Source organism: Marivita sp., assembly GCF_048006345.1.
Lineage (GTDB): Bacteria > Pseudomonadota > Alphaproteobacteria > Rhodobacterales > Rhodobacteraceae > Marivita.
Genome location: NZ_CP180351.1, coordinates 112229 through 1017275, shown reverse-complemented (window position 1 = coordinate 1017275; position 905047 = coordinate 112229). Strand labels below are relative to the sequence as shown.

Sequence of the window (905047 nt, the reverse complement as noted above, 5' to 3'; positions counted from 1 at the left end):
AACAATTAATTTGTCACATACGCGAGGCATACTGTGACTTGGGTCATTCAAATTTCAGGGAGTATGAATTGATGAAGAAGCACCTCACTTTCGCCGTTGCGTTCGCTGCATTGGCGTGCGGGACCGCTGCTTACGCGCAGAGCGACTTCTCCGGTCAGCTGAAGGCGCGTCAGGGCCAGTTCCGGATCATGGCAATCAACCTCGGCATCATCGGTGACATGGCGCAAGGCAAGAGCGAGTATAATGCAGAAGCCGCTCAAGCTGCTGCAGACACGCTTGTGGCCGTGTCGATGATCCAGCAGGCCCCGATGTGGCCGGCAGGTTCGGACAACATGGCAACTGAAGGCACCCGTGCACAGCCGAATATCTGGGAGCAGAATGACGACTTCCTCGCCAAATGGGGCGATTTCGGAACCGCCGCGAAAGCCATTCAGGCCGCCGCAGCGGGTGGTGTTGAAGGCCTTGGTCCTGTGATGGGGCAAGTCGGGGGCGCTTGCAAAGCCTGTCACGACACCTACCGCGCTCCGGCGAACTGATCTGTATCGATGCGGCGTGGATTGAGTCTAGGAGCTATGGGGCTTGCTGCCCTTGCGGCAGCAGCGTTTTTTGTAACGGGTGCCACGCCCATCGACGACAGCCCTTTGGCCGGACGCGACAGCGATCCGGCCAAAGGTGAAACCGTATTCATCGCTTCTGGCTGCGCGTCCTGCCACGCCGCGCCCGACGCGAAAGGTGACGCCAAGCTGATCCTTGCTGGCGGACAAAGGTTCGAATCCGATTTCGGGACCTTCATCGCGCCCAACATTTCCCCCCATCCAGACGCCGGGATCGGAAGCTGGACGCTTGGTGAATTTGCCAGTGCCGTGAAAAAGGGCGTGTCGCCCGAGGGGCAGCATTATTACCCGGCTTTCCCCTACGGATCGTATTTGCACATGGACGATCAGGATGTGGTCGATCTTTGGGCTTATTGGCAAACCTTGCCTGCCGACGCGACGCCCAGCCAACCTCACGAGGTCGGCTTTCCGTTCAACATCCGCCGGTCGGTTGGCGTGTGGAAACTGCTTTATCTGGATGACACATGGGTGGTGCAGATAGCGGACACGCCTGAACTGGAGCGTGGGCGCTATCTGGTCGAGGCGTTGGCCCATTGCGGCGAATGCCACACCCCGCGCGATGCCTTGGGCGGCATGAACCGCGCGAATTGGCTGGGAGGCGCACCGAACCCAACCGGGCGCGGGAATATCCCGTCGCTGCGGCCCGCTGATCTGACTTGGGAGCCGACCGAAATCGCCTATTATCTGGAAACCGGCTTTACGCCGGATTTCGACAGCGCAGGTGGTCACATGGTGGCGGTGATCGAGAATTTCGCCAAACTGCCCGCCAGCGACCGCCAGGCAGTTGCAGCTTATCTGAAGGCCCTGCCCTGACCTAAGTCAGCGACCAAGGTCGATCAGACCTTGGCCAGCTTTGCTTCGCGATTGGCGCGCAGGCGCGCGAAATCATCCCCGGCGTGATACGACGACCTTGTGAGCGGGGTTGCCGACACCATCAGGAAGCCTTTGCCGTAAGCGGCCTTTTCATAGCCTGCGAATTCCTCAGGGGTGACAAACCGGTCTACCGCATGGTGCTTCGGTGTCGGTTGCAGGTATTGGCCAATGGTCAGGAAATCGATGTCCGCCGCGCGCATGTCATCCATCACCTGCATCACGGACTGACGGTTTTCTCCAAGGCCCACCATGATGCCCGACTTGGTAAAGATCGACGGGTCGATCTCTTTCACCCGCTGCAAGAGACGCAGGCTGTGGAAGTACCGCGCACCGGGGCGCACTTCGGGATAAAGGCCCGGCACGGTTTCAAGGTTGTGGTTGAACACGTCAGGACGCGCCGCCACGACGGTTTCCAACGCCTCAGGTCCACATTTCAGGAAATCCGGCGTCAGAATCTCAATCGTCGTATTGGGCGAGCGGTGCCGGATGGCGCGGATGGTCTGGGCAAAGTGCTCGGCCCCGCCATCGTCAAGATCGTCGCGATCCACCGAAGTGATGACGACGTGGTTCAGGCCCAGCTTTTGCACCGCATCCGCCACACGGCCCGGTTCGAACGCATCCAGCGTATCGGGACGCCCCGTGGCAATGTTGCAGAATGTGCAGCCGCGGGTGCAAATCTCGCCCATGATCATCATGGTGGCGTGCCCATGCGACCAGCATTCGCCCGCATTGGGACAGCCCGCCTCTTCGCAGACCGTGACCAGTTTGTGCTCGCGCATGATGCGACGGGTTTCGTTATACCCTTCGCCTCCGGGCGCTTTTACACGAATCCAGCTGGGTTTCTTTGGTTGCGCATTGTCCGGACGATGGGCTTTTTCCGGGTGGCGCTGTTCTGGTATCTTGAGGTCGCGCAACGGTTTTTCCCCGCTTAATCAGGTTTCGCATCCTCTAACATAAAAAGAAGCAGGAGGTAGTACCAGTGTTGCATAGCTGCGTTGCAGCTTCAAATTCCCAAAAGTAACGAGTACCTCCTGCACCTTTTATAACGGCCCCACCCAAAGCTGCTTTTAGCCCTCCATGTCCCTTTCGGGATGCAGACAAGGCTTAGCCAATCAGGATCCGCTGACTGGCACGAGTGCCGGAATAGAACAGGCTCAGCCGTTGCAACGCGATGCGCAGCACCACTTTGCCAGATCGGGCTGACCATCCCAGCCGTTTTTCCGTGGCTTCCAGCCCCTCGCGCAGACAGCAACAGCGCAGGACCACCTCGCTTAATCCAGGGCCCAGATCCTTGACGGCATCGAGCGTGCGGCAAACCGCTTCCGAACGACGCCGGTCTGTCATCTGTTGCGCCTTGTCGTAAAGCGGTTGCAGCGCTTCTGGCCGATCCCAGCCCAACAGGTCGGATTTCGCAAATCCCGCGATGGCGAAATCCTCATGCAGCCGGTCACCAGCCGCAACGAATTCCGAGGTGAGAAACGGTTTTCCGTCCGCCCCCCTGCGCCGGGCAAGCACGGAGAGCGGGCTTTCAGACCCGGGGCCGCCGGGTTGGGACCGATCCCGAGACCGGCGGTCCGTTTCGGCAACGGGCAGCAAGTCCACTTGGTCGCCTGTTGCCCGCGCGGCACGGGCGTCGCGGGCTGCAACTAGACGTGGCAGATAACTGCGCCCCTCATCCGTGATCCGGTATCGCTTGAGCGCCGATCTCCCGTCCTGCGCGACCCAATTGCGCAGCACAAGTGCGGCAGCCACATCCAGATCGACGGTCCCAAGAACGACCGTATCGCCTTCGCCCACGGTCTTGACGATGGCGGCGTGCTGGACGCCGTGGCGGTAGAGCATCATTGCACGGGAATGGCACAGAAGGCGCATCGCCTCGGTAACAGCATCCAATCCCGCAGGCGTGGTCTGACCCGCAAGGGTCTCCGCCCCTTCCCGAGCCAGCGCACGGTCGACCAAGGGGTCGTCCCGCAGCAATTCGAGTTTTCGCACCTGCCTCAGGATGGTGGACGGGTGGCACCCTGCTTCGCGGGCGATGTCTCGCAAAGGCCGCCCATCGGCGGTATGCGCCAGATAACGGCGCGCTTCCTCGGGAAACAGTGCGGTGAGCCCCATTGCTTGTTTGACGGTTTGCAAGTCAGTCATCGAATTCCCCCATTCAGACATGCGTTTGGAATAATCCACAGATTTATCCACAAACAAAAATCAACCTAAGAGTGCATTTGTTTCTGATTTGTTAACTTTTGCGCCTGCCAAAGCTTTTGTTTCCAAATGGTAAACAAATCGAAGGAGTGGCGTACGCCGTTCTTTTGATCGCGCAACACATCCTAAAGTTGTGCAATGGTTCCAGCGAAACCGCTCTCTGACTGCCAGTTAAAGGAACCGACCATGCTAGACCTGTTGTCCCAAATCTCGGCGCTGCGCCGCCCTCGATTGTTGATCCGCGCCGCGCGAATCGGTGCACAGACCTACCGCCGTGACGCGCGGCTGCCCCGGCTTTTGGGATATGGGGTGACCATGCGCCTAGGTCCGACGCTTCTTAAGCTGATGGCGTTGGAAGCCGAAATGAACGAGAAACGCGAAAGCGGCGATGCCGGGTACAGCATCGCCGCTCATGTCGATCTTCTGACCGCGATCATGGGGGAATCCCAGCTTCTGCGTGCTCAGACGCAGGCTGCCGGTCACATGCAGATCACATAAAGGCATCCGGCATCGACGCTTTCTTCTTGGCCACGTATTCAACCAACGCGTCGTGGATGCCCGCATCAAGCGGCGGCTGCTGATAGGTGTCGAGTTGACGCTTCACCCGTTCGGTGGCCAAGGCCATCGTGTCGCGCGCGCCTTCCTCGGACCATGTCTCGTAGGGTTTGAAGTCGAAAATCTCGGACCGCCAGAACGCGGACTTGAAATTTGCCTGCGTGTGGGCGCAGCCCAGATAGTGCCCGCCCGGCCCCACTTCGGCAATCGCACCCATGGCTTGTGAGTCTTCGTCGATGGCGACACCCTGCGCCATCTTGTGCAGCGCACCAAGCTGGTCGGCATCCATCACGAATTTCTCGAAGGACGACACCAGCCCGCCTTCCAGCCAACCACAGGCGTGCAGCATGAAGTTGACGCCTGACAGCAGGCCCATGTTGAGGCTGTTCGCGGTCTCGTATGCGGCCTGCGCGTCGGGCAGTTTCGATCCGGTAAAGCTGCCTGCCGAGCGGTACGGCAGGTTCATGCGGCGGGCCAATTGCCCGGCGCCATAGGTGATCTGGCTGGCTTCGGGCGTGCCGAAAGTGGGCGCGCCGGAGTTCATGTCAATCGAAGTCACGAAAGCCCCGAAGATCACCGGCGCACCGGGGCGCACGAGCTGGCTGTAGGCAATACCCGCCATGACTTCGGCAAGAACCTGCGTCAGCGTTCCCATCACCGACACTGGCGCCATGGCACCGCCGACGATGAAGGGGCTGACGATGCAAGCCTGATTGTTCTTGGCGTAAACCTCCAGCGCGCCCATCATCACGTCGTCGAACGTCATCGGCGAGTTGATGTTGATGAGCGACGTCATCACCGTGTTTTCCTGCACGAAGTCCTTGCCGAACAGGATCTCGCACATCTCGACGCTGTCCTGTGCGCGGCTGGGTTCGGTTACCGACCCCATGAACGGTTTGTCCGATAGGGTCATGTGTGCCAACAGCATATCGAGGTGACGCTTGTTCACCGGAATGTCTGTCGGTTCGCAGACTGTGCCGCCCGAATGGTGCAGCCATTTGGACATGTAGCCCAGCTTCACGAATTTCTCGAAATCGGCCATCGTCGCATAGCGGCGGCCGCCTTGGGCGTCATGCACGAAGGGAGGCCCATAGACCGGGGCCAGAACCAGATTGCGCCCGCCGATTTCGACGTTGCGGTTCGGATTGCGCGCATGCTGCGTGATGGTCGAGGGCGCTGTGCTGCACAGCTTGCGAGCAAGGCCACGCGGGATGCGCACACGTTCGCCGGTGATTTCCGCGCCCGCGTTGCGCCACAACTCCAGAGCACCGGGATTGTTGACGAAGTTCACACCGATCTCGGCCAGCACGGTTTCCGCGTTGGTTTCGATGATCTCAAGCGCTTCTTCTGTCAGGATCTCGAAATTCGGGATGTTGCGCTCGATGTACTTGGCCGTTTCGACAGAAACCGCCGTGCGCTCGGCGCGCCGTGCCGCACCGCCGCCACCGCGTGACCGTCTGCGTGTTTCTGCCTCTGCCATGATTCAACTCCGTGCGGGTTCTGTTGGGTCCGGCATGCCGCCGGTGGACACTCCATAATATGAGACCGAATGGCGTCAGGGACCGATTACGTCCTGTCCGTTGCGAAAGCGACATTCGCAGGGGTGCCGCCGGGGCAAAGCCATGCGCAAACCCGTGCATCGGCAATATTGCCATTTTCCATGGGTCTGCCTATCAGGAGCCATGAACACACCAGAACACGACCGCCTTCTCATCATCGACTTCGGCAGCCAGGTCACGCAGCTGATTGCGCGTCGCCTGCGCGAGCTGAATGTCTATTGCGAAATTCATCCGTACCAGAACGTGACGGATGATTTCCTGACTGAATTTGCCCCAAAAGCGATCATCTTTTCCGGTGGTCCGGACAGTGTGATGCGCGAAGGCTCGCCACGTCCGCCCCGAAAGGCCTACGAGATGGGCGTGCCGATCCTTGGCATCTGTTATGGTCAGCAGGTGATGATGCAGGATCTGGGCGGCAAAGTCGAAGCGGGCGAACACGCGACCGCCGAGTTTGGCCGCGCCTATGTCACTCCGTCCGAGACCCGCAGCGACCTGCTGAGTGGATGGTTCATGGATGGCACGGGCCGGGAACAGGTCTGGATGAGCCACGGCGACCATGTGTCTGAAATCGCTCCGGGTTTCGACGTTCTGGGCACCTCGCCCGGTGCACCGTTTGCGATCACCGCTGACACCGAGCGCCGGTTCTACGCGGTGCAGTTCCATCCCGAGGTGCATCACACGCCGAACGGCAAGACGCTCTACCAGAATTTCGTCCAAATGGCGGGCTTTACCGGCGACTGGACGATGGGCGCCTACCGCGAAGAAGCGATCCGCAAGATCAAGGAACAGGTGGGCGACAAACGCGTGATCTGCGGCCTATCCGGCGGTGTCGACAGTTCGGTCGCGGCGGCGCTTCTGCATGACGCGATTGGCGACCAGCTCACTTGCGTGTTCGTCGACCACGGCCTGTTGCGTCTGAACGAGGGCGAAGAGGTTGTTGCGATGTTCCGCGATCACATGAACCTGCAAGTGATCCACGCACAGGAACAGGAGCTGTTTTTGGGTGAGCTTGATGGCGTAAGCGACCCGGAAACCAAGAGAAAGATCATTGGCCGCCTCTTCATCGACGTGTTCCAGAAATACGCGAATGAGATCGAAGGCGCGGAATTCCTCGCCCAAGGGACGCTCTATCCGGACGTGATCGAATCCGTGTCCTTCAGCGGCGGCCCATCCGTGACGATCAAGAGCCACCACAATGTGGGAGGCCTACCGGAAAAGATGGGACTGAAGCTGGTTGAGCCGCTTCGCGAGCTGTTCAAGGACGAAGTGCGCGAGTTGGGGCGTGAACTGGGCCTGCCCGACAGCTTTATCGGTCGTCATCCCTTCCCCGGCCCTGGTCTTGCCATCCGCTGCCCCGGCGAGATCACCCGCGAAAAGCTGGAGATCCTGCGTAAAGCAGATGCGGTCTATATCGACCAGATTCGCAAGCATGGCCTGTATGACGAGATCTGGCAGGCCTTCGTCGCCATTCTTCCCGTGCGCACCGTAGGTGTGATGGGCGACGGGCGGACCTATGATTACGCCTGCGCCCTGCGCGCTGTGACCTCGGTCGATGGCATGACGGCGGATTACTATCCGTTCAGCCACGATTTCCTAGGCGAGACCGCCACGCGGATCATCAACGAGGTCAAGGGCATCAATCGCGTGACCTATGACATCACCTCGAAACCACCGGGAACAATCGAGTGGGAGTGATCCGCGCCAGTCTGATCGCCCTGGCGCTGTGTTTGCCTGCGATGGGGATGGCAGAGCCGTCCTATCACCGCGTGATCGGCGTTGCGATTGATGATGTGCTGAACGTGCGGTCTGAGCCGTCGGCGCGCAGCGCGGATATCGGCGACCTGCCCTATGACGCGCGTCGCATCGAAGCGTTTGAATTCGACCCGACCGGCAATTGGGCCCGCATCGCGCTCAACGAACGCGACGGCTGGGTCTCTACCCGGTTCCTGACCCGCGACGAGGTTCCTACTTTGGGCGAAACAACCCTGCCCCAAGGCTTGATCTGTGGTGGCACCGAACCCTTCTGGGCGCTTGGTCTTTACGGAACTGACGCGCGGTATTCCCACCCGGTGGACGGCGACACCGATTTCGCGTTTGACAACATCGTCACCGCCGAAGGCCGCCTTGGCAGTCCGGCGCTTGTGACGCTGGCCACGGAGGACAGCCAAGTGATCGAAGCAACGATCTCGGGCGGAACCTGTTTTGACGGGATGAGCGACCGGTCTTACGGGTGGACCATCACCATGCAGCTGATCGCACCGGGAAAACGGCGCTTTCTGTCGGGCTGCTGCCACCTGCCCCGTGACTAGATGATCTCACCGGCACCTATCGCATCAGAGCGGCAAGAATGACGCTGTCTCCCACCATCCGCGCCTGTCTCTGGATGATCGGAGCTATTGTGTCGTTCACATCCATGGCCGTTGCGGGGCGCGCGGTCAGTCTCGATCTCGATACGTTCGAGATCATGATGTACCGAAGCCTGATCGGCATGGTGATTGTCATCGCGATCGCCAGCGCCGCAGGCACCCTTCGCGAGGTGCGCGCGCAAAAGCTGGGCCTGCACTTCATCCGCAATGTCAGCCATTTCGCCGGTCAGAACCTGTGGTTCTATTCAATCACCGTGATTCCTCTGGCGCAGGTTTTCGCGCTGGAATTCACCTCGCCACTCTGGGTGATGCTGCTGGCCCCGTTCGTCTTGGGTGAACGCCTCACAAAATCGCAGGCCATCGCGGCCGTGATCGGGTTCATCGGCATCCTTGTGGTTACGCGCCCCAGCCCCGACACGTTCCATATCGGTCTGTTGACCGCCGCACTGGCGGCCATCGGCTTTGCGGGATCAGCGGTGTTCACCCGCAAACTGACCCGAACCGAGACCATAACCTGCATTCTGTTCTACCTGACCGTCATGCAGGCGGTGCTCGGCCTCGGCTTTGCCGGGTTCGACGGTGATATCGCCCTGCCGACCGCCGCCAACCTGCCTTGGGTCGTCGTGATCGCGGTCGCAGGCCTTGTTGCCCATTTCTGCCTCACCACTGCGCTGTCGCTGGCACCAGCCACCATCGTGATGCCCATCGACTTCACTCGTCTGCCCGTGATCGCCGTGGTCGGAGTGCTGCTTTATGCCGAACCGCTTGACCCGTTTGTCCTGATCGGAGCCGTTCTCATTTTCGGTGCGAACTACTACAACATCTGGTCCTCAACCCGCGCGTAACAGGAATGTGACGCTACGGCACAACTTGTTCGCTGACGTATGGTAAAAATTGACCAAACTTTCAGCGATTGGGTACGGATTTTGCAGAGGAGAACAAATTCTCAAGGGATGAGGGTCCAATGAAAACAATCATGACAAGTGCTATCGCACTTGCCGTAGGCGCCGGTGCTGCACATGCAGGCGGCATCGAGCGGTCAAACAACGATTACGGGTTTCTGTTCACACGCAACGATCAGGTTCAGTTGAGCTTTTCGCATGTGATGCCGGAACTTTCCGGCACGTACACTGCTGATCTGACCGCTCTGGGCGGCGGTGAAAGCAGCACCGGCAACATGCAGAACAACTACACCAACTACAGCTTTGCCTATAAGAACGACCTGAACGAGAAGTTCACCTTGGGCATGTATGTCAACAATCCCTACGGCGCCGGGTCTGAGTACACTCAGGGTGTTTATGCCGGTCTGACCGCGGATTGGGACAGCGACCAGGTCGCGCTTGTGGGTAAATACCGCGTCACAGATCGCGTGTCGGTCTTTGCCGGTGCGCGCTACGTCGAAAGCAATGCCGAAATCACCATTCCCGACCTGCTTGTCCGCAGCGCAGTTGGAAGAAATGCTCAAGGCCTTGGCGCACAGGCGCAGGCCCTTGGTGCAGAGGCACAGGCTCTTGGTGCGCAGGCTCAGGCTGCAGGCGCGGCCGGCGATCTGGCAACCGCTCAGGCACTCGGCGCACAGGCGCAGTCCTTGGGGGCACAGGCTCAGGCATTGGGTGCACAGGCTCAGGGTCTGGGCGCTGCCGCGCAGGACTTCGGCACGTCGATGGAATACAATGCCTCCGGCAGCCGCGTCGGTGACTGGGGCGCGATCCTTGGTGTGGCCTATGAAATCCCAGATATCGCGCTGCGAGTCGCCCTGTCGTGGCAGAGCGAGATCACTCACAATTTCCGCACGTCGGAAACCATTGATGGTCTTGGCATCAATACGACAAGTGGTGAAACCAAGGTGACAATGCCGCAGTCCGTTGCGCTGGACTTTCAGTCCGGTATCGCGCCTGGCACCCTGCTGTTCGGTCAGATCAAATGGGTCGAATGGTCGAAATGGGAAGTCCGCACGCCGGAATACGAAAACGTGACCGGCGGCAACGTAACCGGCTTTGAAAGTGACAGCGTCACATGGAAACTCGGCGTCGGGCGCGCCTTCACCGAAGACCTGTCTGGCTTTGTACAGGTCACCTATGAAGCACAGAATGGCGACACCGCGTCCCGTCTGTCCCCGCGCGACGGATTCACGAGCTTTGGTGTCGGCGGTCAATACAAGATGGACAACATGACCCTGCGCGGAGGAATCGAATACGTGTGGCTCGGCGACGCGGAAGATGCGTCGGGCGTCAAATTCGAAGACAACACCGCCTTGGGTGTTGGTCTGTCTCTGACAGTCGACTTCTAAAGAGCAGCACCGGATTTAAACGGTAACGCCGTAAACAGTAGCCCTGCCGGACCGGCGTCCGGCGGGGTTTTTCTTGTCCCGACCCACAACCGTTTGACGCCCTCCCGTCGCACCGTTAATCCCAAGCGACGGGATGTGTGACATGGACGAGCGCAGATGATTTATACCTCCGCACAGGATTGGCTGAACGCGCCGAACAAGCGCGTCGTGCTGTTTGCCATGTCTGGCTTGGGCAAGACCCACATCTCGAACCTGCTGCGCGATGGTGGCGACTGGTTCCATTACTCGATCGATTACCGCATCGGCACCAGGTACATGGGCGAATACATCGCCGACAACGCCAAGCGCGAGGCGATGAAAGTGCCGTTTCTGCGCGATCTTCTGATGTCAGACTCGATCTATATCGGATCGAATATCAGCTTTCACAACCTCGCCCCCGTCTCGGCCTATCTGGGCAAGCCCGGCGATCCGGCGCGCGGCGGGATGCCCATCGACGAATACCGCAAACGGCAGGATCAGTTCCGCCGCGCCGAGATGGCGGCGCTTCTGGACACTGGTTATTTCATCGACCGCGCCATCGACCTTTATGGCTACCCGCATTTCGTCTGCGACACAGGCGGGTCGATCTGTGAATGGGTCGATCCCGAGGACCCCAATGATCCGATCATGGCCGAGCTGTCCAAACACGCGCTTCTTGTCTGGATCAAGGGCGACGAGGCGCATACTCAGGAATTGATCCGCCGCTTCGACAAGGCGCCAAAGCCGATGGCCTATCAGCCTGAATTTCTCACCCGCGTTTGGGATCAATATCTGAGTGAAAACAATATTGAACCAGACGATGTTGATCCGAATGCCTTCATCCGCTGGACCTATGCGCAGGCTCTTGCACACAGGCAACCGCGTTACCAGATGATGGCAGACCGCTGGGGGCTCACGATTGATGCCCATGACCTGATGGCCGACGCATCGCCCGCGAATTTCGACGCGTTGATCGCCCGCGCGCTTGACCAGAAAAGACCGTAAGACATGCCGATAAAACTGCCCAACAACCTGCCCGCCTACGACGTGCTCAAGCGCGAAGGCGTGATGGTGATTCCCGACGAACTGGCCAGCCAACAGGACATCCGCCCGCTGCGGATCGCGCTCCTGAACCTGATGCCGAAGAAAATCCAAACGGAAAACCAGTTTGCCCGGCTGATTGGTGCCACGCCTTTGCAGATCGAATTCAACCTGATCCGCATGTCCGAACACCAGACAAAGAATACGGCCGCCGAGCATATGGAAAGTTTCTACCGCCCCTTTGCCGAGGTGGCGGACAGCGGCGAAAAGTTCGACGGGCTGATCATCACCGGCGCACCGATTGAACATTTGCCCTTTGAAGAAGTGACATACTGGGACGAGTTGATCCGGGTAATGGACTGGACCCAGACCAATGTGCATTCCACGTTCGGCGTCTGCTGGGGTGGCATGGCGATGATCAATCACTTCCATGGCGTGCCAAAGATCGACCTGCCACAAAAAGCATTCGGCTGCATCCGGCACCGCAACCTCGTCCCGGCATCGCCCTATCTGCGGGGATTTTCGGATGACATGGTGATCCCCGTCAGCCGCTGGACCGAGATTCGGCGCGACGATGTCATCGACGCGGGTCTGCCGATCCTGATCGACAGCATGGAAACCGGTCCCTGCCTTGTCGAGGACCCGTCGCACCGGGCGCTCTATGTGTTCAACCATTTTGAGTATGACAGCAACACGCTCAAGGATGAATACGACCGCGACGTGGCCGCTGGCACTCCGATCAACGTGCCTGCCAATTACTACCCCGACAACGACCCTGCCAAACCGCCGCAGAACCGGTGGCGCAGCCATGCGCATCTTCTCTATGGCAATTGGGTGTCGGAGATCTACCTCACGACTCCGTTCGACATAGAGCAGATCGGCGCATCCAGCACGGATCTGCGCAACAGGTAGGAGGCCGGTTTGGCGCTCAAATCACTGGCATGGCTTGTCGGCTGGACAGCCGCCTTGACCCTGACGACGGCCTGCACGGCCACCTATCGCGAGACCAGGGCCGAAGCGCGGTTCCCGCCGCTTGGCCAGTTCCTCGACGTGAACGGTACGCAGGTGCATTACGTGACCAAGGGCAGCGGCCCCGATATCGTGCTGATCCACGGTGCCAGCGGCAACCTGCGCGATTTCACCTTTTCGCTGGTGGACAAACTGGCCGACCGCTACCGTGTGACCGCGTTTGACAGGCCGGGACTGGGCTATACCGAACGGGTCAATCCCGAGGGCACAACGCTTATCGAACAAGCGACCCTTCTGGCCGACGCGTCAGATCAACTTGGCCTGCAAAAACCGATGGTTCTGGGCCAAAGCTATGGTGGAGCCGTGGCCTTGGCCTGGGCGGTGGAGCGGCCGGACAGCCTGTCTGCCTTGATCCTGCTCGCTGCCGCGTCCAACCCGTGGACCAGCGATCTGAGCCTTTTCTACAAGGTCACCTCCAGCGACCTTGGCAGCGTAACGGTGGTGCCAGCCCTGACGGCCTTTGTCCCCAATGCACTCGTTGACAGCGCCATCGAATCCGTTTTCGCGCCGCAGAAAGAGCCCGAAGGATACGCAGACTATATCGGCGCGCCGCTGACCCTGCGCCGCGACACCATGCGCGCCAACGCCATGCAACGCGCCAACCTGCTGGACGAGATCACCGCCCTGCACACCCGTTACGGCACGATCACTGTCCCGACCGAGATTCTGCATGGGGATGCAGACACCACCGTTGGCCTGTCGATCCACTCGATCCCTCTGTCGCAGCAGATCAAAGGCGCGACGCTGACCGTGCTGGAAGGCATCGGTCACATGCCGCACCATGCCGCCGAACCAGAGGTCATCGACGCGATTGATCGTGCAGCGCAACGTGCGGGTTTGCGTTAATCGCATTAACATCCCATATTCAAAGAAGAGCAGACGATAGAAAGGGGCCTGCATGGACCTTCCCTTTGATGGTGCGATCAGCACCTTTTTCAACGACACCGCGCCGGACGACATCCGCAATGCCATCAAACGGGCTGACAAGGATGACATCATCAATCCGGATTACCCCTATTCCGAGCGTATGCCGTGCAAGGCCTACGAAAAGGATCTGGCCGCGCTGCAGATCGAACTCGTGAAGATGACGACCTGGGCCAAGGAATCCGGCACCCGAATCGCCATCGTGTTCGAAGGACGGGACGCCGCAGGAAAAGGAGGGACAATCAAACGCTTCCGCGAAAATCTTAATCCTCGCGGTGCGCATGTCGTCGCGCTGTCGAAACCCTCCGAGACCGAAGCGACTCAATGGTACTTCCAGCGCTATGTCGATCACCTGCCCGCTGCAGGCGAGGTCTCGTTCTTTGACCGCAGCTGGTACAACCGGGCCGTGGTCGAACATGTCTTTGGCTTTTGCACGCCCGAACAGCGGATGCATTTCTTCCGGCAAGTGCCTGATTTCGAAAAGATGTTGGTCGATGATGGCATCAAGCTTTTCAAGATCTGGCTGAATGTCGGACGGGCCGAGCAACTGCGCCGCTTTCTCGAACGGGAAAGCGACCCGCTCAAGCAATGGAAACTAAGCTGGATCGACGTCGAAGGTCTCAAGAAATGGGAGGCCTACAGCGATGCCATCAAAGAAACCCTGACCAAGACCCATACCGACCACGCACCCTGGACCATTGTGCGGGCGGACGACAAACGTCGTGCCCGGCTCGAAGCCATCCGCAACGTCCTGACGCAGCTTGATTATTCCCGCAAGGACATCAAAGCGTTGGGTCAGGTCGATCCGAAAGTCTGCGGCGGACCGGACATCTGGGATGGCTAAACGCGGCTACCATCACGGCAATTTGCGGCAAGCCCTCGTTGATGCAGCGCTCGAGCTGATCACCGAAAAGGGTCCGACCGGGTTTACCCTGTCGGAAGCCGCAAAACAGGCCGGGGTGACCCCCGCCGCCGTGTACCGCCATTTTGAAGGACGCGACGACCTGATCGCGGAGGCAGCGCTACAGGGATACGAGATCTTCTCGGACGTGATGCAATATGCCTATGACAACGGCCAGCCCTCGGCGCTTGCCGCGTTCGAGGCGACGAGCCGCGCCTATCTCGCCTTTGCGCGCAAATATCCCGGCCACTATATTGCGATGTTCGAAAGCGGCATCTCGGTCAACCGCACACCCGACCTTGCCGCAGCCTCGGGCCGCGCGCGGGCTGTGCTGGAACGCGCAGCGGAAGACCTGTCGCAACACATTCCGCCCGAGAAACGCCCCCCCGCCACGATGTTCTCGGCCCATATCTGGGCGCTCAGCCATGGCGTTGTCGAACTCTTTGCCCGCAACTCACCCGGGACAAAGTCACCTTTCCCACCCGAAGAATTGCTTGAAACCGGGATCGGCGTCTATCTGCGCGGATTGGGCCTTATCGCGCCCGATCAGTGACGTGACAAACCCGCGCTGACAGACTACATCCGCCCCATGACACAAGAACTTCACATCGTCGGCGGCGGCATGGCCGGGTCCGAGGCCGCGTGGCAGGCCGCGAATCGCGGCGTGCCCGTCGTGATCCACGAAATGCGCCCCAAGGTCGAAACCTTCGCCCACAAGACCGGCGATCTGGGCGAGATGGTGTGCTCCAACTCCTTCCGCTCGGACGATCATGAACAGAACGCCGTGGGTCTGCTGCATTGGGAAATGCGCGAAGCCGGTGGGCTGATCATCACAACGGCGCATCAGCACCGCCTGCCAGCGGGTGGTGCGCTGGCGGTTGACCGGGACGCCTTCAGTGCCGCAATCACCCGCCGCTTGCACGCCCATCCAAATGTGCGCGTAAGCCACGAGGAAATCACGGAACTTCCCGGCGAGGGGCATTGGATTTTCGCCACCGGCCCGCTCACCAGTGCCACGCTGGGTCAGGCCATTCAGACCGAGACAGGCACCGACCGACTGGCCTTTTTCGACGCCATCGCGCCCATCGTCTATTTCGACAGCATCGACATGAGCAAAGCGTGGCTCCAGTCGCGCTACGACAAGGGCGAGACCGAGGAAGAACAGCGCGCCTATATCAACTGCCCGATGGACAAAGCGCAGTACGAGGCCTTCATCGACGCGCTTCTGGCGGCTGACAAAACAGAATTCCACGAGGGCGAAACCGCTGGATATTTCGACGGTTGCCTGCCCATCGAAGTGATGGCCGAACGGGGCCGCGAGACCCTGCGCCACGGACCGATGAAGCCAGTAGGCCTGACCAATCCGCACCAGCCCGATGTCAAACCCTGGGCTGTGGTCCAGCTGCGCCGCGACAATGCGTTGGGCACGCTCTACAACATTGTCGGCTTCCAGACAAAGATGAAGTATGGTGCGCAAACTGATGTTTTCAGGATGATTCCTGGACTTGAGAATGCAAGCTTCGCACGTCTGGGCGGCATCCACCGCAACACTTTCCTGAACAGCCCAACGCTCCTCGATGACCAGATGCGTCTGCGGTCAAAACCCAATATCCGCTTCGCGGGTCAGGTCACCGGCGTCGAAGGCTATGTCGAATCCGCCGCAATGGGGCTTCTGGCCGGGCGCATGGCCGCCGCTGAAATCACCGGGCAATCGATGCCGACCGTCCCACAGGACAGCGCCCATGGCGCCCTGATCCACCACATCACCGGCGGAGCCGAGGCCAAGACGTTCCAACCGATGAACGTCAATTTTGGCCTCTTCCGGCCGGTCGAAGGCCTCAAAGGTGGGCGGCGCGGACGCTCTGACCGGTACAAGGCCTATACCGACCGCGCAAAGGTCGCTTGGAGCGACTGGCTCGCGGCACAGGACCCTGCCAAAGCAGCAGAATAGTGGCCTTCACGACGCGCTTCGCCCCAAGTCCAACAGGCCAGCTCCATCTGGGCCACGCCTATTCGGCGCTGTTGGCCCATGACATGGCACGGGCGGCGCAGGGCCGGTTCCTGCTGCGGATCGAAGACACCGATACTGCGCGGTGTACCCCCGCGTTCGAGGCGCAAATCTATGATGATCTGGCTTGGCTTGGCCTGACATGGGAAACACCCGTGCTGCGCCAATCAGACAACACCGCCGCTTATGACGCAGCGCTGGACAGGTTGGGCGAGATGGGCCTGCTCTATCCCTGTCGCTGCACACGGGCTGACATCCGTCGCGCTGCCTCTGCGCCACAGGAAGGCGCACCGATGCACGGGCCCGACGGGGTGATCTATCCCGGCACCTGCCGCAACCGTCGATGGGAAGACCGCACCGACACCGACGCGGTGCGCCTGAACATGGCGCGCGCAACGGACCGCCTGTCCGACTTACCCCAATACACCGAAACCGGCACTCATCCCGCGTTAAGGTTAACGCTCGGGCACCTGGCCGACGAGGTCGGCGATATCGTCCTGGCCCGCCGCGACACCAAAACAGCTGCCTATCACCTGAGTGTCGTGGTCGATGACGCGGCCCAAGGCATCACCCACGTGATCCGCGGCGAAGACCTCGCCACCGCCACACCGATCCACGTGCTGCTCCAAGCGCTGCTTGGCCTGCCGACGCCGATCTACCATCACCACCGCCTGATCCGAGATGAGCATGGCAAACGCCTCGCCAAACGCGACGACGCCCGCGCCATCGCCCTCTACCGCGCCGAAGGGGCAACACCTCAAGACATCCGCGGCATGGTCGGTCTCACCACCGCCTGATCTTCATCTTGCCAGTTAAACTCCGGGGGTGTGGGGGCAGCGCCCCCGCTCCTACGCCTCGATCGGCGCCATGATCTCCACTTCCGCACCGTCCCGGACTTCGGTGTAGAAACACGACCGACGGTTCGTGTGACAGGCGGGCCCGGTCTGGTTCACCGTCACCAAGATGCAATCCCGGTCACAATCCACGCGAAACGCCACCAGTTCCTGCACATGGCCCGAGCTTTCCCCCTTGACCCAGAACGCCTGCCGCGACCGCGACCAGTAGGTGACGCGTCCTGTCTCCAACGTCCGCGCAACCGACTCGGCGTTCATCCACGCCATCATCAGCACCTCGCCCGACGCCGCATCCTGTGCAATCGCCGGGATCAGGCCCGCATCGTTATAGACCAAAGTCGCAGGATCAAAGCGCATCGGGAAAAACCTTTTTGCATCCGCCGCATGGTCCCCTATTTATGGAGGGAACGGCGAAAGGGAAAGCCATGTCCGGCGATACGGATCTGATCAAGCTTTATTCTGGCAAAATCCTCGAACTGGCGGCGGATATTCCGCATCACGCCCGGCTCGACGCGCCGGATGCATCGGTCAAGAAGCGCTCACCGCTTTGCGGGTCGACGGTGACCGTGGACGTGACGCTGGAAAACGGCACCGTCGCGGCCTACGGGCAAGACGTCAAGGCCTGTGCCCTGGGGCAAGCGGCCGCTTCGGTCGTGGGTGCTGCGATTATCGGCACAACGCCCGAGCAGATCACCCGCGCCCGCGACGAGTTGCGCGTCATGCTCAAGGAAGATGGCCCCACGCCCTCTGCCCCGTTCGACGGGCTCGAGGTGCTGCGCCCGGCGGTGGCATTCAAGAACCGTCACGCGTCGATCCTTCTGACGCTGGAAGCCGCCGCCGATGCGGTGACGCAACTGGCGGAAACCCAGTCCGCCTGAACCCATAATTTTACCAACCGATAAAAAAACCGCCGCACTTCAAAAGAAGGCGGCGGTCAGTGACGTGTTCGTTGGGGGCCATCATCGCTCTGAAGGCAGGCAACCTTCTGGGACAGGTGCATCTTTTGGGACAGGATGCGGATGAGCGATCAGGCAAAACACGCAGGCAGAAAAAGGCAACAGGTCAGACAAGAACCGGCAGATGCAACGCCGCAACCAGCATCACAACCAAAGACATCGCCCCAAGCGCATCCTGAAGAAGCGGTGCAGTGCTGTGGCCTTTGACAACGTGAAGCGAGGTTTTGATCCGGTGCATCATGGTTAAGTCCTCCTTGTTGCCTCTTTGTTCTCATATCTTTCGCGACATGTAAAGAACTTTATGAGAACATTTGAGAACAAAAGCGGTTAACCCACCGAAATCAGCTGAATCGCCTGATCCTGCTTCATCAGGTAAAGCAGCGCCCGCGCCGCTTTACCCCGATCTGCTGCGAGCCCCGGATCATCCAGCAGCAGCTTGCGCGCATCGTCCTGTGCCGTCGCCATCAGGCTGGCCTGCCGTTCCAGATCGGCAATCTGAAACCGGGGCAATCCTGATTGCGCCGTGCCCAGAACGTCGCCAGCCCCGCGCATCTCAAGATCAACTTCGGAAATGCGAAACCCATCTTCGGTTTCGCGCAGAGTGGTCAGTCGTTTCAGACCAGTCTCGGACAGCGGAGGCTGATAGAGCAGCAGACAGGTCGAGGCCGCCGCCCCACGCCCGACCCGACCGCGCAACTGATGCAACTGTGCCAATCCAAAGGTTTCAGCCCGCTCGATCACCATGATCGACGCGTTTGGCACGTTCACCCCCACTTCGATCACCGTGGTCGCGACCAGCACACCTGTCTGGCCCGACACGAACCGCGCCATCGCTGCGTCTTTCTCAGCAGGCGGCATCTGGCCGTGCACCAACCCGACCACACCTTCGCCCAAAGCGGCACGCAGGCGCTTGAACCGTTCCTCGGCGGCCGTGAGGTCCGACACTTCGCTTTCGTCCACCAGAGGGCAGACCCAATAGGCCTGCCGCCCTTCGGCCACCGCTTGCCGCAACCGCTCGACCACGCCGTCCATCTGCTCGTTCGACAAAAGCGCGGTTTTGACGGGCGTGCGACCAGGCGGCTTTTCATCAAGGATCGACACATCCATATCGCCATATTGCGCCAGCGCCAGGGACCGCGGAATCGGCGTGGCCGTCATGACCAGCACATCCACCGCCATGCCTTTGCGCCCCAGCTCCAGCCGTTGCCGAACGCCAAAGCGATGCTGTTCGTCGATGATGGCCAACCGGAGATCGGAAAATTCCACATCCTTCTGAAACACCGCATGGGTGCCTACGAGGATCTGGATGTCGCCCCGCGCCAGCGCCGCCAGTTTTGCCTTGCGCTCCGATCCCTTGTCGCGCCCCGTGAGCAGTTCGAGCACCACGCCCGCATCCTCGGCCAGCGGTTGCAAGCCCTCAAGATGCTGACGCGCAAGGATTTCCGTGGGTGCCATCATAACGCCCTGCCCGCCTGCCTCGACCGCCGTGAGCAGCGCCATGAACGCGACAAGCGTCTTGCCAGACCCCACATCGCCCTGCAGCAGCCGGTTCATCCGGTGTGGACTGGCCATGTCGTCGGTGATTTCGTCAATCGCGCGCATCTGGGCGCCCGTGGGCCGATACGGCAGCGCGGTCAGCACCTTGTGGCGCAATTTGCCATTGCCTGCGGACTCGATCCCGGGTTTTGCCCGCCGGTTTGCCCGCGCCAGAGCCAGCGTCAATTGGTGCGCCATCAGCTCGTCATAGGCCAGTCGCCGCCGCGCCGGGCTGTCGAGCGAAAGCGCCCCCATGCCCTGAGGCGCATGCGCCATCTCCATCGCCGCACGCCAGCTTGGCCAGTCCTCACGCTCCATCAACCGCGGGTCGATCCATTCGGCAAGGTCGGGCGCACGCGACAGCGCGTCGGTTGCCGCCTTGACCATCGTTTTTTGCGTCAGACCCGCAGTCAGCGGATAAACCGGTTCGAACGGCAGCAGGCTGTCGGCCTCATCCCGTAGCAGCACGTGATCGGGATGCACCATCTGCGCCATGCCATCGAAGAACTCGACCTTGCCCGACACGATCCGCCGCGCGCCAAAGGGCAGGATCTTCGCTACGTAATCACCGCGCGCGTGGAAGAACACGATCTGAAAGGCGATCTGCGAATCCTCGACCGTCACGCGATAGGCACCACCCTTTTTGCGCGGGGGGCGGTGCGCACCGATCTGCACCTCGACAGTCAGAGTGGCGGGCAGGTCAGCACCCTGCACCGTATCCCGCAGTCGCCGATCCACCACCGAATGCGGCAGCGTGTAAAGCAGGTCGCGCGGCACCTCGATGCCGATATGGCCCAACGTATCAGCGGTTTTCGGGCCAACGCCCTTGAGCCCGCTCAGATCGCCGAACAGCGGAAACAGGATTTCCGGCCGGCCACTCATGCGCCCTCGATCAGGTCGAACCAGCCGTCTTCGTCGATGATCTCGACACCCAACTCCCGCGCCTTTGTCTCTTTTGATCCGGCCCCCGGCCCTGCGACCAGCAGGTCGGTCTTGGCCGACACCGACCCCGACACCTTGGCGCCCAGCGATTCCGCCCGCGCCTTGGCCTCGGCCCGGGTCATGCGTTCCAGCGTGCCGGTGAAGACGACTGTTTTGCCCGCCACCGGGCTGCCTTCGGTGCGGGGGCGTTCCGCCTCTTGCACGGTCAGGTGCGCCACCAGCCGGTCGATGGACGCGCGTTCGGCCTCTTGCGCAAAGCTGTTGACCAATGAGTTGGCGACGACCGTGCCGATGCCGTCGATGCCGATCAGCCCGGCCCAAGCCTCGCCCTCTGGGTCGTGCGCGGCGTCGATGGCTGACTGGAATGCATCCCAGGTGCCATAGGAGCGGGCAAGCAGGTTCGCGACCACTTCGCCCACGTGCCGGATGCCGAGAGAAAAGATGAGCCGTCCCAAGGGAATGCTGCGTTTTTCGTCAATGGCATCAAAGAGGTTCTGCGCCGATTTCTCGCCCCAGCCCTCGCGGTTCTTGAGCTGTTGCAGCCCGCTGCCGTAGCGGTCTTTCAGCGTGAAAATGTCGGCAGGTTCCTTGATCCAGCCGTCGCCGTAGAACTGTTCGACCTGTTTCGCGCCCAAGCCTTCGATGTCAAAGGCCGCGCGTGACACGAAATGCTTGAGCTTCTCAACCGCCTGCGCGGGGCAGATCAGACCACCGCTGCACCGTCTGACCGCGTCGCCCTCTTCGCGGATCGCCTCGGACCCGCACTCGGGGCAAAGTTTCGGAAATTCATAGGGTTGCGCATCATCTGGCCGCTTGTCGAGGTCCACATCCGCCACTTTCGGGATCACGTCACCGGCGCGGTAGACCTGTACCCAGTCGCCGACGCGGATGTCCTTGCCGCCTCGGATGGGCGCGCCATTGGCGTCGCGGCCCGCGATGTAATCTTCGTTGTGCAGGGTTGCGTTCGACACCACGACCCCGCCCACCGTGACGGGCGTCAGCCGCGCCACCGGGCTGAGCGCGCCGGTGCGGCCCACCTGAATGTCGATCGACTCAAGTCGGGTCCAGGCGAGTTCTGCGGGGAATTTATGCGCAATCGCCCAGCGAGGCGTGGTGGAGCGGAAACCGAGACGGGACTGATAGCCGAGGTCATCCACCTTGTAGACCACGCCGTCGATGTCATAGCCCAACGTAGCGCGCTGTTCCTCGATGCTTTTGTAATGGGCAATCATGTCCTCGGGGCCGTCACACCGCCGGGTCAGCGGGTTGGTCTGAAAACCCAACTCTTGCAGGCGTTGGATCGCGCCGGTCTGTGTGTCGGCCAAGGGTGCACTGAGAGCACCCCAGGAATAGGCGAAGAACCGCAGCGGGCGATCCTTCGTGATGCCGGCGTCCAGTTGCCGCAACGATCCCGCCGCAGCGTTGCGCGGGTTGGCAAAGGTCTTGGCACCTTTTGCGGTCTGCCGTTCATTAAGGTCCGCGAAATCGGCGTGGCTCATATAAACCTCGCCGCGCACTTCAAGCACCTCTGGCGCGCCGATCAGGGTTTCGGGAATGTCGTCGATGGTGCGGGCATTGGCGGTGACGTTTTCGCCCGTGGCACCGTCGCCCCGCGTGGCCGCCTGCACCAGCTTGCCGTTTTCGTATCTTATCGACAGCGAAAGCCCGTCGATCTTGGGTTCCGCGGTATAGGTCAGCGGATCCGTGTCCGAGAGCCCCAGATAGCGCCGAATGCTTTGGTCAAAGCTGGCGATGTCCGCATCCTCGAACGCGTTGGAAAGCGACATCATCCGCACCTCGTGGCGGACCTTGGCAAAGCCGTCCGCCACCGGTGCTCCCACCTGTTCGCTGGGGCTGTCGGCGCGTTTCAGGTCGGGAAAGCGCGCTTCGATCTCGGCATTGCGGCGCTTGAGGCGGTCGTAGTCCGCGTCCGACATCTCGGGCGCGTCGTCGGTGTGATAGGCGGTGTTCGCCTCGGCAAGAAGGGTCGCCAAACGCTCAAGCTCGGCTTTCGCGTCCAACTCTGTCAGGTCTTTGACCGCGATGTCCTGCTCTGCCATATGCCCCCCTCGGCCCTGATCTTGAACAGAGTGATAGGCCCGGGGGTGCACAGCGTCCAGATTTGAAACGACGATTGATCGGCGCGGGTATCGCCTAAACGCTATGAATTACCGGAAAGACGCTGCGCAAAACACCAGCCTTTCCGGTCACATATGCATCAGGCACCGATCGCGATGCGACCATCCGCATCAACCTCGGGATCGCGAAGCACATAGCCCCTGCCCCATACGGTTTCGATGTGGCTGCCATCGCCCGTCGCCTCGGACAGTTTCTTGCGCAGCTTGCAGATGAACACGTCGATGATCTTGAGTTCCGGTTCGTCCATACCGCCATAGAGATGGTTCAAGAACATTTCCTTGGTCAGCGTCGTCCCCTTGCGCAGGCTGAGCAGTTCGAGCATCTGATACTCCTTGCCCGTCAGATGCACCGTATTGCCTTCGACCTGCACCGTCTTCGCATCAAGATTGACCTCGACCTTGCCGGTGCGGATGACGGACTGGGAATGGCCCTTGGAACGCCGGATGATCGCGTGAATCCGTGCCACCAGTTCCTCGCGGTGGAAGGGTTTGGTCAGGTAATCATCGGCACCAAAGCCAAAACCCTTGATCTTGTCTTCGCTGGCATCGTTGCCCGACAGGATCAGGATCGGCGTTTCGATCCGCGCGAGCCGCAACTGGCGCAGCACATCAAAGCCATTCATGTCAGGCAGGTTCAGGTCGAGGAGGATCAAGTCATAGTCATAGAGCTTGGCCAGATCGATGCCTTCTTCCCCGAGATCGGTGGAATAGACGTTCAGATTGGCGTTGCCCAGCATCAATTCGATGCTCTTCGACGTTGTTGGGTCGTCTTCGACCAAGAGTACGCGCATCCAGTTTCTCCGCAATGTCAGCGTCCGGCACGCATACTCTGACCGGAAAAAGTTAACCTTAGGTTAGCATGAACACATGATTCAAAACAACTTAAGATTGAAATAACCCAGAGAACTCACCGGAAACGTTGAACGGCCGTTGCCTTGAGCGCATCGCGGCCATGCAGAAGGGCGGCCGCAATCCATGCATCCAGTTCTTCTTCGCTGAGGTCGTACCGCGACAGCGCTTCGTTACGCGAGATCAGCTGATGCACCACCGCATCGACGACAATCGCCTTTCGCGACGCCACCCAACGGTAAGTATTCGGCGGTGGCAGATCGGCGCGCGACAGAATCGTGCCGTCCGCGCGCGTTACGGTACGCGGACCATTCGCTTTTCTGAGATACATGTTCCGGCCCTTTCCAAGCCAATTCTTCCTGCTTTGGCAGCACCTTTGCCCGCGCAGCCTTAATGTGACGTGAAGCCAAGGGTTGAGAGTATCTTGGATTTACCTATATTTCGCCGGATCAGCCCGACCGTACTGGAGACCTTCCAATGGCCCTTGATGCGCCAAAGCTCAATTCGCTTGGATTCGCCAAGCCCCCGTCGGAAACGCGGGTCGTCGTCGCGATGTCGGGCGGCGTGGACAGTTCGGTCGTCGCAGCCCAGCTGGCCGAGGAAGGTTACGACGTCATTGGCGTGACCCTGCAACTTTATGATCACGGCGCGGCTTTGGCCAAGAAGGGCGCGTGCTGTGCCGGGCTCGACATCCATGATGCCCGCCGCGTGGCCGAAGATATGGGCTTTCCGCATTACGTCTTGGACTATGAAAACATCTTCAAGGATGCGGTGATCGACGAATTCGCCGACAGCTACCTGGCGGGCGCCACACCCGTGCCCTGCATCCGCTGCAACGAACGGGTGAAGTTCAAGGACCTGCTTGAAACCGCCAAGGACCTTGACGCGGATTGCATGGCGACCGGCCATTACATCCAACGCAAGATGGGCGCGCATGGCCCGGAACTGCATTGCGCGACGGATGCGAACCGGGATCAGAGCTATTTCATGTTCTCGACCACGCCGGAACAGCTCGACTACCTGCGCTTTCCTTTGGGCCACCTGCCCTCCAAGGACGCGACCCGCGAGTTGGCGGCGCGCTACGGGCTTCAGGTGGCGGACAAGCCCGACAGCCAGGACATCTGTTTCGTTCCTAACGGCAACTACGCCAGCGTGATCGAAAAACTGCGTCCGGGGGCTGCGGAACCGGGTGAGATCGTCCATGCCGATGGCCGGGTTCTGGGCACACATAACGGCGTGATCCATTACACGATCGGGCAGCGACGGGGTCTCGGCATCGGGGGGCTGGAAGAGCCGCTTTATGTGGTCAAGCTGGACGTGGACACCAAGCAGGTGATCGTCGGCCCAAAAGAACTGCTGTCCACCCGCACCATTCCGGTGCGCGAGATCAACTGGCTGGGCGATGCGCCGCTCACCAGCCAGACCGAATGGCATGTCTCGGTCAAGGTCCGCTCCACCCGCCCCCCGCGTGAGGCGATCATCCGCCCGTTGTCGGACACCACCGCCGAGGTCGAATTGCTCACCCCGGAAGAAGGCGTGTCTCCGGGTCAGGCCTGCGTCTTCTACCAAACCGAAGGCAGCCGCATCCTTGGCGGTGGCTGGATCTGGCGCGGCTAAGCGGCGCCTTTCCTAGTCATCCATGAAGCACTTGTAGCTGCCCCACTGGCCGAGCGCGGTCATGCCAGCGGTATAGATGTCCACGATCTCGGAGTTTTGGTCGAAGACAAAGCGAATAGCGCCAAGCGTGCCTGCGAGGCAAAACGGCTTATCTGCCGCGCCTTCCATAAACTGTTTCCAGGTGGCGTCCACGATGGCCGAATTGCCACTGTTGCCGTTGTTCACAATCGTGAAATAGTGGTCACTGCCTCCAGCCGGTTTGACCATTATGGTCTTCGCGTTTTCTCCCTGAGCCGCGAGGTACTGCGTGACCTCGTCGGCTGCTACGAAGCAAAGGCCACGCAGGTCGGAATTGTCGAAATTCATCCTTGCGTAATCACTGCCCTGTCCTCGGCCCAAAGCCTGATCCAATCGGCTTTTTGCGCAACGCACCAGACCAAGACCGACCTGATCCGTGATTTTGGTTGATGGGACAGCGGGCGGACGCGCGACAGCCGGCTGAAAACCACGCCACACCTTGTATTGTGTCGATGTGGCAAGCGTGCTGGGCATAAAGGACCTCCGATGCATAGAGCCGGTGATGACTTGCCCAAGCAGTAAGAAAAGAAGCATTCGGCAACGTCTTGGCAGGTTGAAGTTTACCTTACGTTAACCATCCAATAACTGCCGGTCGAGTCCGGAAAGTCGAGCGTAGGCGTTGCCTCTTTTGGTTGATTGAACAACAGTGGCTGCACGTAAGATGTCTGGCGACCAAATGTGAACACCTCTGGCGACACACATATCATCTGTATCCTGCCCAAGCTCGGAGCCAGCGTGGGCGGTGGAAAGATCAACGCCGTTTTCACGCGAATGAATCTGCTCGCGGATCGGGAAGCGACGCAGGTCACGCTCTTGAACCTGCAACATGGGTGCAATCAGGCCATCGCGTTCGCCGAGTTGGTCCGCGCAGGGATCGTGGACGCAAGGATCGCACACCGGTCGATCTACGAACTCTGCGCGCCGAAAGGTGTCGAACCACCAGCACCTCCGACCCTGCCCAACTGGGACGATGCCAAGACATCGAACGGCACGAAAGACCGCACCGTCTATCTGCGCGATGGCGTCCCTGTCATGCGGGACAGCGTAGAGCACACAACTGCCGGAGTGATGATCACCCGGCATCTGCTGGACACTCCCGGCCGCGACCTGCGCCTGAAATACATTGACGACCGCTTGATCGAAAGCCGCGAAGCGTTTGGCGACGGATGTGTCGACAAGGTGGTTTTTGTCGATGGGCATCCACAATGCCGCACCCGGCGCGAGAACGGGGCCTTGGTCGAGATCGAGGATTATGCGTTGGGACGGGTTTTCAAGGATGAGGTCGCGCACCAGAGGATGCTTGCACTGCGGCATTTCCCGGAAGACGCCATCGTGTTTATCGACGGCATTACCTCGGCCTACCTGTCGCGCCCGATCCCGGCCCGCAAGGTTCTGTTCCTTCACGCCGACCACCGCAGCAGTTCGGGAAAGGTCGTGCCCCGGTCACGCGGGCTGATCGAGGCATTCGACGGCGATGCGATCATCACGGCGACACGGGTTCACAAGGAACGGCTGGAGGCCGAGGTTGCCCACAAAGCGCCCATTCGCGTGATCCCGCACTACACGGATGTTGTCGAAGTACCGAACACGACACGCAAGGACATCTGCACCGTGTCCCGCCTCGAACTGACCGGCAAACCAATTCATCAGTGCATAGAGGCTTTCGTGCGGGTGATGCATCTGATCCCCGGCACAAATTATCTGATCTATGGGTCAGGTCAGGGCGCGGCGCGGCTGCAGCAGTTGATTGATCACCACGAGTGCGGCGACCGGGTGATCCTGATGGGACACACGGCCAATGCCGCCGACGTGTTCAGCCGAAGCCTCTTTTCCCTTGCACCGACAATAACCGAAGGTTTCGGACTCGCGCTGCTGGAAGCCCTGACCTGCAACTGTCCCGTCATCACTTACGACGTGGATTACGGGCCACGGGAGTTGATCAATCCGGGTGAAAACGGCGAACTGCTGCAACCCGGAGACATCGACGCCATCGCAGCGGCCATTCTGAAGGTCCACGGCGACCGCGAGCGCTACGCAGCAGGCTGCGCCGCCTCGGTCGAGCCGTATTCCTTTGACCGCTACAAGGATCGCTACCACCGGCTGATCGACGATCTCGTGGCGAACCGGTTCTATTTCGACCTGTCCGCACGCGATCTCAAGGCAGAGGCGCTGCGCGCGCTTGAAAAAGCGCCCGCGCAACATCGGGACAGGTTGCTGGACCTCTACATCAACCAATGCCATCTGAGCCGGGATCTGGGTGGCATGTATGACGGGTTCCAGCAAAAGATCGCCCTGCACCCGAGGGACCAACGCCCCATTGTGCGCTGCATCTGGCTGAGCCGCCGGTTGGGCCGTTTGACGGAATGCCGCGCCCATCTCGCGTTGTTTGCACAGCGCTTTCCGGGCTCGCACGCGGATTTCGTGGCGCGCTACCCCGATTTCCTGGAACTGGCGGACGCGGTGGACGGTCTGGCCTGAGCCATCTCAGAGGTTGCACTTGTCCCGCATGAAGGCGAGCGCCACCGACAGCCCATCGGGTGCGATGCCATGGGCGGTGCCCTTCATGATATGGGCATAGACCTCTTCCCAACCGGCGTTCTGCAAGGCTTCGGCCGCTTCCGGCAAGGATTGCGGCGGCACCACGTCGTCCTGATCGCCATGGATCAGCAACACCGGCGGGCGGCTGACCACCTCGTCGGCCAAGAGATCGGGCGCCAGCAACCGTCCCGAAAAAGCGACCACACCTGCCACCGCGTCTTCGCGGCGGGGCGCGACATGCAGGGACATCATGGTGCCCTGGCTGAAGCCGAACAGCACCACCTGTTCCGGCATCAGATCCTCGTCCACCATCAGCGCATCGAGAAACGCGTTCAGGTCATCAACCGCGCGCGCCATGCCCGCCATCGATTCTTCCTCAGAAGAGCCATCAATCCACGGGATCGGGAACCACTGAAATCCGAACGGCGCCCCGGCGCAGGCTTCGGGCGCATCGGGCGCCACAAACAGCGTGTCCGGAAGGTGTTCGCCCAACGGATCGGCCAGCCCCAACAGATCGGCCCCATTGGCCCCGTAACCATGCAGAAACACCACCGCAGAGCGGGTTTCACCGGATAGCGGTTCCTTGCGTTCGGCGTTCAACACCCGTGTCATGCGATCCCCTCTCGGTCTTTTGCCACATGGTAGTAGGCCCAGAGCGCCCGCGCCGCAACCGATCTCCATGGGCTCCATGCCTCGGCCATCTGGCGCAGCGGCTTTTCCTTGGGCCGCTCGGGCAGATCGAACAAAACGCGGGCACTTTCCTGAAGCGCGAGGTCACCGGGCGCAAACACGTCCGCCCGTCCGAGTGAGAACATCGCGTAAATTTCAGCAGTCCAGACGCCGATCCCGGTGACGGCGGTCAATACTTTGATGACCTCGTCATTCGGGGCCTGTCGCAAGGCGTCAAAGTCGATCCCCGCTTCGGCCAGCGCACAGGCATAGCGCGCCTTCTGTCGGCTCAGGCCCAGCTCACGCAAACCGTCCTGATCATACTGCAACACCGCCTCGGGCGTGACCGCCCCCGCCTCCTCCAGCTTGGCCCAGATCGCACGGGCAGACGCGACGCTGACCTGTTGGCTGACAATGGCGCTCAGGAGTTGGCCAAACCCGTCCGGCCTGCGGCGCAGGGGCAAAGGACCAGTCAACTCCAGCGCAACCGCAAAGCGCGGCTCAGCCTTGGCCAGCCAGTCTGCACCTTCTGCCACGCAGGCCTCTGTTTCGATCAGGCGTCCAACCACAGCCGTGTCTCCAACCAGTTCATGGCCTCAGCGACCGACGGAACCACTGGCCCCGCAGCCCCCCGAGGCCGAGCCACCATGTAGACCGGCACACCAAGTGCCCGCGCCGCCGCGATCTTGGGCCAGCCCCCCGGCCCTCCTGCATTGCGGGTCAGCACGGCGTCGATCCGAAACCTGCGCATCAGTGCAATTTCCTGAGCCAAGGTAAAAGGCGCGCTTCCGTGCAGGTAGCGGCCATAAGGCAAGGGAAACGCGTCGTGGTGGTCGGTCAATTGACGGACATAGAGGTACGCATGACGTAGCGCGCGCAGGTCAGGCAATGCCTGTCGGCCAAGGGTCACAAGAACCCGCGATCCCGCTGGAATACGACTTGCGGCGTCGCGTGCCGACCTCAGAATGATCCACTGGTCGCGCGATGTCGGTCGCCATTCGGGCCGGGCCAATGTCAGGCTATGCACACCTGTCTGCGCCGCAACCCGTGCTCCAAGTTGCAAAGACGCAACGTCGCAGGGGTGCGGGGCAAGAACCAGGGCATCGGCTATTCGGGAAAATTCTGTCAGCACCGCATGATCCGACGCACCCTGCCCGGTCACACGATCCTGCGCAGGCAGCCACATGCGCGCCCTTTCACCCAAGCGCATCGCTAGATCGCGCGCTTCGGCCGATCCGCCAAGGATCACCACTTGCCCGTGATGGGCGGAATTGGAGCCGTCAAATTCCCTCATCCGCCAACGATTACAAAACCGCTGGGCAAAGCGCCACGGTTGCACGCACACACTTGCAGGAAATTGAATTTGGACCTACGGCTGCTGTCATGAGCACAGTTGACCACGCCTCCCCCGACACCACCACAGAAAACCGCCGCGCGAAGCGCAACGTGTTTGTTCTGGTCCTGGCGCAAGCCATACTCGGCGCGCAGATGCCTATTCTGTTCACTGTGGGCGGTCTCGCGGGGCAATCTCTGGCGTCGAACATCTGTTTCGCCACTTTGCCGATTTCGCTCATCGTTCTGGGCTCGATGACGACTGCCACGCCGATTTCCGCTTTCATGCAGAAATATGGCCGCCGCGCCGGGTTTGCCGTGGGCGCGCTGGGCGGTGCTTTGGGCGGTGCCATCGGGGCATACGGGCTTTATATCGCGTCTTTCCCGGTGTTCCTCTTGGGCAGTTTCCTGACCGGTATCTATATGTCCGCGCAGGGGTTCTACCGCTTTGCTGCTGCCGACACCGCCACCGATGAGTTCCGCCCCAAGGCGATTTCCTACGTGATGGCCGGTGGTCTGGCCGCTGCAATCATTGGGCCGCAATTGGTGAAGGCGACAGCGGATTGGTACGTGGTCCCGTTCCTCGGCACCTATTTCGCGGTGATCGTGCTGAACGTGATCGGGTCGACACTGTTCCTGTTCCTCGACATTCCCAAGCCGAAAGCCCCCCATGCCGACGATCCCAAGGGGCGCACGCGGCTTGAGCTGCTCAAGACCCCGCGCATCGCCGTCGCAATCATCTGCGCAATGGTCACCTATGCGCTGATGAACCTTGTCATGACCTCGACCCCTTTGGCCGTGGTCGGGTGCGGCTACACCGCAAACAATGCCGCCGACATCGTATCGGCGCACGTTCTGGCGATGTTCATTCCGTCGTTCTTCACCGGACATCTGATCGTGCGTTTCGGCGTGGAAAAGATCGTCGCCACGGGGTTGGTCATCCTTGCCGCTGCGGGGGCTGTCGCGTTGCACGGCGTCGAGATCGAGAATTTCTACATCGCTCTGATCCTGCTGGGCTTTGGCTGGAACTTCGGCTTCATCGGCGCGACCGCGATGCTGACTGCAGCCCACGCGCCGCAAGAGCGGGGCCGTGTGCAGGGTATGAACGACGTTCTGGTGTTCGGCGGTGTGACGATGGCCTCACTCGCGTCAGGTGGATTGCTGAACTGTTCGGGAGGCACCCCGGTCGAAGGCTGGAGCGCCGTGAACATGGCGATGGCGCCGTTCCTGATGCTCGCGGGTGGGTCGCTGATCTGGCTGATGTTCCAATCCAAAGAGCGGACGGTCTAAGCATCCCGTCGGGCTTAAGATGTTCTTCAGAATTTAGGGTCAGAATGCCCGGCACCTCCCACCAGAACGGTGCCTGCCATGCTTCGATCTTTGATCCTCGCCCTGCCCCTGCTCGCCGCGTGCCAGCACTACGACAAGGCCGCGCATTTCGCTGCCGGCGCGGCGGTGTCCCATATCGTGACGCAGGAAACCGGAAATCCGACGGCGGGCTGCATGGCCGCTATCGGAATTGGCGTTCTCAAGGAACTGGTCGACGATGTGGCGGACCCTGCTGATATTCTGGCCACCGGACTGGGATGCAGCCTGACCTTGGCGTTCTGACCTACCAGCGCCCGGTTGCCGCGCACCACACCAAGCGCAGCTTCTTGTACGCTTCAGCCATGCCAAGCGTACCGTTCGCCACCCGGCGGGGATCGGATTTGGCTTGTTTGAGGAGTGGCCCTGCCTGCCATGCGGCCAAGGTGATCGGCCGAGCCTCTGCTTTTATGCTACCGCGGGCTTTCCGGGATTTTACCAAACGGTCAAATCCTTGCTGGGCAAGGTCGCGCACCGCGTCCGGTCGCCCATCCACCAAGGGCCTGCGCCCCTGCCGTTCCAGTTCGGGCACCGCCCGCAGGAATTGCGCGAGGCCACTGGCATAGCCAAGGTCGGTCAGCGTGTCGGGCATGGTCCCACTCAGCGCTTGCGAGGCTGCGCGCAGAAGGGAGGCTGCGGTATCTTCGATATATTTTGAAAATGCCGCCTGATCTTCAAACGGATCGCGATAAACATCCCAAAGCCGCACCTGCACCACTTTCTGCAATTCCCGCGCGGCAGGTTCATCCAAAACATGTGCCAACGAGGTCACTACCTCGTGGCGCCGCACCAGACCACCGCTGGCAATCTCTTCCAGCGCATCCGTCCACCATTGCAGGCGCATCTCGGCAATGATCGCCTCTTTCGTCACCCAAGGGGCGCGGGACACCTCGACATTGAAAGCATATATGGGAAACAACACCTTACGGACCGCAACTGGTGCAGCCATCGTCGCAGCGAACCGATCCGGATCGCCTTTTTCGACCAGTTTCGCGCAGGCGATCAGATCGGCGTCAAAGCTCATACCGGGCGTACATCCCGCACCAGTTTCCAGCGCACGGCATCCAAGAGTGCCTCGAAGGACGCGTCGATGATATTGGCGCTGACGCCGACGGTGGACCAGCGCCGCCCCTGCCCGTCTTCGCTGTCGATGATGACGCGGGTCACGGCCTCGGTGCCGCCCTGAGTGATGCGTACTTTAAAATCCACAAGGCGCATGTCGTCGATCATTGCCTGATACGGGCCAAGGTCTTTGGCGAGCGCTTTGGACAGCGCGTTCACCGGACCTCGGTCATTTCCCAACTCGTCCATGGATTCGCTGACCGAAAGCTTCTTTTCGTCGCCCACCTTCACGACAACCACCGCTTCGGAATGCGAGATCATCTTGTTGTACTTGTTCTTCCGCCGTTCCACCGTCACGCGGTAGCGTTTGACCTCGAAGAACTCGGGCAGCAGGCCCAACTCATCCCGCGCCAGAAGCTCGAAACTCGCCTGTGCGGTGTCGTAGGAATAGCCTTCCGCCTCGCGCATCTTGATCCGGTCGAGGATGCGGGCCATGGCCGGGTCCTTGTCCGGCACCTCGATCCCGGCTTCCGCGAGGCGGCGGCGCAGGTTCGACTGACCCGCCTGATTGGACATCGGGATCACCCGTCGATTGCCCACCAAGCCTGGGTCAATATGTTCGTAGGTCGTCGGGTTCTTGAGGATCGCACTGGCATGCAGCCCCGCCTTGTGGGCAAAAGCGGACGAGCCGACATAGGCCGACTGCTTGAGCGGCACCCGGTTGAGGATTTCGTCCAGCATCCGGCTGATCCGGGTCATCCCTTCGAGTGCCTCAAGCGTCACACCGGTCTCGAAGGTGCTGGCGTAAGGTTCCTTGAGCAGCAGCGTCGGGATCAGCGATGTGAGGTTGGCATTGCCGCAGCGTTCGCCAAGACCGTTCAGCGTGCCCTAAATCTGCCGCGCGCCTGCGTCTACTGCGGCAAGCGTGGTGGCGACCGCCATTTCTGTATCGTTGTGGGTGTGGATGCCGACATGAGAGCCGGGGATGCCGGAGGCGATGACGGCTTCGGTGATCCGGCCCACTTCGCTGGGCAGCGCGCCGCCATTGGTGTCACAGAGCACGATCCATCGCGCGCCTGCGCCATATGCGGCGTGCAGGCAGGTCAGAGCGTAATCGGGATTGGCCTTGTAGCCGTCGAAGAAGTGCTCCGCGTCGAACAGCGCCTCGCGTTTCTGGGACACGATATGCGCAATAGAGGCACGGATGTTTTCGACGTTTTCCTCCAGCGTGATGCCAAGGGCGGCAGTGACGTGGAAATCGTGGGTTTTGCCGACCAGACAAACCGACTTGGTGCCCGCGTTCATGACCGCTGCCAGTACGTCGTCATTCTCGGCTGATCGGCCCGCGCGTTTTGTCATGCCGAAGGCGGTGACGGTCGCTTTGGTGTGGCCAACCTCTTCGAAGAAGGCAGAGTCCGTGGGGTTCGCGCCCGGCCAGCCGCCTTCGATATAGTCAATGCCAAGCGCGTCAAGCGCCTCGACAATGCGGTGTTTCTCGGGGGTCGAGAACTGCACGCCCTGCGTCTGCTGCCCGTCGCGGAGCGTGGTGTCGTAGAGGGTCAGGCGGGTTTTGGTCATGGGTTGGCCTTTGTGCAGAGGGCCGCGCCCGACCCTGAAGCCTTGTCTTTATGGTCGATGCAACGCGCTAAGGGCAGTCCCAGACCGCGGGCGGGGGAGAAGCCCCCGCCCATGGGGGCGGTCGGGGGCTGCCCGGCGTGCCGCCGGGCGCAGGGGGTCGAGTTATGACTCATTCAAGAATACCCCATTCGCCAACTCGGGCCGCAGATGAATTGAGCATCCATTTAGTGCCTTCCGGCGTATCCGAAATCATTACGCCAATGTCTGCGAGCCTATCCCGGATGAAGTCGGCTCTTTCGAAATCCCTGCGTTTTTTGGCTTCTGTCCTCTCATTGATCCAATACTCCGCCTTTTCGATAAATTGATCTGTGGGAGTGTCAGCTTCGTCAAACCACCAGTCGGCAAGCTCATCTGTCAATAGTCCGACCATCTGTGCCCCGGCCAACAACGCAGCAGCGTCGACGCCCCCTGCCAACTTGTGCAACACCGAAATCACACCAGCCGTGTTGAGATCATCGGACAGCGCCTCAACAACCTCCAACGGCACCTCAGCCGGTTCAACGCCGTCCGTCAGCGCCCGCCACTTGCGCAACGTTGCCTCGGCCTCCTCTCGCTTCTTCTCCGTCCAATCCATCGGCTTGCGGTAATGCGTCGACAGGAACACGAACCGGATCACCTCGCCCGGAACGCCTTGATCCAGCAAATCCCGCACGGTGAAGAAATTGCCCAGCGACTTGGACATCTTCTTGCCCTCGACCTGCAGCATCTCGTTGTGCAGCCAATAGCGCGCAAAGCCGTGGCCTGCGCACTTCGACTGCGCAATCTCGTTTTCGTGGTGCGGGAACATCAGGTCGTTGCCGCCGCCATGGATGTCGAACGTGTCGCCCAGCAACTCGTGCGCCATGGCAGAGCATTCGATGTGCCAGCCGGGGCGGCCCCGGCCCCATGGGCTGTCCCAGCCGGGCAGATCATCGGTGGATGGTTTCCAGAGCACGAAATCCATCGGGTTGCGCTTGTAGGGGGCCACTTCAACCCGCGCTCCGGCGATCATGTCATCGACGGAACGGCCCGACAGTTTGCCGTAGCCTTCGGGCCAGCTATCGACCGCAAAGAGCGCATGACCTTCGGCGGCATAGGCGTGCCCCTTGGCGATCAGGTCTTCGATAAAAGCGATCATCTGGTCGATATATTGGGTCGCGCGGGGTTCATGATCCGGGCGCAATGCGCCAAGCGCATCCATGTCGGCGTGATACCAACTGATCGTCTCGTCCGAGCGTTCGCGGATCAGCTCTTCGAGCGTTCCATTGGCCCCGGCCTCACGGCGCTTTTGCGCCGTCTCGTTGATCCGGTCGTCCACGTCGGTGAAGTTGCGCACATAGGTGACGTGATCCGCGCCATAGGTGTGGCGAAGCAGACGATAGAGCACGTCGAACACAATCACCGGGCGCGCGTTGCCCAGATGCGCGCGGTCATAAACGGTGGGCCCGCAGACATACATCCGCACGTTTTGCGGATCGAGAGGGGTGAATTCCTCTTTCTTGCGGGTGGCGGTGTTGGTCAGCCAGATGGTCATGGATTGCTCCTCGCGGGCCGGGTTCGCGGCGGGAGTAGCAACTTCACTTCGATATGGGAATAGAAGACCGGCCCGCCAGATGGATTAGCGGATAATGCAGCAAATGGTGGTTGCGATATTGGTCATGTCGCGCAGTTAGACCCGTCCGGGCTGTCCGGTCAAGGGATTTGCGGGCAAGCCGTTTCGAAACGGCTTTGTGACGCGGTTTTCAAACCGCGTGGCCAACATCCTTCGAAGGATGTTGGCGCTTCGATCTGGACTTTGGGCCTTAGGCTCTGGCAGGAGTTGAGGAACATCAGTCGGAGACCACCATGCCAGCCTTGTCACACCGCATCACCACCCTGAATGGCGATGGATCAGACGGCTGGGACGTATTCTACCGCGCCCGGGCGATGATTGCCGAAGGTGTCCCGGTGACCGAACTGACCATCGGAGAGCATGACATCCGCACCGACCCATCAATTCTGAAGGCCATGTACGAGAGCGCAGCGGGCGGCCACACCGGTTATGCAATTGTTCCGGGAATCAGTGCGTTACGAGATGAAGTTGCTGCACGCGTTCAAGCGCAGTCCGGCGTACGAACCCGACGCGAAAACGTTCTGATCACACCCGGCGGACAGGCCGGGCTGTTCGCGGCGCATATGGCGGTCTGCATGCCGGGCGATGTGGCGCTGTTCGTCGATCCCTATTACGCGACCTATCCCGGCGTGCTGCGCTCGGTCGGGGCGGTGCCACGCACAGTGCCGACGCGGTCCTCGCAAGGGTTCCTTCCGCAGCGCGATGTGCTTGAGGCGGCAAGCGAAGGGGCTGCGTCATTGCTGATCAACACGCCGAACAACCCGACCGGGGCGGTCTATCCGCGCGACACGCTGGAAGGGATTGCCGAGGTGGTGACCAAACGGGACATGTGGCTGATCTCGGACGAGGTTTATGACACACAGGTCTGGGAGGGCACGCATCTAAGTCCCCGCGCCCTGCCCGGCATGGCCGAGCGCACGCTGGTGATCGGTTCCATGTCGAAGAGCCACGCCATGACGGGCAGCCGGATCGGCTGGATCGTCGGGCCGGAAGACGCGATCACCTGTCTGGTCGATCTGGCGACCAACACGACCTATGGCGTGCCCGGCTACATTCAGGACGCGGCGCTGTTCGGCTTGCGGGCGGGCGCGTCGCTGGAAGCGCATGTTGCCGAGCCGTTCCGCAGGCGGCGAGCCATTGCAGAGCGGGTTCTGGCCGGGCAACAGGCGGTGCGTATGATCCCCGCGCAGGGCGCGATGTACGTGATGCTGGATGTGCGCGCGACGGGGATGAGTGGCGAGGAGTTCGCCTTTGCGCTGCTTGAGACGCATCACATCGCGGTCATGCCAGGAGAAAGCTTTGGCCAATCGGCAGCGGGTCATATCCGCGTGGCGATGACGCTCGAGGACAGCCGGTTCGAAGCGGCGCTACGCACGCTTTGTGAGTTTGCGGCTGGTCTGGCGAAGGCTGCGTGATGGCAGAGCCGGTCTCGTCGATCCGCAACCTTGGCCCGGCGATGGATGCCGCTTGCGCGCAGGCAGGGATCACATCGGCAGAACAGTTGCGAGAGATGGGCGCGGATGAGGCCTACCGGCGGTTGCTGCTGTCGGGCACGCGGCCGCACTTTATCGGCTACTATGTGCTGGTGATGGGGCTGCACGGTCGACCGTGGAATGACTGCAAGGGGGACGAAAAGAAAGCCCTGCGGGTCAGATTCGATGCGATCAAGGCCGAGGTCGCGGAACGCGCGGATGCAGTGCCTTCGGGGATAGAGCGGTTTCTGGACGAAATTGGCGTCGTTGCCAAAAAGTAAGCCGGGCAAAAGCCCGGCCCGCCTGTAGTTCGGTCTGAAACGGTGGCTTAGCCGACCAGTTCGAGACCCGAGAAGAAGAAGGCGATTTCTTCTGCTGCGGTTTCCGGTGCGTCGGAGCCGTGGACCGAGTTTTCACCAACGGATTCGGCAAATTCGGCGCGGATGGTGCCGGGCGCTGCGTCGGCCGGGTTGGTCGCACCCATGACTTCGCGGTTCTTGGCGATGGCGCCTTCGCCTTCGAGCACCTGAACGACCACCGGAGCCGACGCCATGAATTCGCACAGCTCGTCATAGAAGGGGCGCGCAGCGTGAACGGCATAGAACTGGCCAGCCTGTGCCTTGGTCAGATGAATGCGCTTCTGTGCGATGATGCGCAGGCCGGCTTCTTCGAACTTGGCGTTGATCTTGCCAGTCAGGTTGCGGCGGGTTGCGTCGGGTTTGATGATCGAGAATGTGCGTTCGAGGGCCATGATGGTCGCTCCGTGGTTTGGGTTATGGATTGGTCCGCCCGTTAGCATGGGGGTTTGGCGTTGGAAAGCCCTTGGAAGGGCCTTGATCCCTGCTGCGCAGGTATTTGAGGGCGCTGCCCTCAAACTCCCGAAGTATTTTTGAACCAGAGAAGATATGGGCGCTGGTCTGTCTTCGCGCGCGTTGATATGGGCGTGCCATGTTGAAGATCGAAGATATCACTTACGCGGTTGACGGGCGTCCTTTGTTCGAAGGGGCTTCGGCCGTCATTCCCGATGGCCACAAGGTGGGCCTGGTCGGCCCCAATGGAGCTGGCAAGACCACGCTGTTCCGGTTGATCCGGGGCGAGTTGGCGCTTGAGGGCGGGACCATTTCCGTACCGCGCGGGGCGCGGGTCGGCGGGGTGAGCCAGGAAGTGCCCGGGTCTTCGATATCGTTGATTGACACGGTTCTGGCCGCCGATACCGAGCGCGCCGCGCTGATGGCCGAGGCCGAAACGGCGACCGATGGCGCGCGCATTGCCGAGGTGCAGACGCGGCTTGCGGATATCGATGCATGGTCAGCGGAGGCGCGGGCAGCGGCGATTCTCAAGGGATTGGGCTTTGACGACGACGAACAGCGCATGCCGTGCTCTGCCTTTTCGGGCGGCTGGCGGATGCGTGTGGCTTTGGCAGGCGTGCTTTTTGCCCAGCCTGATCTGCTGTTGCTTGACGAACCGACAAACTATCTCGACCTTGAAGGGGCGTTGTGGCTGGAAAGCTATCTGGCAAAGTACCCCTATACCGTGATCGTGATCAGCCACGACCGGGGTTTGTTGAACCGCGCGGTTGGCGCGATCCTGCATCTCGAAGAGAGGCGGCTGACGTTTTACCAAGGGCCCTATGACCAGTTCGCGCGGCAGCGCGCCGAACGGCGGGCGCAGGCAGCGGCGGTCGCAAAAAAGCAGCAGGCACGGGTTGCGCATTTGCAGAGCTTTGTCGACCGGTTCCGCGCCAAGGCGAGCAAGGCCAAGCAGGCGCAATCGCGGCTCAAGATGATCGAGCGGATGGATATGGTCGCGGCGCCCGAGGAGATTGCCAAGCGGGTGTTCACCTTCCCGCAGCCGGACGAGCTGTCGCCGCCGATCATTCGGGTCGAAAACGGTGTCACCGGCTATGGCGAGACCGAAGTGCTGCGAAAGCTCGACCTGCGGATCGACCAGGACGACCGGATCGCGCTCTTGGGCAAGAACGGTCAGGGCAAGTCGACACTTGCGAAGCTGTTGTCCGACCGGCTGCCGTTGATGGCCGGTCGGATCACGCGGTCATCAAAGCTGCGCATCGGGTTCTTTGCCCAGCACCAGGTGGACGAGTTGCATGTGGACGAGACGCCGCTCGACCACCTGCGGCGGGTGCGGCCTGCCGAGATGCCAACGCGTCACCGGGCGCGACTGGCGGGCTTTGGGCTGATGGCCGCGCAGGCAGATACGGTCGTGGGCAAGCTGTCTGGCGGTCAGAAAGCGCGATTGTCGCTGCTGCTGGCCACAATCGATGCGCCGCATCTGTTGATCCTTGACGAGCCGACCAACCACCTTGATATCGAAAGCCGCGAGGCGTTGGTGGAGGCGCTGACCGCCTATTCCGGCGCGGTCATCCTCGTCAGCCACAACATGCATCTTCTGTCGATGGTGGCGGATCGGCTCTGGCTGGTCAAAGACGGCAATGTCACGCCCTACGAGGACGATCTCGACGATTACCGCGCCATGCTGCTGGCCTCGGACAAACCGGTGAAGGCGGAAAAGCCGAAACCGGCGCGCCCTGCCCGGCCGGACCGCGACACGATGCTGGCTCTGAAGGCCGAGGTCCGCAAATGCGAGGCGCGGGTCGAGAAGATCGAAGAAATGCGCGAAACGCTGGCGAAGAAACTCGCCGATCCGGCGCTGTACGAGCCAAACCGCAAAGGTGAGCTGGCGACCTGGAACAAGAAATATGCCGAGGTCATGGACGGGCTGCGCCGCGCCGAGGCGCTTTGGGAAGCCGCGCTCGAAAAGCTGGACGCCGCCGAAAACGCCTGAGCCTTTCCTGCGCAAACGGGTTGCCACACGAAAGCGCGCGCTGTAGCGGTCCGGCATGGACACCGCTTTTCTTATTTCCGCTTTCGTCACGCTATTTGTGGTCATTGACCCGATTGGCCTGACTCCGGTTTTCATTGCCCTCACACCGGGCCTTACGGCGCAACAGCGTCGGGCCATTGCCATTCGCGCCACCGTGATTGCCGCTGGCCTGTTGTTTCTGTTCGCCTTTCTGGGCGAGCAGGTGTTGGGGTTCATCGGCATCTCCATGCCGGCGTTTCGCATCGCCGGGGGTATCCTGCTGTTTCTGACCGCGCTCGACATGCTGTTCGAACGGCGCACGAAACGCCGCGAGGATCAGGCTGATGTGGAGGATGTGCCCGACCCGTCGGTGTTCCCGATAGCAATTCCCCTGATTGCCGGGCCGGGGGCCATCGCGTCGATCATCCTGTTAGCCGGTCAGGCAGAGGGCCCTGTCGGCATGGCGTCGGTCCTTGGGGTCATGGTGGCGGTGCTGATCATTGTCTTCCTGCTTTTCCTGAGCGCACCGTTGATCGAACGCGCTTTGGGCAAGACGGGTATCGTTGTGGTGACGCGGTTGCTTGGCATGCTGCTGGCCGCGCTGTCGGTTCAGTTTGTGCTGGACGGCATTCGGGGTTTTGGGCTTGCCTTGGGCGGCTGATCGCCGGCCCTACACAAGCCGGGTGCGCGGACCTACATGTTTGTTGGAGATACGTGAGGAGCAAGCATGTCCGCGATGGAATACGGCAATCTGGCCTATCTGGTGCTGCTTGGCGCCGTCATCGTGTTCTGGTTCTTTGTCCAGAACCGCCAGGGCCTGAACAAGACCTTGCAGCAAGGCGCGGTCTGGGGGCTGATCTTTCTTGGTGTGATCGCGGCTGTCGGGCTTTGGGGCGACATCCGCCAGACGGTTCAGCCGCAACAGCTTGTCATGTCCGAAGCCGGACGCATCGAAGTGCCGCGCGGACCGGATGGGCATTACTACCTGACGCTCGACATCAACAACGAACCGGTGCGGTTTGTCGTCGATACCGGCGCGACCAGCATGGTGCTGACGCAAGAGGATGCGGCGCGGGTCGGGTTGAAGGAGGAAGACGTGATCTTCTATTCCGAAGCCATGACCGCGAATGGTCTGGTGCGCACCGCTCCCGTCCGGCTGGCCGATGTGGCGTTGGGGCCATTTCACGACCAGAACGTACGCGCCTTTGTGAACGAGGGCGAAATGACCAAATCCCTTCTTGGCATGGAGTATCTCAACCGGTTTGCCCGGCTCGAGATCAACAATGGTCGGCTGATCCTGGAACGCTGATTCCCCAATTCTGGGGGGTTGGCTGGCAACAAACCTTCGGATACGGTTCGGTCATACCGAAGTAAGAGTCCACGATGCGTCACTCGCTGCCACTTGCGCCGCAGTTTTATGTCACTGCGCCTCAACCGTGCCCGTATCTCCCCGGTCGCATGGAGCGCAAACTGTTCACGGCTTTGCAGGGCGAAGCCGCAGACAAGCTGAACAACAGCTTGTCCAAGCAGGGATTCCGCCGGTCGCAAAACGTGCTGTATCGCCCGTCCTGTTCGGATTGTTCGGCCTGCCTGTCGGCGCGGATCTCGGTCGAGGCATTCCGCCCCTCGCGCAGCCAGAAGCGTACGATCAAGCGCAACGCGCATCTGCGCCGTCACGCCACCAGCGCCTGGGCCACCGAGGACCAGTACGAGCTGTTCCGCACCTATCTGGATGCGCGGCACGCCGATGGCGGCATGGCGGATATGGACGTGTTCGATTTTGCCGCGATGGTCGAGGAAACACCGATCCGGTCGCGTGTTATCGAATATTCCGACGAGGCCACCCGCAAATTGCAGGCCGTGTGCCTGACCGACGTGCTCGATGACGGGTTGAGCATGGTCTATTCGTTCTATTCGCCCCACGTTCCGGCGCAGAGCCTTGGCACCTACATGATCCTCGACCATGTCGAGATCGCCCGCGAGGCCGGGTTGCCCTTTGTCTATCTCGGCTACTGGGTGCCCGGCAGCGCGAAGATGGGTTACAAATCGGCCTTCTCGGGGCTGGAGCTGTATCGCCACGGCGGGTGGGAGCCGTTCCGCAAACCCGACAGCTATTCTGCGGACACGCATCCGATGTCGACCGATCCGATTGCCGAACAGGTCGCCAATATCTCGCTTCCCGATCTGCGCAGCTAACCGCCAGACAAAAGTTCCTGCGAAGCTGTGGAACAGTTCACGCCCCAGCACGTTCCCTTGTGGTAACGACAAAGGAGCGACCCGATATGGCTGAAAAAGACACACTCGTAATGCCCATCGCCAAGATGGCCCGCAGCAATGACAAGTTCCGCGAGGTGGTCTGGACCGGCGACAACTCGCAGCTGGTGCTGATGGCCATTCCCGAAGGCGGCGAAATCGGGGGCGAAACCCACGACGGCCATGACCAGCTTTTGTATTTCGTGGATGGCATGGGCAAAGCCAAGATCGGTGACAAAGAGATGGACATCTCGGCCGGCGACGTGGCGATTGTGCCCTCGGGCAAGTACCACAATTTCAAGAACACCGGCACGGGCATGATGCGTCTCTACACCACCTATTCCCCACCCGAACATGAACCGGGCACGGAACATGATACCAAGGCGGATGCAGAGGCTGATCCAAACGAGGATTGATCCGCAAACCGCTAACGAAAAAGGCCGCTCTGCTGAGCGGCCTTTTTTGGTCATGTCGGATTGGACGTGATCAGTTCTGAATCAGGTCCGGCAAGATCGTCACAATGCCCGGGAACACCCATAGCAACCCGAGGCCAATCACCTGAATGGCGACGAACGGAATGACACCGCGATAGATGTGGCCGGTCGTGACCTCTTTCGGAGCGACGCCGCGCAGATAGAAAAGCGCAAATCCGAAAGGTGGTGTCAGGAACGAGGTTTGCAGGTTGATCGCGATCATGATGGTGACCCATGCCGGATCAAGCGTCCCGCCATAGATCACCGGTCCCACGATAGGCACCACGATGTAGATGATCTCAAGGAAGTCGAGCACGAAGCCCAGCACGAAGAGGATCAGCATCACGACAAGGAACACGATGGTTTCATTGTCGAAGGAGCGCAGGAAGTCCTGAATGTAGTGCTCGCCCCCGAAGGAGATCAGCACAAGGTTCAGAAGCTGCGAGCCGATCAGGATGGTGAACACCATCGACGTCACCTTCGCAGTTTCCCGCACAACCGGTCCAAGGATGTTGGTTCGGAACAGCACCCAGCAGCTATAGAGCAAGCCGAAGAATGCAAAGTGATAGGCGATCTGTGCAAGGACATAGGCCACCCAGTCTTCCACCGGAACGGTTTCACGGGTGATGCGCAGGTCAAAGTTGACGCCCAGCAGGATCATGATCACAAGCGCCAGTGACGCCCAGATGACGATCTTTGCCGCGCCCTGCTCTTCCTTCAGTTTGCGGTACGCGGCCAGCATGATCGCGCCTGCAGCGCCGAGTGCAGCCGCCGGGGTCGGGTTCGTGATCCCGCCAAGGATGGAGCCCAGAACCGCAACGATCAGAACCAGCGGCGGGAACACCACGCGCAGAAGCTCGTTCTGCGCAAGGCGACCCATGGCCACCCAGACGCCCACCATGGTCAGAGCCATCGGAATGGCCATGATCAGGAAATGTGCACCAGACCCGGTCAGGGGCGAGATGAAGATCACGTCCGCAAGGAAGGCCAGTACGACCCCGATGCCGCCAATGATCAAAGGCAGCGGAGCCGACGATGGCGACACACCGCGCGCAAGGATCAGCACCAGCGCAAGCAGGCCAAAGATGGTGGCCACACCCGACCCAATGGGCGCAGCGTTCTCGCGGGCCTCGATCAAGGCAGCTGCACGCTCTTCCTCGGTCAGTTCGACAACCTCTCCGGTGTCGCCTGCCGCGGTCATGGCTGCACGTTGTGCCACGGCCTCGTCCCATGCCTCCTGCCCGTGCAGGTCGATCATGGAAGCTTGGCACTGTTCGGATACGTTGGTCCGAAGGCTTGGGCCATCTGCGCGTTCCGCATAGTCGGATACCGAGATTGTCTGCGTCCCGATCACGCCAGCGCTGAAACCCATCACGATCGCCAGGATCAATCCCAGCGGAGCCGCCAGATACCAGGTCAGTGCCTCGTTGCGGGTGACCACTTCTCCGCTTTGTCCGTCAAGTTCAACCGGAGGCGCACTGGCCGGGCGGAGCAAGGCAAAGCCGAAGGCATAGATACCGTAGAGCAGTGCAAGGAAAAGGCCCGGCAGAAGTGCCGCCTGAAAGAGCGTACCAACCGACAAAACCGCCGGTTCACCAAGATAGGTCAGCGCGTCGCCACAGCCTGCAAGCTGGGCGCGGGTTTCCTGACCAGTTGCGTAGAGGTCGCCCACAAGCGTTCCCAGAAGAACGATCACGATGGATGGCGGAATGATCTGCCCCAATGTCCCCGACGCAGCAATTACCCCCGTCGCAAGCTCTGGTGAGTAGTTGTTGCGCAGCATAGTCGGCAGCGCGAGCAGGCCCATGGTCACAACCGTTGCACCAACGATGCCAGTGGAGGCGGCAAGGAAGGCACCCACGATGACGATAGACACGGCCAGACCACCCGGCAGCGGGCCGAACACGCGCGCCATGGAGGTCAGCAGGTCTTCGGCGATGCGCGACCGTTCCAGAGTGATGCCCATCATGACGAACATCAGAACCGCCAGCAGCGTTTCGATGGACTGACCCGCGATCACCCGTTCGTTGATCCGGTTCACGATGAAGGAGATGTTCCGCTCCATCGCCTGTTCCCAGCCACCCGGGAACACCGGCTCTTCGATGCGCGGTAAATCCGGGTATCGGAAGACAGATATGGCGTCTCGGGCGATGCCCTCCGCCACGAGGGCGGCAAATTCCGGTGAGCCTTTGTCGATGGCCTGATGGATCAGCAGACCTGCCGAATCGAGTGCGGCGATGATGGCAAAGGAAATCACGCCGGCACCGGCGATGGCAAAGGCCACCGGGAAGCCTGTCATGATCCCGGCAAAGAGAGTCAGGAATACGATGAGGATACCGACCTCGACTCCGTCCAGTCCGAAAAGCATGTTATGCGGCCCCCCCGCTGCGCGCCGTTTTAGGCGTCGTTGTCTGTTTGTGTGTCGTCATGGGTTCAGGTCGATCCTGAATGGATCGCGTGCTCAATCTCTTCGGCTTCGCTCGAGAACCCATCCCGGTCGAGATACTTGCCTTCGCTCTCTTCGCCTTCGATGAATTCCAGCAGAGAGCGCCAGAAGAACGCCATCGCGTGAACGAAGGTCAGAGCGCAGAACAACACGATGAGAATCTTGAACAGGAAGTAGGCGTCAAAGCCGTTCGGGCTGAAGCCGATGGTTTCCACGTTCCAGCGGAAGATCCGCGCCTGCATGATCATCCGATCCAGATCGCTTGTTGCGGTCACAGCGGGCGTCATCAGGTGCCGCCACATGAAGAACCATGCGTAAAGATAAGTGATGGTGATCGCAGGCAGCATGAAGAACATACAGCCAAACATGTCGATCAGGCGCTTGGTGCCGTATTTCATCTTGGAATAGAACAGGTCAACACGCACGTGGCCGCCTTGCACGAACGTGTAGGTCACGCACAAGGCAACAACCATGGCGTTGTAAAACTTGAGCTCTTCGGCCCACCAGCTCAGGTCTTTGGCGAACGCGGTTCCGAGCGGCCCGATCTCGATCTCGGCCACGCGAAAGATGCGCTGCAGGAACACGATCATCACCTGCTGCAGCACCATCAACAAGCCAGCCCAAGCCGCGATGCGACCGATCCCGTTGGCCATGCCTTCCATCCCGCGGACGCACCCCCAAAGGATTTCGCGCTTCCAAAGCACGCCGAGCAGCGTCAGGACGATGAAGGTGGCGAAGACAACAAAAAACAATTCGACGGAGGCACCATAGTAGATGAACCGCATCACGGATGCCGGGTCGGACCAGTTGAGCCAAGACCCCGGGCTGAGCACCGCCATTAACAGATTGTATGGGGCCATCACTATATTCTGAAGCACCCACAGGATGAATTCGACCATGCCCTGCCCCCTTATTGGCCCCGATCACGGGGCATCACGACTGTTTGGTAAGCGGCGAAAGGCCCCGCCCAGACCAAAGGTCGGGACGGGGCCAGAACGTTGCTGGAATCAGCCTGCGTTCACACGGTTACGCTGACGCATGAATTCGCCATCAGCGATCTCGTACCAACCCGAGGACTCTTCGATGGATGCAAACACGCTGTTGGCGATCTCGGCATAGATCGGGTCGCCCATGTTCTCTTCGCGAACTTCCTTGGCGGCGCGGCCAAACGCATCCCAGACGTCGTTGGGGAACTGACGCACCTGCACGCCACCGGCTTGCAGACGAGCCAGAGCCGCACCGTTCTCGGCGAGCGACAGCGCTGTGTTCTGCGCGTGCGAGGCCTCACAGGCGACTTTACAGATTGTCTGCTGCTGCGGTGTCAGGGATTCCCAGATCTCGAGGTTGAACACCATCGACAGGGTCGAACCCGGCTCGTGGAAGCCTGCTGCATAGTAAGTCTTGGTGACTTCCTGGAAGCCCATGCGCTCGTCCGCATACGGCCCGATCCATTCCGCACCATCAATCTGACCGGACGCCAGCGCCTGGTAGATTTCGCCGCCGGGGATGTTCTGAACGGAGGCACCGAGGCGACCCAGCACCTGACCACCCTGACCCGGCATACGGAAGCGCAGACCCTGCAGGTCTTCGGCCGAATTGATTTCCTTGTTGAACCAACCGCCCGGCTGCATTGCGGTCTGGCCGCACATCAGAGGCTTGAGGTTGAACAGCGACGACAGGTTGTCGTGCAGTTCCTGACCGCCACGACGGTAGTACCAGTTCGCCATTTCCTGCGCGGTCATGCCGAAGGGCACAGCTGTGAAGAACGCGAATGCCGGATGCTGGTTGAGGAAGTAGTATTCCGCCGAGTGATAGACGTCCGCCTGTCCGGAGGACACAGCGTCGAACACTTCGAATGCACCCACGAGCGAACCTGCGGGCATCTTGTTGAACGAAAGCTGACCATCTGTCATGGCCGTGATGTAATTGATGGCCAACTGAGCCGCATCGTCGAACACGGCAAAGCCGTCCGGAACCGATGTAACCATGGTCAGTGTGCGATTGCCCTGTGCGTATGCCGGTGCCGCAAGTGTGGTGGCGGCCGCAGCCCCCGCCCCTACAGTAGACGTCCGCAAGAATGAACGACGATCCATGTATTTCCTCCCCTGAGTTTTGGATGCACAAAAACAGCCAGTCCGCTGTTTGCGCGGATCATTTAGTGGGTCGGACGGTAATCAGAAAAAAAACCGAATGCAAATAATTAAAGATGCTTACAGACGTATAAATTTTAGGCAGAAACTGCGGATTTTCTTCGCTTTTTCACGACCACCCATGCTAGCGCTAGCATGCCTTGAAGTGTGTATGAAACGGTCTAGATGACGCGGTTTGGCCAGCCGGGGATAGTTTATGACCCGATATGAACACTGCGCTCGCGCAGCTTACAGGCGAACGCCAAACCGCCAGATCATCACGCCGACTGTTCCGGCACCGTCCTGCGCAGCTTTGATCACAAAAGCGCAAGACTTTAATGTGTGGCCCGTTTCAAGCGCGGGGCTACAGCGATGGATGCCTGCCCGTTCCAAGGGGCCGACCGTGTCAGAGCCTGACAGACGCAGTTCGTGATCCGATGCGCCCATCCCCAAAACCTGTGCAAGCACGATGAAACCCGCAAGCACTGTTGCATGACAGATCGAGAACGCCCGCGCACGTCGATTACGTTTTCCCAGCATCTGCGTCTCCACTTGCAGAATGTGAACTACTCGGTTCAGCTTATGGGGACGCACCCGTCACGTGCAACTCACAACTTCGCGCTTTTGCGCACATTTGATGTGTTGCGAACCGGCGACTCGGCAGAAAAGCGCACGAAAGATCGCGAGCATTTCGCAAAATTTCTCTCGAGAACCTGTTTTCAGCAATAAATGACAAAATATTCTTGCCTCAGGGTACTTTTTTCTTGGTTTTCGATGTTGACGCTCCCCGAGGGTCAACATAATGTCCGCCCACGCGAGAAGGAGCCATCATGGCACGAGTGCTAGTCATTGTAGAGAAAGCGCGCATGGGCCGGTAACGGAACCTGACTGTAGTCCCATGCGCCCCCGACTGAACATCGGGGGTTTTTTTTCGCGTAATGAACAGAAGTGTCTGTAAACGGAGCAAAGCGATGACACGTCAAATGACCGGAGCGAAAATGGTGGTTCAAGCCCTGAAGGATCAGGGTGTGGACACAGTATTCGGGTATCCCGGTGGCGCTGTGCTACCGATTTACGACGAGATTTTTCAACAGAACGGCATTCGCCACTACCTTGTTCGCCATGAACAGGGCGCAGTTCACGCCGCCGAAGGCTATGCCCGCGCGACCGGCAAACCGGGCGTTGTGCTTGTAACCTCGGGTCCCGGCGCCACAAACGCCGTGACCGGCCTGACCGACGCATTGATGGACAGCATCCCGATTGTGGTTCTCACCGGGCAGGTGCCGACCTTCATGATCGGATCGGACGCCTTTCAGGAAGCCGACACCGTGGGCATCACCCGCCCCTGCACCAAGCACAATTGGCTGGTGAAGGACACGGACCACCTGTCCGGCATTCTGCATGAGGCGTTCCACGTGGCGACGACCGGCCGCCCCGGCCCCGTTCTTGTGGACATTCCCAAGGATGTGCAGTTCGCCACTGGCACCTATACTGAAAAGGCCAAAGCCAAGGTCAGCCATTACCAACCGCAGGTCAAAGGCGACATGGAGACCATCACGCAGTTGGTGGAAGCCTTGGAAGTTGCAGAACGGCCGATCTTCTACACCGGCGGCGGCGTCATTAACTCGGGCCCCGCGGCCAGCCAGCTTCTGCGCGAACTGGTGGATGCAACCGGTTTCCCGATCACATCGACCCTCATGGGTCTTGGCTGCTACCCGGCGTCCGGCAAGAACTGGCTGGGCATGCTGGGGATGCACGGTCTTTATGAGGCCAACCTTGCGATGCACGGCTGCGATCTGATGATCAATGTGGGCGCGCGGTTTGACGACCGGATCACCGGACGTCTGGACGCGTTCAGCCCGAAATCGCGCAAGGCGCATATCGACATCGACCCCAGCTCGATCAACAAGGTGATCCGCGTAGAAATGCCGATCATTGGCGATGTGGGTCACGTTCTTGAGGACATCCTCAAAGTCTGGAAAGCGCGCGGTCGCAAGGTCAACAAGGAAGGCCTGCAGAAGTGGTGGAACCAGATCGAACAGTGGCGAGCAGTGGATTGCCTCAAGTACAAGCCGTCCGAAAAGTCGATCCGTCCGCAATACGCGATTGACCGGTTGGAACAGCTGACCAAAGGATACGACCGCTACATCACCACAGAGGTCGGCCAGCACCAGATGTGGGCGGCGCAGTATCTTGGCTTCGAGGATCCGAACCGTTGGATGACTTCAGGTGGCCTCGGCACGATGGGCTATGGCACCCCCGCCTCGATCGGCGTGCAGGTGGCACATCCTGATGCGCTGGTGATCAACGTGGCGGGTGAAGCGTCCTGGCTGATGAACATGCAGGAGATGAGCACCGCGGTGCAGTACCGCCTGCCCGTTAAGCAGTTCATTCTGAACAACGAACGGCTGGGCATGGTGCGCCAGTGGCAGGAACTGCTGCATGGTGAGCGCTATTCGCACAGCTGGTCAGAGGCTCTGCCCGACTTCGTGAAACTCGCTGAAGCGTTTGGCTGCAAGGGCATCCTGTGCAAGGACCCGGCCGATCTTGATGATGCGATCATGGAGATGCTGAACTACGACGGTCCGGTGATTTTCGACTGTCTGGTCGAGAAGCACGAGAACTGTTTCCCGATGATCCCGTCGGGCGAGCCGCACAACAAGATGCTGCTTGGCGAAGCCAACACCAAGGACGCTATCGGCTCCAAGGGCGCAGTCATGGTTTAAGGGGTCGAACCGGCCAACGGGCCGGTCGATCCGTGGGGGGCCAGCCCACCACACCGCCCTTTCCGTGGGGGCCAGCCCCCACACCCCCGGCATATTTGGAAAAAGAAGAACATCATGTCCCCGCTCAACATCAAAAAAGGCTCCACCAAGCATTCCGCCTATAACCTGCGGTCCAACTTCTCGGATGTGCAGGAGACACACACGCTTGCGGTGCTTGTCGCCAATGAGCCGGGCGTCCTCGCAAGGGTGATCGGGCTGTTTTCCGGCCGAGGCTACAATATCGACAGCCTGACTGTCGCCGAAGTGGATCATGCCGGTCACACGAGCCGGATCACCATCGTGACCACGGGCACACCGCAGGTGATCGAGCAGATCAAGGCACAGCTTGGCCGGATCGTTCCGGTGCACGAGGTGCATGACCTGACGGTCGAAGGCGGATCGGTCGAGCGGGAGCTGGCGCTGATCAAGGTCGAAGCGTCGGGCGAAAAGCGCGTCGAGTTGCTGCGTCTTGCCGACATCTTCCGCGCGCAGGTTGTCGACAGCACGCTGCAAAGCTTTGTGTTTCAGATCACGGGCACGCCTGAAAAAGTCGACGCGTTCGTTGACCTCATGCGGCCGCTCGGGCTGGTCGAAGTCGCACGCACGGGTGTTGCGGCCCTGTCGCGCGGCGTGTGACGCGAGAGACCTTGGGTCGGGGAGTTGACGCTCCCCGACAGTGTTTGATCACGTCGTTACCCTGAACAGGCCACCTTCGCCGGCGCGTCCAAGTCGAAATACTGCGCCAGCGACACGACTTTCTGCGAGCCATGCGATGTTTTTGCAGGTGCGGAGCTGTTTGCACTTGGCCGCGCTCCTGTGCGCAGTTTCTTCGGAAGATCCGGTGAATGCGACGGCATCAACACCTGCGGATTGCGTGCCGTGCGAACGTTTTGCTGAACGATCACATCAAATCGGATGAGATCCCCAGCATCAAGCACCGGCGCGTCATGAACGCTCCCTTCTCCCGGTGTGTAAAAAGCAAGTTCGCCTTGGTCTTCGCACCAGATCACAGCCTTTCGTGCGGCTGCGTCTGACCACAGCACGACACCGAACATATTCTGCGGTTTCATAGTTAGGTTCCCCATCTTAGAAGCCCAATGTGTTAATTTTCTTGGCGTCAGGACATCCCACAGTCTGAGTCGGGAGGTGAAATTTTTGTGTCAACGCCGATTGACCCTGACGCGGATTCGCGTCACCATTGACACTGGTTAGCATCACTTCTGGTCGGAGAGCCCCAAAGTGGGTATTCTGGACACTAAGCCGACCATGATGAGTACGAGTGCGCGATGTTAAAAGGTGATCGAAACGTAAACGTTTGATTTGAAAGCCATTCACCGTGACACGACCAAGTCCCTCCGAACTGCGCAACACACTCGGGGCCAATCTTCGAGCACTGGTGAAATCGACCGACTCTGTCTCAGCACTTTGCCGGGACCTCGGAATCAATCGCACCCAGTTCAATCGGTATCTTTCGGGAGAAAGTTTCCCAAGACCGGACGTCCTGTTTCGCATCTGCCAATACTTCAACGTGGACGCACGTATCATTCTTGAACCCCTGTCTGAAATCGGCTTTGGATCGAAATCTTTACTGAACCATCCGGAAATTAATGATTTTCTGTCCGGTGGCGTCGCACAACTGCAGGAGACGATTTTTCCTGCCGGTTTTTACAGATTTGTTCGTCGCAGTTTTCTGGACGAGACACAATTCGTACAAGGACTTGTTTACGTGTATAGAAAGGATGGGGCAACCTTTCTGCGCGGCTTTGAGGCAAAAGAGGCGGTGGCGCAACAAGGGCTTTCGGGTAGCCCAAAGAGCCGAGAGTTTCGCGGATTGCTTATGGCACAGGAAGGCGGGATCGCCGGACTGGTCAGCCGCAGAAATGCGCTGACGACATCCTTCAACTTTCTGGCGCAGGTGCCGTCCTTCCAGAACAATTACTGGGTCGGCTACACCGTGCGCACGGTTCGGGAAAGCACTGCGGGATCGCGGGTCGCACGGCTTGTCTATGAATACCTGGGACGCGATGGCGCCAAGGTGCGGCGGGCGGCACGGCAGTCCGGTTTTTGTTCCGCCAATGATCTTGTCGCCTATGAACGGACACAATTGCGCGTCGGCGAACCATTCTACTAGGCATCGCATTGGTCCAAGTGCGGCAGCGAGTGTCGTGTTTGGACGCGACCACCATCAGTCGGGTGCCGACCATGACATCCAATCAACGCATTGGAGGTGGCAATGACGGTTCTTGATCCCCTGTTGTCAGATGTGCAGAGACCGACAGCCCAAGCACGAGGGCTTCCAAATGCGCATTATACCGATCCCGAGAAGTTCACCGAGGAAAGCCATGCGCTTTTCGGCGCGGGTTGGGCCGGGTTGGCCGTGGCGTCAGATGTCCCTGAACCGGGGGACGCTGTCCCGATCACGTTCCTTGGCATCCCGCTTTTGCTGATCCGCGGCCGCGACAACACCGTCCGCGTCTTTCAGAACATCTGCCGACATCGCGGCATGATCCTGGTCGAGGAGCCGCGGAAGATCGAAGGCGCGATCCGCTGTCCCTATCACTCCTGGTGCTACAGCACCCAAGGCCAACTGGTGGCAACGCCCCATGTGGGCGGGCCGGGGTTCAACTCTCATGCCGAGATAGACCGCAACACGCTGGGTCTGATCGACGTGCGCAGTCATGTCTGGAGGGACGTGGTCTGGATCAACCTGTCCGGCACTGCACCGGCGTTCGAAGAGGCCATGGCGGATGTGATCGCGCGCTGGTCCGACTTCGAGCAACCCATGCATCATGGCGGCCCAGACAGCCAATTCACGTTGACAGTGAAGGCAAATTGGAAGCTGGCGGTCGAGAATTACTGCGAAAGCTACCATCTGCCTTGGGTGCATCCGGGATTGAACAGCTATTCCCGGCTGGAAGATCATTACAATATCGAAATGGACGGCCTGACGTCGGGCCAAGGCACGCTTGTCTATCGCCAACTGACGTCAGAGGCAGGCGCGGTCTTCCCGGATTTCGATGATCTTGACGCCAAATGGGACGCAGGCGCGGAATACCTGGCGATCTATCCAAATGTTCTTCTGGGTGTGCACCGCGACCACGCCTTCGCGATTGTTTTGCGTCCGAACGGGCCCGCCGAAACGGAAGAGTTGGTGCATCTTTATTACGCCAGCCCGAACACGGATGAGGCTTTGCGCCAGCGGAATGCGGAACAGTGGAAAGTTGTTTTCGAAGAAGACATCTTTGTCGTGGAAGGCATGCAGCGTGGTCGGAGCGCGCCGGGTTTTGACGGCGGGCGGTTTTCACCGGCCATGGACGGGCCGACGCATTGCTTCCACCGATGGGCGGCAAGTCGGATTGCAGAACACCGCTTGGGCAAATGACCGATGCTCTGGATCAGGCCTTGCTGGACGCTCATGCCCGTGGCGACACGGATGCTTTGATCCGCCTGTATCGCCAAGCGGCGGATGCGGCATCGACAGAACAGGCAGCGGGATTTTACCTCACTCATGCTTATGTCTTCGCGCTCGAAGCCGGAGACCCGCGCAGTTCCGATTTGAAGCAGGCGCTGGTGCGAATGGGACGGGACACCCCTGCCCCGTCCGACCTCTGAGCGGATCAGCCCATCATTCGCTGACCTGCCGGATCGGCGGGTGACGCACCTGATCGTAAAGGTGCCACGTCGCGTGTCCCAGAACCGGCAAAGCGATGAACAACCCGAGAAAACCCGGCAGCAGCGCGACAAATGTCGTCACCGCAATGAACGCGCCCCATCCCAGCATCAGAACCGGCTGGGACATCACATATTGGAACGACGTGATCATGGCAGTCACGAAATCCACTTCTCGGTCCAACAGGAGCGGCAGCGCGATCACTGTGAGGTTGAACAACAGGATCGCGAACAGAGCACCAACGAGACTTCCCACTGCCAGCATCATCAACCCGTTCGCAGACAGAAAGACATCGGGCGATGTCGAGATATTGGTCATCGTGCTCAGACCAAGGAAAAGCGCGAAGATCATGTGGGCGAGAAAGAACCAGAACAGGAAGACCATGATGATGATCGCACAGATCGACGGCAATTGCCGCCGTGACTGTTGCAGGACAACGCTCAGGATTTCTGATGGCACCAAAGGATCGCCCTGTTCCAACCGACGGCTGACTTCATAGAAGCCGACTGCGGCAAAGGGGCCGATCAGTGGAAAGCCGATGGCAGCGAGCACCAGCCAGTAGGTTGTCCCGGACCACAGGGTGATCCATGTGATGATCCAGCCTGTCACGACATAGACACCGGAGAAAAACAGCGCATAGCCCGGTGCCCTGATCAGGTCGTTCCATCCACGACGCAATGCGGTACGAAAAATCTCAGCCGACACGGGCCCCAGTGTCGGCACACCAAGTTCAGGGATCTCCCTCATGCCTTGCTCCCCAGCATGACGTTCGCGCCCTCGCATGAAAGCGATTGCGGCGGGGTTTGGCAACACGTTCGTGATGCGCGGCGATGCGTCGACGCATCGCAGATTTTCCGCGGCCGGAAAATTCCACCTCTTCGGGAAACCGCTGGCCCTAGTCGGCGCGGGCGTCGGCGCGGGATTTTCCCGATACGTTCATCGCCAGTGTGGCCGCCATGAACGGGTCGAGATCGCCATCCAGCACACCTTTCGTGTCCGAGGTTTCATGCCCGGTGCGCAGGTCCTTGACCATCTGATATGGCTGCAGAACGTAGGACCGGATCTGGTTGCCCCAACCCGCATCGCCCTTGGCCTCATGTGCGGCGTTGATTGCCTCGTTCCGGCGGTCCAGCTCCATCTGGTAGAGGCGCGACTTCAGCGCCTTCATGGCGATGTCGCGGTTCTGGTGCTGCGACTTTTCCGAACTGGTCACGACGATCCCGGTGGGCATGTGGGTGATCCGCACCGCCGAGTTGGTGGTGTTGACGTGCTGACCACCCGCCCCCGAGGACCGATAGGTGTCGATCCGGATGTCGGACGGGTTCACTTCGATCTCGATATTGTCGTCCACGACCGGGTAGACCCAGACCGAACAGAAAGAGGTGTGGCGTTTGGCAGCGCTGTCGAAGGGCGAAATCCGAACAAGGCGATGCACGCCGGATTCCGACTTGAGCCAGCCATAGGCATTCGGGCCCGTAATCTTGTAGGCAGCAGATTTGATACCCGCTTCTTCACCCGGAGTTTCCGACTGCAATTCCACCTCGTAGCCATGCTGTTCGGCCCAGCGGACATACATCCGCGCCAGCATGTTGGCCCAGTCGCAGCTCTCGGTGCCACCCGCGCCCGAGTTGATTTCAAGGAAGGTGTCATTGCCATCCGCTTCGCCATCAAGCAACGCTTCAAGTTCCTTTTTCGATGCTTTGTCGGCCAGCGCTTTCAGCGCCCCCTCGGCATCGGCGACGACTTCCTTGTCATCCTCCATTTCGCCAAGCTCGATCATTTCGACATTGTCTTTGAGGTCTTGCTTGATCGAGCTGTAGGTCTCGATGGCGTCGACGAGCATCTGCCGCTCGCGCATCAGTTTCTGCGCCGCTTCCGGGTTGTCCCAAAGGTTCGGGTCCTCGACACGCGCGTTGAATTCCTCCAGCCGGTGCTGAGCGGTGTCCCAATTCAGTCGCTGGGCCAACAGCTTGAGGGATTTTTCAATCTGTTCAACGGTGTTCTGGATTTCAGCGCGCATTGGCGATCCTGTATGCTCGGGCCTTGGTCAGACTTGGTGATAGACCAGCCACGCCGCCCCTTCAAGGCAGCGCGACCTGTGCGATTGGCGTGGATAGATCAGTAAAGGCCACCCGAGGACAGCGTCCCAAACGACGCTTTTGGACCGACGATCGCAGTTCCACCGCTTGACGTGGTGACTTGTTTGGACGGTTGGCCGCTGGAGCTGTAGAGTTCAAAGTTTGACCCCATCGCGAAACCACCGTCGAACTGGATGCCGAAGATCGGCTCTTCGCCTTCGCGGAAACACTCGGCCACGACGTTGTCACCGCTGGCCGAGTCAGACAGGCGTGCGCCTGTGTTGCGGTCAATATTTATGAACTGACAGCTTTCCGGCGGCTTGAATGCACTGCCACCGTATTTGGCAACGGCCTTTTGCATAAAGGCGTTGAACACCGGGCCGCACATTCCACCCCCAGACGCACCGCGTCCAAGGCTGCGCGGCTGGTCGTAGCCAATATAGCAGCCCGCCACGATGTTCGATGTAAAGCCGACGAACCATACATCCTTCGCGTCGTTTGTCGTACCGGTCTTGCCTGCTGTCGGAACTGGCAGGTTGACCGTGCTTCGTGCTGTGCCGCGTTCCACCACACCCTCCATCATGGATGTGAGCTGGTAGGCCGTGACCGCGTTCATCACACGCTCACGATCACTCGTCACAGTGGGGCCACGGCCCGGTTGCAGGCTGGCCAATGTACAGTCCTGGCAAACGCGCTGATCGTGGCGGTAGACGGTGTTGCCATAGCGATCCTGCACCCGGTCGACCAAGGTGGGTTCCACCCGTTCGCCGCCATTGGCGAACATCGCATAGGCCGCGACCATCTTGTAAAGCGTGGTTTCATCCGCCCCCAGAGAGTTGGCGAGAACGCGGCCCATATTGTCATAAACCCCGAATTTCTCGGCATATTGCGCGATGGTATCCATGCCGACTTCCTGCGCGAGACGGATCGTCATCAGGTTCCGGGATTGTTCGATCCCGGTGCGCAGCGGTGTGGGGCCATAGAATTTGTTGGACGCGTTCTGCGGGCGCCAGATGCCCTGCGGAGTGTTGATCTCGATCGGGGCGTCAACGACGATCGTCGCGGGCGAATAGCCGCTGTCTAACGCCGCGGCGAAAACGAAGGGTTTGAAGCTTGACCCCGGCTGGCGTTGTGCTTGCGTCGCACGGTTGAACACCGAATGCTGGTAGCTGAAACCACCCTGCATGGCGATGACACGGCCGTTGTTCACGTCCATTGCCATGAACGCGCCCTGCACTTCGGGCACCTGCCGCAACGTCCAGCGAATGAAACTGCCATCGCTGTCCGCTGTCATGCGGCGCACATGCACGACATCGCCGACCTCAAGCAGATCACCAGCAACCTGACCTTTGCGGCCAAGCGATCCGTCATCGTTGCGCTTGCGCGCCCACTGCACATCATTGGCGGGGATCCAGTGACCGTCTTCATCGTCCGGCACGCCTTCGATCCCGATGCGCGCGTCGTTTGTCCCGACCTCGAGCACAACGGCCGGATACCACGGGTTTTCAAGACGGATGTCGCGGGCGATTTCAACAGACGCCAAGGCTTCGCGCCAAGCATCGGTGCTGGTCAACTGATCTGCCGGAATGGTCTTGCCTGTGCCGCGCCAGACGCCTTGTGATCGATCATAGCTTTCAAGCGCGCGTTGCAGCGCATCTTCTGCTTCGACCTGCAACTCGGGATCAAGCGTTGCCCGCACACTGAAACCGCCCGAGAAGAATTCGCCCTCGCCGAAATCTTCGCTCAGCTGACGACGGATTTCATCGGTGAAGTAGTTGCGGGGTGGAAGGGCATCGCGGAAAGGGTCATAGTCGCCGTTTTGAACGGAGCGGAGCGGCATCGCGACTTCTGAATCGTAAACCTGTTTGGCGATATAACCGTTCTCGAACATCTCTTTCAGCACGAAGTTTCGCCGCGCCAGCAGACGGTCCTTGCGGCGCACCGGGTGGAATTCAGACGGCGCTTTGGGCATAGAGGCCAGCGTTGCAGCCTCGTGGGGGGCAAGTTCCACCAAGGACTTGTTGAAATAGGTCTGCGCCGCGGCGGTGACACCATAGGAGTTCTGACCGAGGAAGATCTCGTTCATGTAAAGTTCAAGGATCTTTTCCTTGCTCAGCGTCTCTTCGATGCGCGATGCGAGGATGATTTCCTTGATCTTGCGTTCTGCCTGGCGGTCACCGGACAACAGGAAGTTCTTCATGACCTGTTGGGTGATGGTCGACGCCCCGCGTACATCACGCCCGCCCGACGCAACCGCATCAAAGGCTGCCGCCGCGATGCCGCGCAGGTCATAGCCTTTGTGTTCGTAGAAATTCTTGTCTTCGGCAGAAATGAACGCCTGTTTGACCAGATCGGGGATTTCGTTCGCCGGAGTGAACAGACGGCGCTCCTGTGCGAATTCGTCGATGATCCGGCCTTCGCCCGAATAGATCCGGCTGATCGTCGGCGGGGTGTATTGCGCAAGGCTTTCGTGGCTGGGCAGATCGCGGCTGTACATCCAGAAGATACCACCCACGCCAATGGCCACCATGAACATGCCCATGGTGACAAGGGTGAAGATGGCCCCGAAGAACGACAGGATGAATCTGATCACGGTTTGCCTCTGTTTCAGTTCTGTACCCCTACAAAATTGGGGGCGCTTGGTCAAAACACATTGCCGTTCGAACCGGCAGTCGGTTGCCTATGACGCAGGGTCACGGCGGGTTGGTCAGTTCCGTCTGAGAGGTGCCAGCGCGCGGTCTTCGTCACGCCATGCGATGATGCCATCCCGGATACCTGCGGCCATCCCCTGCCGCCAGATCGGATCGCTGAGGTTCTTCAGGTCTTCCTCGGTTGACAGAAACCCGACCTCAAGCAACACGGACGGGATGTCCGCTGCTTTGAGCACGGAAAAGCCAGCGCTGCGCAATGGGCGTTTGTGGACCCGTCCCACCGCGTTGCGGATGCCCTCCAGAATATGTTTGGCCAAAGCCTCGCTGCGTGGCGCATTGTCCAGACGCGCAAGGCTCATCAGCACATTGGCGACACGGTCGTCGGACTGGCTCAGATCAAGACCCGCCAGCAAGTCATCGCGGTTGTGCCGCTCGGCCAAGGCGGCCGACGCCGCGTCCGAGGCATCATCCGACAAAACGTAAACCGCAGCGCCCCGCGCCTCGCCTTCGGCCAATGCGTCAGCGTGGAGAGAAATGAAAAGGTCCGCCCCTGCATCCCGCGCTGCGGCGACCCGCGCTTCAAGAGACACGAAATAGTCGCCATCCCGGGTGAGAATGACATCAAAGCCCCCGGCCCTGCGCAAGACGTCCTGCAATTCGCGCCCAAAGGTCAGCATGAGGTTGGCCTCGGTGATCCCGTCCCGTTCCGCACCTGGATCAATGCCTCCATGTCCGGGGTCCAGCACGATCCTGACACGGTTGGGATCGCGCGGCGGCATGGTGTCCACCAAAGCCGGTGCTGGCAAATCCCAGCGCGGATCCCGGGGCGCACCCGCGGTCAGATCAAAATCGGCCTGATCGGTCCTTTGCAGCCTGACGGTGATCGTTGCCCCCCCGTCAGAGGCATCGGTGGCAAGTTCGGCAGTTTGGACACTCATCGGCTCTGCAAGGTCGGCAACCAGCCGGGACCAACCGGGACGGTACGCGCCCATGCGCACCGACGAAATCCTGTCCGACGCGTTCAGAGAGTTGGGATCAACCTCGCCCCACTGAACTTCGCGGAAATCCATCACCAGCCGGTTCGGATTTGTCAGTGTGAACACCCGCCACGGCACACCTTGGCTGATCTCGAGCCGCAGCTCTGTCGCGCCCCATCGATCGCGCACATTGCCAGCCTCGAACCGCGCCAAAGCGCCGAGATCCTGTGACAGAACCGGCCCTGCCAGCACAGCACACAGCACAAAGGCCACAATCCGTTTCAGAAAACCGCTCATTCACTCACCATGGCCTCTGACCGGGCCTTTGGTGGAACATTACCGGATTCGCTGTCCTGAGGACAGTGCGGATCCGGTCAGGCGATATGGCCCTTTGCGCGCATGAACCGTTCGAGCCGCTCCAGCCCCTCGAGAATGTCCCCTGTCGCGCGGGCATAGGAAAAGCGCAGCGTGCCCCCGCCGCGTACCGGGTCGAAATCAAGACCCGGGGTCACGGCAACGCCCGCCTCATCCAGAATGGCACGGGCAAACGCGCGGCTGTCATCGGTCAGATGCGAGATGTCGGCATAGACATAGAACGCCCCATCGGGCGGCGCGATCCGATCAAAGCCTGCCTTGGGCAGACCTTCGATCATCAGACGGCGGTTTTCGCGGTACACCGCCATATTGGCCTCAAGCTCTTCACCCGCATCCATCGCAGCAAGGGCCGCCACCTGCGCCGCATGCGGGGCACAGATGAACATGTTCTGCGCCAGACGTTCCACCTGACGCACGTTGTCGGGGGGCAGCACCAGCCAACCCACACGCCAGCCCGTCATGCTGAAATACTTGGAGAACGAGTTGATAACACATACATCTTCGCTGATCTGCAACGCCGTCACGGCTTTGCGGTCGTACTCGATACCGTGGTAAATCTCGTCCGAGAGGAAGGCGGCGCCCTTGTCCTGCGCGGCGTCGATCAGTGCGCCAAGCGCGTCCTTGTCCAGCATCGTTCCGGTTGGATTGGCGGGCGAGGCAACCATCATGCCTTGGTAATCCAGTCCGGTCAGGTCGGACGGCTCCAACTGATACCGGGCCTCGGCGCGGGTCTGAACCTCGACCGGGACAAGGTTGAGCGATTTCATGATCTGGCGGTAGGACGGATAGCCCGGTGCCCCAAGCGCGATCCGGTCCCCGGCATCGAAAAGCGCCGAAAAGGCCAGGATGAAACCGCCTGACGATCCGGGCGTCACCACAACACGCGCCGGATCAAGATCGACATCGTACCAGTCGCCGTAAAGCCGCGCGATGCGCTGGCGCAGCGCGGGCAAACCCAAGGCCACCGTATATCCCAGCGGATTGTCGCTCATCGCTTTGGCCAGCGCATCGCGTGAGACAGCAGGCGCCGGAGTGCCCGGTTGCCCCACTTCCATATGGATAATGTCCCGCCCGGCCTCTTCGGCTTGCCGCGCGGCTTCCATGACATCCATCACGATAAAGGGATCAACCGCCCCACGGCTTGAGTTCCGCATCATTCTCTCCGTACACTCATGGCGGCAGACCTAGGGGCGAACACAGGGCAAGGTCAATGTATCACGCGACGCTGCAGTTTTTGCGGGTGACAGGTCTGGTCCTGTTCCTGACCGCGCTGATCGCTGCAGCCCCGGCGCGCGCCATCACATTGCTGCGCGATGCGGATATCGAATATTCGCTGAAGGAACTGGCGACACCCGTGTTGCGCGCCGCAGGCCTGAGCCCCGGGCAAATCCGAATCCTCGTGATCGACGATGGCACGCTCAACGCCTTTATCGTCGACACGCAGCACATCTTCATCCACTCGGGTCTGTTGACGAAACTGGACAGCGCCGAGCAGCTTCAGGCGGTGATTGCGCACGAGGCCGCGCATATCGCCAACGGCCATATCTCGCGCCGCTTGGGGAACATGCAAACCGCGCGCACGGCCGCCGGTTTGGGCATGGTCCTTGCGGCGGCAGCCGCGGCAGCGGGCAATGGACAGGCCGCGGTTGGTCTTGGGCTCGGTGTGCAATCCTCGGCCATGCGCAATTTTCTGGCCCATACACGGGCCGAAGAATCCTCTGCCGATATCAGTTCGGTCCGTTACCTCTTGCGCGCTGGGATAAATCCCCAAGGGGCCATCGAAGTTCAAAACCTGTTCAGGGGGCAGGATGCGCTGGCTGAAAGCCGACAGGACCCTTACATGCGCACACATCCCTTGAGCCGCGACCGGCTGCGTGCCCTGCAGGGCTTGGTGGCAGGCGCGTCAGCGGAAGCCAAACCCGATCCTGCCGCCGCCTATTGGTTTGCGCGCGCCAAGGGCAAGCTGTCCGCCTTTACCCGTGCCCCTGCGTGGACGTTGCGCCGCGCCGATGAAAGTCTCTCGCCGGATATCGCTCAGATGCGCAAGGCTGTGGCCTATCATCGGCAAAGCGATCTGGGCCGGGCCATCAGCAATATCGACGCGGCCATTTCCGCGCGTCCAAACGATCCGTTTCTACGCGAACTGAAGGGCCAGATCCTGCTCGAATCCCGTCGCGCGTCAGATGCGGTGAATGTTTATTCCGCTGCGGCCCGTCTTGCCCCGCGTGAACCGCTGATCCTCGGAGGGTTGGGCCGCGCACAACTGGCCGCTGGCAACCCACAGGAGGCGGTCAAAACGCTCGAAGCAGCCCGCGGACGGGATTTCAGCGACACGCGCATCCTACGCGATCTGGCCACCGCCTATGCCAAGACCGGGCAGAACGCGATGGCGTCCCTCGTGACGGCCGAACGTTATGCCGTCCAAGGGCGGTTCAAGGATGCCGCCATTCACGCAACTCGGGCCGAAGGCGCGCTGCCGCGCGGATCAGGCCCATGGCAACGCGCACAGGATGTGCTAAGTGCTGCTCAACGCGCCGCGCGGCGCTGAGCCTGATGACTGGAGACCCACATGTCGAAAACCCGCCTCGCCACGTCTTTCGCCGCCCTGCTTCTGGCAACAGGCGTTCAGGCTGCTGATCTTGATCTCAATAATATGTCCGACGCCGATCGTGCTGCCTTTGGCGCACAAGTCCGCGCTTACCTGCTTGAAAATCCGCAAGTGATCATGGAAGCGGTTCAGGTGCTTGAGGAGCGTCAGGCTGCTGAACAGGCGCAAGGTGATGTGGCGCTGATCGCAAACAACGCCGATGCGCTCTTCAACGACGGCTATTCCTGGGTGGGTGGCAATCCCGAAGGCGACGTGACCATCGTCGAATTCTTCGACTACCGCTGCGGCTTCTGCCGCCGTGCGCACCCTGAAGTCACCCAGCTTCTCGAACTGGATGGAAATATCCGCTATATCGCCAAGGAATTTCCGATCCTTGGCGAAAATTCGGTGATCTCATCCCGCTTCGCACTGGCCGCCCGCGAAGTGGCAGGTGACGACGCCTATCATGCTGCGAAAGAAGCGCTGATCGTGCTGAACGGTGATCTGGACGATACCGTGCTGCGCCGCCTTGCCGACACACTCGGCCTCGATGCTGACGCGGTGATTTCTGCCATGGACAGCGAGAGCATCACCGAACAGCTGGCATCGACCCGCGCGTTGGCGCAAGCGCTGCAAATCAATGGTACGCCGTCGTTCGTGATGGGGGACCAGTTGATCCGGGGATATGTTCCACTGGACGCGATGCAACAAATCGTGGCTGAGGCGCGGTAATCTTACTATTTTTGAAGGTGCAAGCCGCTTCGCAGCGGCTTCCCCCTACTCCGCCGCTTCCTGCGCCCCAGCCGCTTCCAGAGCTGCAGCCTTCTTCTCGACCTCTTGGACGATGTGGTCGATCATCTGATCGTTGGACATCTTGTGGCTTTGTTTGCCCGCGAGATAGACCATCCCCGACCCGTTTCCGCCGCCGGTAAACCCGACATCGGTCATCAACGCCTCGCCCGGTCCGTTGACCACACAACCGATGATCGACAGGCTCATCGGGGTCTTTATGTGCTCCAGACGCTTTTCCAGTGCCTCGACCGTCTTGATCACGTCAAACCCCTGCCGCGCGCAGCTTGGGCAGGAGATGATGTTCACTCCACGGTGGCGCAGGCCGAGCGATTTCAGGATTTCGTAACCGACCTTCACCTCTTCCACCGGATCGGCCGAGAGAGACTCGGATCGTGTCGCCAATGCCCATCCAGAGCAGGTTGCCAAGGCCAATCGCCGATTTGATCGTGCCCGTCATCAGGCCGCCCGCCTCGGTGATGCCTAGGTGAATCGGCGCATCCGTCGCTTCGGCGAGCTGCTGATAGGCCGCTGCCGCCATGAAGACGTCGGATGCCTTGCAGCTGATCTTGAACTCGTGAAAATCGTTGTCCTGCAGGATCTTGATGTGATCGAGGCCCGACTCAACCATCGCGTCGGGACACGGCTCTCCATATTTTTCCAGCAGGTGTTTTTCGAGTGACCCTGCATTCACCCCGATGCGGATCGAACAATTGTGGTCCCGCGCCGCCTTGATGACTTCCTTGACCCGCGCTTCGGAGCCGATATTGCCCGGGTTGATCCGCAGACAGGCCGCGCCCGCCTCGGCGGCTTCGATTCCGCGTTTGTAGTGGAAATGGATGTCGGCCACGATGGGCACCGGGCTTTCGCGCACGATTTCCTTCAAGGCGCGCGAGCTGTCCTCATCCGGGATCGAAATCCGTACGATGTCCGCCCCTGCATCCGCGGCCGCCTGCACCTGTGCAATGGTCGCCTTCACATCCGGTGTCAGCGTGTTCGTCATCGTCTGCACGCTGATCGGGGCATCCCCGCCAACCGGCACATTGCCCACCATGATCTGACGCGACTTACGACGGTAGATATTGCGCCACGGGCGAATGTGATTGAGGCTCATACAGCCCTCCTCCGGCAGAAAGTGTCAACCAAACTGTACAGTTGTTTCGCGCATATAGCTAGGCCCGCTGAACGGGGGCTTCAAGCTTTCCAAACAGGAATGCGACGCTTAGTCGGCGGGCTGAACGACGGCCAGTTCGGCGACCACACGCGCCAGATCGCTGTCCGCCTCGATCGATGCGACCGAATAGGTTTGGGACAGTTGATCCACCGAAAGTGCAAGGTTTGACGTGACCGACCCGCGCGCGCCCGCTGGCCCGTAGGTCTGGCCGTTCATCGCGAAATAGATCGCGCCGGATTCGCCCACGCGCAAGGTCGGCGGCTCTTCCGTCAGCGGCACTTCATAAGTGTCGCCCGCGTTCATGATGGTCTCGTAGATCACGGTACCATCCGCCGCGCGCACACGAATCCAAGCCGGGCGAACCGCGACAAGGGTCACCCCGGGTGCGCTGTCTTCGAGGATTTTCGGCTGACCAATGGTCGGTTGTGTCGTGTCAGTGCCCAGTTCGGCCAGAACCCGGTTCAGATCGGGATCACTTTCCAAACGAGCCGGTTCCAGAACCGCCGCGAGGGTCGGTCCGTCCAGCGACAAATCAGAGGTGACCGTTCCGGCAGGGCCTACCGGGCCGACCGTTTGACCGTTAACCGAAACATACAAGGCACCGCTTTCACCAACATTCAAAAGCGCATCAGCTTCGGACGCAGGAACGGTCCAGGTTTCCCCGGCTGCCATCACACGTTCGAAGATCACGGAGCGATCATCTCCACGGACCCGAACCCATGCCGGACGTGCCGCGATCAACGTCACCCCGGCCTGCGGGAGACCTGCCGCAAGGGTAGACCGAATGGCAGCGGGCGCGAGATCGACATTCGGCAGAGCCTGTGTTGCGACCTGCGCGAAAGCGCCGACGCTGTTCGGATCCAGCGTCGAGATCGGTGCGTCGCGTGCGACGAGCACCGGCACATCCAAGGCTTGCGGACGGTAGAGGCGATCAAATGCTTCGACCGTGGTCGGCGGAGTAAACACACCGGCAGCGACGCCCGCATCTGCGGTTTCTGTCGAAGGTTTTGTCGATGGGAGCGTTGTCTGGAGCGGATCAAGATCGCTCAGAACGACGGGTGTCTGGTCCACGGGAGCAACCTGCACCCGCTGGACTTCTTGAAGGACAGAGTATCCGCCGTAGCCGAGCCCGCCAAGAAGCAGCGCAAGAACCAATGTCGACCCGATGGCGCCAGGCTCAATACGCGACAAAAGGGAATCGCTGCCCGGAGCGAACGGCAGGACCGGCTGTGAAAACGGGTCTCGGACTGCGCCGGAGCCGATCACGGGCGATATTTCGGATTTCTTGCGCGAAGATGCGGCGTCGGACATGCCATGCGCCGTCTCGAACCCGCTTTCGGCACAGAATACCGCATAGGTGTCGTCCGGGTCCATGCCAAGATAGCGGGCATAGGACCGGACATAGCCGGCAATAAAGCCGGGCGTGTCGAACGCGGTCGGGTCACAGTTTTCGATGGCCGCAATATAGCTGGCCTTGATGCGCAATTCGCGCTGCACATCCAACAGGGATTTTCCAAGCGTTGCGCGTTCCCCGCGCATGACATCCCCGAGCCTGAGTTCGAAATCATCGAACCCACGCGGTTTTTCCTCGGTGATATCCTGCGATAGTTTTGGGGATTTTCGCCCAATCATACTCGCTGCCCCTTGCCGTACAAACCGTCTACACGCTGCCTGCTTCGCGCGTACCAGGTGAGTCGAGTCGCGCGTTTTATTACTCTTTAGATAGCACACGACAAGGTTTAATGCACTGATTCCAAGTGCTAGGCGCTGAGTTCGGCGCGATTCAGCGCACAATGCGCCCAAAGCTCATCCATCGCTTGTACCAGCTTATCAATTTCTTTCGGACCGTGTACCGGCGACGGCGTGAAGCGCAGACGCTCTGTTCCGCGCGGGACAGTCGGGTAATTGATCGGCTGAACATAAATGCCGAAACGGTCGAGCATCATGTCGGACATCTGCTTGGTGTGCACCGGATCGCCAACGATCACCGGGATGATGTGGCTGCCATGATCGACGATCGGAAGGCCCAAACCCTTGAGGCGCATCTTCAGGATGCGGGCTTGCAACTGGTGCTGGTCGCGCAGGATTTGGTCTTTTTTCAGATGAGCGACCGACGCCGCTGCACCAGCGGCAACAGCAGGCGGCAAGGACGTGGTGAAGATGAAGCCCGGAGCATAAGACCTTATTGCATCACACATTTTTGCGGATGACGCGATGTAGCCTCCCATCACGCCGTAAGCCTTCGCCAGGGTGCCGTTGATGATGTCGATGCGGTCCATAAGACCGTCACGCTCTGCCACGCCAGCGCCGCGCGGGCCGTACATGCCCACCGCGTGAACTTCGTCGATATAGGTCAGCGCACCGAACTCGTCTGCCAGATCACAGATCGCTTCGATGGGGCCGAAATCACCATCCATGGAATAGATCGATTCGAACGCGATCAGCTTGGGCGCATCGGGATCGTCAGCCGCCAGAAGCTCGCGCAGATGCGCCACATCGTTGTGCCGGAAAATCCGCTTGGCCCCGCCATTGCGACGGACACCTTCAATCATCGACGCATGGTTCAGCGCATCCGAATAGATGATGAGGCCGGGGAACAATTTCGGCAGCGTCGACAACGTTGCATCATTTGCGATGTATGCGGAGGTGAAAAGAAGCGCGGCTTCCTTCTGATGCAAGTCGGCAAGTTCGGCTTCAAGCCGCTTGTGATAGACGGTCGTGCCGGAAATGTTGCGTGTGCCGCCCGATCCCGCGCCAGTCGCATCAAGCGCCTCGTGCATTGCGGCCAGAACAAACGGGTGTTGCCCCATTCCCAGATAATCATTGCCACACCAGACAGTGATGTCCTGCTCGGTGCCATCCGGCTTGCGCCAGACCGCGTGCGGGAACTGACCGTTTTGACGCTCGATGTCGATAAACGTCCGGTAGCGGCCTTCCTCGTGCAAACGATTCAGGGCTTCGTCGAGTTTGTCTACGTAGTGCACCGGCGTCTCCTTCAGTCTGCGATCTTCAGGGGCGTTCTCCATCGCCCTGCGTCGCATTCACGTTTTAGAATGGATATAGATCGGATCCCCTCATGACAATGTGCTTAAGGAATGACCAACCGTCGCAGCCTTGATCTGAGTCAAACACCCCGGCCTTGCACGCGCACTTGGACGTGAAAACTGCATTTTCTTTGCATCATTGGTGAGGATGGCACCTTTTTTGCGGCTCTAGACAGCAACAAGCGCAGTGATAGGGTCCGACGAAACATGAAAAGGAGCACGCACATGTCCGTCGATCCCGTCCTTGCCCGCATTGATTCCACCCTCGCGGACAGCCTCGAGCGTCTGAAGGAACTGCTGCGCATCCCGTCCATTTCCACCGACCCGGCCTTTAAGGCCGAGTGCGACCGCGCGGCCGACTGGCTGGTGGCCGATCTGCAATCGATGGGCGTAACTGCCGAAAAACGCCCGACCCCCGGCCATCCCATGGTAGTCGGCCATATCGACGGCCCCGGCCCGCATCTTTTGTTCTACGGGCACTATGACGTACAGCCGGTCGATCCGCTGGACCTGTGGGACAACGATCCCTTCGATCCGCAACTCGAAGACACGCCAAAGGGCAAAGTGTTGCGCGGTCGCGGGACAGCAGATGACAAAGGCCAGTTGATGACCTTTGTAGAGGCCTGTCGCGCGTGGATTGCGGAACATGGCAGCCTGCCCTGCAAGATCACCTTCTTCTTTGAAGGCGAAGAGGAATCAGGGTCTCCGTCGCTTGTGCCTTTCCTCAAAGAAAACGCCGACGAATTGAAAGCGGACATTGCCCTGATCTGTGACACGGGACTGTTCGACAGCCGGGTACCTGCCATCACGACGATGCTGCGCGGCATGCTTCAGGAAGAGATCACAATCATTGGCCCGACCCGCGACCTGCACTCAGGAATGTATGGCGGCGCTGCGATGAACCCAATTCGCGCGCTGAGTTGGATCATCGCAGCCCTGCATGACGAGAATGGCCGCGTGACGGTTCCAGGGTTCTACGACGGCGTGGCGGACATCCCGGACGACCTGATGCAACAATGGGAAGCGCTTGGCTTTGATCACAAGGCGTTTCTTGGGGATGTTGGACTTAGCGAACTTTCCGGAGAAGCCGGGCGCAGCGCGCTCGAGATGCTGTGGTCCCGCCCCACATGCGAAGTCAACGGCATTGGCGGTGGCTATCAGGGCGAAGGGTTCAAGACCGTGCTGCCCTCAAAGGCCAGCGCCAAGATCAGTTTCCGTCTGGTCGGCCAACAAGACCCGCATGCCATTCGTGAAAACCTGCGCACGATGGTCACCGATCTGACCCCCAAGGATTGCAAGGTCTCGTTCAAGGCGCACGGTGCCTCACCCGCTTCGGTGATGTCGATTGACAACCCGGCGTTTGAAAAGGCGCGCGTTGCGTTGAGCGATGAATGGCCGGATGAGGCCGCCTTCATCGGCAGCGGCGGATCGATACCGGTCGCCGGATACTTCCAATCGCTTCTGGGCACTGAATCCATGCTGATCGGCTTTGGCAAGGATGATGACCAGATTCACAGCCCAAACGAGAAATACGACATCGAAAGCTTTCATAAGGGCGCGAGAAGCTGGGCCCGTATTTTGGACGCTCTGACCAAGGAATAATGGCAAATAAGGCCGAGTGACGCGGCGTCACATGTCTAAAACTGTCGAAAACTTCCGCAACTTGGTCACGGGCACTTCCAAATCTGGACACAATTCAACGCGAATAGTTAACGCCATGAGACATGTACAACGTAAACAAGATCGTAACGATTTCAATGCTCGCATCCAGCGGCTGGACCCGGCATTTGCACGGCTCCCCGCCAAAGCGCGCGAAGAACGCCAGCCCTGGGAAATGGGCAGCAGATCGTCGCGGAAATCCAACAGCCCGATCATGATGACCGGTCTTGGCTTCGGTCTTGCGCTGACAGCCTTGTTCACCGCGAACAACCCTGACACCGTTCAGGACCTTCTGGTGCGCTCCGGCTGGCCGTTGGAATTCGTGCATTACGCGATGAACGGCATCACTCTTTTTATTGTCGGTCTTATTGTCTTTTACCTGGCCAACATGATCCGCATCGTGAACCCACGTGCAACGGGTCGTGGCAATGCAGCGGGTCTTGTCGTCGGTGCCGTCGCCGCAATCGGCGTAAGCAATATGGATCCGGCCCATCTGGAAACCGGCCTTCAATATGCCGGCTTCGAAAGCCCGGCAGACGTTCTGACCTTTGCGCAGGCCAAGACGTCGGATATCGTGAATATCGACTGGACAAGCGTTGTGATGGTGTCATCCTCACCGAAATGAACCAGCCGGAACATTTCACCACAGACGACCAGAGCATTGCATACGAGGTGGCCGGAAACGGACCGCCTCTTTTGCTGTTGCATGGCTTCCCGCAGACCCGCGCCATGTGGCGTCCTTTGATCCCGGCCCTCGCCGACAAATACACAGTCATCACCGCTGACCTGCGTGGCTATGGAGACAGCAGCAAACCCAGCTCCATGCCCGAGATGAGCTTTCGCCTCATTGCGCAGGACATGGTCGCCCTGATGGCATCGCTGGGGTTTCAGAGCTTCCACGCCGTTGGGCATGACCGTGGCGCGCGAACAGTCCACCGCATGGCACTGGATCACCCGCAGGCCGTACAAAGCTTGACGATCATGGACATCGTGCCGACCGAGCACCTGTTGACCAACATGACAACAGAACTCGCCAAGGCCTATTACCATTGGCTGTTTCTGGCACAGCCCTATCCGTTCCCCGAAACCATGATCGGCCATGACCCGGACGCCTATTTCGAGCGCTGCCTCTTGGGATTCGGAAAAGCCAGCCTGAGCGATTTCGACGCCGATCTTTTGGCCGAGTATCAGAGGGCGTGGCGCGACCCGGATTGCATCCGCGCCATGTGCAACGACTATCGGGCGGCGATCGAAGTGGACTGGGCAGACGATCGTTCTGACCTGTCCCGCAGCGTCACCTGTCCCGCACTTGTGCTTTATGGCAAGGACGGTGCGATGGCGCATTTGCTGGATGTGCCGGCGACCTGGGCCGAGCGGCTGACCAATATGCAGCATGCCGCCATCGAGGGTGGGCATTTCTTTCCGGATCAGTCGCCGAAAGCCACGACCGAAGCGCTGTTGGGCTTCCTCAACTCTCTATGATCGGAAGAAGGGAAATGGCGCGGTTGACGGGGCTCGAACCCGCGACCCCCGGCGTGACAGGCCGGTACTCTAACCAACTGAGCTACAACCGCGCATTTCACGTAGATGCTTCGGGCAGTGGTGGCGCGGTTGACGGGGCTCGAACCCGCGACCCCCGGCGTGACAGGCCGGTACTCTAACCAACTGAGCTACAACCGCTCACTGCCGCCCGCATCTGGGCGTGACGCGGGTTCTATGGTCAGCGCCCTGCCCCGTCAAGCGCTTTCACGCGCTTTTCTGTTGCAAAAATTCGATCCTCGGAATGCTGCCGCCGACATATCCATTCTGGCCTTCGGCAAGACCTTTGCAACAGCACCGTCTCGGCCCGCAAGACCCGCCCAAACCTGACACAGTCTGCACGAAACGGATGGGCGGAACCGGATCAACCGACACTGAAAGCGGCAAAATGCGTCCGGATTTCATTACGGGATCCAGTGATTCACAACAAGCTGACACAATATAACGCTCCGATTTTATGGAATAATATTTCACCACAAGCGTCGATCTGACATTTTTATATCAAAAGTGATGCGCATTAGCGTCAATCTGACAATCATTCAGCATTGTCCGACCATCTTGCGATTGCCTGAATCCGAAAGTTTCATATTGTCAGGTCACCGAACGTGTTGGGGGTTTCGGTCTGCCGTGAGACACTTACTTGAGACAGAGATCAGGTGTTGGGACCTGCTGGGCGGACACGTGTCTTTCAGCCTTGAGTCATATTTGCGCGTCCTGCGCCACGAGCGAACTCTGCTGTTCCTTTTGCTGAGCATGCTGGCTTTCGTCGCATCGGACCCGTCTGGTGCCAGACCCTATGTGCCGCTGTGGTTCTCGATCGGATTCTGGCCGGTTTCCTTCGCGTTCTACATCATGATGAAACTTCTCGGCCTGACAGTTGCTGCAGCGCTCACCCACTACATTCCACGACTGCGCATTCCGCTGCCAATTGTCGGGTTCCTTGCTTTGATCCCGACAGTCATGCTGTGCGAGGCATCCGTGCGGGTCATGAGCAATGGCACGTTCCCCTACGATTTCGTGGGACAATTGGTGTTCTACTTTTTCTCGGTTCAGGGGCTCGAAACCGTGTTCTACCGGTTCATCATGCCCGAGAGCTTCATCGTGTCCGAGGGCAAAGAAGAGCTTGAAAACCAAACGACAGGCCGTCACCTCATTGTTGGCGGCGAGAAGGTTGATCTCTCAGGACTTCTGCACATCGAGGCACGCGAGCACCATGTCCACCTGACATTCGAGAACGAAAGATCGGTTGCCCGTGCCCGTTTGGGGGACATCGTCGCCCAGACCCAGACCGAAGATGGCATGCAGCCACACCGGTCGTGGTGGGTCGCCCGCGACCCTGCCATTCGCGCAGAACGCAAGAATGGCCGTCTTGTCCTTCGGTTGCGCGACGATACCGAAGTCCCTGTCGCGCGAACCCGGACGGACGACGTGATCGCCTGGCTTCAAACCCATGTAAACCCGGCTGAATAAACCGCGTCAGCTTGACGGAACGCCTGCAGTGAGGACGCCGCGCGGTTCTCAATCCAAACCTCGGTTTGGATTTCAGAAGTGCATCATGTGAAGCGGCGACACGCGTTCTGAGCACGTCCTCGGGACCCTAACCTGAGGCTCAGAAATCGGTCGCGGACGCCTCAATTGACCTGCGCTTGCATCGCAACGGCGACGCCCAACTCTCCGGTTTTCTCCTCAGCGTCCGACGGCATAGGCTTGCATCAGGCGCGGTGTTGCGGCGGCCTTGAGCATCCCGTCGGGTGTCCGGCATGCAGCGGTAAGGCGGCCCACGGTCCACGGCTCGGCAACTTCAAGATCGTGGCCCCGCGCCCGCAGTTCCGCAATGACCGCCTCGCCAAAAGCCGGTTCAACCATCAGGTGGCCGGGTCGCACCGGGCGCGGATCGAACGACCCCTGGAAATGCGCCGTGTTGAAGAGCGGCGCATCGATGGATTCCTGCAGGTTCATGCCGGAATGTACCAATCGCAGGAACAGCATCAGCTGCCACTGATCTTGCTGATCGCCACCCGGCGTGCCGAACGCATGGCGTGTGCCATCGGGTGCCTGCGCCATCGACGGTGACAGCGTTGTGCGAGGACGGCGGCCGGGGGCAAGCGACGTGGGCAGCCCCTCTTGCAGCCAGAACATCTGGGCGCGGGAATTGAGAGGCATGCCAAGCCCCGGCACCACAGGCGAGCTTTGCAGCCAGCCCCCCGAAGGTGTCGCCGAAACGGAATTGCCCCATTGGTCGATCACGTCGATATGCACCGTGTCGCCGCGTTTTTCCGACAGGTGCGCCATGGTCGGCTCGCCTGCGCCCACGCCTCCCCCGGAGGCTTCTTCGCTTGCCTGGGCGCGGGTAATGGCGGCATCCGCCTGATGGGCGAAGCCGTCGATCCGGCCCGGTCGCTGGTCGAGCGATGCTTTCGGCCCCAACAGCCCACGACGGGTGTCGGCATAAGCGCGCGACAAGAGCATTTCGGTTGGGATGTCACTGTGCAGGGGATCGCCGTAATAGGCTTCGCGGTCTGCAAAGGCGAGCTTCATCGCCTCGGTGACCGTATGCACAAAGTCCGCGCCCCGACTGTCCATGTCGGCGATGCCGGAGCCATCAAGAAGGCGCAAAGCCTGCAAGAGGCTCGGCCCCTGGCTCCACATGCCCGGCTTCCAGACGGTCCAGCCTTCGTAGTCGACGGACAGCGGCGTCTCCAAGGTCTCTGTCCAGCTTGCCATGTCCTGACCGGTCAGCACGCCTTTGTGCCGTGCGCCGGACGCATCCATCACACAGGCGTCCCGCATCCATGTGTCGATCGCCTCGGCGATGAAGCCCTCGTAGAACACGTGCCGCGCGGCGTCGATCTGCGCCTCGCGACCTGTTGCGCCTTCCGCTTCGGCCAGCAACCTTTCCCATGTGTCGGCCAAGTCGGGATTGCGCATCAGCGACCACGCCTCGGGTGCGCTACCCCCCGGCATCCAAGTCGTGGCAGAGGTCGGCCATTCGTCACGGAAGAAATCCGACAGCCCGTCGATGGTCGCGGCCACGCGCGGAAGCACGGGGTGGCCGTGTCGGGCGTAGTAGATCGCCGGCTCCAAGATCGCGCGCAGCGGCAGTTTTCCGTGGTCCCGCAAAAGCGCCATCCACGCCCCGAACGCACCGGGGATTACGGTTGCCAGAAGTCCCGAACCCGGCACGCTGTCCAACCCTTCGGCCCGGTAATGCGCGATGGTCGCCCCTGCCGGTGCCGTCCCCTGCCCGCAGAGGACCTGCGGCGCGTCATCTGCAGCACCGCGCCACAAAAGCGGCATGTCTCCCAAAGGACCGTTCAAATGCGGCTCGACCACATGCAGCGTAAAGCCCATGGCGGCCGCGGCATCGGCGGCGCTGCCACCGGCCTCAAGGATCTTCATCCCGACGGCAGAAGCGATCCAATGGGTCGATGCGACGACGCCGAAAGTGCCCTTGATCTCGGGTCTGGTGGTAAATTGCATGTCCGTCCCTTTGTTTCACGTATCGCGCGGGTCAAGTGCCATCCACGGCACGGCGTCGAGTTTCTGCGCCAACTGGCGTTCGGTTGGCAGCCGCCCCTCGAAAACGATCTGCCGGATCGCCTCAAGCAAGCACCGGGCCTCCGGCGCTTCCTCTGGGTCTTTTTGGCAGTCGTACAGCATGACGCTCCAAGAAGAATTACAGATTGGATGAAACCAATCGCTCATGGGATACGACCGATCTGTCAACTGTGCAAACTCAGTCAACATCTAACGGAAGACCAAGACAGCACGAAGTCACTACATCTTCAGACCGTAACAGATTGTCTTTATAGGACAAATCGGTGTTTAAAAGCTTCCTTGTTTGCACTGTCTCCTCAACCTTCGGCCTCCTACGGGGAAGACAGCCACCATGAATGCCGTGGTCGCCCAACAGGCGGACGCACAAATCACCGCTTGGACGGAAGCAGTCTCACGTTCATTCAGCGGTCGCCATGCCAAGACGCCGCAAGACCCGTTTTTCGACGATAACGACCAGCTGATAGAAGATGACCGACAAAAGAACCGAGACAGCCGCAACTGTCCAGATCATGCCGTAGTCCAGAAACCCTCGGGATTGGTTCAGCAGGTTGCCCAGTCCTTTCCCTGTCGCCAGCCATTCCGCGATCATCACACCCAGCAGCGCGCGCGGAACCGTCAGTCGCGTCGCCGCAAAAAGGTAAGGCAGGGAAGCCGGAAGCGTGACCATCCGCATTTCCGTCCATCTGCTTGCCCCATAGGCACGCGGCACGTCTTCGGCGCTGCGCGGTACAAGCGCTAGCCCCTGCGCCAGCGTGACGAAGGCCGGGAAGAAAGTGACCGATATCGTGACCCAGAGCGTCAACGACGTACCACGCCCAAGGATGAGAACCAGCAGCGGCGTCAGAGCGACCAAAGGCATGGTCTGTGTGACCAAAGCTACCGGCAGGAAGGCCTCGATTGCGCGGGGAAACAATCGCGACGAGATCGCAAGCAAGAAGGCAAACAGCAACCCTGCGGCCATGCCGACAAAGGTGATCGGCAGGGTTTCCGCCAGCGCCGCAAGCAATCGCGACTGCGCGCTCTCTGCCGTCGGTCCGAGGAACAGGTACTGAACCACGCCCCACGGTGTCTTGGAGATGAGGTCCGGCACGCCGGTCAGCTTGATGAAGCCCCACCACATGATGAACGGCAACGCGATGGTGCCGAGGGTCAGAGCGATACGGACAGCCAGGGACCTGTTGCCTGTGTCTGTCTCAGGCACGGCCGTATTCAGGGTCACGGCGCGGGTTGCCCCGAGTGTGCGGGACGCCAAAAGAGCAAAACCCGCGTAGCTCAATCCAGCAATCAGAGTGGCCACAAGACCGATGCCCCAAAGGCGATCCGGCTCACCGCGCCCAAGTGAGCCAAGCAGATAGGCCCCCAGCCCCCACCGTCCGCCGCCGCCGAATTCCGCTAGGATCGCCCCCAGCACAGCGTTCGGTGCGGCGACGCGCAGACCCGCCAGAATGGAGGGCAAGGCACCGCGAAAGCGCACAAGGCGCAACGCATCCCAGCGGCTGCCACCATAGGCGCGGATGACATCCGTTGCGCGGCTGTCGGCCTGTGACAGACCGATCACGGTGGCGGTCATGGTGACGAAATAGACGCCCAATGCCGCCAGCGCGATCCTCGGCGCCATACCGGACAGGGTCAGAACAAGGATGGGTGCAATCGCGATGGGTGGCAGGGCGAACACGGCAATATTCACCCCACGGAACAGACGCAGCATCGTGGGCGACATCGCAAAGACGACCCCTGCCCCGATGCCAAGCGCATTGCCGATCAGAAAGCCCAGGGTCGAGGCATAAACCGTGGCCCAGATATGGCGCGGATAATCGCCCCAATCCTCATAGAGCCGGATCACGATCTCTGAAAACCCCGGCAGCGCGCCGCCGGCCACAAGATCAAGCCGACCAACGACCTCCCAGATCAACAGCAAAACCGCGGCGTTGCGCAGCCCGCGCCAATGCCCTTTCGGCTCAGCCGCCATGCAGCACCTCGGCGACGTGATCGCAGACACGGTGGAATTCCGGGTCCGAGAAGAGCGAGGGTTGGCGTGGGCGATCAAAGGGCACCTCGATCACATCGACAATCCGCCCCGGAACCGCGTGCATCACCACCACCCGATCCGCCAGAAACACCGCCTCGTCGATCCCGTGCGTCACCAGAAGTGCTGTTGATCCGGTCTCGGCCCAGATCCGTTGAAGCTCGACATTCATCTGTCGACGCAGGATCTGGTCAAGCGCCCCAAAGGGTTCGTCCATGAACAGGACCTGCGGATGCGTGACAAGAGCCCGCGCGATGGCGACCCGCTGGCGCATCCCACCCGACAATTCGCCGGGCAATGCGTTTTCGTACCCCTTGAGGCCCACCAGTTCGATCATATCCTGCACATGCGACGCCGCAGCGGATCGCGACCGGCCAAGGACTTCGAGAGGCACCTCCACGTTGCGTTTCACACTGCGCCACGGCAACAGGGCCGCATCCTGAAACGCGACCCCGGTCACTCCGGCCCGGGCTGCATCAAGCGATGCTTGCCCTGCAATCTGCACCGTCCCGGCATCGGCACGTTCCAGACCCAGTGCGATCCGCATGACCGTGGACTTGCCGCACCCCGACGGGCCGATGATTGCGGTGAAAGACCCTTCGGTGCAGGACAGGCTGACGTCGCGCAGGGCTTCGACAACCTTCCCCCGCCCCGAAAAGGTCTTGCAGACCCCGGATAGGGCAATCCCGTCCGGGGCCGCCATCAGATCTCTTCAAGCAGCGTGGTGTCGAACATCTCACGCGTGCCGTTGATACCGACTTCGCTCAGCGCGCGCAGGTTGGCTTCGATCCCTTCTTCGGTCATCGCCATGAAGCCTGCCGGGCTTTCCATCAGGGGCTGCTGCGCGTTGTTGAAGAAAATCTCGTTCTCGATGGTGCGACCTGTTCCGGCAAACCACGTGTCCTTCCACTTGGGCGGCCAGAGGTTCGGGTCCTTGAAGTTCTCATCCCATCCCTTGCGCGACGCGCGCAGCCACGCGACCAGCTCGGCGCGTTTGGTGGCAAGGGTTTCCTCAGTGACGACCACAGTATCATTGTAGATCGTGAACCCGAAGTCGTAGAGCAGGAACGAGGTCGCTTCGACGCCCTGCTGGCTGATCGTGTAGGGCACGTTGGTCGTGAAATCGAGGCTCGCGTCGATCTCGCCCTGAATGAGCGGCGTCGGGTCATAAGCATAGGGCACGATGTTTACATCGGCCGGGGCGATCCCGTTCAGCGCTAGCATGGCGTTCACGGAAATGACGTTCACCGGCGGGACCGCAAGCGTCTTTCCAATCAGGTCCTTCGGTTCGTTGATCGGGTTGGATGCCAGAGAAACGATCCCGATCGGGTTCTTTTGGTACTGCGCCCCGATGATCTTGAACGGGGCACCTTGGTCAACAATCGCCTTGATCGTCGTATCCGGCGTCGTCAGGGCAAGGTCTGCCCGGCCCGCGATGATCGTGCTCTCGGGAATGACATCAGGCCCGCCGGACAGGTAGGTCATGTCCAGACCTTCAGCGGCATAATAGCCTTCGTCAATGGCGATGAAATAGCCTGCAAATTCTGCGTCGTTAATCCACGCGGCTTGCATTGTGAAAGGTGTGGCGGCGCGGGCGCGGAAAGGCAAAGTCGCGGCGGCGGCGCTCGCGGCAGCCGTGCCCAGGAAACGGCGGCGGTCCAGTGTGAGTCTCATGGCGAAAGCTCCTGTTTAGAGATTGGGTCCAACGGGTTTGGTCAGGCAAGCCCCTGCAGGCGCTGAAGCTCCTGCAACGGCGGGGTATCTGCGATCTGGTTGGGGTCGAGCAGCGGCCATTTCACGCCGCGCGGACGCTTGGCGCGCCGCTCGACGATATGGGTGCGGTTGGGTGTGAAGATGCGGTCGACAAGGATGTCGGTCTCAGACGGCTGCAATTGCTCTTCGACAAGCTGCACATCATGCACAAGCGCGTGAACGGGGGTGTCCTCATCGACAAGGCCAAGATCGGTGAACATTCCCCATTCGAGGTCGAAGAACCCGTGGCCTTTGCCAAAGCGCACCCCATTCACCGACACCGCCGAAGCGCCTGTCACCAGATAATCGAACCGGCCTTTGCTGGCGATCTCCTCAAGGGTAATTGGAACCCCAAAATGCTCCATCCCATCCAGCCAGGACGCATAGAGCGCAGCACCCTCTGGCACGGTCGCCGGATCGAGATACAGAAATCCCCGGTAGATGCCGTAAGTGGACATCACGAAGGGCTTGCCGTCTTCGATCATCCGCCGACGGAGATCGGCCAGACAATTGTCCGGCGTGATGAAGGCAAAGCGCGAGGCCTTGTAAGCCGGGTCCTCGACGATCCTGTCCGTGGCGGTCTCGGATCCGTCAAAATCCGGGATGACTTCCGCGAAATTCAGATGAAAGCGTGTATCCGGCCTCGCCACATCCCGCAGTTTCGTCCATATTTTTTCGCGAATTGTTTTGGAGGTCGACATCGTGTTCATTTCGGTTGTTTCATTGTTTCAATTGAATGAAACATCGGTTTCACACGTCAAGAGAATTCGACCTTAATGGCCTCCAGACTGATACTTCGAATCCAGGAACGATCCGCTCGATTGACGTCGAGCGAGCGAAAGATTGCGCAAGTCCTGCTGCAAAATCAGAGCCTTGTGGAAACCCATACCGCGACTGAACTGGCCGCGCAGGCCGGCGTGTCCAAGGCCACAACTGCCCGTTTTTTCCGCAGTTTGGGATATGCCGACTTTGAAGAGGTCCGCCTGCAAGCCCGGGAGGAACGCAATCGCAGAGAGCCTTACACCGCTTTCGAATCGTCCCCGGAGCCGGCCAGCCTTGGGCGTACCATCGCGGACCACCTTGACCTCGAACTGCGGAACATGACCCGCACCTTCGAGGAATTGCGCTCGGACATTCTGCCCGAAACCGCTGAGCTGTTGGAATCCGCACCCCGCGTCTGGTTTGTGGGGTTCGGTGACGAACAAGGGCTGGCGACGCTGGGTTGCACGCTGTTCTCGCGCCTGCGCCACGATGTGCACCAGTTGCAAGGACAGGGGCAGAGCTGGGCGCGCGAACTGTCCATGACCGGCCCGCGTGATGTGATGGTGCTGCTCACGTTCGAGCCACGCCCGAAAATCCTGAAATCCCTTCTGGCGCACGCCCGGACGACCCGGATGCGGGTGATCACCATCACCGACCACGTCTACGCCCCCCAAGCCGCCCGGTATTCGCAGGTCGTTTTGCCATGTCATGTCGCCAGCTATGGAATGCTGCCGACACACGCCACCATGCTGTCGATCATCCGTTTGCTGGCAGTGGCCTATCTTGGCCGAAACCCCGAAACCGTTGGTCAACGCATTTCGACACTGACGGGCATTGATGAAGAGCTGGACCTCTTCGAGTAAGCGGTGGGGCGTTTATTCGAAAGTCACTCTCAACCCCTCTTACAGCGCAAAAATCGACAAAGTGGCGTCACATAAATCAGCAGGCCAATCTTTGGCGTTCCGTTTCTGCGGAAGAACGGCTTGGTTTGACGACCAAGGATGATTAGCTGTCCTTGAACGGAGGCTCTCATGCAGAAATTCTCGCTTCTCGACCTGTCACCCATCCCCGAAGGCAAAACCGCGGCAGATGCACTGGCGTCCACGGTCGACCTGGCCAAGGCCGCCGAGCGGTTCGGCTATCACCGCTACTGGCTGGCCGAACATCACAACATGCCCGGCATTGCCAGTGCGGCCACCGCACTCGTGATCGGACATGTCGCGGCAGCGACTTCGACCATTCGTGTCGGTGCCGGGGGCATCATGCTGCCCAATCATGCGCCGCTCGTCATCGCCGAACAGTTCGGAACGCTCGCCACGCTTTACCCCGGTCGGATTGACCTTGGTCTGGGCCGCGCACCGGGCAGCGACATGGCCACCGCGCGGGCACTGCGCCGGCATATGGCACCCGAAGACAGTTTCCCGCAGGACGTGCAAGAGTTGATCGGCTATTTCGACGACACGTCCGAGGACAGTCCGGTGCGCGCCATCCCCGGCAGCGGCACCCATGTTCCCGTCTGGATACTCGGCTCAAGCCTCTATGGCGCGCAACTGGCCGCGTGGCTTGGGCTGCCCTACGCCTTCGCGTCCCATTTCGCGCCCGCAATGCTCGAAGAGGCATTGAGCATCTACCGCAGCACGTTCCAACCGTCCGAACGACTTGCCAAACCCTATGTGATGATGGCCGCAGGAGTTTGTGCCGCACCAACCGATGAAGAGGCAGCATTCCTGCGATCTTCGCAGCTCTTGGCCTTTGCCCGCCTGCGCACCGGCAGACCGGGTAAGCTCCCCCACCCGACCCGTGATCTGCACAAGGAGATACCGCCACCGGTCATGGCGCAGGTCCAGCATGCCCTATCCTGCTCTGCCACGGGATCGGCGGCAACCGTGCGCACGCAACTGCGGTCCCTTCTCGACAGCTTTCAACCGGACGAGTTGATTGTCACGGGGATGATCCACGATCACGCCGCGCGTGTCAGGTCTTCCGAAATCACGGCGGAGGTTCTTGGCGAAATCAAACAAAGGTCGATCGCGGCTTGAAGCGAAAATGGCCCCTGTCAGCAATCAGCAAGGGGCCAAGATACTGCGTGCAGCTTTCCCAAAGCGGACGCTGGTGCGCCCTGCAGCAACCTCAAGAACGGCAGAAGTCGCTGCAGCGCCCGCTTCCCGTACACACGTACACCGTTTCCGGCCAACGCTGTTGACGGGTCGATCGGGGGCGCACTCTATGGTCCGAACCGGCGCTAGTGTGAAATCATCCACGGGCGTTTGGTTGGAAAGCTTTTTGATCCATCCGGACGATATAGCGTCTTGCTGTTTTTCTTTGCCCCGCCACCGCAACAGCCGCAACCGGGTCCGTGGGTGCTGGTACGTTTGGGGCTGTCGGCAGAGCGTTCGTTGGTCTCGTGCGCGCGCCGCGTACTCGTGCTCAGACCGGAAATGTGCGGAACGCTGAAAAGAACCCGCGGCGCTGTTTGACCGCAATCGGGGCAGTCGCACGGGTCAGCAAAGGCGTGCATGGGTTTCACGGTTTCAAAAACGCCGCACGCGCTGCATTTGTATTCGTAGACGGGCATAGTGAATTTCCTAGACAAGGAACCGGCGCAGCCACATGGGCCGCACCGGTCAGGGACATCACAGATCGGGGGCCAATGGCACGTCGACGCTTCCGTCGAGGTACTTTTTCGGGCCGTCGGCATTGGGCATCATGTCCCACTCGAAAATGTCGTTGGGCAGCCAGAGCGTGGCACAGGCGTTCGGGATATCCACCACGCCCGAGATGTGCCCCTGCACGGGCGCTGTTCCAAGGATCGCATAGGCCTGCGCGCCGGTATAGCCGAACTTCTTGAGATACTCGATCGCGTTCAGGCAGGCCTGACGGTAGGCGATATGCACATCGAGGTAATGCTGTTCGCCCTTCTCATCGACCGAGATGCCTTCGAAGATCAGGTAGTCGTCGTATTTCGGCGTGATTGGGGAGGGTTTGAAGATCGGGTTGCGAATCCCGTATTTCGACATGCCGTCTTTGATCAACGACACCTTGAGATGCAGCCAGCCCGCCATTTCAATGGCGCCGCAGAAGGTGATTTCGCCATCGCCCTGGCTGAAGTGCAGGTCGCCCATCGAAAGGCCCGCGCCCTCCACATAGACCGGGAAATAGCAGGTCGATCCGCGGCTCAGGTCCTTGATATCGCAATTGCCTCCGTGTTCGCGCGGCGGAACGGTGCGGGCGGCCTCTGCGGCAGCGGCATCGCGCGCCTCACCCTTCATCGCGCCCATATGCGCGCTTTGTGTGTTCGGCAGGGCGGCCAGTGGCGGCACACGCTGCGGATCGGTGTTGAAGAGCGCAGTTTCGCGCGCGTTCCACATATCCAGCATCTTGCGGTCCGGCAGACAGCCGATCAGGCCGGGATGGATCAGACCGGCGTATTTCACACCCGGCACGTGGCGCGACTTGGTGAACATCCCGTCGATGTCCCAGATCGACTTCTGCGCCTGCGGAAAATGCTCGGTCAGGAAACCGCCGCCGTTCTGCTTGGAAAAGAACCCATTGAAACCCCAGAGCATGTCCTCTTTCGCACCGATGTCGAGGATCTCGACCACCAGCAGATCGCCCGGCTCAGCTCCTTTGACGCCGATCGGACCGGACAGGTAATGCACCTGCTCAAGCTCGACATCGCGCACGTCGGCCGCGTCGTCGTCGTTCTTGATCTGGCCGCCGGTCCAGTCATAAGTCTCGATGCGAAAATCGTCGCCCGGCTCCACCCACACGTTGATCGGAATGTCCGGGTGCCAGCGATTGTGCACATTCTCATTGGTGTGCGGGCTTTCGCTCAGCTCTACGGAAATCAGTGTCTCAGCCATGTCTACCTCCTGGTCTGCTGGTCATACGGAAAGGAATTTCGAGACCTTGGCCTCGTCGATGCCCGCGCGCGGGCTGTCATGCACAAAGCTGCCGTTCTCGATCACCATCACCCGGTCGGCAACGTCGAGCGCAAAGCTGAGCACCTGTTCGGAAACGACGATGCTCAGGCCCTTCTCGTCGCGGATTTTGCGCAGGGTCCGGGCCATGTCGCGGATGATCGAGGGCTGGATGCCTTCGGTCGGCTCATCGAGCAGAAGAACCTTGGGGTTCGAGGCCAGCGCACGGGCGATGGCCAACTGCTGCTGCTGACCGCCAGACAGGTTACCACCCCGCCGGTCCTTCATTTCCAGAAGCACCGGGAACAGCTCGTAAATGTCGTTTGGCACCTTGGACTGTCCGGTCACCGTCAGGCCGGTTTCCACGTTTTCCTGCACCGTCATCGCGGAAAAGATCATCCGGCCTTGCGGGACATAGGCGATCCCACGGGCGACGCGTTCGTGCGATTTGAGTCCAGTCAGGGCTTGATCGCCCACCGCCACATCCCCGGATTTTTCAGGAACGATGCCCATGAGTGTCTTCATCAGGGTCGTTTTGCCCATGCCATTCCGGCCCATGATGGCGACGATCTCACCGGGGGCGACGGTCAGGTCGAGCCCGTGCAGAACCTCGCTTTGGCCGTAAGCTGCGGACAGGGATTTCACGTTCAGCATGTCTGGGCTCCTTCAATGACCGAGGTAGACTTCGACGACCTTCGGGTCGTTCTGCACCCGGTCCATCGTGCCTTCGGACAGGGTTTTGCCTTGGTGCAGGACCGTGACGCGGGTCGCGATGTCGGCAACAAAGCCCATGTCATGTTCGATCACGATCACCGACCGGTCCTGAATGATCCGGTTGAGCAATTCTGCGGTTTTCTTGCGTTCGGCCACAGACATGCCCGCGACCGGTTCGTCCAGCATCAGAAGTTCCGGGTCCTGGATCAGTAGCATACCGATCTCGAGCCACTGCTTCTGCCCGTGGCTGAGGAAAGCGGCTTTTTCGTCAAGCTGCCCGTCGAGGAAGATCGTCTGCGCAATCTCCTTGATCCGGGCGCGCACGGTGTCGTCGCGCTTGAAGGCCAGCGCACCGAACACGCCGTGTCCCTTGGGGTAGCTGAGTTCGAGATTCTCGAACACGGTCAGGTCTTCGTAGACCGACGGCGTCTGGAACTTGCGCCCGACCCCGGCATGCACGATCTGGTCTTCGCGCATCGCCAGTAGTTCTTTGCCCTTGAACACAACCGACCCTTCCGTGGCCTTGGTCCGTCCGCAGATCAGGTCGAGCACGGTTGTCTTGCCTGCCCCGTTCGGCCCGATGATCACCCGGCACTCATTGGGTTCGACATAGAAGCTCAGGTGATCCACCGCCTTGAAGCCGTCGAACGACACGGTGAGGTCTTCGACCTTGAGAATGAAACGCTCGTCCATGCCGATCACTCCGCCGGGGCGCCATCAGGCGCAGGTGCTACAGATTTCTTCTTGCCCATCATCTCGAGCAGGCGTGGTTCGATCTTTTGCGACCAAACACCGGCCAGACCGTTCGGGAAGAACATCACGACAGCGATGAAGAGCCCGCCCAGACCGAGCAGCCAAAGTTCGGGGAAGCTTTCGGAAAGCGAGGTCTTGGCCCAGTTGACCAAGAGTGCGCCATAGACCGCGCCGAGGATCGACAGGCGGCCACCAACGGCACAGAAGATCACCATCTCGATAGAGGGTACGATCCCGACCAGCGTCGGCGACATGAAGCCCACTTGCAGGGTGAACATCGCACCACCAATTCCGGCAAATGCCGCGCCAAGGCAGAATATGAAGATCTTGAAGTTCGCAACGTTATAGCCCGAAAACCGCACGCGATCTTCCTGGTCGCGCATCGCGATCAGAAGGCGGCCCAGCTTGGACTTGCGAACATACTGCGCAACAAGCAGCACCGCGAAAAGCAGCACGCCGTTGACGAAGTAGAGGATCGTCTTGGCCTCGTCTGTGCGGATGTCCCAGCCCAGAAGCGTGCGCAGGTCGGTGATGCCGTTGACGCCGCCGGTGTAGCCCTGCTGACCGATGATCAGGATCGTCATGATCGCGGCAAAGGCCTGTGTGATGATGGCGAAGTAAACACCGCCCACCCGCCGGGTGAACATGGCCACGCCGATGATGAAGGCGAACATGACCGGCACCGCGACCACCGCGATCAGCGCGAGAGGCAGGGAATAGAACGGTTCCCACCACCAAGGCAGCTCGGTCAGCTGGTTCCAGTCCATGAAGTCGGGAATACCGGGGGTGGACTGGATCGCGGTATTCTCGGGCGTCGATGCCTCGAGCTTGAGAAACATCGCCATGCAGTAGCCGCCAAGGCCAAAGAACACGCCCTGACCAAGGCTCAGGATGCCCCCTGCCCCCCAGCAGAGCGCAAGTCCGACAGCCACAAAGGCATAGGTGAGGTATTTGCCAAAAAGGTTGAGGCGGAAGTTGTCCAGCACGGCCGGGAGAATGATGAAGATCAGCGCGGCGAGGATGACGAACCCGATGATCTCTTTGCGGGTCATGAAAGTAGAGGATTGCATCTGGTGTGCTCCTTACTTGCGCAGCTTGAGAGAGAAGAGACCTTGCGGGCGGATCATCAGGATGCCGACCACAGTCAGCAGGGTCAGAACCTTGGCCATCGAACCGGAAAGGAAGAACTCCATGATCGACTGCGCCTGGCTGATCGAGAATGCGCTGGCGATGGTGCCCAAGAGCGACCCCGTTCCGCCAAAGACCACGACAAGGAACGTATCGACGATGTAAAGCTGTCCAGCGGTCGGCCCGGTGGAGCCAATCATCGTAAAGGCAGACCCCGCCACACCAGCCACGCCGCAGCCGATACCGAAGGTCAGCCGGTCGGTCCATTCGGTGTTGATGCCGACCGCGCCCGCCATGACGCGGTTCTGGTTGATGGCGCGCACCTGTTTGCCCCAGGTCGAGCGGAACATCATCACGTAGACGGCGATGGAAATGCTGACCGCGAGAACCATGACGAAAATACCGTTGATCGGCACTTCGATAAGATCGGTCAGCGGCAGCGACCCCATCATCCAGTCAGGGATCGTCACACCCACCTCGCGGGCACCAAAGACGCTCCGATAAATCTGCTGGAGGATCAGGCTCAGACCCCACGTCGCCAGAAGCGTATCCAGAGGGCGTTTATAAAGATGTCGGATCAGCGCCCATTCGACGAAAAGCCCAAGCGCCCCCGACGCCAGAAAGGCCAGAAACATCGCCACGAAGAAGTACATGCCGAACAGCGCTGGTATGTAATCGCCGAAGAAATTGGACGTGAGATAGGTCACGTAGGCGCCGAGGATCATGAATTCGCCATGCGCCATGTTGATGACGCCCATCTGGCCAAAGATGATCGCCAGACCCAGCGCCATCAGGACAAAGACGGAAAACAGGATCAGGCCAGCAAAGCCCTGCATGGCGAAAATGGCGCCCAACTCGGACATGGAATAATCGGCGAACATAAGACCTCCGACGCTAAAAGGGGGGAATGAGTCACGCGACCCGGGACTGCCGCCGGGTCGCGCTGCGTTTCGAGACTTACTGGTAACCTTCCGGGAAAGGATCGGGCTCAACCAGCTCCGCCGTCTCGAACACCACCTCGTATTGTCCGTCGGCCAGCGCCCGTCCTACGCGGGTCTTGGACCAGAGATGGTGGTTCTCATGCACTTTGACATAGCCTTCCGGGGCCGTTGTCAGTTCGATGCCCGGGCTTGCCTCGCGCACCTTGTCGACGTCAAAGCTGCCAGCTTTCTCAACCGCGGCCTTCCAAAGCCACGGACCCAGATAGGCCGCCTGCGTGACGTCGCCGATAACGATGTCGTCGCCCCACATCTCTTTGAAGGCCTTGACGAAGGCGAGGTTGTTTTCGTTCTGCAACGACTGGAAATACTTCATGCAGGCGTAAGACCCGGCGATGTTCTCGCCGCCGATCCCGCGGATTTCGTCCTCGGTCACGGAAATGGTCAGTACGATGGGCTTTTCCGCCGCCGGATCGATGCCCGCCGCGATCAGCTGTTTGTAGAAGGCCACGTTCGAGCCGCCCACGACGATTGCATAGATCACATCCGGCTTGCGCAGACGGATCTTGTTGATGACCGAGTTGAACTGCGTGTGACCGAGCGGGTAGTATTCCTCGCCGACAACCTCGCAGCCCTCCATGAAGTTCTCGATATGCTTGCGCGCAATCTTGTTCGACGTGCGCGGCCAGATGTAGTCCGACCCGAGGAGGTAGAAGCTTTTTGCGCCCTTTGTCTGGTTGACCCAGTCAAGGCCCGCGATGATCTGCTGCGTGGCTTCCTGACCGGTGTAGATGACGTTCGGACTCTGTTCGAGACCTTCATAGAAGGTCGGATAGTAGAGGAAGCCGTTGTGCTGTTCGAAGACCGGCAAAACCGCCTTGCGGCTGGCCGAGGTCCAGCACCCCATGACCGAAGCCACCTTGTCGTTGACCAGAAGCTTGCGCGCCTTTTCGGCGAAGGTTGGCCAATCCGATGCACCGTCTTCCTGGATGTATTCGATCTTGCGACCAAGAATACCGCCCTGCGCGTTGATCTGTTCGATCGCCAGCTTTTCGGCCTGAACCGATCCGGTTTCCGAGATCGCCATCGTGCCGGTGACCGAGTGCAGGATACCGATGGTCACCGTATCGTCCGTCACCGCAAGCCCGGTTGTGTTCACCTCGGCCGTGGGAAAATCGGCCGCCCGAAGGTCCTTAGGCAGGAACAGCGACGCGGTCAGCGCCGTGCCCCCCGCCAGAACCGCACGGCGGCTCACACCCTTGGTATTGTTGTTGGAATTCGCGTCAGACATGTCGCCTCCTATCTGGATTGCTCAAGATTTGGGCGATTCCGCATCACCCGCTTCGGAAAGGATCGCGGGAAATGCTGCAGTGCAGTATACGTCAAATGACGTATACCAGTGCGCGTTTTGTGCACTTAGGGTTCAGGTCAGAAACTTAATCTGCGGGTCGAACACCGGAAAACGGGTTTCGCGTTCTTCTGGCTGTCACACCTGAACGGAACCGGCATGGTCGCACATCTCACTGCAACCCGTGAAAAACGGAAATACAATCGCTGGGTCGCCAACGAGACCATGGAAGACTTTGCGCTGCGCTACACCGCGCGGCGCGCACGCCGCTGGAGTTACAGCCGCGTGGCCAACACCGCCATCGGGTCAATCTCGTTCCTTGCATTGGAAGCCATCGGTGCGACGCTTACCCTGACCTATGGGTTCGATACTGCCATTGTCGCGATCATGCTGGTCGGCGCGATCCTGTTTCTGACCGGTGTGCCCATCTCATACTACGCGGCGAAGTACGGTCTGGATATCGATCTCATGACCCGAGGTGCCGGGTTCGGCTACCTTGGATCAACGATCACCTCGCTGATCTATGCGTCCTTCACCTTTATCTTCTTCGCACTCGAAGCCGCCATTCTGGCGCTGGCGCTGAAGTTCACCTTGGGCATCCCGTTGTTCATCGGATATGTCGCCAGCTCTCTTGTGGTCATCCCTCTGGTCATCCACGGCTTTTCAAAGATCTCGGCCTTTCAGGCATGGACACAACCGCTGTGGGTGATCCTGCACATCGCGCCGTTCGTCATGCTTGCACTGGTCGGGTACGACCTTGACACATGGACCAGCTTTGGCGGCACCTCGGACATGCCGGACACGTCGCGTCTGCTGATGCTGGGTGCAGCGTCAGGTGTCGTGTTCTCGCTCGTCGCCCAGATCGGCGAACAAGTGGATTTCCTGCGCTTTCTACCGGAGCCCAAGACACGCAGCGACAAACGCAAATGGTGGCTGGCCTTGATCTGCGCGGGGCCGGGATGGTCGGTGCTGGGTATGCTGAAGATGCTTGCCGGATCGTATTTGGTGACGCTGGCGATCCGCGAAAGTGTGCCCGTCGAAGACGCCTCCGACCCGACGCGGATGTATTACACCGCGTTCGAACAGGTGATCGGCTCCCCTGCCCTTGTCCTGGGTCTGACCGCCTGCTTCGTGATCCTGTCGCAGCTCAAGATCAACGTGACCAACGCCTATGCCGGGTCCATTGCCTGGTCGAACTTCTTTTCGCGCCTGACCAAAAGCCATCCGGGACGTGTCGTCTGGCTGGTCTTCAATGTCGCCATTGCCGTGATGCTGATGGAACTTGGCGTGTTCACCGGCCTCGAACATGTGCTGGGGCTTTATTCCCACGTCGCCGTTGCATGGATCGGAGCTTTGGTCGCGGATCTGGTGGTCAACAAACCTCTGGGCCTGAGCCCCAAGGGCATCGAATTCCGGCGGTCCCACCTTTATGACGTGAACCCCGTCGGCATCGGCTCCATGATCGCGGCCTGTGTTGTGTCGCTTCTCGCCTATGCGGGATTGTTCGGACCGCTGGTCGAGGCGTTCTCATCCTTCGTGGCTTTGCTGACGGCCTTCATTCTTGCGCCTATTCTCGCTTGGGCCACGGATGGCCGGTACTATCTGGCGCGGGTGGATCAGCCCGACGAGGCACCGAAAGGGCTGCACACCTGTACGGTCTGTGAATATCGCTTTGACGCCGAAGACACGAGCGACTGCCCCTTCCACTTTGGACGGATATGCTCTTTGTGCTGCAGCCTCGACACGGCCTGTCACGATCACTGCAAACCACATGCCCGGCTCAGCGCAACGGTTCGAGACTCGCTCTATGCAACAGTGCCAATTCCGGTTGCGAACGCGCTTATGTCCCGACTGTCCCGGTACTTGCTGACGACCACATTCCTGTCGCTGTGTTTCGGTGCCTTGTTGCTGGTCATCCGCGCCTTCGCCAATGACGACACGTTGGATGCAGTGCTGACGATCATCTTCTGCACCGTGCTGATTGTAATCGGCGTGGCCGTTTGGATGTTCGTCCTGATCGGCGAAAGCCAAAGGAACGCCATGGAGGAAGCGGAGCGGCAGACACAGCTTCTTCTCAAAGAGATCCGGGCGCATGAACGCACCGATCTTGCCCTGCAGGCAGCAAAGGAAAAGGCGGAAGCCGCCAACCTTGCCAAGACACGGTACATGTCCGGGCTCAGCCACGAGTTGCGCACGCCTTTGAATGCGATCTACGGATTTGCACAACTGCTTGAAAAGGATCCCGGACTGAAGCCATGGCGCGTGTCGATCACCAGCATCCGTCGGTCCTCGGAACATCTGGCCGGGTTGATCGACGGCCTGCTCGACATCTCGCGGATCGAAGCGGGGCGTCTTGAGATTGCGCGCGACAAGGTCAACCTGCACGCGCTCCTGCGCCAAACCGCGTCGATCTTCGAAGCCGAAGCCAAGGACAAGGGCATTCGGTTCAGATGGACAACACACGGGCGCATCCCCGCACTTGTGGGCACTGACGAAAAACGCCTGCGCCAGATCATCATCAATCTGCTGTCCAACGCGCTGCGCTACACCGACAAAGGCTGTGTCGACCTTGATCTGGCCTACCGAAACGAAGTTGCCGTCATCACGGTCAAAGACACAGGTATCGGAATTGCCCCCGAGAATCTTGGGCTGATCTGGCGGCCATTCGAACGCGCGGGCCGCTCCGATCGTCAGGGATCGGGCCTTGGCCTGACGATCACCAAGCTCCTAGTCGAGATCATGGGTGGACAGATCGATGTCGAAAGCTCACCGGGCGCGGGCAGCACCTTCTCGGTGCGCCTGATGCTCCCATCGATTTCGACAAGCGTTTTCGACACCGAGAACCTGAACAAGACCGCGCGGCAACCCAGCCTTGTCGGCTATCGCGGCCCGCGCAAAACGGTTCTTGTTGTCGATGATGATCTGAACCACCTGACCTTGACCGACCATTTCCTGTCCAATCTCGGATTTGTTGTTCTGGTCGCCTCGTCCGCCGATCTTGCCGAACAAATGCTATTGGAAGCAACGCCCGACCTGATCATCCTCGACATCGACATGCCCGAGCGTGATGGCTGGTCTTTTGCAGAAGACCTCCGGTCCGGAAACTGGCCCAACATTCCGATCATCGTCATTTCCGGTCACGCAGATGAAGAAGGGATGTCAGGTCCCAAAGTCGCGCTGCATGACGCCTTCCTCGCCAAACCGTTCAATCTGGACGATCTGTTGATGCAGGTCGCAGAGCTGTTGAAGGTGACGCTGATGCTCGAAACCGAAATTGACGCTGCGAAACCCACCCAGCCGGACCTGACAGAGGCAGACCGCGCGGCTTTGTTGGAAAGTGCAGCGCTTGGACATGCCGCAGGTGTCCGGGACTGCCTGCAGACCCTGCGCAGCGAAAACCGCGGCTCACCCGGTCTGCTGGACCTGCTGGAGAAACGCCTGGACCGCTTTGACATGGCCGGCATTGCGGAAGCCCTGGAGACCACCGATCATGGCGTATAACGAGTTTGGCCGAAAGTGCATCGCATTGGTTGTCGACGACACCCCCGAAACGCTTGGGATGGTGTCTGCCGCGCTTGAGGACAGTGGAATAACCGTCCTTGTGGCGACGGATGGCACCTCTGCAATCGAATTGACCCGGCGTGTTACACCAGATGTGATCCTGATGGATGCGATGATGCCGGGAATGAACGGCTTCGAAACCTGCCGCGCCCTGAAATTTGGCCCCCAACCTGTGATGACGCCGATCATCTTCATGACCGGGTTGACGGAAAAGAAACACCTTCTGGAAGGGCTTGCATCAGGAGGCGTGGACTACATCACCAAGCCTGTTGTGGTGGAAGAACTGCTCGCGCGCCTCAGCACGCATATTGTCAACTCGCGCCTTCTTCAAAGCGCCCGCGATGCCCTCGATACGTCGGGTCGAAGCGTTCTGGCCTGTGACATGAATGGACGAATCCTATGGGGATCACAAAAGGCAAATGAGTTTCTGAAGGAAACAGATCCACAATTGCGCGACCCCGCATGGCAAAAATGGGTCGCTGGCTGCGCCAACAAACCCGTGTCAGCGGTGCCGCCGTTCGAAACAAGTGAACACAGTTTTCAATACATCGGGATGACATCCTCATCCGAAATTCTGATCAAACCGATGCGCCGGATGTCACTCAAGAAGGAAAACGTGCTGGCAGAGGCCTTTGAACTGACTCCAAGAGAAGCCGAAGTGCTTTATTGGCTGACTTTGGGCAAAACCAACCGAGACATCAGCGCAATTCTTGGCCTGAGCGCCCGCACCGTAAACAAGCACCTTGAACAGATTTTCCAGAAAATGGGCATCGACAACCGAACCTCTGCCGCTGTGATGGCCGACCGAGTATTGAACTCTCTATGAGGCAGGTCTTCCTGGAGGCTGGGCGCCGTGATTTCCGGTGTTCTCGGCGAGTTGCCGTGTGACTGTTTTTGCGTGCAGCGCGCGCCCGAACAGAACCTGAAAACCCGTGCGAAGGGTTTGGCACCCGTTTGGGCACAGGCACCGTACGCACACACCACGACCGGCGGCCTTCCGCACTTGACTGGACGAACTGTGGTCAGTCTCTGGACAGCGCACAGTGATGTCCTGACATGTCGATCATGTTGCGGACTTTTCAGCCATCTCTGACCACCCGATTGCAAAGCGGAAATCGGAGTGTGCCCTTATTCGCAGGGCTTTTCGACACTATCAAAGGCTTGGAATGGTGGGTGATGAGAGACTCGAACTCCCGACATCTTCGGTGTAAACGAAGCGCTCTACCAACTGAGCTAATCACCCGTGCGGCAAGCCATTAACGAATGCCGCGGGTGTGTTCAAGCCTGTTTTCCTGTTTGGTTAAAACACTTTTGTCGAGCGGCCTTCTGTCGAGGATTGACCAGAGTTGGGAGTTCCTCACAAGATGCTCAAGGTTCATCACCACCCACGAACGTCACGGGATAGTGCATGCTGGATTGGAGCGCTTTGCGCATCATTTTGAACATCCATCGCGAAGGCAGCATGGTCAAAGCGGCCCGTGTCCTGAAGGCAAGCCAACCCACATTGTCGCGCCAATTGGCCAAGGCCGAACAGGAGCTTGGCGTCAAACTGTTTGAGCGCCGGCAAGGTAAGCTTGTTGCGACAGAGGCCGGGCTGTCCGTCGCCGACCATGCGCAACGCATCGAGCGACAGCTACAAGGTCTCGAAGACACCCTGCGGAGCATCGACAATGAAATGTCTGGTCTGATCCGCATCAGCGCACCCGCTCAGCTTCTCCCCTATTCACTTGGTGACGTGCTTGTCGCGTTCCAGAAAACCTACCCGGACATCACTCTGGACGTCAGAGTCTCGGATGAGATGGCGGACTTTCAGTCTGGCGAAATCGACGTCGTTTTTCGCGCTGAAGAAAACCCCAAGCCGAGCCTTTGGGGGCATCGTATCGCACAGCTCAGCACACGCTTTTTCGTCCATGACGACCTGCTTGCCAAATTTGGCGGCACAACCGAAGCAATCACCCAGGCCAAGCAGGTTCCGCTTGTAATTCACAGCGGAGTTGTCGTGTCATCTGAAAGCGAAACCCTGAAACGCTTTCCGCATGGACGGATCGTGATGCGCACCGACAATCTGGAAACCAGCGCCACCTTTGTGCAACGGGGGCTGGGCGTCGGCCGTCTTCCGGAAATCGTCGGACGAAACCTGCCAGGTGTCAAAGCGATCGAAGCGCTTCCTTTTCCAACCCAACGCAGCCTTTGGGTTTTGACGCATCAGGACTTAAGGGATGTCAAACGCATACGCCGCTTTATCGATTTCGTGAATGAAAGGGCGGCGGACGATCCCACTGTGCCCAAATAGGCCGTGGTGACATCGATAAAATTGGATAGGGTCAGGTGCGACGCTCTCCTACATATCGATTTACTCAGATCACTGGGAAACCACGCTCGGAAGAGCGTCGCACTGCTCTGGTACGCCACCCAAGATTGGCAACAAACACAAGATGTCGGAAATGCCCTATTCAATAATGAATAGGCAGCATTCCATAGAAACTCGGTTCAGACGCGCCATGGAAAAAGATGGTGGGTGATAAGAGATTCGAACTCCTGACATCTTCGATGTGAACGAAGCGCTCTACCACTGAGCTAATCACCCATTGGCAGGCGTCTTAGCGTCACTCGGCAGCCTGTGCAAGAGGGTCAGGCGCATCGGTTACGTCAGATTCCGTCCGACGCAGACGCGCGGTGATGATATGCGCCTTGGTCGTCTTTTTCATGCGCGTGATCTTCAGCTTGCCCATCGGAGCGAGGTTCATCTCGCGGCCTTCGGCAATGGTTTCGCCCATCACGGCAAGCATGGCATCGACAACCGGCTTCACATCGCGTTTTTTCACGCCGCTGCGCGCAACGATCATGTCGACCAGTTCTTTTTTCTTGAGTTCGGGCCCTGTGATCTTGGGCGTTTCGTTCACAACCACCTCTGGCTCCGCAGACTGCGCGGCAGGTGCGGTTGCTTTTGCTTTGGTCGACTTGGATGGTGTGTTCGTTTTCGTGGTCGTCGCCATGGACTTGTTCCCTTAACTGCTCTGGTATTGTTGGCGAATGCGGTCACACAATACCAACAACTCCCACTTTATCCAGTGTTTTGATGGTTCCCGCCCACAAAATGAGCCTATGCATCGACTTTTCCAAGCGCGCACAAAGAAAAACGCCGCCCCAAACGGGACGGCGCGTTCGTCGATACAACTTATCGGATCAATGCGCGATTGCCGACGCGCCACCATTGTCCTTGCTCATCGCCTGAGCGGCAGCTTCTTCGGCCGCCTCATCCCATTCAATGGGCTCTGGTTTGGACACCAGTGCCAGCCTCAGAACGTCCGAAACATGCTCCACCGGAATGATCTCGAGGCCGGTCTTCACATTGTCCGGCAACTCAGCAAGGTCCTTTTCGTTTTCCTTCGGGATCAACACCGTCTTGATGCCACCGCGAAGGGCCGCGAGCAGTTTTTCCTTCAGACCACCGATCGGCATTGCATTGCCGCGCAGTGACACCTCGCCAGTCATGGCGATGTCCCGGCGCACAGGAATGCCTGTCAGCACAGAAACGATGGACGTCACCATGGCCAAACCGGCAGACGGGCCATCCTTGGGCGTCGCACCATCGGGCACGTGCACGTGGATGTCCATCTGATCGAACTTCGTCGGCTTCACCCCGATTTGCGGTGAAATGGAGCGTACATAGCTGGCGGCCGCGTCGATGGATTCCTTCATCACATCGCCCAGTTTCCCGGTCGTTTTCATGCGACCTTTGCCCGGCAGTTTGAGCGCTTCAATGTGCAGAAGGTCACCCCCAACCGACGTGTAAGCCAGACCCGTCACGACTCCCACCTGGTTCTCGTCTTCCGCCAATCCGTAGCGATACTTCCGAACGCCAAGGAAATCGTCGAGGTTGTCGGATGTGACGACCACCTTGTCTTCTTCCTTCTTGACGATCTTTGTCACCGCCTTGCGCGCCAGTTTGGAAATCTCACGCTCAAGGTTCCGCACACCTGCTTCACGGGTGTAGTAGCGGATCACATCGGTCAGCGCCTCATCCGTCAGTTCGAACTCGCCCTTCTTGAGGCCGTGGTTCTTGACCTGCTTCGACGTCAGGTGACGCTTGGCAATCTCGGCCTTTTCCTCTTCGGTGTAGCCCGCGAGCGGAATGATCTCCATCCGGTCCAGAAGCGGCCCCGGCATGTTGTACGAGTTCGCCGTGGTCAGGAACATCACGTTCGACAGGTCGTATTCCACCTCGAGATAGTGGTCCACGAAGGTGCTGTTCTGCTCAGGATCAAGCACTTCAAGCATTGCCGACGCCGGATCGCCCCGAAAGTCCTGACCCATCTTGTCGATTTCATCGAGAAGGATGAGCGGGTTCGTCGTCTTTGCCTTTTTCAGCGCCTGAATGATCTTGCCCGGCATGGAGCCGATATAGGTCCGGCGGTGGCCGCGAATTTCAGACTCGTCGCGCACGCCCCCCAGCGAGATGCGAATGAACTCGCGTCCCGTGGCTTTCGCAACAGACTTGCCCAGCGAGGTCTTACCCACACCCGGAGGGCCGACAAGGCACATGATCGGGCCTTTCAGCTTTTTCGAGCGCTGCTGAACCGCAAGATATTCGACGATCCGTTCCTTGACCTTCTCCAGCCCGTAGTGATCCGCATCGAGGATCTTCTCGGCATTCGTCAGATCTTTCTTCACGCGCGACTTCACGCCCCACGGGATCGACAGCATCCAGTCAAGATAGTTGCGCACGACGGTCGCTTCGGCGCTCATCGGGCTCATGTTCTTGAGCTTCTTGATCTCGGCATCCGCCTTTTCGCGGGCTTCCTTGGACAGCTTGGTCGCACCGACCTTGGCTTCAAGCTCGGCCACTTCGTTCTGGCCATCCTCGCCGTCGCCAAGCTCCTTCTGAATGGCCTTCATCTGCTCATTCAGATAGTACTCGCGCTGCGTCCGCTCCATCTGGGATTTGACCCGCGTCTTGATCTTCTTCTCGACCTGCAGCACGGACATTTCGCCCTGCATCAGGCCATAGACCTTTTCAAGGCGCTCGCTCACGGACAGCGTTTCCAGAAGCTCCTGCTTCTGGTTGACCTCGATCCCGAGGTGGCCCGCAACAAGATCCGCCAGCTTGGCCGGCGCATCCGCTTCCGACACGGCGCCCAGCGCCTCTTCGGGGATATTCTTCTTGACCTTCGCGTAGCGCTCAAACTCTTCGCCCACAGCGCGCACAAGCGCCGTGATCGCCGCCGGATCGCCCGGCATCTCGGTCAGATATTCGGCCCGCGCCTCGAAAAAGTTGTCATTCTCGAGGTATTCGGTGATGCGCACGCGCGTCTGGCCTTCGACCAGCACTTTCACAGTGCCGTCCGGCAGTTTGAGCAGTTGCAACACATTGGCCAGCACACCGGCCCGGTAAATTCCATCTGTCTGAGGATCGTCCTCAGACGGGTCCATCTGGCTGGCAAGCAGGATCTGCTTGTCATCTGCCATCACTTCCTCAAGTGCGCGCACCGATTTGTCACGGCCCACGAACAGCGGGACGATCATATGCGGGAACACAACGATATCCCGCAGCGGAAGCACCGGGTAGGAGGCGTTAAGAGGCTCTTGCATGCTCGTATCCTTATCATTGGCAAGATGGCACCGGCCCCGCTCGGCGGCAGCACTGACCATCTCCGGTCATGGAGCTATAAGGTGGGTCTGACCACCCAAGGTTTCAACCTTGCTCCGGCTAAGACCACCATATCCTGATGCTCTGGGCCTGCAAGGTGGCTTTTCGCTCAACTGTTAACAATGACCGTCCAGCACACCTGCAAAACCGATGCCACTAAACCTGTCAGTCAGAGGCTTTCTTCGCAGCTGCCGCCTTCATCCGCGCCAGCAACGCGGCCTTTGACTCGGCCTGCGCGGTGTCTTTCGTTGGTGTCTTGTGAGGGTCGAATTTCGGGGCACCTTTGGCTGATTTGGGGGCGCCGGCTTTTCCGTAATCCATGTAAGTCTCCTGTGCCCGATGCGGGCGATTGGTCAGCTTTGCCCCAAGCCGCCCTGGGTCGCAAGGGCCGCGTGAAGTGCTCCTGGGTCACTCATCGACCCGGACGCACGCTCTCAGTTGGAGGGCCGCTGCATCATCATCTGGTGCACCGCATGCATCCCCTGCTCGACCATCGCGGTCACTTCTGCGGCATGTATGTGCAGCGCTGCCACCACCTCTGGGTCGTCGGAGGTCTGAACGACGATCACACCCTCGTCGGTCACATCGACTTCGGACTGGATGCGATCACCGCGAGCAAAGAAAATATCAAGCGTCGGGCTTTGAATGAATATCTTGGGATCGTTCATTTGCCCCACCCGGTCGATCATTCCGACCGTGTGGCTTACCAACGCGTCCATCACCTGCGGGTCGCTTGAGCGTGTGACAGTGCGGATGCCATTGGGCAGGTTTTCGACCTCACGACTCAGGGTCTGAAACCGCTGGAACATGAGCGCCAGCTCGGCACTTTCCTCGGCCGTGGCGTTTTCGCCCTGAAGACCGGGCATATTGACCATGTCGTGCCCGGTACCATCTGCCCCGTGCATGTGCCCATGTCCGTGCATCTGTGCCAGCGCCGGTGCCGTTGCAGACAGCCCGGCGATCAGTATCAAGACCCATCTTGCCCGCATAGCGTCGCTCCATCACGTATTCAGTGATGTTTATATTCGAGCAGACATATGTGTGAAAGCGGAATCGCTGCGACGTTTAAACGACGCGTTCCATGAGCGGTGGTGGCAGATCAAGCTGGTCCTGCACCTTGCCCCCCATGCGCTGTGGCGTCCCGATCATCGTGTTCGTGCCGACATAGGGCTTGTCCGCCTCGCGCCATGCCCGGAACCCGCCAGCCAGTTGCGCCGCAACAGCCGACCCGCCGCCCAGCATGACCCGCGCGCAATGCTCTGACCGCAGACCTTCACCGCAATACAGCACGATTTGCTTGTCGGTCGCAAAAGGCAAGTATTGGGACTTGAAATAGGGCATCGGCAAAAGCAGCGCGCCCGCAATGTGCTCGAACACGTATTCTTGCGGCGTCCGCACGTCGATCAGGACGATCTCCCCCCGGAAAAACGCCCCAGCCACTTCATCGGGAGTCCAACTCTGGATGTCACCAGCCTCGGTTCTTTCGACGTCCATGATACCTCCTGAACACATTACGTCTTCAGAATATCAAACGGCGCAGGGAAAGGATGTTTTAGCGCAAACGGCTTCAGATCGGCTCAATATCACCTTCGGCGCGCTGTGCATGAAACTGCGCCTCGAACGCGGCAAACGATCCTCCTGAAATCGCGTCGCGCATCCCCTGCATCAGTTCCTGATAATAATGCAGGTTGTGCCATGTCAGCAGCATCCCCGAGATCATCTCCTGCGCGCGAAACACGTGGTGCAGATAGGCGCGGCTGTAGTTCCGGCATGCGGGACAGGTGCAATTTTCGTCGAGCGGACGCGGATCGTCTTGATGCCGGGCGTTCTTGATATTGATCTGCCCACGCCGCGTCCACGCCTGACCGGTACGCCCCGACCGTGACGGCAACACGCAATCCATCATGTCCACCCCGCGCTTGACCGCACCGACAATGTCGTCCGGTTTGCCCACCCCCATGAGGTAACGTGGCCGATCTTCGGGCAGTTGGCTTGGCGCGAAATCCAGACAGCCGAACATCGCCTCCTGCCCCTCGCCCACAGCCAGGCCACCGATGGCGTAGCCGTCGAACCCAATGGCTTTCAAAGCTTCGGCCGATTCCTCGCGGAAATCTTGCTCCAACCCACCCTGCTGGATACCAAAGAGCATGTACCCCGGACGATCCCCAAAGGCGTCTTTCGACCGCTCCGCCCAGCGCATCGACAACCGCATCGACTCAGCAATCCGGTCCCGGTCGGCAGGCAATGCAGGGCATTCGTCAAAACACATCACGATGTCCGACCCTAGCAGGCGCTGAATCTCCATCGACCGCTCGGGCGTGAGCTCGTGCTTGGACCCGTCGATATGGGATTTGAAGGTCACGCCCTTTTCCGTCAGCTTGCGCAGGTCGGCAAGGCTCATCACCTGAAAGCCGCCCGAATCCGTCAAGATCGGCTTGTCCCAATTCATGAACCTGTGCAGCCCACCCAAGCGGTCGATCCGCTCTGCCGTCGGGCGCAACATCAGGTGATAGGTGTTGCCCAGCAGGATGTCCGCCCCTGTGGCCGCCACGCTCTCGGGCATCATTGCCTTCACTGTTGCCGCCGTGCCCACAGGCATGAAGGCAGGCGTGCGGATTGTCCCGCGCGGCGTTGTGATGGCCCCGGTCCGTGCGGTTCCGTCAGTGGCGTGCAGGGCGAAGGAAGAAGAAACTGTCATGTTCGGGCCTTACTTGCAGAGGGCGCCCTTGTGCGCCAAATCACCCCCATTGCCAAGGAGGCGCGATTCCCATGCCCGACACCCTACCAGAGACACCTGCGGATTACGGCAGGGGGCCAGACAGCTTGCTGACCTTTGGGTGGGAAGAATGGGTCAGCCTGCCAGAGCTTGGACTGCCCGCGATCAGGGCCAAGGTCGACACCGGTGCACGCACATCGGCGCTGCATGCGGCAGACATCGAAGTCTTCGGCTCGGCCAGCAAACCGCGGGTGCGTTTCGCCGTGTACCCGATTCCGGGCCGCGGTGACCTGATGATCCCCTGCTCTGCTCCGATCGTGGATCGGCGCGACGTGACGTCATCGAATGGTGAAACCGAAAGCCGCTACGTGATCGCGTCCCGGCTCAAAGTTGATGGCCATTCGTGGAACATCGAAATCACGCTGACCGACCGGGGAACCATGAGCAATCGTATGCTGCTAGGCCGTCAGGCGCTCAAGGATCACGTCAACATCGTCCCCAGTGAACGCTTCCACCAGCCGGAACTCGATTTCGATGTCTATCATACAGCCGCCGTCCGCAGCATCGCGCCCAAACGCGCCCTTCGCGTGGCCGTGCTCAGCCGGGAAACCAACTACTCCACCTCCCGTCTGGTCGAAGAAGGCGAGAAGCGCGGCCACTCGGTCGAGGTGATCGACACCACACGCTGCTACATGGCGATCAACGCGATGGCGCCCGAGGTCTATTACGACGGCAAACGCCTGCCCCGCTATGACGCCGTCATCCCCCGCATCGGCGCATCGATCACGCCCTATGGCACCGCCATCGTCCGACAGTTCGAATCCATCGGCACCTACGTGGTCAATGGCAGCACCGGCATCACGTCCAGCCGTGACAAACTGCATGCGCACCAGATTCTGGCGCGGCACCGCATTGGTATGCCTCCCACCGCCTTCGCGAACTCTCCCAAGGACACGTCGAACCTGATCGGCCTTGTCGGGACAGCCCCGCTGATCGTCAAACTTCTGGAATCGACCCAAGGCAAAGGCGTTGTGCTGGCGGAAACCAAGAAGGCCGCCGAATCCGTGATCGACGCCTTCCGCGGGCTCAAGGCCAACTTCCTTGTGCAGGACTTCATCAAGGAAGCCGCCGGCGAGGACATCCGATGCCTGGTGGTGAACGGCAAGGTTGTGGCGTCGATGAAGCGCACCGGCTCCGAAGGCGATTTCCGGTCGAACCTGCATCGGGGCGGCACCGCGCAGAAGGTACGCATCACCAAGGAAGAACGCGACACCGCCGTCCGCGCCGCCCGTGTGTTCGGTCTTGGGTTTGCCGGAGTCGACATGCTGCGCTCGCATTCGGGGCCAAAGGTGCTCGAGGTCAACTCCTCCCCCGGCCTCGAAGGCATCGAGATCGCCAGCGAAAAGAACATCGCAGGTCTGCTCTATGACGCAATCGAAGAGAAGGTCCGCCCTACCCCGGTGCCGCGTCGCAAGAAGCACGGCAAATCAGGCTGATCACGGACTCCATTGAAGCGCGATTTATCTGCAGCACCCATGGCCGCAGACCGGGACATTCACGCCAAAGATGGAAGAACCTTTCCTTTATTGGCGCATTTCCGCAAAAGGCGCTCGGAAGGGCATAAAGAAATTCGGGATGCGGCCGTTGGTGAGGGGGTAACAGTCGCAAGAGGAACAAGCATGCTGACCACTCCCCAAGTCGAACTCATCCAACGTTCATTTGCGTCGGCGGTTTCAAGCCGCGATGACCTCGTGATTTATTTCTACCAATCCCTTTTCGACAAAGCGCCAGCGGTGCGTGGGATGTTCGCGGACGACATCGCGCCACAGGCCAAGATGTTGGGGTCGACCCTGCAATTCGCGGTACAGAAACTCGACAACATCGAAGCGCTCATCGAACCGCTGCGTGCCCTTGGCGCAAAACACGCCGGATACGGTGCCGAAGCGGCGCATTACACGGTCGTTGCAGACGTGCTTGTCTCATGTCTGGAAGAGGCAGTTGGTCCGTCATGGACCCAAGATCATTCCAAGGCTTGGACAGACGCTTTGAACCTGATCGCGACAACCATGCTCGAAGGTGCGGCGCAAAGCCCCGTCGACGAAGCACCCAAGCCCCACTGAGCAGCAAGATATGTCTGAATCGACACATGGAGATGAAGCCATTCTTGGCGCACTGATCAATCGCTGCGGTAAGATGCGCATGTTGTCTCATCGCGTTGTGGTGACATTGCTGCTGGCAAACGACAATGCGTCGGCCAGCGAAACATCGAGGGAACGGCTGGCGCAGGATCTGAATGAATTCGCACAGATCGCGGCCGATATATTGCCCGGGTCACGGGACTCCAAACTGCCGACCAGCCTGAAACGCATTCTGGAGCATGTTGAGGCGGTGACTCCGTCACAAAGCGAGATCATTGGAAAATTCATCGTCAATGGCCGCCTGATCGAGGATCGACTTGCCTCTGGCGACAGCGCCCACCTGTCCAAAAGCATCAGGGAACTTGCAGACTTCGTATCGACACCGCTTCTTGCGGCACTGAACGGGATCGTCGACGGGGTCAACAAGGCTCTGGATCATGTGGTCTCCAATCGCGAGTTGCAGGCTGGCAGCCAGTCAAAGATGATCCGTTCCTCGATCTCGGAACTCGAAAAGATCAGTCGCATGATCATGATTATCTCGGTCAACGCGTCCATCGAAGCATCTCGCGTCGGCGAAGCCGGTCGAGGTTTTTCTGCAGTCGCCGGGGAAATCCGGGGGCTCAGTCAGTCCGCAAACAAGGTCATCACGTCGCTGCGCGCGCAATACGAACGCAATGAACTGGCCTGATCTTTCAGGCCACATGGCAGATATCGCGGCACAGCTTACTCGCCTACCCGATTCCTGAAAATCACCGAAGCCCGATCCTGAGACTTTCCGCCTCTTTACCCCCCTCACCGCTTTCCCTATATATTTGGTCAGGAACCCACGGGAAGGACCGACATGAACGATGCCAGCCCCAAGATCGAAGGCACACCGCTGATTGCGCCGTCCAGCACCGATCATCCATTGTATGATCAGGTCGTTGAAGCGTGCCGTTCGGTGTATGACCCCGAGATTCCGGTCAATATATATGACCTAGGACTTGTCTACACGCTTGACATCAATGACGAAAACGAAGTCCGCGTGGTCATGACCCTGACCGCTCCGGGCTGTCCTGTGGCAGGCGAAATGCCGGGCTGGGTGGCCGAAGCGATCGAGCCGATTGCAGGTATCAAACAGGTCGACGTGGAACTCACATGGGAACCCCCGTGGGGCATGGACATGATGTCCGACGAGGCACGCCTCGAACTGGGCTTCATGTAACACATGGCTGTCTCCGACGAACAGATCGCCTTTGTCCGGGATCTGTTTCGCGGACTTCCTTCAATCACAACACGCAAGATGTTTGGCGGCCTCGGGATTTATTCCGAAGGCGTGATTTTTGCGGTGATCGGCCCCGAGGAAACCCTGCTTCTGAAAGCACGCGGTCCACTGGCCGACGACCTTGCCGCAGAAGGTTGCGAGCAATGGTCGTATGAGGGCAAATCCGGCAAGCCGTCCCGCATGCCCTACTGGACATTGCCTGACGCGGCCTTGGACGATCCCGAAGAAGCCTGCACCTGGGCGCGCCGGTCCCTCTCGGAAAACACCTGATTGTATCGTCAACCAAATTCAGTTTCTTTTCTCCGAAGAAACTGATATAACTTGCACCATGACCCAGTTTTGCGTTCTCACCGGCGATCTCGTCGCCTCATCCGATCTCACATCCACCGATGTGGATGCGGCATTGACCAGTATCGAGACCGCCGCCAATGCGATGTCCGGCTGGCGGACCCCTGATCTGATCTCTCAATTCGCCCGGCGCGGTGGCGATGCGTGGCAGGTGGCGCTCTCCGATCCGGCTTACGCCCTGCGCGCGGCGCTTTTCATCCAGGCCTGCCTGCGGCGCGACACCGACCGGACCACCACGCGGATTGCCCTTGCCACCGGTCCGGGCACCCTGCCCGCCAGCGGCGACCTGAACGCGGCCCATGGCCCGGCCTTCGTCGCCTCCGGACGATTGTTGGACACACTCTCGCGCCAGACACTGCTTGCTCATGCCAACGGCGGCGCACACCACGCCGCGACACGTCTCGCAGATCACATCTCCTCAGGCTGGACGCAGGCCCAAGCGCGTGCGATGGCAGCGGCTCTTGCTCCCAACGCCCCGAACCGCGCAGACATCGCCAAATCCTTTGGCATTTCGCGACAGGCGGTCAATCAAGCGCTCTGGTCCGCGGGGTACCCTGCAATTGCCGATGCGCTGACCGCCCTGGAGACGGAGGCTGGCAAGTGAACCGGCTTTCTATCCAGCAAAGCAAGCTCGAACCCTTGCGGAGGCTCCCATGATCAATGTCTTTGCAGCCCTCTTGCTGGCCCATCTCATCGCTGATTTTCTGGCGCAGCCCGACGTGCTGATCCGGCGCAAGTCAGAACCTCTTTTTCTCGTCCTGCATATCGCGATTGTCTTCGTCCTGACCTTCGCCGCGCTCGGGGGGCACTGGCAGCTGGCGCTCGGGATCGCGGCCGCGCATTTCGTCATCGACGCCATCAAGGTCTGGGCCCTGCCCGCAACATGGCGCGACAGTCTGCCCGCCTTTCTGCTGGATCAGGTGGCCCATATGGCAACACTTGTGGCAGGGGCGATCCTTATCCCCAACGCGCTTGTCACCGGTCTCTGGGCCGATCATATCGCGCTCCTGCAAGCTCCCGCCATCCTGCTCAGTGGCGCGATCGTGTCGATCTGGGCCGGAGGCTTTGCCGTAGGTCTGTTGATGAAACCCTACACCGAGCAATTCGCCGCAGACGAGGCTGGACCAACCGCCGAAGGGCTGGACAATGCAGGCCGCATGATCGGCAAACTGGAACGCGGGCTGATCTTTCTCTTCCTCTGCGTGGGCGAGGCCACCGCGACCGGCTTCCTGATCGCCGCAAAATCCGTTCTGCGCTTCGACACCGCATCGAAAGGCCAGAAAGCGGGCGAATACGTCATCATTGGTACGCTCGCCTCCTTTGGCTGGGGGCTGGCCACCGGATACGCCACGCTTTCCCTTCTTGAGATCGCGGCAGCAAGCCCCTAGGTTAAGAACAACAGCGAAAGCGAGAGATCCCATGTTCGGCATCCCCGGAAAACAAGCCGTCACCCTGACCCCCAAAGCCGCCGCCCAAGTGCGCAAGCTGATGGAGTCGAAAGGCCATGCCGGCCTGCGCATCGGCGTCAAGAAAGGCGGCTGCGCGGGTATGGAATACACCATGGATTACGTCGACACCCCCGACCCCAACGACGAGGTTGTCGAACAGGACGGAGCGGTGGTGATGATCGCCCCGATGGCGCAGATGTTCCTTTTCGGGACCGAGATCGACTACCAGACCTCGCTGCTCGAATCCGGCTTCCACTTCAACAACCCGAACGTCGCAGACGCCTGTGGATGTGGGGAGTCGATCAAGTTCAAGGATGTGGAAGAACTGGCCACCGAACACGCAAACGGCGCGCCGAACCTCAAGGCGTGAGCCAGACCGGCTTGTGATCTGAAAGGCGCTGCTTTGCAGTCTTACCGCGTCCACGAGCATCCGCAGAAGGCGTTCGGACGGATGCAACTAAATGGGGATCTCATTAGAATACTTGATCCGCTGCATCGGGATTTCGGTCTTGACGTTTTGAACACCCGGAAGGGCGTTCAGATACTCGATCTGAAACCGCCGGTAGGCTGTGATGTCGGCGGCCAGAATGCGCAGAAGGAAGTCGCAATCCCCCGCCATCAAATGACATTCCACAACATTTGGCAGGCGCCGCACTTCCTTGGTGAACCGTTCAACGGTCGTCTCGTCCTGTCCGGTCAGCCAGACGCGGGTGAAGAATGTCATGCCAAGGCCAAGGGTGTCGGGGTTCAGGATCGCCGTATATCGTTCGATGATACCGGCAGCCTCCATGTTGCGGATGCGCCGAAGGCACGGGGTCTGCGATAGCCCGACCTGGTCGGCGATCTCGTTGCTGGTCTGCTTGCAGTCTTGCTGCAGCAGGCGAAGGATCTTCCGGTCGATGTCGTCGAGGACGTGCTGCATGGTCATGCTCATTTCCATTGGTGCGCTGCGCCATTAATGCAGTGAGTCTTCGCGCATCACACTCAAAATTCACTGAATCATACCTCAATTTGGCAAAAAACACCCCCAATCCAGTGCCATACTCTATTTCTTACTGGCATATGGATCGGAGGGATCATGGACAAGGTCGGTTTCATCGGATTGGGCACCATGGGATTGCCCATGGCGCGGAACCTCGCGCGGCATGGCGTTGCGCTGAACGTGTGGAACAGGACGCAAAAGGCCCCGGATGTTTTCCCGGACGGATGCGATGTCGCATTTGCTCGATCCCCGCGGGCCGTTCTGCGTGGGTCTCGGACCTCCATTCTCATACTGCTGAACCAGGATGCCGTCGATGCCGTGCTGGAGCGGGACACGGCCGCCTTCGCCGAGAATGTGCGGGGCAAGACGATCATCGGCATGGGCTCCGTCGATCCCAGCTATTCGGTGGCACTGGCCGACGACATCGCACAGGCGGGCGGGGCTTATCTCGAAGCGCCGGTGTCCGGCTCGCGGGTGCCTGCGGAGAAAGGCCAACTTGTCTGTCTGCTGGGGGGTGATCGCGCTGTGGCGGACGCGGCGGCCCCTCTCTTGCGCCCCATGTGCAAGGATCAGATCCATTGCGGGGCCGCCGGTGATGCCTTGCGCATGAAACTGGCGATCAACCTCTACCTTTGCTCCAGCCTCGTCGCCTTGGCAGAGGCGACCAGTTTCGCGCGCAAAGCTGGCCTTCCGTTGGACAAGTTCACGCAAGCCGTGGAGGCAGGCCCTCTCAGCAGCGATTTCGTGACCATCAAACTGCCCAAGATGATCGACAGCGATTTTGCGGTGCAGGCCGGCGTGGCAGACGCGCATACGAGCACCTGCCTGATCCGAGCAGAAGCTGCGCGGCTGTGCTTGGCGACACCGCAACTCGCCGTCAGCTCTGACCTTTACGCACGGGCGGTGAAAGCGCTTGGCCCCAAGGTCGACATGTCGAGCGTGATATCAGTACTCAACTAAAGAGGGCGACCCTTGAGAGATTTGCCAAATCCTCCTTGGCAATGTGGTGGCCGCCCGACGGCGGCTCCGCCCGCTCAGTCGAGGTTCGGCCTCAACATCCTGAACACCTCAATACAGAGGTATTCCGCCGGGCTCTGTCTTCGTGAGACCAAACAAAAAACGCCCAATCACCCCTTCCCCTGCAAATGCACATAGGTCTCGGCATAGCGCTTGGTCAGGTGATCCCCTGCCCGGATCAGCTTGCCTGACCCGAGCGGCGCGACATTGGTCTCCACATTCGGGTTGAAGAACAGCGGCACCGAAATCCGCTCATCCGCGCCGCCCTTGACCCGGTGCAGTGTCGCAACAACACGGCCCTCGGTCCACATCTCGAGCATCTCACCGAAGTTGATGATGAACTCCCCCGGAGGCGCCTGCACTGGCAGCCAGTCACTGCGCCCGCGCGGCTGCACCTCCAGCCCCGGCTGACCATCCGTCGCCAGAAGCGTGAGGCAGCCGTAATCCGTATGGGCACCGATGCCGAAATCCTTGTCTCCGGCCCAGTCCGGGCGCGGCGGGTAGTAATTGCCCCGCAAAAGAGCCATCGGGCAGTCGAACTTGTCCTCGAAGAAATCCGCATCCGCGCCGATGGACATGGCAATTCCCCGCAGAATACCCCGCGCCACATCGAGCGCGTCCGCATAATACGCCCGGATCACCTGCTCGAACCCGGCGGGCCGATCCGGCCAGTGGTTCGGCGCATAGACCGACAAGGCCACCCGCATATCCCCGTCCTGCAAGGTGTAGCCGCAATCGAACACCTCTTTGTAATCCGGGTTCGCGTTCGGATCGACCTGCTCGGATTTCGGCGCACCCCAACCCCGGTTCGACCCGGTGCGCGCCATGTTCACCTGATCCTTGACCGCGACCGGCAGGGCAAAGAATGCACGGTAGGCCGCCAGAACGAACCGCATCCGGGCCGAGGTGAACTTGGTGTTGTACACCGTGGCAAACCCCACCTCTTCGGCGGCACTCCGCATCAGCGTCAAGGCCTCCGCATCGCCCGCGAGCAAGGCCTGCGCGTCAAGTCTCGGGATCATCTGTCGCCCTCCTGATCTGTTGGTCGGGCTTGTGCCAGCCATCCACAGCCCATGCAACTGCCCTTGACGCCGCTGCCCGGCCCGCGATGATGCGCCCTGAACCAAGATCACCAGCAGGAGCCCCTCATGCGCCGCAAACTCGCCGCCGGAAACTGGAAGATGAACGGAACCACCGCCGCCCTGACCGAGCTTGACGCGTTACAGGACGCCGCCGCTGGCGCTGCCGAAGTGCTGATCTGCCCACCCGCCACTCTGATCGCCTCAGCCGCCGCCAAAGCCGCTTCGATCGCCATCGGCGGTCAGGATTGCCACTCCGCCGCATCCGGCGCCCACACGGGCGATGTCTCCGCCGCCATGCTCAAGGATGCAGGGGCCACCTACGTGATCCTCGGCCATTCCGAGCGCCGCGCCGATCATGGCGAATCCGATGCGCTCGTCGCTTACAAAACCCTCGCCGCATGGGCCGCAGGCCTGACTGCCATCGTCTGCGTTGGCGAAACCCTCGATGAACGCGAAAGCGGAAAGACCCTCGATGTGGTGGGCCGGCAGCTTGCCGCATCCCTGCCGGACGATGTGACCGGCGACAACACCGTCATCGCCTACGAACCCGTCTGGGCCATCGGCACCGGCAAGGTGCCCACCACCGACCAGATCGCCGAGGTGCACAGCTTCATGCGGTCGACCCTGATCCAGCGCTTCGGCACCGACACCGCCCAAGCGATCCGCCTGCTCTACGGTGGCAGCGTCAAAGCCTCCAACGCGACCGAGATCTTTGCCGTCGCGGACGTGGACGGCGCACTTGTGGGTGGTGCAAGCCTGAAAGCCGCCGATTTCACCCCCATCGTCACGGCCTTGAACGGCTGACCGCGCAAAGGCATGCAGCGGTTATCCCAATCCCCGACCGACCCCGCCTTCGTTCAGAACCCCTACCCGTTCTATGATCGCCTCCGCTCCGCAGGCGATCTGGCATGGTGGGACGAATACGCCATGCCCTGCGCCGCCAGCCACCGGGCGGTGCATACCATCCTGCGCGACCGACGATTTGGCCGCGAGGTGCCGCCCGAAATTGCCCCCACGATCCCCGATCACCTCGCCCCGTTCTACGCGGTCGAGGCCCATTCGATGCTGGAACTGGAGCCGCCCCGCCACACCCGCCTCCGCGGCCTCGTCCTGCGCGCCTTCACCTCGCGCCGGATCAAGGCTCTGGAACCTGAAATAACGGCACTAACCCACGAAAAGATTGATACTTTTCCTTCGGGAGCGCCCTTCGACATTCTGACCACCTTCTGCCAACCGATCCCGGTGATCGTCATTGCGCGCCTGCTCGGCGTGCCCGACGACATGGCTCCGCAACTCCTGCGCTGGTCCAACGCGATGGTCGCCATGTACCAGGCCAGCCGCACCCGCACGACCGAAGACGCCGCCGCCCAAGCCGCCGCCGAGTTCTCCGACTTCCTGCGCAGCTATATTGACACCCGCCGCCATGACCCCCGCGATGACCTCATCACCCACCTGATCGCTGCCGAAGAAGCAGGCGAAAAGCTTTCGACCGATGAGCTGATCACCACCTGCATCCTGCTCCTCAACGCGGGCCACGAGGCAACGGTCCACACGCTGGGAAACGGCATCAAGACATTGCTGGAGGCCGGCACGGATCGGATCGACGACAAAACGGTTGAGGAAATTCTCCGCTACGACCCGCCCCTGCACATGTTCACGCGCTATGCCTACGAAGACATCACCCTCTACGGACATACCTTCCAGCGTGGCGATCAGGTGGCGCTGCTTCTCGCTTCGGCCAATCGCGACCCGGCTCAATGGCCCGACGCCCATCTCTTCGACCCAACCCGCCCCGTGACACAGAACACCAGCTTTGGCGGCGGATTGCATTTCTGCGTCGGCGCACCGCTGGCCCGGCTGGAGCTACAAATCGCCCTGCCGATCCTCTGGGACCGCTGCCCAAAACTGCGCCTCGCGGAACCACCCGTTTACGCCAACACCTACCATTTCCATGGGTTGGAGCGTCTGATGGTTCAGACCTCCTGACGCGCGCCTAGACGGGCGGTTATTAGAGCGTATTTTCAAAGAGAAGAAGTAAAGAATCGCGCGCCTTCCTGTCTTCTTCTCTTTCCAAATACGCGCATGCAACCTTCACACCCGCGCCGCCAATTTGGCTATAGCGGCAGTGCCGTGGTCGACTTGATCTCCTCCATCGACAAAAGCGCCGTCACGTTGTGCACCTTCACCTCCGCGATCAGCGCCTGGTAGAACGCATCATAGGCCCGCGCGTTCTTTACGCGCACCTTGAGGATATAGTCGATATCCCCCGCCAGTCGGTGCGCCTCCTGCACTTCGGGGCGGTCCTGCAGCGCCTTCAGAAACGCGCGCTGCCAGGCCGCGTCATGTTCGCTGGTGCGGATCAGGACAAAGAAACAGGCCTCGAACCCAAGTGCATCCGCATCAAGATGCACCACCTGCGCGCCGATGATCCCGGCCTCTTTCATCTTGCGAATCCGGTTCCAGACCGGCGTCTTCGATGACCCCACTTTGCGGGCGATATCGTCCAGCGACTGCGCCGCATCCGTTTGCAACTCGACAAGAATTTTCCGGTCCGTGTCGTCGATCTTCATCACTGTTCTGCTTTCTTCGGGTTTCAAGGACCACCTGTCCTTACGCACTGGCCTGATAGAACAGATTTCCTTATTTCCGCAAGGGTCTGGAAGAATACTGGAACAAAATTCTATTTTAGACGCAAGAAACGCGGTGAAGAGGACGAGCCGATGCCACGCGACCTGCACATGACCATGCTCCAGCCCGTCGCCTTTGTCGGCGCGGGCCCCGGTGATCCGGATCTGCTGACGGTCAAGGCTCTGCGCGCGCTGCAGGAGGCCGACGTGGTGATCCATGACCGTCTGGTCACCGCCGAGATCCTCGCGCTGGTCGGCCCCCAGACCCGTCTGCGCAATGCGGGCAAAGAAGGGTTCGGCCCGTCGGTCACGCAAGCCGACATCAACGCGATGATCGTGGAAGAAGCTCTGACCGGCGCGCGTGTCGTGCGGCTCAAGGCCGGCGATCCCACCGTCTTTGGTCGTCTGGACGAAGAACTGGATGCGGTGATCGCGGCGGGTCTCGACTACACCATCGTACCGGGCCTCACCTCCGCCTCCGCTGCCGTGGCCGCCCTTGGCCAATCGCTGACCAAGCGCGGGCGCAACACTGCCGTGCGTCTGATCACCGGGCATGACATGCAGGGCTATGCCGATCACGACTGGCGCGCGCTGGCCCGCGAGGGTGAGGTCGCCGCGATCTACATGGCCAAGAAAGCCGCGCGGTTCATTCAGGGCCGCCTGCTCATGCATGGGGCAACACCATCCACGCCGGTCACGATTGTCGAAAACGCAAGCCGGGCAGACCAGCGCATTGTCAGCGTCACTCTGGCAACGCTTCCCGCCATTCTGGCCGAGGCCGACATCACTGGTCCTGCGCTTCTCATGTACGGTTTGGCCCCGCGCGATGCGGTCGAAACGGCTCTGCCCCACATTCAGGAGATCATCTGATGCCTGCGATCTTCACGCCGAAAGTCATCACCGCCAACGCGTTGCTCGAAGGCGATGTGGTGTACCTGACCCAGGACGACACATGGACCCGCAACCTCAAGGATGCGGATGTGCTGACCGACGAGGCCGATGCGCAAATCCGCCTGATCGACGCCAGCACCCGCACCTCTGAAGTGGTTGGAGTCTATCTGGCCGACGTGGCCCCTGACGCCAAAGGCCCCAAGCCCACCCATTTCCGCGAGGCGTTCCGCATGCGCGGCCCGTCCAACTATCCCCACGGCAAACAGTCCGAGGCTCTCTGATGTACCGCTATACCGATTTCGACGCCACCTTCGTGGCCGAGCGCAACGCCCAATTCCGCGCGCAGGTGGAACGCCGCATCGACGGTTCGCTCACCGAAGACGAATTCAAGCCGCTGCGCCTGATGAACGGGCTCTACCTGCAACTGCACGCCTACATGCTGCGCGTGGCAATCCCCTATGGCACGCTGAACAGCGCCCAGATGCGGCAGCTTGCCTACATCGCCGAGCGGTGGGACAAGGGCTACGGCCATTTCACCACGCGGCAGAACATCCAGTTCAACTGGCCCACGCTGCGTGACGTACCGGATATGCTGGACGCGCTGGCCGAGGTGCAGATGCACGCCATCCAGACCTCTGGCAACACGATCCGCAACGTGACCGCCGACCATTTCGCAGGTGCCGCGTCGGATGAAATTGCCGATCCGCGCCCGGTGGCCGAGCTGATCCGCCAGTGGTCCACCGACCACCCGGAGTTCCAGTTCCTGCCGCGCAAGTTCAAGATCGCCGTCACCGGATCTCCGAACGATCGCGCCGTGACACGCGCCCACGACATCGGCTTGCGCATGGTCCGCAACGATGTAGGCGAGCCGGGGTTCGAAGTCATCGTGGGCGGTGGCCTTGGCCGCACCCCGATGATCGGAAAGGTTGTCCGTGACTTCCTGCCCGAAGCGGACCTGCTGCCCTATCTCGAAGCGGTGGTCAGTGTCTGGAACCTGCTGGGCCGTCGCGACAACAAGTACAAAAGCCGCATCAAGATCACCGTACATGAACATGGCATTGACGACATCCGCGCGCGTGTCGAAGAGCGGTTTGCCCTGCTGCGCCCCGCGTTCACCGGTGTGGACCAGCAGCTTTTTGCACAGATCAAAGCAGATTTCGCGCCGCCCGCGTTCGCAGACCGCGACTCCGGCCCGTTCGATCTGGCTTACGCGAATGACCCGGTGTTCCGCTCCTGGGCCGACACCAATCTCAGCGCCCACCGCGCGCCGAGCCACGCGATTGCGCAGATCAGCCTCAAGGCGCATGGCGCGACACCGGGTGACGCCACCGCCGACCAGATGCGCGTGATGGCCGATCTGGCAGAACGTTACGGACATGACGAATTGCGCATCAGCCACGAACAGAACGTCGTGCTGCCGCATGTGCACAAGGCCGACCTGCCCGCGATCCACGCGGCATTGAAGGCGGCGGGCCTCGCCACCGCCAATATCGGCAAGATCAGCGACATCATTGCCTGCCCCGGTATGGATTACTGCGCGCTGGCCACAGCCCGGTCGATCCCAATCGCGCAGGAGATCGCTACGCGTTTCGACCAGCTCAAGCTGGAACACGAGGTGGGTGACCTGAAGATCAAGATCTCGGGCTGCATCAACGCCTGCGGACATCACCATGTGGGCCATATCGGCATCCTTGGCCTCGACCGCGCGGGGGTGGAGAACTACCAGATCACGCTGGGAGGCGATCACACCGAAACCGCCGCCATCGGTCAGCGCACCGGCCCCGGCTTTTCGGCGGACGAGATCGTGCCCGCCATCGAACGGATCGTCGACACCTACCTGTCGGAGCGTGACAGCGCCGACGAGACGTTCATCGACACGTTCCGCCGCGTTGGCATGACCCCGTTCAAGACCGCGCTTTATGGCGAAAGCGACAAGAAACAGAAGGCCGCGTGATGCTTGACCTGACTCAGCACAACCGCGAGGCAAGCGGGGTTCCGCTTGACGAGCGCATGGCCGCACAGGATCGCGTCACCGATCTGAACGCCCACTATCGGCATTTCGGCACCTCCTACCTGCTCGAAGCCGTGCTGACGCGCGGAGTCTTCGACCATGTTGCGATGGTGTCGAGCTTCGGCGCGGATTCGGCGGTCCTTCTGCACCTGATCGCGCAGATCGACCGCGACCTGCCGGTGCTCTTCATCGACACCGCGCTGCTGTTTGAGGAAACCCTGACCTACCAGCAAACGCTCGCCGATCATCTGGGCCTGACCAACGTGCAGGTGATCCGCGCGTCCAAACGGACGGTTGAAGCGGTCGATCCGTACGGCGCCCTGCGCTTCAGCAATCCCGACGCCTGCTGCGACCTGCGCAAGACCCAGCCGCTCAATCACGCGCTTCAGGGTTATGACGCATGGATCACCGGGCGCAAACGGCATCAGGCACGGACCCGTCAAGGCTTGCACTATTTCGACCTCGACGATGGCACCGCCCGGATCAAGATCAACCCGTTGATCGACTGGAAACCTGCCCGCATCGCGGCGCATCTCGACACACACAACCTGCCTCGCCACCCGCTTGTGGCCAAGGGGTACCCGTCCATCGGCTGCGCCCCCTGCACCACCCGCGTGTCAAAGGGCGAAGATCCCCGTGCAGGCCGTTGGCGCGACAGTGAAAAAACCGAATGCGGCCTGCACCGGCCCGCCCCGAAAGGAGCCACAAAATGACCGTTCTGATCAACGACAGCGGCTTTCTGACAGACGACCCGACGCGCTGGATTGACCCCGAGGCGCGCATCGACCTGCCCTCGGACACCGATCCTGCGCGGCTCAAATGCCTGCTGATCGGCAAGGAACTGATCCGCATCGACTTTCCCAGCTTTTCGGACGGGCGCGGCTTTACCCTCGCACGGCTGATCCGCCAGCAGGGCTACAAGGGCTGGCTGCGCGCACAAGGTCATGTCATCGCAGATCAATACGCCATGGCGCGCCGCTCAGGCTTTGATGATGTGGAAATCAGCGACGACCTCGCCGCACGACAGCCCGAAGCCCAATGGCTGGTCCGCGCCGATTGGCGGGCCCATGACTACCAGTCGCGTCTGCGCGGCCTCGCCGCCTGAGCCCAAACTGCGACCGAAAGACCACCCGCCCGGTCCCTGCGACCATGGGCGGGTTTCGTCTGATGTAAATCAAAGATAGATGTAAGGGACCGGTTTACACGAGCCGGTAAGGAAAACATGACAGAGTTGACACCCGTGACCGAAGCCACAGCCACCAAAGCGCCCGCCAAGACCCTTGCCATCCCCGACGCGCAGACCGTAACTGAGGTCAAACACTGGACAGACCGACTGTTTTCCTTCCGGGTCACACGTCCTGCGTCCTTGCGGTTCCGCTCGGGCGAATTTGTGATGATCGGCTTGATGCAGACGGATGAAAAATCCGGTCGCGAAAAGCCGCTTCTGCGCGCCTATTCCATCGCGTCGCCGTCTTGGGACGAGGAACTTGAGTTCTACTCGATCAAGGTACAGGACGGTCCGCTGACCAGCCGCCTTCAACACATCCAGCCGGGCGATCAGATCATCCTGCGCCCGAAACCCGTCGGCACGCTGGTGCATGACGCGCTGCTGCCAGGCAAACGGCTCTGGCTTTTCGCCACCGGCACCGGCATCGCCCCCTTTGCCTCGCTTTTGCGGGATCCGCAGACCTATGAGGATTACGACGAGGTCATCCTCACCCACACCTGCCGCGAAGTGGGTGAGCTTCAATATGGCAAAGAACTGATCGACACGATCCGCAGCGACGAATTGCTGGCGGAACTGATCGGCGAAGGCTTTGCCGACAAGCTGCGCTACTACCCGACCACAACCCGCGAAGAGAGCCCGAAGATGGGCCGCATCACCGACCTGATGCGCTCGGGCGAATGCTTTGAAGATCTGGGTGTGCCCGTCATCAGCCCGGAAACCGACCGTGCCATGGTTTGTGGCAACCTTGCCTTCAACCTTGAAATCAAGGACATGCTCGAAGGCTACGGGCTTAAGGAAGGCGCCAATTCCGACCCACAAACCTATGTGGTTGAAAAAGCGTTTCTTGATTGATGCGTCACATCAAGAACAAGCCATAAGACACTAAATATAAAGCCGCGCAGGGGATTACCCGCGCGGCTTTCTCTTTGTTCTTTGATGCGCCTTACAGGCCAAGCTGGTCCCTCAACGTGGCAAGCAGCGCCTGCAATTGCTCAGGGTTGTCCCGCGCCTGTTCCAGCGCGGCTTTGGTCGAGGTCTTGATCAGCACGGACAGATCGGACTGGTCGATATAGGCGATCACCCGATCGTAATCGAACCCGTCGACTGTCAGCGCCTCTGCGATGTCAGTGCCCGCTTCGGCGGTTGTGTCAGCAACGGGTGCTGCACTGTCCTCTGTCGCCTGAACGGCATCATTGGTTGCCTCAGCAGCCATATCGGTTGCCTCGGTTGCGGTATCCGCAACGCCATCAGCGGCATCTGTTACTGTGTCAACCGCAGCATCGGCAGCGTCCGTTGCCACATCTGCCGCGCTGTCCGCCTCGCCGGTGGCTGTGTCCATCGCCGTTTCCAGCGCGGTTGCCGCATCATGCGCCGCCTCGTTGATCGCGGTGACGGCGTTGTTGACAGCCGTTTCTGCCTGTTCGACCACGTCGCTGGCCGCTTCGGTCGCTTCAGCCGCGACGCTGTCGATGGCCTCTGCCGCCTCGTTCACCGCGTCTTCCACGGCTGTGACAGCGTCGCCAGCGGTTTCCTCGACAGCATTCTGCCTCTCTTCGACCGTCGTCGTCACGTCCTCTGCGGCCTCAGTCGCGGCACTTTCGGCGGTCTCCGCCATCGTCTCTGCTGTGTCTGTCACGGCGTCACCCTCGGTCTCGACGGTTTGCGGCGTGGTTCCGGATTGCGTGAACACCCACGCCCCGATGCCGACTGCCACGGCGACTGCCAGAATGATCAGATTTTTCATTGGTTTTAAAACCCCCTGATGAATTTTTGCTGCGCTGCAACCTCGCAACGCGTGCCTGTGGGATGCATGTGCGCCTCGCCCTGCGGGCCCACAAGGGGGAAACCCTTGGCGCTCGGCTCAGTTCCGCCGAAAAGCCGCTTGAAAGCCAACGGCATGACGACTACTTTGCAGCCCTGATTTGAACTGCACCAAAGGAGCGACACCATAGCCCGCAGACCTCACAACGCGCCCCCCACGCGCGAGACCGGCCCCCGCATCAACGAACGCATCCGGTCCCCGGAAATCCGCCTGATCGGCGCGGACGGAGAAAACATCGGCGTTGTCACGCCTGAACGTGGCATGCAGCTCGCTGAAGAAGCCGGGCTTGATCTTGTCGAGATTTCGCCAAACGCGACGCCACCGGTTGTCAAGATCATGGATTTCGGCAAGTTCAAATACGAACAGCAGAAGCGGGAATCCGAGGCGCGCAAGAAGCAGAAGATCATCGAGATCAAAGAGGTCAAGTTCCGCCCGAACACGGACAAGAACGATTACGACGTGAAAATGCGGAGTGTGTTCAAGTTCCTTGAAAATGGCGACAAGGTGAAGGTCACCCTGCGGTTCCGCGGACGCGAGATGGCGCACCAGAACCTTGGGCGCGAGCTGTTGGAACGTGTGGCCGAAGACTTCGAAAGAGCATGGCAAGGTTGAGAACATGCCGAAGATGGAAGGACGCCAGATGGTCATGATGATCGGACCGCTTCCGAAATAATCGCGATCCATTATTTGGCAATTTTTGAAAGCGACCTTCGGGTCGCTTTTTCTATGCCGTCTCGCGCGGGGCGGGCCGCGATGGCGGCTCCTTCAGAAGCCCACCAACCCCCATTCCCATGATGTCCTGCGGGCGGACAGGAACATCACAGAGCAAACGTTCCAACACCCAGTCTGCACCATTCAACGCAGGCGACCGGGCGCATCCCGGCAGGCCGATCACCGGCACGTCGCCCAGATGCCCCCAGAAGAGCAGGTTACCGGGATCCACCGGCATCCCGTAATGCACGACATCTCCTCCGGCGGCCCTGACCGCTTCGGGCGCAACATCGTAGAGATCGGATGTGGCCGATCCGGTCAGAATACACAGCATGTCATAGTCCGGCGCGGCCGCGACCAGAGCTTGGCGCAACGCCTCAGCCTCGTGCGGCACGACGGTCTTGGGGCCAAGGGCGACCCCCATGCGGTCGAACCGCTGCCCCATCGCGCGCTGGCCTTTGGCGCTGTCATCCCGCCCACCAACGCTGGTCTGGATCAGCAGCGCCCGCGTGTGTGTCACAGGGCGCAGCGCCAGTGCGTCCTGCCCGGCTTCGCAGGCAGCCGCCACGGCGGCTTCGGGTGCGGCGTAAGCGATGATCTTGACCGTCGCCACCATGCCACGCGCCGCGCTGCGGTGCCATTCGGGAACCGTGGCCACGGTGACCATGGGATGGACCGCGTTCACGGCGTTTATCTTGGCCGCGTCGATCTGGACCACTCCGTTCTGCGTTGCATAGATGTTCACACGCCCGGTGCTGGCAGGAGCCACCCGCAAATGCACCGCTGCCGGGTCTGGCACCAGCGCCTCCGCGAGCCGTTCGGCGGCGCGATCCTCGTGCACATCATCAGCTTCCATCCGGGCCACCGTAACGTGGTGTACCCCAGCCGCCGAAAGCTTGCTCAGCGCGATCGCATCCAGCGTAACGCCCTTGCGCAACCTCCCTTTGGGCAGAGCGACGGAATGCGCAAGGATTGCGCCCTCTGCCTCGGCCAAGGGAACCGCGCCGAACTTCATGCGCCTTTCCGCAAAACGCGGGTCATTTCCGCCAGGATCGATACTGCGATTTCCGCAGGGCCAGATGCGCCGATGTCCAACCCGATGGGGCCGTGGATCAGCGCGATCTCGGCATCGCTGAACCCGGCGGCCATCAGACGATCCACCCGCTTGGCATGGGTGCGAGTTGATCCCAGCGCACCGATATAGAAACACTCTGCCCGCAGCGCCTGTTCAAGCGCCGGATCGTCCAGTTTCGGATCGTGCGTCAAGAGCACCAGCGCGGTGCGGCTGTCCAATCCAAGTTGGCTGATCGCCTCGTCCGGCCAGTCATGCAGGATGGTTTCACCCGGAAAGCGACTGTCCGACCCAAACGCCTCGCGCGGGTCGATCAGCGTCGGGTCATAGCCCGCGATCCGCGCCATCGGCACCAGCGCCTGCGCAATATGCACGGCACCCACGATGATGAGCCGCAACGGTGGATTATGGACAGCGACGAAAGTGCGTGTGTCTTCAACGAAGCCGGAGCGATCCATACGGAAGGCTTGCGTGTGGCCGTCGGTGGTCAAGGTCCGCGTTCCTGCCTCCAGATCAACCACATAGGCCACAGGTTTGCGCGCGGCGCGATATTTTACCAATTGGTCAAGAATGTCCTCAGGCAGCACCGCGCCCACAGGCTCCACCAGAACCCGGATGGTGCCACCGCAGGCCAAACCCACCGCAAAGGCATCCTGATCGCTGACCCCGAATTCCAATTCGCGAGGTTTGCCATCGGCGAGTGCGTCCATCGCTTCAACCACGACAGCGCCTTCGACGCAGCCGCCCGAAACAGACCCCTCGATCTCGCCCTCGCCGGAGATGGCAAGCTGTGATCCGACACGGCGCGGCGCGCTGCCCCATGTCTCGATCACCGTTGCGAGGACCGCCCCCTTGCCGGACCGGTGCCAATCGAGCGCCGTTTCGGGACACCTGTCAAACCGCTCCATCGTCATGGCCTCCTTTGGTCTTTGGCGGGACCATATCACGCCGCGCGGCGCTGTCTCCCCCTGCGATGGTGGTAGGTCACGCGATCTGAGGTCGGGTCACATCATACCCGTAAAGCCAATCGAACCGACCCAGCATCTGTCCGGGTGACGCCCGACTGAGCAGACCCAACGCGGTATGGGCGGCAAAGCGGAACGGTCCCGGAGACAGGTGGTAATTGCGAGCGTTCTTACTGGCGGCGTCGATCACCCGTGTGACCCGCGCCTTGCGGCGGAGTTGGTACGCCGCGAGACCTGCGTCCATGTCAGAGGCCTGCGCCAAGGCATCCGCCAGCACCCACGCATCTTCCATCGCCATGTTGGCGCCTTGTGCCAGAAACGGCAGGGTGGGATGTGCCGCATCCCCGAGCAGTGCCATGCCCGCCCCATGCCAACGCGCCGCGACGGGATGGCGGAAAAGACCCCAGACACCCGGCGCTTCGGCCTGCGACAGGATCTGGTGCACTTCGGCATCGAACCCGGCAAAAGCCTTGCGCAGATTGTCGGCATCGTCTTTTTGCGACCAGCTTTCGGCGGCCCATTGGGCGCGTTCTTCCACAGCGACGACGTTCAGCAGTGACCCGTCACGCAGCGGATAGGTCACCATGTGCCGCCCCGGCCCCATATGCACACGGGCATGGGCGGGATGTCCGGTGCTGTTGGGCACGATGCAGCGCCACGCGACCTGCCCGGTGAAGAACGGTTTTTGCGTGGCGTTCAGAACCGGACGCACGGCGGAATGGATGCCATCGGCACCAATCACCAAATCGGAGTTGCGGGTGTCACCGGTGGCCAGAACGATGCGCGGACGGGGTCCGGGTGTGACCGTATCCACACGCTGAAGCAGCCGCACTGTCACTCCCTGATCGCGGGCCGCGGCGGACAGGAGATCAACCAGATCGGCGCGATGCACAAAAAGGTAGCGCTGGTCGGGTGGCAAGCGGGTCAGATCAAGCCGTGCCACCTCGGACCCGGTGCTGCCATTGCGCAGCGAGACCGCCTGCCCTTGCACCGAGCGGCTGGCCAGATCATCGCCCAACCCCAACGCTTCGATGACCCGCAACCCGTTCGGGGAGACCTGAATGCCTGCACCCACTTCGGTAATGGCCTGCGCCTGTTCAAGCACCGTCACGCTGGCACCGCGCTGGCGCAGCGCCAGCGCACAGGTCAGGCCACCTATGCCGCCACCGATCACGGTGATGTCCAATGCGTTCAGGTCCAAGACCCCGCCCCCTCAAAACAAACGCGCCAGAGCAAGTGCCCCGGCGCGCCAATTCCGATCACATTCGTCGCGCGTCAATCGTCGCGATGCACGCGCTCGCGCCGTTCATGGCGCTCTTGCGCCTCGAGGCTCAGCGTGGTGGTCGGACGGGCCACCAGACGCTTGAGCGAGATAGGCTCGCCGGTGGCCTGGCAATAGCCAAACTCGCCCTCGTCGATCCGGCGCAGCGCAGCGTCGATCTTGGCCACCAGCTTGCGCTGACGGTCCCTGATCCGCAGCTCGAGCGCGCGGTCGGTTTCTTCGGAGGCGCGGTCCGCGACATCCGGAATATTACGTGTGCCGTCCTGCAGACCTGCGATGGTGGATTTGCTGTCGCTCAGAAGCTCGTTGCGCTGTTCCAGCAGTTCCCGACGGAACCACTCGAGCTGGCGCTCGTTCATGAAGGGCTCATCCTCGGCGGGTCTGTAGTCGTCGGGCAGGAAAGATTCGGCTTTCATCTTGGTTCCCTTAGCTAAGCCAGTATCCGTCATAGAAATTCCCCTAGATATCTGGCACCCCTGTGCGCAGCACTTAACCGAAGGCCCAAGGGATGTCACTACCGAATAGCTGCACAATGGGGTGATTTCGAGGCAATGGGTCGATGAGACAAAAGGTAAAAGAATATGAGATTTGAAGGCACGGACAGTTATGTGGCAACCGACGATCTGACCATCGCGGTGAACGCCGCCGTGACGCTGGAACGGCCGCTTCTGGTCAAGGGAGAACCTGGAACCGGCAAGACGGAATTGGCGCGGCAGGTGGCGGCCGGGCTGGGCCTGCGCATGATCGAGTGGAACATCAAGTCCACCACCAAGGCGCAGCAGGGTTTGTATGAATACGACGCGGTGAGTCGTTTGCGAGACAGCCAGTTGGGCGACGAGCGCGTCAACGACGTGCGCAACTACATCCGCAAGGGCAAGCTGTGGCAGGCGTTTGAGGCGGATGAAAAAGTCGTGCTGCTGATCGACGAAATCGACAAGGCGGATATCGAGTTTCCCAACGACCTTCTGCAGGAACTCGACAAGATGGAGTTCCATGTCTACGAGACCGGCGAGACGATCAAGGCGCGGCAGCGGCCCATCGTCATCATCACCTCGAACAACGAGAAAGAGCTGCCAGACGCGTTCCTGCGGCGGTGTTTCTTTCACTACATCCGCTTTCCCGATCCGGACACATTGCGCCGCATCGTCGAGGTGCATCATCCGGGGCTGAAAGAGGCGCTGCTGACCACCGCGCTGACGCAGTTCTACGAGCTGCGCGAACAGCCGGGATTGAAAAAGAAGCCGTCAACTTCTGAAGTGCTGGACTGGCTCAAGCTGCTCTTGGCCGAGGATATGACGGCGGAGGATCTCAAGCGCGACGGGGCGAATGCGCTGCCCAAGCTGCACGGGGCGCTGCTCAAAAACGAGCAGGATGTGCATCTCTTCGAGCGGTTGGCCTTCATGGCCCGGCGCGAACGGCGGTAAGATCGGGGCGCAGATGCGTCGACGCATCTGCGCGTTTCAGTCGACGGACACGGTCGGCGACCGGCTATTTTAAAGGACCGGTCTGGAAGAGTTGGATCTTGAGGCCGCCATGCGGGATCGGCGCGCTCACATTGCGGAAATGCAGCCCCGAGGCCCGCGCCAGACCCTTGTCCGAGGTGATGATGCCCACGCGCCAGCCCTTGAACCGCTCTTTCATCACCGTGCCGAACGACCCGTAGAGCGCAAAGAGCAGGTTTCGGTTGCCGATCCGCGCGCCATAGGGCGGGTTGACGATCACGAGGCCCGGCGGGCCGTCGGGCGGGCTAAGGTCCGCCACGGCCTGATGGGTGAAGCTTGTAAGGCCCCCTACCCCTGCCCGGTCGGCATTGGCCGTGGCATTGGCGATGGCACCAGCATCGCGGTCATAGCCATGGAAGCGCAAATCAGTGGGTTTGGGTTCTGCAAGTGACGCCTTGAGCGTGGACCACCCCCCTGCATCGAAGGACCCGAGATCCTCGAACCCGAAGCGGCGGTCGCGGCCGGGGGCAAGGCCCATTGCCATCTCGGCCGCTTCGATCACAAAGGTGCCCGAGCCGCACATCGGGTCGAGCACGGGTTCTGACCCGTCATAGCCACAGGCGCGCAGGAACAAAGCGGCGAGCGTCTCGCGCATGGGCGCCTTGCCGATGGCCTGTTTATGGCCACGTTTGTGCAGGCCCTCACCAGACGTGTCGAGGCTGATCTCGCAGAGGTCGTCTTCAATCCGCACCCGCACGATCAGGCCGGCCTTCTCGGTGGGTTTGGCCCCCAGCGCATCGGCGATGGCGGTTTCCACCCGTTCGGTTGCGGCGCCTGCGTGGTAGATGCGGGATTTGCGGCACGTCGCTTCCACCCAGTAGGGCACGTCGGCGCGCAAAAGCGTTGTCCAGTCGATCTTGCGCGCCCGCTTGTCGAGCTGCGCCAGATGCATCGCGCGGAACCGCGCCACCCGCGCCAGCACCCGCCCCGCCCCACGCAGCATGAGGTTTGCGCGCCAGACCTCGGACCAGTCGCCGTCGCAGGTCACGCCACCGGGAACTGCAGTCGCATTGGCAAAGCCCAAGGCCGCGGCTTCGTCGCGCAGAAGGTGTTCAAAGCCCGGCGTGCCGGAGAGGAAGATGTCGAGCGGAGCGTCTTGTGTCATTGGCGCGGCTTACCCTGAATTTCACGGAACCGATAGACACCGTCTTTGCGCCCGCGCCAAGCCCGTACACACGGCGCGCCCCAAGACCTGATCTGTTGCCTATTTGCACAGGTTAACACTCTGATTTTAATCAACTTTGCACTAGATTCGCGAATCGGGCGAAAAAGTGATTCGGGCCAATTCGTTCGATCTAGGCAAAAACCATCTTTTCGCCGTAAGCTGCCCTCACAGAGGACAAAAAAACCGCGGAGCATCAAGCATCCGCAACGAGCAGGCAGGCTTCATACGTGTCCCAAACCGAACTGAACGTGCGCTTTTTGCGTGCGCACGACTACGACTCGTGGTGCGCTTTGTGGCGCGGTTACCTGACGTTTTACGAAACGTCGGTGCCGCAGGCCGTGTACGAAACGACCTTTGAGCGGCTTTTGGGCGATGACCCACAGGACTACTCCGGGCTTGTGGCCGAGAGAGACGGCACGCCCCTTGGTTTGGCGCATTACCTCTTCCACCGGCACTGCTGGAAGGTCGAGAACGTCTGCTACCTGCAGGACCTCTACGCAGACCCGGCCGCGCGCGGCATGGGTGTCGGACGGGCGCTGATCGAAGCGGTCTATGCGCAGGCCGATTTGGCCGGTGCGCCATCGGTCTATTGGTCCACCCAGGAGTTCAACCACACCGCACGCCAGCTCTATGACCGCATCGGTCAGCTGACCCCGTTCATCAAGTATCAGCGGGGCTGACGGATGCGCCGGTTCCTTCTGCCGCTCTACCTGTTTCTGGGCGCCTGTATGCCGGTGTCGCAAACGGAGCCTGCCACGCGCGCCGTTTTCGTCGACTCGAGCCTGCCTGCGATGAAGGTGTTTTCCGTGCCTCGGCCACAGCCGGTTCGGACATCGAATGCGGATCTTGCGCGGGATTTCATGGATCTGGCCATGGGGCTGGAATCCGGGCGTGACCTCGAGGTGTTCACCCGCTTCGAAGGGCCGATCAGCGTGCGCCTCGTCGGCAGTGTACATCCGACCGTCCCCAGCGATCTGGACCGGCTCTTGCACCGGCTGCGCACCGAGGCCGGGATCAACATTTTCTCAACCGTCGCGCCAGACGCCAATATCACCATCAACGCGGTGAGCCGGGCCGAGATCCAACGCGTCCTGCCGCAGGCCGCCTGTTTTGTCGTTCCCAACGTCTCGACCCTGTCGGAATACCGGCAGGCGCGGCGGACCAACCGCGTGAATTGGGGCAAGATCACGAACCGAACACGGCTCGCCATCTTCCTGCCCAACGATTCCAGCCCGCAGGAGGCCCGCGACTGCCTGCACGAGGAACTGGCACAGGCGCTGGGGCCGCTCAATGATCTTTACCGCCTGCCCGATTCCGTCTTCAACGACGACAATGTGCACACGGTGCTGACCGGATACGACATGCTGATCCTGCGGGCCTATTATGACCCGGTCTTGCACAATGGCATGTCCCGCAACGATGTGGCGAGCCGTCTTCCGGGGATACTCGCGCGGCTGAACCCCGAGGGCGAAGCCTTGCCCGCCGTCCGTGCGGCGCGGACACCCCGGCCCTGGATCGACGCCATCCAGACCGCGCTCGGTCCCGGTGCCTCGCCGATCGCACGACGGGCCGCGGCGACCGAGGCCATGAGCATCGCGTCTGCCATGGGGTGGCAGGACCACCGCCGTGGTTTCACCCATTACGCCATGGGGCGGATCTTGCAGAGCACCGATCCCGACGCGGCGCGCGCGCAATTCCTGCAGGCGGACACCTATTTCGCGCGGACCCCGAATGCGGAACTGCACCGTGCCTATGTCGCCTCGCAGCTCGCGGCCTATGCGCTGACCGAAAACAATCCCGAGGCCGCAATCCACCTGACCGGGATTTCGATCGACCTTGCCGCGCGGCATGAAAATGCGGCGCTGCTGGCGACGCTGCTGATGTTGCGCGCCGAGGCGCTGGACCTTGCCGGTCGGGTCTCTGCGGGGGCGGATGTGCGTCTGGACAGTCTGGGATGGGCACGATACGGGTTCGGCTCGGACTGGTCCGTGCGGGCAAAACTGCGCGAGATCGCATCGCTCAACCCGCTGACAAGGGCCAGAGGCAGTTTATGATCGTATTAGCAGGCGCACTTCTCGGGGCCATCATCGGGGCCATGACCGCGAAACGGCGTAAGGGCAACCGCGCGGACATGTTGCAATACGGAACGGTTTACGCCATTGCCTTTGCGCTGATCGGCCTGATCCTGACCATCGCCATCGAAAAACTGGTGTTCTGAGCGCAGGCACGATGCGTCGACGCATCGTGTGTTTCGGTCGACCGAAACATTAGGGCGATCTTCCCCCGACCTCGCGTGGCGACCTCCACCCGGGATATTTTTGAACCCGTGACAACAGGCGCGGCTGGTCATGGCACCAAGCGCTTGCTAGATCAGGGGCATGTTTGTGCCCTTCTTCGACACATTGCGATCCAACGGCGTTCCCGTGTCCCTGCGGGAGTACCTGAGCTTTCTTGAAGCGATGCGCGCCGGGTTGGTGACCTATGATCCCGAGGCGTTCTACTATCTGGCCCGTACCGCGATGGTGAAGGACGAGCGCCATATCGACCGGTTCGACCGCGCCTTTGCCGAAGCTTTCAAGGGTTTGGAGCACCTGACCACCGATGGTGTGCTGGACGCGCTGGAGCTTCCCGAGGACTGGTTGCGCAAGATGGCCGAAAAGCACCTGAGCGATGAGGAAAAGGCCGAGATCGAGGCGCTTGGTGGGTTCGACAAGCTGATGGAAACCCTGAAAGAGCGGCTGAAAGAACAGAAAGGCCGACATCAGGGCGGCAGCAAGTGGATCGGGACAGCGGGTACCTCGCCTTTCGGGGCCTATGGCTACAATCCAGAAGGCGTGCGCATCGGGCAGAATGAAAGCCGCCACCAGCGCGCGGTCAAGGTCTGGGACAGGCGCGAGTTTCGCAATCTGGATGACAGCGTCGAGTTGGGCACCCGCAACATCAAGGTGGCCCTGAAGCGCCTGCGCCGATGGGCGCGTGACGGGGCAACGGAAGAGCTTGATCTGGATGGCACCATACGCGCGACGGCGGAACATGGGTATCTCGACGTGCAGACCCGTCCAGAGAAGCGGAATGCGGTCAAGGTGATCCTGTTTCTCGACATCGGCGGGTCGATGGACCCGCATGTGAAGGTGGTGGAGGAGCTCTTCTCGGCCGCGCGGGCGGAGTTCAAGCATCTCGAACATTACTATTTCCACAACTGCCTTTACGAAGGTGTCTGGAGGGACAACCGCCGCCGCTGGGATGCGCAGACCCCGACGATGGAGGTGCTCAATACCTATGGGCCTGACTACAAATGCATCTTTGTGGGCGACGCCAGCATGTCCCCCTACGAGATCGCTTACGCGGGGGGCGCGAACGAGCATTGGAACGCCGAGGCCGGTCAGGTCTGGCTGCAGCGCGTACGTCGGCAATGGCCGCACAATCTGTGGATCAACCCAACGCCCGAGCGGCAGTGGCACTACACACAGTCGATCCAGATGATCCGCGAGATCTTCGAGGATGCGATGGTGCCCATGACGCTTGAAGGCATCAGTCGCGGGATCAAGGCCTTGGCGAAATGACCTCTGCGGTGCGCAGGCTTTGGACGGAGCATAAGCTCTTGCTGGCGGGATTCCTGCTTGCCTCGGCGGTCATGCTGTTCTTCGCGGTTCGGTCGGTGATGTTCTGGGTGTACTGGGCCGATCCCGCACATCGGGAAGAACCCATCGCAGGATGGATGACCGCGCGCTACGTTGCCCATTCGTGGTCGATCCCGCCAGAGATACTGCGCGACGCGCTGGAGGCGCCAGCAGACGCGCGGCGCCTGACCATCGACGACCTGGCCGAAGCGCGCGGTGTCCCCGCCGAAGAGATCATCCGCCAGATCGAAGCAATCATCGCGGCACACCGTGACCCTGACCCGGTGCAAAAGCCTTGAGCGATGCGCTGTTTGGACTTGTCGCCAATTACGGCGTCTGGGTTCTGGCGGCGTCGTGCTATCTTTCCTGTCTGCTTGTCCCCATTCCCACGTCCCTGTTGATGCTGGCAGGTGGAGCCTTCGTGGCGGCGGGTGACCTTGACGGCGGAACCGCCTTTGCCGGTGCATGGCTAGGCGCCGTTCTGGGCGACCAGACCGGGTTTGCCATCGGACGCCGGTTCGGGCCGCTTCTCGAACGCTTCACCGCGCGTCGCGAGTCCCGAAAACGGATCTATGGTCGCGCGATGGACACGGTCCGCCGCAAAGGCGAGATCGGCGTGTTCTTCAGCACATGGTTGTTTGCGCCCTTGGGGCCTTGGGTCAACATGGCGGCCGGGGCGTCCGGTCTGCCGTGGTTGCGCTTTACCCTGTGGGACGCGGCGGGCGAAGCGATCTGGGTCTTTGGCTATATCGCACTGGGCTACAGTTTCGCCGGGCAATTGACCCTGATCTCGGACCTAACCTCAAGCCTGTCGGGGTTCCTTGTCGCCGGGTTGATCACCGTGGTGCTGGGTTGGATGCTGTTACGGCGCGCGCGGAGATCGGGTGGGGACAAACGCGCCGCTTAGACGGAACCCGTTTGACCCGAATGTCGTTGGCCTAGCGAACGCAACCCAGAACGGGAGACAGACATGATCAACAAGACAGCAACCGCACATTGGACCGGCAGCCTCAAAGAGGGCAAAGGCCAGATATCAACCGAGTCAGGCGCGCTGAGCACCCAGCCTTACGGCTTCAACACCCGGTTCGACGACAAACCCGGCACCAATCCAGAAGAACTGATCGGCGCAGCCCATGCGGGGTGCTTTTCGATGGCGTTTTCAATGATCCTTGGCGACTATGATGCGGTTGCGGACGCAATCGACACCAAAGCGACCGTCAGCCTTGAAAAGCAGGATGCGGGTTTCGCGATCACGAAGATCCATCTCGACATGACGGCGACAATCCCCGGCATCAGCGAGTGTGATTTTCAGGAAGCCGCCAAAACTGCCAAGGAAAATTGCCCCGTTTCCAAGGTTTTGGCCGGGGCGGACATCACGATGGATGCAAAGCTGGTCGGCTGACCTCTTTTTGACCGGCAAGCACTGCGCAAGCTGTGCGTCGTGCTTGCCGCGCGACATCTGAAGCCCCATATCTGGGGTATGTTGAAACTCACCCCGATCCTTCTTGCCATCCTCTACGCGCTGGCCATGTACCATTTCTCGGTCTGGCGGACGAAGCGTGAACTGGATGCGCGCTCGACCGAACTGGCCGATCCACGCCTCAAGGCGTTGACGGACAGGTTGGCAACGGCCCTCGATCTGGATCGCATCCGCGTCCACATTTACGAGATTGACCCGGTGAATGGCCTTGCCGCGCCGGATGGCCGGATTTTCATAACGCGAGGGTTCTACCGCAAATACCAAACCGGCGAAGTGACTGGCGAGGAGCTTGCCAGCGTGATTGCACATGAGTTGGGGCATGTGGCGCTGGGTCATACGCGCCGCCGGATGATCGACTTTTCAGGTCAAAACGCACTGCGCACAGCGCTTGCAATGGTGCTCTCGCGCTTTTTGCCGGGCATCGGAATCCTGATTGCGAACTCGATTGCCACTTTGCTCGCCGCGCGCCTTTCGCGTGGGGACGAATACGAGGCGGATGCCTATGCAGCTGCGCTTCTACACAAGGCGGGGATTGGCATCGGGCCGCAGAAATCGCTGTTCCACAAGCTGGACGCGTTGACCCAGTCTCGCGCCGGTGTGGTGCCCGCATGGCTAATGTCGCATCCCAAGACAGCGGAACGGATTGCGGCGCTGGAGCAGCTTGAAACGCGCTGGACCAATCTGCCGACCTGATCTTCTTCTCTTTCCAAATACGCGAAATCACCGGCCCCACCTGCGCAGCCAGAAACAAACTCACACAAGTGTGACGGCCACTTCGGCCCGGTCCTGTCCATTGACCTGCACCGTGACAAGATGCGGACCGGGGTGAAGCGTAAAGGTGGATGCGCCCTCCTTGAGCCGATGCGTCTTTTGCAGGGTCAGCGGAATACCGGGTTTCAGATGCGCGGCCTTCAGCTTGAACACCTTTTCGCCGTCGCGCCCGTTCGGTCGATGAAACCGGATGCGGTAGTCCACCATCACGGGCAGCGCCTCATCGGCACACAAGGACACCTCGATCTGCAGCGCTTCGCCAATGGCCACGGGATTGGGGGCGACCGTCAGCGTGACCGAGACATCGCAATCCCGCCGATACCCAAGCAGCGCCAAAGCCTCTGCCTCGCCGCGTTTGACGGCAGTGCGCAGGGCGTGACGGGTCATCCAGTCGAGTTCCTTGGGTTTCTGACGCTTGGTTTGTTGCCACGCTTTCAGATGCGTGACGACCCGGTCAGGTGCATGACGGGTGAGGTCGTTCATGTGATTGGCGACGGATCGCGTCACATAGCGCGTCGGATCGGCATGCAACACATCCAGAAACCGCAGCGGCACCAGCGGATCAAGTTGGATATTGGCGGCCCAAGGCAATCGCGGGCGTGTGCCTTCGCTGACCAGTCGGCGCACATGGTAATTGTCGTGCGCGACCCAGCGGTCCAGCCGCGCGAGGGTCTCATCGGGCCAGCGGTTCAGGAAGGGCCGGATGTAGAACTCCATCGAAAACCGTTGGGTGGCCGCCTCGAGCAGGTCAAGCGCACGGTCGCGGTGGTCTTCCAGCCCGTGACGGACAGCCAGAATGCCGGGGACCGCATGGATGAAGCGGCCGAAATCATCGTCGGTTTTGGTGGGGTCCAGCGGCGCGGGCATCGCCGCCTCCAGCGCGTCCGCCATTGCCGGAAACCTGTCGGGCAGTTGCGCCTCAATACAATCGGCCAGCCAGTCAAGCCGTTCAAGCAGCCCGCGCGAGGACAACCCCGCGAGGGCTTCTGACAGAAAGCGGTCCGGATCAAACCCCGGCAGAACGGCGTATTCCGCCGCCAGATCACCAATGGTGCGGGCATTGAAGAGCTCGTCCTTCAGGGAAAATCCCTGCGACTGCCCTGCCCCGTCCGGTCCGCGCGCCATCGCTTAAATGGTCGCGTTGGTGCCGCCACCATCAATCAGGATGTTCTGGCCCACGATGAAACCTGCATGTTCGGAGCACAGGAACGCACAGGTCGCGCCGAATTCCTGCCGCGTGCCATAGCGCCGCGCCGGGATCGTCAACTGCCGGTTCTTGCGCGCCTGCTCGACCGAGATGCCCTGCGCTTTGGACACACCGCCGTCCAACTGATCGGCGCGGTCCGTGGCATGGATGCCGGGCAGCAGGTTGTTCACGATCACGCCGTATTCCGCAACCTGACGCGCGGTTCCAGCAACGTAACCGGTCAGACCGGTACGCGCCGCGTTGGACAGACCCAGCGCCGGGATCGGTGCCTTGACCGATTGGGACGTGATGTTGACCACCCGGCCCCAGCCGCGGTCGATCATGCCGGGCATCAGCGCCGTCATCAGAGCGATGGGGGTGAGCATGTTGCCATCCAGCGCCTTGATGAAATCCTCCCGGCCCCAATCCGACCAGATGCCCGGAGGCGGGCCACCGGCATTTGTTACAAGAATGTCCACGCTGCCAGCGGCGTCGAGGACTTTCGCGCGCCCGTCTTCGCTCACGATATCAGCGGCGACGGCCGTCACTTCGACGCCGTATGTCTTGCGGATATCTTCGGCGGCGGCCTCCAACGCCTCGGAACCCCGCGCGTTCATGACGAGATTCACACCGGCCTCTGCCAGTGCTTCGGCACAGCCGCGCCCCAATCCTTTGCTCGACGCGCAGACGAGCGCCCGCTTTCCGCTGATCCCAAGATCCATTCGATCACTCCCAATTTGGTCAGATTTGTCCGTGAAATGCCACGGCCTGCCCTTAGAGGTGCCACATTTCCAAACGATCTTAAACCCATACCGGTGCGCGTTCCTGAACACCGGTTTGCAAAAGAGTGTTTGTTTATGTCTGCTGCCACTGGACCCATGTTACCCCGCTTCAAGGCCTGCCCAGCCGATGGCGTGCGCGCCGAATTCGGTGTGTGCAGAGGCGATCCGATCCGCCACATTCAGGATTTGATCCTTGGCGACACCTTCCTGCCCAAGCGCGATGCAAGATGGGTCACGGTCCAGTCAGACGATATTCTGCACGAAACCTTCACGCTTGATCTTGCCGCCAACGTGCCGACACAGGAACTGGTGACGCTGGCAGAGCTGGTCTTCATGACAACGACGGGTCAGCGCCTCGACGTGTTCGTCACGGTGTGCTGCGGCAAGCTCTATTTCGTCTCGGATACCGAATTCCGCAGCGGCGTCGAATACGTTCTGATCGACATTCACCGTCGCGAAGATGCCGTGGTTCCGGCATTCATTCCCGAACAGGATGCCGTGGTGGTTCCGATGACGGTGGGCGAGCCAGCAAAGGCGACCTCTCCCAACCTGCGTCTCATCGGCTGATCCAACCCGTTCGACACACGCGACTTATAGACAAGTCGTGCTGCGCCACCTATATGCGCGGCCATGCTGGACATCCTTTCAATTCGCCCTGACCTGCCCGCCGAAATCGCGCGGCGTCGAACCTTTGCCATCATCTCGCATCCCGATGCGGGCAAGACGACGCTGACCGAAAAATTCCTTCTTTACGGCGGCGCCATCCAGATGGCGGGCCAGGTGCGTGCCAAGGGCGAAGCGCGGCGCACGCGGTCGGATTTCATGAAGATGGAACAGGACCGGGGCATTTCAGTCTCTGCTTCGGCAATGTCGTTCGATTTCAAAAACTTCCGCTTCAATCTTGTAGACACGCCCGGCCACTCGGACTTTTCCGAGGACACCTATCGCACTCTGACAGCAGTAGACGCGGCGGTCATGGTCATTGACGGCGCGAAAGGTGTGGAAAGCCAGACTCAAAAGCTGTTTGAAGTGTGCCGCCTGCGGGACCTGCCGATCCTGACCTTCTGTAACAAGATGGACAGGGAAAGCCGCGATACCTTTGATATCATTGACGAGATTCAGGAAAACCTTGCAATCGACGTGACCCCGGCCAGCTGGCCCATTGGCGTCGGTCGGGATTTCCTTGGCTGCTACGACATGATCCGCGACCGTCTGGAGCTGATGGACCGCGCCGACCGCAACAAGGTCGCGGAAAGCATTGAAATCAATGGGCTTGACGATCCAAAGCTGGCGGAACATGTACCTGCTCACCTGCTGACCAAACTGCGGGAAGAGGTCGAAATGGCGCGCGAGCTGTTGCCCGAACTGAACCCGCAGGCCGTTCTCGAAGGCCACATGACCCCGATCTGGTTCGGCTCTGCCATCAACTCGTTCGGCGTCAAGGAACTGATGGACGGGATCGGTGTCTACGGCCCGGAACCGCAGCCTCAGAAAGCCACCCCTCGGCAAATTCTTCCAGAGGAAACAAAGGTTTCTGGCTTTGTCTTCAAAGTTCAGGCGAATATGGACCCCAAGCATCGGGACCGTGTCGCCTTTGTCCGGCTTGCCTCCGGTCACTTCAACCGTGGCATGAAACTCACCCATGTGCGGTCCAAGAAGCCCATGGCGATCACCAACCCTGTGCTGTTCCTCGCGTCTGACCGGGAACTGGCAGAAGAGGCGTGGGCGGGTGACATCATCGGTATTCCGAACCACGGGCAATTGCGCATCGGTGACACGCTGACCGAAGGCGAGGCGCTGAAAGTGACGGGCATCCCGTCCTTTGCACCGGAACTGCTGCAAACCGTGCGGGCCGGCGATCCGATGAAGGCCAAGCATCTGGAAAAGGCGTTGATGCAATTCGCCGAAGAAGGTGCGGCCAAGGTGTTCAAGCCGATGATCGGTTCCGGCTTTATCGTCGGCGTCGTGGGCGCGCTGCAATTCGAGGTGTTGGGCAGCCGGATCGAGCTGGAATACGGCCTGCCTGTGCGGTTCGAAGCGTCGCAATTCACCTCGGCCCGCTGGGTGCATGGGAACAAGGTGGCGGTGGACAAGCTGGTCCAAGCCAACAAGCAGCACATGGCTGAGGACAATGACGGGGATGTCGTCTACCTGACGCGCCTGCAGTGGGATATCGACCGCATCGGTCGGGACTATCCGGACGTGACCCTGTCTGCGACCAAGGAAATGATGGTCTGACCAAAGCCCGTTCGAACGGGCTTTGGCACGCGACATGCAGATCGCGTCAACAAGCGTCTTCGAAGACGCTTGAAACAAGGCATTTCGAAATGCCTTTTTCGTTGATCGAAGCGAAGCGAAACGGCACTCTGCGGATATGAGCAGTCAAAAATCGCCGCCGAACCCGGCTTATCCAAAAGGGCTGGTCGGCATCGTCAAACAGATGAACGAACGGCGCGCGCCGCTGGGCTTTGCCAAGGGCGAAGCTTTGCCACCCCTTGATTGTGATCTCGCCCAGATGGCCCAGCAACGGGTCACGGTACCCAATGAAAGCAGCCGCAAGACATCCGACAATGCCCGCAAGACCTGGGAAATCGCCAAGGAACTTGAGGGGCAAAACGCGCTTTTGCACCTCAACGGTCTGTTGATCGCACATCTGCGCAAACGCAGCCAACCGGCACACACCGCCGATCTGTTCCTGCGTCTATGGACGGAACACGCCGACGTGCTGTTGCGCGAAATGGACCTGCGCTGGAAGGTGTCCAGCCTGACGACCTTTGGTGATCATGGCAAAACACCGACCCAACGCAGCACCGGGCTGGCGCTGTCGACGCTGTTCGGTGCCATGAAGCTGTATGAAAGCGAGCGCCTGTTTTCGGGACGCGAGGCTGACCGGCCCTTCACACTTGATGGGCGCGCCGCAGGACCGTTGCCGCTGCAGATGGACGCGTTTTCACTGATCGATGGCGGTCTCGACGTGAACATGATCGGCCGGCTTTGGGAGGAAGCTCAAGGCGACCCGGTGATCCAGCCCCTTGCACATGACATGCTGCAGCGCCTGATCGACGATCCGCGCACGGTCTTCCGCCGTCTGCATCGCCTGCGCGCCCGCAAGCTGCGCCGGATCGAAGAGAATGGCGATTCCGAAACGGATACCGGCGTGACGCTGCCTGTGTCGAAACTCCCGGCAAAGACGCCGACCTGGGGCGTTGTCTGCACCACAAATGCGCCTGTGCAAGACGTAGCAAGGTTCGTGGCGCATCACCTCGAGATCGGGGCGTCCCGCGTCTATATCTATCTCGACACGCCCGACCCTGCCGTCTCACGTCTGCTTGACGGACATCCCAAGGTCATGCTGACGGTCTGTGATGCCACCTACTGGAAAAAAGCCGGCAAAAACCGCCCCGAGGCGCACCAACTGCGCCAGACCTACAACGCAACCCAAGCCCTGAAACATGCCAAGGACCATGTGGACTGGCTTGGGCATATCGACACGGACGAGTTCATCCTGAGCCCGAAAAAGCTGTCGACCTTGCTCAAGTCGGTGCCCGGCGACATGGCTGGCGCACGGATTTACCCGGCAGAGGCGTTGGCCGTCGCCACAGGGCAAACACCTGCACATTTCAAACTTCGCACCACAGGAGACGGTGTGCCATCTTCAGCCGTCACAGACATCTACCCAACCTTCGGCAGCTATCTGCGCGGCGGCTTCCTGAGCCATCTCGCGGGCAAGGTCTTTGCCCGAACCGGGCTTGGTGAGGTGCGTTTGGCCATCCACCGCCTTCGGGTGAAAGGTGAGGATGTACTGAATACGTATGATCTGGACGATGTGCATGTTGGACACCTCCACGCACCAGATTGGGACAGCTTTCTGTCCAAGCTGGACTTCCGCCAGTCCAAGGGGTCGTATCGCGTGAAATCCGACGACGCGCTCAAGAACGTCGGCCACCTTCTGAACTACCTGCGCGACGAGGAAGGCGAAGACGGGCTGCGCGCGTTCTTCGACGAAATGTGCGCTGACAGCGAAGACCTGCGCAACCGGCTCAAGGCCCACGGGCTGTTGCTGAAGCCCCGGTTCGACCCCGACGCAGCGGTGAAAAAGGTGTTTGGCACGGTGCCCAGCAGCTGACGAGCTGTAAACAATTTGGCCCAAATGCCGGAAATTGTTGCCACATCGCCACCAAAACACCATGAACCATGGCACATCCGCGCAGTCCGGACACGGCTCATTGACCCGACCGTGTTCCAAGAGTACAAGCCCCCGCAGATCGTGATTGTGGATAAACACAGGGCCAAACGGGCCGGATCGCAACAGACGCACGGGCGCAGTCAGTCCGTGAACAACGGATACACATGACAAAATTTTCTGAGTTGAACCTCAACCCGAAAGTCCTGAAAGCAGTCGAAGAGGCGGGATACGACACGCCCACCCCCATTCAGGCAGGCGCCATCCCCCCCGCTCTGGAAGGCCGCGACGTCCTTGGCATCGCCCAGACCGGCACCGGCAAGACCGCAAGCTTCACGCTCCCCATGATCACGCTTCTGGCCCGAGGCCGCGCCCGCGCCCGGATGCCGCGCAGCCTTGTTCTGTGCCCGACGCGTGAATTGGCGGCCCAGGTGGCCGAAAACTTCGACATCTATGCCAAGCATGTGAAGCTGACCAAGGCGCTGCTGATTGGCGGTGTAAGCTTCAAGGAACAGGATTTGCTGATCGACAAGGGTGTCGACGTGCTGATCGCCACACCGGGCCGGTTGCTTGACCATTTCGAGCGCGGCAAGCTGTTGCTCACAGGTGTTCAGGTGATGGTGGTCGACGAGGCCGACCGCATGCTCGACATGGGGTTCATTCCCGACATCGAACGCATCTTCTCGCTGACGCCCTTCACCCGGCAGACCTTGTTCTTCTCGGCCACCATGGCGCCCGAGATCGAACGCATCACCAATACGTTCCTGTCGGCCCCGGCGCGGGTCGAAGTGGCGCGTCAGGCCACCGCGTCCGAGACCATCGAACAGGGCGTCGTGATGTTCAAGGCCTCGCGCCGCGACCGCGAAGGCACCGAAAAGCGTGCCCTGCTGCGCAAGCTGATCGACGGCGAAGGCGACGCCTGCTCAAACGCGATCATCTTCTGCAACCGCAAGTCGGACGTGGATATTGTGGCGACATCACTCAAGAAATACGGCTATGACGCCGCACCGATCCACGGCGATCTGGACCAGTCCCAACGGACCAAGACGCTGGAAGGGTTCCGCGAAGGCACATTGCGCTTCCTGATCGCGTCGGACGTCGCGGCGCGCGGTCTGGATGTGCCCGCCGTCAGCCATGTGTTCAACTTCGACGTTCCCAGCCATGCCGAAGACTATGTGCACCGCATCGGCCGCACCGGTCGCGCAGGGCGCAAGGGCAAGGCGATGATGATCTGTGTGCCGAAGGACGAAAAGAACTTCGCTGCGATCGAAAAGCTGATCCAGAAAGAGATTCCTCGGATCGAAAACCCGCTTGGCGAAACCGTGGTGGAACCGTCCGTTGAGGCGACCGAAGAGAAAAAAGACAGCAAATCGCGCCGCTCGCGCGGGGGCCGTGGTCGCGGGAAACCTTCGGACAAGACACAGGACGCGCAGCAGCCTGACGTTCAGGAGGCGACGCCGATTGAGGTCCAGAAGGACACGCCGAAAGAGCCAGTCAAGGCCGTGGAACGCAGTGAAGACCAGAAGGCCGATCACGACAAGTCGCGCAACCGTCGCCCTGATCGCGGCGGGCGGAATGATCGCGGTGGCCGTGACAGCAATGTCGTGGGCATGGGCGACCACATGCCATCCTTCATCGCGCTCAGCTTTGACGAACGTCGCGCCAGCTGATCAAGGCGTGTGTGTCCGTCGACGGACACGCGGCGATGCGTTGACGCATCGCCCGCCTAGATCGGGCGCAAGATCTCCAGACAGATCGCCGGAAGGTCATCAAACCGGTCAAACGCCCGATCATGCGGGATCGCGTCAATCGGTTTGGTGCGGATGCCTTCGGTGAAGAAGGCAAAAGGCACCCCTGCCCGCTGCGCCGTTTCCGCGTCCACATCGCTGTCCCCGACATAGACGCCCTGTGTCGCGCCCATCCGCTCGAACGCCAGTCGCAACGGCGCAGGGTCGGGTTTGCGTACAGGCAGCGTGTCACCTGCAATGATCACATCGAACCATTTGGCCAGATCAAGCGCGTCCAGAACCGCGGCCAAAGGCACGCCCGGCTTGTTGGTACATATGCCCAACTTGTAGCCTTCGGCCTTCAACGCGCCAATCACCTCCATCACCCCCGGAAAAACGGTGGTGAGCCCGGTGCTTGATTTGTAATGCGTGATGAATTCGACCATTAGAGCATCGTACTGCGCCACATCCAAATCTGTCGCCGCGATCAGCCGGTCCAGAAACACCCGCTCGCCCATGCCGACAAAGCTGCCGATCTGCGATTGAGGCAGCGGCGCAAGCCCATGATCCGCCAAGAGCGCATTGGCCGCTGCCGCAATATCGGGGAGGCTGTCGATCAGTGTCCCATCCAGATCGAAGACAACACCGCGCGTCATGCAAGCCTGCTGATCACGACGGTGACTTCGGGCTTCTTACCGATCTCGTTCTGCGTCGTCTGACGTGCGATCCGGCGCAGCCCTTCTTCCAGCTTGTCATCGTCGGTGATCGTCTTGTCCCCGGCCCGGCCGATGAATTGCGACAGGTCTTCTTCCAGCGCATCGACCAACGGCGCATTGCTGCGACCCATTTCGGGAAGGCCCATGATCTCGCACCACGGCTCACCCAGCAACTCGTCATCTTCGTCCAGAATGACGGTGACGATCACATGCCCGTTCAGCGCCATCCGAATCCGGTCACGGACGATCCCGTCCAGTGCCCCGATCTTGACCGAACCATCCAGATAGGTGCGGCCCGTTTCGACATACTCGGCCACCGTCGGCTCATTGCCGCTGAGGTCCATCATCATGCCGTTGACCGCCAACACACCTTTGCGGCCACCGGCACCTGCGACCTTTACGTGTTCGCGCAGATGGCGATGTTCGCCATGCATCGGGATCACCAGTTGCGGATTGACCAGCGCGTGCATGGTCTCAAGGTCGGGACGGTTGGCGTGACCGGACACGTGGTACTTGCCAGAACTGTCATCCACCACGTCCACACCCTGTTCGGAAAACGCGTTCATGATCTGGATCACACCGCGCTCATTGCCCGGAATGGTCTTCGACGAGAACAGGAACAGATCGCCTTCCGCCATCGTCAGCCCTTGGAACTTGCCCCGCGCCAGCTGCGCCGAGGCGGCCCGGCGTTCACCCTGGCTGCCCGTCACGATCAGCATCAGGTTCTCACGTGGGATCTGCGTTGCCTCTTCCGGGCTGACCACGGTCGGGAAATCCGCCAGAACGCCGGTCTTGATCGATGCTTCGATCATGCGCCGCATCGCACGGCCCAAAAGGCAGACCGACCGTCCGGCCCGCACCGCCGCTTCTGCCAATGTCTTCACCCGCGCCACGTTCGAGGCAAAGGTCGTCGCCACCACCATACCGGTCGCATCGCGCACGAGGGTCTCGATCTCGGGTCCGACGGTCGCTTCCGACCGCCCGGCGTGACCGGAAAACACGTTGGTGGAATCGCAGATCAGCGCCTTCACACCCGGCTTGCCGATCTCCTCCCACAGAGCCCGGTCAAAGGCCTCGCCCACCACGGGGGTTTCGTCGATCTTGAAATCGCCCGAATGCACGATCCGCCCCTGTGGCGTGTCAATCACCAGACCCGAGCTTTCGGGGATCGAGTGCGAGATCGGCACGAACCCTACCTTGAAAGGACCGGCCTCAACCGTTTCCGGCCAGGGCGACACGGTGCGCACGGTCTCCGGCGACTGGCCTGCATCCTCCATCTTGAGCCGCGCGATATGCGCCGTGAAAGCCCGCGCATAGATCGGCGCGCCAAGCTCTTCCCAGAAATGGCCGATGGCCCCCACGTGGTCTTCATGCGCATGGGTGATGAAGATCGCCTCAAGCTGATTGCGCCGCTCCTTCAGCCACGCGATATCCGGCAGGATCAGATCTACTCCTGGCGTGCCGTCCATGTCGGGAAAGGTGACGCCCAGATCGACAAGGATCAGGCGCTCCTTCCCGGGCTTACCATAGCCATAGACATAGGCGTTCATGCCAATTTCGCCGGCCCCGCCAAGGGGCAGGTAGATGATCCGTTCACCGCTCATGTTTTATCCGTTTTCTGTGTTATAGGCGTGAATGACCGTCAGACCATGCATGGTCAGGTCATCTTCAATTGTGTCAAATAGCAGTTCACCCTGCGCGAACAAGGGCGCAAGCCCTCCGGTGCCGATGACCTTCATTGGTTTGCCGTATTCCGCCTTGATCCGTTCGGTGATCCCCTGGATCAGGCCGATATAGCCCCAGAAGATGCCCGACTGGATACAGGCCACCGTATTCGTCCCGATCACCTTTTCCGGTTGCGAGATGTCCACATGCGGCAGGGCAGCAGCCCCTTGGTGCAGCGCCTCAAGGCTCAGGTTCACTCCCGGCGCGATCACGCCGCCGACATAAGCGCCATCCTCGGCCACCACGTCGAAATTCGTTGCCGTGCCGAAATCGACCACCACGCAATCGCCGCCATGACGGTCAAAGGCGCCTGCAGCATTGGCCAGACGGTCCGGCCCCACGCCTGTGCCCACATCGACGCGCGGCGGGTTCGGCAACAGGCATTCGGGCTTGCCCACCACAATGGGCCGCACACCGAAGAACCGGTCGGAAAACACCCGCAGGTTCCACACCACGCGCGGCACGGTCGAAGCGATGATCACATCGGTGATATTGGGCTCGATCTTGTAATGCCCGATCAACGTCGAGAACCAGGTGAAATAGGCATCTGCGGTGCGCCCATGATGGGTCGACGTGCGAAGCGTGCAAAGAAACCGCGTCCCGTCCCAGATCGAAAACACGGTATTGGTATTGCCACAGTCGATGCACAGAAGCATGGCCTTGCCCCTCAAAAGAAAATATCAGCAGCCGCGATGGCTTGGCGGCCTGTCGCGGTGTTTAGGACAATCCGTCCATCGGCGTCCACAGTCTCGAACGTGCCGGTCACCTCGCGGTCACCCATCCGTGCGGTGACCACCTCACCCAACCGTGCGGCGCGCGCAAGCCACGCCTCGCGGATCGGCGCAAAGCCGTATGTCACGAATTGCGCTTCGTGCCGGGCATAGGTCGCGGCAAGAACCTCAAGAAACGCTTCCGGGGCCACCTCGACTCCAAGTGCCGAAAGAACCGAGACCGGAAGAACGGCCCGCTCTTCCACATCGGAGGACGCGGGCGCCACAATCAGGTTCACACCAATGCCGATGGCCAGATGCGCGCCGATGCTTTCCAGCAGGATACCCGCCACCTTGCCGCCGGTCAGCAGCACATCGTTCGGCCATTTGAGCGTTAGCCCATCGACGCGCCCCGACACCGCGACAAGCGCATCGAACAGGGCCAGCGCCGCCACAAAACTGCGCAGCGCCCGCTTTTCCGGCCCATCTGAGGTTGGCAACACCAATGTCGCAGCAAAATTCCCTACGGGGTTCACCCAGATCCGCCCCCGCCGCCCGCGCGCCGCTGTCTGATGCAACGCGCAAATCCACGTCGGCCCGGCCAAACTGGTCGCCTGTCGCCCGGCTTCGGCCATGGTGCTGTCCACCTCGGCCAGAACCTGTCGCCCATATCCCGACGGCCAGTCAGACAAGACCATCTGCTCCTTCATCTTGCCGGATAAACTCCCGCCGGAGGCACTGCGACCCGCGCAGCGGGGCGCAAAAAACAAAGCGACGCGCCATTGGCGCGTCACTGTCTTTCACCAACGAAGACGGCTCAGTTGACAAGGGTCGCCGCAGCAGCCGCAGCCGCACCTTCGATCCCGAAGAGGTTGACCACACCGACCACCATGATCACGGCGCTTGCCATAAGCATGCCCCAGAGCACCGGCGACCGGCTGCTGTCGAGCGCGTCATCACGCTCTTCGCCGAAATACATGTAGAAGACGATCCGCAGGTAGTAGAACGCGCCGATCACCGACGCGATCACACCCGCAATCGCCAGCCACGCCAGACCCGCTTCATACGCTGCCCGCAGCACGTAAAGCTTGCCGAAGAAGCCGACCAGCGGCGGCACACCCGCGAGGCTGAAGAGCAGCACCAGCATCGCCAGCGCCTTGCCCGGCTCGCGCTTGGAATACATGTTCAGCGCGCCGATATTGGACACCGGCTGACCATCGCGATGCATCGACAGGATGAACGCGAAGGTGCCGATGTTCATGGTGACGTAGATCGCCATGTAGATCAGCATCGCCTGCACACCGAACGCTGTGCCAGCAGCCAGCCCCATCAGGGCATAGCCCATATGCGCGATGGACGAGAACGCCATCAGACGTTTGATGTCGGTCTGGCCGATGGCGGCAATCGCGCCAAGGAACATCGAAAGCACGGACAGAAGCGCGATCACCTGGGACCAGTCGCTGACCGCCGCACCAAAGGCGTCGTGCATCACGCGGGCGAACAGCGCCATCGCCGCAACCTTTGGCGCGGTGGCGAAGAAGGCGGTCACCGGCGAGGGCGAGCCTTCGTAAACGTCCGGCGTCCACATGTGGAACGGCACCGCCGAGACCTTGAACGCAAGGCCCGAGATCAGGAACACCAGACCAAAGAGCAGGCCCAACGACAGGTCCCCATGGACCGCCGTCTGGATAATGCCCGAGAAAAGCGTAGTGCCCGAGTAGCCATAGACCAGCGACGCACCGTAAAGCAGCAGACCCGAGGACAGCGCACCCAGCACGAAATACTTGAGACCCGCCTCAGTGGACTTCAGGCTGTCCCGACGCAAGGACGCAACGACATAGAGCGCCAGCGACTGCAGTTCGAGGCCCATGTAAAGCGCCATCAGGTCGCCCGCGGAGACCATCATCATCATGCCCACAACCGCAAGCGCGATCAGCAGCGGATATTCGAACCGTAGGAGCCCGCGTCGGGTCATGTAGGCTTCGGACATCAGCAGCACGGCAGCGGCCGAGACAAGGATCACGATCTTGGCGAACCGCGCGAACCCGTCATCGACGAACATTCCGTTGAAGGCGACATTGGTCCCTGCTCCGTTCAGCCCGATCCAGACCGCAAGAGCAAGGAAGAGACCGCTCGTCACCCAGACCAGCAGCGATGCAGCCCCGTCCTTGACGGTATAGACCGCGCCCAGAAGCGCCAGCATCGCGTAGATGGCCAGAATGATTTCCGGAAGGATGATACCCAGATCAGCCGAGAGCATAGCCTCGCCCCCTTAATGGTTCACGGCGACTTGCGTGGCGGACTCCGCCGCAGCAAGTGCAGTTTGGTAATTGGACACAAGCGCCTCCACCGACGGCCCGATCGTGTCGAGGATCGGGGCCGGATAGACACCAAAGAGGATCGTCGCGATCACCAGCGGCGCGAAGATCGCCCGCTCGCGGCGTGTCATGTCGGTGATGGTCTTCAGGCTTTCCTTGATCAGGTCGCCCATGACCACCCGACGATAGAGCCAGAGCGCATAAGCCGCCGACAGGATCACACCGGATGTGGCAACGGCCGCAATCCATGTGTTGACCTGGAAGATGCCCATCAGCGTCAGGAATTCACCGATAAAGCCCGAGGTCCCCGGCAGTCCGACATTGGCCATGGTGAAGAGCATGAAGATCAGCGCATAGGCCGGCATCCGGTTCACCAGACCGCCATAGGCGTCGATGTCACGGGTGTGCATCCGGTCGTAGATTACGCCGACACAAAGGAAGAGCGCGCCCGAGATGAAGCCGTGGCTGATCATCTGGAAAATCGCGCCGTCAATGCCCTGCTGGTTACCCGCAAAGATGCCCATGGTCACGTAGCCCATGTGCGCGACCGATGAATAGGCAATCAGCTTTTTCATGTCTTCCTGCACCAGCGCCACCAGCGAGGTGTAGACGATGGCAATGGCCGACATCCACAGCACCAGCGGCGTCAGCACGTCTGCTCCAACCGGGAACATCGGCAGCGAGAACCGCAGAAAGCCATAGCCGCCCATCTTGAGCAGGATTGCCGCAAGAACCACGGACCCCGCCGTCGGCGCCTGAACGTGCGCGTCGGGCAACCAGGTGTGGACCGGCCACATTGGCATCTTGACGGCAAAGCTTGCAAAGAACGCAAGGAACAGAAGCGTCTGCAAACCGCCCACGATGTGCACACCAAGGATCGAGAAGCTTTCGGACCCGAACTGGTGCACCAGCAATTGCTCGATATCTGTCGTGCCCGCGTCGGAGAACATCGCGACCATCGCGACCAGCATCAGAACCGAACCAAGGAAGGTGTAGAGGAAGAACTTGAACGACGCGTAGATGCGGTTCTTGCCGCCCCAGATGCCGATGATCAGGAACATCGGGATCAGGCCCGCCTCGAAGAACAGATAGAACAGCACCAGATCGAGCGCCATGAACACGCCGAGCATGAGCGTTTCCAAAATCAGGAACGCGATCATGTATTCCTTGACGCGGTGGCTCACATCCCAGCTTGCCGCAATCACCAGCGGCATCATGAACGTGGTCAGCATCACGAACAGAACCGAAATCCCGTCCACACCCATCTTGTATTGCAGGCCCAGCAGCCATTCGCCCTGCTCGACCATCTGGAAGCCCGTATTCTCGGGATCAAACTGGAACAGGATAAAGAGCGAGATCAGGAAGGTGGCCGAGGTCGCAATCAGCGCCAGCCATTTTGCGTTCCGGTTTGCGGCCTCGTCGTCCCCCCGCAGGAAGACCAGCAGGATCACCGCCGCCAAGGCTGGCAGGAACGTGACAATGGAAAGAAGGTTATCCATCAGTGTGCTCCTCCGCTCAGCGTCATCCAGGTGACAAGGGCGGCAATGCCGATCACCATGTAGAAGGCATAGGTGAAGATGTATCCGGACTGCGCCTTACCTGCGAGGCGGGTCAGCATCGGGATAAAGCCCATGGCAACGCCGTTGATTGACCCGTCGATGACATTGCCATCGCCCCGCTTCCACAGCAGACGGCCCAGACCTTTGGCCGGCTGCACAAACAGGAAGTCGTAAATCTCGTCGAAATACCACTTGTTCAGCAGGAAGAGGTACAGCGGACGCTGGCTTTCGGCCAGACGCTTGGGAAGCTTCGGATTCACGATGTAGAACCAGTACGCTGTCGCCAGCCCCAGCAGCATCGCGATAAACGGGCTGACCTTGACCCATTTCGGGACTTCATGCGCGTCGTTCAGGACAGTGTTGTCCGGCGCGACATAGATTGCGCCTTCGCCCGGCTGGCCGGCAAAGACATAGTGGTGCTCACCACCCTTGGCTTCTTCGCCGTGACCAGCATCAGCGGTTTCTCCATGTGCAGCCGTTTCACCGTGGCCGTCACCTTCGGCGGAATGCTCACCCGCCTCGGCATAGGGCACACCAAAGAACTTGGCGACCGTATCGGTGTGACCGAAAAAGCTGTTGTACCAGATGGCACCGGCAAAGACCGCCCCAAGGCTCAGCACACCCAACGGGATAAGCATGACCATCGGGCTTTCATGCGCGTGCTCATGCGTGTGCTTGTCGCCGCGTGGCTTGCCGTAGAACGTCAGGAACATCAGACGCCAACTGTAGAAGCTGGTGAACAGCGCCGCGATGACCAACATCCAGAACGCATAGCCCATCGGACCAGCGGCGTAGGCGCTTTCGATCACCGCGTCCTTGGAGGCGAAACCGGCAAACCCGATCCAGCCTGTCAGCGGGATACCGACACCGGTGATCGCCAGTGTACCGATCATCATCGCGCCGAAGGTATACGGGATCTTCTTCCGCAGACCGCCATAGTTCCGCATGTCCTGCTCGTGATGCATCGCGTGGATGACCGACCCGGCACCAAGGAACAGCATCGCCTTGAAGAACGCGTGGGTGAAGAGGTGGAACATCGCGACCGAGTAGACACCGACACCTGCCGCCACGAACATGTAACCCAGCTGCGAACAGGTCGAATAGGCGATCACGCGCTTGATGTCGTTCTGAACAAGGCCCACGGTTGCCGCAAAGAACGCGGTGGTGGCCCCAAGGAAGACGATGAACGATGTGGCTTCGGGCGCGAATTCCATCAGCGGAGACATCCGGCAGACAAGGTAGACACCTGCCGTCACCATGGTCGCCGCGTGGATCAGCGCCGACACCGGGGTCGGGCCTTCCATCGCGTCCGGCAGCCATGTGTGCAGGAACAGCTGCGCCGATTTCCCCATTGCACCGATGAACAGCAAGAAGGCGATCAGGTTGGCCGCGTTCCATTCCGTCCAGAGGAATGTCAGCTGCGTCTCCGCCAGCGTCGGTGCGGCGGCGAAGATGTCGTCAAAGCGGATGCTGTCGACGAGGAAGAACAGCGCGAAGATACCTAGCGCGAAACCGAAATCGCCCACCCGGTTGACGACGAACGCCTTGATGGCAGCGGCATTGGCGGACGGCTTGCGATAGTAGAAGCCGATCAGCAGGTAGGACGCGACGCCCACGCCTTCCCAGCCAAAGAACATCTGAACAAGGTTGTCCGATGTCACCAGCATGAGCATGGCGAAGGTGAAGAACGACAGGTAGGCAAAGAAGCGCGGCTTGTAGCTTTCGCCTTCTTTCCACTGCGGGTCGTGATCCATGTAGCCGAAGGAATAAAGGTGCACGAGCGCCGACACCGTGGTCACGACGATCAGCATGGTCGCCGTCAAACGGTCCAACCGGATCGCCCATTCGGTGCTCAGCGTGCCGGACTCGATCCACCGCAGGATGTTGATGGTCTCAGTGACGCCATCATGGGTCAGGAAGACGATCCACGAAAGCACACAGGCAAAGAACAGAAGGCCCGTGGCCACCCATTGCGCGGCGGTCTCTCCGATGAACTTCCAGCCAAAGCCACACAGAATGGCACCGACCAGCGGGGAAAACAGGATAAGCGTTTCCATGATCGTCAGCCCTTCATCACGTTGACGTCTTCAACCGCGATAGAGCCACGGTTGCGGAAGAAACAGACGAGGATGGCAAGGCCGATGGCCGCTTCAGCTGCGGCAACCGTGAGAACGAACAGGGTGAACACCTGCCCCACCAGATCGCCAAGGAAGCTCGAGAACGCGACAAGGTTGATGTTCACCGCCAACAGCATCAGTTCGATGCTCATCAGCAGAATGATCACGTTCTTACGGTTCAGGAACAGCCCGAAAATCCCGATCACGAACAGCACCGCTGCCACTGTCAGGTAATGCTCAAGTCCTATCATCACGTCCCTCCGGGGTGCGCCCCGTCGTTTTCTTTTGTCGCCTCACACCGCAGACACTTTCGTCCGTAGCGCATTGATTGGTCGTGGCTCATTGACCACGAGATCCCGAACTGTCCGGAAAGAAATACCGGCAACCGCAAGCAAGGTCGATCGTGTCCACGCTTCCGGGCTGCACTTCAAGCGGAGCAGAAAACTCAAAAGCATCGACTGCGATGCCCATGTTCATTGCATTTTGCGCGAGTTTGTCGATTGAAGTCTCTGCAACAATATCCAACTCGCCCTTGGGTGAAATCAATTCTCCTATCAGTTTCGGAGAAGAGGCTATGTCCAAATCGGTCGGTCGGTCCTGAGAGGCACTCAGTCGTATTGCCTGTTCAGCCTCGCAATCAGAAACAAGCATATATGTCTCGGGAGCGCAGCCCTCGGCAATTATCACGGTTTGGGCAAGTAAACCGTTTTGCAGCACGGTGACAGGAGAGCCAAAAACCGAGTCGAACATACCTGCAAAGGCAAAACTACATTGCTTGCCGTGAGCCATTGGAAAGAGCCCTACTTCATCGTCGTCATAGAGCAGCCTGCTAACGTCGTTTGCGTGAAGGTAAGAATCAGCGTTCATGATTTCTTCGACTAACGGCACCCAAGTGCAGGCGTTTGCCTCACCTGTGGACCCAACGTTAAGCATCAAAGTGGCCACCATCGATATGATTGCCGGTTTAATCAAAGCCCCTGCCCCGGTTTCACGTCTTTCAGTTCCATCGCCTTGGCCGGATCGCGGTACATCTGCGCCAGCACGTTCTGGCGCTTCACGTCCGAACGATGCCGCAGGGTCAGCACAATCGCGCCGATCATGGCGACCAGCAGGATCAGACCTGCGAGTTGGAACAGCAGGAAATACTGATCATAGAGGATCAGGCCCAAAGCTTCTGTATTGTGTCGGTCCACCGGCATCACCTGCGCGCGCAACCCTTCGGCCGCTGCGTTCGACTCCCACGCGCCAAAGGCCAGCGCGAATTGCATCAGGATCACCACCCCGATCAACAGCGCCAGCGGCATGTAGCGCGCCATTTCGGCCTTCAGTTCCACAAAATCCACGTCAAGCATCATCACGACGAAGAGGAACAGAACCGCCACCGCGCCGACATAGACAATGACCAGCAGCATCGCCACAAACTCAGCGCCCAGAAGAACGAACAACCCGGCCGAAGACAGGAAGGCGAGGATCAGCCAGAGCACAGAATGCACCGGGTTGCGGCTCACCACGGTGAACAGCCCGCCCGCAATCGTTGAAATGGCGAAGAGGTAGAAGGCAAAGACGCTCATGTCTCGTCATCCTTTTTGTCGTCTTCCATCACCTCGCGGGCGAGTTCCATCGCGCGGGTCATGGCAGGGATACCCGCGAACATCGACATCTGCGCGATGGTCTCGGCAATTTCGTCTTTCGTGGCACCGGCCTCGGTTGCGTGGCGCACTGTCATGCGGAACGGCGTTTCCGCCTGTGCGCCCTGCATCGTCATGCCCGCAATCGTCAGAAGCAGACGCGTCTTAGCGTCCAGCCCATCTTTGCTGATGCCCTTGCCGAACCACATTTCCATGGCGTCTTTCGGCATGGTCGGCCACATCTTTTCAAACCCCTTGGGATCGAATGACGTGAGCGCCGGATTGAAGGCTTTCGCCATCTCCTGCGCCTGCTGCATCATCAACTCGAAAGGGGTTTTCGCATCACTCATCGGTAGGGCGCATCCAGTTCGAGGTTGCGCGCGATCTCGGCTTCCCAACGGTCGCCGTTATCCAGAAGCTTGGCCTTGTCGTAATACAGCTCTTCGCGGGTCTCGGTCGAAAACTCGAAGTTCGGACCCTCGACAATCGCATCCACTGGGCACGCCTCTTGGCAGAAACCGCAATAGATGCACTTGGTCATGTCGATGTCATAGCGCGTGGTGCGGCGCGAGCCGTCGTCACGGGGTTCCGCGTCGATAGTGATCGCCTGCGCCGGGCAAATCGCCTCGCAGAGTTTACAGGCGATGCAGCGCTCTTCGCCGTTCGGATAGCGGCGCAACGCGTGTTCACCCCGGAAGCGCGGGCTCAACGGCCCCTTTTCGTGCGGGTAGTTGATCGTCGCCTTGGGGGCGAAGAAATACTTGAGGCCCAGCTTCATGCCGACCCAGAAATCCTGAAGAAGGAAATACTTGGCGGCGCGTCCGTAGTCGATCTGCGTCATCTCAGTTCTCCTTATACCCAGCGCGCAAATGCGCCCCAGAACCAGTCGAATTTCGCCGCGAAGGCCACGAACACAACCCACACAAGGCTGAACGGCAGGAACACTTTCCACCCCAGACGCATCAGCTGGTCATAGCGGTAGCGGGGCGTGATCGCCTTCACCATCGCGAAGAGGAAGAAGAAGAACGCCATCTTTGCCACCATCCACAGCGCCCCGTCCGGGATGCCCGGGATCGGCGACAGCCAGCCGCCGAAGAACAGCAGCGATGTCAGCGCGCACATCAGGAAGATCGCGATGTATTCACCGGCCATGAACAGCAGGAACGGCGTGGACGAGTATTCCACCTGGTAGCCCGCAACGAGTTCGGATTCCGCTTCGGGAAGGTCGAACGGTGGACGGTTGGTTTCAGCCAAGGCACTGATAAAGAACAGGAACACCATCGGAAAATGCGGCAGCCAGTACCACGAGAAGAACCCGTAATCCCCGTCCTGCGCGCGCACGATATCGCCGAAGTTCATTGACCCGGTTGAAATGATGATACCGATGATGATCAGGCCCAGCGACACTTCGTAGGAAATCATCTGCGCTGCAGACCGCAGCGAGCCAAGGAACGGGTATTTCGAGTTCGACGCCCAACCGCCCATGATCACGCCGTAGACTTCCAGCGACGACACGGCAAAGACGAACAGAATGGCCACGTTGATGTTGGACAACACCCATGTGTCGTTGAACGGGATCACCGCCCAGGCGACCATCGCCAACACAAAGCTGGTCATCGGGGCCAGCATGAACACCGGCTTGTCGGCACCCGCAGGCACGACCACTTCCTTGACGACGTATTTCAGAGCGTCTGCAACGGTTTGCAGCAGCCCGTAAGCGCCGACAACGTTCGGTCCGCGCCGCATCTGGACAGCCGCCCAGATTTTCCGGTCGCCGTATACGAGGAAGAGAAGACTGACCATCACGAAGCCCAGTACCGCAAGACACTGTGCGACGATGATCACGCCGATCCCAAGGGGGGTGGTAAAGAAGTCAGCCATCACGTCCTCAAACCATCGGTATTCCGTTTTCAACGCAGGAGGCGGTCACGACTTCGGCGTCGATGGTCCGCAGCCCACGGGGCAGCGCCGGCGAGATGGTGTAAACCGCATCTCCTCGCCAGAGGCCAGCCTCTTCGTATACATTTGTGCGCAAATGCCGCGCAAATCCGTATCCCCGGATCAGCGCGTATTGCGCAGCCGCGCATTCGGCATAATCCTCAAGGTCCGACGCGCCCCGCGCACCACGCATCGAGACTTCGAACTTAACCAGATCCCCGTCAAGCAATGTGGTCTGCACACCCTGATACTCCGGCGCAAAGCGCGTCACCGAGGGTTGCGCGGCATCGCAGCCCGACAAACCGCCTACCATCGCAAAGGCAACGGGTGTTATGACCGCCAAGTGGCGCACCCTGCTCACTCCGCCGCGATCTTGGTGTCCTTGCGGGCTTTCACCCCCGCAGAGAGTTCCGCCATCAAGCTGCTGGCGCGCGCGATCGGGTTTGTCAGGTAGAAATCCTGTATGACATTGCGGAAATCCGCGTTGCCCAGTTTGCCCGCCGGCTCCGCTTGCCATTCGTTTTCCGGCACTTGGTCGATCATCGCCAGATGCGGCACGTCCTTGACCAAAGCCTGACGCAGCTGCGCAAGGCTGTCGAAGGGCAGCGTTGCGCCCAGTTCAGCCGACAAGGCCCGCAGGATCGCCCAGTTCTCCTTGGCCTCACCCGGTGCAAACCCGGCGCGCAGCGCCAGTTGCGGACGACCTTCGGTGTTCACGAACAGACCCTGCTCTTCGGTATAGGCAGCAGCGGGAAGGATGATGTCGGCGCGATGCGCACCCCGGTCGCCGTGGCTGCCCTGATAGATCACAAACGGACCAGCCGCGATTTCGACCTCATCCGCGCCAAGGTTGTAGATCACCTCTGCGCCTTCAATGGCCTTGTCCATACCGCCTTCGGTGATGCACCCCACATCCATCGCACCCACGCGGGACGCGGCGGTGTGGAGCACCATGAATTTCGACTGACCCGCCTCAGCAGTCGCCATGGCTGTGCCCAGAACAGCCGCGCCATCGGCTTCGCGCAACGCGCCCTGCCCGATGATCATGACACCCGGCACGCCATGCTTGTCGGAATGATCCATCTCCGCCAGCTTGGCCAGCGCATCGCGGCCTGTGCCAAGGTGGATATAGTCATAGGTCAGATCGACCGGCTCTCCGATTAGCGCAACCTTGGCACCGGCGGCCCAAGCCTTGCGGATGCGGGCGTTCAACACCGGTGCTTCGTCGCGCGGGTTGGTGCCGATCAGCAGGATCATCTTGGCACTGTCGATGTCTTCAATGGCGGCGTTGCCGACATAGCCCGAGCGGTTGCCCCCAGGCAGTTTCGCCCCATCGGTGCGGCACTCGACACAGCCGCCCTGCCCTTCGATAAGCGCTTTCAGCGCATATGCGGCTTCGGTCGGGGCCAAATCGCCAACAAGACCAGCAACCTTCTTGCCTTTCATTGCCTCGGCGGCCTTGGTCAGCGCCTCAGGCCACGAGGCCGGGCGCAGCTTGCCGTTCTCCCGGATATACGGCTTGTCCAGACGCTGGCGGCGCAGACCGTCCCAGACAAAGCGTGTCTTGTCGGAAATCCATTCCTCGTTCACGCCGTCATGGTTGCGCGGCAGGAAGCGCATCACTTCGCGGCCCTTGGTATCGACGCGGATGTTGGACCCAAGCGCATCCATCACGTCGATGGATTCGGTCTTGGTCAACTCCCACGGACGCGCGGTGAAGGCGTAGGGCTTGGAGACCAGAGCACCCACCGGGCAGAGGTCGATGATATTGCCCTGCATGTTGGAATTGAGCGTTTCGCCCAAGTAGGACGTGATCTCTGCGTCTTCGCCGCGACCGGTCTGACCCATCTGGGTGATCCCCGCGACCTCGGTCGTGAAACGGACGCAGCGTGTGCAGGAAATGCAGCGCGTCATGTGGGTTTCGACCAGCGGTCCCAGATCCAGATCCTCGACCGCGCGCTTGGGTTCGCGGAACCGGCTGAAATCGACACCGTAAGCCATTGCCTGATCCTGAAGATCGCATTCACCGCCCTGGTCGCAGATCGGGCAATCCAGCGGGTGGTTGATGAGCAGGAACTCCATCACCCCTTCGCGGGCCTTTTTCACCATGGGTGAGTTGGTCTTGACCACGGGCGGCTGACCTTCCGGCCCAGGGCGCAAATCCTTGACCTGCATGGCACATGAGGCCGCAGGCTTGGGCGGGCCACCAACCACTTCGACAAGACACATCCGGCAGTTGCCCGCGATGGACAAACGTTCATGATAGCAGAAGCGCGGCACTTCGATCCCGGCCTGTTCGCAGGCCTGGATCAGTGTCATCGCACCGTCCACTTCAATCTCGTTCCCATCAATGATGATCTTGCGCAAGTCAGACATGCCCGAGCCCTTTGTTCCCATTTGGCTGGCGCAGTCGATGCCGTGGCAAACGGGCGATCGGCTGACGTCGACCGCCTTCTAACGCGGGTTATCGGATTAGGCCAGATCTTCAGGCAAAAAGATAACGGGAAATATCGACGCGCGGTGCATTTTTCTGCACCTGCATAATTTGCGGCTTGGTCAATGCCGTCAGAGGGTTAACGAAGCAGTTGGCCAATCTCGGTTTGCGCCTGAATCTGCGACTGACCAAAGCGGCACAGAGCCGGGGTGTCATCCGGACGCACTCCGTTGGCTTGCAAGAATGCCTCGGCTTTATCCTTCATCCGCGCCTTTTCCGACTTTGACGTGACATAGGCCTCAACTTCTTCCTCGGTATATCCCATGTCGCGCGCAAGCGCCTTGAGCCGATTCAGTTCGGAATAGGCACGGATCAAACGAGCGTTGATCGTATCGCAGGATTTCCGGATCGCATCGGCAATCGCAACATACATCAACGCGTCGTCGATCGACGCCACCTCACGCAAGGGCTGTTTGGCAGAGGCTGCGCCCCCAAAAGAAAGCGCCGCGATCAGAATGGCGGTCAGTAGTCGCATCGAGTCACCCGTGTTGGTCTGACCTCAATATGGGGTCGCGCGCGACGGCTATTCAATATCAGGGATAAAACTTTGGTGATATCAGCGATTTATGGCTCGACACAGCGCCCGGTGAGAACAACGCGGTCATTCTGAACGACCAGGTCTTCATCCGCCACATCGGGTCCGTTGACCCATTCGGCATCGGACGAACCCAAGTAGGCGATGCAATGCTGAACCACCTGGTAAGCTGCCGCCTGCTTGGCCCCTTCAAGGCTGACCGATGCCGGACCACCCGTCGCGACAAAGGCCGCCCGGTCGCCACGTTCGGATCGCAAATCGCCCCCAAAGCGTGCGCCCTCGAAGGTCACGGTATCCCGTTCACTCTCCCCGCACGCTGCCAGCAGACAGAGGACCGAAGCACAGAGCCAACCTGATTTCATGGTGTCACCTCTTGGAATTTGTTGGCGGCACCATGCGCTTAGACCGGATGTGCATGCAAGCCCCGAGACGGAAAAAGGCGCGTCGACAAGTCTTTCTTAAACGCTGGCCGCTCGGCTCTGAGACGTGGTTTTGCAGGCATCCGATAACAGCTAGAAATTTCGCTTCAGGAAGTGTTTCAATAGCATTTCAGACGACATGACTTGTTCAGCAATCTCACAAAGATGCCAATCCGGGTTGAGCTCAACCCCACCTTTCTCCAACAGCATAACCGCAATTTCGCCGTCTAGAGCTTCTGGTTCTTGGTATTGACGTCGCCATTTTTCAAGATCGACACCGCTCTGCTCTAAGTTTCGCAGATAAGCTTGCACATGAGGAACCTTCGCTGTTTCACCGCTTGGTGAAAGTGAGAAACCTTCACATCTCAATGCGATAAGCGCTGCAAAATCTGCCGTCCATTTCAGATCTTTCAAGGCAGATGGCATCTCTGGGAGTTCGTCTGCTTCCAAAGCAGAGGAAAAAAGCGCCGCAATCACGACGCTTCTTTTTATCATTCCGCCGCAACCGCGCTGACCCGACCGGTCTTTTGCGCCTTGATGCGGTCCTCGATCTCATCGCGGAAGTTCTTGATCAGACCCTGGATCGGCCAGGCCGCCGCATCGCCAAGGGCACAGATCGTGTGGCCTTCGACCTGCTTAGTCACGTCGAATAGCATGTCGATTTCCTCGACCTCGGCCTCGCCGCGCACCAGACGGTCCATCACGCGCATCATCCAGCCGGTGCCTTCACGGCACGGCGTACACTGACCGCAGCTTTCGTGCTTGTAGAACTTGGACAGACGCCAGATCGCCTTGATGATATCGGTTGACTGATCCATTACGATCACCGCCGCCGTGCCAAGGCCCGAGCCAAGCTCACCGCGCAGATAATCGAAATCCATGATCGCACCGCGCATGTTTTCACCGCGCACGCAAGGCACAGACGATCCACCGGGGATCACCGCCTTGAGGTTGTCCCAACCGCCACGGATCCCACCGCAATGCTTTTCGATCAGCTCTTCGAACGAGATCGACATCGCCTCTTCGACAACACAGGGGTTGTTCACATGACCCGAGATCGCAAAAAGTTTGGTGCCCGCGTTGTTCTGACGACCGAAGCTTGAGAACCATTGCCCGCCACGCCGCAGGATCGTCGGTACAACGGCAATCGATTCCACATTGTTCACCGTGGTCGGGCAGCCATACAGACCCGAACCTGCCGGGAACGGCGGCTTCATGCGCGGCATGCCCTTTTTGCCCTCAAGGCTTTCGAGAAGTGCTGTTTCCTCGCCGCAGATATAGGCCCCCGCGCCGTGATGCAGGTACAGATCGAAATCCCAGCCCGACCCGGCGGCGTTCTTGCCCAGAAGACCCGCGTCATACGCCTCGTCGATGGCCCGCTGAAGCGCCTCTTTCTCGCGGATGTATTCGCCACGGATGTAGATGTAGCAGGCATGCGCCTGCATCGCGAAAGACGCGATCAGACAACCTTCGACCAGCGTGTGCGGATCGTGACGCATGATCTCGCGGTCTTTACAGGTGCCCGGCTCGGATTCGTCGGCGTTGACAACCAGATAGCTCGGACGACCGTCACTTTCCTTCGGCATGAAGGACCATTTGAGACCCGTGGGGAAGCCCGCGCCACCCCGGCCCCGCAGACCCGATGCCTTCATCTCGTCGATGATCCAGTCACGGCCTTTCTTGATGATGTCTGCCGTGCCATCCCAATGGCCGCGCGCCTGCGCGCCCTTGAGGGTCCGGTCGTGCATCCCGTAGATATTGGTAAAGATCCGGTCCTGATCGCTCAGCATTGCTCAATCCTTGTCAGCCTGGCGCGCACGCCAGAGTTGGTATGTCATCCAAAGTCCTGCCCCGAACCCCGCCAATGCGGCGAGGTCGAACAGCGCCCGGGTCCGCTGGCTCCAGCCATATTCGGACCCAAGAGCGGTCACCAGGATCCAGAAGACGCCGATTGCGGCAATGAACAGCGCGATCCGCCGTCCCTTCCGTGCCTCTTCTGAATCCCGGCTCATGGTGTGGTCTTAACCCCCGTCAGTACACGTCACCTTTGTCGACGCGCTTGGAGAATTCGGTTTCCCCGCCAGAGGCGAGGATCTTGGCTTGTTCGACCCAGTTGTCGCGGGACACGCGGCCCTTGAACCCTTCGAGATTGGCATTCACCCATGCCTCTTCATCAGCGGTCCAGTTCGCGATCTGGTCGAAGTGGAAAAAGCCCATCGAATGCAGCATCTTTTCCAACTTGGGACCAACACCCTTGATTTCCTTGAGATTGTCAGGGCCGCCTTCGCGGGCCGCAGTCAGGGTAGCGGGCTTGGTGCCCTCGGCGCTGCCTTCCAGTTTGCCATCACCATCGTAATCCGGCGTCGAAGCCGCAGCGGCTGGTGCAGCCTTGGCGGCGGCCTTTTTCGCTGGTGCCTTGGGTTCGGCCTCGTATTTCCAGTCACCCTTTTTCGCAGCAAGCTCTTCCTGACCGGCAAGACGGGTAGAGGGTTTCACGGGTGCTCCGGCATCGGCCTTCGCGGTTTGAGCCGACGACTTGGCCTCTGCCGCAGGTGCGGACGCTGCAGGTGCCGCAGCGGCTGGTGCAGCGGCAGCGGCAGGAGCGGCAGCGGCTGCAGACGACCCGACAGGCGCAGCTTTGGCCGGGCTGGTGCTTTCGTCAGCCGTTGGCGCAGGCGGAACCGAGACCGGCGGTGCATTGGGCGACGCGGCTTTCGGCAGTGACGCCTTGGGTGCTGGCGCAGACGTTTCACGCGCGCCCGAGGCGTCGAAGTTTCCGGGACCACGGGCCGCTGGCAAGTCGCGGCAGAAGATCCAGCTGAACGCGAGTCCAAGGACAGCAAAGGCCAGACCCGCCATGAAAATGGCTCCGATCAAACCCCAGCCTCCAATGACAAGCAGCAGGATGAAGACAAGAAGCCCCACCCCTGCGGCCAAGGCCCATGACCCCAGATGGCAACCAAAGCCGGAATTCTGTTGTTGCATTCGTACTCTCCCTGTCCGTGTTCAGATGTTACTGATCGTAAACATCACCTTTCTTGACACGTGCAGAAAACTCTGTCTCGCCGCCTGAGGCAAGTGTCTTGGCCTGTTCGACCCAATTATCGCGGGTCACGCGGCCCTTGAACCCTTCAAGGTTCTGATCGACCCAAGCCACCTCGTCCGCGGTCCAGCTTGCAATCTGATCGAAATGGTAAAAGCCCAGACGGTTGCAAAGGTCGGCCAGCTTGGGACCAATGCCTTTGATCCGCTTAAGGTCATCCCCTTTGCCGTCCCGCGCCGCACTCAGGGCCTCGGGTTTGGTTCCCGGCCCGGTCGCGCCTTCGGACGCTGCGGACAGAGGCTCTTCTTTCTCGACCTGCGCGGCTGTTGTCGCCTTGCCGTATTTCCAGGTGCCTTTGCGCGCAGCAAGTTCGGTTTCACCAGCCAGTGCAGCAGAGGGTTTGACCATCGACGCCGCATCCGGTGCCGGTGCCTTTTCCGGCTTGGGCGCTGCTTCTGCAGCCGGGCGCGACGGAGTGGTCACGTCATTTGCGGCTTTGGCCACGGTCTGCGGACGCCCACCTGCGTCACCCCAAGGATGCAACAGCGGAACCTCGGTGCCATCAATACGCTTGACCGTATCGCCGATGTCTGTCGCCAGTTGCACCGACGCGTTGTACTGGTGCCGGCCACTCTCGAACTCGGTCAGGCTGGTCAGGCCGGATTTCGGCTCTGCCGCGTAGCGGCCATTCTGCGGACCGGGCACAGGGACCTTGCCAGCCACCAACTCGTCCAGAATCTCGGCAAAGCGGGCTGCGGTCAGGTCTTCGTAATAATCCTTGCCGATCTGGGCCATGGGCGCGTTTGCACAGGCCCCAAGGCATTCCACCTCTTCCCATGTCAGCTTGCCGTCCGCCGACAGCGTATGCGGCTTAGATGCGATCTTTTCCTTGCAGACTGCCACCAGATCCTCGGCGCCGCAAATCATGCAGGACGTGGTGCCACAAATCTGGATATTTGCAACGCTGCCAACCGGTTGCAGCTGGAACATGAAGTAGAACGACGCCACTTCCAGCGCCCGCATATAGGCCATGCCCAGCATATCCGCGACCGCTTCGATCGCCGGACGGGTGAGCCAGCCTTCCTGTTCCTGCGCACGCCACAAGAGCGGAATGATCGCGCTGGCCTGACGGCCTTCAGGATACTTGGTGATCTGCGCTTCGGCCCAAGCCTGGTTGGCCGGAGTGAAGGCAAAACTTGCGGGTTGTTCGGAATGAAGGCGTCGTAGCATGTCGTATCCTATTGCGTCATCACGCAGACAACGGGAATGTTCGGTATGGTGCGGTCACCGGCCTCACCGGCCAGCTCCGCCAAAAGCGCGGTTTGTCGCGTCGCCTGATCCTCGGGCGTGTCGAAGAGAAAGCAGAGGTAGATGTCAGAGCCGTTGGTCATGCCATACAGCGTATTGCCGGACCCGCCCGTTCCAAACGGCGCAAAGCCCTGAGCGCTCAGATCGGACGAAAACACGTAATCCGACTGCCCCGGCTCAAAGGCCATCGCAGCAGGTCCGACACTTGCCAGAAAAGCTATGACAGCCGCACGGATCATGCCGGTGCGCAGCTCCCCGTGATCAGACGAACCCCACCGTTTTCAAGTTTCACCGCTTCCTCGTTGGCCACTCGGAACGATGCAGTCTGGATCACCTGCTCGCGGCTCATGCCAGTCTGAAGTTCCACGGGAAGGTAATCGCTTTCACCGACCAGTTCGCATCCGATGGAGGCCACAGCCTCGTCAAAGGCAACAAGCCCCGCAGGCGTGACACCTTCCGGCGGCATGGCGCAGGCTGCAAGCAGGCCCAGACCGGCCAGAGGCGCAAGAAAACGGGCAGTCATCGGTCAATTTCTCCGAACACGACATCCATCGTACCGATAATGGCCGCCACGTCGGCCAGCTGATGCCCGCTGGCGACATGGTCCATCGCCTGCAGGTGCAGATAGCCCGGCGCACGCAGCTTGGCGCGGTAGGGTTTGTTGCTGCCATCGGCCACGAGGTACACGCCAAACTCGCCTTTCGGCGCTTCGACACAGGCATAGACCTCGCCCTCGGGCACGTGGAACCCTTCGGTATAAAGCTTGAAGTGGTGGATCAGCGCTTCCATTGAGGTCTTCATCTCGGATCGCTTCGGCGGCGTGACCTTGCCACGGGCAAGGATGTCGCCCTGCCCTTCGGGCGCGCGCAGCTTTTCGATGGCCTGTTTGATGATCCGCAGCGACTGGCGCATCTCTTCCATGCGGACGAGGTAACGGTCATAGCAGTCACCGTTCTTGCCAACCGGGATCTGGAAGTCGAACTCGTCGTAGCACTCATAAGGCTGCGACCGACGCAAATCCCATGCAAGGCCGGACCCGCGGACCATCACACCTGAGAAGCCCCAATCCAGGATTTCTTCTTCGGTCACGACGCCAATGTCCGCGTTGCGTTGCTTGAAGATGCGGTTTTCCGTCAGAAGCCCGTCAATATCCGCCAACACGCGCGGGAATTCGTCCGCCCACTGGTCGATATCGTCAATCAGATCGCTGGGAAGGTCCTGATGCACACCACCGGGGCGGAAATAAGCCGCGTGCAAACGTGCGCCACAAGCCCGCTCGTAGAACACCATCAGCTTTTCGCGCTCTTCAAAGCCCCAGAGCGGCGGCGTCAGAGCGCCCACGTCCATCGCCTGGGTGGTGACGTTCAGCAGGTGGTTCAGGATGCGGCCAATCTCGGAATACAGGACCCGGATCAACGAGGCCCGACGCGGCACTTCCACGCCGGTCAGCTTTTCAATCGCCAGACACCACGCATGTTCCTGGTTCATCGGCGCCACATAGTCGAGGCGGTCGAAATACGGCAGGTTCTGAAGGTAGGTCCGGCTTTCCATCAGCTTTTCGGTGCCACGGTGCAGCAGGCCGATATGCGGATCGCACCGCTCTACAATCTCGCCGTCCAGCTCAAGCACCAGACGCAAAACGCCATGCGCAGCAGGGTGTTGTGGACCGAAGTTGATGTTGAAGTTGCGGATCTTCTGTTCACCAGAAACCGCGTCTATACTTCCGTCGTCGAATTTGGAGCCGTCCATCATGCTCTCCTCATTCCGCAGCGTCCAGACGGGCCGCCGTCCGGAACACTTTGGTCAACAGTTTCCATGATCCATCCGTAAGGACGAACCCAAGGTGATCTTCGTAACGCGCTGGCGGGACATCCACCCAAAGATGCACACGCGCCATGCAGTCGCCGCTGACATCCACGCCCAGAATTTCGTAGGACGCGTCGCCGCTGAACGGGGTCCGCGCGGAAACCCGTGCAAGATAGGCTGCCTTGTCCCAATGCTGGGTCGTGCCGTCGTCATTCACCAGCGTCATGCTGAACTGGTCGTGGCACATGTCCGCAAACACATCCGCACGCGCGTAATAGACCGCCTCGGAATAGGCCACGGCCTGCGCGAAAACCGCGTCGAACGTCCGCATTTTGGTTGCCGTGCTGCCGTCCATCTCAGCCCCGCCCCGTCTCATCCGACTTGAACGCCATGATCCAAAGGAAGACCAAGGCGATCAGCGGGAAAATCGTCAAAAGGGCCGCCCAGTTGGGCAGGCCATAGCGAGGCAGCAGCTTCCAGAAGGGCACGACGATCAGAACGCCAATGACCACAAACCACAGAAATCCGCCGCCGCCACCCATCATGATTTGGCGTCCTGCTTCTCATCTCCAGGAAGCACGTATTGCGCGCCTTCCCATGGGGACATGAAATCGAACTGCCGGTATTCCTGAACAAGGCTCACCGGCTCGTAAACCACACGCTTCTTCTCTTCGTCGTAACGCACTTCGGTATAGCCCGTGGTCGGGAAATCCTTGCGCAGCGGGTAACCGCGGAAACCGTAATCGGTGAGGATGCGGCGCAGGTCCGGGTGGCCCGAGAAGAGAATGCCGAACATGTCGAAGACTTCGCGTTCGAACCAGTTGGCGCTCGGGTGCACCCCGGTGATCGACGGCACCATCTCGTCTTCGCGGATGCTGACGCGCAGGCGGATGCGGTGGTTCTGGTACATCGACAGGAAGTGATAGACCACGTCGAACCGCTTGGGGCGATCCGGGTAATCCACAGCCGTGATGTCCACCAGCGATGAGAACTTGCACGCGCTATCGGTCTTCAGGAATTCGACAAAACCCGCGATGTTCGACGGGGCGACATCCACGTTCAATTCGCCATGGGTCACATCCCACGCGATCACGCAGCCGGGGCGCTTCAGTTCCAGATGCTGGCCAAGCTCTTTGAGGGCGTCACTCATCGTACAATCGTCCCTGTCCGGCGGATCTTCCGTTGCAGCGCCATGATGCCATACAGCAGCGCTTCGGCTGTCGGCGGACAGCCCGGCACGTAGACATCGACCGGCACGATCCGGTCACAGCCCCGCACCACGGAATAGCTGTAGTGATAATATCCGCCGCCATTGGCGCAACTGCCCATCGAGATCACGTAGCGCGGCTCGGGCATCTGGTCGTAGACCTTGCGCAAAGCGGGCGCCATCTTGTTGGTCAGCGTGCCTGCCACGATCATCAGATCCGACTGGCGCGGCGACGCACGCGGCGCGGTGCCGAACCGTTCAAGGTCATAACGCGGCATCGAGGTGTGCATCATCTCGACCGCACAGCAGGCCAGACCGAAGGTCATCCAGTGCAGCGAGCCGGTGCGCGCCCAGTTGATGATGTCCTCGGTCGAGGTCAGGAGGAAACCCTTGTCCGCAAGCTGTGCATTGAGCGCCTGCGTTGCATGTTCCTTGTCCGCCCCTGCGGTATTCGCGCCAGCCATCACTCCCATTCCAGCGCTCCTTTTTTCCACTCGTAGGCAAAGCCGATGGTCAGCACCGCGAGGAAGATCATCATCGACCAGAACGCCGTCATGCTGATGTCCTGAAACGCCACGGCCCACGGGAAGAGGAATGCAATTTCCAGATCGAAGATGATGAACAGGATCGACACGAGGTAAAAGCGCACATCGAACTTCATCCGGGCGTCATCGAACGCGTTGAACCCGCATTCATAGGCCGACACCTTTTCCGGATCGGGATTGCGCACCGCGATGATGACGGCGGCAAGGATCAGGACTAGGCCCAATCCGATGGCTATGGCCAAAAACACGAGGATTGGCAGGTATTCCCGCAGCATGTCTTCCAAGACGAGGCTCCTTTTCCCATCGCGCACCAAGACGCGCCGTCAAGTGGCGAGGTTGACTTGAGGGTGATCTACTCCCGTCTCTGCCGGGGGTCAACCGCGGGGCGACATCTTCCACACAACGAATATCTTTAGAAAAACAGCTGGATCACACGGATCTTCAGGTAATTTTATGCAGATGCGGCAATCGGTCGAACCACGACGCTGCGTTGCACCGCGCGCTTGCGTCGCGGCATTCGGCGCATTGACCCGCGAAGCATGCTGCATCTGCAGCAATCGGCAAGCGTGTCATGCAAATTCGATCAAGTCCCACAAGTTACCGTACAGGTCTTCAAACACCGCAACCGTGCCATAGGTTTCACGCTTTGGTGGGCGTGCGAACCTAACGCCACGGCTTTGGTAACGCGCGTAATCGCGTTCGAAATCATCGGTTTGCAAAAACAGAAACACCCGCCCCCCTGTCTGGTTTCCGATGCGGTTCTCTTGGTCCGGGTCTGTCGCCTTGGCCAACAGAATCGATGCGGTCCCTGTCCCCTTGGGCCGAACGACCACCCAACGCTTGTCCTGTTCGGGCTGGTAACTGTCCTCGACCAGATCGAACTCCAGAACGCGCGTGTAAAAGTCGATGGCCGCGTCATAGTCACGAACCACCAAGGCAACCAGCGCAAGCGACTGTTTCATCAAACCCTCCCCTTGGATCGCGCCACTATCCGCAATGCACCTGTGGCAACCAATGACAATTAGCCGCCAACGTCGTTTTTGGCCGCGACAGGCCCTGTGCACCCCGCAGAGACTTGCCCTATGACCGCTGAGAAAGCCCGCGCCATGACCACGACCCTGCACGATTTCCTGCATCACACAACCTATGATGACCTGCCCGACGAGATACGCAATTTCGCCCGCCGATGGCTGCTTGACCTGATCGGTGTCGCTGCTGGTGGACGCGGGACATCAATGTCGCGGATCATTCACAACCACGCGGCCCGACAGTTTGGTGGAAGCGGCGCACAGATGCTCTTTGACGGACGCTTCGTCAGCCCGGCCGGAGCCGCACTGGCCGGTGCCACGACCATTGACTCGCTGGATGCTCATGACGGTCACAAACTGACCAAGGGCCATGTCGGATGTGGCGTATTCCCATCGCTGCTTGCCTTTGCACAAGCGGAACAGCTTGAAGATCCTCAGCAGTTCCTCACCGCACTGGCCCTGGGATACGAGATCGGCACACGCGCCGGGATCGCCCTGCACAGGACTGCCGCCGATTATCACACGTCCGGCGCATGGGTCGCCTTGGCCGTAGCGGCTCTGGGGGCACGCGTTTTGCGCCTGAACGTTGCCCAAACCCGCGAAGCGATAGGCATCGCCGAATACCACGGCCCACGCAGCCAAATGATGCGCACCATCGACCATCCAACGATGGTCAAGGACGGATCAGGCTGGGGCGCAATGGCAGGTGTGTCCGCTGCCTATCTTGCACAGGATGGCTTTACTGGCGCGCCCGCGCTCACCGTGGAACAGGATGCCGTGACCGATCTCTGGGCAGACCTCGGGCAAAACTGGCGGATCACCGAACAATATTTCAAGGCCTACCCGGTCTGCCGCTGGGCCCAACCGCCGCTGCAAGCCGTCCTGAATTTGCGCAAAGCGCATCACCTGACCTCAGCAGATGTTGCGCGGATCGAAATAACCACCTTCCACGAATCCCGTCGCCTTGCTGTCACCGCCCCCAAGACAACAGAGGAGGCGCAGTATTCCACCGCCTTTCCGACCGCTGTCGGGATGGTGCGCGGCTCCTGTGGCCCCGCCGATGTGGAGGAAAGCAGCTTTTCCAACCCGGAGATACAGCGCCTTGCCCGCTCGATGGTGATCCGCGAGAGTGACATCTACAACGCCGCTTTCCCGGCCAAACGGATCGCGGATGTCACGCTGGTGCTGAAAGATGGGCGCGAACTGCAGTCAGGGCCGACCGAAGCGATTGGCGATCCGGAAAACCCGGTCTCCCTGGAAACCGTCGTGGCCAAGTTCCGCGCCTACAGCGAACCAGTCCTTGGGCAGCGCCGCATGCAAGACATCGAAACCCGCGTTCTGGGCCTTGGGGACCATGGCGATCTGACCGGGCTTCTTCCCCTGCTCACCGCCCCGCTGTAGCGCCTCAGGCAGTCAGCACCACAAGTGCCATCGCCGACAGGACCAGCATGATCGGCCCCCAGACCGCGCGTTCCGGTTTGGACGGTGTGATCCAGTTGAGAACCGTGCTCACACCCGTCACCGCAAAAGCGACCCACCCCGTCCAGACAGGCCACCCCAGACCGGGGAACCCGGCCGCCGACAGGATCGCCAAGCCCTGAAACAGCACGATCGGGATCGACACCGCTGCGATGATCCGCCCCGACAGCGGCAAAGCGCCCTCGTGCTGACCACCTTGCGTGTAGCGCCCCAAAGGTGCGCCAAGGATCAACGCGATCTGGAAGAACGCAATCGCCAGCATGGCGGTCGCATAAAGATGTGCGATCTGAACCGTCACTGCCAGCTTGGGGCGCGCTTGTCGAAAAACGCGCCCACCCCTTCGCGCGCCTCGTCCGACTGCCACCGCCGCGCCAGCGCGTCGATGGCCATGTCCACCTGCTCTGGCACGACCCGTCCGGCCAGATCGCGCATCAGCGCCTTTGCCTCGGCCACAGCCCCCGGTGCGCAGGACAGATAGGGCAGCACCTCGGCCTCGATGGCCGCGTCCAATCCCTCCGGGTCAACCGTACGGCTGAGCAGGTTCAACCGTACGGCCTCATCGGCATCGAACACCCGCGCCGACATGAAAACCTCAGCGGCCCGCGTCGCCCCCATTCGCGCAAGCACATACGGACCGATATTGGCCGGGATCAGCCCGAGCCGTGTCTCGGTAAACCCCAGCTTCGCGCCCGCGACCCCAATCGCCACGTCGCACACCGACACAAGGCCCACACCCCCGCCCAGCGCATTGCCCTGCACTCGCCCGATCAATGGCTGTGGCAGATCATAGAGCGCCCCAAGAACGGTTGCGATCCGACGGCTTTCCACCCGGCGCGTGTCGGCATCCATGTCGAACTGCGCGCGCATCCACGCCAGATCGCCGCCAGCGCAAAAGGTCCTGCCTTCCGCTGACAAGACGACAACCCGGACCGTCCGGTCACGGGCCAAGTCGCGTGCCGCCTCTTCCAACTCGGTCATCATCTGCGCCGACAACGCGTTGTGTTTGTCTTCCCGCGCCAGCGTCAGCGTCGCCACCCCGCGCGCGTCCTTATCCACCCGGATCAAGCTCATCCCCGCATCCTCCGCGCCATGGCAGCCGCCTCAGCCACCACCCCCATATCCAACCCGTGCTCATAACCAAGCGACGCAACGCGTTCCGCCACGGCCTCCGTCGCCACGTTCCCCGCAGCGCCCGGCGCATAGGGACAGCCCCCCAAACCACCAACAGCCGCGTCGAACACCCGCAACCCAAGCCCAAGTGACGCCTCGACATTGTCACAGGCCAGTCCGCCCGTGTCGTGGTAGTGCCCGGCCAAACGCTCTGCAGGCATCTCCTCCAGCACCGCTTTCAACATGGCGACAATCCCCTCAGGCGTCGCGCGCCCGATCGTGTCCCCAAGGGACACCTCGTAACATCCCATGTCACGGAGTGCAGCCACAACACGTGCCACGTCGGACGGCGCGACCGGCCCGTCATAGGGGCATTCCACCACACAGGACACATAGCCCCGGACGCGCACGCCAAGCTCCTGAGCCGCCGCGGCCACCGGCGCGAAGCGCTCCAAGCTCTCGGCAATGGTCGCGTTGATATTTGCCTTGGAAAACCCTTCGGAGGCCGATCCAAAAATGGCCACTTCATCAGCCCCGGCGGCCAACGCGTCCTCGAACCCGCGCATGTTCGGCGTGAGCGCCGCGTAAGTCACCCCGGGAATCCGCGTGATCCCGGCCAGCACCGCCCCCGAATCCGCCATCTGCGGCACCCATTTCGGGCTGACGAAACTGGCGCATTCGATCCGCTGGAACCCGGCGCGCGACAGGCAATCGACCAGCGCGATCTTTTCCTCGACCGGGATCAGCCGCGCCTCGTTCTGCAATCCGTCGCGCGGCCCCACCTCGAAAATCTCGACCCGCTCAGCCAAAGCGCCAATCTCCTGTTTCTTCTCTTTTCAAATACGCACAGCACACCATCAGCCACCCGTCTCCCAAGCCGGGTAAAAGTCCTGCGTGTAAATACCCGCACCCGCCTCAGGCAGGGATTTCTGAAACTCAGGTCGCTCGGTGATGCGCGCGTACCATTCCGCGACGGCCGGATGTCGATCCAGCTTGGCAAAGTGCCGCGCCATGTAGACCGCCTGCCCAACCGACACATCCGCCGCCGAGAAGCCGCTGGTCAGCAGGTAATCCCGGTTCTCAACCGGCGTGGACAACCGCGCCTCGATCGCGTCGTAACACTTGCCCAGCCGCGCCGCTTCCAGCTTCATCACGATGGGTGATCGCATCGCATCCTCGTAGAGCATGATATGCTGCTGCGTCAGCGCCGCCGCGTGCTGGCTAATGGTTTCGGCAAAATGCACCCAGACAAGCCACGCCATCCTGTCCGGGTCGTCTGGCCCGCGCCCCATATTGGCCTGAGGAAACCGCTCGCACAGGTATTCGGTGATCGCCCCGGTCTCGAACATCCGCTCGCCATCAATCTCAAGCGCGGGAACCCGCCCGGCAGGGGACAGCGACAGGTATTCCGGATTCCGCAGCGATTTGTCGAAGGCGTGCAGCACCACCTCGAAGTCCACCTCCAGTTCGTAGAGCAGCCAGAGGGTCCGCATGGAGCGGGTCTGCGGGCAATGATGCAGTCGGATCATGTCTCTTCCTCTTCCAGACGGATCAGCACTGCCCCCGCCTCGACCTGCGATCCGGCCTCTGCCATCACTTCGGCCACAACGCCATCACGCGCGGCGAGCAGCGAATGCTCCATCTTCATCGCCTCGAGTATGGCGAGCCTATCCCCCTTGGCAACCAACGCCCCGGCGCTGACAAAAACCTGCCGGACCAGGCCCGGCATCGGTGCTTCGATCAGATCGCCCGACGTCCCGGCCCCGGCCTCCACATCCAGCGGATCAACCCGACGCACCACATAGGTCGGATCGCCGAACACCGTTGCAACGGCTTCCTCAACAAACACCGCCGCTCCCGGTTGCCCATCAAAGCGCCAGCCATTCGCACCAAAGCGCGCGGCCACGACCTGAGCGTTCACAGCCACGTCGATCTCCCCCGGCGCGCGTGTTGTAATCCGGCAGGTGTAAACCTCCTCACCACAGGCCACCGCAACATCCTGCGCCACTGGGGACCAGAGCGCAAACCCGTCCAAAGGCATCGGCACCCGATCCAAGCCGACCAGCGCAAGAGCCGCCTGTGCTGTCACTGCAGGCGTCAGGTCCGGCACCTCCGTCAGAACCGTAAGGTCGCGCCCGATCAATCCCGTGTCCACATTCCCGGCGGAGAAGCCGTCGTGCCGTGCCAAAGCGCCCAAAAACGCGAGGTTGGTGACGGTTCCCGCCACCTGTGTTTCCGCCAGCGCTCGCCGCAGCTTTCGCAGGGCCACCGCGCGGGAGGACCCATGCACGATCACCTTGGCAATCATCGGATCGTAATGCGGGCTGATCACGTCGCCGCTTCGCACACCGGTATCGGCCCGCGCCTCATGCGGAAAGGCCAGATGCGCCAGCCGCCCCGTGGCGGGCAGGAACCCGGCTGGCACATCCTCGGCGTAGAGCCGTGCCTCAAAGCTGTGTCCAGTGATGGTCAGGTCACCTTGCGCACAGGGCAAAGGCTCTCCCGCCGCCACCCGCAACTGCCATTCCACCAAATCGACCCCGGTGATGGCTTCGGTCACAGGGTGTTCGACCTGCAGCCGCGTGTTCATCTCCATGAACCAGAACCCGTCAGGGCGCAGCCCGTCCGAGCCATCCACGATGAACTCGACCGTGCCCGCACCTTTGTAGCCAATCGCCTCCGCCGCACGCACCGCAGCCTGCCCCATCGCGTCGCGCATCTCGGACGTCATACCGGGCGCGGGCGCCTCTTCGATCACCTTCTGGTGCCGCCGCTGCAGCGAGCAATCCCGTTCGAAGAGATGCACCGCGCGCGTGCCATCGCCGAACACCTGCACCTCGATGTGACGCGGGCTGGTGATGTATTTCTCGATCAGCACATGCGGGTTGCCAAAGGCGGACTGCGCCTCCGATTGTGCCGACGCCAGCGCGTCTGCAAACCCCTTGGGAGCCTCCACCAGCCGCATCCCCTTGCCGCCGCCACCCGCGACCGCCTTGATCAGCACCGGATAGCCAATCGCCTCTGCCTCCTTCGCCAGCACTTCCGGCGACTGATCGCTCCCCTGATAGCCCGGCACGACGGGAACGCCCGCCTCCGCCATCAGCGCCTTGGCGGCATCCTTGAGCCCCATCGCCCGGATCGCCTTGGCCGAGGGGCCGATGAACACCAGCCCCGCCGCCTCGACGGCGTCGACGAAATCCGGGTTTTCCGACAGGAACCCATAGCCCGGATGGATCGCCTGCGCGCCCGTTGCCTGTGCTGCTGCGATGATCGCATCGCCGCGCAGGTAACTTTCGGCAGGTGATGCACCCCCAAGCGAGACCGCCACATCCGCCATCTCCACATGGCGCGCCTGCGCATCCACATCCGAATGCACCGCCACGGTGCGCACACCCATACGGCGGCAGGTGTCGATCACCCGGCAGGCAATCTCGCCCCGGTTGGCTATCAGGATCGTATCAAACATCTCGCACCACCGCTTCTCTTCATCTTGCCCGTAAACTCCGGGGGGTCGCCATTGTTGCGCCATTGGTTCAAGCCCAATGGCGACGGGCTGGCCCCCAATTCGACCTGTGTTTGGGGGCCAGCCCCCAATTACATCCGGAACACACCAAACCGCGTATCCTCGATGGGCGCGTTCAGCGCCGCCTCCAGCGACAGTGACAGCACCGCGCGGGTCTTACGGGGGTCCACGATCCCGTCATCCCACAGCCGGGCCGAGGCATAAAGCGGGTGCGCCTGTTCCTCGAACATCTCGATGGTCGGACGCTTGAATTCCGCCTCTTCCTCAGCCGACCACGTCCCGCCGCCGCGTTCGATGGCGTCGCGCTTGACCGTGGCGAGCACGCCTGCCGCCTGTTCACCGCCCATCACGGAAATGCGCGAGTTCGGCCAGGTCCAGAGGAACCGTGGCTGATAGGCCCGCCCCGACATGCCGTAATTGCCGGCCCCGAACGATCCACCCACCAGCATCGTGATCTTGGGAACCGAGGTGCAGGCCACAGCCGTCACCATCTTCGCCCCGTGCCGCGCGATGCCCTCGTTCTCGTATTTCCGCCCCACCATGAAGCCCGTGATGTTTTGCAGGAACACCAGCGGGATCTTGCGTTGCGAACAAAGCTCGACGAAGTGCGCACCTTTCTGGGCGGCCTCGGAAAACAGCACGCCGTTGTTGGCGACGATGCCCACCGGCCAGCCGTCGACATGGGCAAACCCCGTCACCAATGTCTCACCAAAACGCGGTTTGAACTCGTCGAAATACGATCCATCCACCACCCGCGCGATCACCTCGCGGATGTCATAGGGCGTGCGCAGGTCGCCTGGAACAACGCCGAAAATCTCGTCCGGATCATACGCCGGATCCTCCGCCGCCACGCGTAGGCCGGGCTTCAGCCCGGCACTCCCGAGTGACCCTACCGCCCGCCGTGCCAGCGCCAACGCATGCCCGTCATCTTCGGCCAGATAATCCGCCACACCGGACAGCCGCGTGTGCACGTCACCGCCGCCCAGATCCTCGGCTGTGACAACCTCGCCAGTTGCAGCTTTCACCAAAGGCGGACCGGCGAGGAAGATCGTCCCCTGCTCCTTCACGATGATGGTCACATCCGACATCGCGGGCACGTAGGCGCCGCCCGCCGTGCAGGACCCCATTACAACGGCGATCTGCGCGATCCCCTTCGCGCTCATCCGCGCCTGATTGTAGAAGATGCGTCCAAAATGGTCGCGGTCGGGGAAGACCTCATCCTGATTGGGCAGGTTCGCACCGCCGCTATCGACCAGGTAAATGCAGGGCAGATGGTTTTCCTCGGCGATCTCCTGCGCGCGGAGGTGTTTCTTGACCGTCATCGGATAATAGGTGCCGCCCTTCACGGTGGCGTCGTTGCACACCACCATGACCTGACGGCCCATCACCCGACCCACACCTGCGATCACCCCGGCGCAGGGCGCGGCCCCGTCATAAAGCCCGTGCGCTGCCGTAGCGCCCACTTCCAGAAAGGGCGATCCGGGGTCAAGCAGGTTCGCCACCCGGTCGCGGGGCAGCATCTTGCCGCGCGAGACATGCCGATCGCGCGCCCGTTCGCCACCGCCCGCCGCCGCCAGTTCAGCGGCCTCACGCACCACGCGCAGCGCTTCTTCATGGGCGGCGCGGTTCGACTTGAACTGTTCCGACGACGCAATCGCCTGTGACCGAAGTTTCATCCTATTGCCCCCGCATGTCGCGCAGCTCGATGGCCCGCTGTGCCGTCATCGTCAGATGACAATTGGCCCCCACGATTGTGCGGATCGTGCCGTCCTGCCACATTGCATAACGCGCCGTGCAATCGGCATCGCGAAAGGCGATCCATGCCCGTTGCGCGTCCCGCAACGCGTCCGAGCGGTCCAGTACCTGAGAGAACCCCTGTTCGTCCGCCGTTTCATTGGCCATCTGGGTCCATTTGTATTCCTCGTTCAGGATCACATCCCACATCGCGGTTTCCGCCTGGATACAGTCCGCAATCCCGATGGTCGTCGATCCCCCCGGCAGTTCCTGGCACTGGCCGGATGCTTCTCCGAGACAGAGGGGATAGAGCGCACCGATCTCGGTATTCTCAAAGCAGTCACGCACGATCTGCTCGTCGATCTTGAGCTCCTGTGCCATGCCAAACTGCGGAACGCAGAGCAGCGCCGCAATCATCAATCGCCGTTTCATGCCTTGCCCTCCTGAGCAGCGCGCGCTTTCAGTTCCTTGCGGATCACCTTGCCCGTGACGGTCATGGGCAGCTCCTCCAAAAAATCGATTTCCCTTGGATAAGAATAACTTGCCAGCCGATCCTTCACCCAATCCTGAAGATCTGTGACCGAGGCGTTAACCCCCTCCTTGAGCACCACATAGGCCTTGACGATCTCGGTCCGCAGCGCATCGGGTTTGCCCACCACACCACAGGTTGCCACCGCCGGATGGGTCAGCAGGCAGTCCTCGATCTCCGCCGGGCCGATCCGATACCCCGAAGAGGTGATCACGTCGTCCTCGCGCCCCAGAAAGGTGATCGTGTCCCCTTCCTTGATGCCGCGATCCCCGGTGAGCATCCAATCGCCGCGGTATTTCTCGACCGTCGCGTCGGGTTTGCGCCAGTATTCGAGCATCATCGACGCCGATCCGCGCCGCACGGCGATGTCGCCCTCACCCTCGCAGGGCAACCCGTCTTCGCCGATCACCGCCACCTGATGCCCCGGCACGGCGCGGCCCATGGAGCCTGGGACGGCGTCAAAGGATGCTCCGCAGGACGACACGATCATGTTGCATTCGGTCTGGCCGTAAAATTCGTTGATCGTCACGCCAAACGCCTCACGCCCCCAAGCGAGCATCTCGGCCCCAAGCGGCTCACCTCCGCTGGCGACCGAGCGCAGGCCCTCGATCTTTGCATCCGCCGCCTTGAGCATCCGCAAGGCGGTCGGCGGGAAAAAGACATTGCGCACAGTGCCTTCCCGGCAAATCCGCGCGCATTCCTCGACCGAGAATTTCGGCATTCGCGCAGCCACCACAGGCACCCCAAGCGCCAGCCCCGGCATCAGCACATCGAACAAGCCGCCGATCCACGCCCAATCGGCGGGCGTCCAGATTACATCGCCGTCCTGCCCCAGAAAATCGTGGCTCATCTCAACCCCCGGCAGGTGGCCGGTCAGAATACGATGTCCGTGCAGTGCGCCTTTTGGAGCACCTGTGGTACCGCTGGTGTAGATCAGAACCGCAGCGTCATCCGGCCCGGTCTCGACAATCGCGCGAGTGCCGGAAGATGCGCCAAGATCGCTGCGCGTGACGGTCGCCACACCCAGCCCGGTCAGTTGCACAACCCCCTCAAGGTCCGTCACCACCACGCCAAGCCCCGCATCTTCGATCCGGGATTTCAATGCGTCGGTGCGGAACAGTTTGAACAGCGGCACCGAGATCGCCCCAAGCCGCCATGCCGCGATATGGGCCGCAGCGCAAAGCGGTGATTGCGAGAGCAGCACACCCACCCGGTCGCCTTTCATCACGCCGCGTTCGATCAAAGCGACTTCGACCTGCCGCGAGCGGTACCAAAGATCGCCGTAGCTGATCCGCCGCACGCGGTCTGGCGTGACTTCGATAATCGCAACGCGGTCTGGCTCTGTCGCGGCCCAACCGTCACAGACCTGACGCGCAAGGTTGAGAGAGGCCGGAAGATCCCAGTCAAAGCCTTTGCACAAGACATCATAGGGCGCAGAGCGCAGCATCGGGCGAGTGGTCATATCGACGGCCTTTCAAATCCAGACCCGTTGGTCGCCATCAGCCGACCAAACCGGTTCACATGGTAGGCGAAATCGCCGCAACGGACGGTGATCCAGGCACCCTCGATCTGCCCGGCCAGCCCTACACAATCCCTCGAAGATGCCCCGGGTCCACCGTCTTGCGTTACATAGCGGGTCGCCATCGCGTTGATCACGTCCGTCTCCGTTATCGTCGCGGCGATCCAGCCAAAGCGGAACGCCAAGAGTGCGCCGACCAGCGTGGCAAGCCCAAGGGGCGCCCACCAGACCCAACGCGCCATTGTTCTAAACCATCGCTGCCATCATCTCGCGTCCCACCAGCATGCGCCGGATCTCGGACGTGCCCGCGCCGATCTCCATCAGCTTGGCATCGCGGAAAATCCGCGCGACCGGCGCGTCGGACAGGAAGCCTGCACCGCCCATCGCCTGCACCGCCTGATGCGCCTGCACCATCGCTTGTTCGCTGGCATAAAGGCAGCAGGCGGCAGCATCCTGCCGGGTGACATCCCCACGGTCACAAGCCTTGGCGACCTCGTAGACATAAGCACGGGCCGAATTCATGGCCGTGTACATGTCTGCCATCTTGCCCTGCATCAGCTGGAAAGTGCCAATCGGCTGCCCGAACTGCTTGCGCTCGGCCATGTAGGGCATGATCTCGTCCAGACAGGCGGCCATGATGCCAAGCCCAATGCCCGCCAGCACAACGCGTTCGTAATCCAGACCGGACATCAAAACGCGCACGCCCTTGCCCTCTTCGCCCAGCACATTCTCGAATGGCACTTCGACATCGTCAAAGATCAGCTCGGCGGTGTTCGATCCCCGCATCCCCAGCTTGTCGAAATGTGGGCTGGTGGAAAAACCCTTCATCGTCTTTTCGATCAGGAACGCCGTGATCCCCTTGGACCCGGCATCGGGGTCGGTCTTGGCATAGACCACCAGCGTGTCCGCATCCGGGCCATTGGTGATCCAGTATTTGTTGCCGTTCAGCCGGTAGTGATCGTTCCGCTTTTCCGCGCGGAGCTTCATGGAAACCACGTCCGACCCGGCCCCCGGTTCGGACATAGCGAGAGCCCCGACATGTTCCCCGGAAATCAACTTGGGCAGATATTTTACCTTCTGGTCAGGATTTCCGTTCAGCTTGATCTGGTTCACACAAAGGTTGGAATGCGCCCCATAGGACAGCGACACTGAGGCCGATGCCCGCGCCACCTCCTCCACCGCAACGGTATGCGCCAGATAGCCCATTCCCGCACCGCCGTATTCCTCGTCAACGGTGATGCCCAGAAGACCAAGCTCTCCCATTTCGGTCCAAAGCTCGGGTGGGAAATTGTTCGACCGGTCAATCTCGGCCGCCATCGGCTTGACGCGTTCCTGCGCCCAGCGATGGACCATCTCGCGCAGGGAATTGACGTCTTCGCCAAGATCGAACTGCATGGTCGCGTTGAACATTCGCCTCTCCCCCGAGCGGATTTATTGAACACTTGTTCAAATCCTACGGGAAACTCTGTCGTCAGGTCAAGCGCAAGGAACTGTCCGCGGCATCGGGCGTTGACTGCCTGAAGCGCAAAATAGCGAAAGGACATTCTGATGACCGCGACACTCACCGAGACTTTCTGGAGCAATATGAGCAAAATCCACGTTGTATTGCTGGGCGCGGGCAACGGCACACCGGTGCCGATGTCGCCCCTGGCACGCAAAGAGGACGGGGCGATATGGTTCATCACCTCCGCCGATCATGACACATTCGTGGCCGCGAAGGCGGGAGAAACCGCCGACATCTACCTCTGCGATTCGGCAGGCCACATGTACGGCACCATCAAGGGCCACCTTGCCGCCTCGCAGGATGACGACAAGTTGGACGAGCTTTGGTCGCCGATGGCCGCCGCATGGTTCGAGAACGGTCGTGAGGATGACTCGGTCCGGCTGATGAAATACACTCCGACAGAGGCCGAAATCTGGGCTAGCGATGGCACCGCCAAGTACCTGTTCGAAACGATCAAGGCGAACTTTTCCAAGGCAAAGCCCGACATCGGCGAATACGGCATCATTCATTTTTAAGGACGACACATGAAAAAATTTGGTATCGCTTGCCTGCTTGGTCTGGCTGCATTTGGCACTGCTCAAGCCAAGCAGGTGGGCGAGGTCGGCGTCGACTGGGTTGGCAATGACATCATCATCGAGGCCATCGCCGACCCGGATGTGGAGGGCGTAACCTGCCACATCGCCTATTTCGAACGCGGTTTGATCGACCGGCTGAGCAAAGGCAACTGGTTCGAAGACCCCTCGAACGCATCGATTTCCTGCCGCCAGACAGGCCCGATCACGATTGGCGATATCGACCGAAGCGACAGCGGCGAGGACGTGTTCCGCGCGTCGCGGTCGATCATCCTCAAGTCGCTGAGGGTGAAGCGCATCTTTGATGAAAAGAACCAGACGCTGATCTACATCGCCCATGCGGCCGAATTGACGGATGGATCGGCAAAGGTGTCGATGTCGACGGTCCCACTATACGGGTCGGAGTAAGTACCTCCATCCTCGGGTCTTGCCCGAGGATGACGCCCGTTTACGCCAACAAACGCAACGCCACCTCGGGCAATTCGTCGAAATGCTGAATGATCGCATCCGGCTCCAGCGCGGCCATGTCGCCGCCTGCCGGACCGAATCCAACCAGCACACAGGCCACGCCCACCGCACGGGCGGTGTCGCGGTCGGTCACGGTATCGCCAATCAGGCAGCTCTGCTTGACCACGCCACCCGCCCGCTCAACCGCTGCGATATAGGGCGCTGCATCCGGCTTTCGCGTCGGCAGCGTGTCGGCACCGATCAGCGATCCGAACGCATCCCGAACCCCAAGACGTGTCATCAGCGTTTCCGCCAGACCTTCTGGCTTATTGGTGCAGATGCCCACAGCGATCCCGTTTGACTTGAGCGCCTCGACCGCTTCCATCGCACCGGGATAGAGTACCGTGTGCGTGTCGATGGCATCTCCATAGGCGGTGAGCAGCACCGGATAATACTGGTCGATCAGGTCGGCGGAATACTGCCCAGCCCTTTCCAATCCTAGTGTCAGCATGGCCCGTCCACCCCGCAGCGCCGTTGCTGCGTCGTTTTTGGGATCAAGCCGCGTCTCAAACCCCATCATGTCAAAGCAATGGTTGGCCGCCGCGATCAGGTCGCCACTTGTGTCGGCCAGCGTGCCGTCGAGATCGAAAATTACCGTCCGCACCGCGTCTCTCCTGTCACAAGTCGCAACCATGTGTGAAATCTCGCGCCTTGCGGCACGCAACCAGACCGATAAAAGGACCACAGGCAAAACACAAAGAGAAACCTGATGAGCATAGCCTTGGTCATTCTTGCGGCAGGCAAGGGCACACGTATGGAGTTGGACCTTCCGAAGGTCCTGCACAAGATCGGTGGCGCCCCGTTGTTGCACCACGCGATGCTGTCCGCCTCGGCCCTGGAGCCTGAGCGCACAATCGTCGTGACCGGTCACGGTGCGGAATTGGTCGAAGCCGCGGCACAGGAGTTTGACGCGGACGCGATTGCCGTCAGGCAGACCGAACAACTTGGCACCGCTCATGCCGTGGCACAGGCGCGCGACGCATTGAAAGGGTTCGAGGGCGATGTGATCGTGCTTTATGGCGACACGCCCTTCATCACCACCGAAACGCTGGAACAGATGATTGCCGCACGTGCGGCGCATGATGTTGTCGTGCTGGGGTTCGAGGCCGCCGATCCGGGGCGTTATGGCCGCCTCATCATGGACGGCACATCGCTGTCGCGCATTGTGGAATTCAAGGACGCATCAGACGAGGAACGCGCGGTAACACTCTGTAATTCCGGTGTGATCTGCGCAGATGCCGCAACGCTTCTTGAATTGATCGCCGCCGTCGGCAACGACAACGCTGCTGGCGAATATTACCTTCCTGACATTGTCGGGATCGCCAATGGGCGCGGCTTGACGGCAACGGCCGTGACCTGTCGCGAAGCCGAAACCCTTGGCATCAATTCCCGCATGGAACTCGCCGCCGCCGAAGCCCTGTTTCAACAGACCAAGCGCCGGGAACTGATCGAAGACGGTGTGATGATGCAGGCCCCTGACACGGTGTTCCTGTCCTTCGACACGATCATCGGCCGCGATGCAGAGATCGAACCCAACGTGGTTTTCGCCCCCGGTGTCACCGTCGAATCCGGTGCCCGCATCCGCGCATTCAGCCATCTTGAAGGCGCGCATGTCAGCCGTGGCGCCATCGTCGGCCCCTTCGCGCGCCTGCGCCCCGGTGCGGAACTGGCCGAAAACGTGCATATCGGCAACTTCGTTGAGATCAAGAACGCCAGCATCGACGAGGGCGCTAAGGTCAATCACCTGACTTATATTGGCGATGCCGAAATCGGCGCGCGTACGAATATCGGCGCAGGTACCATCACCTGCAATTATGATGGCGTGATGAAGCACAAGACCACCATCGGACGAGACACGTTCATCGGGTCGAACACGATGCTGGTGGCTCCCGTTACCGTGGGCAATGAGGCCATGACGGCAACCGCCACAACTGTGACCAAGGACGTACCGGACGGGGCCATGGCCATCGCGCGGACAGAGCAGAGCAACAAACCGGGATTCGCGCGCAAGCTGTTCAGCATGTTGCGCGCCAAGAAAGCCAAACAGGCAAAGGGTTAAATCTATGTGTGGGATCGTTGGCGTATTGGGGCAGCACGAAGCGGCCCCGCTTTTGGTAGAGGCGCTCAAGCGGCTTGAATATCGCGGCTATGACAGTGCGGGGATCGCGACTGTCAACAACGGCGCGCTGGACCGACGCCGCGCGGTGGGCAAGCTGGTGAACCTCTCCGATCTTTTGGTCCATGATCCGTTGCCGGGCAAATCCGGCATCGGCCACACCCGCTGGGCGACCCATGGCGAACCCAACACCAAGAATGCGCACCCCCACCAGTCTGGTCCAGTGGCCGTGGTCCACAACGGGATCATCGAGAATTACAAAGACCTGCGCGCGGAACTCGCGCAACACCAGATCACGCCCCAAACCGACACCGACACGGAAACGGTGGCGCTCCTGACGCACCACTACATCCAGCAGGGTATGCCCCACGTAGACGCCGCTCGCGCCTGTCTGGCCCGTCTGGAAGGTGCGTTTGCTCTGGCGTTTCTCTTCGACGGTGAGGACGATCTGATCGTCGCCGCCCGCAAGGGAAGCCCGCTGGCGATCGGCCATGGAGATGGTGAAATGTATGTCGGATCGGACGCCATCGCGCTGGCGCCCATGACCGACACGATCACCTATCTCGAAGAGGGAGATTGCGCTGTCCTGACGCGGCAGACACTTGATATCTTTGATGAAAGCGGCGCGCACGTGACACGGCCAAGCCGCACCATCAACACCGATGCCACCCGTGTGGACAAGGCCGGGTACAAGCATTTCATGGCCAAGGAAATCGCCGAACAGCCCACCGTGCTGGCCGATGCTCTGCGCGCCTATCTTGATGGCAACACCATCGTTCTGCCCGACACCCTCCCCGATTTCGCAAAGATCGACCGTCTGACCATGGTGGCCTGCGGCACCGCGTTTTACGCCTGCCTGACCGCGAAATACTGGTTCGAACAGCTCGCGCAGATGCCAGTCGAAGTCGATATCGCGTCCGAATTCCGCTACCGCGAACCTCCGATCACCCCCCGCACCGTTGCACTGTTTGTCTCACAATCCGGCGAAACCGCGGACACTCTGGCTGCGCTGCGCTATTGCAAGGGCAAGGCCGACAGCATCCTGTCGGTGGTCAACGTCGCCGAAAGCTCCATTGCTCGGGAAAGCGACGTGGCCCTGCCAATTCATGCCGGTGTCGAAGTTGGCGTTGCGTCCACCAAAGCCTTCACCTGTCAGTTGAACACCTTGCTGCTTCTGGCACTCGATGCAGCTGTGAAACGCGGCGTGATGACACCGGATCAGCTGGCCGAAAAACTGACTCAATTGCGGGCGCTGCCTGGCCTGTTCAACGTCGCGTTGGATCGTGATCCGACTATGGCCGATGCCGCACACAAGATTGCCGAAGCCCGGGACGTGCTTTTCCTCGGACGTGGCCTGATGTATCCCCTGGCACTCGAAGGTGCTCTTAAGCTTAAAGAAATCAGCTACATACACGCCGAAGCTTATGCGTCAGGTGAACTCAAACACGGTCCCATCGCGCTGATCGACAAGAACGTTCCGGTGATCGTCATGGCCCCGCGTGATGCACTTTTCGAAAAGACAGTGTCAAACATGCAGGAAGTCATGGCCCGCGGCGGAAAGGTCTGCCTGATCACCGACGCCTCTGGTGCCGAAGCGGCAGGCGCGGATGTCTGGCGCACCATCATCCTGCCTTCGGTCGACCCGGTGCTGTCGCCCCTTCTCTATGCGCTGCCCGCGCAACTGATCGCCTACCACGCCGCCATCGCCAAAGGCACTGATGTGGACCAGCCGCGCAACCTGGCCAAATCCGTCACCGTGGAATGACGCTGGACGACGCCTTGAGCCAACTGCGCGCCAAAACCGAACCCGGGCGCGCAGAGCAGATGGCAGCCTATCACAAGATCGACCGCCCCTATCTGGGTGTGGCGAACCCGGATACCGATATCCTGGTGCGCGACTGGCGTCAGGCCTTGGACTTGGCCAAGCGCCTCGACCTGGCCCGCGACCTTTGGACCACGAATATCTTCGAAGCACGGGTCGCTGCGGCCAAGCTTCTCACTCAGGCTCGGATCAAACCGTCGGACGCGGATGTGTGGCGACTCGTTGCATCATGGGTGCCCGATTTCGACAGCTGGGCCATCGCCGATCATGCCTGCATGGCAGGACAACGCCGCCTGACCGCCGATCCCGCGCGCCTCGACACGGTCGAAACATGGACCACCAGCGACCACATGTGGACCCGCCGGGCCGCACTGGTCATAACCCTGCCCTGGACCAAGCAGAACCACCCCACGCCCGAGGAAACCGCCGCCCGGGACCGCATTCTCGGCTGGGCCGCCGGTTACGTGTCCGACCCCGACTGGTTCATCCAAAAGTCTGTGGCATGGTGGCTGCGCGACCTGTCAAAACACGATCCGGATCGCACCCGCGCCTTTCTCGCTGCCCACGGCGACCAGATGAAGCCCTTTGCCCGCAAAGAAGCCGCGCGTCACCTACCCGCCTGAGAACACCTGAACCTCGACCAAATCGGTCAGAGGCACACCAAGCAACCGCATCGCAGGCAGGGACAACCGGCTCCCTCCGTCCGTAATGGGGATCAGATCGACCTGCACGGTTTCGCCGGTTCCGGGATAGACCACCCGCCCCTTGGCGGCTGCCGTGACAAGCGGTGTCTCAAGCCAGAAGCCCGGTTGCGCCGGGTTGCCCAGGGACACGATGGTGCTGCCCAAAGCCTGCTCAGCAACGGTTGCCGCCGGAGCCGCTGCCGCAGCGCGTTCTTCGGCAGTCGTGGTGTCAAACGCCTCTGCCGTGCGCGCCGTGGTTGGGGGGCGCCGCGTTTCAGTTTGCAAGGCTTCGGGCCGGGATTGCGGGCGCGTTTGACCATCGCCATCGGCAGGACCAGCGTCGGGCGCAATGCCCAAAGCGCCACATCCCGCCAAGACCCCGCAAAGCCCCAGAATTCCAAACGTCTTTCGCATCCTGGCCTCCGACCTTCGTCTCGAATTTCAGTGTCGCGCCATACTTGCCCACTCTGTGACGAAAGGCTAGGCTCCCCGGCATGACACCGCTTATTGACCCCTTCCAGCGCGCGATCACCTATCTTCGCGTCTCCGTCACCGACCGCTGCGACTTCCGCTGCGTCTATTGCATGTCGGAAAACATGACCTTTTTGCCAAAGAAGGAGCTGCTGACCCTGGAAGAGCTGGATCGCATGTGCTCCACCTTTATCCGGCTGGGCGTTGAAAAGCTGCGTATCACCGGCGGGGAACCGCTGGTCCGGCGGGACATCATGACCTTCTTCCGGTCAATGACACGGCACTTGGATGCGGGTACGCTCAAAGAGTTAACGCTGACAACCAATGGCTCGCAGCTCGACCGCTTTGCGGACGACCTCTATGCCGCTGGCGTGCGCCGCATCAACATCTCGCTCGACACGCTGGACGACAAGAAATTCGCCGACATCACCCGCTGGGGACGCTTGCCGCAGGTGATCAAGGGAATTGATGCCGCGCAGAAGGCGGGCATGCGGGTCAAGATCAACACAGTGGCGCTCAAAGGCTTCAACGAGGACGAGCTGTTCACCCTCACCGAATGGTGCAAGAGCCGCGACATGGATCTCACTTTCATCGAGGTGATGCCCATGGGCGATATCGGCAACGAAGACCGTTTGGGCCAGTATTGGAAACTCAGCGATCTGCGCGATGAACTGCGCAAACAATACACACTGACGGACCTGCCCGAACGCACCGGCGGACCCGCGCGCTATGTCCGGATCGAGGAGACCGGCCAGAAGATCGGCTTCATCACGCCGCTCACCCACAATTTCTGCGAAAGCTGCAACCGTGTCCGTCTGACCTGCACCGGAGAGCTTTTCATGTGCCTGGGGCAGGAAGACAATGCCGACCTGCGCTCGGCCCTGCGCAACCACCCCAACAGCGATGCGCCGCTCGAACAGGCCATCCGGGACGCAATCACGCTGAAGCCCAAAGGGCATGATTTCGACTATTCCCGTCAGACCGTCGATGGCCGCGTGTCGCGTCATATGAGCCATACAGGCGGCTGAAGCGTTGTAAGCGAGGGGCCAGCCCCTCGCGCTCCCCGAAGTATTTTTTAACCAGAGCAGAACAGCAACGGGCTGCGGCAGTTCCGCCGTTCCATGAGCCTTTAGCCGTTCCTTTGTTACATGTGGGTCAAACCCGCGAAATCTGACCGCCGCCCACCGGGGCGCGCACCCCCGTGGTACCGGGTGCCGAGGTAGGCAAACCGCGCATCACCCGTACCGCGAGATAGGCGAAAGCCTGCGCCTCGAGCATGTCGCCATCGAGCCCAACCGCCTCGACCGGCTCAACCGGGCAATCCAGCGCCGAGGCCAACATTGCCATCAACACCGGGTTGTGCCGACCGCCACCAGTGACCAGCACACGGTCGGGCGGTTGCGGGCAATGTTCCATCCCTTGCATCACTGCAGCCGCCGCCATCGCCGTCATTGTGGCCGCGGCATCGGCATCATCCAGCTCGCGCACAAGATCGAGCATCAGGGAAAAATCGTTCCTATCCAGTGACTTGGGCGGCATCTTTCGGAAATAACCTTCCTCGAGGAACAACTCCAAAGCACCGTCCACAACCTGCCCCTGCGATGCCAATGCACCGCCCCTGTCGAATGCCAAACCGCGCCGCTCCATCATAAGGTCATTGATCGGCGCATTGGCGGGTCCTGTGTCAAAGGCCAACAAAGCGCCCGGAGCGTCCGGTTTATCGGATGTCGGATCGACCCAAGTCAGGTTGCCCACGCCGCCAAGATTGAGAAAGGCCAGCGGCGTTTCCGCCCCGATCCATTTCGCGCAGGCCCAGTGAAAGAACGGAGCCAGAGGCGCGCCTTCGCCGCCCATCTCCACATCGGTTGACCGGAAATCCCAGACCACCGTGCGCCCCAGCGCCTCTGCCAAAGCCGCGCCATCGCCCAGTTGATGTGTGCCCCGCCCATGCGGATCATGCGCCAGTGTCTGGCCGTGAAAGCCAACCACATCCGCGTCAAAGCTCCGCAAGGTTTCAATATGTCCGTTCAACACAACCGCCGCAGCGTCATCCAGATCGTCTTCCGGCCACTTGCCCAATGACGCCCGCAGCACCGCCTGTTCCTCGGTCATATAGGCGCGATAGCCCGACGCGCCGAACTCGGAAATCGTCACCCCGTCCGTCAGCACCAGCGCCGCATCGACCCCGTCCAAAGACGTGCCCGACATCGCGCCCAAGGCCCAGATCGGATCTGCCAACTTGCCCTTCACCTTTTCCCCTGCCCTGCGTATAGCTGCCCTCACCATTCTATAACGAGGCAACCCCATGACCTACCATCCCAAATCGGACTTCATGCGCGTCATGATGGAGCGTGGCTTTCTCGCCGATTGCACCGATTATCAGGGCCTTGACGAGGCGCTGATCAAGGGCGTGGTGCCGGGCTATATCGGGTTCGATGCAACGGCCAAGTCGCTGCATGTGGGCAGCCTCATCCAGATCATGATGTTGCGCTGGCTGCAAAAAACCGGGCACAAGCCGATCACCCTCATGGGTGGTGGCACAACGAAGGTGGGAGATCCGTCATTCCGCGCGGACGAGCGACCGTTGCTGACACCAGCGCAGATCGACGACAATATCGACGGCATCAAGCAGGTCTTTGCCAAATACATCAGCTACGAAGACGGCCCCACAGGGGCATTGATGCTCAACAATGCCGAATGGCTGGACGAACTCAACTACCTCGATTTCCTGCGCGACATCGGGCGGCATTTCAGCGTGAACCGGATGCTGTCGTTTGAGAGCGTCAAATCGCGCCTCGACCGCGAACAGTCGCTGTCCTTCCTCGAATTCAACTACATGATCCTGCAGGCTTATGACTTCCTCGAGTTGAACCGCCGCTACGGGTGTCTGGTGCAGTTCGGCGGATCGGACCAGTGGGGCAATATCGTCAACGGCATCGACCTCACCCGCCGTGTGCTGGATCACGAGATTTACGGCCTGACCTCGCCGCTGCTGACCACCAGCGACGGCAAGAAGATGGGCAAATCCGCCGATGGCGCGGTCTGGCTCAATGCCGACATGCGCAGCCCCTACGAGTTCTGGCAGTTCTGGCGCAACACGACAGATGCGGATGTAGGCCGGTTCCTCAAACTCTACACAGAACTGCCGATCGACGAATGTGACCGCCTTGGTGCGCTCGCAGGCTCCGAGATCAACGACGCCAAGATCATCCTCGCCAACGAGGTGACAACGCTCTGCCACGGGGCCGAAGCTGCGGCTGCAGCCGAGGCCACCGCGCGCGAAGTGTTCGAGAAAGGCGGCATCGGGGATGATTTGCCGACGGTTGCCCTCACCTCGGACGAGCTCGGCGACGGTATTTCGATCGTACAGCTGATCGTGCGCACGGGCCTTGCGAAGACCGGCAAGGAAGCCAAACGCCTGATCGCAGAGAACGGCGCCAAGATCGACGATGCACCGCTTACCGATGCGGGGCTCATGATCGACGCAGCTGCACTGGCCAACCCGATCAAGCTCAGCGCTGGCAAAAAGCGCCATGCGCTTGTGAAAATGAGCTGACGGATGACACGGCTGCCCCTGCGACCGCTGCCAGACATCAGGCATCTGCGGTCGCAGGAAAGCGAACGGGCAAACCTGGTCATCAATACAGCCTTCGAGCGCTATCTTGCTCTCATCGGTCTGTCACCTGACACCACTCAAAATCCCTATGACTATCTGCCCGACGCGATTGCCGACAAACGCGCGTGGGCAGCTGTGGTGGATGGCCAGATTGTCGGAGTCGCCATTGTCGATGCGATCTCAGACACCAGTTGGCAAATCGACCTTGTCGGCGTTCTGGAAGACCACGCAAAAGCGGGAATAGGGCGTTCCCTGATGCAACGGATAGAGACCGAAGCGCGGGACCGGAGGGTTACTCTTCTGTCGCTCAGCACATTGGACATCGCGCATTGGCTTTGGAGCTTCTACGAGAGCCTTGGGTTTCGAATCCTGCACCGTGCACCGCCCAAGCATAAGCTTGACGACAATCTACGAGTCTTCATGGAAAAACGTCTGGACTGAAACGCCAACGCGTCAGTTGCCCAGCATCCAATCCCCATCCGGCCAAAAGGCGTGATAGGCAAAGGCGAACATCACGTCATGCGGCACGTCGCGGCCCTGCCCGTCGCGCACGCGGATCGACCCGACATCGCGCCCGGCTCCGATGCGCGCCGTATCCAGGGCCGAGGCCTGCCCCGCCCGCCACGAGATCACGACGCCCGCCTCGCGCACTTCGCCTTCGCGCGCCAGCCGCTCCATCGGCCAGGCCCGGTCGCCAACCCGCACCACGCGGGCCAGTGCGTCGATGCCATGCGGCGGCATTTCACCGGAATAAAGGAACGGCCGGGTCGAACTGTCATAGCCTTCATAGGGGTTGCGCCCGTAATCGCGGTTATATCCCGGTTCGGCCATCACCAGCCCGTCGGGATGCCGCGACACAAACTCGGCCCAGCTTTCCATCCAGCTGGGTAAAGTGTCCAACTCGGCGCCGGTCAGATCGCCGACAATGGCTTCTCCAATCGCCTGCTGCCACCAGCTTTCGGTTTCGCGGTCATACATGATCATGTCCGAATTGCGCAGCTTGCCGGACACACCGAAGGACAGAACCCGCCCCTGCACCCGCCGGTCAAAGGTCAGCGCCGAATTGCAGAGCGGACAGAACGTCACCGCAACCGGCACGCCGCCCACAGTGTCATTCACGATTTCATGCCAAGTGAGATATCGGATGGGATAAGCCCGCACCTCAGCCCCAATCTCCAGCGTGATCACCGGCTCGGTCGGGTCGACCTCGGTCTTGCCCGAGGCGCGCACGAAAGTGGGGTTGTCCAGCGCAGGAATACCATCCTTGGGCGGGCCGCCAGACAGGATCTCCACCCAGTTGGGCACAGAGGTCTTCTCGAAATCGGTCTGCGGCCATTCATGCCGCCAGAACTCGGGGCCGGCCACCGCTGATGAGGCAAGCAGAACCGCAACGAACAACGACAGTATCGTTCCACGCATGACAAAACCTCCCCCACAATGGGGTCAGCTTGCCGCAAAAAAACCTACCTGCACAGCCCAACACACGCGTCTGTGACGGGGCGCGATCCCATGCTTCTTCTTTTTACAAATACGCAAATGCGCCACTGCAAATTTGCAAACCCTCCTGCCGGAGGCGTGACTTTGCAAACTGCGTCAAGCGCCGATGCCGCCCGAAGGCGGCAACGGCAAAACATGCGCGTGGCCCGACTGGGCCACGCACACTCAGATCATTCGGTCACCGTCACTGTGCTCATCACATCCGGACGGCCCATGACTTCACCGTTGCGACCCTCACCACGCTTGATCGCGTCGACCACATCCATGCCTTCGGTCACGGTGCCAACGACGGTGTACTGACCATTCAGGAAATAGCCTTCCTGAAACATGATGAAGAACTGCGAATTGGCCGAGTTCGGGTTCTGCGACCGCGCCATACCGACGACACCCCGGTCGAACGGCAGGTCAGAAAACTCTGCCGGCAGATCCGGGCGACTGGACCCACCGCGACCGGCCATGCGCATGTCGCCGCCGTCGATCTTGCCGAACTCGACATCGCCAGTCTGCGCCATGAAGCCGTCGATCACGCGGTGAAAGACGATGCCATCATAGGCGCCCTCTTCCGCCAAAGCAGTGATCTGTGCCACATGCTGCGGGGCCACATCCTCGAACAGGTCGATCACGACAGTGCCATTGGCCTCGCCCGCGATCTCGATCTGCAATCCGGTGGCCAGCGCCGGGGACGCCAGTAGCGAAAAGGCCAGTGCCAGCTTACGCATCTGCGGCCACCTTGACGGAAATCATCCGGTCCGGATTTGCAGGCGGCTCACCACGGGTGATCGCGTCCACATGCTCCATGCCAGCAATCACGCGGCCATAGACCGTGTACTGACCGTTGAGGAAATGGTTGTCCTTGAAGTTGATGAAGAACTGCGAATTGGCCGAATTCGGGTTCTGCGAGCGCGCCGCGCCCAGCGTGCCACGGTCATGCGGCAGTTTGGAAAACTCCGCCGGAAGGTCCGGCAGGTCCGACCCGCCCGTGCCCGCGCGGCGCAGGTTGAAGCCGTCTTCCATGTCGCCGTGCTCCACATCACCGGTCTGCGCCATGAAGCCGTCGATCACCCGGTGGAAACACACGTTGTCATAGGCCCCCGACCGAGCAAGCTCCTTCATGCGCTCGGCATGTTTGGGGGCCACGTCGGGCAGCAACTCGATAGTGACGATGCCGTCCTTCAACTCGATCAGGATGGTGTTCTCGGGGTCTTTGATCTCGGCCATGCCGTGCTCCTTCAGATGGTAAGTTGCGGCAAGACTTAAAGCGCAGGTGCCGGATTGCCAAGGACTGCATTGACGTCTGCGCCGCACATCGCCATCACGGGGCTGACTCGGATCAGGAGGGGCAAATGGCCTGGAAAACGCTCGACGACATGGACCTCGCTGGCAAACGCGTGCTGACGCGGGTGGATATCAACGTGCCGCTGGAGAACGGTCAGGTGACGGACGCCACGCGGATCACCCGGATCGTGCCGACGATCACCGACATTCTGGCCAAAGGCGGCACGCCGATCCTGCTGGCGCATTTCGGTCGCCCCAAGGGCAAACCGAACCCCGAGATGAGCCTGAAACTGGTGCAACCGGCGCTGGAAGACGCGCTTGGGCGCAGCGTGACCTTCATGGAACGCCCGTCGCGGGCCGACATCGACGCCCTACCCGCCGATGCCGTGGTGCTGGTCGAAAACACCCGGTTCAGCCCGATGGAAGAGGCCAACGATCCCAAGATGGCAGAATTCCTTGCCTCGCTGGGCGACGTGTTCTGCAACGACGCCTTCTCGGCAGCGCACCGCGCCCATGCGTCGACCACAGGTGTGGCGCATCTTCTGCCCTCTTGCGCGGGTCGCCTGATGGAGGCGGAACTGCGAGCGCTTGAAGCTGCATTGAGCAACCCGCAGCGCCCGGTTGTCGCAGTGGTTGGTGGCGCAAAAGTGTCGACCAAGCTCGACCTGTTGTCGAATCTTGTCGAAAAGGTAGACATCCTCGTGATCGGCGGCGGGATGGCCAATACCTTCCTTGCCGCGCAAGGCGTCGATGTGGGCAAATCGCTTTGCGAGCATGATCTGGCCGACACCGCACGCGCCATCGCGGAAAAAGCCGCGACCACGGGCTGCGAAGTGCTTTTGCCGCGTGACGTTGTCGTCGCTCGGGAATTCAAGGCGGGTGCTGCATCCGAAACCGTCAAAGCCGAAGACTGCCCGGCGGATGCGATGATCCTTGACGCGGGTCCCGACAGCGTGGCGCATATCTGCCAGGCCTTCGACCGTGCAAAAACGTTGATCTGGAACGGCCCGCTGGGCGCGTTCGAAATCCCGCCCTTCGATGCCGCGACAAACGCGGCAGCGGCCTATGCGGCGGGTCTGAGCCGGTCGGGCAAGCTGATCTCGGTCGCAGGTGGCGGTGACACGGTGGCGGCGCTCAACAAGGCGGATGCCTCTGAGAGCTTTACCTATATCTCGACGGCGGGCGGTGCCTTCCTTGAATGGATGGAAGGCAAAACCCTGCCAGGTGTGGCCGCTTTGGGCTGATCCCTGCCGCAAGGCGAGTCCTGAAAGCAACACTCAAGGGCACACGTAAATTTTCGAAACAAGGGGAATTCCATCGCGGAGTCCCCTATGCAATTGTGGTCGCACGCGCCCGAAAAGAGGCGCGATCAGAGGCAAATGATGACCCAACACCGCACCCGACCGGCCCTTGGTGGACTTGTGTATTTCGCAGGCTCTTTCTGCGTGGGTGCCTATTTCATCTTTGCCGCAGTCCAAGGCGATTACGGTGTGTTTCGCCGGGCGGAAATCCTTGTTGAAACCCGCGAACTTGAGACCGAGTTGCAGGAATTGCAGGTCGAATTGGCGCGGATGGAGAACCTCACCCGGCGCCTGTCAGACACCTATCTGGACCTCGATCTTCTGGATGAGCGCACCCGTGACATGCTGGGCATGATCCGCACGGATGAAATCGTCGTCCGATAAGTCTTTTGTGACAACGGCATAGACAAGGACCGCACCCTTGGGGCACGGACCTTGGGTCACATGAACATCGCCAAAATGCCGAGGAACGGCAGGAACATCATCAGATCGGTCATTCCGGCTGTCCCGTCGTCCTCTTCCGTTTCGCTGTCTTCCAGCGCGGTGACCTCTTCAAAGGCCAGCGTTTCCGCGATCCCCGCCGTTGCTGCAACGGTCGGAAAGTCGATGGCTGCCGGTTCCGAGGCGGGTTCTGCGGCGGGGTCGACTGCGGCTTCCGATGGCAGGACTTCGTCCGTGAAATTGTCGATCAGTGGATCAGGCAGCGCCTCGGGCGCTTCGTCCGAGATGACGTCCTGAAAATCCTGTGACGGGGTAAAGCCGAACATGCGCACCTGCATGATTTCCCCCTGATCCATCTGGACCTGCAGGGAGGTGCCACTCAGCACCAGCGACGGATCAATCTGTTCAACAACCGCGTCAGACGTATTGACCCCAATCGGGGCACCATCGGCAACGCCGAGGATCGAAATCTCGACCCGGCCGGCATCGCTGATCAATCCCGAGAAATCGACTTCGGTGTCAGCTCCGGCAGCATCCGTGGCTGCGATGTAGAACAGCAACTCGTCCGGTTCCCAGAAGCCATGCAGCGAAATGCCGTCTTCCTGCACCTCGGTGTCACGGCCCGATTCCGGCGTCAGATCCAGCGCGATCTTACCCGGCATTGCCTCTTGCATCATGTTGAACATCGCGCCGCCGGGCGTCAGATCGGCCTGACCGTCGTCGACACTCAGCGTGTTGGGTGTGTTCTGGATCAACGGCCAGACATGCGCCTGTTCCACATCGAAGCGCATGAACTCTTCCATGATGTTGATCATCTCGTGCGATTGGAAGAGGCCGAAATCGGTAGACCGGTCCAGACTGTCGGTATTGCCAGCGGTGTTCCACTCGGTCACGGCAATCTGCGCATCGGGGATCTGTTCGCCCCATGTCTGGTCGGTCTCGTTCAGGAAAAAGCTGCGCTGGCCCTCGTTCACCTGACCGCGCGAATAGACATGCACCGCCACCTGATCGACCGCCGCGCGTTCCGCTTCGGTATCGAATTCGGAGAGGATCATTTCGTTGGCGACATGGGTCCAGTTGATCGCACCCGAGCTGTAAAGGCTGTCTGCGCCAAGGTTCAGGTTATAGGTCGTGTTGAGTTCGGCAAGGATGTCCGCGCTCGACATGTCGGCGCTGTAGTCATCCGACAGGCGCGCGAAATCGAAATTGGTGCCGGATTGCACGATGATTTCGGCATCCGAGTTCTGCAGGCTGAGTTCGTCATTGACGATCACCGCCATTTCGCTGGCAAGTCGGCCGTACTCGACCGACGACATCTGGCCACTGCCCCAGTATTCATTGCCCAGCTCGAACGCTTCGATCTCGGCGGTGCCGTGCACACCGGTGACCACGTCGCGGACGAACCCGCGCAGAGCGTCTTCGTCAATGGCAGCAAAACGGTCGCCGTTGGCGTCGGTGGTCTCGGACAGCAGATTGCGGGTCGGAATAACGATGGTAACGGACAAGCCTTCTTCACCGGCATAATTCAGCGCCTCGTTCAGAGGGATGAATTCGCGCAGTTCGCCGGTGTCCCGATCTGCGACAATGGTCGCGTTGGGATCTGTGATGTCGAAATAGCGTTCAGTGAGCGACCCACCGGGATACCGGAACGATCCGACACCCAGTTCTTCGATCAGGCGATCATAATCTCCGCCCTGTTCCAATGTAGAGCGGGTCGCAAGCACGTTTGCGCCAAAAAGTCCTTGGCTGGCTTGCGATCCCATAAATCCATAGGCGTTGATTTCAGGCATAAATGCGGCATCCGAATGAGCAGGTGACCATAATTTCTCCTCATTTTTGCCTAGATGTCTCTAGGATTGTTAAAATCCGCCCCATTTTGGCCGTTATTGTACGGTCGCCCTCAACAGTGCGTACCTCCTCTCTGCAATTGTCTTGCCAGTTCAGATGCCAGCCTGTGGAAAAGTGACCGAATCGCCAAAATTCGCCAAAATCCGGATCACGATCGCCCCTTGCCTTTGACGGAGCGTTGATCGTAGGCTTCGGCAAAAAGTTTAACGCTAAACTTCTTGCAGGGAGGCGCCCCATGGCGGCACGGAAAACATCGGCAAAGGCCACGAGCCTGCCGAATGTCTCGGCAGAGGAACTGACGGCCTATTACCGCGACATGCTGCTGATCCGTCGGTTCGAAGAAAAGGCCGGTCAGCTTTACGGGATGGGCCTCATCGGCGGGTTCTGTCACCTTTATATCGGGCAGGAAGCCGTGGTCGTCGGGCTGGAAGCGGCGGCCAGTGAGGGCGACAAGCGCATCACCTCTTATCGGGACCACGGGCATATGCTGGCCTGCGGCATGGACCCGAACGGCGTGATGGCCGAACTCACGGGACGCGAGGGCGGCTATTCCAAGGGCAAAGGCGGCTCCATGCACATGTTCTCGAAAGAGAAGCATTTCTACGGCGGCCATGGCATCGTCGGCGCACAGGTGCCGTTGGGTGCCGGACTTGCCTTTGCCGACAAGTACAAGGGCACGGACCGTGTGACCTTCACCTATTTCGGCGATGGTGCGGCCAATCAGGGACAGGTCTACGAGACGTTCAACATGGCCGCTCTCTGGCAGCTTCCGGTGATTTTTGTCATTGAAAACAACCAGTACGCCATGGGAACCGCACAGCGCAGGTCAACCTCGACCCCCGATCTGCACACCCGCGGCGTCGCCTTTGGCATCCCAGGCGAAGCCGTGGATGGCATGGATGTGCTTGCGGTCAAGGCAGCGGGCGACAAGGCGGTCAAGCACTGCCGCTCTGGCAAAGGCCCCTACATCCTGGAGGTCAAAACCTACCGTTATCGCGGCCATTCGATGTCGGACCCGGCCAAGTACCGCACCCGCGAAGAAGTGCAGAAAATGCGCGAGGAACGTGACGCCATCGAACATGTCCGCGAGATGCTTCTGCAGGGCGGCCACGCCACCGAGGACGATCTCAAGGCCATCGACAAAGAGATCAAGGCCATCGTCAACGCCAGCGCCGATTTCGCCCGCGAAAGCCCGGAACCCAGCCTTGATGAGCTGTGGACCGACATCTACGCAGAGGAGGCCGTGTGATGGCGACCGAAGTACTCATGCCCGCCCTCTCGCCCACCATGGAAGAAGGCACATTGGCCAAATGGCTGGTCAAGGAAGGCGACAGGGTCAATGCCGGCGACATCCTGGCCGAGATCGAAACCGACAAGGCGACGATGGAGTTCGAGGCCGTGGACGAAGGCATCGTCGGCAAGATCCTGATCCCCGAAGGCACCGAAGGCGTCCGGGTCAACACTCCGATTGCAGTGCTGGTGGAAGATGGAGAAAGCGTCGCAGACGCGACACCTTCAGCCCCGGCGGAGACGGCATCACCGGTCGTAGCGGCACCGAGTGCCCCTACCAAACCTGCGGCAGCGGAACCCGCCTTGGTGGTACCCAAGGCCGAAGCCCCTTGGCCCGAAGGCACCAAGACCAAGCAAACGACCGTACGCGAAGCCCTGCGCGACGCGATGGCCGAAGAAATGCGCCGCGACGAGGACGTGTTCCTCATGGGCGAAGAGGTCGGCGAATACCAGGGTGCCTACAAGATCAGCCAAGGCCTGCTGGACGAATTTGGCGCGCGCCGGGTGATGGACACACCGATCACCGAACATGGTTTCGCAGGCATTGCCGTGGGTGCCGCCTTTGGCGGACTGCGCCCGATCGTCGAATTCATGACGTTCAACTTCGCGATGCAAGCCATTGACCAGATTATCAATTCCGCCGCCAAGACACTCTATATGTCCGGCGGCCAGATGGGCGCCCCGATGGTGTTCCGTGGCCCCAATGGTGCTGCCGCGCGCGTCGGCGCGCAGCACTCGCAGGACTACGCCGCCTGGTACGCGCACATCCCCGGCCTCAAGGTGGTGATGCCCTACTCGGCCTCCGACGCCAAAGGCCTGCTGAAAACCGCGATCCGAGATCCGAACCCGGTGATCTTCCTCGAAAATGAAATTCTCTATGGCAAAACCTTCGAAGTGCCCGAGATCGAAGATTACACCGTCCCCTTCGGCAAGGCCCGTGTCTGGCGCGAAGGGTCTGATCTGACCATCGTCAGCTTCGGCATCGGCATGACTTACGCGCTGGACGCCGCTGAAAAGCTTGCAAAAGGTGGGATCGAAGCCGAGGTGATCGACCTGCGCACGCTGCGCCCGATCGACTATGATACGGTGATCGCAAGCGTTCAGAAAACCAACCGCTGCATCACGGTCGAGGAAGGCTTCCCCGTCGGTGCCATCGGCAACCACCTGTCGGCCGTCATCATGGAACGCGCGTTTGACTACCTCGATGCGCCAGTGCTGAACCTGACGGGCAAGGACGTGCCCATGCCCTATGCCGCGAACCTCGAAAAACACGCGCTGGTGACCACGGCCGAGGTGGTCGAAGCGGCCAAAAAGGTCTGCTACCGATGAGCGAAGACCTGACCGTCCGCACCCGCGATGTCGCGCGCGAGGCCTATCACGTGGTCACGCCAGAGGGCGCGGCCTTCGTTCCGGAATGCCTGATGGACAGGTTCCCGAACGAGGCGCGCCCCTCGCATCAAGCGGCCTATGAATGGATAGGGGCACACAAGCGCCAGATCACCAAGGCCGTGGCTGCGCTGAAATCCGGGAAAACGCCCAAAGACCCTTATGACCTCATCACCCTGATCGAGGAGACCTGACATGCCCATCGAAATTCTCATGCCCGCCCTGTCTCCAACGATGGAAGAGGGCACGCTCGCGAAATGGTTGGTCAAGGAAGGCGACGCGGTGTCTTCGGGCGACGTGATTGCAGAGATCGAAACCGACAAGGCAACGATGGAATTCGAGGCTGTGGATGACGGCGTGATCGGCAAGATCCTCGTGGCCGAGGGTACCGAAGCGGTCAAGGTCAACACCCCCATCGCTGTCCTGCTCGAAGACGGCGAAAGTGCCAATGATCTGGAGACCGCACCCGCCCCCAAAGCGGCCCCGGCCAAGCCCGCCGAGGCTGCAGCTGCATCCACCCCTACGGCAGCGCCCCCCGCGCCAATCAAAAGCGGGGACCGCGTCTTCGCATCGCCCCTCGCGCGTCGCATAGCAGCCGACAAAGGTCTGGATTTGAGCCAGATCACAGGCTCCGGCCCACGCGGACGCATTGTGAAAGCCGATGTCGAAGGGGCCAAAGCGCAGCCCGTTGCCGCCCCGGCCCAAGCGGCAACACCCACCGCCACGCCAGCCGCAGCCGCAAAACTGGTCGACGCCAGCACAATTGCCCGCATGTACGAAGGCCGCGCCTACACGGAACTGCCGCTCGACGGCATGCGCAAGACCATCGCGGCGCGACTTACCGAGGCGAAACAGACCATCCCGCATTTCTACCTGCGCCGGTCCGTCACCCTCGACCCGCTGATGGCCTTCCGCACCCAGCTCAACGCGCAGCTTGAAAAACGCGGTGTCAAACTCAGCGTCAACGACTTCATCATCAAAGCCTGCGCGCTCGCGCTGCAACAGGTGCCTGCCGCCAATGCTGTCTGGGCCGGTGACCGCATCCTGCAACTGGAACCATCCGATGTGGCCGTTGCCGTGGCCATCGAAGGCGGCCTCTTCACACCCGTGTTGAAAGATGCACATCAGAAATCCCTGTCCGCCCTATCTGCCGAGATGAAAGACCTCGCCACCCGCGCTCGTGACCGCAAGCTGGCCCCGCACGAGTATCAGGGCGGCAGCTTCGCCATCTCCAACCTTGGCATGTTCGGGATCGAGAATTTCGATGCGGTCATCAACCCACCCCACGGTGCAATCCTTGCGGTCGGGGCCGGGATGAAAAAACCGGTTGTCGGAGAAGACGGAAATCTGACCGTCGCAACGGTGATGTCCATGACGCTCTCAGTCGATCACCGCGTGATCGACGGCGCGCTTGGCGCGGAACTCCTGCAAGCCATTGTCGACAATCTGGAAAACCCGATGGCCATGCTGGCCTGACCCGGTCTTCTCTGGTTCAAAAATACTTCGGGGGAGTCACCCATCAGGGCGACGGGGGCAGCGCCTCCAAATGTTTCCGTCAAAGGAAACAGGCGATGCGTGACCGCATCGCCTTCCTCACATCACGCGCCGGAGCGCAAAATCTGATCCATGCTGATCGCTGGCTGCGAACAGCCGGCCTCGCCCACGATCCGTGCCGGCACACCCGCCACCGTCTTGCAGGGCGGCACCTCTTCCAAAACCACCGATCCGGCTGCAACGCGCGAGCAATTGCCGACCTTGATATTGCCCAGCACCTTGGCCCCGGCTCCAATCAGAACACCATCACCGATCTTCGGATGGCGGTCTTCCTCTTCCTTGCCGGTCCCGCCCAGCGTCACCGAATGCAGCATCGAGACATTATCTCCGACAACCGCCGTTTCCCCGATCACAATAGAGTGGGCGTGGTCGATCATGATCCCCTGCCCGATCTTCGCCGCCGGGTGAATGTCGACGCCAAACGCCTCGGAACACCGCATCTGCACGAAATAGGCGAGATCCGTCCGCCCCTGCCGCCAGAGCCAATTGCCAACGCGGTAGCACTGGATCGCCTGGAATCCCTTGAAGAACAGCAAAGGCTGAAGGAACCGATGGCAGGCCGGGTCGCGCTCGTACACCGCCACGATATCCGCGCGCGCCGCCATGGCGAGGCTCGGATCCGAGGCAAAGGCCTCGTCACAAATCTCGCGCAGGATCTGCTCGGTCATCTCACCATTGGCGAGCTTGAGCGAAATCCGGTAGCTCAGCGCCCGCTCAAGGCTCGGGTGGTGCAACACCGAATAATGGATCATTCCGCCCAAAAGCGGCTCCTTGGCCACTGCCTCGTCCGCTTCCTTGACGATGCGTCCCCAAACCGGGTCGACCGATGCGAGTTTCGCGCGTGTTTCAGCCATGCCATCTCTCCTTTGACGGTCTGACTTTAGCAGATAGGATCCAAATTCGAAAACGCAAAGCTGTGATGGCAAGGATCAGCGCCCGGAATGCGCAAAAGGTCCGACGTGCCTGATCGCCCAAACAGGGTCTGCCGCACCTTAAACCGCGCCTTTGGACGTTTCGTGCCGCGCCCTGAGCGCCTCAAGAACGCCAATCCAAGCCGTTAATCCCGCTGCACATTCAAAAGAAACCGATCCGCGATGCGCGTGGCGCTGCGCCGCTCCCATCAGGCTGCCATCACCAAAGACCGGATGTGCAGACCGGTAGTGCTGTCGATATAACTCGGCCTGATCTGCCTCCCGGATCAGCGCCATTATCATCTCGGCGTGGCGCTCCGGTGGCGCAGCGGACAAAACAGATACCGCTGCCAACACATCATTGTAGATCACGGGCGTCACAGCGCGACCGTGACACGAGCAGCCGGTCCGGCACCGAACCGATCCGAAACCTGCGCAACCTCGATACCCACCGCTCCGGTAGCACCATCTTCGGACTGCATGGCCGTGGTATAGACCCATTCTGATGCTGTCAGCTCCACGCTCCGAACCACCGCCCCACCGCTCAGAACCTTCAGCGCGTATGCCTCGCGATCTTCGCCCAAAGGGATCTCGGGCAAGTCCCAGCCGTCGGCATCCAACCGCGCACGGCGGATCCATGTCACCGACAATCCGCCGGCTACCGCCTCGGCGCTCAGATGCACGGGGCTGTAGGGTCGCAATCCGTTCCCGGCAAAAGCCTGAACCGAATGCTGATACGCAGCGTGGTCATAAGCCTTGTCCGCCGGACCAACCCGGAAGTGCCGCGCCTGCCCCCGCAGTGCCGACGCCAATGCGATCTGTCGCGTCGTACCATCCAGCAGCACGAAATACGCGCCCTTGGCCAAAACCTCTGGCGTCAGCGCGTCGGTCCCGAACTGCCCTCGCAGCAGATGACGCAACCGCCAAAGCCCAGGACCGATCAACTCTGCCGTCTGGAACTGGATGATCTCCCACCCGCCCGGATCACCAGATCCGATGGCAGCTAGGTTTGCCCCACCCAGCAACCCTGTCTCGCTGACCGAGAACAGGCTACCCGACGTCAGCGCCACTTCGATCTGCGTTGCATGGTCCACCAGCCCAGACGGCGCGCGTGCCACCGGAGACAATGTAACCCCTACGGTCGATGCCACTCCGACAAGCCCGTTCAAGACGTATCCCGCATCTTCGGCCGCGTCATAAACGGCCACATCGCCGGGCCATGGGTCTGCGGTCACCGCCAGATGCGGGGCATGGGGCACCTCGTCGCCCGTGATAAGCGGCAGATCGAGGAACAGAGGCAGCACTGGCCCCGAGGTCACAAACCGCCGTGATGGCGTCGGATCATCCGGGAAATCCGCAGGTTGGTACACCTCCGGCTCAACCCGCACCGCGTCGATCAGTTGATGCGTGGTTTGCTCCACGCGGTCGATGCGCACCGTCATGTCGCCCGCCTCGCGCGGCAAACGCACCCTATCCCCCGCGCCCAGCGCCTGTTGCGACAAGGGCAGCGCAAAGCGCACCGCGTCCCGCGAGACCCGTGCCTCGCTCAGCCAGCGTTCCACCGCTTGCCGTCCCTCGGGCCGCGTCAAGAGCAGCGGCACCTCGCTTTCGGCAACCGCGTGCGTGCCCTCGTCCGGCAGGACGGATTCCTCCGAGATATTGCGATAATCCCCATCTGCCTCGACAAAGTTCAACCGCACCCGGCCCGACATGTCCGCTTCGGAGCTGCGCGATTGCGCCACCTCGCTGCCAAGTTCGTCATGCAGGGCAAGCTGCGCCATATCCAGCGTGACGGCCCGCGCGCCATCGCGGTTGCGGAACACAACCACCCCGTCCCGTTCAATCGCATCGAACCCGAAAGCCAGCATCAGCGGTTGCAACACCCGCCGAGCATCCGACACATCCGGCGCAAGATATCCGCGCACAAACCCATAAAGCCGGCTCACATCATAGTCCTGCAACCCGGAGCGTGCACAAATCTCGGCCACAACCGACGCCAATGTGCGCCCCGACACCCGGCCGTTGATCCAGTGCCCGCGCCGGTAGTTCGGCCCGTCCGACCACATCTCGTCCGTGTTCGGAAACCACGGATAGGGCCGCGCGTCCCACGCCCAGACGAACACCCGTCCCATGTCGATCATGGGCTCACCGTAAACACCCGACACCGGGTTGTTCGCCGGATTGCCCCAATAACTCAGCATCGCCCGCAGGTACTGATGCTAAATCAACTCATCCCGCAGCCCATTTGAATAGGCCGGCAACGTGCTTTCCGAGCTTTTTGGATCCAGAAACTTGTTCGGCTCATTTGTGGCCTTGTTGACAGCCGCACAACCAATTTCTGTAAACCATATTTGCTTGCTCTCAGGCACCCATGCCGTCGGCACGGCCTGCCGCACGCCGCCCACCCGGTTGTGATGCGGCTGCGACCACCAGTTGCGAATGTCCTTGTAGCGCCAGACCCACGGCTCGTTATAAGCCCCATCGGTGATGGGCGCGCGCAGTTGCAAATCCCGCGCTTCTTGCGACGGGTAGTACCAATCGTAGCCTTCACCTCCGGCCACATTGGCCCTCAGGTAATCGAGGTCATAGATCGACCCCCAACCAGCATCGGCATGGTCCTGCCCATCCCGCCAATCGGACAAGCGCATGTAATTGTCGATCCCGATGAAGTCGATATTCGGATCGGCCCAAAGCGGATCAAGGTGGAAATACACATCCCCGCTGCCATCCTGAGGATGATAGCCGAAATACTCCGACCAATCCGCCGCATAGCCGATCTTCACCCCCGGTCCGAGGATCGCCCGACACTCCGCCGCCAGCACCCGCAGCGCCTCGACCGCTGGAAAGCCGGTTGCCCCCCGCAATTGTGTCAGGCTCCGCATCTCGGACCCGATACAGAACGCGGTTACCCCCCCTGCAACGGCACAGAGATACGCCTGATGCAGGATAAAGCGGCGATACCCCCAGTCCTGCGGCACCTCTTCCTCATCGTCACCGCCAAGGTCCAAACCTCCCGGCGCATAGAGGACCACACCCTCCTCAACGACAAAATCGCCAACCTGAGCGCCGCCAAAGAACGCCGCCACTTCGGCATCAACCGCAGTCGTTCCCGCGATATCCCCCACCTGCCCCGGAGCGACACTTGCCGTGATCCGCCCGCGCCACGGCAGCTTGGGTTGCTCTCCCTCCCCTGTCCACGGGTTCGGCAAACCGTTCCCCGGCATCTGCTCCATCAGGATGAACGGATAATACAGAACCTCCAGCCCCTTAGCTGTCATATCTTGGATCGACTGCACAACGGACGCATCGCACGGTGTTCCGCCATAGACCGGACGCCCCTCTTCAACCGGCACCAAACCGGCATCGGCCCGCACAAGCCCGCTCACCTGCCAGGGCATCGAGGCACTGTCCGCCTCGGTCTGCTCGACCTTCGGCTGGATCACGCACTCCCCACAGCGAAGGTCACTGCCGAACCAGCTTACGACCAACGACACCGCCCCGCAATCGGGCACCTCATCCTGCAAGTGCTTGAGCGATGTGACAAAATCCGCCCGGTCCGACGGGCTGTTCACGTTGACGGTGTTGGACTTGCCCGCGCCCCCATCCAGCGACACGGCCTCCATGGCCAGCGAATACTCCCCCGTTCCGGGGATCATCGCGACCGCGCGAATGTTGAACGGCACATCCTCGGCATCGTCCTGCACCGGGCGCGTCACCTCGAAAGAAAACTGCGGCACACGGTTGCCGAACCGGCTCAGGTCCAAATCCTCAAACACGACATAAGCCGTGCCTCGATAGGCGGGCACCAAACCCACACCCTCGACCGCCTCCATCTTCGGGTCCGGCAACTGGTCCTGCGATCCCGGATAGACCACCATGTTCAGATCATGCACCGACACCTCGGCCCCATCCGCCCAGACCCGGTTCACGCTGGTGATCTCGCCCTCGCACAAGGCCACGGCAAGGCTCACCGAATAGCTGTATTCCTTGATCGTTGGCTGCGCGGACAGCCCCTTGCCACCCCCTGATTTGGACACGTGTTCCTTGAATTGCGTGGCCCAGATGATGTGCCCGCCCACCCGCATCCGGCCAAAGATCTGCGGGATCGGTTGCCCCTCGCCCGCTGTGCTCAGCCGCAACCGGTCCATCCGCCCGGTCTCGATTGACCGCGCTCCGCCGCCCAGCACCCGCTGGTCAATGGCCCGGCCCAAAGTGGCACCCGCAAACCGGCCCACGGCGGTCATGGACAACCCAAGCACCGACCCGCCAAGGCTGCTGCCCAGCGCAGCACCCGCCGCCGAAAGAACCAGTGTCGCCATCGCTCTATCCTTCCTGAATGTCGGGGAACGCGAACCGCGCCACGATACGCCGCTGCCAGGGCGCACTCAGCGCCGTTTCCATAACGCCATGCCCCGAATAGGCATGGATGAACCGCGCCTCGGCCCCGATACGTGTTTGAAGCCCCAGATGTTTCGCCACCGAACGGTCCCGCATGCGAAACAGGATCACGTCGCCCGGAGCTTCATCTTCCAGCGGTTTGGCGGACATCAACTCCGACAGCCCGCACCACAGCACCTCATCCCCCTGCGGCTCCGACCAATCGGGCGTGTAGGCAGGCACGCAACACGGCTCGCCCCCATAAAGCCCGCGCCACACGCCGCGCAGCAACCCCAGACAATCTGCCCCGGCCCCGACCAGACTTGCCTGATGCATATAAGGCGTCCCGATCCAGCGCCGCGCCTCGGCGACGACCAAATCCCCCCTCACCGCAAGCTCCCACCACCGCGTGACCGCGTTGCTGTTGGATGGATCATCACCCACTCCTCCTGCGGAATGTCCGGAAACGCCTGAAAGTTGACCACATTGTCGAACTTCATCCGACAGGTCTCGAACCGCTTGTCACACCCGACGATCAGCTTGACCCGATCCCCAACGGCGACCGCCGCCCGCAAAGGCTCCCACAGATCGACCTCACGCGCGCCATCCTCGAACAGCACATCGCGCTTGATCACCGCCCAAAGCCCCTCCGCTGCACCGTCCAGCACCGTCAATCGACCCCGCTGAAACCATTGCGCCTCAAACCCGCTGGCCCCGGACAGACCCAATCCCCCTTTTGCCGTGACAGACGTGACAACCGCCTCGGCCCACATGCCCGACGCCTCAGTATCCACCCTACAGGCCGCATCTCCGAGCACCGCCAGACACGGCGCTTGGTACACCCGACCCACAGGCCGATTGAGCCACTCTGTCAGCCCCCGCAACTCCGCCGTGAACGCGCCACCAGTGCGGGTGATCTCACCCAGCGATCCCCGAAACAGAACCTTGCGCGCCGACACATCCGCCCAGTTGACCAGCCACGCCGTCACCTCGGCCCCGTCGAACCGCCCAGCAGCGATGTCAGCTTCGGTGACGCTGGCATCCGACAACGCGCCAATCGCTTCGCTGTTGTCCACCGACAGCCCTGTGCCCTGCTGCACCGCCGCGGCGCTCATGCCGGTATCCGCGCGGAACACCAGACCGTCGAAACTCAGGTCCAGATCATGATCCGTAAACCCGAACCGCCGCCCATCCCTGCGCCGCACCTCCCAGGCCCGCGCCACCGTGGTGACACCCGTCCCCAAATGCGCGGCAAGTGCTTCCGCCCCGCTCATACCCGCAGCTCCACCACCGGCACATCCGGCACCTCACCCGCCTGGAATGTCGCAGCCGAGGTCTGGATGCGATCCGTATCGAACCGCACCGGCACATCGAACTCGAACCCCGCCGTCACCGAGACCCCCGCCGATGGCGCAACAAACAACGACACCACCCCGTTCACCACATCGACCGAGAAACTCGCCCCTTCGACCTGCGCCACACCGTCCAATGCCACCAGTACCGTCCCGGCAACTGGCTTCACCACCGGACGCGCATAGACCGCATCCCCCGACACATACGCCTTACTCAACGCAAACTCCGTCGCCACGCCATCCCCGGTCCCGATCACCTGATCCGTAGCCGCGATCTGCGCTGACGGCTTGCACGATTTGAAATCCGCCCAGTCCTTCCAGCGAAACCCGTACATCTGCCCGCGCCGTGCTTCGAAGAACGCGATCAGCGTGTCGATATCGTCCATCGACCGCAGCCCGATCCCCGCGTCGTACCGCCTGCGCGAGTGCGCCCACGGCGTATTCCGCTCCTCGAACCCGCTCGCCAGCGTCACCACATCCGTCCGCCGCTCCGGCCCCCCGATAGAGCCAAAGCTCAGCGCCGTTGGAAACCGTACCTCATGAAACTGCATCGCAAGCTCTCCTCACAGGTTCCGCTGACCCGAGCCAAGCACCCGGCCCATCTGCGCCGCGATCTGGCTTTGCGACCGCCGGAACCCCTGCACATCGGGGGTTGAGATGTTCATGACAACGTTCACCGCACGTCCACCCCCGCCACCGCGCACACCCAGCTTGCCATCAGCGCCGCGCGCCAAGGGCATGATCGCCTCTGGCCCGGCCTCACCCATCAAACCGACACCCCCCCGCATGGGGAACGCCGTCGGACCATGCACCACGCCGCCATCCGCAAACGGCATCACCCGCCCCTGCGCAAACGACGCCCCATTGGCAAAGGGCAGCAGGTTGCTGATCCCCTGCATCACCATCCCGCTCAGATGTTCCTTGACCGGGTTCACCGCCGCGCGATAACTCGCCCCGATCATCGATTGCGCAATCGTGCCCAGCGCGTCCGACAGCTTCATCCCGTCAAACACGATCCCATCAATCGCCCGGCTCAGTCCGCTGTTCAGCGCGCCCTCAAGCTTGGCAGCACCCTTGCCTGTCTCCGACAACGACTCGCGCACCTTCGCCATTTCGGCCTGAAAGCCACCCGCCATGCTCGATGCACCCGCCAGCGCCTCTTCCAACGCACTCACCTGCGCCTCGAACCCATCAATGCCGTCCAATTCAATCATCGCGTTCCCCCTGTGTGTCCGGATACGCCGCCATCAGCGCGTCCAACCCGCTCCGGCCCAAAGGCGCATTCCCGCCCCCCAGCAGCAGATGCAACTCTGCAGGCGTCAGCGCCCAAAACTCAGCTGGGCGCAGTCCCAACCCGCGGACTCCGGCACGCATCAGCGCAGGCCAGTCAAAGCGGCTCATCCCTCACCCACTGGTGTGAACGCCCGCGCCAACAATTCCGCCGCCACCCGCGCCGCCGCCAGTGGCCCGCCCTCGATCTCCGCTGCCAGCAAATCCGCCGCGCTGCCGCTCCAGCCCCCGCCGCGCAACCCCGCCACGATCAGCGCCAGCACATCCCGGCTTGAACAGCCCCCGCCCTCGAAGCGTGCCACGAGATCGACCAGCGTGTCCGCCTTCAACCCCGCCTCCAGCTCCGCCAGCGCCCCCAGCGTAAGCCGCAGCACATGCGGTTCGCCGTCGATCATCAGCGTCACCTCTCCGCGCCAGGGGTTCGCCATCGTCACGCCGCCGCCGTGAACGCCACAACACCGGCCGAGGCCAGCGACAACTCATACGTTGCCTCGCCGTTGTGCGACCCGGCATATTCCAGCCCGGTCACCTGAAACGGTGCCTGCACCACGCCGAAATCCGGGATGATCACCTGAAACGCAGGCGTTTGGTTGTCGAAAAAGATCTGCCGCGCCCGCTCATCCGTGCTCGCATCCTTGAACACACCGGCACCCGAGATCGCGACACTCCGCACGCCTGCACCGGCCAGCAACTCACGCCACCCGCCATCGCTCTCAAGCGAAGTCACATCCACCGCTTCCGCATTGAAGCTGATCCGCGTCGCCCGCAGCCCCGCCAGCGTTTCAAACGTGCCGCTGCCATCCACATCGACCTTGATCAAAAGGTCTTTCCCGTTCTGAGCACCCATAGCCCACACTCCTTGTCTGGAAACTGTCTCTGAAATCCGAACCGCCCTCAGGCGTCATCCTCGACCCGCGCCCGGAAGGTCAGATCGATCCTGCGCCGTCCCGCCTTTTCGCGCTGCGCCACCGCCCGCTTGAAGTTCAGCGACACCAACCGGCCCCGCTCCAACACCAACCCGGAGTCGATCAGCGCATCGCACACCGCCGCCGACACTTCCTTGGCCGTCTGAAACCCCGCATCGTCCGAGATCACCGACACCACGAATTCATGCCAGGCCCCACGTCCGGTCTTGTCGCTGGCATCCGCTGCCCGCTCCGGGCCCAGCGCGACATAGAGGTCCGGCAACCGCCCCTTGGGCACCGCGTCATAGACCCGGTCACCAACCAGCCCCGAAAGCCCCGCGTCGTTCTGCAAGCGCTGATACACGGCCCCCTGCAACGCTGCCGCCACCGCATAGCTCATGTCGCGACCTCCTCATCACAAAGGCAGATCAGGAACCGCCCGCCGGGATCGGCCTCCGTCACCGAATTGATCCGGAACACCCGCGCCCCATCGCGAAACCGCTGCTCCGGCAAAGGCCGCGCAGAGTGGCCCTGCGGCACAGCACGCACCAGAACCAGAAGCCCGGTCACCGACACCTGCCCAGCCTCGCCAACGCCCTCGCGCCCGGACCGAGGGGTCACCTCACCCCACAGCACACCCAACGAAACCCAGCTTTCATGCATCCCGCCCGCGCCATCGGGCACCGCCTCTAGCCGCTCCAGGACCAGCTTCGATGTCAGTCGCGGCCCGCTCACGCGCCGAACCCCATGCGCATCGGGCGGTAGCGCGCGATCAGGCTCGTCACCCCGAACGGCATGCACCCCTGCCCCAACGCGGTCTCGTCGCGATATTCGTAATAATGCGCCGCCAGCAGCATCACTGCCTGCGCCAGATCGGAAGGCAGATCGCCAAACGCCTCAGCCAGTCCCGCCTGAAACCGAAGCTCGGCGCTGCCATGCTCCGGGATGGACGGCAAACAGCCCCCCATCGGCACCACCTTCGGCGCATCGCCATCCGCCACCAGCGCATAGCGCGCCGCATCCACGACAGCTCCAGCGCCAAACGCATCGACCAAAGTGATCTGCGTCACCAATCGCACCGGGGCAATCGGCAACACCTGACCCGTCACATCGCGCCAGCGATGCAGGCTGCACAGGAAATCCCGCACCAAAAGCGCCTTGCCCGTCCGCGCCTCGACCGCAGCCATCGCGGCCCGCAGGAACCCGCCCAGCAAGCCGTCCTGAAGCCCGTCCTCGACAAACCCGCTGCCCATCCGCAGATGATCCCGCAACCGCGCCACCGGCAAAGCGGCATCCGGTATCTGGCTCTCTTCAATCAAATACATCTCGTGTTCTCCGCAAACCTGTCCCTCGTTCAGAGGCCGGTACATTGTCGGACGCGCGCCGCCGCCGCTGCTCGGACGGAGGGAGCGGCTAGACAACGCCGGCACACCGGCGCGCGCCCCATGAGGAAGACGGCCCGCACCGCCCTCCCCATGTCCGCCATCACCGATCAGGCAACAGCGAAGCGCAGCAGCTTGATGGCGGCGAAATCGCTGACGTCACCGCCCACCCGCTTGGTCGCGTAAAACAGCACATGCGGCTTAGCGCTGAACGGATCGCGCAGCACGCGCAGGTCCGGGCGTTCCGCAATCGTGTAGCCCGCGCGGAAGTCACCAAAGGCTATCGAGTCCGCATTCGACGCAATGTCCGGCATGTCCTCGGCAATCAGAACCGGATAGCCCAGAAGACGCGCAGGCTCTCCGCTGGTGAACCCGTCCGACCACAGATGGCGGCCATCCGCATCCTTCAGCTTGCGCAGCGTACCCGCTGTCTTGGAGTTCATCACGAATGTCGCATTGGCGCGGTATTCTGCCCCCAGCGCATAGACCAGTTCGATCAGCGCATCGCCATTGCCAATAGACCCGTCCACACCCGTCGGCACATAGCCGATATTGGTCCAGCTCCAGACATCGTTGTCCACCGCTGGGTGCGTCAGAAACCCGGTCGGCTTGTCATTGCCATCACCGTTGATGAAAGCGCCCGCCTCGGCACGGGCAAAAGTGTCCGCGATCTTGCCCGCCAGCCATGTCTCGATGTCGAATGCCGTGTCGTCCAGCAGACGCTGGCTGGCCTTGGGCATCGCACTGAGCTCGTGCAGCTTGATCGAAATGCGGTCGATGGTCGGTGTCCCGGTTTCCGAACGTGCCGCAACTTCATCGGCCCAGCCCGCCCCGGCATTGCCCTGGTCAATCAGCACGTCATAGCTCGACGCCTCGACATGCACGACAGACGCAACAGCCCGCAACGAAGCGCTGCTTTTCAGCACACTCTGAATGGTCTCGGACGTGACCGGGTCAATCAGAAACCCACCATCGCTGTTCACATTGGTGGACATGGACTTCACATCCATCTCCAACCCGCGCAGCGCGTCATCGTCGCCGGTGCGCAGATATGCATCAAAGGCCTGGTAATGCAGGTCATCGCTGCGCACACCACCTGCCAGTGCCGGTCGCGCCGAAAACGCAGTCTTCTTGTCGATCTTGGTCATTCGTTCTTCCTGTTCCTGTAGCTTTCTGTCGAAATCGTCGCGCTGTCGGCGCATGTCGCCCACCAGCCCTGCCAACGCGGCACCCACCTGGGTGAACGGAGACACATCTTCCCCGTTCCGCGACGTTGTCCCGGTCTCATTCATCCCGCTTTTCCCATCTCTGAAGGGTGGCCCTAGCCGTCCACCAATGTCCGGCGCGCCTCTTCGATCAGGCGTGCCATCTCCCGCAGATCCGCCATCTCCGGGGTCTCCCCCTTGGCCGCAACCCGCGCACTGGGCAGCATCGGGAAGGTCACCAGCGACACCTCCCACAGCTCCAGTTCCGTCAGAACCCTGCGGCCCTGCTTGTCCTTCGTCGCGGCCTTGGTCCGATAGCCGATCGACAGCCCGTCAATCGCCCCCGCCGCCACCAGCGCCGCCGCTTCCCGACCGCGCGCCACGCTGTCCAGCAACCGCCCCTTCACATAAAGCCCAGTTGCATCCTCACGCACCTCGTCCCAGATGCCGATGGGCTGCGCCGGATCATGCTGCCACAGCATCTTGACGGCACGCCTACTCTCGGCCAACCGGTTCAACGACGCGGCATAAGCCCCTGATGCAACAACATCATTTCCGTGGTCACATTGACCGAACCGCGACGCGTAGCCTTCGATCACGCAGCCATCCGCCACCGTCACATCCGCATCGAACCGGCAGAATTTCCATTCCAAATCCATTTCAAACTCCCTCATGGCGACACCTGGAGAAACTTCAGGAACACATCCGCCAGCACCGCAGCGGCCACGCCGTAAACCGCCAGCCAAACCCGCCGCTCCAGCCGCTCGATCAACGCCTCGATCCGGTCCAAACGCCCCGAGATCCCTTCGAACCGCAACTGCGTGACCCGCTCGTACCCCTCCAGCCGCAAGGCCGGCGCGCAATCGAACGGCTCATATCCCACACGCGCATCACTCATCGGCCAGCACCGGCAAGCCCAGCAAGGCGCGTTTCTCTGCGGCTGTCAGGAACTCCGCCCGAGCCACCCGCGCCCATTGCGCATCACGCTCCGCCGCCAATGCCGGAACCTGATCCAGATCGGGCTTCAGCACCAACTCCTGCCCCACATGCTGCGACAGCCACGCTCCCAACGCTGCCGTCACCCGCGACACCAGGGGCAACACCGTGAGGCGATAGAACGCCCGATGCGCCTCGGCGTAGTTGGCGTATGTCGCCTCGCCGGGAATCCCGAGCAGCATCGGCGGGACCCCAAACGCCACCGCGATCTCCCGCGCAGCCGCTTCCTTGGTCTTCTGGAACTCCATGTCCGAGGGCGAAAACCCCATCGGCTTCCAGTCCAATCCGCCTTCCAGCAACATTGGCCGCCCAGCATTGCGCGCACCCATGTGATGGCTCTCGATCTCCTCGACCAGCCGGTCATATTGCTCCGACCCCATCCCCGAAACGCCATCCGTGCCGCGATACACAATCGCCCCCGAAGGCCGCGCCGCATTGTCGAGCAAACCCTTGGACCAGCGCGAGGCCGCGTTGTGCACATCAAGCGCCTGTGCCGCCGCCACCATCGGACTCAACCCGTAGTGGTCGTCCTGCGGATGAAACGCCTTCACATGGCAGATTGGCGCCGCACCGTCGCCCATCTCGAACCGATGCGCCTTGCCGCCCACACCGTATTCATAGGCCACTGGCCAACCGTCCTGTCCCGGCACCAGCTTCATCCGGTCGGACCGCAACACATGCAGCTCGCCCGGCACGCCACCTGCGCCAACAGCTTCGAAATACCCATCCCCGGACAGCAAGAGCTGCCCATAGAAGGCCTCGAACAACTCTGCCTGCCCCTGCGCCGGGTTCGGCCTGCGCAACACATCCAACAACGGATGCACCTCGTAGCGCTGCGCCTGATCCTGCAACACCAACGGCACCGCCGCAGACGCCTCGGCAATCAGCTTGACCGCCCGAAACCCCACCGGATTTCCCGTGAAGCCAGTCCGCGTCAGGGACGCCGTATCCCGCGCCGACCACGCCACGCGGCCCATGTTCTGCCATGCCACAACCGGCCCCGTGGCGCTGGCCTTGGCTTCGATCCCGGCCTCGCCCTTGCGTCCTCGCCGAAAGATGTCCCACACCATGCTGCTGCGCTCCTCGCAAATCCATTTCGTTTCCGGCGCGGTCGGGAAAGTCTCTCGAACCATCCCGACCGGCCGCGTGCCAGGGCCCAAAGCCCCCAAAGGCCCCCGGCACTCCAGACACAGCGTTCCCGTCCGCAGCCCGCCATACGGCCGGGCCAAGCCCCCACATCACCGCTCTGTCAAATTCCGTAGCGCCTCTCGACCTGCGCCAACTCGATGAAACCAACCTACCCAGCAAAGGTTAACGGCTGGAAACCATACCGTGCGCTCAGCGCGCAACGGTGCGAATGCGCGGCACACGCCACTCGGCCGCCCGCGAAATCACGAGGTCGGTCAACGCCCAGACCAATGCATCCAACCGGTCTGGTGAACCCGATCCCTGGTAGCCCAATCGCGTCATCTGGCACATTTCGTCCTCAAGAGCATTGAACACACCGAAATGCGTCACGCGCCCCTGCTCGTACAACGCCGCCACCGGCTCCGCCCGTGCGCTTTTAGACTTCGACGCATGCACCCGCACCACAGGCACCATCGGATCGACCTGCCGCAGCACCGCCTCCACCATGTCACCGCCCTGATTGACCTCGGCCACCAAGGCATGCGCGCCCCACCGCTCCATCGCGGTAATCGCCCGCCGCGCCCAAACCAAGGGCGATACGCCCTGTAGCGTACAATCCTCCAGCACTACAGCGCGCCAATCCTGCGGCGGTCCCACTGACACAACCCCGGCCACCACGATCCCGCAGGCATCCGACCCCTTGCCGCTGCTCGCCGTTGGATCAACCGCGACCACGATCCGGTCAAACGCTGGCACCTCCGTACACCGCGCCGCTTCGAGCGCCTCCATCGACCAAAGCGCGCCTTCGGCCTGTTCCAGCAGATCCCCATCCAGTTCCTGCCGCCCAAGCCGCGTCCCCGCATAACGCGCCCGCACCTCATCCAGAAACGACGACGCCAGATAGGCCCGGTTCGCCTCGGTCGGAGCCCGCGTCACCGCTGTAGACGGCGCAGCCAGCAGGTTCCGCAAAGTCTTGAGGTTCCGCGGAGTCGTGGTGACGCACATGCGCGGATCCTGTCCCAGCCGCAGCGTGAACTGCAACATGTCCCACGCCTCTTGCGCCCTTTTCCATTTCGCAAACTCGTCGACCCATGCCGCGTCAAACTGCGGTCCACGCAGCGACTCCGGATCATGCGCCGAACAAGCCACCGCCTCAGCCCCATTGGGCCAACGCAACATGCGCCGCGTCGCCAACCAGTCCGGCCTCCGGTCGGGAGGCGAACAGGCCAGGATCCCGCTGTCGCCAAAGATCATCACCTCGCGCACCTGATCCAGCGTTTCGCCGACAAGCGCCACACGCCGGGCCGCACCCTTGTCCAAAGGCCGCGATCCCTCGACCATGGTCCGCACCCATTCGGCACCGGCGCGGGTTTTCCCCGCGCCGCGCCCGCCAAGGACCACCCAGGCCCGCCAGTTGCCCTTGGGGGGCAGTTGGTGCGGATGCGCCCAAAACTCGAACAGGTACGGTAACGCCAAAAGCGCCCCCGGCACCTCTTCAAGGCTGTTCAGAAACGCCTCCTTCTCGGCAACAGGCCCGGAGGCGATCAAGTCGGCACCTGACCGCAACCCGCGCCGCATCGAGGTCAAGCCCGTAGGTTCCCTCGATGGCGGCTTGTTCTCGGCGATGTCTTTCAAGTTGAACCTCCGTCTCCTTGGCGTGTTTCAGCCAGACACGCAGATCGGCAAGCGCCTTGCTCGCCTCACTGGCCGTGCCCATTTCTCCGGCCTCTACTTTCTTGCGCAGAGCCGCCACCATTTCGCGAATGGTCCGCAACTCCTGCGCGATGGCCTCGCGCTCAAGATCAAGCGCGCTGCCGGTCTCTTCTGCAGTGATCAGAACCATGCGATCCTGCCTCCTGTGCTGAATGGATCTCCGTCCATCGACGCACCGGCAGACAACGGGAACGTCCCGCCACCTGTTGATGCCTAGCAGGCACCGGGCAATAGACCGTCAAACAGGAAAGAAGCGCCTAATGCGCCGCGCGAACGCTTAACACATTGGAAAGGTCTGTCGCAGCCGGGCACAAAACCCATGAGCAGACCACAGATTGAAGTGATTCAGGTTTTCTTAAGCACCAAAGACGGTTCTCAGAAAATCCCCCGCCGCAGCAGGTTCAGCCCAAGGATCAGGAACACGTAAAGCACCAGTTTGCGGAATTTCTCGTTCGAAAGGCGCGATCTGAGCCGTGCCCCAAGCGAGAACCCGAGCAATGTCGGCACAACCAACGCCAGCGACACCACACCCAGCTCCGGCGTCAGGAAGCCCTGCTGCACATAGGCCAGCGCAAAAGGCACGCCACCGATCAGCAGCAGCAATCCAACAGCACGCACGAACTCGTCCTTCGGCACCTGCCGCGCGCTCATATACATGATGACCGGGGCCACCCAGACCCCAGACAGCCCGCCCAGAATGCCACCGGCTGTCCCGAATCCCAACTGCCCCAGCTTGTCGAACCGGTCCGGCAATCGCGGCATGGTGAACCGAAGGTTCAGCACCGCGAAGGATACGATGGACAGCCCCAGCGCGAGAAAGATCACCCGATCAGAGATTTCAGCCGACAGGACAACCGTGACGAACACGCTGACCCCAAGCGCCACAGCGAAAATCCAATAGCGCTGAAACGCGCCCCGGATATCGCCCATCGTCCAGACCTGCCACGCGTTCGACACCACGATGGGCACCAGCCCCATCGCAATCGCGGTGCGCGGATCGATGACCATCGTCAGCATGCTGATCGCCGCTGTGGGCAAGCCAATGCCCACCAGCCCCTTGACCGACCCGGCGATGACAAACACCGCCGCTCCGATCAGCAGAAGCTCGGTCACACCCATGTCAGGATCACAGTGTCAGGCAAAGGCAGGCTCAATTCTCCCGCTGCGCTTCAAGCGCCCGGTAGGCCGCCACGTTGGCGTTATGCTCGGCCAGCGTCACCGCGAAATTATGCCCATCCGCCGGATCAAGCGTCTTCGCCACGAAGAAGATGAAATCCGTGTCATCCGGGTTCAGCGCCGCCTCAATGCTCGCCCGTCCCGGATTGGCAATCGGGGTCGGCGGCAATCCGTCGATCACATAGGTGTTCCACGGCGTTTCGGCCCGCAATTCGCTCTGCCGGATACCGCGCCCCAGCACACCCTGCCCGCGTGTGATCCCGTAGATCACCGTCGGGTCGGTCTGCAGCCGCATCCCCTGTTCCAGACGATTGACGAACACGCTCGATACAAGGAACCGCTCGTCCGGCGTGCCGGTCTCCTTTTCGATGATCGACGCCATGACCAACGCCTCTTCCGGGCTCTCATAGGGCAAACCGTCCTGACGGTTCGCCCAAGCCTCGGCCAGAATGCGCTCCTGCGCGGATTCCATCCGCACGAGCAGATCCGCCCGACTGCTGCCTAGTGAGATCTCATAGCTGTCCGGAGCCAGCGACCCCTCGGCAGGGATCTCGGCGATTTCGCCCTCCAGAATGTCGATCTGGTTCAGTTCCTGAACGATCTGCCAGCTCGTCACACCTTCGGCCAGTGCAACCCGATACCGCGTATCCGCCTCGGCTTTGACCGATGTATACACCTCGGGCACTTCGTCCTCGGCCGGGTTGAACTCTGCGATCTCGACAAAGCGCCCCGTCGCCGGGTCCAGTTCGCGCACCTGCACCGTCGCCCGCGCGATGCTCACCCGGTAGACCACTTCGGTGCCACAGGTGCTCGCACCACCCCGCGTGACAATGTCAACGATCTGCTCCATCGACGCGCCTTCCGGCACAAGGAACGACCCCGCTTTCAACTGCGATGTCTTGCCCGCGTAATCTGCCCCGATCCGCAAAAGTGCGGCACTCGACACCGCACCGTCAGCAGCCAAATCCTCGGACACATTGCGGAAATTGGTGCCCCGGTCCACCTGAACGCAGATCGCCTGCTCCAATGGCCCTTCCGACACGTATTCATTCTGCGCCCAGATCAGAACGCCCCCGAACAGGAAGACGAGCACGACCAGAAAGGTCAGTGCGTTGGACGCGATGTGACGCCACATGACTTAGCGATCCACCTTTCCGAAGACGACGCTGGCATTGGTGCCACCAAACCCGAACGAGTTCGACAAAGCATAGGTGATCGGGCGTTCCCGCTTGACCTTGGGCGCAAGGTCCACAGCCGTTTCCACAGCCGGTGTATCCAGGTTCAGAGTCGGCGGCGCGACCTGATCGCGGATCGCCAGGATCGAGAAGATCGCCTCGATCGCGCCCGCCGCGCCCAAGAGGTGACCCGTCGCGGATTTGGTCGAAGACATCGTCACTTTGCCCGCTGCATCCCCCATCATCCGCTCAACCGCGCCAAGCTCGATCACGTCCGCCATGGTCGATGTGCCATGCGCGTTGATATAGTCGATATCCGCAGGCTCAATCCCGGCATGCTTCAGCGCGGCGCGCATCGACCGCTCACCGCCCTCGCCATCCTCGGAGGGCGCCGTGATGTGATACGCATCGCCGGACAGGCCATAGCCGCAGACTTCAGCATACATCTTGGCACCGCGCGCCTTGGCGTGCTCGTATTCCTCCAACACAACCACACCCGCGCCTTCCCCCATCACGAACCCGTCCCGATCCGCATCATAAGGCCGGCTTGCTGCCTTGGGATCGTCCGGACGTTTTGTCGAAAGTGCCTTGCACGCGTTGAACCCCGCGATCCCGATCTCGGAAATCGCCGCCTCAGCGCCCCCGGCAACCATCACATCGGCGTCGCCAAACATGATCAACCGCGCCGCATCGCCAATGGCATGGGCGCCGGTGGAACAAGCCGTTACAACCGCGTGGTTCGGGCCTTTAAACCCATACCGGATGGAGACATTGCCCGAGATCAGGTTGATCAGCGCGCCTGGAATAAAGAACGGAGAGACCCGGCGCGGACCCTTGTCGCGGATCAACAGCGCGGTTTCGGCGATAGAGTTCAGTCCACCAATACCCGAGCCGATCATCACACCCGTGCGCAACCGGCTTTCCTCGTCCTCGGGCATCCAGCCCGCATCCGTCACGGCCTGCTGTGCAGCGGCCATCCCGAACAGAATGAACTCGTCGACTTTCCGCTGTTCCTTCTTCTCGAGATAGGCATCGGGGTTAAAGGTCCCGTCCGTCCCGTCGCCATACGGCACTTCGCAGGCATAGGTCGTGGCCAGATGGCTCGCATCGAACTTGGTGATTGTACCCGCCCCGGACTGACCGTCCAGAATGCGCGACCAACTCGCTTCGACCCCGTCTGCCAACGGTGTCACCAATCCCAAGCCCGTCACAACTACTCGACGCATGGCGTTGCCCTTCCCTCGAATGCTCTTGTCCGCTCTTACCCCGTTCGCGCAAGCGCCCGCAAGAGTCCAGCCACGCGGCAGGGCATTCTTGCCGGTTCGGCTTCACGCCCGGCCTGTTTCCGTCAACGGAAACAGACGATGCGTCGACGCATCGTCCGCCTACCCCCAGCGATCGCCCAAATCCGCCTTGGCCCGGTCGATCCAATGCTCCTGCAACCACGGCGTCGGCTTGGCATAGCGGATCAGCGACCCCCGATAGCCAACCACCGCCTCAGGCATCTTGGGCCGCCCGTGAAAACACACCACTCGTGCGTCGTCAGGCAAGCGCGCGGCGTGCAGGTAATTGCCCGGAAACGGGTTGCAATCATACTTGAAACTCACCACCCAATCACCTGGAATATAGGTGAAAACCCCGTTCTCCATGGCCTTGTGCGACGTGTAGCGCTGCTCCGATCCGCGCGCGACCTCAACCTCGCGATACGCATCTGCCGCCAAGTCGTTATACAAAAACCCGTGCACCGCCGGATCATAGCGAAACACTGACCCATGCCCCGTCGGCCGCCCCTTGCGCGCCTCGGTCCAGTCGTGGCGCATCACCACATGCCCCTGAGCCAAGGTCAGCAGATCATCCAGCGATCCGGTGATCACCACGTCCAGATCGAAGCCCAGAACCGGCCCCTCCAGATTGGGGATCAATCCTGGCTTGAACAGCGACACCTTGCGCATCGCCCCCTGCCGGTTCGCCACCTTCAGCGCCGCCGCCATCGGCTCCGCAAACGGCTCCACCGGCAGGTCCAGCACCTCGATATCCGGATGCAGCCCCTCGGCATGTTCCGTCATGCACAGAAATCGCACCGGACAGGACAGGTTGCGCCGCACGCCGGAATAGAGCCGGTTCACATAGTCCGGTCCGAACAGAGTGCCCCATTTGATACAGGCGACAGTGGCATGAGATGGCATGGTCATGCGTCCGCTTAGCAACGGTTCCATCAAATGACCAGATGTCGCTTGGCCCCCGCGCGTCCGCCGCATATACTCCAGATCAACCGAAGCTGAGATGCAGGAGGACATGATGAAGATTGTGCGCGCCCTGCGGGTGTCAGGCTGATCGCCGCACCCGGCCTGAACATATGCCCCACCGGGGCAGGTTTCTCAGCGACAGGATCACTCCCTTGACCAAGCACACACGCGCCGACCTCGGATGGTCGGACCACTTCGCGCGTCAGCTCACCGAAGACGACGCAAACCTTCTCCCGGCCCGCATCTCCGAGGTGCATCGCAGCCAACTCATCGCCCAATCGGAGGCAGGTGAGCTTCGTCTCATCCCCACCGACAGCGCCGGGGCCTATGCCGTGGGCGACTGGGTGATGACCGACGGCACCAGCGCGCTCCGCAGGCTTGACCCGGTGACCACGTTGCATCGCAAGGCCGCAGGCCACGCGGTCCTCGACCAGCGCATCGCGGCCAATGTCGACACCGTGGGCCTCGTCACCAGCTGCAACGCGGATTTCAACGTCGCGCGGCTGGAACGCTATCTGGCGCTGGCCCTCGCCTCGAACGCGCTGCCCTTGGTGATCCTCACCAAGGCCGATCTCTGCGAGGACCCCGACAGCTTCAAACGGCAGGCCGAACGCCTGTCGCCGCTGGTCACCGCGATCACCATCAACGCCAAAGACCCCGAAGATGTGGCGCGCCTCAACGCATGGTGCAGCAAGGCGCAAACCCTGGCCCTCCTCGGCTCGTCAGGTGTGGGCAAAACCACCCTGCGCAACGCGCTCACCGGCGAGAAAGAAGCGACCCAAGGCATCCGCGAAGATGACGCCAAGGGCCGCCACACCACCACGCACCGCGCCCTGCGCCCCACGCTGGCCGGTGGCTGGCTGATCGACACGCCGGGGATGCGGGAACTCCAGCTTTCGGGCACCAGCGACGGGCTGGAGGAACTCTTCGACGACATCGAAACCCTCGCCGCCCAGTGCAAATTCTCCAACTGCGCCCATGATACGGAACCCGGTTGCGCCGTCAAAGCCGCCCTGGCCGACGGCACGCTCGACCACGCCCGGCTCGAACGCTGGCAGAAACTGCGGCGCGAGGATCAGTACAACTCGGAATCCATCGCCGCCGCCCGCGCCCGGCAGAAATCCTTTGGCCGGGTGGTGAAAGAGGCGGTCAGTACGAAAAGCCGCTACAAACGCGGGTACGAGGACTGAACCGCAAGTAATCGCGGGTGCCCATAATGCCCGTGCGCAGCACGGGCGGAGCCCGAACCGCTCCCACGGGGCGGGCGCAATACGCTCAATTAACCAAATCGGCGGGCCATCGCAGCCCGCCGCTCCAAACTCGCTGACGACTCTTTTAGGCCGCAGGCATGCGCCGTTCGACGATCTCGGCCCACCAGGAACAGCCCGCCGGGATCGCCTCGTCGTTGAAGTTGTATTCCGGGTGATGCACCGCCGCGCTGTCGCCGTTGCCGACAAGGATATAGGCGCCGGGGCGTTCCTCGAGCATGAAGGCGAAATCCTCGCCGCCCATCACCAGCGGTGCCTCGTCACAGCCACCCGAGACCGCCTTGGCCACCTCGGCTGCGAACTCGGTCTGGTCCTCATGGTTCACCATCACGGGATAGCCGCGGTGGTATTTCACCTCGACCGACCCGCCGAACGTGGCGGCAATCCCCGAACAGATCGCCTTGATCCGGGTCTCTGCCAGATCGCGCATCTCGGTCGACATCGTGCGCACTGTGCCTTTCAGATGCACCCGCTGCGGGATCACATTGAACGCCTTGGACGAGGTCTCGAACGAGGTCACCGACACCACGACCTGATCAATCGGGTCGGCGTTGCGGCTCGCGATGGTCTGCAACGCCAGTACCGCCTGCGAGGCCATCACGGTTGTGTCTACGGTTTCCTGCGGCTTTGCGGCATGGCCGCCCTTGCCTTCGAAGGTGATGTCGAACTGGTCGGTTGCGGCAAAGAACGCACCCGGACGGATGGCAAAACTGCCCACCGGACGCCCCGGCCAGTTGTGCATGCCGTAGACCTCCTGAATGCCCCAACGGTCCATCATCCCGTCTTCGCACATCTCGCGGCCCCCGCCGCCACCTTCTTCTGCGGGCTGAAAGATCACCACAACCGTGCCATCGAAATTGCGGGTCTCGGACAGGTACTTGGCCGCGCCAAGCAGCATTGCGGTATGGCCGTCATGCCCGCAGGCATGCATCGCACCATCGATCTTGGATTTGTACTCCAACCCCGTCTGTTCGTGGATCGGCAGCGCATCCATGTCAGCCCGCAGCCCGATGACCTTGCCCGATGTGTCGGTCTTGCCCTTGATCACGCCCACAACCCCGGTGCGCCCGATACCGGTGACAATCTCGTCGCAACCAAACTCCTTGAGCCGTTCGGCCACAACTGCGCTGGTGCGGTGCGTCTCAAACAGGATTTCGGGGTTCTCGTGCAAATCGCGTCGCCACGCGGTGATTTCGTCTTGCAATTCGGCAAATCGGTTCTTCACAGGCATGAACTGCCTCCTTTTGTTGAGTGTCAGGCCGAGACCGGCATCCGGCGTTCGACCAGTTCCGCAAACCAGCTGCAGCCCAGCGGGATCGCGTCATCTGAAAAAACATAGGCGGGATGGTGGCACATCGGGGTGTCGCCATTGCCGAGGAACATATAGGCTCCGGGTCGGGCTTCAAGCATGTAGGAAAAGTCCTCAGCCGGCAGGATCGGATCGGTATCGTCATCCACGTGGTCCGACACCGCCCGCGCCGCCTCGACCGCATAGGCCGTCTGCTCTGGGTGGTTCACCGTCACCGGATAGCCCGGCATCCAGATCACCTCGGCTGTCGCGCCATAGGCCGAGGCCGTGTGTTCGCAGAGCGCGCGGATCCGCTCTTCGGCCTGCGCGCGCACCTCGGTAGCCAGGGTGCGCACCGTGCCCTGCATCCGCACCGAATGGGCAATAACGTTCGACGCGTTGCTGTCGGTCTGGAACGTGCCCACGGTCACCACCGCAGGCCGCACCGGATTGATGGTGCGCGACACAACCGATTGCAGCGCGACAACGATCTGCGCCGCGACCAGCGTTGTGTCCACCGCCTCATGCGGTGCTGCCGCATGGCCACCCTTCCCTGTCACACGGATTTCGAATTCATCCGAAGACGCCAGCAATGGGCCCGGTCGAATGGCGAAATGTCCAACGGGAATGCCGGGCGAGTTGTGCAGGCCATAGACCTCCTGGATATTCCAGCGGTCCATCAAACCATCCTCGACCATGGCCAGACCACCAGCCCCACCCTCTTCGGCAGGCTGGAAAATCAGCACGGCAGTCCCGTCGAAATTCCGGGTCTCGGTCAGGTATTGCGCCACCCCCAAGAGGATCGCCGTGTGCCCATCATGGCCACAGGCATGCATCTTGCCCGGAACGGTGCTGGCATAGTCCACACCAGAGGCTTCGGTGATCGGCAGCGCGTCCATGTCAGCCCGCAGCCCGATGACGCGCCCCTTGGTGTCGGTGCGCCCTTTGATCACGGCCACCACACCGGTCCGCCCGATTCCAGTGGTGATCTCGTCCACGCCAAAGCCGCGCAGCTTTTCGACGACAAACGCCGCCGTCTCGTGAACGTCATACATCAACTCAGGATGCTGGTGCAGATAGCGCCGCCATTGGGTGATGTCGCTGGCGTTCTCGGCAATGCTGTTCTTGACCGGCATGGTTCCTCCGTTTTGCTCGGGCGCAGCCTGACCGAGCCATCCGCCAAGGACAAGTGCTGTCAGAGTGCCGGGCCCAATTCCATCGCACTGCCATCACTGAATCGGGACAGCCGGAACCGCCGCAGGTCGTGCCCCGGAGCGTCGCCGCAGACCAGATCCGCCAGTACGCGACCCATCCCCGGCCCGATGCCGAACCCGTGCCCGCTCATACCTGTCCCAACCGTCAGACCGGGGATCGCATCGACCCGGTCCACCACTGGCACCACGTCCGGCATTGTGTCGATCATCCCTGCCCACATCGCGCGATACCGGATCGGCCCCACCTCGGGGAACAGCTTTTCCACCTCGACCGCCACCTTGCGCAGCTTGCCTGCATTGGGTTTCGGGTTCAGCACGCGGATGCCTTCGAACGGAGACACCTCATCCCCGTCCCATTGGCGCTTGGTGCCCCACGCATCAGGATAGCCCTTGGGGGCAGCCGGCAGAAACCGGGTGCCAAACGGATCAGCCATCAACTGCGCGCGGAATTTCGGGAGCGCGCGAAACGCATCCGGCCCGACGAACAATTCGTGAAAGCCACCTGCCGCAAGTGATGCCCCCCCATCGGCCCGCGTGCGAAAGGAAAACTTGCCCGCACCCGCAGCGCCTTGGTGCGGCAGATGCACAGGCTCTGTCGCGCCGACACTCGCCCGCACCGACAGTTGCGGGATCGACACCCCATGCGCCCGCAGGAACAACGACGACCACGCACCACCCGCGACCACCACGTCGGAACAGGCGATACGCCCGGCCTCGGTGAACACGCCTGTGATACGCCCGGCCTCCAGGTCCAGCTTACGCGCGGCGCAGCCTTCGACAATCACAGCACCTTCGCGCACGGCAATTCCGGCCAACGCAGGCACCGCGACCCAAGGCTCAGCCCGCATGTCGGACGGTGTGGTGATCGCACCAGCATACCCACCCTTGGCCAGCTCCGGGAACCGTGCCTTGAGACCCGCGCGATCCAGCAGGATCGTGTCCACCCCCTGTGCCGTGGCATGGGGCAGCCAGTCGGCATAGACCTGCAACTCTTTCTCGCTCTCGGCCAGATAGGTCACACCTGACCGTTTCAGCCCGATATCCACATTGGTCTGGCTGGCAAGCTCGGTCCAGAGGCGGTTCGCCTCGACCATGATGGGAAGTTCGTCCGGGTCGCGCCCCTGTTGCCGGATCCAGCCCCAGTTGCGCGAAGACTGCTCTCCCGCGATACGCCCCTTTTCCAGCAGCACCACCCGCCGCCCCTTGCGGGCAAGGTACAGCGCCGTGCAGACGCCAATGACACCACCGCCGACGACCACCACATCGGTCTCAGACGGAAGCGGCCCGCCAAAGGCAACCGGGCTTTGTTCGGAAATCGGAAAAGGGATCATGTCGAGAGGTGATCCAGCAAACGCTCCATGAACGCCTGTCCTTTGTTAAATTGGTCAACCGTGATGAATTCATCCGGCTGGTGCGCGACGGCAATGTCGCCGGGGCCGCACACAACCACCGAATAACCCGCGCTTTGGAAATGGCTCGCCTCGGTGCCATAGGACACGTATTGCTTGCCGTTGTCCCCGGTCAACTGCCGCACAAGCGTCTCGGCACTGCCCGCATCGTCGGACTTGAACGGCGGCAAGGCAGAGTTCGGCGTGATCTCGATCCATGTTTCCGGTCGCACGGCCTGCATCTGCGCCTCGACCTCGGCCACAGCGGCGCGCAGTCTGTTGTCCCAGTGTTCCAGCGATTCACCGGGAACGACGCGGATCGTCATGATCAGTTCGCAATCCTTCGCGGTGATGTTATGCGCGGTGCCGCCTTGGATCACACCCACATGCACATTCGTGTAAGGCGGATCGAACATTGCAGCCACGGGCGCAGGCGTCGCGGCGGCGCTTTCGTCGTTCATCCTGTTGGCCCATTCGATCAGCTTGGCGCCATACATGATCGCACTTACACCGGTATGCATAACCGAAGAGTGCACCTCGAACCCGTGAACATGAATGGTGTAGCTGACACTGCCCTTGTGCCCCGTCACCGCCTTGAGCATCGTCGGCTCGCCCACGATCACCGTATCGGCGCGGGGAACGACCCCCTGCATTGCCTCGATCAGCGGCGGCGCTCCGGTACAGCCGATTTCCTCGTCATAGCTCAGCGCGATCTGCAACGGCCTTTGAACCCCGCGATGATGCGCCTCGACCAGCGCCCAGATGGCGAGCGCGTCAAAGCCTTTCATGTCTGTGCAGCCACGCCCGTAAAGCTTGCCATCTTTCTCGGTCACGGTGAAGGGATCCGTACTCCACGGTTGACCATCGGTGGGCACAACATCCGTGTGCCCGGACAGAACCACCCCGCCGTCGACCTCGGGCCCGACATGGGCAAAGAGCGCGGCCTTGGTCGGATCGTCGGATTTCACGTGGCGATGGCTTTGAACTCCGTGTTCCGTCAGATACGCCTCGACCCAGTCGATCAAAGGCAGGTTGGTGTCCCGGCTGACGGTGGGAAATTTTACCAATTGGTCAAGAATGGCACGCGGCGTCAGGCGGTTTTGCATAATCTCACTTTGCGGATCAGGGCAGCAGGTAGTCAGCGTAGACCGGATGATGATCCGAAGGCCATTCGCCGTCAAACCTCTCTTGCAGAACAACCGGCCCTGCGTCCAGCGTCACGTTCGGCGTCCGCGCCAGATGGTCGATGGCCCCCAACACATGCACACCGCGATTCAGGTGATATGTGGCCCCCGACGTACGGTCGAACACGACACCCAATTCTTCCAGAATATCCATCGTCTGCGCCCCGTGCAGCGCGTTCAGGTCGCCGACCAGAAACACCGTTTCGCCCGCGTCAATCCAAGGCTTGATCCGATCCCGTGTCAGCGCCGCAGACAAAAGCCTGTTTGACCGGCTGGAATATTCGAAATGCACATTCACCACCCTGAACCGCGCTCCGGTCCCGCGGTCTTGGAACTGCGCCCATGAGGCAAAGGCAGGGAACGACCCGTTGAACGTGCGGGAATAGATGACGTCAGGCGTATCAGAAAAGAAAAACCACCCCTGATCAATAGGTTGCAGCCTGTCTTTCAGGTAGAGCAAAGGCTGTGTCGTCGGAAATGTCCGCCAATCACCTTTTGCCGCCACTCCATAATCGGGGTTCCCCGCAAGCAGATGATCGCGGGCAAGGTTGACGGATCCGTCATCGCCGCGCTGAAAGCTTTCCATCTCTTGAAACGCGACCACATCGGCGTTCAGCGCCTTGAACGCACTGTCCAGCGGCCCCTTGCGCCGTTCCCAATCGCCGACCGACCATGCCCCGGTTTCCCGGTCGAGCCAGATGTAGTGCACATTGTAACTGGCGATCCGCAGCGCATCGCCCTCAGGCGGCGCAACGGACACATTGCCCTCGCTCTGGGTCACGTGCAGCGCACATGCCACCAATGTCAAAAGCGCGAACACCGCAATCAGGCCGCGGCCAAGCCATCTCAGAACTCGTACCATGCGCGCACCCTAGCCGCGTTTTTACAAAGTATCAGTAGCCACTGTCGGTGATCAGCACTTTGTGACCAGGTTCCACTTCGCGGTAGATCGACGGTTCGGGTTTATAATCCAAACCGTGAATCGGTGACGGAATTGGCTTGAAGTTCAAGTCCTTCTCGGACTTGCGCTTGCGCGGGTCGGCAATCGGCACCGCTTTCATCAGGGCCTGCGTGTAAGCGTGCTGCGGATTCTCGAACACCGCACGGCGCGGGCCAAGTTCGACAATCCGTCCAAGATACATCACGCCGACATGGTGGCTGACCCGTTCGACCACCGCCATATCGTGGCTGATGAAGAGGAAGGAGAGACCCAGTTCGGCCTGCAATTCCAGCATCAGGTTGAGAACCTGCGCCTGTACGGACACGTCGAGCGCCGACACCGCCTCGTCCGCGACGATCAGCTTGGGATTCAGCGCCAAGGCCCGCGCAATGGCGATCCGCTGGCGCTGGCCGCCGGACAATTCGTGCGGATAGCGCTGCATGAAGCTGCGCGGCAGCTCCACCCGGTCGAACAGATTCTCGACCTTCTTCTGCATCTCCGCCCTCGACCCGATGCCAAAATTACGCAGCGGCTCCGACACCTGATCAGACAGCTGCATCTGGGGGTTCAGCGAGGCAAAGGGGTCCTGAAACACCATCTGCATGTCGCGCCGGGCCTCGCGCAGTTCGGGTTGCGTCAGCGCCATGATGTTCTTGCCATCAAGGAATACACTGCCCGACAACGGCTCGACCAAACGCAGAATCGACCGGCCCGCCGTGGATTTGCCGCATCCGGATTTGCCCACAAGGCTCAGCGTCTGCCCCTTGTTCACCGTGAAAGACACATCCTCGACCGCATGCACATTGGCCACGGTCTGGCGGAAGAACCCGCCTTTGACCTCGAACCGCGTGGTCAGGTTCTTGACCTCGAGAAGCACCTCGTCAGACCCGGTGATCGGTGGGACTTCGGACCCGTCGCGCCCCAAGAGCCGCATGGGTCGCGGCAGATCTGTGCCCGTCATCTCGCCGAGCTTGGGCACCGCCGCCAGAAGCGACTTGGTATAGGGATGCTGCGGGTTCTCGAAGATCTCCTGGACCGTGCCTTCTTCCACCTTGTTGCCACGGAACATCACCACAACGCGGTCGGCCATCTGCGCCACCACGGCCATGTCGTGGGTGATGAACATCACGGCGGTGCCGGTTTCCCGCTTGAGCCGGTCCATCAGGGCCAGAATCTCGGCCTGAATGGTCACGTCCAGCGCCGTGGTCGGTTCGTCCGCGATCAACAGGCGTGGCTCACAGGCCAGCGCCATCGCGATCACAACACGCTGACGCATCCCGCCGGACAGTTCGTGCGGATATTGCTTCAAACGCCGCTCTGGTTCCGGGATGCGCACCTGCCGCATCAGATCGAGCGCGCGGGCCTCAGCCTGCGCCTTGCTCATGTTCTTGTGCAACCGCAACCCTTCGGTCAACTGCTTGCCCACGGTGAACACCGGATTGAGGGCCGTCATCGGCTCCTGAAAGATCATGCCGATCTCGTTGCCACGGATCGTGCGCATCAAGTCCTGATCCGTCTTGGACAGGTCCACCTCGCCCGCATCCTTGCGGTCGAACAGCAAACGCCCACCCGCGATATCCCCGCCGCCAAATTCGATCAGCCGCATCAAAGACAGCGATGACACCGATTTGCCGGATCCGGATTCGCCCACCACGCAGACGGTTTCGCCCGGATTGATCTCAAACGAAACATCCTCGACGCCAACCACAGTCCCGGACTTCGTCTGAAACTCGACTCGGAGGTTTTCGATTTTGGCGATGCTGCCATCCGGCATGGGCGCGGTCCTTTTTCTGTCGTTGCCCAAACGCTAACCGACGCGGGGCCAGAGTCAAACGCTGTCTCGACGTCGCTCCTGTTATCGCTCCCACGGGACTTGCATTTTGCTCAAAAGCTGTTTCGATAAGCGCACAGGGGGACAAAGCCGAAACAATGTCAGGGCGGTTTCGAAGCAAATGCACAGAAACCAAGAAAGATTAGGCGTCGGACGATCCCACCAATGAAAACGACATGGGAACACTGTGTCCAACAAGGAGAGACCTATGAAACTAAAATCCCTACTTCTGGGGGCCGCCGCCGCTGTTGCGTTTGCACCCGCTGCCTTTGCAGAGCGTGGTGCCGATGGCGAGGTCAAGATCATCTATTGGCAAGCGCCCTCGATCCTGAACCCGTTCCTCTCGGGTGGTACAAAGGACGTGGAATCGGCCTCGATGATCGTCGAGCCGCTGGCCCGCTATAACGAAAAAGGCGATCTGGTGCCTTGGCTGGCCGAAGAGATCCCGACCGTCGCCAATGGCGGCGTCAGTGAAGACCTGACCAAGATCACATGGAAGATCACTCCGGGCCTGCTCTGGTCGGATGGCACGCCGTTCACCTCGGCTGACGTGGCCTTTACCCATGAATACTGCACCCATCCCGAAGGCGGCTGCGCACAGCAGACCAAGTTCAATGGCGTGACCAGCGTCGAAACACCGGACGACCTAACCGTTATCGTGAATTTCGACGGCCCGACGCCGAACCCGTACGGCCCGTTCGTCGGCGGTGAAAGCCCGATCCTGCAGAAAGCGCAGTTTGCGAACTGCCTCGGTGCCGCAGCTTCGACCTGTACGGAACAGAACTTCAACCCGATCGGCACTGGCCCGTTTGTGGTCGATGAATTCAAGCCGAACGACGTGATCACCATGTCGGCGAACCCGAACTACCGCGATCCCGCGAAGCCCGCCTTCGCAAGCGTGACCTTCAAGGGCGGCGGCGATGCCCGCGCAGCCGGTCAGGCCGTGATGGAAACTGGCGAATTTGACTACGCCTGGAACCTCCAGCTTGCGCCCGATGTGATCGCGCAGATGGAAGCAGGCGGCAAAGGCGTGCCGGTTGCCGGCTTCGGCCCACTGCTGGAACGCATCATGGTCAACCAGACCAACCCAAGCCCGGACTTGCCGGAAGGCGAACGCTCGACCGCGATGCATCCGCACCCGTTCCTCAAGGAACCCGCGGTCTACAAGGCGATGTCGATGGCCATCGACCGTCCGCTGCTGGTGGAAATCGGCTACGGTCAGGCCGGCAAGGTCGGCTGCTCGTGGGTTCCGGCACCCGAAGCTTTCGCCTCCACATTCGAAGGCTGTGACGTTCAGGACATCGACGGCGCCAAGGCGCTTCTGGATGGCGCAGGCATCGTCGACACCGATGGCGATGGCGTGCGCGAGCACAATGGCGTGCCGCTCTCGATCCTGTACCAGACCTCGACCAATGCCGTCCGTCAGGACTTCCAGGCGCTGATCAAGGAATGGTGGGAACAGATCGGCTTTGAAGTCGAACTGCGCAATGTCGACGCGTCGGTGTTCTTCGGCGGCGACGCGGGGTCGCCCGACACGTTCCAGAAGTTCTATGCGGACGTGCAGATGTACGCCAACACCTTCAACGGCACGGACCCGCAGTCCTACCTTGGCAACGGTCTGTGCGGCAACGCGCCTCGCCCCGAAACGCAGTGGCAGGGTGAAAACATCAGCCGCTTCTGCATGGAGGAATTCGACGCGCTGCACGCAGAGCTGACCAAGACCGCCGACATGGCCGAGCGCCAGCGCATCGGTCGCGAACTGAGCGCGATGATCACCGACAATGGCGGGATGATCCCGCTGGTGCACCGTGGCCGCCTGTCGGCCCACGCAAACAGCCTTGGTGGCGTTGTTCTGAACGTCTGGGACAGCGAACTCTGGAATGTTGCGGACTGGTATCGCATCAAGTCCAACTGATCCCTGTCAGTGATGGTAGGGTGGGCCCTGTGCCCACCCTGCTTTTCGATTTCCGCAAAAGACTTATGACCCGAGGCGCCACCCGATGCTGACCTTCGCCGTCCGACGACTTGTTCTCGCCGTTCCGACGCTTCTGTTCATCAGTTTTGTCATTTTCATGCTTCTGCAACTTGCGCCCGGTGATCCGATGGCGCAGGTGCCTCTGACCGTCCCCGCCGAGGTCAAGGAGAAGATGCGGCAAGCCTTGGGGGTCGGCGAACCACCCTTGGTGCAATACTGGAAATGGCTGGTTCAGGTCTTCTGGATCGAACCCAAGGTCTTTATCGACTACCTGACCAATTCCAGCACCTTGCTTGGCTGGCTGCCGGACACCCAGCTTTATCAGGGTGAACTGCGCGTGATCTCGTGGCAGACCCGCAGCCCGGTGATGGACATCGTCATCCAGCGGATCCCGCAAACACTCTGGGTGGTCGGTCTTGCCTATGTGGTGGGCATCCTCATCGCCCTGCCCATCGGTATCTACTCGGCCTACCGACAGTATTCGGTGTTCGACCAGTCCGGCACATTCATCACGATGATCGGCTTTTCCATCCCGCCCTTTTTCACCGGACCGCTTCTGATCGTGATCTTCTCGGTTCAGTTGGGATGGTTTCCGTCAATCTATGACACGACCCTCGTGGTCGACAGTTGGGCTGCCTTCAAGCTTCAGCTGCAACAGATGATCCTGCCGGTGATGGTGCTGGCGCTGCAAACCACCGCCCAGATCAGCCGGTACATGCGCGCCTCGATGCTCGACAACCTCAATCAGGACTACGTCCGCACCGCCCGCGCCAAGGGCCTGAGCGAAGCTGTGGTGGTCACGGTTCACGTCCTGCGCAACTCGATGATCCCGGTCATCACCGTGATCGCGCTCAACGTCCCGTCGATCTTTGGCGGCGCGATCATCACGGAAAACGTGTTCAAGGTGAATGGCATTGGTCAGCTTCTCATCACGGCCCTCTTTGCCAATGACCTGCCCATGGTGATGACACTGACCTTTATCTTCGCCGTTCTGATCGTGCTCTTCAACCTGATTGCCGATATCCTCTACGGCCTTCTCGACCCGAGGATCCGCTATGACTGAGCCCGTGAACGCGACCCCGACCCAGATCGAAGCACTGGCCGACAAAGGCCCGCTCGCGCCGCCGCGCAGCCAGTGGAAAGACGTGTGGGATCAGCTCCGCAAACACAAGGGCGCGATGTTCGGCGGCGGCTTCCTCGTCTTTATTACGCTGGCTGTGATCCTTGGCCCCTATCTCTGGCAGGTCGACGCGCAAAAGCTCGACATCCGCAACAAGGACCTGCGCCCGATCTGGACCGCACTCTGGGATGCAACGGCCAAAACAGCGTGGAACCGCCCCTTCGGCACCGACCAGCTGGGCCGCGACCAACTTGCGCAAATCCTGCAGGGTGGACGCACCTCGATGGCCGTGGGCTGGGCTGCAATGGTGCTGAGCCTGATCATCGGCACGGTTGTCGGCGTGCTGGCGGGGTTCGTGCGCAAGGCGGACGGGCTGCTGATGCGCCTCACCGACCTGTTCCTGTCGCTGCCGATCCTGCCGCTGCTGCTTGTGGCCGTGACCCTGTTCCGCCAACCCCTGCGCGAGGCGTTTGGCCCTGAAGGCGGCATGTTCGTGCTGATCGTCGGCATCATCGCGATCACGAGCTGGATGCCGACTGCCCGTATCGTGCGCGGCGACATCCTTGCCCTCAAGGAACGCGAGTTCATCCTGGCCGCGCGCTCCATCGGAACCACACCGTTCCGCATTGTGCAACGCCACCTGCTGCCCAACGTGCTGTCTCCGATCATGGTGTCGGCCACCTTGGGCCTTGCCACGGCGATCATTACGGAGTCCGCCCTCAGCTTCCTTGGTGTCGGCTTTCCTTCGGACTTCCCGACTTGGGGCAAGATGCTGGCCGACGCGGTGCAACGGATGCAGCAATTCCCCGAACGGGTGTACCTGCCCGGCATCGCGATCTCGTTGACGGTGCTGAGCGTGAATTACCTCGGCGATGGTCTACGCGATGCGCTTGACCCGCGTATCCGGGGACGCTGAACCAGACAGGTAGAAAAGACCGGCAGAAAATAAGATCAATTGGATCGGGGTGGCTGCCCCGCCCTGAACGTCGCCTCCGATTTTTCCTGAAAAATCGGAACGACGTTCAGAAATCAGCCAAAATTACAGGAGCCGATCCCCAAAACCGCACCTCTTGCTGCACCCGCCGGCCTTGTCACAGGGAAATTTTCCCGCCATCTGCCTTTCAACTTCATGGAAGGACAGACCCATGTTCGAATCCCTTGGCTTTGAAAATTTCACCGCGCCGCAAGTGGCTGTGGGTCTTGCGCTGGTCCTTGGCGCCGCGTTTGGCCTGCTGGCCGAGCGCACCAAGTTCTGCTTCCGTCGCGGGCTTGTCGGGGACGATCGCCGTCAGGCAATGGGCGTCTGGCTGACCGCGCTGGCGGTGGCTGTTCTGGGCACGCAGGCTGGCGTTCTGTCGGGTCTCATCACCTTCGACGAGCACCGTTTCATGGCAGGCGACCTGCCGGTGCTGGCCATCATTCTGGGCGGTCTGATGTTCGGCGCGGGTATGGTGCTCACCCGTGGTTGTGCCTCGCGTCTGACGGTTCTGTCGGCCACCGGCAACCTGCGCGCCGTGTTCGTTCTGATGGTCTTCGCGATCACCGCGCACGCGACACTGAAAGGCGTCTTGGCCCCGGTCCGCACAACACTGGGCGCATTCACCGTGTCTTTGGGCGACACCCTGTCCCTCGCTTCCCTGCCCGGTGGCGCAGTGCTGTGGTCGCTGGTCATCGCCCTGGCGGCGCTGGCCTTTGCCGCCCGTTCGGGCAACCGCGCAACGACCCTGATCATGGCAGCCCTGCTGGGCGCTCTGGTCCCTGCGGGCTGGATCGGTACCGGTTTCGTGCTCTATGACGATTTCGACCCCGTCGCGCTGCAAAGCCTGTCCTTCACGGCACCCTTCGCGGACACGCTCTTCTGGTCCATCGCTTCCACCTCCATCCCGGCGAATTTTGGGGTTGGCCTGATCGGAGGCGTGCTGGTCGGTGCATTGGTCTCGTCGCTGCTTTTCGGCAGCTTCCAGTGGCAATCCTTCCACGCGCCCGCCGAAACCGGTCGCTATGCGGGCGGTGCAGTCCTTATGGGCGTCGGGGGTGTTCTGGCCGGAGGATGTACCGTTGGCGCAGGTCTGGCGGGTGTGCCGACGCTGTCCATCGCAGCACTTCTGGCGATCCTGTCGATTGCAGGCGGCGCACTGCTGACCAATGCGGCCCTCAAGCCGTCACGCCAAAACGCCTACGCCCAACCGGCAGAATAATCAGATATCGATCTCGCCGTCTTCCGGCGGCGGGAGCGCTTCGAGCGGCGGCGCATCCTGTTTTCGTTTCAACAGGATATCCCCGTTGGGCAGAACGACCGGCGGCTCATACGCCGACCAATCCTCGACCTGTTCCATCAGATCGCGCAAGGCAGGGCCCATTTCCTCGGCAAAGCTGCGGATGGCAGGCTCGATCTCTTCAGCCAGACCTTCCAGCTCGCGCAGGGCGGGCTCCATCTCTTCCATAAGCCCGCGAAAGAAAAGCTTTGCGCCTTCTTCCATCAGGCTTGTGCCCTCTTCGGCCGAGGCGGCAGAGGCCGACAAGGCGGCCACCAGAACATATGCGGGTATCTGTTTCATGTGACCTATATAAGCATGATCCACAGAAATTTCACCTAGAGTTCCAGATCCAGCGTCACCGGGAAGTGATCCGACGCCGTCAGCAACGCCTCTCGCAGTTCGGGTGTGTTCCAACAGACCGGATCATCGAACGGGTGCCAGATGCGCCAGCGTTTGGCCTTGGACCGCAGGTCGCGCGACACCATGATGTAGTCCAGCAACGCCTGTAGATACCGATCCTCGTGCGGGATGTAGAACCGCGCCGTGGTCGGCTGCGCCCCGATCCGCCGCAACAAGGCCTTGGATGCATGGGGATCGTAGAGCGCCGCATCCCCATCCCCCAGGATGATCTCGACCGAACTGCGCCCGAAAAGATGCTCGTACTCATCCAGACCGGGACCGTCGTTCAAATCCCCCATAACGATCAGTGGATCGCCTGCCTCCAGATGTTCCGCCACCCGCGCCCGCAGCCAGATCGCCTGCGCCAATTGCTTGCGCCGGTTGGCAATCGACAACCGCATCACCGCATCGCGGTTGGTGGCTCCATGTGGCGCTTTCGACTTGAGATGCGCCCCGATCAGGCGGATCACCTGCCCGGTCGCCAACACCGTCATTTCGACCTCGAGCGGCGGTTTCGAAAACACCACCTTGTCCTCGGTCGCGTCGATATCGAGGTCGATGCGGAACGTCCCGTCAAACCGCGGTGCGCCCGCCACCTGCGGCGCGCCGGGCACAGGCGCCTGTCCCTTGGGATCATGGCGTATATCCACGACATAGGGATCGTACATCACCGCGATTTCCTGCTGGGTGTCATTGCTGAAGCCCATCACGGCGCTGTGCGCCCGCAGATCAAACGCCTTGGCAAAGGCTTCCAGCGCCCGCACCGTGTTACGGCTGCGGCTGGTGTCCGGCGCTTCAATCACCATGATCACATCCGCGTCCAACGCCGTGAACACGATCCCCAACGCTTCGGTCTGCATGGCCTTGGTCACGTCATGCCGCGCTGACCACAACCCATCCGCAATCAGGAGACCCATGTCATCGAACAGCGCGTCGAACCATTCGACATTGTAGGTGGCAAGTCTCATCTGCGCCGCGTCATATCGGCATCAGGCGTGTTCGCGCGCCGCGATCTCTTCCCAGGCGCGGTTGATGTCGATCAGCCGCCGTTCCGACAGCTTCACCGCTTCTTCCGGCACGCCTCGGGCGATCATCCGATCCGGGTGGCTCTCTCGCACAAGCTGCCGCCAGGTTGCGCGGATCTCGTCTAGCGACATCCCTGGTTCAACACCCAGCACATCATACGGGTCAGGCTCTGCATCCGGGACAAACCGCGACTTCAAGCGGCGGAACGACCCTTCGGGCAATTCGAAAATCTCGGCCACCCGCAGCAGAAATGCGTCTTCACCGGGGTGATAGGTCCCATCCGCCATCGCGATGTGAAACAGCCCCTCCATCAGGTCACACAAGGTCCCCTGATCAGGCCCGAACATCGCGCGGATGCGCTTGGCGTATTCCTCGAACCCGGCCACGTCCTGCCGGGCAAGGTTGAACACGCGGGCCGCGCCCAACTCGTCTTCGCGCGGGATGTGGAACACTTCGCGGAACGCCATCACCTCATCACGGGTCACAAGACCATCCGCCTTGGCCATCTTGGCCGACAGAGCAATCACGGCAATGGTGAAGGCCACGGTCTTTTCCGGCGGTGTGCGCAGGCGGTCAAACACCGTTGCAAGACCCTCGCCCGAGGCAAGGGCCGAAAGAGCATCCGCAATGCGCGACCAGATCGACATAGCCGCATCCTACGGCAAACGCCCGGTTTTGTCAGTGCGGCATCAGAGCTTTTTCTGCATCAGCACAAGGTCGATCCAACGGCCGAACTTGAACCCCACCTCGGACAGCCTGGCCACCTCGGTAAAGCCGATTGCGTTGTGGAAGGCACGACCCGCCGGGTTTTCCGCACTCACACCCGCCCAAAGCGAATGCACCCCCTCGGCCCGCGCCACGGCCTCCAGCGCCGCCATCAGCTTGCGCCCGGCCCCGGTGCCCCGCGCCTCTTTGGTCAAAGCAATGGAATGCTCCTTGGTCCGCGCATAGCCGGGGCCGTTGCGAAACGGAAAATAACTGGCATAGCCGACAGCCACCCCGTCCGTCTCGGCCACCAGAAACGCAGGCCCCTTGGCGGCGATATCGTCGCGCACATAGTCGATGGTTTTGAGCTCCGAGGTGAAGGTGATCGTCGTGTTCGCGATCACGTCATTCAGGATCACCGTCAACGCCTCGGCATCGTCGGCGCGCGCGGGTCGGATGATCATGTGAGGATACGTCGCCCGCTGGTGGTCAGGAACACGGCCTGCATCATCCGGTCGGCCATGGTGCGATAGATCACCCGGTCATCATCCAGAACCGGGGCCAACCGCGCCTGAAGATCAGTCACATCCGGCCCACAGATGGTGAGCGCCTCAAGCCGCAACCCGGCACTTTGCAAGGTCATGCCCGGCGGTGTGTCGGTGTGCCATTGGATGATCGCCGGGAACTGCCCGCCAAAAGGCAAGCGGCCATCCGGCGGCACCAGCATGGTCCAACTGAGATCACCCCGCGACAGCTCCACCGGCTCTCCGGCTTCGGGGAACATCCGTTGCGCGGCCTCGACGTCATCGCAACGCAGGATCCACTTGTCGAGCTGGGCCGGACCGTCGAAATCATCCAGCCCGAACCAGCGCGGATAGTCCGGCTTGGGCTGCGAGGGATCGGGGGCGATGGCCTCGAAGTAAAGGTCGTTCTCGAGTCCGAGAACCCGGTTATGCGTGGCATAATGCGCGTGCTGACCGCCGGCGGCCAGCGTCACGCCCAGCGCCTCTTCGCTGTGGCGCACCGCCTCCTCCAGCGTTTCGCCCGCAACCGCGATATGATCCAGTTCGAATTTCATGCGAACATTGACACACGCGGCAGGTTTTCCGTCAACGGAAAACAGCGGACGCGTCGACGCGTCCGCCCGCCCGGACGTCAGCCGCGCGCTTCGCGGATCAGCCGCAGGATGTCCTGCGCGGCTTCGGGAATGTTGGTGCCCGGCCCGAAGATCGCCTTGACCCCGGCATCATAGAGGAACTGGTAATCCTGCTGCGGAATGACGCCACCACAGATCACCAGAATGTCCCCCGCACCCTGCGCCTTCAGCTCTTGCACCAGTTGCGGCGCAAGCGTCTTGTGCCCGGCCGCCTGAGAGGAAATCCCGATCACATGCACATCATTGTCGATGGCATCCTGCGCGGCCTCAGCCGGTGTCTGGAACAGCGGCCCCACATCCACGTCAAAGCCGATATCGGCGAACGCCGTCGCGATCACCTTGGCGCCCCGGTCATGGCCGTCCTGCCCCATCTTTACGACCAGCATACGCGGACGGCGGCCTTCGTCCTCGGCAAACGCCTCGACCGACCGCTGGATGGCTGCAAAGCCTTCGTCGCCCTCGTACGCCGCGCCATAGACGCCCGCCAAGGTCTTTACCTCGGCCCGGTGGCGGCCGAACACTTTTTCCATTGCCATGCTGATCTCTCCTACCGTGGCGCGGGCGCGGGAAGCCTCGACCGCCGCTTCCAACAGATTGCCGCCTTCGGCCGCACGTTTCTCAAGTTCGGCCAGCGCCGCATCGCAGGCGGCCTGATCGCGGGTGCTGCGAATGCTCTCCAGCCGGGCAATCTGGCTCTGCCGGACCTTGACGTTGTCCACGTCAAGGATGTCGAGCGCATCTTCCTTGGCGAGCCGGTACTTGTTCACGCCCACGATCACGTCCGTCCCCCGGTCGATCGCCGCCTGACGCTGCGCTGCCGTTTCCTCGATCCGCAGCTTGGGCATGCCGGAGGCCACGGCCTTGGTCATGCCGCCCATTTCGTCGACCTCTTCGATCAACTTCCACGCCGCCTCGGCCAGATCATGGGTCAGCTTCTCGACGTAGTAGAATCCCGCGAGCGGGTCGACCACCTTGGTCACGCCGGTTTCTTCCTGAAGGATCAGCTGCGTGTTCCGCGCGATGCGGGCACTGAATTCCGTCGGCAGCGCAATCGCCTCGTCCAGAGCGTTCGTGTGCAGCGATTGCGTCCCGCCCAGAACCGCGCTCATCGCCTCGTAAGCGGTGCGGATCACGTTGTTATACGGGTCCTGCTCGGCCAGCGACACACCCGAGGTCTGGCAATGCGTCCGCAACATCTTGGAGCGGTCATTCTTTGCGCCCAGATCGGTCATGATCCGGTGCCAGAGCAGACGCGCCGCGCGCAGCTTGGCCGCTTCCATGAAGAAGTTCTTGCCGATGGCAAAGAAGAACGACAGACGCCCGGCAAATTTGTCCACGTCCATGCCGCGTGCCATCGCGGTCTGAACATACTCCTTGCCGTCCGCCAGCGTATAGGCCAACTCCTGCACAAGGTTCGCACCTGCCTCCTGCATATGGTAGCCGGAAATCGAGATCGAGTTGAACTTGGGCATCTCGTTCGAGGTGTATTCGATGATGTCCGCGATGATCCGCATCGACGGCTCTGGCGGGTAGACATAGGTGTTGCGGACCATGAACTCCTTGAGGATGTCGTTCTGGATGGTCCCCGAAAGCAGCGCGCGATCCACACCCTGCTCTTCGCCCGCCACGATGAAACTGGCGAGGATCGGAATGACCGCGCCGTTCATCGTCATCGACACCGACACCTGATCCAGCGGGATACCGTCGAAGAGGATCTTCATGTCCTCAACGCTGTCGATGGCCACACCGGCCTTTCCGACATCGCCGACAACCCGCTCATGGTCGCTGTCATAGCCCCGGTGCGTGGCCAGATCGAACGCGACAGACACCCCCTGCTGACCCGCCGCCAGGTTCTTGCGGTAAAACGCGTTCAACTCCTCGGCGGTCGAAAAGCCCGCATATTGCCGGATCGTCCAAGGACGGCCCGCATACATCGTAGCCTTCACCCCCCGCGTGAACGGGGCCTCACCCGGCAGCGTGCCCAGATGCGGCAGGTCCTTGATGTCATCCTCGGTGTAAAGCGGCTGGACCTCGATCCCTTCGAGGGTCTTCCACGTCAGCCCGTCAAGAGGCTTGCCGCGAAGTTCCTTTTCCGCAAGAGCGCGCCATATGTCTGTCTTGGAAGTCATTGTCGTTTGATCCTCTTCGTCTCGTCTCAGCCAGCGGTGCGCGCGCAGCGCATCTCGGCGGGGGGTGTTGCTGTGGGAGTGCAGCACGAATGTGTCGACATCCTGTGGCCGATCATCGAACGCCCCTCCAGATGCCATTTTTTTGTTTGTTCGGGTGACCACAACCCTTCGCATTGGGGCCGCGACGCCCTATGTCTTGTGATATGAAAAAACTCAGGTCCTTCATTCTGGCTCTCGCCGCGGTCGCGTTTCCCGTGGGGGCCCACGCGGCGGACACGTCCGTTGACCCGGTCACGGACGAAGACGCACCGATCGTGCGTATTCTTGAAGCCAAGGACGTCACGCTTGATGACTATCTCTGGATCGCGCGGCCGCTGATCGTGTTCGCCAATTCTCCGGCGGACCCGCTGTTCATCCAGCAGATGCAGTATATCAACCGAGAGCTGGACCAACTGGCCGAGCGTGATGTGGTCGTCATCGTCGACACGGACCCTGCCGCACAGACCGACGTGCGCACCAAGCTGCGCCCGCGCAGCTTCATGCTGACGCTCATTGGCAAGGACGGGGAAATCAAGTTCCGCAAACCCCTGCCCTGGAGCGTTCGGGAAATGACCCGCAGCATCGACAAGATGCCGATCCGCCAGCAGGAAATCCGCGACCGCCGCAACTCGGGTCTGTGACTTACGCCTGACATTTGGCCGGTTCGCCAACTGGGACCTTCCCATACCCCGACGCAGGGCACCGCCATAGGCGGTTCCTGTTTGTCGGGATATCGGACGCGCAAGTGTCATCGCCTTATTCGAACTCCATGATGACATCGTCCACGGCAAGGCTGTCGCCCGCCGCCGCGTTGATCTTCGACACAGTGCCCTTGCGCTCGGCGCGCAGGATGTTTTCCATCTTCATCGCCTCGACCGTGCAGAGCGCCTGACCTTCCTGCACCTCCTGCCCCTCTTCCACGTCGATCTTCACGATCAAACCGGGCATCGGGCAGAGCAGCAGCTTGGACGTATCCGGGGCCACCTTCTCGGGCATCATGCGGGCCAGTTCCGCCTGACGCGGGGTGCGGACATGGACCTTCAGCTCGGCTCCGCGTGACCGGATGCGGAAGCCGCCAGACACCTTGCCCACCTTCATCACCAACGGCGTGCCATTGACCGTCATGCGGGCCAGTTGATCGCCCGGTGTCCAGTCACCGCTGACCCGGATCTCGGATCCATCGGCAAAGCGCACTGTTGACCCGTCGTGGTCAGCCGCGATGGTGACGTCAAAATCGACACCCTGAAGCGCCACGTTCCACTCTTCGCCCACCCGGCGCTCGTGGTTGTCGAGCGTGCCCGAGATGCGTGCGCGTCGAATTTCGGCCACCCGGTTCATCGCCGCACAGGCCGCCGCGATATTGCGCAGCGCGCCTTCTCCAAGCGTCACCCCTTCAAAGCCATCGGGATATTCCTCGGCGATAAAGGCCGTGGTCATGTCGCCGGAAATGAACTTGGGATGATCCATCACCGCTGCCACAAACGGCAGGTTGTGACCAATGCCTTCCACCTCGAAACTGTCCAGCGCGTTGCGCATGGTCTCGATCGCGGTGGCGCGGTCCGGTCCCCATGTGCACAGCTTGGCGATCATCGGGTCGTAATACATGCTGATCTCGCCGCCTTCGAACACACCGGTGTCGTTGCGCACGATGCCATCGCCCAGCGGGCCTTCGGCAGGCGGGCGGTAACGGGTCAAACGGCCAATCGACGGCAGGAAGCCGCGATACGGGTCTTCGGCGTAAAGCCGGTTCTCAATCGCCCAGCCGTTGATCTTAACGTCGTCCTGCGTGATCGACAGTGGCTCGCCATTGGCGACGCGGATCATCTGTTCCACCAGATCAACGCCGGTGATCAGCTCGGTCACCGGGTGTTCCACCTGAAGGCGGGTGTTCATTTCGAGAAAGTAGAAATTTCGGTCGCCATCGACGATGAATTCCACGGTGCCTGCGCTGGTGTAGCCCACCGCCTTGGCCAGCGCGACCGACTGTTCGCCCATTGCTTTGCGGGTGGCTTCGTCAAGGAACGGGCTGGGCGCTTCTTCGACCACCTTCTGGTTCCGGCGCTGGATCGAACATTCGCGCTCGTTCAGGTATATCCCGTTGCCATGCGCGTCGCAGAGCACCTGAATCTCGATGTGGCGCGGCTGGGTGACGAATTTTTCAATGAAGATGCGGTCATCACCAAACGAGGACGCGGCCTCGTTCTTGGACGACTGAAAGCCCTCGCGCGCCTCCGTGTCGTTCCACGCGATCCGCATACCCTTGCCGCCACCACCGGCAGAGGCCTTGATCATCACGGGATAGCCGATCTCGTTCGAGATCTTGACCGCCTCATCCGCGTCTTCGATCAGCCCCATATAGCCAGGCACGGTCGAGACGTTGGCCTCCTGCGCGATCTTCTTCGACGTGATCTTGTCGCCCATCGCCTCGATGGCTTTCACCGGAGGGCCGACAAAAGCCACGCCCGCGGCTTCAAGCGCCTGTGCGAATTTCGGGTTTTCGGACAGAAAACCATAGCCCGGATGCACCGCCTGTGCGCCCGATTGCTTGATCGCGTCCATCACCTTGTCGATGACGATATAGGACTGGTTCGCGGGCGGCGGTCCGATATGCACCGCCTCATCTGCCATCTCGACATGCAACGCGTGCTTGTCGGCGTCCGAATAGATGGCCACCGTTTTGATGCCCATCTTGCGGGCGGTCTTGATCACGCGGCAGGCGATCTCGCCCCGGTTGGCAATCAGGATCTTGTCGAACATGTCTGTCCCTTTCCGTCAGTCTTTTCTTGGCCGGGGACACATCCCGCAGCGATGGCATAAAAAAGACCGCCCGGACGCTGGGTCCGAACGGTCGAAATCCGTGAGCAATTCGGGCGCGCTGACGCGTCAGCAGCGTTCCGGATAGGTCTGGCAATAGGCGATGTTGGCCGCAGCCCCAACCGCAGCCCCGGTGAGAGGATCGCCCCCCGCCGCGACGGCTGTCCCACCCCCGGCAGCTCCGCCGAGAAGGGCCTGTTCGCCCAGCGTGTCACCGCAGGCCGAGAGGCCCAGCAGCGCAACAACGGCGAGAATCGACGCCGGTCTGATCGTGTGAATGTCCATGTGTCTGCTCCTTTGCAGGTCGTTGCCTGTGCAGGAGTAACACCCCGGATTGCGTCCAGGTTCCAGCCTCTCGTGTCACAGCAGGGGTTTTGGGCAAAACCTTGCCCGTCTCTGTAACATACGGTTCTGGAACGTAAAAAGTCGGGCGCTTGGCATGGGGTGTAACCAAGGCGCCCGACAGGGGAAGGGTAACGGTGAACAAATGGCGCAATCTGCCAACGCCATGTCACTAGGAACAGGTCCACAGTGTCACAACCGCCTAACGCGTCAATGAAAAACGGAATACAACCCAAGGTGTCGGCTTTTTCCCGCCCAAACTGACCCTGCGTAAGCAACATCACGCCCATTCCCCGTCCTCAAACGCCTCGGGAAACGACACGCGCGCCACCGGTTCGTTGATGATGAGCTGCAACTCATAGCTTACCGGGTCAAACGGATCGTCATACGGCAGCACTTCACGGCCAAAGAGCCAGCTCAGCCGGCCCGCATCCAGATTGCCGCGTTCGAACGGCTCATTTCCGAAATGCGCCCAAAGCGCCGCCATGAAGACGGCATCGGCCTTTCGGTCGACAGACTTGCGGTCGCGATACCGTTCGCGCTTGATCAGCGGCGTGACCCCTTTGGGGTTCGGTCTGCGAATGACGAATTGGAAATCAGTGCCCGGAAGACGCCCCGGAAAGCCGCGATGCTTCAGCATGGGACACCCCCGCAGTGCATCGGCGAAAAGGGGGCGGACGCCTCTGCCCGCCCCGTTTCAAGGTTACTTGTACTTGCCTGTGTAGACAGGTTCGTGGCTGATCGGCTCTGGGTCGATAACCACAAACTCTTCTTCGGCCTGCTTGTGCCCGCATGCGGACAAAACTGCAAAAAGACCGACTGCGGCAAGAAGCTTGATGCTCTTTGACATCTAGTTCTCCTGTCAGGTTCAAAGGACCCAACAGGACCTGCTGGTCCTGCCTGTCCTCGGTTCGAGGTAATGACTGCTTGGGTGCAGTCCGTCCCAGAATACCCTGAAATCACAGACAAAAGATATCCACAGCCCGCAACATCGCGGCCCTGTGACGCAAAAAACTCAAACCGGACGCGGCCCGCACGGAGTGTCGCAACATGTTGTGGAAGCATCAAAAAAACTCCAAGATGCAGGTCTCGCCTTCGACGCGATACGCCTCGAAAAACTGGGTGACGTCTTCCGTGGCGACGCCGAATTCGGTCTCTTGCTGGCTGAAGGAAATCACGATCTGGCTGGGCTGCGGCCCGGTTTGCGCAAGGCGCGGGATGGCGAAGGTCTCGCACAGATGGTGCATGTCAACTTCGACATCCTCATAGGCGCGGCCCTCCTGCCCAATCTCGGGCGTGACGAACCGGAAGCGGTAAATCAGCCCCCCACCCGGCCGGTCCCACAGCATCTCGTGGAACGTCACAGGCTGACCTGAGGGCACGTCCAGGGGCTCATCGGCAAAAACGGGCAGCGCCAGAAACACCGCAAACACATGCGCCAGAGATGTGCGCCCGCTGGCCCAACGAAGCCAGCGCGCCCGATTGCCCGGATCGGTCAAAACCGCGTCGAGACGCTCTGACACACAGACCGATTGACTGGACCGGGGCAAACGCCCACCTGCGGTGACACGCATCACGTCCGCCAGACGTTCCACCCGCACAACGGGGGAAAACCCCCTCACCCGCTGCAAGGCCCGCCAGACATCCTGCCGCACCTGTCGCGCCAGACGACCCGCGTCGCACAACGGAAGCTCTGACACAACCGACACATCAAAGCGCGCAGGAACATGCCGGGCCAAGGTCAGCCCGGTCTCGTCGCGCAGAATGTGCCAGCCGTTACGTGCCATGACTGCCTAACTCGTAGGCCGGGCTTCAGCCCGGCACCCCTCAAAGCGGAATATTGTCGTGCTTCTTCCACGGCATCGATTGCTGCTTGGACCGCAGCGCAGCGAACGCCCGTGCCACCCGCTTGCGCGTGCTGCGCGGCTGGATCACCTCGTCGATGAAGCCACGCTCTGCCGCCACGAACGGGTTGGCAAAGCGGTCCTCATATTCCTTGGTGTGTGCCGCGATCTTTTCCGCATTGCCCGCATCGGCACGGTGGATGATCTCGGTCGCCCCCTTGGCTCCCATCACGGCGATCTCCGATGTCGGCCAGGCATAGTTCACATCCGCGCGCAGGTGCTTGGATGCCATAACCACATAAGCGCCGCCATAGCTCTTGCGGGTGATGACCGTCACCTTCGGCACTGTTGCCTCGCCATAGGCGAAGAGCAGTTTCGCGCCGTGCTTGATCACGCCGTTATACTCCTGCGATGTCCCCGGCAGGAAGCCCGGCACATCGACCAGCGTCAGGATCGGAATGCCGAAGCAGTCGCAGAACCGCACGAACCGCGCCGCCTTGCGGGCGGAGTCGATGTCCAGAACACCGGCCAGCACCATCGGCTGGTTTGCCACCACACCCACGGTCTGCCCTTCCAGGCGGATGAAGCCGGTGATGATGTTCTTGGCGAAGTCTTCCTGAATCTCGTAGAAATCGCCCTCGTCGGCGATCTTGAGGATCAGTTCCTTCATGTCATAGGGCGTGTTGGCGTTCTCGGGCACCAGCGTGTCGAGCAATTCCTCCACCCGGTCCACATCGTCGAAGAACGGCCGCGTCGGGCTGGGCTGACGGTTGTTGAGCGGCAGGAAGTCCACCAGACGGCGCACCTCGGCCAGCGCCTCGACATCGTTCTCGAACGCGCCATCCGCGACCGAGGATTTCTTGGTATGGGTGGACGCGCCGCCCAGTTCCTCTGCGGTCACCTGTTCGTTGGTCACGGTCTTAACCACGTCGGGGCCAGTGACGAACATGTACGAGCTGTCTTTCACCATGAAGATGAAGTCGGTCATCGCAGGACTGTAAACCGCGCCACCCGCGCACGGCCCCATGATCACGCTGATCTGCGGCACCACACCCGATGCCATGATGTTGCGCTGGAACACCTCGCCATAGCCCGCAAGGCTGTCGACGCCTTCCTGAATGCGCGCACCACCCGAGTCGTTGATCCCGATCACCGGCGCGCCGTTCTGCATCGCCATATCCATGATCTTACAGATCTTCATCGCGTGCGTTGCGCTGACCGATCCACCAAGAACCGTGAAGTCCTGGCTGAACACGTAAACCATGCGCCCATTGATGGTGCCCCAGCCGGTCACAACCCCGTCGCCTGCCGGGCGGTTCTTTTCCATGCCGAAATCGGTGCAGCGATGGGTGACGAACATGTCGTATTCTTCAAAGCTGCCTTCATCGAGCAGCAGTTCGACCCGTTCACGCGCCGTCAGCTTGCCCCGGGCATGCTGTGCGTCGATGCGGGCCTGCCCGCCACCCAGACGGGCATCGGCGCGGCGGGTTTCCAACTCTTGCAGAATATCTTTCATGGACCGTCCCTTTGTCGCTTTGCGGCGAACATACTGAGGCGCGGCTAGGTCTCAAGCGCTAAAGAGCAAATTTGCAAACTATGAAAAGAATAGGTTTTGCAAATTGCAAATCTGCAAATTGTATCGTTACGCCATGGAATATGGACAATCCTCAACCGCAAGCGTAGCGATACGATATGAGTTACGCCTCTAAGGTCCGATTTCTCGACCGCTCCACACCGCCGCATATTGTCACACTGATCCTGCTCGCAGGTCTTTCGGCGTTGGTGATGAACATCTTCCTGCCGTCCCTGCCCAATATGACGGCCTATTTTCAGACTGAATATTGGCTGATGCAGCTTTCCGTGGCCGTCTATCTGGCGGTCAACGCAGTTCTGCAGATCCTGATCGGCCCGATCTCGGACAAGATGGGCCGCCGCCCGGTGATCCTGTGGGGAATCGGCGGCTTCTGCGTTGCCACGCTGGGCTGCATCTACGCGCCCGACATCTACACCTTCCTTGGCTTCCGCATGGCACAGGCGGTGATCGTGACCGCCATGGTCCTCAGCCGCGCGGTCGTGCGCGATTGCGTGCCGCAGGATCAGGCGGCGTCGATGATCGGCTATGTGACCATGGGCATGGCCGTGGTGCCGATGATCGGCCCCGCCTTTGGTGGCGTGCTGGATCAGGTTTTCGGCTGGCAGGCCAACTTCTGGCTGCTCCTGATCCTTGGCCTTGCTCTCTTCTGGCTGACATGGAGCGATGTGGGCGAAACCGCCAAGGTCAGCGGGCTGACACTGGGCCAGCAATTTGCGCAATACCCCGAACTCCTGAAAAGCCCGCGCTTCTGGGGCTACGCCATTGCCTCAGGCATGTCCTCGGGCGCGTTCTTTGCCTATCTCGGCGGCGCGCCTTATGTGGGCACCGAGGTGTTTGGCATGTCCCCCGCGGTACTGGGCTTCTTCTTCGGCGCACCGGCCATCGGATATTTCTGCGGCAATTTCATCTCGGGCCGTTTTTCGGCTCGGATCGGTGTCAACCGGATGGTGATGCTGGGCACGTTGATCAACTGCATGGGTATTTTACTGTCGATGCTGGTCTTCTGGCTTGGCCTTGGATCGGAATGGACGTTCTTCGGCTTCATGACGTTTGTCGGCCTGGGCAATGGCATGACAATCCCCAATGCGACCGCTGGCATGCTGTCGGTACGTCCGCATCTGGCGGGCACGGCGTCCGGCCTTGGAGGCGCGATCATGCTGGGCGGCGGCGCGGGCTTGTCAGCCTTGGCAGGCGCGTTGCTGGTGCCGGGCACCGGCGCATGGCCCCTGCTCTGGATCATGCTGGCCACGGCGATCTGCGCCATCATCGCAATCCAGCTGGTGATCTGGCGATCTGCGCGGCTCGCGGGGCTGGACAGCGCGAGGTGAATTTGCAAACTCGGGCCTGACAGGTTGCAAAGCTGCAAAGCGCCGAGGATGCCATGCCCACCCAGAAACTTTATGCCGGAGCCAAACTGCGCGAGATCCGCACCCGGCTGGGCATCACGCAACGCGACTTCGCCGCCAAGCTGGGCGTGTCCCTGCCCTATCTGAACCAAATGGAGAACAACAAGCGCCCGCTGTCGACCACGGTCGTGCTCGCACTGGCGCAGGAGTTCGGCATCGATGTCACCGAACTTGGTCAGGGCGACGCAGAGCGCATGATCTCGGACATGCGCGAGGCGCTGGCCGATCCGGTGTTTGCCGATGCCGCACCCCCCATCGCCGACCTGCGCCTGACGGCATCGAACGCGCCGGGGCTGGCACGAGCGTTTCTTGAACTGCACCGCGCCTACCGTCAGACCCACGAACGCCTCGCATCATTGGACGAGGCTTTGGGTCGTGAAGGCGCGCAGCTTCAGCCATCCCCATGGGAAGAGGTGCGCGACTTCTTTCACTATTGCGACAACTACATCGACGCCGTGGACAAGGCGGCCGAGCGCGTGGCGACCAAGCTGACGGGAACCGACCGCGTGCGCGCCGCGATTCGCGGGCTGGAGGCGGAAGGGCTGCATGTCAGGTTTGCCAACGTGCCCGACCTGCGCCGGTTCGATGAATTGCGACAGGAGTTGACGCTGTCCTCATTGGCAGCACCAGAAACCCAGACCTTCCAGATGATGCTGCAACTGGCGTTGACCCGGCATGGCAAGCTGCTGGATGCGACGCTCGATCTGGGACGCTTCCAGTCGGACGCCGCCCGCGCCATCGCGCGGCTGGGGCTGGCGAACTACTTTGCCGGTGCGGCGGTCATGCCCTACGGCCAATTCCTGCAAGCCGCCCATGACACGCGCCACGATCTGGAGCTGATGGCCCGTCGCTTTGGTGCCTCCATCGAGCAGGTGGCGCACAGGTTGTCGACCCTTCAGCGGCCCGGCGCCAAGGGCATTCCGTTCTTTTTTGTCCGCGTCGATCAGGCCGGTACGATCACCAAGCGCCATTCCGCCACGCGGCTGCAATTCGCCCGCTTCGGCGGAGCCTGTCCCTTGTGGAACGTACACCGCGCCTTCGAAACACCGGGGCGCTTCCTGCGCCAATTGGCGGAAACGCCCGACGGGGTGCGCTACATCTCGCTGGCGCGCGACGTATCGAAAACCGGCGGGCACTTTGGCGCGCCAGTGCGGCGCTACGCCATCGCCCTGGGGTGCGAGGTCAAACACGCGGGCGCGCTGGTCTATGCGGATGGATTAGACCTGAACCGCGATGGTGCGTTTGAGCCGATTGGCATCTCCTGCCGCATCTGCGAGCGGGCGAATTGCCACCAACGCTCGGTGCCACCCTTGGAGCGTAAGCTGACCATTCAGCCGCATCGGCGGGGGATTCTGCCCTACGAATTGAGTTGATCGCGGACGATGCGCTCACGGCACGATCAGCCTTGGGGGCTCTGCCCCCAAACCCCCGAAGTATTTTGAAACCAGAGAAGATCAGGACGCGGCGACAGGCCAGCGTTCCGCGAGATTGGCCATGATCGCGCGGTCGGTGTCGTCCAGCGGGCCTGAGGCATCGGGGCGAAAGCGCAATCGAAAGCTGTGCAGCAGCGTGTCGAGCGGGACGTCGGCGGTATAGCCAAAGCGGCGGGCGTTTTCTTCGAAATCCCCTGAGCCGTCAGCTTCGGGCCAAATGGCCAGCCCTTGGCGTGCAAGTCGCAACCAGTCGAAGCGCGCACCGGGGTCAATCTTGCGGCCCGGCGCCATGTCGGAATGGCCGATCACCCGTTCGGGAGGGATGTTGTGGCGCTCCATGATTCCGGCAACGAGACTTTCGAGAGCATCCATCTGTTTGGCCGCGAAGGGCGTGTTGCCCGTGTTGGAGATCTCGATGCCGATGGAGCGGGAATTGACGTCCGTCACCGACCCCCACGCCCCTGCCCCTGCATGCCAGGCGCGGTCCGCCTCGTCGACAAGGTGCCAGACCCTGCCATCGGGCGCGATCACGTAATGCGCCGAAACCTGTGCATCCGCGTGACACAGCCAGTCCCGCGCCTTTTCGGCGCAGTCCATCGCCGTGTAATGCAGGACGATCAGGTCAGGTCGCGCGCCGTCGCGCCGCGGCCCGCAATTTGGCGAGGGATGCCAGAGCGGCGTCAGTTGCGCACCGCGCGGAACGGTGCCGGATCCCAGCCACAGGCAAAGCCATCGCCATCGGGATCAAGGTTCTGCCGGTCCCGTTCCGGCCCACCTGTTGCAAGGAATTCCTCTTGCGCCAGGTCTGCCGAGGTGAAGGCTGCGCAATTGCGCAGGTGCCGGTTCTCGGACGCAAAGGACGACCGGCGATAGATCGGCGCACCTTTGGGATTCGTGGTTTGCAACGCATATGCCACGATGTTCGGCGTGTTGGTTCCGGGCCGCGTGGGCAATGCCTCAGGCGCGATGATCTGATACCGGGCACGGTTCTGTGCGATCAGCGCGGCATCGCCTTCGATGCTGCGGGTGTTGGCAACAGCGTCGAAGTTGTTTTCCTCGGATATCCCGGCTGCGTTGGCCACGATCTGAGGAGCGGGATTGCCCGGCGAGGCCTGCACCGGATCGACACCGGAATTGGCGCGACGTGCTTCGAGAGCGGCAGCGTCAAGAGGACCTGTGGCCGAGAGCGGCGCTCCGGTCACCGTGGGCGGTGCGCCGATGGTGGTCGGCGCAGCACGGCCTTCGAGCACAGCGTCGCGTTGTTGCTGGTAGCCATCGATGCGGTCGAAGCCCACGGCACTGTCTGGAATGCTTGGGCTGCACGCGGTCACGACAAGAAGCGCTGCGCCCCCGGCCAGTGCGCGGATAATGCCGTGTGTCTGGATCATGTCCTGCCTCATTCGGCGTGAAGTTACCACCATTGGGTGGGCTTTGCCACAAAGCCCGCCGCCTGCTCCAATGCGTAGGCGGTATTCAGCAAATCGCCCTCTTCCCACGGCCGTCCAATCAGTTGCAGACCCAGCGGCAGGCCTTGGCTGTCCAGCCCGGTCGGCACCGAGATGCCCGGCAGTCCGGCGAGGTTGACCGTCACGGTGAAGACGTCGTTGAGATACATTTCAACCGGGTCGGTCACTTCTTTGCCCAGCTCAAATGCGGAAGACGGCGTGGCCGGTGTCAGGATCGCGTCCACGCCTTCGGCAAAGACGTCTTCGAAGTCTTTCTTGATCAGCGTGCGGACCTTGCGGGCGCGGTTGTAATAGGCGTCGTAGAAGCCTGCGGAGAGCACATAGGTGCCGACCATGACGCGGCGCTGCACCTCTTTTCCGAAACCTTCGGCGCGGGTTTTCTCGTACATCTCGGTGATGCCGTCACCCTGCGCCAGTTTCGCGCGGTGGCCGTAGCGCACACCGTCGTAACGTGCGAGGTTCGACGACGCTTCGGCAGGCGCGATCACGTAATAGGCAGGCAACGCGTATTTGGTGTGCGGCAGGCTGATATCCTTGATCACCGCGCCTGCGTCTTCGAGCATCTTGCGGCCGTCGGCCCAGAGCGCCTCGATCTCGTCCGGCATGCCGTCCATGCGGTATTCACGGGGTATGCCGATGGTCTTGCCCCTGATGTCGCCGGTCAGCATCGCCTCGAAGTTCGGCACGGCCAGATCGGCGCTTGTACTGTCCTTGGGGTCGTGACCGCACATCGCCTCGAGCATGATCGCGGCGTCGCGCACGTCTTTGGTCATCGGACCGGCCTGATCCAGCGAGGAGGCAAAGGCGACGATGCCCCAGCGCGAGCAGCGCCCATAGGTTGGCTTGATGCCGGTGATGCCGGTGAAGGCAGCTGGCTGTCGGATGGAGCCGCCGGTGTCGGTGCCGGTGGCGGCAAGACAGAGGTCGGCAGCAACGGCGCTGGCCGAGCCACCGGACGATCCACCCGGCGTCAAAGCAGTGGCGTCATTGCCGCGCCGCCACGGGTTGATCGCGTTGCCATAGGTCGAGGTCTCGTTCGACGAGCCCATGGCGAACTCGTCCATGTTGAGCTTGCCCAGCATCACGGCACCTGCGCCAAACAACTGGCTTGTGACGGTGCTTTCGTATTCCGGCTTGAACCCGTTGAGGATGGCACTCGCAGCCTGAGACGGCACGCCCTTGGTGCAAAACAGGTCCTTGATCCCGAGCGGAATACCGCAGAGATCAGGCGCGCCCCCGGCCTTGATCCGGTCATCGGCGGATTTCGCCTGCCCCATGGCAACTTCGGGTGTCTTGTGTACGAACGCGCCCAAGGCATCGGCCTTGTCGATGGCGGCAAGGCAGGCTTCGGTCAGTTCGACAGAGGTCACGTCGCCTTTGCGCAGCGCGTCGCGGGCCTCGGAGATTTTGAGCTTAGTCAGATCGGTCATTATTCCACCACCTTCGGCACGGCGAAAAAGCCCTCGCGGGCGTCGGGCGCGTTGGACAGGATTTTGTCCTGCATCCCGCCATCGGTGACGCCGTCCTGCCGCCGCTTGAGGCGCATCGGCTCCACGCTGACCATCGGCTCGACACCCTCCACATCGACCTCGTTCAGCTGCTCGATAAAACCGAGGATATTGCTGAATTCCTGGGCCAGCGCAGGCAAAGCGTCTTCTTCGACGCGGATGCGCGCAAGCTTGGCCACACGGGCGGCGGTTTCGATGTCAATGGACATGAGGCGAGGTCCCCTCGGTTTCTGCGAATAGCGGATCTTTGGCAGCGTTTAGCTGTAGCCGGGGGTGGGTTCAAGTGGCGCGACCGCTGCTTCACCGCGACGTGCGCGATTGCAAGTCCAGCATGCGTGGAGAAGCGGCATGACTCCGGTCTCAGACCTCGAACACGGAAAGCGGCAGGCTGAGCGAATGGACGACTCCAGTGTTGCGCCAATCGCTGTCCATCGCGCCGTTCATCTGGCGCTCGACCGTCGCCTCGATCAGCTTGCTGCCGAAGCCCTTGTCGGTCGGTGCTGCGGCAATCTCTGGTCCGCCCTCTTCGTGCCAGACGATCCGGACGGTTTCTTCCTGCTGCGCGCCGGTGACCGAGACCCGCCCGTCCCCGTGTGACAGCGCGCCGTACTTGGCCGCGTTGGTGGCCAATTCGTGAATCACGAGAGAGAGATCGGTGACCGCACGCCCAGCAAGACGCAGTTCCGGAAGATCGATATGAAGCTGCGCGCGACCGGATGTCAGATGCGGGCTCACCAGCCTTTCAGTAAGCGCATTCAGGTCGAGGGTTTCCGCATCGCCCCGGCCATCGGACAACGCCGGGCTGACCATCGAGTGCGCGATATCAAGCGCGGAAAGGCGTCCTTTGAGGACATTGGCCATATCAGCCGGGGTGTCCGCGCTCCGGGCTGTCATGGAGATCATGCCCCCGACCACGGAAAACAGGTTCTTCACCCGGTGATTCATCTCGCGGGCCAGCGTTTCCATGCCGTCGCGTTCGTGGCGCAGCTGCAATTCGGTTTCGATCATCGCGGCAAGATCGGTCAGCACCGATACATCCTCGTGCGTCCAGGTGCGCGGCTGGCTGTCGATGGCACAGAAGGAGCCGATGGGTTCACCGCTTGGCGCGTGAATGGGGATGCCGAGATAAGCCACAACGCTCAAATCCGGAATCGCCAGATTGTCCCGGAGCAAGGGATGATCGCGGGCATCGGACACCGCCAAGGCACGGTCATGCGACACGACATACTGGCAGAACGAATGGCTGAGCGGCGTTACTTGCACGGCGCTCGCGCCTCCCGGCAAGCCTCACTGTGCCTTGAAGTACTGCCGGTCTGCATCAACGAAAGACGCAAGACCGACCGGCACACCAAGAAAGGCAGTCGCAAGGCGCGCAACGCGGGTGAACCCCTCTTCCGGCGTGCTGTCCATGATTCCGGTCGCGTCCAAAGCTGACAACCGCGCAGGATCGGACAACCGCGCCTCGTGGTCGGTCGCAGCCTGTGACGGAAACGGCGTTGCACCGCTTGGTTTCTGCATATTCATACGCGCTGCCCCCCAGTGACGCGTCCCTCGACCAATCTCTCAAAAAAACAAACCTGCACCCACCCCTGAGCACAGGTCTTCATGCGGTTTAAAGGGTGTCAGCCGCTGTAAAGTCGCATGTCCGGCGCACGATAACGCCCAATCCTGCGCAGGCAAAGCAGGAATGTCAGATTGTTCAAGATTTTCTGCGTTATCAGTGGGTTCCGATTGTCAGCGCATACTGACAAACCTGATGCCCCGGCATCGCGCAACAGGCCGTTTCAATGCATTGAGCACGGGGATGCACCAGCGACCGATACAGATACTCGAACACGGCGGCATGCCAATGGCAGAGCGGCACTTCGCTGTGTTCGCCCTGCACGATGGGATTGTGGGCGATTTCGAACCGCCATGGGCTTATCGCCGTGAAGGCCCCTGACCCGGCAAAGGTCCAGGCATGTTTGCCGATGGCTGCAGACAAGGCGCGGGCAGCGAGTGGCGCAGGCAACAGCCTGAGCACACCCTGAACCGGTTTGGGGATGCGATGTGCAAGGATGTACTCGGCCGTCCCCCGCCCGGCGCGAGCGGCAAGTTCCGCCGCCATCTCGGGCTCATCCCGGCGCAACACCTGATGGAGCCGCGCCGCATCGCCTTCGGGGATCATCTGCGTGCCGTCCGGCACCTCGAACACCCCTGCTTCGGCCAGCATCTGCACCACCCGCGCCTCGCCGCCGATCCGTTCGATCTGTGGCAGAAGCTGCAGGATGGCGTTTGGCCCGATCAGCGCGCCGGTGTGGCCAGTTGCGCGGGCATCCTCAGACGTCCTCCATTTGCTGCGACCCCCCTCCGCAGGCTTTGATTTCGGCCCCGTTCGGAAGCTTGAAATCCTGCGTGCGTTCGGCTGAGCGTTCTTTCATCTGCGCCTTCACGGCTTCGCGGCGTTCCTTGGCCGCAGCGGCCTTGTCGGCAGAGGACACCCAATCCTCCATCTGCGCCTCGGCGATGGTGCGGCTGTCGTCGAAATGGAAGTCGAGCTTGTTCTTGGATTGCGGGCCAGTGTAGCCTACCTTACCCAAGTCGTAGAACGTGCGCCCCACACCGGCCTTGAGAAAGGCGTAAAGACAGCCCAGCAGATACCGCCGCCGGAACCCAGTGCCGCGCCATGGATAGTGGAACAGCGCCTTTTTCATGTAGAACCGGCGGTAGTTGTTCATCACCCCGTCGAGCAATTCTCCGCGTTCCATCGCGGCAGGTTTCATAATGGGTGTGACGAAGTTATAGCGACTGAAATCAAAGACTTCGACTTGATCCTTCAACTCCTGAAACAAGGGCGTGAAGGGCCAAGGCGTGTACATCGACCAGTTCGCCAGATCAGGCTGCCAGTCCCAGGCCATCTGGTAGGTCTCTTCCAGCGTTTCCGGCGTTTCGTTATCCAGACCCACGATGAACTGCGCTTCGACAAGGATGTCAGCCTCACGCAGCAGGCGGATCGCGGTCTTGTTCTCGTCGACCTTGGTTTCCTTGTTGAAAATGTCGAGCTTCATCTGTGCCGCGGCTTCGGTGCCAAGGGACACGTGCACCAGACCCGCCTTGCGGTAGAACTTGAGCAGATCGCGGTCGCGGTAGATGTCGGTCACGCGGGTGTTGATGCCCCACTTGACCTTGTCCGGCAGGCCCCGGTCGATCAGTTCCTGACAGAAGGCGACGAATTTCTTCTTGTTGATGGTGGGTTCTTCGTCAGCAAGGATGAAGAAACCGACACCATGGTTCTCCACCAGATCCTCGATCTCATCCACCACGTCCTTGGGATCGCGCACGCGGTAGTCGCGCCAGAATTTCCACTGGGAACAGAACGAACAGGTGAATGGACAGCCGCGCGCAAGGTTGGGGATCGCCACGCGCGTGCCGAGCGGTATGTAGATGTATTTGTCCCACTCCAGAACGGTCCAGTCGGGTTTGATCTTGGACAGGTCTTTGACCGTGCTCGCCGCCGGGGTCGCGACGATCTGGTCGCCATCCATGAAGGCGAGACCCTTGATCTTGTGCTTGTCCGCAGGCCAGCGCCCGTCCTCGATGGCAAGCATCAGCTCGGTGCAGATCTCCTCACCCTCGCCACGCACGATCACGTCGACCCACGGCGCCTCGGACAGGACTTGCTTGTACATGAAGGTCGCGTGTACCCCGCCCAGCATCCGCACGGCGTTTGGCACAACTTCGCTGGCGACCTTGAGCACATCCTCGGCGCGGTAAATCGACGGGGTGATCGCGGTCACACCCACCACGTCAGGCTTGATCTCTTCCATGCGCTTGGCCAGATCGGCGTCGGACACGTTGTCGGTCATGGCATCAATGAAATGGATGTCGTCAAATCCTGCCTGCCGCAGATGGCCGGATAGATACGCCACCCAAGCCGGTGGCCAAGTGCCCGCGATCTCGGCCCCGCCAGAGCGGTAATTCGGATGGACAAACAAAATGCGCATGGCGACTCTCCCCGTGTTGTAAACTTATCCTGACACTTTGTGTGTCCGATTTGATTGACATAGATCAAAATGCCATCAGACCTTTCCCACCGCGACGTCTGTGCTAGCCTTGGAGCAAACAAAGAGGGAGGTTTTCAGATGAACATCATATGGCTTGGGCATGGATCGTTCCGGATCGAAGTTGGCGATCAGGTGCTGCTGATCGACCCGTGGCTAAACGGAAATCCGATGATGGAAGGTCACGACAAAGACGCGGCCATCGCGGGCGCGACGCATATCCTTGTGACCCACGGGCACGGCGATCACACGGCAGATGTGGTCGAGATCTCGGGCAAAACCAGTGCTCCGGTCTCCGGCATGGTCGAACTCGCAAAACACTTGCATGGGCTGGGTGCCACGGCAGGTCACGCCTTCAACAAAGGCGGCACGATCACGTTGGGCAATGTCGCAGTAACGCTGGTGCCCGCATCGCATTCGTCGACCATGCAGGTCGGGGACATCCCGCGTTACATGGGCATGGAGACCGGTTTCATCCTGCGCGGGGATGGCAAGACGCTCTATTTCTCGGGGGATACGTCGATCATGGCCGACATGGACTGGATCGGGGATTACTACAAACCCGATATCGGCATCCTGTCAGCGGGTGGCTACTACACCATGGACATGGCAGGCGTGGCCTATGCGGCGAAACGGTATTTCGACTTCAAGACGCTGATCCCCTGCCACTACCGAACCTTCCCGGCGCTGGAGCAATCCGCCGAAGGGCTGATCCGTGCACTGCCAGATGTGGATGTGATCGAGCCGCAGGTGATGGCGGCAATCACGGTCTGAGGTGGGGGCAAGCCCGTTCGAACGGGCTTGCCGCATTTTCGAAAATGCGGGTAAGGCCCTTCGAAGGGCCTTCCGCCTTACAAGGTCGCGTTCAACGCCTTGTTCAGATCGGCAATCAGGTCCGCCGGGTCTTCGATCCCGATGGAGATCCGCACCACGCTTGGGCCTGCACCTGCCGCTTCCTGCTGTTGGGGCGTCAACTGACGGTGCGTGGTCGAGGCCGAGTGGATCACAAGGCTGCGCGTGTCGCCAAGGTTCGCCACATGGCTGAAGATCTCGAGCGAGTCGACGAACTTCACACAGGCGTCATAGCCGCCCTTGAGCTTGACCGTGAACAACCCACCCGCGCCTTTCGGACAAATCCGCGCAACCCGGTCGTTGTAGGGTGAGGACGGCAGGCCCGCATAGGTCACGGCCTCAACCGCGTCATGGGTTTCAAGCCAGGACGCCACTTCCATCGCGTTCTCGACATGCTTCTGCATCCGCAGCGACAGCGTCTCGATCCCCATCAGCGTGTAATGCGCCGCCTGCGGGTTCAGCGTCATGCCCAGATCACGCAGACCGATGGCGATGCCGTGGAAGGTGAAGGCCAGCGGGCCAAAGGTCTCGTGGAACTTGAGCCCGTGATAGGCGGGCTCTGGCGCGCTGAGTGACGGGAACTTGTCATTGGCGGACCAGTCGAAACGGCCCGAGTCCACCACGACACCGCCGGTTACGGTACCGTTGCCGGTGAGGTACTTGGTCATCGAGTGCACCACCAATGTGGCACCATGTTCGATCGGGCGGCAGAGGTATGGCGTGGCCGACGTGTTATCGACAATGAGCGGAATGCCGGCGTCGTCCGAGATCGCGGAGATCGCATCAAGATCGGTTATGTAGCCGCCCGGGTTGGCGATGGATTCGCAAAACACCGCGCGGGTGTCATCGTTGATCGCTGCCTTGACCGCGTCCAGATCATCGAAATCGACAAACGTCGCGGACCAGCCGAAGCGTTTGATCGTCTGGCTGAATTGCGTGACCGTGCCGCCGTAAAGACGGGTCGAGGCGACGATGTTCTTGCCAGGCCCCATCAGCGGGAACAGCGCCATGATCTGCGCCGCATGGCCCGAGGAACAGCAAACCGCGCCGACACCGCCTTCGAGGGTCGCAACCCGTTCCTGCAGCGCAGCCACGGTCGGGTTGGTCAGTCGGGAATAGATGTAGCCCACTTCCTGAAGATTGAAGAGCGCCGCAGCGTGATCGGCATCGCGGAACACGTAAGCGGTGGTCTGGTAGATCGGCACCTGCCGGGCGCCGGTGGCCGGATCGGGCCGTGCGCCAGCATGGATCTGAAGCGTGTCGAAACCGTAGTCGGGTCCGTCGGTCATGGTTTTCTCCCCTTTGGAATATCTGGTTGGGCACAGGATTAGGGCATCGCGGGAGGGCTCACAACTGTTGGTATGTGCGAAAAAACGAACGCACGGGGTCACCGGCCTGTGCAAGGAACGATGTTTCGTATTTGGCGGACAACCCAAAACGCCGGTTCTGTGGGCTTGCAGAGCGTCTGCAATCTGCGACACAAGGAGAACCAACCAGACAGGAGCCTGCCCCGCCATGACCCTTCCCGCGACCATGACCGCTGTCGAAATTTCCACCCATGGCGGACCCGAGGTCTTGCAGCCCGTGACGGTCCCAGTGCCTACACCCAAGGCTGGCGAAATCCTCATCAAGGTCGCGTATGCCGGGGTCAACCGCCCCGACGCGCTGCAACGCGCGGGTCTCTACAATCCGCCGCCCGATGCTTCGCCCCTGCCCGGTCTCGAAGCCGCAGGGACCGTGGCGGCGGTTGGTCCCGGTTTAGCGCGCTGGCAGGTGGGCGATGCGGTAACGGCCCTGCTGCCCGGCGGAGGGTATGCAGAATACGTGACCACCTACGCGGACCATGCGCTGCCCGTGCCCGAGGGCATGCCAATGGATCAGGCCGCAGCGCTGTGCGAGACATATTTTACCGTTTGGTCAAATGTGTTCCGTCGCGGAGGCTTGAAGGCGGGTGAGCGGTTCCTTGTGCATGGCGGCTCAAGCGGCATCGGGACAACCGCCATCCAACTCGCTGCCCTGCGCGGCGCGCGGGTGTTCACCACGGCTGGATCGGCAGACAAATGCGCTGCTTGTGTCGGTTTGGGGGCCGAGGCGGCTTGGAACTACCGCGAGGTGGATTTTGTCGACGCAATGCAAGCGATGGGCGGTGCCGATGTGATCCTCGACATGGTCGGCGGCGACTACATCCCGCGCAACGTCAAGGCGCTGGCCGATGACGGGCGGCTGGTGCAGATCGCATTCCTGCAAGGGCCAAAGGTCGAGATGAACTTCACCCAGATGATGACCCGACGGCTGACCCTCACGGGATCAACTCTGCGGCCCCAGTCTGTCGCGGCCAAAGCCGCAATCGCCCGCGATCTGGAGGCCGAGGTCTGGCCGCATCTGGCGTCGGGCCGCATCGCGCCGGTGATGGACAGCGAATTTGCGCTGGCGGATGCATCCAAGGCGCATGCGCGGATGGAAGGATCGACCCATATCGGGAAGATTGTGCTGAAGGTGGGGTGAGGCTTGAAGGGCTTTCGAAAGCCCTTCAAGCCGCGTCGACGCGGCTTTTACCCCGCAAATCCAATCGTCGCATCAATCGCCCGCTTCCACGCGCCGTATTTCCGATCGCGCACATCCGCCGCCATGTCCGGCTCGAACCGGCCATCCACCGCCCATTGCGCGGCAAACGCCTCCATGTCGGGCAGAACGCCTGCCTTGTAGCCCGCAAGCCACGCCGCCCCCATCGCCGTGGTTTCCAGCACCTTGGGCCGTTCGACGGGCGCATCGATGATGTCGGACAGGAACTGCATGGTCCAATCGGACGCGCTCATACCGCCGTCGACCCGCAACGCGGTTTCGGACGTACCAGACCAGTCCGCCTTCATTGCCTCCAGCAGATCGCGGGTCTGGTAGCCAACGCTTTCCAGCGCCGCGCGGGCAAACTCCTCTGGCCCGGAATTGCGGGTCAGGCCAAAGATCGCGCCCCGGCATTCGGCATTCCAATAGGGCGCGCCAAGGCCGGTGAACGCGGGCACCAGCACCACCTCTTGCGTGTCGTCTGCCTTTTCCGCCAGCGGCTGAGTCTCTTTCGCCTCGCGGATGATCTTGAGCCCGTCGCGCAGCCATTGCACCACCGCCCCCGCGATGAAGATCGACCCTTCCAGCGCATAGGTCGGCTTACCGTCCAACTGATACGCGATGGTCGTCAAAAGCCGGTTGGTCGAGGTCACGGGCGTGTCGCCTGTGTTCAGCAGCGCGAAACAGCCCGTGCCATAGGTGGATTTCAGCATCCCCGGCTTGAAGCATGCCTGCCCCACGGTCGCCGCCTGCTGGTCGCCCGCAATGCCACAGATCGGGATCGCGCGGCCAAAGAGATCGGCGCGGGTTTCGCCAAAATCGGCGGCGCAATCCTTGACCTCGGGCAGCATCGACATCGGGATGCCCAGCTTGTCACAGATCGTCTTGGACCAGCGGCCTTTGCGGATGTCATAAAGCATCGTGCGCGCGGCGTTGGTGGCGTCGGTGACATGGACCTTGCCCCCGGTCAGGTTCCACACGAGCCACGTATCCACGGTGCCAAAGGCCAGCTCTCCAGCCTCGGCCCGCGCGCGGACACCGGCCACATTGTCGAGAATCCACGCCAGTTTCGTGCCGCTGAAATATGGGTCCAGCAGCAAGCCAGTGCGGTCGGTCACCACATCTTCGAACCCTTCGCCCTTCAGCCCCTTGCAGAACTCGGATGTACGGCGGTCCTGCCAGACAATGGCGTTGAACACAGGCTTGCCGGTGGCGCGGTCCCAGACCAGCGTGGTTTCACGCTGGTTGGTGATGCCGATGGCGGCGATGTCAGCGGTTCCGCCGCCGGCCTTTTCAATGGCGGCGCGGCAGGTGGCGGCGGTGGTGGACCACAGGTCCGACGGGTCATGTTCGACCCAGCCGCTTTGCGGGTAGTGCTGGGCGAATTCTTCCTGCGCCGAGGCAACGACGGTCAGGGTTTCGTCAAACAGGATGGCGCGCGTCGAGGTCGTGCCTTGGTCGATGGCAAGGATATGGGTCATGTGCGGCGGGCCTCCCTTTGTCTTTTGTTCAAAGGACCACCCGATGTCACCGGGTGGTCCGTTTTTTACATTCCCGTCGTCACCGGGCCTGTCCCGGTGATCTCTACGGTCAGAGGCCCTCGGGTCAAGCCCGAGGACGACCTTGTATCAGGCTTACTGCCAGGACTTGATCAGCTCGTCATAAGAGACGGTCTTCGGCTCTTCGTCCTCGTTCTCGAGCTTGGGGTACGGTGCACCCGGCTGGTCGAACCAATACTGCGCGTCACGCTCTTCGTTCATGACCGGGCCGAGATCGCCCTGGACGCCTGCACGCTCAAGACGCTCAAGCACGCGTTCCTGATCGGCGCAGAGTGCATCAAGCGCTTCCTGCGGGGTTTTCGCACCGGACATTGCGTCGCCGATGTTCTGCCACCACAGCTGAGCCAGCTTCGGGTAATCCGGAACGTTGGTGCCGGTCGGCGACCATGCCACACGTGCCGGGGAACGGTAGAATTCCACCAGACCACCCAGCTTGTCCGCACGTTCGGTGAAGCTGTCATGCTGCACCGTGGACTCGCGGATGAAGGTCAGACCCACATGGGACTTCTTCACGTCGACGGTCTTGGAGGTCACGAACTGCGCATAGAGCCATGCGGCCTTTGCACGATCCACCGGGGTGGACTGCATGAGTGTCCAGCTGCCTGCGTCCTGGTAGCCGACCTTCTGGCCTTCTTTCCAGTAAACGCCATGCGGGCTGGGCGCCATGCGCCACTTGGGTGTGCCGTCTTCGTTCATCACCGGCAGGCCGGGCTTCACGGTGTCCGCAGTAAACGCGGTGTACCAGAACATCTGCTGTGCGATGTTGCCCTGAGCGGGGATCGGGCCCGCTTCGGAGAAGGTCATGCCGGCCGCTGCGGGCGGTGTGTACTTTTCCAGCCATTCAATCGCCTTGGTCACAGCATAAACCGCCGCGGGCGAGTTGGTGGCGCCGCCACGAGCCACGCAGGACCCGACGGGCTGCGAGTTCTCGTTCACGCGGATGCCCCATTCATCGACCGGAAGGCCGTTGGGTTCACCCACGTCGCCCATGCCAGCCATGGACATCCACGCATCGGTGTAGCGCCAGCCAAGGCTGGGGTCTTTCTTTCCGTAGTCCATGTTGCCAAAGACTTCGCCTTCGACGCCCATGTGGCTCAGGTCACGACCGGTGAAGAACTCGGCGATGTCCTCGTAGGCCGACCAGTTGACCGGAACGCCAAGATCGTAGCCGAACTTTTCCTTGAAGTCGGCCTTGTTCTTTTCGTCGTTGAACCAGTCGTAGCGGAACCAGTAGAGGTTGGCGAACTGCTGTGTCGGCAGCTGATAGACCTTGCCATCAGGGCCAGTTGTGAAGCTGAGGCCGATGAAGTCGGACAGATCCAGCGTCGGCAGGGTCACGTCAGCACCCTCGCCCGCCATCCAGTCGGTCAGGTTGCGCACCTGCTGATAGCGCCAGTGCGTGCCGATCAGGTCGGAGTCGTTGATGTAGCCGTCGTAGATGTTCTCACCCGACTGCATCTGGGTCTGGAGCTTTTCCACCACGTCGCCTTCGCCGATCAGGTCATGGGTGACCTTGATGCCGGTGATACGCTCGAATGCCGGGGCAAGAACCTGGCTTTCGTATTCATGCGTGGTGATCGTCTCGGACACGACCTTGATTTCCATGCCCTGGAACGGCGCCGCTGCGTCCACGAAGAACTGCATCTCCGCTTCCTGCTCGGCACGGCTGAGCGACGACAGATCGCCGATCTCCGCATCGAGGAACGCACGGGCTGCGTCCATGTCGGCAAATGCCGGACCCGCAAGGATCAGCAGCGCCGCGGTTGAGGATTTAAGGTTCAAGTTCATTAGGTTCCTCCCAGTTATTCAGAACTTGGTTGAAAGGTGGCACCGCCCCGAAATCGGGACAATACCGGGTTCTTCGATTACACCCAGCGAAACACTGCTGCAGCGTAGAGCGCGCACACCGCCAAGGCCCAAGGCTGGTTTTCTCCGACCAGTCCAAGCCAGGCGAGGTTGATAAAGGCGCTGCCCAGAAGCGTGATGAACAAACGATCACCGCGCGTCGTTTCGATCCGCAAGATGCCGGTGCGGGGCGTCTCGGGAAATTTGATTGCAAGGAACGTGAAGACGATCAGCAGGCTCGCGATCACCATGAAGAAAATCGCGGTCGGCCATGTCCATGCCATCCATGAAAGATCCATCAGAGGGTCCTCCTGTTCATATTGCGCCCGTCATCCTCGGGCTCGACCCGAGGATCTGTTTGGCAAGAGGTCCTCAGGCTCGACCCGAGGATGACGGTCAAAGGGTGATGTCGTCCCACAAATCCCGCCACTCGGGATTGTGTGCTTCGATCAACGCGATCTTCCAATCGCGCAACCAACGCTTGAGGTTCTTTTCGCGCTGGATGGCTGCGCTGGGTCCGTCGTGTTGCTCCAAGAAAACCAAACGTTCCAAATTGTACCGATCGGCAAAGCCCGGGCAAAGATGGTTTTTGTGCTCCCAGACGCGCCGGACCAGGTCGTTGGTCACTCCGATGTAGAGTGTTCCGCGCGGTTTGTTGGTCATCATGTAGACGAACACGTCCAATACTTCCGTCATCCTCGGGCTTGACCCGAGGACCTCGGTGGCATGAGATCCTCGGGTCAAGCCCGAGGATGACGGAGGGATGGTTAACAACTCGTTGCATCACACCCGTCCCAGGGCAAAGCCCTTGGCGATGTAGTTGCGGACGAAATAGATCACCAAAGCGCCCGGCACGATGGTCAGCACACCAGCCGCGGCAAGGACACCCCAGTCGATGCCCGAAGCGCCCTGTGTGCGCGTCATGATCGCGGCGATGGGTTTCGCATCCACCGTGGTCAGCGTGCGCGACAGAAGCAGCTCCACCCACGAGAACATGAAGCAGAAGAACGCTGCCACACCGATGCCGCTCGAGATCAGGGGCATGAAGATCCGGGTGAAAAAGCGGCCAAAGCTGTAGCCGTCCAGATACGCGGTCTCGTCGATCTCTTTCGGGACACCGCGCATGAAACCCTCAAGGATCCACACCGCGAGCGGCACGTTGAAGAGGCAATGCGCCAAGGCCACCGCGATATGCGTGTCGAAGAGGCCGACCGACGAATACAGCTGGAAGAACGGCAGCGCAAACACGGCGGGTGGGGCCATGCGGTTGGTCAGCAACCAGAAGAACAGGTGCTTGTCGCCCATGAAGTGATAGCGGCTGAACGCATAGGCGGCGGGCAAGGCCACGGCCAGGGAAATCACCGTGTTCATCACCACATAGATGAGCGAGTTCACATACCCCATGTACCAGCTCGGGTCCGTCAGGATCGTGCGGTAATTGTCGAGCGTCAGATCATTCGGCCAGAGCGTGAACGTGTTCAGAATCTCCGTATTCGTCTTCAGGCTCATGTTCAGCAGCCAGTAGATCGGCAGCATGAGGAACAGCAGGTAAAGCCCCATCACGATGGCCGATCCATTGACCTTGACGCGCTTCTTGGTGCCGCCTGCGGTCAGATCACCGGGAATGCTGGTGGTGGTTGCGTCAGCCATTGGTTCAGCCCTCCCGCTTATCGAGGTTGGTCATCACGGTGTAGAACACCCATGAAATCAGCAGGATCACGAGGAAGTACATGATCGAGAACGCAGCCGCCGGTCCAAGGTCGAACTGACCCAAGGCCATCTTCACAAGGTCGATGGACAGAAGCGTGGTGGTGCTGCCGGGGCCACCGCCGGTGACGACGAACGGCTCGGTATAGATCATGAAGCTGTCCATGAAGCGTAGCAGGATCGCGATCATCAGCACGCCCATCATCTTGGGCAGCTCAATGAAGCGGAACACTTTCCAGCGCGACGCCTGATCGATCTTGGCCGCCTGATAATAGGCGTCCGGGATGGATTGCAGACCGGCATAGGCCAAAAGCGCCACCAGTGAGGTCCAGTGCCAGACATCCATCACGATTATCGTGACCCATGCCGCAAAGGGATCGTTGGTGTAGTTGTAATCGATGCCCATCGCTGCCAGCGTGTGCCCCAAGAGGCCAATGTCGACCCGGCCAAAGACCTGCCAGATGGTGCCGACCACGTTCCACGGGATCAACAGAGGCAATGACATGAAGACAAGGCAGAAACTGGCCCAGAAGCCCTTTTTCGGCATGTTGAGCGCGACAAAAACCCCCAGCGGAATCTGGATCAGCAGGATGATGCCCGAGAACATCAACTGCCGCCCCAACGCGCCCCACATGCGGTCGTCGTTGAGCATTTCCTCGAACCACTCAAGCCCTGCCCAGAAGAACTGGTTGTTCCCGAACGTGTCCTGCACCGAGTAGTTGACCACCGTCATCAGCGGGATCACCGCCGAGAACGCCACGAGGATCAGCACAGGCAGGACAAGAAACCACGCCTTTTGGTTGACTGTCTTCTCCATCAGGCGGCCTCTCCCACGGATTGCGATTGATCGGGTGCGATGCGCCAGTCGTTGACGTAGACATTCACCTGTGCCGGGTCGAACGAGACACGGTTCATGTCGGCGCTGACCTGTTCGTCCTCGCCTGCAATGATGTTGATATCATGCCCTTCGAAAGTTGCGCGAATGATCTTGTGTCGGCCCACATCTTCGATCCGGCGGACCGTGACGGGCAGGCCTTCGGACTGGTTGAGCTTGGCGAATTCGGGGCGGACGCCGATTTCGACCTTGCCGCTGGCCGGTTTGTAGCCGCCCGCGAGTTGGATCGTCTGCGACCCGACCTTCGCTGTGGTGCCCTCGACCTGTGCAGGCAGAACGTTCATGCCGGGCGAGCCGATGAAGTACCCGACAAACGTATGCTCGGGGCGTTCGAACAATTGCTCTGGCGTGCCGATCTGCACCACGCGACCGTCATACATGACCACGACCTTGTCGGCGAAGGTCAGCGCCTCGGTCTGGTCGTGAGTCACGTAGATCATGGTGTGGCCGAAATCGTGGTGCAGCTTTTTCAACTGCGTCCGCAATTCCCACTTCATATGCGGGTCAATCACGGTCAGAGGTTCATCGAACAGCAGCGCGTTCACGTCCTTACGGACCATGCCACGGCCAAGGCTGATCTTCTGCTTGGCATCCGCCGTGAGGCCACGGGCCTTTTTCTTCAGCATGTCCTCCATGCCGATCATCTTGGCGATTTCCTGCACGCGGGCAGCGACATAGGCCTCATCGCGTCCGCGATTGCGCAGCGGGAAGGCAAGATTGTCGTGAACGGTCATCGTGTCGTAGACGACCGGAAACTGGAACACCTGCGCGATGTTGCGTTCCGCCGTAGGCGCGTGGGTCACGTCTTGGCCGTCAAACAGAATGCGGCCCTGCGACGGATGAAGAAGCCCAGATATGATATTGAGAAGCGTGGATTTTCCGCAGCCAGACGCCCCCAAAAGCGCATACGCGGCACCGTCATCCCAATCGTGGTTCAACTCCTTGAGGGCGAAATCATCCTCGGATTTCGGGTTGGGCAGATAGGAATGTGCCAGATTATCGAGTGTGATCTTTGCCATATCCGTTCCTCAGGCCGCCAGCGCGTAAGACGCGGGGGCGATCATCTTGCCCTGCTCGTCGAAGACATAAACGTGACGTGGGTCCAGCCACACATTCAGGTCTTCGCCCAGTTTCAGATCATGCACTCCGTGGATCAGACCCACCCAGCGTTGGCCGTGGTGATCCAGATGCACAAAGGTTTCCGACCCGGTAAGTTCGGTCACGGTCAGTTGCGTCGTGAACGACATCGCGTCTGCTGAATGCTGGCTGATCTCCAGATGATTGGGTCGGAACCCGGCCGTGTATTTGCCATCGGGCAGATCGGCCAACCGACCCATTGCCGTCGTCGACGTGTTGTTGCCAAAGGTCAGTTGGTTGCCCGTCTTGGTCACGGCAAGGAAGTTCATCGGCGGATCGCTGAACACCCGCGCGGTGGTCGCATCCACCGGCTGGCGGTAGACCTCGGGCGTCGGGCCGAACTGCGTGACCCGGCCCTCCCAAAGCGTGGCGGTGTTGCCGCCCAGCAAAAGCGCCTCTTCGGGTTCCGTTGTGGCGTAGACGAAGATCGAGCCCGATTCCTCGAAAATCTTCGGGATTTCGATGCGAAGTTCCTCGCGCAGCTTGTAGTCAAGGTTGGCGAGAGGCTCATCCAGCAGGACAAGGCCCGCGTTCTTCACCAGCGCCCGCGCCAGAGCACAACGCTGCTGCTGACCGCCTGAGAGTTCCAGCGGCTTGCGGTCGAGCATCGGGGTCAGCTTCATCAACTCGGCGGTTTCGCGCACGCGGCGGTCAATCTCGGCCCGGTCGACCCCCATGAGCTTCATCGGGGATGCGATGTTGTCGTAGACGGTCATCGACGGGTAGTTGATGAACTGCTGGTACACCATCGCGACCTTGCGATCCTGCACGCGCATCCCAGTGACATCCTTGCCCTGCCAGATGATCTTGCCGGTCGCGGGCACATCCAGCCCTGCCATCAAACGCATCAGCGATGTCTTGCCCGACAGGGTTGGCCCCAAGAGCACGTTCATCGTGCCTTTTTCCAGCGTCAGGTCCGTGGGGTAGATGTGCGTCTGCCCCTCCACGACCTTGGACACGCCCTTAAGCTCGAGTGTCATGTCCAGCCCCTTATTCTGCGGCCTTGGACAGGGAATGGCGATGCTCTGCCATCCATGCGTCCAATGCGGTAATCTGTTCAGCGCTCAGTCGCAGACCAAGCTTGTTGCGGCGCCACACGACGTCTTCGGCGGTGTGGGCATATTCGTGTGTCATCAGCCAATGCACTTCGGCTTCAGTCAGGGTCGCGCCAAAATCGCGGCCCAGATCGCCCGCTTCCTTGGCGGTTCCGAGGATTGCAGGTGCCTCTGTCCCGTAAGCGCGGACAAGGCGGCGGGCCCAGAAGGCATCAAGAAATGGAAACGCGTCCTGCAGCTTGGCCACTTGCGCATCGAACCCATCAACCGGGAAATCGCCGCCGGGCAGCGTGACACCTGCGGTCCAAGGGCCTTTGACGTTCGGCAACTGCTCGGCGATCTTTTCAAGCGCGCTTTCGGCGAGGCGTCGATAGGTCGTGATCTTGCCGCCAAAGATGTTCAGCACCGGCGCACCGCCATTGGCATCGACCTTGAGCGTGTAATCGCGGGTCGCCGCCGTGGCGCTGCTGGCGCCGTCATCATAGAGCGGTCGGACGCCGGAATAGGTCCAGACCACATCGGCGTCTGTCAGGTCCTGCTTGAAGTACTGGTTGGCAAAGTTGAGCAGGTAGGACTGCTCTTCCGGGGTGCAGACCGGTTTGTTTGCCGGATCGTCATGTTCGGCGTCGGTGGTGCCGATCAGGGTGAAATCGGTCTCATAGGGGATCGCAAAGATGATCCGGCCATCCGTGCCTTGGAAGAAGTAGCACTTGTCGTGATCGTAGAGCTTGCGCGTCACGATATGCGAACCACGGACAAGGCGGACGCCCTCTTTCGAATTCAGCCGTACCTTGGTCTGGATGATGTCACCGACCCAGGGACCACCCGCATTCACCAACATCTTCGCGGTATGTGTGCGGGTTTCGCCGCTTTCGGTATTTTGCGTTTCGATGCGCCAGAGATCACCGTCCCGCGCCGCCGACAGAACTTTCGTACGCGGCAGGATCATCGCCCCCCGCGCCTCGGCATCGCGGGCATTCAGAATGACCAGACGCGAATCCTCGATCCAGCAATCCGAATATTCGTACGCCTTGGCAAACCGATCCTCGAGCGGCGCACCTTCGGCGGTACCGCGCAAACCAAGCGTCTTGGTGCCCGGCAGAATTTTGCGTCCACCCAGATTGTCATAAAGGAAAAGACCAAGGCGGATGAGCCAAGCGGGACGACGCCCTTTCATCCACGGCATGATGAAACTCAGCAGGCGCGACGTTGGCGTGTCGGATTCGAACCGCATATCCTCATGATAAGGAAGGACAAATCGCATCGGCCAGCTTATATGCGGCATCGCTTTGAGCAGCACTTCACGCTCGACCAGTGCTTCGCGCACAAGACGGAATTCGAAATATTCGAGATATCGCAGACCGCCATGAAACAGCTTGGTCGACGCAGAGGACGTTGCAGAGGCGAGATCGTTCATTTCGGCGAGCGTCACCGACAGCCCACGACCAGCCGCATCCCGTGCGATCCCGCAGCCGTTGATGCCCCCACCGATGATGAAAAGATCTATTGGTTCGACGTTTTGGTCGATCACCGCGCGCCACCTCCCAATGCCACGTATGTCAGGTGCAATGTATGCGGATTGAGTCGCTTTCACGCAAGGCGATTTTTTTCGTTTATGTTCGTTTTTGTCTATCCGACTGAAACTAAAAGAAATTTGACATTAGGGTTTTGCGACCTAAGCCCGCTATGATCAGAAAACCGGCACAACCCCGATGTGACGCGACGGAATCAGAGCCGATCCACTTTCGAAACTTGACAAGACCGAGACCCCTTATGTCCCACGCCTTTCGCCACCGTGACATTCTGGACATCGCGCGCAAGGAGGGGAAGGTCACGGTCGAAGGATTGGCCCAGCATTTCGGCGTGACGCTCCAGACCATACGCCGCGATCTGTCCGATCTGGCTGAGGAAGGTCGGCTTGAACGGGTGCATGGCGGGGCGATGCTGCCTTCAAGCACCAGCAATATCGGCTATGAACAGCGCCAGTCATTGAATGCCAAGGCCAAGACAGCCATGGCCAAGGCCTGTGCCGAACGTATCCCCAACAACATTTCGTTGTTTCTGAACATCGGCACCAGCACCGAGGCCGTGGCGCGCGAATTGCGCAACCATCGCAACCTGCTCGTGATCACCAACAACATGAACGTGGCGAACATTCTGGCCGAAACGCAGGAATGCGAAGTCGTGGTGACGGGCGGCAACCTGCGCCGCGCCGATGGCGGCCTGGTGGGCAAACTGGCGACCGAAACGATCCTGCAGTTCAAGTTCGATCTGGCGATCATCGGCTGTTCGGCGCTGGATCGGGATGGCGATCTGCTCGATTTCGACATTCAGGAGGTGAGCGTGAGCCAAGCCATCCTGCAACAATCGCGCAAGACCTATCTGGTGGCCGACGCGTCCAAGCTGAAACGCAACGCCCCGGCACGTATTGCGTCCCTGTCCGAGATCGACACCCTGTTCACTGATGCGCCCCTGCCCGCTGATCTGCCCGCCAAATGCGCCGCCTGGGACACCGAAGTGGTGATCGCGCGGCCCTAAACCTTGATCGGACGGGCCGCCCCCAAGAGGCCGTCAATATCGAGATGCTGTTCCATATGGGCCGCGAGTTCGTTCAGAGTGCGCTCGACAGTGCGCGTGTAGTCGGCGCCTCCTGACGCATGGCCCATCTGGCGCAGGAACGCCTGCCGGAACCCACCATTGGCGAACAGCCCGTGCAGGTAGGTGCCCATCACCCGACCATTCCCCGAAATCGCCCCGTCTGGCATATGCCCGATCCGGGCAAAGGGGCGCATGGCGTCGGGACCAGAGGTCTGGCCGATGTGGATTTCGTAGCCGTCAAAGCCCATGCCCGTTGGCACATGCACCGCATCAACGAGGGTCAACGTCTTGCGCGGCTGCATCGTGGTTGTCACGTCCAGAAGCCCCAATCCCGGCGTTGAACCCGCATCGCCCTCCAACCCATCGGGATCGTCAATCCGTGTTCCAAGCATCTGGTATCCGCCGCAAATACCCAAGACCCGACCACCGCGCCGCAGATGAGCGAGGATGTCGATGTCCCATCCCTGCGCGCGCAGAAACGCCAGATCGGCGCGGGTTGATTTGGTGCCCGGCAGAACGATCAAATCGGCATCACCCGGTAACGCCTGCCCCGGTGGCACCATGGTCAGGCGGATGTTCGGTTCGGCCTTGAGCGGATCAAGATCATCGAAATTGGCGATCCGCGACAGCATTGGACAGGCGATATGGAACCCCTGCCCGCCGCTGGTCTCGGCCAGTTCGACCGCATCCTCGGCAGGCAGCAGATGCGCCGCGTCGAACCACGGCAGCACGCCATATCCCGTCCAACCGGTGTGGTCTTCGATGGCGCGATACCCGTCCTCGAACAGGGATACATCACCGCGAAACTTGTTCACAAGGAAACCTGCCACCTGAGCCACATCTTCTTCCATCATCACCGTGCGTGTGCCGACAATCTGCGCGATCACCCCACCCCGGTCGATGTCTCCGGCAAGGATCACCGGCACATCCGCGGCACAGGCAAATCCCATATTGGCAATGTCACCGCGCCGCAGATTGACCTCGGCCGGGCTTCCCGCGCCTTCGACAAGGATCAGGTCGGCGGTCCGGGCAAGCGTTTGAAAACTTTCGAGAACCACGTCGAGCAAGATACCCCGATCCTCGCGAAAGCGTTTTGCCTCCAGCCAGCCACGCACTTGCCCCTGCACGATGACCTGCGATCCCCGGTCGCTTTCGGGCTTGAGCAAAACCGGGTTCATATGCACCGACAACTCGCGCCCGCAGGCAATGGCCTGCAACGCTTGCGCACGACCGATCTCGCCCCCATCGGCGGTGACGGCTGCGTTGTTCGACATGTTCTGCGGCTTGAACGGTGCCACGGAAAGCCCGCGCAGATGCGCCGCGCGGCACATACCCGCCACCAGCATGGACTTGCCGACATTCGACCCGGTGCCCTGGATCATCAATGCGCGTGCGTTGGATTGTGCGGATGTCATTGCGCTGCCCTCAAGGCTTGGGATCGCGGCCCGAGTACCCCCTTAAGGGTCTCTTGTCGATTTAACAGTTCAACCGTTTAGATTGCGCAACGAGCCGCGCATTTGCACCGTGCTCTTGAGCTCTACCGACGCGCCGGTGCTGCGCTTTTCCACGATGTCGATCAGGGCCTCCGCAGCCTTGCGCCCCATCTCGTGATGCGGAACATGCACCGTGGTGATCTGAGGTGTGACAATACGGGCCAGTTCGATGTCGTCGAACCCGGTGATGGACACGTCTTCGGGCACGGACAGACCCATCTCGCGTGCACCGCGCAGCGCACCAACCGCCAGAACATCGTTGCCGCACATCACGACCGTAGGCTTTGGGTCCGCCTGCATTAGCTTCTGAAAAGCAGCAGCCCCGGTGTCGATTTCGTAGGGCGTTTCGATCACCGGCATCGCGTCAGCGTCAATTCCATTGGACTGCAACGCATCTCGCAGACCGACCAGACGCGCTGAAGCGCGGTCATTGCCCCGGGTGATGCCAGAGATCATCGCTATCCGCCGATGGCCAAAGTCGATGACCTGCTGCCCCAGCACCCGCATGGAACGACGGTTGTCGAACCCCACCGTCGGTTGTTCGCTGTCCGGAGCATAGACCCACGCCGACAAGACCGGGATCGACCGTACCTTTAGATACTCGTAGATCGCCGGATCGCGGTCATGGCCGATCAAGAGAAGCCCATCGGCCCCCCGTGCCACAAGGGCGCGGATTTGCTCTTCTTCGATTTTCGGCTGATAGGCCGAGCTTGCCACAAGCAGCGTATACCCCCGCGCATGCAGCTCTTCCTGAAACGCCTGAAGCGCGCGGGCAAAGATCGCGTTCTCCATCGTCGGGATGATGGCGCCGATGGTGAAAGTGCGCTTGGCCGCCATGACACGCGCGCCGAAATTCGGTGTATATCCAAGGGCTTCCACGGCGTTCATCACGCGCTTTCGGGTTTGTTCGACCACCCGTTCCGGCGAATTGAGACAGCGCGACACCGTTGCCGTCGATACGCCAGCGGCGCGGGCAACATCGTCCAAAGTGGGCACGGAGCGCAGGTCTGACATCGGTCTCCTTTCTTTGTCAGCATCCGCCTGATGAAGCCAAGGCAGCGTTGCAAGCATCAGAGCGCGAAATGTACGCGCTTGCAAGATGAGAATGTAAGCGCTTACACTCGCGCCAGAATCAATGCGAATTTCGGGGTCTATAATGCGTCTCGCGACGTCCATGTTTGTTTCTGCCGTGCTGATCGCCATGGGCACGGCGGCGGCTTCCGCAGGGACTGTCGTGCTGTCGGATGTCACAGAAACATGGGCTCTTGTTGTGGCGTCGATCCTGTTCATTGCAACGTTCCCGGCCGCTCCGAGACAGCCGCTGCCAGATATCTACAAGTAGGACCCTTCGACCATGACACGTGAATACCTGAAAAAAGCGACCCTGACGGCGAAATCTGATGCCTCCGAAGTGCATGAGACGGTCAAGACGATCCTTGCGGATATCGAAGCAGGCGGAGATGCCACGGCGCTTGAGTATGCCAAGAAGTTCGACAAATACGAAGGCAATGTCCTGCTCACCGCCGAAGACATCGCCGCCGCCAGCGCGCTGGTTCCGGAGAAGCTCAAGCGCGATATCGAATTCTCCCACAACAACGTCAAACGCTTTGCCGAAGCGCAGAAATCCACCCTGACGGATGTCGAGGTGGAAATCGTGCCCGGCATGATCGCCGGTCAAAAGGCGATCCCGGTGGATGCGGCGGGCTGCTATGTGCCCGGCGGGCGCTACAGCCACATCGCGTCGGCGATCATGACCGTGACCACCGCCAAGGTTGCCGGTTGCCGTCACATCACCGCTTGTTCGCCGCCCCGCCCCGGTGTCGGCATTGCGCCCGCCATCGTTTACGCCGCGCATATCTGCGGTGCGGACAAGATAATGGCGATGGGCGGCGTGCAGGGTGTGGCGGCAATGACCTTTGGCCTCTTCGGTCTGCCCAAGGCCAACATCCTCGTTGGCCCCGGCAACCAGTTCGTCGCCGAAGCCAAGCGCATCCTTTTTGGCCGCGTCGGCATCGACATGATCGCGGGTCCCACCGACAGCCTGATCCTTGCTGACAAGACCGCTGACGCGCATATCGTGGCAACAGACCTCGTGAGTCAGGCGGAACATGGCTACAACTCGCCGGTCTGGCTGGTCACCGATGATCGCGCGCTGGCAGAAAAGGTGATGGAGCTGGTGCCCGGCCTGATCGCCGATCTGCCCGAGGTCAACAGCCAGAACGCCGCCGCCGCGTGGCGCGACTATGCCGAGGTGATCGTCTGTTCCGACCGAGAGGCGATGGCCGCCTGTTCCGACGAATATGCACCCGAACACCTGACGGTGCAGGCCGAGGATCTGGATTGGTGGCTCAACCGTCTGACCTGCTACGGCTCGCTGTTCCTAGGTGAGGAAACGACTGTGTCCTATGGCGACAAGGCGACTGGCACCAACCACGTGCTGCCAACCTCCGGCGCGGCCAGCTATACGGGCGGTCTGTCGGTCCACAAATACATGAAGATCGTCACCTGGCAGCGCGCCACCCGCGAAGGCTCAAAGGCAATTGCGGAAGCCACCGCGCGCATCTCGCGCCTGGAAGGCATGGAAGGACACGCCCGGGCGGCGGATGTGCGTCTGGCCAAGTACTTCCCCGGCGTGAATTTCGACCTGACCGCAGATGGCTGATATCGAAGACCTGTTTCACCTTGGCGGCAAGGTGGCCGTCGTCACCGGGGCCAGTTCCGGCCTTGGGCGACGGGCCGCGATCACGCTTGCAGCGGCGGGCGCGATGGTGGTCGGCGTGGCCCGGCGTCAAGCTGAACTTGAAAGCCTCTGCCGCGAGATCGGCTTTACCGCCACCGGCGTTGTGGGTGACGTGACCGACCGCGGAAACCTGCCTGCGCTAATCGAGGCAATTTCGGGTCCGTTCGGCCCACCCGACATTGTGGTCCATGCGGCGGGCATCAACACGCGCCAAGCTGCGGATGATGTGACGCCAGAGGGCTGGGACGTGACACTGGCACTGAACCTTTCGGCACCATTTTTCCTGAGCCAAGCCTTGGTGCCCGCGATGAAGGAAAAAGGCTGGGGGCGCATCGTCAACTTCGCGTCGCTCCAATCTACCCGCGCCTTTCCGGGCGGCATTGCGTATGGCGCTACAAAAGGCGGTATCGCGCAACTGACCCGCGCCATGGCCGAGGCGTGGTCGCCGCACGGCATCACGGCCAATGCTATCGGTCCGGGGTTCTTTCCGACCGAGCTCACGCAGGCGGTGTTTGCCGACCCCGACCGCGCCGCCCGCAACGCGGCGCAGACCTGCATCGGGCGCAATGGCCGGATCGAGGATATCGACGGGCCGATCCTGTTCCTCTGTTCGGACGCATCGGCTTATGTCACAGGCCAGGTTCTCATGGTGGACGGAGGGTTTACAGCAAAATGAAGGCGCTCATTTACGAAGGTGTTGAAACGCTGGCCTATCGGGACGTGCCTGACATCACCGCGCGCGACGGTGAACACCTGATCCGCATCGCGGCGGTGGGCATCTGCGGGTCCGACATGCACGCCTATCTGGGCCACGACGCCCGTCGCCCTGCCCCGCTGATCCTCGGGCATGAGGCGGCAGGTGTGGTTCAAGGCGGGCCGATGGATGGCACGCGCGTGACGATCAACCCGCTGGTGACCTGCGGCACCTGCCCCGCCTGCACAAGCGCGCGGGAAAACCTCTGCCCCACACGCCAGATCATTTCGATGGAGCCGCGACCGGGTGCCTTTGCCCAATTCGTGTCGATGCCTGCATCAAACCTTGTGACCGTGCCGGATGCCGTACCTTTGGACAAAGCGTCCCTCGCTGAACCCTTGGCTGTGAGTTGGCACGCCGCACGGCTGGCTTTGGCCGCGCTGCACCCGTCGATGGACCGTAAGGCCCTTGTCCTCGGAGGCGGGGCCATCGGGCTGGCGGCGTCGTTGGCGCTCAAGGCGATGGGGATCGCCGATGTCACGATCGTCGAGCCGAACACTACACGCCGCGCCTTCCTGACCGACACCTGCAGGGAAACCGCCGTGGCTGCACCGGATGGGATGTACCCCCTCATCATCGACGCGGTCGGCTATGCCGCCACCCGCGCCGCTGCTTCGGCTCATGCGGTGCCCGGCGGTGTGATCACCCATGTGGGTCTTGGCGAAGACACCGGCGGTCTCGATGTGCGGCGCATGACGCTGCAAGAGATCACCTTCATCGGCACCTACACCTACACCGCTCAGGACTTCCGCGACACCGCGCAGGCGATCTTTGACGGACGGCTTGGCCCGCTCGATTGGTTCCAGACCCGCCCGCTGGCCGAAGGAGCCGCCGCATTCCACGATCTGCGCAATGGTGCGGTTGCCACACCGAAGATCGTCCTCGACCCTTGGGCCTGACCCGACCCCAATAGGAGACCCGATATGTACAAGAAGATCCTCGTTCCGATGGCTTTGGACCACGGCATCTCCCCCCTGACGCTGCAAATTGCGCGGGTTCTGGCCTCGGATGGTGCCGAGATCACCGCGCTTCACGTCTACGAAGCGCCGCAGGGCACCGTCAGCGCCTATGTCGACGAAGAGGTCATGAAGGCCGGGTTCGAGCGTGCGCGGGAGCGGTTGCACGAAAAGCTTGAAGGGCTTGACGGCATCACGCCTGCCCTAGTCAAAGGACACTCGGCCCGCACGATCATCGACTATGCCACCCAGCACAGCATCGACTGCATCGTGATCGGCTCTCACAAACCGGGGCTGAGCGACTTCTTTCTTGGTTCGACCGCCGCCCGCGTGGTGCGCCACGCCCCCTGCGCCGTTCATGTCCACCGCAACGGCGAATGAACCTGGCTGCGCTGAGTGGCTGCTGACCTTTACTGAACCGCCATGGGCTTGACCGTGCTCTTGGCGTCAACCTCGTCTTTCTGGATGACCAGCGTCCGTGTGGGAAAAGGGATGTCGACCCCCGCCTTGTCCAGCGCCTCTTTCACTTTGCGCTTCATGTCGGCCTGATACTGGAAATAAACCGAGGCATCGCACCAGACCCGGACAAGGAAATCAACGCTGCTGCTGTTGAGGTTGTTGACCTGAATAAACGGCTCCGGGTCTTTGTGCGACCGCGGGTCTGACATGATCGTGTCGCGGATCACCCGCTCTGCATCCGCCAGATTGGCGCCGTAGCCGACACCGAATTCCCATTCCGCGCGGCGGGTCTTGTAGCCGGAGTAGTTCTTGATGGTGTTGCCCCAGACTTCCGAATTCGGGACCACAACCTTCACATTCCCCACATCCGCGATCTCGGTATAGTTCAGCGTGATCTCCTTGACCGTACCGACCACGTCGTTGACCTGTACGAAATCGCCGTTCTTCAAAGGCCGGAACAGGATCAGCATCACCCCCGCCGCGACGTTGGACAGCGTGCCCTGCAATGCCAGACCAATCGCCAGACCGGCCGCACCGATGACCGCCACGACAGACGTGGTCCGCACGCCAAAAGTGTTGAGCACAAACAGAGCCGTGAAGGCGAGGATTGTATAGCGGGCGATATTGCCGAAGAAGATGAAGAGCGTGTCGTCAAGGCTCGCATGGATCCGGCCAAGGCGCGTGATGCGTCGGCTCAGAACACCGGAGATGATGAATCCTGCGCACAGAATGAGGATCGCGGCAATCGTATTGCCCAGCAGCGAAAGCATGGCTTCGAGCGTCAGAAGATCGGCGAAGGATTTGCCGTTATAGATCTCCATCGTAAAGATCGACGCGATCTGGTCCCAAACACTGGTTGCGACGGCTTCAACTTCTTCCATGCGGCTCTGTCCTGTTCTTGCATACGTCCTGCGCGGCACGCGGCCACGTCCGACTGAAGCAACGCGTCAGGGAAAGACGGGTTCCCGAATGCTGGAAAAAGAATTTGACCGCTTGGTAAAAAAAGGCCCGGCACTTGGACCGGGCCTTTTGCGAAAATGTGCTTAAGGTCAGGCCGCTTCGGGCGCTTCCTTGGCCCCTGTCATGAAGGCCACCGCGTCGGACATGGTGTAGTCCTTGGGGTCGATCACACAGAGGCGCTTGCCCAGACGGTGCACATGGATGCGGTCCGCCACTTCGAAGACATGGGGCATGTTGTGGCTGATCAGAATGATCGGAATGCCGCGCGATTTCACGTCCTGGATCAGTTCAAGCACCTTGCGGCTTTCCTTGACGCCCAACGCCGCTGTCGGTTCGTCAAGGATGATGACCTTGGAGCCGAACGCCGCCGCGCGGGCCACAGCCACACCCTGACGCTGACCACCGGACAGGGTTTCCACCGCCTGATTGATGTTCTGGATCGTCATCAACCCAAGTTCCGACAGCTTGTCGCGCGCCATCTTCTCCATCGCCGGGCGGTCGAGCTGGCGCAGCCACTTGCCCCGCCAACCGGGTTTGCGGATCTCGCGGCCCATGAACATATTGTCGGCAATCGACAGGGCGGGCGACATGGCAAGGGTCTGATAGACCGTTTCAATGCCAGCCTCGCGCGCTTCGATGGGAGAAGAGAAACGCACCTCTTTGCCTTCAAGCGTCACGGTGCCTTCATCAGGGATGATCGCGCCCGAGACGGCCTTGATCAAAGAGCTTTTCCCAGCCCCATTGTCTCCGATCACCGCAAGGATTTCCCCCGGCATAAGGTCGAAGTCGCAGCGGTCCAAGGCGGTCACCCGGCCATAGCGTTTGACCAGACCGCGGCCTTTCAAAATCGGTTCCATTATGCTGCCACCTTTCTGATCCACTGGTCCACCGCCACGGCGGCAATGATGAGTGCTCCGATCAAGAGGAAGGTCCATTGCGCATCGGCACCCGCCAGCCGCAGACCAAGCGTGAACACGCCCACGATCAACGCGCCGAAGAACGTCCCGAGGATTGATCCACGCCCGCCAAACAGCGAGATGCCCCCGATCACCACAGCGGTGATGCTTTCGATGTTGAGCAATTGCCCCGAGGTTGGGGACACCGATCCGATGCGCCCGATCAGGGCCCAGCCCGCAAAGGCGCAGATCAGACCGGCAAGGGCGTAGACGGAAATCAGCGTGCGCTTGACGTTGACACCCGAAAGCTCTGCCGCTTCCGGATCATCCCCGACCGCGTAGACATGCCGTCCCCATGCCGTGTGTTTGAGGACATAGGCTAGGACCAGAACCAAGAGCACCATGAACACGACGCCGAACGTGAACACGGCCCCGCCAACGTTGAACTTGTTGCCCATGAACTGCAAAAGCGGGGCTTGTTCCGCAATATCTTGAGACCGGATGGTCTCGTTCTGAGAATAAAGGAAATTTGCCGCCAGAACGATCTGCCACATGCCCAAGGTCACGATGAAGGGCGGCAGTTTCATCCGCGCCACCAGCCAACCGTTGACAGCACCGATGGCCGTGCCAAAGGCCAGCCCGCACACGATGGCAACGCTGGGCGGCAGACCATAGCGGAAGGTGAATTGACCCATCACCACGGAGGAAATCACCGCAATGGCACCAACGCTCAGGTCAATGCCGGCGGTCAGGATCACCAGAGATTGTGCCGCGGCCACGATGCCGACGATCTGCACCTGTTGCAGGATCAGCGTCAATGCAAATGGCGAAAAGAAGCGCGATCCCAGAGCGAGACCGAAAATGATGATCGCCGACAGGAGAACGATCAAAGGCACCAGCGCCGGAGTTGTATGCAAAGCGTGATGGAACCGGTCGATCAGGCTTTTGTCGCGTCCACCAAAGGATGCGACTTCGGCATTCGCCTTGCTGACAACCGATTCATAATTGTCTGATGATGGCATTGAATCCTCCCTCACGAAGAAACGGGTCGTTCTTGCGAAAAGGGCGGGTCGATCCCCGCCCTTTTCAAGACTGTTCAGTCAGATGTGAGTCGGATCAACCCCAGCAGAGGTTGGTGCCTTCGGTGGTGTCAATCGACTCGACGCCATCGACCGGCTTGTCGGTGACCAGAGCCACACCGGTGTCAAAGAAATCCTTGCCATCGGTTGCCGACGGCTTGGTGCCATCTGCGGCCCATGCAGCAATCGCTTCGATGCCCTTGGAAGCCATCAGCAGCGGATACTGCTGCGAGGTGGCGCCGATCACGCCATCCTTGACGTTCTGGATGCCGGGGCAGCCGCCGTCGACCGATACGATCAGCACGTCGTTTTCACGACCGATGGCCTTGAGCGCTTCATAGGCACCGGCAGCCGCAGGTTCGTTGATGGTGTGGACCACGTTGATGGTCGGGTCTTTCGCCAGCAGGTTCTCCATCGCGCGGCGACCGCCCTCTTCGTTGCCCTGTGTCACGTCGCTGCCAACGATGCGCGGATCGGTTTCGTCACCGATCACGTTCGGGTCGGCCAGGTCGATGCCAAAGCCCTGCAGGAAGCCCTGGTTGCGGAGCACGTCGACGGTCGGCTGGCTCACGGCAAGGTCAAGCGTTGCGATGCGTGCGTTTGCAGCGTCGTCACCCAGAGCAGCGCGTGCCCACTGGCCAATCAACTCACCCGCAAGGAAGTTGTCGGTGGCGAAGGTCATGTCGGCCGCGTCAATCGGCTCGAGCGGTGTGTCGAGCGCGATCACGAGGATGCCCGCGTCACGTGCCTGCTGAACCGCAGGAACGATGGAGGACGTGTCGGATGCGGTGAGCAGGATACCCTTTGCGCCATTGGCGATGCAGGTTTCGATGGCTGCCACTTGCGTTTCGTGGTCACCATCGACCTTGCCCGCGTAGCTGTTGAGCGTGATGCCCAGCTCTGCAGCCTTGGCTTCGGCACCTTCGCGCATCTTCACGAAGAACGGGTTGGTGTCGGTCTTGGTGATCAGGCACGCGCTGACGCCGTGACCCGCAGCAAAGGCCGCACCGGACATGGACGCAAGGGCAACAGCCGAGCTCAGCAGTAGTTTTTTCATGGTTTCCTCCCAGAAATCTTCAATGGTCAATCATACGGACTGTGTTCAGACCGCTTCCCCCTGCCTGCGGTTTCCGCTGCAGGTTGAAAGCGAAAAGGCCAGATTCCAAACCTCCTGTCAATAAATAAATAAACTTTATTTATTAAATATCATCTGCCATCATTGCGAGGAAACAGCGTTAGGCTAAGGTCCGCGACATGGACGGTGGTAAGATCAGAGGAGCAAGCGGGGGCGTCAACCAAAGCGGTGTGCGCAACCATAATGAACGCTTGCTGCTTTCGATGTTGCAGCGCCGTGGTGGCATGGCGGGAATTGACCTTGCCCGCCTGACGGGCCTGTCGCCGCAAACGGTCTCAGTGATCTTTCGCAAACTGGAACAGGACGGGTTCCTGCGCCGTGGCGATCCCGTGCGGGGCAAGGTCGGCAAGCCGTCCATTCCGATGGAGTTGTCGCCCGATGGCGTCCTGTCGCTTGGCCTGAAGATCGGACGACGCAGCGCCGATCTTCTCTTGCTCGATTTCACGGGTAACGTCCGCGCCCAGGTCAGTACGGCCTATACCTACCCCCTGCCCGACGAGGTGTTCGCCTTTCTCGAATCAGGCATGGCCACGTTGCTGGCCGATCTCGACGCCGAGGAACGGGACCGGGTCTGCGGGATCGGGATCGCGGCCCCGTTCGAGCTTTGGAAATGGAACGACCTGATCGGCGCGCCGTCGCAACGCTTCAAGTCGTGGAAGGATCTGGACTTCGCCGAACAGGTTGCCCGGTTCAGCGATCTCCCTGTGTTCGTGGTCAATGACGCGACTGCCGCGTGCCGGGCCGAACACCTGTACGGACGGACACATGAGTTCCGCGACTACGCGTATTTCTTCATCGGCTCATTCGTAGGTGGCGGGGTCGTCGTCAACGACACGGTGTTCGAAGGCAATCAGGGCAATGCAGGCGCGCTTGGATCGCTGCGCAGCACGGGGCCGTTGGGCGAAAGCCAGCAATTGATCGACGTGGCCTCGATCCACCTGCTGGAAGGGCGGTTGGTACAGGCCGGCATCAACCCGCGCGTCTTGTGGAACCAGCCGCAGAACTGGGACGACCTGTCCCGATATGTCGATCCGTGGATCGGGGAGACCGCGCAGGAATTGGCCAAGGCATCGCTGTCGGTCTGCGCGGTGATCGACTTTGAAGCGGTGTTGATCGACGGAGCCTTTCCCGCCGCAGTCCGGACCGAGCTGGTGGAACGGGTGCGGCGCTATCTTGTCAATCAGGACACCCGTGGTCTGATCGCACCACAGATCGAACCCGGCAGCGTGGGCGGCAATGCGCGGGCTATCGGTGCAGCCAGCAGTCCGATCTTTACCCAGTTCCTGTTGAACACCAATGCGGGCTTGGCGGCTTTTTGACCATCTGGTCAAAAAATCCCTTTGTCGATCAGCGCGCCCGTGAGTTCTGGCGGTGGGTCGAGATCAAACGCCTCCCGCAGGCACGACATGACCGCCTCCGGAGTTTGCAAAACCTCAACCTCGGGTGCCCTGCCCTTCGCAAATTTGCGAAACGTCGCGCCTTCCAGCACCAACCTCGTGTCCCCGATATGGCGGGTGACGATCAGCGTGCGGGTGAAAAGCGATCCCGACAGAGTCGCCGCGAGCCAGTTGCCGGCCTGCACATCCGCCATCGTCGTCACTTCGTAGGTGAAGGCATAGAGATCACGCCAATCGCCCTCGGCAACCTGACGGCTCAGGACCGTGCCAAGTCCAGCCCGGTGTTCCGTCCGCAGGTCCGGGCTGTCCGACCCCAGCATGAAAGGTTCGGTTGGCCCCGGCCCACCAAACCCCACGTCGACAAGGTAGTCTGCTCCGTCCAGCCGAACGATGCACAGGCAATGACTGCGCGGCCCCGGCACGTCGCGCTGCCACAGAACACGCGCCATGGACAACCGGGTGTCAAAGCCGAGACCGCGCAATCCGGCGCAGAGCAGCGGGTTCAGTTCGACGCAATAGCCCCCGCGCTTCGCATGCAGGATTTTGGTCGCAAGCGCGTCGATCCCAATCTCGGGAACACCGCAGCAAAAAACCGTCAAATTCTCGAACGGGAAGCGGTCCAGATGCGCGCGGATGATTGTCGTCAGGCCGGCCAGCGTCACAGGCAGATCGGCGGTCAGCCCCAATCGGGACAGCCACGCGTCGAGAATGTCCTTGGGCGCTGCCTCCACCAATGCGCCTTTAACCCTCGACCGGAGGCGTGCCGTGCGTGTGGAAGGTCTCGATCGTTTTGAGACCCCAGGCCTGCCCTTTCTTGCGTTCCGTTTCGGTCCAGGTGACGGTTTCCCAATCGGGTTGCAGGATCAACCGCGCGCCCGCATTGGCCAGTTCGACCCGGTTGCCTGCCGGTTCCCAGACATACAGGAAGAACGTGCCCTGAATGCCGTGCTTGTGCGGTCCGGTTTCGATGTGGACACCGTTTTCCAGAAAGATGTCAGCCGCGCGCAGGATGTCTTCGCGTTGGTCGGTCGCGTAGGTGACATGGTGCAGACGGTTCTGGCCGCGCCCATGTTCTTCGGTGCAGGCCAGATCGTAAGTCTTGTTGTTGATCGTGAACCAGCAGCCCCCCAGCCGCCCGTTGTCCAGGCGGATTTGTTCGGTCACGCGGCTGCCCAGACAGGTCTGCATGAAGTCGCGGAACTGGGTCACGTCCTCGGCCAGTAGGTTCAAATGGTCGATCCGGCGCGGAGAGACACCCTGCGCGTGAAAGCGGCTCGACATGTTCTTCAGGGCTGGCTTGTCGTCTTCGGGCGGGTCGTATTTCACGGTGTCCCAGTAGAGTTCGAACACATGGCCGAAGGGGTCTTCGAACCGATATGCGCGCCCATGGCCCAGATCGCCGTCGACCCAGCCATGTATCTTGTAACCCGACGCCTCGATCACCTTCACACGCCGTTCCAGCGCTGCCTCGGAGGACACGCGATAACCGATATGGGCGACACCTGTGGTGTGGGATTTGGTGAGCTTGAGTGTGTGAAACTCGTAATCGTCCCACGCCCGCAGATAGGCGCTGTCGCCCTCCAGCGCGGACAGCTTCAACCCGTAGACCCGCGTGAAGAAATCAAGGCTCTCGTCGAACTTGTTGGTAAGGACCTCCACATGGCCAAGATGGGCTACGTCAAAGCAGGGTTCGGTCATAGGGGCCTCAATTGAACATGGTGTTTGGCAGGAAGAGCGAGATCTGCGGGAAGGCTACAAGGATGGCCAAAGTGATCAGCATCATCACCCAGAACGGGATGACCCCGACAAAGATCCGCCCCAGCGACACGCCCGGTGCCACGGATTTCACGATAAACACGTTTAGCCCCACAGGTGGAGAGATCAGCCCCATCTCGAGCGAAAGCACGACCAGCACGCCGAACCAGATCGGGTCGATCCCCATCTCCAGCACGATGGGAAAGAAGATCGGCAGGGTCAGCACCAGCATCGCGAAGCCTTCAAGGAAACACCCCAGCACGATGTAGATGCCAAGGATCAACAGCAGGCTGCCCATTGGTCCGAGATCAAGCGCGACAAAGGTCTGCGCGACCAGATCGGTCATATGGCTGAGCGCGAGGAACGGATTGATCATATGCGCGGCGATCAGGATCAGCATGACCGTGGCCGTGGTCACGACACTGTCTTTCGCGGCGGCCCAGAGCATGGACAGCGTCATTGTTCGGGTGACCACGCCGATCAGGATCACCGCCCCTGCCCCAACGGCGGCCGCCTCAACCGGCGAAAAGAACCCGCCGTACATACCACCGATGGTGATGAAGATGACCAGCACAATGGGTCCGGCACCGCCAACCGCCCTTAGTTTCTCGGACAGGGCGGTCTTTGGCCCGGCTGGTCCCAATTCTGGGCGGATCATGCAGAGCATCGTTACCGCGAGCACGAACATGGTGAGCAAGAGCAGGCCCGGAAGCACTCCGGCAAGGAACAGGCGGCCAATGGATTGCTCGGTCAGGATGGCATAGATCACAAAACCTGTGGAGGGCGGGATCAGAATGCCCAGCGTGCCGCCCGCTGCAACCACGCCAGTGGACAGGCGGTCGTCGTATTTGAAGCGGTCCATTTCCGACAGGGCGACCTTGCCCATTGTCAGGGCAGACGCGACGGACGACCCTGATAGCGCCGCGAACCCGCCGCAGCCGATCACGGTGGCCGAAGCCAAGCCGCCGCGGATCGACCCGATTACAGCATAAGCGGCATCAAACAATTGGCGGCTCATGCCGGTCTGCGATGCCACGTTGCCCATCAGGATGAAGAGCGGGATCACCACCAATTCCGGCGAGGAGGCCAAGGTGAACGCCTCGGACGCCAAGAGCGAGGTGGCCGCGTTCAGACCGTTCAGCGCCCAGATGCCGAGAAAGCCGATCACGAACATCGCAAAGGCCACGGGTACCCGCAGCGCGAGCAGCGCAAACAGCGCGAGCATCCCAACCACGCCTGTGACGGACGCGCTCATGAGTGGGTCTCTTTGCGAATGTCGCGGCCCGTGATCGAAAGCTCAAGCGCGCGCAAGGCAAGGCCAAGAGATGCGAGGCACAGAAACCCGATAGATGCCCATTGGAACCAGGCTTTGGGCAGATAAAGGAGGTTGGTCGACAGGTTGAGCATGACTGACAGTTTGGCGCTGTCCCATGTGGCCCATGCCAGCGTGGCAAAGATAACCGCGCCCATGGTGGCAACACAGATGTCGATCAGACGGTTCATTGCGTCCGGGAAATAGCGTTCGAACAGATCGACCGAGATGTGCCCGCCCAGCCGGTCACAGAGCGCCATTGGCGCAAAGACAAGGATCACCGTCGCCATCGTCGTGACGTCCTGGCCGCCGTAGAGAGGTTTGCCAAAGGCCCGCCCCACCACGTCAATCAGCACCACACCCACAACAAACAGGAGAGCGGTCGATCCAATAGCGGCGGACAGGCCGATCAGCCTGTCCGCAAGGGTGCGTATCCGCTCCAACACTTAGTTCTGCATTGCAGCCAAAGCTGCTTCGCCGCCAACACTGGCGACATATTCAGCCACCACGCCAGACACGGCATCGGCAAATGCCTGTGTTTCTTCGGGGGTCAGATCGACAAAGGTGTTCTTGCTGTCCTGACGGGCCCGCGCCACGCCTTCTTCTCCGGTGACGTTCCATGCGGTTTCGGCATTGTTGCCCAGCGCACAGCCGCTGGCAGCGTCGAAGGCCGCCTTGGCCTCGTCGGAAAGGCCATTATAGGCGTTCTGGCCCATCACGGCGAAGAACGCGAGGCGGCCCAGCGGTGCACCGATGGTGAAGGCATCCGCCACTTCGTCAAGTTTGAAGTCGTTGAGCGTGGAGGATCCGGTGAACACGCCGTCGATCAGTCCGGTCTGCAAGGAGTTGTAGACCTGGTTGATCGGCATTTGCACCGGCGTTGCACCCAGAGCTTCGGCCACTTTGCCAGCTGTTGCGCCCGCGACGCGGATCTTGAGGCCCGCCAGATCGGCAGGGGTGCGGACAACCTTGTCCTTCATGATCATGATGTTCGGCTCGGATGTCCAGAGCGCAACCGGCACGGTGCCTGGGAATTCGCCCGAGATCTCGTCCATCGCATCACAGAGCGCGTCTGCCCCGGATTTGCCTTCCGGCACAACACCCGGCAGTTCGACGATCATCGTCTTTTCAAACTGCTGCGAGGTATAGCCCGGCAGACCCCATGTGATGTCAGCCACGCCCTGTACCGCGCGGACATATTGCTCGACCGGACCCGCGCCCAGTTCACCGCCGTGATAGCCGCGCACGGTCAGGCTTCCGCCTGTCGCCGCCGACAGATCGGCGTTCAGTTTTTCGATCACGCTGGCATTGACCGTGTGGAACGGCGGCGTGAAATTGGCGAATTTCAATTCCTGAGCGGCCAGCGGTGCAGCAGCAGCCACAGCCACAGCGGCTCCGATAAACGTCGTTCTGAGTGTCATGTCTTCCTCCCATGAAAGGTCTGATCTCGTCAGACCAAGTGTGACAGGCGGCGCCCCTTCTGCGTGGGCGCCACCTGAATTTCGTGCCGATCAGACGGCTTTTGTCCGCCAGCTGTTCTCAGCATAGCTCGAACGGGCTTCGTTCGAATACGGTGTCGGCGACACACGGACACGAATTTCGGCCTGTTTGTGCTGCTCGGTCGAGGTTTTTGCCGTGTCATCGCTTTCACCCCAGCGCAGAGTGAGGACATCGCCCACCTCGACGCTCTGGTCCACGACGCCGAGCGACAGCACGCAACGTTCGTTGTAGCTGTAGCCGTTGAACATGCTCATGCCGACCATCTTGTCGCCATGCATGACCATATCCGCCGAAGACGACGCGTAGTTCGGCTGCGGGAAATCGATCCACTTGTAGGGGATGCCATCCTCGAATGCCGATGCGATGACCTTGAGCACGTCTTCCTTGTTCCACTCGAAGGTGACTTTCTTGCGGTTGGTCTTGCTCTCTTTCATCTTGAGAAGCGCGTCCTTGCCGATGAAGTCGTCCTTCTTCCAGCCGATGTAGAAATCGTAGCCCAGTTCGAACGGGTTGACGTAGTAGTCTTCGATGTTGTCGCTGACAAAGCTGCCGCCGATGGCGCCTGCCGCTTCGTACATGTCGGTGCCCAGCCAGTCGCGGTAATCGGCCAGCATGCCGTCGCCGGTGTAGATGCCCGGCAGCGGTGACGGAATCCAGCCCGACTCAAGCGTGTTGGTCGAATAGGCGCGGCTACCGCACTGGACCAGATCAACGCCTGCATCGCGCGCCGCCTGAAGGATGGTCGAGTGGATGTAGTGCTTGTCCTCATACGGGCCCCAGACTTCGAGACCCGGCGCACCGGACATGCCGTGGCGCAGCGCCTGCACCTTCTTGGAGCCGATATTGATCCAATCGACGTGGAAGAACTTGATGTCCGGGATCGGCCCGCCATTCATCTTTTCGAAGATCCTCGGCGCGTCCGGGCCCTGAATCTGGTAGCGATAATGGGTGCGCAACACGCGCTCGCCTTCGGGGCGCGATGTGGAGCGAGGGTCGTGCTTGATCCGGACGTTCCACTTGCCCCAGGCAGCGGCGAACATCAGCCAGTTGGAGGTCGGCGCACGGCCGACGAGGATGAACTTGTCCTCACGCTCGCGGAAGATGATGTGGTCGCCGATCACATGACCAGCGGGCGTCACAGGCACATAGTGCTTGGCGCGGTTCAGGTTGAAATTTCCGAATGCATTGATGCCGTGATAGGCAAGGAATTCCTCGGCCTGCGGGCCTTCGACAATCAGCTCGTCCATGTGGTGGGACTGGTCGAACAGAACGGCGGTCTTGCGCCACGCTTCCTGCTCTACCCGCCAGTTGCGGAATTCCGGTGTCACCACCGGGTAGACATACATCCCGATCTGGGAATTCCGAAGCATTTCAACGGGATTTCCCCATTCCTTCATCTTATCTGACAAGCTCGGCATAGGTGTGATTTCCTCCAAAGGTGATTATTCTGCGGATAGTAGAGACAGGCCGGGCACGCGCGTCGCGACCCCCGGTCCGGCATTGGCGAGATAGTCCAGGTTGCGCCGCGCAAGGCGCGCGTGTTCGCGCGCCAGATGTTCGGCGCGCGCGCCTTCCCGGGCGCGGATCGCCTCGAGGATGGCACGGTGTTGGTGCTGCGCACGGACGAGCGATGCGCTGAAATCCGGGATCAGTTCCTGTTCGCGCAGGAAAGCGCTGGGGGATGCCAGGGGCAGGCGGCTGACACGGTCGGCTTCGCGCTGAATCAGCTGACTGCCTGCCAGACGGGCCATAAGCCGATGAAACGCCGCGTTTTCAGAGATATAGGCCTCGAAATCAATATGTTCGGGATTGGTCAGCGCGGTATCGATCCGGTCCAGAACACGCTCGGCTTCGGCCAGGGCATCTGGGTCTGCGCCCCGCTCGGCCGCGATGCGGACAGCGGTGCCTTCGATGACGCCACGCAGTTCGATCGCGTCATTGATGTCGTCCAGCGTGAAGCGCGCCGCGCGGCACCCGCCGGTTTCGATGCGTTCCAGCAAGCCTTCGGCGACAAGACGGTCCATCGCCTGACGCAGCGGCGTGCGCGACAGGCCAAGCCGTTCTGCCAAAGCTACTTCGGGCAAACGCGTGCTTGCGGCGAATTCGCCGCTCATCACAAGCGACCGAAGGCCAAGCAGCGCCTTGTCGAACTGAGTCTTGCGATCAGACATGCACCCCCCTAAGAGCGCACGCCGCTCTCCCCTGCGGCGTTCTGATCATTTCGTAGATTGTATACAGAAACCTGTCAATCGCGGATTTATACACTGAAAATGCGAGGCAATCCGAATTCCTGTATACAGAAATGTGCTAAGGCCAGTCGAATGGCCGCGCAGGATCGGACACGCCCTGCTCTAACCCCTTGAGAAAAGACAGCCTGTAAGCGCCCGGCGGCTGGTTGGCGTGGCGTACGAAAAACCGGCTGAACTGCGCCGCGGACCCGAAGCCGAGCGCGCTTGCGATCTCGTTGACGGACCGCCCCGAGGTTTCCAGCAGCAGCCGCGATTCGATCATCACCCGCCGGTCGATGATGTCTTTTGGTCCAAGCCCGCGCACGCGCTTGCAGATGTCCCCCAGCCGGTCGCGGGTCACACCCAGTGTTTCCGCATAGAGCGACACAGACCAGCGGTCGCGGAAATGCCGTTCGACCAGCGTGCTGAAACGGGTAAAGGCGCGGTGCGACGGGCTGGCTCCCTGCGGACCATCGGAATAGGACGGCGCGGACCGCAGCAGTTCGATCAGGATCACCCGCAGATAAGCCTCGACCACCACATGGGCCGCGACAGCATCGTCCTCCAGTTCGCGGCGGATCCCGGCAAAGGCTGTGCGCAGGGCGCCTCGGCGTTCGGAAGCTGAGGTGAGCGGCACCGTCAGCTTGTGATCGGCCACATCGCGCAGGTCGCGGGCCTCGGGCAGGTGCCCGATGGTGTTGCCCAAGGCGCTCGCGCTGAGCAGCACGTAAGTCCCCACCGCGCCCGCATCGAAGCGCAGGCGCGAGGTGTCATCCCAAGGCCGCCATGCCAGCACGGGCGCATTGATCCTGTCCTCCTCTCCGGCCAATACAGCACCGCCCTCTTCCAGCAGAACGGCGCACCAGGATGGGCCGCGCAGGCTTTCCGCCAGACCGACGATGCGGCTGCGCAAGCCCCCGGTCAAAGCCCCGGCACGTACCGTGGCGGAATCGTGAAAACGCAGATCTGGCATCAAGAATCCCACAAAATGATAACTTATTGCCGCAAGATATCATTTACTCTGCGCAAGTCAGCACGATTTTAGAGATATGCCGTGGGGAGACGGCCCGTTCAGTGAGCCTGGGGAGGAGCACCTGTACGAAACCCGCTTGATAATTGCCGGGCGACACATCGCGCCTGATCCGGTGGTTGCGTTCGAACGACGCGACCCCGTTTCAGACGCTGTGGTCACCCGCGCCGCCGCCGGACGCGCGGCCGAAGCACGCGCGGCCGCCGTTGCTGCGGCCAGTGCCTTTGCCGATTGGGCAGCGACGCCTGTGCGCGACCGGATTGGTCTCTTGCAAACGGCCGCCGACGCGCTTGAGGCGCATGCGGACGAGGTGGTCGAGATTTCCTGCGCCGAAGTGGGATCGTCGCCGGATTGGGTGCGCTTCAACGTTGGGCTGGCCGCGGCGATGCTGCGCCAGACATCCGATCTGGCCGAGATCCTCGACAATACGGAAAGCCCTGTGGAGGGCCATTTCCTGCGGCGCAGACCGGCTGGTGTGGTCCTCGGTATCGCGCCGTGGAATGCGGCAGTCACATTGGCCACCCGTGCCGTGGCCGCGCCCTTGGCCTGCGGCAACACGGTTGTGCTAAAGGGCTCGGAACTTTGCCCCAAGACGCATGAATGGGTCGCGGAAACGATCTGCAATGCCGGGCTTCCGGATGGGGTCTTGAACTACATCACCAATGCGCCAGACCACGCCGAAGAAGTGGTGGATGCGTTGATCGCCCACCCGGCTGTGCGGCGTGTGAATTTCACCGGCTCAACCCGCGTCGGGCGCGAAATCGCGATGAGTGCGGCCAAGCACCTCAAGCCGTGCTTGCTGGAACTGTCCGGTAAGGGCACGGCGGTGGTTCTGGCAGATGCCGACATCGACCTTGCCGCTCGCGCCATCGCCCATGGCAGCTTCTTCAACCAAGGCCAGATCTGCATGTCGACAGAACGGGTGATCGCAGACACGTCGGTTGCGGACGCTCTGGTCGCACGCTTGGCGCAAGAGGCCGAGGCGCTGCGCTTTGAACCCGGTCAGGCCAGCCCCTTGGGTGCACTGATCAGCCCGGCGGCGGCGGTGCGGGTGCGGGCGATGATCGACGATGCGGTGTCCAAGGGCGCGGTTCTGGTCACCGGCGGCGAACTGTCAGGTGGCGGCTTGCAGCCTGCGGTGCTGGACCGGGTTGCACCGGGCATGATGCTTTACGACGAAGAGGCGTTCGGCCCCGTGACCGGTGTGATCCGTGTGGGGGATGCAGAAGAAGCGCTGGCCATCGCCAATGACACGGATTTCGGCCTAGTGGCATCGGTCTTCAGCCGCGACACGGCTGCGGCGCAGGACATGCTCTGCCAGATCGAAACCGGGATCGGCCATGTCAACGGCTCGACTGTCTATGACAACCCGCGCCTACCCTTCGGCGGCGTCAAAGCGTCAGGCTATGGCCGCTTTGGCGGGCGCGATGCGGTGACCGAATTCACCGAATGCCAATGGATCGCCATTCACGACCAGCCCTCGCCCGAGGGCAAAACCAACAACCAATAAGGGAGGACGACACATGAAACGCAGAAACCTATTCGGATTGGCCGCGGCCCTGACCGTTGCCACCGCATTGAGCGGCCCGCTTGCCGCACAAGAGACGCTCAAGATCGGCGCGGTTGGCCCCAAGACCGGCCCGCTGGCCGGTGGTGGTGCGGTCACGTTCTGGCCGAACGTGCAGCTTTGGGCACATGACGTGAACGAAGCCGGTGGCATCGACGTCGGCGGCACCAAGATGATGGTCGAGATCATCGAATACGATGACCAGACCAACCCGGGTGAGACCATCAAGGCAGTGCAGCGACTGGCAACGCAGGACGAGGCGGATTTCATCCTCGCACCTTATGGGACCGGCCTGAACATTGCGGCGGCCCCCATCTTTGAACGCTATGGCTATCCGATGGTCACGCACACAGCGATTTCCGACCAGATTGCAGACCTGTCCGGCAAATTCCCGAACATGTATTTCCTGCTGGGCGGCGCGACCGGCCTTGCGGGTGGCGTCGTTGACGTTTTGACCCAGATGCGCGACGCCGGAGAGATCGGCAACTCGGTCGCCATGGTCAACGTGGCGGACGCATTCGGCATCGAACTGGCCGAAGCAGCCCGTCCGCAATTCGAGGCTGCCGGGTTCGAGATTGTCTACGACTCCTCCTATCCGCTGGGCACACAGGATTTGTCCCCGGTCATCAATGGTGCACGGGATTCGAACCCCGATGCGTTTGTTGCCTGGTCCTACCCGCCTGACACGTTCGGCCTGACCGAACAGGCGCAGATCGCGGGTCTCGCGCCCAAGGCGTTCTACACAGCCGTGGCCACCGCATTCCCGTCCTACGGTGCACGGTTCGGTGCCGCCGCTGAGGGCGTGCTGGGTGCCGGTGGCGTATTTGCCGATGGCGACGCGTTCAAGGATTACGCCGCACGGCACGAGGCTGTGACCGGTGCTAAGCCGGACTTCTGGGCCTCGGCCCCGGCATACGCGTCGTTCCAGATCCTGCAACAGGCCATCGAAGGCGCTGGCACCACGGACAAGGCGGCTGTGGCGGAATACATCGCCAACAACGACTTCGACACGATCATCGGCCCGATCACATGGGACGAGAACAACTCGAACGCCGAGTACTGGACCGTGGGCCAGTGGCAGGGCGGCGTGTTCAAAGGCGTGGCCTCGACCGGTCGCGACGGCGCCGTTCCCGCAATGCCAAAGACTGGCTGGGAATAATCCCGCGTTGGCCCCGGCAGGTCCGGGGCCATCCACACCTAACCCGGAGACCACATGGATATTCTGATCACAGGGCTTTTGCTGGGCGGCACCTACGCGCTGATCGCGATGGGGCTGAACCTGCAATATGGCATGGCAAGGATCATGAACCTAGCCAATGGGGAATTCCTTGTGGCGGGTGGCTTTGCGGCCTTCTGGTTTTACACGGCGGCACAGGTCAGCCCGCTGTTGACGATCTTTATCGTGGCGCCCTTGGCCTTTGGGTTGAACTGGCTGATCTATGTCGTGATGCTCCGCCCACTGGTGAAACGCGCCAAGTCGCATGGTCAGCTTGAGGTCGACGCGATCCTGACCACCTTTGGCCTCGCCTTCGTATCGGTCGGCATCATGCTGGCGCTGTTTGGCGGTGACTATTTCTCGTATTCCTATCTCGCCCGGCCCATCACCCTGATCGGAGACACCTACGCGCTGAACCGCGTGACCGCAGCGGTGGCGGCGGTGATCATCTGCGGCGGGCTTTGGCTTTGGCTGAACCGCACCCGCGCAGGCATGTCGATCCGTGCCATCGCGGTTGATCCGAAAAGCGCGCGTCTGGTGGGTATCGACGTGCCTAAACTGTCCGCGCTGGCCTTTGCGCTTGGCGGTGCTGTCACGGCTGTGGGTGGCGCGCTCATTTCCACCTTCCTGACGCTCGATGCGTCGACCGGCGTGCTCTTCACGCTCAAGGCGCTTGTCATTGTGATCATGGGCGGCGTCGGTGACGTACGCGGCACCATCGTGGCGGCGCTGTTGCTGGGTATCCTGGAGACATTCGTGGCCACGTTGATCGACCCCGGTCTGACACTGGCCGCAGCCTATCTGCTCTTTGTCCTCATCCTGCTCTTCCGTCCGCAGGGCCTGTTCGGGAGGCGCACGACATGACCAAGCGCGACTGGCAATCCATAACGCTTTCGGCGGTTTTGCTGGCGGTTGCCGCCTGTCTGCCGCTGACCGGCGACGCGTATATGCTGTCCATCGGCATCACCATCGCGATGTATGCCGTTCTGGCGACAAGCTGGGCGCTCTTCTCTGGCCCGACTCATTACATCTCGCTCGCCACTGCAGCGTTCTTCGGGCTTGGCACCTACACCACCGCCATCGGGATCGAGAATGGGCTGAACTATTGGGTGACGCTGCCCATCGCCGCCGTCCTTGGCGCGGTGCTGGCAGTGCTGGTCGGCTTGGCGACTCTGCGCCTGTCCGGCGTCTATTTCGTGATCTTCACGCTGGGTCTGGCCGAACTGGTGCGGCAGGTGGTGACATGGGGGCAGAACGTGTCGGGCCAAAAAGGCCTCTACGTTCTGACCGACATCACTGAAGTGCGTATCTACTGGCAACTGCTGGTCCTGGCCGCGATTGTCTATCTGACCGGCTGGGCCATCGGACGGTCGCGCCTTGGCTTTGCCCTGCGCATCATCGGGGATGATGAAGAGGTGGCGCGCCATTCCGGCATCAACACGTCGCGGGCGAAGATCCTGCTGTTCATGGTGTCCGGAGCCACCGCAGCAGTGGTCGGGTCCATGCTGGCACCACGTTACATCTACATCGAACCGGCGCTGGCGTTTACCCCGATGCTGTCCTTCCTTGTGGTGATCATGGCGCTGCTCGGTGGCACAGGTCGGTTGTGGGGGCCGCTGGTCGGCGTGATCCCATTCACCCTGCTGTGGGAGGCGATTTCCGCCAGCTTCCCGAACCAGACGACGCTGCTTCTGGGCCTCAGCTTTCTGGTCATCGTCTACCTGCTGCCACGCGGGTTTGTCGGCCTGATCGAAAGCGGCAAGCGGAAATTGCGGGAACGGGAGGCGTTTGCATGACAACCGGAGCCACCGTTCTTTCCCTGCGCGGGGCCACCAAACGCTTTGGTGGGCTTGTCGCCGTCAACGACATGGATTTCGACGTGACCGAGCACGAGGTGCTGGGTCTGATCGGCCCCAACGGGTCGGGCAAATCCACTACGCTGAACCTAATCTCGGGCGCGTTGAAGCCGACCGAGGGCACGATTTCCCTGCGTGGGACGCCGATTTCGCACCTTTCCGCTGCGGATATTGCCCGCCGTGGCATTGCCCGGACATTCCAACTCGTGCGCCTGCTGCCGTCGATGACGGTTCTGGAAAACGTACGTGCGGGTGCCGTGTTCGGCCATCGCCGCCGCTGGGGGGCCGAGGCGGACGCGCATGCAATGCGGATGCTGGCGCTGGTAGGGCTGGACCGCAGGGCAAACGCCCATGTCGGCGAGCTGACCTATATCGACACCAAGCGTGTCGAACTGGCCCGCGTGCTGGCCTCGGAACCCAAGGTTTTGCTGCTCGACGAATGGCTGGCGGGGCTGAACCCGACCGAGCTTGAGGAAGGCATCGCGCTGATCAAACGGCTGCGCGACGAAGGACGCACGATCATTCTGGTCGAGCATGTGATGGACGCGATCCGGTCGCTGTGTGATCGCTGCGTGGTCATGTCCACCGGCACCAAGATCGCCGAAGGCACGCCCGAACAGGTGCTGTCCGACCCCGAAGTGATCCGCGCCTATCTGGGGGATGATGATGCTTGAGGTGCGTAACCTGTCCGTCAGCTACGGCAAGCACCGCGCCTTGGACGGCGCATCGCTGCGTGTCGGCAAGGGCGAGATCGTCGTCATACTGGGCGCCAACGGCGCCGGGAAATCGACGCTGCTCAAAGCGATCTGCGGGATTTGCGAAGGCCATGTCGCGGGGGATGTGACCCTCGAAAGCGTGCAATTGGTCGGGGAGAAACCGCACAAGATCGTCGAGGCCGGGATCGCACTGGTGCCCGAAGGACGTGGCGTGTTTGGCGATCTGACAGTCGAGGAAAACCTGACGCTTGGCGCCTATGCCGAACGGGCGCGGGATGACGAGGCGGGCAACCTGCAACGGGTGCTGTCGTTGTTCCCGAAGCTGGGTGAACGTCGCAAGCAGACCGTACGCACCATGTCGGGTGGCGAACAGCAGATGGTCGCCATCGGCCGCGCGATGATGTCGAACCCGTCGATCCTTGCGCTGGACGAGCCCTCACTTGGGCTGTCGCCGCTGCTTTGCAAGGACCTGTTCGAAAGCCTGCGCGTGGTGAAACAGGCGGGCCTGGGCATCCTGCTGGTCGAACAGAACGCCAAGCAAAGCCTGCGCATCGCGGATCGGGGATACCTCTTGGAGAACGGAAATATCGTGCACGAGGATGATGCAGAGCGGCTGGCAAATGACCCGGCGGTGCAGAAAGCCTATCTCGGCGGCAGCGGAACCGCGACCGGGGCCAAGCGCCCTGCCCCGGCTTCGATGCCAAAACCAGTCAGCCCGCGCCCTGCGGCGGGGCCAAAGCCAAGCGACATTGCCGCGGCAGCGATGAAATCGGTCGGCGCACCAACGCGACCTACTCCGGCAGCCAAACCCGCTGCACCTGCGCCGCAACCTAAATCGGTGGCCAACGTCGCGACCCCAGCCCCCAAGCCCAATGCGCCGAACATCGCAGATCTGGTGGCCAAGGCCAGCGCCAGTGCTTCGCGCCGCAACGGAGCCGCGCCGGCACCGCGTGCGCCCGTGCCACCGCCTGCGGCACCCCAAATCACACGACCAGCGCAGCCCTCCATCCCCGACTTCAAGTCCTCGTCGGACCGGTTGCGCGCCATGATCGAAGACATCGAAGCGGCGGCCCGCCGCGCTGAAACCTACAAGCCAAGGAGATAACGCCATGCTCAACTCGACCTCCTCTGCGCCCACCATCCGAGGCCTCTATATCGGAGGCAGCTGGGTGCCTGCCGCCCGCACGTTTGATGATCTGAACCCGTCGGACAATTCGCTCTTCGCCCGCATCCCCGATGGGAGCGCGGCTGACATGGACCGCGCGATTGCCGCCGCGCAATCCGCCTTCCCCGAATGGTCGGGGCGCAGCTTTCAGGACCGCGCCAAGATGCTGCTGCGCATCGCGGATGTCTGGGAAAGCCGAAAGGACGATTTCATCCACGCCGTGATGCACGAAGGCGGCGGCTGGTTCGGCAAAGGCGTATTCGAGGCGGGCTTCGTTGCCGAGATTTTCCGCACCTCTGCATCGCTTTGTTACCAGTCCACCGGCGAAGTCCTGCCCTCGGCTGATGGCAAGGTGTCGATGGCGACCCGCTGGCCTTTGGGCGTTGTCGGCGTGATCTCGCCTTGGAACATGCCAGGCATCCTGACCTCACGCGGCTATGCAGCCGCACTGGCTGCGGGCAATTGCGTTGTGCTGAAACCGTCCGAGGACACACCTTATGCGGGCGGGCTTTTCCATGCTGAAGTGCTTGAAGAAGCGGGCGTTCCGGCAGGGGTGTTCAACGTCATCACCTGTTCGCGCGAAAGCGTCGGCGAAGTGGGTGACGCGCTGATCGAGGACCACCGGGTCAAGGCCATATCATTCACCGGGTCTACAGCCGTGGGTCGCCACATCGCGGCCAAATGCGGTGCGCATCTCAAGAAGTGCTGCGTCGAACTGGGCGGCAAGGATTCGATGATCGTGCTGGAAGACGCCGATCTGGAAAAGGCCGCCGAGGCCGCCAATTTCGGCAGCTTCATGCACCAAGGCCAGGTTTGCATGTCGACGGAAAAGCTGCTGGTGCACGAAAGTGTCTATGAACCCTTCATGCAGAAATTTCTCGCCCGCGCGGCCAAGCTCAAGACCGGGCATGTGAACGACAAGACCAACGTGATCGGACCACTGGTGAACACCCGTCAGGCGCACCGTGTGAAAACGCTGATCGACGATGCCGTGGCGAAAGGCGCGCATCTCGCTTTGGGCGGGAACGCGTGGGAGAATTTTGTCGAACCCACCGTGCTGACCCATGTCGACCGGTCCATGGACATCTGGCACGATGAAACCTTCGGCCCCGTTGTCGTTGTTGCCCCGTTCCGCACCGAGGACGAGGCGATAGAGATGAACAACGACACCGAATACGGCCTGACCGCCGCGGTCTGGACCGCCAATGAAGGCCGCGCCCTGCGCATGGCCGGGCGGCTTGAGACCGGGATGGTCCACGTCAACGATCAGAACATCAACGACGAACCGCAGGTGCCGTTCGGCGGGGTCAAGGCGTCGGGCGTGGGCCGCTATGGCGGGCGTTGGTCGCTGGATGCGTTTACGGAACTACGGTGGATCACGCTCGAACGCGGTGGTCGCCATTACCCGCCGGTCTTTTGATCAGCGTTTAGGGAGGATTACACATGACAGCCCTTGGATGGATCATCCTGCTTCTGGTCATTGCCGCCGTCGTGGTCGTGCTGGCCGCGTGGTTTTATGAACGCGCCACCAATGAAATCAGCCTTGTGCGCACCGGGGTCGGAGGTCGGAAGGTTGTGATCGACGGAGGCACTCTGGCCATTCCCTTCTTTCACGAGATCAGCCGCGTCAACATGCAGACGATCCGAATGGAAGTGATCCGCGCGGGCGACAGCGCGCTGATCACCAAGGACCGGATGCGCATTGACGTGGGTGCGGAGTTCTACGCCTCGGTTCTGCCCGAAGAGGCTGCCATTGTGCGCGCTGCGCAGACGCTGGGCAAACGCACCTTCCAGCCAGATCAGCTCAAATCGCTGATCGACGGGATGATGGTGGACGCGTTGCGGTCGGTCGCGGCGCAGATGACGATGGACGAACTGCACGAGAACCGCTCGGACTTTGTGCGCCAAGTCCACGAAGCACTGGCTGACACGCTGGTGAAATACGGGCTGCAACTGGACAGCGTGTCCCTGACCGCGCTGGATCAGACACCGTTTTCTTCGCTGGATGAAAACAACGCCTTCAACGCTGTGGGCATGCGCAAACTGGCCGAGGTGATCGCCAAATCCAAGAAAGAACGCGCGGAAATTGAAGGCGAAACGGCTGTTGCCGTCCGTCGCGCTGAGGTGGAGGCAAACCAGCGTCGCCTGGAAATCGAGCTTGAAGAACGCCGTGCCGAGATCGCTCAGACGCAGGAGATCGAGACCCTGCTCGCCGCGCAACTGACTGAAGTGGCCCGTCGCAAGGCTGATGCGGAACGCGAGGCTGCGCAGGCCCGCATCCGTATGGAGCAGGAAATTCAGGCCACCTCGATCCAGCGTGAGTTGCAAATCCGCGAAGCCGAGATCGCGCAACTCCGGGCGCTGGAAATCGCAGAGCAGGAGAAGGTCATCCAGACTGCCGCCAAGAGCGAGGAGGAATCCAAGGCCCGTGCCGAGGCAACACTGGCACGTGCGCAACTGGTCAAGGCCGAGGAAGAAATCCAGACCCTGCGCGAAATGGCCGAAGCTGAAAGGCGCAAGGCGCTTGCCCTCATGGCGGCGCGTCAGGATGCCGAAGCAAATGCCGAACGCGCCCGGATCACCTCGGTCGCCGATCAGGAAGTCGCCAAGGCCAAGGGCGTGATCCGTCGCGAGGAAGCAGCGTCCATGAAGGTCTACAAGACCGCCGAGGCCGAAGCCGAAGCCGAGCGCATCAAGGCCGAGAACACCCGGTCGAAAGAGCTTATGTCGATGGAGCTGGAAAAGGCGCGGTTGGACGCGATGCCCAAGATCCTTGCCGAAATGGTGAAACCGGCCGAGAAAATCCGGGGCATCAACATCAACCACGTCACAGGTCTGGGCAAATCAGATGGTGGCGGCAGCCCATCGCCTGTCAGCCAGACCATCGACTCGATCCTCGACATGGCGGTGGCTCTGCCCGCAATGAAGAAGATCGGCGATCAGATCGGGGTCAATCTTGACGGGGTGATGCCCGAGGTCGACAAGAAAGCCTGAGACATCAGCGGTTTACGTAAGCACGCCACCCCACCCGGGGTGGCGTTTTGCATTGGGGGTCAAAGCCCCGCTTGCGCCGCGTCCCAGATCAGTTTGACCGCGATCACCGCCAAGAGCGACAGGATCAACCGGTCGAATGCCTGTTTCGACAGGAACCGCGCCGCCCATGATCCGATGGGAATGCCCAGAAACATCGGGATCAGCGCAAGAAACGCAAGCAGCAACCGGTCCAATGTCAGGATGCCAAGCGTCCAGAGCGCGGGCACCTGCGTGAGCGACATGGCCAGAAAGAAAATCGCAATCGTCGCGATGAACTCTTTGCGCGGCAGATTCAGCGCGTTGAGAAAGGTGATGGACACTGGCGCCGACAGCCCGCCCGCCCCCTGCATGACGCCGCCAATCAGACCGACATACGGTCCCATCTGCCGGCCGCGTTCGCGCGACAAATGCCAGTTGGGCCGCGACAGCCGCAAGCCGATATAGGCAAAGACCACCAAAGCCAACGACGCCATCAAAAGTGGCACCGGCAACGTGGCCAACAGCACCGAACCAACGGCCGCCCCAACTGCGCCCATCAGCGCGAAGGTCCAGGTCAAGCGGTGTTCTGTAATCTCGGAGCGGAAGGCCCAGCCTTGCCAGATATTGGTACAGAGGTTCAGCACCGAAAAGATCGCCACCGCTTTCGGGACATCGAACACGATGGCCAGCACCGGCACACCTATCACAGGCGCGCCTGCCCCGGTCGCCCCCTTGAGGAACCCGCCCAACAGGATGCCGACAAAGGCAAAGGCCAGCGATGCCGGGTCCATCAATGATCGTCCGACGCGGCGACCGATAGGTCTAGCAAGACCTGACGGCGCTCAGTGCGAATGATCTCGACCGCGCGGCGCAAGGCATCGGGCAGGTCTGCGCCCCGCTCGATGCGTTCAGCATGCGCGCGGCTGGCTTTGGCCACCTGCGTGAAGTCCGGCAATGGCTCAAGCGAGGTGAGCGGGATGCGGTTCTGCCGCACCGCCGCGCCATCGGGATAGCCTTTGACCACCGAACGCCGCACCGCGTTCCACATGGCGTTGTTCTTGATGATCGTCAGGATCGGCAGGCCCAGCGCCTCGGCGATCTGGTGGCAAGCGACAGGGTTGGCGAACATGTACGACCCGTCGCCCACGCAGGCGATCACCAGACGGTCCCGGTCCGCCAGTTGTGCGCCCAGAGCAGCAGGCATGGCCCAGCCCAAGCCGCCTGCATGCACATTGGAGAACACGCGGTTCGGACCTTTTAGGGTCATATGTGGCAGTAAGAGACCCAATTCCGAGAACGCGACAGCGCTCTCATCCATGATGTCCGAGATGCAGGCGCTCATCCATTCGGCGGTCATCGGGCCATCACCACCCGCATCCGGTTTTGGTTTCGCATCGCGGGTTGTTGCGACCTTGGCGTGCACATTTGCCCGTCGCGCAGACGCGGAAGCGTCAGGAGTGATCGCCAAGAGCGCCTCAAGCGCCATCGCCGGATCGGAGGTGATCGCCAGATCGGTCTGATACCCACGCACTGGCATCCGGCGGAAGAGCGGGTCCGGGCCGATGTGCACAACGCGGGTTGCCTGTCCGGGTGCGCTGACGGCCTCGATCCACGGCACACCGCTGTCCAGAACGATCACCAGATCGGCCTCTGCCGTGGCGGCCTTGGGATTATAGCCCAAAAGTACCGGATCGTCCGAAGCCAAGACGTTACGGATGCTGAACGGTTCGGCCACCGCCAATCCGAACGCCTCGGCACAGCGCGACAGAAGCGCCGACACCCTGCCCTGCGGATCGCCGCGCTGGCACAGGACCACCGGAGACTGAGCCTCGGCAATCCACGCCGCCAATGTCGCTATCGCATCCGTATCCGGCAAAGCGGGAGTTGCGGTGGCGGGCAGCGGCGCTGGCGCGAAGCCTTCCGGCAACGCCTCGGTCAACGGCTCTTTCGGCAGGCTCATATAGACCGGCCCCTCGGGCGCGCTGGTCATCAGGGACGCCGCCCGTTTGGTCACGCTGTCCGCCTGTTCAGGATAGCGCAATTCGTAGTCGAACTTGACCACATCGCGCACCAGACTGGTCTGGTCGTACATTTCCTGACCGTACTGGATCGGCGTCATCCGCCCGCCTTTGCGCCCCGATTCCGTCAAGGGCGTGCGCCCGGACAGCACAAACACCGGAACATTGTCAGATGCGGCGTTGATCACACCCATCACGGCATTCGCCAACCCGACATTCACATGCACCATCACCGCCTGTGGCCGCCCGGTGACCAGCCAATGCCCATGTGCCATCGCCATACCCGCCGTTTCGTGCGGGACCGTCACCGGAGTTGGCACATCGCTTTCAGAAAGACGCGCAAGCCCTTCGATTATCGGCGGAAAATCCGTTCCTGCATTGGCAAACAGATAGTCTATTCTGCACGCCTTCAGGGCCGTCAGAAGGGCCTCACCTCCGGTTTTTGGCCGGGCCTGATCTTCAAACATACATCCTCCCTGAATCTCAGGCTTGATATTCCGCTGCCCCTTCGTAAAGTCAACTTATTCTCAATAATTGGGATTCTAACCCAAACGAGAACCACATTTGGGAGGACAACCATGAAGACGCTACTCACCGCGGCGGCGGTATTCCTAGGCGCGACCCTTGCCACATCGGCCAGCGCGCAGAATGTCGGCATCGCCACATCGAACCCCGGATCGCTGTTTCACAACATCGGCACAGCCGTGGCGAATGCCGCCAACGCCGCCGGGCTGAACACCACGATCCAGCCCGCGACCAGCCCCAACCAGTTCATTCCGTTCATTGATCAGGGCGGCATCGAATTTGGCGTGGCGAACCTGCAAGAGGTTGATTACGCCCTCACCGGTGACGCCTGGTGGGACGGGCGCGCCCACCCCAACCTGCGTGTCGTCGCGCATCTAATGCCACTGGTCGAAGCGATCTTTGTCCGTGCGGACAGCGACATCATGAAGGTGTCCGACCTCAAGGGTCAGCCGATGACCGATGGTTACACCGCGCAGAACACCATCCTGCCGCAGCTTTCGGCCTTCTACGCCACCGCAGGCATGACCCGCGACGACGTGGAGAAAGTCTCGGTCGCGAGCGTGGTCGCCGGGGCCGATGCCTTTATGGCCGGTGACACCGTTGGGTTCATTTTTGCCCACGGTGCCGGCAAGGTCCGCGAGGCGGATGCCGCCGTGGGCGGTCTGCGTGCGCTTGGGGTCGAGGATGACAGCGATGCCGCCTTGGCTGCGGCGCGCGAACATTGGCCGACCGCGTTCTTCACCACGTTGCCCGCGGGATCCATGCCCGGCGTTCTGGAGGACACGGTCTATATCGCCTTCCCGCAGGTGATCTTCACCCATGCAGGTGCGTCCGATGATGTGGTCTATGCCATGACCAAGGCGATCTACGAAAACGCCCAAGTGATGGTCGACACGTTCCCGCCGTTCCGCGCATTCAAACCGGCAGACATGCGCGGCACGCCCGGAGCAGCGCCCTACCATCCCGGAGCCGAGCGCTTTTTCGCAGAAGTCGGACTGAACTGAGGGATGTCGGCGCGCGCCCGCTTGTGGCGCGCGCTGACACTGCCCATGCCTGCATGATTTAGGACACCATCATCGCCATGCCCGCCCTGCCCGCGCGCCTTGCCAAGCCATTGGCCGACGTTTTTGCCGCCTGCCTTGTTCTGCTGGCGGTCGGCTGGGCATTGTCTGTGCAGCGCAAGCTGGGGCTGGACCTTTACCCACAACAATTCTTCGCGGGCGTGCTGTTCTTCGCCCTGCCACTCGCCTTTCTGACCCTTCCCGCGCGGCGCGGGACCGACCGCGAGGATGTGCCGCTTTACGACCTCGTGCTTGCGAGTCTTTCAATGGCCGCGCTGGGTTATGTTGCAGTGGCGTATCCCGATCTAGTGTTGATGATCTTTGCCCGACCACCCGAGCTTTGGATCACCAGCGTGATCATCATTGTTCTGTTGCTCGAAACATTGCGGCGGGCAACAGGTTGGGCGCTTTTGCTGATCATTTCGGCGTTCCTGCTTTACGCGCTGTTCGGAGACCTGATCCCCGGTCGGCTTCAGGGGCGGCCTCAGAACTGGCAACTGCTGGCGGGCTATCTGGCCGTCGATTCCAATGGCGTGCTGGGGTTGCCGATGTCGGTGGCGGCCACTGTCGTGATCGCGTTCATTCTGTTCGGCGTTCTTTTGGGCATCACGGGCGGATCGCAGTTCTTCACTGATGCCGCGATGATCGGAATGGGCCGGTTCCGCGGTGGATCGATGAAGATCTCGGTTCTGGCCTCTGAACTCTTCGGGTCGATCTCGGGTTCAGCCGTGGCCAACGTCGTCGGGACAGGCGTGGTCACCATTCCGATGATCAAACGCGATGGCTATCCGGCGCACAAGGCGGGCGCGATTGAAGCGGTTGCGTCGACCGGCGGGCAACTGATGCCGCCCGTCATGGGCGCGTCGGCGTTTCTCATGGCCGAGTTTCTGGCCATTCCCTACAGCCAGATCGTGATGGCAGCGCTCTTGCCCGCGATCCTGTATTACGTGGCTCTGTTCATTCAGGCGGATCTTGAAGCGGCAAAGCTTGGTATCAAGCGCGTGCCGGAATCCGAGATCCCCGCCAAAAGCACTGTGCTTGTTGGTCTGCACTTTGCCACCGCCTTTGCCGTGTTGATCTACCTGCTGTTCTGGCTGCGCTACCAGCCGGAGCGCGCAGCCCTCTGGTCAGCGCTGGCACTTTGCGGTACCGCGCTTGTCTTTGGCTATCGCGGTGTCCGTCCGACCATCCGCGCGTTGTTCGGCAGCTTTGCCCGCACCGGGCATGGGGTTGTCGAAATCCTGCTGATCTCGGCCGCGTCCGGCATGGTGATCGGCGTGCTCAACATCACCGGACTCAGCTTCAACCTGACCTATGCGCTGGTGCAGGTGGGGGGCGGCAGCGCGGCTCTGCTCTTAGCGCTGTCGGCCATTGTCTGCATCATCCTTGGCATGGGCCTGCCCACCTTGGGCGTCTACGTGCTGCTTGCCGCCCTTGTGGCCCCTGCGCTCATCGAAGTGGGGATCGAACCCATCGCAGCGCATCTTTACGTGCTTTATTTCGGCATGATGTCGATGATCACGCCCCCCATCGCCATGGCCGCTTTTGCCGCCGCCGCGATTGCCAAGGCCCCAGCCATGGCCACAGGCTGGGCCGCGATGCGGTTTGGCTGGGCCGCGTACGTGATCCCGGTGCTGTTCGTGTTCAGCCCGTCGCTGATCCTGATCGGAGAACCCACCGAAATCATCTTTGCTGCGATCACTGCAAGCCTTGGCGTCTGGCTGGTCTCGGCGGCGCTTGCGGGCTATTTCGTCGACCGGTTGTCGCTGACAAAACGTGGCTTGTTTATCGTTGCGGGTTTGATGGCCCTTGTCCCAGCGGGCGCGTTTGATGGAGCGATCGTGACCGATGCCATCGGCGTCGCAATGGGGATTGCGCTGATCGTGTCTGAAATGATCCGCAGCCGGACCGCAGCCGCAACACAGGAGACCGCGCCATGACCTCGGTGTCGGGATCAGGAGAACGGTTGCTGGCAATCCTTGGATTGTTTTCCGAGGATCATTCCGAATGGACACCCGAGGACATGATGCAGGCCTTGGGGTTTTCGCGCCCGACGCTGTACCGCTACCTCAAGACCCTCAAGGATGCGGGCTACCTCGTGTCGCTGCCCCAATCAGGCTACACGCTTGGTCCGCGCGTGACCGAGCTTGATTTCCTCATGCGCCGCTCCGATCCCCTGATCGCAGCCTCGGACCCGCATCTCAAGGCGCTGGCCGAGGCGTTCGTCGGATCCGCGTTTGTCCTGCGCTTCTACGGGCAGAAGATGCTCTGCGTGGCCTCCGAAGTATCGGCACCGGAACCGCGCTCCTCTTATCCGCGTGGTCGTCCGATGCCGATTGGCAAAGGTGCCGTGAGCCGGGCCATCGTCGCCTTCCTGCCGCCGAAAGAGCGCGCGGCGCTGGTCAGCGACTATCTCGACGCCTTTGTCACTTCGGGCATCGGGACCACCAAAGATGCCGTGCTGACCGAGTTGAAACACATCCGCCGTGACCGGGTCGCCACCGCCCATGGCGAAGTGACGCCGGGCCTTGTCGGGGTCGCGGCCCCGATCCTTGCGGGCGACGGCACACCCATCGGCGCGCTGTGCCTGTCGACCGAAGAAGCCAACCTGACCAAAGACCAGCTTGCCGCGCTGCGCGACAGCATCCGTGACCGCGCCGAGTTGATCTCGGACGCGCTCGCCCAGCCAGCCACCCGCGCAAGCGCCTGAACAATGACTGACCCGGAGAAAGACCCCCATGACCCATGATCCCGCACGGCATTACATCGGTGGCGAATGGATCAGCGATGGTCCACTGGACCACAGTCTCAACCCGGCCACGTTGGCCTCATTGGGCCAGTATCATCGCGGCAGCGCCGATCTGGCCAATGCCGCTGCGGCGTCGGCACGGACTGCGTTCTTCGGCACCGATTGGGCCTCTGCCCCGCGCCTGCGTGCCCAGGCGATGCTGGAAATCGCAAACCGCCTTGAAGCGGCGAAGGACGAGATCGCCGATCTGGTGGTGGCCGAAAACGGCAAAATCCACGCCGAAGCCTTGGGCGAAACCATGGCCGCCATTTCCGAGACCCGGTACTACGCAGGTCTCGCGCGCGACATCCGCGGCTCCATGCAGGAAATTACACCGGGCAGCCTGTCGCTGTTCCATCGGGAAGCGGCAGGTGTGGCAGGCATCATCGTGCCCTGGAATGCGCCTGTGACCTTGCTCATGCGGTCGCTTGCTCCCGCATTGGCGGCAGGCTGTACGGCGGTCATCAAACCCGCGCACCAAACGCCGCTGGTGCATGCGCGGATCATGCAGGCCATCGCAGAGGCGCCCTCCCTGCCCAAAGGTGTGGTCAACTCCATCAACGAAAACGGCATCGAAGTGGGCCGCGCCATGACCGCGTCTCCCGATATCGACGTCATCAGCTTTACCGGCAGCAGCCGCACCGGGCAGGCGATCATGGCCGCCGCCGCTCCGACGCTGAAGCGCGTGGGGCTGGAATTGGGCGGCAAGGCGCCTGCGGTGATCTTCGCCGATGCCGATCTGGACCGCGCCGTGCATGAACTGACCCACGGGGCGCTGGCAATGGCGGGGCAAATCTGCGTCGCCGCGGCTAGGTTCCTTGTCCACGAGTCACTCGCCAAAGAGTTCGAGAGCTGCATCATCGCCGCCTTCCAGGCTGTCCGCGTCGGCCCCGGAGACAAGCCAGACAGCCAGATGGGATCGCTGATCGACCTCGACAATCGGGCGCGGATCGAACGGCTGATCGAACAGGCCGGCGACGAGGGCGAGATCGTTCTCAAAGGTGCGCCGCTGTCGGACTCAGCCTTCCTGACACCGACGTTGTTCCGCATCGACAACATCGCATCGTCCCTGGTGCAGGAAGAGCTGTTTGGCCCCATCGTGTCGATCGAGACCTTTGCTGACGAACAAGAAGCCGTCGCAAAGGCCAACGCCACCGCTTACGGCCTTGCCGCGTCGGTCTTTACTGCCGACCACCATCGCGCCTTGCGCATGGCGCGGGCGATCCGGGCCGGGACGGTCTGGATCAATTCGCATCTCAGGCTCTTCGCCGAAGCAGAAACCGGCGGCTATGGCAAATCCGGCCTTGGGCGCTTGCATGGGCCAGAGGGGCTTTATGACTTCCTCGAAACCAAACACATCTATTCCGAACCCGGACGTGTGGGAGGGATCGCATGAGCGGCCCCTACGATGTGGTGATCAATGGTGGTGGCCCCGTCGGGCTGGGCCTTGCCATCGAACTGGGTCAACGCGGCATCCGGGTTTGCGTCGTGGAACGCTACCCGGAACCGCAACCAATCCCCAAAGGCCAGAACCTGACGCAGCGCACCTCCGAGCATTTCCGCGCATGGGGTTGCGAGGCCGAGTTGCACAGCGCCCATCCGATCCCAAAAGGCGGCGGCATTGGCGGGATGACCGCCTATGGCACGCTTCTGTCGGACTACACCTATGACTGGCTGAACCGGTCGAACGTCAAAGACTATTACTTTGCGCCCAACGCGCGGCTGCCTCAATACGCCACCGAACGGGTGCTACGCGCGCGGGTGGCCGAGATACCCGAGATCACGGTGCTTTACGGTTGGTCCGGCGAGGCTTTGGAGATGACCGATGAGGGTGTTCGCCTGACCATCGCAGAGCGCAATGGCGACGGGCGGCAGGTGATCGACGCGTCGTACATCGTCGGCTGCGATGGCAGCAGGTCATTTGTCCGCGAACACGCCGGGATCAGCGAGACCTTGTCTGACCACAACCGCTTGATGGCGCTTCTGGTGTTCCGGTCGGAAGAGCTGCACGAACTGCTGACGCGCTATCCGGGCAAGGCGTTCTACAACGTTCTGCACCCCGACTACGAAGGCTACTGGCTGTTCTTCGGGCGGGTCGATCACGGGCTGTCGTGGTTCTTCCACGCCCCCGTCCCCATCGGCACGACCACCGACAATTTCGATTTCCGAGGGCTGCTGCGCAAAGCCGTGGGTCAGGAGTTCGCGCTTGATCTGGACTATATCGGGTTCTGGGACCTGCGTGTGTCTTTGGCCGACAGCTATCGCGCGGGCCGCGCGTTCATCGCGGGGGATGCGGCGCACAGCCACCCGCCCTATGGTGGTTACGGGATCAACACCGGGTTCGAGGACGCCCGCAATCTGGGCTGGAAACTGGCCGCAACGATCAAGGGTTGGGGCACGGACGCGCTGCTTGACAGCTACAGTGCGGAGCGGCAGCCGGTCTTTGCCTCGACCGCACGGGATTTCATCGAGAACTTTATCCACGAAGACAGGGAATTCCTCAACAATCACAGCCCGGACCAAGGCAAAGATGCCTTCGAGACAGCGTGGAAAGCCCGTGCCGAAGGTGCCTCCGGGGTCGAGGATTTCGAACCGAACTACGAAGGCTCGCCCATCGTGTCGGGTAGCGGTGGCACGCCCAGCGCGAAAGGATCGCACAGCTTTGTCGCCCGCGCCGGGCATCACCTGCCCCCTGCCGGACCAGAAGGCCGCGACGTGGCGGATGTGCTTGGCCCGGATTTCACGCTGCTTTGTGCAGATCCGAGCACGGCAGCCGCGTTTGTGGACGCAGCCGAGGCACTGAACATTCCCCTGACCGCACCGGCCTGCCTTGCGGCATGGTTCACCCCTTGGGACAGGCGTGTCGTCTTGGTTCGCCCTGACGGGTTTGTTGCATGGTCCGGAGATACCTGCACCCCCGACGCAGCCAAAGCCATCCTGTCCACCGCCATCGGCACAGGTGCCGCCACGTGACCCGGCAACGGCATATCGTCCTCACCGGTGGTGCATCTGGCATCGGTGCCGCCGCCTTGGCGTTGTTCAAGGCGGATGGCGACCGGGTGACCGTCATTGATCGCAACGACCCCGGCCCCTCAGCCGACCGCTGGATCAATGCCGATCTGTCGGATCTGGCATCCATAGCGGCACTCGAGTCTCTGTCGCGCATTGACGTTCTGGTCAACGCTGCCGGGTTACCGCCACGACCGGGACTGGAATGGACGATCCTGCGGGTCAACACCCAAGCCCTGATCGCGCTAACCGAACACCTCTTGCCACATCTCACCCCGGGTGGTGCCATCGTCAACATGGCCTCCAAAGCGGGCGGCAAATGGCGCGAGAACCTGGCGCAGGTGCAGCGGTTTCTGGCGCTCGATGCGTCGCACGATCTGGACGCGTTCCTGAAGGAAGAAGCCATCGACCCGGTGCGCGCCTATGATCTCTCGAAGGAAGCGGTGATCGCTTGGGGCCTGTCCAATATCGAGCGGTTTCGCGACCTTGGCTTGCGGATCAACTCGGTCAGTCCCGCAGCGGTGGACACGCCGATCCTTGAGGACTTCATGACTGCCTTTGGTGCCCGCGCAACCCGCAGCGTCGATCTGACCGGGCGCGCCGGCCGCCCGGACGAAATCGCCCAAGTGATCCGCTTTCTCGCATCCCCCGAGGCGTCCTGGGTCACCGGGTGCAATATCGAATGCGATGGCGGTCTGACGGCACAGCTTGAATATACCGCACTGACTGCAGCGCTTTAGTTTGTGAACACACCTGCGTACTTATCACGCAACTGGTTTTTCTGCACCTTACCCATCGTATTGCGGGGCAAGGCGTCAATCACCTTGATCACACGCGGTCGCTTGAACCCGGCAAGGCTTTCGCGGACGGCGGCATTGATCGCATCAAGGTCGACTGTGGCACCCGCCTCCGGCACAAGAACAGCCACGACGCTCTCCCCAAAATCGGGATGCGGCGCGCCGATGACAGCGGACTCCTTCACGCCGGGCTGCGTGTCCAGCAACAGCTCGATTTCCTTGGGGTAGATGTTGTACCCGCCCGATATGATCAGGTCCTTGCCGCGCCCGACGATCTGCACATAGCCGTCGGCGTCGATCAGGGCCAAGTCGCCGGTGATGAAGAACCCGTCCTCGCGCAGTTCCTCGCGGGTCTTTTCGGGCATGTTCCAATAGCCTTTGAAGACGTTCGGCCCACGCACTTCGAGCACACCAATCTCGCCTTGCGGCAGGGTGGCACCCGTTTCGGGATGGCAGATTTTCACCTCAACACCCGGCAAAGCAAACCCGACAGTCCCCGCGCGGCGTTCTCCCTTATAGGGGTTTGACGTGTTCATGTTGGTTTCCGTCATCCCGTAGCGTTCAAGGATGCGGTGCCCGGTGCGCTGTTCGAACTGGATATGGGTCTCCGCCAGCAGCGGCGCGGAGCCGGAAATGAAAAGGCGCATGTGACGCGCGATGTCTGCGGTGAAGCGGGCATCGTCCAGCAAGCGGGTGTAGAAGGTCGGCACACCCATCATCGTCGTGGCCTTTGGCATCAGGCGCAGCACCGTGTCGAGATCGAATTTCGGCAGAAAGATCATCGATCCACCCGCCAGCAACAGCGTGTTGGTCGCAACGAACAGCCCGTGGGTGTGAAAGATCGGTAGCGCATGCAACAGGACATCACGGTCGGTGAACTGCCACGCGTCCACCAGCGCTTCGGCATTCGACAGAAGGTTCGCTTGCGTCAGCATCGCCCCTTTGGAGCGGCCCGTGGTGCCGGAGGTGTAGAGCAGTGCGGCCAGATCTTCGGCCTTTCGCTCGGCAATATCTGAGTGTGACGGCTGCGCACGCGCAAGGTCCATGAAGCTGCCATCACCTTTGGCCCCAAGACTGTGCAAGATCGCTCCGGTAACCTTGGCGATGTCGGTGACAGCGTCCACCTCGGAAGGATCGCAGAGGAAAAGCGTCGCACCGCTGTCTTCGACGAAATAGGACAGTTCGGTTGACGTGTAGGCGGTGTTGAGCGGCAGAAACACCGCACCGGATTTCACGCAAGCGGCATAGAGAGCGAGCGCTTCTGGTGATTTCTCGATATGCACCGCCACCCTGTCGCCTGGGACCACGCCCAAAGCACCGAGCGCGTTGGCCATCTGGCTGACCAGTTCAAGAAAATCCGCATGCGTGACGGTGCTGCCATCGGCAAGGTGCAGGAACGGGGTTGCGTTGCCGTCATGCGGTGCAAAAAGCGCGTCATAGAGCGGATTGGCCACGGAACGGTTCCTCCTTTGATCAACACGGAACCCGGCAGAAAAACGCGCCCGGCGGTTCGCCAGACGCGTCTAGGGGACGATCGTGGGAAAATCAATCTGACGCTGCGGGTGGTCATACCATGCGTGTTTGCGACTGGGTGAGCCACAAAAGCCCCGTCATCAGCAACATCGCCGCGAGACCACAGGCGATGGTCCGAACCGAGTTCCAGAAGGTCCAGCGCGGCAGATAGGTGCCGGTCCAGTAGGTCTGGGTGGCCTCTGCCGCGAGATCCATTCCGGCAAGCGCTTCGTTCATCGGCACGTTGAACACCACGGTGACACCGAAACAGCCGACGAGGTAGACCAGACCTGAGAGCAGGATCAACGTGCCGGCCGGGCCGCTGAGCGAGATCGCCGCATAGCCGGAAATGAGCAGCGACACAGCCGCCATTCCAAGGAACAGCGCCATGAAGACCCAGCGGAACACTTCGCGGTTGATGACCTGCATCGCTTCGACCCCGCCGACACCGCCCGTCAGGGACAGCGACCGCATGATGAAGTCGGAAAAGGCAAGGAACACTCCGCCGACCAGTGCATAGGCGAGGATGGCGAATTGCATGAGGAAAAAGAGAACCGGAGACATGAGAGGACTTTCTGATGATTTGGGAGGGAGGCGGGGAGGATCAGCCCTCCCCACAATTGGGATCAGCTGACCGCCATCTGCGTGGAGGCGTTGGCCGCGCGGCGGAAGGCGAAGAGGCATAAAGCTGCAATGGCCAGTTCGAACCCAAGCGCCGAAAGGATGCCCGAGGACGGTACGCCGTCCGTGAACAGGCCCACAAGGCGTCCAGCGGGAAAGGCCAGAAAGACAGTGAGCGCTGAGGTGATAGCCGCCTGACGCAGCACGGCAAAGACCGTGCCCGCCAGCATGACCAGACCGAACCCTGTCAGCCCTGCCCCAAGGGCGCGCACTTCGCTGAGCAGGCTGGGATCAGTGCCGATGGCGATGCCGTAGCTGGCGTAGAACACATGCGGCGCGCCAAGGATGGTGGCACCTATGCCAAGCGAGGTTGCACCAGCGACAGCCAGCGCGATCTTCTGAAGGCGGGTGAGAGACATGGGATGTTCCTTTCTGGTGGGGTTTCAAGCCGCTTTGGTCCACGCGCCCGACCGGGCAGCGGTTTGTGCAAACTCGGCAAAGTCGCGTGGCGGACGGCCCAACGCGCGCTGTACGCCGTCGGCAAGGTGTTCGTTCCGCCCGTCCAGTGTTTCCCGCGCGATGGCGGTGAACACATCGGCGACGAAGTCGCCCCCGGCCTGTGCGACACTGGCGTGGAAATCCTCGAACGTGATCGGGATGTACTGCACGTCACGGCCAAGTGCGGCAGACAGCTCGACCGCCATATCGGCAAAGGTCATCAGGCGCGGGCCGGTCACTTCGTAAAGGTGCCCCTCATGCCCCGGTTCGGTCAGGGCTGCGACAACCACATCTGCGATGTCGTCAATGTCGATGATGGGCTCCGCCACATCGCCGCCGGGCATGGGCAGCACACCCGCCAGCACCGGATCGCGCAGATAACCTTCCGAGAAGTTCTGCGCAAACCATGCGGCGCGGACGATTGTGAACGCGGTGCCGGAGTTGCGGACCACCTCTTCGCCCAGCCGTGCGTGATGTTCGCCGCGTCCGGACAAGAGGACCAGATGCTGGATGCCCGCTGCAACAGCCGCTTCACACAGCGCCTCGAGCTTTTCCACGGCACCGGGGAACGTGAGATCGGGGAAGTAGGTGACATAGGCGGCGCGGACACCGGCCAGTGCGGCGGGCCATGTTTCCGGCGCTTCCCAATCGAAGGGCGTGGCCGAATTGCGCGATCCGCGACGGACCGTATGGCCCAGTGCTTCAAGCTTGGTGGCGACGCGGGAACCGGTCTTTCCGGTGGCGCCAATGACGAGGATGGGTTGGTCTTGCATGGGTCTATCTCCTTGGTGGGTTGCGATGACCAAGGGGATAGTGTGGCAGGTGGCCTGCGATCTTGACCAACGATGCCAGGGTTTTGACACTTGCCGCCAAAGGACGGCCCTGACCGGTCAGGGTGTCAGGCGGTCCTTGCGATAGCTGGCGGGCGTCTTTCCCACCCAGCGTTTGAACGCACGGGTAAAGGAGCTTTGTTCGGCAAAACCGGTGAGAAACGCGATCTCCGCCAGCGAATGGCGTTCGTCGCGCAACAGACCTTCGGCCAGTTCGCGGCGGGTGTCTTCGGCAAGCGTTTGGAAGCTCAGCCCATGTTCCGACAGCCGGCGGTGAAACGACCGCGCGCTGTAGCCAAGGCTGCGGGCGATGTCGGCCATCTTGGGAGTGCCTTCGCTCAGCGCTTGGGCAATGGCGTCCTTGGCCTCGACAATAAGCGCGGGTTCAGTCGCCACTTCGGACAACTCACGGTCAAGATGCGAAACTAGATAGCGCGATATGCCTTCGTCCCCGAGGATGTTCGGCTGTGCCAGCGCATCGGGCGAGATCAGCAGCGCATCCAGTTCGGCTTCAAAGCGGACAGGACAGTCGAAATACTCTTCGTGGTATGCGGTGTTCGCCGGAGCGGCGTGTTTGATCTGCACTTCCAAAGGTGCAAAGGGCACCGGGCAAACCTGCCGGGCCAGAGAGACCCCGCTGGCGAGCGTCGCCTCATTCGACAGGCGCATCCCCAACCGGCGCAGGCCGTCACGGTGCAGGATAAAGAGCACGCCGCGAGGGTCGTCGCGCAGTTCGTATTCCACCACGCTGGTCCACAGCCGGGCATAGCGTTCGACACGGGCCAGTGACCCATACAGTTTTGGCGCTGCTTTCCACGCTAGACCAAGTGCTCCGTATTCATCACAGCGCATCGACGCGCCAACCCTGATCGGCAAATCGGTCGCGTCGATCTTGTCGGCGATGGTTTCGAGCAAGTCGTAGTAGCGCGTGTCGGGGACCATGAGCTTGGGATCCCACGGATCATCCGGCGCAAGCCCTGCCTGCGTCAGCAGCGCCGCAGCATCCACGTCCGGCCCGGCGGCGGCAACCATCTTGCGGACAAAGAGTGACGTGACATAGCCCATGGCGCATAGCCTACCGGCCAGAAGTACCCACGCCAAGTTTGGGGAGAACCTTTACGCGCGGCGCATCATGCGCTGCGTTTTTTCTTGCCTGACAATCGAACTGAATCGTAACGTGAGACCAAGTCTCTAATTGTGAGATTCTCGCGCAATGCTTCTCGATCGCCTCACCACCATTCTGGAGCTTGTCGCCGTTGCGGGGCGACCGGTCACGGCGGCGGATATCCAAAAGGCGACGGGGTTGCCAAAACCCACCAGCTACCGCTTGGTGCAGACCCTTCTGGATCATGGGTTGATCGAAAGCCCTGCAGACGACGGCCGCGTGGTGATCGGGGAACGGCTGATCCGCATCGCGCTGTTGGGCAAGTCGGATGTGGATGTGCGCAAGGCGGCGGCTCCCCTGCTCAAGGCGGCAGCGGTGAAGTTCAACGAAACGGTGTTCCTGTCGCGATTCCGCAATGAACAGGTCGAGATCATCCATGTCGAAACCCCAGAGGATCCAGCGCGCGCCTATATCCATCCCGGTCTGGGTGTGCGCCCGTTGCACGCCTGTTCCTGCTCCAAGGCTATCGCCGCCTTTGCCGAACCGGCTTTTCAGGACAGCATCATCAGTGGCACGCTGCGCGCCTATACCGAATTCACCAAGACCACCGAAGCCGACCTGCGCCGCGAATTCGCCGAGATCGTCAAACGCGGTTTTGCCGATTGCGATCAGGAAATCGACATCGGCATCGCCAGCGTCGCAGCGCCCGTGTCCATCGGCAATATCGGGGCCACGTTCAGTGTTGGCGCGGTTGGGCCGATCCGGCGGTTTGGCGCAACATACCGGGCAGACATCGGCGAGAATCTGATAGACTTGGCCCACCGCGTCAGCGGTGCCATTCAACTGTGCAATGTACCCGAGGTTTGAGGACGCTTTGGATACAGCATCACTGGAAAAGTACTTTTTCATTACCGACCCGGTAAGGGTTTGAATTTCAAGGGAGGACCACATGAACTTAAGACCAGATCCAACATTTCACGCCACGGCCCAGCTTGCCATGCAAGCGCCCGTGGAAACCTATGGCTTTACGGTCATGCTCAGCCCGGACGGGTCTCAGCCCGACGGGCTGGCGGTTGTCGATCTCGATCCGAAATCCGACACCTATGGCACCATCGTTCATACGGTGATGATGCCCTACAAGGGCGACGAGTTTCACCATTTCGGCTGGAACGCCTGTTCCTCGTCCCTGTCCCCCCTGTCGGGTCACGCGTTTCTTGAACGCCGCTACCTGATTGTGCCGGGCATTCGGTCGTCCCGCATTTACGTGATCGACGTGAAGGAGCCGTTGAACGCGAAAATCCATAAGATCATCGAACCCGAGGAAGTTTTCGCCAAAACCGGCTATTCGCGCCCACACACCATCCATTGCGGCCCTGAAGGCATCTACGTCTCGACACTCGGTGGCGGTGGCAAGGACGGCACCGACGGCCCTCCGGGCATCTTCATCATGGATTGCGAAACCTTCGAGATCATCGGCCAGTACGAAATGGATCGCGGCCCGCAGGACAAACACTACGATTTCTGGTGGAACCTGCCGCAGGATTACATGGTCAGCTCTGAATGGGGCCTGCCGCCACAATTCGAAAACGGGATCGTGGCAGAGGACCTGTTGTCCAACAAATATGGCCATTCGATCCATTTCTGGGACCTGCGCAAGCGCAAGAACATCCAGACCATCGACCTTGGAGCCAATCACCAGATGGCGCTGGAAATCCGGCCTGCGCATGACCCCAAGAAATCCTACGGCTTCTGTGGTGTCGTTGTGGACACGACCAACCTGCAAGGCGCGATCTTCACATGGTGGCGCGACGACGATGGCACGTGGCAGGCCAAGAAAACGATCACCATCGACCCGCGCCCCGAAGACCCGGCCAATCTTCCGCCGCTGTTGCAGGGCTTTGGCGCGGTCCCACCCTTGGTGACGGATATCGACCTCAGCCTTGATGACAAATACCTCTACGTTGCCTGCTGGGGCATGGGGGAAATGCATCAATACGATGTGTCGGACCCGATGCACCCGGTCCTGACCGGCAAGGTCGAACTGGGCGGGATTGGCCGGAACACCAAACACCCAAGCGGCGGCGACTTTGCCTTTGGCCCGCAGATGGTCGAGGTGAGCCGCGACGGCAAGCGGGTCTACTGGACCAACTCGCTCTATTCGACATGGGACGAACAGTTCTACCCCGGTCAGGATGGCGGCCAGATGGTGATGGCGCGGGTCGGCGAAGGCGGCGGGCTGGAGCTGGACAAGGACTTCTATGTCCAGTTCCCCAAGGGCCTGCGATCCCACCAGATCCGGCTTGAAGGCGGGGATTGTTCGACCGACAGCTTCTGTTACCCGAACGTCTGAACATCTGAATGAGCTTTGATCCAAGCACGGTGACGGCCCTCTGGGGGGCCGTCATCCTGTCCGGCATCTATCACGGTATCAATCCCGGCATGGGCTGGCCCCTTGCGGTCTCTGCCGCGCTGATGGAAGGCCGCCCCCGCGCCATGGTCCGCGCGTTGATTGCGCTGGCCTTCGGGCATTTCCTTGCCATGACGGCAATCCTCTTGCCGTTCTCGGTGATGACCGCCTTGGTCACGTGGGAGACCCAGATCCGCATCGGTGCCGGGGCGCTGGTGATCGCAATGGGCATCTACCTGCTGATCAATCGCCGCCATCCCCGGTTTCTGGCGCGCGTGCACCCTGCCCGTCTGGCGCTTTGGTCGTTTCTTGCCGCAATGGCGCATGGTGCAGGGCTGATGCTGGTGCCGATCTATCTCGGGATCTGCGGCATCGACGTGGGTGGCGAAGGACACGCAGCAGCAGGTCAACTCATGAGCCAGAACATCACCACCGCGTTTCTGGTCGCATTGGTCCATACCGGGGCCATGACCCTCGCCGGAGCCGTGCTGGCCGTGGGGATCTACCTGTGGCTGGGCATCAAGTTCCTGTCGCGCACGTGGTTCAACCTCGACATCGTCTGGGCGCTGAGCCTTGTCGTCGTCGGGGCCTTCGGCATCGCGTCTGCGATCTACGGGCATTGAGGCTATATCGCTCCACCAAACATCTTGCCGGGCCGCGAATAAGCCCTACGCTGCTTCGACAAGACCATGCAAACGAGGGAGGTTCTCATGCCTGATGGAAGTACCACGCCGTCCCGGCGCAGTGTTGTCGTTTCAGAATTCACCAACTCGGTTCTCGACCCCAATGCACCGATGTTGGGCCCAATCGAAAACGGCGGTACGATCATCGCCAACACCGCTCCGGGCTGCTGGGGCCCAATGATCACCCCGCGCCTGCGCGGCGGACATGAAGTGACAACGCCGGTATTCGTGCAGGGTGCCGAGGTCGGCGACGCGGTTGCGATCCGCATCCGCGATATCACCGTAACGTCGATTGCGACCGCCTCGGGGCATGACAGCTCTCCCGAAGGGTTCTGCCTTGGCGATCCTTACGTCGCTGCGCGCTGCCCGGTCTGCGACACCGTCTGGCCGGAAACCCATGTCGAAGGGATCGGGCAGGATGCAGTGAAATGCGACACTTGCGGCAATGCCGTCACGCCGTTCGAGATCGTACACGGCTATACCGTGACCTTCGACGAAACCCGCAGCGTCGGCCTGACCCTACCAAAGGACGCCGCTGAAACCATCGGCAAGAACGCCAATCACTACGCCGCGCTGCCCGATGGCAGCCGTCAGCACTCGATCCTGACCTTTGCACCCTCGGATATGCCTGGAACACTGGTCCGCATGCGCCCCTTCATGGGCCAGCTTGGCACCTGCCCCTCCATGGCAATGCCAGACAGCCACAACGCAGGCGATTTCGGCGCGTTCCTTGTAGGCGCACCGCATGATTATGCCATCACCGCGGAACAGCTGGCCGAACACAAGACCGACGGCCATATGGACATCGACGCCGTGCGCGCCGGAGCTATCATCGTCTGCCCGGTCAAAGTGCCGGGTGCCGGTGTCTACATGGGTGACATGCATGCCGGACAAGGCGATGGCGAAATTGCAGGGCACACGATGGATGTGTCCGGCAGCGTGACGCTTCAGGTCGAGGTATTGAAGAACTACCCCATCGACGGCCCCGTCCTCTTCCCGTTGGAAGAAGACCTGCCACCCCTAGCCAAGCCGTTCACCGATGCGGAAAAAGCCAAGGGGCAGAAACTGGCCGCCAAATGGGGTGTATCCGAAATCGACGCGCTGGCCCCGATCTCGGTCATTGGGACAGCCGCAAACCTGAACGCCGCCATCGACAACGGCCTCGCCCGCGCCGCAACCCTGTTGGGCATGACCGTGGCCGAAGTCCGCAACCGCGCCACCGTGAACGGCGCCATCGAAATCGGCCGCGCTCCGGGCGTCATCCAGGTCACCTTCCTCGCACCCCTCGCCAAACTCGACGCAGTCGGCCTCGGCGACTACGCCCGCGAGCAATACGGGCTGTAAGAAACGATCAGAAGCTGCGGGGAACCGACCTGCCCCGCAGCCGCACAGACTTTGTCACGCCGATCCTTGTGGTCCGAGACCGCGAAGTCGACCGCTTCTGACGTGCGGCCAGTCGACGGACATACGCACAAATTGCGACAGAATTCGGTGGGTGCGGCGTGCTGCGAAACGTGTAGCAAAGTGTGCAGCAGAACTGCGAAATTTTCGCGTCTCGTCGCATTTGGGAGGGTGAACCCAATAGGCGGTATCGTTCACTTGCGATGCTAAAGAGCTTGGCGTTTTGGTTTGCGGGATTCTGGTGCATCCCGACCGGATCAGAAGGTACACCAAATGATGAAGCCGGCCCAAGGGCTAAGCCGCTCATCGACATTTTCGCTTGTGGTTGGTGTGGTGATCCGACCAAAGCGGTGCGCATTTTGCGATCTTGATGACCTGCCTGACGATTGGGGCCTTCTCAATCATCAGACACAAGGTTCCCATGATAGAGGAGAAGGTAAGCCCGCTGCGCGACCGGAAGATCGAAGACGCACGCATCCGTGGCATGGGCGACAAAGCCCAGAAGACCCGTATTCGGGCGATCAAGGACTTCGCCGCCTTCCCGGTCATTTACCCGACACCGCGACGCCCGAAGAGCTGCGCTCCTATCAGCTGCATATGAGCGATGCCCGGGGTCACGCCATCAACCGCCAACGCCCGGATCGTGGCGCTCAATATTGTATGAGGTGACGGACCATTTCTGACCTCTGGAACGGTTACATGCCAACACCCAGACCACACAAACCCGCCATGGCTATGCGGCTTGTTATACGCGTGCTTCGAATTGATGTTGGTCCAACCTTCCGAAACCAGTCGGTATTCTTCCAGCGGGAAATTTGGCGCAATGGATTTGGTCGCGGTATTGATCGCTTTCTCGATGAAGCGCGCATGTTCGGCAAGCCCCGGTTCGGTGCGGGACATCAGATCGGTGTCGGAATGCCATCCCTGTCGGTTTGATCGCTGAATCTCAGGTGATTGCGCCTTGATGGTCTTGGCTTCCGCAATCGGAACGGGAATCACCCGCTCCGCATCTGAAGATGCAATCCGCCGGATCGGGCTTGAAAACGCCAAGGTCTGATGACCTCTGGTTTGTGCGCTTTCAGCAATATCGCTTACCCCGCTTTGTAATCACCCGCACACGTCAACAAGTGTCACATCACGAGCCATCTGATAGCGACGGACCAAAGAAAAAGCCCCCGGCGGAACCGGGGGCTTTCGATTTCTCGAAGAAGAAGGTCCCGAAAGACCTTCTTCCCGGTTCTTAGACGAAGCCGACGGTCAGCAGAGCTGCGTGGTCTGCCGAGCCAACCAGGTTGACGTCGTCAAGGTTGGTGAGCGAGTCACCGAAGTCTTGCTGACCCAGCAGGTTCACGGTCAGGCTGGCGGCTGCGGCGGCCTGATCGGCTGCTGCACCGTTCCAGCTCAGTTCGAACACCTTGTACTGGCCAAGGTTGTCCGCGTTCTCGATCATGAGAACCGCCTTCGCGGCACCATTCACCAGGGCTGTGCTGGACAGGCCGAAGTCGAGATCGAACACGGTCTGAGCCAGGTCACCATAGGCGTTGTCGGTCCCGATCTGCGATGTGCCGAACAGGGCTGCCACGTTCGCTGCCGTCATGGCATTGAAGGTTTCGCCTGCATCCGGACCGGTGTTGTCGAAACGGATCACCGCAACTTCGTTGGCGTTGATATCCGTGTCGCCTGCACCGTCACCAGTTGCGGCACCAAATGTATTGGTCTCGCTGTACTGGAGCGTTGTTGCGATACGGACAGTCGACGCGCTCGAACCCGACGGAGATGTCTGGCTGGTGAGATATGCCGTGACATCCAGGAAGTCGAGGCCATCGAAACCAGGCACCGGTGCAGCAGGAGCTGTCAGCGCCGCCAGGTTGGTTCCGCCAGCAGTCATGAAGTTGAAGATGCTGTCGTTGCCGATGCTTTCGCCGGTCAGCTTGACGGTCTCGTTGCTTGCACCGTTCATCAGCGCGTTGTTGCTGCTGGTGGTGAAATCAAGCGGAGCGGCAGCAACTGAGTCCGTGGACAGGAACAGAACGTCGTTGCCCGAGCCACCATCATACACACTGTCGGTTTCGCCACTTGCGGCAGAACCATTGGTGTGGGTGTTGGAGACCAACTCACCAACCGCCGCAGACATCGAGTTGTTTGCGGTGTCGGCGCGTGCGCTCAGACCATCGTAGTAGGCGTCTGCACCAGCCGATGTCGTCAGGTCTTCACCTGTCGGCGTGTTGGCGGATGCAACAGAGTTCACCACGAGGGTGGAGTTGCTGAACACGCTCCGTGCTTCGGTCTGGACCGGGGTCCATGCCGTACCGGTCAGGTTCGCCTGAACGATGTCGACACGCAGATCGACATCTTCGAACGCGCCCGGAACCAGCGAGCGGATCACGACGGTGTTGTTGGCACCGATAAAGGCAAAAAGCGCTTCGCCAAGAACCGGGTGATCATTGATCGCTTCGAGGATCGCCGCGTTCACGTCACGCTGGTCACCATAGTAGCGGTTGCCGTTGATCAGGTCGTTGCCGATGGTCACGTTGCTTTCGAAACCGTCAACCAAACGGTCTGCACCGGGTGCAACGTCGTCAGTCCCTGTTGCGTCTGTCGCCATGACACCGCCGCCTGCCGCGAGGTTGCCGTTGATACCGGCACCCGACAGGGTCACGGTCACGGTTGCACCACCCAGATAGGCGTAGGAGATCTGCTCACCCGGCAGATCGTCCGGGCTGGAGTTGCCGAGACCACCCTGCGCCACTACACGCTGCGCGTCAAAGTTCATCGCCCAGATTTCACGGCCGCCATTGTCACCGTCAGCATAGAGCGTGTCATTGCCCGATCCCAACATGACGTCGGCGTTCATCAGCCCATTCTGCTGGTAGTAGACGTCGTCACCCGAACCGGTATCAACCATGACATTGTCAAGGATGTTCTGGTTCAGCTGCTCGTTCTGGCCGGATCCATCATCAAAGAAGGTGTAGATGTCGACCACGTCGTCGCCGGCACCTGTGGAGATGCTCACCGAAGATTCAGCGTAATCGGTCGCGTCACCGTCGATGTGGAGATGGACGAGGTCGTCGCCGCCACCGGTGGTGTAGCTGTAGGCCTGGTTGGTTTCGTTGCCATCCAGTTCGCCGTAGAAGGAGACGTCACCGCCACCCTGGGCTGTCAGCGTGTCGAGGTTGATGATGTGCTCGTACGTACCCAGCATCAGGTCGCCAAGGAACGCATCTGCGTTGACCAGCTGAAGGTCGCCGCTTTCGCTGCCCGAGAACTTCGCGTTGAAACCGTCGCGGATTTCAAGGCTCGCGAAGGTGTCACCAACAGCATAGACCGGATCGGTCGCGATGTTGACGATGCGCAGTTCATTACCGGTCGATGTCACGGTGCCGAGGCTGGACGGCTTGGTCATCTTGCCGCTCGGGTCTTCGTTGCCGGCACCCAGAACGTTGATGTTGAAGACGGCGATACCGTCGGCGATGCCGTCAGCTGTATCTTCGTCCTTGCCACCGATGATCAGGTCGCCACCTTCACCGCCACGGCCCACCTTGTGCAGGTCGATGTCGATGGAGATCGGCTGGTCTGCAACTTCGTTGATCGAGTTGAAGCGGCCGTACACGTCGTACTCGCCGATTTCTTCTTCGATCCGCGAGAAGCCGGTTGCGATGACCGGGGAACCGTCGCCCGAGGTCAGAACGATGGCCGGGATCAGGTCGGACTGTGCACCGTTGTCAAGGAAGGTGACGTCGGTGATGGTCGGGTCCAGCGTCAGCGTGGTGCCAGCCGGCAGGGTGCCGTTCTGGATCAGCGCCTGAAGCGGTGCCTGCAGTGCGTTCACGAAGCCCTGGTGTGTGCCGGCCACGTTGGCGGCGGAGGCTTCGATGTTGACTTCAACCGGACCGTTGCCGCGATCGATGGTGAAACGGATACCGTCCACGTCGATGTTGTTCAGGCGGTTCGGGTTGCCTGCGAGTTCCGCATCTTCGTCCAGCAGGAAGTAGAAGATCTGACCCTGGGATTCCTGGCCCGACAGCAGGTAGTCGTTGTCGAACAGGACTTTGAGGTCGGATGCGTCTTTATCCGTGTTGAAGTTGTCCGTGTGATCCATCGTGATGGTGATCTCGGACGTGTTGCGCGCCGCACCCGACGAGGTCAGGGTGGTCAGGTTTTCGATCGTCAGGTCGCCATCGGAGAAATAGGAGCCGATTTCGACATGGTCGACGATGTTCTTCGCATCAACGATGATATCCGGACCGTCTTCGCCACCAAGAGAGATGATGCTGTCCTTGACAGTAAAGGAGTCTTCGCCGCCGCCGAAGCCGAAGTCACGTGCTTCGATGTCGATTTCTTCAACACCGGAAATGCGCGGCTGGATGTCGGTCACGGCGATGTTGTTGGTGCCGAGGAATTCGAAGGTCAGTTCGGCATAGAGGCGGTCGTTGCCTGCGCCACCGTCGATACGGTCGGCCGAGGACAGCGAGTTGGAGATGCCGCCAGCAAACGGGTTCTGCTGGATATAGGCATTGAACTCGTCGTCGGCATCGGTGCCGGTAATGCGGTCGGTCGCGGAGGTCAGCAGGAATTCTTCACCCGGAACCGGTGCCGGATCGAAGAAGTCGTCGATGGTCGACTTGGCTGCGGCAACGGTCGAACCTTCGTCGGTCACACCTTCGATGATCGACTTGGCGGATGCCTGAGCGCCGGTGTCGGTGGCGTAGTCGATGCCAGCTGCGTCAGCTGCGTCGGTCCAGGATGTTGCAACTTCGATCTTGTTGAGGATCGTTGTGCGGTCATTGCCTTCGGCAGAGTCCTGTGCGCCTTCGATGATGGCGAGGATGATCTCACCAACGGAGAGAGCGCCTTCGTCACCCGCGATCGACGCGAGCAGAGCACCGCTCCAGAATTCCAGACCGGCCGCATCAGGTGCGCGGTTGAAGAGGTTCAGGAACACTTCAGCGATGAAGCCCGCCGCTTCTTCCGCTGTCGGGTCACTCAGGAACGGATAAGCGATCAGCGTTTCCGGCTGTGTCGCGAAGTCCGTCGCGATGTCCGCGAGGCTGAGGTTCGGGTTGGCGACTGCGCTTTCCCAGAAGTCTTCGCCAACCGGATCGGCGGCACGGTCATAGTAACCGATGTAGATTGCTGCGAGCTGCTGCTGAGCTGTCAGCGTGCTTAGGTCGAGAGCCATAGCTTATCTTCCTCTTAAATTTCGGTGCCCGATTAATTCGGCCCCATCAACGATCGTTTGTTGTCCCCACCTTATCGGCACTTTCGAGACGCACTGCGCCCTAAAGAACCGACCGGGTTCAAATGAGAAGGCTTCTAAACCTTCGATTCCAGTTCAACAAGGAGAAATGTATAGCAAAACTCATACCCCTGTACAGTGATTTATATACCCTTCGAGGAGATTTTATCAAGATATTGATACTAAACGTTTTTGCCATTTCTCCGGATATTGACCGTGGCCGATACGCAACATTCGAAGCGACGGGGCTCCGCAGTTCGGCCCGGCTTTTTGCGCCGGGACGGGCCTTTGAAGGCTCTGCCGCCTTCCCTCCCCTTTCCTGCCCTTCTGCGCTCACACCAAACGCGGCTGATCAATCGGCGGCCGCGCGGCGTAGGTCGCGCGCGTCGGCAGTTTCCTGATCTCCCCACCAGTCGCCTGGTCGGCAACGGCCCGATCTAACTGCGTTTGGAGATTGAACCAGAATTGCGCATCGCTGCCGAACCAGTGACCAAACCGCAGGGCGGTGTCACCGGTGATGGCACGCTTGCAACAGATGATCTGCGAGATCCGTGCATGAACGTCGATTAGGCGGGCGACTTCTGTGAGTGTGATACCAAGCTCTTCAACCTCGTCCTCGAGGATCACGTCGGGATACACTGTACGATTGAACATGGGGCGCCGCACGAAAGGACGCGCGTCCGAGGCAATCTGGTCCGAGCACGTCCGACGCGGGCAAGCGTTCGCCAAACAACTCCAACTGCAACCGCGAGACCAACCGTACTTGGCCAATCAGAAGGGATCGAGACTGCTCAGAAAGGACTGTTCATTGATCAGTCCGATCAGATACACCCCGCTGTCTGTAGCCAGATCATAAGCCTCGGCCGAGATGTAAACCCGTTCATCGACGAGGGGGGTGTACTCGATCAGGGAATCCCCTCCACCGAGCGAGTCGTCGTCCTCTGCTATGATGTTCCCGAAACTGTCGTAAAGAATGAGATAAGGGTCTGCCAAAGAGTTCGCGGTGTCGGACCCGGTCATAAGGAAGAAGTACGTCTCGCCTGCAGAAAGGTTCGCTGCATACCAGTCCGCGTCTCCCGGCACGTCGATGAGACCCTCAATGATCTGATCCAGAGAAATCGACGCCGGTGTCGACGTGTTGCTGGGGATGTCGCTGGACACTGCCCCGCGTACCGACAGGCCCAGTTCGTAGGTGCCAAAATCGAAATTCAGATCATAGGCTTCGGCAGAGATGAACACGGTTTCATTCACCAGCGCCTGATATTCCAGATAAGCGTTACGCCCGCCGCCACTGTCATCATCGAATGCGATCAGGAAACCTGCGGCATCATACAAACCGAGCCATGCATCCCCCAAGGGGTCATTGCCCGCGGAATTCAGTGAAATCTGATAGGTCTGACCTGCCTCGAGCTGAACGCGATACCAGTCGATGTCACCTGGAACGTCGATCACACCTGCGCGCGTCTGCCCAGGAGCGAGGGTTGCCTGCGTCGTCTGATTGTTGGGGATATCGCCGGGAAGCGTCGTCGGGCTGCTCAAGCTAATTTCGTATGTTCCGACATCGCTCGTCAGATCAAAGGCTTCTGCCGATATGAAGACGCGCCCGCCGGTGACCGCGACATATTCGATATAGGCATTTGATCCTGTGCCACCATTGTCGTTGAAGTCGATGAAGTTGCCGGCGCTGTCATAGAGCGTCAGCCATGGATCGGCCACTGGAGCATTGCCCGCGGAAACCAGAGAGAATTGATAGGTCTGTCCTGCGACGGTGTTCACCCCATACCAATCGAAATCTCCCGGCAGATCGATTGTTCCGCCGATTGTCTGACCAACGGCCAATGTGGCCGTCGACGATATGTTTCCGGGGACATCGTTCTCGCCTTGCGACAGGCGCGTTGCGGTCAAAAGGTAGTCGCCCGTGCCATTATCGGCAAAGGCCGCCGCCGCCAGAAAATAGGATTGGCTGTTCTGGGCATTGAATGTGAGCAGGGAATTGAGCCCACCTGCGGAATCATCATTCGAGCCCAACAAGGTGCCATTTGAATCGTAGAGATACAGGAAGGGGTCCGAAAGCGGCTGTGCCGTGTCGGCCCGATTGAGTTGGAACTCATAGGTGCTTCCGGCTACCAGATCGACCCGGAACCAGTCCTGATCGCCGAGAGTCTCGAGGCCGCCCCCGATGCTGCCGTTGATCGCGTCAAGAGAACCGGACGTGTTCGGACCATCCGCATAATCGTCGCCGTTCTCGGCACGCTGACGGGCACTCAAAGTATAGGTGCCTGTCTCGAACGTGGAAAACGCCTCTGCCGACAGGTAATAGGTCGCGGTTCGATTGGCCACGAAATCAAGGCTGGCGTTCTGCCCTTCGCCGTCACTGTCGATGGCGGCTACGATGGTTCCGTTTTCATTGTACAGCGCGAGATACGGGTCGGTAAGTGTGTTGCCGACCAGATCAAAGGTGTACGCAGTCCCGTTGACCAATTCGATGGCGAACCAATCCCTGTCACCTCCGAACTCAAGTTCGTTTGTGGTGGATTGCCCGACGTCCAAGCGCCCTGCAGTGTCAATCGTCTCGCCGATATCGCCGCTTACACCGCTGAGCTGTGTGACGCCCAATTCATAGGTGCCGGTCGCATTTCCATAAGCGCTGGCACTCAAGAAATATGTGGCGGGGCTGGTCACGATGAAGTTTAGCAGCGAATCTAGGCCGGTTCCGGCGTCATCATTGCTGGCAACGAACCCACCCGATGACGAAAGCAAGGTCAGCAGAGGATCGCTCAAGGTACCCGATCCGGAAGACGCTCCTCTGAGGGTGAATTCGTACGTGCCGGGCGTCAGAGAAACCTCGAAATAGTCTTGATCTCCATCAAAATCGATTGTGCTCGTCCGGGTGCTGTTCACCGCGATCGAGGCATCCGTTGCAATGGAGCCGGGAATGTCGTTGACCGGCGTTGGCACAGGAACCGGTGTCGGATTCGGTGTCGGAGCGGGGCCTCCGCCCCCGCCAAGCGCAAGCACCGCCTCGCCTAGGCGCAAGGCATCGACCCTAAGATAGGTGCTGCCCGTATTGACCACGCGGTCACTCAGATTTTCGCCATCGACAAAGCTGTTGCTCGATTGACTCAACACACTCGCGATCTCGTCCGGTGTCAAAGACCTGCCCAGGTCCCGCTGCGCCAAGTGCTGGGCAAGAACGACAAGACCCGCCACATGCGGGGCGGCCTGACTTGTCCCGGAGAAGGCGCCTGTTCCGCCACCCGGCGTTGCGCCGACGATGGCTTCCCCCGGGGCAAAGATCGTCGGGATATCATCGGATCGCTGGGAAAAGAAAGCGACATCGTCGCGGGTTGAGATCGATCCGCCGACGGCACCAACAGCAATGACATGCGGATCAACCGCCAGAGAACTGGCACCCTCTGTCTGGAACACATCGTAGCTGTTTCCCGCAGCAACAATCACAGTGACGTTCAGGTCATCATGCAGGACGCGCAGTTCGTCGCCATAAATCGGGTGGGACATCAGGTTGTTGATGTTCGTCGCGTCACCCAGCGACATGTTGACCGTGGTGATGTTCAAGGACTCGGCATGTTGCACCAGCCATTGCAGGGAATCCTCGATTCCCGCCGCTGTACCCGAGCCCGTCGCGTCCAAAACCTGCAGCGCCACAATGTTTACACCTGGCGCAACTCCAAGGGTATTGTTCGAGGACGAGCCGATGATGGATGTAACATGTGTTCCGTGGCCTTCGATATCGTTGGCCGTCCCATCACCTTCCGATGTGAAGTCCCGCGAGAAAATGATCCGATCGGAAATCCCGTCATTATTGGCATCCGGTCCGAAGGCCCTGTTGTCGAGGTCAATACCCGTATCGAGCACGGCGATTGTCTGGCCTGACCCGTCAATCCCGGCAAAGCGCGCATCATTTCGGAACGCATCTATATTGATAACGGAATTGGATTGCACACTCAGGACAGAGACCTCGCCATGGTCGCCGCGTGCAGATGTGCTGACCCCCACTTTGTCGGAGTCCGAACCGTCGTCGGTCAAGCCTTCGCCCACGTCGCCCTTTTCAAGACCCAACGTTGCGAAGAAGCTGTTGGCCTCGTCCCGTGACATCCCGACACTCGCGATGTTGTCGGTGACGCCATCCAAAACGGCCACAGCCGAAGCCGCCGCAGCAGCATCGTAAACGAAAGCCCCAAAGTTGTTTGCCTGATCTTCCCAGTAAAGGGCACTGGCAACCTTGTTCTGCACCACTGCAAGATCGGGGTTGGTCCGCGCGCCGCCGATGATCTCTTCGATCATCTGTCCAGTGTTCACATTCCCGCTGGTCAGTGCGTCGATCCAGAAGGCCAGACCTTCGGCGTCCGGCTCGCGATTGAAAAGGTTGTTGTAGATCGAAGTGATGAACTGCTCGGGCGAGCCGTTCTCGGGATCAGAGAAATACGGATAAAGCGCCCGCGTTTCGTTCTGGTCCGAAAAGAAGTTGGCAATCTCGAGCGTGGAGACGCCATTCTGATAAGCGGTCACCCAGAACTCGAACCCCTCGGGATCGGGTGCCCTGTTATAATATCCAACGTAATAACGTGCTATAATTTCTTCGACGCTAAGCATCTGGACCCCCACAATACTTTACCGAACGTTGGCACGCCGCGATTACGGCTGGAAAGTAACAAATGTGCCATTTGCGCAATTTTTTCGAGAGAAGCCGCCAGGCGGTTGTTACGGCTGTTTGGGCCGGGGCCGCGAGACGACACTTCACGTAATGAAAGGATCCTGACCAAGGATCGCGGCTGGCGTCAGAAGTTACCGGGCCCAAGCATTTATGCATCCGCCCCAAGCAGAACACCGTCACCAACGAAAGCTGCGCGCGCCAATGGCGGTGGACACCGCTGTGACACCCATGATGGCGAGGCCGTACCATGTTACATAGAACAAGGGACTGTCTTCGATGCAGTACAATGCATAGACCGCTGCCGCGAAGCCCGAGCCGGCAAGACCGGCGACGAACCCGGCACGAAGAGGGGCTGTTGGTGCGCCGTTGCGCAGGACATGATGGAGGGTTGCGACGGGCAAAACAGACAGCAAGGGGATCGCGATCAGGCAGGTCGTCATCGTTTTCCCGACAACCGCCATTTGCACCGCATCCGGTGGGGTTGTCAAAAATGCCCAGACGAGAAGACCCAGCGCCACGATCCCGATACACCCCAACGGCCAGAAGCGTGCGCTCTGCTCTCCTTCGGGACGCGCGAGACGCAGGACAAGGCGGGAGGCCACGATGCCCAAAAGCCCGGTCAGGACAAGGCGCGGCACGGACACAGGTGTGGTCATTGCAGCCAGAAGATCGGCGCGAAATCCAAGCACAAGCCAGACCGCCAGAACGGCAATCGACAAAGAGGGAATCATTCCCAAAAGGAGCGTCGTGCGTGGCGCGTGTTTCCGGGATGTGTCGGCGGCCAGTGCCCGGATCAGGTCATCGGTATTCATTTGACATGCCTTTCTCTCAGAACGGCCAACGTTTTCAGCGCACGGTGAAGGGCGACGCGGACCGCGCCCTCGCTCATCTTGAGTGCTGTCCCGGTCTCGGCGATGCTGACGCCTTCCATTCCGATCTTTCGGATGATCATGGCCGACCGGTGATCCAGCATACCGATCATCTTTGCCATATCCGACGCTTCGGTTGGGTCGAGTCCGGCTTCGGCTGCCAACACGTCGATAAAGCCGTCAATCGGCACCGTGATCTCGCGCCCTCGCGCTCGGAACGCATCGACGGTCTTGTAACGTGCGATTGCATAAAGCCACGGACGGACCGGAGCGCCGGGTACCAAGGTGTGCCGCTTGACGTGAATCGCAAGCAAGACCTCCTGAAGGACATCTTCACAGCATGCCTCGCCCAAACTGATGCCCTTCGCGCGAATTATACCCCGCAGAACGGGCGTCACTTCCTGCAGAAATTGGGAATATGACCGCGCATCGCCAGAATTGGCGGCCACCAAAAGTCGCTCCCAGTGATCGATTTGCTCTACCATTCATATCACCAGTTCACGTCCCAGACCCGTTTGTTACACGGGCCGTCAGAGGCAGACTAACAATTTGAGATATATACACAAAATCGTGACCTTAGGCTGGGACGCACCTCACCAACCTGTGATCGCCGGGTTGTAACATCCACCGCCCCGCGGACGAACGGTCTGTTGCTAAACGCAAACGCGTTGACGGTTTTGCGCGGCAAAAAGGAAAACCCATGACACAGCAATTCACCACTCAATACTTCCAGCAAGACAAAGGCAATTTAACCAGCATCCGCGAGGTAACGCTGACGGACAACGATCTGATCCGTGGCAACGATGCGGGCGAGAGACTTGTGCCATCTGCGACCCCGAATGGGGTCGCGATATTCGATGGAGTACAGCAGCTTGTCCCCGGTGTGGGATTTGTTGCGCCCAACAATGGCGAGGCCTTGACCACTGTCTTCTTCATGGACGGAACAGCGCTTACCGGTGTCGAAGCACTCTATGACATGGTCACCTTCAAGTTTCTGGAGTCAACTGAGTACTTTCTTCTCGATCCCGAAGCGCTGGCAAGTGTTGGCAAGTCGCTTTCCGATGTGGCCCGTGTCCAATTCGACGCATATGTCGACCACGACCTGAGCTGGGCCGATTTCGGCTTCACGCCAACCGGAGCAGTGGCGCCAAATCCCGAACCAGAGCCTGAGCCGATGCTGACCCTCTTGGAAGGCACGGATGGCGGCGACCGGCTGATCGGGACGGCTGCGGACGAGTTGATCCGCGGTGGCGACGGCGACGACCGGCTGACCGGCAATGCAGGAGCCGATGTGTTTGTCTTTGGCGCGGATGCACGCGACGGCACCCGCGACCGGGACGTGATCACCGATTTCAATGCCGCCGAAGATTCGATCGTGCTGGAAGACGGCATTCAGATCCGCAACTGGATCGAGCGCAACGGCAATCTGATCGTCACCCTTGAAGGCGGCGACCGCGATCAAATCGTCATCCAGAACGCCGACGTGAGCATCCTCGCCAACTTCTCGGTCATCGACGACCTGTTCATAGCCTGACCGCAAACAGTGACCGGGCTGCCCGCACAAGGTGGCCCGGTTGTTCAGAGCAAAACACAGGGCCGAGTGAAGCGGTCCACCTCTACCTCGCGACGTACCTGGTCGATGCCTCGCGGCTCGGTCTGCCGACCCAGTTTCAGCGTTACGCTCTCGCTCACCTACGACTGAATGCCGTGCGCAATGTCGTCGCCAGCGATGTTCAGGATATTCGTATGATCGGTCATGGCAGCGGCGCGCCCGTCAATAGTGCGCACCGAACCGGCTCAGCCGGTCAATGCCGCCCGGCTCAAGGCTGCCCTTATGAAGGTCGCCGTGCTGATCACACTGGTCTCGGCCTTCGCGCCGATCACAAGACGCACGATCCAGCGACGCACGCCGGATGGATCAACAACCAGTAAAGCCCATTACCGTCACCGTGACGCCCAGCACCAAGGTTCTCAACCAGCTCCTTGGTCAGCTTACCCAACAAAGCCATTCTGAGAACACCACAGTCCGTACCAATCAGGGAATGCGATTAACCATCATCGAAAGAAAATTGGGAAAGCATCCAAGCCCATGCTTATTAAGGAAAAAGGCCGCCCAAAGCGACCATTTCGAAAACAGAGGAAATGAATGGTGGCGGACAGGAAGGGATTCGAACCCTCGAGACGGTCTCCCGCCTACGCACTTTCCAGGCGCGCGCCTTCGACCACTCGGCCACCTGTCCGAGGCGGTGTTTAGAAGAAACCGTTGGGGGGATGCAAGGGCGTTTGTTGCGTAAGGTCGCAACTTTCCATCAAACTTTGCGCATCCGGGACCAGAGCCACAGGAAAACCAGTGCAACCGCGATCTCCAGAACAGCAGCGCCAAGGATTGCGCGGTTGGCGATACCGGCGTTCCAAGCCTGTACACCCGTGGCGGCAACGCCAAGAAACGCAAGAGCACTGATCAGGCTAAGTGTTGCAACAAACGGTCCGGGCTCCAGCCTGCGCGCGCTGATGAGCAGCGCACCAAGCGCCAGGACAGCCGGGGCAAATCTCCGGGCCGGGAAATCCATGCCCGGCACATAGTCAATTGCATAAAGCTGAAAGTAGCTTTCAGGGGCAACGAGCAAGACCAAACCGATCAGAGCGACAAAGGCTCCGACGACCAGAAACGGCGTTCGGTGCATCACACCTCCAGCGCGATGTTCACCCGGCGGTTCTGTTTGCCCTTGTTCTCGATCTTGCCGAATACAACACGCCCGATCTCACCCGTACGGGCCACATGAGTGCCGCCGCAGGGTTGCAGATCGACCTGATCGTCGCCGTCCCCGATCCGCACAAGGCGCACCCGGCCGCTGCCGCGCGGGGGCTGGACCGACATGGTCTTCACGAGCGACGGATTGGCATCCAGTTCGGCATCGGTGATCCAGCTGTCGCTGACCACGAGATCCCGGTCGATCAGGCGGTTCAACGCGTCTTCCAGCGCATCGCGGTCTTCGGGGGGGGCGGGCATCATGAAATCAAGCCGGCCGCGCCCTGCACCGATGGCGCCACCTGTCACAGGCAAAGGGATCACCACCGACAGCAGGTGCAGCGCGGTGTGGACCCGCATGTGCTTGTATCGCCGGTCCCAGTCGAGCCGCTGCGTCACATGCGCCCCGACCGGCGGCAACCGTGTCGGTTCCGACGGCACCAGCACGCTTTCGCCCGCAGGTCCTTTGACGGTTGTGGCGATGCTCAGCGACATGCCGTCCCAATCGATCCAGCCGCTGTCCCCGGGTTGCCCCCCACCCGTGGGATAGAACAGCGCCTTGTCCAGAATGACCCCACCTTCTTCAGTATGGGACACCACGCGTGCTGCCACCTCGCGGGTATAGGCATCGGTGCGGTAGAGCGGGTCTTGCATATCGGTCAAGATGTTGGCTCCTCGGGGTCTTTGGACTGGGTCGGCGCTTGCGGCGGACCTGCCAGGGCTTCTGGATTACGCAACCAGATGTCGCGCTGCGCAAAGGGAATTTCGATCCCTTCCTTCTTGAAGGCTTCGACGATCTGGTGGTTCACTTCGGTGCGCACCACCAGAATCTTGGTCACATCCCGCAGGATCATCCTCACGTCGAAATCAAGCGAATCCGCGCCGAAACCTTTGAAATGCACAAAGGGTTCAGGGTTCATCAGCACCATGTCGTGGTTGCGCGCGATCTTGTAGAGAATGTCCTCGACCTTGCGGGTATCGGTGCCATAGGCCACGCCGACCTCCACGATCAGCCGACCCAGCGTATTGCCACGCGTGTAGTTCGTGACCGAGTTCGACACGAGGTCCGCATTGGGCACGATCACCTCGGTCCGGTCGAAGGTCTCGATCCGAGTCGACCGCACCGAGATGTCGCGCACAGTCCCGTGCTGGCCGTTCACCTCGATCCAGTCGCCTTCGGAAATCGGCCGTTCGATCAAAAGAATGATCCCTGAAACGAAGTTCTGCACGATGTTCTGCAGGCCGAAACCAATCCCGACAGACAGCGCACCAGCGACAAAGGCCAAGGCCGTCAGGTCAATACCCGCAGACGTGATCGCGATGATGACCGACAGAAAGATGCCAAGATACCCGGTGCCTGACACAATGGCGGTTTGCCCACCCTTGTCGATCCGCGTCTTGGGCAGAACCGATCCCCGCAACCCGCTCTGCAACAGCCGGGTGAGGATGTAGCCAATGGCAAAGACAATCGCGAAGGTCAGGAAGTCCGTTGGTGAAATCCGCGTGTCGCCGAACGAGAACCCGGCCTGGAACCGCACCCAGATTTCCGTCAGATCAGCCACCCGCGCGCCCCAGATCAGCGCCAGCACCGGAAGGGCCACAAGCGCCAGCACACTGCCGGAGACAACAGGCAAAAGGCTCTGGGTTTCGTCGAGCGGCTTGCCCGTGAACAGATGATAGAGATCACGGATCAGGCGCTGGAGGATCAACAGAAACGCAAACAGGCCCAGCGTGATGATGGTGGGAAAGATCAGCGCAACGGCGATGTTGAAATAGCCGATGGCCGACAGAACGGGGCCCATCACTCCGACCAGCATCGCGCCCTGCCCCGCCAGCCTTGCAAGCCGCGACGGGAAGGACAGCTGCCCCGGCTCGCCCAACGCTTCAGCCCCGGCCAGCGGACCGGCACGGCGCAGGATTTGCCCAAGGCGGAACAGGATCAGACCGCACAGAAGATGGATAACGAAACCCAGAACCGCCTGCGTCTCGACGGCCCATTCCCCGATCTCGATCAGGTAGGCAAAGAGCGCGTTCAGCGCGAGCAGCCATGACAGCGAGTTGACGTAATACCGTGCTTCGGTCCGTCGCTGCTGCGACAACGAGATCGTGTTGACGTCATCGTCGCTCGAAAAGGTCTCCGCAGCGAGCCAGCGCGCCACCAGAACGACGAAAAGCATCAACGGCAGGACGAATATGATCTGCGTACCACGTAATCCCAGCATGTTGCTAATCGTGGCGGCGAGCACGATCAGCAGCAGTCCGCCCGTCGGCAGCAAAAGCCGCAGCAGCGACAGCAGCGTGCTCCAGACGCCGGTGCCGCGTCGCGTCTTGGCCCGCAACCACGCGCCAAGCCTGTCGATCAGCTTTGGCGCCCGGAACAACAAAAGCAGGGCGATACCGATCAGCAGCAGGATCATCGGCAGTTCATCGAGAAGCGTGTTGCGCTTCTCTTCATCGGCCATGTTGGTCCTGACTTCGCTGGCGATTTCCTCGAAAGGCAGGAAGAGGCTTGTGATGGCCGGCGCCCAAAGGCGCGGATTAAGTGGCCCGAAATCGCGCTGCAACAGGCGTTCCGTCTCGCGCGAGCGGATCGTTTCGTCGATCGCAGTGATCAGGCCGTCTGCACGACTGTAAGCCTCCTGCGCCCGTAGAAGCGGTGCCTGCAACTGCGCGATCTGGCGCTCAAGCTCTTCTCGTCGCTCCGAGATCTCTTCGGGCTCGGCACCGTCCTCGGGCGGTGGCCCCAACGCTTCGAGCTGCGATTGCAACGTCGACAACCGGGGATCGCCCGCAGTCTGCAACCCCAGCAAACGGTCCCGATAGGACGACAGTTCCGAGCGGAGCGCTTCAAGCCCATCTGTCGGGGTATCGCCCTCTTCGATCGCAGTTTCAGCGCGGGTCGCCACCTTTTCCCAGGCGTCGTAATCCATCGGGTCGGATTGCGCCCAGACCGTCGACGCGGCGAACAGGAAAAGGAACGTCGCCGCTCGGAAAGCTGCGAAGAGCCGGGTCATACGTCTTCGAAGACCTTGGGAATATCCAGTGGCGCGGCATCCAGCCATTCCGGCACGGGTAACCCTTTTTCCTTGAGGAACGCCGGGTTGAAGAGTTTTGACTGATACCGCGTGCCGTAGTCGCACAGGATCGTCACGATGGTGTGTCCCGGTCCCAGATCCTTCGCAAGCCGCATCGCACCCGCGATGTTGATGCCGGACGAACCACCAAGGCACAGGCCTTCGTCCGCCAGCAGGTCGAACACGATGGGCAACGCTTCTTCATCGGGGATCTGGTAGGCGAAGTCGGGTTTGAACCCTTCGAGGTTCGCCGTCACGCGCCCCTGCCCGATCCCTTCCGTGATCGACCCTCCTTCGGATTTGAATTCGCCCGTGGTGTAATAGGAATAAAGCGCAGCGCCCATCGGATCGGCCAGACCGATCTTGACGCCCTTATGCTGCAATGCCTCGGCCACACCTGCCAAAGTGCCACCAGACCCCACGGCACAAATGAAGCCGTCGACCTTGCCGTCGGTCTGCGCCCAAATCTCGGGCCCTGTGGTTTCGATATGTGCCTGACGGTTGGCGACGTTGTCGAACTGGTTGGCCCAGATCACACCTTCATTGCTGCGCCGCGCCATCTCTTCGGCCAGACGGCCGGAATAACGCACATAGTTGTTCGGGTTTTTGTAGGGCGCAGCCGGAACTTCGACCAACTCCGCCCCCGCAAGGCGCAGCATGTCCTTCTTTTCCTGGCTCTGCGTTTCAGGGATCACGATCACCGTCTTGAACCCCATGGACGCGCCCACAAGCGCGAGACCGATCCCGGTATTGCCCGCCGTGCCTTCGACAATGGTCCCACCCGGTTTCAGTGTGCCCTTGGCGATCGCATCCTTGATGATGAACAGCGCCGCGCGATCCTTGACCGATTGGCCCGGATTGAGGAACTCGGCCTTGCCCAGAATGGTGCACCCGGTCAGTTCGCTGGCCTTGCGCAGCTTGATCAAAGGAGTGTTGCCGACTGCTTCGGCCAGTTCGCCTGCAAAACGCATGGTGCCCCCGTCAGATGTGTTTCTTCAGGGTGTAGGCCCGCAGGCCAAGGAACTCAAGCCGAGGCGCGCAATCGGTCGCGTTCCGCCGCGAGCCAATACAGCATCATGATCAACGGCCCGGCGTTGATCTCACCGCTTTGCACCAAGGCCATGGCCGTATCGAAAGGTATCACATGGCTGCGGATATCTTCATGCTCCGATGCCAAGCCGTTGCGCGAAGCGGAAAATGAGGAAAGGTCGACAACCCCCAGAAAGCAATGAAAAAATTCGGTGGAATAGCCGGGCGACGCATAGACCTGCACCATCGGCTCCAAAGCGCCAAGCTGCAGTCCGCTTTCCTCCATCGCTTCGCGCCGCGCGGTATCGGCCGGGTCTTCGCCCGCATCCACCAACCCCGCGATCGGTTCGAACACCCAAGGCTGCGGATCCTCCCGCCACAATGGACCAAAGCGCAATTGTTCGATCAGCAAGATGTGATCTGTCGCCGGATCGTAGGGCAGAACCAAAGCCGCATCGAAGGCCAGAAACGCTTCGCGCGTCACGCGTGGACTGCGGGTTCCGTCGAAGCGGAGGTGATCGAACCGAAATTCCGCAAGCTCGAAAAAACCGTTATATCCCACGCCCCGGTCATGGACCGTGACATCGCCCGCCTTGGCCGTATTCCTGCGCGTTGTCGGTCCCGCCGCCTTGCGCGCCATCATCCGCGACCAGTGACGCGCCATCAGGAACGGACGCAGACTTGCAGCCGTTTCCGCGTCATAGCGCGCACGACGGGCCATCACGTCACGGGCCGCCCCCACCGCCATTTCACCCCAGCCGCGCACCCAATCCGCCAGCACCCAATCCGCTCCACGGACCTGATCATTGGACATTGGGTAAAAGCAAAGCGCCGTTTCGCTGGCCGCGTCGACGAGGATCGACACTTCACTGAGATGGTAAGAAAATGCGCCTTCGTAATACCTTAGGCGCTCCTCTTCATCTTCCGTAACAGCCGCCAAAAGAACGCCCTTCGCGGTCCGCCCCGGCGCTTTTTCGATCATCGGATAAGGTTGATCCTTGACCCAGGACACATGATGGTCAGGCAGCACCGCAGTTTTCAAGCGATTGGTCAACGCGTTCGAACCAACACCCAACACCGCTTCCAACAAGGGAATGTGGCACAAGGTGCCGTAGAAAAACAGCGCCGACAAATCGCTCTATTTCCAGTTCCGCGCCGCGTATTCCGAAAAATACCCCGTCAGCAGCGCGCCGATCAGCAGGGTCGAGATCATCATCGGGTTCATCAGCAGGCCCGCATATTCGATCCCGATCTCAAAAATCGCCGAGAACGCCTCAACCGGGCCGTCGTACCGGCGCTTCATCGACAGGTTGAACATCTCAAGGCAGGCATGCACGAAAACGCACCAGAAGATCAGCGCAGCGACCCCTGTCAGTCCGTTTGCGATGGCGTCTTTCGTACCGCGGCCCGCACGCGTTCCCACGATGATCCAACCGACAAAAGCGCCGATGATCGCGTTGTATGTGGAGAAGTTGCCGAAATACGTGCTGGCCGGCATCAGCGTCTTGAACATTTCGGACGCCAAGTATCCCAAAGCTGCCAGACAAAGTGCTGCGACGGCTTTGGAGGCGGTGGGCATCTAACTTGGTCTCGTGATGGTGATCTGGGTCACGTCACAGTTTCCGCTATGGAAGGTCGCCGCGCAAGAGGTGAGATAAAAATTCCACATTCTGCGGAACCGCTCGTCAAAACCGAGTGCCGACACCTGATCCCATTTTTCATTGAATGTCTCATGCCAGCGGCGCAGCGTCTGGCTGTAGCTTTCGCCGAATTCGATGGACTGGGCGACCTTGAGACCCGCCGCCTCGATCTCCTGCCGCAACACGCCCGGACTGGGCAGCATGCCACCGGGGAAGATGTATTTCTGAATGAAATCAACACCTCGGTTGTAAATCTCCCAGCGCGATTCCTCGACCGTAATGATTTGCAATGTCGCGTGTTTGCCGGGTTTGAGGCAATTTTTCACCGATTTGAAATAGGTCGGCCAGTATTTCTGGCCCACCGCTTCGAACATCTCGATGGACGCGATTCCGTCGTATTGGCCTTTCTCATCGCGGTAATCCTGCAACTTGAAAGTCACACGATCGGACAAACCCGCCTTGGCAATCCGGTCCACCGCGTACTTGTACTGCTCTTCGCTGATCGTCAGGCCGGTGACCTTGAGACCCCGCTCCTTGGCGGCATATTCGGCAAAACCACCCCAACCACAGCCAATCTCAAGCACATGATCGCCGGGCTGCGCGCCCATCTGGTCGACCATGCTCTTGTACTTGGCGATCTGCGCCTTTTCGGTACTTTCCTGTCCGGTTTCAAACAGGGCCGATGAATAGGTCATCGTATCGTCCAGCCACAGAGCGTAGAAATCGTTGCCCAGATCGTAATGGTAACTGATGTTCTTTTTCGCCTGCCGCTTTGAATTCGACTGCATCCAGAACCGCAATTGTTCGTACCACCGAACGAATTTCATGCCCGGAAAGCTGTCATAGACATCGTTGTTGTCGCCATGCACGAAATCCATGAAGGCCTGAAGGTCAGGCGTGCTCCACCATCCTTCGAGATAGGCATCGCTGAACCCCAAATCTCCGTCCCGGATCAGCCGTGCGAACAGGTCGTTGTTGTGAACATGCACCTCTGCAACCGGTCCCGGCTCTTTGCCTTCCGCCCGGAAATGCCGCCCGTCCTGAAGGACGAAATCAATCCGTCCCTTTTGCAGCTTGTCCGCCATCGCGAAGACCTGCGCAAAATAGCGCGGCAGATTTGGCTGATTTTCGGTCGTTGTCAGGATCATGCAGGGCTTCCGCTGTCTATGTTATGTGACACTATTCATAGCCGCGCAGGGCAGGCAAGTGTTAACCCTAGGTAGTCCAACCCCGCCAAAGACAAGATATACCGGACGTTAAGTAACGGATTTTGTTCATCTTGCGATATTTTGGACGACGGCGCGCCACAGCAGCAACCGCAAGATCAGAAATCCCGGTTTTCATATGCCGCAAGGGCGCGTTTGCGCCCTTCGTCCGGCGCAACGATCGGCTCCGGGTAATCGGCTGAAGGCGACATGCCCCACGATTTCGGGATTGCATCGAAATAGGCCAGAGCATCGTCATGCGGCGTGCCGTAGTCTTCCGCGATCCACCGGCTGACATAGCCGCGATCCTTGTCGAACTTGTCCAACTGGGTCACCGGGTTGAACACCCGGAAATAGGGCGTCGCATCCGGCCCGGACCCCGCCGACCATTGCCAGCCCATCGCATTCGACGCCGGATCCCAGTCGATCAGGCAGTCCTCGAACCACCGCAGGCCAATCTTCCAATGGCACATCAGGTGCTTGGTCAGATAGCTGGCAACGATCATGCGTCCCCGATTGTGCATACGGCCCGAAACGTACATCTCGCGCATCGCCGCATCGACAAAGCGAATTCCCGTGCGACCCTGTTTCCACGCCTTGACTTCGGCTTTCCGCTCATCCTCGTTCCACGGGAACGCCTGCCATTCCTCGCGCCAGTTGTCAGTCAGGATGCGCGGCGTGTGCCACATCAGATGATAGGCAAACTCGCGCCAGACCAACTCCTTGAGAAAGGTCTCCGCCCCCGCCTTGCCATCCTGCATTGCGCGCTGCCCCGCATGCCAGCACTGCGCCGGGCTGATCTCGCCCAAAGCCAGGTTCTCCGACAGGTTCGAAGTGCCGTCCACACCGGGCAGATCGCGTGTCCGGTCATAATCGGCCACCTTGGAGGCGATGAACGCCCCCAGCCGGGACTGCGCCGCCTGCTCGCCCAATTGCACAAAGGGACGGACCACATCCGCCCCGCGCTTCATCCCAGCCCCCAGCGCCCAATCCTCCAGCGTCTCACTCTCGGGCCAAGCTTCGGGCGCAGGCAGCGACGACGGCGCGGACAAAGGCGCCTCGACCGACCGGTCCCGCACCGATTTCCAGAACGGCGTGTAGACCTTGTAGTACGTTCCCTGCCCGGTCTCGACCGTCCAAGGCTCAAACATCAGATGCCCGGCAAAGCTCTTGGCCTCGACGCCCGCCTCCTTGAGCGCCGTCTTCACATCGGTATCCCGCTCGACCGACGCCGGGTCATACGCCCGTTGCCAGAACACCGCGCCCGCGCCGACCTCCTTGGCAAGCGCCGGGATGACCTCACGCGCATCCCCTGACCGCAGGACCAACCGGCTGCCCTTGGCTTCCAACGCCTCGCCATAGCATTCAAGCCCAAGCCCCAAGCGCCACTTTGGCGCGGCCCCAAGCCCATCCACCAGATCATCGTGCAGAAAGACCGGAATGACCGGCCCGCCGCGCTTGACCGCTGCGACCAAGGCCGCGTGATCGCTCAACCGCAAGTCCCTGCGGATCCACACAAGTGTCGGAAATGTCATCGCCCTGCCCCTTGCCATTCTGTTTCCGCGCGACCTAGCCGCGCCGCGTCAAAGGTCAAACGCAGCTCCTGACTTCTCTGGTTCCCAAATACTTCGGGGGAGTCCGCCACTGGCGGACGGGGGCAGCGCCCCCTACAGCACCGCGTCCAAAGCCTCGATGGCCTTCGTGACCTCGGCCTCAGACGTGTAGTGGACAAAACTCAGGCGAAGCACGCCCTTATGCATATCCACACCCATCGCCTCGAGCGCACGGACCGCATAGAAATCGCCGCCGCCACACATCACCCCGTGCTGCGCCAGTTCCGCCGCCACCTCTTCACCGGGCCGGTTCAGCGCCAGCGCCACCGTGGGCGCGCGCGAGGCGGCCTCGGAGGGGCCGATGAGCCGCACCGAATTCCGGTCCTTCACGGCATCCAACAACGGCTGCAACAACGCCACCTCATGCGCCCGCATCAAATCATGGACACCGCCGACCGACACCCCGTGATGCGCCCCCAAGGCCTCCATGTAATCCACCATGCCCGCACAGGCGGCCACCTGCGCATGGTCCGGCCCCGCAGGCGTAAACCGTTTGTAAAGCGTGCCTGCGTTGAAATAATGCCCCTGGTTCGGCAACAACTGCCCCAGGTTGCGCCGGATCACCATGATGCCCTGATGCGGCCCGTAGGTCTTGTAGCTTGAAAACAGGTAGATGTCCGGGCCGAGATTCCCCACATCGACAAAGCCGTGCGGCGCGTAGCTCACTCCATCGACACAGACAAACGCGCCCGCCGCGTGGCATAGCGCAGTGATCTCAAGCACCGGGTTGATCTCGCCAACCACATTGGAGCAATGGGGAAAACACACCAGCCGCACTTTTTCGTCCAGCAGGTCTTCCAGATCATCCGTGTCCAGATGCCCGGTCTCGGGGTTCACCTTCCATTCCCGAACCACGATCCCCTTGTTGGCCAACTGACGCCAGGCGCCTGTATTGGCTTCGTGATCCTGGTTGGTCACGATGATCGCTTCGCCGGGCGACATGAACTGCCGGAAGGCCTGTGCCAGAACGTATGTATTCTGCGTGGTTGACGGCCCGAAACTCAGCTCATCGGTCTCGACCCCCATCAATTTGGCCAATCGCGAACGCGCCTCGTCCATCTCGGCCCCGGCCACTTGCGACGCCGCATAAGGCGCATAGGGCTGCACTTTGCGGGATCGGTAGGTGCGCGTCAGCCGGTCGATCACCTGTCCACAGGTGTATGACCCCCCGGCGTTTTCGAAAAACGCCTGCCCCTCAAGAGACGGTTCGGAAAATGCCGGGAAGTTGGAGCGCACAAAATCAATATCTAGCATGGCATGGTCTTTTCTTATTCCTTGCAATCACAGCGGTCCTGCGGGCGATAACACCGGAATAACATGACACGAAAAGTCCGCCCCGAACACTCTCGGAGCGGACTATAGACCGGGATATCTGCGTTAGAGAATGCGACGTTCGGCCTGTAACCCTTTCCAGATCGCAACGCACATCACCAAAAGCACGATGGTAAACGGCAACCCGGTCGAGATCACCATGGATTGCAATGACTGCAACCCGCCCGCCGACAGCAGCAGAACGATGGCAACAGCCCCCTCGAAGATGCACCAGAACACCCGCTGCGGCACCGGCGCGTCAACCTTGCCACCGGCCGTGATCGTATCAATCACCAGCGACCCCGAATCCGACGACGTGACAAAGAACACGATCACAAGGATGATGCCGATGAAGCTGGTGATGGAGGCCAGCGGCAGCGCGTCCAGCATCTTGAACAGCTTCAGTTCAAGCGGGGCCTCCTGCGCCGCAGTGTAGCCGTCCTGCACAACCTGCTGGATCGCCACACCGCCAAAGACAGACATCCACAGCACACAGACCAGCGACGGGATCAGCAACACGCAGATGAGGAATTCGCGCACGGTGCGCCCTCGACTGACACGGGCGATGAACATGCCCACAAACGGCGACCAACTGATCCACCACGCCCAGTAGAACGAGGTCCAGCCCTGCATGAAATTGGTGTCTTCCCGACCGATCGGGTTCGACAGCGCCGGCAGATAAGTCAGATAGGCCGCAAGGTAATCGACAAACCCGGTCAGGATCGCAATCGTCGGCCCCGCGAACAACACGAAGAGCAAAAGCAGCGCCGCCAGACCCATGTTGATCTCGGACAGCACCTTCACCCCGCCATCAAGACCACGCACCACCGAAATCAGCGCAACAGCCGTGATGGCCGAGATCAGAATAACTTCGGTGGTTGAGCCAATCGGCACGCCAAAGAGTTCATTCAGACCCGCGTTGGCCTGAGTCGCACCAAAGCCCAGCGATGTCGCCAGACCGAACAGCGTTGCAAACACCGCCAGAATGTCGATCACATGCCCCGGCCAGCCCCAGACACGGTCACCAAGGATCGGATAGAAGGCCGAACGGATCGTCAGCGGTAGGCCCTTGTTGTAGGAAAACAGTGCCAGCGCCAAAGCCACCACCGCGTAAATCGCCCAAGGGTGCAGACCCCAATGAAAAATCGTTGAAGCAAAAGCCAGCCGCACAGCCGCCTGTTCATCCCCGGCAGCGGCCCCCAAAGGCGCCCAGTCTGTCCGCGCGCCACCTTCGGCAGCCGTGCCACCGATGGACGCCGCAAAATGGCTCATCGGCTCAGACACGCCGTAAAACATGAGACCAATGCCCATGCCCGCCGCAAAGAGCATCGCGAACCAGCCGACATAGGTATAATCCGGCGCCGCCTCCGCCCCACCCAAACGCACCGAGCCAACCGGCAGAACGATCAGCAGCAGGCAGAACAGCACAAAAATGTTGGCCGCACTCAGGAAGAACCAGTCAAACCCCTGCGTCACCGCGCTGAACATCCAGCTGAACGCAGCCCCGGCCTGTTCCGGCAAGGCCAGCGTGTAGAACACGAACGCAATAATGCAGGCCCCCGACACGACGAAAACAGGGTTGTGAATATCCAGCCCGAACGGCCCGATCTGGGTTTCGAAATTGTCCTGACCAATCTCGTAATCGGTCTCGATAATCTGGGAAGACCCCTCTGGCTCAGGTATTCCCTGACTTGCTGAAGTATCGGTCATCAACCGTCCCCTTTTGTTGGAATTTTTCTTTCGCTCTCCTCGGCAAACGCACAAGGCGGCCTCGCGTTCCCCGATAAGCCTGACGAACCACCATGACCGAACCGGTGGCCCGCTCCGCAACGGTGCCGCCAGGCTTCGCTCAAATGCGGGCGACAAGCACCAAGGCCAAAAAAGAACCGCCGCCCCGATGCGAACCGGAACGGCGGTTGGTGTGATTTCACAACACAACGAGGTCGTCAAAAACCTCAACGCTTGTTGGTAGAATTCGGAGCCTACGGCCTACAGGGTGCCGTTTTCCCGCAACCTTCAAGACACAGCGCGTTCACCCCGCAGCCACGTCGACCACAACCCGGCCCTTGACCTGACCCTTGAGGATGTCCGCCCCAAGACCAGGCAGATCGGCCAATGTGGCCGGTGTCACCATCGCCTCCAGCTTGTCCATCGGCAGGTCCTGGGCAATGCGCTGCCATGCCCGCACGCGGTTGTCATAGGGCTGCATCACGCTGTCGATCCCCAGCAGGTTTACACCCCGCAACAGGAACGGGATGACGGTCGCAGGCAAGTTCGCCCCACCCGCAAGACCTACAGCCGCAACCGACGCACCGTATTCCATCTGACCCAGCACACGGGCCAGCATCGCGCCACCTACAGCGTCTACACAGCCACCCCAAGTCTCGGACTCAAGCGGCCGCTTGACGGTCTCGTTCAGTTCTTCCCGCGCCACGATCTGCGTCGCCCCGAGCGACTCCAGATAGGCGGCCTGTTCCGGTCGCCCGGTGACTGCCGCCACCTTGTGCCCCAAAGCGGCAAGGATCGCCGTCGCCACCGATCCGACACCACCGGCAGCCCCGGTCACCAGCACCGGACCCGGCTTGATGCCGTGATCCTCAAGCGCCATCACCGCCAGCATCGCGGTAAAGCCCGCCGTGCCCACGGCCATCGCCTGACGCGTGTCTAGGCCCTCAGGCAACGGCACCAGCCAATCGGCCTTCACGCGCGCCTTCTGGCTGTACCCGCCCCAATGCGCCTCGCCGACACGCCAGCCGGTCAGAACCACCTTGTCGCCCGGCTTGTAGCGGTCATCCTCCGACGCCTCGACCGTCCCGGCAAAATCAATCCCCGGCACATGCGGATATTTGCGGACAAGCCCGCCACCCGGCCCGATGCAGAGCCCGTCCTTGTAGTTCACCGTCGAATACTCGACCGACACCGTCACCTCGGCCTGCGGCAGGTCATCCAACCCGATCTCTTCCACCGCCGCCGATGTCTTGCCGCTCTCTTCGTCCTTGCGAACCATCAATGCCTTGAACATGCCTTGCTCCTTTTCATCTTGCCAATAAACTCCGGGGAGCGTGAGGGGCTGGCCCCTCACTCCCCAATTCTCAACGCGCTCAGACCCAGAAGGTCTCCCAGACCTGCGCCGCGCGCACTTCGTTCGGCAGTACCACGTCCAGATCGGTGCCCTCGTCCCAATGTGTCATCCGCACCATGCCGATGGCCACGTTGGTGCCGAAATCCGGGCTCCACGCCGCACTCGTCACCTGACCCACCTGCACGTCCCCCGCCATCAAAGGCCAGGGCCGGTCACACAAAGGCACCCGGTCACCATGGATCTCGATGGCCCGGATTTGCCGGATCGGCCCCTCTTGCGCCACCCGCAGCAGCGCATCGCGCCCCACACAGCCAATCGCGGTCTGGGTGTTGCAGAACTTGCCCAAACCACATTCATGCGGCGTGTTCTCATCGGTCATGTCATTGCCGTAGCTCAGCAATCCACCCTCGATCCGTTCGATCAGGTTGGGACAGCCCGCATGCACATCCAGATCCTTGCCCGCTTCCATCAGCGCGTTCCAAAGCGGCATGCCCAGATCGCTGCCCTCGACATAGATCTCGAACCCGCCCTGCCGCGAATAGCCCGACCGGGCGACTGCAAGCGACCTTCCCTGGAAATCCAGCATGCCAAACCGGAAGAACCGGATGTCACGCACCTGATCGCCAAACACCCGCGCCATCAGGTCATCCGCCTTCGGCCCCTGCACAGCCAGCGGCGACACGTCCGGTTCATCCACCAGAACATCCAGCCGGAACCCGTAAGCCAGCCCCTTGACCCAAAACAGCAGATCACTGTCGGCAATCGAAATCCACCAGCGGTCTTCGGCCAGCTTCACCGCCACAGGATCGTTCAGCATCCCGCCGGTCTCATCGACGATGGGCACATAGAAACACTGTCCGGGCAGCATCGACCGCAGATCGCGCGGGGTCAGCATCTGCATCAAGCGCCCGGCATCCGGACCGCGCAGTTCCACCTGCCGCTCGCAGGCCACGTCCCAGACCTGCACCGCCTCTTTCAGATGGCGGTAGTCTTCCTCAACCGACCGGAACACCGTCGGCAGAAGCATCCGGTTGTAGACCGTATAGGCCTTGACCCCGGCGGCCTCATTGCCATCCGAGAACGGGGTCCGGCGCACCCGCCGGGACGGAGAAATCAGAGCCATGCGCACACCTCATGCACAGAACTCGGGATGGTGGGCGGGGCGACGCGCATCGCGCGAGCGCCGTCCAGCAGACCGAAAGGTTACAACCAGGGCCCGTCTTCGGGCATGAACAGGATATCGGTGACAGGCGCCGTGGCCCCTGCCGCAGTCAGCATCGCGTGGATTTGTCCACGGTGATGGGTCTGGTGATTGAACAGATGCATCACACACAGATCGAACGGATGTGTGAAGTCCCGGTTGGCCATCACCGACCGCCACTTCACATCGCCTTTTAGATCGACCGCGTTCAGGTTTTCCGCCCAATGCAAAAGCTTCGCATCCGTCTTGTAGCGCTCCCCGGCCCAGACTGCCGGGGTAGGCGTCAGGGTCAGATGATCCCCGTCCGGAGCCTCTCCGACCCCCAACCGCGCCATCCACATCCGGTCACCCCAGAGAATATGGTTGGCCGTGCTGAAGATCGACCCGAAAAACGCCTTGCGCTCCTTGCGCAACTCAGCCTCGGACAGAGTGTCAAATGCGGCCCGTAACTGCTTGTTCTGCCAAGCATTATACCGCGCCATCGTCACGCAATATTCCGGGAAGACGTACATTTACTTGGGTCCGTGCCAATCGATCTGGCAGATCTCGGCGCTGCGGCCATCAAAATCCCACACCCGCCCATAGGCGCGCACCTTGCCTTTGGTGGCGGTGGCCACGGTGATGTCCGGCCCCATCCAGTACTGGGTGTTGGTGATCACGAGATCTTTCGACGGATCATTGCCGCCCACCGGATGCACGATCCCCTGAATCTTGCGCCCCACGGTGATGTGGCGGGTGTTGCCCTCGGTCTCATAGGTGACGGGCTGACGTTCGGCCCCAAGGAACTCGCCCACCAGCACCTGGAACAGACCCGTCGTGCCCTTGGCGGCGCCGCTGAACACCTTGACCAGCGCGTCGAAGGTGGGATCATCCGCGCGCTCGTCCACGAACAGCGCCACTTTCCAATTGCCACGGCTCATCATGCCGGGGATCTCGATCAAGAGACCGATGTTCAGACCGGAAAAATCAATATCGCCATAATGGCCGGAATCGATCCGCACGCCGCCCCATGTCTGGCAATGGCCCTCGGTGGGCGGGTGCTTGCCAAGGCTGACCACGCAGGGGCAGAACACCGTGCAGTTGCAGTTGAGGATCAGCTCTCCCTTGATCGCCCAGGGCTGGATTTCCGGCTCCCGCCGCCCTGCGGCCGGATGGCGGTTGTCCAGCTTTTCCGCCACGTCCAATCGGTCACTCATCGCATCTCTCCCTTACGATCCCAAAAGCGCCACACTCAGGCCAGCCCCAATCAGGACCACACCCAAAGGCCGGGTGATCCAGGCCCCAGCGCGCAATTTCTCCAACGTCATCACCAGCGTCGCGAGGCCCATAAAGCCCAGCGACATCACACCGCCGACAAAGCCGAGCAGCATCAGCGCCCAGCAGCAGCCAAGACACACGGCCCCAAGGCGCAGCCCGTTGCGCCATGCGCCCTCGTTCCAATGCGCCATGAAAAACGTGATCGGCATCCGGCACTTGGCCAGACACGCCTCTTTCAGCGCGCTGAACTGATAGGCCCCGGCCAACACCAGAAGCCCACCGGACAGCAGCGCCGAACGGCTGTCGCCAAAGGCGCTGACCCAGCCAAGACCGAACAGCCCGATCTGCAATCCCGCCGCCAGCGCCGAAAAGCCCAGCCAGACCGCCAGATACCCCGCCAGCAATGCGCCCAGGTCGGTCTCGGTCGACCGCCCCAGATCGTCATAGGTGGCCAGCGCAGGCAGAGCGGTCGGCGCCATCATCGCACCCGACATCAGCCCCCACATGATCCAGAGCCGCAGGTACCCGGCCGCATCCGGTGTTGTTGTGCAGAACGCTTCCCAGAAATCGCCACCGAACACCCGCGCCACATCGCGCAGATCAGGCGGCACCGCCATCAGGGCCAGCACCAGCCAGCACAGCAGAACCAGACCATAGAGAGCCAGCCAATGCGGCGCGCTCATCTGTCTGATCCGGTCTGCCAGCATGCAAATTCTCTCCCTGCCCGACAACTCGGGCCTTGCCAAAATAATTGTCAGACATTTAAATGCCTGACAAATGAAAAATGCAGAACCCGAGAAAAGCCTGTCCGCCCAGATCGCGGACGCCATCCGCACTGCGATTGTGGATGGTCGGTTACTTGTCGGCGACCGCCTGCCCTCTGAGGCAGAGCTGGCAGATCAACACGGCGTGTCCCGTGCCACCGTGCGCGAGGCGTTGAAACGGCTGGCCGCGCAGTCGCTGATCCGCACCGAACGCGGCGCGTTTGGCGGGGCCTTTGTCAATCACCTCTCTTATGAGGAAGCCCGGGCACAGCAAGTCACCACCTCGACCTTGCTGCTGGGAATGAACGCGATCAGCTTCCAGGTTGCCTGCGAAGCCCGCTACGCGCTGGAGCGCAGTTGCACCGCTCTGGCCGCCGAACGACGCACCGACGCACTTCTGGCCGCGATGCGCTCCGAGATCGACACGCAGGCAGCACCCGACTTGTCCGACGAGGCGTTCTGCGCGTCCGACGTGGCCTTCCACCGGGCGCTGGTGGATTGCGCTGGCAACGAAGTGCTCAGCTATCATCTGGCTGGTAGCGTCGAGGCGATGCAGCCCCTCATGAACATGATCACCTTCACCGCCCGAAGCCGGGCAGAGATCATCGACCTGCACCGCGCCATCGTGGCTGGTCTGGAAATCCGTGATGTGGCGTCGGTGGACCGGGCGCTGGCGACACTCGAAGCCTACACGATCACACTGGGGCAGTCGGTCCTCAAAGCCCGCGCCACGCGCTGAGGGCGGTTAACCCAGAAGCGCCAGTCCCGGGAACGTCTCGAGCAGCCAGAAGGCGAAGGAGGTAAACGCCCCGGTGACCAGCGCGATACCCACGATCACCAGCAACGCCCCCATCGCCAGTTCGATCTTGCGCATGTGCTTCTTGATGCGGTTCATCAGACCCATGGCGCGGGTCATGAACATCGCCGCCAGCAGGAACGGGATGCCCAGTCCTGCCGCATAAACGCCCAGCAGAACCGTTCCTCGGGCCACAGATGCCTCGGACGCCGCCAGTGACAGGATCGCGCCCAGTTGCGGGCCGATGCACGGCGTCCAGCCAAAGGCAAAAGCAAGGCCCAGCACATACGCGCCAAAGGCCGAGCCACCGTGGTCGCCAGCCTCAAGCCGCTTTTCCTGATCCAGAAACGGAATGCGAAACACGCCCAGAAAGTGCAGACCGAACAGGATCACGACAACGCCGGAGGCCTGCGCAAGTTGCGTCTGATATTCAAGGAAGAAGGCTCCGAAGGCAGAGGCAGTGAACCCAAGCAGGATGAAGATCGTCGACAGACCCAGTACAAAGAACAGCGCCGAGATCACGGCCTTTCTGCGACCCGAGCCCCCCTGCTCCATATCCGCCACACTGACCCCCGACATATAGGCAAGATACGGCGGCACGATGGGCAGCACACAGGGGCTGAGGAACGACAGTGCCCCCGCCAGAAGCGCGATGCTCATGGCCGGAAACAGGGCGGCGTCTATGATCTGAAATTCCAACATACCCTCGACATATGCCAAGCCTTGGGCGCTGTCACGCGACGCGGGGTCACATGATCGTGCCAAGCCAGTGGACAGCGACATCGGACACGCCTAAATCGCGTGTATGAGTGAACATCTCGATGCCACCGGGCTTCTGTGCCCCCTGCCCGTTCTCAAGGCGCGCAAGCGTCTTATGGGTCTGTCGTCCGGCAGCGAATTGCACGTGCTGACCGACGACCCGGCCGCCATCGTCGACATGCCGCATTTTTGCAATGAAGCTGGGCACACGCTGGTCAAAAGCCAGGAACAGGGCGCTGCCATGCTTTGGGTGATCCGCAAGGCATAGCCGAAAACGCAAAACGCCCCCGTGAAGGACACGAGGGCGTTTCTTGGTTCGATCGGTCAGAGATCAGCGGCCAAGAGACCACCAACCACGACGCTTTTTCTTGTTGCTGTCGTCGGACGCACTTTCGGCATCTGCCCCGACCGTTTCCGGTTCAGGCGACGCCGCCGGAGGTTCTTCCGAGACGGTCTCGGCAACCGGAGCCGGTTCCTCGGTGACGTCTGGCGCAGTTGCTTCGGCCTCGACCGTCTCCGGTGCCGCCAATTCCGGCACGGGGGCGATCTCTTCGGCAGGGATCACGGCCGCGGCAGGAGCCTCGGGTTCAGGAGCTTTCTTTGCCCGTGAACGGCGCGCCGGAGCTTTCTTCGCCTTGGGTGCGTCTGCCGTTTCGGCAACTGCCTCTACGGTCTCTTCGGCGGCCTCAACAGCACCGTCAGCATCCGCCTTGGGCTCTGCCTTCTTGCGGGACCGGCTGCGCGGCTTTTTCTTGGGCGCATCCTCTTCTGCAGGAGCAGCGTCGACTGCCTCAGCGTCGACCACAGGTGCATCTTCCACCTCTGCCTTGGCCGTCTTGGCCTCTGCCCCGTCTGCCTTGGCGGTGGAGCCCGACTTGCGGGACCGGCTGCGGGTCCGCTTGGGTTTGGCCGGAGTCTCGTCTGCGGCATCAGCATCTGACGAGGCATCGTATGCCGCGTCGGCTTCAACCGCGTCTACAGCGCCTTCGCCGTCGGAGGTCTCGTCCAACTCGCCAGCCTCGGCCCCGTTCTCGCCGTCGTCCTGACGATCGCGGTTGCGGTTGCGACCACGTCCGCCACGGCGCGACCGGCGGCGGCGCTTCTTCGGCTTGGACTCGTCTTCTTCGACGGTCTCAGTCACCGCGTCGACCTGATCCTCGCCCTCGTCCTCATCCTCGTCTTCCGCCGCATCCTCATCGACCTGATCCATCAGGGACAAGTTGACGGAAACGACATGGGCGGGGGCTTCAGGCACCACGCGGGTCGCTGTCTTGAACTTCTCGATGGTGAAGTCCGGGCTGACCAGATGCACATCGCCTTCAATCCGCACCGACATGCCATACCGCAGCTCGATCTGGGCGACATGTTCGCGTTTCTGGTTCATCAGGAAGTTCGCGATGGAAACCGGGCAACGTACGAGAACCTCGCGTGACCGGCGGCGCACGCCTTCTTCCTCGATCTGACGCAGCACCTGCAGCGCCATGTTGTCATCCGACCGGATCAACCCTGTACCATGGCAGGCCGGGCACGGCTGGGTCGTCGCCTCGATCATGCCGGGACGCAGACGCTGGCGGGACATTTCCATCAGGCCAAAACCCGAGATGCGCCCAACCTGAATGCGCGCACGATCGTTCTTGAGCTTGTCCTTGATGCGCTTCTCGACGGCGGCGTTGTTCTTGCGCTCGTCCATGTCGATGAAGTCGATCACGATGAGGCCAGCAAGGTCACGCAGGCGCAACTGACGCGCCACTTCTTCAGCGGCCTCAAGGTTGGTCTTGAGCGCCGTTTCCTCGATCGAGCCTTCCTTGGTGGCGCGGCCCGAGTTCACGTCGATGGCCACAAGCGCTTCGGTCACACCGATCACGATATAGCCGCCGGATTTGAGCTGCACGGTCGGGTTGAACATGCCCGACAGGTAGGACTCCACCTGATGACGCGCAAAGAGCGGCATCTGGTCGGCGTAATGTTTCACGTTCTTGGCATGGGACGGCATGATCATCTTCATGAAGTCCTTGGCGATGCGATAACCGCGTTCGCCCTCGACCAGAACCTCGTCGATGTCGCGGTTATAGAGATCGCGGATCGACCGTTTGATCAGGTCGCCTTCCTCGTAAATCTTCGCCGGCGCGATAGATTTCAGCGTCAACTCGCGGATCTGCTCCCACAGACGCTGCAGGTATTCGTAGTCGCGCTTGATCTCGGTCTTGGTGCGCTTGGCGCCTGCCGTCCGGATGATGAGACCCGCGCCCTTGGGCACGTCGATCTCGTTGGCGATTTCCTTGAGCTTCTTTCGGTCCGGCGCGTTGGTGATCTTGCGGCTGATGCCACCGCCCCGCGCCGTGTTCGGCATGAGCACACAGTACCGACCTGCCAGCGACAGATAGGTGGTCAGCGCCGCGCCCTTGTTGCCGCGTTCTTCCTTGACGACCTGCACCAGAAGGATCTGGCGCACTTTGATGACTTCCTGAATCTTGTAGCGCTTGGGGCGCGGCTTGCGGCGCGGGCGGATATCTTCCTCGGTGTCGTCATCGGCGACGGATTCGATGTTTTCATCGCGATCCGCCGGCTGGGACAGATCATCCTCGTCATCATCCTCGTCATGCAGCGCCGCGGGCTCTGATGTCTCGATATACTCGGGTTCTTCGACCGGAGTTTCCGCGACGGTTTCCATCGGCGACAGGCCTTCGGTGTCGTCGTCGCCCTCGTCCGAAAGGTCGATGGTCTCCATCCCGGAGATTTCGTCCGACACGTCTTTGGTTGCGACCGCGTCATCGCTGTCGGCCTTGGCGGCACGCGACCGATTGCGGCCCCGACCACAACGTGATTTCGGCTTTTCGTCCTCGTCCTCACGGCGCGCCTGGCTTTCGGCATAGGCACGCTCTTCTTCCATCAGCGCTTCGCGGTCCGCGACCGGGATCTGATAGTAGTCGGGGTGGATTTCCGAAAACGCGAGGAAACCGTGGCGATTGCCACCGTAATCCACGAACGCCGCCTGAAGCGACGGTTCGACCCGTGTTACTTTTGCGAGGTAGATGTTGCCAGCAAGCTGGCGTTTGTTTTCGGATTCAAAGTCAAATTCCTCAACCTTGGTTCCGTCGACCACCACAACGCGGGTTTCCTCCGCGTGGGTGGCATCGATAAGCATTTTCTTGGGCATATGTTCCGTGCGCACAACCGCCGCCGCCCCCACCTTTCGGTAAGGGGCCGGGATCGGGTGTGTCTTGTCATGGCGAGTGCGTGCGCAGCGGCTGGCCGGGGTGAAACACCCCGTTGCTCTGGCCTCATGTCCTGCGCGCGTTTCATCGCGTTTCTTCTCCGACACATGTCACAGGGGTGACCGCGTCCGTTGCGAACCTGATGTTCGGATAAACCTCAGGTGTTTGTAGAAGGCCTTTTGGGCCATATCAGCCTGCTCTGAACTCAGGACACTCTGCCGATGCTCAGAACAGCGAAACTCATGTACCCGCATTCCGTGAAACGGATTGGGCTAGCGACTACCATAAGGCCAGAGCCATCCATTGCACAATGGGCAATCTCACCTTTTCCGAATATGTCTGACGTCCTATCACAACAGAACAGTCCGTGTTCCCAAAGAGAGACCCCATGAGCAAAAGCCTCGCCCGTGTGCGCACCGCCCTCGAAACACTGGGATTGCCTGCAGATATCCGCGATGTCGGGCAGGCCCGCACGGCACAAGAGGCCGCCGACAGCGTGGGCTGTCACCTCGATCAGATTGCCAAATCCATCATCTTCCGCGCCGAAACCAGCGGCGATGCGGTGCTGTTTCTGACAGCGGGCGGCAATCGTGTCGATTCGAGCAAGGCATCGGCCTGCGCGGGTGAAGCCTTGGGCAAGGCGGATGCCGACCTGATCCGCGCACAGACAGGCTTTGCCATCGGGGGCGTGTCCCCTGTCGGACATCTCAATCCGATCCGGGCCTGGCTGGACCCCCGGCTGCTGGAATTCAACGTGATCTGGGCCGCAGCAGGCACGCCGCGGCATGTTTTTCCGCTCGATCCCGCGCTGCTTCCAAAAATTTGCAACGCGCAAATAACTGATTTCACTTCATAAAGTAAGTAAATGTAAAAAACATTCACATTCTTTCTTGAAATCACCCAAACAAACTCCGATCTGTTCAATGTGAAAGACATTCACATCACGCAAACAACGGAGTTGACAATGAGCACGATCGCCGCCCCCGCATCTCTTCCGGCCCGAATGGGTTGGTTTTCCCGCGCCGAGGCGTGGCTGGACAACAAAGGTAAAGGCGCCTGGATCGCCGCAATGGTCCTTGGCCTTATCTTCTTCTGGCCCATCGGTCTCGCCCTTCTTGCCTACATGATCTGGAGCAAACGTATGTTCAATTCTTCCTGCAATCGCAGTCGCCGCATGTCTTCGCACTTCACGACCATGCGCTCGTCCGGCAACAGCGCCTTTGACGCCTACAAGTCCGAAACCCTGCGCCGTCTCGAAGAAGAGCAGGAAAATTTCGAAGCGTTCCTGAAGCGCCTGCGCGATGCCAAGGACAAGGCCGAGTTCGACCAGTTCATGGAAGACCGCGCCAAGACCGCAAAAGCTGCCCGCGAGTCCGAAGAGGCGTAAGCCTTGTATACACCGCCCGTGGCCCCAATATCGGGGCCACACCTGTCCCTGTCCCGAAAGCTACGGTTCCCGACGATGTACGCCTCTGATACCTATCCCAACCTGCCGGACCCGATGGTTCAGCCTGAATTCTACGACAGCGTCCCGATCAAGCGTGGCCTGGCGTGGGTGATCGACGCAGCGCTGATCCTTGCGCTGGTGGTGCCGATCGTGGTGATGACCCTGTTCATCGCTCTCTGGTTCCTGCCGCTTCTTTTCTTCGTGGTGGGCTTCATCTACCGCGTGGCCACGTTGACCGGCGGGTCAGCCACATGGGGGATGCGCCTGATGTCCATCGAATTCCGCGACAGCCGGGGCGAGCATTTCGACTTCAGCCAGGCTTTCATGCACACGCTGGGCTATACCGTGTCGATGTCGATCTTCCCGCTGCAGCTGATCTCCATCGCGATGATGTTCTTCACGGAACGGGGTCAGGGCCTGACCGACATGTTGCTCGGCACCGTGGCGATCAATCGCCGTCTGTGACCCTGTACAATCCATATTGACAAACTCACCGCCCTTCGCCATCGAAAGCACAGATGTGCCGACGATGGCGTCGTCGGAGCAAGACCCACATCAAGCTTTCCTCAGAAAGCGTATCGTCCTGAACGCCCGGATGTGATGCCGGGCGTTTTTCGTGAAGTCCCGGCAGATGCTCGGAGACTTGACTATGTTCGATACCCCCAACCGTCCCCAGACCTTTACCTGCCACAATGGCGACAAGGCCCCGCTGCCCTTTGCGCAGGCCGAGTATGACCAGCGCATCGCAGGCCTTCGTACGATCATGGCCAGCCACAATCTCGACGCGGTGCTGCTGACCTCGATGCAGAACATCGCCTACTACTCGGGCTTTCTCTATTGCAGCTTTGGTCGTCCCTATGGCCTTGTCGTGACCCACAACACCTGCACCACCGTCAGCGCCAATATCGACGGCGGCCAGCCGTGGCGCCGGGCGCATTGTGACAACGTCATCTACACCGATTGGGAGCGCAACAATTACTGGCGCGCGGTCGCCGCACTGGTCGGCACAGGTCGTCGCATCGGTGTCGAAGGCGATCACCTGACCCTCGCCGCCCGCGCCACGCTGGATGCGTTCCTGAACACCCGCGAGGTGATCGACATCGCCCCCGACACGATGCGCTCGCGCATGGTCAAATCTCCCGCCGAAATCGCGCTCATCACCGAAGGCGCCCGTGTAGCCGATGTGGGCGGCTATGCCATCCGCGATGCCATCCGGGCCGGTGCCCGCGAGATCGACATCGCCATGGCGGGCCGCGACGCGATGGAGCTCGAGATCGCCCGCAGCTTCCCCGACAGCGAGATGCGCGACAGCTGGGTCTGGTTCCAGTCCGGCCTCAACACCGATGGCGCCCACAACCCGGTGACAATGCGACAACTTCAATACGGCGACATCCTGAGCCTCAACACCTTCCCTATGATCTCGGCCTATTACACGGCTTTGGAACGCACGCTGTTCCTTGGAGAACCCGACGCCGAGTCCCTGCGCATCTGGAACGCCAACGTCGCTGCCCATGAACTGGGCCTGAGCCTGATCAAACCGGGCATCTCCTGCGCCCAGATTTGTGACGAGATCAACCGCCTGTTCGCGCAGGAAAACCTGCTGCACTACCGCTCATTCGGCTACGGCCACTCCTTCGGCATCCTCAGCCACTATTATGGCCGCGAAGCCGGTCTGGAACTGCGCGAGGACATCGACACGGTGCTGGAGCCGGGCATGGTTGTGTCAATCGAACCGATGCTCTGGATCCCCGAAGGCACTGCCGGGGCTGGCGGTTACCGCGAGCATGACATCCTTGTCGTGACCGAGGATGGCGCAACCAACATCACCGGGTTCCCGTATGGACCCGAGCATAATGTGATCGGGTAAGATCGCCAATCATGAGACCCGCCGTCGCGCCAGCGGCGGCAACGCGTCCGCCCGACCCATGGCGGGCGCGTTCCGTGCCCACCCGGGCGAACGCTTGCCCTATTAACTTGCCGCGCCCGACGATTGCGTTGGCGACTGTCTATCCCGATACCAATCCAGCACATAGACCCGGATCGCCGAGGCCAATCCGACCTCGATCTCCCGCGCCTCGTCGATCTCTGCTGCAAGCGCGTTGATCGGCATGTCCCGCGCCTCGGCAATATCCCGAAACGCGCGCCAGAATGCATCCTCCAGAGACACGCTGGTGCGATGTCCCCGCAGGGTCAGTGACCGTTTGACGGGCCGTCCGCTCATGTGGTGGATTTGCCGTCCAGATCGCGCTTGGCCTTTTCAGCCTGCGATTTCTCCAGCGCCTTCTGCGCCTTGCTGCGCCCGAACTTGACCGAATTCTCATCCGCCTTGGCGCGCTTTACGGCCCGCGCCTTGGTCTTGCGAAACTGGTTGAGGTTGGTGACGCTGCTCATGTGGCAAGGATACGTCCCCGGCAGAGCGACGCAAGGCCCTTCGAAGGGCCTTGCCGACGCGATTTCGAAATCGCGTCCCAAGCCGTTTCGAAACGGCTTACCCCTTCGGACCTATCATGTCCTCGGGACGCACCACGCGGTCAAAAGTCTCGGCATCGACAAAGCCCAGCGCAATCGCCTCTTCCTTGAGCGTGGTGCCGTTCTTGTGCGCGGTCTTGGCGACCTTGGTGGCGTTGTCATAGCCGATGGTCGGCGCCAGCGCCGTCACTAGCATCAGCAATTCCTTCATCAGCTTGTCGATGCGCGGCTCATTCGCCTCGATCCCCAAGAGCATCCGTTCGGTAAAGCTGTCCGCCGCGTCACCCAGCAACTGCATGGATTGCAACAGGTTATAGGCCATCATTGGATTGTAGACGTTCAGCTCGAAATGCCCTTGGCTTCCGGCAAACTTGATCGCCGCATCGTTGCCCATGACATGCGCCGCCACCTGCGTCAGCGCCTCGGCCTGTGTCGGGTTCACCTTGCCCGGCATGATCGACGATCCCGGCTCGTTCTCCGGAAGGATTAACTCGCCGAGACCCGAGCGCGGGCCGGACCCAAGGAAGCGGATGTCGTTGGCGATCTTGTAGCAGGATCCGGCGACAGTGGCCAAAGCACCCGACATGAACACCATCGCGTCATGCGCGGCCAGCGCCTCGAACTTGTTGGGCGCGGTCACAAACGGCAGCCCCGTGATCTCGGCCATGTTGGCCGCCACGGTCTCGCCCCAACCCTGTTTGGTGTTGAGACCGGTGCCCACAGCTGTGCCACCCTGCGCCAGCTCGTAGATGCCCGGAAGGCAGGCTTTGACCCGCGCGATGCCCTGACGGATTTGGTGCGCGTAGCCCGAGAACTCCTGCCCCAGTGTCAGCGGCGTGGCGTCCTGGGTGTGGGTCCGACCGATCTTGATGATGTTGGCGAATTCTTTCGATTTTTGCTCAAGCCCCGCCGCCAGCTTTTCCAGCCCCGGCAGCAGCGTGTCGCGCACCATCATCGCCGCCGCAATGTGCATCGCGGTCGGGAAGGTGTCGTTCGACGACTGGCCCATGTTGCAGTGGTCATTGGGGTGAACCGGGTCTTTCGATCCGATCACGCCGCCCAGAATTTCAATCGCGCGGTTCGCAATGACCTCGTTGGCGTTCATGTTCGACTGGGTGCCCGACCCGGTCTGCCAGACCACCAGCGGAAAGTTGTCGTCGAAGGTGCCGTCGATGACCTCACCCGCCGCCTGAATGATCGCATCGGCCAGTTTCGCATCCAGATCGCCGGACGCCTTGTTCGCCTGTGCGCAGGCTTTCTTGATCACACCCAGCGCGCGGACAATCGCAATAGGCTGCTTTTCCCAGCCGATGGGAAAGTTCATGATCGACCGCTGTGTCTGCGCCCCCCAATACTTGTCAGAGGGAACTTCAAGCGGGCCAAAACTGTCGGATTCTGTGCGGGTCTGAGCCATTTCGGCCTCCTCGGCATGCAGTTGCAGGCCGTTTAGCGGCAACCCACCGGCAGGGCAATTGTCAAACTGGCAAGGGCCTTACTTGCGGAAAGTATCGAGGCTGACGACATCGGCGTCTTTGCGTCCGGCCTTCGGAGCATCGACTTCCTTGATCTTGGGGCGGACCTTGGGCTCTTTCACGGCGCGCGGCGCAGGAACAAGCGCTCCGTCGTCGTCGCTTTCACCCTCCATGCTTTCAAAGCGCAGACCGAACTCGACCGACGGGTCGACAAAGGTGAGGACGGCATCAAACGGAATATACAGCCGTTCGGGGGCGTCCCCGAAGTTCAGCGTCACGGCAAATCCGTCCTCCGCCACTTCCAGATTGTCGAACCAATGCTGCATCACGACGGTCATTTCGCCGGGATAGCGGTCCGACAGCCAATCCGCGATTTCCACATCCGGATGGCCTGTGTCGAAGGTGATGAAGAAATGGTGATCCCCCGGCAGACCATCTCTTTGGACGTCCTGAAGGACGGTGCGGATCAAACCGCGCATCGCCTGATGCATCAGGCTGCCATAATTGATGCCAGTCGTCATCGCCGTCATCTCCCGAGTCTACCCTGATCATATTGCATTAAATCGAAAACGAAAGTGTCCGCATGCCCCAAATCCGGACATCAGGTGGAAAACACTCAGCCGAAGACAGAGCTGATTTCACGCAGGATCTTCCGGCGAATCGCGCGGGCATAATCCCTGTGCCCGCGGGCGGTCTCGACGAACCCGTCCGCGGTGATCACGCTGCGCTGATAGAAATTGGTGATCGCACGGCCCAGCCCTTCGATCGCCAACCCGTTCACCGTCACCCCTGCCCGTTCGGCCGCGCGGCGCATCTGGCGCACTTCGCCTCCGGCATTGGGCGTGCCGTCGCCTGACATATCGATGATCCGCCGCGTGCAGTCCGGGGCACGGTCGAAATGGCGTAGCGCTTTGTTCATCGCTTCGGCGGGTGCCGTGTTCGACATGACAAAGGCGCGCGGCAGGCGTTCCACAGCAGACGCGAACAATTGCACATGACTGGGGCTGATCATTTGCGTCCAGTCCAGGCTGACCTCTTGCGCATCGACCCCTGACCACTGGATCACGCTCAGTGCCACCTCGTCGCGCACAAGGATCTCGGAAATTTCGGGATCCCGCAAAGCCGCCGCCAACCCGTCGATCTGAAGACGATACTCACCGGGGTCGACCGATTGCGAAACATCCATGGCAAGGATCAATGCCGTCCGGCACGCCTGTGCTGGCTGGGCAAGACACAAGGCTATGAAAACACTCCGCCAAAACATCATCCAACTGATGCCGTTCACGCGAGCGCCGTCAAGTGAAACAGACGTGAGCGCAGGGCTGGCAAAGTCGATTTTCTCTTTGATCTTCGCGGCACGCCGGATTCATATGCAGCAAACAAGGGAGGAAACACCATGCGCGCAGCCGTGATCCGGGCGTTCAACGAAGATCTGTCCATCGAAACCGTGCCGGACCCCGTTTGCCCCGAGAACGGCGTTGTCCTCAAGGTCGAGGCTTGCGGCGTTTGCCGGTCGGATTTCCACGGCTGGACCGGCGAACACCCCAAGGTCAAACCGGGCGACATTCTGGGCCATGAATATTGCGGCACAGTCGTTGAGGCCGGGGCGCAGGCCAAGCACAAAGTCGGCGCGCGTCTGATCGCGCCCTTCATCCTCGCCTGCGGCAGCTGCCCGGCCTGTCAGACCGGCGTGTCCAACACCTGCGCCAGCCAGATCGTGCCCGGCTTTGGGACACCGGGGGCCTATGCCGAACTGGTGGCGGTGCCCTTTGACCACAACCTTGTTCCCCTGCCCGAGTCCATGACCCCCGCGCTCGCCGCCGGTCTGGGCTGCCGCGTGACAACCGCGTGGCACGCGCTCACCGACCGCGCCAATGTCCGCGCCGGTGAATGGGTGGCGATCCACGGCACGGGCGGGATCGGCTTGTCGGCGATGCTCCTGGCCAAGATGCTGGGCGCACAGGTCGTTGTGGTCGATGTGGTGGATGAAAAGCTTGAGCACGCGAAAAGCCTCGGGGCCGATGCGGCGGTGAACGCGATCAAGGAAAACGTCGCCAGTGCGATTCACGACATCACCGGCGGCGGCGCACACGTCTCCATAGAAGCACTGGGAATCGAGGCCACGACCAATGCCTCCATCGACTGCCTGCGCATCCTCGGCCGACATGTTCAGGTCGGCATGCCTGCGGGCGAAACCGGCATGATGACTGTCAACATGCGCGACATCTACGGCAAACAACTCTCGTTCTTCGGCACACGCGGCATGCCCGCCTGGAAATACCCCACACTGCTCGACATGATCGAGCGCGGACAAGTGGACATCCGCCCGATGGTGTCGCGCGAGGTCACGCTGTCGGGCGCAAGCGCCGAACTGGCCGCCATGCGCGGGCCAACCCCGCCGGGAACCGCCGTCATCACGGACTTCACGCAATAGGTGAAGATCGAACTGTACTGATTTGAAAATGCAGGCTTCTGTTGCCAGGTGCCTGCGAACCCCGCCTTACGCTGCTAGGCGCAAGGGCTTAAAGTTCGGTATTGCGAACAGCTTACGCTGCGAGCGCTACCGGAGCATGGTTGTCATTTGCAACTATACTTGGTGAACCGATAACGGTGGTATCTCACCGAGACAAAGCTAACGTGTTTAGACGTTCGTCGATCCTGTTTCGGCCCCATGGTCCTGCAAATGACAGGTTGTTTGGTGGAGCCGCCGGGTACCGCCCCCGGGTCCGAGCCGCTTATTGAACGCGCGTTTATGTCCATAGTCCCCGAAGGAACATCACGAATATCGGGGTTTTGCGCCCCGAATTCAAGGGGCATCTGGCGCAATCACACAAGCTGACGCATGATGCGACCAGCAAGAGGATTAAGCCAATGAGCGACACACAGACCGTGTCCTTCACCCAGATGAAGGATGGCACCAAGGAAGATTACGAGCTGCTGGAAAAGCTGGAAAAGCCGTACCTCGCGCTGACGCCAGACCGCGTTCTGGACGAATTGCGCCGTCAGGGCGAAACGACGCTCGAAGGCTACCGCATCACCCGCCTGCAACACGGTCTGCAATCCGCCACCCGCGCGGAAAACGACGGCGCAGATCTTGACTGGATCGTGGGCACCTTGCTGCATGACGTGGGTGATGGGCTGGCCCCGCAAAACCACGACCGGTTCTCTGCCGAGGTGATCCGGCCTTTCGTCCGCTGGGAGGTCGCATGGGTTGTCGAACATCATGGCATCTTCCAGATGCTGTACTACGGCCACCATTACGGCTGGGACCGCAACGCGCGCGACCGGTTCAAGGACCACCCCTGCTTCCAGTCCTGCGCCGATTTCTGCGAACGCTGGGACCAGTCGTCCTTCGACCCCGACTACCCGATGAAACCGCTCGAACATTTTGAGCCGATGGTGCGCGAAGTGTTTGCCCGCAAGGCCTATGACCCCACTGTCATTCGCGAGGGCGTTGTGGTCGGCCTGCCGTGACACAGGTCCGTCCCTTCACCGCCCGGCAGGGCCAGACGCTGTTCCAGCCGGGTCAGGAATGTCCCGGTTTTCTGGACCTGACCAAAGGGGCGATCCGCGTCATGCTGACCGGGGCGTCGGGGCGCGAAGTGGTCCTCTATCGGGTGCGTCCCGGAGAGGTCTGCCTGCAAACCTTTTCCTGCCTCGTGGACGGCCACTCCTATGGCGCTGAAGGCATTGTCGAGGCGGATATCGAAGGCATTTTGATCCCGGCTGCACAGTTCCGCCAGCAGTTGGAAGACGACGCCTCCTTCCGCCAGAAGGTGCTCAGCTCTGTTGCCCTGCGGTTTGCGGAATACCAGCAACTGGTCGAAGACGTGGCCCTCACCGGCTTTGACGCGCGGTTGGCCAAGGCGCTCTTGCGGCTGGCTGACCACGGCGTCGTGCACGCGACCCATGCCGCGTTGGCCGCTGAAACCGCATCGGGCCGCGCTTATGTCACAAGGCGGCTGGCGGTGTTTGCAGACAAAGGCATGGTCGAACAAATGGCTGATGGCATCGCCATCAAGGACAAACGCGCCTTGGAACAGATTGCCGCAGATCCTCGGTGACTCTGTCACCGTCAGGGGCCACCTCCTTTTGCTACTCTCCCCTCAGGAGCATGAAAAGGAGATCCATCATGACCAAGAACGAAGGAACCATCGACCGCGCCCTGCGTGTGATTGTCGGCCTTGTCCTGCTGTCGCTCGTCTTTGTCGGACCGCAGACCATGTGGGGCCTGATCGGCATTGTGCCGCTCGCCACCGGCCTGATCGGCGTATGCCCGCTTTATTCGATCCTCGGCATCAACACCTGCCCGGTGAAGTCACGGTGACAGGCTGCTTTTGGCGACGGTTACACAACTTGTGATTGGACCGACCGCGTTCGGTTGGGCATGCTGACGGAATGAAATCCATCCTTGCCCTTCTGATCGCGGTCGCGCTCGGCTTTTTCAGTCCGAAGGCAACACATGCCGGGGATATCGAGGTCGATCTCGAACTCGTCCTTATGGTGGACGTGTCCCGGTCGATGACGGAACGCGAGCTTGAGATTCAGCGCAAAGGCTATGCCGAGGCGTTACGCTCGGACGCGGTGTTCGCAGCCCTTCAGTCTGGCCTCCTTCAAACTGTCGCCATCACTTATGTTGAATGGGCTGGCACGCAGGAAGTCGTGATCGATTGGCGGCTTCTGCAGACCCGTGACGACCTTGACGCCTTTGCCGAAATCCTGACGTCGCGGTTTGACCCCGCGCTGCGCCGCACCTCGATTTCCGAGGCTTTGGTCTTTGGCGCACGCCTGATTGAAACAAACGATTACAAAGGCTTGCGTAGCGTCATTGATATCTCGGGTGACGGCCCCAACAATCAGGGCCGCGCCGTGACGGTCGCCCGTGATGCCGTTCTGGCCAAGGGGATCATCATCAATGGCCTGCCGCTGCTGACCCGCGAAGGTATGGACAACGCGTGGCATCTCGAAAACCTCGACATCTATTATGAAAGCTGCGTCATCGGCGGGCCGGGGTCCTTTGTCATCCCGGTTTTCGATTGGGACGATTTCGCCGAAGCGGTGCAGCGCAAGCTGGTGCTGGAAATGGTGTCACGCCCACCCGAGGTGCAGATCGTGCCTGCGCAATCGTCTCGTCTCGACCCAAGTGACTGCCTGATCGGCGAAAAGATCTGGCAAGAGCGCCGGCGCTACTGGGACAGCCCCTGAGCCAATGGCAGGTTGACGATCAGCAACCAGGCCGCAAATACCGCCTCGAACAGAAAATAGAGATGCGCCTTGGGAAAGGGCGGCTTGTCGAGCAAGAGGGACAACCCGCGCCCCAGCCCCGCGCCGAGATAGACAAATCCCATCATCGCGTAGGCCCAAGGCGTGCCCAGCCACAAGCACGCGGCACCGACGATCACAAACATGCCGCCCACCGATGCCCGCAGTTCCGACAGGCCCATCGTGGTCTCGCCGGTCTTCAAATCCAGCACTCCGGCCGTATAGCGCGGTGCCAGCATCCCGAACGCGCCCAGCGCGATGGTCAGAATGGCAGCAACGATGTTGAGGATGTCAATCATAAGGTCTCCGGTGGTGGGGCTGGCTCTGGTGTGATCCGATGTTTCGCAAAAGCTAGCAGCGCGCGGCGGTCCGACAATGCCAGCGCCAATGCAGTACCGCGCGCAGCATAGCCTCAACACCACCGGCCACGACACGGATCCTCACTGGCGCAACACATTTTTGTGAGCGATTTCAGCCCTGTCTTGAAGCGAAATCCGGCCTCTCCAATTTCAGCAGCACGTCAGGGGATGGGCCTCTGACATCAGACAAAAGGAGACGATGGAAATGCGTCGTGTAGCAGTTGGTGCAATGCTTGCCGCTCTGTTCGCGGCACCGACGTTAGCAGCGATATCGGACTATGACACAAATGGGGACAACCTCGTGTCGTTCGACGAAATGATCGTTGCTTACCCGGACCTCACGGAAGACCTTTTTGCGCCGATCGACACCAGCACCGATGGGCTGGTGGATGAAGCCGAACTGACGGCCGCGCTTGAGGCCAACCTGATCGTCAAACCCGCCGAATAACCGGCGTTTCCGCAGCGGATGACAACAAGAGGCATTCCCATGTCGATGAACATCACGGTCCCGAAGGTCACCAACCGTTGGGCGTGGGGTGGCGGTGCAGCGGTTCTGGCTGCACTGATCGCCGCCGCTGTCTGGGGGTTCGACCTGTGGGGCAGCGGTTCGACCGCAGAAGAAACCGCTCCGGCGGTCGTCGAAGACTCGCAATAACGGCACGATGATCGGTTCCGCCGGCCCGGATCGGCGGAACCACCCGCTGCGTCAGACGGGCACCAAACATTTGGCGCATTTCTGCGGCACTGTTACACTCGCCCAAAAGCAAGAGCAGTCCGCCCATGCCCGCCCCGCCCCAGACCGTCCGTCGCCGCAAGGTGTTCTACATTCCCGGCTATGACCCTTTCCCGGCCCGCCGGTATCGCGAGCTGTATCGTACGGAAGGTGCCAAACAGGCCGAGATTTCGGACTATGGCCTGCAAGTTGAGGCGTCGAGTCACGATGGCCCCTATGGCTGGCACGCCTCGGGTCTGATTGATGGCGCCCGCGTCACCGCCGATTTCGAGGTGCTGCTTTGGTCCGACATCGTTCGCGACAGCATGTCGAACAGCATCCCAGGCACCTATTGGCAACTGATCCGCACAAGCTGGATCTACATCGCGAGCGGCACGCTGCGCCGCCTTGCCGTGCTGCCCAAAGGCCCGCTGGCGGCCGCGCTCTACCCAATCGGTGTTCTCATCCTGCAGCTGCTGGCGGCGCTGCTGGCCGCGCATCTGGTTGGCTGGGGTCTGAGCACAGTTTTCACCGCCGCTATCCTCTGGGTGCTTGGCCCCGGCGCGATCCTCACCTGGGGCACATCGCTGCTTTATTGGGCACCGTTCTTCGTGATCGTCGTCTTGGTCCTGCGCTGGTTCAAATCCCAGGACCGTCGCATCTACGCCTATTACCTGATGCACGATTACGCGTTCTCAGCAGGCCTCAAGGGCGCAACCCCGCCTGCCCTGCAAACCCGGATCGACGAATTCCGCGGCATCATCGGCGCCGCGCTGCTCGAGGATTATGACGAAGTGCTGGTGGTCGGCCATTCCTCGGGCGCACATCTGGCGGTGTCTATCTTGGCCGACATCTTGCGCGACAACCCCGACCTGCCCGCGCGCCCCGCGCTGTCGTTTCTGAGCATTGGCCACGTGATCCCCATGGTGTCCTTCCTGCCCGACGCCTGGGAGTTGCGCCGCGACCTGCAGTTCCTCTCTGAACGGGACGAAATCGTCTGGGTCGACGTCACGGCCCAGGGCGACGGCTGCTGTTTTCCACTATGCGATCCGGTCGGCGTGTCGGGTGTTGCCACGCAAGACAAACAATGGCCGCTGGTGTTCTCGGCGCAGTTCTCGCGAACGATGGCGCCCGAGCGGTGGGCAGCGCAGCGGCGGCAGTATTTCAAACTGCATTTCCAGTATCTCTGCGCCTTCGAGAACCCGCTCGACTACGACTATTTCCAGATCACCGCAGGCCCGATCACGCTCGGCCAGCGCTATGCCACCCGTGCGCCCTCGCCCAGCCGGATCGACGTGTCGGTCTCCAAATATACAAACACCGCGCCGTGATCCCGCCCAAACCCATATCGCGTCCCGACCGCGTGTCGCTCTGGAGGTATCTGAGGCTTTTCCGTCGGGACATCCTGTCGGCCCAACCCGAGCGCCTTTACGGCGCGTGGATGGCCGAGTTTCGCACGCCGTTCTTCCGCTCCTACCTCGCCAATGATCCGGCCTTGGTGCAGACCATCCTGCGCGACCGGCCGCGCGATTTCCCGAAATCCGACCGCATCGGCGAAGGACTACGCCCCCTCTTGGGCCAATCGGTCTTCCTGACCAATGGTCCCGTCTGGGACCATCAACGCCGCATCATCGACCCCGCGTTCGAGCGCGGACGCCTGACCCAAAGCCTGCCCGCCATGTGGGAGGCCGGTCAGGCGATGGTGGCGCGCGTGCTCGACCAGATCGGCAAAGGCACAGAGATCGAGATCGAGGAGATCGCCAGCCACGCCGCCGCCGATGTGATCTTCCGCACGCTGTTTTCGATCCCCATTGATGACGAAATCGCGGCGCAGGTCTTCCACGAATTCCGCGCTTACCAGCGCAGCCAGCCGATCTTGAACCTTGCGGCCTTTGTGCCCCTGCCCCGCTGGTTCCCCCGCTTTCACAGGGCCGAGACCAAACGCGCCGCCAAACGCATCCGCGCGCTGATCACCCAACTTGTCGACCAGCGGCGACATGCCATCGCCGACGGCAGCGCACCTGACGATCTGGCAACGCGGATCATGACCACCCCCGACCCCGAAACCGGCCAGTGCTTTACCGCGGCCGAAATGCTCGATCAGGTCGCGATCTTCTTCCTCGCCGGGCACGAGACCAGCGCCAGCGCGCTTGGCTGGGCGCTCTACTGCTGCGCGGCGGCCCCCGACTGGCAGGACCGCATCGCGCAGGAGGCCGCCACACTCTCTGATCCAAACGATGTCAAACGCCTGACCACCAGCCGCGATGTGTTCCGCGAAACTCTGCGGCTCTACCCGCCTGTTCCGATGATGGTACGCGAAACCACGAAAGCCGAGACCTTCCGCAAACGCGCCATCCCGAAAGCCGCGCAACTGGTGCTCAGCCCGTGGCACCTGCACCGGCACACGAAACTCTGGGACGATCCCGACGCATTCGACCCGTCCCGCTGGCAATCCGACGACACCCGCCAATCAGCCCGCGACGCCTACATGCCCTTCAGCGCCGGCCCCCGTGTCTGCCCCGGCGCAGGTTTTGCCATGGCCGAAGGACCGCTGCTCCTCTCGCTGCTCCTGCGCGCGGTCGAGGTCACCCCCGTACCCGGCAAAACTCCGCAACCCGTCGCCCATCTCACCGTGCGCGCCCGCGATGGCATCTGGCTGAACGTTCGCCCCCGGCGCAGTCCGGACACAGGCACGAAAGGTTAGCGCTAACCGTCTGGCGAACCTCTATCTTTTTCACGAAGGCTGATCTAGGACAGCCTCAACCACACCATTCCAGCTTGGGGATTTCACATGACCGACACCGCAATGGCAGACCGCATCAAGACCGGCGCAGGCTTTATCGCAGCCCTTGACCAAAGCGGCGGGTCCACCCCCAAAGCGCTACGCCTCTACGGCATCGAGGAAGACGCCTATAATGGCGATGCGGAAATGTTCGCTCTCATCCACGAGATGCGCTGCCGCATCATGACCGCCCCCGACTTCACATCCGACAAGGTGCTGGGCGCGATCCTGTTCGAACGCACCATGCGCGACAGCGTCGATGGCGTGCCCGTGCCGACCTACCTTTGGGAGCAGCGCGGCGTGGTCCCCTTCCTCAAGATCGACAAAGGTCTGGAAGACAAGGAAAACGGCGCACAGATCATGAAGCCGATGCCGGGGCTTGAGGCGCTGCTGGCCGATGCCAAGGCAATGGGCGTGTTCGGCACCAAGGAACGCTCAGTCATTCACGAGGCCAATGCTGCAGGCATCAAGGCCGTTGTCGCCCAGCAGTTCGAGGTCGCAAAGACCGTCTGTGCCGCAGGTCTCGTCCCGATCATCGAACCCGAAGTAGACATCAACAGCCCCACCAAGGCCGAGGCCGAAGCGATCCTGAAAACGGAAATCGCGGCACATCTGGACAATCTTGACTGCGACCAACAGGTGATGCTCAAGCTCACCATCCCGACCGAAGACGGTCTTTATCTCGATCTGGCCGAGCACCCAAATGTGCTGCGTGTTGTGGCCCTTTCCGGTGGCTACAGCACCGACGATGCCTGCGAACGTCTGGCCCGGAACCCCAAGATGATCGCCAGCTTCTCGCGCGCCTTGGCCGAAAGCCTGACACACCAGATGTCGGACGCCGAGTTCAACGCGGCACTTGGCAACAACATCGACAAGATCTTCAACGCGTCGAAGTAAGGTCTCACCGGGACGATCCTATGCGGGCAGAGTTTTGGGCTGCCCCGCATAGGTGATCCGCCGCAGGACCCATTCGAACGGTCCCAGCCGGAAAAAGCTGCGCCAGACCGCCAAAGCCACGATCAGACCAAAGGTCACAGCGATTGCGATCAAAACGACCTGTGGGCGCGGCACCGCGTCCCAAAGGCCAAATCCATAACCGGAAAACAGCGTCGACAGAATAATCGACTGCCCCAGATAGACGCTCAGACTTGATCCCCCGGCGGCCAGCAGCCGCGACCAGATCGGCCCCGGCGGTCGTGATATCGCGGCAATGGCCCCCAGATAGCCCAGCGTAGACACGGGTGCCGCGACCAAAAGCACCGCACCGGCTGCATCCATGCCCTCGGCGTGCAACATCCACGACGCAAGCAGGCTCAACCCGACCCCGGGCACAAGACACCAGCGCCGCGCCCGCGTCCAAAGCGGGTGATCAGAGGTGTCGATCAGGCCGGACTTGACCGAAGCCAGCCCAAGGCAGAACCACCCCAGGGCCGCGGCCCCCTGAAAGACCAGCACAAAGGGTGACATGATGGCATAGGCGATAGCGCGGAACCCGATGGTCTCGGCAAAGCTTCCCGTTGTCATCACCTGGCGCTCCAGCGCCATGATGTCCTCCGGCATCTCGCCCGGCGCCGTCATGAAGGACGCAAAGGCGAGCGTCGGCAGGATCACCAGCGCCGCTCCCAGCTTGGCCAATCGCCCCGGTTGCCAGTTGCGCATCAGGTACAGGATCGACCCTGTGACGGAATAGACAAACAGGATGTCACCCGGAAAAAACAGGCAGCCGTGAACGACACCGATCAGGAAAAGCCCGATCATCCGGTTGCGATACAGCTTGCCGAACGCATGCCCCCTGCGCGCAGCTGACTGCATCAGGAAGCCCAATCCCACCCCGAACATGAACGAAAACAGGGAATAGCTTTTGTAAAGCGCCAGACCATCGACCAACCAAAGCGTCACCATCTCGGCCACGCTATCGGCAACCGGAGTGGTCAGACCACTAAGGAGCGAAAAGGCAATGAACTGCACGTTCACCACCACGATGCCGAACAAAGCGAACAAGCGCAGATAGTCCGGCATCAGGGCACGTGTTGGGCCTCTCATCGGCTGGCCTCTCGACATTCTGATCGGTCAGTCCGCCCCAACAGGCGGCGCGATTAACCCGCCTTTTTCAGCTCTTCCACGGTCGCGCCGTAGCCGCCACCGCTCACATAATCCGTTTCGGTCACTGTCGAATTGCGGCCAAGCGCGGTGTTGCGATAGGGGAAGCGGCCGAACTTGCGGATCACTTCGCGATGCGCGCGGGCATGCAGCAGGTTACTGGCACCATGGATCGGCATCCGATCCAGCATCAACCGCACACAGCGATCCTGATCGCACAGGTTCTCGGAATGCATCAGGGGCAGATAGAAGAACTGCCGCGCCGGTTCGTCGATCTTCATGTCCCAATTCTTGCTGATCGCCTGCTTGGCGGCTGCCAGCGCAAACCGATCCGACGCGAACGCCTTGCCGGTGTTGCGGAACATGTTGCGCGGGAACTGGTCCAGCAGGATGATATAGGCCAGTGTTCCGCTGGGATAGGTCAGCCAAAGCGCGTGACGGCCCTCCATCGCGCCGCTCCACGCGGAACCGAACCGGTCGCGGATCTCCTGATCCAACGCCTCTTCGGACTTGTACCACCCACTCGGCCCCACTTCATCGAGCCAAAACCCCAGAACGTCTTCAGGCGTGATCATTGCTCTCTCCAGCTCCTGCACGCAGCCCCAAACCTTGAACGACGCTACTCAAGAAACGAATCGGGCAACAGTCACTTTTCATGTCAGGGACGACATATCCGGAAACTTCGGCTAAAATCGGCCAAGTCTATGCCGTATCTGCCTGTTTTCGCGTCCGACCCGCATCCTGAGCGCCAGCCTCGGCTGTCTCGATGGCCCATTCCGAAGCAAACTCCACCGTCACCGGCGACGCGGTGGGCATCATGCTCTGATAAGCGTTGGTGTCCTCTGATGACGGCGCGGGGCGCTGTGTCATCCGGTAGAACGCATACCCCGTCAGCGCGAGCAGCACGAAAGCCAGCAGAACGAAATAGCCCGGCGGTCCCATGACCTGCATCGCATAACCGATGATCACCGGGCCCGCGATGGCCCCGACCCCGTTGACGAACAACAGACCGGCCGAGGCCGCGGCCATGTCTTCGTGCTCCAGAAAGTCGTTGGTGTAGGCGATGAGCAGCGAATAAAGCGGGTTCGACAGTCCGCCGATCAGAAACGCGGCGGCGACAAGGACATAGAAATTGCCGCCAAAGAACATCCCCATGAGCGACGCCAAGCCCGCGATCAGCGCCGACAGCGCGATCAGCACGCGCCGGTCGAACCGATCCGACAGCCATCCAACCGGGTATTGGAAGATCAGCGCGCCAACATAGAACGCTGCGGTAAAAATGGGGATCTGCCCGATGCTCAGCCCGGCCCCGGTCGCGTACACCGCTGCCATCCCGAACTGAGCCGCAAAGACGCTGCCCATCAGGAACATGCCGACACAACCCAAGGGCGACGTTCTGTAAAGCTCCACCAGCGTCATCCGCTTTGTGCTTTCGAATGCCGGCGTCGGCGAGATCGACAGAAGGATCGGCGCGAAGGCAATGGAAACCAGAACCGACGGGATCACGAACAGCAGATACCCCGACGGGTCAGGCACCACGAGCAAGCCTTGCGCGATGATGATGCCCAGCATCTGCACGATCATGTAAGCCGACAGCGCCTGTCCGCGCGTCTCGTTGGTTGACGCATTGTTCAGCCAGCTTTCCGCCGTGACGTAGACGCCGCAGAAACAGAACCCGATCACCACGCGACCGATGATCCACGCGATTGGATCCTGAATGGTCGGGAAAAGCAGCAATGCTGCGGACACGAACGACCCAAGCGCCGCGAAGACCCGCACATGGCCCACCCGGCGGATCATGTCCGGCGTCACCCGAGACGCCAGCAGGAAACCGGCGAAATAGGCCGACATCACAAGGGACATCTCGACTGAGGAAAACCCGAGCGTCGAGCCGCGCACACCCAGAAGAGAGCCCTGCAAACCATTGCCCAGCATCAGCAAAAGCATGCCCAACAGCAGCGGCCACAATGTTCGGATCACACTTAACACTTGATGTCCCTTCGGGCTCGGCATTTCTGACGCAAAGGCGTCGGATCATTTCAGCGCAGGCCACCTGCCACGTCGCACACTACATCTCAGACCTACGTGCGCATTGCGACCGCTGCAATGACAGGGGCGACTTTTTTGAGACCGGGTACGAACACGGGCATTTCTGCCCTGCGCCAAAATGCGAGGCCCGCGCCTGTAAGTCTCTGTTTTTTGTCGCGCGCGATCTGTCGCGTTTGCAACCCCTTCCCGACCCCAAAAACTTAATTTCATTGTCAGGCCGCCATTCCAAGGGCAGGCTTTAAGCATTGCGATCTGCAAACTCATTAATGGCGAACGAGATATCCCGATGACAAAAATGATGACAGGCGGCGCGGCGATTGTGGACGCGATCTTGCAGCACGGCGTGGATACGGTTTTTGCCCTGCCCGGCGTGCAGACCTATCCCCTCATGGACGCGCTCAAAAAGGCCGAACCCGCGATCAACGTCATCGGTCCCCGTCACGAACAGACGGCAGCCTATATGGCGATGGGGTATGCGCGGGCAACGGGCAAACCCGGCGTGTTCTCCGTGGTGCCCGGACCGGGGGTGCTCAACACAGGGGCTGCCCTGTGCACAGCGGTTGCCGTCAATGCGCCTGTCCTGCTGCTCACCGGGCAAGTGCCCTCTGCTTTTCTGGGACAGGGGCGCGGACATCTGCACGAAATCCCCGATCAGCGCGCAATGCTTGCGTCGTTCATCAAATGGGCCGAGCGCATTCCCAACGCGACCGCAGCACCCCGCCTTGTCGCGGAGGCCTTCCACAGAATGACCAGCGGGCGACCGGGCCCCGTCGCGCTGGAGATGTGCTGGGACACGATGGCCCAACCTGCCCCCGTGACCGACGTCGGCTCCCAATGGTCCGCTCAGGACGTCCCGCCCCACCCCGCCGCCATCGCCGATGCGGTGGCTCTGCTCAAACAGGCGAAATGCCCGATGATCATGCTGGGGTCCGGCGCGCAACATGCCGGGGCCGAGGTTCTGGCCCTTGCCGAGCGCTTGAATGCTCCGGTCACGGCCTTTCGCGGCGGGCGTGGCATTGTCCCCGCCGATCACCCGCTCTGGGTCAATTCCGTGGAAGCCTACGAGCTGTGGGGCGACACCGATGTGCTGATCGGGATCGGATCGCGCTGCGAAATGCAGGCGATGCGGTGGCGCGGCATGATGGACGCCTCCGACCGGATCACCGCAGGGCGCAAGCTGATCCGCATCGACATCGACCCGGAAGAGATGCTGCGTCTGAAACCCGATGTCGGCGTTGTGTGCGACTCCGCCATCGGCGCTGCAGCCATCACGGACGGCCTCGCGGCAGACGGCACCACCAGAGCGGAAAACCCGCAGCGGATCGCGGACGCGCGCGCACGGGCCAAGAACCTGATCGATACCATCCAGCCGCAGGTGTCGTATCTGGATGTCATCCGCCGGGTGCTGCCGCGCGATGGCATCTTGGTGAAGGATATGTGTCAGGCGGGCTATGCCTCGTATTTCGCGTGGCCGGTCTACGCGCCGCGCACCTACATCACCTCGGGTTATCAAGGGAACCTTGGCTTCGCCTATCCGACAGCCCTTGGTGCCAAGGTAGGCTGCCCCGACAAACCCGTGGTGGCCATTCTGGGCGATGGCGGATTCATGTTTGCGGCATCAGAACTTTCCACCGCCGCACAACATGGGATCGGCGTGGTGGCGATTGTGTTCAACAACGGGTCTTACGGCAATGTCGCCCGCGATCAGATCACGAATTTCGAAGGCCGCACCGTCGCAAGCGACCTTCCCGGTGTGGACTACGTGAAACTGGCCGAAGCGCATGGCGTGACCGCGCATCGCGTCGCAAGCCCGTCCGAGTTGGAACCCGTTTTGGCCAAGGCCATCGCCGATGGTGCCCCTGCCCTAATCGAAGTGCAGCTTGATCTGGCGGACGAGACAAGCCCGTGGCCCCTCATCCTGCGCCCCGATCTTCCCTATGCACCGTGATTGCGCCGACCGTTACGGGATCAGCAGCGAACTGTCGCCATAGGAAAAGAACCGGTAGCGGCTCTCGATCGCGTGGGCATAGATCTCTTGCACACGCTCCTGTCCCATAAGCGCCGAGACCAGCATCATCAGCGTAGATTTGGGCAGGTGGAAATTGGTCATCAGCCCGTCGGTGACCTGAAACTCGAAACTCGGATAAATGAAAATATCCGTATCGCCTTCCCACGGCTGAATGCTGCCCCCCCGCGCCGCACTCTCGATCAGCCGCAGCGCCGTGGTGCCGACGGGGATCACCCGCCCACCCGCCGCCTTGGTCGCCGCGATCTCGGCAGCGGCGGTCTCCGACACCCGGCCCCATTCGGCATGCATCTTGTGGGTGGTCACATCCTCGACCTTCACTGGCAAGAAGGTACCCGCGCCCACATGCAGGGTGACAAAACTCATGCCCACCCCACGCGCCTGCAACGCCGCCACCAAGGCTTCGTCAAAATGCAGCGATGCAGTCGGCGCCGCCACCGCACCCATATTGCGCGCCCAGATGGTCTGGTAGTCTTCCTTGTCCTTCTCGTCCGCGGGCCGCTTGGCCGCGATATAGGGCGGCAAAGGCATGGCACCCGCCTCGGCCAAAGCCGCGTCGAAATCGTCGCCCGTCAGGTTGAACCGCAACGAACCCTGCCCGTCGCTGCGCCCTTCGAGGCGGGCCGTCAGGTCGGACGAGAACACCACCTCTTCCCCCTCGCGCAGCTTCTTGAGCGGTTTGACCAGCGCCGACCATGTCCCATCTGCCTGCGGCTCAAGCAGCGTCACCTCGATCTTCGCCTCTGTCGCACCAGCCTCCCCCACGCGATGCCGCACCCCAAAGAGCCGCGCCGGGATCACCTTGGTGTCGTTCAGCACCAGCCGGTCCGTGGGCCGCAGGATGTCCGGCAACTGGTTCACGATCCGGTCCGCAATCCCTCCTGCCTCGGCATGGAGCAACCGCGCCGACGACCGGGGCGACGCGGGCCGCGTGGCGATCAGGTCTTCAGGCAGGTGGAAATCGAAATCGCTGAGTTTCATGGGGTCGGTCCGGTGCTGCATCTGTGGCCGCAGCCCATACCGAACTTGCGCGCGCAACAAAAGCGCGGAGCGCGTTTCGCTCAGAATGACGCAAACGGCAGGAGTGGGCCCAAAAGTCCCCATCCTGACCGAACCCTCCGTCAGAGGACCTTCCGCGTCAGCACGACATTGAACGAGATCGAAACGCGAGGCTCATCCACGAGATTGGGATGGACAAGGTGGTGCAGAAAACTTGGCCAGAGGAACAGCTCGCCGGGCATCGGCAGTCGCCTGTATTCGGGGTTGAATTGGCCATCGTCCCTGACCGCATTCATGTTGGCTTGCGGACGCGGATCGAAAAAGCTGATCTCGCCCGGATTCAGGTCGCTCCTATTGCGAGATGCCCCGGATTGATTTGGGACCTGCACGTAGTAGGTGCCGGAGAGCCAGGAATGCGGGTGGTTGTGAAGGTTATGGTAGTCCCCGCGCCGGTTGATGTTCGCCCAGCCCTGAATGTCAAACTCCGGGCGATAGCTCATGTTCAGCTCGGCGGCATAGTCAAGAACCGCCTTGTGGCAGCATTGGCGCAGCCAGCCGATGGCGGGATGCGATTGGCCGAAGATGTCCTGATCGAGATACCGAACAGTCAGATCCTCGGTCCCGGTGTCCTCTGCAAGGAGCATCGGGGCCAGCACGGCATTCGCCTGTTCCGCGCCGGGAAGAGTCAGTGACATCAGGAGAGTCGGCCAGAGACGTTCGAACTGGGGGCGTGCCAAGTCAGTCATGTGAAGTGTCCGCAATACCTCGGACATGAAAACGTCATCCCCGGGTTGCCTAGGGCATGACATATTTACGGGGCGGGTTCCATGGCCTTGGTTCGAGGTGCAGCCCACATTGAAGAATGGACGTCTTCCTTGTCCGCATTTCCGACCGTGGCATGACGTGAGAGACACGTCAGCCCCCTACTCCCCCACAACCGGTGGGGGCCGCCTGAAAATCTCGCGGAACATTCCCGGTGTCAGGGCCGAGAGCGGGTTCACACCGACATTTGGCTGATTGGCTGGGCCAGTCAGATTGAAGTTGAACCCGATCAGCCCCTCGCCCTTGCGGGTAAAGATGCTGCCGATGCCGTTGAGGAAAAAGATCGGCGACAGCACGCCCTGAAAATCCAGCGTCCCTGCACCAAGGTTATACGTGCCGTCCATCGAGATCCCCATGGACGGACCGGTGGCACTCGACCGTGTCAGCACCAGTTGGTCGGGTGTCAGCCGGAACCGCGCCTCCACTTCCGTGAACAGAATGCCCGGTCCCTCCAACTGATCCAAAAGACCCACGATGCTGATCGCATCCAGCAGCGACGCGATCCCCGGTGCCTCGCGCAGCCGCGTGTTCACCACATCCAAGGCACCGTCATAACTGCCCGGTTGCCCCGCCACCGGGGCCAGCGCGAGCGTCATGTCGCCCCCGGCCACGGTCTTGAGGATGCCCGCCTCGCGGATCACCCGGCCCGCATCGTTCGACCGGATGCGGAACGCGGTGGCACCGGCCTGCGACAAGGCCTCTCCGGTGATCGGGGCAGCGCCGTTGACATTTGCGGTGAAACTGCCGGTCAGCCCGGCTCCGGATTGCAGGTCACCACGGAAATCGGTCAGGCGAATGCTGTTGGACACCTGCAACTGGTCCAGCGCCAAGGTCAAAGGCACACGCCCGCCACCGCCCCCTCCACCACGACTTTGGCCAAAGGGCGCGCTGCGCAGGTCGACCGTGCCCCCATTGATCCGCACGGCAGGCACCACGCCCGCGCCGCGCCCGGTCAGGGTGATCGGCGCGTCCAGCCAGCCTCCGGCGCGCACGCGGGTCAGGTCAATGGTGTCGAGCGATCCGTCCCTATTCAGCGTGATCGCGCCCCGCGCCTCCAGCCCCGGACCTTCCAGCACCAACCGGTCGATGCGCGCGGGTTGGGCCAGAATGCCACCCACCTCCAACGTGCCCGTCGTTCCGCGCGGCAGGCTCCATCCCAAGGGCGGCAGCGACAGCCCGATGCCCGCCAGACGTGAGGTCAGCGAAAACTCCGGCGGCGCGCCTCGGCGCAGCTCGACCGTCAGGTCGGCCGGACCAATCCATTGACCGTACCCTCGGGCAGCGCCACGCCGAACGACCGCGCCGCCTCGGCCGACAGCGTCACGGTACCCGCAACCGTGCTGCCTGTCTGCGGTTGTCCCGGTTCAGGGATCGGCAGGGTCCAAGAGCCTTCGAAGGGCACACCAGACAACGCCGCCTGCCCGGACACGCGCAACCGGTCATTTGTGACCGACACATCCAGCGCCCGCGCGGTCAGGGTGCGGTTCGGAATGATCTGGTCGCTTGAGACCTGCGTCGCCCGCCCGCGCATGTCCAGTCTCATGTCCGGCAGGCGCAACCCCTGCTTCAAGGGCAGGTCCAGTGTTCCGTCGAATGCCACTCGTCCGGCCAGCAAATCCACGGGGCGGCCCGCCCGCTGCATGATCTGAAGCGGGGGGCTGTCGAGATAGGACAAGAGCGCCTCGATCTCGCCTTCTCCGGCAAGGGTGATCTGACCTTCTGCCGGGCGCTGCCTCGTGTCAGGGATGACAAAACTGCTGGCACCCAAGGTGATCGCGCCCCCCTGCGGCGGCGTGATCGTGCCCTTGGTCAACCGCACGGCAAATCGGTCATCGTTCAGCGTCAGCGTTCCGGCACCCTGACTGACCACCGGCAGGGTGCGCGTGTACCGCACCTGTGCCTGATCGAAGGCCGCGTTGAGATAGACCACCGGTCGGGGTCCGTCCTGCGAGCGGAGCGCGAATTGGCCACGCCGGATCACGCCACCCTCGATGTTGTCCACCACCCAATTGCGGGTGCGCGGGGCCAAAGCCACCGGCCAGAGGTGCAAGAGCGAGTCCGGGGTCAGCGCGCCAAACGTGCCGTCGAGCGCATAGTCCCACACGTTATCCGACGTCCGCAGCTTGCCTGTCATGCGCAGTGGCACCTGCGGATCGTCGATCCAAACGCGCCCCAGATCCAGCTCGAACGGATCAAGACGCAGCCGGAAATCCAGTTCGGCCCGGTCCACGGACAGAGGGATATCGAACAACGCATCGGGTGCGGCTTCCAAGCGGCTGAAGCGCACCTGCACCAACATCTGAGACGGGATGCCATCGCGCAGATCCGCCAGCGTCGCGCGGCCCTCGGCCACCGCCCGCACCAGATTGCTGTCCACTGACAATTCGGAAAAGCTGATCTGCGACCGGTCGGGATCGAACGAGAAATAACTCCGCGCCGAATTGAACGGGATCGGCGGCGTGTCCGGGGTCGGTTGCACGACGCCCGCATCAATCTGCAAAGTTGCATTCAACACCCCCAGCGACCCGTCTTCACGCATCGCGGCGCGCAAAGAGCCCGAGATCGGCGCCCGAAGCGCCCCAAGCCAGGCCAGCGCCGGGCCTTGGGTGGCGATGTCCTGCGACGGCATGTCGTTCAGCGACACACCAAAGGAGACCTCGGTTTCGCCGATGGTCGAGGACGCATCCAGCTGCAACCGCGTCGCGGTGGCCCCACCGCCCAACAGCGCGAAATCCCCCGACAGTCGAAGCTGGTCGTTCTGCCGTTCGAGCCGCAACCGCCCGCCATCGACGGTCCAGCCGCGTCGCGCCCGCGCGTCCTCGAAGCGCAGGGTCAGCGCGTTCGCTTCCACGCTCTGCAGCCGCGATAGTCGCTCGTCCATCAGCAGCCGGTCGATCTGCGCCACCAGCGTGGGCACATCCGGCGCGGAGCCGTTCATCGCAAAGGCGTCCCCAAGCGCAAGGCCCAGGCGCCCATCGCGCCGCCGGGTCAGGGTGACAAACGCCCCGCTTACGCTCAGATCGCGCAGGACGACCTTTCGACGGACCAGATCGTAGGCCGCCAGACCGATCTCGATATCCGAAAGGACCGCCACCGGCGTACCCGCAGCGGTCTGCACATCCACATCCAGCAGAATGACCCGCGTGCGCCCGTCCCGTTCCAGCCGCAGCTGTACGTCGCCAAAGAGCACCTGAAAGCCCGGCAAGGACGCCGCCAGTCTTTCTTCCACCGTGTCGCGCACCCAGTCCGGTGCCGACAAGCTGCGCCCGACCAACGCCCAGCCCGCCCCCAGCAACACGAGCACCAGCGCCAGAAGCACGCCAAGCGCCCAACGCGCGCGCCCTTTGCGGGACGGCGACACCTGCGGTTCTGAGGGCTGTTCCGGCTCCGTCACTGGAAGCGGCATCCTTTTGCGTTATTCTCTGGTCAGCCGGGAACAGTCCCGACCCGTTTTCATCTTTCTAAAGGATAGCGCCATGAGCGATACACTGGAATTGGCTCCTGACTTCACCTTGCCGGTCAAAGGCGGCGATCACAGCGAGATTTCGCTGTCCGGTCTGCGCGGCACCCCGTTCGTGCTGTTTTTCTATCCGCGCGACGACACGTCCGGATGCACCAAGGAAAACGAAGACTTCACCGCGCTGGAAGGGGAATTTGCCCAGATCGGCGTCAAGGTCTTCGGGATCTCGAAGGACAGCCTCGAAAGCCATGAGAAATTCATGGCCAAGAAAAAGCTGACCGTGCCGCTGATTTCGGACGAGCACGGCACCGCGTCCGAGGATTTCGGCGTTTGGCAGGAAAAATCCATGTATGGCAAGAAATTCATGGGGATCGAAAGGTCGACCTTCCTGATCGACGCCGAGGGGCGGATTGCGAAAGCGTGGCGCAAGGTCAAGGTGCCGGGCCATGCCGAAGAGGTGCTTGAGACGGCAAAGGCGCTTTGACGCCTTTTGGATCGGATCGGGCCGTGCCCGATCCGACCGGGGCGCGCCTGCGGCGCGCATGAGGGCTCTGCCCGCCGTCCATCGGGCTTGAACCGATGGCGCCACGATGAACGGCCTCCCGAAGTATTTTCCAACCGAAGAAGATCAGAGGTTGACCTTGCAGTCCGGCACGCGCTGCGCGATGAGCAGGACATGATGACCTTGTGTGACATGGCGGTGGATGTTCTGACCACCGCAGACGGGCGTGCCAAAACCGCGAAGTCGCGGGAGTACGCAAGCCAATGGTTTGCCGCCCGTGCCGCGGGTGCCCCCTTGCCGGTTGGCACCGCCACCCCACCGCTGCGCCCATCCCGCCCTGACGCGCCGGAACTGCTCGACCCGCGCGATGTTCCCAAGCGCAAACCCGGTAGCCCGCAGGGGCGGATCGCGCTGCTGCATGCCGTGGCGCATATCGAACTGAACGCGGTCGATCTGCACTGGGACATCATCCCCCGCTTCGCGCATGTCGGAATGCCGATGGGGTTCTATGACGACTGGGTCAAGGCGGCGGACGAGGAATCCAAGCATTTCAATCTGATGTGCGACTGTCTTGAGGAACTGGGCAGCCATTACGGTGCCCTTCCTGCCCATGCCGGAATGTGGCGAGCGGCCGAGGACACCGTGGATGATTTCATGGGACGGCTTGCGGTTGTCCCCATGGTGCTAGAGGCGCGTGGGCTGGATGTGACCCCCGGCATGATCGAGATTTTCCGCAAGGCCGAAGCGACCAGCGCGGTCGCCGCGCTTGAAACCATCTATGCCGAGGAAGTGGCCCATGTCGCCTATGGGTCGAAATGGTTTCATTTTCTCTGTGGGCGGCACGAACAGGACCCGAAGGATGCCTTTCACACGCTTGTCAGACGCTACTTCAAAGGCGCTTTGAAGCCGCCGTTCAACGAGGAAAAGCGCGCTGAAGCCGGGCTTCCGCCCGATTTCTACTGGCCTTTGACCGATACCGTATGACGAGCACTACGCACTGTGACGATTCAGCATCGGTTGATAAGCTCTGAAGATATCGGCGAAATCTTGCCAATTCGGCGGTGGATCGCGTGCTCAGGCATCGCATTGGTCCAAAAACGTTGCCAATCCGTTAATCGGTCTTTAGAGCCGTAACAGATACGCGCCCAGAGTTGGGGCTCAAGAGGCGCGACCTAGGGACGGGAAAGAGGAACATACAGGTGCGCACACGTCTTGCGATCAAACTGCATGCCATACTCGAACGATTTTTTCCGGAACGCCGCCTGTTTTTGCGCTCCGACTCCGACACCCGGTTCATCCGACTTAAATCCAGTACACAGGCGCTCGCGTTCGGGGGCGCCTCTCTTGTTTTGGCATGGAGCATCATCGCAACGGCAATCCTCCTGATGGATTCCATTGGCTCAGGCAATTTCCGGGAACAGGCCCGGCGCGATCTGGAAACCTACCAGATGCGCCTGAACATCCTCTCGGAAGAGCGCAACGCCCGCGCCGCCGAAGCGATTGCCGCACAGGAGCGGTTCAACACCGCGCTTGAGCAGGTGTCCGTCATGCAGACCAAACTGCTCGACGCGGAAACCCGTCAGGCCGAATTGGAAAACGGGCTTGAAGCGGTTCAGCTCAAATTGCGCGACGCGATCCGCGCCCGCGAGGACGTGCGCACCGAACTGGCGTCCCTGATGACCGAGATCGAAGCGGGCGGCACCGGCCTTGCCTCGTCCGGGTCTGTCGACACCACGACTCTCGATTTCCTGTCCGCCGCTTTGGCGCGCACCGCCGAAGAGCGCGATCAGGTCGTCGCCGATGCGCAGGACGCGCTGATCCGCGCTGACGAAATGGCGACCGAGATCCGCCTGATGGAAGAAAAGAACGACTCCATCTTCCGCCAGCTCGAAGAAGCGATGACCGTCTCGGTCAAACCGCTCGACAAAATGTTCGAGGCAGCGGGCATGAACCCCGAGACGATCCTCAACCAGGTGCGCCGTGGCTATTCTGGCCAGGGTGGCCCGCTGATGCCGCTGAGCTTTTCCACGCGCGGCGAAGACCCGTCCGAAGACGTCCTGCGCGCCAATCGCATCCTGAACCAGATGGACCGCCTGAACCTGTACCGGATCGCCGCCGAAAAAGCGCCCTTTGCGATGCCGATCAAGGATTCGTTCCGCTTCACCAGCGGATTCGGGTACCGCTGGGGACGGCTTCATGCGGGCACGGATTTCGCGGGTGCGCATGGCACGCCGATCTATTCTACAGCGGACGGTGTAGTGACCTTTGCGGGCTGGCAATCAGGATATGGTAGACTCATCAAGATACAGCATGAGTTTGGCATCGAGACCCGTTATGCTCATAACTCAAAACTCTACGTGACTGCAGGCCAAAGGGTCTCGCGCGGGGATCGAATTGCTGCTATGGGGAACACTGGACGCTCCACTGGCACGCACCTCCATTACGAAGTCCGTGTCGGCGGCAAACCTGTCAACCCCATGATCTACATCAAGGCTGCAAACGATGTTTTCTAAAAGCAAAATCAATGAGCCCGGCCCCAAGGCGGACGAGGCGAGCATCCCGAAACCGGCCATGCCCGATCCGTCGCGTTCTACAGAATTCAAGGCATCGGCGCCCAAGGCCAAGCCAGCGGCCTCGATCCTGTCGAGCGACCTGCACATCACAGGCAATCTCAAGACAACCGGCGACATCAATGTCGAAGGCACCGTTGAGGGTGACATCCGCGCGCACCTGCTGACCGTTGGCGAAAGCGCCACGATCAAGGGCGAAGTGGTGGCAGACGATGTGGTCGTGAATGGCCGTGTTGTGGGCCGTGTGCGAGGCCTCAAGGTCCGCCTGACCGCAACTGCGCGCGTCGAGGGTGACATCATCCACAAGACCATCGCGATTGAATCCGGTGCCCATTTCGAAGGTTCGGTGCAGCGTCAGGACGACCCGCTCAACGGTGGCAAAAAGCCTGTTGTGCCTGCCCCCGCTCCGGCAGCCTCGAACGGCTGATCCCTTTAGACGATACCTCGTCGGACAGGGCCGCCTTCGGGCGGCCTTTTCTTTTGGCTTACGTCCGTGTCTCGGGGCGCTGCAACGGTCGGCGCGCCCGGCGTTCGCGGTAAACGATCATCAGCCCACCCATCGCGATCAACACCGCCCCCGGCCAAAGGTCATCCACCGGCGCTTCGTCGAAGAACAACCAGCCCAGGGCAAAGGCGATCGGGATGCCGAAATAGCTGAACGGGGCCAGGTTGCTGGGTTCGGTCATGCGGTAGGCCACGACAAGGCACAGCACCGCCGACCCGCCGAACATTCCCATCAAGACGATGAACGCCAGATCCTCGACACTGGCGATGGGCGAAAAGCCCCCGACAGCAAGCGCCAGACAGAACGATCCAACTGCCGCAAAGGCCGAGCTGTGGAGGTTGAACAACGGTGTCGGCACCTCCGTGTCGATCAGTCGGGCGGTCACACCGCTGAACGCGTAAAGGAACGACGCCCCCACGGGTAACAGCAACGCCCATGTGAAGACATCGCTGCCCGGTCGCAGGATCAGGATCACCCCGACAAAACCGATGGCCACCGCCAGCCAGCGCACCCAGCCCACCCGTTCCCCGAGGATCGGGACAGCCAATGCCGTCGTGAACAGCGCTGTGGTGTAGGAAATCGTCGTCGCCGTGGCAAAGGCCATGATCCCAAGCGACAGGTAGAACATGAGTTGTGCAAAGGTCACCGACAACCCACGCAGCGCCGCCAGCTTCCATTGGCGGATGCGCAACGACCGTGTGCCCTGACGCCAGCTGGCCGTCATCCAGAGCGCGATCAGGCTGGGCAGCAGACCGAAGAGATTGCGATAGGCCGAAAGCTCGGCTGCACTGTAACGCGGCGACAGATGTTTGATGATGAGCCCCATCAGGTCGAAGAGCACAAGTGCTGCGATGCTGATCAGGATGCCAAGCACCGCCTTGTCCGACTGTTTCTGCATGGAGCCCTTTTCCCGACCTGTGCGTCCAAGGACCATGTTTCTGCGCCCCTGTCGACGGAATTGCGCCTGCCTACAGAACGCGGCTCAGAAAGGCCCGGGTCCGCGGCTCGCGCGGGTCAGAGAACAGGGTCTCCGGCGGACCTTCTTCAAGGATGCGCCCGGCGTCGAGGAAACACACCTTGTCGGCCAGTTCACGGGCAAAGGCCATTTCGTGCGTGGCAAGGATCATCGTCATCCCTTCGGTGCGCAACTGCCGCAACACGTCCAGCACCTCGCCCACCAGTTCGGGATCAAGCGCGCTGGTGATCTCGTCAAAAAGCATGATCTCGGGCTGCATCGCCAAGGCGCGAATGATCGCGACGCGCTGTTGTTGTCCGCCCGACAGTTGATCCGGGTAGTGGTGCATCCGCTGCCCCAGATCGAACCGCTCGAACAGCGCTTTGACGGGTGTCTCCAGCGCGTCGCGGCTTTTGCCCAAAACGCGACGCGGGGCGAGCATGACGTTTTCGGCAGCGGTCATGTGCGGAAAGAGATTGAACGACTGGAAGACGATCCCGATGCGCGCGCGGATCGGCTGCGGGTTCAGCCCCGGTTCGCTGATATCGACACCGTCCAGAAGGATCATGCCATCGTCGATGGGTTCCAGCAGGTTGATGCAGCGCAGCAGCGTCGACTTGCCCGACCCCGACGCGCCGATCAGGCAGACCATCTCACCCTCATCCACCGACAGATCGATGCCACGGCAGACGATGTTGTCACCGAAACTCTTGGTGACGCCTTGCAGATCGAGCTTGGCCATCAGCTTTGCCGCCGCCGCTGTTTGTTCATAAGGTAGTCGGCATAGCGCGTGGCCGGGATTGTCAGCGCCAGAAAGATCACTGCAGCCCCCACGTAGGGTGTGAAGTTGGCCATCAGGGATTTGTAGACGCCCGCCTGCCGGAACACCTCGACCGGGCCGATGAAGCTGAGCAAAGCCACGTCTTTCTGCAGCGCGATAAAGAGGTTCATGTTGGCCGGTGCCACGTTGCGGATTGCCTGCGGCAGCACGACGTAGCGCATGGTTTCGCCATCCGACAACCCAAGAGATGCCGCCGCCGCCCGCTGGCTGTGGTGGATGGAGTCGATGCCCGACCGGATCACCTCTGCCACGTACGCCGCGTAGACAAGGATCAACGCCAATGATCCCCAGATATACGGCGAATTCCACGGGCGTGGCAGGCCAAGGCCGGGGATACCGAAGCCGATCAGGTAGATCACGAGGATCACCGGCAACCCGCGAAACACATCCGTATAGACCGCCCCGAAGAGCCTCAGAGGGTAAAGCGCGGGCGAACGCACATCGCGGAAGAGCGCGATCACCAGACCCAGAACGGCGATGATCGGCGCGCACCAAAGGAAGATGGCGACGTTCATCAGGAACGCATCCAGAAGCCCCGGAAAGGTCTTGGCGAACACCTCGCCATTGAAAAAGCTGCGTTTGACCGCGTCCCAGCCGGGGGCCAGCGGGACCAGCAGGACAACTGCCAATACCACCGCCAACGTCGATCCTGCCGCGATGGTGATCGACCGTCGCCGAAGACGTTGTTCATAGGCTTGGCGACGGGTCAGCGTTGGCGCTGACCCGCTTTGCAGACGTGTCTGATCGGTCATGTCACTCGATCACGGGAACGCCAGTGGCATCCTGCAACCATGTGGCTTCGATCTCGGCCAGCTTGCCGCTCTCGGTCAGCGCGGTGATCGCCGTGTTCACGCAGTCGCGCAGTGGGTTGCCGTCCTCGAACAGCAGACCGAACTGGTCCGGGTTCTCGGACCGGTCCGCCGGGAACTGACCCAGGATCACACCGCCTTCAACCACCACCGCCGACAGATAAAGCGCAGTCGGCAGATCGAACAGCGCCGCGTCGATCTGATTGGCCTGCATCGCGGCGGTCACATCCGTGTTGTCGCCGTAAAGCAGCGGGTCTTTCTCGGGAGCCACGATCTCGGTCAGCATCGGCAGTGCCGTGGTGTTGGCATCCGCGCCCCAGACCAGCCCCTTGAGGCTGTCCAGCGTGGCGGTGGCACCAGCGTCCACGACACTTTGCGTGGTCAGCACCGCCATGGCCGAGGTGTAATAGGGCAGCGAGAAATCGACCATCTGTTCGCGCTCGGGCGTGATCGAGTATTGCTGCATGTTGAAGTCGAAATCCTTGGCCCCCGGCTGGATCGCCTCGTCGAACGAGGTGCGCACCCATTTCACCGCGTCGGCCTCGAAACCAAGCTCTGCCGCGATGGCATAAGCCACGGCTGCTTCGTAGCCTTCGCCGCTTTCGGGCGCATCGTTCAGTACCCACGGATAGTAGGCCGGGTTCCCGGTCGCGATGGTCAAGACGTTCTCTTCCAGCGTCAGCCCGGTCGCACAGCTGCCATGCCCGGCAGCAAGAGCCACCGACGACGTGGCAGCAAGAAGACATGCGGAAGTCATGAAGGTTTTCATTGGTCTGATCGTCCTACCCTGTTGAGTCGGACAGAGGTTAGACGGCGGCGGGGAATTGTCCAGCGACCGTTCCCGTTCAGGCCACCAGATCCCGGTAAGGGCACACATCTTGATCAAACGGCACATGCCTGCGGCGAAAGGTTTTGCCCGCCACCGGTTCAGGACGGCTGATCCGGTCCATGCGGAAATGCCGGAAATCGTCGCGCATCGGATCCCACGCCACGATGTACCACAGCGGCGGCAGGATCAGCAGCGCCTGTGGTTCAATCTCGCGGTCGGTCTCCCGGCCTTTGGCATCGCGGTAACAGAAGCGCAGGTGAACCCCGTCAAGGAACGCGGTCTCAAACGCAGGCAAAAGGTCCGCGTCGATGGCACCGAGATCGGACAGATCCTGCAAAGGCGAGAGTTGGCCCACATACAGGCAGTCCAGAACCCGACGCAGATCGCGCACCTTGTCCGGCGGAAGCGCCTTTTCGATCTTGGCCAATCCGGCATCCGCCAGTTGCGAAAACGGCAGGTTCCCTGCGGCACGCACCGCCGCCACGCTGATCAGCAGCGCGAACACCTCGGACACAGACAAGCGCGCAGTGGTCTGCACCGACGACGGATCAAGCTGCACACCGCCGCCCGGCCCCGGTTCTGAATGGATGACAAAACCCTGATCGCGCAGCGCACAGATGTCGCGCAGAACCGTGCGCCGCGACACGCCGACCTCTTGCGCCAAGGCATCCACAGTCGCGCTGCCAGAGCGGCGCAACTGGCGGACGATGGCATCTTGTCTATCCCGAACGATCATGCGCGCAGCCTAGCACAAATGGTGACAGTTTTTGGCACCATTTGTGGCTATCCGGATTCCAGAGTGTTCACACAAGGAAAACATCCATGCAACGTACCCCGATCAACCCTTGGAACTGGTCCCTGCCCCTTGGCTACAATCAAGCCGAACAGATCGAAGGCGTAACCCGCCAAGTGATCTGCGCCGGGCAAACCGCCGTCGATGCCAACGGCGCGCCGCAGCATCCGAACGATATGCGTGGCCAGATCGGCCTTGCGCTCGACAATCTGGAGGCCGTTCTGACCGAGGCGGGAATGGGCCTCGCCAACGTCATTCGGCTGGGTGTCTTCGCCACCGATGTGGACGAGGCGCTCAAGAATTTCGATCTGCTTGGCATGCGGTTTGGTCCGCTCAACTGCGCCCCACCGATGACCTTGCTGGGTGTCATCCGGCTTGCCATCCCCGGTCTGATGTTCGAGATCGAGGCAACCGCCGCTGCCTGACCTAGCTGCGCCGCCCCTTCCAGCCGCCCCGGCGTTTGGGTGCGCTGGCGGCGCTTAACCCTTCGGTGAGGACCTGCGTCATCGGGTGGCCTGCCACCGGGTGACGGTCGAGCAAGGCGCGGATCAGCGTCGGGCTGTCCGCGTCCACCGGCACCGCCAAAGCCCAGTCCAAGAAGATCGACCGACACTCTTCATAGGTGATGCCGTCGATCTTGAACGCTTCCGCGATCAGACCCTTCGGGTCGGTGGCATCCCCCTTGTGCATCGGTCAGTCCTCTTCACTCACATCCGGCAAGGCCGCGTCGATGATCTCGGCGGCGCGTCGGGCCCGGGACTCCAACAAAGCCTGAAGCCCGTCGATCGTCTCTGTGCCGGTGATCCGACACAGGAAGTCCGACGCCGCACTGATATCACGATCTGGCGTCAAGGTGGTCTCCGAAATCAGCCGCGACCCGATTTGCAGCGACCAGCACAGGCGGTAGGCGTCGATCAGCGCTTGCGCATCTTCAGAGGCCAGCCATCCACAATCCGCGCCCCGCGCCAAAGCCCCGGGCACCGTGTCGAGCGGCTGACCCGCGATCAGCGCAGCGGCCTGCGCGACCAGTTCGATGTCCTGCAACCGCCCCTGCCCCAACTTGGCCTCCCATGGCCCGCCATCGCCTTTGGCGGCTGCGATCCGGTTGCGCATGATGGCGACCTCGCGCAGCACAGCGTCCCGGTCACGGGGGGCGGCCATCACGTCGCCCTGCACAGCCGCGACGTCCTCCATCAGATCGGGCGGACCCGTGACGCAACGCGCGCGGCTCAGCGCCAGATGTTCCCACACCCATGCGTCTGATTTCTGGTAACTGCGGAAGGATTCCAGGCTGGTCGCCACCGGCCCCTGATTGCCTGACGGGCGCAACCGCATGTCGATCTCGTAAATCCGCCCCTCGGCCATCGGCGCCGTCACCGCCGTAATCAGAGCCTGCGTCAGCCGCGCATAATAGGGTCGTGTCGCCAGCGGGCGGCGGCCTTCAGAGATCTCGGCCTCACCCGGATCATAGATCACGATCAGGTCCAGATCAGAGCGCGAATGAAGCCGCCGCGATCCGAGGCTGCCCATGCCCACAACTACCGCTCCACGACCGGGGCATGGCCCATGTTTGCGGGCGAAGTCAGCCTGCACTTCGGGGGCAAGTGCGGCAAGCGTGGCATCGGCCAGATCGGCATACTGCGTGCCCGCTTCCTCGGCCCCGATCAGGCCGCGCAACAGATGCACGCCAACCCGGAAATGCCATTCCTTGCCCCAACGCCGGGCGGTGTTGAGCTTGTTCTCGTAGTCGCTTTCCTGCGCCAACAGATCGGCCAGCGCCTTCTGCAACGCGTCCCGGCCCGGCCAGTCGGAAAAGAAATCCCCACCGATCACGGCATCGAATACAGACGCGTTGCGCGACAGATACCGGGCGAGGTCGGGCGACACGCCAACGATGTCGATGAGAAGATCGATCAGCTGCGGGTTGGCTTCGAAAAGCGAGAACACCTGCACCCCGGCGGGTAAGCCGCTCAGGAACCCGTCAAAGGCGGTCAGCGCCTCCATCGGGTGCGAAGTCTTGGCAAGCCGTCCGAGAATCTCGGGTCGCAGCCGCTCGAATATCCCGCTGCCCCGCGCCGACCGCAGCGCCGGATAGGTCCGCCAGCGCGACACGATTTCCGAGTTCTCCAGCTCCTCTGGCACCGCGCTGCGTTTCGAAGGTGCAGACTCACCGCCGAAAAAGCCTTCGGTCAGCGCATGTGTTTCCTCAAGCCGCGCGCGCAGGTCCTTGTGCAGCGTCGCACGGTCGGTGCCCATGAAAGCGGCCAACCTGTCGAACCCGTCGTCGGATTGCGGCAGGTCATGCGTCTGCGCATCGCGCAGCATCTGGACCCGGTGTTCGACCTCGCGATGGGCGCGATAGTGGTCCGTCAGCGTGTGCGCGACATCCTGCGGCACCCAACCCTTGTCGGCCAGCACCGCCAGCCCCGGCACCGTGCCGCGCACCCGCAGATCAGGATCGCGCCCCCCGGCGATGATCTGGCGGGTCTGGGTGAAGAACTCGATCTCGCGGATGCCGCCGCGCCCCAGCTTCATGTTGTGGCCAGGCAAGGTGATCGGCCCGGCCAGACCTTTGTGATCGCGGATCTTGCGCACCATGTCATGGGCGTCTTCGATGGCCGCGAAATCCAGATGCTTGCGCCAGACAAAGGGCGTCAGTGTCTTGAGGAATGTCTCGCCCGCTGCGATGTCACCCGCACAGGCCCGCGCCTTGATATAGGCGGCGCGTTCCCATGTCCGGCCAAGGCTTTCATAATAGCGCTCGGCTGCCTCCATGGCGAGGCAGACCGGCGTGACCGACGGATCGGGCCGCAGCCGCAGGTCAGTGCGGAACACATAGCCCTCGCCTGTCAGATCGCTGAGCATCGCGCACATCTTGCGCGTCGCCCGCACCAGCGCGGATCGGGCCTCGTGATAATCGGCGGGATCGAACCGGGTTTCGTCAAAAAGGCAGATCAGGTCCACGTCCGAGCTGTAGTTCAGCTCGCCCGCGCCCATCTTGCCCATCGCCAGCGCCACCATGCCCCCCGCCAGCTCCGCGTCGTCTTCGGTCTGGCCGGGTAACTTGCCGCGTTTGATCTCGTGCAGGGTGGTGGCGCGCAGAGCGAGATGCACCGCAAGATCTGCAAAATCGGTCAGCGCCTGTGTGACGGTTTCAAGCGGCCAGACCGCGGCCAGATCGGCAAGCCCGGTGACCAAGGCCACCCGCCGCTTGGCCTGACGCAGCCTTGCGGGCAGCGCATCCGGGGCGGTGGCCCGCAGGGTGTCATGCTCTTGAAGAAGCGACGCCTCGGGATCGGCAAGCGCAGTTTCGAGCCAGCCGCTTTCCTTTTCGATCAGCGATTTGAGGTAAGGGCTGCACCCGCCCGCCCCATGGATCAGCTTTGCCACATCCCCGGTCGCCCAAGGTGCGGCGGTCAGCGCATCGGCACCCTGTTCGGGCTCGTACGCATGGGGAAGTCGGGTGATGCGTTCGGAAAAAGTCATGGCCGCAGATGGCCACGGGTTTGGGGGAAGTGCAATGGGGCGCGATGGGGGACATGCCTCCGCGTCATCCTCGGGTTTGACCTGAAGATCTGTGTGACATGCGGTAACGTCATCCTCGGGCGTGACCTGAGGATCTCCATCCAAGAGAGATCCTCTGGTCACGCCCGAGGATGACCTCAATATCGGAGTAGAAGCGGCGCCGCCCTTTGGCCTGACCGTACTCTCATTCCACCGGGGTGTCCCCCGTGACCTGTGCCCCTATGGGGCCTTCTGAAACCGGTTTCTCAGGGTCGGCCCATATGGGCATCTGAGAGAAGATCAGTTCAAATGTCGCGGCCTGGGAGTGACCCTACCCGCTCGATGCGCATCGTGGGCGGGGGTATGCTTTAACGACAGTTAACAAGCGGGAAACGATACGTACGGTCAGTTAGCGGCGAATGGCAGGTATGCGGGACGGAGCGGAAATTGCAGCCCGAACGATCGATGCCAGTTTTCGACTTGCAGGAGATGCCGCCAAAGTGCCCCTGCGTTGCAAAAACTGCGTTCGCTGCACCATGTGCAAATGCTCGTTTTCGCGAACGGGCGTTGCGTTTGCCTCAGGTGGCCATGTTCTGAAAGAGCATAAGATTTTTAAATTCTGTTAGTATTTTCTGGCACTGTCTTTTCTGTACTGCCAGAATAAAATTCCGGGTCATTGAAAGCCAAACAAGGATAGAATTCGTTGTCATCCTTCCGCTTCGGCGATTTCCTCCTGTCGACGGAAGAGCGCAAACTGTTGCGCGACGGTATCGAATTGCCTCTGGGCGCCAGAGCCTTCGACATGCTGAGCTTCATGGTCGAGAACCGACATCGCGTCCTGACGAAGGAAGAGATACTCGACGCTGTATGGCCTGATATCGCGGTTGAGGAAAGCAACCTGACCGTTCAGGTCTCGGCCTTGCGAAAGGTGCTCGGACCAAAGGCGCTGGCAACGATACCGGGCCGGGGCTACCAATTCGTACTTTCTGTAGAGGAGAACACGCCCGGCACTGTTCCTGACTCCGGAAAACGCGTAACCGGCGTCACCGAAGTCCTTGTCCTCCCCTTCACCAACATTTCGAACGATCCCGATCAGGAGTATTTCGCTGACGGGATCACCGAGGATGTCATCACCGATCTCTCCAAGGTCGCGGCACTGTCTGTCGTCGCCCGCAATACGGCCTTCACCTTCAAGGGTCGCGCCGTCAATGTCTCGAAAACAGCCCAAGACATGAACCTGACCCATGTGGTCGAGGGCAGCGTGCGCAAATCCGGCAACAGGATTCGTATCAATGCTCAGCTTGTAGATGGCGCAACGGGGCGACCGATCTGGGCGGAGCGCTACGACCGCGCTCTGACCGACATCTTCGATCTTCAGGATCAGATCACCGAGGCCATCGTTTCCGCGCTCAAGGTCAGGCTTGTCCCGGCCGAGCGCCTAGCAATCCAGTCGCGCCCAACCGCCAACCCCGAAGCCTATGAACTCTACCTCCAGGCGCGGTACCACCACACACGTCTGGACCGGCGCAACTTCGAGATCGCCAGCCGCCTCGCTCAAAAGGCGCTCGATATCGATCCCGATTTTGGTCTGGCATGGGCGCTTCTGGCCATCAGTCGGACTGGGCTTTATGGCTTTTCGGCCTCGCCCGAACATGGGCTCGAGGCAGCCGAGCGCGCACTCGCTCTGAATCCCGACCTGGCAGAGGCCCTTGCGGCAAAAGCCTTTGTCTTGGCCGGCCTCGGTCGCTTCGACGAGGCTTTCGAGCTTCACGAACGCTCGCTTCAACTCGACCCGAATTCCTACGATGTTCGCTTTCTCTATGGGCGAACGTGTTTCCAGACCGGGCGGCACGAAGAAGCCATTTTACACTGGGAACGCGCAACAGAACTCTCGGAAGCGGATTTGGCAGCCACCACCCATGTCGCCATGTGTTACAGGGCAACAGGCCAGCATGAAAAGGTGCTGGACACCGCCCGACGCACGCTGGCGCGAGTGGAACGCGTGCTTGCAGAGAACTCGTCGGATTCCTACGCATTGATCAGCGGCATCAATGCCCTTGCGAGACTGGGCGAAGCCGAACGCACCAGGCAATGGGCCGTGCGGGTCAAGGCCGTTGACCCCGATGATCCAAGCATCGACTACAACATCGCTTGCGCCATGACGCTGCTCGGTGAAACGGAGACCGCACTCGATACGCTCGAAGCCTGCCTGCCGCGGGTCGACCCCGTCACCTTCGCTGTCTGGATTGAACAGGACAACGACCTCGACGCGCTGCGCGATCTTCCTCGCTTCCAGCGCCTCGTTTGCGACCTTGATGCGCGTGCGGCCGCCGCAACGGCGTAACCACGCGACGCGGCCCTTTGTGTTCGGGCCCACGCGGCGTGTTGCTACGTTAAAAACATAGACGTCAATACAGAATTTGTCCGCCATTCCGACCCATTCGGAAGTTTTCGGAACGGTTCGGACCACTTCAGGACATTCACCTTTCTGGCTGCCAGCGTGGCTTCACAAACCAGCCATTCCGACAGGATCTACAGAAGGATACCAGACATGACCGATCTTTCCGCACTGCTGCAGTCCCGCACACCGAAGTCGCCCCTCGCACACGCCCTGAGCCTTCCATTGGCGCTTTTGAAGTCTCTTTTCGGACCGCGCCCAGGCTCTGATGTCGACCTTCGCCACGCAAATGCGCATTTCCTTCGGGACATTGGCCTGCGCCGTTGAAATGATGCCGGGCCAATTTCTACAACCGCGAGGTTGCCGGAATCGAAGCAGAAAGGTGCTGCCAACAGCACTCCTGTTTCAAGGGCGTAGCAGGGAAGCAGTTTCGGCTGCTATCTGAGCAGCTGCTCGAAAGTGGGCATTCGCCGCGAGACCGTATCCCGTCACGTTGGCCGCGAAGCAGTCGTCCGCCCCGTCGCGTCACCCGCCCGGTTACACCCGTCGCAGGGCCAGCACCGAGTTCAGCCCACCAAAGGCAAAGGCATTGGACAGCGCGACATCGACCTTCGCCTCGCGCGCCTCGTTGGGCACCACGTCGAGCGCGCATTCGGGATCGGGTTCCTCGTAGCCGATGGTGGGGGCGATGACTCCGTCGCGCAGCGCCATGATGCAGGCCAGAAGCTCGATCGCGCCGGTGCCCCCGATGCAATGCCCGTGCATCGACTTGGTGGACGAAATCATCAGCCGGTCGGCATGCGCCCCGAACACATCCGCCACGGCGGCGCATTCGGTTTTGTCGTTGGCAGCTGTTCCGGTGCCGTGGGCGTTGATATAGCCCACGTCCTGAGGGTTAAGCTTGGCATCATGCAGTGCGCCCGCAATGGCCCGCGCGGCGCCGTTCTTAGAGGGCATGACGATGTCCGACGCGTCCGAAGTCATGGCAAAGCCCACCACTTCGGCCAGGATCTCGGCCCCGCGTTTGCGGGCATGTTCGTATTCCTCGAACACGAAAACACCCGCCCCTTCGCCCTGCACCATGCCGTTGCGGTTGGCGCTGAAGGGGCGGCAGGCGTCCTTGGACATGACGCGCAGCCCTTCCCATGCCTTTACGCCGCCAAAGCACAGCATGGATTCCGACCCGCCCGTGATCATGACCGGTGACAAACCGCCATGCACCATCTGGAACGCCTGAGACATCGCGTGGTTCGACGAAGCGCAGGCGGTGGAGACCGTAAAGCTTGGGCCTTTGAGGTTGAACTCCATCGACACATGGCTTGCCGCGGCGTTGTTCATCAGCTTGGGCACCACAAACGGATGGACCCGGTTCTTACCCTCTTCGTAAACGCTCCGATAATTGTCATCGAGCGTCGTCATCCCGCCACCGGAATTGCCCAGAACCACACCAGAGCGCGCCGCCAGTTCGCCGGAAAACTCCAGCCCCGCCTGCGCCAGCGCCTCGCGGGCGGCGATCAGGGTGAATTGGGTAAACCGGTCGTAGAGCGACAATTGCTGACGGTTGAAATGCGCGGTCTCGTCGAAATCATGCACCTGCGCGCCGATCTGGATGGCCAACCTCTCCACATCGCGGAACTGCAAAGCGCCGATCCCGCAGCGTCCCTCGCGCATCGCTTCAAGCGTGTCGGGCACGTTCAGCCCGAGTGCGTTGACGGTGCCCGCCCCGGTGATGACCACGCGCTTCATCGGCGCTCAGTCCTTTTGCCGGGCGATCAACCCTTCGACCCCAGCCACAACTGACGCCACAGAAGAGATGTCAAAATCGCTTTTCTCCGGCTCATTCGCGTTGAAGGGCACTTCGATGTCGAACTCTTCTTCCAACGCGAAGATGCATTCCACAAGGCCCATGCTGTCGATGCCGAGGTCCTGCATCGTGTCGGTCACGGCCACATCAGACGGCTCGATCATGGCTTGATCAGCTATGATGCGAATGACCCTGTCTTGCACGCTCATCTGCGTCCCCCGGAGGCTGTTTCGTCTGCGCCCGTGATTTAGTCGCTCGGGTCGGCCTTTGAAACCGATTTCTTGAGGAGGGCGACATCCGCAATCAGGCGCGGCAGACGACGCAACTGTTTGTAGAGCTCCAGCTGCGCGTCCATCTTCGTCGCTGGATAGCCGAGCATGACGCGGCCCGACGGCACGTTCGACAGCACCTTGGTGGCCCCACCCGTGATCACGTTGTCCCCGATGAAGAGGTTGTCGCTGACCCCGGTCTGCCCGCCCAGCACCACGTTGTTACCGATGCGGCTTGACCCGGCGATCCCCACTTGGGCGCAGATCAGGCAGTCATTGCCGATCACCACGTTATGGCCGATCTGTGCAAGGTTGTCGAACTTGCAGCCATCGCCAACCTGCGTAGCCCGAACGGTACCCCGGTCGATGCAGGAATTGGCTCCCAGCTCCACGTCATCCCCGATGACAACGCCACCAAGCGAATGGATGCGCGCATAGCTTTGCGCGGTGGCCCCGGCCTGATCGCCCAGCGTCTCGCGCACCTTTTCGGCGGCGGAGGGTTCGGGTGTGACGAAGGAGAACCCATCGGCACCAACGGTTGCCCCGAAATGCGCGATGAAACGGTCACCGATGGTGACCCCGTGGCCGATCTTTACACCCGGATGCAGCAGCGCCCGTTCCCCGATCCGCGTGTCTTGCCCGACAAAGACCTGGGCGCCGATAACGGACCCCGCACCAATCTCTGCTCCGGCACCGATGACGGAAAAGGGACCAACCGAAACGTCGTCGCCCAGTTTGGCGGTCGGATGGATCACTGCCGTCTCGTGCAAACCCGGCGCATAGCCCGCCCCGGCATCCATCATCGCAGAGAGGCCAGACATGGCATAGCGGGGTCGCGGTGCCATCAGCGCGGCATCAAGGCCCATCGCCTGCCAATCCGCCCCGTCCCACAGCATCGCGGCCCGGGCGCGGCCCTGCGACAGCTGGTCCGCAAATTCGGGTTTCATCGCAAGGGCCAGATCCGTCGCCTGCGCCGAGGCGGGTTCTGCGACGGCGCTTACGTTAAGCGTCGTGTCCCCTTCGGCACGAATGCCAAGAGCTGTCGCAATCTCTGCAATGGTGTAGGGCATGTCTGCCTCCGGCCTGACTGGCCAGAGGTTTAGCTGCGAATTCCGGCGATCTCCACCCCTGCCGCGCTGAGGGCGTTCCAGATGGTGGCATCGCGTCCATAAACGTCGCGACGATACTGCGTGTCGCCTTTCGCGGTCGTGAAGGCGGTGCGGTAGATCAGGTGGACCGGGACAGGTTGATCAAGATTGACCCGCGTTTCCGAACCTGTGCGCAGACGAGACTGGAAAAACCCAACCGGGTCATCGGTCTGACGCGCCAGAAGCGCATAGGCAAAATCATGCGGATCGTTCAGACGGACACAGCCGTGGCTGTAGGTGCGAACCTCGCGCGAGAACAGGTTTTTCGCGGGCGTATCATGCAGATAGATATTGTATTTGTTGGGGAACATGAACTTGACCGTGCCCAGCGCGTTCTTGGGCCCAGGCTTCTGCCGCATGGAAAACGGGAAGCTGCGTTCGGTATAGCCGGCAAAGCTTTGCCCCCGGCTGACAACGCGGCCCCGGCTGTCGATGATCTCGAGATGTGACACGGCGCCGGAGTTGCTGCGCAGCTTCGGCAGGTATTCCCCGACGATGATGGAGCGTGGCACATACCAGCTTGGGTTGATGACCATGTGATCCATTTCGTCCGAGAATTCGGGCGTCTGGCGGTCGTCATCCTGATGCCCCACGACCGACCGGGTCTCGAAGGTCAGTTTGCCGTCATCGAAGATGCGCGCGTTGAAATCCGTCAGGTTGACAAGGATATGCCGCTGCCCCAGCCCACCGGGCAGATTGATCCAGCGTTCGCGCTCCATTGCGACGATCACCGATTTCAGCCGATCCTGCGGTGCGGCGTTGATCTCTTCGAGCGTTGCGCCCCCCGCGACACCATCAACGGTAAACCCATGGCTTTCCTGGAAGGCGCGCACGGCTTCCGTGATCGACGTGTCATACCGGGCGGTCACGGTACGGTCGAGGTATCCCATGGCGATCAGCCTGTCGCGCAGAGCCACGACGCCCGCGCCCGTGTCACCTGGTTCGTATTTGCCGGACGGCACCGTCGTACCCCAGCCACCATGCGAAATGCTGTGTTCCAACCGCATCTTGGCCTTCATCAGCCGCGCATATTCCTGCGACTGCGGTGCAAGCGATGCGAGAAACGCGCGCGGCGTCTCGGACAACAAACCTTCCAGATAATAGCTGGTCTCGCGCCTTGGAATTTCGCGTACGATGTGGCTGCTCACCTGACGGGGGTTGTCGATCACGCCTGTCTGAAGGTCGCGTGCAAAATCAAGGTACAGATCCGTCAGCGCCACTTCGAGCGATCCTCGGTCGAAGCCGCTCCGTACCGAGGCTATGCGCGACAGAAGCGCTTCGGCGTTGTATTTCGAAGAAGGCAAACCGTGGTAATGCGCCATGCTCAGCGCTTCGAGCAGGGCAGTCCGGCGTTCGAGATCGGCCTCCGTGCCGCCGGTCCAGATCGGCTCGAACCCGCGGTCGCGATAGAAAGCGGCGATCTGGTCGTCGCTGGACACGCTTTCGGCCACCGCCTGCTGGAACGCTGTCACCTGGACAGCACCGGCGCTTTGCGGTGCCAGATAGCTTGCTGCCACGAGAGCAATCACAGCTGCGCCGCGCAAGAACGTCCGGTGGGTCATCAATCACTACTCCCAAGTCATACGGTCCAAACGGATTTTTCCGCCTGTTTGTTCCATGCTCCTGCCGCCCATTGGCCGTGTCCATTCACAAAAAGTTTGTTTTTGCGTTTTAAAGGCGACATGCGGCACCGCTGCATCGCCCCGCACAGGTGTAGCGTAACTTTAACACAGTTGGGCGATTTAAGCAGAATTTTGCCGAAAAACCTTGATCTGGATTTTTTTGGGAACTTTCGGTTTTTTTGAGATTCGGGATGTGTCATAGTCTGCGCACGATAGGCATTCGGCAGGTTCGCGGAACGACGCGGACGACTGGCAAAGTGAAAAACGGGACAGGCACTTTCAAATGACTGACACGAAATCCGGCGGCTTCACGCGCCGTGGTTTGCTGGCCGCCTTCGCGGCTACGACAATCACTGCGGCGCCCACCTTCGCAAATGCAGCAGGGTTCCTGCGCGGCGGGGGGGACATCCGACGGATCAAGATGTATTCGGGTCGTACCGGCGAACGGATCGACATGATCTACTGGATCGAAGGCGACTACATCGGCGATGCCATCAAGGAAGTGCACCATTTCATGCGCGATTGGCGGACGGATGACGTGAAATCCATCGACCTGCGCACCATCGACATCATGGCAGCGGCACACAATCTGCTGGACGTGTCTGAACCCTACATGTTGCTGAGCGGCTATCGCAGCCCGCAGACCAACGCGATGCTGCGGAGCAAGTCCAGCGGCGTTGCACGCAACTCGCTTCATCTCAAGGGTCAGGCGGCAGACCTGCGTCTGAATTCGCGCTCGGTCAATCAGATGTATCGTGCCGCAGCAGCCTGCAAGGCCGGCGGCGTCGGGCGCTATTCGGGATCGAATTTCGTCCACATGGATTGCGGCCCGGTCCGCACCTGGGGCGGGTAACACGCTCTTACAGATTGTTACAAATGACAAAAGGCTGCCGATCCGGCAGCCTTTGTTGTTTTGAGTGGACGGGGGCCTGTCGCCCCCTGCCCGATCAGAATGTCATCTTGTAGGTCACCGCGCCGGTAAAACCGCGCGATCCATCAAGGCCGATAGAGCTTGTGCCGGTCAGGCTCAGGAACGCGCCCGATCCCATTTCCTTAACCATGGAACCCGAGATGTAGCCCCATGTCTGGTCCGGACGCGGTGCGGATACGCTGCCCAGGGTGTCGGCAGTCGGCCCAAGTGACACAACCAGCGGGTCGTCGTTGAAATCATGTTCAATCGAGCCACGCAGGTTGAACACCACACCATCCATATTGGCAGGTGCGAAGATCGCCGACAGACCTGCGGTCAGGCGCTGGGACTCGTACTCGCTGTCCCCGTAAGACAGGCTTGCGGCACCGTCGGATTCCGTGAACCCGTCGATCGACACCTTTTCCCATGTGTAATGGGCAAACGGGTTCAACCGCACCTGATCATTCAGAGCATAAATGGCGCCGCCGCCAATCCGCGCAAACCGATAACTGCCCTCGGTGTCAGCGGTGTAAGTCTCGGTCGCAGGTCCAAGGGTAAAGCTGCGGGTGATGTCATCGACATTGATCCGACCGCCCCCGAAGGCCGCGTTCAGGTAATACTTGGGCGACAGGGCAATCTGCCCGAACACGACGCCGATCATCAGATCACTGTCGAACCCGCCCGCGTTGTCGTCGAAATCGACCTGGCCGTAATCAAGACTGATGCCGGCACCGATGGTGGCGTTGGGTGCCACGGTGATATCTGCACCGGCCTTGAGCACCTTGGTCGACCCTTCAAGACCCGGTGTAACCTGCTGCGCATCGCCTTCGAAGCTGCCGAAGTCGAGGCTTGCGTAGACATCGATCTCGCCCACCTCGCGGCGACGCCGGTTGCCGTCCTCATCGGTGGTGAACAGAACAGTCGGGTTCATGCGGTTCTCGATGGACAGCCCGTGCTGGCGCAGCGCGGTCATGGTCGCTACGGAAATCGCACCGGTCTGCGTGGCCGCCTGAAGACCGGCAAAGGCGGCCTCACCGAACAGCGCGTGGGCAGATGTGGTCGGGTGGACACCATCGGCAAAGACGCGTTCTTCACTATCGGCGCTGGCGTTGAAGCCCTGCAGACAGCTCAGTGATGTGTCCGGGCAGGCCGGGATCACAGCGGCATTCGGAGCGGTAAAGCCGTATTTCACCGGGTCAGCCTGAACCGCGCCCAAGAGCTTTTGGCTGTCCACGATCACAGCGCGGTCGCCGATGGAGGCCAGCAGAGTGCTGTTGAACGCATTGGTCAGCGCGGTTTGAAGCCCGGCACCTTGCGGGCCCGACGAAATGCCAAAGGGTGTGGTGCCGATATCCGGGATTGTGACAACGATCACCGACTCGGCCCCGGCGGCGCGCACGCGATCCACCAATCCGACGATCTCGGTTGCCGCCTGCGCCATGTTCGCGGCTGCAGCCTCTGGTGCGATGAGGCCACCGCCAACAGCGCCCGCTTGCGCAAACACATCGTTCGCACCGCCCCAAAGGATGACCAGATCGTTTTCGCCCAAGCTCGGCCGATCCGCCAACAAGCGATCGACCTGTTCCGCCAGCGACCGGGTGGTGATGCCCAGGTCCGGGTTGAACCCAATCCCCTGGGGGGCGGTTACTCTGGACCCGCCCTCGGCATAGATCGTGCCGCCCAGCGCAACTTCACCCTGCCCGGCCAAGGGAACCGCCGAATAGACATTTGGACCAAGGGTCAGACCAAGCTCGCGGCCCAGCACCTCGCCATAGGTCAGCGCCGACCCGTCCGGCGCGTTGGTCAGCCACTTGTAATTGATGACGGGCAACGCGCCCATGCCACCAGCGATCACGGACTGCGAATAGGCTCCAGCGTCGCTCAGCGAGTTGCCGATGATGAAAACATCATCAAACCGAAGCTCTTCAGCGGTGACGAGGCCCGCAAGCCCCGTCAGCATGGTGCTCGCAAGGGCGAGTGTCTTGAACGTCATAGGTTGTCCTCCCGTCGGCGATTTTATGCCGCTTTTTGCTTTGCCAACTGAACAGAGCGGACATGCCTCAAGTCAACGCCAAACTGCGTTTCCTTTGCGAAATGACGCAAGGTGACGCTGCCTTACCCGTGATCCGGATGCCCCTGACGCAAGATGTCGACAGGGGCATCGACGCGATCAGGCGGCAAGTTCCGCCGCAAACCCTTCGAGGCTCTTCTCAACAGCCGACAGAATTTCGCGGATCTGCGGCGCCTTGATGATCATTGGCGGGCAGAAGGCCATGGCATCGGTCATATTGCGCGAAATGAGTCCATTCTTGAGGAAATGGGCACCCATACCTGCACCCATCTTGCCCGGCGCAAACTCTTCGGCGCGGCCTTCGGGTGCGACGATTTCCAGCGCCGCGATAAGTCCAACACCCCGCGCCTCGCCTACCAGCGGGTGATCTACGAATTTGGCAAGACCAGCCTGCAATTCCGCACCACGCTCTGCGGCGTTTGCCACAAGATCGCGCTCTTCAATGATCTTCAGGTTTTCCAGTGCCACAGCCGCGCCCACGGGATGCGCGCCGCCGGTATAACCATGACCCAGCACACCAATGCGCCCGGCTTCATCTGCGATGGGGGCATAGACCTCTTCGGTCATCATGAAGGCGGAGAACGGGAAATAGGACGACGTGATCTGTTTCGACATGGTCATGATGTCGGGCTTGATGTTGTAGGTCTCGCAGCCGAACATCTTGCCTGTCCGACCGAAACCGCAGATCACCTCGTCGGCGATCAGCAGGATGTCGTATTTGCCCAGAACCGCCTGGATTTTCTCCCAATAGGTTTTGGGCGGGACAACCACGCCACCCGCGCCCATCACCGGTTCGGCGATGAAGGCGGCAATCGTGTCCGGCCCTTCAGCCTGGATCATCGCGTCGAGGTCTTCGGCGCAGCGGGTCGCGAACTGTTCTTCGCTCTCGCCATCACGCCCTTCACGCCAGTAATGCGGGCAGGTCGTGTGCAGGATACCGGGCAGCGGCAGGTCGAAGGATTTGTGGTTGTAGGGCAGTCCGGTCATCGAGGCCGAGGCAATCGTCACCCCGTGATAGCCCCGGATGCGCGAGATCACCTTTTTCTTTTCCGGCTTGCCCAGCGCGTTCGAACGATACCAGACCATCTTGAGGATCGTGTCATTGGCCTCGGAGCCGGAATTGGTGAAAAACACCTTGCTCATGGGCACAGGGGCGATGCTGACCAGCTTTTCCGCCAGATCAATCGCAGGCCCGTGCGAGCGGTGCGCGAAGTTGTGGTAATAGGGCAGCTTGCTCATCTGGCGGGTCGCGGCATCAATCAGACGCTGTTCGTTGAACCCGACAGCGACGCTCCAGAGGCCTGACATGCCTTCGATATATTTGTTGCCATGGGTGTCGAACACATGAACACCCTCACCCCGATCCATGATCAGCGGACCATTCTGTTCGTGCAGCCGAGGATTGGTGTAGCTGTGGAAGTGGTACGCGATATCGCGGGCTTCGTCGGAATTCGGGCGCAGGTCCATGGGGCACATCTTTCGCAATGTCGGTGAGTTTTGCGCACCAGCTAAAGGGTTCAGGACTGGCGTGGCAAGGGGGCACAGGGCATGCTAGCCCTGACAGATCGCCCCAGACCAACATGAGAGGCCGTGTGTGAAAACCTTTTTTGACGATCGCCAACTGGGCCACAAACCCGAGATCTACTATCGCGGCGGGGCGCCGATGCCGCATCCCGAGCAACCGGAACGGGCGATCCTGATCCGGGATATGCTGTTGGACAACGGGTTTACCGTTGGGAAACCGCGAGATTACGGGGTTGGGCCGATCAAGGCGGTGCATGATCCCGCCTATGTCGATTTCTTTGCCGATGCCTATGCACGGTTCCTGGCCGAAGCCCCCGAAGGCGCGATGGGTATTCCGACACGCCACCCCGGTACGCGGCGCGGGCGCTGCCCCAAGGATATCAACGGTGCGATGGGGTGGTGGATGACCGACACCTCGACACCGCTGACTGAGAATACATACGAGGCAATCTACTGGTCAGCGCAGACGGCGCTTGCTGCGGCGCAAGACGTTATGGACGGCGCACGCGCGGCTTATGGGCTGAGCCGCCCGCCGGGCCATCATGCGATGACCGATTGTTCCAACGGATTCTGTTTCTTCAACAACGCGGCCATCGCGGCGCATCACCTGCGGGGGAAGTGGGACAAGGTCGCGCTTTTGGATGTGGATGTGCATACGGGCAATGGCAGTCTTGATATCTTCTATGACCGCGACGACGTGTTCTTCTGTTCGCTGCATCCCGACCCCGCGGTCTATCCCACCTTCTATCTGGGCTATGCCGACGAGACCGGCGAAGGCGCGGGCCTTGGCTTCACTCGGAACGAGGTGCTGAACATGGGGGATGGCGAGGCCGAGGTTCTCGCCGCGCTCGACCGCGGCATCGCCGCGATTTAGGATTTCGGTGCCGAAGCGCTGGTGGTGTCGCTGGGTTTTGACATGGCAGCCGACGACCCGCTGGCCGCGGTCAATGTCTATGCGGACGGCTTTGCCGAAATGGCCTGCCGGATCGCCGCCATGGGGGTGCCGACCGTTCTGGTCCAGGAAGGCGGTTATCTTGGTCCGTCGCTGCGGAACAATGCCGAGGCTTTCCTGACCACGTTCCGCGACAGTCTTTAAGCGGTGCGCGCCAACAGGTAGCGGTTCGCATCGCGGTCGAAACCCGCGATGTGAAAGCCCTTTGCGAAGGCGGCTTCCAAGGCATCGCGGATGCGCAGCCTTTCGGAGAGCGCTTTGGCCGGGTCATCCAGGACAAGACGGGCGAAATCGGCGGGGATCGGAACGGTGTCCACGAAAGTCAACAATCCGCCTACTGGCCGCGTCAGATCCCAATCGGCCAGCAACCGGTCCGAGGGCATGCCTGCGTTGATCCCCTCCATCGCGCCGTAGTAATCGCGGTAGTAGGTGTTGGACGTTGCCCCCAGCCGGTGGATGTTCAGCACCGCATTGGCGCGCCGTGCAGGATCAAAGGTCCAGCGCACGTGGGTGATTCCGCGCTCAAGGCACCAGTCTTTCTGGTAGAGTTTCATGCGCAGCCCCAAGCCCTGCCCTTGCGCATCGGGATGCACCCCAAGACGGTGCGAATGCTGCGCGGTAGGATCGCTGCTGGGAAAGGCAAAGAGGAAGGCCAGCATCCGGTCGCCGTCAAACGCGCCCGCGACCAGCCCGCCCTCGTGCTGGATCGCCATCATCAGGTCTGCATTGTCTGCGGGATCGTCCTTGCCCCAGACGCTCCGCTGGAAATCCTCAGCCGCCTTCATCTCGGCGAGCGAGGCAAGGTCGCGCAAAACGAGGCCGGTCATGCCGTCCAGACCTCGACCAGTTCGGACACCGTCTCCAGGTAGTCCATATCGAGCGTCACCCCGATCCCCGGCCCGGATGGCACAGGCATGAGACCATCGGTTGCTTCCAGCGGTTCATTCACGATGTCCCGCGCGAAATAGCGACTGGCGCTGGAGGTGTCGCCCGGTTTGGTGAAGTTCGGCATCGTGGCGAGGTGGATGTTATGCGCCCGCCCCACCCCGCTTTCGAGCATGCCGCCACACCAGACAGGCGCACCAAACGCGGCGCACACATCATGGACCCTGCGCGCCTCGGCAATGCCGCCGACGCGGCCCACCTTGATGTTGATCACCCGCGCAGCATTCATCTGAAGTGCGATCCGCGCATCCTTGGCACTTCGGATGCTTTCATCCAGACAGATCGCGGTTTGCAGCGCCGACTGGACCTGAGCATGGTCGAGGATGTCGTCATAGGCCAAAGGCTGTTCGACATAATCGAGGTGGAACGCATCCATCGAACGCAGCGTGGCAAGGTCCGTCAGGCCGTAATCGGTGTTGGCATCCACCGTCAGTTTGATGTCGGGAAACGTGTCGCGGACGCCTTCCAGGAGTCCCAAATCATGCCCCTGTTTGATTTTCAGCTTGGTGCGCCGATAGCCTTGCGCCTGTGCCTCGGCGATCCGGTCGAGCGTGACATCGAGCGGCGCGATGCCAAGGCTCACCCCTACTTCGATCTTGTCGCGGACACCGCCAATGAGGTGGCACAGCGGCAGATCCAAAGACCGCGCCCAAAGATCCCACACCGCCATTTCCGCCACTGCCTTGGCCATCCGGTTGCCACGCCACGGGGCCAGCAGCGGGTCGATGTCGGAAGGGTTCGCGATGCGCATCCCCACCATCTTTGGCAAGATGGCGCTGCGCAACAGGTCAAGCGCGCCTGCGGTGGTTTCCTCGAGCCAATCCGGCAGCGGGTCCATCACCCCTTCGGCGATCCCGGTGATGCCATCGCCTTGCAGAATAAGAAGCGGAAAGGTCTTGTGCGTCATCGTCCCGGTGGAGATGACAAACGGGTTCAGAAGCGGCAGATTCACAAGGCGCAATTCGGCCCTGTCGATAGTGAAGGCATGGGTCATGCGTCGGTGGTAAGACAGACGGTCCTATGGCGCAATCGCCGACACGCTCGGCGGCCCATATTCGCGGTTCAGCCCAGCCAGGAGCGGTAATCGCTGACCAGCAGGTGCTTCGGGGCCACGTCCTCTTCGACATTGGCGAAGCGTCCAATCGGTTCGCGGAAAATGTTGTCGGTCTCGTCGTCGTTGACCGTTGACACCTCTCCGATCAGAACATCGCCGCCTTCGCCCCAGAACGCATGCCAGTCACCGGGCCGCAGCGTGACGCTTTCGCCCGGAGCAAGGCGCAGCTTTTCGCCGGGGCCATACTCATGACGGATGCCATCTAGCCAAACAGTGCCGCCCTTGTCCTCGGCAAAGTTTCCGTTGTCGTCGGACCCGAAAAGCTCCACCACCAGCGTGGCACCGCCACGGTTGATGATGTCTTCGGCCTTCAATGCATGGGTATGCATCGGGCTCAGCTGATCCTGCCGGGAAATCAGCAGCTTTTCTGCATAGCACATGCCGCCGCCACGTTGCAGATCGGCGAGCAGACCATTGCGCAAGGTGAACAGGAACAAGCCCATTTCGTCATAACGACCGGCCCCGTAATCGGTGATGTCCCAACCGCAGCGCGCGTCGATCACGTGCCGTGCATCGTCCTTTCGGGCCTTGAACTCTTCCGGCGTCCAATAGGCAAAGGGCGGAAGGGTAAAGCCGAATTCATGGATCATGTCGCCCGCGGCGCTCATGATTTCATTGATACGCGACCGTTTCATGCGGGAACCTCGCACGTGCTGAAGATTTCGATCACCATGGCAGCGGTCCATGTGAAATGCGCCCCACCGCAGGGTTCGGCGGTGATGGGATGGTGATACTCGGCAAAGCCGCTCTTTTCAATCAGGCGAACAGAATCCGCCAGAATCCTTTCAGCCATCGCCACTTGCCCCGCGCGTTCGAGGCCGTCAGCGATCATGTAGTTCACGATCAGCCACACCGGTCCCCGCCAATACCGCAGGCCATCGAACTCGGGCGCGGTCGGGTCGTGACTGGGGACAAGGTAGTTGCAGGCCTTGGCCAGCTTCTCGATGCGGGTGGCAAGCGCGGCCGCGCGCTCTTTGGGGATTGGCGCAAAAGCCGCAAGAATGCCCCCGATCGAGGCACTGTCGACGGGTCTGCCCGCGGCGCGGTCATAGCACTGATACTGACCAAGCGCATCGCTCCAGAGGCTGTCCATCGCAGCAATTCCCTTGTCCGCCATAGCGCGCGCCTCGGAGGCGATGTCGGACATGCCAAGCCGACCGGCCAAATCTGCCACATCCTGACAGGACCGGATCAGGATCGCATTGAACCCCGGATCCACAATCCGGAACGGCGAGGCATCGTGCAATCTGGTGTTGTCCCAGCGCAGGCTGCGGAAGGTCTGCACAAGCCAGATATAGCGTTTGTATTGCTCATCCGTCGGGCGGTGTGCGGGGTTGGCATGCGAGGTGTCGCGCCGGACAAAATCACCCACGCCATCGGTCGGCACACGTTCGAATGCATCGTCCCAGTCGACCGAATTGTCCCGACCAGATTCCCAAGGGTGCAGCAGCGCGATCAACCCGGTGCCCTGCGGGTCGCGGCACCGATAGAACCACTGATGCCACGCATGGATCTTGGGCAAAAGCGCCTTTGCTTTCTGAGTTGCCAATGCCTTGTCCGTCGCCCGGTCATGGATACGACGCACGGCAAACCCTGCAACCGGCGGCTGCGTGATGCCCGAGGTCGGCACCGGGCGTCCGGTGCCCCAGACATCAGGCCCCGGAAAATAGCCGTCATCTTCCTCGTGGAAGATGATATGCGGCACCATGCCGTCGTCCCATTGATGGGCCATCAGCGTGTCGATTTCGGTCCAGGCGCGAGGTTCGTCGAAATGCGCAAACCCAAGGGCGCTGAGCGCGGAATCCCAGTTCCACTGGAAGGGATAAAGCCCGTGTGTCGGCACCGTGTAGGTGCCGCGGTCGTTGTCGCTCAGGACCTGGCGGGCGTGTTTGATCAGTTCGTCTTTCATGTCTTTGTCCTTAGGCGACGGCAAGCGTGGTTTCGGGATCGAACCAGCGCACGCGATCAGGTTGCGGCGCCAATGTCAGCAGGTCGCCGGTTTTGACGATCGCATCGCTGTCAAGCACAGCGCGGAACATCGCACCGTCGACATCGCAGGTCACAAGCAGGTGCGCACCCAGCGGTTCGATCACCTTTGCGGTTGCGGTCAGTCCAGATGCGGCCGGGGTCATGTCTTCGGGTCGGATCGCGAATTTCAGAGCCTTGTCCGTTTTGGGTCCTTCGAAAATCTGACCAGCCACCGTCCAGCGCCCATCGCCAGCGGACGTTGCCGGCAGGAAATTCATCGGCGGATTTCCGATAAATCCCGCGACGAATTCCGCCGCCGGGTTGCGGTACACCTCGATCGGCGATGCGGCTTGCACGATCTTGCCCTTGTGCATGACGCTGATGCGGTCGGCCATCGACATGGCTTCGACCTGATCATGCGTCACATAGACGGCAGTCGTCTTGGATTCAGCCAAAACGCCCTTCAATTCGGCCCGCATTTCCATCCGCAAAAGCGCATCGAGATTGGACAGCGGTTCGTCCATCAGGATCACGTCCGGCTCCATTGCAAGCGCGCGGGCCACAGCGACGCGCTGGCGCTGACCACCGGACAATTCGCCGGAATAGCGCTTGAGCAGCATCTCGATATGCATCAGTTCCGCCACCCGTTCGACACGGCGGGTGACCTCGTCATTGGGGAGCTTCTGCATCCGCAGACCAAAGCCGATGTTTTCGAACACGGTCAGATGCGGGAAGACCGCGTAATTCTGAAACACCATGGCAATGCCGCGATCCTTGGGAGGGAGGTGATCGACACGCCGCCCACCGATCCAGACTTCGCCCGTGGTGGCGGTTTCCAGCCCGCAGATGATCCGCAGAAGGGTGGTCTTGCCGCAGCCCGATGCGCCCAGAAGCACCATGAATTCCTGATCCGCAATCGTCAGGTTGATGTCATGCAGGGCCTGATATTCGCCGAATTTCTTGGCCACGTTCTTGATCTGGATTTCAGCCATTTTTCTGGTTCCTTATTTCACGCAGCGCCGCCTCAGCGGTTGGCGATGCCCCACATGGCAAACAGGTACTTGCGCACGGCGAAGATGAAGATCAGCGCCGGCAGAACAAGGATGAAGCCGCCAGCGAATTTCAGATGGATCGGCGCTTCGCTCAGTTTGACCAGAAGGAACGCCGTCAGGGTCCGGTTCTCGATGGTCAGAACGGCCGCCGCAAAGACTTCATTCCATGAGATCACGAAGGCAAAAATCGCCGATGCCGCAATTCCGGGCAGGATCAGGGGCAGCACCACTTTCGTAAAAGCCGTCAGACGGGTGCAGCCAAGGGTCCATGCCGCTTCCTCAAGCTCCATCGGGATGCCCGAGAACAGGGAGAAGGTGATAAGAACCGCAAAAGGGATCGCCAATGTCGTGTGGACAAGCGCAAGCCCGATGATGGTGTCGTCAAGCCCGGTGCGGATGAACATCACAGCCAGCGGCAGCGCCAGAAGTGGCAGCGGGAAGGCGCGGGTCAGCAGGATCAGCAGGCGGAACAGTTCCTTACCCGGGAAATCAAAGCGTGACAGGGCATAGCCTGCCGGTGCGCCTACTGCGATGGACAGGATCATGGTCAGGCCTGCCACCATGATCGAGTTCAAGAGCGCATCAATCATGCCGTTGAAGGTCACGAAGAAGCTCAGACTGCCCATGTCGAAAGCGGGGAAGAAGGCCTTGGGGTAGCTTTGAACGTCCTCCGGAGCGCTGAGCGTGTTGATCAGCAGGAAGTAGAGCGGGACAATCACCCAGGCACACAGAAGCACAACGCTGGTGACATAAAGCCAGCGACCAGCTTTTCGGGCGTCGGGCGCTGCGACATCGGTTGCGACGGCGGTCATATCGTTGCTCCTTTCGGAACGCGCAGGGCGCGCAGGATGACCAGGGTCGCGGCAATCGAGATGCCGAGGATGATCAGTGCCATCGCTGCGGCCGCACCGCTGTTGAGCAGGTCAAACTGGTAGGCATAGGTTTCGCTCATCAGCACGGGGAAGAGCGTGCCGCCCAAAGCCGCAACGACTGCGAAGATTTCAAAGGCAAGGATGACCCGCAGCACGAGAGCCGTTTGCAGCGACGGGCGCAGAAGCGGCAGGGTGATGCGCAGGAACTGTTTCCACTTCGACGCCCCAAAGACCTCGGCTGCTTCGTAATATTCCTTGGGGATCAGGCCGATGCCCGCGACAAGGATCACCAGCATGATCGCCGTCGCCCGCCAGATCTCGGCGAGGGCGATGGCAAGGAACACGATCCACGGGTTCTGATAGGTCAGCAGGTTCGCGGGTTTGTCGATCACGCCCACCGCATCCAGCATGGAGTTCAGGAACCCGGATTGTTCGAAAATCGCCAGCCAGATGATCCCGGCGGCAAGGTCTGAAATGCCCAGTGGGATCGTCCAGACATACAGGATCAGGTCCCTGCCCTTTTGCATCCGGTTGACCATCGTTGCCATGAGAAGTGCCAAGGCAAGCTGGACGGGCACGACGGCTGCTGCCAGCAACAGAGTGTTTTGCAGGGAGATCGGGAACTTCCAGTCACTGACGACCTCGCGGAAATTCTCCATCGTGTAGCCACCGTCGACCGTGAACGCCTGATTGGCGACGAGAACGAAGGGGTACAGGAAAAAGACGCACAAGAAGAACGTGACCGGTGCGATCAGAACGTAGGGTAAGAACCGAGCGTTCATCGGAGCGCTCCTTTCTTGGCAAGGCAGGGCTGCATGGCGGGGGTATTTGGGGTCCGGGCCGCACACCACGGCCCGGACAGGTCATATGTTATGACGCGATCTTATTCGACCGGGCACGGGCCATCGGATGCGGCATCGGGTGCCCAGCACGGCGCGCCGCTTTCCTGCATGATCGCGGCCAGCTTGCCTTTCTGGTCGTCCAGAACCATGCGAATGTCCTGATTTGCCAGAACGATACGCTCGAACGTGTCGACGAAGACCTGGCTGAAATCGCCTCCCTTGTCGCCCAGACCTGCGGGCAGAAGACCCGGGTTGGCGTCAGCAGAGCCGCTCATCTTCGCCACGGCATCACCCGCGGCCTTCACGGACGGGGGCAGATCCTCGGGCAGCGCCACATCAACAACCGGGAAGAAGTTGGTGGCCCGCAGAGTGGCAATCTGGGTTGCCGGATCAAGCATGTACTTCACCAGTTCCTTGGCCGCATCCATGTCGGGTGCAGTGCGCGGGATGGCGACGCCAGCCAGAACCGGCATGAAGCCACGGCCGGTCGGACCGGCAGGTGCCGGGAAAGCGACAAAGTCATCCGGACGGTCGTTGAATGCCTGCGCCAGACGCGAGGTGTGATCAAAAACGATCCATGCGTCGCCCGACAAGAGCTGTTCCTGCATGAACGAGAAGTTGGTCGAAGCCGGGTTGGTGTGTTCCCACAGGCTCTTGAAGGCCTCCCACGCTGTCACGGCTTCGTCGGACGCAAACGTGCGCACGACGCCGTTGGTATAGGACGGGTAAAGATAGCCCTGGAAGAAGCGGTGCTTGAGACCCTTCGGACCTGCCGGGAAGCCGAACTTGGGTTCACCCACGGCCTCATGGACATTGGCCGACCATTCGATCAGCTGGTCATAGGTCAATGCGTCGATATCCGCGCCTTCAGGCAGGTATTGCAGCGCTTCCTTGTTGGCCGCCATGATGTAGCTGGCTTGCATCCAAGGGATGTACTGCATGTTGTCGGTGCCAAGTTTGGCCAGTGTGTTGAACGTGGCCGAGGCGGAGGACACACCCAGATCGTCGAGATCAACCAGATCATCGGGGTTCATTGCCGAGAAATCACCGTGCAGCGACCCGAGGACACCAATGCTGCCAGAACCCGCCTGCAATTCAGCCTGCAGGCGGGTGAGCCATGGGCCACCTTCGTTTGGCTGGTAGTCCACGCCACCCGCGAAACCCGAAAGCACCTGCTCTGTCATGGCCTGCGCTTCTTCGGCGGGACGTGCCTGCGTGGACCAGAAAAGAACGTCGGCCTGAGCGGCAACCGCAGCGCATGACATGGCTATGGCGGATGCTGCGCCGAATGTTTTTGAGAATAGGGTCATGTTTCCTCCCAGATTTTGACCTGTGGGCTGACCGGATCGGCATTGCCCGTGTCGTCTGCGCCAAGTCGGGCTTGGCTGTTTCGGCGTTGATGAGCTGACCGCAATCGGCAGCGCGAATCTCCCCCTTGATGTCGAACAATGATATATCGTTATATCATCGGTCAACCGAGAATTTTTGGAAAAAGAAGCAATAACCAGCAGTGAATATTGATTTCAAAGCGTTTTACGGGCATTTTTTGAATTATCGTTATATCAAGTCAGAGCGGATTCGTGACCCCCAAACCCACTCTCAGCACAGTCGCAAGAGAAGCCGGCGTGTCGATTCCGACCGTGAGCCAGGTCATGCGGGGCACGGGTCGCATCTCCGACGAGACCCGCGAAAAGGTGCTGAACGCCGCCCGCAAGCTGCATTATCTGCCGAATTCCCGTGCAGCCGCGATGCGGTCGGGTGAGAACCGGGAAATCGGCTTCGTGATCAATCAGCTGGGCAACCCGTTCAATGCCGAAGTGGTGGGTGGCGTCGTCGATCTGCTTGAGGCCGAAGGGTATCTTGTGTCTATCGTGGACACCCGCGACGACCGAGACCGCCAGAAACGACAGCTTGAATCCTTCATCCAACACGGGCGTGGTGGCCTGCTATGGGTGCCCGCCGTGGATACCTCGCAAGACACCTTCGACATGCTGGCCGCACAGCGCATTCCCGTCGTCACTTTCCTGCGTCATGTCCGCCGCGACCTGGATCATGTCGGCATCCGCAATACCGAGGCCACGGCCACTGCCACACGGTATCTCGCCGACCTTGGGCACCGGCACATCGCCTATCTGGGCGGGACCGACGAAACACTGGTCCGCAAGGAACGTATCGCAGGCTACAAACAGATCATGGCGGAGCGGAATCTTGGTCCCGGCCTTGTCTGGAGTTGCGAGGACAACAAGCTTGCCGGTCTGAACGCAATGGGCGCCTTGCTTCAGGCCCATCCCCAAATCACTGCGGTCGTCTGCAATGGTGACATGGTCGCGCTTGGCGCCTGCCTTTCGCTGAACCGCGCAGGGAAAAGGCCCGGAGTTGATGTCTCCGTATTCGGGTTCGACGACATTCAGGATGCAGCCGTGGCAACGCCTGCGCTGACGACCATGGCGGTGTCGCCGCACAAGCTTGGCCGCAAACTCGCGCGCGCCCTGCTGGATCGCATTGCCGATCCGGACATGCCGCCCGTCGTGTCGGAGATCTCGGCCGAGCCCATCATCCGCGACACCACTGGCGCCCCTGCCCGTTCAGCGTAGCCGTGCGGTCAAGGTAGAACCGCTGCAGGTGCGTTTTTTGGCGAAATGTCAAAAACTTACACCAGTTCTCTAAACTTTCCTTCGTGACCCCGGATGTGGTCACCGATCCCTTCGACGCGCTGTCGAGAGGCACGCGAGCATTGCAAGAGGTTCCTCAGAGCAACATGTCGGGTTGGTCGATGATCAGTTGGTTCCAGATCGTCTGGAAATGCAGCCACCCGATATAGTCGCTACCCACATGCTCGCGGCTGTAGCGCGCGCGGTCGTCGGGGATGCGGATCGGCGTGATGCCGGAGGCGGCAATGTCGAGCTGTTGCTGGCAGCAGCGTTCCAACGCGATGAACCAGAAGGCGGCCGAGTCGATGCTGTGACGGCTGGCGGTCAACAGACCGTGGTTCTGATGCAGCGCGGCTTTCACACCCTTGAAGGCTTTGGCGACGTCTGAACCCGCGTGGTTCTCCACCGCGACCTGTCCGCCCTGCTCGCCGATGACAACGTGATCTTCAAAGAAGGCACAGGCGTCCTGCGTGATAGGGTCGATGGGCCGCCCCGTCGCACACCATGCGGTGCCGTAGGTGGTGTGAGCATGGCACATGGCAATGATGTCGGGATGCTCTTCGTGCACATTCGCGTGCAGGACAAAGCCCGCGCGGTTCACAGCGTAATCGCCTTCGATCACGGTGCCTTTGTGATCGACGAGGATCAGGTTTGACAGCTTCACCTTGTCGAAATGAATGCACATCGGGTTGGTCCAGTAGAGCTCCGGCCGTTCCGGATCGCGCACGGTCAAATGCCCGGCAAAGCCGTAGTCGAACCTCTGTTGTGCAAAGGCACGGCACGCCGCGACCAGCCGCTCCTTGCGGTGCTGGCGTTCGGCTTCGATACTGTCGAATTCCGGCAGCTCGGGAAAAATCAGCCCATCCTGTTCAGGCTGATAGATCGAAACGCGGTTCCCAAGATCGAGCATGATAATGCTGCCTTCTGCAAATTGTATCAGATGGAAAAAAACGGCGCCCCCGAAAGAGCGCCGTCCATGGCTCAAAGGTTCTGCGCGCTCATTTCCCGCGCGATGTGGTCCGCTTGCCGGATCGCCAGCGCCACGATGGTCAGCGTCGGATTTTCCGCGGCCCCGGTGGTGAATTGCGAGCCATCCGAGATGAACAGGTTCGCAATGTCGTGGGTCTGACCCCACTTGTTCACCACACCGTCCCGCGCGTTTTCGGACATCCGGTTGGTGCCGAGGTTGTGCGTCGACGGATAGGGCGGCGTCGGGAAGGTGCGGGTTGCCCCAACCGCTTCGTAGATCGCCTGACCGGTTTTGTAGGCATGGTTGCGCATCGCGACATCATTGGGGTGGTCGTCGAAATGCACGTTGGCCACCGGCAAACCGTACTTGTCTTTGACGTCATGGTTGAGCGTGACGCGGTTGGTTTCCTGCGGCATGTCTTCGCCCACAATCCACATGCCTGCCATGTTCTCGTAATGATCGAGCGCGGAAGTGAACTCACGCCCCCACGCGCCGGGATCAAGGAAGGCGGCCATGAAGGGCAGACCCAGAGACAGGGTTTCAAGCTCGTACCCACCAACGAACCCGCGCGATGGGTCATGGCGTGCCTCGTCTTGGATGATGCCCGCCATCGTGGTGCCGCGCCACATCTTCACCGGCTTGTCGAAGACGCCATAGACCGACCCGGTCATGTGCCGCATGTAGTTGCGCCCCACCTGACCCGAGCTGTTGGCTAGGCCGTCCGGGAACATCGAAGACGCAGAGTTCATGAGCAGGCGCGGGCTTTCGAAGGAGTTGCCCGCGACGCAGACGATGCGCGCCTTCTGCATCTGCAGCGTGCCGTTCGCGTCATAATATTCGACGCCCGTGACCTTGCCCGCTTCGTTGTGCAGAATGCGGGCGACATGGCTTTGCGGACGCACTTCAAGGTTTCCGGTCGCCTCACCCTCGGGGATCTCGTGATAGCCAGCTGACCATTTCGCGCCCCATTTGCACCCCTGAAAGCAGAAGCCTGTCTGCTGGCACATCAACCGCGCGTTGTCGTCATTGCGCGACGTGATGGCCATGCGGCCTGTGCTGACCTCTTTGTAGCCCAGCGCCTTGGCGCCCTTTTCGAAAACGAGGTAGTTGTTGTTGCCCGGCAGGCCCGGACGATTGCCCGTACGCGTCACGTTCAGCTTGTCTTCGGCCAATGCGTACCACGGGTCCATTTCGGCCGCTTCGATCGGCCAGTCGAGCAGATTTGCCCCCTGAACCGGACCATAGGTGGTTGCGGCTTTCCACTCGTGCTCCTGAAAGCGCAAGCTGGCCCCAGCCCAGTGCTGCGTGGTGCCGCCCACGGATTTCACGATCCATGCGGGCAGACCGGAAAAATCCTTGGCCACGCGCCAGTCGCCGCTGGTGGTACGCGGATCGAGCCAGGCCAACTGGCCAAAACTTTCCCATTCATCGTTGATGAAATCCTCGGGCAGATGCCGCGCGCCAGCTTCCAAAGCCACGACGCTTATGCCCTTGCGGGCCAATTCGCTTGCCACAACACCGCCGCCGGCGCCAGTACCGATAACAACGACGACACTGTCGTCATTCAGATCAAAAGGTGCAGTCATGTGTGTTCCTCCCGGAACCGGCCATCATTGCCCCCACATCGGTCGACCCGGTCTCGTCTCCTAGCGGTCACGAGAGGTCGCCAAAGCGGGCAACGCGGCGGGTTTCGATTATAGCCAGTTGATGTCGTTGAAACCGCGATCGATGTAACCGCCCTGCGAGAAGGACTCGCCCTCGTAGCCAAAGATCGGCCAGACCGCCTTCTGGTTATAAAGACCGGTCACCAGACCGCCGCGGATTTGCTGGAAGAACGCGCTGTCTTCCATGCCGCGCAGGATGTCGACGCGGTCGCGTTCCCATCCGGTGGCGAGATAGCTGTCGAAGCCCTTGCCCTGAGCGGCCGCATTCAATGCGGCAATCCCGGCCGTGATGCCAGCCACCGCTTCGGCGCTGTCATAGCCCTTGACCGCGATCACATAGTATTCATCGGCCACCTGATCGTGCGGATAGATATCGCGCGCCATCTGGACAAGCGTGGCAAAGGTTTCTGCATCGAGATGCGTGGCTTCATAGGCCCATGCCGCATCAGGTGCGGCAAGGAACCCGGCCCCGACGACAAAGGACGCACCCGCAGCACTTGCGCGCTTGAGCAGGTCACGCCGGGTCAACCCACGCAGGCTTTCTTTCTGTGACATGAGAATTCTCCTCCCTGTTTGATGTGCACCTTTTGGAAAGGACAGGTGCGGCCTGATCACTTGAACCGTCCACCGCGTTCGAGCACCTCGATCTGGTACCCGTCCGGATCGGCGACAAAGAAGAACCGGGCGATCACCTCGCCTGCCGGCGCAAAGGACACGAGTTTGCGGGGGCTCAGGCCTTCCGCCTCGAACCGGGCATGCTCGGAGTCCAGATCGCTGACCGAGACAGCAAGGTGGCCGTAGCCGTTGCCAAGATCGTAAGGCTCGGTCTGACCCTTGTTCACGGTCAACTCGAGTTCGAACTCGGTTTCGGGATTGCTCAGATAGATCAGCGTGAAGTCCGGGAAATCGAGCCGGTCCGCGACTTTGAGGCCAAATGCCTTGTCGTAGAACGCGACCGACCGCTCCTCATCAAGAACGCGGATCATCGAATGGATTTGCTTTGCCAAGGGTGACTCCTGCGGTTGGTTTCTGTGTCCGTTCGCAGGCTAGTCCGGCCCATGGGGGGTGCGGGTAGTATGCCTGTACTACCCCGCATTTTTTCTGTCGTTCAGAGGGACAAAGTCACTCTGCCGCCATGGCGTGTACGGGCGTGGATTGGTTGATCTCCATGAATTTCAGGCAGGCGCAGCGCAGCAACGAGGTGAAGTTTTTCGGCTCGCCGCGACGTTCCAGAACTTCGGAATGTAGGGTCGAAATGAACATCGGGGTCGACACGCCGTCACGGGCAGCGATCTCATCCAAGGTTGCCCAGAACGCGTTCTCCAATCGAATCGACGTGCTCTGTCCGTTCAGGCGTAAACGCCGGGTGGTGCTTGTGTAGCGTTCGGGATCTTGTCCGGCAAAGACTTCACACATGGTTCATCCTCCCAAAAATCATGCGTTCAGCATTCAGTACGTATTTCGTATACGAAATTTTTAATTTAGTCTATGGCTTCGAAAAAAACATGCGACCAAGGTCTGGTCTGCGTGTGAAAGGATGGACATGCAGACGATAGAACAGCCCAAATCGCTGACCGAGCAAACATACGATATCCTGCTGAATGCGATCTGTTCCGGAGAGTTCGAACCGGGGGAGCGGCTCAATCAGGACGAGATCGCAGCCCGCCTGAAAGTCTCGCGACAGCCGGTGAACAGCGCGATCTCCCTGCTCAAGGCCAACGGGTTCGTGGAAGACACCGGACGCCGGGGTGTCGTGGTTTCGCGCATCAGCCCCGAGCAGTTCCTGTCGATCTACGAATTCCGCAGCGCCGTCGAACCCTTCGCGATCCGCCTCGCACATGAGCGCAAACCGGCGGATGCCGCGCAAGAGGCGGAGATGATGCTCAAACGCGGGTGGGAGGCGGTGCGATCCAACGATCCGCATCAGCAGATTGCCGTCGATTTCGAGTTCCACGAAATGATCTACACTTGGGCCGGCAACGACACCATCCAAACCACGATGCGCACCAACTGGCATCACATCCGCCGATCCATGGCGGTGGTTGTGCGCGGCGTCGTGTCGGCCGACACCTCGTGGACGGAACACAGCCGGGTGATCGAGGCCTTGATGCAAGGCGATGTCGCCCGTGCCGAAGACGAAATGAAGGCGCATATCGATCACGCCATGGCCAAGACGGTGACCCGTCTTTCAGAGGCGGAAGCGGCGCCGTCGTAAGTACCTCAGAAGGCATCGCGCACCCGAAAACTGCAGCTTTGTTCGCGCGCAGAGACCGGTTCACTTTTTGCCCGCGCCCCGTGCGAAACCAACGGACAGAATCGGTGTCACGCCTCGCAGAGTGCGGTTCACCCAGAGATTCACCCGATCGGACGATCCAGAACATATAATGATACTACATTTCAAATGTTCCTACATGTGTCGACCCGGACAATTCCCCAGGCAGAGCGCGCGCAACGCGACCGATTGAGTATCCTCCAATTTTCGAAATAATAATCTGTTTTTTTTAGATTTATTTTTTACACCTTCACATCGGGCCGCCCACCCTCGGAACACGCAAGCTGTGCGTCTGAAATTTTTATTTTGACATTTGATCCACTGTTAGAACATAAGTTCATAACCGCAGCACATGTTCAGGCGGCGTAAGGGACACGCCCAAAGCCACCCTGACTGACCGCGATCACAAAGACCCCGCAACGTGAAGAGCATGGTCAAAAGCACCTAAAGGGAGGGAAAAATGGCCGAGATTTTCGATCATACAGGCGCACCGGTGAAGCATGGGCGTGCCCGCGTGAACGGCATCCGGATGCACTATGTGACTGCCGGTCAGGGCGAACCCCTGCTGCTGGTCCATGGCACACCCAAGACCAACTACTACTGGCACAAGCTGATCCCGCTGCTGACCGAACATTTCACCGTTGTCGCCCCCGACCTGCGCGGCTTTGGCTACACCGACAAGCCCCCCGTCAGCGAAGGCTATGACAGCCGCACCAACGCGCAGGACCTCGCAGAGCTGATGACCTTCCTTGGCCATGACACGTTCCATGTGCATGGCGAAGACCGCGGCGCGGAATTTGCCTATGTGCTGGCGGCAACCGAACGCAAGCGCGTCAAGACCCTGTCTTTCTGTGAAATGCTGATGTCGAGCGAAGGTCTTGAAGAAGCGTCGTTTTTCACCCCCGACAACATCACGTCCCAGTTTCGCCAAAGCGGCGTTTGGGTCTGGCACATCCCCTTCTTCTGGATCCCCCACCTGCCCGAGATGCTGATCAACGGCAAGGAACGCGAGTTCTGGGAATTCTGGATCAAGGCTGAGACCTGGAACCCCAACGCCATCACCGAAGAGGCGATGAACGAGTGGGTCGCCTGCCTCAAGGCGCCGGGTGGTCTGCGGGGTACGCTCGAAACCTATCGCGCCGCCTTCAAGAACGCCGAGATCGTGCGCGAATTGCGCAACGAGAAACTCACCCTGCCCATCATGACCGTGGGCGCGCCGGAATTCTTTGGACCGCTGGTCGAGGAACAGATGGCACGACTGTCCAACGGCGTAGAGAAAGCCGCCGTCTTCGAGGAATGCGGTCACTCGCTTGCGCTCGAAGCGCAGGATCGCCTTGCGGCGATGCTCAAGGAATTCATGCTCGACCGCTGATCGGCGGTCACCCCCCTAACGCGAAAACTTCCATCGGAGGAGACCAAAATGAAGTTGACCCGTAGAACCCTCATGGCCACTGGCGCAACTGCTGCCATCCTTGGCCTGTCCCTGCCCGCCTTTGCGCAGGACAATATCGGCGATGTTCGTCACCCGCTGTGGTACAAGGCGCCGACAGAACGCACGCTGGAGCTGGCCAAGATCGACGATCTGTCCCAGACCGTCGTCAGCCTTGGACCGCGCGGTGAGGAAGGTGTGCTTTACACCGAGATCCAGATCACCGAAGAGCAAAAAGAAAAGATCCGTGCAGGCAACTTTACCGCAGCGATCTCAATGGGTTGGCTGGGTGACGACTGGGCCTCGCAGCAGCTTCTGGGCCTCAAGGAAACCTTTGTCGATCTGGGCATCGAAGTGGTCGCAGAAACCAATGCGAACTGGGAAGACGCACGCCAGATTTCCGACCTCGACGCGATTTCGGTACTGAAGCCCGATCTGGTGGTATCGATCCCGCTGAACACCGCGACCACCGCATCCGCGTTCCAGCGCCTTGCCGATGCCGGTTCGCAGATCGTGTTCATCGACCAGGCCGCCGACGGCATGCAGCCGGGTGAGGACTACGTGTCGGTGATCTCGTCCGACAACCTTGCCCTTGGCATGTATCTGGCTGACCTGTTGAACGACGCAGTCGGCGGCGAAGGCGATGTCGCGGCGATGTATTACGCGAACGACTTCCACGTGACCAACCTGCGCTACATCGGCTTTATCGCCCGCATGATCGCCAAGTATCCCGACCTGCAACTGGTCGCGGCGGCCGGTCATGACAACCCGAACAAGGGTCAGGAAGTGGCACAGGCCCTGCTCGCCCGTTATCCCACGCTGCAGGGTGTTTACGGGTCGTGGTCGATCCCGGCGATGGGGGCTGCCACAGCCGCGCGCATCAACGGCAAGCGTCCGGCGGACTTCAAGATCGTGAACGAGAACTTCGATCAGATCGTTGCTGCCGAGATGGCTGCCAACAGCTTCATCGCGGGTATCTCGACCCAACAGCCCTACACACAGGGCGTCACTGAGGCGAGCGCCGGTGCACTGGCGCTGATCGGCGAAAGCCTGCCCTCCTACATCTCGGTGCCGCCGGTTCGTGTGAGCCGCGACAACCTCGCCGAGGCGTATGAGAAGATCTACCGCATCCCGTTGCCGGAAACGATGCAAGCCGATCTGGCCAGCAACTGATGCAGCTTGCCGTACGCCACGCCTCCCCGTGGCGTACGGCTTGTCTGTGAGGAGGAGCACGACATGTCGACAGATGTTTTGACCATGCGGGACATCGACAAGGCGTTCAACGGCAACCCCGTGCTGCGCCATGCCGGGTTCACTCTTCGCAAGGGCGAATGCCATGCCTTGATGGGCGAAAACGGCGCGGGCAAGTCCACCCTCATGAAGATCCTGACAGGCGTCTATCAGCGGGATGCCGGCACCGTGCAGATCGACGGACAGGATGTCAGCTTTGCCGCACCCCGCGATGCAGAAGCCGCCGGGATCGCGATGATCTTTCAGGAATTCAGCCTGATCCCCACCCTGACTGTCGCCCAAAACATCTTTCTGGGTCACGAGCCGAAACGCGGCAACAATATCTTCATTCGCGACGCCGAGATGATCCGCCGTGCGCACGATATTCTTCAGGAATTCGGCGAAAACATCGACCCGCGCGCACGTGTCGAAGACCTGAGCGTTGGTGCGAAACAGATGGTCGAAATAGCCAAAGCGCTGTCCAAGAACGCCCGTATCATCGTGATGGACGAACCCACCGCTTCGCTGTCCGAAAGCGAGGTTGAGACCCTGTTTCGACTGGTGAACCAGTTGAAGACGCAAGGTATTTCCATCGTCTACATCTCGCACCGCATGGCCGAGATTTACCAGATTTGCGACCGCATCACCGCGATGCGCGACGGGCGCGACATGCTGACGGCCGACACAAGTGACGTGACAATGGAAGAGCTGATCCGCGCCATGCTTGGCTCTGACAGCACCGCCGCGTTGGATTGGGTCGCGCGCGACGTTGACATGACCGCGGCCCCTGTTCTCGAGGTTGAGAACCTGCGGGTGAACGGGTATGTCGACGATGTCAGCTTTGACGTCCGCCCCGGCGAAATCCTGGGGCTTGCCGGCCTCACCGGTTCAGGCCGCACCGAGATTGTCGAGGCCATTTTCGGCATTCGCCAGATTGACGGCGGGTCTGTCCGGATCGGCGGCCAACCCGTGCGCAACAATCGCGATGCCATTGAGGCAGGCGTCGGGCTGGTGCCCGAGGACCGCCGCACACAGGGTTTGGTTCTGGATCACAGCCTGCGGGACAACGTGATCCTGCCGAACCTTGCCCGCTTCACGCGCAACCTTTTTGTCGGGGACAAGCCCGCCCGCGCGGCATCCGACCGGCATATCGTGGACCTCAAGATCAAGTGCGAAGGCCCGGATCAGGAGGTCTACCTACTGTCCGGTGGCAACCAGCAGAAGATCGTTCTGGCCAAGTGGCTGGAGCGCAAACCCAAGGTGCTGATCCTTGATGAGCCGACCATCGGTGTCGATATCGGCGCGAAATCCGAACTGGTGCGCAAAGTGCGCGAGATCGCGGATGCAGGCACGGCGGTTGTCGTCATTTCATCCGAATTCGAAGAGCTGCTCGCGATCAGCGACCGGCTGCTCATCATCTACGATGGCAGCGTGATCGGGAACATGAACCGCAAAGACGTGCAATCTGAGGAGGCTCTGCACCATGCAGTCCAAGGCTGACCCCATGCCGCAAGAAAGATCGTTCCATCTCGGACGCATCAACTGGCGCGAAAACATCGTGTACATCTGCTTTGCCGGTGTGCTTCTTTTCTTTGCCGTCACCATTGGCGACAAGGGCTTCCTGACAGTGTCGAACCTGTTCAACATCGCCCGCACAACCGCGATGATCGGGGTGATCTCCATCGCCATGACCTTCATCATTTCGTCAGGCGAACTGGACCTGTCCGTCGGGTCGACAGCCGCGCTGGCGGCGCTTGTGTCGGCGCTGGCGATACAGGCGGGATACGGGTTTGTCGGCGGCGTGATCGCCGGGCTTCTCTGCGGCGTGGCGGTCGGTCTGGTCAACGGGTTCTTCGTCACCGCCCTGTCGATCCCGTCTTTCCTTGTGACGCTGGGCATGATGCAACTGGTGCGCGGCATCGACATGCGGATCACCTACACCAACCCCGTGCCCGTGCGGAACGAGACCTTCGACATGGTGTTCGGCCCCGGAACGATCGGCGTGGTCCCCACCCTGTTCCTCTGGGCCGTTGCGGTGGCGATCCTCGGCCACGTGGTGCTGCGCTACACGCCTTTTGGACGGCAAGTGCTGGCGACCGGAGGCAACCGCGAGGCGGCGCGCTATTCGGGCATCAACACCAAGCGTGTGAAAATCATCTGCTTCCTGATCACTGGTGTCGGCGCGGCGTTGGCCGGGATGCTCTGGACCGGGATGATGGGCACTGCACGCTACAATTTCGGTGAAGGCGCGGAACTGGCGGCCATCGCGGCTGTGATCCTTGGGGGAACAAGCCTGTTCGGAGGCAAGGGCACGATCATCGGCACTTTCGTGGGCGCCCTGCTGATCGGGACCATCAACAACGGTCTGATCATCATGGGGCTGGACGTGTCCGAGCAGATGATGGTGGCGGGTGCGATCATTGTTCTTGCGGTGGCCTTCGGCAAAAAGCCCAGCCGCTGAGATTTTACCAAATGGTAAGAAAGGGCGCGGGGCCGGATCGGCCTCGCGTTTTTCCTGTCACATGAGGTGTCCGGACAGGACCAAGTCCTGAAACCTGTCCAGACGATCCACAATCGACACGCAGCCTGCTTGTCTGAGCGTGTCCGCGTGATCGTCGCGCCGACCTTCAAGATGCCCACCGCCGACAAATCCGACAGGTGTCATCCCGGCGGCCAAAGCGCCTTCGACGCCATGCGGGGAATCCTCGATCACGATGCAATCGCCCGGAACACGACCAATCACCTTGGCTGCCAAGAGAAACAGGTCCGGCGCGGGTTTGCCATGTTCGACCTCGTCAGAGCTGCACGCGCGGCCTTCGAAGAAGCCATCAAGTCCCGTTGTGCGCAGGGCCAGCGCCATTCGTGCCTTTGAACTGCCCGTGGCGACCGCCATGTGACATCCGGCATGATGAAGGGCTGACAACAGGTCGTATGCGCCGTCGATTGGGTTCAGATCAGTCGGGTACTGCTCCATCAGCAGCCGATCAATGCACTCCGCGAAATCTTCAGGCGCTGGCCGCCCTGCCCTGTTGCCAACCCATTCGGCGATGCGTGACATCTTGAGGCCAAGCACCTCTTTCCCCAAGTCGCGCGGATTCAGGTCTTGGGCACCCAGACGGTGCGCCTCGTCGGCGATGGCCTTGAGCGACAGCACTTCACTGTCCACAAGGCAGCCGTCGAGATCGAAGATGATCGCGGGGGGCATTCAGTGGCTTTCGTTAGGGTGTTGCAGACCAGATCACGCGCGGGTCGGCGTGGTCTCCATAAAGGCGATGGTGTTTTCAAGCGACGACACAACCGCCTGAGAGCCCAGCCCCATTGCGTTCTGCGCAGAGGATGCCTGTCCGAAGCGGATACAGTCCTCAATGGATCGGCCCAGATGCAGCCCGGTGGCAAAGCCCGCGTTGAAGCAATCACCGCAGCCACAGGTGCAGACCACGTCTATTTTGTAAGACGGGATGTCGATCTTTTGACCGCGTTGATCACGGTACATGGCCCCATCCGCGCCAAGCGTCAGGATCACGGCACCGACGCCCTGATCCAGCAGGAACGCGGCGATCTCCTCGTAATCGGTCATGCCCGACAGGGCCATCGCCTCTTCCTCGGACGGCATGAAATAATCGGTATGCGCCAGAAGCGGGCGGATCAGTGGGAAATCCTCGGGAGTTGAGGCGAAGACATCCAGCGTGGTGGTGATGCCGCGGGCCTTGGCCTCGGCCAGAAGTTCGGCATTGCGCCCCTGGTCCATCGCGTCCATGAGGCCGACGCCGCCGATGTGCAGGATTTTCGTGTCCAGAACCCGGTCCATTTGGTCATCAGTGACATAGAACCCCGCCGTCGCACCGCGCTTGTGCAACGCCGGGCGCGCCCCATCGGGGCGGGTGGTCACAACACTGGACGAGGTGGTCATGTCGGGGATGCGCTGCATCATCTCGGTATCGACGCCGAAATCACCAAAGCGGCGCAGGACCCAATCGCCCATCAGGTCATTGCCGACACCGCCTACAGCCTGAACCTTAAGCCCATGCTTGGCCGCGACGATGGCCGCTGAGCCCGCAGCGCCGGACACAGCCAACGTAAATTCATCGACGAAATAGGTGTTTCCGCCGGGGGGGATTTCGGTCACCGGGCGGCACAGCGCGTCAAAGGTGTGAAACCCCATCGAGGTATAGTCAAAGGTCATGGGTTGTTCTCCATCCTGTGCGGCGTCAGCGCAGGCGCTGACCGGAGGCCGTATCGAAAAGGTAAATCCGCTTGGGATCAAAGCCGACAGACGCATCGGAATTCAAGTCCGCGCGATAGTCGCGATGGGCCTTCACCTCGATCAGCTTGTCGTCCGCCTTGATCGTGAGATAGGTCATGTCGCCCGTCGGCTCGACCCCGTAGACGATCCCGGTCAGATGTCCACCGTCCGCCGTGACGGTGCAATCCTCGGGGCGCACGCCCAGCGTGACCTTGCCATCATGTTTGGCGGGCAGGCCGTCGACCCGGACACCGGGCGCTGTGAAGATGCCCTGCTCCATCCTGCCTGCGATCAGGTTCATCGGCGGCGCACCGATGAAGTTGGCGACAAAGGTGTTGGCGGGATCGTTGTAGATCTCGTCCGGCGTGCCGATCTGCTGGATCGCGCCCTTGTCCATGATCACGATGCGGTCTGCGAGCGTCATCGCTTCGATCTGGTCATGGGTCACGTAGACGGTGGTGATCTTCAGCTCGCGCTGGATATGCTTGATCTGCACGCGCATGTGCTGACGCAGCTTGGCGTCGAGGTTCGACAGCGGCTCGTCCATGAGGAACGCATGCGGTTGGCGCACGATGGCACGGGCCAACGCGGCGCGCTGGCGCTGACCGCCTGACAATGCGCTGGGTTTGCGGTCGAGGTAGTCGACCAGTTCGACCAGTCCTGCCGCACGGCGGATCAGGGCATCATGCTGGTCCTTCGGGACGCCGCGCATCCGCAACGGAAAGCGGATGTTCTCGTAGATCGTCATGTTGGGATAGAGCGCGTAGCCCTGGAACACCATCGCAACATCCCGGTCGCGGGCGTCAATGTCGTTCATCACCTCGCCGTCCATGACGATCTCGCCTTCGGATGGCTCTTCAAGACCTGCGATCATGCGCATGGTGGTGGTCTTGCCGCAGCCCGAGGGGCCAAGGAAGACGACAAATTCCTCATCCGCAATGTCGAGGTTCACGTCCCGGACACCCCAGATGGCGCCCCAGCGTTTCTGGATGTTGTTGAGTTGGATTCTTGCCATTTCTTATCCTTTGACGGCCCCCATGGTCAGACCGCGTGACAGGTGTTTCTGGATCAGGACGACCACAAGGAACACCGGCAGGAACGCGAGGAAGGCGACCAGCGCGATTGCATTGTAGATCACGCCATCCGACCCGCCGGTGAAGTTCGCCAGCGCCACCGACATGGTGTAGGCGTCGGGCGTCGAGGCGATGAGCAGCGTGAAGAGGAATTCGTTGATCGCGAAGATCATCGCGATGACAGAGGCTGTGATGATCCCCGGCAGGATGGCGGGGATGATGATTTCCCACAGGATGCGCAACTCGCCTGCCCCATCGGTCTTGGCCGCGTCTTCCAGTTCTTTCGGAATATCGAGCATGTAGGACCGGATGATCCATGTCACAAAGCTCAGGTTGATGGCGGCGTAGATCAACATCAGCGCCCAGATCGTGTCGAGCAGACCGAAATTGCGGAAGAGGAAGAAGATCGGCACCGCCACGATGGCCGGGGCCATCATGCGGGTGGACAGGATGTAAAACCCGATATCGTCCCGCCCCTTGTACTCAAAGCGCGAGAGCGAATAGGCTGCCGGGATCGCCAGAACAAGGTCGATGATGACCGACCCGATGATGGCAAGGACCGAGTTGCGCAGGTATTTGCCCATCGGCCAGTCTTCCCAGATCATGTGCCACGCATCGAGGCTGAAGGTCGGGAAGTAGATCGGTTGCGGCGTGATGATCTCGGTCCGGGGGCGCAGGCCGATGGACAGGAACCACAGAACCGGCACGAGGCAGAACAAAGCCCATGCGCCAAGGATCGCGTAGCGCAGGGCAAGGCTTTCGCCGCGGGAGCGTTTGCGGGCAGATGCCATGGCTCAGGTCCTCGCCGAGACAAAGGCGCGTTTGACGACAAACTGCGCAATGATGATCGTGATGATCAACATGATCACCGATGCGGCGGAGGCATAGCCGAAGTTGAAGAACTTGAAGCCCGTCCGGTAGATGAAATAACTGATCGTTTCGGTCCCAAAGGCCGGACCACCCTTGGTGATGATGAAGACGTTGGTGAACATCGTGGTGATGTCGATGGCCCGCAGGATGAGCGCGACCGCGATGATCGGCTTCATCATAGGCAGTGAGATGTTCCAGAAGATCGCATACCACGATGCGCCATCCAGCCGCGCGGCCTCTTCCACTTCTTCATCCTGTGCCTGAAGACCGGCGACGAAGATGATGAAAAGAAACGGAGTCCATTGCCAGACATCGGCGATGATCAGGATCATCCGGCTGAGCCATGTTGACGACTGCCACGCGACGTTGCCGTCCAGCAGACCGACCCGGATGAACAAATCCGCGACCACCCGTGCGTCCAGAAAGGCCAGTTTGTAGATGAAAGCCACTGCCGACGGCATGAAGAGCATCGGAATAAGGAAGATGATCCGCCACCCCTGAACCCACGGGTCGCGATAGGCATAGAACGCCAGCGCCAGTGCGATCACGCATTGCAGGATCAATGAAATCGAGCCGATGACAAAGGTGTTCCAGAGCGCGCCCCAGAACTGGTAGTCGCCCATCAGGCGCGTATAATTGTCGAACCCGGCCCATTGCCACGGTCCAAACTTGACGTTGTAGAAGCTCTGAGTGATCGCAAAGATGCCCGGATAGAGCGTGATCAACATCAGATACAGAACCGCCGGCGCGACCAGCATGTAGGGCAGCAAGGCTTTCATGCGCTTGCTGCGCCGCTTAAATCTGCGGTGCGTCGGCTGTGCCGGGGCAGCGTGTGCCGCCCCGGAGTCCGACAGAGCTGGATTGCTCATGACAATCTCGATCCTGTCCAGTTTGCGCTTGGTCTACGACCCTTAGAACGGCAAAGACTTGCCTTCGCCGACATAGAGCCCCGGAGCCACCTGCGCGTAGTCTACCGGATCATTGCCCTGATAGAAGCCGTTGGATTCCATGATCTGCTTCACGGCTGCGGCTGCGTTGTCGAGCGCTTCCTTCGCGGTGATCTGGCCGACCACTGCGCGGTTGATCTCGTTGCCGATGGCCTGTTCGATCGGGAAGGCCCCCGGCAGACGCGGGCTGCACCAAGCGTGATGCAGGCTGTCGCCCCAGACCTTGGCGGGTTGCGAGACCGCCTGGAGGTTTTCGTTCTCCAGAACCGACTTGTAACCCGGCGCCACACCGTTTGCGTTGGCTTCGTTCATCGCCATGATCGACGCCGTGGTCAGGAAGCCCAGCATGAGGAATGCGCCTTCCGGGTTCTGCGCCGAGGCAGACACGCACGAGGTCGAACCCGCGATGTTCGGCGGGGCAAAGCGGCCACCCGAGATGCGCGGTTCATAGATCGTGACGAAATCGTCGACGATCTGCGACTGGTCGGGACGCATCGCCTGCGTGCCGCTGTCCTGCCAGCTGATATTGGTGGCCACCTGCCCGCCCAGCCAGGCAGCGCGGTTTTCCGGCCAACCTGCACCAGCGTGACCTTCGTTGGCGTTTTTCGAAAGCGCCAGCAGGATCTCGAGGCCCTTCATCCCGGCATCGCCGTTGAAGATCGGCTCCCAGTTTTCGTCAAAGAGCATCATACCGGCCTGCGCCGCGATATGCTCCCATGAGTAGGTCGACCAGAAACCCGGTGCCGCCATCAGGCCCACGCCGGACACACCCGGTTCGACCTGGTTCAGTTCTGCGGACAGACGGATCAGTTCGTCATAGGTCGGAACCGAGTTCGCCTTGTCAATCGGGCCACCCAGAACCTGCTCGACATAGCCTTTGCGCAAGTGGACCATCTGGATGTCGCAGTCGAACGGTATGCCATACATCTGGCCGTTGAAATAGCCATAGTTCAGGCGGTAGGTGTCGTAGAAGTCGTCAAGCGGAAGCTTCCACTTGTCCGCGAATTCCTGCAACGGATAGAGGAAGCCCGGAGCCGCGAAATCACCCAGCCAAGGCGAGAAGAACTGCAACGCGTCAAAAGAGGCATTGCCCGAGATGAATTCGGCCAAAGCCTTGTCGTAGAAGCTGTCATCCGGGATCGGAACCAGTTCGACCTTGATGCCCGACAGTGCCTCGAACGGCACCAGACCCTCTGCAGCCGATTCCGCATCGGCGGCACCGATGGCGAAACGAACCGTTGTGCCGGCAAGTTCGGAACGAACAGCCTCCCAGTCAACGGTGCGAATCCAGTCTTTGCTGTTGTCCCAGATCGGCTTGTCATCCGACATGCCATAGAGATCGCGATAATCCGCGCGCACATATTGCGAGATCGAGATCCCGTCGAGCACGCTTTGCGGATCCGGCAGGTGGCTGGCTGCGAGCAGCTTGCCGCCCCAGGTGGAGCCAGTTGCGGCGATTCCCATGGCGGATGCACTCGCCATGAACGACCGTCTGGATAGTCTTCCTCTGAATTCCATCATTTTCCTCCCTTGATGGCGCAATTACCTATTTTTTTCCGCCTCAAGCAGCCTCCTGTGCGGCGCGAGAGCATCGGAACACCTAATTGCACTTATGAACCATTGTTCACGATCACTCCTTTCGTCAAGAACATTTCTATGTGTTTTGAACATTTTTATTGACTAGCCATCAAATGTTCAGGATATTCCCAGCGAACTTCAGCGACAGGAAAAGACGCATGGCATCCAACATCGCATTGACCGGATTGGCGAAAGACCTCGCCGCCCGAGCCTCCTCTGGCAAACCTGTTCGCATCGGACTGATCGGGTCAGGCGAAATGGGAACCGATATCGTGACCCGCGCTGCGATGATGGACGGAGTGGACGTGGCGGCGATCTCGGAGCTGAACGTACCCAACGCGCACAAAGCCGTGTCCATCGCCACTGGAGAGGACGGGCACAGTCAGGACGCGACCTCTACTGACAGTCTCAACGCAATCATCGAGTCGGGCAAAACGGCAATCACCGACAATGCCGACCTGATCCTCGAATCGGGACTGATTGACGTGGTGATCGATGCGACCGGCATTCCCGCCGTGGGTGCCGAAATCGGCCTAAGGGCAATGGAGCGCGGCAAGCATCTGACCATGATGAACGTCGAAGCGGACGTGACCATCGGCGCTTACCTGCGCAATGAAGCGGAGCGGTTGGGCGTGGTCTATTCGCTGGGCGCGGGCGACGAGCCATCTTCTTGCATGGAGCTGATCGAGTTCGTGACCGCCATGGGTCACAAGGTGGTCTGTGCCGGCAAAGGCAAGAACAACCCGCTGAACATCGACGCGACACCGGACGCTTATGAGGCAGAGGCAATCCGGCGCCACATGAACCCGCGTCTGTTGGTGGAGTTCGTGGACGGATCAAAAACCGCCGTCGAAATGGCCGCAATCGGCAACGCCACCGGTCTGATCCCAGATGTGGACGGCATGCACGGCCCCGCCGCGGGACCAAAGGAACTGGCCAAGGTGCTGATCCCGCAAAAGGACGGAGGCATCCTGTCGGGGATCGGCAAGGTCGATTATTCCATCGGCAAGGGCGTGTCACCGGGCGTTTTCTGCATCGTGGAGGCCGAACATCCGCGCATCCACGAGCGGATGAAAGACCTCAAGATGGGCGATGGGCCCTACTATGAGTTCATTCGCCCGTACCACCTGACCTCGCTCGAAGTGCCGCTGACCTGCGCGCGCTCGGTGCTCTACGGCAAGGCCGACATGGTTCCACTTGAAAAGCCGGTGGTCGAGGTCTGCGCCTTGGCCAAGAAGGATCTGCAGCCGGGCGATACGCTCGACCAGATCGGCGAATATGCCTACCGCGCCTGGGCGATGGAAGTGGGTCGGGCGCAAGCCGCGCGCGCCCTTCCCGCCGGGATGCTGACCGGAGCCAAAGTGACTGCGCCGATCAAGAAAGGTGAACTGATCACCCTCGCCAACACGACCCTGCCGCACTCGCGGCTGGTCGAACTGCGCCGTCGTCAGGACATGATGCTTTATGGGAAGGACCTTCTCAATGCGTGACACCGTGATACCCAATAACGTGCCCTACGCCATTTCGCGGTACAGTGCGGAGGACCTGAAAGAAGCTCTGAAAAAGATGTACCTGATCCGCAAATTTGAGGAAGGCGCGGAAGACAGCTACATGCGCGGCCTGATCCACGGAACGATGCACCTGAGCATCGGACAGGAGGCATCTGCTGTCGGGTCATGCATGTCGCTGAGCGACGAGGACAAGATCACCTCGACCCACCGGGGTCATGGCCATTGCGTCGCCAAAGGTGCGGACCTGTCGCGCATGTTCGCCGAGTTCTTCGGCAAGGAAAGCGGCTATTGCAAAGGGCGCGGCGGGTCGATGCACATTGCCGACCCGAGCAAGGGCAATCTGGGCGCGAATGGCATCGTGGGCGGCGGCCTCCCCATTGCGGTGGGCGCAGCTTTGTCGGCCAAGCGCTTGGGCACGGGGGCGGTGACGATCTGTTTCTTTGGGGATGGCGCCAACAACGAGGGCGCGTTTCACGAAGCGCTGAACATGGCGTCAGTCTGGAAACTGCCCGTGGTTTTTGTTTGTGAAAACAACAAGTACGGCATGTCCACCTCGACCGAGCGATCCACCGCAGTCAAGAACATCGCGGACCGGGCGGTGGCCTATGCCATGCCGGGCGTGACCGTGGACGGGAACGATTTCTCCGCAGTGACCGAAGCGGTGGATGCCGCTGTCGAGCGCGCCCGCAAGGGTGAAGGCCCGAGCCTTGTCGAGAACGTCACCTACCGCTGGCGCGGGCATTCCAAGTCGGACCGCAACCGCTACCGGACCAAGGAAGAGATCGCAGACTGGCAGTCCCGCGACCCGATTGCCGCGATGGCAAAGCTTCTGACCGACCACAAGATCGCCACCGAGGACGAGATTGCAGGGATCGAAGCCGACGCCACCCGGATCATCGAAGAGGCCATCGCCTTTGCAACCGAGGGGGCCAATCCGAAGATCGAAGAGGTCACCCGCGACGTCTACACCGAAGAGACTGCATCATGAACATGCACAGCAAGACCGACCTGCGCGAATTGTCCTATGCCGAGGCCATCCGCGAAGCCATGGACATCGCCATGGCCCGCGATGAACGCGTCATCCTCATGGGCGAGGATATCGGAGTTTATGGCGGGGCCTTTGGCGTCACTGGCGATCTGGTCGAGAAATACGGCACGGACCGTGTCATGGACACGCCTATTTCCGAGTTGGGCGGCGCTGGCGTCGCTGTCGGTGCCGCGATGACCGGGCTGCGGCCGATCTTCGAATTCCAGTTCTCGGACTTCGCGACGCTCGGGATGGAACAGATCGTCAATCAGGCGGCCAAGATCCGTTACATGCTGGGCGGCGCGGTGTCGGTGCCTGTGGTCATGCGCTTTCCCTCAGGGTCCGGCACGGGCGCTGCTGCGCAGCACAGCCAGAGCCTTGAAGCGTGGACCGCGCATGTGCCGGGTCTGAAGGTGGTCCAACCCGCGACACCTGCCGACGCCAAAGGATTGTTACTGGCTGCGCTGGAAGATCCCGATCCGGTGATGATCTATGAACACAAGATCCTCTACAAAATGAAGGGGCATGTGCCCGACGGCTATTACACGACACCCATCGGCAAGGCGGCAGTGATGCGCGAAGGCAAGGACCTGACCATCGTTGCAACTTCGATCATGGTGCACAAGGCGCTTGATGCAGCCGAGACATTGGCCGCCGAAGGCATCGACGCCGAGTTGATCGACCTGCGCACGATCCGCCCGATGGACCGCGACACGGTGCTCGCCTCGGTCCGCAAGACCGGACGGCTGGTCTGCGTCTACGAGGCGGTCAAGACACTGGGCGTCGGTGCCGAGGTGTCGGCGATGGTCGCCGAAAGCGACGCGTTCGACTACCTTGATGCGCCGATCATCCGGCTGGGCGGCGCGGAATGCCCGATCCCCTATAACCCGGAGCTTGAGAAAGCGGTTGTCCCACAGGTGCCCGACATCCTGGAGGCCGCGCGCAATCTGGCGAAGGGACGTGTCTGATGCCAACCGAAGTCATCATGCCCAAGGTCGACATGGACATGGCCAAAGGCAAGATCATGTCATGGCATATTGCCGAGGGCGAACGCGTGTCCAAGGGCGATCCTCTGTTCGACATCGAGACAGACAAGGCCGCAATGGAGGTCGAAGCGCCTGCAGACGGCATCCTGTACCACACCGCCCCAGAGGGGATGGACATCCCAATCGGCACACCCTGCGCCTGGCTTTATGCCGAGGGCGAAGTGGTGGGCGAGCAACCCGCACCGTTTGCAGGGCAAGCCGGGACCGCACCCGAGCCTGAACCAGTCGCAGTGGACATGCCGGACGACACCAAGCCCGTCGAGGCCGAATTGGAACTCGTCGACGCCATTGCTGGGCAAGCCACGGGCAAGATCCGCGCCACCCCGCGTGCACGCTCCTTGGCCAGCGGTGCGGGCCTGAACATCGCAGACCTCATCGGTACCGGTCCGCGCGGACGGGTGCAGGCGCTGGACGTCGAAAACGAAATCGCTCTGCGAGACGCGCGCCCTGCCCCGCTGGCTTCACCGGTCGTCTTCAAGGCGGAAACCGGCAGTCTGGCGGTGACCCGCTCCAAAGGTGGCACAGGGACACCCATCGTGATGATCCACGGCTTTGCCAGTGATGCCACGTCCTGGGCACCGATGGAGACACATCTGAAGCACCGCCCGTTGATCCGGATCGACCTGCCCGGTCACGGCAAGTCACCAAAGCTGCGCATCGACAGCTTTGCCGAGCTTGTGCGCGAGGTCCGGCGTGCCTTTGACAATCTAAATCTCGACGCTGCACATCTGGTTGGTCACAGCCTTGGGGGTGCCGTCAGTATTGCACTGGCCGATACGCGGGCAAAACGACTGTCTTCCCTGACACTGATTGCGCCTGCCGGGCTTGGCCCGGATATCAACGGCGATGCGCTGTCGGGGATCTGCAGGGCCACCCGTGCAGAAAGCCTTGGGCCGTGGCTCCGTAGCCTTGTGGCAAACGAAGACATCGTGACCGACAGCTATGTCCGCCTTGCCATGGCAGGGCGTGAAGACACGAACCTGCGCGCGGCGCAGTCGCGTCTTGCCGATGTGCTTTTCCCCGATGGGGTTCAGGCTTTTGACCTGCGCGCGGCACTGGAACGGATCGACACTCCGACCCGGATCATCTGGGGCAAACAGGATGCCATCATTCCGTGGAACCACGCCCTGCGCGCTCCGGGCAAGATGGCGTTGCACCTCTTTGACGGTGTTGGACACATGCCGCACATCGAATGCAGCGCCGAGTTGGGCCGGATCCTGTCGTCAAGCCTTTGATCAGTTGCGCATTGTCACCCACCGAAAACATCGGTTACCTGTCACAAGCCAGAGACATAAGCCAGATCACAAGGGGGCGAACCGATGGCAAAATCGCAAGACCAGCTTCGGGTCCGCGCCGCATGGCTTTACTACATCGAAGGCATGACCCAATCCGATGTTGGCAAAAAGCTTGGCGTGAACCGGATCACCGTGACCCGTTTGCTGTCCGAAGCCAAGAAACGTGGTGAGGTTGTGATCCGGATCAAGTCGGAATTGACCGAACTGATCGAACTTCAACAACAGCTTCAGGATCACTACGATCTCGAACAGGCCATCGTTGCGCCCATGGAAGCCATCGAAGACGACCCGACACGGGTGATCGCCGCGGCCGCTGGCACCTATGTGTCGAACCTGATGGAAAACGGCATGACCGTTGGCGTGGGTTGGGGAAAAACGCTTCACGCGATGTTGCCCTATATCGAGGAAAAGCCCCTGTCTGACGTGCGGGTTGTGTCCCTTCTCGGCGGCATTGCACAAGCCAGACGCTTCAACCCTGCCGAATTTGCGTGGCAATTCGCCGAACTGTTCGAAGCCGAAGGCTATCTGATTTCTGCCCCGGCAGTTGTGGATTCGCCGCAAACACGGCACGCGCTGTTGGAGAACTGTGGTCTCGATCAAATCCTGCAACTCGCCGAAGCCTGCGACGTGGCGTTGCTGTCCTGCGGCGGGATCACCTCTTTGACCACGTCCTATCGCTCGGGTCACATCACGGAGTTGGATCGTCAATCGTTGATCGCAGCGGGCGCGGTCGGCGATTTCCTGTATCACTTCCTCGACAAGGACGGAAATATCGTGGACCATCCGGTCAACAATCGGTCGATCTCGATGTCGCTCGATCGCTTGAAACGTGTTCCAAGAAAAGTTCTCATGTCGGGGGGCCGGGAAAAGATCGAAATCCTGCGCGCCAGCATCACGTCGCTTGCACCAAATGTCCTGATCACCGATGAGATTACCGCGCGAACCTTGCTTGAAACCGCTGACGCAAAGACCGCGCGCGCAGTTGCCGCAGCGGACTGATATTGGTGATGTCAGGCGCATTGCCAACCGTCTTGAGGTCGACGGCAAAGAGACTGCAAGACAGTCGGAAAACGCGACACCGGTAGAGCCTAGATTGGTCAACCGACCATGTGCTAACATCAAAACGAGGAGGTGAATATGATGGTTGCCAGCCCGAAGAAATTCACTCTCTTGCATGACATGAACATGCCGATCCGCGACGCATTGCGCGGTGTGGTGAGCCTTGCGGATGCTACGGAAGACATGCTGGAGCCCGCCTCCAAACTGTTGCCAGAACCGCTGCGTAGCCGCTTTCACAGCGCGATGCAGGCGTTCGAGCAAGCTGGCAAACGCTTGCTCCATGCGCCGATCGACATGGAGAGGATCAGCGATGCCGCGCAGTTTGCACGAGGCGTCGCGTCGGAAAAAACCAGAGCGAACGCTGCCGCAAGTGTGATCGTTTTCGCCTGGGAGCACCTGAACCAGTCCCGCGTCGACCATCGCCACCTCATCAGTGAAACCATCGTCGCAGACCGGTTGTCGCGATTGCACTCTGACGGCGGACATACAGGTTTTGACTTTGCGGCTTCCCTGTTCCTCGACCTGCGCCAATCTTCCGCCATCGGTGTAATGCCCGGTGTGACGCGCGGCATCACAAGGGAAGAAGAAGCCGAAGTCGACATGGCACTTATGGCGATTGCTGTCTGGCTTGCGTCGAAACGGGCGGACACGCTAGAGGAGGAAGAAAAGCTGCTGGATCTGTCGATGGCCCTTGTCCGCGCCCTCCAATCCGAGGCGGAAACCGCCTTCAAGAGCCACGCGGCTTTGGCCCATTTTCTTGATGAAACCTCATCGCATCTATAGGATCGGACGCCATGCAAACGCATGATTTGACCAAGACCGACCAACCGTTGCGCAAATCCGCGCAACGCCTGCGGTGGTTTGTCGATGCGTTCGATCAGCAAATCCAGAACACCGAAGCGCAGACGGGGAATGCGTTTTCCGTCGACCGGGGCGCTTTGGCACAAGTGTTTGCCGATTGGCTGAAAGCGTTCGAAGCCCAGAAACCGACGCGGGAAGACGATAAACCCGCCTATGTCGGATTTGCAGCGGGTCTCATGCTCCGCACGCTGATCAAGCACAAACCCGTCGCATTGGTGAAACGCCCTGACAACGCGGACCAGTCCAATCCGGCATATTTCTGGCCTGAGGGATATCTCTATGTCGCATTCTGTCTGAATGTGCGTGGGTTGGTTCTCGAAACGGATTTCCATGCCGCACAACAGCCAAGTGATCGGCTGTCAGACAACAGGACCTGGTGGAGTTTCCGGGAGAACGTCCAAAAGGATCCCTCTCTGGCGATTGCCTTCCTCGACCTGTTTGCCGGAGATGAACCGGAATGGACCATGCCCGAACTGTTCCGAACAGGCCGCGTCGCCCGTATCGCCGAACGGTTTTACGCCAAGGAAGTGACGTCACACGACGATGAGTGACGGCAGCCGTTGGCCGTCGGCATCTCCTCTAGCATGACGCGCAGCACTGGCGTTCGCCTGTTCGCGTGGTCGGAGTTTGCGGTTCAGGTTTGCAGCTCCTGGCTGCCGAAGCCTCTTGGCGCTTGAACAGTATCAATGAAATGGCGCACCCGAGAGGATTCGAACCTCTGGCCTCTGCCTTCGGAGCGGGTCTAATGGGCTTTCCTAAACATGCGATAGAGCCCGCTAGAGCGCTATAATTATTGAATAATTATAGACACGGCCAAGCGCTGCGCCGAAAGCTCTATCCGAGAATACGCCTTGGTTTCCGGCCGCGTGGTTGCGTCCTGCTTTCGTGAAACCGGCGCAGAAAGAGGGTTTGAGCATGCCGAAGCTCACGAAACGATTTGTTGAAGCGGTCAAGCCGGGACCCAAGGGCACGGCAGTCTGGGATGACGAGGTGACCGGCTTCGGGCTCCGCGTCTACCCCTCTGGGAAGCGCAGTTACATCATCCAGTACCGCGCGCGGGGACGATGCCGCCGCTACACGATCGGTCGGCACGGGATCTGGACGCCCGAGACGGCACGACGCGAGGCGAAAGTCTTGCTCGGGAACGTCGCCCGAGGCAACGACCCGGCCGAGGAACGCGAGGAGGACCGGAGGGCGCTAACGGTCAAGCAGCTCTGCGAGCAATATATCGAGGACATGGAGGCTGGCCTGATCATGGGCAAAGGCGGTCGCCCCAAGAAGGCCTCGACGATCGAGATCGACGTGGGCCGCATCCGCCGGCACATTATCCCCCTGCTCGGCAAGCGCCGGGTCCGGGACATTACAAAGCCGGACATGAACAACCTGATGAAGGACATCATCGCGGGCAAGACGCGCGTGGTAATGAAAACCGAGAAACTGCGTGGCAAGGCCATCGTCCGCGGTGGGCGCGGAACGGCGATCCGCACTATGGGACTGCTTGGCGGCATATTCACCTATGCGGTGGAATCCGGCGTGATCGAACACAACCCGACCCACGGATTGCGCAAGCCCAAATACCAGGTGCGCGACCGGCGGCTGAGCGAGGCGGAGTACCGGATCCTTGGCGGCATTCTGCGCCAAGCGCGGAACAGCGACCATTATCGCCTGCATGCCGAGATCCTATGGATACTCGCAGTGACCGGCTGTCGACGCGGTGAGATCATCAATCTCAGATGGAGCGAGGTCGATATCGAAGGAAGTTGCCTTCGCCTGATCGATAGCAAGGAAGGCGCATCTGTGCGGCCGATCGGGCTTCCGGTGATCGAGTATCTGGAAAACAAGCGATCAACGCGAACAGGCACCTATGTCTTTCCCGGCCAGGGTATCGACAACGCCGTGGGTAACTTCCCGCAAAGCTGGAAGAAGCTTCTGACCGACACGCCGCTCTGGGATGTGACACCGCATGTCTTGCGGCACAGCTTCGCCAGCATTGCCAACGATTTAGGATTCACCGAGATCACAATCGCTGCCCTGATCGGCCACGCGAAAGGCTCTGTGACCAGCCGCTACGTGCACACGCTCGACTCGACGCTGATCATGGCTGCAGATACGGTCGCGGGATACCTGAAGGCCTTGCTGGAGGGCGTCGAAATCAGACGGAACACCTACACGCTGGACCGGGAGTCGCGACGCTCGGCGATCGAACACATACTGATCGAGTCGCGGCCAGCGCCAAAGCCAAGGCTGCTTGAATATCGTGAAGGGTCACGTTGATACTGCGCCAAAGGTTGCGAACTCACCGCAGCCACCGTTGGTTGCAGTGGCTCGCAACTCACGATTTCTGCGGATGGTTGACAGGGTGGTCCCGCGGCTTGTGGCGTAGAATTGTGAGGTACGGCGTGAAGAGGTGCGACTGGCGAGATTTCAGCTGCTATGCCGGCAGAGGAACCCGCCGATATGCCCTTTGCACATGATCCGCACACAAAAACGGACCAAACCTCTGTGACGCCTTGGGTTTCTGTCCGATCCTCCATTATGCCCATGTTGATTTTCTGGGTTTCACTCGATCGGCGACTGCTGGAGGGGCCGGGACCGGGATCGGACGTTCTACAGCCGCCATCGGATAAAAAGTGTTCTATCTCGGCGGCATATCGGCTTGGCCGGAGTGCTTTTGACTCAAACCTGCCGTAAAAAACCGTCATCCATCGACCAACATCAGCGTGCCAACGAATGCATCATGCGCGACCCGTTGCGTTCCATCGAGATCGGCTTCGATTGCGGCGATTGACGCTTCGAGCTCTGCGGCAAGGCGCGGTGACATACCGAGGACCCGAAAGGTCGCTGCAAAGCGCAGGCTTTCACCCGAAAGGAGGATCACGGACCACCCTCCCGCCTCCTGGCGCAGAAAAGCGCGGCCGGCTTCGCCTGCGATCTTCCAAGGGAGGACCGCGGCGTTCCCTGCGAAGGCGGCGGGCCCAAGGATCGTGTCGGCACCCAGCACGTCGCGCAGGGCCGCCTGCGCTTCGGCGAGCATGACCGGATCATGACCGGGTGCGATACTGCCGTGATCGTGCCCCTCATGACCCGTCATGCCGCCCTCGCGCGGTTCGACCCAGAATTCCACCCCGATCTCGCCCGCGCGTTCGAAGACGAGCGTGGCCGGGATGCGCTCGCCCTCCTCGAAGGGGTCGCCATCCAGACCCATGAACATCACATGCATCCCGCCGGGGGCGAGCGTCACCGTCTCGCCCGGTGCGATCTCGATGCCCTCGACCGGGATCATTCGGGTCACGCCCTGCGCGTCGGTCTCGGTGCCATGCAGCGTCACACGGGGGAAATCGGCCCGCACTTCCAGCAGGCGGTCGGGCGCGCTGCCGGTGTTGGTGATGGTCATGTAGCCCGCGCCGGACATGGCGGTGGCCACCGTCTCCAGCGCGTAAGGATGGTCGATCACGAGGCTGTCGGTGGTGACCTCGTGGGCGGCGGCGGGGAGCGCCAGGAGAGCAAGGGCGAGGGCAAGATGTTTCATCGGGGTCTCCGGTCAGTCTGGAAGGGTCAGGGTATCGGTCAGCGTCACGCGCTCGAAATCGGTGATCAGAAGGCGCAGGGTCACGTCCCAGTCGCCCGGGCGCGGCAGGGTCACGGGGCCGGCATGCCAGAGCCCGTCGCCGCCTTGCAGGGCGGTCAGGCGGATCGGCTCGATCCCGGCGGCGGGCTGGGCGAAGACGACCTCGACCTCTTGCGGGACCAGTTCGGCGAAATCGCCGGTCTGGAAGCCGAGCATGACCTCGACAGGGCCAGCGCGGCCCGGGGTCAGGCGGATGTCGGCCATTGCGGCAGCGGTATGGATATGGGCGTAGAGCGGCTCGGCCGGTTCGATCAGGGCGCGCGGCGGTGGCGTGAGGCGGAAGGCCGAGGCAAGGACGAGGATTGCGAGGCCGAGCACGATCTCGGCCCGGATGGCGCGCTGGAGGCGCGGTGTCGCAGTCGTCTCGCCTGCGGCAAGCGCAGGCGTCAGGACAAGCCGGTTCCGCGCGCCAAGGGCGAGGAGCACAGTGACCAGAGCCAGCTTCAGCCCGAGAACGACGCCATAGGACGAGCCGAGCAACGCAGCCGGACTGCCTGCCTGCAGCCATGTCAGGGTCATCCCGCTCAGGATCAGAACCGCGACTGTAGGAACGGCGATCGACGAGAAACGCCGCAGGACGGGGTCAGGCTCCGGGCCACGCAGGGCGAGGAGGAGTGGCGCGAGCGACCCCATCCAGAAGATGAGCGCGGCAGCGTGGAGAGTGACGGCAGGAAGCGCCACGACACGCGGCGGGGCCACAGCGGCATGGCCGGAGACCGCGAATGACAGCGACGCAAACCCCAATGCGCTGAGCGCGAGAACCTTTCGCGCGGAGGTGCCGCCGCTGCGCAGGGAAAGCGCGGCCAGGACCGCCGCCCCGGCAGCAAGGACGACAGTCAAGGTAATCGGTGCTGAAAGCCCCGCTTGCCACGGCTGCATTGTGAGGAGCGCGCCGGGCGCGAGCGACAGCATGTCGAGACCCTGAACCCCGGTCAGGAGACCACCAACCGGGATGGTCGCGCCAGCCGCGAACATGGCGATGCGGGCGAGTGCCGGTCCTGCCTGTGCAGGGGCCACGAAGGCGGCGAAGACGGCAGCCCCGACTGCGACCACCAGAGCCACGGTCAGCACGGCGCGCAGGGCGGCGCCAAAGCGCGCGGCCCCCGCGGCAAGCTCCGCTGGCGTCGGCGGCGTGGCGGAGGGGGCACCGACATGGAAGGTGAGCGTGCCGCCGACCGGATGGCCATCGTCCGAGACGACGCGCCAGGACAGCAGATGCGTGCCGTCTCCCAGATCGGCTGGCGGCGCGACGGTGATCGTGGCGTTCTCGGCGGTGCCCTCGAGGTCTGTCGCCGTACCGTCGGGTCCGATGTGTCGCAGGACGAGCGGCGCCACGGCTTCGTTGAACTCCAGCACGATCGCGGCGGGCGCCTCAGTCACCACAACCCCTTCGGCGGGGTCCGAGCCGCGCAGCTGCGCATGGGCCAGCGCCTGCAGCGGCAGGAGCGCGAGGCACGACAGGATCAGGAGGAGGCGCATCAAGGATATCCAGGAAAAGCCCACCGGGACGCTAGATCGTCCCGGTGGGAGTTGCGCGGGGCCGCCCGGACCGGGCCGCACCCCGCATGCGCCATGGCCGCCGAAGGGACTCGGGAACCGGCCATGGATCATTCCTCAATGCCCGTGACCGCCAGAGGAGGCCGGCACGACCATCACGCCGGGCGCCGGGTCCTCGAGGTCATGGCTGTCCTGTCCGGCCGCCGGGATCTCGATCCAGCGCTCGGCCCCGTTGGCGCATTCCTGGATGGCGGGGATATAGAGCACCTCGCCTGCGGGCAGTCTGTCGGTCACGCGGGCGCGGAACACGAACTCGTCGTAGAAGGCATCCGGCAATTCGCCCGACCAGATGATCTCGCGCACGCCTTCGGTGAGCGTGCGTCCATAAAGCTCGTAGCTGTTCTCGTAGGGGCCGGTCACGGTCTCCAGCTCCCAGCCCGCCTTGACCATCGGCTGCGCGGCGATCAGGCCCTCGGGGATCTGGATGCGGACCCTCAAGGTTGCCTCGTCGCCGCAGCCATGCGGCACACGCAGGGTCAGGCGGGCGGTTTCACCCTGCACGACCTTGCCTTCGGCGAAGGTGGCGTGTGCGAGGGCCTCGGTCCCAATGGCCAAAGGCAGGGCAAGAGCTGCAAGTGCAAGAATATGTTTCATGGTCGCGCGTTTCCTGTTGGTATGTTGGCTTCAGTTGAGGGGCATCACCCTGTTCGCACTGGCCGGGTGCCCGTCCGGCCAAGGGTCCGCAAAGGCCGGATCGGTCAGGAAGTCCTGATCCGTCAGGCTTTCGAGAAAGGCAGTGAGGTCGGCAATCTCGGCGTCCGAGACCTCGAAGCCGCCGATCAGGCTGTCGCGATACGGGTTTTCGTGGCCCGCACCTGCGTGTGGCCCATCCGTGATGGTCCGCCCGCCCGCCGCGTAATGGCGGATCACCTCCTCCAGTGTGGCAATCGACCCGTCGTGCATGTAGGGCGCGGTGACGGCCACATTGCGCAAGCTGGGCGTGCGGAAGCGGCCCATGTCTGACGGAACGCCGGTGAATTCGTAAAGGCCGAGGCCTCCCGCCGGATAGGCTCCGGTGCCCCCGATGTTGTAGAGCCCGGTATTGTGAAAGGCGTTCTCGGGGAACGGAGTACGCGCGGTCTGCAGATTGTCGGAAATCAGCGCGCCGGTGTGGCAATGGTAGCATTCGAGGCGATGATCGAAGAACAGCGCCTGCCCGCGGCGGGCAGCGTCGGACATGGCATCTGCCTCGCCATAATAGGTCGCGCGGTCGTAGGGGCTGTTCAGCGAGATCAGCGTGCGCTGGAAGGCCCCAAGCGCGCGGGTGATCGTGTAGAGATCGGGGGCGGGTCGCTCGGGAAAGGCGGCCGGGAAGGCATCGGCATAGTAGGGATCGGCGGCAAGGCGCGTGAAAAGCGCACCCTCCTGCCCCGCCATCCCCATCTCGACCGGCTCGGTGCCGAACAAGGGCACCAGCGCCTGAAACTCCAGCGTGGTGAAATGCGGATTCGCCCAAGTCAGCGTGGGCATATAGCCCACATTGGCCAGCGTCGGGGAATTGCGGTGGCCGATCGTGCCATGCGCGCCGACGCCGACCGGGCGGCCATCGCTGAAGGCCAGCTCCTGCTGGTGGCAGGATGCACAGGCTGTCTGACCGTCGACCGAAAGACGCGCGTCGTAGAAGAGGTGCCGCCCCAGATCGACCAGATCGGGCGTCATGGTGATGTCGTCCGGCACCGGCGGCGGCGGCATCCAAGCGGGCATCGGCCAGCGGAACGCATCGAGGATCGCGGGACGCGCGCTGGTCGTTTCCAGCGGCACTTCGTTGCGCGGCAGGAAGACTGCGGCGAGGACCGCCGACGCACCAAGGATCAGGAGGGGAGCCGCAATGACCCCCCTGCCCGCGACCCGCGCGAGGCTCGCAAAGGGACGCATGACCGCCCCGTCAGCGCATCGAGACGAGCAGTTGCTCCTCGGCCGGGAAGGCATTGAACGCCAGCCCCAGCCGCGGCAGCACCGTGTTGCAGTCCGGATCGTTGGGGAAGGACATGCAGCCGGGGCTGGTCTCGGGCGTGTTCTGCGTCAGGTCCGCGCCCGCCACGACGACGGCGGGGTCGATCACCACGGTGCTCTCACCCGGAACGAAGTCAGGCAGGGCAACGGCGACACGGTTGGGGTTGGCGCAGGCTTCGGACGGCGGCGTCGTCGCCTCGGGCGCGGCGCATTGCGTCGATCCAAGGTGGAGCATCCAACCGCGCGGCCCCTGCCCGTGGGTCGCATCCTCGCTGTGGCCTTCGGCCGTCATGGACATGCCCGAGGGCGCGGTGGGCGAGAATTCGATCTTCACGAACTTGTAGCCGCCGCGCCAGTTCCAGAACATCGCCGTCAGGTTCATTGGCGCAGGCGCGGTGGTGGGATCGCCATGGTTCCAATCGAAGGGAACGCCGACCTCGAACTCGAGCCCGCGATATTCCCCCTCCGGTACGGTGCCTCGCAGCGTGGTGTTCACCTGCGGCGTGCCGTTGGCGCAAGACCCGGTGCCGTCCTCGAAGTCCAGAAGGGCGATATTCTCGATCTGCCAGGCGCCATCTTGCTCCAGCGCAACAGGCACGCGGGTGCCGTCGGCGGCGATCAGGTTGGCCGAGGAGACGAACAGCCGGAAATCGAGGAACTGCACCTCGGTGGCGGCGCTGCCGAGGCCGGTATAGCTCTCGGTGCAGGCAAAGGGCGCACCCGCGATCTCGGCGGTGAAGGGGATTTCGACAGTTATGTCGGCAAGCGCCGGGCTGGCGACGAGGGCGGCCGTGGCCGCAAGGAGAAGGTGTTTCATGTGAGGGTCATCCAGATTGATCAGATGTCCGCGTGCAGGCGGACGGACATGGCCCGCACGGTGCGGAGCCGAAGCGAGGTCAGATCAACTGGAAGGACGGAGGACCCCGGGCCGGTGGCGCGCGCGGGCCGAGACCGGTCAGGACGAGGGTTTCAGGCCATGCGGCGCGGTGACCGGACCAGACAACAAGGTCAGAAGGGGCAAGACATGCTGGGGCCAGTGTCATGTTCTTGGCGATGGTGCAGGCCGGGCAATCGGCATGAGCGGCGTGATCCTGCCCGTCGTCGCCCGTTATGCAGAAATCGGCGAGCGACCCGCCGGCGGCCAGATAGGCCGCGATTTGCGGGTCGGACAAGCGCGGGTCGGTCTCGACGGGGCGATGCCCGAAGGCAACCAGCATCAGCGCCAGTGCGCAAAGCACTGACACGGCCCGCTCCCAGTTCATTTGACGCAACCTTCCCATGGGGGAAGGTTTACCCGTGATCCTTGTTTTTCGCAATTGTGTCCTTTTGCCCAGAGTTAAAGAAAAAGGGCATCTATTTCGATATCTGCTCGCCTCTCACCGCGGGATGGTCCGGCCCCCAGACCGCCGCCGCATCCCGTGCAACGAGGCGGCCTTGCAGCGCGGTTATTCGGGTCAGCGCAACGTCACGATCCCCCGTTTCGGCCAGGGCCTTTACGAACGCGCGCTGTACCGAGCGCGGCCGCCAGGGTAGCGCAGCCGTGGCCAGCCAAGCGCGCAGGTCTGCCGGGAGCCGGTCGTACTCCCGCATCGGGTCTTCGTCGCGCCGCTTGGTCTTCAGACGGGTCGCGCCCCGGTTGCTCTGTCTCATAGGGTATCCTCCGGATCGTCCACCGGGTCGAGCACGAGCACGAGTTCGCGTCTCGCCGGTGCCTTCGATGGGTGGCGAGCGGTGAAGCAGGCCGGACCACGGAACTTCGGGCCAGAGCGTGCCGCGCAGCAGGATGGGTGCGCCCGTGGGCACGGTGAAAACGCGTTGAGGGTCGGCACCATTGATCGAGATGCCATATTGCGTGCCCGTGCCGCGGTAGGTGCAGACCAAACGGGCAGTGACCGCGTCGATATGGAATTTGCGACAAGCATTGGTGCTCACCACGTCGAGCCGCAGCCGCAGCCAGCGCGCTTTCATGACGGTCGAAAACACTTCCGCCAGCGCCGCCACGTCGTCGATCAGCCGCGCGCGTTCAGCGCAGTCGGGGGTGCCGCAAGCCTCGCAAATCTGTATCGCGGCCGCGCAAACGGCTTCTGGGCGCAGGATGACCCGCGCCTTTGGGAGAAGAGCTGGATCGAGCCCGTCGATCCACGACTGGAACCCCGGCAAGGGCTGCCGCCGCCAGATCGCCGCGGCGCAGCCGGGACGATGGAGTGCCGAGAGCCCCTCGGGCGTGTCCGCGACGCCGACCCCGATGGCGGCATCGCGAACGACCTCTCGGACGAGGCCGTCAGTGCGCATGCTCGGACTTTGCCGTGAGCAGGAGCAGCGATTGCGGCTGACTGCCCAGATCGACCCGGTCCACGATCTCCAGCGTGTCGGCATCGACCATGACGACCTGCCCCGCGGCGGGGTCGGAGACGGCCACGCGGTGACCGGCCACTGCCATCATGGGCCGGGTGACGCCGCGCTCCATCGAATAGGCCCCGGTGACGCCCGCCGCCTCGCCGAGGATGCGCCCCGTGAGCGCAGAGAACCGGACAAGCCGCCCATCGGCCAGCATCGCGAACCCCTCCATGCCCGTCTCATCGAGCGCCCAGGCCATCCGCGCGGCGGGAAACTCCGCGAAGAGGAAATCGCCCGTCTCCGAGGAGGGATCGAAGATCGCCATATGCGTCGCGCCCCAGTTGCCGACGAGCGCCATGGTGTCGCGCGGGCTCAGAAGCTGACGGATCATGCCTTCGGCAGGCACCTCCTCGGGGTAAGCGACGAACCGGCCCGCAGGCGGCGTGACCGAGGTGTCGAATATCGCGATGCCGTTCTCGCAGCCGACTGCGATGAAACCACCGGCCTTGCCCTCGCCATGCAGGTTCTGGCAGTCGACGCGGGACAGCTCCCCGCCGTCAGGGCCAAGGACCGCCAGAATGTCGGGCAGGCCCTCGCCTTCGGGGGCCACGGTCGCAATGGTGAAGTCGCCGACCGGCACGGCCACGCCATGATGCGGTGCGCCCGTCTCGATGGTCTTGACCGGCGCGAGATCGCCCGTGGCCGCGGCGGACGCGTCATGCAGCGTAGCGACGCCGCTCCCGTCCCAGAACACCGCAACGGGGGCCGCGTCCATGTTGAAATGCACCGGTCGTTCGCCGCTTGCCGTGGCAGGCAGGAGCGCGGGTGCCTGAAGGATCATCGCAGAATGGTCGCCGTGATCTTCCTCGACGACGCCCGTGTCCAGCAGCTGTACCTGCCCGGCATCGCGGCTCACGGCCCAGGCATGGCGGCCGTCTGGCCCGAGATAGAGCCGCGCGGGCGAGGCCACTTCGACGCGCGTTGGCCCTGCGTCATCCTCGGCATCGACGATATGGATTTGCGCGGCTTCGGCATCAGCCACGATCAGCCGGTAGCGCAACTCGTGGGCCTGCGAGATGGCGGGCGCAGCAAGCGCGAGGGCGGTGGTGAACGTCAGGATCTGTTTCATGGGTCTGTCCTCAAGCTGCGGCCTGGCGGCGCCAGGCGGGGAAAGGATCGGGCAGGTCTGGGAGCGCGTCCGGTCCGGGCGCGAGGTGCTCGGGCAGCAGGCAGGCGTCGAGCCGCGCCTTGATTGCTGGCCAGTCGATGCCCGCGCCGATGAAGACGATCTCCTGACGCCGGTCACCCCACGGCTCGACCCAATGCTGTGCGATATAGGCGCAGGCGCTGTCGTGCTCGGGCCAGCGTTCGCGCGGGACCGCGGCCCACCACGTGCCCAGCGGCTTGACCGAAGAGAGCGCGCCGGCCAGCGAGAACTCGGCCACCCAGTCGGGGCGGGTCGCAAGCCAGAAATGACCCTTGGCGCGGATCACACCGAGCAAATCACCGTTCAGAGCTGCGAAAATCCTCTCCGGCACAAAGGGTTGACGGGCGCGGTAGACATAGGACGCAACACCGTATTCCTCGTTCTCGGGCACATGGTCGGCAAAGCCATACAGCTCTTTCGCCCACATCGGATGCTCATGGGCCTTCTCGAAATCAAAAAGGCCGGTGTCGAGGATCGCCTCGGCCGCCACGTCGGAGTGGTTCGTCTCGATGATCTTTGCGTCCGCGTTCAGGCTGCGGATGATCTTCCGCGCCGCATCGACCTGATGCGGTTCCGCATCGGCGACCTTGTTCAGGATGACCACGTCGGCGAATTCGATCTGTTCGACGAGCAGGTTGACCAGCGTGCGGTCATCCTCCTCTCCGAGCGTCTCGCCGCGGTCGCGCAGGAAGTTGTGGCTGGAATAGTCGCGGAGCAGATTCACCGCGTCGACAACCGTCACCATGGTGTCGAGGCGCGCGACGTCCGACAGGCTCTCGCCCGCCTCGTCGCGGAAATCGAAGGTAGCCGCAACCGGCAGAGGCTCGGAAATGCCGGTGGATTCGATCAGCAGGTAGTCGAAGCGCCCTTCGGCTGCGAGTTTGCGCACCTCCTGCAGGAGATCGTCGCGGAGTGTGCAGCAGATGCAGCCATTCGACATTTCCACCAACGTTTCGTCGGTGCGGGAGAGCTCAGTATCGGCCCTGACGAGGTCAGCGTCGATATTCACCTCGCTCATGTCGTTCACGATCACCGCGACGCGGCGACCGTCGCGGTTGTTCAGGACTCGGTTAAGAAGCGTGGTCTTGCCGGCGCCGAGAAAGCCGGACAGAACAGTGACGGGAAGGCGGGTGTCTGACATAGGCATGCTTTCCGGAGAGAACGATTCAGGTTGCGTAACTATCCAAGTTACTGGATATGCGCAACCACCAAAGTTACAGAAGAGCCATGAGATCGAAAGCCAAGCCATGAAACGCAACAGTCGCCTGTCACTCGCCCTTCACACGCTGGGCCACATGGCCGGAGAGCCGGACAGGGTGCGGAAGTCGGCCGACATCGCCGCACATGCGGGGACAAACCCCGTCGTCGTGCGTCGCGTCCTCGGCAGCTTGCGCGAGGCCGGTCTTCTCGTGTCGGAAGGTGGCCATTCCGGCGGCTGGCGCCTCGCACGGTCGCCGAAAGAGATCACGCTGGCGGACGTTTACCTCGCGCTCGACGAACGCCTCGCCCCAGTGGAAGCCGACGACGCGGCCCACGACTGCAAGGTGGCGCATGCCTTTCATCACCGCGTCTCCAGCGTGATGGCCGAAGTCGAGCGATCCCTTGTCAAGAAGCTGGGGGAAACAACGATCTTCGAGATCCGCGAAACGGCTGAATGACAATCGCCGGTGAGCGGCACGAGAGGTTCCTTCAATGAGTGGTCATGCCCCCATGCGAACGCTCCACTCGTTTAGTCCACTCGATCAGCGCCACGCTGCCAACGACTGCTCGCGCATCATGTCGTCGCTCGCGAGTATCGCCGTGACCGTCGAACCTTTTGGCATAATGGCCGGCTCTTTGGCCAGCCGCGCTCGGAACTCTCAGTTCCATGCCACCGCAGGCGACCACGAGACGAGGCCACTGAAATCAAGCCAGCTTTTTTGCGCGACCGCTCAGCCAAATGGTCGCAAGACCGACGCCGACCCGCCGTCTCCTTGGGCATCCGTCGTCGTAGCTAATGGGCCTTCTTCATGCTCTTGACCTGCACGGCCAGGTTTCTGAAACACTACCTCGAGACAGAATGACCGCCCCTTTAATTGCACAACCAAACTTCATAGCGCGTTCACTGATAACGGCATTCCAAACGAAGCTTCGAGCCCGACAAACTGTACGGCCGCATTTCGCCCTCCGTCGCGAGCGCTCGATACCGCTGAAGAGGTTTCGTTCCCTCACGAACCGAATTGCCCGCGATTTCGCACTAAATCACGCGATCGAAGCATGAACATGTGCTGCACACGACACAACCTAACAAACTGAAAATAAATAAAAATCGCCACCATCCATCATAGGGGCCGTAGACAATCTAGCGTGTTGTTTTATTTGCATTTTTTGTGTATCTTCAAACTGTTGGCGGCGGATGTGGCTCACGCTGGAATACGCCCAAATATCCCCGAATTTGCCCCTCTACGCCAACTCATTGCACACATGAGCCGCACACGAAAATGGCCTCCATCTACCTGCGCTCCCCTCCGGTGCCTGACCTGCGTCCTGATCAGACGAAAGGGCCGCTTTGCTTCGCGAGACGGCCCGAAGCCGCGACGACGCCCATCGTTGGGCCCTGCCCAAGCGGAGAGCCCTGCGTCGATCAGGGGCTGGCGCCTACAAGCACGTCCGTTTCCCGCCTCCAGACCTTTGGCGACCTCATCGACCTTCATATAACCGATATGTGCGAGGTAGGGAAACCGCCGCGTCGCGATGAACGCGATCATCGCTTGAACGGGCGCTAAAGCTCCACCGCCCCGTTCTGGTTCATCGTTGAAGATCGTCAATCATGGCGATGCGCGTCTTGGGTGGTGGGCGATCGCATGTTCCCAGACCCTCCTCCGCCTGGATGGTTTCTCCTAAATGCGACCGTCTCATATTCCGCGAAATGAGACAGTTTTTCGCGCCCGGATTCAAACCATCCCTTTGCGGTTTCACGGTCTTGAGCGTGCAGCGATACTTGTTCCCGACAACAAGACCGGATTTGAAGCGCAACCGGCTTCGGTGAAATGCCGTTCCGAGCGTTTCCCGAAACCTGACGGAGTACTCAGCAATTGACGACGAGCCACAAGGATCATGCGAAATCCATAGACAATCGTGTGGGGGCACTCTTCAAGGCAATTCCTTCGGTCATGACCCCCTACCGCCAACTGGTCAAGTCTGCCTCTGGTGCAGGTGCTCTTGATAGCAAGGCAAAGGAATTGATGGCGTTTGCGATATCCATCGCGATCAGATGTGAAGACTGCATCGTGTTCCACCTGCGCGCGGCCTTGAGCCATGGTGCCAGCCGCGAAGAGGTGATCGAAGCGATCTCGGTGGCGGTCGAAATGGGCGGCGGTCCTTCGGTCGTCTATGGCGGTCGTGCGCTGGAGGCATTTGAAGACCTGTCCTGATCGCCCTCTCGAAACGAGATTGGACATGTAAACAATTCTGGACGAAACTTGCGAGTGTAAAGCGGGTTGACGGAGAGGTTCAAGTAAAGGGAAATGACAGTGTCGGGCCAGATGAAGAGGTCGGCGTTTGAAGAACTGATCCGATCTTCCCGGGATCGGAGCCTGTCCAAGTACAACCTGTCGTCTGGCACGAAATCCCCGATCCTGCGATTGCAGGCCAGTGAAATCGCGCAACGCAACGAACGGTTCCTCGATCGGATTGGCGGGGCTGTAACGGAAGTCGATAACTCCGCCTTGTTGCCAAGCCGATCCCGTTATTGCCTTCTGATTACCGACGCAGATGGAATCGTCATCGAATCCTATGTGCCCGAAGGCATGGAAGCCGAGTTTCACAGAAGCGGACTTGTCCGTGGCGGGGTCTGGGATGAGCGTGTCGCCGGCACGAACGGTATTGCCATGGCGTTGGAAAGCGGCCGAGTGCTTACGGTGCATGGCGACGAGCATTTCTACAGTTGCTTTCATGACTTCAGCTGCAGTTCGGCACCGCTCACCGATGCTCAGAACAACCTGATCGGCACCATTACCCTGGTTGGATCGTCCCGGCGTCGACAAGAAGAGCACGCGCTGTGTGAACAGGTGGTCAGACGCGCCTCGCGGCAATTCCAGACCCGCCTGTTTCGCAATTTCCATGCCGACAAGCTGACGGGGCGCTTATTGTCTCAAGACCCACGAACCCGGCGGAGTTTCGAGACGTTGGTGGCCTGCGACGAAGAAGGAACCATTATCTCTCATCTGCCTCTATGGCGTGACAATGCGCGTCCTTCCGAACACCAGAACCTGGCCGGGCGCCACATTTCGGAGATCAAAGGGCTAAAGGTCACCCTGCGAGGACCCGCCGTGGTGCCGCCGCGACGCAGGGTGCTTCAATCCGAAGCACCACATATTTCTGCACGGGTCGACAAAGAGACGACGTTGGGGCGCCTGGTCGAGGAAGGTGGCGGCATTGCTGTTGTGGCGGATCGCGCGCGCAAACTCCTTGCCCATCGTGTACCGCTCCTGATCTGTGGTGACCCGGGTGTCGGGGTGGAAGGTTTCGCCAGAGCCCTGCTGGAAGAGCAATCCCTGCTGTCGCCGATGGGACTGAACCTTGATACGTCCCGCAGCATGTCGGAGACCGATCTGACCGAAACGTTGAACAGCTTGGATTTCCTCAGCGATTACCCGCTTGGCGACACGGTTCCCACGCTGATTCTGCGTAATATCGAAAACCTGTCGTCCGAGGCGCAGGACGTTCTTGAACGCTTTCTCGACGTTGATCCGGGTGTTGCTGGCACAAAGGCACAGCCGCCCGCCGTCCTGTTCACCGCGAGCAGGTCCTGGGCCGATCTGGAACGTGACGAGAGCCTTCCTCGAAGCCTTCTGTATCTGCTGGGACAAGCCGTCGTTGAATTGCCGCCACTCTCTGAGCGGGACTGCGAAACGGTGCTTGAAAACATCGTCGCCGAAAGCTTCGCCGACCAAATCGAGATTGCGGACAGCGCCCGCGATGTTTTGGTCAACTACCACTGGCCTGGCAATCGGCGGGAAATGCGCGCCGTCTTGCGCGAGGCGCTGATTTGCGGCAACGGCAAGCGGATCAACATAACCGATCTGCCTTTGCGCCTGCTGGATCGGAACGAGGACACAAACAAGGCGCTGACCCGCGCCGCCCTGCGGGATGCGCTGGATAGCACGAACTGGAACGTGTCCAAGGCTGCGCGGCTGCTGGGCAAGAGCCGGGCCACGATCAACCGCTGGATCGCCTCCGAAGGCCTTCAACGGCCGGAATAGCCCGTTTTAACAAGTGTATGGCCCGCGCCTAGCAAGGTAAGCCGTATCTACATCCATGGCCAATTGATTGTGCGGACATGCATTCGCCCCATGGTCCAATGGCTGGCATCATTTCACAAACAAACGCGGCCGGGCACGAAGGCCCGACCGCATTCAGGGAGGCAAACCCAGATGCTCAGATGTTCTGCGCGTTCATCTCCTGGGCGATGTATTCCGCCTGGCGGATGGCCAGCGCCACGATAGTCAGGGTCGGATTGCAGGCCGCCGAAGACGTGAACTGGCTGCCGTCCGACACGAACAGGTTGTCGATGTCATGCGCTTGCCCATAGGCGTTGACGACGCCCTTGGACGGGTCGGCATGCATCCGGTTGGTGCCCATGTTGTGGGTCGCCGGGTAAGCGGGCAGCTCGTAGACATCCGTCGCGCCCACGGCCTCGTAAATCTGGGCCGAGGTCTCGTACATATGCGCCGTCATCTCGTAGTCGTTGTTATGCGGCGTTTTCGAGACGATCGGCACCGGCAGGCCGTATTGGTCCACCTCGCTGTCATGGAGCGTGATCGCGTTACGCTCCTGCGGCAGATCCTCACCGAGCACCCAGACGCCCGACATGCGGTCATAGCCTTCGAGCGCGCGGGCCACGCTGCGCCCCCAGCCGGTATTCCCCGGCTCCAGGAAGGCCGCCATGAAGGGCAAACCCAGCGACAGGAATTCCAGGTAGTAGCCGCCTGCGAAGCCGCGCCCGGCATCGTGGTAGACCTCGTCGCCCACGATCCCGGCCACGGATGTACCGCGATACATATGCACCTTTTCGGGCAGCACCGCATAGACCCCGCCGGTGGTGTGGTTCATGTAGTTCTTGCCCACCTGGCCCGAGGAGTTCGCCAACCCGTCGGGGAACATGTTCGACGCCGAGTTGAGCAGCATCCGCGGGCTTTCGATGGAATTGCCCGCCACGCAGACCACCCGCGCCTTTTGCCGGTGCTGGTTGCCGTCCTTGTCGGCATAGACCACCGCGTTGGCCTTGCCCGCGTCGTCATGTTCGATCTTCAGGACCATGGCATCGGTGCGGATTTCGCACTTGCCGGTCTCTTCCGCGCGGGGCAGTTCGGTGTACATGGTCGACCATTTCGCACCGATGGCACAGCCCTGCATGCAGAAACCGATCTGCTGACAGGCCGGGCGGCCGTCGCGCTCGACCGAGTTGATCGCCATGGGGCCCGAGCGATAATCGGTGCGGCCTGTGCGGCGGCAGCCCTCGGCCAGCACCCGGAAGCCGTTGTTCCAGGGCAGGTGCGGCATGCCCGTTGTCTTGCCGGTGACGCCCATCTTGAGTTCGGCCTTTTCGTACCAGGGCGTCATTTCTTCCAGATCGACGGGCCAGTCTTCGACATTGGCACCGTCGATTTCGCCATAGGTGCTGCGGGTCTTGAACTCGTACTCCTTGAAACGCAGCGCCACGCCCGCCCAATGGATGGTCGAGCCGCCAAAGCCCTTGACGATCCAGGTGGGCAGCGTCGGATGGTTGACCGACCCGTGCCAGCCGCCACCGGAATAGCGCTTGTCGAGCCAGGAAATCTTCTGGAACATTGTCCATTCGTCGTTTTCGATATCGCTCAGCTCAAAGCGTTTGCCCGCTTCGAGAACGACCGATTTGATGCCCTTCTGGGCCAGTTCGTTGGCCAGCGTTCCGCCGCCAGCGCCCGAGCCGATGATGACGACGACACTGTCGTCGTTGAGATCGAATTGTGCCATTGTCCCTCTCCCTTATCCCTTGACTTCGGCCATGCGCTCTTCGAGGGACGGGCCCTCGGGAACGAAGGTGATGTCCGAAAAGCCGCGATCGATGTAACCGCCATGTTCCACCGAGGAGCCTTCGTAGCCCAGCAGCGGCCAGACATCCTTGTTGTTGTAGATGCCGAAATAGGCGGTCCAGCGCACACCCTGGAAAAAGCCTTCATGCTGGAAGTGCCGCAAAAGGCCCTCGCGCGCGTCCGGATCCTCGATTTCGGTGTAGGGCACGCCGAAGAGTTCCCGGGCCTTGGCATCAATCTGCTCCAGCCCGTCGGTCAGGGCCTTGGCCATGTCGGCGTCAGCCTCGGCATTGGTCATGACAGTCGCGGCGATCGCCTCGTAATGCGACAGTTGCAGGATGCCGGGATGCGGATAGATGTCCTGCACCATCCGCAGCAGGCTGGCGCCTTGCGCTTCGGTCAGGACCTCCGATGCGGCAAAGGCCGCGCCGCCCATCATGGCGTTGGTGGTGATGCCGGCCATGGTCGTCGTCATCAGGAACATGCGGCGGCTCATCGCCGCGCGATCCTCATTCGATTTGCCGAGCCGGTGGAAACGAATATTCATGTCTTCTCCTCCCAGTGGGTGTTTATTCGCGGTCAAGCCGCTTGGTCTTCGCGGTGCGTGAATGCAAAAAGCCGGTCCTCCGCGGCCCTGATCAACGCTCCGGGAACGCTGGTTAAGCTCATGTTTCCGGGCATGAGCCTGTTGAGCGGCGCATGCGCCTCGGGGCAAAGCGCGGGGTGGTCCGGAAAGGCCGCCTGATGCAGCAGGCAGAGATCGGCCCAATGGCCGGGGTCGGGCATGTGCAGCATGATCGCCGCATGAAGCAGGGCCACCCGCCCTTTCGGCGTGCTGCGCCAGCGTTGTGCGGTGCCAGCCAATTTGCGCCCCCCCACAAGCACGTTCCACGCCCCGTCACAGAACGATCCGGGGCAGGCGCCTGTCTGCGTGGAAATGTCGAACCGGGTCAGCGCCTCGGCGACCGCGCCGCAGATCAGGTGATAGCCATCCTGCATGGCGAAATCCGAGACGCAGGGCAGGACCATGGCCAGGTTCAGGGTGCAGGGCCCTTGCGGAACGATGCCGCCGCCGCTGCCCCGGGACACGATATCGAGCCCATCGCGTTCAAGGCCAGCTGTCACGGGCTGCACGCCTCCGCGCCGCGCCACGGCGGTTGGCAGCACAAGTGCGCGCGCGTCGGCCTGCCAGAGCAACAGGGCGGGCCGCCCGGCCTGCAAAAGCGCCGCTTCCCGTGCAATCCCGTCCGCCGCGGTGGCAAAGGGGGCGACGATCATGGCGTGAACCCCTCGATTTCCGCGCACAGATCGGTCAGAAAATCCGCCGCAGGCGCCCCGTCGATGGCGCGGTGATCGAATGTCAGAGATAGCCCCGCATAGGGTTTCCAGACCAACGCATCGCCCTCGCGTACAGGGGTTTCGACGCTTCGGCCAATGCCCAGAATGGCGATCTGGGGCGTGTTGATGATCGGCGTGAACAGCTCCACCCGGGACAGCCCGAGATTGGAAATCGTGAAGGTGCCGCCCGTCATCTCGGGCACGGTCAGCTTGTTGCTGCGGGCCCGCTCGGCCAGGTCGCGCCGGGCCGCGCGCAGTTCTTCAAGCGACATCGCGCAAGCGCCGAAGATCGCGGGCGCGGCCAGAAGGTTGCCGGGCAGCGCGATCGCAACGCCCAGATCGACCGTCTCCGAAAGATGCACCTCGCGGCCCTGAACGGTGCCATTGATATCGGGGTGCCGCTTCAGCGTCCGCACGAGCGCACCCATAAGCAGGTCCTCGACCGAGAGCGCCGCACCCTTCGCCTTGAAACCCGCCTTGGCCGCCAATAGGGCCGTCATGTCCACCCGGGCATGGTGCGTCAGCTGGGCCGCCTCGCGCAGCGACGCGCTCATCTTGTCGGCGATCATGCCGCGCACCCCGCGCAAGGGTACGACCTTGACCTCAGCGGTGGCTGCGTCGCTCATGTGACCGTCCCGATCACGTCGCCCTTGGCCGCGACCTCGTCCTGGGCCTTGGCAATGCTCAAGGTGCCGCTGGCCGGGGCAGTGATTTCGTACTGGACCTTGGCGGTCATGATCTCGGCGATCAGCGCGCCTTCCTTTACATTTCCGCCATCGCTTGCCAGCCAGGCGGTGATGACGCATTCCTCTTCGCCGTCCCAGAGATCGGATGGAATGATGATATCGGTTGCCACTTGGCAGTCTCCTCTTGTGGCCACCCCGACCATGTCAGGGTGGCAGATGCTTTTTTGTCGTGTCGGATTGGCGTCAGGCCGGAACCGGCGCTCCGCAGGCTTTGCGGGCGGCCGCCACGATCTTGTCGGCGTTGGGCAGGCAGTGCCGCTCCATCACGCGGGCAAACGGGATCGGCACATCGGGATAGGCGATGCGCATCGGCGGAGCCTTCAGATCGGCCAGGTTGCTTTCGGTCACGGTCGCGATGATCTCGCCCGAGACACCGTAGCTGTGGTAATCCTCGTCCACAACGATCAGCCGCCCGGTCTTGGCCACGCTGGCGCGGACCGTGTCGCGATCCAGCGGCACCAGTGACCGCAGATCGACCACCTCGGCGCTGATACCCTGTTCGGCCAGCGCCGAGGCCGCTTTCAGCCCGTGATGTACGCCCTGGGCAATCGACACGATGGTCACGTCGCGCCCCTCGCGGGCAATCGCAGCCTTGCCGATCTCCACCTCGTAGCTTTCTTCCGGAACATTCACGATGGCGCCCGCCTCGGTGCCGAGCCAGCCCATGCCCTGCAACCCCTTGTGGAACATGTAGACCACCGGGTTCGGGTCGCGGATCGCCGCTGTCATCAACCCCTTGGCGTCATAGGCGTTCGACGGGCTGACCACCTTCATGCCGGGCAGGTGTGCGAAACTGCCATAAAGGCATTGCGAATGCTGCCCCGCATCGGAATAGCCGCCGCCGGTCGAGGTCATCAGCACCATCGGCACGTTGAAATTCCCGCCCGAGAAATAGGTGTTCTTGGCCATCAGGTTGTAGATCGCATCGAAGCAGACGCCGAAGAAATCGACGAACATCAGCTCGACCACAGGTTTCATACCGTCCTGAGCCGCGCCCACGGCGGCCCCGATGAAACCGGTTTCGGAGATCGGCGTGTCGCGCACGCGCTCCTTGCCGAATTCCTCGGCAAGGCCACGGGTATTGCCAAAAACCCCGCCCAGGTCAGCGATGTCCTCACCCATCACGAAGACGGTCGGGTCAACGCGCATCTCCTGTGCCATCGCTTCGGCCATCGCCCGCGCAATCGTCAGTTTGCGTTCATTTTCCATTGTCATTCCTCCCCAGGCTCTCAGGCGAACACGGCTGTAAGCGCGTCTTCGGGTTTCGGATCGGCGCTTTCACGGGCAAAGCTGATCGCCTCGTCGACCGCGGCCTGGGCGTTGGCCTCCAACGCATCCAGCTCAGCCTCGGTAAAGCTGCCATCGGCCAGCAGTTTCGCGCGCATGGTCGGGATCGGATCTTTTTCGAACAGCGCGTCTTTTTCGCCTTCGGGACGATACCCCTCGGCGTCGCCCATGAAATGCCCGGCCAGACGGTAGGTTTCGACCTCGATCAGTGAAGGGCCTTCGCCGCGGCGTGCCCGCCCGATGGCCTCGCCTGCGACCTCGTAGATTTTCAGCGGGTCATTTCCGGGGATGTAATGGCCCGGGATACCATAGGCCGCAGCCCTGTCGGAATTGCGCTGGATCGCGGTCGACGCCTCTTTCGCAACCGAGATGCCCCAGGCATTGTCCTCGACCACGACGACCATCGGCAGTTTCCAGACAGCAGCGAGGTTCAGCGCCTCATGGAATGCGCCCTGGTTGGCCGCCCCTTCCCCGATGAAGGACACCGCAACGCCGGGCTTGCCCTGCATCTTGCGTGACAACGCCGCACCCGCTGCAGGGCCCATGCCCTGCGCGATGATGCCCGAACAGGCGAAATTCACATCCGCGTCGAAGATATGCATGTGACCGCCTCGGCCACCTGACAGCCCCGTGGCCTTTCCGAAAATCTCTGCCGCCATCTTCTTCAGGTCCACGCCCTTGGCAATCGCCTGATGGTGTGGACGGTGCGTTGCGGTGACCACATCCTCGGGGTTGAGATGGGCACAGACACCCACGGCGACCGGCTCCTGCCCATCCGACAAGTGCATCTCTCCCGGAATCGGGCCGTCGGCCATATTGAAGACCGGCGTCTTACCTTCCATGTAGATTTTCTCGATGGCGTTTTCGAAACGACGGCTGGTCACCATCTTTTCATACATCCACGCCAAGGTATCTTTTGCTGGCTGCATTGTTCCTCTCCTCCTTGTCGGGGAAAGGCTGCCTTTGTGTCGGCAACATGCATAGGGTTTTGAACCGACGCGCGTTCGTGTCAGGGAAATTGTCTCATTTGGCGCGTGTTGAGACACTCATTTGCGTGAAGGTTCACCAGGCACTCTGATGCGCAGAGTTGCAAGACGCTAAAAAAGCCCGATGGTCCGCAATCTGCAGCGAAGCGCGCCGAACGGCGGGAAAGTCACCCTCAAATCAGACTTAACCACCGCCCACTTCGAACAACTGCTTTCAGCGGGACATGCAGTTCCTGCGTACTAGCCAATAACAATTTCTCATCCCCAGCGCACATCATAAGCCCTCGAGGAAACCAGGAATTGCCGGAGCAACGTAATGCGTCCGACGCAGTCCGAGATCACGCGATCGAAACATGAACATAGGTTGCACAAGAAACCCTTCAACTTATTGAAATATTGAGTCAATCTCTACCATCCATCATGGGCGCACAAGATAATCTCGCCGCCGCAGTGGCTGCGTTGTGGGGCATTCCTAATTCTCCTATGGTCCGCGATCCGGTTTTTGGGACCATGTTGGACACCTACTGCAGACGAATTGGGGCAGTCTACCCCCCCGAGGATGAAGACAGGCAAACGGCAGTGTTTGGGTGGGTTTGTGAACCTGCCCCGCTTCTCCATCGCACGATCCAGACAGGACGCGACCGTCAAGAAACGTTTGCGAAGTTGCGCGATCCCCTGCGCTTTTCACGTGCATACCACCGCCTTGCTGATTGCTGCCAAATCAGTTTCGCTCCGCTCCTCCAACGAACTTTGGATCAGCTTAGTACCGCCTGCCTAAGCATCCTCATAGGCTTTCTTCAAACATTGGCTGAATTCTTGGCTTATGGCCACCGAGGTGCCGCACGCGACGATACAGCTTGAGAATGTCGCAAACGGAGGCCAACAGGCGCGGCATTCTCGTTATTCTTCAGGTTGTTTCAGTTCAATGGATGCTATGGCAGTCGCTCTTTCAGAAAATTCGTCCGACGCGCACAAGCATGGACTTTTCTTTGTCTTTGCGGCCGGGGTCCTCTGGTCGACCGTTGGCCTGGGAATCCGCCTGATTGAGGACGCTGTCGTCTGGCAGATCTTGCTTTACCGGTCGATCAGCATGTCTGGTTTTCTTTATCTGCTCATTCGCATCAGATCCGGGAAAAGCCCTTTCACGCTGATACGTCGTGCCGGCTTCCCTGGCGTCATTGCCGGATTATCTCTGGTCGCGGCCTACTCCGGTGGTATTTTTGCGATCCAGAACACGTCTGTGGCCAATGCCATGCTGCTTTTCGCAACTGCACCCTTCATGGCTGCGGTCCTGGGAAGGTTCCTTCTGCGCGAACCTGTGCGCAGAGCAACCTGGGTGGCGATCTGCGTCGCCATCGGCGACATCGCGATCATGGTGTCGGACAAATCCGGTGGTGTCGCTTTGATGGGCAGCCTTGCCGCGCTTGGATCGGCTTTGGGCTTTGCGGTTTTCACGGTTGCTTTGCGTTGGGGGAAAACGGTTGAAATGCTTCCGTCCGTGTTCCTTTCAGGTCTCTTCGCCATCGGCATCACAGTTTACATCTGTGTGGCACAAGGGCTGCCGCTTTCGATCAGCGCTCACGATGGTGGCATCGCGATGGGCATGGGGGTGTTCCAGGTTGGTGCGGGTCTTGTCCTTTACACGATAGGATCCCGCAGTTTGCCCGCAGCGGAACTTGCGCTGCTCTCGTTGGCTGAAGTGCTTCTTGGCCCGTTCTGGGTCTGGCTGTTTCTCGGCGAGAGAGCGAGTATGTACACTTTGGTTGGAGGCCTCATTCTGCTTGTTGCGATTGCGGGGAACGCGCTGTCCGGAAAGCGGCGCACCCCCCCACCGATCACCGCGCCCTGAGGAATCCCTCAGGCGTTCCAGATCACTTTGCCGAGGTCTACGATATCGTATCCGCCAGAGGTCTTGGCCCTGTTGGCGAAGGTGTCTGTTGCACAGAACGCCATCAACTTCTGCACCGGCGCTTCGAACCATGCCTTACGGTCGACCAAGAGCGCGAAGTGCTCTTCGATCACGGGCAGGAACTCGAGACCGTAGCTGCGCGCGACCGCTTCGAGGCCAAAGGTTGTGTCCGCATCTCCGCGCCGCACCGCCTCGACGGCTTCATCTTCGGTTCGCGCCACGTCCGCCAGCGTGAGGTGTGACAGGTCCAGCCCCTCTCTGCCCGCGATTTCGCGAAACAACGCGTCCGTCCCGGATTCGGCTTGCCTGGGGACGAAACGGCGGCCCGCAAGGTCGGACAGCCCCCCTAGCGCAATGCCGTCCGCGCGATACACCAAACCCCTCTTGCGGGCGGCAAAGGCGACAAGCACCGCATTCTGATCCGAGGCCAGATCCGAGACTGTCGGAACATTCCAGCGATCTGATGTCGCATCGTGGATGTGCAATCCAGCCGCGATGCCCTCGCCCCGCACGAAACGGTCGACCCCGTCGAGGGAGCCGTCGTAATAGCTCGCCAGCCCGCAGCGCGATTGACGGATGGCCCAGTCCAGAAGCGGGTCGTGACTGCCAAGAACGATCGGGGGCCGGGTGGTGGACGCCGCAGATGATCCAGCAATGCCGCCTGACTTGGCGTTTTCGATCCACGCCCTGATCTCGGCGGCGGGAAAGAGGAGCTTTCCCGTGGCCTTGGAAACAGGAACAGCACCCGATGAGGCCAAGTCATAGATCTTGCGCTCCTTCATCCGCAGAAGGTCGGCCAGTTCCTTGACCGTCAGGTATTCGTGATCCGGAAAGGCGATATCGTCCATGGCAACTCTTCGGGTTATCGGGGCGGCAAGCGACCTGCCGCCTCGTTCATCCTATCAATTGTCCGGCGCGTTGGGGAAGAACAGTTGTTGGTCGTTCACCTTGTAGCCCGCGATTACCTCTTGTCCCTCATCCGAGACCAGCCAGTCTGCGAAGGTCTGCGCAGCATCGACGTTCACCGTCGGACAGTTGGCCGGGTTCACCGGGATCACGCCGTACTGGTTGAACATGTCCTCGTCGCCCTGAACCGCGATCTGATAGTCCTGCTTGTTCCCGAAGCTGATCCAGGTCGCGCGGTCGGTCATGACATATGCGCCCATGCCGATGCCGGTGTTGAGCGTCGCGCCCATGCCCGAGCCGGTCTCGCGATACCAGTCGCCGGAGGCACTCGTCGGATCGACGCCGGCCGAGCTCCAGAGCGCCATTTCCGCCTTGTGCGTTCCGCTGTCGTCGCCGCGCGATGCGAAGGGGGCGCCTACCTCGGCAATCTTGGTCAAGGCACCCTGCACGTCATTCATGCCCGCAACACCCGCCGGGTCGGCCTCAGGCCCCACCACGACGAAGTCGTTGTACATGAGATCTGTCCGCTCGGTGCCGAAGCCAGCCTCGACGAACTTCTCCTCGGACGCCTTTGCATGGACCAGAAGCACGTCGCCGTCGCAGTTCTCGGCGTTCTTGATCGCCTGGCCGGTGCCAACAGCCACGACGTTGACCTGAATACCGGTCTTGTCCTGGAAGATCGGCAGGAGGTACTCGTAAAGGCCCGAGTTGGCCGTGGAGGTGGTCGACTGGACGATGATCGAGTCTTGCGCCCAAGCGGCGCTTCCGATCACCAGTGCGACTGTCGTCGCTATCAGTTTCCTTGCAAGCATTATGGTCACTCCCTTTTTGCTTATGTCAGACGACAATTCTGCCGCTCAGGTAATCCCGCGCCGCCGCTGATCGGGGCTCGGGGAAGAACTCCGCCGCAGCGCAATGCTCGGCAATCCGCCCGCGATGCAGGAACACGACATCGTCGGCCATGCGTCGTGCCTGACCCATGTCGTGGGTCACGAAGATGATCCGGACGCCACGAGCGCGCGCCTCGCTCACGATCTTCTCGATGGCGAGGACAGAGGCCGGGTCAAGGCTTGCAGTCGGTTCATCCAAGAAAAGCACTTCGGGATCTGTCGCCAGCGCGCGGGCGAGCGCCAAACGCTGCGCCTCGCCCCCGGACAGAAGCCGCGCGGGTTGGTTCGCCTTGTGCGAAAGGCCGACATGATCAAGGAGAGCGGGCCGCTCTACGGTATCCTTGCCGCGCGCTTTCAGGACGAAGTCGATGTTGGCCGCAACCGAGCGACGCAGAAGAACCGGTTTCTGGAACACCAGCGCTTGACGCACCGTGACCTGCTCGGGCGCCTCGCCGCCCCAGTCGATCCGGCCGGAGGTAGGCTTCATCAGCCCATGAAGGAGCTTCAGCAGCAGGCTCTTGCCCGAGCCGTTCGGGCCCATGATCATCGAGCAGCCGGTCGGGCCGAGGTCCAGTTTCAGTCCATCGAGTACGGTGGACTCGCCGAAGCGCAGCACGAGGTCCCGGACCTTCAATGGCAGGAGCGGCGCGCGCCCGGTCGCGACGCGGGTCTGCAGATGCATCGTGGCCATCGCGTCAGACATAGGCCTGCCGCGCGGCCGTCATGCGCACAGACTGAACGGCAGCGTTCACGCCAAGAGCGATGACCAGGAGAATGATGCCAAGCGCGAGCGCCAGCGCCAGATCGCCCTTTGAGGTCTCAAGCGCGATGGCGGTTGTCATGACACGGGTCAGGTGGTCGATATTGCCGCCAACGATGATGACGGCACCGACCTCTGCGACAGCGCGCCCAAACCCTGCAAGGCCGACCGTCAGCAGCGAGTAACGGGCGTCCCAGAGAAGCGCCTTTATGGCTTGCCACCGGGTCAGGCAGAGCGAACGGAACTGCTCGGCATACTCAGCGTGCAGGTCTTCGAGCACTTGCCGCGACAGGGCAGCGACGATGGGAGCGATCAGGATCGTCTGGGCGATGATCATCGCCGTCGGCGTGTATAGCAGCCCAAGAAACCCGAGCGGTCCGGACCGCGACAGGTAAAGATAGACCAGCAATCCGACAACGACGGGCGGCAAGCCCATGAGCGCGTTCATCACGATCAGGACAGCGTTCCGTCCCGGAAACCGGCCAATCGCCACCAGCGCTCCGATGGGCAGACCGATGATGCAGGCCAATGCGGTCGCCGTCAGGCTCACCCGCAAGGACAGCAGCACGATCTCGATGAGATCGGCGTCACCTGACAGGACGAGTGCGAAGGCGAGACCGAAGGCGTCTCCGATGCTTTGCAAATTCTCCCCCCGTTCGCATTATTTTCGTGGCGAGGACAGCTATGCAGTTTGGAACCGGAACTTCAAGGCTGGATTCTGGCCAAAATTGCCATAATCATTAGCCTAGAAGCTGACTTGAGTGAAATCTTCATGCGCAATAAACTGCAAAATTTACGGAAACGCTTGTGACCGGCGGTGACGACCTGCGGGCCAACGAGAAAGCGATCGATCTGGCGCCCGCCTCCGATGCTGCCCTGCGCTTCATCGGATGGGTCCGCACGCCTTGGCAATCGCGTGACGATTGCCCGCGGCAAGGCCGGCTCGACGGACCCGAGTGCCGCCTCGAGCTGGACCCCGTCTGGTACGAGGCCCTGCGCGGCCTCGAAGATTACCGGACGATCGAATTGCTCTACTGGCTCGACAAGAGCCGGCGGGATCTGGTGCTGCAAAGCCCGAAAAGCGACGGGCGAACCTTGGGAACATTCGCCCTGCGCTCGCCCGTGCGTCCGAATCCAATCGGAACTTCAATCGTCAAGCTGGAGCGGATCGACGCGGGCAACCTGTTCGTCCGTGGCCTCGATTGCCTCGACGGCACACCCCTCATCGACATCAAACCGGACCGCTGCGCCTTCACACCGAAAGCGCCGTCGAAACCGGGTGATGCGGAAGTGCAAGAAGACTGACTATGGGAGGACCAAGATGCGGAAATCACTTGTGCTGGGAGCCATAGTGGCGCTCGCCATGACCCCGGCCAGTGCGGAAGAGGTTTCCCTCTTCGCGGCCGGAAGCTTGAAAGGCGCGCTGTCAGAAGTGGCAGAGGACTACACTGCGGCCTTTGGAACGCCGGTCACCGCGAGTTTCGGCCCATCCGGTCTGTTGCGAGAGCGCATCGAGGCCGGAGAGGCGGCGCACATCTTTGCTTCGGCGAACATGCGGCATCCGAGAACGCTCGAGAGCGCAGGCAAGGGCGGACCGGTTGCGCTCTTCGCGCGCAATCGTCTATGCGGACTGGCAAGGCCTGACGTCACGGTGTCGACCGACACGCTTCTGGAAGTCATGCTTTCCGACGATGTGCGCCTCGGGACATCCACACCCAAAGCGGACCCCTCCGGCGACTACGCCTTTGAACTTTTCGACAAGTCTGCGCATGCAGACACGCTCAAGGCAAAAGCATTGCAGCTCACCGGAGGACCGGACAGCGCCAAACCGCCCGCGGGCCGCAACACCTACGCCTGGGTGCTCGACGGCGATCAAGCGGACGTCTTCCTGACATATTGCACCAACGCGGTGCTTGCGCAGAAGGAGGTGCCGACCCTGCAGATCATCCAGGTTCCCGAAGCGCTGTCTGTTGGCGCGGACTATGGGCTGATCGTCCTCGATGGCGCACCTGCGAACGCCTGGAAACTCGCGATGCACATCCTGTCACCTGCCGGTCAAACCGTATTGGCGTCGTATGGATTCGATGCCGCCGCCCTGCCAAAGGAGGACTGACATGCGACTTCTCATGGTGCTACTCGCCATCTTGGCGTTGCCTGTTCAAGCGCGCGAAATCACCGACAGCGCCGGGCGCGTCGTCGAGATCCCCGACGAGGTGAACACCGTCTTCGCGGCGGGGCCTCCGGCCTCGATCCTCGTCTACATCATGAAGCCGGAGGCGCTCACAGGTTGGCCCCGCGCGCTACGCCCCGAGGAACGCGACTACATCGCCGCACCCTATCGGGACATTCCGGAAACCGGGCGTCTGACCGGGCGCGGTGGTGAGGCGAACCTCGAGCGCGTTCTGGAAATCCAGCCCGACCTCATCATCGACTTCGGCTCGGTCCGGGACACTTATGTGGATCTCGCCAACCGCGTGCAGGACCAGACCGGCATTCCTTACATCCTGATCGACGGGCGGTTCGAGAATACGCCCGAAGCACTTCGGTTGCTGGGAGACGCGCTCGGCGTGCCAGAGCGGGGGGAGGAACTGGCGGCGGATGTCGAAGCGACCTTCGCGCGGATCGACGCCATACTCGACGACGTGCCGGAGGAATACCGGCCGCGTGTCTACCTCGCCCGTGGACCGGAGGGGCTGGAGACGGGCATGAAGGGTTCGATCAACACGGAGATTATTGAACGTGCAGGCGGCCGCAACGTCGCGGATGATGGGGGTGCCACTCGCGGACTAGTGCAGGCCTCGATGGAGCAGGTGATCGTGGCCAACCCCGACACTATCGTGACGTGGGACCCGATCTTCTACGACAAAGTGTTCGCGGATCCGCTCTGGCAGGGAATCGACGCGGTGCGCGACGGTCGGGTTTACCTGTCGCCCACGGCCCCCTTCGGCTGGATCGACCGGCCGCCCTCGCTCAACCGGATGATGGGACTGATCTGGATGGCGGGGTTACTTTATCCTGACGCATGGCAGGGTGATCTGCGCGAAGATACCCGCGCGTTCTACAAGCTCTATTATCATGTCGATCTGAGTGACGAAAAACTTGAAAGGCTGCTCGAATGGGCCGAGGGACGACCGCCGATGTAAATTCCGGGCGGCCAGTCCTGTCGCTGACGGGCGGGTTGGCGCTGAGTCTCGCGGCGCTGGCCTTTGGCGCGGTGATGATCGGGCCGTTTGCGCTGTCGCCAGGGCAGACCGTGATGGCGCTGCTCGGGCAAGGCGACGCTAAGGCCTCGATAGTCGTCTGGAACATCCGTGTGCCGCGCGTCGCTGCCGCGCTTCTGGTCGGGGCCGCCCTCGCTGCGGCAGGTGCAAGCTATCAGGCCCTCTTTCGAAACCCGCTCGTCTCGCCAGACATCCTCGGTGTCTCGGCCGGTGCTGGTCTTGGCGCGGTAGCCGGAATCTTCCTGTCGCTCCCCGTCGCGGCGATCCAGGCCTCGGCCTTCGTCGGTGGCATGGCGGCGGTGGGGTTCGTGACACTCGTCGCGTCGATGGTCCGCAACACCGATCGCACCCTGACGCTGGTCCTGATCGGTGTCGTGATCGGGGCGCTGGCAGGGGCGGCGACGTCGCTTCTCAAGGTCATGGCCGACCCCTACGACCAGTTGCCCGCGATCACCTTCTGGCTTCTGGGGTCGCTCGCCGCGATCACGACCGAAGACATCCTGCCCGCCCTGCCGATGGTCCTTATCGGCCTTGTTCCGCTGGCGCTTCTGCGCTGGCGGATCAATGTCCTGAGCCTCGGCGACGAAGAGGCGCGCGCGCTTGGGATCGAGGTCGGCCGAACACGGTTTCTCGTCATCGCGGCGGCGACCCTGATCACCGCGAGCGTCACGGCGCTGGCAGGTGTCGTCGGCTGGGTTGGCCTCGTTATCCCGCACATCGCCCGGATGCTGGTAGGCCCCGGTTTCGGGCGGCTTTTGCCGGTTTCGGTGCTGATCGGTGCAGGCTATCTGCTGATCGTCGACACGCTTGCGCGCACCATCGCACAGGTCGAGGTGCCGCTTGGCATCCTGACCGCCGTCATCGGCGCGCCGTTCTTCGTCTGGCTGCTGGCGCGCGGGCGCCGCGGGTGGTCGTGATGCTGGACGCCCGTGAACTGGCCATTGGTTATGGCGCGACCGAGATCGGTTCGGGTCTGTCGCTTGCCGTGAAGACCGGGGACATCCTGTGCCTGCTGGGCCCGAATGGCTGCGGAAAGACCACGCTGTTCCGCACCCTGCTTGGCCTTTTGCCCGCGCTTTCCGGCCAGGTTCTGCTCGGCGGCAAACCGATCACGGCACAACGCCGCTCGGAAATCGCAAAGCAAATCGCCTACGTCCCGCAGGCCCATGCTCCGCCCTTCCCGTTCGAGGCGCTGGAAGTGGTTCTGATGGGGCGGACAGCCCGTCTGGGCACCTTCGGCCAGCCTGGACAGCGAGACCGTGAAACCGCTCTGACCGCCATGCGACAATTGGGGATCGGCGACCTTGCACACCGGGACTATTCGCGTCTTTCGGGCGGGCAGCGGCAACTCGTCCTGATCGCGCGGGCGCTGGCACAGGAAGCCCCACTGATCGTAATGGACGAACCCACCGCCAGCCTCGACTTCGGTAATCAGGCTCAGGTGTTGGCGCAGATCACAACTCTCGTGCGGAATGCTTCCGAGGCCGGGCATGGCGTCATCCTGTCGACCCACGACCCGGATCAGGCCTTCGCTCTGGACGCGCGCGTCTTGCTTATGAAGGACGGCCGCACGCGCGCGGAAGGGTCCGCCAGCGAGGTCCTGACTGGAGAAAATCTGAGTGACGTCTACGGCATCCCGGTCACCGTCGAGACGACAGGATCAGGCCGCAGGGTCTGCCTTCCGTCGCTTGGGCGTCAGTCTGCGCCGACGATGACGTCCGATGCTTTCACGATGGCGTAGGCCGTTTTGCCGACCTCAAGCCCCAGATCCTCGACCGAGGCATTGGTGATCATCGCGGTCACCATCGTTCCGCCGCCAAGGTCGATCTGCACGGTGGAATTGACGGCGCCTTTGTCGATCGCGGTTACGGTCCCGGCCAGTTTGTTGCGCGCGCTGAGTTTCATGTCTCGCTACTCCAATGTTTATCGTTTGCGGCTTACAGTATGATCACGGATGAGAAAATCAATGTGGCTGGGATTATTAAGTGACGGCGGCGAACGATCCGGAAACCCAAAGCTTTCGCTTCGATCTTCGGGAAGCAAATGGCGCGCTCGGCGACATTGGGACGCTTTTGCCACTGATGATCGGAGCGATTGCGCTCGTCGGACTTCCCGCATCGAATGTCCTGCTGTCTTTCGGTCTCTTCTACATCGCAACCGGCCTGATCTACCGCCTTCCAATCCCAGTCCAGCCGATGAAGGCAATCGCGGCGGTGGCGCTGGTCAGCGAGGTCACACCTGGTGCCATTGCACTGAGCGGAGTGCTGATTGGCCTCACACTCCTCGCACTCGGCGCCAGCGGGTTGATCGACAGGATCGCGCGTCTCGTGCCGCAGTCGGTCCTCTCCGGGTTGCAGTTGGGTTTAGGGCTGGCCCTGGGCTGGATTGCCGTCAATCTCATGAAGGACCAGGTTGGTATCGGCCTTGTGTCGCTGGGAGTCGCCGTTGCCTTCCTACGCTTCGGCGCCCATGCAGCACTGGCCACGATCCTGAGCGGGATAACGCTCGGCGCATTGTTCGATCCGTCAGGCGCATCCGGCCTCGTTCTACCCGGAGTGTCGGTCCGGCCGGCGGGTTTGCCGACCCTCACGGACCTCCGAACCGCAGTGACGGAACTTGCGCTGCCTCAACTGGCGCTCACGCTGACGAATGCGGTGTTCCTGACCGCTCTGCTCGCTCAGGACAGTTTCGGCCAGCGCGCCGAGCGCGTGACGCCCCGCAGGTTGTGCCTGACATCCGGTGCTGCCAACATGTTTCTCGCCCCGTTTGGAGCTCTCCCCATGTGCCACGGAGCCGGCGGCGTCGCGGCGCATTACCGCTTCGGGGCCAGGACGGGTGCCGCACCGATAATGCTGGGTGCAGCGCTGTTAATCATAGCACTCTTGCCCGATCACCTGAGACAGATCGCGCTCGCCTCGATACCCTCGGCCACATTGGGAGCGCTTCTGCTGGTGGCCGCAGTGGAACTTGCCGCAAGCCGCCGCCTCATCGACGCGATGCCCTCGTGCCGACCGGTCATCGCGGTGACTGCCCTCGGCACGGTCTTCGGCAACCCGCTTATTGGCTTGATATTCGGCACACTTGGCGAGTTGGTGCGAAAAAGGGTTGTATCACGGCTGAAGGCCTCTTGCCGATAATCGGTGCATCGACGCAAGTCGCTGACAAGTTCGTTTGAATTGATCATGCACTAGGTGTGAAACGTCGGCTTCCAACTCCGATCAACCAAGCACGAAGCTCCGGCGTGTTCAAATTCCGGACGCTTCGAAGTACGGGCTTGCGTGGCCTGTCTTACCGACGCGGAAGGGCAAGGGTTGCGTTCAAGCCCGGTCCCTCGGCGCCGAGCACCAACCTGCCGCCTGCGGCCTCGGCAATGTCCGATGCAATAGCCAGGCCAAGGCCGGTTCCGGCTTCATCCGCCCGAGCATGGCGACGCGAAAGCTCGGCGCGCCTCTCTTCCGGGATACCAGGACCATCGTCCTGGATGCTGAGATGCAGGTAATCTCCATCTTCTTGCGCCGAGAGGACGACCTTGCGCCGCGCATGGCGCGCGGCGTTCTCCATGAGCGCGCCCATGGCCTCGGCGAGATCGGCCTCGTGCAGAGCGACAGACATCCTGTGTGGTATGTCTTGCCTCCACTCAAGCTCCGCTCCATCGGGTGTGCGCCGCAGAACCTCGATCAGGCGGTCGGCGACAAGCGCCGGATCGGCGCGCGCATCAACGGCTCGGGCCGCTGTCCGGGCACGGGCCAGTTCGCGTTCGACCGTGCGTTGCATCGCCCGGGCAGTGACCTCGATTCCGTCAGCCCGATCCGTCGCACCCTCGCCCCGAAGGCGCGTGGCCTCGCCCATTAGCGCCTGAAGGGGAGTCTTCAGGCCATGTGCCAAATCTGCTGCCCGGGCGCGGGCGCGTTCGGTTTCGGCCTCACGTTCGGTCAGAAGGTCGTCGATCTCTGCGGCCACGGGGCGCAGCTCGAGCGGCCAGTCCTCACCCATCCGCGCAGCCCTGCCGGTCCGCAAGGCGGTGATCCGAGCTCCGAGATCCCGCAACGGACGCAGCCCGACCGAAAGCTGCACCCAGCCTGCCGCGATCAGCGTTAGCGCCAGAAGGCCCAGATAGGGGGCGAGATCGGCCATGAAATCACGCTGTGCCGAAGTGAGTTCAGCCGCACTCATGCCGACCGCCGCACGGACCGCGCTCCCGCCCAGGCGTACTGGCAATGTGCTGGAGCGCTCCAGAACAAGAAGCTCTGCGCCACCTGGTCCGGGAAGACGATGCACATGCACGGCCCCGTCGCCCAGAGTGTCGATGGGCAGGTCCAGCGCCGTGTCCCAGAGCGAACGCGAGCGTTGAATGTCGCCGCCTTCTTCGATCTGCCAGTAAAGCCCCCCGTAAGGTTGCAAAAATCGCGGATCGGCCGGAGGACGGGCCAGTTCAAGACCGCTCGGCCCCCGTTCCAGCCCGGACAGGACCTGATCGAGTTGGACGCTCATCTCGGCGACAGCCCGGCGTTCGACATGTGTGGCGAAAAGCTGGGCAAGTCCGAGCGCCGCGAGGCTGAGCGCCACGAGGATCGCAACCGCCCCCGCGAGCGCCAGGCGTAGGCGAAGGCTCATGCCGCCTCCAGGAAGTAACCGAAGCCGCGCCGCGTGCCGATCACGCCGGGTCCGAGCTTGCGGCGAAGCCGCGCGATGACCGCTTCCAGCGCGTTCGCCTCACGCGCATCGTCGTCCCCGTAGAGATGCTCCAACAACTCGGTCGGCGGCACCGGCCGGTCCCTGTGTTGCATGAGATAGGCCAGCAAACGGTATTCCAGCGCCGTAACCTGAATGGGAACACCGCGCATGGCGACCCCCATCCGGTTGGTATCGAGGCTCAGCTCACCCGCCTCCTGTAGCGCCGCAGCATGGCCACCGGCCCGGCGGACTAGCGCACGTGCCCGGGCGATCAGTTCCTCCATCCGGAAAGGTTTGGGCAGGTAATCGTCGGCGCCCGCCTCTATCCCCTCGACCCGTTCCTGCCAAGTGCCGCGTGCGGTCAGGATCAGCACAGGCATGGCCCGGCCATTCGCGCGCCACCGCTTGAGCACGGCAAGCCCATCGAGCGCGGGCAACCCGAGGTCGAGCACCACGAGATCATAGTCTTCGGTATCCCCCAGAAACCACGCGTCTTCACCGTCGCCCGTCAGCTCAACATGAAATCCCGCCGCCGTCAGCGCGGCCTGCAGATCGGCCGCGATACGGGGATCGTCTTCGACGGCGAGCGCGCGCATGTCAGTCGTCGTCCTCTTCATGCTCGACTTCGAGCACCTCGCCGGAGGCCGCGTCAATTTCCATTTCGTAAAGCCGACCTTGCGGGGTCACGAGTTCCAACTCGTAGACCCATCTCCCATCATCGCGCTCGAGGTCGATCTCGATCACCCGACCGGGACGCAGTTCCGTGGCCGCGGCGAGGATATCCGACAGCGGCAAGATCTCTCCGGCCGCGAGCGCGCGGCGCGCACGGTCGTGATCGTCGCGGTCCGCCAAGACGGGTGTTGCGATCAGCGGCAGGGCAAGAATGAAGACAAGGCGTTTCATGGGTCCAGTCTCTACCCCGGGCAAGCTGACAGCAAGCTGACAATCCGGGTCAGCCGCCCGTCAGGCGAGTCGGGGCACAAGAGGTCATCGGCGGCCGTGTCGGCTGCCCTCGCAAAAGGAGACACATCATGAAACGGACCATTTTTTTCACCGCAGCCCTGGCCACCGCCGTCGGCATGTTCGCCCTCGGGGCAAACGCGCAACAACAGACCGCGCAGGTGCAGGACCCGCAACGCATGAGCGTCGCGCAAATCGCCACCATGCTCGAAGATCAGGGCTATTCCGTCCTCGAGATCGAGCTCGAACGCGGTCGTTACGATGTCGAGATGATCGACAGCAACGGCATGAAGGTCGAAGCCTATCTCGATCCGGCAACCGGCGCCGTTCTGCCCTATCGTGAAGACGATGACGACGATCGTCGCGACCCGAATGACGACGACGGCTATGATCGGGACGACGACTGATGGCAGACGCCTGCGATACAGCCATGATCCGGGTCTGGGACCCCCTGATCCGGATCGGCCACTGGGTGCTGGTGGCGGGTTTCGCCACCGCCTACCTGACAGAGGGAGAGCCGCAATGGCTCCATAGTTTTGCGGGCTATGCCGTCGCGGTGACGGTGGCGATCCGCTTTCTCTGGGGCTTTGTCGGCCCCCGCCGCGCGCGGTTCTCAGACTTCGTTACCGGACCCGCCCGCGTTCTGAGCTACCTGCGCGACTTGGCGACGGGCCGCGCGGAGCGCCATGTCGGGCACAGCCCCGCTGGTGGCGGGATGACCGTCGCCCTGCTCTTTGCGCTGGCTCTGACAGCGCTTTCGGGCATGGCCACTCTCGCGGTTGAGGAAGGCCAGGGCCCGCTGGCCGGGATCGTCACGGCACAGTCCCTGCCCGCCTGGATGGCGGAAGAGGAGGACGCATATGAACGCGGCGAACATGGCGAAGGCGGTGAAGCATTCGCGGAAATCCACGAGTTTGCCGCCAATGCAACCCTGCTCTTGATCCTTCTGCATCTCGTCGGCGTGATCTGTGCCAGCCGGACCCACGGCGAGAATTTGGCAAGATCCATGATCACAGGTCGCAAACGAGCCGAAGGATAATGGGATGCGGCCTGACCCGAGATGTGGGTTTGGCCGTGCTCCACCATCCAAGCTGTGCCGCTCCGACTTGGGACATCACGCATATCGAGCAAGGTTTCGAACCAAGGTCTTGCAGTACCTTACCCAAATGCGCTCCACATCATAGCTTGGTTCTTCTCGGAGGCATTATCTGCCTTTAGTAGCCCAGTGTGCGAAGTAACGCGATCAAAAGATGAACATGTGCTGCACACGATGCCTTTCAACTGATTGAAATACAACCGAAATCGCCACCATCCATCATAGGGGCAAAGGATAACCGTGCGGCCTCGGTGGCTGCGTTCCAGGGCATTCAGCGATCTCCTTTCGGGCCGCCAGTATTTCGGACAGGCCCTCAGTGCACACCATACGCACACGAGAGACGTGCCGCCACCCTACCCCGTACAAAGACAGGCTTTCGGCGGTAATTGGGCGGGTCCGACTTCAATCTCGTCTTTGAACAGATTATGTCGAAGCACATCGGTCGGGAATAGATGGTGTTCCGGTTCCGTGGCTGCTCGGCGAACTGAATGCCATAACACCTTCGGAATGATGTTGATGTCGAGGCTATGATTGCCTGCGCAGCCTACAAACAGCGCGAGCCAAGTGATCATAGCCGGGTCTCAGGTCCCTACAGTGGTTTTGCACAAACCACACCGCAAGGGAGACCGACTATGACCGATACCACTATTGCACAAACCGAGCCTGTTTTGGTGGCGATTGATATCGCCAAAGCCCGGCATGAAGTTTTGATCTCGATTCCGGGTAAGAAGCGCCGTCGCCGCCTGACCGTTCTGAACCAGCTCGATGACTTTGTTCGACTGATCGCCACACTCTCAGAGTACGACCGTCCTGTTCGCGCGGCTTTTGAGGCCACAGGCAATTACCATCGCGCCCTGGCTTACCGGCTCGGGAACGCCGGGTTCGAGGTAAAGTTGGTTTCTTCAGTGGCGTTGGCACGCACCCGTGAGGCCTTGAACAACAGCTGGGACAAGAACGATCCGAAGGACGCGCAAGTCATCCTGCACATGATGCAGATTGGGAACGAGCAGTTCTACCATGACCCCATCATCTGCGGCACGAATGACCTTCAAGAACTATCCAAGACGCACGAAATTGTCTCGCGTTCTAAGACGGAACTTTGGCACCGGGTGTTAACTCATTATTTGCCGCTGTATTGGCCCGAAGCAGAACGCTTTCATCGCAGTTCACGCAGTGATTGGTTTTTCGCCTTCCTCGAACGCTATCCTTCACCGCATTTTATCTCGGCCCTGAGCCAAGAGGCTTTCATTGCCGACGCCTGGGAAGTTGTTGGTCGCAAAGTCTCAAAAGAGCGTTTGCTTGCAGATATTTATCAGACAGCCAAATCATCTGTGGGCTTGCCTATTGCACCGGACTCAGATGCAGCCAGGATGTTTCGTTTGGTCCTGGTTGAAGGGCGCAGTCTGATTGCTCAACGTAACGAGATCGAGGACCGCGCCGTCGAATTGCTCAAGACCAACGACGACTATCAACTGCTGACATCCATCCCGGGGATCGGGCCGATCAATGCGCTGACCATCCTGGCTGAGGCTGGCGATCTGCGCCGCTTTCAGCATCACCGCCAATTCTTAAAGTTCTGCGGGATGGACCTCGCGACGATCCAGTCCGGTACATTCCGAGGTCAGACCAAGCTGTCCAAGTACGGCAATGCCAGATTGCGCCGCACTCTCTGGATGGCTGGTCAGGTCGCCATCATGCAAAAGACCAACAGCTTCCGCGACAAGTTCGAGCGCTACATCGCCAAGGATCGGCAAAACACACATTTGCGCCGCAAGGCGTATACCGCAATCGCCGCCAAAATGGCCCGCACCGTACACGGGATCATCAAACGTGGCGAACCCTATCGTCCCTTCTTTGAGGGATGATCGACGGCAGAAGGACCTTTCTCTGTAAGGGCCGTAGAGGCGAGCATTCGACCTCGTAGATAATGTTCAGGCCTTCTGCTCAACGACCCGAAGATCTCGTCTTAAGGACGGTGAGAGCCGCCATGCGCGTACTCTGTGTTTGTTATGGGAGAGACACGTTGTTGACCAAAATGCCGAACTGACACACATTCAAACGTGCTGGAACGCTTCAGCATGACAATGACCTGATGCCAAATCAGCCAATCATTCCGCGCATAGGACGTTGTCGGTTAGAATGGTGTGGACCTGATACGGTACGGCTTCGAGCATGTATTGCAGAAACTCCCAAGCCGTCTTTCTGTCCGCATTCTCGACAAGCTGGGTCACAGCAAACTTGCTCGTGCGGTCGATGCCGACGAACAGGAACAGCTTTCATTCAGCAGTCTGCACCTCGGCAATGTCGATGTGAAAGAAGCCGATGCGGTAGCGTTTGAACTTCGACCGCTTTGGCTTGTCGCCCTCGACGTCTGGCAGGCGCGAGATGCCATGTCGCTGTAGACAGCGGTGCAGTGCTGACCTTGTCAGGTGCGGGATAGACGACCGAAGGGCATAGAGGCAATCATCAAGCGGCAGCATCGTGTGGCGCCGAAACGCGACGATGGCCGCCTCCTCGGCCTCCGTGAGGACCGTCGAACGTGGCTCCTTTGGGCCGGTCTTCAGATCATCAACCGTCTGTCGTTTGCGCCACTTCGCAACCGTTTTGGGATTGATCCCGAGCTCCCGGCTCAACGTCGCGAGCGAAGCTTGCGATCGCTGTATAGCTGCTCTGACGGCGTACGTGGTCGTGGCGCTTCCGTGACGAACTTGTCCCATAGGGCATCCTTTCATTCCTTCGAAAGGATCACACCATCAAACCCTGAAATCGAACACCTAGCGCAGCTCGATCAGAGCGATATGGTCAGTGCCCGTGAGCGGCTCCTGTGTGTAGTCAAGGCCGATATCGTCCAGCACTGTATCAGCCAGAGCCTGCAACAGGTTCGCACGGGTCACATCGCGCCCCGCCGCCTTGAGAGCCTCGGCCAGCATGATCCCCGCTTGCTGTGCATGAATGATCAGCGGGTGTACCTGAGCAGCGACTGCCGCGTCGATGATCCGGGGAGTTTCGATCGCGACCATGACGTTTGCATCTTTCGGCAGCAAATTGTGGCGGGCCACAGACTGCCAAGTGATCCAGATCCGCCCGGGCCAGTCAGACGCGACCTTGAGGTCTGTTCCAGGCAAAGCGATGATGTCTTCAGCAGCACCGAAGTCCGACACGACGGGTCTCTCAGGCGCGGCCAGTGACATCGCAAGTTCCATCGCTTGACGTTCCTCTGCATCCGAGGCAAGGATGGCCACAGTGCCAGTTCCGGCTTTGGCGACGCTCGCTGCCAAGGCCGCGTGTAGTGCCTCACGGCTGGGCGTAATGCCTCGCAAAATACTGCTGTCCTCGTCGCCATCTAGCGCGCCGATCGGTGCAAGAATCGGAACGCCTCGGCTGACAAATGCAGGTGCTGCCGCAACCGGCAAGCCGAGCAGGGCAAGAATGTCTGCATCACCGCTTGTAGGATCGACCGGCACCAGAGTGATCCGGCGACCATAGACGTGATCGCCGCCCAATCGGGCCTCCAGCGACTTGGCCAAGGTGGTGCGATAGGTGTCTGACATGGCATCCACGCCAGGCAAGACCGCGACCCCGATACGGAGCTCGTCAGATGCCACACCCTGCCGTTGCAAATCGTGTAACCGGTCGAGGTAGTTGGCCAACCCTGCGGTTTCCTCTTTCGAAAGCGCATAGCGTGGCATCAGGCGGCTGAGCTCTCGGCCATCGGCGTCACGCCCTTCTGTCACGGCGCGATGGAAAAGCTCGAACGTATAGGCTGGACGAACAGCGGCAGCGCGCGACAGAAATCGCCAGTCGATAGGCGGCACATCTCCTTCAATCCCTCCAAGGCCGTCTCGCCCATGGCAAGTGTGGCAAGGAAAGCGCGCGAGTTTCCGTTCAGCGCCTTGATCGGACACCGCAACGGATTGCCCTGTGAACAAATCATGCCCCTCGTCCGCCACAACCATCGGAGCGGCGAGGAGCAGTATCAGCAACGCGGCGCCTGCGTTCACCGGATCAGCGTTCCTACCAGCCCTGCCAGTTCCTCAGGCGAAGGCATGGACTGCGAGCGGTAAAATTGGTGGGTATCCAGGTCACCGACAAGAAAGACGGGTTCATGCAGAACGATATTTGCATAATCCGCATCGAAGGCCGCCAGCAGCCGCGACACCTCACCAGGGCTGCCAGTCAGCCAGGCCCAGCGCTCACTGGCACCAAACGTATCTGCCGCCTTGCGCATCTGCGCGGGGGTATCCCGACCGGGGTCGATGGTGATCGACATCAGTCGCACGGGCGCTTCTGCGGGCAGCATGCCGTCGAGTTCGGCCATGACATCATTGCCGATCGGGCAGATCAACTCGCAGGTGGTGTAGTTGAAGTTGATCACCAGCACCTGTCCCTCGGTCAGCGGGCCATGAAAGAGCTGTTCCTGTGCATATTGGTCGATCAGCGTCACACGCGGCACCGTCAGATGCTCGACCGCGAAGGCTCCGCGCGACACGTCACTCGCCAGAGCAGCCGACGCAATTGCTCCCAGAAGCGGCAGCATTACAAAACAAATCATTGGTCTTTCCTTTCAGAACCGGCTTGGAGGATCAGAGCCGAGCGCAGTGCCAGACCGGCCGGCAGGTCCACGGGCTGAACGACAAACGGGCCTTCATGTGGAAACGTCACCCGCGCCCGCAGCACGCCTGCGTCATCCGCCGTCGCCACCGCCTCTCCGACCCAGCCCGACATCATGCTTGGCATGACAAGGGTCAGACCGGATACCGGCAGCGCCGTTTCGTCCTGCCCCGTCACATGAAACGCAAGATCAAAGGGCTGCCCCGCCACCGGGGCCGTCGTGGTTTGCGGCGTCAACCGAACCGGTATCAGCGCAAGCTGCTCCACCTCGCCCCGCACGTGGAACGGCACGCAGGTCGACAACTGGCCGCTATAGGTGGTCAGGATCAGTTCCCGCTCACCGGCATCGAACGCCCAGACGGTCTCGAAGACACCGGTCTCAATCTCCTGGAAACTGCGATCGACGACATGCACGGATTGCGGCACGCCTCCGCGCAGACGGATCGAGTCCATCGGCGGCATCTCAACGGTCGAGGCAACCTCGCCCACCAGCCAACCGGTCTGGAAGCGCGGTTCGACCGCGATCACCTGCGGTGACGGGAAGAGAGGGACAAGCAACCCGTCGCCTGTGCCGGGACGTTCGGTTTTTGCGCCGAGGTCGATCTTGCGCAGGATTGCCGGTTTGCCAAGCGCCACCGTGGCCAGATCTACCGCGCCCAAAAAGCCGCCGTCATGGCTAAGGATGAAAGCTGCGTTGTCGGTGAAGGTCACTTCGCTGATCGTCGCCCCGGTCAATTCCAGCGACTGCACGACGCGGCCCAGTGCAAGGTCGATGAGCGCCACAATGCTGTCCCCCGGAGTGAATGCAAGCGCGATACGGGCATCGGGTCCGGTTGCGATACGTTCAAAGGATGTGCCCAGCGGGATCGCGATCGGGGCATCTGGCGCGTCAGCATAGCGCATTTCAGCCACGGGGCTGTTTTTCAGCACCGCCAGCAAGCCGTCTTCGCCCACAATTGTCACATCCGTGATCGGAGCGGAAAATGCGGTGCTCAGAACCGGGTGACCGGTCACACCGTCGAGCAGCAGGGCCGCTCCTTCAGGCACATACGCCGCGACACGGTCATTTTCGTTGTCGAGCGGTGTCTGGACCACCAACCGCCCTGCCCCAACGATGATTTCGTCGATCGTGCGCCCATCCGGTCCCAGACGCGCAAGCCGACCGGCATCATCTCCGATCCAGAGATCACCGCTGCTGACCGCAACCATCGACGCAATGCCGCCAAGACCCTCGGCCAAGATCGTGCGATCCGGCCCGGTCAGACGCGCTTTGGCGATGGTGCCGGTTCCAGGATCGGCGACATAGGCGCTCATCTGTCTAGGGCTGACAGCAACCGCGCCGGGTTCCATATCAAGCCGGTGCGCGGCGACCATGTTCGACGAATAGAGGTTCAGCTTGGGGTCAATCACGCTCAGAGTTGCGTCACGATTGAAGGTTGCCAGAAGGATACCGTTCAGATCGACCGATCCAACCGGCGTGCGACGGGTTGCGCGGTAGTTCTGCGCGGCGCGTTCGCATCCTGGATTGTCCGGCGCGACAGCGCGCACCCATCCCAGAAGCTCCACGCCCCGAGGGGGCAGCCCCGTGACCGGATCGGTCAGGCGTACCCGAAGGCGAACCGGCTCGCCATCATCCGCAACCGTGACCGCGCCAGTTACAGGATCATGCAGCGACAGCTCGGCCAATAAGCTGGCCTGTGCCCGACTCTCCCCTCCCGCGAGTGCGGCAAGGCAGGCCGCGATCAGCGCCGCGGTCCGCATGCCGTCGCCTCCGGATCACGGGCCTGTGCCTGTGTCAGCACGTCGAGAAGGCCCCAGACGCCGCCCGCGCGCAGGTGCAAGGGCCCGTCGAACCACAGATAGCATCCCGGTTCCACCGTCTTGGTCAGCGACGCCGTGATCGCCTTGCCCGGTGCCAGAAGTGCGGCGCGCGGGAAACCGAAGCCGGGGAAGAGATCGCTGTAATCCTGGGCGATTGTGGCAAAGGCGCGCTGCCGCGCCCGGCCGCCGGGATGAACGACATGGACGACCACCTCCTCGCCTGCTGTAGCACGCAGCACCGGCATCGGGGCCTTGGAGCGCGGCGGAAGCTCGTTCGGTGACAGGCGCCAGAACGCAGTTCCGAAATCCTTTTCGTTTAGGTTGAAATGGCTTTCGATGGGCGACGGGTTGGTGTCCCGCAACCGGACATGGAACGGCTCGCTCAGATAGCTGACGCCTTTGTCGCCAAAGTCATAGCTGTCGTCGCAGATCGCGCAGTCCTTGACGAGGCGCTCGTTCGAGGGTCCGAGTTCCCATATGTCGGCGGTGTTCCGGTCGCGTTGCCCCAATCCATCCTGCCAGAACAGGGTGAACTGGCGGATCCTGTGCTCACCTTCTCCGTCCGGCCCCTTAGCACTCAGCGAGGAGGTCCACATCGGAGACCAATTTGCTCGCGCGCCGGTTGGCGGCACGACGACATAGCTTTCGCACAGCAGGCGGATTGTCCGGTTCGGAAGATTACCCAGTTCCTGCCAGCGCTGTGCCTGTACCGGGCCAAGATCGAATAGGCGCAGCTCGGGCTTGATCGTCAGTCCTGGTGCAACAAGCCGGTTCTCGCAGGTGTCGAAGCGGACCTTGCGGCCACGCGCATCCGAAATCGCCGCGTTCTGAGGCACCAAGGTGATCGCGCCGATCAATCCATGCGTGGGATGACCGATCACGTCGCCAAAGGACTTGAGCGGCAGCGCGCCGAAAGCGTAGGGCACGAAATGCGTCTGCAATTGCTTGCGAAGGATCGCGAGGCTGTCCTGCCCACCGATCGCCATGTCGAGGCTTTGATTGAAATCGCTCAATATGCCCGCAAGATCACGGTTCTGCGCTGGCGTGCGCATCGAGTCCACTCGATCAAGAAGGGTTCCATTGGCAGAGTCCACAGGGTCTCCGGGAATGACGATATTGTTCGCAGCCCGGTCCGGTAGGGTTACGGGATCGCGGGTCGGCACACGGATTGTTCCACCTTGCGGTATTGCGATCTGAGGCACCCGGTCCAAGTCGCGCAGCACTCTAGTCAGCCCGCCCTGCGCACCCGGAAGCACCGGGACTAGGTCGGCAGGCGGTGCGTTCCCAGACGGCTGGAGCGACCGGCGCATACGGTCGACGCTGTCGGTGCGCTGATCGCGCAGTTGCAGCAATGTGTCGCCCAGCATGACATCGGGCGCACCCGGGGTCACCATTAAGGGCAGGTTTGTAATGCCGGCGGGAATGGCGATCCGCCGACCCAAATCCTCTATGAAGCTGGCCGGTTGGATCGGTGCCACGGGTCCCGTGGGTGTCGAGAGATCGGCCACCAGAGGTGTCGGCACGGCGTAGCGGTAGTCCGCGAAGGCCAGACCGGCATAGAACTGGAACTGTTCAATCTCGGCCACGCGCGGTGCGTCCAGCCGATTGGACAGATCCCTGATCGACAGCGTCGGATCGCGCTGGTCAGCAGGAATGCCGCTCAGCGCCCAGATCGGGTTGCGCCCGTAAGGACGTCCGTAGCTGCTTTGCTTGGTCAGGACAGGCAGTGGAAGCGTGACTGAGAGGCGCGCAGACGGCACGACATCCTTGGTCCGGTCCGCATTGGTCAGCATGTGATGAGCTGCATCATCCGGTTCGGATAGGCCCTCCCATGGGCGTTCGGTATTGAGCGACGTGATGCCCGGCATCTTGGCATCACCCGTACCATCGGCCAGCCCGGCGATCCGCCCGTCCTGATAGCGCAGGGCATTCAGAAGCGTGACAAACACGCAATCTCCGGCATTCACGTTCAGCACCAGAGGCTCGGGCTTGTCGTAGAACTGCCGGACGGCTGCGACCACTCGCGACAGCGGTATCGCATCCCAATTGGTCCGATCCTCAATGTCCAGATCGGACACGCTCTTTGGGTCTTCGGGACGGATCAGAACACGTGGATCGACCAGCGCAAAGAACAGCCCATCAGGATCGACGAGGGTTTCGGAATAACGCGTTTGCGGTTGCCGAGGAAAGACGGTGCGACTTTCGATGGCAACGATGGCGGTATAGACATTCGGCGCATTTGCAGGACATTCGGCCACCGGCTGATAGTCGGGTACATCGGTCTTGCCGCGCACGAAGCGGTCCAATTGGTTCAGACTTGGGCGCAGGTTCGGAAGACTGCGATCGGGGAGATCCAATTGAAAACGCTTGAGGATGCGGTCCTGTCGCAGATCCGGCAGGGCCTGGATGCTGCGCTGCGCCTCCTGCTCGAAGCGTTCGAGCGGCAGGATCCGTTGTGCCGGTTCCTGCAGGGGCTCCTGCTGTTGCTGCTCCGGCACGCCAAGCGTGCGGGGCAAGGCCCGGATCTGCGGATCGATGGAAAGCTCCGGCACCCGGTCGAGGATCGTATCGAGTGGTGCACGCAGCAACCGCGTCGCGCCATTGAGCAGGTCGCGAGGTGGAGCGGCATCTGGGTTTTCGCGCACAAGCGGTTCGACCTGCGCGATGGTCCGGTCGATCTCTTCTAGAAGGGCCACATAGGCAAAGTATTTGCGGTTCTCCGCCGCGACACGGATCAGGCCCCATGCCCCATTCCAAAGCGCGTCCTGCGATCCGAAATGATACGGTGTGTCCGACACAGCGGTGCGCAGAACAAGGATCTCGCGCCGTTCCAGCAATAGGTCGAGCAGGCTTTGAACGGTCGTGATGCGCCCCGGTGCAAACCGGTTGTTGCGGACCTTTTCGCCCAGTCCCCCAAAGTTATTGTCGTATAGGAACGCCGCACGGAATTCGAAGTGCTCCGAAATCCCGATCTCTTGCGCTGCGATGCGCCCGTCCGCGTTGAAACACTGGGCCAGTTGCGCTTCCATGTCCTCCCAGAAGGCCCGCTCGGACGATCCCGGAGGCCATGCCGAGGCCCCACTTGCCGCCCATGTGCGGTATTCATCCGGTCGGCCTGCCCGTGCCATACGCACGCTGCTGCCTACACCCTGCCAAGTTTCACAGGTCCGCACGAGCGTATCGAGCGGCGTGATCGCGTCGCGTTCGCTGGTCGCACTGGGGAACATCTGGTCGATGTTGCGCGGCCAGGTCATCCCCTCGACGGTGAAGGTGTGTTGGACCTCCTGCGCACCCTGTATCAGGCGGAATTGCAGCGGGTCATTGTCCAGCGCGTGGAAGATCGGCGTGGCTGGATCCTTGTGCAGCAAAGACAGCATTACGTTGGCCGGATCGCCCGCATCGCCGGTTTTCTGTCGACTGATCTCGCAGCGGTCAGTCACACCGGTGAGCAGCGGGGTCACCCAATCCTCTACTCTCGTGGTCAGACCACAGGACGATCCGGCGCTGGAATCCTCTCCCAGCCGCAACGGGAAAGGTTCGCCCCTGTAGTTCACCAGATAGGGATCGTGATGGTCGACCGAGATGCTTTCGGGCCGCGCCGGGGGCGAAACTGGGCTTGCCAAAAGCGCCCGTGGTCCTGGCAGATGGCCTGCCGCCTTGGCACGATATTCCGTGAGATATGTCTGCAGGAAATCCGGAGCCGACATACGCGTGCCGTGATGTTCGATGGTGATTTCGTCCAGCAGCGCAGGCGCAAGCCCCGACTGGTGCGCCGGATCGCCCGGTCGGCCGGCAGACAGCCATGCAGGCGGCAGATCGCCCGGTTCGCCATGCACAGGCGACAGTCCGGGGAACAACATCTTCCATCCGCCACTGTCCTTGGTCAGTGCCGAACCGCAGATATCCGCCATGCGCTGCAACTGGGTGTCGACATCAGTAGCCGGGTTCCCGGCCTTTTCAAGCCGCGCCGCTTCGGCGCCATAGCGCGCCTCACAGGCAAGCGTCAGCATACCCTTCATCGCCACGGTATCTCCGCCCAGCAGCGCCTTTTCGACCGCATCCACCGGCACGTTGTTGCGCGGATCGTAAAGCACCGCGAAATCCGCAATGGAGAGCGCGAATTCGCGATAGGAGAGCTCGTCGGTATCGACCGGCATCAAATCGACGATGACCTTGCGCGCGCCCACGTCATCCGGGCTGGCCAGCACCAGGTCACGATCCGTGCGCGGCGAAGTGCAGGTGCCGTCATCAGGATCACAGATCTGCGCCGATTGCGGCTCGATCACGAGCGCGGTGTAGAAGCCGTGCTGTTGGATCGAGGACGGGCCGAAATGGTCATGGCTGAAGACGGTCCGCAGGGTCCGGTCAGCTTTGCCCACTCCGCCGCTGTCGTCGGGCGCGCGGGTGTCTGACAGGATCGGGTCCGCAAACCAGCGCTGCGTCGTGGTCTGGAACAGCTCGCGATGCTTGGACAGAGCGAAGGTCCAGATCTTGTGATCATAGGCCTCGCTGACCTTCCACAACTCGGTCTCTGTGTCGAAGGCGCAAAGGTCGCCTTTGTCGCCGTCGGAATATTCCCGCATGAGCAGTTCGCCCGGGCTCCGCGTGAAGCTGACAAGGCTGGCCGAGCTGGTGTTCTTGGCCGCACAGATGCGTGCCGCGATTTCGCCCGGTGCAAATGTGCCGTCCTCGTAGTTGAAGCCATTGCCTGACCCGTCCGATGCGGTCACATCGAATTTCACGAGGTGGATGTGCTGACCGATGGTGTCGGTCGGGGTCTTGACCTGGAAATCATCCAGTTCCAGTTCCTTGGGCAATTCGTTGGTGTGGCGGAATTCGATGCATTCTCCCGACAGCGCGCGAAAGAAGAACGGCTCTTCGCTGGCAGTCACCTTGGGCGAAATGCGCCCGCCGCCTTCCTTGTAGCCGTCCGATCCGTCGTAATCGCCGGTGGCGTTGGTCAGAACATTGATCCGGGCCTGCGGATCATGCCAGCCCGCGCGGTTGGTGATGAGATCTACCTGAACCGCCGACCCTTCATAGCGCCGGTAACCGACAACCGCGGGGTCCGGCGTGAATTGCGTGTTGCTCAGGCCCTTGAGGAATGGGTCGCCTTCCAGAACGTGTGCGCCACGCTGGATCTCCTGCGCCGCACCACCATCAAGGTAGTACAGCCGGGGCGGACCATTGGGGAAATGCGCACTATCGGTGCGCTGATGTTCCACCCAGTTCGACACCTCCGCATCCCCTGCGGGCAGCCCACCCACTAGAGGTTGGCCGCCAGCGACTGTAAGGATCTCGAACTGTGTTCCACCCGAGACAAAGCTGTAGCTGTCGGCATCCTCGCGGACAATTTGACCAAAAGCGGAAGGTGCGCCACAGGGATCGGCAAAGGGCGCGCCGGGCTTGGCGGGCGCTCCATTCACGGTGAAGAGGTTGGCACCGCCCTGCGTCTGGTAACCGCCACCAATGGCCTGGAAGCTTGATCCACCGCCGTCCGGTGCAAGCACCGAAAGCGCTGTGCCGCCGGGAAGAATGCCATCGTGGTGAAACGCCATAGCGGCGCGTTCGATGGGTTCGCCATCATATTCCAGCAGGTCAATGGTCAGCGCCTTGAGCTTCATGCTCATGTCGCCAAGGGCAAGGGCCGTTGCGAGAACCTGCGATTGCAGCGCCTCGCGTGCAGTCGTCGACGGGCTGGACAGGGCCGAAGCCAGATCCGGTGTTCCGGGGTCCTTTGCCAAGTCATCAGCAACCTGTTGCGGCAGTTTGAACGGAAGGGCACGGCTGCTGTCATCCGTCACAACATGGCGCGGCATGCCACCGTCGAGATATTCGCCGGTGACCTGATCCCCGTCGAGTGCACGGGCGATGTCCATCGGCGCCTGTGGCGGGCGATGGCCGGGCTGTCCTGCGATGTAGAACGGATAACCCGCAAAGGTCGCAATCTCGTCAACGGGTTCCGCGGTCACAGCGCCCTCCTCGTCGAGTGTCGCCACGTCTTCGGGGTAGCTGGGCAGGACGGGCCAGGCCTGCCCAGGCAGCGGAACCAGTGCGGGCACCGGTGTACCGACATTCTGCGCGCTCAGCCCCGCACCCGGCGCAATCCAGCGCCCTGTTTCCTGATCGACAGATCCGGGCCGCTTGCGCGCCTTGATCTTGTCTCCCATCTCGGCCAACGACAGAACCGGTTCCCACTGGCCATCCGGCAGTTTGCGGGAACCGTCTTCCAGCACGTCATGCACGCGCCAGAGCTCCCACATGCCTTGGGCGAAGTGCGGGTAGAGGTGACAGTGGAAGATAGAGTCTCCAACGGTCCTGTTGCGGTTGCCCGAGCCAAGGGTCTCGTACCAGCCCTCCTCACCCGGCAGACCGCGATGGTAGACCTCGAGCCCGCCGCCATAGATGTCGTAGGAAAATCCCTGCTGCGGAGCTACAGTCTGACTGTCGAGATAGGACCCGCGATTGCCGTCATTGCCAGCGAACCATTGATGGGCATGCAGATGGAAGACATGGGTTTCCTTGGGCCCCGCGTGGAAGTTCCGGAACACAACCGCGTCGTTCAGATAGGAATGGTGCACATTCGACGGATCGTCGCTGTAGTGCTCGAGCAAGGACGGGTCGCCATTGGCCCATGAGGTCAGAAAGAATTCCTCGTAAAGACATTCCTGGCAATTCGCGGTTGGGCCGATGCCCTTGCGGTTGGCGATTAGCATGTCGCCCATGCCACTGGCCCCATAATTGATCGCGAACCCATCCCGGACCCCGGCGAGCTGTCCGGCACCGAAGGCACCCAGCTCTTCGAAATTGCGGGGATAAAAAGTCTTCAGTTCGTCATGGAAGAACACCGAGAATTCGCGGAACGTGAGCGGCGTGCCCACCTCGCGGTCGTTGCGGTGCACGATGGCGTTGAGATCGGCATGCACGATGTCAAACACGCCCTCTCCGAAATAAAGATTGGGCTGCTCCTCGCGCAGCGCGTCGTCGACGCGATCCACCCGCGCCAGCATGTTCAAAAGCGGCAGCGACTTTCCCGAAACCGGATCCCGGGCAACTGCCTCGTACCGGCCGGCATCGTCGATGTCGCCCGCGCGGACGGCATGCCGGACGCCATTATCGGCCGCACGCCAGACTGTGCGAAACGCCGCCTGCGAAACCTGGCTGCGATACCAGCGCGATTGGGCCGGTTCTGCCATCACCGCTCCGAAAAGCCCGTGAACGAGACTGCCACCATCCCCCTGCCCGCCCGACGGCGCGCCAGTGCTGGCCATGAAAAACGGACCTTCCCGTTCGATCATGTAATAGCAGTCGATGCCGGTACCAGGTGGGATCGCGGCCAGCCCCTTGCAGGCATCATGTGCTTCGATCATGCGACCATTCCGAAGTCCAAAGGTGCTCAGCCCTTGAACAGCCATGTTGGCGCCTCGGGTCAGTGGCCAGTTGCCGTCGATATCTGCTTGTGGCGATCCATTGGCTGGGCGGCAGGACACCTCGCCGTGCTGAACCTGGGACGCGGTGCCCTCCGACACGGCGGCACGCAGGCTGTGTAAATCCGAGCCGAAGGGCATTCCGGACTCATCCGCGCGCGTCTTGCAGAAGGTCTCGGAATAGCCGGGCGGCTTTTCGCGCAGGAGGTTCGTGAGCCGCACATGAAGGATATCCCCGACATTGGTGCGCAGCGTCAGCGGACGCGGTCGTTTGCAGTCGCGCAGGCGCAGCTTGCCGGGGGCCAGATCGGTGCCATGACTTTCGATGCCAAGGCTTTCATCGCATTGATCCGCGCTCAGCGCCCGGACGGGTTCGGCCGCACTGATCACATCCCGCCGCAGCGCATAGATCATGCCGTAAGGATTGAAGCTCCCAAACCGGTTGTAAACCAGCATCTGGTCCATCGCCACGATGTCCGCACACAACGTACGGGAGAACCGATTTTCATTTTCAGTTTCATTAACGATGTCGTGGACGTTTTCACACGCGATCGGTTCTGCAATGTTCCGATCCTGGGCAAAGGCCCATAAAGGAATGAAACTAAATGAAAATATCGTTAGGCAAAAAAGGATGCGTGCCCCAAGGGGATTGTAAAGACGACCCATGGCAATGCTCCACGGCAAAATTTAAAATCATCCCAGCAATACCACAGGTTGTGATTCGCTCATATACCGACTGCGGCACATAATCGGCGAAACACCGCCTTTCTGCTTCTGTACAGGGGCTTCAATGGGTCGCTCTTCCCCCAATCAAACACCCTAACAAACAGTTCAAATCCTTACGGCCACGTCACTTTTCGCAGTCAGGCGGAGGGCGATGAAAACAAATGCCCAAGTCAGAGGAAACCCGCAAAAAAGTCTTCTGCAACCGCCAAGCATACTGACTTGATGTACAACAGGATGGCTTTCCCTGAAGCAACTTGGTCAGGACGCTGATCTTGACTGCCTGCTCATCGCCCTGCGCAGAGCCGCATTCCCAAGTCCTGGCTCAGCTTGCATCGCATCGGTAGGCTGGGTCCTTGGTCCCAAGTCTTCGACAGCTTCAGACAAGGTCGATGTCCAGCGCAGCAGCAATGCTGCTGCCGCAGAAATCATCAGTCAAAGCCAAAAACCGCACAATTACACAGCAGTCTAATAAATGCCCTGTATTTTTAATCAAGTCACTTGACTGGACGCATTCCACGTTGAAGCCTGATTAAGCAAGAGCGGACGACCCAGCCAGAAATCCTGGCGAAAACCGGGCTCAAACCGCCGAACCAAACCACATTCACAGGCCCAATCAACCAGCGCATCCGCGCTGAAGGAACCCGTACGGGCCGCCAATAGAGGATGACATGACATGATGACCGAATATGGCTGGGAACCTTACCTGAGCGAGCGCGACCGCACGCATGACAAGCTCTGGGGCAAAAAGGAGCTTTTCGGCTTCGGCGAAAAGCCAGCACTGGTGTTGATCGATATCTACTACAGCGTGCTGGGTCTCGAGCGGAAACCGATCTTCGAGTCGATGGAGATGTGGCCCTCCTCGACAGGACTGGAAGGCTGGGCGGCGGTGGACAAAACTGCCGAACTGCTTGCCGTGGCGCGCGGAGCCGGTATCCCTGTGGTACATGTTAAGGGCCTTCAATCCGGCATAAAGCCATGGGTCCATCGCAAGCGCGGTCCATCCAAACTGTCGCCCGAAATGCAGAAGAAAGGCACGGAGATCGTCGCCGAAGTCGCCCCCATCGCGGGCGAGGTGGTGATTGAAAAGACCGCACCATCCGGTTTCCAGGGAACACCCCTGCATTTCCATCTCAACAGCCTTGGCGTCGACACGCTCATCATGTGCGGCGAAACGACCTCGGGCTGCGTTCGGGCTTCGGTGGTGGATGCCGCAACGCATCGTTACCGCGTAGGCGTGGTGTCGGAATGTGTCTTCGACCGCACGGAGGCGAGCCACTTCATGAACCTCTACGACATGCACCAGAAGTATTCGGACGTGATTTCGGTCGACATGGCGAAGGCCTACCTGACCGAGAAAGGCATCGCCGCGACACCCGAACTCGCGCGTAAAGCCGGCTGATCCGATGCGGGCCTGCCACAATGGCGGGCCCGTTGTTCCCACACGAAATTCAAGGAGATACCCCATGTTCACCATGACGCGGCGCCAATTTTCCGCCCTGCTGGCCGCGGGCCTCACCCTTCCGCAACCGACACTGGCCGAGGGCAGCGCAGGCAAGACTCTGCGCGTTCGGTTCTACGACGATCCCGCGGGCTTCGACCCCGCCAACATCTTCCGGATCGAAAACGAAAACATCGCGTTCAACATCTTCAGCGGCCTCACAACCTATGACGGTGTAACCGGCGACATTATTCCCGACCTCGCCACATCTTGGGAGACGGTGGACAACAAGACCTGGACATTCACTTTGCGCCAAGGTGTGAAGTTCCAGAAGGGCTATGGGGATTTCACCGCCGAAGACGTGATCTACAGCTACAACCGTATCCTCGACCCCGCCACCGCCTCGCCTTACCGATCCGAGCTTGCAGGCATCGTGAAGATGGACGCACCCGATCCATATACATTGGTGATCGAGCTTGACGCGCCCAACGGCAACTTCCTGCACACGGTCGCCAATTACCACCAAGGCCAGATCGTGTCCAAGAAAGCCATCGAGGAGGCCGGCGACCAGGTGCGTTGGCAGCCGCTCGGAACCGGGCCCTATTACCTCGAGTCGATTGATGTCACCTCACAATTGGTCCTGAAGCGGCACGAGGAATATTACGGCGGCGCCGCACCCATCGAGACCATTGTTTTCAGCATCGTCAAGGACGAGGCCACAGCCACAATCGCACTGCGCAACGGCGAGGTGGACCTGGTCATGCGCTCCAACCGCGAGGAGAACCTCGAGATCCTGAAGGCCGAAGGGTTCGAGATGAACTCGGTCATGAATTACGCGGTCGCGCTTAAAGTGCTGAACCCCGAATTCGCCCCTTTCGCGGACAAGCGAGTGCGTCAGGCCTTCGCGCATGCCATCGACTACGGAGCGATCACCGGCGCAATTTCTCCGTCACTCAGCCAGGCGACGGATTCCATCCTGTTGCCGTGGATGCCGGTCTATTCGGACAATGTGCCGAAATACCCCTATGACCCCGAAAAAGCCAAAGCGTTGCTGGCCGAGGCGGGCTATGCGGACGGATTTTCGTTCAAGCATCTCGGGACCTCGGCGCAAGGCGTGACGGAGCTGCAGCAGTTCGAGATCGACTTCCTGTCGCAGGTCGGCATCGACATGCAGATGGAGCTGGTCGACACGCCAACCTTCAACCAGCGCCGCAATGCGGGCGAGTTCGAAATGGCGACGCGGTTGTTGCCAGCGGTAAACCCGGACATGATCCTGTTCAGCTACTTGCACCCCTCCAATATGGTGCCCGGCGGGCTGAACGGCGCGCGCTACGACAATCCCGAGATCACTGAGATGCTTGAGGCGGCCCGGGCCGAACCCGACGCCGCCAAGGCCAAGGCCATGTACGAGACCATCCAGCAGATTGTGATGGAGGAGCTGCCCTATGTGCCCAGCTACGCCAACAACGTCTTCTGGCCCGGCAAGCCGTCCGTCACCGGCGTGAACATCAACTACCTCGCACAGGTCAACTTCCACAGCGTCGACATCGCCGTGGCCTGACCGCCTGCCAAAAAAGGGAGCGCCAGCCATGCTCGATTATTCGCTCAAGAAGTTCGCTCAGTTGTTCGTGACCGTATTCGGGGTCGTGACACTCGTGTTCTTCACGCTCCGGCTCATTCCGGGGGATGCGGCATCTGCCATGGCTGGCGACACCATGTCGGGGGAGGCACTGGAATTGCTGCGCGAGCAGATGGGCCTGAACGAACCTCTGGGCCGACAATATCTCGACTACCTGCACAGCCTCGTGACCCTTGACCTTGGCCAGACGATCACCACCCGCATTCCGGTGGCCGAGTTGATGGCCAAGGCGCTGCCGGTGACTCTCACCATCGCCCTTCTAACCATCCTGTTGACGGTGGTTATCGCGATCCCGCTGGGTACGGTCGCTGCATACATGGCGCACAAGGGGCGCTCGCGCCTCGATAACCTGCTGACGGGTTTCGCGATGATTGTGGACCTGATGCCGTCTTTCTGGACCGCGCTTGTCTTCCTGCTGCTCTTCTCGCTGACGCTTGGCTGGTTTCCGGCTTCGGGCGCAGTGACGCTGGACGACCCGGCCGCGTTCCTTGCGCGTATCGCCTTGCCGGTGTTGGTGCTGTCGGTCACGCAGGTGGCGACGATGGCGCGCATCACGCGCACTGCCGTACTGGAAATCCTGTCCGAGGATTACGTCCGCACTGCCCGCGCCATGGGCTGGTCGGAATTCCGCGTGCTCTTTCGCCACGCACTCAAGAACGCAGCGCTGCCCATTGTGACGGTGATCGGGCTCAGCTTTGGCAACCTTTTGAACGGTACTGTCATCGTGGAGTTCATTTTTACGATACCCGGAATTGGCAACCTGCTGATAACCGGAATCAACAGTCGCGACTACCAACTCGTGCAGACGCTGATCGTCTTCTACGCGCTCCTCTTCGTGACCATCAATTTCGCCACTGATCTCGTCTACCGCGCGCTCGATCCGCGCGTGAGCTTCTGAAGGGAACCACGCCATGGCCGATGAGACCACAGAATTCCGCGCCCGCCCGCGTCTTTCGCTCCCCACGCTGCCGCAAGAAGGAATGTTCGCCAACCAAAAGGTGCGCGTCGCGCTGATGATCCTCGTACCAATCCTGCTGTTGACAGCAGCAGCTCCATTACTGCCGCTTCAGGCGCCGCTCGAGACGAACCTGCGCGCGATGATGCTGCCGCCCTCTTTGGAACATCCCTTCGGGACCGACCGGATGGGTCGCGATGTGCTGTCGCGCGCACTAGAAGGGGTCAAGGTCTCGTTGTTGGTAGGTCTTTCCGTCGCCTGCATCGCACTGGTCGCGGGCATGATCCTCGGCACGTTGGCGGGCTTTTTCGGCGGGATCGTAGATCGCACGATCATGACGGTGGTAGACATCTTCCTCGCCTTTCCGTCGCTCCTGCTGGCCATCGGGCTTGTCGCCATCGTCGGTACCGGCCTTGTACCGGTGATCGCTGCCATCGCCATGGCAGACGTGCCGCGCTTCATACGATTGCAACGGAGCCAGGTCCTGAGTCTCCGTTCGCGCCCCTTTATTGATGCAGCCCGCACGGTACGCGCCTCGCAGGGCTGGATGATGACCCGCCATATCATCCCCAACACCGTGGCCCCAATGCTGGTCGCGGCCTCCATCGCCGCAGCGAACGCCATTCTCGTCGAAGCGTCACTGAGCTTTCTGGGCCTCGGCATCATGCCGCCCGCCCCGTCGCTCGGCAACATTATCCGCGATGGGCAAACCTACCTGCAACAGGCCTGGTGGATCTCGACCCTGCCCGGTGTCGTGATCCTGATGATCGCGTTCTCACTGCACTTCCTGTCCGACGGCGTTCGCGAGGAACTCGACCCGCGCGCCCGCAAGTGACCCTGTCTGCACGCACCTAGAAAGGAAGCCACGCCATGACGTTCCAGTCCGAGCTTGAACCGACGCTGCTTGAGGTGCGTGAGCTACGCACGGAATTCGCCACCCGCGGCGGATTGGTGACGGCTGTGGACGGCGTTTCTTTTGCAATCGAACGCGGCGAGCGTGTCGCAATCGTCGGCGAAAGCGGCTCCGGCAAGAGCGCGATGGCCATGTCGCTCCTCCGGCTGTTGGCGCATCCGGGCCGGATTGCCGGGGGACAGGTGCTGCTCGACGGGCAAGACCTCTGTGCGCTGTCCGAGCACGAATTGAATGGCATCCGCGGTCGAACTGTTGGCACCGTCTTCCAGGACCCGATGTCCTCGCTTGACCCGGTGATGACGGTTGGCCGCCAGATGGTCGAGCCGATCATGCGCATGCTGAACCTCGACCGCGAGGCTGCGCGGGCCGAAGCAGTACGCTGGCTTGGCAAGGTCGGCATCCCCGACCCAGAGCGGCGCATCGACGCCTATCCCTTCGAGATGTCCGGCGGGATGCGGCAGCGCGTCATGATCGCAATGGCGCTATCGTGCCAACCCCGGCTGGTGATCGCGGACGAGCCGACCACGGCGCTCGACGTGACCATCCAGGCGCAGATCGTTGCGATGCTCAAGGACCTGACACAGGAAGCCGGGGCGGCGATGATGTTCATCACCCACAACCTTGGCCTTGTGGCGCGCTTCGCACATAAGGTGGCCGTGATGTATGCTGGGCGGATCGTGGAATTTGGCCCCGTCGACGCGATCTTCGCGACCGCCCAGCACCCCTACACCCAAAGCTTGCTGCGCACGATCCCGAGCGTCGACGCGCTGCGAGACACGCGCCTGCCACAGATCCCAGGTGTCCCGCCCGATATGCGCCGCAAACCCGAAGGCTGTGCCTTTCGCGCCCGTTGTGCGGTGGCCAGCGCCCGATGTGCACGAGAGGCACCTCTGCTCACGCAGCGCGGCGGCGGGCTTGAAGCGGCCTGTTGGGTTGCGGGTGGCCTGACCACAACGCCCGAAGCACCGCAGGCACGTCGCACCACAGTTCAGGCCGAGGACCGCGTCATCGTCGAGATGAACAATCTTGTGAAACATTTCGACCAATCCGGACTCCTGACCTCCCGCCCGCCAGTGCGGGCGGTCAATGGCGTGAACCTGCGCGTCCGCAAGGGCGAGACGCTGGGCATTGTGGGCGAGTCGGGATGCGGCAAATCCACCGTCGCACGTCTGCTGCTGGGCCTCGAGAAACTCACGTCGGGTGAGATTTTCGTCGACGGATTGGCGCAGATGGTGTTTCAGGACCCATCCTCGAGCTTCAATCCCAAGATGACTGTTGCCCGCATCATCGAGGAACCGCTGGCCGTCCAGCGCTGGGGCGATCGCGAGGAACGCCGCGACCGCGTGGACGAGTTGATCCGCCAGGTCGGGCTCGACCCGTCCTTTCTGAACCGGTATCCAAGTCAGCTTTCCGGCGGCCAGCGCCAGCGGGTCGCCGTGGCGCGCGCGTTGGCACTGAAACCCTCGGTCGTGGTGGCGGATGAACCGACATCGGCGCTGGATGTCTCGGTGCGCGCGCAGATTATTAACCTGTTGGCGGATCTCAAGGCGGATCTCGGCATCAGTTTCGTCTTCATCAGCCACAACCTGCTGACGGTGCGTTACATTTCAGACCGGATCGCAGTCATGTATCTGGGCGAAGTGGTCGAATATGGCCCAGCTCAGGACGTTTTCGACAGGCCGATCCACCCGTATACGCGCGCACTGATCGACGCCGTGCCGATCCCCGATCCACGGCTCGAGGCGTCGCGCATCAACGCGCCCCTCAAGGGCGACCTGCCCAGTCCGTTGGACCTGCCAAAGGGATGCGCGTTCGCCTCGCGCTGCCCGATGGTTACCGAGCGGTGCCGCAGCGAGAAACCCCTGCTGCGCAAACACCGCACCTCACAGGAAGCAGCCTGCCATTATGCAAACTGATCGTTTCGCGCTCTTCGGGATCTTTGGCGGTTTCGCGTTCTTCGCCATCACTGCCCTCGCCCAGCCATTCTTTGCACTCTACGCGGCCGAGCTTGGTGCATCGACCTTCGCCATCGGCGCGATGGTGACGCTCAAGGCGCTCTTTCCGCTCTTCATCGCAATGCCGGCGGGGCAGCTAATTGACACGTTGGGGCCGGTGCGGATGCTGCAAGCCGGGTCGGTCCTCTTGCTGGCAGGGCTTGTGTGCATGGTCCTCGCCACGGGGCTCTGGCTGCTCGCGCTGTCGCAAGTGCTACTGGGTGGCGCGATCGTTATCATGGCTTCGGCATTCCAAGTCCTTGTCGCAAAGGGCAGCCGCGAAAGCCGCAACGAGGCGATCAAGCGGTATTCGATGTGGATGTCGGCAGGCAGTATGGTCGGCCCACTGATCGGCGGCGTCATCGCCTCGACCCAGGCTGATCCTGCAGAGGGGTACCAACTCGCCTTCATCACCTCAACCGTTGCGACGCTGGTCTTCATGCTGGTTCTGACGGCGGTTGCACGGCGTTATCCGCATCCGGATCCACAAGCGGCCGAGATCCGCACCCGCGATGTATTCCGCCCGTCGGGCATCACTGGCAGCTACCGAAGCGGGATGCACCTTGCACATCTGCCCCCCGTCCAGTTCGGGCTCACGGCGACCTTCCTCATCATGTTCATCCAGGCTCTCTATATGAGCTTCTTGCCGCTCTACTTGGCTGAGAATGGCTTTTCGACGATGCTGATCGCCGTCACCGTATCGCTCAAGGGCCTTGCAGGCATGCTTTCGCGCTACGGGCTCAACCTTCTCACGCGCCGCTTTCGGCAGGAATCCATCCTGATGGGCGCAGGGTTGATCTCGGCGCTCTGCGTGCTGGTCACACCTCTCGCGGTAGGATCGCCGGTTACGATGCTGATGCTCGCCGCAGTGCTGGGTGGGGCTGTCGGAGTCAACCTGCCTGTCAGCATCATGGTCATGGTTGATGCGGTAGGCGACGGCCAGCGCGGCAAGCTGATGGGTCTGCGCCTCCTGTCGAACCGTGTATCGCAGATCGTCAGTCCGTTGACTTTCGGCCTTGTCGGCAGCGCGTTCGGCCTCACGGCTGCGTTCTGGAGCGCGGGTGGGCTGTTGGTCGCCGTGTTGGGAGGCTTCACGGTCGTCGCCCAACGCAGTCTGCGCCGCAACGAAGGCAGACCGGCCCAGGAGCCAGCAGAGTGAGGCGGTATGCGACAAGGCGTCGGTCATGACCTTGATCTCTCCTCTGAAACCAGCACCGCCGCGTTGGTCCGAGGTCCTGCGCGAGGCGCCGGCCTTTCCGGTGATCCTCGTCACCGTGGCAGGGCACATGGCGTTGTTCGGGATGCTGACGCCAGTCATGGCGACCCACGCGCAGAGCTTCGGCGTGCCAAGCTGGCAGATCGGGCTGATGATCACACTTTTCGCCGCGGGTCGGCTGGCGGCAGACCTGCCCGCCGGAGTCCTCGCTGGGCGTTACGGGCTGCGGATGCTACTGGTCGGCGGGCCTCTACTTTGTGGATTGGGCGGGCTGATCGGCGGGCTGGCCACGGATTACCCGACCGTGCTGGCTGGGCGAACCGTGCAGGGCGTTGGCTCCGGTCTCTATATGACCGCCGCGACAATCGCGGTCGCCCGCATGAGCAGCGCAAGTTCACGCGGCAAGCTTATGGCGATGCATCAGGGGGCGATGCTGGTGGGTGCCGCCATCGGGCCGAGCCTCGGTGGCTGGACCGCCGCGCTCTGGGGCGCCGAGGGTCCGTTCCTGGCCGGTGCTGCGATCGGCTTTGCCACCGCGCTGGCCGCGGCCGTCATGATGTCGGAGCCTCATGGCGACGCCAATCGCCGGGGCCACGGGCCTGTTGCCTCGCTGCTGCGCTCGGCTCCCTTTGTTGCAGTGCTGGCGGTGAATTTCACCACCTTCCTCACCCGCACTGTCGGACATTGGCAAATCCTGCCGCTGATGGCGGTGGAACAATTCAACTCCGGACCCGAGGATATCGGTCTCGCGCTAACCCTCTCGGCACTGGGAACATTCGCCGTGCTACCGCTGGCCGCGCGTCTGATCGAGCGCACGCCACGCGTTCCGCTGATCACCCTGTCGCTGTTGGCCTCGGCCGCCTGCCTGGGCGTGGTCGTGGCCGCACCAGATATGTCGACGCTGATGTGGGGCATGGTGGCCATGGGCGCAGCGACCGGTATCGCTGGACCAGCCGTCGCCGCCTATGCCGTCGAGATCACCGATCCCGCCGATCACGGCCCCGCCATGGGTGCGCTGCGCTTTGCCGGAGACATGGGCTATCTCGTCGGCCCGCTTTCTTTCGGCTTTATCATGGACTTGACCGGCCTCAGCCAGTCCGGTGGGCTGGCGCTCAACGCCGCCCTCGTGGCCATGGCGGCGCTGCTGTTTCTGGCAGCGCATCGCGGCTCATCCGCTCCCCGATATGACTGACACGCAACACCTACAAAGGAGAAAGACCATGACTGAACGCATCTGGGACACCTACCTGACCGAACGCGACAAGGCGGTATTCGCTGCTTCCGGCTTCGGAGCAATGGCCGATTGGGGCAATCGGCCTGCCCTGCTCATCATCGACGTGAACTATGCCTTCTGCGACGAGGAACCGAAGCCGATTCTCGAGTCGATCACGAAGTGGCGCACCTCCTGCGGTGAAGACGCCTGGGAGGCCATGCCGGTGCTTGAAAAGCTCATCGACACTTGCCGGGGCAAAGGCATCCCGGTGATCTATACCACCGGCACCCGCCGCGCCGACAATTGGGACAGCGGGTCTTGGAGCTGGAAGAACAGCCGCCGCAAGGAAGAGGCGCGCGCGCCGATCCTGACCACAGACGGGCGTGACGGGAACGAGATCGTGGACGCCATCGCTCCCGGCCCGCGCGACCTCGTGGTGCGCAAACAAAAGCCTTCGGGTTTCGCCGGCACGCCGCTGCACAGCTACCTCCAATTGCTGGGTTGCGACAGCGTGATCGTCACCGGCACAACCACCTCGGGCTGTGTAAGGGCGACTGTTCTGGATGCCTTCTCGCTCAATTTCCGGGTGACGGTGGTGGAGGATGGCTGTTTCGACCGGAGCCAGGCGAGCCATGCGATCAACCTCTGCGACATGCACGCGAAATATGCCAATGTCCTGCCGAGCACGGATGTGATCGACCATCTCAACACACTTTCTCAAGGCATGTTCGACCTGCCCTCCGGTGCCGGGATGGCCACGGCCGCGGAATGAGCCATCGGGGCGCGATACCCGCGCCCCGTCCACCAAGGGAGCCTAGACTTGCGCCTCAAGACTTCTGATCTCGTGTTCCTCGGCCTCGCCTGCGCGGGTGGGTTGACCTGCTGGTATCAGGGGGGCTGGTCCCTCGTGTTCGCCGGGATGACCGAAGCGGCGGGCCTTTTGCTCATGGTGCTGCCGCAGCTTGCAGCAGGGCTGCTGATGGGCGGGCTGATCGCGCGGCTGGTCAGCCGTGAAAAAGTGGCCGCGCTCCTCGGATCGGAATCGGGCTTGCGGGGTCTTGTCCTTGCCTCCGCAGCCGGGGCGATCACACCGGGCGGACCGTTTACCTCGTTCCCCATTGTGCATGCACTCTGGGTGGCGGGTGCTGATGCCGGGGCGTTGATTGCCTACCTGACCGCGTGGGCGCTGATCGGTCTCAACCGCTTGATCGTCTGGGAACTGCCTTTCATGGGAGTCGAATTCACGCTGATCCGCGTGCTCGTATCCCTGCCGCTGCCAATCCTCGCCGGGTTGATCGCGCGCTTTCTTGTCCGCTCGCCTTTGCTTGCGATGAATAAGGCCCCCGCAGAATGATCGCCGCGGCCATCGTCATCTGGGCCATAGTCGGTGCCCTTGCCGTCCCGGTATGGAGGCGTGAAGGCGCATATGGCCTCGCCGAAGCGGGGCGGACCGCCTTTGACACAGGCCGTGCGCTGATGATCCGCTTGCCGCTGGCGCTGCTGGCGGCCTCATTTCTGATGCAGGTGTTGCCGGTTGCGGCCCTCGTGCCTGTCATCGGCCCGCAATCAGGGTTGAGCGGCATCATCCTCGCCTCGGTGATTGGCGGGTTGATGCCCGGCGGCCCGATGACCTCCTTCCCGCTGGCACTGGTCGTACTTCAGGGCGGCGCAGGGGTGCCGCAGATCGTGGCGCTCATCACCGGCTGGTCGGTTTTCGCGCTGCACCGTGTGCTGGCCTACGAGGCGCCGCTCATGGGCTGGCGCTTCGTCGCTCTGCGCCTTGTCTCAAGCCTGATCCTGCCTGTCGCTGCCGGTCTCGGGGCGCAGGCGCTTCTCAACCTCATTCAATGAACAGGAGACGACCATGACCCCCGACTGTTTTGAAGACCATTGCTGGAAAGACGTCGTTCCTGATGATCTGATCAAGATTTATGAACCCTACCGGCGCGAGACCTTTGTCGGTCCGAACCCCGCCCTGCTTCTGATCGACCTCTACAACATGGCGTATCGCGGCGGCGCTAAGTCACCGCTGGAGTTGCAGGACGATTACCCATCAAGCTGCGGGGTCTACGCCCACAACGCCATAAAACCGACCAAGCGCCTGATCGCTGCCGCACGCTCTGCCGCGATCCCCATTTTCTACTGTTTCGGCGATACCCGCCCACAAGCGGCACCCAAGCGCGTCGGCGCCACCCACCGCAAAGGCGTGAAGCGAGATCCGGCGGATTTCGAAATCTGGCCCGACTTTGCGCCCCAACCAGGAGACATCCTGATCCCCAAGCAGCGCGCCAGTATCTTCGCAGGCACGCCTCTGATCTCACATCTTAATATTCTCGGGGTGCAGAGCGTGATCGTCTGCGGCGAAAGCACGTCGGGCTGTGTACGCGCCTCCTGCGTCGACGCCTATTCCAATGGATTGCATGTGAGCCTGGTCGAGGAGTGCACTTACGATCGGCATGAACTGGTGCACAAAATGAACCTCTTTGACCTGCATCACAAATATGCCGACGTCATGGCGGTGGACGAGGTTGCCGACCATCTGGGCACTCTGCCCGGGATGCAGAACGCAGCCGAATGAGCCTGATCGGCCGTTCGCTGCCACGACGCGAGGATGAAGCGTTACTGCGCGGGCAAGGACGCTTTGCCGATGACCTTGCCCCGCGAGACGCCGCTCATCTCGTGTTCCTGCGCAGCCAGGTCGTGGCCGGGCGCATCACGCGATTGGATTGGACGCAGGCGGCGGCGATGCCGGGTGTTCTTGCCGTTGTGGATGCAGAGGCGTTGGCAGCGTCGGGTGTCGCGGCCTTTGCGGCTCCGCGTCTGCCTGCCGACCGCCTGGACGGTGCGCCGCATCTGCCGGACTATCCGTGCCTTGCATCGGGTGCCGTATATCATGTTGGCCAGCCGGTGCTTGCGCTGGTGGCTGAAACAGCAGGTCAGGCGCATGATGCGTTGGAAATGGTGCACCTCGAAATCGAAGACGCTCCGTTCGTCACTGACCTGCGCCGCGCAGCGACCGGCCCCGCCGTCTGGCCCACGGCACCGGAAAACCGCATCTTCCGCTTGCAACTTGGCGATGCCGAGGCCGTCGGATTGGCGATGGAAAAGGCGGCACATCGGGTCAGTCGCCGCCTGTCCATCAGCCGGGTGACTGCGGCACCGATGGAACCGCGCGCAGCGCTGGCCAAGTGGGACGGCATGCGCTTCACTTTGGCCTGCGGAACGCAATCCCCGCACCGGCTGGCCGAAGCACTCACTGCGCAGATGGGTACGCCAGTGCGGATCGAACCGGTGCATTGCGGCGGCTCCTTCGGGATGCGCAACGGCGCGCTTGCGGAATACGCACCCCTGCTCTGCGCGGCGCGACTTTTGGGCCGCCCTGTGCGTTGGACAGCCACCCGCTCGGAATCCTTCCTCGCAGACCCGCATGCGCGCGAGCAGATCGTGGACGCGACGCTTGCCGTGGATGACAGTGGGCAATTCCTAGGCCTCGAACTTCAGATCACAGCTGGCGTCGGTGCCTTTGCAGGGACCGGCAGCCTCATGCCGATTTTCAACAACCTGCCGTCGGTGGCCGGGGTCTACCGTCTACCCGCGATCCACGCAGTGGTCGAGGGGCTGCACCTGAACACCCAGACACAGGCCGCCTATCGTGGCGCCGGGCGCCCGGAGGCGGCATTGATCATCGAGCGGATGATCGACTTGACCGCGCGCCAAACCGGCATGGATCGCATTGACCTGCGGCTACGCAACATGATCCGGCCAAAAGACCTTCCGCACCGGACACCCTTGGGTCATGTCTATGATTGCGGCGATTTCCCAGCCCGGCTGAACGAGGCTCTTTCCACCGCTGACGTCTCAGGTTTTCCCGCCCGACAGAACGACGCACAGCAACGCGGACAGTTGCGCGGGCTCGGGATTGCCTGCTGCATCGAAATTGCAGGTGGACCGCCAGGCAAGCCGATGCCTGAATTTGCCGGCCTGCGTCTGTCGGCTGAAGGTGGAGTACTGCATCTTGGCACGGGCGATGCCGGTCAAGGGCATGCGACAACGTTCGCTCAGATCGCGGCCGAAGCGCTTGGCCTGCCAGCCGACCGTTTCACGCTGGTATCCGGTGACACGGATGCCGTGGAAAATGGTGTCGGGACTTTTGGCTCGCGGTCGGTCGGGGCAGCAGGCAGTGCGCTACGCGGTGCCTGCGCCGATGCGCTGGACGAACTTCGCCCCCATGCCGCGCGTCTGCTTGACTGCATGCCGGACACGCTCGACTTCGCAGACGGCACGTTCTTGGTGTTGGGCACCAACAAACGCATGACGCTGCAAACCCTGCTCGATGAAACGGGACTGACACTGGAAACCAGACGTTTCGAGGCGACCGAAGGGCCGAGCTATCCGAATGGCTGCCACGTTGCCGAGGTGGAGATCGACCCCGAGACCGGCCGTCTCACCCTCTGTCGGTATATTGCGGTCGAGGATATCGGGACTGTCGTCAATCCGAGGCTCGCCCGAGGACAGATCATGGGCGGCGTCGCACAGGGTTTTGGGCAAGCGGTGATGGAAGCGATCGAGCATGATCCAGAAACGGGCCAACCGCTGACCGGCTCATTCATGGATTACGCGATGCCGCGCGCGGACAATTTGCCTTTCATCAACATCGTTTTTTCGGGAAACCCCACGACAAAGAACGCGATCGGGAGCAAGGGCGTCGGAGAAGCAGGAACAGTTGGCGCGCTGTCCGTCATGGCCTCGGCTGTTGCGGATGCGCTTGCACCACTCGGCATCGACCATGTCGACATGCCCACCACGCCCGAAACACTCTGGCGCGTGATCCAGAGCGCGAAGGGTTGAAATCTACATCGTCGGGGGCGTGTTCACCCAGAGCGCGCGGACCATTTCGTCGCCGGAATTGGCATAGCGGTGATCCAGTGTGGACCGGAAAAAGATCATGCCCCCTGCCGCCACTGGGTAGATAGTGTCCTGCACGATCACATCGAGCGTGCCGTCGAGAACGAAGATGAATTCCTCGCCTTCGTGCCGGAGAAACCGCGGCTGTTCCGCACCCGTCGCCAAGTGCAAAAAATTGACTTGCAAAAGGCCCGACCTGTCAAATGGCAGGATTTGTCGAACCAGACCACCCGGCTTTCGTCCTCTTCGGCTTGGTTGGGCAGCTTTGTGAACCGCTCGGGCGGGAACACGGTCACCGGATCGGCGTCAGTGTCTTCCTCGTCGAGGATCAGCAGGTCCGGCACGGTTGTCTCGAGTGCATCGGCCAACCTGTGCAACATGGCCAATGACGGCGACAGGCGGCTGTTCTCGAGTTTGGAGATCATACTTTCGGAGCATTCCACCAAATCCGCCAGCTGCCGCAGCGTATAGCCCTTCATCAGGCGCGCGTGGCGGATTCGGTGCCCATGATGGGATATCTTCCGGCGAGACCGCGCGGATTCGTTAGCATCAGACATTGGCAATGTTACTTTCAAGTGGGTTCGCCGAAGCGCCGAGTCATTCGCAAATACTGGCTCTTGGTGGGAAAATTCAAGTGCCTTGACATCTGATCAATCCACAATATCGCCCCCACGTGGATTCCTTCCGAGTAAGCGTGAAGCAAGACTCTTGAAGTCGATCATGATGTCGCGCACCCCTTTCAGCCGTTCAGGCTCACGAACACGGCAGATAAGTGCGGCAAGCTGTCATACCGATCAACAGGCCGAAAGAGCGGACCGTCCACAAATCGCGCTCTAGTTTCGCCGAAATACCATACCTAGTTTGTGCAGGATGAGCAGTACGAGCGAATGAACCCTAATCAACCACCGCTGGCCAACAAACTCAATAAAGCACTGGAGAGACCGATGTTTTTCCGCGCACCGCATGGCCTACGAAGCAGCGCGAGTTCACGCGATCGAAACGTGAACATGTGCTGCACACGACGCCCTTCAACCTATTGAAATCTTATCTAAATCGTCACCATCCATCATCGGCGTACAAGATAATCTCGCTGCCGCAGTGGCTGCGTTGTGGGGCATTCATAATTGTCCTATGGTCCGCGATCCGGTTTTCAGGACCATGTTGCACACTTACTGCACACGAATTGGGGCAGTCTAGCCCCCCGCGGGTGAAGACAGGCAAACGGCGGTGTTTGGGTGGGTTTGTGAACCTGCCCCTCCTTCTCCATCGCACGATCCAGACCGGACGCGACCGTCAAGAAACGTTTGCGAAGTTGCGCGATCCCCTGCGCATTTCACGTGCATACCACCGCCTTGCTGATTGCTGCCAAATCAGTTTCGCTCCGCTCCTCCATCATGCTAAACAGCTGCTCGTTAGTAGTTCAGATTTCTGCAACGTCATGCGGTCATCCTTTGACGGGTTGCGGACCATTTCCAGGGCAGCAGATCCGGCACCCAGAAGGCTGTCGTGCCGGGTAACCGATTACAGCTTAACGAGGAATTGGCGCACCAACTGTCCGAGCATGCGTTGCAGAGCCACTCCGCCAAATGGCAAGCATGGAAGGCATCAACCCTCTGCAGTGCCGGACGCAAACCAATTGATCGCCGCGTTTATTGTTTCTCATCCAAGGCCGTGCAGCGTCTTGGTTTCCAGATAGTCCTCCAACCCCATCAGACCCCCTTCCCGGCCGTTGCCGGACTGCTTGTAGCCGCCGAAGGGCGAACCGTAATTGAAGCCACCGCCGTTGATATGGATTGCCCCGGCGCGCAGCTGTCCAGCGACGCGCAGCGCCCGCTCGGGATCGCCAGTCTGTAGATAGGCAGCAAGTCCATAGGGCGTGTCGTTTGCAATAGCGATTGCCACTGCCTCGTCTTCGAACGGAATGATTACGAGCACGGGACCGAAAATCTCTTCCTGGGCGATACGCATATCGTTCGACACATCGGCAAAGATCGTGGGCTTGACGAACCATCCGGTCGTGACACCCTCGGGCTTACCAAGGCCACCGGCCAGAAGCCTTGCCCCCTCGGCAAGCCCAACTTCGATCATGGATTGCACCCGATCGAATTGGATCTTGTCGAAGAGCGGGCCGATATGATCGCCGTCTTGTGCGGGGTCGCCGACAGCGATGCTTTCGGCGGTTCTCTTAGCGATGCGCAGCGCGTCGTCATAGCAGGCGCGCTCGACCAACAACCGGGTTGGCGCGTCACAGGACTGACCCGTGTTGAACATGCATTCGCGCACGGACTCTGCCACCCGTGTCTCGAGATCGCTGTCTGCGAACACCAGATTTGGCGACTTGCCGCCCAGTTCCAGCGTCACGCGCTTGACCGTTTCGGCGGCGTCGCGTGTGACGGCGATCCCGGCGCGGGTCGATCCGGTAAAGGACATCATCTGGACGTCGGGGTGACGCGACAGGGCGGCCCCCACCGTGGGGCCATCCCCGTTCACCAGGTTGAAGACCCCTGGCGGATAGCCTGCCTCGTCGATAATCTCGGCATAGACCATCGCCGAGATCGGTGTGTGTTCCGACGGTTTCAGGACGCAGGTCGATCCTGTGGCCAGAGCCGGTATGACCTTGAGCGCAATCTGGTTCATCGGCCAGTTCCAGGGCGTGATCAGCCCGCAGACACCGATCGGTTCACGCAACAGAACATCGCCATTGGCCAGCACCTGGCGCTCATCCAGCTGTTCCAGCGCGTCGATAAAGCCTTGCAGATGGCCGATGGCCGCGTCCGCCTGCGCGGACCGCGCCATTGTGATCGGGGCACCCATCTCCATCCGCATGGCCTGCGCCAGATCCTCAAAGCGCCGTTCGGTCGCGGCCTTCAACCGATGTAGAAGATCGAGCCTGTCTGACTTTGACGTGGTGGAGAAGGCCATAAAGGCCGCCTTTGCAGCCGCCACGGCGCGATCCACGTCCTGCGCGTTGCCCATAGCAACGGTGCCGATCTGTTCCTCGGTCGCCGGGTTCAGAACCGGCAGAGTTTCGGTGGATAGAGGATCGACCCATTGCCCATCGATGTAGAATTTAGTCAGGTTCAGCATTCTTCCCGCCCTACTGTCAGCGCGCATGCGCGATGGCTTTTTCGATCATCGCTTGCACTTCGGCCTGTGTCGCCACACGGGGGTTGGTGCGGGCGGCACTGTCTTTCAAAGCCTTGTCCGCAATCCTTGCGGCACAATCCGCAGGCACGCCGATCTCGCCCAGAGACTTCGGAATTTCAGTCTGGTCGAGCATGGTTTCCACGGCTGCAATGAAGCCTTCGACGGACGTGTCGGACAGGTCCATCGCCTGGGCCATGCGGCGCACCTTTTCTTCCTGGCCCGGCAGGTTAAAGCGTAGCACGACGGGCAGAAGGATGGCATTGGTCAGGCCGTGTTGCGTGTTGAATTCGGCTCCGACCATGTGGGAAATCGCATGGACCATGCCGAGACCCTTCAGGAAAGCGATCCCGGCAAGGCTGGAGCCGACCAGCATCCCCCCCCGTGCGGTCAGGTTCTGTGGCTCATCTACGGCGACCGGCAGCCACTTTGCAATCAGGGCCAGCCCTTCCAGCGCCAGGCCATCGCACAACGGGTTAAAGCCCGGCACGAGATAGGCCTCGATCGCATGAACCAGCGCATCCGCCCCGGTCCAGGCCGTGAGCGTGCGAGGAAGGCCAACCGTCAGTTCCGGGTCCAAGAGCGCCAGAGCCGGCTTCAGGTCCGGGTGCCAGACGCAAAACTTCATGCCCTTGTCCGCGTGCGTCACCATGGCGGTGCTTTCGGTTTCGGCACCGGTACCTGCGGTTGTCGGAATGGTGATCAGGGCCGGAAAGTTTTCACCCTGCCCGATAACCGGCACAGGCTGTTCGAATTCAAACGCCCAGAGGTCATGATCGTTGTTGGCCGTCAGGCAGATAGCTTTGCCGCCATCCATGGCGCTCCCGCCGCCGATCGCGATGACTGCATCATGACCGCCCGCGCGGAACGCCTTGCGCCCCAATCCGATTTCGCTGTCCACCGGATTTGGGGAAATGTCCGAAAAGATTGTCGCGCTAAGCCCTTCATTCTCAAGCAAGGATTGAAGTTGACCGATAAAGGGCAAGTCACGGCTGCCGCGATCAGTCACGATCAGCGGATTGCGGATACCAAGTTCTATACAGCGACGCCCCATCTCGGCCAATCGTCCCGGACCATAGGCAATCGGGACCGGAAAATCCCAGTCGTGTGCGGCCAGCATCGTCGGATCATCTGTTTTCATTGTCTTGGGGTCCTTTTGTGAAGCGCGCAGCGCCTGCATTGGGTGGAAGGAAGGGCCATTATCCGGGGCCGAAACCGAGGGCTGACTGGCGCTTTCGGCTCCAACCGTTTGTCATTCGGTCGGCGATGATGGCGATGACCGCCATAGCAAGGCCCGCGATCAGGCCCTCACCCACGTTGCCGTCGGTCAGAGCGGTGTAAACGGTTTGCTCCAATCCTCCCGCACCCACGAGCGCGGCAATCACGAGCATGGCGATGCCGTAGAGAATTGTCTGGTTCAGGCCCAGCATTATGACCGGAAGTGCCAGCGGAATCTGCACCTGCCAAAGCATCTGGCGCGGCGTTGTCCCGACCATCCGCGCCGCCTCGATCACAGTGTCCGGCAAGCTGCGCAACCCGTGTTCGGCGTAACGAATCGCGGGAACAATGGCATAGGCGATGACCGACAGAAGCGCGGTGAAGTCTCCAATCCTGAAAACCATCACGAAAGGGATCAGGATCACGAATAGCGGCATGGTCTGCAACGTGTCGTTGATCGGGCGAACGAAAGCCGAGACCCTGTCATTTTGGGCGGCCCAGATACCGATGGCGGTGCCAAGCGTGAATGCGATCACCACGGCGATCCCGCAAAGGTATATCGAGAGCACCGCGGCAGGCCAGTTGCCGGTCACGAGTATGAAAGCCAGACCAAGAACCGTGCCAAACGAAAGGACAACGCCACCAATTCCATAGGCCAAGAGGGCTAGGAGCAGGATGAGGGCCGGCCACGGCAAGCCGGTCAGCCCAAAATAATATACAACGGCAAAGACGAGGATTGCGATGCCTACCTTTGGCCCCCGACGTGTCGTTGACCAAAGGGCAAGCGCGACCGTGCTCAGGGCAAAGGCGAGTGAGTGTGCAGTGGTCAGCGAAAAACCCCAGGTAAAGGGGCTGACCGCGCCTTGCAGACCGATCTTCACGGGCAGCATCACGAAATAGAAGGCCGCAGTCTTGATCATTTCGATCTGTGTGCGAAACGTGGTGATGAAGCCGCTCAGAGCCTCGTTCATGACAGGCGCGGGGTTGAAGCGATACGCTTCCGGCCAATCGTTCAGTATCGGAGCCACGAGAGACGCGGCGAAAATCACAATGCCGCCCAAAGCCGCGATGATCCAAAGGTGCCGATGGTTTCGCGGCATGCCATCCCGGTCCGAGCCATTTGCCAGACCGCTTGTTACGCGATCGATCACCATGGCCATCAGTGCGATTACCAGACCGACCAGAAGGCTTTCACCGAATTGAGCCTTTCGGATTGTTGACAGCACCTCCCAGCCAAGGTCTGCCGTGCCGCCGATGATGGACGCGATAATCACCATGCTCAACGACGCCATCGTCGCCTGATTGACCCCCAGAAGAAGCTGTCGCCGCGCCGAGGGGACGCGGACCTGCCAGAAGAGCTGCCGAGACGTCGCGCCGGCCATCAGTCCGGATTCAATCACCTCCGGGGCCACGCGGCGCAGCCCGAGGATGGTGTTGCGCACCATCGGGGGAAAGGAATACAGGATGCTCGCGATCAGCCCGACCACCGTTCCAAAGCCGAACAACATCAGGATCGGAAGCAGGTAGGCGAATGTCGGGACTGTCTGAAGCAGGTCCAGCGCAGGCATGATGATCCGCTCTGCACGTGCCGAACGGAACCCCCAGACGCCGATTGCAAAGCCCACCAGAATTGCCGAAGGAACAGAGATCGCCACCAGAGACAAGGTGTTCATCCCAGCATCCCAGTAGCCGATGGCAAGCATGTAAACCGACGCCCCAAAGGTGAATAGTGTCAACCGCCAGCCCGATGCAGCATAGGCCACCAGGCAAAACACGAACATGGTCACAGACCAAGGCAACGTCTGCAGCACCTGCTGCACAGCCTTGATCGGGAAGCCCAGAAGAAGGGATATGACTTGGAAAACCGGGGAAAACTGTCCGACGATCCAGTTGGACAAGGCGTTCAGGACGTCTGCAAACGGCACGACCCATGTTTCAGGGTAGCGCGCTAGCCAGTCCAGATGATCCTGCATGAAAACGCCGGTCAGGGTCAGCACGATTGCGCCAAGCCACAACACCGTGGAGCGATCAAGCCGATCCTTCATCTTCTTCATGCGCGCCCCGGGGGGTTAGTGGGCATGCAGCCACGGGCCAGCGATGCAGCAAAGCTTCTGGCGGTTGCAATCCCAAGAACGGCACCATCGGTGCCTTCGACAACGACGCCGGCTGCTGCGCTTGCCAGATCGGTCAACAGGCTTTCAACCAGCACATCTGCGGGAACCCGACGCAGGCCGTCCAAAGGCCCGTCAGCCGGTTCCATGATGTCGCGCGCGCACATGATGCGTTCCCATGGAACGTCCTGCGTGAAGTCGCGGATATAGTCGTCCGCCGGGTTCAGGATCAGATCAATGGGTCGTCCGATCTGCACCACGGCACCGTCGCGCATGATGGCCATGCGGTCGGCGATCCGGAGTGCTTCCTGGAAATCATGGGTGATGAAGACGATGGACTTGCGCAGTTGCGACTGAATGCGCAGGAATTCGTTCTGCATCTGCTTGCGGATCAAGGGATCTAGCGCCGAAAAGGGTTCGTCCAGGAACCAGACATCAGGTTCAACCGCGAGCGACCGGGCGATGCCCACACGCTGCTGCTGACCGCCGGACAACGCATTTGGAAAGTCGTGTTCGCGACCTGCGAGCCCCACCAGATCGATCACACGCGCGGCACATGCATACCGATCGTCCGCGCGCATGCCTTGCAGCTTGAGGGGGAATGCGATGTTATCGATCACGTTGAGATGCGGCATCAGGCCAAAACTCTGGAACACCATGCCCATCTTGTGGCGGCGAATTTCGATCAACTCGGCGGTCGACTTTTTCAACAGATCCTCACCGTCAAGCAGGATCTCACCCGCCGTAGGCTCGACCAACCGGGACAGACAACGCAGGATGGTCGACTTGCCCGATCCCGACAGCCCCATGATCACGAATATCTCGCCCTCATGGACGTCAAAACTGACATCGGCATTGGCAACGATGTGCCCTGCGGCGCGGATTTCGGCCGCCTGTGTCGCGGCATCGCGCCCCGGTCCCGATGTGGCCTCAAAGAACCGATCCGGGTCAGCCCCATAGACCTTCCAGACGTTCCGGCAACACAATCTGACCGGGGCCGGGTCGGCAGTCGTGTTTGTCATGGCGGGCTCCTGTTGGATCGAAGGCACAACGCGCGATGCGGACGGTCGGCCATGGGTGCACGGCTTTCGACGATATCGGGTCGAAACCATGCTGGGCGGACGTCTTCGGCCGTTTGTGCAAGGGTGATCGATGCTATTGCAGGGCCTGCTCGATCCAGGGCTTCCAGGTGGCTTCGTTCTTTGCCACCCAGTCGGCCGCGATGTCTTCGACCTTGGCGCCCTGGGTATCGACAGCAAGAATAGCCGCGTTTTCGTCGGCGTTTGTCAACGTCAAAGCGGACAGCATCCGGAACGCGGCCGGCCATTCGGCTTCGAACCCTCCCCAGACAACTTTGTCAGCTGTCGCCTGTTGAAAACCACATGCGGTTTCGCGTTCTTGGCTCTCCTCCACACATTCGCCCTCGATCGGGTTCCACTCGACGAAGTTCAGCTCGTACTGGCTGAAAATCCAGTGCGGTTGGTACATCATCATGAGGATGGGCTGTTGCGCATCGATGGCCGAGCGAAGTTCCGCAATCATCGCCCCTTCGCTGCCGCCCGCGATCGGCTCGAGTGGCATGTCGATCGCGGCCACGAGATCCCTTGATCTGGTGCCCCAATCCGCCGGATAGGTGATCAAACGCCCCTTGGGAAAGGTCTCTGGGGCCGCAAAGGCCTGCGCGCAGTCATAGAGCGCCGTATAATCTGGAAGACCGGGGCAAGCCGCCTCCATGTAGGGCGGATAGACCCAGCCTTCCTTGAGATCGAGGCCGAGGCTGCCCAGATTCACGACTTCTCCGGCGGCCAGTGCTTTGGGATAGATATCACCGACATTGTTGCTCCAGACTTCGGAGACGAAATGCAGGTTGCCTTGTTGCAGGCCGACATGTTGTGGAAGGGCACCGGCGCTGACATACTCGACAGTATATCCCATCTCTTGCAGCAAGAGCCCCGCTACGTTCGCCGAGAAAAGCTGACCTGTCCAGTCGTTCAGAACAACCTTGATCGCATCGGTGGACTCGGGAACGGATTGCCCGGAAGCAACGGATGCAGACGCGATAAGGGTTGTGGCAACCAAAGCTGACTTGAGTGTCGACAACATGATTTCCTCCCAGAAATTGGTGTTTTGGCCTCCGCCTTAAGTGGCAAAGATGTTTTTTCACACTTAACTTACCAATGGTCAGTTTTTAATGTCAAGGTATTGCTTCTTGACTGCCATGATTATACTGCTTCGCTCAAAACCTGCGTTTTGATTAGTCCCTTGGCTGCGCTGGACTCCTCAGCACTGCGATATCGCGGCTTGCTCATTGAACCAGACGTCGGGATCGTCCCGCATCGGGGGCACGCGGCCTAGAATGTCATCGCTCAGCTTTTCGGCCAGCATGATAGTAGGGGCATTGGTATTGCCATTGGTGACAAAAGGCATGATCGACGCATCGACCACCCGTAGCCCAGACAGCCCGTGGACCTTTCCGCTTTCGTCAACCACGGCTCCCGTGTCGGTCGAGGTGCCCATGCGGGCGGTGCCGCACAAGTGCCATTGTGTGGTCGTGTGCGCCTTTAGAACGTGATCGAGGTCTTCGTCTGATTGGACAGTTGGACCAGGAAAAATCTCAGGTCCCTTCAAATCGGAAAACGCCGGTTGATCGACGATTTCCCGGACCAGCTGAATCCCCTTTCTCATCACGTCGCGGTCGCGGGGATCTGACAGGTAGTTGACCAGAATGCGCGGCGCATCGTCCGGGTTCGACGATCGCAGCTCTATCTTGCCACGGCTAAATGGGCGCATCAAACCGACATGGATTTGAAAGGCGTGTTCCTGAAGCGGTGTCCAACTGGCGTCGTCCATCGCGATCGGCGACAGGATGACTTGCAAATCAGGATAGTCGACGCCCTGCCCCGACCTGATGCAACCCAACCCGTCAAACGTGTTCGAGGCTGCGATGCCATCGCGCGTTGTGATCCACTGAAGGCCTGCCGCAAGCTTGCCCAACGGCTTTGTCTTCGGCCAGAGCGACACCGGTTGCTTGCAGCTGAATTTCAGCACGAAATCAGGATGGTCGTTCAGGTTCTGGCCGACACCGGGCAGGTCACACAGCAGGTCAACCCCCGTATCCGCCAAATGATCGGCCGGGCCGACCCCCGAGACCATCAACAGATGCGGTGTCCCGACCGCACCTGCGCTCAAGACGACCTCTTTGGCTGCATTGGCCACGACGATCCTGCCCTTGCGAGTTCTTGTAGGCAACTCCCGTGGCCCTGTTTCCATGAAACACCAGATGATGCGCTGTTGCCCTTGTCTGAATTGTCAGATTGGGTCGACTGCGCACGGGGTCCAGATATGCGCGAGCCGAGCTCCACCTTTCGCCGTTGAAAATCGTTCTTTCGGCAACGCCGAACCCCTCCTGCCGATATCCGTTCAGATCGTCCGTGGCCGGGTAGCCTGCCTCTTGCCCGGCCCTGAGAAAGGCCAGCGTCAGCGGATCGCTGGGATTAGCCCGCTGAACGTGCAGCGGGCCGTTATCGCCACGAAACGCGTCGCCACCCGCACTGTAGCTTTCCATCCGTTTGAAATAGGGCAGCACATCGGCATAGCCCCAGCCCGGACAGCCTGCCTGCCGCCAGCCTTCGTAGTCCAATGCATGTCCCCGGATGAACACCATCCCATTGATCGAGGAGGAGCCTCCGATAGTCTTGCCACGGTCATGCCTTATCTTCCGTCCGTTAAGCGATGGTTCGGGCTCGCCCTGAAAAGCCCAATTGTGCCTGGTGCTTTGCAGGTTCGTCAAAAGTGCTGCTGGAATCTTTAAGGATAGTGCGGTGTTGTCGGGGCCTGCTTCCAGCAGCAAGACTCGATTGCGTGGATCGCTGGTCAAGCGATTGGCCAGAACGCAACCGGCCGATCCTGCCCCCACGATGATGTAGTCGAATTTCATGTCACCGTTCCTGCATAACTTGGCCCGCCCCACAGACCCGCGCCGCACAGAGGGGTATGGTGATAGGCGCCATTCACACCGACACCTACTCATAAAAACTTACTTATTGTCAATAAACCCACCATTGGTTAGTTTATTCATACGCACTTTCTGGACGCGCTAAATGCAGCCACTCGCCCGTCGCCTCTTGGTCTCATCATCTTCAAATTGGCAAGCGCCTACCGGGTTAGCAAACGTCGTGCTGGCGCAGGTCGAAACCTGGATCACTGCCCCAGCGAAGGGCGGAGGAGGTTGGAGTGAAGTAAAACCCTGCCTACTGCTTCGTGTAACCACGGACGGCGGAATAGCAGGCTGGGGCGAGTTGTTTGTTCTGCCCTGTCGCGAGAAAGCCGTCGCAGAAATCATTCATGCGCTTGGCCAAGTGGCGGCTTCGCTGCAATCTGCATCTCCCTGGGCGTTTCGTGCCATGGCGCTTCAGATCGCCTCAAAGCATCGTGGTCTGGACTTCTCTGCCGCAACGAGCGCGTTGGAAATGGCATTGTGGGACATTCACGCAAAGCTTGCGGAGAAACCGCTTTGTGACGTTCTTGGCGGGGACCACAGGACGCCCCTGCCGGTTTACGCGAATATCTGGAGCGACACACAATGGGACGTCGGTTCCTTGGCTATTCGGGCCTCCGATCTGGTCGCTCAGCGATATTCAGCGGTGAAGGTCCATCCCATGCTGAACCATTCGGCACCGCAGGCCGTGGACGTCGTGCAGCAGGTGCGCAATGCCATCGGCGATGGGACCCATCTCATGGTTGACATGGACAGCCAAGACGACCTCGAGACATCGCGTTTTGTCGCTGAACGGATCGAAAAATACCGTCCCTACTGGTTTGAAGAGCCGGTCGACGGCCAAGACATCGAGGCCCTGTCTAGACTGCGCAAGACAACAGGAATGCGGATCGTAACCGGTGAAAAGAACTGTGGCCTGTCGCACTTCCGCTCGGTTCTGGCGGCCGACGCCGCAAATATCCTGAACCCGGACATTGCCGGTATGGGCGGCATTCTGGATATGCTTGAACTTGCCGAGGAGGCCGACCGCCAAGATGTCGGAATCTCTCCGCATTGCTGGAACTCAATGACGGTTGCGGCGGCAGCGATGCTGCATATCTGCGCGGCGATCCCAAACGCCGAGATGGCAGAGATATACCCGGAATACATTGAACCTGGTACCGGGTACGCGACCACCGGTTTTCGCGTGGACGGCACGCATGCTCATCTGTCCGGACAACACGGGCTTGGTGTCGAGATAGACACGGGAGCCTTGCGCAAACTTTCCGAACATTTTCAATCAAGTCGCCCGACTGCGGGATGATCGACACGATGGCCCCGAGGTCTAAACCACAGATCCGCACCTAAGCATTTCATGACCACTCGTCAGTTGTCTTTCAAACGCAAGTCAATCGCCTTTGGCCGACAGGCACAATAACAACGGGATCCCAATCATGTCGCCCTTCCCACATCTCAGCGACGCGGCCCTGAACTTTCTCGATCAAGGCGTTCGAGCAAGAGACAGATCGGCTCGAAACCTACCCGCCTTGCGGGCAAAAGCGAAGGCGTTGGCCAATGCCGAAGCTCCACGCATATGTCAGGAGCATGGCGTTAAGCTAGATGAAGTGACACTTGGCGGGGTGCGCTGCCTGGACGTGTGCCCAACAGCCCTGCGGGTTGACTGGCCTATACTCTATGGTTTTGGCGGTGGGATGGTCGAAGGAAGCCCGATCGAAGACCTGCCGATTATTGCCCCAATTTCGGCCCTGACCGGTGCAAGGGTCATTGTGCCGGACTATCGGCTGGCACCCGAACATCCCTGGCCCGCAGCCCTGGACGATGGCTTTACGGTCTACCAGGTCCTTGCTGATCGGACCTTTGCAATCGTGGGGGAATCTGCAGGGGGAAACCTGTCGCTCGCTTGGATGCTAAAAGCGAAAGCGGAAGGATTGCGCTTGCCCGGTGCTGCCGCCCTTCTGTCGCCGTGGTGCGACCCGAGCAACGCAGGCGATAGCCTGACCTTCAACGATGGCCGCGACCCCACATTGACTCGGCGCAATTCGGATATTGCGGCAGGCTATTATGCGGGGACCAACAATATGGATCAGCCGTTGATTTCACCGATCAACGGCATGTTCGATTCTGGCTTTCCTCCGGTCTTGATTAGCACAGGAACCCGCGACCTGCTGCTCAGCCAAGCGGTACGGCTGGCACAACGGTTGCGCGACAGCGGAGCGAGGGTCGATGTGCAGGTGTGGGAAGGACTATGGCACGTCTTTGAATGGTATGAAGACTTGCCCGAGGCGCAACAGTCTATCCGTCAGATCGCAGACCACCTAACGCGGGTCATGGCCGGTGACTGACCATCAGCGTGCAATTGCGGTCTCAAGAAATGCACGCGTTCCCAATGCGATACGTGCCACGTTCTCGATCTTTTCGCGTGCAGCCCGATGCTTTTGGATGCTTTCTTCATCCATTGGCAGAAACCGCATCAGGAAATACTCTAGGTCGCCGATTGCACGGTCTCTATCGAGCGGTTCGACCCGCGAGCCAACCCGCACCCAGATGCCGTCAATCAACAAGTTGAGTTGGCGCGCGATGATCTTGGCTTCATCTATTGCAACAAAGTGCTTCAACTCATGCGAAAAATTACTGGACACGCGCGCGTAGTTGGCAATCTGCACGCGTTGGCATGACCTGTTATGGGGAACCTCTGCCATAAGCGACACCCATGCCTGGCAGACTGCCTGATTGAAGATCGACTCATGGAAATTCGCGATGATGATGGCCCAAAGCCGCTCATAGGGTGTCTCAGCGTGCCGGTAAAGTTCGACCAGCGACGTGCTGAGCATTCCGTTGGTTCGGCGGATTACGGCCTCAAGCAAAGTGCTCTTGTCTTTGAAATGATGCAAGACGACACCCTTGGAAACGCCTGCAATCTCGCCGACCTTCTCAAGTGTCGTCCCACGGAGTCCATAAAGGACCACAGCATCGAATGCCGCCTTTGAGAGTTCGGCACGTCGGATGGTACGGATCGACCTTGATCGCAATTGGTAGTTTCCTTTGTCAGTTTTTATCTGCGGACCGAAAATCCGAGAGATTTAACTTTGTCTGACCAAGCTAGTCAGAAACTTACCGAAAGAAAAGAACCCGACTGCGCCGTCGCTACGATAGTCTTCCTAGCGTATCGGTTCTCGACCTGCGCAAAGCACCGTGTGCTTCAAACATTTGGAGTCAAGCCCGAGCGCGCAACCAAGAGGCGGTTGAGCCAGTCAGGATCCATTTCCGGAACTGACGAGAGCAGAAGCCTTGTATAATCCTCCTGCGGATCAGCAAATATCTCCGCTTTCGCTCCATGCTCGACCACGGCACCCTGCTGCATCACTACCACCTCATCGGCGATGGATTTCACCGTGGCCAAATCATGGGTAATAAACATGTAGGCAAGGTTGAACTCGCTCTGCAGTCGGTCAAGCAGCTTGAGGATGCCCTCTTGCACGATCTGGTCCAGAGCACTGGTCACCTCGTCGCAGATGATAAGCTGCGGTTCAGCAGCAAGGGCCCGCGCGATGCCGATGCGCTGTTTCTGCCCACCCGAAAGCTCGGATGGAAAGCGATCGATGTACTTGTCGGGTTCCAGTTCAATCAGCGCCAGAAGGTCGCGGATGCGCGTGTCCAGTGCCTTTCCTTTCAGCCCCAGATACATCTCTGCCGGTCGACCGATCAACTCGCGCAGGCGAAGCTTTGGGTTCAGAGCGGTGTCGGCCATCTGGTAGATCATCTGGCACTGGCGAAGTTCATCGCGGGCGCGGGCCTTGAAGCTGGCTGGCAACGGTTTGCCATTGAAGAGGACCTCGCCCTCTCGTGGCGGTAAAAGACCTGTGATGACCCGGGCGGTCGTTGACTTGCCCGATCCGCTCTCACCTACTACAGCCACGGTACGTCCGGCGTGGATGTCAAAGCTGATATTTCTCAGCACATCCACCGCTCCATAGCCTGCGGTCACATTGCGCACCGAGACCACCGGCGTTCCGCTTGCCGGAGGGTGTTCAGCGCGGGCAAAGCTGCGCACGGCCCAGAGGCTGCGGGTATAATCCTCACGCGGGGTGGCCAGCATCGAGCGGGTGTCGGCCTCCTCCACCTCATTGCCCCTGAGCAGAACCTTGATGCGGTCGGCCATCTGGGCAACGACGGCAAGATCATGCGTGATATAGATCGCCGCCGTGCCGAACTGCCGTACGATGTCGCGGATTGCGGCCATGACCTCAATCTGGGTGGTAACGTCAAGCGCAGTCGTTGGTTCGTCAAAGATGATCAGGTCCGGACGGCAGGACATCGCCATGGCGGTCATCGCTCGCTGTAGCTGCCCACCTGAGACTTGGTGCGGATATCTGAAACCGATCTCATCCGGATTGGGCAAGCGCATGCGACGGTAGAGTTCTACCGCGTCGTCTTCGGCCTTCTTGCGCGGCATGACACCATGCACGACTGGCGCCTCGCTGTACTGGTCGATCAGCTTGTGCGCAGGATTGAAGCTCGCCGCTGCCGATTGAGCGACATAGGCTATACGCTTGCCGCGCAGTCCCCGCTTTAGCGTTTCGGGGGCGATCCGCAGGTCGATCCCGTCAAAGTCAATAGTCCCGCCCGAGATACGACAGCCGTCCCGGGCAAAGCCCATTGCAGCCAGACCCAGCGTTGACTTTCCAGCCCCGGATTCCCCGATGAGGCCCAGCACCTCGCCTTTGTTCAGGGTAAGGTCCACACCCTTGACAATCTCATGCCAGGCGTCACCAGAGCGGCCTTCGATCTTAAGGCCCTCGATGGTCAGAAGCCTTGTCGTTTCCATGGCCTACTCCTTCAAACCGCTGGCGCGGTGCAATTGCCAGTCCACCACGAAGTTCACCGCTACGGTCAGCAGCGCGATGGCCCCGGCGGGCAGCAAGGGGGTGATGTCGCCAAAGGTAATCAGCGTCGCGTTTTCACGTACCATGCTGCCCCAGTCGGCGGTCGGTGGTTTGATACCAAGGCCAAGGAACGACAGCGCCGAGATTGACAGGAACACAAAGCAGAACCGAAGGCCAAACTCGGCCACCAGGGGTGCCATCGCGTTCGGAAGGATTTCCCGACGGATCAGACGCCACATGCCTTCGCCCCTGAGGCGAGCAGCCTCGATATAGTCCATGACCACGATCCCTTGGGCGACCGAGCGCGCCAGACGGTAGACGCGTGTGGCATCAACAGCCGCTATGACGAGGATCAGAGTCAGGACCGATGTCCCGAAGATTGTGAGCAGTAGCAGCGAGAAGATCAGGGCTGGAATGGCCATCAACGCATCAACAAAACGCGACAACGATTGGTCGAGCCAGCCTCCGACGAGCGCCGCCCATATTCCAAGGAACGACCCCACAAAGAACGCAAGCGCAGTGGTGGCAAAAGCGATGCCCACGGTATTTCGCGCGCCATAGATCAGCCTGGTCAGCATGTCACGGCCCAGCTTGTCGGTGCCGAGATAGTGGGGGGATGCCCACGGCAAGAACTGGGCGCCAAGAACCTCACTCTCGCCGTAAGGGGCAATCAACGGGGCAAAGACGGCGACAAAGATATAAAACAGGATGACCGCCAGTCCGAAGGAAGCCGTCAGCGGCATGTCGCGGAAGGTTGGTTTGTGATGGGCCGGAGCCACCGCCTGCAATGCGGAGCGAGCGGCAAAACCGATCATGAAGAACAGAACCAGTCCGACGATTATGGAAATCAGTATGGTCATGCCCCTATTTCCTGTGCATCAAGCGCGGGTTGGTGATCGTCGAGAGCACATCCGCGAGAAGGTTGAGAAGGACGTAAGCCGAGGCGAAGATCAGCGCGATGGCCTGCACCACGGCGATGTCGCGATTGGACACGGCGTCAATCATCAACTGTCCGAGGCCCGGGTAGACAAAGACCACCTCAACCACCACGACGCCGGTGATCAGGTAGGCAAGGTTCAGTGCCACCACATTGATGATCGGGGCCAGCGCGTTCGGCACCGCGTGGCGCAGCACGACACGCATCGGTGACATACCCTTCAGACGCGCCATCTCGATATAGGGGCTGGCCAGCAGGTTTATGATCGCGGCTCTGGTCATCCGCATCATGTGGGCTGTGACGACAAGGGTGAGGGTCAGCGCGGGCAAGAAAGCCATGTACAAGAGATCGCCCGTCGTCGTGCTTCCCGTGATGCGCACCATCGACGGGAAGAGGCCCGATTGCGCCAACCACAAGATCAGAGTGTAGGCCACGAAAAACTCGGGAAAGGAAATCGCGGTAAGGGCCAGTGCGTTCGATGCACGGTCAAAAATCGAATTGCGCCAAAGGGCAGCCAGAACGCCAAGCAGCAGTGCGAAGGGAACAGCCAGGGCCGCCGCATACAATGCCAGGAAAAGCGTGTTTCCTAACCTTGCGCCAACCAGTTCCGAGATCGGTTTTTGTGTCGCCATCGACATCCCGAAATCGCCCTGCAAGACACCGGCCAGCCAGTTCCAGTAGCGCAGCGGCGCCGGATCATTGAGGCCAAGCTGCTCGCGAAGTGCTGCAAGTGTTTCTTCGGTGGCCGACTGCCCAAGCAACTCGCGTGCGAGGTCGCCCGGCAAAAGCTCCGTCGCCCCGAAGATCACCACAGAAATGATGAAAAGGGTCAGCAGGCCCAAAAGCAGCCGCTGCCCGATCATTCGCCAGATCTCGTTCATTTTATCCCCCCGATTACATGCGCGGCCTGCGGTCTTGTTGCCGCACTGGCCTGTAGGCTCTGGCGAGGGATCCTCGCCAGAGCCCGTTCAGATAACCGAAAGGATCAGGCGAACCACCAGCGCTCGACCGCGCGGAACCCGTCAAGATCCCAGTTCGCGCCGACGACATCGGGCGTCGCGACCGCGTTGGAAACGCCCATGACAAAGCTCGCGAACATCGGGATCACGACGCCACCTTCATTCGAAACGATGGCTTGCATCTCGTGGTAGATCTCCGCCCGCTTGGCATCATCGAGCTCGGACCGCCCTTGAAGCAGCAATGTATTGAACCGCTCATTGTCCCAGTAGCTTTCGTTCCAGGGCGCACCCGCCGCATAGGCGGTAGAGAACATCCAGTCACAGGTGGCACGACCACCCCAGTAGGAAGCAACCCACGGCTTCTGCATCCAGACGTTGCTCCAGTACCCGTCGTTCGGGGCGCGTTCGACCGTGATGTTGATGCCGGCGGCCTTGGCCCGTTCCGCATAGAGTGAACCAGAGTCCGTCGCCCCGGTGAAGCCGGCCTCTGCCACCCACAGAGAAACGTCGAGCGAGGTCAGCCCGGCCTTGCCCAGATGGAACTTGGCCTTGTCAGGGTCATAGCTGTTCACCGGCAGATCGGCGGCGTAGTACTGCTGCGTCGGCCCGATCGGGTTGTCGTTTCCGACCGCGCCATAGCCATAGAGAATCTTGTCGACCATTTCCTGACGATCGAGGGCATGTTTCAGCGCAAGCCGCACATTGTTGTCGTTGAACGGTGCCGCCCGCGTGTCCATCGGGAAGCAGAAGTGCTGGTTGCCGGTCACGGAGACCACGCGGATCGATGAGTTGCGGGACATCATCGAAACCGTCGTCAGGTCGAGTTGATTGATGACGTCCACCTCGCCGGTCAGAAGGGCGTTCTGCCGCGCGACCGGATCTGGAAGAGCGAGCAGCAAGAGCCCATCGAAATGACCGCGATCAGTTTTCCAATAGCCCTGATGCTTGCTCAGAACCGCGTTTACACCAGGCTCGAAGCTGTCCACTTTGTAGGGGCCGCAACCGTCCGACGAGGTCGGATCGATCTTCCCATCCTTGGCGGGCATGATCGGCAGGTGATAGTCCGACATCAGATAGGGGAAGTCGGCATTCCCGCCGCTCAAGGTGACGATGACCGTATTCGGCCCGTCTGACTTCATTTCGACGATCGGATCGACGATCGGCTTGGCAGCCGACGTGCTCTCCGGTCCGCGATGGTAGTTGATCGACGCGATCACATCCTCGGCGGTGACAGTGCCCCCGCTGTGGAAGGTGATGCCTGATCGGATCTTCAGCGTCCAGATCATCGCATCGGGGCTGGCCTCCCAGCTTTCCGCGACTTCCCCGACCAGCGAGCCATCGGCCGCGATTTCCGTCAGGTAGTTGTGCCGCGCTTGGGCAAAGACCTGCACGAAGTTCGTATCCCACACGCCGGGATCGTAATTGTCGACCGTGCTGCCCGAGTTGAAGCCGATCCGCAGGGTCCCGCCCTTCTTCGGTTCTGCTTGAGCCATGGTCATGCCGGCCGGCAGCACCAACCCTGCGGCCGTCATTGCCATCCCGCTTTTCAAAAGGCCCCGACGGGTCATTCCGCCTTGGCCAATCAAACGTTTGGTCATAAGTCTCTCCTCCCTTGGTTTCCTAAGTTACGGCGCCTTCCTCCTCGAAGGTCACCGTGGTCTTTCCGAACTCATCTCGCGATGGGCACCTCGAACTTCGTTGCTCTGAGAACCGCCTCAGACCGCATGGACTGCATCCTTGAACTGTTCCCGAAGGATGTTTTTCTGCACCTTGGCCATCGCATTTCGAGGCAATTCCGGCACAACGATGAGCCGTCTGGGCTGCTTGAATCGTGCGAGCGTCCCCTGAATCGCCTCCATGATCTGCTCTAGGTCCAGCGACTGGCCGGGCTCGGCCACGATCAACCCGATGACTGTCTCGCCCAGGTCACGGTGCGGCACGCCGATGACGGCGCTTTCGAGCACGCCTGGCTGTGCATCCAGCACCAGTTCGATTTCTTTGGGATAGATGTTGTATCCGCCGGAAATGATCAGATCTTTGTTGCGCCCCAGAATGTGGACGTAGCCGTCATCGTCGATCTTCCCCAGATCGCCAGTAATGAAGAACCCGTTGCCTCTTAACTCGGCGGCGGTTTTCTCGGGCATCTGCCAATAGCCCTTGAATACGTTTGGTCCGCGAACCTCAATCTGTCCCACAGTGTTCTCGGGCAGAGTAGCGCCGGTTTCTGGGTCAGTTACCTTCACCTCCACCCCTGGAAGAGGCAGTCCGACCGTTCCCGCGCGCCGCTCACCATCGTAGGGATTTGACGTGTTCATATTGGTTTCGGTCATCCCGTAGCGTTCGAGGATATGGTGCCCCGTACGGTCTGCGAACTGGACATGGGTCTCTGCAAGAAGTGGAGCTGAACCAGACACAAACAGTCTGATGCCGGACGCTCGGTGGCGATCAAATTCGGGGTGGTCCAGTAGCCGTGTGTAAAAGGTCGGAACACCCATCAAAACTGTTGCGTCGGGCATGAGTCCGACCAGCTGATCGACATTGAATTGAGGCAGGAAGATCATCGATGCCCCTGAAACCAAAGTCACATTGGTTGCTACAAAAAGACCGTGTGTGTGAAAAATCGGGAGGGCGTGTAGCAGCACGTCGTCAGGCGTGAATTGCCACTCCTTTGCCAAAGTCTCTGCATTCGACAGGAGATTTCCTTGACTGAGCATGGCCCCTTTTGAGCGCCCAGTTGTCCCGGAGGTGTATAACAAAGCTGCAAGGTCTTCAGATGAACGATCTACTGTGGGAAACGCTTCCGGCATCACCCGCGCGCCTTCCATCAACGACCCGGTCCCGTCCTGGTTCAGTGTTTCCAGCGAAGCCCCAAGCCGAGTGGCGATAGGTGACAGCGCCGCTGCCACCTTGCCGTCGCAGACAATCATCTGCGCGCCGCTGTCTTCGATGAAATAATTCAACTCTTCAGTGGTGTAGGCAACGTTCAGCGGCAGGAAAACTACTCCCGCTTGGACGCAAGCGGCATAGAGGGCCAACGCCTCGTGCGACTTCTGAACCTGGGCTGCCAGACGATCACCGGCTTGCAGTCCGCTTTGTGTCAAAAGATGAGCAATCCGCGCGGCAAGACCAAGAAAGGCGGCATATGAAACGGTGGTTCCGTCGACCAGTCTCAAAAACGGTTTGCTCTTGCCAGCATGCCTCGCGAACAATCGATCGAAAAGCGGGTTGGTCATGCTGTCTTTTCCATATGAAGAAGTTTCTCTGCCTGCGCACAAAGCGCACGCACTTGAGGTGAAGTGGCGACCTCACCTGTCGTGGCGAACCGCTCGTGGTTCTGCGCTACTCGGCTTAGGTCGTAGAGATAGTTGACCATCAGGCCTGCAGACTGACCGAGACCCTTCTCAGAGCGATCCGCATCAGCATGGACTTGATGCAGGATAGCCCCGTTGCCCAGGTGGAAACGTGCCACGGCATCGAAAGGCATCCCTTTGCGATCTTTCGCTTGGGCAAGAAAATAGGCGCCAAGCGCGCAGAGCGCCTGTACATCGACATGTTTAGTATCGACACCCGTTTCCGACAGCCATTCGGTGAAGCCGGGCATCGGGGACAGCGTCACGAATGTACGGATTCCGGGCAGTTCTTGCGATAGATCCGCAGCGACTTGCTTGATAAGCGAATTGCCAAAAGAAATGCCAGCAAGTCCAGGTTGGCAATTAGAGATTGAATAGAATACCGCTGTATCCGCCTCTGCTACAGGGTTTTCCTCTCGGTTCTCAGACAAGAGCGTTTGAATAGAATGTGCGATGCCTTGTGTAAGGGCGACCTCTACAAAGATCAGCGGTTCGTCCGGCATAGCTGGATGGAAGAAAGCAAAACAACGTCGATCTCCAGGCTCCAGCCGCCGCCGCAAGTCATCCCAACTGTCGATCGCATGAACGGCTTCATAGGCGATGATCTTTTCGAGGATGTGTGCAGGGCTTTCCCAACTGACCGGTCGCAGCACCAGAAAACCACGGTTGAACCACGACGCGAAGAGATGCCGAAAATCCAGGTCCAGCGCTTCAAGATCTGGCTCGCCCCGGCCCAAACGCAGCAAATCGGCCCGCATACGCACCAGACTGCCTGTCGCTCCAGGCACCCTGTTCAGCCTACGGATCAACTCCTGCCGCGGCGGCTCAGCTGCAACGGCGAAGTCTCGGTAGGTGGCCCTTGAAGGAGAGGCTTCATACAAATCCAGCGCGTGACGCACCTTGTCCGCGGATATATTCATCTCGACTGACAGCATCCGGAAGAAGGCAAGCTTGCTCGCATCGTCAAGCGAGGAGTAAATTGCCAATATGGCGGCAGCTGACGCAAGTCCTGATGCTTCGCCTGCACTGCCGACCAGTTCGAACGCCAGTTCGGCAATTGATTTCTCGCTAGGTCTTGCGGGTGCAGGCCACACCTTACGTCGGTCGAAGACGCTCGCCAACAGATCGGCTAATGATGTCATGACCCGCCGCCGCCAATAGAACGTAGACGGCAACAGGACAGTTTGATCTTGACCTTTCCCCCGCCTGTCAGCGTGCGCCGGCTCGAGCAGATGTTCGAAACTTGCCTCATCTTTGCGATCATCTGCAGCACTTCTCCTAAGTGGGCCATCGCGGCGCTGATACGGTTCTGCACATGTTCCGGCACGCGGCTGTAGACTGGCTAGTTATCCCTGAAACTTACTAATGGTAAGTATTTGGTGTCAAGGAAAGATGCGATGTCCTTAGGGCTGAAAATTTTCGCCAGCGTCGCGCTTGGTGCCTACGTTTCTGGATTGCCGGTCTGATCGTTCGCTTCGACCCATAGACCGGACCTCTGTTGAGCAATTCAACTCGCCCAAAGAAAATCGCGCTTTCCCAAGGGCACGCCATTGTGGCGCAAGATGTTGTAGCCCGTCGCCAGATGAAAGTAGAAGTTCGGGAATCCGAAGCGTGTGAGATAGGTCCGCCCGTCGCGAGCCGTTCCTTCGGGCGAGAGCGGCACTGCCAGCTCGCGTGTTTCGGCGGCAGCGAAAGCGGCATCGGGGGTTGGTCTCCAGAAATGCGATTGTTTTCGCGATGCGACCCTGAAGCTCCGCGAATGACGCTTCGTTGTCCTCATATCTGGGTGGCTCGGTCTGCGACAAACGGGCGGCTGTAAACTTTGCAGAATCGCAGGCCGTGGTGACGTTGCGAGTCAGATTGAACATATCTGGATACGGCCGCGCTTTCAGAAGGGCGTCTGGGTCAATCTTGCGATTTGCACAATGGCTTTCGGCCTTTGACAAAATCGAAGAAAGGCAACGAAGGCCATGAATGAGATCAGGTACGGGGCTCCGCATTGTGTTAGCTCCAGATAAGTGTTGTGAATACGAAAAACAGCCAGATATACCTTACCGCTTGCTTGGGTCCGAACCATGAGCCCCGTAGTATTGCAGGTGGGTTCATTTCCAAACCGCGCAGCGGTCAGTTGCTGAAGCCGATGTAGTTCAAGATCGCCGCTGCCGCCCAGAACGGCGCGAAGAGGATGCCTACATTGCGCCCATTGCGGCTGACCCTGGGGTGATGCCCAAGTCCGGGAACACCGGCATGGTTGGCATTCACCAGCGCGAAAAGGGTCGCCATCACGCCGAAGACCAAATGCAACGCATGGCGGTCGGCCAAGGGAAGAGTTAGTCCGTACAGGACACCAACCGCGACCGCGATGAAGGCCAGCGCGCCTTGGCGTTGCTCGAACAGCATAAGAAAGATGTAGTCCGCACCTGCGGGACCCTTTTCCTTCGGCGCAGCGTCGAGAGCGGCGTCCAGCATGCCGATCTGGTCATTATGGGTCAGTGCCTTCGACGGGCGCGGCAGGCCGGGAGCGAAGAACGGCAGCACCCAGTTCACGACCCATCGTGCCCAGAGCGGACGGGCAACTTCGACAGTATGGAAGATAGCCGGAGCAAGGCATAGCAGAAGGCCGAGGGTGGAGTTAAAAGTGGAAGACATTTCGATCAGTCCTTTCGATTACAGGCGTATCGATTGTGGCACCGCTTGGAAGAACCACGGCAACAGTGTAGGGTTCGACCCCTTCTGCGCCTGTTTCGTGCGTCCCGTGCGCAAGTCATGCGAAAAGGCAATCATTCGCATGAGCATGCATGCGCATTCGGACGGGCAATCTGTGTGTGTGTCATGCCTCAATTATCCAATTCTTTGGCTGAAAGACGCCTTGCCGCCCGCCCAGATGGGCAGGTTTTCCTTATCGTCGAGCCATGCTTTCTCAGCCGCCGTAGTCTCGCGACCAAACTCGGCGTTGCGTTGCGGGTAGCGGCCGAATATTTTCAGAACCTGGCGGTGCTGGTCGATGGCCGGTTTGTTGCGCTCGGCAAACAGTCTGAAATTCGGATGGGCTGCGATGGCCAGATCGACAAAGTCGCAGGCAAGGTCCAGATCCGCCACATCCTCAGAATGCGCCAGGGCCCAGGGAAGCAGATAGAGAATGGCGGCCGGCAGGGTAAGCGTGTCGTCGATCATCTGCGGGGCCATCAACGTGCGCATCAGGTCACGGGCAATCGGGTCATAGGAAAAAGCTTCAGCGCTGCCACGAAAACAGGATCGAGACAATTGGTCGGCCAGCAGCACCTTGGCCGCTGTGCCTTCAAGGCTGTCCCAGCCTTCGCCGGTCAAACCCGGCGGATCGGCCTTCAGTTCACGCACAACCGGCGCAAAGGGCTGGCAAAACGCGTCGAGACTCCGGCCGCTTTGGAACCAGATTGTCATCAAGGGCCGCACAGTCTCATCCAGGTTCAGGCTATTGCGGATTTCCGGCTTCGCGGTATCGCAGCCGCACATGTAGTTGAGCACGCTACGCGGCGAGCGGGGATTTTCAACCGCCCGAACAACGTCCGGGCGCTGGCAATAGCTCTCAGGTGTCAGTTCATCGGCGGGCATTCGCTTTCCTTCTATCGATCATCAGGCAGACGACCGGCCGGTCGTGCGCTGTTCTATGATTGCGGGCATGGATTGCGATTGGCAGGCGGGCGAGGTGTCCCGCCTGCTTGGGCGCTGCCCGTTGGCCGGGCTTTGTCGTGATGATGTCTATTGCCCGATCGAGTCCGGGCCAACGCCCTCGAACCCGGTGAACATGCCGTTGGTGTTGGCGAGGCCCGTCGTCGGCACAGGCTGGATCACGTCCCAATGCTCGACGATCATGCTGTCTTCCATGCGGAACAGGTCGTAGAAGGCGTTGGTCGTGCCATTCCATTCGCCTTCACTGACGGTCAGGACAAAGTTGCCCTCGCCCAGTACCGCGTGGATCTTGGTGTATTGGAACATGTTGTTCTGCGCGGTCAGCGCCTCGACCGCCTCGATGATCCCGCTCAGCCCGTCCTTGATAAAGGGGTTATGCTGGGCGTAGTTGTCGGCGCTAATATATTCGGTGATCTTGGCCGGGTTCTTGCCCATCAGCACGTCTTCGATCAACGCCACGGCCAGCGCCTTGTTGTCCTCGGTCTTGTCCAGATCGGTCACTTCGGTCGGGCCGTCGGTCTGGCTTCTGCCGCTGGCGGTTTCCATCACGAGGGGTTGCAACGCGTCCCAGTGTTCGGCGACCTTGCCGTTCTCGTCTACGCGGATGATGTCGAAGGACACCATCGTGTCGGCTCCGAACGGCGCGGCATTGCGCCAGATGTTGTGCATGAAGACATAGTTGCCGTCCTCGAACATGCGGATGTTCTCGGCAGTGGTGCCCGCCTCTGCCAGCACGGGCAGCATCTCGATGAAGGGCTCCAGCCCCGTCGGGATGAAGGGGTTGTGCTGGATGTAATCCGGGTTGGCCAATTGCCGCATCGTGTCGACGTCCCCTTGCAGGACGGCACCCAAAAACTTGCCGACAATCGGCTTGATGGATGTGGTGTCATCGGCAAGGGCACCGGTGGCAAGCGACGCGGCGGCTATGGCGGCAGTCAGTGTCTTTTTCATTGGATTGGGTCCTTTTTCAGGGGTGGATATCGAGGGTATTCAGGCGTCAACGCCGCCCAGAACGGTGTCGAGCTGCATCTCTTTCAAGAGCGCGTCCTGGCGGGGTTGGGTGAAGGCGTTCACCTCATCGACGCCCCATGTGATGCCGACCACCGTGCGCATGGGGCGCTTGCCGGGTGCGGCATCGGCCAGCGACAAATAGGCATCGACGACCAGTTGCGGGTCGGGGGCTTCATCGCTGGCCAGCATCTGCGCAAAGCCCGCGACCATGGCCGAAGGCACCTGCCCAAGGTCGCCATAGGACGCCAGCACATCGGCGCGGGCCGGCGGCTTGCCGGCGGTCAGCAGGTTCGACGGGAACGGGCCTGGCTCGACCAGTGCCACATCGATGCCGAATGGGGAAACCTCGTATCGCAGGCTTTGGCTGTAGGCTTCCAGCGCATGTTTCGTGGCGCAATAGGTGCCGAAGAAGGGCACCGAGACCCGTCCGGCAATGGAACTGGTGTTGATGATCAGGCCCGCACCGGCGGCACGCATCGACGGCAATACCGCTTGCATGGCGCGGATGGCCCCGAAATAGTTGGTGTCCATCTGTTCCGCGGCCTGCGCCACGGAATAGGCCTCGGTCATGCCGATATACATGATGCCTGCGTTATTGATCAGGATGTCGATGGGACCATTGGCGAGGATACGGTCAAAACCCACGGTGACAGAGGCATCGCTGGTGACGTCCATCTCGACGATCGAGATGTTTGGGGAGTAGCCTTCAAGTTCTGCCTTCTTGGCCGCGTTGCGGCCTGCGGTGTCGCGCATCGTGCCCCAGACGCGGTCGCCCCGGTCCGCGAAGGCGCGCACGGCTGACGCGCCGAAACCACTGCTCGCGCCGGTGATGACGATGGATCTTCCGGATGTCGACATGGGCCATTCTCCTGCTTGCGCGCCTTGTTACCAACTGGTACGAATATCGACAGCACTCCGTCAAGACATAAAATACCGAATAGTACAAAAATGAGCGATACCGATCAGAGACCCGCACGCGGACGACCGCGAACGATGAACGCCGAGCAGGTGCTTGACGTCGCGATGACCGCGTATTGGCACAGCGACCCGACCGATGTTTCCGTCAATGCAATCTGTCAGATGGCGGGTATCTCAAAGCCCTCGCTCTATCGCGAGTTCGGCAGCGAAGACGGGCTGTCGCGCGCTACCCTGGACCGCTATGCCGAGCAGGTGCTGTCGGAAATCTTCGCGATCCTGCACGGCGGGATGGGGCTGCGCGAGACGCTTCACGCGTTGATCGGCTTCGCAAGCGACGACCCCCTGATGGAAACCGGTTGCTTGTTCTACAAGATGCGCGCCGGCAAGCACCGGCTGGGATCGCAAACTCGCGCACGGGTGGAGGAGATCGACGCGGCCGCACAAGCGGCCTATGCCGCGTTTCTGCAAGCTGCCCGCGATGCCGGGGACTGGCCGGACGGGCTGTCGGTCGAGGCCGGGGCCAGGTACCTCGGCGAGCAAATCGCGCTCGCCATCACCCAACGCGCCGCGGGCGAAAACAAGACCCAAATCCGCGAATTGCTGACGCTGGCGCTGTCGGTATTCGCCAAGCTGTGACACAGCCTTCAGCATTATGCGCGCCGTCAAGAGGGCTGTTCATCCGGGACAATCAAGCTCCGAGCAGATACTTCACTCGGATCACTGCGCGTTCCACTCGATTAAAGAACATCCGACACTTTGGACTATCAGTTCGGAATGGCAATCGGTCCAGTCATACATAGGAAATTCGCCAGAGCGCGAAATCTTGCGATCAGCACGTGAACATAAATCGCACACAACGCCTAGCAAGATATTGAAATAAAGCCCAAATCGTCACCATCCATCATCGGCGCAGAAGAAAGGCGCGGCGCCTCGCTGGCTGCGTTCAAAGGCATTCAGCAATCTCCAAGGGTCCGCCGTGACTTAGGACGGAACCATGATGCACATCATACGCACACGAAAGACGTACCGCCACCCTGCCCCGGGCAAAGACAGGCAAAAGGCGGTGTTTGGGTGGGTCCACGGCTGACACCAACCCCGAAACTCAATCTGTTCACGAGCCACGGCTGAAATATGCTCACCGCCAAAGCGATCCAAGGAGCAGACATTGCTGTGACGAGCAACGATAAATGAACAAGCGTTTCTCAAACCTTCGCGTTGCGTGCAGCATGCGACACGAACGGCGTATTCTGTTGAAAAACTCGCCCTTGATCGGAGGGCCGTCGGCTGATTCAATTCCTGTAGGGGATGGGAGGATTGGCGATGATGGGACGGCGGCAGGAGGCGCAACCGGCGCTGTTCTATGAGTTCTCGCTCGAGGATCATGTCCCGCAGAACCACCTGTTGCGGTCTATCGATCGGTTCGTCGATCTGTCAGGGATCCGCAGCTACCTCGCCGATTTCTACAGCCATACCGGGCGGCCGTCGGTCGACCCTGAACTCCTTATCAGGATGCTGCTGGTGGGCTATTGCTTCGGCATCCGGTCGGAGCGCCAACTCTGCGAGGAAGTCCATCTGAACCTGGCATATCGCTGGTTTTGTCGGCTTGATCTGAGTGACCGTGTCCCTGATCATTCGACCTTTTCGAAGAACCGACATGGTCGGTTCCGTGACAGCGAACTGCTACGGCATTTGTTCGAGACGACGGTCTCCCGCTGTATCGATGAGGGCCTGGTCAGCGGCCAGCGCATGGCGGTTGATGCCAGCCTCATTGAGGCGGATGCCAACAAGCAGAACTCGACGCCGAAGGAAGAGTGGGATCCGGCGCAGGTCGATCCGGCCGACGCGCCCCGCGCTGTGCGTGAGTATCTCGCCACCCTGGATGAGGCGGCGTTCGGTGCCGCGAGCGAGGTGCAGCCCAAGTTCACGTCCCATTCCGACCCGGCCAGCCAATGGACGGCCGCCCGCAAGGGCCCGGCATTCTTCAGCTATTCCGACAACTACCTGATCGACACCGACCATGGTGTCATCGTGGACGTTGAGGCCACGCGCTCAATCCGCCAGGCCGAGGTCGGTTCGACCAAGACCATGCTGGAGCGCGTGAAGACCAAGTTCGACCTTCATCCAGAGCGGCTGATCGCGGATACCGCCTATGGTACCGCGCCGATGTTAGGATGGTTGGTTGACCGCAAAATTGCTCCGCACATCCCTGTCTTCGACAAGTCAGGGCGCAATGACGGGACATGGACCCGCGCCGACTTTGAATGGGATGCGAAGAACGACCAATACATTTGCCCTGAGGGCCACGAGCTGAAGCAGTTCCGCCGGAACTACTCCGATCCCAATCGCGGCCCGACCGGCAAGGGCGTCGCCAAATACCGGTGTTTGAAGCACACCTGCCAGGCCTGCCCATCAAAGGCGCGCTGCTGCCCGAACATGGGCTTCCGGTCTATCACCCGCGAGGAACATGAAGATGCTCGGCAGGTCGCCCGCGACATTGCAAAGACCGACCAATACGTGATCTCGATGAAGCTGCGAAAGAAGGTCGAAATGCTCTTCGCCCACCTCAAGCGGATCCTTGGCCTGAACCGACTCCGATTACGTGGACCATGCGGTGCGAATGACGAATTCCTGCTCGCCGCCACCGCCCAGAATCTCCGAAAACTGGCCAAGATCTTTCCTGCACCGCAGAAAATGCGAAAAGCCTGACCAGAAAGGCGCTCGCTCGCTGTGCAGATCACCACTTTCTGCGCCAGCAACACGTTGTTTTTCCACAGAATCGGCGTATTCTGTTGAAAAACTCGCCCTTGATCGGAGGGCCGTCGGCTGATTCAATTCCTGTAGGGGATGGGAGGATTGGCGATGATGGGACGGCGGCAGGAGGCGCAACCGGCGCTGTTCTATGAGTTCTCGCTCGAGGATCATGTCCCGCAGAACCACCTGTTGCGGTCTATCGATCGGTTCGTCGATCTGTCAGGGATCCGCAGCTACCTCGCCGATTTCTACAGCCATACCGGGCGGCCGTCGGTCGACCCTGAACTCCTTATCAGGATGCTGCTGGTGGGCTATTGCTTCGGCATCCGGTCGGAGCGCCGACTCTGCGAGGAAGTCCATCTGAACCTGGCATATCGCTGGTTTTGTCGGCTTGATCTGAGTGACCGTGTCCCTGATCATTCGACCTTTTCGAAGAACCGACATGGTCGGTTCCGTGACAGCGAACTGCTACGGCATTTGTTCGAGACGACGGTCTCCCGCTGTATCGATGAGGGCCTGGTCAGCGGCCAGCGCATGGCGGTTGATGCCAGCCTCATTGAGGCGGATGCCAACAAGCAGAACTCGACGCCGAAGGAAGAGTGGGATCCGGCGCAGGTCGATCCGGCCGACGCGCCCCGCGCTGTGCGTGAGTATCTCGCCACCCTGGATGAGGCGGCGTTCGGTGCCGCGAGCGAGGTGCAGCCCAAGTTCACGTCCCATTCCGACCCGGCCAGCCAATGGACGGCCGCCCGCAAGGGCCCGGCATTCTTCAGCTATTCCGACAACTACCTGATCGACACCGACCATGGTGTCATCGTGGACGTTGAGGCCACGCGCTCAATCCGCCAGGCCGAGGTCGGTTCGACCAAGACCATGCTGGAGCGCGTGAAGACCAAGTTCGACCTTCATCCAGAGCGGCTGATCGCGGATACCGCCTATGGTACCGCGCCGATGTTAGGATGGTTGGTTGACCGCAAAATTGCTCCGCACATCCCTGTCTTCGACAAGTCAGGGCGCAATGACGGGACATGGACCCGCGCCGACTTTGAATGGGATGCGAAGAACGACCAATACATTTGCCCTGAGGGCCACGAGCTGAAGCAGTTCCGCCGGAACTACTCCGATCCCAATCGCGGCCCGACCGGCAAGGGCGTCGCCAAATACCGGTGTTTGAAGCACACCTGCCAGGCCTGCCCATCAAAGGCGCGCTGCTGCCCGAACATGGGCTTCCGGTCTATCACCCGCGAGGAACATGAAGATGCTCGGCAGGTCGCCCGCGACATTGCAAAGACCGACCAATACGTGATCTCGATGAAGCTGCGAAAGAAGGTCGAAATGCTCTTCGCCCACCTCAAGCGGATCCTTGGCCTGAACCAACTCCGATTACGTGGACCATGCGGTGCGAATGACGAATTCCTGCTCGCCGCCACCGCCCAGAATCTCCGAAAACTGGCCAAGATCTTTCCTGCACCGCAGAAAATGCGAAAAGCCTGACCAGAAAGGCGCTCGCTCGCTGTGCAGATCACCACTTTCTGCGCCAGCAACACGTTGTTTTTCCACAGAATCGGCGGAAAGCGGTCGTTCGCTGCCGATGCGCAATAACGAGAGGCCGGAGAACGAAACGGACTTTAAGCGAAAGACCAAACCGACTCCAAACAATTATCGTGCGTGTTCATTTATGTCCGGTAAGCCATAGATGGCGCCTAAAAAATCATTCAGCCGGGCCTTTTGATTGGCACAAGTTTGCACATATCCTCCAAAAAACATTTCTTTGAGCGCTACTCTTGCGGCATCTCATGCAGTGTAATTGTGATGGCTTCTGAGTCTTGGTTTTCGCTGCTATCGTCGCTGGCAAATGAGCATCGCAAACACACTCTCTATTTCCACCGTATCAATTCAGTTCATTCAGGACTGGCTTGTTGCGTTGCAATCGATCTGTGGTCGGGATCACTACTTCTCGCTTCTGGAACGATCCGGCTTGCCGACCGCCAGACATGCGCCACAAGGCCGGGTGACGCTGGATCAGATCGTTCGCTTGTATAAGATTGCAGCGGTTGAAACCGAGGATGAAATGATGGGGCTTTGGTCCCGTCCCATCCGCCCACGCGCCTTGCAACATCTTCTGACGTCAATGCGCGAGTCGACGTCTCTGTCCTCTGCGCTCTATCGGTATTCGACATTCTGGAACCTGCTTCTGGATGACCATCAGTTTCAACTGGTGGATAGTACAGAAAACAAAGCACTTTGTCTGGTTCCCCAGACCAATGATCCAATACAGCGTTTTGGGCACATGCTGATCCTCAAACTTGCCCATGGGATAGTGTCGTGGCTTGCGAGAAATGAAGTTCCTCTGGCAGCGATCGATTTCGCATTCAAACGCCCAGCATTTGAGCAAGACTACGCTGTCATCTTTCCCGCGCCTGTTCGGTTTTCCGCCCCTGTCACGGCGATCCATTTCCGCACCGATACCCTTGGACCTGTTCGGATCAGGAGTGGCCATGATCTCGACCGCTTTCTGGAGAATGCTCCGCAAGATTGGATTTTCACGCGCTCGCAAGAACACACGCAATCCCTTCGCGTCCGGGCCTATCTGAGCCAATCCACTTGGGATGAGGCACACCTGAACGGCGTCGCCAGCGCACTCAACATGACGCCGCGCACATTGATCCGCAAACTGGACGCCGATGGGACGTCCTTTCAGGCCATCAAAGACGGCTTGCGCCGGGACATTGCCATCCGCCGGTTGCAGGTTGGGGATACGAGCATCGAAGGCATTGCTCAGGATGTAGGCTTTTCGTCGGCGGCAAGTTTTCACAAAGCCTTTCAGCGTTGGACGGGGGCAACACCTAGCTCCTACCGACGACGGCAATCGCCTGCAGATTAAAATTGTCACTTTTGGACAATCGGCTGTCACCGCACGATATGGAATCCCCACTCACAATGCTGATAGTCCTGAAATCAAAGAGCGAAAAGACTTCCCGATCTGCTTCGCCATTTTCGCTTGGCGAAATTGGAGAGTCGCGCCCACCCTAAAGGACCATGTTTATGTCAGCCAAGCTCGAAACCATCCTCGCTGCAGCCTGTGATCACGCCCGCGAGGTCATCTTGCCCAACGTCGACAATTGGAATGAGAGCAAAACCTGGCCGCGCAGCGCTTCTGATAAAGCTGGCGAAGACGGGCTGACAGGGCTCTATGCCCCCGAGGAGTTGGGTGGGCAAGGGTTGTCCTTGGCAGAAGGCATTCAGGTGTATGAACAGTTGGGTCTGGGTGATGGGGCCTATGCCTTCGCGCTTTCAATGCACAATATCTGCACCTTCGCTGGATGTGGTTATGGAACCGACGCCTTTAAGGCAAAGTGGGCCCGTGACCTCACGTCCGGACGAAAGCTGGCAAATTTCGCCTTGACCGAGCCTCAATCCGGCTCGGACCCCATGCAAATGTACACCCGGGCCACGATCAACGGTGACGGAACCTGGACGATCACTGGGTCGAAAGCGTGGGTAAGCCTGGCCACCGAAGCCGACATTTATTTTACCGTTGTCAAGACCAGCGATGCTCCCGGCCACAAGGACATGGCCATGATCGCAATCCCAGCCGACGCTGCTGGCATCAGCTTCGGCCCGCGCTATGAAACACCGTCTTACAACTTCCTTCCGATGTCCGAGATGTATCTCGACAAGGTTGTGGTCAGTGAAGAGAACATCATCCTGCCGATTGGTCAGGGCCTCCAAGGGTCACTCATGGCCATTGATATTGCGCGTGTGTCGATTGCCTCGGGGTGCTGCGGCCTCATGCAGGCGGCACTTGATACCGCGTTGTCGTATTCCAAGAACCGCAAAATGTTCGGCGGCAAGAACATCGAACTCGATGGCATTCAGTGGATGCTGGGTGAAGTGGCGTCAGACCTAGAAGTCTCCAAATTGCTGTATCGCAAAGCGGCAGAGGCTTTGGGGACTCCCGAAGGGCCTTTGATGGCAGCCCACGCAAAACGTTTCGTGCCGGACGCCGCTGTAAAAGCGGCCAATACCTGCACTCAGGTCTTGGGTGGAATGGGTTTGCTCAAGCCTTATGGACTGGATCGATTGTCTCGCCTGGCGCAGATGTTGCGGATCGTCGATGGGACAACAGAGATAAGCCGCGTTGTCATTGGCCGCGCTTTGCAGAAACGGGCCGCCAGCTTGCCGGACCTGCCCGTGCCGACGGGATACGGAGAATCTGAGCCGCTAGATACGACGGTGGCTGCTGAGTGATTGGCGCGACTGCAAAGTGACAGAGCGATCGTGACAATAACCCCCACGCGCTCTGTGGGAAAAAACAATTGTGTCACTGCGACTTGAGTTCACTTCCACCCACTGGCGTTCCGGGTCGGATAATGCACATTCCGCTTTGCAATGACCTGACTCTCGTCCGGAATTTGCTATGAAAATTCCGAGTGAGGAGTCGGCAGCCTGAAAGAGGGTCACCTTGTACTTGGCTTGGCCCGAACTAAGGTCTAATCCGGGACCAACAGAGGCGGAGCGTTCAAAACATGCTGAAGAACGTTGTTATCGCGGTACTGTTGATGGCGGGCGTGGGCCTTATGGTGTGGTCGTCTATCGCTCTCAATCAAGACAATGCAATCTCCGCGGACGGCATGTCCCCTCGCGAGTTTTCTCAGGAAAGTCCGTTGGTTCTGCCAGGCATCCTCGCACGAGTCTATGAAGCTTTCGGCGAAACGGAAGAAGCCGCGATTTATGACCGGCTGGCAGAAGTGGCGAACGGGCCAGCCTTGGAGCAGCTCTATCTGGAACGGGTCGGTGCGATGGCGGGTGGTGGACTGAACCCGGATCAGGAGATCCATGAGGTGTCCCTCTTGGGGATGAGCGCGCGACCGCAAGGCGAGATCGTCAAGATCTCGGCAAAATGGCGCGTGCTTGGGGTGGTCGGCCATTCTGAGCATATGCATATGCGCGGCAATGCCTATGCCGCCGATCTGGTCATGGCGTCGGATGCGGGCGTGTGGAAGATCACCGGCTTCACCCTCAAGGATGTTGACCGTACAGATGCCGGAACGCTGGAACGCAATGCCGACGCACCCCCGCTGGAGGAAGACAGTTGATCGCTGTCCGTGATCTGACCTTCGCCTATCCACGCGGTGGGTTTGCACTCAACATCCCGACGCTGACCGTGGAGACGGGCGAACGCGTCGGTGTGATCGGCCCCAGCGGTACGGGCAAGACAACGCTTTTGAACCTCGTGGCCGGGCTGGTTCAGGCCAATGCAGGACATGTGACAGTCGCGGGAAACGATCTGTCAGATCTGGACGAAGCCGCGCGCCGCAGATTTCGCGCGACACATGTGGGATTCATCTTTCAGAACTTCGCGTTGGTCGATTACCTAAGTGCGTTCGAGAACATTCTCTACCCCTATCGCGTTGGATTAGGCCTGCGCCTTGATGCCGATGTCCGGGAACGTGCCAAGGCACTGGCCGAAGCATGCGGCGTTGCCCATCGCCTGAAAAGCCATCCTCATGCGCTGTCCGGCGGTGAACAACAGCGCGTGGCGATCTGTCGGGCCTTGGTGACGCAGCCGCAACTGATCCTGGCGGACGAAGCGACAGGCAATCTTGATCCCGAAACAAAAGAAGCCATCCTCGACCTTCTTTTCGGCCGCGCGTCCGAGATGGGTGCAACCGTGCTGGCCGTGACCCACGACCACGACCAGCTGCCCCGGTTCGACCGTGTCATCGACTTTGCCACCCTGAGGCAACCGGCATGAACGCGCTGTTTCTGGCCTTTGCCCATCTACGTTGGACTTGGGCGCGTAGCCTTGTGCTGGTCGTGGTGGGCGCGTTGATCCTGTCGGTGCCGATGGTGACACAAGTGCTGCTGCGCGGATCGGAACAGGCACTGACCCAACGCGCCCAAGCGACGCCACTGGTACTGGGAGCGCGTGGCAGCCAGCTCGATCTGGTGATGGGGGCAATCTATTTTTCCGAGGATCGCACACAGCCGATCACCCGCGCCGCTGAAGACGCTGTTTGGGACAGTGGCCTTGCCCTGCCCATCCCCCTGCACACAGCGTTCCAGACCAATGGCGCGCGGATCGTCGGGACGTCTCTCGACTATTTCGACTTCCGGGACCTGACGATTGCCGAGGGGCGTCAGGTGGCGCTTCTGGGTGAGGCCGTTCTGGGCGAACAGGTGGCGGATCGGCTTGGGCTTGGGCCGGGGGATACGGTGGTCTCTGCGCCCGAGAACCTTTTTGACCTCGACGGGGTCTATCCTCTGGAGTTGCAGATCACCGGCGTTCTGGCGGCTACCGGTACGCCCGACGATGAAGCGGTGTTCACAGACGTCAAGACGGCCTGGGTGATTGCAGGCATCGGCCACGGACACGAAGACGTCGTGACAGCCGATGCCGATGGCAACATCACCGCCAATGCGGCGATCACACAATTCCAGCGGATCACGCCGGACAACATCGACAGCTTCCATTTCCATGGGTCTGCCAGCGACTATCCCCTCTCTGCCGTTCTGGTCGTGCCCTATGACACGCGCTCCGGCACAATTTTGCGCGGGCGATACCTCGACCCGGAGAACCCCCTGCAGATGACCGTTCCGGCCGAGATCGTGGCGGGACTGGTCGACCGCATTTTCCGCATCGCAACTTTGCTCGACGCGGTCACCCTTGTGATCGGTGTCGCCGCTCTGGGCGCCATCGCGCTGTCGCTTTTTCTCGCGTGGAGCCTGCGCGCCTCTGAGATCGAGACGGCGAAACGGCTTGGTGCGGGACGGTTCGTGATCCTGCAATTGGCAGTAGCAGAAATCGCCCTATTGTTGATTTTATCCGCAGGCCTTGCCGCTGCCCTTATGACCGCCGTAACCATGAACGGCGACCAAATTGTAGCGTGGATTCTCGCGCTGTGACACTTTTTAACCAGACCTCGATTGGAGATCGCCTGATGAAAACCATGATGACCGCCGCGGCTATCGCCGCCCTCGCCACGACGGCCACTGCCCATTACGGCATGATCATTCCCTCCGACAATATGGTCAGCCAGGAAGACGGCCGCAGCATCGACCTGACGCTGTCCTTCTCCCATCCGTTTGAAAGCATCGGCATGGTGCTTGAACGCCCCGAGGCCTTCACAGTGACCCATGGCGAAGACACCACGGACCTGCTTGGCATGCTGGAAGATGCGCAGGTCATGGACCATCCCGGCTTTGCCATGGAATACCGGTTGGAACGCCCGGGCACCTATGTCTTTGCCATGACACCGCAACCCTATTGGGAACCGGAGGAAGACGCCTTTATCACCCATTTCACCAAGACCTACGTCTCGGCCTATGGCGATGACGAAGGCTGGGATGCCGAACTCGGCCTCAAAACCGAGATCGTTCCCCTGTCCAAGCCCTTCGCCCTGTGGGAAGGCAACATCTTCCAAGGCATCGTCAAGCTGGATGGCGAGGCCGTACCCTATGCCGAGGTCGAGGTGGAATACTACAATCAGGATGGCAGCGCTGTCGCCCCGTCTGATCTGATGATCACCCAGACCATCAAGGCGGATGCCGATGGCGTCTTCAGCTACGCCGTGCCGACAGCGGGCTGGTGGGGCTTTGCCGCGCTGAACACCGCCGACGACCCGATGCAGTTCGAAGGTCAGGACAAGGCGCACGAACTGGGCGCGGTGATCTGGGTGCATTTTGAACCCTGGGGCGCGCAGTGATCCGCGCTCTGATCGTTGCTCTTTGCGTTGCGGCCCTTCCGGTCGCAGCGCATGACCTGCGGGTCTTTGCCTCGGTCGCCGGCGAGACCGTGACGGTGGAGTCCACGTTTTCCTCTGGCCGAGTTCCGACAGGTGGCGAAATTCGTGTGCTGGATGCCGACAACGTGCTGCTGATGACCCTCGAGGTCGGCGCCGAAGGCAAGACGCAGTTCACCCTTCCCGACGGCGCGGCAGAGACCGGCCTAATGATCGAAGTCGATGTCAGCGAAGGGCACTCGGATTACTGGATGCTCACACCCGATGACATCGCCTATGGGCAGGGAACCAATTGATGCTCAAGCGCCTTGCCATCTGTTTGTCCTTGGTTGCCGGCGTCGCCAGCGCACAGGACCGCCCTGTTGTTGCAACGGTCAACTACCCGCTGGCCTGGATGGCCGAACGCCTTGGCGGGGATGCTGTGGAGGTGCTTTTCCCGGTACCCGAGGGGCGTGACCCGTCCTTCTGGCGACCGGGCCTGTCCGAAATCGCCGCCATCCAGCAGGCCGATCTGATCGCCCTGAATGGAGCCGGCTTCGCGACATGGACCACGCGCACCTCGCTTCCAGGCTCGCGCTTGGTCGATACCTCCGCCGGGTTCTCTGACGCCTACATCGCCACGCAATCCGTCACGCACAGCCATGGCGCGGATGGGGAGCATTCGCACACCGGAACGGCCAGCTACACGTGGCTCGATTTCGCGCAGGCCGCACGGCAAGCCGAGGCGCTGGCAGCAGCGATGAAGCGGCGGATGCCCGAGCTTGGTAATCAGATCGACGCGGCATTGCCGGGGTTGGTGACGGAGCTGACGGCGTTGGACGCAGAGGCGCGTGAGACCCTCACCACCTTGCAAGGAACAACGATCTTGGCGACCCACCCCCGGTATCAATATCTCGCGCGTGCCTATGGGTTAGACATCACCAGCCTGGAATGGGATGCAGGCGCAATGCCGAATGACACTCAGTGGCAGGAGCTGCAGACGATGGCCGGTGAGACAGCCGCAACCCTATTGATCTGGGAAGCAGCTCCACCAGAAGGTGCCATAGACCGCGCCAGCGAATTGGGCCTCAAATCCGTGGTCTTCTCCCCACTCGCAACCCGGCCTTCCAGCGGTGACTTTGTGTCGGTCTTGAAGACGCAAATCGCGGATATGGTTGCGGACAGGTAGTCGTTATCGTCTCGTAGAACGAGAACGATGGCACATTTGTTTTACCGATCTCGAGTTCGATTCCGACTAAATATTGCGTCCGCAGCGCAGGTCCGGTTCGGCGATGCTACATTGTGGCGAAGTCTCATATGACGAACGTCGGCTGAGGGCCGTTCTTACTAATGACGCAAAAGAGCCAAAGGCCGGGGGGGGGGGGGCACGTCGCCATCAACTCAAAGCGTCGATGTCGCAATACCAAATACAATCTCGTTCCAATCGGCTTCATAAACCGAAATGCACACGACGCAGTGCGAGATAACGCGATCGAAACATGAACATGCGCTGCACACGATGCCGTTCAACTGATTGAAATAAAATCAAAATCTCCACCATCCATCATCGGTTCGACGCTCAATTTAAGGTATTGTTTTTATAGTGATTATTCTGCTTTGGCCAAACTGCTGGCGGCAGATGTGGCTACGCTGGACTACGTCGTACTTTGCCAGAATTTGCCTCTCTACGTCGACATGTTGCACACACAGTGCACACGAAAGTGGGCTGCACCGCCATATCCCCCGCAGTGCTTGCCGGAACCAGCAGCTCTAGTTTTCTCGATGCGATGCTGGGCGAGATGAAAGATCGCGATACAAGCACGAACGCTGAAGTCATGCCCCTTCGATCAGAAGGCCAGGCCAAAAAATTCGATTGGTTGACGATACTGTTTCAGCTTACTGCCGCGACTGCACTGCTTACGCGACTTTCCCACGTAAGCACTTGGCCCCAAAGGCGACGAAAGAATAAGTAATTGATTTATAGCTTTTTTTGGCGCACCCGAGAGGATTCGAACCTCTGGCCTCTGCCTTCGGAGGGCAGCGCTCTATCCAGCTGAGCTACGGGTGCCTGACGTCTCTATACGCAGAAGGGTTTGGGGGCGCAAATGCAAATCTTACACAGCGCCCCGGTTTCTTGCGGCGGGTTTCGCCCGGTGACGATGCGTCAACGCATCGTTCGCTTCGGTTGACCGAAACGCACGCCTCAGCTGGCGGCTTTCAGCTCCAGACGGCGCTTGTGCAGCACCGGCTCGGTGTAGCCCGAGGGCTGCACGCGGCCTTCGAAGACCAGATCGCAGGCGGCTTTGAAGGCGATGGTCTCAAACCCCGGTGCCATTGCTGTGTAGGCCAGATCACCCGCATTCTGCGTGTCCACAACAGCGGCCATACGTTGCAGGATCTCCATCACGTCGTCCTTTGAGACCACGTCATGGTGCAGCCAGTTGGCGATGTGCTGCGCGCTGATGCGGCAGGTCGCGCGGTCCTCCATCAGGCCGATGTTGTTGATGTCGGGCACCTTGGAGCAGCCCACCCCCTGATCAACCCAGCGCACCACGTACCCGAGTATACCCTGCGCGTTGTTCTCGACCTCGCGGGTGATCTGGTCCTTCGACCATTTCTGGAACGCGGCCAGCGGGATATCGAGGATCGTATCGACATGCGCGCGACGCCCCCCCTTGCGCAGCTTGTCCTGCACGGCGAACACATCGATCTTGTGATAATGCAGCGCGTGCAGCGTGGCCGCCGTCGGAGACGGCACCCAAGCGCAGTTGGCGCCGGATTTCGGGTGTTCGATCTTCTGCTCCAACATGGCGGCCATCATGTCGGGCATGGCCCACATGCCTTTGCCGATCTGCGCTTTGCCCGAAAGACCACACTCAAGCCCGATATCCACGTTGCGGTTCTCGTAGCCGCCGATCCACGCCTTGCGCTTGATGAAGTCCTTGCGGCTGAAGGGTCCCGCTTCCATCGAGGTGTGGATCTCGTCACCCGTGCGATCAAGGAAGCCGGTGTTGATGAAGGCAACCCGGTGCTTGGCGGCGCGGATGCACTGTTTGAGATTCACCGATGTGCGGCGCTCCTCGTCCATGATGCCCAGCTTGACGGTGTATTGCGGCAGGCCCAGAGCCTTCTCGACGAACGTAAAGGTCTCATCGGCAAAGGCCACCTCGTCCGGCCCGTGCATCTTGGGCTTTACCACGTAAACCGACCCGTGATGCGAATTGCGCAGGCCCGCGGTCTTGCCCAGATCGTGCTTGGCGATGAGCGTGGTGATCATTGCGTCCATCAGACCTTCATAAATCTCGATCCCGTCCTTGAGCAGGATCGCCGGATTGGTCATCAGGTGGCCCACATTGCGCACCAGCATCAGAGCACGGCCCTTGATCGTGACCTCACTCTTGCCGTCCGGCGCGGTGTAGGTCAGGTCGGAGTTCAGCGCGCGGGTAACGGTCTTGCCGCCCTTTTCGAACGTGTCGGCCAGATCGCCCTTCATCAGGCCCAGCCAGTTGGAATAGGCCAGCGTCTTGTCCTCGGCATCGACGCAGGCGACCGAGTCTTCGCAATCCATGATTGCGCTGATCGCGCTTTCAAGTCGCACATCCGCCAGCCCCGCCTGATCGCGGCTGCCGATGAAATGCGTGCGGTCAAAGACCAGTTCGACATGCAGACCGTTGTTCCGCAGCAGCACAGCATCGGGTGCTTTGGGGTGGCCCTTGTACCCGATGAACTTTTCCGGCTGCGCCAGCGGCATATCGTCAATCAGCAGCGCGCCGTTGTGAACATAGTAGCGGCGCACATCGGCATGGCTGCCACCCTCGATCGGAAATGCTTCATCAAGGAAGACACGCGCACGTGCCACAACGCGGGCACCTCGGCCTTTGTCATAGCCGCCTTTGGGTGCGGGTGTGCCCATCGCGTCGGTGCCGTAAAAGCCATCATAAAGGCTACCCCAGCGGGCATTGGCGGCGTTCAGCGCGTAGCGGGCGTTGGTGATCGGCACGACAAGCTGCGGGCCGGGAACGCTGGCGATCTCGGGATCGGTGTTGACCGTTTCGATCTCGAAATCATCGCCTTCGTCCAGCAGGTAACCAATCTCGGACAGAAACGCCTTATAGGCCTCGTGGTCATGCGGCTGGTTGCGGTGGCGGATGTGCCATTCGTCGATCTGGGTCTGCAGGTCTTCGCGCGTTTTCAGCAGCGTCGCGTTCTTCGGGCCAAACTCATGCGCCAGCGTCGACAGCGCGGCCCAGAACGCATCGGCTTCGACACCGGTGCCGGGCAAGGCCTGCCCTTCGATGAAATCAAAAAGCGTCTGGTCGATCTGCAGTCCGTGGCGGTCGATGCGCGTGCTCATGGCGGTTATCCCCTCGCTGTATACGGCGGTATTCCATTAGAAAGAAAGTTTCCGATCCGCAACAGGTTTGGTCAGGTTATCTGACCAAAAATAGTGCATTTTGGAAATCTTGATAATCGACTGCGACTCTTCCGTGTTTGACGAAAGATCACGCCTTCCTCTTGGCCTTACGGCACCGATCCGAACAGTATTTCACCTCGTCCCAAACCTTTTCCCACTTCTTGCGCCATGTGAACGGCAGCCCGCAGCTGGCACAGGTCTTGGTGGGCAGGTCGGATTTCTTGCGCTTTTTGGGCACTACAGGTCCAGTGTCAGTTGTGCGCTATCGGATTTGGTCCGGCGCGGTTTGCGTGGTGCGCGGTCATTGACGAAATGCCCGGCGCTGTCTTTGCGGCTGGCATGTTTGTGGATCACGCGCTGCGTCTCGGATCGGTCCACGCTGCGGCGCATGGAGAAAATGCGGTCCCGTGCGGCACGGGCAGCCTCGCCCACATCGATGATCGGCTCCGGATAGGTCTTGCCCAGCACCCGCCCTGCCCCATCCCATGTCCATGGCGTTTGCAGATGCTTGTCTGGCACATCTGCCAGCTCGGGCAGCCAGTGTCGTGTGAAAGCGCCGGTTGGATCCTGGTCAGAGCCCTGCTTGATCGGGTTGTAAATGCGCGGCGTGTTGATGCCCGTGGTACCCGATTGCATCTGCATCTGGGACCAATGGATGCCCGGCTCATAATCCGTAAACATCCGGGCCAAGTGTTTGCCGGTGCTGCGCCAATCAAGCCAAAGATGGTAACTCGCCACGCTGACCACCATCGCCCGCATCCGGAAATTGAGCCAACCGGTGGCGCGCAATGACCGCATGCAGGCGTCAAGGAAAGGCAGACCGGTTTCGCCATTTTCCCATGCGCTCAGGCGGCTCTGATCCGGTTCCAACGGGCGCATGCCTTCATAGGCGCGGTGCAGGCAGCGATGTTCGAGGGCTGGTTCATCCTCCAGCTTCTGCATGAAGTGATCGCGCCATGCGAGGCGGGACTGAAACGACTTGAGGCTGCCGACCCAGCCATCGCGCGGCCCGCCCTTGACCTCGCGCTGGCGGGCTGCGGTGGCCTGTGCCACCTCACGCACGGTGATTGTTCCGAACGCCAGATGCGGACTGAGGCGCGAACAGGCCACGGCCCCTTCCAAAGGCGAGGACATAGCGCTGCGATAGGTTTGCCCCCGGTCTGTCAGGAAGCCGCCAAGCAGAGAAAGCGCGTGGTCTCGTCCTCCCGGTTGCCTGTCTGAACAGACATCCGGCGCGCAGAGCGTGGGGATCGGGTCCGACGGCAGGTCGCAGGGCGGCAACGCCTTTGGTACCGTGATCTGAGCCCGCGCCATAAAGGCGTTGCGCTGTCCCGCCCAACCGTCGCGCTCCTGCAGACGGCGCACAACGCCCGATTGCGGCAGTTCGGTCCATCGAACGCCCTGGCCTCTTGCCCATGCAGCCACGCGCTTGTCACGTTCAAAGGTCCAAGCGTTGCCCGTTTCTTCATGACTCACCAGATCGTCGAATTTTACCGTTTGGTACAAATCTTCCAGCACCGTAACTGCATCGCCCAAACGCAGGACCAAATCGCTGCCAAGTCCACGTAATGCAGTTTGCAAATCAGCCAGACTCTCGCGCAAAAACGCGAACTGTCGACCCGACGTATCGGTCAAAGCCCAATAATCCGGCTCGACGATATAGAGCGGTACGACTTTTTCATCCCGCGCGACCAAGGCCAGAGCGGGGTTGTCATGGATGCGCAGGTCGCGTTTGAACCATAGGATTGTCGTCATGCCTGCACATCTAGGCAGCGCGCGCCGCGCGACCAGTGATGGAACCCGTTTCCCTTCTTCCAAATCGCGGCGTAGGTACTACCTCAACACGCAATGATCCCAATTCGGAGCTTCTGATGAAAGACGCCGCGCCCAAGACGATCTACCTCAAGGATTACACGCCCTTTGGCTATGTGGTGGAGAGTGTTCACCTGACCTTTCGTTTGGCGCCGACTTCCACGCGGGTGATCAGCCGGATTGCGTTTGCGCCAAATCCGGATGCGACGGACCGGGCGTTTTTCCTGCATGGCGAAGAGCTTTCCCTGATCTGGGCCAAGATCGACGGGCAAGACGTATTGCCTGACGTGACCGACGACGGGCTGCGCTGCACCGTGCCGGACACGCCGTTCATTTGGGAGGCCGAAGTCGAGATCAGCCCGCAGACCAACACCGCGCTCGAGGGGCTTTACATGTCGAACGGCATGTATTGCACCCAATGCGAGGCGGAAGGGTTCCGCAAGATCACCTACTATCCGGACCGCCCGGACGTGATGAGCACCTTCACCGTACGAATCGAAGGTGAAGAAAAGGTGAAGCTGTCCAATGGAAACCCGGTTGGCAGTGGTGATGGCTGGGCGGAATGGCACGACCCGTGGCCGAAGCCCGCCTATCTTTTTGCGTTGGTGGCCGGCGATCTGGTGAACCATCCCGACCGGTTCACAACCATGTCCGGCAAGGAAGTGGAGTTAAACATCTGGGTCCGCCCGGGTGACGAGGACAAATGCGCGTTCGGGATGGAAGCGCTTAAAAAATCAATGACTTGGGATGAAGAGGTTTACGGGCGCGAATATGATCTCGATATCTTCAACATCGTCGCGGTCGACGACTTCAACATGGGCGCGATGGAGAACAAGGGGCTGAACGTCTTCAATTCCTCCTGCGTTCTGGCCTCGCCCGAAACGTCGACCGACATGAATTTCGAGAGAATTGAAGCGATTATTGCGCATGAGTATTTCCACAACTGGACGGGCAACCGGATCACCTGCCGTGACTGGTTCCAGCTTTGCCTGAAAGAGGGGTTAACGGTCTTCCGCGATGCGCAATTCACGGCGGATATGCGCTCGGAACCGGTGAAACGCATCAGCGACGTGATCGACCTGCGTGCGCGTCAATTCCCCGAAGATCAAGGCCCATTGAGCCACCCGGTGCGGCCGGAGAGTTTTCAGGAAATTAACAATTTCTACACCGCCACGGTCTATGAAAAAGGTGCCGAGGTGATCGGCATGCTCAAAACGCTGGTTGGTGACGATGCTTATAAACGTGCTCTTGATCTCTATTTTGACCGCCATGATGGTCAGGCCTGCACCATCGAGGATTGGCTTCGCGTGTTCGAGGATGCCACGGGCCGCGACCTTGCGCAGTTCAAGCTTTGGTATTCGCAATCCGGCACCCCCCGCGTTTCGGTGTCAGAGGATTGGGCGGACGGGGTCTATACCCTGACCTTCAGACAGCACACACCGCCGACGCCCGGCCAGGATGTGAAAGACCCCAAGGTCATTCCCGTCGCTGTGGGCCTGCTCAACCCCAATGGGGATGAGGTGGTGCCGACACGTGTGCTGGAAATGACAAAGGCCGAACAGAGTTTTGCCTTCGAAGGGCTGGCCAGCAAGCCGATACCGTCGATCCTGCGCGGGTTTTCTGCCCCAATCGTACTCGAGCGCACCGTCAGCCGCGAAGAACGCGCGTTTCTGTTGGCGCATGACACCGACGCCTTCAACCGCTGGGAAGCAAACCGCAATCTTGCCCGCGACTGCCTCGTGGCGATGATCCGCAATGGTGCAGGTCCGGATATGGCTTGGCTCGAAGGGTTGGAACGGGTTGTCCGGGATGACACCCTTGATCCGGCATTCCGGGCGCTGATGCTGTCGCTGCCGACCCAATCAGAGATGGCGCAGGTGCTGTTCGAGATGGGCACAACGCCCGACCCTGACGCGATCTGGCAGGCAGCAGAAGACCTGCGTGGCCATATGGCCGAGGCGTGGCAAGGGTTCCTCCCGGAGCTTCGTGCCTCGGTCGCGGTTGATGCGCCGTACAAGCCGGATGCAGAGCAGTCAGGGAAACGGTCCCTAGGGTCAGCCTTGCTCGCCTTGCAGTCGCGTCTTGATGGTGGGGCTGCCGCACAGGCGCAATACGATGCGGCAGACGATATGACGTTGCAGCTTTCTGCGCTGTCACAGCTGATTTCCGCCGGACAGGGCGCTGCGGCGACCAAGGCGTTCGAACAGCAATGGAAACACGACCGTTTGGTGATGGACAAATGGTTCGGGTTGCAGGTGGGCATGGCGAAACCGGACATGGCGGTGGATGTGGCAGAAGGATTGGTGGAACACCCAGCCTTTGACATGGGCAATCCCAACCGGTTCCGCGCGGTCATGGGAGGGTTTGCCATGAACCATGCCGGGTTCCACCGAAAGGATGGTGCGGGATACGCGTTCCTTGCCGATTGGTTGATCAAGCTGGACGACAAGAACCCGCAGACCACGGCGCGGATGTGTTCGGTATTCCAGACCTGGAAGCGTTATGATGACGGTCGGCAAGCGCTCATCCGCGCCCAGTTGGAGCGGATCAAGGCCAAACCGAAGCTGAGCCGCGACACGGACGAGATGGTCAGCCGCATCCTGGGTTGATGCGCCCTGGCAAAGCGGCGGCGGCCCTGATGGCCATTCGCCAGTGCCTTGGATGAAAAAATCTTCTTTGCCGTGGAACCGGCAGGGCATTGCCGACGTTTGCCGATAAGTGGCATGACACCGCGCAGAACCGTCCGCTCTGGATTTATGACTTGCCTCCCGGTGCGGAATGTCCTGCGGTTGTCATGCCATTGTCACGCTGCTCTGGCAGGAGAGCTCGCATGAAAGACCGCATCGACCCGCTGATCGAGGACCGCGCGCCTTGGTTGTTTCGCCCGACACTGGCCGCCTCGTTGGCGCGTCCCGCGTTGAACAGGCTTTTGGGGTATGACCGGACGGTCGCTCTGGGCGAAGAGGTTCAGCACCTCAGCTCTCTTGAGATAATGACCGTGATGGCCGACATGCTCGCCCGCGATGTGTCTGTGTCCGGCCTTGGCCAAATTCCCCGGCACGGGGCGGCGATGATCGTGGCCAACCACCCGACCGGCATCGCCGACGGGATCATTCTGCATTCCGCACTGCGCGAGGTGCGCACCGACGCGTATTATTTCGCGAATCACGACATCCTCAAGGTGTTGCCGCAGATGGGCGACATGATCGCGCCCGTTGAATGGCGCAAGGAGCGGCGCAGCCATGCCAAGACACGCGGCACGATGGTGTTCGCCCGCAAGGCTGTGGAAGACGGGCGGCTGGGCGTGATCTTTCCGTCGGGAAGGCTGGCGAAACGGCGCGGTGCGCGTCTGCATGAACGACCTTGGATGGCGTCCGCTGCGATGCTTGCGCGCAAATTCGAGCTGCCTGTGATCCCGATCCACCTGCAGGCGCGCAATTCGGCGCTGTTCTACCTGTTCGATGCAATCCACCCGACGCTGCGGGACATCACGCTGTTTCACGAGACGCTGAACAAGAACCGACAGCCTTTTGAAATTCGCATCGGCGAGCCGATCTCTCCAAAGGCGCTGCCCGAAAATTCGGAAGAGGGAATTGCACTCCTGCGCCGCGCAACTCTGGCTTTGGGGGAACCCCGAAAACAAGGTGTTTCGCTGCTGGACGCCACTCGTTTTCCGGCCCGGCGGGCCTAGAAGCCGCGGGTCGAGACCACACCTTCCCAGGGGGCACGCACTGGGCGCGCCACAGGCCGCAAAGACCGCGAAAGCCCTGCGCAATAAGGCTGCGCGCGGGTCCATGCCATCATGTCGGTGCGTTTCGTGCGGCTGTGAAACGGGCCCCAATCCGCTGCAACGCCACGCATGCCATGGGACACGACCCCATCGCGCGGCACGGTCACTGCCATGATCCGCAGAGCGCATTGCAGGTTCGCGGCACCGCTCTTCAAATCCTCGCGTGAGGTGGCCTTACAGCCGTAGCCACGCGCTGTGGCAGGCAGGATCTGCAAAAGGCCGTACCACTTGCCACCCCCGCCGACAGCGTTCGGACGGAAGGTGCTTTCGTGCTTGGCCAGCGTCGACAGCAGACCGATCCAGAACGCCTCCCGCGCCGCGGTATCGTTGGTCACGTAGGCCGGACACCAGTCGCCGATGTCCTTGGGCACGACGCGCGGAAGAACACTGGCATGGCTGCGCAATGCCGTGAGCGCGGCACGAGACCAACGATCCGCCTCGCGCCGGTGGCTCCAGCGCATTTCGGGAAGAGGGGTGTAATTGCGCGCAACCGGTCTGAGCGACACGGTCAGCGCGTTGGTTGATTGCGTATCAACCATTGTGGCGGGTGAGGCGGCAACAGCCCCGGCTAAACCAAGCACACACACCGCCACGCATATGATCCCCCAGCGTGACATCGGATTTTGATTTCCGATTTTTTCCCAAAAATCAAGGAAAAGCGCAAAACGCCGCCCTCATGAGCGGGTTTCAGCCTCGAAGGCGGGTGACTTGCGAATTGTCGCCGATGCTCGAAAGAGCGCCCTCGGAATACCCATACGAAATCGCTTTGCCGCCCGATTTGCGACACGTTTTTCGGGCATTTCAAAGATCGAATGTTGCTCGTCCGGCCCATAACCCGGATCTTCCAAAGGCCATTGCCATGACCGTTTTGAACAACCTCACAAGCCTGATCCGCCGAGGACGCGGCGCTGCGTCTGACACCGCACCGCGCGGAAAAGTTCTGAACATCGAAGCACTTGGCATGACCCCGAAATCCGAGCGTCCCTTCCTGGTCACCAGCGAAGAGGAAGACGTCCACCACGCATTGTTCGAGGCCGGACTCTATCTCGCCCGCCAGGACGCGTGGGCAACTCTCGGGGATCGCATTCGCGAAGCCGATTCCAAACGCAGCCTTACGCCCGGCGGCGTGCCCGAGGCCGAGATTCTTGCCGAGGGAGCGCGTGCAGATGCCGTCACAGCAGCGACCCGTGCGGTCACTGCGGGCGATGAACTGGGCGCGGCATCCATCATGAACGAAATGCAGCTCGTCCTCGAGGAAACACCGCAGGATCACGGCGTTGCCTATGTCGTGGCGATGGCCCATGTCGACATCGGCTGGGCTTGGCGCGGCGAAGGATGGCGACAGGATATTCCCGCCGCGCACCGCGCCGCGTTTTTCCGCCATTTCCGCAGTGCTGCGGGCCTGATCGACCAATATGATGCGTTCGAGTTGGATTCGCCCATGCTGGCATCTGTCCGCTGCGCGCTGCTGACGGCCGAAACCCAACCCCGCACCCGCGCCAGCGACGATTACGAAGACCTGATCGACCTTGCGCCCAACGTAGCCAAATACATGCGTGCACTGGGCAATCACATGCTCCCACGCTGGTTTGGCAGTTACGAACGGCTTGACCATGAGGCGCGTCGCACGATGGAGCGTACGGCGGATGTCTGGGGCGCGGGCGGTTACACCTGGACCTATTTCGATGCGCTGACCGTCGATGATGAGGCGTTTGCGCTGCTGGATGCCGACCTGTTCTGCACCGGCATCCGGGACATTCTTGCCCGCCGCGCCGACCAGCACACGGTCAACACCTTTGCCGCCTACACCGGGACGGCACTGGAACCCGAGGGCGTCAATCAGGACGCTCGGGCGCGGATCGCCGACTGTTTCGACTGGATCGTCGCCGACTACCTGCGCGAGGTGCATCCCCGCATCTGGTACGCCGCAAAGGGCGTCTGGGCCACCCGCCTTGAAGATCGGGACCGACTGGCCAAAGGGCGCCAGCGCGCCTCGGCGGCGCTGGACCGCCATGCCAAGGGGCTGCCACCCGTCACCGCACCCCGGCGTCCTGACGCCTGAGGCCGGGAAACCCGGCACGGCCCCCTTGCCCCCTGCCCCCCTCTGGCGTATTCCACCGGGCGTTCCTGCCAAGAGGATTTGCCATGCTGGACCTGACCTTCGACGCCCCGAAACCCAAAGTGATTGCTGGCGCAAAGCATGACTGGGAACTGGTCATCGGGATGGAAGTGCACGCACAGATCGCCTCCAAGGCCAAGCTCTTCTCGGGCGCGTCGACCCAATTCGGGGCAGAGCCGAACTCAAACGTGGCCTTCGTGGATGCGGCCATGCCGGGGATGCTGCCGGTCATCAACGAGTTCTGTGTTGAGCAGGCGGTGCGCACAGGCTTGGGCCTGAAGGCACAGATCAACCTCGTAAGTGCTTTTGATCGCAAGAATTATTTCTATCCGGACCTGCCGCAGGGCTACCAGATCAGCCAGCTTTATCACCCGATCGTGGGCGAAGGCGAAGTGATCGTCGACATGGAACCGGGCATCGCGCGGCGGGTGCGGATCGAACGCATCCATATCGAGCAGGACGCGGGCAAGTCGATCCACGACATGGATCCGGCGATGTCGTTCGTGGATTTGAACCGGACCGGTGTGGCGCTGATGGAGATTGTCAGCCGTCCGGACATTCGCGGGCCGGAAGAGGCGGCGGCGTATGTGGTGAAGCTGCGGCAGATCCTGCGGTATCTGGGGACGTGTGACGGAAACATGCAGAACGGCAACCTGCGCGCGGATGTGAACGTGTCGGTCTGTCGTCCCGGCCAGTACGAGAAGTATCAGGAAACACAGGATTTTTCCCATCTCGGCACGCGCTGCGAGATCAAGAACATGAACTCCATGCGGTTCATCCAGATGGCCATCGACTACGAGGCGCGGCGGCAGATTGCGATCCTTGAGAATGGCGGCAGCATCGATCAGGAAACGCGGCTCTATGATCCGGATAAAAATGAAACAAGATCAATGCGTTCCAAGGAAGAGGCGCATGATTACCGGTATTTCCCGTGCCCGGATCTGCTGCCCCTCGAGATCGAACAGGCCTGGGTGGACGACATCGCGGCGTCCCTGCCAGAGCTGCCGGACGAGAAAAAATCACGTTTTGTCAATGAGTTCGGCCTGTCCGAATATGACGCGGGCGTGTTGACGGCGGACACGGCGAACGCGGGCTACTTCGAAGAGGTGGTCGCGGGGTGCGGCGATGGGAAGCTGGCGGCGAACTGGGTGATCAATGAACTTTTTGGACGGTTGAAAAAAAAGGATCACGACATCACGGAAAGCCCGGTCTCGCCCGCACAACTGGCTGGAATCATTGCACTAATCAAGTCGGGTGACATCTCGGGCAAGATCGCGAAGGACCTCTTTGAGATCGTCTATACCGAAGGTGGGGACCCGGCGGAGATTGTGGACGCGCGGGGGATGAAACAGGTCACGGACACGGGTGCCATCGAGAAAGCAGTGGACGAGATCATCGCGGCGAACCCGGCGCAGGTGGAAAAAGCCCAGCAAAATCCGAAGCTTGCAGGCTGGTTCGTGGGCCAGGTGATGAAGGCCACGGGCGGCAAGGCCAACCCGGCGGCGGTCAACCAGTTGGTGATGGCGAAGCTGGGGCTGTAAAGCGCCCATAAAATGGGCTTTTGTACGGTTCAAGGGATCGAACCGTACGGCCCAGAGAGGAAAAACGGGCCATTTCGGCCCGTTTTTGCGTTTTCGGGGGGTCTTGGGGGTGAACCGTACGGAAGGGAAGCCCGAAGCTTACGGTTGATCCGTACGGTCAGTGCCTTTGCGCCACCATCGTGCAATACAGAGCTGTCGCGATCTGCGCGACGGTCTCTTTTTCGATCACGCCAAGGCACCCTGCACCATAGGCAAGCGCCAGTCCGGCATAGGTCACGCGGTGGCACCAGATGGTGCAAAGCAACGACCGCAGGGTTAACTTCATTTTCAGTAGCAGTGTCATATGTTTGGTTCCGTTCATCTTTGAGTTGCGAAACCAGCGCTGGTGAGGTCATGTTTGCCTGACCCCACACGCAATGAACCGACCGCAAAAATCGGAAGTTGTCGGGGTTTGTGTTTGTTCGTGGGGAAGTGTGGGGAAACCAGTGTCGAACTTTGGGAAGCGCTTTGGTGCGTTGATTGCGCGAAAGCGCGAGGACAGGGGTTGGTCCTTTTCCGAACTGGCCGTCGCGGCCTATGGGGATGACGGTCAGGGCGGTGAGACCCGGAAATCGGATGTTCAGAAACTGGAGATTGGCGGGTCTGCCAAACCGACGGCGCGAACGATCAAGCGGTATCGGGACGCGCTTGGGCTGACGCAGGAAGAGATCGACGCTTGCCGCACACCGGAAGAATTGCAGCTTGCGCAATATGCCGAGGCGCTGTTCGACGTCATCAAGGGTGCGGTGGCGCAGACCGACGTATCAGATGACCTCGCCCATGAACTGTCGGAACGCTACGCAGCAGGAAACCCGGAGGATTTCGAAGGGGCTGTGCGCGGTTTGATGCGGGCTTTGGAAATTGCTGCGAAACGCCCGACTACGGGCAACCTAGACACCGATGTGAACGACATCATTGCCGAGGTAAAGCGACTTAACGAAGAAGGTCAGTTGGAAGATGCCGCGCGCGCTTTGGACGAAGCGCTTGAGGCGGAACTGGCCGAGGAAGAGCGACGTGCTGCAGGGATCGACGCTTTGATCCGCGAAGGGATCGATCAGGCGATCTTGATGCGGGATATCGAAAAGGCGGCGGCGCTGGTGGCTAGGCAGGTAGAGCGGGAGACACCCGACCCAACAAAACGGTTTGAGGTGCTAAGTTCAACGATCGAAATTTGGCTGAACCGTGGACGCGACAAAGGATTGGCGTTTGACCTTGAGGTTAGCATTCGATTGGCACGAACGCTGCTGGAAGTCAGTAAATCAGAAGATGAACGTGGCGCCTCATTCGTATGGCATGGAATTGGTCAGCAAACCCTCGGGGAACGCGAAAGCGGGAACACGCGGTTAGAGGAGGCGGTGGCGGCCTATCGCGCGGCCTTGGAGGAATACACGCGCGAGCGGGTGCCGCTGGACTGGGCTATGACGCAGAACAATCTGGGCGGTGCACTCCGAATACTCGGGTTCCGCGAAAGTGGGACCGCACGGTTGGAGGAGGCGCTGGCGGCCTATCGCGCGGCGTTGGAGGAATACACGCGGGAAAGGGTGCCGCTCGATTGGGCCATGACACAGAACAATCTAGGCCTAGCGTTATTCAATCTCGGGGAACGCGAAAGCGGGACCGCGCGGCTAGAGGAGGCGGTTAAGGCCTATCGCGCGGCGCTGGAGGAGTACAGACTTGAACTGTCGCCGCGGAACTGGGCTGTGGTACAGAACAATCTCGGCAATGCGCTGCGGGCCCTCGGGGAACGCGAAAGCGGGACCGCGTGGTTGGAGGAGGCAGTGGCGGCCTTTCGCGCGGCGCTGGAGGAACGCACGCGGGAGCGGGTGCCGCTGGACTGGGCCATGACGCAGAACAATCTGGGCAATGCGCTACAAACCCTCGGGGGGCGCGAAAGCGGGACCACGCGGTTGGAGGAGGCCGTGGCGGCCTATCGTGCGGCGCTGGAGGAATACACGCGGGACCGGGTGCCGTTTCAGTGGGCCATGACGATTGAAAACCTTGGGTTGGTATATGAAGCCTTCTTCGACGAGACGGGGGAGCGGGCGCGGTTGGAGGAGGCGGTTGCCTTGGTGCGGGCGGCGCGCGAGGTTTGGGATGAGGCCGGGGCGTCGTATTACATCGAAAAGTCCGATTGGATTTTGGCGGATATGGAGGCGAAGCTTTGAGGGTTGGGCGTTTGGGTGCGCCTGTCGGGGCTTTAGGGTGCCGGGCTTAAGCCCGGCCTACGGGGTTGGGCCGGGGTGGTGCGTGCGAGCACGCACCCTACGGGGTGGCTTTGACGCGGTGGTTGTGATCCTGCGCCCTACGGGGCTGGTCTCTGGCGGCGGGCTTGGGTATGACAGCCGAGGGTCTGTGATGAGGCGGTGGGCATGTTCGAATACAAGGTGGTTCCGGCCCCGGTGAAGGGGGTCAAGGCCAAGGGGGTCAAGACGCCCGAGGCGCGGTTTGCGCTGGGGGTGGAGCAGGCGATCAACGCGTTGGCAGCAGAGGGCTGGGAGTATCAGCGCTCGGACGTGTTGCCGTCGGAAGAGCGCGTGGGGCTGACCGGGTCGGAGACGCATTGGCGCACGCTTCTGGTGTTCCGGCGAGCTGTGGCGGTGGCGGAGGTGGCGGCGCCCCCTGCCCCCGTGGCACCCGCGCGGGTCGAGCCGGTGCTGACGGCCGCAGCGGTGTCCTCGGCGGTGCCGGAGGGCGACGGGGTGGCCGAGGCGGACGATGTGCCTTCCAAGGAGCCGCAGTTCGAGGAAGGCAACGAGGAAACGCGGCCGGCGTGAGTTTGGTACGCCCGCGCCCGCACCTTACGTGTCGAGATCCATCGACAGCGCGTGGATGGCCTTGACGAGGTCGGGGCCAAGGGCCGCATGCACCATGCGGTGCCGCGCGATGCGGGACTGGCCCGCAAAGGCGTCGGCGCGGATGATGACGTGGAAATGGCTTTCGCCACCTTCCTGATAGCCGCCATGGCCGCGATGGCTTTCGCTGTCGTCGATGACCGTGAGTTCGCGGGGGGTCAGCGCCTCGCGCAAGCGTGTCTCAATCTGTTGGGTTCTGTTCATTTTTTTCGCCTTCCCCACCTTACCTCTGTCGCATTTTGGTCTAGAGTGTTGCCTCCGAGTCGGAAAGGGCAGGCTATGAGCAAATCAGATCCATTCGGTTTCGATATGTCGATCAAATCGGCAAAGAAGAAGAACCCCCGCGGCCGACGGGGGATGTCCGGTGCGTCCGAGACCTCGACCCGTCTGTGTGATCACGAGGGTTGCGAGGAAGCGGGCAAGTTCCGGGCGCCGAAAGCGCCGGATGTTCTGGATGATTATTTCTGGTTCTGCCAGGAGCATGTGCGCGAGTACAACACCAAGTGGAACTTCTTTGACGGCAAGACCGAGGCCGAGATGAACGCGCAGGCGTCGTCGGACAAGGTGTGGGAGCGTCAGACCAAGGAGTGGCGCGATCCCGAGGCCAAGGCCTGGGCGCGGTTGGGGATCGAGGACCCGCATCAGGTGCTGGGCAACAATGCCACGCGCAACCCCGGCAAGGCGGGCACTTCGGCGGGGCATACCAAGCGGCTGCCGCCCACCGAGCGGCGCGCGATCGAGATCCTCGAGGCGAAGGACACGTGGACCAAGGCCGAGGTGCGCAAGTCGTACAAGGCGCTGATCAAGGTGTTGCACCCGGATATGAACGGCGGGGATCGGTCTCAGGAGGAACAGCTGCAAGAGGTGGTCTGGGCCTGGGATCAGATCAAGGACAGCCGCAACTTCAAGTGATGGGCTGAGATTTGGAAAAAGGCCGCCTTTGGGGCGGCTTTTTTTTGTGCGTGTGCCGGGCTGAAGCCCGGCCTACGGGGCGGGCTTGGATGCGCCTTTAGAAGATGTCGGGCATTTGGACCGGATCGGTCCAGGTGCGCGGCTGGGTCAGAGCACCTCGTCCAACACGCTTGTCAGCCGGGTGACGGTGCCATCGACATCATAAAGCTTGTCGAGGCCGAAGAGACCGAGCCGGAAAGTGCTGAATTCGGGCGGCTCGTCGCATTGCAGGGGCACACCTGCGGCGATCTGCATGCCACGGGCGGCGAAGGCACGGCCGGACTGAATTTCAGGATCGGAGGTGTAGCTGACCACCACGCCGGGTGCGCCGAAGCCGTCGGCTGCGACAGAGCGGATGCCTTTGCCTGCGAGATGCGCGCGGACGGCGTTTCCGAGTGCCCATTGGGCGTCTTTCAGCTTGTCGAAGCCGTAATCGCGGGTTTCCAGCATCGTGTCGCGGAACGCGCGAAGCCCGTCCGTAGGCATGGTGGCGTGGTAGGCATGGCCGCCATTTTCATAAGCCAGCATGATCTGGTGCCATTTCTTGAGATCGACGGCAAAGCTGTTCGACGTCGTGTCCTGCATCCGCGCGACGGCGCGGTCGGACAGCATCACAAGACCGGCGCAGGGCGTGGCGGACCAGCCTTTTTGCGGGGCTGAAATCAGGACATCGACACCCGTGGCTTTCATATCCACCCAGGCGCAGCCCGAGGCGATGCAGTCGAGCACCATGAGCGCGCCCACCTCATGTGCGGCGTCGGCCAGAGCGGTCACGTAATCATCGGGCAGGATGATCCCTGCGCTGGTTTCAACATGGGGCGCAAAGACGATATCCGGCTTTTCCTCGCGGATGCGGGCGGTGACCTCGGCGATGGGTGCAGGGGCGAAGGGCGCGGTCGGCTCATTCCCGGTCTGGCGGGCCTTCATGACAACCGTTTCGCCGCCAAACTGACCCGCGTCGAAGATCTGGGTCCAACGGTAGGAGAACCAGCCGTTGCGCACGATCAGGGTCTTGGCCCCCTGCCCGAACTGGCGGGCCACCGCCTCCATCCCGTAGCTGCCACCGCCGGGCACCAGGGCCACGGCATCAGCGTGATAGACCTCTTTCAGCATGGCTGAAATATCGGTCATCACCTTCTGGAACGTCTTGGACATGTGATTGAGCGACCGGTCGGTGAACACGACCGAGAATTCTTCGAGACCCGTCGGGTCAATCGTATCGAGCAGAGCCATTGCAAAGCCTCCCTGAGTTTCGTCTTGGGTAGCGGCGCGGCGGGCGTTTGGCAAAGCCTTGTTGCGTGCAAAAAGTCGCGGCATCGGCGATTGGCCATATCTCGGGCCGCGCAACACACCCGGCAAGGTGCCCTAAGGTCACATTCAAAAGCCGATATTGTTTCCAAATTATGAACATTTGACCGGTTGCGGCGGAGCGCGTTATCTTTCGATATACAAATATCAAAAGGGGCGACAGACCCCGAGAGGCAGCGCAGGCATGGCAACAACCACGTTGTTGTTGAACGGATTCAGCGTCGTGGGTGACCCACAGACGACGAACGCGAACGCGTCAAACGGTGGGGAATACATGCTGCACAGCGCCACGGCGCTGTTCGAAGACAATGATATTGTCGTCTATGTCGTGGAAAACACGACCGTGGACGGGGTCCTGACCGAGGACTCGGTGGTCACGTCGATCATCGTCTACGACAATGCCTCGGACTATTACAACGACATTGCCAAATACACCTATACCGGCAGCGCCGATGTCGACATGGGACGCCGGACCATGGGCGACCGGTATCTGGAGATCGACGCGACGGGGCTCACCTCGACCGATCCGGGCGCGCCGGTTCTGGGGGATGTGACGGCGATTGCCGGTGTGAATATTCTTGAAACGCTGGCGACCCAGAACGGGCCTCTGCGGATCGACACACAGGAAGACATCGACCTGAATGGCGACGGGATCATCTCGCCTGAGGAAGCCGCTGACGGATCGTTTTCGTCGGATGTTGCCGATTTTCTGGTGGTCATCTGCTTTGCGGCTGGCACGTTGATCGAAACTCCCGAAGGCCCGCGCTTTATCGAATCCTTACGCGAGGGCGACGAGGTCAACACGCTGGATGCAGGACCGCAGCCGATCCGCTGGATCGGGCATGTCCGGGTACCGGGCAATGGGGTCAATACCCCCATCCGCATCAGCCGTGGCGCATTGGGGAACATCCGGGATCTGTGGGTATCCCCCAACCATCGCATGTTGCTGCACGGCTCCAAAGCCGAATTGATGTTCGGTGAGGATGAGGTTTTCGTGGCGGCCAAACACCTTGTGAACGGAACGACCATTGTTACTGACCCGAGGCCGATGGTGGAGTATTGGCACTTTCTGTGTGACGCGCATCATGTGGTGTTCGCCGAGGGCTGCCCGGCGGAAACGCTCTATCCCGGCAAGACGGCTCTGCAGAGAGTCGAGGACGAGGCGCGGGACGAAATTCTTGGACTCCTGAAGGAAACCGAAGCGTTGATCCTCGATGCGCAGCAGATGGCGCGCTATACGCTCAAGCGGCACGAAGCCATCGCACTGTTGTCCGACGCGGCCTGACGCGGCCTAGCCGATCGGTCCGGGCAGGCGTTCTTCGCTGAGCAGCACATTGGCGTCGATATTCCCCACCCCCGGCAGCGTCATGATCCGGCGGCGCAGGACGCGTTCGAAATCGGCAATGTCGCGGGCGACCACGCGCAGGCGATAATCGTAAAGGCCCAGCACATGTTCGACGGTCTGGACCTCTGGGATCGCGGTCACGGCGCGTTCGAAATCTTCCAGGCTGACGCGACCCTTGGTGGCGAGTTTGACGCCCAGAAAGACGGTCACCGTAAAACCGAGCGCCTGTGCATCGAGATCGAGCCTTTGACCGCGGAAGACGTCGGCTTCCTTGAGCCGCTTGAGACGGCGCCACGCGGCGGGCTGGCTGAGGCCGAGTTGGCGACCCAACGCGCCCGCGCTGATCAGGGCGTCAGCGGCCACGGCGCGGATCATCGCGCGGTCGATGTCGTCGAGGTCGATCATAGGGGAAGCGTCTCGTCGAACTTGACGCGGGCGACATGCATGAGGGCTTCGATGTCGGCGATATGCGGCAGGGTCAGGAGCTTGTCGCGGTAGACCTGCTGGTAATGCGGCATGTCGCGGGCGATGACCGAAAGGCGTGCGTCGACTTGCCCGAGAAAGGTCTGCGCCTCGATCACCTCGGGCACGGTCCGGGCAGCGGCAAGGAATTCGTCAAAGGCGCGGGGTTGGGTCTTGTCGAGGGTGACGCGCAAAGAGACTTCGACCGTGTAGCCCAAGGCAGGCCAGTTGATCACGGATCGCACGGCGCGGATGATGCCTGCTTCGCGCATCTTGTCGATGCGGCGCGCGAGCGTGGTGGGCGTGACCCCTGCCCTGTCGGCCAGATCGGCGGTGGGCAGATCGGGGGCGGCCTGAAACTGGCGCAGGATTCGGAGATCGGTGGCGTCGAGCATGAAATCTCCGTATCACGCACCTTAGGAGAATGAAATCCCCGTAAATTTGCCGCGATACGCGCAGTTCGCCGCCTGTCTGCACGGAAAATCCCTATTGTGCCCCTCAATCGAAACGCAGACGAGGGAAACATCATGCGCGTTTATTACGATCGCGATTGCGACATCAACCTGATCAAAGACATGAAAGTGGCCATTCTGGGCTACGGCTCTCAGGGCCACGCCCACGCGCTGAACCTGCGCGACTCTGGTGCCAAGAACGTGGTCGTCGCCCTGCGCGAAGGCTCGCCCTCGGGCAAGAAAGCCGAAGGCGAAGGGCTCAAGGTCATGGGCATCGCCGAAGCGGCGGCCTGGTGCGACCTGATCATGTTCACCATGCCCGATGAGCTGCAGGCGGCGACCTACAAGCAATATGTGCATGACAACCTGAAGGAAGGCGCGGCCATCGCGTTTGCCCACGGTCTGAACGTGCATTTCGGTCTGATCGAGCCGAAAGCTGGTGTCGACGTCATCATGATGGCGCCCAAAGGTCCGGGCCACACCGTGCGCGGCGAATACACCAAAGGCGGCGGCGTGCCCTGCCTTGTGGCGGTTCACAACGACGCGTCGGGTCGTGCGCTGGAAATCGGTCTGAGCTATTGCTCGGCCATCGGTGGCGGCCGCTCGGGCATCATCGAAACGAACTTCCGCGAAGAGTGCGAAACCGACCTCTTCGGTGAGCAGGCGGTTCTTTGCGGTGGCCTCGTTGAGCTGATCCGCATGGGCTTTGAGACCCTCGTGGAAGCGGGTTACGAGCCGGAAATGGCGTATTTCGAGTGTCTGCACGAAGTGAAGCTGATCGTGGACCTGATCTACGAAGGCGGCATCGCGAACATGAACTACTCGATCTCGAACACGGCCGAGTACGGCGAGTATGTCTCTGGCCCGCGCATCCTGCCCTATGACGAGACAAAGGCGCGGATGAAAGCGGTTCTGACCGACATCCAGACCGGCAAGTTCGTGCGCGACTTCATGCAGGAAAACGCCGTGGGTCAGCCGATGTTCAAGGCCACCCGTCGCATCAACGACGAGCACCAGATCGAAGCGACCGGCGAAAAGCTGCGCGGCATGATGCCGTGGATTTCGGCAGGCAAGATGGTCGACAAGTCGAAGAACTGATCTTCGGGATTATCGAAGCAGAGGGCGGTCCGGTGGGCCGCCCTTTTTCTTTGGGAGCAGCGCTGTCAGGTTTCGCGCACCATGACGCCGACCGGGAAATGGTCGCTGAACCCGGTCAGATCCACGTTCTTGGCCGCGTCACCCTTGGGCAGGCCGAAGCGGCGCGGGCCTTCGCCGGTTTTGTGCGACACCATTTCCGGGAATGCGATGACCTGCGCGGCGCCTGTCACCACCTTGAAACCGCTGTCGGCTTTCTTGTCGAGCAGCGGGCGATTGGCGAGGATCTGGTCAAAGAGATTGCCGTTCTTGTCGAAATAGAGCGTCCCTTCAAGAAGCCGCGCCTTGCCGTTGAGGTCGGTCGTCTGGGTCAGCATGTATTCCCATGTCATGTTGTAGAACCTTGGCGACGTGGCGCGTTCGACATCGCCGCGTTCGCGGGTGGCCAGTGCGTTGATGATGACGCTGCGGTCCCACGGGTCGTCGTTCAGGTCCCCCAGCGCCAACACCGGGGTGCGGTTCTTCAACGGTGCCGCTTCAAAAATGCGGCTGTGCCAATAGGACAACGTTTCGCCTGCCGTGGCGCGGAAGCCCGAACTGACCTCGGGACCGCGCCCGCCAAAGCGCGAGGGCCAGTGGTTGGCCATGACCACGAGTTCGGCCCCTGTGGTCAGGCGTTTGAACGTGGCCTGAAGGATGTCGCGGGTGCCGGTGCGGCGCATGACGAAATGGTTGAAGACAAGGTTTGGATCGACCGAGAAGAGAGCCGCATCATAGATGAAGGCCGTGTCGATGCCGCGCGAACTCAGATCCGCTGTGGCATGGACGGTGGAGTAGGTGCGCTGTGGCAGGGCCGCGTTGAGCACGGTGGTCAGGTCGTTCAGAACGTGATCGTCCTCGACCTCGCAGACGCCCAGAATGTCCGGCCCCGCGCCGCCTTTCATCTGGCGAATGATTGCGGAGAGCTGGTCAAGTTTGGTCTGGTAGATTTGCGGCGTCCAGCCGCTCAGGTCGCCGGCCACCTGATCCGCAACCCAGGGGATGCGATGGACGTGGTTTTCGGGGCCAAAGAGGTTTTCGAGATTCCAGAATGCAACAAGGTGATCTGTCATGGTGCCAAGCCTTTTGAGGTCAAATGTCTGCGGTGCTTAATAAATTGAGAGCGCCAATACATGCGCGAGGATGAGCTTAGCACGGATTGCGCTTTGGGTCGAACGGTGGGTGCGATGCGTCGGCACAGCCAATGAGACCGAAAAGCTCTGGAAGGTCCGCCGCGGACAAACGAGCCCAACCGATCATAACGATGTGGAGTCGCTATTGCCTGCACCCCAGAGACTTTTTTGACGGTGCGGTAGCCGTGCAGCCTTAGGATACAAAAGTCCATTCACCCGCAGAGTTTTCGTAGAGCGACATCAGAATGTCGACCGAACCTTGGGTGTTTTCCGGGCTAATCGCGATGTCAGCGAGTGCAAGCGCTTTCGAGATGACGCCATCATCCAGAAGGTCGCGATAGAATGCCAGACCCGGCCCGTCGGGCGCGCGGTCTAGAATATTGGTATAAACCACCGTGAGAAATTCCGTGTTGGACATGGCGTTCACGTCTCCGAAATTCAGGGTGAACTCCGGGCTACGCATGAGGTCATCAGCGAGGAATTCGTCGCTCAGGTTGTTGGCCTCGGTCACGCCGATATAGAAGTTGAGACCCGGTAGGTCGATGGCCCCATCGCGGTTGAGTGCTGCCTCGTAAAGCAGGGCCACCCGTTCGGCGACACCGAAGTCCGACGGGTCGCCTGCGTCGTCAAGTGCAGAGCCTTCGGGCAGCGTGATCACTCCGTCGTCAAAGCGCAGGAAGTCGAAACCGAACAGTTTGTCCCGGTCGCCATTGGTGCCGACCACGATGGCGTAATCGCGGCCTCCAATGATGGTGTAAGTGTCACTTTCACCGTCAAAGCGAGCAAAATCCCCCTCGCCCACGTCTGCGCGGGTTGAGCCTGCAAACAGCATGTCGCTGCCCGGACCACCTGTCAGATTGTCGGTATGTGCCCCACCGCGAAGAATGTCGTTTCCCGCACCGCCGTTAAGCGCATCAGGGCCGCCAAGTCCGTCGACGGTGTCGTCGCCATCTCGCAACAGAACGTAATCCGCGCGGCTGGTGGCCAGAGGTGCATCGTCGCCATCGGTCAGGATAAGTTCATAGAGACCTGCGACATTGATCGCCTGAAACGCAAGAAACTGGTTGGATGCCACAGCGATCTCGGTGAGTTCGCCCAGCACGACACTACGGTCATGGGCGCGCACTTCGGCGGCCTCGAGCGCTTGGGCAGCTCGCAGCGCGCTTTGCGATACATTTATCCCAGCAATATCGGCGGCTACGAACCGCGTGGTGAGATAATCCGTAATATTACTTTGGTAGCCGACCCTTAGCCCGTTCTGCCCATTCTGAAAGAAGGGTTCGACGATTGGCGTGAGTTCACTCGCGAGCCGCCCTTCCATCTGGAACAACAGGTCCGCGCTTTCGGCCTCATCCCACAGTAGCGCGGCCGCTTCCTTGATTTCTCGATGCAGACCGGGTGACCCGAGCGGGCCATCCTGAACCACATCGGCCACCGTCATGCGGGCAATCATGGCGTAATGCACGGCGCTGAAGGCAAAGGCCAGTGAATCCAGCGAAGCGGTGGACATCACCGCGCGCACCTGCGAGGTGATTTCATTCAAGCCCAACGTCGCCTGCTGGATCGCGATCTCGCCTAATGCCGCGCGCGCAACGGGGTCTTCTTCAACAGAGTAGCGCTCGAGATTGTCCATTGCAGACTGCGACTGGCCCAACGACTGCGCAATGCTTTGATTGATCTGCGCATTGGACAACCCGCGCAAGGCGTCGATGCTGTCCTGTATGTTCCTGAGCGCTTGAAGACGCGCTGCGTCTGCGGCGGATGACGAGAAAAAAGAAACGATACTCAGGGTGTCCGCGAACAACCCCACGGCGGAGACGATAGGCAATGGCATGGCAGTACCTTTTTACCGGATGCCGTAAGGTAAATCGCCACGTCAGATTCGCATAATGAAAAGCTGACAAGCATGCGCATCTCGCCTGCAAAAGTTGCGGTATGTCGCTTTAAAAATCTTCCTTGAAGTGCAAAGCCCAAGACGATCTGGATGATGAATAACACGTCTATTTGGTCCTTCTGAGACCACATGTATGCGCCAAAGGCCGTTGCCGCGGCGCAAGCACCGGTCTAGAGAGCGTCGCGAAGGCCCCGCCGGTTGCACTCCCAGCCACATGACTTGGCCGAACCTCCGATCAGGATGCCTGACTCTGATGCACACCCAACCACAAATCACCCCTGCCAGCTGGGGCATGGTGGCGACGCTTGGCCTTATCTGGGGGGCCACGTTCCTGTTCACCGAATTGGCGCTGGAGGGCATCACACCGTTCTGGCTGGCTGCCGGGCGCATCGGGTTTGCCGCGCTGCTGGCCGTCGCCATCTGGCAGTTGCGGGGCGGACGCCTGTTTCTGACAAAGGACACCGCATGGGGCGCGTTGGCGGTGTCGGGTGTGTTCAACTCAGCCGTGCCTTTCATGCTGCTCAGTTGGGGGCAGCAGACGGTGACATCAGGTTTTGCGGGCGTGTCGATGGCGTCGGGTGCGCTGATCATGTTGCCGCTCGCCCATGTCTTCGTCCCGGGCGAGCGGATCACACCGCGCCGCACCATCGGGATGCTGGTGGGGTTTGTCGGCGTTGCCGTGCTGTTGGGCGGACAGGCCTTTGCGACGAGCGGCGATCCCATGGAACCCTATGGCCGACTGGCCTGCTTTGGCGCGGCGGGGTGCTATGCGGTCAGTTCGGTGCTGGTGCGCCGCCTGCCGCCAATTGATCCATTCGGGCTGGCGGCGATGGCGTTGGTGTTCGGGTCGATGCTGGTGATCCCAGCGGCTTTCGTGGTCGAGGGGCCACCGCCGCTGCCGGACACGCGGACGCTCTGGATCGTGGCGTTGCTGGGTTTGATCCCGACCGCCGGGGCCAACATGCTGCGTATTCTTGTGATCCGCAGCGCAGGGCCGGTCTTCATGTCATTGGTCAGCTATCAGGTGCCGATGTGGTCGGTGATCCTGGGCATTGTCGTGCTGGGAGAACCCTTCAAGATCCAGCTTTTGCTGGCGATGGGGTTGATCCTGCTGGGCGTTCTGATCAGCCAGTGGGGTGCGTTGAACCGGCTTTTCCGGCGTCAGGTCACTCCCAACAGCTGACCAGAACGGTCATCGCGGTGGCTTTGGCGGTCAGGTCCACCGGATCAAGCCGGGTCAGCCCCGGTGTGACCTGCGGCGCGACACCTGCGCGCGACAAGACCTGCTGCACTGCCGCGCTGTTGGCGGCAAAGTTGACATCGTCCGGCAGTTGCCGGCCACCCGCGTCATGCGGCACCAGCATGCCGATCACGGCACCGCCATCGTCAAGCACAGGGCCACCCGCATCCCCGTCAAGCGTGCTGATGGCCAGCCGGGTCAGAGTGTTTTCGCCGTTCAGACCGCGCAGATCAGAGAGGCGTCCGAAGGTCATCGTAGCCGAGGGCAGAACGCCACCAAAGGAAAAGCCCGCCACGGCGATCTCGGATTGGAGGCGCGGTGCGCCGTCGCGGAACTGGGCAATGTCATTCGGGGCCAAGGGCTGGGTTGCGCGCAGGACAGCGATGCCAAGTGCCGGATCGGTGGCCATCACCTCGGCATTGTAGTCACTGTTCAGCGTGATGCGCCCGCAATTGGCCACGGCGGTGTCGGTGGTGACCACCCTGCCCTGACGGTCGACGAAAAAGCCTGAAGCGGTCAGCTTGGGCTGGCGGATGGCAAGGCCCGCCACCAAGTCCACGCTTTGGCTGTCCTCGGCGATCACGGCGGGGTCCAGTACGCCCGAAATCGGCGCAAAGCTGGACTGCATCGCCGCCAGAATGCGGCTGCGGCGCTCTTCGTCACCTGAGGGCCAGATCAGAGTGAATCCCTTGATCGCGCCATCCGCGAGGCGCGCTTCGGTGTGCGAGACGATGCGGCTGTCCTGCCCGGTCAGGGTAAAGCGGTCACCGCTACGATCCCGCGCGCCGTCCAGCGGAACGATGTCGAGCGTCTGCATGATCTCATAGAGGCCGGCCAGACGGTCGCGGTCGCCCGGTTGGCTGATCAGCAGGACACGTGCGCCTTCCACGGTTCCGGTTGCATCGAAATGCGCAAACGGGCTGTCGTAGCGGCTGAAGGCGACAGCACCGAGCGGCAGGTCGATCGCAATGCCAGCGCGGGTGTCGCGCACGGAGGTGATGTCCATGCCTTCGAGAACGGCGTTGTACTGGCGGAACAGTTCGGCACGCTGCGCCGTGGTGAGGATGCCCGTCGCCTCAAACCCGTTATCGGCCTGCCAAGCGGCCATGGAGGACCGCGTGCCGCGGCCAAACGCGCCGTCGATGGCCGAATTGTAGTAGCCTGCCCATTGCAGGGCGATCTGAAGCGCTTCGCGCTCTTGGCGGCTCAGCAGCGCCTCGGACTCGCGCGCCTCGCGCGGGGTTTCGTCGGTGGCTTGCGGTTCGGGTTCAGGGGCAACGGCAATCTCGGGCGCTGTGATCGGGGGCAAGGAGGCAGGGCCCGCGCCAATGGGCCAAATCCGCTGGCCATAGCGCTCTGGCCCTTCGAGATAGCTGTCGCTGGGAATAAGCCGTTGCGCGCGCAGGCTGCGCAGCACGTTTTCGGCTTCGTTGCGCGGGTACGGCCCAAGGGCGATGCCATACCAGCCGCGTCCCAGGTCGAATCCGTTCACATCGGGAAGGACGGAGGCATAATCCCGCAAGCGGTCTTCGGTGACGGAGAGGCTGGGCTGTGCTTCGATCTGAACGTAAACACTGTCCTGTGCCAAAGCCGTCTGGCCCCACATCATCAGGGTCGCGATCACCGAAAACAAAAATTTGCGCACCATTCTCTTGCCACCTGCCCGAAAAATGTCATTCAACTCCATGCTCTAACAAGATTGCGACGCCACTGGAACGCGAAAATTAGAGCCTCGCACGCAATTGACCCGCCTGCCCCATCCGCCTAATCAGGCGCGAGTGCAAACCGGGGTGACATCGCCATGGACCAGACCATCACAAAGCCGCGCAGTTTTCAGGAGATCATCCTGCGTCTGCAGTCCTATTGGGCCAGCCAGGGCTGTGCCGTGATGCAGCCTTATGACATGGAAGTCGGTGCCGGAACGTTTCACCCTGCCACCACGCTGCGGTCGCTTGGATCGAAGCCGTGGGCGGCGGCCTATGTCCAGCCGTCGCGCCGCCCGACCGATGGGCGCTATGGCGAAAACCCGAACCGGTTGCAGCATTATTACCAGTACCAGGTGCTGATCAAACCGTCGCCGCCCGATCTGCAGGAGCTTTATCTTGGGTCGCTGCGGGCCATCGGGATCGACATGGCGCTGCATGATATCCGGTTTGTCGAGGACGATTGGGAAAGCCCGACTCTGGGCGCGTGGGGTCTGGGCTGGGAAGTCTGGTGCGACGGCATGGAAGTGTCGCAATTTACTTATTTTCAACAGGTTGGCGGGCATGACTGTCACCCGGTGTCGGGCGAGTTGACCTACGGGCTCGAGCGTCTGGCGATGTATGTGCTGGGCATCGACCACGTGATGGATATGCCCTACAACGACCCGCAAACGCCCATCGCGCTGTCTTATGGCGACGTGTTCCGCCAGACCGAGCAGGAGTATTCGCGCTGGAACTTTGACGTGGCGGACACGGATGTGCTGCTGCGCCACTTTGAAGAGGCCGAGGCGGAATGTGCGCGGATACTGGATCAGGACGCGGATGATCCCAAGACCGGCAAGCGCATCATCATGGCACATCCCGCCTATGACCAGTGCATCAAGGCCAGCCACATCTTCAACCTGCTCGATGCGCGCGGTGTGATTTCGGTCACGGAACGGCAAAGCTATATCGGCCGGGTGCGCGCGCTGGCGAAACGCTGTGCGGATGCGTTCGTGATGACGGACGCCGGGGGGTATGCGGCCTGATGGCATCCGCCAACCGAAATACGCCGCTGCGGCGGGCCAAATATGGCCTGATGCAACACTTGCCGGGGGAGCTTGGGCTGAAATATCGCCGCAAGCTGCGCAAGCTTTATGCGCCTGCGGCAGAGGCAGAGTTTCGGGAAGCTTTGGCAGGCGCGGCAGGCAAGATCTGCATCGACCTTGGGGCCAATCTGGGCCAGCACACGCGAACGATGGCGGCGCATGCCGCCAAGGTCTATGCGTTTGAGCCGGACCCGTGGACGGCAGCGGAACTGCGCACGCGGCTGGCGGACGTTCCGAATGTCGAGGTGATCGAGGCCGCGGCGGGGACCGAGGACGGGACCTTTCCGCTCTATCGCACGGCGTCGTTTGATGCCGACCCGGTGGAGCAGTCGCAGTCGTCGTCGCTCATGGCGCAGAAGCGCAATATCGACACGGCCAGCGCTGTGGATGTGAAAGTGATCGGCTTTCCTGCCTTTCTGGAGGGGTTGGAGGGTGAGATTGCGGTGATCAAGATGGACATCGAAGGGGCCGAGGTGCCGCTTCTGGAAGCGCTTTTTGACCATCCGGTCAGAACCCGGATCGGGCACCTTTTTGTTGAAACACACGAGAGCCGCATTCCCGACCTTCTGGCGCGCACTGACGCGCTGCGGGATCGGGCGGCGCAGATGACGCGGCCCCGCGTGAACATGGATTGGAAATAGGCAATGACCGGCAAGATCCTGACCATCGTCATTGTCGTCAGCGCGCTGATTGCAGGCGTGGCGATGTATTACCTGCAGGTGTACGCCTATTACGAGACGGTGACCCCGAACGGCGTTGACGATGTGCAGTTGACCACATTGGATGGACGCAAAGAAACGATCCTTTACGAGGATTTTCAGGCGATTGACGCCGAAAGCTCGCCCATCAGGTTCAGAGCATGCTTCACGACGCAGACGCCGCTGTCGACGCTGACATCGACCTACGAACAATATGTGGGCGCGGCTCCGCGCAACGCGCCGGGCTGGTTCGACTGCTTTGATGCCGATGCGATTGGCGAAGACATCGCCATGGGCCGCGCGCAGGTCTTCACCAGCCAGCGCAACCGCGAATTCGGGATCGACCGGGTGGTCGCGGTGACCGAAGACGGACGCGGCTATATCTGGCACGAAATCAATGATTGCGGGGACAAGGCCTATGATGGCAGCCCCTTGGGCGACGATTGCCCGGAACGCGACAACGGAGGCAATTGATGCCCGACCTTCTGATCGAGCTTTTTTCCGAGGAAATCCCGGCGCGGATGCAGGCCAAGGCTGCTGACGACCTGAAGTCGCGCGTGACCAATGGTCTGGTCGAGGCGGGTCTGACCTATGCCGGGGCCGCAGCCTATGCCACGCCGCGCCGTCTGGCGTTGCGGGTGGACGGGCTGACCGAACGGTCGCCGGATGTGAAGGAAGAGCGCAAGGGTCCACGCACGGACGCGCCGGAACAGGCGATCGAGGGCTTTCTGCGCGGCGCTGGCGTGACGCGGGACCAATTGATCGAACGGGACGAAAAAAAGGGCCGCGTGTTCTATGCGGTGATCGAAAAGCCGGGCCGCCCTGCCGCCGAGATCGTGGCTGAGGTGCTGGAGGACACGATCCGCAATTTCCCCTGGCCGAAGTCGATGCGTTGGGGTGCAGGCAGCCTGCGCTGGGTGCGTCCGTTGCATCGGATCGTCTGCCTGCTGACGCGCGAGGATGGGTCCGAGGTTGTGCCGCTTGATGTGGACGGGATCGTGTCTGGCCGCACCACCGAAGGCCACCGGTTCATGGCTCCCGGCGCGTTCGATGTGACGGGTTTTGATGATTACGAGGCCAAGCTGAAGCGCGCGCATGTGGTGCTGGATGCCGCCGAGCGGGCCGAGGCGATCTGGCAGGACGCGACCAATCAGGCCTTTGCAAGCGGGCTTGAGGTGGTTGAGGACAAGGGGCTTTTGGCCGAGGTGGCGGGGCTGGTGGAATGGCCGGTCGTGCTTATGGGTCAGATCGGAGAGGATTTCCTTGGCCTGCCGCCGGAGGTGCTTCAGACCTCGATGAAGGAACATCAGAAGTTCTTTTCCGTGAAGAACCCCAAGACGGGGCGGATCGAGCGGTTCATCACCGTGGCGAACCGGGAAACCGCAGACCACGGCGCGACGATCCTCGCGGGGAACCAGAAGGTTCTGTCGGCGCGTCTGTCGGATGCGAAGTTCTTTTGGGAGAACGATCTGCGCGTGGCCAAGTCCGAGGGTCTCACGGCATGGACGGACAGCCTGTCGAACGTGACGTTCCACAACAAGCTGGGATCGCAGCGCGACCGGATCGAGCGGATCGCCGCGTTGGCACGCGAGCTTGCGCCAATGGTGGGCGCGGATGCAGACCTCGCGGCGCAGGCAGCGCGTCTCGCGAAGGCCGATCTGGCGTCGGAGATGGTGTACGAATTCCCAGAACTTCAGGGGCTTATGGGGCGCTATTACAGCGATGCCGCAGGTTTGCCGCCCGAGGTTGGCGCGGCCTGTCAGGAGCATTATTCGCCGCTGGGTCCGTCGGATGATGTGCCCTCGGCTGCTGTTTCCGTCACCGTGGCGCTGGCCGACAAGATCGACACGCTGACCGGGTTCTGGGCGATTGACGAGAAACCTACCGGGTCGAAAGACCCGTTTGCGCTGCGCCGTGCGGCGTTGGGTGTGATCCGGTTGGTGCTAGAGAATGGGTTGAGCCTGCCGCTCGACCAATTCATCGACCTGCAGCTTGTCCGTCACAAAGGCCACCTCATCGACGAAGTCAGCGAGACAGACGTGGATGATCTGATCCGCGAAATCGCAGCGCATGGTGTGTTCGGCGCGGCCTATCGCACGCTGAAGGCGGAGCGCGATGGCGCAACCGAGGGGCTGGATGCAATGAACGGGGCGGTTCCCGACAAATCGGTGGATCTGCTGTCCTTCTTCCACGACCGGCTCAAGGTGTACCTGCGCGATCAGGGCGTGCGGCATGACGTGATCGACGCGTGTGTCTCGATGCCCGGCAATGATGACCTCGCGCTTTTGGTCAAGCGGGCCAAGGCGTTGCAGGCGGTGTTGGACACCGAGGACGGGGAAAACCTTGTTCAGGGGTTCAAGCGCGCCAACAACATCCTGACGCAGGCCGAGGACAAGGACGGGGTGGAATACTCGTTCGGGGCCGATCCGAAATTTGCCGAAGACCCCACCGAAAAAGCGCTGTTCGACGCGCTGGCGCAGGCGGAAGCCAAGATCGCCCCGGCAATGAAAGAGCAGGATTTCAGTGCGGCCATGGCGGCGATGGCCGATCTGCGCGGTCCGGTGGATGCGTTTTTCGAGGCGGTGCAGGTGAACGCGGACAGCGAGGTTCTGCGGCGCAACCGTTTGAACCTTCTCAGCACGATCCGCAGCACCTGTTTGCAGGTGGCAGACCTGACCCGAATAGAAGGCTGACAAGAAGAGTGTAAACTTTACTTGTCAGCCCTACGATCCTTCGTATGCTGCGTGCACATTCAAGAGGTGCTGCGGTGCAGAAACCAAGTCCTGACAACCCCGATGTGACGCTGATCACACCCACATCGCCCATGTCCACGCCAACCCATGGCGGGCGGGCCAAGTGTTTGCAGCGGCTTGTGCGGCTGGATCTGCCAGTGCCGCGCACCGTGGCGCTGTCTTTTGCGTCAGTGCATCAGATCGCGTCGGGCTATCGCCCGGATGTGTCGGGAATCTTGTCGGAATTTGACCCCAACGCCCTGCTTTGCGTGCGTCCGTCCTCGGAAGACCCGGATTGGGGTGGCCCCGGCGCGGTGCTCAATATCGGGATGAACGATGCACGATACGTCGATCTGTGTGACCAGATCGGGACACCCGCCGCGACTGAAATCTACCTGCGCTTCGTGATGAATTACGCGATCGACGTGGCGCGGCTTGATGCCGAAGCGTTCGACGAGATAGAAGGCGAAGGCCATGATGCGCTGACTGAGGCGCTGCAGATCTACGAGGAAGAGGCGGAAGAGCCGTTTCCGCAGGACCCTGCGGTGCAGCTTGCCGAAATCCTGCGGTCGATGGCGCGGGCCTGGGAAGGCACGACGGCGCGGCTTTTGCGTCAGGCCAAGGGTGCTCCGGTGGATGCGGGGCTGGGCCTTGTCGTGCAGGAAATGGCGCTGGGTCTGGGCAGCGGAGAATGTGGATCAGGTGTGCTGCAACTGGTCAACTCGTTCACCGGTCTGCCACAGGTCACGGGCCGGTATCTGAGCCAGAGTCAGGGGCGCGAGGCGCTGGATGGCGGGGCGGCGTCGATTTTCCTTGAGAAAGACCCGCGCGGGCCATCGCTTGAGGAACTGGCACCAGAGGCGTTTGCCGCACTCAAGGAACATGCGGCGCTGATGCGGGCGCGGCTGCGCGAAGAGATGCAGATCGAGTTCACCATCGAGAACGGCAATCTGCACATTCTGGACGGTGTGCGCGTGGAACGCAGCGCGCGGGCGGCGTTGCGGATCGTGGTGCGGCTGGCCGAGGACGGGATCATCACCAAGCAGGAAGCGGTGATGCGCATTGAGCCGCGTGCCTTGTCCGAACTGCTGCACCGTCAGGTGGCCGCAACCGCAAAGCGCGACATTCTGGGGTCGGGCATTGCTGCCAGTCCGGGGGCTGCGACCGGCAAGATCGTGTTTTCGTCGGAAGCGGCGCAAGCCGGTGCGGCACGCGGCGAGCCCTGTGTGCTGGTGCGGCGCGAAACGAGCCCCGAGGACATTCGCGGCATGCATGTGGCCTGCGCGGTGCTGACCGAACGGGGCGGTATGACCAGCCACGCAGCGGTGATCGGGCGGGGCTTGGGCCTTCCCTGTGTCGTGGGCGCCGCCAGTCTGCGGTTCCACGTCAAGCGCAAGCAGTTGGTGGCCACCGATGGCCGGGTTCTGCGCGAAGGGGACGAGATCACAGTGGACGGCACCAACGGGCAGGTGCTGGCCGGGTCAGTTCAGATGATCGAAGCGACGCTGGACGAGACCTTCCGCACCTTCATGAGCTGGGCCGATGCCGAACGCGACATTGGTGTGCGCGCCAACGCCGACACACCAGCGGATGCCAAGACCGCGCTGCATTTCCGCGCGCAGGGGATTGGCCTTTGCCGGACCGAACACATGTTCTTCGAGGCGGAACGCCTGACCCCGATGCGCGAGATGATCTTTGCGCAGAACCCGCAGGACCGTCAGGCGGCGCTGGAACTGGTGCTGCCGATGCAACGGGCGGATTTCCTTGAACTTTTCCGCATCATGCAGGGTCACCCGGTGTGCATTCGCCTGTTTGACCCCCCGCTGCACGAATTCCTGCCCACCAGCCGCGCCGGACAACGCGAGCTGGCCGAAGCGCTGGACATTCCGGTGAGCGACGTGACGCGTCGGATCGACAGCCTTGCGGAATACAACCCGATGCTGGGCATGCGCGGTGTCCGACTGGGGATCTCGGTGCCCGAGATCTATGACATGCAGGCCCGTGCCATCTTTGAGGCCACGGTCGAGGCGGCCAACGAAGGCATCACCATCGTGCCCGAGATCATGGTCCCGCTGGTGTCGGCCAAGCGCGAGGTGGAACTCGTGCGTGGCCGGGTCGAGGCGGTTGCGTCGGCTGTGCGGACCGAAAACAGCGCCGATTTCACCTATCGTCTGGGGGTCATGGTCGAGACCCCCCGCGCCTGCCTGAGGGCGGGTGACATCGCCGAGCACACGCATTTCCTGAGCTTCGGCACCAACGACCTCACACAGATGACCTATGGTTTGTCGCGCGACGATGCCGGGCGCTTCATGTCGGAATATGTCCGGCAGGGCGTGTTCAGCGAAGACCCGTTTCATATCCTCGATACCGAGGGTGTGGGCGAGTTGCTGCGGCTTGGCGTGGTGCGCGGACGGGCTGCGCGACCCAATGTGGTCCTGTCGATCTGCGGCGAACATGCCGCCCATACCGAATCAATTGCCTTCTGCCGGGCAGCCGGATTCGACTATGTGAGCTGCTCTCCGTTCCGGGTTCCGGTGGCGCGACTTGCCGCAGCACAGCTTGCGTTGGCCGACAAGATCGGGTAGATTCGAGCAAGTTTATGCCTAAATCTTGCCGTAATCCCTGATCGGGCATCGGCCATGCACGACGTGCATGGCGTCAAAACTTGTTAAAACCTCAATATTTCTGTAACAGCCCGTCGAATGCGCGGCGTTGATACATTTTTGTGCACAGCGTCGCCACCCACAACGCTGCGAGATCAACACTCGGTATGACGAGATTGTTTGCATTGATTTTGGCTGCGGCCTTCATGGCCACGCCGTCTTTGGCAGAGCGCACGAAAGAAGCCGCACAAGAGCTTCTGACCCAAGAAAAAACCGTAATGGCGTCCGCAGGACAATCACACCTGACATCGCTGGTGACCCCTGTGTCCCGCAACGCCGCAATCTACAACGCATCCTGGTTGAACTCCCAAAACGCAGCCTCTGGCGGCGCGCAGTGGGAATGCCTTGCCGAAGCGCTTTATTTCGAAGCGCGCGGTGAAACGATCAAGGGCCAGTTCGCCGTTGCCGAAGTGATCATGAACCGCGTCAAGAGCGGCCGCTTCCCCGACAGTGTCTGCGGTGTGATCCACCAAGGCACAGGCAAGAAATACCAGTGCCAGTTCACCTATACCTGCGATGGTGTCCCCGAGCGTATCCGCGAGCCGCAAGCCTGGGATCGGGTCGGCAAGGTCGCCCGCGCTATCCTGGATGGCCGCGCGCCGATGAACTTGACGAACGGTGCCACGCATTATCACACCACCGCCGTGCGCCCGCGCTGGTCGCGCACCTATACCAAGACGGCTTCGATCGGTGTGCATGTCTTCTACCGCCACACATGGCGTGTCAGCTCCAACGGCTGAACCGAACACGGGCTTTGACCCTTTGGATGTCGCGAGCGGTGCGTAAAATGCCCCTTCGCGGCATTTTCGTTTGCGGTATCCTCTGGTAGCCCGGACGTGACTGACAAAAGGGATGCGCCATGAGCTCTGAAATTCGACTTGCCTTTGCGCACCCGTCCGAACGCGCGATTGCCACCGCCGATGGTGGACCCGTGGACCGTATTTCCCTGCGCGATCACATTGTCGAGGTTGAGATCGGCGCGTTTCAGGCGGAACGCGGAACGCGGCAGCGGGTCTGTTTCAACGTGGTGGTCGAAGTGCAGCCCATCGTCGGGCATATTGACGACGATGTGGACCGTATCCTGTCCTATGACCGGGTGACCGAAGCGATTGCGAGCGAACTTGGCGCGGAACGGCTGAACCTGCTGGAAACGCTGGCCGAACGGATTGCGGAACGCATCCTGTTGGAGCCGCAGGCGTTGCGGGCCTTTGTGCGGATCGAGAAGCTGGATCGCGGCCCCGGAGCGCTGGGAGTGGAAATCGTGCGGTCCCGCAGCGATCTGGGGGGTGCCGTGCCGGATACCAGCCAGGAACGCCCCCACCCAAGGGTGGTCTACCTGAGCAATGCCGCGATGACATCGGACCATCTGGGCGCATGGATTGATGCGCTTGGTGCGGAACGTGCGCCGCTGATCTTTTGCGTCGGTCTGCCCGATGAACCACGGGCTGACGTGGGACACCGCATGGCGCAGCGCCGCATCGACCTTTTGGCCATCGAACAGAATGGATGGGTTCTGGCCGCCCGCGATGCGCGGTGCAAGGTGGTGGCCACGCGCACCGAACTCGACTGGGCGATGAAGAACGGTCAGGTCTGCATCTGGGCTCCGTCGAAGATCGTGCTGGACGCGGTTGAAGGTCCAAACATGCCGGTGACCGACACCGTCGCGTTAACCGGCTGGTTTGCCGAGGAGATGGACGCAAGCGAGCTTTTGGTGATCGGTGCGGAAGCCCCTGCCATGGCGAATGTTTCAGTTCGCAACAGCCCCATCGGCGAAAGCGTGCTCTAGCCGCTTGTCAAAGCACGATTTGCGTTTCATGCACGCGCCATGACAGTCTATTTTCGCCCCCTGCCCCAAAGCTCTGGCCCGCGCCCCAAAGAGGCGTTTGTGCTTGCTGGTGGCCCGCTTTGGTTCACCGACGCGGTGGCATTGCGGCGCGATGGCACGTCAGAGGTCATCCCGGCGAAGGCCATCCCCGAGGATGTGCTGGCGCGGCTGACCGCCCCGCGCGCGCCTGTCGCGGGCATGGACATGGGCGGTGTGACCCTGATGGGCATTCTGAATGTCACGCCGGACAGTTTCTCGGATGGCGGTCGCTACATTGATCCCGAGGCCGCAGTCACACAGGCGCGGCGCATGGCCGCCGAGGGTGCCGGGATCATCGACATTGGCGGCGAAAGCACGCGACCAGGAGCGGAAACCGTGCCGGTGGACGAGGAAATCCGGCGCGTGGCAGGGCCGATTGCGGCGATCGCGAGCGAGCTGGACGTGCCGATTTCGATCGACACGCGCAAGGCGCAAGTCGCAGAGGCGGCGCTGAATGCCGGGGCGGCGCTGGTCAATGACGTGGCCGGGTTCACCTATGACGTGGGACTTGCGCCGCTTTGTGCCGCGCGGCAGGTGCCGGTCTGCGTGATGCATGCGCAGGGCGATCCGCAAACGATGCAGGACGCGCCGCGCTATGACGATGTACGGCTGGATGTCTATGATTTCCTGTCCGAGCGGGTGGAGGCGCTCGTGGCGCAAGGTATTGCCCGCGATCAGATCCTTGTCGATCCGGGCATCGGGTTCGGCAAGACGCTGGATCACAACCTTGCCCTGCTGCGCGACATCGCTCTGTTTCACGGTTTGGGCTGTCCGATCCTGCTGGGCGCGTCGCGCAAGAAGTTTATCGGAACGATCTCGGGGGCTGGCACAGCAGACACACGTGTCGCGGGATCGGTTGCGGTGGCCTTGCACGGAGCGACCCAAGGCGTGCAAGTCATACGGGTACATGATGTGAACGAGACACGCCAAGCGTTGGCTCTGTGGCGTGCAATCGAGTGGGGTTTCGAGAATGGGGCGTAAGCTTTTTGGCACCGATGGCGTGCGCGGCACGGCGAATGTGCATCCGATGACGGCGGATATGGCGCTTCGGATCGGCGCGGCGGTCGGGCGCCACTTTCGTCAGGATTCCAAGGGCGTCCACCGTGTGGTGATCGGCAAGGACACGCGGCAGTCGGGTTACATGTTCGAGAATGCCCTGACCGCCGGGCTGACCTCTACCGGGATGAACGTGCTCTTGCTTGGCCCAGTGCCAACCCCGGCCGTGGGCTTGCTCACCCCGTCGATGCGCGCCGATCTGGGGATCATGATCTCGGCCAGCCACAACCCGGCGGCGGATAACGGGATCAAGTTCTTCGGCCCGGATGGGTTCAAGCTTTCGGATGCGGACGAGGCCGAAATCGAGGCGCTGATCGAAACAGGGGTGGAGCCGGCGCAGGCCGACAATATCGGACGCGCGAAACGCATCGACGATGGACGTTTCCGCTATCAGGAGCGGGTGAAGTCGACCTTCCCGTCGGATTTGCGGCTGGACGGACTCAAGGTGGTGATCGATTGCGCCAATGGCGCGGCTCACCGCGCTGCCCCCGAAGTGCTTTGGGAACTGGGCGCAGACGTGATCCCGCTGGGTGTCTCCCCGAACGGAGCGAACATCAACGAAGGCTGCGGGTCGACCCATCCGCAACTGGCCGCCGCCGCAGTGGCGGCGCATGGCGCGGATGTGGGGATCTGTCTGGATGGCGATGCCGACCGGGTGATCCTGATAGACGAGACCGGACAGGTGGCCGATGGCGACCAGATCATGGCTCTGATGGCCGCGCGTTGGGCGGAGGAACAGCGCCTGCGCGATGGGGTTCTGGTGGCGACGGTGATGTCGAATCTCGGGCTGGAGCGGTTCCTGACCGGGCGCGGATTGCGGCTGGAACGCACCAGCGTCGGCGACCGCTACGTGGTCGAGGCGATGCGGCGCGGCGGCTGGAACCTGGGCGGGGAACAGTCGGGCCATATCGTGATGACGGATTACGCCACAACGGGCGACGGGTTGATGGCCGGGCTGCAGTTTCTGGGAGAGATGTGCCGCACCGGCAAACCTGCGAGTGCGTTGGCCCGCAGCTTTGATCCGGTGCCGCAATTGCTCAAGAACGTGCGCTATGATCCTTCGGTTGCGCCGCTTGAAGTGGCGTCCGTCAAGGCTGCCATCGCGGATGCGGAAGCGCGGCTGAACGGCAGCGGGCGGCTTTTGATCCGCAAGTCGGGCACCGAACCACTGATCCGGGTGATGGCGGAATGCGAGGACGAGGCGCTTCTGCTTGAGGTGGTGGACGGCATCGTGGCCGAGGTCGCGGCGTCGGTGTGAGGCGGGGCCGGATGGGTCGACCCATCCGGCGTTTGCGTTGACGCAAACGCGCCGGGAGTTGAGGATCAGCCGCTGGCTTTGCCGTAGATAGCCGCGATCCGCGCGATGGCCTGTTCGGGCGGCAGTTCCTCGCTCTCGCCGGTGCGACGCGAGGTCAGTTCCACAACCCCGTTCTTGAGCCCGCGCGGGCCGACGGTGATGCGCCATGGCAGGCCGATGAGGTCCATCGTGGCGAATTTGCCGCCTGCCCGTTCGTTGCGGTCATCGTAGAGCGGCTCAAGGCCCAGCGCGGTGAGACTGTTGTAGAGCGCGTCGCACGCGGCATCCGCTTCTTCATCGCCCTGCTTGAGGTTGACGATCCCGCAATGGAACGGGGTCACCCCTTCGGGCCAGATGATGCCATTGTCGTCATGGCTGGCTTCGATGATCGCGCCCAAAAGGCGGCTGACACCGATGCCGTGGCTGCCCATATGAACCGGCACCTTGTTGCCTTCCGAGTCGGCCACAGTCGCGCCCATGGCATCGGAATACTTGGTGCCGAAGTAGAAGATCTGCCCCACTTCGATGCCGCGCGCGGTGCGGCGGCGCTCTTCGGGAACCTTGGCGAATTCGGCCTCGTCATGGGTTTCGTCGGTGCGGGCATAGCGCGAGGTGAACTCTTCCAGAACCGCCTGACACTGGGCCACGTCATCATAGTCGATGGCGCGGCCGCCGAATTTCAGATCGGTGATCTGGCTGTCATAGAACACCTCGGACTCGCCGGTTTCGGCCAGAACAAGGAATTCATGGGTGTCATCGCCCCCGATGGGGCCTGAGTCCGCCCGCATCGGGATCGCCTGCAGGCCCATGCGTTCGTAGGTGCGCAGGTAGCTGACCAAATGACGGTTGTAGGCGTGCAGCGCGTCTTCCTTGGTCAGGTCGAAATTGTAGCCATCCTTCATCAGGAATTCGCGGCCCCGCATCACGCCGAAACGCGGGCGGATCTCGTCGCGGAACTTCCACTGGATGTGGTAGAGCGTCAGGGGCAGGTCCTTGTAGCTGCCCACATGGCTGCGGAAGATGTCGGTGATCAGCTCTTCGTTCGTGGGACCGTAGAGCATGTCGCGCCCGTGTCGATCGGTGATGCGCAGCATTTCCTGACCGTAATCGTCATAGCGCCCGGATTCGCGCCAGAGATCGGCCGATTGCAGCGTCGGCATGAGCATCGGGATATGGCCCGCGCGAACCTGTTCCTCGTGCACGATGTTTTCGATGTTGCGCAGCACCTTGTAACCCAGCGGCAGCCAGGAATAGATGCCGGCGCTGGCCTGCTTGATCATGCCGGCGCGCAGCATCAGCCGGTGGCTGACGATCTGGGCCTCGGCGGGGGTTTCCTTGAGAACGGGCAGAAAATAGCGGGACAGGCGCATCTGGGACCTCGGATGGGTGGTTTGGCCCGTCCTAGCGGGTTGCAGCGGCACCGACAAGAGCGGGACGCACGGGGCGCAGTTGGTATGGTCCTTGCATGGGATTTTGGTCGGGGTCCACCGCAACAAACACCGGGATATGCATGAGCGACAGCGCAACGTTTTTCCTGCCGTTGTCGCAGCTGATGATGCAAGAGATCGGACTTGCGTCAGCCGTCACCGGTTTTGGACTGATCGCTGTGTTTGCTTTGGCAATTGCGCGTCGCTCGGTTCGAGTGAGGCGGATCGGCGCGCTGGTGGTCGCGCCGCTGACATGGGTCCGACGACCGTGGATCCGGGCACGGATCAGCAAGGCCGAGGCGCGGTTGACCGCAGTGGCCCCACCGCCCGGCGACCCAAGAGGCCAAAACACCCCTGATCTCGACGCGCGACGCAACGCTCTGCTGTTGCTGGAACGGATCGCGCAGAGCGCGGTGCGTTTTGATGCGGGCCGCGCCCATGTGCGGGTGATGGAGATCGTCTGTGCCTATATCCGCGAAAATGCCCCGGCGTCCGAGGCGGTGAATTTTCCGTTGCCCGAGTGGACACCCTTGCCCGACAGCGCAACCGACGCCGAAAAAGCACAGCATGTGGCGTGGCGGGAGGTGCGGTTTGCCAACCGGATCAACTCCAACGCCCGCGACTGGGCAGCAGCACTGAAGCTACCCCGCGCCGATATCGCGCTTGCGATCCGCATCATTGGACGCCGTTCTGCCGCCCAACGCGCGGTCGAGGCGGCATGGGAGGTGGAGGCGGACCAGACGGAGCCTTGGGTGTTCGACACGCCCTGCCCTGTTCTGACCCGGCCCACCGAGGCCGTCCCTCTGAGCAGCGGGACGGTCGACGCCTACACGTCAAACCTGCGCAAATGGCGCGGCAGGCTTGCCGCGTATCGCGGGTATCGGCCGGATCTGCGCGGGACAAACCTTCAGGCCGCCGACCTGTCGCAGCTTGTGCTGAGCGGCGCGCGATTGGACGGGGCGCGTTTGGACGGGGCAATCCTGTGCGAGACAAGACTGGAAGGCGCAGTTCTGCGCGACGCACACCTGCGGGGGGCGGTCCTTTACAGGGCACAATTGGACGGCGCTGACCTGCGCCGCGCCTTTCTGGAAGGGGCGGTTCTGCGCGAGGCGACGCTGCAAGGAGCGATCCTCAGAAAAGCACGCGCGGAATGGGCAAACTTCAAAGAGGTGCGCATGGACGGTGCCGACCTTTTCGAAGCCCGGCTGGAGGTTGCCTCTTTTTACAAGGCCCGGATGGCCGGGGTCATACTTTACAAGGCTCGGATGGACGGGGTTGTGCTGAGACAGGCAGCCATGGAACGCGCCGACCTTAGACGGGCGCACCTGCCTTGGGCGACCTTGCGCGAGGCGCGGTTGGAGGGCGCAAATCTTGGCTGGGCGCAGTTGGAGTACGCAGATCTGGGCAGTGCCCGGATGGCGGATGCCGGGCTTTACAAGGCAAACCTGCGTCGTGCGGATGTCAGATTGGCGCAGATGACAGGGGTGTCACTTTGCAGAGCAGTGGTGACAGGCGTCACCTCTGCGCCAAGCGCAACATTCCACGGGGTCTTGTTCAAGGATGTCGACCTGACTGGCCTGCCGCTGTCGCAAGAGCAGATCGATCAGAGTTAGGGCGACGCAAGCGTGATCCTGCCCGAGGGCATCATGCCACCGCCGCATTGGCCGGATTGGGACGTGCCGGTCTTCGACAACGACAGCATCCTCACCCAATGGCGGTTTTGGCGTGATTGCCCTGCAGGTTACAAGCCGCCGCGGCACCCGGACTACAGCCCCGGATTCGAGGCTCCGCTCGTGGTATCTTTGGCAAAATAGGCATCTGCGATTGGTGCCTTCGGTTGACGCGACACCCTTCGCCCGTGTCATGTGGACTCTGCGCCGAAAATGGACCAGCGTGATTGCGATAACATTGGCGGAGTCGATCTGAAGAATGACGAGTGATGTGCTTGTTTCCCAAGAGACATCGTCTCTGTCCGACATCCTTGCTCTCGGCTTTGAGGCCGTGCCCTTTGCAGCGCTGTTCTATCTGCCCGATGACAAGCTGACGCTTCTCTGGCGCAACTCGGCCCATGCGATCATGTCAGGTTCGGTTGGCGCGGATATCACCGGCATGGGGATGTTCGAGGCGTTTCCGCCCAGTGCGGATGCCGCCGGATCGGACGCTGTGAATTTCATCCGCAACGCCACTAACGACATCATGCGCACCGGCAAACCGCAGGAGGTTGGTCCGGCGCGGTTCGACCTGCTGAGCGACGAAGGCCATTATGTCGAACACCATTGGCAGATGCATTTCGCGCCGATCCGCAAGGACGGCGAGATCATCGCCATCCTCCAAACCGCGCGGGACGTGACCGAAGCCACCCTGACCGCCCTCCTCGCGCAAAGCCATCGCCGCGCCGCCACCTCTACGGCGGCGGTCGCCTATTTCAGCTACGACCCCGAGACCGATCTGTTTCTGCGTCACGACGCGATTGACGCGATGTTCGGCTTTGCCCCCGAGGAGGCCGGGCTCTATGCGGCTCCTTTTTTCCAGCGGGTCCACGAAGACGACATCGGCGCCGTTTATGCCGAGGTGGAGCGCGTACTGGCAGCGCCGCATGGCGACATCGCGTCCTTTGATTACCGGGTGTGCCTGCCCACGGGCGAAGAGCGATTTGTCCGCATCCGGGGTGAGATTGCGACCGATCCGGTGGACCGCAAGCCCAAGCTGGTCGGCACCTTCGTCGACCTGACCGACATTGAAACCGCCCGGCGCGACCTGCAACAGGCGGTGCATGTGCGCGAGGCGCTGGTGGTCGAGGCCAATCACCGGATCAAGAACAGTCTGCAGATCGCGCTGTCGCTCCTGCGTCTTCAGGCAAACAAGCTCATGGTCGCGGGTGGGCCTGCGGCTGACAAGGCCCGCGAGGCTTTGCGCGCCGTGGAGTCGCGCGTCCGCGCCGTGGCCGATGTGCATGCCGCCATCCAGATCGACGATGACGTGGCGCAGATCGACCTTGTGACCCTGTTCAACCGGCTTGTGCTGTCGACCCGCAAGAGCGCGGAACTGCCGGACGAGGCGATGGTTTTCACCCACCCGACCGAGCGGATCAGGCTCAAGAGCGATACGGCCATTGCGCTGAGCCTGATGCTGAACGAGTTGCTGACCAACGCGATCAAATACGGCGCGCCAAATGCGCAATCGCCGGTGACGCTGGACCTGGACGTGTCCGATGACAGGGCGTTGCAGATCACCGTGTCCAATGCCGATCGTGACACCACGAAAGCCAACCTAGACATCGACTCCACGGGGACTGGCGAACGGCTGGTGCAACAATTCGCGATGCAGATCGGGGCCGAGATCAGCCGCACCAAGGACGGAACGATGGTTGTAGCGCGCGTGACCATGCCGCTTGGGGAGCAACGGGGATAACATGGTTGGCAGTGGTGATATGAGATGAACCCGACACAGACATCCGCGATGTTGTTTGGTGCGCTTGTGGCAGATGCGGCCAGCCTTGGTCTTCATTGGCTCTACGATCCGGACCGGATCGCCGAAATCGCCACCGCGCGTGGCACTGCTGCATTCGCCCCTGTGGATGCGGCGTTTTTCGAGGGCGCCAAGGGCTATTTCGCCCATGCGGGACGCCATGCCGGCATGTTGACGCAATACGGTGAAGCGCTGTTGGTCGGGATGCGCAGCATGGTCGACAGCAAAGGCACCTTCGACGCGGCGGCCCAGCGCAGCGCCTTTGCCGCGCATTTCGGGCCGGGTGGGACCTATTCCGGCTATATTGACCGCCCGACACGCGGCGCATTGGAGCGGATCGCGGCGGAACAGCTACCTTCCGGAATCGATGATGATCAGAACCCCGCGCTGGCCCGGCTGCCCGCCATTGTCGCCGCCTACCACGCCTCATCTGATCTGGCCGCGCAGGCCGAGGCGGCGATGCAGATCACCAATGTGAACGCGGTGGCTGGGGCGTATACTGCGGTTTTTGCGGACCTGCTCTGTCGCGTGCTGAACGGCGCATCCGTCGCCGAGGCGCTTGAGGCGGCAGCGGAGGCCGCAACCGGCGACGTGCAGGCGGCACTGAAGGATGCGCTGACCACATCCGAGGCGGAGTCGACCGTCTATGCGGGTCTGGTCGGGCGGGCCTGCCACCTGCCCACCTCGGGCCCTGTCATGTTCCATGTGCTGCGCCACAGCATCAGCTATGCCGACGCGGTCGAGCGCAATATTCTGGCGGGCGGCGACAGCGCCGGTCGGTCGCTGATGATCGGCGCGGCGATGGGGGCGACACACGGGATCGCAACACCCAAGGGCATCCCGCTCGATTGGGTGCTGGCGCTGAGGGACGGTGCGGCGATCTGGGAGGCCTGCCGGGCTTTGGGGCGCGATTGATCCGGGAATATAGGGCGATCACGCCCACACATTGCGCGGCGCATTTTGCGTCAACGCAAAATAGCGATGCGTCGACGCATCTTTGCCGCTCCTGACGGCAGCACACCTCGCCGTGTTCCGGCACAGCGCCGCGATCAATCAGTCCACTCGTAGAATTTGGGCTGTCCTACCGGGCAATTCCGATAATACTCAGTAATCATATTGTAGATCCGATAGTCCGAGCCGCCGGTGGTTCTTGTCGGCATGACGATATAGCGGTCCGTTTCATAGCCTTTCTGAGACACCGCGACAGCTATCCTGTCCGGTGTGTTGAACCCCGGCGGGTCGAATTCGTCTGTGGTCGCGGCGTCAATGGCACTCCCGGCCTGTTGGCTGCACACGCCATCATAGATATACGTCGCCCCGTACTCCATAGATCCGGTAACGTACGCCTTCATCTTGGCACCGTCGACCTTCGCACCATCGAAGTGCTGCACAAGAACTGGCCGCCATTCATTATCGGCCATATAGGTCTTTGAGGGTGCAACATACCAAGCGAAATTGTCCCCGAATGAATACACTTTCGAGCCAATCACCAGAGCGGAATGGCCTGGTCCATTAAATCCGCCAAGCAAAAGGGGACTGACAAACGGAGTAAGAAGAGCAGTCTGTGGCATAATGTGCGCGTCTCATAAAAAATGATTTCAAATGTAATGCAATCATTTTGATCAGCAATGTGCGGCCCGTCAAGCGAAAGACGAAGACCGCACCACCTCTTGAAACCCGCCCCCGGACAGGCGATGTAAGGACAAGGTCAGAGGGGCAGATCGCATGGCACTTCCCGCACGGGAACAGCTGAAATACTGGAGCATTGCCGCCATCGTTTTCGCGGTGGTGCTGTGGTTCCTTGGCGATGTGCTGCTGCCCTTCGTGCTGGGGGGGGCGATTGCCTATTTCCTTGATCCGGTTGCCGACCGTCTGGAGCGCATGGGCTTCAGCCGCATCATGGCGACCGCCATCATCACCGTGATCGGTGTCCTGGCGTTCATCCTGCTGCTATTGTGGGTGATCCCGTCGCTGGTCAAACAGGCGCTGGACCTCTTTGAGATCGCTCCGACGCTCTTTACCAACCTGCGCGATTTCCTGATCGAACGCTTCCCCGACCTCATGGACACCGAAAGCCCGCTGCGGCAGTCGCTGATTTCCATTGGCGAGACGATCAAGGCGCGTGGCGGCGAATTGCTGAACACGGTGCTGAGTTCCGCGGCGGGTATCATCAACATCGTGATGCTGTTCGTGATCGTGCCGGTGGTGGCGGTGTACCTGCTGCTTGACTGGGACAACATGGTGGCGCGCATCGACGAATTGCTGCCGCGCGACCACGCGCCAACCATCCGCAAACTGGCGTCTGACATCGACGCGACGCTGGCCAGCTTTATCCGGGGCATGGGCACGGTCTGCATCATCCTTGGCACCTATTATGCGGTTGCGCTGATGGCACTGGGGCTGCAATTCGGCCTTGTCGTCGGGTTTGTGGCGGGTCTCGTCACATTCATCCCGTATCTCGGCGCATTGATCGGCGGGGCGCTTGCCATCGGTCTCGCGCTGTTCCAGTTCTGGGGTGACTGGGTGTCCATCGGGCTGGTGGCTGGCGTGTTCGCGCTGGGTCAGGTGATCGAAGGCAATGTTCTGACCCCGAAACTCGTTGGCTCATCGGTCGGTCTGCACCCCGTCTGGTTGATCCTGGCGCTGTCGATCTTCGGCTCTCTGTTCGGCTTTGTGGGCATGCTGGTGGCGGTGCCTGTCGCGGCGTCAATCGGGGTCATCACGCGCTTTGCCGCGCAACAATATCTGGACAGCCGCCTTTATCGCGGGCTGAGCGATCAGGACCGGGACTAAATGGCACTTCAGATGAAATTCGACATTCCAGCGCGACCGGCGCTGGGGCGCGGGGACTTTTACGTCACCCACAGCAATGCCGTGGCCTTGGGCCTTGTGGACACTTGGCCGAACTGGCCCAATGGCAAGCTGGTTCTGGTTGGTCCTTCGGGGTCTGGCAAGACCCATCTGGCGCATGTGTGGTGCTCTGAAAGCGGCGGTCGCCTGATCGCGGCGCACAGCATCAGAGCCGAAGACGTGCCGGCACTGGCAGATGGGCCGCTCTGCGTCGAGGATGTGGAACAGATCGCAGGCGACGCCGAGGCGGAAGAGGCGCTGTTTCACCTGCACAATCTGGTTCTGGCCAATGGTCATTCGATGCTTCTGACCGCCACACGAGCGCCGTCGGCGTGGTCCATTCGCCTGCCCGATCTTGCCAGCCGGATGGAAGGCACCACGGTGGCCAAGATGGCAGCCCCTGATGACATCCTGCTGTCGGCGGTTCTGGCGAAACTCTTTGCCGACCGGCAGATCGTGCCGATGCCGGACGTGATCCCCTATCTGGTGCGCTGGATGCCCCGATCTTTCGAAGCCGCGGGTCAGGTTGTGGCGCATCTTGACACAGAAGCTTTGGGCACACCCAAGGGTGTGACCCGCAGCCTTGCCCGAACCGCGCTGGCCGAGCTTGAATTTCGGGAAGAAACGGCGTCTGACTAGGGGTTTAGGGTGATGTCCTGAGGCAGAGCGTCACCGAACTGTCACGCGCCACCGCTAAAGGACCGACATGAACAGCGCAGACTTCCTACACGCCCCCGCCCCCGAACCGACCGAAATCCCGGATCTGGATCTGACCGGTCCCGGTCGTTTCTTCAATCGCGAGATGTTGTGGCTTGGGTTCAACTGGCGCGTTCTGGAAGAGGCCGAGAACCCGCGTGTGCCATTGCTGGAGCGGCTGCGCTTCCTGTCGATCTCGGCCACCAACCTTGATGAATTCTACACGGTGCGGGTCGCCGGTCTGCGCGAACTGGCACAGGCGGGCAATGTCACCCCTGCGGCCGACGGGCTGACCCCGGCGGAGCAGCTGGTGCTGATCAATGAGGACGCCCGCAAGCTGATGGCGTCGCAACAGCGGGTGCTGGCCGATCTGCGCACACGAATGGAGGCCGAAGGCATCTCGATCCTGTCGCGCGACGGTCTGGATGCCGATGATCTGGCCCATCTCGAGGACGTCTTCCTCAATCAGGTCTTCCCGGTGCTGTCGCCGCTGGCCATTGATCCGGCACACCCGTTCCCGTTCATCGCCAACAACGGCTATTGCCTCGCGCTGCAACTGGAGCGGCGCAAGGACCGCACCGGATTGCAGGCGCTCTTGCCGATCCCGGCGCAGGTGGCGCGGTTCGTGGCCCTGCCCCGGCGCGACGGAGCAGACCGGTTCCTGTTCCTTGAAGACGTGCTCTTGCTGCATTTCGACCGCTTGTTTCCCGGCTACAAGCTGCGCGACCATTTCGGGTTCCGCGTGTTGCGCGACAGCGATATCGAAGTCGAGGACGAGGCCGAAGACCTCGTGCGGGAATTCGAGGTGGCGCTCAAACGGCGGCGTCGGGGTGAAGTGGTCCGTCTGACCATCACCAGTGGCGCACCGAAAACGCTGCGTGAAACGGTGATGCGCGAATTGCGCGTGCGCGACGACGATGTGATCGAACTGACCGGCATGATCGGCGCGGCGGACCTCAAGGAACTGGTTCTCGACAGTCGGCCTGACCTGTTGTGGCCTGTTTTTACCCCGCGCGTGCCCGAACGGGTTCAGGACTTCGACGGCGACATGTTCGCTGCGATCAAGCAGAAGGACATGCTTCTGCACCACCCCTACGAGACCTTCGACATGGTGGTGCGGTTCCTGTCACAAGCCGCGCGCGATCCGGACGTGGTGGCAATCAAGCAGACGCTCTACCGCACCTCGCGTCAGTCGCCCATCGTGGCGGCGCTCTGCGAAGCAGCCGAGGACGGCAAATCGGTTACGGCGCTGGTGGAACTCAAGGCCCGGTTCGACGAAGCCGCCAACATCCGCCAGTCGCGGCGGCTGGAACGGGCGGGCGCCCATGTGGTCTATGGATTTCTGGACTGGAAAACCCATGCCAAGATCTCGATCGTGGTGCGCCGCGAAGGCGAGCGGCTGGTGACCTATGCCCATTACGGCACCGGAAATTACCATCCGATCACGGCCACCATCTATACCGATCTGAGCTTCTTTACCTGTGACGCAGCTCTGGGCCGGGATGCGGCCAAGGTGTTCAACTACCTGTCGGGGTATGCCCTGCCGGACGGTCTTGAGAACCTCAGCATCTCGCCGCATTCGCTGAAACCGAAGATGCTCGAGATGATCGCCGCCGAAGCCGAGCACGCGCGGGCCGGCAAACCGGCACAGATCTGGCTGAAGATGAATTCGCTGATCGAGCCGGACATGATCGACGCCCTCTACGAGGCCAGTCAGGCCGGCGTGAAGATCGACTGCGTGGTGCGTGGGATCTGCGGCCTGCGTCCCGGCGTAAAAGGGCTGAGCGAAAACATCCGCGTCAAATCCATCGTGGGACGGTTCCTGGAACACTCGCGCATCATCTGCTTCGGCAATGGGTACGGGCTGCCGCACAAGAGGTCGCGCGTGTTCATGTCCTCTGCCGATTGGATGGGCCGCAACCTGACCCGCCGGGTTGAAACGCTGGTCGAGATCGAGAACGCCACCGTGAAGGCGCAGATCGTCAGCCAGATCATGGCCGCGAACCTTGCCGATGTGGCACAAAGCTGGATCATGCAGCCGGATGGCAAATTCGTTCGCGCGACCTGGGACGAAGGCGATTTCGCTTTCAACTGTCACCGCTTCTTCATGGAGAACCCGTCGCTTTCCGGTCGTGGATCAGCAGGCGCGTCCGACGTTCCCAAATTGACCCATACCGAGGAATAGGGCGGTCAAGAGCTTTCGAAAGCTCTTGATCCCGCTTTTCGAAAAGCGGGGTCAGCGCCCGTGTTTGTGGGGCAAAAGGATCGCATAGAGCGCTGCATTGACAGGCGCGTCGATCCCGGCTTTGGCCGCCAGTCGCGTCGCTGCGCCGGACACCCATTCGATTTCCAAGGGCCGCCCATGTTCAAGGTCGATGGCAGTCGATGCCCGCCCCTGCGGGGGGAACACCAGCAGATTGGACCAGATCTGCGCTTCCAGATCATCAGCCAGCGCCACACCCAAGGCCCGGCCCGTCTGCGCGGTTTCCGACATGGCACGCTTGAACAGAGCCTCCAGTTCGGGCGTGTTGCGTATGTCGCCAATGGTGCAACGTCCCGCCGCCGTGACGACGGACAGCGCCGAGAACAGCACGAATTTCGACCAGAGTTCCCGGTCGATATCGTCGGTTTCCGGTGCCGACGATCCTGCGTCGTTGATCGCCTTGCGCAAGGCGTCGATGCGCGCAGACGGCCGACTGTCGCGCTCGGCAAAGATGAAGGAGTGAAACGCGCCGGTCTGGGTGATGACCCCCGGCGCGGAGATGGTGGTGGACACGCGTGCGACACCATTGACGACGTTTCGCTCGGGGAGAAGCGCGCAAAGCCTGTCTGACGCCTCGACCCCGTTCAGGAACGGCACCACCACCGTGTCAGGCCCGATCATCGGCAGACAGGCGCGGGCCGCCTCTTCCAGGGCATCGCCCTTGACGCCGAAGATGATGGCATCGACGATCCCGACCTCTTCGGGCCGGTCGGTGGCGACCGCCGGATGCGCCAACTCGGATCCGTCCGCGTGGTCCAGACGCAGCCCATGCGCCCGGATCGCCTCGAGATGCGCGCCGCGCGCGATGGTGGCGACCTCGTGCCCGTCATTGGCCAGCTTGACGGCAAGAAATCCACCGATGCCGCCGGTGGCCATGGTTGCAATGCGCATGTGTTTTCTCCTGCCCGGTCAGACCGCTTAACCGCGATCCGGCGTGACAATGGCAAAGTCCTGCAGATCTGCAAGAGCGGCCTTCGGGTCAGTCTGAGGCCACGTGTGTTTGTAACTGATCCCGCGTTACAGCGGCTTCCGATTGCAACCAACTGCAGAAGCGCTGAACCTGCGGGCGTCGGGTCGCATCTGCGCGGACGGTCATCCGGTAAGGATGGGGCGCGACAAGATGTTGAGACAGCGGAAATGGATGGACGATTGCGCCACTGGCAAGATCGTCCTGAACAAGCGAAAGGCCACACACGAGGAAACCGACATTCTCGCGCACCGCTTCAAGCGCAATGCGGGCATGTTTGTAATGAACCCCACGATCTGGCCCGCTTTCACGATGTCCGAATTTTCCGAACCATTCGACCCAACCGGGATGATCGGGGCTTTCTCGTTGAACATTCAGATGCAACAGCGGCATACCCTCCATCTGCAAGACCGGGTTCCAATCGGCAATGCGACGTGGATTGTCGGGACCTGTCACGGGAACCAGTACGTCGCGAAACAGCGCCTCACCCGGTCCGGGACCATAGTCGATACGAATATCGGGCGCTCCAAGACGCAAGGGCACATCCCCCGCCCCGTTGATGCAGAAAAGAATGTTCGGATGCGCCTCTCGAAACACAGGCATCCTTGGCGCAAGCCAGAGTTCCGCCCAATCGGGATCAGCGACGATCTGGATTTCGCTGATGCGCTGGAAATCAAGTGTCTCCGACACACGTTCGAGCGCTGCAAAGGCGAGCCGCAGATCGGCAATCGCCTGATCGAGTTCCTGCGTCGGCTGAAGGCCAGACCGTCCTCGCAATAGAAGATCGGTGCCAAGATAATCCTCCAGAGCGCGGATTCTCTGACCGACGGCGGCTGGAGTGATGCCCAGTCTGTCTGCCGCCGTTTTGAGTGATCCTTCCCGGATCGCCATTTCGACCGCTTGCAGCGATTTGAGATGAGAGACCGATGTCATTTCTAAAGTTTGCCTTTAGTCAGAAAAGAAAACAATTCATTTTGTAAAGAAAATCTATCTCTTGCTAAAGGAATTTGGATTTTGGATTCCGACGGGAAACAGTCATCCTCTTTGCATGACCGCCTGCCCGGCGGCAGAAAAGAGAGGAGACCCACCATGAAACGCTACATGATTGAACGCGATATTCCGGGCGTCGGCGAATTTTCCCTGACCGAACTTTGCGGCGCGGCCCGCGCTTCGAACCAAGCCTTGGCCAATATCGGCCCATCCATCCAATGGCAGCATTCCTATGTCGCGGGCGACAAGACTTTTTGCGTCTATCTCGCCGACAGCGAGGAGGAGATCATGAAACATGCTGACCTGAGTGGCATTCCTGTATCGAAAATCACCGAGGTGACGCAGATCATTGATCCGCTTACGGCGAACAATTGACCTATGCGGCCTTCGCCGCCAGATCACCGGCGCGCCAAGCGTGAGCGGCCGGTGATTTCGGTTTCGGCGTGATTGTATGGATTCTGTTTGAATATCTGCGCCACGCTGCCGATCCGGTTCTGTTTTCTTGACCTTCCCGCTGCGCTTTGACACGGTGCGCGCAACCTGATCGGGAGGCCACATGGACGGAAACGCCGACACCGAACACGATCCGATGGGCCTGTTCGGCCGTCCTTTGTTCAACGATCCGCAGGCCCGTGCGCTGAGTCGCGTGGGCGTGGTCGATATCGGGTCGAACTCGGTCCGGCTTGTCGTTTTTGACGGCGCGGCGCGGTCTCCGGCGTATTTTTACAACGAAAAACTCATGTGCGCGCTGGGTGCGGGGATGTCCAACACCGGCCGTCTGAATCCCGAAGGCCGCGCCCGTGCGCTTCTGGCGCTGAAGCGGTTTCAGGCGTTGGCCGAAGGGATGAACCTGCCGCCCCTGACGGTCGTGGCCACGGCTGCCGTGCGCGAAGCCGAGGATGGACCGGAGTTCCGTGACGACGTGCTGCGCGAAACCGGGCTGCGGATCTGGGTGATCGGCGGCGAGGAAGAGGCACGGCTCTCGGCGCAAGGCGTGATGCTGGGCTGGCCCGGCAGCTACGGGCTGGTCTGCGACATTGGTGGGTCGTCGATGGAGTTGGCCGAAATCTCGGGCGGGCGCGTCGGGCGCCGCATCAGTTCGAATCTCGGGCCGCTGAAACTGCGTGACCTCAAGGGCGGGCAGAAAGGGCGGGACGACCACATCAAGGCGGTGATGGCCAAGCTGGCCGACCACATGGGCCAACAGCGCGACCGGCTGTTTCTTGTCGGCGGATCATGGCGCGCCATCGCACGGATTGACATGTACCGGCGGAATTATCCGCTGCATGTGCTGCACGAGTACAGGATGGACAAGAAAGCGGTGAGCCAGACCGTGAAGTTCATCAAATCGAGCGATATCGAGCAATTGCGTCTTGCTTGCGGGATCTCCACTGCGCGAATGGACCTTGTTCCCTACGCGGTCGATGTGCTCAAGCGGCTGGTTCAGACGTTCAAGCCGAAGGACATTGCAATCTCGAGCTATGGCATCCGCGAAGGGCTGCTTTACGAACAGATGCCGCAGGAATTGCGCGACCGTGACCCGCTGATCGAGGCGTGCCGCTTTGCCGAGGCAAAAGACGCGCGCCTACCCGGGTTCGGCAAGAAGCTGTTCCGCTTCGTCATGCCGCTCTTCTCGAACGCAGACACCGCGCGTGTGCGGCTGATCAAAGCCGCCTGCCTGCTGCATGACGTGAGCTGGCGGGCGCATCCGGATTACCGGGCCGAGACCTGTTTCGACAACGCCACCCGTGCCAACCTTGGCGGGTTGAAGCATTCCGAGCGTGTGTTTCTTGGGCTGGCGCTGCTGCATCGCTACAAGAACAAGCGCGAAGGCACCCGGTTCGAGGAACTGGAAGGGCTGCTGTCGCCAAAGGCCACGCTGGAGGCCGAGGTTCTGGGCAAGGCGCTGCGCTTTGGATCGATGCTCTGGATGTCGGATGCAAGCGCTGACGGCACGGCGCTTGAATGGAAGCCGCGCAAGAAATTACTGCGGCTCAAGCTGACCAAGGATTCAGTGCCGCTTTACGGCGAGGTCGCCGAGGCGCGGTTCCTGTCGCTGGCGGCCTCATTGGAAGCTCAAACCGAAGTGATTGTGCAACGGTAGCGGACGCGTCAACGCGTCCGCGCGTTTCCGTCGACGGAAACGCGCACCGGTCATCACCCGACGGGCACGTCTCAGAGGTCGGGGCCACCCTGCTCGACCACGCGCCGGATGCGACGGATCGCGAGCCAGACCAGCACCACAACCGGGATCGTTGCAGCGGCTGTGACAGCGCCCTTGGAAATGCCGAGCATCTCGGCCACCGGGTAAAGAAGATACCCCGCCAGCGAGACCGCGTAATAGCTGATGGCCACCACCGACAGCCCTTCGACCGTCTTTTGCAGGCGCAGCTGCATGTCTGCACGCTGGTTCATGCTTTCAAGCAGTTGCTGGTTCTGCGCCGACCGCGCCACCTCAACCCGTGTGCGCAGCAGGTCACCGGCCCGCACGGCCCGTGCGGCCATGGCCGACAGGCGCTTTTCGGCGGATTTCACCGTGCGCATGGCCGGGTCATAGCGGCGGGTCATGAATTCGGCAAAGGTCTGGCGGCCCTGAAACCGTACCTCGCGCAGGACCGACACCCGCTGTTCGACAATCGCCTCATACGCCCCTGTCGCGCCGAACCGAAACGAGCTTTGCGCCGACAGGCTTTCGAGTTCGGCAGACACTGCCAGCAGCGATTTCAACCGGTCTTCCTCTTGCCCGTCGCCATGGGTCATGGCTTCCATCAGGCGGTTCAGTTCGTTGTCGATCTCGCCCATGCGCGGCCCCATTTCGCGCACGCGGGTGAAGCCCAGCATCGACATGGTCTTGTAGGTTTCGATCTCGCACAGGCGCTGCACGATCCGGCCCACACGGCGGCGACCGATGCCCTTGTTGACGAAGCAGCCAAAGCGCAGGTGGCCCGCCGGGTCGATACGGAAATCGCCTGCCACGATGGCGTCGTCATCCAGAACGCGACTGACGGCTAGGCTTTCGGGTACGAACCAGTCCGAGAGATGCTGGGAAATCGTCTCTTCATCGGGGCGGCATTCGACGCGGATCAGCGCCGAGGTGATGCGCACACCCGGAGCCGAGGCCAGCCAGCTGTCGGGAAACACGTCCATATCCGCCGGATCGAAGGGTCGGTCGGTCAAGCCGTTGAGGAACACCGTGTAGGTCACGAATTCGGTGTGCTGTTCCCATTTCAGCGTGTTCTGGCCGATCTGACCGGAAAAATGCGTCGCCCCCGGCTGTGGATGCGCGGTGCCGTAGCGGTCAAGCAGTACCTTGAGGTGGTCCAGATCCAGCGTCTTGTCCCGCGCAGCCGCCGCCTTGGGCTTTTTGAGCGCAAGGTAAACCGCGCGACAGGGCGCTTCGAGTGACGGGAACGGGCGCGCATGCAGTTCGTTCGAGAGGGCATAGCGCAGGGGGTGGTCTTCGATAGGTGCCATGGGTCGGTCTTTCAGATTTGGCCAAGACTTAGGCCCGACATTTTGCCAAGTAAAGGAAATTTCCAGACATTTCAGTATTTTACCAGTATTCAACTGTATGCATTGCACCGTACGCAGCAGTCCCGCGCAGGACGCCCAAGGAACAGGCAGGCGCAAAATGGCCGGCAGTTCAATGATCTCAAACGGTTTTTGCGGCAGGTCAACGCGCGCCATCCGCCGATCCGCTAGGCTTGGGGCGGTCACGCGGGACTGGCCTGCTGTGACACTTCGGCAGCAAGGGGGTTCCTCATGAAACTGTTCATTGGCTATGCCAGCACGGAAGGGCAGACGCGAAAGATCGCCCGACATCTGATGGATCGGCTGGTCGATCTGGGTCACAGCGTTGAATTGGCAGCGTTGGCTGAGGCCGGGCCAGTTGATCTGACGCGGTTCGATGCAGCCGTTCTGGGCGCATCAGTGCATATCGGGCATTACCAGTCGGTGCTGTCGGACTTTGCCGAGGCTCACGCGGACGCGCTGGCTGCAATGCCGACGCTGTTGCTGTCGGTGTCGCTTGCAGCGGCGGGCCACGACGCCGAGGATTGGCGCGGGCTTGAGACCATCCTGTCGGATTTCACCCAGGCCACGGGTTGGACACCCGGTCAGGTGGTGCAGGTTGCGGGCGCATATGAGCCGTCGAAATATGACGTGTTCCGACGCTTCGTCATGCGTCGGATCATTGCCGCGAAAGACCCGGAGGCGGATCTGGACTGGGACAAGGAATATACCGATTGGGATGATCTGGACACGCAGATGGACACCTGGATCGCCAGAAACGCGGCATGAAAAAACCCCGCATCCTGCGATGCGGGGTTTCTTGTCTGGTCACTGACCCAGATCAGCTGATCTTGGTGAGCAGCGTGTCGAGGCTGGCTTTCGCGTCGCCGTAGAACATCCGCGTGTTGTCCTTGAAGAACAGCGGGTTCTCGATGCCCGAATAGCCGGTGCCCTGACCGCGTTTGGACACGAAGACCTGCTTGGCCTTCCAGCATTCCAGTACCGGCATGCCGGCGATGGGGCTGTTGGGATCGTCCTGAGCGGCGGGGTTCACAATGTCGTTCGAGCCGATGACGATGGCGACATCCGTGTCCGGGAAGTCGTCGTTGATCTCGTCCATCTCGAGCACGATGTCGTAGGGCACCTTGGCTTCGGCCAGAAGCACGTTCATGTGGCCGGGCAGACGACCTGCAACCGGGTGGATCGCAAAGCGCACGGTCTTGCCCTTGGCGCGCAGGCGGCGGGTGAGTTCGGCCACGTTCTGCTGTGCCTGTGCCACCGCCATGCCGTAGCCCGGAATGATGATGACGCTGTCGGCCTCGTCGAGAGCCTGTGCGACACCATCAGCGTCAATAGCGATCTGTTCGCCTTCCACAGCCATCTGTTCGCCCGCAGGGCCACCAAAGCCACCCAAGATCACGCTGATGAAGCTGCGGTTCATGGCCTTACACATGATGTAGGACAGGATCGCACCCGAGGAGCCCACAAGCGCACCCACCACGATCAGAAGGTCGTTGCCGAGGCTGAAGCCAATCGCGGCAGCGGCCCAGCCGGAGTAGCTGTTGAGCATGGAGACCACGACCGGCATGTCGGCGCCGCCGATGCCCATGATCAGGTGATAGCCGATGAACAGCGCCAGCAGGGTCAGCAGAACGAGGGTCCAGCTGCCCGAACCGCCCAGATACATGATCGCCAGCAGCACCGACAGCGCCGCAGCACCGGCATTCAGAAGGTGACCGCCCGGCAGCTTTTTCGCGCCGCTGTCCACTTTGCCCGCCAGTTTGCCATAAGCGATGACCGAGCCGGTGAAGGTCACGGCACCGATCCAGATGCCCAAAACAAGCTCGACCTTGAGGATGTTGATCTCGACATTGGTCTTCTTTGCGATCAGCTTGCCGAAGGACGACAGGCCGTCATAGACCTCTTTCGGCAGGCCGATGGCGGTGTAGCCATCCGCAGACACTGCGCCCATGACAAGGTTGTTGGCCTCGTAGATGTCGCCGATGTTGTTGATCATGATGTCGGCGTTGAAGCCCACGAACACCGCCGCCAGACCGACAAGGCTGTGCATGATGGCCACAAGCTCGGGCATCTGGGTCATCTGAACGCGTGTGGCCAACTGATAGCCGACGCCTGCACCCAGTGCGATGAGCACCAGAGAGGCCACGAACAGCCCCTGCCCCGGCCCCATCAGCGTGGCGACCACGGCGATGGCCATACCGACAATGCCGTACCACACCGCGCGCTTGGCGCTTTCCTGACCGCTCAGACCGCCGAGGGACAGGATGAAGAGAACCGCTGCGACCGCATAGGCCGCGATGGTGAATCCGAATTCCATGGTGCCTGCCCCCTTAGGATTTCTGGAACATGGCGAGCATGCGCCGTGTCACGAGGAAGCCGCCGAAAATGTTGATCGAGGCCATGAAGATACCCAGCGCCGCCAAGAGCGTGATGAGAAGCGAGCTGGACCCGATCTGGATCAGCGCGCCAAGGATCACGATGGAAGAGATCGCGTTGGTGACGGCCATCAGCGGCGTGTGCAGCGAATGCGCCACGTTCCAGATCACCTGGAAGCCAATAAAGACCGACAGGACGAACACGATGAAGTGCTGCATGAAGCTGGCCGGGGCAACAAGACCGACGCCCAGAACCAAAGCAGCCCCGACGGCAAGCAACGTGACCTGCTGCTGGGTCTGCGCCTTGAAGGCGGCCACTTCTGCGGCGCGCTTTTCTTCGGGCGTGAGTTCCTTGGCCTTTTCCTTGGGCTTGGCGGCAATCGCCTGAACCTTGGGCGGGGGCGGCGGGAAGGTAACGGCCTTTTCATGCGCGATGGTGGCACCGCGGATCACGTCATCTTCCATGTTGTGGACGACCTGACCGTCTTTTTCCGGTGTCAGGTCCGTCATCATGTGACGGATGTTGGTCGCATAGAGGTTGGACGCCTGCGTGGCCATGCGCGACGGGAAGTCGGTGTAGCCGATAATCGTCACACCGTTGTCGGTGACGATCTTTTCGTCCATCACGGTCAGCTTGCAGTTGCCGCCCTTTTCAGCAGCAAGGTCCACGATGACCGAGCCCGGCTTCATCGCCGCGACCATGTCGGGGGTCCAAAGCTCGGGCGCTTCGCGGTTCGGGATCAGCGCGGTGGTGATCACGATATCCATATCGGGTGCGAGTTCGCGGAACTTGGCAAGCTGGGCTGCGGCAAATTCCGGAGAGGACACAGAGGCATAGCCACCGGTTGCGGCACCATCCTGCTGTTCTTCCTCGAAATCGAGGAAGACGAATTCCGCACCCATGGATTCGACCTGTTCCGCCACTTCGGGGCGGACGTCGAAGGCGTAGGTGATCGCACCGAGCGAGGTCGATGTGCCGATGGCGGCAAGACCGGCCACACCGGCACCGACGACCAGAACTTTCGCCGGGGGCACCTTGCCTGCAGCGGTGATCTGACCGGTGAAGAAGCGGCCGAAATTGTTGCCCGCTTCGATCACGGCGCGGTAGCCCGCGATATTCGCCATCGAGGACAGTGCGTCCATCTTCTGGGCGCGGGAAATCCGCGGCACCATGTCCATCGCGATGACAGAGGTGCCCTGCTTGGCCGCCTGCTGCATCAGCTTTTCGTTCTGTGCCGGATAGAAGAACGAGATCAGAAGCTGACCTTCGCGCGACTTTTTCAGTTCGGCATCGGTCGGCGGGCGCACCTTGGCGACCACATCGGCCTCTTTCCAAAGAGCTGCAGCGGTTTTGACAACCTCGACGCCCGCTTCTTTGTACGTATCGTCATTATAGCCCGCTGCGTCGCCTGCACCGCTTTCAATGATGCACTCATATCCCAGCTTCTGCAGCTGGCGGGCGGACTCCGGGGTCATGGCAACACGTGCCTCACCCTTCATCACTTCCTTTGGCGTCCCGATTTTCACCTGAGCCGTCCCCCTTATGGTTCGTTGCGAAGTGCCGTAGCGGCATGATTTCCGGCGATGGGTCTACAATGCTGACCTAAAGCGCACAATGCCACCCAACCGCGAACCGCTCATCTAGAGCAGATGTGCCCTGTCGGCTAGAGCCAACGTCGCGTTTGTTTCTCATATCGTGCAAAATTCGCACGAAAATTTCGTCGCAGACGTTTCTCTTCGGCAAGAATGAAGTGTTTCTCGATCCACCAGACAAAAACCGGGATCAATGGGAGCGATAACACCGCGTCCCAGTACAGGATCATTCCTGTGAGGATCAGCGAATCAGCAAGGTAGATGGGATTGCGCGAGCGCTTGAAGATGCCGCTTGTCACCAGCGCGGCGGGGTCGCGATGGGGAATGATCGTCGTGCGGTGACGACGCATCTCGTAGGCGGCCAAGGCGATCAGAACGATGCCACCACCGACCAGCAATCCGCCCACAAGGTCAGCCCAGACCGGGCCGAAGCTCAGACCGAAATCGAAATGGGTCTTCTGCATCCAAGCCACGACAAGCGCCGCAGCCAACCAGACCGGGGGAAGATCAATATAGTTTTTCATGCACCGGACATAGCAAAGCCCGGTCCGTTGCGCGAGATGGATCAGATGGACAAAAGGCCGCCCGGACGGGACGACCTGCCGGTCACATCTTCACGCAGCCCAGGATTTCGTTTTTGGGGATCCGCGCGACCATCACGCCGCCATCGACGCGCTTGACGTGGAAACCGTAGCCACGCATGCGAAATTTCCATTCGGCATCCGACAGCGTTTTCTGACGTTCGGCCACAAGGAAGTGGCGCAGTTCGCCCAAATCAGGGCTGGAGAAGTTTTCGGCAAACATGATGTGTTCCTCGTACGTTACCTACCCCATTTGTCGCCGTTGATTGTGACCAATTTTGGAACCAAACCCGGTTTTTTGCGGAATACGAAACAATGCCATTCGGGACCTTGGACAGGGTGACGCAGAGCGCCGCTAGGTCAGCCTACACCTTTGTTTCATTGACCACGGGCGTGCGGTGCGACTTGCGCAACCGGGCTTCACGCCAGGTGATAAAGATCACCGATGCCATGATTATGCCACCTCCGAGGATCACCCACGGATCGGCGGGCTCATCGAAAAAGAGCGCGCCCAAAAGCACCGACCACACCAGTTGGAGGAACGTGACGGGCTGCGTGACGGTAACCGGAGCCGCCGCAAAGGCCAGTGTCATGGTATAGTGACCCGCTGTAGCGAAACAGGCGATGGCCGCCAGCACTCCGAGGTCGGCAAGGCTGGGGGTGACCCAGACCGCGATGGCGAAGGGGGCAAGCCCGATCGTCACCGTGATCGACAAAAGCGCAACCACGAGGCTGGCAGGCAATTCGCCTGACACGATCTTGGCGATCAGGTAGCTGCCAGCAAAGAGCAGCGCCGTGGCCAGCATGGCGATATGACCGGGGTCAAGCTCGCGAAAGCCGGGGCGCAGGATGATCAAGGATCCGATAAGGGCCGCGATCACCGCCAGCACACGGCGCAGGGCCATCCATTCCCCCAAGAGGAACACCGCGAGGATCGAGACATAGACCGGGTTGAGGTAGTTCATCGCCGTGACCTCGGCGATGGGGATGCGGGTCATGGCGTAGAACCACAGGATCACGCCCAGAGAGTGTACAATCCCGCGAATGCCGAAGAGCTTTTTCTGACGTGGCGTCAATTTGATCGCAATCAACTCGCGCCAGACCGGGATCAGGAAGACCAGACCGATCACGTAGCGCAGAAAGGCCGACTCGGCCGCCGGGATGCGCCCCCCCAAGGTCTTGACCAGCGCGGTCACTGCAACAAAGCAAATACCGGTCATGACCATCCAGAAGATGCCAAGGACGGGATTTCCGGCGCTGTTGGGTGGTGTCGTCGCAGTCATGGCGATACTGGAGCGGAAGGCGGGTCAATGTGCAAGAGGCTGTTCTGTAATGGACGGCCCGCTTCAACTGCCTTGACCGTCATTGTCTACATCAACAACAGTTTCGCCGCGATCGCCCACATCACGATGCCGATGATCACGTCCAGCACTTGCCACGCGCGCGGTTTGGCAAAGAGAGGTGCCAAGAGACGCGCGCCGTAGCCAAGCGAAAAGAAGAACACGAAGCTGGCGGTCATTGCCCCCAGTGCGAAGTTCAACCGGTCCTCGTATTGCGCCGCGACAGCGCCCAGCAGCACCACCGTGTCGAGATAGACATGCGGGTTGAGCCATGTCAGCGCAAGGCAGGTGAGCAGGGCCTTGCGCAGCGATCCGGCTGCCCGGCCTGCCTGCATCGCCTGCCCGCCGCGCCACGCGCTTTGGAAAGTGCGGGCACCGTACCAAATCAGGAACGCCGCGCCCAAGAGCCGCATCGCCAGTTCCAGTCCGGGGATCGCCTGCGTCAACGCACCGAACCCGGCCACCCCAGAGGCGATCAGGATGGCATCGGACAGTGCACAGGTCAGGCAGACTGCAAAGACATGCGATTTGAGCAAGCCCTGCCGCAGGACAAAGGCATTCTGCGCGCCGATGGCAAGGATCAGGGACAGGCCAAGCGCAAATCCGGCCAGCGCTGTCGCCATTTAAAGCGCCCGCCAGCCGATGTCGCGGCGGCAGAAGCCTTCGGGCCAGTTCACCTGATCGACCATTGCATAGGCCCGGTCGCGGGCTTCTTGCAGCGTGGCACCGCGTGCGGTCGCGTTCAGGACGCGCCCCCCGGTTGCGGTGATCTTGCCGTCCTTTTCGGTGGTACCCGCGTGAAACATCATGTGGAAACTGTCTTCGGGCAGGCCATCGAGACCACCGATGACGCTGCCTTTCTCATAGCTGCCCGGGTAACCGTTCGCGGCAAGAACCACGGTCATCGCATGATCGTCGGCCCAGTTCACGCGAGCCTCGGCCAGACGCCCCTCGGCACAGGCATGCAACAGGTCAAAGGCCTGACCACCCAGCCGCATCATCAGAACCTGACATTCCGGATCGCCGAAGCGGACATTGTATTCCACAAGACGTGGCTGGCCATTTTCGATCATCAAGCCGGCAAAAAGGATGCCCTGAAACGGCGTGCCGCGTTTGGCCATCTCGGCCATGGTGGGCTTCACGATCTCGTCCATCGCCTTTGCAATGACTGCGTCGGTCAGCACCGGTGCCGGGGAATAGGCCCCCATACCACCGGTGTTGAGACCGGTGTCGCCCTCACCCACGCGCTTGTGGTCCTGCGCGGTGCCGATGGGCAGCACGTCCTTGCCGTCGCAGAGGACGAAGAACGAGGCTTCCTCGCCTTGCATGAATTCCTCGATCACCACCTCGGCCCCGGCCCCGCCAAAGGCCCCGCCGAACATGTCGTCGATGGCGGCTTCGGCCTCGGCCACCGTTTCGGCGATGATGACACCCTTGCCAGCAGCCAGACCATCCGCCTTGACCACGATGGGCGCGCCCTGCGCGCGGACATAGGCCTTGGCCGCCACGGCATCGGTGAAATGTCCGTAGGCCGCGGTCGGCGCGTTGGCGGCGTCGCAGATCTCTTTGGTGAAGCTTTTGGAGGCTTCCAATCGCGCCGCCTCGGCCGATGGTCCAAAGACCAAGAGACCGGCATCGCGCAGCCGGTCCGCCACGCCAACAGCCAGGGGCGCCTCGGGGCCGACGATCACGAAGTCGATGCTGTTTTCTTCGGCAAAGGTGACAACCGCGCCGCCGTCCATAATATCAAGCGCCGCACATTCCGCGATCATCGCGATCCCGGCATTTCCCGGCGCCACGATCAGCCGGTCGCATTTCGGGTTCTGCATCACCGCCCAAGCCAACGCGTGTTCGCGCCCGCCACTTCCAAGGATGAGAATGTTCATGGCGCACGCTCCGTCTTCACCTTCGGTTGCGCGCGTTCTAGGGTCGGGACGAGTGAAGCGCAAGCGAGGCCAAATGTCCGATCTGATCGACGATCCGCGTCCGGGGCAGAACATGCCGGAATACACCGTGTCCGAAGTGTCGGGTGCGGTGAAAAAGACGCTGGAGGACCAGTTCGGCCGTATCCGCGTGCGCGGCGAGGTGGGGCGCGTGTTCACGGCGCGGTCGGGGCATCTTTACTATGACGTCAAGGATGACCGTTCCGTGCTGGCCTGCACCACGTGGAAAGGTCAGGTCTCGCAGCTTTCCGTGATCCCCGAAGAAGGGCTGGAGGTTGTCGTTACCGGGCGCATGACGGCGTTTGGCGGGCAGTCCAAGTACAACCTCAACGTCGATGAGGTGACCGTCGCGGGCGAAGGCGCGCTGATGGCGATGCTGGAAAAACGCAAGAAGGCGCTGGCGGCAGAGGGGTTGTTCGATCCGGCGCGCAAGAAGGAATTGCCCTACCTGCCCGACATCATCGGTGTCATCACATCGCCCTCGGGTGCGGTGATCCGGGACATCCTGCACCGGTTGCGAGACCGCTTTCCGCGCAAGGTGCTGGTTTGGCCTGTGGCCGTTCAGGGGGCGGCCTGCGCTCCCGAAGTGGCCCGTGCCATCGCGGGCTTCAACGCTCTGACACCCGGCGGTGCCCTGCCCCGGCCTGATCTGCTGATCGTCGCGCGGGGGGGTGGCAGCATTGAAGACCTTTGGGGCTTCAATGAAGAGATCGTCGCACGGGCGGCAGCGGCGTCGGAGATTCCGCTCATTTCGGCGGTCGGCCATGAGACCGACACAACGCTGATCGACTATGTGTCCGACCAGCGGGCCCCGACCCCCACGGCGGCTGCGGAAATCGCGGTGCCGGTGCGACTGGAACTGCTGGGATGGGTCGGCGACCAACAGGCGCGCATGACCCGCGCGGTGTCGCAGCGGATGCAGACCCGCGACCAGCGCTTGCGCGATCTGGCCCGCGCCCTGCCCCGGCCCGAGACCCTGTTGTCGGGGCCGACGCAGCGGCTCGACCTGATGGTGGATCGGTTGCCGCGCGCCCTCACCCGCTCAGTGGACCTGCGCCGCGGGCGGCTTATTGAGGCGTCCGCGTCTCTGCGCCCCTCGCTTCTGTCTCGTGCGCTGGCTGAACAGAGGCGGCGGTTCGACCAAAGCGCCACGAGGCTCGCCCCCGGTCTGGCACGTGTGGTCGAGACCAAGCGCGAGGCACTGGCGCGACGCGCGGACCGGCTGACGCTGAAACCCATCGAACGGGATCTGGCCGTCAAACGCGACCGGCTGGACGCGCTGACCCGACGGCTGTCGAGTGCCGGGCAGGCACAGGTCAAGGATTGGCGATCACGGCTGACGGCGCTCGACCGGTTGCGCGAAACGTTGGGGTATAAGGAGACCTTGAAGCGCGGCTATGCGGTCGTGCGGGGGGACGGGGCTGTGGTGACGACGCAGAAAGCCGCGCAAGCCGCAACCGCGCTGGAGATCGAATTTGCCGATGGACGTATGACGGTTGGTGCAGCTGGTGCGAAACCGGCGACGAAATCCAGGCCGAAACCGCCCGAACAGGGCTCGCTGTTCTGAGGTGAGCGCCCAAGCAATTTCGAAATTGTTTGAATGCGGCTTTGAAGCCGCTTGCAAGCCCATTCGAATGGGCTTTTCCGTCGCGTTTCGAAACGCGGTGTCTCCCACGCCCGGTTTGCCTCTTTGCTTTCCCGGAGCACCGCTCTAATCCTCTGCCTATGAGAACACTCTTTCTTGGCGACATCATGGGCCGCGCGGGCCGCACCGCGATCACCGAGCGGCTTCCCGCCCTGCGCGACCGCCTCAAGGTCGATTTCTGCGTGGTGAACGGCGAAAACGCCTCCAGCGGCGTTGGCCTCTCTGGCCCCCATGCCGAAGACCTGCTGAACGCCGGGGTCGATTGCCTGACATTGGGTGACCATGCTTTCGACCAGAAGGACATGCTGTCCTATATCGAGAACGAACCCCGCATCCTGCGGCCGCTGAACTTTGCCAAACAGGCCCCCGGTCGGGGGCACCGCCTCTTCACCGATGCGCGCGGGCGCAAGATCCTCGTGCTGCAGGTGCTGGGACAGGTGTTCATGAAACGCGCCTTCGATGATCCGTTCTCGGCTGTGGACGCAGTTCTCCGCGCCCACCCCTTAGGCGGTCAGGCGCAGATGATCCTTGTGGACATGCATTGCGAGGCGACCTCGGAAAAGATGGGGATGGGGCATTACTGCGATGGCCGCGCCAGCCTTGTTGTCGGCACCCACACCCATGTGCCCACGGGCGATGCGCAAATTCTGCCGGGAGGCACCGGATACCTGACCGATGCAGGTATGTGCGGCGACTACAATTCGGTGATCGGGATGGAAAAGACCGAACCGATGCGCCGCTTCGTCACCGGTATGAGCAAAGGCCGTTTCCAGCCCGCATTGGGCGAGGCGACGCTGTCGGGTGTATTGGTGGAAACCGACGACCGCACCGGCAAGGCCACCGCCCTTCACATGATCCGCGACGGTGGACGCTTGCAGGCCAGCGCGCCATGAGACCAAAGCCGTGAAACGCGCCCTGCCGCTGATCGTTCTTATCCTCGCGGGCGCAGCCTGGGGGGCGACGCAGCCGCTGGCCAAAACCGCTGTCAGCGAAGGGTATCGCCATTTCGGCATCCTGTTCTGGCAGATGGGCATCGGCGCCGCCGTGCTGGGCTTTGTCTGCGTGCTGCGCGGCACCCCCATGCGCTTCACCCGTCGGGACATGACGCTCTACACGGCGCTTGCGCTGATCGGGTCCGTCCTGCCCGGCATTTCGTCCTATTCCGCAGCGATCCACCTGCCCTCGGGCGTGCTGTCGATCCTGCTCAGTTCGATCCCGATGATCGCCTTTCCCATCGCGCTCGCCTTCGGGCTGGAGCGGTTCCGCTGGCGCAGGCTGGCCGGGCTGAGCCTTGGCTTTGCCGGCATCTGCCTGTTGATCCTGCCCGAGACAAGCCTGCCCGCCTCTGTCCCCGTGATCTGGATCTTCGTTGCGCTGATCTCGTCGTTTTTCTATGCGCTGGAAAGCAGCGTGGTCGCCCGCTGGGGACTTGGGGGGCTTGATCCGGTGCAGACGCTGTGCGGGGCTTCTCTGGTCGGCACAGTGATCACCCTGCCATTGGCCCTGATGACGGGGCAATTCATCGACCCGCGCGGACCGTGGGGCGCACCGGATGTTGCCATCGTCGCCACGGCGTTGCTGCATGCCGCCGCCTATGTTGGCTATGTCTGGCTGGTCGGCCGGGCGGGCGCGGTCTTCACCGTTCAGGTCAGCTATTTCGTGACGCTCTTTGGCGTCACATGGGCGATGCTGTTCCTGAACGAAAGCTACTCGCCCTATTTCTGGGCGGCGCTTGCCCTGATGCTGGCCGGTTTGGCGCTGGTCCAACCCCGACCCAAAGCGGTTCTTGTTCCAACCACCGCACCCGGTCAAACTGAACCCTCCTGAGACTGCTACGAAGGACACCCCAAAGTGCTCACCGCGCTGATCGATCTCGACCAAACCACGCAGGCAATGCTGGCCCTTGGCACCGTCGCGGTGATGTTCGCGCTGTTCGTGCGCGAGACCTACCCGACCGAGGTGGTGGCCATCGGCGGCGTGGCGTTCCTTCTGGCGACAGGTGTGCTTCCTTATGCCGACGCGCTGGCAGTGCTGGCGAACCCCGCGCCCTGGACCATCGCGGCGATGTTTCTTGTGATGGGGGCTTTGGTGCGCACGGGTGCTTTGGCGGCTTTCACCACGGCCGCACAATCTGCGGTCGAGAAAAGCCCGAAACGTGCGATGGCAGGGATCATCGGCGTGGTGATCGTGGCCTCGGCCTTCATGAACAACACACCCGTGGTCGTGGTCATGCTGCCGCTCTTTGTGCAACTGGCCAAAACACTGGGGCTGGCCCCGTCGAAACTGCTCATCCCGCTGAGCTATGCCGCGATCCTTGGCGGCACGCTGACGCTGATCGGCACATCCACCAACCTGCTGGTCGACGGTGTCGCCCGCGCGCAGGGCTTGGAGCCGTTCACCATCTTCGAAGTCACGCCCCTTGCGGTCGTGCTGATCGCTTGGGGTATGTTCTATCTCTGGGCCTTTGGCCGCTACCTTCTGCCGGAACGCACCAGCATGGCGGCAATGCTGTCGGACCGGTCGAAGATGAAGTTCTTTACCGAAGCGGTGATCCCGCCGGACAGCAACCTGATCGGCCGCGAGGTGCAGGGCGTGCAGCTGTTCAAACGCGACGGGGTGCGCCTGATCGACGTGATCCGGGGCGACGCCTCGCTGCGGCGCAACCTTGATGGCGTGACGCTGCAGGTGGGCGACCGTGTAGTTTTGCGCACGCAGATGACCGAATTGCTGAGCCTGCAGCGGAACAAGGAACTGCGCCGGGTGGATCAGGTGTCGGCGGTGGAGACCACGACGGTCGAAGTGCTGATCACACCCGTCTGCAAGATGGTGGGCCGACGCCTCGGTGCGATGCGCCTGCGGCGACGCTACGGCGTCTACCCGCTGGCGGTGCACCGGCGGAACCAGAATATCGGGCGACAGTTGGATGATCTGGTGGTGCGCGTCGGCGACACGCTGCTGCTCGAAGGTGCGCCCGAGGACATCCAGCGCATGGCAGAGGAACTCAACCTCGTGGATGTGGCCAAACCCTCAGCCCGTGCCTACCGCCGCAGCCACGCCCCCATCGCCATCGCGGCACTGGCGGGGCTGGTCCTGCTGGCGGCGTTTGGCGTGGCGCCGATCCTTGCACTGGCGATCATCGCTGTTGCCGTCGTGCTGCTGACAAAATGTGTGGATTCGGACGAGGCGTTTTCCTTTGTCGAAGGCCAACTGCTCGCGCTGATCTTCGCCATGCTGGCCATTGGTGCCGCGTTGGAGGCTTCGGGTGCGGTCACGCTGATCGTCGAGGGCCTCGCACCTTACATGATGAACCTGCCACCCTGGGCCATCGTCTGGGCGATCTATCTGCTCACCAGCCTGCTCACCGAATTGATCAGCAACAACGCGGTGGCCGTGGTTGTGACACCCATCGCCATCGGGCTGGCGCAGGCGTTGGGGATCGACCCCCGCCCGCTGGTGGTGGCGGTGATGGTGGCCGCGTCCTGCGCCTTTGCCACACCCATCGGTTACCAGACCAACACTCTGGTGTACGGCCCAGGAGGCTATTCGTTTGCGGATTTCCTGAAAGTCGGCGTGCCGCTGAACCTGACCGTGGGCATGCTGGCCTCGGCGCTCATTCCGCTGATCTGGCCGCTCTAGGGCGTCCGATGCGTCGACGCATCGGGCGTTTCCGTCGACGGAAACGTCACCCGCCGTAGCGGGCCACGAAGCGACGCAGGATTTCGACCGGCACCGTCACATCGCTGGAATGACACATGGCGATCAGATCATCGGCGGTCTCGGGCGCGAAATAGCCCTTGTGTCGGTAGATGCGGATCCGGTCCTCGAACACACCCGCATCCGCCTCGGGGTGGAACTGCGTGGCATAGACGTTCTGACCGTAGCGGATCATCTGGTAGGGGCACGGGTCGGATGCCAGAAGATGAACGCACCCCTTGGGCAAGTCCTGCACCGCCTCTTTGTGTCCGACAAACGCGTCGAAGGCGCCCGGCAACCCGGCCACAAGCGGGTCCACCGCACCCTCAACCGTCACCCGGCAGGTCACCGGACCCACGGGTTCGCCATAGCGCCGTTTGGACACCTCGGCCCCCAGATGATGCCCCAGAATACCGATGCCGTAACAGCACCCCATGAACGGCACGTCCCGTTCCGTGATCTCGGGCATGAGCGAGAGGATCTCGGCCTCGATCCGCGCCTCGACCGGGTCCTTGGTGGCGGGATCGTCGGACACGCAGCCCGGCCCGCCCCCGACGATCACTCCGGCGTAGTCAGCCAGCTGCAGCCCCTCGGGCAGCGGCTCCCGGTCCAGACAGACGCGATGGACCTGCGCGTCGGTCAGGCCCCCTTTTTCCAGAAAAGCGGCGTATTCGCCATCGCTGGCCTCGGCCTCGGGACGCAATTGCAGAATGAGAAACGGTTTCATGCCCTCCTCATACCCAACCCGACCCAGTGCGCAAATCCCGAAAACGCAACTTGTTCCCGGCCCGCCTTCTGCGCTAAAGACCCGCAAACTTCTGGACATCCGACAATCAAGGACAGGACACCATGGCCGGCCATTCCAAATGGGCAAACATCCAGCACCGCAAAGGTCGTCAGGACGCGGTGCGCGCCAAGCTTTTCTCCAAGTTCTCCAAGGAAATCACCGTCGCTGCCAAGATGGGCGACCCGGACCCCGACAAGAACCCGCGCCTGCGTCTGGCCATCAAGGAAGCCAAGTCGCAATCGATGCCCAAGGACAACATCGAACGCGCCATCAAGAAGGCGACCGGCGGCGATGGCGAGGATTACGAGGAAATCCGCTACGAGGGCTATGGCCCGAACGGCGTTGCGGTGATCGTCGAGGCGATGACAGACAATCGCAACCGCACCGCATCGAACGTGCGCTCGACCTTCACCAAGAACGGCGGCAACCTGGGCGAGACCGGATCGGTCGGCTTCATGTTCGACCGCAAGGGTGAAATCACCTACCCCGCCAGCGTCGGCGATGCGGACACGGTGATGATGGCCGCGATCGAAGCCGGTGCCGAGGACGTGGAAAGCAGCGCGGATGGTCACATCATCTGGTGCGCCGACACCGATCTGAACGAGGTCGCCACGGCACTTGAGGCGGAACTGGGCGAATCCGACTCGACCAAGCTGGTGTGGAAGCCGACCACCACAACCGAGCTGGATCTCGACGCGATGCAATCGCTGATGAAACTGGTGGATGCGCTGGAAGACGATGACGACGTGCAGCGCGTCACCACCAATTTCGAAGCTTCGGACGAGGTCATGTCCCAGCTTTGACACAGGCACCAAGGGCGGTCGACCGCCCTTGGCCGCGTTTTCGAAAACGCGCGAGGCCAATTCGAATTGGCTTGAAAGCCGCGTTTCGAACCGCGGTGCCAAAGCGCCTCAAAAGGCGCTTCCCGCTCAACAGCCCAAGGCGCGCTCCAAAGCGTCGGGCGAATATGCGCCCAACACCTGCTGCGTCAACGCGCCGTCCGCAAGACGCACAGCAACCACGTTGGCCCAGCCGGCATCCGCGAGCACCATCTCAGGCCCCTGCCCGCAATTGCGCAGGCCACCCGCGATGAAATCCCAGCCGATCCTGTGATTGGTCAAGCCTTCTGCCGTGGCCACCTGGGTCAAGTCCCCATCCGACCTGTACCGCCAGACGCGCAGCACCTTGGCCAGATGCGGCCGGTCGACATACGCCAGTTCCACCCGCCCGTCGCCATCCAGATCGGCCACCGCCACCGGGGCAAGCCAGCGGAAGCGGGTTCCGATATGCGGTGTTGCCGCGATCTGGGCAAGCGCGCCATCCCGGATACCCCAGATGGCCAGCCGCGCGCCTTGGGTCTCGTGGCTTTCCACCACCACCACCTCGGGTGCCCCATCACCATCCACGTCCATAACTCGCGGCGACAGATCCTCGAACACGATGTCCTGCGCCCAGCGCGCGGATATTTCGCGTCCGTCGCTCAGCCGCACCACCAATGTGTCATATTCGATATCGTCGCCCAGCACACCGTGCGGGTAACGTGTGGTCGGCCCGTCATAACGCGCCGACACGATTTCTTGCGCCATGGCGTGTGACGCCAGTCCCATCACCAACGCCACGACACCGGCCAAACGCATGATCAGATCTGCTTTTCCGGCATCTGAACGATCAACCCGTCCAGCGCATCGGTCACCTTGAGCTGGCACGTCAGACGCGACCGCTCGGGGTTCGGCTCGTAAGCGAAATCCAGCATGTCCTCTTCCATGTCTTCCTTCGGCGGCAGTTTGCCCACCCAATCGGGATGCACATAGACGTGACAGGTCGAACAGGCGCAGGCGCCGCCGCAATCCGCCTCGATGCCCGGAATGCCATTGTCGCGTGCGCCTTCCATCACGGTCAGACCGTTGGCCACGTCCACGACATGCTCTGTGCCGCCATGCTCAATATAGGTGATTTTTGCCATTACAGCGCTCTCCGTCTCAGAAATCGTCACATACCTAGTCCGGCTGGATCGAACCCGCCAGCCCCATTCGACCTCAAATCCCTGTCAGGACTTTACGCGCGGGGCGCGACATGGCCATCTGACCCTATTGGAGCGATTTGGAGGAAAAGGCCACGCAGATGCAGATCATGCAGATGACACGGCGCGGGATCACGGCTTGCGCGATCCTGCTGGCGCTTTCAGGACCGGCCCTGGCGCAGGACGCACCCGTCGTGCGCTATCTTGAACGCGCCGGTGACAGCAGGGCAGACACCCAAAACGCCGCCCCCGACACGGCCTTTGCCATCGCCTCGGTTGGCAAGACGATGACTGCCGTTGCGGTGCTGCGCCGTGTGGCACGGGGGGATCTGCGGCTTGACGATCCTGCGGTCGACTGGGTTGCGCCTAACATCGCCAAGGGGCTGGGCGGGCTGGACAGGATCACCCTGCGCCACCTGCTCACGATGAGCTCTGGTCTGCCGGACTATTACACCGACGACTACCTTGAGGATGCGCTGGACGATCCCAGCCTGCAAACCCCCGCCACCGCGCTTGGCTACGCATTCGGAGACTCTGCGCTGTTTGGTCCCGGTCGCGGGTTCGACTATTCCAACACGAATTACGTGCTGCTTGGCCTGATCCTCGAAGACGCGACCGGCCAGACCTATGCGCAAGCCCTGCAGCGCGAGGTGTTTGGCCCCGCAGGCATGACGGACAGTTTCGTCTTTGGCAGCCGCCCCCTGCCGGACATCTTTGCCGATGCCCCGGGCGAGGTCCGCGCCTATTACCAAGCTGCCGGCTTTGGCGATGGTGGCGTGATTTCGACCGCGCGGGACGTGGCGCGCTTCTATCGCGCTCTGTTCATTGACCAAACGCTGTTGCCGCCCGACCTGCTTGGCATGATGACGCAAGACCCGATTGGGGAAGGCTACGGCATGGGCGTCGAAGTCGATGGCGATGTGGTCGGGCATTCCGGGGGCGATCTGGGCTTTTCCTCGGACGTGCGCCTACACCGCCCGTCGGGCACCCTCGCGGTGATGCTGGTCGCCGACGAAGACGCAGACACCGGCTGGACCGACGATCAGATGCCCGACTGACCCCGCTTTGCCACATCGCGATAGGCGGCAGGTGTCATGTCAAACCGGCGCTGGAATTCGCGGTAGAAATTCGACCGGGTGAGAAACCCGGACTGGTCCATCACCTCGGCCACGCTGCCCTGCCCTTCGGCCAGCAGCTTGGCAGCATGGTCCAGCCGGAAATCATTGACATATTGCGACACGTTCATGCCTTTGACCTGATTGATCGCCAAGGACAGCGCGCGGGACGGCACCTGCAGACGTTTGGCCAAGCGATCCACCGTCAACTCTGTGTCGAGATAAAGCTGTGTGTCCAGAAGCAAAGCCCGTGTCCGGGCCTCCAGCGCATCCGCATCAGGCTCTGGCTTCGTGCGCACAACCGTGACCTGCGAGGTGAATCGCCCCCCTCCTTTGGACACGGTCACGATCACCACGATCAAGCCCATTGCCATCACCACAGCCCCGGCCGAGATCAGCGACATCGCATCACCCGTGCGCTGTGCCGCGAAACTGAGGGCGATGGCCGTATCCGCCAGTGCAAACACCACAAGAAGCGCAACCGCGCCCAGCATCCAGCGGCGCAGCGCCGTCGCGCTTTCGATCCGCGCATGGGGCAATCCGTTTGGCCCGCGTCCCCAAAGACGCAGAAGCAGACCGGCATAGACCAAGTAACTGAGTGCCACGATCACATCGAGGTCAAGCAGGTCCGCAAAGGCAATTGGCGCGACGGCGACAATCAGAACGGCGATCCCGAGGTGGATCAGCGCCAAGCGCGGGACGCGGCCGGATCCGACGGCGAAACAGGCAAACCCCAGATACACCAGTGGTCCGGCAAACAGCGGCAGCGCACGTTGCAGCGGGATGAACTGGTCAACCCCGTATCCGAACCGCAGCCCCACCATCAGTGCCCCTACCGCAAGCACCAGAAAGAAGCTGGCGAAGAATCGGTTGGCCCAGACCTGTCCCAGATGCGCGCGCCAAATCAGGCCGCTGGCCACCGAGGACAGCAGAAATGTCAGGATCGGTAATGGGAACGTGGCCAGATCACCCTGCATGGCTGTCCTATATCATGTCGGTACTGTCCTGCATCATGATCAAGGACAGCGGACAGGGGTGCAAGCCGTTGTTTGAATTACCGCTTTGGCCAATCTCAGGGGCATCACCCCTTGCGTCACGAAAGGCCCCGAACCATGACACAGAACATACGTCTCGCCGCTTTGATGTCCGCCCTGCTGGCATCCACGGCATTTTCCGCAGAACCCGCCACCACTGGCATGACCCCGCTCGAGATCAGGGACACAGATGGCACCCGGCACCTTGACGGGTTTGTCTGGTATCCGGCCGCGGCAGACGCACCCACCGAGCCGGCGCATGGCAACGCCGTTTGGGAACCTATTCGCGTGGCGCCCAATGCCGCTCCGTCCCAAGGCACCTATCCGCTTGTCGTGCTGTCTCACGGCATGTTCGGCAACTCCCGAAATCAGGCGTGGCTGGCGGAACGGTTGGTGGCCGAGGGTTATATCGTGGCCGCCATTGACCATCCCGGCACCTCGACCTTTCAACGTGACCCGGATCACCAGCGCGCGCTTTGGGAGCGGCCAAAAGACATCTCGCGCACCATCGATCACCTGACCGGCGCGCATGCCATGGCGGGTTTGATCGACCCGGACCGCATCTATATGGCGGGCCATTCGCTGGGTGGGTTCACTGCGGTGGCACTGGCCGGGGGTCGGTTCGACGCTGGCACATTCGATGCGTTCTGCACCGCCATGCCTGACGATCTGGTCTGTGGCATCTTCGATCGCTGGGACGTGGCCAAGTCGCCCGAAGACCGAAATGCCATCGCTCAGAATCTGTCTGATGACCGGATCAAGGCGTTTGCGGTCTTTGATCTGGGTGGCACACAGACCTTTTCGACCGACAGCCTTGGGGCCATTGAGACACCGATGCTGGTCTATGGCGCGCCCGTCACCAATTCCGGGTTGGATTTGGATGTGGAATCCCGTGCATTGGTGGCCGAACTGCCCGCTGACCTGACCACCTATATCGAGCCTGCCGGTCTGGCACATTTCGACTTTCTGGGGGTCTGCACCGAAAACGGTCTGGCGATCCTGAAAGAGGAAGAACCGGACGACGCCTTTGTCTGCGAAGAAGGCCGTGAGGCCCGAAGAGCAGAGCATGCCAAGATCACGAGCGACGTTGCAGCGTTCTTTGACAGCCATTAAGACCCCGCGCCAATGGGAAAGTGCAAACCCGTTGGCGCAACCTGCGTTCTGCGGTTAGGGTCTTGAAAACAATACTGGACCCGCAGATGACCGCTTTGCAGATCAACGACACCACCCGCAGTGTCACGCTTAACGGTGAGCCGATCACGCTGGGGGCACGGGCGTTTGATGTGTTGGCCTTTCTGTCGAGCAATCCGGAGCGCGTCATCACCAAGGAAGAATTGCTCAATCATGTCTGGGCCGGTGTGCTGGTCGAGGAAAGCAACCTCACCGTCCAGATCGCGGGGTTGCGCAAGGCTCTTGGGAAAGAGGCCATAAAAACGGTTCCCGGTGTTGGCTACAAGTTCACGCTGGGCGGGGACAGCGACTCTGCGCAAATGCCGCAAACGACCCAAAGCGTTCCGGACATCCCGTCGCTGGCCGTTCTGCCCTTCGCCAACCTGACAGGAGACGACGCCAACGGGTATCTCGTGGATGGGATCGTGAATGAAATCACATCTGCTCTTGCGCGTGTCTCGGGGTTCTTTGTTGTGTCAACCACGTCCACCTTTACGTATCGCGGCAAGGCTGTCGATTTGGCACAGATCGGACAAGAGCTTGGCGTTGAATATGTGCTTGAGGGCAGCATTCAGAAGGCGGGCAATCGTCTGCGTATCTTCACACAACTGGTCGAGGCCACGTCCGCCCGGTTGATCTGGCAAGAGCGGTTCGACGGCACAACTGACGATATCTTTGATCTTCAGGACACGGTTGCGGAACAGGTGGCAGGCGCAATTGAGCCCAAGATGATCTGGGCCGAAGCCGCACGCGCCAAATCAAAGCCCACCGAGAACCTGCAGGCCTATGATCTGTGCATGCAAGCGGCACCTCTGGTGATGCGGCAGAACACCTTGTCCGATCTTGAAACCGGTATGGCCCTTCTAGAGCAAGCGCTTGTGCTTGACCCAGGATTCACACGTGCAAAGGGGCTTTATTGCTTTGCGCATACGGGGTCCTTTGCAACGCGCTGGTGGTCTTTTGAACAAGCGCAAGCCGCGCTGCCCGTCGCGAGGGACGTTCTGAACAGCGGCGCGGATGATCCTTTCGCATTGGCTGCTGCCGGGCATTACATCGCGTATATCGGTCAGGACCCTGAAACAGGTCTCATCGCGGTCAAACAAGCCAATTCAATGAACCCGAACTCGGCGACCATCGCTTTGTTCTTGGGATGGGTGCACAATTATCTGGGCCAGGACGAAGACGCGATTGCCCATCTGACACGGGCCATTCGGATCAGCCCCTTGCACCCGAATATCGGGGTGACAACCGCAGGGATCGCGAACGCCTATTTTCAGAAACAGGACCTTGAGACCGCCGCGCGATACTACGAAGAAGCTCTCTTGCAATATCCCGAATTTGCAACGATCCAACTGGGGCTGATGGGCTGTGCCTGGAAAATGGGTGACTTTGAAAAGTCGCAGAAGATGGCATCGTGGTTCCGCCAAAAGGTGCCGGACATGAGTGTTGCCACATTTATCCGTACACGGCCCAATCATAGCGCGTTCTATCGTGAAACCGTTGTCGCCGCCCTGCGCGCCAACGGCTTTCCCGAGGATTAACGCATCAGCTTGTCGACAGCCCGGCGGTGCGCTTCGGCACGATGCTGGGCCGCGACGATCTGATCGGGGGATGTGCCGGGGCGCGTGGTGATTGCTGTCACGCGGGCCGCGATGAATTTTACCAGACGGTCAAAAACGCTCTGAACGTCGACTGCCGTGGTTGTGCGTGCGGTCTTGCGTGTGTCGAAATAAGCCATGGTGCCCTCATCGGTCTGTGTTACTGTCTGCCCTGACACTCCCACATGGGCGTGCGTTCCGTCCTTAAGGCCGGATTAAGCGTTCCGAAGCGATCCGAAATCTGCGGAAACTGCGGGCTTGCACGCCTTGGCAAATGTTCTATTTTTGTTCTCATGCGTGTCATCACCCCCCGCCCTGCCCAAACCGACTGGCCGCGTCCGCCCTCTTGCCTCAGGGCCGACCAGTTGCGCCTGCCGCCCGACAATGCGCGCATCACGGTGGCGGGGCTGGTGATCCTGCGGCAGCGGCCCGGCACCGCCAAGGGCGTGATCTTCCTCACGCTGGAAGACGAGACCGGAACGGTGAACATCATCGTCTGGCGCAAGCTTTACGAACGCTACCGCCGCGCGGTGATCGCCGGGCGCATGCTGCGCGTCACCGGGCGGCTGCAAAGCGAAGGTGACGTGATCCATGTGATCGCCGAGGTGATCGAGGACATCTCGCCCCTGCTGGACCAGCTTCTGGCCCCCGCAGCCGAGGCCCCGCCAGAGGCGCTTTCGCCAGACCCACAAACAGGCTAGACTGCGCGCAAGAAGAAACAGGCAAACAGGCGCACATTCTCAGTGACCCTCCTCCCGTCAGCGATCCGGGCTCTGTGGGCAGTGGCTTTGGCCGCGCTTGCCGCCTGTACGGGACCGCTCGACTACGGGGAAGATGGCACCGAGGTGCCGGTGCCCGATTTCGCCTCGGCCCAGATCCCCGCGCCACCGGGCGTCAACCCGGACGGATGCTGGGTGCGCGACGTGGCCCCTGCCGAACTGGAAACCGTCACGCGGCAGGTCGAAGTCGCGCCCAAACGGTTCCGCACTGAAACCGTGCAGGTGATCAAACGGGAACGGCAAGAACTGATCTTCGAAGTCCCCTGCCCGGACGCTTTGACACCCGACCTGATCTCGACCCTGCAACGGGCGCTGGACGCGCGCGGGCTGTACCGGGGACCGGTCACCGGGGTGATGGATGTCCCGACCCGTCTGGCGGTGCGCCGCTACCAGAACGCCAACGGGTTGCCCAGCGGCCTGCTGTCCATCCAGTCCGCCCGTGGCCTTGGCCTTCTGGCAACGCCCCGCGATCAGTTGTGAGTCTCCCAACTCAGGCCCTTAGAGTTTGCACATCCAAGTTTGCAACTTTGCAAAATCGCAATCCCTGAAAAGCATCTCTGCATAATGGGGTGGAGTTTGCAAAAGTTTGCAATCTGATAGCGCCAAAACTGCAAAGTTTTTGCGGCCTTCTGCCGCGCGGAGGATCGCAAGACTTGCCGCAACGGCCCGCGCGCCGTACCCCAATGCCAACACGTCACAGGAGGAGATCGGGATGGGCTACCAAGAGGTGTACGAGGGCTGGAAATCCGACCCCGAGGGGTTCTGGATGCAGGCCGCCGAGGCGATTGACTGGGACCGCAAACCCAGCAAAGCGCTCTTTGACAAGGGCAACGATCTTTACGAATGGTTCGCCGACGGTCTGACCAACACCTGCTGGAACGCGGTCGACCGCCATGTCGAAGCGGGGCGCGGCGGACAGGTCGCGATCATCCATGACAGCCCGATCACCGGCACCCTGCACAAGATCACCTACGCCGAACTGCGCAACCGCGTGGCCCGTCTGGCCGGTGCGCTGCGCGCCAAGGGGATCGAGAAAGGCGACCGCGTCATCATCTACATGCCGATGGTCCCCGAGGCGCTAGAGGCGATGCTGGCCTGCGCGCGGCTCGGCGCGATCCATTCCGTGGTGTTTGGCGGATTTGCCGCCAACGAACTCGCCGTCCGCATCGACGACGCGAAACCCAAGGCGATCATCGCTGCCTCCTGCGGGTTGGAGCCCGGTCGCGTGGTGCATTACAAGCCGCTGCTTGACGGGGCCATCGACCTTGCGACGCACAAGCCCGATTTCACCGTCATCTTCCAGCGCGAGCAGGAAGTCGCGCATCTGGAAGAGGGCCGCGACTTTGACTGGCATGGCTTCCAATATGGTGTCGAACCCGCCGAATGTGTGCCGGTCGAGGGCAACCATCCGGCCTATATCCTCTATACCTCCGGCACCACAGGCGCGCCGAAAGGCGTGATCCGCCACACCGGCGGGCATCTTGTGGCGCTGAACTGGACGATGAAGAACATCTACAATGTCGATCCCGGTGACACGTTCTGGGCGGCGTCGGATGTGGGCTGGGTCGTGGGCCACAGCTATATCTGTTACGCGCCGCTGGTTCACGGCAACACCACCATCGTGTTCGAGGGCAAACCGGTGGGCACGCCCGATGCGGGCACCTTCTGGCGGGTGATTTCCGATCACAAGGTGCGCAGCTTCTTCACCGCCCCCACCGCCTTCCGCGCGGTGAAGCGGGACGATCCGAAAGGCGAGTTCGTCAAGAAATACGACATCTCTTGCCTGCGCGCGATCTATCTGGCTGGAGAGCGGGCGGACCCGGACACCATCGAATGGGCGCAGCGCGTCACGGGCAAACCGATCTATGACCATTGGTGGCAGACCGAAACCGGCTGGACCATCGCCGGTATGCCAGCGGGGATCGAGGCGCTGCCTGTCAAGATCGGCTCACCTTCCGTGCCAATGCCGGGATACGACGTGCAGATCCTTGACGAAGCGGGCCACCCGATGAAACCGGGCGAGCTGGGTGCGATTGCGGTCAAGCTGCCCCTGCCCCCCGGCACGTTGCCGACGCTCTGGAATGCCGAGGACCGGTTCCGTAAATCCTACCTGTCGCACTTCCCCGGCTATTACGAGACCGGTGATGCGGGCATGATCGACGAGGACGGATACCTCTACATCATGGCGCGCACCGATGACGTGATCAACGTCGCGGGCCACCGACTGTCCACAGGCGGCATGGAAGAGGTTCTGGCCGCGCATCCGGACGTGGCCGAATGTGCGGTGATCGGGGTCAGCGATGAGCTCAAGGGCCAGTTGCCGATGGGCTTTGTCTGTCTGACCACGGGTGTGAACCGGCCCCATGATGAGATCACCAAGGAATGTGTGAAGCTGGTGCGCGACAAGATCGGTCCGGTGGCGGCGTTCAAGTTGTGCGCCGTGGTGGACCGTCTGCCGAAGACCCGATCAGGCAAGATCCTGCGGGCGACGATGGTCAAGATCGCCGACAGCGAAGAGTTCAAGCTGCCCGCGACGATCGACGATCCGGCCATTCTGGACGAGATCAAGGTGGCGCTGCAGGCCATGGGCTACGCCAAGGGGTAAGGGCGGCGGATGAGTCGACGGACCCGGTTTTTCCGTTAACGGAAAAACCCCGCGCTTGCGGCATGGTACACGCAAAAAGGGCGCCCGGTGAGGCGCCCTTTCCGTTTCGATGTCGGTTGGCTTATTCGTCAGATGCGATGTTCAGCGCAACGAAGCGCGGATCCCCGGCACGGCGAACCAGCAGCAGGATCGACTTGCGCCCGGCGTCTTTGGCCTCTGCGATCCGCTCTTCCAGATCGCTGATCGCAAGCACCTGAGCCTGACCGGCTTCGGTGATCACGTCACCGGCCCGCAGACCTTTTTCAAATGCTTCCGAGCTTTCATCCACGTCCATCACCGCCAGACCTTTGGCGCTTTCCGGCAGTTCCAGCTGCTCGCGGATCTCGGTCGTCAGCGGGCTGAGCGTGAGGCCCATCAGCTCCATCGATTCCGGTACTTCTTCTGTATCCGGACCAGGCTGCGATGCGGGAACAGGGCTTTCAGCTTCCTCGCGGCGGCCCAGTGTCACCAGAAGTGTCTGGGTTGCGCCGTCGCGGTTCACCACAACGCGGACTGCCTTGCCCACTTCGGTGTTGCCGACCTGGCGGACAAGGCCGCGAGTGTCTTCGACTTCACGGCCATCAAAGCTGACGATCACGTCACCGGCCTGCATGCCCGCATCCATGGCCGGGCCTTCCGGCACGTCAGAGACCAGCGCACCCTTGGCCGAGGCCAGACCCAGCGCTTCGGCCACGTCGTCGGTCACGTCCTGAATGCGCACACCGAGCCAGCCGCGGCGGGTTTCGCCGAATTCCTTGAGCTGGTCGACCACGCGGGTCACAACGTTCGACGCCATCGAGAAGCCGATCCCGATAGAGCCGCCATTGGGTGACAGGATCGCGGTGTTCACACCGATCACGTCACCGGCCATGTTGAAGAGCGGGCCACCCGAGTTGCCGCGGTTGATGGCGGCGTCGGTCTGGATGTAGTCGTCATAGGTGCCGCTTAGGGCACGGTTGCGGGCGGACACGATGCCTGCGGAAACAGAGAAGCCCTGTCCCAGCGGGTTGCCCATCGCCATCACCCAGTCGCCGACGCGGGCGGTGTCGCTGTCGCCGAACTTGACGAATTTCAGCGGCGTTTCGCTTTCCACCTTGAGCAGCGCGATGTCTGTGTTGGGGTCGGTGCCAACGAGGGTCGCGGGCAGCTCGAACCCTTCGAAGAATTCGATCAGGATTTTATCGGCACCTTCGATCACGTGGTTGTTGGTGACGATAAACCCGTCTTCCGAGATCACGAAGCCCGAACCCAGAGCCGAAGAGCGGCGCGGGCGGTCACCCTGACCGTTGCGGTCCTGGAATTCGCGGAAGAAGTCCTCGAACGGAGAGCCCTCGGGCACGATGCCCTGCGGACCTGTACGGCCAGCCACGGTGGTTGATGTCGTGATGTTCACCACAGCCGGGCTGATCTTTTCGGCGAGGTTTGCAAAGCTTTCCTGCGCATGACCCATCAGCGACTGCGCGACGATGAGGATCATGGACAACGAGGTCAGCCAGAACATGCGCGTTGGCGCGCTCTGATCTCGTTGGATGGTTTTTGCCTGTGAGGTCAAGGGAAACTCCTTCGTCTTTGGTGCGGGGCGCGACCGCGCACCTGCCTGTCATGCGATTAATGTAGGTGCGCTTGCGCAACACGCAATCAGGAAAGCGACGGTTCAAGCGGATGTGACTTGATCGTGACGTGACGCATGCAAGTCGCTCGGTTCAAAAGCTGAGCAGAATCCATAACATGGCGACACCCGCAGCAAGCGCGGACAGTCCGACCAATCGGCGCATCTCCAACGGCATGGCCCGCATCGCCTCGAGCATCCGTTCGATAAGCGAAGGGGCCAGCGCATAGGCCAGCCCCTCCAGTATCAGCACCATGGCAATCCCCGTGAGGATCGTCTGGGTCAATTGCCGGCTCCGGTACCGGTATCCGCAGAGGTCGGTGCAGCCTCGGGCTGAACAGCCGTGCTTTCCCCCGCCGGCGCAGACGGAATTGCGATCCGGGCCGCGTCTGCTGCCGAGATGCCACCGCCAAGACCGTCTGCGGACTTCAGGTAGTTGAAGAACTCGCTGTCGGGGGACATGACGAAGGTCGAGTTGTCACCCTGCAGTGCCCGCTGGTAGGCGGTCAAAGAGCGGTAGAACTCAAAGAATTCAGCGTCTTGACTAAAGGCGGTCGCAAAGATGTTGTTCCGGCGCGCATCCGCTTCACCGCGAATGATCTCGGCCTGACGGCTGGCGTCAGACACCAGTTCGACCACGGTACGGTCCGCTTGCGCCCGAATACGTTGCGCGGCTTCGTTACCACGGGCCCGTTCATCGGTTGCTTCGCGTTCGCGTTCCGCCCGCATCCGGTCAAAGGTCGCGTCCAGGTTTTCGGTCGGCAGATCGGTGCGCTTGAGACGCACGTCAATGATCTCGATCCCGAGCGCTTCGGCGGATGTGATGGCCGAGTTGCGAATCCGCAGCATCAGGGCCGCCCGGTCAACGCTCAGAATGTCGTTCGACGACACCGAACCGAGGATTTCCCGCGTGGTCGATCGCAGGATCGAATCAAGGCGGCTTTCAGCGGCCGGAATGCCGCCGACACCCACGGCCTGACGGAACTGGTTCACATCGACGATCCGGTAGCGCGCAAAGGCGTCGACGACCAGACGACGGTCATCCGAGGGTGTGATTTCAAGCGGGTCGATGTCACGGCTCAGGATGCGGTCGTCATAGCGCACGACTTCCTGAATGAGCGGGATCTTGAACGCGAGACCCGGCTCTTCCTTGACATCAACGACACGGCCGAACTGCAGGACCAACGCCTTTTCGCGTTCGTCAACGATAAAGACCGAGGACAGGAGACCGGCGATGATCAGAACCACAACCGGCAAGAGGTACGTTGTCTTACGCATCAGTTCGACCCTCCGCTTGTCGTGTTGCGGCGCAGTTCATTGAGCGGCAGATACGGCACAACACCGTTGCTGCTTCCGTCACTGTTTTCGTCCAGAATGATCTTGTCCACGCGGCCAAGCACCTCTTCCATGGTTTCAAGATACAGACGCTTTCGCGTCACTTCAGGCGCGTTGCGGTATTCACCCAGAACGGCAAGGAAACGGCTTGCCTCACCTTCGGCTTCGTTCACAACGCGGGCGCGGTAAGCCTCGGCCTGTTCGAGAACCTGTGCCGCTTCACCGCGTGCTTCGGCGAGCACCCGGTTGGCATAGGCGTCGGCCACGTTGCGCAGACGGTCACGTTCCTGTTCGGCCGCCTGAACGTCGCGGAAGGCCGCGATCACCGGTTCGGGCGGGTCAGCCTTGTCGAAGTTGACGCGGATGATGGTCACGCCGCTGTCATAGCTGTCGAGTGTCGACTGAATGAGCTCCTGCAGACGGGCTGCAATCGACCCACGGTCGCGGTTGAGGATCGGTGCCAGATCGGATTGCGCGATGATCTCGCGCATCGCGGATTCACTCACCGCGCGGATCGTCGGGCGCGGGTCACGAAGGTTGAAGAGGTATTTCGCCGGGTCATTGATGTTCCAGACCACCTGGAAGTCGATATCGACGATGTTTTCGTCGCCTGTGAGCATCAGGCCCGCATCCGAGCCACGGCCACCGACACCGATGTCTTCGGTCTGTTCACGGGTCACCGGAATGACCTCGGCGGTCACGACCGGCCAGGGCGCAAAGTTCAGACCCGGATTGCCGGTGGCATAGTATTCGCCAAGGAACAGTTCGACGGACTGTTCTTCTGGGCGCACGGTGTAGAAGCTGGCCATGGCCCAGAGGGCGATTGCGCCGACAACACCCAGGCCAATGGTACCACGGGTCAATTTGAACCCGTCGCCGCCACCGCCGCCGCCAGAGCCATTGACCCCGCCGCCACCGCCGCGACCTCCCATCAGAACGCGCAAGCGCTCTTGGCCTTTTTTCATCAGCTCGTCGATTTCGGGTATCTGCGGTTGATTGTCGTCACCGGGCCTCCGGCCACCGCCATTGTTGCCGCCGCGCGGGCGATCGTCGCCACGGTTTCCACCGTTGTTACCGCCGCCGCCCCACGGGCCGCCACTGTTACCTGCCATCTGGTCTTTTCCCCTCTCGGAACATTCGGTCTTTCATGTCACGTTCTTACCTGTGGGCAAAGCTTGGAAATTCAAGCCGTGCGCGTCGGTTTGCGCATGGTGACAATCTCTTCGGACATCGTCGGGTGAACCGCAACCGTGCGGTCGAAATCCTCTTTTGTGGCACCCATCTTGATCGCGATACCCGCCAACTGGATCATCTCGCCCGCGCCGGGCGCGACGATGTGACAGCCCAAAACCTTGCGGCTTTCCTGACTGACGATGAGTTTCATCAGCACCCGACCGGGTTTATCGGCAAAGGCGGACTGCATCGGGCGGAACGATGCGCAATAGACTTCAATCGGCTCGCGGTCGCGCGCCTGTTCTTCGGTCAGGCCCACCGTGCCCAGTTCAGGCTGGGTGAACACCGCTGACGGGATCAGGTCGTGATCCACCTTGGTCGGGTTGCCGTTGAACACGGTTTCAACAAAGGCCATGCCCTCACGGATCGCAACGGGCGTCAGGTTCACCCGGTCTGTGACATCCCCGATGGCATAGATCGAGGGCACCTTGGTCTGGCTGTATTCGTCGACTTCGACAGCGCCGCCCCGGCCCAATGTCACGCCAACCTCTTCGAGGCCCATGTCGTCGCTGTTGGGGCGGCGTCCGGTGGCGAACAGCACCTGATCGAACACCTTAATCTTTCCGTTGGTCGATTTGACCTTGAGAGGACCTTCCTGCGGCGCGTCGTTCACGGGCATCGCGTATTGCGTCGCTTCGACAGGGGCATCCATGCCGTCGTCTTCTTCGCCGCGATAGCAGTCCATTTCGACAATGTTGGTGCCTGTGTGCAGATCAACGCCCAATTCGCGCATGGATTCCGCGATCAGGCCGCGCGCCTCGTCGTCAAATCCGCGCAGGATTTGCGCGCCGCGATAATACTGCGTCACCTCCACGCCGAGACCCGCAAGGATGCAGGCGAATTCGCAGGCGATGTAGCCGCCGCCGATGATCAGAATTGATTTGGGCAGCTGTTCGAGGTGGAAGATGTCATCCGACACGATCCCAAGATGCGCGTTGGGCAGGTCGGGACGCACTGGACGCCCGCCTGTGGCGACAAGAATGTGCTTGGCAGTGAACGTCTCGCCCGTCGACAGCTCGACCGTATGCGGGTCTTTCAATCGCGCGCGGGCATCGTAGGTGGTCACACCAGACCCGGCGAGGAGTTTGCGATACACCCCTTCAAGCCGGTCCAGCTCTTTGTTCAGATGTCCCGAGAAGGTCTGCCAGTCAAAGCCCCGGTTCAGCATGTCCCAGCCGTAATGCGTGGCTTCCTCGACCATGCCGCCATAGCCACTGGCGAACACCATCAGCTTCTTGGGAACACAGCCCCGGATCACGCAGGTGCCGCCGTAACGGTCTTCTTCGGCGAGTGCCACCTTGGCTCCCGCCTCGCCCGCAGCAACCCGCGCCGCGCGCACACCACCAGAGCCACCACCAATCACAAAAAGATCGTAGTCGAATGTGCTCATGGTGGGCTCCTTCTCATGGTCGCGCAAAGATATTTCATATGGCGACGCGGATGGCCAGAAGCGAGGCCCCGGAAATCCGGCTTTATCGGGCTGTGCTGACGCAGACGTGTTCCGGAAGGCTGCCTGCGCTCAGATATCGGAAAACAGGTTGTCGTTCTCGACCAAATCGATGCGATCCTGGCTCACTGTGCCTTCGTTGATGTCGCGGGTTTCGACGCGGCCATCGCTGTAGCCGATGATGACCTTGTCGCAGAGATCGACAAACAGCCCGTTTTCGACCACCCCTGGCATCTGGTTCAGCGCCATGGCCAATTGGCGGGCATTGCCGATGCGGCTCAGGTGCAGATCAAGGATGTGGTTGCCTTCATCGGTGACGAAGGGCTTTCCATTGTTCATGCGCAGGGTGATGCGACGCCCCATCACGTCCGCCGAGACCAGCAGTTCTTCGACAAGCATCTGCGTTGTGGTCCAGCCGAACGGGATCACTTCGATCGGCAGCGGGAACGCGCCCAGCGTGCCCACTTCCTTGGCGGCGTCCGCGATGACAACGACCTCTTCGCTGGCCGCGGCCACAATCTTTTCGTGCAGCAGCGCCCCGCCACCCCCCTTGATCAGGTTGAGATTGCCGTCGAATTCGTCGGCCCCGTCGATGGTGATGTTGAGCGTGCCCGCTTGATCCAGCGTGATCACCTCGATCCCGACCTGGCGGGCCAGTTGCGCCGTGCGCAGCGAGGTCGGCACACCCTTGATGCGCAGACCTTCGTCGCGCACCCGGTCGCCCAGATGGCGCACCAGCCACGCGGCGGTCGACCCGGTGCCAAGCCCAACGCGCATGCCGTCCTCGACCATGTCGGCCGCTTGCTTGGCAGCGACAAACTTGGCTTTGTCGATGGGCGACAATTCTCCGGTCATGCGGGGCTCCTTGGGCAGTCCTATGGATCTTATAGGACGTCGCGCAGCGCGGGGCGAGACCGAATTCACATGGGCGTTGAGGACATCCCGCTCAAGATCACCGCGCGGCCCGCAAGAGAGCCGAGCACCGAATTAACGATCCTGTTCCGCCAGATTGGTGGACGGCATCGGCGGCAGCGGCAGAGAGTCAATTTCGGGAACCTTGGGAAACATGACCGGATAGGCCATCGCCATGCGCGGCATAAATGCCCAGGCGATGATCGTGAGCAAGGCGGCAAACCAGGCAAGTCGGTTCAGATAAAGTGTCATCAGCAGTCCTTTCGCATCAAGTCAGCTGGTCCCTTGCAGCATATGTGCCAAGGCCTACGCCCTTGCGGGTAAAGACGGGGTTAAGCGCATCGTTTTTTCACCGTGACGCGCCGCTTTCGCAGCGTGCGTCCTGCGCTGACTGCGCTACATCCCGGAGCATGAGCTATGTGCTGCATTACGCCCCCGACAACGCCTCGCTGGTCGTCCGACTGGTGCTGGAGGAATTGCGCCTGCCCTACCGCACGGCACTTGTGGACCGCAGCGTGTCGGCACAACGCGGCGCAGACTACAGGCGCGTCAACCCGGTGGGCCGCATTCCGGCGCTGGAAACGCCGGATGGACCGATGTTCGAGACCGCCGCGATCTGCCTTTGGCTTGCCGACCGTCACCGTGACGCGGTGCATCTGTCACCCGAAGCCACCGATCCGGCCCGGGGATCGTTTCTGAGCTGGTTGTTCTTTCTGTCGAACAGTGTTCATGCCGAGATGCGCAACCTGTTCTATCCGCACTTGGTTGCAGGCCCCGATCCGGATCAGCAGGCCATGGCCAGCCAACAGATCCAAACATCGCTGACCACCCATTTCGACATCCTGAACCGGCTTTATCCCTGCACGGAACGCAGCCCAACCATCAGTGACCTTTACCTTGCGGTTCTTCTGCGTTGGCCCGCGCTATACCCTGTGGCGGCGGATCGAGGCTGGTTCGACCTTGCCCGTTGGCCCAATCTGCACGCCCTTGCCCAGAGGATCGAGATGCGCGACTCTGCACTGGCGGCCATACGTGCCGAGGGTCTGGGTCCGACGCCCTTTTCCAATCCACATCCGGCCACGCCACCTGAAGGGAGCGCGCTTTAATCATGTTTCTGTCTGTCTTTGACATGTTCAAGGTCGGGATCGGCCCGTCCTCGTCCCACACGATGGGTCCGATGGTCGCCGCCGCGCGGTTCCTTGACCTGTTGCGCAAGGCGCCCTTTTCCGTGGCGGGCGTCAAGGCGTCCCTGCACGGCTCGCTGGCCTTTACAGGGGTGGGTCACGCCACCGACCGCGCCACGATCCTTGGGCTTGCCGGGTTTCTTCCCGAAAGCTACGACCGCGACAAGGCAGACGCAGCACTCGCACAGATCAAGGCCACCAAGACCGTCACACCGGACGGCTTGCCCGCCCTGCGGTTCGATCCCGAAACCGATCTGACGTTTGATTTCGGACCCAACCTGCCCGGCCATGCGAACGGCATGATCCTCAGCGCAACCGACCCTCAGGGCGACGTGATCCTGCAGGAAACATACTATTCCATCGGCGGCGGCTTCGTGATGACGCAGGCCGAACTGGACGCAGGCAAGGATACGGATGACGGCGCGCCCGTGCCCTACCCGTTCAAATCCGCCGCCGAGATGCTGGAGATGGCCAAAACCTCTGGCCTGAGCATTGCCGAGATGAAACGCGCGAACGAGCTGTCGCGTCGGTCTGTCAGCGATCTGGACGCCGGAATGCGCCGTCTGTGGCAGGTGATGAACGATTGCATCGACCGCGGGCTTGAGAATGACGGCATCCTGCCCGGTGGGCTTAACGTCAAGCGCCGCGCCAAGGGCATTCACGAGAAGCTGCTGGCTGAACGCGGCATGAACCTGACCGCGCCGCACACGATCAACGACTGGATGAGCGTCTATGCGATGGCGGTGAACGAGGAGAACGCCGCAGGCGGTCAGGTTGTGACTGCACCCACCAATGGCGCTGCTGGCGTGGTGCCCGCGACGATCCGCTATTACCTCGACCATGTGCCAGGGGCCACGGCCAGCCGGGTACCGGAATTCCTGCTGACCGCCGCCGCCATCGGCGGTTTGGTCAAGTTCAACGCCTCTATCAGCGGGGCCGAGGCCGGGTGTCAGGCCGAAGTCGGCAGCGCCAGCGCCATGGCCGCCGCCGGATTATGTGCGGTGCTGGGGGGCACCCCGATGCAAATCGAGAACGCGGCCGAAATCGCGCTGGAGCATCACCTCGGGATGACCTGCGACCCGGTCAAAGGGCTGGTGCAGGTGCCCTGCATCGAACGCAATGGTCTGGGGGCCATCAAGGCGGTCAGTGCCGCAAGCCTTGCTCTGCGCGGGGATGGCACCCATTTCGTGCCTCTTGATTCGGCGATTGAGACCATGCGCCAGACCGGTGCGGACATGCACGAGAAGTACAAAGAGACCTCTTTGGGGGGATTGGCGGTAAACGTTCCCAACTGCTGAACCACTTGAAAACGCGTGACTTTTGGTCGACTTGAAGAACGTTCAACATGTTAACAGGAGAGCGTTGACAGAAAGACTCAACCAAGAGTAGCGTGCGGTATGACACAAGACCGCCCCACTCTCGGAATAGCACTCATGCTGGGTTTCTGCGTCGTGGCTCCAATGGGGGACGCGCTCGCTAAGATCCTTTCGGACAAGGTGGCGCTTGGACAATTGCTGCTGATCCGTTTCGGAGTTCAGGCGCTTGTGCTCATCCCGATCATTGCTGCAACCGGGCGTGTCTGGCGCATGTCAAACCGGGTTTTGGCGCTGACCCTGCTGCGAACCCTGATGCATATCGTCGGAATCGGCATGATGGTGTCCGCGCTTTATTACCTGCCACTGGCCGACGCCATCGCGATTGCCTTTGTCATGCCCTTCATCATGCTCCTGCTTGGGCATTACGTGTTGGGTGAAGAGGTTGGTATCCGCCGGATGATCGCCTGTGCGGTGGGATTTGCAGGAACTTTGCTGGTCATCCAGCCATCGTTTCAGGAAGTGGGCTGGCCCGCCCTGCTGCCGATGGGTGTGGCGATCAACTTTGCGCTCTTCATGCTGGTGACCCGCAAGATCGCCAAGGAAACGGACCCGATCGGGTTGCAGGCCGTGTCCGGTGTGATGGCGGTGGTGCTGATGACCCCGGTGATCTTTCTGATCCCGGATCAATCCGTGCCAATCCTCGCTTGGGACAGCCTTCTGCCGTCAAGCACATGGACGCTTCTGGTGGCCATAGGTCTGTCCGGCACGCTGGCACATCTGCTGATGACATGGTCGTTGCGGTACGCGCCCTCAGCCACCTTGGCACCCATGCAATATCTCGAAATCCCCATCGCCACGGTGATTGGCTTTGCCGTCTTCGGCGACCTGCCGAACACCATGGCCTCGATCGGGATCGCCATCGTGGTCGCCTCGGGGCTTTACATCGTGTTCAGAGAGCAGGCCATAAGCCGTCGGCCTGAGCCAGCGCCTGTTGCAAGCCATGCCGTTCAGACACCGGCAGAATAATCAGCATCCCTGGCCCATGCAGTGTCAAAGACACCGGTCCATCGGCGCGATTTGACGTTCCGACCCGGTCGCCCGGTGACAGCTCCAACCCGTCGATGGGCCAGTGCAGTCCGGTCGATATCCCCGTGACGGGACGCATCGGATAAAGCGACACGCGTGTCCCCAGCTCTAACGGCAGGCCAATCTGCGGCGGCAGATGCGCCACCACGTCATGCTCTCCCAATAGCACGATGGCCCTGTCGGGATAGCGCGCCAGCACCGTCATGGCCGCCAGCAGATGATCCACCTGCCCGCCCAGAAAGCCGATGCCGATAATCATCGGTGCCGAGATTGACCGGATCGCCTTGTCAAAATCGGTGCTGTCCTGTTCCTCGATCCGATGCACGGTCTCGGGCGGCAGCGCGGCACGGGTTTCGTCCGACACCGAATCAAAATCCCCGATCAGCGCGTTCGGAAGACGTCCGACCGCGCGCACCCAGTCCGCCCCGCTATCGGCGGCGACAACTGTCGTGACCTCATCCAATAAAGACAAAAGCTGCGCATTGTCGCCATGCGCGCCACCGACAAGCAGGACTGGTTCCTGCGAAACAACAATGGGGTCATTCATGTCTGATTAATGACGAATGGCGAAACAGATCACAATCAGGACATGAAATGATACCGTGATTGGCACAGATTCGATGCGCTTTGGTCTTGGTAAACATGTTAGCAAGTCCTTCGCAGAAGTTTGGAAAGCGGGTGATATTATGGTGAGTTCAAACAAGATACTCACGGTATCCTACGGGACCTTCTCATGTACCCTCGAAGGGTTCGACAACTCCTTCGACACGATGAAGGCGATTGCGGAGTATTTCCGCGATCTTGCTCAGGATGACCGATATTTCGGTGCCGAACCACCGACACCCGATGCGGAGATGTTGGCCCGGATCGCGGAGCGAGAGATCGCCCGCCGGGTCGAAGCCCGCTTTGAGAAAGGTAATTTGGTTCTGCGTCCTTCTGATGATGCCGAGCCGCCGCGAGGGGATGTCGCGCCGCAATCATCGAGGGACGCAGCCCTAGCGGACGCGACGGCCAGCATGGCTGCCACTGCGCTGGCTGTCGCGGCCCAACCGGCGGATGCGCAGACCGTGTCTACCGACACGCCTGTCGAGGACGACACCGAGATCGATATCTCCGAAATGGAGTTCGCCGATCTCGAAGCGGTCGCGGACAGTGAAGAAGACGCCGCGCCGGAAGATGACGGCGTGACCATCGACCTGTCTGATATCTCGCTCGACACAGACGACGTGGACGTAGTGGCATTCAGCGCCGATGACGTTCTGGATGCCGAAGAAACAACAATTGCGGAGTCGAGCATCGACGATCTGATCGCCGAACAGGACGACAAGGAAAATCGCCGGATCGCAGCGGAAGCCGCCGAGGTTGAAGCTGCCGAGGCCGAAGTGGCCCCGGTTGTGGCCGACAGCGTCGCCGAAAAGCTGCAGCGCATCCGTGCCGTTGTTGCGTCCAAGGCGCAGCCTGCCCCGGAATACATCGAAGACGAACATGCGATGTCCGGCCCGGATGGCGATGGCAACGACGAGAACAATGCCATCGACGTGGAAGAGACCACCGCGCTTGACGACAACCTCTTCACCGACACCATCGCCGCCGTCGTGTCCGATCAGCTTGATCTGGACGACGAGGACGATGAAGAGGCGTTTCTCCCGGACACGGATTATGACGACGAAGACGACGAAGACTATGCTCCGGTCACCGCCCGTCGGGACGATGCCCAGAGCGAACTTGAAATCCTCCGCGCCAAGATCGCCGAGCTTGAAGCACAGGCGGCCGCTGCTCGCGCCTCCGAAACGGTTGCCGTGGAACAGGCAGAGCAGCCTGACGTGATCGCACAGCAGGACGAAGACGAGGACGACGATCTCGAACTCCTGTCCGACGACGACGATGATGAAGACGACCTTGATCTCATGTCTGACGACGAGGACGACGACGAACTCTTTGCGGATGACGAGGAAGACAATTCGCGGGACAAGCCGTATGTTCTTCAAAACACCGTCATGGATGACGACGAGACCGACGAGGAAGAAGCAGCAGCACCCCAGCCGTTGATCGCCCGCGTCGGCAAGGCCAAGCGCGCCGATGTCGAAGCAGCCCTGGCGTCTGGTCAACTCGAAGAATACGACGACGAAGATGAGGATGATGCCCCCGTCGCCGTGGTGCGGCCCGTGCCCGGCCTCGAAGACAGCTCTCTGACCCCGGAGCAAGAAGCGGAACTGGCCCGTGAACTGGCCGATCTGCATGCCGAGATCGAAGAAGACGAAGACTGGGACTTCGACGACGACGAAGATGATTTTGATCACGAACCCCTGTCGGAAGCCGACCGAGAGGCTGCATCCGCAAACATCCGCAAGGCTGTCAAACTGACCAGCCCCGGCCGCGCGATGCTGACCGACACCTCGATCGAGGAAGACACCAACTCCGTCGAACGTCTGGTCGGCAAGACCGACAGCGCGATGGAAGAACCCGAGGGCAACCGCCGTCGCAGCGCCATCGCGCATCTGCGGGCCGCTGTTGCTGCGACCAAGGCGGATCGCATCCTTGGCTTCGGCAAGAAGACCGTCAACGAGGAACAGCCCTATCGCGAAGATCTGGCCGACGCGGTGCGCCCGCGCCGCCCCAAGGTCACGGAAGCCCGCTCTGCCCGCCCGGCACCGGTGCGTCCTGCCCCGCTCAAGCTGGTGGCAGAGCAGCGGATCGACGTGGATGGCGAAAAGGCCGCCACTCCGGTGCGCCCGCGCCGCGTCATGCGCAATGTGGAGCAGGTCGAGGCTGCCGATGCCAAGGCTGGCGATGACACGGGTTTTGCCGAGTTCGCCGAAAACCAGGGGGCACACACCCTGCCCGAACTGCTCGAAGCCGCAGCGGCCTACATGTCTTTTGTCGAAGGACGCGACCAATTCTCGCGGCCGCAGCTGATGACGAAACTGCTGCAGGCAGAAGGGGCCGCAAGCTCGCGCGAGGAACGTCTGCGCAGCTTTGGCCAGCTCCTGCGCGAAGGCAAGATCGAGAAAAAGAGCGGTGGGCGCTTCGCCGCCTCTGACAGCATCGGCTTCAAACCCGATGCGCGCGCAGCCGGATAAGACGTTCAGGGGGCCTTCGGGCCCCCTTCGTTTTTTACCCGGCCTTCTGCACCGCAGGCTTAGCGATCCCCAAGAGGTCCCTTCCTGCTGCAGAGAGAGCGGTCATCCACGCGGTGTCGACCGCATCAATGTGCGCGACGTCGAACCTGGCAGCTTCCTGCCAATAGCGCCCGGATGGGACCGAATATCCAAACTGCTGTTCCAGCGCGACTGCTGCGTCGAAGGCCCCAAAGTCGGCCTGCGACGAGGGGTCCGCGATGGTTCCGAGCACCCGTCTGGAAACCGAGGGAAACACAAGGCGACTAGGACCGTTGGACAACCGGACACAGGCGCAGCCCATGCGCGCCGCATGCAGCATCAGCCGGGCTGACTTGGCCTCGAGGTTGCGCAAGCTGATGTCATCGCGCAAAGGATCGGCACGCCCCTGACCATAGAAATGCGACACCTTCTGCGGCGCGTAGATCATGTCACAGCCCAGAAAGGCCATGACCCTTGGCCGCAACGCCCAAAGCGCCCAATACCCGGCGGTGAACGCCATCGTCCCTCCGGCGTACAGAATGCCACCGAACTGGTTGTTGGCGGGAACATAGACATCGGACCCGATCACCTGCTGGCCCGGTGACAGCTCTTGCGGGCGCTTGTCCTCTGGAAAGTCATCTGGCGCGACAAGGTAGTCCCAATCCTTGCGCACCTGCCACGCATTGTTGATGGCGACCACCGTATCAAAGCCCGATCTGGGCCAATCACGGCATTGGATCACATCGGGCGCGCTGCCCAGAACAAGGACTACACCTGATGTCGCGGTCACGCCCCGGCCCCGCAGGCAGACCCGCGCCGCCGCATGCTAGGAGTCGCCACTGTCGGGGTCCGGTTGTCCAATCCCCTTGAACACGAATTTGAAAGGCAGCGCCCAAAGGATGCCCAGCGCCACGTAAACCACAAGCTCTACCAGAAAGGAGGGCCGGTCGAGCAAGTTGATCACGGTCACGCAGGCGACCACATAGGCAGGCATGCCCACCAGCAGGATCACCAGCGACCAGCGTTTCCGGGCCTTGTAGCTCAGCGCCATATGCGCCTCCTTTCGCTCAGTCCGCGAAGGGATCGGTCACGAGGATCGTGTCCTCCCGTTCGGGTGAGGTTGAAAGTAGGGCGACCGGGCATTCGATCAATTCCTCGATCCGGCGGACATACTTGATGGCCTCGCCGGGCAGATCCACCCAGGACCGCGCGCCTTCGGTCGATTCTGACCAGCCGGGCATTTCCTCGTAGATCGGTGTGCAGCGGGCCTGTTCGTCGGCAGCCGTTGGCAGGTAGTCGTAACGCTGACCGTCCAGCTCGTAGCCAACGCAGATCTTCAGCGTTTCGAACCCGTCCAGCACGTCCAGCTTGGTCAGGGAAATCCCGTTCACGCCGCTGGTGGCACAGGTCTGGCGCACGAGGCATGCATCGAACCAGCCGCAGCGGCGCTTGCGCCCGGTGGTGGTGCCGAACTCGTGCCCACGCTCACCAAGGCGCTGACCGTCTTCGTCATGCAGTTCCGTCGGGAACGGGCCTTCGCCCACGCGGGTGGTGTAGGCTTTGACGATGCCCAGCACGTAATCAATCGCCCCCGGCCCAAGGCCGACACCCGTAGCCGCCTGCCCCGCGATCACGTTGGACGAGGTGACAAACGGATAAGTGCCGAAATCGATGTCGAGAAGCGCCCCCTGCGCGCCTTCGAACAGGATGCGATTGCCGGCCTTGCGCTTTTCGTTGAGCACCTTCCAGACGGGGGCGGCAAAGGGCAGGATTTGCGGGGCAATTGCGCGCAGCGCCGACAGAATGTCGTCGCGATCCACCGGTTCAAGACCGAGCCCGCGGCGAAGCGCGTCATGGTGTACCAGTGCGCGGTCCACCCTCATTTCTAGCGTTGCCGCATCGGCAAGGTCCGCAACCCGGATCACCCGACGCCCGACTTTGTCCTCGTAGGCAGGCCCGATGCCGCGTCCCGTTGTGCCGATCTTGGCAACCGAATTCTGGTTCTCACGCGCCCGGTCCAGTTCGCCGTGAAATGGCAGGATGAGCGGTGTATTCTCGGCGATCATCAGGTTCTCGGGTGTGATCTCCACACCCTGACCGCGAATAGTCTCGATCTCTTTCATCAGATGCCACGGGTCGAGCACCACACCATTGCCGATCACCGACAGCTTGCCACCGCGCACCACGCCGGACGGCAGCGCATGCAGCTTGTAGACCTTGCCATCGATCACCAGCGTGTGACCCGCATTGTGCCCGCCTTGAAAGCGGCAGATCACATCCGCCCGCTCCGAGAGCCAGTCCACGATCTTGCCTTTGCCCTCGTCGCCCCACTGGGCACCCACGACCACCACATTCGCCATGTCTTTAGACCTTTGCTGGAGTTCCATCCGTCAAACCCGCGCCCGTATAGTGCGCAATCTTGGCGGGGGGAACCGCTTTTCACGCGATCTTCGCGACATATCACCCTGCAGCTCGCGCAAGACACCGGAACCTGCCCGTTTGTCACAGGCGCGTGCCGCTGTTGCAAAGCCCTCTGGACAGGCCGCACCGCTTTGGGCGATCACACCGCAGCGACGTTGACGAAAGGCCGAAGATGATGGGATTCCTGCTGCGCTGGCTCTTTGCCTTTGTCCTTGTGGCTGTCACCTACAATCCGACGGATTACAATTTCGTCAGATGGGCCGCGACCGAAGGACAGAACCAGCTTTCGGTTACCGTGCTGGCCGGTTTAGTGCTGTTGGTGGGCTACATCATCTACCTGCGCGCCACGCTCCGCTCCATCGGCGCGTTCGGCATGCTGCTGATCCTTGCCCTTGTGGGCGCACTCCTCTGGGTCGCCTATGATTTTGGCCTGCTCGACCTGCAGAACCGGGCGCTGACCATGTGGATCGGCATCTTCGCGCTGTCGCTCGTTCTGGGCATCGGCCTCAGCTGGTCCATCGTGCGCCGCAAACTCTCGGGTCAGGCAGATGTGGACGACGTGGACGAATAGACCGACCCTCGCGTCTTCTCTTTGCAAATACGCGGACCCGCAAACGGCACGCGATCAGATCACCCAACACGGGTTGCACCACGCCTCACTTGGCCTTAGATACCCCCCATTCACGAAGAGATCCGGGACAGCCATGGAAAACGTCGTTCTCATCATCCACCTTCTTCTTGCGCTCGCGCTGATCGGCGTCGTGCTGCTGCAGCGCTCTGATGGCGGTGGGCTTGGCGCCATGGGTGGCGGCGGCGGTGGGGCGATCAGCACCCGCAGCGCGGCCACGGGCCTTGGCAAACTCACCTGGATCCTCGCTATCGCGTTCATCTGCACCTCGATCACCCTCACGGTGATTGCCGCACAGAACGCCTCGGGCAGTTCCATCATGGACCGCCTGTCCAGAGGTGGCGCGGCACCGGCCGAAGAACCTGCCACCGATGGGCTTGACGCGGATGGTCTCCTGCCACCGCCGTCCTCCATCGATCCGAACGCACCGCTTCTGCCGCGCGCCGACTGACGCGGCATCCAATCGAAACCGACGCGCGGCTCACACTGGCCGCGCGTTTTTCTTTGCGCCAAAGGCCCACCATCCCTTGAGGCGCAGCAAACTGACGCAACATCATCTTGGGGTTCGGCCTTGCCTTTTGCCGCCGAATCCTCTACCGGTCAAATCCCGTGATGCTGCGTGCCATTGGCTGCGCAGATTGCATGATTTGCAGCGCTTCGCGGGAGGTTTCCACACATGGCACGCTTCATTTTCATCACCGGCGGCGTGGTGTCTTCCCTTGGCAAAGGCCTTGCCTCAGCGGCGCTCGGCGCGCTTTTGCAGGCGCGTGGCTTTTCCGTCCGGTTGCGCAAGCTTGACCCTTATCTGAACGTCGATCCCGGCACGATGTCGCCCTTTGAACATGGCGAGGTGTTCGTGACCGACGATGGCGCGGAAACCGACCTCGACTTGGGCCATTACGAACGCTTCACAGGCGTACCTGCGCGCAAGACCGACAGCATCTCGTCGGGGCGCATCTACACCAACGTGCTCGAGAAAGAGCGCCGCGGCGATTACCTTGGCAAAACGATCCAGGTGATCCCGCATGTCACCAATGAAATCAAGGACTTCATCTCCATCGGAGAAGACGAGGTCGATTTCATGCTCTGCGAAATCGGCGGCACCGTGGGCGACATCGAAGGCCTGCCCTTCTTCGAAGCGATCCGCCAGTTTTCCCAGGACAAACCGCGCGGTCAGTGCATCTTCATGCACCTCACGCTGCTGCCCTACATCAAGGCCTCGGGCGAGTTGAAAACTAAGCCGACGCAGCACAGCGTTAAGGAACTCCGCTCCATCGGTCTGGCCCCCGACATCCTTGTCTGCCGTTCCGAAGGGCCGATCCCGCAGAAGGAACGCGAAAAGCTGGCGCTCTTCTGCAATGTGCGCCCCGACAGCGTGATCGCAGCACAAGACCTTAAGTCGATCTACGAAGCCCCCCTCGCCTATCACCGCGAAGGGCTGGATCAGGCCGTGCTCGACGCATTCCAGATCACGCCTGCACCCAAGCCGAACCTCGAGAAATGGGAAGACGTGGCCGACCGCATCTACAACCCCGAGGGAGAAGTGAACGTCGCCATCGTGGGCAAGTATGTGCAGCTTGAAGACGCCTACAAATCCATCGCCGAGGCGCTGACCCATGGCGGCATGGCCAACCGCGTCAAGGTCAATGTCGAATGGGTCGATGCCGAGATTTTCGAACGCGAAGACCCCGCACCGCATCTTGAAGGCTTCCACGCCATCCTCGTGCCCGGCGGCTTTGGCGAACGCGGCACCGAGGGCAAGATCAAGGCCGCGCAATTCGCCCGCGAACACAAGGTGCCCTATCTGGGCATCTGCCTAGGCATGCAGATGGCGGTGATCGAAGCCGCCCGTAATGTGGCCAAACTGCCCGATGCCGGGTCCGAAGAGTTCGACCACGAGGCCGGGAAAAAACGTTTCACGCCAGTCGTTTACCACCTCAAGGAATGGGTGCAGGGCAACGAAAAGGTCAACCGCAAGGTCGATGACGACAAGGGCGGCACAATGCGCCTTGGGGCCTATGACGCTGTGCTGACCGAAGGATCGAAAGTGGCATCTGTCTACGGCACCACCACCATCGACGAACGCCACCGCCACCGCTACGAGGTTGACATCAAGTACAAAGACGCGCTGGAAAAAGCGGGCCTGTGCTTTTCCGGCATGAGCCCCGACGGCCGCCTGCCCGAGATCGTCGAATGGCCCGACCATCCGTGGTTCATCGGCGTCCAGTTCCACCCGGAGCTAAAGTCAAAACCCTTTGACCCGCATCCCTTGTTCAAGGATTTTGTCCGGGCGGCGAAGGATGTGTCGAGGTTGGTTTGATTACATGAAGGAAAAGCCGCCGAAAGCACCAGAACGCGATATGCATTCTCAACGCATCGAAGCCTACTCAAACCTCATAAAATCCATAGTTTGGCCATTGCTTGCGCTTTCGGTGGTATTACTCTTTCTGCAACCGCTGAAGTCTCTCTTAGAACAAACAGTGTCGGTGAGTGTGGCTGGTTTTGAATTGGAAAGAGATCGTGTCTATTCGCGATTTGATCGTCGGCAGATTGACCAAATAACCTCTTTGAACACACAAGAAATTGTGAGGTTTGTTTTGGAGTTTGACAGCGGTGTCAGATGCGGAAAGTCAACCGAGGGCAACGATTACGCCAAGTTCTCCAACATAGGTTTGGTATCCCGGGTCTTAGAACAGTGCGGCGGAACGGGAAGCTTCGATGTTACGTACAGGCTTACGGACGATGGAGTCTTCTTCCACGCATCATTGGAAAGACTACTTGTTGAAGTATTTGACGAGTTTCTCCCAGACAATGAATAGCAATTAATCGCTCTGGGCCTTGCAAACGAACGCCATCGCCAGACCGCGGGATGGCGATCCTCCCTTCGAACAACAGCGCTTTATTCCAGCCACTCCCGCGCGCAGACCGAACGTAGCGCCCAGACCTGCCAAATCGCCAGCCCAGGGGGCGGTCTGGCGATAGCGCGGCACCTTCGGTGCTGTTCGCGCCAAGCTTAGCTCAACGGTGTGTAGGGTGCGTGCTCCGACGCACCTCCACTGGCTGAATCCCCCTACCCGATCCGCGCCAACTGGCCTATCACGGGCGCATGCTGTCCTACCAACACCTCTATCACGCGGGCAACGCCGCCGATGTGCACAAGCACGCCGCCCTTGCGCTGGCGCTGGACTACCTGACGCAAAAGCCCAAACCGCTGAGCTATATCGAAACCCATGCCGGGCGCGGGCGCTATGACCTGAGCGCGCCCGAAGCGGTCAAGACCGGCGAGGCGGCGCAGGGCATCGCGCGACTCCACGACGGGTTTGCGAAGGACCATCCTTATATCCGCGCGCTCACCGCGCAGCCCGATGGCCTTTACCCCGGATCGCCCGCCATCGCGCAGGCGCTGCTGCGGCCCGTGGATTCGCTCCATCTGGCCGAACTGCACCCGCAGGAACATGCCGCGCTGCGCACAAACCTGCGCGCGGCCAACACCCATGTTTACCATCAGGACGGTCTTGAACTGGCGCAAAGCCTCTGCCCGCCGACGCCGCGCCGGGGGCTGATGCTGGTGGACCCGAGTTACGAGATCAAGGCGGACTATGCCCAGATCCCCAAATGGCTGGGCGCGATCACGCGCAAGTGGAATGTCGGCGTGGTGATGATCTGGTATCCGATCCTCACCTCCGGTGCGCACCGCCCGATGCTGCGCGCCCTGCAGGCGGATCATCCAGAGGCGCTGACGCACGAGGTGCGCTTTCCGCCCGCGCGCGAGGGGCACCGCATGGTCGGCTCCGGGCTTTTCATCGTGAACCCGCCCTTCGGATTGGAAGGCGCGTTGAAACCGCTCTCCGCCGCGTTCCGGAAACTGACATGAGGCGCCTCTGCTTTGCGCTGCTGTGTCTGCCGGGTTTTGCATTTGCTGCCGATTTGCGTCCAGTGCCATATGACACCCTGCTGCCGCAGCCGCACCGGATCGAAACCTTCGACATCCTGCCCAGCGCCCCCGAACCCGGCCACCGCATCGACCAGCACTGGCGCACGACGGGGCTGACCATCGGCGAACGGCTTGCCGGGCAGACAGTCCACGACACTGAGGGCTTCGACACGCTGCGCGGGGCACCAACCCAACCGCTCCGCGCCCTCCCCGGCGCACCCGGTCAGACCTTCGCCATCGCGCATCACACGGGCTTCGGCTCGAACGCATTGTTTCCCGTTGGTCCCAAAGGCGCAGACATCCCCGAAGGCCGTGGCGAAGGCAGCGCAGCACTGGTGTTCGACACGCCGCAAACCGCCATGGGCCTACGCCTGCATGCGGAATACCCCGATCCGCTGGGCCAACGCCCTGCACCGGGCACGGCGCTGTTGACCTTCCATCATGCGACTGGCCAGACCAGCGAACTCAGCCTGCCCCTGACACATGGCGTCATCTCGCTGGCCTGGCGCAGCGACACCGGGATCATCGCGCTGACGGTCCAGAACACCGATCCGGGAGGCATTGCGCTGGACGATATCCTCTACGATGTGACCGCACTTTCGGGATAACCCATTGGCGAAGCTTTCGGCACGGCATATATCCCCTTCATGTTTGGTGATTTCCTCAAGCGCCTCACCGCGCCCGACCCCGCCCCGCTGCCCGACGCCGATGCGCGTCTGGCCCTGACCGCCCTGCTTGTCCGCGTCGCCCGCACCGATGGCGATTACGACGACAGCGAGAAAGCCCGCATCGACCGCATCGCCGCCTCCCGCTACGGCCTGTCGCCGTTTGAGGCCGCAAAACTGCGCGGCGAGGCCGAAGGGCTGGAGGCAGAAGCCCCCGACACCGTCCGCTTCACCGGTGCCATCAAGGACGCCGTGCCCTACGAGGACCGCATCGCGGTGATCGAGGCGCTGTGGGAGGTCGTTCTCGCCGATGGCGTGCGCGAGGCCGAGGAAGACGCGCTCTTGCGGCTCGTGGCCAAGCTTTTGGGCATCAACGACCGGGACAGCGCGCTGGCCCGGCAACGCGTCGCCAAGGCATGATCGCCAGCCTGCCGATGTACTGGCGGGCGGAAAACGCGGGCCTCTGGCGCGACTTCTGGTCCGTTGTGCAGTCCTGCGCGCGCGGAGAGGGCGTGTCCCTTCCCGATCTCACAGCTCCCGAAGACCTGCCAGCCGACCTGTATTCTCATTGGCGGTCTTCGGACCTTGCCCTGTCCATGACCTGCGGCCTGCCCTTTCGCAGCAAACTGCAGAACGAGGTCCGATATATCGGCACGCTGGATTTCGGACTTGGCGGTCCGGAAGGACATTACCATTCCCAGATCATCACCCGCAGGGATCTCGCCGGCCCGCCTCGAACGCTGGCCTACAACAGCGCCGACAGTCAGTCCGGCTGGGCAGCGGCGCAAGAGATGCCAGATCGCGGATCAATCACCACATTCCTCGAAACCGGTGCACATGCCCAGTCGCTTGCTGCCGTGGCCGAGGGCCGCGCCGACATCGCCTGCCTTGACGCGGTGACCTGGCGCATCCTGCAAGCGGTCGATCCCAACGCCGCTGAGGTGACGCCCATCGGCACCACCCGACCGACACCGGGCTTGCCCCTGATCGCTGCCCAGGGCACCGATCCTGAACCCCTGCGCCGCGCCCTGACGGCTGCGACCCGCGCGTTCGACGCTGATAACCCTGACCTGATGGGCGGTCCCATGACCTTCTGCGTTCTCGATGTGCACAGCTATCTTGCCGAGCCCATTCCCGCGCCACCCAACTGACTGACGCAGGGTCACACGGCCGGTTGCGTCGGAATACGTCGATTTCGACATTGCATCGCCCCGTATTTTCGCGTCATCCTGCGTCGCATCCCTGACCCAATCCGTCCGAGCGCCTTGTGACAGAAACCCCCGTTCTGGAAATTCGCAATCTGCACAAACAGTACGGCAGCCTTGAAGTCATCAAGGGCGTCGACATCACGGCGCATCGCGGTGAAGTGGTGTCGCTGATCGGATCATCGGGATCGGGCAAGTCCACCATCCTGCGCTGCGCCAACCTGCTCGAGGACAGCCAGCAGGGGGATATTCTGTTCAAGGGCGAAGCCGTCCATTGGAAAGGCACCGGTCTGGGACGGCATCCCGCCGACCCGAAACAGGTGCTGCGCATCCGCACGAACCTGTCGATGGTGTTCCAGCAGTTCAACCTCTGGGCTCACATGACAATCCTGCAAAACGTGATGGAAGCCCCCGTGACCGTGCTGGGCCGCGACAAGGCTGAGGCCGAACAGGCGGCACGCGGCTATCTCGACAAGGTGGGCATCGGCGACAAATGCGATGCCTACCCCGCGATGCTGTCGGGCGGCCAGCAACAACGCGCGGCGATTGCCCGTGCGTTGTGCATGGAGCCGGAAGCGCTATTGTTCGATGAACCCACCTCGGCGCTGGATCCCGAGCTGGAACAGGAAGTCGTCAAAGTTATTAAGGATCTCGCCTCCGAAGGCCGAACCATGCTGATTGTCACCCATGACATGAAAATGGCACGCGACGTGAGCAACCACGTCGTGTTCCTGCATCAGGGCCTGATCGAGGAAGAAGGCGCGCCAGACAGCCTGTTCGGCGCACCAAAATCAGAACGGCTGCGGGGGTTTCTGTCCTCCACAATGGCCGACTAACCACCAAAAACCGGGAGAACCCACAATGAAATCCATCCTTCTCGGCACCGCTGCACTGGCCATCACGGCCTCTGTTGCGTTCGCCGGCAGCCACTCCGTTGTTCGCATGGGCACCGAAGGCGCATACCCTCCGTACAACTTCATCAACGATTCCGGTGAAGTCGACGGGTTCGAGCGTGAACTGGGTGATGAGCTCTGCGCTCGCGCCGAACTGACCTGTGAATGGGTCACCAACGAATGGGACAGCATCATCCCGAACCTCGTGTCGGGCAACTACGACGTCATCATCGCAGGCATGTCGATCACCGCCGAACGGGACGAGGTCATCGACTTCACCCAGAACTACACCCAGCCGGACCCGTCCTCCTACCTCGCCCTTGAAGGTGCGGATGTGGACTTTGAAGGCGGCGTGATCGCGGCGCAGTCCAACACCATCCAGGCGGCGTTCATCGCCTCCAGCGGTGCGACCCTCGTGGAATTCGCCACTCCGGACGAAACCGTTGCTGCGGTGCGCAATGGCGAAGCCGACGCGGTTCTGGCGGATGACGCCTATCTGCGCCCCATCGCCGACGAAAACGCTGACCTCGTCCTGCTTGACCGGCAGGAGCTGATCGGCGGCGGCGTCGGCATGGGCCTGCGCGAGTCCGACACAGAGCTGAAGGACAAGTTCAACGCGGCGATCCAGTCCATGAAGGATGATGGCACGCTGAACGCGTTGCTCGCGAAGTGGGAAATCGGGCCGGGCTTCTGAGCCGGATGCACCCGAACCATGGAAGGGGTCGCCACTGCGGCCCCTTCTCGTTTCTGCCAAAGACATAAGCGTGACCACGGTTTTCCCGAAACCGGTCAAGACGTTACGCCACACGGGAATTGTCAAGCGCCGCAGGGACGTGCAAGACTTGCCAAACCCAAAGCCGCTCAGGGGACCAGATGTTCAGTTTTTGTGTCGATCCCGCGTCGCTTGACGACCTCGCATGGATGGCCTGCTACCTGACCACCGGAAAACACATGGCGATCTACACGTCTGTGTTCACCGTTCTGCTGCTTCTGGCGATCACCGCGCCCACGGCCTTGGCGTTCGGTTTTATAGGCGCCTCCAGTGCGCGATCGCACTTCCCACCGCTCAGCTGGATCGGCAAAGCCTACATCGCCGTTGTCCGTGGCGTACCGGACATCGCGTTCTTCCTGTTCTTCGTGATTGCGCTGGACCAGCTGTTTGAATGGATACGCCACGAAATCAAATGTCCCGACTGGACGGACAGCATCTGGCAGGGCAACGATTTTGTCGTCTGCGACATCGCCAAGCTGCCTTTGGGCAACGCGCCGCAATGGGTGCATGAAGCCTATGGCTTCATGCTTGCCGTCCTGACCTTTGCCATCGTCTTTGGCGCGTTTGCGGCCAACGTGCTTTACGGCGCGATGCGGGCTGTCCCGCACAACCAGCTTGAAACCGCCGAGGCCTATGGCATGTCCCGCAGGCAGGTTTACTGGCGCATTCTCGTGCCGCAGATGTGGGTCTTTGCCCTGCCCGGTCTGTCGAACCTCTGGATGGTGCTGATCAAGGCGACGCCGTTGTTGTTCCTCTTGGGCGTCGAAGACATCGTCTACTGGGCGCGCGAGTTGGGTGGGGCCAAGACCGCCCGGTTCACCGATTATCCGCATGGCGACTGGCGCATGTGGTACTTCCTTGCGCTGCTTGTGTTTTACCTGCTTTTCACCCGTGTCTCGGAAATCGTGCTCGACAAGGTGATGCGCAAACTGACCCACGGGCAAGCCACCTTGGCCGGTGAAGCGCAGAGGAAAGCGGCATGAGTTGCTGGGAAACCATCGCCGATTACGGCCTGCGTTCCATCGGCATCGGCGAACGTGTCCTGCCGCGTGAAGGCTACACGCTGTGTCAGCAATTCACCCTGATCGGTTCCGGCATGATCTGGAACATCTATTTCGGCGTTCTGGCGCTCTGCTCGGGGTTCTTCCTCGCCACCGCGGTGGCATTGGGCAAAGCGTCGAAGAACGTGGTGCTGCAAAAGGCCAGCGCGTGGTTCATCTTCCTCTTCCGGGGATCGCCGCTCTTTATCCAGTTCTTCTTTGCCTATTTCCTGTTCTTGTCGCTCAAACCGATTTCGCCGATCTTCGATCCGTTCACGTCGGCATGGCTCGGCGCGCTGATCGTACTCTTCCTCAACACCGCCGCCTATTCCGGAGAGATCTTCTACGGCGCGCTGCAATCGGTGCCGCGTGGCGATATCGAGGCGGCGGACGCCTATGGCATGTCCGGCTGGTCGCGGTTCAAACGGGTGACCTGGCCCACGATGCTGCGCCTTGCATGGCCCGCCTACACGAATGAAGCGATCTTTCTTTTCCATGCCACCACGCTGGTCTATTTCTCTGGCTTCCCGGCTTGGCAGCAACGGGGCGACGCGCTTTACTATGCGAGCTTCTTTGCCGACAAGACGTTCAACCCGTTCATCCCCTACCCGATCCTTGCCTTCTATTTCATCCTGCTGACGCTGTGCATCATCAGCCTGTTCGGTTTGATCAATCGCCGCCTCAACCGGCACCTGCCACAGGATGCACGCGCCAAGATGAAGCTGAAACTCAACGTCATTCGCTGAATTTTGCTTGCTAAGTAGAGGTTACACCGCCTATCTATAATTTGATCAAATTATTGAAAACGGCACTTCAATGGACCCCCACATTCGCCACTGGCTCCGCAAGAACCCGCAGGTCCGCACGATCCGTGTGGCCGCTTCGGACCTCAACGGTCAGGCACGCGGCAAGCGTGTGCCTGCGCGCTTTGCCGACAAGGTGCTGGACGGCGGCACCCGCTTTCCGCTCTCGGTTTTGAACCTCGACATCTGGGGCGAAGACATCGACGACAGCCCGCTGGTGTTCGAAGCCGGTGATGCCGATGGCGTGCTCTGGCCAACCGGGCGCGGCTTTGTGCCGATGCCGTGGCTGGAAGCACCCAGCGCTCTACTGCCGCTCTGGATGTTCCGCGAAACGGGAGAGCCTTATGAAGGCGATCCGCGCCATGCGCTCAACACGGTGGTTCAGCGTTACAAGGCGCGCGGCCTGACGCCCGTGGTGGCGATGGAGCTTGAGTTTTTTCTTATCGACGACAGCACCCGCAACCTGCAGGTTCCCGCCTCCCCCCGCTCCGGCAAGCGCCGCAAGGCCGGCGAGATCCTGTCGATCCGCCTCATCGACCAGTTCGACCGCTTCTTTACCGATCTCTACGACGCCTGCGAGGCGATGGACATTCCCGCAGACACGGTGATTTCCGAAGCAGGCCTCGGCCAGTTCGAAATGAACCTGATGCATTGCGACGACGCCCTGCGCGCCGCCGACGATGCATGGCTCTTCAAGATGCTGGTCAAGGGCCTTGCCCGCAGGCACGGCTTTGCCGCCTCCTTCATGGCGAAACCCTATCCCGACTATGCCGGGTCCGGCATGCATACACATTTCTCGCTGCTCGACGAGGCTGGCAAAAACGTCTTTGACGATGGTGGTCCCAAGGGCACGGACCTGCTGCGCCACGCTATCGCAGGATGTCTCAATGCGCTGCATGACAGCGCGCTGATCTATGCGCCGCACCTGAACAGCTTTGATCGCTTGGTGCCCGAGTCTCACGCCCCGACCGGCATCGCATGGGCCTACGAAAACCGCACAACCGCGATCCGTGTGCCCTCGGGCAGCCCATCTGCACGCCGTGTCGAACATCGCGTGGCCGGTGGCGATGTGAACCCGTATCTGACACTTGCCGCAATCCTTGGCGCGGCGCTTGTCGGGATCGAGGACAAGGCCCTGCCGCCAGATCCGGTGACCGGCAACGCCTACGCGCTTGACCTGCCGCAGATACCCGCCGATTGGCCCAGCGCCGTCACGGCCTTCGAGAAAAGCACGGTGATGCCGCGCATCTTCCATGATGAGCTGATCCGCAACCTCGTGCAGACCAAGAGGCAGGAAATCCACTACATGGACGAACTGACGCCAAACGAACGCGTTGAGATTTACCTCGACACGGTCTAGGCGCGTCCCTTGCTGTGCGCCCGCAGAACGCATAGCTTGATCCCACAAACACCTTGGTGCTTCATGAAAATCGGAATCTTGCAGACTGGACTTGCTCCGGACGAACTGAAAGGGTCGTTCGGCGAATATCCCGGTTTCTTCGAGCGGATGCTCGCAGGCAAAGGCTTTACCTTTGAAACCTGGAGCGTCGTGGAAAACGTCTTCCCCTCCGGGCCGCAGGACGCGGATGGCTGGCTCATCACCGGCTCCAAGCACGGCGCCTACGAAGATCACCCGTGGATCCCCCCGCTGGAACAGCTCATCCGCGATATTGTCGCCGCCGACCGTCCGCTGATCGGCGTGTGTTTCGGCCATCAGATCATCGCGCAGGCGATGGGCGGCAAAGTCGAAAAGTTCAAAGGCGGTTGGGCCGTGGGCCAGCAGGACTATGATTTTGGTGACAAGACGATGACCTTCAACGCCTGGCATCAGGATCAGGTGGTCGAACGGCCCGAAGGCGCGCAGGTTGTGGCGTCGAACGATCATTGCGCCAATGCCGCGCTTCTTTATCCCGGCAAGGCCTTTACGGTGCAGCCGCATCCCGAATACGGCGATGACTTCATCAACGGCTTGGTCGAAACGCGCGGCAAGGGCGTCGTCCCTGACGAGTTGATGCAGGTCGCCCGCGCTCGAATGGGCAGACCGCTCGACAATGGTCGCATGGCCGACCAATTCGCAAAATTCTTCCGCGAAGGAACCCTCGCATGACCGACTGGACAGACAGTCTCCCCGACTCCGCCCGCGCATTTCTGGAGAACCGCAGGCTGGACGAGGTCGAATGCATCATCGCCGACCTGCCCGGCATCGCCCGCGGCAAAGCCGTGCCCGCCTCGAAATTTGCCCGTCAGGAATATTTCCACCTGCCGGACTCGATCTTCTTTCAGACCATCACAGGCGACTGGGGCGAAGCGGCAGACGAAGACGATGGCGGCTTCATCGAGCGCGACATGATCCTGCGCCCCGACATGAGCACCGCCACCGCAGCCCCCTGGACGGGCGACTGGACGCTGCAGGTCATCCACGACGCCTATGACCGCAAGGGCAAGCCAGTGCCATATGCGCCGCGCAACGTGCTCAAGCGCGTGGTGCAGCTTTATCGCGACAAGGGCTGGGAGCCGGTCGTGGCGCCCGAGATGGAGTTCTTCCTGACGGCGCGCAACCTTGATCCCGCCAAGCCCATCGAGCCGATGATCGGCCGCTCCGGTCGTCCGGCGGCCGCGCGTCAGGCCTATTCGATGACCGCCGTCGACGAATTCGGCCCGGTGATCGACGACATCTATGATTTCGCCGAAGCCCAGGGCTTCGAGATCGATGGCATCACTCAGGAAGGCGGCGCAGGTCAGCTTGAAATCAACCTGCGCCACGGCAACCCGGTGAAGCTCGCCGACGAGGTTTTCTATTTCAAACGGCTGATCCGCGAAGCAGCGCTTCGCCACGATTGTTTCGCCACTTTCATGGCCAAGCCGATCGCCAATGAGCCCGGCAGCGCCATGCATATCCACCATTCGATCATCGACATCGAAACCGGACGCAACCTGTTCAGCGGCCCGCAGGGCGGCGAAACCGATGCGTTCTTCCACTTCATCGGCGGATTGCAGACCTATTTGCCTGCGGCCATCGCCGTGCTGGCCCCGTATGTGAACAGCTACCGCCGTTATGTGAAAGAGCACGCAGCCCCCATCAACCTCGCCTGGGGCCGCGACAACCGCACCACCGGCATTCGCATCCCGCTCTCCGGCCCCGCCAGCCGCCGGGTCGAGAACCGGCTCGCCGGGATGGATTGCAACCCCTATCTCGGGATCGCGGCGTCCCTTGCTTGCGGTTATCTGGGTCTGGTCAACGAGAAATGGCCCTCCAAGCCGCTCAAGAAGGACGCCTACGAGGGTGAGGCCGACATCCCGCAGGTTCTGGGACAGGCGTTGCAGCTGTTCGAAGAGTCGACCGAGTTGCACGACATCCTTGGTGAGGAATTCTGCCGCGTCTATTCGATTGTGAAACGCACGGAATACGAAGAATTCCTGCAGGTGATCAGCCCGTGGGAGCGCGAGCACCTGCTGCTCAACGTATGACCCTTGGAGTTCGGACCGGCTGCGCCGGTCCGACCGATGCGAGGGGCTCTGCCCCTCGCCCTCCCCGGCATATTTGGAAAAAGAAGAAGATCAGGACCGCGTTTTGAACCTGCTTTTCAGCAATGACACCCGAGGGGCCTATCCTCAAAGCTGGTACGCCGCGACAGCGACCCTGCTTGCCCCGTTCGCGCCGTTGCAGGGGGAAACCCGCGCCGATGTCTGTGTCGTCGGTGGCGGATATACCGGCCTGTCGGCGGCACTGCATCTGGCCGAGATGGGCGCGGATGTGGTGCTGCTCGATGCGCATCGGGTGGGATTCGGCGCGTCAGGCCGCAATGGCGGACAATTGGGGACAGGGCAGCGGCAAGACCAGATCACGTTGGAAAAGATGGTGGGGGCGGATAACGCGCGCCTGCTTTGGGATCTTGGGGAGGATGCCAAGGCGCTGGTGCGCAGGTTGATCGCCAAACACGGGATTGATTGCTACCTCAAGGACGGTATCGCCTGGGCCGCCTCGCGCCCGGCGGATGTGACAGACCTGCATGACTATGCCGAACATCTGCAAACGCGATACGGCTATGACAAGATCACAGCGCTGGACCGCGATGCGTTCCACGCGCTCTGCCCCTCGCCCGACTATATCGGTGGCACGCTCGATATGGGGGCAGCACATCTGCACCCGCTGCGGCTGGCACTGGGGTTGGCGGAGGCCGCAGCCAAAGCTGGCGCGCGCCTGCACGAGCGCAGCCATGTGCATGACATCAAACACGGGTCAAAGGTGACGGTGCGGACCGATGCGGGCCATGTTATCGCGGATCAGGTGATCCTTGCAGGGAATGGCTATCTGGGTGGGCTGGACCGGCAGGTGACCGCGCGGGTCATGCCGATCAACAACTATGTCATCGCCACAGAACCTTTGGGCAACGATGCTGCAAAGGTGCTGACACAGGACGTCGCCGTCGCGGATTCCCGCTTTGTTGTCAATTACTTCCGTCTGAGCCATGACAAACGCCTGATCTTTGGCGGTGGCGAGACCTATGGCTACCGCTTTCCATCCGACATCGCTGCATTGGTGCGCAAACCGTTGTCGGAGATCTTTCCGCATCTGCGCGATGTGCGTATCGACCATGCCTGGGGCGGCACGTTGGCCATCACGCTCAAACGCATGCCCTACCTTGCTCGTGTGCAGCCCAACATACTGTCCGCATCGGGCTATTCCGGCCACGGTGTCGGAACCGCCATACAGGCGGGCAAGCTATTGGCCGAAGCGACCCGCGGCGCATCACCGGGGTTCGACGCGTTCAACACCATCCCGCACATGCCATTCCCGGGCGGCGGGCTGATGCGCACATCGATCCTCAAGCTGGGGATGTCCTGGTATGCGATGCGTGACAGGTTGGGTGTTTGATCCCAAGCTGGGAGACATCCTGTCATACCACTGTCATACTCTCGTGACAGCGCGTATGCTGAGACGACACGACAGACAAGAGGCGCAGCAATGACACATCTTCCGAACATGCACGACGCAGAGCCGATCCCGGAATCCGCCCGTCGCGAGATTGACCGTCTGCTGCAATCCGGTGACCTGTTCCGATACACCGCTCCCGAAGCAGCGCCCGTGTCGTTGCTTGAAGAAGAGTTCGCCGCCTTGATGGGGGCGAAATACGCGCTGGCGGTCAGCAGCTGCTCTGCCGCGCTTTTCCTGTCGCTGAAGGCACTTGGCCTCCCCCGTGACGCGCGCGTGTTGATCCCCGCCTTCACATTTGCCGCCGTGCCCTCGTCCATCGTCCATGCCGAGTGCGTCCCGGTGCTGTGCGAAGTGGATGACAGCTACCGCATCGACATGGCGGATTTCGAAGCCAAGATCGATGATGTTCATGCAGTAATGATCAGCCACATGCGCGGGCACACCTCCGATATGGACGCGATCCTGACGCTGGCCCAAGCGCGCGGCCTTCCGGTGATCGAAGACGCCGCGCACTCATTGGGCACGCTTTGGAACGGGCAAAAAATCGGCACGCTGGGCCACGTCGGATGCTTCAGCTTCCAAAGCTACAAGATGCTCAACGCCGGCGAAGGAGGCATCCTTCTCAGCGACGATGCCGACCTGATCGCCCGTGCGGTGATCCTGTCGGGCGCCTACGAGCACAACTGGAAGAAACACCCCGTCCTGCACGAGGCCTTTGCCAAGTGGCAGAACAAACTGCCGCTGTATAACCTGCGCATGTCGAACCTGTCCGCTGCCGTGATCCGCCCACAGCTGGCCGAGCTGGACCGCCGCGTCCGCGATGGCCGCCGCAACCACGATCACGTCGCAGACCGCCTGCGCCAGTCGCCTTGGATCACCGTACCGCCCTCCCTGCCGCAGGAAGAACGCGCGCCGGATTCGCTGCAATTCAGCCTGCGCGATATGAGCGATGCGGATGTCGATGCCTTTGTCGACACAGCAAAGGCGATGGGTGTGTCGATCCAGGTCTTCGGACGCAGCGCCGACAACGCACGGGCGTTCTGGAACTGGGAATTCCTTGGGCCAGCACCGGACCTGCCCAAGACGCGGGCAATGCTGGCACGCGCCTGCGATTGCCGCCTGCCCGCGCGCCTGACCCTGGCCGAATGTGATGCCGTAGCGGACGTGATCCTGTCCGCCGTGGATCACGTCATGCGCCCGCCGGTGCAGGCGCTGGCCTGATCACTTGTCGAGCTTCGACAGCTTTTTCTGAAGCTCGGCAAGCTGGTTGCGGATCGCATCAAGATCGTCGGTGCTGCTGCCGGATTTCGTGTCTTTCGCTGGCGCGTCGGAGTCATCCTTGGAGGGGCCCGACCATGACCCGCTCATGCCGCCGGTCATCGCCTTGAGAAACGCTTCCTGCTGCGCTTGAATGGCTTCGAACCCGGGCACACCCGACATCGGGTTGGCCTTGTTCATGTTCTCCATCCATTTGGACTGGCTGTCGCGGAACATCTCGAAGCTTGCAGCAAGGAACTGCGGCACCGCGCTGGTGGCGGTGGTGGTATAGCTGCGCACCAGATCGTTGAGCACATTGGTTGGAAGCACGCTTTCGCCCCGGCTTTCGTGTTCGGCAATGATCTGCAACAGGTATTGTCGTGTCAGGTCGTCTCCGGATTTCAGATCGACGATCTTGACCTCGCGCCCACCTCGGATGAACCCCGCGATGTCTTCCAATGTCACGTAGTCGGATGTTTCGGTGTTATAGAGACGTCGGCTCGCGTAGCGCTTGATCAAAAGCGGATTCTGGTCTTCGGCCAAAGTGCCCTCTCCCCCGGAATGTCTTTGCTGCAATGCAGCCTAAGCACATGCAGCACAAAAAGAAAGCACTGACATTCCAAGGATCAAATAAAGCCCCACTCCCCTTCCGATGACTCGTAAAGGCTCATGAGGATATCACCCGACGCCGCGGTGTTCTCGGGTGAGATTGCGATGTCGGCAAGCGCCAGCTCTTTTGTGATGATGTTGTTGTTGAGAAGGTTCAGGTAGAACAAGAAGCCGTCGATGTCCGGATCCCGTTCCAGCACGTTATTGTAGACCTGCCGAAGGAAGTCTTCGTTCGAAAGCGTTTCTGCGTTCCCAAAGTTCTGCGAGAACTCGGGGCTGGTCATCAGATCGCGCGCAAGGAATTCGTCTGACGGATTGTTCGCTTCCGTAACGCCAATATAGAAATTCAGCCCCGGCAAATCGATATTGCCATCTCGGTTCAGCGCCGCTTCGTAGAGCAGCGCCACGCGTTCAGCGACGTTGAAACCTTCAGGATCGCCAGCACCGTCAAGAGCGGATCCTTCCTGCAATTCGATTGTTTGATCGTCAAAGCGTAGGAACTGGATGTTGAACAGCTTGTCACGCTCACCGCTCGAATTGGTCACAGTGGCATAGGTTGTCCCGCCATCAATCGCGAAATCGCGGGCCCGCCCCTCGAAACGTGCCGTATCCCCAGCGCCTCCGTCGCCGTAGGTGGTATTGCCAAAGATCATATCACTGCCCGGGCCACCGGTCAGATAGTCGGCATCCTGCCCACCACGCAGAATGTCGTTACCAAGCCCCCCGCTCACGGCATCCGGTCCGGCCAGTCCGGACAGCGCATCATCCCCATCGTCGCCAAACAGGTAATCCGCCAGCGCGGTGCCATCAGCCACATCGTCTTCGGGCGACAGCAATTGCTCGTGGTTTGGAACATCGGCGAGCGTTTCTGCAAGGTCCTCGCTGATTGCCCGGCCAAAGGCCTGAATTTCGCTATAGCCAATGGCTTCAAGAGCATTTTGCAGGTTGTCATCCCAAAGCTCTGCTTCGGCATTATCGCGGGCCCGGTCAAACGTGCTTTGATCCGGGTGATCCGTAAAGACCAGTCGCGTTGCGATATACGGCCCAACATTGCGTTCTTGCGTGCCTCCGAATTCGCTTGAAGCTGTCACACGCCCAAACAGTGTATCGGTCACCAACGGACTAAGCGGCGCCGACGCGACGACGGATGCGTCCGTGAAGGAAACGTCAATATCACTTTGAAGCCGCAAACCAATCGCCGTGACGACGTTGCTGTCATTGGCTTCGTTATAGAGCAAATCAGCCGCTGATTTGATTTGCGCATGCAGGCCCGCTGTTCCCAGAGGACCATCGCCAACCACTGCCGACACTTCTGTGCGGATCGACATGACGACCGGAAGTGCATAAAGAACATATGCAAGCGTCTCGACAGATGCTGCTGACACAAGCAGGGTACCAACCTGAGTTGTCAGCTGGTTCAAGCCTTCGTTCGCCTGACTCTCGGCTTGGATTGCAAGAGTGCTTCGGATAGCAGCATCAGGTTCGTTTTCGTAGGCGCGTAGCGTATCAAGTGCCGTCCGCGCAGTTCCAAGCGCATTGGCAAGGATCTGTTGCTGACTTGCGTCCACGAAGTCTTCCAACTCGTTAAGCTGGTCAGTCAGGCTTCTGAACTTTTCATCGCGGTCAGCCGCAGCAGGGTCTGGTCTGAAAAAGGAAATGATGCCGAGCGCTGATGACACAGCGCTCAAGGCTGACAAAAAAGGCATTTTTTTCTCCCAAACCGCAAAGCAATACGGCTGCCTAGCTACGCAAAGCCACGCTGTCCAGTTTTTTGGTGCAAATTCAAAAGGCTTGGGTGCCACTTTCACCAGGCTCGGAAGCTCAGTCCATGTCTCCGAGAGACAAACAAAAAAGGCCGGACTCACAAGGAGCCCGGCCAGAATATAGCGTTCCAATTTGGGAGGAGAGAACGCTAATCCTTAATGCTTACTTCGCAACAGCAGTTGCTTTCTTGGCAGCTGTTGTGACGTCAGCTGTTGCTTTCTTGACTGCGGCGGTCGCGTCTTCCGACAGGTCCTTGCCAGCTGCCATCATCAGCTCAACGGTGTCCATCTGGACTTTCTTCGCGATCTCAGCGAACGCGGCCATGTTCTCGGCAGCAACTTCAGCCTGAGCGGAAGCGAAATCGGTCATCGCCTTGGCATAGTCTGCCGGCTCTGTCTTCGCCTTGGACATCTCACCCAGCTTGGCGAGAGTGTCTTTGGTCCATTTTGCAGAAATCTCTGCCGACTTGTCAGCCGCTTCGATTGCAACGTGCGACAGCTTCTCGTTCAGAGTTGCTGTTGTCTTGAACGCGTCTTCCATTGCTTTCGTGTCGACCGGGAATGCGCCCATCATTTCTTTCAGGGTCGCTGTCATATCGGGTGTCTTAGCCATTGCTTAAGTCCTTTCCTGCTCTGCGGGCCCACCCCGCTGTCTTGTGCAGATGAGGAATATATACATGCTGCACCGCAGCATTTCAACCCTTTTTCTGCACTGCAGCAAAAAACTTTGACCATAGGGCAGGATGGATCAGGCGCGCGCCTTGATCATCACATAGGTGCCGGGGGCCGGTGCCAGGGGCGGATGGGATTTATCCCCTATTTCCCGTGCCTTGATCCATTTCCCGGCGCGCTTGGCCAGCCACTTCTCCCAGACGGGCCACCAAGAACCCTCTGTATACTCAGCTGAAGACATCCAGTCAGACGCGGACAAAGACAGGTCCTCATTGGTGTAGTGACCATATTTTTTCTTCGACGGCGGGTTCACGATTCCCGCGATATGGCCCGACTCCGACACGATGAACGTCTTTGACTTCGACCCCATTTGCTGCACACCGCGATAGCAGTCCTTCCAGGCGGCGATATGATCGGTCTCGCAGGCAATCGAACAAAGCGGGACGTCGACATCCTTCAAACTGAGCGTTTGCCCCATCAATTCAAAGCTGCCCTCGGCAAACTTGTTCGACTGGCACAGTCCACGCAAATACTCGACCGCCATGCGCCCCGGCAGGTTCGCGCCATCGCCGTTCCAATACAGAAGGTCAAACGCGGGTGGGGTTTCTCCCATCATGTAGCTTTTGATGGCGGGCCCGTAGATCAGGTCGTTGGACCGAAGGTAGCTGAACGTCCTTGCCATGATGAAGGACTTAAGAAGCCCCGTATCCCCGATCTCTGCCTCGATGCCGTCGATAAAGTCGTTCTGCAGGAACGGCGTGAATTCCCCCTGATCCGAAAAATCGGTCAGTGCGGTGAAGAAGGTCGCGGATTTGATCGACGTATCGCCCCGCTGCTTCAACAGCGACAGCGTCAGACTCAGCGTGGTGCCTGCGATGCAGTAGCCGATGGCATTGATCTTATCGACATCGCAGATGGATTTGACCTCTTCGATGGCGCGCAGATAGCCGTCCTCGACGTAAGTATCGAGACCCACATCTTTGTAGCTTTCATCCGGGTTGATCCAGCTCACCACGAACAGCGTGTAACCCTGATCCACCACCCAGCGGATAAACGAATTCTCCGGCTTGAGGTCGAGGATGTAGAACTTGTTGATCCAGGGCGGAAAGAGGATGATCGGTGTTTCCCGGACCTTCTCGGTCGTCGGCTTGTACTGGATCAACTCCATCATGTGGTTGCGATAGACGACCTCGCCCTCGGCCGTGGCGATATTGGCGCCGATCTGGAACGCACCCTCATCGGCCAGACGCACCACCAGCTCGCCGTTGTTCGCCTCGAGGTCGGCAACAAGGTTCTCGAGCCCTTTCACAAGGCTCTCCCCCTCGGTTTCAAGCGCCTTTTGCAGCGCGTCGGGATTGGTCGCGAGGAAATTGGTCGGCGCGAACATGTCGACGATCTGTTGCGCGAAATAGCGCAGCCGCTTCTTCTCGGTCGCGTCCATATCCTCGATGTCGTCCACCGCTTTGCGGATCGCGTCGGCATTGATCAGGTATTGCTGCTTGATGAAGTTGAAATACGGATGCTCGTCCCAAAGCGGGTTCGAAAAGCGGCGATCCTTGGGACCGGGATCTTCAGGCGCTTGCAGCTTGCCTTTGGCCAGCGCCTGCTGCGCCTCAACATAATGGGTTACGGATTTGCCCCAGTATTCGATCTGGTGTTCAAGGATTTTGGCCGGGTTTTGCAGCCATTCCTGCCAATAGGCCTGCACGGCCTTGCCATACAGCATCGAGTCCGGACCATGCAGTGACGGATTGATCTGCTTCTTCTGCGACAGGGCTGACATCAGCCGCTGTGTCAGGGTTTCCACCTTTTGCAAATTGGCCTCAAGTTCCGCACTCATTTCCGGTGCGGCAACGTCGTTAGTTGTCATGGCCAATATTCCCCCCTAAACATGCTGCTATGCAGAATACAGTCGCCTGCGATGGGAGGCAAAGCGACTTATTGGCTCAATTTTTGGGCTGACCATAAGGAGACGCCTCTATGCGCTACATGATGACCTACGATCTCATGGAAACGTTTCGTAATACAAATCAATGGCTTGGCGCAACAGCGCGCACCATGGCGTCCTACCCCGCCTGGGCGATGTTGCCCAACCCTGCCATGCAATGGATGGCCGCCTGGGGGGAAGTGACCGAACGTACCTTCGAACGCATGGTCGCAAAACCAGATTGGGGGATTCGAACATTCACCCAAGACGATGGCAAGGATCACCTTGTCGAGGTCAAGACTATAGTCGAACGTCCCTTCGGAAACCTGATCCATTTCGACGTGGTCGGACGCAAGGAACAGCCCCGCAAGATCCTGCTGGTGGCACCGATGTCCGGTCATTATGCAACGCTCCTCCGCTCCACGGTGAAGTCCCTAATCGTGAACTGCGAAGTTTACGTGACAGACTGGCACAATGCCCGTGACATCCCTGTCAGCGCCGGAAAGTTCGATGTCGAGGATTACACCCTCTACCTGATGGAATTCATGCGCAAGCTCGGCCCCGACACAAACGTTGTCGCCGTGTGCCAGCCGGTGCCCCTGACTCTTGCCGCGACGGCGTATCTCGCTGAACTGGACCCGGATGCGCAACCGCGCACCCTGACCCTGATCGGCGGCCCGGTCGATCCTGACGCGACCCCCACCGACGTGACCGATTTTGGCCGCCGCGTGACAATGGGCCAGCTTGAGGAAACGATGATCCAGCGCGTCGGCTTCAAGTACAAGGGCGTGGGCCGCATGGTCTATCCGGGCCTCCTGCAGCTTGCTTCGTTCATCTCGATGAATGGCGACCGGCACGCCAGCGCGTTCTCGGATCAGATCCAGAACGTGATGCGCGGCGAAGCGTCAGACCACGATCCGCACAATCGCTTCTATGACGAATACCTCGCCGTCATGGACATGCCCGCCGAATTCTACCTCTCCACCGTCGACCGCATCTTCAAGAAGCGCGAGATCGCGAAGAACCAATTTGTCGTTGCGGGTCACAAGGTCAATTTCGGTGCCATCACCAAGGTCGCCGTCAAGACCGTCGAAGGCGAGAAAGACGACATCTCGGCCCCCGGCCAGTGCCTTGCAGCTCTGAAGCTGTGTACCGGCCTACCCGACGAGATGAAGGCCAGCCACGTGGAACCCGGTGCAGGCCACTACGGCATCTTCGCCGGCAAGAGTTGGCGCAACAACATCCGGCCGCTCGTGCTCGATTTCATCGACAGCAATGCGGGCGACACCAAGGCGAAAAAGGCCAAACCGGCCAACACCAACGCCGCCTGAAACAAAAGGGCTGATCCCCGGATCAGCCCTTTTTCGTTATTGCAGACGAACGGTTAGGTCGTCACTGGAATCGCGTCTTCATCCGAGCCCTCATGATCTCGGCCATTTCAGACCTGATGAGCTTTCCCAGATGGTTGCGCGGAACTTCTTCAACGACAAAGACGAATTTCGCCGATCTCGTTCCGAGGCGCTTCCGGCCATATTCTAGCAACTCCGCATCGGTTGTCTGGGCACCCGGATGCAGTTTAACAGCGCAGACCGGCACGTCCTGATGGATTTCATGCTTGAAAGGCATCACGGCAGCGTCGGTGACCGAAGGATGATCGGCCATGACCCGCTCGATTTCTGCCGGATAGATATTGACCCCATTGAAGATCATCATGTGGTCTGACCGGCCCAGCAAGATGAGATGTCCGTCCGCGTTCAGCTTCCCCACATCCCCCGGATAGAACCAACCGTTCTGCAGCCGCCGCTGCGTTTCCTCCGGCTGACCGAGATACCGGCTGAACAGACCCGGTGCGCGCATACGAACATGTCCCGGTTGATCTACCGGACAGGGGCGGTGTTCGTTATCCACCACCTCGAGAGTGGCGTTTCTCAGCGCCCGACCCACAGAGCCTTCGGGGCGCATCTCGCGGCCCATGTGGATCCGGCATATCGGCCAACACTCGTTCGTATCGTATTCTATCGACACCTCAGAGGTCACCGCGTCCTTCAAACGGGACGCAAGATCATCGGTAACCACCGACGATGACAGAGACAAATCTCTCATGGTCTCTAATCGTCGTCCGTGCTTTCGGGCCAGCCGGTAGAGTTGTTCGGCATGCAACACGGTCACATCCGTCGCCGCAATTTCAAAGCGCTCGAGGAAAAGAAACGGATCCTCAACTGTCGCGTCAGTCAGAACCACGGTGGCGCCAACCGAAAAGCGGATCAAACAGTAAGTTACCGGCCCTCCATACTGAAGGTTGATCAGCGGTCCATACCTGTGCTCTGACGTGATCTCTACGCCCTCGACATACGCTTGAATCATGCGGATTAACGCGCCGTACTCAAATGCAATCAGCTTTGGCTTCCCGGTTGACCCTGATCCCAAGAGCACATGCTCGATCCGGTTCTGGGTGTTTGCAGTCAGGTCCAAAGAGCCACCGAAAGAACCCACTGAAAGATCGAGACAGGCCTCGACAACCTTGATACCGGGCCAGACAAATCCATGATCCGACACAGCGACTTTGATCGCACACTCGGTGATCAAACTCTCAATGTCATGAACCGGTTGCCGAACAGGAACGCACACGACCCCGACGCGAAGGCGATTCAACGCAAGCCAATGGATCAACAACGAAAGTTGATCGTGGATCGCAAGCGCACAAATTGAGTAACCTGCAATGCCCTTCGCCTGAAGGCGAAAGGCGCAGTGATTGACCAAATCCGCAAGCTGGGCGTAGGTCAGAGACTGACGTGGCGTCTGAACCGCGACCTTGTCTGGCATGTCCAGCGCGCGCGCGAAAATAGTACTCGACGCTTCTGAGCGGTCACCCATGGCTAAAATGCCCAAAGCGACATAACAGTTACCTTCTCAACAAAAGCAGAATTTTGTCCTCCAACAGAATGAACGGTGCCTTACTTTTGTGTAGCGGCAAACGCTCCACAGTTTCGACGGACAATCAGTTCACCACAACTCGAGCGCAACTCTGCTGTTCTCACAAGGATCCTGAGCGGTATCCAACGACCCGAATTATGTCTCCGCCGCCCAGATCATGTCGATCAGCCGCTGCGTGCCTTGGCTGAATTCCAGCGGACAGGGATACGCCGCCTCCCCTCGCACAGCGGCACCAAAAGCTTCGATCTGCAAGACATAATGGTTCACACCCGGAAACTGCACGATCTGCGTCGGCTGCCCCGGCCGCGCCAGCCGCACTTCGGCATGGCCATGCACCTGCGGATTGAACCCGGTCACAACCTCGATCACCCCTGCTGAGCCATGGAACGTCACATTTTGATGTGGTGTCATGCGCATAGAGGTCAGAGAGGTCAGCGTGAACCCGTCGAACTGCACCACAGCTTCGGTGGTTACCTCGACCCCGTTTTCGCGCCGGATATCCGCGTAAAGAATGCGCTCCGGCTCCTGCCCCGTCACGAACCGCGTGCAGCCCAGCGTGTAGACCCCGATATCCGGCAGGCTCCCGCCGCCCAAATCTACCGTGTTGCGGATATTCCCGGGATCGCCGGAATTGTCATAGCTGAACGTGGCATTGACCCGCAAAAGGCGTCCGATCTCACCGCCCTGCACCCAATCGCGCACCTGCTGCCACTGCGGATGATGAACGATCATATAGGCCTCTGCCGCCACCAACCCGGTGCTGTCGCGGAGCGCAATGAGTGCGTCAATCTCGCCCGCCTGCATCGCGATCGGTTTCTCGCACAGCACATGCTTGCCCGCCTCAAGCGCCTTTCGCGTCCAGTCCACATGCAGCGTGTTCGGCAGCGGAATATAAACCGCATCGACCTCGGGATCAGCCAGGACCGCGTCATAGCTGTCCACCACGCGAAGCGAGCTGTCGATCTCCTGAAACGGGGCTGCCTTGGCCGCATCAGACGTGCCCAAGACTGCCAGCCGCGACTGGCGCGCGGCGTGGATGGCCGGTGCCAGATGCTGCCGCGCGAATTTGGCAGCCCCCAGAATGCCCCACCGAATATCCGTCATACCTCGATCCTCCTCTGTGTTGGCCTTGGCGTAACACGAAAAAACGCCGGGCACAGGCCCGGCGTTTTCAAAATTCTTATCGGTCGAGGTATCAAACGGCGCTCAGCAAACCCTGCTCGCGGGCCAAATCACGCATCCGCTTCTGCAGCTTCTCGAACGCACGCACCTCGATCTGGCGGATGCGTTCACGGCTGACATCGTATTGCGCCGACAAATCCTCGAGCGTGACCGGCTTGTCGGCCAGACGGCGCTGGGTCAGAATGTCCTTCTCGCGGTCGTTCAGCACATCCATTGCCTGAACCAGCATCGCCCGGCGCGCTTCCAGCTCGTCGCGTTCTTCATAATCGCCCGCCTGATCCGCGCTCTCGTCCTCGAGCCAGTCCTGCCACTGCATCGTGCCTTCGCCTTCGGAACCGACGGTGGCGTTCAAAGACGCATCGCCCCCCGACAGCCGCCGGTTCATGGAGATCACTTCGTCCTCGGTCACCCCAAGATCGGTCGCGATTTTCTGAACGTGCTCAGGACGCAGATCACCCTCCTCAAGAGCACCGATACGCGATTTGGCTTTGCGAAGGTTGAAGAACAGCTTTTTCTGCGCGGAGGTCGTGCCCAGCTTCACCAGAGACCAGGACCGCAGGATATATTCCTGGATCGACGCACGGATCCACCACATGGCGTAGGTCGCCAGACGGAAGCCCTTTTCGGGATCGAACCGTTTGACCGCCTGCATCAGCCCGACATTCGCCTCCGAGATCACCTCGGCCTGCGGCAGACCATAGCCACGATAGCCCATCGCGATCTTCGCGGCGAGGCGCAGGTGGCTTGTGACCATCCTGTGTGCGGCTTCGGTGTCTTCCTGCTCGACCCAACGCTTGGCGAGCATGTACTCTTCTTCGGGTTCCAGAAGCGGAAACTTCCGGATTTCCTGCAAGTAGCGGCTCAGTCCAGCTTCCGGTGACGGGGCCGGGAGATTCGCATAATTGGCCATACCCTTGTCCCTCCAATGTTTACGGGCTTAACATCCAATTTGGGAAGCGGCCCGACGATTTCAAGTATCTGCGTTTCGTTAAATCCAATTTAACGCACACCGACGCGGTTGTAAGCGGCATGTCAGTGCGCTCACGCACATGGGACGATTGTTTCAGCCACGCAAACTTGTGATCAGATCATCCATGTCCTGGGGTAACGCGGCTTCGAACCGGATGGTTTCACCGCTTACGGGATGCTCAAACCCCAAAACCGCCGCATGCAGCGCCTGACGGTCGAACGCGGCCAAACGCACCATCGCCTCATCCGGCAGCGCGCCCTTGGCCACCTTGCGTCTTCCGCCGTAGACCGGATCACCGATGAGCCCATGCCCGGCATGCGCCATATGCACCCGGATCTGATGGGTGCGCCCGGTCTCAAGCCGACACTCCACCAGCGACAGCTGTGCTGGGGTACCAAACACCTCCAGCACGCGCGCCCGCGTGATCGCATGTTTGCCATGCCCGAAAAACACCGCCTGTTTCTGACGGTCCGTCTTGTGCCGCGCGAGATCACTGGTGACCTTGATCACCGCACCCGGTTCGATCGACACGCCCCGCACTCCACGCAAACGGGGATCGGCAGGGTCGGGATGCCCATGCACCAGAGCCAGATAAAGCCGTTCGACACTATGCGCCGCAAACTGGTCCGCCAGCCCGTGATGTGCGCGATCCGATTTGGCGATCACCAGCAACCCGCTGGTGTCCTTGTCGATCCGGTGCACGATACCCGGCCGCCCAACACCACCCACACCCGACAGCTTGCCCCCAAAATGGTGGAGCAGCGCATTGACCAACGTGCCATCAGGCGTGCCCGGTGCCGGATGCACCACCATGCCCGCTGGTTTCATGACCACGATCAGGTCATCGTCCTCATATCGCACGTCGAGCGGCAGCTTTTCCGCCTCGATATGGCTTTCCGTCACTTCAGGCAGCGCGATCTCGATCACGTCCCCTTCGGTCACGCTGATCTTGGGATTGGTCACCACCTGACCTGCGTGCCGCACCGCACCTTCGTCGATCAGCTTGGCCAGCCGTGTTCGCGACAGCGCCGCCTCCTCTGGCACGTCGCGCGCCAAGGCCTTATCAAGGCGCGGCGGCGGCTCGGCCCCGATGGTCACGCGCAGAATGGAGTCAGACATGGACAACGCCCCCGAAGATCAGGCCCCGGAACCGGCCAACCTGCGTTTCCTGCGGCGACTGGTGACGGTCCTGACCGCTACTATGATCGGGGGGGTCATACTCATCACTGCACTGATTGTCATCCGCTACAATCAAAGTGCCACGCCCCTGCCCGATACGATCACCCTGCCGAGCGGCACAACCGCCACCGCCTTCACACAAGCGCGCAACTGGTACGCCGTGGTGACCGAGGATGATCAAATCCTGATCTTTGCCCGCGACAGCGGACGTCTGATACAGACCATCGACATCGAAACAAAGTGAGGATGGTACCGACACCCCGGCTCGAACGGGGGACCTCTTGATCCACAATCAAGCGCTCTAACCTACTGAGCTATGTCGGCACTGAGGGGCGAAATAACGGCAGGTTCCAGCCTTTGCAAGACCCATCTGCCGCTACAACGTGACTTCCCACGCCTGTTCCACCAGATCGACGCCAAAGCTGTGCACCGGCTTGGACGATGTGCAGCGCCAGCCATTGGCGCGGTAGAGTGCGCAGGCGGCTGCGTGGCTTTCATGCGTCCAAAGCTGCATCCCAGTGTACCCGCACATGCGTGCGAATCCCATGCAGGTGGTCAGCATCCGCTTGCCCAGACCCATGCCCCGCGCTTCGGGCGACAGAATGAACAGCCGAAGCTTGGCCGTCATGTCGTCCAGACGGACGCAAAAGATGCTGCCCAGCCGCGCACCATCCCGCACCGCAATCCAGCCGCGTTCACAGCTCGGGTCGTGCCCGGCTTCGAAATCCCGCAAGATTGTCGCCACCAGCGGCGCAAACGTCTCGTCAAACCCCTCCGCCTCGGCGTAATGGCGGCCATGCAGGTCGACCAGCCAGTCGAAATCACCGGGATCATAGCTGCGAAGGGAAACACCGTCAGACATGCTGGCACTCTGCCCCGGCTCCATCTTGCAAAACAAGCCCCCCAGCGCTATGGGCCATGTCCTGACCTTCCATCCCGCCGGAGACCTGTCATGGGCATCAACACCGAACGCGACATCGAAGCCAACCTCCAAATCGGCCCAACCGATCTGGGCATGGTGCGCCTGTTCATTCTGGCAGATGGCATCGAGATCCCGATGGATTTTTCCCCTGAAGAGGCAGACGAAATCGCCGAGGAAATCCGCCTCGCCGCCACCGCCGCCCGCAAGGTCAAACCCAAGCGCAAGTAAGCCGCATTTGCTCTCTTAGTTCAGAACGATGGTGTAGAAAAATTCGCCATCATTCGAATAGTCGTTTTTTCGCTTTGTTCCGAACTTCAGGACCCGCACGCCCCACGGCTTCGGCGGCTTGTTATACTGATCGTAGACGGTGATCCCGTCGGCGTCCTGTTTTACGAAGATCGCGGCATGATCGTTTTGATACACCCCGTCGCGAAACGACGCGATTGCCGTCCCCGGCGAAACGTCATTGCCTTTGACCTTTCGCCCGGGTTTCCAGTTGCGCGTCCCGCCGATCTTGACCCCGTTCAGCCAAAGCGCGGATTGCACCCCAGTGGCACATTCGCCCTTAAGCTTGCCAAGCCCCAGGCTGCGCCCTGCATATTTTGCAATGCCTTTCAAAGGCGCACGAAATTCGATCTTGTTGTCCGCGGAAACCGCACCTGGCAAATCCACGTCGACACCGAAACAGATCATCAAATGAGGGGCGAACAGGTCGCCGGGAATGGGCATCGGGATGCTCCGCAAAAAAGGCTTGAGGAAGAAGGAAAAAGACATGTCGCTCTAACGGCGAGATTTGCCGAAATCCGGAAAATAGCAATCAAGATTTTTTCTTGTCCAAATCTTTCTATGCCTTTGCCGCAGTCTTTCGTCTCAAGCCCAAGCGCTCAGCATTGCCTCCGGATCACGAAGTGCGTGCAGTCGGCGCGCCGCATGGGTGGCGAATTTTCGGATCAGCGCATTCCGCCGCGCTCCGGCAAGCTTGTCCTCGGGGGCCATCCGCACGATTTCCGCGTCATACCCGTCTGCGATGATCAGGCCGGTTTCGACCGGCAAAAGCTCTGACGGAAACTCCAGATCAACCGCCCAGAAATAGCGGTCACACCAGTCAAGATAGCCTTCCCATTTCTGATCCGACTGAAAATCCGCGCGCGAGGATTTGCATTCGACGATCCAGATCTCGCCTTTCGGCCCCAACGCCATCACATCGACCCGCATACCGCGATCCGGCACGAATTCCTCGATCACCGAAAAGCCGTGGCTCGCAAGGTGGCGGCACACCCCCCGCGCCAGAACTTGTCCGGGCTGCAAGTCGGCACATACGCCGATACGTTGATCAGGTAAGACGGTCATACCCAACACACATGAACAAAGTGTGAACAAAAATCAAGACATCGTCGCTGCTGACCAGAAATACCCCTTGTCACGGAGGCTCTTCGCGCCTACCTCATGGGCTGGCGGGTTTCTGCGCTATGCGTGACAGGTTGCATTCCGGTGGCCTTAAGCAATTCCGAGGGAGTTGGCTCTGTCCGGGCCCTGGTCCGGTTAACCGACGCCCACCTGTACATACAGGTCCTCGGGAATGAGAGAACCGCACGGTTGCCGTGGTTCCCGCCGCTTATCTTCTTGAAATCTGGCGATTTTGCCCGCGCGGCGCGTGGGCTTCGACACGGATTGGGGTTAGCCCGACCGGCATGCCGCGATGATCGTCATCGTCGTCATCTTCGTCGTCATATTTCATCAACATGATGGAAATGCCGAACTGAACCCCCGCAAAGACGATGCCGTTGAACAGCCACAGCAAAAACACCGCGAGCAGCCCGACATCGGTATGCGTCACCAGATGCCACAGGTTCACGATATTGAAATAAAGCAGAAGCGTCACAAACACCGCCGACAAGGCGAACCCGATGGCTGTTTGACGGATATACATTTTGATCAGGTCGGGCATGCGCCACCTCTCGTCGGTGAACAACAGATAGGACGCTGGACCGAGATATCAAAGCACTCAATCCGCGCAGCCAAGGGTCAGAACGCCTCTGGCCGTGCCTCGCGCGCCATGTGATCCAAAACGGCATTGACGAATTGCGGTTCCTTGCCCTCGGGAAAGAACGCCCGCGCCACATCCACATACTCGTTGATGATGACCTTGGGCGGTGTTTCCGTCGCCACAAGCTCGGCGCCAGCTGCGCGGAACAGCGCCCGCAACGTCGGATCAATCCGCGCGATAGGCCACTTCGCCACAAGGCCCCGATCGGTCATCTGGTCGATCTTGGCCTGCCAGTTCACCGCTTCCTCAGTGATCCGGCGGAACAGGTCGACATCGCCTTCGACCAATTCTTCACCATCAACCTGCGCCAAACCAAACCGATGGTCAAGGAATTCTGCCGCCACCTTGTCGACCGTCTGGCCCGAATGTTCCATCTGGAACAGCGCCTGCACGGCATAAAGCCGCGATGCCGACCGTTTCTGGCGTTTCTCATCCACCTTTTTCGGCGGCTTGGCAGCAGGGCTCATGCGATGTTCGGGTCCTTGGTGTCACCAGAGATCTGGTATTCGTCCTTGGCGGGGACAAACCCCACCCCCTTGCGGGCAGAGCCCCATTTACGGCTGAGCGCGATCAGGTGCAAGGCAGCAGCCGCAGCCCCGCCGCCTTTGTTCTGACCGTCCGCCTGCGCCCGCACTTCCGCCTGCGCCATGTTCTCGACCGTCAGGATGCCATTGCCGATGCACAGCCCCTGCAGCCCAAGCAGGGTCAACCCACGCGAGCTGTCATTGCACACCGTGTCGTAATGCGTGGTCTCGCCACGAATGATACAGCCCAGTGCAACGTACCCATCGAAATTCGACATACGTTCTGCAATGCCGATAGCCGTCGGAACCTCCAACGCGCCGGGAACCTCGACCAGCTCATGTGTGCCGCCACATGCCTCGATCTCGGCCCGCGCACCGGCAATCAGCTGATCCGCGATGTCCTTGTAATACGGCGCAACGACTATCAAAAGCTTAACAGGCTTGTCGAATATGGGCCGTGCCAACGTGTAATGTTCAACGGACGCGGCCATCAGCCCAGCTCCGAAATCTTGCGCGTGCCAACGATTTCAAGCCCGTAGGCATCCAGGCCGACAACTTTCGGTGTTGGGGAATTTGTCAGCAGCGTCAGTTTCGACAATCCAAGCGACGACAGAATTTGTGCCCCCAACCCGTATTGCCGGAGTGTCTTGGGCGACACCTCGTCCCCAACGTCGAGCTTCATCGACGTGTCGCGCAGCAGAACAACAACGCCTCGCCCTTCTTCGGCAACGGCTTGCATCGCGTGCTGGAATTCATCCGCCCGGCCCTTTGGCCCCGTACCAACCACATCCAGCATCGGATCCAGCGCGTGCATCCGCACCAGCACCGGTTCATCCCCCGACAAGTCGCCTTTGGTCAGCACGATATGTTCGTCACCGTGGGTTTCGTCGGTGTAGATCCGCATCTGCCACACACCACCGAATTCGGACGTGATGGTCTCTTCCTTGCGCACGCGCACAAGGTTGTCATGGCGGCGGCGATAGGCGATCAGGTCGCTGATCGTCCCGATCTTCAAACCGTGCCGCTGCGCAAACGCCACCAGTTCCGGCAGACGGGACATTGACCCGTCTTCGTTCATGATCTCGCAGATCACACCCGCCGCGTTCAACCCGGCCAGACGCGACACGTCTACCGCCGCTTCGGTATGACCCGCGCGGACCAGCACGCCACCATCCTTGGCCCGCAACGGAAACACATGCCCCGGCGTTGCAATATCAGGCGCGCCTTTGGTGCCGTCGATCGCCACCGAAATGGTGCGCGCCCGGTCCGCCGCAGAAATCCCGGTGGTCACCCCTTCGCGGGCCTCGATCGACACGGTGAACGCAGTTTCATGCCGCGACGAATTGTTGGTCGACATGAGCTGGAGCCCCAACTCTTCGATCCGCTTCGACGTCATGGCAAGGCAGATCAGCCCGCGCCCGTGGGTCGCCATGAAGTTGACCACGTCCGGTGTTGCCCATTGCGCGGGAATCACCAGGTCGCCTTCGTTTTCGCGATCCTCGTGATCGACAAGAATGAACATCTTGCCGTTGCGCGCATCTTCGATGATCTCTTCCACCGAAGAGATTGCGTCTTTCCAGTTCTCTTCGACCGGACCGGGGTTTTCATATGTCGTCACGCGGACCTCCGTCATTGCCCTTGGGCACTTAAAACACGGCGTTGCAATTGACCAGTAGAACGTCCCGTACGGATCATCAGTACGGTGCGACACAGCTACCGGTACGGTTCATGCCAGACTGCGCTCAAATCGACGAAAAAGCAGCGAAAACCGGAGTTTTTGGGCCAGAACCGCATGAAACACACTGTCGGACCGGACAGATCAGTCGAAAATATCTTCGATCACGTCAAACGCTTCTTCGAAAAACCGCCGCGCCAGTGTCTTTCGCTTCTTCGGCTTTTTCTTCTTCAATTCCTTTGCATCACGATCCCAGGCGGGAAAAGGCGCTGGCGCTGTCTTGGGTCGGCTCACGTGCCGATGCTGTGTCGCACCCTGCTTCTCTGCTACCTCGGCGCGGAGCATCTTCATGTCGTGCAAAGGTGCACCGCAGGCCGAACAGCTTAGCTCGTGCCGGGTTTCCCCTGTCAAAACAAGGGCCGCACGGGTTCCGCAATAACAGCAGGTGGCGATTTTCGTTCCGTGGGGCATGGCGTCTCCTTCGTCAGGAATATTGGCACGCCATGCCCTGACCGCAAGTTCACGCCCGTGCGGCGTAAAGCGCCACCGCCGCCGCGTTCGACACGTTCAAAGACCCGAACGCCCGCGCGAACGGAATTTTCACCAAGGCGTCACAGGTTTCCTTTGTCTTGGGCCGCAACCCCGGCCCTTCGGCCCCGAGCACCAGCGCAATCGGCCTGTCGCGGACCGGAGCAAGCGCCTCATCAATCGTCTGCTCCGCCTCGCCATCCAGACCGAAGATGACGTAACCCATTGATCGCAAACGCTCCATCGCGTCAGCAAGGTTGCGCTCCCGCAGATATGGCTGGCGCTCCAACGCGCCCGACGCCGTTTTGGCCAACGCACCTGTTTCCGGTGCGGAATGATGCAACGTGCCCACAACGGCGGAGGCGCCGAACACTTCCGCCGAGCGCAGAACAGCCCCCACATTGTGCGGATCGGTCACCCGGTCGAGCATGACCACACGCGGAGGCCCGTCAGGGCCGCCAAGTGCCACATCCTCGAGACGTCCCCAATTCAAAGGTTTCACCTCAAGCGCCGCGCCCTGATGCACCGATTGCGGATCGATGGGCGCATCAAACCTGCGCGGATCGCTTATTTCGGGTTCGATTCCAGCGGCTTCGATGGCATCAGCCAGTTTGTCCATCGCATTGCGAGTCACCACCAAACGCAGCCTCTCGCGGTTCGGATTGACCAGCGCGTCGCGCACCGCATGCAGCCCGAACAGCCACACGGTTTCAGCCGCAGCCGCCTTCTTGGACTGTTCCTTGGCCACCACCCATTTCGGTTTTTTGACCATAACAGCCCCTTTCTTGTCCCGGTTTTTGTACCTGTCGCTTGATGGGATTTTCCTGTTGACGCCGCAAGGGGGCAATTGTAATCACCCGCTCACGCCAAGGGCAGGGCCTTTGGTTAAGTGGGCGACAGGCCGCAAGGTGTGGCAGGGGACTGTAACTCCCTCGCGGAGACGCACGCCTGGTTCGATTCCAGGGTCGCCCACCACTTTACCCGAAATGTACATTTGAATGCGATGCATAAGCTTGCTTCTGCAAGCATTTGACTTTCATGGAAATTACAGCCCTAATCTCAATATGACCGAAATCGACACGCTCCGCACCCAAGCCCGGCTGTTGTTTGACGCCGCTGTGACAGCCGCAGACCCTGCGCACGCTGTAAGACGCGGTTTGACCCAATCTCCGGTGCCACCTCAGAAACCCGGGGGACGGACGTTTCTGATCGCAATCGGCAAAGCCGCGCCCGCCATGTTGCGCGAAGCCATGGCAGCCATGCCGGACGCCCATGTCGCCCTTGCAGTCACCCATCACGAGAACGACGCGACCCTCGACGGGGCCGAGCTCCTGCGCGCGGGACACCCCGTACCGGACGAGGCTGGCGCACGTGCGGCGCAACGGGTGATGGAGGTGTTGACTGAAGCGACCGAGACCGACCGTGTTGTTGCCCTGATCTCGGGGGGCGGCTCTGCATTATTGCCGGCGCCTCCGCCAGGCGTCAGCCTGTCCGACAAGGCGCGGTTAAACGGCCTGCTGCTGTCTGCGGGGCTCGACATCGTGCAGATGAACCTTGTGCGCCAACAGGTGAGCCTGCTCAAAGGTGGTGGCTTCGTACGCTACGCCGCTCCGGCCCCAGTCTATCCCTACCTGCTGTCCGATGTGATCGGCGACGATCTGCGAGCCATCGCTTCTGGCCCCACGGTCAGCCCGATTGGAACAGCAGCCGAGACCATTGCCACCCTCAAATCCGCAGGGATCTGGGAGGCAGCACCGGCTTCGATTCGCACCCATCTTGAACAGGCACAACACGAGACGCCGCCTCCTCTGCCCGACGTCACCAACACGCTTGTCGGATCGAACCGACTGTCGCTCGAAGCGATGTTGGACGAGGCGCGGAACATCGGCCTCAATGCTCGCATTGTCAGCGATGCCCTGACCGGTGACGTGGGCGATGCGGCCAAAGTGGTTCTCGCCGAACTTATCGCCCGCCCCGAACCCACAGCGCTGCTGTTTGGGGGGGAAACCACGGTCAAGCTTACCGGCACGGGACGGGGTGGGCGCAATCAGGAACTGGCCCTGCGCGTTGCCACCCAAGCCCCGGAAATGACCGCGAAATGGGTCTTCCTGTCAGGCGGCACCGACGGCCGCGACGGCCCGACCGATGCCGCAGGCGGAGTGGTCGATTCAGGCACCCTGCCCCGGATCGCAGCCGCAGGTCAGGACGTCACAGCGCTCTTGGCGAACAACGACAGCTATGCGGCCCTAGCAGCAGCCGGTGACCTGTTGATGACCCGCGCCACCGGCACCAATGTGGCGGATGTTCAGGTCCTGCTGATCGCGCCCTGACGCCCCGCAAACCGTTGCAGGGTGACACCGGCGTCGGCCAGTGCGCTGCGCACGGTGCGTGCGATCTGCACCGCTGTTGAACCGTCGCCATGCAGACAGATCGTGTCCACCGCCGCTGGAATGTGTTTGCCGCTTTCGGTGATGATCGCACCGGCCTTGACCATATCGACCATGCGCTGCCCCGCTACATCCGCATCGTGAATGACCGCACCCGGCAGGCTCCGATCCACCAGAGTCGCGTCGTCGTTATACGCCCGATCCGCGAAAATCTCGCCCGCCCAGCGACAGCCCAGCGCCTCGACCGCATCTTGTTGCTGTGTCGCGGCCAACACCATCACGATGATATCCGGGTCCACGGACAGGGCGCCTTCGTAACACGCGGTCGCCATGGCCACGTCCTCGGACGCCATATTGGCGAGCGCCCCGTGAAGCTTCAGATGCCGCACCTCTCCGCCAGCGGATCGTGCCATCGCCTGCGCCGCACCCAGTTGATATCGCACGAGATTTCGCAAGCTGTCGCGGCTCAGATGCATCCGCCGCCGCCCGAAGCCCTGCAGGTCGGGAAAGCCCGGATGCGCCCCGATGCCAACGCCTTTTGCGACCGCAAGACCCATGGTCTGCACCATCACGTCCGGGTCCCCCGCGTGAAACCCGCAGGCGACATTGGCCGAGGTGATCACGTCAAGCAGCGCTGCATCCGATCCCATGGGCCAGGGCCCAAAGCTTTCTCCCATATCCGCGTTCAGATCGACATGCATGGCTCACTCCTTTTCGTCCGGGGCATCACCTGCCGTGACCCCACTGATCAATTGATAGCTCAGCAGATCGCGGATCTGCGATGGATCGCGCACCAATGGCACGCAGAGTTTCGGCAGGGCGCGCAGGTGGTCGCGCATCTTGCGTTCCGCCTCCAACGCGTCATCCCGCGACACGAAACGGAACCGCAAAACCCCTCCTGATGGGGTTTGCACCGCGCGTGGCAAATCGGCGGGAATCACCGTGGCTATGCGCGGATAGCCCCCGGTCGTCTGGCTTTCGCGCAAAAGCAGGTAGGGCGTGCCATCGCCGGTGATCTGAATGTCGCCCGGCACAATCGATTCCGACAGGATGTTCAGCCCCGCGCTGGTGGCAAAGCCCTCGCCTGCAGAATCGAGCCGCATGCCCATTCGGTTGGCGCGGGCGTCCCGCGTAAACGTGGTTTCGGTAAAGCGGTCACGTGTTGCCGGATCGAAAAAGGCGGTTTGAAAGCTTTCCACCAAGCGGAGCACGCCACCATCGAACCGGCTGTCCTGCGGCAGGCAGAGCCCGACGCCGCTGCGCGTGTCTTCGCCCACAGGCAAGCTGTCCCCCGCCTGCACCGCCGTCCCGACCCCAGCCGCCAGATGCGCGGATCTCGACCCAAGCTGCAAAGGCAGGTCGAACCCGCCGCCAACATGCAGATACCCGTAACTGCCGGCCGTTACACCGCCGATCTCAAGCCGGGACCCGGCAGGAAGGGCATGGGACGCGTTCCAGGCAAGCGGTGCGCCATCCAATGTCGCCCGCATCGGCGCGCCGGTCAGGGCAATGCGGAGCGGTTCGGTAGCCTCAAAGACCCCACCGGACCCGGGCAATTCCAAGGCTGCGCAATCGACAGATTGCCCCAGCAGGGCTGCCCCCTCGGCCAAGGCCAGCGGGTCAGCCACCCCGCCCTGTGACACGCCAAAGGCGCGGTATCCGGTGCGGCCCCGGTCCTGCACCGTAGCTCCGGGCGCGATGCGATGCACGTTCAGGGCACGGGTCATCGGATCGCCTCGATCACAGCACCACCGTCGGGATCATTTTTGTGCCGCTCCAGCACATCGGGACTGGCCTTTACGAACTGCACCTCATCCCCCGGACGCAGGAAAAAGGGTGTGTCGTTGTCCGCCCGGAAGAGCTGCAGCGCGGTTTGCCCGACATGGCGCCAGCCTGTGGGGTTGGCCACCGAGAACAGGACAAACTGCCGGATCGCCACAACCAACGCGCCTTCGGGCACAGCCTTGGTCAGCGCGGTCTGGCGCGGGATGTTCCAGGCTTCGGGCAAAAGGCCCAGATAGGGCTGGCCGGGAGCAAATCCGATGGTCTGCACCCGCACGCGCGCCTCGGACAATTGGGCGATGGCAGTTTCGACAGAAAGCCCGGCCGCCTGTGCCGCTTCCTCAAGTTGTGGCGCAAGGTCGGTGCCGTAGACCGTGGGCACCCGGATGAACCGCCGCCCCTCGGGCATGGGTGCTGCGTACCAGTCCTGTTCGGCCAGAAGCGCGGTCAGCTTGGCGGTCACAGCCTCCAGGCTCAGATGCAGCGGATCGAACTGCACAAAGACCGACACCAAGGACGGCGCACATTCTTCGATGCCGTCGATCCCGGCGTGTGCGACCGCCGCGGAAAAGGCCAGTGCCGCGCGATTGGCCGGCTCGGTCAGCGCATCGCCAAAGCTGACAAGCACAGCGTTCAGACCCGCCGAGCGGATCAATGGGTCAAAAGAAGAAGAGGTCGCACCAGTCATGACCAAGCGGTATCACGCAGGTCGGCTGAGACAACCCGTTAGTGCAGCTTGTCCGCAGACGCAGCCGCCTGTTCAGCAGCTTCGATCGCCGCTTCGATGTCTTCGGGGTCGTTCGACGGCACCGCATAGTTCCCGTTCAGCCACCGCGCCAGATCGACATCTGCGCAGCGTTTCGAACAGAACGGGCGGGCGTCGGGGCTCGTCTCTTTGCCGCAGATGGGACAGCTCATGTCAGCACCTCGCTCAGGGAAAGTCGGTCACGCTTGCGTTGTAACTCGATATGCCCCAGCGGAGTCCACCCCACGAACACGGTTTCCACGCTGTCGCGCTTGAGCGCGCTGCGAAGAGCGCTTTCGATCTGGCGGCGGTCTTTCTTGGCTGTGGGGGCAGGATCGATCACGATCTGCCCACCAAGGCCCCGCAACCGCAACTGGCGCGGCAGGTCTTTAACCGCGGCAAGGTTCGCCTTGAGACCCGCCGCCGGGCTGGTGTCACCGCCTGTGTTCACGTCCACCGCCACAAGCGCCCGTGTCGGCTCGATGGCCATCGACGCCGATCCGCCCAAGGGCACATCCCGCGCCTTCAAACCGTCGAGCACATCCAGAATGCCGTGTCGGTCGAAACTGCCATCGGCACTGTCGATCTCGGCCTTGTCCGTCCATTCGCGCCACGCGAGCAGATGTGGCCCGTCACCAAGGGTCAGCGTTTCCGCGTCGCCTGTGGCATCGGCCATGACCTTGACGGCCAGATCGGCCATCGCCGCGATGTCGTCGGCGATCTCGTCCGCATCGGCACCTTCACACGAGGACCTCAAGATCAGGCCGAACCCATCCGCGTCCATAATTTCATGCGCAATCGCCAGTAAGTCCTCGCGCGCATCCTCGTCCTTGATCCGGCGCGAGACGTTGATCCCCGGCGCGTCCGGCGTGACGATGGCATAGCGGCTCTTGAAGAGTACCTTGTTCGTCACGGGAATTGCCTTGCCCGGCTCGGCATAGCCGGTGACCTGTACCAAGAGTGCCTGACCCGGCGACAAGCCATTGACCTGCCGCACAAAGGCTGACCCGTCGGGCGTGCACAGGAACATCCCGCCCTGCCCCTTCATCGGACGTTCGCAAATCGCGCGGTAGATCGTGCCCGGTGCGGGCTGGTCGGTGTCGAAGAACAGATCTTCGACCACTCCATCGACCATCAGCGCCGCGGCCTCGCGGTCTCCGACGTGATCCAACGCAATCAGACGACCCTTCATTCCGACACCCCGTATAGCGGATAGCCTGCAGCCACGAGCAGGTTCGCGGTTTCTGCCAGCGGCAATCCGACCACGGCACTGAAGCTGCCGCTGATCCACGGCACAAACGCGCCAGCCGGCCCTTGGATGGCATAGCCCCCCGCTTTGCCGCGCCAGTCTTCACTGGCAAGGTATGCGTTCACCTCGGCATCGCTGAGCGATTTCATCTTCACCTGCGTGACCACATCCCGTTCCCAAAGCTTGTCGCCCCGCCGGACAGCCACCGCCGTCACAACCCGGTGCCTGCGCCCGGACAACGCATAAAGGAACTGCGCGGCCTCTGCGGCATCCGCTGGTTTGCCCAGAATGCGCCGCCCCAAGGCAACTGAGGTGTCAGCAGACAGAACGATCTCGTCGTCACTTGCGGGAATCGCCAATGCCTTTTCACGCGCAAGCCGCACGCAATAAGGGCGCGGCAACTCACCGGGACGGGGATCTTCGTTGATATCGGGCGGGCGGATGTCATCCGCCTCCACCCCGATCTGAGCCAAAAGCTCCCGCCGCCGGGGGCTGCCGGAGCCAAGGATCAGCTTCATGAATCGCTTACTTGAAGCGGTAGTTGATCCGACCCTTGGTCAGATCGTAGGGCGTCATTTCGACTTGCACCTTGTCGCCTGCAAGAACACGAATCCGGTTCTTGCGCATCTTGCCTGCCGTGTGCGCGATGATCTCATGGCCGTTTTCAAGCTCGACCCGAAATGTCGCGTTAGGCAGGAGTTCCTTGACGACACCGGGAAATTCGAGCGTGTCTTCCTTGGCCATGGTTTCTCCTTCACTATCCGCCCCGTCATAGTGCGAGGCGCGCTACTAAATGGGGCCAAACGCCCAATTTATCAAGGCCTATTCAGCCGAGTTTCCGCGCTGCGGCAATCACGTCACGTCCCGTCTGGTCGTCCCAGTGCTTCCGGTTGAGCACCACACCATCCGCACGCACATGGGCAATCTGCGCCAGATCGACATCGGCATAGGTCCAACCGGGCTGGTTCAATGTGCCTTCTGCGATCACGCCCGTGGCTGGAAACCCGGTATCAGGTGGGCCAAAAATGCCGCCCATACCCGTGTTCATGTCCACCGCTTCGGACCAGTCGCAGGCACCGACAGTTGAGGACATGATCGTAACGCACTGATTCTCCAACGCCCGCGCCATCGCCCCGATCCGCACCCGCGAATACCCGGTCAGCGCTTCGGTACAGCTTGGCACAAGGATCAGATCCGCCTCGGCCATCGCACGCCCCAGCAGCGGGAACTCGCTGTCATAGCAGATCAGGATACCGATCCGGCCCAGTGCCGTTTCGAACATATGCAGCGGCCCACCCGCAACGACACCCCACTCCTCACGTTCGAATCGCGTCATGATCTGCTTGTCCTGATGGTCCATACTGCCATCCGGCGCAAAGAATCGGGCGCGATTCACGGGACGCGCCCCAAGCTCCGGGTCGAACACCGGGGCAGAGGCCGCAAGGATGTATACCCCAAACTCCTGCGCCAGTTTGGCATGCAGCGCATCCGCCTCCGGGATCCGATCCGACACCGCCCTGAGCGACGCCTCCAGATCCAGCGCCACATCGCGCCCGGCAAGCGTCGCCAACTCCATCGCACCGTATTCCGGGAACACCAGAAGGTCGGCACCGGCACCCGCCGCCTCGCTCACCCAACGTGTCAGCTTTTCTTCGTAAGCCTTCCAAGAATTGAAAAAATCCATCGGATAGGCTGCAGCGGCAACTTTCATCTCTCATCCTCCGTCAACGCCCGTGTCCAGACCTGCAACGGCTTCCGCGTTGCCTCGGTCTGGTCGACGTCCTTCCACGAAAACCACGCGATGGCCCCATCCAGCGGCGCATATCCGCGCTTGCGCCAGAACCCATCCAAGGGCCGATACCCGTCCGGCCGTAACGGATGATCCAGAGGCCGCACCACCCCGCAAAAGGCCGACACCTTGGCCCCCAGGCCGCGACCATGCGCCTCGCGCAGATCAAAGAATCGGTGGCCTACACCACGCCCGCGATACTCCGGCAAAAGAACCGACTCGGCACAATAGAAGATGTCGTTCAGCGCCAGTCCGGTTCCGTCAAAGGCAGCCGCAAAATCATCGGCGTGATCCGCCATCGGCGTGCCGGTCGCCGCACCGACCAACCGAGTGCCATCAAACGCGCCCACAAGGATCGCCGCATCCGAGGTCCGATAGGTCTCCAGATACCCGCGCTCATAGTCCAGATCGCCGTCATAAAGATACGGCCAGTCCCGAAACACCCGTATGCGCAGCCCCGCCACATCGTCCAGAGCCGCGTCCAGCGCCTCTCCGGTCAGTGCCTCGATCCGCATCACGAGACCTGTTTGATCCAGTCGCTGAGGTTGTAATAGGTCACGACGCGGCTGATCTTGCCATCGGTCAGCGAAAAGAACGACCCGGCAGGTAGGCGATAGCCCTGCCCTTTGGCCTCAGGCAGCCCGGCATCCGTAGTCAGATAGGTGCCGTTCACCATGTATTCTGCCGCGCCGCGCGCGCCATCTTCAGCGACAAACACCACCATCTCGGTCAGCGTTTCGTCATAGCACCGCGCCATATGCCCGCAGAACTCTTCGAACGCCGCGCGGCCGATCCGCACATTGCCCTCGTTCACATGATGCGCCACGTCCTCGGTCAGGCAGTCCAGCATGCCCGCAATGTCCTTGCGGTTGAACGCATCAAAATATCGCTCGATTGTGGCGCGGCTCATAGCTGCCCTCCCCATTTGCGTTTCAAGTGATCCACCAGCTGGTCCCGCGTCTGCCGATAGGAATTGAGCTTTTGCTCGCGCGTCTCGCCCAGCCCCGTGGGGTCCATGATCGGCCAGTATTCCACCGTCAGATGATAGAACCGCGTCAGATCCAGCGCCCGCCGTTGCGAAGCGGGTGACAAGGCCACGATCAGATCGAACCCGGACAGCGCCTCACCATTCTCTTCCAACTCGTCGAAAGACCGCGACCGATGGCGGCTCATCTCCACCCCGATCTCTTTGCAGACCGAAATGGCGAAGCCGTCGATTTCAAGGTCGTTCATCACGCCGACCGATTGCACATAGGTCTCGAAGCCATAGAGCTTCTTCATGATCCCCTCGGCCATGGGAGACCGAACCGCATTGTGATCGCAGCAAAACAGAATCGACTGCGGCAGCGCTTTCAAACCTCAGCCCCCGAAATGCAGGACGCAGACCAGAGTGAACAGGCGCCGTGCGGTGTCGTCATCCACCTTCACTTTGCCGTCGAGCCGTTCCTGCAGAATGCGCGCGCCTTCGTTGTGAATACCGCGTCGCGCCATGTCGATGGTCTCGATCTGGCTGGGCGGCAGGGTTTTCACCGCGTCGAAATAGGATTTGCAGATCTGGAAATAGTCCTTGACCACCTGCCGGAACGGCGACAGCGACAGGTGAAATTCCGCCGCCTTTTCATGGCTTTCGGTGGTTACATCAAAGACCAATCGTTTGTCCCGGATCGACAACCCGACGTTATAGGGACCCTGTGGAACCGGACGTCCGTCGCGGTCGGGCAGTTCAAACGTGTTGTGCTCCATCAGGTCGAACATCGCCACGCGGCGTTCCTGTTCGATCTCAGGCGTGGGCGGGGGCAGATTGCCGTCGTCCAGTTCGATATGGGCAATGCGTGTCATGGGCCGTCTTCCTTGATCTGCGCCCCTCCCTAACGCGCGTTGATATTCCGTGCAATCTGGCCTTTGGCCTAACTGCGCGTTTCGTCCTTGTCGGGGAGCAGACCATAGCGGGCGGCAACGCGCCAGACATGGGGGGGCACCATGTTCTTGATCCGCGCCGGATGTGCCCGCCTGAGGTGCAATATCGTCTCGATCGCCTTCATTTCGACCCGCGCGCGGGCAAACTCTAATCCACGAGGCCCGGTGCGCGGCTGCAACCACGCCACAATGGGCCGCACCCAATCGGGCATCCGCCGCAACGGCAACCCGCCTGCCGCGCGTTCCGTATTGACCATGAAGCCCTTGACCGCCGCCTCGCGCTTGCCCTTGTCGGTCAGATCGCGCCGCACCACGCGGTCGCCCAGCCGGTCCAGCACCGCCGCACCGCGCGCATTGCGCACGATCAGCCACTGGTCGCCATCGCCGCCCATGTAGCCCACAGTGATATCCGCGAGCCGGTTGGTGTAATCGACGCAGGTCTTGCAGGTCATCGGAAAGAAATCCGCCGGCAGGTCCGACAGCGGCAGTTTGAGAAACGGCACAAAGCGCGGCTTGCGGCCATCGTCGAAGCGCAATTCCACCCGGTAATCCGCGCGAAACTCCAGATAGGACACCGTCTCTGGCTTGTCGTCCAACCGCGCCAGGAACGCATGGAAATTCTCGGTTGTTGTGTTGTCAGAACAGGGCGTACCGATCACAGTGATCTCGTCGAACCCCAGCTCCGCCTCCAGCGCCCGCAGCGCGTAGACCTGACAGGGAACACCCACCACGGCGATCCGCCGATGCCCGGCCGCACGTGCAGGCTCAAGCAGCGCCAGAAGTGGCCCAAAGCCCATCCGCATGCCCCGGCACTGCGCCATCTCCTCGGCCTCCGTCACGATCACAGGCATGGGCTTCCAACGATCCAGCGGATCAGGCGCGGTCGCCAGTACCGCATCCACCGCCCCGGCCCGCAGCAATTCTGCGGCCAATCCGGTGGTCAACCCAGTCCACTGCGCGCCCTCGGCGGCAGGCTCCAGCCGCGCGCGGTACATGGCCTGCGCCACACCAAAAAACGCCTCGTCACCCGTGCCAGCAATCCGCCCATGCACAGACCGTTCAAGGCTCTCGTAATCCGGCTGAATGAACTGGCAGGCTTTCCCACAGGCACGGCCATCGCCCATCCGCGACACACCGCAATCGGTACAAAGTCCCGACCGGGGCGCGCCACCGATTTCAGGCACCGTCAGGCCGATACGACCACCATCCATGTCAGACTCTCCACGCAGCAACATGTCAACTTTAGTTGACAGTCGTGCGAAATGCGAGTCCTGACTTCTTCTCTTTCCAAATACGCAAATGCACCGCCGCAACAGGCGCACCGCCCGGCCAAAGCGTCACGACATCACACACCCGAGGACGTCGCCGAAGGCGTAAGGACGAGAAACCCTGAGCGCAATTCTATTGCGCTCAATCCGAAAACCGGTTTCCACTTTTTGGATTGAGCGCCTAGCGCACCTTCAGCGTCGCCAACCCGATCAGTGCCAGAATGAGCGAGATGATCCAGAACCGGATCACGATCTGCGGCTCGGCCCAGCCCTTTTTCTCGTAGTGGTGATGGATCGGCGCCATGAGGAACACGCGCTTGCCGGTCCGTTTGAAGTAGAGAACCTGGATGATCACGGACAGCGCCTCGACCACGAACAAGCCGCCAACAATGGCCAACACGATCTCGTGCTTTGTCGCCACCGCAATCGCGCCCAAGGCACCGCCCAGCGCCAAAGACCCGGTATCCCCCATGAACACCGCAGCCGGCGGCGCGTTGTACCACAGGAACCCAAGGCCTCCGCCGAACAACCCGGCGGTAAAGATCAGGATCTCGCCTGTGCCGGGCACGTAATGCACGTCCAGATATTCGGTGAAGTCGACGCGGCCCACCGCATAGGCAATCACGCCCAGCGTGCCCGCCGCGATCATCACCGGCATGATCGCCAAACCGTCAAGCCCGTCCGTCAGGTTCACCGCATTGGCCGCACCGACGATCACGATCACGGCAAAGGGCACAAAGAGATACCCAAGGTTGAGCAGCGTGTCCTTGAACACCGGGAACGCCAACTGGTTCGTCAGCTCTTCGGGATGGTATTGCGCCGCCCAGTAACCTGCGATCGCCGCGATCAGAAACCCCAGCAAAAGCCGAACCTTACCGGACACACCTGCGGTATTCTGCTTTTTCACCTTGGCATAGTCATCGGCAAAGCCAATCAGCGCAAAACTCATGGTGACAAACAGCACCATCCATACGAACGGGTTGTCCAGCCGTGCCCACAAGAGCGTTGATGTCAGCAGCGCGCCAACGATCAACAACCCCCCCATGGTCGGCGTACCTGCCTTGGAAAAATGCCCCTCGGGTCCGTCGCTGCGGATCGGCTGACCCTTGCCTTGCCGTTTGCGCAACACGTTGATCAGCGGCCGCCCAAACAGGAAGCCAAAGATCAGCGCGGTCAGAAACGCGCCCCCGGCGCGGAACGTGATATAGCGAAAGAGGTTGAAGAAGTCCCCCCCGTCCGACAGTGCGGTCAACCAAAACAACATGAACTTTTCATCCTTCCGCCTCGTCGCGCGCGCTGCCTTGGCTCATATTGCGGATGGCGTCAACCACACGCGCCAGCCGCATCGACAGCGATCCCTTCACCATCACCACATCCCCAGCATCAAGCTGGCGGGGAAGCCGCGAAGCCATATCGTCGGACGACTCGAACCACAGGCCTCGCTGTTCGTCCGGCAGCGCATCATGGAGGTGCCGCATCAGGTGCCCGACGCAATGCACCTTGTCCAAGGCCTTGGTCGCGTCAAGATCGGCCAAGGCTGCATGCAGCTCTGGTCCGGTCGGACCAAGCTCTTTCATGTCGCCCAGCACTGCAATCCGCCGGCCCTTGCTGACCCGGCCCACATCGTTCTGAACCGGAGCCGCCGCGAGGATCTCGAGCGCCGCCGCTACCGAAGCCGGATTGGCGTTATAGGCATCGTCGAACAGCGACAGCGTTGCATTGGGGTTGGCCTCGTCCAGCGTGACGGTCACATGAGCCCCGCGCCCGGCACCCGGCAGCCACCTGCCCAGATCGTTACACACCAGTGCCCGATCCAAACGGAGCGCCGAGGCCACGGCAATGACACCCATGCCATTGACCCCGAAATGCCGTCCAGCCGTGTTCACCTTGAACAGAACCGGCGCCCGCCACGCGCGCCCGACCACCACAATCGAATCTTCATGGGCCGTGACCGTTGTCGCGCGATGATGGGCGGTCTTGCTTTCCCCGAATGAAATCAGATTTTTCGCATATTTCGCAGCGGTGTCGCGCAGGATCGGACTGGTCTTCAGGTCGCCATTGAACACGGCGGTCCCGCCCGGTTCCAGACCTTCAAAGATCGATGCTTTCTCGTGCGCGATCCCCTCGATACTCTCGAATGCCTCAAGATGGGCTGGGGCGACGATCGTGACCATCGCAACATGCGGCCGCGCCATGCGGCTCAGCGGAGCAATCTCGCCAGGGTGATTCATGCCGATCTCGATCACCGCGAATTCGGTGTCGCGTGGCATACGCGCCAGCGTCAGCGGCACACCCCAATGGTTGTTATAGCTCGCCTCAGCCGCATGAACCTTGCCGTGCGAGGCCAGAACCGTGCGCAACATCTCTTTGGTCGAGGTCTTGCCGACCGACCCGGTCACGCCAACCACCTTGGCCTTTGTCCGCGCCCGCGAGGCACGACCCAAAGCCTCCAGCCCTGCCTGCACATCGTCCACGATCAGAAGCGGCGCATCCTCGGCCACACCCTCGGGCACACGGGACACCAAGGCAGCTGCGGCACCCTTCTCCAACGCCTGTGCGACGAAATCATGCCCGTCCCGCGCCGCCTTGAGCGCCACAAACAGGTCTCCCGGTTGGATCGTACGCGTATCGATGGACACGCCCGTTGCCGCCCAATCCCCGGTCACCCGACCGCCCGTCGCTTCTGCCGCCTCTGCGCTTGTCCAAAGCGTCATGCCAATTTCCCGTCCAAAGCCGCAACTGCCACGCTGGCCTGTTCCACATCGTCAAACGGATAGACCGTGTCACCCACGATCTGCCCGGTCTCATGCCCCTTGCCGCAGATCAGCAGCGCATCGCCCGGACCCACCGCATCCACACCACGCAGGATCGCTTCGGCCCGGTCGCCCACTTCGGTCGCCTCGGGCGCACCTTCAAGCACCGCCGCGCGGATCAACGCCGGGTCTTCGCTGCGCGGGTTGTCGTCGGTGACGATCACCTGATCGGCAAATTCAGCCGCCGCCGCCCCCATCAAGGGTCGCTTGCCGGGGTCGCGGTCGCCGCCTGCGCCGATGATCGCCACCAGACGGCCCATAACATGGGGTCGGATCGCCTGACAGGCGGTGGCCACCGCATCCGGCGTATGCGCGTAATCCACATAGACCGCCGCGCCATTGCTGCGCGTCGCCGCCAGCTGCATCCGTCCCCGCACGGTTTCCAGTTCGGGCAGGACCGCGAACACCCGATCCGGCGTCACGCCGCTCGCGATGACCAGACCGACGGCAACCATGACGTTTTCCGCCTGAAATCCACCCACGAGGTTCAGCCGGGTCTGAAAAGTCTCGCCGCCAAACTTGATCCGCACATCCTGCCCGGTGGCATCAAAGCGCTGACCCAGCAGCACCATATCGGCACCCGTGTCCCGCCCGACGGTCATGGTCTCCTGCCCCCGCGCCCGCGCGATCGCCAGCATATCCACACCGCGCGCATCGTCGATATTGATCACCGCGATCCCGTCCTCGGGCAGCACACGCGCAAAGAGCCCAGCCTTCGCGTCAAAATACGCCTCGAAACTGTCGTGGTAATCCAGATGGTCTTGGGTGAAATTGGTGAACCCCGCTGCACGCAGGTTCACGCCATCCAGCCGCCGCTGCGCCAAGCCATGCGAGGACGCCTCCATCGCGGCATGGTCGATCCCGGCATCCGCTGCCGCCGCCAAAGCGCGATGCAGCGTGATTGGTTCGGGAGTGGTGTGCATGAGCGGCGCTTGCCAGTCGCCTTCAACGCCGGTTGTCCCAAGGTTGACCGCCGGAATGCCCAGCAACTGCCAGATCCGGCGCACGAAACTGGCAACACTTGTCTTGCCGTTGGTGCCAGTCACGGCCACCACCGTGTCAGGCTGCTGTTCGAACCAAAGGGCCGCGCAGAACGCCAGAGTCTGGCGCGGATCGGCAGCGATCACCACCGCTGCGGTCGACCCTGCGAGCTCTTCTTTGGCAATCTCGGCGCCGTCCACATCCGTCAGGATCGCCGCAGCGCCCATGCGCAACGCATATTGGATGAATTCTCCGCCATGCATCTTGGTGCCCGGCAGGGCAGCAAAGAGGTATCCCTCTTTGACATCCCGGCTGTCCACGGCAAGCCCGGTGACAATCGCATCCGCGCCGCCGCGCGCCGTCAGACCCAGCTCACTCAGGCTTTTGCCCTTTGCTGCCATGACGACCCCCTCGTGTTCTATGCCCCGCGACCGGGGCAATCGCCCTCAGTTCGAGGTGTTGATGATGCCCGTCAATTGCCGTGTTTCGACCTCCGGGCGCAAGCCCAGAAGAGGGGCGACGCGACGGATCATTTCGGCCGCCACAGGAACAGCCGTCCATCCTGCCGTGCGGCGCGGCTTGGTGCCGCTGGTCTCCACAGGCTCGTCCAGCGTAACGATCAGAACGTATTTCGGGTTGTTGGACGGAAAGACCGACGCGAAGGTGTTGATCACCTTGTCGTCGTAATACCCGCGACCGTTGGCTCTGGGCTTGTCGGCCGTGCCGGTCTTGCCCGCGACCGAATACCCCGGCACCTCGCCGAAACTGGCGGTGCCTTCCGTCACGACTTTCCGCAGCATCTCAACGGATTGCGCGGCGGTTCTTTCGCTCACGACGCGCGGACCGAGGCGCGGACCGTCCTGTTTGAGAAGCGTGGGCTGCACGTAATACCCACCATTGGCCAGCGCAGCATACCCTGCGGCCAGATGCAGCGGGGTCGTGCTGATGCCGTGGCCATAGGAAACGGTCACGGTCGAAATGTCGGCCCAACGTGGCGGCAACAAGGGCTGCCCGCCCTTCGCTTCGATCATCTCGAACGGCACCGGTTCGAAAAAGCCGAGCGACTTCAGGAATTCCTGCTGCCGTGCCTTGCCGATTTGCAGGGCAAGTTTGCCAGTTCCACGGTTCGAGCTTTTGACGATGATGTCAGACACCGTCAAAGCCCCGTAATTCTTGTTGTTGAATTCGCGGATCGGGTGATTGTTCACCCGCATCGGAGGAGAGGTGTCGATCACCGTGTTCGGGTTCACCAACCCAAGCTCGAGCGCCTGCGCCGACGCAAAGATCTTGAACGTCGATCCAAGCTCATAAACGCCCTGTACCGCGCGGTTGAAAAGCGGACTGTCGGCGGCCTCGCCTTGCGTCAACGGACGCGGCCGGTCGTTCGGATCGAAATCCGGGAGGGACGCAATCGCGATCACTTCGCCAGTGTAGACATCCATCAGAACGCTGGCCGCCCCCTTGGCGTTCATCAGCTTCATTCCACCCAGCAACACCCGTTCGGTCGCCGCCTGGATGGTCAGGTCCAGGGACAACTCCAAAGGCGCACCTTCACGGGCCGGATCGCGCAGTTCCTCGTCAAAGAACTTTTCGATCCCTGCTGTTCCGATAACTTCAGCAGAATGAACACCTTCGCGACCAAAGCTTGCCCCGCCAAGCACATGCGATGCCAGCGCGCCATTGGGATAAAGCCGCATTTCACGCGGCCCAAACAGCAGTCCGGGCTCCCCAATGTCATGCACCTTTTGTTTTTGCTCAGGGCTCAGTTTTTTGCGTACCCACATGAATTTACGGGGCCCAGTGAAATCTTTGCGCAAACGTTCTTCGTCAAGCTCCGGAAAAATCTTGACCAATTCGGCTGCAGTCCGGTTCGGATCGACCATCTGATGCGGATGCGCATAAAGCGAGAAGGTCTCCATATTGGTCGCCAGAATGCGCCCCTGACGGTCCACGATATCGGCCCTGCTCGCGATGATCGACGCGCCTGTCGCCTGCGCGCGCGGCTCTTCCGGCTCGGAGGCCGCCAATGTTCCCATCCGCGCCCCGATCACACCGAAGGCACAAAAGAACATCACCGCCATCACCAAAAGCCGCCCCTCGGCCCGCGACCGCGCCTTGTCACGCATCTGCTCATGGCGAATGCGCAGGTTCTCGCGTTCGATGGCATCGGGGTTTTCGCCTTTGCGGCGGGCATCGAGGATTCGCGCCAGAGGGCGCAGCGGCGTGCGGATCATGGCTCTTGCTCCTGGGCTCCTGCACTTGAAATCTCAACCGGATCGGTGATCGGCAATTCAGGCGGCTGCGGATAGGCGATCTGGTCCACCCGTCCGAACTGGTCCGGCTCCAGCGGCATCAGACCCAGACGCTCGAAATTCACCTCGGCCAGATCACGCAGCCGGTCTGGCCGATTGAGATAGGCCCATTCCGCCCGCAACACCGCCAGCCGCGCCCGCGCATCCGCAATGTCGCTGCGCACGGATTGCGCCTCGCCCAGCGCGGCCTGCGTCTTGTAATTCTCGTGGTACGCCCAGAACGCAGCGGCGATCACGGTCAGGAAGGTCAGGACATACAGCAGCGACCGCATCAACGATCCTCCTTCAACAAGGGCAAGGCGATCTGCCCGGCATCAATGTCACCCGCAGCGGCATCGGTGCGCCGCGCCACGCGCAGCTTGGCCGAGCGGGATCGCGGGTTGATCGCCAGTTCATCATCATCCGGACCCACCGCTTTGCGGGTCACGATCTCGAATGCGGGGGTTTCGGCTTCGATCTCGGGCGCATAGCGGTTGGCCCGCCCCGCCTGCCCGCCCCGCGCCTGCAGGAACCGCTTGACCATCCGGTCCTCGACCGAATGGAAGCTCACCACGGCCAGCAAACCGCCGGGCTTCAAAGCCCGTTCTGCCGCCATCAACCCCTGCATCAACGCGCCATACTCATCATTCACCGCGATCCGCAGCGCCTGAAAACTGCGCGTGGCCGGGTGCGATTGACCCGGCTTGGGACGTGGCAGACAGGATTCGACGATCCGGGTCAGCTCAAGAGTCCGCGTGATCGGCGCCACCTTGCGCGCGGCCACGATCGCCTTTGCGATCCGGCGCGAGGCGCGTTCTTCGCCGTAGGTATAGAGAATGTCCGCAATATCGAACTCATCAGCCGTGTTGACGATATCCGCCGCGGACGGGCCATCCTGCCCCATCCGCATGTCCAGCGGGCCATCCTTCATGAAGGAAAACCCCCGCTCTGCGAGGTCGAGCTGCATCGACGACACACCCAGATCCAACACAACCCCGTCCACATCAGACGCGATCTGATCCATCTCGGCGAAATTGGCGCGGTGCAATTCGATCCGGCCGCCAAATTCTGGCAACCACGCCGCCGCCATATCATGAGCCAGCGGATCGCGGTCGATCCCAATGACCTTGTCAGCCCCGGCCTCGATCAACCCGCGCGCATAGCCACCCGCACCAAAGGTGCCATCAACCCAAACGCCAGCCACCGGCGCCACCGCCCGTAAGAGCGGAGCAAGAAGGACGGGGATGTGCGGGTCGGTCGAAGGGGAGGCAGCGGCAGCAGACATATCCGATCAGCCCCCCGGCTGCTGATCCAGGAAGATGAGCGGGTCGACATCGTCGGGCAGCTCATCCAGCCACTCGTCGGTCGCGGCCTGCTCTTCGGCCTCAAAGGTTTCGGGGTCCCAGATCTGGAAGGTATCACCTGCCCCGATGAAGAACGCCTCGGACGTCAGCCCGATCTTCTCGCGCAGTTTGGCCGGCAGCACCAGACGCCCGGTCTCGTCCACACTGGTTGCATGGGACTGCCCGTTGAACAGACGTTGCAGCATCTTGCGCTCGACCGATCCCCGTGGGAGCGCTTCGATCTTGGAGTCGACTTCTTCGATGGCCTCGACCGTGTAACATTCTAGGTATTTCCGGCGCGTGTCGCCGTAGACAATGACCAGCTCGGGGTTCAGACCTTCGGTAAAACCGGGATCGCCCGCTTCGAGGACACGACGAAACGAGGCCGGGATGGACACCCTGCCTTTGCCATCAACCTTGTGATGACTTTCGCCTCTGAACCTCAGTCTCCGGGTCACTGCCCTACTGGTCCTCTCATGCCTCTTGTCCCTGGAAACGGAAACGGCGGGTTGATCTGCTGCCACTGATCAACCCGCCGTCCGTGTCCCGTTTCCGGGAAGTCCGACTGCGCGCGCCACCTGGGGGGATGTCTGCTCGCCCGCGCGCCGGATCTCTGTGTTCGATGAAAGCGGGTGCCTGTATGAAACCTGCTTTTTTTATTGTTTGGATACCGCGTCGAGGTCTGTGTCGCCTCGTTTGCTGTTCCTGCTCTCATCTCGTGAGATAGGGATGCCATGGGAAAACATGGGTGGCAACAGTTTTTTATGGGAATCCGCATCTAGATGTTGCCTCAACGCGCATCCGGAAACCGCATGTAGTGGGAAATCAGCTCCACTGGTCCAAAATAGACCACACGGCAAACCTAAAACCACAATATCTAGAGCCAGCCCGTGCGAAACATACTTGCCCATAAATTCCCACATACGAAACAAACAAACCAAGAACATCGGTAATCCGTAAGGTTTCCACACCGAGAATCTGCCCATTTTCCCCAAGAATCCAGCCGAATCACCCGTGTGATTCGACATGTCGCACAGGGCGCAGACGATCCGTCCCATACTTTCCCATGCGCGATCCCATGCTTTCCCATAGCTGGCCCACGCCCGACCAGGGATCAGCAAAGCTTGCAATGCGTTCTGCCCGGATGTACCCCAAAGAAGTCATGGTCCGGGCAACCCCCGGTGAAAAGGGAACGTGGTGAAATCCCACGACTGCCCCCGCAACTGTAAGCGGCGAGCGTGTTCGGCACATGCCACTGGGAAACCGGGAAGGCCCGACACACGCCCCGACCCGCAAGTCAGGAGACCTGCCGTGACAGATCACCCTACACTCGCGCGGGGTGCGCGGGATGTGACGGTACTCCGGTGTGGTGACAGTCACCGTCTTTGGGCGTGCCCGAAGGCTTGATATGTTCGATGCGCGGGAGGCAGAGCGGTGAAGCTCTTTGGTGCGCTGGTGGTTTTGACAGGAGGGATGTTTCTTGCATCGCTCTTTGTCGGCTATGCGGCGATCTCTGTCCCCGAAGGATTGGCTGCGCTGTTCGGCCAAGGCAATCCGCTTTACGTGACCATCATGCAGGACATTCGCCTGCCCCGCGCGCTTTTGGCGGCGATGGTCGGCGTGTCGCTTGGCCTGTCCGGAGCGGCGATGCAGGGCTATCTGCGCAACCCCCTCGCGGAACCGGGCCTGATCGGCGTGTCGGGCGCTGCTGCACTTGGCGCTGTGATCGCCTTGCAGACCGGGCTTGCCGCCGCGTTCCTGCTGGCGCTGCCAATCGCAGCACTTGCCTTTGCCGCTCTGGCGGTCGGGCTGATCCTATTGCTCGCCGGTCCGCGCGGGTCGTCGCTGACCCTGATCCTTGCAGGCATCGCGGTGTCCGCCTTTGCCGCAGCACTGACCTCGCTGACTTTGAACCTGTCGCCCAACCCCTATGCCGCATCCGAGATCATGTTCTGGTTGATGGGTTCGGTCGCCAACCGCGCCATGAGCCATGTCTGGCTGGCCCTGCCGATCATGGCACTGGGCTGGATCTTGCTGGCAGGCCTTGGCCGGGGCCTTGATGCGCTGACATTGGGGGAAGATGCCGCCGAAGCCCTTGGCATCTCGCTCTCCCGCCTGCGCCTGCAACTCCTGCTGGGCACCGCCGCCGCTGTTGGTGCCGCCACCGCCGTGGCCGGGGCCGTAGGCTTTGTCGGTTTGGTCGTCCCGCACATCCTGCGCCGCTTTGCCCATGGCCGCCCGTCGACCCTGCTCTGGGCCTCGGCCCTTGGCGGAGCCGCGATGGTTCTGGCCGCTGACCTGACCACCCGACTGATCCTGCCCGACCGAGACCTGAAACTGGGCGTGGTCATGGCTCTGATCGGCGCACCGCTGTTCCTGCACCTTATATACAAGACACGGAGGGAGATCGCGTGACCCTCCTCACCGTGCAGAACCTCACTGTCCGGCGCGGCGAATGTCCTGTGGTGGATAATGCGTCCTTCGCCATCAGTCCCGGCGAATGTGTTGGCCTGATCGGCCCCAATGGCGCGGGCAAGACATCGCTGCTGCGCGGCGCACTTGGCTTGCTGCCCTTCGAAGGCACAAGCACCCTTGCCGCCCTGCCGGCACACAAACGCGCCGCCCAAGCCGCATGGCTGCCGCAGAACCGCGAAATTGCGTGGCCGATGTCGGTCGAACGCATCGTGGCCCTTGGCCGACTACCTTACCTTGCAAGGGGAGCGTCGCTCTCGCCGACGGACAAGAGCGCCGTCGACGCCGCCCTCACTCGCATGGGCCTGCAAACCTACCGCGCCCGTCTTGCGACCGCCTTGTCGGGCGGCGAACAGGCCCGCGTGCTGATCGCCCGCACCCTGGCGCAGGACACACCGCTTTTGATGGCGGATGAGCCCATTGCCGGGCTCGACCCAGCAGCCCAGATCGCCACGCTTCAGGTGTTCGAGGCCCTTGCGCAAGAGGGCCGCGCGGTGCTCACCTCCCTGCACGACCTGTCGCTTGCGGGGCGCTATTGCACGCGGCTGATCCTGATGGGCGCAGGTCGCATCATTGCAGACGGATCCCCCCGCGATGTGCTGAGGCCCGACCTTCTGGCGCAGGTCTTTCGGCTTCAGGCAGAGGTTCTGGACACGCCGCACGGCCCTATCATTCAGCCCCTGGGAGTGCTCACATGACCAAGATCATCGCCTTCTTGAACATCGGCGGCCCTGCGCTCTGGGTGATTGCGGGTCTGAGCGTGGTCACCCTCGGTCTGATCCTGTGGAAACTCTGGCGCTTGTCTCTCATGGGGGCATGGCGGCGCAGCGCAAGCGAAAAGGCGGTCGCGCTTTGGCAGAAGGGCCAGCACGATGCAGCCCTGTCCAGCATCCAGCACCGCAAAGGCTTGCGCGCGCGGGTGGTCAAAGCCGCGATGCAGGCGGATCGCAGATTGCACAGCGACGATGCCCGCGATGAAACCGCCCGCGTTGCCCGAGGTGCCTTGATGGATGCAGGCAGCGGCTTGCGCGCACTTGACCTCATTGCCACGATCGCGCCCTTGGTGGGCCTTCTCGGCACCGTTCTGGGCATGATCGACGCCTTTCAGGCGCTGCAGGACAGCGGTGCCCGCGCAGATCCGTCAGCGCTGGCGGGCGGCATCTGGGAGGCGCTTCTCACCACGGCAGCAGGCATGGCCGTGGCGATCCCCGCATCCATGGCGCTCAGCTGGTTCGACAGCATCAATGACCGCCTCGCCCATGATTTCGATGATCTGGCCACCCGCATCCTGACTAAGGGAAAACAGCACTGACATGTTGGAGTTGGGCCACCAGACACGCAGACGCCGCATCGGGTTGACCCCGATGATCGATGTCGTCTTCCTGCTGCTGGTGTTCTTTATGCTGGCCGCACGGTTCGGCGTGACAGATGCAATCCCGGTCACTCTGTCCAGCGGCGCTGCCCAGTCCTATGACGGGCCACCTCGACTTGTGACGGTTCTGCCCAATGGGCTGCGCGTCAACGGCATCGACACCACGGACCCGGTCCAAGCCCTTACCCCGCTGATGGGATCTGATAAGGACATCATCATCCTGCGCGCCCGCGATGGCGCATCGGTGCAAGCCCTGCTCGACGCGATGGGTCAATTGCGCGCTGCGGGCTGGCCGAACCTCGTGGTGCTGGAATGAGACGCCGGGCGCTCATAATACCAAGGGCGCGACGCTCCGCGCGCGAACCGGTTGTACCGATGATCAACGTGGTGTTTCTTCTGCTGATCTTCTTTCTGATGACAGCGCAGATCGTCCCACCCGCGCCGTTCGATCTGACCCTGCCAAACGCCAGCGGCGATGAAGACACAGGCCAGAACGCTCTTTATATCAGCGCCAGCGGCGAGATCGCCTACGACACCTTCCGTGGCGAGGCCGCCCTCGCCCAAGCGGTCACGGCAACCGCAGACAGGCCGTTGCGCCTTTATGCCGACGCGACTCTGCCCGCCGCAACGCTTGCCAAAGTGCTCGCACAATTGACAACCCTTGGCGCGACCGGGGTCGAGATCGTGACGGAGGGCAACTGATGCGCATTGTCGAACTCACAGCCTTCATCGCTTTGTCGAGCGCGCTTCATGCTGCCACGCTGTTGCTTGCGCCCGTGCCGGGAGGCGGAAGCAGCGGCGGCGAAGGCGGCGCGGCAGATGTCACACTTCAAGCCGCAACCCCGACATTGGCCGCGATGGTTCAGGACTGGGACCGCCCGCCCGAAGTGAGCACCGCACCAACCTTGCTGCAGCCCGAGGCAACCCCAACGCCGGACCGCCCGACAGCCGAGGCCAGACCGGACAGACGCCCGCAAAAGACGGCGCTCGCGATCCCGAGCGCCCCGCCGGACCGCCCACAGGCCGAAACGCGCCTGCCCGCACCGCCTGTACCCTTGGCCGCGCCCGAACCAGACGCGCTGGCCCTGCCTGACGCAGGTAACACCGACCTGCCCAACCTGCCCCGCGCCCTGACGGCGCCCCGCCTCGCATCACCGCAACCGGCAGCGCCGACCGACATTGCCCAAGCGGAACCGCAGGTGGACACAAGCCCTGCCGAAAGCCGGACCGCGCCGGTAGCCTCGCTCCGTCCGGCAATTCGGCCAGAGCGCGCCGCCACGAGACCCGTGCCAGAGCAGGCACCTCAATCCGCACCGCGCCCGGCGCAAACGGCCAAAGGCAGCGGTTCGACATCCACCACAACCAAAGCCGCAACGCGCGCGGCCCCGGTGGCCAGCGGCCCGTCAAAGGCACAGCTTGCGCGGTTGGAGCAGCAATGGGGCGCACAGATCACATCTGCCCTGCGCCGCGCACATCGGCCGCCGCGTGGGACAGTAGGGACGGTGAAACTGGTGATCGCCATCACACCATCAGGGCAAGTGGCCGGGGTGTCACTGGCAGCCTCCTCGGGCAACAGCCGGTTGGATCAGGCAGCCCTTGCAGCCGTCCAGCGTGCAAGGTTCCCGCGCGCACCGGAAGGGCTGACGAAATCCAGTTATCGCTTCAGCCAACGTCTGACCGTGTCGCGATAGCGCTCCGTCGACGGAGCGCGGCGATGCGTCGACGCATCGCCCCGGCTCAGGCCATACCACCCTTGATCAATCCGTCTGCCAACTGCGCATAGGCGTCCGCCATCGGCCCGTCCCCCGCCGCAATCGGCACGCCGCCATCGCCCGCCAGCCGCGTGTCCAGATCAAGCGGAAGCTGCGCTAACAGGGGCACACCGCGCGCCGCGGCTTCGGCCACCGTGCCACCCGACCCGAAGATATGGCTTTGCCCGCCGCAATGCGGACAGGTGAAGACGGCCATGTTTTCGATCAACCCCAGCACTGGGGTGTTCAATGTCTCGAACATATCCAAGGCCTTGCGGGCATCGAGCAGCGCCACGTCCTGCGGGGTCGAGACCACGATGGCCCCGGACACCTGAGCCTTCTGGCAGAGCGTCATCGCCACATCCCCCGTGCCCGGCGGCAGATCGACCAGCAGCACATCCAATGTGCCCCAGGCCACCTGGCTCAGCATCTGCTGCAACGCTCCCATCAGCATCGGCCCGCGCCAGACCACGGCCTTTTCCTCGGGCAACATCAGGCCGATTGACATGATCGTGACCCCATGCGCCTTGAGCGGAATGATCGTCTGACCATCCGGGCTTTCAGGTTTTTGCGAAACGCCCATCATGCGCGGCTGGCTGGGGCCGTAGATATCGGCATCAAGCAGGCCAACGCGACGTCCCGCCCGCGCCAAAGCCACGGCAAGGTTCGACGACACGGTGGATTTGCCCACGCCACCCTTGCCAGACCCAATCGCGAGGATCCGCGCCACACCCGAGGGTTTCAGCGACCCCGCCTGTGGCTTCATATGCCCCCCGATCTTGAGACCGGACGGAGGTTTGGCCGCCGGACCATGGGCGGTCAGCGCCACCGTCACCTGCGACACCCCCGGCAAGTCCGCGACAACGGCCTCGGCCGCTTTGCGCACAGGTTCCATCAGGCGAGCGATTTCGGGCGATGGCGCTTCGATGACAAAGCGGACAACCGAGCCGTCGATCTGAATCGCCCTGACCAGATCGCCCGAAATCAGGTCTTTGCCATCGGGAATCGCAACACGCGACAGGGCCGCGCAAATCTGTTCGGTCGTTACGGACATGCCCAACCTTTCCTCTATGTGACACAGAGATGACAGCCACGTGGTCCAGCTTCAACCAGTTGCCGCGGAAACAGGCCTGTTAGCGCAAAACGCACAAATTTGAACCAGTTGGTCTATGCAATTGCTGCATAGCAGCATTGAAGCAAAATCCTATTGTGCAACCGCAGCATTCGCCTATCTTCAACTCAAGCGAACGGAAACACACATAATCGAACAGAGCAGACACATGGCATACGAAACAAACAGTCTCGGCGCGGTCGGCAATGGCATCATGGATCGGGTCAACACCCTGATCGCAGAATATCGCGCCAAAGCGGCGCGGCGCAAGGTCTACCGCAACACCCTGCGCGAACTCAGCGCGCTGTCGCACCGCGAATTGTGCGATCTTGGATTGAACCATTCCGAAATCAAACGCGTTGCGTATCAGGCAGCTTACGAAAGCTGATCGACTTTCGGTGAGCATGCGCCCCTCGGGGCCCCTCACCACACCGGCTCGGGCGTCCTCTCCTCCTCCCTGGACGTTCCGGACTTGACGGTGGCACCTCTCCTCCTCCCTGGGTGCCACCGTCGCAAAGTTTCGGGCTTACGCCCACACGGTCTCGGCATCCTCTCCTCCTCCCTGGATGTCGTGAACTCGACGGTGGCACCTCTCCTCCTCCCTGGGTGCCACCGTCACAAGGTTTCGGGCTACGGCCCACACGATCTCGGCATCCTCTCCTCCTCCCTGGATGCCGTGAACTAGACGGTGGCACCTCTCCTCCTCCCTGGTGCCACCGTCACAAGGTTTCGGGCTCACGCCCACACAAGATCGGCGTCCTCTCCTCCTCCCTGGATGCCGTGAACTGGAAACGGTGGTGCCTCTCCTCCCTTGGCACCACCGTTTTTTCTTGAGAGACGCATCCTGATCCGGGGTTTCGACACCCACCGAAGAAATGCGACCTCTACCGGTCGCCTTTCGATGCGCAGATTCCCAATAGACGCCGCACCTTTGCTGAAACGGGCTCAGGTGCAGTCATGCCTTTACACACCCCTTTCCTTGATCTGCTCGACGCGCTTGCGACGATTTACGAGGCCGAGCCCGATCCGCAGGGCCCGTACACAGCGCAAACCCTGCGCGTGACGCCATCACCTGTAGCCTTCGACCGCCAACCGCCCTGTTTGCTGGACACGGGCATCCGCAGCGTTCTGGAGAGCAGCCCGCATCCGGCAGCGCGTGCGACCCTTGCAGCGCAGGATGTGTTGCCCTGGGGCTCAAACCCGGTCGAAGACAACACCGAGGCCAGCATCGCGGCGATGATCAGTGTGGCCACTCTGATGGGGCCGGAAGGCCCGATTCCCGCGCCTGATGTGCGGTTGGGATTGGTGTATATGCGGCCGGACTGCTACTATCCTCTGCACATTCACGACGCGGATGAGACCTATGTCATTCTGGCCGGTCAGGCGCTCTGGACCGCCGGGGATGACGTTCGGATGCGCGGCGCGGGCGACATGGTGCATCATCCCAGCCTGATGCCGCATGCGTTCCGCACAGGGTCCGAAGGGTTTGTCGCGCTCTGGCGCTGGAGCGGGGACATCAACCTGCACTCCTATGCCTTCATCGAAGATGTCGCGACTGACTTGCAGGCTTGAGCAACGGCGCGACGCTTAGCGCAAATCGACCTGCATATAATCGAAATGATCGGCAAGCTCGATCGGATCAGAACATTCGGGATAGCGCGGGATAAATCGAAAGCCCAATTTACGGTAGATGCGCAACATGTCCTCGTTGCCCTTCACGGCATTGACCAACAGCGACCGCCAGCCCATGTCGCGCGCTGCCTCCATGCGCATATCCACCAGCATGCGGCCCAAACCGTGACCGTTGGCTTCGGGGCGCACAAACAGCCGTTTCATCTCTCCCGCATCCGACCGCGCCTGTTGCAGCGTTCCGCAGCCAACCAATCGGCCGTCGCTGTCATGCACCAGCATGAGCCGACCCGTCGGTGGCAGGACCTTGTGAAGATTGGTCCAGAATCCCGCGATGGGCTGTTCGGGGTCAATGTTCGCAGGCCCACCAGCCAGTTCAAGTTTGCGGAGGACCACTTTGTAATACTCGACCAGCAAGTCATGCAGCGCTTGCCTGTCAGACACCTCGGACACCGAACTGATTTCGAACCCCATTCAGCACCTCCTTGGCGGGACACCGAGCGCTGGCGCTTGCCCGATAATGCAGAATGGCACAAATTGACCAAAGCGGTAGCAGTTAATGCGACCCATCCCGACGGCAAAGGCCCTGTCAGAGCGCTATTTTCCCACATGCCTTGGGTTTTCCTTTCCCCGCCCATTCGCTAGATGAGGCGCAACAGAACACTTGCGGCCCCGGATGGCTGCACAAAAGCGGGAACGAACCCCATGGCGATGGAAAAGACATTCGACGCGAGCGAGGCCGAGGCGCGGCTTTACAAGGCGTGGGAAGAGAGCGGTGCCTTCAAGGCCGGGGCCAACGCCTCGCGCGAGGACGCGTTCTGCGTGATGATCCCGCCGCCCAACGTGACCGGCTCGCTGCACATGGGCCACGCGTTCAACAACACGTTGCAGGACATCCTTGTCCGCTGGCACCGGATGCGCGGCTTCGACACGCTCTGGCAGCCGGGCACCGACCACGCGGGCATCGCCACGCAGATGGTGACTGAACGCGAGATGGCCGCCAATGGTGAGCCGTCGCGCCGCGAAATGGGGCGCGAGGCGTTTCTCGACCGCGTGTGGCAGCAGAAGGTCAAATCGCGCGGCACGATCATCGGGCAACTCAAGCGCCTTGGCGCGTCGGCTGACTGGTCGCGCGAAGCGTTTACCATGGGGGGTGCTGCGGGTGACCCGGATCGCGGCAATGGGCCGAACTTCCACGATGCCGTGATCAAGGTCTTTGTCGATATGTACAACAAGGGCCTGATCTATCGCGGCAAGCGGTTGGTCAACTGGGACCCGCATTTTGAAACTGCGATTTCCGATCTCGAGGTCGAGAATATCGAAAACCCCGGCCATATGTGGCACTTCAAATACCCGCTCGCGGGCGGGGCCACCTATACCTATATCGAAAAGGACGAAGACGGGAATGTCGTGCTGGAGGAAGAGCGCGACTATATCTCCATCGCCACAACGCGCCCTGAAACCATGCTGGGCGACGGTGCCGTTGCGGTTCATCCGTCAGATGAACGCTATGCGCCAATCGTCGGGAAACTCTGCGAGATTCCGGTTGGGCCGAAAGAGCACCGCCGCCTGATCCCGATCATCACCGACGACTACCCCGATCCCACATTCGGCTCGGGCGCGGTGAAGATCACAGGTGCACATGACTTCAACGATTACGGTGTCGCCAAGCGCGGGAACATCCCCTGCTACCGCCTGATGGACACCAAGGCCCACATGCGCGACGACGGTGCGCCGTACGAAGAGGCGGCGCTGATCGCTGGTGCCGTGGCACGCGGTGAGCGCACGCTGACCGAGGCCGAGACCGACGCGCTAAACCTCGTGCCGGATCACCTGCGCGGGCTTGATCGGTTCGAGGCGCGCAAGCGGGTTGTGGAGGAAATCACGTCCGAGGGTCTGGCTGTGATGACCCGCGCGGACGATCCGCGGTTGGGTGCGGCCCCGAAGAAAGCCGTCATTGCCGGGCTTGACCCGGCAACCTCAACGGACGGAGATCCTCGGGTCGAGCCCGAGGATGACGGATCAACGCTGGTCCCGCTGGTCGAGGCCAGACCGATCATGCAACCCTTCGGCGACCGCTCCAAGGTGGTGATCGAACCGATGCTGACCGACCAGTGGTTCGTGGACGCCGAAAAGATCGTCGGCCCCGCTCTGGAGGCCGTGCGCTCGGGTGAGGTGAAGATCGTGCCGGAGTCGGGCGAAAAGACCTATTTCCATTGGCTTGAGAACATTGAACCGTGGTGCATCTCGCGCCAGCTTTGGTGGGGACACCAGATCCCGGTGTGGTTTGACTCGGATGGCAATCAGTACTGCGCGCCGACCGAAGCCGAAGCACAGGCGATGGCGGGCGACGATGTTGCACTCACCCGCGACCCTGACGTTCTGGACACATGGTTCTCCTCCGGTCTCTGGCCCATCGGCACGCTGGGCTGGCCGGAACAGACGCCGGAGTTGAAAAAGTACTTCCCGACCAGCGTTCTCGTGACCGGGCAGGACATCCTGTTCTTCTGGGTCGCACGGATGATGATGATGCAGCTCGCCGTGGTTGATCAGATCCCGTTCAAGGACGTCTACCTGCATGGCCTCGTTCGCGACGCCAAGGGCAAGAAGATGTCCAAGTCGCTGGGCAACGTCGTTGATCCGCTTGAGATCATTGACGAATATGGCGCGGATGCGCTGCGCTTCACCAATGCGGCGATGGCCTCATTGGGTGGGGTTCTAAAACTCGACATGCAACGGATCGCGGGCTACCGGAACTTCGGCACGAAGCTGTGGAATGCCACCCGCTTTGCCGAGATGAACGGCGTGTTCGAGAACCGGACCCCCAGCGTCGACATCCCCAAGGCCACCGCGACGGTGAACCAGTGGATCATCGGGGAAACCGCCCGCGTGCGCGGCGAGGTGGATGCGGCACTGGCCGCCTACCGCTTCGACGATGCGGCGGCGGCGCTTTATCGCTTTGTCTGGGGCAAGGTCTGCGACTGGTACGTGGAATTCTCCAAGCCCCTGCTTCTGGACGACGGCCCGCAAACGGCGGAAACCAAGGCGACGATGGCCTGGGTCATCGACCAGTGTCTGATCCTGCTGCACCCGATTATGCCCTTCATCACCGAAGAGCTTTGGGCGGTGACAGGCGACCGGTCGAAGATGCTCGTGCATGCCGACTGGCCGACCTATGGCGACGATCTGATCGACGCCGAGGCCGACCGGGAGATGAACTGGGTGATCGGTCTGATCGAAGGCATCCGGTCAGCCCGCCAGCAGATGCACGTTCCGGTGGGGCTCTACCTGCCGCTGGTGGTCAAGGATATGGGCGATGCCGCGAAGGCCGCGTGGGATCGCAACGAGGTGCTGATCAAGCGTCTGGCGCGGATCGACGACCTGACCGTGGTGGACGCCTTCCCGAAAGGCTGCGCCACCGTGCCGATGGAAGGCGCAAGTTTTGGTCTGCCGCTGGCCGATATCATCGACGTGGCCGAAGAAAAGGCGCGGCTTGAGAAGTCGCTGCAGAAACTCGCCAAGGAGATCGGCGGGATGAAGGGGCGTCTGGGCAACCCGAAATTCGTCGAATCCGCACCCGAAGAGGTGGTCGAAGAAACCCGCGCCAACCTTGCGGCGCGCGAAGAGGAAGCGGCGCAGCTGAACGAGGCACTGGCGCGCTTGGCTGAACTGGGATGAGGGAAGGCCGGGCCTCGGCCCGGCCTGTGTCTTGGTCCGCCTATTCGGCAACGTGCCGACGGCCCTCTTTTTCCGCCGCATAATTGGCCTGCGCCGTTTCGACCGCCTTGGCGTGAATCTCGGCCAGTTCCGGGCGCATCTTCTGTGCCCGCATCGCGGCGTTCATCGTCGACATGTGCTGGCCCTGGAAATGCGGGAACACTTCGCGCGCGATCAGGTCGTAGCTGCGCTTGGTCGCCTCGAAATTGGCCCAGTTGTGCGCCAGCATCAGGTAGGCCCCGAACCCGCCGTTCGACTGCTTCCACAGCCGGTCGATCTGGGCGCGGCACATCTCGGGTGTGCCGATGGCGCCGAAGCCTGAATCGTTGATGAAGTCGATCATTTCCTTGGCGTTCTGCCCCGGCATCGACATCTGCGGGAAAGCGGCGATTTCCTGGAAATAGTTGAACCAGTGCTCGATCCCGTATTCCACGTCGCGCCGCGCCTGTTCGGCGGTTTCCGCGATGTGGCACAGGCCGACGAGCCGCCATTTGGAGCGATCCACCTGCTGATTGTGGTGTCTTGCTTCCTCTTCGATCACGTCCCAATGCAGGGCAAGCGCGTCAAAGCCCGCCGCCGTGGTCGCGCCGATGGAGATCAGGCCAGTGCCGTATTTCCCGGCAAGCTTCGGCCCCGTGGGCGAGGCGACGGCGGCTGTTGCCAGATCGAAATTGGAATAGGGCCGAAGGTGCAGACGCGCGTCCTTGAGCGTCCAGCGGTCGTTTTCGAAGGTCACCGGTTCGTCCGAACGCAACAGCCGTGTGATGATGTCGAGTCCGTCCGCCAGCAAACCGCGCGTGTCCTTCTGCGAAAGGCCGATCATCGTCGCATCGGTGGGTAGCGATCCCGGCCCGAGGCCCAGCATCACCCGCCCCCGTGTCAGATGGTCAAGCTGCACCATGCGCTGTGCCACCCAGAGCGGGTTGTGGTAGCTGACCGAGACCACCCCGGTGCCCAGCTTGATATGTCGCGTGCGCTCTGCCGCAGTCGCAATCATGATCTCCGGACTGGCCGAAATCTCGGACCCGGCGGAATGATGTTCGCCGAACCAGACCTCGTCGTAATCGCAGCGGTCCAGCCATTGAACCAGTTCAAGATCCTGCTCCAGCGCCAAAGTCGGGTTGATTCCGGGCTTGTGGAACGGAGCGAGGAAAATACCGAAACGCATTCGGTTGGTCATATGATATCCTCCCAATTGCACCCGCACGTTGTGTGCGTGACGCAAGGGAAGCCTAAATCGCGTTTCCGGATTCACCTAGCGCGTTTTGAATGCCCCCCCGGCGAGCTTTTGCGCATGGCATGACGGCCCGGATCGGGATCTGTCCCGCCGGGCTGTCGGTCATTTAGTTTTGGAAGAAGCGGCGCCGCCCCGAAGGTCTGACTCTGCTTTTCGCTGTCGGGCGTTGCCCGAACCCTGTGGCCCTGCAAAAGGCCCTGTAGACCGGTCGTTCACGGGTGTCCCCTACAGGGCGTGAAAGCAATCGTCAGCTTTTGGTCGCGGTGTGGGAGTGACCCTGTCCGCTCGATGCGCATCGTGCGAGAGGTTTTGCCGGGTGGGTGTTAAGACTTCGGCAAGAGACCGTGCGGTGGACGGGCTTTGCAAAGCCCGTGACGCGGTTTCGAAACCGCGTGAGAAGCCCGTTCGAACGGGCTTGCCCAGTCCTTCGAAGGACTGGATCAGCCTGCAATCTCAGGTGTCACGCGGATCACTGTCGGTGTGTCGGCGTTGAACGCTGCAAGGACCGCCTGTTGCAGCGCCTCCAGACTGTCCGGCTGCACCGCCTCCGCGCCGTAAGCCCTAGCCAAAGCAAGGAAATCCGGGTTCCGCGCCACCACGGCATTGGGCGCGATCTGGCTGCGGACCATGCTGTCCTCGATCTCGCCCAGCTTGCCATTGTCCCAGACCAGAATGGGCAGCGGCAGGCCCAGTTCCACCGCAGTGCCCAGTTCCTGAATGGTGTATTGCAGCCCGTAATCCCCGGCGATGGCCAATGTCGGCAGACCCGGTCGCGCCACAGCCCCACCAATCGCGGCGGGCAACGCATAGCCCAAGGTGCCAAAGCCATAGGGGTGGTGCCAGTGGCCGGGGCGCGGCATGTCCCAGATCTCTTTCGCGGCATAGGCGAATTGGGTCATGTCCGAAAAGATCATCGTGTCGTCGGGCAGCACCGCGCGCAGCGCGTCGCAGACACGCCCGATGCCGGGGCGTTCGGCATCCACTTCAGCCCGCCACGCCGCGCGTTTGCGCGCGACACTGGCGGCATCCCATTTGGGCGGCTGGTCGGCGGTGCGCGCCGGAATGGCGATGGTCATCGCTTTCAGGAACGCACCCGCATCGGCCAGAATCGCGCGGTCGTCGTGACCCATTCCGCTGAACACCTCAGGGTCGATATCCACGCGGATCATCGGCGCGGTGTGGCCCAGCGTTGGACGCCAGAGATCGACTTCTGAGAGCGTGGTACCGACGGCGATCACCAGATCGGCCTGAGCGGCGATGTCGGCGCTGTCGGGACGGGCAAGGAAGCTGCCGAAATAGAGCGGCTGATCGCCGGGCACGACGCCCCGCGCGGCATAGGTCACAATAGAGGCCGCACCGGTTTGGCGCAGCAGATCAGGGATCGCGGCGGCCCCGGCGACGGCCCCGCCCCCGAATACAAAAAGCGGTCTTTCTGCGGCCAGAACAGCGGCGACCACATCATAGACATCCGCGTGGGACGCAGCGGGCAGACCGGGCCGTGGCGCAGGTGATGGAGCGGCGTCGGCTGGAGCGCCCAGCGTGGCGATGGGCACTTGCAGATGGCAAGGTCGCGCGCGGGCGCTGGCGAATTGGTCGAAGGCGCGGTCGATCATGGCATAGGCGGCAGGCGCGCTGCGCGCCTCCTCCGACCATGCGCAGACAGTTTCGGCAGCCATGCGCTGATCCCGCATCTGGTGAAGCTGACCTCGCCGGGCCGCAACCTCGTCCAGACAGGAGGAGATGACCAGAACAGGCACGGAATCCGAATAGGCCTGCCCCAGTGGCGTGAGGATGTTGGTCAGCCCCGGCCCGGTGATCACATAGGCCACACCCGGCTTGCCGGTGGCGCGGGCGTAACCGTCGGCCATGAACCCCGCCCCCTGTTCGTGACGGGCCAGCACATGCGTGATCCCGGCTTGTTCAATGCCGCGATACAGCTCCACATTATGGACACCGGGGATGCCGAAGATCGTATCGACGCCCCGATCCTTGAGCATTTGCGAGATTTGGGCGCCAAGCGGCTGACGGGTCATCACGCTCTCCAGAAATTGACGGTGAAGATGGCATAGACCGCCAGAAGTTCCAGCCGTCCGAGAAGCATGCCAATGGCCAGCATCCATTTGGCGGTGTCATTGAGGCCCGCGAAATTGCCCGCAGGCCCGATCTCGGGTCCAAGCCCCGGCCCGATATTGGCAAGCGCCGTGGCCGCACCCGAGACCGACGTGATCAGATCAAGTCCGGTCATCCCCAAGGCCACCGACAGCACGCCAAGCGAGATCACGAAGAACACGAAGAACGAGATCACCGAATTCAGAACGTCATCCCCCACCGGCCGCCCATCATAGCGCGGCATGAAAACCCCATGTGGTGAACGGATCTTGCGCAGTTGCACCTTGATCGACGCAAAAAGGAGTTGATAGCGGAAGATCTTGATCGAACACGAGGTCGACCCCGCGCAGCCGCCGATCAGGCCGATGAAGAAGAAGACCGAAATCAGGAATGGCCCCCATCCCATGTAGTCGACGCTGGCATAACCGGTACCCGTCATGATCGATACGATGTTGAACAGCGCCTCTCGGAGCGCCTGTTCAGGGTGGTGCGGGAAAATCTGGGTGAGGGTGAATGCGGTGACGAACACCAGCACCACAATGGTCCCCAGAAAGGCACGGATCTGGGTGTCTTTCCAGAACACCCGATAATTGCCCTTGGTCATCTGCACGAACCTCACAAACGGCAGCGCCGCACAAATCATGAAGACCGACGCCACGTATTCCGCAGGGCCTTGGAACATCCCGAACGAGGCGTCGTAATTCGAGAACCCCCCGGTTGAAACGGTGGTCAGCGCATGTACCGTCGCATCAAAAAAGTTCATTCCAACAATGTAATAGCTGGTGGCGCAGGCGATGGTGATCGCGATGTAGATGGTCGAGATCGATGTCGCGATCTCGGTTGCGCGGGGCAGGATCTTGCCCATGGTGTCGAAGGCCTCGGCGCGGAAGATCTGCATCCCGCCGATCCTGAGTTCGGGCAGGAACACCATGGCGACAACGATGATCCCGATGCCGCCCAGCCATTGCAGCAGACCACGCCAGAGGAGGATGCCCTTGGGTAATTCGTCCAGCCCGGTGAAGACGGTCGATCCGGTTGTCGTCAGTCCCGACATCGCCTCGAAAAATGCATCGACGAAACGCGCCTCGGTCTCGCCCAGCACAAACGGAATGGCGCCGAAGATCGGCAGCGCAACCCAGACCCCGGTGGTGAGCAGGAAGGTCTGCTGAATCGACAGTCCTTCCTTGACGCCATTGGCCGACGCCAATGCGATCAAACCGCCGGAAAACATCGTCAGCACAGAGCTTTGCAGGAAAACATGCCACTCGCCGCGCGCTTCGGCGAGATCGACCAACATCGGCAAAAGCATTGTCGCCCCGAGAACAGCGACCAGAAGGCCGATCACATAGGCTACGGGACGGATGTCGAACATGAGACGAAGCGTTGGCCTTGTCCCGTCGGGGTGTCAAGCCGTTGGCCGCTGCTTTGATGCTGCCAGATCGCCAAAACAGTCTTCGAAGACGAAAGGCAGGATGTCGTCGCGGGTCAGTCCCACGGACGCAAGCTCTGCATCACTCATGGCGTCCAGCCTCAGAATGCTGACCAGTCGGCTGCGCACCATGGGCATCGGATTGAACCCCTGTCCCTTCTCGGCAAAGAAAAGGTCGATCCGGTGGCGCAGACCGGGGCGGGCAAAGTGCAGGTAGAATGGTTCTATCGACATTGGAAACCTCGTTGAGACTCTTGGTTTCCTCCCGGCTCTCAGGATAGCGCAGGTTGGTGTCGGGATCGCGGTGAAGACATTACGCCCCTCGGTTCGCCTCTGATCTGTGGGATTGCAACGACACTGAATGATGGTCTCTGCCCGATCGGCGGGCAGACCGGCGAGGATTTGATCACAGCGTGTATCCACCGCCGGAACGTCATGTCCAAAACGAAAAACGGCGGCAGACGCCGCCGTTTTCGTATTCATCTGTTCAACAGCGCCTTAGCCGACGTGGAACAAGGTCGAGAAAAGTTTGGGATCAAGGCTGTCCGCCGCAAAAAGCGTACCTTCGGTCAGCACTGAAACCGCGTCATGGCTGTGCAGACTTTCCTGATGGCTGGCCAGCACACGGTAGTCGCCGATTCTCGGGTCAGCCTGCAGCTGCTCGGCAAAAAGCCGTGCCGCGTCCTCAACGAAGATCGGATTGGCGGCGTTCAGTTCTGCAAACGCCTGTTCGTCTTCACGCTTGACCATGACCTGCGTCTCGGTCGGCACGGCACGGCGGCACATGTCGATCAGGTCTTCGAACCACAGGCATTTGCCGTTGTTCACTTCGACAGAAATTCGCGCAACGGATCGCTGCGAATGGGGGGTCGCCAATTGCCCGCGCTCGCGCCGCGCATGTTCGCTGAGTTCGAGCGAACAGGGGCAGGTCGAGCTGTAGACATAATCGAGATGCATGATCTTGCGGCGCACGCCGTCGGTTTCGACCAGTTCCAACGCAATGTCGTAATACTGGTAACCCGACAAGCCGGACCGCAGGCTGTTCACCTTCATCGGGAAGGAGAGGCGCATGTTGATGCGTGCATCAAAGGATTCGAGATCAGACTTGTAATCGTCCAGTGCCGCTTCGATCACATTGAAACTGAACGTCTTTTCCGCGTGAACGTAGAAAGACCGCATGATGCGGCTCATGTTGATGCCCTTCTTGTCGGCATCAAGGCTGACAGTGCCGGTCACGCTGGTTTCCAGCGTCAGATCACCGTTGTTGCGCGTGTGATAGCTGATCGGCAGGCGGAAGTTGGAAATCCCAACGTGTTGAATGCCCCGGTTCGCACCGCGAATGAGCGCAGACGGCCCGTTTTGCAGGTCGGGAAGCGTGTCCTTATAGGCGGCATCGACCGCGAAACCATCGGGATAGTCGCGCGACAGGATCGGATAGGCGTCGGACGTACCTTCGACCAAACGGCGCAGAACGGGATCAACCATGTCGATTTCCGCATCATGGGCCTTGCTGGCCCATTGCCGCAACAGGGCCAGGGCAGCCTCGGCCTGTTCACGGCTGGGTTTGCGGTCAATCTCAGGTGTATGGATATTCATACGCAGGCCCCCTCGCCTGTTGGACATGTCCTAGAGATAGGCATCTGTCCGTTTTTTTCCACTCACCTTATATACGACGTGCCCCCGCAAATGGTTCAAACCTGCGGGGAATTTCCTTTGTCATTTCGCCGTCATGCAGTGTCCAGCGCCGTCAGAATATCGTCGATGAGATCATCCGTATCCTCGATTCCGACCGAAAGACGCACCAAACCGTCGGTAATGCCCAATGTTTGGCGCTGTTCGGCGCTCAGACGCTGATGCGTGGTGGTGGCAGGATGGGTGACGATACTCTTGGCATCGCCAAGGTTGTTCGAGATCACGATCACGTCAAGCGCGTTCAGAAAGGCGAACGCCGCTGCTTTGCCGCCCTCGAGTTCAATCGCCAGCATGGTGCCACCCGACCCCATCTGTCGCTGTGCCAATGCCGCCTGCTTGTGTGACGGCAGGCCTGGATAGATCACCTGTTTCAGCTTGGCATGGCCCTCAAGCGCCTCGGCAATGGCCTGCGCTGATTGAGCCTGTGCGCGGACGCGCAGATCAAGGGTTTCAAGACCCTTGAGCTGCACCCATGCTGTAAAGGGCGACATGGAGCCTCCGGTGTGCTTCATGTAAGGCTCGACGACCTTGCGGATATGCTCGCGCGTGCCAAGGATCACCCCGCCCAGCGTGCGCCCCTGCCCGTCGATATGCTTGGTCGAGGAATAGACGATGACATCCGCGCCCTGCCCCAGAGCGTCCGAGAAAACCGGCGTGGAGAACACGTTGTCCACGACGACCAACGCGCCCTGGGCATGGGCGATTTCGGAAACCGCCTGAATATCAACCAGTTCCAGCGTGGGGTTCGACATCGACTCGAAGAACACTGCCTTGGTATCGGGACGGACCGCCGCGCGCCATTGGTCCAGATCGGCACCGTCCACCAGCGTCACCTCGACCCCAAAGCGGGGCAGGATGTCCTCAACGATATAAAGACAGGACCCGAACAAGGCCCGCGCCGAAACAAGGTGATCGCCCGCCTTGAGCATCGACATCAGAGCGCCGTTCACCGCCGCCATTCCGCTCGCCGTGGCAAAGGCGTCTTCCGCCCCTTCCAGCATCGCGATGCGTTCCTCGAACATCGCGACCGTGGGGTTGCCGTAGCGGGCATAGATATATTCGTCGGGGCCCGATTTGATGAACCGCTGTTCGGCCTGTTCGGCATTGTCATAGACGAAGCCCTGAGTGAGGAAGATCGCTTCGCTGACCTCGCCCCACTGGCTGCGTTTGGTGCCACCGTGCACCAGTTTTGTACGTGGTTTCTTGTCTTTCATGTCTTCACCTGCGTGGGCCTCGACCCATCAAAAAAGCCCCGTTCCGGCCAAGCGAAAGGGGCTTTCGGCTGACCTTTTAGCGGCATGTTTAACGTGGCCCGCAATCCGGTAACAAATCGCCACAACATGGCGATACTTGCACCAAGAACACAGGTCAAGCCTGACATATCGATGTCATGCTGCTGTCATCGCAATGTTGCGGAATGCGCTTAGCCCATCCCCAACATGTAGGGGGCAAGCGATGGCTCTTGTGCAGATCAGCAGCGACGAAATGGGCAAATGGCAGGGCGACCTGCACGCGTTGCCGAAAACCGCCCCCGTCGCGATCATGTTGCACGGGTACAAATACCGTCCGGGCGATCGCACGGATTGCCCGCATGCCAGCCTTTACGCCGCCGAAGCACAGAATGCGATCCAGCGCAGCCAACCTTGGCCCAAACGCCTCGGCATCGGGACTTCCGACCGCCCGGCCATCGGATTCGGATGGCCAGCGCGTGGCTCGGTCTGGGCGGCATGGCGACAGGCCGAGATCGCGGGCCGTGCGTTGGCCGAGGTGATCGACGCCCTGAAAGCCGACGCACCCCATCGCCCCATCCGCCTGCTTGGACATTCCATGGGGGCCCGCGTCGCGCTCTGCGCATTGGCGCGCTGCGGGCAAGGACATGTGCATAGCGCGATCCTGCTGAATGCCGCGGATTTCACCAAAAACGCCCTTCGCGCCCAAGCGCGTCACGCGGGCACCTCGTTTCAGATGATCAATGTGACAAGCCGCGAGAACGCTGTGTTCGACCTGCTGACCGAACTCTGCCTGCTGGCTCCGCTCCAGTCAGAACGTGCGCTGGGGCGCGGGCTAGATGGGCCGCACGCGCTCACGCTGCGGCTCGATCACTTGGATGACCGGAGCGCCCTTGCCAGCCTTGGTTTTGCCGTGCCGCCGCCGGACCGGTCGATCTGCCACTGGTCCACCTATCTGCGCCCCGGAACAGGTGCCATTTACCGCGCGCTTCTGGATGGCACATTGCGACCAGACGTGTTGCGGGCGGCCCTTCACGCCGCGCGGTGTGATGGCGCCGAACCGCAAACCGATTTTGACGCTCAGGTGGCATAGGCGGTAAGCCCTGATTCTTCTCTTTGACAAATACGCCCGGGCCAACGGCACCGTCAGGAACCAGCGTCAGGGATCAGAACGGCACATCATCGGCAGCACAGATGAACCGCGCGACGACTTTCTTGATGCCCGCCTTTTCGAATGCGATCTCGAGCTTGTCGCCCTCGATCCCCATCACGGCGCCATAGCCGAATTTCTGGTGAAACACCCGTTCGCCCAGCGCGTAGGAACTGATCGCGGTGGCGTCGATGACCGTATTGCGGGCCTCGGTGGGCTGACTGACCGGGCGTTGCTGGGACCTTGCCTGCAAGCGTCGCCAACCCGGCGAGTTGTAGACGTTTGCATCCGCCGCTTTTTGGTGCAGGTCGGAACCGGCCATCATCTGCGTTGCGGGCGAGGCCATACCGGCAGCACCGTATCCACCGCCGTAAAGACCGGGCGGGGTCAGCACCTCGACATGCTCTTCGGGAAGTTCGTCAATGAAGCGCGACGGCAGCGCGGATTGCCATTGGCCAAACACCCGGCGGTTGGCGGCAAAGGAGATCGTGCAGACCTCCTCGGCGCGGGTGATGCCGACATAGGCAAGGCGGCGTTCCTCTTCGAGGCCCTTGAGACCTGACTCGTCCATCGAGCGCTGCGACGGGAACAGCCCATCTTCCCAGCCGGGCAGGAAGACGGCGGGAAACTCCAAACCCTTGGCGGCGTGCAGCGTCATGATCGACACTTTCTCGCCATCGCCGCCTTTGTCATTGTCCATGATCAGGCTGACATGTTCGAGGAACCCTTGCAGGTTCTCAAACTCTTCCAAAGCCTTGACCAGTTCCTTGAGGTTTTCGAGCCGTCCCGGCGCTTCTGGCGTCTTGTCGTTCTGCCACATCGTGGTGTAGCCTGACTCATCAAGCACGATTTGCGCCAGATCGACGTGAGATACCTCGGGTTCCGCAAACCTGATGCGATTTGCTTCAAGTGACCCATCGTCCAGCACTTCATCACTGTCTTCGATGATTGCGCGTCCACGCGTCATCCCGCCCCAGCGATCAAGATCGCGCACAAGTTGGCCCAGTTCGGACCCGCCCTTGCCCTTGATCAAGCCCTGCTCAACCGCCAGCCGCGCGCCTTCGACCAGGGACACGCCATTGGCGCGGGCGACGGTCTGGATGGTCTGCTGCGCCTTGTCGCCCAAGCCGCGTTTGGGGGTGTTGACGATCCGCTCGAACGCCAAGTCGTCATCCGGGCTTGTCACAAGCCGGAAATAGGCCATGGCATCGCGGATCTCCATCCGCTCGTAAAAGCGCGGGCCGCCAATGACGCGGTAGGGCAGACCGATGGTCAGGAAGCGGTCCTCGAACGCACGCATCTGATGCGAGGCGCGGACAAGGATGGCCATGTCGTCAAGACTCATCCCGCGCATGCCACGGGTGCCGCCCTGCATCGCCTCGACCTCTTCACCAATCCAGCGCGCCTCTTCCTCGCCATCCCAATGGCCGATCAGGCGGACTTTCTCGCCCTCCTGCGCATCGGTCCAAAGCGTCTTGCCCAGACGCCCCTGATTGCCCGCGATCACGCCTGAGGCGGCGGCAAGGATATGCGGTGTGGAACGGTAGTTTTGTTCGAGCCGCACCACATGCGCGCCCTCGAAGTCCTTTTCGAACCGCAGGATGTTCCCCACTTCGGCCCCGCGCCAGCCATAGATCGACTGGTCGTCGTCGCCGACGCAGCAGATGTTCTTATGGCCCGATGCGAGCAGACGCAGCCAGAGATACTGCGCAACGTTGGTATCCTGATACTCGTCGACGAGGATGTATTTGAACCAGCGCTGGTATTGGTCGAGCACATCCGGGTGCGCCTGAAAGATCGTGACGACATGCAACAGCAGGTCACCGAAATCGACCGCGTTCAGCTCCTTCAGCCGCGCCTGATAGAGCGCGTAGAGCTTGGGACCCTGATGGTTATACGCCCCGGCATCGGCGGCAGGCACCTTGTCGGGTGTGATCGCGCGGTTCTTCCAGCCGTCGATGATCCCGGCCAATTGCCGCGCGGGCCAGCGTTTGTCGTCGATCCCGGCGACGGACACGAGTTGCTTCAAGAGCCGCAATTGGTCGTCCGTGTCCAGAATCGTGAAGTTCGATTTCAGCCCCACCAGTTCGGCATGGCGGCGCAGGAGTTTCACGCAGATCGAATGGAAGGTGCCGAGCCACGGCATGCCCTCGACCGTCTGGCCCAAGAGCCGCCCCACCCGTTCCTTCATCTCGCGCGCGGCCTTGTTGGTGAAGGTCACGGCAAGGATCTCGTTCGGACGGGCGCGGCCCGTGTTCAGAAGATGCACGATCCGGGTGGTCAGCGCCTTGGTCTTGCCGGTGCCTGCCCCGGCAAGCATCAGAACAGGACCATCCAGCGTCTCGACCGCCTGGCGCTGTGCCGGGTTGAGATCGTTCAGATAGGGCTGCGGGCGCGCGGCCATCGCGCGGGCGGAGAGAGAGGCGTTTTCGAACGCCTCCATTTCATCGAAACTGCTCATGCGCGCCAAGATAGCGCCGCATCCACCAGAGATAAAGATGTTCTGATAATGTTCACATCCCCACGGGCGGATTTCCTTCTGAGGAAATCGCCGGATTTTTCAAAAAATCCGCTTCTGGACAATTCCCGGGAACTGCCCACAAATGCACCTCTATGGATCATCACGCAAAATACCCCGCCATTTCAGACCTCAAGGCGCGTGCGCGTCGGCGCATCCCCAAATTCGTCTGGGAATATCTTGATTCCGCCACCGGAAAAGAGGCCACGTTGCGGCGCAACCGGGAGGCCCTGGACCGGGTTCTGTTCATGCCCTCAATTCTGCACGGCGAATTGCCGGTGGACCTGAGCACGACGCTGTGCGGCCGCGACTACCCTCTGCCGTTCGGCATCAGCCCGGTTGGCATGTCCGGCCTGATCTGGCCAGATGCGGAACGCAAGCTGGCGCGCGCGGCGACCAAGGCAGGGATTCCCTACAGCATCTCGACCGTTGCCACGCGCACCCCCGAAGAGGTGGCGCCGCGGCTGGACGGCAATGGCTGGTTCCAGATGTATCCGCCCCGCGACGAAGGCATTCGCACCGACATGCTCAAACGCGCCAAGGATGCCGGGTTTACGACCCTGATCCTGACCGTGGATGTGCCCGTGCCCTCGCGCCGGGAACGGCAGGTGCGGTCGGGACTTACGACACCGCCGAAGCTGACCCCGCGTCTGCTCGCGCAGATTGCCATGTGCCCGACCTGGGCGATGGGCACCGCACAACTGGGTATGCCGCGCATGCGGCTGATCGACGATTACGCCGGCAAGGTGACGGGCCTCAGTTCGACCCAGCACGCAGGCTACCTGCTGCGCACGTCGCCGGATTGGGACTATGTCCACTGGCTGCGCGACGCGTGGGATGGGGCATTCTTTGTGAAGGGTGTGCTCAACCCTGACGACGCTCCTCGATTGGAACACGCCGGTGTTGACGCGATCTGGCTGTCGAACCATGCCGGACGCCAGTTTGATGCCTCCCCTGCTCCGATCGAGGTTCTGCCCAAATTCCGGGCAGCCACCGACTTGCCGCTTATTTTCGACAGCGGTGTGGAAGGCGGTCTGGATATCCTCCGGGCGATCGCATTGGGCGCTGATTTCGTCATGTTGGGACGGGCGTGGCACTATGCGCTTGGGGCGCTGGACAGCGATGGGCCTGCGCATCTGGTTGAAATCCTGCAAAAAGACATGGCGGCGAACCTTGGCCAATTGGGCGCGATCAAACCCACTGATCTGCGTGGCAAGGCCTGGTTCGATGAGGACGCCCGGTAAGCCGCGCTGTTTCTTGCTGTTGAGAATGTAACGAATTCTTACTAAGCAGCGCATACCGTTACTACGTCAGGACTGCTGCCATGCCAGATTTCAAGAAAATCCTCGTCGCCAACCGCGGCGAAATCGCCATCCGCATCATGCGGGCCGCCAACGAAATGGGCAAGGCGACGGTGGCCGTCTACGCCGAAGAGGACAAGCTGGGTCTGCACCGCTTCAAGGCAGACGAAGCCTATCGCATTGGCGAAGGGCTTGGCCCGGTGGCCGCTTATCTGAGCATCGACGAGATCATCCGCGTCGCCAAGGAGTCGGGCGCGGATGCGATTCATCCGGGCTACGGCCTGTTGTCGGAGAACCCCGATCTGGTGGATGCCTGCGTTGCCAACGGCATCACCTTCATCGGTCCGCGTGCCGAAACCATGCGCGCCCTGGGTGACAAGGCCAGCGCACGGCGCGTGGCGGTCGAGGCGGGTGTCCCGGTTATCCCGGCGACCGAGGTTCTGGGCGATGATTTCGACGCGATCATCAAGGAGGCCGAAGAGATCGGCTTTCCGCTGATGCTCAAGGCCTCTTGGGGCGGCGGCGGGCGCGGCATGCGCCCCGTGCACAATGCCAAGGAGCTCAAGGAGAAAGTGCTCGAAGGCCGCCGCGAGGCCGAAGCGGCGTTTGGCAATGGCGAAGGTTATCTCGAAAAGATGATCCTGCGTGCCCGCCATGTCGAGGTGCAGATCCTTGGCGACAAGCAGGGCAACATCTACCACCTCTACGAGCGCGATTGTTCCGTCCAGCGCCGAAACCAGAAAGTGGTCGAGCGCGCCCCTGCCCCGTACCTGTCCGAGGCGCAGCGCGAAGAGCTGTGCGAATTGGGCCGCAAGATCTGCGCCCATGTGAATTACGAATGCGCGGGCACCGTCGAATTCCTGATGGATATGGATGATGGCAAGTTCTACTTCATCGAAGTGAACCCCCGCGTGCAGGTGGAACACACTGTCACCGAGGAAGTGACCGGCATCGACATCGTGCAGGCGCAGATCATGATCGCCGAGGGCAAGTCGCTGGCCGAGGCCACGGGCAAGGCGTCGCAATACGACATCCGTCTGAACGGGCATGCGTTGCAGACCCGTGTGACAACCGAAGACCCGCAGAACAACTTCATCCCCGATTATGGCCGCATCACTGCGTATCGTTCGGCCACTGGCATGGGCATCCGTCTGGATGGCGGCACGGCCTATGCGGGCGGCGTGATCACGCGGTACTATGACAGTCTGCTGACAAAGGTCACCGCCTGGGCACCGACGCCGGAAAAGGCCATCGCGCGCATGGACCGGGCGCTCCGTGAATTCCGGGTGCGCGGCGTGTCCACCAACATCGCGTTTGTGGAAAACCTGCTCAAGCACCCGACCTTCCTGAACAACCAGTACACCACCAAGTTCATCGACGAGACACCGGAGCTGTTCCACTTCCGCAAGCGCCGGGATCGGGGCACCAAGGTGCTGACCTATATCGCCGACATCACCGTGAACGGGCACCCCGAGGTGGCGGGCCGCGCGATGCCGCATCCCGACCTCAAGCCTGCCAAGGCACCGAAACTGCGCACGCAGACGCCGCCGCCGGGCACCAAGACGCTGCTCGACGAAAAAGGTCCGCAGGCCGTGGCGGACTGGATGGCGGCGCAGAAAGAGGTGCTGATCACCGACACCACGATGCGGGACGGGCACCAGTCCTTGCTTGCCACGCGGATGCGGTCGATCGACATGATCAAGGTGGCACCCACCTATGCCGCGAACCTGCCGCAGCTCTTCAGTGTCGAATGCTGGGGCGGCGCGACCTTCGATGTGGCCTACCGCTTCCTGCAGGAATGCCCGTGGCAGCGCCTGCGCGACCTGCGCAAGGCGATGCCGAACATCATGACCCAGATGCTGCTGCGCGGGGCCAATGGCGTGGGCTACACCAACTACCCCGACAACGTGGTGCAGTTCTTCGTCAAACAGGCCGCCGAGACGGGCGTTGACGTGTTCCGCGTGTTCGACAGCCTCAACTGGGTCGAGAACATGCGCGTGGCGATGGATGCGGTGCTGGAAACAAACCGTATTCTGGAAGGCACGATCTGCTACACCGGGGATCTGAACGATCCGGCGCGGTCGAAATACGACCTCAAGTACTATGTCGCGATGGGCAAGGAACTGAAGGCCGCCGGGTCGCATATCCTCGGCCTCAAGGACATGGCGGGGCTGCTCAAGCCCGCTGCCGCTGGCCCGCTTGTGAAAGCGCTGAAGGAAGAGGTCGGCCTGCCCGTCCATTTCCACACGCATGACACCTCTGGCGCGGGCATTGCCACGATCATGGCGGCGGCTGCGGCAGGTGTGGATGCAGTTGATGCGGCGATGGATGCGCTGTCGGGGAACACCTCGCAGCCGACGCTGGGATCGGTGGTCGAGGCGTTGCGCCATACCGAACGGGAAACCGGGCTGGATATTTCAGCCATCCGCGAGATCAGCAACTACTGGGAAGCGGTGCGTGGGCAGTATGCGGCGTTCGAGACCGGGCAGCAGGCCCCCGCCTCCGAGGTTTATCTGCATGAAATGCCCGGCGGGCAGTTCACCAACCTCAAGGCGCAGGCACGCAGCCTTGGGCTGGAGGAGCGCTGGCACGAGGTGGCGCAGACCTATGCGGATGTGAACCAGATGTTCGGCGATATCGTGAAGGTCACGCCATCCTCCAAGGTGGTGGGCGACATGGCGCTGATGATGGTCAGCCAGAACCTCACCCGCGCGGATGTGGAAGATCCCGAGAAAGACGTGTCCTTCCCCGACTCGGTCGTGGACATGATGCGCGGCTCTCTGGGGCAGCCTCCGGGCGGATGGCCTGCGGCGATCCAGAAGAAGATCCTCAAGGGCGAGACAGCCTTTACCGACCGGCCCGGCCTGCACGCGGCCCCGGTGGATATCGAGGAAACCCGTGCCAAGGTGATCAAGGAACTGGAAGGCAAGGCGATCGACGACGAGGACCTGAACGGATACCTGATGTATCCCAAGGTCTTCCTCGATTACATGGGCCGTCACCGCATCTATGGCCCGGTGCGGGTGCTGCCGACGCGGACGTTCTTCTATGGCATGGAACAGGGCGAGGAAATCACCGCCGAGATCGACCCCGGCAAGACGCTCGAAATCCGTCTGATCGCGGTGGGCGAGACGCAGGACGATGGCGAAGTGCGGGTGTTCTTTGAACTTAACGGCCAGCCGCGCACGATCCGTGTGCCCGACCGCAAGGCCAAGGCCACCACGGCGGCGCGGCCCAAGGCGGAGGTCGGCAACCCGAACCACATCGGCGCGCCGATGCCGGGCGTCGTCGCCTCCATCGCGGTGTCGGCAGGTCAGAAAATCAAGGAGGGCGACCTCCTGCTGACCATCGAAGCGATGAAGATGGAGACCGGCCTGCACGCCGAACGCGATGCCGTGGTGAAGGCCGTACACGTGTCCCCCGCGGCGCAGATCGACGCGAAGGACTTGTTGATCGAGTTGGAGTGACTTGGGGTTGGTGTGGGGCGGGGGCAGTTACCCGCCCGTAACTCGCGCAACGAACTGATCCACGAAAGAGATGTGCTTGGGATTTTGCCCGGTCTCAACCAATCTTCTCACGGCCTCCATGGAGAATTTGTACCCAGTTCGAGATGCGGGGACTTTCATAATCTTTCCGTAATCGTTACACCACATACCACCACTTGCCGTATCTTGGCTTGCTTCTATCAAGGGGAATGGCAAAATCTCCAATTGGACTTGGCGGAGTACGAAATACATTTCCGCAAAATCACAAAGTCGGCATAGAATCTATCACCAGCCCTCTCAGGAAACCCGCCATTAAGAAAACTTCTAAACTGAACATCTATCATGGAATTAAACGAGTTGGCGACTAACCGCGGCACAAATGTTTGCCCGTCAAACTTCAACAAATAATCACCTACCAATCGCATAGCAGTAGATACATTTTTTTGCACTCGCGCACTATTTATGCAAGTCAGCAAGAAATTTTCCATATCAGAAAGATCATCCATCAAGCAAAAACGCTCATACACCATATATCGCGCGGCAACTGAAAGCTTCGCATACTCTTTTCGCATGATCTCGTCTTTAATCCGATTGCTTTCAGCACCAATCTGCAAAATCTCCCTAGGCACATGACCAAGAACGTGCTCCAGTCCCATCGAAATATTTCGAGCACCAACTTCAGGGCCTTCACGAACAAATGAAATCATCTCGGGATTTGCGAAGCTAAAGAATGTTCGATACATTTCTTTGGAAAAATCTTCACGACAAAAATACTGACTTACCAAAAACTCAATGTAACTCTTATGAGGAAAGTAATAAAAATTAGGACCTTTCACACCGACGAGTCCTGACGACTTAGATTTAGATACATGCTCGGCTACTGACCCCACCAATGCCTCGCGTATCGAATCAGTATCTCCCCTACCTAAGCGCAACTCTTTAGGTAGCGTGCCAACAGGAACCTCACTTGGAAGAAACCTATTCTCCCGGTGCACCGTGGACAGCCACCAAGCTATTTTCTGCATGAATACCGATCTAGGATCGCTATAACCTAGCTGATAATCGCCCTTATTTCTTACAAGCGACCTTGCAGGCTTCTCCTCCTCTCTAATTGCAAATCTTCGAATAAACTCCAAATATAGCTTATAGCGAGTTAATTGACCATCATGCCTTCTAGAAAGTGACGTCAAAATCTTTGTAAACATGCTAGCCTGGACAGGCCTTGACAAAATCTCATATTCGCTTTCCCTCAAATTTTTAACAAGAGATATTTCCTCATCCGACAGCGCTCTCGCTTGACAGAAACATTCTAAGTAGCGATTGACTTCTTCTTTTGTAAATCTGTCAACTTCAAACTTTGGAAAGTTATCACGTGAAGAGTTTGAAGCAGCCAGTAACGAATCTAATACGTCCGACTCTTCAATATCATCAAAAAATGCATCTGGTCTCCCAAGTATGATTGCCTTGGATTTACCTTGAAAAAGTGGCGCCATCTGCTCGAAAGTGTAGGCGAAGTCTTGGATTGACATCGCATGTCGCATTTCATCGAATCCATCCAGAATAAGGAAAATGGCGCCTGCTCGGAGCATTTGGAGAAAAAGATCGTATGAGAAATTACCAACTCGCGGCTGCCCCTCCGCGCCTGTAAGCTCCGAACAGATTAGTGCCTTCAAGTCCTGCTTCGTGTAAAGACCGCCCAGAGCGATTCGAATTGGAATACGACCAAAGCTACCGTCCCGATATTTAGTGCTCAAAAAAGAAGTCAAATAGTAACTAAAGGATGTTTTTCCGAGACCATACCCTCCATAAACCATGGAAACTGGACTATCTTCCAATTCCAACCATTCAGTTACAGCGTCGATAAGCAGAGTCTGCTTCCCTTCGACACGAGGCTGAATAAAATTCTCAGATGCTTCATGATTGTCAAATGCTACTGAATTACTTTGCAGCAATAGATTGAAATTCATTAGACTGTGCACAAATGTATCAAATTGCTGGTATGCCACATTTGGCAGCTTGTTAATGCTATCAGATGGCTGCATTCCCAATTCATGATTTGAGACAATAAGCAGCTTGTCTATTTCTCGATTTGCAAAGGATGGGTAATACAAGTTAAATATACTTGATATGTTAGAAGAGCTGAGAGGCTTTTCCCAATCCTTACACTCAACAGCAATTCTCTGAGGAAATATTGTGTTGTCGTCGATATAAAAGATGTCTGCAGTTGTTGTAGATAATCTCTTCTCGACCTCAATCTGAGGGAACTTAATGCTTAGCAGACCGGCGACTTTGTCTCGTAGTTCAGAACCGCTACGCTTTGCCATTTTACATTCCCACTATCAAGATTGATAAATTTTGATCAAAGCCATGACACTGAACCTGAGTTAACCGCCTCTTAGTCCTTCAAGCAAGTTGCATTCGGTTCGATTTGACTAATTGGATAACTTAGTATGCAAACCGGGCTATCGTGAATCGCTAATTCCCCCCACCCTTCCCAAACTTCCTGCACCCGGACATCATTCCCTCGTCCGCGCTGGCCACAACGTCACCACCCAAGCAACCACCCCGCCCCTTCATCGCGCAGCCACCACTCACCCCCCAAACGGCAGGGTGCTCTCGATCCCGGCGCGGGTGGCGAGTTCGGGGAGGTTTGGGAGGCTCAGCAGGCCGCCGTTGCGCAGCACCAGCCCGTCATGCTCCAGCGCGCGGAGCTTTTTGTTGACGGCCTCGCGCGTCACGCCCAGCGATTGGGCAAGGTCGGTCTGGGAAAAGCGGCGGGTGAACTGGGCGGCCTCTCCGGTGATCCTGGCATGGTCCTGGGCCAGATCGTAGAGCCTGCGGGCCAGCCGCGCATCCAGCCCGGAAAAGGCAAAGCCGCTGATCGTGTCGACATTGCGCCGCAGGATCGCGCAGAGCGACAGGATCAGGTGCCGTGACAGGGCCGGGTCCGTGACAATCGCGGTTTCGACCGCGCTGACCGGCAACAGCAGGCAGCGGGTCGTCTCGGATGCGGTCGCGGCGGCGGTGCGGGGCAGTTTGTCGAGCAGCGCGATTTCACCGAAGGACTCTCCTGCTTCGGCCAAGTGCAGGGTCAGCTGTCGCCCCTCGCGGTCAGCGATCCAGAGCCGTACCTGCCCCGAGATCACGATGCGCAACCCGTCGACGGGATCCCCCGCCGCGAAAATCTCGGTGCCAGATTCGATCACGCGGATCGCACTGGCCTCGACCAGCGGCGCAAGGCTTTCGGGCGCGAGCCCTTCAAACAGATAACATTTGCGTAGAACGCTCTCCCTCTCGTCACGAAGCGCGCTCATGTGGCCCTCCCGGTATCGCCCCTGCTGAGAGGTCAGCCTACCGCGTCGCACCGCCGATCCAAAGCCTTTTGACCCGCGCTGCGGGCCGGGGGTTTCCCGATTTAAAGGCTTGTTGGCGATGCGGTGTGACCCGCATCGCCTAAATTGATTTTTTTCAATGCCTTGAACACAGAATGAACGCTCGGTGCTTACTGGTCGCCGCTGTGAACGAAGCTCTGACGCAGGATCTGGCGGCTGGTCGGATGGACCACGATCAGGACTTCGCTGCCGTCCGAGTCATAGGCGGCCAGCGTGTTCGTTTCCTGATCCACCATCTGGACGTCGCGGAATCCCGCCATGATGAGCTTTGCGGCCATGCCATCGAAATACTGGTTCGGCATTTCTCCGGAAGTGTTGGCGGACGCACTTGCCGCGCACAGCAATGCAACCCCGGTCAAAGCAGATGCAAAATATGTCATGATCAGTGTCCTTTGGAAAAAATGGCGTTTGGCAGACCCGTTACCGAGCCTGCCCTCATCTAGCCATAAACGCCGTCTCTGCGATGTGAACGGGGTCACATGTTTGCGGGAAAACATCGCTTTTGGCCCCGCGTCGTGGGCAAAAGCGATGGCGCAGGCGACCTGCCCTAGCCCAACGCCTTCCAGTCGACCGGGGTCACGTAGACCATGCCCTCATCGACACTGACCATCACGTCGCCATCCTGGATGTTGACCTGCATCTTCATCGCGCGGCTGGCGAGGTTGGCCAGCGCGGTGGTGTCCGTTTCGGACAATCCCGTCACCTGAAGGTTGTCGAACCGCGTGGTGCTGCCCTTGACTTTGTCCCACCAGATCTCGGCTGGCCGCCCGCCATAGGCGTAGACCACGACCTTGCCCGCCTTGGCGCAGGACTGGCGCAGGACCTTTTCAGAGGGCAAACCAAGGGCAATCCAGACGTCCAGTTCGCCGCTCAGGCTTTTTTGCCAGATGTCCGGCTCATCATCGGTGGACAGACCCTTGGTCATCTCCAGATGCTCGTGCGCGTTGAGCGCAAAGGCCACGAGGCGCACCATCATGCGTTCGTCGGTCTCGGACGGGTGTTTGGCCACGGTCAGCTTGTGGGTCTCGTAATAGTGGCGATCCATGTCCGACACGGTGAGTTCGACTTTGTAGATGGTGGCATTCTGCGCCATGACGTGTCCCAGTCCGTTACAGATTGGGATGCCTACTGCGTCTGAGGCGTGGGTAAAAGCAGATAAACGGTCTTGGCAAGGCAGAGCAGGTACGGCCCTACCCCATCAGAACGTCCTTGAGGCGGTCCAGTCTGAGGGGCTTGGGCATAAAGGCGTTCATGCCGGCCGCCTTGCACTTGTCGATGTCGTCCTGCTGCACGCTGGCGGTGAGCGCGATTATGCGGGTCTCGGCATTGGGGCCATCTTCGTCGCGGATGCGTCTGGTCGCCTCGAGTCCGTCCATTTCCGGCATGTGCATGTCCATGAAGATGACATCGAACTTTTTCTGTTGCGCCTTAACGAGTGCGGACAGGCCGTTGTCTGCGGTGTCCACATCGAACCCGAGACTTTGAAGCATGGCCGATGCCACGGTGAGGTTGATCTCACTGTCATCCACCACGAGGGCAGAGCGTTGACGCCTTGTCGGCTGGGTGTCGGTCTGCGGTGGTCTGGTTTCGACAGAGGCTGCGGTCGCAATGTCCAGCTCAAGCTCTACCGTGAAGGTGCTGCCTACGCCCTGCGCGGTTTGCACGGAGACGGTGCCGCCCATGGCGTCGAGCAGGCTTTTGACGATCGACAATCCCAGACCGCTGCCCCCAAAGCGGCGCGCGATGCCTTGGTCTTCCTGTTCGAACCGGTAGAAAATCCGATCAAGCGCCTTTTCCGAAATCCCTATGCCTGTGTCGGTGACGTCAAACCGCAGCTTTGCGCGGTTCGCACCCCGTGTCTCGACCGAGGTCTTCACGGTGACGCTTCCCTCTTGTGTGAACTTTACCGCGTTGCCGAGAATGTTGATGAGAACCTGTCGAAGGCGATCCGGGTCTCCCATGCAGGTCAGATCGGTTGGCCCAGTGTGCTCGACCGTCAGGGTCAACCCTTTCCTCTCGGCACTTGGCCGCGCGATGGCACAGGCTTCATCACAGAGCTTTGATGGGGAGAACACTTCCCGCCGCAGGGTCAGCTTTCCGGTCTCGAGCATCGAGACATCGAGAATGTCGTCAACGATCGAGGACAGCGCCTTGCCGGACTGGACAATGGCCTCCACCTTTTGGCGCTGCTCCGGATCGAGGTCAGACGCGGTCAGAAGTTCCGCGACCGGGATGATCCCGTTAAGCGGCGTGCGGATTTCGTGGCTCATCGTTGCAATGAAGCGGGACCGTGCCTCAAGCGCATTCTCAGCCCGCGTGCGCGCCTCTTGCAGGCTTTTGGTCTGATATTGGATTTGCGCGCGCATCGCACTGAAGCTGCGTGCCATCATGCCAACTTCGTCCCGGCCATCTGGCAAGGAGACGTCAAAGTTCCCGACTGCCATTTCATCGGCGGCGCGCGAAATCTGGATCAGGCGGCGCGTGAACAAGCGGTCGACGACATAGGCGACGCCGAACAGGATCAAAGCAACGATCACCGCCGCCACGTAGACCATGCGCAATTGTTCGGTCCTAAAACGCTCAATTCCGGGGCCGAGATCGACGACGACGGACAGCTCACCAAGCTCTTGCCCCTGGAACGCGATCTGCACGGTTTCGGTGATGATCGCGGCCCCGCTTGCAACCTGCACTTCGCCCAAAGGGAAAATGCGACGTCCATCCGCGCCGTGCAGTGTGACCTCGATCCAGTTGTCGTAACGGTCTTTGGCGCTTTGGAGCGTCTCGTATGCAGCGCCAATCTGATTGCTCAGGAGATAGGGAAGAATTCCGTCCGCAAGGATCTCTGCCTCCCGTTCCACTTCCAGTGATTGCGTGTCGATGAGCAGAGCATTCATGCGTGGCGTCCACGCAAACTCGATCAAAACGGTTCCAACAAGAGCCCCGATGATGATGACGGCAATGACCTGAAGCCTGATCGAGTTAAAATTCATGGTCAGTGACCGCTTTCATTCACAGCCCGTTTTTAGTTGTCGACCCAGTAGTTTCTGAGCTGCAATTCGTTCAGGATTTCGTATTCTTCTGCAGATGCGGGCACGACTTTCCGGATCGGAATCTTCGCTAGAAGAGCTTTGCCGTCTTCCGTCTCGCCCATGGCAAGAAAGGCCGCTCTGACGTTTTCCACAATGGAAGGATCGACCCGTTTGTGCGCGACGACCGGATGTGGTGGCACACGCGTCGTTTCGTAGATGATCCGAAGCCTGTCTCGAACGTTTGGATCAATGCTGTTGAAGGTCGCCATGACCCCGCCGGCCGCATCCATCTCTCCTAGCGCCACGTTCAGATACGCAGAGGAATGGGTGGTTACGTAGTTCGCGTCGTAGCTTATTCCGAAAATTCGATCGAGATCAGCCCGCATCAGCAATGCCGCGCCCAACGCGTTTGGCGCCGGGAAGGCAATCGTGCGCCCTTCAAGGTCGGCAACCGTCTGAAAATCCGAATCCTTGGCCACCACCAGCACGCCAAAAAGCTCACGACCGCCATCCCGGACCACGGGAAAATAGCCTTGGGCTTCCGCCGCCACGAGGAAATGGTAGGGATTCATATACGCAAAATCGAACGCGCCTTCGATAAAGTCCTGTTCGAATTCGGGAATCTCGGGTGATCCCCTCATCACGAATTGGTGGCCGGTTCGGTTCTCCAATTCGACAAGAATGGGCGTCCAGATCTCCGCGAGCTGTCGCGGTTCGAACTGGGGCACGATGCCGACACTGAACGTTTCGGCCCAGGCAGCCCCACAGACCACGGCAGACGCCAGTGTCGCAGAACAAAACACCTTGAATTCCCCACGCCGCTGGCACCACAGGTCATGAAGCAATGTCATCATGGATAACCCCTGATCCGTCAGAGCGCGGCGTTCAGCCGGTTTTTCGTTTCGTTCCATGTCGATCGCAATCCCTCGATCAGCTCGTTTGCTTGCGTGTTCTGTCCGTTTCGCAGGGCGTTCTCGGCGGCAATCAGCTCCTGCCGGAACCGAACCACCCCAAGAGCCGCAGCCGACCCAGCAATTTTGTGCAGGATCTCCGCCATTTCCATGTCCGAAGACGTGCCCTGTTCCACAGTGTCCAGCCCGGTTTCCGTGTCCTGGATGAACTTTGACATCAGACCTTGTAGCACTTCAGCATCGAGGACCGCTCGCAATTCGGCGAGACTGGAAGGGTCTATGTATTCTGGTGCAGCCATAGCCATAAGTGCCTTCGCATGGACGATTTTCGCGAGCGATGGTCACAGAAAGAAACGACACGCATTCCGAACAACAACATTGGCTTAAAAAGCCGACACTCAGGTCCACCCCCGTCTCACAAAAGGAAACAAATCAGACTGCTATGTCAAGAATCTAGCTGGTTTCGCTAGGTATTGGCCCAGGTGACGCGAGGGGTTTCGAACGGATCACGATCACGCCGCAACCATAAGGCATCACGGCACAACCTTCGGCGGCAATAGCTTGCTGGCGCGATGTCACCATCCGACCGTTGCTTCCCGGGCGCGTGAGGCACCCGGGTTTGGCTGAGCCCCGCATCTCGCGCGGGTTTACCGGCTCATCAGGTATTCTGCGACGGCCTGATAGGCCGGCAACGAGGTCGGGTCGATAAACCCGTTTTGCGCCTGCGGGAAAGAGGCGAGGCGCACCAGAACCATCTCGGCGGTTGGATCGACATAGATCGTCTGGCCATGCACCCCGCGCGCGGCATAGGCGCCGTGGTCGTTGTGGAAGACCCACCATTGGCTGGTGTAGCTGCCGTTGGGGATGGTCTTGAAACCTGCGAACTTGGAGGGGTCGCCTCCAGCGGCGATGGTTTCGACCACCTCGGCCGGGAAGAGCCGTTCGCCGTTGATCTCACCCCCGTGCAGCATCAGTTGCCCCAGACGGCCCAGATCGCGCAGCCCGGCTGTCACGCCGCCGCCCGCAAAAGGCACGCCCTTGCCGTCGACGGTCTGGTAGGCGTCCATCTCAGCCCCCATGCGCCGCCAGAGGCGTTCTGACGCGAGATCGGTCACCGCTTTGCCGGTGACGCGGCTGATCATCCAGCCCAGCATGTCCGAGTTGATGGTCTTGTAATGGAACGCGTCGCCGTGGTTGCCCTCGGGTTTGACCTGCTGGAGGTATTCCCAATAGCCATCCGGGCCTTCGTAGCCTTCGGGCTTGGGCAGCGGGCTGGCCGCGCGGGAATAAACCCAGATGTCGGCGTTGGGGTCAGAATAATTCTCCGAATACTGTACGCCGGTGGTCATATCCATGACCTGCCGCACGGTCGCAGTGGCAAAGGCGCTGTCGCCGATTTCAGGGATCACGTCACGCACCAGAAGCGTGTCATCAAGCACGCCTTCGGCCACGAGGATTTCGCCCAAAAGACCGGTGATCGACTTGGTCATCGACATGATCGCGTGTTTGCCGTCTTCCTCAAGACAGCCGAAATAGCGTTCATAGACCACTTCGCCCTTGTGCAGGATCAGCATCCCGTCGGTGTAATTGGCGTAAAGCGACTGTTACCACGTCATCGGCGTGTCGCCGTCGATCGGCATGAAGGTCAACGCGTCGATCTCGCGGGCCAGATCGGCGAATTCGGCGGGCGACGGATAGGTCAGAGGGACAGGTGCCCCTGTGCCACGGCTGATTTCCTCGGTCGGCAGAAACTCCCGCAGGTGGCAGACCGACCAGCGCAGCTTTGGGAAGCTGAAGAAGTTGGAATCAGGTTGCGTGATCAATTTGTCAGGGGGCGGTGGGAACCCCAGCATCCAGCCCATGACATTCGGGTCGGACTCCTGCGCCGACAACGGGGCAGATTGGGCGAGCGCGCCAGTCGCGGTTCCGAGCGTGATGGCAATCCCTGCCGCCAGCGCGGCGAGATTAGAAATTGACGACGACATTAACGAAGCCTCCTGTCCAAGGGTCTGCGTTCCCGCCAATGACGTTGTCGATCCCTGCCCCGGGGAACGAGACCGAGATACCGGCCGTCAGGAACGTATTGCGATTGATGATGCGGCTGTATTCGAGGAACAGATCATCAGCGAGATGGCTGTCGGTGACGCCAGCCACAACGTTGCCGTTCACATCAACGCGGGTGGCCTGACCGAATTGCACGGGGCTGTTCAGCTCGTTCGCGCGGATATGCGCGTAGCGCAGCGTCAGGGTGTCCTGCCGCGTCGGCTGTACCCGAACCGCCAGCGTCGGCGCGTTGACGTTGGAGTTGATGAAGGTCGAAGCGGATTTCGATCCTGTGGCCCAAGCGCTTGGGCTGCCCTGGTAATAGAGAGGATCGAACCGTTCGAGTTTCGTCGTGTCGGGATCGTCGCCGGAAAAGCTTTGGTAGCCCACGGTCACATTCGGCGTCCACGGCAGGTTTGCGAAGGTGTAACCTGCGGTTACACGACCGGCCCAGGCCTCAAGATCGATGCGGTCATTCCACTGATACGCCAGATCACCTGTGAAGGACCAATTGGCCAATTCGCCTTCAAACGGGTTGGTCTTGCCATAAAGACCCAGAGTTTGCGTATCCTCCCGCGCACCGGGCGTTACGCTTGGCGGTCCGTTGCCGCCCAAGGCAGCCTGAGGATAGGGCGAGTCGGAATTGAGCACCTTGACATAGGTCGCACCAAGATAACCGCCGGCAGGCGCGTCATAGCGCAGATCGCCACCCGCCAGTTCGTTGTGACCGTCGGTCGAGGGCAATTCATTGGGATCAAGAAAAAATGCCGTCCCAGTGACATTTCCATAGGACAGCCGCGCGATGGCGGCCCGTTCCCACGCCTTGCGTGGCCCGAATTTCAACGCCCCGCGTTCGAACCCGCTGGTCGCACCGTTTGCAATCAACATGCCCGTTCCAAGGGTCAGTTCGCGCGGGCCAAAAGACAGGTCGTATCAGAGGCCGTTGGAAAGATCCCCACGAATGGCAAGATAGGCCTCTTCAAGTGTCGTTTCGCCGGTATCGCCCGTGTCGAACGCGTCTGTGCCCCAAGTGTAGGACGCGACCGCCGACAGCTTGCCGTAAAGCACGGCGCCCGCATCCAGTTGGTACTCGAAGCTGAGGCCCGGTTTGATGTACCCTTCGAGCCAGTTCGTGTCGGCATCAAACCCGCTTCCCGGCGCAGTTGTCGCCGCGAGGTCCCAAAAGAGATTGCGCTCGGCCACCGCGTTCAGACCGAATTGCAGGTGCCCCCGGACCTTGAACCCATTGGCATCATGAAACAGCATCGGATCGCGCTCCTGCGCGTGTGCTGTTTCCGATAAACTGGCTGCGGCGATGACCGAGATTGTCAGAAAACTACGGTACCAGAGGGCTTTGCGCGAGGGCCTGACACGTACCGAATGGCTTTGAAACATTGAATTGCGCTCACAATTCCAGTGGATCCCACGCGCCGCCTCTGCTGCGCAGAACGGCTCTAGCCCCACAAATCCATCACCAAAGGGAACTGGTTATGCACTTTTGTTTTCAAGTCAGGTCGATAGTTTTGGACTTTCCGCCAACAGTCAAGCAAAGCGGTAAATTTTCCACTTGCACCCTGTCCAGACACGCACTAAATCCGCCCCTACCAGATTGGCAGCGCGGGCGTAGCTCAGGGGTAGAGCATAACCTTGCCAAGGTTAGGGTCGGGCGTTCGAATCGCCTCGCCCGCTCCAATCCGGTCTGATCGATGGCAGCGCGGGCGTAGCTCAGGGGTAGAGCATAACCTTGCCAAGGTTAGGGTCGGGCGTTCGAATCGCCTCGCCCGCTCCATCGACATTCCCTTACACCGGTATCGACATCGCCGCGCGGGCGAGCGTCTCGCCGTTGCGTGTGACCGTTTCGTGGTGGTCGATCACAAAGCCGTGCCGCGCAAAGGCGGGCTGTGCCATCAGGCTGGCATGGGTGCTGAGCCGGGTGAGGCCAGTCTTGCGGGCTTCGTCCGTAATCCAGGATAGAAGCGCTGAAAACAGCCCCTGCCCCCGCGCCACCGGCAAGATATACGCAAGGTCGATATATCCCTCGGGCGTCATCGTCATGAAGCCCGTGATCGCATCTGGTTCCGCCAGCACCACATGCTGCGTCGCCAGCCGCGCAGACCAGTCAGGACCTCCGTAGGGCTGGGCCAGCCATGCGATGCGCTGTGCCTGTGTGTAAGGACTAGGCCCGTCATGGATGGCGCGGAACATCACGATCCCCAGCGCGTCGGCATCGGCGGCGGTGGCAGGGCGCAGCTGGGGCTGTGTCATGGTCGGCATTCCTTCTGTGACGTGACAGAGATGCACGGATGAAAGCGCATCTGCAACAAGGCCTTGGCGCATGCTGCAGGCCCGCCTATAAGGCCGCGACACTTGCCAAGGAGAGGCGATATGCGCAGCGCCACAGTGACCCGCAATACGGCCGAGACCAAGATCACCGTTGAGGTGGACCTTGACGGCACCGGGCAGTACGACAACCAGACCGGGGTCGGGTTCTTCGACCACATGCTGGACCAGCTTGCGCGCCATTCCCTGATCGACATGAAGGTCCGCTGCGACGGCGACCTGCATATCGACGACCACCACACGGTCGAGGATGTGGGCATCGCTTTGGGCCAAGCCCTGACACAAGCCATGGGCGACAAGCGCGGCATCGTGCGGTACGGCGCCTGCCTTCTGCCGATGGACGACGCTTTGGTGCGGGCAGCACTTGACCTGTCGGCGCGGCCCTTCCTCGTGTGGAACGTGGACCTGCCGACCGCCAAGATCGGCACCTTCGACACAGAGTTGGTGCGCGAATTCTTTCAGGCGCTCAGCACCCATGGCGGCATCACCCTGCATGTGGACATGCTGCACGGTGTGAACAGCCACCACATCGCCGAAGCCGCGTTCAAAGCGGTGGCCCGCAGCCTGCGCGATGCATTGGATGTCGACCCGCGCAAGGCGGATGCGATCCCTTCGACCAAAGGTGCTTTGTAAGTGCTGACAGCGATCATCGACTACGAAAGCGGCAATCTTCATTCCGCCGAAAAGGCGTTTCAGCGGATGGCGTTGGAAGTGGGCGCGGGCGATGTCGTGGTCACCTCTGACCCTGATGTCATCGCGGGGGCAGACCGTTTGGTCCTGCCCGGCGATGGCGCATTTCCGGCCTGTGCCGCAGCCCTGCGCGCGTCTGGTGCCTTTGCCGCGATGATCGAGGCGGTCGAGGTCAAGGCGCGGCCTTTTCTTGGCATTTGCGTCGGCATGCAGCTGATGGCGCGCGAGGGGCTGGAATACACCCCGACCGAAGGTCTGGGCTGGATCGACGGTGTTGTCGAACGGATCGCCCCCTCGGACACAGGCATGAAAGTCCCGCACATGGGTTGGAACGATCTGGTGATCGACACGGCCCACCCGGTGCTGGACGGGGTCGCGACAGGCGAGCACGCGTATTTCGTGCATTCCTACCAAATGCGCGTCGACACGCCGGCCCAGCGCGTCGCCCATGTGGATTATGGCGGCGATGTCACCGCCGTGGTGGCGCGCGACAATATGGTGGGCTTCCAGTTCCACCCGGAAAAAAGCGCCGCCACCGGCCTGCGGATGATCGCCAATTTCCTGCGTTGGGCGCCCTGAACGCGCAGGAACCGGGTCGCCTCACGCGGGATCACGGCCAAGAGTGATGTCCTGACCACAGGACATCCTAATGACCGAAACAATCCTCGCCCTTTTGATCTTCCTCTTCCCACTGGCCTACAGCCCCGGCCCCGGCAACATGCTTTTTGCCGCCAATGGCGCACTGTTCGGGTTCCGGGCGACGCTGCCCGCCAGCATCGGCTATCATCTTGCCACGTGGATCGTGACATTGGGCCTCGGGTTTGGCCTCCTCGGCGTTTTCGAGACATGGCCGATGCTGTTTCCCGTGCTCAAGACGGCGGGTGCTGCCTATGTCCTGTGGCTGGCGCTCAAACTCTGGCGCGCCAGAACATCGACATCCGCGCAAACAGCGCGCCCGGCGTCCTTCACCGATGGGGTGATGCTGCTGCTTCTCAACCCCAAGGCCTATGTCATCATTGCCCTGATGTTCTCGCAGTTCCTGTCCCCAACCGAACCGCAAGTCCTGACGGCCGTTCTGTTGATCACGACCGTGTTCACGCTCAACAACCTTGTGGCTTTTTCGACATGGACGCTTATCGGAGACAAACTCGCCCGCGCGTTCCGTGAAGATCAGAGTGCGGTCTGGCTGAACCGGAGTTTTGCAGCAATATTGGTGGGCGTGGCGACATGGATGCTCCTCGCGTGACGCGCTGCGCGCCTCTCATCCGCCCGGGCTAGACACAGCGCACCTCTCTTCTTCGGTTTACAAATACTTTGGGGGGTCTGGGGGGCAACGCCCCCCGGCAGGTCGCGGGGGCACAGCCCCCGCGACACATGGATCACTTCACGCGCGTCCAGGTCTGACCACGGCAGATACCCAAAACGCAGCCTTCAACCTTCAACTGGTTGCCGCTCAGTGTCATCTTGGAGTTGTAGGTCTTGTCGCGGTCCGGTGCCCAGATCTTGCCGCCCTTGTAGGCGCCATTGCCTTCGGGCTTCATGCCCCAGATCATCTGCTTGCCGATATTGGGCGACGCGATCTTCTTGCCAGCGGAATCATAACCCTGCCCAAGCACACCGCAAATCTCGGCGCCGCAGGTGCTGATGTTGACCAGCCCGTAATTGCCGTCATCACCCGGCTGGGTCTTCCATGTGCCTTCCACCGGATCGGCAAAGGCGGCGCTTGCGGCCAGCACGAGGCTTGCGGCGAGTGTCATCAGTCTCATCTCTGTCTCCTCCCTCAGAGTGGTGCAAAAACTCTGAACCGAGCTTGCAAATCCAATCAAGATTGACGCTGGGTCGCGTTGCATGTGCCGTTCCGTCATGCCAAAGCGCAGGGGACATTTGACCGGAGACCGCGCCATGATCCTCTATCCCGCCATCGACCTCAAAGACGGTCAGGCCGTCCGCCTGCTGCGCGGCGACATGGAAAAATCCACCGTCTTCAACGACGATCCCGCCGCGCAGGCGATGGAGTTTGTCGAGGCGGGCTGCGAGTGGCTGCATCTGGTCGACCTGAACGGCGCATTCGCAGGTGAGCCGGTCAACGCGGCAGCGGTTGAAGCGATTCTGGAACGCTGCAAAGTGCCTGCGCAGCTGGGCGGCGGTATCCGTGACATGGCGACCATCGAACGCTGGCTCGACAAGGGTTTGCAACGCGTGATCCTTGGCACCGTCGCGGTTGAAAACCCCGATCTCGTGCGCGAGGCGGCACGCGCCTTTCCGGGCCATGTCGCCGTCGGCATCGACGCGCGCAACGGGCGCGTGGCCACCAAGGGCTGGGCCGAGGAAACCGACGTGATGGTGACCGATCTGGCCCGCTCCTTCGAGGACGCAGGTGTTGCGGCAATCATCTACACAGACATCAACCGTGACGGTGCGATGCAGGGGCCGAACGTGGAAGCCACCGCCGATCTGGCGCGCGCCGTGTCGATCCCTGTCATCGCCTCGGGCGGTGTGTCGTCGCTGGATGACCTTATCGCCCTGCGCGATTGCGGCGCAGACCTCAATGGCGCAATTTCAGGCCGCGCGCTTTATGATGGCGCAATTGACCTGAAAGCGGCGCTGGCAGCTCTTCGCAGTTAATTTGCCGCCATATCGGTGAACTTCGCCAAGGCCCCCGCCATGGTGTTGAGATAGGCGGCATCCTTGGGCACACCGCCCAGCTTGCCCAGCATCTCTGCAGGCTCTTCGTAGACGATCTTGGTAGCACCCATGGCGTCTTCATAGACCAACACCTTGAGCGGCAAGTACAAACCGGAAACCGGGTCGTCCTTGATGGCCGGGGTGCCCACCTTCGGATTGCCGAAAATCAGCACTTGCGACGCGCCGATGTCTTCGCCGATGGATGCTGCCCCTGCCCCGTGATCGATCCGGGCGAAGATGGTCAGGCCCGCCCCTTCCATCGCGGTCACCATCGCATCCACGGTTTCGGTCACGCCCAAAGCGCTGTCTTTGCGCATCAACCCGTTGTCACCGGCCGCAGCCATCGTGCCCGCGACCGCAAGGCCAGCTGCAAGAATCACGTGCTTCATATCCATCCCCCTGTTTGCGTGATCAAAGGGTCAGGCAGTTCCCGTTCACTTGATATGCACGTTGGCGTGAGTGGCGCAGGTCCGCTCAGATCGACCCGGCTTCAACCATGAAATTGTTGGCCGTGCACATGGCCGCGTCATCCGAAGCAAGATACAGCACCATGCGCGCCACGTAGACAGGCTCGATCAGGTCGGGCAGGCACTGGTTCTGCCGGTGCTTCTCCAACGCCTCGGGCGTCGCCCAAAGCTCTTTTTGCCGCTCGGTCATAATCCAGCCGGGCACCACGGTGTTCACCCGGATACGGTGCCCTCCCAGATCCCGCGCCATGGTGCGCGTCAGACCATGCACCGCGCCCTTGGCCGTGACATAGGCGGGCATGTTGCCGACCGCTTCCCACCAGCTGTTGGAACTCATGTTGATGATCGACCCACCCCCTGCGTCGATCATGTCGGGTGCCACCGCCTGAATGGCGAAGAACATGTGCCGCAGGTTGGTCGCCTGACGTTCATCCCAATACTCGGGTGTCACCTCGCGCCAGTTGTGACGGTCGTCGCGGGCTGCGTTGTTCACCAACACCTGCGCAGGACCAAGCCTCGCCTTCAGCTTGGCAAACGCCTCCTGCAGCGCCGCAATATCGCGCAGATCAGCCTGTTCCCACGCCACTGTACCCTCGGTCGCATCAACCAGCGCCTCGGCGCCAGCGGCGTCGAGATCGACAAAACCCACCTTCGCGCCTTGCGCCGCAAAGGCTTTGACGATCTCGGCCCCGATGCCGGAGGCGCCGCCGGTGACAAACACGGTTTTGCCTTTCAGGCTGGGATATCGGGCGAACGTGTCGGACATGGGCAACCTCCTTCTTTTCGATGGCCCCCACGCATAATGCGCAACGCGCAGGCTTCACAAGCGGCGATCTTCGGGGTACGCGATGGCCCATGTTAAAGACCCGCATCATTCCCTGTCTCGATGTCGCCGATGGCCGCGTGGTCAAGGGTGTCAATTTCGTCGATCTGCGCGACGCCGGTGATCCGGTGGACGCGGCCCGCGCCTACGACGCGGCGGGGGCAGACGAGATCTGCTTTCTCGACATCCATGCCACCCATGAAAACCGCGGCACGATGTTCGACGTGGTGACGCGCACGGCGGAACAATGCTTCATCCCACTGACCGTGGGCGGCGGGGTGCGCACGGTAGCGGACGTACGGGCACTGCTTCTGGCGGGGGCCGACAAGGTGTCGTTCAATTCCGCCGCTGTTGCCAACCCCGATGTGGTGGCCGAGGCAGCCGATCAGTTCGGCAGCCAGTGCATCGTCGTCGCCATCGACGCAAAGACGGTCGAGCCGGGAAGGTGGGAGATTTTCACCCATGGCGGCCGCAAACCCACCGGCATCGATGCGGTGGAGTTCGCAAAGACGGTGGTCGCCAAGGGGGCCGGGGAAATCCTTCTGACCTCAATGGACCGGGATGGGACCAAGGCTGGGTTCAACCTGCCGCTCACCCGGGCGATTTCCGATGCGGTGGATGTCCCGGTGATCGCAAGCGGCGGCGTCGGTACGCTGGATCACCTTGTTGAAGGTGTGACCGAAGGTGGCGCCAGCGCGGTGCTGGCGGCGTCGATCTTCCATTTCGGCGAATACACGATTGGCGAGGCCAAGGCCCACATGGCCGCGGCCGGCATCCCCGTGAGGCTGACATGACGCTGGAAGAGCTGGAACAGATCGTCGCCGCACGTGCGAGTGCCTCCACTGATGAAAGCTGGACGGCCAAACTGCTGGCAAAGGGCCCGGAAAAATGCGCCGAAAAGTTCGGTGAAGAATCCATCGAGGCCATCATCGAAGCGATCAAGGGCGACCGCGACCGCCTGACCTCGGAAGCGGCAGACGTGCTGTTCCACCTGCTGGTGATGCTGAAATCCTGCGATGTGGCACTGGCCGATGTAATGGCGGAACTGGCGCGCCGTCAGGGGCAATCGGGCCTGCAGGAAAAAGCCAGCCGGTCCTGATCTTCTCTGGTTTCAAAATACTTCGGGGTTTGGGGCGTCGTCCATTGGGCTTGAACCAATGGCGCACCAACGGAAGACCCCAAGCGTTTCCGTCCACGGAAACGCACGATGCGTCGCCGCATCGTCCGCCCACCCTCAGAGCTTTGACGAGATGATCCCGGTGTTGAACCCACCCATGCGCAGCTCTCCAAAAAGCCGCTGGTATTCGATCTTGGGGCAACGGTTCATCACCACGTCTACCCCCTGCGCCTGGGCTTTGGCAGCAGCCTCCGCATTCTCGACCCCGATCTGCATCCACACGGTCTGCAAGTCCGGAAACTGCTCCAACGCCTCGTCGACGATGGGCGGCACGGCGTCCGAGCGGCGGAAGATATCCACCATATCGACCTTGGCCTCGATATCCGCCAGCGACGCCTTCACTTCGGCACCGAACAGGCGTTCACCCGCATGGCCCGGGTTCACCGGGATCACGGTAAATCCCTTCAGCGCCAGATAGCGCGCGACGTAATAGGACGGGCGCACCGGGTTGAGCGACACCCCAACCACCGCAACCGTCTTGGTACGTTTCAGGATCGTGCGCAGGAAATCATCTGAATAGGTCATGCCCCATTTCTACCCGGTCGTGCGGCAAAGAAAAAGCGCCCAAGGAAGCCTTGGGCGCAAGTGTTGGAACGAGGGACAGTGTAGGTGCTGCGGGTGTTCCATTCCCGCGCTCCTTGACTCTCAGATAGGCGCGAACTTCGCGGTTTAAAGGGAAGAAAAGCCGGATTTGGTCACAGAATCGTCAGAACTCACGGCACCAAAGGTTCCGGCACAACCTTGGGCTGCGTGACGTGCAGGGTTTCGTGGACACGCTCGGACCGGTCCTCTCCGACGCGGCGCTGTCGGCGGTAGAGAAACAGCTTTCCCCAGCCCTTCCAGTTGCCCGAGGACGGCGCGTGCACGTTCTGCGGAAACCGCATCCGCCACCCTTCGGGAAGCGGCAGGCCCGCCGTTTCGGCGCGGTCCAGCATCCAGACCAGAGGGATATTGGCCAGCGGACGGGCCTCTTCGTGGCCGCGCAGCTGGCCTCCGACATCGCCATGCACCCCTTTGAACCACACCTGTTCGACATGGCCTTTAAAGCCGGGCGGGCAGGACCAGAGCACCGGTTCATAGGCCATGCGCCGCTCGTGATAGGCCAGAGCGTGCAGACCGCACTGAATCGACGGCCCCAGTTGGTCATTGTGAAACGCGTGCTTGTCGTTGGTGAACCGCCACAGGATCGGCAGACGCATGCCCAGCGCCTTGACCGTGTCCCAGACACCGACCACCGCAATCGCGGTTTCCGGATGACAGAACAGCCGTGCGAAATCCTCTGCGACCGGGCTGTCGGCGGCAAAGCGGTAATGCGCATAGACCTGCCGGATGTTGCGTTCGGTGGCGTGTTCGGCACGCACCAGCCCGACGCGGTCAATCACCCCGGCCAGCGAACGCACCGCGTAGGCACCACGGGAATAGCCGAACAGGAAAATCCGATCCCCCGGCATGTAGCGCGAGGCGAGGAACCCGTACGCTCGGCAGATCTGGCGGTTGATGCCGCGCCCGACAGCAATGTCGGAGGCGCTGCGCCAATCAGACCATTGCAGCCCGGATTCGTAGTACAGCGACAAATCGCCCCGAACTTCGTGCAGCAAACGGAACAGGCGTCCCGCGTTGGTCTCGCAACCCGGTTCGAGCGAGGACAATGTTCCGTCGAGGATGATCACATGGGTGCGCGGCCCGCGACGGACCGTGACGGGTGACTGGTCTGCCGAAAACCTCCGGCGGAACCATCCTAGAACAGTGTCACTCAGCCGCGACGCGCGCATCCTGCAACATACCCCAGACCCGCTGCGGCGTGAACGGCATGTCTGCCTGACGTACGCCGCGCTGCCACATCGCGTCCTGCACCGCATTGGCGACAGCGGCCAATGCGCCGACGGTGCCCGCCTCGCCGCAGCCTTTCATGCCCATCGGGTTGGTAACCGACGGCGTCGCTTCTGTGGTGAACCCAATCATGGGGATATCATCGGCGCGTGGCATCGCGTAGTCCATGAACGTTGCCGTGAGGAGCTGTCCATCCTCGTCATAGACCACACGTTCGGTCAGCGCCTGACCCAGCCCCTGCGCCACACCACCATGCACCTGACCTTCGGCCAGCATCGGGTTGATGAGGTTGCCGAAATCATCCACCACCGTGTAGCGGTCAACCGTCACATGGCCAGTATCGGGGTCGATCTCGACCTCGGCCACATGGGCGCCGTTGGGGAAGCTGCGGGCGTCGAGCGTGATCGTCGCGTCAAAGGTCAAAAGGTCCGTACGCCCGGCGTCGCGCGCCATCTGCGCAACTTCGAGCATCGTCGGCGTGACGTTCGATGTGCCGACGCGGAACTGTTCGTCATCAAAGCTGATCTCGGCTTCGTCCACGCCCTGCTGTTCCGCAAGGAAAGCGGTGAAGGCGGTGATGATCTTTTCAACCGCTGCCAAAGTCGCTGTGTTCTGGATCGTCACGGAACGTGACCCACCCGTGCCACCGCCCCGCGCGATCAGGTCGCTGTCGCCCTGCACAAAGCGGATTTTTTCTGCCGGGATTCCGGTCTGATCAGACAAGAACTGTGTGAATACGGTCTCGTGCCCCTGCCCGTTCGACTGGGTGCCAACATAGATCGACGCACCGCCATCGTCGTCGAAGGTGACCTTCACGTCCTCCACCGGCGCACCGAGGATGCTTTCGATGTAATAGCAAAGGCCCATGCCCCGCAGCTTGCCCTGCGCCTCAGAGGCGGTGCGGCGTGCATCGAACCCGGCGCGGTCGGCAAAGCCTTCGGCGCGGGAGAGCACTCGGTCGAAATCGCCTACGTCGTAGGTCTCACCCGTTGTGGTCTTGTACGGGAACTGGTGCGGTTTGATGAAGTTGATGCGGCGCAGTTCCCAAGGATCAAGGCCAAGTTCCCGCGCGGCTCGGTCCATGACCCGTTCCAGCAGGTAGATCGCTTCGGGACGTCCAGCCCCGCGGTATGCATCGACAGGGGTGGTGTTGGTGTAAACACCTTCGACCTGCAGCCACGAGGTCTGCACGTCATAAACCCCCATCAGCACTTTCGAAAACAGGCTGGTCTGGATGGCCTGCGCAAAGTGCGAGTTGTAGGCCCCCATATTGGCAACGGTCTGCACCCGGTAGGCGGTGATGCGGTTGTTTTCGTCAAAGGCCAGTTCTGCCGTATGGCGCAGGTCGCGCCCCGCGTTGTCGGACAACATCGCCTCGGTGCGTTCGGACATCCAGCGCACCGGTTGGCCCAACATCTTGCAGGCGATGGCGGTCAGGAAATTCTCGGGGTGCGGCATCGCCTTCATGCCGAAACCGCCGCCGGTGTCGGGATTTGTGACGCGAATGTCCTCTTCGGCCATGTTCAGAACACGAGCGAGCTGTTTTTTGTGCTCCCACACACCCTGAGCGTTGACTGCGAAATGCAGGCGGTCGCCTTCCATTTCGGCGTAGCAGCCACGCGGTTCCATCGCGTTGACGATGATGCGGTTGTCCTCGACATCAAGACTGACCTTTCGGTGGGCGGCGTTGAACGCCTCTGCCGTCGCAGCTTCGTTCCCCATGCCCCAGTCGAAGGCGACATTGCCCGGCGCTTCGGGGTGGAGATTCACCACCCGCGTTGAGGCCCAGATGCACAGGTTTGTCAGTGTAGTCGAAGGTGATCAGTTCCGCCGCATCGCGGGCTGCTTCAAGACTGTCGGCGACGATAAAGGCAACCGCCTCGCCCACATAGCGGACGGTATCGGTGGCAAGAACCGGACGGAACGGCGACGCACCCATCGACCCGTCGCGATTGGGCATCGTGACGCCCCACAGACCCTCGGTGTAGCCCGCCTCTGCCAGTTCGGCTGCCGTCAGAACAAGATGCACGCCCGGCGCCTCGCGCGCGTCGGTCACATCCAGCGTGTCGATGCTGGCATGGGCGACAGAGGAGCGGAACACGTAGCCCCTTAGCGCGCCCTCGGGTGCGATATCATCGACATAGCGTCCGGCTCCCGTGAGAAACCGCACGTCTTCTACCCGTTTGACCGGTTGTGACTTGCCAAATTTATCCATGTTTCCCTCGCGCGTGTGACCGTAGTCTTTCGGCAGGGACACTAGCCTGCGAGGCGGCACTGTCCAGCAGGTTCGGGCATAGAATCGAGGTTTCGCAAATCGGTTGTCCCGTAGCCGTTGAACGGTGTGACCAACGCGGTGCTATAGGCCCCCGCCCCGGTGATCAGGATGTAGTCGCCATCCGTGATTTGTGAGGGCAGCATCCACGGGTCCGGCACACGGTCCAGACTGTCACAGGTCGGGCCAAAGATGGTGAAGGGCTGCGGTTTGCCCAACACAGGTTGACAATGTGCTGTCAGGGCGATCTGTCGGCTGGGCACGGGCATATCGCGCCATTCGCCCAAGGCACCGTAGAGACCGTCGTTCAGAGTCAGCACCCCGTCACCCCGAGCTTTAACGCGCAGCACCAGCCATACCGCCTCGGCCACCATCGCGCGACCGGGTTCGCACCAGAGAAGGGGCGGCTGGTTCGGGAAATGGGCTTTGTTTGCAGCTTCGATTGTTTTGAAAAGCCGTTCACGCAGAGCAGCGCCGCCGCGCGGAAGCGATGGAAACCCTCCGCCCACGTTCAAGGCGGGCAAGTGGACCCCTGCCCGCTCCGCGACCTCTGCGGAGGCGGCGATGTAATCGGCCCAACTGGCGGGGTCGGTACATTGGGTGCCTGGGTGAAACGTCAACGTGGGGACCATGCCTCGGGCCGCGACGGCACGCAGCAGGGTTGTTGCCACGTCGGGCGATGCGCCGAACTTGCTGCCGAAATCATAGGCAGCCCCACCGCGTTTCAACGACAGGCGCACAGCCACTTCTGTGCCTTTGGGAAGGTCACCCAGCTTGTCCAGCTCCGACATCCGGTCCACCGACCACGAGGCCACGCCAAGCGCCTTGGCCTGCGCGATCTCGGACGCGGAGCGGACCGGGTTGTGGTAGTGCAGCCGCGCCGTTGGACAGATCGCGCGGACGGCCCGCATTTCGGGCACCGAGGCGACATCGAAAACCGTGACGCCGGTTTGCACCAGAATGCGTAGGATGTCGGGGACCGGATTGGCCTTGACCGCGTAGCTGACCTGACCGGGAAAGCCGCGCAGAAAGCTTTGCGCCGTGCGCCGCAGCACCTCCGGCCGCAGGATTGCCAGCGGATCGTCCGGCTGGCTGCCTGCGATCAGCGTCGCGATACGCGCCCTGTCGAACCGCGCCTGATTGTTGTCTTCTGCCCCTGCAACCATGACTGCCTCATATGGTTCTGTTTCCTTCAGTCTGCTTGCGTTCCACGTCGGTTCGTTTCGGCAGTTCTTGCAAAACAGACTCTTTTGCACTCAGACTGACGGAATGAGCATACAAATCGACGAAACCGATGCAGAGCTGATCGCCCTCCTGCGCCGCGACGCGCGGATGCCGGTGGCAGAACTGGCCCGCAAACTGGGCTTGGCGCGTACCACGGTGCAGACGCGCATTGACCGGTTGCTGGAAAAGGGCGTGATTGCCGGCTTCACTCTGCGCAGCGGCGATACGCTGGCCGCGCCCATCCGGGCCACGGCGCTGGTGTCGATTGCGCCGCGCACCGGGCCTGCGGTCTTGTCCCGGCTGCACGCCCTGCCCAATGTGGAAGCGGTGTTCACCGTGTCAGGGCGGGTTGACCTGGTGGTCGAGATCAGCGCCCAGACAACGCAGGAATTGGATCGGACGCTGGATCACATCGCCGAGGCGAAGGGCGTTCAAAGCTCGGAAAGTTTTATCCACCTGTCGACCAAGATCGACCGGCGGGGTTAGTCTTCCTCGGCGGTGCTGTACTTCTGGATCAGACCGGCCTGCGCAATGAAGAAGGCAAAGGTCACCACCATCTGCCCGACAGTGTCCCAAAGAACGAAAGCCTGTTCCGACATGAACTGCCAGATCGCAACGTTCAGTATGGCCATCCCGAAAAAGAACCCTGTCACGCGGCGTGTCAGTTGCATCCAGCCTTCATCCTGAAGAGGCATCAGTTCTTCCATCACATAGCGCAACCAAGACCTGCCGAAGAGCAACCCCACACCAAGGATGGCCCCGAACGCTCCGTACACCAGCGTCGGCTTCAGCTTGACGAAGCGGTCGTCATTGAACCACACGGTCAGTCCGCCCATGACAATCAGCACCACAGCCGTGAAGACCTGCATGCGCCCGATCGTTCCGGTCAGCCACCAGACTGCCGCCATGGAGGCGATGAAAACCGGAACAAACACGGCGGTCACAGCGATAAAGGCGCTGTATTCTTGCCCGCCAACTGTGAAAATACGGTCCTGAAACCAGAAATAGGCGACAAGAAAACCCAGCACCGGGCCCAGTTCCAATACCGATTTCACCCATTGCGGGACGTGTCGTTGTGCCAAGTCTCAGCCTCCGAATTCCACGATGACAGCCCCTAACGCGATCAGGGCCATGAGCGCAATCCTTCGCGGACCCACGGTTTCCTTCAGGAACACCCAACCGATGATCGCGGCAAAGACGGTCGATGTCTCGCGCAGCACCGCCGCTTCGCCCACCTGGTCTAGGCGTGTGGCCACCATGATGGAGCCGAAACTGAAAAAAGCCACCAGCCCGCCGATCACACCTCTGACAGCCAGCGGCCCAAGTGCGGGTTTGTGGGTTATGTTGCGATAGCGCAGTGCGGCGATGATCGGCATGACGATGCCGTCGATCATGAAAAACCACGCAAGAAAGGTAAACGGGTTTGCGGTCGCGCGGATCCCGTAGGCGTCATAGGTGGTGTAGAGCGCCACGAAGAGACCCGTCGCGATGGCAAGCATCAGGGCCGCTGGCAGCGTGTCGCGCTCCGCTTCGAGAAAGATCAGGTTGTAGACCGCAAGTCCGAAGATGCCCGCAAGCAGCACCGCAAGGCCGAGCCATTGCGTGGCGGTGAAAACCTCTCCGAAGATCAGGTAAGCGCCAATCACCGCAAAGAGCGGACCGGTGCCGCGCACCACGGGGTAGACCACGGTGAATGCGCCTTTGGTGTAGGCCTGTGCCTGCAGGAGTTTGTATCCCAGGTGAATGATGAACGCGCCCGCGAAGATCGGCCACATATGGGGTTCTGGCCACGGGACGACGAAGAGCGCAAAGGGAGCTGCCATCAGCCCGTAGCTGATGTCGATCGCCCCGCGCGACAACCACGGGTCGTGTTTGCCCTTTTGCAGCGCGCCAAAGGCCGCATGCAGCACGGCGGCCAGAAGGGCGAGCCAGAGGGCAAGCTGCTGCCCGGCCTCGGTGCCTTCAATGGAAACAAGCCAGTCGCTGATCATGGGCGGTGGACGGATTTTGCAAAATCCGTCTCAGGGGCTCTGCCCCTCGGCGCTGCGCGCCTCACCCCGAAGTATTTGGAAACCGGAGAGTGACTCATTCGGTGCCAAGCCCCGTCAGGGCGGCGGCAAATTCCTCGGGATCGAAAGGTTGCAGATCGTCGATCTGTTCGCCCACGCCGATGGCGTGGATTGGAAGGCCGAACTTGTCGGCAAGTGCCACAAGAACCCCGCCCTTGGCGGTACCATCGAGTTTGGTCATGACAAGGCCCGTGACATCAGCGAGTTTCTGGAAGGTCTCGACCTGACTCAGCGCGTTCTGACCGGTCGTAGCGTCAAGCACCAGTAGCGTGTTGTGCGGCGCGTCGGGGTCTTTCTTGCGGATCACGCGAACGATCTTGGCCAGTTCCTCCATCAAGTCCTGACGGTTCTGCAGGCGGCCTGCGGTGTCGATCATCAAGAGGTCCGCGCCATCGGCCTGCGCTTTGGTCATGGCGTCAAAGGCGAGGCTGGCGGGGTCCGAGCCTTCGGGAGCGGTAAGCACCGGCACGCCCGCGCGGTCGCCCCAGACCTGAAGTTGTTCCACGGCGGCGGCGCGGAACGTGTCACCTGCGGCGATCACCACTTTCTTGCCCGCAGCGCGGAACTGGCTGGCGAGTTTGCCGATGGTTGTGGTCTTGCCTGAACCGTTGACGCCGACGACAAGCACCACCTGCGGCTTGGTCGGGTAGAGCGGCATCGGTTTGGCAACCGGCTCCATGATGCGGGCCACTTCGCCCGCGAGCAATTCCTTGATCTCGCGCACGCTGAGTTTCTTGCCGTAGCGCCCTTCGGCAATGTTGGCAGTCACGCGCAGCGAGGTGTCGACGCCCATGTCGGCCTGGATCAGCAGCTCTTCGAGCTGTTCCAGCATGTCGTCGTCAAGTTCGCGCCGAATCTCAGTCAGGGCTGTGGTGCGACCCAGCAGGCGACCGAGGAAGCCGGGTTTGCGGGCCTCGGCGACCGGGGTCTCTTCGACAAGGCCGACGGGTTTCACTGGCACTTCGAGCGGTGCGGACGGCTGCACCTCGGTGGGAGGTGCCGGAATCGGATCGCTGGGTTGTGGGGTTTCCACAGGAGGTGGCGGCGGGCTGACCGGGGTCGGCGCAGGCGCGGGCATGTCAGGGCCGGGTGCGGGCGATGTATCCGGCGGCAAATCGGGTTGCGGGATTTCCTGCGGTGTTTCGGGTGCGGGCAGATCTGGCTGCGGGACCTCTGGGGGTGTTGGCGGTTCCGGCAGCTCTGGCTCTGGCAGGTCGGGCTCTGGCACCTCTTCCGGCGTCGGGGCGGCGGGCACGTCAGGCGGAGGGGTTTGCCGCACAGGCGGGGACGGCGGGGTTGGGTCGCTGGGCCGCGGCGCTTCGGGGGTCGGGGTTTCCTCACCACCGTCGGAAACGATGGCGTCCAACCCCTCGTCCAGCTTGGACGAAGATTTGAAGAGCTTGGATTTCAGCTTGCCGAAAAAGGACATGGGGACCGTCCGTGTCTGCGTCGTTCCCCTTCACCTAGTCCTTATCCGGGCAAGATGGAAGGCTCAGACCTCGTCCGGGAAATGCTTCATCGTCAGACGGATGGGGTTCGGTGCCGCCTGCCCCAGCCCGCAGATCGACGCATCGGCCATCGCAGTGCAGAGTTCCTCAAGCAGCGGCTGGTTCCAATGCTCGGCCTGCATCAGTTTGACCGCCTTTTCGCAGCCCACGCGGCAGGGGGTACATTGCCCACAGGATTCGTCCTCGAAGAAGCGCAGCATGTTGAGGGCGGCATCGCGGGCGCTGTCTTTGTCGGATAGCACCACAACTGCGGCGGAGCCGATGAAGGAGCCATGCGGTTGCAGCGTGTCGAAGTCGAGCGGGATGTCATTCATCGACGCAGGCAGGATACCCGAGGACGGGCCACCGGGTTGATAGGCCTTGAAGCTGTGGCCCTCCGCCATGCCACCTGCGGCGTCAATGATGTCAGTGATCGTGCTGCCTGCAGGCAGCAGGTAGACACCCGGATTGGCGACACGACCCGACACGGAATAGGACCGCAGCCCCTTGCGACCATTCTTTTCGGTTGTGTTCAGGCATTCCGGCCCTTCGCGGCAGACGCGCGCGACCCAGTAGAGGGTTTCGACGTTGTGCACCAAGGTGGGGCGATCGAAGATGCCAACCTGCGCGACAAACGGCGGGCGGTGGCGGGGCATGCCGCGTTTGCCTTCGATGGATTCGATCATCGCGGATTCTTCGCCGCAGATATAAGCCCCGGCCCCGCGCCGCAGGTCGATATAGCCGGGGGCGACCATGCCGGTGGCCTCCAAGGCTGCGATCTCGCGGCGCAGGATTTCGAGCACGGCGGGGTATTCGTCGCGCATGTAGATGAAGCAGGTCTTGGCCTCGACCGCCCAGGCGGCGATCAGCATGCCTTCGAGGAAGAGATGCGGCACGCGTTCGAGGTAGAACCGGTCCTTGAAGGTGCCCGGCTCGCCCTCGTCTCCGTTCACGGCCAGATAGCGTGGGCCGGGATTGGCCCGCACGAAGCCCCATTTTTTGCCCGACGGGAAACCTGCGCCGCCGAGACCGCGCAGTCCCGAGGCAAGCACCTGTTCCTGCACGTCTTCCCAATTGCCGTTGGCTCGCAGGTCCATAAGCGCGGAATAGCCGCCGGTTTTGAGATATGCGTTGAGATCCTGATAGTCGGGGATATGGGTGTGGGTGTCGCCCGCCGCGATGGCGGCTTTCACCTTTTCCGGGGTCGCGTGGTCGATATGGTTGTGTCCCAACTCCAGCACCGGGGCGGTGTCGCAGCGGCCCATGCAGGGGGCGCGGAGGACACGGACCTCCGAAGGGTCAAGCCCGTCTTCCAGTGCCTGCTGAAGGGCCTGTGCGCCCGCCAGTTCGCAGGAGAGCGAGTCGCAGACGCGGATGGTCAGCGCAGGCGGCGGGGTCTCGCCCTCCTTCACCACGTCGAAGTGGGCGTAGAAGGTGGCGACCTCGTAGATTTCGGCCATGCTCAGGCGCATCTCTTCGGCCAGCGCACGCAGATTGGCGGCGCTCAGATGGCCATGGGCGTCCTGTATCAGGTGCAGGAATTCGATCAGCAAATCCCGGCGGCGCGGACGGTCGGCCAAAAGCGTCTTTACCTCAGCCAGCGCCTCATCGGTATATTGACGGCCCTTGGGCGTCTTGCGGCCTTTGCCGCTTCCGGATTTCCACACACCTTTGCGTTCGTCCAATGCCATCGGGATCGTCCTTTGTTCGCGTCTGGCGGCAAACTCGCACAGGCGCGACATCGCCACGAGCCTGAAAACGACCTAAATCACAGCCTGACCGCCCCAACCCATGCGCCGATGGGCAACCTGCGTCGGTTTTCGGAAAACTTACGCCGATGTCATTTGTGCCAAGGGCAGCACTTGGGTAGGATCGTCGTCATGAAACACACACTCAAATCCGCTGCCCTTGTGATGCTCATGGCGGTTCCCGGTTTTGCGGCCGAGCCGATGAATGGGGCACAGTTCGAGGCCTATGTCACCGGCAAAACGCTCTATTTCGGGCAGAACGGTCAAGCCTATGGGGTCGAGGAGTATCTCGAGGACCGGCGCGTGCGCTGGTCGTTTCTGGATGGTCAGTGCAAGGACGGGGTCTGGTACGAAGATCAGGGCATGATCTGCTTTGTCTATGAGGACAATTCGACGCCGCAGTGCTGGTCGTTTTTCAAGGAAGCCAACGGGTTGCGGGCAATCTTCGAGAACGATCCGAACGCGACGACGCTGTATGAGGCGCAGCAGAATGATGAGCCGATGATGTGCCTTGGCCCGGAGATCGGCGTCTGATCCATCCTTCGGTTTGACAGAGCGCATGCAGAACCAATGCGCCTCGGGCAGCGTCGACCCCAATCTGTCTGCTGTTCTCAATAATTCTTTAAGGGTTTTACAGAAACTTCGTACGAAGTTTCTGGGGCCGCCCCATAAAATTCTGGAGATCCCGCCCAACAGTTTGCGGATGACCTGACGCGGGATGACCTGCAAAGAAAAAGGCCGGTCAAATGACCGGCCTTGTCGTTCTGGAGAGTGGCGTCGCTTATTCGCGATTGCCGAAAAGCTGCAGCAGGAACATGAACATGTTGATGAAGTTCAGGTACAGGCTCAACGCGCCCATGATCCCCGACTTCGCCATCCATTCGCTGTCGCCATGCGCTGCGTGCTGGAGGTAGGTGTTCTTGATGTTCTGCGTGTCATAGGCGGTCAGACCGGCGAAGATCAGCACACCGAGGATCGAAATCGCGAACATGATCGCGGGCGAGCCGAGGAAGATGTTCACGATGGACGCCACGATCAGGCCGATCACACCCATGATCAGGAATGCGCCCCACCCAGAAATGTCCTTCTTGGTGGTGTAGCCATAGAGCGACAGACCCGCAAACGCGATCGCGGTCACGAGGAAAATCTGCGCGATGGACATGCCGGTGAAGGCCACGAAAATCCAGGCGAGGCTCAAGCCCATGACGGACGCGAACGCGTAGAAGAACAGCTGCGCGCCTGCAGCGGACAGTTTGTTGATCATCGCGCTCATGGTGAAGACCATGATCAGGGGCGCGAACATGATGATCCAGCCAAGGATGTTCGGCTGGAGTGTCATCGGATCGCGGAATACCGCAAGCAGGTCGGGGCTTGTGCCCACGGCCCAAGCGACAGCGAAGGTGAGCAGCATGCCGATCGACATGGTGCCGTACACCTTACTCATATGCGCGCGCAGACCCTCATCAATCTGGGCGGCTCGGGCGCCAGCTACGCCGGTCGTCCGGATTGTGTTATACTCAGCCATTTATCCCTCCGAAATAAATCTGGATGCCTCCCGCACCTGCGGGGACAGATGAGGGGAATATCGGGTGTTCACATCACCATTTCAAGCTTTCGGACGCATTCGAACCGCCAAAAAATGCATGGCATATGCATTTTTAATCACTCTTTGACCCAGACACGCGCCAAACTCACTTGATCCAGGACGACGGAGCATCCCAGACGGGGCGATTTGCCTCGGCTTCGGCGGCGGCACGATCCAGTCCGATGTCCTCAAGCAGGTGAGTATCCAGCGATGCCAGACGGGCGCGGCTGCGATGCAGCGCCATTGCGGCGTTGAGGCGCGCCAAGAAAGAGCGACGGGGAGCGGCCACCGAGGCGCGGCCAATAATGGTGTTGATCAGGCTCGACATGGGTATTCCTTTCCATTCTGTGATGCATGACACATCAACCATCGTATTGCCTGATGTATATGGCCCTGCTATTATGATTTGTGAAACGAATGTTATTGAACTGAACCATCAGGGATCGTGATATATGAGAAACCTCGACATCACCACGCTCCGCTCGTTCATCGCGGTGGCCGATGCGGGCGGTGTCACGCGGGCGGCGTCCTTTCTCAATCTGACGCAATCGGCGGTGTCGATGCAGATCAAACGGTTGGAAGAAAGCCTCGACCTGACCCTGCTAGACCGGCAGGGGCGCGGGGTCGCACTGACTTCGGCGGGCGAGCAGCTTTTGACCTATGCGCGGCGGATCGTTGATCTGAATGACGAGGTGTATGGCAAGCTGACCAACACGGTCTGGGAAGGAGAAATCATCCTCGGCGTGCCGCATGACATCATCTACCCTGCCATTCCCAATGTGATGAAAGCGATGCAGCGTGACTTTCCCCGCGTGAAAGTGCAGTTGCACAGTTCTTATTCCAGCGATCTCAAGGAACGGTTCGCCCGGGGCGAGGTGGATGTGATCCTGACCACGGAAACCAAACCCGATGGTACCGCCGAAATCCTGATGAAAGTGCCGCTGCGCTGGTACGGGGCACCGGGTGGCCAAGCCTGGAAAATGTCCCCCCTGCCCGTCGCGTTTTGCAATCATTGCTCTTTCCGTCCGGTGGCGCTGGGAACGCTGGAAAAAAGCGGTGCGAAATGGGATCTCGTGCTGGCGTCCGACAGCGACCGTGCCATCGAAGTGGCGGTCAGCGCCGATCTGGCGGTGACCTCGGTGCTGGAAGGGCACGAGCCGCCACAATTCGAGGCGATTCCGTCAAGTGCCAACCTGCCCGATCTGGGTCATCAGTCGGTGGCGCTATACCGGGGCACGGCACGGCCGCAGATCATCGAACCGCTTTGCGATCTGTTGCGGCGGGAATTCGCCGCGATTTCAGGCGTCGATCTGCGCGCGGCGGAATAAAGCCATTGGAAAGGGCTTGACCGGCTCTAGTCAACGATCTTGATCACGACCTTTCCCGTGGAGGCGCGGCTTCGCAAAAGCTCCAGCCCTTCACCCGCGGCCTCCAGTGCCAAAACATGGCTGACATGCGGCGACAGACGGCCGTTGCTGTACCAGCCCATCAGGGTTGCCAGACTGTCTGTCACGACATCGGGGCGGAACTGCAGGTAGCCGCCCCAATAAACGCCCAGAACCGAAAGATTCTTGACCAGCAGATGGTTCGATTTGATCTGCGGTACCTCCCCGCTGGCAAACCCGATCGGCAAGAGCCGCGCCTCGGGTTTGCAGGACCGGAACGCCGCCATGAACTGTTCCCCGCCAACCGGGTCGTAGACCACATCCGCACCACCCAAGGCCTTCATCTCCGCCCGAATGTCCTGCGTTTCGGCGTCGATCAGATGGTCCGCACCGGCAGCCTTGGCAGCTTCCAACTTGGCAGCGCCTCGTGCACAGGCGACCACGTTCGCTCCCATGAGTTTCCCGATTTCCACTGCGGTCAGGCCAACCCCGCCCGCTGCACCCAGAACCAGAAGGGTTTCACCCGGCTGCAACCGCGCCCGATGGTCGAGTGCGACATGGCTTGTTCCGTAGGCGATCTGAAACGCCGCAGCGTCAACCATCGACATCGCGTCTGGCAGATGGACCGCGCGGCGCGCATCGAAACAGCCGAATTCCGCAAGACCGCCCTGCCCTCCGAACACCGCCACCCGGTCCCCCGGAGCGAATCCCTCAACCCCGTCGCCAAGTAAATCGACAGTCCCCGCAACCTCCATGCCAAGAGTGAAAGGCAACTCTGGCGTGTCCTGATAGGTGCCTTTGACCATCAGAAGATCGGCAAAATTCAACCCACAGGCATGGATTCGGACACGAATCTCTCCCTTTGCGGGTTCTGGAACAGCCACCTCCTCGATCTTCGGTGCGACTTCGTGACTTTGGACCAAAAATGCTTTCAAAGCGGGCTCCCATATTAAATTTTTCAGATGTGACTTTGGCTTAGGCCGAAGCGACTGTCACGGGCGGCCACGCCTGTTTGCGCTAACGATCTTTCAAAACATGTCAAATCCTTGCAGTTTGATAACCATTTTCGGACCCTTTTGCCCAATTATCTTGCCCTGATACCTGTCATGCTATAGCGTCCGGCCATCAATAACCGGATAGGTTGTTCTGCGTAACACTTGCTGAAGCAACGGACCCTACCATCCTATCCATTAGAAAAAGACGAAAGTTGCGTTTGGCGAAAGGGAGCAAGATGGCACATCCTGTTGACGTCCATGTGGGAAAGCGGGTTCGACATCGGCGCTGGCTGGTGGGTATGACCCAGCAACAACTGGCTGAAAAAGTCGGAATCAAATTCCAGCAAATTCAAAAATACGAAACCGGAGCGAACCGTGTCAGCGCGTCCCGTCTCTGGGATATTGCCGATGCGCTCGACGTACCGGTGGCGTTCTTCTTTGAAGGAATCGAAGACGCGGAGAAGAAACCGGCACCCAATGTCGCGACCGAAGCGATCCCGGCGGATCTTCTGGGCGACAAGGAGGCACTCGACCTGATCCGGTCGTACTATGCGATCCCCGAAAACCAACGTCGTCGCCTTTTCGAACTGGCGCGCGTTCTGTCAGACGTCGCTTGAGCAGCAAAGCCACCTGAGGTAGCCCTTGTGGGCTGCTTGCAGGAGGCGTTTCATGACAAAATTCACTTCGGACGAAGCCGCTGACCTTTGGTCAGTGGCAGAACGCATGGCTGATGCGGCCCGCGCGGCAATCCTACCGCATTTCCGCTCGGTCGGGCTGGCTGCCGACAACAAGCTTGCGGGCGGCTTCGATCCTGTCACCGTCGCGGACCGCGCTGCCGAAACGGCGATGCGCGAGGTGCTGGCGGATCTGCGCCCCGATGACGGTATCCTGGGCGAGGAACATGGCAGCGTGGCAGGCACCAGTGGCCTCACATGGGTGCTCGACCCAATCGACGGCACGCGTTCTTTCATCAGCGGCACGCCAACCTGGGGCGTGCTGATTGCGCTCTCGGATGACACGGGGCCAGTCATGGGCATGATCGACCAGCCTTATGTCGGCGAACGCTTCATGGGTGGGCTTGGGCGCTGCAACTGGACAGGACCGGGACGCGCCGACGTACTTGGCACCAAATCCACGACATCACTGTCAGATGCCACCCTCTTCACGACCTTTCCCGAAATCGGAACCGAGGATCAGCGCAACGCCTTCCAAAGGGTCGCCCGTGAAGTTAAGCTGACACGCTATGGCTGTGACTGCTACGCCTACGCGCTTCTGGCCGCCGGGCAGATCGACCTCGTGATTGAGGCGGGGCTCAATGCCTATGACGTGCAGGCTCCGATTGCCGTGATCGAAGCAGCAGGCGGTATTGTCACTCAATGGGACGGCAGCCCGGCGCATGACGGCGGAACCACGCTCGCGGCGGCAACACCAGAACTGCATGCGGCCGCTCTGGCGCTGCTCAATGGCTGACAACCGCAACCTTTCGCATTACACTTGATCCCGCCCGGGCGAGTCCTTCCGCTCCTTTTCTGTCGCCCCGGCGGGTTATCCTCACCGAAAAGGGCACATTTTGTGTGGAGGGAACGGCATGGCCATCCTGATCAAAAACGCAACAACCATCGTAACGATGGACGCCACGCTGTCGGACCTGGCGCAGGCGGACATTCGCGTCGAGAACGGCGTCATCTCCGAAATCGGCAAAGGGCTGGATAGCACGGGCGACAGCATTGACGCCAGCGGCTGTGTGGTGACGCCCGGTCTGGTGAACACCCATCATCATCTGTACCAGACCCTGACCCGCGCGGTACCGGGCGGGCAGGACGCGCTGCTCTTTGGTTGGCTGCAAACGCTCTATCCGATCTGGTCGCGCTTTGGTCCGGAAGAGATGTTCATCTCGGCCCAGATCGGACTGGCGGAACTTGCTCTGTCGGGTTGTACGCTCACCTCGGATCATCTCTATCTCTACCCCAATGGCGCCCGGCTCGACGACACCATCGCCGCCGCACACGAGATCGGGATGCGCTTTCATCCGACACGTGGTGCGATGAGCATCGGCGAGAGCGATGGCGGCCTGCCGCCGGATGCTCTGGTTGAGCGCGAAGAATTCATCCTTGAAGACTGCGTTCGCGTGATCGACGCCCATCACGACCCGCGCGAGGGCGCGATGGTGCGGGTGGGTGTTGCCCCCTGCTCGCCTTTCTCGGTGAGCCGTGAATTGATGCGCGATGCCGCGCTGCTGGCGCGCGACAAGGGCGTCATGCTGCACACCCATCTGGCGGAGAACGACGAGGATATCGCCTACAGCTTGGAAAAATTCGGCTGCCGCCCCGGCCAATATGCCGAAGATCTGGGCTGGACCGGACCCGATGTCTGGCACGCGCATTGTGTGAAACTCGACGGGCAAGAGATTGACCTCTTTGCCAGATCCCGCACCGGGGTAGCGCATTGCCCCTGTTCCAACTGTCGGCTGGGGTCGGGCATCGCGCCTGTGCGCGCCATGCGGGATGCAGGGGTGCCGGTGGGTCTGGGTGTCGACGGATCGGCCAGCAATGATTCCGGCAATCTGGTGGCCGAGGCGCGTCAGGCGATGCTGCTGCAACGGGTCGCCAATGGTGCCAACGCCATGAGTGCGCGCGAGGCGCTTTACATCGCGACGCGCGGCGGGGCCGAAGTGTTGGGCCGTCCGGATTGCGGCCAGATCGCTGTCGGCAAACGCGCCGATATCGCGATCTGGGATGTGTCGGGTGTCGAGAGCGCTGGAAGCTGGGATCCCGCGGCGCTGCTGCTGGCGGGGCCAACACGGGTGAAACACTTGCTTGTCGAGGGACGCCAAATTGTACGCGACGGGCATATGACCAGCATAGACCTACCGCGCGTGGTCGAACGTCAGAACGCCTTGGCGCGCGCGCTGATGGGGTGAGCCACCAAAGCTTTTCGAAAAGCTTTGCCAGATGCTTAGAAGCATCTGGCACCCGGCGCATGATTTGTTAGTGTCGCTGCAAACCTATGCAGACCGAGGGGCCGAGCCGATGACACGCATCAAGACCACCCATGTCGGATCGCTGCCGCGTACGCAGAAGGTGGTCGATTTCATCTTCGCCCGCGAGAACCGTCAGGACTATGACAGCGCCGCTTTCGATGCAGCCATGACAGACGCCGCAAGCGAAACCGTACGTCGTCAGGTCGACGCGGGCATCGACATCGTGTCGGACGGCGAGACCTCGAAGATCAGCTACGCCACCTACGTGAAAGACCGATACACCGGGTTTGACGGCGACAGCCCGCGAAACGCGCCTGCGGACCTCAAGCTTTACCCCTCTTTCCTCGAACGGCTCAAGAACGATGGCGGCACGCCGAAATACGCGCGTCCCATGTGCGTGGGAGAGGTGAAGTCCAAAGGTCAGGGCGAGTTGGAGACCGATATCGCCAATCTCAAGGCCGGGATGGCCGCACATGGCGCGACCGAGGCCTTCATGAACGCGGCGTCCCCCGGCGTGATCTCGCTTTTTCTGCAGAACGATTACTACCCCACCCGCGACGCGTATCTGGCGGCTCTGGCAGACGCGATGCGCGATGAATACCGCACCATCGTGGACAGCGGCCTGATGCTGCAACTCGACTGCCCCGACCTCGCGCTATCGCGGCACATGATTTTCACCGATCTCACCGATGCCGAATTCGTCAAGATCGCCGAGGCCCATGTCGAAGCGATGAACCACGCGCTCGACGGAATCGATCCGGCCCGCGTGCGGGTGCATATTTGCTGGGGCAATTACGAAGGCCCGCATGTCTGTGACATCGACATGGACACCGTGTTCCCGACCCTGATGAAAGTGCGCGCCGGACAGGTACTGTTCGAGACTTCGAACCCGCGCCACGCCCATGAATGGACGGTGTTCCGCGACCGCAAAGCCGAAATCCCCGAGGACATGGTGCTGGTGCCCGGCGTGATTGATTCGACCACCAATTTCGTCGAACACCCCGAGGTGGTCGCCCAACGCATTGAACGCTTTGCCGATATCGTCGGTGCGGACCGCGTGATCGCGGGAAGCGATTGCGGCTTCGGAACCTTCGCGGGGTTTGGTGCGGTCGATCCCGAGATTGCCTATGCCAAGCTCGCTACATTGGCCAAGGGCGCGGCCCTGGCGTCAGGACGCCTCTGAACCATGATCGAACCCGTCGTCTTTCTGCCAGGCATGATGTGCGACGCGCGGCTCTACGAGCCGCAAATCCGGGCGTTTTCCGCCACCCACCCGGTGATGGTCGCTCCAATCACCCATGGTCAGCGGATCGAAGAGATCGCCTCGGCCATCTTGCCGCTCTTGCCCGCGAAATTCGCTCTGGCGGGGTTGAGCATGGGTGGCATCGTGGCGATGGAGATCCTGCGCCGCGCGCCGGAACGGGTCACGCGCATTGCGCTCATGGACACCAATTGTTTGGCAGAGACACCGCAAGTGGCCGCAAACCGCGAGCCGCAGATCGTCAAGGTGAAGTCCGGCAAGCTGATCGAGGTGATGCGGGACGAGTTGAAGCCCACCTACCTCGCCCCCGGCCCGCGCCGTCCCGCCGTGTTGCAAACGGTGATGGACATGGCGCACACGCTGGGCCCGGAGGTGTTCATCCACCAGTCCCGCGCCCTGCAACGCCGCCGCGACCAGCAGTCGACCCTGCGCAAGATCCGCCAGCCCGCGTTGGTGCTCTGCGGTGCGCATGACGCGCTCTGCCCGGTCAAGCGGCATACGTTCATGGCGGAACTGATCCCGCATGCGCGTCTGGTTGTGCTGGACAACGCCGGACACCTGCCCACTCTGGAAACGCCGGACGAGACCAATGACGCGCTGTGGGAGTGGCTGCACCAGCCGTATGTGCTGCGGTAGTGTTTCGGATCGGCGTTGCCGATCCGAACTATTGGGGGGCCCGCCCCCCAAAACCCCCCGGCATATTTGTAAAAAGAAGAAGAACAGCCGGTACCTCCGTTGCATGGTGATTGACCGCACAAGGCGCTTGCACTACGCCACATGTCGCGCGGAGGACCGGATGGCCGCCCCTTTACGGGGGAGGAAAGTCCGGACTCCCTGAAGCAATGGTGCCGGGTAACGCCCGGGCAGGGCAACCTGACGGAAAGCGCCACAGAGAACAGACCGCCCCGGTCCGCCGGGGTAAGGGTGAAACGGTGGGGTAAGAGCCCACCGGGGGGCTGGCAACAGCGCCCGCATGGCAAGCCCCACCGGGAGCAATGCCGAATAGGGGGATCGCGCCGCGCGTCGGCAGGGTCGCTTCAGCCCAGATCCCCGGGTTGGCAGCACGAGGCCGGTGGCAACATCGGTCCCAGAGGAATGGTCATCCAACCTTGGGGCAACTCAAGGGGGACAGAATCCGGCTTACAGGCCCTCCGCGCGTTTTTCTTCGCCCTTTGTGCAAAGTCCCTTGCAAGAAGGGTTGACTCAGTCGCCGACACGGGTAGAAGGCAGCCTTCAAGATGATATTCACGGGCAGTCCTTGCCCGGTGCAGGAGACGACCCATGGCGAAGCCGACCACAATCAAAATCCGCCTGAACTCGTCTGCGGGAACGGGTCATTTCTATGTGACCAAGAAAAACGCGCGGACGATGACGGAAAAGATGTCTGTTCGGAAATACGACCCCGTCGCGCGCAAGCACGTCGAGTACAAAGAAGGCAAAATCAAGTAAGCCTTCCGTTCACACGGACAGTGAAGAAAAGCCGCGCCCGGGCGACCCGGGCGCGGTTTTTTTATGCTCGTAGCCATCAAAGAGGGAGAAGTCCGACAAACTCAGCGCAAAAGAACTTGTATCCCGAGAAATGGGAACAAATCGAACATTTCCCTTTCCAAGAGAACACGAGCTATGGAACACATTTTAGCCTTGGGGTTTGGAGTGCCAGCTCTTACCGCATTTACATTCATTATCGCAGGTCGTTCGATCTCAATTCCGCAGTCCGTTTTTGTTGTGGTTGGATCAATACTTGTTTTTTTGGGCTTTGCTCTTGGACGTCTGGCGGCCTTGTTTCGCGGGGCGTTGATACCGGGTGAGTATTCGGGATGGCCCACGTCAGCCATATTGCTGGATCAGCTTTATATCAGCGGAGCGGTTGGTGGCGGAGCCATACTTTTCGGCTCCTTACTCATTTTATTTCGAAAAAGACTGTCGAGCTGAGCAAGTCAAAATCCTTTTGCAAGCCACATGTCAGCCTTTTCTCTCTCCCAACACCCAAACCCCAGTCACCGCCCGGTCATCGCCCATCATGATCGTCGGGAAAACCGCCTCCCAGATGTCCGCTGCCTGTGCGCTGCGTTGGGCGATGGCAGGGGTTGATCCCAAATCGAGCGTGATGAAATCCGCCTCAGACCCCGGGGCCAGCGTCCCCACCCGGTCCGCGATCCGCAAGGACCGGGCAGAGCCTTCGGTCGCCAGCCACAGCAAGGCCGATGGGTGCAGCGCCACGCCGCGCAATTGCGCAACCTCGTAGGCCGCCGCCATTGTGCGCAGCATGGAAAAAGACGACCCGCCGCCGGTATCGGTGGCAAGCCCCACGCGCTGCCCTTCGGCCACCAGACCCGACATGTCGAATAGCCCCGACCCGATAAAGGTGTTCGATGTCGGGCAATGCACCAGAGCTGCCCCAACCTCGCGCAGACGGTCGCGCTCGCGCGGTTCCAGATGGATCGCGTGGCCGTAGAGACCGTTGGCACCCAGCAACCCATACGCCTCGTAGGTGTCCAGATAATCCCGCGCCTCTGGGTAGAGCCCGCGCACCCATGCGATCTCGTCGGTCTGTTCGCTCAGATGGGTCTGCATCAGGCAACCGGGGTGTTCGGCCCACAATGCGCCCAGCGCGGATAATTGTTCTGGCGTCGAGGTGGGCGAGAAGCGCGGCGTGATCACGTAAGACGCCCTGCCCTGCCCGTGCCATCGCTCCAGCAGCGCCTTGCTGTCGTCATAGGCTGATTGCGCGGTATCCTGTAGACCGTCAGGCGCGTTGCGGTCCATGCAGGTCTTGCCGCCCAGCACACGCATCCCGCGCGCGGCGGCTGCGGTAAAATAGGCGTCCACACTCTCGGGATGGATCGTGCAATAGCTGCACATGGTCGTGGTGCCATACGAGAGAGCCAGATCCAGGTACCGCCCCGCGATCTCGGCGGCGTAACCGGCATCGCCGAACTTCATCTCCTCCGGGAATGTATAGGTGTTGAGCCAGTCGATCAGTCGCTTGCCCCAGCTCGCGATCATGGCGGTTTGCGGGTAATGCACATGCGCATCGATGAAGCCCGGCAGGATCAGCGCCTGCCCGTGATCCTCGACCGCCGCCTGCGGGTACTGGCGGCGCAAATCATCCGCCGTGCCGCGCGCAACCACATGCCCACCCTGCACCGCGATCCCCCCACGCGAGTCGTGATGGGCGACGTCCGGACCGTCGATCATGGGATTGCCGCTGAACCAGAGCGTCTGGCCAAGATGAAGTGTGATCTCTGACATGAAATGCCCTTTTTGACACTGGCTCTGTGAACCTATCTCCAGATGCAGAGTTGGTAAATCACGCGGACGCTCTGTTTTCTCCCGAGCCGATTGCGTAAAGGTGAGAGACAGCGCGCAGCAAGGGGGCAAGATGACCGAAGATCAAACCATCGAGGCACCCGAGGTCGAAGACACGGAAGACGCCTACAGCCTCGACCGCAAGGCGGTTGCGCAAATCCTCTTCGCCGTCGACCGCGGCGATCGGGAACAGCTGGTCACGCTCATGGACCCGCTGCACCCGGCCGACATCGCTGACCTTCTGGAACAGATCAACGCCTTTGACCGGATGCGGTTGATCAAGCTCTACGACAAGGAGTTCGACGGGGACATCCTGTCGGAACTCGACGAGTCGATCCGCGACGAGGTCATCAGCATCCTCTCGCCACAGGTGCTGGCCGATGCGGTGCGCGACCTGAACAGCGATGACGTGGTCGATCTTCTCGAGGATCTGGACCAGCCGCAGCAGGACGCGATCCTCGACGCGCTTGAAGACAGCGACCGGGTCGCGGTGCAGCAATCGCTGACCTATCCAGAATATTCCGCCGGCCGCCTGATGCAGCGCGAGGTGGTGATGGCCCCCGAGCACTGGAATGTCGGTGAGGCCATTGATTTCCTCCGCAATTCTGACGATCTGCCGGATCAGTTCTATCACATCGTTCTGGTCGATCCGCGCCTGCGCCCGGTGGGCAATGTCACACTGGGCAAGCTCATGGGATCGCGCCGCGAGGTGATGCTGCAATCACTGGTCGAAGACACCTTCCATGTGATCCCGGTGACACAATATGAAGGCGATGTCGCCTACGCGTTCAACCAGTACCACCTGATCTCGGCCCCCGTGGTCGATGAGAACGAGCGACTGGTGGGTGTCATCACCATCGACGATGCGATGGCGGTTCTGGACGAAGAACACGAGGAAGACGTGCTGCGTCTGGCGGGTGTGGACAGCGAAAGCTCGCTTTCGGACCGCGTGGCCGAGACCACCAAGCGGCGCTTTCCGTGGCTCTTGGTCAACCTGATCACGTCCATCCTCGCCAGCCTTGTGATCGCGCAATTCGAAGACGCCATCGCCACCATCGTCGCTCTGGCGGTCCTGATGCCCATCGTGGCGTCGATGGGCGGCAATGCCGGCACCCAGTCGCTGACCGTTGCAGTGCGGGCCTTGGCGACCAAAGATTTGACCGGATCGAACGTGTGGCGCGTGATCCGACGCGAAGTGCTGGTGGGCCTGATCAACGGCTTGGCCTTTGCCCTGATCATGGGGCTCGTCGGGTATGTCTGGTTCGGCTCGATGGCTCTGGGGGGCGTGATCGCCGCCGCAATGGTGATAAACCTGATCGTGGCAGGCCTTGCGGGCACGGGCATCCCGATTGTGCTTGAGAAAATGGGCATCGACCCGGCGCTCGCCTCGGGGGCCTTTGTGACCACGGTTACAGACGTTGTGGGCTTCTTTGCCTTCCTCGGTCTGGCCGTGGTGGTACTGCTGTGACGCTGGAAGAGCGCAAGGCCACAGCCCGCAAAGCCGCCTTCGCCCGCCGCAAACTGGCGCATGAGGCGGCGCATCGCGGGGCGGCGGGCCATCTGAGCGAAGTGCTGGCGGGTTATCGCGGTGTGCCCGTGTCCGGTTACCTGCCTATCCGGACCGAGATTGACCCCCTGCCCGCCATGGCTGAGGCTGCTGCACACGGGCTTGTGGGCGTGCCGGTGATCCGGGGCGCAGGACAGCCTTTGGTCTTTTCGCAATGGGAACCCGATTGCGCCTTGGTCGACGGCCCGTTCGGTGCATCGGTGCCCTCGGTAGAACGGCTGATCACCCCCGAAGTTCTGATCGTACCCTTGGTCGCATTTTCGCGCACGGGCGGCCGCTTGGGCTATGGCGGCGGGTTCTATGACCGCACACTCGAAGGCCTCCGCGCCCAGCGCCCGACGCTGGCCATCGGTTTCGCCTATGCCGCGCAAGAGGCCGACGACCTGCCGCTGGAACCGACAGACCAGCCACTCGACCTGATCGTGACCGAGCGGGAAGTGATCGAGATCGGGCGGTCAGTCTGACGGCGATTGGCTTGCCGTGCTGTCTATCGGACTGTCGCAAAAAATACTCGTCTAAGCATTCAGGCTGTCGAGCACCTCCCGACAAAATCCATCCCGCGCTTCAATATCGTCCGAACAGACGGTCCAGTACCGGTCCAACTCCAGACTTCCGACGGGCACGATCTCTGCCGCGATCTCTCTAGGTGTCGTCTCGTCGATACGACCGCCTGCCCAATCATGAAACGCCGATGAGTATCGGACAACCGCACCGCTGGTAGACAGATCAAGCGTTCCCCCTTCCGCAAAGAATGTCAGACCGTCTCCCATCTCTTCCCCTATCAGTGAAAGCCGCGCTCCGAGACGGTGCTTGAGTATGGCAACGAAGACTATTGCGGCGGAGAAGGTGAATTTGTCGACAAGCACGCCAACCCTGCGATTGTCCGAACCTTCTAAAATCGCGTCGATCAATGGCAAGGTCTTAAGAAAGTTGCCGCCCGTATTCCCTCGGACATCAATAACAAGGCGCCTGTCAGGGCGCGATCTTACGCATTCTGCCGCCTCGGAAACCGCATTCGAAAAATCGGTTTCACCGGAATCGAAGAAGCTCGGAAGCACCAACAGCAACCCGCGCTGGCCGAAATCCCTTTTCTCCAGATATGTCTTGGGAGACCAGAACGCGTCGGCTTTGCCATGCTCGTTTCGGGGGTAGAGCGCCGCCCCGGGAACCTTATCATTCATATCTGGAACAAGCTCGCTGTTCCGTCCCGTCGCATCGCGTAGCTGATAACTGATTGTGCCGCTGCCTGAGAAAACGCCAAATCGAAACAATGCGGCCGGCCACGCGAAAAGGATCGGCCCGATAACGCGTCTTCGTTGTCTTGTACCCGCCAGAAAGGCCTCTGCGGCGGCCTCAATCTCGCTTACTTGCACGCCATTTATGGACATTAATTCGCTGCCAATGGCCTCTGAAAAACCTGATGGTGCATCAAGCAGTCGAACACCGGTGCCGATACTCACAAACCTGAAAGGTAGGACTGAGATGGCATTATTCGGGATCAGACGTGTGTGTCCGTTCCTCGGAAGGGCCAGAAGCCGCATCAATGAAAGGAGGAACGCATCCTTCGAGCCCGCGAGCGCATTCTGCCGCGCTTCACTGATGTGACGATCCATTTCAGCGCGTACGATTGCTCTGAAGCTGGGGTCGGTCGTCAGGACCGTTCTCTCTATTTCTTCAAGGTCATGGAGCATCGACATGGTCGCCGCGCTTGCCAGACATCACCCCGCTCGCGGCCCGTTGTAATCGGCGTCCGACACGTGCTCCTGCCAATCCGCCGTCTTGCCCTCAACCGCAGTCTGCACCGCCAAATGGGTCATGGCGCAGTCAGGCGACGCACCGTGCCAGTGCCGTTCACCCGGCGCGAACCACACCGTATCGCCGGGGCGCAGCACCTGCACCGGTTGGCCTTCGGACCCGGCCAATCCCAGACCCGACACGATGTGCAAAGATTGACCCGCCGGGTGCGTGTGCCACGCGGTCCGCGCGCCGGGCTCAAACGTCACCATCAGGATTTTAACGGCGAACTCGTCGTCGCCAGAAACAACCGGGTCCATGCGCACGGTTCCGGTGAAATAGTCGGGGCTTGGCTTTTGCGAAGGGCGGTCCCCGGCGCGGTGGATTTTCATGGTGAGTTCCTCTCTGTGTCTTTGGCTGAGATAACGCAGGGTCGCGGAATGGAAAGCTCCTTGTTGCGACCCGATGCATGGCTGTCCCTTACCGATCGCCCGGTGTGATGTCGCGCAGACGCAGGCTCAGATCTGCGACCTCGTCCGCGGTCCAGCGCGAATGCACGCGTGTGGTGCTGGCGGGTTGATGGCCAAGACCCAGAGTCTTGCCCGCGCGATGCGCGCCTTTGGGTCGGATCGGGCGTGGGGTGAAGCCTCCGCCGCACGTGGCACAGACATTGTGCAGCACGGTCTCGACGCAATGCGCACAATAGGTGCATTCATAAGAACAGATGCGCGCGTCGTGGGCGTCGGGCGGCAGGTCCTTGTCGCACCATTCGCAATTCGGTCGAAGTTCCAGCATGCCAGCCCCCGGAAAGAGAGATTTGATGCCGGATCAAAACCTCTCTTGGCCGCAGACTGCAAGCATTGCGATCAGGCCATGCCGGTTTTCAGCCACGCTTCGGCTGCGTCGCGCTCGGTCAGGTCAAACGCCTTGATGTCGAAGCCCGGAATCAGCGCCCCTTCAATCTCGGCGGCGGTGCGCAGCCATGCCGCATCGCTGAGAACGGCGCAGCGGTCGAACCGCCCCAATAGTCCGAAGAGCTTCGGCAGACGCGCCATTTCAACGGCAATCGCACCGAGATCCGGAAAGGCAAAGGATGTGATCGAATAAAGCATCTTGCCCTTGTTCACATCCTGCGACTGCTCCAGCAGATCATCGAGACCCTTGGCCATCTCGTCTGCCGAAATCTTGCCGGACAGATCGATATCGACGCGGTTCTCTTCGGGTTTGGTGATGGTCAGCATGATCCCCTCCTATGGCTGGATCTCGAGTCCACACCAAAAGCGGCGATCGCGCCATGATTCAAATCAACCTAGGCAAGAATTCGCTTCATGAAGACGGCTGGAAATGTGATGCCGGGGCGGAGTTCGATGTCGATCTCGCCTTGCGCCACAAACCCCATGGATTCGTAGAATGGCACAGCCGTGCGGGTGCTTTGGCAATGCAGCTGCATCATGCCGCAGGCATGGGCATGCAGGATGATGTGCTCCATCAACCGCCGCCCGATCCCTTCACGGGTACGCCGGTGATCAGTGACCACGTGGCGGACATGGCCGATCCCCCGCATCCCCGGTTTTCCGCCCGGTGCCTGCATCGTCCAGCCACCCGCGCCGACGATGTCCTCCCCGTCGCAGATGACGAAAAACGTTCCCGATGCGATCAGCGCCGGTTGCGCCTTCGAGATCAGAGGCACCGCCGTGACCAACACCGACGGCGGATAGTCGGGCTTGAGCAGGATCGGATAGCTTTGCCCGAACAGCCGATCAAGCGCATCGGTGTCCGACGGTTCCGCTGGACGCAGGGTCAGGGTATCTCCAGTCATCTGGGCCTCCGCTTTGGGTGTCTGGCGAGAAAGCTAGCGCCGGACACCCGAACGGCCAGATCAGGCGGCTTTCCAGGTTGGGCCTGCCGGATCGTCGGTCGACCGTACCCGGTACATCGACGCCTCGCCGGTCATGGCTGGCACCACGCTGTGCGCGAGGCCCGGCGGCACCGCCACCGTGTCACCGGGATTGAGCGCGGTCGTGCCGCCCTCCCAGCTCAGCCGCCAATGGCCTCGCATGGGCATCAGAACCTCATGGCTGGCGACGGTGTACATGTCTTCCGGGATCGACCCGCGTGTGATGAAATCGACATCAAAGCCCGGACGGTCTTTCAGCTTTCCTTCCGGCCCGATCACCTTGGCCGGTTGCCGGTCGGCCAGCGCCATCAGATCCCAATACCGCGCGACATAGCCGGGCACGACGTCCGCAGAGGTCGGTTCAGGAAACGCCTTCAATTCCTCATCCGTCAGCAATGGCATCGGCTTCACGCCCGCGGGCAGAGTTTGCCCCTTCTTACTGTCGTAAAGCTTGCCGTTCTCGCCCAGCACAAGCCCATGATCCTTGGCATCCTCGATCACCTGCGGCGCCCAGATCACGCCTCCGCCGGCATCATCGCCGCCGAGGATCGCCATGATCATCCCGTAATCGGTGCCGATATTCTCGAACCCCCGGAAGATGCCCGTCGGGATGTTGATGATGTCACCCTCTTCCAGCACCACTTCCCCCGCGTTGCCCCAGCGTCCCCAGAAGAAGCGCCAGCGGCCCTTGAGCACAAAGAACACCTCGGCCGTGCGATGGCTGTGCAGCGAATTGCGGCACTTGGGCGGCTGGCCCGCCGCGCCGATGTTGAAGCCCGGTGTTTCCGTGATGTGCACATGCTGGTCGGCACTTTCCGACACGCCGCCACCGATGATGGTAAAGTTTTCCTTCTGATCGCTGCCTGGCGTGTGGGCGTCGATGAAGGCGGTGCGACAGGGGCGCAGATCGCCATAGCGGACGATGCGGGCTTCCATCTCTTGCGGGGTCATAGTTGGTCCTCTTGGTCAGCCCTGATGGGCCAGAATTTGCATCCAGATCGCGGTTTCGTCGTAAAGCGTCCATTCCCGGCGCAACCCGCGTGGGCCGAATTCGGCATGGGAGATTCCCATGACATACACCTCGGCACCTGTGGGCGCGCCGAACGTGCCCCAGCCGTCGTGCTTGCCGGTCAGAGACCAACGGAGCGCGGCACGGGGCGGCATGTTCGGCTCTTCCATCCCAATCTGGTGATGGACCTCGAATTTCGCCGAGGGGAAGGCGGATCGAAGACCCAGCCAGAACGCATCGACACCCCCGGTGCCATGCACGGTGTGCCCGCCGGGATACTCGGCCTGAACGGCGCGGTCGTATTGGTCCGGAATGACCGAGAACTCACCTCCCATCATGCGCGTCAGCAGCGCCGCAAAGGCGGCGCCCCACTGGTTGTCATTGCCCCGGCCCGTATAAGGCCCTTGCACATCGACCACCGGACGGAACGGCTGGGTCTCGGGGTCAAGTGCTGCCACACGGGCCTGCGCCCACGCCTTTGGATCAAAACCCAACTGCCGCACAATCGCGCCATTGTCGCGGATCAGCCATTCGTCGCTGATCATGTTGTTCTTGGCATAGCAGTCGGCAATCGCCCGCAAGGTGATCTTGCGCCCGGTGGCTGGGCCGAACTGCCCGTCATTCACATGTGTCGCCGTCGACAGGATCCGGTGCGACGACAGCATGCCCACCTCGGGTGTGCCCGACCAGATCACATCTTCACCCAGCAACTGTCGGTCGGGGAATTCGTGACAGGTCGCCATCGTCGCCGCTGTCATCGCCGGTTCGCCAAAACCGATGCCGCCGGGCGTTCGGACGATCACCTCGGGGTGGTAATAGTCCTTCATTTTCGCCCCAAGCCCGCGATCTTCCCAGATCTCCTTGGTGATCCCAAGAATGTAATCGGGGAAATCCACGAAACGGTTGTCGAACCCTCTCATTGCAAGCCTTCCGGTATGCGGGCCGATCCACGCAGGATCAGCGGCCCGTCGATTTCAGTCACCTCCGCTTGCGCGGATTTGTCTTCGATTTGGTTAATAAGCACCGCAACAGTGGTCTTGACCATGCGCCCGACAGGCTGCCGCACGGTGGTCAGATCATAGGCCGCGAACGCCGCCATCGGCACATCATCATAACCGACAATTGACACGTCACCCGGCACCGAAAGCCCAAGCGTGGAGCGCAGGTGGTCCATGACCGCAAAAGCCATATGGTCATTGCCAACGAACAGCGCATCGACATCGTTGGCCAGCAACAGATCGGTCGCCCGCACGGCCTTGGCATGGTCATAGCGCCCGTCCTCAACGCCAACGCAATCCCGGCCCAACGTCGTCAACCGCTCCAGAAATCCCTCGGTCCGGTCGCGCCCGGTGGACGATCCCTGCCAGCCCGCCACGTGGCCTATGCGTAAATGGCCGCCACTGACCAGAAAATCCGCCACCTTGGCCCCACCAAGCCGGTTGGCCGAGGTGACCTGCGCAAGCCCGCTTCCCGCCTGACCGCGGTTGAAGAGCACCACGGGAATGCCCGCCGCCTCGCACCGCGCGGCCAGAGCGTCTCCAAGGCCCACGCTGGCCAGCACGATCCCGTCCACCTGGTGGTCCAACATCTGCTGGATTATCCGGTCTGTATCGGCCTCGCCCGCCCCTTCAGGAACGGTAAAAACCAGCGTGTGATACCCCTCATCCTGCAAATCGCGGCTGAACCGCTCGAGCGCGTCGGGGTAGAACGGGTTGCCCAGATAGGCCACAACCAACCCGATGATCCGGCTCCGCCCGGTGATCAGCGACCGCGCCAACACATTGGGCCGATAGCCCAGCGCCTCTGCCGCTTCGCGCACCTTGTCTGCTGTGGCCTTGCTCGCCGATGCGCCTGAGAACACCCGGCTCACCGCCGACTGGCTGACCCCCGCCCGCGCTGCCACATCGAATGAGGTGACCCGCCGCATCATCCCGCCGTCCAGCCCCCATCAACCAAGAGCGACGTCCCTGTGACCATGCTGCTTGCATCGGAGGCAAGGAACAGGCACGCCCCCATAATGTCCTCGACCTGCCCGACGCGCGGCAGTTTGATCTTGCTCTCGATCCATGCGCGCTTTTCGGGGTCGGCAAAGGTCGGCTTGCTCAACTCGGTCAGGATGAAGGTCGGGCAGATCGTGTTGACGCGGATATTTTCCGGCCCCCATTCAATCGCCATCGCTTTGGTCATGCCTTCCAGCGCATGTTTGGTCGCGCAATAAACCGCTCGCTCGATCCCGCCGACATGGGCCATCTGGCTGCTGATCTGAATGATTGCCCCGCCGCGCCCGACCATCTGACGCGCCACCGCCTGAGCAAGAAAATAGGCTGCCTTGATGTTGATCTCTGACACCGTGTCGAAATCTTCGGGCGTGGTGTCCAGTGCCTTGCTGTGCCGCGCGAGCCCGGCGGAATTCACCAGAATGTCGATGGGAGACAGAGCTGCCACCGCCTCGCGCACCGCGTCGACTTCCGTCACGTCGAGCACCAGCGCCTCTGCGCTCAGCCCCGCCTGCGCCATCTCGTCAACGGCCGCCTGCACCTGTGTCGCGTTGCGGGCGGCGATAACCACATGCGCGCCCGCCTCGGCCAGCGCAACGGCGCAACCAAGCCCGATTCCGCGCGATCCGCCGGCGACCAGTGCCCGCTTGCCATCAAGCCGAAAAGACGGGGTTTTGGGCAGGGGCATAAGGACAACTCCAAGGCTTTGCATAGGTGTGCAAAATCACGCTACTCTGCACTATGCGCTCTGTCCAGCCCCCGCATCACGGATGGGCGATGCCCCGAAACGGCGGGAAATCCGCATAGTGCCGCGCGCGTTGATCGGCCTGCTCGGTCGGCTCCACGCCTCCGCGTACCAATGTCCCCTTGGGCACAATATAGCTGTCGATCCGCCGCTGCGGCTCCGGTCGCCACGCGATGTTGAACGCACAGAGCTTGGGAAAGAACCAGACTTCGGTAAAGGGCAGATGGTCATACAGCCACCACGCCAGATCACGCCAGTCCCGCCCCTGATCATACTGATCCGCAAACCACGGGATCACGATGCTCGCCCCTGCCACCTCGACATCCGGCAAATCCCAGATGTGGCACTCGAGCGGATAGTCATTGCGCGCGCAGTTCAACCCGTTCTCATTGCCGAACCGGTTGAGCGCTGCTGACCGGAACCCCGACCGCACCGCGATCCGGCCAAAAGTCTCCTGCAACGGATCAAGCAGCGTCTCGCAAAACGCCCGCCCCCGCGCGATGGCGAGATCGGGACGGTCGGGGATATTCTGGATCTGATGAAAATTCCCGATCTCGGAATAGAGGAACTCCCGCATGTAGAAATGCTTCGACAACCGGACCCGGCCCAGCGTCTCAAGGCTCCACATGGTTTGCGGGCGTCTCAATAGCCGGTCCAGCGAAACGCCCCGTCGCCCCCGCGCAAAGGCGAAAACGGATTGTGCGCCACTTCCCAAATATGCCCCTCGGGGTCGCTGAAATAGCCGTGATAGCCGCCCCAGAACACCTCCTGCGGCGCTTTCAACACTGTGCCATCCGCGCCCTCGACCCGGCCCATCACATCATCCACGCCAACCCGGTCCCGCGCATTATAGCCCAGTGTCAGCGCCCCGCGCCCAAGCTGCGCCACGTCGATCCCGATATCCTCGGCCAGCTTCTCAAGCGGATAAAGCCCCAGCGTCTGACCCAACAGGTCATATGCGATGACGCCATCCTGCGTCTCGACCCGCACCCAGCCCAGCGCATCAAAAAACGCCGTCGCTTTTTCCGCATCCATCACGCCCAACGTGATCAGCGATATCCTTTGCTCCATGCCAGCTCCTTCATCCGGGCGAACACATCCACCCCGAGCTGAGCGTACACATCCAGAAGGTCCACGAGAACCCAGTTTTCCCGGATCAGACCATCCTCCAGACGCCAGAAATCCAGACTGCGCAGGGTGATCTTCTGCCTCGTCGGGGGCAGACCGAGCCAGCCATCCCCGGTCAGCGTCTGCTGCATGTTGGGCCAGCCAGTCACACCGACATAGGCCCCTTCCGCCATAAAGTGATGCACCGTGCCATCGGGGTGCTGCCCCCGATCCGGCATCGCGTTCAGGAATGGGATCTGATGGAAGCGGCGAAACTCCTCGACCCCACGTGCGGTGCCGATGCCCGCAGGCCCGTACCACATGAAGTCCGGATGCCAGAACCGCTCAAGCTCCATCACCTCCGGCCCACCCTGCGACGGGTGTCGGGTCATGGCTGTCAGCATGTCGACCACATGGGTCGCACTGCCACCTGACAAAGACGGATCATGCGGCCCCAACCCGTCCTGGGTCATGGGCGCGGGCGCATGCGAAAACCGCCCCAGCTGCGGCACCATCGGCCAGACGCCCGCCTGCATCATCATCTCCGGAATGTCCCAGATCGCCTGCATCTCGACGCAAGAGCCACCCTCGATCCGGTAGAACTCGTGAAACCGCATCACCGCAGATCGCCCGGTTGGCGGGATGCCCAGCCAGGGTGCGACCCACCGCCCGGCATACTGCCCCCCCGAGCCAACCCAAAGCGCCCCATCCGCATCGAAACCGGCGATACGAATGACCTCCTGCCGCTCCAGATCCGGCAGCGCCTCCTGCAAGGGAGCCATCACTTCGCGGACAAACGCCTCCGCCCCGCGCAGGTCGCCAAACGGATGGCACATCCGGAATAGAGCATCCGGTGCTGCCAATACCAGCGCATCGAAAACTCCTTCCCGCATCGCCGCAAACACTGGCGCCATGACCTCTGTCGCGCGCTCAACCTCAGTCATGAGGCTCCCCTGCTTCTCTGGTTCAAAAATACTTCGGGGTCCGGGGCAGAGCCCCAGTATTTCCGTTCACGGAAACAGACGATGCGTCACCGCATCGTCCCCAAGCCAATATCACTCCGCCGCGTCCCGATAGGGCGCACCTTCGCCATAGGGCACATTCACCCCGCCATAGCGCCGCACCCGGACGTTGCACTGCTCGGCATGACCGACGAATCCCTCCAGCATACACAGCCGCGAGCCATACTCCCCGATCAGCGTCGCCGCCTCATCGGTGGTGATCTTCTGATAGGAATGGGTCTTGAGGAACTTGCCCACCCAAAGCCCGCCGGTATAGCGCCCTGCCTTCTTGGTCGGCAGCGTGTGGTTCGTCCCGATCACCTTGTCGCCGTTCGACACATTCGTCCGCGCCCCAAGGAACAGCGCGCCGTAGCAGGTCATTTTCTCCAGATACCAGTCGTCCCGGTCCGTCATCACCTGCACATGCTCAGACGCAATGTCATTGGCGACCGCCAGCATCTCGTCATGGTCGGCGCAGAGGATCACCTCGCCATAATCGCGCCACGACACCGAGGCCGTGTCCCGCGTCGGCAGGATCTCCAAGAGCCGATCGATCTCGGCCAAGGTCTCTTCCGCCAGTTTCCGCGAATTGGTCACCAGCACGGCGGGCGAATTGTACCCATGTTCCGCCTGCCCCAGCAGGTCCGTCGCGCAGATCTCCGCATCCACCGTGTCATCTGCAATCACCATGGTCTCGGTCGGCCCGGCAAAGAGGTCGATCCCCACCCGCCCGAACAACTGCCGCTTCGCCTCGGCCACAAACGCGTTGCCCGGCCCCACCAGCATATGCACCGGATCAATGGTCTCGGTCCCGATCGCCATGGCCCCCACTGCCTGAATGCCACCCAGCACGTAAATTTCGTGCGCGCCACCCAGATGCATCGCGGCGATCACCGCCGGGTTCGGTTTGCCCTGCCATGGCGGCGTGCAGGCGATGATGCGCGGCACTCCCGCGACAGACGCCGTCGCCACCGACATATGGGCCGAGGCGACCATCGGGAACTTGCCCCCCGGCACGTAGCAGCCCACCGACTGCACGGGGATGTTCTTGTGGCCAAGGATCACCCCCGGCATCGTTTCCACTTCGATGTCCAGCATCGAGTCGCGCTGCGCCTGCGCGAAGTTACGCACCTGCGCCTGGGCGAATTTGATGTCTGCGAGTTCGCGTGGGCTGAGTTCCGCGATCAGCGCGTCGATCTCGTCCTGCGTCAGGCGAAAGCTCTCTGGCGTGTAATTGTCGAATTTCGCAGCCAGATCCCGCACCGCCGCATCGCCGCGCGCTTCGATGTCTGCCAGCGTTGCCTCGACCACCGCGCGGGTCTTGGCATCGTCCTCGGCGCGTTCGGTTTCGGGTTTCCCCCGCTTGAGATACTCGGCCATATCCACCTCCCCAGATCTTCTATGCGGCTCAACATAGCGGGGCGCGCAGGCCTCTCAAGCGATTTTTGCATACGATTGCAAAATCGTGCAATCAGGCCAGCACCTCGAGGATCGCCTCTTCGATATGGCGCAGGTTCTGCGGTTCAGAAAAGCGGTGATCGGTGCCTTTGACCAGCGTCAGCCGCAGGTCGGGGCTGTCGATATGGTCGAGCAACTTGAGCGCCGTTTCCCGGCTGACAGCGCTGTCCTCGGTCCCCTGCACCAGCCGCACCGGGTAGGGCATGTGCAACGGCGACCGTAGCACAAGGTTCTCGCGCCCATCCTCGATCAGCCGTCGCGTGACAATGTAGGGATCACCATAGTCGGACGGCAAAGCGACCTGCCCGTCTTCCATGACCTTGCGCCGGTCGTCTTCGGAAAACCCGGCCCAGAACCCGTCCTCGGTAAAATCAGGCGCTGCGGCGATGCCGACGAAGCCCACCACATGCTTGAGCCGCTGCGTCAGCAAAGACGCGATCCAGCCCCCCATGCTTGAGCCGACCAGCACCACCGGCCCCTCGCAGGTTGCTTCGATCAGCGCCTGTGCGTCCCGCGCCCAGTCGCCGATGCAACCTTCTTCAAATACACCACCCGAGACACCATGCCCCGAATAGTCGAACCGCAGGAACGCGCGTCCCGTCAGCTTGGCCCAAGCCTCCAGATGCACCGCCTTGGTGCCTTCCATGTCGGACTTGTAGCCTGACAGGAACACGATCACCGGCCCCTCGCCCTCGGTCCTGGCATAGGCCAGTCGGTGCCCGTTCGGTCCGTCCATATGTTTGATTGCGGTCATGGCTGCCTCCGTTCCGGTTTGGCACGACTTTACGCAAAGCCGGCCGGAACCCAAGAGGCGTCAGCCGTCTTCCACCTCATCCAGCCGCAGTGCCAACAGCCCGCCTGCCAGCGACAATGCTGCAAAACCGATCAGCGACGCCACCGGCCCCGCCAGTGCCAAAAGCCCGCCAAACGCCCCGGTGATCAGCAGAAGCACGCCAATCGCTGTGTTGGCCAAGGCGGCATAGGACGACCGGGCGTCTTCGGGGGACATGTCCACCAGATACACCGACCGCGCCGAACGCACGCCCTGATAGGACAGCATGAAGAAGAACAGGATCACCGGGATGACCCATGCGGTACCGGCCCACCCGCTCACCTCGGCTAAGACGGCAAGTGTTGCAAACCCGGCGGCCAGCATCCCTGACAGGAACAGCACCGTGCGCGAGGATTTGTCCGACAACCGTCCCCAAATATAGGACCCCGCAAAGGCCGCCGCCGCCGAGGCCAGAAGCAACGCACCCAAGCCCTGCAGGGCCGACTGCCCGCCGCCCAAGAGGACAAAATACGGCGGCGCCAAGGCGGTTACTGTAAGCAATCCACGCACTGCGATGAACAGCCGAAACTGACGGTCTTCCTTCAGCGGGGTAAAGTCGATCGACGTATCCTCGGTGTCCTCGGAAGCTCGTTCCTCAAGGAATGAAAACAGGATCGCCGCGGCACCCCAAAGCGCCGCCGCCAGCGTAATCGCCACCACAACCGGCATCACGTCGCGCAATATCCCCGACATCAGCAGCCCAGCAAAGATAATGACCGCGACCGAGGCTACCGACCCGGCAACACCTGTCACCGCACCGCGGCGGGTTTTCCCAACTGTCTTGCCCAGAATGTCCTTGTAGCTGACCGAACAGGCCGCGCGTGCGATCGCCAGAACGGCCAAAGCGACGCACAGCGCGACCCCGGCAGCAAAGCCCTCCATGGTCAGGGCAATGAACACAATGGCCAGCGCAGCGATCCCCTGCCCTGCCGCCCCGATCACCCAAGCCCATTTGCGGTGCCGCATGGACTGCACCCAGCCCGCAAAAGCGATCTGTGGCAGCAGCGCCCCCGCCTCGCGGATCGGTACCAGAAGACCGGTCAGCGCGGCAGGTGCCCCCAGCGCCCCTGCCAGCCAGCTGAGCACCAGTTTCGGGTCGATCAGCCCATCAGCCACCTTGGTCATCGACAGGCTGACCATGTGGCGCACCCCGTTCCGGGCCTCGCGGTCCCGGACCGTTTCATCAGCGCCCGTGAGTTCTTCGTAGGCGTTGGTGACGTGCTTGGTCATGGGGTGATTCCTATAGCTGCGGACGACCGCGAAGAAACGCGCCAAGAGAAGATTGGTTCCAACGTTCGGAAAAATTTGAATAGAATCAGAGCTTTGATACAAAGGATCAGATCTATATGTTACCCTATTGTCACGTGACAAAAGAATCACCTATAGTCGTTTACATGGATATGATCTTCAAAGCCCTCAACGACCCCGCCCGCCGTGCACTGCTTGACAGCTTGCGGCGAAAGGACGGGCAGTCACTCAGCGAACTGGAAGAGCAGCTCGATATGAGCCGGTTCGGCGTGATGAAGCACCTCAAGGTTCTCGAAGACGCCCATCTTGTCATCCCGCGCAAACAGGGGCGGTTCAAATACCACTACCTGAACGCCCTCCCACTGCAGGAAATGCTCGACCGATGGGTCGCGCCCTTCCTGAGACCCCAGGCGCAGATGATGAGCGATTTGAAAACCCGATTGGAGAGAGAGACCAAAATGGGAAAACCCGATTTCATGATGCAGACCTTCATCCGCTGCTCGCAGGATGCGCTCTGGGATGCGCTGACCAAGGCCGATCAGATGGCCGCTTATCACTTCATGTGCAACGAGGTGCGCGGCGACGCGCGCCCTGACAACGTGACCGAGTTCATCAAACCTGATGGCGATCCGATGCTGCGGCAGGTCACAACCGAGATGGACCCCAAGACCCGCATTGCCATGACGTTCGAGCCGCTCTTCATGGGGCCAAACGCACCCGCGTCCCACATGGTCTACCTGATTGAGCCACAGGGCGAGACCTGCAAGCTGACCATCGAACATTACGACATGGCCCCAGGTCAGGAAGGCTTTGCCGAAGGCTGGGCGCGCCTGGCGTCGTCGCTCAAGTCCTATCTTGAGACGGGCAAAGCGATGAAGGGAGCCGCGTGATGGAGACCTTCCCCACCGAACTCGGCATCCTCACCTGCCTGATGATCCTCGCGGCAAGCCTGTGGATTCCCTACATCGTCGGCGTCAACAAACACGCCATTGCCGGAACCGACCCGTTTGTCCGCCCAACCCCACTGGACCAGTTCCCGGCATGGGTCCACCGTGCACATCGGGCGCATCTGAACCTGCTGGAACAGGCACTGCCGTTTTCGGTTCTGGTGCTGATCCTGAACGCGATCGAAGGGTTTACCGGACTGACCTACTGGACCGCCATCGTTTTCTTCTGGGTGCGTGTGATCCACGCGGTCGGCATGATTTCGGGCTTTGCCAAGATGCCGCTCCGGCCGATGCTGTTCCTGATCGGCTGGGTTTGCTGCTTGCTCATGGCCTACGCGGTGTTTGCCGCGCGGTTCTGAAACGGCGTAGGGTGCGTGCTTGCACGCACCTTTCCCTTATCCGCCGATGTAAGCACCGCTCTTGGGGCGGTAAAAGTTCTTCTGGTTGTGCAGACGCCCAAGCAGATCATTGATCCGCTTCATCGACGCATCGACGGCGCGGGTGTTCTCACAGGGGCGCAGCGGGTCTGCATCCTGGCTCAGAACAGCCGAGTTCAGGGACCGCTTGGTGGTCCGCAGCGCGTCTTCGATCAGTTCCATGTCTTCGACGGTCAGTTCGAATGTCTTGTTGTAGCCGGGCATTGTCTGCTCTCCCGTGTCGTATGACGCAAAAAGTTTCCGATAGTGGAATGTCGTTATACATAGCAATTGCGTCGCTTTCGTCCATAGCGAAAGAGAAGATTAACTCGTTGTTTATAAACGCTTTCCAATAATACATTGGTATACCGCGCAAGAATCTTTCGCGCCCAACCGCAAAAGCGCCGACTCACCGGGTCGTTTCCCGCCCGCCTTGGCTTGACGCGCAGCGCCCCCCCTGCCAAAAGCCGCGCACGATACATAACCCGCAACCGGGCGTTCCGTGGGCGCCAAACTGACGAGGAGCTAGGCCGATGAGCCAGATTTCCCTGACCTTCCCCGATGGCAATGCACGCAACTTCGACGCAGGTGTCACCCCTGCCGAAGTGGCCGAGAGCATTTCCAAATCGCTTGCCAAGAAAGCCATCTCTGCCACCGTGAACGGGGCGCATTGGGATCTGCAATGGCCGATCACCACCGACAGCAGCATCGCCATAAACACCATGCAGGACGACGCGCCAGCGCTCGAACTGATCCGGCATGACCTCGCACATATCATGGCGCGCGCGGTGCAAGAGATCTGGCCGGACGTCAAAGTAACCATCGGGCCGGTCCGCGACAATGGCTGGTTCTACGATTTCGACCGTCAGGAGCCCTTCACCCCGGAAGACCTCGGCGCAATCGAAAAGCGGATGAAAGAGATCATCAACGCCCGCGATGCGGTCCGCACCGAGCTGTGGACCCGCGATCAGGTGCGTCAGCATTACACTGAAAGCAACGAGCCCTATAAGGTCGAGATCCTCAACAAGATCCCCGAGGGCGAGGACATTCGCATGTACTGGCATGGGGACTGGATGGACCTCTGCCGTGGTCCGCACCTCCAGCACACCGGGCAGGTTCCTGCAGACGCGTTCAAGCTGATGAACGTCTCGGCCGCCTATTTCCTTGGCGACAACACCCGCCCGATGCTGCAGCGCATCTATGGCGTGGCGTTCAAGAACCGCGATGACCTGAAACAGTACCTGACCTTCCTCGAAGAGGCCGAAAAGCGCGATCACCGCCGTCTTGGCCGCGAGATGGATCTCTACCACATGCAGGAAGAGGCCCCGGGTCAGGTGTTCTGGCACCCGAACGGCTGGCGCATCTACACCACGCTGCAGGATTACATGCGCCGCCAACAGCAGCGCGGCGGCTATGTCGAGGTGAACACCCCGCAGGTGGTCGACCGCAAACTGTGGGAGGCGTCGGGTCACTGGGAGAAATACCAGGAGAACATGTTCATCGTCGAAGTGGACGAAGACCATGCCCGCGAAAAGGCGATCAACGCGCTCAAGCCGATGAACTGCCCCTGCCATGTTCAGATCTTCAATCAGGGCCTGAAATCCTACCGTGAGCTTCCGCTGCGGATGGCCGAATTCGGGTCCTGTGCGCGGTACGAACCATCGGGCGCCCTGCACGGCATCATGCGCGTGCGCGGTTTCACCCAGGATGACGGGCATATTTTCTGCCGCGAGGATCAAATCGAGGAAGAGACCAAGATCTATATCGACTTCCTGTCGCGCATTTATCGCGACCTCGGCTTTCCGGAATTCGAGGTGCTGTTCTCAACCCGCCCCGATGTGCGTGCCGGGTCGGACGAGACATGGGACAAGGCCGAAGCAGCGCTTCTGTCAGCCACGCGTGCCGCCGGGATCGAACCCAAGGTGAACCCCGGCGAAGGCGCGTTTTACGGGCCCAAGCTGGAATTCACCCTGACCGATGCAATCGGCCGGAAATGGCAATGCGGCACGCACCAAGTGGATTTCGTTCTGCCCGAACGGCTGGACGCCAGCTATATTGGTCAGGATGGTGCGCGGCACCGCCCTGTGATGCTCCACCGCGCCTGCCTTGGCAGTTTCGAGCGGTTCATCGGCATCCTGATCGAGGAACACGCTGGCAAATTGCCGTTCTGGCTGGCCCCGCGCCAGGTGCTCGTGGCCTCCATCGTGTCCGAAGCAGACGAATACGTTCAGGAAGTTGTCGCTGAACTGATCAAAGCGGGTGTCCGGGCCGAGGCCGATATCCGCAACGAGAAGATCAATTACAAGGTCCGCGAACACTCGGTCGGCAAGGTTCCGGTGATTCTCGCCATCGGCCACCGCGAGGTTGAAGAGCGCACGGTGACCATTCGGCGGCTCGGCGAGAAGGAAACGTCTGTAACATCGCTGGCGGAGATCGTGAGTAGCCTCAAAAAAGAGGCGACGCCGCCCGATCTTCTGTAACATTCCTACTCTGCAAGTTCTCAAAAAGGCCTCGTTTTGTTACGAGGCCTTTTCTATTTCCCTGAAATTCATAAGAAATATTCCTGTTACGCCCTCACCATGCGTCACGCACGCGTGAAGCACACCGCCGTGAATGGCGCGACTGGCTGACACGGGGCATGCTTGGTACATCGGCGGTGGATAGAACACGCCGACCCAGTTCAACTCGTAAGGTAACCAAAAGGACCATCTCATGTCGAAGACACTCAAGACCGTTGCGATCGTTGGTGCAGTTGCTGCAAGCTTCGCCGCATACTCCACCACCGCCACAGCCCAAGCCAAGGAAAAGTGCTTTGGTGTTGCGCTCGCCGGCGAAAACGATTGCGCCGCTGGCCCGGGTACAACTTGCGCCGGAACCTCGACCGTCGACTACCAGGGCAACGCTTGGAAGCTTGTTGACGCAGGCACTTGCGTGACCATGGAAAAAGACGGCAACCGCATGGGTTCGCTGGAAGCACTCGACCGCGACCTGCCGCAGGGCTGATTTTTTGAGGCAGGTCGGTGTACACTCCGACCTGCCACATCAAACTGTAAGCCGGGCCTTTGCCCGGCTTATCTCCAAAGAGAATTGCCATGCCTGACGCCACGCACGCTTTCCCTCATCTGCCCGCCTTGCCCGGTGTCGGCTACAAAGCGCAGCATTTCAGCGACATCCTGAACGATCCTGCGCCGGTTGGCTGGCTTGAGATTCATGCCGAGAATTACATGGGCAATGGTGGGCGACCGTTGGCGCAGATGCGCGTGTTGTCAGAGCGATTTCCCATCTCGGTTCATGGCGTCGGACTGTCGATCGGCGGCGAAGGCCGTCTTGACCCGGACCATCTCGCGCGCCTCAAGCATCTTTGCGACTGGCTCAATCCAGCCAGCTTTTCCGAACATCTGGCGTGGTCGACCCATGACAGCCACTTCCTGAACGACCTGCTGCCTCTGCCCTACACCAACGACACGCTGACCCGCGTCGCGGATCATATCGACGAAGTGCAGGATGTGCTGGGTCGTCGGATGCTGCTGGAGAACCCATCCTCTTATCTCGCCTTTGCGGAAAGCACGTGGTCCGAAACCGATTTCCTGGCAGAGATCGTGCGCCGCACTGGCTGCGGTCTGCTGCTCGATGTGAACAACGTGTTCGTGTCAGCGACCAATCTCGACTATTCCCCGCAAGGCTATATCGACGCCTACCCGCTTGAGGCTGTTGGAGAAATCCATCTGGGCGGCCACGATGAAGACGAAGACGACAACGGCGCACTCTTGCTGATCGACAGCCATGGGCGCGAGGTAGTGGAACCGGTCTGGGCCCTTCTGGATTACACGCTGGCTAAATCCGGACCGAAGCCCGTGCTGGTGGAATGGGACACCGATGTGCCCGACTGGCCTGTCCTTGCCGAGGAAGCACGGCGCGCCGAAAACGCGCTGGCCCGTGTGCTGGCATGATCAGCCAATCCGTCTTTCGCGCCGCGCTGCTGAACCCCTCAGCGCCGATCCCCGAGGGCCTGACCGATGGTCACGACCGCCCGGCGGGACGTCGCTACGGGGTCTATCGCAACAACGTCACCGTGTCGTTGCGCGAAGCTCTGGTCGCTGGATTTCCGTCGATCGTCAGCCTGATCGGGCGCGAAAATTTTGATCACGTCGCCCGCGCCTATCTGCGCCAGTCACCGCCCGTATCACCGCTAATGATGCATTACGGCGCAGATTTTCCCGCCTTTCTTGCGACGGTCGAACAGCTTGCACCTCTGCCATATCTGAGCGACGTCGCCCGGATCGACGTGGCTATGCGGCAAAGCTATCACGCGGCTGACAGCACCGGCATTGACCCCGCTGCGTTACAGACGCTGGACGAAGACACGCTTTTGAACACACGGTTCGGCTTTGCTCCGTCAATGATCCTTTTGCGCTCGACCCGACCGATCGGGTCGATCTGGCACTACACCCTACGCGGCGGCGAAAAGCCGACTGGAAATCCCGAGGACGTCTTGATCCTGCGCGCAGAGTTTGACCCCGAGCCGTTCATCCTTGGCCCCGGTGCGGGCGACGTGGTTGAAGCGCTGCAAGGCGGCATGCCGTTCGGCCCAGCCATCGAAACCGGTGGCCCTGACTTCGACCTTGGCGCACTTCTTGGATTACTGCTTTCACACAGCGCCATAACCAACCTGAACAACTGACATTTCTGCCAACGAAAGACCCCCGCCATGGACCGACTGATTTTCCTCCACAACTCCGTTTTTTCCTCGGTCGAGCGCATGTTCGACGGTCTGGTCCCACTGCTGGCGCGGTTCGTGTTCGCGGCGACGCTGCTGATGTATTTCTGGTCGTCGGCGATGACGAAACTCGGGGATGGCGTCATGGGAATTTTTATCCCTTCCACAGGCGCTTACGCGCAGATCTTCCCAAAACAGATGGAAGCAGTGGTCTACGATGTATCACAGCTCAGCATCTTTCATTGGGCGGTGGTGGTTGCTGGCACATGGGCCGAGTTCATCCTGCCGCTTCTCATCGTGATCGGGCTCTTCACGCGTCTGGCGGCGCTGGGGATGATCGGGTTTGTGGTCGTGCAATCCCTGACCGACCTTTACGGACATGGCGGGATCGCACATGCGGAAACATTAGGCGCATGGTTCGACAAGGTGCCGGACAGCGCAATCCTGGATCAGCGCGCGTTCTGGATGCTGATTCTTGTCACGCTGGTGATCAAAGGCGCCGGAGTGCTGTCTTTGGACCGCATTCTATCGCGGCAGGTTCTTGGAGCACCCGCCACCGCCTGACCCCTTGCACCCAACCACAGGGCCGTTATCTCTGACAGGACTACAGTCAGGGGGCGACATGTCGGATCGTACGGTTCTCAAGATCAACGGCGCGGATGCACGGCACTTCCTGCAAGGGCTGGTGACGAATGATGTCGAACGGTTGGATCAGGGTCTGGTCTATGCCGCGATGCTGACCCCACAAGGCAAGTATCGGGCGGATTTCTTCCTTGTTCCCAAAGGCGAAGACATCCTGCTTGATGTAGACAGTGGTTTGGCGCCGGGCTTGAAGCAGGCGTTGACCATGTACAAACTGCGGTCGAAGGTCGAGATCGAAGAAACCGACCGTGTGGTCACACGGGGTCTGGGCGATGCACCCGAGGGCGCCTTTGCCGACCCGCGCGATCCTGCGATGGGCTGGCGCGGCTATGATGGTCAACCGGGCGATGAAGGCATCGACTGGGACGCCGTTCGCGTGGCAGCCTGCGTTCCCGAAAGCGGCATCGAACTGACGCCAGACAGTTTCATCCTGGAAATGGACTTCGAGCGCCTCAACGGGGTCGATTTCCGCAAGGGCTGTTATGTCGGGCAGGAAGTCACCGCCCGGATGAAGCACAAAACCGAGTTGCGCAAAGGGCTGGCACAGGTCGCGGTAAACGGCACGGCGCCGGTGGGCACCGAGATTCTGGCAGAGGGCAAATCGGCTGGCACGCTTTATACGCAGGCCAACGGCGCGGGCATTGCCTACCTTCGGTTTGATCGTGCCACCGGCCCGATGCAGGCAGCAGACGCCGTCCTGCATCGGACCTGAAGACCTCTAGGCGGTAATGTACCCCTCTGCACGCACATGCACCTCTTGTGCGCCTGCGGATCGCATCAACGCGGCTGAGGCGGCATTGAAGCGCCAATAGGTGACCTTCCAGATCGTCACGCCTTCTTTAACCAAAGCGGCTTGCATGGCCGGCACAAGAGCGCGCCCGATGCCCTGTCGGCGATGGCTGTCCAGGACGCTGATGTGATGCAGATAACCCTGTCGGTTTTGATTGAGGAACGGGTTGGCGTCGCGCTCTTCGATCTCGTAGCTGAGAAATCCAACACAGCGCCCTGCATCTCGCCAGACAAGCAGCGTCATACCCTTCTCGGTCATCGCGCTGCGGAAAAACGCAAGATAATCTGCGTCCGCGCCATAGGGCGCAAAGTGATCCGGGCGGGCATCGACATGGGTCTGATGCACCTGCCGCAATGCGGGCAGGATATCCGGCAGGTCATCGGGGGAAAGGATCTCTATCATGATAAAGGCCTCCTGGCTGATGCCGGAGGCCTTTTGATCCATGTGCGTCCCCCAGCGGTTTCGGGGGGATATGCGCGCGGGCCCCGAGGTCAGGCGCGCTCGGAATATTCCATCGTTTCGGTGTTGACGATGATCATCTCGTCCTGACCGACAAACGGCGGCACCATGACCTTGACCCCATTGTCGAGGATCGCAGGTTTGAAGCTGTTCGCCGCGGTCTGGCCTTTGACGACCGGCTCGGTCTCTTCGATCTTGCAGGTGACCTTCTGCGGCAGCGTGGCGTTCAATGCTTCCGCCTCGTGGAATTCCACGACGATGGTCATCCCGTCCTGAAGGAATGGACGACGCTCGCCCAGAATGTCGGCAGGCAGTTCGACCTGATCATAGGTATCCGTGTCCATGAAGACGAGGTTACCATCGGTCTCGTAAAGGAACTGCATGTCCTTCTGTTCAAGTCGCACGCGTTCCACCTTGTCGGCAGAGCGGAAGCGCTCGTTGAGCTTGGACCCGTTGCGCAGGTTCTTCATTTCCACCTGCGCAAAGGCTCCACCTTTGCCGGGCTTCACGTGGTCGACTTTTACAGCAGCCCAAAGGCCACCGTTATGCTCCAGCACGAAGCCGGGTCGAATTTCGTTTCCGTTGATTTTGGGCATGGCTAAACTTTGTCAAAAGGTTGATTCAACTTTGACCGCCCCTATATCTGGGTGATGGTACGCTGTCCAGACAACCAGATCTCGTTTCGCACCTGCGGAAAGCTATGCATCTTTTGCATAAAAGGTATGCAAAACTAGGGTATCCGAATCGTCTGGAATGCGCCATAAGCAACTCCACGCCGGAAAACACAAGAGCAATAATCACAGGACGGATCATGAAAGATTTCGTTGACGGTACCGCCTTCAACGCTGAGCAAGGTAATCGCGCGCGCAAGCTGTTTGCTGCCGTGGTTCTTGCCGCATTGGATGACGCGATCGCAGATGACAAGAAGTATGGAAACGGCCCCGAGCAGATCGCGCGTTGGGCGCGGTCCCGCGATGGCCGCGAAGTGCTGAGCTGTGCGGGCATCGACCCGAATGAACGCGTCGTCGCAGGACTGATGGAATTTGTCGGCAAAGGTGTTCGCACCTCTGTTGCGCTGTCGCGCGAGGAAAGCGAGCGTCGCAACGCTGCTGCCCAGCAAGCCGAAGCCGCATAAGAGACGTCATCCATTTAGGAGAACGCGTCCATTTCGGGCGCGTTTTCCTTTTTTGTACGTTTGTGCTTGGATCGTCGACCTGTTGTGGGCGTCAGTCGAAATCTTGCGAGATCAGCATGCGGTGAATTTCGCGGCGCACGAGTTTGCGTACGTTCCGCGTAATGCGCTCTCCGAGAGCCCCCTGCAATTCTTGCCGGACGATATCGACGACCATCTGTCGAAGAGTCTCTTCATCAATTTCCAGCGCCGGCGTGTCGTCCTGCGCAAAGGTCTGCACCACAGCGGTCGAGGCAACGACCTCTTCCGCAACGGGCGTCTGATAGGCCTGTGACTGCGGCCATGCATCCTCTGCATGGAGCACATTCGACTCCTCGACTACAGCCTCATCCATCGCGTCTTCATAGGGCGCTTCAGGCCACGTCATGGGCTCTGAGATGGCTGACAGTTCATCTGCATCGGGGCGATCGCGCTCTTCCTCGAAATCCTGAGTTCCGCGTGCAACCAAGCGTCCCAGCGCGGCCACCTTGTCTTCCAATGTCTGCGGCGGTGCTGGCATGGGTTGGGGCTCAGCCTCAACCGACTCGGCGGCGATCTCTTCATCGCCATGCCAATTCGTTTCATCGACGGTCACGTCTTCAGCTTCGTCGTCGTTCCCCTCGGACTGATACGCTTCGCCGTCAGACGGCACAGATGCCTCATTGTCGTCTTCGTCCGCAGCCTCGGACTCATCCTCAGACTGCCAGTCATCTGCGGATTCGGTCGTCCAATGGGCATCATCTGCACGCGCTGACGTATGGCTCTCATCCTCAAAGTCATCGTCATCGGTCAGGCCCAACGCGGCCGACACTTCTTCGTCGATCAACCGGCTCAGCTCGTCCCGCTCTGCGACAGAACTTTCGCCCTGTTGAGCGTCGTCTGACGGGTGCCAGTCTTCCTCTTCGTCTGGCTGCCAGTCTTCTTCAGAGGCTCGCGCATCGTCGGAGTGGTGTTCCGCCTCTTCCTGCTCGTCCGCATGATATGCGGTGTCATCGCTGGACTCCGGAGGGCTGAACGTGTCGATGTCGGGAAAGGCGCCTTCAACTTCGCCAAAATCGGCAAGACGCGCATCGCGTGGAATATCATCGATCGACCGCTCTGCATCCCATGTTGTCGCGGGCAGGATCGGCTGCGTCAAGAGAACCGGCTCGGACGGCCGCTCGGCGTCCTGTACGTCTTCCTTGACGCGGTGCGCGGCAGTCAGAATCAATCTGCCCGGTTTTTCCGGCTTGCGCATGATCGGAGTCGCCCTGACTTCTTCCGCAACAAGCTTGCGAATTGACGACAGAACGTCCTCTATTTCCACGTTTGTCACGGGATCAGACATGGTTCACCACTGCTACCTCGACGAGAGAGTAACTTGGCAACGCGTTTCGCACAACAGATGAGGCGAAACTTAGTTTTTCCCTAGGGACTTCAGAACACGGTCAAGCTGCTGACCCTGTTTGCTTTTCTGAAGTGGGCTGTCCTTGACGAGATTATAGTAGTTAACCGGGTCATACTGCTGCACGTTCAGCCGCAAGTCCGTTGCGGTCAGCCGCCCGATTGTCGACAGAACGCGGTACGCCGCGATTCCCTGATCCACCTGTGCCGAAATCTGCGCGGACCGGGCATTCAGAAGTTCCTGTTCGGCGTTGAGAACGTCCAGTGTCGTGCGTGCGCCAAGGGCCGCTTCTTCCCGAACGCCGCGGAAGGCCACTGTGGCCGCGCGCACCTGCTCGTCTGTCGATGCAAGGCTGGCCTGTGCAATGCGCAACTGGGCGTAGGCGTTGCCCACGTTCTGCGACACCTGGTCGATCACCTGATGCAATTGTCCGCGTGCGGAATCCCGATTGGCCATCGACTGGCGCACCAAAGAGCTGAGTCGGCCACCCTGGTAAATCGGGCCACCCGCCTCGACACCCAAAGAGCCGCCGCGCGAAAAGCGATCTGTGTCAAACCCTTCCGTGATTGTCAGGCGCCCGGCCAACCGAACCGTCGGCTTCATCGCCGCCTCGGCACGCAGGATGTTGAGCTCGGCCGCAGCGACCTGGTGCTGGACCGATTTGACCTGCGGATGGTTGCGCACTGCAATGGCTTTGGCCGCATCGACGGAAGCTGGCAGTTCAGGCAGGCTGCGCAGCGGTTCAAGCGCGCCGGGCAGACGTCCAACGATCGCAAAATACTGTTCGCGCGCAATCGTCAAAGCGCCCTGCGCCGCCGCCAACTGGCTGCGCGCTGCAGCAAGCCGTGCTTCGGCAAGAGAGGTGTCAGTGCGGGTGACTTCCCCGACTTCGAACCGCTCCTGCGCGGCGCGCAATTCCTGCGTGATGAGACGCACGTTGTTTTCGCGCAGCGCCACGTTCTCCAAGGTGCGGCGCACTTCGAGATAGGCTTCGACCGCGGACAAAAGCACCTGCTGCTCAACCGAAACAAGCTGCTGACGGGTGCCCAATACGGCTTCTTTTGCTGTATCGATCGCCAGTTTGGTCTGGCCATTGTCATACAAGGTCAATTCACCGGTCAGGCTTGCGGAGACGGTGTTCGACACCGTGGGGCTGATCTGATTGCCCGTCGACGCGCTGCGTGTTGTCCCGAATTGGCGCGTGGCATCGGCAGACCACGAAATGACCGGGCGAAGAGATGACACCGCCTGAGCGACATCTTCATCCGCGGCGCGAAGAACGGCGCGGTTCTGCTCCAGCAGTCCAGAGGTGTTGTAGGCTCCGATCATGGCATCAGCGAGCAACTCGGCCTTGGCAACCGGCGCCGCGATCATGAGGCCCAACGCGACGGCGACACCCGCCAGTTTCATCCGTTTCGCCATACCTACTGCCCCCATTAACCTGTCGATTTTTATGTGTTGCCGTACGCGTCGCTCAAAGCGTGAAAGCGACCTCTTTGGCGAACCCCGGCAAGACCGGAGCCGAGGCGTTGAACGCAAAACGCCACGTGATGTCACCATCAATCTTGTAACCGATTCTGGCAACGCCCAAGGCGCCTTCCATGAACACGCAGCCGATCCGGCCACCTTCCTTGAGTTGGTCCAGCAGACCTGCGGGTACCTGTTCGACCCCACCTTGGATCAGGATCGCATCATAAGGCCCATGTTGCACCGCGCCATCTGTCAGCGGACCTGTGTGCACCACAACGTTGTCCGCGCCTTGATCGGAAAGGATGGACTGAGCCTCTGCTGCAAGGGTTTCGTCCTCTTCCACCGCAATCACCGCTTCAGCCATGCGTGCAACCAGCGCCGAGGAATACCCATAGCCCGCGCCGATATCGAGCACGAGTTCGTTGCCTTCGATGTTGATCGCATCCAGCAGTTTGCCAAGCGTGCGCGGCTCAAGCACGACCCGACCGGGCGCGATTGGCACGTTTTCGCTGATATAGGCGGCTTCTGCCTGCTCTCGCGGCACAAAAAGCTCCCGAGGCACCGACAACATGGCGTCGATGATGGGAAACTTGGTCACATCGGAGGGTCGGACCTGCGTGTCGACCATCATGGTCCGGCGGGCGGCAAAGTCTGTCATTGGCTAAACTCATCCGTTCAGTTCGCTGCGGGACTTCTGCCACAGCTGTCCGGTTTCAGCAATGCGCAGAACGCGCGAAATACTGCCACATCCTGTGAACGCTTGCACAGCCGTTAACTGCTTGACGGGCGTCGTCCAAGCGCCTAATCAGACGTTCAATCTGGCGAGTTGGCGGAGTGGTGACGCAGCGGATTGCAAATCCGTGTACACCGGCTCGATTCCGGTACTCGCCTCCCTTACGTTACAATGGGTTAGCCGGCATTATGCGCCAGACTGGTGGGATTTCTCGGCGCGAAGACCCTTTGACATCAGTGATCTTGCGCAGTCTCATCGCACCGCTAAGCGCCGTATGTTGCTATCACTGTAAAAAACTCCGTTCCTCCAAAGTGGGAGGTCAGAAACACGAGCCATCGCCGCGAAGCTCGGATGTAAGTGGCAACGTGCGAGCGGGAAACCTCCGAGCCGCTTGCCGATATTCGTGGTCTGTCAGCCCTGTGCGACCAATTGATACCCCGGAGCGGCGACCGACTGTACCGTCGTGATCGGCGACGGACCGATCCATGTGGTGCGTTCGATCACGAAAAGCGCACTGCCGGTCGGTGCGTCCAGGTAATCGGCGTTTTCACCGTCGGCATTAATCGCCGAGAATCTGACATCTACCCGTGAATAGGGCTTGTTGCGCACCAACCATTCATTGGCGCTCTCACGGGTCAGATCGACCTCGAGGATCTCGGGTGTTGATCGGGTGTCGATCCATCGATCCTCAAGGATATAAGGTCGGTTGTCCGCAAGATGCAGCGCTTTGACATGGAGCATGTCCGCAACCGTTTGCAGCCCGAACCGCGCCATGATCGAGATCGGGCTGGCTTCAAAGTTGCGGCTGATGAGCTGATAATTGTACTTTGAACCGCGCTGTTCGACCTCGCGCCGGGTGATCGGGATGTCAAAGGTCGCCCGGGTCACCGGATCGGTGCGTACATGGGTGCCGCCCTTGCGCTTGCGCTCGACCAGTCCGGCCAGTGTCAGATCCTGCATCGCACGGTGCACCGTTGTGCGGGCACAGCCCAGTTCCGACGCAATGTCCTCGTCCCGGGGCAGCCTGTCACCGGGCGCGTAGGTCCGGTTCAGGATGCGGGCGCGGACTTCGTCGCGAACGTCGGTCCAGGACAGGCGTGTCTCTTCGTTCAAATATCAGTCTCCAACCGCATCATCACTCGCTTGTAGTCGGTGATTATCTTGTCGCGCTGGAAATGGCGACCGTCGCGGACAACGTGCCGCCCCGCGCTCCAGACATCCCGGATGCAGGCGGAGCCACCGCCGCTAAACACCAGACTGTCGATGAGGGCATCGTCCCGTCGGTTGCAGAGGAATTCGGTGTCGTCGTCGAGCCCGATCAGATCGGCAAAGGCCCCGGCTTCGATCCGGCCGCTGTCTCGGTCGCCTGCTTGCGCACCGCCGGCGATGGCGGCGTCAAAAAGCACCCGGCCCGTTGATCGGTCGGGCGTGGCCAAGGCGGCCCGGGACAGATCGCGCAGGCGTTGCGAATATTCCAGTGTCTTGAGTTCGTCGAATAGCGAAATATTCACGTTGGAGTCAGAGCCGAACCCGATATTCCCCCCTGCCCCAAGGAACGCGGTCCCGTTGAAGATACCGTCGCCCAGGTTCAATTCAGTGATCGGGCACAGCCCGGCAACCGCACCCGATCGCGCCAGTGCCAAGGTCTCGTCATCGGTCATCTGGGTGCAATGGATCAGGCACCAGCGGGCATCCACGGCGTGGTGTTCCAACAACCATTCGGTCGGACGCGCGCCAAGATGGGCCAGCACTTCGTCGACCTCGGCCACCTGTTCTGCCAGATGCATGTGGATCGGACCTGCGGTGGCGTGCTCAACAACCGCGCGCAAGCCTTCCGGATTCACTGCCCGCAGCGAATGTGGGGCGACACCGATCTTCGCGTCCGCCATGCTTTGGGCCACCGCATCAGATGCACCTTCGTAAAGGCGCAAGAACCGATCCACGTCATTGCCGAAACGTTGCTGCCCCCCGTTCAACGGGCGCAGATCACACCCGCCATATTGATAGAGCACCGGCAACAGGGTGAGGCCGATCCCGGCGGTCTCTGATGCGGCGACGATCCGTTCGGACATTTCCGAGATCGTGTCATAGGGCACCCCGCCGAGACCGTGATGCAGGTAGTGGAATTCGGCGACTGCGCCATATCCCGCTTCCAGCATTTCCATGAAGACCAGCGCCGCGATGGCTTCGACGTCATCGGGCGTCAACTGGTCGAGAAATTTGTACATCAACCGCCGCCAGCTCCAAAAGCTGTCGCGGGGGTCCGGGCCCTTGGCTTCGGTCAGGCCTGCCATCGCACGTTGGAAGGCGTGACTGTGCAGGTTCAACGGCGCGGGCAACAGCAGCGCGGTTCGATGCGTGGGCGTCCGCGCGACCGGCCCGACAAACTCGATTCGTCCGCTTGCACCAATCGTGACTTCCACATCGCGGTGCCAACCCTGTGGCGTAAGCGCCTGATTTGCATGGATCACTTGCACGCCAACAGCTCCATTGACATTTTTATGTAGGTACATATTAATTTTAAGAAGGTTATAACGCAAGAGCGACCGATGGCTGAACGATACGTCATAAGCGGAACAACGGTCGCCACAATGGCAGATGACGGGTATGGCCTGATCGAAAACGCCGCGATTGCCATCGACGCGGATAGGATCGCCTGGGTTGGTCCCGAACGCGAAGTGCCGCCTGACTTTGCGGACAGTCTTCGACACGACATGTCAGGTCGGCTGATCACTCCCGCGCTGATCGACTGCCACACGCATATCGTCCATGGCGGTAACCGCGCCCGCGAATTCGAGATGCGGCTGAATGGGGCCAGCTATGAAGAGATCGCCCGTGCCGGGGGTGGCATCGTGTCCACCGTTGCGGCCACCCGCGGGGCGTCCGAGGCGGACCTTCTGCACAGCGCCATGCCCCGGATTGACGCACTGATCGCCCAAGGTGTGGCAACGGTTGAGATCAAGTCGGGCTACGGGCTGGATAAGGAGACCGAACTCAAGATGCTCCGCGTCGCCCGTGCCCTGGGAGAAGTCCGGCCGATCCGGGTTGTGACCAGTTTCCTCGGCGCGCATGCGGTCCCGAAGGGCAGCGATGCGGAAAGCTATATCGACGAAATCTGCATCCCGGCACTGCGCGAGGCCCACGTGGAAGGCTTGGTCGATGCTGTGGACGGGTTCTGCGAAGGGATTGCCTTTGACACCGCGCAGATTGCGCGGGTGTTCGATGTGGCGCAAGAACTTGGCCTCCCGGTCAAACTGCATGCCGAGCAGTTGAGCCATTTGGGCGGCGCGGCGCTGGCTGCAAAGTACAATGCGCTCTCTGCCGACCACGTCGAATATGCGACCGAGGCGGATGCCAAGGCTTTGGCGGCGTCCGGCACTGTGGCGGTCCTGCTACCCGGAGCGTTCTATACGATCCACGAAACTCAAGCGCCGCCGGTTCAGGCGTTCCGGGATCACGGCGTTCCAATAGCCGTGGGCACCGACTGGAACCCTGGCTCTTCACCTTTGGGCTCTCTCCTCTTGGCGATGAACATGGCTTGCACCCTCTTCCGACTGACCCCGGCCGAGGCTTTGGCGGGGACGACACGCAACGCCTCCCGTGCCTTGGGACTGAGCGATTGCGGCGAGATCGTCTCTGGCATGCGTGCCGATCTGGCGATCTGGAACGTGAGCGATCCGGCGGAACTCTCCTACGGTATCGGGATCAATCCTCTGTACCGGCGAATATTCGGAGGCGTCCTGTGACCCATGTGCTGACGCCCGGAACCGCAACCCTTTCCGACCTCGAAGCGCTGTGGCGCGGCGATGGCCCGGTGACGCTCGATCCCGCGGCGCGCGCGGGTATCGACGCGTCGGCGGCGGTCGTCGCGCGGGCGGCGAAGGACGGCACGCCGGTCTACGGCGTCAACACCGGCTTTGGCAAACTGGCCTCAGTCCGGATCGCACCGGACGACACGGAGACCCTGCAACGCAACCTGATCCTGTCGCATTGCTGCGGCGTCGGGGAACCGTTGGAACCCGCGACCACACGGCTGATGATGGCGCTCAAGCTGGTGTCGCTCGGCCGTGGTGCGTCGGGCGTGCGCTGGGACATCTGCGCATTGATCGAAGCGATGCTGGCGCGCGGCGTGATCCCGGTGATCCCGGTACAAGGCTCGGTTGGGGCGTCAGGCGATCTGGCCCCGCTGGCGCATATGGCCGCGGTGATGATCGGCGCGGGCGAAGCTGTCTTTGGCGGAAAGGTCATGCCCGGTGGCGTGGCGCTCGAAAAAGCCGGGCTGACCCCTGTGGTGCTTGGTCCAAAGGAAGGGCTAGCGCTGATCAATGGCACACAATTCTCATCCGCCTGCGCACTGACCGGGTTGTTCGAGGCATGGCGCGCCGCGCGTGCGGCAATTGTCACCTCAGCACTGTCCACCGATGCGATCATGGGCTCCACCGCGCCGCTCAACCCGGCCATTCATGCGTTGCGCGGGCATCAGGGCCAGATCGATGTGGCAACCGCCATGGCGCAGCTTCTGGACGGAAGCGAAATCCGCGAAAGCCACCGGGATGGCGACACCCGCGTGCAGGACCCCTATTGCATCCGGTGCCAGCCGCAGGTCACCGGTGCCGCCATCGACCTCTTGCGCTTTGCCGGACGCACGCTGGAGATCGAAGCCAATGCGGTGACGGACAACCCACTGGTGATTGCGGAAACGGGCGAGATCCTGTCCGGTGGCAACTTCCACGCCGAACCTGTCGCCTTTGCCGCTGACCAGATCGCGCTGGCCGTGGCCGAAATCGGCGCGATCGCACAGCGCCGCGTGGCCTTGATGGTCGATCCGACTCTATCCTTTGACCTGCCGCCGTTCCTGACGCCAGAGCCGGGTCTGAATTCTGGTCTCATGATCGCCGAAGTGACAACCGCGGCGCTGATGAGCGAGAACAAACATCTGGCGAACCCCTGTTCCACTGACAGCACGCCCACCTCGGCCAATCAGGAGGACCATGTGAGCATGGCCGCCCATGGCGCCCGGCGGTTGGGTCGCATGACGAAGAACCTGTCGGTGATCCTTGGCATCGAGGCGATGTGCGCTGCCCAAGGCATCGAGCAGCGTGCGCCGCTGACCACCTCGGCCCGACTGCAAGCGGTGCTGACCAGCCTGCGCGCCGTGGTGCCAAGCCTTCAGCAGGACCGCTATCTCGCCCCCGACATTCAACGCGCCGCAGCCTGCGTGACCAAAGACATGTTCGCGCACGCCGCTGGTCTGGAGGTCTCGCTATGAGCCTGATCGAGATCACCCGCGGGGAAAGCCCGCTTGTTCTTGGCCTGCCGCATACCGGCACCGACATCCCCGACGACTGTCTTGCCCGTCTGAACGACACCGGACTCGCGATTGCGGATACGGATTGGCATATCCACACGCTTTATGCCGGGTTGGTCGACGGTGCCACAACAGTGCGCACAACGGTGCATCGCTACGTGATCGACGTGAATCGCGATCCCTCTGGCGAAAGTCTCTATCCCGGTCAGAACACCACAGGGCTATGCCCCCTGACCGATTTCGACGGGGTGCCGATCTATCTTGCAGGGCAAGAGCCGGACGCCGCCGAGGTCGAACGTCGCCGCCTCGCCTATCACGCGCCCTATCACGCGGCGCTGGAAGCCGAGTTGCAGCGCGTCAAGGCGATCCACGGATTTGCGGTGCTCTACGACTGCCACTCGATCCGGTCGCATATTCCGTTCCTCTTTGACGGCACCCTGCCCGACTTCAACATCGGCACCAATCTGGGCGCGACCTGCGATTTGCAAATCGAGACAAGCGTTCTGCAAATCTGCAAAGCCGCGGGTGGCTACACCAGCATTCTCAACGGGCGCTTCACGGGCGGCTGGACCACGCGCCACTATGGTCGCCCCGCCGATGGCCTGCACGCCATCCAGATGGAACTGGCCCAGTCCACCTATCTGTCATCCGAGGCCCCACCCTGGACCTATGACACCCCCCGTGCCGACCGACTGCGCACGCATCTCAAGACCATTCTCGAAACCCTGTCCGACTGGAGGCCCCAATGAGCGACCCCCGCAAGAACACCCGCGATGTCTATCCGCCGACCGGTCCCGAACTGAACGCCAAAAGCTGGCAGACCGAAGCACCTTTGCGGATGCTGATGAACAATCTGCACCCCGATGTCGCGGAAAACCCGCACGAACTGGTGGTCTATGGCGGCATTGGACGCGTCGCGCGCACATGGCAGGATTTCGACGCCATTGTCGCCAGCCTCAAGGAGTTGGAAGCGGACGAAACGCTTGTCGTGCAATCCGGCAAGCCGATTGCCATCGTCAAAACCCACACCGATGCGCCGCGCGTGCTGATCGCCAATTCGAACCTCGTGCCGCATTGGGCGAACTGGGATCATTTCAACGAACTCGATAAAAAAGGGCTGGCCATGTACGGCCAGATGACTGCGGGATCGTGGATTTACATCGGCACGCAGGGCATCGTTCAGGGCACCTATGAGACCTTCGCCGAGGCTGGTCGTCAGCATTATGGCGGCGATCTGACCGGGAAGTGGATTCTGACCGGCGGCTTGGGCGGCATGGGCGGGGCGCAACCGCTCGCAGCGGTGATGGCCGGCGCATGTTGCCTGGCTGTCGAGTGCAACCCCGACAGCATCGAGTTCCGCCTGCGCACACGTTACCTCGACGAAAAAGCCGACACGCTGGACGAAGCGCTTGCGATGATCGACCGCTGGACCAAGGCGGGTGAAGCCAAGTCCGTGGGGCTGTTGGGCAATGCGGCGGATGTGTTCCCCGAGCTGTTCAAGCGCGGCGTGCGTCCCGACATCGTGACCGACCAGACCAGCGCGCACGATCCGATCAACGGGTATCTGCCGCAGGGCTGGAGCATGGCAGAATGGCGCGAAAAGCGGGAAAGCGACCCCAAAGCGGTGGAAACGGCCGCGCGCGCCAGCATGAAAACCCATGTCGCCGCGATGGTGGATTTCTGGAACGCCGGTGTGCCGACTTTGGATTACGGCAACAACATTCGTCAGGTGGCTCTGGACGAAGGGCTTGAAAACGCCTTTGCCTTCCCCGGCTTTGTGCCCGCCTATATCCGCCCACTGTTCTGTCGCGGCATTGGTCCGTTCCGATGGTGCGCGCTGTCGGGTGATCCCGAGGATATCTACAAGACCGACGCCAAGATGAAGGAGCTTTTCCCGGACAACGCCCATCTGCACAACTGGCTGGACATGGCGCGTGAACGGATTGCCTTCCAAGGTCTGCCGGCGCGCATTTGCTGGATCGGGCTGGGCGATCGTCACAAGGCTGGCCTTGCGTTTAACGAAATGGTCGCCAGCGGAGAGTTGAAAGCCCCAGTCGTGATTGGCCGCGACCATCTGGACAGCGGATCTGTCGCCAGCCCCAACCGCGAAACCGAAGCGATGAAGGATGGATCGGACGCCGTATCCGACTGGCCGCTGCTCAATGCGCTGGTGAACACGGCATCAGGCGCCACATGGGTCAGCCTGCATCATGGCGGTGGCGTTGGCATGGGCTTCAGCCAGCACGCAGGTGTGGTCATTTGTGCGGATGGCACCCCCGAAGCTGCGAAACGCCTTGAGCGCGTGTTGTGGAACGACCCCGCCAGCGGCGTCTGGCGACATGCGGACGCCGGTTATGACGACGCAATAGCCTGCGCCCGCGAACACGGGCTGCGCCTGCCGCGCATCCTTGGATGAATCAATCATGAAGGCCGCGTCAGACGGTCGATCTTTACCCCTTAAAAGAAACCAACACGGAGACTTAGAACATGGACAGACGGAAATTCCTGACAACCGGCGCGATTGGCGCCGCAGCAACCTCTCTTGCCGCCCCAGCCATCGCCCAGGACGTGCGCGAATGGAAACTGGTGTCTGCGTGGCCCAAGAACCTGCCCGGTCCGGGTGTCGCGGCGCAAACGCTGGCCGACCGGATCACCACGCTGTCGGGTGGGCGCATCAACGTCACGCTTTACGCGGCAGGCGAGATCGTTCCGGGCAATGGTGTGTTCGACGCGGTATCGGAAGGCACGGCAGAGCTTTATCACGCGGTTCCGGCCTATTGGGGCAGCAAATCCAAAGGCATCCTGCTGTTCGGATCGCAGCCCTTTGGACTGCGCGCGGACGAGCAATTCGGCTGGATGTATCACGGCGGCGGTCAGGCGCTTTATGACGAGATGTATGCTCGTTTTGGCATCAAGCCGTTCCTGTGCGGCAATTCCGGCCCGCAATGGGCAGGCTGGTTCAAGAACGAGATCAATTCGGTCGAAGACCTCAAGGGGCTCAAGTTCCGCACCACCGGCATCGCGTCACAGATGTGCGCCAAGCTTGGCATGGCCGCCGAAGCCATGAGCGGCCCCGCGATGTTCCAGGCGCTTCAGACAGGCGCACTGGATGCGGGTGAATTCATCGGCCCATGGACCGACAGCGCCTTGGGCTATTATCAGGTCGCGCCTTACTACTATTGGCCCGGCGTTGGCGAACCCTCCTCGGCCGAGGAATGCGGTGTGAACGCCGACGTCTATGCAGACCTGCCCGACGATCTCAAGGAGGTGGTCACACAGGCCTGTCAGGGTCTCTATAATCCGGTCTGGACCGAATACATGACCAAGCATGCGCAATCCCTGAAAACGCTGGTGTCCGAGCACAATGTACAGGTGCGCAAACTGCCGGACGATGTGATTGCCGCCATGGGTGCGGCGGCGCAAGAGATCATGCAGGAATATCTGGCCGATGAGGATGAGCTTGTCGTGCGGATCACCGAAAGCTTCATCGCTTATCGCGATCTTGTCGGTGGCTACATGACCTATGCCGACAACGGACAGATGAACGCCCGCGCTGGCGTGTTCAGCTACTGAACCTGCACAGGTGCGCGGCTTTAGGGTCGCGCACCGTTTATTCGAAGGGCGCGGGCAAACATGCTGGGACTGGCGGAGGCAATCGACCGGATGAACCAAGCCGTAGCAACGGCGGTGCGTTGGCTCGCCTTGATCATGGTGCTGGTGCAATTCGTGATCGTCATCGGGCGTTATGTGTTCGGGGTCAATTCCATCGCGGCGCAGGAAAGCGTGCTCTACATGCATGCCACGCTTTTCATGCTGGCAGCCGGATATACGCTTCTGGTCGACAAACATGTCCGCGTCGATGTCTTCTACGCCAAGGCCAGCGAGAACGTGCGACGGCGGATCGACATCTTTGGCCATATCTTCTTGCTGATCCCGTCGATGGTCGCCCTGCTCTATTGGTCTTGGCCCTCCGTCCGCAATTCATGGAAAATCCTTGAAGGACCCATCTCGGTCGGCGGGATCGAGGCGGTGTTCTTGCTGAAATCCCTCATCCCGGCCTTTTGCATACTGATCCTGCTGCAATCCCTTTCACTTCTGGTTCGACTGTTTCACAAAAGGTCCGAGGCATGACCGAATACCTTGACCTCATCATGTTCGCGGCACTGATGGTGGCCGTGCTGTCGGGCTTTCCGGTGTCGTTCGCCATCGCCGGCGTCGCCGTGATCTTTGCCTATCTCGGCTGGTCGCTGGGTGTGATGGACGTTTCCCTGTTGGGGGCTTTGGGCCAGCGGGCCTTTGGGCTGATCACAAACACCGTTCTCATCGCCATTCCGGTCTTTGTGCTGATGGGTGCGATCCTTGAGAAAAGCCGCATCGCCGAAGACCTTCTTGACACGATGGGCCGCAGTTTCGGCCAGTTGCGTGGCGGTTTGGGGATCTCGGTCGTACTCGTGGGCGCATTGCTGGCCGCATCGACGGGCATCGTCGGGGCGACCGTGGTTGCGATGGGAATGATCGCGCTGCCGACGATGCTGCGCGCGGGCTATAGCCCGACTGTCGCCTCGGGCATCGTCTGCACGGCCGGTACGCTGGGCCAGATCATCCCACCCTCCACGTTGCTCATCATCCTCGCCGACGTGATGTCGAACGCCTACCAACAGGCGCAGTATGAGCAGGGCAAGTTTGCGGTCGAGGCTCTGTCCGTCGGCCAGTTCTTTTCAGCCGCAATCATTCCGGGCCTCACGCTGGTCTGTCTTTACCTGCTCTATATCCTGATCCGCGGCGCGCTACGCCCTCAGGACATGCCACCTGCCGAGATCGGTATGGCGAAACTCGACCGAAGCGAGGTCATGGCGGCCATCGTGCCGCCGATCCTGCTGATCTTTGCCGTTCTGGGCGCGATCCTTGGCGGTATCGCCACTCCGACCGAAGCTGCGTCCGTGGGGGCCATTGGCGCAATACTGATGGCTGGGCGCAAGATCGGGATCAATCCAAGGCTGATCCTATTGGGCGCATCCGCCTTGATCCTGTTGGGTATACTGGCCGGTGCCTACCCGGTTCGGTTACAGCGCAATGACATCGGTCCGGTCGATTGGGCTCTGGGTGTGGGCTACATTCTGCTGGCCCTGATCGGACTCGCCGCCGTCGGACTTGCCCTGCGGGCGATGATCCGCGACCGGGTCATCCACGATGCCCTGAATTCCACCTTGACCATGACCGCGATGATCTTCGCGACGATCCTCGCCGCCGGGTTCTTTTCGCTGGTTTTCATCGGTCTGGGCGGTGAAGAGCGCGTGGCGCATATCCTTGAGAACCTGCCGGGTGGACCAAGCGGCGCGCTTTTGTTCGTGATGATATTCGTCTTTGTGTTGGGGTTCTTTCTGGATTTCGTTGAGATCTCGGTGATCGTGCTGCCGCTTGTGGCACCGTCCCTGATCCTCATGGGGCATGACCCGATCTGGCTGGGCGTGCTGCTGGCGATCAATCTGCAAACCAGCTTTCTCACCCCGCCCTTCGGCTTCTCGCTGTTTTACCTTCGTGCGGCCGCTCCCAAAGAGATCCGCACCGAACAGATCTATCAGGGAGTCGTTCCGTTCATCGGCTTGCAGGCCGTCGGAATTCTGTTGGTCTGGGCGATGCCGTTTCTGGCCACCTGGCTGCCGTCGGTCCTGTTTTAAGTCGACGCGCTACTGGCTCAGCATGTCCTTGAGCGTCTTGTTAGACGAGTCGCCAATGTCGAACCGCAGGGCCGAGTGCAACTCGACCAGGTGACTGCGCATCAGTTCCTCGGCCTCGACGGCATCGTTCCGCTCCATGGCATCGATCAGGGCATTGTGGCAGCCTTCGTCGCAACGCGTGCTCGAACGGGTCCAATACAAGGCGATGATCAGTGACGACCGAGAAACGAGGTTCTCGATGATCTCGGCGATGGTGCGCTGGTTCGCGATCTGCGCGATCATGACGTGAAACCGGCCAGACAGCCGAAGGGCACGACCCGATTCGTTGGAGCTCATGGCTTCATGTTCTTCCTGCGCATGCAGCCGCAACGCCCGCACATCGGCGCGGCCGGCCCTCAACGCAGCCTCGCGGGCAGACCGGGGTTCAAGCAGTTCACGCGCCTCGAACACTTCGCGCGCTTCGCGTGGTGACGGGTTGGCAACGCTGGCACCGCGATTCGGGCGCAAGGTCACAAGGTGAGAGTGGGCAAGAGCCTGTAGTCCGGTCCTCACAATGGTGCGCGACACGCCGTAAAAGTCGGCCAGATCGGTTTCGGCAAGGCGGGTGCCCGGCGGCAGCCGTTGCTCAAGGATCGCACGCTCAACGCCTGTATACACAGGGTTTTGCACCAGATCTGCGTCCAGCCGCCTGCTGAAACTTGCCTCTTGTTGCGAAATGCTCATCTTTTGCCGTTCACGGTTGTATACAGTTTTCCCCTACTGTTGTCGGACTTTTGATCGTGAATGTCATCCCCAGTTTATCAGCTTTCTTCATCGCATCATTTTTCGCCTAAATAGCGGGCGTTTCGATTGCGAGTGAGTGAATTTCAGGCTGTTGTGAACTTTTTTTATTGAAAACGTATACAATCTTGAACTCACTTGTCGACGTGAGTTGGTGACTTCTCAATCTCCCATTCAGGGACACGGTCGGTAAGGCTTGGTCCGGACGTTCAACAGGAGTAGGAACATGAGGAACTTTGTACAGCGATCGTCCGCGATCGCACTGGTAGCGGCGATGCTGGCTGCTGGGCCTGCCTGGGCAGAAAAAACTTTGACGATCGGTATGACAGCAGCGGATATTCCGCGCACATCCGGCCAGCCTGACCAAGGCTTCGAAGGCAACCGCTTCACCGGCATCCCGATGTATGACGCCCTGACGCATTGGGACCTGTCGTCGGAAACCAAGCCGAGCGGGATCGTCCCCGGACTCGCGACGTCCTGGGCTGTAAACCCGGACGACACCACAAAGTGGACCTTCACCCTGCGTGAAGGTGTGACCTTCCACGATGGCTCGCCCTTCACCGCCGACGCGGTTGTCTGGAACGTGCAGAAGGTGCTGGACGAAAACGCGCCGCACTTCGCCCCCGATCAGGTGGGTGCCACCAAGTCGCGGATGCCGACACTGGCCTCGGCCCGCGCGATTGATGACCTGACCGTCGAGCTGACCACCACGCAGCCCGACAGCTTCCTGCCGCTCAACATGACGATGCTGTTCATGGCATCGCCGACCCATTGGCAGTCGCTCTATGACGCCGTCGATGCGTCGATCACCGACCCCAAGGAACGCGCTGCCGCCGCCTGGACCGCGTTTGCCTTTGATCCATCGGGCACGGGCCCGTTCGAAGGCGACCTCTTCGTGCCGCGGGAACGGTTCGAGATGGTCAAGAACGAAAACTATTGGGATCCGGCCCGCACACCGACCATCGACCGCGTCGTTCTGGTGCCGCTGCCCGATGCCAACGCACGTACCGCTGCGCTGCTGTCCGGCCAGGTCGACTGGATCGAAGCCCCGGCCCCAGACGCGATCCCGCGCATTCAGGCCGAAGGCAACGTCATCTATTCCAACCCGCAACCGCATGTCTGGCCGTGGCAGCTGTCCTTCCACGAAGGCTCGCCCTGGCTCGACAAGCGGGTGCGTCACGCAGCCAACCTCTGTGTGAACCGCGAAGAACTGCAGGTTCTGCTCGGTGGCTACATGGGTATCCCGAAAGGCTCGGTCGAGCCGGGTCACCCGTGGTGGGGCAACCCGTCCTTCGACATCCGCTACGATCCCGACGCGGCACGTGCGCTGATGACCGAAGCAGGCTTCTCGGCAGAGAACCCGATCAAGGTAAAGGTGCAGACCTCGGCCTCCGGGTCCGGCCAGATGCAGCCGGTCACGATGAACGAATACGTGCAGCAGTCGCTGGCGGATTGCTTCTTCGACGTGGAACTCGATGTGCTTGAGTGGAACACCGTGTTCACCAACTGGCGCAAGGGTGCTGCGGATGAAAGCGCACGTGGTGCCAATGCGATCAACGTGTCCTTCGCCACGATGGACCCCTTCTTCGCGATGGTCCGTTTCGTGTCGACCCAGACCTTCCCGCCGGTGTCCAACAACTGGGGTCTCTTCGGCAATGAAGAGTTCGACGCCCTGATCGCGGACGCCCGCACGTCCTTTGCGGATGCGGATCGTGATGCGGCCCTGGCCCGTCTTCACACCCGCATCGTCGAGGAAGCGCCGTTCGTCTGGATCGCCCATGACGTGGGTCCGCGCGCGATGTCTGCCAAGGTCGGCAACGTGACCCAGCCAAAGAACTGGTTCATCGACATCGCTCCGATGACCATCGAAGAGTAATACACCACACCCATTTGGGTCGTCCCGGCACCGGGGCGACCCTTTTTTTGACAGGCCAACCCGCTCATGCTTTCCTTCATCCTGCGCCGCGTTCTTTACACCGTGCCGATCATGCTCGGTGTCTCGTTGGTATGTTTCGCGCTGGTTCACATCTCTCCCGGTGATCCGCTTGTGTCGATCCTGCCGCCAGATGCCTCGGTCGAGTTGCAACAGCAGATGATGGCGATCTACGGGTTTGACCGCTCCTACCCCGAACAATTCCTGCGCTGGCTGGGTCTGGCGCTGCAAGGCGATCTGGGCAATTCCATCGCAACGGGTCGCCCCGTGGCCTCGGAAGTGTTCAACGCGGTGGGCAACACGCTGATCCTCGCCGTGACCGCGACCATCATTGGCTTCAGTCTTGGTGGCCTATTCGGCTTTGTAGCCGGATACTTCCGCGACAGTTGGATCGACAAGCTGGCCACGGCCATTTCGGTCGTCGGCGTGTCGGTGCCGCATTACTGGCTGGGCATGGTGATGGTCATCATCTTTTCGGTGGAACTGCGCTGGCTGCCTGCCACCGGGGCAGGCCCTGGCGGATCAAGCCAATGGGTCTGGGATTGGGAGCACATGCAATACCTGATCCTGCCTGCGATCACGATGTCTGTAATCCCGATGGGCATCGTTGCCCGCACCGTCCGCGCGCTGGTGGCGGATATCCTGCAACAGGAATTCGTGTCCGGTCTGCGCGCCAAGGGCCTGCTGGATCGCGGCGTGCTGGCGCATGTGATCAAGAACGCGGCCCCCACGGCGCTGGCCGTGATGGGTCTGCAACTGGGCTACCTGCTCGGCGGGTCGATCCTGATCGAGACCGTGTTCTCATGGCCGGGCACAGGGTTCCTGCTGGGACAGGCGATATTTCAGCGCGACCTGCCTCTCTTGCAGGGCACCATCCTCGTGCTGGCGATGTTCTTCGTCATCCTCAACCTGTTGGTGGACGTGGCGCAAACCTCGCTCGACCCACGCTTGCAAAGGGGCTGAGACATGGCTGTCACCGCAGAAACCGTGGCGCACCTCGCCAAAATTGAGAAATCCCAAGGCTACTGGCGCTCTGTCTGGACGCGCTTCCTGCGCGACAAGGTGGCAGTCTGTGCCGGTCTTGTCGCCGCCGGATTGGTGCTGATGGCGATCTTAGCGCCATGGATCGCGCCCGCTGACCCGCTGGAAGGCAGCATGATCAAGCGCCTCTCGCCCATCGGTACCGAAGGCTACCCGCTCGGAGCCGACGAGTTGGGCCGCGACATGCTCAGCCGTCTGATCTATGGCGCGCGCCTGTCGCTCTTCATGGGGGTCGTGCCCGTTCTGATCGCCTTCGCCATCGGTGCGGCCATAGGGATCGCCGCCGGTTACCTTGGCGGCTGGGTCAACACGATCACCATGCGGGTGCTCGATGTTCTTTATGCTTTCCCGTCGGTTCTCTTGGCCATCGCCATCTCAGGCGCTCTGGGCGCGGGCATCCTCAACGGTCTCCTGTCGCTCACGGTTGTCTTCATCCCGCCAATCGCGCGGGTGGCCGAAAGCGTCACCACCTCGGTGCGCAAGCTGGAATACATCGAAGCCGCACAAGCCAGCGGGGCCTCCAGCCTGCGGATCGTACGCGATCACGTGCTGGGCAATGTGCTGGGCCCGATCTTCGTCTACGCCACCAGCCTGATCTCAGTCTCGATGATCCTTGCTGCTGGTCTGTCCTTCCTTGGTCTTGGCGTCAGCCCGCCCAATGCGGAATGGGGTTTGATGCTCAACACGCTGCGCAATGCGATCTATGTGCAGCCGTGGCTGGCCGCCCTGCCCGGCGTGATGATCTTCCTGACCTCGATCTCGTTCAACATGCTCAGCGATGGGTTGAGATCCGCCATGGATGTAAAGCAATGAGCACGCCAATCCTGTCCGCCCACAACCTTGTCAAACACTTCAACGCCGGAGGGTTCGGTGTCGCACGCAAAGTGGTCCGCGCCGTCGATGACGTCAGTTTCGAACTGGCCCCCGGCGAGACGCTGGGCGTCGTTGGCGAAAGCGGCTGTGGCAAGTCCACGACCGCGCGTCTGCTGGTGCAACTTCTGAGACCCGACAGCGGCAGCGTGCGCTACGAGGGTAAGGTCGTTGGGCCGGAACTGCCGCTCAAGGCGTTTCGCAGCAAGGTACAGATGGTGTTTCAGGACAGCTTCGCCTCACTCAACCCGCGCATGACAATGATCGACGCGGTGGCGTTTGGGCCAACGGTACACGGCATGTCGCAGTCGGACGCCACCCGCAAGGCGCAGGATTTGCTGGATCGCGTCGGTCTCGACCCCTCGCGCTTTGGCGGGCGCTACGCGCATGAACTTTCTGGCGGGCAGCGGCAACGCGTGAACATTGCGCGCGCGCTGGCCTTTGATCCGCAGGTCATCGTTCTCGACGAGGCGGTATCCGCGCTCGACAAATCGGTCGAGGCGCAGGTGCTGAACCTGCTGATGGATCTGCGCCGCGAGCGCGGTTTGACCTATGTCTTCATCAGCCACGACCTGAACGTGGTGCGCCATATCTCGGACCGGGTGATGGTGATGTACCTCGGCGAAGTGGCCGAGATCGGACCGGCGGAAAGCCTCTACAGCGCACCGCGTCACCCCTATACCGAGGCACTTCTGGCGGCGATGCCCTCGCTCGATCCGGATCGCCGCACGATGGAAGCGCCGCTTGCGGGTGATCCACCAAACCCCATCGACCCGCCGCCGGGATGCCGATTTCACACCCGCTGCTCCCGCGCGTTTGGTCCCTGTTCAACGCAGGTGCCGCCGTCTCATACGGTCGGGAAAAGCCACGTTGCTGCGTGCCATCTCAACAGCGTCAAGGAGCAGGTTGCATGACGCAGGAAACCGTACATGCTGTTACGCCTCTTGTTCGGGTGGAAGACCTGTCGGTGCGTTTTGCAGGAACGCCACCCGTGCATGCGGTCAACAACGTGAGTTTTGAACTCGCCCCCGGAGAAGTGCTTGGCATTCTGGGCGAAAGCGGGTCTGGCAAGAGCGTCACGCTCAAGACCCTGCTGCGCCTTCTGCCAGAGCGGAAAACGACGATCACCGGCAAGGTCGAGGTGGCTGGGCAGGATGTGCTTGCGCTCGAAGGCCGCGCGCTCGCCGATCACCGGGGCGGCGTCGCATCGATGATCTTTCAGGACCCGTCACTGGCACTCGACCCCGTTTACACCATCGGCCAGCAGATTGCCGAAACCGTCATCCGCCACGAAGGCATCTCGAAAAGCGACGCGATGGCGCGCGCGCTGGAAATGCTCGAAGTCGTGCGCATTCCCTCGGCCAAACGGCGACTGGACAATTACCCGCATGAAATGTCGGGCGGCATGCGCCAACGTGCGATGATCGCGCTGGCACTGGCCTGCCGCCCCAAGCTGCTGCTGGCGGACGAACCGACCACGGCGCTGGATGCGACGGTGCAGATCCAGATCCTGCTCCTGCTGCGCGACTTGCAGAAGGAATTGGGCATGGGCGTGATCTTCGTCACCCATGACATCGGCGTTGCGGTCGAAGTGTCCGACCGGCTGGCCGTGATGTATGCGGGCAGCTTCGTCGAGACCGGATCGGTCAAGGACGTGATCCGCGATGCACGCCACCCCTATTCCAAGGGTCTTCTGGCGGCCAACCTTGTCGGGGCCGTACCGGGAACGCGTCTTGATGCGGTGCCCGGTGCGCCGCCCCCGCTGAACGCCCTGCCCGAGGGCTGTTCCTTTGCACCACGTTGCGCCCATGCCGAAACAGCCTGCGGCATCAGCCCGCTCCCGATCTGGGCCGGGGGCAATGGACGCTGGGCCCGGTGCGTCCATGCAAGCCGCGCTGGCGCGCTGGCAGCCGCGGAGAGCACGTCGTGACGACACGAAACAAACCCCGGATTGCGATCCTCAACCCCAATTCGACCGAGCGCATGACCCTCGAAATGGTGGACACCGCTCGCGCCGCGGTTGGTGCCCTTGCCGAGGTGGTGGGCATGACCAACCATCAAGGCCCGGCGTCGATACAGGGGCCGGCGGATGCGGAACGCTGTCTTGACGGGCTGTTTGCCCTGTTCGACGAAGCCTGTGCGGACGGTGTGGATGCCATCGTGATCGGCTGTTTCGACGATACCGGCCTTGGCACCCTTCGCGCTCGTGGCAGGGTTCCCGTGATCGGGCTTGGCGAGGCGGGATGCATCGCCGGCAGCCTTGGCGGTGCACAGTTTGCCGTCGTCACCAGCCTTGAGGTATCGGTGCCGGTGATCGCGGACAACATACGTGCGATGAGACTCGAAGACAGATGTGCGGGGGTTCATGCGTCTGGCGTGCCGGTGCTGGAGATCAACGCCGGATCGGACAGCCTCAGGCGCGTACAGGCCTCGATCGATGAAACGGCCATGACCTATCCCGGCAGCAGCATCGTTCTGGGGTGTGGCGGCATGTCCACCATCGCCCACAAGATCAAGGCACCGGAACGAAGCATAATCGTCGATCCCGTGGTCGCCTCGGCGCATATGTGTCTGGCGGCGATGTCCTGAGCGGGCGCGTGGCTATTCTGCGGTTTCCGGGGCAGTGTCCTCCATGGCCGCCAATTCGCCCAGCGTCACAGGCTTGAGCGGAGGACGGATGCGGAAATAGCCTGTCTCGTCCGGGGTTTGGCCATGCGCCTCGGACAAAAGCGCGGTGACGGTCAACCCGCAATAGCGGCCTTGGCACGGCCCCATGCCCGCGCGTCCGAACGCCTTTGCCTGGTTTGGCCCTTGGCAACCCAGTTTCGCATAGCGTCGGATGTCCCCGGCGGTAACTTCTTCGCAACGACAGATGATCGTTTCATCGACCGGCGTCAGTGCAGCCCAATAAGGTGGATAGGCGGTGTCGAGGAAAGGGCGCACAGCCCGCTGAAACCTCCAAGCTGCCTGAAGCGACATTGCGCGTCTGTCTCTGTCGGCTTTTGCCAAACGCCCGGAGGCTTCCGCCAGACGAAGCGCGGTCAGTCGTCCTGCGATTTCCGCAGCTTTGGCGCCACCAATGCCCCCACCATCCCCAGCGATGAAGAGCCCCGGCACCGCCGTTTCGCCCCAAGCATCCAATTCAGGTGCAAAACATGCCTGTGCGGTTTTCCAGCGATGGGGCACTCCCAACGCGCGCGCCGCCTGCGTATTCGGCACGACGCCATGGTGCAGAAAGACAGTGTCGCACGCGATCCTGTGCCGCTTTCCGCCTTTGACAAAGGTGATCGCCTCGGCCCGGCCCTGCCCCTCAACAGCGATATCAGACGCACCGACATAACGCGGAACACGGGCGCGGATGATCTCGGCCAACATCCTGAGCCCCTTCGCCATATAGGGCCAACCGCGGATCGCACCGCCGAAATGGCGCAAGGCGCTCTTGAGATCGGCACGTGTCTGCGTCTCGATCAGCGCGACCGGAGGCGTGCCAGCCCGCACCATCTGCGTCGCGATCAGGTAAAGAAGCGGCCCAGAGCCGACCAGAACCGCATTCCGCGCAAGAACGCCCGATTGCTTGAGCAGGATCTGCCCCGCCCCAGCGGTCATCACACCGGGAAGCGTCCAGCCCGGTACGGGCATCGGGCGTTCCAATGCTCCGGTGGCCAGTACCACCCTATCAGCAGCAAGCTGCGCACCTTTTCCGGCCCGCGTGTACGAGACGTGAAACCCATCTTCGATGGCCCAGACCACCGCCCGCGATATATGGTCAATGCCATCATGGGACAGTTTGGCGGTCAGCCTTTTGCCTTCGGTATACTCCGCGCCCAAGACCGCAGCGCGTTCGGCGGACACGCGATCCACATCGCGGTAGATTTGCCCCCCGGCGCGTGGCTGTTCGTCAAGCAAAGCCACGCGAAGACCAAAACCTGCGGCGTCGGCAGCAGTGGCCATCCCTGCGGGACCCGCCCCGATAACGGCGAGATCATACCGTTTCATCGAGTACCTCCCCGCTGTGCGGTTTCCGCACGATCAACCCGTCAGACACATCGACCATACAGGCCTGTCGGACGACACCGTCGATCTCGACCAGACAGTCGAAACAGGCCCCCATCATGCAGAACGGCGCTCGGGGTGCCCCTGACACTGGAGTTTCCCGAAAGACTGAAACTCCAGCCGCTAGCAACGCTGCGGCAAGGTTCGCGCCATCGGGCAAACGCAGGGCCATGCCATCGAACACGACATCGACGCGCGATGCATCGTCCAGTTCAAGAAACGGCGAAGCGGGTTTCACTGAACACCTCCAGATCGGGCGCGGCGGCTGTGCCTTCAAGCCAGTCCGGCAAGAGCCGCGCATGGGCAGCGGAAAGCGTGATGCCGCTGTGGCATGTCACCAGATACGCGCCGGGCATGTCGGCGCTTTGTTGGTAAATCGGCAAGCCGTCGGGCGACAGCACGCGAAGCGCGCCCCAAGACCGCACAAGTTGCGCCTTTGCCAGTGCCGGATAGGCGGCGATGGCATCTGCTGCGAGGCCAGACATCCCACGCTGCGTGACGCGGTCATCCGCGCCGACCTCTTCGTTCGTGGCACCGATCTGGATGCCGCCTTCATCGACCTGCCGGGCAAAGATCGACGGGCGATTGATCAGCTTGGGCATCTTTTCCGTAATCAGAACTTGCCCCCGCTGCGGACGCACCGGTGCTATGAAGCCCAGTTTCGGGCCTAGCTGTGCCGCGCCAAGTCCCGCCGCGAGGACGACCTTGCCCGCACCGACCACCGCCCCATCCGCGCAGGTCACCCGGAATGCGTCTGGCTTGGACACATCTGTGACCATCTTCCCCGTCAGGACGCGCCCTCCCATGCGCCGGGCATCCGCCGCCAGCGCCATCAACAGCCGAAGCGGGTTTGCATGGCCGTCCTGATGGTGCAGGATTGCACCCACAACCTTGGGCCCGATATGCGGTTCTTCCTTACGCAGCGCATTGTGGCCCAGGACGTCGAACGGGTAGTCGCCGTCGAGTTGCTGTTTGAGCGACTCGTATTGCGCGACGGTCGCCTGCAGCGTCTCTTCCGAGAAATGCAGATCATAACCACCCTTCTGTTCCAGCGACACGGAAATTCCGGTGGTGTCACCAAGCTCGTTCGCGAACTCTGCCCAGATCGCTGCCGAGTGTTGTGACCATTGGGCGTAGCGGGGTTGCTTCAGGCCCTTCGATTGAACCCAGACCAGACCGAAATTGCCACGGCTTGCGCGGAACGACCCGTCCTCGCCATCGATGACCGTGACCGTCCGCCCGCGCCGGAGCAGACCCCAGGCAATTGAAAGGCCGACAACTCCGCCTCCGACGATCGCATAATCGGTTTCCATTTGTCCGCCTGCACGATGACCTTTGGGACCGGACGGCACCGCCATCTGCACCCCACTTCGTTCAGTTGCCCGCTGTGGCACGCTTGTCAAGAAAGGGTTACGCCAAGCCCGTCTGGATGACGCGGTTTGCAGTGTCCGCAGCCGGTTTCGACCCCTTCATGCCCGCTCATCCTGCAAGCGCAAAACAAGAGCGTCACCGACCGAAATAGCCGTAATGCGCGCGCGTTTCACAAGTATCTTTTGATAGGGCAAATATCTAAATTTCATAAACGTTTTCAAAGCACTAAGGAATAAAAGCCGCGCAGATTCAGCAGCGCACCCCGGCACCGCAAGAACAGCATCTAAAAGTATGGAGCGGCTGTTCGTTAGTCCTCTTCACATTGCTTACAACAAAGGGGGCCTGCTTATGGCGGCCGTTCCAACCTTCGATTTACCTGCCCGCGCAACGATCGCGGAATGCGGAAGCATTCTGACGACCTTGCGCCAGTTGGTCGAAGACAACCAAGACATCGTCGTCACCTGCAACAAGGTCGAGCAAACCGATCTTGCGTTGCTTCAAGTCCTGATCAGTGCCCGCAAGACGGCACAAAGAGACAATAAATCATTTTCCGTCGTCTCGGACGGAAACGGCACGTTTGATGCAGTGCTCGAGGAATACGGCATCTGTTTTTCGCAAAACGCCTAACCCTATTTGAGTAGAAGGAAGAAAGACCATGGCAAAGACCGTTCTCGTAGTGGACGACTCTCCCTCGGTACGGAAGATGGTGCAAATGACGCTGGCGGCGGCCGGCTATGACATCATCGAAGCCGTCGATGGACAGGACGCGTTTGAAAAGGCGACATCGTCGAAAGTTGACGCGGTTCTGACCGACCAGAACATGCCTCGACTCGACGGGCTCAGCTTCATCCGCAAGTTCAGGGAAACCCCGCAATCCGTTGGCATTCCCGTCGTTTTCCTGTCGACGGAAAGCGATGCCGCGCTGAAGGCTCAGGCAAAGGACGCTGGCGCAACAGGATGGATGGTCAAACCCTTTGACCAGAACCAGATCCTCGCAGTTGTTAAGAAGATCGTAGGCGCATGAGTGGATTTGACGACATGGGCGCCGAGATCTTCCGTCAGGAAGCCTCGGAACTGCTTCAGTCCATCGAAAAAGGTTTGATGGACCTCGAAGCGACGCCCGGTGATACGGAACTGATCAATTCGATTTTCCGCAGCATGCACACGATCAAGGGATCGGGTGCCATGTTCGGATTCACCGAACTGTCGCAATTTGTCCATGAATTCGAAACCGCCTTTGACGACCTGCGCAATGGTCGCGCTGTGGTTTCGAAAGAACTGATCGGTCTTTCGCTGCAAGCGTGCGATCAGATCGGCAAGCTGATGGATGCTGCCGAAAATACAGAATCCGACAATCAACGCATCCTTGCCAGCCTTCGGCAGTTGATGAACCCCGACGTGGATCACGCGGAACCAGATGTCCCGACCGAGGCAGTTGCTGACCCGGTTGAACAACCCGAACAAACCCTCTCAGGCGACGTCACCACGGTGATCAGATTCTGGTTGGGCGTCGATGCCCTGCGTCTTGGCAGCAACCCGGCTTTGCTCATCGAAGAGTTGCGCGCATTCGGCGATACAAAGGTGCGTGCGCTGGATGATCGCATTCCGACTTTGGGCGATCTGGACCCAACAGATTGCCTTGCCGGATGGGAAGTCGAAGTCGCCGCCAACCTGTCTGACGATGACATCGACATGGTGTTCCTGTTCGTACGCGACGAGATGGACCTCACCGTCGAACGGCGCGGTGCGAAACCCGCTGCGATTGACGTGGTCGCTCCTGTGCACGAGGCCAAAACACCCGTCGTCGAACAACCGGCAGCCAAGCCCGCGCCGGCAAAGCCACAAGCGGCCGCAGCTCCAAGCGCCGGTGAAACCATGCGGGTCGCCACAGAGCGCCTCGACGAACTGATGGACCGCGTCGGCGAGTTGGTGATTGCCGAAGCCCGTCTGAATGCTTTGACCGGGGCGTCCAGCGATCCGGCGATGATGTCGGTGGCCGAAGACATACAGCGGCTGATTGCTGGGCTGCGTGATGCCACGATGTCCATGCGCATGGTGCCAATCGGCAGCATCCTCGGACGGTTCCGGCGATTGATGCGCGATCTGTCGACATCTCTGAACAAGCCGTTGGAGTTTGTGACGGTCGGCGAAGACACCGAGCTGGACAAAACGGTTATCGAATTGCTCGCTGACCCGCTGGTCCACATCCTGCGCAATTCCGTCGATCATGGACTGGAAACGCCAGAAGAAAGACTCGCTTCAGGCAAACCCGAGTCTGGAACCATCGAATTGGGCGCTCGCTATTCGGGCGCCGAGGTCTTGATCACCGTCCGCGATGACGGGCGCGGGCTGAACGCGCAGAAAATCCGCGAAAAAGCGATCAGCAAAGGTCTGATGACCGAGAAAGACGATCTGAGCGACAGCGAGATCTACCGCATGATCTTTCAGCCTGGTTTCTCGACCGTTGACAAGGTCACCGAACTGTCTGGTCGCGGCGTCGGCATGGATGTGGTGATGCGCACGATCGCATCGCTCCGTGGGGAAATCGACCTCGCGTCCGAACTTGGCCAGGGTACGACACTGACCCTTCGCCTTCCCCTGACGCTTGCCATCATCGACGGTATGTTGATCGACGTGGGCGGTGAACGCTACACCATCCCCCTGGCCGCGGTTGAGGAATGTGTCGAGCTTCCTGCCGTCCATGCCGTTGGCAACGGTGGATCGTCGTACCTCAACATTCGCGGGGAATTGGTGCCTTTCCTCAGGCTACGGCACCTGTTCGAAATCGACAGTGCACCGCCGGACTTCCAGAAAGTCGTGGTCGTGTCCTCGGCTGGCGGACGGGTGGGTTTGGTCGTCGACCGCATCATCGGCAACTTCCAGACCGTGATCAAACAACTGTCTCAGTTCCACGCCGACCTGAAGTTCTTCTCGGGTGCAACCATCCTGAGCGACGGCACCGTGGCGCTGATCCTCGACGCGACCCAACTGGTCGCATTGGGTCGCGATGTCGAACTGCGCGCAAGACGAGAGGTCGCCGCATGAAACACGAAGCACATACTGACATTCTGACCTTCCGCCTCGGCTCTGAAAAGCTGGCGCTTCCGGCAGAATACCTGCGTGAAATTCTTGAAATGGTCCCGATCACCCGAGTTCCGCAATCCGGAACCTTCGCGACCGGACTGATCAATGTACGGGGCGTCGTGGTTCCATTGGCGGACCTGCGGGTCGCCCTGCGCATCCCGCGCAGCCCGGCAACCCAGGACACCCGTGTGCTTGTGCTCGATGTGCGGATCGCGGGCGAAAAATCAACAGTGGCCATCCTCGCGGATCAAGTCGAGGAGGTCACGACAATGAACACAGCCGAGATCGAGGATGTCCCCCCTGTGGGCTCTCCATGGCCGCCTGAATTCGTTCTGGGCATCGGCCAGCACAAGGGGGCTTTCGTGATGTTCCCCGACCTCGACACAATTTTCAAAACTTACAGTGCCGCGAACGCGGCGAAGGAAAAGGTAGCCGCGTGATGACACAGAAAACAAAAACACGGAGAGGGTTCATGAACAGCCTGTCCACCAAAATCATTGCACTTCAGACGATGACTTTCGTGGCAATGATCGTGGTCGGTGTAGCCGGGCTGTTCGGCATGGAACGCATCCTCGAGCGAATGGAAACGATTTTTGCCGATCGAATTGTTCCTGTGCAGCAGCTCAAGGAAATCAACGATCTTTACACAAGCGAACCGCGCATCATGGTAGACGCGGTTTGGGCCGGGGAAATCTCGTGGCCAGAGGCGAAAGCCGCTCTGGAGACCAAGCGCGCACGGATCGAAGAGCTGTGGGGCGCTTATCTGCTGACATACCTCACACCCGAAGAGGTAATCCTTAAAGACGCCGTGGCCGCGAGCAAGGTTGCAGCCGATGACGCCATGGAGAAACTTGCCAAGCTTGTTCAATCCGAGAACCGTGGAATTGTTCGCGACTTCATGCGGGACAGCTATTTCGTATCAATCGACCCGATCTACCGAGCCCTGAGCGCATTGACCGAGTATCAGCTCGGCGAAGCCGAACGTCAGACCATCGCGGGTCAGACAATTGCGCGCCAGACACAAATGGCAATCGGTGGCATCAGCTTGCTGGTGATCCTCGCTGCTCTTGGAATTGTGTGGGTGTTCACAAGCCGCATGAAACGCGACCTCAGTTCCGCCGTGCGTCTTGCCGAAAGCGTCGCGGATGGCGACCTGCGCCAGACCGTCGACTCCAAGAGCAACGACGAAATCGGGGAATTGCTTGGGGTTCTCAACACGATGGTGGTGCGTCTGCGTGACGTGGTCGCGAACGTGTCCACAGCCGCCCGTGACGTGGCACATGGTGCATCCGAGATGTCCTCGACATCTGACGCACTGAGCCAAGGGGCCACCGAACAGGCCAGCTCGACCGAAGAAGCCTCGGCTTCGATGGAACAGATGGCAGCCAACATCAAGCAAAGCGCAAAGAACGCGTCCGACACCGAAAAGATGGCCCTCAAGTCCGCATCCGATGCCCGCGAAAGCGGCGAAGCGGTGGCCCGTGCCGTGTCCGCGATGCAGACCATCGCCGAGAAAATTCTCGTGGTTCAGGAGATCGCGCGTCAGACAGACCTCCTTGCTCTGAACGCAGCGGTCGAAGCCGCCCGAGCGGGCGAACATGGTCGCGGCTTCGCCGTAGTGGCGTCCGAAGTGCGCAAGCTGGCGGAACGCAGCCAATCCGCTGCAGGCGAGATCTCAAACTTGTCGGGCAACACCGTACGTGCCGCCCAGGAAGCGGGCGCGATGCTCGAGGAACTGGTGCCCGACATCGAACGCACCTCGCAACTCGTCGCCGAGATTTCCCGCGCCAGCCAGGAACAGGATGCCGGTGCCACTCAGGTGAACATCGCGATCCAGCAGCTTGACAAGGTGACCCAGGAAAACACGTCAGCAGCCGATGAAATGTCGACAACTGCCGAAGCCCTTGCCAGCCAGGCCGAGCAGCTTCAGGCCGCGATCAAGTTCTTCCGTGTCGCGGACGAAGCGCAAGCGGACACGCCCGTGTTCATGCGCGCACCTGCCAAGCAGTCCATTCGTCTCGTGGCCAGCAAAGAAACGAAATCACAAGGTGGCTTCGACTTCGACCTGCGCGACAGCGAAGATGATCTGGACGGCAACTTCCGCGCGCGGAGTGCGGTGTAATGCCAAACGTCGGTGCGGTTCTGACACTTGCCTGTGACAACGAGTTGTTCGCGCTGCCGGTGGAGCGGGTTCAGGAAATCCTGGACCTGCGCCCCATCACCCGGTTGCCGAATGCCCCGTCACAATTGTTGGGAATGATTGATGTCAGGGGAAATGGCGTCCCGGTTGCAGATTTGCGTGCCCTTCTGGGCATGCCAGCAACGGCCGATACCGAGATGTCACGTATCGTCGTGCTTTGGGTTCAAGCCGAAGGCAAGCGCTCCATTGTCGCCTTCCGCGCGGACCGGGTGATTGAAGTCTCGGCCTTGGACGGCGACGTGGAGCCGTTGCCGAACGCAGGTCTTTTCAATTGGCGTGATCGCATGATCGCGGGCATTGGCCGCCGTAATGGCGACTTGGTGACCGTACTTGATATGGACCGGATGTTTGATGGTCTTGCACCGGAACTTAGCGCGGCATGACCCTCACCATGACTCAAACTCCTCTAGGCGAAGCAAACTTTGGCTTCGACGCATTTGTGCGAATGGTCCACGATACCATTGGCGTCTGCATTCCTCAGACCAAACGCCACATGATCGAGACGCGCCTTGGCAACCGCGTGCGCGCACTCGGATTGAAGAACACACAGGACTACTTCCGGCACCTTTTTACCGAGGGCGGGCTGGATTCCGAGATGCCGCACATCGCCGAGACCGTCACCACAAACAAGACGGACTTTTTTCGGGAAGTCGATCATTTCTACTATTTGCGCGATGTCGTTCTGGGGAACGAGGTGCGGCATGGCCGCAATGGTTTGTTCAAAGTATGGAGTGCCGCTGCGTCGAACGGGGCAGAAGCCTTCAGTATGGCAATGATCCTTGCCGAACACGCGCTGTCCTTTCCCGGCTTCAATTGGGCGGCTCTTGGCACCGACATCTCCAACCGCGTTCTCGAACACGCGCGTCGTGCCATCTATTCGCACAACGTGATCGAGCCGGTGCCCGCAGCCCTGCGCAACCGCTACCTGTACGAAGGCCAGAACGAATGGCAGGGGAAATGGCGCATTTCTCCCGGGCTGCGCAACCGCGTCCAATTCAAGAAGCTCAACCTCATCGAAGAAGACTACAACGTCGATACGGATATCGACATCATCTTCTTGCGCAATGTGCTGATCTACTTCGACCCAGACGATCAATTGACCGTCCTGCGCCGGGTTGGCCGACATCTTGCACCAGGTGGGCATCTGTTCGTCGGCAACTCAGAAAGCATGATCGTCCGCATGCCGAATTTCCGTCAGGTCGCCCCCGCGATCTATCGCAAGGAACCCTAACAAATGACCAATTCTATCAGCGTTCTCATCGTCGATGACAGCGTTGCCGTCAGAACCGCCTTTTCGGCCATCATCAACGCTGATCCGGGGCTGACGCTTTTCGGCACCGCGCAGGACCCCTTCGTTGCCGTGGATCGCATGCGCGACGACCTGCCGGACGTGATCCTGCTCGACATCGAGATGCCACGCATGGACGGCCTGACCTTTCTCAAAAAGATCATGGCCCAGTGTCCAGTACCGGTCGTCGTCTGTTCGAGCATTTCGCAAAAGGGGTCGGTCGCTGCGATCACCGCGCTTGACCTTGGCGCTGCCGAAGTTCTGGCCAAACCGGACCTGACAACCGCCGAAGCCCGTAATCGTGCGGCGCTTCGGATCGGTCAGGCGATCCGCAACGCCGTTGGCGAAACGGTCGGCACATCGGCGCGCGGCGTCAACACAGAGGAAGGGCGCAGCGATGCGCGCGTTTCTCCTGACAAGATCCTGCCGAGGCGACCGGCTGTTCGCAAGGCAGGGCCGACACCGATTGTCGCGATCGGGTCGTCCACGGGCGGTCCGGACGCGCTGCGACAGGTTCTGACAACTCTTCCGCGAAACGCACCCGGCATCGCCATCGTACAGCACATGCCGGCGGAATTCACCGGCCCGCTGGCCCGGCGTCTCAACGACCGCTGCGAAATCAACGTGGCAGAAGCCGCCAGCGGCGATCCGCTGCTGCCGGGATGTGCGCTCGTGGCACCCGGCGATCAACACATGCTGATCCACCGCGATGGACGCCACTATGTCGTCGAAATCGTGGGCGGACCCTATGTGTCTCGCCACCGTCCGTCAGTCGATATTCTGTTCCGGTCTGCCGCTCAGGCCGCTGGTGAAAACGCCTTGGGCATGATTCTCACCGGGATGGGCGATGATGGCGCGACATGTCTTGGCGAAATCCAGGAGTGCGGCGGCTACACAGTGGCGCAGAACGAGGCAAGTTGCGTGGTTTACGGCATGCCGCGCTCGGCCGCGGAGGCAGGCGTCGTTGATAAGGTTGGCCCCCTTTCGCAGATGTCTGGTGAAATCATGACATGGTACGGCGCGAAATCCCGTAAGGCTGGATGACAATATGAAAGACTTCTGGACAGACCTTCAGTCCCAACCTGCGTTCTCAATGCTGGGCGGTAAAGTTCCGGCCGACCGTGAACGCGCGGTACATGATCTGTGCCGCAAGACCGAAGAGGTGTTTCTGGCAGCGGGTGATCACCTCGTGGCCACGTCAGGGGCGTTGGGTCAAACCCGCAACGTGCTGGCCGTGTTTGACGAGATGAACACCAAGGGCACGCTGGCCGAATTGCGCCAGCATGGCCAATTCCATGACAGTGAGATGCGATCGCTGTCCGACGAAGTTCTCAAAGCGCTTGAAATTCTGTCTGCGCTGATGGATCGGGCCCGCGGTGTCGACGGGCAGGTGCGTGAACTGCGTGACATCCTCAAGATGATGAACATCGTTGTTCTGAACGCGCGGATCACAGTGGCCGCCATCACTGTCGGTCCCGAGGACAGCGGATCGAACCTGACCGGGTTCACCGAAGATGCGACGCGCCTTGTGGCCGAACTGGGCACAATTCTGTCCGGGTTGGACGAGGCGATGCAACGGATCAAGACAACCAGCGCCGATGCCCTGACCCGTGCCCGGTTTTTGGGCGACTTGCTCACCTCAAGCCTTGCAGGCCCCGTGGCCGCTCTGAATTCGCAATTGGCGAGTTTCGAAGAGCATATCAAAACCCTCGGCTCCGCGAGTGCCGAAGTTGCAGAGCGTTCTAAGTCACTGATGGCGGCATCGGCCACCGCCGTATCCGGCTTGCAGATCGGCGACAACACGCGCCAGCGACTCGAGCATGTGATGTTCATTCTGGAGCGGCTTCCCGGTGCCTCGGACGAAGCCGAGGCACTCGAAGTGCTGGCGGCGCATCAGATTCAGGACATTGCGAAACTGCATGTTGAAGCGGTGGAAGACATCCGTGACGGATCGCGGATCCTGCAGGACGGCATCCTGACTCTGCTCCGTGATCACCTGATGATTTTCGAGCAGCGCAACGGGTCTCGGAAGCTCAAGTCTGGGCTGGAAGAGATCGAGGACAGGATCGCCCAAACGGTCAAGACACAGGACCTTCTGATGCAGTTCGCCCAGACCCTGTCAAAGGAGTTCGAAGCCTTGACGCAGGTCATCGCCGCGGGAGAGTCCTTTGAAGCGCGTATGCGCATGATTGGCATCAACGCGGTGATTGCCTGCGCCCGTCTTGGACGACGCGGCCTCGCACTTCGGGAAATCGCCGGTCAGTTGCAACAGCTTGCCCGTGATGCCTCGGACCGCTTGCCCGTCGTGAAATCGGAGCTCACCGAGATGATGGACCTGGCCAGCGATACGATACGATTGCTTGAAACGGCAAGCGAACGCGCAAATGCGCTGCCGGAAGGCGCGGTTCGGCAATTGTCGGACGGCGTGAGGGAAATCGGTGGAGAGGCCGCTCGCAGCGCCGAAATCGTTGCAACGATCCGCGCGACACTCGACGAGTCTCGGGGATGGTTGGCACCCGTGACAGACCACGCACATCTGATCGAAAAAACCGCGCGGATGTTCAACACTCGGCACGAACAAGAGACATTCACCGGCAAGGTCGATGGCATCGCTGATGAGGTGTTCCAAATCTATACGATGGAACGGGAACGCGACATCCATCGCAAAGTGATCAAACCCGCAGAAAACGCGGTGGAACCCGAGGCTCCTGTCATGACGGAGGCCGAGGCTCCTGCGCCGTCAAGTGACGATCCGCTGGACGACATCTTCTTCTGAAGAAAGTCATGCCGTTTCGCGGCTTTGGGGGTTCCTTCTCTTTGCAGGGCTGACCTATGCTGCCACCGGATCAAAGGTGGTAGCGAACCATGTCTCAACCGATGATGGCCGCCGGATTTGTGGTGGCGTTGCTGGACTATGCCGTGTCACGGGGCGCAGATCGGACTGATCTGCTGAGGGCTGCGGGCCTTGACGAACACCTGCTGTCGGATCAGGACAACCGCATCCCCGTAGCCGCCTATCAAGCTTTGATCGCTGCTGCGATGCATGCGACGCGCGACACGGCACTGCTGCTACGGCACACGCTCGAGTCGCGGCTCGAAACGATGTCCGTGGTGGGGCAGATCGTTCACCATTCCGCGTCGCTGCCGCATTCAATCGAACAGTTGAACCGCTATCTGAGGCTGATGGCAGACAACGATGGGCCGGCTGGCCGTGACCGTTTCGAACTGCTGCAAGACGGCAAAGAGGTCTGGATCGTCGATCATGTCCCGGTACAGGGCCCCGACTATATCGGACTTGAAGCGTCGTTTGCGCGGTTCATCAGCGAATTCCGTCGATCCTTTCCCGGTCGGACTTTTGCGCTTGAGATGGAGGTGACCTACGCGCCACCACCCCATGTCGATGAATACCCGTCGCTGTTTCAAATCCCGGTCCGGTTCAACGCCCAGCGCAACGCCCTTCGGATCGATCCCGTATGGGTGTCCAAGGACACGGAGTTCGAGCCGGGCAACTCCTATGTCTTTGGTGTGTTCACGCGCCACGCGGATGCCCTTCTCGAACAGCTTGGAGCGCAGGACACGCTGCGCGCGCGGATCGAAGCGCATATCCTGCCCGATCTGCATCAGGGGTCACTGTCGATGGACAAGGTCGCCCGCGACCTCGGGATGAGCCGCCAGACGCTCTATCGGCGACTCAAGGAGGAAGGCATCACCTTTGCGGAAATCCACGACGATTTACGTCAACGCATGGCGCGGGATTATCTGACCGCCCGCAAGGTGTCGGTGAATGAAACCGCGTATCTGTTGGGGTTCTCCGAAGCCTCCTCGTTTGTCCGCGCGTTCAAACGCTGGACCGGGCAAAGCCCAACCGGCTTTCGAGATGCCGTCGTCTGAAACGGCCGACCATAGTGGCCCGAAGTGTCAATTGATTGATACCAGCGGTCATCCCCACATCTGACCCGATTTCATAAGTCCCCAGCATCATTTCGAATGCAAAAGGACACTTCTGATGAAACACCCCGCAATCGCCGCGCTAAGCCTTGTTACTTTGATCTCGGCCTGCGCCGACACAGGCGCACATTACACTCCGATCCTCGATGGCGCACCCAATCCGGCCTTCCAGAGCGATCTGGCGGCCTGTCAGGCACTGGCCCGCAATCAACGCCAGTTCGATCAGGAAACCATGGGTGCTACCGTGCTCGGTGCCGGTGCCGGGGCCGTGTTGGGCGAGATGGACGAAGATGGCGACGCGCTCGGCGGTGCCATCGCAGGCGCGCTTGCCGGTGGCATCGCCAGCGCCGTGGATGTGTCGGATCGGCGCAAAGCCATCGTCATCGAATGCCTGCGTGGCCGTGGCCACCCGGTTGTCGGCTGAAACACTTGGTACGGAGTCGCGATATGTCCGATCTCATCGAACTGCGCCGCCACCGGTTTGACGCCCTGCATGGCTTTCTGACCGGAACACATGCCGCCCTGCCCCGCAGACACCGCGCATCACGCCGGTGTGAGGCGATCCTGTGCCTGTCCATTCTCACCACCGCTGTTCCAGCGGTCGTGGGTCTGGCCGCATTTTGAAAGGAATTGCTATGAAAACCGTCTTCATTGCTGGCGCGACGGGATATTTGGGCCGGTATCTCTGTGCAGAATACGGTCGACGCGGGTGGTACGTGATTGCCCTTGTCCGCAATGCCAAGACCGCAGGCAAGCTATCTGCCGACACCCTTGTCGAAGCTCAGGCGACACAACCCCAAACCCTACACGGTTTGATGAATGGTGCCGATCTGGTGGTATCTGCGCTCGGGATCACCCGTCAGACAGACGGGTTGAGCTACCACGACGTGGACTACCAGGCCAATCTCAACCTCCTGCAAGAAGCCGAACGCGCTGGAGTCGGTCGGTTTGCTTATATCCACGTCCTGAATGCCGACTCGATGCGGAATGTTCCGCTGGTCGCTGCAAAAGCCGACTTCGTCGATGTCCTTAAAGCGTCCCGCATCTCCTCTACGGTCATCGCACCGTCCGGGTATTTCTCTGACATGGACGAGGTCCTTTCGATGGCCAGATCGGGCCGTGTCTGGCTGTTTGGATCAGGGCGCGCTCGGATCAATCCGATTCACGGCGCAGACCTTGCCTGTGTCGTTGCGGATGCAACCGATGCAGAGGCCGATTGGATCGACGCGGGAGGGCCAGAGATCTTCACGCAAACCGAACTCGGCACCTTAGCGTTCGAAACGGTTGCGGCAGCTCCTCGGATCACACACCTTCCCGACGCGCTTCGAAAAGGCCTGTTGGCTGTTTTGCCGTGGGTCACCCCCCGGCGCGTCCATGGACCTCTCCAGTTTTTCCTAACGGCCTGCGCGATGGACATGGTTGGAACCACCTTCGGTACACGTCGCCTTGCAGATGAGTTCAAGACAACCCTGACCAAGCCTGCACCTAACACCCAAGGAGATCAGACATGACCCTCAGTCGCGTTGGAGGCTTGGCCGCGCTGACCTGTGCTGCCACCTATCTGTTCGGTTTCGCGCTTCTGCTGACGCTGCTGGCCCCGATGGGCTATGGCACAACCGAGATCGACACCGCTGCCGTGGTGGCCTTCATCCACGCACGTCCCGGTGTGCTCATCCTGTGGAACACCACGATCTATATCGCCAATGCGCTGGCCTTGGCGGTTCTGGTGGTCGCCCTGTCTGCAAAGCTGCGCCCTTTCAGCGTCGCATGGGCCAGCGTCGCGCATGCGATCGGACTGATCTGGGCAACATTGGTTCTGGGCGCAGGCATGATCGCCAATGTCGCGGTTGAACAGGCGGGCAGAATCTACCCGGAAAACCCGGACGCAGCGGCGTCTCTGTGGTCGGTGCTGCAGAGCGTCGAACTCGGACTTGGCGGCGGCAACGAAATCGCCGGAGCGGTCTGGATCCTGTGCGCCAGTGTCGCGAGCATGAGACACCGGGCGCTCCCTGTGTCTGTCAGCTTGGTTGGGCTGTCTACTGGCGTCGGAGGGCTGGCCACGCTGGTTCCCGCAATTGGAGACCTCGCAGGCGCCGTGTTCGGATTGGGGGCAATCGTCTGGTTTGTGTTGATCGGTGGGCATCTTGTCCGGTCAACCAAGACTACCTGACGGATCGCCGGGCTAAACGTCCCTTGGCGACAGGTTCACCGCAAGCATGTTGCGAAAGAACGCGTCGCGTTCGGCCTCGGCATTCTCTCCGTCCGGCAATTCGATATAGCCCGACAGAATCAGGTCCGCGATACCATGAGCCCGGGTCCAGCACGCCAGAACTTCGATCCGTCCTTCAGGGTCGAGCATCGGATCTGCCCCGCGCAAATCGCCAACCGCCCGGGCGAGTGTCATAAACGCGCTCAGGGCCGCAGCCTGCAATGAAGAGCCTTCGGCAGGGGTTTGATCCAAACCAAAGATCAGCCGAAACATGGCAGGTTCCGACAAGGCAAAATCCAGATAGCCCTGCCCCGTCGCGATCAGACGTTCGTAGGCTGTTTGGATCGCCCGCTCCTGTCGGGCCTCCATACAGTCCACAAGACTGCGAAAACCGCGTTCCGCCAAAGCGTCGATCAGTCCCGCCGCGTCACCGAAATGATGCGCGGGGGCTGTGTGGCTAACACCGACCCGTGCCGCGACACGGCGCAACGAGAAACCGGCAACACCGCGTTCCGACAGTTCTTCTTCACCAGCATCCAGTATGGCGCGGCGCAGATCCCCATGGTGATAGCGTTTGGACTTGGTGTGACCCGTCATGTCAGAAGGCCCGTGAGTGGAGGGTGGAAGAATATCTTGACAGTGGAAAGATCGACGGTACCATCGCATCTATCCAGTGTAAAGATCGAGTCGGCTCAAAACACATGCCCGAAACCTTGTTCTCCATCGCAAATGCCGCTGCGCTCTCTGGCTGGATCGCTCTGCTTTTCGCGCCATTCGCGCCGAAAACCATCGACCTGTTTGCCGGTTGGGGTCTCCCCGCCATATTGAGCCTTGGATATTCGATCATCATTCTTGTGCACTTTGCGGACGCGCCAGGTGGATTTCAAACGCTTGCCGACGTGCAGTTGCTATTTTCCGATGCCAATGTGGCTTTGGGAGGCTGGATTCACTACCTCGCTTTTGATCTGTTCATCGGGGCATGGGTCGTCCGCGACGCGCGCAACCATGGCATCCCGCATTGGTGCGTCGTTCCGATCCTGCCTTTCGTGTTCCTGCTCGGACCATTTGGGCTGCTGGCATATCTGTGCCTGCGGCTGGTTCTGAAAGCTGCGCCGCGCTTCACCGAGGCAAGAGCAGCATGAGCCTTGTGTCCTGCGATACTCCGACGAACAGGCTGCTGTGGCTTCCAAACACTGCCGTCGAACCCATCCTGTTCCGGATCGGCCTCGCAATGGTCCTGTCGCTGGCCGTGACGGTTCCGGCCCTGTTTCTGGACGACAGAACGTTCCAGGGCCAGAATGTCTGGATCAAGCCGATCAAGTTCCAGATCGCGCTGGCAATCTACTTCCTGACCCTTTCGGTCTATGCTGGCATGCTCCCGCACCGGGTGATCGCGTCGGTCAGGATGCGGGTGTTCCTGATCGTCGCATCCTTGGCCGCCATTGCCGAGATGCTGTGGATCGGTGGCGCGGCGATGTTCGCAACGGCATCACATTACAACACCGGCCCCGTGATGAGCATCATTTACGGCGCGATGGGCGTTGCAGCAATTATCCTGACCAGCGTCAGCCTTGTTCTCGGGCTTGCCTTCTGGAAGGCCGACCGAGGCGTCGCGAAAGACCCGTTGTACCTGTCGCTTGCTCTTGGTCTCATCCTGACGTTTGTGCTGACGGTGCCGATTGCAGGCGTTCTGTCCTCCATGCCGGGCCACCATATCGGTGTTCCGATCACTGGGGAGGCACTGCCGCTGATGGGCTGGTCGCGAGAGGTCGGAGACCTCAGGGTCGGACATTTCTTTGCAACCCATGCCTTGCATGCAGTTCCGCTGGTTGGTGTGATGGTTGCGGGGATGGCAAACCGAAGCTTGGGCAACCGCCTCGTCTGGGCAAGCGCAGTCGCCTATGCCGCTTTGACACTTGGCACATTCCTGCAGGCCCTTTGGGCACAACCTTTCATTTCATGATACCGGGAAAGGAGAACCGAGTGACCTCTATCTTGAACCGCCTCGTTCTGGTCATTGGATTGGCGGTGTCTCCTCAAGGACTGCTGGCGAAGGATGCGACCTGCATCTGGCGGACGGAACCCACGGATCAAGGGTATGTCGAAGTCGAACTGAGCGCATGTGGTCCCACACTGTGCGGCACGATCCTCCGCGCCAGCGATCTGGCAGGACAGGAGCAAGCCTACGAACATACGGGCAAGCGCATGATCTGGGACATGGCCGGCGATGGCGCTGGCCGCTGGACCAATGGCCGTATCTGGGATCCGCGCAACGGGCGCACCTTCAAGTCACGTATGGAACTCGATGGAACCACCCTGAAGGTCTCGGGCTGCGTGCTCGGAATTTGTCAGACACAGACTTCGCGGCGGGTGCAATGATGCCGTAGCCGCAAGTGAATCCCTGTCACGACATTGGTTTATCGGTAAGAGTACGACAGGGAAGCCCTGCGCCACGTGTAAACGCGGCGCAGGGTTCTTTCATTTCGGCAATGGATTGCCCGCCGAATGCCGAGCATTCTCGCCCCCGAACAAACTGGCTGAGACAAAAAATTCACAACCCTCCGACGGAATACCGCGCGTCGCCCGTGTGACGTGTCAGATCAGAACCGACACGGAGGGCACCATGCTCAAAAAACTCGAATTCCTGAACCCTTACTGGCTGTGGCTGCTCCTCGCCCTGCCCGCCATTGGCATGACGATCGAAGCGCTCACATCGACGGACCCGCGTGTCTTTCACATCCTCGTACATCCAAGCGGCGAATTTTCCGCACGGTTCCTGATCATCACGATGATGGCGACACCCTTGGTGCTCCTGCTGCGAGGCTGGCGGGGGCCACAATGGCTCAAGAAAAACCGCCGGTATTTCGGCGTCGCGGCCTTTGGCTACGGTCTCTTGCACACCGTGTTCTACCTGATCGACAAATCGTCGGTCGCCACAATCATCTCCGAGATGTCCCGCCTCTACATCTGGACCGGCTGGATCGCCTTCTTGATCTTTGTTCCCTTGGCCATGACATCAGCAGACCTGTTCGTGCGGAAAATGGGAACTTGGTGGAAATGGCTGCAACGCTGGACTTATGCGGCCGCTGTTCTGACCCTTGTCCACTGGGCGTCGCTGCACGATTGGGGCGGCTGGGTTCCGGCGGCAGTACATTTCGCACCGCTGATCGCACTGGAAAGCTACCGTATCTGGTACTGGTATCTGCGACCCCGGCCGGCCCAGACCGCGATCTGAGGCAATGCAAAAGGGGCGGCAAGTCAGCCGCCCCTGTCTGCCCTCTCAGTTGGTTGGGGCGTTCGGGAAAAACAGCTGCTGATCGGCCACCTTGTAACCCGCGATGGCCGCCTGCCCGTCCGCCGAAACCAGCCAGTCGGCAAACGTCTGGGCCGCGTCTGCGTTCACACTTGGGCACTTGGCCGGATTGACCGGGATCACGCCATATTGGTTGAACATGTCGTCATCGCCTTCGACACTGATCTGGTAATCCTGCTTGTTCTCGAAGCTGATCCAGGTTGCGCGGTCGGTCAGAACATAGGCACCCATGCCGATCCCCGTGTTCAGCGTCGCGCCCATCCCTGATCCAGTTTCACGGTACCATCCGCCGCTTGCTGATGTCGGATCGACCCCGGCGCTGGCCCAGAGCGACATTTCTTTCTTGTGCGTGCCACTGTCATCCCCGCGAGAGGCGAACAATGCGCCGCTGTCCGCGATCTTGGTCAATGCCCCCTGAACATCGTTCATTCCGGCTACACCCGCCGGGTCAGAGCTGGGGCCGACCACGACAAAGTCGTTATACATCAGGTCGGTCCGAACCGTTCCAAACCCGTCGGCGACGAATTTCTCTTCCGACGCCTTGGCATGAACCAGCAAGACATCGCCATCGCAGTTCTCGGCATTCTTGATCGCCTGCCCGGTGCCCACAGCGACCACGTTTACCTGAATGCCCGATGTCTCTTTGAACAGCGGCAGGAGATAGTCATAGAGGCCCGAATTGGCCGTCGAAGTCGTGGACTGCACGATGATCGAGCTCTCCTGAGCCGATACCGACCCAGCGATACACAGTGCCAGCGCGGTGGCGAGAAATGGATTGGTATTCATGATGCTCCCTGCTTGGTCTTGGTTGAGTCAGATAACAATTCTGCCGTCGATGTAGTCGCGGGCCGCGGCGCAACGCGGTTCCCGGAAAAACGCCACCGCCGGGGAATGTTCCCCGATGCGCCCGCGGTGCAGAAACACGACATCGTCCGCCATGCGCCGGGCCTGTCCAACGTCATGAGTCACGAGAACGACGCGCGCCCCACGGTCCCGTGCGTCAGCAACGATCTTCTCGATGGCCAGGACAGACGCCGGATCAAGGCTTGCCGTCGGCTCGTCCAGAAAAAGAACCTCCGGATCGGTTGCTAAAGCCCGCGCCAAGGCAAGACGCTGCGCCTCGCCTCCCGACAGCAGCCGCGCAGGCTGATTGGCCTTGTGCCGAAGCCCGACATGGTCAAGCAGGTCGTCGCGCCGCGCCATGTTCTTACCGCGCGCCTTGAGCACGAAGTCGATATTCGCAGCAACCGAGCGGCGCAAAAGCACTGGCTTCTGAAACACAAGCGCCTGTCTGGACATCGCGTCCTTCGGGTGTACCCCGGCCCAAAGAACCGAGCCGGAACTCGGCGTGATCAAACCGTGCATCACCTTGAGCAGCAGGCTCTTGCCCGCACCGTTCGGTCCCATGATGACCGTGCACCCCGTCGTGCCTAGGTCCAGGCTCACACCGTCCAGCGCCATCACATTGTCAAAACGCAGACCAACATCGCGCATCACAAGGTCAAAACTCGCCGGCAGCGACGCGGTGCGATTGGACGGGTCAGAACCCATGGCGGCCGCATCAAACATAGGCTTGCCGCGCCGCCGTAATGCGAACGGATTGCACCGCCGCGTTCACACCCAAAGCAATCACCAGCAGGATGATTCCAAGGGCCAAAGCCAGCGCAAGGTCCCCTTTGGAGGTCTCAAGCGCAATTGCCGTCGTCATCACCCGCGTCAGGTGGTCGATATTGCCACCGACGATGATGACGGCCCCCACTTCGGCTACAGCCCGCCCGAACCCGGCAAGGCCCACCGTCAGCAGCGAATACCGCGCGTCCCAAAGCAAGGCCTGCACAGTCTGCATCCGGGTCAGGCACAGCGACCGGAATTGGTCTGCATATTCGGTGTGCAGGTCTTCGAGAACCTGCCGCGACAAAGCCGCAACAATCGGCGCGATCAGGATGGTCTGCGCAATGATCATCGCCGTCGGAGTATAGAGCAGCCCGAGAAAGCCAAGCGGTCCGGACCGGGACAGGTGCAGGTACACCAACAGGCCAACCACCACCGGCGGCAGCCCCATCAGGGCATTCATCAGGATGAGAACCGCATTGCGTCCTCGGAACTGGCCAATCGCGACAAGTGCCCCGATCGGAAGGCCGATGGCACAAGCGATGATCGTTGCGGTTAGGCTAACCCTCAGTGACAAGAGGACGATTTCAAGAAGGTCCCGATCACCGGACAACACCAGCGCGAAAGCGAGTCCCAGGGCGTCTCCGATGCTTTGCAAAATTTACCCTTAGCTTGCATAATTTCCGCTTCCGGAAAATTTACGCAGCTCCAGTCGCAAAGATCAAGTCCGCATCACGGTCAAACATGCATTTTGCAGACGCTTTTTTGTATCCCGAGGAAAATTGCACGACGACGCCGTGTATAATTTCCGGAAAAACAACTCGGCCGTGAAACTCAGGTCAAGGCACGACGAACGATCAGCGCGTGCGACGGAACAGGTCCCAACCGGGGTCCGCGCAGCCATTCGGCACAAATCCGGCAGCCTCGAGCACACGCCGCGACGCGACATTGCCGTCCCTGACCTTGGCGATCAACGCAACGAGCGACGCATCTTCTGCAAAGCACTGCCGGACAAAAGGAACGACCGCCGCACTGGCAAAGCCCTGCCGCCAATACGCGCGGCCAATCCAATAGCTGAGTTCTGAAACGCCGTCTTCCTGTGCGCTATCCAAAGAATGGAGTCGCACTTGGCCGACAGGAACATCGTCATAAAGGATGGCAAAGACGCTGTGATGCCCTCCATGGTTCGCGATCTCGATCAGGGATTGTGCCATCTCGAGAGTCACAGCACCGGGATAGGGTTCTGGTAGCGTCTCCCACATCTTGGGGTCGTCAAGCAGTTCAACAAGCCGCGGCGCATCCTTCATGTCCCAAGGGCGCAGATGCACATGCAAAGAAACGTTTGTCTGCGCGCGTCCCGTTCTGGGATGCGCGGGGTCAATCACTTCATTCGGGAACAGATCGTCTATCCCCTGCGCCAGCACCCAGCCACATTGCATGGGATCAAAGGCAAGGGGGATGCCGTGGGTCTTGCAAAACTCCAGTTCGTCCGCACCGAGAATTCCATCAGACCGCAAACGGTCCATGTGGAAAGGTCGTCCACACGGCAAAGTCAGTAACTTGTCGTCAGTCAACATTGCACACTCCCGCCCCTGAAAAGGCATTTGGGAGTATTTTTTAAAGTTGCAACTGGAATACCTCTTTAATTTTTGCGCAGCGCCATGCCTACGCGCCTACCAACTCAGCGCATCACGAAGGGATTGGACATGGGGGCTTCCGACGTGCTGATCCAGACAGTCTTGGTCCGAGTGTAATCGTGGACGGCTTCAATCCCCGCTTCACGTCCATAGCCGGACTGGTTGAACCCGCCGAAGGGCGCGATGGGTGACACGGCGCGATAGGTGTTCACCCAGCAAATCCCGGCCTTGATCCGCGCCGACACGCGATGCGCGCGGGCGACGTTCTGGGTAAAAACCCCCGACCCCAACCCGAAGGGGGTGTCATTGGCCAATGCGATGGCCTCGTCTTCCGTGTCGAACGGCAAAAGCGACATGACCGGGCCAAACATCTCGACCTTGAGCGTTTCTGTACCTGCGTCCACACATTTCACCAGCGTTGGGGCCATGTAGTTGCCGGGTCGGTCCAGACGGGTCCCACCGAACTGGATCTGCGCTCCGCCTTCGACCGCCGCCGCCAAGGTGGCCTCGATCCGCCTGACCTGCGCCTCGGTGCAGAGCGGACCCACATGCGTCGCCGCCTCCAGCGGATCACCAATGACCACATGCGCCATCTTGGCCTCGATCCGCGCGATCAGGTCATCCATCACCGACCGATGCACAAGCCCACGGCTGCCCGCGACGCAGCTTTGACCCGACGCGCCAAAATTGCCAGCGATCAGACCGTTGGCGGCGCCATCCAGATCGGCATCCTCAAACACGAGGATCGGGGATTTCCCGCCCAGCTCCAGCGTCGTCACCGCGAAATTCTCGGCCGAGTTGCGGATAACATGCCGTGCAGTTTCCGGCCCGCCGGTAAAGGCGATCCGGTCCACATCGGGATGACGCGTCAGCGGGATGGCGCAATTTTCTGCATCGCCGGTGATGACCGACACCACACCGGGCGGAAAGCCCGCCTTTTCGATCAACCGCGCGAATTCCAGCATCGGCGCAGGCGCAATTTCCGACGCTTTGAGCACCACAGTACAGCCCGCCGCCAAGGCCGGACCCAGCTTGGTTGCGGTCAGGAACATCTGGGCGTTCCACGGCACGATGGCCACCACAACGCCAATCGGTTCACGGCGGGTGAAGACATGCATGTCCGGCTTGTCGATGGGCAGAACCGCGCCTTCGATCTTGTCGGCCAGACCCGCATAATAGCGATAATAATCCGCAACATAGCCCGTCTGGCTTGCCGTTTCCGCCAAGAGCTTGCCACTGTCCGTGGTCTCGATCCGGCCAATCTCCTGCGCATGTTCCGCAATCAGATCCGCCAGACGATAGAGCAGCTTGCCCCGCTGCGTCTGCGTCATATCCCGCCACGCCGGATCATTCAGCGCCCGCTTTGCCGCCCCAATTGCACGGTCCACATCGCCCGCATCCGCACAGGCAAATGTCGCCCAATCCGCGCCCGTCGCAGGGTTCTGCGACCGCATCACCTGCCCGCTTCCCCCTTCCGTCCAAACGCCGTCAATGAAAAGCGGATAATGCGGTAGCTGGGTCATAACATCTCTCACTGAAAGGCCGGCATCACGTCGTCGATGAACCGCGCCAGGGACGCGCGTTTGCGCTCGAAACTCATGCCGCTGTCGATCCAGAACGAATATTCGTCATACCCCAAATCCTCGTATGTCTTGATCCGATCCACAACCTGATCCGCCGTCCCTATGGTCAGGTCGCGCGCCATATTCTCGGGCGCCATCAATGCGTTTGCCGCCATCTCATCCTCGGTGAGGGGTGCGATCAAGCCCTGGCTGACCGGGCGCTTGTTCTGGAACCATGCCCCGAAGTAGCAATAAAAGCGCGACAATTCCTTGGCCGCAACCGCCACATCTGCCTCATCGGACCCCACATAAGTATGGTGCAAGAGCATGATTTTCGGGCGCGGCCCGTCATAACTCGCACAGGCATCGTTGAAACGGCCCATCAGGGTTTCGATCTCCTCCATCCCCATCCACAGCGGCGTGACCTGAATGTTGAACCCGTTATGCACGCCAAACTCATGGCTGTTCGGATCGCGCGCGGCGATCCAAATGGGCGGGCCATCGGGCTGAACAGGTTTCGGGGCTGATGTGGTCGCCGGGAACTGGAAGAACTCGCCTTCATGGGCACAATCCCCCGCCCACAGCTTGCGCAGCAAAGGCGTGATTTCCCGCATGCGCTGCCCGGCTTCCCAAGCATCCATGCCGGGCAGCAGGCGTTCGTATTCATAGGAATAGGCCCCCCTCGCGATGCCCAACTCGATCCGTCCGCCGGTCAGCAGGTCCGCCGAGGCGGCCTCTCCCGCCAGCTTGATCGGATGCCAGAAGGGCGCAATCACCGTGCCTGTTCCCAGCCGCACGTTCTTTGTATGGTGCGCGATATTCACCAAGGACATCAGGGGGTTCGGCGCAATGGTGAACTCCATCCCGTGATGCTCACCTGTCCAGACAGCCCGCATCCCGGCTTCATCCGCCATTTTGCACAGCGCGATGAACTCTTCGTTCAACTGGTCATGCGGTTGGTCCGGCGTCAGACGTTCCATGTGCACGAAAAGCGAGAACTCCATGTCTCAGGTCCTTTCAAAGAAGAGATCGATTTCAGCCAGGGTCACGACAGCACCTCGGCCGCAAAATCCAACAGTGCCGCGTTGACCACCTCGGGATGGGTCATGGGCATCATATGCGCCGCGTCTGGTACGATGATCGCGCGGCCGTTGGGGGCCAGTGCCGCCATCGCCTCGGACATCGCGGGGGTCGAATTCGGCTCCAACCCGCCGGTCATGAAGAGCGCGGGGCAGGACAGACGCGCCAAATCCGCGCGGCGCGGGCCGGGATTGTGGGCAAAGGCGGTATAGGCGGCTTTGTAGCCCGCGGGCGACACGGAGCAGAGCCAGTCTTGGCAAGCCGCACGCTCGTCAGAGGCCGCGTCGCTGAACCAGCGATCCAACGCTCCTGTCGGGTCGGCCACAGATACCCCGTCCAACTCCGCCGCACGCGCTTGCACCGCGCGCGCTGCTTCGGGACTGCGCTCGAAAACCGCATTCAGCGCAACAACGCCCCTCACCCGATCCGGTGCCCGCACCGCCAGATCCAGCGCGATCATCGCCCCCATCGAATGGCCCACAACCATCGAAGGGCCGTCGATGGCGGCCAGCACGGCGTCGGAATAGTCCGACACACGGTTCATCTCCGATCGCACCGCGCTTTCCCCATGCCCCGGCATGTCGAACGCGGTGACTTGATACGCTTCAGCCAAAGCGTCGATTTGCCGGTTCCACGCCTCCGACCGAAGGCCCACGCCGTGCAACAGCACGATCTGCGCGCCCTCGCCTGCCTCGATCGCGGCCAAGCCAGCCCGCTCAGACCGCGGCCGGGTTGTCCAGATCATGGCCCAAATCCTTGAGGTCCTGATAGCGGTCGCCAATTCGGTGATGCGGACGCCCAGACGTGGCCCCGCCCAGCACGACGACAATCTCATCCGCGCGCGGCGAGTCGGGAATGGCGAAATGGATGGTCAGGTAATGCGACCGGCGACCCGCATCGTTCTTGTCCATCAGGGGCACCATGATCGGCGCATTCGCCGGGCCGCGCGTATTGGTGAAAGCGAGGTAGGACTTGGCCTCGACCGCCTGCCGGTAGTGGTTGCCGAAGCGCAGCGTGTGGATCAGGCCCGAGGCGTGTTCAACCTCGCCATCAAGACCCACCACCGCAGCCTTGCCATAGGCCTCGATTGCGTCGCCACCCCCGGCCAGCCGCAACATCCGCTCGGTCAGCATCTCGCCCAGAACAGGACCGTAAGCGCGAATTTCCGGGGTCAGATCGTCGACAAACCGCCCCGCCCACGGGTTCCGTACAACTGCGGCCACGGCAAACATGCGCCACGGCGTTTCGGCGGCTTTGAACCCTTCGATCAGCACCTCTTCATCATAGGTCACGATCTTGCGGATTTCTGGTGTCATGTCGGTCTCCTGTTCGCTGTCGGCGACAGTAGAAACCGGCAAATTCTTTGACAAACGAATGAATTGGAGGGCTAGGTATTAAAAAGAGTAATGGCTGATTTGACCCATGGCAAAATCGCTCCCACCCCTGACATGGTTCCGCTCATTCGAAGCGGCAGCCCGGCACCTGAGCTTCACCGCCGCAGCGGAAGAAATCGGCCTCACCCAATCCGCCGTCAGCCAGCAAGTGAAATCGCTGGAACTGCGCCTGCGCGTGCCGCTTTTCGTCCGGCAGGCGCGGGGGCTGATGCTCACCGATGACGGGCGGCGGCTTTTACCGGAAATCAGCGCAGCGCTTGATGCGCTGGCGGGTGCGGCAAGCCGGTTCGAGGCCGGACCAGTGGAAAACCTGCTGACCGTCGCCACCTCGGTCAGTGTCGCGCAATGGGTGATCGCCCCGCGCCTTCCCGATTTCACCGCACGTCATCCGAACATCCGCCTGCGCTTTCTCAGCGCGATCTGGCCTGATGATTTCCACTCAGCCCGTGCCGATGTCGAAATCCGGTTCGGATCGTCGAAACAAGCCGGGCGACACGCAGAGCCGCTGCACCCCAACAACCTGATCGCGCTGAAATCCCCTGCCCTCAACGGCACTCTTGACACGCTGCCTCTGATCGAAGCCGTTGGCACCTCGAGCGGCTGGCGCGCGTGGTCAGACAAACTCGGCGGGCATCGCCAGCCGTCGCTGTTTGCCGACACCTATGGCATGGCGCTGCAACTGGCGGCACATGGCAACGGTGTTGCTCTTGTCAGCGCGGTGCTGGCCGGACATGCGCTTGCGTCAGGAATGGTCGAACGCGCGCATCCCGCGTCGATCCCAAGCCAGGAAGGCTATTTCCTGTCGATTGCCGAACCCAGCCTCGCAGCCACACAGTTCCGGTCCTGGCTGATGGAGCAGTTGCCAAAATGACAAAGGCCTCACTTTCGATGGCTTGCGCGACCGGAATGATCCATCTAACGCTGTGCCACTGACGATCCCGCATCATCCGAGATCGTTGCAGGATCTCGGCACGCGACCAACGGAGGATTGGCTTGGACGCATTTGATTTCGTGATCGTCGGTGCGGGGTCCGCCGGATCGGTGCTCGCCAACCGCCTGACGGCTTCCGGCAAATACACCGTGCTTCTTCTCGAAGCCGGTGGATCCGACAAGACCCCGTTGGTTCAAATTCCCATCGGTTACGGCAAGATCTTCTACGACGCCAAGGTCAATTGGAAATACGTCACGGAACCCGATCCCAATCTGGACAATCGCCCGATCTATTGGCCGCGCGGCAAGGTGCTGGGCGGATCAAGCTCGATCAACGCGATGGTCTATGTGCGCGGGCACCAGAATGATTACGCCGAATGGAACGCGGTCGCCCCCGGTTGGGGCTGGCCTGATGTGGAGCCGCTGTTTCGCCGCATGGAGAACTGGGACGGTGCGCCAAGCCCGGTGCGTGGGACAGATGGCCCTCTGGCAGTGCATGACGTGCTGCCCGAAGTGCACCCGCTCACCCGTGTCTATCTTGAAGCTGCTGCACAGGCTGGGTTTCCGACGAACCCGGACTACAACGGTCCTGACATGGAAGGCGCCACAACCTACCAGATCACCACGAAGGACGGCTTCCGCGCCTCTTCCGCGCGCTGTTACCTCGATCCCGCACGCAAGCGTCCTAACCTTGAGATCCGCACGCGCGCACATGTGACCCGCGTTCTGTTCGACGGCACCCGCGCCATCGGTGTCGAATACCGCCACAAGGGCCAGACCAAGACCGCCCGCGCCCGGGCCGAGGTGATCCTTTCTGGCGGTGCGATCAATTCACCGCAATTGTTGCAACTGTCGGGCATCGGGCCGGGACAGGTGTTGCAGAACCACGGCATCGACGTGCTGCTTGAGGCACCGCAGGTGGGTCGGAACCTTCAGGACCATCTCGGCAGCGACAACCTCTATGTCTCCAAGGTCGCGAGCCTCAATCAGGAGCTGGGGCCGCTGCTGGGCAAGATGAAAGTCGCGCTGCACTATGCGCTGAAACGCAAAGGGCCCCTGTCGCTGAGCCTCAATCAGGGCGGCGGGTTCATCCGCGTGCGGGAAGACTCCCCCGGCCCCGACCTGCAACTCTACTTTTCGCCGGTCAGCTACACCCGTGCGCCCGTCGGCGTGCGGCCCTTGATGAGCCCTGACCCCTTCCCCGGTCTGCTGATTGGCTTCAACCCCTGCAAGCCGACCAGTGTCGGGCATCTGCAAATCCGGTCGCCCGACCCGTTTGTGGCCCCGGAAATGCACCCGAATTACCTCTCGACCGAATATGACCGCACGCTGATGCTGGCTGGCACCAAACTGATGCGCAAGATTGCGGGCACGCAGGCAATGAGCGCTGTGGTCGACAGCGAATTGTTGCCGGGTGCCCAGGTCGATGATGACGCCGCCATCGAGGCTTACATCCGCAAGACAGCCTGGACCGTGTTCCACCAATGCTCCACCTGCCGGATGGGCACCGATCCCGCGACTTCTGTTGTGGACCCACGCCTAAGGGTGCGCGGCATCGACGGATTGCGGGTGGCCGACGCGTCGATTTTTCCGTCCATTCCCACCGGGAACACCAATGCGCCCGCGATCATGGTTGGCGAAAAGGCTTCGGACCTGATCCTCGAAGATGCGCGCGGGTGAATACGGACCTGACCAAAGGGTCTCGCCGAAACTGTGCCGAGCAGACTATAGTTCGCAAAGCCTGCACTGAACAAAGGAGCCTGCGATGACAGCATGGATCGAAATGATCTCGGACGAAGACGCCTCACCCCGTCTGAAAGAGCTTCTGGATCAGGCGCGCACCCCGCACGGGACCGTCGACACCGTGATGCGTGTGCATTCGCTGCGTCCTGAAACCATGCACGGGCATGTGGCGCTCTATCGGTCGGTGCTGCATTCCGACGACAACAAACTGCCGTTCTGGTTTCTGGAAGTGGTGGCCAGCTACACGTCGATCCTGAACGATTGCACCTATTCGCTCACGCATCACTTCATGAACGTGCGCAACCTGATCAAGGACCAGCCCCGGTCCGACCGCATCTTTACGGCGCTCAAGGCGCACCGGCCCGAAGATGAATTCGACGGCAAAGAACTGGCCCTGCTGCGCTACGCGGCGAAACTGACGGTGTCGGTTGGCAAGATGGTCAAGTCGGATTTCGAGGCGCTCAAGATCGCGGGTTGCGATGACGGAGAGATCCTAGAAGTCAATCAGGTCTGCGCTTACTTCAATTATTCCAACCGCTTGCTGAACGGCCTTGGCGCGACGACAGACGGCGATATCGTGGGCTATTACAAAGCCTGATCCACGTCCTGCACGACCAGAAGCAGCATCTCGCCGCGTCGAACCATCCCGCGATTGGTGTGAGCCAATATCATCCCGTCCTGCGGCACAGTGAGGCGCACCGAGGGGCGCTCGGGTTCCGTTACAAAATGGAACCACCCGGCAAAATCGCCTGCCGTCACGTCCTGCCCCGCGCTTAATGCGCGATCGAACAGGCCCTCGGACGTGGCGTAAAGCGACGCGTGGGGGTCACGGATTTCGACAATTCGGGGTTTGGGTGGGTGATGCACAGCGCCATCGACCATCCCCAGATGGCGCAGGATGTTCCAGACCCCCGCCTCTGCCTGATCGGTGATACCCGGATCGACACCACCGCCGCCGCCAAGTTCCGTGGCGATCATGGGAACACCGGCTCGGTCTGCAGCGGCGTTCACCGACCGATTGTCGTTATGCGCGCCCAGGCGCCAGACAAGCGGCAAACCGAACAGGTGGGCAAGCTCCATATTTTTCGCCGCCAGAACAGGGTCTTCGGTCAAAGTCGGCAAGGCGCAGGGCTGGAAGAACGACGCTTTTCCGCCGGAATGCAGATCAATCGCCGCATCGCAAAGCGGCAGGATCTCAGTCTCAAGAAACTGCGCGATCATTGCGGTCGGCCCGCCGTCGCGGTCACCCGGAAACGCACGGTTCAAGTTCGCACCGTCCAGCGGCGACACCCGCGATGACGCGGAAACAGCGGGCATGTTCAACGCGGGAAAGGCAATGATCTGACCGCGCAGATCGGACGGATCAAGCGCGTGAATCACCCGCATGATCGCTGCAGGACCTTCGTATTCGTCGCCATGCGTGCCCCCGACCAACAGCAGCACAGGCCCGTCCGTGCCCTTGACCGACACAACCGGGATCGGGTGATAACCCAGCGGATTGCTGTTGTCAGACCAGCGCAGCATCGCATCCCCGACCTGTCGACCAGGGGCCGACACATCAAATGTCAGTGAAATCCGGCTCTTGGGACTCATCGCAAAACCACGCCTTTCTGGATCAGGCCGCCAGAAGACGTCGAAACGGGATAAACATCAACCATAGCTGGCTGAAACGACCGATCAGAATTGCAGCATTCGCTTTGTCAAAGCCGCCCGCGAAACGATGATCCAAAACTTTGTCTTGCACCTGCAAGGACTTCCTTGGTTTGATGGTCACAGCCACTGGGGAATTTTAGATGTCTGCTTTGCATGTCGGATAGCGCGCCGATCATCACCTTTGACCATGTCGACAAGTTCTATGGCGACTTCCACGCCCTCAAGGACATCTCGATCAGCGTCCGCGAAGGCGAGCGTATGGTGGTGTGTGGCCCGTCCGGGTCGGGCAAATCCACGCTCATTCGCTGCATCAACGGGCTTGAGTTTCACAATTCCGGGGTTCTGACCGTCGACGGGATCGAGGTCTACGAGGACTCAAAACATATCTACCGGCTGCGGCAAGAGGTCGGGATGGTGTTCCAGCAGTTCAACCTCTTTCCGCACCTGACCGTTCTGGAAAACCTCACCATCGGTCCGATTAAGGTTCGCAAGGTCTCCCCCTCCGAGGCAGAACGCACAGCGCGCAAATACCTGGAACGGGTCCGGATTCCCGAACAGGCCGACAAATACCCGTCCGCCCTGTCCGGCGGGCAGCAGCAGCGCGTGGCGATTGCCCGGTCGCTTTGCATGGAAAGCCGGATCATGCTGTTCGATGAACCCACCTCGGCGCTTGATCCCGAAATGATCAACGAAGTGCTGGATGTGATGGTCGAACTGGCCGACACAGGCATGACGATGGTCGTTGTCACCCACGAGATGGGGTTTGCTCGCAAGGTCGCGGACACGATGGTGTTCATGGACGCGGGCGAGATTGTCGAGACCGCCCCGCCCGACGTGTTCTTCACCAACCCGGCCAGCGCCCGGTGTCGCGCGTTCCTTGACCAAATCCTGGACCACTAGATGAGCATCGCCGAGCCATCATACACCCCAAAGGGCCGGGCACTTCCACAGCGACAGCCGATCGCCAAAGCCATAGACTCGATCACGTTTGCGATCATCGCCTATACGGCCATCATCGGCGGCATCGTCTGGCTGGCCTATAGCGGCGCGCAGGCGATGGGATATAACTGGCAGTGGTATCGCATTCCGCAATATTTCTACACGTTCACCGATGATGGCTTCCAATGGGGCGAGATCAGTGTCGGACTGGTCAAAACGCTGACCCTGTCCAGCATCGCCTTCGCCTTGGCGGTCGTGATGGGCCTGATCGTGGCGCTGCTGCGCCTGTCTGGGTTGGTGGTCTGCACGGCGGTCTCTGTCGCCTTCCTCGAATTGATCCGCAACATCCCGCTGCTCGTCCTGCTCTACCTCTTTTACTACGTGCTTGGCCCGATCTTCGGCTTTGACCGTTACTGGGCCAGTATCCTTTGCCTGTCCGTGTTCCATTCGGTCCTGATCTCCGAGATTTTCCGTGCCGGGATCAACGCGGTGGCCAAAGGCCAGTGGGAAGCCGCAACCTCCATCGGGATGTCAAAGGGGCAAGCCTATCGCTACATCATCCTGCCCCAATCCATCCGCTTCATGCTGCCGCCGATGACCGGCGAGGTCGTTCACATGGTCAAATCCTCGGCCATCGTCAGCGTGATTGCCGTGGCCGAACTGACCACCATCGGGCGGAACATCATCTCGGAAACCTACATGAGTTTTGAAGTCTGGTTCACCATTGCCGCTGTCTACATGGTGGTGACGTTGATCCTGTCCGTTGGCGTATCGTTTGTCGAAAAACGCTACGCCGTTGATACATAACCCGCGCTCTCAAGGCGCACATTCTGAACAGGGAGTTCATCCATGAATATCACCAGAAGATTTCTAGGCGCCGCCCTTGGTGCCACGCTGGCGGCAACAGCAGCGCTGCCAGCCTTTGCGCAAAGCACGGCGCAGGACATCGCCAGTGCAAGCGTGATCGAAGCGATCAAGGAACGCGGTGTCATCAAGATCGGCCTGTCGCTGTTCAAGCCGTGGTCGATGCGTGACCTAAATGGCGAACTGATCGGGTTCGAGCTGGATGTGGGCCGTCAACTGGCCGAAGACATGGGTGTCGAGGTGGAATTCGTCCCGACCTCGTGGGACGGGATCATCCCTGCGCTCGTGTCTGGCAATTTCGACACCATCATCAGCGGCATGACTGTCACCCCGCAGCGCAACCTGACGGTCAACTTCACGATCCCCTACGCCTATTCCGGCATGACGATCCTTGCCAACACAGCGATGACCGAAGGCTTCACGCTAGAGGATTACAACAGCCCTGATGTCACCTTCGCGGCTCGTCGCGGGGCAACACCGGCGACCGTGATTGCGGATATGTTCCCAGAAGCGCAATTGCTGCTGTTCGATGAGGACGGCGCTGCAACACAGGAAGTGCTGAACGGAAACGCGCACGCGACCATGGCGTCCGAGCCCACCCCGTCAAGCGAAGCGCGCCGCTATCCCGACGTGCTGAGCGTGCCGTTCAATCAGGCGTTTCAGGCTGGTGGAGAAGGCTTTGCAGTCCGCAAAGGCGACCCCGACGCGCTGGCCTATTTCAACAGCTGGATCACCGCCAAGACCAACACCGGCTGGTTGAAAGCACGCCATGATTACTGGTTCCGTGGCAATGACTGGGCCGATCAGGTTCCGGAATAATCCACCTTTCGCCCCCCGGCCCTGCGCTGGGGGGCACCATTGCAAAGGCCCGTATTGTGCTGAACCGACTGAAGAAACTGCACTGGCTCGACTGGCTTGTCTTGGCCGTCGTGCTGTCGTTCTTCGGCTACATCTGGTGGAAGATCGAAGGCACGCTCAATTACAACTGGCGCTGGCACCTGATCCCCAACTACATCCTGCGCTTCCACACCGAACGCGAGGAATGGTTCGCCAACGTCCTGCTGCAAGGGCTGATCGCCACCATCCGGATCTCGATCTACGCCAGTATCCTTGCGGTCATTCTGGGCACAATCCTTGGCATCGCGCGCTGCGCCAAGAACCTCACCATCCGCATGCTCGCGCGCACTTACCTGGAATTTCTGCGCAACATCCCACCCGTGGTGGTGATCTTCATCTTCTTTTTCTTCCTGTCGCAGCAACTCATCACGGCGCTGAATATCGAAAGCTGGGCGCGCGACATTGCCCGGTCAGAGAACCGCGCGGTGTGGGAATTTTTCTTTGGCGAAATGCGTCGCTTTCCTTCGCTCATCTCGGGTGTGATCGTACTTGCGCTGTTCGAAAGCGCCTTTGTCGGCGAAATCGTCCGCGCGGGCATACAGTCGATCCCCAAAGGCCAGCGCGAGGCGGCGCAGTCGATCGGCATGAGCCGGTATCAGGAAATGCGCTACGTCGTGCTTCCCCAGGCGATGAACAAGGTTGTGCCGCCCATGGCCAACCAGTTCATCACCCTGATCAAGGACAGCGCGATCATCTCGTTGATCTCGGTACAGGAACTCACGTTCAAGACAGTTGAACTGGTGGCTTCAACGCGCCTGATCTTCGAGGCGTGGATCACCACCGCAGCGTTCTACTTCGTGATCTGTTTCGGCTTGTCGATGCTGTTCCGCAGGCTGGAAAACCGAAAAACCTAGGACGCAACCTCTAGAAGCGCCGGGCCTTCGGACATCGCGCGCCACGCCGCCAATCCAACATGAGCGTCCGGATGCGCGAACACGGCCGCCGCATCAGGATAGCGGTCCAGAATGGCTTGCCCGCCCGCAAGACGCGAGGGATGGAACACGCCGTTTTCCCACACAGGAACACCGTCCATCCAGATGGTGGGATCCAACACGTTCCACGAAATCTCTCCCGGCGCATAGGCACCGCAGGTGTGGAAATGCAGGATGCGGGGATTGCCAAATGCGGCACCGCCCCACCGTTCGTAATTCGCCCGGGCCTCTTGCAGATATCCGCAGCCCGGATGAATGCCCGCATGCCACGAATGGACGAAGTTGCGGTCGATGCCCAAGATACCTGAAATCCGGTCGTAATGCGCATTGGCCGCAACCACGTCGCGCGGACATCCGTCAAAACCGACCAATCGGCCCTGCTCCAGATAGGCCATCACCGGACCATCAAATTCGAGGGTGTAATCGTCGTAGTATTGCGACCCGGTGCCGGTGAGGAACCCGCAAAGGGCGACGCGTCCCGAAAAGCTTTGCGCCGGGACAGGCTTGAACACCGACATCGGAAATCGTGACACCGTGGTGTCCCCTGCATCGGCGTGCGGCATCTCTGGCGAGCCGACAACATCCGTACCGTTCGGGCATGTCACCCGTACGGTTGCAGCGCTCGAGAGCGCGTCAGTCACACAGTCTTTCAGCGCGACAAAGGCACCATACGAAGTTGTACCGAACCCCGAGCCAAGCAAATTGTCATCCAGCGCAAAGCAGACCACAATCCGCTTTTCTTTGGGCATGTCGCAGAACCGCAGTTGGTCGCCGAGACGCGCGAGAAAGACAACTATATCGACCTTGTCCATCTGCGCCCGCAGCGCGTCAGAAAGACGGGTCACATGCGGATCGAACCCCGCATTGACCGTCTTGACGATCAATCCCATCTCGCGAGCCATGCGCCCCACGGTATTGAGAACGGACGCGTCGAAATAGCCGTATTCGGCAGGTTCATAGGCCAGTAGAACACGGTCCCCGCGCCGCGCACCCGCGCAGTTCGCCAACATGTTCCATGCCCCTGCCATCGCCGTCATGACTGCGCCTCCTGTCACAAAAACGTTAAAATCAGCGCGTGCAGGTCACCAATTGAAAGCTCGCATGAATGTCATTAGTCTGGCTAATATGATCTTGAACCTTCCCTTTGCCGCACTAAGAGCCTTCGAAGCCGTTGCCCGCCACGGCAGTTTTTCCGAAGCGGCGGAGGAATTGGGCGTCGGCCAGAGCGCTGTCAGTCAGCATGTCAAAGCGCTCGAAGAATGGTTGGGGCACGATCTGATCACCCGCGGCCCGAAACGGTCCCTGCCCACCCGAGATGGCGCGCGACTAGCGCTGAGCATCGCCGAAGGATTGGGCCACATTTCGGAGGTCTGCGAAGACATCCGCGACAAGCGGCGCGACGACCACACCATCGTTATCAGCTGCCATCCCGGCTTTGCCTTTATCTGGTTGTTCCCGCGCCTGATGAGCTTTGATCGGGCGCACCCGGAATTTGCCATCTCGATCACCACCGACACCGGATTGCGAGGAGTGGCGCGGGCCGAGGCGGACATTGCAATCCGCTACGGCACCGGCGATTTTCCCGGCTACACCGCCATCCAGCTGATGCCCGAAACGTTGTCACCGGTCTGTGCGCCAAGCCTTTTGAACGGCTCGAAACCCTTGCGCCGAATTGCAGATCTGGCATTTCATACCCAGATCCGCGACGAATTTGCGCCCACCACAACCGACCTGCCCACATGGGAATACTGGGCCCGCGAAACGGGGCAAAGCCTGCCAACGCCGGCGCGGATCCGCAGTTTCGCGCAGTCGAACATGGTGGTGCAATCCGCCATTCAAGGCGATGGCATCGCGATGGGCCGAAGCCCCTTGGTGATGGACGCGCTGCGGGACGGGCGTTTGGTACAGCCCTTTTCGCAAACGGCACAATCCCCGTTGAATTACTGGTTGGTGTATCCCGACGACCAACGCCGGGCGCGCAAGATCATGCTGTTTCTGGACTGGATCATCACCGAGGCACGGAACCAGTCGCGTCAACATTCACGCCTGCACTCGGGCCGCAATCGGGATTAGCCAGATTAATCCAGTTAATCATTTGTGCGCACTGGTGCAAAAATTCGATCCGGGGCAGTCTGGTGAAATACAGGCCGACGCAGGAAGGGCAGCTCATGTTCATCAGAAATGCATGGTACGTCGCAGGGTGGTCCAAGGACTATGGCCGGTCTCTCAAGCCGGAAACCTATCTGGGCGAAAACATCGTCATCTACCGAACCGAGGCCGGCGACCCGGTGGCGCTCGAAGACGCGTGCCCGCACCGAAAACTGCCGCTGTCACAAGGCAATCTGAAAGGTGACACCGTCGAATGCGGCTATCATGGTCTGACCTTCGACTGTTCCGGCACATGTGTCGATGCCCCGACCCAGCGCGGCCAGATCCCGCGCCGCGCCGTTGTGAAATCTTATCCCGTGGTCGACCGCTATCGCCTGCTCTGGATCTGGATGGGAGACCCGGCAAAAGCCGATCCCGACCTGATCTTCCCGATCGAGAATTACGACAGCCCCGACTGGGGCTACACGGATGGCGGCGTTCTGGATATCGACTGCCATTACCTGTGGGTCTGCGACAACCTGCTGGATCCTAGCCATGTCGCCTGGGTGCATGTGACCTCTTTCGCGGGGGCGGGAACCGATGACGGGGCGCTTGATGTCAGCAAGACAGACCAAGGCGTGATCGTTGCGCGCTGGATCTACGGCCAGCCGCCTTCGCCCTACTACTCCAAGCTGGTCAAATTCGAAGGCGTCTGCGACCGGCTCCAGCATTACGAAATGTGTTTGCCGGGGATTGCCCTGAACAAGTCGATCTACACCCCTCCGGGCACCGGCGGGCCGGACAGCACCCCGGTTGAGAACACGCTGATCAATATCTCATACAATTTCATGACCCCAATCACCGAAGACAAGACCCGCTATTTCTGGTTCCAGCACCGCAACACGGATCCGCATGACAAAGAGGTGTCCGAGCGGATGAACGCAGGCGCGCGCATGGCCTTTGAAGAAGACCGCGTTGTTCTGGAAAAGGTGCATGAAGGCATGAAGAACCCCGCCACACCCTATATCGACCTCGGATTGGATGCGGGGGCCAAGCTGTTCCGCCAGATGGTCGCCCGCACCATCGACGCCGAACAGCACCACTGACCTCAGATCAGGATTTGCACGATCCCGTTCATCACACGCGACTCGAACATCCGCAGCGGAATCCGCGCCGGAGCAGCCTTGGGCGCGCCGGTGCGCACGTCAAACAGGCCCTGATGGAGCGGGCATTCGATATGGGTGCCGTCGAAATGCCCATCGCAGAGGTTGGCCGCGCCGTGCGTGCAGCGGGCGAGGCTGACAAAGATGCCGTCCGCTGCATCGAATACCGCCAGTTCGCGAGCACCCAAGATCACAGGCGTCGCATCCCCGGGTTCCAATGCGCTGACCGCAATGACATCCGTCCAGGTCTTCTCACGCGACGTCACGCCTTCTTGGCCCCACCATCGCTGCGGGGTTTGCGGCCGATCAACTGGCTGATGATGTCCACATGTGCGCCAAGATACCCGCGTTCTTCGACATAGACATAGCCGCGCAGCTTTTCATGCAGCTTGGGCAGCGCATGAAACGGCACTGATGCCGCGTAATGATGTTCGGCGTGGTAATTCATGTTCCAGCATAGAAACCGCATTGGCCCAGACACCAGCGATGTGCGGGTGTTTTCCTTCATGTCGTCTACATTGGGCCGCCCCACATGTTCGGTCAGACGGATCGCCCGCATCACCGGTTCGCCCAGAAACAGCGGGATGAGCCAGTACCACAGCAGCGCGGTCCAGCCCGTCGCGACCGACACGACGGCGATCAGTGCGTAGAACGCCAGCATCAAACGGGCTTCGCGGATGATGATCGGCGCTTCGTATTTGGTGAGGAACGTGCGGTCCTCGTCGTTCAACCGCCCCGCTCCGTTTCGCAGGATCTGGCTGAACTTATTGCGCCAATAGGGCACCGAGGAGATGTACCACAGGTATTTCCAGACCGAGATCGGCAGCTCGATCAATTCGGGATCCTGCCCCTTGAGTTGGGTGTAGGTGTGGTGATTGCAATGCTCATAGCGGAACTGCTGAAACGGCAGGATGATCGCATATCCGCAGATATTGCCGAAAATGTCGTTGAGTTTCCGAGTCTTGAACACGGTGTAATGCACACATTCATGCTGAAGCGAGAAAAGATGCACGATCACCACCCCGTGCACGAACATCGCAGGCCAGATCAGCCAACTGTCATAGGCAAGGTAGACCAGCCCGGTCGTCGCAGCGAGAAGCAGCGCAAAACCGAAGACCCGCACCAAGGCCGGACCGTCAGAGCGGGCCATCAAAGCCTTGAGTTCCTGGCGCGTCAACGCACCTTCCTGCATGGCTTGGGTGATCGGGGTGCGAACTTCGGTGGACATGAAGGCTCCGGTGCAAATCGCCTCCAGAGTACGCCCCCCTTCGGTTCGCCGCAATTCCGAACGCCGCGCACGTTCCGTTTGGTGGGGCGTCGCGACACATGAACGCTTGAGAGGCAGGCACAAAAAAGCGCGGCTGAACGAACAGCCGCGCTTTTTTCAATTATCGAACACCGTCAGATGTTGTTCAGAATCCGGTCGACGGTCTGGCGCACTTCGTCTTTCGACTTGCCCAGCTTCTGCTGGAGCACGCCTTCCATCTGCTCGCGATTACCTTTGGCTTCTTCGACGTCGTCATCTGTCAAATCGCCATAAGCTTCGCGCAGTTGGCCTTTGATTTCGGTCCATTTGCCTTCAATCACATCGCGGTCCATGGGACACTCCTTTCGTTAATTCAGTTCGACGCAACAGCGTCTTCTTCCGGCGATTCAATGTCGACTGTTGGGACAGTCACCGTGATGTCGCGCTCGCCGACTTCGATATCGCCGACCTCAGCCTCATACTCGGGCAGGTTGCCCCCCTCTATCGAGACGGTCGGCAACGCGCCCTCCTCGGTCTGGTCGATGTCCACCATGTACACGCCGAATGCCACAGCTGCGACAAGGGCAACGCTGGCAAGAATAGCTCCGATTTTCATGATAATATCTCCTTCTATCAAATAGTTAACAACTGAACTCCAGAAAGGTTCCCAACTTTTTTCAGGCGTTTTCCATTTCCCGGCTGATCAGCGTTTCAATCTCGTCGATAGGGTGATTGGTAAGAACCTTCGCCACATCCAAACGCACACAATTTGCGACTTCGAGGAATGTCCCCAGCGGCGGTAGAATGACGGCTGCGATGATGCGTAACAGGTCCATTGACCCCTCCTTGATTACCTGGAGGGTCAACGTATGATCAGCTTGAGGGTTCCGTTATTTCCTCACCGATCGATGCGCCCAGTGTGTCCGCCTTGACCGCGCCGCGCTCTCCCATCGGTCGGTCATCGCCGACCGTGCTGTCGCGCTTCGTCTGCGCCTCAAGCTCTGCATCCAGCAACGCGCCCAGCAGAACGATGAAGGCCGACAACCACAGCCATGTGAGCAGGATGATGACCCCACCCAGCGCGCCGAAGGTCTCGTTGTAAGAGCCGAAGGACTGCACATACAGGCTGAACCCATAGCTGCCTGCCACCCAAAGGGCGCAGGCCACAAAAGCGCCCGGCGTAAGCCAGCGCCATTTGGCTGAACGTCGGTTTGGCCCAAGGCGATAGAGAATGGCGATCCCCAAAGCGCCCATCAGGAAGAGGAACGGCCAGCGCAGGAACATCACCAGATCGTCGATGATGCCGTAGTCGCCAAAAATCGCCGCAATGACAGGAATCGCGGCCACAACGATGATCGCGATCAGAAGGCCCACAATCAGAATGGCCGTCAGTACAATCGTCAACGCTTTGACGACAAAGAAATTCCGGGTCTCTTTTTCCTCGTAAATGACATTCAGCCCTGCAATGAAATTCGCAACCGCCTTGGAGGCGGAGTAGAGCGCGATGGCGAGGCTGAACAATGCCGCAAAGCTGAGCGTCGAACTGTCGGCATTGGCGACATCGCGAAGCTGCCCCAAGACGATGGTCTTTGCCGCCTCGGGCAGCATTGCCGCAATGTCTTCGCTGTTCTCGATCAGCATTTCCGGACTTAGGAACGTGCCGGCAAAGGCCACGGCGGCGGTGATGCCCGGAAAGAGGGACAGCAAACCGTAGAACGCGATGCCCGCCGCAATCAGCCCAAGATTGAGATGCGCCTGTTTGTGCCACATGCGCACCAGCACATCCAAAATCCCTTTTGCCGGGATACGTGTCGGGCGGTGGGCCAAACGACCACGGCTCATGAACCTCACTCCTTGTCTGTCAGAAGACGAACCGTTGATCGACGTGTCAAGTTCCGTCAAACGATGTTTTCGGTGACACCCGGCAGCGCCTGCGCGAGATGCGCCTGGTTCTCGGGGTCGTATGGCACCAGGAATCCGGTCCGGTTTTCCGGCAGACACACGCCGTTCGCAGCAATGGCCGTGGCCCACCAATGGTAGAGCGTGGAAGGGTCCATCGCCTCGGGCGGCAGATCGTCAAACCACCAATGCTGCATCAGCTTGGACCGAAGCCGCCGAAGCCGCGCCGGATCTGTTATGGCAACACCCGCTTCGGTGTCCCAGTTCATCGACCGCCCGTTCAGGTTGCCTGATCCGATCAGCGCGAACCGGTCGTCCTGAACCAGAACCTTGTTGTGAACGTAGATTATGGGAGAGCCTGCCAGCACGGCCAAACCATCGCGCGACGACATGACGGGGCGTACGGGAGAGGCCAGCAACGCACGATCTCCAAAAGCATCTTGCACGACCGCCACAGCTTCGCGTTGCAGGCTTATGCCGAACCGCGTGTCGAGACCTTCCTCTTCGTCGAAGGCAAGACTGTCAGGCAAGGCGGGCAGGATGGCAAGCAACCGCAATTCCGGGTTCCGCACAGCAGCATCTGCAAGGGCCTGCGAGACAACGCTGGACCGGAGAAATTGGGTTTCGATGTAGATCAGGTGCTCGGCCGCGCGAAAGCTTTGAAGATGCGCCTCTTCGATTTCGTTCACCACGGTGCGCGGCGACAGATATGGAAATTGAACCCGGCGTGGCGCGGACAGGGTGCGCTTGATCCACTTCAGATCCGGCGCATCTCGTTTCCCGGCCGTCACGTCCAGAAACGTGTCGAGATGCTTCTGCGCTTCGGCCACTTCCGGCCCACCCCGCAGGATCATCTGCACATCCGACCACGTTTCATGCGCAGGTCGGTCATGATCCGGCGTATCAAACCGCCTTTCGTTCAGGTCGAGTCCCCCAATGAACAGCGTGTCATCGTCAATTACCGCCATTTTCTGATGGTGCGTGACGGTGCGCAATACCGGCAGGGCATTGCGACCAAGCAGAACCGCCTGACGGGTCAGGCGATCCTTTGACAGACCCGCAACCTGTTCCCATTTGCGCTTGATTACCGCAGGCAGCAACATACCCCACGGCAACATCCCGGCTCGTGCCGGGTGCAATGCCGCTGTGATCGTGAGCTGCCCGGGCGCGGCATCTGCGATTTCGGCCAGCGCCGCGCCCTGACGGACAGTCTGCCAGGTCAGTTCATGCAACGGCGTTCCCATGACCGGATCGAAGTCACTGACGATCAATGTGACTGTCACACCGCGACGGATTACGTGAGAAAGAAGATCGAACCAATCTTTGCCTATGGCCTGTGCTTCAGCGCTGCGCAGTTTGGTCCGCAGGTCGAAAATGCGGAACGACCCGTGGACCTTTGACCGCGCACCCAGAACGGCCCGCTCGAAAGCGGGCCAAGCCTCATCAGCGGTGATGAGAACGTCGAAGTCAGCGAGGTGCTCGATCGGCGACGAGGGGGCGGACTCGAACACGATGTTCCTCTCTTCGCCTGCAGGATCGGGGTTGAAATCAGGCGACGTTGCGCTGATTGGTCACGATGCTGGTGGTGACGATATCGGTCGCTTCCATGACCTCGTCATCGCTCATCTTGAGGATTTCGACCAGTTGCTTGCGCGCGCGGTTCACGCGACTTTTGATCGTACCGACAGCAACGCCACAGGTTTCGGCCGCTTCCTCGTAAGAAAAGCCGCCAGCCCCCACCAGAACCAGCGCTTCGCGCTGTTCGTCGTTGAGTTGATCAAAGGCACGGTTGAAATCACGCATCTGAAGACGCCCATCGTGATCGGGCTTCTGTGCCAGCGACGCTGCCATTTCCCCATCAACATCCGCAACCTCGCGTCGCGCCTTGCGGTGGTGCGAATAGTAGGTGTTGCGCAGGATGGTGAACAACCACGCCCGCATGTTCGTACCGGGCTTGTACGAGTCGATCTTGGTCCACGCTTTGACCAACGCATCCTGTACCATGTCGTCCGCCAGCGCAGAGTTGCGCGTTAAACTCATGGCGAACGCACGCATCGCGCTCAGATGATTGACAATTTCCTCTCTGGGATCAGTCATTTGACGTCTCCGATGAGGACTTATCCGCCTTGCGAAGTTGTTCAAGCAGCTGCGTAAACCGATCCGGAACCTCTTGTTTCGCGACGTCGTCATAGACCCGCTTGAGGTTGGCTTCGATTTCTTGCTCAAGGCTTGATATTTTGCGATCCTGTTTCATGTAGCCCTTCAGATTTTTTTTGCATTAAGCCGCGCGTTTGCTGGAACCTAACGCCATGTAGAGCGTTTGGTTCCCGTAACATCTAAAAAAAGTGGGAGCTTTTATCTATGTCGACCGAACAACCTCAGGACCTCACCTCGAAGATCGGCGCCAATCTTCCTTTCCTCCGTCGATATGCAAGGGCTCTCACTGGTTCGCAGGTCGAAGGCGATAAATATGCCGTGGCCGCTTTGGAAGCGATCCTGAGCGACACATCGATCTTCGACCACGAGGCATCCAACAAGGTTGCCCTGTTCAAAGTGTTCCATTCGATCTGGTCTACATCTGGCGCGACCCTCAGTGACTCTGAAACCGGCGCTGCCGCCAAGGCCCAGAAACATCTGGCCCGCCTGACATCCGGCACGCGCGAGGCGCTTTTGCTGCACACGATCGAAGAGATGTCTTTTTCGGATGTCGCCAGCGTTCTCGACATCTCGGCAGAGGAAGCTGAAAACCTTGTCGACATCGCCTATTCCGAAATGGCGAAATCCTTGGCCGGGCGCGTCATGATCATCGAAGACGAGGCAATCATCGCGATGGACCTTGAAGCAATCGTGGCGGATATGGGCCATGCGGTGACCGGGATCGCCCGTACCGCCGATGCAGCGGTCAAGCTCTACAACACAGAGCGCCCGCATCTGATCATGTCGGATATCCAGCTCGCCGACGGATCGAGCGGCATCGACGCTGTAAACAAGATTGTCGAAGATGCGCCTGACATGCCTGTCATCTTCATCACGGCGTTCCCCGAGCGGCTGCTGACGGGCGAAGGTCCGGAACCGGCATTCCTGATCTCGAAGCCCTACACCGAAGAGCAGGTCCGTTCTGCTGTGAGCCAGGCGATGTTCTTTTCGTCCACCGAGACGCTCAAGGCCTGACCGATCTCAAGGCCTCCCTCAGAAACCGAAAAACCGGAGCATCGTTGCTCCGGTTTTTTGTTATGATCGCACGGCACGCATGATCAGCGTTGCCACGAACAGCACAAGGAACACCACGAACAGGATTTGTGCGATACCCGCCGATGCCGACGCGATGCCACCAAAGCCGAACAACGCGGCGATCAGTGCGATGATCAAGAATATTGCTGCCCAGTAAAGCATTGGAAAGTCCTTTCAATTTTGTCTGTAACTGCAGTGACAACCCGTTTTCCGCCCGGATGGTTCCGCGGAACTTTGGGCCTGTCCATGCGTTGGGTCTCTGACAAAAGGAGACAGACAATGGCATCAACACACACCACGAAGCGAAAGACAGCAGACGATCACGCAATGGCAGAGGCACGCGTGTCCGACAAACTACATAACGCCGTCACTCATGCGCAGGAAAGCGTGCAGGACGCAGCAAATTCCGTCCGCGATACGGTTGTAGCAGCTGCAGATCGTACGATCGACAGGACACAAACTCTGCAAGGCGATTTTGACAGCGCCGTGCGCCGCAATCCAACACTGGCCGTTCTTGGCGCATTGGGTGTGGGTGTGGTGCTCGGCCTCGGCCTCACCAAGCGGTCTTAATCCCGCAATCCAATCCGCGCAAAGGCGGCAAGGACATCATCGGTTGAAAAGGGGCGCTGCAAAATTGCCGCCCCTTCTCGATCCAGAAACTCGGCGGTGCCGTCAATCACGACGAGCGACACGGTCGACAAATCCCAAGAGGCAAGGAACTCTTTGACCTCGTGCAGGTGCATCGACAGGCCGCAGATCAAAAGGCGCAACGTCTCGCCGGTTTCGGCCAAAATCCGCGCCGTATCTTCAAGGTCGCGTGAGTGGGTAACAGGACCCAAGCCCTGCTCGACAAGCATCTCGGTTAGGTCGTCGACTTCGACCATGTTGTTTGAAATGAGCAATGTCTTCGGAGCTGATGGCGTCAACTCGATCATGTCAGAATATTCCTTTGGCGTTTAACCACGCATGACACCGCACCAAATTTTCCGCATTAAACTATGACATAGCGAGGCGTCATGAAAACGAATTGCGAAAACTGTCCGCTTCGTCAGCTCGAATTGTTCGAAGACATGACAAATGATGAAGTTCAGTTCATGTCGAAGTTCAAGACCGGCGAGTTTGTCGCCCAGCCCGGCACCGAACTTTTGGCCGAGGGCGCGTCCTCGTCTCATCTTTACACAGCCCTTGAGGGCATGGGTCTTCGGTACAAGACATTGGAAGACGGCAACCGTCAGGTGGTTGGGTTCGTTCTGCCCGGGGATTTCATCGGACTGCAAAGCGGCGTGATGCACGAAATGAAGCATTCCGTTGAGGCGACGACACAAATGACCATGTGTGTCTTCAACCGGTCAGAGCTTTGGGACCTGTTCAAGCAGCAACCGCGCCGCGCCTTCGACCTGACGCATGTCGCCGCAACCGAGGAATTCCTGCTGGGCGAAATGCTGGCTGCGGTTGGACAGATGGACGGCATCGCCAAGATTTCCTGGGTGCTCAATCGGTTCTACAAAAGACTTACCGCGCTGGGTCTCAACGAAAACGATCAGGTGCCCTTGCCCTACCGTCAGCAGGACATTGCCGACGCGATGGGACTTTCGCTGGTACACACTAACAAAACGCTGGCAAAGCTGCGCGGGCAAGGCGTGGTCACGTGGTCGGACGACACGCTGACGGTGCACCGCCCCGACACACTTGCGGAACTGGGATATGCTAAAGGCATCATGCCAGTCAGACGCCCGTTGATCTGAAGATACGTCGCGAAGACCTTTGAAAGTCAGATGCTTCTGACCCAGTGACGTCCCCGTTCTTTTCCGGTCTGCATGTCTCCGGCGCGATCTGGTCGAAGAGATCGGGCTTTAGCGACATCTGCCGCGTCTCCATTTTTCGCAGCTTCTCTGGGGAACTCTGGATCACTTCGCGCGTTCAATTTCCAGATGAGGAGGCTGCTATGCCCAACACCACAAATCACACTCTGTATAATTGCGTACAGTCGCTGTTCGACACATTGATCGACATCAGCGAAGGTTACGATCTCTTGCTTGAGCGTGCCGATCCTACGGCCGGTCCCTACATTGCGGATCTGGCAACACAGCATAAAACCGCCGTTGAGAAGATCGACGCAATCGCTTCGGCGCAGGGGTTCGAACTCGACCGCTCCGGCACGTTGATGAGCGAAGTTCACAAAGTCGCGGTCAAGCTTCGCGACATGTTTTCCGACATTGACCGCGATGCGCTTGAAGCGATTGCGAAGGGCGAAGAAAACGTCATCAAACGCTACGACGACGCCATTGAGTGCCTGTCGCCAACTGACGAGCTGCATGATGAACTGATCGCCCAGCGCGACGCGCTGCGAACCGCGATCGTCAAGATTTTCGAAGCGGTTTGATCCGATTTCCCAAAGGAACCCCAAGATGAGCACCACGACAGATGCGCTGAACAGCGCCAAGGACCATATTGTCGACGCGGCCCACGCAGAGGCGGAAGACGCGCGCGCAAGAACAGTCGATTCCATTGAAACCGCTGGGCGTGCTGCACAAGCGGCTGGCGACACATTCCAGCCTGATACCTTGCAGGCCGCTGCGCTTGACCAGATCGGCGCGCAGATCAATTCGGTCGCCGCACAGCTGCGCAGCAAACCCGTCGACGAAATGGTCGATGATGTTGCGGTATTTGCCCGAAAGAACCCGCTGCTCTTTCTTGGCGGCGCAGCGCTCGTGGGCTTTGCGGCCGCGCGGTTCCTGAAATCCGGCAATGGGTCCGGACATGTGTCTGACGACGGCGACGATCCGTGGTCGGGTCACCTGTCACACGTGGAGGCGCGCCAGTGACCCAGCCGACTGAACACCCCGGCGATCTGCGCAGTCTGATCGCAGGTATCCTGACCGAAGCCCGTGCGCTTCTCCGCACGGAATTGCAGCTCGCCCGGCGCGAACTGTCCGATAATGCCGCGCGCGCAGGGTCCGGGCTGGTTCTGTTCGCCCTCGCCGCTCTCGTGGCGCTGGTCGGCCTCGGCGCTTTGGCGACCGCCGCTATCCTCGGTGTCGCTGCGTTGGGTATGCCCTATCACTGGGCCGCCCTGATCGTTGCCGCTGTGTGCCTTCTTGCCGCGCTTGCAATGGCTCTGATCGGGAAGGCGCGTCTTTCGACAGCGACGCTCGCGCCCAAGCGCACCCTCAAACAAGTCAAGTCCGACATAGACGCAGTCAAGGAGATGGCCCGTGCCTAACGCAGATCAACTCGAACGAACCGCCGAAGCCCATAGGGCGCATCTGACGGGCCACATCACTGCACTGTCCGACGCGATCAATCCTGAAGCCACGGCAAAACGTGCCGTCGGTCAGACAGCAGACTTTGGTCAAACCGTGGCCAAAACACTGATTGATGGTGCCATGCGCAACCCCTCCGGACTTGCGCTGATCGGCATAGGCGCCGCCGTGATCGCGCTCAACTCGGGCCGAAAGACGGACATGCGCCAACCGGCCGCTGGCGAAATGGAAAACTACGATGACCGGATTGCCCGTGCAGACCGGCAGATGAAGGCGCGTGAACAGGCGCAATCCGGGCGCTTTGCCGGATCGCAGTCTGCGTCGCGTCTGCGCAAAACGCTGGATCAGGGATTGGACAGGCTCTCACCGGACGCCCGCGCCCGCGTCACGGAGGCACGTCTCAAGGTGATCGACGCGCAGGAAAAATTGGACCGTCAGGCGCGCCGCGCGGCTCAGCAAGCCAGTGCCGCGCACCAAAGCCAGCCATTCCTCACCGGCGCGCTTGTTGCCGGGATCGGGGCATTGATCGGCGCGCTTCTTCCTTCCACCAAGGCCGAAGAAGATCTGATGGGTGCCACACGCGACAAGATGATGCGTGATGCCGAAGCGGTCCTGCGTGACGAATTGGCCAAACTCGAACGTCAGGGCAAAGCAGCGGTCGAAACCGGCCTTCGCGAGGCCCGCGCCGAATTTGCCGATGTGAGCCCGGCCAACAGATGATCGCACATTCCGAGACGCGTGCCCGTCTCCAGACCGTGTCCATCGCGCTGGTCGCGCTGGTCGCTGTCGTGACTGCCCTCAAGCTTGCCCAGGGATTGCTAGCACCGGTGACACTTGGATTGGTGGTCGCCATCGTCGCGGCCCCCGGCATGCGTCTGCTGGCCCGCTTGGGCGTTCCGCGCGCGGTCAGTGCCAGCATCAGCCTCGTTTTCGTAGGCGCACTCACCGTCCTGTTGATTGCCGGGCTGGGCCCGATTGTGATGGACCTGATCGGTCAAGTGCCCCGGATCGAAGACGAAATCCGCTGGTGGATCATCGACGCGAGCCGCGCCATCCGCGGGCTTGAAGCGGTCCAGTTCGAACTGGAACAAAGCTTGGCCGAAAACGGCGAAGCTGTTGAAGAGGCTATGCCCGGCCTTCTTGACGCCTTGTCGGTCGCGCCGAATTTCGCGGCGCAATTGCTAACTTTCGCTGGAACATTTTTCTTCTTCACTCTGACACAGAATGAGATTTACGCGGCTTTCAAGGGGCACGCGGCCTCCTTGCGTCAGGCCGACAAGGCAGTATCGCATTACTTCGTCACCGTGACCGTCATCAATGCCGGTCTGGGAGCCGCTGTATTTGCCGCCATGACTGCGATTGGCGTGCCCAATCCGATCCTTTGGGGTGCTGCGGCATTCATTCTTAACTTCGTTCTTTATCTTGGACCCGTGATGCTTCTGGTCGCGTTCGGAGTGGCCGGTTTCACCCAGTTCAATGGGGCCTATGCCCTTTTGCCTCTTGTGACCTATTTCTTGCTGAATATGACCGAAGCTCAATTCGTAACGCCAACCCTTGTCGGCCAACGCCTGCAACTGAACCCGCTGGTGGTTTTCCTCGCCATCCTCTTTGGACTGTGGCTCTGGGGGCCGATCGGTGGGGTTGTCTCGCTTCCCGTGCTGGTCTGGATGACGGCCTACCTGACCCACGCCCCGGCCCCGAAGTCAAAACATGACCCCGACTTCGCACAAGCACAGGTGTAACATGATCCCGACCAAACCCACCTTTGCAGCACTGCCTTTTGAACTTAATTCGGACGGGGACCAGCGTCTCTGCGGCATCGAAATCGAATTCGCCGGACCGACAGAGATGGAAACGGGCAATCTGATCGCCCAGGAATTCGGCGGCACCGTTGTGGATGGCGGAGATCACAGCGTCACTGTCACAGATACCCGCTTCGGGGATATCGAGGTCGAATTGGACATCAGCCTGCGCAAACGCGAAGACCTGCCTTTCCTGAAAGAAGGATTGGACGCCATGCGCGGCTTGATTCCGGTCGAAGTGGTGACCCCGCCTCTCAGCCGTGCGCAGTTGGAAGAGTTCAACTCGATCTGTGATGGCCTGCGACGCATCGGGGCCATGGGTTCGCGAAGCGGCGTTCTTTTGGGGTTTGGGGTGCATGTCAATCCCGAGGTGGTGTCCCCGGATCACCGTTTCACGCTCGATACGATCACAGCTTATGCCATGCTCGAAACCTGGTTGCGGCAGAAAGAACAGGTCGACACCACACGCCGCGTGATGCCGTTTATTGACGCGTGGCCGAAAGACCTGATCTCGGATTTGGCGAAGAACGACTACGACAGCCTTGCCGATCTGATGCGCATGGCCTCCAGACATATCCAAAGCCGCAACCTCTCGCTTGATCTGTTGCCGCTGTTCAAACATGCAGAACCTGATCTGTTTGCCGAGCTGTTCGACATCCATGACAAGACGGCAGCACGTCCGACTTTCCATTTTCGTCTGCCGGACAGCCGGATCGACGAGGCTGACTGGTCGCTGCGCCAGCCCTGGCAGTTGTGGCGGCAGGTCGAACTGGTCGCCGCAAACGAACACTTGCTGGCTGCGTTGCGGGATGCATGGAGGACCCATGACGCCGCATGGTTCGAACGCAAATCCGTATGGATCAAAACCATCGACGCGCTGCTGCAGGACCATGACGTCAAGGCCGAAGTATGACTCGCCCCGTCATCGCCGTCACCACATCGAACCGGACCGGCTGGCGCGTCTTTCCGCTCATCAACCTGAATCTCTGGATCACCGGCGGCAAGGGCGTTCGCTGGGGCGTTGGCCGCGTGGTGGATCTCGACCATGTTGACGGTCTGATCATCGGCGGCGGCGACGACATCGGACCTGAACTCTACGGCGGCAAGCTGGGAATTTCGGCCAAGCTTGACCCGGAACGGGACGAACTGGAACGCTGCCTCGCAGAGGCGGCGCTTGATCGCAACATTCCCGTACTTGGCATTTGCAGGGGTTCGCAAATGCTCAACGTGGCTCTGGGCGGCACCTTGGATCAGGATGCCTGGACGACCTATGGCACAAATCGCAAGATCACCACGATCCTGCCGAAGCGTGAAGTCTGTGTGGAAAGCGAAACCCATCTGTCGCTCATTAGCGGCGAAAAACCGATGAAGGTCAACGCCTTGCACAGTCAGGCGGTAGATCGGCTAGGCGACGGTCTGCGTATCTCCGCACGGGACACCGGCGGCATGGTGCAGGCGATTGAACGCGTCCGTGACCCCTTTGCACTTGGCGTTCAGTGGCACCCCGAACATCTGTTTTACGCCCACCGCCAACGTGCCATCTTCCGGGCACTTGTCACCGCCGCGCGCGCCTATCGCATGGACCGCAACCAGACGCACGCGATGCGCGCCGAAATGGCGGCACCCTAGCCATTCGACCCGGCAGGATTTTCGGCACAGCGGACCAGATTTCATTTGTTTCGAAGGGCATGGATGGAACCCGCGCCACCGCAGCCGCGTTGAGTGAATGAAACATAGCAATCCGAGAGGTACACCATGTCCGCTCCATCGCCGAACATCAAAAAGCAATCCAAGCGCCACCGCCCCGCACTCTGGGGCATGTTCGCCGCTGCGATCTTTGCCGCCATTCTGTTCTTCGCCTATCTTGCCAACTTGGCATCCGAGGGCGACGAACCGGGTCAGGAAGACGCCGCACCCGCCGCAGCCACGACGACTGACGGATAAGACCATGGCCAAGGATCACGGATCATCGATCAAGGACGATGAGACCTACGAAGCCCTGCGCGATGACGGCTACAGCAAGGAAGCTGCTGCGCGCATTGCCAATGCTCAGGCCAGCGACGACCAGAACCCTTCGCGCAAGGGCGGCAAAGCGGCAGCTTATGAGGATTGGACCAAAGACGATCTGTACGAACGCGCGCAGGAGCTTGATATCGACGGTCGCTCGGACATGACCAAATCCGAGCTGATCTCGGCCCTCAGGAACCGCTGACCATGGCACGATCCGAAGGTGACCGTGTGCAATGGGATTGGGGCGATGGAACAGGCACCGGAACCATCATCAACGTCTACCAACAGAAAACGACCGTCACGATCAAAGGCACCGAGGTGACGCGCAAGGCATCTGCCAACTGCCCCGCCTACCTGATCGAACACAACGACGGTGACAGGGTGCTGAAAAGCGAAAGTGAAGTCAGCGCCGCGTGAGGCGCAGCAAGGAGACCGCAATGGGTATTGAAATCACCGGAATTGGAGGATTGATCCTCCTCGTTCTCAACGTCTGGGCCTTTGTTTCCATCATCGGCTCCAACAACTCTACAGGTTCAAAGGTGCTATGGTGCCTGTTGGTTCTGATACTGCCCCTTCTGGGCTTCATCATCTGGCTGCTGGCAGGGCCACGGTCCGCATCCGCCCGCGCCTGACAAGACAAAGCCTCGCCGTCCAGCGGGGCTTTTCTTTTGCGCGCGTTTACCGCTTGGCCTGAATGCTCTGAATATATTCCAGCAGCGCGACCAGCTTGCGGGGCGTCGGGGTCAGCACACCGTCGCCAGTGTCCAGCGGCACCAACTCTCCGTCCAGCAACGCACCGAACTCTGGCATGCCCGGCCCCGAGAGGGACGACTTTGTATAGCCGTCAATGGTCGACAGAACCCGGACCGATGGGAAGTCACCGCCGTTGCGCAAGGCAATCAGCGTGAGGTCAGGTGGTGCCTTGGCCATCGCCCGCGCCATCGGTCCATTTCCCTTGGCGTCAGCCCCGTGACAAACGGCGCAGTTTTCCATGAACAGCGCCCGCCCATCTGAGGGCACGGGCATCTCGTCGGGTGTGCAGGCCGCGATCAGGCCGACTGCACAGGCACCAAATGTCAGACTGATGAGGGTTGGGCGCATTTCGGCCTCCTTGCTCGATTACCCACAGAGTGACTCTCTTTCAGCCGCCGTGCAACCATCCGGCTTGAGACGGAGTTGCGACGACGGGTGACAATCGGCAGAACCCGGCGCACTCTGCACGAGAATCGCGCCATACGGAGACTTCTATGCCGATCTATGCCCTCACGATGCTGGCCGCCGGGATCGGCATTCCCCTGCTTGCCGCGCTGAACGCAGCGCTCGGTGTGCGGATCGGGTCACCGGCAGCAGCTGCCATGGTGCTCTTCTGCGTTGCCCTGCTGGCCGCGACGGCCGCGACACTGATCACTGGTCCACGGGCCTTGGCCAATGTGCCGCTGGCGCCCCGGCATCTGTTGCTCGGCGGTCTTTTTGTGGCGTTCTACGTGCTGTCGATCACCTATATCGCGCCTCATTTCGGCATCGGAAATGCGGTCTTCTTCGTTCTGTTGGGGCAGTTGATTTCTGCTGCGCTTATTGACCATTTTGGTCTCTTCGGCGCGCGTGTCAGTCCACTCAGCCTCACGCGCAGCACCGGAATTGCAGTGATGGCGCTTGGGGTGTGGATCACTCAGCGCGCCTGATCTGCGCGGTGCTTTCGGCCGGTCAGCCGTCAGTTCACGCTCAACCCGCTGATCGACGCGCGAATGCGGCTGTCGGTGTCGTCACTGTCACCGGACAGGGCCAAGCCGACCAGCGCAGTCCCACCACCGCCAAAAGCATTGGCATAGTCCCGCGCGAGATTGACGCTCTCATTGGCACTGCCTGTGCCAGACCCGCGCAGAACGATGGTTTTGCCACGATTGCCCAGATACGGGCTGCTCAGCACAGCGCCGCGATTATGCGCGCCGCCCCAGACATAGACCAGCACGCGCGCGGCATCATTGCTCAGCAGCTGACGCACACTGGCGCCTTTGAGCGCCTGCGCCTCGGATTCTGGCAGGAACACAAAGTAAAGCGCGAGGTTGCGGTCATCGCCGCCCTTCTTGCGCAGATCGGTGGCGGGCACACCTTCCTGCACGCTCCAGGACCATTTGGCGCTCGACGCCCCCCAATAGCTTTCCGGCAGAGGCCGGTAGGCCAGGGACACCGACCCGTTCGACGCAACGCTGACCGAACTGCCATTGAAGCCATAGGTGTTCGACGAGAACAGCGAGAACTTCTGGGTTTTCCAAGTCCCGTCAAATGAAACTGGCGCGGCCAATGCAGGCAACGCGGCAAGGGACAAGGCGGCAGCAGCAAGAAAACGGAACATCGGGACATCCTTTATGGGTTGCCCCGTTCTAACAGGCCCAGCCGATCACTCGCATCAAACGTTCGCGTGAAACATATGTCACCGTTCAGCCAGCGCGCAGCTTGCTTCCCACAGCGCATCTGGCACAGCAACCTTGGTTAGCAGAACCTTGCCGAGACCGGGCACGCGCGCGCCATGATCTTGCGCCACAGCCTCGGTCAATCCCGCGACCATTGCGTGAAACTCCGGACGGACGCCGGGATCGATCAATATAAAGCAATGCGCCAGATCATGCGGTGCGCCCTCTGGCGCTTTCAGCGGTTTGACCTCGCGGCTGGGAGTTCCGCCCGCCAATCCGGCCGCCATGATTTCAACCATCAGGCCCAGCCCCCACCCTTTATAGCCCCCGGTGCTGCACAATGATCCAGCCAAAGCCGCCTCGGGGTCGGTGGTCGGCTTGCCCTCCGAATCGACGGCCCAGCCCTCTGGGATCGGCTCTCCAGCCGCCTTGGCCATCGTGATGCGCCCCAATGCCACGCTGGTGGTGGACTGGTCGAACATCATCGCAACGCCACCGGTGCCGTCCGGCACGGCAAAGGACATAGGATTGGTCCCGATCACCCGCGTCTTGCCGCCGGGAGGCGCAACGATAGGCGACGCGTTGGTGTACCCCATCCCGATCATCCCCGCCTTGGCAATGGCTTCGGTGAACCAGCCCAGCGCGGTGCAGGTATGCGCATGACGCACAAACAGGCTTGCGATCCCGCTCTCGCGCGCGGCTGTTGTCGCTGCGTCCAATGCGGCGGCAAAGGCGGGCTGGGCAAATCCGTAGCCTGCGTCCACTTCGACCGTGCTGCTGCGCGGTCGCGTCACGCTAGGTCTTACCGCTCCGCGAACCCGTCCACTGACCAGTTGCTGGCAATAGCTTTCCAAGTAGTAAAGCCCACAAATCCGGTTCCCCCGCGCCTCGGCCCAGAAAACGGCATCGGCCATGATGCCCGCCACCTCGTCAGAGGCCCCATGCGCACGCAAGGCGCGTTGCGTGACCTCGTGGATTTGCGAAACATCGATTTCGGCCATACTGTCCTCCGCTGGCAATCCGGGCAAAGTGACAGCAAACCATTCAACGTCAAGCGGGTGACACTCGGCCCTGCTCCAATCGCACCTGACGATCCATCCGCGCCGCAAGCTCCATGTTGTGCGTGGCGATCAGCGCCGAAAGCCCGGTCTCTCGGACAAGCGTCATCAACGCCGCGAACACGGTGTCCGAGGTGCCCGGATCAAGGTTGCCGGTCGGCTCGTCCGCCAGGAGGACAGACGGTCCATTGGCCAGCGCCCGGCAAAACGCGACCCTCTGCTGCTCCCCTCCGGACAAGGCAGCAGGCCGGTGATGCGCCCGCGCGGCAATGCCGACGATCTCCAGCAACTCGGTCGCCCGCGCATCCGCATCACCCCGCGGCACACCGGCAGCAAGTTGCGGCAACACGATGTTTTCCTGCGCGCTGAACTCGGGCAGCAGATGGTGGAACTGGTAGACAAACCCGACCTCGTCACGTCTCACGGTTGTGCGCTTGCGATCCGGCGCCCCGGTCACATCGGAACCTGCGATTTCGACTGTGCCGCCATCCGGCGTGTCGAGCAGGCCCGCGATATGCAAAAGCGTCGATTTCCCTGCACCCGACGGCGCGACCAGTGCCACAACCTCGCCTTTGGTGAGCGACACATCCACCCCGCGCAACACCTCGACCGCGGCTGGGCTGCCCGCGTTGTAGGTCTTGGTGACCCCACTCAATCGCAGTGCAAAATCACTCATAGCGCAGCGCCTCAACCGGGTTCATCCGCGCGGCGCGCCGGGCTGGAAAGATCGTCACGATGAAGCTGAGCCCAAGCGACAGGGCCACCGCGCTGAGCACATCGGGCAGGCGCAATTGTGCTGGCAATTCGTAGATGCCCCGCACCGCCGGATCCCAGACACCGCCGCCTGCAACGTAGTTCACGAAGGAAAAGATCGGATCGATGTAGAGCGCAAACAGACACCCAAGGACCACGCCCGCCACGGTTCCGAGAATGCCGGTGAAGGCCCCGCAGATGAAGAACACCCGGAGCACCGCACCTTCGGTCAGACCCATTGTGCGCAGGATCCCGATGTCCCGGCCCTTGTTTTTCACCAGCATGATCAGTCCGGAAACGATGTTCATTGCGGCAATCAGCACAAGGATCGACAGGATGATAAACATGACGTTGTCCTCGATCTCGAGCGCGCGCAGGAACCCGCCGCTCGCGTCCTGCCACGTCCACACCAATGCCCGAGAGCCGGCGGCTTGAACGATGGGCAATGTCACGTTCTCGACCCGATCCGGGTCGGCAACCATGACCTCGATCTCGTCTGCAACGCCTTCCCGGTTGAAGTAAAGCTGAGCCTCGCCGAAGGGCATATAGACGCGTGTGCGGTCGATGTCATAACGCCCGGCGGTAAAGACATAGACCACCTCATAGGCCTTGACCCGCGGGCTGGTGCCAAAGGCGGTGCGCACACCGTCTGGCGAAATGAGCTTGACCTTATCGCCCAATCCGACCCCCAGTTCGCGCGCAACACCCGACCCGATTGCAATGCCGTCGGCAAACCGGGCAAGGTCACCCTGCGCGGTGTCGGGATCTGCGATGCGGGGAATGGTGGCAAGGTCCTCAGGTGCGATGCCGAACACCTCGACACCGGCGTTGCGGCTGTTGGCCGTGGCCATGACCTGCCCCTTCACCAAGGGTGCCGCGCGGGTGACGCCGGAGACAGCCGCAACAGACTGGGCCAGGTCCGCGTAATCCGGGATGGTGCGACCCGACCGACCGAATTCATCGATTTCCTGCGTGTAATAGACCGTCACATGCGCGTTGGAGCCAAGGATGGTATCAACAAATTCCGCGCGAAAGCCGGAGCGCACAGCGAGAGTGGCGATCAGGGCAAAAACCGCCAGCGTGATCCCGATCAGGCTGATCCATGTCATCACGCTCACGCCGCCTTCGGCACGCCGGGCGCGCAAGTAGCGCCACGCGATCATCCATTCGAACGGGGCAAAGGGTGGTGGAGTTTGGGCCATGTCGGTCTCTTTCTGCTCTGGTCGATAAGTGGCCGTTCCACTTCGGCGGGTCAAGCGGCGCGGGGCATGTCCGGTTTCATCCTGTGGTTTCACACGCGAAACATCGGGACAGAACCCGTGACCTGAATTGGCGGTTCGTGTGGGAGAAAGACAACGCCGCGCGAGACTCCACGAGTTGCCAAAGGTATTTTTACAATTTCAAAGCACGTTGACGTGAGGCCCGATTTTTCGACGAAAAATCGGGGCGCTGGAAGACCCGAATTAGCCCCTGCTTCGTTTCGGCGCCAAAACTTGCATACGTAGACGGGTTTCTGCGTTCTGGTCGTCAACAGCGCTTGTTCTGGAACCGCCCACTTGGCATAGACAGGGCATGACCGGACCCAGATATCCCGACCTCATCGCAAAGCTACCCTCTTCCGTGCCCTTCGTTGGCCCGGAAGTGCAAGAGCGTCACCGCGGCGCGCCCTTTCTTGCGCGATTGGGCGCGAACGAAAGTGTCTTTGGACCATCGCCTTTCGCGGTGGCCGCGATGCAGGATGCGGCGGGCCAGTGCTGGCAATATGCCGATCCCACGAATTACGATCTGATCCACGCCATCTCGGCCCATATGGGCGTGCGCCCCGGCAATATCGTCATCGGCGAAGGGATCGACGGGCTGCTCGGGTACCTCGTACGTCTGCTGGTCGGCCCCGGCGACCCGGTGGTCACGTCGGACGGCGCCTACCCCACCTTCAACTATCACGTCGTGGGTTATGGCGGCACGCTGCACAAAGTGCCTTTCCACAACGATCACGAAGACATCGACGCACTTATGGCCAAAGCCTCTGAGGTCGAGGCCAAAATCGTCTATCTGTCAAACCCCGACAACCCGATGGGCAGTTGGCACAGCGGCGCGAAAATCGAAAAAGCGCTCGACTGGCTTCCAGACGGAACACTCTTGCTTCTGGATGAAGCCTATATCGAATTTGCGCCTGCCGGCACCGCACCGATGATTGACGCAGACGATCCGCGGGTCATTCGCATGCGCACCTTCTCCAAAGCCTTTGGTATGGCGGGCGCACGGGTCGGCTACGGCATCGGAGCGCCGGACCTGATCAAGAACTTTGACAAGGTTCGCAACCATTTCGGCATGTCTCGGATTTCGCAGGCAGGCGCATTGGCGGCCTATGAAGACACGGCCTGGCTTGAAGAGGTGATCGCCCTTGTCGCCGAGTCACGGAACCGGATCGCGGACATCGCCAAGGCCAACGGGCTCACGCCCCTGCCCTCCGCCACAAATTTCGTCACTGTGGATTGTGGCGGCGACGGTGCCTTCGCCAAAGCGGTGCTCGCCGGCCTGATCGAGCAAGGCGTGTTCGTCCGGATGCCCTTCGTATCACCCGGCGACCGATGCATCCGGATCAGCGCGGGACGCCCCACGGATCTGGATATCTTCGAAGCCGCACTGCCCAAAGCCCTCGCAGCGGCGCGCGGTTAGGCGCGGCGCCCCAAGTTCACGAAAATTTTCGGGATCTGGCACAGATTATCGCTGACGGGGCAATATTCTGCGGTACTCTGTTCTTGAAACGTGCACGTTCCGAGTTGTGGAGATGCAAATGGATGATCACCATCCCAAGCGGGTCGAGGATTACACGACCGCAAGTCTCATTCTGATTTTCATCAATCTTTTGTGGATCTTCGGGGTCATCTGGGCCCTGTTCGGCCTCTTGGCCGTGATCCTGACAGGATGGGTCCTGAACCACGGCATCACCTGGCTGGCCCATTACAAGGCCAGCCGCGCGATCCAGTGGCCTCGGAATTCAGACGCCTGAGATCACCTTGGCCGCTTCCGCGACCCCACCGGCCCGATGCGGAATACCCAACGCTCCAAGCCCGGCTTCAACAACCCCCAGCAGCCCAAGGATCATGTGCGCGTTCACATGGCCCATATGTCCAAACCGGAAATACCCATCGCTTTTCGGGTCATCATCGTTGCCCATGCCCAGACCGATGCCCAGCGTGACACCCGCCTGATCGGAACACCAGCGGCGCAATTCGGTGCCATGTGGTTTGCCGATGGCCATCGCGGTCACCGCATGACTGCGCAAGCTGCGGTCGGCGATGTTGAGCCGCAGCGGCCCGCCCTGCCCCCAATGCTCGACCGCCGCCCAGATCGCCCGAGCCAAGGTGGCATGCCGCGCCCAGATAGCGTCCATCCCCTCGGCATGAATCATGTCGAGCGCCGTGCGTAGGCCGTAAAGGTGATGTGTCGGCGCGGTGCCACTGAAATACTGGTAGAACGCCTCCGGGGCCGTGCGTGCGGTCCAATCCCAATAGGTGCTGACGTGCTTGAGCCGACGCCGCCCTTCAGCGGCCTTGTCGTTGAAAAACACAAAGCCCAGACCCGGCGGGCACATCAGCCCTTTTTGCGAGCCGGTCAGAGCCACATCGACACCCCAGGCGTCCATCTCGAACCGGTCACACCCCATGGCGGCGATGCAATCTGCAATCAGCAGCGCCGGATGGCCGAGATCATCAAGAATCGCGCGCAGCGGTGCAAATTCGTTGCGGTTCGAGCTTGAGGTGTCCACATGCACCGCCAGAACCGCCTTATAGGCATGCGCGCTGTCCGCTTTCAGCGCCGCTTCGACGCGGTCCAGATCGAAGGTGCCGCCATTGCCGAAATCCAGCACGTCGACCTCGATTCCACGGGCCTCTGCGATGCGGCTCCACGCCATTGCAAAGAACCCGGTGGACAGCACAAGCACCTTTTCCCCGATGCCGACAGTATTCGCCAAGGCCGCTTCCCACGCGCCATGCCCGTTGCTGATATAGATCGCCACATGCCCGTCGGTGCGGGCGACACGTTTCAGGTCGCGCACCAGATCCGGCATCATGTCGGGCAGTTCGCCCTCGTAAATGTTCGGCGAAGCCCGATGCATCGCCCGCAGAACTGCGTCCGGCACCACCGAAGGACCGGGAATGGCAAGATAAGTGCGACCATTGGCAAGCGACATAAGCAACCTCGAAGCGGTGGGGATTCCCTGCTTCAGCGCAGGTTTGGGCGCACCCTACCTACCGCAGCCGCGCCGTCAATAACGCGCGGTGCTTGCCAGCGCGCGTCACAGTCTCTACATCCGCGCCTGACGCGAAAGGGACCGGATGCTGGGACGACTTTGGACAAAGATCGAAGATGCAGAACGCAAGCTGCGTCGGTCCTTCGGCAAGGACATCACGGACCCGCGCGCGCGGCGCTGGTCCTCCTTTCATTATCATGTATTCGACCACGCCTTCCTGCGCACCTTCTGGACCAACTTCTTTGAGGTCGCACCCGGCGTTTACCGCTCGAACCAGCCGACACATGCGCGGTTCGAGAAATACAAGGCGATGGGCATCACCACGGTGGTGAACCTGCGCGGCGAAGACAAATACGCGCATTACCTGTTTGAAAAGGAAACCTGCGAGGCGCTGGGACTCAAGCTTCTGAATGCCAAGCTGCAGGCGCGCAACGCGGTCAGCCGCAAGAAGATTGTGCATGTGATCGACACACTTCGCATGGCGGAAAAGCCCTTTGTGTTTCATTGCAAATCGGGCGCCGACCGCGCCGGGTTCGTGGCCGCGCTTTACCTGATGGTGTTCGAGAACCAGCCGGTCGAAGTTGCGCGCAAGCAATTGTCGATCAAGTATATTCACCTCGATTTCACCGCCACCGGCGTGCAGGATTACATCCTCGATGTCTATGCCGCGCGAAATGCGCGTCAGCCGATCGGGTTCGAAGAGTGGATCCGCACGGAATACGACGCAACCGCCATTCAGACCGGTTTCAACAACAAGACACCCGCTGCCGACCTGACCCTGCCAGAGGCTTTGGCAACGTGACCGAGGCCGCGGTCAATCCGCGGGGCCTGCTTCTCTGGGTCTGGCGCGGCTATCTTGCCAAGCATTGGCGTCTTCTGATCGTTGCGCTGCTGTTCATGGCGCTAGAAGGCAGCATGTTCGGCGCATTGTCCTACATGATGAAGCCGATGTTCGACCGGGTCTTCGTCGGTGGTGAAGCAAACGCCATTCTGTGGGTCGGATTGATTTTTCTTGGCATCTTCGTCATTCGCGCTGTGGCAAGCATCGTGCAGAAAGTGCTCCTGACCCGGATCTCCCAACTGTCCGTCGCCGATATCCGGCAGGATCTGCTGGCGCATCTGATGGTGCTCGACAGCGCCTATCACCAGACCCATTCCCCCGGCTACCTGATGCAGCGCGTCGAAGGCGATGTAGACGCGATTTCAAAGGTCTGGCGGACGATCATCACAGGTGCAGGCCGGGACGTGATTGCACTTGTCTCACTGTTCGCCGTGGCAATTTCGGTCGACTGGCGCTGGACATTGGTGGCCTTGCTTGGCGCACCGATCTTGATCGCCCCTTCGGTGTTTCTGCAACGCTATGTCCGCAAGGAAGCCCGCCGGGCGCGCGATGTCGCGGCAAAACTGTCTGTGCGTCTGAACGAGGCGTTCCACGGGATCATCCCAGTCAAGCTCAACGCGCTCGAACGCTACCAGTCCGAGCGGTATCGCACCCTGACAGACGAACGCGTCAAGGTCGAAACCCGAAGCGCGTTGGGTCAGGCGACCATTCCCGGCATGATCGACATCATGGCCGGTCTGGGTTTTATGGGTGTGCTCTTTTACGGCGGAAACGAGATCCTTTCGGGCGAGAAAACTGTCGGCGATTTCATGGCCTTCTTCACCGCAATTGGACTCGCATTTGAACCGATGCGCCGTCTGGGCAATGTGGCAGGTGTCTGGCAAGTCGCGGCCGCAGGGATTGAACGTATCCGACAGATCCTCGAGACCGAACCGACGCTGCGCAGTCCGGCGCAACCAAAATCCGCACCTGCGGAAGTGCCAGAGATCACGCTTGAAAACGTCTCGCTAAGCTACGGAGAAACCGCGATTTTGAACGGGTGTGGTTTCACAGCTGAGGCAGGCCAGACAACCGCTTTGGTCGGCCCGTCAGGCGCGGGGAAATCCACCATTTTCAATGTTCTGACCCGGCTTGTTGACCCGTCACATGGAGATGTGACCATAGGTGGCGTACCCGTCTCGGAAATGGCGCTGGAGGACTTGCGTGGGCTCTTTTCCGTCGTGTCGCAGGAAGCTTTGCTTTTTGACGATACGGTTCTGGAAAACATCCTGCTCGGGCAAAAAGACGTGTCGGATGCGGATCTGAAACGCGCGCTCGATGCGGCCCATGTGTCGGACTTCCTGCCGCAGCTTTCAAACGGGTTGAACACCCCTGTCGGGCCGCGAGGTTCAGCCCTGTCGGGTGGTCAGCGGCAACGGGTGGCGATTGCCCGCGCGCTCCTACGCAATCGGCCCATTCTGCTGTTGGATGAAGCAACCTCGGCGCTCGACACAGGATCCGAGGCCAAGGTCCAAGAGGCGTTGGACGAATTGTCCAAGGGTCGCACGACATTGGTGATCGCGCATCGCCTCTCGACCATCCGGGATGCGCACAAGATCGTCGTCATGGACCAAGGCCGCGTCATCGAACAGGGCACCCATGACAACCTGTTGGCGCAGTCCGGCACTTACGCCGCGCTCCATCAGATGCAGATGCGGGACTAGCCCAAAAGCGCCGCCTGCGTGTCCTTGTCCCAGCCCAGATAAAGCGCGTCACCCTCCGAAATCAGCGGCCGTTTCATCAGCTTCGGATGCGCGATCAACAGGGCCTTGGGGTCTTTCCCGCGCTCGGTCTCATCCAGCCCGCGCCATGTCGCAGACTTGGTATTCACGACTTTATCACCAAACTGTGAAATCGCCCGATCCAGTATACCGTCGGGTACTGAAGTCATTGAAACATCTACGAATTCCGCGTTCGACAATGCTTTCAATGCCTTACGGCAGGTGTCGCAGTTCTTCAGCCCATAGAGGATCATCTTCTGCTCCGGTGTCTTGTCCAATTCAAGTCCGCGCCCTTTGTCGAAAATTGCGCAGCGGCCTTGTTTTTGGGACGTTTCGCTCAATCTGAATAAATGTGAACGGTGTTGCAGATTGCAGACCCGGTCGCAAGCGAAGCGGCCCTCAGAGGTCAGACATGACGACAGAAGGAGACACGGGATCATGCCGAACGGTACCGTGAAATGGTTCAACGCCACCAAAGGCTACGGTTTTATTTCCCCCGAAGATGGCGGCAAAGATGTGTTTGTGCACATTTCCGCCGTGCAACAATCCGGGATGGACGGCCTCAGCGACAATCAGAAGGTCAGCTTTGACATGACCGAGGGTCGCGATGGCCGCAAGATGGCGTCAAACCTTACCGCCCTCTAGACATCAGGCCGATTGAAGCCGCTGCGCCTCTTGCCGGGCCAGTTGGATCAATTCAGCGACGAACGGTTTTTCCGTGTCCACTGTTCTGGTGGCCGCGTATAGCCGTCTTGTCACGCCTGTTTCGGTTAACGGACGTGTGACGTAGTCCGAACTGTACTTGACCTCGCGCACCACCCAGTCGGGCAGCACCGACACGCCCCGATTGGACGCGACCAGAAGCAGAATAACGGCCGTCAGCTCGACCTGGCGAACTGCAGCCGGTTCGACCTTTGCCGGGATCAGCAATTGGCTGAACACATCAAGCCGCGACCGTTCCACCGGATAGGTGATCAACGTCTGCCCCCGAAAATCCTCAGCCTCGACATAGGGCTTTTCGGCCAGCGGATGCGCAGACGAGGCCACAAAAACCGCGTTGTAGTCGAAAAGCTCGGTGAATGTGACGCCGGGAATGTCCTCTGGGTCGGATGATACGACCAGATCAACCTCTTCCTTCTGCAGGGCAGGCAGCGCGTCGAACGCCAGCCCGGGGCGAATGTCCACATCCACATCCGGCCAGTTTTTGCGGAACGCCTCCAACACCGGGAACAGCCATTCGAAACAGGCATGGCATTCGATGGCAATGTGCATCCGCCCGGTCGATCCTCCACGCAGCCCTTCGAACTCTGCCGCCAGCGCTTCGACCTGTGGCAGGACCTGATTGGCCAGCCTCAAAAGACGCATCCCCGCGGCCGACAGTTTCATCGGTTTGGAGCGGCGTACAAACAGCTCCACCCCTGCCTGATCCTCAAGCGCCTTGATCTGGTGGCTAAGTGCCGATTGCGTGATGTTCAACTGGTCCGCCGCCTTGGCCACCCCGCCATATTCATGGATGGCCTTGATGGTGCGGAGGTGCCGGAACTCAATGTGCATTATCAACCGTTCTCATGTTGAAGATTAGATTTATGAGTTTGTCTCACAATGCTGCGTGTGCGACAAGAGCTTCAACGCCATCAAGGATCACGTCGATGACAACTCCGTCCGTCTCATTTGAATTCTTCCCGCCCCAGTCTTTGGAGGCCTCGTTCCGCCTGTGGGACACCGTACAGGTGCTTGCCCCGCTGCAGCCGCGCTTTGTCTCCGTGACATACGGCGCAGGCGGCACCACCCGTGACCTGACCCGCGAGGCGGTGGCAACGCTGCACAAATCTTCAGGCCTGCCGGTTGCCGCGCACCTGACCTGCGTCAACGCCACGCGCGCGGAAACCCTTGCCATTGCACAGGATTTCGCCGCAGCCGGTGTGACCGACATCGTAGCCCTGCGCGGTGATCCGCCCAACGGCTCGAACGGCTTTGTCCCCCACCCCGAAGGATTCGCCTCGAGCGTGGAGCTGATCGAGGGCCTGCGCGACGCCGGTGATTTCACCATCCGCGTCGGCGCCTATCCCGACACCCACCCCGAAGCGAAAGACGCCCAAGCCGATGTGGCCTACCTCAAGCGCAAGTTCGATGCGGGCGCATCCGAAGCACTTACGCAGTTCTTCTTCGAGGCGGACACCTTCTTCCGTTTCCGCGATGCCTGCGAGAAGGCGGGAATCGACAAGCCGGTGACACCGGGCATTCTGCCGATTGAGAACTGGAAAGGTGCTGTCCGCTTTGCCCAGCGCTGCGGCACGCATATCCCGGCATGGGTTGTGGATGCTTTCGAGAAGGCGGAACGCGACGGGCGCGAAGACCTGCTCGCCACCGCGATCTGTGCGGAACTCTGTTCCGACCTGATCGACGGCGGCGTCGACACGCTGCATTTCTACACGCTGAACCGCCCGGAACTGACCCGCGATGTGTGCCACGCACTTGGCGTGACACACAAACTGAACCTCAAGAACGTCGCTTAATCCGACGCGCCCCCCAAAGCGGCGGTCAGTTTGGCCGCCGTTTCCTTGACCGCCAATCCAAGGCTGTCGATCCTTTCATCCGGGATACGGGCTGACGGTCCCGAGATAGACACCCCGGCGATGGGTTCGCCATGCATGTCGAACACCGGCGCCGCGATACAGCGCATGCCGTCGTTTTTCTCTTCCGCATCAAACGAATAACCACGGATTTTGGTTGCTGCCAGATCGGCCGCCAACGCCTCTGGCGTGACAAGGGTGTGCTCCGTGAACGCGGTCAGCTTGTGCTTGCGAATGATCGCCTCCACGTCCTTGTCGTCCATTTGCGCCAAAAGTGCTTTGCCGATCCCCGAGGAATGCATGGGCGACATGGTCCCCGGCGGGAAAAACGCGCGGATGTTGTGATGGGTTTCGACTTGGCTCAGGAACAGGACCAGCCCGTCGCGGGACACACCCAGATTGGCGGTCTCTTCGGTCTTTTGCATCAATTCGCGCAGGAACGGGCGGGCACGTTCCACCAGCGATGTGCGGCGCAGAAACCGCGACCCGATGTGAAACGCCCCTGCGCCGATATGCCAGGTCTGCGCCACGGGATCGAAATCGACCATGTTGCGCCCTTCGAAGGTCGACAGCACGCGGTAGACCGTGGCCGGCGATTGATCTAAATCTTCAGACAAATCGGTCAGTGTCGCCCCACCGCGCTCGCTCAACCGCTCCAAGATGACCAGCGCACGATCCAGCGATTTGATCTTGTTCTGCTCGGTCGTATCGCTCCACGCGCGGGGCCGTCCCCGTGCGCGCCGCTCCGGCCCTGTTTCTGCGTTCATGCCAGCCTCTGCGCCCTGAATTGTCTCGATACAAAAAACATTTTTACAATGTGAAAAAATCAGAGTTGAAATGCAAGCGTTAACGCACAGGTTCTGCGGCAACAGGCAAAGGACAGGTATATGCGCATCGTCATCCACGGGTTTGGGCGGATCGGCCGGGTCATCCTGCGGCAGATCCTGACCAATTCGGCCCATTTGGATATCGAGGTGGTGGCGGTCAACGATCTCGCGCAGCCAGACACGTGCGCCTATCTCTTCAAGTATGACAGCGTCTTCGGCCCCCTGCCCGGCGGGGTGACATTAAAAGACGGCACTTTGCACGCGGGCGGGCGATCCATCCCAGTGCTCACCGGGGTCAAGATGGTGGACCTGCCTTTGGCGGATGTCGATCTGTTGCTCGACTGTACCGGTGCCACCAAGGACCGCGCGACAGCCGAGGCCGCACTGACGGCGGGCGCGCGGGCGGTTTTGATCTCTGGCCCCTCCGACATTGCCGACATCACCATCGTCAAAGGCGCAAATGACGAACAGATCGCGGAACACCGGATCGTCTCGAACGCCTCCTGCACCACCAATGCGCTGGCCCCGCTTCTGCGCGATCTCGACACGCGCTATGGCTTGATCCGGGGCCATATGACGACGATCCATTGTTACACAGGCAGTCAGCCGATGGTCGACGCCCCACGTGGCCCCGACCTTGCCCGCAACCGCGCTGGAGCCGTGAGCATGGTCCCCACCACCACAAGCGCCGCCAAGCTGATCGACCGCGTGCTGCCCGATCTGGCCGGGCGCGTGACCGGGGCCGCCGTGCGTGTGCCTGCAATCAGCGTATCTGCGGTGGACCTTGTCGTCCGCCTGAGCACCCCACCAAAAGATCCGGCCAACGCCCTGCGCGAATTGGCCGAAGCGAACCCGGTGATAGGGCTGGTCGAAGACCCATGCGTGTCCGTCGACCTCCGGGCGCGAACAGAGTCACTGGTGATTGCACCAAACGAGACCATGGAAACCGGCGACCAAATCCGCATTTTCGGCTGGTATGACAACGAATGGGGCTTCTCCGCCCGCATGCTTGATGTCGCGCGAATGATGCACAATCGCGCCGAATAACGCGGAATTCTTGCCAGAACGCCCCGTTTGGCCTCTAATACGCTGCAAAGAACAGGCAAACATGCCGACCCGAGGCCATCGGAGCAGCAGATGGGCACTGAGACCGAGATCACCGTCACGGAGGGTGTTGCGCAAATTGCGCTGACGCCCGGTCCATCGTCACGGCTGACCGTGGCGATGCTTGCAGCCATCAATGATGCGCTGACGCGCCTGAGCGCTGACCCGGAAACACATATCATCGTCCTGCGGGGCAAAGGCGCTGTCTTTCCCTCTGGCATTACCGTGCCGCAAGGTGGCGGCGATGACCGGAAAAATCTTCTGTCCGATGTCTGCCGTCAGATCGAACTTTGTCCGAAACCCGTGATCGCAGTGCTGACGGGCGCAGTGGTCGGGGGCGGCGTCGAACTGGCGCTTGCGGCGCATTACCGGCTCGTGCATCGCCAGACCCGCATCGGCTTTCCCAATGCGCGTCTTGGGCTTGTACCCAGCGCGGGGGCCACGCAACGCCTGCCCCGGCTGATCGGTGCCGACGCCACGCTCGACCTGCTGATCGGCGGTGCTCTCGTACCCCTCACAGGCGAAAAATACGCCTCGCTCGCCGACGCATTTTTCGACGACGCAACGGATGACGCGATCCAACGATTTCTTGGTGACCTGCGCGCCAAGGTTGCAGGCCCCAGACCCACAGCAGACCTGCGTACAGGTTTTGCCGACGCAGCCGCGTATCAGGCAGGCCTCAATCGTGCCCGCACCAGCGTCGACGCTTCGCCAGAGGTGGCCCCAAGGAAAATCCTCGCCGCCGTCGAAGCCGCGATGCTCTTGCCCATCGACGCCGGACTGGCCTTTGAAGAAGCCGCTGCCGAGGACTGCGCGGATACGGAACAATCCAAAGCGCTGTCGCACCTGTTCCACGCCGAACAGAAGGTCGCCGCACAGGTGCGCCGCAATGATCTTCCAGACATATCGACCATCGGTGTTCTGGGCGGCAGCGCGATTGCCGGTCAGATCGTTCTGGCCGCGTTGGAGGTTGGGCTTGGTGTGCGGTGGTTCATCAAGGATCCCGACCAGCAGCGCGATGCGGTGGGTCATGTCCGCCATGTGCTGCAACAGGCGGTGCAAACCGGGCGGCTGACCAACGAGCGGATGCAACGCGGCCTTGAGGCACTGCGGTTTGGCGATGCCCAAGACCTTTTGCAAGACACTCAGATCGTCCTGAGGGCAACGCGCGGTCAACGGGGTGCTCCGGTGCCCGCGGGCTCGGTCATCGCACATTGCCTGCCCGGCGTGGATGCCCGCCTGTCGCTGCAATTCGCCGCCCCTGCCGCAACCGCCCGCTTGGTCGAAGTCATTCTTGGCCCCGAAGCGACCGAAGATCACCGCCGCCTTGGCCTTTCGCTTGCGCGGCGTATGAACAAAATGGCGATTGTGCAAACCACGGCTGGCACTGGAATTCACGACCGGCTTTTGCAGGCGCTCTGGCGGGCTGCGGATGCTTTGGTGGATTTGGGGCAATCCCCCTACACCATCGACGCCGCTCTGCGCGATTGGGGCATGCTGCATCCGCCCTATGAACTGGCCGACAGGATCGGGCTGGACGTGGTCAGCCGCCATCCCCGCGCAGGAGGAGGACAGAACTGGTCCGGGTTTCTTCTGGAACTGGGCCGTCAGGGGCGCGCCACTGGTCGCGGGTTCTACCACCACGTCCCCGATGGCCCCACGCGGGACGCCGAACTCCTGCACAAGATAAATGAACGCCGCGCGCCGCAATCGAACCTGCTCACCGATCAGATCCGACGGCTGGTGATCGGAGCGGTGGCCAATGCCGGGGCCAAGGGATTGCGCGAGACCGTTGTGCCACGCACAGCGGAAATCGATGTGCTGTCGGTTTTCGCCCATCTCGTCCCGACATGGCGCGGAGGCATCATGCACGCCGTTGGTGCCGAAGGCTTGCTAAAGACCACCCGCGAGATGGACGCGCTGGATCACCCAGACAAAGAACTGTGGACACCAGATCCGGTCTTTGCGGAGTTGATCAAGTACGGGCGCAATTTCGACGATTTGTGAGGCTTAGCCCAGAAAGATCCCCACGATCACCAGCATCAGACCCAGCACCGACACAAACAGCGACCCGAGGTTGATCGGCATCACCTTCTTGACCTCGTCGCGCAATGCTTCGTCGCTCAGCCCAGCTTTGCGCGCCTTGTTGACCCGCAGGATGCAATAGACCAGCCCGCACAAACCGCCAAACGACAGCGCCGCGCCCGACCAGATCAGTATGTCCATGATACGCTCCCGCGATGGTCTGTGCCCACGGGGGCGGTAATTCATCCCCTGCCCGCTGACAAGCCCTTGAAGGCCCGCGCCGCCATCGCTACGAACCCAGTCAAACCGAAAGAGGGAGCCTCGTGATGGACGACAGCGCTATCGAAGCCAACTACCGCGTCACCGCAGATGAGCTGCGTCAGTTCATCGAACGGATCGAACGTCTGGACGCGGAAAAGAAAGACATCGCAGACCAGCAGAAAGAGGTCATGGCCGAGGCCAAAGCGCGCGGCTACGACACCAAGGTCATGCGCAAGGTGATCGCCCTGCGCAAGCGCGAGCCCGACGACATCGCCGAGGAAGAAGCCGTGCTCGAGATGTACAAGGAAGCCTTGGGCATGCAGTGATCGCCGTCGATCAAGTCAGACATCGCTATCAAACACAAACGGCGCCCGTTCATTCGGAGCGCCGTTTTTTCTGCGACTTTTATGCTGCCTTGAATAGCGTGTGGCCAGGCACCGACTGTTTTCAGATATCCGTCAACATGATTGACCACGCGGTTTCTTTTGCTGAATATCCTGTTGAAGAAAAACAGGCCGCAAATGGCCAAGGGAGGATTGCATGAAGATTTGGAAAGCCGCTTTGGTGGCATTGTCAGTTATGGCCACACCCGTGCTTGCGGAATATCCCGAGCGCGAAGTGTTGGGCGTTGTGATGTGGGGCGCAGGCGGCGCCACGGATACGGTCGCACGCGCCGTCAATCCGGCAGCCGAGGCGGCGCTTGGCAAACCGATTGTGGTTCTGAACAAGTCCGGCGGCGCGGGCGCTATCTCGACCGCTTTCGTGAACGCAGCCCCTGCGGATGGCTACACCTTCCTCTATGGCGCGGAAAACCCGCAGCTTCATGGCGTAATGGGCGTGTCGGACATCGATTATGGCGACATGTACCCGATCAACATTCTTGGTCGCGGGGTGGCCGTTGTTGTGGTTCCGGCGGACTCGAAGTACCAGACCCTCAGCGAATTGCTTGACGATATCGCCGCCAACCCCGGTTCCGTCAAAATGGGCTCGACCGGTCCCGGCGGCCTGCCTTCCACGATTGGCGCGTTGATTGCCAATGCGACCGATTTCAACGTCACCGCCATTCCCTTTGATGGTGAAGGCCCTGGCCTGACCGCCATGCTGGGCGGCGAGGTTGACTTCATGCCAGCGGGCATCTCGGCTGCTGCCGAGCAGATCAAGGCCGGCAACATGCGTGCATTGGCGGTGGTCAACCCGGAACCCGTTGACACGCTTCCCGACGTTCCTGCCATCACGGAAACCCTCCCCGACATGGAGCGTTTCCTGCCATGGGGTCCGTTCTACGGCGTGTTCGTCCGCGCCGAAGTGCCGGACGATGTGAAGGCAAAGCTGACCGAAGTGTTCACGACTGCAGCAACCGACGCGACCTTCCTTGAGCTGATGGCCAACCGCGGCAACGTGGTCATGAACACGAGCGGCCAAGAGGCGATAGACTTCCTTGCCAAGTGGCAACAGGTCACGACCTGGGCTCTTCAGGACACCGGCGCGGCGAAGGTCAGCCCGGAAGAGCTTGGCATTCCCCGTCCCTGATCCAAGGGTGCGACCCGCTGGCTCTCTGGCGGGTCGCAGCATTCCGAAGAGATGAAAACACCTGAAACCCTCCGACCCGGAGAACGGCTTTTTGCGCTTCTTCTGGTGGTCTTCGCAGGCTACGCCTTCTGGGAATCCTATGGCATTTCCGGGTTCAAAGGCCTGACAACCGGGGGTGTCATGCCGATGCTGGCATCTGGCGTGATGCTGGCAACAGGGGTTGTCATCCTGTCCGAAACGCTGCGCAAACCAGCCTCAGCCGAGACCGGTCTGCCCGCGCTGCTGGCCTATCTGTTCCCGCTGCGGGTCGTGCTTTTCACCGCACTCGTCGCAGCCTTTGTGGCCGTTATCCCCTATATCGGATTTCTTCCGGCCTCCGGCGCGCTGTTGTTCGTGGCGATCTGGACGCTGTGGAGCAAAGGCCCGGTCTGGGCGCTGGCAATATCGGCGCTGTCAGTCGGAGTGATCTACCTTCTGTTCCGCGTTGTGTTTCAGGTCATTCTCCCCTCCGGGAGCCTATGGACATGATGGAAACACTGGGCTTTTTCGCCACCTCTTGGCTCGATCCGTCGCTTCTTCTGCTGACAGCGCTTGGCACGTTTGCCGGAATCTATATCGGTGCGATCCCAGGTCTGTCAGTGACCATGGCCGCGTCGATCCTGATTTCCTTCACCTTCAAATGGGAGGTGAACGAAGCCCTCGCGCTGATCGCAGGCGTCTATGTCGGTGGCGTCTACGGAGGCGCGCGCACCGCGATCCTGCTCAACATTCCGGGGGCACCCAGTGCCATTGCCACTGCGTTGGACGGTTATCCACTGGCGCGCAAGGGTCTCGCGGGCGAGGCAATTGGCCTCTCGACGGTGATGTCGGTGATCGGCGGACTTGTCGGCGTGCTGGCCCTTGCCATCGCAGCCCCGCTGATTGCCGATTTCGCAATCAAGTTCACATCGCGCGATTACATGCTGCTTGGCATCATCGGAATCCTTTTGGTCGGCACGCTCTCGGGCGAAAGCTTTGCCAAAGGAGCATTTGCTGGTGCGCTTGGCGTTATGATCGGGATGATCGGGCTCGACCCGATGACAGCCGAGGCCCGGTTCACTTACGGATCGATCAATCTCATGGGGGGTGTGCCGTTCGTCGTGGCGATGATCGGCTTTTTCGGTGTCGCCGAAGCCCTCGCGCAGCTTGAACATATCTCCGCCGCCCCCATCAAACAAAAGGTCGCCCGGATCGTGCCGTCTTGGTCCGACGTACGGCGTTATCTTGGACTTGGGCTTAAATCCTCTGGCCTTGGCACGTTGATCGGTGCCCTGCCCGGCACGGGTGGCGATATTGCAGCGCTCTTGGCTTATGATCACGCCAAGCGCAGCACCAAAAACCCCGAGGTTCCCTTCGGTGAGGGCGCAAAGGAAGGCTTGATCGCCCCCGAAGCCGCCAACAACGCGGCGGTGGGTGGCGCTTTTGTGCCAATGCTCACTCTTGGCATTCCCGGTGATGCGGTGACTGCGATCATCATCGGCGCACTTTACATCCACGGGCTGAAACCGGGGCCGCTGCTGCTCACCGATACGCCCCACCTCTTCTGGTTCATCGTCGGCAACCTGACGCTGGCCAACCTGTTCCTTCTGGTGTTCGGCCTCACCGGTGTCCGCATCTTTACCAAGGTGGTCGAATGCCCGCGCGCGATCCTGATCCCGCTGATCATCATCCTGTCCGCCGTCGGAGCCTATGCCATTCAGAACAACCCCGTGCACATCACATGGGCCCTTGGCTTTGGCGTTCTTGGCTATTTCCTCAAGCGTTATGGATTCCAGGTCGGCCCGATCATCCTTGGCGTCATCCTTGGCCCGATGATCGACGCGAATTACCGCCGCGCCATGATCGGCGCACAAGAGAATATCGGAACCTTCATCTATGACCTGCTCAGCCACCCGATTTCATTGGTGCTGACCTGCGCGCTGGTCTTCATGTTCGTCACGCAACTGCCCTTCGTGAAAAACCGCAAACGACAGGCGAGGCCTTAAGGCGCGATCAAATTGACCCCCGGAATGCGCCGGATATCGAACAGGTCTTCTTCGTATTGCTCGGTCAGGTCTTGCACCAGATGCGCATCCCAGCCCGGCAGATCGAGTTCATGTTCGACCTTGGACGGGTCCGCGAATTTATCGAGAAAAGCCACCATCACTCGGCGGATCTGAGCCTCGTTGAATTCCGGTTTTTCGGCCAGATAGGCTCGAAACCGCGTCATCCCTTCCTGCGAGGTGATATCCGCCATCCGCGAATAGGCCCCGACAATCGGATAGGTCGCTTCAACCCCTGCGAATTCGCGGATCAGTTCCCCCCAGATAAGCGGGCTATCCTCGTCGCACCACACCGTCACGGGAACGCCGGGCACCGCTGCGGTGATCCGCGCGATCAGGTTGGACCAGCGAATATGCATCGGATCCAACCCGTGCAACAGCTGTGAAATGTCCGACAGCGGTGTCGCCTTGAGAAGCGCGGGCAGGAACGTCGCAGGATTGCGCAGCCCGATGAAAATCTCGACCGAATCCCGCGCGAAGATATCCCGCAGGGTGCGCAGACGGTGCTCCGCCTTGCGGTATACCACCCCACCCTGAAATGCGATCTTGGGTACCGAAAACAGGTTCTCATGCGACAGGATCATCCGATCCACATGACCTGTGTCCTCGTCAAGGATACTGTCCAGCAACACCTCGCGCGACGTAGGCGCAGGCGGCGCGTCCCCCAAGGCGTTCAGCATCTCCGAAATCAACTGTCGATACTTGCCCGGCCCCGGAATCGCAATCCCGTCTGCCCGAAGCGCCTCGCGGTTGCGCAAGAGCGTCTTGAACAGCCGGTCGCTGTCGGTCTCATGAAGGCCTGCGTGTAGGACAACCTGCATCTGTTTTCGGTTTTCTCGCTGTCTGGGCGCAGTATACCCCCACGCGCAGCGATGGAAACCGTGTTTGGAGGACAATCGCAAATCGCAAAATTTCGCCAGATTGCCTCTTGCACAGGCGCGCGACACTCAGTAATCACGCCTCCGGAGCCCCTATAGCTCAGCTGGTAGAGCAACTGATTTGTAATCAGTAGGTCCGCGGTTCGAGTCCGTGTGGGGGCACCATAAAAATCCGTTAAATACTTGTTTTATATAAAAAATACGCCGAAGCCATGTTGGTGTATCCCCCTAATTATACCCCCTTCGCGCGTCGGTCAGTTCCACAAACCTTCCACCTATTTCGGCTTGGGTTTTTCTTGGGACGCAGTCGATATGCACTGAGTCGCGACCTCGCAGTGATCATAGCAACTTCGCTACCAGTTCCGGCATGATCGCACTAGGCTGTACGATTTCACCAATCGGCGCGCTTGGTCTAGGTTCAGCTTTGGCGGTGTCCACCTCCAGCCGGTCGAGCCGCCTTTCAAAGTCACGGTCGGCCACCTGCCAGCGCCACCTCGCTACCAGTCGTGGTAACGTGTCATACTGTGCCGGATGGCACACCTAGTCTTCCGCTTATCAGACCCCAATTGTCATGAAATCTCTGTAGGTCCTTTGTAGCGATAGAAGCATGTTTGGACTCCTTATTGCGGGGTCGTTCGCCGCCATTCCGAGCCAAGTATGCCGTGTAACCGTCGAACATTAGGTCTTGCAGATCGCGCAGAGTCAGAATGTAGAAACGAACATGCGCCAGATGGTCGCCCAAGTAGACATAAACGTAAATCAGATCAGGGTCGTCCAATGGATCCACCTTGGTTACAATTTGCTTCGGCCCACGCTGTTCAATGTTTAGCAGGTTTCCGAGCCCGATAGTCGCGGTTTCCTTGCGCATAGCCTTGACCTGGAGGCGAAGGGTGTTTTGCCCATGCATTGCCAAAATGTCAGCAACAGGCAGGTTACCCGAAAAGGCTGTTGCAACAATGTTGCGACGCCCAAGTTCTGCCACCACCAGACTTTCGCCCATCTGACCCGTCAAAAAACGACTATAATCTTTTCCCATGGTCAGCCCTTTCTTAGCGGAATTAATTGGGCGTTCAGGCACAGCTAAACCTCAAATCGCCCTCTTTGATCGATCTTAACCACAATATCGCGGCCAGCGGGGCCCTGCTAAAAAAGCGCCGCCGACCGAGTTTATCCGTTGTCGATGAAACCTTCGATCAGCAAGACAGCGTCCTTGTGAGTTTGCTGTTAGTCTTGCAACGATGCTACTTTGAACGAAAGAGAAAACGCTATTTTGGCGTTCTCCACTCCCGCGAGATGCCGCACCAATGCCGCCCATCCGGCCCTTGCCGCTGCCAAGCGGTCAGGCCGCTCCATTCATCTAGAGACACGACGCGGCCAGTCCAGGTCGCCAGACGTCCACCAGCGGTTTCCTCATATTGCGAATTAATTCGCGGCGCGCCAGGCGTTGCGACACTTCCGACATGCGCGGCACCGGGCTTCGTGTTTTCAGCGATGGCGCTCTGCAACACTTTCGACACGGGGCTCGCGCCGCCTTCTTCGAGATTGTCGCGGGCGATTTCCTCGTGAGTGATTCCAGCATCACCAGCATAATCGCTTCCTACAGTTCCTATAGTTCCTACTTTTCCACCTTTGGGCAACGCGTCTGCAGGAAGTGTAGGAAAAGTAGGAACCCCTCGGGCTCGCCGCGCTTGGTTGAGCGCGGCCTTTGCATCGAAGCTAAAGCCACTCATGATGACATCTCACTCACGATCCGCCACGCCTCGCGGCGCGGCTTGCCATCCACCTCTGCGCCGTTCGCCTCGATCAGCCAACCGTAAGATTCGAGCTTCCGCAGCGCCTTGCGTACGCGATCCGTCAACTTGAACGGCCCACGCTGCGCCGCCACACTGGCCGATATGAACGGCTCACCCCACGAGCCCAGCAGCCATTTACGCATCCGTTCGGCGTCTGCCACTTCGGGCGGCACTGTTGCAGCATTCGCAAGGCGTACAGCCTCGTTCGCGTAGAATGTGGCCAGTTCGATCGCCCCGACCATTGTCTCACCTGTCACCTGCGACGAGTCTGGGTCGGCGTAGATCGTTAGCACCGCCGCTAGACGTGCCGCGTGCTCTGCGGTCTTGCTGGCAAAGGCGTGGGCATCTTCGAAAGGTCCGCCCGGTGCCTGCGCCTTCTCGATCTCGCGTGCAAATTCGGTCAGCACGCAACGTGCGTCTTCCGACAAAGGCAGCACGGGCGGAGCGAGTTCGTTACGGGTACCGTCTTTGAGTGGTAGCGGTCGCGACAGTAGCGAGCGGATCCTTGCCGCGAAGCGAGCAACCCCGGCCTCGGCTTCCGCGTCCTTTTCCATTCGCAACCGCATGCCGATGTGGGAAGCAGGACGGCACGTCAGGAAGCGCGCCAGAAGTCCCTGGCCGTTTGCCATCGGATCGGACAGCAGCGCCTCGGCAGCAATCGGCTGGACAAGGATATGCGCCGAAAATCGCCTGCCGGTGTACGCCGCAACACCATCGCTCGCGCGCCACCGGTCGAGCGGCTGGCCATCCCACAGGGCGGACAAGACAGCGCAAGTCGACATGCGGTTTTCCGCTTTCATAGCGTGCCCACCTAGAAGTGCCCCACCTTCCTCCGTCATAATCCCTAGGCTGGCGCGTAGTTCGGTCAGGTGTTTAACGATCCCCTCGATGGTCGGCGCGGATGCCACGATATGCGGTTTCAGCGGCTCGGGCGGCTTCGATCCCAATGCTTGCAGATCGGCAAGCTTGGCGGCGCTGTTGGTCTTTTTGTCTGCCACGATCTTGGCCCGTGCTGACTTCCAAACCTCGTCCGCATCGCGCCAGAGGTCGCGCTCTATGTCGTATTCACCCCGCAGCTCATCCTCAAATTCCCGGACGCCACGCATCGCGAGGCGGTCGGCAGTACTCTTGCGTTCACCGCTTTGCGCGACTGTCAGCAGAAACAGGCTTGCAGGCGCGGTGCCGTTCGGCGTCTCCGCTTCCCGATGTCCTTGCGTTGCCAGCGCCGCCGATGCCAAGACGGATGCCGCACACATGGCAACGGGTGCCTCAGTCGCCGTAGCAATTGCCTCGGCAGCTTCACGCAGCGGCCCCAGCGCCGCGACCGGATAGGGCGCGGCCTCGGGCAAATCGCGGATCAGCGGCGTCGGACCTTCGGGCGTAAAGGGAGAAGGATCAAATGTGTTCATGTCGCGTGCCCTCGATCAGCCGATCATTGAAGTCGACCCCGTCACCGGGGTCGAGGATGCTCACTTGCCAGCCAAGTCCGGCAGCACGTTCCGCGAGTTCGCGGCCGGCGTCACGACCTGCCTTTTCGCCATCAACCGCGATGATCAGTCGAGAGCAGCGATGTTCTACTTTTCCTACCCCTCCTACACTTGGCAGTCGCAGCCCGCGCATCCCCGAGGTGCTCAGGGCAGCGCATGCGGTCGCTGTCTTGTCGCCGTGAAGGATAAGGGCGGAGAACGAGCTTTCGACGCCTTCGCCAACCAGCAGTGGCCCCGGCCCTTCCGCAAGCCACACCGCGCCGCCTTTGGTCGCGCCCAACATGGCCTTTTGAGGTGTCACCGCAGCTTTTCCACGCCCGTCAGGAGCGAGATAAGTTCTGTGGATGGCGGCACCGTTGCCGCCTGTCACCAGTGCCACCATCGCGGGGTAACGCTTCGCAGTCGGACCGTGCCAACACCCCGGGTGGAAACGCAGCGTGTCCGGAAGGGAGCAGGAGATACCCCGCCCCCGCAGATACGCTTCGGCTGGCGTGCCGTTGATCGGTATCGCCTCTTTCCAGAGGAGGGTCGCCTGCATTGCACGCCGCTCTGCGTAATCGCGCTGTTCGGCTTTGCGGCGAGCCAGTGCTTCGGCATCCGGTGGGGCGTACTCACCAGGGCGTAGCCCGGACGCCACCAGAATATCGGTGAACGCGCAATCGGACTTTTTGCAGTGCAGAATCAAATACCCGTTGCGACCATCAGCCATGGTAAGAGCGTTTTGGCACTTGTCCCGCCGGGGTTGGCACACAGGGCAAGCCGCCACCCCATAACCTTGGTACCATTTGCCGCCCAAGGCATTTGTCAGATCGCGTGCATCCGTCATTGTTTGCTCTCCAAAATCGAGGTGGCCAAGCTGTTCGTTTGCGCTTCTCGCCAGCCGTGAACGGGTCGCAAGTAGAGGGTTTGCAATTTGGTCACCCCGTTCCTCTTTCGCGTTCGCGGCCACGATCAAACACAGGATTTGAAGCCTCTGATTTCCTTGAAAGCTATCGGTGCGGGGCCAGGTGATGGTTTCGACGTTAATCTTGCGAGGTGTGAAATTTTCACTACCTGGGTCCCCAACAGCGGAGACCGCAGATTTGGTGCGCCACTTGACCATGGCGTGTGCGGCCGATTTTCCGCAGAGCGCAACCTCAAGGGGCGCGCTGGAATTGTGGCGCTTGGCCTTGTCTTGTGGTATCAAAAAGAGGTCTTCCGCTGTCGCATGGATAGACTTCTTTGCCCCGGTCGCGCCTGCCAGCGCGCCGGGGTTTCCCATTTTCATCATCGTTACGACCGCTCTTCGCGAAGGTTGCTCAGATGGGTTTCAAGGTCAACTTCGGACCAGTAGATGCGCCCCCCAAGCTTGATGGGCTTGGGCAGACGGCCCGCCGCCAGGTCGGCATAGATTGCACTGCGTGAGCGGTTACCCAGCTTGCCGCGCAGCTCAGCCAAAGTCAGATAACGATCTCCACGCGCTTTCGAGGCATCACCATTACGGCTTTTGTATTCTTCCAACATTTTGCACTGTCCTTCCTTATGGGGTGCAGTGCGATGGTGTCTTTTTCGGTGTGCCATTAGAATTGTGGAAAGAAATCAAAAATTAAATCACAAGGAAGGTCGGCGCATCATCGAAAGTGGCCTCTGCGGCCGACGGCCAGTCAGATTGATGGCTTGAAGTTCCAATGCGGACAGTTCGTCAACCGTGAGAACGCCAAGCGCGGGGTTAGAGATTGCTTCGACTTGCGCACAGCACCCGGCAATGCGCTTTCTTGCAACAACTTCGCGATCAGCGTCTTTGACTGGCCAAATGAGCTATGATTGGTCGTAGATCAGTTGACACGAAAGCTGTTTTATGGCGCTCGGCGGGCGATCCAAAGTTTTGTCAAAGTATCACCTCGACAGCAATTTCATGCTTATTTGGCCGCAAGAACGGCAATAGAAGTATCGAATTACTGGATCAGTACTATATCCTCGATCTCGAATGGTAGATTACTGAAAATCCGGTTGTATGACTGGTTCCATACTGCTTTTGGGAAGACGCCCTCCGCCTCCCAGAAGGACCAGAAGACCTTTTTGTACTCACTGTGCTCGGAATGGATTTTGGCCGCGTTGCTGTCCGAGTACAGTCTCTCGGTTCCCCCGTCATCCTTGATCTCGACCAATGCGAAGCTGCTAAGCTGGTTTGTTGCTCTTCATGCGTGACTACTTCATACTTTATTAGGGTTAAAATTGCATACGACCGAAAATGACCAGCCACCGCTAATCATCGCATGTTGACAGGATGAATGAGTATGATGCCAAACATTCAACTCGGCTTCTGGGACGTTGTCGCTTCCTCCGGAGTGACGGCTTTGCTATCCGGAATTCTCCTTTTTGTTTTTCGAGGTCCGGTCTCAGCTTTTCTGAGCCGTGCCTCAACCCACGGCTACGATAAGCGGTTGACTGAGTTTAAGTCGTTGCTAAGCACAGCTGCCACCGAGCGAGAGAAAATCAGCTCATATCTCCTAGAGGGAAAACAGGGACGGGATGCCGTGCTCAATGCGAAACGGTTGGAGGCCGCAGAGATTTTGTACGGGGAATTGGAGCGCGTCGACAGGTTGTTCTCCGGAACCGTCGTTTCAGTTCAAGTATTGAATGTCGATTACATCAGAAAGGACGCATCAGCTGAGGATGCCCAGAAAATTCAAGACATTCTTGAGAAAATCCATAATTTACGAGAAAAAATGGATAAATCCATTCCACCATCAATGGTGTTGCCAGAGCTTTACCTTGACCAAGATATCAACAGGCTATTCCGGACATACCAGTCCATCCTTCATCATTCGAGCTTGGTACTGTCAACTCTCGGATTGCAAAAGGAAGCTGAACGGTATTTCAATTTTGCTGGCCTTAGAGAAGAGGTGAAAGCACTATATCCGTCTGCAAAGGATGGGTTCGACAAGTTTGGTGACAACTTTGCTTACCGTTTGCTGCCGAAAATCAAGGCGGATTTGTTGAACAAGCTACGTGAGGTTGCAGGTTTCGAAGGACAGGACGCGGAGGATCATCAAGCTGCGATGGCCGCAATCACCCGGTCGCAAAATACTCCGGAGACACTGAGAAGACTCAGGGACGGCGGTGTTTCAGAACAATTCTTCGTCCACTCTGAAAACCTTCCCGAATAAAGCTCGAAGTTGGCCATCCGGCTAACTGCGGGTCTTTGTCCAGTACCAGCTGGACCTCACGTTCAGCCGCTATCCCTTCGACAACACCTCACCGGCCATAATGGCCGCGGACAGGAAGAGTATGGTGACGAAGAAACTCTCATGCCCGGTTGCGAAGGCTGCGCGGGTCAGGCCAATCCGATCAAACGGCGCAAAGACCAATGCGGCGCTAAACAGGAAGACCGCAAGAGCGGCCTTAGGGGATTTCAAAGATGCCAGGAGAGCGGAAAGATCGGGCATCAATTCTCCGCTCTTGGCTTTTCCGCATCGTCTTCCAATGGATCGGCGCTTTCGGAACTTTGCTGGGCTGGGTTGGAGTACAAGGCTTTTGAAACTTCGGCCACTCTACCGAAACGCGGGATCATCGAGATCTCTACGATTTCAACAAATGCCTCTTGCGCCGCCCGAGTCCTGCTCGCCATCAGAACGCCGCGATCCACCAAATCATCCTCAGACCTTGAAATAAGATCCTTTACAGCCGTGCCACGGCGCGAAAGTGGAACGATGAACTTTGGCACCATTTCCCGAAGCTCAAGGTCAATAAGCAAATCGGAATAGTTAGCATGAACCAAGTTCTGACTGATCAGGAAACGGACATACGATTCAAGGAAGTTATATTCCGAATGCCCCACCCCAACACCAAACTCGGACTCTACTTCTGCGAGTTTGTGCTCGGCAATCTTCAAGGCGAGGTCCATTCCGAAGTAGAGACTCCGGCAGATGTTCGTCATGCCGAGGCAGAACAGGTCAAAGAACGATATATCGAAACCTGCGTTCCCGGTCGTTCGGGACAGCATATATCCGAGCAAAGCGGAGATGTCCTTTACATACTCTGTTTGGGTCAAACCGGCATTCTTGAAAAGCTCTTCGACAGTCACCGCCGTGAAGTTGTTTGTTTTTGGTAAGATGATCTTCTTTCCGGGGGCTTTGCCGGTTCGAAACTCCTGACGGGCATCTACCCAGAAAGTTTCCTTGCGATCAGGATGATGAAGGATGAGGAGCACGGGCACAGGATAGTGCTCCCAATACTTCTGGTGTTTTTCGTTTGCGGTATAGGACACGGCGTAGTCCGTTTCGCCGCTGAAATACGACTGTCCTGATTTGACCTGAACGCCTACCATCATGCCGGTCGGTTCGCTGTTTTCGTCAAGGAACTCAATGTGCCCGTCGATGCCAAAATCGCCGGTCGAAGTTTCTCGCCAGATCAGTTCAAGGTCGGCCAACTTGGCCTGAACTGCGGCGATGCCCTTTCGTTCGGTCGCATAGTTTCCCGACATTGATCAGATGTCCAACTTCGGCAGGCTCTTCACGATCTTCACCGTTTCGAGGCTGACGGTGATGATGCGGCGTAGGAGGTCGTAGGGGTAGCGGGGGTCGCCCATGGTCTCGATGGCGTAGCGGTTGGGGTCGTTGACGATGTCGCTGCCCTTTTTGGTGTTGGGGTTGTAGCGGTCCACTGCGACCTTCTGGCGGTCCATCACCCACTCGATGGCTGACTTGCCGTTAACGACATAGTCGTAGGCTTCCATGGGGATGTCGATCAGGGTGATGTTGGCGTTGTAGGAGATGGTGGAACGGTCCTTCTTCTTGCCGAATGCCATCTTCTCGACGCGGAAGAACTTTTCCGGGTCGGTGATGTGGGCAAGGTCCAGATCGCCTTCTTTGACCGTGACCGGGTAAGGCTCGACGCTTTCGTAGCCGACATGCAGGTTGCCCAAGGCGCGACCGGCCTCGACAAAGCGCGTGAAGTCCTCACGCTTTTTGACCGGCGGGATGCGTGGCAGTTCCTTCGATAGGCTATCGGCGAAGCGTGCGCGGTAGTCAGGAGCGTGGAGAAGACCATAGATGTAATGGAATAGGTCTTCTTTGGTGATTGTCTGGTCTTTGTAAGTGTCGCGGAAGTGCTTCAAGGCAGCATCGGTGATCCCGTCCCTGACCTTGTAGCCATCGACAACCTCAGCATCATCTTCGTCAAACGAAAACGCAGGGCTATCGTCCGTGCTTTCTTCGATCTTCTCGAAGAGACGCATTGGAAAGCACTGAGAACCTGCTGCGACAGAGGCAAAGCAATGCTCGGGTAGTTGGTCTGTCATTTGAAGGGAGAATGAAGCATTGCCGCGCGCTGCGGTAATTGAAATGACGCGATTCTCCATCCCCGCTTGCGGGAAGATGGATGGCATTTTGTAAATCATGTCATTCAGGCGTCTGCTGAAATACATCCATTGCTTGAAGAAAGGACGGTAGGACGCAACAATCACTTGCCCCTCATCAAATGAAAGGGGCCGTTCTTTCTTGAAATCATTTCTCAACGACCTGTTCCAAGAAATTTCTTTCGGAGATTCGGACATAAAGAGGTCAGGCTCGACCTCCGGCTCGGAAGGTTTCGTGTTCTTGTATTCATCAAGCCGACGAGAGTATGTCGCAATAGTCTTTTCAATGTTTCGAATGACAGCTTCCTTCGAAGAATTAAAACACCAAGCGTCTCGTGCGGTCTTTGGCCCTGCCGAATAGTCTTCGAAAATTGCGAAATCACCGGAGTCCTTTTTGCCTCCAATGCTGAGAAAGTTTCCGAAACTCTCGTCGCGCTGTTTCAACCAGTCGCCGTGCTCGTCGGGCGTGATCTCGGTCCAGCCGTCGGCCTCGGTGATGCCGCGAAGGCTGCGGAAGGCGGCGATGGTCTTCAACTTGTCTTCGCGGGTCAGATAGTCGCCGATGTCATGGTAAAAGATGCGGCCTTGCTGGGCGGCGTCGGGGTTCTTGACGAGGAAGGTGATGACGATGGGCGCGCGGCTGCCTGCGCCGAAGATCTTCCCGCCTTCGCGGCGCGAGGTTTCGCCGCTGGTGCGCTGGTTGCCGCGAAGGTGGAACACATAGAGCGAGGCGAACTCATCGACCAAGGTCTTGCGCATCCCGTCAGCGGTGTTGGCATCGACCCAACCGCCATTGGTGATGAATCCGATGACGCCCCGGCTGTCTTCCAGCCGGTCGCTGGCCCAGCGGATCGCGCGGATGTAGCTGTCATAGAGAGCGTTCTTGTTCGTCGCCGTGGAGCGCGCGGCGTAGGTGCTGCCGATCTTGGCATCAAGGTCGCCATAGTTGATGTGGTGTGCCACGGCATAGGGCGGGTTCCCCATGATGACACGGATGTCGAGTTCGCGCTGGCGCTGGCGGCGCTCCGAGTTGTCGGGCATCAGTTGGGCGATCATGTCGCCCTTTTCATACATTTCGAAAGTGTCGGTGAGGCAGATACCCTCAAACGGCAGATAGGCCCCCTTGGCGAGGCTGGAATAGACCGCCTCGATGTTGATGGCGGCGATGTAGTAGGCCAAGAGGATGATCTCGTTGGCGTGGATTTCGTTGCGGAACTTGTGTTCCAGTTGCTCGGGCGCGATCAGGCCGGATTGCAGCAGGCGCGTGATGAAGGTGCCCGTGCCGGTGAAGGGGTCGATGATATGGACCCCCTCGGACCCGAGGCTTTCGTCGAACTCGTCGCGTAGCAGCGCATCGACGGAATGGATGATGAAATCCACGATCTCGGTCGGGGTATAGACGATGCCAAGCCGGTCGCGGGTTTCCTTGAACGCCACGCCGAAGAAGTTGTCGTAGAGTTGCCGGATCAGGTCTTGCTTGGCAGCGGGGTCTTTCAAGCCATGCACGCGGTTACGGACGCTGGCATAGAAGTCTTCAAGGTCTCGGTTTTCCTTTTGAAGGTTCGACTCTTCGAGCACTTCGAGAAGGCCCTGAATGGCGCGGGAAACCGGGTTCTCCTGCGTGAAGGCATGGCCTTCGAAGAGGACATCGAAAACAGGCTGCGTGATGAGGTGCTGTGCCAGCATCTCGATGGCGTCTTTTTCGGTGATGGTGTTGTTCAGGTCGTCGCGGAGTTCGGCCAAGAATAGATCGAAGGCTCTACGCTGCTTGCCCTCCGGGTCTTCGAGCAAGGCTTCAAGACGGGTAATGTGTGCCAGGGCGATGTTGCGCAGGCTTCCGGCCCAGCGGTCCCAGTATTCGCGGTCTCCGCACTTCTTGACGATCTTGGCCATGATGGCACGGGAGAAGTCGTCGATGACAAGCGGGAGTTCCGGTTCGCGGTCGTCCTCGATCACGATGTCATCGTCGCTATTGCCGCCTTCTCCCCCGCCGATGCCCGACCGCTTGGCAGCGGTCTTGTTCGGCAGGTCTTCGACGGTGGCAGTGATGGCGTCGAGTTCCTTTGAGCCATAGCCGATGATCTCAATCCGGTCGGAGACATCTTGCCCAAGGGAGGCTTGGTTGATGGTGCCTTCGAAGCGTTCGTCATGGGCGCGGAGCGCGTTCAGGATTTGCCAGACCACGCGATACTTGTCGTTGTCGGCGAGGGCTTCCTCGGGCGTCTTGTCGGCGGGAACGCCCACCGGGAGGATGACATAGCCCATGCGCTTGCCGGGGGCGCGGCGCATGACGCGGCCCACGGATTGGACGACATCAATCTGCGACTTGCGCGGGTGGAGGAACATGATCGCGTCCAGGGCCGGGACATCGACGCCTTCGGACAGGCATCGCGCGTTGGTCAGGATGCGACAGGTGTTTTCTTCGCTTTCGGCTTTGAGCCAGTCCAGAAGTTCGCCGCGCGACTTGGCGTTGAAGGTGCCATCGACATGGCGGATTTCGCAATTGAGTTGGTGATTGGCGATGTCGGCTTCCGTCTCGATCACCTCGTCATCGGCCAAGAAGTCGGACACAACATCGGAGAACTCGCGTTCGACCAATTGGGAACTCTTGATGTCGCGGCAAAAGGCCAGAGCGCGCCGCATGGGCTGCGTATCGGCCCCGAGGTCGGAGGCGATATCGACCTTGGTCAGTGCCTTGTAGCAGCCCAGAATGCGGGTCGCGTCGTCAAGAATGAGGCCAGTGGTTGGGTCTTCGATCCGGCTCTGGATGGACTTGGCGACAAGTTTCTCGTCCATGGCGAGAACGATCACCTTGTAGTCGGTCAGCAAGCCTTCCTGAACGGCCCAGCCGAACCCCCGATAGAAAAGAGTCGGCCCGAACATTTCCTCGTTGTCCATGGTTGCGAGGGTGATGCCCAGATCGTCGGCCTTGCTCTTGGCCCCGTCGCCAAAGATGCGCGGGGTCGCTGTCATATAAAGGCGTTTCTTGGCGCGGATGGTCTCATTGTTATGGACGCGGACAAAATTGCTTTCAGTCTGTCCTTCCAGCGTTGCCCCGGTGGTGCGGTGCGCCTCGTCGCAGATGATGAGGTCGAAGGGCGGCAAGCCCTGATCGCTTTGGGCATCGGCAATGACTTGGATTGACTGATAGGTGGCAAAAACCACTGTCATTCGGGCCTTGGCTTCATCTGCCACGCCATCGGCGAGTTTCGCCGGGTCTGTCGTGGCCGGGAAAGCCAGGTCGAGGATGTCTATCTCGGCGACGTCATCTTTGAACTGGCGTCGCTTACCAACCTGGGTGTCGGAACACACTGCAAACGATCGCAGAGGGACAGAGGCGTCGGTGGTCCATTCGCGGACGGTCTGTGCCATTAGTGCCAGGGACGGCACGAGGAAAAGGACCATGCCATCTGCGCCGACGAGGTCTTCGGCGATTTTGAGACTGGTGAAGGTCTTTCCAGTGCCACAGGCCATAATGACCTTACCACGATCATATGTTGCCAAACCTTTGCGAACTGCTTCTAGCGCCTCGGTCTGGTGCTTGCGCAGTTCCTTCTTGGCTTCCAAGACGATCCGGCCTTGGGCGGCAAACTGGGACCAATCAATAGGACTGTCGCGAAGGTCGTTGAGCCCAATCCTGATAACTGGGATGGTTTGACCGTACAGCATTTCGGCTGCGTTGGCGGACCACTCAACTTCCGTCGCGTCAATCACAATACGGCGGACGAACGGAGGCTTGGAAGAGGCGGCAAGAAATGAATCAATATCGGATTTTGCTATCCGATGGGTCGGATTAAAGAACTTACATTGGATTGCGGCATAGCCATCAAGACCACGCAGTTTTCCGACGAGGTCAATGCCAACATCTTTCCCATCCCAGCCATTGTGCTTGGCCCACTCGGCCCAAGGCATAACGGCTTCGTAATGCTCGGCTTGCATTGGGTCATTTGTTAAATACGCAACGCACAGGCGCTCAAAATAGGTGCCTTTTTCCCGCTCTGTTCTCGCGCTCTCGCGGAATGATTTAAGGATGGCATTTAAAGAATGCGACATTCGCTCGCCTCGTTGGAGTCCTATAGTGTGCAGCGGATTCTCATGGTCCCCTTGCCCTCTGCGCTATTTGGTCACGACGTCGCTTCTGGCGCAAGTCGTCCGCCCTTCCTCATGTGTTTCAAGGCGCTGTTTGATGCGGCTTCAATACCCGCGGCGCTTGCTCTCCTGGCTAATTTGGCAGGCTTGTTCGAACAGGACCGCCCACTGACCTTGCGGCGAAAACTCCACAGACCCCTAAGTAAATTAACGCGTTTTTCCTCAGTCGAGGTCCACCACCTACCACGTCGCCAACTGTCACCACGAATTTTCTGTCGTTGGAGTCCATTCGGAACCAGCTTGCCGATTTTAGCCGACTGATTGCAGACCTGTCAGCGTGGGATGAGATAGTCGGCTGAGACATATCCGGTAACGCTAGGCGCCGTGGCAAGCGAGACCCGACACCACAGCTGGAAGGCTTCTGTCACGCAATCACGCTGAATGAGCAGAGTTCCGTCTGGCAACCCCAGGATCACGCGAAACCCAAGTCCGGGACCAGCACGCAGCTTCAAGAGTTCGTCGGGGCCGGCTCCCGAAACAACTGCACTGCTGCCAAGGCCACTTGTGCATCCGGAAACAAGCATAAGCGTCAAAACGATAGGTTTGAGACTGACTCTCTTCATGTGCTTCCATTCCCTGCAAAGACGTTTTGGATAGAGTCCCGGATCCTTCGGCCAGCGCAAAGTATCCAGCCCGTCACATCTAAGATGCTGCTCTTTGAGAAGCCAGCACTTGACTAGATCACACAGTAATTGAACATTTATCTAATCTTTTCCTCGCCCGACGTCAGCCCGACCCGCGGTATCGCGCGATGGCATGTCGGCAATTTTTTTAGACTTCGCTGTAAACCTTGAACAGTGTCTACTGCTTCGCGACCGACGGATTTATCACGTCGGGTTAGGCGAATGCGATTTCTCTGAACGCTCACGCCATCGACAATGCGGCCGGCAATTTGCTGGCGAAGCGTATCGACGTTCCATTCTACGGCACCTACCTGCCGTTCATCGATTTGGCCGACGCCGCAGTGCGGCGTCCTGAAAGCGGATTGCTCGACCTTCGCATCCAGCAAGAAACGAGGCTTCCCAATAAACTCGATTTCGGGTACTCAATCCACCAACCCAATCGATGGTCTACTCCTAGATGCCAATAGTCACCGACGATGAGCTAAAGCGACTGCTTGCGAATGGCAAAATTACCGCGATCTCGGTCGACACAAGCATATTTGATGAGAAACAGCTCAACCTGAACTCGGCAGTAATGCAGGCTACGGCTCGGCTGAAACCGCTTTCTTTTAACTACATTCTGTCGAGCATCGTCGCGAAAGAGGTCGAAAACCACCTCGAAAACGCTGCGCAAGAATCTTTGCGGAATGCAAAGAAAGCAGTTGGGAAGGCCCTTTTTGCTTTTGATACCGAGAAACCTTCCAAAGATGAAGTTCTTGAACAGATAACTGGGGGGAAATCGGCGCGTGACATCGCCAAAGAGCGTTGGGCCAAATATTTGGCCGAAAGCGGCTGCGAGGTCATTGATGATCATTCCCTGGTCAAAACATCGACGTTGTTTGATGCCTACTTTGCTGGCGAACCACCCTTCGGCACCGGAAGGAAAAAAGACGAATTTCCTGACGCTCTCGCATTGAACGCTCTCGAATGCGCCGCAGTCGAACGCGGCAATGGAATCCTTGTCGTTTCGAAGGACGGGGACTGGCAAGATTACTGCGAAAAGTCCGAAAACCTCTACATTGTCCGAGAAATTGAGAGGGCGTTGGCGCTGATACGAAACGCGCCGCCCGTCCTCAAGATGGCGGTTCACACCTGGCTGGTGGAAGAGAGTAACGGTGCAGAGGACGTATTTCCCAACATTGCGCTGCGCGTAGAAAATCTCGAGTTTTCAGCTTCCGCCTATCCTACATTTGGTGACGCAGAAGTCTCCGTGTGGGCAGGCGAACTACAGAGTATTGATTGGCCACGAGAGGATGAAATCAGAGTTATTGATTTCGAGGATATTGAGGAGGAAGAACAGGCGGCTCGACTTGTCTTGAGCATGCCTTTGAATTTGGTTGTTAGAGTGATGGTGGAACTCGATTTCTCTGTTTGGGACGGCATTGACAAAGAGTCCGTTAGCATGGGCGGACGCTGCATCGAAGTCGATGAGGGTATAACGGTTCGCGCGACAATCACTGTCGACATATACGGCATTGGGACGGATGATCAGGAGATCATCTACCTGGACAGTGAAATTGATGATCCGAACTACGAGATTGAATTGGGTGAAGTCGATGTCTTTGAACCAGAAGACGCTTGGAACGATGGCGACCAACCCAAAGAATGACCAAGCCAAAGCCTTGTAACACAAAACGGCTAAGGACCGAACTTACCATGAGGTTCACAGGGTTCGTTGCAACGTCGGTTAAGCCACAATCCGACACGGGAGATTCCCATAAGCATTTGGCCCTTGGGGTATCTGCTTATTGGTCCGCGAACGGTGTTGCCCCCGCATGCGGCGAACGGCAGTTCCCCACACGACATGCTGGCGCTGCGCTAGCAAAGCGTTCAGCTGATCTGGTCCGCTTCGGACTGGCCGCCGTCATCCGACCTTTTCACTCAGAATATCGCGTCTCATGACAATCAGCGAAGCTTTTTGCATGGTCGATCTTTGTCCGGCTCATCATTACAGCCCGCTAATCCATCACCCGAACCAAACCCAGTTTGCCATCCGCTAATTTCCTACGGATGGTCTCAACGCTGCATTTCCGGATGTAGGCGATGTTGTGAATGCCGATCTCGTGCTCAAGCGCCTTGGCCTCTGCACGGATACGCTTGTAGGTACGGTGGTGCATGTGCCGTGGCCGCTCGGGGAACGGCAGGTGCAGGTTTCCTTCCGTCTGCCCCAATCGCTCGCGGATTTTGAACGCTTTCTGCAACCGGCGCGCCTGAGGAGACTTGCGCTCGCTTTCGTAGCGCCCGTCAAGGCACACACGGCAGCCCCAGAGTGGGCCCATGTCCCTCTTATAGATCACAGCGCATCGCCGGTCGCAGGACGGGCAGAGGAACCACTGACGGCGGCCACCGAAGTGCATGTCGGTCCAGGTCGTCAGGATCCGTTCACCCTCGAAGTCGATCACGTCCGGCAGCGGCCGTGCTTCCTTCGGGAGTTTCTGAATGTCTATCTGTGCGGTATGGTCACAAATCATCTGGCAACCTACTCATTTGCGCTCATTTGGGCATTTTAGCGAACGCTGCCGCAGGTTCACTAGCAAAGATTTGCCAGCCCATGTGAACCCCAAGATTATCGCCGAATTTAGGACGCTCGGGAACTGCGAGGAGAAGCTAAATCTTAAATCGCAAGGCCCTTGCTTGGGCCAGACTATCCCTCACAGACTGCGGGTTTCTTTCTTTTCCTTCGATTATTTTTTCGAGTTCAGAAAGATAAGGGGGCGTGTTGTCATCTTCTAAGCCATCAGGCTTCGCATCGAGCAGCCTCAGGTAAACAAACCACTTCGTCGTATGCTGCCTAGTAGATATTTTTGACCGGTGCCTTTCGATTTGTTTTGCAGCCAGCAAATCCTTGGCCGCGGCAAGCTGCGTGTTGATCGGAGCATCGAGGTCAAACTTGAGAGCCAACTCGTTCTCTTGAATGAACGCAGCGTAACGATCCAAGAGCGTCAATTCTAGAAACCAGTGTTGATAATCAGTGAGCTCAACACCTGCGGCAACTAAAAGAACCTCGACCTTTTGGTCTTGCGCCCCGCTTGGTCCAATGCTGTCGATGGGACGCCAGTCTGTGATCGGAGTGATAGCATCTTTCGGTTGTTCGCTTATTCTTGGGTTTGGAATGCCCAAATATCCAAATAGCTTTGCACTTTCCGCCGTTTGGACCATAAAGCCGGGTGTGTTCGGACAGGCTATTCCTTCGCTTTGATGCTTGTCCCGCGCAGGCCCTATAAATTCTCGAACGGAGCTTGGATCGTTGACGGCTTCATCAAAATGCAGCCTGACGTCGTCCCTTCTACGATAAAACTCCCACCGCCACCGATTGTAGTCCCACTTCGTGACATCACCATAGGAGCTCGGATCTTCCCAGTTGGGGAGCCCCCATTCTCTGGCGACGGTCTCAAGCGTTTGTCGTGATTTCTGCTGATTCATCATCCTTCACCCGCCAGCTTAACAACCTGCCCAGCGCCGCCGGTCACAAGGTCGGCCCAACGAGCACCCAGCTTGGCGCGCTGTTCGAGGTAATCGGTTCGGCGGTAGGCCCGCACCACGCCACCGTCCACCACATGCGCCAGCATCGCTTCTGCGACTTCGTGCGGGGCGTCGGTCGCTTCGGCCAACCATGTGCGCAGGGACGTACGGAACCCATGCGGGCGCGCTTCTAGCCCGCGCCGTTCCATGTGCCGTGAAAGCGTCATGTCAGAAATGACGCCCTTGCGGCTGTTCGGAAACAGATAGCCGTTGCGTGCGTGCGGGCGTGCAAGGTCAATGACGCGCTGGGCTTCATCCGACAAGGGCACGCGAAAATCATCGGTCGCACCTTTGCGGCCCTTCATCGCTTCGGCTGGCACGGTCCACACGTCGCCTTTAATTTGGTCCAGTCGCAGATTTCGCAGCGGCCCAGAGCGCACGCCGGTCAGGATAAGCAAGCGCAACGCCAGATGGGTCAGCGTCGGCTCTTCGAGACTTGCATAGAAGTCAGGCACATCGCGCCAGTCCATCGCCGGGATGTTCTTAGGCACATGCCGGGTTTTCCCCAGCAACGCCTTCGCCTTTTCGGTTGCCTGCAAATCCACATCCAAGCCCAGTGCCGCCGCGTGCTTCAACACGATTGAAAGGCGGTTCAAAGCTTTCCGCGCCGTGTCGGCCTTCGTATGCCAGATGGGGGCCAGCGTGTCGCGAATGTCGCGCTGGTCTAGGTCGGTCACTGGCACTTTGCCCAGTTTCGGCAAAACGTGAATGGTTAGAGGCGACAACCACCGCCCCGCCGTTCCGTCACCTTTCAGTTCGGCCTTGCGCGCTTCGAACGCATCCGCCGTGATGATGGCAAGCGATATATCCTCGCGCCGCGCCGCGCGTTCTTCGGCTTGACGTTCCTTGATGGGGTCACGGCCCGCCGCCGCCACATCGCGCCACCGTGAAGCTTGCTTGCGGGCTTCGGCCAGCCCAAGCGTCGGATAGCCACCTAAACCCATCTCCCGCCGCCTGCCGTGAACGGTCACACGCAGCACCCACTGCGCGCCGCCATCGTCACGCACTATCAGCCAAAGCCCAGCGCCGTCGCAATGCTTTCCCACCGGGGGCGATTTCAGGAAACCCGTCGTCAGCCTATTTTTTGCCCGCATTCTGTATCCCCCTAAATATCCCCCTTGACGTAGTGGATAAGGACGGACACGACAAGACACGACAGGACAGATGCAGTCATATTTTTAGGGGGATGCAGACAAGGAACTACGGATAAAATCATACAAAAACAATAGGTTGGTTCCGTGTGGGGGCACCATTCAAATCAAGCATGTAGCCGGAACGTGGATGTATCCACCAAGATGTCTCTCGAATTTATGAGGCATATCGAATGCGTTCGCGGCGCGGTTGGGCGCGCACTCCTGATGCTTCTCGGCCCGGAAACCATATAAAATTTGGCCTTACGTGGGCGTCAAGGTGAGCCTGCTGGGAACGTCCAGTGCGCGCCAGAAGCGGTCGTGTTCCGATCAAATGGCCCTTACCGCAGCATTCCACTCCGATGCATAGCCAATGCAAAGGCCCTTCAACGGGCCTTCTCGGATTGGACGAGCCGCGATCTCGCGTTCTTGAGACCCCTGAGCCGCGACGAGCAGGGCGGCGCCTTCGCTTGTTCCGGTCGTGCTGGCCGTCGGAATCACGGACGACGCGGATACGGCTTCAAGCATCGTGAGGTAGGGTTTGTTGCGGGCAAACGGACCTTCAACAATGACAGGGCCCACATGCCCGATCAGATCAAGACAATGCGCCGTGACCAGCGCCAGATAGAAGCCGACCGCAGCGCTCCGCTGCCCTGACCCAACGGGCGGCTCGTCGCCAATCCAGCGCATGGTCATGCCGGCGAATGGGCCGGTTTCGGGGACAATGGCCGGTAGCAGCATCCTGCGATGGGTCAAAATCTCTCGCATCTCGGCTTCATCCGCATCCACCGATGGCCCCGGGAGAAGAAGATCGTGCTCCCGCCCCCCCATGAAGCGCGCCGATGGCACGGCATTACCGAATGCGTTTACGTTTACCAGCGTGTCGCGCGCAGGGTCCAAGGTCACGGATTTGCCGCCCACGGCCATGGCGATCACCCATGTGCCCGTCGAGACCACGCTGAAGGGCGGTTTGCGCGTCACAAGATGCGACAGCAGCGAGGCGTTGGAATCGTGGATACCACAAAGGACCGGCGTATCCGCGCTCAGTCCGGTGCGGCGGGCGATTTCGGCGGTGACCGTTCCCAGAACATCGCCGGGCATGCGTGGCGGCGCGATCTTGTCCGCGATGCCAAGTGACTCTGGCAGCGCGGAAAACCGGCCTTCATATGGGTTCCAGAGATCCGTGTGGCACCCCAGCGACGTCACGTCGGTGGCAGCGACACCGGTCAGGCGATGTGTCCAGAATTGCGGATAGGTCACGACATGCGCCACCCGGTCGAGAAGCGCCGGATCGGTGAGAAACTGCCAGTGGAGTTGCGCGCCGAGATTGAGCCCCATGGACAGGCGGGGGGACGCGGTCTCGGAAAATAGCGGGCGGAGCGCATCATATTCCTTCGCTGAACTGTCAGGCCCAGTGTGTTCATAGTCGAGAACAGGCGCCGCGAGAGAGCCGTCTTTGGTGAGCAACGCAGCGGCAGCGCCATGCGTGGTGATCGTGATCGCGCCCAGCCCATGTTCGGCATGGAAGCGCGTCAGACCGTCAAGAATGAACTCCCAATGCCCGTCAACGTCGAAATGCGGATAGGGCGGACCGGGCAAAACGGTGTTGGGCCGCGTGACAACGGCGATTTCCGAAAGATCAGAACGGCGCACGACCGCAAGCTTGGCGTTCGTCTTGCCGATATCGATGACGGCTACATGCGCGCCTGTCATGGCATATGAAAGACGGGTGTGAGAGCCACGGCGACCGGCGCGTTGTCGTCATGCGTTTCCATGATGTCGGCCATATGCGCCCACCATGTCTTCATGATCTCATGGGAGGGAAGATCGTCCATCTTGTGATCATCCGTCCGCCAAAGCACACCGAAAAGGACGTTTGTCTCCTCGTCGAGGTGGATGGAATAGTCCGAGATCCCCGCATTTTTCAGAAGCGCGACAAGGTCGGGCCATATCTCGTCATGGCGTTTCTTGTATTCCTCCTTCGCACCGGGATTGAGGTGCATCTTGAAGGCGTATTTCTCCATGTCGCTCTCTCCTGACCTACCGCTTTGCTGCCTGCATGCGCCAATTCTCCCAAAGACGTGGCAACGCGATGACGCCGATCAGCAGCGCTCCGATGACGATGGACATCACGATGCCGGGCACGTTCAAAAGGCCTAGGCCGAACGTCACCAGACCCATCACGAACGCGGCGATCACCACGCCCGGGATCGAGCCCGACCCGCCGAGGATGTTCACACCACCAAGAACCACCATCGTGACAATCTCCAGCTCCCATCCGACCGCGATTGACGGACGTGTCGAGGCCAGCCGAGACGTCAGGCAGATGGCGGCCACGCCGGACATAAGCCCCGTCAGCAGAAAGAGGATGAACTTCACGCGGGCGACCCGGATACCGGAGAACTCCGCGCCGACGGCGTTGTTTCCGATCGCATAAACCGCTCGCCCGAAGTTCGTCTTGTGCAGGAGAACGAAGTAGATCAGCGCGAGGCAGGCGAAAAGCACGAACTCAAAGGAGATCACCCAGAAGACGTAGCCCTGTCCGAAAAACGCAAAGTCCGACGGGTATCCGCGATAGGCCTGATCGCCCAAAACGATGTAGCTGATCCCGCGGAAAAGGCTCATCGTGCCGATGGTGACAACGATCGAGGGCAGGCCCATACGCGTGACAAGAAAGCCGTTGAACGCGCCACAAAGCAGGCCCACCCCAAGCCCGATGAGCACCAGTCCCGGTGTTCCCACCCCAAGCTGAACGGCCGCGCCCATTGCCGTCGAGGCCAGCGCGATGATCGAAGCCACGGAAAGGTCGATTTCACCCGCGATGATCAGAAGTGCCATCGCGAAGGCAATCATCGCCTTTTCCGTGAAGTTGAACGTCATGTCACTGAGGTTCCACGCGTTCAGGAAATAGGGTGAGGTAAAGCTGTTCACGATGAAGATCGCGACGGCAACGGCCAGAAGAAGCGTCTCCCAGCTTTTCAGGCGCCGCTCCAGCGGCGATTGCAAGCGGTCAGGAATGGAACGGCTCGTGTCGGTCATGTCGCCTGCTCCGCACGTTTGAGGATGATCCGGCCTTTATCCCGATTGGCCTGAGCGTTGAGGATGACCGCGATGATGATCGCACCGCCCGAGATCGCGAGTTGCCAGAACGGCGAGATGTTCACGACAGGAAGCGCGTTGCTTATGATGCCAAGAAAAAGAGACCCCAGCATTGCCCCGAACACCGTGCCGATACCCCCCATGATGGCGACGCCCCCGATGACGCAAGCCGCCACGACATTAAGCTCGAACCCGCCTGCCAGGTCCACGAACGCCACGGCAAACCGCGACACCCAGAGATAGCCCGTAAGCCCTGCCAACGCGCCGGAAATCGTGAAGGCCCAGAACTGCGTTTTTCCCACGTCGATCCCGGCATAAGTGGCCGCGTGCGGGTTGCCGCCAGCAGCGTAGAACGCGCGACCCAGGGTCGTCCGGGACATCACGAGTGTGAAGAGGAGAACGGCAGCAATGGCGATCCAGCTCATCAGCGGCAGACCAAGAAACTCTGTCCGCGGAAACGCCTTGAAGCTGTCGCTGAATTCGTGGCTGTTGACCCATTTTCCGTCAGAAAGAAGAAAGATCGTGCCGCGAAAGATCGTCATCGTCCCCAGCGTCACGACAATCGGCGGAATGGCGAGCTTCCAGACAAGGACACCGTTGATCACGCCAAGAAGCGCCCCGAATCCGATGGAAATGACGATGATCACAGGCACGGGCAGTCCCGGGATGGCGACATTGATCATGGCGACAACCATACCGGTCAGGGCAAGGTTGGCAGCGACGCTCAGATCGATGCAGCGGGTCAGGATCACGATCATCTGACCAATGGCCAGCAGGATCAGGGGGGCGGTGTCGTTGAAGACATTCGCGAGGTTTGCCGGAGCGATGAAGGCGGGGAAGCGCGAGGCGATGATCGCAAGGAGCAAGGCGATTGCGCCTGTGAGGAGCACTTCGCGAGACATGAGGATGTTTTTCGGCATAACTTTGCTTCCCTCAGATCCCGGCCGCGTGGCGTACCAAAGTCTCGGGCGTCATGTTGTCGGCCGACAGCTCAGCCGCGATCCGCCCCTCTCGCATGACGATCACCCTGTCTGACATCCCCATGATCTCGGGGATTTCCGAGCTGACCATGATCACCGCCAGACCCTGAGCGGCGAGTTCCGCCATGAATTCGTGAACCGCGGCCTTGGAGCCGATATCGATCCCTTTGGTCGGCTCATCAAGGATGATGACTTTCGGCTGCGTGGCCAACCACTTGGCGATAACGACCTTTTGCTGGTTGCCACCCGACAGGTTGCCGACATCGGTATCCAGCGAGGCCGCGCGAAGGTCGAGGCGTTCGGTGAAGTCGCGCGCCAGTTTGAACTCTTCGGCAAGTTGGAGGAAGCCGTTGCGCGATGTGCGCCCGAGAGAGGGAAGAGTCACGTTCTGGAAGATAGGGAGCGCGGTGATCGCGCCCTGTTTGCCGCGATCCTCGGGCACATAGACGATGCCATTTGCAACGGCATCGGCAGGGGATCGGATATCAACTTGCTTGCCATCAATTCGCAACACACCTGATGAGGGCCGTGTGATCCCGAAGATCGACTGCATGAATTCGGAACGGCCCGCACCGACAAGGCCGTAAAAGCCCAGAATTTCCCCACGGTGAAGCGTGAAACCTATGTCCGCGAATTCGGTCGGGTGTTCGTAGCCTTCAACCACGAGGATCTCGTCGCCGATATTGTGCGCACGATCGGGAAAGATCTGGCTGACCTCCCGACCGACCATCATCTTGACGAGTTCAGCCTCGGACACGTCCGCGATGGACCCAGTGCCGACAAGCGCTCCATCGCGGAAAACTGTGTAGTTGTCGGCAATGCGGAAGATCTCATCGAACTTGTGGCTGATGAAGAGGATCGCTTTCCCCTGATCCTTGAGCTCTTCAACAAGGACATAAAGCTCCTCGATCTCCTTTTGGCTGAGCGCTGCGGTCGGCTCGTCCATGATCACGACCCGCGCGTCGATCGACAAAGCCCGCGCGATGGCAACGAGGTGTTTGTTCGCAATCCCAAGGTCTTTGAGTTTCGTGCGTGGCTCAATCTGTGCGCCGATACCCACGAGGATGGCACGGGCCTTCTCGATCATCTCTGCGGTGTCGATCAGGCCGAACCGCCCCCGTGGTGCGTGGCCCAGAAAGATGTTCTCCGCCACCGACAGCTCGTCAAAGAGAACCGTCTCCTGATGGATCGCGGTGACACCCGCATCTCCTGCCGCTTGCGCCGTCGGAAATCGGCAGGGCGCCCCGTCGATCTCGATCTCTCCGCCGTCCGGCTGATAGATGCCCGTCAGGATCTTGACGACCGTCGACTTGCCCGCTCCGTTCTCTCCGACCAGAGCCGTGACTTTGCCGGGGAACAACTCAAGCGACACTTCCGACAGCGCCGTGACCCCCGGAAAGGTCTTGGTGACCCGGTTCAGGGCCAAAATCGGCGGTCCGGTCTCCACTTTGGGAAGATCCTGTGTCTGATCGGGTTGCATCAACATGGGTGTCTTGGGTTGCCTTGCCGGAAGGGTGTCGGTGCAGCGTGAAAGCTGCACCGTTCTTTTTCGACGATCAGAAAATGTCCTTGAACTGATCGATGTTGGACGCGTCGTACGTGAACGGGTCCGACATCGCCGCGGAATTCGTGTCGTCGAGTGTCACCGACCCCATACGGCCGGTCGGGATTTCCGAGCCCGGCTCTGCTGTCGCGGCACCCGAGGCAAGGGCATGCGCGATCATCGTCGCCGAGTAACCCAGATCGATCGGGTTCCAGATCGCGAAGCTCTTGGTTGCACCCGACTCCACGCAGCCCGCCATCTCCGACGGCAAGCCAAGACCGGTCACGTTGACCTGACCGATCTTGCCAGCGTCTGACACAGCCTGACACGAGGCAAGGATGCCGACCGTTGTTGGAGCGATGATCGCTTTCAGATCCGGGTAAGACGCCATGAGACCCTGCGCTTCGCGGTAGGACTTGTCCGAAAGATCGTCCCCGTAGACCGTCGCAACGAGCTCGATGCCCGGATAGTTCGGCATGACCTCCTCGGCGGCCGCGATCCACGCGTTCTGGTTGGTGGCGGTAGCCGATGCCGACAGGATCGCAACCTGACCGCCGTCAGGCATGTGATCGGCGGCAAGTTTGATGATCGTGTTGCCGATCAACGGAGTCGACGACGGGTTGAGGTGCATCTGGCGTCCCTCTTCGTTCACGCCGGAGTCCCACGAGATCACGGTGATGCCGCGCTGCATCGCGCGCTGGAGCGCCGGCGAGACGGCATCCGGGTCGTTGGCAGAGATCGCGATGGCGTCGACGCCCTGCGCGATCAGCGCATTGATGACCTCGATCTGGCCTTCCGCAGTGGTGTCGGTCGGGCCGGTATAGATGACCTCGACGTTGCCAAGCTCGGCTGCCGCTTCCTCTGCGCCTTCAGCGGCTGCCTCGAAGAAGCCGATGCCAAGCGCTTTGACGACAAGCGCGATGCGCATGTTGTCCTGCGCCATTGCGCTTGTGCCCATGAGGCTGGCCGCGAGGCTCATGCCTGCCACCAGCGAGGTGAATGTCCGACGTTTCATATCATGTCCTCCCAAAGAAACTGTTTTGCCTGGCCGTTTTATGAGGCGGCCACGTCCTCCAGAGCGCCGCCCGACTGGGCGACGATCAACTTCACGTCCGCAGCGTCCAGCATAGCCGCCGCCTTGTCCGAGATTCCTTCATCGGTGATCAGCGTCGTGATGCGGTCGAGGCCGCAGAGCACAAGGCTGGAGCGCTGTTCGAATTTCGTACTGTCCACCAGAACGACAAGCTCGTCGGCCTGCCCCATCAGCTTTTCTTCGGCCCGGATCAGCAGCGGATCCGCCTCCATGAGACCGAGCGGGCCAATGCCCTGCGCGCCCATGAACATGCGGCGGGCATAGAAATTGCGGGTTACGTCATTCTCGAACGGCGACAGGATGATGTTCTGCTCGCGATAGATCGCGCCGCCCGACACCATCACGGTATTTTTCGAATGCTTCAGCAGGTGTTCGGCGATGGGAAAAGAATTTGTGAAGACCTGACACCGCCGATTCGCAAGCGGGTGAACCATCTGAAAGGTCGTCGTCCCGCCGTTGATGATGATCGGTTCCCCGTCTTGGCACAGCTCCACAGCCGCGCGGGCGATCGCCCGCTTCTCCTTGATCCGAAGCGCTTCGTTGACCGCGAAGGTGCGCCCGGCGAGACCAACGAATTGCGGAGGATTCAGCGATTCAACGCCGCCCCGCACCCGCCGAACCTTTTTCTGCATGTGAAGGGTCGCAATGTCCCGGCGTATCGTGGCCTCGGATGCCCCGGTCAGGTTGCACAGATCAATGACCGTCACGACAGCCCGATCCTGGACCGTGGAAAGAATGACCCTGTGGCGTTCGGACTCATGCATAAATGCCTCCCTCACCATCGAAGGTGCTCAGATTTCAACCTCCAGTCAATCAAAAACCGTCATCTTCAATCATTCTGCGCTGCAGCATGATTGAAGATGATTGAAGTAGATTGACAAACGATCATGCCAGCCCCACCCTGCGACACAGGTGAATTGGGACTTGGTCCGTCTGATGAGGAGCGCATCATGTTGAAATCGGTCGACAATCCGTTGCTTGAGAACCGCTGGAACGTTGAAGCGGCAAGCGGGATGAGCGAATCGGAGCTGCTTCTCTATCGATCGAACATTCTCGGGTCAGACAAACGTGTGACCAATTACGGCGGCGGCAACACCTCGGCCAAGGTGATGGAAACGGATCCGCTGACGGGTCAGGAAGTCGAGGTGCTTTGGGTGAAGGGCTCCGGCGGCGACATCGGCTCGATCAGGATGGATGGGTTTGCGACGCTCTACATGGACAAGCTCAATTCCCTGCGATCGCTTTACCGCGGTGTCGAGCATGAAGATGAAATGGTGGGCTACCTTCCCCATTGCACCTTCAAACTGAACCCGCGCGCGGCTTCCATTGATACGCCGCTCCATGCCTACGTGCCGCGCAAGCATGTCGACCATGTCCATGCCGACGCGATTATCGCCATCGCCGCGTCAAAGAATTCGAAAGACCTGACACGGGAGATCTTCGGCGCGCGCATCGGCTGGCTGCCGTGGAAACGCCCGGGCTACGAGTTGGGCCTTTGGCTCGAGAAATTCTGCCTCGAAAACCCGGATGCGGATGGCGTCGTGCTGGAAAGCCACGGCCTGTTCACGTGGGCCGACACCGCGAAGGACTGCTACGACACCACAATCGACGTGATCAATCGCGCGACAGAATGGCTGCATGAGCGCACATCGGGCATTCCGGCATTTGGCGGTGCCAAACACGCCTCACTCGATGACGCCGCCCGCGGCGACGTGGCGGCTCGGCTCATGCCGGCCATTCGGGGGTTTGTCAGCGGAAACCAGCATATGGTCGGGCATTTCAACGACAGCCCTGCCGTTCTGGAATTCGTGAATTCTCAGAATATGGAAGAACTGGCTGCCCTCGGCACCTCCTGCCCTGATCACTTCCTGCGGACGAAAATCCGTCCGCTCGTCGTCGACTTCGACCCTGCCAAGGGCGATCTCGACGAGGTTCTTGCAGGGCTGGCGGCACAGATCGACGCGTATCGCGAAGACTACAAGGCCTATTACGAGCGATGCAAACACAGTGACAGCCCGGCGCTGCGCGACCCCAATGCCGTCGTTTACCTCGTGCCCGGCGTGGGAATGATCACCTTTGCGAAAGACAAGGCGACAGCGCGGATCTCCGGCGAATTCTACGTCAACGCGATCAACGTGATGCGGGGCGCATCCGCAGTCAGCGAATACCAGGGACTGCCAGAACAAGAGGCGTTCGACATCGAGTATTGGCTCCTCGAAGAGGCAAAGCTGCAGCGCATGCCCAAACCAAAGTCGCTTGCCGGCCGCGTTGCACTTGTCACCGGAGGAGCCGGCGGAATCGGCGTCGCCACAGCCCAGCGGTACTTGTCTGAGGGTGCCTGCGTCGTTCTCGCCGACATCAACGCCGAAAACCTGAACGTCGCGCAAGACGCCCTCACGCAAGCCTACGGTGGCGACGTGGTGCGGTCTGTGATGATGGATGTCACGAACGAAGACGCGGTAGCAACGGCCTTTGCCGAAGCCGCAGTGGAGTTCGGCGGGATCGATATTCTGGTTTCAAACGCGGGGATCGCCTCCTCGGCGCCGGTTGAGCAGACCACGCTTGCGCTCTGGAACAAGAACATGGAGATCCTCAGCACCGGCTATTTTCTGGTCAGCCGTGAAGCGTTCAAGCTGATGCGCGTGCAGGACATGGGTGGGTCGATCGTTTTCGTCGCTTCGAAGAATGGCCTTGCTGCCTCACCAAACGCGTCGGCCTATTGCACTGCCAAAGCCTCGGAAATCCATCTGGCCCGCTGCCTTGCGCTCGAGGGCGCCGAGGCGGGCATCCGCGTGAATGTCGTAAACCCGGATGCCGTGCTGCGTGGCTCGAAGATATGGGAAGGCGAGTGGCTTGATCAGCGGGCGTCGACCTACGGCACCGACAAAGAGGGCCTCGAGGAGATGTACCGCAACCGCTCGATGCTCAAACGCTCGGTCCTGCCGGAGGACGTTGCAGAGGCCTGCTATTTCTTCGCAGCCGAAACCTCGTCCAAATCCACCGGAAACATCCTGAATGTGGATGCCGGAAACGTGCAGTCGTTTACGCGCTGAACTCTGAAAACGGAGGATTGTCATGAGCTACGACACCGCAAAAGCGGCATTCGCAGAGTGGGGCGTGGATACCGAGGCGGCGCTTGCGCGGCTGGCGACGATCCCGATCTCGATGCATTGCTGGCAAGGCGACGACGTTGTCGGCTTCGAGAAGAAAACCGGGTCCTCGGGCGGTGGCATACAGGCAACCGGTAACCATCCCGGACGGGCACGCACGCCGGACGAGCTGCGCGCCGATCTGGAATTTGCCTATTCCATGATCCCGGGCAAGCACCGGCTCAACCTGCATGCCATGTACATGGACACCGACGAGTTCCCGGACCGCGACGAGATCGAATACAGGCATTTTGCGCCGTGGGTCGATTGGGCCAAAGCACAGGGCATCGGACTTGACTTCAACCCGACGTTTTTTGCCCACGCCAAGGCGGATGACAACCTGACGCTGTCGCACCCGGAAAAAGGCATTCGCGACTTCTGGATCGAACACGGGAAGCGCACGCGGGACATCGCCGCGCGCATCGGTTCAGAGCTTGGCAGCGTGTGTGTGAACAACATCTGGGTGCCCGACGGTTACAAGGACATCCCTGTGGACCGCATGGCCGCGAGACAGCGGCTCGAAGCGTCGCTCGACGAAATGCTCGCGCCTGAACAAGATCCCGCGCTGATGTTGGACGCGGTCGAGTCGAAACTTTTTGGCATCGGTGTTGAGGCCTGCACCGTGGGAAGTCACGAGTTCTATATGGGCTACGCGATCCGCAAGGGCACGCTTCTCTGCCTCGACATGGGGCATTTCCACCCCACTGAAAACATCGCCGACAAGCTGAGCGCGGTTGCGCTGTCGCTTCCGCAGATCCTCCTACACGTCTCGCGCCCGATGCGGTGGGACAGCGACCACGTCATCTTGCAGAACGACGATATTCTCGCCATGGCCCAAGAGCTGGTCAGCGCCAACCTGCTGGAGCGGACCTTCATCGGCCTCGACTTCTTCGACGCAACGATCAGCCGGACAGCCGCGTGGGTGATCGGGGTCAGGAACATGCAGAAGGCCCTTCTGCGCGCGCTGTTGATGCCTTGGGATCGGCTTCGCACCGCAGAAAACACCCTTGATTTCACAGCGCGGCTGACATTGACGGAAGAGTTCAAAGACCTGCCCTTCGGCGCGATTTGGACTGCGTATTGCGAACGCCTTGGCAGGCCGACCGGGCTGGCCCTTATGGGCGAACTCGAAGCCTATCAGGCGCGTGTCGCGTCCCGAGGTTGAGGCGGCAAGGCGCTTTGAAATCAGCTTGCAATCGCACGAAGGCGCTCATGGTGCAGGACGCCCAGTTCGCCAACCGTTGAATGTGCTTCTGACATTGGCCAACTGACCAGAATGATCGCACCGCTCTTGATCTTGTGCTCCTCGATCGTTTTGGGAAGGGCCTCGATGGTTGTGCGGATGAGGCACTCGTTGTGTTTGGAGACATTCGCACAGAGATCGACGGGACTGTGGCGCGGCAAACCTTGATCCATCAGGGATTGGGCGATCCGGCCCGCCTGCCCGACCGACATGTAGAACGCCGTTGTCGTGCCCGGTCCAGCCAAGCGCGTGCTGTCGGGAACCGGATTGTCGGAAGAGCCCGTCCCTGTCGTGATCACAAGCGTATCGGTGACCCCCCGCTCTGTCAGGCTGTGGCCCAAAGCCGCCCCTGCGGCCGAGGCGGCCGTGACACCGGGAACCAGATCAATGGAAACGCCAGCAGCCCTTGCCGCCTCCAACTCTTCGCTGGCGCGGCCAAAAATGCCGGGGTCGCCCGACTTGAGCCGCACGACCTTACGGCCTTTCACGGCTTCAGCCACGATCATCGCGCAGATCCTGTCTTGCGGCCATGCATGGGCACCCACGTGCTTGCCCACAAAGACCAGCTCTGTGTCAGGCCGCGCAAGCTCAAGCACCTCTGGATCAACCAACCGGTCGTAAAAGATCACGTCGGCATCTTGCAGCCGTTCAACGGCACGCAGGGTCAAAAGGTCCCGTGCGCCCGGTCCGGCGCCCACAAGGGAAATGTGGCCACACGGTTTTTTGTCGGGCGCACCTACGACAGTCGCGCCGTTGGGTCCGGTGCTGCGAAGGTAGGTGGGAAAGGATCTCATGTGCATGTCCTTTTTTCAGGCAGCGGTTTGCGCAATGTGAGCGGGCACGGTACATACGCCCAACGTGTCAAAGGCGGCAGCGGCCGTGGCATCCACCACGGCGCGTTCGAACGCATCCGGCGTTTGAGTGATCCAATGCGCATCCAGACTGTCGCCGGTCGGTTCCGACAGCCGACGTGTGTCCTCAACAACGGCTGGCAATGTGCCGTCCCAAAGCGTTCCGCCACGCAAGCCGAACGCTGCGATGTCCTTGGCAGGGTGACGCTCGAACTCGCCACCGCCGCCCTTGATGACGGTCAAGGCATTCCAACCCAGGATCTGTGCCGCCTCCGCCTGAAGCAACCGGTAGGACGGGTGAAACACCCCCTGAACGCTGGCCGAAGCAGCAGCGGGGTTCAGCATGCGGCAGACCGTGTTGATGCAGGACCGCAGTCCCAGAACATCGCGCAATGTCAGAAGCCGAAACAGCGCAGGATGGAAGGTTTCCAGCGGCAGATAGGCAATACGGTCTGTGTCCAACAGGGACGCCGCATGATCGGGATTGGTCGCGATGCCGATGCCAGCCGTTGCCAGACCTGCGCGCACTTTCGGGTCTGTCCAGTTCCAGCCATGCAACAGCACGCGGTGCCCCTCATCAGCCACCATCCGGGCGGCGCATAGAAACCACGGTGCTCCGCGCGTGCGGCCCGCTGCATAGCTCGGCCAGTCCAGATCGGCGGTTGGCAAATCCGGCAAACCTGCCTGCGCCGCGCGCGCGAACCCGGCGATCTCTTCTGCGGTTTCACCCTTCATCCGCAAGAGCATCAGCAAAGCCCCCACAGCCTCCGGTGCGGCATCGCCCTGCAGCATAAGGCGCATGGCATCCGACGCTTCGTCTTCGGTCAAGGCACGAGACCGCCCCGGTCCCCGGCCCAAGGTCTGGACATGCAGGGCCAAGCTCATTCCGCCGCCTCGCGCAGGCGAACCCGATCCAGCAGATCCGCAAGTTCAGGTCGGCACGACCCGCAATTCGTTCCCGCATTGAGGCTTGCACCGATCTGGTCGACGCTCATCAGACCTTGGGTTTCTATCGCCGTCACGATGCTGTTGACCCCAATCCCGAAACAGGAACACAGAACTGGCCCCGGATCAGGCACATCCGCTGGCGTCCGGCCCGTGATGGCACCCGCGCCGTCGGTGCCCGGCAGGGTCGCAAGGTAGTCGCGCATCACTGCAACCGGCGTGGCCGCCGCAAAGAGCGCCCCGATCATGATACCATCGCGATGCAACACCATCCGTGCATGCCCCAGCCTGGCATCGATCATCGTGACCAGCGTCGCATCGGGGGCTGCGAAAAGGCGCCGCGCCTCGCTCTCCCAATCCGCGATGGGCGAGATGCCTGCCAGTTCTGCGCGGTATCCATGGGTGGTGCGGGCCAAAGCCCAGTAGTCGCTGGTCAACACCATCGGATCGCGGGCCACGGCAAAACCGTACCATGCGGCGTCATACCGGCTGACAGCAACCACGCTGGCCTTGCTTTCGGGTTGGCCGGACACCGGATCACATGCCGCCGCCACCACCGCGTCAATCCGCGCCGACGGTGCCGTTTCTCCCGTCCAGTGCATGGGCGCAAAGACCTGCCCCACCTGCACCGCGTCCGAAATGCGGGCACGCAGGATCGCGCTGCCATGCGGGCTATTTAGGGTCACGAGGTCTGACCTTTCGATGCCCAACCGTTGGGCATCAAGCGGGTGAATGTCCACAAACGGCTCCGCCAGATGCGCCGACAAGCGCGGGCTGAGCGCCGTGCGCGTCATGGTGTGCCACTGATCGCGCAACCGGCCTGTGTTGAGCCGGAACGGATAGCGCGGCTCTGTCTTGGCGGCAGGTGGTCGCCATGACACCGGCAGCAACCGGGCCTTGCCATCGGGTGTAAAGAACTGCCCGTCCGCGAAAAAGCGTCCGCCCTTGCGCGTCTGCGTGATCGGCCAGCGTTGCGGCTCCAGCGTGTCATAGTCCGTGTCTGTCAGCGCTGAGAGTGCGGAGATATCGAAATCCCGACCCATTTGGCCGGCAAGCCCTGACAGTGTGGCGTATTCGCGAAAGATCTCCGTCTCGCTGGCGTAGTCAAACGCCGCCTCGAAACCCATGCGGCGACCAACCTCGGCAAGGATGTGCCAATCCGGGCGCGCCAGACCGGGTGCGGGCAGAACGCTGCGCTGGCGGCTGATGGTGCGATCCGAATTCGTAACGGTACCATCTTTCTCAGCCCAGGCCGTTGCGGGAAGCAGCACATCGGCCAATCGCGCGGTGTCGGTCTGGTCGGTGATGTCGCTGACAACCGTAAAGGGACAGGCGGCAATCGCATCTCGTACTGCATCCGCCTCTGGCATCGAAACCGCAGGGTTCGTGTGAATGATCCAGAGCGCCTTGATCCGCCCCTCACCCACCGCGCGAAACATGTCGACGGCCTTGAGCCCGGGCGCTTCGGGCAGCGGACCTGCCCCCCAGAACCCACGCACCACGGACCGGTGGTCGGCGTTTTCAAGATCAAGATGACAGGCCAGCATGTTGGCCAGCCCACCCACCTCGCGGCCCCCCATGGCATTGGGTTGTCCGGTGACAGACAGCGGGCCACAGCCCGGTTGTCCGATCCGACCTGTCGCCAGATGGCAATTGAGGATCGCGTTGACCTTGTCAGACCCCGACGTCGATTGATTGACCCCTTGGGAATAAATCGTGACGACCTTTTCGGTGCGCATCCACAGATCACAAAAGGCGGCGATCTGAGCTTCGGGCAATCCGGTCGGCGCGGCCGTGTCATGTTGCGCGGCATGCAGTGCGGCATCAAAGCCGGTGGTCCGGGCGATGAAGGCCTTGTCCAGCGCACCGCCTTCGTAAAGCGTGGCAAACAGACGATTGAACAGCGCCACATCCGATCCGGGCTGGATCGCGAGATGCATGTCCGCCGCATCACAGCTCGCCGTGCGGCGCGGATCGACCACAACAATCTTGGTACCGCGCGCATTGCGGGCCGCGATCAAGCGCTGGTACAGCACCGGATGGCACCAGGCGAGGTTCGATCCGACCAGCACGACAAGGTCGGCCTCGTCCAAATCCTCGTACGAGCCGGGAACCGTATCGCTGCCAAAGGCGCGTTTGTGCCCGGCCACGGACGACGCCATGCAGAGCCGCGAATTGGTGTCGATATTGGCAGAGCCGATGAAGCCCTTCATCAGCTTGTTGGCGACGTAATAATCCTCGGTCAGCAGCTGCCCCGACACGTAGAATGCGGTGCTATCAGGACCGTGCTCTGCGATGGTTTCGGCAAATCTGTCTGCCACCAGTTGCAATGCGCTGTCCCAATCCGTGTCGACACCGGAGACCCGTGGGGCCAACAGCCGATGACCCAGCCCCACAGTCTCGCCCAGCGCCGCCCCTTTCGAGCACAGCCGCCCAAAGTTCGCCGGGTGCTCCGGGTCACCCCGGACGTGCAGACCGCCCTGTCCGTCGGGGCGCAAGAGAACGCCGCATCCCACCCCGCAATAGGGACAGGTGGATCGTATCTCCGGCAGGCCGCTGCCGTCCATCACGCGGCACTCCGCGCCACAAGGCGTGTGCCGTCAATCCAGACACGGCCCTCGCGGACTTGCACGGGGAAGGTGGTGATGGCCCCGTCTTCGCCTTTGGCCTGCCCCGTGTTCAGGTCAAAGACCCAGTTGTGCAGCGGACAGGTCACCGATTGCCCATGCACGATCCCTTCGGACAGCGGACCGCCCTTGTGGGGGCAGCTGTTGGTCGCTGCAAACACCTCTTGCACGTCGGTGCGAAACACCGCCACGCATCCCAGCGCGGTCTTGATCTTGCGCGCCCCGCGCAGGGGGATGTCGCCGATGGCACAGATGTCGATCCAGCTCATTCCGCAGCCTCCAATGTCAGATCGGCCAGCGGTTGATAAGCTTCAGCCTGCTTGGCATGCTCGGCCCAGGGGTCCTTGCGGTAAATCGACTGGGACAGCTCGAACGCCGCGATCAGCCGCGCGCGTTCGTCCAGATCGTCCACCACACGCGACTTGACCCAATCAAGCCCGACCTTGGCCACCCATTTGTAGGGCCGGTCGAGGTATTTGGCGTTTTCGCGGTAAAGCTGAATGAACGCGACCGTGACATCGATGGCCTCGGCTTCGGTTGGAACGTCGCAAAGCCGCTCGGTCTCTTTCACATCCATGCCAGCCGCACCGGCAACCCCGACTTGGTACCCGCTGTCCACACAGACAATACCCACATCCTTGCAGGTGGCTTCGGCACAGTTGCGCGGGCAGCCCGAGACCGCCAGCTTGACCTTGTGCGGTGTCCAAGACCCCCAAAGCGTCTGCTCCAACTTGATGCCAAGCCCGGTGCTGTCCTGCGTGCCAAACCGGCAGTGATCGGTGCCCACGCAGGTTTTCACCGTGCGAAGCCCCTTGGAATAGGCGTGCCCGGACACCAGACCGGCCTTGTTCAGATCGGCCCAGATAAACGGCAGATCCTCGCCTTTCACACCCAGCAGGTCGATCCGCTGCCCACCCGTCACCTTGACCGTCGGCACATTGTACTTGTCCGCCGCGTCCGCGATGGCGCGCAATTCGGTCGGGGTGGTGATCCCACCCCACATCCGAGGCACGACGCTGAAAGTGCCATCCTTCTGAATATTGGCGTGTTTGCGTTCGTTGACGAAACGGCTTTGCGGATCGTCCTGATACTCAAGCGGCCAGTCGGCCAGCAGGTAGAAGTTCACCGCCGGGCGGCAGACATGGCAGCCATTGCGGGTCTTCCAGCCCAACTCCTGCCAGACGGCTTCCTGCGATTTCAGCTCTTGCGACTTGATCAGACGGCGCACGTCCTCGTGGGTCAGGTCACAGCAGCCGCAGATGGGCTGCGCTGCGGGCTTCTGGAACTGGTCTCCCAGCGTAAGCTGGAGCAGCTGTTCCACCAGCCCTGTGCAGGTGCCGCAGGAGGCGCTGGCCTTGGTTGTGGTGCGCACGGCACCCAGATCAGACGCACCCCCTTCAATAGCTGTGACGATGGTGCCTTTGCAAATGCCGTTGCAGCCGCAAATTTCCGCCTCAGGCGGCAATGCTGCAACGGCTGAGAGAGGGTCCACAGAGACACCTCCCTGATAGGCCGGGCCAAAGATCAACGTCTCACGAATCTTCGAGATGTTTTCACCCGATTGGATCAGGCCAAAGAACCACGTACTGTCGGCGGTGTCGCCATACATGACAGCCCCGACAAGCCGCGTGCCTTCGATGACCAAACGCTTGTAGACGCCGCGGGCGGGGTCACGGAAAACAATGTCTTCGCGCCCCTCCCCGTCAGCGAAATCCCCGGCGGAGAACAGATCACATCCCGTGACCTTGAGTTTCGTCGACAGCGTCTTTTGCTTGAAAACTGCCGCTTCGCCCAACAGAGTCTGGGCCGCAACCTTGGCTTGGTCGTAAAGCGGTGCAACAAGCCCGAACAGCGCGCCGTCATGCTCGACACATTCTCCGATGGCCAGCACATTTGCATCCGACGTGAGCATCTGGTCATCGACATTGATGCCCTTGCCCACAGCCAGACCGGCACTTTGCGCCAGCGCGACATTGGGTCGGATGCCCACCGCCATCACCAGCAGATCGCAGGGCAGTTCCGTCCCATCATCCAGCATCAACCCCCGCACCCTGCCCGCGGTACCAAGAATTTCCTTGGAATTGGCGCGCAGCCTGACGGTGATGCCCTTGGCCTCAAGCGAGGATTTCAGCAGGTACCCTGCGGCTTCGTCCAACTGCCGCTCCATCAGATGGCCCATGATGTGGACGACCGTGACCTCCACACCCCGCGCCGCCATGCCAGCGGCGGCTTCCAGGCCCAGCAGGCCACCGCCGATCACGACCACCTTCTTGCCCGGCCCCATGGCCATCATGGCTTCGGTGTCTTCAAGATCGCGATAGGCGATCACACCCTCAAGGTCATGTCCCGGAAGCGGGATCATGAACGGGGTCGACCCGGTGCCGAACACCAGCTTGTCATAGGTCAGCACATCGCCGTTCGCTGCGGTTACGGTCTTGGCCGAACGGTCGATCCCGGCCACGGCCTCGCCAAAGCGGCAGGTGATACCGCGCGCGGCATACCACGCGTCATCATGGGTGATGATCTCGTCGTAGGTCTTATCCCCCGCCAGCACTGGGCTGAGCATGATCCGGTTGTAATTGCCACGCGGTTCCGCGTTGAACAGCGTGATGTCATAGGCGTCAGGCGCGGCGTCCGTCAGATGCTCCAGCATCCGCCCTGTCGCCATGCCCGCACCGATCACGATAAGCTTCTGTTTGGTCATGAGATCACTCCGCCGCGACCGCTTTGGGGGCCGCAAGTTTGGACTTGGGCTTTGCGCCGTGTTCATACTCTTCAAGGAAATCAAGAACCTCCTGGCGGTAACTGTAGTAGTCAGGATGTTCGAGAAGCGCCTTGCGAGTGCGTGGGCGCGGCAGGTCCACCGGAACGATCTTGCCAATGGTCGCCTGCGGTCCGTTCGTCATCATGACCACACGGTCCGCCAACAGGATCGCCTCGTCCACATCATGGGTCACACAGATCGCGGTGACCTTGGTCCGGGACCAGACCTCCATCAGCACTTCCTGCAATTCCCAGCGTGTCAGGCTGTCAAGCATGCCGAACGGCTCGTCCAACAACAGCAACTTCGGGGACAGCGCAAACGCCCGCGCAATGCCGACCCGTTGCTGCATCCCGTTCGACATATCCCTGGCTGGCTTGTCCATCGCATCCGCCAGACCAACGCGCTCAAGGTAGTATTCCACCACGTCCTGCCGCTCGGGCTGGGACGCCTTTGGGTACACCTTGTCGACCCCAATGGCGCAATTCTCGCGGGCCGACAGCCACGGAAAAAGGTTCGGGGACTGAAACACCACCGCACGTTCGGGATCCGCGCCTTCGACATGGCGGCCATCCAGCTTGATCGCGCCTTTCGAGATCGAATTGAGACCGGCGGCCATTGTCAGCACCGTGGACTTGCCGCACCCAGAATGGCCGATCAGGCTGACAAACTCGCCCCGATCAATCTTGAGATCGAAATCCTCGACCACGGTCAGCGGCCCTTTTGGCGTTGGGTAGACCTTGTGCAACTGCGAGAAATCCAGGAACCGGCTTTCGATCAGACCCTGCTGCGCGTCTTTCACCGCCGCTGGCAAACCGTGGATCGGGGTTACATTCGGCAAGTGCCGCGTCCCCTCGATCTTGGCCTCGATCCCCACATCCATCAGGTATTTGGTGACATCCGCGCGCAATCGCTTGAACGTGACGTTGGTGTTCATCTCGATCCGGTCGCGGGGACGCGGGATACTGACCTTGAACTCTTCGCCCAATGTGCCGTCCGGGTTCAGCGCGATGATGCGGTCGGCAAGAATGATCGCCTCGTCCACATCGTTTGTGATCAAGACGCATGTCTTCTTGTCGGCTTCCCATATGCCTTCGATCTCATCGGCCAGATTGGCCCGTGTCAGTGCATCGAGCGCAGAAAGCGGTTCGTCCAAGAGCAGCATCTCGGGGTTCATCGCCAAAGCACGGGCCACGTTGACCCGCTGCCGCATACCGCCTGACAATTCCGCCGGACGGCGCGTCGCGGCATGGCTCAGGCCCACCATCTTGACATAATGCGCGACCTTTTCGGCCTTCTCGGCTTTGCTCAGATCAGGAAACACCGTGTCCACGGCCAGTCCGACATTCCCACTCACCGTCAGCCACGGCATCAGCGAATAGCTTTGAAAGATCACGCCCCGTTCCGGGCTTGGTTCGGTAATCGGCGCACCCTTGAAAGTGACCGTTCCCTTGGAGGGTTTCTCAAGACCGGCCATCAGGTTGATCAGAGTTGTCTTGCCCGTGCCGGAGAACCCAAGAAGGACAAGGAACTCGCCCTCCTGCACATCAAGGGTGATATCCTTGAGAACATGGGTGGCATGGGTGCCAGTCCCAAAGCTCTTGCTCACGGAGTTGAGTGTCAAAATACCCATGGATTTGTCCTTTCGCGCGACTGCTTCGCTGCTTGAACGCGGATCATCGGGTGTTCGTGAAAGTGAAGAGCGACTGCAGAGCATACATCACGCGGTCCAGTAGGAAGCCGATGACCCCGATGGTCAGCACGGCAACCATGATCCGGGCGAGGCTCGAACTCGAACCGTTCTGGAACTCGTCCCAGACGAATTTGCCAAGACCCGGGTTCTGCGCCAGCATTTCCGCCGCGATCAGAACCATCCAGCCCACACCCAACGACAGACGCAGCCCGGTAAAGATGAGCGGCAGCGCCGAAGGCAGGACCAGTTTGGTGATCTTGGTCCAGGTGTTCATCTTGAGAACCTTGGAGACGTTCACGAGATCCTTGTCGATGCTCGCGACACCCAGCGCGGTGTTGATGAGCGTCGGCCAGAGCGAACACAACGTGACGGTGACAGCCGAGATCACAAAGCTTTTCGGCAAAAGACCGTCATTCGAGGCGGCAAGCGCTGACACGATCATCGTGACGATCGGCAACCAGGCCAGCGGCGAAACCGGTTTGAAGATCTGGATAAGCGGGTTCAACGCCGCATTCGCGATGGGCGACAGACCTGCGGCGATCCCAAGCGGCACCGCAACCACGGTGGCAATCAGGAAGCCAAAGAACACCGTCTGGATCGAGGTCCAGATCTGCTGGTAATAGGTCGGCGCACCGGTATAGGCGCGGGCGACCGGTTCCTGGCCCTGCGCAATCCGCCGTTCGTTCAACTGTGCGACCTGCGCTTCGAACTTGGCCTTGCTTTCGGACTTGGCCTGCGCGTCCTGGTGCAGGTTGACGGCTTCGGCCCAGACTTGCGCCGGTCCGGGAACCGCACCCAGCGATGTCTGCACCTTCGGAGCCAGAACGCCCCAGAGCATCAGGAACGCGACAATGGCGATGACGGGAACTGCCAGAAGACGCCAGATCTCCTTCATCTGCGCCGCCGGGTTGTCGCCCGCGGCCGCCTTGAGAACTGGTGTCAGCCACGAGAAGCCCAGAACCTGGAACCATTTGTCGGCCGCATTGATGCGAGTGAAAAGCCGGGCGCGGCGCGCCTCGCGGTCTTCTGTTTCAGCGAAATTGGGATCGACGGTTGTCATGTCTTGCACGTCCTCATCGGCGGGAGCGAAATGCTCAGGGCTGAACCCGGAGCCTGGATTTCACGGAAGGATGGGTCCGGGCCGAAGCCCGGACCGGTCTCGTCAGCCCTTAACCTCGTTGCCCACGACCATCTGCTCGCCCTTCAGGCCGATGGGCAGGCTTTCGAGATAGGCATTGGGGGCGCGGCCATCATAGGGAATGCCGTCGATGATATCCGCAGCAGGCGTCGGGTCCTTGTAACCATCGCTGTCCCACGGAAAGTCCGCTTCGTTGGCAAGTCCCTGATCCACCAGAAGACGTGCAGCCTGCAGGTAGATCTCGGGCTTGTAGACCGATTTCGCGACCTCGTCGTACCAGCTGTCCGGCTTGGCCTCGTCGATCTGGCCCCAACGGCGCATCTGCGTCAGATACCAAACCGCGTCCGAATAGAACGGATAGGTGGCGTTGTACCGGAAGAAGACGTTGAAATCGGGAATGTCGCGCTTGTCGCCTTTCTCGAATTCGAAGAACCCGGTCATCGAGTTGGCAATCACCTCGTAATCCGCGCCCACATATTCAGGACGGCTCAGGATCTCCACCGCGGC

Annotated in this window: 874 protein-coding genes, 12 tRNA genes, 2 other RNA genes, 11 pseudogenes and 2 riboswitches (1 of these 901 only partly in view); of the genes and pseudogenes, 385 read left to right on the top strand and 514 right to left on the bottom strand. The window is 60.8% G+C overall.

Going from position 1 to position 905047, the window contains the following annotated elements; all coding sequences use genetic code 11:
• The first annotated feature begins 71 nt into the window (after positions 1-71).
• Both ACMVPR_RS05055 and ACMVPR_RS05050 read left to right on the top strand, forming a co-directional pair.
• The gene (locus ACMVPR_RS05055; RefSeq protein WP_300586513.1) at positions 72-536 is read left to right on the top strand and encodes a c-type cytochrome; all 465 of its coding nucleotides are present in this window, start codon (positions 72-74) and stop codon (positions 534-536) included.
• Between the two features lie 9 nt (positions 537-545).
• Positions 546-1427 carry a c-type cytochrome gene (locus ACMVPR_RS05050; protein WP_416881976.1) on the top strand — a complete coding sequence of 294 codons (882 nt, stop codon included), beginning with the start codon at positions 546-548 and terminating at the stop codon, positions 1425-1427.
• 23 nt (positions 1428-1450) lie between these two features.
• On the opposite strand, the gene lipA is transcribed toward ACMVPR_RS05050, so the two are convergent.
• On the bottom strand, positions 1451-2401 hold the full coding sequence (gene lipA, locus ACMVPR_RS05045; protein ID WP_416881975.1) for a lipoyl synthase: 951 nt from the start codon (positions 2399-2401) through the stop codon (positions 1451-1453).
• 190 nt (positions 2402-2591) lie between these two features.
• The gene (locus ACMVPR_RS05040) at positions 2592-3632 is read right to left on the bottom strand and encodes a DUF6456 domain-containing protein (RefSeq protein WP_416881974.1); all 1041 of its coding nucleotides are present in this window, start codon (positions 3630-3632) and stop codon (positions 2592-2594) included.
• A gap of 243 nt (positions 3633-3875) precedes the next feature.
• On the opposite strand from ACMVPR_RS05040, the gene ACMVPR_RS05035 reads away from it, so the two are divergent.
• A complete protein-coding gene (locus ACMVPR_RS05035; protein WP_416881973.1) occupies positions 3876-4187 on the top strand; it encodes a DUF6477 family protein in 312 nt (103 codons plus the stop codon).
• Here ACMVPR_RS05035 and ACMVPR_RS05030 read toward each other — a convergent pair.
• Positions 4180-5724, bottom strand: a complete 1545-nt coding sequence (locus tag ACMVPR_RS05030) for a trimethylamine methyltransferase family protein (protein WP_300586519.1) — start codon at positions 5722-5724, stop codon at positions 4180-4182. The two genes, ACMVPR_RS05035 and ACMVPR_RS05030, sit on opposite strands and share 8 nt — an antisense overlap.
• 202 nt (positions 5725-5926) lie before the next feature.
• Between ACMVPR_RS05030 and guaA the strand changes: the two genes are divergently transcribed.
• The 11 genes from guaA to gluQRS all read left to right on the top strand — a co-directional run bounded on the left by guaA (position 5927) and on the right by gluQRS (position 17177).
• A complete protein-coding gene (gene guaA, locus ACMVPR_RS05025; protein ID WP_292264146.1) occupies positions 5927-7498 on the top strand; it encodes a glutamine-hydrolyzing GMP synthase in 1572 nt (523 codons plus the stop codon).
• Complete coding sequence (locus ACMVPR_RS05020) at positions 7489-8112, top strand: SH3 domain-containing protein (protein WP_416881972.1); 624 nt, start codon at positions 7489-7491, stop codon at positions 8110-8112. Before guaA ends, ACMVPR_RS05020 begins: the two co-directional genes overlap by 10 nt.
• A gap of 38 nt (positions 8113-8150) precedes the next feature.
• Positions 8151-9014 carry a DMT family transporter gene (locus ACMVPR_RS05015; protein ID WP_416881971.1) on the top strand — a complete coding sequence of 288 codons (864 nt, stop codon included), beginning with the start codon at positions 8151-8153 and terminating at the stop codon, positions 9012-9014.
• Positions 9015-9133: 119 nt separating this feature from the next.
• A complete protein-coding gene (locus ACMVPR_RS05010) occupies positions 9134-10459 on the top strand; it encodes an OmpP1/FadL family transporter (RefSeq protein ID WP_416881970.1) in 1326 nt (441 codons plus the stop codon).
• A gap of 156 nt (positions 10460-10615) precedes the next feature.
• Positions 10616-11482, top strand: coding sequence for an ATPase (locus ACMVPR_RS05005; protein WP_416881969.1), 867 nt, complete (start codon positions 10616-10618; stop codon positions 11480-11482).
• Between the two features lie 3 nt (positions 11483-11485).
• Positions 11486-12430 carry a homoserine O-succinyltransferase gene (locus tag ACMVPR_RS05000; protein ID WP_416881968.1) on the top strand — a complete coding sequence of 315 codons (945 nt, stop codon included), beginning with the start codon at positions 11486-11488 and terminating at the stop codon, positions 12428-12430.
• 9 nt (positions 12431-12439) lie between these two features.
• Positions 12440-13393, top strand: coding sequence for an alpha/beta fold hydrolase (locus ACMVPR_RS04995; protein ID WP_416881967.1), 954 nt, complete (start codon positions 12440-12442; stop codon positions 13391-13393).
• Between the two features lie 52 nt (positions 13394-13445).
• On the top strand, positions 13446-14315 hold the full coding sequence (gene ppk2, locus ACMVPR_RS04990) for a polyphosphate kinase 2 (RefSeq protein ID WP_416881966.1): 870 nt from the start codon (positions 13446-13448) through the stop codon (positions 14313-14315).
• Positions 14308-14925: a TetR/AcrR family transcriptional regulator gene (locus ACMVPR_RS04985; RefSeq protein WP_416881965.1), complete on the top strand. Its 618-nt coding sequence runs from the start codon at positions 14308-14310 to the stop codon at positions 14923-14925. The genes ppk2 and ACMVPR_RS04985 overlap by 8 nt, the downstream gene beginning before the upstream one ends.
• Before the next feature lie 36 nt (positions 14926-14961).
• Positions 14962-16323 carry a methylenetetrahydrofolate--tRNA-(uracil(54)-C(5))-methyltransferase (FADH(2)-oxidizing) TrmFO gene (gene trmFO, locus ACMVPR_RS04980; RefSeq protein ID WP_416881964.1) on the top strand — a complete coding sequence of 454 codons (1362 nt, stop codon included), beginning with the start codon at positions 14962-14964 and terminating at the stop codon, positions 16321-16323.
• Entirely contained in the window at positions 16323-17177 is an 855-nt protein-coding gene (gene gluQRS, locus ACMVPR_RS04975) for a tRNA glutamyl-Q(34) synthetase GluQRS (RefSeq protein ID WP_416881963.1), read from the top strand. Before trmFO ends, gluQRS begins: the two co-directional genes overlap by 1 nt.
• Positions 17178-17228: 51 nt before the next feature.
• Here the strand turns inward: gluQRS and hisI are convergent, their stop codons facing one another.
• Entirely contained in the window at positions 17229-17591 is a 363-nt protein-coding gene (hisI, locus tag ACMVPR_RS04970; RefSeq protein ID WP_416881962.1) for a phosphoribosyl-AMP cyclohydrolase, read from the bottom strand.
• Positions 17592-17659: 68 nt separating this feature from the next.
• Here hisI and ACMVPR_RS04965 point away from each other — a divergent pair, with 68 nt between their 5' ends.
• Entirely contained in the window at positions 17660-18112 is a 453-nt protein-coding gene (locus ACMVPR_RS04965; protein WP_416881961.1) for an iron-sulfur cluster assembly scaffold protein, read from the top strand.
• A 184-nt stretch (positions 18113-18296) separates the two neighbouring features.
• Here the strand turns inward: ACMVPR_RS04965 and ACMVPR_RS04960 are convergent, their stop codons facing one another.
• The 5 genes from ACMVPR_RS04960 to ACMVPR_RS04940 form a co-directional block, all read right to left on the bottom strand.
• Positions 18297-18431 (bottom strand): hypothetical protein, encoded by a 135-nt coding sequence (locus ACMVPR_RS04960; RefSeq protein WP_292264134.1) that lies wholly within the window; start codon positions 18429-18431, stop codon positions 18297-18299.
• An 86-nt stretch (positions 18432-18517) separates the two neighbouring features.
• Entirely contained in the window at positions 18518-20608 is a 2091-nt protein-coding gene (recG, locus tag ACMVPR_RS04955) for an ATP-dependent DNA helicase RecG (RefSeq protein ID WP_416881960.1), read from the bottom strand.
• Positions 20605-22728, bottom strand: coding sequence for an NAD-dependent DNA ligase LigA (gene ligA, locus ACMVPR_RS04950; RefSeq protein ID WP_416881959.1), 2124 nt, complete (start codon positions 22726-22728; stop codon positions 20605-20607). Before ligA ends, recG begins: the two co-directional genes overlap by 4 nt.
• A gap of 158 nt (positions 22729-22886) precedes the next feature.
• On the bottom strand, positions 22887-23597 hold the full coding sequence (gene ctrA / locus ACMVPR_RS04945; RefSeq protein WP_416881958.1) for a response regulator transcription factor CtrA: 711 nt from the start codon (positions 23595-23597) through the stop codon (positions 22887-22889).
• 116 nt (positions 23598-23713) lie between these two features.
• Entirely contained in the window at positions 23714-23986 is a 273-nt protein-coding gene (locus ACMVPR_RS04940) for a DUF1153 domain-containing protein (RefSeq protein WP_300586557.1), read from the bottom strand.
• Between the two features lie 146 nt (positions 23987-24132).
• Between ACMVPR_RS04940 and mnmA the strand changes: the two genes are divergently transcribed.
• A complete protein-coding gene (mnmA, locus tag ACMVPR_RS04935) occupies positions 24133-25272 on the top strand; it encodes a tRNA 2-thiouridine(34) synthase MnmA (RefSeq protein ID WP_416881957.1) in 1140 nt (379 codons plus the stop codon).
• Positions 25273-25284: 12 nt separating this feature from the next.
• On the opposite strand, the gene ACMVPR_RS04930 is transcribed toward mnmA, so the two are convergent.
• Entirely contained in the window at positions 25285-25824 is a 540-nt protein-coding gene (locus ACMVPR_RS04930; RefSeq protein ID WP_416881956.1) for a hypothetical protein, read from the bottom strand.
• A 204-nt stretch (positions 25825-26028) separates the two neighbouring features.
• Between ACMVPR_RS04930 and ACMVPR_RS04925 the strand changes: the two genes are divergently transcribed.
• Positions 26029-27828: a glycosyltransferase gene (locus ACMVPR_RS04925; RefSeq protein ID WP_416881955.1), complete on the top strand. Its 1800-nt coding sequence runs from the start codon at positions 26029-26031 to the stop codon at positions 27826-27828.
• A 6-nt stretch (positions 27829-27834) separates the two neighbouring features.
• Here the strand turns inward: ACMVPR_RS04925 and ACMVPR_RS04920 are convergent, their stop codons facing one another.
• The 3 genes from ACMVPR_RS04920 to ACMVPR_RS04910 are packed head-to-tail and all read right to left on the bottom strand — an operon-like array spanning position 27835 to position 29851.
• Positions 27835-28500, bottom strand: coding sequence for an alpha/beta hydrolase (locus ACMVPR_RS04920; protein WP_416881954.1), 666 nt, complete (start codon positions 28498-28500; stop codon positions 27835-27837).
• Positions 28497-29126, bottom strand: a complete 630-nt coding sequence (locus tag ACMVPR_RS04915) for a DNA-3-methyladenine glycosylase family protein (protein WP_416881953.1) — start codon at positions 29124-29126, stop codon at positions 28497-28499. The genes ACMVPR_RS04920 and ACMVPR_RS04915 overlap by 4 nt, the downstream gene beginning before the upstream one ends.
• The gene (locus tag ACMVPR_RS04910) at positions 29111-29851 is read right to left on the bottom strand and encodes a precorrin-6A/cobalt-precorrin-6A reductase (protein ID WP_416881952.1); all 741 of its coding nucleotides are present in this window, start codon (positions 29849-29851) and stop codon (positions 29111-29113) included. The genes ACMVPR_RS04915 and ACMVPR_RS04910 overlap by 16 nt, the downstream gene beginning before the upstream one ends.
• 89 nt (positions 29852-29940) lie before the next feature.
• Here ACMVPR_RS04910 and ACMVPR_RS04905 point away from each other — a divergent pair, with 89 nt between their 5' ends.
• Positions 29941-31179: an MFS transporter gene (locus ACMVPR_RS04905; RefSeq protein WP_416881951.1), complete on the top strand. Its 1239-nt coding sequence runs from the start codon at positions 29941-29943 to the stop codon at positions 31177-31179.
• 78 nt (positions 31180-31257) lie between these two features.
• Complete coding sequence (locus tag ACMVPR_RS04900) at positions 31258-31500, top strand: hypothetical protein (protein WP_416881950.1); 243 nt, start codon at positions 31258-31260, stop codon at positions 31498-31500.
• A 1-nt stretch (position 31501) separates the two neighbouring features.
• On the opposite strand, the gene ACMVPR_RS04895 is transcribed toward ACMVPR_RS04900, so the two are convergent.
• The 3 genes and pseudogenes from ACMVPR_RS04895 to cysS all read right to left on the bottom strand — a co-directional run bounded on the left by ACMVPR_RS04895 (position 31502) and on the right by cysS (position 35467).
• The gene (locus ACMVPR_RS04895; protein WP_416881949.1) at positions 31502-32278 is read right to left on the bottom strand and encodes a squalene/phytoene synthase family protein; all 777 of its coding nucleotides are present in this window, start codon (positions 32276-32278) and stop codon (positions 31502-31504) included.
• Positions 32275-33894 (bottom strand): annotated as a pseudogene (gene cimA / locus ACMVPR_RS04890) (citramalate synthase). The gene ACMVPR_RS04895 and the pseudogene cimA overlap by 4 nt, the downstream one beginning before the upstream one ends.
• A 169-nt stretch (positions 33895-34063) precedes the next feature.
• Positions 34064-35467, bottom strand: coding sequence for a cysteine--tRNA ligase (gene cysS / locus ACMVPR_RS04885; RefSeq protein WP_416881948.1), 1404 nt, complete (start codon positions 35465-35467; stop codon positions 34064-34066).
• 311 nt (positions 35468-35778) lie between these two features.
• Between cysS and ACMVPR_RS04880 the strand changes: the two genes are divergently transcribed.
• Together ACMVPR_RS04880 and ACMVPR_RS04875 are read left to right on the top strand one after the other, a co-directional pair.
• Positions 35779-36960 (top strand): pyridoxal phosphate-dependent aminotransferase, encoded by a 1182-nt coding sequence (locus ACMVPR_RS04880; protein WP_416881947.1) that lies wholly within the window; start codon positions 35779-35781, stop codon positions 36958-36960.
• Positions 36960-37298 carry a TfoX/Sxy family DNA transformation protein gene (locus tag ACMVPR_RS04875; protein WP_416881946.1) on the top strand — a complete coding sequence of 113 codons (339 nt, stop codon included), beginning with the start codon at positions 36960-36962 and terminating at the stop codon, positions 37296-37298. Before ACMVPR_RS04880 ends, ACMVPR_RS04875 begins: the two co-directional genes overlap by 1 nt.
• Before the next feature lie 47 nt (positions 37299-37345).
• Here ACMVPR_RS04875 and ndk read toward each other — a convergent pair whose 3' ends face one another.
• A complete protein-coding gene (ndk, locus tag ACMVPR_RS04870; RefSeq protein ID WP_292264116.1) occupies positions 37346-37768 on the bottom strand; it encodes a nucleoside-diphosphate kinase in 423 nt (140 codons plus the stop codon).
• A 197-nt stretch (positions 37769-37965) separates the two neighbouring features.
• Here ndk and ACMVPR_RS04865 point away from each other — a divergent pair, with 197 nt between their 5' ends.
• From ACMVPR_RS04865 to ACMVPR_RS04845, 5 genes are all read left to right on the top strand, one after another.
• Positions 37966-39819, top strand: coding sequence for an ABC-F family ATP-binding cassette domain-containing protein (locus ACMVPR_RS04865; RefSeq protein ID WP_416881945.1), 1854 nt, complete (start codon positions 37966-37968; stop codon positions 39817-39819).
• Positions 39820-39874: 55 nt separating this feature from the next.
• The gene (locus tag ACMVPR_RS04860) at positions 39875-40498 is read left to right on the top strand and encodes a MarC family protein (RefSeq protein WP_416881944.1); all 624 of its coding nucleotides are present in this window, start codon (positions 39875-39877) and stop codon (positions 40496-40498) included.
• 66 nt (positions 40499-40564) lie between these two features.
• Complete coding sequence (locus tag ACMVPR_RS04855; RefSeq protein ID WP_416881943.1) at positions 40565-41146, top strand: retropepsin-like aspartic protease family protein; 582 nt, start codon at positions 40565-40567, stop codon at positions 41144-41146.
• A gap of 74 nt (positions 41147-41220) precedes the next feature.
• Entirely contained in the window at positions 41221-42033 is an 813-nt protein-coding gene (locus tag ACMVPR_RS04850) for an arginyltransferase (protein WP_416881942.1), read from the top strand.
• An 86-nt stretch (positions 42034-42119) separates the two neighbouring features.
• Complete coding sequence (locus ACMVPR_RS04845) at positions 42120-42506, top strand: cupin domain-containing protein (protein ID WP_416881941.1); 387 nt, start codon at positions 42120-42122, stop codon at positions 42504-42506.
• 70 nt (positions 42507-42576) lie between these two features.
• On the opposite strand, the gene ACMVPR_RS04840 is transcribed toward ACMVPR_RS04845, so the two are convergent.
• The 4 genes from ACMVPR_RS04840 to ACMVPR_RS04825 form a co-directional block, all read right to left on the bottom strand.
• Positions 42577-44931 carry a TRAP transporter large permease gene (locus ACMVPR_RS04840; RefSeq protein WP_416881940.1) on the bottom strand — a complete coding sequence of 785 codons (2355 nt, stop codon included), beginning with the start codon at positions 44929-44931 and terminating at the stop codon, positions 42577-42579.
• A 65-nt stretch (positions 44932-44996) separates the two neighbouring features.
• Positions 44997-45908 carry a TRAP transporter small permease subunit gene (locus ACMVPR_RS04835; protein WP_416881939.1) on the bottom strand — a complete coding sequence of 304 codons (912 nt, stop codon included), beginning with the start codon at positions 45906-45908 and terminating at the stop codon, positions 44997-44999.
• 108 nt (positions 45909-46016) lie between these two features.
• Positions 46017-47102, bottom strand: a complete 1086-nt coding sequence (locus tag ACMVPR_RS04830) for a TRAP transporter substrate-binding protein (RefSeq protein WP_416881938.1) — start codon at positions 47100-47102, stop codon at positions 46017-46019.
• A gap of 285 nt (positions 47103-47387) precedes the next feature.
• On the bottom strand, positions 47388-47678 hold the full coding sequence (locus tag ACMVPR_RS04825) for a hypothetical protein (RefSeq protein ID WP_416881937.1): 291 nt from the start codon (positions 47676-47678) through the stop codon (positions 47388-47390).
• Positions 47679-48109: 431 nt separating this feature from the next.
• On the opposite strand from ACMVPR_RS04825, the gene ACMVPR_RS04820 reads away from it, so the two are divergent.
• Together ACMVPR_RS04820 and ilvN are read left to right on the top strand one after the other, a co-directional pair.
• Positions 48110-49864: an acetolactate synthase 3 large subunit gene (locus ACMVPR_RS04820; protein WP_300586618.1), complete on the top strand. Its 1755-nt coding sequence runs from the start codon at positions 48110-48112 to the stop codon at positions 49862-49864.
• Between the two features lie 114 nt (positions 49865-49978).
• Positions 49979-50539: an acetolactate synthase small subunit gene (gene ilvN, locus ACMVPR_RS04815; RefSeq protein ID WP_416881936.1), complete on the top strand. Its 561-nt coding sequence runs from the start codon at positions 49979-49981 to the stop codon at positions 50537-50539.
• A 56-nt stretch (positions 50540-50595) separates the two neighbouring features.
• Here the strand turns inward: ilvN and ACMVPR_RS04810 are convergent, their stop codons facing one another.
• On the bottom strand, positions 50596-50958 hold the full coding sequence (locus ACMVPR_RS04810) for a hypothetical protein (protein ID WP_300586622.1): 363 nt from the start codon (positions 50956-50958) through the stop codon (positions 50596-50598).
• A 281-nt stretch (positions 50959-51239) separates the two neighbouring features.
• Here ACMVPR_RS04810 and ACMVPR_RS04805 point away from each other — a divergent pair.
• The 4 genes and pseudogenes from ACMVPR_RS04805 to ACMVPR_RS04790 form a co-directional block, all read left to right on the top strand.
• Positions 51240-51425: pseudogene (locus ACMVPR_RS04805) on the top strand (helix-turn-helix domain-containing protein); the annotation flags it as partial.
• 204 nt (positions 51426-51629) lie between these two features.
• Positions 51630-52034, top strand: coding sequence for a hypothetical protein (locus tag ACMVPR_RS04800; RefSeq protein WP_416884696.1), 405 nt, complete (start codon positions 51630-51632; stop codon positions 52032-52034).
• A 102-nt stretch (positions 52035-52136) separates the two neighbouring features.
• Positions 52137-53285, top strand: coding sequence for an aromatic ring-hydroxylating oxygenase subunit alpha (locus ACMVPR_RS04795; protein ID WP_416881935.1), 1149 nt, complete (start codon positions 52137-52139; stop codon positions 53283-53285).
• Positions 53282-53515: a hypothetical protein gene (locus ACMVPR_RS04790; protein WP_300586628.1), complete on the top strand. Its 234-nt coding sequence runs from the start codon at positions 53282-53284 to the stop codon at positions 53513-53515. The genes ACMVPR_RS04795 and ACMVPR_RS04790 overlap by 4 nt, the downstream gene beginning before the upstream one ends.
• Positions 53516-53528: 13 nt before the next feature.
• Here the strand turns inward: ACMVPR_RS04790 and ACMVPR_RS04785 are convergent, their stop codons facing one another.
• The 5 genes from ACMVPR_RS04785 to ACMVPR_RS04765 form a co-directional block, all read right to left on the bottom strand.
• Positions 53529-54320 carry a DUF2189 domain-containing protein gene (locus ACMVPR_RS04785; protein WP_416881934.1) on the bottom strand — a complete coding sequence of 264 codons (792 nt, stop codon included), beginning with the start codon at positions 54318-54320 and terminating at the stop codon, positions 53529-53531.
• Positions 54321-54468: 148 nt separating this feature from the next.
• Complete coding sequence (gene prfB / locus ACMVPR_RS04780) at positions 54469-55593, bottom strand: peptide chain release factor 2 (RefSeq protein ID WP_416881933.1); 1125 nt, start codon at positions 55591-55593, stop codon at positions 54469-54471.
• Positions 55594-55691: 98 nt separating this feature from the next.
• Positions 55692-58244 (bottom strand): penicillin-binding protein 1A, encoded by a 2553-nt coding sequence (locus ACMVPR_RS04775; protein ID WP_416881932.1) that lies wholly within the window; start codon positions 58242-58244, stop codon positions 55692-55694.
• A 114-nt stretch (positions 58245-58358) separates the two neighbouring features.
• Positions 58359-59576 (bottom strand): N-acetylmuramoyl-L-alanine amidase, encoded by a 1218-nt coding sequence (locus ACMVPR_RS04770; RefSeq protein WP_416881931.1) that lies wholly within the window; start codon positions 59574-59576, stop codon positions 58359-58361.
• Positions 59577-59653: 77 nt separating this feature from the next.
• Positions 59654-60808, bottom strand: coding sequence for a pyridoxal phosphate-dependent aminotransferase (locus tag ACMVPR_RS04765; protein WP_416881930.1), 1155 nt, complete (start codon positions 60806-60808; stop codon positions 59654-59656).
• 56 nt (positions 60809-60864) lie between these two features.
• Between ACMVPR_RS04765 and ACMVPR_RS04760 the strand changes: the two genes are divergently transcribed.
• On the top strand, positions 60865-62202 hold the full coding sequence (locus ACMVPR_RS04760; RefSeq protein WP_416881929.1) for a M48 family metalloprotease: 1338 nt from the start codon (positions 60865-60867) through the stop codon (positions 62200-62202).
• A 21-nt stretch (positions 62203-62223) separates the two neighbouring features.
• A complete protein-coding gene (locus ACMVPR_RS04755; protein ID WP_416881928.1) occupies positions 62224-62973 on the top strand; it encodes a DsbA family protein in 750 nt (249 codons plus the stop codon).
• Positions 62974-63018: 45 nt separating this feature from the next.
• Here ACMVPR_RS04755 and ispG read toward each other — a convergent pair.
• The 3 genes and pseudogenes from ispG to hemA form a co-directional block, all read right to left on the bottom strand.
• Positions 63019-64144 (bottom strand): annotated as a pseudogene (gene ispG, locus ACMVPR_RS04750) (flavodoxin-dependent (E)-4-hydroxy-3-methylbut-2-enyl-diphosphate synthase).
• 108 nt (positions 64145-64252) lie between these two features.
• On the bottom strand, positions 64253-65836 hold the full coding sequence (locus ACMVPR_RS04745) for a helix-turn-helix domain-containing protein (RefSeq protein ID WP_416881927.1): 1584 nt from the start codon (positions 65834-65836) through the stop codon (positions 64253-64255).
• A gap of 128 nt (positions 65837-65964) precedes the next feature.
• A complete protein-coding gene (gene hemA, locus ACMVPR_RS04740; RefSeq protein WP_416881926.1) occupies positions 65965-67230 on the bottom strand; it encodes a 5-aminolevulinate synthase in 1266 nt (421 codons plus the stop codon).
• Positions 67231-67473: 243 nt separating this feature from the next.
• Here hemA and ACMVPR_RS04735 point away from each other — a divergent pair, with 243 nt between their 5' ends.
• The 3 genes from ACMVPR_RS04735 to ACMVPR_RS04725 are packed head-to-tail and all read left to right on the top strand — an operon-like array spanning position 67474 to position 70389.
• Positions 67474-68850 (top strand): M20/M25/M40 family metallo-hydrolase, encoded by a 1377-nt coding sequence (locus ACMVPR_RS04735; protein ID WP_416881925.1) that lies wholly within the window; start codon positions 67474-67476, stop codon positions 68848-68850.
• A gap of 16 nt (positions 68851-68866) precedes the next feature.
• Positions 68867-69532: a hypothetical protein gene (locus ACMVPR_RS04730; RefSeq protein ID WP_416881924.1), complete on the top strand. Its 666-nt coding sequence runs from the start codon at positions 68867-68869 to the stop codon at positions 69530-69532.
• Positions 69529-70389 carry an alpha/beta fold hydrolase gene (locus tag ACMVPR_RS04725; protein ID WP_416881923.1) on the top strand — a complete coding sequence of 287 codons (861 nt, stop codon included), beginning with the start codon at positions 69529-69531 and terminating at the stop codon, positions 70387-70389. Before ACMVPR_RS04730 ends, ACMVPR_RS04725 begins: the two co-directional genes overlap by 4 nt.
• 15 nt (positions 70390-70404) lie before the next feature.
• Here the strand turns inward: ACMVPR_RS04725 and ACMVPR_RS04720 are convergent.
• Positions 70405-70481, bottom strand: a tRNA-Asp gene (locus tag ACMVPR_RS04720).
• Between the two features lie 29 nt (positions 70482-70510).
• Positions 70511-70587 (bottom strand) — tRNA-Asp (locus tag ACMVPR_RS04715).
• A gap of 540 nt (positions 70588-71127) precedes the next feature.
• On the opposite strand from ACMVPR_RS04715, the gene ACMVPR_RS04710 reads away from it, so the two are divergent.
• Positions 71128-71916, top strand: coding sequence for a LytTR family DNA-binding domain-containing protein (locus ACMVPR_RS04710; protein WP_416881922.1), 789 nt, complete (start codon positions 71128-71130; stop codon positions 71914-71916).
• 216 nt (positions 71917-72132) lie between these two features.
• On the opposite strand, the gene ACMVPR_RS04705 is transcribed toward ACMVPR_RS04710, so the two are convergent.
• The 6 genes from ACMVPR_RS04705 to ACMVPR_RS04680 form a co-directional block, all read right to left on the bottom strand.
• The gene (locus ACMVPR_RS04705) at positions 72133-73926 is read right to left on the bottom strand and encodes a gamma-glutamyltransferase family protein (protein ID WP_416881921.1); all 1794 of its coding nucleotides are present in this window, start codon (positions 73924-73926) and stop codon (positions 72133-72135) included.
• Positions 73927-73941: 15 nt separating this feature from the next.
• Entirely contained in the window at positions 73942-74106 is a 165-nt protein-coding gene (locus tag ACMVPR_RS04700) for a hypothetical protein (protein WP_416881920.1), read from the bottom strand.
• Between the two features lie 295 nt (positions 74107-74401).
• The gene (locus ACMVPR_RS04695; RefSeq protein WP_416881919.1) at positions 74402-75973 is read right to left on the bottom strand and encodes an ABC transporter permease; all 1572 of its coding nucleotides are present in this window, start codon (positions 75971-75973) and stop codon (positions 74402-74404) included.
• Positions 75963-76733 (bottom strand): ABC transporter ATP-binding protein, encoded by a 771-nt coding sequence (locus ACMVPR_RS04690; RefSeq protein ID WP_416881918.1) that lies wholly within the window; start codon positions 76731-76733, stop codon positions 75963-75965. Before ACMVPR_RS04690 ends, ACMVPR_RS04695 begins: the two co-directional genes overlap by 11 nt.
• Positions 76733-77704: an ABC transporter substrate-binding protein gene (locus ACMVPR_RS04685; protein ID WP_416881917.1), complete on the bottom strand. Its 972-nt coding sequence runs from the start codon at positions 77702-77704 to the stop codon at positions 76733-76735. The genes ACMVPR_RS04690 and ACMVPR_RS04685 overlap by 1 nt, the downstream gene beginning before the upstream one ends.
• 41 nt (positions 77705-77745) lie before the next feature.
• A complete protein-coding gene (locus tag ACMVPR_RS04680) occupies positions 77746-78483 on the bottom strand; it encodes a 5-formyltetrahydrofolate cyclo-ligase (protein WP_416881916.1) in 738 nt (245 codons plus the stop codon).
• Between the two features lie 75 nt (positions 78484-78558).
• Between ACMVPR_RS04680 and ACMVPR_RS04675 the strand changes: the two genes are divergently transcribed.
• Positions 78559-79407: a MurR/RpiR family transcriptional regulator gene (locus ACMVPR_RS04675; RefSeq protein ID WP_300585961.1), complete on the top strand. Its 849-nt coding sequence runs from the start codon at positions 78559-78561 to the stop codon at positions 79405-79407.
• 168 nt (positions 79408-79575) lie between these two features.
• A complete protein-coding gene (locus ACMVPR_RS04670; protein WP_416881915.1) occupies positions 79576-80583 on the top strand; it encodes an LLM class flavin-dependent oxidoreductase in 1008 nt (335 codons plus the stop codon).
• A gap of 203 nt (positions 80584-80786) precedes the next feature.
• Here ACMVPR_RS04670 and ACMVPR_RS04665 read toward each other — a convergent pair whose 3' ends face one another.
• From ACMVPR_RS04665 to urtA, 7 genes are all read right to left on the bottom strand, one after another.
• Positions 80787-81119 carry an FmdB family zinc ribbon protein gene (locus tag ACMVPR_RS04665; RefSeq protein ID WP_416881914.1) on the bottom strand — a complete coding sequence of 111 codons (333 nt, stop codon included), beginning with the start codon at positions 81117-81119 and terminating at the stop codon, positions 80787-80789.
• Positions 81120-81177: 58 nt separating this feature from the next.
• Positions 81178-82407 carry a formamidase gene (gene fmdA / locus ACMVPR_RS04660; RefSeq protein ID WP_292265362.1) on the bottom strand — a complete coding sequence of 410 codons (1230 nt, stop codon included), beginning with the start codon at positions 82405-82407 and terminating at the stop codon, positions 81178-81180.
• A gap of 21 nt (positions 82408-82428) precedes the next feature.
• Positions 82429-83118: an urea ABC transporter ATP-binding subunit UrtE gene (gene urtE / locus ACMVPR_RS04655; protein WP_292265360.1), complete on the bottom strand. Its 690-nt coding sequence runs from the start codon at positions 83116-83118 to the stop codon at positions 82429-82431.
• A gap of 12 nt (positions 83119-83130) precedes the next feature.
• Positions 83131-83871 (bottom strand): urea ABC transporter ATP-binding protein UrtD, encoded by a 741-nt coding sequence (urtD, locus tag ACMVPR_RS04650; RefSeq protein ID WP_416881913.1) that lies wholly within the window; start codon positions 83869-83871, stop codon positions 83131-83133.
• Between the two features lie 5 nt (positions 83872-83876).
• The gene (gene urtC / locus ACMVPR_RS04645) at positions 83877-85001 is read right to left on the bottom strand and encodes an urea ABC transporter permease subunit UrtC (RefSeq protein ID WP_416881912.1); all 1125 of its coding nucleotides are present in this window, start codon (positions 84999-85001) and stop codon (positions 83877-83879) included.
• Between the two features lie 12 nt (positions 85002-85013).
• Entirely contained in the window at positions 85014-85940 is a 927-nt protein-coding gene (urtB, locus tag ACMVPR_RS04640) for an urea ABC transporter permease subunit UrtB (protein ID WP_300585971.1), read from the bottom strand.
• Between the two features lie 76 nt (positions 85941-86016).
• Positions 86017-87288, bottom strand: coding sequence for an urea ABC transporter substrate-binding protein (gene urtA, locus ACMVPR_RS04635; RefSeq protein WP_416881911.1), 1272 nt, complete (start codon positions 87286-87288; stop codon positions 86017-86019).
• A 216-nt stretch (positions 87289-87504) separates the two neighbouring features.
• Between urtA and ACMVPR_RS04630 the strand changes: the two genes are divergently transcribed.
• Together ACMVPR_RS04630 and ACMVPR_RS04625 are read left to right on the top strand one after the other, a co-directional pair.
• Positions 87505-90846: an ATP-binding protein gene (locus ACMVPR_RS04630; RefSeq protein WP_416881910.1), complete on the top strand. Its 3342-nt coding sequence runs from the start codon at positions 87505-87507 to the stop codon at positions 90844-90846.
• Entirely contained in the window at positions 90836-91732 is an 897-nt protein-coding gene (locus ACMVPR_RS04625; RefSeq protein ID WP_416881909.1) for a response regulator, read from the top strand. The genes ACMVPR_RS04630 and ACMVPR_RS04625 overlap by 11 nt, the downstream gene beginning before the upstream one ends.
• 341 nt (positions 91733-92073) lie before the next feature.
• On the opposite strand, the gene ACMVPR_RS04620 is transcribed toward ACMVPR_RS04625, so the two are convergent.
• A tRNA-Val gene (locus tag ACMVPR_RS04620) sits at positions 92074-92149 on the bottom strand.
• A gap of 165 nt (positions 92150-92314) precedes the next feature.
• Here ACMVPR_RS04620 and ACMVPR_RS04615 point away from each other — a divergent pair.
• The gene (locus ACMVPR_RS04615; RefSeq protein WP_416881908.1) at positions 92315-93199 is read left to right on the top strand and encodes a LysR family transcriptional regulator; all 885 of its coding nucleotides are present in this window, start codon (positions 92315-92317) and stop codon (positions 93197-93199) included.
• A 219-nt stretch (positions 93200-93418) separates the two neighbouring features.
• On the opposite strand, the gene ACMVPR_RS04610 is transcribed toward ACMVPR_RS04615, so the two are convergent.
• The 7 genes from ACMVPR_RS04610 to tgt form a co-directional block, all read right to left on the bottom strand.
• Positions 93419-93493: transfer RNA gene (locus ACMVPR_RS04610), tRNA-Val, on the bottom strand.
• Positions 93494-93512: 19 nt separating this feature from the next.
• Entirely contained in the window at positions 93513-93902 is a 390-nt protein-coding gene (locus ACMVPR_RS04605; RefSeq protein ID WP_292267408.1) for an HU family DNA-binding protein, read from the bottom strand.
• Positions 93903-94092: 190 nt separating this feature from the next.
• Positions 94093-96498: an endopeptidase La gene (gene lon, locus ACMVPR_RS04600; protein WP_300583974.1), complete on the bottom strand. Its 2406-nt coding sequence runs from the start codon at positions 96496-96498 to the stop codon at positions 94093-94095.
• Positions 96499-96721: 223 nt separating this feature from the next.
• Positions 96722-96877: a hypothetical protein gene (locus ACMVPR_RS04595; protein WP_292267410.1), complete on the bottom strand. Its 156-nt coding sequence runs from the start codon at positions 96875-96877 to the stop codon at positions 96722-96724.
• Between the two features lie 113 nt (positions 96878-96990).
• The gene (locus tag ACMVPR_RS04590) at positions 96991-97527 is read right to left on the bottom strand and encodes a hypothetical protein (RefSeq protein ID WP_416881907.1); all 537 of its coding nucleotides are present in this window, start codon (positions 97525-97527) and stop codon (positions 96991-96993) included.
• A 94-nt stretch (positions 97528-97621) separates the two neighbouring features.
• Positions 97622-98050, bottom strand: a complete 429-nt coding sequence (locus ACMVPR_RS04585) for a rhodanese-like domain-containing protein (RefSeq protein ID WP_416881906.1) — start codon at positions 98048-98050, stop codon at positions 97622-97624.
• A 73-nt stretch (positions 98051-98123) separates the two neighbouring features.
• On the bottom strand, positions 98124-99254 hold the full coding sequence (tgt, locus tag ACMVPR_RS04580) for a tRNA guanosine(34) transglycosylase Tgt (protein WP_416881905.1): 1131 nt from the start codon (positions 99252-99254) through the stop codon (positions 98124-98126).
• A 71-nt stretch (positions 99255-99325) separates the two neighbouring features.
• On the opposite strand from tgt, the gene rimK reads away from it, so the two are divergent.
• The 8 genes from rimK to ACMVPR_RS04540 all read left to right on the top strand — a co-directional run bounded on the left by rimK (position 99326) and on the right by ACMVPR_RS04540 (position 104840).
• Positions 99326-100768, top strand: a complete 1443-nt coding sequence (gene rimK, locus ACMVPR_RS04575) for a 30S ribosomal protein S6--L-glutamate ligase (RefSeq protein WP_416881904.1) — start codon at positions 99326-99328, stop codon at positions 100766-100768.
• Between the two features lie 183 nt (positions 100769-100951).
• Positions 100952-101392: a globin domain-containing protein gene (locus tag ACMVPR_RS04570; RefSeq protein WP_416881903.1), complete on the top strand. Its 441-nt coding sequence runs from the start codon at positions 100952-100954 to the stop codon at positions 101390-101392.
• A 10-nt stretch (positions 101393-101402) separates the two neighbouring features.
• On the top strand, positions 101403-102098 hold the full coding sequence (locus ACMVPR_RS04565) for a methyl-accepting chemotaxis protein (RefSeq protein WP_416881902.1): 696 nt from the start codon (positions 101403-101405) through the stop codon (positions 102096-102098).
• A gap of 153 nt (positions 102099-102251) precedes the next feature.
• Complete coding sequence (locus ACMVPR_RS04560) at positions 102252-102614, top strand: SUF system Fe-S cluster assembly protein (protein ID WP_292267420.1); 363 nt, start codon at positions 102252-102254, stop codon at positions 102612-102614.
• A 3-nt stretch (positions 102615-102617) separates the two neighbouring features.
• Positions 102618-102944, top strand: coding sequence for a TfoX/Sxy family protein (locus tag ACMVPR_RS04555; protein ID WP_416881901.1), 327 nt, complete (start codon positions 102618-102620; stop codon positions 102942-102944).
• Between the two features lie 58 nt (positions 102945-103002).
• A complete protein-coding gene (locus ACMVPR_RS04550; protein ID WP_416881900.1) occupies positions 103003-103626 on the top strand; it encodes a MarR family transcriptional regulator in 624 nt (207 codons plus the stop codon).
• 49 nt (positions 103627-103675) lie between these two features.
• On the top strand, positions 103676-104410 hold the full coding sequence (locus ACMVPR_RS04545; RefSeq protein ID WP_416881899.1) for a DUF3307 domain-containing protein: 735 nt from the start codon (positions 103676-103678) through the stop codon (positions 104408-104410).
• A gap of 31 nt (positions 104411-104441) precedes the next feature.
• Positions 104442-104840 (top strand): HesB/IscA family protein, encoded by a 399-nt coding sequence (locus ACMVPR_RS04540; protein WP_416881898.1) that lies wholly within the window; start codon positions 104442-104444, stop codon positions 104838-104840.
• Positions 104841-104927: 87 nt separating this feature from the next.
• Here the strand turns inward: ACMVPR_RS04540 and ACMVPR_RS04535 are convergent, their stop codons facing one another.
• Positions 104928-105398, bottom strand: a complete 471-nt coding sequence (locus ACMVPR_RS04535) for an Lrp/AsnC family transcriptional regulator (protein WP_300583951.1) — start codon at positions 105396-105398, stop codon at positions 104928-104930.
• Between the two features lie 150 nt (positions 105399-105548).
• Between ACMVPR_RS04535 and ACMVPR_RS04530 the strand changes: the two genes are divergently transcribed.
• Positions 105549-106412 carry an NAD(P)-dependent oxidoreductase gene (locus ACMVPR_RS04530; RefSeq protein WP_416881897.1) on the top strand — a complete coding sequence of 288 codons (864 nt, stop codon included), beginning with the start codon at positions 105549-105551 and terminating at the stop codon, positions 106410-106412.
• 167 nt (positions 106413-106579) lie between these two features.
• Here ACMVPR_RS04530 and ACMVPR_RS04525 read toward each other — a convergent pair whose 3' ends face one another.
• Positions 106580-107491, bottom strand: a complete 912-nt coding sequence (locus ACMVPR_RS04525; RefSeq protein WP_416881896.1) for an isopenicillin N synthase family dioxygenase — start codon at positions 107489-107491, stop codon at positions 106580-106582.
• A 126-nt stretch (positions 107492-107617) separates the two neighbouring features.
• Here ACMVPR_RS04525 and tpiA point away from each other — a divergent pair, with 126 nt between their 5' ends.
• Together tpiA and ACMVPR_RS04515 are read left to right on the top strand one after the other, a co-directional pair.
• Positions 107618-108355 (top strand): triose-phosphate isomerase, encoded by a 738-nt coding sequence (tpiA, locus tag ACMVPR_RS04520; RefSeq protein ID WP_416881895.1) that lies wholly within the window; start codon positions 107618-107620, stop codon positions 108353-108355.
• Between the two features lie 12 nt (positions 108356-108367).
• Positions 108368-109537 carry a cytochrome P450 gene (locus ACMVPR_RS04515; RefSeq protein ID WP_416881894.1) on the top strand — a complete coding sequence of 390 codons (1170 nt, stop codon included), beginning with the start codon at positions 108368-108370 and terminating at the stop codon, positions 109535-109537.
• 128 nt (positions 109538-109665) lie between these two features.
• Here the strand turns inward: ACMVPR_RS04515 and ACMVPR_RS04510 are convergent, their stop codons facing one another.
• Positions 109666-110121, bottom strand: coding sequence for an Lrp/AsnC family transcriptional regulator (locus ACMVPR_RS04510; protein WP_300583941.1), 456 nt, complete (start codon positions 110119-110121; stop codon positions 109666-109668).
• 150 nt (positions 110122-110271) lie between these two features.
• Between ACMVPR_RS04510 and cobA (ACMVPR_RS04505) the strand changes: the two genes are divergently transcribed.
• The 6 genes from cobA (ACMVPR_RS04505) (at position 110272) to ACMVPR_RS04480 (ending at position 115160) form a co-directional block, all read left to right on the top strand.
• The gene (gene cobA / locus ACMVPR_RS04505) at positions 110272-111048 is read left to right on the top strand and encodes a uroporphyrinogen-III C-methyltransferase (RefSeq protein ID WP_416881893.1); all 777 of its coding nucleotides are present in this window, start codon (positions 110272-110274) and stop codon (positions 111046-111048) included.
• Positions 111048-111350: a DUF2849 domain-containing protein gene (locus ACMVPR_RS04500; protein WP_416881892.1), complete on the top strand. Its 303-nt coding sequence runs from the start codon at positions 111048-111050 to the stop codon at positions 111348-111350. Before cobA (ACMVPR_RS04505) ends, ACMVPR_RS04500 begins: the two co-directional genes overlap by 1 nt.
• On the top strand, positions 111350-113023 hold the full coding sequence (locus ACMVPR_RS04495; protein ID WP_416881891.1) for a nitrite/sulfite reductase: 1674 nt from the start codon (positions 111350-111352) through the stop codon (positions 113021-113023). Before ACMVPR_RS04500 ends, ACMVPR_RS04495 begins: the two co-directional genes overlap by 1 nt.
• A complete protein-coding gene (locus ACMVPR_RS04490; RefSeq protein ID WP_416881890.1) occupies positions 113023-113793 on the top strand; it encodes a phosphoadenylyl-sulfate reductase in 771 nt (256 codons plus the stop codon). Before ACMVPR_RS04495 ends, ACMVPR_RS04490 begins: the two co-directional genes overlap by 1 nt.
• Positions 113790-114185 carry a DUF934 domain-containing protein gene (locus ACMVPR_RS04485; protein ID WP_416881889.1) on the top strand — a complete coding sequence of 132 codons (396 nt, stop codon included), beginning with the start codon at positions 113790-113792 and terminating at the stop codon, positions 114183-114185. The genes ACMVPR_RS04490 and ACMVPR_RS04485 overlap by 4 nt, the downstream gene beginning before the upstream one ends.
• A 117-nt stretch (positions 114186-114302) precedes the next feature.
• Entirely contained in the window at positions 114303-115160 is an 858-nt protein-coding gene (locus ACMVPR_RS04480; RefSeq protein ID WP_416881888.1) for a ferredoxin--NADP reductase, read from the top strand.
• A 91-nt stretch (positions 115161-115251) separates the two neighbouring features.
• Here the strand turns inward: ACMVPR_RS04480 and ACMVPR_RS04475 are convergent, their stop codons facing one another.
• On the bottom strand, positions 115252-116052 hold the full coding sequence (locus ACMVPR_RS04475) for a translation initiation factor 3 (RefSeq protein ID WP_416881887.1): 801 nt from the start codon (positions 116050-116052) through the stop codon (positions 115252-115254).
• 204 nt (positions 116053-116256) lie between these two features.
• Here ACMVPR_RS04475 and infC point away from each other — a divergent pair.
• A pseudogene (infC, locus tag ACMVPR_RS04470) lies at positions 116257-116803 on the top strand (translation initiation factor IF-3).
• Positions 116804-116854: 51 nt separating this feature from the next.
• Here infC and ACMVPR_RS04465 read toward each other — a convergent pair.
• The 4 genes from ACMVPR_RS04465 to dksA form a co-directional block, all read right to left on the bottom strand.
• Complete coding sequence (locus ACMVPR_RS04465) at positions 116855-117856, bottom strand: molybdopterin-binding protein (RefSeq protein WP_416881886.1); 1002 nt, start codon at positions 117854-117856, stop codon at positions 116855-116857.
• A complete protein-coding gene (locus tag ACMVPR_RS04460; RefSeq protein WP_416881885.1) occupies positions 117853-118821 on the bottom strand; it encodes an XdhC family protein in 969 nt (322 codons plus the stop codon). The genes ACMVPR_RS04465 and ACMVPR_RS04460 overlap by 4 nt, the downstream gene beginning before the upstream one ends.
• A 76-nt stretch (positions 118822-118897) precedes the next feature.
• Positions 118898-120079: an FAD-dependent oxidoreductase gene (locus ACMVPR_RS04455; RefSeq protein WP_416881884.1), complete on the bottom strand. Its 1182-nt coding sequence runs from the start codon at positions 120077-120079 to the stop codon at positions 118898-118900.
• A 74-nt stretch (positions 120080-120153) separates the two neighbouring features.
• Positions 120154-120576 (bottom strand): RNA polymerase-binding protein DksA, encoded by a 423-nt coding sequence (gene dksA / locus ACMVPR_RS04450; protein ID WP_300583924.1) that lies wholly within the window; start codon positions 120574-120576, stop codon positions 120154-120156.
• Positions 120577-120741: 165 nt separating this feature from the next.
• On the opposite strand from dksA, the gene ACMVPR_RS04445 reads away from it, so the two are divergent.
• Positions 120742-121584 carry an AAA family ATPase gene (locus ACMVPR_RS04445; RefSeq protein WP_300583922.1) on the top strand — a complete coding sequence of 281 codons (843 nt, stop codon included), beginning with the start codon at positions 120742-120744 and terminating at the stop codon, positions 121582-121584.
• Positions 121585-121648: 64 nt separating this feature from the next.
• On the opposite strand, the gene ACMVPR_RS04440 is transcribed toward ACMVPR_RS04445, so the two are convergent.
• Positions 121649-122767 carry a THUMP domain-containing class I SAM-dependent RNA methyltransferase gene (locus tag ACMVPR_RS04440; RefSeq protein WP_416881883.1) on the bottom strand — a complete coding sequence of 373 codons (1119 nt, stop codon included), beginning with the start codon at positions 122765-122767 and terminating at the stop codon, positions 121649-121651.
• Between the two features lie 287 nt (positions 122768-123054).
• Between ACMVPR_RS04440 and ACMVPR_RS04435 the strand changes: the two genes are divergently transcribed.
• The 8 genes from ACMVPR_RS04435 (at position 123055) to ACMVPR_RS04400 (ending at position 128620) form a co-directional block, all read left to right on the top strand.
• On the top strand, positions 123055-123507 hold the full coding sequence (locus tag ACMVPR_RS04435; protein ID WP_416881882.1) for a GNAT family N-acetyltransferase: 453 nt from the start codon (positions 123055-123057) through the stop codon (positions 123505-123507).
• A 3-nt stretch (positions 123508-123510) separates the two neighbouring features.
• Entirely contained in the window at positions 123511-124881 is a 1371-nt protein-coding gene (locus ACMVPR_RS04430; RefSeq protein ID WP_416881881.1) for a DUF2927 domain-containing protein, read from the top strand.
• Complete coding sequence (locus tag ACMVPR_RS04425; protein WP_416881880.1) at positions 124878-125045, top strand: apolipoprotein acyltransferase; 168 nt, start codon at positions 124878-124880, stop codon at positions 125043-125045. Before ACMVPR_RS04430 ends, ACMVPR_RS04425 begins: the two co-directional genes overlap by 4 nt.
• A gap of 160 nt (positions 125046-125205) precedes the next feature.
• Positions 125206-126390, top strand: coding sequence for a vWA domain-containing protein (locus ACMVPR_RS04420; RefSeq protein ID WP_416881879.1), 1185 nt, complete (start codon positions 125206-125208; stop codon positions 126388-126390).
• Positions 126387-126746: a hypothetical protein gene (locus tag ACMVPR_RS04415; protein WP_416881878.1), complete on the top strand. Its 360-nt coding sequence runs from the start codon at positions 126387-126389 to the stop codon at positions 126744-126746. Before ACMVPR_RS04420 ends, ACMVPR_RS04415 begins: the two co-directional genes overlap by 4 nt.
• Complete coding sequence (locus ACMVPR_RS04410; protein WP_416881877.1) at positions 126743-127354, top strand: DedA family protein; 612 nt, start codon at positions 126743-126745, stop codon at positions 127352-127354. Before ACMVPR_RS04415 ends, ACMVPR_RS04410 begins: the two co-directional genes overlap by 4 nt.
• A gap of 63 nt (positions 127355-127417) precedes the next feature.
• Positions 127418-127849: an OsmC family protein gene (locus tag ACMVPR_RS04405; protein WP_416881876.1), complete on the top strand. Its 432-nt coding sequence runs from the start codon at positions 127418-127420 to the stop codon at positions 127847-127849.
• Positions 127850-127927: 78 nt separating this feature from the next.
• Positions 127928-128620: a M48 family metalloprotease gene (locus ACMVPR_RS04400; RefSeq protein WP_292265603.1), complete on the top strand. Its 693-nt coding sequence runs from the start codon at positions 127928-127930 to the stop codon at positions 128618-128620.
• 60 nt (positions 128621-128680) lie between these two features.
• Here ACMVPR_RS04400 and ACMVPR_RS04395 read toward each other — a convergent pair whose 3' ends face one another.
• Both ACMVPR_RS04395 and ACMVPR_RS04390 read right to left on the bottom strand, forming a co-directional pair.
• Entirely contained in the window at positions 128681-129823 is a 1143-nt protein-coding gene (locus ACMVPR_RS04395) for a hypothetical protein (RefSeq protein ID WP_416881875.1), read from the bottom strand.
• A 3-nt stretch (positions 129824-129826) separates the two neighbouring features.
• Positions 129827-130606 (bottom strand): SDR family oxidoreductase, encoded by a 780-nt coding sequence (locus tag ACMVPR_RS04390; protein WP_416881874.1) that lies wholly within the window; start codon positions 130604-130606, stop codon positions 129827-129829.
• A 135-nt stretch (positions 130607-130741) separates the two neighbouring features.
• Between ACMVPR_RS04390 and ACMVPR_RS04385 the strand changes: the two genes are divergently transcribed.
• The 4 genes from ACMVPR_RS04385 to ACMVPR_RS04370 all read left to right on the top strand — a co-directional run bounded on the left by ACMVPR_RS04385 (position 130742) and on the right by ACMVPR_RS04370 (position 136519).
• Positions 130742-131233 carry a hypothetical protein gene (locus ACMVPR_RS04385; protein ID WP_300583902.1) on the top strand — a complete coding sequence of 164 codons (492 nt, stop codon included), beginning with the start codon at positions 130742-130744 and terminating at the stop codon, positions 131231-131233.
• A gap of 63 nt (positions 131234-131296) precedes the next feature.
• The gene (locus tag ACMVPR_RS04380; RefSeq protein ID WP_416881873.1) at positions 131297-132904 is read left to right on the top strand and encodes a peptide chain release factor 3; all 1608 of its coding nucleotides are present in this window, start codon (positions 131297-131299) and stop codon (positions 132902-132904) included.
• Positions 132905-133040: 136 nt separating this feature from the next.
• Complete coding sequence (locus ACMVPR_RS04375; RefSeq protein ID WP_416881872.1) at positions 133041-134792, top strand: glycosyltransferase family 2 protein; 1752 nt, start codon at positions 133041-133043, stop codon at positions 134790-134792.
• A 224-nt stretch (positions 134793-135016) separates the two neighbouring features.
• On the top strand, positions 135017-136519 hold the full coding sequence (locus ACMVPR_RS04370; protein WP_416881871.1) for a DEAD/DEAH box helicase: 1503 nt from the start codon (positions 135017-135019) through the stop codon (positions 136517-136519).
• Positions 136520-136575: 56 nt separating this feature from the next.
• Here the strand turns inward: ACMVPR_RS04370 and gph are convergent, their stop codons facing one another.
• From gph to ACMVPR_RS04215, 31 genes are all read right to left on the bottom strand, one after another.
• Complete coding sequence (gene gph / locus ACMVPR_RS04365) at positions 136576-137232, bottom strand: phosphoglycolate phosphatase (RefSeq protein ID WP_416881870.1); 657 nt, start codon at positions 137230-137232, stop codon at positions 136576-136578.
• Positions 137229-138896 (bottom strand): ribonuclease J, encoded by a 1668-nt coding sequence (locus ACMVPR_RS04360; protein ID WP_300583893.1) that lies wholly within the window; start codon positions 138894-138896, stop codon positions 137229-137231. The genes gph and ACMVPR_RS04360 overlap by 4 nt, the downstream gene beginning before the upstream one ends.
• A gap of 3 nt (positions 138897-138899) precedes the next feature.
• Positions 138900-139673, bottom strand: a complete 774-nt coding sequence (locus ACMVPR_RS04355) for a type III pantothenate kinase (protein WP_416881869.1) — start codon at positions 139671-139673, stop codon at positions 138900-138902.
• 11 nt (positions 139674-139684) lie between these two features.
• A complete protein-coding gene (locus ACMVPR_RS04350; RefSeq protein WP_416881868.1) occupies positions 139685-140437 on the bottom strand; it encodes a biotin--[acetyl-CoA-carboxylase] ligase in 753 nt (250 codons plus the stop codon).
• A 107-nt stretch (positions 140438-140544) separates the two neighbouring features.
• Positions 140545-141987, bottom strand: a complete 1443-nt coding sequence (gene nuoN, locus ACMVPR_RS04345) for an NADH-quinone oxidoreductase subunit NuoN (RefSeq protein ID WP_416881867.1) — start codon at positions 141985-141987, stop codon at positions 140545-140547.
• Between the two features lie 12 nt (positions 141988-141999).
• Positions 142000-143544, bottom strand: coding sequence for an NADH-quinone oxidoreductase subunit M (locus ACMVPR_RS04340; protein ID WP_416881866.1), 1545 nt, complete (start codon positions 143542-143544; stop codon positions 142000-142002).
• Entirely contained in the window at positions 143544-145661 is a 2118-nt protein-coding gene (nuoL, locus tag ACMVPR_RS04335; protein ID WP_416881865.1) for an NADH-quinone oxidoreductase subunit L, read from the bottom strand. The genes ACMVPR_RS04340 and nuoL overlap by 1 nt, the downstream gene beginning before the upstream one ends.
• A gap of 5 nt (positions 145662-145666) precedes the next feature.
• The gene (nuoK, locus tag ACMVPR_RS04330; RefSeq protein WP_072777106.1) at positions 145667-145972 is read right to left on the bottom strand and encodes an NADH-quinone oxidoreductase subunit NuoK; all 306 of its coding nucleotides are present in this window, start codon (positions 145970-145972) and stop codon (positions 145667-145669) included.
• Between the two features lie 88 nt (positions 145973-146060).
• The gene (locus tag ACMVPR_RS04325; RefSeq protein WP_416881864.1) at positions 146061-146588 is read right to left on the bottom strand and encodes a hypothetical protein; all 528 of its coding nucleotides are present in this window, start codon (positions 146586-146588) and stop codon (positions 146061-146063) included.
• A gap of 101 nt (positions 146589-146689) precedes the next feature.
• Entirely contained in the window at positions 146690-147292 is a 603-nt protein-coding gene (locus ACMVPR_RS04320) for an NADH-quinone oxidoreductase subunit J (protein ID WP_300583880.1), read from the bottom strand.
• Positions 147289-147699, bottom strand: coding sequence for a carboxymuconolactone decarboxylase family protein (locus ACMVPR_RS04315; RefSeq protein ID WP_416881863.1), 411 nt, complete (start codon positions 147697-147699; stop codon positions 147289-147291). Before ACMVPR_RS04315 ends, ACMVPR_RS04320 begins: the two co-directional genes overlap by 4 nt.
• A complete protein-coding gene (gene nuoI / locus ACMVPR_RS04310; protein ID WP_292066062.1) occupies positions 147696-148190 on the bottom strand; it encodes an NADH-quinone oxidoreductase subunit NuoI in 495 nt (164 codons plus the stop codon). The genes ACMVPR_RS04315 and nuoI overlap by 4 nt, the downstream gene beginning before the upstream one ends.
• 11 nt (positions 148191-148201) lie before the next feature.
• Positions 148202-149230 carry an NADH-quinone oxidoreductase subunit NuoH gene (gene nuoH / locus ACMVPR_RS04305; RefSeq protein ID WP_292265634.1) on the bottom strand — a complete coding sequence of 343 codons (1029 nt, stop codon included), beginning with the start codon at positions 149228-149230 and terminating at the stop codon, positions 148202-148204.
• Positions 149231-149237: 7 nt separating this feature from the next.
• On the bottom strand, positions 149238-149600 hold the full coding sequence (locus ACMVPR_RS04300) for a hypothetical protein (RefSeq protein ID WP_416884616.1): 363 nt from the start codon (positions 149598-149600) through the stop codon (positions 149238-149240).
• 44 nt (positions 149601-149644) lie between these two features.
• Entirely contained in the window at positions 149645-151663 is a 2019-nt protein-coding gene (nuoG, locus tag ACMVPR_RS04295; protein WP_416881862.1) for an NADH-quinone oxidoreductase subunit NuoG, read from the bottom strand.
• A gap of 197 nt (positions 151664-151860) precedes the next feature.
• Entirely contained in the window at positions 151861-152256 is a 396-nt protein-coding gene (locus ACMVPR_RS04290) for a DUF5333 domain-containing protein (RefSeq protein ID WP_416881861.1), read from the bottom strand.
• 89 nt (positions 152257-152345) lie between these two features.
• Entirely contained in the window at positions 152346-152678 is a 333-nt protein-coding gene (locus ACMVPR_RS04285; RefSeq protein WP_292269807.1) for a hypothetical protein, read from the bottom strand.
• Between the two features lie 150 nt (positions 152679-152828).
• Positions 152829-153212: a hypothetical protein gene (locus ACMVPR_RS04280; RefSeq protein WP_416881860.1), complete on the bottom strand. Its 384-nt coding sequence runs from the start codon at positions 153210-153212 to the stop codon at positions 152829-152831.
• Positions 153213-153226: 14 nt separating this feature from the next.
• A complete protein-coding gene (gene nuoF, locus ACMVPR_RS04275) occupies positions 153227-154525 on the bottom strand; it encodes an NADH-quinone oxidoreductase subunit NuoF (protein ID WP_416881859.1) in 1299 nt (432 codons plus the stop codon).
• A gap of 3 nt (positions 154526-154528) precedes the next feature.
• Entirely contained in the window at positions 154529-154747 is a 219-nt protein-coding gene (locus tag ACMVPR_RS04270) for a DUF5337 domain-containing protein (RefSeq protein WP_292269812.1), read from the bottom strand.
• Positions 154748-154766: 19 nt separating this feature from the next.
• Positions 154767-155720 carry an endonuclease gene (locus ACMVPR_RS04265; protein WP_416881858.1) on the bottom strand — a complete coding sequence of 318 codons (954 nt, stop codon included), beginning with the start codon at positions 155718-155720 and terminating at the stop codon, positions 154767-154769.
• A gap of 28 nt (positions 155721-155748) precedes the next feature.
• Positions 155749-157008: an NADH-quinone oxidoreductase subunit E gene (locus ACMVPR_RS04260; protein ID WP_416881857.1), complete on the bottom strand. Its 1260-nt coding sequence runs from the start codon at positions 157006-157008 to the stop codon at positions 155749-155751.
• 8 nt (positions 157009-157016) lie between these two features.
• Positions 157017-157325, bottom strand: a complete 309-nt coding sequence (locus ACMVPR_RS04255; protein ID WP_416881856.1) for a hypothetical protein — start codon at positions 157323-157325, stop codon at positions 157017-157019.
• Positions 157322-157609: a hypothetical protein gene (locus ACMVPR_RS04250; protein ID WP_416881855.1), complete on the bottom strand. Its 288-nt coding sequence runs from the start codon at positions 157607-157609 to the stop codon at positions 157322-157324. The genes ACMVPR_RS04255 and ACMVPR_RS04250 overlap by 4 nt, the downstream gene beginning before the upstream one ends.
• On the bottom strand, positions 157606-158835 hold the full coding sequence (locus ACMVPR_RS04245; RefSeq protein WP_416884615.1) for an NADH-quinone oxidoreductase subunit D: 1230 nt from the start codon (positions 158833-158835) through the stop codon (positions 157606-157608). Before ACMVPR_RS04245 ends, ACMVPR_RS04250 begins: the two co-directional genes overlap by 4 nt.
• A 10-nt stretch (positions 158836-158845) precedes the next feature.
• Entirely contained in the window at positions 158846-159247 is a 402-nt protein-coding gene (locus tag ACMVPR_RS04240; protein ID WP_416881854.1) for a nuclear transport factor 2 family protein, read from the bottom strand.
• Between the two features lies 1 nt (position 159248).
• Positions 159249-159437, bottom strand: a complete 189-nt coding sequence (locus ACMVPR_RS04235; RefSeq protein ID WP_416881853.1) for a hypothetical protein — start codon at positions 159435-159437, stop codon at positions 159249-159251.
• Positions 159434-160042 (bottom strand): NADH-quinone oxidoreductase subunit C, encoded by a 609-nt coding sequence (locus ACMVPR_RS04230; RefSeq protein WP_416881852.1) that lies wholly within the window; start codon positions 160040-160042, stop codon positions 159434-159436. The genes ACMVPR_RS04235 and ACMVPR_RS04230 overlap by 4 nt, the downstream gene beginning before the upstream one ends.
• Complete coding sequence (locus tag ACMVPR_RS04225) at positions 160039-160563, bottom strand: NuoB/complex I 20 kDa subunit family protein (RefSeq protein WP_085629851.1); 525 nt, start codon at positions 160561-160563, stop codon at positions 160039-160041. Before ACMVPR_RS04225 ends, ACMVPR_RS04230 begins: the two co-directional genes overlap by 4 nt.
• Positions 160563-160928, bottom strand: coding sequence for an NADH-quinone oxidoreductase subunit A (locus ACMVPR_RS04220; protein ID WP_300583846.1), 366 nt, complete (start codon positions 160926-160928; stop codon positions 160563-160565). The genes ACMVPR_RS04225 and ACMVPR_RS04220 overlap by 1 nt, the downstream gene beginning before the upstream one ends.
• Before the next feature lie 285 nt (positions 160929-161213).
• On the bottom strand, positions 161214-161606 hold the full coding sequence (locus ACMVPR_RS04215) for a VOC family protein (RefSeq protein WP_416881851.1): 393 nt from the start codon (positions 161604-161606) through the stop codon (positions 161214-161216).
• Between the two features lie 120 nt (positions 161607-161726).
• On the opposite strand from ACMVPR_RS04215, the gene ACMVPR_RS04210 reads away from it, so the two are divergent.
• On the top strand, positions 161727-163073 hold the full coding sequence (locus tag ACMVPR_RS04210) for an MmgE/PrpD family protein (RefSeq protein WP_416881850.1): 1347 nt from the start codon (positions 161727-161729) through the stop codon (positions 163071-163073).
• A gap of 4 nt (positions 163074-163077) precedes the next feature.
• Here ACMVPR_RS04210 and ACMVPR_RS04205 read toward each other — a convergent pair whose 3' ends face one another.
• The 10 genes from ACMVPR_RS04205 to ACMVPR_RS04160 all read right to left on the bottom strand — a co-directional run bounded on the left by ACMVPR_RS04205 (position 163078) and on the right by ACMVPR_RS04160 (position 172976).
• Positions 163078-163449 (bottom strand): hypothetical protein, encoded by a 372-nt coding sequence (locus tag ACMVPR_RS04205; RefSeq protein ID WP_416881849.1) that lies wholly within the window; start codon positions 163447-163449, stop codon positions 163078-163080.
• Positions 163446-164222, bottom strand: coding sequence for a crotonase/enoyl-CoA hydratase family protein (locus ACMVPR_RS04200; protein ID WP_416881848.1), 777 nt, complete (start codon positions 164220-164222; stop codon positions 163446-163448). Before ACMVPR_RS04200 ends, ACMVPR_RS04205 begins: the two co-directional genes overlap by 4 nt.
• Positions 164219-165070: a hydroxymethylglutaryl-CoA lyase gene (locus tag ACMVPR_RS04195; RefSeq protein WP_416881847.1), complete on the bottom strand. Its 852-nt coding sequence runs from the start codon at positions 165068-165070 to the stop codon at positions 164219-164221. Before ACMVPR_RS04195 ends, ACMVPR_RS04200 begins: the two co-directional genes overlap by 4 nt.
• A gap of 48 nt (positions 165071-165118) precedes the next feature.
• Positions 165119-165790: a glutathione S-transferase family protein gene (locus ACMVPR_RS04190; RefSeq protein WP_416881846.1), complete on the bottom strand. Its 672-nt coding sequence runs from the start codon at positions 165788-165790 to the stop codon at positions 165119-165121.
• Positions 165787-167727, bottom strand: a complete 1941-nt coding sequence (locus ACMVPR_RS04185; RefSeq protein ID WP_416881845.1) for an acetyl/propionyl/methylcrotonyl-CoA carboxylase subunit alpha — start codon at positions 167725-167727, stop codon at positions 165787-165789. The genes ACMVPR_RS04190 and ACMVPR_RS04185 overlap by 4 nt, the downstream gene beginning before the upstream one ends.
• Positions 167728-167855: 128 nt before the next feature.
• Positions 167856-169460, bottom strand: coding sequence for a carboxyl transferase domain-containing protein (locus ACMVPR_RS04180; RefSeq protein WP_416881844.1), 1605 nt, complete (start codon positions 169458-169460; stop codon positions 167856-167858).
• Position 169461: 1 nt separating this feature from the next.
• The gene (locus ACMVPR_RS04175; protein ID WP_416881843.1) at positions 169462-169950 is read right to left on the bottom strand and encodes a lysozyme inhibitor LprI family protein; all 489 of its coding nucleotides are present in this window, start codon (positions 169948-169950) and stop codon (positions 169462-169464) included.
• A complete protein-coding gene (locus ACMVPR_RS04170) occupies positions 169947-171509 on the bottom strand; it encodes an AMP-binding protein (protein WP_416881842.1) in 1563 nt (520 codons plus the stop codon). The genes ACMVPR_RS04175 and ACMVPR_RS04170 overlap by 4 nt, the downstream gene beginning before the upstream one ends.
• Entirely contained in the window at positions 171506-171808 is a 303-nt protein-coding gene (locus ACMVPR_RS04165; RefSeq protein WP_300583824.1) for a hypothetical protein, read from the bottom strand. Before ACMVPR_RS04165 ends, ACMVPR_RS04170 begins: the two co-directional genes overlap by 4 nt.
• A gap of 4 nt (positions 171809-171812) precedes the next feature.
• A complete protein-coding gene (locus tag ACMVPR_RS04160; protein ID WP_416881841.1) occupies positions 171813-172976 on the bottom strand; it encodes an isovaleryl-CoA dehydrogenase in 1164 nt (387 codons plus the stop codon).
• 138 nt (positions 172977-173114) lie between these two features.
• Between ACMVPR_RS04160 and ACMVPR_RS04155 the strand changes: the two genes are divergently transcribed.
• A complete protein-coding gene (locus tag ACMVPR_RS04155; protein ID WP_416881840.1) occupies positions 173115-173585 on the top strand; it encodes a pyridoxamine 5'-phosphate oxidase family protein in 471 nt (156 codons plus the stop codon).
• A gap of 9 nt (positions 173586-173594) precedes the next feature.
• Positions 173595-174050 carry a CreA family protein gene (locus ACMVPR_RS04150; protein ID WP_416881839.1) on the top strand — a complete coding sequence of 152 codons (456 nt, stop codon included), beginning with the start codon at positions 173595-173597 and terminating at the stop codon, positions 174048-174050.
• 40 nt (positions 174051-174090) lie between these two features.
• On the opposite strand, the gene ACMVPR_RS04145 is transcribed toward ACMVPR_RS04150, so the two are convergent.
• On the bottom strand, positions 174091-174753 hold the full coding sequence (locus ACMVPR_RS04145) for an HAD-IA family hydrolase (RefSeq protein ID WP_416881838.1): 663 nt from the start codon (positions 174751-174753) through the stop codon (positions 174091-174093).
• A gap of 105 nt (positions 174754-174858) precedes the next feature.
• Between ACMVPR_RS04145 and glmU the strand changes: the two genes are divergently transcribed.
• From glmU to ACMVPR_RS04130, 3 genes are read left to right on the top strand one after another with little or no spacing between them, the layout of a single operon-like run.
• Positions 174859-176208: a bifunctional UDP-N-acetylglucosamine diphosphorylase/glucosamine-1-phosphate N-acetyltransferase GlmU gene (gene glmU, locus ACMVPR_RS04140; protein WP_416881837.1), complete on the top strand. Its 1350-nt coding sequence runs from the start codon at positions 174859-174861 to the stop codon at positions 176206-176208.
• Positions 176209-176212: 4 nt separating this feature from the next.
• Positions 176213-178030, top strand: coding sequence for a glutamine--fructose-6-phosphate transaminase (isomerizing) (glmS, locus tag ACMVPR_RS04135; protein ID WP_416881836.1), 1818 nt, complete (start codon positions 176213-176215; stop codon positions 178028-178030).
• The gene (locus tag ACMVPR_RS04130) at positions 178027-178710 is read left to right on the top strand and encodes a DNA alkylation repair protein (protein ID WP_416881835.1); all 684 of its coding nucleotides are present in this window, start codon (positions 178027-178029) and stop codon (positions 178708-178710) included. Before glmS ends, ACMVPR_RS04130 begins: the two co-directional genes overlap by 4 nt.
• On the opposite strand, the gene ACMVPR_RS04125 is transcribed toward ACMVPR_RS04130, so the two are convergent.
• Positions 178699-179184: a hypothetical protein gene (locus tag ACMVPR_RS04125; protein ID WP_416881834.1), complete on the bottom strand. Its 486-nt coding sequence runs from the start codon at positions 179182-179184 to the stop codon at positions 178699-178701. The genes ACMVPR_RS04130 and ACMVPR_RS04125 overlap by 12 nt on opposite strands.
• 80 nt (positions 179185-179264) lie before the next feature.
• On the opposite strand from ACMVPR_RS04125, the gene moaA reads away from it, so the two are divergent.
• Complete coding sequence (gene moaA, locus ACMVPR_RS04120; protein ID WP_416881833.1) at positions 179265-180269, top strand: GTP 3',8-cyclase MoaA; 1005 nt, start codon at positions 179265-179267, stop codon at positions 180267-180269.
• A gap of 127 nt (positions 180270-180396) precedes the next feature.
• On the opposite strand, the gene ACMVPR_RS04115 is transcribed toward moaA, so the two are convergent.
• Positions 180397-181449, bottom strand: coding sequence for an anhydro-N-acetylmuramic acid kinase (locus tag ACMVPR_RS04115; protein ID WP_416884614.1), 1053 nt, complete (start codon positions 181447-181449; stop codon positions 180397-180399).
• 97 nt (positions 181450-181546) lie between these two features.
• Between ACMVPR_RS04115 and tyrS the strand changes: the two genes are divergently transcribed.
• On the top strand, positions 181547-182797 hold the full coding sequence (gene tyrS / locus ACMVPR_RS04110) for a tyrosine--tRNA ligase (protein WP_416881832.1): 1251 nt from the start codon (positions 181547-181549) through the stop codon (positions 182795-182797).
• 3 nt (positions 182798-182800) lie between these two features.
• Entirely contained in the window at positions 182801-183298 is a 498-nt protein-coding gene (locus ACMVPR_RS04105) for a GNAT family N-acetyltransferase (RefSeq protein WP_416881831.1), read from the top strand.
• A 12-nt stretch (positions 183299-183310) separates the two neighbouring features.
• Here the strand turns inward: ACMVPR_RS04105 and ACMVPR_RS04100 are convergent, their stop codons facing one another.
• From ACMVPR_RS04100 to ACMVPR_RS04090, 3 genes are all read right to left on the bottom strand, one after another.
• A complete protein-coding gene (locus tag ACMVPR_RS04100) occupies positions 183311-184276 on the bottom strand; it encodes a DUF3179 domain-containing protein (RefSeq protein WP_416881830.1) in 966 nt (321 codons plus the stop codon).
• Positions 184277-184524: 248 nt separating this feature from the next.
• Positions 184525-185073: a peptidylprolyl isomerase gene (locus ACMVPR_RS04095; RefSeq protein ID WP_416881829.1), complete on the bottom strand. Its 549-nt coding sequence runs from the start codon at positions 185071-185073 to the stop codon at positions 184525-184527.
• Positions 185066-185572, bottom strand: coding sequence for a peptidylprolyl isomerase (locus tag ACMVPR_RS04090; RefSeq protein ID WP_416881828.1), 507 nt, complete (start codon positions 185570-185572; stop codon positions 185066-185068). Before ACMVPR_RS04090 ends, ACMVPR_RS04095 begins: the two co-directional genes overlap by 8 nt.
• A 125-nt stretch (positions 185573-185697) precedes the next feature.
• Here ACMVPR_RS04090 and ACMVPR_RS04085 point away from each other — a divergent pair, with 125 nt between their 5' ends.
• Both ACMVPR_RS04085 and ACMVPR_RS04080 read left to right on the top strand, forming a co-directional pair.
• A complete protein-coding gene (locus ACMVPR_RS04085; RefSeq protein ID WP_416881827.1) occupies positions 185698-186873 on the top strand; it encodes a phosphoglycerate kinase in 1176 nt (391 codons plus the stop codon).
• A 138-nt stretch (positions 186874-187011) separates the two neighbouring features.
• Entirely contained in the window at positions 187012-187314 is a 303-nt protein-coding gene (locus ACMVPR_RS04080) for an FtsB family cell division protein (protein WP_292266025.1), read from the top strand.
• 56 nt (positions 187315-187370) lie between these two features.
• On the opposite strand, the gene ACMVPR_RS04075 is transcribed toward ACMVPR_RS04080, so the two are convergent.
• Positions 187371-189161 carry a type I secretion protein gene (locus ACMVPR_RS04075; protein ID WP_416881826.1) on the bottom strand — a complete coding sequence of 597 codons (1791 nt, stop codon included), beginning with the start codon at positions 189159-189161 and terminating at the stop codon, positions 187371-187373.
• Positions 189162-189454: 293 nt separating this feature from the next.
• On the opposite strand from ACMVPR_RS04075, the gene pdhA reads away from it, so the two are divergent.
• From pdhA to ACMVPR_RS04055, 4 genes are read left to right on the top strand one after another with little or no spacing between them, the layout of a single operon-like run.
• Positions 189455-190468, top strand: coding sequence for a pyruvate dehydrogenase (acetyl-transferring) E1 component subunit alpha (pdhA, locus tag ACMVPR_RS04070; RefSeq protein WP_416881825.1), 1014 nt, complete (start codon positions 189455-189457; stop codon positions 190466-190468).
• Positions 190468-191838: a pyruvate dehydrogenase complex E1 component subunit beta gene (locus ACMVPR_RS04065; protein WP_416881824.1), complete on the top strand. Its 1371-nt coding sequence runs from the start codon at positions 190468-190470 to the stop codon at positions 191836-191838. The genes pdhA and ACMVPR_RS04065 overlap by 1 nt, the downstream gene beginning before the upstream one ends.
• Positions 191835-192089, top strand: coding sequence for a hypothetical protein (locus tag ACMVPR_RS04060; protein ID WP_416881823.1), 255 nt, complete (start codon positions 191835-191837; stop codon positions 192087-192089). The genes ACMVPR_RS04065 and ACMVPR_RS04060 overlap by 4 nt, the downstream gene beginning before the upstream one ends.
• A gap of 1 nt (position 192090) precedes the next feature.
• Positions 192091-193371 (top strand): pyruvate dehydrogenase complex dihydrolipoamide acetyltransferase, encoded by a 1281-nt coding sequence (locus ACMVPR_RS04055; protein WP_416881822.1) that lies wholly within the window; start codon positions 192091-192093, stop codon positions 193369-193371.
• Between the two features lie 122 nt (positions 193372-193493).
• Here the strand turns inward: ACMVPR_RS04055 and cysE are convergent, their stop codons facing one another.
• From cysE to ACMVPR_RS03940, 23 genes and pseudogenes are all read right to left on the bottom strand, one after another.
• Entirely contained in the window at positions 193494-194303 is an 810-nt protein-coding gene (gene cysE / locus ACMVPR_RS04050) for a serine O-acetyltransferase (protein WP_085629650.1), read from the bottom strand.
• A gap of 138 nt (positions 194304-194441) precedes the next feature.
• Entirely contained in the window at positions 194442-194657 is a 216-nt protein-coding gene (locus tag ACMVPR_RS04045) for a hypothetical protein (protein ID WP_416881821.1), read from the bottom strand.
• Positions 194658-194737: 80 nt separating this feature from the next.
• Positions 194738-198679, bottom strand: a pseudogene (locus ACMVPR_RS04040) (baseplate multidomain protein megatron).
• A 4-nt stretch (positions 198680-198683) separates the two neighbouring features.
• Positions 198684-199127: a peptidase gene (locus tag ACMVPR_RS04035; RefSeq protein WP_416881820.1), complete on the bottom strand. Its 444-nt coding sequence runs from the start codon at positions 199125-199127 to the stop codon at positions 198684-198686.
• Entirely contained in the window at positions 199124-200011 is an 888-nt protein-coding gene (locus tag ACMVPR_RS04030) for a DUF2163 domain-containing protein (protein ID WP_416881819.1), read from the bottom strand. Before ACMVPR_RS04030 ends, ACMVPR_RS04035 begins: the two co-directional genes overlap by 4 nt.
• On the bottom strand, positions 200008-200640 hold the full coding sequence (locus tag ACMVPR_RS04025) for a TIGR02217 family protein (protein ID WP_416881818.1): 633 nt from the start codon (positions 200638-200640) through the stop codon (positions 200008-200010). Before ACMVPR_RS04025 ends, ACMVPR_RS04030 begins: the two co-directional genes overlap by 4 nt.
• Positions 200641-200652: 12 nt before the next feature.
• Positions 200653-201303: a phage tail tape measure protein gene (locus ACMVPR_RS04020; RefSeq protein WP_416881817.1), complete on the bottom strand. Its 651-nt coding sequence runs from the start codon at positions 201301-201303 to the stop codon at positions 200653-200655.
• Positions 201296-201490, bottom strand: a complete 195-nt coding sequence (locus ACMVPR_RS04015; protein ID WP_416881816.1) for a rcc01693 family protein — start codon at positions 201488-201490, stop codon at positions 201296-201298. Before ACMVPR_RS04015 ends, ACMVPR_RS04020 begins: the two co-directional genes overlap by 8 nt.
• Positions 201487-201807 carry a gene transfer agent family protein gene (locus tag ACMVPR_RS04010; protein ID WP_416881815.1) on the bottom strand — a complete coding sequence of 107 codons (321 nt, stop codon included), beginning with the start codon at positions 201805-201807 and terminating at the stop codon, positions 201487-201489. Before ACMVPR_RS04010 ends, ACMVPR_RS04015 begins: the two co-directional genes overlap by 4 nt.
• A 2-nt stretch (positions 201808-201809) precedes the next feature.
• Entirely contained in the window at positions 201810-202226 is a 417-nt protein-coding gene (locus ACMVPR_RS04005; RefSeq protein ID WP_416881814.1) for a phage major tail protein, TP901-1 family, read from the bottom strand.
• A 47-nt stretch (positions 202227-202273) separates the two neighbouring features.
• Positions 202274-202684 carry a DUF3168 domain-containing protein gene (locus ACMVPR_RS04000; protein WP_416881813.1) on the bottom strand — a complete coding sequence of 137 codons (411 nt, stop codon included), beginning with the start codon at positions 202682-202684 and terminating at the stop codon, positions 202274-202276.
• On the bottom strand, positions 202681-203019 hold the full coding sequence (locus ACMVPR_RS03995; RefSeq protein WP_416881812.1) for a head-tail adaptor protein: 339 nt from the start codon (positions 203017-203019) through the stop codon (positions 202681-202683). The genes ACMVPR_RS04000 and ACMVPR_RS03995 overlap by 4 nt, the downstream gene beginning before the upstream one ends.
• Entirely contained in the window at positions 203016-203609 is a 594-nt protein-coding gene (locus ACMVPR_RS03990) for a head-tail connector protein (protein ID WP_416881811.1), read from the bottom strand. The genes ACMVPR_RS03995 and ACMVPR_RS03990 overlap by 4 nt, the downstream gene beginning before the upstream one ends.
• Before the next feature lie 167 nt (positions 203610-203776).
• Positions 203777-204958 (bottom strand): phage major capsid protein, encoded by a 1182-nt coding sequence (locus ACMVPR_RS03985; protein ID WP_416881810.1) that lies wholly within the window; start codon positions 204956-204958, stop codon positions 203777-203779.
• Positions 204959-204987: 29 nt separating this feature from the next.
• Entirely contained in the window at positions 204988-205530 is a 543-nt protein-coding gene (locus tag ACMVPR_RS03980) for an HK97 family phage prohead protease (RefSeq protein ID WP_416881809.1), read from the bottom strand.
• 11 nt (positions 205531-205541) lie between these two features.
• Positions 205542-205769 carry a GTA head formation protein, RCAP_rcc01685 family gene (locus ACMVPR_RS03975; protein WP_416881808.1) on the bottom strand — a complete coding sequence of 76 codons (228 nt, stop codon included), beginning with the start codon at positions 205767-205769 and terminating at the stop codon, positions 205542-205544.
• A complete protein-coding gene (locus tag ACMVPR_RS03970) occupies positions 205762-206937 on the bottom strand; it encodes a phage portal protein (protein WP_416881807.1) in 1176 nt (391 codons plus the stop codon). The genes ACMVPR_RS03975 and ACMVPR_RS03970 overlap by 8 nt, the downstream gene beginning before the upstream one ends.
• A 268-nt stretch (positions 206938-207205) precedes the next feature.
• Complete coding sequence (locus tag ACMVPR_RS03965) at positions 207206-208573, bottom strand: DNA-packaging protein (protein WP_416884613.1); 1368 nt, start codon at positions 208571-208573, stop codon at positions 207206-207208.
• Entirely contained in the window at positions 208491-208838 is a 348-nt protein-coding gene (locus ACMVPR_RS03960; protein WP_416881806.1) for a hypothetical protein, read from the bottom strand. Before ACMVPR_RS03960 ends, ACMVPR_RS03965 begins: the two co-directional genes overlap by 83 nt.
• A 245-nt stretch (positions 208839-209083) precedes the next feature.
• Positions 209084-209827 (bottom strand): sulfite exporter TauE/SafE family protein, encoded by a 744-nt coding sequence (locus tag ACMVPR_RS03955; protein ID WP_416881805.1) that lies wholly within the window; start codon positions 209825-209827, stop codon positions 209084-209086.
• Positions 209828-209858: 31 nt separating this feature from the next.
• Positions 209859-211019: an endolytic transglycosylase MltG gene (gene mltG / locus ACMVPR_RS03950; RefSeq protein WP_416881804.1), complete on the bottom strand. Its 1161-nt coding sequence runs from the start codon at positions 211017-211019 to the stop codon at positions 209859-209861.
• Between the two features lie 3 nt (positions 211020-211022).
• Positions 211023-212285 (bottom strand): beta-ketoacyl-ACP synthase II, encoded by a 1263-nt coding sequence (fabF, locus tag ACMVPR_RS03945; RefSeq protein ID WP_300583762.1) that lies wholly within the window; start codon positions 212283-212285, stop codon positions 211023-211025.
• 159 nt (positions 212286-212444) lie between these two features.
• Positions 212445-213251 carry a glycosyl transferase gene (locus ACMVPR_RS03940; RefSeq protein WP_416881803.1) on the bottom strand — a complete coding sequence of 269 codons (807 nt, stop codon included), beginning with the start codon at positions 213249-213251 and terminating at the stop codon, positions 212445-212447.
• Positions 213252-213457: 206 nt separating this feature from the next.
• On the opposite strand from ACMVPR_RS03940, the gene rsgA reads away from it, so the two are divergent.
• Complete coding sequence (rsgA, locus tag ACMVPR_RS03935; protein ID WP_416881802.1) at positions 213458-214495, top strand: ribosome small subunit-dependent GTPase A; 1038 nt, start codon at positions 213458-213460, stop codon at positions 214493-214495.
• A 145-nt stretch (positions 214496-214640) separates the two neighbouring features.
• Here the strand turns inward: rsgA and ACMVPR_RS03930 are convergent, their stop codons facing one another.
• The 6 genes from ACMVPR_RS03930 to ACMVPR_RS03905 are packed head-to-tail and all read right to left on the bottom strand — an operon-like array spanning position 214641 to position 222361.
• On the bottom strand, positions 214641-215804 hold the full coding sequence (locus ACMVPR_RS03930; RefSeq protein WP_416881801.1) for a M20 aminoacylase family protein: 1164 nt from the start codon (positions 215802-215804) through the stop codon (positions 214641-214643).
• A 23-nt stretch (positions 215805-215827) separates the two neighbouring features.
• Complete coding sequence (locus tag ACMVPR_RS03925; protein ID WP_300583748.1) at positions 215828-216997, bottom strand: M20 aminoacylase family protein; 1170 nt, start codon at positions 216995-216997, stop codon at positions 215828-215830.
• Positions 216998-217056: 59 nt separating this feature from the next.
• Positions 217057-218406 carry an NAD(P)/FAD-dependent oxidoreductase gene (locus ACMVPR_RS03920; RefSeq protein WP_416881800.1) on the bottom strand — a complete coding sequence of 450 codons (1350 nt, stop codon included), beginning with the start codon at positions 218404-218406 and terminating at the stop codon, positions 217057-217059.
• Positions 218403-219569: an acetylornithine deacetylase gene (gene argE / locus ACMVPR_RS03915; protein ID WP_416881799.1), complete on the bottom strand. Its 1167-nt coding sequence runs from the start codon at positions 219567-219569 to the stop codon at positions 218403-218405. Before argE ends, ACMVPR_RS03920 begins: the two co-directional genes overlap by 4 nt.
• A gap of 16 nt (positions 219570-219585) precedes the next feature.
• Positions 219586-220509 carry an endonuclease/exonuclease/phosphatase family protein gene (locus ACMVPR_RS03910; protein ID WP_416881798.1) on the bottom strand — a complete coding sequence of 308 codons (924 nt, stop codon included), beginning with the start codon at positions 220507-220509 and terminating at the stop codon, positions 219586-219588.
• A 31-nt stretch (positions 220510-220540) separates the two neighbouring features.
• Positions 220541-222361, bottom strand: coding sequence for an ABC transporter ATP-binding protein (locus ACMVPR_RS03905; RefSeq protein ID WP_416881797.1), 1821 nt, complete (start codon positions 222359-222361; stop codon positions 220541-220543).
• A gap of 265 nt (positions 222362-222626) precedes the next feature.
• On the opposite strand from ACMVPR_RS03905, the gene ACMVPR_RS03900 reads away from it, so the two are divergent.
• From ACMVPR_RS03900 to ACMVPR_RS03885, 4 genes are all read left to right on the top strand, one after another.
• The gene (locus ACMVPR_RS03900; protein WP_416881796.1) at positions 222627-224333 is read left to right on the top strand and encodes a peptide ABC transporter substrate-binding protein; all 1707 of its coding nucleotides are present in this window, start codon (positions 222627-222629) and stop codon (positions 224331-224333) included.
• Between the two features lie 85 nt (positions 224334-224418).
• Positions 224419-225456 carry an ABC transporter permease gene (locus ACMVPR_RS03895; RefSeq protein ID WP_300583732.1) on the top strand — a complete coding sequence of 346 codons (1038 nt, stop codon included), beginning with the start codon at positions 224419-224421 and terminating at the stop codon, positions 225454-225456.
• Positions 225449-226429 (top strand): ABC transporter permease, encoded by a 981-nt coding sequence (locus ACMVPR_RS03890; protein WP_416881795.1) that lies wholly within the window; start codon positions 225449-225451, stop codon positions 226427-226429. Before ACMVPR_RS03895 ends, ACMVPR_RS03890 begins: the two co-directional genes overlap by 8 nt.
• A gap of 229 nt (positions 226430-226658) precedes the next feature.
• Positions 226659-227711: a YeeE/YedE family protein gene (locus ACMVPR_RS03885; protein ID WP_416881794.1), complete on the top strand. Its 1053-nt coding sequence runs from the start codon at positions 226659-226661 to the stop codon at positions 227709-227711.
• Here the strand turns inward: ACMVPR_RS03885 and ACMVPR_RS03880 are convergent, their stop codons facing one another.
• The 6 genes from ACMVPR_RS03880 to scpA form a co-directional block, all read right to left on the bottom strand.
• On the bottom strand, positions 227712-228071 hold the full coding sequence (locus ACMVPR_RS03880; RefSeq protein ID WP_416881793.1) for a hypothetical protein: 360 nt from the start codon (positions 228069-228071) through the stop codon (positions 227712-227714).
• 35 nt (positions 228072-228106) lie between these two features.
• The gene (locus ACMVPR_RS03875; RefSeq protein ID WP_416881792.1) at positions 228107-229138 is read right to left on the bottom strand and encodes an endonuclease/exonuclease/phosphatase family protein; all 1032 of its coding nucleotides are present in this window, start codon (positions 229136-229138) and stop codon (positions 228107-228109) included.
• A gap of 21 nt (positions 229139-229159) precedes the next feature.
• The gene (locus ACMVPR_RS03870; RefSeq protein WP_416881791.1) at positions 229160-229843 is read right to left on the bottom strand and encodes a TerB family tellurite resistance protein; all 684 of its coding nucleotides are present in this window, start codon (positions 229841-229843) and stop codon (positions 229160-229162) included.
• Positions 229844-229885: 42 nt separating this feature from the next.
• Positions 229886-230365, bottom strand: coding sequence for a GNAT family N-acetyltransferase (locus tag ACMVPR_RS03865; protein WP_416881790.1), 480 nt, complete (start codon positions 230363-230365; stop codon positions 229886-229888).
• The gene (locus tag ACMVPR_RS03860; RefSeq protein WP_416881789.1) at positions 230362-230979 is read right to left on the bottom strand and encodes a VOC family protein; all 618 of its coding nucleotides are present in this window, start codon (positions 230977-230979) and stop codon (positions 230362-230364) included. Before ACMVPR_RS03860 ends, ACMVPR_RS03865 begins: the two co-directional genes overlap by 4 nt.
• A gap of 77 nt (positions 230980-231056) precedes the next feature.
• Complete coding sequence (scpA, locus tag ACMVPR_RS03855; protein WP_416881788.1) at positions 231057-233186, bottom strand: methylmalonyl-CoA mutase; 2130 nt, start codon at positions 233184-233186, stop codon at positions 231057-231059.
• Between the two features lie 203 nt (positions 233187-233389).
• On the opposite strand from scpA, the gene ACMVPR_RS03850 reads away from it, so the two are divergent.
• Positions 233390-233866, top strand: coding sequence for a DUF4174 domain-containing protein (locus ACMVPR_RS03850; protein ID WP_416881787.1), 477 nt, complete (start codon positions 233390-233392; stop codon positions 233864-233866).
• 115 nt (positions 233867-233981) lie between these two features.
• On the opposite strand, the gene ACMVPR_RS03845 is transcribed toward ACMVPR_RS03850, so the two are convergent.
• The 6 genes from ACMVPR_RS03845 to ACMVPR_RS03820 form a co-directional block, all read right to left on the bottom strand.
• Complete coding sequence (locus ACMVPR_RS03845) at positions 233982-235982, bottom strand: acetyl-CoA carboxylase biotin carboxylase subunit (RefSeq protein WP_416881786.1); 2001 nt, start codon at positions 235980-235982, stop codon at positions 233982-233984.
• Between the two features lie 126 nt (positions 235983-236108).
• A complete protein-coding gene (locus ACMVPR_RS03840; protein ID WP_300583703.1) occupies positions 236109-236324 on the bottom strand; it encodes a hypothetical protein in 216 nt (71 codons plus the stop codon).
• A 337-nt stretch (positions 236325-236661) separates the two neighbouring features.
• Positions 236662-237021 (bottom strand): hypothetical protein, encoded by a 360-nt coding sequence (locus tag ACMVPR_RS03835; RefSeq protein WP_416881785.1) that lies wholly within the window; start codon positions 237019-237021, stop codon positions 236662-236664.
• A 63-nt stretch (positions 237022-237084) separates the two neighbouring features.
• Positions 237085-237231: a hypothetical protein gene (locus tag ACMVPR_RS03830; RefSeq protein ID WP_292308862.1), complete on the bottom strand. Its 147-nt coding sequence runs from the start codon at positions 237229-237231 to the stop codon at positions 237085-237087.
• A 214-nt stretch (positions 237232-237445) separates the two neighbouring features.
• On the bottom strand, positions 237446-238168 hold the full coding sequence (locus tag ACMVPR_RS03825; RefSeq protein ID WP_416881784.1) for a DUF6497 family protein: 723 nt from the start codon (positions 238166-238168) through the stop codon (positions 237446-237448).
• A gap of 40 nt (positions 238169-238208) precedes the next feature.
• On the bottom strand, positions 238209-239741 hold the full coding sequence (locus tag ACMVPR_RS03820; protein WP_416881783.1) for an acyl-CoA carboxylase subunit beta: 1533 nt from the start codon (positions 239739-239741) through the stop codon (positions 238209-238211).
• Between the two features lie 176 nt (positions 239742-239917).
• On the opposite strand from ACMVPR_RS03820, the gene ACMVPR_RS03815 reads away from it, so the two are divergent.
• Positions 239918-241147 (top strand): multidrug effflux MFS transporter, encoded by a 1230-nt coding sequence (locus ACMVPR_RS03815; protein WP_416881782.1) that lies wholly within the window; start codon positions 239918-239920, stop codon positions 241145-241147.
• 53 nt (positions 241148-241200) lie between these two features.
• Positions 241201-242598: a helix-turn-helix domain-containing protein gene (locus ACMVPR_RS03810; RefSeq protein ID WP_416881781.1), complete on the top strand. Its 1398-nt coding sequence runs from the start codon at positions 241201-241203 to the stop codon at positions 242596-242598.
• 81 nt (positions 242599-242679) lie between these two features.
• Here the strand turns inward: ACMVPR_RS03810 and ACMVPR_RS03805 are convergent, their stop codons facing one another.
• The 8 genes from ACMVPR_RS03805 to bchE form a co-directional block, all read right to left on the bottom strand.
• Complete coding sequence (locus tag ACMVPR_RS03805) at positions 242680-243255, bottom strand: N-acetylmuramoyl-L-alanine amidase (protein WP_416881780.1); 576 nt, start codon at positions 243253-243255, stop codon at positions 242680-242682.
• Positions 243256-243338: 83 nt separating this feature from the next.
• Complete coding sequence (locus ACMVPR_RS03800) at positions 243339-244046, bottom strand: hypothetical protein (protein WP_416881779.1); 708 nt, start codon at positions 244044-244046, stop codon at positions 243339-243341.
• Positions 244047-244069: 23 nt separating this feature from the next.
• A complete protein-coding gene (gatA, locus tag ACMVPR_RS03795; RefSeq protein WP_416881778.1) occupies positions 244070-245554 on the bottom strand; it encodes an Asp-tRNA(Asn)/Glu-tRNA(Gln) amidotransferase subunit GatA in 1485 nt (494 codons plus the stop codon).
• Positions 245554-245841, bottom strand: a complete 288-nt coding sequence (gatC, locus tag ACMVPR_RS03790) for an Asp-tRNA(Asn)/Glu-tRNA(Gln) amidotransferase subunit GatC (protein WP_416881777.1) — start codon at positions 245839-245841, stop codon at positions 245554-245556. Before gatC ends, gatA begins: the two co-directional genes overlap by 1 nt.
• Before the next feature lie 151 nt (positions 245842-245992).
• Positions 245993-246895, bottom strand: a complete 903-nt coding sequence (locus ACMVPR_RS03785; protein ID WP_416881776.1) for an HWE histidine kinase domain-containing protein — start codon at positions 246893-246895, stop codon at positions 245993-245995.
• Between the two features lie 24 nt (positions 246896-246919).
• Positions 246920-247156, bottom strand: coding sequence for a hypothetical protein (locus tag ACMVPR_RS03780; RefSeq protein ID WP_416881775.1), 237 nt, complete (start codon positions 247154-247156; stop codon positions 246920-246922).
• A 193-nt stretch (positions 247157-247349) separates the two neighbouring features.
• Complete coding sequence (gene bchJ, locus ACMVPR_RS03775; RefSeq protein WP_416884612.1) at positions 247350-248021, bottom strand: bacteriochlorophyll 4-vinyl reductase; 672 nt, start codon at positions 248019-248021, stop codon at positions 247350-247352.
• On the bottom strand, positions 247951-249615 hold the full coding sequence (gene bchE / locus ACMVPR_RS03770) for a magnesium-protoporphyrin IX monomethyl ester anaerobic oxidative cyclase (protein WP_416881774.1): 1665 nt from the start codon (positions 249613-249615) through the stop codon (positions 247951-247953). Before bchE ends, bchJ begins: the two co-directional genes overlap by 71 nt.
• Positions 249616-249753: 138 nt before the next feature.
• Between bchE and ACMVPR_RS03765 the strand changes: the two genes are divergently transcribed.
• Entirely contained in the window at positions 249754-250446 is a 693-nt protein-coding gene (locus ACMVPR_RS03765) for a metal-dependent hydrolase (protein ID WP_416881773.1), read from the top strand.
• Between the two features lie 77 nt (positions 250447-250523).
• Here the strand turns inward: ACMVPR_RS03765 and ACMVPR_RS03760 are convergent, their stop codons facing one another.
• On the bottom strand, positions 250524-251813 hold the full coding sequence (locus ACMVPR_RS03760; RefSeq protein WP_416881772.1) for an O-acetylhomoserine aminocarboxypropyltransferase/cysteine synthase family protein: 1290 nt from the start codon (positions 251811-251813) through the stop codon (positions 250524-250526).
• Between the two features lie 226 nt (positions 251814-252039).
• Here ACMVPR_RS03760 and ACMVPR_RS03755 point away from each other — a divergent pair, with 226 nt between their 5' ends.
• Positions 252040-253029 (top strand): NAD(P)H-quinone oxidoreductase, encoded by a 990-nt coding sequence (locus ACMVPR_RS03755; protein WP_416881771.1) that lies wholly within the window; start codon positions 252040-252042, stop codon positions 253027-253029.
• 47 nt (positions 253030-253076) lie between these two features.
• Here ACMVPR_RS03755 and glpK read toward each other — a convergent pair whose 3' ends face one another.
• The 9 genes from glpK to glpD form a co-directional block, all read right to left on the bottom strand.
• A complete protein-coding gene (glpK, locus tag ACMVPR_RS03750) occupies positions 253077-254567 on the bottom strand; it encodes a glycerol kinase GlpK (protein WP_416881770.1) in 1491 nt (496 codons plus the stop codon).
• Positions 254568-254720: 153 nt separating this feature from the next.
• Positions 254721-256433, bottom strand: a complete 1713-nt coding sequence (locus ACMVPR_RS03745) for an ABC transporter substrate-binding protein (RefSeq protein WP_416881769.1) — start codon at positions 256431-256433, stop codon at positions 254721-254723.
• Between the two features lie 77 nt (positions 256434-256510).
• Positions 256511-256789, bottom strand: a complete 279-nt coding sequence (locus ACMVPR_RS03740) for a DUF2160 domain-containing protein (RefSeq protein ID WP_416881768.1) — start codon at positions 256787-256789, stop codon at positions 256511-256513.
• A 97-nt stretch (positions 256790-256886) separates the two neighbouring features.
• Positions 256887-257186 (bottom strand): GIY-YIG nuclease family protein, encoded by a 300-nt coding sequence (locus ACMVPR_RS03735; protein WP_416881767.1) that lies wholly within the window; start codon positions 257184-257186, stop codon positions 256887-256889.
• Positions 257187-257273: 87 nt separating this feature from the next.
• Positions 257274-258140: a carbohydrate ABC transporter permease gene (locus tag ACMVPR_RS03730; RefSeq protein ID WP_416881766.1), complete on the bottom strand. Its 867-nt coding sequence runs from the start codon at positions 258138-258140 to the stop codon at positions 257274-257276.
• Positions 258141-258144: 4 nt separating this feature from the next.
• Positions 258145-259014, bottom strand: coding sequence for a carbohydrate ABC transporter permease (locus tag ACMVPR_RS03725; RefSeq protein WP_416881765.1), 870 nt, complete (start codon positions 259012-259014; stop codon positions 258145-258147).
• Positions 259014-260111: an ABC transporter ATP-binding protein gene (locus tag ACMVPR_RS03720; protein WP_416881764.1), complete on the bottom strand. Its 1098-nt coding sequence runs from the start codon at positions 260109-260111 to the stop codon at positions 259014-259016. Before ACMVPR_RS03720 ends, ACMVPR_RS03725 begins: the two co-directional genes overlap by 1 nt.
• 9 nt (positions 260112-260120) lie before the next feature.
• Positions 260121-261209: an ABC transporter ATP-binding protein gene (locus ACMVPR_RS03715; protein ID WP_416881763.1), complete on the bottom strand. Its 1089-nt coding sequence runs from the start codon at positions 261207-261209 to the stop codon at positions 260121-260123.
• A 10-nt stretch (positions 261210-261219) separates the two neighbouring features.
• The gene (gene glpD / locus ACMVPR_RS03710; RefSeq protein ID WP_416881762.1) at positions 261220-262815 is read right to left on the bottom strand and encodes a glycerol-3-phosphate dehydrogenase; all 1596 of its coding nucleotides are present in this window, start codon (positions 262813-262815) and stop codon (positions 261220-261222) included.
• Between the two features lie 242 nt (positions 262816-263057).
• On the opposite strand from glpD, the gene ACMVPR_RS03705 reads away from it, so the two are divergent.
• Positions 263058-263822 (top strand): DeoR/GlpR family DNA-binding transcription regulator, encoded by a 765-nt coding sequence (locus tag ACMVPR_RS03705; protein ID WP_292263964.1) that lies wholly within the window; start codon positions 263058-263060, stop codon positions 263820-263822.
• Here the strand turns inward: ACMVPR_RS03705 and ACMVPR_RS03700 are convergent.
• The gene (locus ACMVPR_RS03700; protein WP_416881761.1) at positions 263819-265297 is read right to left on the bottom strand and encodes a cobyric acid synthase; all 1479 of its coding nucleotides are present in this window, start codon (positions 265295-265297) and stop codon (positions 263819-263821) included. The genes ACMVPR_RS03705 and ACMVPR_RS03700 overlap by 4 nt on opposite strands.
• Before the next feature lie 69 nt (positions 265298-265366).
• Positions 265367-266389, bottom strand: coding sequence for a LacI family DNA-binding transcriptional regulator (locus tag ACMVPR_RS03695; RefSeq protein ID WP_416881760.1), 1023 nt, complete (start codon positions 266387-266389; stop codon positions 265367-265369).
• Between the two features lie 142 nt (positions 266390-266531).
• On the opposite strand from ACMVPR_RS03695, the gene ACMVPR_RS03690 reads away from it, so the two are divergent.
• Genes ACMVPR_RS03690 through ACMVPR_RS03670 form a run of 5 tightly spaced genes read left to right on the top strand, consistent with a single transcriptional unit; the run spans position 266532 to position 270206 of the window.
• Positions 266532-266717, top strand: a complete 186-nt coding sequence (locus ACMVPR_RS03690; protein ID WP_416881759.1) for a hypothetical protein — start codon at positions 266532-266534, stop codon at positions 266715-266717.
• 12 nt (positions 266718-266729) lie between these two features.
• Entirely contained in the window at positions 266730-268037 is a 1308-nt protein-coding gene (gene hisD / locus ACMVPR_RS03685; protein ID WP_416881758.1) for a histidinol dehydrogenase, read from the top strand.
• Positions 268030-268791, top strand: coding sequence for an SDR family NAD(P)-dependent oxidoreductase (locus tag ACMVPR_RS03680; protein WP_416881757.1), 762 nt, complete (start codon positions 268030-268032; stop codon positions 268789-268791). Before hisD (ACMVPR_RS03685) ends, ACMVPR_RS03680 begins: the two co-directional genes overlap by 8 nt.
• Entirely contained in the window at positions 268788-269768 is a 981-nt protein-coding gene (locus ACMVPR_RS03675) for a zinc-dependent alcohol dehydrogenase (protein ID WP_416881756.1), read from the top strand. Before ACMVPR_RS03680 ends, ACMVPR_RS03675 begins: the two co-directional genes overlap by 4 nt.
• A gap of 24 nt (positions 269769-269792) precedes the next feature.
• Positions 269793-270206 carry a universal stress protein gene (locus ACMVPR_RS03670; RefSeq protein WP_292263976.1) on the top strand — a complete coding sequence of 138 codons (414 nt, stop codon included), beginning with the start codon at positions 269793-269795 and terminating at the stop codon, positions 270204-270206.
• 29 nt (positions 270207-270235) lie between these two features.
• Here the strand turns inward: ACMVPR_RS03670 and ACMVPR_RS03665 are convergent, their stop codons facing one another.
• The 4 genes from ACMVPR_RS03665 to ACMVPR_RS03650 form a co-directional block, all read right to left on the bottom strand.
• The gene (locus ACMVPR_RS03665; RefSeq protein ID WP_416881755.1) at positions 270236-271165 is read right to left on the bottom strand and encodes a mechanosensitive ion channel family protein; all 930 of its coding nucleotides are present in this window, start codon (positions 271163-271165) and stop codon (positions 270236-270238) included.
• Positions 271166-271333: 168 nt separating this feature from the next.
• A complete protein-coding gene (locus ACMVPR_RS03660) occupies positions 271334-272101 on the bottom strand; it encodes an ATP-binding cassette domain-containing protein (protein ID WP_292263978.1) in 768 nt (255 codons plus the stop codon).
• Entirely contained in the window at positions 272101-273162 is a 1062-nt protein-coding gene (locus ACMVPR_RS03655) for an ABC transporter permease (protein ID WP_300583616.1), read from the bottom strand. Before ACMVPR_RS03655 ends, ACMVPR_RS03660 begins: the two co-directional genes overlap by 1 nt.
• 94 nt (positions 273163-273256) lie before the next feature.
• The gene (locus ACMVPR_RS03650; RefSeq protein ID WP_292263982.1) at positions 273257-274276 is read right to left on the bottom strand and encodes a sugar ABC transporter substrate-binding protein; all 1020 of its coding nucleotides are present in this window, start codon (positions 274274-274276) and stop codon (positions 273257-273259) included.
• A 197-nt stretch (positions 274277-274473) separates the two neighbouring features.
• On the opposite strand from ACMVPR_RS03650, the gene ACMVPR_RS03645 reads away from it, so the two are divergent.
• Positions 274474-275673, top strand: coding sequence for an ROK family transcriptional regulator (locus ACMVPR_RS03645; RefSeq protein ID WP_300583611.1), 1200 nt, complete (start codon positions 274474-274476; stop codon positions 275671-275673).
• 8 nt (positions 275674-275681) lie between these two features.
• Here the strand turns inward: ACMVPR_RS03645 and ACMVPR_RS03640 are convergent, their stop codons facing one another.
• The 8 genes from ACMVPR_RS03640 to ACMVPR_RS03605 form a co-directional block, all read right to left on the bottom strand.
• Complete coding sequence (locus ACMVPR_RS03640) at positions 275682-276482, bottom strand: arylamine N-acetyltransferase family protein (protein ID WP_416881754.1); 801 nt, start codon at positions 276480-276482, stop codon at positions 275682-275684.
• 10 nt (positions 276483-276492) lie between these two features.
• Positions 276493-277449, bottom strand: a complete 957-nt coding sequence (locus ACMVPR_RS03635; protein ID WP_416881753.1) for a VOC family protein — start codon at positions 277447-277449, stop codon at positions 276493-276495.
• Between the two features lie 7 nt (positions 277450-277456).
• On the bottom strand, positions 277457-278761 hold the full coding sequence (locus ACMVPR_RS03630) for a TRAP transporter large permease (protein ID WP_416881752.1): 1305 nt from the start codon (positions 278759-278761) through the stop codon (positions 277457-277459).
• Positions 278758-279264: a TRAP transporter small permease gene (locus ACMVPR_RS03625; RefSeq protein WP_300583601.1), complete on the bottom strand. Its 507-nt coding sequence runs from the start codon at positions 279262-279264 to the stop codon at positions 278758-278760. The genes ACMVPR_RS03630 and ACMVPR_RS03625 overlap by 4 nt, the downstream gene beginning before the upstream one ends.
• On the bottom strand, positions 279265-280239 hold the full coding sequence (locus ACMVPR_RS03620; protein WP_416881751.1) for a TRAP transporter substrate-binding protein: 975 nt from the start codon (positions 280237-280239) through the stop codon (positions 279265-279267).
• Between the two features lie 90 nt (positions 280240-280329).
• The gene (gene ligM, locus ACMVPR_RS03615; protein ID WP_416884611.1) at positions 280330-281715 is read right to left on the bottom strand and encodes a vanillate/3-O-methylgallate O-demethylase; all 1386 of its coding nucleotides are present in this window, start codon (positions 281713-281715) and stop codon (positions 280330-280332) included.
• 45 nt (positions 281716-281760) lie between these two features.
• Positions 281761-282489, bottom strand: a complete 729-nt coding sequence (locus ACMVPR_RS03610; RefSeq protein WP_416881750.1) for a GntR family transcriptional regulator — start codon at positions 282487-282489, stop codon at positions 281761-281763.
• Positions 282490-282625: 136 nt separating this feature from the next.
• A complete protein-coding gene (locus tag ACMVPR_RS03605) occupies positions 282626-283519 on the bottom strand; it encodes a helix-turn-helix domain-containing protein (RefSeq protein ID WP_416881749.1) in 894 nt (297 codons plus the stop codon).
• A gap of 136 nt (positions 283520-283655) precedes the next feature.
• Here ACMVPR_RS03605 and ACMVPR_RS03600 point away from each other — a divergent pair, with 136 nt between their 5' ends.
• From ACMVPR_RS03600 to ACMVPR_RS03565, 8 genes are read left to right on the top strand one after another with little or no spacing between them, the layout of a single operon-like run.
• Positions 283656-285086 (top strand): aldehyde dehydrogenase family protein, encoded by a 1431-nt coding sequence (locus ACMVPR_RS03600; protein WP_416881748.1) that lies wholly within the window; start codon positions 283656-283658, stop codon positions 285084-285086.
• Between the two features lie 13 nt (positions 285087-285099).
• On the top strand, positions 285100-286302 hold the full coding sequence (locus tag ACMVPR_RS03595; protein WP_416881747.1) for an amino acid ABC transporter substrate-binding protein: 1203 nt from the start codon (positions 285100-285102) through the stop codon (positions 286300-286302).
• Positions 286303-286356: 54 nt separating this feature from the next.
• A complete protein-coding gene (locus tag ACMVPR_RS03590) occupies positions 286357-287223 on the top strand; it encodes a branched-chain amino acid ABC transporter permease (RefSeq protein ID WP_416881746.1) in 867 nt (288 codons plus the stop codon).
• Positions 287220-288155, top strand: a complete 936-nt coding sequence (locus ACMVPR_RS03585) for a branched-chain amino acid ABC transporter permease (RefSeq protein ID WP_416881745.1) — start codon at positions 287220-287222, stop codon at positions 288153-288155. Before ACMVPR_RS03590 ends, ACMVPR_RS03585 begins: the two co-directional genes overlap by 4 nt.
• Complete coding sequence (locus tag ACMVPR_RS03580) at positions 288152-288889, top strand: ABC transporter ATP-binding protein (RefSeq protein ID WP_416881744.1); 738 nt, start codon at positions 288152-288154, stop codon at positions 288887-288889. Before ACMVPR_RS03585 ends, ACMVPR_RS03580 begins: the two co-directional genes overlap by 4 nt.
• A complete protein-coding gene (locus ACMVPR_RS03575) occupies positions 288882-290036 on the top strand; it encodes an ABC transporter ATP-binding protein (RefSeq protein WP_416881743.1) in 1155 nt (384 codons plus the stop codon). The genes ACMVPR_RS03580 and ACMVPR_RS03575 overlap by 8 nt, the downstream gene beginning before the upstream one ends.
• A gap of 4 nt (positions 290037-290040) precedes the next feature.
• Positions 290041-291516, top strand: coding sequence for an aldehyde dehydrogenase family protein (locus ACMVPR_RS03570; RefSeq protein WP_416881742.1), 1476 nt, complete (start codon positions 290041-290043; stop codon positions 291514-291516).
• A gap of 23 nt (positions 291517-291539) precedes the next feature.
• On the top strand, positions 291540-293090 hold the full coding sequence (locus ACMVPR_RS03565) for a flotillin family protein (RefSeq protein ID WP_416881741.1): 1551 nt from the start codon (positions 291540-291542) through the stop codon (positions 293088-293090).
• Between the two features lie 59 nt (positions 293091-293149).
• Here ACMVPR_RS03565 and ACMVPR_RS03560 read toward each other — a convergent pair whose 3' ends face one another.
• Positions 293150-293899 (bottom strand): sulfite exporter TauE/SafE family protein, encoded by a 750-nt coding sequence (locus ACMVPR_RS03560; RefSeq protein ID WP_416881740.1) that lies wholly within the window; start codon positions 293897-293899, stop codon positions 293150-293152.
• Positions 293899-295593, bottom strand: coding sequence for a thiamine pyrophosphate-requiring protein (locus ACMVPR_RS03555; protein WP_416881739.1), 1695 nt, complete (start codon positions 295591-295593; stop codon positions 293899-293901). The genes ACMVPR_RS03560 and ACMVPR_RS03555 overlap by 1 nt, the downstream gene beginning before the upstream one ends.
• Before the next feature lie 111 nt (positions 295594-295704).
• Here ACMVPR_RS03555 and ACMVPR_RS03550 point away from each other — a divergent pair, with 111 nt between their 5' ends.
• The 6 genes from ACMVPR_RS03550 (at position 295705) to ACMVPR_RS03525 (ending at position 303249) form a co-directional block, all read left to right on the top strand.
• Positions 295705-296655: a TAXI family TRAP transporter solute-binding subunit gene (locus ACMVPR_RS03550; RefSeq protein WP_292265303.1), complete on the top strand. Its 951-nt coding sequence runs from the start codon at positions 295705-295707 to the stop codon at positions 296653-296655.
• A 77-nt stretch (positions 296656-296732) separates the two neighbouring features.
• Positions 296733-298652 (top strand): TRAP transporter permease, encoded by a 1920-nt coding sequence (locus tag ACMVPR_RS03545; protein WP_416881738.1) that lies wholly within the window; start codon positions 296733-296735, stop codon positions 298650-298652.
• The gene (locus ACMVPR_RS03540) at positions 298649-299422 is read left to right on the top strand and encodes an IclR family transcriptional regulator (RefSeq protein ID WP_416881737.1); all 774 of its coding nucleotides are present in this window, start codon (positions 298649-298651) and stop codon (positions 299420-299422) included. The genes ACMVPR_RS03545 and ACMVPR_RS03540 overlap by 4 nt, the downstream gene beginning before the upstream one ends.
• Before the next feature lie 28 nt (positions 299423-299450).
• Positions 299451-300896, top strand: a complete 1446-nt coding sequence (locus ACMVPR_RS03535; protein WP_416881736.1) for an aldehyde dehydrogenase family protein — start codon at positions 299451-299453, stop codon at positions 300894-300896.
• The gene (locus ACMVPR_RS03530) at positions 300893-302473 is read left to right on the top strand and encodes an FAD-dependent monooxygenase (RefSeq protein ID WP_416881735.1); all 1581 of its coding nucleotides are present in this window, start codon (positions 300893-300895) and stop codon (positions 302471-302473) included. The genes ACMVPR_RS03535 and ACMVPR_RS03530 overlap by 4 nt, the downstream gene beginning before the upstream one ends.
• The gene (locus tag ACMVPR_RS03525) at positions 302470-303249 is read left to right on the top strand and encodes an SDR family oxidoreductase (protein ID WP_416881734.1); all 780 of its coding nucleotides are present in this window, start codon (positions 302470-302472) and stop codon (positions 303247-303249) included. The genes ACMVPR_RS03530 and ACMVPR_RS03525 overlap by 4 nt, the downstream gene beginning before the upstream one ends.
• On the opposite strand, the gene ACMVPR_RS03520 is transcribed toward ACMVPR_RS03525, so the two are convergent.
• The 5 genes from ACMVPR_RS03520 to ACMVPR_RS03500 form a co-directional block, all read right to left on the bottom strand.
• On the bottom strand, positions 303246-304760 hold the full coding sequence (locus ACMVPR_RS03520; RefSeq protein WP_416881733.1) for a malonate--CoA ligase: 1515 nt from the start codon (positions 304758-304760) through the stop codon (positions 303246-303248). The genes ACMVPR_RS03525 and ACMVPR_RS03520 overlap by 4 nt on opposite strands.
• A gap of 112 nt (positions 304761-304872) precedes the next feature.
• Positions 304873-305382, bottom strand: a complete 510-nt coding sequence (locus tag ACMVPR_RS03515) for a DUF1772 domain-containing protein (RefSeq protein WP_416881732.1) — start codon at positions 305380-305382, stop codon at positions 304873-304875.
• Positions 305383-305444: 62 nt separating this feature from the next.
• Positions 305445-305858, bottom strand: coding sequence for a DUF4345 domain-containing protein (locus tag ACMVPR_RS03510; RefSeq protein WP_416881731.1), 414 nt, complete (start codon positions 305856-305858; stop codon positions 305445-305447).
• A 24-nt stretch (positions 305859-305882) separates the two neighbouring features.
• The gene (locus tag ACMVPR_RS03505; protein WP_416881730.1) at positions 305883-306710 is read right to left on the bottom strand and encodes an NmrA family NAD(P)-binding protein; all 828 of its coding nucleotides are present in this window, start codon (positions 306708-306710) and stop codon (positions 305883-305885) included.
• 117 nt (positions 306711-306827) lie between these two features.
• On the bottom strand, positions 306828-307832 hold the full coding sequence (locus ACMVPR_RS03500; protein ID WP_416881729.1) for an AraC family transcriptional regulator: 1005 nt from the start codon (positions 307830-307832) through the stop codon (positions 306828-306830).
• Between the two features lie 148 nt (positions 307833-307980).
• On the opposite strand from ACMVPR_RS03500, the gene ACMVPR_RS03495 reads away from it, so the two are divergent.
• The 4 genes from ACMVPR_RS03495 (at position 307981) to ACMVPR_RS03480 (ending at position 312306) form a co-directional block, all read left to right on the top strand.
• Positions 307981-308739, top strand: coding sequence for an IclR family transcriptional regulator (locus ACMVPR_RS03495; protein ID WP_416881728.1), 759 nt, complete (start codon positions 307981-307983; stop codon positions 308737-308739).
• 82 nt (positions 308740-308821) lie between these two features.
• Positions 308822-310222 carry a selenium-binding protein SBP56-related protein gene (locus ACMVPR_RS03490; protein ID WP_416881727.1) on the top strand — a complete coding sequence of 467 codons (1401 nt, stop codon included), beginning with the start codon at positions 308822-308824 and terminating at the stop codon, positions 310220-310222.
• Positions 310223-310230: 8 nt separating this feature from the next.
• Complete coding sequence (locus ACMVPR_RS03485) at positions 310231-310902, top strand: hypothetical protein (protein WP_416881726.1); 672 nt, start codon at positions 310231-310233, stop codon at positions 310900-310902.
• Between the two features lie 87 nt (positions 310903-310989).
• Entirely contained in the window at positions 310990-312306 is a 1317-nt protein-coding gene (locus ACMVPR_RS03480; protein ID WP_416881725.1) for an acetamidase/formamidase family protein, read from the top strand.
• A 606-nt stretch (positions 312307-312912) separates the two neighbouring features.
• Here the strand turns inward: ACMVPR_RS03480 and ACMVPR_RS03475 are convergent.
• The 6 genes from ACMVPR_RS03475 to ACMVPR_RS03450 all read right to left on the bottom strand — a co-directional run bounded on the left by ACMVPR_RS03475 (position 312913) and on the right by ACMVPR_RS03450 (position 323628).
• The gene (locus tag ACMVPR_RS03475) at positions 312913-313413 is read right to left on the bottom strand and encodes a hypothetical protein (protein ID WP_416881724.1); all 501 of its coding nucleotides are present in this window, start codon (positions 313411-313413) and stop codon (positions 312913-312915) included.
• 190 nt (positions 313414-313603) lie between these two features.
• On the bottom strand, positions 313604-317542 hold the full coding sequence (locus ACMVPR_RS03470; RefSeq protein ID WP_416881723.1) for a hypothetical protein: 3939 nt from the start codon (positions 317540-317542) through the stop codon (positions 313604-313606).
• Between the two features lie 390 nt (positions 317543-317932).
• Positions 317933-318253, bottom strand: coding sequence for a HigA family addiction module antitoxin (locus tag ACMVPR_RS03465; protein ID WP_416881722.1), 321 nt, complete (start codon positions 318251-318253; stop codon positions 317933-317935).
• A 117-nt stretch (positions 318254-318370) separates the two neighbouring features.
• A complete protein-coding gene (locus ACMVPR_RS03460) occupies positions 318371-322213 on the bottom strand; it encodes a S8 family serine peptidase (protein WP_416881721.1) in 3843 nt (1280 codons plus the stop codon).
• 237 nt (positions 322214-322450) lie between these two features.
• Positions 322451-323086, bottom strand: coding sequence for an NrsF family protein (locus ACMVPR_RS03455; RefSeq protein ID WP_416881720.1), 636 nt, complete (start codon positions 323084-323086; stop codon positions 322451-322453).
• Positions 323083-323628 carry a sigma factor-like helix-turn-helix DNA-binding protein gene (locus ACMVPR_RS03450; protein WP_416881719.1) on the bottom strand — a complete coding sequence of 182 codons (546 nt, stop codon included), beginning with the start codon at positions 323626-323628 and terminating at the stop codon, positions 323083-323085. The genes ACMVPR_RS03455 and ACMVPR_RS03450 overlap by 4 nt, the downstream gene beginning before the upstream one ends.
• Before the next feature lie 215 nt (positions 323629-323843).
• On the opposite strand from ACMVPR_RS03450, the gene ACMVPR_RS03445 reads away from it, so the two are divergent.
• Positions 323844-324677, top strand: coding sequence for a M10 family metallopeptidase C-terminal domain-containing protein (locus ACMVPR_RS03445; protein ID WP_416881718.1), 834 nt, complete (start codon positions 323844-323846; stop codon positions 324675-324677).
• Between the two features lie 616 nt (positions 324678-325293).
• Here ACMVPR_RS03445 and ACMVPR_RS03440 read toward each other — a convergent pair.
• The 16 genes from ACMVPR_RS03440 to ACMVPR_RS03365 form a co-directional block, all read right to left on the bottom strand.
• Positions 325294-325383, bottom strand: a tRNA-Ser gene (locus ACMVPR_RS03440).
• 69 nt (positions 325384-325452) lie between these two features.
• A complete protein-coding gene (locus ACMVPR_RS03435; RefSeq protein WP_416881717.1) occupies positions 325453-325827 on the bottom strand; it encodes a hypothetical protein in 375 nt (124 codons plus the stop codon).
• Positions 325827-326546 carry an alanyl-tRNA editing protein gene (locus ACMVPR_RS03430; RefSeq protein ID WP_300581990.1) on the bottom strand — a complete coding sequence of 240 codons (720 nt, stop codon included), beginning with the start codon at positions 326544-326546 and terminating at the stop codon, positions 325827-325829. Before ACMVPR_RS03430 ends, ACMVPR_RS03435 begins: the two co-directional genes overlap by 1 nt.
• A 5-nt stretch (positions 326547-326551) precedes the next feature.
• Positions 326552-328906 (bottom strand): DUF3772 domain-containing protein, encoded by a 2355-nt coding sequence (locus tag ACMVPR_RS03425; RefSeq protein WP_416881716.1) that lies wholly within the window; start codon positions 328904-328906, stop codon positions 326552-326554.
• A complete protein-coding gene (locus tag ACMVPR_RS03420; protein WP_292267287.1) occupies positions 328903-329937 on the bottom strand; it encodes a cysteine synthase A in 1035 nt (344 codons plus the stop codon). Before ACMVPR_RS03420 ends, ACMVPR_RS03425 begins: the two co-directional genes overlap by 4 nt.
• A 53-nt stretch (positions 329938-329990) precedes the next feature.
• Positions 329991-331127: an NUDIX domain-containing protein gene (locus tag ACMVPR_RS03415; protein WP_416881715.1), complete on the bottom strand. Its 1137-nt coding sequence runs from the start codon at positions 331125-331127 to the stop codon at positions 329991-329993.
• A 6-nt stretch (positions 331128-331133) separates the two neighbouring features.
• Positions 331134-331574, bottom strand: coding sequence for a TrgA family protein (locus tag ACMVPR_RS03410; protein WP_300581950.1), 441 nt, complete (start codon positions 331572-331574; stop codon positions 331134-331136).
• On the bottom strand, positions 331575-332783 hold the full coding sequence (locus ACMVPR_RS03405) for a class I SAM-dependent methyltransferase (protein ID WP_416881714.1): 1209 nt from the start codon (positions 332781-332783) through the stop codon (positions 331575-331577).
• 176 nt (positions 332784-332959) lie between these two features.
• Positions 332960-334375, bottom strand: coding sequence for a cryptochrome/photolyase family protein (locus tag ACMVPR_RS03400; RefSeq protein WP_416881713.1), 1416 nt, complete (start codon positions 334373-334375; stop codon positions 332960-332962).
• A gap of 132 nt (positions 334376-334507) precedes the next feature.
• Positions 334508-335707 (bottom strand): aminotransferase class V-fold PLP-dependent enzyme, encoded by a 1200-nt coding sequence (locus tag ACMVPR_RS03395; protein ID WP_416881712.1) that lies wholly within the window; start codon positions 335705-335707, stop codon positions 334508-334510.
• Between the two features lie 123 nt (positions 335708-335830).
• Complete coding sequence (locus ACMVPR_RS03390) at positions 335831-337474, bottom strand: BCCT family transporter (RefSeq protein ID WP_416881711.1); 1644 nt, start codon at positions 337472-337474, stop codon at positions 335831-335833.
• A 322-nt stretch (positions 337475-337796) separates the two neighbouring features.
• Positions 337797-338786, bottom strand: coding sequence for an acryloyl-CoA reductase (gene acuI, locus ACMVPR_RS03385; protein ID WP_416881710.1), 990 nt, complete (start codon positions 338784-338786; stop codon positions 337797-337799).
• 79 nt (positions 338787-338865) lie between these two features.
• Positions 338866-339969: a dimethylsulfoniopropionate demethylase gene (locus ACMVPR_RS03380; protein ID WP_416881709.1), complete on the bottom strand. Its 1104-nt coding sequence runs from the start codon at positions 339967-339969 to the stop codon at positions 338866-338868.
• An 80-nt stretch (positions 339970-340049) separates the two neighbouring features.
• Positions 340050-340559, bottom strand: coding sequence for a DinB family protein (locus tag ACMVPR_RS03375; protein ID WP_416881708.1), 510 nt, complete (start codon positions 340557-340559; stop codon positions 340050-340052).
• Positions 340560-341243, bottom strand: a complete 684-nt coding sequence (locus ACMVPR_RS03370) for a DUF1326 domain-containing protein (RefSeq protein WP_292307232.1) — start codon at positions 341241-341243, stop codon at positions 340560-340562.
• Between the two features lie 12 nt (positions 341244-341255).
• Positions 341256-342011: a DUF2182 domain-containing protein gene (locus ACMVPR_RS03365; protein WP_416881707.1), complete on the bottom strand. Its 756-nt coding sequence runs from the start codon at positions 342009-342011 to the stop codon at positions 341256-341258.
• A gap of 70 nt (positions 342012-342081) precedes the next feature.
• Here ACMVPR_RS03365 and ACMVPR_RS03360 point away from each other — a divergent pair, with 70 nt between their 5' ends.
• Complete coding sequence (locus ACMVPR_RS03360; RefSeq protein ID WP_416881706.1) at positions 342082-342807, top strand: FadR/GntR family transcriptional regulator; 726 nt, start codon at positions 342082-342084, stop codon at positions 342805-342807.
• A 6-nt stretch (positions 342808-342813) separates the two neighbouring features.
• On the opposite strand, the gene ACMVPR_RS03355 is transcribed toward ACMVPR_RS03360, so the two are convergent.
• On the bottom strand, positions 342814-343566 hold the full coding sequence (locus tag ACMVPR_RS03355; RefSeq protein WP_416884610.1) for a cytochrome c biogenesis CcdA family protein: 753 nt from the start codon (positions 343564-343566) through the stop codon (positions 342814-342816).
• A 103-nt stretch (positions 343567-343669) separates the two neighbouring features.
• On the opposite strand from ACMVPR_RS03355, the gene ACMVPR_RS03350 reads away from it, so the two are divergent.
• Positions 343670-343891 carry a sulfurtransferase TusA family protein gene (locus tag ACMVPR_RS03350; protein WP_416881705.1) on the top strand — a complete coding sequence of 74 codons (222 nt, stop codon included), beginning with the start codon at positions 343670-343672 and terminating at the stop codon, positions 343889-343891.
• A gap of 63 nt (positions 343892-343954) precedes the next feature.
• Here the strand turns inward: ACMVPR_RS03350 and ACMVPR_RS03345 are convergent, their stop codons facing one another.
• Positions 343955-346780, bottom strand: coding sequence for a ribonuclease E/G (locus ACMVPR_RS03345; RefSeq protein WP_416881704.1), 2826 nt, complete (start codon positions 346778-346780; stop codon positions 343955-343957).
• 446 nt (positions 346781-347226) lie between these two features.
• Here ACMVPR_RS03345 and ACMVPR_RS03340 point away from each other — a divergent pair, with 446 nt between their 5' ends.
• The 4 genes from ACMVPR_RS03340 to ACMVPR_RS03325 all read left to right on the top strand — a co-directional run bounded on the left by ACMVPR_RS03340 (position 347227) and on the right by ACMVPR_RS03325 (position 350152).
• Positions 347227-347694 (top strand): YbaK/EbsC family protein, encoded by a 468-nt coding sequence (locus ACMVPR_RS03340; RefSeq protein ID WP_416881703.1) that lies wholly within the window; start codon positions 347227-347229, stop codon positions 347692-347694.
• A gap of 108 nt (positions 347695-347802) precedes the next feature.
• Positions 347803-348225 (top strand): DUF2852 domain-containing protein, encoded by a 423-nt coding sequence (locus ACMVPR_RS03335; RefSeq protein ID WP_292265002.1) that lies wholly within the window; start codon positions 347803-347805, stop codon positions 348223-348225.
• Positions 348226-348300: 75 nt separating this feature from the next.
• Positions 348301-348750 carry an RDD family protein gene (locus ACMVPR_RS03330; RefSeq protein WP_416884609.1) on the top strand — a complete coding sequence of 150 codons (450 nt, stop codon included), beginning with the start codon at positions 348301-348303 and terminating at the stop codon, positions 348748-348750.
• A 184-nt stretch (positions 348751-348934) separates the two neighbouring features.
• Positions 348935-350152: an aminopeptidase P family protein gene (locus tag ACMVPR_RS03325; RefSeq protein ID WP_416881702.1), complete on the top strand. Its 1218-nt coding sequence runs from the start codon at positions 348935-348937 to the stop codon at positions 350150-350152.
• 102 nt (positions 350153-350254) lie between these two features.
• On the opposite strand, the gene ACMVPR_RS03320 is transcribed toward ACMVPR_RS03325, so the two are convergent.
• The 5 genes from ACMVPR_RS03320 to ACMVPR_RS03300 all read right to left on the bottom strand — a co-directional run bounded on the left by ACMVPR_RS03320 (position 350255) and on the right by ACMVPR_RS03300 (position 353412).
• Positions 350255-350506, bottom strand: coding sequence for a ribbon-helix-helix domain-containing protein (locus ACMVPR_RS03320; protein WP_300581907.1), 252 nt, complete (start codon positions 350504-350506; stop codon positions 350255-350257).
• On the bottom strand, positions 350503-350676 hold the full coding sequence (locus ACMVPR_RS03315; protein WP_416881701.1) for a DUF4169 family protein: 174 nt from the start codon (positions 350674-350676) through the stop codon (positions 350503-350505). The genes ACMVPR_RS03320 and ACMVPR_RS03315 overlap by 4 nt, the downstream gene beginning before the upstream one ends.
• 97 nt (positions 350677-350773) lie before the next feature.
• Positions 350774-352168 (bottom strand): class II fumarate hydratase, encoded by a 1395-nt coding sequence (gene fumC, locus ACMVPR_RS03310; RefSeq protein WP_416881700.1) that lies wholly within the window; start codon positions 352166-352168, stop codon positions 350774-350776.
• Between the two features lie 78 nt (positions 352169-352246).
• A complete protein-coding gene (locus ACMVPR_RS03305) occupies positions 352247-352747 on the bottom strand; it encodes an SspB family protein (protein ID WP_300581897.1) in 501 nt (166 codons plus the stop codon).
• Positions 352748-352842: 95 nt separating this feature from the next.
• The gene (locus ACMVPR_RS03300; protein WP_416881699.1) at positions 352843-353412 is read right to left on the bottom strand and encodes a DUF1194 domain-containing protein; all 570 of its coding nucleotides are present in this window, start codon (positions 353410-353412) and stop codon (positions 352843-352845) included.
• A 210-nt stretch (positions 353413-353622) separates the two neighbouring features.
• Here ACMVPR_RS03300 and ACMVPR_RS03295 point away from each other — a divergent pair, with 210 nt between their 5' ends.
• Positions 353623-354660 (top strand): zinc-dependent alcohol dehydrogenase family protein, encoded by a 1038-nt coding sequence (locus ACMVPR_RS03295; RefSeq protein WP_416881698.1) that lies wholly within the window; start codon positions 353623-353625, stop codon positions 354658-354660.
• A gap of 27 nt (positions 354661-354687) precedes the next feature.
• On the opposite strand, the gene ssrA is transcribed toward ACMVPR_RS03295, so the two are convergent.
• Positions 354688-355040: a transfer-messenger RNA gene (ssrA, locus tag ACMVPR_RS03290) on the bottom strand.
• 57 nt (positions 355041-355097) lie between these two features.
• Between ssrA and ACMVPR_RS03285 the strand changes: the two genes are divergently transcribed.
• From ACMVPR_RS03285 to ACMVPR_RS03270, 4 genes are all read left to right on the top strand, one after another.
• A complete protein-coding gene (locus ACMVPR_RS03285; protein ID WP_416881697.1) occupies positions 355098-355700 on the top strand; it encodes an HD domain-containing protein in 603 nt (200 codons plus the stop codon).
• On the top strand, positions 355697-356290 hold the full coding sequence (locus ACMVPR_RS03280; RefSeq protein WP_416881696.1) for a Crp/Fnr family transcriptional regulator: 594 nt from the start codon (positions 355697-355699) through the stop codon (positions 356288-356290). The genes ACMVPR_RS03285 and ACMVPR_RS03280 overlap by 4 nt, the downstream gene beginning before the upstream one ends.
• Positions 356291-356358: 68 nt before the next feature.
• A complete protein-coding gene (locus ACMVPR_RS03275) occupies positions 356359-356553 on the top strand; it encodes a YgaP family membrane protein (protein ID WP_292265014.1) in 195 nt (64 codons plus the stop codon).
• A gap of 71 nt (positions 356554-356624) precedes the next feature.
• Complete coding sequence (locus tag ACMVPR_RS03270; RefSeq protein ID WP_416881695.1) at positions 356625-357431, top strand: DUF1194 domain-containing protein; 807 nt, start codon at positions 356625-356627, stop codon at positions 357429-357431.
• Here ACMVPR_RS03270 and ACMVPR_RS03265 read toward each other — a convergent pair.
• Positions 357413-357787, bottom strand: a complete 375-nt coding sequence (locus tag ACMVPR_RS03265) for a DUF4345 family protein (protein ID WP_416881694.1) — start codon at positions 357785-357787, stop codon at positions 357413-357415. The two genes, ACMVPR_RS03270 and ACMVPR_RS03265, sit on opposite strands and share 19 nt — an antisense overlap.
• A 265-nt stretch (positions 357788-358052) precedes the next feature.
• Between ACMVPR_RS03265 and ACMVPR_RS03260 the strand changes: the two genes are divergently transcribed.
• The 5 genes from ACMVPR_RS03260 (at position 358053) to ACMVPR_RS03240 (ending at position 362238) form a co-directional block, all read left to right on the top strand.
• On the top strand, positions 358053-358295 hold the full coding sequence (locus ACMVPR_RS03260) for a hypothetical protein (RefSeq protein ID WP_416881693.1): 243 nt from the start codon (positions 358053-358055) through the stop codon (positions 358293-358295).
• Positions 358296-358334: 39 nt separating this feature from the next.
• The gene (locus ACMVPR_RS03255; RefSeq protein ID WP_416881692.1) at positions 358335-358502 is read left to right on the top strand and encodes a hypothetical protein; all 168 of its coding nucleotides are present in this window, start codon (positions 358335-358337) and stop codon (positions 358500-358502) included.
• Between the two features lie 125 nt (positions 358503-358627).
• Positions 358628-359890, top strand: a complete 1263-nt coding sequence (locus ACMVPR_RS03250) for a hypothetical protein (protein WP_416881691.1) — start codon at positions 358628-358630, stop codon at positions 359888-359890.
• Positions 359887-361263, top strand: coding sequence for a cytochrome P450 (locus tag ACMVPR_RS03245; protein WP_416881690.1), 1377 nt, complete (start codon positions 359887-359889; stop codon positions 361261-361263). The genes ACMVPR_RS03250 and ACMVPR_RS03245 overlap by 4 nt, the downstream gene beginning before the upstream one ends.
• 87 nt (positions 361264-361350) lie before the next feature.
• Entirely contained in the window at positions 361351-362238 is an 888-nt protein-coding gene (locus ACMVPR_RS03240) for a fructose bisphosphate aldolase (RefSeq protein ID WP_416881689.1), read from the top strand.
• 18 nt (positions 362239-362256) lie between these two features.
• Here ACMVPR_RS03240 and ACMVPR_RS03235 read toward each other — a convergent pair whose 3' ends face one another.
• The 3 genes from ACMVPR_RS03235 to ACMVPR_RS03225 form a co-directional block, all read right to left on the bottom strand.
• On the bottom strand, positions 362257-363384 hold the full coding sequence (locus tag ACMVPR_RS03235) for a DUF418 domain-containing protein (RefSeq protein WP_416881688.1): 1128 nt from the start codon (positions 363382-363384) through the stop codon (positions 362257-362259).
• A 53-nt stretch (positions 363385-363437) separates the two neighbouring features.
• On the bottom strand, positions 363438-364016 hold the full coding sequence (locus tag ACMVPR_RS03230) for a DUF924 family protein (protein ID WP_300581865.1): 579 nt from the start codon (positions 364014-364016) through the stop codon (positions 363438-363440).
• Positions 364017-364143: 127 nt separating this feature from the next.
• Positions 364144-365430 carry an MFS transporter gene (locus ACMVPR_RS03225; RefSeq protein WP_416881687.1) on the bottom strand — a complete coding sequence of 429 codons (1287 nt, stop codon included), beginning with the start codon at positions 365428-365430 and terminating at the stop codon, positions 364144-364146.
• Between the two features lie 346 nt (positions 365431-365776).
• On the opposite strand from ACMVPR_RS03225, the gene ACMVPR_RS03220 reads away from it, so the two are divergent.
• Positions 365777-367438, top strand: a complete 1662-nt coding sequence (locus ACMVPR_RS03220; RefSeq protein WP_416881686.1) for a thiamine pyrophosphate-dependent enzyme — start codon at positions 365777-365779, stop codon at positions 367436-367438.
• 12 nt (positions 367439-367450) lie between these two features.
• Here the strand turns inward: ACMVPR_RS03220 and queA are convergent, their stop codons facing one another.
• The 4 genes from queA to ACMVPR_RS03200 all read right to left on the bottom strand — a co-directional run bounded on the left by queA (position 367451) and on the right by ACMVPR_RS03200 (position 372731).
• Positions 367451-368497, bottom strand: coding sequence for a tRNA preQ1(34) S-adenosylmethionine ribosyltransferase-isomerase QueA (gene queA / locus ACMVPR_RS03215; protein ID WP_416881685.1), 1047 nt, complete (start codon positions 368495-368497; stop codon positions 367451-367453).
• Positions 368498-368637: 140 nt separating this feature from the next.
• The gene (locus tag ACMVPR_RS03210; protein ID WP_300581854.1) at positions 368638-369261 is read right to left on the bottom strand and encodes a 2OG-Fe(II) oxygenase family protein; all 624 of its coding nucleotides are present in this window, start codon (positions 369259-369261) and stop codon (positions 368638-368640) included.
• Between the two features lie 177 nt (positions 369262-369438).
• A complete protein-coding gene (locus ACMVPR_RS03205; RefSeq protein WP_416881684.1) occupies positions 369439-370497 on the bottom strand; it encodes an AsmA-like C-terminal region-containing protein in 1059 nt (352 codons plus the stop codon).
• 80 nt (positions 370498-370577) lie between these two features.
• The gene (locus ACMVPR_RS03200; protein WP_416881683.1) at positions 370578-372731 is read right to left on the bottom strand and encodes a DUF3971 domain-containing protein; all 2154 of its coding nucleotides are present in this window, start codon (positions 372729-372731) and stop codon (positions 370578-370580) included.
• An 82-nt stretch (positions 372732-372813) separates the two neighbouring features.
• Here ACMVPR_RS03200 and ACMVPR_RS03195 point away from each other — a divergent pair, with 82 nt between their 5' ends.
• The 4 genes from ACMVPR_RS03195 to ACMVPR_RS03180 all read left to right on the top strand — a co-directional run bounded on the left by ACMVPR_RS03195 (position 372814) and on the right by ACMVPR_RS03180 (position 376296).
• Complete coding sequence (locus tag ACMVPR_RS03195; protein ID WP_416881682.1) at positions 372814-373281, top strand: peroxiredoxin; 468 nt, start codon at positions 372814-372816, stop codon at positions 373279-373281.
• Positions 373282-373473: 192 nt separating this feature from the next.
• Complete coding sequence (locus tag ACMVPR_RS03190; protein ID WP_416881681.1) at positions 373474-374283, top strand: ferritin-like domain-containing protein; 810 nt, start codon at positions 373474-373476, stop codon at positions 374281-374283.
• A gap of 215 nt (positions 374284-374498) precedes the next feature.
• Complete coding sequence (locus ACMVPR_RS03185; RefSeq protein WP_300581845.1) at positions 374499-375812, top strand: M23 family metallopeptidase; 1314 nt, start codon at positions 374499-374501, stop codon at positions 375810-375812.
• A complete protein-coding gene (locus ACMVPR_RS03180; RefSeq protein WP_300581842.1) occupies positions 375802-376296 on the top strand; it encodes a bactofilin family protein in 495 nt (164 codons plus the stop codon). Before ACMVPR_RS03185 ends, ACMVPR_RS03180 begins: the two co-directional genes overlap by 11 nt.
• A gap of 58 nt (positions 376297-376354) precedes the next feature.
• Here ACMVPR_RS03180 and ACMVPR_RS03175 read toward each other — a convergent pair whose 3' ends face one another.
• From ACMVPR_RS03175 to ACMVPR_RS03155, 5 genes are all read right to left on the bottom strand, one after another.
• Positions 376355-377272, bottom strand: coding sequence for a DMT family transporter (locus tag ACMVPR_RS03175; RefSeq protein WP_416881680.1), 918 nt, complete (start codon positions 377270-377272; stop codon positions 376355-376357).
• A gap of 70 nt (positions 377273-377342) precedes the next feature.
• A complete protein-coding gene (locus tag ACMVPR_RS03170; protein WP_416881679.1) occupies positions 377343-378071 on the bottom strand; it encodes an amino acid ABC transporter ATP-binding protein in 729 nt (242 codons plus the stop codon).
• The gene (locus ACMVPR_RS03165) at positions 378071-378922 is read right to left on the bottom strand and encodes an amino acid ABC transporter permease (RefSeq protein WP_416881678.1); all 852 of its coding nucleotides are present in this window, start codon (positions 378920-378922) and stop codon (positions 378071-378073) included. Before ACMVPR_RS03165 ends, ACMVPR_RS03170 begins: the two co-directional genes overlap by 1 nt.
• A 1-nt stretch (position 378923) precedes the next feature.
• Positions 378924-379736: an ABC transporter substrate-binding protein gene (locus ACMVPR_RS03160; protein WP_300581831.1), complete on the bottom strand. Its 813-nt coding sequence runs from the start codon at positions 379734-379736 to the stop codon at positions 378924-378926.
• Between the two features lie 88 nt (positions 379737-379824).
• Positions 379825-380544: a helix-turn-helix transcriptional regulator gene (locus tag ACMVPR_RS03155; protein ID WP_416881677.1), complete on the bottom strand. Its 720-nt coding sequence runs from the start codon at positions 380542-380544 to the stop codon at positions 379825-379827.
• An 86-nt stretch (positions 380545-380630) separates the two neighbouring features.
• Here ACMVPR_RS03155 and ACMVPR_RS03150 point away from each other — a divergent pair, with 86 nt between their 5' ends.
• Positions 380631-381026 (top strand): RidA family protein, encoded by a 396-nt coding sequence (locus ACMVPR_RS03150; protein ID WP_416881676.1) that lies wholly within the window; start codon positions 380631-380633, stop codon positions 381024-381026.
• A gap of 1 nt (position 381027) precedes the next feature.
• Here ACMVPR_RS03150 and ACMVPR_RS03145 read toward each other — a convergent pair whose 3' ends face one another.
• A complete protein-coding gene (locus tag ACMVPR_RS03145; protein ID WP_416881675.1) occupies positions 381028-381291 on the bottom strand; it encodes a hypothetical protein in 264 nt (87 codons plus the stop codon).
• 3 nt (positions 381292-381294) lie between these two features.
• Entirely contained in the window at positions 381295-384087 is a 2793-nt protein-coding gene (locus tag ACMVPR_RS03140) for a glutamine-synthetase adenylyltransferase (RefSeq protein WP_416881674.1), read from the bottom strand.
• A gap of 721 nt (positions 384088-384808) precedes the next feature.
• On the opposite strand from ACMVPR_RS03140, the gene ACMVPR_RS03135 reads away from it, so the two are divergent.
• Positions 384809-386449, top strand: coding sequence for a winged helix-turn-helix domain-containing tetratricopeptide repeat protein (locus ACMVPR_RS03135; RefSeq protein WP_416881673.1), 1641 nt, complete (start codon positions 384809-384811; stop codon positions 386447-386449).
• Between the two features lie 207 nt (positions 386450-386656).
• Positions 386657-386830, top strand: a complete 174-nt coding sequence (locus ACMVPR_RS03130) for a hypothetical protein (RefSeq protein ID WP_416881672.1) — start codon at positions 386657-386659, stop codon at positions 386828-386830.
• A gap of 210 nt (positions 386831-387040) precedes the next feature.
• On the opposite strand, the gene ACMVPR_RS03125 is transcribed toward ACMVPR_RS03130, so the two are convergent.
• From ACMVPR_RS03125 to ACMVPR_RS03110, 4 genes are read right to left on the bottom strand one after another with little or no spacing between them, the layout of a single operon-like run.
• A complete protein-coding gene (locus ACMVPR_RS03125) occupies positions 387041-388249 on the bottom strand; it encodes a beta-ketoacyl-[acyl-carrier-protein] synthase family protein (protein WP_416881671.1) in 1209 nt (402 codons plus the stop codon).
• 6 nt (positions 388250-388255) lie between these two features.
• Positions 388256-388516: an acyl carrier protein gene (locus ACMVPR_RS03120; protein WP_300581807.1), complete on the bottom strand. Its 261-nt coding sequence runs from the start codon at positions 388514-388516 to the stop codon at positions 388256-388258.
• A gap of 38 nt (positions 388517-388554) precedes the next feature.
• Entirely contained in the window at positions 388555-389646 is a 1092-nt protein-coding gene (lpxD, locus tag ACMVPR_RS03115; protein WP_416881670.1) for a UDP-3-O-(3-hydroxymyristoyl)glucosamine N-acyltransferase, read from the bottom strand.
• A gap of 29 nt (positions 389647-389675) precedes the next feature.
• Entirely contained in the window at positions 389676-391286 is a 1611-nt protein-coding gene (locus ACMVPR_RS03110) for a L,D-transpeptidase family protein (protein WP_416881669.1), read from the bottom strand.
• Positions 391287-391629: 343 nt separating this feature from the next.
• Here ACMVPR_RS03110 and ACMVPR_RS03105 point away from each other — a divergent pair, with 343 nt between their 5' ends.
• Positions 391630-392199: a YcbK family protein gene (locus tag ACMVPR_RS03105; RefSeq protein ID WP_292268746.1), complete on the top strand. Its 570-nt coding sequence runs from the start codon at positions 391630-391632 to the stop codon at positions 392197-392199.
• Between the two features lie 94 nt (positions 392200-392293).
• Here the strand turns inward: ACMVPR_RS03105 and ACMVPR_RS03100 are convergent, their stop codons facing one another.
• Together ACMVPR_RS03100 and ACMVPR_RS03095 are read right to left on the bottom strand one after the other, a co-directional pair.
• Positions 392294-394249 carry an autotransporter domain-containing protein gene (locus ACMVPR_RS03100; RefSeq protein WP_416881668.1) on the bottom strand — a complete coding sequence of 652 codons (1956 nt, stop codon included), beginning with the start codon at positions 394247-394249 and terminating at the stop codon, positions 392294-392296.
• Positions 394250-394426: 177 nt separating this feature from the next.
• A complete protein-coding gene (locus ACMVPR_RS03095; protein ID WP_416881667.1) occupies positions 394427-395794 on the bottom strand; it encodes an aspartate aminotransferase family protein in 1368 nt (455 codons plus the stop codon).
• 196 nt (positions 395795-395990) lie between these two features.
• Between ACMVPR_RS03095 and ACMVPR_RS03090 the strand changes: the two are divergent.
• A pseudogene (locus tag ACMVPR_RS03090) lies at positions 395991-396947 on the top strand (histone deacetylase family protein).
• Here ACMVPR_RS03090 and ACMVPR_RS03085 read toward each other — a convergent pair.
• The 8 genes from ACMVPR_RS03085 to ACMVPR_RS03050 all read right to left on the bottom strand — a co-directional run bounded on the left by ACMVPR_RS03085 (position 396944) and on the right by ACMVPR_RS03050 (position 404906).
• Positions 396944-397630, bottom strand: a complete 687-nt coding sequence (locus ACMVPR_RS03085; protein WP_416881666.1) for a GNAT family N-acetyltransferase — start codon at positions 397628-397630, stop codon at positions 396944-396946. The pseudogene ACMVPR_RS03090 and the gene ACMVPR_RS03085 overlap by 4 nt on opposite strands.
• Entirely contained in the window at positions 397627-398742 is a 1116-nt protein-coding gene (gene menC, locus ACMVPR_RS03080; RefSeq protein ID WP_416881665.1) for an o-succinylbenzoate synthase, read from the bottom strand. Before menC ends, ACMVPR_RS03085 begins: the two co-directional genes overlap by 4 nt.
• Positions 398743-398810: 68 nt before the next feature.
• On the bottom strand, positions 398811-399497 hold the full coding sequence (locus tag ACMVPR_RS03075) for a D-lyxose/D-mannose family sugar isomerase (protein ID WP_416881664.1): 687 nt from the start codon (positions 399495-399497) through the stop codon (positions 398811-398813).
• Positions 399494-400771 carry an amylo-alpha-1,6-glucosidase gene (locus ACMVPR_RS03070; protein ID WP_416881663.1) on the bottom strand — a complete coding sequence of 426 codons (1278 nt, stop codon included), beginning with the start codon at positions 400769-400771 and terminating at the stop codon, positions 399494-399496. The genes ACMVPR_RS03075 and ACMVPR_RS03070 overlap by 4 nt, the downstream gene beginning before the upstream one ends.
• A gap of 10 nt (positions 400772-400781) precedes the next feature.
• Positions 400782-401822: an ABC transporter ATP-binding protein gene (locus tag ACMVPR_RS03065; protein ID WP_300581780.1), complete on the bottom strand. Its 1041-nt coding sequence runs from the start codon at positions 401820-401822 to the stop codon at positions 400782-400784.
• Positions 401823-401854: 32 nt separating this feature from the next.
• Complete coding sequence (locus ACMVPR_RS03060; protein ID WP_300581777.1) at positions 401855-402694, bottom strand: carbohydrate ABC transporter permease; 840 nt, start codon at positions 402692-402694, stop codon at positions 401855-401857.
• Positions 402691-403536, bottom strand: coding sequence for a carbohydrate ABC transporter permease (locus ACMVPR_RS03055; protein ID WP_416881662.1), 846 nt, complete (start codon positions 403534-403536; stop codon positions 402691-402693). The genes ACMVPR_RS03060 and ACMVPR_RS03055 overlap by 4 nt, the downstream gene beginning before the upstream one ends.
• Before the next feature lie 101 nt (positions 403537-403637).
• Positions 403638-404906, bottom strand: coding sequence for an extracellular solute-binding protein (locus ACMVPR_RS03050; protein WP_416881661.1), 1269 nt, complete (start codon positions 404904-404906; stop codon positions 403638-403640).
• 270 nt (positions 404907-405176) lie between these two features.
• Here ACMVPR_RS03050 and ACMVPR_RS03045 point away from each other — a divergent pair, with 270 nt between their 5' ends.
• Positions 405177-406190, top strand: coding sequence for a LacI family DNA-binding transcriptional regulator (locus tag ACMVPR_RS03045; RefSeq protein WP_416881660.1), 1014 nt, complete (start codon positions 405177-405179; stop codon positions 406188-406190).
• Positions 406191-406344: 154 nt separating this feature from the next.
• Here ACMVPR_RS03045 and ACMVPR_RS03040 read toward each other — a convergent pair whose 3' ends face one another.
• From ACMVPR_RS03040 to ACMVPR_RS03020, 5 genes are all read right to left on the bottom strand, one after another.
• On the bottom strand, positions 406345-407157 hold the full coding sequence (locus ACMVPR_RS03040) for a class II aldolase/adducin family protein (protein ID WP_416881659.1): 813 nt from the start codon (positions 407155-407157) through the stop codon (positions 406345-406347).
• A gap of 71 nt (positions 407158-407228) precedes the next feature.
• Positions 407229-408803, bottom strand: coding sequence for a GMC family oxidoreductase (locus ACMVPR_RS03035; RefSeq protein WP_416881658.1), 1575 nt, complete (start codon positions 408801-408803; stop codon positions 407229-407231).
• A 108-nt stretch (positions 408804-408911) separates the two neighbouring features.
• On the bottom strand, positions 408912-409436 hold the full coding sequence (locus tag ACMVPR_RS03030; protein WP_300581761.1) for a twin-arginine translocation signal domain-containing protein: 525 nt from the start codon (positions 409434-409436) through the stop codon (positions 408912-408914).
• Between the two features lie 56 nt (positions 409437-409492).
• Positions 409493-409888, bottom strand: coding sequence for a VOC family protein (locus tag ACMVPR_RS03025; RefSeq protein WP_416881657.1), 396 nt, complete (start codon positions 409886-409888; stop codon positions 409493-409495).
• Between the two features lie 115 nt (positions 409889-410003).
• Positions 410004-410297 (bottom strand): ribbon-helix-helix domain-containing protein, encoded by a 294-nt coding sequence (locus tag ACMVPR_RS03020; RefSeq protein WP_416881656.1) that lies wholly within the window; start codon positions 410295-410297, stop codon positions 410004-410006.
• A 127-nt stretch (positions 410298-410424) separates the two neighbouring features.
• On the opposite strand from ACMVPR_RS03020, the gene ACMVPR_RS03015 reads away from it, so the two are divergent.
• The 5 genes from ACMVPR_RS03015 to ACMVPR_RS02995 all read left to right on the top strand — a co-directional run bounded on the left by ACMVPR_RS03015 (position 410425) and on the right by ACMVPR_RS02995 (position 416273).
• Positions 410425-411096, top strand: a complete 672-nt coding sequence (locus ACMVPR_RS03015) for a GntR family transcriptional regulator (RefSeq protein ID WP_416881655.1) — start codon at positions 410425-410427, stop codon at positions 411094-411096.
• 517 nt (positions 411097-411613) lie between these two features.
• A complete protein-coding gene (locus ACMVPR_RS03010) occupies positions 411614-412525 on the top strand; it encodes an alpha/beta fold hydrolase (RefSeq protein WP_416881654.1) in 912 nt (303 codons plus the stop codon).
• Between the two features lie 48 nt (positions 412526-412573).
• The gene (locus ACMVPR_RS03005) at positions 412574-413755 is read left to right on the top strand and encodes a substrate-binding domain-containing protein (RefSeq protein WP_416881653.1); all 1182 of its coding nucleotides are present in this window, start codon (positions 412574-412576) and stop codon (positions 413753-413755) included.
• 63 nt (positions 413756-413818) lie between these two features.
• A complete protein-coding gene (locus tag ACMVPR_RS03000) occupies positions 413819-415312 on the top strand; it encodes a sugar ABC transporter ATP-binding protein (protein ID WP_416881652.1) in 1494 nt (497 codons plus the stop codon).
• 4 nt (positions 415313-415316) lie between these two features.
• Complete coding sequence (locus ACMVPR_RS02995; RefSeq protein ID WP_416881651.1) at positions 415317-416273, top strand: ABC transporter permease; 957 nt, start codon at positions 415317-415319, stop codon at positions 416271-416273.
• Between the two features lie 57 nt (positions 416274-416330).
• On the opposite strand, the gene ACMVPR_RS02990 is transcribed toward ACMVPR_RS02995, so the two are convergent.
• The 6 genes from ACMVPR_RS02990 to ACMVPR_RS02965 all read right to left on the bottom strand — a co-directional run bounded on the left by ACMVPR_RS02990 (position 416331) and on the right by ACMVPR_RS02965 (position 422427).
• Positions 416331-417017, bottom strand: coding sequence for an HAD family hydrolase (locus ACMVPR_RS02990; RefSeq protein ID WP_416881650.1), 687 nt, complete (start codon positions 417015-417017; stop codon positions 416331-416333).
• A gap of 33 nt (positions 417018-417050) precedes the next feature.
• Positions 417051-417995 (bottom strand): carbohydrate kinase family protein, encoded by a 945-nt coding sequence (locus ACMVPR_RS02985; protein ID WP_416881649.1) that lies wholly within the window; start codon positions 417993-417995, stop codon positions 417051-417053.
• A gap of 25 nt (positions 417996-418020) precedes the next feature.
• The gene (locus ACMVPR_RS02980) at positions 418021-419070 is read right to left on the bottom strand and encodes an ABC transporter ATP-binding protein (protein WP_416881648.1); all 1050 of its coding nucleotides are present in this window, start codon (positions 419068-419070) and stop codon (positions 418021-418023) included.
• 3 nt (positions 419071-419073) lie between these two features.
• On the bottom strand, positions 419074-419919 hold the full coding sequence (locus ACMVPR_RS02975) for a carbohydrate ABC transporter permease (RefSeq protein WP_292264804.1): 846 nt from the start codon (positions 419917-419919) through the stop codon (positions 419074-419076).
• Positions 419920-419922: 3 nt separating this feature from the next.
• On the bottom strand, positions 419923-420777 hold the full coding sequence (locus ACMVPR_RS02970; protein ID WP_416881647.1) for a carbohydrate ABC transporter permease: 855 nt from the start codon (positions 420775-420777) through the stop codon (positions 419923-419925).
• A gap of 132 nt (positions 420778-420909) precedes the next feature.
• Positions 420910-422427: an ABC transporter substrate-binding protein gene (locus ACMVPR_RS02965; protein WP_300581734.1), complete on the bottom strand. Its 1518-nt coding sequence runs from the start codon at positions 422425-422427 to the stop codon at positions 420910-420912.
• 254 nt (positions 422428-422681) lie between these two features.
• Between ACMVPR_RS02965 and ACMVPR_RS02960 the strand changes: the two genes are divergently transcribed.
• The 8 genes from ACMVPR_RS02960 (at position 422682) to ACMVPR_RS02925 (ending at position 431596) form a co-directional block, all read left to right on the top strand.
• Positions 422682-424013, top strand: coding sequence for an NAD(P)H-dependent oxidoreductase (locus tag ACMVPR_RS02960; RefSeq protein WP_416881646.1), 1332 nt, complete (start codon positions 422682-422684; stop codon positions 424011-424013).
• On the top strand, positions 424006-425022 hold the full coding sequence (locus ACMVPR_RS02955; protein ID WP_416881645.1) for a thiamine pyrophosphate-dependent dehydrogenase E1 component subunit alpha: 1017 nt from the start codon (positions 424006-424008) through the stop codon (positions 425020-425022). The genes ACMVPR_RS02960 and ACMVPR_RS02955 overlap by 8 nt, the downstream gene beginning before the upstream one ends.
• Positions 425023-425024: 2 nt before the next feature.
• Positions 425025-426029, top strand: a complete 1005-nt coding sequence (locus ACMVPR_RS02950) for an alpha-ketoacid dehydrogenase subunit beta (RefSeq protein WP_416884608.1) — start codon at positions 425025-425027, stop codon at positions 426027-426029.
• Positions 426029-427342: an acetoin dehydrogenase dihydrolipoyllysine-residue acetyltransferase subunit gene (locus ACMVPR_RS02945; protein ID WP_416881644.1), complete on the top strand. Its 1314-nt coding sequence runs from the start codon at positions 426029-426031 to the stop codon at positions 427340-427342. The genes ACMVPR_RS02950 and ACMVPR_RS02945 overlap by 1 nt, the downstream gene beginning before the upstream one ends.
• Before the next feature lie 84 nt (positions 427343-427426).
• A complete protein-coding gene (locus tag ACMVPR_RS02940) occupies positions 427427-428401 on the top strand; it encodes a sugar-binding transcriptional regulator (RefSeq protein ID WP_416881643.1) in 975 nt (324 codons plus the stop codon).
• Positions 428402-428539: 138 nt separating this feature from the next.
• A complete protein-coding gene (locus ACMVPR_RS02935) occupies positions 428540-429244 on the top strand; it encodes a hypothetical protein (RefSeq protein ID WP_416881642.1) in 705 nt (234 codons plus the stop codon).
• Between the two features lie 11 nt (positions 429245-429255).
• On the top strand, positions 429256-429873 hold the full coding sequence (locus ACMVPR_RS02930) for a hypothetical protein (RefSeq protein ID WP_416881641.1): 618 nt from the start codon (positions 429256-429258) through the stop codon (positions 429871-429873).
• Between the two features lie 364 nt (positions 429874-430237).
• Positions 430238-431596 carry a tyrosine-type recombinase/integrase gene (locus tag ACMVPR_RS02925; RefSeq protein ID WP_416881640.1) on the top strand — a complete coding sequence of 453 codons (1359 nt, stop codon included), beginning with the start codon at positions 430238-430240 and terminating at the stop codon, positions 431594-431596.
• A gap of 424 nt (positions 431597-432020) precedes the next feature.
• Here the strand turns inward: ACMVPR_RS02925 and ACMVPR_RS02920 are convergent, their stop codons facing one another.
• From ACMVPR_RS02920 to ACMVPR_RS02880, 9 genes are all read right to left on the bottom strand, one after another.
• The gene (locus ACMVPR_RS02920; protein WP_416881639.1) at positions 432021-432851 is read right to left on the bottom strand and encodes a copper chaperone PCu(A)C; all 831 of its coding nucleotides are present in this window, start codon (positions 432849-432851) and stop codon (positions 432021-432023) included.
• 12 nt (positions 432852-432863) lie between these two features.
• A complete protein-coding gene (locus tag ACMVPR_RS02915) occupies positions 432864-434429 on the bottom strand; it encodes a CopD family protein (protein WP_416881638.1) in 1566 nt (521 codons plus the stop codon).
• 135 nt (positions 434430-434564) lie between these two features.
• Positions 434565-435101: a YcnI family protein gene (locus tag ACMVPR_RS02910; RefSeq protein ID WP_416881637.1), complete on the bottom strand. Its 537-nt coding sequence runs from the start codon at positions 435099-435101 to the stop codon at positions 434565-434567.
• A 30-nt stretch (positions 435102-435131) separates the two neighbouring features.
• Positions 435132-436382 carry an MbnH family di-heme enzyme gene (locus ACMVPR_RS02905; RefSeq protein WP_416881636.1) on the bottom strand — a complete coding sequence of 417 codons (1251 nt, stop codon included), beginning with the start codon at positions 436380-436382 and terminating at the stop codon, positions 435132-435134.
• Between the two features lie 10 nt (positions 436383-436392).
• Entirely contained in the window at positions 436393-437277 is an 885-nt protein-coding gene (locus tag ACMVPR_RS02900) for an MbnP family copper-binding protein (protein WP_416881635.1), read from the bottom strand.
• Positions 437278-437356: 79 nt separating this feature from the next.
• Entirely contained in the window at positions 437357-437704 is a 348-nt protein-coding gene (locus ACMVPR_RS02895; RefSeq protein ID WP_416881634.1) for a hypothetical protein, read from the bottom strand.
• Between the two features lie 109 nt (positions 437705-437813).
• Positions 437814-438836, bottom strand: coding sequence for a DUF6525 family protein (locus ACMVPR_RS02890; RefSeq protein ID WP_416881633.1), 1023 nt, complete (start codon positions 438834-438836; stop codon positions 437814-437816).
• The gene (locus tag ACMVPR_RS02885; protein WP_416881632.1) at positions 438742-439926 is read right to left on the bottom strand and encodes a hypothetical protein; all 1185 of its coding nucleotides are present in this window, start codon (positions 439924-439926) and stop codon (positions 438742-438744) included. The genes ACMVPR_RS02890 and ACMVPR_RS02885 overlap by 95 nt, the downstream gene beginning before the upstream one ends.
• A gap of 10 nt (positions 439927-439936) precedes the next feature.
• Positions 439937-441145 carry a GTP-binding protein gene (locus ACMVPR_RS02880; RefSeq protein ID WP_416881631.1) on the bottom strand — a complete coding sequence of 403 codons (1209 nt, stop codon included), beginning with the start codon at positions 441143-441145 and terminating at the stop codon, positions 439937-439939.
• A gap of 106 nt (positions 441146-441251) precedes the next feature.
• On the opposite strand from ACMVPR_RS02880, the gene ACMVPR_RS02875 reads away from it, so the two are divergent.
• The 3 genes from ACMVPR_RS02875 (at position 441252) to ACMVPR_RS02865 (ending at position 445247) form a co-directional block, all read left to right on the top strand.
• Positions 441252-441662 carry an RrF2 family transcriptional regulator gene (locus ACMVPR_RS02875; protein WP_416881630.1) on the top strand — a complete coding sequence of 137 codons (411 nt, stop codon included), beginning with the start codon at positions 441252-441254 and terminating at the stop codon, positions 441660-441662.
• 1494 nt (positions 441663-443156) lie between these two features.
• Positions 443157-443417, top strand: coding sequence for a carboxymuconolactone decarboxylase family protein (locus ACMVPR_RS02870; RefSeq protein WP_416881629.1), 261 nt, complete (start codon positions 443157-443159; stop codon positions 443415-443417).
• A 99-nt stretch (positions 443418-443516) separates the two neighbouring features.
• Positions 443517-445247, top strand: coding sequence for a sigma-54-dependent Fis family transcriptional regulator (locus tag ACMVPR_RS02865; protein ID WP_416881628.1), 1731 nt, complete (start codon positions 443517-443519; stop codon positions 445245-445247).
• Between the two features lie 175 nt (positions 445248-445422).
• On the opposite strand, the gene ACMVPR_RS02860 is transcribed toward ACMVPR_RS02865, so the two are convergent.
• The 7 genes from ACMVPR_RS02860 to ACMVPR_RS02830 form a co-directional block, all read right to left on the bottom strand.
• Positions 445423-447000, bottom strand: coding sequence for a GMC family oxidoreductase (locus tag ACMVPR_RS02860; protein ID WP_416881627.1), 1578 nt, complete (start codon positions 446998-447000; stop codon positions 445423-445425).
• Between the two features lie 12 nt (positions 447001-447012).
• Complete coding sequence (locus ACMVPR_RS02855) at positions 447013-447606, bottom strand: hypothetical protein (RefSeq protein WP_416881626.1); 594 nt, start codon at positions 447604-447606, stop codon at positions 447013-447015.
• Between the two features lie 32 nt (positions 447607-447638).
• A complete protein-coding gene (locus tag ACMVPR_RS02850) occupies positions 447639-448337 on the bottom strand; it encodes a lipoyl protein ligase domain-containing protein (protein ID WP_416881625.1) in 699 nt (232 codons plus the stop codon).
• Complete coding sequence (locus ACMVPR_RS02845) at positions 448334-449023, bottom strand: 2-oxo acid dehydrogenase subunit E2 (protein WP_416881624.1); 690 nt, start codon at positions 449021-449023, stop codon at positions 448334-448336. The genes ACMVPR_RS02850 and ACMVPR_RS02845 overlap by 4 nt, the downstream gene beginning before the upstream one ends.
• Positions 449020-449253, bottom strand: coding sequence for a biotin/lipoyl-containing protein (locus tag ACMVPR_RS02840; RefSeq protein ID WP_416881623.1), 234 nt, complete (start codon positions 449251-449253; stop codon positions 449020-449022). The genes ACMVPR_RS02845 and ACMVPR_RS02840 overlap by 4 nt, the downstream gene beginning before the upstream one ends.
• Positions 449254-449326: 73 nt before the next feature.
• Complete coding sequence (locus ACMVPR_RS02835) at positions 449327-450358, bottom strand: alpha-ketoacid dehydrogenase subunit beta (protein WP_416881622.1); 1032 nt, start codon at positions 450356-450358, stop codon at positions 449327-449329.
• Positions 450359-450372: 14 nt separating this feature from the next.
• A complete protein-coding gene (locus ACMVPR_RS02830) occupies positions 450373-451359 on the bottom strand; it encodes a thiamine pyrophosphate-dependent dehydrogenase E1 component subunit alpha (RefSeq protein WP_416881621.1) in 987 nt (328 codons plus the stop codon).
• Positions 451360-452350: 991 nt separating this feature from the next.
• Between ACMVPR_RS02830 and ACMVPR_RS02825 the strand changes: the two genes are divergently transcribed.
• Positions 452351-453265 (top strand): DMT family transporter, encoded by a 915-nt coding sequence (locus ACMVPR_RS02825; protein ID WP_416884607.1) that lies wholly within the window; start codon positions 452351-452353, stop codon positions 453263-453265.
• Positions 453266-453273: 8 nt separating this feature from the next.
• Here the strand turns inward: ACMVPR_RS02825 and ACMVPR_RS02820 are convergent, their stop codons facing one another.
• Genes ACMVPR_RS02820 through ACMVPR_RS02805 form a run of 4 tightly spaced genes read right to left on the bottom strand, consistent with a single transcriptional unit; the run spans position 453274 to position 456524 of the window.
• Positions 453274-454173, bottom strand: a complete 900-nt coding sequence (locus tag ACMVPR_RS02820) for a substrate-binding domain-containing protein (protein WP_416881620.1) — start codon at positions 454171-454173, stop codon at positions 453274-453276.
• 54 nt (positions 454174-454227) lie between these two features.
• Complete coding sequence (locus tag ACMVPR_RS02815; RefSeq protein ID WP_416881619.1) at positions 454228-455043, bottom strand: substrate-binding domain-containing protein; 816 nt, start codon at positions 455041-455043, stop codon at positions 454228-454230.
• A gap of 25 nt (positions 455044-455068) precedes the next feature.
• Complete coding sequence (locus ACMVPR_RS02810) at positions 455069-455824, bottom strand: ATP-binding cassette domain-containing protein (RefSeq protein ID WP_416881618.1); 756 nt, start codon at positions 455822-455824, stop codon at positions 455069-455071.
• The gene (locus ACMVPR_RS02805) at positions 455817-456524 is read right to left on the bottom strand and encodes an ABC transporter permease (RefSeq protein WP_416881617.1); all 708 of its coding nucleotides are present in this window, start codon (positions 456522-456524) and stop codon (positions 455817-455819) included. Before ACMVPR_RS02805 ends, ACMVPR_RS02810 begins: the two co-directional genes overlap by 8 nt.
• A 164-nt stretch (positions 456525-456688) precedes the next feature.
• On the opposite strand from ACMVPR_RS02805, the gene tsaA reads away from it, so the two are divergent.
• Genes tsaA through ACMVPR_RS02780 form a run of 5 tightly spaced genes read left to right on the top strand, consistent with a single transcriptional unit; the run spans position 456689 to position 460843 of the window.
• Complete coding sequence (gene tsaA, locus ACMVPR_RS02800; protein ID WP_416881616.1) at positions 456689-457186, top strand: tRNA (N6-threonylcarbamoyladenosine(37)-N6)-methyltransferase TrmO; 498 nt, start codon at positions 456689-456691, stop codon at positions 457184-457186.
• Between the two features lie 16 nt (positions 457187-457202).
• Entirely contained in the window at positions 457203-457994 is a 792-nt protein-coding gene (locus ACMVPR_RS02795) for a molybdate ABC transporter substrate-binding protein (RefSeq protein ID WP_416881615.1), read from the top strand.
• Between the two features lies 1 nt (position 457995).
• Positions 457996-459024 carry an iron ABC transporter substrate-binding protein gene (locus ACMVPR_RS02790; RefSeq protein ID WP_416881614.1) on the top strand — a complete coding sequence of 343 codons (1029 nt, stop codon included), beginning with the start codon at positions 457996-457998 and terminating at the stop codon, positions 459022-459024.
• A complete protein-coding gene (locus ACMVPR_RS02785; protein ID WP_416881613.1) occupies positions 458997-460019 on the top strand; it encodes a FecCD family ABC transporter permease in 1023 nt (340 codons plus the stop codon). The genes ACMVPR_RS02790 and ACMVPR_RS02785 overlap by 28 nt, the downstream gene beginning before the upstream one ends.
• On the top strand, positions 460019-460843 hold the full coding sequence (locus ACMVPR_RS02780; RefSeq protein WP_416881612.1) for an ABC transporter ATP-binding protein: 825 nt from the start codon (positions 460019-460021) through the stop codon (positions 460841-460843). Before ACMVPR_RS02785 ends, ACMVPR_RS02780 begins: the two co-directional genes overlap by 1 nt.
• On the opposite strand, the gene ACMVPR_RS02775 is transcribed toward ACMVPR_RS02780, so the two are convergent.
• Positions 460798-461007, bottom strand: a complete 210-nt coding sequence (locus tag ACMVPR_RS02775) for a TOBE domain-containing protein (RefSeq protein WP_416881611.1) — start codon at positions 461005-461007, stop codon at positions 460798-460800. The genes ACMVPR_RS02780 and ACMVPR_RS02775 overlap by 46 nt on opposite strands.
• 80 nt (positions 461008-461087) lie before the next feature.
• Here ACMVPR_RS02775 and ACMVPR_RS02770 point away from each other — a divergent pair, with 80 nt between their 5' ends.
• A complete protein-coding gene (locus tag ACMVPR_RS02770; RefSeq protein WP_416881610.1) occupies positions 461088-462239 on the top strand; it encodes a putative sulfate/molybdate transporter in 1152 nt (383 codons plus the stop codon).
• Between the two features lie 151 nt (positions 462240-462390).
• Here ACMVPR_RS02770 and ACMVPR_RS02765 read toward each other — a convergent pair whose 3' ends face one another.
• The 3 genes from ACMVPR_RS02765 to ACMVPR_RS02755 are packed head-to-tail and all read right to left on the bottom strand — an operon-like array spanning position 462391 to position 464679.
• Complete coding sequence (locus ACMVPR_RS02765; protein WP_416881609.1) at positions 462391-463716, bottom strand: sensor histidine kinase; 1326 nt, start codon at positions 463714-463716, stop codon at positions 462391-462393.
• The gene (locus ACMVPR_RS02760; RefSeq protein WP_416884606.1) at positions 463713-464372 is read right to left on the bottom strand and encodes a response regulator transcription factor; all 660 of its coding nucleotides are present in this window, start codon (positions 464370-464372) and stop codon (positions 463713-463715) included. Before ACMVPR_RS02760 ends, ACMVPR_RS02765 begins: the two co-directional genes overlap by 4 nt.
• 1 nt (position 464373) lies before the next feature.
• On the bottom strand, positions 464374-464679 hold the full coding sequence (locus tag ACMVPR_RS02755; RefSeq protein WP_416881608.1) for a PepSY domain-containing protein: 306 nt from the start codon (positions 464677-464679) through the stop codon (positions 464374-464376).
• Between the two features lie 128 nt (positions 464680-464807).
• On the opposite strand from ACMVPR_RS02755, the gene ACMVPR_RS02750 reads away from it, so the two are divergent.
• From ACMVPR_RS02750 to ACMVPR_RS02740, 3 genes and pseudogenes are all read left to right on the top strand, one after another.
• Positions 464808-465143 (top strand): PepSY domain-containing protein, encoded by a 336-nt coding sequence (locus ACMVPR_RS02750; protein WP_416881607.1) that lies wholly within the window; start codon positions 464808-464810, stop codon positions 465141-465143.
• Positions 465143-465775 (top strand): cytochrome b/b6 domain-containing protein, encoded by a 633-nt coding sequence (locus ACMVPR_RS02745; protein WP_416881606.1) that lies wholly within the window; start codon positions 465143-465145, stop codon positions 465773-465775. Before ACMVPR_RS02750 ends, ACMVPR_RS02745 begins: the two co-directional genes overlap by 1 nt.
• A 689-nt stretch (positions 465776-466464) precedes the next feature.
• A pseudogene (locus ACMVPR_RS02740) lies at positions 466465-467756 on the top strand (IS110 family transposase).
• A 202-nt stretch (positions 467757-467958) separates the two neighbouring features.
• Here ACMVPR_RS02740 and ACMVPR_RS02735 read toward each other — a convergent pair.
• From ACMVPR_RS02735 to ACMVPR_RS02715, 5 genes and pseudogenes are all read right to left on the bottom strand, one after another.
• A pseudogene (locus tag ACMVPR_RS02735) lies at positions 467959-468549 on the bottom strand (IS481 family transposase); the annotation flags it as partial.
• 57 nt (positions 468550-468606) lie between these two features.
• Entirely contained in the window at positions 468607-469815 is a 1209-nt protein-coding gene (locus ACMVPR_RS02730) for a hypothetical protein (RefSeq protein WP_416881605.1), read from the bottom strand.
• 14 nt (positions 469816-469829) lie between these two features.
• Positions 469830-470384, bottom strand: a complete 555-nt coding sequence (locus tag ACMVPR_RS02725) for an SCO family protein (protein WP_416881604.1) — start codon at positions 470382-470384, stop codon at positions 469830-469832.
• Positions 470381-472204: a hypothetical protein gene (locus ACMVPR_RS02720; protein ID WP_416881603.1), complete on the bottom strand. Its 1824-nt coding sequence runs from the start codon at positions 472202-472204 to the stop codon at positions 470381-470383. Before ACMVPR_RS02720 ends, ACMVPR_RS02725 begins: the two co-directional genes overlap by 4 nt.
• Complete coding sequence (locus tag ACMVPR_RS02715; protein WP_416881602.1) at positions 472186-480156, bottom strand: hypothetical protein; 7971 nt, start codon at positions 480154-480156, stop codon at positions 472186-472188. Before ACMVPR_RS02715 ends, ACMVPR_RS02720 begins: the two co-directional genes overlap by 19 nt.
• A gap of 934 nt (positions 480157-481090) precedes the next feature.
• On the opposite strand from ACMVPR_RS02715, the gene ACMVPR_RS02710 reads away from it, so the two are divergent.
• The 12 genes from ACMVPR_RS02710 (at position 481091) to ACMVPR_RS02655 (ending at position 494633) form a co-directional block, all read left to right on the top strand.
• A complete protein-coding gene (locus ACMVPR_RS02710; RefSeq protein WP_416881601.1) occupies positions 481091-481816 on the top strand; it encodes an isochorismatase family protein in 726 nt (241 codons plus the stop codon).
• Between the two features lie 64 nt (positions 481817-481880).
• Positions 481881-483416 carry an ABC transporter substrate-binding protein gene (locus ACMVPR_RS02705; RefSeq protein ID WP_416881600.1) on the top strand — a complete coding sequence of 512 codons (1536 nt, stop codon included), beginning with the start codon at positions 481881-481883 and terminating at the stop codon, positions 483414-483416.
• Between the two features lie 28 nt (positions 483417-483444).
• Positions 483445-484392, top strand: coding sequence for an ABC transporter permease (locus ACMVPR_RS02700; protein ID WP_416881599.1), 948 nt, complete (start codon positions 483445-483447; stop codon positions 484390-484392).
• Positions 484393-484405: 13 nt separating this feature from the next.
• Positions 484406-485284, top strand: a complete 879-nt coding sequence (locus tag ACMVPR_RS02695) for an ABC transporter permease (RefSeq protein WP_416881598.1) — start codon at positions 484406-484408, stop codon at positions 485282-485284.
• A 35-nt stretch (positions 485285-485319) separates the two neighbouring features.
• The gene (locus ACMVPR_RS02690) at positions 485320-487278 is read left to right on the top strand and encodes a dipeptide ABC transporter ATP-binding protein (RefSeq protein WP_416881597.1); all 1959 of its coding nucleotides are present in this window, start codon (positions 485320-485322) and stop codon (positions 487276-487278) included.
• On the top strand, positions 487268-488515 hold the full coding sequence (locus ACMVPR_RS02685) for an MFS transporter (protein WP_416881596.1): 1248 nt from the start codon (positions 487268-487270) through the stop codon (positions 488513-488515). The genes ACMVPR_RS02690 and ACMVPR_RS02685 overlap by 11 nt, the downstream gene beginning before the upstream one ends.
• A gap of 25 nt (positions 488516-488540) precedes the next feature.
• Entirely contained in the window at positions 488541-489764 is a 1224-nt protein-coding gene (locus ACMVPR_RS02680) for an MFS transporter (protein ID WP_416881595.1), read from the top strand.
• A gap of 28 nt (positions 489765-489792) precedes the next feature.
• Positions 489793-490557 (top strand): cysteine hydrolase family protein, encoded by a 765-nt coding sequence (locus ACMVPR_RS02675; protein ID WP_416881594.1) that lies wholly within the window; start codon positions 489793-489795, stop codon positions 490555-490557.
• Positions 490558-490605: 48 nt separating this feature from the next.
• A complete protein-coding gene (locus ACMVPR_RS02670; protein ID WP_416881593.1) occupies positions 490606-491139 on the top strand; it encodes a permease in 534 nt (177 codons plus the stop codon).
• On the top strand, positions 491136-491636 hold the full coding sequence (locus ACMVPR_RS02665) for a hypothetical protein (protein WP_416881592.1): 501 nt from the start codon (positions 491136-491138) through the stop codon (positions 491634-491636). Before ACMVPR_RS02670 ends, ACMVPR_RS02665 begins: the two co-directional genes overlap by 4 nt.
• Positions 491637-491649: 13 nt before the next feature.
• Positions 491650-492363 (top strand): isochorismatase family protein, encoded by a 714-nt coding sequence (locus ACMVPR_RS02660; protein WP_416881591.1) that lies wholly within the window; start codon positions 491650-491652, stop codon positions 492361-492363.
• Entirely contained in the window at positions 492360-494633 is a 2274-nt protein-coding gene (locus ACMVPR_RS02655) for a xanthine dehydrogenase family protein molybdopterin-binding subunit (protein WP_416881590.1), read from the top strand. Before ACMVPR_RS02660 ends, ACMVPR_RS02655 begins: the two co-directional genes overlap by 4 nt.
• Before the next feature lie 3 nt (positions 494634-494636).
• Here the strand turns inward: ACMVPR_RS02655 and ACMVPR_RS02650 are convergent, their stop codons facing one another.
• The 8 genes and pseudogenes from ACMVPR_RS02650 to ACMVPR_RS02615 all read right to left on the bottom strand — a co-directional run.
• Positions 494637-494855: a cupin domain-containing protein gene (locus ACMVPR_RS02650; RefSeq protein WP_416884605.1), complete on the bottom strand. Its 219-nt coding sequence runs from the start codon at positions 494853-494855 to the stop codon at positions 494637-494639.
• Positions 494771-495247, bottom strand: a complete 477-nt coding sequence (locus ACMVPR_RS02645) for a helix-turn-helix domain-containing protein (protein ID WP_416881589.1) — start codon at positions 495245-495247, stop codon at positions 494771-494773. The genes ACMVPR_RS02650 and ACMVPR_RS02645 overlap by 85 nt, the downstream gene beginning before the upstream one ends.
• Before the next feature lie 1102 nt (positions 495248-496349).
• Entirely contained in the window at positions 496350-497777 is a 1428-nt protein-coding gene (locus ACMVPR_RS02640) for an aldehyde dehydrogenase family protein (RefSeq protein WP_416881588.1), read from the bottom strand.
• A 16-nt stretch (positions 497778-497793) separates the two neighbouring features.
• Positions 497794-498975, bottom strand: a complete 1182-nt coding sequence (locus tag ACMVPR_RS02635; protein ID WP_416881587.1) for an iron-containing alcohol dehydrogenase — start codon at positions 498973-498975, stop codon at positions 497794-497796.
• Positions 498976-499033: 58 nt separating this feature from the next.
• Complete coding sequence (locus ACMVPR_RS02630; RefSeq protein ID WP_416881586.1) at positions 499034-501106, bottom strand: ABC transporter permease; 2073 nt, start codon at positions 501104-501106, stop codon at positions 499034-499036.
• Entirely contained in the window at positions 501103-502185 is a 1083-nt protein-coding gene (locus ACMVPR_RS02625) for a quaternary amine ABC transporter ATP-binding protein (RefSeq protein WP_416881585.1), read from the bottom strand. The genes ACMVPR_RS02630 and ACMVPR_RS02625 overlap by 4 nt, the downstream gene beginning before the upstream one ends.
• A 133-nt stretch (positions 502186-502318) precedes the next feature.
• Positions 502319-503266 (bottom strand): ABC transporter substrate-binding protein, encoded by a 948-nt coding sequence (locus ACMVPR_RS02620; protein ID WP_416881584.1) that lies wholly within the window; start codon positions 503264-503266, stop codon positions 502319-502321.
• A 180-nt stretch (positions 503267-503446) separates the two neighbouring features.
• Positions 503447-505045, bottom strand: a pseudogene (locus ACMVPR_RS02615) (GMC family oxidoreductase N-terminal domain-containing protein); the annotation flags it as partial.
• 218 nt (positions 505046-505263) lie between these two features.
• Between ACMVPR_RS02615 and ACMVPR_RS02610 the strand changes: the two are divergent.
• Complete coding sequence (locus ACMVPR_RS02610; protein WP_416881583.1) at positions 505264-506463, top strand: mandelate racemase/muconate lactonizing enzyme family protein; 1200 nt, start codon at positions 505264-505266, stop codon at positions 506461-506463.
• Between the two features lie 244 nt (positions 506464-506707).
• Complete coding sequence (locus ACMVPR_RS02605; protein ID WP_416881582.1) at positions 506708-507502, top strand: alpha/beta hydrolase; 795 nt, start codon at positions 506708-506710, stop codon at positions 507500-507502.
• Positions 507503-507505: 3 nt separating this feature from the next.
• Here the strand turns inward: ACMVPR_RS02605 and ACMVPR_RS02600 are convergent, their stop codons facing one another.
• The 13 genes and pseudogenes from ACMVPR_RS02600 to ACMVPR_RS02540 all read right to left on the bottom strand — a co-directional run bounded on the left by ACMVPR_RS02600 (position 507506) and on the right by ACMVPR_RS02540 (position 520827).
• Complete coding sequence (locus ACMVPR_RS02600) at positions 507506-508126, bottom strand: TetR family transcriptional regulator C-terminal domain-containing protein (RefSeq protein WP_416884604.1); 621 nt, start codon at positions 508124-508126, stop codon at positions 507506-507508.
• Positions 508127-508359: 233 nt separating this feature from the next.
• Positions 508360-509985, bottom strand: a complete 1626-nt coding sequence (locus tag ACMVPR_RS02595) for an ABC transporter ATP-binding protein (protein ID WP_416881581.1) — start codon at positions 509983-509985, stop codon at positions 508360-508362.
• 3 nt (positions 509986-509988) lie between these two features.
• A complete protein-coding gene (locus ACMVPR_RS02590) occupies positions 509989-510903 on the bottom strand; it encodes an ABC transporter permease (RefSeq protein WP_416881580.1) in 915 nt (304 codons plus the stop codon).
• A gap of 4 nt (positions 510904-510907) precedes the next feature.
• Positions 510908-511861: an ABC transporter permease gene (locus ACMVPR_RS02585; RefSeq protein WP_416881579.1), complete on the bottom strand. Its 954-nt coding sequence runs from the start codon at positions 511859-511861 to the stop codon at positions 510908-510910.
• Positions 511862-511965: 104 nt separating this feature from the next.
• A complete protein-coding gene (locus tag ACMVPR_RS02580; protein WP_416881578.1) occupies positions 511966-513537 on the bottom strand; it encodes an ABC transporter substrate-binding protein in 1572 nt (523 codons plus the stop codon).
• 117 nt (positions 513538-513654) lie between these two features.
• On the bottom strand, positions 513655-515172 hold the full coding sequence (locus tag ACMVPR_RS02575; protein WP_416881577.1) for a malonate--CoA ligase: 1518 nt from the start codon (positions 515170-515172) through the stop codon (positions 513655-513657).
• The gene (locus tag ACMVPR_RS02570) at positions 515169-516431 is read right to left on the bottom strand and encodes a malonyl-CoA decarboxylase (protein WP_416881576.1); all 1263 of its coding nucleotides are present in this window, start codon (positions 516429-516431) and stop codon (positions 515169-515171) included. The genes ACMVPR_RS02575 and ACMVPR_RS02570 overlap by 4 nt, the downstream gene beginning before the upstream one ends.
• A gap of 365 nt (positions 516432-516796) precedes the next feature.
• On the bottom strand, positions 516797-517069 hold the full coding sequence (locus tag ACMVPR_RS02565) for a DUF1993 family protein (RefSeq protein ID WP_416881575.1): 273 nt from the start codon (positions 517067-517069) through the stop codon (positions 516797-516799).
• Positions 517041-517289: pseudogene (locus tag ACMVPR_RS02560) on the bottom strand (DUF1993 family protein); the annotation flags it as partial. The pseudogene ACMVPR_RS02560 and the gene ACMVPR_RS02565, both read right to left, overlap by 29 nt.
• A 124-nt stretch (positions 517290-517413) precedes the next feature.
• Complete coding sequence (locus ACMVPR_RS02555; RefSeq protein ID WP_416881574.1) at positions 517414-517938, bottom strand: hypothetical protein; 525 nt, start codon at positions 517936-517938, stop codon at positions 517414-517416.
• 192 nt (positions 517939-518130) lie between these two features.
• Entirely contained in the window at positions 518131-518880 is a 750-nt protein-coding gene (locus ACMVPR_RS02550) for a DUF924 family protein (protein WP_416881573.1), read from the bottom strand.
• Positions 518881-519027: 147 nt separating this feature from the next.
• On the bottom strand, positions 519028-519909 hold the full coding sequence (locus tag ACMVPR_RS02545) for a nuclear transport factor 2 family protein (protein ID WP_416881572.1): 882 nt from the start codon (positions 519907-519909) through the stop codon (positions 519028-519030).
• Positions 519910-519948: 39 nt separating this feature from the next.
• A complete protein-coding gene (locus ACMVPR_RS02540) occupies positions 519949-520827 on the bottom strand; it encodes an SDR family oxidoreductase (protein ID WP_416881571.1) in 879 nt (292 codons plus the stop codon).
• Positions 520828-520962: 135 nt separating this feature from the next.
• Between ACMVPR_RS02540 and ACMVPR_RS02535 the strand changes: the two genes are divergently transcribed.
• From ACMVPR_RS02535 to ACMVPR_RS02485, 11 genes are all read left to right on the top strand, one after another.
• Positions 520963-521523: a TetR/AcrR family transcriptional regulator gene (locus ACMVPR_RS02535; RefSeq protein ID WP_416881570.1), complete on the top strand. Its 561-nt coding sequence runs from the start codon at positions 520963-520965 to the stop codon at positions 521521-521523.
• A gap of 684 nt (positions 521524-522207) precedes the next feature.
• Positions 522208-523593, top strand: coding sequence for an IS1182 family transposase (locus ACMVPR_RS02530; RefSeq protein ID WP_416881569.1), 1386 nt, complete (start codon positions 522208-522210; stop codon positions 523591-523593).
• 153 nt (positions 523594-523746) lie between these two features.
• Positions 523747-525132, top strand: a complete 1386-nt coding sequence (locus ACMVPR_RS02525; RefSeq protein WP_416881568.1) for an IS1182 family transposase — start codon at positions 523747-523749, stop codon at positions 525130-525132.
• A gap of 361 nt (positions 525133-525493) precedes the next feature.
• The gene (locus ACMVPR_RS02520) at positions 525494-526522 is read left to right on the top strand and encodes an AraC family transcriptional regulator ligand-binding domain-containing protein (RefSeq protein ID WP_416881567.1); all 1029 of its coding nucleotides are present in this window, start codon (positions 525494-525496) and stop codon (positions 526520-526522) included.
• 161 nt (positions 526523-526683) lie between these two features.
• Positions 526684-527889, top strand: coding sequence for an acyl-CoA dehydrogenase family protein (locus tag ACMVPR_RS02515; protein WP_416881566.1), 1206 nt, complete (start codon positions 526684-526686; stop codon positions 527887-527889).
• A gap of 278 nt (positions 527890-528167) precedes the next feature.
• On the top strand, positions 528168-528737 hold the full coding sequence (locus ACMVPR_RS02510) for a hypothetical protein (RefSeq protein ID WP_416881565.1): 570 nt from the start codon (positions 528168-528170) through the stop codon (positions 528735-528737).
• Positions 528734-529396 (top strand): ABC transporter ATP-binding protein, encoded by a 663-nt coding sequence (locus ACMVPR_RS02505; RefSeq protein WP_416881564.1) that lies wholly within the window; start codon positions 528734-528736, stop codon positions 529394-529396. Before ACMVPR_RS02510 ends, ACMVPR_RS02505 begins: the two co-directional genes overlap by 4 nt.
• Positions 529393-530547, top strand: coding sequence for an ABC transporter permease (locus ACMVPR_RS02500; protein ID WP_416881563.1), 1155 nt, complete (start codon positions 529393-529395; stop codon positions 530545-530547). Before ACMVPR_RS02505 ends, ACMVPR_RS02500 begins: the two co-directional genes overlap by 4 nt.
• Before the next feature lie 35 nt (positions 530548-530582).
• A complete protein-coding gene (locus ACMVPR_RS02495) occupies positions 530583-531347 on the top strand; it encodes a DUF4198 domain-containing protein (RefSeq protein ID WP_416881562.1) in 765 nt (254 codons plus the stop codon).
• Positions 531344-531679, top strand: coding sequence for a hypothetical protein (locus ACMVPR_RS02490; RefSeq protein WP_416881561.1), 336 nt, complete (start codon positions 531344-531346; stop codon positions 531677-531679). Before ACMVPR_RS02495 ends, ACMVPR_RS02490 begins: the two co-directional genes overlap by 4 nt.
• Positions 531679-532551 (top strand): metal ABC transporter substrate-binding protein, encoded by an 873-nt coding sequence (locus tag ACMVPR_RS02485; RefSeq protein WP_416881560.1) that lies wholly within the window; start codon positions 531679-531681, stop codon positions 532549-532551. Before ACMVPR_RS02490 ends, ACMVPR_RS02485 begins: the two co-directional genes overlap by 1 nt.
• Positions 532552-533353: 802 nt before the next feature.
• On the opposite strand, the gene ACMVPR_RS02480 is transcribed toward ACMVPR_RS02485, so the two are convergent.
• The 4 genes from ACMVPR_RS02480 to ACMVPR_RS02465 all read right to left on the bottom strand — a co-directional run bounded on the left by ACMVPR_RS02480 (position 533354) and on the right by ACMVPR_RS02465 (position 537531).
• Positions 533354-533430 (bottom strand) — tRNA-Arg (locus ACMVPR_RS02480).
• Positions 533431-533565: 135 nt separating this feature from the next.
• Positions 533566-535716 carry a malate synthase G gene (locus ACMVPR_RS02475; protein ID WP_416881559.1) on the bottom strand — a complete coding sequence of 717 codons (2151 nt, stop codon included), beginning with the start codon at positions 535714-535716 and terminating at the stop codon, positions 533566-533568.
• Positions 535717-535864: 148 nt separating this feature from the next.
• Entirely contained in the window at positions 535865-536014 is a 150-nt protein-coding gene (locus ACMVPR_RS02470; RefSeq protein WP_416881558.1) for a DUF2256 domain-containing protein, read from the bottom strand.
• Positions 536014-537531: an FAD-binding domain-containing protein gene (locus ACMVPR_RS02465; RefSeq protein WP_416881557.1), complete on the bottom strand. Its 1518-nt coding sequence runs from the start codon at positions 537529-537531 to the stop codon at positions 536014-536016. The genes ACMVPR_RS02470 and ACMVPR_RS02465 overlap by 1 nt, the downstream gene beginning before the upstream one ends.
• Before the next feature lie 116 nt (positions 537532-537647).
• Here ACMVPR_RS02465 and pepN point away from each other — a divergent pair, with 116 nt between their 5' ends.
• Positions 537648-540197, top strand: coding sequence for an aminopeptidase N (pepN, locus tag ACMVPR_RS02460; protein WP_416881556.1), 2550 nt, complete (start codon positions 537648-537650; stop codon positions 540195-540197).
• Between the two features lie 221 nt (positions 540198-540418).
• Positions 540419-541279: a 1-acyl-sn-glycerol-3-phosphate acyltransferase gene (locus ACMVPR_RS02455; RefSeq protein ID WP_416881555.1), complete on the top strand. Its 861-nt coding sequence runs from the start codon at positions 540419-540421 to the stop codon at positions 541277-541279.
• Here the strand turns inward: ACMVPR_RS02455 and ACMVPR_RS02450 are convergent.
• Entirely contained in the window at positions 541276-541959 is a 684-nt protein-coding gene (locus ACMVPR_RS02450) for a transglycosylase SLT domain-containing protein (protein ID WP_416881554.1), read from the bottom strand. The two genes, ACMVPR_RS02455 and ACMVPR_RS02450, sit on opposite strands and share 4 nt — an antisense overlap.
• A gap of 278 nt (positions 541960-542237) precedes the next feature.
• Here ACMVPR_RS02450 and ACMVPR_RS02445 point away from each other — a divergent pair, with 278 nt between their 5' ends.
• Positions 542238-543440, top strand: coding sequence for a hypothetical protein (locus ACMVPR_RS02445; protein WP_416881553.1), 1203 nt, complete (start codon positions 542238-542240; stop codon positions 543438-543440).
• 83 nt (positions 543441-543523) lie between these two features.
• Positions 543524-545038 carry an Asp-tRNA(Asn)/Glu-tRNA(Gln) amidotransferase subunit GatB gene (gatB, locus tag ACMVPR_RS02440; protein WP_416881552.1) on the top strand — a complete coding sequence of 505 codons (1515 nt, stop codon included), beginning with the start codon at positions 543524-543526 and terminating at the stop codon, positions 545036-545038.
• Positions 545039-545195: 157 nt separating this feature from the next.
• Here the strand turns inward: gatB and ACMVPR_RS02435 are convergent, their stop codons facing one another.
• Positions 545196-545381: a hypothetical protein gene (locus tag ACMVPR_RS02435; RefSeq protein ID WP_416881551.1), complete on the bottom strand. Its 186-nt coding sequence runs from the start codon at positions 545379-545381 to the stop codon at positions 545196-545198.
• Between the two features lie 142 nt (positions 545382-545523).
• Here ACMVPR_RS02435 and ACMVPR_RS02430 point away from each other — a divergent pair, with 142 nt between their 5' ends.
• The gene (locus ACMVPR_RS02430; protein WP_416881550.1) at positions 545524-547242 is read left to right on the top strand and encodes a tetratricopeptide repeat protein; all 1719 of its coding nucleotides are present in this window, start codon (positions 545524-545526) and stop codon (positions 547240-547242) included.
• Positions 547243-547446: 204 nt separating this feature from the next.
• Entirely contained in the window at positions 547447-547851 is a 405-nt protein-coding gene (locus tag ACMVPR_RS02425) for a DUF4177 domain-containing protein (RefSeq protein WP_416881549.1), read from the top strand.
• A 24-nt stretch (positions 547852-547875) separates the two neighbouring features.
• On the opposite strand, the gene ACMVPR_RS02420 is transcribed toward ACMVPR_RS02425, so the two are convergent.
• The gene (locus ACMVPR_RS02420; RefSeq protein WP_416881548.1) at positions 547876-548133 is read right to left on the bottom strand and encodes a BolA family protein; all 258 of its coding nucleotides are present in this window, start codon (positions 548131-548133) and stop codon (positions 547876-547878) included.
• A 75-nt stretch (positions 548134-548208) separates the two neighbouring features.
• Between ACMVPR_RS02420 and ACMVPR_RS02415 the strand changes: the two genes are divergently transcribed.
• Positions 548209-548841 (top strand): J domain-containing protein, encoded by a 633-nt coding sequence (locus tag ACMVPR_RS02415; RefSeq protein ID WP_300581642.1) that lies wholly within the window; start codon positions 548209-548211, stop codon positions 548839-548841.
• Positions 548842-548988: 147 nt separating this feature from the next.
• Here the strand turns inward: ACMVPR_RS02415 and ACMVPR_RS02410 are convergent, their stop codons facing one another.
• Positions 548989-550113: an aminotransferase class V-fold PLP-dependent enzyme gene (locus ACMVPR_RS02410; protein WP_416881547.1), complete on the bottom strand. Its 1125-nt coding sequence runs from the start codon at positions 550111-550113 to the stop codon at positions 548989-548991.
• Between the two features lie 259 nt (positions 550114-550372).
• Here ACMVPR_RS02410 and ACMVPR_RS02405 point away from each other — a divergent pair, with 259 nt between their 5' ends.
• Positions 550373-551473, top strand: a complete 1101-nt coding sequence (locus tag ACMVPR_RS02405; protein ID WP_416881546.1) for a Hint domain-containing protein — start codon at positions 550373-550375, stop codon at positions 551471-551473.
• Between the two features lie 6 nt (positions 551474-551479).
• Here ACMVPR_RS02405 and ACMVPR_RS02400 read toward each other — a convergent pair whose 3' ends face one another.
• Both ACMVPR_RS02400 and ACMVPR_RS02395 read right to left on the bottom strand, forming a co-directional pair.
• Positions 551480-551938: an Lrp/AsnC family transcriptional regulator gene (locus tag ACMVPR_RS02400; protein ID WP_416881545.1), complete on the bottom strand. Its 459-nt coding sequence runs from the start codon at positions 551936-551938 to the stop codon at positions 551480-551482.
• A complete protein-coding gene (locus ACMVPR_RS02395) occupies positions 551935-552390 on the bottom strand; it encodes an Lrp/AsnC family transcriptional regulator (protein WP_292061429.1) in 456 nt (151 codons plus the stop codon). Before ACMVPR_RS02395 ends, ACMVPR_RS02400 begins: the two co-directional genes overlap by 4 nt.
• A 132-nt stretch (positions 552391-552522) precedes the next feature.
• Between ACMVPR_RS02395 and ilvC the strand changes: the two genes are divergently transcribed.
• Entirely contained in the window at positions 552523-553545 is a 1023-nt protein-coding gene (ilvC, locus tag ACMVPR_RS02390; RefSeq protein ID WP_416881544.1) for a ketol-acid reductoisomerase, read from the top strand.
• A gap of 65 nt (positions 553546-553610) precedes the next feature.
• Here ilvC and ACMVPR_RS02385 read toward each other — a convergent pair whose 3' ends face one another.
• Positions 553611-554654, bottom strand: coding sequence for an endonuclease/exonuclease/phosphatase family protein (locus tag ACMVPR_RS02385; RefSeq protein ID WP_416881543.1), 1044 nt, complete (start codon positions 554652-554654; stop codon positions 553611-553613).
• A gap of 253 nt (positions 554655-554907) precedes the next feature.
• A complete protein-coding gene (locus ACMVPR_RS02380) occupies positions 554908-556548 on the bottom strand; it encodes a DUF4214 domain-containing protein (RefSeq protein WP_416881542.1) in 1641 nt (546 codons plus the stop codon).
• A 313-nt stretch (positions 556549-556861) separates the two neighbouring features.
• Here ACMVPR_RS02380 and ACMVPR_RS02375 point away from each other — a divergent pair, with 313 nt between their 5' ends.
• Positions 556862-557791, top strand: coding sequence for a DMT family transporter (locus ACMVPR_RS02375; RefSeq protein WP_416881541.1), 930 nt, complete (start codon positions 556862-556864; stop codon positions 557789-557791).
• On the opposite strand, the gene ACMVPR_RS02370 is transcribed toward ACMVPR_RS02375, so the two are convergent.
• Positions 557775-559496 (bottom strand): serine protease, encoded by a 1722-nt coding sequence (locus ACMVPR_RS02370; protein ID WP_416881540.1) that lies wholly within the window; start codon positions 559494-559496, stop codon positions 557775-557777. The two genes, ACMVPR_RS02375 and ACMVPR_RS02370, sit on opposite strands and share 17 nt — an antisense overlap.
• A 153-nt stretch (positions 559497-559649) precedes the next feature.
• On the opposite strand from ACMVPR_RS02370, the gene ACMVPR_RS02365 reads away from it, so the two are divergent.
• The 9 genes from ACMVPR_RS02365 (at position 559650) to glmM (ending at position 570910) form a co-directional block, all read left to right on the top strand.
• Positions 559650-560579 (top strand): glycine--tRNA ligase subunit alpha, encoded by a 930-nt coding sequence (locus ACMVPR_RS02365; protein ID WP_416881539.1) that lies wholly within the window; start codon positions 559650-559652, stop codon positions 560577-560579.
• The gene (locus tag ACMVPR_RS02360) at positions 560579-561280 is read left to right on the top strand and encodes an FkbM family methyltransferase (RefSeq protein WP_416881538.1); all 702 of its coding nucleotides are present in this window, start codon (positions 560579-560581) and stop codon (positions 561278-561280) included. The genes ACMVPR_RS02365 and ACMVPR_RS02360 overlap by 1 nt, the downstream gene beginning before the upstream one ends.
• A 3-nt stretch (positions 561281-561283) precedes the next feature.
• Positions 561284-561811 (top strand): DUF6446 family protein, encoded by a 528-nt coding sequence (locus tag ACMVPR_RS02355; RefSeq protein WP_416881537.1) that lies wholly within the window; start codon positions 561284-561286, stop codon positions 561809-561811.
• Entirely contained in the window at positions 561811-564030 is a 2220-nt protein-coding gene (glyS, locus tag ACMVPR_RS02350) for a glycine--tRNA ligase subunit beta (protein WP_416881536.1), read from the top strand. Before ACMVPR_RS02355 ends, glyS begins: the two co-directional genes overlap by 1 nt.
• Before the next feature lie 44 nt (positions 564031-564074).
• On the top strand, positions 564075-566654 hold the full coding sequence (locus tag ACMVPR_RS02345; RefSeq protein ID WP_416881535.1) for a putative PEP-binding protein: 2580 nt from the start codon (positions 564075-564077) through the stop codon (positions 566652-566654).
• A 185-nt stretch (positions 566655-566839) separates the two neighbouring features.
• Positions 566840-567472: a cell wall hydrolase gene (locus ACMVPR_RS02340; protein WP_416881534.1), complete on the top strand. Its 633-nt coding sequence runs from the start codon at positions 566840-566842 to the stop codon at positions 567470-567472.
• Between the two features lie 119 nt (positions 567473-567591).
• The gene (locus ACMVPR_RS02335) at positions 567592-568518 is read left to right on the top strand and encodes a dihydroneopterin aldolase (protein WP_416881533.1); all 927 of its coding nucleotides are present in this window, start codon (positions 567592-567594) and stop codon (positions 568516-568518) included.
• Between the two features lie 39 nt (positions 568519-568557).
• On the top strand, positions 568558-569577 hold the full coding sequence (gene folP / locus ACMVPR_RS02330; RefSeq protein ID WP_416881532.1) for a dihydropteroate synthase: 1020 nt from the start codon (positions 568558-568560) through the stop codon (positions 569575-569577).
• On the top strand, positions 569567-570910 hold the full coding sequence (gene glmM, locus ACMVPR_RS02325; protein WP_416881531.1) for a phosphoglucosamine mutase: 1344 nt from the start codon (positions 569567-569569) through the stop codon (positions 570908-570910). Before folP ends, glmM begins: the two co-directional genes overlap by 11 nt.
• A gap of 65 nt (positions 570911-570975) precedes the next feature.
• On the opposite strand, the gene proS is transcribed toward glmM, so the two are convergent.
• Positions 570976-572319 (bottom strand): proline--tRNA ligase, encoded by a 1344-nt coding sequence (gene proS, locus ACMVPR_RS02320; protein ID WP_416881530.1) that lies wholly within the window; start codon positions 572317-572319, stop codon positions 570976-570978.
• Between the two features lie 140 nt (positions 572320-572459).
• Here proS and ACMVPR_RS02315 point away from each other — a divergent pair, with 140 nt between their 5' ends.
• The 4 genes from ACMVPR_RS02315 to ACMVPR_RS02300 all read left to right on the top strand — a co-directional run bounded on the left by ACMVPR_RS02315 (position 572460) and on the right by ACMVPR_RS02300 (position 576759).
• Positions 572460-573989, top strand: coding sequence for a pentapeptide repeat-containing protein (locus tag ACMVPR_RS02315; RefSeq protein ID WP_416881529.1), 1530 nt, complete (start codon positions 572460-572462; stop codon positions 573987-573989).
• 12 nt (positions 573990-574001) lie between these two features.
• Complete coding sequence (locus ACMVPR_RS02310; RefSeq protein ID WP_416881528.1) at positions 574002-574190, top strand: hypothetical protein; 189 nt, start codon at positions 574002-574004, stop codon at positions 574188-574190.
• A gap of 115 nt (positions 574191-574305) precedes the next feature.
• On the top strand, positions 574306-575787 hold the full coding sequence (locus tag ACMVPR_RS02305; protein ID WP_416881527.1) for a sensor histidine kinase: 1482 nt from the start codon (positions 574306-574308) through the stop codon (positions 575785-575787).
• A gap of 24 nt (positions 575788-575811) precedes the next feature.
• Entirely contained in the window at positions 575812-576759 is a 948-nt protein-coding gene (locus tag ACMVPR_RS02300) for an ADP-ribosylglycohydrolase family protein (RefSeq protein WP_416881526.1), read from the top strand.
• Between the two features lie 134 nt (positions 576760-576893).
• Here ACMVPR_RS02300 and ACMVPR_RS02295 read toward each other — a convergent pair whose 3' ends face one another.
• A complete protein-coding gene (locus ACMVPR_RS02295) occupies positions 576894-577265 on the bottom strand; it encodes a hypothetical protein (protein ID WP_416881525.1) in 372 nt (123 codons plus the stop codon).
• 304 nt (positions 577266-577569) lie between these two features.
• Between ACMVPR_RS02295 and ACMVPR_RS02290 the strand changes: the two genes are divergently transcribed.
• The 3 genes from ACMVPR_RS02290 to ACMVPR_RS02280 all read left to right on the top strand — a co-directional run bounded on the left by ACMVPR_RS02290 (position 577570) and on the right by ACMVPR_RS02280 (position 581575).
• Positions 577570-578637 (top strand): AI-2E family transporter, encoded by a 1068-nt coding sequence (locus ACMVPR_RS02290; RefSeq protein WP_416881524.1) that lies wholly within the window; start codon positions 577570-577572, stop codon positions 578635-578637.
• Positions 578638-579333 (top strand): AAA family ATPase, encoded by a 696-nt coding sequence (locus ACMVPR_RS02285; protein WP_300583085.1) that lies wholly within the window; start codon positions 578638-578640, stop codon positions 579331-579333.
• 67 nt (positions 579334-579400) lie between these two features.
• On the top strand, positions 579401-581575 hold the full coding sequence (locus ACMVPR_RS02280) for an RNA degradosome polyphosphate kinase (protein WP_416881523.1): 2175 nt from the start codon (positions 579401-579403) through the stop codon (positions 581573-581575).
• 51 nt (positions 581576-581626) lie between these two features.
• Here ACMVPR_RS02280 and ACMVPR_RS02275 read toward each other — a convergent pair whose 3' ends face one another.
• Both ACMVPR_RS02275 and ACMVPR_RS02270 read right to left on the bottom strand, forming a co-directional pair.
• Positions 581627-582544 (bottom strand): ketopantoate reductase family protein, encoded by a 918-nt coding sequence (locus ACMVPR_RS02275; RefSeq protein WP_416881522.1) that lies wholly within the window; start codon positions 582542-582544, stop codon positions 581627-581629.
• Between the two features lie 88 nt (positions 582545-582632).
• Complete coding sequence (locus ACMVPR_RS02270) at positions 582633-583553, bottom strand: LysR family transcriptional regulator (RefSeq protein WP_416881521.1); 921 nt, start codon at positions 583551-583553, stop codon at positions 582633-582635.
• 156 nt (positions 583554-583709) lie between these two features.
• On the opposite strand from ACMVPR_RS02270, the gene ACMVPR_RS02265 reads away from it, so the two are divergent.
• Together ACMVPR_RS02265 and ACMVPR_RS02260 are read left to right on the top strand one after the other, a co-directional pair.
• Positions 583710-583985, top strand: a complete 276-nt coding sequence (locus ACMVPR_RS02265; RefSeq protein WP_416881520.1) for a DUF4242 domain-containing protein — start codon at positions 583710-583712, stop codon at positions 583983-583985.
• Between the two features lie 181 nt (positions 583986-584166).
• Positions 584167-585714, top strand: a complete 1548-nt coding sequence (locus ACMVPR_RS02260) for a Ppx/GppA family phosphatase (RefSeq protein WP_300583094.1) — start codon at positions 584167-584169, stop codon at positions 585712-585714.
• Positions 585715-585785: 71 nt separating this feature from the next.
• Here the strand turns inward: ACMVPR_RS02260 and ACMVPR_RS02255 are convergent, their stop codons facing one another.
• The gene (locus ACMVPR_RS02255; RefSeq protein ID WP_416881519.1) at positions 585786-587084 is read right to left on the bottom strand and encodes a DUF3422 family protein; all 1299 of its coding nucleotides are present in this window, start codon (positions 587082-587084) and stop codon (positions 585786-585788) included.
• Positions 587085-587372: 288 nt separating this feature from the next.
• On the opposite strand from ACMVPR_RS02255, the gene ACMVPR_RS02250 reads away from it, so the two are divergent.
• Positions 587373-587909 (top strand): flavodoxin domain-containing protein, encoded by a 537-nt coding sequence (locus ACMVPR_RS02250; protein ID WP_416881518.1) that lies wholly within the window; start codon positions 587373-587375, stop codon positions 587907-587909.
• A 52-nt stretch (positions 587910-587961) separates the two neighbouring features.
• Here ACMVPR_RS02250 and ACMVPR_RS02245 read toward each other — a convergent pair whose 3' ends face one another.
• The 7 genes from ACMVPR_RS02245 to purD all read right to left on the bottom strand — a co-directional run bounded on the left by ACMVPR_RS02245 (position 587962) and on the right by purD (position 594916).
• Entirely contained in the window at positions 587962-589458 is a 1497-nt protein-coding gene (locus ACMVPR_RS02245) for an NAD(P)(+) transhydrogenase (Re/Si-specific) subunit beta (RefSeq protein ID WP_300583100.1), read from the bottom strand.
• Positions 589459-589471: 13 nt separating this feature from the next.
• A complete protein-coding gene (locus tag ACMVPR_RS02240) occupies positions 589472-591043 on the bottom strand; it encodes a Re/Si-specific NAD(P)(+) transhydrogenase subunit alpha (protein WP_300583103.1) in 1572 nt (523 codons plus the stop codon).
• 137 nt (positions 591044-591180) lie between these two features.
• Positions 591181-591633 (bottom strand): methyltransferase family protein, encoded by a 453-nt coding sequence (locus ACMVPR_RS02235; protein WP_416881517.1) that lies wholly within the window; start codon positions 591631-591633, stop codon positions 591181-591183.
• 82 nt (positions 591634-591715) lie between these two features.
• The gene (locus ACMVPR_RS02230; protein WP_292266722.1) at positions 591716-591913 is read right to left on the bottom strand and encodes a hypothetical protein; all 198 of its coding nucleotides are present in this window, start codon (positions 591911-591913) and stop codon (positions 591716-591718) included.
• Positions 591914-592055: 142 nt separating this feature from the next.
• The gene (locus ACMVPR_RS02225) at positions 592056-592973 is read right to left on the bottom strand and encodes a DMT family transporter (RefSeq protein ID WP_300583108.1); all 918 of its coding nucleotides are present in this window, start codon (positions 592971-592973) and stop codon (positions 592056-592058) included.
• An 86-nt stretch (positions 592974-593059) separates the two neighbouring features.
• On the bottom strand, positions 593060-593653 hold the full coding sequence (locus ACMVPR_RS02220) for a LysE/ArgO family amino acid transporter (protein ID WP_416881516.1): 594 nt from the start codon (positions 593651-593653) through the stop codon (positions 593060-593062).
• On the bottom strand, positions 593654-594916 hold the full coding sequence (purD, locus tag ACMVPR_RS02215) for a phosphoribosylamine--glycine ligase (RefSeq protein WP_416881515.1): 1263 nt from the start codon (positions 594914-594916) through the stop codon (positions 593654-593656). It lies immediately after the preceding gene.
• A 73-nt stretch (positions 594917-594989) separates the two neighbouring features.
• On the opposite strand from purD, the gene xseA reads away from it, so the two are divergent.
• The 4 genes from xseA (at position 594990) to ACMVPR_RS02195 (ending at position 600254) form a co-directional block, all read left to right on the top strand.
• Entirely contained in the window at positions 594990-596540 is a 1551-nt protein-coding gene (gene xseA, locus ACMVPR_RS02210) for an exodeoxyribonuclease VII large subunit (protein WP_416881514.1), read from the top strand.
• Positions 596541-596698: 158 nt separating this feature from the next.
• Complete coding sequence (locus tag ACMVPR_RS02205; protein WP_416881513.1) at positions 596699-597511, top strand: TIGR00282 family metallophosphoesterase; 813 nt, start codon at positions 596699-596701, stop codon at positions 597509-597511.
• A gap of 10 nt (positions 597512-597521) precedes the next feature.
• A complete protein-coding gene (locus ACMVPR_RS02200) occupies positions 597522-598445 on the top strand; it encodes a DMT family transporter (RefSeq protein ID WP_416881512.1) in 924 nt (307 codons plus the stop codon).
• A gap of 66 nt (positions 598446-598511) precedes the next feature.
• Positions 598512-600254: an SLC13 family permease gene (locus ACMVPR_RS02195; protein WP_416884603.1), complete on the top strand. Its 1743-nt coding sequence runs from the start codon at positions 598512-598514 to the stop codon at positions 600252-600254.
• 46 nt (positions 600255-600300) lie between these two features.
• Here the strand turns inward: ACMVPR_RS02195 and ACMVPR_RS02190 are convergent, their stop codons facing one another.
• On the bottom strand, positions 600301-601038 hold the full coding sequence (locus ACMVPR_RS02190; RefSeq protein WP_416881511.1) for a glutamine amidotransferase: 738 nt from the start codon (positions 601036-601038) through the stop codon (positions 600301-600303).
• Positions 601039-601160: 122 nt separating this feature from the next.
• Between ACMVPR_RS02190 and ACMVPR_RS02185 the strand changes: the two genes are divergently transcribed.
• Entirely contained in the window at positions 601161-601901 is a 741-nt protein-coding gene (locus ACMVPR_RS02185; RefSeq protein WP_292266744.1) for a YebC/PmpR family DNA-binding transcriptional regulator, read from the top strand.
• A 126-nt stretch (positions 601902-602027) separates the two neighbouring features.
• On the opposite strand, the gene ACMVPR_RS02180 is transcribed toward ACMVPR_RS02185, so the two are convergent.
• Together ACMVPR_RS02180 and ACMVPR_RS02175 are read right to left on the bottom strand one after the other, a co-directional pair.
• Positions 602028-602735 carry an FG-GAP repeat domain-containing protein gene (locus ACMVPR_RS02180; RefSeq protein ID WP_416881510.1) on the bottom strand — a complete coding sequence of 236 codons (708 nt, stop codon included), beginning with the start codon at positions 602733-602735 and terminating at the stop codon, positions 602028-602030.
• 2 nt (positions 602736-602737) lie between these two features.
• Positions 602738-603061, bottom strand: coding sequence for a 2Fe-2S iron-sulfur cluster-binding protein (locus tag ACMVPR_RS02175; protein WP_292266749.1), 324 nt, complete (start codon positions 603059-603061; stop codon positions 602738-602740).
• Positions 603062-603219: 158 nt separating this feature from the next.
• Between ACMVPR_RS02175 and ACMVPR_RS02170 the strand changes: the two genes are divergently transcribed.
• Positions 603220-604176 (top strand): serine hydrolase domain-containing protein, encoded by a 957-nt coding sequence (locus tag ACMVPR_RS02170; RefSeq protein ID WP_416881509.1) that lies wholly within the window; start codon positions 603220-603222, stop codon positions 604174-604176.
• Here the strand turns inward: ACMVPR_RS02170 and ACMVPR_RS02165 are convergent.
• Positions 604161-605210 carry a helix-turn-helix domain-containing protein gene (locus ACMVPR_RS02165; RefSeq protein ID WP_416881508.1) on the bottom strand — a complete coding sequence of 350 codons (1050 nt, stop codon included), beginning with the start codon at positions 605208-605210 and terminating at the stop codon, positions 604161-604163. The genes ACMVPR_RS02170 and ACMVPR_RS02165 overlap by 16 nt on opposite strands.
• Positions 605211-605345: 135 nt before the next feature.
• Between ACMVPR_RS02165 and ACMVPR_RS02160 the strand changes: the two genes are divergently transcribed.
• Both ACMVPR_RS02160 and ACMVPR_RS02155 read left to right on the top strand, forming a co-directional pair.
• The gene (locus ACMVPR_RS02160; protein WP_416881507.1) at positions 605346-606380 is read left to right on the top strand and encodes an alpha/beta hydrolase family protein; all 1035 of its coding nucleotides are present in this window, start codon (positions 605346-605348) and stop codon (positions 606378-606380) included.
• Positions 606381-606466: 86 nt separating this feature from the next.
• Positions 606467-607978 (top strand): winged helix-turn-helix domain-containing protein, encoded by a 1512-nt coding sequence (locus ACMVPR_RS02155; RefSeq protein WP_416881506.1) that lies wholly within the window; start codon positions 606467-606469, stop codon positions 607976-607978.
• Here the strand turns inward: ACMVPR_RS02155 and ACMVPR_RS02150 are convergent.
• A complete protein-coding gene (locus ACMVPR_RS02150; RefSeq protein ID WP_416881505.1) occupies positions 607975-608175 on the bottom strand; it encodes a hypothetical protein in 201 nt (66 codons plus the stop codon). The two genes, ACMVPR_RS02155 and ACMVPR_RS02150, sit on opposite strands and share 4 nt — an antisense overlap.
• A 153-nt stretch (positions 608176-608328) precedes the next feature.
• Here ACMVPR_RS02150 and ACMVPR_RS02145 point away from each other — a divergent pair, with 153 nt between their 5' ends.
• The 3 genes from ACMVPR_RS02145 (at position 608329) to prpE (ending at position 611419) form a co-directional block, all read left to right on the top strand.
• Complete coding sequence (locus tag ACMVPR_RS02145; protein ID WP_300583144.1) at positions 608329-608736, top strand: OB-fold nucleic acid binding domain-containing protein; 408 nt, start codon at positions 608329-608331, stop codon at positions 608734-608736.
• Positions 608737-608778: 42 nt separating this feature from the next.
• On the top strand, positions 608779-609294 hold the full coding sequence (locus ACMVPR_RS02140; RefSeq protein ID WP_300583147.1) for a peptidoglycan-binding domain-containing protein: 516 nt from the start codon (positions 608779-608781) through the stop codon (positions 609292-609294).
• A 232-nt stretch (positions 609295-609526) separates the two neighbouring features.
• Positions 609527-611419 (top strand): propionate-CoA ligase PrpE, encoded by a 1893-nt coding sequence (gene prpE / locus ACMVPR_RS02135; protein WP_416881504.1) that lies wholly within the window; start codon positions 609527-609529, stop codon positions 611417-611419.
• Positions 611420-611540: 121 nt separating this feature from the next.
• Here the strand turns inward: prpE and ACMVPR_RS02130 are convergent, their stop codons facing one another.
• The 7 genes from ACMVPR_RS02130 to ACMVPR_RS02100 form a co-directional block, all read right to left on the bottom strand.
• Positions 611541-612935: a Do family serine endopeptidase gene (locus ACMVPR_RS02130; RefSeq protein WP_416884602.1), complete on the bottom strand. Its 1395-nt coding sequence runs from the start codon at positions 612933-612935 to the stop codon at positions 611541-611543.
• Between the two features lie 226 nt (positions 612936-613161).
• On the bottom strand, positions 613162-613353 hold the full coding sequence (locus ACMVPR_RS02125) for a DUF2065 domain-containing protein (protein ID WP_416881503.1): 192 nt from the start codon (positions 613351-613353) through the stop codon (positions 613162-613164).
• Positions 613350-614345 carry a protease modulator HflC gene (hflC, locus tag ACMVPR_RS02120; RefSeq protein WP_416881502.1) on the bottom strand — a complete coding sequence of 332 codons (996 nt, stop codon included), beginning with the start codon at positions 614343-614345 and terminating at the stop codon, positions 613350-613352. Before hflC ends, ACMVPR_RS02125 begins: the two co-directional genes overlap by 4 nt.
• Positions 614345-615514: an FtsH protease activity modulator HflK gene (gene hflK, locus ACMVPR_RS02115; RefSeq protein WP_416881501.1), complete on the bottom strand. Its 1170-nt coding sequence runs from the start codon at positions 615512-615514 to the stop codon at positions 614345-614347. The genes hflC and hflK overlap by 1 nt, the downstream gene beginning before the upstream one ends.
• 71 nt (positions 615515-615585) lie before the next feature.
• Positions 615586-617025: a glutathione-disulfide reductase gene (gene gorA, locus ACMVPR_RS02110; RefSeq protein ID WP_416881500.1), complete on the bottom strand. Its 1440-nt coding sequence runs from the start codon at positions 617023-617025 to the stop codon at positions 615586-615588.
• A 129-nt stretch (positions 617026-617154) separates the two neighbouring features.
• A complete protein-coding gene (rpiA, locus tag ACMVPR_RS02105) occupies positions 617155-617937 on the bottom strand; it encodes a ribose-5-phosphate isomerase RpiA (protein ID WP_292265215.1) in 783 nt (260 codons plus the stop codon).
• 132 nt (positions 617938-618069) lie between these two features.
• Positions 618070-618246, bottom strand: a complete 177-nt coding sequence (locus tag ACMVPR_RS02100; protein ID WP_292265216.1) for a hypothetical protein — start codon at positions 618244-618246, stop codon at positions 618070-618072.
• Positions 618247-618404: 158 nt separating this feature from the next.
• On the opposite strand from ACMVPR_RS02100, the gene ACMVPR_RS02095 reads away from it, so the two are divergent.
• The 3 genes from ACMVPR_RS02095 to ACMVPR_RS02085 all read left to right on the top strand — a co-directional run bounded on the left by ACMVPR_RS02095 (position 618405) and on the right by ACMVPR_RS02085 (position 621520).
• On the top strand, positions 618405-619100 hold the full coding sequence (locus ACMVPR_RS02095) for a glutathione S-transferase family protein (RefSeq protein WP_416881499.1): 696 nt from the start codon (positions 618405-618407) through the stop codon (positions 619098-619100).
• A gap of 2 nt (positions 619101-619102) precedes the next feature.
• Entirely contained in the window at positions 619103-620476 is a 1374-nt protein-coding gene (locus ACMVPR_RS02090; RefSeq protein ID WP_416881498.1) for an L-serine ammonia-lyase, read from the top strand.
• A gap of 99 nt (positions 620477-620575) precedes the next feature.
• Positions 620576-621520 (top strand): DMT family transporter, encoded by a 945-nt coding sequence (locus ACMVPR_RS02085; RefSeq protein WP_416881497.1) that lies wholly within the window; start codon positions 620576-620578, stop codon positions 621518-621520.
• Here the strand turns inward: ACMVPR_RS02085 and ACMVPR_RS02080 are convergent.
• Complete coding sequence (locus ACMVPR_RS02080; RefSeq protein ID WP_416881496.1) at positions 621444-622127, bottom strand: thiamine diphosphokinase; 684 nt, start codon at positions 622125-622127, stop codon at positions 621444-621446. The two genes, ACMVPR_RS02085 and ACMVPR_RS02080, sit on opposite strands and share 77 nt — an antisense overlap.
• A gap of 139 nt (positions 622128-622266) precedes the next feature.
• Between ACMVPR_RS02080 and ACMVPR_RS02075 the strand changes: the two genes are divergently transcribed.
• Positions 622267-624660, top strand: a complete 2394-nt coding sequence (locus ACMVPR_RS02075; protein WP_416881495.1) for a hypothetical protein — start codon at positions 622267-622269, stop codon at positions 624658-624660.
• Between the two features lie 34 nt (positions 624661-624694).
• On the opposite strand, the gene ACMVPR_RS02070 is transcribed toward ACMVPR_RS02075, so the two are convergent.
• Genes ACMVPR_RS02070 through ACMVPR_RS02060 form a run of 3 tightly spaced genes read right to left on the bottom strand, consistent with a single transcriptional unit; the run spans position 624695 to position 627038 of the window.
• Positions 624695-625468 (bottom strand): hypothetical protein, encoded by a 774-nt coding sequence (locus tag ACMVPR_RS02070; protein WP_416881494.1) that lies wholly within the window; start codon positions 625466-625468, stop codon positions 624695-624697.
• 36 nt (positions 625469-625504) lie between these two features.
• On the bottom strand, positions 625505-625729 hold the full coding sequence (locus tag ACMVPR_RS02065; RefSeq protein ID WP_416881493.1) for a DUF2842 domain-containing protein: 225 nt from the start codon (positions 625727-625729) through the stop codon (positions 625505-625507).
• 16 nt (positions 625730-625745) lie between these two features.
• Positions 625746-627038: an adenylosuccinate synthase gene (locus ACMVPR_RS02060; protein WP_416881492.1), complete on the bottom strand. Its 1293-nt coding sequence runs from the start codon at positions 627036-627038 to the stop codon at positions 625746-625748.
• A 236-nt stretch (positions 627039-627274) separates the two neighbouring features.
• Here ACMVPR_RS02060 and ACMVPR_RS02055 point away from each other — a divergent pair, with 236 nt between their 5' ends.
• From ACMVPR_RS02055 to ACMVPR_RS01975, 17 genes are all read left to right on the top strand, one after another.
• A complete protein-coding gene (locus ACMVPR_RS02055) occupies positions 627275-627670 on the top strand; it encodes a DUF6524 family protein (protein WP_292265255.1) in 396 nt (131 codons plus the stop codon).
• 133 nt (positions 627671-627803) lie between these two features.
• Complete coding sequence (secG, locus tag ACMVPR_RS02050; protein WP_300583187.1) at positions 627804-628178, top strand: preprotein translocase subunit SecG; 375 nt, start codon at positions 627804-627806, stop codon at positions 628176-628178.
• A gap of 225 nt (positions 628179-628403) precedes the next feature.
• Positions 628404-630047: a CTP synthase gene (locus ACMVPR_RS02045; protein WP_416881491.1), complete on the top strand. Its 1644-nt coding sequence runs from the start codon at positions 628404-628406 to the stop codon at positions 630045-630047.
• A 4-nt stretch (positions 630048-630051) separates the two neighbouring features.
• Positions 630052-630546, top strand: coding sequence for a hypothetical protein (locus ACMVPR_RS02040; RefSeq protein ID WP_416881490.1), 495 nt, complete (start codon positions 630052-630054; stop codon positions 630544-630546).
• Between the two features lie 287 nt (positions 630547-630833).
• On the top strand, positions 630834-631601 hold the full coding sequence (locus tag ACMVPR_RS02035; protein ID WP_416881489.1) for a 23S rRNA (adenine(2030)-N(6))-methyltransferase RlmJ: 768 nt from the start codon (positions 630834-630836) through the stop codon (positions 631599-631601).
• Positions 631598-632269 carry a hypothetical protein gene (locus tag ACMVPR_RS02030; RefSeq protein WP_416881488.1) on the top strand — a complete coding sequence of 224 codons (672 nt, stop codon included), beginning with the start codon at positions 631598-631600 and terminating at the stop codon, positions 632267-632269. Before ACMVPR_RS02035 ends, ACMVPR_RS02030 begins: the two co-directional genes overlap by 4 nt.
• Positions 632270-632308: 39 nt before the next feature.
• Positions 632309-632746 carry a TerB family tellurite resistance protein gene (locus tag ACMVPR_RS02025; RefSeq protein ID WP_416881487.1) on the top strand — a complete coding sequence of 146 codons (438 nt, stop codon included), beginning with the start codon at positions 632309-632311 and terminating at the stop codon, positions 632744-632746.
• Positions 632743-633477, top strand: coding sequence for a phosphate/phosphite/phosphonate ABC transporter substrate-binding protein (locus tag ACMVPR_RS02020; protein WP_416881486.1), 735 nt, complete (start codon positions 632743-632745; stop codon positions 633475-633477). Before ACMVPR_RS02025 ends, ACMVPR_RS02020 begins: the two co-directional genes overlap by 4 nt.
• Before the next feature lie 116 nt (positions 633478-633593).
• Complete coding sequence (locus ACMVPR_RS02015; protein ID WP_416881485.1) at positions 633594-634367, top strand: ABC transporter ATP-binding protein; 774 nt, start codon at positions 633594-633596, stop codon at positions 634365-634367.
• Positions 634368-634392: 25 nt separating this feature from the next.
• On the top strand, positions 634393-635118 hold the full coding sequence (locus tag ACMVPR_RS02010) for a transporter substrate-binding domain-containing protein (protein WP_300583204.1): 726 nt from the start codon (positions 634393-634395) through the stop codon (positions 635116-635118).
• A 179-nt stretch (positions 635119-635297) separates the two neighbouring features.
• On the top strand, positions 635298-636179 hold the full coding sequence (locus ACMVPR_RS02005) for an ABC transporter permease (RefSeq protein WP_416881484.1): 882 nt from the start codon (positions 635298-635300) through the stop codon (positions 636177-636179).
• Positions 636176-636982, top strand: coding sequence for an ABC transporter permease (locus ACMVPR_RS02000; protein WP_300583209.1), 807 nt, complete (start codon positions 636176-636178; stop codon positions 636980-636982). The genes ACMVPR_RS02005 and ACMVPR_RS02000 overlap by 4 nt, the downstream gene beginning before the upstream one ends.
• 82 nt (positions 636983-637064) lie before the next feature.
• On the top strand, positions 637065-638399 hold the full coding sequence (locus ACMVPR_RS01995) for a glutamine synthetase family protein (protein WP_416884601.1): 1335 nt from the start codon (positions 637065-637067) through the stop codon (positions 638397-638399).
• Positions 638400-638462: 63 nt separating this feature from the next.
• The gene (locus tag ACMVPR_RS01990) at positions 638463-639146 is read left to right on the top strand and encodes a type 1 glutamine amidotransferase (RefSeq protein ID WP_416881483.1); all 684 of its coding nucleotides are present in this window, start codon (positions 638463-638465) and stop codon (positions 639144-639146) included.
• Positions 639143-640507: a glutamine synthetase family protein gene (locus ACMVPR_RS01985; protein WP_300583214.1), complete on the top strand. Its 1365-nt coding sequence runs from the start codon at positions 639143-639145 to the stop codon at positions 640505-640507. The genes ACMVPR_RS01990 and ACMVPR_RS01985 overlap by 4 nt, the downstream gene beginning before the upstream one ends.
• Positions 640508-640610: 103 nt before the next feature.
• Positions 640611-641915 carry an NAD(P)/FAD-dependent oxidoreductase gene (locus tag ACMVPR_RS01980; protein ID WP_416881482.1) on the top strand — a complete coding sequence of 435 codons (1305 nt, stop codon included), beginning with the start codon at positions 640611-640613 and terminating at the stop codon, positions 641913-641915.
• 90 nt (positions 641916-642005) lie between these two features.
• A complete protein-coding gene (locus ACMVPR_RS01975; protein ID WP_416881481.1) occupies positions 642006-643196 on the top strand; it encodes a DegT/DnrJ/EryC1/StrS family aminotransferase in 1191 nt (396 codons plus the stop codon).
• Here the strand turns inward: ACMVPR_RS01975 and phaR are convergent, their stop codons facing one another.
• The 4 genes from phaR to ACMVPR_RS01955 form a co-directional block, all read right to left on the bottom strand.
• Positions 643197-643775, bottom strand: a complete 579-nt coding sequence (gene phaR, locus ACMVPR_RS01970) for a polyhydroxyalkanoate synthesis repressor PhaR (RefSeq protein WP_416881480.1) — start codon at positions 643773-643775, stop codon at positions 643197-643199.
• A gap of 83 nt (positions 643776-643858) precedes the next feature.
• A complete protein-coding gene (locus ACMVPR_RS01965) occupies positions 643859-645547 on the bottom strand; it encodes a DUF4214 domain-containing protein (RefSeq protein ID WP_416881479.1) in 1689 nt (562 codons plus the stop codon).
• A 220-nt stretch (positions 645548-645767) separates the two neighbouring features.
• On the bottom strand, positions 645768-646217 hold the full coding sequence (locus ACMVPR_RS01960; protein WP_416881478.1) for a phasin family protein: 450 nt from the start codon (positions 646215-646217) through the stop codon (positions 645768-645770).
• A gap of 135 nt (positions 646218-646352) precedes the next feature.
• Complete coding sequence (locus tag ACMVPR_RS01955; protein WP_416881477.1) at positions 646353-648146, bottom strand: PHA/PHB synthase family protein; 1794 nt, start codon at positions 648144-648146, stop codon at positions 646353-646355.
• A 110-nt stretch (positions 648147-648256) separates the two neighbouring features.
• On the opposite strand from ACMVPR_RS01955, the gene phaZ reads away from it, so the two are divergent.
• Positions 648257-649534, top strand: a complete 1278-nt coding sequence (phaZ, locus tag ACMVPR_RS01950; RefSeq protein WP_416881476.1) for a polyhydroxyalkanoate depolymerase — start codon at positions 648257-648259, stop codon at positions 649532-649534.
• A gap of 61 nt (positions 649535-649595) precedes the next feature.
• On the opposite strand, the gene ACMVPR_RS01945 is transcribed toward phaZ, so the two are convergent.
• From ACMVPR_RS01945 to ACMVPR_RS01930, 4 genes are all read right to left on the bottom strand, one after another.
• Positions 649596-651077: a class I adenylate-forming enzyme family protein gene (locus ACMVPR_RS01945; RefSeq protein ID WP_416881475.1), complete on the bottom strand. Its 1482-nt coding sequence runs from the start codon at positions 651075-651077 to the stop codon at positions 649596-649598.
• 195 nt (positions 651078-651272) lie between these two features.
• Positions 651273-652241, bottom strand: coding sequence for a Gfo/Idh/MocA family protein (locus tag ACMVPR_RS01940; RefSeq protein ID WP_416881474.1), 969 nt, complete (start codon positions 652239-652241; stop codon positions 651273-651275).
• Between the two features lie 91 nt (positions 652242-652332).
• The gene (rpoH, locus tag ACMVPR_RS01935; protein ID WP_416881473.1) at positions 652333-653229 is read right to left on the bottom strand and encodes an RNA polymerase sigma factor RpoH; all 897 of its coding nucleotides are present in this window, start codon (positions 653227-653229) and stop codon (positions 652333-652335) included.
• A 153-nt stretch (positions 653230-653382) separates the two neighbouring features.
• Entirely contained in the window at positions 653383-654408 is a 1026-nt protein-coding gene (locus ACMVPR_RS01930) for an RluA family pseudouridine synthase (RefSeq protein ID WP_416881472.1), read from the bottom strand.
• On the opposite strand from ACMVPR_RS01930, the gene ACMVPR_RS01925 reads away from it, so the two are divergent.
• On the top strand, positions 654407-654712 hold the full coding sequence (locus ACMVPR_RS01925; RefSeq protein ID WP_416881471.1) for a DUF6476 family protein: 306 nt from the start codon (positions 654407-654409) through the stop codon (positions 654710-654712). The genes ACMVPR_RS01930 and ACMVPR_RS01925 overlap by 2 nt on opposite strands.
• A 3-nt stretch (positions 654713-654715) precedes the next feature.
• Here the strand turns inward: ACMVPR_RS01925 and ACMVPR_RS01920 are convergent.
• Both ACMVPR_RS01920 and ACMVPR_RS01915 read right to left on the bottom strand, forming a co-directional pair.
• Positions 654716-654792 (bottom strand) — tRNA-His (locus ACMVPR_RS01920).
• 52 nt (positions 654793-654844) lie between these two features.
• Positions 654845-655330, bottom strand: a complete 486-nt coding sequence (locus ACMVPR_RS01915; protein WP_416881470.1) for a GNAT family N-acetyltransferase — start codon at positions 655328-655330, stop codon at positions 654845-654847.
• 90 nt (positions 655331-655420) lie between these two features.
• Here ACMVPR_RS01915 and ACMVPR_RS01910 point away from each other — a divergent pair, with 90 nt between their 5' ends.
• Positions 655421-655618, top strand: a complete 198-nt coding sequence (locus tag ACMVPR_RS01910) for a DUF6324 family protein (protein WP_292265566.1) — start codon at positions 655421-655423, stop codon at positions 655616-655618.
• Positions 655619-655633: 15 nt separating this feature from the next.
• On the opposite strand, the gene ACMVPR_RS01905 is transcribed toward ACMVPR_RS01910, so the two are convergent.
• The 8 genes from ACMVPR_RS01905 to rlmB all read right to left on the bottom strand — a co-directional run bounded on the left by ACMVPR_RS01905 (position 655634) and on the right by rlmB (position 660936).
• The gene (locus ACMVPR_RS01905; RefSeq protein WP_300583245.1) at positions 655634-656119 is read right to left on the bottom strand and encodes a BPSL0067 family protein; all 486 of its coding nucleotides are present in this window, start codon (positions 656117-656119) and stop codon (positions 655634-655636) included.
• A gap of 141 nt (positions 656120-656260) precedes the next feature.
• The gene (locus tag ACMVPR_RS01900; RefSeq protein ID WP_416881469.1) at positions 656261-656740 is read right to left on the bottom strand and encodes an MmcB family DNA repair protein; all 480 of its coding nucleotides are present in this window, start codon (positions 656738-656740) and stop codon (positions 656261-656263) included.
• A gap of 265 nt (positions 656741-657005) precedes the next feature.
• Positions 657006-657338 (bottom strand): hypothetical protein, encoded by a 333-nt coding sequence (locus ACMVPR_RS01895; protein WP_416884600.1) that lies wholly within the window; start codon positions 657336-657338, stop codon positions 657006-657008.
• Positions 657339-657415: 77 nt separating this feature from the next.
• Positions 657416-657904, bottom strand: a complete 489-nt coding sequence (gene nusB, locus ACMVPR_RS01890; RefSeq protein WP_300583252.1) for a transcription antitermination factor NusB — start codon at positions 657902-657904, stop codon at positions 657416-657418.
• The gene (locus tag ACMVPR_RS01885) at positions 657901-658452 is read right to left on the bottom strand and encodes a 6,7-dimethyl-8-ribityllumazine synthase (protein ID WP_416881468.1); all 552 of its coding nucleotides are present in this window, start codon (positions 658450-658452) and stop codon (positions 657901-657903) included. The genes nusB and ACMVPR_RS01885 overlap by 4 nt, the downstream gene beginning before the upstream one ends.
• The gene (ribB, locus tag ACMVPR_RS01880) at positions 658452-659594 is read right to left on the bottom strand and encodes a 3,4-dihydroxy-2-butanone-4-phosphate synthase (RefSeq protein ID WP_300583257.1); all 1143 of its coding nucleotides are present in this window, start codon (positions 659592-659594) and stop codon (positions 658452-658454) included. The genes ACMVPR_RS01885 and ribB overlap by 1 nt, the downstream gene beginning before the upstream one ends.
• A 186-nt stretch (positions 659595-659780) precedes the next feature.
• Complete coding sequence (locus tag ACMVPR_RS01875; RefSeq protein ID WP_416881467.1) at positions 659781-660107, bottom strand: hypothetical protein; 327 nt, start codon at positions 660105-660107, stop codon at positions 659781-659783.
• 49 nt (positions 660108-660156) lie between these two features.
• On the bottom strand, positions 660157-660936 hold the full coding sequence (gene rlmB, locus ACMVPR_RS01870; protein WP_292265557.1) for a 23S rRNA (guanosine(2251)-2'-O)-methyltransferase RlmB: 780 nt from the start codon (positions 660934-660936) through the stop codon (positions 660157-660159).
• 119 nt (positions 660937-661055) lie between these two features.
• Between rlmB and ACMVPR_RS01865 the strand changes: the two genes are divergently transcribed.
• A tRNA-Tyr gene (locus ACMVPR_RS01865) sits at positions 661056-661139 on the top strand.
• An 89-nt stretch (positions 661140-661228) separates the two neighbouring features.
• Positions 661229-662494: a glycerate kinase type-2 family protein gene (locus ACMVPR_RS01860; protein WP_416881466.1), complete on the top strand. Its 1266-nt coding sequence runs from the start codon at positions 661229-661231 to the stop codon at positions 662492-662494.
• Here the strand turns inward: ACMVPR_RS01860 and ACMVPR_RS01855 are convergent.
• From ACMVPR_RS01855 to mraZ, 20 genes are all read right to left on the bottom strand, one after another.
• A complete protein-coding gene (locus ACMVPR_RS01855; RefSeq protein WP_416881465.1) occupies positions 662470-663252 on the bottom strand; it encodes a LamB/YcsF family protein in 783 nt (260 codons plus the stop codon). The two genes, ACMVPR_RS01860 and ACMVPR_RS01855, sit on opposite strands and share 25 nt — an antisense overlap.
• 3 nt (positions 663253-663255) lie before the next feature.
• A complete protein-coding gene (locus ACMVPR_RS01850) occupies positions 663256-664278 on the bottom strand; it encodes a biotin-dependent carboxyltransferase family protein (RefSeq protein WP_416881464.1) in 1023 nt (340 codons plus the stop codon).
• Positions 664275-665021, bottom strand: coding sequence for a 5-oxoprolinase subunit B family protein (locus ACMVPR_RS01845; protein ID WP_416881463.1), 747 nt, complete (start codon positions 665019-665021; stop codon positions 664275-664277). Before ACMVPR_RS01845 ends, ACMVPR_RS01850 begins: the two co-directional genes overlap by 4 nt.
• A 38-nt stretch (positions 665022-665059) precedes the next feature.
• The gene (locus tag ACMVPR_RS01840) at positions 665060-665251 is read right to left on the bottom strand and encodes a DNA gyrase inhibitor YacG (protein ID WP_300583275.1); all 192 of its coding nucleotides are present in this window, start codon (positions 665249-665251) and stop codon (positions 665060-665062) included.
• A complete protein-coding gene (locus ACMVPR_RS01835) occupies positions 665248-666270 on the bottom strand; it encodes a ribonuclease E/G (RefSeq protein WP_416881462.1) in 1023 nt (340 codons plus the stop codon). The genes ACMVPR_RS01840 and ACMVPR_RS01835 overlap by 4 nt, the downstream gene beginning before the upstream one ends.
• A complete protein-coding gene (locus ACMVPR_RS01830) occupies positions 666267-666845 on the bottom strand; it encodes a Maf family protein (protein WP_416881461.1) in 579 nt (192 codons plus the stop codon). The genes ACMVPR_RS01835 and ACMVPR_RS01830 overlap by 4 nt, the downstream gene beginning before the upstream one ends.
• Before the next feature lie 7 nt (positions 666846-666852).
• Complete coding sequence (infA, locus tag ACMVPR_RS01825; RefSeq protein WP_005978431.1) at positions 666853-667071, bottom strand: translation initiation factor IF-1; 219 nt, start codon at positions 667069-667071, stop codon at positions 666853-666855.
• Between the two features lie 82 nt (positions 667072-667153).
• Entirely contained in the window at positions 667154-668038 is an 885-nt protein-coding gene (locus tag ACMVPR_RS01820) for a carbon-nitrogen hydrolase family protein (protein WP_416881460.1), read from the bottom strand.
• Positions 668035-668631, bottom strand: a complete 597-nt coding sequence (locus tag ACMVPR_RS01815) for a GNAT family N-acetyltransferase (protein WP_416881459.1) — start codon at positions 668629-668631, stop codon at positions 668035-668037. The genes ACMVPR_RS01820 and ACMVPR_RS01815 overlap by 4 nt, the downstream gene beginning before the upstream one ends.
• Positions 668631-669026 (bottom strand): ketosteroid isomerase-related protein, encoded by a 396-nt coding sequence (locus ACMVPR_RS01810; RefSeq protein ID WP_292265542.1) that lies wholly within the window; start codon positions 669024-669026, stop codon positions 668631-668633. The genes ACMVPR_RS01815 and ACMVPR_RS01810 overlap by 1 nt, the downstream gene beginning before the upstream one ends.
• Complete coding sequence (locus tag ACMVPR_RS01805) at positions 669023-669472, bottom strand: low molecular weight phosphatase family protein (RefSeq protein WP_300583292.1); 450 nt, start codon at positions 669470-669472, stop codon at positions 669023-669025. The genes ACMVPR_RS01810 and ACMVPR_RS01805 overlap by 4 nt, the downstream gene beginning before the upstream one ends.
• 3 nt (positions 669473-669475) lie before the next feature.
• Complete coding sequence (locus ACMVPR_RS01800) at positions 669476-669955, bottom strand: UPF0262 family protein (RefSeq protein ID WP_292265538.1); 480 nt, start codon at positions 669953-669955, stop codon at positions 669476-669478.
• 68 nt (positions 669956-670023) lie between these two features.
• Positions 670024-671244 (bottom strand): Coenzyme F420 hydrogenase/dehydrogenase, beta subunit C-terminal domain, encoded by a 1221-nt coding sequence (locus tag ACMVPR_RS01795; RefSeq protein ID WP_416881458.1) that lies wholly within the window; start codon positions 671242-671244, stop codon positions 670024-670026.
• A 238-nt stretch (positions 671245-671482) separates the two neighbouring features.
• The gene (gene mraY, locus ACMVPR_RS01790) at positions 671483-672565 is read right to left on the bottom strand and encodes a phospho-N-acetylmuramoyl-pentapeptide-transferase (protein WP_292265534.1); all 1083 of its coding nucleotides are present in this window, start codon (positions 672563-672565) and stop codon (positions 671483-671485) included.
• Positions 672566-672572: 7 nt separating this feature from the next.
• Complete coding sequence (locus tag ACMVPR_RS01785; protein WP_416881457.1) at positions 672573-674015, bottom strand: UDP-N-acetylmuramoyl-tripeptide--D-alanyl-D-alanine ligase; 1443 nt, start codon at positions 674013-674015, stop codon at positions 672573-672575.
• Positions 674012-675496: a UDP-N-acetylmuramoyl-L-alanyl-D-glutamate--2,6-diaminopimelate ligase gene (locus tag ACMVPR_RS01780; protein WP_416881456.1), complete on the bottom strand. Its 1485-nt coding sequence runs from the start codon at positions 675494-675496 to the stop codon at positions 674012-674014. The genes ACMVPR_RS01785 and ACMVPR_RS01780 overlap by 4 nt, the downstream gene beginning before the upstream one ends.
• Before the next feature lie 45 nt (positions 675497-675541).
• A complete protein-coding gene (locus ACMVPR_RS01775) occupies positions 675542-677329 on the bottom strand; it encodes a peptidoglycan D,D-transpeptidase FtsI family protein (protein WP_416881455.1) in 1788 nt (595 codons plus the stop codon).
• Positions 677326-677679, bottom strand: a complete 354-nt coding sequence (ftsL, locus tag ACMVPR_RS01770; protein WP_300583307.1) for a cell division protein FtsL — start codon at positions 677677-677679, stop codon at positions 677326-677328. Before ftsL ends, ACMVPR_RS01775 begins: the two co-directional genes overlap by 4 nt.
• Complete coding sequence (rsmH, locus tag ACMVPR_RS01765; RefSeq protein WP_416881454.1) at positions 677679-678671, bottom strand: 16S rRNA (cytosine(1402)-N(4))-methyltransferase RsmH; 993 nt, start codon at positions 678669-678671, stop codon at positions 677679-677681. Before rsmH ends, ftsL begins: the two co-directional genes overlap by 1 nt.
• A 6-nt stretch (positions 678672-678677) precedes the next feature.
• Entirely contained in the window at positions 678678-679187 is a 510-nt protein-coding gene (gene mraZ / locus ACMVPR_RS01760; RefSeq protein ID WP_416881453.1) for a division/cell wall cluster transcriptional repressor MraZ, read from the bottom strand.
• Positions 679188-679875: 688 nt separating this feature from the next.
• Positions 679876-680058: riboswitch (cobalamin riboswitch) on the top strand.
• A 144-nt stretch (positions 680059-680202) separates the two neighbouring features.
• Here mraZ and ACMVPR_RS01755 point away from each other — a divergent pair.
• From ACMVPR_RS01755 to ACMVPR_RS01730, 6 genes are read left to right on the top strand one after another with little or no spacing between them, the layout of a single operon-like run.
• Positions 680203-681144 carry a FecCD family ABC transporter permease gene (locus tag ACMVPR_RS01755; protein ID WP_416884599.1) on the top strand — a complete coding sequence of 314 codons (942 nt, stop codon included), beginning with the start codon at positions 680203-680205 and terminating at the stop codon, positions 681142-681144.
• The gene (locus ACMVPR_RS01750) at positions 681141-681899 is read left to right on the top strand and encodes an ABC transporter ATP-binding protein (protein ID WP_416881452.1); all 759 of its coding nucleotides are present in this window, start codon (positions 681141-681143) and stop codon (positions 681897-681899) included. Before ACMVPR_RS01755 ends, ACMVPR_RS01750 begins: the two co-directional genes overlap by 4 nt.
• Positions 681896-682513, top strand: a complete 618-nt coding sequence (locus ACMVPR_RS01745) for a MotA/TolQ/ExbB proton channel family protein (protein ID WP_416881451.1) — start codon at positions 681896-681898, stop codon at positions 682511-682513. Before ACMVPR_RS01750 ends, ACMVPR_RS01745 begins: the two co-directional genes overlap by 4 nt.
• A gap of 1 nt (position 682514) precedes the next feature.
• On the top strand, positions 682515-682889 hold the full coding sequence (locus ACMVPR_RS01740; RefSeq protein WP_416881450.1) for an ExbD/TolR family protein: 375 nt from the start codon (positions 682515-682517) through the stop codon (positions 682887-682889).
• Entirely contained in the window at positions 682886-683275 is a 390-nt protein-coding gene (locus ACMVPR_RS01735) for an ExbD/TolR family protein (RefSeq protein ID WP_416881449.1), read from the top strand. The genes ACMVPR_RS01740 and ACMVPR_RS01735 overlap by 4 nt, the downstream gene beginning before the upstream one ends.
• The gene (locus ACMVPR_RS01730) at positions 683275-684264 is read left to right on the top strand and encodes a TonB family protein (RefSeq protein ID WP_416881448.1); all 990 of its coding nucleotides are present in this window, start codon (positions 683275-683277) and stop codon (positions 684262-684264) included. Before ACMVPR_RS01735 ends, ACMVPR_RS01730 begins: the two co-directional genes overlap by 1 nt.
• Before the next feature lie 46 nt (positions 684265-684310).
• On the opposite strand, the gene ACMVPR_RS01725 is transcribed toward ACMVPR_RS01730, so the two are convergent.
• Positions 684311-685378, bottom strand: a complete 1068-nt coding sequence (locus ACMVPR_RS01725; RefSeq protein WP_416881447.1) for an Mrp/NBP35 family ATP-binding protein — start codon at positions 685376-685378, stop codon at positions 684311-684313.
• Between the two features lie 226 nt (positions 685379-685604).
• On the opposite strand from ACMVPR_RS01725, the gene ACMVPR_RS01720 reads away from it, so the two are divergent.
• Positions 685605-685823, top strand: coding sequence for a DUF1127 domain-containing protein (locus ACMVPR_RS01720; protein WP_416881446.1), 219 nt, complete (start codon positions 685605-685607; stop codon positions 685821-685823).
• 569 nt (positions 685824-686392) lie between these two features.
• Positions 686393-687007 (top strand): dimethylsulfonioproprionate lyase family protein, encoded by a 615-nt coding sequence (locus tag ACMVPR_RS01715; protein ID WP_416881445.1) that lies wholly within the window; start codon positions 686393-686395, stop codon positions 687005-687007.
• A 15-nt stretch (positions 687008-687022) separates the two neighbouring features.
• Here ACMVPR_RS01715 and ACMVPR_RS01710 read toward each other — a convergent pair whose 3' ends face one another.
• Entirely contained in the window at positions 687023-687538 is a 516-nt protein-coding gene (locus ACMVPR_RS01710; RefSeq protein WP_416881444.1) for a GNAT family N-acetyltransferase, read from the bottom strand.
• Between the two features lie 231 nt (positions 687539-687769).
• Between ACMVPR_RS01710 and ACMVPR_RS01705 the strand changes: the two genes are divergently transcribed.
• On the top strand, positions 687770-690742 hold the full coding sequence (locus tag ACMVPR_RS01705) for a valine--tRNA ligase (RefSeq protein WP_416881443.1): 2973 nt from the start codon (positions 687770-687772) through the stop codon (positions 690740-690742).
• Between the two features lie 40 nt (positions 690743-690782).
• Here the strand turns inward: ACMVPR_RS01705 and ACMVPR_RS01700 are convergent, their stop codons facing one another.
• The 6 genes from ACMVPR_RS01700 to metZ all read right to left on the bottom strand — a co-directional run bounded on the left by ACMVPR_RS01700 (position 690783) and on the right by metZ (position 698462).
• Entirely contained in the window at positions 690783-691961 is a 1179-nt protein-coding gene (locus ACMVPR_RS01700) for an LLM class flavin-dependent oxidoreductase (RefSeq protein ID WP_416881442.1), read from the bottom strand.
• Positions 691962-692458: 497 nt separating this feature from the next.
• Positions 692459-694051, bottom strand: a complete 1593-nt coding sequence (locus ACMVPR_RS01695) for a 5-guanidino-2-oxopentanoate decarboxylase (RefSeq protein ID WP_416881441.1) — start codon at positions 694049-694051, stop codon at positions 692459-692461.
• A complete protein-coding gene (locus ACMVPR_RS01690) occupies positions 694051-695499 on the bottom strand; it encodes a TrkH family potassium uptake protein (RefSeq protein WP_416881440.1) in 1449 nt (482 codons plus the stop codon). Before ACMVPR_RS01690 ends, ACMVPR_RS01695 begins: the two co-directional genes overlap by 1 nt.
• Positions 695500-695532: 33 nt before the next feature.
• Positions 695533-695790, bottom strand: coding sequence for a hypothetical protein (locus ACMVPR_RS01685; protein ID WP_416881439.1), 258 nt, complete (start codon positions 695788-695790; stop codon positions 695533-695535).
• Between the two features lie 264 nt (positions 695791-696054).
• On the bottom strand, positions 696055-697152 hold the full coding sequence (gene folE2 / locus ACMVPR_RS01680) for a GTP cyclohydrolase FolE2 (RefSeq protein ID WP_416881438.1): 1098 nt from the start codon (positions 697150-697152) through the stop codon (positions 696055-696057).
• A 131-nt stretch (positions 697153-697283) separates the two neighbouring features.
• Positions 697284-698462 (bottom strand): O-succinylhomoserine sulfhydrylase, encoded by a 1179-nt coding sequence (metZ, locus tag ACMVPR_RS01675; RefSeq protein ID WP_416881437.1) that lies wholly within the window; start codon positions 698460-698462, stop codon positions 697284-697286.
• Between the two features lie 56 nt (positions 698463-698518).
• Positions 698519-698595: riboswitch (SAM riboswitch) on the bottom strand.
• 108 nt (positions 698596-698703) lie between these two features.
• Between metZ and ACMVPR_RS01670 the strand changes: the two genes are divergently transcribed.
• Positions 698704-699570 carry an alpha/beta hydrolase gene (locus tag ACMVPR_RS01670; protein ID WP_416881436.1) on the top strand — a complete coding sequence of 289 codons (867 nt, stop codon included), beginning with the start codon at positions 698704-698706 and terminating at the stop codon, positions 699568-699570.
• A gap of 73 nt (positions 699571-699643) precedes the next feature.
• Here the strand turns inward: ACMVPR_RS01670 and ACMVPR_RS01665 are convergent, their stop codons facing one another.
• Positions 699644-702088, bottom strand: a complete 2445-nt coding sequence (locus ACMVPR_RS01665) for an ATP-dependent helicase (protein WP_416881435.1) — start codon at positions 702086-702088, stop codon at positions 699644-699646.
• Between the two features lie 152 nt (positions 702089-702240).
• Here ACMVPR_RS01665 and ACMVPR_RS01660 point away from each other — a divergent pair, with 152 nt between their 5' ends.
• A complete protein-coding gene (locus tag ACMVPR_RS01660) occupies positions 702241-703389 on the top strand; it encodes an alpha-hydroxy acid oxidase (RefSeq protein WP_416881434.1) in 1149 nt (382 codons plus the stop codon).
• An 80-nt stretch (positions 703390-703469) separates the two neighbouring features.
• A complete protein-coding gene (locus ACMVPR_RS01655; RefSeq protein WP_416881433.1) occupies positions 703470-706913 on the top strand; it encodes a pyruvate carboxylase in 3444 nt (1147 codons plus the stop codon).
• A gap of 218 nt (positions 706914-707131) precedes the next feature.
• Here the strand turns inward: ACMVPR_RS01655 and ACMVPR_RS01650 are convergent, their stop codons facing one another.
• The 11 genes from ACMVPR_RS01650 to ACMVPR_RS01600 form a co-directional block, all read right to left on the bottom strand.
• Positions 707132-709255, bottom strand: coding sequence for an NACHT domain-containing protein (locus ACMVPR_RS01650; RefSeq protein WP_416881432.1), 2124 nt, complete (start codon positions 709253-709255; stop codon positions 707132-707134).
• Between the two features lie 267 nt (positions 709256-709522).
• The gene (locus tag ACMVPR_RS01645) at positions 709523-710245 is read right to left on the bottom strand and encodes a Crp/Fnr family transcriptional regulator (RefSeq protein ID WP_416881431.1); all 723 of its coding nucleotides are present in this window, start codon (positions 710243-710245) and stop codon (positions 709523-709525) included.
• A gap of 188 nt (positions 710246-710433) precedes the next feature.
• The gene (locus ACMVPR_RS01640; protein WP_416881430.1) at positions 710434-710703 is read right to left on the bottom strand and encodes a hypothetical protein; all 270 of its coding nucleotides are present in this window, start codon (positions 710701-710703) and stop codon (positions 710434-710436) included.
• Between the two features lie 167 nt (positions 710704-710870).
• Complete coding sequence (locus ACMVPR_RS01635; RefSeq protein ID WP_416881429.1) at positions 710871-711416, bottom strand: YaeQ family protein; 546 nt, start codon at positions 711414-711416, stop codon at positions 710871-710873.
• Between the two features lie 97 nt (positions 711417-711513).
• Positions 711514-713313 carry an ATP-binding protein gene (locus ACMVPR_RS01630; protein WP_416881428.1) on the bottom strand — a complete coding sequence of 600 codons (1800 nt, stop codon included), beginning with the start codon at positions 713311-713313 and terminating at the stop codon, positions 711514-711516.
• A gap of 32 nt (positions 713314-713345) precedes the next feature.
• Positions 713346-714206: a phosphate/phosphite/phosphonate ABC transporter substrate-binding protein gene (locus tag ACMVPR_RS01625; RefSeq protein ID WP_416881427.1), complete on the bottom strand. Its 861-nt coding sequence runs from the start codon at positions 714204-714206 to the stop codon at positions 713346-713348.
• 17 nt (positions 714207-714223) lie between these two features.
• Positions 714224-714481 carry an Hpt domain-containing protein gene (locus ACMVPR_RS01620; RefSeq protein ID WP_416881426.1) on the bottom strand — a complete coding sequence of 86 codons (258 nt, stop codon included), beginning with the start codon at positions 714479-714481 and terminating at the stop codon, positions 714224-714226.
• Positions 714482-714910: 429 nt separating this feature from the next.
• Positions 714911-715837: a serine hydrolase domain-containing protein gene (locus ACMVPR_RS01615; RefSeq protein ID WP_416881425.1), complete on the bottom strand. Its 927-nt coding sequence runs from the start codon at positions 715835-715837 to the stop codon at positions 714911-714913.
• A 30-nt stretch (positions 715838-715867) separates the two neighbouring features.
• Positions 715868-716248 carry a hypothetical protein gene (locus ACMVPR_RS01610; RefSeq protein WP_416881424.1) on the bottom strand — a complete coding sequence of 127 codons (381 nt, stop codon included), beginning with the start codon at positions 716246-716248 and terminating at the stop codon, positions 715868-715870.
• On the bottom strand, positions 716229-717194 hold the full coding sequence (locus ACMVPR_RS01605; protein WP_416881423.1) for an alginate export family protein: 966 nt from the start codon (positions 717192-717194) through the stop codon (positions 716229-716231). The genes ACMVPR_RS01610 and ACMVPR_RS01605 overlap by 20 nt, the downstream gene beginning before the upstream one ends.
• 45 nt (positions 717195-717239) lie before the next feature.
• Positions 717240-717572, bottom strand: coding sequence for a hypothetical protein (locus ACMVPR_RS01600; protein WP_416881422.1), 333 nt, complete (start codon positions 717570-717572; stop codon positions 717240-717242).
• 351 nt (positions 717573-717923) lie between these two features.
• On the opposite strand from ACMVPR_RS01600, the gene ACMVPR_RS01595 reads away from it, so the two are divergent.
• A tRNA-Gly gene (locus ACMVPR_RS01595) sits at positions 717924-717998 on the top strand.
• 22 nt (positions 717999-718020) lie between these two features.
• Positions 718021-718095 (top strand) — tRNA-Gly (locus ACMVPR_RS01590).
• 11 nt (positions 718096-718106) lie between these two features.
• Here the strand turns inward: ACMVPR_RS01590 and ACMVPR_RS01585 are convergent.
• Positions 718107-718571: a GNAT family N-acetyltransferase gene (locus ACMVPR_RS01585; RefSeq protein WP_416881421.1), complete on the bottom strand. Its 465-nt coding sequence runs from the start codon at positions 718569-718571 to the stop codon at positions 718107-718109.
• 120 nt (positions 718572-718691) lie between these two features.
• On the opposite strand from ACMVPR_RS01585, the gene hisB reads away from it, so the two are divergent.
• The 3 genes from hisB (at position 718692) to ACMVPR_RS01570 (ending at position 720582) form a co-directional block, all read left to right on the top strand.
• A complete protein-coding gene (gene hisB, locus ACMVPR_RS01580; RefSeq protein WP_416881420.1) occupies positions 718692-719279 on the top strand; it encodes an imidazoleglycerol-phosphate dehydratase HisB in 588 nt (195 codons plus the stop codon).
• Entirely contained in the window at positions 719280-719915 is a 636-nt protein-coding gene (gene hisH, locus ACMVPR_RS01575; protein WP_416881419.1) for an imidazole glycerol phosphate synthase subunit HisH, read from the top strand.
• A gap of 70 nt (positions 719916-719985) precedes the next feature.
• Positions 719986-720582 carry a LysE family translocator gene (locus ACMVPR_RS01570; RefSeq protein WP_416881418.1) on the top strand — a complete coding sequence of 199 codons (597 nt, stop codon included), beginning with the start codon at positions 719986-719988 and terminating at the stop codon, positions 720580-720582.
• Positions 720583-720715: 133 nt separating this feature from the next.
• Here ACMVPR_RS01570 and ACMVPR_RS01565 read toward each other — a convergent pair whose 3' ends face one another.
• Positions 720716-721102 carry a DUF2147 domain-containing protein gene (locus ACMVPR_RS01565; RefSeq protein ID WP_416881417.1) on the bottom strand — a complete coding sequence of 129 codons (387 nt, stop codon included), beginning with the start codon at positions 721100-721102 and terminating at the stop codon, positions 720716-720718.
• A gap of 136 nt (positions 721103-721238) precedes the next feature.
• Here ACMVPR_RS01565 and hisA point away from each other — a divergent pair, with 136 nt between their 5' ends.
• Positions 721239-721961, top strand: coding sequence for a 1-(5-phosphoribosyl)-5-[(5-phosphoribosylamino)methylideneamino]imidazole-4-carboxamide isomerase (hisA, locus tag ACMVPR_RS01560; protein ID WP_416881416.1), 723 nt, complete (start codon positions 721239-721241; stop codon positions 721959-721961).
• Here hisA and ACMVPR_RS01555 read toward each other — a convergent pair.
• Both ACMVPR_RS01555 and ACMVPR_RS01550 read right to left on the bottom strand, forming a co-directional pair.
• The gene (locus ACMVPR_RS01555; RefSeq protein WP_416881415.1) at positions 721958-722410 is read right to left on the bottom strand and encodes a DUF302 domain-containing protein; all 453 of its coding nucleotides are present in this window, start codon (positions 722408-722410) and stop codon (positions 721958-721960) included. The genes hisA and ACMVPR_RS01555 overlap by 4 nt on opposite strands.
• A gap of 85 nt (positions 722411-722495) precedes the next feature.
• A complete protein-coding gene (locus ACMVPR_RS01550) occupies positions 722496-723254 on the bottom strand; it encodes an SDR family NAD(P)-dependent oxidoreductase (RefSeq protein ID WP_416881414.1) in 759 nt (252 codons plus the stop codon).
• An 89-nt stretch (positions 723255-723343) separates the two neighbouring features.
• Between ACMVPR_RS01550 and hisF the strand changes: the two genes are divergently transcribed.
• Positions 723344-724105: an imidazole glycerol phosphate synthase subunit HisF gene (hisF, locus tag ACMVPR_RS01545; RefSeq protein WP_072776508.1), complete on the top strand. Its 762-nt coding sequence runs from the start codon at positions 723344-723346 to the stop codon at positions 724103-724105.
• Positions 724102-724410: a phosphoribosyl-ATP diphosphatase gene (locus tag ACMVPR_RS01540; protein WP_416881413.1), complete on the top strand. Its 309-nt coding sequence runs from the start codon at positions 724102-724104 to the stop codon at positions 724408-724410. Before hisF ends, ACMVPR_RS01540 begins: the two co-directional genes overlap by 4 nt.
• A 135-nt stretch (positions 724411-724545) precedes the next feature.
• On the opposite strand, the gene ACMVPR_RS01535 is transcribed toward ACMVPR_RS01540, so the two are convergent.
• The 4 genes and pseudogenes from ACMVPR_RS01535 to ACMVPR_RS01520 all read right to left on the bottom strand — a co-directional run bounded on the left by ACMVPR_RS01535 (position 724546) and on the right by ACMVPR_RS01520 (position 729756).
• Positions 724546-725013, bottom strand: coding sequence for a CoA-binding protein (locus ACMVPR_RS01535; protein ID WP_416881412.1), 468 nt, complete (start codon positions 725011-725013; stop codon positions 724546-724548).
• A gap of 188 nt (positions 725014-725201) precedes the next feature.
• Positions 725202-726260: a DUF2235 domain-containing protein gene (locus ACMVPR_RS01530; protein ID WP_416881411.1), complete on the bottom strand. Its 1059-nt coding sequence runs from the start codon at positions 726258-726260 to the stop codon at positions 725202-725204.
• A pseudogene (locus ACMVPR_RS01525) lies at positions 726238-728533 on the bottom strand (xanthine dehydrogenase family protein molybdopterin-binding subunit). The gene ACMVPR_RS01530 and the pseudogene ACMVPR_RS01525 overlap by 23 nt, the downstream one beginning before the upstream one ends.
• 41 nt (positions 728534-728574) lie before the next feature.
• Positions 728575-729756, bottom strand: coding sequence for a type III PLP-dependent enzyme (locus tag ACMVPR_RS01520; protein ID WP_416881410.1), 1182 nt, complete (start codon positions 729754-729756; stop codon positions 728575-728577).
• Positions 729757-729865: 109 nt separating this feature from the next.
• Here ACMVPR_RS01520 and ACMVPR_RS01515 point away from each other — a divergent pair, with 109 nt between their 5' ends.
• A complete protein-coding gene (locus ACMVPR_RS01515; protein WP_416884598.1) occupies positions 729866-730300 on the top strand; it encodes an Lrp/AsnC family transcriptional regulator in 435 nt (144 codons plus the stop codon).
• Here ACMVPR_RS01515 and ACMVPR_RS01510 read toward each other — a convergent pair.
• The 4 genes from ACMVPR_RS01510 to ACMVPR_RS01495 all read right to left on the bottom strand — a co-directional run bounded on the left by ACMVPR_RS01510 (position 730297) and on the right by ACMVPR_RS01495 (position 735061).
• Positions 730297-730896, bottom strand: a complete 600-nt coding sequence (locus tag ACMVPR_RS01510) for an inner membrane-spanning protein YciB (protein WP_416881409.1) — start codon at positions 730894-730896, stop codon at positions 730297-730299. The genes ACMVPR_RS01515 and ACMVPR_RS01510 overlap by 4 nt on opposite strands.
• Positions 730897-730899: 3 nt before the next feature.
• The gene (locus tag ACMVPR_RS01505) at positions 730900-731802 is read right to left on the bottom strand and encodes an EamA family transporter (protein ID WP_416884597.1); all 903 of its coding nucleotides are present in this window, start codon (positions 731800-731802) and stop codon (positions 730900-730902) included.
• 97 nt (positions 731803-731899) lie between these two features.
• Positions 731900-733312, bottom strand: a complete 1413-nt coding sequence (gene ftsY / locus ACMVPR_RS01500; RefSeq protein WP_416881408.1) for a signal recognition particle-docking protein FtsY — start codon at positions 733310-733312, stop codon at positions 731900-731902.
• A 63-nt stretch (positions 733313-733375) separates the two neighbouring features.
• Positions 733376-735061, bottom strand: a complete 1686-nt coding sequence (locus ACMVPR_RS01495) for an NAD(P)H-dependent oxidoreductase subunit E (protein WP_416881407.1) — start codon at positions 735059-735061, stop codon at positions 733376-733378.
• Positions 735062-735250: 189 nt separating this feature from the next.
• Between ACMVPR_RS01495 and ACMVPR_RS01490 the strand changes: the two genes are divergently transcribed.
• Positions 735251-735652, top strand: a complete 402-nt coding sequence (locus ACMVPR_RS01490; protein ID WP_416881406.1) for a hypothetical protein — start codon at positions 735251-735253, stop codon at positions 735650-735652.
• Positions 735653-735899: 247 nt separating this feature from the next.
• Here the strand turns inward: ACMVPR_RS01490 and ACMVPR_RS01485 are convergent, their stop codons facing one another.
• On the bottom strand, positions 735900-736643 hold the full coding sequence (locus ACMVPR_RS01485; protein WP_416881405.1) for a Bax inhibitor-1 family protein: 744 nt from the start codon (positions 736641-736643) through the stop codon (positions 735900-735902).
• A 166-nt stretch (positions 736644-736809) separates the two neighbouring features.
• Positions 736810-737031 carry a DUF1127 domain-containing protein gene (locus ACMVPR_RS01480; protein ID WP_416881404.1) on the bottom strand — a complete coding sequence of 74 codons (222 nt, stop codon included), beginning with the start codon at positions 737029-737031 and terminating at the stop codon, positions 736810-736812.
• 124 nt (positions 737032-737155) lie between these two features.
• Here ACMVPR_RS01480 and ACMVPR_RS01475 point away from each other — a divergent pair, with 124 nt between their 5' ends.
• Positions 737156-738031 (top strand): LysR family transcriptional regulator, encoded by an 876-nt coding sequence (locus ACMVPR_RS01475; RefSeq protein ID WP_416881403.1) that lies wholly within the window; start codon positions 737156-737158, stop codon positions 738029-738031.
• Positions 738032-738057: 26 nt separating this feature from the next.
• Here ACMVPR_RS01475 and ACMVPR_RS01470 read toward each other — a convergent pair whose 3' ends face one another.
• The gene (locus tag ACMVPR_RS01470; protein WP_416884596.1) at positions 738058-738981 is read right to left on the bottom strand and encodes an NADPH:quinone oxidoreductase family protein; all 924 of its coding nucleotides are present in this window, start codon (positions 738979-738981) and stop codon (positions 738058-738060) included.
• Between the two features lie 338 nt (positions 738982-739319).
• Here ACMVPR_RS01470 and ACMVPR_RS01465 point away from each other — a divergent pair, with 338 nt between their 5' ends.
• The 8 genes from ACMVPR_RS01465 to ACMVPR_RS01430 all read left to right on the top strand — a co-directional run bounded on the left by ACMVPR_RS01465 (position 739320) and on the right by ACMVPR_RS01430 (position 745256).
• Entirely contained in the window at positions 739320-739700 is a 381-nt protein-coding gene (locus ACMVPR_RS01465; protein WP_416881402.1) for a helix-turn-helix domain-containing protein, read from the top strand.
• Positions 739701-739752: 52 nt separating this feature from the next.
• Positions 739753-740553, top strand: a complete 801-nt coding sequence (gene hisN / locus ACMVPR_RS01460; protein ID WP_416881401.1) for a histidinol-phosphatase — start codon at positions 739753-739755, stop codon at positions 740551-740553.
• A gap of 118 nt (positions 740554-740671) precedes the next feature.
• Positions 740672-742003: an 8-oxoguanine deaminase gene (locus tag ACMVPR_RS01455; protein WP_416881400.1), complete on the top strand. Its 1332-nt coding sequence runs from the start codon at positions 740672-740674 to the stop codon at positions 742001-742003.
• Positions 742004-742112: 109 nt separating this feature from the next.
• A complete protein-coding gene (locus ACMVPR_RS01450) occupies positions 742113-743246 on the top strand; it encodes a cobalamin-independent methionine synthase II family protein (protein WP_416881399.1) in 1134 nt (377 codons plus the stop codon).
• Between the two features lie 3 nt (positions 743247-743249).
• Positions 743250-743960: an alpha/beta fold hydrolase gene (locus ACMVPR_RS01445; RefSeq protein ID WP_416881398.1), complete on the top strand. Its 711-nt coding sequence runs from the start codon at positions 743250-743252 to the stop codon at positions 743958-743960.
• 148 nt (positions 743961-744108) lie between these two features.
• An RNA gene (gene rnpB, locus ACMVPR_RS01440) (RNase P RNA component class A) lies at positions 744109-744483 on the top strand.
• Between the two features lie 122 nt (positions 744484-744605).
• Positions 744606-744773 carry a 50S ribosomal protein L33 gene (gene rpmG, locus ACMVPR_RS01435; protein WP_028958297.1) on the top strand — a complete coding sequence of 56 codons (168 nt, stop codon included), beginning with the start codon at positions 744606-744608 and terminating at the stop codon, positions 744771-744773.
• Positions 744774-744947: 174 nt separating this feature from the next.
• Positions 744948-745256 (top strand): hypothetical protein, encoded by a 309-nt coding sequence (locus ACMVPR_RS01430; RefSeq protein ID WP_416881397.1) that lies wholly within the window; start codon positions 744948-744950, stop codon positions 745254-745256.
• A 30-nt stretch (positions 745257-745286) separates the two neighbouring features.
• On the opposite strand, the gene guaD is transcribed toward ACMVPR_RS01430, so the two are convergent.
• Complete coding sequence (guaD, locus tag ACMVPR_RS01425; RefSeq protein ID WP_416881396.1) at positions 745287-746576, bottom strand: guanine deaminase; 1290 nt, start codon at positions 746574-746576, stop codon at positions 745287-745289.
• 130 nt (positions 746577-746706) lie between these two features.
• Between guaD and mgtE the strand changes: the two genes are divergently transcribed.
• Together mgtE and ACMVPR_RS01415 are read left to right on the top strand one after the other, a co-directional pair.
• Positions 746707-748101: a magnesium transporter gene (gene mgtE, locus ACMVPR_RS01420; RefSeq protein WP_300586963.1), complete on the top strand. Its 1395-nt coding sequence runs from the start codon at positions 746707-746709 to the stop codon at positions 748099-748101.
• A complete protein-coding gene (locus tag ACMVPR_RS01415; protein WP_416881395.1) occupies positions 748098-748664 on the top strand; it encodes a 5-formyltetrahydrofolate cyclo-ligase in 567 nt (188 codons plus the stop codon). The genes mgtE and ACMVPR_RS01415 overlap by 4 nt, the downstream gene beginning before the upstream one ends.
• A gap of 51 nt (positions 748665-748715) precedes the next feature.
• On the opposite strand, the gene ACMVPR_RS01410 is transcribed toward ACMVPR_RS01415, so the two are convergent.
• From ACMVPR_RS01410 to ACMVPR_RS01340, 15 genes are all read right to left on the bottom strand, one after another.
• Complete coding sequence (locus ACMVPR_RS01410; RefSeq protein ID WP_416881394.1) at positions 748716-749897, bottom strand: peptidase S41; 1182 nt, start codon at positions 749895-749897, stop codon at positions 748716-748718.
• A 21-nt stretch (positions 749898-749918) separates the two neighbouring features.
• The gene (locus tag ACMVPR_RS01405; protein WP_416881393.1) at positions 749919-750326 is read right to left on the bottom strand and encodes a cupin domain-containing protein; all 408 of its coding nucleotides are present in this window, start codon (positions 750324-750326) and stop codon (positions 749919-749921) included.
• A gap of 88 nt (positions 750327-750414) precedes the next feature.
• Entirely contained in the window at positions 750415-750729 is a 315-nt protein-coding gene (locus tag ACMVPR_RS01400) for a DUF1272 domain-containing protein (RefSeq protein WP_416881392.1), read from the bottom strand.
• Between the two features lie 71 nt (positions 750730-750800).
• Positions 750801-751175, bottom strand: coding sequence for an STAS/SEC14 domain-containing protein (locus ACMVPR_RS01395; protein ID WP_292267622.1), 375 nt, complete (start codon positions 751173-751175; stop codon positions 750801-750803).
• A gap of 68 nt (positions 751176-751243) precedes the next feature.
• Complete coding sequence (locus ACMVPR_RS01390; RefSeq protein ID WP_416881391.1) at positions 751244-751753, bottom strand: GNAT family N-acetyltransferase; 510 nt, start codon at positions 751751-751753, stop codon at positions 751244-751246.
• A gap of 60 nt (positions 751754-751813) precedes the next feature.
• Positions 751814-752782 (bottom strand): cupin domain-containing protein, encoded by a 969-nt coding sequence (locus ACMVPR_RS01385; protein ID WP_416881390.1) that lies wholly within the window; start codon positions 752780-752782, stop codon positions 751814-751816.
• Between the two features lie 15 nt (positions 752783-752797).
• The gene (locus ACMVPR_RS01380) at positions 752798-753760 is read right to left on the bottom strand and encodes an ester cyclase (protein ID WP_416881389.1); all 963 of its coding nucleotides are present in this window, start codon (positions 753758-753760) and stop codon (positions 752798-752800) included.
• Entirely contained in the window at positions 753757-754767 is a 1011-nt protein-coding gene (locus ACMVPR_RS01375) for a LacI family DNA-binding transcriptional regulator (protein ID WP_416884595.1), read from the bottom strand. The genes ACMVPR_RS01380 and ACMVPR_RS01375 overlap by 4 nt, the downstream gene beginning before the upstream one ends.
• Positions 754767-755525: an SDR family NAD(P)-dependent oxidoreductase gene (locus ACMVPR_RS01370; protein ID WP_416881388.1), complete on the bottom strand. Its 759-nt coding sequence runs from the start codon at positions 755523-755525 to the stop codon at positions 754767-754769. The genes ACMVPR_RS01375 and ACMVPR_RS01370 overlap by 1 nt, the downstream gene beginning before the upstream one ends.
• 76 nt (positions 755526-755601) lie before the next feature.
• Complete coding sequence (locus ACMVPR_RS01365) at positions 755602-756210, bottom strand: hypothetical protein (RefSeq protein ID WP_416881387.1); 609 nt, start codon at positions 756208-756210, stop codon at positions 755602-755604.
• Between the two features lie 14 nt (positions 756211-756224).
• The gene (locus tag ACMVPR_RS01360) at positions 756225-756653 is read right to left on the bottom strand and encodes a VOC family protein (RefSeq protein WP_416881386.1); all 429 of its coding nucleotides are present in this window, start codon (positions 756651-756653) and stop codon (positions 756225-756227) included.
• Entirely contained in the window at positions 756632-757633 is a 1002-nt protein-coding gene (locus ACMVPR_RS01355; RefSeq protein ID WP_416881385.1) for an ester cyclase, read from the bottom strand. The genes ACMVPR_RS01360 and ACMVPR_RS01355 overlap by 22 nt, the downstream gene beginning before the upstream one ends.
• Before the next feature lie 111 nt (positions 757634-757744).
• Complete coding sequence (hisD, locus tag ACMVPR_RS01350) at positions 757745-759070, bottom strand: histidinol dehydrogenase (protein ID WP_416881384.1); 1326 nt, start codon at positions 759068-759070, stop codon at positions 757745-757747.
• A 91-nt stretch (positions 759071-759161) separates the two neighbouring features.
• Positions 759162-759902 carry an alpha/beta hydrolase gene (locus tag ACMVPR_RS01345; RefSeq protein WP_416881383.1) on the bottom strand — a complete coding sequence of 247 codons (741 nt, stop codon included), beginning with the start codon at positions 759900-759902 and terminating at the stop codon, positions 759162-759164.
• Positions 759903-759962: 60 nt separating this feature from the next.
• The gene (locus tag ACMVPR_RS01340) at positions 759963-761210 is read right to left on the bottom strand and encodes an MFS transporter (RefSeq protein ID WP_416881382.1); all 1248 of its coding nucleotides are present in this window, start codon (positions 761208-761210) and stop codon (positions 759963-759965) included.
• A 164-nt stretch (positions 761211-761374) separates the two neighbouring features.
• Here ACMVPR_RS01340 and ACMVPR_RS01335 point away from each other — a divergent pair, with 164 nt between their 5' ends.
• Complete coding sequence (locus tag ACMVPR_RS01335) at positions 761375-762118, top strand: ArsR/SmtB family transcription factor (RefSeq protein ID WP_416881381.1); 744 nt, start codon at positions 761375-761377, stop codon at positions 762116-762118.
• Positions 762118-762534 (top strand): MAPEG family protein, encoded by a 417-nt coding sequence (locus ACMVPR_RS01330; RefSeq protein ID WP_416881380.1) that lies wholly within the window; start codon positions 762118-762120, stop codon positions 762532-762534. Before ACMVPR_RS01335 ends, ACMVPR_RS01330 begins: the two co-directional genes overlap by 1 nt.
• 36 nt (positions 762535-762570) lie before the next feature.
• Here the strand turns inward: ACMVPR_RS01330 and ACMVPR_RS01325 are convergent, their stop codons facing one another.
• Complete coding sequence (locus ACMVPR_RS01325; RefSeq protein ID WP_416881379.1) at positions 762571-762816, bottom strand: hypothetical protein; 246 nt, start codon at positions 762814-762816, stop codon at positions 762571-762573.
• A gap of 308 nt (positions 762817-763124) precedes the next feature.
• Between ACMVPR_RS01325 and thrS the strand changes: the two genes are divergently transcribed.
• The 6 genes from thrS (at position 763125) to ACMVPR_RS01295 (ending at position 768662) form a co-directional block, all read left to right on the top strand.
• A complete protein-coding gene (gene thrS, locus ACMVPR_RS01320) occupies positions 763125-765071 on the top strand; it encodes a threonine--tRNA ligase (RefSeq protein WP_416881378.1) in 1947 nt (648 codons plus the stop codon).
• 232 nt (positions 765072-765303) lie between these two features.
• Positions 765304-765594 (top strand): DUF2282 domain-containing protein, encoded by a 291-nt coding sequence (locus ACMVPR_RS01315; protein WP_300586916.1) that lies wholly within the window; start codon positions 765304-765306, stop codon positions 765592-765594.
• 89 nt (positions 765595-765683) lie between these two features.
• Positions 765684-766541 carry a DUF692 domain-containing protein gene (locus ACMVPR_RS01310; protein ID WP_416881377.1) on the top strand — a complete coding sequence of 286 codons (858 nt, stop codon included), beginning with the start codon at positions 765684-765686 and terminating at the stop codon, positions 766539-766541.
• Complete coding sequence (locus ACMVPR_RS01305; RefSeq protein ID WP_416881376.1) at positions 766538-767272, top strand: putative DNA-binding domain-containing protein; 735 nt, start codon at positions 766538-766540, stop codon at positions 767270-767272. The genes ACMVPR_RS01310 and ACMVPR_RS01305 overlap by 4 nt, the downstream gene beginning before the upstream one ends.
• A 27-nt stretch (positions 767273-767299) precedes the next feature.
• Entirely contained in the window at positions 767300-767872 is a 573-nt protein-coding gene (locus tag ACMVPR_RS01300) for a DoxX family protein (protein WP_300586911.1), read from the top strand.
• A 58-nt stretch (positions 767873-767930) separates the two neighbouring features.
• Positions 767931-768662, top strand: coding sequence for a YgfZ/GcvT domain-containing protein (locus ACMVPR_RS01295; RefSeq protein ID WP_416881375.1), 732 nt, complete (start codon positions 767931-767933; stop codon positions 768660-768662).
• Between the two features lie 6 nt (positions 768663-768668).
• Here the strand turns inward: ACMVPR_RS01295 and ACMVPR_RS01290 are convergent, their stop codons facing one another.
• Complete coding sequence (locus ACMVPR_RS01290) at positions 768669-769142, bottom strand: GNAT family N-acetyltransferase (protein WP_416881374.1); 474 nt, start codon at positions 769140-769142, stop codon at positions 768669-768671.
• An 89-nt stretch (positions 769143-769231) separates the two neighbouring features.
• Positions 769232-769795 (bottom strand): elongation factor P, encoded by a 564-nt coding sequence (gene efp / locus ACMVPR_RS01285; RefSeq protein WP_292267597.1) that lies wholly within the window; start codon positions 769793-769795, stop codon positions 769232-769234.
• Positions 769796-770010: 215 nt separating this feature from the next.
• On the opposite strand from efp, the gene ACMVPR_RS01280 reads away from it, so the two are divergent.
• The gene (locus ACMVPR_RS01280; protein ID WP_072776460.1) at positions 770011-770334 is read left to right on the top strand and encodes a DUF6280 family protein; all 324 of its coding nucleotides are present in this window, start codon (positions 770011-770013) and stop codon (positions 770332-770334) included.
• A 91-nt stretch (positions 770335-770425) separates the two neighbouring features.
• Here the strand turns inward: ACMVPR_RS01280 and ACMVPR_RS01275 are convergent, their stop codons facing one another.
• The 3 genes from ACMVPR_RS01275 to ACMVPR_RS01265 all read right to left on the bottom strand — a co-directional run bounded on the left by ACMVPR_RS01275 (position 770426) and on the right by ACMVPR_RS01265 (position 773882).
• On the bottom strand, positions 770426-771697 hold the full coding sequence (locus tag ACMVPR_RS01275; RefSeq protein ID WP_416881373.1) for a hypothetical protein: 1272 nt from the start codon (positions 771695-771697) through the stop codon (positions 770426-770428).
• A gap of 69 nt (positions 771698-771766) precedes the next feature.
• The gene (locus ACMVPR_RS01270) at positions 771767-773176 is read right to left on the bottom strand and encodes a TolC family outer membrane protein (protein ID WP_416881372.1); all 1410 of its coding nucleotides are present in this window, start codon (positions 773174-773176) and stop codon (positions 771767-771769) included.
• A 52-nt stretch (positions 773177-773228) separates the two neighbouring features.
• On the bottom strand, positions 773229-773882 hold the full coding sequence (locus tag ACMVPR_RS01265) for a protein-L-isoaspartate O-methyltransferase family protein (protein ID WP_300586898.1): 654 nt from the start codon (positions 773880-773882) through the stop codon (positions 773229-773231).
• 162 nt (positions 773883-774044) lie between these two features.
• Between ACMVPR_RS01265 and ACMVPR_RS01260 the strand changes: the two genes are divergently transcribed.
• A tRNA-Cys gene (locus ACMVPR_RS01260) sits at positions 774045-774115 on the top strand.
• A 253-nt stretch (positions 774116-774368) separates the two neighbouring features.
• Here ACMVPR_RS01260 and ACMVPR_RS01255 read toward each other — a convergent pair.
• Together ACMVPR_RS01255 and ACMVPR_RS01250 are read right to left on the bottom strand one after the other, a co-directional pair.
• Positions 774369-775070 carry a GntR family transcriptional regulator gene (locus tag ACMVPR_RS01255; RefSeq protein ID WP_416881371.1) on the bottom strand — a complete coding sequence of 234 codons (702 nt, stop codon included), beginning with the start codon at positions 775068-775070 and terminating at the stop codon, positions 774369-774371.
• Positions 775067-776434 carry a formimidoylglutamate deiminase gene (locus ACMVPR_RS01250; protein WP_416881370.1) on the bottom strand — a complete coding sequence of 456 codons (1368 nt, stop codon included), beginning with the start codon at positions 776432-776434 and terminating at the stop codon, positions 775067-775069. The genes ACMVPR_RS01255 and ACMVPR_RS01250 overlap by 4 nt, the downstream gene beginning before the upstream one ends.
• 72 nt (positions 776435-776506) lie before the next feature.
• Between ACMVPR_RS01250 and hutI the strand changes: the two genes are divergently transcribed.
• The 7 genes from hutI to ACMVPR_RS01215 all read left to right on the top strand — a co-directional run bounded on the left by hutI (position 776507) and on the right by ACMVPR_RS01215 (position 784943).
• Positions 776507-777703, top strand: a complete 1197-nt coding sequence (hutI, locus tag ACMVPR_RS01245; RefSeq protein WP_416881369.1) for an imidazolonepropionase — start codon at positions 776507-776509, stop codon at positions 777701-777703.
• On the top strand, positions 777700-779226 hold the full coding sequence (gene hutH, locus ACMVPR_RS01240; RefSeq protein ID WP_416881368.1) for a histidine ammonia-lyase: 1527 nt from the start codon (positions 777700-777702) through the stop codon (positions 779224-779226). Before hutI ends, hutH begins: the two co-directional genes overlap by 4 nt.
• A 2-nt stretch (positions 779227-779228) precedes the next feature.
• A complete protein-coding gene (gene hutG / locus ACMVPR_RS01235; protein ID WP_416884594.1) occupies positions 779229-780014 on the top strand; it encodes an N-formylglutamate deformylase in 786 nt (261 codons plus the stop codon).
• Complete coding sequence (hutU, locus tag ACMVPR_RS01230; protein WP_416881367.1) at positions 780011-781681, top strand: urocanate hydratase; 1671 nt, start codon at positions 780011-780013, stop codon at positions 781679-781681. Before hutG ends, hutU begins: the two co-directional genes overlap by 4 nt.
• 71 nt (positions 781682-781752) lie before the next feature.
• Entirely contained in the window at positions 781753-782838 is a 1086-nt protein-coding gene (locus ACMVPR_RS01225; protein WP_300582787.1) for a TRAP transporter substrate-binding protein, read from the top strand.
• 60 nt (positions 782839-782898) lie between these two features.
• Positions 782899-783396, top strand: a complete 498-nt coding sequence (locus ACMVPR_RS01220) for a TRAP transporter small permease subunit (protein ID WP_416881366.1) — start codon at positions 782899-782901, stop codon at positions 783394-783396.
• Positions 783393-784943: a TRAP transporter large permease gene (locus tag ACMVPR_RS01215; protein WP_416881365.1), complete on the top strand. Its 1551-nt coding sequence runs from the start codon at positions 783393-783395 to the stop codon at positions 784941-784943. The genes ACMVPR_RS01220 and ACMVPR_RS01215 overlap by 4 nt, the downstream gene beginning before the upstream one ends.
• Positions 784944-784952: 9 nt before the next feature.
• Here ACMVPR_RS01215 and ACMVPR_RS01210 read toward each other — a convergent pair whose 3' ends face one another.
• The gene (locus tag ACMVPR_RS01210) at positions 784953-785666 is read right to left on the bottom strand and encodes a GntR family transcriptional regulator (protein WP_300582795.1); all 714 of its coding nucleotides are present in this window, start codon (positions 785664-785666) and stop codon (positions 784953-784955) included.
• Between the two features lie 283 nt (positions 785667-785949).
• Between ACMVPR_RS01210 and ACMVPR_RS01205 the strand changes: the two genes are divergently transcribed.
• The 6 genes from ACMVPR_RS01205 to ACMVPR_RS01180 all read left to right on the top strand — a co-directional run bounded on the left by ACMVPR_RS01205 (position 785950) and on the right by ACMVPR_RS01180 (position 792156).
• Positions 785950-787599, top strand: coding sequence for an ABC transporter substrate-binding protein (locus tag ACMVPR_RS01205; protein ID WP_300582798.1), 1650 nt, complete (start codon positions 785950-785952; stop codon positions 787597-787599).
• Positions 787600-787665: 66 nt separating this feature from the next.
• The gene (locus ACMVPR_RS01200; protein ID WP_416881364.1) at positions 787666-788619 is read left to right on the top strand and encodes an ABC transporter permease; all 954 of its coding nucleotides are present in this window, start codon (positions 787666-787668) and stop codon (positions 788617-788619) included.
• A gap of 3 nt (positions 788620-788622) precedes the next feature.
• A complete protein-coding gene (locus ACMVPR_RS01195) occupies positions 788623-789510 on the top strand; it encodes an ABC transporter permease (RefSeq protein ID WP_416881363.1) in 888 nt (295 codons plus the stop codon).
• Positions 789507-790481, top strand: coding sequence for an ABC transporter ATP-binding protein (locus ACMVPR_RS01190; protein ID WP_416881362.1), 975 nt, complete (start codon positions 789507-789509; stop codon positions 790479-790481). The genes ACMVPR_RS01195 and ACMVPR_RS01190 overlap by 4 nt, the downstream gene beginning before the upstream one ends.
• Positions 790478-791497, top strand: a complete 1020-nt coding sequence (locus ACMVPR_RS01185) for an ABC transporter ATP-binding protein (RefSeq protein WP_416881361.1) — start codon at positions 790478-790480, stop codon at positions 791495-791497. Before ACMVPR_RS01190 ends, ACMVPR_RS01185 begins: the two co-directional genes overlap by 4 nt.
• Positions 791494-792156 (top strand): aspartate/glutamate racemase family protein, encoded by a 663-nt coding sequence (locus ACMVPR_RS01180; RefSeq protein ID WP_416881360.1) that lies wholly within the window; start codon positions 791494-791496, stop codon positions 792154-792156. Before ACMVPR_RS01185 ends, ACMVPR_RS01180 begins: the two co-directional genes overlap by 4 nt.
• Before the next feature lie 12 nt (positions 792157-792168).
• Here ACMVPR_RS01180 and ACMVPR_RS01175 read toward each other — a convergent pair whose 3' ends face one another.
• Genes ACMVPR_RS01175 through ACMVPR_RS01165 form a run of 3 tightly spaced genes read right to left on the bottom strand, consistent with a single transcriptional unit; the run spans position 792169 to position 794933 of the window.
• On the bottom strand, positions 792169-793563 hold the full coding sequence (locus ACMVPR_RS01175) for an NAD(P)/FAD-dependent oxidoreductase (RefSeq protein WP_416881359.1): 1395 nt from the start codon (positions 793561-793563) through the stop codon (positions 792169-792171).
• Complete coding sequence (locus ACMVPR_RS01170) at positions 793550-793858, bottom strand: (2Fe-2S)-binding protein (protein WP_416881358.1); 309 nt, start codon at positions 793856-793858, stop codon at positions 793550-793552. The genes ACMVPR_RS01175 and ACMVPR_RS01170 overlap by 14 nt, the downstream gene beginning before the upstream one ends.
• Positions 793833-794933: an NAD(P)/FAD-dependent oxidoreductase gene (locus ACMVPR_RS01165; RefSeq protein ID WP_416881357.1), complete on the bottom strand. Its 1101-nt coding sequence runs from the start codon at positions 794931-794933 to the stop codon at positions 793833-793835. Before ACMVPR_RS01165 ends, ACMVPR_RS01170 begins: the two co-directional genes overlap by 26 nt.
• Before the next feature lie 349 nt (positions 794934-795282).
• On the opposite strand from ACMVPR_RS01165, the gene ACMVPR_RS01160 reads away from it, so the two are divergent.
• From ACMVPR_RS01160 to ACMVPR_RS01095, 14 genes are all read left to right on the top strand, one after another.
• A complete protein-coding gene (locus ACMVPR_RS01160) occupies positions 795283-795618 on the top strand; it encodes an STAS domain-containing protein (protein WP_416881356.1) in 336 nt (111 codons plus the stop codon).
• A gap of 28 nt (positions 795619-795646) precedes the next feature.
• A complete protein-coding gene (locus tag ACMVPR_RS01155; protein ID WP_300582822.1) occupies positions 795647-796015 on the top strand; it encodes a response regulator in 369 nt (122 codons plus the stop codon).
• Positions 796012-798036, top strand: a complete 2025-nt coding sequence (locus tag ACMVPR_RS01150) for a chemotaxis protein CheA (RefSeq protein WP_416881355.1) — start codon at positions 796012-796014, stop codon at positions 798034-798036. The genes ACMVPR_RS01155 and ACMVPR_RS01150 overlap by 4 nt, the downstream gene beginning before the upstream one ends.
• A complete protein-coding gene (locus ACMVPR_RS01145; RefSeq protein WP_300582828.1) occupies positions 798033-798515 on the top strand; it encodes a chemotaxis protein CheW in 483 nt (160 codons plus the stop codon). Before ACMVPR_RS01150 ends, ACMVPR_RS01145 begins: the two co-directional genes overlap by 4 nt.
• A gap of 32 nt (positions 798516-798547) precedes the next feature.
• On the top strand, positions 798548-800197 hold the full coding sequence (locus ACMVPR_RS01140) for a methyl-accepting chemotaxis protein (protein WP_416881354.1): 1650 nt from the start codon (positions 798548-798550) through the stop codon (positions 800195-800197).
• Entirely contained in the window at positions 800197-800658 is a 462-nt protein-coding gene (locus ACMVPR_RS01135) for a chemotaxis protein CheW (protein WP_416881353.1), read from the top strand. The genes ACMVPR_RS01140 and ACMVPR_RS01135 overlap by 1 nt, the downstream gene beginning before the upstream one ends.
• Positions 800655-801506 carry a CheR family methyltransferase gene (locus ACMVPR_RS01130; RefSeq protein ID WP_416881352.1) on the top strand — a complete coding sequence of 284 codons (852 nt, stop codon included), beginning with the start codon at positions 800655-800657 and terminating at the stop codon, positions 801504-801506. Before ACMVPR_RS01135 ends, ACMVPR_RS01130 begins: the two co-directional genes overlap by 4 nt.
• Before the next feature lie 3 nt (positions 801507-801509).
• Positions 801510-802607, top strand: coding sequence for a protein-glutamate methylesterase/protein-glutamine glutaminase (locus ACMVPR_RS01125; protein ID WP_416881351.1), 1098 nt, complete (start codon positions 801510-801512; stop codon positions 802605-802607).
• Positions 802608-802611: 4 nt separating this feature from the next.
• Positions 802612-804339 carry a hypothetical protein gene (locus ACMVPR_RS01120; protein ID WP_416881350.1) on the top strand — a complete coding sequence of 576 codons (1728 nt, stop codon included), beginning with the start codon at positions 802612-802614 and terminating at the stop codon, positions 804337-804339.
• Positions 804340-804428: 89 nt separating this feature from the next.
• Entirely contained in the window at positions 804429-805454 is a 1026-nt protein-coding gene (locus tag ACMVPR_RS01115) for an AraC family transcriptional regulator ligand-binding domain-containing protein (RefSeq protein ID WP_416881349.1), read from the top strand.
• Between the two features lie 115 nt (positions 805455-805569).
• Positions 805570-805935, top strand: coding sequence for a glycine zipper family protein (locus ACMVPR_RS01110; protein WP_416881348.1), 366 nt, complete (start codon positions 805570-805572; stop codon positions 805933-805935).
• Positions 805936-805958: 23 nt separating this feature from the next.
• On the top strand, positions 805959-806135 hold the full coding sequence (locus ACMVPR_RS01105) for a hypothetical protein (protein WP_416881347.1): 177 nt from the start codon (positions 805959-805961) through the stop codon (positions 806133-806135).
• Positions 806136-806146: 11 nt separating this feature from the next.
• Positions 806147-807022, top strand: coding sequence for an SDR family oxidoreductase (locus ACMVPR_RS01100; RefSeq protein WP_416881346.1), 876 nt, complete (start codon positions 806147-806149; stop codon positions 807020-807022).
• Positions 807019-807681 (top strand): hypothetical protein, encoded by a 663-nt coding sequence (locus tag ACMVPR_RS01095; RefSeq protein WP_416881345.1) that lies wholly within the window; start codon positions 807019-807021, stop codon positions 807679-807681. Before ACMVPR_RS01100 ends, ACMVPR_RS01095 begins: the two co-directional genes overlap by 4 nt.
• 12 nt (positions 807682-807693) lie before the next feature.
• Here the strand turns inward: ACMVPR_RS01095 and ACMVPR_RS01090 are convergent, their stop codons facing one another.
• Complete coding sequence (locus tag ACMVPR_RS01090) at positions 807694-808317, bottom strand: TetR/AcrR family transcriptional regulator (protein WP_300582852.1); 624 nt, start codon at positions 808315-808317, stop codon at positions 807694-807696.
• 104 nt (positions 808318-808421) lie between these two features.
• Here ACMVPR_RS01090 and ACMVPR_RS01085 point away from each other — a divergent pair, with 104 nt between their 5' ends.
• The 4 genes from ACMVPR_RS01085 (at position 808422) to ACMVPR_RS01070 (ending at position 810955) form a co-directional block, all read left to right on the top strand.
• Positions 808422-808862: an ABA4-like family protein gene (locus ACMVPR_RS01085; RefSeq protein ID WP_416881344.1), complete on the top strand. Its 441-nt coding sequence runs from the start codon at positions 808422-808424 to the stop codon at positions 808860-808862.
• A complete protein-coding gene (locus ACMVPR_RS01080) occupies positions 808859-809683 on the top strand; it encodes a hypothetical protein (RefSeq protein ID WP_416881343.1) in 825 nt (274 codons plus the stop codon). Before ACMVPR_RS01085 ends, ACMVPR_RS01080 begins: the two co-directional genes overlap by 4 nt.
• A gap of 20 nt (positions 809684-809703) precedes the next feature.
• On the top strand, positions 809704-810099 hold the full coding sequence (locus tag ACMVPR_RS01075) for a DUF2147 domain-containing protein (RefSeq protein ID WP_416881342.1): 396 nt from the start codon (positions 809704-809706) through the stop codon (positions 810097-810099).
• Positions 810100-810343: 244 nt separating this feature from the next.
• Positions 810344-810955 (top strand): sulfite oxidase heme-binding subunit YedZ, encoded by a 612-nt coding sequence (locus tag ACMVPR_RS01070; RefSeq protein ID WP_416881341.1) that lies wholly within the window; start codon positions 810344-810346, stop codon positions 810953-810955.
• A 45-nt stretch (positions 810956-811000) separates the two neighbouring features.
• Here ACMVPR_RS01070 and ACMVPR_RS01065 read toward each other — a convergent pair whose 3' ends face one another.
• From ACMVPR_RS01065 to ACMVPR_RS01030, 8 genes are all read right to left on the bottom strand, one after another.
• Positions 811001-811819, bottom strand: a complete 819-nt coding sequence (locus ACMVPR_RS01065; protein ID WP_416881340.1) for a substrate-binding domain-containing protein — start codon at positions 811817-811819, stop codon at positions 811001-811003.
• 27 nt (positions 811820-811846) lie between these two features.
• Positions 811847-812584, bottom strand: coding sequence for an ATP-binding cassette domain-containing protein (locus ACMVPR_RS01060; protein WP_416881339.1), 738 nt, complete (start codon positions 812582-812584; stop codon positions 811847-811849).
• A gap of 10 nt (positions 812585-812594) precedes the next feature.
• A complete protein-coding gene (locus ACMVPR_RS01055; RefSeq protein WP_416881338.1) occupies positions 812595-813302 on the bottom strand; it encodes an ABC transporter permease in 708 nt (235 codons plus the stop codon).
• 199 nt (positions 813303-813501) lie between these two features.
• Entirely contained in the window at positions 813502-814221 is a 720-nt protein-coding gene (locus tag ACMVPR_RS01050) for a GNAT family N-acetyltransferase (RefSeq protein ID WP_416881337.1), read from the bottom strand.
• A gap of 104 nt (positions 814222-814325) precedes the next feature.
• Positions 814326-815804 (bottom strand): aldehyde dehydrogenase, encoded by a 1479-nt coding sequence (locus tag ACMVPR_RS01045; protein ID WP_416881336.1) that lies wholly within the window; start codon positions 815802-815804, stop codon positions 814326-814328.
• 8 nt (positions 815805-815812) lie between these two features.
• Positions 815813-816847, bottom strand: a complete 1035-nt coding sequence (locus ACMVPR_RS01040) for an LLM class flavin-dependent oxidoreductase (RefSeq protein WP_416881335.1) — start codon at positions 816845-816847, stop codon at positions 815813-815815.
• 41 nt (positions 816848-816888) lie between these two features.
• Positions 816889-817668, bottom strand: a complete 780-nt coding sequence (locus ACMVPR_RS01035; protein WP_416881334.1) for an alpha/beta fold hydrolase — start codon at positions 817666-817668, stop codon at positions 816889-816891.
• Positions 817640-818239, bottom strand: coding sequence for an amino acid synthesis family protein (locus ACMVPR_RS01030; RefSeq protein WP_416881333.1), 600 nt, complete (start codon positions 818237-818239; stop codon positions 817640-817642). The genes ACMVPR_RS01035 and ACMVPR_RS01030 overlap by 29 nt, the downstream gene beginning before the upstream one ends.
• 106 nt (positions 818240-818345) lie before the next feature.
• Here ACMVPR_RS01030 and ACMVPR_RS01025 point away from each other — a divergent pair, with 106 nt between their 5' ends.
• The 3 genes from ACMVPR_RS01025 to ACMVPR_RS01015 all read left to right on the top strand — a co-directional run bounded on the left by ACMVPR_RS01025 (position 818346) and on the right by ACMVPR_RS01015 (position 821588).
• On the top strand, positions 818346-819188 hold the full coding sequence (locus ACMVPR_RS01025) for a LysR family transcriptional regulator (protein WP_416881332.1): 843 nt from the start codon (positions 818346-818348) through the stop codon (positions 819186-819188).
• A 122-nt stretch (positions 819189-819310) separates the two neighbouring features.
• Positions 819311-820927, top strand: coding sequence for a GMC family oxidoreductase (locus ACMVPR_RS01020; RefSeq protein ID WP_416881331.1), 1617 nt, complete (start codon positions 819311-819313; stop codon positions 820925-820927).
• 85 nt (positions 820928-821012) lie between these two features.
• Positions 821013-821588 carry a carboxymuconolactone decarboxylase family protein gene (locus tag ACMVPR_RS01015; RefSeq protein WP_292268490.1) on the top strand — a complete coding sequence of 192 codons (576 nt, stop codon included), beginning with the start codon at positions 821013-821015 and terminating at the stop codon, positions 821586-821588.
• Here ACMVPR_RS01015 and ACMVPR_RS01010 read toward each other — a convergent pair.
• Both ACMVPR_RS01010 and ACMVPR_RS01005 read right to left on the bottom strand, forming a co-directional pair.
• A complete protein-coding gene (locus ACMVPR_RS01010; protein WP_416881330.1) occupies positions 821576-822583 on the bottom strand; it encodes a succinylglutamate desuccinylase/aspartoacylase family protein in 1008 nt (335 codons plus the stop codon). The two genes, ACMVPR_RS01015 and ACMVPR_RS01010, sit on opposite strands and share 13 nt — an antisense overlap.
• A gap of 22 nt (positions 822584-822605) precedes the next feature.
• A complete protein-coding gene (locus tag ACMVPR_RS01005) occupies positions 822606-822770 on the bottom strand; it encodes a hypothetical protein (RefSeq protein WP_416881329.1) in 165 nt (54 codons plus the stop codon).
• Between the two features lie 26 nt (positions 822771-822796).
• Here ACMVPR_RS01005 and ACMVPR_RS01000 point away from each other — a divergent pair, with 26 nt between their 5' ends.
• The 4 genes from ACMVPR_RS01000 to ACMVPR_RS00985 are packed head-to-tail and all read left to right on the top strand — an operon-like array spanning position 822797 to position 826197.
• Complete coding sequence (locus ACMVPR_RS01000) at positions 822797-823543, top strand: amino acid ABC transporter ATP-binding protein (protein ID WP_416881328.1); 747 nt, start codon at positions 822797-822799, stop codon at positions 823541-823543.
• Positions 823544-824389 (top strand): amino acid ABC transporter permease, encoded by an 846-nt coding sequence (locus tag ACMVPR_RS00995; protein ID WP_416881327.1) that lies wholly within the window; start codon positions 823544-823546, stop codon positions 824387-824389. It begins immediately after the preceding gene.
• Between the two features lie 42 nt (positions 824390-824431).
• The gene (locus ACMVPR_RS00990) at positions 824432-825265 is read left to right on the top strand and encodes a transporter substrate-binding domain-containing protein (protein WP_416881326.1); all 834 of its coding nucleotides are present in this window, start codon (positions 824432-824434) and stop codon (positions 825263-825265) included.
• A 56-nt stretch (positions 825266-825321) separates the two neighbouring features.
• The gene (locus tag ACMVPR_RS00985) at positions 825322-826197 is read left to right on the top strand and encodes an amino acid ABC transporter permease (protein WP_416881325.1); all 876 of its coding nucleotides are present in this window, start codon (positions 825322-825324) and stop codon (positions 826195-826197) included.
• On the opposite strand, the gene ACMVPR_RS00980 is transcribed toward ACMVPR_RS00985, so the two are convergent.
• Positions 826194-827312 carry a hypothetical protein gene (locus ACMVPR_RS00980; protein WP_416881324.1) on the bottom strand — a complete coding sequence of 373 codons (1119 nt, stop codon included), beginning with the start codon at positions 827310-827312 and terminating at the stop codon, positions 826194-826196. The genes ACMVPR_RS00985 and ACMVPR_RS00980 overlap by 4 nt on opposite strands.
• An 88-nt stretch (positions 827313-827400) precedes the next feature.
• On the opposite strand from ACMVPR_RS00980, the gene ACMVPR_RS00975 reads away from it, so the two are divergent.
• Together ACMVPR_RS00975 and ACMVPR_RS00970 are read left to right on the top strand one after the other, a co-directional pair.
• Complete coding sequence (locus ACMVPR_RS00975) at positions 827401-828348, top strand: LysR substrate-binding domain-containing protein (protein ID WP_416881323.1); 948 nt, start codon at positions 827401-827403, stop codon at positions 828346-828348.
• 95 nt (positions 828349-828443) lie between these two features.
• Positions 828444-829469 (top strand): Rieske 2Fe-2S domain-containing protein, encoded by a 1026-nt coding sequence (locus tag ACMVPR_RS00970; RefSeq protein WP_416881322.1) that lies wholly within the window; start codon positions 828444-828446, stop codon positions 829467-829469.
• A gap of 2 nt (positions 829470-829471) precedes the next feature.
• Here ACMVPR_RS00970 and ACMVPR_RS00965 read toward each other — a convergent pair whose 3' ends face one another.
• The 9 genes from ACMVPR_RS00965 to ACMVPR_RS00925 form a co-directional block, all read right to left on the bottom strand.
• Complete coding sequence (locus ACMVPR_RS00965; protein WP_416881321.1) at positions 829472-829792, bottom strand: non-heme iron oxygenase ferredoxin subunit; 321 nt, start codon at positions 829790-829792, stop codon at positions 829472-829474.
• Complete coding sequence (locus ACMVPR_RS00960) at positions 829789-830754, bottom strand: fatty acid desaturase family protein (RefSeq protein ID WP_416881320.1); 966 nt, start codon at positions 830752-830754, stop codon at positions 829789-829791. Before ACMVPR_RS00960 ends, ACMVPR_RS00965 begins: the two co-directional genes overlap by 4 nt.
• Positions 830755-830927: 173 nt before the next feature.
• A complete protein-coding gene (locus ACMVPR_RS00955; protein WP_300582922.1) occupies positions 830928-831125 on the bottom strand; it encodes a CsbD family protein in 198 nt (65 codons plus the stop codon).
• A 20-nt stretch (positions 831126-831145) separates the two neighbouring features.
• Positions 831146-831388: a hypothetical protein gene (locus ACMVPR_RS00950; RefSeq protein WP_416881319.1), complete on the bottom strand. Its 243-nt coding sequence runs from the start codon at positions 831386-831388 to the stop codon at positions 831146-831148.
• 61 nt (positions 831389-831449) lie between these two features.
• Positions 831450-831608: a hypothetical protein gene (locus ACMVPR_RS00945; protein WP_416881318.1), complete on the bottom strand. Its 159-nt coding sequence runs from the start codon at positions 831606-831608 to the stop codon at positions 831450-831452.
• A gap of 37 nt (positions 831609-831645) precedes the next feature.
• On the bottom strand, positions 831646-832614 hold the full coding sequence (locus tag ACMVPR_RS00940; protein WP_416881317.1) for a YihY/virulence factor BrkB family protein: 969 nt from the start codon (positions 832612-832614) through the stop codon (positions 831646-831648).
• A 56-nt stretch (positions 832615-832670) separates the two neighbouring features.
• Complete coding sequence (locus ACMVPR_RS00935) at positions 832671-834182, bottom strand: phospholipase D family protein (RefSeq protein ID WP_416881316.1); 1512 nt, start codon at positions 834180-834182, stop codon at positions 832671-832673.
• A gap of 37 nt (positions 834183-834219) precedes the next feature.
• Positions 834220-834768 (bottom strand): RNA polymerase sigma factor, encoded by a 549-nt coding sequence (locus tag ACMVPR_RS00930; RefSeq protein ID WP_292269412.1) that lies wholly within the window; start codon positions 834766-834768, stop codon positions 834220-834222.
• On the bottom strand, positions 834761-834925 hold the full coding sequence (locus tag ACMVPR_RS00925) for a NepR family anti-sigma factor (protein WP_300582936.1): 165 nt from the start codon (positions 834923-834925) through the stop codon (positions 834761-834763). Before ACMVPR_RS00925 ends, ACMVPR_RS00930 begins: the two co-directional genes overlap by 8 nt.
• Before the next feature lie 107 nt (positions 834926-835032).
• Here ACMVPR_RS00925 and ACMVPR_RS00920 point away from each other — a divergent pair, with 107 nt between their 5' ends.
• On the top strand, positions 835033-835842 hold the full coding sequence (locus ACMVPR_RS00920; RefSeq protein ID WP_300582938.1) for a response regulator: 810 nt from the start codon (positions 835033-835035) through the stop codon (positions 835840-835842).
• A 60-nt stretch (positions 835843-835902) separates the two neighbouring features.
• Here ACMVPR_RS00920 and ACMVPR_RS00915 read toward each other — a convergent pair whose 3' ends face one another.
• Positions 835903-836064 carry a DUF1328 domain-containing protein gene (locus ACMVPR_RS00915; RefSeq protein WP_292269416.1) on the bottom strand — a complete coding sequence of 54 codons (162 nt, stop codon included), beginning with the start codon at positions 836062-836064 and terminating at the stop codon, positions 835903-835905.
• Positions 836065-836181: 117 nt separating this feature from the next.
• On the opposite strand from ACMVPR_RS00915, the gene ACMVPR_RS00910 reads away from it, so the two are divergent.
• Positions 836182-836472: a hypothetical protein gene (locus tag ACMVPR_RS00910; RefSeq protein WP_416881315.1), complete on the top strand. Its 291-nt coding sequence runs from the start codon at positions 836182-836184 to the stop codon at positions 836470-836472.
• Here ACMVPR_RS00910 and ACMVPR_RS00905 read toward each other — a convergent pair.
• Positions 836469-836837, bottom strand: coding sequence for a hypothetical protein (locus tag ACMVPR_RS00905; RefSeq protein WP_416881314.1), 369 nt, complete (start codon positions 836835-836837; stop codon positions 836469-836471). The genes ACMVPR_RS00910 and ACMVPR_RS00905 overlap by 4 nt on opposite strands.
• Before the next feature lie 81 nt (positions 836838-836918).
• On the opposite strand from ACMVPR_RS00905, the gene ACMVPR_RS00900 reads away from it, so the two are divergent.
• From ACMVPR_RS00900 to ACMVPR_RS00845, 12 genes are all read left to right on the top strand, one after another.
• On the top strand, positions 836919-837647 hold the full coding sequence (locus ACMVPR_RS00900; RefSeq protein ID WP_416881313.1) for a Crp/Fnr family transcriptional regulator: 729 nt from the start codon (positions 836919-836921) through the stop codon (positions 837645-837647).
• Positions 837648-837847: 200 nt separating this feature from the next.
• Complete coding sequence (locus ACMVPR_RS00895; protein ID WP_416881312.1) at positions 837848-838285, top strand: DUF2383 domain-containing protein; 438 nt, start codon at positions 837848-837850, stop codon at positions 838283-838285.
• 25 nt (positions 838286-838310) lie between these two features.
• A complete protein-coding gene (locus ACMVPR_RS00890; protein WP_416881311.1) occupies positions 838311-838727 on the top strand; it encodes a hypothetical protein in 417 nt (138 codons plus the stop codon).
• Complete coding sequence (locus ACMVPR_RS00885; protein ID WP_416881310.1) at positions 838724-839125, top strand: phage holin family protein; 402 nt, start codon at positions 838724-838726, stop codon at positions 839123-839125. The genes ACMVPR_RS00890 and ACMVPR_RS00885 overlap by 4 nt, the downstream gene beginning before the upstream one ends.
• Positions 839118-839885, top strand: coding sequence for a hypothetical protein (locus ACMVPR_RS00880; RefSeq protein ID WP_416881309.1), 768 nt, complete (start codon positions 839118-839120; stop codon positions 839883-839885). Before ACMVPR_RS00885 ends, ACMVPR_RS00880 begins: the two co-directional genes overlap by 8 nt.
• Positions 839882-840907, top strand: coding sequence for an AI-2E family transporter (locus ACMVPR_RS00875; protein WP_416881308.1), 1026 nt, complete (start codon positions 839882-839884; stop codon positions 840905-840907). Before ACMVPR_RS00880 ends, ACMVPR_RS00875 begins: the two co-directional genes overlap by 4 nt.
• On the top strand, positions 840876-841880 hold the full coding sequence (locus ACMVPR_RS00870) for an amidoligase family protein (protein WP_416881307.1): 1005 nt from the start codon (positions 840876-840878) through the stop codon (positions 841878-841880). The genes ACMVPR_RS00875 and ACMVPR_RS00870 overlap by 32 nt, the downstream gene beginning before the upstream one ends.
• Positions 841877-842596 carry a gamma-glutamyl-gamma-aminobutyrate hydrolase family protein gene (locus ACMVPR_RS00865; RefSeq protein ID WP_416881306.1) on the top strand — a complete coding sequence of 240 codons (720 nt, stop codon included), beginning with the start codon at positions 841877-841879 and terminating at the stop codon, positions 842594-842596. Before ACMVPR_RS00870 ends, ACMVPR_RS00865 begins: the two co-directional genes overlap by 4 nt.
• Before the next feature lie 126 nt (positions 842597-842722).
• Positions 842723-842911: a hypothetical protein gene (locus ACMVPR_RS00860; RefSeq protein WP_416881305.1), complete on the top strand. Its 189-nt coding sequence runs from the start codon at positions 842723-842725 to the stop codon at positions 842909-842911.
• 4 nt (positions 842912-842915) lie between these two features.
• Positions 842916-843179, top strand: a complete 264-nt coding sequence (locus tag ACMVPR_RS00855; protein ID WP_416881304.1) for a DUF7218 family protein — start codon at positions 842916-842918, stop codon at positions 843177-843179.
• 2 nt (positions 843180-843181) lie between these two features.
• The gene (locus ACMVPR_RS00850; RefSeq protein WP_416881303.1) at positions 843182-843394 is read left to right on the top strand and encodes a DUF2945 domain-containing protein; all 213 of its coding nucleotides are present in this window, start codon (positions 843182-843184) and stop codon (positions 843392-843394) included.
• Between the two features lie 20 nt (positions 843395-843414).
• Positions 843415-843609: a PLDc N-terminal domain-containing protein gene (locus tag ACMVPR_RS00845; protein WP_292268523.1), complete on the top strand. Its 195-nt coding sequence runs from the start codon at positions 843415-843417 to the stop codon at positions 843607-843609.
• Positions 843610-843655: 46 nt separating this feature from the next.
• Here the strand turns inward: ACMVPR_RS00845 and ACMVPR_RS00840 are convergent, their stop codons facing one another.
• The gene (locus ACMVPR_RS00840) at positions 843656-844078 is read right to left on the bottom strand and encodes a c-type cytochrome (RefSeq protein WP_416881302.1); all 423 of its coding nucleotides are present in this window, start codon (positions 844076-844078) and stop codon (positions 843656-843658) included.
• Positions 844079-844224: 146 nt separating this feature from the next.
• On the opposite strand from ACMVPR_RS00840, the gene ACMVPR_RS00835 reads away from it, so the two are divergent.
• On the top strand, positions 844225-844659 hold the full coding sequence (locus ACMVPR_RS00835) for a DMT family transporter (protein ID WP_300588018.1): 435 nt from the start codon (positions 844225-844227) through the stop codon (positions 844657-844659).
• Positions 844660-844688: 29 nt separating this feature from the next.
• On the opposite strand, the gene ACMVPR_RS00830 is transcribed toward ACMVPR_RS00835, so the two are convergent.
• From ACMVPR_RS00830 to ACMVPR_RS00815, 4 genes are all read right to left on the bottom strand, one after another.
• Complete coding sequence (locus ACMVPR_RS00830) at positions 844689-845330, bottom strand: DUF3047 domain-containing protein (protein ID WP_416881301.1); 642 nt, start codon at positions 845328-845330, stop codon at positions 844689-844691.
• A 78-nt stretch (positions 845331-845408) separates the two neighbouring features.
• On the bottom strand, positions 845409-846389 hold the full coding sequence (locus ACMVPR_RS00825; protein WP_416881300.1) for an Ldh family oxidoreductase: 981 nt from the start codon (positions 846387-846389) through the stop codon (positions 845409-845411).
• A gap of 49 nt (positions 846390-846438) precedes the next feature.
• The gene (locus ACMVPR_RS00820; protein WP_416881299.1) at positions 846439-847122 is read right to left on the bottom strand and encodes an ABC transporter ATP-binding protein; all 684 of its coding nucleotides are present in this window, start codon (positions 847120-847122) and stop codon (positions 846439-846441) included.
• On the bottom strand, positions 847115-848401 hold the full coding sequence (locus ACMVPR_RS00815) for a lipoprotein-releasing ABC transporter permease subunit (protein ID WP_416881298.1): 1287 nt from the start codon (positions 848399-848401) through the stop codon (positions 847115-847117). Before ACMVPR_RS00815 ends, ACMVPR_RS00820 begins: the two co-directional genes overlap by 8 nt.
• 370 nt (positions 848402-848771) lie before the next feature.
• Between ACMVPR_RS00815 and ACMVPR_RS00810 the strand changes: the two genes are divergently transcribed.
• Positions 848772-849878: a pyridoxal phosphate-dependent aminotransferase gene (locus ACMVPR_RS00810; protein WP_416881297.1), complete on the top strand. Its 1107-nt coding sequence runs from the start codon at positions 848772-848774 to the stop codon at positions 849876-849878.
• Positions 849879-849996: 118 nt separating this feature from the next.
• Complete coding sequence (locus ACMVPR_RS00805) at positions 849997-850212, top strand: histidinol phosphate aminotransferase (protein ID WP_300588029.1); 216 nt, start codon at positions 849997-849999, stop codon at positions 850210-850212.
• Here the strand turns inward: ACMVPR_RS00805 and ACMVPR_RS00800 are convergent.
• Positions 850201-851397, bottom strand: coding sequence for a pyridoxal-phosphate-dependent aminotransferase family protein (locus tag ACMVPR_RS00800; protein WP_416881296.1), 1197 nt, complete (start codon positions 851395-851397; stop codon positions 850201-850203). The two genes, ACMVPR_RS00805 and ACMVPR_RS00800, sit on opposite strands and share 12 nt — an antisense overlap.
• A 145-nt stretch (positions 851398-851542) precedes the next feature.
• On the opposite strand from ACMVPR_RS00800, the gene ACMVPR_RS00795 reads away from it, so the two are divergent.
• A complete protein-coding gene (locus ACMVPR_RS00795) occupies positions 851543-852259 on the top strand; it encodes a tyrosine-protein phosphatase (protein WP_416881295.1) in 717 nt (238 codons plus the stop codon).
• Positions 852256-854001 carry an ABC transporter ATP-binding protein gene (locus tag ACMVPR_RS00790; protein WP_416881294.1) on the top strand — a complete coding sequence of 582 codons (1746 nt, stop codon included), beginning with the start codon at positions 852256-852258 and terminating at the stop codon, positions 853999-854001. The genes ACMVPR_RS00795 and ACMVPR_RS00790 overlap by 4 nt, the downstream gene beginning before the upstream one ends.
• Here ACMVPR_RS00790 and ACMVPR_RS00785 read toward each other — a convergent pair.
• Complete coding sequence (locus tag ACMVPR_RS00785) at positions 853998-854312, bottom strand: arsenate reductase family protein (protein ID WP_416881293.1); 315 nt, start codon at positions 854310-854312, stop codon at positions 853998-854000. The two genes, ACMVPR_RS00790 and ACMVPR_RS00785, sit on opposite strands and share 4 nt — an antisense overlap.
• 184 nt (positions 854313-854496) lie before the next feature.
• On the opposite strand from ACMVPR_RS00785, the gene ACMVPR_RS00780 reads away from it, so the two are divergent.
• Positions 854497-854703, top strand: a complete 207-nt coding sequence (locus tag ACMVPR_RS00780; protein WP_300588037.1) for a cold-shock protein — start codon at positions 854497-854499, stop codon at positions 854701-854703.
• A gap of 3 nt (positions 854704-854706) precedes the next feature.
• Here the strand turns inward: ACMVPR_RS00780 and ACMVPR_RS00775 are convergent, their stop codons facing one another.
• Positions 854707-855612, bottom strand: a complete 906-nt coding sequence (locus ACMVPR_RS00775) for a LysR family transcriptional regulator (protein WP_416881292.1) — start codon at positions 855610-855612, stop codon at positions 854707-854709.
• Positions 855613-855707: 95 nt separating this feature from the next.
• Between ACMVPR_RS00775 and metF the strand changes: the two genes are divergently transcribed.
• Complete coding sequence (gene metF / locus ACMVPR_RS00770; protein WP_416881291.1) at positions 855708-856574, top strand: methylenetetrahydrofolate reductase [NAD(P)H]; 867 nt, start codon at positions 855708-855710, stop codon at positions 856572-856574.
• On the opposite strand, the gene bhcR is transcribed toward metF, so the two are convergent.
• A complete protein-coding gene (bhcR, locus tag ACMVPR_RS00765; RefSeq protein WP_416881290.1) occupies positions 856571-857398 on the bottom strand; it encodes an HTH-type transcriptional regulator BhcR in 828 nt (275 codons plus the stop codon). The two genes, metF and bhcR, sit on opposite strands and share 4 nt — an antisense overlap.
• A 120-nt stretch (positions 857399-857518) precedes the next feature.
• On the opposite strand from bhcR, the gene ACMVPR_RS00760 reads away from it, so the two are divergent.
• Together ACMVPR_RS00760 and ACMVPR_RS00755 are read left to right on the top strand one after the other, a co-directional pair.
• A complete protein-coding gene (locus ACMVPR_RS00760) occupies positions 857519-858505 on the top strand; it encodes a type I glyceraldehyde-3-phosphate dehydrogenase (RefSeq protein WP_416881289.1) in 987 nt (328 codons plus the stop codon).
• 90 nt (positions 858506-858595) lie between these two features.
• The gene (locus tag ACMVPR_RS00755) at positions 858596-860569 is read left to right on the top strand and encodes an enoyl-CoA hydratase-related protein (RefSeq protein WP_416881288.1); all 1974 of its coding nucleotides are present in this window, start codon (positions 858596-858598) and stop codon (positions 860567-860569) included.
• Positions 860570-860572: 3 nt separating this feature from the next.
• Here the strand turns inward: ACMVPR_RS00755 and ACMVPR_RS00750 are convergent, their stop codons facing one another.
• Complete coding sequence (locus tag ACMVPR_RS00750; protein ID WP_292268881.1) at positions 860573-860788, bottom strand: hypothetical protein; 216 nt, start codon at positions 860786-860788, stop codon at positions 860573-860575.
• 125 nt (positions 860789-860913) lie between these two features.
• Here ACMVPR_RS00750 and ACMVPR_RS00745 point away from each other — a divergent pair, with 125 nt between their 5' ends.
• From ACMVPR_RS00745 to ACMVPR_RS00725, 5 genes are read left to right on the top strand one after another with little or no spacing between them, the layout of a single operon-like run.
• The gene (locus ACMVPR_RS00745; RefSeq protein WP_300588048.1) at positions 860914-861174 is read left to right on the top strand and encodes a DUF2312 domain-containing protein; all 261 of its coding nucleotides are present in this window, start codon (positions 860914-860916) and stop codon (positions 861172-861174) included.
• A complete protein-coding gene (locus ACMVPR_RS00740) occupies positions 861171-861392 on the top strand; it encodes a hypothetical protein (RefSeq protein WP_416881287.1) in 222 nt (73 codons plus the stop codon). Before ACMVPR_RS00745 ends, ACMVPR_RS00740 begins: the two co-directional genes overlap by 4 nt.
• A complete protein-coding gene (locus ACMVPR_RS00735) occupies positions 861389-862378 on the top strand; it encodes a tripartite tricarboxylate transporter substrate binding protein (RefSeq protein ID WP_416881286.1) in 990 nt (329 codons plus the stop codon). Before ACMVPR_RS00740 ends, ACMVPR_RS00735 begins: the two co-directional genes overlap by 4 nt.
• Before the next feature lie 51 nt (positions 862379-862429).
• A complete protein-coding gene (locus ACMVPR_RS00730) occupies positions 862430-862906 on the top strand; it encodes a tripartite tricarboxylate transporter TctB family protein (RefSeq protein WP_416881285.1) in 477 nt (158 codons plus the stop codon).
• Complete coding sequence (locus ACMVPR_RS00725) at positions 862903-864402, top strand: tripartite tricarboxylate transporter permease (RefSeq protein WP_416881284.1); 1500 nt, start codon at positions 862903-862905, stop codon at positions 864400-864402. The genes ACMVPR_RS00730 and ACMVPR_RS00725 overlap by 4 nt, the downstream gene beginning before the upstream one ends.
• Here the strand turns inward: ACMVPR_RS00725 and ACMVPR_RS00720 are convergent.
• Entirely contained in the window at positions 864399-865280 is an 882-nt protein-coding gene (locus tag ACMVPR_RS00720; protein WP_416881283.1) for a hypothetical protein, read from the bottom strand. The genes ACMVPR_RS00725 and ACMVPR_RS00720 overlap by 4 nt on opposite strands.
• A gap of 146 nt (positions 865281-865426) precedes the next feature.
• On the opposite strand from ACMVPR_RS00720, the gene ACMVPR_RS00715 reads away from it, so the two are divergent.
• Positions 865427-865502 (top strand) — tRNA-Thr (locus tag ACMVPR_RS00715).
• 352 nt (positions 865503-865854) lie between these two features.
• On the opposite strand, the gene ACMVPR_RS00710 is transcribed toward ACMVPR_RS00715, so the two are convergent.
• From ACMVPR_RS00710 to ACMVPR_RS00695, 4 genes are all read right to left on the bottom strand, one after another.
• A complete protein-coding gene (locus tag ACMVPR_RS00710; protein ID WP_416881282.1) occupies positions 865855-866373 on the bottom strand; it encodes a hypothetical protein in 519 nt (172 codons plus the stop codon).
• A 690-nt stretch (positions 866374-867063) separates the two neighbouring features.
• On the bottom strand, positions 867064-868539 hold the full coding sequence (locus ACMVPR_RS00705) for a YfjI family protein (protein WP_416881281.1): 1476 nt from the start codon (positions 868537-868539) through the stop codon (positions 867064-867066).
• Positions 868526-869887, bottom strand: coding sequence for a DUF7146 domain-containing protein (locus ACMVPR_RS00700; protein ID WP_416881280.1), 1362 nt, complete (start codon positions 869885-869887; stop codon positions 868526-868528). Before ACMVPR_RS00700 ends, ACMVPR_RS00705 begins: the two co-directional genes overlap by 14 nt.
• 2 nt (positions 869888-869889) lie before the next feature.
• Entirely contained in the window at positions 869890-870120 is a 231-nt protein-coding gene (locus ACMVPR_RS00695; protein ID WP_416881279.1) for a helix-turn-helix transcriptional regulator, read from the bottom strand.
• Between the two features lie 767 nt (positions 870121-870887).
• On the opposite strand from ACMVPR_RS00695, the gene ACMVPR_RS00690 reads away from it, so the two are divergent.
• A complete protein-coding gene (locus ACMVPR_RS00690) occupies positions 870888-871766 on the top strand; it encodes a hypothetical protein (RefSeq protein ID WP_416881278.1) in 879 nt (292 codons plus the stop codon).
• Between the two features lie 69 nt (positions 871767-871835).
• On the opposite strand, the gene ACMVPR_RS00685 is transcribed toward ACMVPR_RS00690, so the two are convergent.
• The 4 genes from ACMVPR_RS00685 to ACMVPR_RS00670 all read right to left on the bottom strand — a co-directional run bounded on the left by ACMVPR_RS00685 (position 871836) and on the right by ACMVPR_RS00670 (position 878667).
• Positions 871836-872045, bottom strand: a complete 210-nt coding sequence (locus ACMVPR_RS00685; RefSeq protein ID WP_416881277.1) for a hypothetical protein — start codon at positions 872043-872045, stop codon at positions 871836-871838.
• A complete protein-coding gene (locus ACMVPR_RS00680) occupies positions 872045-873082 on the bottom strand; it encodes a DUF4365 domain-containing protein (protein ID WP_416881276.1) in 1038 nt (345 codons plus the stop codon). The genes ACMVPR_RS00685 and ACMVPR_RS00680 overlap by 1 nt, the downstream gene beginning before the upstream one ends.
• A 3-nt stretch (positions 873083-873085) precedes the next feature.
• The gene (locus ACMVPR_RS00675; RefSeq protein WP_416881275.1) at positions 873086-877894 is read right to left on the bottom strand and encodes a DEAD/DEAH box helicase; all 4809 of its coding nucleotides are present in this window, start codon (positions 877892-877894) and stop codon (positions 873086-873088) included.
• 482 nt (positions 877895-878376) lie between these two features.
• Positions 878377-878667 carry an SH3 domain-containing protein gene (locus ACMVPR_RS00670; RefSeq protein WP_416881274.1) on the bottom strand — a complete coding sequence of 97 codons (291 nt, stop codon included), beginning with the start codon at positions 878665-878667 and terminating at the stop codon, positions 878377-878379.
• Between the two features lie 517 nt (positions 878668-879184).
• Here ACMVPR_RS00670 and ACMVPR_RS00665 point away from each other — a divergent pair.
• Positions 879185-880375, top strand: coding sequence for a PIN domain-containing protein (locus ACMVPR_RS00665; protein ID WP_416881273.1), 1191 nt, complete (start codon positions 879185-879187; stop codon positions 880373-880375).
• Between the two features lie 349 nt (positions 880376-880724).
• Here ACMVPR_RS00665 and ACMVPR_RS00660 read toward each other — a convergent pair whose 3' ends face one another.
• The 10 genes from ACMVPR_RS00660 to ACMVPR_RS00615 all read right to left on the bottom strand — a co-directional run bounded on the left by ACMVPR_RS00660 (position 880725) and on the right by ACMVPR_RS00615 (position 890897).
• Positions 880725-881237, bottom strand: coding sequence for a hypothetical protein (locus ACMVPR_RS00660; protein WP_416881272.1), 513 nt, complete (start codon positions 881235-881237; stop codon positions 880725-880727).
• A 136-nt stretch (positions 881238-881373) separates the two neighbouring features.
• Positions 881374-882192, bottom strand: coding sequence for a hypothetical protein (locus ACMVPR_RS00655; protein WP_416881271.1), 819 nt, complete (start codon positions 882190-882192; stop codon positions 881374-881376).
• Positions 882189-883382: a tyrosine-type recombinase/integrase gene (locus tag ACMVPR_RS00650; protein ID WP_416881270.1), complete on the bottom strand. Its 1194-nt coding sequence runs from the start codon at positions 883380-883382 to the stop codon at positions 882189-882191. The genes ACMVPR_RS00655 and ACMVPR_RS00650 overlap by 4 nt, the downstream gene beginning before the upstream one ends.
• Positions 883383-883748: 366 nt before the next feature.
• Positions 883749-885131, bottom strand: a complete 1383-nt coding sequence (locus ACMVPR_RS00645; RefSeq protein WP_416881269.1) for an FGGY-family carbohydrate kinase — start codon at positions 885129-885131, stop codon at positions 883749-883751.
• A complete protein-coding gene (gene rhaM / locus ACMVPR_RS00640) occupies positions 885128-885442 on the bottom strand; it encodes an L-rhamnose mutarotase (protein ID WP_416881268.1) in 315 nt (104 codons plus the stop codon). The genes ACMVPR_RS00645 and rhaM overlap by 4 nt, the downstream gene beginning before the upstream one ends.
• 16 nt (positions 885443-885458) lie before the next feature.
• Positions 885459-886457 (bottom strand): ABC transporter permease, encoded by a 999-nt coding sequence (locus tag ACMVPR_RS00635; protein ID WP_416881267.1) that lies wholly within the window; start codon positions 886455-886457, stop codon positions 885459-885461.
• Positions 886454-887437, bottom strand: coding sequence for an ABC transporter permease (locus ACMVPR_RS00630; RefSeq protein WP_416881266.1), 984 nt, complete (start codon positions 887435-887437; stop codon positions 886454-886456). The genes ACMVPR_RS00635 and ACMVPR_RS00630 overlap by 4 nt, the downstream gene beginning before the upstream one ends.
• Before the next feature lie 13 nt (positions 887438-887450).
• Positions 887451-888983 (bottom strand): sugar ABC transporter ATP-binding protein, encoded by a 1533-nt coding sequence (locus ACMVPR_RS00625; RefSeq protein ID WP_416881265.1) that lies wholly within the window; start codon positions 888981-888983, stop codon positions 887451-887453.
• Between the two features lie 70 nt (positions 888984-889053).
• The gene (rhaS, locus tag ACMVPR_RS00620) at positions 889054-890055 is read right to left on the bottom strand and encodes a rhamnose ABC transporter substrate-binding protein (protein ID WP_300581228.1); all 1002 of its coding nucleotides are present in this window, start codon (positions 890053-890055) and stop codon (positions 889054-889056) included.
• Between the two features lie 38 nt (positions 890056-890093).
• Positions 890094-890897, bottom strand: coding sequence for a DeoR/GlpR family DNA-binding transcription regulator (locus tag ACMVPR_RS00615; protein WP_300581225.1), 804 nt, complete (start codon positions 890895-890897; stop codon positions 890094-890096).
• 186 nt (positions 890898-891083) lie between these two features.
• Here ACMVPR_RS00615 and ACMVPR_RS00610 point away from each other — a divergent pair, with 186 nt between their 5' ends.
• Together ACMVPR_RS00610 and ACMVPR_RS00605 are read left to right on the top strand one after the other, a co-directional pair.
• Entirely contained in the window at positions 891084-893186 is a 2103-nt protein-coding gene (locus ACMVPR_RS00610) for a bifunctional rhamnulose-1-phosphate aldolase/short-chain dehydrogenase (protein ID WP_416881264.1), read from the top strand.
• Between the two features lie 22 nt (positions 893187-893208).
• The gene (locus ACMVPR_RS00605; protein WP_416881263.1) at positions 893209-894447 is read left to right on the top strand and encodes an L-rhamnose isomerase; all 1239 of its coding nucleotides are present in this window, start codon (positions 893209-893211) and stop codon (positions 894445-894447) included.
• A gap of 20 nt (positions 894448-894467) precedes the next feature.
• Here ACMVPR_RS00605 and cobA (ACMVPR_RS00600) read toward each other — a convergent pair whose 3' ends face one another.
• The 8 genes from cobA (ACMVPR_RS00600) to ACMVPR_RS00565 form a co-directional block, all read right to left on the bottom strand.
• A complete protein-coding gene (gene cobA, locus ACMVPR_RS00600; RefSeq protein ID WP_416881262.1) occupies positions 894468-895319 on the bottom strand; it encodes a uroporphyrinogen-III C-methyltransferase in 852 nt (283 codons plus the stop codon).
• Between the two features lie 15 nt (positions 895320-895334).
• Positions 895335-896261, bottom strand: coding sequence for a glycosyl transferase family protein (locus tag ACMVPR_RS00595; RefSeq protein ID WP_416881261.1), 927 nt, complete (start codon positions 896259-896261; stop codon positions 895335-895337).
• On the bottom strand, positions 896258-898888 hold the full coding sequence (locus ACMVPR_RS00590) for a molybdopterin-dependent oxidoreductase (protein ID WP_416884593.1): 2631 nt from the start codon (positions 898886-898888) through the stop codon (positions 896258-896260). Before ACMVPR_RS00590 ends, ACMVPR_RS00595 begins: the two co-directional genes overlap by 4 nt.
• Positions 898888-899217 (bottom strand): nitrite reductase small subunit NirD, encoded by a 330-nt coding sequence (gene nirD / locus ACMVPR_RS00585; RefSeq protein ID WP_416881260.1) that lies wholly within the window; start codon positions 899215-899217, stop codon positions 898888-898890. Before nirD ends, ACMVPR_RS00590 begins: the two co-directional genes overlap by 1 nt.
• A complete protein-coding gene (gene nirB / locus ACMVPR_RS00580; RefSeq protein WP_416881259.1) occupies positions 899214-901652 on the bottom strand; it encodes a nitrite reductase large subunit NirB in 2439 nt (812 codons plus the stop codon). The genes nirD and nirB overlap by 4 nt, the downstream gene beginning before the upstream one ends.
• A 4-nt stretch (positions 901653-901656) precedes the next feature.
• Entirely contained in the window at positions 901657-903342 is a 1686-nt protein-coding gene (locus ACMVPR_RS00575) for an ABC transporter ATP-binding protein (protein ID WP_416881258.1), read from the bottom strand.
• Between the two features lie 43 nt (positions 903343-903385).
• The gene (locus tag ACMVPR_RS00570) at positions 903386-904462 is read right to left on the bottom strand and encodes an ABC transporter permease (protein ID WP_300581205.1); all 1077 of its coding nucleotides are present in this window, start codon (positions 904460-904462) and stop codon (positions 903386-903388) included.
• Positions 904463-904564: 102 nt separating this feature from the next.
• Positions 904565-905047: the end of a CmpA/NrtA family ABC transporter substrate-binding protein gene (locus ACMVPR_RS00565; protein ID WP_416881257.1), read on the bottom strand. 885 nt of this gene lie beyond the right edge of the window; the window shows 483 of its 1368 coding nt (coding positions 886-1368); the start codon falls outside the window, past its right edge; it ends in the stop codon at positions 904565-904567.

What these genes read in the sequence shown, in the direction of transcription:
- ACMVPR_RS05055 (WP_300586513.1), top strand. Translation starts at nt 72, where the DNA reads ATGAAGAAGCACCTCACTTTCGCCGTTGCGTTCGCTGCATTGGCGTGC.
- ACMVPR_RS05050 (WP_416881976.1), top strand. Translation starts at nt 546, where the DNA reads ATGCGGCGTGGATTGAGTCTAGGAGCTATGGGGCTTGCTGCCCTTGCG.
- ACMVPR_RS05040 (WP_416881974.1), bottom strand. Translation starts at nt 3,632, where the DNA reads ATGACTGACTTGCAAACCGTCAAACAAGCAATGGGGCTCACCGCACTG.
- ACMVPR_RS05035 (WP_416881973.1), top strand. Translation starts at nt 3,876, where the DNA reads ATGCTAGACCTGTTGTCCCAAATCTCGGCGCTGCGCCGCCCTCGATTG.
- ACMVPR_RS05030 (WP_300586519.1), bottom strand. Translation starts at nt 5,724, where the DNA reads ATGGCAGAGGCAGAAACACGCAGACGGTCACGCGGTGGCGGCGGTGCG.
- guaA (WP_292264146.1), top strand. Translation starts at nt 5,927, where the DNA reads ATGAACACACCAGAACACGACCGCCTTCTCATCATCGACTTCGGCAGC.
- ACMVPR_RS05015 (WP_416881971.1), top strand. Translation starts at nt 8,151, where the DNA reads ATGACGCTGTCTCCCACCATCCGCGCCTGTCTCTGGATGATCGGAGCT.
- ACMVPR_RS05010 (WP_416881970.1), top strand. Translation starts at nt 9,134, where the DNA reads ATGAAAACAATCATGACAAGTGCTATCGCACTTGCCGTAGGCGCCGGT.
- ACMVPR_RS05005 (WP_416881969.1), top strand. Translation starts at nt 10,616, where the DNA reads ATGATTTATACCTCCGCACAGGATTGGCTGAACGCGCCGAACAAGCGC.
- ACMVPR_RS05000 (WP_416881968.1), top strand. Translation starts at nt 11,486, where the DNA reads ATGCCGATAAAACTGCCCAACAACCTGCCCGCCTACGACGTGCTCAAG.
- ppk2 (WP_416881966.1), top strand. Translation starts at nt 13,446, where the DNA reads ATGGACCTTCCCTTTGATGGTGCGATCAGCACCTTTTTCAACGACACC.
- ACMVPR_RS04985 (WP_416881965.1), top strand. Translation starts at nt 14,308, where the DNA reads ATGGCTAAACGCGGCTACCATCACGGCAATTTGCGGCAAGCCCTCGTT.
- trmFO (WP_416881964.1), top strand. Translation starts at nt 14,962, where the DNA reads ATGACACAAGAACTTCACATCGTCGGCGGCGGCATGGCCGGGTCCGAG.
- hisI (WP_416881962.1), bottom strand. Translation starts at nt 17,591, where the DNA reads ATGCGCTTTGATCCTGCGACTTTGGTCTATAACGATGCGGGCCTGATC.
- ACMVPR_RS04965 (WP_416881961.1), top strand. Translation starts at nt 17,660, where the DNA reads ATGTCCGGCGATACGGATCTGATCAAGCTTTATTCTGGCAAAATCCTC.
- ACMVPR_RS04960 (WP_292264134.1), bottom strand. Translation starts at nt 18,431, where the DNA reads ATGATGCACCGGATCAAAACCTCGCTTCACGTTGTCAAAGGCCACAGC.
- recG (WP_416881960.1), bottom strand. Translation starts at nt 20,608, where the DNA reads ATGAGTGGCCGGCCGGAAATCCTGTTTCCGCTGTTCGGCGATCTGAGC.
- ligA (WP_416881959.1), bottom strand. Translation starts at nt 22,728, where the DNA reads ATGGCAGAGCAGGACATCGCGGTCAAAGACCTGACAGAGTTGGACGCG.
- ctrA (WP_416881958.1), bottom strand. Translation starts at nt 23,597, where the DNA reads ATGCGCGTACTCTTGGTCGAAGACGACCCAACAACGTCGAAGAGCATC.
- ACMVPR_RS04940 (WP_300586557.1), bottom strand. Translation starts at nt 23,986, where the DNA reads ATGTATCTCAGAAAAGCGAATGGTCCGCGTACCGTAACGCGCGCGGAC.
- mnmA (WP_416881957.1), top strand. Translation starts at nt 24,133, where the DNA reads ATGGCCCTTGATGCGCCAAAGCTCAATTCGCTTGGATTCGCCAAGCCC.
- ACMVPR_RS04930 (WP_416881956.1), bottom strand. Translation starts at nt 25,824, where the DNA reads ATGCCCAGCACGCTTGCCACATCGACACAATACAAGGTGTGGCGTGGT.
- ACMVPR_RS04920 (WP_416881954.1), bottom strand. Translation starts at nt 28,500, where the DNA reads ATGACACGGGTGTTGAACGCCGAACGCAAGGAACCGCTATCCGGTGAA.
- ACMVPR_RS04910 (WP_416881952.1), bottom strand. Translation starts at nt 29,851, where the DNA reads ATGAGGGAATTTGACGGCTCCAATTCCGCCCATCACGGGCAAGTGGTG.
- ACMVPR_RS04905 (WP_416881951.1), top strand. Translation starts at nt 29,941, where the DNA reads ATGAGCACAGTTGACCACGCCTCCCCCGACACCACCACAGAAAACCGC.
- ACMVPR_RS04900 (WP_416881950.1), top strand. Translation starts at nt 31,258, where the DNA reads ATGCTTCGATCTTTGATCCTCGCCCTGCCCCTGCTCGCCGCGTGCCAG.
- ACMVPR_RS04895 (WP_416881949.1), bottom strand. Translation starts at nt 32,278, where the DNA reads ATGAGCTTTGACGCCGATCTGATCGCCTGCGCGAAACTGGTCGAAAAA.
- cysS (WP_416881948.1), bottom strand. Translation starts at nt 35,467, where the DNA reads ATGACCATCTGGCTGACCAACACCGCCACCCGCAAGAAAGAGGAATTC.
- ACMVPR_RS04880 (WP_416881947.1), top strand. Translation starts at nt 35,779, where the DNA reads ATGCCAGCCTTGTCACACCGCATCACCACCCTGAATGGCGATGGATCA.
- ACMVPR_RS04875 (WP_416881946.1), top strand. Translation starts at nt 36,960, where the DNA reads ATGGCAGAGCCGGTCTCGTCGATCCGCAACCTTGGCCCGGCGATGGAT.
- ndk (WP_292264116.1), bottom strand. Translation starts at nt 37,768, where the DNA reads ATGGCCCTCGAACGCACATTCTCGATCATCAAACCCGACGCAACCCGC.
- ACMVPR_RS04865 (WP_416881945.1), top strand. Translation starts at nt 37,966, where the DNA reads ATGTTGAAGATCGAAGATATCACTTACGCGGTTGACGGGCGTCCTTTG.
- ACMVPR_RS04860 (WP_416881944.1), top strand. Translation starts at nt 39,875, where the DNA reads ATGGACACCGCTTTTCTTATTTCCGCTTTCGTCACGCTATTTGTGGTC.
- ACMVPR_RS04855 (WP_416881943.1), top strand. Translation starts at nt 40,565, where the DNA reads ATGTCCGCGATGGAATACGGCAATCTGGCCTATCTGGTGCTGCTTGGC.
- ACMVPR_RS04850 (WP_416881942.1), top strand. Translation starts at nt 41,221, where the DNA reads ATGCGTCACTCGCTGCCACTTGCGCCGCAGTTTTATGTCACTGCGCCT.
- ACMVPR_RS04845 (WP_416881941.1), top strand. Translation starts at nt 42,120, where the DNA reads ATGGCTGAAAAAGACACACTCGTAATGCCCATCGCCAAGATGGCCCGC.
- ACMVPR_RS04840 (WP_416881940.1), bottom strand. Translation starts at nt 44,931, where the DNA reads ATGCTTTTCGGACTGGACGGAGTCGAGGTCGGTATCCTCATCGTATTC.
- ACMVPR_RS04835 (WP_416881939.1), bottom strand. Translation starts at nt 45,908, where the DNA reads ATGGTCGAATTCATCCTGTGGGTGCTTCAGAATATAGTGATGGCCCCA.
- ACMVPR_RS04830 (WP_416881938.1), bottom strand. Translation starts at nt 47,102, where the DNA reads ATGGATCGTCGTTCATTCTTGCGGACGTCTACTGTAGGGGCGGGGGCT.
- ACMVPR_RS04825 (WP_416881937.1), bottom strand. Translation starts at nt 47,678, where the DNA reads ATGCTGGGAAAACGTAATCGACGTGCGCGGGCGTTCTCGATCTGTCAT.
- ACMVPR_RS04820 (WP_300586618.1), top strand. Translation starts at nt 48,110, where the DNA reads ATGACACGTCAAATGACCGGAGCGAAAATGGTGGTTCAAGCCCTGAAG.
- ilvN (WP_416881936.1), top strand. Translation starts at nt 49,979, where the DNA reads ATGTCCCCGCTCAACATCAAAAAAGGCTCCACCAAGCATTCCGCCTAT.
- ACMVPR_RS04810 (WP_300586622.1), bottom strand. Translation starts at nt 50,958, where the DNA reads ATGTTCGGTGTCGTGCTGTGGTCAGACGCAGCCGCACGAAAGGCTGTG.
- ACMVPR_RS04795 (WP_416881935.1), top strand. Translation starts at nt 52,137, where the DNA reads ATGACGGTTCTTGATCCCCTGTTGTCAGATGTGCAGAGACCGACAGCC.
- ACMVPR_RS04790 (WP_300586628.1), top strand. Translation starts at nt 53,282, where the DNA reads ATGACCGATGCTCTGGATCAGGCCTTGCTGGACGCTCATGCCCGTGGC.
- ACMVPR_RS04785 (WP_416881934.1), bottom strand. Translation starts at nt 54,320, where the DNA reads ATGAGGGAGATCCCTGAACTTGGTGTGCCGACACTGGGGCCCGTGTCG.
- prfB (WP_416881933.1), bottom strand. Translation starts at nt 55,593, where the DNA reads ATGCGCGCTGAAATCCAGAACACCGTTGAACAGATTGAAAAATCCCTC.
- ACMVPR_RS04770 (WP_416881931.1), bottom strand. Translation starts at nt 59,576, where the DNA reads ATGAGCGGTTTTCTGAAACGGATTGTGGCCTTTGTGCTGTGTGCTGTG.
- ACMVPR_RS04765 (WP_416881930.1), bottom strand. Translation starts at nt 60,808, where the DNA reads ATGCGGAACTCAAGCCGTGGGGCGGTTGATCCCTTTATCGTGATGGAT.
- ACMVPR_RS04760 (WP_416881929.1), top strand. Translation starts at nt 60,865, where the DNA reads ATGTATCACGCGACGCTGCAGTTTTTGCGGGTGACAGGTCTGGTCCTG.
- ACMVPR_RS04755 (WP_416881928.1), top strand. Translation starts at nt 62,224, where the DNA reads ATGTCGAAAACCCGCCTCGCCACGTCTTTCGCCGCCCTGCTTCTGGCA.
- ACMVPR_RS04745 (WP_416881927.1), bottom strand. Translation starts at nt 65,836, where the DNA reads ATGATTGGGCGAAAATCCCCAAAACTATCGCAGGATATCACCGAGGAA.
- hemA (WP_416881926.1), bottom strand. Translation starts at nt 67,230, where the DNA reads ATGGAGAACGCCCCTGAAGATCGCAGACTGAAGGAGACGCCGGTGCAC.
- ACMVPR_RS04735 (WP_416881925.1), top strand. Translation starts at nt 67,474, where the DNA reads ATGTCCGTCGATCCCGTCCTTGCCCGCATTGATTCCACCCTCGCGGAC.
- ACMVPR_RS04725 (WP_416881923.1), top strand. Translation starts at nt 69,529, where the DNA reads ATGAACCAGCCGGAACATTTCACCACAGACGACCAGAGCATTGCATAC.
- ACMVPR_RS04705 (WP_416881921.1), bottom strand. Translation starts at nt 73,926, where the DNA reads ATGCAATTTACCACCAGACCCGAGATCAAGGGCACTTTCGGCGTCGTC.
- ACMVPR_RS04700 (WP_416881920.1), bottom strand. Translation starts at nt 74,106, where the DNA reads ATGCTGTACGACTGCCAAAAAGACCCAGAGGAAGCGCCGGAGGCCCGG.
- ACMVPR_RS04695 (WP_416881919.1), bottom strand. Translation starts at nt 75,973, where the DNA reads ATGGCGGCTGAGCCGAAAGGGCATTGGCGCGGGCTGCGCAACGCCGCG.
- ACMVPR_RS04690 (WP_416881918.1), bottom strand. Translation starts at nt 76,733, where the DNA reads ATGGCGGCCCCGGACGGGATTGCCCTATCCGGGGTCTGCAAGACCTTT.
- ACMVPR_RS04685 (WP_416881917.1), bottom strand. Translation starts at nt 77,704, where the DNA reads ATGAGACTCACACTGGACCGCCGCCGTTTCCTGGGCACGGCTGCCGCG.
- ACMVPR_RS04680 (WP_416881916.1), bottom strand. Translation starts at nt 78,483, where the DNA reads ATGTCGACCTCCAAAACAATTCGCGAAAAAATATGGACGAAACTGCGG.
- ACMVPR_RS04675 (WP_300585961.1), top strand. Translation starts at nt 78,559, where the DNA reads ATGGCCTCCAGACTGATACTTCGAATCCAGGAACGATCCGCTCGATTG.
- ACMVPR_RS04670 (WP_416881915.1), top strand. Translation starts at nt 79,576, where the DNA reads ATGCAGAAATTCTCGCTTCTCGACCTGTCACCCATCCCCGAAGGCAAA.
- ACMVPR_RS04665 (WP_416881914.1), bottom strand. Translation starts at nt 81,119, where the DNA reads ATGCCCGTCTACGAATACAAATGCAGCGCGTGCGGCGTTTTTGAAACC.
- fmdA (WP_292265362.1), bottom strand. Translation starts at nt 82,407, where the DNA reads ATGGCTGAGACACTGATTTCCGTAGAGCTGAGCGAAAGCCCGCACACC.
- urtE (WP_292265360.1), bottom strand. Translation starts at nt 83,118, where the DNA reads ATGCTGAACGTGAAATCCCTGTCCGCAGCTTACGGCCAAAGCGAGGTT.
- urtD (WP_416881913.1), bottom strand. Translation starts at nt 83,871, where the DNA reads ATGGACGAGCGTTTCATTCTCAAGGTCGAAGACCTCACCGTGTCGTTC.
- urtC (WP_416881912.1), bottom strand. Translation starts at nt 85,001, where the DNA reads ATGCAATCCTCTACTTTCATGACCCGCAAAGAGATCATCGGGTTCGTC.
- urtB (WP_300585971.1), bottom strand. Translation starts at nt 85,940, where the DNA reads ATGTTCGCCGATTATTCCATGTCCGAGTTGGGCGCCATTTTCGCCATG.
- urtA (WP_416881911.1), bottom strand. Translation starts at nt 87,288, where the DNA reads ATGTCTGACGCGAATTCCAACAACAATACCAAGGGTGTGAGCCGCCGT.
- ACMVPR_RS04630 (WP_416881910.1), top strand. Translation starts at nt 87,505, where the DNA reads ATGGTCGCACATCTCACTGCAACCCGTGAAAAACGGAAATACAATCGC.
- ACMVPR_RS04625 (WP_416881909.1), top strand. Translation starts at nt 90,836, where the DNA reads ATGGCGTATAACGAGTTTGGCCGAAAGTGCATCGCATTGGTTGTCGAC.
- ACMVPR_RS04615 (WP_416881908.1), top strand. Translation starts at nt 92,315, where the DNA reads ATGCTGGATTGGAGCGCTTTGCGCATCATTTTGAACATCCATCGCGAA.
- ACMVPR_RS04605 (WP_292267408.1), bottom strand. Translation starts at nt 93,902, where the DNA reads ATGGCGACGACCACGAAAACGAACACACCATCCAAGTCGACCAAAGCA.
- lon (WP_300583974.1), bottom strand. Translation starts at nt 96,498, where the DNA reads ATGCAAGAGCCTCTTAACGCCTCCTACCCGGTGCTTCCGCTGCGGGAT.
- ACMVPR_RS04595 (WP_292267410.1), bottom strand. Translation starts at nt 96,877, where the DNA reads ATGGATTACGGAAAAGCCGGCGCCCCCAAATCAGCCAAAGGTGCCCCG.
- ACMVPR_RS04585 (WP_416881906.1), bottom strand. Translation starts at nt 98,050, where the DNA reads ATGGACGTCGAAAGAACCGAGGCTGGTGACATCCAGAGTTGGACTCCC.
- tgt (WP_416881905.1), bottom strand. Translation starts at nt 99,254, where the DNA reads ATGACAGTTTCTTCTTCCTTCGCCCTGCACGCCACTGACGGAACCGCA.
- rimK (WP_416881904.1), top strand. Translation starts at nt 99,326, where the DNA reads ATGCCCGACACCCTACCAGAGACACCTGCGGATTACGGCAGGGGGCCA.
- ACMVPR_RS04570 (WP_416881903.1), top strand. Translation starts at nt 100,952, where the DNA reads ATGCTGACCACTCCCCAAGTCGAACTCATCCAACGTTCATTTGCGTCG.
- ACMVPR_RS04565 (WP_416881902.1), top strand. Translation starts at nt 101,403, where the DNA reads ATGTCTGAATCGACACATGGAGATGAAGCCATTCTTGGCGCACTGATC.
- ACMVPR_RS04560 (WP_292267420.1), top strand. Translation starts at nt 102,252, where the DNA reads ATGAACGATGCCAGCCCCAAGATCGAAGGCACACCGCTGATTGCGCCG.
- ACMVPR_RS04555 (WP_416881901.1), top strand. Translation starts at nt 102,618, where the DNA reads ATGGCTGTCTCCGACGAACAGATCGCCTTTGTCCGGGATCTGTTTCGC.
- ACMVPR_RS04550 (WP_416881900.1), top strand. Translation starts at nt 103,003, where the DNA reads ATGACCCAGTTTTGCGTTCTCACCGGCGATCTCGTCGCCTCATCCGAT.
- ACMVPR_RS04545 (WP_416881899.1), top strand. Translation starts at nt 103,676, where the DNA reads ATGATCAATGTCTTTGCAGCCCTCTTGCTGGCCCATCTCATCGCTGAT.
- ACMVPR_RS04540 (WP_416881898.1), top strand. Translation starts at nt 104,442, where the DNA reads ATGTTCGGCATCCCCGGAAAACAAGCCGTCACCCTGACCCCCAAAGCC.
- ACMVPR_RS04535 (WP_300583951.1), bottom strand. Translation starts at nt 105,398, where the DNA reads ATGACCATGCAGCACGTCCTCGACGACATCGACCGGAAGATCCTTCGC.
- ACMVPR_RS04530 (WP_416881897.1), top strand. Translation starts at nt 105,549, where the DNA reads ATGGACAAGGTCGGTTTCATCGGATTGGGCACCATGGGATTGCCCATG.
- ACMVPR_RS04525 (WP_416881896.1), bottom strand. Translation starts at nt 107,491, where the DNA reads ATGATCCCGAGACTTGACGCGCAGGCCTTGCTCGCGGGCGATGCGGAG.
- tpiA (WP_416881895.1), top strand. Translation starts at nt 107,618, where the DNA reads ATGCGCCGCAAACTCGCCGCCGGAAACTGGAAGATGAACGGAACCACC.
- ACMVPR_RS04515 (WP_416881894.1), top strand. Translation starts at nt 108,368, where the DNA reads ATGCAGCGGTTATCCCAATCCCCGACCGACCCCGCCTTCGTTCAGAAC.
- ACMVPR_RS04510 (WP_300583941.1), bottom strand. Translation starts at nt 110,121, where the DNA reads ATGAAGATCGACGACACGGACCGGAAAATTCTTGTCGAGTTGCAAACG.
- cobA (WP_416881893.1), top strand. Translation starts at nt 110,272, where the DNA reads ATGCCACGCGACCTGCACATGACCATGCTCCAGCCCGTCGCCTTTGTC.
- ACMVPR_RS04500 (WP_416881892.1), top strand. Translation starts at nt 111,048, where the DNA reads ATGCCTGCGATCTTCACGCCGAAAGTCATCACCGCCAACGCGTTGCTC.
- ACMVPR_RS04495 (WP_416881891.1), top strand. Translation starts at nt 111,350, where the DNA reads ATGTACCGCTATACCGATTTCGACGCCACCTTCGTGGCCGAGCGCAAC.
- ACMVPR_RS04490 (WP_416881890.1), top strand. Translation starts at nt 113,023, where the DNA reads ATGCTTGACCTGACTCAGCACAACCGCGAGGCAAGCGGGGTTCCGCTT.
- ACMVPR_RS04485 (WP_416881889.1), top strand. Translation starts at nt 113,790, where the DNA reads ATGACCGTTCTGATCAACGACAGCGGCTTTCTGACAGACGACCCGACG.
- ACMVPR_RS04480 (WP_416881888.1), top strand. Translation starts at nt 114,303, where the DNA reads ATGACAGAGTTGACACCCGTGACCGAAGCCACAGCCACCAAAGCGCCC.
- ACMVPR_RS04475 (WP_416881887.1), bottom strand. Translation starts at nt 116,052, where the DNA reads ATGAAAAATCTGATCATTCTGGCAGTCGCCGTGGCAGTCGGCATCGGG.
- ACMVPR_RS04465 (WP_416881886.1), bottom strand. Translation starts at nt 117,856, where the DNA reads ATGAAGTTCGGCGCGGTTCCCTTGGCCGAGGCAGAGGGCGCAATCCTT.
- ACMVPR_RS04460 (WP_416881885.1), bottom strand. Translation starts at nt 118,821, where the DNA reads ATGGAGCGGTTTGACAGGTGTCCCGAAACGGCGCTCGATTGGCACCGG.
- dksA (WP_300583924.1), bottom strand. Translation starts at nt 120,576, where the DNA reads ATGAAAGCCGAATCTTTCCTGCCCGACGACTACAGACCCGCCGAGGAT.
- ACMVPR_RS04445 (WP_300583922.1), top strand. Translation starts at nt 120,742, where the DNA reads ATGAGATTTGAAGGCACGGACAGTTATGTGGCAACCGACGATCTGACC.
- ACMVPR_RS04440 (WP_416881883.1), bottom strand. Translation starts at nt 122,767, where the DNA reads ATGACACAAGACGCTCCGCTCGACATCTTCCTCTCCGGCACGCCGGGC.
- ACMVPR_RS04430 (WP_416881881.1), top strand. Translation starts at nt 123,511, where the DNA reads ATGCGCCGGTTCCTTCTGCCGCTCTACCTGTTTCTGGGCGCCTGTATG.
- ACMVPR_RS04425 (WP_416881880.1), top strand. Translation starts at nt 124,878, where the DNA reads ATGATCGTATTAGCAGGCGCACTTCTCGGGGCCATCATCGGGGCCATG.
- ACMVPR_RS04420 (WP_416881879.1), top strand. Translation starts at nt 125,206, where the DNA reads ATGTTTGTGCCCTTCTTCGACACATTGCGATCCAACGGCGTTCCCGTG.
- ACMVPR_RS04415 (WP_416881878.1), top strand. Translation starts at nt 126,387, where the DNA reads ATGACCTCTGCGGTGCGCAGGCTTTGGACGGAGCATAAGCTCTTGCTG.
- ACMVPR_RS04405 (WP_416881876.1), top strand. Translation starts at nt 127,418, where the DNA reads ATGATCAACAAGACAGCAACCGCACATTGGACCGGCAGCCTCAAAGAG.
- ACMVPR_RS04400 (WP_292265603.1), top strand. Translation starts at nt 127,928, where the DNA reads ATGTTGAAACTCACCCCGATCCTTCTTGCCATCCTCTACGCGCTGGCC.
- ACMVPR_RS04395 (WP_416881875.1), bottom strand. Translation starts at nt 129,823, where the DNA reads ATGGCGCGCGGACCGGACGGGGCAGGGCAGTCGCAGGGATTTTCCCTG.
- ACMVPR_RS04390 (WP_416881874.1), bottom strand. Translation starts at nt 130,606, where the DNA reads ATGGATCTTGGGATCAGCGGAAAGCGGGCGCTCGTCTGCGCGTCGAGC.
- ACMVPR_RS04385 (WP_300583902.1), top strand. Translation starts at nt 130,742, where the DNA reads ATGTCTGCTGCCACTGGACCCATGTTACCCCGCTTCAAGGCCTGCCCA.
- ACMVPR_RS04380 (WP_416881873.1), top strand. Translation starts at nt 131,297, where the DNA reads ATGCTGGACATCCTTTCAATTCGCCCTGACCTGCCCGCCGAAATCGCG.
- ACMVPR_RS04375 (WP_416881872.1), top strand. Translation starts at nt 133,041, where the DNA reads ATGAGCAGTCAAAAATCGCCGCCGAACCCGGCTTATCCAAAAGGGCTG.
- ACMVPR_RS04370 (WP_416881871.1), top strand. Translation starts at nt 135,017, where the DNA reads ATGACAAAATTTTCTGAGTTGAACCTCAACCCGAAAGTCCTGAAAGCA.
- gph (WP_416881870.1), bottom strand. Translation starts at nt 137,232, where the DNA reads ATGACGCGCGGTGTTGTCTTCGATCTGGATGGGACACTGATCGACAGC.
- ACMVPR_RS04360 (WP_300583893.1), bottom strand. Translation starts at nt 138,896, where the DNA reads ATGAGCGGTGAACGGATCATCTACCTGCCCCTTGGCGGGGCCGGCGAA.
- ACMVPR_RS04355 (WP_416881869.1), bottom strand. Translation starts at nt 139,673, where the DNA reads ATGCTTCTGTGCATCGACTGTGGCAATACCAATACCGTGTTTTCGATC.
- ACMVPR_RS04350 (WP_416881868.1), bottom strand. Translation starts at nt 140,437, where the DNA reads ATGAAGGAGCAGATGGTCTTGTCTGACTGGCCGTCGGGATATGGGCGA.
- nuoN (WP_416881867.1), bottom strand. Translation starts at nt 141,987, where the DNA reads ATGCTCTCGGCTGATCTGGGTATCATCCTTCCGGAAATCATTCTGGCC.
- ACMVPR_RS04340 (WP_416881866.1), bottom strand. Translation starts at nt 143,544, where the DNA reads ATGGATAACCTTCTTTCCATTGTCACGTTCCTGCCAGCCTTGGCGGCG.
- nuoL (WP_416881865.1), bottom strand. Translation starts at nt 145,661, where the DNA reads ATGGAAACGCTTATCCTGTTTTCCCCGCTGGTCGGTGCCATTCTGTGT.
- nuoK (WP_072777106.1), bottom strand. Translation starts at nt 145,972, where the DNA reads ATGATAGGACTTGAGCATTACCTGACAGTGGCAGCGGTGCTGTTCGTG.
- ACMVPR_RS04325 (WP_416881864.1), bottom strand. Translation starts at nt 146,588, where the DNA reads ATGAACGCTGATTCTTACCTTCACGCAAACGACGTTAGCAGGCTGCTC.
- ACMVPR_RS04320 (WP_300583880.1), bottom strand. Translation starts at nt 147,292, where the DNA reads ATGAGCGTCTTTGCCTTCTACCTCTTCGCCATTTCAACGATTGCGGGC.
- ACMVPR_RS04315 (WP_416881863.1), bottom strand. Translation starts at nt 147,699, where the DNA reads ATGAGTGATGCGAAAACCCCTTTCGAGTTGATGATGCAGCAGGCGCAG.
- nuoI (WP_292066062.1), bottom strand. Translation starts at nt 148,190, where the DNA reads ATGACGCAGATCGACTACGGACGCGCCGCCAAGTATTTCCTTCTTCAG.
- nuoH (WP_292265634.1), bottom strand. Translation starts at nt 149,230, where the DNA reads ATGGCTGACTTCTTTACCACCCCCCTTGGGATCGGCGTGATCATCGTC.
- ACMVPR_RS04300 (WP_416884616.1), bottom strand. Translation starts at nt 149,600, where the DNA reads ATGGTAGGCGGTTTGTCGGGCTGCGATGCCGCGCAACCCTCGGTGACG.
- nuoG (WP_416881862.1), bottom strand. Translation starts at nt 151,663, where the DNA reads ATGTCTGACTTGCGCAAGATCATCATTGATGGGAACGAGATTGAAGTG.
- ACMVPR_RS04290 (WP_416881861.1), bottom strand. Translation starts at nt 152,256, where the DNA reads ATGCGACTACTGACCGCCATTCTGATCGCGGCGCTTTCTTTTGGGGGC.
- ACMVPR_RS04285 (WP_292269807.1), bottom strand. Translation starts at nt 152,678, where the DNA reads ATGAAATCAGGTTGGCTCTGTGCTTCGGTCCTCTGTCTGCTGGCAGCG.
- nuoF (WP_416881859.1), bottom strand. Translation starts at nt 154,525, where the DNA reads ATGCTGAGCGATCAGGACCGGATCTTTACCAATATCTACGGGATGCAC.
- ACMVPR_RS04270 (WP_292269812.1), bottom strand. Translation starts at nt 154,747, where the DNA reads ATGAGCCGGGATTCAGAAGAGGCACGGAAGGGACGGCGGATCGCGCTG.
- ACMVPR_RS04265 (WP_416881858.1), bottom strand. Translation starts at nt 155,720, where the DNA reads ATGCAACAACAGAATTCCGGCTTTGGTTGCCATCTGGGGTCATGGGCC.
- ACMVPR_RS04260 (WP_416881857.1), bottom strand. Translation starts at nt 157,008, where the DNA reads ATGCTACGACGCCTTCATTCCGAACAACCCGCAAGTTTTGCCTTCACT.
- ACMVPR_RS04255 (WP_416881856.1), bottom strand. Translation starts at nt 157,325, where the DNA reads ATGATCCGTGCGGCTGTCATAGCTTTTCTGGCAAGTGTCGGACCTGCT.
- ACMVPR_RS04250 (WP_416881855.1), bottom strand. Translation starts at nt 157,609, where the DNA reads ATGACTGCCCGTTTTCTTGCGCCTCTGGCCGGTCTGGGCCTGCTTGCA.
- ACMVPR_RS04245 (WP_416884615.1), bottom strand. Translation starts at nt 158,835, where the DNA reads ATGGACGGCTCCAAATTCGACGACGGAAGTATAGACGCGGTTTCTGGT.
- ACMVPR_RS04240 (WP_416881854.1), bottom strand. Translation starts at nt 159,247, where the DNA reads ATGGACGGCAGCACGGCAACCAAAATGCGGACGTTCGACGCGGTTTTC.
- ACMVPR_RS04235 (WP_416881853.1), bottom strand. Translation starts at nt 159,437, where the DNA reads ATGATGGGTGGCGGCGGCGGATTTCTGTGGTTTGTGGTCATTGGCGTT.
- ACMVPR_RS04230 (WP_416881852.1), bottom strand. Translation starts at nt 160,042, where the DNA reads ATGAGTGACGCCCTCAAAGAGCTTGGCCAGCATCTGGAACTGAAGCGC.
- ACMVPR_RS04225 (WP_085629851.1), bottom strand. Translation starts at nt 160,563, where the DNA reads ATGGCTGGCGCGAATACCGCAGGGGCGGACAAGGAACATGCAACGCAG.
- ACMVPR_RS04215 (WP_416881851.1), bottom strand. Translation starts at nt 161,606, where the DNA reads ATGAAACAGTCGCTTGCGCTGGTTGCCTTGGTGGTTCGTGACTATGAC.
- ACMVPR_RS04210 (WP_416881850.1), top strand. Translation starts at nt 161,727, where the DNA reads ATGACCGCTGAGAAAGCCCGCGCCATGACCACGACCCTGCACGATTTC.
- ACMVPR_RS04200 (WP_416881848.1), bottom strand. Translation starts at nt 164,222, where the DNA reads ATGAGCTTGATCCGGGTGGATAAGGACGCGCGCGGGGTGGCGACGCTG.
- ACMVPR_RS04190 (WP_416881846.1), bottom strand. Translation starts at nt 165,790, where the DNA reads ATGATCCGACTGCATCATTGCCCGCAGACCCGCTCCATGCGGACCCTC.
- ACMVPR_RS04185 (WP_416881845.1), bottom strand. Translation starts at nt 167,727, where the DNA reads ATGTTTGATACGATCCTGATAGCCAACCGGGGCGAGATTGCCTGCCGG.
- ACMVPR_RS04180 (WP_416881844.1), bottom strand. Translation starts at nt 169,460, where the DNA reads ATGAAACTTCGGTCACAGGCGATTGCGTCGTCGGAACAGTTCAAGTCG.
- ACMVPR_RS04175 (WP_416881843.1), bottom strand. Translation starts at nt 169,950, where the DNA reads ATGAAACGGCGATTGATGATTGCGGCGCTGCTCTGCGTTCCGCAGTTT.
- ACMVPR_RS04170 (WP_416881842.1), bottom strand. Translation starts at nt 171,509, where the DNA reads ATGACCACTCGCCCGATGCTGCGCTCTGCGCCCTATGATGTCTTGTGC.
- ACMVPR_RS04165 (WP_300583824.1), bottom strand. Translation starts at nt 171,808, where the DNA reads ATGGCGCGTTGGGTCTGGTGGGCGCCCCTTGGGCTTGCCACGCTGGTC.
- ACMVPR_RS04160 (WP_416881841.1), bottom strand. Translation starts at nt 172,976, where the DNA reads ATGTTCAACGCGACCATGCAGTTCGATCTTGGCGAAGACGTCAATTCC.
- ACMVPR_RS04155 (WP_416881840.1), top strand. Translation starts at nt 173,115, where the DNA reads ATGACCGCGACACTCACCGAGACTTTCTGGAGCAATATGAGCAAAATC.
- ACMVPR_RS04150 (WP_416881839.1), top strand. Translation starts at nt 173,595, where the DNA reads ATGAAAAAATTTGGTATCGCTTGCCTGCTTGGTCTGGCTGCATTTGGC.
- glmU (WP_416881837.1), top strand. Translation starts at nt 174,859, where the DNA reads ATGAGCATAGCCTTGGTCATTCTTGCGGCAGGCAAGGGCACACGTATG.
- glmS (WP_416881836.1), top strand. Translation starts at nt 176,213, where the DNA reads ATGTGTGGGATCGTTGGCGTATTGGGGCAGCACGAAGCGGCCCCGCTT.
- ACMVPR_RS04130 (WP_416881835.1), top strand. Translation starts at nt 178,027, where the DNA reads ATGACGCTGGACGACGCCTTGAGCCAACTGCGCGCCAAAACCGAACCC.
- ACMVPR_RS04125 (WP_416881834.1), bottom strand. Translation starts at nt 179,184, where the DNA reads ATGCGAAAGACGTTTGGAATTCTGGGGCTTTGCGGGGTCTTGGCGGGA.
- moaA (WP_416881833.1), top strand. Translation starts at nt 179,265, where the DNA reads ATGACACCGCTTATTGACCCCTTCCAGCGCGCGATCACCTATCTTCGC.
- ACMVPR_RS04115 (WP_416884614.1), bottom strand. Translation starts at nt 181,449, where the DNA reads ATGTCGGGCACGTCTTTGGACGGGGTCGATGCGGCGCTGGTGCTGACG.
- tyrS (WP_416881832.1), top strand. Translation starts at nt 181,547, where the DNA reads ATGACCTACCATCCCAAATCGGACTTCATGCGCGTCATGATGGAGCGT.
- ACMVPR_RS04105 (WP_416881831.1), top strand. Translation starts at nt 182,801, where the DNA reads ATGACACGGCTGCCCCTGCGACCGCTGCCAGACATCAGGCATCTGCGG.
- ACMVPR_RS04100 (WP_416881830.1), bottom strand. Translation starts at nt 184,276, where the DNA reads ATGCGTGGAACGATACTGTCGTTGTTCGTTGCGGTTCTGCTTGCCTCA.
- ACMVPR_RS04095 (WP_416881829.1), bottom strand. Translation starts at nt 185,073, where the DNA reads ATGCGTAAGCTGGCACTGGCCTTTTCGCTACTGGCGTCCCCGGCGCTG.
- ACMVPR_RS04090 (WP_416881828.1), bottom strand. Translation starts at nt 185,572, where the DNA reads ATGGCCGAGATCAAAGACCCCGAGAACACCATCCTGATCGAGTTGAAG.
- ACMVPR_RS04085 (WP_416881827.1), top strand. Translation starts at nt 185,698, where the DNA reads ATGGCCTGGAAAACGCTCGACGACATGGACCTCGCTGGCAAACGCGTG.
- ACMVPR_RS04080 (WP_292266025.1), top strand. Translation starts at nt 187,012, where the DNA reads ATGACCCAACACCGCACCCGACCGGCCCTTGGTGGACTTGTGTATTTC.
- ACMVPR_RS04075 (WP_416881826.1), bottom strand. Translation starts at nt 189,161, where the DNA reads ATGCCTGAAATCAACGCCTATGGATTTATGGGATCGCAAGCCAGCCAA.
- pdhA (WP_416881825.1), top strand. Translation starts at nt 189,455, where the DNA reads ATGGCGGCACGGAAAACATCGGCAAAGGCCACGAGCCTGCCGAATGTC.
- ACMVPR_RS04065 (WP_416881824.1), top strand. Translation starts at nt 190,468, where the DNA reads ATGGCGACCGAAGTACTCATGCCCGCCCTCTCGCCCACCATGGAAGAA.
- ACMVPR_RS04060 (WP_416881823.1), top strand. Translation starts at nt 191,835, where the DNA reads ATGAGCGAAGACCTGACCGTCCGCACCCGCGATGTCGCGCGCGAGGCC.
- ACMVPR_RS04055 (WP_416881822.1), top strand. Translation starts at nt 192,091, where the DNA reads ATGCCCATCGAAATTCTCATGCCCGCCCTGTCTCCAACGATGGAAGAG.
- cysE (WP_085629650.1), bottom strand. Translation starts at nt 194,303, where the DNA reads ATGGCTGAAACACGCGCGAAACTCGCATCGGTCGACCCGGTTTGGGGA.
- ACMVPR_RS04045 (WP_416881821.1), bottom strand. Translation starts at nt 194,657, where the DNA reads ATGGCGCTGATCCGGGAGGCAGATCAGGCCGAGTTATATCGACAGCAC.
- ACMVPR_RS04030 (WP_416881819.1), bottom strand. Translation starts at nt 200,011, where the DNA reads ATGAGCGGGGCGGAAGCACTTGCCGCGCATTTGGGGACGGGTGTCACC.
- ACMVPR_RS04025 (WP_416881818.1), bottom strand. Translation starts at nt 200,640, where the DNA reads ATGCAGTTTCATGAGGTACGGTTTCCAACGGCGCTGAGCTTTGGCTCT.
- ACMVPR_RS04020 (WP_416881817.1), bottom strand. Translation starts at nt 201,303, where the DNA reads ATGATTGAATTGGACGGCATTGATGGGTTCGAGGCGCAGGTGAGTGCG.
- ACMVPR_RS04015 (WP_416881816.1), bottom strand. Translation starts at nt 201,490, where the DNA reads ATGAGCCGCTTTGACTGGCCTGCGCTGATGCGTGCCGGAGTCCGCGGG.
- ACMVPR_RS04010 (WP_416881815.1), bottom strand. Translation starts at nt 201,807, where the DNA reads ATGGCGAACCCCTGGCGCGGAGAGGTGACGCTGATGATCGACGGCGAA.
- ACMVPR_RS04005 (WP_416881814.1), bottom strand. Translation starts at nt 202,226, where the DNA reads ATGGGTGCTCAGAACGGGAAAGACCTTTTGATCAAGGTCGATGTGGAT.
- ACMVPR_RS04000 (WP_416881813.1), bottom strand. Translation starts at nt 202,684, where the DNA reads ATGAGCTATGCGGTGGCGGCAGCGTTGCAGGGGGCCGTGTATCAGCGC.
- ACMVPR_RS03990 (WP_416881811.1), bottom strand. Translation starts at nt 203,609, where the DNA reads ATGTATTTGATTGAAGAGAGCCAGATACCGGATGCCGCTTTGCCGGTG.
- ACMVPR_RS03985 (WP_416881810.1), bottom strand. Translation starts at nt 204,958, where the DNA reads ATGAATGAGACCGGGACAACGTCGCGGAACGGGGAAGATGTGTCTCCG.
- ACMVPR_RS03980 (WP_416881809.1), bottom strand. Translation starts at nt 205,530, where the DNA reads ATGGATTTGGAATGGAAATTCTGCCGGTTCGATGCGGATGTGACGGTG.
- ACMVPR_RS03975 (WP_416881808.1), bottom strand. Translation starts at nt 205,769, where the DNA reads ATGAGTGATGCGCGTGTGGGATATGAGCCGTTCGATTGCGCGCCGGCC.
- ACMVPR_RS03970 (WP_416881807.1), bottom strand. Translation starts at nt 206,937, where the DNA reads ATGGTGTGGGACATCTTTCGGCGAGGACGCAAGGGCGAGGCCGGGATC.
- ACMVPR_RS03965 (WP_416884613.1), bottom strand. Translation starts at nt 208,573, where the DNA reads ATGCGGCGCGGGTTGCGGTCAGGTGCCGACTTGATCGCCTCCGGGCCT.
- ACMVPR_RS03960 (WP_416881806.1), bottom strand. Translation starts at nt 208,838, where the DNA reads ATGGTTCTGATCACTGCAGAAGAGACCGGCAGCGCGCTTGATCTTGAG.
- ACMVPR_RS03955 (WP_416881805.1), bottom strand. Translation starts at nt 209,827, where the DNA reads ATGGGTGTGACCGAGCTTCTGCTGATCGGAGCGGCGGTGTTTGTCATC.
- mltG (WP_416881804.1), bottom strand. Translation starts at nt 211,019, where the DNA reads ATGTGGCGTCACATCGCGTCCAACGCACTGACCTTTCTGGTCGTGCTC.
- fabF (WP_300583762.1), bottom strand. Translation starts at nt 212,285, where the DNA reads ATGCGTCGAGTAGTTGTGACGGGCTTGGGATTGGTGACACCGTTGGCA.
- ACMVPR_RS03940 (WP_416881803.1), bottom strand. Translation starts at nt 213,251, where the DNA reads ATGACCATGCCATCTCATGCCACTGTCGCCTGTATCAAATGGGGCACT.
- ACMVPR_RS03930 (WP_416881801.1), bottom strand. Translation starts at nt 215,804, where the DNA reads ATGCCTGTGAAGAACCGATTTGCCGAATTGCAAGACGAAATCACCGCG.
- ACMVPR_RS03925 (WP_300583748.1), bottom strand. Translation starts at nt 216,997, where the DNA reads ATGCCGGTCAAGAACAGCATTGCCGAGAACGCCAGCGACATCACCCAA.
- ACMVPR_RS03920 (WP_416881800.1), bottom strand. Translation starts at nt 218,406, where the DNA reads ATGATCCCTTTTCCGATTTCCGAACAAAGCCCGGTTGCCTTTGGCGGG.
- argE (WP_416881799.1), bottom strand. Translation starts at nt 219,569, where the DNA reads ATGCAAAACCGCCTGACGCCGCGTGCCATTCTTGACCAATTGGTAAAA.
- ACMVPR_RS03910 (WP_416881798.1), bottom strand. Translation starts at nt 220,509, where the DNA reads ATGGTACGAGTTCTGAGATGGCTTGGCCGCGGCCTGATTGCGGTGTTC.
- ACMVPR_RS03905 (WP_416881797.1), bottom strand. Translation starts at nt 222,361, where the DNA reads ATGCCGGATGGCAGCATCGCCAAAATCGAAAACCTCCGAGTCGAGTTT.
- ACMVPR_RS03900 (WP_416881796.1), top strand. Translation starts at nt 222,627, where the DNA reads ATGAAACTAAAATCCCTACTTCTGGGGGCCGCCGCCGCTGTTGCGTTT.
- ACMVPR_RS03895 (WP_300583732.1), top strand. Translation starts at nt 224,419, where the DNA reads ATGCTGACCTTCGCCGTCCGACGACTTGTTCTCGCCGTTCCGACGCTT.
- ACMVPR_RS03890 (WP_416881795.1), top strand. Translation starts at nt 225,449, where the DNA reads ATGACTGAGCCCGTGAACGCGACCCCGACCCAGATCGAAGCACTGGCC.
- ACMVPR_RS03885 (WP_416881794.1), top strand. Translation starts at nt 226,659, where the DNA reads ATGTTCGAATCCCTTGGCTTTGAAAATTTCACCGCGCCGCAAGTGGCT.
- ACMVPR_RS03880 (WP_416881793.1), bottom strand. Translation starts at nt 228,071, where the DNA reads ATGAAACAGATACCCGCATATGTTCTGGTGGCCGCCTTGTCGGCCTCT.
- ACMVPR_RS03875 (WP_416881792.1), bottom strand. Translation starts at nt 229,138, where the DNA reads ATGAGACTTGCCACCTACAATGTCGAATGGTTCGACGCGCTGTTCGAT.
- ACMVPR_RS03870 (WP_416881791.1), bottom strand. Translation starts at nt 229,843, where the DNA reads ATGTCGATCTGGTCGCGCATTGCGGATGCTCTTTCGGCCCTTGCCTCG.
- ACMVPR_RS03865 (WP_416881790.1), bottom strand. Translation starts at nt 230,365, where the DNA reads ATGATCATCCGACCCGCGCGCGCCGACGATGCCGAGGCGTTGACGGTG.
- ACMVPR_RS03860 (WP_416881789.1), bottom strand. Translation starts at nt 230,979, where the DNA reads ATGAAATTCGAACTGGATCATATCGCGGTTGCGGGCGAAACGCTGGAG.
- scpA (WP_416881788.1), bottom strand. Translation starts at nt 233,186, where the DNA reads ATGACTTCCAAGACAGACATATGGCGCGCTCTTGCGGAAAAGGAACTT.
- ACMVPR_RS03850 (WP_416881787.1), top strand. Translation starts at nt 233,390, where the DNA reads ATGAAAAAACTCAGGTCCTTCATTCTGGCTCTCGCCGCGGTCGCGTTT.
- ACMVPR_RS03845 (WP_416881786.1), bottom strand. Translation starts at nt 235,982, where the DNA reads ATGTTCGACAAGATCCTGATTGCCAACCGGGGCGAGATCGCCTGCCGC.
- ACMVPR_RS03840 (WP_300583703.1), bottom strand. Translation starts at nt 236,324, where the DNA reads ATGGACATTCACACGATCAGACCGGCGTCGATTCTCGCCGTTGTTGCG.
- ACMVPR_RS03835 (WP_416881785.1), bottom strand. Translation starts at nt 237,021, where the DNA reads ATGCTGAAGCATCGCGGCTTTCCGGGGCGTCTTCCGGGCACTGATTTC.
- ACMVPR_RS03830 (WP_292308862.1), bottom strand. Translation starts at nt 237,231, where the DNA reads ATGTCAAAGAGCATCAAGCTTCTTGCCGCAGTCGGTCTTTTTGCAGTT.
- ACMVPR_RS03825 (WP_416881784.1), bottom strand. Translation starts at nt 238,168, where the DNA reads ATGGCACGTAACGGCTGGCACATTCTGCGCGACGAGACCGGGCTGACC.
- ACMVPR_RS03820 (WP_416881783.1), bottom strand. Translation starts at nt 239,741, where the DNA reads ATGAAAGATATTCTGCAAGAGTTGGAAACCCGCCGCGCCGATGCCCGT.
- ACMVPR_RS03815 (WP_416881782.1), top strand. Translation starts at nt 239,918, where the DNA reads ATGAGTTACGCCTCTAAGGTCCGATTTCTCGACCGCTCCACACCGCCG.
- ACMVPR_RS03810 (WP_416881781.1), top strand. Translation starts at nt 241,201, where the DNA reads ATGCCCACCCAGAAACTTTATGCCGGAGCCAAACTGCGCGAGATCCGC.
- ACMVPR_RS03805 (WP_416881780.1), bottom strand. Translation starts at nt 243,255, where the DNA reads ATGGACTGCGCCGAAAAGGCGCGGGACTGGCTGTGTCACGCGGATGCA.
- ACMVPR_RS03800 (WP_416881779.1), bottom strand. Translation starts at nt 244,046, where the DNA reads ATGATCCAGACACACGGCATTATCCGCGCACTGGCCGGGGGCGCAGCG.
- gatA (WP_416881778.1), bottom strand. Translation starts at nt 245,554, where the DNA reads ATGACCGATCTGACTAAGCTCAAAATCTCCGAGGCCCGCGACGCGCTG.
- gatC (WP_416881777.1), bottom strand. Translation starts at nt 245,841, where the DNA reads ATGTCCATTGACATCGAAACCGCCGCCCGTGTGGCCAAGCTTGCGCGC.
- ACMVPR_RS03780 (WP_416881775.1), bottom strand. Translation starts at nt 247,156, where the DNA reads ATGAATATGCAGAAACCAAGCGGTGCAACGCCGTTTCCGTCACAGGCT.
- bchE (WP_416881774.1), bottom strand. Translation starts at nt 249,615, where the DNA reads ATGCGCATTTTGTTTGTCCATCCGAATTACCGCTCTGGCGGGGCCGAG.
- ACMVPR_RS03765 (WP_416881773.1), top strand. Translation starts at nt 249,754, where the DNA reads ATGAACATCATATGGCTTGGGCATGGATCGTTCCGGATCGAAGTTGGC.
- ACMVPR_RS03760 (WP_416881772.1), bottom strand. Translation starts at nt 251,813, where the DNA reads ATGACCGACGGACCCGACTACGGTTTCGACACGCTTCAGATCCATGCT.
- ACMVPR_RS03755 (WP_416881771.1), top strand. Translation starts at nt 252,040, where the DNA reads ATGACCCTTCCCGCGACCATGACCGCTGTCGAAATTTCCACCCATGGC.
- glpK (WP_416881770.1), bottom strand. Translation starts at nt 254,567, where the DNA reads ATGACCCATATCCTTGCCATCGACCAAGGCACGACCTCGACGCGCGCC.
- ACMVPR_RS03745 (WP_416881769.1), bottom strand. Translation starts at nt 256,433, where the DNA reads ATGAACTTGAACCTTAAATCCTCAACCGCGGCGCTGCTGATCCTTGCG.
- ACMVPR_RS03740 (WP_416881768.1), bottom strand. Translation starts at nt 256,789, where the DNA reads ATGGATCTTTCATGGATGGCATGGACATGGCCGACCGCGATTTTCTTC.
- ACMVPR_RS03735 (WP_416881767.1), bottom strand. Translation starts at nt 257,186, where the DNA reads ATGACGGAAGTATTGGACGTGTTCGTCTACATGATGACCAACAAACCG.
- ACMVPR_RS03730 (WP_416881766.1), bottom strand. Translation starts at nt 258,140, where the DNA reads ATGGCTGACGCAACCACCACCAGCATTCCCGGTGATCTGACCGCAGGC.
- ACMVPR_RS03725 (WP_416881765.1), bottom strand. Translation starts at nt 259,014, where the DNA reads ATGGAGAAGACAGTCAACCAAAAGGCGTGGTTTCTTGTCCTGCCTGTG.
- ACMVPR_RS03720 (WP_416881764.1), bottom strand. Translation starts at nt 260,111, where the DNA reads ATGGCAAAGATCACACTCGATAATCTGGCACATTCCTATCTGCCCAAC.
- ACMVPR_RS03715 (WP_416881763.1), bottom strand. Translation starts at nt 261,209, where the DNA reads ATGACACTCGAGCTTAAGGGCGTGTCCAAGGTCGTGGAGGGGCAGACG.
- ACMVPR_RS03705 (WP_292263964.1), top strand. Translation starts at nt 263,058, where the DNA reads ATGTCCCACGCCTTTCGCCACCGTGACATTCTGGACATCGCGCGCAAG.
- ACMVPR_RS03700 (WP_416881761.1), bottom strand. Translation starts at nt 265,297, where the DNA reads ATGACATCCGCACAATCCAACGCACGCGCATTGATGATCCAGGGCACC.
- ACMVPR_RS03695 (WP_416881760.1), bottom strand. Translation starts at nt 266,389, where the DNA reads ATGTCAGACCTGCGCTCCGTGCCCACTTTGGACGATGTTGCCCGCGCC.
- ACMVPR_RS03690 (WP_416881759.1), top strand. Translation starts at nt 266,532, where the DNA reads ATGCGTCTCGCGACGTCCATGTTTGTTTCTGCCGTGCTGATCGCCATG.
- hisD (WP_416881758.1), top strand. Translation starts at nt 266,730, where the DNA reads ATGACACGTGAATACCTGAAAAAAGCGACCCTGACGGCGAAATCTGAT.
- ACMVPR_RS03680 (WP_416881757.1), top strand. Translation starts at nt 268,030, where the DNA reads ATGGCTGATATCGAAGACCTGTTTCACCTTGGCGGCAAGGTGGCCGTC.
- ACMVPR_RS03675 (WP_416881756.1), top strand. Translation starts at nt 268,788, where the DNA reads ATGAAGGCGCTCATTTACGAAGGTGTTGAAACGCTGGCCTATCGGGAC.
- ACMVPR_RS03670 (WP_292263976.1), top strand. Translation starts at nt 269,793, where the DNA reads ATGTACAAGAAGATCCTCGTTCCGATGGCTTTGGACCACGGCATCTCC.
- ACMVPR_RS03665 (WP_416881755.1), bottom strand. Translation starts at nt 271,165, where the DNA reads ATGGAAGAAGTTGAAGCCGTCGCAACCAGTGTTTGGGACCAGATCGCG.
- ACMVPR_RS03660 (WP_292263978.1), bottom strand. Translation starts at nt 272,101, where the DNA reads ATGGAACCGATTTTGAAAGGCCGCGGTCTGGTCAAACGCTATGGCCGG.
- ACMVPR_RS03655 (WP_300583616.1), bottom strand. Translation starts at nt 273,162, where the DNA reads ATGCCATCATCAGACAATTATGAATCGGTTGTCAGCAAGGCGAATGCC.
- ACMVPR_RS03650 (WP_292263982.1), bottom strand. Translation starts at nt 274,276, where the DNA reads ATGAAAAAACTACTGCTGAGCTCGGCTGTTGCCCTTGCGTCCATGTCC.
- ACMVPR_RS03645 (WP_300583611.1), top strand. Translation starts at nt 274,474, where the DNA reads ATGGACGGTGGTAAGATCAGAGGAGCAAGCGGGGGCGTCAACCAAAGC.
- ACMVPR_RS03635 (WP_416881753.1), bottom strand. Translation starts at nt 277,449, where the DNA reads ATGACCGAACCCTGCTTTGACGTAGCCCATCTTGGCCATGTGGAGGTC.
- ACMVPR_RS03630 (WP_416881752.1), bottom strand. Translation starts at nt 278,761, where the DNA reads ATGAGCGCGTCCGTCACAGGCGTGGTTGGGATGCTCGCGCTGTTTGCG.
- ACMVPR_RS03620 (WP_416881751.1), bottom strand. Translation starts at nt 280,239, where the DNA reads ATGACACTCAGAACGACGTTTATCGGAGCCGCTGTGGCTGTGGCTGCT.
- ligM (WP_416884611.1), bottom strand. Translation starts at nt 281,715, where the DNA reads ATGAAGGAATGGGGAAATCCCGTTGAAATGCTTCGGAATTCCCAGATC.
- ACMVPR_RS03610 (WP_416881750.1), bottom strand. Translation starts at nt 282,489, where the DNA reads ATGTCTGATCGCAAGACTCAGTTCGACAAGGCGCTGCTTGGCCTTCGG.
- ACMVPR_RS03605 (WP_416881749.1), bottom strand. Translation starts at nt 283,519, where the DNA reads ATGCCAGATCTGCGTTTTCACGATTCCGCCACGGTACGTGCCGGGGCT.
- ACMVPR_RS03595 (WP_416881747.1), top strand. Translation starts at nt 285,100, where the DNA reads ATGAAACGCAGAAACCTATTCGGATTGGCCGCGGCCCTGACCGTTGCC.
- ACMVPR_RS03590 (WP_416881746.1), top strand. Translation starts at nt 286,357, where the DNA reads ATGGATATTCTGATCACAGGGCTTTTGCTGGGCGGCACCTACGCGCTG.
- ACMVPR_RS03585 (WP_416881745.1), top strand. Translation starts at nt 287,220, where the DNA reads ATGACCAAGCGCGACTGGCAATCCATAACGCTTTCGGCGGTTTTGCTG.
- ACMVPR_RS03580 (WP_416881744.1), top strand. Translation starts at nt 288,152, where the DNA reads ATGACAACCGGAGCCACCGTTCTTTCCCTGCGCGGGGCCACCAAACGC.
- ACMVPR_RS03575 (WP_416881743.1), top strand. Translation starts at nt 288,882, where the DNA reads ATGCTTGAGGTGCGTAACCTGTCCGTCAGCTACGGCAAGCACCGCGCC.
- ACMVPR_RS03570 (WP_416881742.1), top strand. Translation starts at nt 290,041, where the DNA reads ATGCTCAACTCGACCTCCTCTGCGCCCACCATCCGAGGCCTCTATATC.
- ACMVPR_RS03565 (WP_416881741.1), top strand. Translation starts at nt 291,540, where the DNA reads ATGACAGCCCTTGGATGGATCATCCTGCTTCTGGTCATTGCCGCCGTC.
- ACMVPR_RS03560 (WP_416881740.1), bottom strand. Translation starts at nt 293,899, where the DNA reads ATGGACCCGGCATCGCTGGCCTTTGCCTTTGTCGGCATCCTGTTGGGC.
- ACMVPR_RS03555 (WP_416881739.1), bottom strand. Translation starts at nt 295,593, where the DNA reads ATGTTTGAAGATCAGGCCCGGCCAAAAACCGGAGGTGAGGCCCTTCTG.
- ACMVPR_RS03550 (WP_292265303.1), top strand. Translation starts at nt 295,705, where the DNA reads ATGAAGACGCTACTCACCGCGGCGGCGGTATTCCTAGGCGCGACCCTT.
- ACMVPR_RS03545 (WP_416881738.1), top strand. Translation starts at nt 296,733, where the DNA reads ATGCCCGCCCTGCCCGCGCGCCTTGCCAAGCCATTGGCCGACGTTTTT.
- ACMVPR_RS03540 (WP_416881737.1), top strand. Translation starts at nt 298,649, where the DNA reads ATGACCTCGGTGTCGGGATCAGGAGAACGGTTGCTGGCAATCCTTGGA.
- ACMVPR_RS03535 (WP_416881736.1), top strand. Translation starts at nt 299,451, where the DNA reads ATGACCCATGATCCCGCACGGCATTACATCGGTGGCGAATGGATCAGC.
- ACMVPR_RS03530 (WP_416881735.1), top strand. Translation starts at nt 300,893, where the DNA reads ATGAGCGGCCCCTACGATGTGGTGATCAATGGTGGTGGCCCCGTCGGG.
- ACMVPR_RS03515 (WP_416881732.1), bottom strand. Translation starts at nt 305,382, where the DNA reads ATGTCTCCGGTTCTCTTTTTCCTCATGCAATTCGCCATCCTCGCCTAT.
- ACMVPR_RS03510 (WP_416881731.1), bottom strand. Translation starts at nt 305,858, where the DNA reads ATGTCTCTCACCCGCCTTCAGAAGATCGCGCTGGCTGTCGCTGGTGCA.
- ACMVPR_RS03505 (WP_416881730.1), bottom strand. Translation starts at nt 306,710, where the DNA reads ATGCAAGACCAACCCATCCTCGTCATTGGCGCCACCGGAAAGACCGGT.
- ACMVPR_RS03500 (WP_416881729.1), bottom strand. Translation starts at nt 307,832, where the DNA reads ATGGGCTATGTCACGTCACTCTTTGTCCGCAAGATGGTTGCCGCCGCC.
- ACMVPR_RS03495 (WP_416881728.1), top strand. Translation starts at nt 307,981, where the DNA reads ATGCTTCTCGATCGCCTCACCACCATTCTGGAGCTTGTCGCCGTTGCG.
- ACMVPR_RS03490 (WP_416881727.1), top strand. Translation starts at nt 308,822, where the DNA reads ATGAACTTAAGACCAGATCCAACATTTCACGCCACGGCCCAGCTTGCC.
- ACMVPR_RS03485 (WP_416881726.1), top strand. Translation starts at nt 310,231, where the DNA reads ATGAGCTTTGATCCAAGCACGGTGACGGCCCTCTGGGGGGCCGTCATC.
- ACMVPR_RS03480 (WP_416881725.1), top strand. Translation starts at nt 310,990, where the DNA reads ATGCCTGATGGAAGTACCACGCCGTCCCGGCGCAGTGTTGTCGTTTCA.
- ACMVPR_RS03470 (WP_416881723.1), bottom strand. Translation starts at nt 317,542, where the DNA reads ATGGCTCTCGACCTAAGCACGCTGACAGCTCAGCAGCAGCTCGCAGCA.
- ACMVPR_RS03465 (WP_416881722.1), bottom strand. Translation starts at nt 318,253, where the DNA reads ATGTTCAATCGTACAGTGTATCCCGACGTGATCCTCGAGGACGAGGTT.
- ACMVPR_RS03460 (WP_416881721.1), bottom strand. Translation starts at nt 322,213, where the DNA reads ATGCTTAGCGTCGAAGAAATTATAGCACGTTATTACGTTGGATATTAT.
- ACMVPR_RS03455 (WP_416881720.1), bottom strand. Translation starts at nt 323,086, where the DNA reads ATGAATACCGATGACCTGATCCGGGCACTGGCCGCCGACACATCCCGG.
- ACMVPR_RS03450 (WP_416881719.1), bottom strand. Translation starts at nt 323,628, where the DNA reads ATGGTAGAGCAAATCGATCACTGGGAGCGACTTTTGGTGGCCGCCAAT.
- ACMVPR_RS03445 (WP_416881718.1), top strand. Translation starts at nt 323,844, where the DNA reads ATGACACAGCAATTCACCACTCAATACTTCCAGCAAGACAAAGGCAAT.
- ACMVPR_RS03435 (WP_416881717.1), bottom strand. Translation starts at nt 325,827, where the DNA reads ATGCACCGAACGCCGTTTCTGGTCGTCGGAGCCTTTGTCGCTCTGATC.
- ACMVPR_RS03430 (WP_300581990.1), bottom strand. Translation starts at nt 326,546, where the DNA reads ATGCAAGACCCGCTCTACCGCACCGATGCCTATACCCGCGAGGTGGCA.
- ACMVPR_RS03425 (WP_416881716.1), bottom strand. Translation starts at nt 328,906, where the DNA reads ATGACCCGGCTCTTCGCAGCTTTCCGAGCGGCGACGTTCCTTTTCCTG.
- ACMVPR_RS03420 (WP_292267287.1), bottom strand. Translation starts at nt 329,937, where the DNA reads ATGCGTTTTGCAGGCGAACTGGCCGAAGCAGTCGGCAACACTCCTTTG.
- ACMVPR_RS03410 (WP_300581950.1), bottom strand. Translation starts at nt 331,574, where the DNA reads ATGCCCACCGCCTCCAAAGCCGTCGCAGCACTTTGTCTGGCAGCTTTG.
- ACMVPR_RS03405 (WP_416881714.1), bottom strand. Translation starts at nt 332,783, where the DNA reads ATGATCCTGACAACGACCGAAAATCAGCCAAATCTGCCGCGCTATTTT.
- ACMVPR_RS03400 (WP_416881713.1), bottom strand. Translation starts at nt 334,375, where the DNA reads ATGACATTTCCGACACTTGTGTGGATCCGCAGGGACTTGCGGTTGAGC.
- ACMVPR_RS03395 (WP_416881712.1), bottom strand. Translation starts at nt 335,707, where the DNA reads ATGCTAGATATTGATTTTGTGCGCTCCAACTTCCCGGCATTTTCCGAA.
- ACMVPR_RS03390 (WP_416881711.1), bottom strand. Translation starts at nt 337,474, where the DNA reads ATGACCGATACTTCAGCAAGTCAGGGAATACCTGAGCCAGAGGGGTCT.
- acuI (WP_416881710.1), bottom strand. Translation starts at nt 338,786, where the DNA reads ATGTTCAAGGCATTGATGGTTCGCAAGGACGAAGAGAGCGGCAAGACA.
- ACMVPR_RS03380 (WP_416881709.1), bottom strand. Translation starts at nt 339,969, where the DNA reads ATGGCTCTGATTTCTCCGTCCCGGCGGGTGCGCCGGACCCCGTTCTCG.
- ACMVPR_RS03375 (WP_416881708.1), bottom strand. Translation starts at nt 340,559, where the DNA reads ATGTACGTCTTCCCGGAATATTGCGTGACGATGGCGCGGTATAATGCT.
- ACMVPR_RS03370 (WP_292307232.1), bottom strand. Translation starts at nt 341,243, where the DNA reads ATGAGTGACCGATTGGACGTGGCGGAAAAGCTGGACAACCGCCATCCG.
- ACMVPR_RS03365 (WP_416881707.1), bottom strand. Translation starts at nt 342,011, where the DNA reads ATGCTGGCAGACCGGATCAGACAGATGAGCGCGCCGCATTGGCTGGCT.
- ACMVPR_RS03360 (WP_416881706.1), top strand. Translation starts at nt 342,082, where the DNA reads ATGAAAAATGCAGAACCCGAGAAAAGCCTGTCCGCCCAGATCGCGGAC.
- ACMVPR_RS03355 (WP_416884610.1), bottom strand. Translation starts at nt 343,566, where the DNA reads ATGTTGGAATTTCAGATCATAGACGCCGCCCTGTTTCCGGCCATGAGC.
- ACMVPR_RS03350 (WP_416881705.1), top strand. Translation starts at nt 343,670, where the DNA reads ATGAGTGAACATCTCGATGCCACCGGGCTTCTGTGCCCCCTGCCCGTT.
- ACMVPR_RS03345 (WP_416881704.1), bottom strand. Translation starts at nt 346,780, where the DNA reads ATGCCCAAGAAAATGCTTATCGATGCCACCCACGCGGAGGAAACCCGC.
- ACMVPR_RS03340 (WP_416881703.1), top strand. Translation starts at nt 347,227, where the DNA reads ATGAGCAAAAGCCTCGCCCGTGTGCGCACCGCCCTCGAAACACTGGGA.
- ACMVPR_RS03335 (WP_292265002.1), top strand. Translation starts at nt 347,803, where the DNA reads ATGAGCACGATCGCCGCCCCCGCATCTCTTCCGGCCCGAATGGGTTGG.
- ACMVPR_RS03330 (WP_416884609.1), top strand. Translation starts at nt 348,301, where the DNA reads ATGTACGCCTCTGATACCTATCCCAACCTGCCGGACCCGATGGTTCAG.
- ACMVPR_RS03325 (WP_416881702.1), top strand. Translation starts at nt 348,935, where the DNA reads ATGTTCGATACCCCCAACCGTCCCCAGACCTTTACCTGCCACAATGGC.
- ACMVPR_RS03320 (WP_300581907.1), bottom strand. Translation starts at nt 350,506, where the DNA reads ATGAGCGGACGGCCCGTCAAACGGTCACTGACCCTGCGGGGACATCGC.
- ACMVPR_RS03315 (WP_416881701.1), bottom strand. Translation starts at nt 350,676, where the DNA reads ATGAGCAGCGTCACCAACCTCAACCAGTTTCGCAAGACCAAGGCGCGG.
- fumC (WP_416881700.1), bottom strand. Translation starts at nt 352,168, where the DNA reads ATGGCTCAGACCCGCACAGAATCCGACAGTTTTGGCCCGCTTGAAGTT.
- ACMVPR_RS03305 (WP_300581897.1), bottom strand. Translation starts at nt 352,747, where the DNA reads ATGACGACTGGCATCAATTATGGCAGCCTGATGCATCAGGCGATGCGC.
- ACMVPR_RS03300 (WP_416881699.1), bottom strand. Translation starts at nt 353,412, where the DNA reads ATGGATGTTTCGCAATCGGTCGACCCCGGTGAGTATCGTCTTCAGATC.
- ACMVPR_RS03295 (WP_416881698.1), top strand. Translation starts at nt 353,623, where the DNA reads ATGCGCGCAGCCGTGATCCGGGCGTTCAACGAAGATCTGTCCATCGAA.
- ACMVPR_RS03285 (WP_416881697.1), top strand. Translation starts at nt 355,098, where the DNA reads ATGAGCGACACACAGACCGTGTCCTTCACCCAGATGAAGGATGGCACC.
- ACMVPR_RS03275 (WP_292265014.1), top strand. Translation starts at nt 356,359, where the DNA reads ATGACCAAGAACGAAGGAACCATCGACCGCGCCCTGCGTGTGATTGTC.
- ACMVPR_RS03270 (WP_416881695.1), top strand. Translation starts at nt 356,625, where the DNA reads ATGAAATCCATCCTTGCCCTTCTGATCGCGGTCGCGCTCGGCTTTTTC.
- ACMVPR_RS03265 (WP_416881694.1), bottom strand. Translation starts at nt 357,787, where the DNA reads ATGATTGACATCCTCAACATCGTTGCTGCCATTCTGACCATCGCGCTG.
- ACMVPR_RS03260 (WP_416881693.1), top strand. Translation starts at nt 358,053, where the DNA reads ATGCGTCGTGTAGCAGTTGGTGCAATGCTTGCCGCTCTGTTCGCGGCA.
- ACMVPR_RS03255 (WP_416881692.1), top strand. Translation starts at nt 358,335, where the DNA reads ATGTCGATGAACATCACGGTCCCGAAGGTCACCAACCGTTGGGCGTGG.
- ACMVPR_RS03250 (WP_416881691.1), top strand. Translation starts at nt 358,628, where the DNA reads ATGCCCGCCCCGCCCCAGACCGTCCGTCGCCGCAAGGTGTTCTACATT.
- ACMVPR_RS03240 (WP_416881689.1), top strand. Translation starts at nt 361,351, where the DNA reads ATGACCGACACCGCAATGGCAGACCGCATCAAGACCGGCGCAGGCTTT.
- ACMVPR_RS03235 (WP_416881688.1), bottom strand. Translation starts at nt 363,384, where the DNA reads ATGAGAGGCCCAACACGTGCCCTGATGCCGGACTATCTGCGCTTGTTC.
- ACMVPR_RS03230 (WP_300581865.1), bottom strand. Translation starts at nt 364,016, where the DNA reads ATGATCACGCCTGAAGACGTTCTGGGGTTTTGGCTCGATGAAGTGGGG.
- ACMVPR_RS03220 (WP_416881686.1), top strand. Translation starts at nt 365,777, where the DNA reads ATGACAAAAATGATGACAGGCGGCGCGGCGATTGTGGACGCGATCTTG.
- queA (WP_416881685.1), bottom strand. Translation starts at nt 368,497, where the DNA reads ATGAAACTCAGCGATTTCGATTTCCACCTGCCTGAAGACCTGATCGCC.
- ACMVPR_RS03210 (WP_300581854.1), bottom strand. Translation starts at nt 369,261, where the DNA reads ATGACTGACTTGGCACGCCCCCAGTTCGAACGTCTCTGGCCGACTCTC.
- ACMVPR_RS03195 (WP_416881682.1), top strand. Translation starts at nt 372,814, where the DNA reads ATGAGCGATACACTGGAATTGGCTCCTGACTTCACCTTGCCGGTCAAA.
- ACMVPR_RS03190 (WP_416881681.1), top strand. Translation starts at nt 373,474, where the DNA reads ATGATGACCTTGTGTGACATGGCGGTGGATGTTCTGACCACCGCAGAC.
- ACMVPR_RS03180 (WP_300581842.1), top strand. Translation starts at nt 375,802, where the DNA reads ATGTTTTCTAAAAGCAAAATCAATGAGCCCGGCCCCAAGGCGGACGAG.
- ACMVPR_RS03175 (WP_416881680.1), bottom strand. Translation starts at nt 377,272, where the DNA reads ATGCAGAAACAGTCGGACAAGGCGGTGCTTGGCATCCTGATCAGCATC.
- ACMVPR_RS03170 (WP_416881679.1), bottom strand. Translation starts at nt 378,071, where the DNA reads ATGGCCAAGCTCGATCTGCAAGGCGTCACCAAGAGTTTCGGTGACAAC.
- ACMVPR_RS03165 (WP_416881678.1), bottom strand. Translation starts at nt 378,922, where the DNA reads ATGACCGATCAGACACGTCTGCAAAGCGGGTCAGCGCCAACGCTGACC.
- ACMVPR_RS03160 (WP_300581831.1), bottom strand. Translation starts at nt 379,736, where the DNA reads ATGACTTCCGCATGTCTTCTTGCTGCCACGTCGTCGGTGGCTCTTGCT.
- ACMVPR_RS03155 (WP_416881677.1), bottom strand. Translation starts at nt 380,544, where the DNA reads ATGATCGTTCGGGATAGACAAGATGCCATCGTCCGCCAGTTGCGCCGC.
- ACMVPR_RS03150 (WP_416881676.1), top strand. Translation starts at nt 380,631, where the DNA reads ATGCAACGTACCCCGATCAACCCTTGGAACTGGTCCCTGCCCCTTGGC.
- ACMVPR_RS03145 (WP_416881675.1), bottom strand. Translation starts at nt 381,291, where the DNA reads ATGCACAAGGGGGATGCCACCGACCCGAAGGGTCTGATCGCGGAAGCG.
- ACMVPR_RS03140 (WP_416881674.1), bottom strand. Translation starts at nt 384,087, where the DNA reads ATGACTTTTTCCGAACGCATCACCCGACTTCCCCATGCGTACGAGCCC.
- ACMVPR_RS03130 (WP_416881672.1), top strand. Translation starts at nt 386,657, where the DNA reads ATGACCGATCTTTCCGCACTGCTGCAGTCCCGCACACCGAAGTCGCCC.
- ACMVPR_RS03125 (WP_416881671.1), bottom strand. Translation starts at nt 388,249, where the DNA reads ATGAAGCGCGTGGTCATCACCGGGGCGGGCACCGTCAACGCACTCGGG.
- ACMVPR_RS03120 (WP_300581807.1), bottom strand. Translation starts at nt 388,516, where the DNA reads ATGAGCGTGCAAGACAGGGTCATTCGCATCATAGCTGATCAAGCCATG.
- lpxD (WP_416881670.1), bottom strand. Translation starts at nt 389,646, where the DNA reads ATGCCCTACACCATTGCAGAGATTGCGACAGCTCTTGGCATTCGTGCC.
- ACMVPR_RS03110 (WP_416881669.1), bottom strand. Translation starts at nt 391,286, where the DNA reads ATGACCCACCGGACGTTCTTGCGCGGCGCAGCTGTGATTGCTCTCGTG.
- ACMVPR_RS03105 (WP_292268746.1), top strand. Translation starts at nt 391,630, where the DNA reads ATGACTGACACGAAATCCGGCGGCTTCACGCGCCGTGGTTTGCTGGCC.
- ACMVPR_RS03100 (WP_416881668.1), bottom strand. Translation starts at nt 394,249, where the DNA reads ATGACGTTCAAGACACTCGCCCTTGCGAGCACCATGCTGACGGGGCTT.
- ACMVPR_RS03095 (WP_416881667.1), bottom strand. Translation starts at nt 395,794, where the DNA reads ATGGACCTGCGCCCGAATTCCGACGAAGCCCGCGATATCGCGTACCAC.
- ACMVPR_RS03085 (WP_416881666.1), bottom strand. Translation starts at nt 397,630, where the DNA reads ATGACCGGCCTCGTTTTGCGCGACCTTGCCTCGCTCGCCGAGATGAAG.
- menC (WP_416881665.1), bottom strand. Translation starts at nt 398,742, where the DNA reads ATGACCCATGCCTTCACTATCGACAGGGCCGAATTGCGCCTTGTGAAT.
- ACMVPR_RS03075 (WP_416881664.1), bottom strand. Translation starts at nt 399,497, where the DNA reads ATGAAACGGTCGCGTATCAATGAAATCATGAGCGCCGCGGGCGACATG.
- ACMVPR_RS03070 (WP_416881663.1), bottom strand. Translation starts at nt 400,771, where the DNA reads ATGAAAGACGAACTGATCAAACACGCCCGCCAGGTCCTGAGCGACAAC.
- ACMVPR_RS03065 (WP_300581780.1), bottom strand. Translation starts at nt 401,822, where the DNA reads ATGGCTGAAATCCAGATCAAGAACGTGGCCAAGAAATTCGGCGAATAT.
- ACMVPR_RS03060 (WP_300581777.1), bottom strand. Translation starts at nt 402,694, where the DNA reads ATGACCGCCGTCGCAACCGATGTCGCAGCGCCCGACGCCCGAAAAGCT.
- ACMVPR_RS03055 (WP_416881662.1), bottom strand. Translation starts at nt 403,536, where the DNA reads ATGAACGCTCGGTTCTTACCCTACGTTCTGATCGCACCGGTCACGTTC.
- ACMVPR_RS03050 (WP_416881661.1), bottom strand. Translation starts at nt 404,906, where the DNA reads ATGACCCTATTCTCAAAAACATTCGGCGCAGCATCCGCCATAGCCATG.
- ACMVPR_RS03040 (WP_416881659.1), bottom strand. Translation starts at nt 407,157, where the DNA reads ATGCTCGATCTTGGGAACCGCGTTTCGATCTATCAGCCTGAACAGGAT.
- ACMVPR_RS03035 (WP_416881658.1), bottom strand. Translation starts at nt 408,803, where the DNA reads ATGACTGCACCTTTTGATCTGAATGACGACAGTGTCGTCGTTGTTATC.
- ACMVPR_RS03030 (WP_300581761.1), bottom strand. Translation starts at nt 409,436, where the DNA reads ATGTCACAGAAAGAAAGCCTGCGTGGGTTGACCCGGCGTGACCTGCTC.
- ACMVPR_RS03020 (WP_416881656.1), bottom strand. Translation starts at nt 410,297, where the DNA reads ATGTGTGAAGTCTTTGCCGGACAAGATCCCGAACGCTACACAAGCACC.
- ACMVPR_RS03015 (WP_416881655.1), top strand. Translation starts at nt 410,425, where the DNA reads ATGCAGACGATAGAACAGCCCAAATCGCTGACCGAGCAAACATACGAT.
- ACMVPR_RS03010 (WP_416881654.1), top strand. Translation starts at nt 411,614, where the DNA reads ATGGCCGAGATTTTCGATCATACAGGCGCACCGGTGAAGCATGGGCGT.
- ACMVPR_RS03005 (WP_416881653.1), top strand. Translation starts at nt 412,574, where the DNA reads ATGAAGTTGACCCGTAGAACCCTCATGGCCACTGGCGCAACTGCTGCC.
- ACMVPR_RS03000 (WP_416881652.1), top strand. Translation starts at nt 413,819, where the DNA reads ATGTCGACAGATGTTTTGACCATGCGGGACATCGACAAGGCGTTCAAC.
- ACMVPR_RS02995 (WP_416881651.1), top strand. Translation starts at nt 415,317, where the DNA reads ATGCCGCAAGAAAGATCGTTCCATCTCGGACGCATCAACTGGCGCGAA.
- ACMVPR_RS02990 (WP_416881650.1), bottom strand. Translation starts at nt 417,017, where the DNA reads ATGCCCCCCGCGATCATCTTCGATCTCGACGGCTGCCTTGTGGACAGT.
- ACMVPR_RS02985 (WP_416881649.1), bottom strand. Translation starts at nt 417,995, where the DNA reads ATGACCTTTGACTATACCTCGATGGGGTTTCACACCTTTGACGCGCTG.
- ACMVPR_RS02980 (WP_416881648.1), bottom strand. Translation starts at nt 419,070, where the DNA reads ATGGCAAGAATCCAACTCAACAACATCCAGAAACGCTGGGGCGCCATC.
- ACMVPR_RS02975 (WP_292264804.1), bottom strand. Translation starts at nt 419,919, where the DNA reads ATGGCATCTGCCCGCAAACGCTCCCGCGGCGAAAGCCTTGCCCTGCGC.
- ACMVPR_RS02970 (WP_416881647.1), bottom strand. Translation starts at nt 420,777, where the DNA reads ATGAAAGCCTTGCTGCCCTACATGCTGGTCGCGCCGGCGGTTCTGTAT.
- ACMVPR_RS02965 (WP_300581734.1), bottom strand. Translation starts at nt 422,427, where the DNA reads ATGGCGAGTGCATCCGCCATGGGAATCGCCGCAACTGGCTCCACCTGG.
- ACMVPR_RS02960 (WP_416881646.1), top strand. Translation starts at nt 422,682, where the DNA reads ATGGCATCCAACATCGCATTGACCGGATTGGCGAAAGACCTCGCCGCC.
- ACMVPR_RS02955 (WP_416881645.1), top strand. Translation starts at nt 424,006, where the DNA reads ATGCGTGACACCGTGATACCCAATAACGTGCCCTACGCCATTTCGCGG.
- ACMVPR_RS02950 (WP_416884608.1), top strand. Translation starts at nt 425,025, where the DNA reads ATGCACAGCAAGACCGACCTGCGCGAATTGTCCTATGCCGAGGCCATC.
- ACMVPR_RS02945 (WP_416881644.1), top strand. Translation starts at nt 426,029, where the DNA reads ATGCCAACCGAAGTCATCATGCCCAAGGTCGACATGGACATGGCCAAA.
- ACMVPR_RS02940 (WP_416881643.1), top strand. Translation starts at nt 427,427, where the DNA reads ATGGCAAAATCGCAAGACCAGCTTCGGGTCCGCGCCGCATGGCTTTAC.
- ACMVPR_RS02935 (WP_416881642.1), top strand. Translation starts at nt 428,540, where the DNA reads ATGATGGTTGCCAGCCCGAAGAAATTCACTCTCTTGCATGACATGAAC.
- ACMVPR_RS02930 (WP_416881641.1), top strand. Translation starts at nt 429,256, where the DNA reads ATGCAAACGCATGATTTGACCAAGACCGACCAACCGTTGCGCAAATCC.
- ACMVPR_RS02925 (WP_416881640.1), top strand. Translation starts at nt 430,238, where the DNA reads ATGCCGAAGCTCACGAAACGATTTGTTGAAGCGGTCAAGCCGGGACCC.
- ACMVPR_RS02920 (WP_416881639.1), bottom strand. Translation starts at nt 432,851, where the DNA reads ATGAAACATCTTGCCCTCGCCCTTGCTCTCCTGGCGCTCCCCGCCGCC.
- ACMVPR_RS02915 (WP_416881638.1), bottom strand. Translation starts at nt 434,429, where the DNA reads ATGCGCCTCCTCCTGATCCTGTCGTGCCTCGCGCTCCTGCCGCTGCAG.
- ACMVPR_RS02910 (WP_416881637.1), bottom strand. Translation starts at nt 435,101, where the DNA reads ATGAAACATATTCTTGCACTTGCAGCTCTTGCCCTGCCTTTGGCCATT.
- ACMVPR_RS02905 (WP_416881636.1), bottom strand. Translation starts at nt 436,382, where the DNA reads ATGCGTCCCTTTGCGAGCCTCGCGCGGGTCGCGGGCAGGGGGGTCATT.
- ACMVPR_RS02900 (WP_416881635.1), bottom strand. Translation starts at nt 437,277, where the DNA reads ATGAAACACCTTCTCCTTGCGGCCACGGCCGCCCTCGTCGCCAGCCCG.
- ACMVPR_RS02890 (WP_416881633.1), bottom strand. Translation starts at nt 438,836, where the DNA reads ATGCCGACACGCTGGAGATCGTGGACCGGGTCGATCTGGGCAGTCAGC.
- ACMVPR_RS02885 (WP_416881632.1), bottom strand. Translation starts at nt 439,926, where the DNA reads ATGAAACAGATCCTGACGTTCACCACCGCCCTCGCGCTTGCTGCGCCC.
- ACMVPR_RS02880 (WP_416881631.1), bottom strand. Translation starts at nt 441,145, where the DNA reads ATGTCAGACACCCGCCTTCCCGTCACTGTTCTGTCCGGCTTTCTCGGC.
- ACMVPR_RS02875 (WP_416881630.1), top strand. Translation starts at nt 441,252, where the DNA reads ATGAAACGCAACAGTCGCCTGTCACTCGCCCTTCACACGCTGGGCCAC.
- ACMVPR_RS02870 (WP_416881629.1), top strand. Translation starts at nt 443,157, where the DNA reads ATGACCCCCTACCGCCAACTGGTCAAGTCTGCCTCTGGTGCAGGTGCT.
- ACMVPR_RS02860 (WP_416881627.1), bottom strand. Translation starts at nt 447,000, where the DNA reads ATGGCACAATTCGATCTCAACGACGACAGTGTCGTCGTCATCATCGGC.
- ACMVPR_RS02855 (WP_416881626.1), bottom strand. Translation starts at nt 447,606, where the DNA reads ATGAATATTCGTTTCCACCGGCTCGGCAAATCGAATGAGGATCGCGCG.
- ACMVPR_RS02850 (WP_416881625.1), bottom strand. Translation starts at nt 448,337, where the DNA reads ATGATCGTCGCCCCCTTTGCCACCGCGGCGGACGGGATTGCACGGGAA.
- ACMVPR_RS02845 (WP_416881624.1), bottom strand. Translation starts at nt 449,023, where the DNA reads ATGAGCGACGCAGCCACCGCTGAGGTCAAGGTCGTACCCTTGCGCGGG.
- ACMVPR_RS02835 (WP_416881622.1), bottom strand. Translation starts at nt 450,358, where the DNA reads ATGACAATGGAAAATGAACGCAAACTGACGATTGCGCGGGCGATGGCC.
- ACMVPR_RS02830 (WP_416881621.1), bottom strand. Translation starts at nt 451,359, where the DNA reads ATGCAGCCAGCAAAAGATACCTTGGCGTGGATGTATGAAAAGATGGTG.
- ACMVPR_RS02825 (WP_416884607.1), top strand. Translation starts at nt 452,351, where the DNA reads ATGGCAGTCGCTCTTTCAGAAAATTCGTCCGACGCGCACAAGCATGGA.
- ACMVPR_RS02820 (WP_416881620.1), bottom strand. Translation starts at nt 454,173, where the DNA reads ATGGACGATATCGCCTTTCCGGATCACGAATACCTGACGGTCAAGGAA.
- ACMVPR_RS02815 (WP_416881619.1), bottom strand. Translation starts at nt 455,043, where the DNA reads ATGCTTGCAAGGAAACTGATAGCGACGACAGTCGCACTGGTGATCGGA.
- ACMVPR_RS02810 (WP_416881618.1), bottom strand. Translation starts at nt 455,824, where the DNA reads ATGTCTGACGCGATGGCCACGATGCATCTGCAGACCCGCGTCGCGACC.
- ACMVPR_RS02795 (WP_416881615.1), top strand. Translation starts at nt 457,203, where the DNA reads ATGCGGAAATCACTTGTGCTGGGAGCCATAGTGGCGCTCGCCATGACC.
- ACMVPR_RS02790 (WP_416881614.1), top strand. Translation starts at nt 457,996, where the DNA reads ATGCGACTTCTCATGGTGCTACTCGCCATCTTGGCGTTGCCTGTTCAA.
- ACMVPR_RS02785 (WP_416881613.1), top strand. Translation starts at nt 458,997, where the DNA reads ATGGGCCGAGGGACGACCGCCGATGTAAATTCCGGGCGGCCAGTCCTG.
- ACMVPR_RS02780 (WP_416881612.1), top strand. Translation starts at nt 460,019, where the DNA reads ATGCTGGACGCCCGTGAACTGGCCATTGGTTATGGCGCGACCGAGATC.
- ACMVPR_RS02775 (WP_416881611.1), bottom strand. Translation starts at nt 461,007, where the DNA reads ATGAAACTCAGCGCGCGCAACAAACTGGCCGGGACCGTAACCGCGATC.
- ACMVPR_RS02765 (WP_416881609.1), bottom strand. Translation starts at nt 463,716, where the DNA reads ATGAGCCTTCGCCTACGCCTGGCGCTCGCGGGGGCGGTTGCGATCCTC.
- ACMVPR_RS02760 (WP_416884606.1), bottom strand. Translation starts at nt 464,372, where the DNA reads ATGCGCGCGCTCGCCGTCGAAGACGATCCCCGTATCGCGGCCGATCTG.
- ACMVPR_RS02755 (WP_416881608.1), bottom strand. Translation starts at nt 464,679, where the DNA reads ATGAAACGCCTTGTCTTCATTCTTGCCCTGCCGCTGATCGCAACACCC.
- ACMVPR_RS02750 (WP_416881607.1), top strand. Translation starts at nt 464,808, where the DNA reads ATGAAACGGACCATTTTTTTCACCGCAGCCCTGGCCACCGCCGTCGGC.
- ACMVPR_RS02745 (WP_416881606.1), top strand. Translation starts at nt 465,143, where the DNA reads ATGGCAGACGCCTGCGATACAGCCATGATCCGGGTCTGGGACCCCCTG.
- ACMVPR_RS02725 (WP_416881604.1), bottom strand. Translation starts at nt 470,384, where the DNA reads ATGATTTGTTTTGTAATGCTGCCGCTTCTGGGAGCAATTGCGTCGGCT.
- ACMVPR_RS02720 (WP_416881603.1), bottom strand. Translation starts at nt 472,204, where the DNA reads ATGCGGACCGCGGCGCTGATCGCGGCCTGCCTTGCCGCACTCGCGGGA.
- ACMVPR_RS02715 (WP_416881602.1), bottom strand. Translation starts at nt 480,156, where the DNA reads ATGGACCAGATGCTGGTTTACAACCGGTTTGGGAGCTTCAATCCTTAC.
- ACMVPR_RS02710 (WP_416881601.1), top strand. Translation starts at nt 481,091, where the DNA reads ATGATGACCGAATATGGCTGGGAACCTTACCTGAGCGAGCGCGACCGC.
- ACMVPR_RS02705 (WP_416881600.1), top strand. Translation starts at nt 481,881, where the DNA reads ATGTTCACCATGACGCGGCGCCAATTTTCCGCCCTGCTGGCCGCGGGC.
- ACMVPR_RS02700 (WP_416881599.1), top strand. Translation starts at nt 483,445, where the DNA reads ATGCTCGATTATTCGCTCAAGAAGTTCGCTCAGTTGTTCGTGACCGTA.
- ACMVPR_RS02695 (WP_416881598.1), top strand. Translation starts at nt 484,406, where the DNA reads ATGGCCGATGAGACCACAGAATTCCGCGCCCGCCCGCGTCTTTCGCTC.
- ACMVPR_RS02690 (WP_416881597.1), top strand. Translation starts at nt 485,320, where the DNA reads ATGACGTTCCAGTCCGAGCTTGAACCGACGCTGCTTGAGGTGCGTGAG.
- ACMVPR_RS02685 (WP_416881596.1), top strand. Translation starts at nt 487,268, where the DNA reads ATGCAAACTGATCGTTTCGCGCTCTTCGGGATCTTTGGCGGTTTCGCG.
- ACMVPR_RS02680 (WP_416881595.1), top strand. Translation starts at nt 488,541, where the DNA reads ATGACCTTGATCTCTCCTCTGAAACCAGCACCGCCGCGTTGGTCCGAG.
- ACMVPR_RS02675 (WP_416881594.1), top strand. Translation starts at nt 489,793, where the DNA reads ATGACTGAACGCATCTGGGACACCTACCTGACCGAACGCGACAAGGCG.
- ACMVPR_RS02665 (WP_416881592.1), top strand. Translation starts at nt 491,136, where the DNA reads ATGATCGCCGCGGCCATCGTCATCTGGGCCATAGTCGGTGCCCTTGCC.
- ACMVPR_RS02660 (WP_416881591.1), top strand. Translation starts at nt 491,650, where the DNA reads ATGACCCCCGACTGTTTTGAAGACCATTGCTGGAAAGACGTCGTTCCT.
- ACMVPR_RS02655 (WP_416881590.1), top strand. Translation starts at nt 492,360, where the DNA reads ATGAGCCTGATCGGCCGTTCGCTGCCACGACGCGAGGATGAAGCGTTA.
- ACMVPR_RS02645 (WP_416881589.1), bottom strand. Translation starts at nt 495,247, where the DNA reads ATGTCTGATGCTAACGAATCCGCGCGGTCTCGCCGGAAGATATCCCAT.
- ACMVPR_RS02640 (WP_416881588.1), bottom strand. Translation starts at nt 497,777, where the DNA reads ATGCTGAACCTGACTAAATTCTACATCGATGGGCAATGGGTCGATCCT.
- ACMVPR_RS02635 (WP_416881587.1), bottom strand. Translation starts at nt 498,975, where the DNA reads ATGAAAACAGATGATCCGACGATGCTGGCCGCACACGACTGGGATTTT.
- ACMVPR_RS02630 (WP_416881586.1), bottom strand. Translation starts at nt 501,106, where the DNA reads ATGAAGAAGATGAAGGATCGGCTTGATCGCTCCACGGTGTTGTGGCTT.
- ACMVPR_RS02625 (WP_416881585.1), bottom strand. Translation starts at nt 502,185, where the DNA reads ATGACAAACACGACTGCCGACCCGGCCCCGGTCAGATTGTGTTGCCGG.
- ACMVPR_RS02620 (WP_416881584.1), bottom strand. Translation starts at nt 503,266, where the DNA reads ATGTTGTCGACACTCAAGTCAGCTTTGGTTGCCACAACCCTTATCGCG.
- ACMVPR_RS02610 (WP_416881583.1), top strand. Translation starts at nt 505,264, where the DNA reads ATGCAGCCACTCGCCCGTCGCCTCTTGGTCTCATCATCTTCAAATTGG.
- ACMVPR_RS02595 (WP_416881581.1), bottom strand. Translation starts at nt 509,985, where the DNA reads ATGGAAACGACAAGGCTTCTGACCATCGAGGGCCTTAAGATCGAAGGC.
- ACMVPR_RS02590 (WP_416881580.1), bottom strand. Translation starts at nt 510,903, where the DNA reads ATGACCATACTGATTTCCATAATCGTCGGACTGGTTCTGTTCTTCATG.
- ACMVPR_RS02585 (WP_416881579.1), bottom strand. Translation starts at nt 511,861, where the DNA reads ATGAACGAGATCTGGCGAATGATCGGGCAGCGGCTGCTTTTGGGCCTG.
- ACMVPR_RS02580 (WP_416881578.1), bottom strand. Translation starts at nt 513,537, where the DNA reads ATGACCAAACGTTTGATTGGCCAAGGCGGAATGACCCGTCGGGGCCTT.
- ACMVPR_RS02575 (WP_416881577.1), bottom strand. Translation starts at nt 515,172, where the DNA reads ATGACCAACCCGCTTTTCGATCGATTGTTCGCGAGGCATGCTGGCAAG.
- ACMVPR_RS02570 (WP_416881576.1), bottom strand. Translation starts at nt 516,431, where the DNA reads ATGACATCATTAGCCGATCTGTTGGCGAGCGTCTTCGACCGACGTAAG.
- ACMVPR_RS02565 (WP_416881575.1), bottom strand. Translation starts at nt 517,069, where the DNA reads ATGAGGACAACGAAGCGTCATTCGCGGAGCTTCAGGGTCGCATCGCGA.
- ACMVPR_RS02555 (WP_416881574.1), bottom strand. Translation starts at nt 517,938, where the DNA reads ATGTCTTCCACTTTTAACTCCACCCTCGGCCTTCTGCTATGCCTTGCT.
- ACMVPR_RS02550 (WP_416881573.1), bottom strand. Translation starts at nt 518,880, where the DNA reads ATGCCCGCCGATGAACTGACACCTGAGAGCTATTGCCAGCGCCCGGAC.
- ACMVPR_RS02545 (WP_416881572.1), bottom strand. Translation starts at nt 519,909, where the DNA reads ATGAAAAAGACACTGACTGCCGCCATAGCCGCCGCGTCGCTTGCCACC.
- ACMVPR_RS02540 (WP_416881571.1), bottom strand. Translation starts at nt 520,827, where the DNA reads ATGTCGACATCCGGAAGATCCATCGTCATCACCGGCGCGAGCAGTGGT.
- ACMVPR_RS02535 (WP_416881570.1), top strand. Translation starts at nt 520,963, where the DNA reads ATGAACGCCGAGCAGGTGCTTGACGTCGCGATGACCGCGTATTGGCAC.
- ACMVPR_RS02530 (WP_416881569.1), top strand. Translation starts at nt 522,208, where the DNA reads ATGATGGGACGGCGGCAGGAGGCGCAACCGGCGCTGTTCTATGAGTTC.
- ACMVPR_RS02525 (WP_416881568.1), top strand. Translation starts at nt 523,747, where the DNA reads ATGATGGGACGGCGGCAGGAGGCGCAACCGGCGCTGTTCTATGAGTTC.
- ACMVPR_RS02520 (WP_416881567.1), top strand. Translation starts at nt 525,494, where the DNA reads ATGAGCATCGCAAACACACTCTCTATTTCCACCGTATCAATTCAGTTC.
- ACMVPR_RS02515 (WP_416881566.1), top strand. Translation starts at nt 526,684, where the DNA reads ATGTCAGCCAAGCTCGAAACCATCCTCGCTGCAGCCTGTGATCACGCC.
- ACMVPR_RS02510 (WP_416881565.1), top strand. Translation starts at nt 528,168, where the DNA reads ATGCTGAAGAACGTTGTTATCGCGGTACTGTTGATGGCGGGCGTGGGC.
- ACMVPR_RS02500 (WP_416881563.1), top strand. Translation starts at nt 529,393, where the DNA reads ATGAACGCGCTGTTTCTGGCCTTTGCCCATCTACGTTGGACTTGGGCG.
- ACMVPR_RS02495 (WP_416881562.1), top strand. Translation starts at nt 530,583, where the DNA reads ATGAAAACCATGATGACCGCCGCGGCTATCGCCGCCCTCGCCACGACG.
- ACMVPR_RS02485 (WP_416881560.1), top strand. Translation starts at nt 531,679, where the DNA reads ATGCTCAAGCGCCTTGCCATCTGTTTGTCCTTGGTTGCCGGCGTCGCC.
- ACMVPR_RS02475 (WP_416881559.1), bottom strand. Translation starts at nt 535,716, where the DNA reads ATGAGCACGCGCATCGACCGCCACGGACTGCAGATCGACCAGACGCTT.
- ACMVPR_RS02465 (WP_416881557.1), bottom strand. Translation starts at nt 537,531, where the DNA reads ATGACGACAATCCTATGGTTCAAACGCGACCTGCGCATCCATGACAAC.
- pepN (WP_416881556.1), top strand. Translation starts at nt 537,648, where the DNA reads ATGAAAGACGCCGCGCCCAAGACGATCTACCTCAAGGATTACACGCCC.
- ACMVPR_RS02455 (WP_416881555.1), top strand. Translation starts at nt 540,419, where the DNA reads ATGAAAGACCGCATCGACCCGCTGATCGAGGACCGCGCGCCTTGGTTG.
- ACMVPR_RS02445 (WP_416881553.1), top strand. Translation starts at nt 542,238, where the DNA reads ATGACCGTTTTGAACAACCTCACAAGCCTGATCCGCCGAGGACGCGGC.
- gatB (WP_416881552.1), top strand. Translation starts at nt 543,524, where the DNA reads ATGCTGGACCTGACCTTCGACGCCCCGAAACCCAAAGTGATTGCTGGC.
- ACMVPR_RS02435 (WP_416881551.1), bottom strand. Translation starts at nt 545,381, where the DNA reads ATGACACTGCTACTGAAAATGAAGTTAACCCTGCGGTCGTTGCTTTGC.
- ACMVPR_RS02425 (WP_416881549.1), top strand. Translation starts at nt 547,447, where the DNA reads ATGTTCGAATACAAGGTGGTTCCGGCCCCGGTGAAGGGGGTCAAGGCC.
- ACMVPR_RS02420 (WP_416881548.1), bottom strand. Translation starts at nt 548,133, where the DNA reads ATGAACAGAACCCAACAGATTGAGACACGCTTGCGCGAGGCGCTGACC.
- ACMVPR_RS02415 (WP_300581642.1), top strand. Translation starts at nt 548,209, where the DNA reads ATGAGCAAATCAGATCCATTCGGTTTCGATATGTCGATCAAATCGGCA.
- ACMVPR_RS02410 (WP_416881547.1), bottom strand. Translation starts at nt 550,113, where the DNA reads ATGGCTCTGCTCGATACGATTGACCCGACGGGTCTCGAAGAATTCTCG.
- ACMVPR_RS02405 (WP_416881546.1), top strand. Translation starts at nt 550,373, where the DNA reads ATGGCAACAACCACGTTGTTGTTGAACGGATTCAGCGTCGTGGGTGAC.
- ACMVPR_RS02400 (WP_416881545.1), bottom strand. Translation starts at nt 551,938, where the DNA reads ATGATCGACCTCGACGACATCGACCGCGCGATGATCCGCGCCGTGGCC.
- ACMVPR_RS02395 (WP_292061429.1), bottom strand. Translation starts at nt 552,390, where the DNA reads ATGCTCGACGCCACCGATCTCCGAATCCTGCGCCAGTTTCAGGCCGCC.
- ilvC (WP_416881544.1), top strand. Translation starts at nt 552,523, where the DNA reads ATGCGCGTTTATTACGATCGCGATTGCGACATCAACCTGATCAAAGAC.
- ACMVPR_RS02385 (WP_416881543.1), bottom strand. Translation starts at nt 554,654, where the DNA reads ATGACAGATCACCTTGTTGCATTCTGGAATCTCGAAAACCTCTTTGGC.
- ACMVPR_RS02380 (WP_416881542.1), bottom strand. Translation starts at nt 556,548, where the DNA reads ATGCCATTGCCTATCGTCTCCGCCGTGGGGTTGTTCGCGGACACCCTG.
- ACMVPR_RS02375 (WP_416881541.1), top strand. Translation starts at nt 556,862, where the DNA reads ATGCACACCCAACCACAAATCACCCCTGCCAGCTGGGGCATGGTGGCG.
- ACMVPR_RS02370 (WP_416881540.1), bottom strand. Translation starts at nt 559,496, where the DNA reads ATGGTGCGCAAATTTTTGTTTTCGGTGATCGCGACCCTGATGATGTGG.
- ACMVPR_RS02365 (WP_416881539.1), top strand. Translation starts at nt 559,650, where the DNA reads ATGGACCAGACCATCACAAAGCCGCGCAGTTTTCAGGAGATCATCCTG.
- ACMVPR_RS02360 (WP_416881538.1), top strand. Translation starts at nt 560,579, where the DNA reads ATGGCATCCGCCAACCGAAATACGCCGCTGCGGCGGGCCAAATATGGC.
- ACMVPR_RS02355 (WP_416881537.1), top strand. Translation starts at nt 561,284, where the DNA reads ATGACCGGCAAGATCCTGACCATCGTCATTGTCGTCAGCGCGCTGATT.
- glyS (WP_416881536.1), top strand. Translation starts at nt 561,811, where the DNA reads ATGCCCGACCTTCTGATCGAGCTTTTTTCCGAGGAAATCCCGGCGCGG.
- ACMVPR_RS02345 (WP_416881535.1), top strand. Translation starts at nt 564,075, where the DNA reads ATGCTGCGTGCACATTCAAGAGGTGCTGCGGTGCAGAAACCAAGTCCT.
- ACMVPR_RS02340 (WP_416881534.1), top strand. Translation starts at nt 566,840, where the DNA reads ATGACGAGATTGTTTGCATTGATTTTGGCTGCGGCCTTCATGGCCACG.
- ACMVPR_RS02335 (WP_416881533.1), top strand. Translation starts at nt 567,592, where the DNA reads ATGAGCTCTGAAATTCGACTTGCCTTTGCGCACCCGTCCGAACGCGCG.
- folP (WP_416881532.1), top strand. Translation starts at nt 568,558, where the DNA reads ATGACAGTCTATTTTCGCCCCCTGCCCCAAAGCTCTGGCCCGCGCCCC.
- glmM (WP_416881531.1), top strand. Translation starts at nt 569,567, where the DNA reads ATGGGGCGTAAGCTTTTTGGCACCGATGGCGTGCGCGGCACGGCGAAT.
- proS (WP_416881530.1), bottom strand. Translation starts at nt 572,319, where the DNA reads ATGCGCCTGTCCCGCTATTTTCTGCCCGTTCTCAAGGAAACCCCCGCC.
- ACMVPR_RS02315 (WP_416881529.1), top strand. Translation starts at nt 572,460, where the DNA reads ATGAGCGACAGCGCAACGTTTTTCCTGCCGTTGTCGCAGCTGATGATG.
- ACMVPR_RS02305 (WP_416881527.1), top strand. Translation starts at nt 574,306, where the DNA reads ATGACGAGTGATGTGCTTGTTTCCCAAGAGACATCGTCTCTGTCCGAC.
- ACMVPR_RS02300 (WP_416881526.1), top strand. Translation starts at nt 575,812, where the DNA reads ATGAACCCGACACAGACATCCGCGATGTTGTTTGGTGCGCTTGTGGCA.
- ACMVPR_RS02295 (WP_416881525.1), bottom strand. Translation starts at nt 577,265, where the DNA reads ATGGCCGATAATGAATGGCGGCCAGTTCTTGTGCAGCACTTCGATGGT.
- ACMVPR_RS02290 (WP_416881524.1), top strand. Translation starts at nt 577,570, where the DNA reads ATGGCACTTCCCGCACGGGAACAGCTGAAATACTGGAGCATTGCCGCC.
- ACMVPR_RS02285 (WP_300583085.1), top strand. Translation starts at nt 578,638, where the DNA reads ATGGCACTTCAGATGAAATTCGACATTCCAGCGCGACCGGCGCTGGGG.
- ACMVPR_RS02280 (WP_416881523.1), top strand. Translation starts at nt 579,401, where the DNA reads ATGAACAGCGCAGACTTCCTACACGCCCCCGCCCCCGAACCGACCGAA.
- ACMVPR_RS02275 (WP_416881522.1), bottom strand. Translation starts at nt 582,544, where the DNA reads ATGCGCATTGCAACCATGGCCACCGGCGGCATCGGTGGATTTCTTGCC.
- ACMVPR_RS02270 (WP_416881521.1), bottom strand. Translation starts at nt 583,553, where the DNA reads ATGACATCGGTCTCTCATCTCAAATCGCTGCAAGCGGTCGAAATGGCG.
- ACMVPR_RS02265 (WP_416881520.1), top strand. Translation starts at nt 583,710, where the DNA reads ATGAAACGCTACATGATTGAACGCGATATTCCGGGCGTCGGCGAATTT.
- ACMVPR_RS02260 (WP_300583094.1), top strand. Translation starts at nt 584,167, where the DNA reads ATGGACGGAAACGCCGACACCGAACACGATCCGATGGGCCTGTTCGGC.
- ACMVPR_RS02255 (WP_416881519.1), bottom strand. Translation starts at nt 587,084, where the DNA reads ATGGCACCTATCGAAGACCACCCCCTGCGCTATGCCCTCTCGAACGAA.
- ACMVPR_RS02250 (WP_416881518.1), top strand. Translation starts at nt 587,373, where the DNA reads ATGAAACTGTTCATTGGCTATGCCAGCACGGAAGGGCAGACGCGAAAG.
- ACMVPR_RS02245 (WP_300583100.1), bottom strand. Translation starts at nt 589,458, where the DNA reads ATGGAATTCGGATTCACCATCGCGGCCTATGCGGTCGCAGCGGTTCTC.
- ACMVPR_RS02235 (WP_416881517.1), bottom strand. Translation starts at nt 591,633, where the DNA reads ATGAAAAACTATATTGATCTTCCCCCGGTCTGGTTGGCTGCGGCGCTT.
- ACMVPR_RS02230 (WP_292266722.1), bottom strand. Translation starts at nt 591,913, where the DNA reads ATGTTTGCCGAAAACTTCTCCAGCCCTGATTTGGGCGAACTGCGCCAC.
- ACMVPR_RS02225 (WP_300583108.1), bottom strand. Translation starts at nt 592,973, where the DNA reads ATGACTGCGACGACACCACCCAACAGCGCCGGAAATCCCGTCCTTGGC.
- ACMVPR_RS02220 (WP_416881516.1), bottom strand. Translation starts at nt 593,653, where the DNA reads ATGGCGACAGCGCTGGCCGGATTTGCGCTTGGCCTGTCCCTGATCCTT.
- purD (WP_416881515.1), bottom strand. Translation starts at nt 594,916, where the DNA reads ATGAACATTCTCATCCTTGGAAGTGGCGGGCGCGAACACGCGTTGGCT.
- xseA (WP_416881514.1), top strand. Translation starts at nt 594,990, where the DNA reads ATGTCCGATCTGATCGACGATCCGCGTCCGGGGCAGAACATGCCGGAA.
- ACMVPR_RS02205 (WP_416881513.1), top strand. Translation starts at nt 596,699, where the DNA reads ATGAGAACACTCTTTCTTGGCGACATCATGGGCCGCGCGGGCCGCACC.
- ACMVPR_RS02195 (WP_416884603.1), top strand. Translation starts at nt 598,512, where the DNA reads ATGCTGGCCCTTGGCACCGTCGCGGTGATGTTCGCGCTGTTCGTGCGC.
- ACMVPR_RS02190 (WP_416881511.1), bottom strand. Translation starts at nt 601,038, where the DNA reads ATGAAACCGTTTCTCATTCTGCAATTGCGTCCCGAGGCCGAGGCCAGC.
- ACMVPR_RS02185 (WP_292266744.1), top strand. Translation starts at nt 601,161, where the DNA reads ATGGCCGGCCATTCCAAATGGGCAAACATCCAGCACCGCAAAGGTCGT.
- ACMVPR_RS02180 (WP_416881510.1), bottom strand. Translation starts at nt 602,735, where the DNA reads ATGCGTTTGGCCGGTGTCGTGGCGTTGGTGATGGGACTGGCGTCACAC.
- ACMVPR_RS02175 (WP_292266749.1), bottom strand. Translation starts at nt 603,061, where the DNA reads ATGGCAAAAATCACCTATATTGAGCATGGCGGCACAGAGCATGTCGTG.
- ACMVPR_RS02170 (WP_416881509.1), top strand. Translation starts at nt 603,220, where the DNA reads ATGCAGATCATGCAGATGACACGGCGCGGGATCACGGCTTGCGCGATC.
- ACMVPR_RS02165 (WP_416881508.1), bottom strand. Translation starts at nt 605,210, where the DNA reads ATGCAGGGTGATCTGGCCACGTTCCCATTACCGATCCTGACATTTCTG.
- ACMVPR_RS02160 (WP_416881507.1), top strand. Translation starts at nt 605,346, where the DNA reads ATGACACAGAACATACGTCTCGCCGCTTTGATGTCCGCCCTGCTGGCA.
- ACMVPR_RS02155 (WP_416881506.1), top strand. Translation starts at nt 606,467, where the DNA reads ATGACCGCTTTGCAGATCAACGACACCACCCGCAGTGTCACGCTTAAC.
- ACMVPR_RS02150 (WP_416881505.1), bottom strand. Translation starts at nt 608,175, where the DNA reads ATGGCTTATTTCGACACACGCAAGACCGCACGCACAACCACGGCAGTC.
- ACMVPR_RS02145 (WP_300583144.1), top strand. Translation starts at nt 608,329, where the DNA reads ATGCGTGTCATCACCCCCCGCCCTGCCCAAACCGACTGGCCGCGTCCG.
- prpE (WP_416881504.1), top strand. Translation starts at nt 609,527, where the DNA reads ATGGGCTACCAAGAGGTGTACGAGGGCTGGAAATCCGACCCCGAGGGG.
- ACMVPR_RS02130 (WP_416884602.1), bottom strand. Translation starts at nt 612,935, where the DNA reads ATGATCCTCATCGTCGCGCAGTCGCTGATGGGTCATGCGCAGGAAAGC.
- hflC (WP_416881502.1), bottom strand. Translation starts at nt 614,345, where the DNA reads ATGCGTAAGACAACGTACCTCTTGCCGGTTGTGGTTCTGATCATCGCC.
- hflK (WP_416881501.1), bottom strand. Translation starts at nt 615,514, where the DNA reads ATGGCAGGTAACAGTGGCGGCCCGTGGGGCGGCGGCGGTAACAACGGT.
- gorA (WP_416881500.1), bottom strand. Translation starts at nt 617,025, where the DNA reads ATGAGCACATTCGACTACGATCTTTTTGTGATTGGTGGTGGCTCTGGT.
- rpiA (WP_292265215.1), bottom strand. Translation starts at nt 617,937, where the DNA reads ATGACCGGAGAATTGTCGCCCATCGACAAAGCCAAGTTTGTCGCTGCC.
- ACMVPR_RS02100 (WP_292265216.1), bottom strand. Translation starts at nt 618,246, where the DNA reads ATGACACTTTATCTGAACCGACTTGCCTGGTTTGCCGCCTTGCTCACG.
- ACMVPR_RS02095 (WP_416881499.1), top strand. Translation starts at nt 618,405, where the DNA reads ATGAGCTATGTGCTGCATTACGCCCCCGACAACGCCTCGCTGGTCGTC.
- ACMVPR_RS02090 (WP_416881498.1), top strand. Translation starts at nt 619,103, where the DNA reads ATGTTTCTGTCTGTCTTTGACATGTTCAAGGTCGGGATCGGCCCGTCC.
- ACMVPR_RS02085 (WP_416881497.1), top strand. Translation starts at nt 620,576, where the DNA reads ATGACACAAGACCGCCCCACTCTCGGAATAGCACTCATGCTGGGTTTC.
- ACMVPR_RS02080 (WP_416881496.1), bottom strand. Translation starts at nt 622,127, where the DNA reads ATGAATGACCCCATTGTTGTTTCGCAGGAACCAGTCCTGCTTGTCGGT.
- ACMVPR_RS02075 (WP_416881495.1), top strand. Translation starts at nt 622,267, where the DNA reads ATGGTGAGTTCAAACAAGATACTCACGGTATCCTACGGGACCTTCTCA.
- ACMVPR_RS02065 (WP_416881493.1), bottom strand. Translation starts at nt 625,729, where the DNA reads ATGGCGCTGAGCTACAAGGCCCGGAAACGCTGGTCGCTGGTGATCCTG.
- ACMVPR_RS02060 (WP_416881492.1), bottom strand. Translation starts at nt 627,038, where the DNA reads ATGGCGAATGTGGTGGTCGTGGGTGCCCAGTGGGGCGACGAGGGCAAA.
- ACMVPR_RS02055 (WP_292265255.1), top strand. Translation starts at nt 627,275, where the DNA reads ATGGGATTCCTGCTGCGCTGGCTCTTTGCCTTTGTCCTTGTGGCTGTC.
- secG (WP_300583187.1), top strand. Translation starts at nt 627,804, where the DNA reads ATGGAAAACGTCGTTCTCATCATCCACCTTCTTCTTGCGCTCGCGCTG.
- ACMVPR_RS02045 (WP_416881491.1), top strand. Translation starts at nt 628,404, where the DNA reads ATGGCACGCTTCATTTTCATCACCGGCGGCGTGGTGTCTTCCCTTGGC.
- ACMVPR_RS02040 (WP_416881490.1), top strand. Translation starts at nt 630,052, where the DNA reads ATGAAGGAAAAGCCGCCGAAAGCACCAGAACGCGATATGCATTCTCAA.
- ACMVPR_RS02035 (WP_416881489.1), top strand. Translation starts at nt 630,834, where the DNA reads ATGCTGTCCTACCAACACCTCTATCACGCGGGCAACGCCGCCGATGTG.
- ACMVPR_RS02030 (WP_416881488.1), top strand. Translation starts at nt 631,598, where the DNA reads ATGAGGCGCCTCTGCTTTGCGCTGCTGTGTCTGCCGGGTTTTGCATTT.
- ACMVPR_RS02025 (WP_416881487.1), top strand. Translation starts at nt 632,309, where the DNA reads ATGTTTGGTGATTTCCTCAAGCGCCTCACCGCGCCCGACCCCGCCCCG.
- ACMVPR_RS02020 (WP_416881486.1), top strand. Translation starts at nt 632,743, where the DNA reads ATGATCGCCAGCCTGCCGATGTACTGGCGGGCGGAAAACGCGGGCCTC.
- ACMVPR_RS02010 (WP_300583204.1), top strand. Translation starts at nt 634,393, where the DNA reads ATGAAATCCATCCTTCTCGGCACCGCTGCACTGGCCATCACGGCCTCT.
- ACMVPR_RS02005 (WP_416881484.1), top strand. Translation starts at nt 635,298, where the DNA reads ATGTTCAGTTTTTGTGTCGATCCCGCGTCGCTTGACGACCTCGCATGG.
- ACMVPR_RS02000 (WP_300583209.1), top strand. Translation starts at nt 636,176, where the DNA reads ATGAGTTGCTGGGAAACCATCGCCGATTACGGCCTGCGTTCCATCGGC.
- ACMVPR_RS01990 (WP_416881483.1), top strand. Translation starts at nt 638,463, where the DNA reads ATGAAAATCGGAATCTTGCAGACTGGACTTGCTCCGGACGAACTGAAA.
- ACMVPR_RS01985 (WP_300583214.1), top strand. Translation starts at nt 639,143, where the DNA reads ATGACCGACTGGACAGACAGTCTCCCCGACTCCGCCCGCGCATTTCTG.
- ACMVPR_RS01975 (WP_416881481.1), top strand. Translation starts at nt 642,006, where the DNA reads ATGACACATCTTCCGAACATGCACGACGCAGAGCCGATCCCGGAATCC.
- ACMVPR_RS01965 (WP_416881479.1), bottom strand. Translation starts at nt 645,547, where the DNA reads ATGCCTTTTTTGTCAGCCTTGAGCGCTGTGTCATCAGCGCTCGGCATC.
- ACMVPR_RS01960 (WP_416881478.1), bottom strand. Translation starts at nt 646,217, where the DNA reads ATGGCTAAGACACCCGATATGACAGCGACCCTGAAAGAAATGATGGGC.
- ACMVPR_RS01955 (WP_416881477.1), bottom strand. Translation starts at nt 648,146, where the DNA reads ATGACAACTAACGACGTTGCCGCACCGGAAATGAGTGCGGAACTTGAG.
- phaZ (WP_416881476.1), top strand. Translation starts at nt 648,257, where the DNA reads ATGCGCTACATGATGACCTACGATCTCATGGAAACGTTTCGTAATACA.
- ACMVPR_RS01945 (WP_416881475.1), bottom strand. Translation starts at nt 651,077, where the DNA reads ATGGGTGACCGCTCAGAAGCGTCGAGTACTATTTTCGCGCGCGCGCTG.
- ACMVPR_RS01940 (WP_416881474.1), bottom strand. Translation starts at nt 652,241, where the DNA reads ATGACGGATATTCGGTGGGGCATTCTGGGGGCTGCCAAATTCGCGCGG.
- rpoH (WP_416881473.1), bottom strand. Translation starts at nt 653,229, where the DNA reads ATGGCCAATTATGCGAATCTCCCGGCCCCGTCACCGGAAGCTGGACTG.
- ACMVPR_RS01925 (WP_416881471.1), top strand. Translation starts at nt 654,407, where the DNA reads ATGGACAACGCCCCCGAAGATCAGGCCCCGGAACCGGCCAACCTGCGT.
- ACMVPR_RS01930 (WP_416881472.1), bottom strand. Translation starts at nt 654,408, where the DNA reads ATGTCTGACTCCATTCTGCGCGTGACCATCGGGGCCGAGCCGCCGCCG.
- ACMVPR_RS01915 (WP_416881470.1), bottom strand. Translation starts at nt 655,330, where the DNA reads ATGTCTGACGGTGTTTCCCTTCGCAGCTATGATCCCGGTGATTTCGAC.
- ACMVPR_RS01910 (WP_292265566.1), top strand. Translation starts at nt 655,421, where the DNA reads ATGGGCATCAACACCGAACGCGACATCGAAGCCAACCTCCAAATCGGC.
- ACMVPR_RS01905 (WP_300583245.1), bottom strand. Translation starts at nt 656,119, where the DNA reads ATGCCCATTCCCGGCGACCTGTTCGCCCCTCATTTGATGATCTGTTTC.
- ACMVPR_RS01900 (WP_416881469.1), bottom strand. Translation starts at nt 656,740, where the DNA reads ATGACCGTCTTACCTGATCAACGTATCGGCGTATGTGCCGACTTGCAG.
- ACMVPR_RS01895 (WP_416884600.1), bottom strand. Translation starts at nt 657,338, where the DNA reads ATGCCCGACCTGATCAAAATGTATATCCGTCAAACAGCCATCGGGTTC.
- nusB (WP_300583252.1), bottom strand. Translation starts at nt 657,904, where the DNA reads ATGAGCCCTGCTGCCAAGCCGCCGAAAAAGGTGGATGAGAAACGCCAG.
- ACMVPR_RS01885 (WP_416881468.1), bottom strand. Translation starts at nt 658,452, where the DNA reads ATGGCCGCGTCCGTTGAACATTACACGTTGGCACGGCCCATATTCGAC.
- ribB (WP_300583257.1), bottom strand. Translation starts at nt 659,594, where the DNA reads ATGACGGAGGTCCGCGTGACGACATATGAAAACCCCGGTCCGGTCGAA.
- ACMVPR_RS01875 (WP_416881467.1), bottom strand. Translation starts at nt 660,107, where the DNA reads ATGCCCCACGGAACGAAAATCGCCACCTGCTGTTATTGCGGAACCCGT.
- rlmB (WP_292265557.1), bottom strand. Translation starts at nt 660,936, where the DNA reads ATGGTCAAAAAACCGAAATGGGTGGTGGCCAAGGAACAGTCCAAGAAG.
- ACMVPR_RS01860 (WP_416881466.1), top strand. Translation starts at nt 661,229, where the DNA reads ATGACCGAAATCGACACGCTCCGCACCCAAGCCCGGCTGTTGTTTGAC.
- ACMVPR_RS01855 (WP_416881465.1), bottom strand. Translation starts at nt 663,252, where the DNA reads ATGCATGTCGATCTGAACGCGGATATGGGAGAAAGCTTTGGGCCCTGG.
- ACMVPR_RS01850 (WP_416881464.1), bottom strand. Translation starts at nt 664,278, where the DNA reads ATGACCCGTGCCCTGAACGTGCATCGCATCGCGCCCGGAGCTACGGTG.
- ACMVPR_RS01845 (WP_416881463.1), bottom strand. Translation starts at nt 665,021, where the DNA reads ATGACTGGTGCGACCTCTTCTTCTTTTGACCCATTGATCCGCTCGGCG.
- ACMVPR_RS01840 (WP_300583275.1), bottom strand. Translation starts at nt 665,251, where the DNA reads ATGAGCTGTCCCATCTGCGGCAAAGAGACGAGCCCCGACGCCCGCCCG.
- ACMVPR_RS01835 (WP_416881462.1), bottom strand. Translation starts at nt 666,270, where the DNA reads ATGAAGGGTCGTCTGATTGCGTTGGATCACGTCGGAGACCGCGAGGCC.
- ACMVPR_RS01830 (WP_416881461.1), bottom strand. Translation starts at nt 666,845, where the DNA reads ATGAAGCTGATCCTTGGCTCCGGCAGCCCCCGGCGGCGGGAGCTTTTG.
- infA (WP_005978431.1), bottom strand. Translation starts at nt 667,071, where the DNA reads ATGGCCAAGGAAGACACGCTCGAATTTCCCGGTGTCGTCAAGGAACTC.
- ACMVPR_RS01820 (WP_416881460.1), bottom strand. Translation starts at nt 668,038, where the DNA reads ATGAAAGTTGCCGCTGCAGCCTATCCGATGGATTTTTTCAATTCTTGG.
- ACMVPR_RS01815 (WP_416881459.1), bottom strand. Translation starts at nt 668,631, where the DNA reads ATGCGGATCGAGGCACTGACCGGAGAGGCGCTGGACGCGGCTCTGGAC.
- ACMVPR_RS01810 (WP_292265542.1), bottom strand. Translation starts at nt 669,026, where the DNA reads ATGAGCCGCGCCACAATCGAGCGATATTTTGATGCGTTCAACCGCAAG.
- ACMVPR_RS01800 (WP_292265538.1), bottom strand. Translation starts at nt 669,955, where the DNA reads ATGACACGCATTGCCCATATCGAACTGGACGACGGCAATCTGCCCCCG.
- ACMVPR_RS01795 (WP_416881458.1), bottom strand. Translation starts at nt 671,244, where the DNA reads ATGGATGGTGGTCGTATCGGCCTGACGGTGCCTGAAATCGGTGGCGCG.
- mraY (WP_292265534.1), bottom strand. Translation starts at nt 672,565, where the DNA reads ATGTTGTTTTGGTTGACCGCACTGTCGGACGGGGGGGACTTCTTCAAC.
- ACMVPR_RS01785 (WP_416881457.1), bottom strand. Translation starts at nt 674,015, where the DNA reads ATGACGCTTTGGACAAGCGCAGAGGCGGCAGAAGCGACGGGCGGTCGG.
- ACMVPR_RS01780 (WP_416881456.1), bottom strand. Translation starts at nt 675,496, where the DNA reads ATGGCAGCAAAGGGCAAAAGCCTGAGTGAGCTGGGTCTGACGGCGCGC.
- ACMVPR_RS01775 (WP_416881455.1), bottom strand. Translation starts at nt 677,329, where the DNA reads ATGATCCGCACGCCGCTGCGCCCTCTGGCGCGAATCCTCGATGCCCGC.
- ftsL (WP_300583307.1), bottom strand. Translation starts at nt 677,679, where the DNA reads ATGCGGTCGCTGCTGTATGTCCTGACCTTCCTGACCGTGATCGCCGCT.
- rsmH (WP_416881454.1), bottom strand. Translation starts at nt 678,671, where the DNA reads ATGTCTGCTGCCGCTGCCTCCCCTTCGACCGACCCGCACATCCCCGTC.
- ACMVPR_RS01755 (WP_416884599.1), top strand. Translation starts at nt 680,203, where the DNA reads ATGTTTCTTGCATCGCTCTTTGTCGGCTATGCGGCGATCTCTGTCCCC.
- ACMVPR_RS01745 (WP_416881451.1), top strand. Translation starts at nt 681,896, where the DNA reads ATGACCAAGATCATCGCCTTCTTGAACATCGGCGGCCCTGCGCTCTGG.
- ACMVPR_RS01740 (WP_416881450.1), top strand. Translation starts at nt 682,515, where the DNA reads ATGTTGGAGTTGGGCCACCAGACACGCAGACGCCGCATCGGGTTGACC.
- ACMVPR_RS01735 (WP_416881449.1), top strand. Translation starts at nt 682,886, where the DNA reads ATGAGACGCCGGGCGCTCATAATACCAAGGGCGCGACGCTCCGCGCGC.
- ACMVPR_RS01730 (WP_416881448.1), top strand. Translation starts at nt 683,275, where the DNA reads ATGCGCATTGTCGAACTCACAGCCTTCATCGCTTTGTCGAGCGCGCTT.
- ACMVPR_RS01725 (WP_416881447.1), bottom strand. Translation starts at nt 685,378, where the DNA reads ATGTCCGTAACGACCGAACAGATTTGCGCGGCCCTGTCGCGTGTTGCG.
- ACMVPR_RS01720 (WP_416881446.1), top strand. Translation starts at nt 685,605, where the DNA reads ATGGCATACGAAACAAACAGTCTCGGCGCGGTCGGCAATGGCATCATG.
- ACMVPR_RS01715 (WP_416881445.1), top strand. Translation starts at nt 686,393, where the DNA reads ATGCCTTTACACACCCCTTTCCTTGATCTGCTCGACGCGCTTGCGACG.
- ACMVPR_RS01710 (WP_416881444.1), bottom strand. Translation starts at nt 687,538, where the DNA reads ATGGGGTTCGAAATCAGTTCGGTGTCCGAGGTGTCTGACAGGCAAGCG.
- ACMVPR_RS01705 (WP_416881443.1), top strand. Translation starts at nt 687,770, where the DNA reads ATGGCGATGGAAAAGACATTCGACGCGAGCGAGGCCGAGGCGCGGCTT.
- ACMVPR_RS01700 (WP_416881442.1), bottom strand. Translation starts at nt 691,961, where the DNA reads ATGACCAACCGAATGCGTTTCGGTATTTTCCTCGCTCCGTTCCACAAG.
- ACMVPR_RS01695 (WP_416881441.1), bottom strand. Translation starts at nt 694,051, where the DNA reads ATGACCCGTCAGCCGCTTGGCGCCCAAATCTCGCAAATGCTCAAGGAT.
- ACMVPR_RS01690 (WP_416881440.1), bottom strand. Translation starts at nt 695,499, where the DNA reads ATGTTCGACATCCGTCCCGTAGCCTATGTGATCGGCCTTCTGGTCGCT.
- ACMVPR_RS01685 (WP_416881439.1), bottom strand. Translation starts at nt 695,790, where the DNA reads ATGTCGATAGAACCATTCTACCTGCACTTTGCCCGCCCCGGTCTGCGC.
- folE2 (WP_416881438.1), bottom strand. Translation starts at nt 697,152, where the DNA reads ATGAATATCCATACACCTGAGATTGACCGCAAACCCAGCCGTGAACAG.
- metZ (WP_416881437.1), bottom strand. Translation starts at nt 698,462, where the DNA reads ATGAAAGACAAGAAACCACGTACAAAACTGGTGCACGGTGGCACCAAA.
- ACMVPR_RS01670 (WP_416881436.1), top strand. Translation starts at nt 698,704, where the DNA reads ATGGCTCTTGTGCAGATCAGCAGCGACGAAATGGGCAAATGGCAGGGC.
- ACMVPR_RS01665 (WP_416881435.1), bottom strand. Translation starts at nt 702,088, where the DNA reads ATGAGCAGTTTCGATGAAATGGAGGCGTTCGAAAACGCCTCTCTCTCC.
- ACMVPR_RS01660 (WP_416881434.1), top strand. Translation starts at nt 702,241, where the DNA reads ATGGATCATCACGCAAAATACCCCGCCATTTCAGACCTCAAGGCGCGT.
- ACMVPR_RS01655 (WP_416881433.1), top strand. Translation starts at nt 703,470, where the DNA reads ATGCCAGATTTCAAGAAAATCCTCGTCGCCAACCGCGGCGAAATCGCC.
- ACMVPR_RS01650 (WP_416881432.1), bottom strand. Translation starts at nt 709,255, where the DNA reads ATGGCAAAGCGTAGCGGTTCTGAACTACGAGACAAAGTCGCCGGTCTG.
- ACMVPR_RS01645 (WP_416881431.1), bottom strand. Translation starts at nt 710,245, where the DNA reads ATGAGCGCGCTTCGTGACGAGAGGGAGAGCGTTCTACGCAAATGTTAT.
- ACMVPR_RS01640 (WP_416881430.1), bottom strand. Translation starts at nt 710,703, where the DNA reads ATGACATATTTTGCATCTGCTTTGACCGGGGTTGCATTGCTGTGCGCG.
- ACMVPR_RS01635 (WP_416881429.1), bottom strand. Translation starts at nt 711,416, where the DNA reads ATGGCGCAGAATGCCACCATCTACAAAGTCGAACTCACCGTGTCGGAC.
- ACMVPR_RS01630 (WP_416881428.1), bottom strand. Translation starts at nt 713,313, where the DNA reads ATGAATTTTAACTCGATCAGGCTTCAGGTCATTGCCGTCATCATCATC.
- ACMVPR_RS01625 (WP_416881427.1), bottom strand. Translation starts at nt 714,206, where the DNA reads ATGATGACATTGCTTCATGACCTGTGGTGCCAGCGGCGTGGGGAATTC.
- ACMVPR_RS01620 (WP_416881426.1), bottom strand. Translation starts at nt 714,481, where the DNA reads ATGTCAAAGTTCATCCAGGACACGGAAACCGGGCTGGACACTGTGGAA.
- ACMVPR_RS01615 (WP_416881425.1), bottom strand. Translation starts at nt 715,837, where the DNA reads ATGCTGATCCTGCACAAGGGCGAAGTGGTCTATGAACGCTATTTCGGC.
- ACMVPR_RS01610 (WP_416881424.1), bottom strand. Translation starts at nt 716,248, where the DNA reads ATGTCGTCGTCAATTTCTAATCTCGCCGCGCTGGCGGCAGGGATTGCC.
- ACMVPR_RS01605 (WP_416881423.1), bottom strand. Translation starts at nt 717,194, where the DNA reads ATGTTGATTGCAAACGGTGCGACCAGCGGGTTCGAACGCGGGGCGTTG.
- ACMVPR_RS01600 (WP_416881422.1), bottom strand. Translation starts at nt 717,572, where the DNA reads ATGCTGTTTCATGATGCCAATGGGTTCAAGGTCCGGGGGCACCTGCAA.
- ACMVPR_RS01585 (WP_416881421.1), bottom strand. Translation starts at nt 718,571, where the DNA reads ATGACACAGCCCCAGCTGCGCCCTGCCACCGCCGCCGATGCCGACGCG.
- hisB (WP_416881420.1), top strand. Translation starts at nt 718,692, where the DNA reads ATGCGCAGCGCCACAGTGACCCGCAATACGGCCGAGACCAAGATCACC.
- ACMVPR_RS01570 (WP_416881418.1), top strand. Translation starts at nt 719,986, where the DNA reads ATGACCGAAACAATCCTCGCCCTTTTGATCTTCCTCTTCCCACTGGCC.
- ACMVPR_RS01565 (WP_416881417.1), bottom strand. Translation starts at nt 721,102, where the DNA reads ATGAGACTGATGACACTCGCCGCAAGCCTCGTGCTGGCCGCAAGCGCC.
- hisA (WP_416881416.1), top strand. Translation starts at nt 721,239, where the DNA reads ATGATCCTCTATCCCGCCATCGACCTCAAAGACGGTCAGGCCGTCCGC.
- ACMVPR_RS01555 (WP_416881415.1), bottom strand. Translation starts at nt 722,410, where the DNA reads ATGAAGCACGTGATTCTTGCAGCTGGCCTTGCGGTCGCGGGCACGATG.
- ACMVPR_RS01550 (WP_416881414.1), bottom strand. Translation starts at nt 723,254, where the DNA reads ATGTCCGACACGTTCGCCCGATATCCCAGCCTGAAAGGCAAAACCGTG.
- hisF (WP_072776508.1), top strand. Translation starts at nt 723,344, where the DNA reads ATGTTAAAGACCCGCATCATTCCCTGTCTCGATGTCGCCGATGGCCGC.
- ACMVPR_RS01540 (WP_416881413.1), top strand. Translation starts at nt 724,102, where the DNA reads ATGACGCTGGAAGAGCTGGAACAGATCGTCGCCGCACGTGCGAGTGCC.
- ACMVPR_RS01535 (WP_416881412.1), bottom strand. Translation starts at nt 725,013, where the DNA reads ATGACCTATTCAGATGATTTCCTGCGCACGATCCTGAAACGTACCAAG.
- ACMVPR_RS01530 (WP_416881411.1), bottom strand. Translation starts at nt 726,260, where the DNA reads ATGCGCGCGTCGCGGCTGAGTGACACTGTTCTAGGATGGTTCCGCCGG.
- ACMVPR_RS01520 (WP_416881410.1), bottom strand. Translation starts at nt 729,756, where the DNA reads ATGGTTGCAGGGGCAGAAGACAACAATCAGGCGCGGTTCGACAGGGCG.
- ftsY (WP_416881408.1), bottom strand. Translation starts at nt 733,312, where the DNA reads ATGTCCTTTTTCGGCAAGCTGAAATCCAAGCTCTTCAAATCTTCGTCC.
- ACMVPR_RS01495 (WP_416881407.1), bottom strand. Translation starts at nt 735,061, where the DNA reads ATGGCATTGGACGAACGCAAAGGTGTGTGGAAATCCGGAAGCGGCAAA.
- ACMVPR_RS01490 (WP_416881406.1), top strand. Translation starts at nt 735,251, where the DNA reads ATGAAACACACACTCAAATCCGCTGCCCTTGTGATGCTCATGGCGGTT.
- ACMVPR_RS01485 (WP_416881405.1), bottom strand. Translation starts at nt 736,643, where the DNA reads ATGGCTGAGTATAACACAATCCGGACGACCGGCGTAGCTGGCGCCCGA.
- ACMVPR_RS01480 (WP_416881404.1), bottom strand. Translation starts at nt 737,031, where the DNA reads ATGTCGAGCCTGATCAACACCATTATTGGCCGCGCCTCGGTGGCCGCT.
- ACMVPR_RS01475 (WP_416881403.1), top strand. Translation starts at nt 737,156, where the DNA reads ATGAGAAACCTCGACATCACCACGCTCCGCTCGTTCATCGCGGTGGCC.
- ACMVPR_RS01465 (WP_416881402.1), top strand. Translation starts at nt 739,320, where the DNA reads ATGGCACATCCTGTTGACGTCCATGTGGGAAAGCGGGTTCGACATCGG.
- hisN (WP_416881401.1), top strand. Translation starts at nt 739,753, where the DNA reads ATGACAAAATTCACTTCGGACGAAGCCGCTGACCTTTGGTCAGTGGCA.
- ACMVPR_RS01455 (WP_416881400.1), top strand. Translation starts at nt 740,672, where the DNA reads ATGGCCATCCTGATCAAAAACGCAACAACCATCGTAACGATGGACGCC.
- ACMVPR_RS01450 (WP_416881399.1), top strand. Translation starts at nt 742,113, where the DNA reads ATGACACGCATCAAGACCACCCATGTCGGATCGCTGCCGCGTACGCAG.
- ACMVPR_RS01445 (WP_416881398.1), top strand. Translation starts at nt 743,250, where the DNA reads ATGATCGAACCCGTCGTCTTTCTGCCAGGCATGATGTGCGACGCGCGG.
- rpmG (WP_028958297.1), top strand. Translation starts at nt 744,606, where the DNA reads ATGGCGAAGCCGACCACAATCAAAATCCGCCTGAACTCGTCTGCGGGA.
- ACMVPR_RS01430 (WP_416881397.1), top strand. Translation starts at nt 744,948, where the DNA reads ATGGAACACATTTTAGCCTTGGGGTTTGGAGTGCCAGCTCTTACCGCA.
- guaD (WP_416881396.1), bottom strand. Translation starts at nt 746,576, where the DNA reads ATGTCAGAGATCACACTTCATCTTGGCCAGACGCTCTGGTTCAGCGGC.
- mgtE (WP_300586963.1), top strand. Translation starts at nt 746,707, where the DNA reads ATGACCGAAGATCAAACCATCGAGGCACCCGAGGTCGAAGACACGGAA.
- ACMVPR_RS01410 (WP_416881394.1), bottom strand. Translation starts at nt 749,897, where the DNA reads ATGTCGATGCTCCATGACCTTGAAGAAATAGAGAGAACGGTCCTGACG.
- ACMVPR_RS01405 (WP_416881393.1), bottom strand. Translation starts at nt 750,326, where the DNA reads ATGAAAATCCACCGCGCCGGGGACCGCCCTTCGCAAAAGCCAAGCCCC.
- ACMVPR_RS01400 (WP_416881392.1), bottom strand. Translation starts at nt 750,729, where the DNA reads ATGCTGGAACTTCGACCGAATTGCGAATGGTGCGACAAGGACCTGCCG.
- ACMVPR_RS01395 (WP_292267622.1), bottom strand. Translation starts at nt 751,175, where the DNA reads ATGCTGACCATCACCAAACCCGAAGAGAACCGCGTCGATATCGATCTG.
- ACMVPR_RS01390 (WP_416881391.1), bottom strand. Translation starts at nt 751,753, where the DNA reads ATGACTGGAGATACCCTGACCCTGCGTCCAGCGGAACCGTCGGACACC.
- ACMVPR_RS01385 (WP_416881390.1), bottom strand. Translation starts at nt 752,782, where the DNA reads ATGACCCCGCAAGAGATGGAAGCCCGCATCGTCCGCTATGGCGATCTG.
- ACMVPR_RS01380 (WP_416881389.1), bottom strand. Translation starts at nt 753,760, where the DNA reads ATGAGAGGGTTCGACAACCGTTTCGTGGATTTCCCCGATTACATTCTT.
- ACMVPR_RS01375 (WP_416884595.1), bottom strand. Translation starts at nt 754,767, where the DNA reads ATGCGGCGGGTCACCTCATTCGATGTGGCAGCGCGGGCGGGGGTCAGC.
- ACMVPR_RS01370 (WP_416881388.1), bottom strand. Translation starts at nt 755,525, where the DNA reads ATGCCCCTGCCCAAAACCCCGTCTTTTCGGCTTGATGGCAAGCGGGCA.
- ACMVPR_RS01365 (WP_416881387.1), bottom strand. Translation starts at nt 756,210, where the DNA reads ATGTGGAGCCTTGAGACGCTGGGCCGGGTCCGGTTGTCGAAGCATTTC.
- ACMVPR_RS01360 (WP_416881386.1), bottom strand. Translation starts at nt 756,653, where the DNA reads ATGGAGCAAAGGATATCGCTGATCACGTTGGGCGTGATGGATGCGGAA.
- ACMVPR_RS01355 (WP_416881385.1), bottom strand. Translation starts at nt 757,633, where the DNA reads ATGACTGAGGTTGAGCGCGCGACAGAGGTCATGGCGCCAGTGTTTGCG.
- hisD (WP_416881384.1), bottom strand. Translation starts at nt 759,070, where the DNA reads ATGGCCGAGTATCTCAAGCGGGGGAAACCCGAAACCGAACGCGCCGAG.
- ACMVPR_RS01345 (WP_416881383.1), bottom strand. Translation starts at nt 759,902, where the DNA reads ATGACCGCAATCAAACATATGGACGGACCGAACGGGCACCGACTGGCC.
- ACMVPR_RS01340 (WP_416881382.1), bottom strand. Translation starts at nt 761,210, where the DNA reads ATGACCAAGCACGTCACCAACGCCTACGAAGAACTCACGGGCGCTGAT.
- ACMVPR_RS01335 (WP_416881381.1), top strand. Translation starts at nt 761,375, where the DNA reads ATGGATATGATCTTCAAAGCCCTCAACGACCCCGCCCGCCGTGCACTG.
- ACMVPR_RS01330 (WP_416881380.1), top strand. Translation starts at nt 762,118, where the DNA reads ATGGAGACCTTCCCCACCGAACTCGGCATCCTCACCTGCCTGATGATC.
- ACMVPR_RS01325 (WP_416881379.1), bottom strand. Translation starts at nt 762,816, where the DNA reads ATGCCCGGCTACAACAAGACATTCGAACTGACCGTCGAAGACATGGAA.
- thrS (WP_416881378.1), top strand. Translation starts at nt 763,125, where the DNA reads ATGAGCCAGATTTCCCTGACCTTCCCCGATGGCAATGCACGCAACTTC.
- ACMVPR_RS01315 (WP_300586916.1), top strand. Translation starts at nt 765,304, where the DNA reads ATGTCGAAGACACTCAAGACCGTTGCGATCGTTGGTGCAGTTGCTGCA.
- ACMVPR_RS01310 (WP_416881377.1), top strand. Translation starts at nt 765,684, where the DNA reads ATGCCTGACGCCACGCACGCTTTCCCTCATCTGCCCGCCTTGCCCGGT.
- ACMVPR_RS01305 (WP_416881376.1), top strand. Translation starts at nt 766,538, where the DNA reads ATGATCAGCCAATCCGTCTTTCGCGCCGCGCTGCTGAACCCCTCAGCG.
- ACMVPR_RS01300 (WP_300586911.1), top strand. Translation starts at nt 767,300, where the DNA reads ATGGACCGACTGATTTTCCTCCACAACTCCGTTTTTTCCTCGGTCGAG.
- ACMVPR_RS01295 (WP_416881375.1), top strand. Translation starts at nt 767,931, where the DNA reads ATGTCGGATCGTACGGTTCTCAAGATCAACGGCGCGGATGCACGGCAC.
- ACMVPR_RS01290 (WP_416881374.1), bottom strand. Translation starts at nt 769,142, where the DNA reads ATGATAGAGATCCTTTCCCCCGATGACCTGCCGGATATCCTGCCCGCA.
- efp (WP_292267597.1), bottom strand. Translation starts at nt 769,795, where the DNA reads ATGCCCAAAATCAACGGAAACGAAATTCGACCCGGCTTCGTGCTGGAG.
- ACMVPR_RS01280 (WP_072776460.1), top strand. Translation starts at nt 770,011, where the DNA reads ATGAAAGATTTCGTTGACGGTACCGCCTTCAACGCTGAGCAAGGTAAT.
- ACMVPR_RS01275 (WP_416881373.1), bottom strand. Translation starts at nt 771,697, where the DNA reads ATGTCTGATCCCGTGACAAACGTGGAAATAGAGGACGTTCTGTCGTCA.
- ACMVPR_RS01270 (WP_416881372.1), bottom strand. Translation starts at nt 773,176, where the DNA reads ATGGCGAAACGGATGAAACTGGCGGGTGTCGCCGTCGCGTTGGGCCTC.
- ACMVPR_RS01265 (WP_300586898.1), bottom strand. Translation starts at nt 773,882, where the DNA reads ATGACAGACTTTGCCGCCCGCCGGACCATGATGGTCGACACGCAGGTC.
- hutI (WP_416881369.1), top strand. Translation starts at nt 776,507, where the DNA reads ATGGCTGAACGATACGTCATAAGCGGAACAACGGTCGCCACAATGGCA.
- hutU (WP_416881367.1), top strand. Translation starts at nt 780,011, where the DNA reads ATGAGCGACCCCCGCAAGAACACCCGCGATGTCTATCCGCCGACCGGT.
- ACMVPR_RS01225 (WP_300582787.1), top strand. Translation starts at nt 781,753, where the DNA reads ATGGACAGACGGAAATTCCTGACAACCGGCGCGATTGGCGCCGCAGCA.
- ACMVPR_RS01220 (WP_416881366.1), top strand. Translation starts at nt 782,899, where the DNA reads ATGCTGGGACTGGCGGAGGCAATCGACCGGATGAACCAAGCCGTAGCA.
- ACMVPR_RS01215 (WP_416881365.1), top strand. Translation starts at nt 783,393, where the DNA reads ATGACCGAATACCTTGACCTCATCATGTTCGCGGCACTGATGGTGGCC.
- ACMVPR_RS01210 (WP_300582795.1), bottom strand. Translation starts at nt 785,666, where the DNA reads ATGAGCATTTCGCAACAAGAGGCAAGTTTCAGCAGGCGGCTGGACGCA.
- ACMVPR_RS01205 (WP_300582798.1), top strand. Translation starts at nt 785,950, where the DNA reads ATGAGGAACTTTGTACAGCGATCGTCCGCGATCGCACTGGTAGCGGCG.
- ACMVPR_RS01200 (WP_416881364.1), top strand. Translation starts at nt 787,666, where the DNA reads ATGCTTTCCTTCATCCTGCGCCGCGTTCTTTACACCGTGCCGATCATG.
- ACMVPR_RS01195 (WP_416881363.1), top strand. Translation starts at nt 788,623, where the DNA reads ATGGCTGTCACCGCAGAAACCGTGGCGCACCTCGCCAAAATTGAGAAA.
- ACMVPR_RS01190 (WP_416881362.1), top strand. Translation starts at nt 789,507, where the DNA reads ATGAGCACGCCAATCCTGTCCGCCCACAACCTTGTCAAACACTTCAAC.
- ACMVPR_RS01185 (WP_416881361.1), top strand. Translation starts at nt 790,478, where the DNA reads ATGACGCAGGAAACCGTACATGCTGTTACGCCTCTTGTTCGGGTGGAA.
- ACMVPR_RS01175 (WP_416881359.1), bottom strand. Translation starts at nt 793,563, where the DNA reads ATGAAACGGTATGATCTCGCCGTTATCGGGGCGGGTCCCGCAGGGATG.
- ACMVPR_RS01165 (WP_416881357.1), bottom strand. Translation starts at nt 794,933, where the DNA reads ATGGAAACCGATTATGCGATCGTCGGAGGCGGAGTTGTCGGCCTTTCA.
- ACMVPR_RS01160 (WP_416881356.1), top strand. Translation starts at nt 795,283, where the DNA reads ATGGAGCGGCTGTTCGTTAGTCCTCTTCACATTGCTTACAACAAAGGG.
- ACMVPR_RS01155 (WP_300582822.1), top strand. Translation starts at nt 795,647, where the DNA reads ATGGCAAAGACCGTTCTCGTAGTGGACGACTCTCCCTCGGTACGGAAG.
- ACMVPR_RS01150 (WP_416881355.1), top strand. Translation starts at nt 796,012, where the DNA reads ATGAGTGGATTTGACGACATGGGCGCCGAGATCTTCCGTCAGGAAGCC.
- ACMVPR_RS01145 (WP_300582828.1), top strand. Translation starts at nt 798,033, where the DNA reads ATGAAACACGAAGCACATACTGACATTCTGACCTTCCGCCTCGGCTCT.
- ACMVPR_RS01140 (WP_416881354.1), top strand. Translation starts at nt 798,548, where the DNA reads ATGAACAGCCTGTCCACCAAAATCATTGCACTTCAGACGATGACTTTC.
- ACMVPR_RS01135 (WP_416881353.1), top strand. Translation starts at nt 800,197, where the DNA reads ATGCCAAACGTCGGTGCGGTTCTGACACTTGCCTGTGACAACGAGTTG.
- ACMVPR_RS01130 (WP_416881352.1), top strand. Translation starts at nt 800,655, where the DNA reads ATGACCCTCACCATGACTCAAACTCCTCTAGGCGAAGCAAACTTTGGC.
- ACMVPR_RS01125 (WP_416881351.1), top strand. Translation starts at nt 801,510, where the DNA reads ATGACCAATTCTATCAGCGTTCTCATCGTCGATGACAGCGTTGCCGTC.
- ACMVPR_RS01120 (WP_416881350.1), top strand. Translation starts at nt 802,612, where the DNA reads ATGAAAGACTTCTGGACAGACCTTCAGTCCCAACCTGCGTTCTCAATG.
- ACMVPR_RS01115 (WP_416881349.1), top strand. Translation starts at nt 804,429, where the DNA reads ATGTCTCAACCGATGATGGCCGCCGGATTTGTGGTGGCGTTGCTGGAC.
- ACMVPR_RS01110 (WP_416881348.1), top strand. Translation starts at nt 805,570, where the DNA reads ATGAAACACCCCGCAATCGCCGCGCTAAGCCTTGTTACTTTGATCTCG.
- ACMVPR_RS01105 (WP_416881347.1), top strand. Translation starts at nt 805,959, where the DNA reads ATGTCCGATCTCATCGAACTGCGCCGCCACCGGTTTGACGCCCTGCAT.
- ACMVPR_RS01100 (WP_416881346.1), top strand. Translation starts at nt 806,147, where the DNA reads ATGAAAACCGTCTTCATTGCTGGCGCGACGGGATATTTGGGCCGGTAT.
- ACMVPR_RS01095 (WP_416881345.1), top strand. Translation starts at nt 807,019, where the DNA reads ATGACCCTCAGTCGCGTTGGAGGCTTGGCCGCGCTGACCTGTGCTGCC.
- ACMVPR_RS01090 (WP_300582852.1), bottom strand. Translation starts at nt 808,317, where the DNA reads ATGACGGGTCACACCAAGTCCAAACGCTATCACCATGGGGATCTGCGC.
- ACMVPR_RS01085 (WP_416881344.1), top strand. Translation starts at nt 808,422, where the DNA reads ATGCCCGAAACCTTGTTCTCCATCGCAAATGCCGCTGCGCTCTCTGGC.
- ACMVPR_RS01080 (WP_416881343.1), top strand. Translation starts at nt 808,859, where the DNA reads ATGAGCCTTGTGTCCTGCGATACTCCGACGAACAGGCTGCTGTGGCTT.
- ACMVPR_RS01070 (WP_416881341.1), top strand. Translation starts at nt 810,344, where the DNA reads ATGCTCAAAAAACTCGAATTCCTGAACCCTTACTGGCTGTGGCTGCTC.
- ACMVPR_RS01065 (WP_416881340.1), bottom strand. Translation starts at nt 811,819, where the DNA reads ATGAATACCAATCCATTTCTCGCCACCGCGCTGGCACTGTGTATCGCT.
- ACMVPR_RS01060 (WP_416881339.1), bottom strand. Translation starts at nt 812,584, where the DNA reads ATGGGTTCTGACCCGTCCAATCGCACCGCGTCGCTGCCGGCGAGTTTT.
- ACMVPR_RS01050 (WP_416881337.1), bottom strand. Translation starts at nt 814,221, where the DNA reads ATGTTGACTGACGACAAGTTACTGACTTTGCCGTGTGGACGACCTTTC.
- ACMVPR_RS01045 (WP_416881336.1), bottom strand. Translation starts at nt 815,804, where the DNA reads ATGACCCAGCTACCGCATTATCCGCTTTTCATTGACGGCGTTTGGACG.
- ACMVPR_RS01040 (WP_416881335.1), bottom strand. Translation starts at nt 816,847, where the DNA reads ATGGAGTTCTCGCTTTTCGTGCACATGGAACGTCTGACGCCGGACCAA.
- ACMVPR_RS01035 (WP_416881334.1), bottom strand. Translation starts at nt 817,668, where the DNA reads ATGATCTGGACAACCCGGCCGCGGTCTGAGCGGGCTGGCTTGGCCGCG.
- ACMVPR_RS01030 (WP_416881333.1), bottom strand. Translation starts at nt 818,239, where the DNA reads ATGACACCAGAAATCCGCAAGATCGTGACCTATGATGAAGAGGTGCTG.
- ACMVPR_RS01025 (WP_416881332.1), top strand. Translation starts at nt 818,346, where the DNA reads ATGGCAAAATCGCTCCCACCCCTGACATGGTTCCGCTCATTCGAAGCG.
- ACMVPR_RS01015 (WP_292268490.1), top strand. Translation starts at nt 821,013, where the DNA reads ATGACAGCATGGATCGAAATGATCTCGGACGAAGACGCCTCACCCCGT.
- ACMVPR_RS01010 (WP_416881330.1), bottom strand. Translation starts at nt 822,583, where the DNA reads ATGAGTCCCAAGAGCCGGATTTCACTGACATTTGATGTGTCGGCCCCT.
- ACMVPR_RS01000 (WP_416881328.1), top strand. Translation starts at nt 822,797, where the DNA reads ATGTCGGATAGCGCGCCGATCATCACCTTTGACCATGTCGACAAGTTC.
- ACMVPR_RS00995 (WP_416881327.1), top strand. Translation starts at nt 823,544, where the DNA reads ATGAGCATCGCCGAGCCATCATACACCCCAAAGGGCCGGGCACTTCCA.
- ACMVPR_RS00990 (WP_416881326.1), top strand. Translation starts at nt 824,432, where the DNA reads ATGAATATCACCAGAAGATTTCTAGGCGCCGCCCTTGGTGCCACGCTG.
- ACMVPR_RS00980 (WP_416881324.1), bottom strand. Translation starts at nt 827,312, where the DNA reads ATGACGGCGATGGCAGGGGCATGGAACATGTTGGCGAACTGCGCGGGT.
- ACMVPR_RS00975 (WP_416881323.1), top strand. Translation starts at nt 827,401, where the DNA reads ATGATCTTGAACCTTCCCTTTGCCGCACTAAGAGCCTTCGAAGCCGTT.
- ACMVPR_RS00970 (WP_416881322.1), top strand. Translation starts at nt 828,444, where the DNA reads ATGTTCATCAGAAATGCATGGTACGTCGCAGGGTGGTCCAAGGACTAT.
- ACMVPR_RS00960 (WP_416881320.1), bottom strand. Translation starts at nt 830,754, where the DNA reads ATGTCCACCGAAGTTCGCACCCCGATCACCCAAGCCATGCAGGAAGGT.
- ACMVPR_RS00955 (WP_300582922.1), bottom strand. Translation starts at nt 831,125, where the DNA reads ATGGACCGCGATGTGATTGAAGGCAAATGGACCGAAATCAAAGGCCAA.
- ACMVPR_RS00950 (WP_416881319.1), bottom strand. Translation starts at nt 831,388, where the DNA reads ATGAAAATCGGAGCTATTCTTGCCAGCGTTGCCCTTGTCGCAGCTGTG.
- ACMVPR_RS00945 (WP_416881318.1), bottom strand. Translation starts at nt 831,608, where the DNA reads ATGGACCTGTTACGCATCATCGCAGCCGTCATTCTACCGCCGCTGGGG.
- ACMVPR_RS00940 (WP_416881317.1), bottom strand. Translation starts at nt 832,614, where the DNA reads ATGAGCCGTGGTCGTTTGGCCCACCGCCCGACACGTATCCCGGCAAAA.
- ACMVPR_RS00930 (WP_292269412.1), bottom strand. Translation starts at nt 834,768, where the DNA reads ATGACTGATCCCAGAGAGGAAATTGTCAATCATCTGAGCGCGATGCGT.
- ACMVPR_RS00925 (WP_300582936.1), bottom strand. Translation starts at nt 834,925, where the DNA reads ATGAAACAGGATCGCAAAATATCAAGCCTTGAGCAAGAAATCGAAGCC.
- ACMVPR_RS00920 (WP_300582938.1), top strand. Translation starts at nt 835,033, where the DNA reads ATGTCGACCGAACAACCTCAGGACCTCACCTCGAAGATCGGCGCCAAT.
- ACMVPR_RS00915 (WP_292269416.1), bottom strand. Translation starts at nt 836,064, where the DNA reads ATGCTTTACTGGGCAGCAATATTCTTGATCATCGCACTGATCGCCGCG.
- ACMVPR_RS00910 (WP_416881315.1), top strand. Translation starts at nt 836,182, where the DNA reads ATGGCATCAACACACACCACGAAGCGAAAGACAGCAGACGATCACGCA.
- ACMVPR_RS00905 (WP_416881314.1), bottom strand. Translation starts at nt 836,837, where the DNA reads ATGATCGAGTTGACGCCATCAGCTCCGAAGACATTGCTCATTTCAAAC.
- ACMVPR_RS00900 (WP_416881313.1), top strand. Translation starts at nt 836,919, where the DNA reads ATGAAAACGAATTGCGAAAACTGTCCGCTTCGTCAGCTCGAATTGTTC.
- ACMVPR_RS00895 (WP_416881312.1), top strand. Translation starts at nt 837,848, where the DNA reads ATGCCCAACACCACAAATCACACTCTGTATAATTGCGTACAGTCGCTG.
- ACMVPR_RS00890 (WP_416881311.1), top strand. Translation starts at nt 838,311, where the DNA reads ATGAGCACCACGACAGATGCGCTGAACAGCGCCAAGGACCATATTGTC.
- ACMVPR_RS00875 (WP_416881308.1), top strand. Translation starts at nt 839,882, where the DNA reads ATGATCGCACATTCCGAGACGCGTGCCCGTCTCCAGACCGTGTCCATC.
- ACMVPR_RS00870 (WP_416881307.1), top strand. Translation starts at nt 840,876, where the DNA reads ATGACCCCGACTTCGCACAAGCACAGGTGTAACATGATCCCGACCAAA.
- ACMVPR_RS00865 (WP_416881306.1), top strand. Translation starts at nt 841,877, where the DNA reads ATGACTCGCCCCGTCATCGCCGTCACCACATCGAACCGGACCGGCTGG.
- ACMVPR_RS00860 (WP_416881305.1), top strand. Translation starts at nt 842,723, where the DNA reads ATGTCCGCTCCATCGCCGAACATCAAAAAGCAATCCAAGCGCCACCGC.
- ACMVPR_RS00855 (WP_416881304.1), top strand. Translation starts at nt 842,916, where the DNA reads ATGGCCAAGGATCACGGATCATCGATCAAGGACGATGAGACCTACGAA.
- ACMVPR_RS00850 (WP_416881303.1), top strand. Translation starts at nt 843,182, where the DNA reads ATGGCACGATCCGAAGGTGACCGTGTGCAATGGGATTGGGGCGATGGA.
- ACMVPR_RS00845 (WP_292268523.1), top strand. Translation starts at nt 843,415, where the DNA reads ATGGGTATTGAAATCACCGGAATTGGAGGATTGATCCTCCTCGTTCTC.
- ACMVPR_RS00840 (WP_416881302.1), bottom strand. Translation starts at nt 844,078, where the DNA reads ATGCGCCCAACCCTCATCAGTCTGACATTTGGTGCCTGTGCAGTCGGC.
- ACMVPR_RS00835 (WP_300588018.1), top strand. Translation starts at nt 844,225, where the DNA reads ATGCCGATCTATGCCCTCACGATGCTGGCCGCCGGGATCGGCATTCCC.
- ACMVPR_RS00830 (WP_416881301.1), bottom strand. Translation starts at nt 845,330, where the DNA reads ATGTTCCGTTTTCTTGCTGCTGCCGCCTTGTCCCTTGCCGCGTTGCCT.
- ACMVPR_RS00825 (WP_416881300.1), bottom strand. Translation starts at nt 846,389, where the DNA reads ATGGCCGAAATCGATGTTTCGCAAATCCACGAGGTCACGCAACGCGCC.
- ACMVPR_RS00820 (WP_416881299.1), bottom strand. Translation starts at nt 847,122, where the DNA reads ATGAGTGATTTTGCACTGCGATTGAGTGGGGTCACCAAGACCTACAAC.
- ACMVPR_RS00815 (WP_416881298.1), bottom strand. Translation starts at nt 848,401, where the DNA reads ATGGCCCAAACTCCACCACCCTTTGCCCCGTTCGAATGGATGATCGCG.
- ACMVPR_RS00810 (WP_416881297.1), top strand. Translation starts at nt 848,772, where the DNA reads ATGACCGGACCCAGATATCCCGACCTCATCGCAAAGCTACCCTCTTCC.
- ACMVPR_RS00805 (WP_300588029.1), top strand. Translation starts at nt 849,997, where the DNA reads ATGGATGATCACCATCCCAAGCGGGTCGAGGATTACACGACCGCAAGT.
- ACMVPR_RS00800 (WP_416881296.1), bottom strand. Translation starts at nt 851,397, where the DNA reads ATGTCGCTTGCCAATGGTCGCACTTATCTTGCCATTCCCGGTCCTTCG.
- ACMVPR_RS00795 (WP_416881295.1), top strand. Translation starts at nt 851,543, where the DNA reads ATGCTGGGACGACTTTGGACAAAGATCGAAGATGCAGAACGCAAGCTG.
- ACMVPR_RS00785 (WP_416881293.1), bottom strand. Translation starts at nt 854,312, where the DNA reads ATGATCCTCTATGGGCTGAAGAACTGCGACACCTGCCGTAAGGCATTG.
- ACMVPR_RS00780 (WP_300588037.1), top strand. Translation starts at nt 854,497, where the DNA reads ATGCCGAACGGTACCGTGAAATGGTTCAACGCCACCAAAGGCTACGGT.
- ACMVPR_RS00775 (WP_416881292.1), bottom strand. Translation starts at nt 855,612, where the DNA reads ATGCACATTGAGTTCCGGCACCTCCGCACCATCAAGGCCATCCATGAA.
- metF (WP_416881291.1), top strand. Translation starts at nt 855,708, where the DNA reads ATGACAACTCCGTCCGTCTCATTTGAATTCTTCCCGCCCCAGTCTTTG.
- bhcR (WP_416881290.1), bottom strand. Translation starts at nt 857,398, where the DNA reads ATGAACGCAGAAACAGGGCCGGAGCGGCGCGCACGGGGACGGCCCCGC.
- ACMVPR_RS00760 (WP_416881289.1), top strand. Translation starts at nt 857,519, where the DNA reads ATGCGCATCGTCATCCACGGGTTTGGGCGGATCGGCCGGGTCATCCTG.
- ACMVPR_RS00755 (WP_416881288.1), top strand. Translation starts at nt 858,596, where the DNA reads ATGGGCACTGAGACCGAGATCACCGTCACGGAGGGTGTTGCGCAAATT.
- ACMVPR_RS00750 (WP_292268881.1), bottom strand. Translation starts at nt 860,788, where the DNA reads ATGGACATACTGATCTGGTCGGGCGCGGCGCTGTCGTTTGGCGGTTTG.
- ACMVPR_RS00745 (WP_300588048.1), top strand. Translation starts at nt 860,914, where the DNA reads ATGGACGACAGCGCTATCGAAGCCAACTACCGCGTCACCGCAGATGAG.
- ACMVPR_RS00735 (WP_416881286.1), top strand. Translation starts at nt 861,389, where the DNA reads ATGAAGATTTGGAAAGCCGCTTTGGTGGCATTGTCAGTTATGGCCACA.
- ACMVPR_RS00730 (WP_416881285.1), top strand. Translation starts at nt 862,430, where the DNA reads ATGAAAACACCTGAAACCCTCCGACCCGGAGAACGGCTTTTTGCGCTT.
- ACMVPR_RS00725 (WP_416881284.1), top strand. Translation starts at nt 862,903, where the DNA reads ATGATGGAAACACTGGGCTTTTTCGCCACCTCTTGGCTCGATCCGTCG.
- ACMVPR_RS00720 (WP_416881283.1), bottom strand. Translation starts at nt 865,280, where the DNA reads ATGCAGGTTGTCCTACACGCAGGCCTTCATGAGACCGACAGCGACCGG.
- ACMVPR_RS00710 (WP_416881282.1), bottom strand. Translation starts at nt 866,373, where the DNA reads ATGGGAAAAGATTATAGTCGTTTTTTGACGGGTCAGATGGGCGAAAGT.
- ACMVPR_RS00705 (WP_416881281.1), bottom strand. Translation starts at nt 868,539, where the DNA reads ATGAACACATTTGATCCTTCTCCCTTTACGCCCGAAGGTCCGACGCCG.
- ACMVPR_RS00700 (WP_416881280.1), bottom strand. Translation starts at nt 869,887, where the DNA reads ATGATGAAAATGGGAAACCCCGGCGCGCTGGCAGGCGCGACCGGGGCA.
- ACMVPR_RS00695 (WP_416881279.1), bottom strand. Translation starts at nt 870,120, where the DNA reads ATGTTGGAAGAATACAAAAGCCGTAATGGTGATGCCTCGAAAGCGCGT.
- ACMVPR_RS00690 (WP_416881278.1), top strand. Translation starts at nt 870,888, where the DNA reads ATGAGTATGATGCCAAACATTCAACTCGGCTTCTGGGACGTTGTCGCT.
- ACMVPR_RS00685 (WP_416881277.1), bottom strand. Translation starts at nt 872,045, where the DNA reads ATGCCCGATCTTTCCGCTCTCCTGGCATCTTTGAAATCCCCTAAGGCC.
- ACMVPR_RS00680 (WP_416881276.1), bottom strand. Translation starts at nt 873,082, where the DNA reads ATGTCGGGAAACTATGCGACCGAACGAAAGGGCATCGCCGCAGTTCAG.
- ACMVPR_RS00675 (WP_416881275.1), bottom strand. Translation starts at nt 877,894, where the DNA reads ATGCAAGCCGAGCATTACGAAGCCGTTATGCCTTGGGCCGAGTGGGCC.
- ACMVPR_RS00670 (WP_416881274.1), bottom strand. Translation starts at nt 878,667, where the DNA reads ATGAAGAGAGTCAGTCTCAAACCTATCGTTTTGACGCTTATGCTTGTT.
- ACMVPR_RS00665 (WP_416881273.1), top strand. Translation starts at nt 879,185, where the DNA reads ATGCCAATAGTCACCGACGATGAGCTAAAGCGACTGCTTGCGAATGGC.
- ACMVPR_RS00660 (WP_416881272.1), bottom strand. Translation starts at nt 881,237, where the DNA reads ATGATTTGTGACCATACCGCACAGATAGACATTCAGAAACTCCCGAAG.
- ACMVPR_RS00655 (WP_416881271.1), bottom strand. Translation starts at nt 882,192, where the DNA reads ATGATGAATCAGCAGAAATCACGACAAACGCTTGAGACCGTCGCCAGA.
- ACMVPR_RS00650 (WP_416881270.1), bottom strand. Translation starts at nt 883,382, where the DNA reads ATGCGGGCAAAAAATAGGCTGACGACGGGTTTCCTGAAATCGCCCCCG.
- ACMVPR_RS00645 (WP_416881269.1), bottom strand. Translation starts at nt 885,131, where the DNA reads ATGACAGGCGCGCATGTAGCCGTCATCGATATCGGCAAGACGAACGCC.
- rhaM (WP_416881268.1), bottom strand. Translation starts at nt 885,442, where the DNA reads ATGGAGAAATACGCCTTCAAGATGCACCTCAATCCCGGTGCGAAGGAG.
- ACMVPR_RS00635 (WP_416881267.1), bottom strand. Translation starts at nt 886,457, where the DNA reads ATGACCGACACGAGCCGTTCCATTCCTGACCGCTTGCAATCGCCGCTG.
- ACMVPR_RS00630 (WP_416881266.1), bottom strand. Translation starts at nt 887,437, where the DNA reads ATGCCGAAAAACATCCTCATGTCTCGCGAAGTGCTCCTCACAGGCGCA.
- ACMVPR_RS00625 (WP_416881265.1), bottom strand. Translation starts at nt 888,983, where the DNA reads ATGTTGATGCAACCCGATCAGACACAGGATCTTCCCAAAGTGGAGACC.
- rhaS (WP_300581228.1), bottom strand. Translation starts at nt 890,055, where the DNA reads ATGAAACGTCGGACATTCACCTCGCTGGTGGCAGGCATGAGCCTCGCG.
- ACMVPR_RS00615 (WP_300581225.1), bottom strand. Translation starts at nt 890,897, where the DNA reads ATGCATGAGTCCGAACGCCACAGGGTCATTCTTTCCACGGTCCAGGAT.
- ACMVPR_RS00610 (WP_416881264.1), top strand. Translation starts at nt 891,084, where the DNA reads ATGTTGAAATCGGTCGACAATCCGTTGCTTGAGAACCGCTGGAACGTT.
- ACMVPR_RS00605 (WP_416881263.1), top strand. Translation starts at nt 893,209, where the DNA reads ATGAGCTACGACACCGCAAAAGCGGCATTCGCAGAGTGGGGCGTGGAT.
- cobA (WP_416881262.1), bottom strand. Translation starts at nt 895,319, where the DNA reads ATGAGATCCTTTCCCACCTACCTTCGCAGCACCGGACCCAACGGCGCG.
- ACMVPR_RS00595 (WP_416881261.1), bottom strand. Translation starts at nt 896,261, where the DNA reads ATGAGCTTGGCCCTGCATGTCCAGACCTTGGGCCGGGGACCGGGGCGG.
- ACMVPR_RS00590 (WP_416884593.1), bottom strand. Translation starts at nt 898,888, where the DNA reads ATGGACGGCAGCGGCCTGCCGGAGATACGATCCACCTGTCCCTATTGC.
- nirD (WP_416881260.1), bottom strand. Translation starts at nt 899,217, where the DNA reads ATGAGCTGGATCGACATCTGTGCCATCGGCGACATCCCCCTGCGCGGG.
- nirB (WP_416881259.1), bottom strand. Translation starts at nt 901,652, where the DNA reads ATGACCAAACAGAAGCTTATCGTGATCGGTGCGGGCATGGCGACAGGG.
- ACMVPR_RS00575 (WP_416881258.1), bottom strand. Translation starts at nt 903,342, where the DNA reads ATGGGTATTTTGACACTCAACTCCGTGAGCAAGAGCTTTGGGACTGGC.
- ACMVPR_RS00570 (WP_300581205.1), bottom strand. Translation starts at nt 904,462, where the DNA reads ATGACAACCGTCGATCCCAATTTCGCTGAAACAGAAGACCGCGAGGCG.